This is a genomic window from Paramicrobacterium humi (assembly GCF_900105715.1).
Lineage (GTDB): Bacteria > Actinomycetota > Actinomycetes > Actinomycetales > Microbacteriaceae > Paramicrobacterium > Paramicrobacterium humi.
The window spans coordinates 1684421-2577700 of the sequence record NZ_FNRY01000001.1 but is presented as its reverse complement, the minus strand read 5'-3'; the positions used below and the strand labels follow the sequence as shown (position 1 = coordinate 2577700).

General features: G+C 67.9%; 876 protein-coding genes, 12 tRNA genes, 1 other RNA gene and 7 pseudogenes (2 of these 896 only partly in view). 381 read left to right on the top strand and 515 right to left on the bottom strand.

Features of this window, described 5'->3' with window-relative positions:
* The 7 genes from BLV49_RS12815 to BLV49_RS12785 form a co-directional block, all read right to left on the bottom strand.
* Positions 1-763: the 5' portion of a M16 family metallopeptidase gene (locus BLV49_RS12815; RefSeq protein ID WP_434061459.1), read on the bottom strand. It extends 608 nt beyond the left edge of the window; the window shows 763 of its 1371 coding nt (coding positions 1-763); the start codon lies at positions 761-763; the stop codon falls past the left edge of the window.
* Between the two features lie 31 nt (positions 764-794).
* Positions 795-1835 carry an aldo/keto reductase gene (locus tag BLV49_RS12810; RefSeq protein WP_091185108.1) on the bottom strand — a complete coding sequence of 347 codons (1041 nt, stop codon included), beginning with the start codon at positions 1833-1835 and terminating at the stop codon, positions 795-797.
* Between the two features lie 153 nt (positions 1836-1988).
* Positions 1989-2798: an HpcH/HpaI aldolase/citrate lyase family protein gene (locus tag BLV49_RS12805; protein ID WP_091185105.1), complete on the bottom strand. Its 810-nt coding sequence runs from the start codon at positions 2796-2798 to the stop codon at positions 1989-1991.
* Positions 2795-3274: a MaoC family dehydratase gene (locus BLV49_RS12800; RefSeq protein ID WP_091185103.1), complete on the bottom strand. Its 480-nt coding sequence runs from the start codon at positions 3272-3274 to the stop codon at positions 2795-2797. The genes BLV49_RS12805 and BLV49_RS12800 overlap by 4 nt, the downstream gene beginning before the upstream one ends.
* Before the next feature lie 15 nt (positions 3275-3289).
* Positions 3290-4456 (bottom strand): acyl-CoA dehydrogenase family protein, encoded by a 1167-nt coding sequence (locus BLV49_RS12795; RefSeq protein ID WP_176980667.1) that lies wholly within the window; start codon positions 4454-4456, stop codon positions 3290-3292.
* On the bottom strand, positions 4437-6488 hold the full coding sequence (locus BLV49_RS12790; RefSeq protein ID WP_091185102.1) for an acetyl/propionyl/methylcrotonyl-CoA carboxylase subunit alpha: 2052 nt from the start codon (positions 6486-6488) through the stop codon (positions 4437-4439). Before BLV49_RS12790 ends, BLV49_RS12795 begins: the two co-directional genes overlap by 20 nt.
* Positions 6489-6493: 5 nt before the next feature.
* Positions 6494-8101, bottom strand: coding sequence for a carboxyl transferase domain-containing protein (locus BLV49_RS12785; RefSeq protein WP_091185099.1), 1608 nt, complete (start codon positions 8099-8101; stop codon positions 6494-6496).
* Positions 8102-8214: 113 nt separating this feature from the next.
* Here BLV49_RS12785 and BLV49_RS12780 point away from each other — a divergent pair, with 113 nt between their 5' ends.
* On the top strand, positions 8215-8808 hold the full coding sequence (locus BLV49_RS12780; protein WP_091185096.1) for an SACE_7040 family transcriptional regulator: 594 nt from the start codon (positions 8215-8217) through the stop codon (positions 8806-8808).
* 1 nt (position 8809) lies between these two features.
* Here BLV49_RS12780 and BLV49_RS12775 read toward each other — a convergent pair whose 3' ends face one another.
* The 7 genes from BLV49_RS12775 to BLV49_RS12745 form a co-directional block, all read right to left on the bottom strand.
* Positions 8810-9472 (bottom strand): DUF1254 domain-containing protein, encoded by a 663-nt coding sequence (locus BLV49_RS12775; protein WP_091185094.1) that lies wholly within the window; start codon positions 9470-9472, stop codon positions 8810-8812.
* A 1-nt stretch (position 9473) separates the two neighbouring features.
* Positions 9474-10076, bottom strand: coding sequence for a DUF1214 domain-containing protein (locus tag BLV49_RS12770; protein WP_091185091.1), 603 nt, complete (start codon positions 10074-10076; stop codon positions 9474-9476).
* A gap of 93 nt (positions 10077-10169) precedes the next feature.
* The gene (locus BLV49_RS12765; RefSeq protein WP_091185088.1) at positions 10170-11702 is read right to left on the bottom strand and encodes an InlB B-repeat-containing protein; all 1533 of its coding nucleotides are present in this window, start codon (positions 11700-11702) and stop codon (positions 10170-10172) included.
* 95 nt (positions 11703-11797) lie between these two features.
* Positions 11798-13114 (bottom strand): dihydrolipoamide acetyltransferase family protein, encoded by a 1317-nt coding sequence (locus BLV49_RS12760; RefSeq protein WP_245723652.1) that lies wholly within the window; start codon positions 13112-13114, stop codon positions 11798-11800.
* Positions 13111-14163 (bottom strand): alpha-ketoacid dehydrogenase subunit beta, encoded by a 1053-nt coding sequence (locus tag BLV49_RS12755; protein ID WP_218132630.1) that lies wholly within the window; start codon positions 14161-14163, stop codon positions 13111-13113. The genes BLV49_RS12760 and BLV49_RS12755 overlap by 4 nt, the downstream gene beginning before the upstream one ends.
* The gene (gene pdhA, locus BLV49_RS12750) at positions 14160-15254 is read right to left on the bottom strand and encodes a pyruvate dehydrogenase (acetyl-transferring) E1 component subunit alpha (protein ID WP_245723651.1); all 1095 of its coding nucleotides are present in this window, start codon (positions 15252-15254) and stop codon (positions 14160-14162) included. Before pdhA ends, BLV49_RS12755 begins: the two co-directional genes overlap by 4 nt.
* A gap of 216 nt (positions 15255-15470) precedes the next feature.
* The gene (locus BLV49_RS12745) at positions 15471-17759 is read right to left on the bottom strand and encodes a polyribonucleotide nucleotidyltransferase (RefSeq protein WP_091185076.1); all 2289 of its coding nucleotides are present in this window, start codon (positions 17757-17759) and stop codon (positions 15471-15473) included.
* Positions 17760-18063: 304 nt separating this feature from the next.
* On the opposite strand from BLV49_RS12745, the gene BLV49_RS12740 reads away from it, so the two are divergent.
* Together BLV49_RS12740 and BLV49_RS12735 are read left to right on the top strand one after the other, a co-directional pair.
* Entirely contained in the window at positions 18064-21606 is a 3543-nt protein-coding gene (locus BLV49_RS12740; RefSeq protein ID WP_218132629.1) for a DUF3376 domain-containing protein, read from the top strand.
* 27 nt (positions 21607-21633) lie between these two features.
* Positions 21634-22788: an acyltransferase family protein gene (locus tag BLV49_RS12735; RefSeq protein ID WP_091185071.1), complete on the top strand. Its 1155-nt coding sequence runs from the start codon at positions 21634-21636 to the stop codon at positions 22786-22788.
* Positions 22789-22794: 6 nt separating this feature from the next.
* Here BLV49_RS12735 and BLV49_RS12730 read toward each other — a convergent pair whose 3' ends face one another.
* The 5 genes from BLV49_RS12730 to BLV49_RS12710 all read right to left on the bottom strand — a co-directional run bounded on the left by BLV49_RS12730 (position 22795) and on the right by BLV49_RS12710 (position 26116).
* The gene (locus BLV49_RS12730; RefSeq protein ID WP_091185067.1) at positions 22795-23562 is read right to left on the bottom strand and encodes a fructosamine kinase family protein; all 768 of its coding nucleotides are present in this window, start codon (positions 23560-23562) and stop codon (positions 22795-22797) included.
* Positions 23562-23747 carry a hypothetical protein gene (locus BLV49_RS12725; protein WP_091185063.1) on the bottom strand — a complete coding sequence of 62 codons (186 nt, stop codon included), beginning with the start codon at positions 23745-23747 and terminating at the stop codon, positions 23562-23564. Before BLV49_RS12725 ends, BLV49_RS12730 begins: the two co-directional genes overlap by 1 nt.
* An 88-nt stretch (positions 23748-23835) precedes the next feature.
* On the bottom strand, positions 23836-24105 hold the full coding sequence (rpsO, locus tag BLV49_RS12720; protein ID WP_091185059.1) for a 30S ribosomal protein S15: 270 nt from the start codon (positions 24103-24105) through the stop codon (positions 23836-23838).
* Positions 24106-24218: 113 nt separating this feature from the next.
* Positions 24219-24686: a VanZ family protein gene (locus tag BLV49_RS12715; RefSeq protein ID WP_091185055.1), complete on the bottom strand. Its 468-nt coding sequence runs from the start codon at positions 24684-24686 to the stop codon at positions 24219-24221.
* A gap of 62 nt (positions 24687-24748) precedes the next feature.
* Positions 24749-26116: an HNH endonuclease signature motif containing protein gene (locus tag BLV49_RS12710; RefSeq protein WP_091185052.1), complete on the bottom strand. Its 1368-nt coding sequence runs from the start codon at positions 26114-26116 to the stop codon at positions 24749-24751.
* A gap of 113 nt (positions 26117-26229) precedes the next feature.
* Between BLV49_RS12710 and BLV49_RS12705 the strand changes: the two genes are divergently transcribed.
* Positions 26230-26535, top strand: coding sequence for a hypothetical protein (locus BLV49_RS12705; RefSeq protein WP_091185049.1), 306 nt, complete (start codon positions 26230-26232; stop codon positions 26533-26535).
* 103 nt (positions 26536-26638) lie between these two features.
* Positions 26639-26827, top strand: a complete 189-nt coding sequence (locus BLV49_RS12700; RefSeq protein WP_091185045.1) for a DUF5302 domain-containing protein — start codon at positions 26639-26641, stop codon at positions 26825-26827.
* A 73-nt stretch (positions 26828-26900) separates the two neighbouring features.
* Here BLV49_RS12700 and BLV49_RS12695 read toward each other — a convergent pair whose 3' ends face one another.
* Both BLV49_RS12695 and BLV49_RS12690 read right to left on the bottom strand, forming a co-directional pair.
* Positions 26901-27530, bottom strand: coding sequence for an FMN reductase (locus tag BLV49_RS12695; protein ID WP_091185042.1), 630 nt, complete (start codon positions 27528-27530; stop codon positions 26901-26903).
* 2 nt (positions 27531-27532) lie between these two features.
* Positions 27533-28660 (bottom strand): LLM class flavin-dependent oxidoreductase, encoded by a 1128-nt coding sequence (locus BLV49_RS12690; protein WP_091185038.1) that lies wholly within the window; start codon positions 28658-28660, stop codon positions 27533-27535.
* A gap of 113 nt (positions 28661-28773) precedes the next feature.
* Here BLV49_RS12690 and BLV49_RS12685 point away from each other — a divergent pair, with 113 nt between their 5' ends.
* Positions 28774-30195 carry a protealysin inhibitor emfourin gene (locus BLV49_RS12685; RefSeq protein ID WP_091185035.1) on the top strand — a complete coding sequence of 474 codons (1422 nt, stop codon included), beginning with the start codon at positions 28774-28776 and terminating at the stop codon, positions 30193-30195.
* Between the two features lie 6 nt (positions 30196-30201).
* Here BLV49_RS12685 and BLV49_RS12680 read toward each other — a convergent pair whose 3' ends face one another.
* The 5 genes from BLV49_RS12680 to BLV49_RS12660 all read right to left on the bottom strand — a co-directional run bounded on the left by BLV49_RS12680 (position 30202) and on the right by BLV49_RS12660 (position 33211).
* Positions 30202-31278 carry an LLM class flavin-dependent oxidoreductase gene (locus BLV49_RS12680; protein WP_176980839.1) on the bottom strand — a complete coding sequence of 359 codons (1077 nt, stop codon included), beginning with the start codon at positions 31276-31278 and terminating at the stop codon, positions 30202-30204.
* Positions 31279-31298: 20 nt separating this feature from the next.
* On the bottom strand, positions 31299-31778 hold the full coding sequence (locus BLV49_RS12675; RefSeq protein WP_091185029.1) for an Lrp/AsnC family transcriptional regulator: 480 nt from the start codon (positions 31776-31778) through the stop codon (positions 31299-31301).
* Between the two features lie 142 nt (positions 31779-31920).
* Positions 31921-32430 carry an adenine phosphoribosyltransferase gene (locus BLV49_RS12670; RefSeq protein WP_245723650.1) on the bottom strand — a complete coding sequence of 170 codons (510 nt, stop codon included), beginning with the start codon at positions 32428-32430 and terminating at the stop codon, positions 31921-31923.
* Positions 32431-32451: 21 nt separating this feature from the next.
* Positions 32452-32826: an FKBP-type peptidyl-prolyl cis-trans isomerase gene (locus BLV49_RS12665; RefSeq protein WP_091185023.1), complete on the bottom strand. Its 375-nt coding sequence runs from the start codon at positions 32824-32826 to the stop codon at positions 32452-32454.
* 67 nt (positions 32827-32893) lie between these two features.
* Positions 32894-33211 carry an MFS transporter gene (locus tag BLV49_RS12660; protein WP_091185020.1) on the bottom strand — a complete coding sequence of 106 codons (318 nt, stop codon included), beginning with the start codon at positions 33209-33211 and terminating at the stop codon, positions 32894-32896.
* Positions 33212-33505: 294 nt separating this feature from the next.
* Between BLV49_RS12660 and BLV49_RS12655 the strand changes: the two genes are divergently transcribed.
* Positions 33506-34387 carry a fumarylacetoacetate hydrolase family protein gene (locus BLV49_RS12655; protein WP_245723649.1) on the top strand — a complete coding sequence of 294 codons (882 nt, stop codon included), beginning with the start codon at positions 33506-33508 and terminating at the stop codon, positions 34385-34387.
* Here the strand turns inward: BLV49_RS12655 and BLV49_RS12650 are convergent.
* On the bottom strand, positions 34346-35821 hold the full coding sequence (locus BLV49_RS12650; protein WP_091185014.1) for an aspartate ammonia-lyase: 1476 nt from the start codon (positions 35819-35821) through the stop codon (positions 34346-34348). The genes BLV49_RS12655 and BLV49_RS12650 overlap by 42 nt on opposite strands.
* 94 nt (positions 35822-35915) lie before the next feature.
* Between BLV49_RS12650 and BLV49_RS12645 the strand changes: the two genes are divergently transcribed.
* Together BLV49_RS12645 and BLV49_RS12640 are read left to right on the top strand one after the other, a co-directional pair.
* Complete coding sequence (locus tag BLV49_RS12645) at positions 35916-36875, top strand: LacI family DNA-binding transcriptional regulator (RefSeq protein ID WP_091185011.1); 960 nt, start codon at positions 35916-35918, stop codon at positions 36873-36875.
* 89 nt (positions 36876-36964) lie between these two features.
* Complete coding sequence (locus BLV49_RS12640; RefSeq protein ID WP_091185008.1) at positions 36965-38608, top strand: fucose isomerase; 1644 nt, start codon at positions 36965-36967, stop codon at positions 38606-38608.
* Positions 38609-38626: 18 nt separating this feature from the next.
* Here the strand turns inward: BLV49_RS12640 and BLV49_RS12635 are convergent, their stop codons facing one another.
* A complete protein-coding gene (locus tag BLV49_RS12635) occupies positions 38627-39523 on the bottom strand; it encodes a phosphodiesterase (protein WP_091185007.1) in 897 nt (298 codons plus the stop codon).
* A gap of 62 nt (positions 39524-39585) precedes the next feature.
* Positions 39586-41088 (bottom strand): NCS2 family permease, encoded by a 1503-nt coding sequence (locus BLV49_RS12630; protein ID WP_091185004.1) that lies wholly within the window; start codon positions 41086-41088, stop codon positions 39586-39588.
* Positions 41089-41195: 107 nt separating this feature from the next.
* On the opposite strand from BLV49_RS12630, the gene BLV49_RS12625 reads away from it, so the two are divergent.
* On the top strand, positions 41196-42476 hold the full coding sequence (locus tag BLV49_RS12625; protein ID WP_091184997.1) for a uracil-xanthine permease family protein: 1281 nt from the start codon (positions 41196-41198) through the stop codon (positions 42474-42476).
* A 58-nt stretch (positions 42477-42534) separates the two neighbouring features.
* On the opposite strand, the gene BLV49_RS12620 is transcribed toward BLV49_RS12625, so the two are convergent.
* The 5 genes from BLV49_RS12620 to BLV49_RS12600 form a co-directional block, all read right to left on the bottom strand.
* Positions 42535-42870, bottom strand: a complete 336-nt coding sequence (locus BLV49_RS12620; RefSeq protein ID WP_091184993.1) for a peptidase — start codon at positions 42868-42870, stop codon at positions 42535-42537.
* The gene (locus BLV49_RS12615; RefSeq protein ID WP_091184989.1) at positions 42867-44042 is read right to left on the bottom strand and encodes an inorganic phosphate transporter; all 1176 of its coding nucleotides are present in this window, start codon (positions 44040-44042) and stop codon (positions 42867-42869) included. Before BLV49_RS12615 ends, BLV49_RS12620 begins: the two co-directional genes overlap by 4 nt.
* Positions 44043-44207: 165 nt before the next feature.
* Entirely contained in the window at positions 44208-46034 is a 1827-nt protein-coding gene (locus BLV49_RS12610) for a DUF2207 family protein (RefSeq protein WP_143034056.1), read from the bottom strand.
* Positions 46031-46519: an 8-oxo-dGTP diphosphatase gene (locus tag BLV49_RS12605; protein WP_091184982.1), complete on the bottom strand. Its 489-nt coding sequence runs from the start codon at positions 46517-46519 to the stop codon at positions 46031-46033. The genes BLV49_RS12610 and BLV49_RS12605 overlap by 4 nt, the downstream gene beginning before the upstream one ends.
* A 1-nt stretch (position 46520) precedes the next feature.
* Positions 46521-47360, bottom strand: a complete 840-nt coding sequence (locus BLV49_RS12600; protein WP_091184978.1) for an aldo/keto reductase — start codon at positions 47358-47360, stop codon at positions 46521-46523.
* 35 nt (positions 47361-47395) lie between these two features.
* Between BLV49_RS12600 and BLV49_RS12595 the strand changes: the two genes are divergently transcribed.
* Positions 47396-49504: a S9 family peptidase gene (locus BLV49_RS12595; protein ID WP_091184975.1), complete on the top strand. Its 2109-nt coding sequence runs from the start codon at positions 47396-47398 to the stop codon at positions 49502-49504.
* Between the two features lie 66 nt (positions 49505-49570).
* Here the strand turns inward: BLV49_RS12595 and BLV49_RS12590 are convergent, their stop codons facing one another.
* The gene (locus BLV49_RS12590; RefSeq protein WP_091184972.1) at positions 49571-50599 is read right to left on the bottom strand and encodes a 6-phosphofructokinase; all 1029 of its coding nucleotides are present in this window, start codon (positions 50597-50599) and stop codon (positions 49571-49573) included.
* Positions 50600-50784: 185 nt separating this feature from the next.
* Between BLV49_RS12590 and BLV49_RS12585 the strand changes: the two genes are divergently transcribed.
* The gene (locus tag BLV49_RS12585; protein ID WP_091184968.1) at positions 50785-51042 is read left to right on the top strand and encodes a mycoredoxin; all 258 of its coding nucleotides are present in this window, start codon (positions 50785-50787) and stop codon (positions 51040-51042) included.
* 63 nt (positions 51043-51105) lie between these two features.
* Positions 51106-51390: a hypothetical protein gene (locus BLV49_RS12580; RefSeq protein WP_091184966.1), complete on the top strand. Its 285-nt coding sequence runs from the start codon at positions 51106-51108 to the stop codon at positions 51388-51390.
* Between the two features lie 3 nt (positions 51391-51393).
* Here the strand turns inward: BLV49_RS12580 and BLV49_RS12575 are convergent, their stop codons facing one another.
* A complete protein-coding gene (locus BLV49_RS12575) occupies positions 51394-51753 on the bottom strand; it encodes a DUF6804 family protein (RefSeq protein WP_091184963.1) in 360 nt (119 codons plus the stop codon).
* Positions 51753-53897: a DEAD/DEAH box helicase gene (locus tag BLV49_RS12570; protein WP_091184961.1), complete on the bottom strand. Its 2145-nt coding sequence runs from the start codon at positions 53895-53897 to the stop codon at positions 51753-51755. The genes BLV49_RS12575 and BLV49_RS12570 overlap by 1 nt, the downstream gene beginning before the upstream one ends.
* Positions 53898-54101: 204 nt before the next feature.
* Between BLV49_RS12570 and BLV49_RS12565 the strand changes: the two genes are divergently transcribed.
* Complete coding sequence (locus BLV49_RS12565) at positions 54102-54650, top strand: hypothetical protein (RefSeq protein ID WP_091184958.1); 549 nt, start codon at positions 54102-54104, stop codon at positions 54648-54650.
* Positions 54651-54716: 66 nt separating this feature from the next.
* On the opposite strand, the gene BLV49_RS12560 is transcribed toward BLV49_RS12565, so the two are convergent.
* The 5 genes from BLV49_RS12560 to BLV49_RS12540 all read right to left on the bottom strand — a co-directional run bounded on the left by BLV49_RS12560 (position 54717) and on the right by BLV49_RS12540 (position 60419).
* Entirely contained in the window at positions 54717-55577 is an 861-nt protein-coding gene (locus BLV49_RS12560) for an aldehyde dehydrogenase family protein (protein WP_091184955.1), read from the bottom strand.
* Complete coding sequence (locus BLV49_RS12555) at positions 55574-57094, bottom strand: aldehyde dehydrogenase family protein (RefSeq protein ID WP_091184951.1); 1521 nt, start codon at positions 57092-57094, stop codon at positions 55574-55576. The genes BLV49_RS12560 and BLV49_RS12555 overlap by 4 nt, the downstream gene beginning before the upstream one ends.
* 13 nt (positions 57095-57107) lie before the next feature.
* The gene (gene deoC / locus BLV49_RS12550) at positions 57108-58100 is read right to left on the bottom strand and encodes a deoxyribose-phosphate aldolase (protein WP_091184948.1); all 993 of its coding nucleotides are present in this window, start codon (positions 58098-58100) and stop codon (positions 57108-57110) included.
* Positions 58093-59085: a sugar-binding transcriptional regulator gene (locus BLV49_RS12545; RefSeq protein WP_091184946.1), complete on the bottom strand. Its 993-nt coding sequence runs from the start codon at positions 59083-59085 to the stop codon at positions 58093-58095. The genes deoC and BLV49_RS12545 overlap by 8 nt, the downstream gene beginning before the upstream one ends.
* Positions 59086-59198: 113 nt before the next feature.
* Positions 59199-60419 carry an MFS transporter gene (locus tag BLV49_RS12540; RefSeq protein WP_091184943.1) on the bottom strand — a complete coding sequence of 407 codons (1221 nt, stop codon included), beginning with the start codon at positions 60417-60419 and terminating at the stop codon, positions 59199-59201.
* A 22-nt stretch (positions 60420-60441) separates the two neighbouring features.
* On the opposite strand from BLV49_RS12540, the gene BLV49_RS12535 reads away from it, so the two are divergent.
* Positions 60442-61110: a maleylpyruvate isomerase family mycothiol-dependent enzyme gene (locus BLV49_RS12535; protein WP_176980838.1), complete on the top strand. Its 669-nt coding sequence runs from the start codon at positions 60442-60444 to the stop codon at positions 61108-61110.
* 6 nt (positions 61111-61116) lie between these two features.
* On the opposite strand, the gene BLV49_RS12530 is transcribed toward BLV49_RS12535, so the two are convergent.
* From BLV49_RS12530 to BLV49_RS12510, 5 genes are read right to left on the bottom strand one after another with little or no spacing between them, the layout of a single operon-like run.
* The gene (locus tag BLV49_RS12530) at positions 61117-62046 is read right to left on the bottom strand and encodes a bifunctional riboflavin kinase/FAD synthetase (protein ID WP_091184938.1); all 930 of its coding nucleotides are present in this window, start codon (positions 62044-62046) and stop codon (positions 61117-61119) included.
* Entirely contained in the window at positions 62043-62483 is a 441-nt protein-coding gene (locus tag BLV49_RS12525) for a hypothetical protein (RefSeq protein WP_091184935.1), read from the bottom strand. The genes BLV49_RS12530 and BLV49_RS12525 overlap by 4 nt, the downstream gene beginning before the upstream one ends.
* A gap of 24 nt (positions 62484-62507) precedes the next feature.
* Positions 62508-62867 (bottom strand): hypothetical protein, encoded by a 360-nt coding sequence (locus BLV49_RS12520; RefSeq protein WP_091184931.1) that lies wholly within the window; start codon positions 62865-62867, stop codon positions 62508-62510.
* Positions 62864-63778 carry a tRNA pseudouridine(55) synthase TruB gene (truB, locus tag BLV49_RS12515; RefSeq protein WP_091184928.1) on the bottom strand — a complete coding sequence of 305 codons (915 nt, stop codon included), beginning with the start codon at positions 63776-63778 and terminating at the stop codon, positions 62864-62866. Before truB ends, BLV49_RS12520 begins: the two co-directional genes overlap by 4 nt.
* Positions 63778-64452, bottom strand: coding sequence for a nucleoside/nucleotide kinase family protein (locus tag BLV49_RS12510; RefSeq protein WP_091184925.1), 675 nt, complete (start codon positions 64450-64452; stop codon positions 63778-63780). Before BLV49_RS12510 ends, truB begins: the two co-directional genes overlap by 1 nt.
* Before the next feature lie 30 nt (positions 64453-64482).
* On the opposite strand from BLV49_RS12510, the gene BLV49_RS12505 reads away from it, so the two are divergent.
* Positions 64483-65355: an HhH-GPD family protein gene (locus tag BLV49_RS12505; RefSeq protein WP_245723647.1), complete on the top strand. Its 873-nt coding sequence runs from the start codon at positions 64483-64485 to the stop codon at positions 65353-65355.
* 6 nt (positions 65356-65361) lie between these two features.
* Here BLV49_RS12505 and BLV49_RS12500 read toward each other — a convergent pair whose 3' ends face one another.
* Positions 65362-66009, bottom strand: a complete 648-nt coding sequence (locus BLV49_RS12500; protein WP_091184921.1) for a hypothetical protein — start codon at positions 66007-66009, stop codon at positions 65362-65364.
* A 104-nt stretch (positions 66010-66113) separates the two neighbouring features.
* Between BLV49_RS12500 and BLV49_RS12495 the strand changes: the two genes are divergently transcribed.
* Positions 66114-67529 carry an RNB domain-containing ribonuclease gene (locus BLV49_RS12495; protein ID WP_091184916.1) on the top strand — a complete coding sequence of 472 codons (1416 nt, stop codon included), beginning with the start codon at positions 66114-66116 and terminating at the stop codon, positions 67527-67529.
* Here BLV49_RS12495 and rbfA read toward each other — a convergent pair.
* From rbfA to BLV49_RS12375, 24 genes are all read right to left on the bottom strand, one after another.
* Positions 67526-67969 (bottom strand): 30S ribosome-binding factor RbfA, encoded by a 444-nt coding sequence (gene rbfA, locus BLV49_RS12490; RefSeq protein ID WP_091184912.1) that lies wholly within the window; start codon positions 67967-67969, stop codon positions 67526-67528. The genes BLV49_RS12495 and rbfA overlap by 4 nt on opposite strands.
* Before the next feature lie 78 nt (positions 67970-68047).
* Entirely contained in the window at positions 68048-70768 is a 2721-nt protein-coding gene (gene infB / locus BLV49_RS12485; RefSeq protein ID WP_091184909.1) for a translation initiation factor IF-2, read from the bottom strand.
* An 83-nt stretch (positions 70769-70851) separates the two neighbouring features.
* Positions 70852-71097: a YlxR family protein gene (locus BLV49_RS12480; protein WP_091184907.1), complete on the bottom strand. Its 246-nt coding sequence runs from the start codon at positions 71095-71097 to the stop codon at positions 70852-70854.
* 53 nt (positions 71098-71150) lie between these two features.
* Positions 71151-72140, bottom strand: coding sequence for a transcription termination factor NusA (nusA, locus tag BLV49_RS12475; protein WP_091184904.1), 990 nt, complete (start codon positions 72138-72140; stop codon positions 71151-71153).
* A gap of 116 nt (positions 72141-72256) precedes the next feature.
* The gene (locus tag BLV49_RS12470) at positions 72257-74029 is read right to left on the bottom strand and encodes a proline--tRNA ligase (protein WP_091184902.1); all 1773 of its coding nucleotides are present in this window, start codon (positions 74027-74029) and stop codon (positions 72257-72259) included.
* Positions 74030-74050: 21 nt separating this feature from the next.
* Positions 74051-74770, bottom strand: coding sequence for a hypothetical protein (locus BLV49_RS12465; RefSeq protein ID WP_143034055.1), 720 nt, complete (start codon positions 74768-74770; stop codon positions 74051-74053).
* The gene (locus tag BLV49_RS12460; protein WP_091184897.1) at positions 74763-75758 is read right to left on the bottom strand and encodes a vWA domain-containing protein; all 996 of its coding nucleotides are present in this window, start codon (positions 75756-75758) and stop codon (positions 74763-74765) included. Before BLV49_RS12460 ends, BLV49_RS12465 begins: the two co-directional genes overlap by 8 nt.
* Complete coding sequence (locus BLV49_RS12455) at positions 75755-76747, bottom strand: vWA domain-containing protein (RefSeq protein WP_143034054.1); 993 nt, start codon at positions 76745-76747, stop codon at positions 75755-75757. The genes BLV49_RS12460 and BLV49_RS12455 overlap by 4 nt, the downstream gene beginning before the upstream one ends.
* Complete coding sequence (locus BLV49_RS12450) at positions 76738-77196, bottom strand: hypothetical protein (RefSeq protein WP_091184892.1); 459 nt, start codon at positions 77194-77196, stop codon at positions 76738-76740. The genes BLV49_RS12455 and BLV49_RS12450 overlap by 10 nt, the downstream gene beginning before the upstream one ends.
* The gene (locus BLV49_RS12445) at positions 77183-78070 is read right to left on the bottom strand and encodes a DUF58 domain-containing protein (protein WP_091184889.1); all 888 of its coding nucleotides are present in this window, start codon (positions 78068-78070) and stop codon (positions 77183-77185) included. Before BLV49_RS12445 ends, BLV49_RS12450 begins: the two co-directional genes overlap by 14 nt.
* A 6-nt stretch (positions 78071-78076) precedes the next feature.
* Positions 78077-79039: an AAA family ATPase gene (locus BLV49_RS12440; protein ID WP_091187303.1), complete on the bottom strand. Its 963-nt coding sequence runs from the start codon at positions 79037-79039 to the stop codon at positions 78077-78079.
* Positions 79040-79134: 95 nt separating this feature from the next.
* Positions 79135-80277, bottom strand: a complete 1143-nt coding sequence (gene ispG / locus BLV49_RS12435) for a flavodoxin-dependent (E)-4-hydroxy-3-methylbut-2-enyl-diphosphate synthase (protein WP_091184884.1) — start codon at positions 80275-80277, stop codon at positions 79135-79137.
* A 31-nt stretch (positions 80278-80308) separates the two neighbouring features.
* Positions 80309-81400: an alpha/beta fold hydrolase gene (locus BLV49_RS12430; RefSeq protein WP_091184878.1), complete on the bottom strand. Its 1092-nt coding sequence runs from the start codon at positions 81398-81400 to the stop codon at positions 80309-80311.
* A 15-nt stretch (positions 81401-81415) separates the two neighbouring features.
* Positions 81416-82054: a CoA transferase subunit B gene (locus BLV49_RS12425; RefSeq protein WP_176980837.1), complete on the bottom strand. Its 639-nt coding sequence runs from the start codon at positions 82052-82054 to the stop codon at positions 81416-81418.
* Between the two features lie 2 nt (positions 82055-82056).
* Positions 82057-82836 carry a CoA transferase subunit A gene (locus BLV49_RS12420; protein WP_091184875.1) on the bottom strand — a complete coding sequence of 260 codons (780 nt, stop codon included), beginning with the start codon at positions 82834-82836 and terminating at the stop codon, positions 82057-82059.
* Entirely contained in the window at positions 82833-83735 is a 903-nt protein-coding gene (locus tag BLV49_RS12415) for an alpha/beta hydrolase (protein WP_245723645.1), read from the bottom strand. The genes BLV49_RS12420 and BLV49_RS12415 overlap by 4 nt, the downstream gene beginning before the upstream one ends.
* The gene (locus tag BLV49_RS12410; RefSeq protein WP_091184870.1) at positions 83732-84478 is read right to left on the bottom strand and encodes a 3-hydroxybutyrate dehydrogenase; all 747 of its coding nucleotides are present in this window, start codon (positions 84476-84478) and stop codon (positions 83732-83734) included. The genes BLV49_RS12415 and BLV49_RS12410 overlap by 4 nt, the downstream gene beginning before the upstream one ends.
* On the bottom strand, positions 84475-85149 hold the full coding sequence (locus BLV49_RS12405; RefSeq protein ID WP_091184868.1) for a TetR/AcrR family transcriptional regulator: 675 nt from the start codon (positions 85147-85149) through the stop codon (positions 84475-84477). The genes BLV49_RS12410 and BLV49_RS12405 overlap by 4 nt, the downstream gene beginning before the upstream one ends.
* Positions 85146-86699 carry a class I adenylate-forming enzyme family protein gene (locus tag BLV49_RS12400; protein WP_091184863.1) on the bottom strand — a complete coding sequence of 518 codons (1554 nt, stop codon included), beginning with the start codon at positions 86697-86699 and terminating at the stop codon, positions 85146-85148. Before BLV49_RS12400 ends, BLV49_RS12405 begins: the two co-directional genes overlap by 4 nt.
* Positions 86696-87748, bottom strand: a complete 1053-nt coding sequence (locus BLV49_RS12395) for a branched-chain amino acid ABC transporter permease (protein ID WP_091184859.1) — start codon at positions 87746-87748, stop codon at positions 86696-86698. The genes BLV49_RS12400 and BLV49_RS12395 overlap by 4 nt, the downstream gene beginning before the upstream one ends.
* Positions 87745-88620 carry a branched-chain amino acid ABC transporter permease gene (locus BLV49_RS12390; RefSeq protein WP_091184854.1) on the bottom strand — a complete coding sequence of 292 codons (876 nt, stop codon included), beginning with the start codon at positions 88618-88620 and terminating at the stop codon, positions 87745-87747. The genes BLV49_RS12395 and BLV49_RS12390 overlap by 4 nt, the downstream gene beginning before the upstream one ends.
* Positions 88617-89333, bottom strand: coding sequence for an ABC transporter ATP-binding protein (locus BLV49_RS12385; protein WP_091184850.1), 717 nt, complete (start codon positions 89331-89333; stop codon positions 88617-88619). The genes BLV49_RS12390 and BLV49_RS12385 overlap by 4 nt, the downstream gene beginning before the upstream one ends.
* Complete coding sequence (locus BLV49_RS12380; protein ID WP_091184844.1) at positions 89330-90088, bottom strand: ABC transporter ATP-binding protein; 759 nt, start codon at positions 90086-90088, stop codon at positions 89330-89332. Before BLV49_RS12380 ends, BLV49_RS12385 begins: the two co-directional genes overlap by 4 nt.
* A 7-nt stretch (positions 90089-90095) precedes the next feature.
* Complete coding sequence (locus BLV49_RS12375; protein ID WP_091184840.1) at positions 90096-91304, bottom strand: substrate-binding domain-containing protein; 1209 nt, start codon at positions 91302-91304, stop codon at positions 90096-90098.
* Between the two features lie 145 nt (positions 91305-91449).
* Here BLV49_RS12375 and BLV49_RS12370 point away from each other — a divergent pair, with 145 nt between their 5' ends.
* On the top strand, positions 91450-92634 hold the full coding sequence (locus BLV49_RS12370; RefSeq protein ID WP_091184837.1) for an acetyl-CoA C-acetyltransferase: 1185 nt from the start codon (positions 91450-91452) through the stop codon (positions 92632-92634).
* Between the two features lie 63 nt (positions 92635-92697).
* Here the strand turns inward: BLV49_RS12370 and BLV49_RS12365 are convergent, their stop codons facing one another.
* From BLV49_RS12365 to BLV49_RS12355, 3 genes are all read right to left on the bottom strand, one after another.
* Complete coding sequence (locus BLV49_RS12365; RefSeq protein ID WP_245723644.1) at positions 92698-92988, bottom strand: SHOCT domain-containing protein; 291 nt, start codon at positions 92986-92988, stop codon at positions 92698-92700.
* 109 nt (positions 92989-93097) lie between these two features.
* Positions 93098-93757 (bottom strand): response regulator transcription factor, encoded by a 660-nt coding sequence (locus tag BLV49_RS12360; protein WP_091184833.1) that lies wholly within the window; start codon positions 93755-93757, stop codon positions 93098-93100.
* Positions 93754-94896 (bottom strand): sensor histidine kinase, encoded by a 1143-nt coding sequence (locus BLV49_RS12355; RefSeq protein WP_091184830.1) that lies wholly within the window; start codon positions 94894-94896, stop codon positions 93754-93756. Before BLV49_RS12355 ends, BLV49_RS12360 begins: the two co-directional genes overlap by 4 nt.
* A gap of 104 nt (positions 94897-95000) precedes the next feature.
* Here BLV49_RS12355 and BLV49_RS12350 point away from each other — a divergent pair, with 104 nt between their 5' ends.
* Positions 95001-96380, top strand: coding sequence for an MFS transporter (locus BLV49_RS12350; protein WP_091184827.1), 1380 nt, complete (start codon positions 95001-95003; stop codon positions 96378-96380).
* On the opposite strand, the gene BLV49_RS12345 is transcribed toward BLV49_RS12350, so the two are convergent.
* On the bottom strand, positions 96364-97779 hold the full coding sequence (locus BLV49_RS12345) for a M50 family metallopeptidase (protein WP_091184822.1): 1416 nt from the start codon (positions 97777-97779) through the stop codon (positions 96364-96366). The genes BLV49_RS12350 and BLV49_RS12345 overlap by 17 nt on opposite strands.
* 127 nt (positions 97780-97906) lie before the next feature.
* Here BLV49_RS12345 and BLV49_RS12340 point away from each other — a divergent pair, with 127 nt between their 5' ends.
* Positions 97907-99430 (top strand): Mur ligase family protein, encoded by a 1524-nt coding sequence (locus BLV49_RS12340; protein ID WP_245723643.1) that lies wholly within the window; start codon positions 97907-97909, stop codon positions 99428-99430.
* A gap of 16 nt (positions 99431-99446) precedes the next feature.
* On the opposite strand, the gene dxr is transcribed toward BLV49_RS12340, so the two are convergent.
* Positions 99447-100523, bottom strand: a complete 1077-nt coding sequence (dxr, locus tag BLV49_RS12335; protein WP_091184815.1) for a 1-deoxy-D-xylulose-5-phosphate reductoisomerase — start codon at positions 100521-100523, stop codon at positions 99447-99449.
* Positions 100524-100561: 38 nt separating this feature from the next.
* A complete protein-coding gene (locus BLV49_RS12330; protein ID WP_091184812.1) occupies positions 100562-101599 on the bottom strand; it encodes an FKBP-type peptidyl-prolyl cis-trans isomerase in 1038 nt (345 codons plus the stop codon).
* A 61-nt stretch (positions 101600-101660) separates the two neighbouring features.
* Between BLV49_RS12330 and BLV49_RS12325 the strand changes: the two genes are divergently transcribed.
* Positions 101661-102422 (top strand): lysophospholipid acyltransferase family protein, encoded by a 762-nt coding sequence (locus tag BLV49_RS12325; RefSeq protein WP_245723642.1) that lies wholly within the window; start codon positions 101661-101663, stop codon positions 102420-102422.
* A gap of 6 nt (positions 102423-102428) precedes the next feature.
* On the opposite strand, the gene BLV49_RS12320 is transcribed toward BLV49_RS12325, so the two are convergent.
* Positions 102429-102902, bottom strand: a complete 474-nt coding sequence (locus BLV49_RS12320) for an OsmC family protein (protein WP_091184807.1) — start codon at positions 102900-102902, stop codon at positions 102429-102431.
* A 67-nt stretch (positions 102903-102969) separates the two neighbouring features.
* On the opposite strand from BLV49_RS12320, the gene BLV49_RS12315 reads away from it, so the two are divergent.
* Together BLV49_RS12315 and ald are read left to right on the top strand one after the other, a co-directional pair.
* Entirely contained in the window at positions 102970-103971 is a 1002-nt protein-coding gene (locus BLV49_RS12315; RefSeq protein ID WP_091184806.1) for an asparaginase, read from the top strand.
* Between the two features lie 89 nt (positions 103972-104060).
* The gene (gene ald, locus BLV49_RS12310; protein ID WP_091184803.1) at positions 104061-105176 is read left to right on the top strand and encodes an alanine dehydrogenase; all 1116 of its coding nucleotides are present in this window, start codon (positions 104061-104063) and stop codon (positions 105174-105176) included.
* Here ald and BLV49_RS12305 read toward each other — a convergent pair whose 3' ends face one another.
* The 7 genes from BLV49_RS12305 to BLV49_RS12275 all read right to left on the bottom strand — a co-directional run bounded on the left by BLV49_RS12305 (position 105177) and on the right by BLV49_RS12275 (position 115553).
* Entirely contained in the window at positions 105177-107978 is a 2802-nt protein-coding gene (locus tag BLV49_RS12305; RefSeq protein WP_091184800.1) for an FtsK/SpoIIIE domain-containing protein, read from the bottom strand.
* An 88-nt stretch (positions 107979-108066) separates the two neighbouring features.
* Entirely contained in the window at positions 108067-108873 is an 807-nt protein-coding gene (locus tag BLV49_RS12300) for a PP2C family protein-serine/threonine phosphatase (protein WP_245723641.1), read from the bottom strand.
* Between the two features lie 88 nt (positions 108874-108961).
* Positions 108962-110134, bottom strand: coding sequence for a DUF4192 family protein (locus BLV49_RS12295; protein ID WP_176980836.1), 1173 nt, complete (start codon positions 110132-110134; stop codon positions 108962-108964).
* A gap of 67 nt (positions 110135-110201) precedes the next feature.
* A complete protein-coding gene (locus BLV49_RS12290; protein ID WP_091184789.1) occupies positions 110202-112223 on the bottom strand; it encodes an ABC transporter ATP-binding protein in 2022 nt (673 codons plus the stop codon).
* Positions 112220-113953 (bottom strand): ABC transporter ATP-binding protein, encoded by a 1734-nt coding sequence (locus tag BLV49_RS12285; RefSeq protein ID WP_091184785.1) that lies wholly within the window; start codon positions 113951-113953, stop codon positions 112220-112222. The genes BLV49_RS12290 and BLV49_RS12285 overlap by 4 nt, the downstream gene beginning before the upstream one ends.
* An 8-nt stretch (positions 113954-113961) precedes the next feature.
* Positions 113962-114549, bottom strand: coding sequence for a TetR/AcrR family transcriptional regulator (locus BLV49_RS12280; protein ID WP_245723640.1), 588 nt, complete (start codon positions 114547-114549; stop codon positions 113962-113964).
* A gap of 41 nt (positions 114550-114590) precedes the next feature.
* On the bottom strand, positions 114591-115553 hold the full coding sequence (locus BLV49_RS12275) for an aldo/keto reductase (RefSeq protein WP_091184782.1): 963 nt from the start codon (positions 115551-115553) through the stop codon (positions 114591-114593).
* A gap of 101 nt (positions 115554-115654) precedes the next feature.
* Between BLV49_RS12275 and BLV49_RS12270 the strand changes: the two genes are divergently transcribed.
* A complete protein-coding gene (locus tag BLV49_RS12270) occupies positions 115655-116164 on the top strand; it encodes a methylated-DNA--[protein]-cysteine S-methyltransferase (protein WP_091184778.1) in 510 nt (169 codons plus the stop codon).
* Between the two features lie 5 nt (positions 116165-116169).
* On the opposite strand, the gene BLV49_RS12265 is transcribed toward BLV49_RS12270, so the two are convergent.
* The 13 genes from BLV49_RS12265 to prmC all read right to left on the bottom strand — a co-directional run bounded on the left by BLV49_RS12265 (position 116170) and on the right by prmC (position 127256).
* Complete coding sequence (locus BLV49_RS12265; RefSeq protein ID WP_091184776.1) at positions 116170-116910, bottom strand: YaaA family protein; 741 nt, start codon at positions 116908-116910, stop codon at positions 116170-116172.
* Positions 116911-116939: 29 nt separating this feature from the next.
* Entirely contained in the window at positions 116940-117209 is a 270-nt protein-coding gene (locus tag BLV49_RS12260) for a F0F1 ATP synthase subunit epsilon (protein WP_091184773.1), read from the bottom strand.
* 2 nt (positions 117210-117211) lie between these two features.
* Complete coding sequence (gene atpD / locus BLV49_RS12255; RefSeq protein WP_091184770.1) at positions 117212-118675, bottom strand: F0F1 ATP synthase subunit beta; 1464 nt, start codon at positions 118673-118675, stop codon at positions 117212-117214.
* 32 nt (positions 118676-118707) lie between these two features.
* Positions 118708-119604: a F0F1 ATP synthase subunit gamma gene (locus BLV49_RS12250; protein ID WP_091184766.1), complete on the bottom strand. Its 897-nt coding sequence runs from the start codon at positions 119602-119604 to the stop codon at positions 118708-118710.
* Between the two features lie 3 nt (positions 119605-119607).
* On the bottom strand, positions 119608-121236 hold the full coding sequence (atpA, locus tag BLV49_RS12245; RefSeq protein ID WP_091184763.1) for a F0F1 ATP synthase subunit alpha: 1629 nt from the start codon (positions 121234-121236) through the stop codon (positions 119608-119610).
* 52 nt (positions 121237-121288) lie between these two features.
* Positions 121289-122083: a F0F1 ATP synthase subunit delta gene (locus BLV49_RS12240; RefSeq protein WP_091184761.1), complete on the bottom strand. Its 795-nt coding sequence runs from the start codon at positions 122081-122083 to the stop codon at positions 121289-121291.
* A gap of 6 nt (positions 122084-122089) precedes the next feature.
* Positions 122090-122650 (bottom strand): F0F1 ATP synthase subunit B, encoded by a 561-nt coding sequence (locus tag BLV49_RS12235; protein WP_091187293.1) that lies wholly within the window; start codon positions 122648-122650, stop codon positions 122090-122092.
* A 29-nt stretch (positions 122651-122679) separates the two neighbouring features.
* Positions 122680-122913, bottom strand: a complete 234-nt coding sequence (gene atpE / locus BLV49_RS12230) for an ATP synthase F0 subunit C (protein ID WP_091184758.1) — start codon at positions 122911-122913, stop codon at positions 122680-122682.
* 44 nt (positions 122914-122957) lie between these two features.
* The gene (gene atpB / locus BLV49_RS12225; RefSeq protein WP_091184755.1) at positions 122958-123752 is read right to left on the bottom strand and encodes a F0F1 ATP synthase subunit A; all 795 of its coding nucleotides are present in this window, start codon (positions 123750-123752) and stop codon (positions 122958-122960) included.
* A gap of 171 nt (positions 123753-123923) precedes the next feature.
* Positions 123924-124370 (bottom strand): Cg1360 family ATP-synthase-associated protein, encoded by a 447-nt coding sequence (locus BLV49_RS12220; protein ID WP_091184752.1) that lies wholly within the window; start codon positions 124368-124370, stop codon positions 123924-123926.
* Entirely contained in the window at positions 124367-125614 is a 1248-nt protein-coding gene (locus BLV49_RS12215; RefSeq protein WP_091184749.1) for an MraY family glycosyltransferase, read from the bottom strand. The genes BLV49_RS12220 and BLV49_RS12215 overlap by 4 nt, the downstream gene beginning before the upstream one ends.
* 8 nt (positions 125615-125622) lie before the next feature.
* Positions 125623-126282: an L-threonylcarbamoyladenylate synthase gene (locus BLV49_RS12210; protein ID WP_091184746.1), complete on the bottom strand. Its 660-nt coding sequence runs from the start codon at positions 126280-126282 to the stop codon at positions 125623-125625.
* A gap of 104 nt (positions 126283-126386) precedes the next feature.
* The gene (gene prmC, locus BLV49_RS12205; protein ID WP_091184742.1) at positions 126387-127256 is read right to left on the bottom strand and encodes a peptide chain release factor N(5)-glutamine methyltransferase; all 870 of its coding nucleotides are present in this window, start codon (positions 127254-127256) and stop codon (positions 126387-126389) included.
* Positions 127257-127385: 129 nt separating this feature from the next.
* Here prmC and cysK point away from each other — a divergent pair, with 129 nt between their 5' ends.
* A complete protein-coding gene (gene cysK, locus BLV49_RS12200; protein ID WP_491522686.1) occupies positions 127386-128324 on the top strand; it encodes a cysteine synthase A in 939 nt (312 codons plus the stop codon).
* Between the two features lie 3 nt (positions 128325-128327).
* Positions 128328-128891: a serine O-acetyltransferase EpsC gene (gene epsC / locus BLV49_RS12195; protein WP_091184733.1), complete on the top strand. Its 564-nt coding sequence runs from the start codon at positions 128328-128330 to the stop codon at positions 128889-128891.
* 10 nt (positions 128892-128901) lie between these two features.
* Here epsC and prfA read toward each other — a convergent pair whose 3' ends face one another.
* From prfA to argS, 8 genes are all read right to left on the bottom strand, one after another.
* A complete protein-coding gene (prfA, locus tag BLV49_RS12190; protein ID WP_091184729.1) occupies positions 128902-129981 on the bottom strand; it encodes a peptide chain release factor 1 in 1080 nt (359 codons plus the stop codon).
* Positions 129982-130085: 104 nt separating this feature from the next.
* On the bottom strand, positions 130086-132206 hold the full coding sequence (gene rho, locus BLV49_RS12185; RefSeq protein WP_091184723.1) for a transcription termination factor Rho: 2121 nt from the start codon (positions 132204-132206) through the stop codon (positions 130086-130088).
* Positions 132207-132385: 179 nt separating this feature from the next.
* Positions 132386-133306 carry a homoserine kinase gene (gene thrB, locus BLV49_RS12180; protein WP_091184719.1) on the bottom strand — a complete coding sequence of 307 codons (921 nt, stop codon included), beginning with the start codon at positions 133304-133306 and terminating at the stop codon, positions 132386-132388.
* The gene (thrC, locus tag BLV49_RS12175; protein WP_091184716.1) at positions 133303-134388 is read right to left on the bottom strand and encodes a threonine synthase; all 1086 of its coding nucleotides are present in this window, start codon (positions 134386-134388) and stop codon (positions 133303-133305) included. The genes thrB and thrC overlap by 4 nt, the downstream gene beginning before the upstream one ends.
* Positions 134388-135695 carry a homoserine dehydrogenase gene (locus tag BLV49_RS12170; RefSeq protein WP_091184713.1) on the bottom strand — a complete coding sequence of 436 codons (1308 nt, stop codon included), beginning with the start codon at positions 135693-135695 and terminating at the stop codon, positions 134388-134390. The genes thrC and BLV49_RS12170 overlap by 1 nt, the downstream gene beginning before the upstream one ends.
* Complete coding sequence (gene lysA, locus BLV49_RS12165) at positions 135692-137092, bottom strand: diaminopimelate decarboxylase (protein ID WP_091184708.1); 1401 nt, start codon at positions 137090-137092, stop codon at positions 135692-135694. Before lysA ends, BLV49_RS12170 begins: the two co-directional genes overlap by 4 nt.
* A 90-nt stretch (positions 137093-137182) precedes the next feature.
* Positions 137183-137962: an LmeA family phospholipid-binding protein gene (locus BLV49_RS12160; protein ID WP_091184706.1), complete on the bottom strand. Its 780-nt coding sequence runs from the start codon at positions 137960-137962 to the stop codon at positions 137183-137185.
* Position 137963: 1 nt separating this feature from the next.
* Positions 137964-139628: an arginine--tRNA ligase gene (gene argS / locus BLV49_RS12155; protein ID WP_245723639.1), complete on the bottom strand. Its 1665-nt coding sequence runs from the start codon at positions 139626-139628 to the stop codon at positions 137964-137966.
* A gap of 128 nt (positions 139629-139756) precedes the next feature.
* Here argS and BLV49_RS12150 point away from each other — a divergent pair, with 128 nt between their 5' ends.
* Positions 139757-140404 (top strand): iron ABC transporter ATP-binding protein, encoded by a 648-nt coding sequence (locus BLV49_RS12150; RefSeq protein WP_143034053.1) that lies wholly within the window; start codon positions 139757-139759, stop codon positions 140402-140404.
* 1 nt (position 140405) lies between these two features.
* On the opposite strand, the gene BLV49_RS12145 is transcribed toward BLV49_RS12150, so the two are convergent.
* On the bottom strand, positions 140406-141200 hold the full coding sequence (locus tag BLV49_RS12145; protein WP_091184695.1) for a transglutaminase-like domain-containing protein: 795 nt from the start codon (positions 141198-141200) through the stop codon (positions 140406-140408).
* Positions 141201-141335: 135 nt separating this feature from the next.
* Here BLV49_RS12145 and BLV49_RS12140 point away from each other — a divergent pair.
* The 5 genes from BLV49_RS12140 to BLV49_RS17260 all read left to right on the top strand — a co-directional run bounded on the left by BLV49_RS12140 (position 141336) and on the right by BLV49_RS17260 (position 144927).
* A tRNA-Arg gene (locus BLV49_RS12140) sits at positions 141336-141411 on the top strand.
* Positions 141412-141430: 19 nt separating this feature from the next.
* A complete protein-coding gene (locus BLV49_RS12135) occupies positions 141431-142195 on the top strand; it encodes an amidohydrolase family protein (RefSeq protein WP_091184692.1) in 765 nt (254 codons plus the stop codon).
* Between the two features lie 73 nt (positions 142196-142268).
* Positions 142269-143504 carry an amidohydrolase gene (locus BLV49_RS12130; RefSeq protein ID WP_091184690.1) on the top strand — a complete coding sequence of 412 codons (1236 nt, stop codon included), beginning with the start codon at positions 142269-142271 and terminating at the stop codon, positions 143502-143504.
* A gap of 2 nt (positions 143505-143506) precedes the next feature.
* The gene (locus tag BLV49_RS17265; protein WP_245723638.1) at positions 143507-144337 is read left to right on the top strand and encodes an MFS transporter; all 831 of its coding nucleotides are present in this window, start codon (positions 143507-143509) and stop codon (positions 144335-144337) included.
* Positions 144334-144927, top strand: a complete 594-nt coding sequence (locus BLV49_RS17260; protein WP_245723637.1) for an MFS transporter — start codon at positions 144334-144336, stop codon at positions 144925-144927. The genes BLV49_RS17265 and BLV49_RS17260 overlap by 4 nt, the downstream gene beginning before the upstream one ends.
* A 6-nt stretch (positions 144928-144933) precedes the next feature.
* On the opposite strand, the gene BLV49_RS12120 is transcribed toward BLV49_RS17260, so the two are convergent.
* The 3 genes from BLV49_RS12120 to BLV49_RS12110 form a co-directional block, all read right to left on the bottom strand.
* A complete protein-coding gene (locus tag BLV49_RS12120) occupies positions 144934-145830 on the bottom strand; it encodes a M23 family metallopeptidase (RefSeq protein WP_245723636.1) in 897 nt (298 codons plus the stop codon).
* Between the two features lie 170 nt (positions 145831-146000).
* On the bottom strand, positions 146001-146840 hold the full coding sequence (locus tag BLV49_RS12115) for a DUF3097 domain-containing protein (RefSeq protein ID WP_091184687.1): 840 nt from the start codon (positions 146838-146840) through the stop codon (positions 146001-146003).
* Positions 146841-146891: 51 nt separating this feature from the next.
* Complete coding sequence (locus BLV49_RS12110) at positions 146892-147638, bottom strand: gamma-glutamyl-gamma-aminobutyrate hydrolase family protein (RefSeq protein ID WP_245723635.1); 747 nt, start codon at positions 147636-147638, stop codon at positions 146892-146894.
* 139 nt (positions 147639-147777) lie between these two features.
* On the opposite strand from BLV49_RS12110, the gene BLV49_RS12105 reads away from it, so the two are divergent.
* From BLV49_RS12105 to BLV49_RS12085, 5 genes are all read left to right on the top strand, one after another.
* Positions 147778-149727 (top strand): TPM domain-containing protein, encoded by a 1950-nt coding sequence (locus BLV49_RS12105; RefSeq protein ID WP_091184683.1) that lies wholly within the window; start codon positions 147778-147780, stop codon positions 149725-149727.
* 31 nt (positions 149728-149758) lie between these two features.
* A complete protein-coding gene (locus BLV49_RS12100; protein ID WP_091184679.1) occupies positions 149759-150490 on the top strand; it encodes a PspA/IM30 family protein in 732 nt (243 codons plus the stop codon).
* A 79-nt stretch (positions 150491-150569) separates the two neighbouring features.
* Positions 150570-151391 (top strand): arginase family protein, encoded by an 822-nt coding sequence (locus tag BLV49_RS12095; RefSeq protein ID WP_091184675.1) that lies wholly within the window; start codon positions 150570-150572, stop codon positions 151389-151391.
* A gap of 24 nt (positions 151392-151415) precedes the next feature.
* The gene (locus BLV49_RS12090; protein ID WP_091184672.1) at positions 151416-152837 is read left to right on the top strand and encodes a dihydrolipoyl dehydrogenase family protein; all 1422 of its coding nucleotides are present in this window, start codon (positions 151416-151418) and stop codon (positions 152835-152837) included.
* Positions 152834-153220: a Fe-S oxidoreductase gene (locus BLV49_RS12085; protein ID WP_091184668.1), complete on the top strand. Its 387-nt coding sequence runs from the start codon at positions 152834-152836 to the stop codon at positions 153218-153220. Before BLV49_RS12090 ends, BLV49_RS12085 begins: the two co-directional genes overlap by 4 nt.
* Here the strand turns inward: BLV49_RS12085 and BLV49_RS12080 are convergent.
* From BLV49_RS12080 to BLV49_RS12045, 8 genes are read right to left on the bottom strand one after another with little or no spacing between them, the layout of a single operon-like run.
* A complete protein-coding gene (locus tag BLV49_RS12080) occupies positions 153196-154218 on the bottom strand; it encodes a FecCD family ABC transporter permease (RefSeq protein ID WP_091184666.1) in 1023 nt (340 codons plus the stop codon). The genes BLV49_RS12085 and BLV49_RS12080 overlap by 25 nt on opposite strands.
* A gap of 5 nt (positions 154219-154223) precedes the next feature.
* Entirely contained in the window at positions 154224-155231 is a 1008-nt protein-coding gene (locus BLV49_RS12075; protein WP_091184663.1) for a FecCD family ABC transporter permease, read from the bottom strand.
* Positions 155224-156243, bottom strand: a complete 1020-nt coding sequence (locus tag BLV49_RS12070; protein ID WP_091184660.1) for an iron-siderophore ABC transporter substrate-binding protein — start codon at positions 156241-156243, stop codon at positions 155224-155226. Before BLV49_RS12070 ends, BLV49_RS12075 begins: the two co-directional genes overlap by 8 nt.
* Entirely contained in the window at positions 156243-157259 is a 1017-nt protein-coding gene (locus BLV49_RS12065) for an iron-siderophore ABC transporter substrate-binding protein (protein WP_091184656.1), read from the bottom strand. Before BLV49_RS12065 ends, BLV49_RS12070 begins: the two co-directional genes overlap by 1 nt.
* 32 nt (positions 157260-157291) lie before the next feature.
* Positions 157292-158227: a siderophore-interacting protein gene (locus BLV49_RS12060; protein WP_245723634.1), complete on the bottom strand. Its 936-nt coding sequence runs from the start codon at positions 158225-158227 to the stop codon at positions 157292-157294.
* Between the two features lie 41 nt (positions 158228-158268).
* Positions 158269-159093 carry an aldo/keto reductase gene (locus tag BLV49_RS12055; protein WP_091184654.1) on the bottom strand — a complete coding sequence of 275 codons (825 nt, stop codon included), beginning with the start codon at positions 159091-159093 and terminating at the stop codon, positions 158269-158271.
* Positions 159094-159102: 9 nt separating this feature from the next.
* Positions 159103-159564, bottom strand: a complete 462-nt coding sequence (locus tag BLV49_RS12050) for an SIP domain-containing protein (protein WP_091184651.1) — start codon at positions 159562-159564, stop codon at positions 159103-159105.
* Positions 159565-159586: 22 nt separating this feature from the next.
* Positions 159587-160054: a carboxymuconolactone decarboxylase family protein gene (locus tag BLV49_RS12045; protein ID WP_091184648.1), complete on the bottom strand. Its 468-nt coding sequence runs from the start codon at positions 160052-160054 to the stop codon at positions 159587-159589.
* Positions 160055-160162: 108 nt separating this feature from the next.
* Between BLV49_RS12045 and BLV49_RS12040 the strand changes: the two genes are divergently transcribed.
* From BLV49_RS12040 to BLV49_RS12015, 6 genes are read left to right on the top strand one after another with little or no spacing between them, the layout of a single operon-like run.
* Positions 160163-161092: an alpha/beta fold hydrolase gene (locus BLV49_RS12040; protein WP_091184645.1), complete on the top strand. Its 930-nt coding sequence runs from the start codon at positions 160163-160165 to the stop codon at positions 161090-161092.
* A gap of 35 nt (positions 161093-161127) precedes the next feature.
* The gene (locus BLV49_RS12035) at positions 161128-162618 is read left to right on the top strand and encodes an ABC transporter substrate-binding protein (protein ID WP_091184642.1); all 1491 of its coding nucleotides are present in this window, start codon (positions 161128-161130) and stop codon (positions 162616-162618) included.
* A complete protein-coding gene (locus BLV49_RS12030) occupies positions 162615-163568 on the top strand; it encodes an ABC transporter permease (protein WP_091184639.1) in 954 nt (317 codons plus the stop codon). Before BLV49_RS12035 ends, BLV49_RS12030 begins: the two co-directional genes overlap by 4 nt.
* Positions 163565-164443, top strand: coding sequence for an ABC transporter permease (locus BLV49_RS12025; RefSeq protein WP_091184637.1), 879 nt, complete (start codon positions 163565-163567; stop codon positions 164441-164443). The genes BLV49_RS12030 and BLV49_RS12025 overlap by 4 nt, the downstream gene beginning before the upstream one ends.
* The gene (locus BLV49_RS12020; protein ID WP_091184634.1) at positions 164440-165228 is read left to right on the top strand and encodes an ABC transporter ATP-binding protein; all 789 of its coding nucleotides are present in this window, start codon (positions 164440-164442) and stop codon (positions 165226-165228) included. Before BLV49_RS12025 ends, BLV49_RS12020 begins: the two co-directional genes overlap by 4 nt.
* On the top strand, positions 165225-166019 hold the full coding sequence (locus tag BLV49_RS12015) for an ABC transporter ATP-binding protein (RefSeq protein ID WP_434061458.1): 795 nt from the start codon (positions 165225-165227) through the stop codon (positions 166017-166019). Before BLV49_RS12020 ends, BLV49_RS12015 begins: the two co-directional genes overlap by 4 nt.
* Positions 166020-166026: 7 nt before the next feature.
* Here BLV49_RS12015 and BLV49_RS12010 read toward each other — a convergent pair whose 3' ends face one another.
* The 10 genes from BLV49_RS12010 to BLV49_RS11965 are packed head-to-tail and all read right to left on the bottom strand — an operon-like array spanning position 166027 to position 171886.
* Positions 166027-167457 carry an amidase gene (locus BLV49_RS12010; protein ID WP_091184631.1) on the bottom strand — a complete coding sequence of 477 codons (1431 nt, stop codon included), beginning with the start codon at positions 167455-167457 and terminating at the stop codon, positions 166027-166029.
* 31 nt (positions 167458-167488) lie between these two features.
* Positions 167489-168025 carry a GNAT family N-acetyltransferase gene (locus BLV49_RS12005; RefSeq protein WP_245723633.1) on the bottom strand — a complete coding sequence of 179 codons (537 nt, stop codon included), beginning with the start codon at positions 168023-168025 and terminating at the stop codon, positions 167489-167491.
* A 26-nt stretch (positions 168026-168051) separates the two neighbouring features.
* A complete protein-coding gene (locus tag BLV49_RS12000) occupies positions 168052-168756 on the bottom strand; it encodes a uracil-DNA glycosylase (protein WP_091184628.1) in 705 nt (234 codons plus the stop codon).
* Positions 168756-169460 (bottom strand): Type 1 glutamine amidotransferase-like domain-containing protein, encoded by a 705-nt coding sequence (locus BLV49_RS11995; protein WP_091184624.1) that lies wholly within the window; start codon positions 169458-169460, stop codon positions 168756-168758. The genes BLV49_RS12000 and BLV49_RS11995 overlap by 1 nt, the downstream gene beginning before the upstream one ends.
* Positions 169457-169939: a phosphoribosyltransferase gene (locus BLV49_RS11990; protein WP_091184621.1), complete on the bottom strand. Its 483-nt coding sequence runs from the start codon at positions 169937-169939 to the stop codon at positions 169457-169459. The genes BLV49_RS11995 and BLV49_RS11990 overlap by 4 nt, the downstream gene beginning before the upstream one ends.
* Complete coding sequence (locus BLV49_RS11985; protein WP_091184617.1) at positions 169936-170712, bottom strand: SDR family oxidoreductase; 777 nt, start codon at positions 170710-170712, stop codon at positions 169936-169938. Before BLV49_RS11985 ends, BLV49_RS11990 begins: the two co-directional genes overlap by 4 nt.
* Before the next feature lie 9 nt (positions 170713-170721).
* Complete coding sequence (locus tag BLV49_RS11980; RefSeq protein WP_143034052.1) at positions 170722-170949, bottom strand: hypothetical protein; 228 nt, start codon at positions 170947-170949, stop codon at positions 170722-170724.
* Positions 170950-170959: 10 nt separating this feature from the next.
* Positions 170960-171250: a hypothetical protein gene (locus tag BLV49_RS11975; RefSeq protein WP_143034051.1), complete on the bottom strand. Its 291-nt coding sequence runs from the start codon at positions 171248-171250 to the stop codon at positions 170960-170962.
* Positions 171251-171257: 7 nt separating this feature from the next.
* On the bottom strand, positions 171258-171638 hold the full coding sequence (locus BLV49_RS11970) for a type II toxin-antitoxin system VapC family toxin (RefSeq protein ID WP_091184606.1): 381 nt from the start codon (positions 171636-171638) through the stop codon (positions 171258-171260).
* On the bottom strand, positions 171638-171886 hold the full coding sequence (locus BLV49_RS11965) for a type II toxin-antitoxin system Phd/YefM family antitoxin (protein ID WP_218132628.1): 249 nt from the start codon (positions 171884-171886) through the stop codon (positions 171638-171640). The genes BLV49_RS11970 and BLV49_RS11965 overlap by 1 nt, the downstream gene beginning before the upstream one ends.
* Positions 171887-172061: 175 nt before the next feature.
* Here BLV49_RS11965 and BLV49_RS11960 point away from each other — a divergent pair, with 175 nt between their 5' ends.
* The 5 genes from BLV49_RS11960 to BLV49_RS11940 all read left to right on the top strand — a co-directional run bounded on the left by BLV49_RS11960 (position 172062) and on the right by BLV49_RS11940 (position 177865).
* Complete coding sequence (locus tag BLV49_RS11960; RefSeq protein ID WP_091184598.1) at positions 172062-173384, top strand: bifunctional o-acetylhomoserine/o-acetylserine sulfhydrylase; 1323 nt, start codon at positions 172062-172064, stop codon at positions 173382-173384.
* Between the two features lie 115 nt (positions 173385-173499).
* Positions 173500-174705, top strand: coding sequence for a homoserine O-acetyltransferase MetX (gene metX / locus BLV49_RS11955; RefSeq protein WP_091184593.1), 1206 nt, complete (start codon positions 173500-173502; stop codon positions 174703-174705).
* A 55-nt stretch (positions 174706-174760) separates the two neighbouring features.
* Positions 174761-175996, top strand: coding sequence for a sensor histidine kinase (locus BLV49_RS11950; protein WP_143034050.1), 1236 nt, complete (start codon positions 174761-174763; stop codon positions 175994-175996).
* The gene (locus tag BLV49_RS11945) at positions 175993-177192 is read left to right on the top strand and encodes a hypothetical protein (protein WP_091184587.1); all 1200 of its coding nucleotides are present in this window, start codon (positions 175993-175995) and stop codon (positions 177190-177192) included. Before BLV49_RS11950 ends, BLV49_RS11945 begins: the two co-directional genes overlap by 4 nt.
* Before the next feature lie 31 nt (positions 177193-177223).
* Positions 177224-177865, top strand: coding sequence for a response regulator (locus BLV49_RS11940; protein WP_091184584.1), 642 nt, complete (start codon positions 177224-177226; stop codon positions 177863-177865).
* 6 nt (positions 177866-177871) lie between these two features.
* Here the strand turns inward: BLV49_RS11940 and BLV49_RS11935 are convergent, their stop codons facing one another.
* From BLV49_RS11935 to BLV49_RS11925, 3 genes are read right to left on the bottom strand one after another with little or no spacing between them, the layout of a single operon-like run.
* A complete protein-coding gene (locus BLV49_RS11935; RefSeq protein ID WP_091184580.1) occupies positions 177872-178180 on the bottom strand; it encodes a thiamine-binding protein in 309 nt (102 codons plus the stop codon).
* A gap of 51 nt (positions 178181-178231) precedes the next feature.
* Positions 178232-179452, bottom strand: a complete 1221-nt coding sequence (locus tag BLV49_RS11930) for a glycosyltransferase 87 family protein (RefSeq protein WP_091184577.1) — start codon at positions 179450-179452, stop codon at positions 178232-178234.
* A gap of 28 nt (positions 179453-179480) precedes the next feature.
* On the bottom strand, positions 179481-180311 hold the full coding sequence (locus BLV49_RS11925) for an ADP-dependent NAD(P)H-hydrate dehydratase (protein WP_091184574.1): 831 nt from the start codon (positions 180309-180311) through the stop codon (positions 179481-179483).
* A 40-nt stretch (positions 180312-180351) separates the two neighbouring features.
* Between BLV49_RS11925 and BLV49_RS11920 the strand changes: the two genes are divergently transcribed.
* Positions 180352-181431 (top strand): NADH:flavin oxidoreductase/NADH oxidase, encoded by a 1080-nt coding sequence (locus BLV49_RS11920; protein ID WP_091184569.1) that lies wholly within the window; start codon positions 180352-180354, stop codon positions 181429-181431.
* On the opposite strand, the gene BLV49_RS11915 is transcribed toward BLV49_RS11920, so the two are convergent.
* From BLV49_RS11915 to guaB1, 3 genes are all read right to left on the bottom strand, one after another.
* Positions 181425-182465, bottom strand: a complete 1041-nt coding sequence (locus BLV49_RS11915; RefSeq protein ID WP_091184565.1) for a hemolysin family protein — start codon at positions 182463-182465, stop codon at positions 181425-181427. The genes BLV49_RS11920 and BLV49_RS11915 overlap by 7 nt on opposite strands.
* Positions 182458-183768: a hemolysin family protein gene (locus tag BLV49_RS11910; RefSeq protein ID WP_091184562.1), complete on the bottom strand. Its 1311-nt coding sequence runs from the start codon at positions 183766-183768 to the stop codon at positions 182458-182460. Before BLV49_RS11910 ends, BLV49_RS11915 begins: the two co-directional genes overlap by 8 nt.
* 112 nt (positions 183769-183880) lie before the next feature.
* On the bottom strand, positions 183881-185317 hold the full coding sequence (guaB1, locus tag BLV49_RS11905; RefSeq protein ID WP_091184559.1) for a GMP reductase: 1437 nt from the start codon (positions 185315-185317) through the stop codon (positions 183881-183883).
* Positions 185318-185454: 137 nt separating this feature from the next.
* Between guaB1 and BLV49_RS11900 the strand changes: the two genes are divergently transcribed.
* Positions 185455-189129, top strand: a complete 3675-nt coding sequence (locus BLV49_RS11900) for a multifunctional oxoglutarate decarboxylase/oxoglutarate dehydrogenase thiamine pyrophosphate-binding subunit/dihydrolipoyllysine-residue succinyltransferase subunit (protein ID WP_176980893.1) — start codon at positions 185455-185457, stop codon at positions 189127-189129.
* Positions 189130-189210: 81 nt separating this feature from the next.
* Positions 189211-190944, top strand: coding sequence for a cation:proton antiporter (locus BLV49_RS11895; RefSeq protein ID WP_091184553.1), 1734 nt, complete (start codon positions 189211-189213; stop codon positions 190942-190944).
* Between the two features lie 7 nt (positions 190945-190951).
* Here BLV49_RS11895 and BLV49_RS11890 read toward each other — a convergent pair whose 3' ends face one another.
* Both BLV49_RS11890 and BLV49_RS11885 read right to left on the bottom strand, forming a co-directional pair.
* Positions 190952-191191 (bottom strand): zf-HC2 domain-containing protein, encoded by a 240-nt coding sequence (locus tag BLV49_RS11890; RefSeq protein WP_091184549.1) that lies wholly within the window; start codon positions 191189-191191, stop codon positions 190952-190954.
* Positions 191188-191799, bottom strand: a complete 612-nt coding sequence (locus BLV49_RS11885) for a sigma-70 family RNA polymerase sigma factor (protein ID WP_176980834.1) — start codon at positions 191797-191799, stop codon at positions 191188-191190. Before BLV49_RS11885 ends, BLV49_RS11890 begins: the two co-directional genes overlap by 4 nt.
* Before the next feature lie 96 nt (positions 191800-191895).
* Here BLV49_RS11885 and aroA point away from each other — a divergent pair, with 96 nt between their 5' ends.
* From aroA to bcp (BLV49_RS11870), 3 genes are read left to right on the top strand one after another with little or no spacing between them, the layout of a single operon-like run.
* Positions 191896-193266 (top strand): 3-phosphoshikimate 1-carboxyvinyltransferase, encoded by a 1371-nt coding sequence (aroA, locus tag BLV49_RS11880; RefSeq protein WP_091184542.1) that lies wholly within the window; start codon positions 191896-191898, stop codon positions 193264-193266.
* Entirely contained in the window at positions 193263-194303 is a 1041-nt protein-coding gene (gene rsgA / locus BLV49_RS11875; protein WP_091184538.1) for a ribosome small subunit-dependent GTPase A, read from the top strand. Before aroA ends, rsgA begins: the two co-directional genes overlap by 4 nt.
* A gap of 13 nt (positions 194304-194316) precedes the next feature.
* Positions 194317-194796: a thioredoxin-dependent thiol peroxidase gene (gene bcp, locus BLV49_RS11870; protein WP_091184535.1), complete on the top strand. Its 480-nt coding sequence runs from the start codon at positions 194317-194319 to the stop codon at positions 194794-194796.
* An 11-nt stretch (positions 194797-194807) separates the two neighbouring features.
* On the opposite strand, the gene BLV49_RS11865 is transcribed toward bcp (BLV49_RS11870), so the two are convergent.
* On the bottom strand, positions 194808-195170 hold the full coding sequence (locus tag BLV49_RS11865) for a hypothetical protein (protein WP_091184533.1): 363 nt from the start codon (positions 195168-195170) through the stop codon (positions 194808-194810).
* A 240-nt stretch (positions 195171-195410) separates the two neighbouring features.
* Here BLV49_RS11865 and BLV49_RS11860 point away from each other — a divergent pair, with 240 nt between their 5' ends.
* Positions 195411-195659 carry a WhiB family transcriptional regulator gene (locus BLV49_RS11860; protein ID WP_091184530.1) on the top strand — a complete coding sequence of 83 codons (249 nt, stop codon included), beginning with the start codon at positions 195411-195413 and terminating at the stop codon, positions 195657-195659.
* A gap of 50 nt (positions 195660-195709) precedes the next feature.
* Here the strand turns inward: BLV49_RS11860 and BLV49_RS11855 are convergent, their stop codons facing one another.
* The 3 genes from BLV49_RS11855 to BLV49_RS11845 are packed head-to-tail and all read right to left on the bottom strand — an operon-like array spanning position 195710 to position 199153.
* Positions 195710-197212 (bottom strand): sensor histidine kinase, encoded by a 1503-nt coding sequence (locus BLV49_RS11855; protein WP_091184526.1) that lies wholly within the window; start codon positions 197210-197212, stop codon positions 195710-195712.
* Positions 197191-198492 carry a CpaE/TadZ family protein gene (locus BLV49_RS11850; RefSeq protein ID WP_091184522.1) on the bottom strand — a complete coding sequence of 434 codons (1302 nt, stop codon included), beginning with the start codon at positions 198490-198492 and terminating at the stop codon, positions 197191-197193. The genes BLV49_RS11855 and BLV49_RS11850 overlap by 22 nt, the downstream gene beginning before the upstream one ends.
* Position 198493: 1 nt before the next feature.
* Positions 198494-199153, bottom strand: a complete 660-nt coding sequence (locus BLV49_RS11845; protein ID WP_176980833.1) for an SAF domain-containing protein — start codon at positions 199151-199153, stop codon at positions 198494-198496.
* 87 nt (positions 199154-199240) lie between these two features.
* Between BLV49_RS11845 and BLV49_RS11840 the strand changes: the two genes are divergently transcribed.
* Positions 199241-199519: a helix-turn-helix domain-containing protein gene (locus BLV49_RS11840; protein WP_091184515.1), complete on the top strand. Its 279-nt coding sequence runs from the start codon at positions 199241-199243 to the stop codon at positions 199517-199519.
* 5 nt (positions 199520-199524) lie between these two features.
* On the opposite strand, the gene BLV49_RS11835 is transcribed toward BLV49_RS11840, so the two are convergent.
* Complete coding sequence (locus BLV49_RS11835) at positions 199525-200133, bottom strand: hypothetical protein (protein ID WP_091184512.1); 609 nt, start codon at positions 200131-200133, stop codon at positions 199525-199527.
* Positions 200134-200349: 216 nt separating this feature from the next.
* Here BLV49_RS11835 and BLV49_RS11830 point away from each other — a divergent pair, with 216 nt between their 5' ends.
* Positions 200350-200820: an Rv3235 family protein gene (locus BLV49_RS11830; RefSeq protein ID WP_245723632.1), complete on the top strand. Its 471-nt coding sequence runs from the start codon at positions 200350-200352 to the stop codon at positions 200818-200820.
* A 14-nt stretch (positions 200821-200834) separates the two neighbouring features.
* On the opposite strand, the gene secA is transcribed toward BLV49_RS11830, so the two are convergent.
* The 6 genes from secA to mtrA form a co-directional block, all read right to left on the bottom strand.
* Positions 200835-203672, bottom strand: coding sequence for a preprotein translocase subunit SecA (secA, locus tag BLV49_RS11825; RefSeq protein WP_091184509.1), 2838 nt, complete (start codon positions 203670-203672; stop codon positions 200835-200837).
* Positions 203673-203846: 174 nt separating this feature from the next.
* On the bottom strand, positions 203847-204497 hold the full coding sequence (gene hpf / locus BLV49_RS11820) for a ribosome hibernation-promoting factor, HPF/YfiA family (protein ID WP_091187270.1): 651 nt from the start codon (positions 204495-204497) through the stop codon (positions 203847-203849).
* A 91-nt stretch (positions 204498-204588) separates the two neighbouring features.
* Complete coding sequence (locus tag BLV49_RS11815) at positions 204589-205302, bottom strand: ComF family protein (protein ID WP_091184505.1); 714 nt, start codon at positions 205300-205302, stop codon at positions 204589-204591.
* Positions 205303-205389: 87 nt separating this feature from the next.
* A complete protein-coding gene (locus BLV49_RS11810; protein ID WP_091184501.1) occupies positions 205390-207063 on the bottom strand; it encodes an LpqB family beta-propeller domain-containing protein in 1674 nt (557 codons plus the stop codon).
* Entirely contained in the window at positions 207060-208691 is a 1632-nt protein-coding gene (gene mtrB, locus BLV49_RS11805) for an MtrAB system histidine kinase MtrB (RefSeq protein ID WP_245723631.1), read from the bottom strand. The genes BLV49_RS11810 and mtrB overlap by 4 nt, the downstream gene beginning before the upstream one ends.
* Positions 208692-208694: 3 nt before the next feature.
* Positions 208695-209378, bottom strand: coding sequence for an MtrAB system response regulator MtrA (gene mtrA / locus BLV49_RS11800; RefSeq protein ID WP_091184497.1), 684 nt, complete (start codon positions 209376-209378; stop codon positions 208695-208697).
* Between the two features lie 178 nt (positions 209379-209556).
* Between mtrA and BLV49_RS11795 the strand changes: the two genes are divergently transcribed.
* From BLV49_RS11795 to BLV49_RS11775, 5 genes are all read left to right on the top strand, one after another.
* Positions 209557-210843 carry a glycerophosphoryl diester phosphodiesterase membrane domain-containing protein gene (locus tag BLV49_RS11795; protein WP_091184492.1) on the top strand — a complete coding sequence of 429 codons (1287 nt, stop codon included), beginning with the start codon at positions 209557-209559 and terminating at the stop codon, positions 210841-210843.
* Entirely contained in the window at positions 210840-211493 is a 654-nt protein-coding gene (locus tag BLV49_RS11790) for a DUF4129 domain-containing protein (protein WP_091184489.1), read from the top strand. Before BLV49_RS11795 ends, BLV49_RS11790 begins: the two co-directional genes overlap by 4 nt.
* Positions 211490-212677, top strand: a complete 1188-nt coding sequence (locus tag BLV49_RS11785) for a DUF4350 domain-containing protein (protein WP_176980832.1) — start codon at positions 211490-211492, stop codon at positions 212675-212677. The genes BLV49_RS11790 and BLV49_RS11785 overlap by 4 nt, the downstream gene beginning before the upstream one ends.
* 133 nt (positions 212678-212810) lie before the next feature.
* Complete coding sequence (locus BLV49_RS11780; protein WP_434061457.1) at positions 212811-213731, top strand: AAA family ATPase; 921 nt, start codon at positions 212811-212813, stop codon at positions 213729-213731.
* Positions 213732-213733: 2 nt separating this feature from the next.
* Positions 213734-215041 carry a DUF58 domain-containing protein gene (locus BLV49_RS11775; RefSeq protein WP_091184483.1) on the top strand — a complete coding sequence of 436 codons (1308 nt, stop codon included), beginning with the start codon at positions 213734-213736 and terminating at the stop codon, positions 215039-215041.
* A gap of 211 nt (positions 215042-215252) precedes the next feature.
* On the opposite strand, the gene BLV49_RS16755 is transcribed toward BLV49_RS11775, so the two are convergent.
* Positions 215253-215441: a hypothetical protein gene (locus BLV49_RS16755; protein ID WP_143034049.1), complete on the bottom strand. Its 189-nt coding sequence runs from the start codon at positions 215439-215441 to the stop codon at positions 215253-215255.
* Between the two features lie 429 nt (positions 215442-215870).
* On the opposite strand from BLV49_RS16755, the gene BLV49_RS11770 reads away from it, so the two are divergent.
* Entirely contained in the window at positions 215871-216155 is a 285-nt protein-coding gene (locus BLV49_RS11770; protein WP_091184480.1) for a DUF559 domain-containing protein, read from the top strand.
* A 150-nt stretch (positions 216156-216305) separates the two neighbouring features.
* Here BLV49_RS11770 and BLV49_RS11765 read toward each other — a convergent pair whose 3' ends face one another.
* From BLV49_RS11765 to BLV49_RS11755, 3 genes are all read right to left on the bottom strand, one after another.
* On the bottom strand, positions 216306-217835 hold the full coding sequence (locus tag BLV49_RS11765; RefSeq protein WP_091184477.1) for a catalase: 1530 nt from the start codon (positions 217833-217835) through the stop codon (positions 216306-216308).
* A 68-nt stretch (positions 217836-217903) separates the two neighbouring features.
* Positions 217904-218326 (bottom strand): Fur family transcriptional regulator, encoded by a 423-nt coding sequence (locus tag BLV49_RS11760; protein WP_091187257.1) that lies wholly within the window; start codon positions 218324-218326, stop codon positions 217904-217906.
* 52 nt (positions 218327-218378) lie between these two features.
* Entirely contained in the window at positions 218379-219398 is a 1020-nt protein-coding gene (locus BLV49_RS11755; protein WP_091184473.1) for a stage II sporulation protein M, read from the bottom strand.
* A gap of 17 nt (positions 219399-219415) precedes the next feature.
* On the opposite strand from BLV49_RS11755, the gene BLV49_RS11750 reads away from it, so the two are divergent.
* Complete coding sequence (locus tag BLV49_RS11750; RefSeq protein WP_091184469.1) at positions 219416-220255, top strand: RDD family protein; 840 nt, start codon at positions 219416-219418, stop codon at positions 220253-220255.
* A 1-nt stretch (position 220256) separates the two neighbouring features.
* Here BLV49_RS11750 and ahcY read toward each other — a convergent pair whose 3' ends face one another.
* Genes ahcY through BLV49_RS11735 form a run of 3 tightly spaced genes read right to left on the bottom strand, consistent with a single transcriptional unit; the run spans position 220257 to position 223433 of the window.
* The gene (ahcY, locus tag BLV49_RS11745; protein ID WP_091184466.1) at positions 220257-221744 is read right to left on the bottom strand and encodes an adenosylhomocysteinase; all 1488 of its coding nucleotides are present in this window, start codon (positions 221742-221744) and stop codon (positions 220257-220259) included.
* 40 nt (positions 221745-221784) lie between these two features.
* Entirely contained in the window at positions 221785-223221 is a 1437-nt protein-coding gene (locus BLV49_RS11740; protein WP_091184463.1) for a phosphomannomutase/phosphoglucomutase, read from the bottom strand.
* Positions 223218-223433, bottom strand: coding sequence for a DUF3499 family protein (locus tag BLV49_RS11735; RefSeq protein WP_091184459.1), 216 nt, complete (start codon positions 223431-223433; stop codon positions 223218-223220). The genes BLV49_RS11740 and BLV49_RS11735 overlap by 4 nt, the downstream gene beginning before the upstream one ends.
* A 74-nt stretch (positions 223434-223507) precedes the next feature.
* On the opposite strand from BLV49_RS11735, the gene BLV49_RS11730 reads away from it, so the two are divergent.
* On the top strand, positions 223508-223960 hold the full coding sequence (locus tag BLV49_RS11730; protein ID WP_342706631.1) for a metallopeptidase family protein: 453 nt from the start codon (positions 223508-223510) through the stop codon (positions 223958-223960).
* A gap of 1 nt (position 223961) precedes the next feature.
* On the opposite strand, the gene BLV49_RS11725 is transcribed toward BLV49_RS11730, so the two are convergent.
* From BLV49_RS11725 to galE, 4 genes are all read right to left on the bottom strand, one after another.
* On the bottom strand, positions 223962-225359 hold the full coding sequence (locus BLV49_RS11725; RefSeq protein ID WP_091184455.1) for a DUF5719 family protein: 1398 nt from the start codon (positions 225357-225359) through the stop codon (positions 223962-223964).
* On the bottom strand, positions 225352-228378 hold the full coding sequence (locus BLV49_RS11720) for a glycosyltransferase family 2 protein (protein ID WP_091184453.1): 3027 nt from the start codon (positions 228376-228378) through the stop codon (positions 225352-225354). Before BLV49_RS11720 ends, BLV49_RS11725 begins: the two co-directional genes overlap by 8 nt.
* A 106-nt stretch (positions 228379-228484) precedes the next feature.
* A complete protein-coding gene (locus BLV49_RS11715; RefSeq protein WP_091184448.1) occupies positions 228485-228805 on the bottom strand; it encodes a WhiB family transcriptional regulator in 321 nt (106 codons plus the stop codon).
* Positions 228806-228946: 141 nt separating this feature from the next.
* Positions 228947-229909, bottom strand: a complete 963-nt coding sequence (gene galE / locus BLV49_RS11710; RefSeq protein WP_091184445.1) for a UDP-glucose 4-epimerase GalE — start codon at positions 229907-229909, stop codon at positions 228947-228949.
* A gap of 91 nt (positions 229910-230000) precedes the next feature.
* Here galE and hrpA point away from each other — a divergent pair, with 91 nt between their 5' ends.
* A complete protein-coding gene (gene hrpA, locus BLV49_RS11705) occupies positions 230001-233849 on the top strand; it encodes an ATP-dependent RNA helicase HrpA (protein ID WP_091184442.1) in 3849 nt (1282 codons plus the stop codon).
* Positions 233850-233909: 60 nt separating this feature from the next.
* On the top strand, positions 233910-234611 hold the full coding sequence (locus BLV49_RS11700; protein WP_091184438.1) for an ion transporter: 702 nt from the start codon (positions 233910-233912) through the stop codon (positions 234609-234611).
* A gap of 6 nt (positions 234612-234617) precedes the next feature.
* On the opposite strand, the gene BLV49_RS11695 is transcribed toward BLV49_RS11700, so the two are convergent.
* The 6 genes from BLV49_RS11695 to BLV49_RS11670 form a co-directional block, all read right to left on the bottom strand.
* A complete protein-coding gene (locus BLV49_RS11695; RefSeq protein ID WP_091184434.1) occupies positions 234618-235385 on the bottom strand; it encodes an amino acid ABC transporter ATP-binding protein in 768 nt (255 codons plus the stop codon).
* Positions 235382-236356, bottom strand: coding sequence for an amino acid ABC transporter permease (locus BLV49_RS11690; protein WP_091184430.1), 975 nt, complete (start codon positions 236354-236356; stop codon positions 235382-235384). The genes BLV49_RS11695 and BLV49_RS11690 overlap by 4 nt, the downstream gene beginning before the upstream one ends.
* A gap of 10 nt (positions 236357-236366) precedes the next feature.
* On the bottom strand, positions 236367-237242 hold the full coding sequence (locus tag BLV49_RS11685) for an ABC transporter substrate-binding protein (protein WP_091184428.1): 876 nt from the start codon (positions 237240-237242) through the stop codon (positions 236367-236369).
* Positions 237243-237363: 121 nt separating this feature from the next.
* The gene (locus BLV49_RS11680; protein ID WP_091184424.1) at positions 237364-238194 is read right to left on the bottom strand and encodes a sulfurtransferase; all 831 of its coding nucleotides are present in this window, start codon (positions 238192-238194) and stop codon (positions 237364-237366) included.
* Positions 238195-238206: 12 nt separating this feature from the next.
* On the bottom strand, positions 238207-239025 hold the full coding sequence (locus BLV49_RS11675) for a thioesterase family protein (protein ID WP_091184421.1): 819 nt from the start codon (positions 239023-239025) through the stop codon (positions 238207-238209).
* Between the two features lie 19 nt (positions 239026-239044).
* Entirely contained in the window at positions 239045-239638 is a 594-nt protein-coding gene (locus BLV49_RS11670; protein ID WP_091184417.1) for a TetR/AcrR family transcriptional regulator, read from the bottom strand.
* Between the two features lie 144 nt (positions 239639-239782).
* Between BLV49_RS11670 and BLV49_RS17380 the strand changes: the two genes are divergently transcribed.
* The 3 genes from BLV49_RS17380 to BLV49_RS11660 all read left to right on the top strand — a co-directional run bounded on the left by BLV49_RS17380 (position 239783) and on the right by BLV49_RS11660 (position 240567).
* A complete protein-coding gene (locus tag BLV49_RS17380) occupies positions 239783-239941 on the top strand; it encodes a hypothetical protein (protein WP_342706630.1) in 159 nt (52 codons plus the stop codon).
* The gene (locus BLV49_RS11665) at positions 239938-240246 is read left to right on the top strand and encodes an iron chaperone (protein WP_342706629.1); all 309 of its coding nucleotides are present in this window, start codon (positions 239938-239940) and stop codon (positions 240244-240246) included. The genes BLV49_RS17380 and BLV49_RS11665 overlap by 4 nt, the downstream gene beginning before the upstream one ends.
* Positions 240247-240336: 90 nt before the next feature.
* Positions 240337-240567, top strand: a complete 231-nt coding sequence (locus BLV49_RS11660) for a DUF1059 domain-containing protein (protein ID WP_091184414.1) — start codon at positions 240337-240339, stop codon at positions 240565-240567.
* 133 nt (positions 240568-240700) lie between these two features.
* On the opposite strand, the gene nrdF is transcribed toward BLV49_RS11660, so the two are convergent.
* The 4 genes from nrdF to nrdH form a co-directional block, all read right to left on the bottom strand.
* Positions 240701-241681, bottom strand: coding sequence for a class 1b ribonucleoside-diphosphate reductase subunit beta (nrdF, locus tag BLV49_RS11655; protein ID WP_091184410.1), 981 nt, complete (start codon positions 241679-241681; stop codon positions 240701-240703).
* A gap of 34 nt (positions 241682-241715) precedes the next feature.
* Complete coding sequence (gene nrdE / locus BLV49_RS11650; protein WP_281245332.1) at positions 241716-243842, bottom strand: class 1b ribonucleoside-diphosphate reductase subunit alpha; 2127 nt, start codon at positions 243840-243842, stop codon at positions 241716-241718.
* The gene (nrdI, locus tag BLV49_RS11645) at positions 243839-244240 is read right to left on the bottom strand and encodes a class Ib ribonucleoside-diphosphate reductase assembly flavoprotein NrdI (protein WP_091184402.1); all 402 of its coding nucleotides are present in this window, start codon (positions 244238-244240) and stop codon (positions 243839-243841) included. The genes nrdE and nrdI overlap by 4 nt, the downstream gene beginning before the upstream one ends.
* Before the next feature lie 70 nt (positions 244241-244310).
* Positions 244311-244544, bottom strand: coding sequence for a glutaredoxin-like protein NrdH (gene nrdH / locus BLV49_RS11640; RefSeq protein ID WP_091184399.1), 234 nt, complete (start codon positions 244542-244544; stop codon positions 244311-244313).
* 334 nt (positions 244545-244878) lie between these two features.
* Between nrdH and BLV49_RS11635 the strand changes: the two genes are divergently transcribed.
* Positions 244879-246090: an MFS transporter gene (locus tag BLV49_RS11635; protein WP_091184396.1), complete on the top strand. Its 1212-nt coding sequence runs from the start codon at positions 244879-244881 to the stop codon at positions 246088-246090.
* On the opposite strand, the gene BLV49_RS11630 is transcribed toward BLV49_RS11635, so the two are convergent.
* A complete protein-coding gene (locus BLV49_RS11630) occupies positions 246091-246711 on the bottom strand; it encodes an NADPH-dependent FMN reductase (protein ID WP_091184393.1) in 621 nt (206 codons plus the stop codon).
* Between the two features lie 232 nt (positions 246712-246943).
* On the opposite strand from BLV49_RS11630, the gene BLV49_RS11625 reads away from it, so the two are divergent.
* The 3 genes from BLV49_RS11625 to BLV49_RS17345 are packed head-to-tail and all read left to right on the top strand — an operon-like array spanning position 246944 to position 249294.
* Positions 246944-247960 carry a DUF4349 domain-containing protein gene (locus BLV49_RS11625; RefSeq protein WP_091184391.1) on the top strand — a complete coding sequence of 339 codons (1017 nt, stop codon included), beginning with the start codon at positions 246944-246946 and terminating at the stop codon, positions 247958-247960.
* On the top strand, positions 247957-249108 hold the full coding sequence (locus BLV49_RS11620) for an acyl-CoA dehydrogenase family protein (protein WP_091184387.1): 1152 nt from the start codon (positions 247957-247959) through the stop codon (positions 249106-249108). Before BLV49_RS11625 ends, BLV49_RS11620 begins: the two co-directional genes overlap by 4 nt.
* Before the next feature lie 51 nt (positions 249109-249159).
* Positions 249160-249294: a hypothetical protein gene (locus tag BLV49_RS17345; RefSeq protein ID WP_281245331.1), complete on the top strand. Its 135-nt coding sequence runs from the start codon at positions 249160-249162 to the stop codon at positions 249292-249294.
* 27 nt (positions 249295-249321) lie between these two features.
* Here the strand turns inward: BLV49_RS17345 and BLV49_RS16925 are convergent, their stop codons facing one another.
* Complete coding sequence (locus BLV49_RS16925) at positions 249322-249480, bottom strand: hypothetical protein (RefSeq protein ID WP_176980830.1); 159 nt, start codon at positions 249478-249480, stop codon at positions 249322-249324.
* Between the two features lie 160 nt (positions 249481-249640).
* Between BLV49_RS16925 and BLV49_RS11615 the strand changes: the two genes are divergently transcribed.
* Positions 249641-251029 carry an MFS transporter gene (locus tag BLV49_RS11615; RefSeq protein ID WP_434061456.1) on the top strand — a complete coding sequence of 463 codons (1389 nt, stop codon included), beginning with the start codon at positions 249641-249643 and terminating at the stop codon, positions 251027-251029.
* A 59-nt stretch (positions 251030-251088) separates the two neighbouring features.
* Here BLV49_RS11615 and BLV49_RS11610 read toward each other — a convergent pair whose 3' ends face one another.
* Positions 251089-253617, bottom strand: coding sequence for an ATP-dependent Clp protease ATP-binding subunit (locus tag BLV49_RS11610; protein WP_245723629.1), 2529 nt, complete (start codon positions 253615-253617; stop codon positions 251089-251091).
* 60 nt (positions 253618-253677) lie between these two features.
* Positions 253678-254265: a mismatch-specific DNA-glycosylase gene (locus BLV49_RS11605; protein ID WP_091184378.1), complete on the bottom strand. Its 588-nt coding sequence runs from the start codon at positions 254263-254265 to the stop codon at positions 253678-253680.
* A 75-nt stretch (positions 254266-254340) separates the two neighbouring features.
* On the opposite strand from BLV49_RS11605, the gene BLV49_RS11600 reads away from it, so the two are divergent.
* From BLV49_RS11600 to BLV49_RS11585, 4 genes are all read left to right on the top strand, one after another.
* A complete protein-coding gene (locus tag BLV49_RS11600; RefSeq protein WP_245723628.1) occupies positions 254341-254556 on the top strand; it encodes a hypothetical protein in 216 nt (71 codons plus the stop codon).
* An 11-nt stretch (positions 254557-254567) separates the two neighbouring features.
* Positions 254568-255020, top strand: coding sequence for a MarR family winged helix-turn-helix transcriptional regulator (locus BLV49_RS11595; RefSeq protein WP_091184374.1), 453 nt, complete (start codon positions 254568-254570; stop codon positions 255018-255020).
* A gap of 153 nt (positions 255021-255173) precedes the next feature.
* Entirely contained in the window at positions 255174-255644 is a 471-nt protein-coding gene (locus tag BLV49_RS11590) for a hypothetical protein (RefSeq protein WP_091184370.1), read from the top strand.
* 21 nt (positions 255645-255665) lie between these two features.
* Positions 255666-256187 carry a hemerythrin domain-containing protein gene (locus BLV49_RS11585; RefSeq protein ID WP_091184365.1) on the top strand — a complete coding sequence of 174 codons (522 nt, stop codon included), beginning with the start codon at positions 255666-255668 and terminating at the stop codon, positions 256185-256187.
* Positions 256188-256215: 28 nt separating this feature from the next.
* On the opposite strand, the gene BLV49_RS11580 is transcribed toward BLV49_RS11585, so the two are convergent.
* The 8 genes from BLV49_RS11580 to BLV49_RS11545 all read right to left on the bottom strand — a co-directional run bounded on the left by BLV49_RS11580 (position 256216) and on the right by BLV49_RS11545 (position 264927).
* Positions 256216-256860: a helix-turn-helix transcriptional regulator gene (locus BLV49_RS11580; protein WP_091184360.1), complete on the bottom strand. Its 645-nt coding sequence runs from the start codon at positions 256858-256860 to the stop codon at positions 256216-256218.
* 68 nt (positions 256861-256928) lie between these two features.
* Positions 256929-257345 (bottom strand): NUDIX hydrolase, encoded by a 417-nt coding sequence (locus BLV49_RS11575; RefSeq protein ID WP_091184356.1) that lies wholly within the window; start codon positions 257343-257345, stop codon positions 256929-256931.
* Positions 257346-257361: 16 nt separating this feature from the next.
* A complete protein-coding gene (locus BLV49_RS11570; RefSeq protein ID WP_245723627.1) occupies positions 257362-257739 on the bottom strand; it encodes a carboxymuconolactone decarboxylase family protein in 378 nt (125 codons plus the stop codon).
* Positions 257740-258078: 339 nt separating this feature from the next.
* Positions 258079-259611, bottom strand: a complete 1533-nt coding sequence (locus BLV49_RS11565) for a sugar ABC transporter permease (RefSeq protein ID WP_091184349.1) — start codon at positions 259609-259611, stop codon at positions 258079-258081.
* 11 nt (positions 259612-259622) lie between these two features.
* Positions 259623-260429, bottom strand: coding sequence for an ATP-binding cassette domain-containing protein (locus tag BLV49_RS11560; protein ID WP_245723626.1), 807 nt, complete (start codon positions 260427-260429; stop codon positions 259623-259625).
* Positions 260426-261649, bottom strand: a complete 1224-nt coding sequence (locus BLV49_RS17255; protein ID WP_245723625.1) for a sugar ABC transporter substrate-binding protein — start codon at positions 261647-261649, stop codon at positions 260426-260428. Before BLV49_RS17255 ends, BLV49_RS11560 begins: the two co-directional genes overlap by 4 nt.
* 169 nt (positions 261650-261818) lie before the next feature.
* A complete protein-coding gene (locus tag BLV49_RS11550) occupies positions 261819-262520 on the bottom strand; it encodes a response regulator transcription factor (RefSeq protein WP_091184337.1) in 702 nt (233 codons plus the stop codon).
* Positions 262513-264927 (bottom strand): ATP-binding cassette domain-containing protein, encoded by a 2415-nt coding sequence (locus tag BLV49_RS11545; protein WP_176980829.1) that lies wholly within the window; start codon positions 264925-264927, stop codon positions 262513-262515. Before BLV49_RS11545 ends, BLV49_RS11550 begins: the two co-directional genes overlap by 8 nt.
* Positions 264928-265139: 212 nt before the next feature.
* On the opposite strand from BLV49_RS11545, the gene BLV49_RS11540 reads away from it, so the two are divergent.
* Positions 265140-265430, top strand: coding sequence for a YybH family protein (locus BLV49_RS11540; protein ID WP_218132626.1), 291 nt, complete (start codon positions 265140-265142; stop codon positions 265428-265430).
* Between the two features lie 124 nt (positions 265431-265554).
* On the opposite strand, the gene BLV49_RS11535 is transcribed toward BLV49_RS11540, so the two are convergent.
* The 4 genes from BLV49_RS11535 to galU all read right to left on the bottom strand — a co-directional run bounded on the left by BLV49_RS11535 (position 265555) and on the right by galU (position 268356).
* Positions 265555-265627: transfer RNA gene (locus tag BLV49_RS11535), tRNA-Ala, on the bottom strand.
* Positions 265628-265680: 53 nt separating this feature from the next.
* Positions 265681-266700, bottom strand: a complete 1020-nt coding sequence (locus tag BLV49_RS11530; RefSeq protein ID WP_143034048.1) for a hypothetical protein — start codon at positions 266698-266700, stop codon at positions 265681-265683.
* A gap of 57 nt (positions 266701-266757) precedes the next feature.
* Complete coding sequence (locus BLV49_RS11525; RefSeq protein WP_091184321.1) at positions 266758-267420, bottom strand: GNAT family N-acetyltransferase; 663 nt, start codon at positions 267418-267420, stop codon at positions 266758-266760.
* A 39-nt stretch (positions 267421-267459) separates the two neighbouring features.
* Entirely contained in the window at positions 267460-268356 is an 897-nt protein-coding gene (galU, locus tag BLV49_RS11520) for a UTP--glucose-1-phosphate uridylyltransferase GalU (RefSeq protein WP_091184319.1), read from the bottom strand.
* Positions 268357-268436: 80 nt separating this feature from the next.
* On the opposite strand from galU, the gene BLV49_RS11515 reads away from it, so the two are divergent.
* Genes BLV49_RS11515 through mscL form a run of 3 tightly spaced genes read left to right on the top strand, consistent with a single transcriptional unit; the run spans position 268437 to position 269702 of the window.
* The gene (locus tag BLV49_RS11515) at positions 268437-269015 is read left to right on the top strand and encodes a 5-formyltetrahydrofolate cyclo-ligase (RefSeq protein WP_091184316.1); all 579 of its coding nucleotides are present in this window, start codon (positions 268437-268439) and stop codon (positions 269013-269015) included.
* A gap of 14 nt (positions 269016-269029) precedes the next feature.
* Positions 269030-269266, top strand: a complete 237-nt coding sequence (locus BLV49_RS17375) for an FmdB family zinc ribbon protein (RefSeq protein ID WP_091184312.1) — start codon at positions 269030-269032, stop codon at positions 269264-269266.
* A 16-nt stretch (positions 269267-269282) separates the two neighbouring features.
* Complete coding sequence (mscL, locus tag BLV49_RS11505) at positions 269283-269702, top strand: large conductance mechanosensitive channel protein MscL (RefSeq protein ID WP_091184310.1); 420 nt, start codon at positions 269283-269285, stop codon at positions 269700-269702.
* A gap of 43 nt (positions 269703-269745) precedes the next feature.
* Here mscL and BLV49_RS11500 read toward each other — a convergent pair whose 3' ends face one another.
* Complete coding sequence (locus BLV49_RS11500; protein ID WP_091184307.1) at positions 269746-269958, bottom strand: hypothetical protein; 213 nt, start codon at positions 269956-269958, stop codon at positions 269746-269748.
* Positions 269955-273722: an AAA family ATPase gene (locus tag BLV49_RS11495; protein WP_245723624.1), complete on the bottom strand. Its 3768-nt coding sequence runs from the start codon at positions 273720-273722 to the stop codon at positions 269955-269957. The genes BLV49_RS11500 and BLV49_RS11495 overlap by 4 nt, the downstream gene beginning before the upstream one ends.
* Before the next feature lie 192 nt (positions 273723-273914).
* Between BLV49_RS11495 and BLV49_RS11490 the strand changes: the two genes are divergently transcribed.
* Positions 273915-274910, top strand: a complete 996-nt coding sequence (locus tag BLV49_RS11490) for a Gfo/Idh/MocA family protein (protein ID WP_091184303.1) — start codon at positions 273915-273917, stop codon at positions 274908-274910.
* Here BLV49_RS11490 and BLV49_RS11485 read toward each other — a convergent pair whose 3' ends face one another.
* Genes BLV49_RS11485 through BLV49_RS11465 form a run of 5 tightly spaced genes read right to left on the bottom strand, consistent with a single transcriptional unit; the run spans position 274911 to position 280787 of the window.
* Complete coding sequence (locus BLV49_RS11485) at positions 274911-275573, bottom strand: histidine phosphatase family protein (RefSeq protein ID WP_091184300.1); 663 nt, start codon at positions 275571-275573, stop codon at positions 274911-274913.
* A gap of 28 nt (positions 275574-275601) precedes the next feature.
* Positions 275602-277065: an MFS transporter gene (locus tag BLV49_RS11480; RefSeq protein WP_091184297.1), complete on the bottom strand. Its 1464-nt coding sequence runs from the start codon at positions 277063-277065 to the stop codon at positions 275602-275604.
* A complete protein-coding gene (locus tag BLV49_RS11475) occupies positions 277058-279571 on the bottom strand; it encodes an ABC transporter permease (RefSeq protein WP_091184293.1) in 2514 nt (837 codons plus the stop codon). Before BLV49_RS11475 ends, BLV49_RS11480 begins: the two co-directional genes overlap by 8 nt.
* Entirely contained in the window at positions 279568-280329 is a 762-nt protein-coding gene (locus BLV49_RS11470) for an ABC transporter ATP-binding protein (protein WP_245723623.1), read from the bottom strand. Before BLV49_RS11470 ends, BLV49_RS11475 begins: the two co-directional genes overlap by 4 nt.
* A gap of 26 nt (positions 280330-280355) precedes the next feature.
* Complete coding sequence (locus BLV49_RS11465; RefSeq protein ID WP_218132625.1) at positions 280356-280787, bottom strand: GNAT family N-acetyltransferase; 432 nt, start codon at positions 280785-280787, stop codon at positions 280356-280358.
* Between the two features lie 16 nt (positions 280788-280803).
* Between BLV49_RS11465 and BLV49_RS11460 the strand changes: the two genes are divergently transcribed.
* The 6 genes from BLV49_RS11460 (at position 280804) to BLV49_RS11435 (ending at position 288599) form a co-directional block, all read left to right on the top strand.
* Positions 280804-281577 carry a TetR/AcrR family transcriptional regulator C-terminal domain-containing protein gene (locus BLV49_RS11460; RefSeq protein ID WP_143034047.1) on the top strand — a complete coding sequence of 258 codons (774 nt, stop codon included), beginning with the start codon at positions 280804-280806 and terminating at the stop codon, positions 281575-281577.
* Between the two features lie 88 nt (positions 281578-281665).
* Positions 281666-282106, top strand: coding sequence for a carboxymuconolactone decarboxylase family protein (locus BLV49_RS11455; RefSeq protein ID WP_091184278.1), 441 nt, complete (start codon positions 281666-281668; stop codon positions 282104-282106).
* Between the two features lie 100 nt (positions 282107-282206).
* Entirely contained in the window at positions 282207-284351 is a 2145-nt protein-coding gene (gene helR / locus BLV49_RS11450; protein ID WP_091184275.1) for an RNA polymerase recycling motor ATPase HelR, read from the top strand.
* Positions 284352-284802: 451 nt separating this feature from the next.
* Positions 284803-286068 (top strand): hypothetical protein, encoded by a 1266-nt coding sequence (locus tag BLV49_RS11445; protein WP_143034046.1) that lies wholly within the window; start codon positions 284803-284805, stop codon positions 286066-286068.
* Positions 286069-286564: 496 nt separating this feature from the next.
* A complete protein-coding gene (locus tag BLV49_RS11440; protein WP_091184268.1) occupies positions 286565-287305 on the top strand; it encodes a helix-turn-helix transcriptional regulator in 741 nt (246 codons plus the stop codon).
* Positions 287286-288599 carry a HipA domain-containing protein gene (locus BLV49_RS11435; protein ID WP_091184265.1) on the top strand — a complete coding sequence of 438 codons (1314 nt, stop codon included), beginning with the start codon at positions 287286-287288 and terminating at the stop codon, positions 288597-288599. Before BLV49_RS11440 ends, BLV49_RS11435 begins: the two co-directional genes overlap by 20 nt.
* Positions 288600-289257: 658 nt before the next feature.
* On the opposite strand, the gene BLV49_RS11430 is transcribed toward BLV49_RS11435, so the two are convergent.
* The 4 genes from BLV49_RS11430 to BLV49_RS11415 all read right to left on the bottom strand — a co-directional run bounded on the left by BLV49_RS11430 (position 289258) and on the right by BLV49_RS11415 (position 291973).
* Positions 289258-289329, bottom strand: a tRNA-Arg gene (locus BLV49_RS11430).
* A gap of 32 nt (positions 289330-289361) precedes the next feature.
* Positions 289362-289865, bottom strand: coding sequence for an HNH endonuclease (locus tag BLV49_RS11425; RefSeq protein WP_091184261.1), 504 nt, complete (start codon positions 289863-289865; stop codon positions 289362-289364).
* A 323-nt stretch (positions 289866-290188) separates the two neighbouring features.
* Complete coding sequence (locus BLV49_RS11420; RefSeq protein ID WP_218132624.1) at positions 290189-291058, bottom strand: C40 family peptidase; 870 nt, start codon at positions 291056-291058, stop codon at positions 290189-290191.
* 219 nt (positions 291059-291277) lie between these two features.
* Positions 291278-291973, bottom strand: a complete 696-nt coding sequence (locus BLV49_RS11415) for an iron-dependent transcriptional repressor DtxR (RefSeq protein WP_091184256.1) — start codon at positions 291971-291973, stop codon at positions 291278-291280.
* 91 nt (positions 291974-292064) lie between these two features.
* Here BLV49_RS11415 and serC point away from each other — a divergent pair, with 91 nt between their 5' ends.
* On the top strand, positions 292065-293177 hold the full coding sequence (serC, locus tag BLV49_RS11410) for a phosphoserine transaminase (protein WP_091184251.1): 1113 nt from the start codon (positions 292065-292067) through the stop codon (positions 293175-293177).
* Between the two features lie 64 nt (positions 293178-293241).
* Here serC and BLV49_RS11405 read toward each other — a convergent pair whose 3' ends face one another.
* Positions 293242-293877, bottom strand: a complete 636-nt coding sequence (locus BLV49_RS11405) for a DUF3027 domain-containing protein (protein ID WP_245723622.1) — start codon at positions 293875-293877, stop codon at positions 293242-293244.
* Positions 293870-294253 carry a cold-shock protein gene (locus BLV49_RS11400; protein WP_091184243.1) on the bottom strand — a complete coding sequence of 128 codons (384 nt, stop codon included), beginning with the start codon at positions 294251-294253 and terminating at the stop codon, positions 293870-293872. The genes BLV49_RS11405 and BLV49_RS11400 overlap by 8 nt, the downstream gene beginning before the upstream one ends.
* Positions 294254-294386: 133 nt before the next feature.
* Between BLV49_RS11400 and BLV49_RS11395 the strand changes: the two genes are divergently transcribed.
* The 3 genes from BLV49_RS11395 to BLV49_RS11385 are packed head-to-tail and all read left to right on the top strand — an operon-like array spanning position 294387 to position 298208.
* Positions 294387-294653 (top strand): hypothetical protein, encoded by a 267-nt coding sequence (locus tag BLV49_RS11395; protein WP_091184239.1) that lies wholly within the window; start codon positions 294387-294389, stop codon positions 294651-294653.
* A 12-nt stretch (positions 294654-294665) separates the two neighbouring features.
* Positions 294666-296528, top strand: a complete 1863-nt coding sequence (locus BLV49_RS11390; protein ID WP_091184235.1) for a helicase-associated domain-containing protein — start codon at positions 294666-294668, stop codon at positions 296526-296528.
* Positions 296529-296567: 39 nt separating this feature from the next.
* Positions 296568-298208, top strand: coding sequence for a DNA repair helicase XPB (locus BLV49_RS11385; protein ID WP_091184231.1), 1641 nt, complete (start codon positions 296568-296570; stop codon positions 298206-298208).
* A 6-nt stretch (positions 298209-298214) separates the two neighbouring features.
* On the opposite strand, the gene BLV49_RS11380 is transcribed toward BLV49_RS11385, so the two are convergent.
* The 3 genes from BLV49_RS11380 to BLV49_RS11370 are packed head-to-tail and all read right to left on the bottom strand — an operon-like array spanning position 298215 to position 301106.
* Complete coding sequence (locus tag BLV49_RS11380) at positions 298215-298955, bottom strand: pyrimidine reductase family protein (protein WP_091184228.1); 741 nt, start codon at positions 298953-298955, stop codon at positions 298215-298217.
* Positions 298948-299871: a dihydropteroate synthase gene (gene folP / locus BLV49_RS11375; protein WP_176980828.1), complete on the bottom strand. Its 924-nt coding sequence runs from the start codon at positions 299869-299871 to the stop codon at positions 298948-298950. The genes BLV49_RS11380 and folP (BLV49_RS11375) overlap by 8 nt, the downstream gene beginning before the upstream one ends.
* 17 nt (positions 299872-299888) lie before the next feature.
* The gene (locus tag BLV49_RS11370) at positions 299889-301106 is read right to left on the bottom strand and encodes an NAD(P)/FAD-dependent oxidoreductase (protein WP_091184221.1); all 1218 of its coding nucleotides are present in this window, start codon (positions 301104-301106) and stop codon (positions 299889-299891) included.
* Between the two features lie 90 nt (positions 301107-301196).
* Between BLV49_RS11370 and BLV49_RS11365 the strand changes: the two genes are divergently transcribed.
* The 3 genes from BLV49_RS11365 (at position 301197) to BLV49_RS11355 (ending at position 304015) form a co-directional block, all read left to right on the top strand.
* Positions 301197-301886 carry a response regulator transcription factor gene (locus tag BLV49_RS11365; protein ID WP_091184219.1) on the top strand — a complete coding sequence of 230 codons (690 nt, stop codon included), beginning with the start codon at positions 301197-301199 and terminating at the stop codon, positions 301884-301886.
* 11 nt (positions 301887-301897) lie between these two features.
* Positions 301898-303604, top strand: coding sequence for a sensor histidine kinase (locus tag BLV49_RS11360; RefSeq protein ID WP_091184216.1), 1707 nt, complete (start codon positions 301898-301900; stop codon positions 303602-303604).
* Between the two features lie 120 nt (positions 303605-303724).
* Entirely contained in the window at positions 303725-304015 is a 291-nt protein-coding gene (locus BLV49_RS11355) for a WXG100 family type VII secretion target (protein ID WP_091184215.1), read from the top strand.
* Between the two features lie 57 nt (positions 304016-304072).
* Here BLV49_RS11355 and groL read toward each other — a convergent pair whose 3' ends face one another.
* The 3 genes from groL to BLV49_RS11340 all read right to left on the bottom strand — a co-directional run bounded on the left by groL (position 304073) and on the right by BLV49_RS11340 (position 306740).
* Positions 304073-305695: a chaperonin GroEL gene (gene groL, locus BLV49_RS11350; RefSeq protein WP_091184212.1), complete on the bottom strand. Its 1623-nt coding sequence runs from the start codon at positions 305693-305695 to the stop codon at positions 304073-304075.
* A 145-nt stretch (positions 305696-305840) separates the two neighbouring features.
* Positions 305841-306410, bottom strand: a complete 570-nt coding sequence (locus BLV49_RS11345; RefSeq protein ID WP_091184209.1) for a LytR C-terminal domain-containing protein — start codon at positions 306408-306410, stop codon at positions 305841-305843.
* 36 nt (positions 306411-306446) lie between these two features.
* Positions 306447-306740, bottom strand: a complete 294-nt coding sequence (locus tag BLV49_RS11340) for a DUF3263 domain-containing protein (RefSeq protein ID WP_091184206.1) — start codon at positions 306738-306740, stop codon at positions 306447-306449.
* Positions 306741-306863: 123 nt separating this feature from the next.
* Between BLV49_RS11340 and msrB the strand changes: the two genes are divergently transcribed.
* Genes msrB through BLV49_RS11325 form a run of 3 tightly spaced genes read left to right on the top strand, consistent with a single transcriptional unit; the run spans position 306864 to position 308202 of the window.
* Positions 306864-307265 carry a peptide-methionine (R)-S-oxide reductase MsrB gene (msrB, locus tag BLV49_RS11335; protein WP_091187239.1) on the top strand — a complete coding sequence of 134 codons (402 nt, stop codon included), beginning with the start codon at positions 306864-306866 and terminating at the stop codon, positions 307263-307265.
* Positions 307262-307807, top strand: coding sequence for a nitroreductase family protein (locus tag BLV49_RS11330; protein ID WP_091184204.1), 546 nt, complete (start codon positions 307262-307264; stop codon positions 307805-307807). The genes msrB and BLV49_RS11330 overlap by 4 nt, the downstream gene beginning before the upstream one ends.
* A gap of 11 nt (positions 307808-307818) precedes the next feature.
* Positions 307819-308202, top strand: coding sequence for a hypothetical protein (locus BLV49_RS11325; RefSeq protein WP_091184201.1), 384 nt, complete (start codon positions 307819-307821; stop codon positions 308200-308202).
* Between the two features lie 16 nt (positions 308203-308218).
* Here BLV49_RS11325 and BLV49_RS11320 read toward each other — a convergent pair.
* Together BLV49_RS11320 and BLV49_RS11315 are read right to left on the bottom strand one after the other, a co-directional pair.
* Positions 308219-308291 (bottom strand) — tRNA-Thr (locus tag BLV49_RS11320).
* Positions 308292-308408: 117 nt separating this feature from the next.
* Complete coding sequence (locus BLV49_RS11315; RefSeq protein WP_091184198.1) at positions 308409-309317, bottom strand: DsbA family protein; 909 nt, start codon at positions 309315-309317, stop codon at positions 308409-308411.
* A 283-nt stretch (positions 309318-309600) separates the two neighbouring features.
* Between BLV49_RS11315 and BLV49_RS11310 the strand changes: the two genes are divergently transcribed.
* Both BLV49_RS11310 and BLV49_RS11305 read left to right on the top strand, forming a co-directional pair.
* Positions 309601-310704 (top strand): ABC transporter ATP-binding protein, encoded by a 1104-nt coding sequence (locus BLV49_RS11310; RefSeq protein ID WP_091184195.1) that lies wholly within the window; start codon positions 309601-309603, stop codon positions 310702-310704.
* A gap of 60 nt (positions 310705-310764) precedes the next feature.
* Complete coding sequence (locus tag BLV49_RS11305; RefSeq protein WP_091184191.1) at positions 310765-312051, top strand: DUF4032 domain-containing protein; 1287 nt, start codon at positions 310765-310767, stop codon at positions 312049-312051.
* A gap of 6 nt (positions 312052-312057) precedes the next feature.
* Here the strand turns inward: BLV49_RS11305 and rlmB are convergent, their stop codons facing one another.
* From rlmB to BLV49_RS11285, 4 genes are all read right to left on the bottom strand, one after another.
* Positions 312058-313056, bottom strand: a complete 999-nt coding sequence (rlmB, locus tag BLV49_RS11300) for a 23S rRNA (guanosine(2251)-2'-O)-methyltransferase RlmB (protein WP_091184188.1) — start codon at positions 313054-313056, stop codon at positions 312058-312060.
* Positions 313046-314458, bottom strand: coding sequence for a cysteine--tRNA ligase (gene cysS / locus BLV49_RS11295; RefSeq protein WP_091184183.1), 1413 nt, complete (start codon positions 314456-314458; stop codon positions 313046-313048). Before cysS ends, rlmB begins: the two co-directional genes overlap by 11 nt.
* Before the next feature lie 9 nt (positions 314459-314467).
* Positions 314468-315649, bottom strand: coding sequence for a 2-C-methyl-D-erythritol 4-phosphate cytidylyltransferase (gene ispD, locus BLV49_RS11290; protein WP_091184179.1), 1182 nt, complete (start codon positions 315647-315649; stop codon positions 314468-314470).
* 66 nt (positions 315650-315715) lie between these two features.
* Positions 315716-316198: a CarD family transcriptional regulator gene (locus BLV49_RS11285; protein ID WP_091184176.1), complete on the bottom strand. Its 483-nt coding sequence runs from the start codon at positions 316196-316198 to the stop codon at positions 315716-315718.
* A gap of 157 nt (positions 316199-316355) precedes the next feature.
* Between BLV49_RS11285 and BLV49_RS11280 the strand changes: the two genes are divergently transcribed.
* Positions 316356-316856, top strand: coding sequence for a hypothetical protein (locus tag BLV49_RS11280; RefSeq protein ID WP_091184173.1), 501 nt, complete (start codon positions 316356-316358; stop codon positions 316854-316856).
* A gap of 63 nt (positions 316857-316919) precedes the next feature.
* On the opposite strand, the gene BLV49_RS11275 is transcribed toward BLV49_RS11280, so the two are convergent.
* The gene (locus BLV49_RS11275) at positions 316920-317600 is read right to left on the bottom strand and encodes a response regulator transcription factor (RefSeq protein WP_091184170.1); all 681 of its coding nucleotides are present in this window, start codon (positions 317598-317600) and stop codon (positions 316920-316922) included.
* Positions 317597-318772, bottom strand: a complete 1176-nt coding sequence (locus tag BLV49_RS11270; protein WP_091184169.1) for a sensor histidine kinase — start codon at positions 318770-318772, stop codon at positions 317597-317599. Before BLV49_RS11270 ends, BLV49_RS11275 begins: the two co-directional genes overlap by 4 nt.
* 154 nt (positions 318773-318926) lie before the next feature.
* Between BLV49_RS11270 and phoU the strand changes: the two genes are divergently transcribed.
* Positions 318927-319589: a phosphate signaling complex protein PhoU gene (gene phoU / locus BLV49_RS11265; protein ID WP_091184166.1), complete on the top strand. Its 663-nt coding sequence runs from the start codon at positions 318927-318929 to the stop codon at positions 319587-319589.
* Between the two features lie 33 nt (positions 319590-319622).
* Here phoU and BLV49_RS11260 read toward each other — a convergent pair whose 3' ends face one another.
* Positions 319623-320366 carry a phosphoglyceromutase gene (locus BLV49_RS11260; protein WP_091184164.1) on the bottom strand — a complete coding sequence of 248 codons (744 nt, stop codon included), beginning with the start codon at positions 320364-320366 and terminating at the stop codon, positions 319623-319625.
* A 35-nt stretch (positions 320367-320401) separates the two neighbouring features.
* Between BLV49_RS11260 and BLV49_RS11255 the strand changes: the two genes are divergently transcribed.
* Positions 320402-321205, top strand: coding sequence for a class I SAM-dependent methyltransferase (locus BLV49_RS11255; RefSeq protein ID WP_091184160.1), 804 nt, complete (start codon positions 320402-320404; stop codon positions 321203-321205).
* Here BLV49_RS11255 and ygfZ read toward each other — a convergent pair whose 3' ends face one another.
* The 3 genes from ygfZ to BLV49_RS11240 all read right to left on the bottom strand — a co-directional run bounded on the left by ygfZ (position 321206) and on the right by BLV49_RS11240 (position 323354).
* Positions 321206-322333 (bottom strand): CAF17-like 4Fe-4S cluster assembly/insertion protein YgfZ, encoded by a 1128-nt coding sequence (gene ygfZ / locus BLV49_RS11250; protein ID WP_091184157.1) that lies wholly within the window; start codon positions 322331-322333, stop codon positions 321206-321208.
* A complete protein-coding gene (locus tag BLV49_RS11245) occupies positions 322333-322932 on the bottom strand; it encodes a heme-binding beta-barrel domain-containing protein (protein WP_091184154.1) in 600 nt (199 codons plus the stop codon). The genes ygfZ and BLV49_RS11245 overlap by 1 nt, the downstream gene beginning before the upstream one ends.
* Positions 322933-323060: 128 nt before the next feature.
* Positions 323061-323354, bottom strand: a complete 294-nt coding sequence (locus tag BLV49_RS11240; protein ID WP_143034045.1) for a hypothetical protein — start codon at positions 323352-323354, stop codon at positions 323061-323063.
* A 68-nt stretch (positions 323355-323422) separates the two neighbouring features.
* On the opposite strand from BLV49_RS11240, the gene BLV49_RS11235 reads away from it, so the two are divergent.
* The 8 genes from BLV49_RS11235 (at position 323423) to pstB (ending at position 332216) form a co-directional block, all read left to right on the top strand.
* Positions 323423-324103, top strand: coding sequence for a winged helix-turn-helix transcriptional regulator (locus BLV49_RS11235; RefSeq protein WP_091184145.1), 681 nt, complete (start codon positions 323423-323425; stop codon positions 324101-324103).
* Entirely contained in the window at positions 324087-324941 is an 855-nt protein-coding gene (mshD, locus tag BLV49_RS11230) for a mycothiol synthase (RefSeq protein ID WP_091184141.1), read from the top strand. The genes BLV49_RS11235 and mshD overlap by 17 nt, the downstream gene beginning before the upstream one ends.
* A gap of 63 nt (positions 324942-325004) precedes the next feature.
* Positions 325005-327176 carry an RNA degradosome polyphosphate kinase gene (locus tag BLV49_RS11225; protein ID WP_091184137.1) on the top strand — a complete coding sequence of 724 codons (2172 nt, stop codon included), beginning with the start codon at positions 325005-325007 and terminating at the stop codon, positions 327174-327176.
* Positions 327173-328111, top strand: a complete 939-nt coding sequence (locus BLV49_RS11220; protein WP_091184133.1) for an NUDIX hydrolase — start codon at positions 327173-327175, stop codon at positions 328109-328111. The genes BLV49_RS11225 and BLV49_RS11220 overlap by 4 nt, the downstream gene beginning before the upstream one ends.
* 126 nt (positions 328112-328237) lie before the next feature.
* On the top strand, positions 328238-329323 hold the full coding sequence (locus BLV49_RS11215; protein WP_091184130.1) for a phosphate ABC transporter substrate-binding protein PstS: 1086 nt from the start codon (positions 328238-328240) through the stop codon (positions 329321-329323).
* Between the two features lie 72 nt (positions 329324-329395).
* Positions 329396-330349, top strand: a complete 954-nt coding sequence (gene pstC, locus BLV49_RS11210; protein ID WP_091184127.1) for a phosphate ABC transporter permease subunit PstC — start codon at positions 329396-329398, stop codon at positions 330347-330349.
* Entirely contained in the window at positions 330349-331422 is a 1074-nt protein-coding gene (pstA, locus tag BLV49_RS11205; protein WP_091184122.1) for a phosphate ABC transporter permease PstA, read from the top strand. Before pstC ends, pstA begins: the two co-directional genes overlap by 1 nt.
* 14 nt (positions 331423-331436) lie before the next feature.
* Positions 331437-332216 carry a phosphate ABC transporter ATP-binding protein PstB gene (pstB, locus tag BLV49_RS11200; RefSeq protein ID WP_091184119.1) on the top strand — a complete coding sequence of 260 codons (780 nt, stop codon included), beginning with the start codon at positions 331437-331439 and terminating at the stop codon, positions 332214-332216.
* A 4-nt stretch (positions 332217-332220) separates the two neighbouring features.
* Here the strand turns inward: pstB and BLV49_RS11195 are convergent, their stop codons facing one another.
* Together BLV49_RS11195 and BLV49_RS11190 are read right to left on the bottom strand one after the other, a co-directional pair.
* Positions 332221-332817 carry an anti-sigma factor gene (locus tag BLV49_RS11195; RefSeq protein WP_091184117.1) on the bottom strand — a complete coding sequence of 199 codons (597 nt, stop codon included), beginning with the start codon at positions 332815-332817 and terminating at the stop codon, positions 332221-332223.
* A gap of 224 nt (positions 332818-333041) precedes the next feature.
* Complete coding sequence (locus BLV49_RS11190) at positions 333042-333671, bottom strand: DNA-directed RNA polymerase subunit beta (RefSeq protein ID WP_091184114.1); 630 nt, start codon at positions 333669-333671, stop codon at positions 333042-333044.
* A gap of 116 nt (positions 333672-333787) precedes the next feature.
* On the opposite strand from BLV49_RS11190, the gene BLV49_RS11185 reads away from it, so the two are divergent.
* The 4 genes from BLV49_RS11185 to BLV49_RS11170 all read left to right on the top strand — a co-directional run bounded on the left by BLV49_RS11185 (position 333788) and on the right by BLV49_RS11170 (position 335914).
* Positions 333788-333860: transfer RNA gene (locus tag BLV49_RS11185), tRNA-Lys, on the top strand.
* Between the two features lie 127 nt (positions 333861-333987).
* Positions 333988-334635, top strand: coding sequence for a hypothetical protein (locus tag BLV49_RS11180; RefSeq protein ID WP_143034044.1), 648 nt, complete (start codon positions 333988-333990; stop codon positions 334633-334635).
* A 435-nt stretch (positions 334636-335070) separates the two neighbouring features.
* Entirely contained in the window at positions 335071-335376 is a 306-nt protein-coding gene (locus BLV49_RS11175) for a hypothetical protein (RefSeq protein WP_143034043.1), read from the top strand.
* Positions 335377-335455: 79 nt separating this feature from the next.
* The gene (locus tag BLV49_RS11170; RefSeq protein ID WP_091184105.1) at positions 335456-335914 is read left to right on the top strand and encodes a hypothetical protein; all 459 of its coding nucleotides are present in this window, start codon (positions 335456-335458) and stop codon (positions 335912-335914) included.
* On the opposite strand, the gene BLV49_RS11165 is transcribed toward BLV49_RS11170, so the two are convergent.
* Both BLV49_RS11165 and BLV49_RS11160 read right to left on the bottom strand, forming a co-directional pair.
* Complete coding sequence (locus BLV49_RS11165; protein WP_091184102.1) at positions 335892-336527, bottom strand: class I SAM-dependent methyltransferase; 636 nt, start codon at positions 336525-336527, stop codon at positions 335892-335894. The genes BLV49_RS11170 and BLV49_RS11165 overlap by 23 nt on opposite strands.
* Positions 336520-336879, bottom strand: a complete 360-nt coding sequence (locus BLV49_RS11160; RefSeq protein ID WP_091184098.1) for an A1S_2505 family phage non-structural protein — start codon at positions 336877-336879, stop codon at positions 336520-336522. Before BLV49_RS11160 ends, BLV49_RS11165 begins: the two co-directional genes overlap by 8 nt.
* Positions 336880-336993: 114 nt before the next feature.
* On the opposite strand from BLV49_RS11160, the gene BLV49_RS11155 reads away from it, so the two are divergent.
* The 11 genes and pseudogenes from BLV49_RS11155 to BLV49_RS11105 all read left to right on the top strand — a co-directional run bounded on the left by BLV49_RS11155 (position 336994) and on the right by BLV49_RS11105 (position 348435).
* A complete protein-coding gene (locus tag BLV49_RS11155) occupies positions 336994-337203 on the top strand; it encodes a hypothetical protein (RefSeq protein WP_091184094.1) in 210 nt (69 codons plus the stop codon).
* 22 nt (positions 337204-337225) lie between these two features.
* A complete protein-coding gene (locus tag BLV49_RS11150) occupies positions 337226-339073 on the top strand; it encodes an ABC transporter ATP-binding protein (protein WP_091187236.1) in 1848 nt (615 codons plus the stop codon).
* A 134-nt stretch (positions 339074-339207) separates the two neighbouring features.
* A complete protein-coding gene (locus BLV49_RS11145) occupies positions 339208-340866 on the top strand; it encodes a thiamine pyrophosphate-binding protein (protein WP_091184092.1) in 1659 nt (552 codons plus the stop codon).
* 198 nt (positions 340867-341064) lie between these two features.
* Positions 341065-341850 carry a 2-oxo-hept-4-ene-1,7-dioate hydratase gene (gene hpaH / locus BLV49_RS11140; RefSeq protein WP_091184090.1) on the top strand — a complete coding sequence of 262 codons (786 nt, stop codon included), beginning with the start codon at positions 341065-341067 and terminating at the stop codon, positions 341848-341850.
* A complete protein-coding gene (locus tag BLV49_RS11135; protein WP_091184086.1) occupies positions 341835-342644 on the top strand; it encodes an HpcH/HpaI aldolase family protein in 810 nt (269 codons plus the stop codon). Before hpaH ends, BLV49_RS11135 begins: the two co-directional genes overlap by 16 nt.
* A 92-nt stretch (positions 342645-342736) precedes the next feature.
* A complete protein-coding gene (locus BLV49_RS11130; RefSeq protein WP_091184083.1) occupies positions 342737-344197 on the top strand; it encodes a fumarylacetoacetate hydrolase family protein in 1461 nt (486 codons plus the stop codon).
* Positions 344179-344877 (top strand): GntR family transcriptional regulator, encoded by a 699-nt coding sequence (locus BLV49_RS11125; protein WP_091184079.1) that lies wholly within the window; start codon positions 344179-344181, stop codon positions 344875-344877. The genes BLV49_RS11130 and BLV49_RS11125 overlap by 19 nt, the downstream gene beginning before the upstream one ends.
* Positions 344878-344893: 16 nt before the next feature.
* A complete protein-coding gene (gene hpaE / locus BLV49_RS11120; protein WP_091184076.1) occupies positions 344894-346408 on the top strand; it encodes a 5-carboxymethyl-2-hydroxymuconate semialdehyde dehydrogenase in 1515 nt (504 codons plus the stop codon).
* Positions 346409-346457: 49 nt separating this feature from the next.
* Positions 346458-347606: a 3,4-dihydroxyphenylacetate 2,3-dioxygenase gene (gene hpaD, locus BLV49_RS11115; protein ID WP_091184072.1), complete on the top strand. Its 1149-nt coding sequence runs from the start codon at positions 346458-346460 to the stop codon at positions 347604-347606.
* A gap of 176 nt (positions 347607-347782) precedes the next feature.
* Positions 347783-348250: pseudogene (locus tag BLV49_RS11110) on the top strand (aldehyde dehydrogenase family protein); the annotation flags it as partial.
* The gene (locus BLV49_RS11105; protein WP_091184068.1) at positions 348217-348435 is read left to right on the top strand and encodes a hypothetical protein; all 219 of its coding nucleotides are present in this window, start codon (positions 348217-348219) and stop codon (positions 348433-348435) included. The pseudogene BLV49_RS11110 and the gene BLV49_RS11105, both read left to right, overlap by 34 nt.
* 181 nt (positions 348436-348616) lie before the next feature.
* Here the strand turns inward: BLV49_RS11105 and BLV49_RS11100 are convergent, their stop codons facing one another.
* Positions 348617-350512, bottom strand: coding sequence for a phosphoenolpyruvate carboxykinase (GTP) (locus tag BLV49_RS11100; protein ID WP_091184064.1), 1896 nt, complete (start codon positions 350510-350512; stop codon positions 348617-348619).
* Positions 350513-350627: 115 nt separating this feature from the next.
* Between BLV49_RS11100 and BLV49_RS11095 the strand changes: the two genes are divergently transcribed.
* Positions 350628-352070, top strand: a complete 1443-nt coding sequence (locus tag BLV49_RS11095; protein WP_091184060.1) for a helix-turn-helix transcriptional regulator — start codon at positions 350628-350630, stop codon at positions 352068-352070.
* 21 nt (positions 352071-352091) lie between these two features.
* Here BLV49_RS11095 and BLV49_RS11090 read toward each other — a convergent pair whose 3' ends face one another.
* From BLV49_RS11090 to BLV49_RS11025, 13 genes are all read right to left on the bottom strand, one after another.
* Complete coding sequence (locus BLV49_RS11090) at positions 352092-352850, bottom strand: ABC transporter permease (protein WP_091184057.1); 759 nt, start codon at positions 352848-352850, stop codon at positions 352092-352094.
* Between the two features lie 10 nt (positions 352851-352860).
* Positions 352861-353748, bottom strand: a complete 888-nt coding sequence (locus BLV49_RS11085) for an ABC transporter ATP-binding protein (protein WP_091184054.1) — start codon at positions 353746-353748, stop codon at positions 352861-352863.
* Positions 353745-354041 (bottom strand): transcriptional regulator, encoded by a 297-nt coding sequence (locus tag BLV49_RS11080; protein WP_091184046.1) that lies wholly within the window; start codon positions 354039-354041, stop codon positions 353745-353747. Before BLV49_RS11080 ends, BLV49_RS11085 begins: the two co-directional genes overlap by 4 nt.
* Positions 354034-354708, bottom strand: coding sequence for an ABC transporter permease family protein (locus tag BLV49_RS11075; protein ID WP_091184043.1), 675 nt, complete (start codon positions 354706-354708; stop codon positions 354034-354036). Before BLV49_RS11075 ends, BLV49_RS11080 begins: the two co-directional genes overlap by 8 nt.
* 193 nt (positions 354709-354901) lie before the next feature.
* On the bottom strand, positions 354902-355285 hold the full coding sequence (locus tag BLV49_RS11070; RefSeq protein WP_091184040.1) for a hypothetical protein: 384 nt from the start codon (positions 355283-355285) through the stop codon (positions 354902-354904).
* A gap of 380 nt (positions 355286-355665) precedes the next feature.
* Positions 355666-356262, bottom strand: coding sequence for an isochorismatase family protein (locus tag BLV49_RS11060; protein ID WP_091184033.1), 597 nt, complete (start codon positions 356260-356262; stop codon positions 355666-355668).
* Between the two features lie 12 nt (positions 356263-356274).
* Positions 356275-357678: a D-alanyl-D-alanine carboxypeptidase/D-alanyl-D-alanine endopeptidase gene (dacB, locus tag BLV49_RS11055; RefSeq protein ID WP_091184029.1), complete on the bottom strand. Its 1404-nt coding sequence runs from the start codon at positions 357676-357678 to the stop codon at positions 356275-356277.
* 10 nt (positions 357679-357688) lie between these two features.
* Positions 357689-358696: a Gfo/Idh/MocA family protein gene (locus BLV49_RS11050; protein ID WP_091184025.1), complete on the bottom strand. Its 1008-nt coding sequence runs from the start codon at positions 358694-358696 to the stop codon at positions 357689-357691.
* Positions 358697-358724: 28 nt separating this feature from the next.
* On the bottom strand, positions 358725-359639 hold the full coding sequence (locus tag BLV49_RS11045; protein WP_091184021.1) for an aldose 1-epimerase family protein: 915 nt from the start codon (positions 359637-359639) through the stop codon (positions 358725-358727).
* A gap of 32 nt (positions 359640-359671) precedes the next feature.
* A complete protein-coding gene (locus BLV49_RS11040) occupies positions 359672-360427 on the bottom strand; it encodes an iron ABC transporter ATP-binding protein (RefSeq protein ID WP_091184019.1) in 756 nt (251 codons plus the stop codon).
* A complete protein-coding gene (locus tag BLV49_RS11035) occupies positions 360424-361470 on the bottom strand; it encodes an iron chelate uptake ABC transporter family permease subunit (RefSeq protein WP_091184017.1) in 1047 nt (348 codons plus the stop codon). Before BLV49_RS11035 ends, BLV49_RS11040 begins: the two co-directional genes overlap by 4 nt.
* Entirely contained in the window at positions 361463-362446 is a 984-nt protein-coding gene (locus BLV49_RS11030) for an ABC transporter permease (protein ID WP_091184015.1), read from the bottom strand. The genes BLV49_RS11035 and BLV49_RS11030 overlap by 8 nt, the downstream gene beginning before the upstream one ends.
* Before the next feature lie 13 nt (positions 362447-362459).
* Positions 362460-363446, bottom strand: coding sequence for a siderophore ABC transporter substrate-binding protein (locus BLV49_RS11025; RefSeq protein ID WP_091184012.1), 987 nt, complete (start codon positions 363444-363446; stop codon positions 362460-362462).
* Positions 363447-363756: 310 nt separating this feature from the next.
* On the opposite strand from BLV49_RS11025, the gene BLV49_RS11020 reads away from it, so the two are divergent.
* On the top strand, positions 363757-365259 hold the full coding sequence (locus tag BLV49_RS11020; protein ID WP_091184009.1) for an HNH endonuclease signature motif containing protein: 1503 nt from the start codon (positions 363757-363759) through the stop codon (positions 365257-365259).
* A gap of 185 nt (positions 365260-365444) precedes the next feature.
* Here BLV49_RS11020 and BLV49_RS11015 read toward each other — a convergent pair.
* The 7 genes from BLV49_RS11015 to topA all read right to left on the bottom strand — a co-directional run bounded on the left by BLV49_RS11015 (position 365445) and on the right by topA (position 372582).
* Positions 365445-365520: transfer RNA gene (locus BLV49_RS11015), tRNA-Thr, on the bottom strand.
* On the bottom strand, positions 365476-366312 hold the full coding sequence (locus BLV49_RS11010) for a DMT family transporter (RefSeq protein ID WP_342706643.1): 837 nt from the start codon (positions 366310-366312) through the stop codon (positions 365476-365478). Before BLV49_RS11010 ends, BLV49_RS11015 begins: the two co-directional genes overlap by 45 nt.
* Entirely contained in the window at positions 366288-366455 is a 168-nt protein-coding gene (locus BLV49_RS17370; RefSeq protein WP_176980826.1) for a hypothetical protein, read from the bottom strand. Before BLV49_RS17370 ends, BLV49_RS11010 begins: the two co-directional genes overlap by 25 nt.
* The gene (locus tag BLV49_RS11005; RefSeq protein ID WP_091184005.1) at positions 366446-368020 is read right to left on the bottom strand and encodes an alpha/beta hydrolase; all 1575 of its coding nucleotides are present in this window, start codon (positions 368018-368020) and stop codon (positions 366446-366448) included. The genes BLV49_RS17370 and BLV49_RS11005 overlap by 10 nt, the downstream gene beginning before the upstream one ends.
* An 8-nt stretch (positions 368021-368028) precedes the next feature.
* Entirely contained in the window at positions 368029-369159 is a 1131-nt protein-coding gene (locus BLV49_RS11000; RefSeq protein ID WP_091184000.1) for a DNA polymerase III subunit delta', read from the bottom strand.
* A gap of 43 nt (positions 369160-369202) precedes the next feature.
* A complete protein-coding gene (gene tmk, locus BLV49_RS10995; protein ID WP_091183996.1) occupies positions 369203-369820 on the bottom strand; it encodes a dTMP kinase in 618 nt (205 codons plus the stop codon).
* The gene (gene topA / locus BLV49_RS10990; protein WP_091183992.1) at positions 369817-372582 is read right to left on the bottom strand and encodes a type I DNA topoisomerase; all 2766 of its coding nucleotides are present in this window, start codon (positions 372580-372582) and stop codon (positions 369817-369819) included. Before topA ends, tmk begins: the two co-directional genes overlap by 4 nt.
* A gap of 149 nt (positions 372583-372731) precedes the next feature.
* On the opposite strand from topA, the gene BLV49_RS10985 reads away from it, so the two are divergent.
* Positions 372732-372968: a hypothetical protein gene (locus BLV49_RS10985; RefSeq protein ID WP_091183990.1), complete on the top strand. Its 237-nt coding sequence runs from the start codon at positions 372732-372734 to the stop codon at positions 372966-372968.
* Positions 372969-373101: 133 nt separating this feature from the next.
* Here the strand turns inward: BLV49_RS10985 and BLV49_RS10980 are convergent, their stop codons facing one another.
* From BLV49_RS10980 to BLV49_RS10950, 6 genes are all read right to left on the bottom strand, one after another.
* Positions 373102-373452, bottom strand: coding sequence for an Rv3654c family TadE-like protein (locus tag BLV49_RS10980; protein WP_091183987.1), 351 nt, complete (start codon positions 373450-373452; stop codon positions 373102-373104).
* Positions 373449-373787: a TadE family type IV pilus minor pilin gene (locus tag BLV49_RS10975; RefSeq protein WP_245723621.1), complete on the bottom strand. Its 339-nt coding sequence runs from the start codon at positions 373785-373787 to the stop codon at positions 373449-373451. The genes BLV49_RS10980 and BLV49_RS10975 overlap by 4 nt, the downstream gene beginning before the upstream one ends.
* Positions 373765-373965, bottom strand: coding sequence for a DUF4244 domain-containing protein (locus tag BLV49_RS10970; protein ID WP_176980825.1), 201 nt, complete (start codon positions 373963-373965; stop codon positions 373765-373767). The genes BLV49_RS10975 and BLV49_RS10970 overlap by 23 nt, the downstream gene beginning before the upstream one ends.
* A 167-nt stretch (positions 373966-374132) precedes the next feature.
* Positions 374133-374615: a helix-turn-helix transcriptional regulator gene (locus BLV49_RS10965; protein ID WP_091183976.1), complete on the bottom strand. Its 483-nt coding sequence runs from the start codon at positions 374613-374615 to the stop codon at positions 374133-374135.
* A 315-nt stretch (positions 374616-374930) separates the two neighbouring features.
* Positions 374931-375854 (bottom strand): type II secretion system F family protein, encoded by a 924-nt coding sequence (locus BLV49_RS10955; protein ID WP_091183968.1) that lies wholly within the window; start codon positions 375852-375854, stop codon positions 374931-374933.
* On the bottom strand, positions 375851-376915 hold the full coding sequence (locus tag BLV49_RS10950; RefSeq protein ID WP_245723620.1) for a TadA family conjugal transfer-associated ATPase: 1065 nt from the start codon (positions 376913-376915) through the stop codon (positions 375851-375853). Before BLV49_RS10950 ends, BLV49_RS10955 begins: the two co-directional genes overlap by 4 nt.
* 409 nt (positions 376916-377324) lie before the next feature.
* Between BLV49_RS10950 and acs (BLV49_RS10945) the strand changes: the two genes are divergently transcribed.
* Both acs (BLV49_RS10945) and BLV49_RS10940 read left to right on the top strand, forming a co-directional pair.
* Complete coding sequence (gene acs / locus BLV49_RS10945; RefSeq protein WP_091183964.1) at positions 377325-379292, top strand: acetate--CoA ligase; 1968 nt, start codon at positions 377325-377327, stop codon at positions 379290-379292.
* 105 nt (positions 379293-379397) lie between these two features.
* A complete protein-coding gene (locus tag BLV49_RS10940) occupies positions 379398-380546 on the top strand; it encodes a glycoside hydrolase family 3 N-terminal domain-containing protein (protein WP_091183959.1) in 1149 nt (382 codons plus the stop codon).
* A gap of 2 nt (positions 380547-380548) precedes the next feature.
* Here BLV49_RS10940 and BLV49_RS10935 read toward each other — a convergent pair whose 3' ends face one another.
* Positions 380549-381019, bottom strand: coding sequence for a RidA family protein (locus tag BLV49_RS10935; RefSeq protein ID WP_091183955.1), 471 nt, complete (start codon positions 381017-381019; stop codon positions 380549-380551).
* Entirely contained in the window at positions 381019-381174 is a 156-nt protein-coding gene (sp36, locus tag BLV49_RS16915; RefSeq protein WP_176980824.1) for a Sp36 family protein, read from the bottom strand. Before sp36 ends, BLV49_RS10935 begins: the two co-directional genes overlap by 1 nt.
* Before the next feature lie 100 nt (positions 381175-381274).
* On the opposite strand from sp36, the gene BLV49_RS10930 reads away from it, so the two are divergent.
* Positions 381275-383830 (top strand): transglycosylase domain-containing protein, encoded by a 2556-nt coding sequence (locus BLV49_RS10930; RefSeq protein WP_091183951.1) that lies wholly within the window; start codon positions 381275-381277, stop codon positions 383828-383830.
* Positions 383831-383832: 2 nt separating this feature from the next.
* Positions 383833-384798: a metallophosphoesterase gene (locus BLV49_RS10925; protein ID WP_091183947.1), complete on the top strand. Its 966-nt coding sequence runs from the start codon at positions 383833-383835 to the stop codon at positions 384796-384798.
* Between the two features lie 81 nt (positions 384799-384879).
* On the opposite strand, the gene BLV49_RS10920 is transcribed toward BLV49_RS10925, so the two are convergent.
* The 3 genes from BLV49_RS10920 to BLV49_RS17050 all read right to left on the bottom strand — a co-directional run bounded on the left by BLV49_RS10920 (position 384880) and on the right by BLV49_RS17050 (position 385816).
* Entirely contained in the window at positions 384880-385305 is a 426-nt protein-coding gene (locus BLV49_RS10920; RefSeq protein WP_091183945.1) for a PIN domain-containing protein, read from the bottom strand.
* Positions 385302-385523 carry a type II toxin-antitoxin system VapB family antitoxin gene (locus BLV49_RS10915; RefSeq protein ID WP_091183941.1) on the bottom strand — a complete coding sequence of 74 codons (222 nt, stop codon included), beginning with the start codon at positions 385521-385523 and terminating at the stop codon, positions 385302-385304. Before BLV49_RS10915 ends, BLV49_RS10920 begins: the two co-directional genes overlap by 4 nt.
* An 83-nt stretch (positions 385524-385606) precedes the next feature.
* Positions 385607-385816 carry a hypothetical protein gene (locus BLV49_RS17050; protein WP_218132671.1) on the bottom strand — a complete coding sequence of 70 codons (210 nt, stop codon included), beginning with the start codon at positions 385814-385816 and terminating at the stop codon, positions 385607-385609.
* A gap of 272 nt (positions 385817-386088) precedes the next feature.
* Between BLV49_RS17050 and BLV49_RS10910 the strand changes: the two genes are divergently transcribed.
* Positions 386089-386796, top strand: a complete 708-nt coding sequence (locus BLV49_RS10910) for an MgtC/SapB family protein (protein ID WP_218132623.1) — start codon at positions 386089-386091, stop codon at positions 386794-386796.
* Positions 386797-386798: 2 nt separating this feature from the next.
* Here BLV49_RS10910 and BLV49_RS16745 read toward each other — a convergent pair whose 3' ends face one another.
* From BLV49_RS16745 to BLV49_RS10885, 6 genes are all read right to left on the bottom strand, one after another.
* Positions 386799-386981 carry a hypothetical protein gene (locus BLV49_RS16745; RefSeq protein ID WP_143034042.1) on the bottom strand — a complete coding sequence of 61 codons (183 nt, stop codon included), beginning with the start codon at positions 386979-386981 and terminating at the stop codon, positions 386799-386801.
* A 7-nt stretch (positions 386982-386988) separates the two neighbouring features.
* The gene (gene bcp / locus BLV49_RS10905; protein WP_091183938.1) at positions 386989-387471 is read right to left on the bottom strand and encodes a thioredoxin-dependent thiol peroxidase; all 483 of its coding nucleotides are present in this window, start codon (positions 387469-387471) and stop codon (positions 386989-386991) included.
* Positions 387472-387607: 136 nt separating this feature from the next.
* The gene (locus BLV49_RS10900; RefSeq protein WP_091183935.1) at positions 387608-387964 is read right to left on the bottom strand and encodes a HepT-like ribonuclease domain-containing protein; all 357 of its coding nucleotides are present in this window, start codon (positions 387962-387964) and stop codon (positions 387608-387610) included.
* On the bottom strand, positions 387954-388259 hold the full coding sequence (locus BLV49_RS10895; RefSeq protein ID WP_091183932.1) for a nucleotidyltransferase family protein: 306 nt from the start codon (positions 388257-388259) through the stop codon (positions 387954-387956). Before BLV49_RS10895 ends, BLV49_RS10900 begins: the two co-directional genes overlap by 11 nt.
* Positions 388260-388393: 134 nt before the next feature.
* On the bottom strand, positions 388394-389218 hold the full coding sequence (locus tag BLV49_RS10890) for a hypothetical protein (RefSeq protein ID WP_091183928.1): 825 nt from the start codon (positions 389216-389218) through the stop codon (positions 388394-388396).
* Positions 389199-390035: a hypothetical protein gene (locus BLV49_RS10885; RefSeq protein ID WP_143034041.1), complete on the bottom strand. Its 837-nt coding sequence runs from the start codon at positions 390033-390035 to the stop codon at positions 389199-389201. The genes BLV49_RS10890 and BLV49_RS10885 overlap by 20 nt, the downstream gene beginning before the upstream one ends.
* A gap of 57 nt (positions 390036-390092) precedes the next feature.
* Here BLV49_RS10885 and BLV49_RS10880 point away from each other — a divergent pair, with 57 nt between their 5' ends.
* On the top strand, positions 390093-390650 hold the full coding sequence (locus BLV49_RS10880) for a hypothetical protein (protein ID WP_091183924.1): 558 nt from the start codon (positions 390093-390095) through the stop codon (positions 390648-390650).
* Between the two features lie 321 nt (positions 390651-390971).
* Here the strand turns inward: BLV49_RS10880 and BLV49_RS10875 are convergent, their stop codons facing one another.
* The 4 genes from BLV49_RS10875 to BLV49_RS10865 form a co-directional block, all read right to left on the bottom strand.
* Positions 390972-391430 carry a hypothetical protein gene (locus BLV49_RS10875; protein ID WP_091183922.1) on the bottom strand — a complete coding sequence of 153 codons (459 nt, stop codon included), beginning with the start codon at positions 391428-391430 and terminating at the stop codon, positions 390972-390974.
* Between the two features lie 244 nt (positions 391431-391674).
* Entirely contained in the window at positions 391675-391848 is a 174-nt protein-coding gene (locus BLV49_RS16910) for an antitoxin VbhA family protein (RefSeq protein ID WP_176980823.1), read from the bottom strand.
* A 210-nt stretch (positions 391849-392058) separates the two neighbouring features.
* Positions 392059-392132, bottom strand: a tRNA-Pro gene (locus BLV49_RS10870).
* A gap of 39 nt (positions 392133-392171) precedes the next feature.
* Positions 392172-392858 (bottom strand): hypothetical protein, encoded by a 687-nt coding sequence (locus BLV49_RS10865; protein ID WP_091183919.1) that lies wholly within the window; start codon positions 392856-392858, stop codon positions 392172-392174.
* 169 nt (positions 392859-393027) lie between these two features.
* Between BLV49_RS10865 and BLV49_RS10860 the strand changes: the two genes are divergently transcribed.
* Positions 393028-393495 carry a hypothetical protein gene (locus BLV49_RS10860; RefSeq protein ID WP_143034040.1) on the top strand — a complete coding sequence of 156 codons (468 nt, stop codon included), beginning with the start codon at positions 393028-393030 and terminating at the stop codon, positions 393493-393495.
* A 348-nt stretch (positions 393496-393843) separates the two neighbouring features.
* On the opposite strand, the gene BLV49_RS10850 is transcribed toward BLV49_RS10860, so the two are convergent.
* On the bottom strand, positions 393844-394176 hold the full coding sequence (locus BLV49_RS10850) for a ribbon-helix-helix domain-containing protein (protein ID WP_245723619.1): 333 nt from the start codon (positions 394174-394176) through the stop codon (positions 393844-393846).
* Positions 394177-394235: 59 nt separating this feature from the next.
* Here BLV49_RS10850 and BLV49_RS10845 point away from each other — a divergent pair, with 59 nt between their 5' ends.
* Positions 394236-394460, top strand: a complete 225-nt coding sequence (locus BLV49_RS10845; protein WP_143034039.1) for a hypothetical protein — start codon at positions 394236-394238, stop codon at positions 394458-394460.
* Positions 394461-394560: 100 nt separating this feature from the next.
* On the opposite strand, the gene BLV49_RS10840 is transcribed toward BLV49_RS10845, so the two are convergent.
* From BLV49_RS10840 to BLV49_RS10815, 6 genes are all read right to left on the bottom strand, one after another.
* The gene (locus tag BLV49_RS10840) at positions 394561-394818 is read right to left on the bottom strand and encodes a hypothetical protein (protein ID WP_245723618.1); all 258 of its coding nucleotides are present in this window, start codon (positions 394816-394818) and stop codon (positions 394561-394563) included.
* Positions 394819-394902: 84 nt separating this feature from the next.
* Complete coding sequence (locus BLV49_RS10835) at positions 394903-395184, bottom strand: type II toxin-antitoxin system Phd/YefM family antitoxin (protein WP_091183904.1); 282 nt, start codon at positions 395182-395184, stop codon at positions 394903-394905.
* A gap of 86 nt (positions 395185-395270) precedes the next feature.
* Complete coding sequence (locus tag BLV49_RS10830; protein WP_091183901.1) at positions 395271-395975, bottom strand: TetR/AcrR family transcriptional regulator; 705 nt, start codon at positions 395973-395975, stop codon at positions 395271-395273.
* A 115-nt stretch (positions 395976-396090) separates the two neighbouring features.
* Positions 396091-396459, bottom strand: a complete 369-nt coding sequence (locus BLV49_RS10825; protein WP_091183898.1) for an SPW repeat protein — start codon at positions 396457-396459, stop codon at positions 396091-396093.
* A 134-nt stretch (positions 396460-396593) separates the two neighbouring features.
* On the bottom strand, positions 396594-399158 hold the full coding sequence (locus BLV49_RS17240; RefSeq protein ID WP_091183897.1) for a LuxR C-terminal-related transcriptional regulator: 2565 nt from the start codon (positions 399156-399158) through the stop codon (positions 396594-396596).
* A 217-nt stretch (positions 399159-399375) separates the two neighbouring features.
* Positions 399376-400686 (bottom strand): UDP-glucose dehydrogenase family protein, encoded by a 1311-nt coding sequence (locus BLV49_RS10815; RefSeq protein ID WP_091183893.1) that lies wholly within the window; start codon positions 400684-400686, stop codon positions 399376-399378.
* 140 nt (positions 400687-400826) lie between these two features.
* On the opposite strand from BLV49_RS10815, the gene BLV49_RS10810 reads away from it, so the two are divergent.
* Positions 400827-403295: a phosphoketolase family protein gene (locus BLV49_RS10810; protein ID WP_091183889.1), complete on the top strand. Its 2469-nt coding sequence runs from the start codon at positions 400827-400829 to the stop codon at positions 403293-403295.
* A 51-nt stretch (positions 403296-403346) separates the two neighbouring features.
* Positions 403347-403808, top strand: coding sequence for a VanZ family protein (locus BLV49_RS10805; RefSeq protein ID WP_091183885.1), 462 nt, complete (start codon positions 403347-403349; stop codon positions 403806-403808).
* On the opposite strand, the gene BLV49_RS10800 is transcribed toward BLV49_RS10805, so the two are convergent.
* The 3 genes from BLV49_RS10800 to BLV49_RS10790 form a co-directional block, all read right to left on the bottom strand.
* Positions 403777-405609 (bottom strand): DUF4012 domain-containing protein, encoded by a 1833-nt coding sequence (locus tag BLV49_RS10800; protein WP_091183882.1) that lies wholly within the window; start codon positions 405607-405609, stop codon positions 403777-403779. The genes BLV49_RS10805 and BLV49_RS10800 overlap by 32 nt on opposite strands.
* A 176-nt stretch (positions 405610-405785) precedes the next feature.
* On the bottom strand, positions 405786-407390 hold the full coding sequence (locus BLV49_RS10795) for a hypothetical protein (RefSeq protein ID WP_143034038.1): 1605 nt from the start codon (positions 407388-407390) through the stop codon (positions 405786-405788).
* Positions 407330-408115: a glycosyltransferase family 2 protein gene (locus BLV49_RS10790; protein WP_176980822.1), complete on the bottom strand. Its 786-nt coding sequence runs from the start codon at positions 408113-408115 to the stop codon at positions 407330-407332. The genes BLV49_RS10795 and BLV49_RS10790 overlap by 61 nt, the downstream gene beginning before the upstream one ends.
* 56 nt (positions 408116-408171) lie before the next feature.
* Here BLV49_RS10790 and BLV49_RS10785 point away from each other — a divergent pair, with 56 nt between their 5' ends.
* Entirely contained in the window at positions 408172-408636 is a 465-nt protein-coding gene (locus tag BLV49_RS10785) for a GtrA family protein (RefSeq protein ID WP_091183872.1), read from the top strand.
* A gap of 37 nt (positions 408637-408673) precedes the next feature.
* Here the strand turns inward: BLV49_RS10785 and BLV49_RS10780 are convergent, their stop codons facing one another.
* Complete coding sequence (locus BLV49_RS10780) at positions 408674-410371, bottom strand: DUF4012 domain-containing protein (protein WP_176980821.1); 1698 nt, start codon at positions 410369-410371, stop codon at positions 408674-408676.
* A 197-nt stretch (positions 410372-410568) separates the two neighbouring features.
* Positions 410569-411735, bottom strand: a complete 1167-nt coding sequence (locus BLV49_RS17450) for an acyltransferase family protein (protein ID WP_350339267.1) — start codon at positions 411733-411735, stop codon at positions 410569-410571.
* A gap of 307 nt (positions 411736-412042) precedes the next feature.
* Between BLV49_RS17450 and BLV49_RS10770 the strand changes: the two genes are divergently transcribed.
* The 5 genes from BLV49_RS10770 (at position 412043) to BLV49_RS17445 (ending at position 418449) form a co-directional block, all read left to right on the top strand.
* Positions 412043-413572 (top strand): right-handed parallel beta-helix repeat-containing protein, encoded by a 1530-nt coding sequence (locus BLV49_RS10770; RefSeq protein ID WP_218132622.1) that lies wholly within the window; start codon positions 412043-412045, stop codon positions 413570-413572.
* A 77-nt stretch (positions 413573-413649) separates the two neighbouring features.
* On the top strand, positions 413650-414912 hold the full coding sequence (locus BLV49_RS10765) for a nucleotide sugar dehydrogenase (protein WP_091183858.1): 1263 nt from the start codon (positions 413650-413652) through the stop codon (positions 414910-414912).
* Between the two features lie 24 nt (positions 414913-414936).
* A complete protein-coding gene (locus BLV49_RS10760; protein ID WP_091183854.1) occupies positions 414937-416268 on the top strand; it encodes an O-antigen ligase family protein in 1332 nt (443 codons plus the stop codon).
* Positions 416262-417494, top strand: a complete 1233-nt coding sequence (locus tag BLV49_RS10755; protein ID WP_176980820.1) for a lipopolysaccharide biosynthesis protein — start codon at positions 416262-416264, stop codon at positions 417492-417494. The genes BLV49_RS10760 and BLV49_RS10755 overlap by 7 nt, the downstream gene beginning before the upstream one ends.
* A 16-nt stretch (positions 417495-417510) precedes the next feature.
* Positions 417511-418449 carry a glycosyltransferase gene (locus BLV49_RS17445; RefSeq protein ID WP_091183849.1) on the top strand — a complete coding sequence of 313 codons (939 nt, stop codon included), beginning with the start codon at positions 417511-417513 and terminating at the stop codon, positions 418447-418449.
* Here BLV49_RS17445 and BLV49_RS10745 read toward each other — a convergent pair.
* The 11 genes from BLV49_RS10745 to BLV49_RS10690 form a co-directional block, all read right to left on the bottom strand.
* Positions 418446-419501 carry a glycosyltransferase gene (locus BLV49_RS10745; RefSeq protein WP_091183846.1) on the bottom strand — a complete coding sequence of 352 codons (1056 nt, stop codon included), beginning with the start codon at positions 419499-419501 and terminating at the stop codon, positions 418446-418448. The genes BLV49_RS17445 and BLV49_RS10745 overlap by 4 nt on opposite strands.
* Entirely contained in the window at positions 419501-420589 is a 1089-nt protein-coding gene (locus BLV49_RS17440) for a glycosyltransferase family 4 protein (RefSeq protein WP_176980818.1), read from the bottom strand. Before BLV49_RS17440 ends, BLV49_RS10745 begins: the two co-directional genes overlap by 1 nt.
* 104 nt (positions 420590-420693) lie before the next feature.
* Positions 420694-421635, bottom strand: coding sequence for an NAD-dependent epimerase/dehydratase family protein (locus tag BLV49_RS10735; RefSeq protein ID WP_091183839.1), 942 nt, complete (start codon positions 421633-421635; stop codon positions 420694-420696).
* Positions 421632-422276 (bottom strand): NeuD/PglB/VioB family sugar acetyltransferase, encoded by a 645-nt coding sequence (locus BLV49_RS10730; protein WP_245723711.1) that lies wholly within the window; start codon positions 422274-422276, stop codon positions 421632-421634. Before BLV49_RS10730 ends, BLV49_RS10735 begins: the two co-directional genes overlap by 4 nt.
* 14 nt (positions 422277-422290) lie before the next feature.
* Positions 422291-422917 (bottom strand): sugar transferase, encoded by a 627-nt coding sequence (locus tag BLV49_RS10725; RefSeq protein ID WP_091183832.1) that lies wholly within the window; start codon positions 422915-422917, stop codon positions 422291-422293.
* Entirely contained in the window at positions 422914-424050 is a 1137-nt protein-coding gene (locus tag BLV49_RS10720; protein WP_091183829.1) for a DegT/DnrJ/EryC1/StrS family aminotransferase, read from the bottom strand. The genes BLV49_RS10725 and BLV49_RS10720 overlap by 4 nt, the downstream gene beginning before the upstream one ends.
* Positions 424047-425912, bottom strand: coding sequence for a nucleoside-diphosphate sugar epimerase/dehydratase (locus BLV49_RS10715; protein WP_245723616.1), 1866 nt, complete (start codon positions 425910-425912; stop codon positions 424047-424049). The genes BLV49_RS10720 and BLV49_RS10715 overlap by 4 nt, the downstream gene beginning before the upstream one ends.
* A 333-nt stretch (positions 425913-426245) precedes the next feature.
* Positions 426246-426851, bottom strand: coding sequence for an arsenate reductase/protein-tyrosine-phosphatase family protein (locus BLV49_RS10705; RefSeq protein ID WP_091183822.1), 606 nt, complete (start codon positions 426849-426851; stop codon positions 426246-426248).
* Positions 426851-428293, bottom strand: a complete 1443-nt coding sequence (locus BLV49_RS10700; RefSeq protein WP_091187217.1) for a tyrosine-protein kinase domain-containing protein — start codon at positions 428291-428293, stop codon at positions 426851-426853. Before BLV49_RS10700 ends, BLV49_RS10705 begins: the two co-directional genes overlap by 1 nt.
* A gap of 528 nt (positions 428294-428821) precedes the next feature.
* Complete coding sequence (rfbA, locus tag BLV49_RS10695) at positions 428822-429682, bottom strand: glucose-1-phosphate thymidylyltransferase RfbA (protein WP_091183818.1); 861 nt, start codon at positions 429680-429682, stop codon at positions 428822-428824.
* Positions 429683-429684: 2 nt separating this feature from the next.
* A complete protein-coding gene (locus BLV49_RS10690) occupies positions 429685-430302 on the bottom strand; it encodes a dTDP-4-dehydrorhamnose 3,5-epimerase family protein (RefSeq protein ID WP_091183815.1) in 618 nt (205 codons plus the stop codon).
* Positions 430303-430369: 67 nt separating this feature from the next.
* Between BLV49_RS10690 and rfbD the strand changes: the two genes are divergently transcribed.
* Positions 430370-431221 (top strand): dTDP-4-dehydrorhamnose reductase, encoded by an 852-nt coding sequence (rfbD, locus tag BLV49_RS10685; protein WP_091183813.1) that lies wholly within the window; start codon positions 430370-430372, stop codon positions 431219-431221.
* A 31-nt stretch (positions 431222-431252) separates the two neighbouring features.
* Positions 431253-432253 (top strand): annotated as a pseudogene (gene rfbB / locus BLV49_RS10680) (dTDP-glucose 4,6-dehydratase).
* A gap of 29 nt (positions 432254-432282) precedes the next feature.
* Here the strand turns inward: rfbB and BLV49_RS10675 are convergent.
* Both BLV49_RS10675 and BLV49_RS17340 read right to left on the bottom strand, forming a co-directional pair.
* On the bottom strand, positions 432283-432894 hold the full coding sequence (locus BLV49_RS10675; protein WP_091183809.1) for a thymidine kinase: 612 nt from the start codon (positions 432892-432894) through the stop codon (positions 432283-432285).
* A gap of 29 nt (positions 432895-432923) precedes the next feature.
* On the bottom strand, positions 432924-433049 hold the full coding sequence (locus tag BLV49_RS17340; protein WP_281245329.1) for a hypothetical protein: 126 nt from the start codon (positions 433047-433049) through the stop codon (positions 432924-432926).
* Between the two features lie 362 nt (positions 433050-433411).
* Between BLV49_RS17340 and BLV49_RS10670 the strand changes: the two genes are divergently transcribed.
* The 4 genes from BLV49_RS10670 to BLV49_RS10655 are packed head-to-tail and all read left to right on the top strand — an operon-like array spanning position 433412 to position 436504.
* On the top strand, positions 433412-434311 hold the full coding sequence (locus BLV49_RS10670) for a hypothetical protein (RefSeq protein WP_091183806.1): 900 nt from the start codon (positions 433412-433414) through the stop codon (positions 434309-434311).
* A complete protein-coding gene (locus BLV49_RS10665; protein WP_143034033.1) occupies positions 434292-435017 on the top strand; it encodes a class F sortase in 726 nt (241 codons plus the stop codon). Before BLV49_RS10670 ends, BLV49_RS10665 begins: the two co-directional genes overlap by 20 nt.
* Positions 435017-435979 carry an LCP family protein gene (locus tag BLV49_RS10660; RefSeq protein WP_091183798.1) on the top strand — a complete coding sequence of 321 codons (963 nt, stop codon included), beginning with the start codon at positions 435017-435019 and terminating at the stop codon, positions 435977-435979. Before BLV49_RS10665 ends, BLV49_RS10660 begins: the two co-directional genes overlap by 1 nt.
* A gap of 21 nt (positions 435980-436000) precedes the next feature.
* Positions 436001-436504 (top strand): metallophosphoesterase family protein, encoded by a 504-nt coding sequence (locus tag BLV49_RS10655; protein ID WP_091183795.1) that lies wholly within the window; start codon positions 436001-436003, stop codon positions 436502-436504.
* Between the two features lie 3 nt (positions 436505-436507).
* Here the strand turns inward: BLV49_RS10655 and BLV49_RS10650 are convergent.
* The 8 genes and pseudogenes from BLV49_RS10650 to BLV49_RS10615 form a co-directional block, all read right to left on the bottom strand.
* Positions 436508-437236, bottom strand: a pseudogene (locus BLV49_RS10650) (SDR family NAD(P)-dependent oxidoreductase).
* Positions 437237-437403: 167 nt separating this feature from the next.
* Positions 437404-438345, bottom strand: coding sequence for a carbohydrate kinase family protein (locus BLV49_RS10645; RefSeq protein WP_091183789.1), 942 nt, complete (start codon positions 438343-438345; stop codon positions 437404-437406).
* Positions 438346-438436: 91 nt separating this feature from the next.
* Positions 438437-439921: a glycoside hydrolase family 32 protein gene (locus tag BLV49_RS10640; RefSeq protein ID WP_091183786.1), complete on the bottom strand. Its 1485-nt coding sequence runs from the start codon at positions 439919-439921 to the stop codon at positions 438437-438439.
* Positions 439922-439931: 10 nt separating this feature from the next.
* The gene (locus BLV49_RS10635; protein WP_091183783.1) at positions 439932-440945 is read right to left on the bottom strand and encodes a LacI family DNA-binding transcriptional regulator; all 1014 of its coding nucleotides are present in this window, start codon (positions 440943-440945) and stop codon (positions 439932-439934) included.
* Complete coding sequence (locus BLV49_RS10630; protein ID WP_091187209.1) at positions 440942-441844, bottom strand: carbohydrate ABC transporter permease; 903 nt, start codon at positions 441842-441844, stop codon at positions 440942-440944. Before BLV49_RS10630 ends, BLV49_RS10635 begins: the two co-directional genes overlap by 4 nt.
* A gap of 5 nt (positions 441845-441849) precedes the next feature.
* Positions 441850-442731 carry a carbohydrate ABC transporter permease gene (locus tag BLV49_RS10625; protein WP_091187212.1) on the bottom strand — a complete coding sequence of 294 codons (882 nt, stop codon included), beginning with the start codon at positions 442729-442731 and terminating at the stop codon, positions 441850-441852.
* 67 nt (positions 442732-442798) lie between these two features.
* Positions 442799-444136 (bottom strand): ABC transporter substrate-binding protein, encoded by a 1338-nt coding sequence (locus tag BLV49_RS10620; protein ID WP_091183781.1) that lies wholly within the window; start codon positions 444134-444136, stop codon positions 442799-442801.
* Positions 444137-444189: 53 nt separating this feature from the next.
* Positions 444190-445662 (bottom strand): family 43 glycosylhydrolase, encoded by a 1473-nt coding sequence (locus BLV49_RS10615; protein ID WP_091183776.1) that lies wholly within the window; start codon positions 445660-445662, stop codon positions 444190-444192.
* Between the two features lie 148 nt (positions 445663-445810).
* Here BLV49_RS10615 and BLV49_RS17230 point away from each other — a divergent pair.
* A pseudogene (locus BLV49_RS17230) lies at positions 445811-445972 on the top strand (YfcE family phosphodiesterase); the annotation flags it as partial.
* Positions 445973-445993: 21 nt separating this feature from the next.
* Here BLV49_RS17230 and BLV49_RS10605 read toward each other — a convergent pair.
* Positions 445994-447475, bottom strand: a complete 1482-nt coding sequence (locus BLV49_RS10605) for a malate:quinone oxidoreductase (RefSeq protein WP_091183773.1) — start codon at positions 447473-447475, stop codon at positions 445994-445996.
* A gap of 162 nt (positions 447476-447637) precedes the next feature.
* Here BLV49_RS10605 and BLV49_RS10600 point away from each other — a divergent pair, with 162 nt between their 5' ends.
* On the top strand, positions 447638-448447 hold the full coding sequence (locus tag BLV49_RS10600) for a response regulator transcription factor (protein WP_091183770.1): 810 nt from the start codon (positions 447638-447640) through the stop codon (positions 448445-448447).
* Here the strand turns inward: BLV49_RS10600 and BLV49_RS10595 are convergent.
* From BLV49_RS10595 to BLV49_RS10585, 3 genes are all read right to left on the bottom strand, one after another.
* Positions 448423-448866, bottom strand: a complete 444-nt coding sequence (locus tag BLV49_RS10595) for a glycosyltransferase (protein WP_091183768.1) — start codon at positions 448864-448866, stop codon at positions 448423-448425. The genes BLV49_RS10600 and BLV49_RS10595 overlap by 25 nt on opposite strands.
* Before the next feature lie 201 nt (positions 448867-449067).
* Positions 449068-450225, bottom strand: coding sequence for a GGDEF domain-containing protein (locus tag BLV49_RS10590; protein WP_091183765.1), 1158 nt, complete (start codon positions 450223-450225; stop codon positions 449068-449070).
* On the bottom strand, positions 450222-451859 hold the full coding sequence (locus BLV49_RS10585) for a sensor histidine kinase (protein ID WP_091183761.1): 1638 nt from the start codon (positions 451857-451859) through the stop codon (positions 450222-450224). The genes BLV49_RS10590 and BLV49_RS10585 overlap by 4 nt, the downstream gene beginning before the upstream one ends.
* 114 nt (positions 451860-451973) lie before the next feature.
* On the opposite strand from BLV49_RS10585, the gene BLV49_RS10580 reads away from it, so the two are divergent.
* The 6 genes from BLV49_RS10580 to BLV49_RS10555 all read left to right on the top strand — a co-directional run bounded on the left by BLV49_RS10580 (position 451974) and on the right by BLV49_RS10555 (position 456601).
* A complete protein-coding gene (locus BLV49_RS10580) occupies positions 451974-452588 on the top strand; it encodes a signal peptidase I (RefSeq protein ID WP_091183759.1) in 615 nt (204 codons plus the stop codon).
* 147 nt (positions 452589-452735) lie between these two features.
* Positions 452736-453284, top strand: coding sequence for an alternate-type signal peptide domain-containing protein (locus BLV49_RS10575; protein ID WP_091183756.1), 549 nt, complete (start codon positions 452736-452738; stop codon positions 453282-453284).
* A gap of 115 nt (positions 453285-453399) precedes the next feature.
* Positions 453400-453993 carry an alternate-type signal peptide domain-containing protein gene (locus BLV49_RS10570; RefSeq protein WP_091183753.1) on the top strand — a complete coding sequence of 198 codons (594 nt, stop codon included), beginning with the start codon at positions 453400-453402 and terminating at the stop codon, positions 453991-453993.
* A 7-nt stretch (positions 453994-454000) separates the two neighbouring features.
* Complete coding sequence (locus tag BLV49_RS10565) at positions 454001-454639, top strand: hypothetical protein (protein ID WP_091183747.1); 639 nt, start codon at positions 454001-454003, stop codon at positions 454637-454639.
* A 249-nt stretch (positions 454640-454888) separates the two neighbouring features.
* Complete coding sequence (locus BLV49_RS10560; RefSeq protein ID WP_091183740.1) at positions 454889-455776, top strand: hypothetical protein; 888 nt, start codon at positions 454889-454891, stop codon at positions 455774-455776.
* 72 nt (positions 455777-455848) lie between these two features.
* Positions 455849-456601: a response regulator transcription factor gene (locus tag BLV49_RS10555; protein ID WP_091183737.1), complete on the top strand. Its 753-nt coding sequence runs from the start codon at positions 455849-455851 to the stop codon at positions 456599-456601.
* A 29-nt stretch (positions 456602-456630) separates the two neighbouring features.
* On the opposite strand, the gene BLV49_RS10550 is transcribed toward BLV49_RS10555, so the two are convergent.
* The 8 genes from BLV49_RS10550 to BLV49_RS10520 form a co-directional block, all read right to left on the bottom strand.
* Complete coding sequence (locus BLV49_RS10550; protein ID WP_091183734.1) at positions 456631-457020, bottom strand: hypothetical protein; 390 nt, start codon at positions 457018-457020, stop codon at positions 456631-456633.
* 100 nt (positions 457021-457120) lie between these two features.
* Positions 457121-457786, bottom strand: coding sequence for an RES family NAD+ phosphorylase (locus BLV49_RS17435; RefSeq protein ID WP_091183731.1), 666 nt, complete (start codon positions 457784-457786; stop codon positions 457121-457123).
* Complete coding sequence (locus BLV49_RS10540) at positions 457783-458337, bottom strand: hypothetical protein (protein WP_143034032.1); 555 nt, start codon at positions 458335-458337, stop codon at positions 457783-457785. Before BLV49_RS10540 ends, BLV49_RS17435 begins: the two co-directional genes overlap by 4 nt.
* Positions 458338-458637: 300 nt before the next feature.
* Complete coding sequence (locus BLV49_RS10535; RefSeq protein WP_091183726.1) at positions 458638-459693, bottom strand: aspartate-semialdehyde dehydrogenase; 1056 nt, start codon at positions 459691-459693, stop codon at positions 458638-458640.
* A gap of 82 nt (positions 459694-459775) precedes the next feature.
* Positions 459776-461041 carry an aspartate kinase gene (locus BLV49_RS10530; protein WP_091183723.1) on the bottom strand — a complete coding sequence of 422 codons (1266 nt, stop codon included), beginning with the start codon at positions 461039-461041 and terminating at the stop codon, positions 459776-459778.
* 103 nt (positions 461042-461144) lie between these two features.
* On the bottom strand, positions 461145-461918 hold the full coding sequence (locus BLV49_RS10525) for an MBL fold metallo-hydrolase (RefSeq protein ID WP_091183721.1): 774 nt from the start codon (positions 461916-461918) through the stop codon (positions 461145-461147).
* A gap of 78 nt (positions 461919-461996) precedes the next feature.
* Positions 461997-462140 carry a hypothetical protein gene (locus BLV49_RS16905; protein ID WP_176980816.1) on the bottom strand — a complete coding sequence of 48 codons (144 nt, stop codon included), beginning with the start codon at positions 462138-462140 and terminating at the stop codon, positions 461997-461999.
* A gap of 105 nt (positions 462141-462245) precedes the next feature.
* A complete protein-coding gene (locus BLV49_RS10520) occupies positions 462246-462926 on the bottom strand; it encodes a fasciclin domain-containing protein (protein WP_091187206.1) in 681 nt (226 codons plus the stop codon).
* 144 nt (positions 462927-463070) lie between these two features.
* On the opposite strand from BLV49_RS10520, the gene BLV49_RS10515 reads away from it, so the two are divergent.
* The 3 genes from BLV49_RS10515 (at position 463071) to BLV49_RS10505 (ending at position 465888) form a co-directional block, all read left to right on the top strand.
* Positions 463071-464780 (top strand): cytochrome c biogenesis protein DipZ, encoded by a 1710-nt coding sequence (locus BLV49_RS10515; RefSeq protein WP_245723613.1) that lies wholly within the window; start codon positions 463071-463073, stop codon positions 464778-464780.
* A gap of 75 nt (positions 464781-464855) precedes the next feature.
* The gene (locus BLV49_RS10510) at positions 464856-465266 is read left to right on the top strand and encodes a DUF4383 domain-containing protein (RefSeq protein WP_091183716.1); all 411 of its coding nucleotides are present in this window, start codon (positions 464856-464858) and stop codon (positions 465264-465266) included.
* 61 nt (positions 465267-465327) lie between these two features.
* Positions 465328-465888, top strand: coding sequence for a hypothetical protein (locus BLV49_RS10505; protein WP_091183713.1), 561 nt, complete (start codon positions 465328-465330; stop codon positions 465886-465888).
* Between the two features lie 61 nt (positions 465889-465949).
* Here BLV49_RS10505 and BLV49_RS10500 read toward each other — a convergent pair whose 3' ends face one another.
* From BLV49_RS10500 to BLV49_RS10485, 4 genes are all read right to left on the bottom strand, one after another.
* The gene (locus BLV49_RS10500) at positions 465950-466348 is read right to left on the bottom strand and encodes a four-helix bundle copper-binding protein (RefSeq protein ID WP_091183710.1); all 399 of its coding nucleotides are present in this window, start codon (positions 466346-466348) and stop codon (positions 465950-465952) included.
* 99 nt (positions 466349-466447) lie between these two features.
* Positions 466448-467233, bottom strand: coding sequence for an anti-sigma factor (locus tag BLV49_RS10495; RefSeq protein ID WP_091183706.1), 786 nt, complete (start codon positions 467231-467233; stop codon positions 466448-466450).
* Entirely contained in the window at positions 467230-467802 is a 573-nt protein-coding gene (gene sigK, locus BLV49_RS10490; RefSeq protein ID WP_245723612.1) for an ECF RNA polymerase sigma factor SigK, read from the bottom strand. The genes BLV49_RS10495 and sigK overlap by 4 nt, the downstream gene beginning before the upstream one ends.
* A 102-nt stretch (positions 467803-467904) precedes the next feature.
* The gene (locus BLV49_RS10485; RefSeq protein WP_245723611.1) at positions 467905-468477 is read right to left on the bottom strand and encodes a MarR family winged helix-turn-helix transcriptional regulator; all 573 of its coding nucleotides are present in this window, start codon (positions 468475-468477) and stop codon (positions 467905-467907) included.
* 64 nt (positions 468478-468541) lie between these two features.
* Between BLV49_RS10485 and BLV49_RS10480 the strand changes: the two genes are divergently transcribed.
* From BLV49_RS10480 to BLV49_RS10455, 7 genes are read left to right on the top strand one after another with little or no spacing between them, the layout of a single operon-like run.
* A complete protein-coding gene (locus BLV49_RS10480; protein WP_176980815.1) occupies positions 468542-469642 on the top strand; it encodes a polyprenyl synthetase family protein in 1101 nt (366 codons plus the stop codon).
* Positions 469639-470505 carry a phytoene/squalene synthase family protein gene (locus tag BLV49_RS10475; protein ID WP_091183697.1) on the top strand — a complete coding sequence of 289 codons (867 nt, stop codon included), beginning with the start codon at positions 469639-469641 and terminating at the stop codon, positions 470503-470505. The genes BLV49_RS10480 and BLV49_RS10475 overlap by 4 nt, the downstream gene beginning before the upstream one ends.
* Complete coding sequence (gene crtI, locus BLV49_RS10470) at positions 470502-472046, top strand: phytoene desaturase family protein (RefSeq protein ID WP_091183693.1); 1545 nt, start codon at positions 470502-470504, stop codon at positions 472044-472046. The genes BLV49_RS10475 and crtI overlap by 4 nt, the downstream gene beginning before the upstream one ends.
* The gene (locus BLV49_RS10465) at positions 472043-472366 is read left to right on the top strand and encodes a lycopene cyclase domain-containing protein (protein ID WP_091183690.1); all 324 of its coding nucleotides are present in this window, start codon (positions 472043-472045) and stop codon (positions 472364-472366) included. The genes crtI and BLV49_RS10465 overlap by 4 nt, the downstream gene beginning before the upstream one ends.
* Positions 472363-472689, top strand: coding sequence for a lycopene cyclase domain-containing protein (locus BLV49_RS17220; protein WP_245723610.1), 327 nt, complete (start codon positions 472363-472365; stop codon positions 472687-472689). Before BLV49_RS10465 ends, BLV49_RS17220 begins: the two co-directional genes overlap by 4 nt.
* Complete coding sequence (locus BLV49_RS10460; RefSeq protein ID WP_245723609.1) at positions 472686-473576, top strand: prenyltransferase; 891 nt, start codon at positions 472686-472688, stop codon at positions 473574-473576. Before BLV49_RS17220 ends, BLV49_RS10460 begins: the two co-directional genes overlap by 4 nt.
* Positions 473573-475045 carry an SDR family oxidoreductase gene (locus BLV49_RS10455; protein ID WP_091183683.1) on the top strand — a complete coding sequence of 491 codons (1473 nt, stop codon included), beginning with the start codon at positions 473573-473575 and terminating at the stop codon, positions 475043-475045. The genes BLV49_RS10460 and BLV49_RS10455 overlap by 4 nt, the downstream gene beginning before the upstream one ends.
* 3 nt (positions 475046-475048) lie before the next feature.
* On the opposite strand, the gene BLV49_RS10450 is transcribed toward BLV49_RS10455, so the two are convergent.
* A complete protein-coding gene (locus BLV49_RS10450) occupies positions 475049-476686 on the bottom strand; it encodes a DHA2 family efflux MFS transporter permease subunit (protein ID WP_091183680.1) in 1638 nt (545 codons plus the stop codon).
* Between the two features lie 93 nt (positions 476687-476779).
* Between BLV49_RS10450 and BLV49_RS10445 the strand changes: the two genes are divergently transcribed.
* Genes BLV49_RS10445 through BLV49_RS10435 form a run of 3 tightly spaced genes read left to right on the top strand, consistent with a single transcriptional unit; the run spans position 476780 to position 478506 of the window.
* Positions 476780-477133: a DUF7882 family protein gene (locus BLV49_RS10445; RefSeq protein WP_091183677.1), complete on the top strand. Its 354-nt coding sequence runs from the start codon at positions 476780-476782 to the stop codon at positions 477131-477133.
* A gap of 9 nt (positions 477134-477142) precedes the next feature.
* Positions 477143-477571, top strand: coding sequence for a pyrimidine dimer DNA glycosylase/endonuclease V (locus BLV49_RS10440; protein ID WP_091183674.1), 429 nt, complete (start codon positions 477143-477145; stop codon positions 477569-477571).
* Positions 477572-477603: 32 nt separating this feature from the next.
* Entirely contained in the window at positions 477604-478506 is a 903-nt protein-coding gene (locus BLV49_RS10435; protein WP_091183671.1) for a TIGR01777 family oxidoreductase, read from the top strand.
* 52 nt (positions 478507-478558) lie between these two features.
* Here the strand turns inward: BLV49_RS10435 and BLV49_RS10430 are convergent, their stop codons facing one another.
* Positions 478559-479041, bottom strand: coding sequence for a pyridoxamine 5'-phosphate oxidase family protein (locus BLV49_RS10430; RefSeq protein WP_091183667.1), 483 nt, complete (start codon positions 479039-479041; stop codon positions 478559-478561).
* A 29-nt stretch (positions 479042-479070) separates the two neighbouring features.
* Positions 479071-479934, bottom strand: coding sequence for an SDR family oxidoreductase (locus BLV49_RS10425; protein WP_434061455.1), 864 nt, complete (start codon positions 479932-479934; stop codon positions 479071-479073).
* An 852-nt stretch (positions 479935-480786) separates the two neighbouring features.
* On the opposite strand from BLV49_RS10425, the gene BLV49_RS10420 reads away from it, so the two are divergent.
* Positions 480787-482223, top strand: coding sequence for an HNH endonuclease signature motif containing protein (locus tag BLV49_RS10420; protein ID WP_091183662.1), 1437 nt, complete (start codon positions 480787-480789; stop codon positions 482221-482223).
* Positions 482224-482414: 191 nt separating this feature from the next.
* On the opposite strand, the gene recR is transcribed toward BLV49_RS10420, so the two are convergent.
* Both recR and BLV49_RS10410 read right to left on the bottom strand, forming a co-directional pair.
* Positions 482415-483011, bottom strand: coding sequence for a recombination mediator RecR (gene recR / locus BLV49_RS10415; RefSeq protein ID WP_091183659.1), 597 nt, complete (start codon positions 483009-483011; stop codon positions 482415-482417).
* A gap of 3 nt (positions 483012-483014) precedes the next feature.
* Positions 483015-485507, bottom strand: coding sequence for a DNA polymerase III subunit gamma and tau (locus BLV49_RS10410; protein WP_176980814.1), 2493 nt, complete (start codon positions 485505-485507; stop codon positions 483015-483017).
* 85 nt (positions 485508-485592) lie between these two features.
* Between BLV49_RS10410 and BLV49_RS10405 the strand changes: the two genes are divergently transcribed.
* Entirely contained in the window at positions 485593-486066 is a 474-nt protein-coding gene (locus BLV49_RS10405) for a nucleoside/nucleotide kinase family protein (protein ID WP_091183653.1), read from the top strand.
* Here BLV49_RS10405 and BLV49_RS10400 read toward each other — a convergent pair whose 3' ends face one another.
* From BLV49_RS10400 to BLV49_RS10380, 5 genes are read right to left on the bottom strand one after another with little or no spacing between them, the layout of a single operon-like run.
* Positions 486067-486393 carry a YrhK family protein gene (locus BLV49_RS10400; protein ID WP_091183651.1) on the bottom strand — a complete coding sequence of 109 codons (327 nt, stop codon included), beginning with the start codon at positions 486391-486393 and terminating at the stop codon, positions 486067-486069.
* A gap of 50 nt (positions 486394-486443) precedes the next feature.
* Complete coding sequence (locus BLV49_RS10395) at positions 486444-486815, bottom strand: flagellar assembly protein FliW (protein WP_091183647.1); 372 nt, start codon at positions 486813-486815, stop codon at positions 486444-486446.
* Entirely contained in the window at positions 486812-487714 is a 903-nt protein-coding gene (gene flgL, locus BLV49_RS10390) for a flagellar hook-associated protein FlgL (RefSeq protein WP_091183645.1), read from the bottom strand. The genes BLV49_RS10395 and flgL overlap by 4 nt, the downstream gene beginning before the upstream one ends.
* A gap of 14 nt (positions 487715-487728) precedes the next feature.
* Positions 487729-489141: a flagellar hook-associated protein FlgK gene (gene flgK, locus BLV49_RS10385; RefSeq protein WP_091183642.1), complete on the bottom strand. Its 1413-nt coding sequence runs from the start codon at positions 489139-489141 to the stop codon at positions 487729-487731.
* A gap of 12 nt (positions 489142-489153) precedes the next feature.
* Positions 489154-489636: a flagellar protein FlgN gene (locus tag BLV49_RS10380; RefSeq protein WP_091183638.1), complete on the bottom strand. Its 483-nt coding sequence runs from the start codon at positions 489634-489636 to the stop codon at positions 489154-489156.
* Positions 489637-490099: 463 nt separating this feature from the next.
* Between BLV49_RS10380 and BLV49_RS10375 the strand changes: the two genes are divergently transcribed.
* The 21 genes from BLV49_RS10375 (at position 490100) to BLV49_RS10280 (ending at position 506993) form a co-directional block, all read left to right on the top strand.
* Positions 490100-490906: a sigma-70 family RNA polymerase sigma factor gene (locus tag BLV49_RS10375; protein WP_091183634.1), complete on the top strand. Its 807-nt coding sequence runs from the start codon at positions 490100-490102 to the stop codon at positions 490904-490906.
* 43 nt (positions 490907-490949) lie between these two features.
* On the top strand, positions 490950-491117 hold the full coding sequence (locus tag BLV49_RS16900) for a hypothetical protein (RefSeq protein ID WP_176980813.1): 168 nt from the start codon (positions 490950-490952) through the stop codon (positions 491115-491117).
* A 14-nt stretch (positions 491118-491131) separates the two neighbouring features.
* Positions 491132-491389, top strand: coding sequence for a ribbon-helix-helix protein, CopG family (locus tag BLV49_RS10370; protein WP_091183631.1), 258 nt, complete (start codon positions 491132-491134; stop codon positions 491387-491389).
* Positions 491386-491763 carry a type II toxin-antitoxin system VapC family toxin gene (locus BLV49_RS10365; protein ID WP_091183627.1) on the top strand — a complete coding sequence of 126 codons (378 nt, stop codon included), beginning with the start codon at positions 491386-491388 and terminating at the stop codon, positions 491761-491763. Before BLV49_RS10370 ends, BLV49_RS10365 begins: the two co-directional genes overlap by 4 nt.
* A 59-nt stretch (positions 491764-491822) precedes the next feature.
* A complete protein-coding gene (locus BLV49_RS10360) occupies positions 491823-493028 on the top strand; it encodes a flagellin N-terminal helical domain-containing protein (RefSeq protein WP_342706626.1) in 1206 nt (401 codons plus the stop codon).
* Between the two features lie 96 nt (positions 493029-493124).
* Complete coding sequence (gene fliD, locus BLV49_RS10355) at positions 493125-494513, top strand: flagellar filament capping protein FliD (protein WP_091183622.1); 1389 nt, start codon at positions 493125-493127, stop codon at positions 494511-494513.
* Complete coding sequence (gene fliS, locus BLV49_RS10350; protein ID WP_091183620.1) at positions 494510-494911, top strand: flagellar export chaperone FliS; 402 nt, start codon at positions 494510-494512, stop codon at positions 494909-494911. The genes fliD and fliS overlap by 4 nt, the downstream gene beginning before the upstream one ends.
* On the top strand, positions 494904-495176 hold the full coding sequence (locus BLV49_RS10345) for a hypothetical protein (protein WP_091183617.1): 273 nt from the start codon (positions 494904-494906) through the stop codon (positions 495174-495176). The genes fliS and BLV49_RS10345 overlap by 8 nt, the downstream gene beginning before the upstream one ends.
* Positions 495177-495316: 140 nt before the next feature.
* Positions 495317-495658 carry a flagellar basal body rod protein FlgB gene (locus tag BLV49_RS10340; RefSeq protein ID WP_091187196.1) on the top strand — a complete coding sequence of 114 codons (342 nt, stop codon included), beginning with the start codon at positions 495317-495319 and terminating at the stop codon, positions 495656-495658.
* Positions 495658-496050 (top strand): flagellar basal body rod protein FlgC, encoded by a 393-nt coding sequence (locus tag BLV49_RS10335; RefSeq protein ID WP_091183615.1) that lies wholly within the window; start codon positions 495658-495660, stop codon positions 496048-496050. Before BLV49_RS10340 ends, BLV49_RS10335 begins: the two co-directional genes overlap by 1 nt.
* The gene (gene fliE, locus BLV49_RS10330) at positions 496050-496349 is read left to right on the top strand and encodes a flagellar hook-basal body complex protein FliE (protein ID WP_091183613.1); all 300 of its coding nucleotides are present in this window, start codon (positions 496050-496052) and stop codon (positions 496347-496349) included. The genes BLV49_RS10335 and fliE overlap by 1 nt, the downstream gene beginning before the upstream one ends.
* The gene (fliF, locus tag BLV49_RS10325; RefSeq protein WP_091183611.1) at positions 496349-497932 is read left to right on the top strand and encodes a flagellar basal-body MS-ring/collar protein FliF; all 1584 of its coding nucleotides are present in this window, start codon (positions 496349-496351) and stop codon (positions 497930-497932) included. The genes fliE and fliF overlap by 1 nt, the downstream gene beginning before the upstream one ends.
* A complete protein-coding gene (fliG, locus tag BLV49_RS10320) occupies positions 497929-498936 on the top strand; it encodes a flagellar motor switch protein FliG (RefSeq protein WP_091183610.1) in 1008 nt (335 codons plus the stop codon). The genes fliF and fliG overlap by 4 nt, the downstream gene beginning before the upstream one ends.
* Complete coding sequence (locus tag BLV49_RS10315) at positions 498926-499573, top strand: FliH/SctL family protein (RefSeq protein WP_091183608.1); 648 nt, start codon at positions 498926-498928, stop codon at positions 499571-499573. The genes fliG and BLV49_RS10315 overlap by 11 nt, the downstream gene beginning before the upstream one ends.
* Complete coding sequence (locus tag BLV49_RS10310) at positions 499570-500871, top strand: FliI/YscN family ATPase (protein ID WP_091183605.1); 1302 nt, start codon at positions 499570-499572, stop codon at positions 500869-500871. The genes BLV49_RS10315 and BLV49_RS10310 overlap by 4 nt, the downstream gene beginning before the upstream one ends.
* The gene (locus BLV49_RS10305; protein WP_091183603.1) at positions 500868-501290 is read left to right on the top strand and encodes a hypothetical protein; all 423 of its coding nucleotides are present in this window, start codon (positions 500868-500870) and stop codon (positions 501288-501290) included. The genes BLV49_RS10310 and BLV49_RS10305 overlap by 4 nt, the downstream gene beginning before the upstream one ends.
* Positions 501287-501982, top strand: a complete 696-nt coding sequence (locus tag BLV49_RS10300; RefSeq protein ID WP_091183598.1) for a C40 family peptidase — start codon at positions 501287-501289, stop codon at positions 501980-501982. The genes BLV49_RS10305 and BLV49_RS10300 overlap by 4 nt, the downstream gene beginning before the upstream one ends.
* Positions 501979-503454, top strand: a complete 1476-nt coding sequence (locus BLV49_RS10295) for a flagellar hook-length control protein FliK (protein ID WP_091183595.1) — start codon at positions 501979-501981, stop codon at positions 503452-503454. Before BLV49_RS10300 ends, BLV49_RS10295 begins: the two co-directional genes overlap by 4 nt.
* Before the next feature lie 15 nt (positions 503455-503469).
* Complete coding sequence (locus tag BLV49_RS10290; protein WP_091183593.1) at positions 503470-503889, top strand: flagellar hook assembly protein FlgD; 420 nt, start codon at positions 503470-503472, stop codon at positions 503887-503889.
* Positions 503890-503908: 19 nt separating this feature from the next.
* Complete coding sequence (locus tag BLV49_RS10285; protein WP_091183590.1) at positions 503909-505072, top strand: flagellar hook protein FlgE; 1164 nt, start codon at positions 503909-503911, stop codon at positions 505070-505072.
* 508 nt (positions 505073-505580) lie between these two features.
* On the top strand, positions 505581-506993 hold the full coding sequence (locus tag BLV49_RS10280; protein WP_218132621.1) for an HNH endonuclease signature motif containing protein: 1413 nt from the start codon (positions 505581-505583) through the stop codon (positions 506991-506993).
* Positions 506994-507230: 237 nt separating this feature from the next.
* On the opposite strand, the gene BLV49_RS10275 is transcribed toward BLV49_RS10280, so the two are convergent.
* Positions 507231-507998: an alpha/beta fold hydrolase gene (locus tag BLV49_RS10275; RefSeq protein WP_091183582.1), complete on the bottom strand. Its 768-nt coding sequence runs from the start codon at positions 507996-507998 to the stop codon at positions 507231-507233.
* 175 nt (positions 507999-508173) lie between these two features.
* Here BLV49_RS10275 and BLV49_RS10270 point away from each other — a divergent pair, with 175 nt between their 5' ends.
* The 18 genes from BLV49_RS10270 (at position 508174) to csrA (ending at position 522010) form a co-directional block, all read left to right on the top strand.
* Positions 508174-508446 (top strand): flagellar FlbD family protein, encoded by a 273-nt coding sequence (locus BLV49_RS10270; RefSeq protein WP_091183579.1) that lies wholly within the window; start codon positions 508174-508176, stop codon positions 508444-508446.
* Positions 508446-509252 carry a motility protein A gene (locus BLV49_RS10265; RefSeq protein ID WP_091183576.1) on the top strand — a complete coding sequence of 269 codons (807 nt, stop codon included), beginning with the start codon at positions 508446-508448 and terminating at the stop codon, positions 509250-509252. The genes BLV49_RS10270 and BLV49_RS10265 overlap by 1 nt, the downstream gene beginning before the upstream one ends.
* 1 nt (position 509253) lies before the next feature.
* Positions 509254-510066: an OmpA/MotB family protein gene (locus tag BLV49_RS10260; RefSeq protein ID WP_091183573.1), complete on the top strand. Its 813-nt coding sequence runs from the start codon at positions 509254-509256 to the stop codon at positions 510064-510066.
* 79 nt (positions 510067-510145) lie between these two features.
* Positions 510146-511054, top strand: coding sequence for a flagellar motor switch protein FliM (locus tag BLV49_RS10255; protein WP_176980812.1), 909 nt, complete (start codon positions 510146-510148; stop codon positions 511052-511054).
* A complete protein-coding gene (fliN, locus tag BLV49_RS10250; RefSeq protein WP_091183570.1) occupies positions 511051-511707 on the top strand; it encodes a flagellar motor switch protein FliN in 657 nt (218 codons plus the stop codon). The genes BLV49_RS10255 and fliN overlap by 4 nt, the downstream gene beginning before the upstream one ends.
* 2 nt (positions 511708-511709) lie before the next feature.
* Complete coding sequence (gene fliO, locus BLV49_RS10245) at positions 511710-512198, top strand: flagellar biosynthetic protein FliO (protein WP_176980811.1); 489 nt, start codon at positions 511710-511712, stop codon at positions 512196-512198.
* Positions 512195-513031, top strand: a complete 837-nt coding sequence (fliP, locus tag BLV49_RS10240) for a flagellar type III secretion system pore protein FliP (RefSeq protein WP_091183566.1) — start codon at positions 512195-512197, stop codon at positions 513029-513031. The genes fliO and fliP overlap by 4 nt, the downstream gene beginning before the upstream one ends.
* Positions 513028-513303 (top strand): flagellar biosynthesis protein FliQ, encoded by a 276-nt coding sequence (fliQ, locus tag BLV49_RS10235; RefSeq protein WP_091183562.1) that lies wholly within the window; start codon positions 513028-513030, stop codon positions 513301-513303. The genes fliP and fliQ overlap by 4 nt, the downstream gene beginning before the upstream one ends.
* A 1-nt stretch (position 513304) precedes the next feature.
* Positions 513305-514063 (top strand): flagellar biosynthetic protein FliR, encoded by a 759-nt coding sequence (locus BLV49_RS10230; RefSeq protein WP_091183557.1) that lies wholly within the window; start codon positions 513305-513307, stop codon positions 514061-514063.
* Complete coding sequence (locus BLV49_RS10225) at positions 514063-515154, top strand: EscU/YscU/HrcU family type III secretion system export apparatus switch protein (protein ID WP_091183555.1); 1092 nt, start codon at positions 514063-514065, stop codon at positions 515152-515154. Before BLV49_RS10230 ends, BLV49_RS10225 begins: the two co-directional genes overlap by 1 nt.
* Positions 515151-517190 (top strand): flagellar biosynthesis protein FlhA, encoded by a 2040-nt coding sequence (locus tag BLV49_RS10220; RefSeq protein ID WP_091183552.1) that lies wholly within the window; start codon positions 515151-515153, stop codon positions 517188-517190. Before BLV49_RS10225 ends, BLV49_RS10220 begins: the two co-directional genes overlap by 4 nt.
* The gene (locus tag BLV49_RS10215) at positions 517165-518094 is read left to right on the top strand and encodes a hypothetical protein (RefSeq protein WP_091183550.1); all 930 of its coding nucleotides are present in this window, start codon (positions 517165-517167) and stop codon (positions 518092-518094) included. The genes BLV49_RS10220 and BLV49_RS10215 overlap by 26 nt, the downstream gene beginning before the upstream one ends.
* Before the next feature lie 43 nt (positions 518095-518137).
* Positions 518138-519004: an alpha/beta fold hydrolase gene (locus tag BLV49_RS10210; protein ID WP_143034030.1), complete on the top strand. Its 867-nt coding sequence runs from the start codon at positions 518138-518140 to the stop codon at positions 519002-519004.
* A gap of 48 nt (positions 519005-519052) precedes the next feature.
* Positions 519053-520378, top strand: coding sequence for an erythromycin esterase family protein (locus BLV49_RS10205; protein ID WP_218132620.1), 1326 nt, complete (start codon positions 519053-519055; stop codon positions 520376-520378).
* Between the two features lie 187 nt (positions 520379-520565).
* Positions 520566-520817 (top strand): hypothetical protein, encoded by a 252-nt coding sequence (locus BLV49_RS10200; protein ID WP_091183544.1) that lies wholly within the window; start codon positions 520566-520568, stop codon positions 520815-520817.
* Positions 520818-520896: 79 nt separating this feature from the next.
* On the top strand, positions 520897-521079 hold the full coding sequence (locus tag BLV49_RS17430; protein WP_091187182.1) for an antitoxin VbhA family protein: 183 nt from the start codon (positions 520897-520899) through the stop codon (positions 521077-521079).
* A 205-nt stretch (positions 521080-521284) separates the two neighbouring features.
* Complete coding sequence (locus tag BLV49_RS10190; RefSeq protein ID WP_218132619.1) at positions 521285-521689, top strand: Fic/DOC family protein; 405 nt, start codon at positions 521285-521287, stop codon at positions 521687-521689.
* A 78-nt stretch (positions 521690-521767) separates the two neighbouring features.
* A complete protein-coding gene (csrA, locus tag BLV49_RS10185) occupies positions 521768-522010 on the top strand; it encodes a carbon storage regulator CsrA (protein ID WP_091183542.1) in 243 nt (80 codons plus the stop codon).
* A 7-nt stretch (positions 522011-522017) separates the two neighbouring features.
* On the opposite strand, the gene BLV49_RS10180 is transcribed toward csrA, so the two are convergent.
* From BLV49_RS10180 to BLV49_RS10115, 15 genes are all read right to left on the bottom strand, one after another.
* On the bottom strand, positions 522018-523604 hold the full coding sequence (locus tag BLV49_RS10180; protein WP_091183539.1) for a sensor histidine kinase: 1587 nt from the start codon (positions 523602-523604) through the stop codon (positions 522018-522020).
* Between the two features lie 71 nt (positions 523605-523675).
* Positions 523676-524362 (bottom strand): hypothetical protein, encoded by a 687-nt coding sequence (locus BLV49_RS10175; RefSeq protein WP_143034029.1) that lies wholly within the window; start codon positions 524360-524362, stop codon positions 523676-523678.
* Positions 524359-525027, bottom strand: a complete 669-nt coding sequence (locus tag BLV49_RS10170) for a signal peptidase I (RefSeq protein ID WP_091183529.1) — start codon at positions 525025-525027, stop codon at positions 524359-524361. Before BLV49_RS10170 ends, BLV49_RS10175 begins: the two co-directional genes overlap by 4 nt.
* A complete protein-coding gene (locus tag BLV49_RS10165) occupies positions 525024-525782 on the bottom strand; it encodes a hypothetical protein (RefSeq protein WP_143034028.1) in 759 nt (252 codons plus the stop codon). The genes BLV49_RS10170 and BLV49_RS10165 overlap by 4 nt, the downstream gene beginning before the upstream one ends.
* 90 nt (positions 525783-525872) lie before the next feature.
* A complete protein-coding gene (locus BLV49_RS10160; RefSeq protein ID WP_091183521.1) occupies positions 525873-526460 on the bottom strand; it encodes an alternate-type signal peptide domain-containing protein in 588 nt (195 codons plus the stop codon).
* A gap of 104 nt (positions 526461-526564) precedes the next feature.
* Entirely contained in the window at positions 526565-528388 is a 1824-nt protein-coding gene (locus BLV49_RS10155) for a CshA/CshB family fibrillar adhesin-related protein (protein WP_143034027.1), read from the bottom strand.
* Positions 528389-528647: 259 nt separating this feature from the next.
* Positions 528648-529844 carry an acetate/propionate family kinase gene (locus BLV49_RS10150; protein WP_091183515.1) on the bottom strand — a complete coding sequence of 399 codons (1197 nt, stop codon included), beginning with the start codon at positions 529842-529844 and terminating at the stop codon, positions 528648-528650.
* Positions 529841-531946 carry a phosphate acetyltransferase gene (gene pta, locus BLV49_RS10145; protein ID WP_091183512.1) on the bottom strand — a complete coding sequence of 702 codons (2106 nt, stop codon included), beginning with the start codon at positions 531944-531946 and terminating at the stop codon, positions 529841-529843. Before pta ends, BLV49_RS10150 begins: the two co-directional genes overlap by 4 nt.
* A 44-nt stretch (positions 531947-531990) precedes the next feature.
* Positions 531991-533061 carry a sulfate/molybdate ABC transporter ATP-binding protein gene (locus tag BLV49_RS10140; RefSeq protein WP_176980810.1) on the bottom strand — a complete coding sequence of 357 codons (1071 nt, stop codon included), beginning with the start codon at positions 533059-533061 and terminating at the stop codon, positions 531991-531993.
* Between the two features lie 5 nt (positions 533062-533066).
* The gene (modB, locus tag BLV49_RS10135) at positions 533067-533855 is read right to left on the bottom strand and encodes a molybdate ABC transporter permease subunit (RefSeq protein WP_091183505.1); all 789 of its coding nucleotides are present in this window, start codon (positions 533853-533855) and stop codon (positions 533067-533069) included.
* Complete coding sequence (gene modA / locus BLV49_RS10130) at positions 533852-534634, bottom strand: molybdate ABC transporter substrate-binding protein (RefSeq protein ID WP_091183502.1); 783 nt, start codon at positions 534632-534634, stop codon at positions 533852-533854. The genes modB and modA overlap by 4 nt, the downstream gene beginning before the upstream one ends.
* Entirely contained in the window at positions 534631-535032 is a 402-nt protein-coding gene (locus BLV49_RS10125; protein WP_091183498.1) for a TOBE domain-containing protein, read from the bottom strand. Before BLV49_RS10125 ends, modA begins: the two co-directional genes overlap by 4 nt.
* Positions 535033-535218: 186 nt before the next feature.
* On the bottom strand, positions 535219-535392 hold the full coding sequence (locus BLV49_RS16895) for a hypothetical protein (RefSeq protein WP_176980809.1): 174 nt from the start codon (positions 535390-535392) through the stop codon (positions 535219-535221).
* 26 nt (positions 535393-535418) lie between these two features.
* Positions 535419-535631 (bottom strand): VOC family protein, encoded by a 213-nt coding sequence (locus tag BLV49_RS10120; protein WP_091183495.1) that lies wholly within the window; start codon positions 535629-535631, stop codon positions 535419-535421.
* Positions 535632-535677: 46 nt separating this feature from the next.
* Positions 535678-536574 (bottom strand): helix-turn-helix domain-containing protein, encoded by an 897-nt coding sequence (locus BLV49_RS10115; protein WP_091183491.1) that lies wholly within the window; start codon positions 536572-536574, stop codon positions 535678-535680.
* Between the two features lie 101 nt (positions 536575-536675).
* On the opposite strand from BLV49_RS10115, the gene BLV49_RS10110 reads away from it, so the two are divergent.
* The 7 genes from BLV49_RS10110 (at position 536676) to BLV49_RS10080 (ending at position 541646) form a co-directional block, all read left to right on the top strand.
* Complete coding sequence (locus BLV49_RS10110) at positions 536676-537662, top strand: aldo/keto reductase (RefSeq protein ID WP_218132618.1); 987 nt, start codon at positions 536676-536678, stop codon at positions 537660-537662.
* A gap of 72 nt (positions 537663-537734) precedes the next feature.
* Positions 537735-538841, top strand: a complete 1107-nt coding sequence (locus tag BLV49_RS10105) for a ThiF family adenylyltransferase (RefSeq protein WP_091183488.1) — start codon at positions 537735-537737, stop codon at positions 538839-538841.
* Entirely contained in the window at positions 538838-540046 is a 1209-nt protein-coding gene (locus BLV49_RS10100; RefSeq protein WP_091187174.1) for a molybdopterin molybdotransferase MoeA, read from the top strand. The genes BLV49_RS10105 and BLV49_RS10100 overlap by 4 nt, the downstream gene beginning before the upstream one ends.
* The gene (gene moaC / locus BLV49_RS10095; RefSeq protein WP_091183483.1) at positions 540043-540525 is read left to right on the top strand and encodes a cyclic pyranopterin monophosphate synthase MoaC; all 483 of its coding nucleotides are present in this window, start codon (positions 540043-540045) and stop codon (positions 540523-540525) included. The genes BLV49_RS10100 and moaC overlap by 4 nt, the downstream gene beginning before the upstream one ends.
* A complete protein-coding gene (mobA, locus tag BLV49_RS10090; RefSeq protein WP_091183481.1) occupies positions 540522-541178 on the top strand; it encodes a molybdenum cofactor guanylyltransferase in 657 nt (218 codons plus the stop codon). Before moaC ends, mobA begins: the two co-directional genes overlap by 4 nt.
* Entirely contained in the window at positions 541171-541413 is a 243-nt protein-coding gene (locus BLV49_RS10085) for a DUF6457 domain-containing protein (protein WP_091183478.1), read from the top strand. The genes mobA and BLV49_RS10085 overlap by 8 nt, the downstream gene beginning before the upstream one ends.
* Positions 541410-541646, top strand: coding sequence for a MoaD/ThiS family protein (locus BLV49_RS10080; RefSeq protein WP_091183475.1), 237 nt, complete (start codon positions 541410-541412; stop codon positions 541644-541646). Before BLV49_RS10085 ends, BLV49_RS10080 begins: the two co-directional genes overlap by 4 nt.
* A gap of 18 nt (positions 541647-541664) precedes the next feature.
* Here the strand turns inward: BLV49_RS10080 and BLV49_RS10075 are convergent, their stop codons facing one another.
* The 4 genes from BLV49_RS10075 to BLV49_RS10060 all read right to left on the bottom strand — a co-directional run bounded on the left by BLV49_RS10075 (position 541665) and on the right by BLV49_RS10060 (position 544716).
* Positions 541665-542693 (bottom strand): isopenicillin N synthase family dioxygenase, encoded by a 1029-nt coding sequence (locus BLV49_RS10075; RefSeq protein WP_091183473.1) that lies wholly within the window; start codon positions 542691-542693, stop codon positions 541665-541667.
* Positions 542694-542796: 103 nt separating this feature from the next.
* A complete protein-coding gene (gene moaA / locus BLV49_RS10070) occupies positions 542797-543810 on the bottom strand; it encodes a GTP 3',8-cyclase MoaA (protein ID WP_091183470.1) in 1014 nt (337 codons plus the stop codon).
* Positions 543800-544234 carry a molybdenum cofactor biosynthesis protein MoaE gene (locus BLV49_RS10065; protein ID WP_091183468.1) on the bottom strand — a complete coding sequence of 145 codons (435 nt, stop codon included), beginning with the start codon at positions 544232-544234 and terminating at the stop codon, positions 543800-543802. The genes moaA and BLV49_RS10065 overlap by 11 nt, the downstream gene beginning before the upstream one ends.
* Entirely contained in the window at positions 544231-544716 is a 486-nt protein-coding gene (locus BLV49_RS10060; RefSeq protein ID WP_091183465.1) for a MogA/MoaB family molybdenum cofactor biosynthesis protein, read from the bottom strand. The genes BLV49_RS10065 and BLV49_RS10060 overlap by 4 nt, the downstream gene beginning before the upstream one ends.
* A 255-nt stretch (positions 544717-544971) precedes the next feature.
* Between BLV49_RS10060 and BLV49_RS10055 the strand changes: the two genes are divergently transcribed.
* Genes BLV49_RS10055 through narI form a run of 5 tightly spaced genes read left to right on the top strand, consistent with a single transcriptional unit; the run spans position 544972 to position 553205 of the window.
* On the top strand, positions 544972-546300 hold the full coding sequence (locus tag BLV49_RS10055; RefSeq protein WP_245723608.1) for an MFS transporter: 1329 nt from the start codon (positions 544972-544974) through the stop codon (positions 546298-546300).
* A 53-nt stretch (positions 546301-546353) separates the two neighbouring features.
* Positions 546354-550121, top strand: a complete 3768-nt coding sequence (locus BLV49_RS10050) for a nitrate reductase subunit alpha (RefSeq protein WP_091183462.1) — start codon at positions 546354-546356, stop codon at positions 550119-550121.
* The gene (narH, locus tag BLV49_RS10045; protein ID WP_091183460.1) at positions 550121-551770 is read left to right on the top strand and encodes a nitrate reductase subunit beta; all 1650 of its coding nucleotides are present in this window, start codon (positions 550121-550123) and stop codon (positions 551768-551770) included. Before BLV49_RS10050 ends, narH begins: the two co-directional genes overlap by 1 nt.
* The gene (narJ, locus tag BLV49_RS10040; RefSeq protein WP_091183458.1) at positions 551767-552447 is read left to right on the top strand and encodes a nitrate reductase molybdenum cofactor assembly chaperone; all 681 of its coding nucleotides are present in this window, start codon (positions 551767-551769) and stop codon (positions 552445-552447) included. The genes narH and narJ overlap by 4 nt, the downstream gene beginning before the upstream one ends.
* Positions 552444-553205, top strand: a complete 762-nt coding sequence (gene narI, locus BLV49_RS10035; RefSeq protein ID WP_091183455.1) for a respiratory nitrate reductase subunit gamma — start codon at positions 552444-552446, stop codon at positions 553203-553205. The genes narJ and narI overlap by 4 nt, the downstream gene beginning before the upstream one ends.
* A gap of 77 nt (positions 553206-553282) precedes the next feature.
* Here the strand turns inward: narI and ffs are convergent.
* Positions 553283-553379: signal recognition particle sRNA small type (gene ffs, locus BLV49_RS10030), an RNA gene on the bottom strand.
* 104 nt (positions 553380-553483) lie between these two features.
* Between ffs and BLV49_RS10025 the strand changes: the two genes are divergently transcribed.
* Positions 553484-553571 (top strand) — tRNA-Ser (locus tag BLV49_RS10025).
* Positions 553572-553760: 189 nt separating this feature from the next.
* On the top strand, positions 553761-554315 hold the full coding sequence (locus BLV49_RS10020; RefSeq protein ID WP_091183452.1) for a hypothetical protein: 555 nt from the start codon (positions 553761-553763) through the stop codon (positions 554313-554315).
* 1 nt (position 554316) lies between these two features.
* On the opposite strand, the gene BLV49_RS10015 is transcribed toward BLV49_RS10020, so the two are convergent.
* The gene (locus BLV49_RS10015) at positions 554317-554907 is read right to left on the bottom strand and encodes a GNAT family N-acetyltransferase (RefSeq protein WP_091183449.1); all 591 of its coding nucleotides are present in this window, start codon (positions 554905-554907) and stop codon (positions 554317-554319) included.
* 58 nt (positions 554908-554965) lie between these two features.
* Here BLV49_RS10015 and BLV49_RS10010 point away from each other — a divergent pair, with 58 nt between their 5' ends.
* Complete coding sequence (locus BLV49_RS10010; RefSeq protein ID WP_091183446.1) at positions 554966-555796, top strand: aminoglycoside phosphotransferase family protein; 831 nt, start codon at positions 554966-554968, stop codon at positions 555794-555796.
* Positions 555797-555931: 135 nt separating this feature from the next.
* Here BLV49_RS10010 and BLV49_RS10005 read toward each other — a convergent pair whose 3' ends face one another.
* Genes BLV49_RS10005 through BLV49_RS09980 form a run of 6 tightly spaced genes read right to left on the bottom strand, consistent with a single transcriptional unit; the run spans position 555932 to position 563493 of the window.
* Positions 555932-557197 (bottom strand): FAD-binding protein, encoded by a 1266-nt coding sequence (locus tag BLV49_RS10005; protein ID WP_342706625.1) that lies wholly within the window; start codon positions 557195-557197, stop codon positions 555932-555934.
* The gene (locus BLV49_RS10000; protein WP_091183443.1) at positions 557187-557909 is read right to left on the bottom strand and encodes a phosphatase PAP2 family protein; all 723 of its coding nucleotides are present in this window, start codon (positions 557907-557909) and stop codon (positions 557187-557189) included. The genes BLV49_RS10005 and BLV49_RS10000 overlap by 11 nt, the downstream gene beginning before the upstream one ends.
* Positions 557910-557941: 32 nt before the next feature.
* Entirely contained in the window at positions 557942-560251 is a 2310-nt protein-coding gene (locus tag BLV49_RS09995) for a beta-xylosidase/alpha-l-arabinosidase (protein ID WP_091183441.1), read from the bottom strand.
* A 58-nt stretch (positions 560252-560309) separates the two neighbouring features.
* Complete coding sequence (locus BLV49_RS09990) at positions 560310-561164, bottom strand: carbohydrate ABC transporter permease (RefSeq protein WP_434061470.1); 855 nt, start codon at positions 561162-561164, stop codon at positions 560310-560312.
* A gap of 14 nt (positions 561165-561178) precedes the next feature.
* On the bottom strand, positions 561179-562189 hold the full coding sequence (locus tag BLV49_RS09985; protein WP_091183433.1) for a carbohydrate ABC transporter permease: 1011 nt from the start codon (positions 562187-562189) through the stop codon (positions 561179-561181).
* 11 nt (positions 562190-562200) lie between these two features.
* Positions 562201-563493, bottom strand: a complete 1293-nt coding sequence (locus tag BLV49_RS09980) for an ABC transporter substrate-binding protein (RefSeq protein WP_091183430.1) — start codon at positions 563491-563493, stop codon at positions 562201-562203.
* Positions 563494-563680: 187 nt separating this feature from the next.
* Here BLV49_RS09980 and BLV49_RS09975 point away from each other — a divergent pair, with 187 nt between their 5' ends.
* On the top strand, positions 563681-564685 hold the full coding sequence (locus BLV49_RS09975; protein ID WP_091183427.1) for a LacI family DNA-binding transcriptional regulator: 1005 nt from the start codon (positions 563681-563683) through the stop codon (positions 564683-564685).
* A 5-nt stretch (positions 564686-564690) separates the two neighbouring features.
* Here BLV49_RS09975 and BLV49_RS09970 read toward each other — a convergent pair whose 3' ends face one another.
* Complete coding sequence (locus BLV49_RS09970) at positions 564691-565080, bottom strand: RidA family protein (protein ID WP_091183424.1); 390 nt, start codon at positions 565078-565080, stop codon at positions 564691-564693.
* A gap of 134 nt (positions 565081-565214) precedes the next feature.
* Between BLV49_RS09970 and BLV49_RS09965 the strand changes: the two genes are divergently transcribed.
* Both BLV49_RS09965 and BLV49_RS09960 read left to right on the top strand, forming a co-directional pair.
* A complete protein-coding gene (locus BLV49_RS09965; protein ID WP_091183422.1) occupies positions 565215-566126 on the top strand; it encodes an ABC transporter ATP-binding protein in 912 nt (303 codons plus the stop codon).
* Positions 566123-566992 carry an ABC transporter permease subunit gene (locus BLV49_RS09960; RefSeq protein WP_091183419.1) on the top strand — a complete coding sequence of 290 codons (870 nt, stop codon included), beginning with the start codon at positions 566123-566125 and terminating at the stop codon, positions 566990-566992. The genes BLV49_RS09965 and BLV49_RS09960 overlap by 4 nt, the downstream gene beginning before the upstream one ends.
* A gap of 65 nt (positions 566993-567057) precedes the next feature.
* Here BLV49_RS09960 and BLV49_RS09955 read toward each other — a convergent pair whose 3' ends face one another.
* The 7 genes from BLV49_RS09955 to BLV49_RS09925 all read right to left on the bottom strand — a co-directional run bounded on the left by BLV49_RS09955 (position 567058) and on the right by BLV49_RS09925 (position 576172).
* A complete protein-coding gene (locus tag BLV49_RS09955) occupies positions 567058-568332 on the bottom strand; it encodes a multidrug effflux MFS transporter (RefSeq protein ID WP_176980808.1) in 1275 nt (424 codons plus the stop codon).
* Positions 568333-568376: 44 nt separating this feature from the next.
* Complete coding sequence (locus BLV49_RS09950) at positions 568377-569546, bottom strand: ROK family transcriptional regulator (protein WP_245723607.1); 1170 nt, start codon at positions 569544-569546, stop codon at positions 568377-568379.
* Between the two features lie 9 nt (positions 569547-569555).
* Positions 569556-570581, bottom strand: coding sequence for a LacI family DNA-binding transcriptional regulator (locus BLV49_RS09945; RefSeq protein WP_091183411.1), 1026 nt, complete (start codon positions 570579-570581; stop codon positions 569556-569558).
* A 56-nt stretch (positions 570582-570637) separates the two neighbouring features.
* A complete protein-coding gene (gene yicI, locus BLV49_RS09940) occupies positions 570638-572944 on the bottom strand; it encodes an alpha-xylosidase (RefSeq protein WP_091183408.1) in 2307 nt (768 codons plus the stop codon).
* Complete coding sequence (locus tag BLV49_RS09935) at positions 572945-573826, bottom strand: carbohydrate ABC transporter permease (RefSeq protein WP_091183405.1); 882 nt, start codon at positions 573824-573826, stop codon at positions 572945-572947.
* Entirely contained in the window at positions 573826-574800 is a 975-nt protein-coding gene (locus BLV49_RS09930; protein WP_091183403.1) for a carbohydrate ABC transporter permease, read from the bottom strand. The genes BLV49_RS09935 and BLV49_RS09930 overlap by 1 nt, the downstream gene beginning before the upstream one ends.
* Positions 574801-574882: 82 nt before the next feature.
* The gene (locus tag BLV49_RS09925; RefSeq protein ID WP_091183399.1) at positions 574883-576172 is read right to left on the bottom strand and encodes an ABC transporter substrate-binding protein; all 1290 of its coding nucleotides are present in this window, start codon (positions 576170-576172) and stop codon (positions 574883-574885) included.
* Positions 576173-576382: 210 nt separating this feature from the next.
* On the opposite strand from BLV49_RS09925, the gene BLV49_RS09920 reads away from it, so the two are divergent.
* Positions 576383-577345: an acetylxylan esterase gene (locus BLV49_RS09920; protein ID WP_091183396.1), complete on the top strand. Its 963-nt coding sequence runs from the start codon at positions 576383-576385 to the stop codon at positions 577343-577345.
* Positions 577346-577442: 97 nt separating this feature from the next.
* Here BLV49_RS09920 and BLV49_RS09915 read toward each other — a convergent pair whose 3' ends face one another.
* The 7 genes from BLV49_RS09915 to BLV49_RS09885 form a co-directional block, all read right to left on the bottom strand.
* Complete coding sequence (locus BLV49_RS09915; RefSeq protein WP_091183392.1) at positions 577443-578522, bottom strand: Gfo/Idh/MocA family protein; 1080 nt, start codon at positions 578520-578522, stop codon at positions 577443-577445.
* The gene (locus BLV49_RS09910; RefSeq protein WP_091183390.1) at positions 578507-579211 is read right to left on the bottom strand and encodes a ThuA domain-containing protein; all 705 of its coding nucleotides are present in this window, start codon (positions 579209-579211) and stop codon (positions 578507-578509) included. The genes BLV49_RS09915 and BLV49_RS09910 overlap by 16 nt, the downstream gene beginning before the upstream one ends.
* A 14-nt stretch (positions 579212-579225) precedes the next feature.
* Positions 579226-580236, bottom strand: a complete 1011-nt coding sequence (locus BLV49_RS09905; protein ID WP_091183387.1) for a sugar phosphate isomerase/epimerase family protein — start codon at positions 580234-580236, stop codon at positions 579226-579228.
* 25 nt (positions 580237-580261) lie between these two features.
* Positions 580262-581449, bottom strand: a complete 1188-nt coding sequence (locus BLV49_RS09900) for a Gfo/Idh/MocA family protein (protein WP_245723606.1) — start codon at positions 581447-581449, stop codon at positions 580262-580264.
* Positions 581446-582273 (bottom strand): carbohydrate ABC transporter permease, encoded by an 828-nt coding sequence (locus BLV49_RS09895; RefSeq protein ID WP_091183379.1) that lies wholly within the window; start codon positions 582271-582273, stop codon positions 581446-581448. The genes BLV49_RS09900 and BLV49_RS09895 overlap by 4 nt, the downstream gene beginning before the upstream one ends.
* Positions 582270-583115: a carbohydrate ABC transporter permease gene (locus BLV49_RS09890; RefSeq protein WP_091187164.1), complete on the bottom strand. Its 846-nt coding sequence runs from the start codon at positions 583113-583115 to the stop codon at positions 582270-582272. Before BLV49_RS09890 ends, BLV49_RS09895 begins: the two co-directional genes overlap by 4 nt.
* An 83-nt stretch (positions 583116-583198) precedes the next feature.
* On the bottom strand, positions 583199-584503 hold the full coding sequence (locus tag BLV49_RS09885) for an extracellular solute-binding protein (protein WP_245723605.1): 1305 nt from the start codon (positions 584501-584503) through the stop codon (positions 583199-583201).
* 164 nt (positions 584504-584667) lie between these two features.
* Between BLV49_RS09885 and BLV49_RS09880 the strand changes: the two genes are divergently transcribed.
* Together BLV49_RS09880 and BLV49_RS09875 are read left to right on the top strand one after the other, a co-directional pair.
* Entirely contained in the window at positions 584668-585681 is a 1014-nt protein-coding gene (locus BLV49_RS09880; RefSeq protein WP_091183376.1) for a LacI family DNA-binding transcriptional regulator, read from the top strand.
* A gap of 36 nt (positions 585682-585717) precedes the next feature.
* Entirely contained in the window at positions 585718-586338 is a 621-nt protein-coding gene (locus tag BLV49_RS09875; protein WP_091183373.1) for a CGNR zinc finger domain-containing protein, read from the top strand.
* Here the strand turns inward: BLV49_RS09875 and BLV49_RS09870 are convergent.
* Both BLV49_RS09870 and BLV49_RS09865 read right to left on the bottom strand, forming a co-directional pair.
* Positions 586323-586835 (bottom strand): 2-phosphosulfolactate phosphatase, encoded by a 513-nt coding sequence (locus BLV49_RS09870; protein ID WP_245723604.1) that lies wholly within the window; start codon positions 586833-586835, stop codon positions 586323-586325. The two genes, BLV49_RS09875 and BLV49_RS09870, sit on opposite strands and share 16 nt — an antisense overlap.
* 148 nt (positions 586836-586983) lie before the next feature.
* Positions 586984-587487 (bottom strand): EVE domain-containing protein, encoded by a 504-nt coding sequence (locus tag BLV49_RS09865; protein ID WP_091183369.1) that lies wholly within the window; start codon positions 587485-587487, stop codon positions 586984-586986.
* A gap of 45 nt (positions 587488-587532) precedes the next feature.
* Between BLV49_RS09865 and BLV49_RS09860 the strand changes: the two genes are divergently transcribed.
* Together BLV49_RS09860 and BLV49_RS09855 are read left to right on the top strand one after the other, a co-directional pair.
* Complete coding sequence (locus tag BLV49_RS09860; RefSeq protein WP_091183365.1) at positions 587533-588057, top strand: hypothetical protein; 525 nt, start codon at positions 587533-587535, stop codon at positions 588055-588057.
* A gap of 194 nt (positions 588058-588251) precedes the next feature.
* Entirely contained in the window at positions 588252-589784 is a 1533-nt protein-coding gene (locus BLV49_RS09855; protein WP_091183363.1) for a DEAD/DEAH box helicase, read from the top strand.
* A gap of 121 nt (positions 589785-589905) precedes the next feature.
* Here the strand turns inward: BLV49_RS09855 and BLV49_RS09850 are convergent, their stop codons facing one another.
* Entirely contained in the window at positions 589906-590931 is a 1026-nt protein-coding gene (locus BLV49_RS09850; protein WP_091183360.1) for a magnesium and cobalt transport protein CorA, read from the bottom strand.
* Between the two features lie 97 nt (positions 590932-591028).
* Here BLV49_RS09850 and BLV49_RS09845 point away from each other — a divergent pair, with 97 nt between their 5' ends.
* Together BLV49_RS09845 and BLV49_RS09840 are read left to right on the top strand one after the other, a co-directional pair.
* Positions 591029-591544 (top strand): GNAT family N-acetyltransferase, encoded by a 516-nt coding sequence (locus BLV49_RS09845; protein WP_091183356.1) that lies wholly within the window; start codon positions 591029-591031, stop codon positions 591542-591544.
* A gap of 26 nt (positions 591545-591570) precedes the next feature.
* Positions 591571-594561: an alpha-mannosidase gene (locus BLV49_RS09840; protein ID WP_091183352.1), complete on the top strand. Its 2991-nt coding sequence runs from the start codon at positions 591571-591573 to the stop codon at positions 594559-594561.
* 9 nt (positions 594562-594570) lie between these two features.
* On the opposite strand, the gene BLV49_RS09835 is transcribed toward BLV49_RS09840, so the two are convergent.
* The gene (locus BLV49_RS09835) at positions 594571-595842 is read right to left on the bottom strand and encodes a DUF998 domain-containing protein (protein WP_091183348.1); all 1272 of its coding nucleotides are present in this window, start codon (positions 595840-595842) and stop codon (positions 594571-594573) included.
* A 25-nt stretch (positions 595843-595867) separates the two neighbouring features.
* Positions 595868-596437 carry an NUDIX hydrolase family protein gene (locus BLV49_RS09830; protein ID WP_091183346.1) on the bottom strand — a complete coding sequence of 190 codons (570 nt, stop codon included), beginning with the start codon at positions 596435-596437 and terminating at the stop codon, positions 595868-595870.
* 85 nt (positions 596438-596522) lie between these two features.
* On the opposite strand from BLV49_RS09830, the gene BLV49_RS09825 reads away from it, so the two are divergent.
* The gene (locus BLV49_RS09825) at positions 596523-597164 is read left to right on the top strand and encodes an alpha/beta hydrolase (RefSeq protein WP_143034025.1); all 642 of its coding nucleotides are present in this window, start codon (positions 596523-596525) and stop codon (positions 597162-597164) included.
* Positions 597165-597174: 10 nt separating this feature from the next.
* Here BLV49_RS09825 and BLV49_RS09820 read toward each other — a convergent pair whose 3' ends face one another.
* Positions 597175-597576, bottom strand: a complete 402-nt coding sequence (locus tag BLV49_RS09820) for a VOC family protein (RefSeq protein ID WP_091183342.1) — start codon at positions 597574-597576, stop codon at positions 597175-597177.
* Positions 597577-597795: 219 nt separating this feature from the next.
* Here BLV49_RS09820 and BLV49_RS09815 point away from each other — a divergent pair, with 219 nt between their 5' ends.
* The 4 genes from BLV49_RS09815 to BLV49_RS09800 all read left to right on the top strand — a co-directional run bounded on the left by BLV49_RS09815 (position 597796) and on the right by BLV49_RS09800 (position 605878).
* A complete protein-coding gene (locus BLV49_RS09815; RefSeq protein ID WP_176980806.1) occupies positions 597796-599172 on the top strand; it encodes an HNH endonuclease signature motif containing protein in 1377 nt (458 codons plus the stop codon).
* A 241-nt stretch (positions 599173-599413) separates the two neighbouring features.
* Entirely contained in the window at positions 599414-604114 is a 4701-nt protein-coding gene (locus BLV49_RS09810; protein WP_091183335.1) for an ATP-dependent helicase, read from the top strand.
* Positions 604107-604883 (top strand): DNA-formamidopyrimidine glycosylase family protein, encoded by a 777-nt coding sequence (locus tag BLV49_RS09805; protein ID WP_091183331.1) that lies wholly within the window; start codon positions 604107-604109, stop codon positions 604881-604883. The genes BLV49_RS09810 and BLV49_RS09805 overlap by 8 nt, the downstream gene beginning before the upstream one ends.
* A 35-nt stretch (positions 604884-604918) precedes the next feature.
* On the top strand, positions 604919-605878 hold the full coding sequence (locus tag BLV49_RS09800) for a nucleoside hydrolase (protein WP_091183328.1): 960 nt from the start codon (positions 604919-604921) through the stop codon (positions 605876-605878).
* Here BLV49_RS09800 and BLV49_RS09795 read toward each other — a convergent pair.
* Positions 605875-606777 carry a hypothetical protein gene (locus BLV49_RS09795; RefSeq protein WP_091183324.1) on the bottom strand — a complete coding sequence of 301 codons (903 nt, stop codon included), beginning with the start codon at positions 606775-606777 and terminating at the stop codon, positions 605875-605877. The genes BLV49_RS09800 and BLV49_RS09795 overlap by 4 nt on opposite strands.
* 51 nt (positions 606778-606828) lie before the next feature.
* Between BLV49_RS09795 and BLV49_RS09790 the strand changes: the two genes are divergently transcribed.
* From BLV49_RS09790 to BLV49_RS09765, 6 genes are all read left to right on the top strand, one after another.
* Positions 606829-607254 carry a DUF1801 domain-containing protein gene (locus tag BLV49_RS09790; protein ID WP_091183322.1) on the top strand — a complete coding sequence of 142 codons (426 nt, stop codon included), beginning with the start codon at positions 606829-606831 and terminating at the stop codon, positions 607252-607254.
* Between the two features lie 73 nt (positions 607255-607327).
* Positions 607328-607633, top strand: a complete 306-nt coding sequence (locus BLV49_RS09785; protein ID WP_091183320.1) for a DUF2249 domain-containing protein — start codon at positions 607328-607330, stop codon at positions 607631-607633.
* Positions 607630-608118: a hypothetical protein gene (locus BLV49_RS09780; RefSeq protein WP_091183316.1), complete on the top strand. Its 489-nt coding sequence runs from the start codon at positions 607630-607632 to the stop codon at positions 608116-608118. The genes BLV49_RS09785 and BLV49_RS09780 overlap by 4 nt, the downstream gene beginning before the upstream one ends.
* 109 nt (positions 608119-608227) lie before the next feature.
* Entirely contained in the window at positions 608228-608596 is a 369-nt protein-coding gene (locus tag BLV49_RS09775; RefSeq protein WP_091183312.1) for a PadR family transcriptional regulator, read from the top strand.
* Positions 608596-609948, top strand: coding sequence for a permease prefix domain 1-containing protein (locus tag BLV49_RS09770; protein WP_091183309.1), 1353 nt, complete (start codon positions 608596-608598; stop codon positions 609946-609948). Before BLV49_RS09775 ends, BLV49_RS09770 begins: the two co-directional genes overlap by 1 nt.
* Before the next feature lie 35 nt (positions 609949-609983).
* On the top strand, positions 609984-610421 hold the full coding sequence (locus BLV49_RS09765; protein WP_245723603.1) for a GIY-YIG nuclease family protein: 438 nt from the start codon (positions 609984-609986) through the stop codon (positions 610419-610421).
* A gap of 40 nt (positions 610422-610461) precedes the next feature.
* Here the strand turns inward: BLV49_RS09765 and BLV49_RS09760 are convergent, their stop codons facing one another.
* Positions 610462-610917 carry a hypothetical protein gene (locus BLV49_RS09760; protein WP_091183306.1) on the bottom strand — a complete coding sequence of 152 codons (456 nt, stop codon included), beginning with the start codon at positions 610915-610917 and terminating at the stop codon, positions 610462-610464.
* Positions 610918-611331: 414 nt separating this feature from the next.
* Positions 611332-611422, bottom strand: a tRNA-Ser gene (locus BLV49_RS09755).
* A 99-nt stretch (positions 611423-611521) separates the two neighbouring features.
* On the opposite strand from BLV49_RS09755, the gene radA reads away from it, so the two are divergent.
* On the top strand, positions 611522-612880 hold the full coding sequence (gene radA, locus BLV49_RS09750) for a DNA repair protein RadA (protein ID WP_091187148.1): 1359 nt from the start codon (positions 611522-611524) through the stop codon (positions 612878-612880).
* Here radA and BLV49_RS09745 read toward each other — a convergent pair whose 3' ends face one another.
* The 5 genes and pseudogenes from BLV49_RS09745 to BLV49_RS09725 form a co-directional block, all read right to left on the bottom strand.
* Complete coding sequence (locus tag BLV49_RS09745; RefSeq protein WP_091183302.1) at positions 612881-613285, bottom strand: dehydrogenase; 405 nt, start codon at positions 613283-613285, stop codon at positions 612881-612883.
* Positions 613286-613320: 35 nt separating this feature from the next.
* A complete protein-coding gene (locus BLV49_RS09740) occupies positions 613321-613956 on the bottom strand; it encodes a hypothetical protein (RefSeq protein ID WP_091183299.1) in 636 nt (211 codons plus the stop codon).
* Between the two features lie 148 nt (positions 613957-614104).
* Positions 614105-616543: pseudogene (locus tag BLV49_RS09735) on the bottom strand (bifunctional metallophosphatase/5'-nucleotidase); the annotation flags it as partial.
* A gap of 164 nt (positions 616544-616707) precedes the next feature.
* Positions 616708-619509: an ExeM/NucH family extracellular endonuclease gene (locus BLV49_RS09730; RefSeq protein ID WP_245723602.1), complete on the bottom strand. Its 2802-nt coding sequence runs from the start codon at positions 619507-619509 to the stop codon at positions 616708-616710.
* A 156-nt stretch (positions 619510-619665) separates the two neighbouring features.
* A complete protein-coding gene (locus tag BLV49_RS09725) occupies positions 619666-620169 on the bottom strand; it encodes an amino-acid N-acetyltransferase (protein WP_091183292.1) in 504 nt (167 codons plus the stop codon).
* Between the two features lie 95 nt (positions 620170-620264).
* Between BLV49_RS09725 and BLV49_RS09720 the strand changes: the two genes are divergently transcribed.
* The gene (locus BLV49_RS09720) at positions 620265-621191 is read left to right on the top strand and encodes a Ppx/GppA family phosphatase (RefSeq protein WP_091183288.1); all 927 of its coding nucleotides are present in this window, start codon (positions 620265-620267) and stop codon (positions 621189-621191) included.
* Positions 621192-621328: 137 nt separating this feature from the next.
* Here the strand turns inward: BLV49_RS09720 and BLV49_RS09715 are convergent, their stop codons facing one another.
* Complete coding sequence (locus tag BLV49_RS09715) at positions 621329-623869, bottom strand: ATP-dependent Clp protease ATP-binding subunit (RefSeq protein ID WP_091183285.1); 2541 nt, start codon at positions 623867-623869, stop codon at positions 621329-621331.
* Positions 623870-624051: 182 nt separating this feature from the next.
* Between BLV49_RS09715 and BLV49_RS09710 the strand changes: the two genes are divergently transcribed.
* From BLV49_RS09710 to BLV49_RS09695, 4 genes are read left to right on the top strand one after another with little or no spacing between them, the layout of a single operon-like run.
* Positions 624052-624684, top strand: coding sequence for a hypothetical protein (locus BLV49_RS09710; protein ID WP_091183283.1), 633 nt, complete (start codon positions 624052-624054; stop codon positions 624682-624684).
* Positions 624684-625292: a DUF2975 domain-containing protein gene (locus tag BLV49_RS09705; protein ID WP_091183280.1), complete on the top strand. Its 609-nt coding sequence runs from the start codon at positions 624684-624686 to the stop codon at positions 625290-625292. The genes BLV49_RS09710 and BLV49_RS09705 overlap by 1 nt, the downstream gene beginning before the upstream one ends.
* Positions 625292-625939, top strand: a complete 648-nt coding sequence (locus BLV49_RS09700) for a hypothetical protein (RefSeq protein WP_091183277.1) — start codon at positions 625292-625294, stop codon at positions 625937-625939. Before BLV49_RS09705 ends, BLV49_RS09700 begins: the two co-directional genes overlap by 1 nt.
* The gene (locus BLV49_RS09695) at positions 625939-626166 is read left to right on the top strand and encodes a helix-turn-helix domain-containing protein (RefSeq protein WP_091183273.1); all 228 of its coding nucleotides are present in this window, start codon (positions 625939-625941) and stop codon (positions 626164-626166) included. Before BLV49_RS09700 ends, BLV49_RS09695 begins: the two co-directional genes overlap by 1 nt.
* A 3-nt stretch (positions 626167-626169) precedes the next feature.
* On the opposite strand, the gene BLV49_RS09690 is transcribed toward BLV49_RS09695, so the two are convergent.
* The 3 genes from BLV49_RS09690 to cls all read right to left on the bottom strand — a co-directional run bounded on the left by BLV49_RS09690 (position 626170) and on the right by cls (position 629521).
* Positions 626170-627063, bottom strand: coding sequence for a patatin-like phospholipase family protein (locus tag BLV49_RS09690; RefSeq protein ID WP_091183269.1), 894 nt, complete (start codon positions 627061-627063; stop codon positions 626170-626172).
* Between the two features lie 182 nt (positions 627064-627245).
* The gene (locus BLV49_RS09685; protein ID WP_091183265.1) at positions 627246-627971 is read right to left on the bottom strand and encodes a ZIP family metal transporter; all 726 of its coding nucleotides are present in this window, start codon (positions 627969-627971) and stop codon (positions 627246-627248) included.
* Between the two features lie 44 nt (positions 627972-628015).
* Positions 628016-629521: a cardiolipin synthase gene (cls, locus tag BLV49_RS09680; RefSeq protein ID WP_091187141.1), complete on the bottom strand. Its 1506-nt coding sequence runs from the start codon at positions 629519-629521 to the stop codon at positions 628016-628018.
* A gap of 189 nt (positions 629522-629710) precedes the next feature.
* On the opposite strand from cls, the gene BLV49_RS09675 reads away from it, so the two are divergent.
* Together BLV49_RS09675 and BLV49_RS09670 are read left to right on the top strand one after the other, a co-directional pair.
* Positions 629711-631369, top strand: coding sequence for a GAF domain-containing sensor histidine kinase (locus BLV49_RS09675; RefSeq protein WP_091183262.1), 1659 nt, complete (start codon positions 629711-629713; stop codon positions 631367-631369).
* A gap of 4 nt (positions 631370-631373) precedes the next feature.
* Entirely contained in the window at positions 631374-632012 is a 639-nt protein-coding gene (locus BLV49_RS09670; RefSeq protein ID WP_091183260.1) for a response regulator, read from the top strand.
* Here the strand turns inward: BLV49_RS09670 and BLV49_RS09665 are convergent.
* From BLV49_RS09665 to tilS, 18 genes are all read right to left on the bottom strand, one after another.
* Positions 631979-632392 (bottom strand): hypothetical protein, encoded by a 414-nt coding sequence (locus tag BLV49_RS09665; RefSeq protein ID WP_091183257.1) that lies wholly within the window; start codon positions 632390-632392, stop codon positions 631979-631981. The two genes, BLV49_RS09670 and BLV49_RS09665, sit on opposite strands and share 34 nt — an antisense overlap.
* 62 nt (positions 632393-632454) lie before the next feature.
* A complete protein-coding gene (locus BLV49_RS09660) occupies positions 632455-632649 on the bottom strand; it encodes a hypothetical protein (protein ID WP_342706623.1) in 195 nt (64 codons plus the stop codon).
* A gap of 32 nt (positions 632650-632681) precedes the next feature.
* On the bottom strand, positions 632682-632828 hold the full coding sequence (locus BLV49_RS16890) for a hypothetical protein (protein ID WP_176980805.1): 147 nt from the start codon (positions 632826-632828) through the stop codon (positions 632682-632684).
* A gap of 4 nt (positions 632829-632832) precedes the next feature.
* Complete coding sequence (gene lysS / locus BLV49_RS09655) at positions 632833-634341, bottom strand: lysine--tRNA ligase (protein ID WP_091183253.1); 1509 nt, start codon at positions 634339-634341, stop codon at positions 632833-632835.
* Between the two features lie 91 nt (positions 634342-634432).
* Positions 634433-635119, bottom strand: coding sequence for a Rossmann-like and DUF2520 domain-containing protein (locus tag BLV49_RS09650; protein ID WP_091183250.1), 687 nt, complete (start codon positions 635117-635119; stop codon positions 634433-634435).
* Complete coding sequence (locus BLV49_RS09645; protein WP_091183246.1) at positions 635116-636741, bottom strand: PH domain-containing protein; 1626 nt, start codon at positions 636739-636741, stop codon at positions 635116-635118. The genes BLV49_RS09650 and BLV49_RS09645 overlap by 4 nt, the downstream gene beginning before the upstream one ends.
* Entirely contained in the window at positions 636738-637298 is a 561-nt protein-coding gene (locus BLV49_RS09640; RefSeq protein WP_091187133.1) for a PH domain-containing protein, read from the bottom strand. The genes BLV49_RS09645 and BLV49_RS09640 overlap by 4 nt, the downstream gene beginning before the upstream one ends.
* A complete protein-coding gene (locus BLV49_RS09635) occupies positions 637273-637743 on the bottom strand; it encodes a DUF3180 domain-containing protein (protein ID WP_091183241.1) in 471 nt (156 codons plus the stop codon). The genes BLV49_RS09640 and BLV49_RS09635 overlap by 26 nt, the downstream gene beginning before the upstream one ends.
* Positions 637740-638246 (bottom strand): 2-amino-4-hydroxy-6-hydroxymethyldihydropteridine diphosphokinase, encoded by a 507-nt coding sequence (folK, locus tag BLV49_RS09630; protein ID WP_091183236.1) that lies wholly within the window; start codon positions 638244-638246, stop codon positions 637740-637742. Before folK ends, BLV49_RS09635 begins: the two co-directional genes overlap by 4 nt.
* The gene (folB, locus tag BLV49_RS09625; protein WP_245723601.1) at positions 638246-638626 is read right to left on the bottom strand and encodes a dihydroneopterin aldolase; all 381 of its coding nucleotides are present in this window, start codon (positions 638624-638626) and stop codon (positions 638246-638248) included. The genes folK and folB overlap by 1 nt, the downstream gene beginning before the upstream one ends.
* A 40-nt stretch (positions 638627-638666) precedes the next feature.
* On the bottom strand, positions 638667-639269 hold the full coding sequence (locus BLV49_RS09620) for a CbiQ family ECF transporter T component (RefSeq protein ID WP_176980804.1): 603 nt from the start codon (positions 639267-639269) through the stop codon (positions 638667-638669).
* Positions 639266-639985 (bottom strand): energy-coupling factor ABC transporter ATP-binding protein, encoded by a 720-nt coding sequence (locus tag BLV49_RS09615; RefSeq protein WP_245723600.1) that lies wholly within the window; start codon positions 639983-639985, stop codon positions 639266-639268. The genes BLV49_RS09620 and BLV49_RS09615 overlap by 4 nt, the downstream gene beginning before the upstream one ends.
* The gene (locus BLV49_RS09610; RefSeq protein ID WP_091183229.1) at positions 639982-640578 is read right to left on the bottom strand and encodes a biotin transporter BioY; all 597 of its coding nucleotides are present in this window, start codon (positions 640576-640578) and stop codon (positions 639982-639984) included. The genes BLV49_RS09615 and BLV49_RS09610 overlap by 4 nt, the downstream gene beginning before the upstream one ends.
* A gap of 90 nt (positions 640579-640668) precedes the next feature.
* The gene (gene folP / locus BLV49_RS09605; RefSeq protein WP_091183226.1) at positions 640669-641469 is read right to left on the bottom strand and encodes a dihydropteroate synthase; all 801 of its coding nucleotides are present in this window, start codon (positions 641467-641469) and stop codon (positions 640669-640671) included.
* Entirely contained in the window at positions 641466-642047 is a 582-nt protein-coding gene (gene folE / locus BLV49_RS09600) for a GTP cyclohydrolase I (RefSeq protein ID WP_091183223.1), read from the bottom strand. The genes folP (BLV49_RS09605) and folE overlap by 4 nt, the downstream gene beginning before the upstream one ends.
* Before the next feature lie 4 nt (positions 642048-642051).
* On the bottom strand, positions 642052-644067 hold the full coding sequence (ftsH, locus tag BLV49_RS09595; RefSeq protein WP_091183221.1) for an ATP-dependent zinc metalloprotease FtsH: 2016 nt from the start codon (positions 644065-644067) through the stop codon (positions 642052-642054).
* Positions 644068-644191: 124 nt separating this feature from the next.
* Complete coding sequence (hpt, locus tag BLV49_RS09590) at positions 644192-644749, bottom strand: hypoxanthine phosphoribosyltransferase (protein ID WP_091183218.1); 558 nt, start codon at positions 644747-644749, stop codon at positions 644192-644194.
* Between the two features lie 30 nt (positions 644750-644779).
* Positions 644780-645802, bottom strand: coding sequence for a tRNA lysidine(34) synthetase TilS (gene tilS / locus BLV49_RS09585; RefSeq protein WP_091183215.1), 1023 nt, complete (start codon positions 645800-645802; stop codon positions 644780-644782).
* Positions 645803-645854: 52 nt separating this feature from the next.
* On the opposite strand from tilS, the gene BLV49_RS09580 reads away from it, so the two are divergent.
* Entirely contained in the window at positions 645855-646349 is a 495-nt protein-coding gene (locus tag BLV49_RS09580; RefSeq protein ID WP_091183212.1) for an inorganic diphosphatase, read from the top strand.
* A gap of 75 nt (positions 646350-646424) precedes the next feature.
* Here BLV49_RS09580 and BLV49_RS09575 read toward each other — a convergent pair whose 3' ends face one another.
* The gene (locus tag BLV49_RS09575) at positions 646425-647807 is read right to left on the bottom strand and encodes a M23 family metallopeptidase (protein WP_091183209.1); all 1383 of its coding nucleotides are present in this window, start codon (positions 647805-647807) and stop codon (positions 646425-646427) included.
* A 257-nt stretch (positions 647808-648064) separates the two neighbouring features.
* On the opposite strand from BLV49_RS09575, the gene BLV49_RS09570 reads away from it, so the two are divergent.
* The 5 genes from BLV49_RS09570 to BLV49_RS17425 all read left to right on the top strand — a co-directional run bounded on the left by BLV49_RS09570 (position 648065) and on the right by BLV49_RS17425 (position 650779).
* A tRNA-Glu gene (locus BLV49_RS09570) sits at positions 648065-648137 on the top strand.
* 43 nt (positions 648138-648180) lie between these two features.
* Positions 648181-648257: transfer RNA gene (locus BLV49_RS09565), tRNA-Asp, on the top strand.
* A gap of 64 nt (positions 648258-648321) precedes the next feature.
* Positions 648322-648394, top strand: a tRNA-Phe gene (locus BLV49_RS09560).
* A 442-nt stretch (positions 648395-648836) separates the two neighbouring features.
* Positions 648837-649955, top strand: a complete 1119-nt coding sequence (locus tag BLV49_RS09555) for a glycosyltransferase (RefSeq protein ID WP_091183206.1) — start codon at positions 648837-648839, stop codon at positions 649953-649955.
* A gap of 89 nt (positions 649956-650044) precedes the next feature.
* Complete coding sequence (locus BLV49_RS17425) at positions 650045-650779, top strand: phosphatase PAP2 family protein (protein ID WP_350339266.1); 735 nt, start codon at positions 650045-650047, stop codon at positions 650777-650779.
* Here BLV49_RS17425 and BLV49_RS09550 read toward each other — a convergent pair.
* Complete coding sequence (locus BLV49_RS09550) at positions 650755-652422, bottom strand: ABC transporter ATP-binding protein (RefSeq protein WP_245723599.1); 1668 nt, start codon at positions 652420-652422, stop codon at positions 650755-650757. The two genes, BLV49_RS17425 and BLV49_RS09550, sit on opposite strands and share 25 nt — an antisense overlap.
* A gap of 350 nt (positions 652423-652772) precedes the next feature.
* Here BLV49_RS09550 and BLV49_RS17420 point away from each other — a divergent pair, with 350 nt between their 5' ends.
* From BLV49_RS17420 to BLV49_RS09525, 6 genes are read left to right on the top strand one after another with little or no spacing between them, the layout of a single operon-like run.
* Complete coding sequence (locus BLV49_RS17420; protein ID WP_143034024.1) at positions 652773-652922, top strand: lasso RiPP family leader peptide-containing protein; 150 nt, start codon at positions 652773-652775, stop codon at positions 652920-652922.
* A 50-nt stretch (positions 652923-652972) separates the two neighbouring features.
* Entirely contained in the window at positions 652973-654124 is a 1152-nt protein-coding gene (locus tag BLV49_RS09545; protein WP_091183199.1) for an asparagine synthase-related protein, read from the top strand.
* Complete coding sequence (locus BLV49_RS09540; protein WP_176980803.1) at positions 654114-654572, top strand: lasso peptide biosynthesis B2 protein; 459 nt, start codon at positions 654114-654116, stop codon at positions 654570-654572. Before BLV49_RS09545 ends, BLV49_RS09540 begins: the two co-directional genes overlap by 11 nt.
* Complete coding sequence (locus BLV49_RS09535; RefSeq protein ID WP_091183191.1) at positions 654569-655495, top strand: hypothetical protein; 927 nt, start codon at positions 654569-654571, stop codon at positions 655493-655495. Before BLV49_RS09540 ends, BLV49_RS09535 begins: the two co-directional genes overlap by 4 nt.
* Entirely contained in the window at positions 655492-656703 is a 1212-nt protein-coding gene (locus BLV49_RS09530; protein ID WP_091183187.1) for a nucleotidyltransferase family protein, read from the top strand. The genes BLV49_RS09535 and BLV49_RS09530 overlap by 4 nt, the downstream gene beginning before the upstream one ends.
* Positions 656700-658175 (top strand): class I adenylate-forming enzyme family protein, encoded by a 1476-nt coding sequence (locus BLV49_RS09525; RefSeq protein ID WP_091183183.1) that lies wholly within the window; start codon positions 656700-656702, stop codon positions 658173-658175. Before BLV49_RS09530 ends, BLV49_RS09525 begins: the two co-directional genes overlap by 4 nt.
* Positions 658176-658190: 15 nt before the next feature.
* On the opposite strand, the gene nadE is transcribed toward BLV49_RS09525, so the two are convergent.
* Genes nadE through BLV49_RS09510 form a run of 3 tightly spaced genes read right to left on the bottom strand, consistent with a single transcriptional unit; the run spans position 658191 to position 661357 of the window.
* Positions 658191-659150 carry an NAD(+) synthase gene (nadE, locus tag BLV49_RS09520; protein WP_091183179.1) on the bottom strand — a complete coding sequence of 320 codons (960 nt, stop codon included), beginning with the start codon at positions 659148-659150 and terminating at the stop codon, positions 658191-658193.
* A complete protein-coding gene (gene asnB, locus BLV49_RS09515; protein ID WP_091183175.1) occupies positions 659143-661104 on the bottom strand; it encodes an asparagine synthase (glutamine-hydrolyzing) in 1962 nt (653 codons plus the stop codon). The genes nadE and asnB overlap by 8 nt, the downstream gene beginning before the upstream one ends.
* A gap of 4 nt (positions 661105-661108) precedes the next feature.
* Positions 661109-661357 (bottom strand): acyl carrier protein, encoded by a 249-nt coding sequence (locus BLV49_RS09510; protein ID WP_091183172.1) that lies wholly within the window; start codon positions 661355-661357, stop codon positions 661109-661111.
* 301 nt (positions 661358-661658) lie between these two features.
* Between BLV49_RS09510 and BLV49_RS09505 the strand changes: the two genes are divergently transcribed.
* Together BLV49_RS09505 and BLV49_RS09500 are read left to right on the top strand one after the other, a co-directional pair.
* Positions 661659-662777 carry an ABC transporter ATP-binding protein gene (locus tag BLV49_RS09505; RefSeq protein ID WP_218132617.1) on the top strand — a complete coding sequence of 373 codons (1119 nt, stop codon included), beginning with the start codon at positions 661659-661661 and terminating at the stop codon, positions 662775-662777.
* Entirely contained in the window at positions 662722-663591 is an 870-nt protein-coding gene (locus BLV49_RS09500; protein ID WP_091183164.1) for an ABC transporter permease, read from the top strand. The genes BLV49_RS09505 and BLV49_RS09500 overlap by 56 nt, the downstream gene beginning before the upstream one ends.
* Positions 663592-663602: 11 nt before the next feature.
* Here the strand turns inward: BLV49_RS09500 and BLV49_RS09495 are convergent, their stop codons facing one another.
* The 6 genes and pseudogenes from BLV49_RS09495 to BLV49_RS17475 form a co-directional block, all read right to left on the bottom strand.
* Positions 663603-664547, bottom strand: a complete 945-nt coding sequence (locus tag BLV49_RS09495) for a glycosyltransferase family 2 protein (protein ID WP_176980800.1) — start codon at positions 664545-664547, stop codon at positions 663603-663605.
* On the bottom strand, positions 664544-665401 hold the full coding sequence (locus BLV49_RS16885) for a hypothetical protein (RefSeq protein ID WP_176980799.1): 858 nt from the start codon (positions 665399-665401) through the stop codon (positions 664544-664546). The genes BLV49_RS09495 and BLV49_RS16885 overlap by 4 nt, the downstream gene beginning before the upstream one ends.
* 86 nt (positions 665402-665487) lie before the next feature.
* Entirely contained in the window at positions 665488-666549 is a 1062-nt protein-coding gene (locus BLV49_RS09485; protein ID WP_176980798.1) for a glycosyltransferase family 4 protein, read from the bottom strand.
* The gene (locus BLV49_RS09480; RefSeq protein WP_091183149.1) at positions 666546-667628 is read right to left on the bottom strand and encodes a glycosyltransferase WbsX family protein; all 1083 of its coding nucleotides are present in this window, start codon (positions 667626-667628) and stop codon (positions 666546-666548) included. Before BLV49_RS09480 ends, BLV49_RS09485 begins: the two co-directional genes overlap by 4 nt.
* Positions 667625-668674, bottom strand: coding sequence for a glycosyltransferase family 2 protein (locus tag BLV49_RS09475; RefSeq protein ID WP_091183147.1), 1050 nt, complete (start codon positions 668672-668674; stop codon positions 667625-667627). The genes BLV49_RS09480 and BLV49_RS09475 overlap by 4 nt, the downstream gene beginning before the upstream one ends.
* A gap of 216 nt (positions 668675-668890) precedes the next feature.
* A pseudogene (locus BLV49_RS17475) lies at positions 668891-669046 on the bottom strand (acyltransferase); the annotation flags it as partial.
* A gap of 526 nt (positions 669047-669572) precedes the next feature.
* Here BLV49_RS17475 and BLV49_RS09465 point away from each other — a divergent pair.
* Positions 669573-670730, top strand: coding sequence for a glycosyltransferase family 4 protein (locus BLV49_RS09465; protein ID WP_143034022.1), 1158 nt, complete (start codon positions 669573-669575; stop codon positions 670728-670730).
* Positions 670731-670778: 48 nt separating this feature from the next.
* On the opposite strand, the gene BLV49_RS17330 is transcribed toward BLV49_RS09465, so the two are convergent.
* Entirely contained in the window at positions 670779-671078 is a 300-nt protein-coding gene (locus BLV49_RS17330) for an acyltransferase (protein ID WP_281245347.1), read from the bottom strand.
* A gap of 3 nt (positions 671079-671081) precedes the next feature.
* Here BLV49_RS17330 and BLV49_RS17205 point away from each other — a divergent pair, with 3 nt between their 5' ends.
* The gene (locus BLV49_RS17205; protein WP_245723725.1) at positions 671082-671369 is read left to right on the top strand and encodes a hypothetical protein; all 288 of its coding nucleotides are present in this window, start codon (positions 671082-671084) and stop codon (positions 671367-671369) included.
* A gap of 264 nt (positions 671370-671633) precedes the next feature.
* The gene (locus BLV49_RS09455) at positions 671634-672479 is read left to right on the top strand and encodes a hypothetical protein (RefSeq protein ID WP_091183135.1); all 846 of its coding nucleotides are present in this window, start codon (positions 671634-671636) and stop codon (positions 672477-672479) included.
* A 5-nt stretch (positions 672480-672484) separates the two neighbouring features.
* Here BLV49_RS09455 and BLV49_RS09450 read toward each other — a convergent pair whose 3' ends face one another.
* Together BLV49_RS09450 and BLV49_RS09445 are read right to left on the bottom strand one after the other, a co-directional pair.
* Positions 672485-672739, bottom strand: a complete 255-nt coding sequence (locus BLV49_RS09450; RefSeq protein ID WP_091183131.1) for a PqqD family protein — start codon at positions 672737-672739, stop codon at positions 672485-672487.
* Between the two features lie 2 nt (positions 672740-672741).
* A complete protein-coding gene (locus BLV49_RS09445; protein WP_176980797.1) occupies positions 672742-673953 on the bottom strand; it encodes a glycosyltransferase family 4 protein in 1212 nt (403 codons plus the stop codon).
* A gap of 247 nt (positions 673954-674200) precedes the next feature.
* Here BLV49_RS09445 and BLV49_RS09440 point away from each other — a divergent pair, with 247 nt between their 5' ends.
* From BLV49_RS09440 to BLV49_RS09420, 5 genes are all read left to right on the top strand, one after another.
* Positions 674201-676195, top strand: a complete 1995-nt coding sequence (locus BLV49_RS09440) for a glycosyltransferase (protein WP_245723597.1) — start codon at positions 674201-674203, stop codon at positions 676193-676195.
* A 101-nt stretch (positions 676196-676296) separates the two neighbouring features.
* On the top strand, positions 676297-677550 hold the full coding sequence (locus BLV49_RS09435; protein WP_176980796.1) for an O-antigen ligase family protein: 1254 nt from the start codon (positions 676297-676299) through the stop codon (positions 677548-677550).
* Positions 677547-678611, top strand: a complete 1065-nt coding sequence (locus BLV49_RS09430) for a glycosyltransferase (protein ID WP_091183119.1) — start codon at positions 677547-677549, stop codon at positions 678609-678611. Before BLV49_RS09435 ends, BLV49_RS09430 begins: the two co-directional genes overlap by 4 nt.
* A complete protein-coding gene (locus tag BLV49_RS09425; RefSeq protein WP_091183116.1) occupies positions 678608-679801 on the top strand; it encodes a glycosyltransferase in 1194 nt (397 codons plus the stop codon). Before BLV49_RS09430 ends, BLV49_RS09425 begins: the two co-directional genes overlap by 4 nt.
* A complete protein-coding gene (locus tag BLV49_RS09420) occupies positions 679783-682035 on the top strand; it encodes a polysaccharide biosynthesis tyrosine autokinase (protein ID WP_091183112.1) in 2253 nt (750 codons plus the stop codon). Before BLV49_RS09425 ends, BLV49_RS09420 begins: the two co-directional genes overlap by 19 nt.
* Positions 682036-682541: 506 nt before the next feature.
* Here the strand turns inward: BLV49_RS09420 and BLV49_RS09415 are convergent.
* Together BLV49_RS09415 and pip are read right to left on the bottom strand one after the other, a co-directional pair.
* A complete protein-coding gene (locus tag BLV49_RS09415; RefSeq protein ID WP_091183109.1) occupies positions 682542-684047 on the bottom strand; it encodes a sugar transferase in 1506 nt (501 codons plus the stop codon).
* A 151-nt stretch (positions 684048-684198) separates the two neighbouring features.
* Complete coding sequence (pip, locus tag BLV49_RS09410; RefSeq protein WP_091183105.1) at positions 684199-685155, bottom strand: prolyl aminopeptidase; 957 nt, start codon at positions 685153-685155, stop codon at positions 684199-684201.
* Positions 685156-685287: 132 nt separating this feature from the next.
* Here pip and BLV49_RS09405 point away from each other — a divergent pair, with 132 nt between their 5' ends.
* Together BLV49_RS09405 and BLV49_RS09400 are read left to right on the top strand one after the other, a co-directional pair.
* Positions 685288-686289, top strand: coding sequence for an aldo/keto reductase family protein (locus BLV49_RS09405; protein WP_091183104.1), 1002 nt, complete (start codon positions 685288-685290; stop codon positions 686287-686289).
* A gap of 14 nt (positions 686290-686303) precedes the next feature.
* Entirely contained in the window at positions 686304-686963 is a 660-nt protein-coding gene (locus tag BLV49_RS09400) for an SDR family oxidoreductase (RefSeq protein ID WP_091183101.1), read from the top strand.
* 6 nt (positions 686964-686969) lie between these two features.
* Here BLV49_RS09400 and BLV49_RS09395 read toward each other — a convergent pair whose 3' ends face one another.
* Both BLV49_RS09395 and BLV49_RS09390 read right to left on the bottom strand, forming a co-directional pair.
* Positions 686970-689099 (bottom strand): acyl-CoA dehydrogenase family protein, encoded by a 2130-nt coding sequence (locus BLV49_RS09395; protein ID WP_091183097.1) that lies wholly within the window; start codon positions 689097-689099, stop codon positions 686970-686972.
* A 28-nt stretch (positions 689100-689127) separates the two neighbouring features.
* Complete coding sequence (locus BLV49_RS09390) at positions 689128-689316, bottom strand: hypothetical protein (RefSeq protein WP_091183095.1); 189 nt, start codon at positions 689314-689316, stop codon at positions 689128-689130.
* A 56-nt stretch (positions 689317-689372) separates the two neighbouring features.
* Between BLV49_RS09390 and BLV49_RS09385 the strand changes: the two genes are divergently transcribed.
* Complete coding sequence (locus BLV49_RS09385) at positions 689373-690221, top strand: SDR family oxidoreductase (protein WP_091183092.1); 849 nt, start codon at positions 689373-689375, stop codon at positions 690219-690221.
* Here BLV49_RS09385 and recQ read toward each other — a convergent pair.
* From recQ to BLV49_RS09365, 4 genes are all read right to left on the bottom strand, one after another.
* On the bottom strand, positions 690200-692062 hold the full coding sequence (gene recQ / locus BLV49_RS09380; protein WP_091183089.1) for a DNA helicase RecQ: 1863 nt from the start codon (positions 692060-692062) through the stop codon (positions 690200-690202). The genes BLV49_RS09385 and recQ overlap by 22 nt on opposite strands.
* A gap of 46 nt (positions 692063-692108) precedes the next feature.
* Complete coding sequence (locus BLV49_RS09375) at positions 692109-692756, bottom strand: copper resistance CopC family protein (protein WP_091183087.1); 648 nt, start codon at positions 692754-692756, stop codon at positions 692109-692111.
* Positions 692756-693469: a YcnI family copper-binding membrane protein gene (locus BLV49_RS09370; protein WP_176980794.1), complete on the bottom strand. Its 714-nt coding sequence runs from the start codon at positions 693467-693469 to the stop codon at positions 692756-692758. The genes BLV49_RS09375 and BLV49_RS09370 overlap by 1 nt, the downstream gene beginning before the upstream one ends.
* Before the next feature lie 73 nt (positions 693470-693542).
* Positions 693543-694136: a hypothetical protein gene (locus BLV49_RS09365; RefSeq protein ID WP_091183080.1), complete on the bottom strand. Its 594-nt coding sequence runs from the start codon at positions 694134-694136 to the stop codon at positions 693543-693545.
* A 100-nt stretch (positions 694137-694236) separates the two neighbouring features.
* On the opposite strand from BLV49_RS09365, the gene BLV49_RS09360 reads away from it, so the two are divergent.
* The 8 genes from BLV49_RS09360 to BLV49_RS09325 all read left to right on the top strand — a co-directional run bounded on the left by BLV49_RS09360 (position 694237) and on the right by BLV49_RS09325 (position 701100).
* Positions 694237-694557 carry a GNAT family N-acetyltransferase gene (locus BLV49_RS09360; RefSeq protein ID WP_091183078.1) on the top strand — a complete coding sequence of 107 codons (321 nt, stop codon included), beginning with the start codon at positions 694237-694239 and terminating at the stop codon, positions 694555-694557.
* Positions 694554-695507 (top strand): pirin family protein, encoded by a 954-nt coding sequence (locus BLV49_RS09355; RefSeq protein WP_091183075.1) that lies wholly within the window; start codon positions 694554-694556, stop codon positions 695505-695507. Before BLV49_RS09360 ends, BLV49_RS09355 begins: the two co-directional genes overlap by 4 nt.
* Positions 695508-695612: 105 nt before the next feature.
* A complete protein-coding gene (locus BLV49_RS09350; RefSeq protein WP_091183072.1) occupies positions 695613-696200 on the top strand; it encodes an ECF transporter S component in 588 nt (195 codons plus the stop codon).
* Position 696201: 1 nt separating this feature from the next.
* Positions 696202-697914, top strand: a complete 1713-nt coding sequence (locus tag BLV49_RS09345) for an ABC transporter ATP-binding protein (RefSeq protein WP_091183068.1) — start codon at positions 696202-696204, stop codon at positions 697912-697914.
* Positions 697911-698711, top strand: a complete 801-nt coding sequence (locus BLV49_RS09340) for an energy-coupling factor transporter transmembrane component T (RefSeq protein ID WP_091183067.1) — start codon at positions 697911-697913, stop codon at positions 698709-698711. Before BLV49_RS09345 ends, BLV49_RS09340 begins: the two co-directional genes overlap by 4 nt.
* Before the next feature lie 39 nt (positions 698712-698750).
* Complete coding sequence (locus tag BLV49_RS09335) at positions 698751-699830, top strand: Rv2578c family radical SAM protein (RefSeq protein ID WP_091183064.1); 1080 nt, start codon at positions 698751-698753, stop codon at positions 699828-699830.
* Positions 699831-699901: 71 nt separating this feature from the next.
* Positions 699902-700537 carry a helix-turn-helix transcriptional regulator gene (locus BLV49_RS09330; RefSeq protein WP_176980793.1) on the top strand — a complete coding sequence of 212 codons (636 nt, stop codon included), beginning with the start codon at positions 699902-699904 and terminating at the stop codon, positions 700535-700537.
* A gap of 26 nt (positions 700538-700563) precedes the next feature.
* Positions 700564-701100 carry a GNAT family N-acetyltransferase gene (locus BLV49_RS09325; protein ID WP_091183059.1) on the top strand — a complete coding sequence of 179 codons (537 nt, stop codon included), beginning with the start codon at positions 700564-700566 and terminating at the stop codon, positions 701098-701100.
* Here BLV49_RS09325 and BLV49_RS09320 read toward each other — a convergent pair.
* The 6 genes from BLV49_RS09320 to BLV49_RS09295 form a co-directional block, all read right to left on the bottom strand.
* Positions 701097-702173 (bottom strand): cytochrome b/b6 domain-containing protein, encoded by a 1077-nt coding sequence (locus BLV49_RS09320; protein WP_091183055.1) that lies wholly within the window; start codon positions 702171-702173, stop codon positions 701097-701099. The genes BLV49_RS09325 and BLV49_RS09320 overlap by 4 nt on opposite strands.
* Positions 702170-702754 carry a vitamin K epoxide reductase family protein gene (locus BLV49_RS09315; RefSeq protein ID WP_176980792.1) on the bottom strand — a complete coding sequence of 195 codons (585 nt, stop codon included), beginning with the start codon at positions 702752-702754 and terminating at the stop codon, positions 702170-702172. The genes BLV49_RS09320 and BLV49_RS09315 overlap by 4 nt, the downstream gene beginning before the upstream one ends.
* Before the next feature lie 68 nt (positions 702755-702822).
* Positions 702823-703476, bottom strand: coding sequence for an anaerobic ribonucleoside-triphosphate reductase activating protein (locus BLV49_RS09310; protein ID WP_091183048.1), 654 nt, complete (start codon positions 703474-703476; stop codon positions 702823-702825).
* A complete protein-coding gene (locus BLV49_RS09305; protein ID WP_091183043.1) occupies positions 703473-705275 on the bottom strand; it encodes a ribonucleoside triphosphate reductase in 1803 nt (600 codons plus the stop codon). Before BLV49_RS09305 ends, BLV49_RS09310 begins: the two co-directional genes overlap by 4 nt.
* Positions 705276-705390: 115 nt before the next feature.
* Entirely contained in the window at positions 705391-706623 is a 1233-nt protein-coding gene (coaBC, locus tag BLV49_RS09300; protein ID WP_491522685.1) for a bifunctional phosphopantothenoylcysteine decarboxylase/phosphopantothenate--cysteine ligase CoaBC, read from the bottom strand.
* Positions 706624-706730: 107 nt separating this feature from the next.
* Positions 706731-708596, bottom strand: coding sequence for a DEAD/DEAH box helicase (locus BLV49_RS09295; RefSeq protein WP_091183036.1), 1866 nt, complete (start codon positions 708594-708596; stop codon positions 706731-706733).
* A gap of 365 nt (positions 708597-708961) precedes the next feature.
* Between BLV49_RS09295 and BLV49_RS09290 the strand changes: the two genes are divergently transcribed.
* From BLV49_RS09290 to BLV49_RS09265, 6 genes are all read left to right on the top strand, one after another.
* On the top strand, positions 708962-709231 hold the full coding sequence (locus BLV49_RS09290; RefSeq protein ID WP_091183034.1) for a GlsB/YeaQ/YmgE family stress response membrane protein: 270 nt from the start codon (positions 708962-708964) through the stop codon (positions 709229-709231).
* A gap of 128 nt (positions 709232-709359) precedes the next feature.
* Complete coding sequence (locus tag BLV49_RS09285; protein WP_143034019.1) at positions 709360-710565, top strand: sensor histidine kinase; 1206 nt, start codon at positions 709360-709362, stop codon at positions 710563-710565.
* Positions 710562-711230, top strand: a complete 669-nt coding sequence (locus BLV49_RS09280; RefSeq protein ID WP_091183028.1) for a response regulator — start codon at positions 710562-710564, stop codon at positions 711228-711230. The genes BLV49_RS09285 and BLV49_RS09280 overlap by 4 nt, the downstream gene beginning before the upstream one ends.
* A 125-nt stretch (positions 711231-711355) precedes the next feature.
* Positions 711356-711646 (top strand): Fe-S cluster assembly protein HesB, encoded by a 291-nt coding sequence (locus BLV49_RS09275; RefSeq protein ID WP_091183024.1) that lies wholly within the window; start codon positions 711356-711358, stop codon positions 711644-711646.
* 182 nt (positions 711647-711828) lie between these two features.
* Positions 711829-713163: an acyltransferase family protein gene (locus tag BLV49_RS09270; RefSeq protein ID WP_245723595.1), complete on the top strand. Its 1335-nt coding sequence runs from the start codon at positions 711829-711831 to the stop codon at positions 713161-713163.
* Between the two features lie 9 nt (positions 713164-713172).
* A complete protein-coding gene (locus BLV49_RS09265) occupies positions 713173-713841 on the top strand; it encodes a DedA family protein (RefSeq protein ID WP_091183022.1) in 669 nt (222 codons plus the stop codon).
* Here BLV49_RS09265 and BLV49_RS09260 read toward each other — a convergent pair.
* On the bottom strand, positions 713800-714588 hold the full coding sequence (locus BLV49_RS09260) for an IclR family transcriptional regulator (RefSeq protein WP_245723594.1): 789 nt from the start codon (positions 714586-714588) through the stop codon (positions 713800-713802). The two genes, BLV49_RS09265 and BLV49_RS09260, sit on opposite strands and share 42 nt — an antisense overlap.
* 79 nt (positions 714589-714667) lie before the next feature.
* Between BLV49_RS09260 and hutH the strand changes: the two genes are divergently transcribed.
* The 3 genes from hutH to hutI are packed head-to-tail and all read left to right on the top strand — an operon-like array spanning position 714668 to position 719067.
* Positions 714668-716227 (top strand): histidine ammonia-lyase, encoded by a 1560-nt coding sequence (hutH, locus tag BLV49_RS09255; RefSeq protein WP_176980791.1) that lies wholly within the window; start codon positions 714668-714670, stop codon positions 716225-716227.
* Complete coding sequence (gene hutU, locus BLV49_RS09250) at positions 716224-717894, top strand: urocanate hydratase (RefSeq protein WP_091183015.1); 1671 nt, start codon at positions 716224-716226, stop codon at positions 717892-717894. The genes hutH and hutU overlap by 4 nt, the downstream gene beginning before the upstream one ends.
* Positions 717895-717897: 3 nt before the next feature.
* Positions 717898-719067 (top strand): imidazolonepropionase, encoded by a 1170-nt coding sequence (gene hutI, locus BLV49_RS09245; protein WP_091183012.1) that lies wholly within the window; start codon positions 717898-717900, stop codon positions 719065-719067.
* Between the two features lie 174 nt (positions 719068-719241).
* On the opposite strand, the gene BLV49_RS09240 is transcribed toward hutI, so the two are convergent.
* Positions 719242-720147, bottom strand: coding sequence for an arginase family protein (locus BLV49_RS09240; RefSeq protein WP_091183008.1), 906 nt, complete (start codon positions 720145-720147; stop codon positions 719242-719244).
* A gap of 87 nt (positions 720148-720234) precedes the next feature.
* On the opposite strand from BLV49_RS09240, the gene BLV49_RS09235 reads away from it, so the two are divergent.
* Genes BLV49_RS09235 through BLV49_RS09225 form a run of 3 tightly spaced genes read left to right on the top strand, consistent with a single transcriptional unit; the run spans position 720235 to position 723599 of the window.
* A complete protein-coding gene (locus BLV49_RS09235) occupies positions 720235-721611 on the top strand; it encodes an MFS transporter (protein WP_245723593.1) in 1377 nt (458 codons plus the stop codon).
* A gap of 3 nt (positions 721612-721614) precedes the next feature.
* Entirely contained in the window at positions 721615-723126 is a 1512-nt protein-coding gene (locus tag BLV49_RS09230; protein ID WP_091183006.1) for a pyridoxal phosphate-dependent decarboxylase family protein, read from the top strand.
* Positions 723127-723164: 38 nt separating this feature from the next.
* A complete protein-coding gene (locus tag BLV49_RS09225; protein ID WP_091183003.1) occupies positions 723165-723599 on the top strand; it encodes a VOC family protein in 435 nt (144 codons plus the stop codon).
* Between the two features lie 19 nt (positions 723600-723618).
* Here the strand turns inward: BLV49_RS09225 and BLV49_RS09220 are convergent, their stop codons facing one another.
* The 4 genes from BLV49_RS09220 to BLV49_RS09200 all read right to left on the bottom strand — a co-directional run bounded on the left by BLV49_RS09220 (position 723619) and on the right by BLV49_RS09200 (position 728842).
* Entirely contained in the window at positions 723619-724038 is a 420-nt protein-coding gene (locus BLV49_RS09220) for a hypothetical protein (RefSeq protein WP_091183000.1), read from the bottom strand.
* A gap of 9 nt (positions 724039-724047) precedes the next feature.
* Positions 724048-724527 (bottom strand): NUDIX hydrolase, encoded by a 480-nt coding sequence (locus BLV49_RS09215; RefSeq protein WP_091182996.1) that lies wholly within the window; start codon positions 724525-724527, stop codon positions 724048-724050.
* Complete coding sequence (locus tag BLV49_RS17200) at positions 724514-727972, bottom strand: efflux RND transporter permease subunit (RefSeq protein ID WP_245723592.1); 3459 nt, start codon at positions 727970-727972, stop codon at positions 724514-724516. Before BLV49_RS17200 ends, BLV49_RS09215 begins: the two co-directional genes overlap by 14 nt.
* Positions 727973-728080: 108 nt before the next feature.
* Positions 728081-728842, bottom strand: a complete 762-nt coding sequence (locus BLV49_RS09200) for a MerR family transcriptional regulator (RefSeq protein WP_091182993.1) — start codon at positions 728840-728842, stop codon at positions 728081-728083.
* A 157-nt stretch (positions 728843-728999) separates the two neighbouring features.
* Between BLV49_RS09200 and BLV49_RS09195 the strand changes: the two genes are divergently transcribed.
* Positions 729000-729851, top strand: a complete 852-nt coding sequence (locus BLV49_RS09195) for a DUF4097 family beta strand repeat-containing protein (protein ID WP_091182990.1) — start codon at positions 729000-729002, stop codon at positions 729849-729851.
* Positions 729848-730459, top strand: coding sequence for a PadR family transcriptional regulator (locus BLV49_RS09190; protein WP_091182989.1), 612 nt, complete (start codon positions 729848-729850; stop codon positions 730457-730459). Before BLV49_RS09195 ends, BLV49_RS09190 begins: the two co-directional genes overlap by 4 nt.
* 3 nt (positions 730460-730462) lie before the next feature.
* Here the strand turns inward: BLV49_RS09190 and BLV49_RS09185 are convergent, their stop codons facing one another.
* Positions 730463-730972 (bottom strand): universal stress protein, encoded by a 510-nt coding sequence (locus tag BLV49_RS09185; RefSeq protein WP_176980790.1) that lies wholly within the window; start codon positions 730970-730972, stop codon positions 730463-730465.
* A gap of 266 nt (positions 730973-731238) precedes the next feature.
* Between BLV49_RS09185 and BLV49_RS09180 the strand changes: the two genes are divergently transcribed.
* Complete coding sequence (locus tag BLV49_RS09180) at positions 731239-731436, top strand: DUF3073 domain-containing protein (protein WP_091182982.1); 198 nt, start codon at positions 731239-731241, stop codon at positions 731434-731436.
* 69 nt (positions 731437-731505) lie between these two features.
* On the opposite strand, the gene purF is transcribed toward BLV49_RS09180, so the two are convergent.
* The 4 genes from purF to BLV49_RS09160 form a co-directional block, all read right to left on the bottom strand.
* Positions 731506-732963: an amidophosphoribosyltransferase gene (gene purF / locus BLV49_RS09175; protein ID WP_091182979.1), complete on the bottom strand. Its 1458-nt coding sequence runs from the start codon at positions 732961-732963 to the stop codon at positions 731506-731508.
* A gap of 47 nt (positions 732964-733010) precedes the next feature.
* Positions 733011-734111, bottom strand: coding sequence for a phosphoribosylformylglycinamidine cyclo-ligase (purM, locus tag BLV49_RS09170; protein WP_091182975.1), 1101 nt, complete (start codon positions 734109-734111; stop codon positions 733011-733013).
* Positions 734108-734509 carry a potassium transporter Trk gene (locus BLV49_RS09165; RefSeq protein WP_176980789.1) on the bottom strand — a complete coding sequence of 134 codons (402 nt, stop codon included), beginning with the start codon at positions 734507-734509 and terminating at the stop codon, positions 734108-734110. Before BLV49_RS09165 ends, purM begins: the two co-directional genes overlap by 4 nt.
* A 61-nt stretch (positions 734510-734570) precedes the next feature.
* A complete protein-coding gene (locus BLV49_RS09160; protein WP_091187086.1) occupies positions 734571-734936 on the bottom strand; it encodes a sterol carrier family protein in 366 nt (121 codons plus the stop codon).
* Between the two features lie 18 nt (positions 734937-734954).
* Between BLV49_RS09160 and purD the strand changes: the two genes are divergently transcribed.
* Together purD and BLV49_RS09150 are read left to right on the top strand one after the other, a co-directional pair.
* Positions 734955-736244: a phosphoribosylamine--glycine ligase gene (purD, locus tag BLV49_RS09155; RefSeq protein WP_091182973.1), complete on the top strand. Its 1290-nt coding sequence runs from the start codon at positions 734955-734957 to the stop codon at positions 736242-736244.
* A 42-nt stretch (positions 736245-736286) separates the two neighbouring features.
* Positions 736287-737264, top strand: coding sequence for an NAD-dependent epimerase/dehydratase family protein (locus BLV49_RS09150; RefSeq protein ID WP_091182969.1), 978 nt, complete (start codon positions 736287-736289; stop codon positions 737262-737264).
* Between the two features lie 7 nt (positions 737265-737271).
* On the opposite strand, the gene BLV49_RS09145 is transcribed toward BLV49_RS09150, so the two are convergent.
* The 4 genes from BLV49_RS09145 to BLV49_RS09130 form a co-directional block, all read right to left on the bottom strand.
* Entirely contained in the window at positions 737272-737523 is a 252-nt protein-coding gene (locus BLV49_RS09145) for a LapA family protein (RefSeq protein WP_091182966.1), read from the bottom strand.
* A gap of 93 nt (positions 737524-737616) precedes the next feature.
* Entirely contained in the window at positions 737617-739140 is a 1524-nt protein-coding gene (locus BLV49_RS09140; protein ID WP_281245325.1) for a DHA2 family efflux MFS transporter permease subunit, read from the bottom strand.
* Positions 739124-739750 carry a PadR family transcriptional regulator gene (locus BLV49_RS09135; RefSeq protein ID WP_091182961.1) on the bottom strand — a complete coding sequence of 209 codons (627 nt, stop codon included), beginning with the start codon at positions 739748-739750 and terminating at the stop codon, positions 739124-739126. Before BLV49_RS09135 ends, BLV49_RS09140 begins: the two co-directional genes overlap by 17 nt.
* A gap of 81 nt (positions 739751-739831) precedes the next feature.
* A complete protein-coding gene (locus BLV49_RS09130; protein WP_091182958.1) occupies positions 739832-740260 on the bottom strand; it encodes a hypothetical protein in 429 nt (142 codons plus the stop codon).
* Positions 740261-740298: 38 nt separating this feature from the next.
* On the opposite strand from BLV49_RS09130, the gene BLV49_RS09125 reads away from it, so the two are divergent.
* Positions 740299-741225, top strand: coding sequence for a phosphoribosylaminoimidazolesuccinocarboxamide synthase (locus BLV49_RS09125; RefSeq protein WP_091182953.1), 927 nt, complete (start codon positions 740299-740301; stop codon positions 741223-741225).
* On the opposite strand, the gene BLV49_RS09120 is transcribed toward BLV49_RS09125, so the two are convergent.
* The gene (locus BLV49_RS09120; protein WP_091182951.1) at positions 741222-741761 is read right to left on the bottom strand and encodes a DoxX family protein; all 540 of its coding nucleotides are present in this window, start codon (positions 741759-741761) and stop codon (positions 741222-741224) included. The two genes, BLV49_RS09125 and BLV49_RS09120, sit on opposite strands and share 4 nt — an antisense overlap.
* A 125-nt stretch (positions 741762-741886) precedes the next feature.
* Between BLV49_RS09120 and BLV49_RS09115 the strand changes: the two genes are divergently transcribed.
* Together BLV49_RS09115 and BLV49_RS09110 are read left to right on the top strand one after the other, a co-directional pair.
* Complete coding sequence (locus BLV49_RS09115) at positions 741887-742774, top strand: VOC family protein (RefSeq protein ID WP_091182947.1); 888 nt, start codon at positions 741887-741889, stop codon at positions 742772-742774.
* A gap of 46 nt (positions 742775-742820) precedes the next feature.
* Positions 742821-743888, top strand: coding sequence for an alpha/beta hydrolase (locus BLV49_RS09110; RefSeq protein WP_091182945.1), 1068 nt, complete (start codon positions 742821-742823; stop codon positions 743886-743888).
* Between the two features lie 184 nt (positions 743889-744072).
* On the opposite strand, the gene BLV49_RS09105 is transcribed toward BLV49_RS09110, so the two are convergent.
* Together BLV49_RS09105 and BLV49_RS09100 are read right to left on the bottom strand one after the other, a co-directional pair.
* On the bottom strand, positions 744073-744696 hold the full coding sequence (locus BLV49_RS09105) for a response regulator (RefSeq protein WP_091182943.1): 624 nt from the start codon (positions 744694-744696) through the stop codon (positions 744073-744075).
* On the bottom strand, positions 744693-745904 hold the full coding sequence (locus tag BLV49_RS09100) for a sensor histidine kinase (protein WP_091182941.1): 1212 nt from the start codon (positions 745902-745904) through the stop codon (positions 744693-744695). The genes BLV49_RS09105 and BLV49_RS09100 overlap by 4 nt, the downstream gene beginning before the upstream one ends.
* Before the next feature lie 130 nt (positions 745905-746034).
* Here BLV49_RS09100 and purS point away from each other — a divergent pair, with 130 nt between their 5' ends.
* Together purS and purQ are read left to right on the top strand one after the other, a co-directional pair.
* The gene (gene purS, locus BLV49_RS09095; protein ID WP_091182939.1) at positions 746035-746286 is read left to right on the top strand and encodes a phosphoribosylformylglycinamidine synthase subunit PurS; all 252 of its coding nucleotides are present in this window, start codon (positions 746035-746037) and stop codon (positions 746284-746286) included.
* Positions 746283-746978 carry a phosphoribosylformylglycinamidine synthase subunit PurQ gene (gene purQ, locus BLV49_RS09090; RefSeq protein ID WP_091182938.1) on the top strand — a complete coding sequence of 232 codons (696 nt, stop codon included), beginning with the start codon at positions 746283-746285 and terminating at the stop codon, positions 746976-746978. The genes purS and purQ overlap by 4 nt, the downstream gene beginning before the upstream one ends.
* Here the strand turns inward: purQ and BLV49_RS09085 are convergent.
* Genes BLV49_RS09085 through BLV49_RS16735 form a run of 4 tightly spaced genes read right to left on the bottom strand, consistent with a single transcriptional unit; the run spans position 746966 to position 753528 of the window.
* Positions 746966-747664 carry an ABC transporter ATP-binding protein gene (locus tag BLV49_RS09085; RefSeq protein WP_091182936.1) on the bottom strand — a complete coding sequence of 233 codons (699 nt, stop codon included), beginning with the start codon at positions 747662-747664 and terminating at the stop codon, positions 746966-746968. The genes purQ and BLV49_RS09085 overlap by 13 nt on opposite strands.
* On the bottom strand, positions 747661-748533 hold the full coding sequence (locus tag BLV49_RS09080; protein WP_245723591.1) for an ABC transporter ATP-binding protein: 873 nt from the start codon (positions 748531-748533) through the stop codon (positions 747661-747663). The genes BLV49_RS09085 and BLV49_RS09080 overlap by 4 nt, the downstream gene beginning before the upstream one ends.
* Before the next feature lies 1 nt (position 748534).
* Positions 748535-750571, bottom strand: a complete 2037-nt coding sequence (locus BLV49_RS09075; RefSeq protein ID WP_143034018.1) for an FtsX-like permease family protein — start codon at positions 750569-750571, stop codon at positions 748535-748537.
* The gene (locus tag BLV49_RS16735) at positions 750568-753528 is read right to left on the bottom strand and encodes a hypothetical protein (protein WP_143034017.1); all 2961 of its coding nucleotides are present in this window, start codon (positions 753526-753528) and stop codon (positions 750568-750570) included. Before BLV49_RS16735 ends, BLV49_RS09075 begins: the two co-directional genes overlap by 4 nt.
* A gap of 120 nt (positions 753529-753648) precedes the next feature.
* On the opposite strand from BLV49_RS16735, the gene BLV49_RS09070 reads away from it, so the two are divergent.
* Positions 753649-754017 (top strand): hypothetical protein, encoded by a 369-nt coding sequence (locus tag BLV49_RS09070; protein ID WP_091182932.1) that lies wholly within the window; start codon positions 753649-753651, stop codon positions 754015-754017.
* Positions 754018-754071: 54 nt separating this feature from the next.
* The gene (locus BLV49_RS09065) at positions 754072-754566 is read left to right on the top strand and encodes a DUF3817 domain-containing protein (protein WP_245723590.1); all 495 of its coding nucleotides are present in this window, start codon (positions 754072-754074) and stop codon (positions 754564-754566) included.
* 4 nt (positions 754567-754570) lie between these two features.
* On the opposite strand, the gene BLV49_RS09060 is transcribed toward BLV49_RS09065, so the two are convergent.
* The gene (locus tag BLV49_RS09060; RefSeq protein ID WP_143034016.1) at positions 754571-754903 is read right to left on the bottom strand and encodes a DsrE family protein; all 333 of its coding nucleotides are present in this window, start codon (positions 754901-754903) and stop codon (positions 754571-754573) included.
* A gap of 88 nt (positions 754904-754991) precedes the next feature.
* Here BLV49_RS09060 and BLV49_RS09055 point away from each other — a divergent pair, with 88 nt between their 5' ends.
* On the top strand, positions 754992-755642 hold the full coding sequence (locus BLV49_RS09055; protein WP_091182926.1) for a trimeric intracellular cation channel family protein: 651 nt from the start codon (positions 754992-754994) through the stop codon (positions 755640-755642).
* A gap of 110 nt (positions 755643-755752) precedes the next feature.
* Entirely contained in the window at positions 755753-758056 is a 2304-nt protein-coding gene (gene purL, locus BLV49_RS09050) for a phosphoribosylformylglycinamidine synthase subunit PurL (protein WP_091182924.1), read from the top strand.
* A 14-nt stretch (positions 758057-758070) separates the two neighbouring features.
* On the opposite strand, the gene BLV49_RS09045 is transcribed toward purL, so the two are convergent.
* Positions 758071-758634: a dihydrofolate reductase family protein gene (locus tag BLV49_RS09045; protein WP_091182923.1), complete on the bottom strand. Its 564-nt coding sequence runs from the start codon at positions 758632-758634 to the stop codon at positions 758071-758073.
* Positions 758635-758848: 214 nt separating this feature from the next.
* On the opposite strand from BLV49_RS09045, the gene BLV49_RS09040 reads away from it, so the two are divergent.
* Complete coding sequence (locus tag BLV49_RS09040) at positions 758849-760288, top strand: sugar porter family MFS transporter (protein WP_091182920.1); 1440 nt, start codon at positions 758849-758851, stop codon at positions 760286-760288.
* 8 nt (positions 760289-760296) lie between these two features.
* Here BLV49_RS09040 and BLV49_RS09035 read toward each other — a convergent pair whose 3' ends face one another.
* Entirely contained in the window at positions 760297-760971 is a 675-nt protein-coding gene (locus tag BLV49_RS09035; protein WP_091182919.1) for a TetR/AcrR family transcriptional regulator, read from the bottom strand.
* Positions 760972-761068: 97 nt separating this feature from the next.
* Here BLV49_RS09035 and BLV49_RS09030 point away from each other — a divergent pair, with 97 nt between their 5' ends.
* Both BLV49_RS09030 and BLV49_RS09025 read left to right on the top strand, forming a co-directional pair.
* Positions 761069-763798, top strand: coding sequence for an MMPL family transporter (locus BLV49_RS09030; RefSeq protein WP_091182917.1), 2730 nt, complete (start codon positions 761069-761071; stop codon positions 763796-763798).
* On the top strand, positions 763795-765981 hold the full coding sequence (locus BLV49_RS09025) for a YhgE/Pip domain-containing protein (protein WP_091182915.1): 2187 nt from the start codon (positions 763795-763797) through the stop codon (positions 765979-765981). The genes BLV49_RS09030 and BLV49_RS09025 overlap by 4 nt, the downstream gene beginning before the upstream one ends.
* A gap of 12 nt (positions 765982-765993) precedes the next feature.
* On the opposite strand, the gene BLV49_RS09020 is transcribed toward BLV49_RS09025, so the two are convergent.
* Genes BLV49_RS09020 through BLV49_RS09005 form a run of 4 tightly spaced genes read right to left on the bottom strand, consistent with a single transcriptional unit; the run spans position 765994 to position 769369 of the window.
* On the bottom strand, positions 765994-766908 hold the full coding sequence (locus tag BLV49_RS09020) for an SDR family NAD(P)-dependent oxidoreductase (protein ID WP_091182913.1): 915 nt from the start codon (positions 766906-766908) through the stop codon (positions 765994-765996).
* A gap of 1 nt (position 766909) precedes the next feature.
* Positions 766910-767206, bottom strand: coding sequence for a chorismate mutase (locus tag BLV49_RS09015; RefSeq protein WP_091182911.1), 297 nt, complete (start codon positions 767204-767206; stop codon positions 766910-766912).
* A 16-nt stretch (positions 767207-767222) separates the two neighbouring features.
* The gene (locus BLV49_RS09010; RefSeq protein ID WP_091182909.1) at positions 767223-768593 is read right to left on the bottom strand and encodes an FtsX-like permease family protein; all 1371 of its coding nucleotides are present in this window, start codon (positions 768591-768593) and stop codon (positions 767223-767225) included.
* Positions 768590-769369: an ABC transporter ATP-binding protein gene (locus BLV49_RS09005; protein WP_091187083.1), complete on the bottom strand. Its 780-nt coding sequence runs from the start codon at positions 769367-769369 to the stop codon at positions 768590-768592. The genes BLV49_RS09010 and BLV49_RS09005 overlap by 4 nt, the downstream gene beginning before the upstream one ends.
* A gap of 263 nt (positions 769370-769632) precedes the next feature.
* On the opposite strand from BLV49_RS09005, the gene BLV49_RS09000 reads away from it, so the two are divergent.
* Complete coding sequence (locus BLV49_RS09000) at positions 769633-771252, top strand: CocE/NonD family hydrolase (protein WP_218132616.1); 1620 nt, start codon at positions 769633-769635, stop codon at positions 771250-771252.
* Between the two features lie 21 nt (positions 771253-771273).
* On the opposite strand, the gene BLV49_RS08995 is transcribed toward BLV49_RS09000, so the two are convergent.
* Complete coding sequence (locus BLV49_RS08995) at positions 771274-771903, bottom strand: GNAT family N-acetyltransferase (RefSeq protein ID WP_091182905.1); 630 nt, start codon at positions 771901-771903, stop codon at positions 771274-771276.
* Complete coding sequence (locus tag BLV49_RS08990; protein ID WP_176980787.1) at positions 771900-772988, bottom strand: lactonase family protein; 1089 nt, start codon at positions 772986-772988, stop codon at positions 771900-771902. The genes BLV49_RS08995 and BLV49_RS08990 overlap by 4 nt, the downstream gene beginning before the upstream one ends.
* Before the next feature lie 37 nt (positions 772989-773025).
* Between BLV49_RS08990 and BLV49_RS08985 the strand changes: the two genes are divergently transcribed.
* Positions 773026-773634, top strand: a complete 609-nt coding sequence (locus tag BLV49_RS08985) for a maleylpyruvate isomerase family mycothiol-dependent enzyme (protein WP_091187075.1) — start codon at positions 773026-773028, stop codon at positions 773632-773634.
* Here the strand turns inward: BLV49_RS08985 and BLV49_RS08980 are convergent.
* The 5 genes from BLV49_RS08980 to BLV49_RS08960 all read right to left on the bottom strand — a co-directional run bounded on the left by BLV49_RS08980 (position 773621) and on the right by BLV49_RS08960 (position 779498).
* A complete protein-coding gene (locus BLV49_RS08980; RefSeq protein WP_176980666.1) occupies positions 773621-774364 on the bottom strand; it encodes a GH25 family lysozyme in 744 nt (247 codons plus the stop codon). The two genes, BLV49_RS08985 and BLV49_RS08980, sit on opposite strands and share 14 nt — an antisense overlap.
* Positions 774365-774386: 22 nt before the next feature.
* Positions 774387-776450 carry a glycoside hydrolase family 15 protein gene (locus BLV49_RS08975; protein WP_091182897.1) on the bottom strand — a complete coding sequence of 688 codons (2064 nt, stop codon included), beginning with the start codon at positions 776448-776450 and terminating at the stop codon, positions 774387-774389.
* A 105-nt stretch (positions 776451-776555) separates the two neighbouring features.
* Positions 776556-777842 (bottom strand): adenylosuccinate synthase, encoded by a 1287-nt coding sequence (locus BLV49_RS08970; RefSeq protein WP_091182892.1) that lies wholly within the window; start codon positions 777840-777842, stop codon positions 776556-776558.
* 37 nt (positions 777843-777879) lie between these two features.
* A complete protein-coding gene (locus BLV49_RS08965) occupies positions 777880-778359 on the bottom strand; it encodes a DUF3151 domain-containing protein (protein ID WP_091182889.1) in 480 nt (159 codons plus the stop codon).
* A 170-nt stretch (positions 778360-778529) separates the two neighbouring features.
* Complete coding sequence (locus tag BLV49_RS08960) at positions 778530-779498, bottom strand: hypothetical protein (RefSeq protein WP_091182886.1); 969 nt, start codon at positions 779496-779498, stop codon at positions 778530-778532.
* A 125-nt stretch (positions 779499-779623) separates the two neighbouring features.
* On the opposite strand from BLV49_RS08960, the gene argG reads away from it, so the two are divergent.
* From argG to treZ, 4 genes are all read left to right on the top strand, one after another.
* Complete coding sequence (gene argG / locus BLV49_RS08955) at positions 779624-781039, top strand: argininosuccinate synthase (RefSeq protein WP_091182882.1); 1416 nt, start codon at positions 779624-779626, stop codon at positions 781037-781039.
* A gap of 159 nt (positions 781040-781198) precedes the next feature.
* Positions 781199-783397, top strand: a complete 2199-nt coding sequence (gene glgX, locus BLV49_RS08950) for a glycogen debranching protein GlgX (RefSeq protein WP_091182877.1) — start codon at positions 781199-781201, stop codon at positions 783395-783397.
* A complete protein-coding gene (treY, locus tag BLV49_RS08945; RefSeq protein WP_091182873.1) occupies positions 783394-785727 on the top strand; it encodes a malto-oligosyltrehalose synthase in 2334 nt (777 codons plus the stop codon). Before glgX ends, treY begins: the two co-directional genes overlap by 4 nt.
* Positions 785724-787469, top strand: a complete 1746-nt coding sequence (treZ, locus tag BLV49_RS08940; protein WP_091182869.1) for a malto-oligosyltrehalose trehalohydrolase — start codon at positions 785724-785726, stop codon at positions 787467-787469. Before treY ends, treZ begins: the two co-directional genes overlap by 4 nt.
* A gap of 182 nt (positions 787470-787651) precedes the next feature.
* On the opposite strand, the gene BLV49_RS08935 is transcribed toward treZ, so the two are convergent.
* The 5 genes from BLV49_RS08935 to BLV49_RS08915 all read right to left on the bottom strand — a co-directional run bounded on the left by BLV49_RS08935 (position 787652) and on the right by BLV49_RS08915 (position 791569).
* Positions 787652-788587 (bottom strand): ABC transporter substrate-binding protein, encoded by a 936-nt coding sequence (locus tag BLV49_RS08935; protein ID WP_091182866.1) that lies wholly within the window; start codon positions 788585-788587, stop codon positions 787652-787654.
* Between the two features lie 23 nt (positions 788588-788610).
* The gene (locus BLV49_RS08930; protein WP_091182862.1) at positions 788611-789336 is read right to left on the bottom strand and encodes an ABC transporter permease; all 726 of its coding nucleotides are present in this window, start codon (positions 789334-789336) and stop codon (positions 788611-788613) included.
* A complete protein-coding gene (locus BLV49_RS08925) occupies positions 789333-790022 on the bottom strand; it encodes an ABC transporter permease (protein WP_091182857.1) in 690 nt (229 codons plus the stop codon). Before BLV49_RS08925 ends, BLV49_RS08930 begins: the two co-directional genes overlap by 4 nt.
* Positions 790019-790849: an ABC transporter ATP-binding protein gene (locus BLV49_RS08920; RefSeq protein ID WP_091182851.1), complete on the bottom strand. Its 831-nt coding sequence runs from the start codon at positions 790847-790849 to the stop codon at positions 790019-790021. The genes BLV49_RS08925 and BLV49_RS08920 overlap by 4 nt, the downstream gene beginning before the upstream one ends.
* Before the next feature lie 81 nt (positions 790850-790930).
* The gene (locus BLV49_RS08915) at positions 790931-791569 is read right to left on the bottom strand and encodes a TrmH family RNA methyltransferase (RefSeq protein ID WP_091182848.1); all 639 of its coding nucleotides are present in this window, start codon (positions 791567-791569) and stop codon (positions 790931-790933) included.
* Positions 791570-791648: 79 nt separating this feature from the next.
* Here BLV49_RS08915 and BLV49_RS08910 point away from each other — a divergent pair, with 79 nt between their 5' ends.
* A complete protein-coding gene (locus BLV49_RS08910) occupies positions 791649-792896 on the top strand; it encodes an Nramp family divalent metal transporter (RefSeq protein ID WP_091182845.1) in 1248 nt (415 codons plus the stop codon).
* Positions 792897-792961: 65 nt separating this feature from the next.
* On the top strand, positions 792962-793609 hold the full coding sequence (locus BLV49_RS08905; RefSeq protein WP_091182840.1) for a metal-dependent transcriptional regulator: 648 nt from the start codon (positions 792962-792964) through the stop codon (positions 793607-793609).
* Positions 793610-793612: 3 nt separating this feature from the next.
* Here the strand turns inward: BLV49_RS08905 and BLV49_RS08900 are convergent, their stop codons facing one another.
* Together BLV49_RS08900 and fdhD are read right to left on the bottom strand one after the other, a co-directional pair.
* Complete coding sequence (locus BLV49_RS08900) at positions 793613-795904, bottom strand: FdhF/YdeP family oxidoreductase (RefSeq protein WP_091182837.1); 2292 nt, start codon at positions 795902-795904, stop codon at positions 793613-793615.
* Complete coding sequence (fdhD, locus tag BLV49_RS08895) at positions 795901-796788, bottom strand: formate dehydrogenase accessory sulfurtransferase FdhD (protein ID WP_091187072.1); 888 nt, start codon at positions 796786-796788, stop codon at positions 795901-795903. Before fdhD ends, BLV49_RS08900 begins: the two co-directional genes overlap by 4 nt.
* Before the next feature lie 202 nt (positions 796789-796990).
* Between fdhD and BLV49_RS08890 the strand changes: the two genes are divergently transcribed.
* Complete coding sequence (locus BLV49_RS08890; RefSeq protein WP_434061469.1) at positions 796991-797752, top strand: HAD-IIA family hydrolase; 762 nt, start codon at positions 796991-796993, stop codon at positions 797750-797752.
* Positions 797753-797758: 6 nt separating this feature from the next.
* On the opposite strand, the gene BLV49_RS08885 is transcribed toward BLV49_RS08890, so the two are convergent.
* Genes BLV49_RS08885 through BLV49_RS08875 form a run of 3 tightly spaced genes read right to left on the bottom strand, consistent with a single transcriptional unit; the run spans position 797759 to position 802355 of the window.
* Positions 797759-799618 (bottom strand): hypothetical protein, encoded by a 1860-nt coding sequence (locus tag BLV49_RS08885; protein WP_091182830.1) that lies wholly within the window; start codon positions 799616-799618, stop codon positions 797759-797761.
* Entirely contained in the window at positions 799618-800172 is a 555-nt protein-coding gene (gene pyrE / locus BLV49_RS08880; RefSeq protein WP_091182827.1) for an orotate phosphoribosyltransferase, read from the bottom strand. Before pyrE ends, BLV49_RS08885 begins: the two co-directional genes overlap by 1 nt.
* A complete protein-coding gene (locus BLV49_RS08875) occupies positions 800172-802355 on the bottom strand; it encodes an MMPL family transporter (protein ID WP_091182823.1) in 2184 nt (727 codons plus the stop codon). The genes pyrE and BLV49_RS08875 overlap by 1 nt, the downstream gene beginning before the upstream one ends.
* 105 nt (positions 802356-802460) lie before the next feature.
* Here BLV49_RS08875 and BLV49_RS08870 point away from each other — a divergent pair, with 105 nt between their 5' ends.
* Together BLV49_RS08870 and BLV49_RS08865 are read left to right on the top strand one after the other, a co-directional pair.
* Complete coding sequence (locus tag BLV49_RS08870) at positions 802461-803318, top strand: exodeoxyribonuclease III (protein ID WP_091182819.1); 858 nt, start codon at positions 802461-802463, stop codon at positions 803316-803318.
* A 19-nt stretch (positions 803319-803337) separates the two neighbouring features.
* Positions 803338-803718 (top strand): hypothetical protein, encoded by a 381-nt coding sequence (locus BLV49_RS08865; protein WP_143034015.1) that lies wholly within the window; start codon positions 803338-803340, stop codon positions 803716-803718.
* Here the strand turns inward: BLV49_RS08865 and BLV49_RS08860 are convergent, their stop codons facing one another.
* Positions 803719-804639 carry an AEC family transporter gene (locus BLV49_RS08860; protein ID WP_091182812.1) on the bottom strand — a complete coding sequence of 307 codons (921 nt, stop codon included), beginning with the start codon at positions 804637-804639 and terminating at the stop codon, positions 803719-803721.
* Between the two features lie 80 nt (positions 804640-804719).
* On the opposite strand from BLV49_RS08860, the gene BLV49_RS08855 reads away from it, so the two are divergent.
* From BLV49_RS08855 to BLV49_RS08830, 6 genes are all read left to right on the top strand, one after another.
* A complete protein-coding gene (locus BLV49_RS08855) occupies positions 804720-805535 on the top strand; it encodes an alpha/beta fold hydrolase (protein WP_091182808.1) in 816 nt (271 codons plus the stop codon).
* A gap of 109 nt (positions 805536-805644) precedes the next feature.
* Positions 805645-806472 (top strand): ABC transporter ATP-binding protein, encoded by an 828-nt coding sequence (locus tag BLV49_RS08850; protein WP_091182805.1) that lies wholly within the window; start codon positions 805645-805647, stop codon positions 806470-806472.
* A gap of 35 nt (positions 806473-806507) precedes the next feature.
* Entirely contained in the window at positions 806508-807524 is a 1017-nt protein-coding gene (locus tag BLV49_RS08845) for an aliphatic sulfonate ABC transporter substrate-binding protein (protein WP_091182800.1), read from the top strand.
* Positions 807524-808357 (top strand): ABC transporter permease, encoded by an 834-nt coding sequence (locus tag BLV49_RS08840; protein WP_091182798.1) that lies wholly within the window; start codon positions 807524-807526, stop codon positions 808355-808357. Before BLV49_RS08845 ends, BLV49_RS08840 begins: the two co-directional genes overlap by 1 nt.
* Positions 808358-808481: 124 nt before the next feature.
* The gene (locus BLV49_RS08835) at positions 808482-808871 is read left to right on the top strand and encodes an XRE family transcriptional regulator (RefSeq protein WP_143034014.1); all 390 of its coding nucleotides are present in this window, start codon (positions 808482-808484) and stop codon (positions 808869-808871) included.
* A 203-nt stretch (positions 808872-809074) separates the two neighbouring features.
* Positions 809075-810181 carry a Glu/Leu/Phe/Val dehydrogenase family protein gene (locus tag BLV49_RS08830; protein WP_091182790.1) on the top strand — a complete coding sequence of 369 codons (1107 nt, stop codon included), beginning with the start codon at positions 809075-809077 and terminating at the stop codon, positions 810179-810181.
* Between the two features lie 3 nt (positions 810182-810184).
* Here the strand turns inward: BLV49_RS08830 and BLV49_RS08825 are convergent, their stop codons facing one another.
* Both BLV49_RS08825 and BLV49_RS08820 read right to left on the bottom strand, forming a co-directional pair.
* The gene (locus tag BLV49_RS08825) at positions 810185-812080 is read right to left on the bottom strand and encodes a YhgE/Pip family protein (protein WP_091182786.1); all 1896 of its coding nucleotides are present in this window, start codon (positions 812078-812080) and stop codon (positions 810185-810187) included.
* The gene (locus BLV49_RS08820) at positions 812077-812736 is read right to left on the bottom strand and encodes a P-loop NTPase family protein (RefSeq protein ID WP_091182782.1); all 660 of its coding nucleotides are present in this window, start codon (positions 812734-812736) and stop codon (positions 812077-812079) included. Before BLV49_RS08820 ends, BLV49_RS08825 begins: the two co-directional genes overlap by 4 nt.
* Before the next feature lie 283 nt (positions 812737-813019).
* Between BLV49_RS08820 and BLV49_RS08815 the strand changes: the two genes are divergently transcribed.
* The 3 genes from BLV49_RS08815 to BLV49_RS08805 all read left to right on the top strand — a co-directional run bounded on the left by BLV49_RS08815 (position 813020) and on the right by BLV49_RS08805 (position 816457).
* A complete protein-coding gene (locus BLV49_RS08815) occupies positions 813020-814426 on the top strand; it encodes a DUF6421 family protein (protein WP_091182778.1) in 1407 nt (468 codons plus the stop codon).
* A gap of 61 nt (positions 814427-814487) precedes the next feature.
* Positions 814488-815789, top strand: a complete 1302-nt coding sequence (locus tag BLV49_RS08810) for a sensor histidine kinase (RefSeq protein WP_091182774.1) — start codon at positions 814488-814490, stop codon at positions 815787-815789.
* The gene (locus tag BLV49_RS08805) at positions 815786-816457 is read left to right on the top strand and encodes a response regulator (RefSeq protein ID WP_091182770.1); all 672 of its coding nucleotides are present in this window, start codon (positions 815786-815788) and stop codon (positions 816455-816457) included. Before BLV49_RS08810 ends, BLV49_RS08805 begins: the two co-directional genes overlap by 4 nt.
* A gap of 7 nt (positions 816458-816464) precedes the next feature.
* On the opposite strand, the gene BLV49_RS08800 is transcribed toward BLV49_RS08805, so the two are convergent.
* The gene (locus BLV49_RS08800; RefSeq protein WP_091182767.1) at positions 816465-816770 is read right to left on the bottom strand and encodes a hypothetical protein; all 306 of its coding nucleotides are present in this window, start codon (positions 816768-816770) and stop codon (positions 816465-816467) included.
* A 127-nt stretch (positions 816771-816897) separates the two neighbouring features.
* On the opposite strand from BLV49_RS08800, the gene BLV49_RS08795 reads away from it, so the two are divergent.
* From BLV49_RS08795 to BLV49_RS08780, 4 genes are read left to right on the top strand one after another with little or no spacing between them, the layout of a single operon-like run.
* A complete protein-coding gene (locus tag BLV49_RS08795; protein WP_091182764.1) occupies positions 816898-817356 on the top strand; it encodes a hypothetical protein in 459 nt (152 codons plus the stop codon).
* Positions 817353-817988, top strand: a complete 636-nt coding sequence (locus BLV49_RS08790) for a gluconate 2-dehydrogenase subunit 3 family protein (protein ID WP_091182760.1) — start codon at positions 817353-817355, stop codon at positions 817986-817988. Before BLV49_RS08795 ends, BLV49_RS08790 begins: the two co-directional genes overlap by 4 nt.
* Positions 817985-819625: a GMC family oxidoreductase gene (locus BLV49_RS08785; RefSeq protein ID WP_091182756.1), complete on the top strand. Its 1641-nt coding sequence runs from the start codon at positions 817985-817987 to the stop codon at positions 819623-819625. Before BLV49_RS08790 ends, BLV49_RS08785 begins: the two co-directional genes overlap by 4 nt.
* Entirely contained in the window at positions 819622-820731 is a 1110-nt protein-coding gene (locus BLV49_RS08780) for an enolase C-terminal domain-like protein (protein WP_091182752.1), read from the top strand. Before BLV49_RS08785 ends, BLV49_RS08780 begins: the two co-directional genes overlap by 4 nt.
* Before the next feature lie 27 nt (positions 820732-820758).
* Here BLV49_RS08780 and BLV49_RS08775 read toward each other — a convergent pair whose 3' ends face one another.
* Positions 820759-822591: a thiamine pyrophosphate-requiring protein gene (locus BLV49_RS08775; RefSeq protein ID WP_091182749.1), complete on the bottom strand. Its 1833-nt coding sequence runs from the start codon at positions 822589-822591 to the stop codon at positions 820759-820761.
* Between the two features lie 231 nt (positions 822592-822822).
* On the opposite strand from BLV49_RS08775, the gene BLV49_RS08770 reads away from it, so the two are divergent.
* Positions 822823-823707, top strand: coding sequence for an ABC transporter ATP-binding protein (locus BLV49_RS08770; RefSeq protein ID WP_091182746.1), 885 nt, complete (start codon positions 822823-822825; stop codon positions 823705-823707).
* The gene (locus BLV49_RS08765) at positions 823704-824795 is read left to right on the top strand and encodes an ABC transporter permease (protein ID WP_143034013.1); all 1092 of its coding nucleotides are present in this window, start codon (positions 823704-823706) and stop codon (positions 824793-824795) included. Before BLV49_RS08770 ends, BLV49_RS08765 begins: the two co-directional genes overlap by 4 nt.
* A gap of 85 nt (positions 824796-824880) precedes the next feature.
* Here BLV49_RS08765 and BLV49_RS08760 read toward each other — a convergent pair whose 3' ends face one another.
* Positions 824881-826089 (bottom strand): ROK family protein, encoded by a 1209-nt coding sequence (locus BLV49_RS08760; RefSeq protein WP_091182742.1) that lies wholly within the window; start codon positions 826087-826089, stop codon positions 824881-824883.
* Positions 826090-826240: 151 nt separating this feature from the next.
* Between BLV49_RS08760 and BLV49_RS08755 the strand changes: the two genes are divergently transcribed.
* The 6 genes from BLV49_RS08755 to BLV49_RS08730 all read left to right on the top strand — a co-directional run bounded on the left by BLV49_RS08755 (position 826241) and on the right by BLV49_RS08730 (position 832677).
* The gene (locus tag BLV49_RS08755) at positions 826241-827503 is read left to right on the top strand and encodes an ABC transporter substrate-binding protein (protein WP_091182739.1); all 1263 of its coding nucleotides are present in this window, start codon (positions 826241-826243) and stop codon (positions 827501-827503) included.
* Positions 827500-828411: a carbohydrate ABC transporter permease gene (locus BLV49_RS08750; RefSeq protein ID WP_091182735.1), complete on the top strand. Its 912-nt coding sequence runs from the start codon at positions 827500-827502 to the stop codon at positions 828409-828411. The genes BLV49_RS08755 and BLV49_RS08750 overlap by 4 nt, the downstream gene beginning before the upstream one ends.
* On the top strand, positions 828411-829298 hold the full coding sequence (locus BLV49_RS08745; protein WP_091182731.1) for a carbohydrate ABC transporter permease: 888 nt from the start codon (positions 828411-828413) through the stop codon (positions 829296-829298). Before BLV49_RS08750 ends, BLV49_RS08745 begins: the two co-directional genes overlap by 1 nt.
* Positions 829299-829365: 67 nt before the next feature.
* Positions 829366-831063, top strand: coding sequence for a glycoside hydrolase family 13 protein (locus tag BLV49_RS08740; protein ID WP_091182728.1), 1698 nt, complete (start codon positions 829366-829368; stop codon positions 831061-831063).
* A gap of 206 nt (positions 831064-831269) precedes the next feature.
* On the top strand, positions 831270-831797 hold the full coding sequence (locus BLV49_RS08735) for an SRPBCC domain-containing protein (protein WP_091182725.1): 528 nt from the start codon (positions 831270-831272) through the stop codon (positions 831795-831797).
* A 4-nt stretch (positions 831798-831801) separates the two neighbouring features.
* Positions 831802-832677 carry a hypothetical protein gene (locus BLV49_RS08730; RefSeq protein WP_143034012.1) on the top strand — a complete coding sequence of 292 codons (876 nt, stop codon included), beginning with the start codon at positions 831802-831804 and terminating at the stop codon, positions 832675-832677.
* A 9-nt stretch (positions 832678-832686) separates the two neighbouring features.
* On the opposite strand, the gene BLV49_RS08725 is transcribed toward BLV49_RS08730, so the two are convergent.
* Positions 832687-834090, bottom strand: a complete 1404-nt coding sequence (locus tag BLV49_RS08725) for a mannitol dehydrogenase family protein (protein WP_245723589.1) — start codon at positions 834088-834090, stop codon at positions 832687-832689.
* Positions 834087-835505: a glucuronate isomerase gene (gene uxaC / locus BLV49_RS08720; RefSeq protein WP_091182715.1), complete on the bottom strand. Its 1419-nt coding sequence runs from the start codon at positions 835503-835505 to the stop codon at positions 834087-834089. Before uxaC ends, BLV49_RS08725 begins: the two co-directional genes overlap by 4 nt.
* A 194-nt stretch (positions 835506-835699) precedes the next feature.
* Here uxaC and BLV49_RS08715 point away from each other — a divergent pair, with 194 nt between their 5' ends.
* Positions 835700-836767 (top strand): threonine aldolase family protein, encoded by a 1068-nt coding sequence (locus BLV49_RS08715; RefSeq protein WP_091182714.1) that lies wholly within the window; start codon positions 835700-835702, stop codon positions 836765-836767.
* A gap of 65 nt (positions 836768-836832) precedes the next feature.
* On the opposite strand, the gene BLV49_RS08710 is transcribed toward BLV49_RS08715, so the two are convergent.
* The 5 genes from BLV49_RS08710 to BLV49_RS08690 form a co-directional block, all read right to left on the bottom strand.
* Entirely contained in the window at positions 836833-837723 is an 891-nt protein-coding gene (locus BLV49_RS08710; RefSeq protein WP_091182711.1) for a carbohydrate kinase family protein, read from the bottom strand.
* Positions 837723-839186 carry a glycoside hydrolase family 32 protein gene (locus tag BLV49_RS08705; protein WP_091182708.1) on the bottom strand — a complete coding sequence of 488 codons (1464 nt, stop codon included), beginning with the start codon at positions 839184-839186 and terminating at the stop codon, positions 837723-837725. Before BLV49_RS08705 ends, BLV49_RS08710 begins: the two co-directional genes overlap by 1 nt.
* The gene (locus BLV49_RS08700) at positions 839183-840112 is read right to left on the bottom strand and encodes a carbohydrate ABC transporter permease (RefSeq protein ID WP_091187063.1); all 930 of its coding nucleotides are present in this window, start codon (positions 840110-840112) and stop codon (positions 839183-839185) included. Before BLV49_RS08700 ends, BLV49_RS08705 begins: the two co-directional genes overlap by 4 nt.
* Positions 840112-840948 carry a carbohydrate ABC transporter permease gene (locus tag BLV49_RS08695; protein WP_245723709.1) on the bottom strand — a complete coding sequence of 279 codons (837 nt, stop codon included), beginning with the start codon at positions 840946-840948 and terminating at the stop codon, positions 840112-840114. Before BLV49_RS08695 ends, BLV49_RS08700 begins: the two co-directional genes overlap by 1 nt.
* 131 nt (positions 840949-841079) lie before the next feature.
* Positions 841080-842366 carry a sugar ABC transporter substrate-binding protein gene (locus BLV49_RS08690; protein ID WP_091182698.1) on the bottom strand — a complete coding sequence of 429 codons (1287 nt, stop codon included), beginning with the start codon at positions 842364-842366 and terminating at the stop codon, positions 841080-841082.
* A 150-nt stretch (positions 842367-842516) separates the two neighbouring features.
* On the opposite strand from BLV49_RS08690, the gene BLV49_RS08685 reads away from it, so the two are divergent.
* From BLV49_RS08685 to BLV49_RS08670, 4 genes are all read left to right on the top strand, one after another.
* Complete coding sequence (locus BLV49_RS08685; protein ID WP_091182696.1) at positions 842517-843563, top strand: LacI family DNA-binding transcriptional regulator; 1047 nt, start codon at positions 842517-842519, stop codon at positions 843561-843563.
* 119 nt (positions 843564-843682) lie between these two features.
* Entirely contained in the window at positions 843683-844054 is a 372-nt protein-coding gene (locus BLV49_RS08680; RefSeq protein WP_091182694.1) for a hypothetical protein, read from the top strand.
* Between the two features lie 68 nt (positions 844055-844122).
* Positions 844123-846126, top strand: coding sequence for an acetate--CoA ligase (gene acs / locus BLV49_RS08675; RefSeq protein WP_091182692.1), 2004 nt, complete (start codon positions 844123-844125; stop codon positions 846124-846126).
* 55 nt (positions 846127-846181) lie between these two features.
* Entirely contained in the window at positions 846182-846766 is a 585-nt protein-coding gene (locus BLV49_RS08670; RefSeq protein ID WP_091182687.1) for a nitroreductase family protein, read from the top strand.
* A gap of 30 nt (positions 846767-846796) precedes the next feature.
* Here the strand turns inward: BLV49_RS08670 and BLV49_RS08665 are convergent, their stop codons facing one another.
* A complete protein-coding gene (locus BLV49_RS08665; protein WP_091182685.1) occupies positions 846797-847846 on the bottom strand; it encodes a zinc-dependent alcohol dehydrogenase family protein in 1050 nt (349 codons plus the stop codon).
* 111 nt (positions 847847-847957) lie between these two features.
* Positions 847958-850108 carry an ATP-dependent Clp protease ATP-binding subunit gene (locus BLV49_RS08660; RefSeq protein ID WP_091182682.1) on the bottom strand — a complete coding sequence of 717 codons (2151 nt, stop codon included), beginning with the start codon at positions 850106-850108 and terminating at the stop codon, positions 847958-847960.
* Between the two features lie 183 nt (positions 850109-850291).
* Here BLV49_RS08660 and BLV49_RS08655 point away from each other — a divergent pair, with 183 nt between their 5' ends.
* The gene (locus BLV49_RS08655) at positions 850292-851467 is read left to right on the top strand and encodes an FAD-binding domain (protein WP_091182680.1); all 1176 of its coding nucleotides are present in this window, start codon (positions 850292-850294) and stop codon (positions 851465-851467) included.
* Positions 851468-851493: 26 nt separating this feature from the next.
* On the opposite strand, the gene BLV49_RS08650 is transcribed toward BLV49_RS08655, so the two are convergent.
* The gene (locus BLV49_RS08650) at positions 851494-851727 is read right to left on the bottom strand and encodes a hypothetical protein (RefSeq protein ID WP_091182677.1); all 234 of its coding nucleotides are present in this window, start codon (positions 851725-851727) and stop codon (positions 851494-851496) included.
* A gap of 187 nt (positions 851728-851914) precedes the next feature.
* On the opposite strand from BLV49_RS08650, the gene BLV49_RS08645 reads away from it, so the two are divergent.
* Positions 851915-852307 (top strand): VOC family protein, encoded by a 393-nt coding sequence (locus BLV49_RS08645; RefSeq protein ID WP_091182674.1) that lies wholly within the window; start codon positions 851915-851917, stop codon positions 852305-852307.
* Between the two features lies 1 nt (position 852308).
* Entirely contained in the window at positions 852309-853253 is a 945-nt protein-coding gene (locus BLV49_RS08640) for a prenyltransferase/squalene oxidase repeat-containing protein (RefSeq protein WP_091182670.1), read from the top strand.
* Positions 853254-853280: 27 nt separating this feature from the next.
* Here BLV49_RS08640 and BLV49_RS08635 read toward each other — a convergent pair whose 3' ends face one another.
* From BLV49_RS08635 to BLV49_RS16880, 3 genes are read right to left on the bottom strand one after another with little or no spacing between them, the layout of a single operon-like run.
* Positions 853281-853886 carry a response regulator transcription factor gene (locus BLV49_RS08635; protein WP_091182667.1) on the bottom strand — a complete coding sequence of 202 codons (606 nt, stop codon included), beginning with the start codon at positions 853884-853886 and terminating at the stop codon, positions 853281-853283.
* Positions 853883-855013, bottom strand: coding sequence for a sensor histidine kinase (locus BLV49_RS08630; protein WP_176980786.1), 1131 nt, complete (start codon positions 855011-855013; stop codon positions 853883-853885). Before BLV49_RS08630 ends, BLV49_RS08635 begins: the two co-directional genes overlap by 4 nt.
* Positions 855014-855033: 20 nt before the next feature.
* On the bottom strand, positions 855034-855462 hold the full coding sequence (locus BLV49_RS16880; RefSeq protein ID WP_176980785.1) for a DUF6069 family protein: 429 nt from the start codon (positions 855460-855462) through the stop codon (positions 855034-855036).
* Positions 855463-855657: 195 nt separating this feature from the next.
* Here BLV49_RS16880 and nhaA point away from each other — a divergent pair, with 195 nt between their 5' ends.
* Both nhaA and BLV49_RS08620 read left to right on the top strand, forming a co-directional pair.
* Positions 855658-857487 carry a Na+/H+ antiporter NhaA gene (gene nhaA, locus BLV49_RS08625; protein ID WP_218132615.1) on the top strand — a complete coding sequence of 610 codons (1830 nt, stop codon included), beginning with the start codon at positions 855658-855660 and terminating at the stop codon, positions 857485-857487.
* Positions 857488-857516: 29 nt separating this feature from the next.
* Complete coding sequence (locus tag BLV49_RS08620) at positions 857517-857891, top strand: DUF4186 domain-containing protein (protein WP_218132614.1); 375 nt, start codon at positions 857517-857519, stop codon at positions 857889-857891.
* On the opposite strand, the gene BLV49_RS08615 is transcribed toward BLV49_RS08620, so the two are convergent.
* The 5 genes from BLV49_RS08615 to BLV49_RS08595 form a co-directional block, all read right to left on the bottom strand.
* A complete protein-coding gene (locus BLV49_RS08615; RefSeq protein ID WP_091182656.1) occupies positions 857854-859512 on the bottom strand; it encodes a DHA2 family efflux MFS transporter permease subunit in 1659 nt (552 codons plus the stop codon). The genes BLV49_RS08620 and BLV49_RS08615 overlap by 38 nt on opposite strands.
* A gap of 106 nt (positions 859513-859618) precedes the next feature.
* Positions 859619-861007, bottom strand: coding sequence for an LLM class flavin-dependent oxidoreductase (locus tag BLV49_RS08610; RefSeq protein ID WP_091182653.1), 1389 nt, complete (start codon positions 861005-861007; stop codon positions 859619-859621).
* Between the two features lie 77 nt (positions 861008-861084).
* Positions 861085-862269 carry a glycosyltransferase gene (locus BLV49_RS08605; protein ID WP_091182650.1) on the bottom strand — a complete coding sequence of 395 codons (1185 nt, stop codon included), beginning with the start codon at positions 862267-862269 and terminating at the stop codon, positions 861085-861087.
* Positions 862270-862327: 58 nt separating this feature from the next.
* Positions 862328-862939 carry an MBL fold metallo-hydrolase gene (locus BLV49_RS08600; protein ID WP_091187057.1) on the bottom strand — a complete coding sequence of 204 codons (612 nt, stop codon included), beginning with the start codon at positions 862937-862939 and terminating at the stop codon, positions 862328-862330.
* 78 nt (positions 862940-863017) lie between these two features.
* Positions 863018-864043 carry a glutathione S-transferase family protein gene (locus BLV49_RS08595; RefSeq protein ID WP_091182647.1) on the bottom strand — a complete coding sequence of 342 codons (1026 nt, stop codon included), beginning with the start codon at positions 864041-864043 and terminating at the stop codon, positions 863018-863020.
* A 169-nt stretch (positions 864044-864212) separates the two neighbouring features.
* Here BLV49_RS08595 and BLV49_RS08590 point away from each other — a divergent pair, with 169 nt between their 5' ends.
* The gene (locus BLV49_RS08590) at positions 864213-864446 is read left to right on the top strand and encodes a hypothetical protein (protein ID WP_143034010.1); all 234 of its coding nucleotides are present in this window, start codon (positions 864213-864215) and stop codon (positions 864444-864446) included.
* Positions 864447-864454: 8 nt separating this feature from the next.
* Here the strand turns inward: BLV49_RS08590 and BLV49_RS08585 are convergent, their stop codons facing one another.
* From BLV49_RS08585 to dnaK, 11 genes are all read right to left on the bottom strand, one after another.
* Positions 864455-864982, bottom strand: coding sequence for a DUF2017 family protein (locus BLV49_RS08585; protein ID WP_091182642.1), 528 nt, complete (start codon positions 864980-864982; stop codon positions 864455-864457).
* Entirely contained in the window at positions 864982-865266 is a 285-nt protein-coding gene (clpS, locus tag BLV49_RS08580) for an ATP-dependent Clp protease adapter ClpS (RefSeq protein ID WP_091182641.1), read from the bottom strand. Before clpS ends, BLV49_RS08585 begins: the two co-directional genes overlap by 1 nt.
* A 52-nt stretch (positions 865267-865318) precedes the next feature.
* Positions 865319-866248: a Gfo/Idh/MocA family protein gene (locus BLV49_RS08575; protein ID WP_091182638.1), complete on the bottom strand. Its 930-nt coding sequence runs from the start codon at positions 866246-866248 to the stop codon at positions 865319-865321.
* The gene (locus tag BLV49_RS08570) at positions 866245-866712 is read right to left on the bottom strand and encodes a dihydrofolate reductase (protein WP_091182635.1); all 468 of its coding nucleotides are present in this window, start codon (positions 866710-866712) and stop codon (positions 866245-866247) included. The genes BLV49_RS08575 and BLV49_RS08570 overlap by 4 nt, the downstream gene beginning before the upstream one ends.
* Positions 866709-867503: a thymidylate synthase gene (locus BLV49_RS08565; protein ID WP_091182633.1), complete on the bottom strand. Its 795-nt coding sequence runs from the start codon at positions 867501-867503 to the stop codon at positions 866709-866711. Before BLV49_RS08565 ends, BLV49_RS08570 begins: the two co-directional genes overlap by 4 nt.
* Before the next feature lie 104 nt (positions 867504-867607).
* Positions 867608-868726, bottom strand: a complete 1119-nt coding sequence (locus BLV49_RS08560) for a class I SAM-dependent methyltransferase (RefSeq protein ID WP_245723588.1) — start codon at positions 868724-868726, stop codon at positions 867608-867610.
* Positions 868727-868730: 4 nt separating this feature from the next.
* Positions 868731-869438, bottom strand: coding sequence for a proline-rich domain-containing protein (locus BLV49_RS08555; protein WP_091182629.1), 708 nt, complete (start codon positions 869436-869438; stop codon positions 868731-868733).
* 70 nt (positions 869439-869508) lie between these two features.
* Positions 869509-869925, bottom strand: a complete 417-nt coding sequence (locus BLV49_RS08550; RefSeq protein WP_281245322.1) for a heat shock protein transcriptional repressor HspR — start codon at positions 869923-869925, stop codon at positions 869509-869511.
* A 1-nt stretch (position 869926) separates the two neighbouring features.
* On the bottom strand, positions 869927-870904 hold the full coding sequence (locus tag BLV49_RS08545; protein WP_091182625.1) for a DnaJ C-terminal domain-containing protein: 978 nt from the start codon (positions 870902-870904) through the stop codon (positions 869927-869929).
* A 5-nt stretch (positions 870905-870909) separates the two neighbouring features.
* Positions 870910-871563, bottom strand: a complete 654-nt coding sequence (locus BLV49_RS08540) for a nucleotide exchange factor GrpE (protein WP_091182623.1) — start codon at positions 871561-871563, stop codon at positions 870910-870912.
* A 2-nt stretch (positions 871564-871565) separates the two neighbouring features.
* A complete protein-coding gene (dnaK, locus tag BLV49_RS08535; RefSeq protein ID WP_091182621.1) occupies positions 871566-873428 on the bottom strand; it encodes a molecular chaperone DnaK in 1863 nt (620 codons plus the stop codon).
* A 275-nt stretch (positions 873429-873703) separates the two neighbouring features.
* On the opposite strand from dnaK, the gene BLV49_RS08530 reads away from it, so the two are divergent.
* Together BLV49_RS08530 and BLV49_RS08525 are read left to right on the top strand one after the other, a co-directional pair.
* On the top strand, positions 873704-874261 hold the full coding sequence (locus tag BLV49_RS08530) for a hypothetical protein (protein WP_091182618.1): 558 nt from the start codon (positions 873704-873706) through the stop codon (positions 874259-874261).
* Positions 874234-875064: a PKD domain-containing protein gene (locus BLV49_RS08525; RefSeq protein WP_143034008.1), complete on the top strand. Its 831-nt coding sequence runs from the start codon at positions 874234-874236 to the stop codon at positions 875062-875064. Before BLV49_RS08530 ends, BLV49_RS08525 begins: the two co-directional genes overlap by 28 nt.
* Before the next feature lie 60 nt (positions 875065-875124).
* Here the strand turns inward: BLV49_RS08525 and BLV49_RS08520 are convergent, their stop codons facing one another.
* Positions 875125-875562, bottom strand: a complete 438-nt coding sequence (locus BLV49_RS08520) for a hypothetical protein (protein WP_091182612.1) — start codon at positions 875560-875562, stop codon at positions 875125-875127.
* Between the two features lie 10 nt (positions 875563-875572).
* Positions 875573-877060, bottom strand: coding sequence for a PspC domain-containing protein (locus BLV49_RS08515; RefSeq protein ID WP_091182609.1), 1488 nt, complete (start codon positions 877058-877060; stop codon positions 875573-875575).
* Positions 877061-877174: 114 nt separating this feature from the next.
* On the opposite strand from BLV49_RS08515, the gene BLV49_RS08510 reads away from it, so the two are divergent.
* The 3 genes from BLV49_RS08510 (at position 877175) to BLV49_RS08500 (ending at position 879644) form a co-directional block, all read left to right on the top strand.
* Positions 877175-878410 carry an ATP-binding protein gene (locus BLV49_RS08510; protein ID WP_091182607.1) on the top strand — a complete coding sequence of 412 codons (1236 nt, stop codon included), beginning with the start codon at positions 877175-877177 and terminating at the stop codon, positions 878408-878410.
* On the top strand, positions 878403-879062 hold the full coding sequence (locus tag BLV49_RS08505; protein ID WP_091182605.1) for a LuxR C-terminal-related transcriptional regulator: 660 nt from the start codon (positions 878403-878405) through the stop codon (positions 879060-879062). Before BLV49_RS08510 ends, BLV49_RS08505 begins: the two co-directional genes overlap by 8 nt.
* A 63-nt stretch (positions 879063-879125) precedes the next feature.
* Positions 879126-879644 carry a TM2 domain-containing protein gene (locus BLV49_RS08500; protein WP_091182603.1) on the top strand — a complete coding sequence of 173 codons (519 nt, stop codon included), beginning with the start codon at positions 879126-879128 and terminating at the stop codon, positions 879642-879644.
* 124 nt (positions 879645-879768) lie between these two features.
* Here the strand turns inward: BLV49_RS08500 and BLV49_RS08495 are convergent, their stop codons facing one another.
* Positions 879769-880749, bottom strand: coding sequence for an aldo/keto reductase (locus BLV49_RS08495; protein WP_091182600.1), 981 nt, complete (start codon positions 880747-880749; stop codon positions 879769-879771).
* Positions 880750-880783: 34 nt separating this feature from the next.
* Complete coding sequence (locus tag BLV49_RS08490) at positions 880784-881608, bottom strand: SDR family oxidoreductase (RefSeq protein ID WP_143034007.1); 825 nt, start codon at positions 881606-881608, stop codon at positions 880784-880786.
* Between the two features lie 200 nt (positions 881609-881808).
* Between BLV49_RS08490 and BLV49_RS08485 the strand changes: the two genes are divergently transcribed.
* From BLV49_RS08485 to BLV49_RS08435, 12 genes and pseudogenes are all read left to right on the top strand, one after another.
* A complete protein-coding gene (locus BLV49_RS08485) occupies positions 881809-883242 on the top strand; it encodes an MFS transporter (RefSeq protein WP_091182598.1) in 1434 nt (477 codons plus the stop codon).
* A gap of 23 nt (positions 883243-883265) precedes the next feature.
* Complete coding sequence (locus tag BLV49_RS08480) at positions 883266-883964, top strand: FadR/GntR family transcriptional regulator (RefSeq protein ID WP_091182596.1); 699 nt, start codon at positions 883266-883268, stop codon at positions 883962-883964.
* Positions 883965-884091: 127 nt separating this feature from the next.
* The gene (rbsK, locus tag BLV49_RS08475; protein WP_091182594.1) at positions 884092-885057 is read left to right on the top strand and encodes a ribokinase; all 966 of its coding nucleotides are present in this window, start codon (positions 884092-884094) and stop codon (positions 885055-885057) included.
* Position 885058: 1 nt separating this feature from the next.
* Complete coding sequence (gene rbsD / locus BLV49_RS08470) at positions 885059-885463, top strand: D-ribose pyranase (protein WP_091182592.1); 405 nt, start codon at positions 885059-885061, stop codon at positions 885461-885463.
* Positions 885463-886281 (top strand): GntR family transcriptional regulator, encoded by an 819-nt coding sequence (locus tag BLV49_RS08465; protein WP_091182590.1) that lies wholly within the window; start codon positions 885463-885465, stop codon positions 886279-886281. Before rbsD ends, BLV49_RS08465 begins: the two co-directional genes overlap by 1 nt.
* A 65-nt stretch (positions 886282-886346) precedes the next feature.
* Complete coding sequence (locus tag BLV49_RS08460) at positions 886347-886922, top strand: glucose-6-phosphate isomerase family protein (RefSeq protein ID WP_091182587.1); 576 nt, start codon at positions 886347-886349, stop codon at positions 886920-886922.
* A gap of 17 nt (positions 886923-886939) precedes the next feature.
* Positions 886940-887614: pseudogene (locus tag BLV49_RS17190) on the top strand (FGGY family carbohydrate kinase); the annotation flags it as partial.
* Positions 887500-888435 (top strand): FGGY-family carbohydrate kinase, encoded by a 936-nt coding sequence (locus BLV49_RS17185; RefSeq protein WP_245723705.1) that lies wholly within the window; start codon positions 887500-887502, stop codon positions 888433-888435. The pseudogene BLV49_RS17190 and the gene BLV49_RS17185, both read left to right, overlap by 115 nt.
* Positions 888435-889382: an NAD(P)-dependent oxidoreductase gene (locus tag BLV49_RS08450; RefSeq protein ID WP_091182584.1), complete on the top strand. Its 948-nt coding sequence runs from the start codon at positions 888435-888437 to the stop codon at positions 889380-889382. Before BLV49_RS17185 ends, BLV49_RS08450 begins: the two co-directional genes overlap by 1 nt.
* A 20-nt stretch (positions 889383-889402) precedes the next feature.
* On the top strand, positions 889403-890047 hold the full coding sequence (locus BLV49_RS08445; RefSeq protein WP_091182581.1) for a bifunctional 4-hydroxy-2-oxoglutarate aldolase/2-dehydro-3-deoxy-phosphogluconate aldolase: 645 nt from the start codon (positions 889403-889405) through the stop codon (positions 890045-890047).
* Positions 890044-890970, top strand: coding sequence for a shikimate dehydrogenase family protein (locus tag BLV49_RS08440; RefSeq protein ID WP_091182579.1), 927 nt, complete (start codon positions 890044-890046; stop codon positions 890968-890970). The genes BLV49_RS08445 and BLV49_RS08440 overlap by 4 nt, the downstream gene beginning before the upstream one ends.
* Positions 890970-891926: a phosphotriesterase family protein gene (locus BLV49_RS08435; protein ID WP_091182575.1), complete on the top strand. Its 957-nt coding sequence runs from the start codon at positions 890970-890972 to the stop codon at positions 891924-891926. Before BLV49_RS08440 ends, BLV49_RS08435 begins: the two co-directional genes overlap by 1 nt.
* 6 nt (positions 891927-891932) lie before the next feature.
* Here BLV49_RS08435 and BLV49_RS08430 read toward each other — a convergent pair whose 3' ends face one another.
* On the bottom strand, positions 891933-892409 hold the full coding sequence (locus BLV49_RS08430) for a hypothetical protein (RefSeq protein WP_176980784.1): 477 nt from the start codon (positions 892407-892409) through the stop codon (positions 891933-891935).
* A 193-nt stretch (positions 892410-892602) separates the two neighbouring features.
* On the bottom strand, positions 892603-893280 hold the 3' portion of the coding sequence (locus BLV49_RS08425) for an ABC transporter substrate-binding protein (protein ID WP_091182573.1). Its footprint extends 306 nt past the window's final position; the window shows 678 of its 984 coding nt (coding positions 307-984); its start codon lies off the right edge, out of view — the gene reads right to left on this strand; the stop codon is at positions 892603-892605.

The window sequence follows — 893280 nt, the reverse complement described above, 5'->3', positions numbered from 1 at the left end:
CCGGCGCCGTGCTGCGACGCGGCACGGGCGCGACGCGCTGGTCGAGCGGCCAGCCGGCGGCGGTGAGCGCGACGGTGAGCTCGGCGACGAGCGCGTCGTGGTCGACCGAGCCGGCGATGCAGATCACGAGGTCCTGCGGCCGGTAGTTCTGCTTGTAGTGCCGCCAGACGCCGTCGCGGGACGCCTCGGCTATCGTCTCGGGGGTTCCGCCGATGGGCTTGCCGAGCGGGTGGTCGCCGAACACGGCGGCGAACAGCGCCTCGCCCGCGACGTCGCCCGGGTCATCCGCGGCCTGCGCGAGCTCCTCGAGGATCACGCCGCGCTCGGTCTCGAACTCGCCCGAATCCAGAACCGAATTGCTCACCATGTCGGCGAGCACGCGCACGGCCATGGGCACGTCGCGGTCACGCACCTTCGCGTAGTAGCAGGTGTACTCTTTCGCGGTCATGGCGTTGCTGTCGCCGCCGACGGAGTCGAACGCGATAGCGATGTCGAGGGCGCTGCGGCTCGGCGTGCCCTTGAACAGCAAGTGCTCGAGAAAGTGCGTCGAGCCGAATCCCGACGCAGCGGCGCCGTCATGGTATTCGTCGCGGGAGCCGACGGCGAACCAGAATCCGATCGTGGCGCTGCGCGCTCCCGGCACGGATTCGCTCAGGATGCGCACGCCGCTCGGCAGGATGCTTCGCCTGATCCGGGTACCGCCAGAGGCCTCGAAATCCAGCTCTGGAACGTCAAGGGGGAAAGGCACTGCTCCGGTCATCATGACCAGCCTAGTCGAGCCGCCGACACGACGATCAGCTGCGGGAGGCCCGGTCGAGTTCGTGAAGCTGCTCGTTCTCGAGGGTGAGGTGAACGGATGCCGCGAGCGCGTCGACCTGCTCGGGGTGCGAAGCGCTCACGACGGGAGCGAGCACGCCCGGCTGGTGCAGCAGCCAGGCGAGAGCCACTGTCGCGGGCGTCGAGGAGGCGGCGGCAGCGATCTCGTCGAGAGCTCGGAGGACGCGGCGCCCCCTGCGGGTGAAGTGCTCCTCGGCGCGTGACTCGCGCGTGCTGCCGTGGAAGTCGGCTCGCGAGCGGTACTTGCCCGTGAGGTAGCCGCTCGCGAGCGCGAAGTACGGCATGACGGCGAGGCCCTGGCCGCGCGCGACGAGTGCGCGGTCGCCTTCGAAGCTGCGCCGGTTCACGAGACTGTACTCCGTCTCGTACGCCGTGATGCGCGGATATCCGGCCGCGGCGAGCACGCGGGCCTGCACGAGGCGCTCCGCCGGGAAGTCCGACGCCCCGAGGGAGAGAACCTTTCCCGCGGCCATGAGCTCCCGCACGGCGCTCAGCGTGCTCTCGAGCGGAACCGTGGGGTCGTCGCGGTGCAGGTAGAGCAGGTCGATGCGGTCGGTGCCGAGCCGTTCGAGGCTCGCGTCGACGGCGGCGATCACGTTCTGCCGGGCGAGCCCGGGGTAGTCCGCGTGCCTGCCGATCTTGGTCGCGACGACGATGTGGTCGCGATTGCGCCGGTGCCGCATCCACGCGCCGATCTGCACTTCGCTGAGCCCGCCCGAGTAGCTGTCGGCGGTGTCGATGAAGTTGCCGCCGAGCGCGGCGTAGCGATCGAGTATCGCGACGGTGTCCTCGGCGCTCGCGGTCCAGCCGAACACGCTTCCGCCGAGGGCGAGCGGGAAGACGCCGCCTGTGATGCCCGCGAGCTCGCGGCGCGGCGCCGGCCGGGCACCGGACTGCACGGGAATCGGAAGGGACGGATGCTGCTCGCGCGACGGGTCGCCCGGCCCCCGGTTCAGGCTCGCGCTGTCGATCTCCCGGCTGTGCTGCGTGACCGGCATGTCCGCCCTCCCCCGTGGTGCATCGCCCGGGGCCGCATTGCCGTCGGGCGTGGGCACGGCATCCGCTGGTGCCGTGCTTCGACCATAGGAGGTGGCGTCGCGATCTGCTGTATCCACGCCGTGCCCGCTCTCACTCGTGACACTTTCGCGCGCTCAGCCGGCGTGGGCGCGTCGAACAACGTGCTCGGCGTGTCGCAGCACGGGAGTATCGACCATGCGGCCGTCGTAGCGGAACGCCCCGGTGTGGCCTGCGGCGGCGTCGAGGAGCGCCGTCGCGTCGGCGATCTGGGCCGGCGTCGGCCGGTAGCCGTCGCGGATGACGGGCACCTGGCTCGGGTGGATGCACGCGGTCGCCGCGAAGCCCGACGCTGCCGCGTCCTCGACTTCGACCTCAAGCCCCGTTCGGTCGTCGATGTCGAGATGCACGGCGTCGATAGCGGCCTTGCCGGCGGAGCCCGCCGCGAGCAGCACGCGGGCCCGTGCGTGGGCGGCGACGTCGCGATAGCGTCCGTCGGGGCGACGGCTTCCGCTTCCGCCGAGCGAGGCCACGAGATCCTCGGCTCCCCACATGAGGGCGACGACGAGCGACATCTGCGCGAGCCGCTCGGCGACCATGATGCCCTTCGCGGTCTCGCACAGGGCGACGACGCGGAATCCGGCGAGGCGCTCGACCTGGTCTGCACGCTCCGTCTTGGCCAGCATGAGCGTGCGGTACCCCGTCGCCCTGACGGCGTCGAGGTCGTGCGCGAAGTCGGCGGTGTCCGCCGGGTTGACGCGCACGATCGTACGCTCGGGCGCGAGGGAGCTCGCGCGCAGCGCCTCTCGGGCGTCAGCGCGGGCGGCGGGGTCGACGCCGTCCTCGAGGTCGAGGATGACGGCGTCCGCTCGCTCGGCGGCCTTCTCGAAGCGATCGGGCCTGTCGGCGGGGCAGAACAGCAGCGCCGGGCCCATTCCGAATGTCATGGCATTGCTCCTTCGCACCAGACGAGGCTCGCGCGCACGGCCGTCGCGACGATCTCGCCGTCCTGATTGCGCCCGGTGTGCTCGAGCGTCACGATCCCCTGCCCCGGGCGCGAGGCGGAGAGCCGTTTGGCCGTGACGACGGTCTCGCCGTAGAGCGTGTCGCCGTGGTGCACGGGAGCGGGGAACGCGATCTTCTCGAAGCCGAGGTTCGCGACGATCGTGCCTTGCGTGAGCTGGGCGACCGACATCCCCACGAGCGTGGAGAGCGTGAGCATGGAGTTCACGAGCCGCTCGCCGAACGGCTGGCCGGCGCTCCACGCGGCATCGAGGTGAAGCGACTGGGTGTTCATCGTCAAGGTCGTGAACAGCACGTTGTCGGCCTCGGTCAGCGTTCGGCCCGGCCGGTGCAGATAGCGCGCGGATTCGTCGAACTCCTCGAAGAAGAGCCCGCGTTGAACGATGTCACGACGCTCCATTGCCGCCTCCACTTCTCAGTGTACGAGCCCGAGCTCGCGAGCGATGATCATGAGCTGAACTTCTGTCGTTCCCTCCCCGACTTCGAGGATCTTGGAGTCGCGGAAATGGCGCCCGACGGCGTTCTCGTTGAGGAACCCGTAGCCGCCCCAGATGTGGCTCGCATCGTGCGCGTTCGCGACCGCCGCCTCGCTCGCCGTGAGCTTCGCTATCGACGCCTCCTTCTTGAACGGCTTGCCGGCCATGAGCAGCGAGCAGGCGTTGTAGTACGACATGCGCGCAGCGTGCGTGCGCGCCTCCATGCGGGCGATCGTGAACGCGATGTGCTGGTTGTCGCCGATCGGTGCGCCGAAGACGATGCGCTTCTTCGCGTACGCGAGCGCCTGCTCGAGGCAGCCTTGCGCAACGCCCGTGCACAATGCGGCGAAAGCGACGCGCCCTTCGTCGAGAACGCTCAGGAAGTTCGCGTAGCCGCGCCCGCGTTCGCCGAGCAGGTTCTCCTCGGGCACCGTCACGTTCTCGAAGCGCAGCGGATGCGTGTCGGAGGTGTGCCAGCCGACCTTGTCGTAGGAGGGCAGAACGGTGAAGCCCTCGGCGGGCGTCGGCACGAGGATCGTGGACAGCTCGGGTCCCTCGACGCCGGACGAGGACACGCGGCGGCCGGTCACGGCGGTGACGGTGACGAGGGAGGTGATGGGCGTTCCCGAGTTCGTGATGAACTGCTTCGAGCCGTTGATGACCCACTCGCCGTCGACGAGGTCCGCTGTCGTCTGGGTCGCGCGCGCGTCCGAGCCCGCGTTCGCCTCGGTGAGACCGAAGGCGGCGAGCTCCGCTCCCGACGTGAGGCCGGGCAGGAAGCGCTCCTTCTGTGCGTCCGTGCCGAATCGGTACACGGGCATGACTCCGAGACCGATGCCCGCCTCGAGCGTGACGCCGATGGACTGGTCGACCCGCGAGAGCTGCTCCACCGCGAGGCACAGGGACAGGTAGTCCTTTCCCTGACCGCCGTACTCGACGGGGAACGGAAGGCCGAACAGCCCCATCTCCCCCATCTGCGCGATGATCTCCATCGGCAGGCGGCGCTGCGTGTCGTATTCGTAGGCGGCCGGCGCGACGACGGTGTCGGCGAAGTCGCGCACCTTCTCGGCGAGTGCGAGGTGCTCGTCATCGAGTTCGATGTTCACTCTGATCTCCTTCGTGAGGTGTCGGGGCGGGATGATCGCCGGGTTCGGCTCTCCCCCGTTCGTCGGACGTCTCCTGGTCGTCGGGAACCACCGTCGCAACGACCGCATCGCGCGCGACCGCTTGCCCGTGCCCGACGTGCAGGTCCACCCGGCCGGCGCGCGGGGCCGTGATGCGATGCTCCATCTTCATCGCCTCGATGACGAGGATCGTGTCCCCCTCGGCCACGTGCGTCCCGTCGTCGGCTGCGACGGCGACGACCGTTCCGGGCATGGGCGAGCGCAATTCGGGCGCCGCGTCGTCGGCGGCGCCGCGGGCGTGGGCCGTTGCGGCGTCCCGGTCGATGATTCTGAAGGCGCGCGCGCCGTGCCCGTCGTGCAGCCACAGCACGTCATCGTCGCGCGCGGCTTCTATCGTCGTCGTGAGCCCGTCGATGTGCACGAGCAGGGCGCCGTCGACGGCGCGGCACGCGGCGGGAGAGGAGTCGACGGATGCCGCTTCGGGGCGCCCGGCCACGCGCAGCGTGCGCTCCTCGCCGTCGCAGCTCAGCCGATAGTCGATGCCTCGCGGGGCGCCGCCCAGACGCCAGCCGGTCGGCGCCGCCCAGACGGAGTCGGTCGGGGCGGAGCGCCAGGCGTCGGCGTGCAGCGCCAGCGCGGCGGCCCGCCACGTCGTCTCGGGCACCTCCGCAGGTGCGCGTTCTGCGATCCGGCGGTCGATCGTCGTGGTGTCGAAGTCGCCGCTGAGCACGCCGGGATCGGTGACGAGTCCGTGCAGGAACCGGGTGTTCGTCGTCACGCCGAGCACGACCGTTCGCTCGAGGGCTCGGGCGAGGGCGGCGAACGCGTGCTCTCTCGTGCCGGCGTGCGCGATGATCTTCGCGAGCATCGGGTCGTAGTCCCCGCCGATGACGCTGCCGCCGGCGATGCCGCTGTCGACGCGGACCTCGTCGGGGAGGCGGAGCTCGAGCACACGCCCGGCCTGCGGGAGGAACTGGTCGTCCTCGGCGTACACACGCGCTTCGACGGCGTGCCCGGACAGGCGGATCTGCTCCTGCTCGACGGCGAGCGGCTCCCCCGCGGCGATGCGCAGCTGCTGCTCGACGATGTCGATGCCGGTGACGAGCTCGGTCACCGGGTGCTCCACCTGCAGTCGAGTGTTCATCTCCATGAAGAAGAACTCCCCGGGCTGTTCGGCGGAGACGAGGAATTCGACGGTGCCGGCGCCGCGGTAGTCGACGCTGCGCGCGACGGCGCACGCGGCGGCGCCGATGCGCTCGCGCGTGTCCTCGTCGATGAGGGGCGACGGCGCTTCCTCGATCACCTTCTGGTGCCGGCGCTGCAGGGAGCATTCGCGCTCACCCAGATGGATGACGCGGCCGTGCTCGTCGGCGAGCACTTGCACCTCGATGTGCCGTGGCGCGGTGACGAGGCGTTCGAGGAAGAGCGTGTCGTCGCCGAACGCCGTGGCCGCGACCCGGCGCGCGGCCCGCAGCGCCTCGGGCAGCTCACTCGGGTCCGACACGTCGAGCATGCCTTTCCCGCCTCCGCCCGCTGACGGCTTGATGAGCACGGGATAGCCGATCTGCGCGGCGGCCGCTGTGAGCGCGTCGTCATCGAGACCGGGCTCCGCGATGCCGGGGATGACCGGCACGCCGTCGCGGGTGACGCGCTGCTTGGCGCGGATCTTGTCGCCCATGACCTCGAGGGCCTCGACGCCCGGGCCGATGAACACCAGCCCAGCGTCCGAGACGGCCTGCGCGAATGCGGCGTTCTCGGAGAGGAACCCGTATCCGGGGTGGATCGCCTCCGCGCCGGCGCGCACAGCCGCATCGACGATGCGCGCGATGTTGAGGTAGCTCTCCGCGGGGCGCGCGGGGCCGAGGCGCACCGCGACGTCGGCCTCGCGCACGTGCGGCTCAGCGGCATCCGCATCGCTGTACACGGCGACAGAACGGATGCCCATGCGGCGCAGCGTGCGGATCACGCGGCGTGCGATCTCTCCGCGGTTGGCGACGAGGACGGTCGTGAACATCTTCCTCACATCCTGAACAGGCCGAAGCCCGGCTCGGCGAGCGGAACCCGCGCGCACACGTCGAGCGCGAGGCCGAGCACCGTTCGCGTGTCGGCGGGATCGATGATGCCGTCATCCCAGAGCCGCGCTGTGGAGTAGTACGGGCTGCCCTGCCGTTCGTACTGGTCGCGGATGGGCGCGCGGAAGGCTTCTTCGTCGTCGGCTGACCACTCCTCGCCGCGCGAGGTCATCCCGTCGCGCTTCACCGTCGCGAGAACGCCGGCGGCCTGCGGGCCGCCCATCACCGAGACGCGCGAGGCGGGCCACATCCAGAGGAACCGCGGCGAGTAGGCGCGGCCGCACATGGAGTAGTTGCCCGCGCCGAACGAGCCGCCGATCACGACGGTGAGCTTCGGCACGCGCGTCGTCGCGACGGCCGTCACCATCTTGGCCCCGTGCTTCGCGATGCCGCCGGCCTCATAGTCGCGGCCGACCATGAACCCCGAGATGTTCTGCAGGAAGAGCAGCGGGATGCCCCGCTGGTCGCACAGCTCGATGAAGTGGGCGCCCTTGAGCGCCGATTCCGAGAACAGCACTCCGTTGTTGGCGACGATGCCGACCGGGTGGCCGTGCACGTGCGCGAAACCGGTGACGAGCGTCTCACCGTACTCGCGCTTGAACTCGTGGAACTCGCTGCCGTCCACGAGGCGCGCGATCACCTCGCGCACGTCGTACGGCACTTGGAGGTCGGTGGGCACGGCGGCGTACAGCTCGTCGGGCGGCACGACGGGATCTCGAGACTCGCGAACCTCCCACACGGGCCCGGCCGGGGCGGGCAGCGTCAGGACGATGTCGCGCACGATGCGGAGGGCGTCATCGTCGTCCTCGGCGAGGTGGTCGGTGACGCCGCTGATGCGCGCGTGCACGTCCCCTCCGCCGAGCTCTTCCGCGGTCACGACCTCGCCTGTGGCCGCCTTCACGAGCGGTGGGCCGCCGAGGAAGATCGTGCCCTGCCCGCGCACGATGACCGTCTCGTCGCTCATCGCCGGCACGTACGCGCCGCCCGCCGTGCACGAGCCGAGAACGGCAGCGATCTGCGGGATTCCGGCGGCCGACATGCGCGCCTGGTTGTAGAAGATGCGCCCGAAGTGCTCCCGGTCGGGAAACACCTCGTCCTGCATCGGCAGGAACGCGCCTCCGGAGTCGACGAGGCTGATGCACGGGAGGCGGTTCTCGAACGCGATCTCCTGGGCCCGCAAGTGCTTCTTCACCGTCATCGGGTAGTACGTGCCGCCTTTGACGGTCGCGTCGTTGCAGATGACCATGACGTGCCGGCCGTGCACGAGCCCGATGCCCGCCACGACGCCCGCTCCGGGCGACGCGTCGTCGTAGAGGCCGGATGCCGCGAGCGGCGCGACCTCGAGGAACGGGCTGCCCTCGTCCAGAAGCCGATCGATGCGGTCGCGAGGCAGAAGCTTTCCGCGAGCGAGGTGCCGTTCCCGGCTGCGCTCGGAGCCGCCGTGGCGCACTCGATCGAGCCGGTCGTGCAGCTCGGCGACGAGGTCGCGTTGAGCTTCGGCGTTTCGCGCGGCCTCGGGCGAGGCCGCGTCGACGCTGCTCGTCAGTGTGTGCATTGCTCTCCCTCGGTCGACGCTGACCGGACCTCGTCTTGTTAATGAACATTAACGACAGCACTCAGGTTAGTATTCATTAACTCAACTGTCCAGTGCGCACGAGGAGGCTTGCGATGTCGGAGCACTCCGGCGCTCGCACGGGAGCGAAGCTGCATCGCCGCGACGCGCTCCTCGACGCTGCCGCCGCCATGTTCGCCGAACGCGGGTTCAACGGCGTATCGATGGAGGAGCTCGGTGCCGCCGTCGGCGTGTCCGGACCGGCCGTGTACCGGCATTTCTCCAGCAAGCAGGCCGTCCTCGCCGAGATCCTCATCGACGTGAGCACCGCGCTGCTCGAGGGCGGCACGCGGAGGACCCGCCGGGAGCAGGACGATGAAGCGGCGCTGCACGCCCTCATCGCCTTCCACGTGGACTTCGCCCTCGACAATCCCGACGTCATCCGCGTTCAGGATCGCGACCTGCACTCTCTCGCGCCCGACGAAGCGCACACGGTGCGCTCGCTGCAGCGCCGCTATGTCGAGCTGTGGGTCGGCGTCCTCGAACGCCTCACGCCTGAGGTGCCGACGCCTCGCCTTCGCGTTCGCGCGCACGCGGCGTTCGGGCTCATGAACTCGACGCCGCACACGCTCGATTCGCGAAACACCCTCGATCCGGGTCAGCTTCGCGCGGTGCTCGAGCGCATGGCCTTCGCCGCGCTCACGAGCTGAGTCAGCCCGCAGCCGCGCCGAGCGGCGTCAGTCGCATCCCCCGCGCGAGTTCCCGGGCAGCCGCGAGGTCGTCATCTCCGGCGAAGAATATCCGTCCGATCACGAGCGCGGATGCAGACGGAAGGGCGAGGTGCGCCATTCCCGCCGGCACGGCGCCCGTCCAGCCGGGCCCCGTGAGCAGGTACTCCCCGGCCCCCTCCCCCGTCGTCCGCGTGCCGACGTAGGCGACGTTCGCGCCGCTTGACGGCTCCGTGAACTGCACGCTGTAGTAGCGGCCTGCCATGTCGGGGACGTGAAGCACGTGCGGTTCCTGTCGGACGTCGAGCCAGCCGGCGACATAGACGAGGTCGTCGGAGCCGGTCGTCAACAGGCTCCCGGTCGCGGCCGACGACGAGGTCTCGCGTGCGGCCTGCAGAGTGTTCACGGGGATCGGACCGTCGCCGAGTCCGCGCCGCACGATCGCTCGTTTGAAGCCGCCGACGGTGATTCGCGGCCAGGCGAAGACGAACAGCGGTGTGCCGATCGCCCAGACGATCGCCGCCGCAAGAGCCAGAGGAATGATCTCGTTCCAGCCGCGCGCCGCCCGCTGCACGACGACCCAGGCGAAGATCACGAGGATGACGCCGGTCAGCGGGTAGCCGTACCTCACGATGAGCCGATTCATGTCACGGCGACCTGACGACTTCCGGCACCCGGTACGTGCCGTCGAGTATCGCGGCGCCCGGGAGATAGGCGCGAAGCATGAGCTTGAACCTGCCGGCCGGCGTCGGCAGCCAGTTTCGCTCGCGTCCTCTCGGCGCCGCGGCCTGGAGATAGAGATCCAGGGAGCCGTCCCGATTCACCGCGAGCGAGGACCGGCCGCTCACGCTCGTCGGGCGAGTCGGACTGCTCGGCGCGTAGCCGACCGGATCGGTCGCCGTCAACGACCAGAAGGCGTGGTTCGGCGGGAGTCCCCCCGCAGGGAAATGGAGCACGTACGCGTTCCGGCCGGTCAGCGGCCGCCTTGAGCTGTCTCTCGCGGCGGTCCAGTATGCGGCTTCCTCGAACACGTTCACCATCGGCAGAGCCTTGGCACAGGCGGCGCGCGTGAGGATGCCGTTTCCAGGCATTCCGCAGTCCCGGATTGCGCTCCAGCCGTTGACCGTCGTCGTCATCGACCTGATCACCGTGTTGAGGATCAGAATGGCGGTCAGGAAAGCCAGTGCGGCGCCGATGATGATCCCCTGCACGATCCCGGAGTGGGCGATCCACGCGAGGAAGCTTCCCATATCCGGAGACTAGCGCTGCTTCAGAGGCTTCGGAGTCGACGGACAGGAAACACCCGGGCTGGTCAGCGGAGCTCGTCGAGCCGAAGGCCCGCGTCACTCACGAGCGCCGCTTCCGAAGCCGAACGCCATGCCGCCCACCATGAGGAGCACGAGAACACCCAGGCCGATCATGCTCGCGTCAACGCGACCGATCGTCGCCGTGGGCTCTTTCTCCCTGTCGCTGGCGGGCGCCGGATGCGCGGGTGTCGTCATCGGCGAGGAGCGCACCGTCCCGGTGACGGCGACGAGCCCCGGTGCCGGCCCGCTCGTCGTCCCGTCGTCGCTCGGCGCCCACGTGGCGTACAGCTCGAGGTCGCCGTGCACGGGGGCGCGGAAGTCCCAGGGTGACCCGGCGGCATCCGCCCAGCCTGCGAACCGGTACCCGTCGCGGAGCGGCGAGAACGGTTGCGCCACCGTCGAGCCCGCGGCGAGCTCGACGATCGGAGCGTCGAGCCCGTTGAAGCGAACCGCGACGATCCAGCGGACGCGAAGCCGTATGACATCCGCGTCGCCGCTGGCGGGCGTCAGCGGCGACGCCGTCGTGAACGGCGTCCCGTCCGGGCCGCTCCAGCCGTCGAAGCGCGCGTCGGGCCGCTCACGAGTCGGCAACTCGATGCCGGCGCCCGAGAGACTCGCGGCAAGCACCGTGAAGGCGGTGACCGTGCCGTCGGCATCCTCGAAGCTCAGCAGGTGCCGGTGACCGTGCACGTTCTCGACGTGGTCGACGCGGTCGGCCGGCGTGATCGTCCCGGCATTCTCGACGACGCCCTCGGCGACCAGGCGCGCCTGCTCGCCGATTTCGAGCCGGCCCGTGTTGCGCATCAGGGGCTGCTCGGCGGAAGCACCCGATGGGACAGTGAGAGTCCCGGACGCGATGCGGAGCACGCCTGCGTTGTCGAGCCGACCGAACGCGCGCTCGGCGCCGTCCTTCGCGACGCCGCCGAACGCCGGTCCCTCGGCGCCCTCGAGCGTCACCGTCGCCTCGGACCCGATCTCAAGCACCCCGCCGTCGCTTCCGCAGCCGCCGCCGATTCCGGCGGCGCCCGCCGAGCCGGTCGCCGTGACGTCACCGGCGATCACGTGCACGGTCCCCGCTGCTCCGCCGCGACCGGCGCCGATGCCCGCACCGCAGTCACCTCCGTGCGCTTCGACGCGGGCGGCGGTGATCCGGATCTCACCGGTTTTCTCCCCGGCGTCGCCGCCGATCCCCGCTCCTCCGACGGCGCCCGTGATCGCCGCACGGGCGCGCGAGTCGTCAATGCGGTCGGTGAGCGTGAACGCGCTTGAGACGGGGACGCCGATTCCCGCGTCGCCCTCGTGCGACGCGGCGATCGTGAGGTCGTGTCCGGACAGGTCGATCGTCAGGGCGACGCCGGAGGGGACGTCGAGCTCTTCCTCGAGCGTGAGGGGCACGTCGAGGACGACTGTCGCCGCCTCCCCGTCAGAGAGTCCCGCGACGGCGACGACAAGTTCTGAGGCGGTGGCGACGTTGATCTCGTGCGCCGGGATCGCCGGGAGCCCGATGCTCGCGATCGCAGCGACGGCGACGCCGTGCAGCGTGCGACGCAGCGCGGTTCTCCGGATCACGGCACGACCTTCGAGTGTGGGGACAGTCGACTGCCACTATCGGCACGGGCCGGCGCCCCGTCAGGACGCCGGCCCGGATTCCCCTTCCACGGCCGCTACGCCAGCGCGAATGCCGTGCCCGGCTCCTCCAGCAGCCGGCCGACATCGACGAGGAAGCGTGACGCCTGCTCGCCGTCAAGCAGCCGGTGGTCGAACGACAGACTCAGGGTGAGCACATCCCGCAGCTCGATGCCGCCGTCGTGCTCCCACGGGCGGCGGCGCACGGCGCCGGCTGCGAGGATCGCGGCCTGACCAGGCGTGAGGATCGGCGTTCCCGCGTCGACGCCGAACACGCCGACGTTCGTGAGCGAGAGCGTGCCGCCGCCGAGCTGCTCGGGTGTCACCGAGCCGTCGCGCGCGGCCGAGACGAGCTCCGTGATCGCGTCGGCGAGTTCGACGAAGCCGAGAGCGTCGGCGTCGCGCACGACGGGAACGACGAGACCCCGCGCAGTTGCCGCGGCCACGCCGAGATTGACGTAGCCGTATTGGACGATCTCCTGGGCGTCGTCGTCCCAGTGAGAGTTCGCCTCCGGAGTGCGCCGGACGGCGAACAGCATCGCCTTCGCGACGATCGTCATGACGGTGATGCGCCTGTTCGGATGCTGCGCGCGAAGTCGTGTCACGAGCTCGCTCGTGCGCGTCACGTCCACGGTCAGGAACTCGGTGGCGTGCGGGGCCGTGAACGCGGAGCTCACCATCGCGGCGGCGGTGGCCTTGCGCACGCCGCGGATCGGCGTCCGCACCTCGCGTTCCGTGCTGCCGCGCCGCGCGCCGTCGGGTGCCGCCTGTGCGCGCGAATCGTTCGCGCGCTGCACGTCCTCCCGCGTGATGACGCCGTCGGGACCGGTGCCCGTTAGCTCGGTCAGGTCGATTCCGAGCTCCTTCGCGAACGTCCGAACGGGAGGCGTGGAGCGGGGTCGTTCCGGCCGCGGCGGCGCCGCGGCATCCGGAGTCGGCGTCGAATCCGCCGGGCTCTGCCTCTCGGGGGTCGCCTGTTCGCGGGACTCGTCGTCCCAGCTGCGCCGGCGTCGGCGTGGCCTGTCTCCGCCCTCCTTCTTCGGTCCCCAGCCGACGAGGACGGGTTCCCGCTCGGGCTTCGCCGTGGTTGCCGTCGGCGCACTGTCGGTGTCGCCTCCGAGCTCGAAGGAGACGATGGGCTGCCCCACTTGCACGGTCTCCCCCTCGCTCGCGTACAGGCGCGCGATGGTGCCATCGAACGGCGAAGGCAGCTCGACGAGCGCCTTCGCCGTCTCGACCTCGGCTATCACCTGGTTGAGTGTCACCGCGTCACCCTCGGCCACCTTCCAGCTGACGATCTCGGATTCGGTGAGTCCCTCGCCGAGGTCGGGAAGGGGAAAGTCCTTCGCGGTCACTGCTCGAACCTCCATCCGGAGAGCGAGTTTCGGCGCCCCATGGCGCGATCGATGCCGTCGAGGATGCGGTCGAGATCGGGCAGGAAGTGCTCCTCGAACGCGGCGGGCGGGTATGGGGTGTCGAAGCCCGTGATGCGCTGCGGAGCCGCCTCGAGGTACTCGAAGCACCGTTCGGTGATCGTGGACGCGATCTCGGCGCCGATGCCGCCGAAACGCTGGGCCTCGTGCGTGATGACGAGTCGGCCGGTGACGCGCACCGATGCCTCGATCGTGGCGAAGTCGACCGGCTGGAGGGAGCGCACGTCGATCACCTCGACCGAAACGCCGTCGTCGGCTGCCGCCGCCGCGGCGTCGAGCGCTGTGGGAACGAGCGGTCCGTACGCGACGAGAGTGACGTCGGTGCCGTTCGTCAGCACGCGGGCGCTGCCCATCGTGAGGTCGGGCTCGGCGTCGAGGTCGACCTCGCCCTTCATCCAGTAGCGGCGCTTGGGCTCGAAGAACAGCACCGGATCGTCGCTCGCGACCGCCTCACGCAGCATCGAGTACGCGTCTTGCGGGTTCGAGCACGCGACGACGCGCAGGCCGGCCGTGTGTGCGAAATACGCCTCAGGGGACTCCGAGTGGTGCTCGACGGAGCCGATGCCGCCGCCGAAGGGAACGCGGATGGTGATCGGCATGCGCACGTCCCCGCTCGTGCGCGCGTGCAGCTTCGCCACTTGCGTGACGATCTGGTCGAAGCCCGGGTAGATGAAGCCGTCGAACTGGATCTCGCACACCGGGCGGTAGCCCCGATAGGCGAGACCGACCGCCGTGCCGATGATGCCGGCCTCCGCAAGCGGAGTGTCGATGACCCGCTTCGCGCCGAACTCGGCCTTGAGCCCGTCGGTGACGCGGAACACGCCGCCGAGCTCGCCGATGTCCTCGCCCATGAGCACGACCTTGTCGTCGTCCTGCAGGGCGCGGCGGAGCCCCTCGTTGATGGCCTTCGACAGGGTGAGCGTGCGCACCCCTTCGGCCGCCTCGATGTTCGGAGCCGTCGTGTCGCTCATCGGCCCTCACCTCCGCCGAGGGAAGCGAGGTACGCCTCGTACTCGCTGCGCTGCCGGGCGAGATGGTGGTTGGGCTCGGCGAACACGGTGTCGAAGAAGCTGAGCGGCTGCGGCTCGGCGAGCGAGCGGCATCCGTCCCTCAACGTCTTGGCGACGGCGTCTGCCTTGGCGGCGACGGCCGACTCGGCCTCGTCGGTCATGGCGCCGAGGCCCTCGAGATAGCGGTGCAGGCGATCGATCGGGTCGCGTTCGCGCCACTGCTGGATCTCGTCGTCGTCGCGGTAGCGCGTGGGGTCGTCGCTCGTCGTGTGAGCGCCCATGCGGTAGGTGACCGCTTCGATGTACATGGGGCCCTGGCCGGAGCGGGCATGATCGGCGGCGATGCGGGTGGCCGCGAGCACGGCGAGCACATCGTTGCCGTCGACGCGGATGCTCGGGATGCCGAAGCCCGGAGCGCGATCGGCGATGGGCTTCGTCGTCTGCACGCCGACAGGCTCCGAGATGGCGTACTGGTTGTTCTGGCAGAAGAAGATCACGGGTGCCTTGAAGCTCGCGGCGAAGACCATGGCCTCGTTGACGTCGCCCTGGCTCGTGGCACCGTCGCCGAAGTACGCGATCGCGAGCTGGTCGGAGCCATCGAACGTGCAGCCCATGGCGTAGCCGACAGCGTGCAGAGCCTGGGTGCCGATGATGATCGCGGGCGCGGCCATGTTGATGTCGTACGGGTTCCAGCCGGCGTTGGCGTTTCCGCGCCAGACGGAGATCATCGTCGCGAGGTCGACGCCGCGGCAGTAGGCGACGGCGTTCTCGCGGTAGCTGCCGAAGACGAAGTCGTCGGAGGCGAGGGCGTGAGCGGAGGCGACCTGCGCGGCCTCCTGGCCGATGAGCGGGGGCCACAGGCCGATCTCGCCCTGCCGCTGCAAGGCGGTGGCCTCGGTGTCGATGCGCCGGCTGACGACCATGTCCTCGTAGAGCGAGAGCAGCTCGTCGTGGGAGAGGTCGGCGACCCACGGGTCGAATCCGGGCGCGGCGACGCGTTCGCCGTCTGGGGTGAGCAATTGCACGTACTCCCCCGAGTGTGTGAGGAGCATCGTCGGACCATGTGTTGTGGACACTGTGACACGCATCTTTCTCTCGTGTGCCGCGCGGGTAGCTTGTGGCGTGCCGCACGACCCCAACCTCGTTGTTGAGTTAATCCGAGACTACGTCACACGGCTGAGAGCATCAATGGCGCCGACGGCGCGCCGGAATCGCAGAAGCCCGCCCCGTCTGGTGACGGAACGGGCTTCTGGCGCTTCGAGCGAAGACTAGCCTTCGACGGGTGCGGCCTGGGCGTCGCCCTCGGCCGGCTTCTCGTTGGCGGAATCCTCGTTCAGCACGGGCTGCAGCGAGAGCTTGCCGCGGTCGTCGACCTTCGTGACCTCGACGAGGATCTTCTGGCCGACGCTCAGCACGTCTTCGACCGCGCCGACGCGCTTTCCACCGGCGAGCTTGCGCACTTCGGAGATGTGCAGCAGGCCGTCGCGCCCCGGAAGGAGCGAGATGAACGCACCGAACGCGGCGATCTTCACGACGGTGCCGAGGAACTGGTCGCCCGGCTCCGGGTTCGTCGGGTTGGCGATCGCGTTGACCTGCGCGCGAGCGGCCTCAGCCGACGGCCCGTCGACGGCGCCGATGTAGACGGTGCCGTCCTCCTCGATGGAGATGTCGGCGCCGGTCTCGTCCTGGATGCCGTTGATCGTCTTGCCCTTCGGTCCGATCAGCTCACCGATCTTGTCGACCGGGATCTGCACGCTGATGACGCGAGGCGCCGTCGGCGCCATCTCGTCGGGCGCGTCGATGGCGGCGTTGAGGACCTGGAGGATCGTCGTGCGCGCCTCCTTGGCCTGGGTCAGGGCGGCGGCGAGCACGGAGGCGGGGATGCCGTCGAGCTTCGTGTCGAGCTGGATCGCCGTGACGTACTCGCTCGTTCCCGCGACCTTGAAGTCCATGTCGCCGAGCGCGTCTTCAGCGCCGAGGATGTCGGTGAGCGCAGCGTAGCGCGTCTCGCCGTCGACCTCGTCGGACACGAGACCCATCGCGATGCCCGCGACCGGAGCGCGCAGCGGCACACCGGCGTTGAGCAGCGACAGGGTCGACGCGCACACGGAGCCCATCGACGTCGAACCGTTGGAGCCGAGAGCCTCGGACACCTGACGGATCGCGTACGGGAACTCCTCGCGGCTCGGCAGAACCGGAGCGAGGGCGCGCTCGGCGAGGAAGCCGTGCCCGATCTCGCGACGCTTCGGCGAGCCGACGCGTCCGGTCTCACCGGTCGAGTACGGCGGGAAGTTGTAGTGGTGCATGTACCGCTTGTGCGTCTGCGGCGACAGCGAGTCGATCTGCTGCTCCATCTTGAGCATGTTGAGCGTCGTGACGCCGAGGATCTGCGTCTCGCCGCGCTGGAAGATCGCCGAACCGTGGACGCGCGGGATGACCTGCACCTCGGCGTCGAGCGGACGGATGTCCGCAAGTCCACGACCGTCGATGCGCACACCCTCGGAGAGGATGCGACCGCGAACGATGCGCTTCGTGACCGACTTGTAGGCGGCAGAGACCTGGCCGACCGCGTCGGCGGGAAGCTCTCCGGCATCCGCCTTCGCCGCGATGGCGTCCTTGACGCGGTCCTTGAGAGCGTCGTCAGCGTTCTGACGCTCGATCTTGTCAGCGATCTGGTAGACCTTCGCGAGCTCGTCGGCTGCCTCGGCGTCCACGGCGGCGAGAACCTCGTCGGTGTACGGCAGGAAGACCGGGTACTCCTTGACGTCCTTCGCTGCGTGCGAGGCCAGCTCCGACTGGGCACGCACGAGCTCGGCGATGAACGGCTTCGCGGCTTCGAGGCCCGCAGCCACGATCTCTTCGTTCGGCTTCGTGGCACCGGCCTTGATCAGCTCGAAGCTGTGCTCGGTCGCCTCAGCCTCGACCATCATGATCGCGACGTCCTTGTTGCCGTTCGCGTCGGTGACGACGCGGCCGGCGACCATGAGGTCGAACACGGCCTGCTCGACCTGCTCGACGTTCGGGAACGCGACCCACTGGTCTTCCGCCTGGCCGTTGCCGGGGATGAGCGCGAGGCGCACACCGGCGATCGGGCCGGAGAACGGCAGTCCCGAGATCTGGGTCGACGCGGATGCCGCGTTGATGGCGAGCGCGTCGTAGTACTCACCCGGCGCGATCGAGAGGACGGTGATGACGATCTGCACCTCGTTGCGCAGTCCGTCGACGAACGACGGGCGCAGCGGACGGTCGATGAGGCGGCAGACGAGGATCGCGTCAGTGGACGGGCGTCCCTCGCGGCGGAAGAACGAGCCGGGGATCTTGCCCGCGGCGTAGCTGCGCTCTTCCACGTCGACAGTCAGCGGGAAGAAGTCGAAGTTCTCCTTCGGGTGCTTGCTCACGGACGTCGCCGAGAGCAGCATGGTTTCCTCGTCGAGGTATGCGGCGACGGCGCCCTGCGCCTGCTGCGCGAGGCGGCCGGCTTCGAAGCGCACCGTGCGCTTGCCGAAGCGACCGTTGTCGAGGACAGCCTCGGTTGCGGTGATTTCTGGACCTTCCAAGGTCACACTCCTTTGTTGTCAGCTGGGCGCGCGTGCGCCCGGCAACACGGAGCAGAACAGGCAGTACATACTCATGGGGACCCCGAGGTCGCCATGGCTGATCTCCAGTAGAAAACCGCCCTCGACCGAGAGAGATCCACCACCGAGGACCAGCTTCCTGCCGGCCTGCTCCGTTCTTGCGTGCCGGCCATGAGGCCGACCGCAGCGATTCTAGCAGAGAGGCCTGTTCAGGACCCGATTCTTGGGCACTGGCACGTCGTAGCCGACTCGGACTAGCGTTGAGCCACCGGCGACGGGAGGTCTCATGAGGCGAAGCGCGGCATCGCTTCCCGTCGTGGCACTTGGCCTCGGCACCGACGCCACGGCACGCATCGTGTCGGAGGACGCCCTCGGCGAGGGTGTGCACGGGCATATTCTGCGTGTCGCTCTGGCCCTGCGCGGCGGTGTCAGCCTCGCCGTCTGGATCGGCGGCACGATCGCCGAGCTCGACATGGTGCGGCGCATCCGACTCTGCCGCACGACGCACGGCTGGGACGCTTTCTACGTTCCGCGTTCCGCGAGCGAGCCGCCTCCCTTGCACGGACCGGAGCTGCGGCGAGCGCGAGTGTATGCGCGCATGCTCGCACAAGCCGGCTACGACGGAGTCGAGTTCGATGTTCTCGCGGGAGCGAGCGCGGGCGGACTGAACGCCGTCGTCTACGCTGTCGCTCAGCGCGCCTCGGCGAGCGCTGACTCGGTCCTGGGGACGTGGCAGGATGCGGCGGACGTGCGACGGCTGCTGCACGGACCGGGCGTGCGGCCCGTCGACTCGGTAATGCGCGGGGACGAGTATTTCTGGCCGCGGCTCACGCGCGCCCTGCACGAGCTCTACGACGAGCAGGTTTCGGCGCGGCATCCGCTGCATCGCTCCGCGCGCGTGAGCGTCGACCTGGCCGCGACCGTCATCGACAGTGCGGCGCGCAGCGACCCGGAGGCCAAGGACACGCGCGGGTACTTCCATTTCATCGGCACGGACGACGGCACGGCGAGCGAAGTGGGTCGGCGAGTTCCTGACGCGCCGGGCGACGGCTCCGACCTCTCCCGCCTCTCATACGCGGCCCGATCGACATCCTCGTTCCCGGGCGCCTTCGAACCGGCGCTCGTGTTCTCGAAGGTGAAGCGAGCGGACGAATCCGTCGCGGGCGACGCGACGCACGTGGACATGTCGTATGCCTTCAGCGGGCACCGCGCGGATTGGAATCATCCGTTCCGCATCATCGACGGCAGCATCCTCGATGACGTGCCGGTCGATCAGGCGTTCCGGGCGATCCGTCGTTCCGCGTCGTCGGTTCCCTCGTCTCGAGCGCTGCTGTACCTCGACCCGCTGCCCCCTTCCCCGCCGCCGCGCTCGGTCCGTCCCTCGCGATACGGCCCCGCCGGTCCGGCGAAGGGTCCGCTCAGCATGCTGCGTCGGCTGAACGATCGTCAGTCGCAGCTGCTCACGGCGATCCGGGCCGGTCGTCAGACGCTGGGCGCTCGCGAGTCCGGCGAGGAGGAGATCGCCCAGGTCGAGCGTTATCGCATCGACCTGCTGCGCGAGAGCGGGCGCGGCGACGCATACGCCGCCACGACGACGGCGCGGTTCAACGCGGCCGAGGCGCGGCTCGCGTACGTGCGCTTCCGAGCTGCGGCAGACGTGCAGTTCTTCAGCGGCGTGGTCACCGACCCCGGGCTGTGGCAGCTCGGTGTGAACAGTCCGAGACGAGTGGTGTGGCGTCGCTGGAGCGATCAGGACCGCGAGCGGCTCGACGAGGTCGCGCTGCCGCTGTACGAGAACGCGACAGAGGCAGGGCTCTCGTCTCCTCTCGTCTCCGCCATCGCGGACGGCCCGCAGGCCGCCCTCGACGCCGCGCTCTGCGCCCTGTCGTGGGTCCGGGCTCTGGAGACGCTGCCTCAGCGCTCGCGTCGGCACCGGGGCACGCCGCTCGCAGATCTTCGCCTCGCCCTGTATCGCGTCCTCGGGGAGGCGACGGACGCTCGTGACCTCGCCGCCGCCATCGCTCTCGACGCCGGACGAGACTCCGCGGACCGCACACGCGCCGCGCTTCTCGCGTGGGTCGAGGCGAACGCCGCCGCCGACACGGTGCCGCTGTGGAGCGCCCTCAACGAAGCGGTCACGCGACTGCGCGCGATCTCCCCGCGACGCCAACCGGAGACCGGCGACGAGACGGAAGGCGAGCGGGCATGGATCCACAACCCTTTCAGCGGCGTCCCGCTCGACGACAGACGCTTCACAGCACACGACCTCGCACCGTTCCTCGCGCCCCGCGGAATACCGGAGCCCGTCTCGTCGCTCTCGTTCGCCCGGATCACGGGCGACGAGGCGCCGGCCCGGCCCGAGGAGTTCATTCCGCTCGTGCGCGGCCGGGAGAAGGCGATGGCAAGACTCGCGCTTCGGCTGCACCCCAGCGACCTCGACGAGGAAACGGTCGACCGACTCTTCGGCGTCGCCGTGCTGACAGCCGACGACAAACTCGCCGGCTCCCAATTGTGGAACTTCGGCGGCTTCCTGAGCACCGACTGGCGCACCAACGACTGGTGGTGGGGCCGGCTGGATGCTGCGGCGGGTCTCGTGCGCATCCTCGACCGGCAGGCCCATGCCGAGGGCGCGCCAACTCAGCTGGACCCGAACGCGGGACTGTGGAAGCCCCCTCTCGAGATCGCCGTCGACGCCGTGCAGTCGGCGCTGCTTGAGGACCTTGCCGAGAGCGCCGACCCGCCACTTGCCGGACCGCCCGACGCCGACAGCAACGCGAGCTCGATTCGGCGGAGATTGGCCCTCGGCGCCGACACCCTCGACAACCTCATCCCCCGCTACCGACTCGGCGTACTCTCCCGCATCATCCGAGTGGCCTCCCGTGCGCTCGACGGCTCGAGCGGCCTCGCGGGGCGCATCGGCATCGCAGCGGCTCGCCCGTTCGCCGTCGCGATCCCCCTGATCACGGTGCCGCTGCGCGCCGCCGTTTTCGGCGCTGTCGTCGGCCTCGCCGTCGCCGTGGTCGCGGCGGTGCCGCGGCAGACTCCCGAGGAGCTCCGGCCGTTTGAAGCGCTCCCGGCCTACGCGATCATCGGTGCGATAGCCCTCGCCCTGCTAGCGGGGTTCATCGACGCCTATCGCCGCTGGAGCCATTTGGTCAGAAGCCTTGATGCGTCCCGGAACCCGGCATCGCGCCAAGCGCTTCCGCGCATCCGGGACATGCGGTCGCGGGCGCTGCTGCATGGCGGAGCATACGGGGTCGTCTCACTCGCGACGCTGTGCATGGCGACCGTGTTCACCGCTTTGCTTGGCGTGTCCTCGACGTGGTGGATTCTCATCGCCGCCTCCGGAGTGCTCGCGCTGCGCTCCCGATACTGCAGTCTCGACTCCGACGTTCCCCCGACCGGGCCCATCCCCCCGATACTCGTCACCCTCGCCTACGCCGCGTGGCTTGCTGCCGTGATCGTCATGCCCACAGCTCTTGCCCCGTTCGGGCTCGACCACCGGTGGCTTGCCCCCGCGACCACCGCGATCGCGGCGGCAATATGCGCGCTCCTGCTCACGGCCGGATGGCTCGCGCCACGGACCGGCGTCCGGTCCGTGCTCGCCCAGCCGGTCACCATCGCTCTCGCGGCCGGCGTCGGCAGCGGCATCCCGGTCTGGTTCGCCACCCGCTGGCTCGGCACTCCCTTCCCGGTTCTCACGATCCTCACGACGCTGCTCATCATGATTCTCATCTGGGGAACCATCGTGTGGTGGCTGCCCGAGACGCCGGGCGTGCCCGACGACGCGGCCCTGCCGGACGACAGCAGACGCGACCGACCGGTTTAGGGTTGATTCGCTGCTGAAGGGGGTCACATGTCGAGTACACCGCCGTCCGGCCCGGTCGCGACGCCGAAAGCGCGGGTGCCGTTCTGGGACAACGCACGGTTCGCGTGCATCGTCCTCGTCGTGATGGGGCATGCCATCCAGCGGCTGATCAGCGACTCGGATGCCGCTCTCACGGTCTATCTCGTGATCTACGCGTTCCACATGCCCGCCTTCGCGATGATCAGCGGCTACTTCTCAAAATCGGGTCCGCCCTCGGTCCGCCAGATGAAACGGGTGCTGACCGACATCGTTCTTCCCTATGTGTTCATGGAGACGATCTGGTCCTTCGTGCAGTACCTCGTCGAGGGCAAGCAGGAGCTCAATCCGACAAAGCCGTCCTGGACGCTGTGGTTCCTGCTCGCGCTGGCGATCTTCCGGCTCGTGCTGCCCTACTTCGCGCTCCTGCGCTGGCCGTTGTTCTGGGCGATCTTCCTGTCTGTCGGCGTCGGCTATCTCGACAACGTCGACAACACCTTCTCCCTCGCGCGCGTCTTCGGCATCTTGCCGTTCTTCGTGCTCGGGTGGCAGGTCAAGCATTGGCGTCTCGTGGAACGCTGGAGGCTGCTAGAGCGGCGGCCGTGGTGGCTGCGTCTCGCCGCGCTCGGCGTCTTCGCCGGCTGGGTCGCGGTCGTCGCCGCGTTCCTTGACACGTGGCGCGCGATCGATCTGCGGTTCTGGTTCTTCTACGACGACTCCTACGACGGACTCGGCGAGGACCAGTGGTGGGCGGGCGCCGTGCGGCTCGCGATAATCGTGCTCGGAGCGCTGCTCATCGCCGCCTTCTTCGTCCTCATCCCCCGACGTGAGAACTGGATGTCCGGGTTCGGACAGTCGACGATGTACGTGTACCTTCTGCACAGCTTCGTTCTCTACCCCATCAGGGAGTCCGGCATCCTCAAGAACGAGCCGTTTCCCGAGCTGTGGCTCATCGGAATGCTCATCGTCGCGTTCCTCATCGCCGTGGGGCTCTCGACCGCTCCCGTGCGACGCCTGTTCCGGCCGCTCATCGAGCCGAAGCCGAAGTGGATCTTCGCCAAGCACGACGGGCTTCCTCCCGGACCAAGCCGAACGGATCCGACGGGAGCCAAGCGGCCGCGCACAGCGAGCGTTCCGACCGTCCGTGCAGACGGTACGAAGCAGTAGCCTCGGTCACCCAGCGAGAGCGATAACGGCGCGAGCCGCGGTGGCGAGCTCGACACCGTACCCACGACCGTGCCCCGCCGCATGCACGGCGAGCGGATGCAGCTGATGCACGGGGACACGCTCGCGCCAACCGTCGCGCAGCGGGTGCCGCTCCTGATAGCCGGCCAGCACCGTTTCGAGGTACGGCAGCCCGAACAGCGACAGCATGGCGAGGTCCGTCTCACGATGGCCGCCATGAGCCGCCGGATCGATGAGAACGGCTCCCGAGTCGGCCCAGAGCACGTTGCCGTTCCACAGGTCGCCGTGGATGCGCGCGGGGGCGTCACCGTCGTCGAAGGCGCCAGAGGCGATGATCCCGCAGGCGGTGTCGACCAGCGCGCGTTCGTCAGAGCTGAGGTTTCCCGCGTCGACGGCCGTGTCGAGGAAGGGTTCCACGCGGTACCGGGCGTAGAACTCTCCCCATGAGTCAGCCGTGTGGGAAGGCATCTCCCGTCGGCCGATGTACAGGCGACCGGACCAGCCGTCGGGGGCGGCGCCGAAAGCCGCAGCGCCGGCGTCGTGGGTCGTCGCGAGTTCGCGGCCGAACGCCGACGCCGCCTCGCGGCTCGGCTGGGTCGTGCTGATGCGCTCGAGCTCGATGCGTCCGGGACCCGCGTCGACGACGCGAACGCATCGTGCTCCCCCGGCGGCGGAAAGCCAGCGCAGCCCACTGGCCTCAGCCTCGAAGAAGTCCTTCGGAGCCGCCGGGTTCTGCTTGACGAGCGTTGACGACATCAGTCCCGGCGCCGACGCACGGCGATGAGGAACAGCACGGCGATGATCAGCGCGACGACGACCGCGAAGAGCGCCTTGACGATGAACCATGCCAAGTGGAAGAGAACGCCGACAAGCCACCAGGCCAGCCACAGGGCGATGATGAAGATGACGATACCGAGGACGATCTTCAGGGTTCTGCTCACGGGTCTCCCTCCGGCTTTGATCCTCAGGCTACGGCAAACGGCCGCCACCTTTCGGTGACGGCCGTTTGAAAGAAGTGCGATTGAACGCTTATCGGCGCAGTCCGAGACGCTCGATGAGCGAACGGTAGCGGGTGATGTCGACATCCGCGAGGTAGCCGAGCATGCGACGACGCTGACCGACGAGAAGCAGAAGGCCACGACGCGAGTGGTGGTCGTGCTTGTGCTGCTTCAGGTGCTCGGTGAGGTCTTTGATGCGCTTCGACATCACGGCGATCTGAACCTCAGGGGATCCAGTGTCACCGGGGTGTGTAGCGTACTCTTCGATGATCGCCTTCTTGGTCTCTGCATCAAGTGCCATAGAATCGATCCCCTTCCTCTCGTTGCGCGGTGCCCGGCACAGGATGTGTGGGCTCTCTTTATCCGCGGCCGTTGGACGGCAACCTACAAATTCTAGCAGATCGCCCCGCCCACTCACGCCGCGGTGCGAAGCCGGTCCCGGGTGGCCTTGCGATCCCGCGCGCGGCGCGCAGAACCCGCGGTGACGATCAGGCCGAGACCGACGCCGAGCACGGCGCCGGCGCTGTTGGCGACGATATCGCTCACTGTCGAGTACCGCGTCGCGGAGAGCACAACCCCTTGGAATCCCTCGATGAACAGGGTGAACGCAACACCGAACGCTATCCCCACCCACCAGAATCGGCGACCGAAAAGCAGCACGAGGAAGAGTCCGATCGGGACGAACATGCCGATGTTGGCCATGAACTCAAGCCGGCTGTACGTGATCCACTCGGTGAGCTCGTGGCGGGCGAAGAGCCGCAGCACTCGTGCGATCGTTCCGTTCACGTTCGAGTCGAATGGCGCAGGGGTCAGCGTGACCAAGCCGACGAACACGATGTACGCGAGCGTGATGATCGAGAGGACAGGATGCCGGTGCAGCATTTCTCCATCTTGAACCATCCGCGCTGAAGAATGCGTGAATTCACCGGCATCCGTCGCGGGTCTCAGAACGGAGCCCGCCCGGCATCCTCGACCGGAGTCTCAGCGGCGTCGTCGGTGCGCTCCCCTCCGTCTCCGACGGGCACCGCCCGGGCTGTCATCGCCGCGCGGGTGACATAGCGTCCGCCGAGCGGCGATGTCCACGTCATTGCTCCGTCTTCGCCCTGCTCCACGCTCCAGCGGGTCATGTGCTTGAGACGATGGTGCGGGCGGCACACGCTCGCGAGATTCTGGATGCTGGTCTCCCCGCCGAACTGCCAGTCTTTCGTGTGGTCGATCTCACACTCGGACGCACGGCGATTGCACCCCGGGAAGCGGCAGATCTCGTCACGGATCTCGACGGCGCGTCTCAAGTCCGCCGGCACCGCATAGCGATCGCGGCCCACGGAGAGGACGGCGCCGTTCTCTGCGCGGGTGAGGATCCGGATAAAGCTCGGGGCGTGGGCGGCGAGCTCTCGGGCCATGCTCGGATCGATCGGGCCGTATCCCTCGAGCTCGGCGGGCTCCGAGCTCCGGCCGAGGAGCGTGAGGACAGGTACGGTGACGTGCACCGTTGGCCGGACCGCGGCGAGCGGGGCAGGCGCCTCCCGCGTCGGCTCCTCTGCTCCGGGAGGGACGAGACCGGACATGACGGCGTCGACGACGACGTCCGCTGCAATCTGCCTCTGCGTCCGGTCATCCCCCGACGACTTGAGGCGCTGTGCGGTTTCGTGGGCAGCCGTGACGATGCCGAGCGTCGTCGCGGCGGTGCTGTACAGCGAGAGCCAGGCCATTCCGTCGTTGCCGGGGATGAACTCCACGCGTCGGTCCTTCTCCGCCCGCGTGCGGCGCTCCTCGAGAGTCTCGGGGTACATGCGCTCCCGAATCTTGCGTGCCGACTGCCGAAACTGCGGCGGAGTCGACGATTTCGCCGCCCTCAGCGCTGCGTCCTCGAACGCCTTCCTGTCGTGCGGCTCGAGCGTCGACGCCTGGTCGATGAGCTGCCGCGCGTGCTGATAGCCAATCGCCCCGTCGCGGAGCGCGCCGAGCGTGTCGGGCAGCTCGTTTGCCAGCGATTGGCTCTCGTCGAGCATCGAGGAGACCATGCGCTCAGAGAGCCTCGCGGCCGTCGCGATCTCGGCGACGAGGGCACGGCGCGTGAGCTCTGTGATCTGCTGCGCCGACGTGCCGGGGCTGTCGGTATGGACGAGAAGGTGCTCGTTGCGGCTGGCTGCGGCAACCGCCATGTTCATCATGCTCGCCACGCGCGCGTGCACGGTCGCGAGAAGCGCGTACTGGGACGCGATGCCGTCGATCATGAAAGACAGCATGTCGGCGGCGCGCCCCGGTGCGGCGTCCTCTGGCTCGTCAGGTCGTTCATTCGTGTTGTCCATGAAGCAAGTCCACCACGAGCCACCGACATTCTTTCGAACGCCTGTTCGAGATGCTCATTGGCGCGAGAACCGCCGATGGGACAAAGCGAGCCCCTCGGGCTACGGTGGAAAGCGTGACTGCCGCAGAGAATTCCCCGACCGACAGCCTCGACGACCTGACCACCCGACGACCCCGCGTCATCGAGTTCACCCTCCACCCCGTACGCAGCTTCCTCTTCGGGGTGGCGATGCTCGTTCTCGGTGCGCTGCTGTTCGCCCTCGCGCACACGCAAGGCGATCGATTCGGCGTCGCCATGTGGCTCCTGCTCGGTTTCGCAGCACTCGGCGTCGCGTTCGTCGTGCTCGCCGCCGCGCGCTGGCCGTGGTATCGCCGGTACGTGAAGACGCACGGCCGCTCGCCGTTGCCGCCTCAGGCGTAACCGGGCCGCGATTCATCTGGTGACGCTGGTCGGGATCGCCTAGTGTTGGTGCAACCGCGACGGCCGCGGCCGGCCACACAGCCGTTTCGACGCAGGGAGGGTCATGAGCTCAGAAAAACCGACTCCAGAAGGTGCCTCAGAAGACGTGAAGCGGAAGTTCCGCGAAGCTCTCGACCGCAAGAAGAACAACCAGCGCGCTGAGGGCGAGGCGCACTTGCGCGACAGCTCGCCCGTCGACCACGCACAGCGTCAGGACCACGCGCAGCGGGAGTTCCGGCGCAAGACGGGCTGACCGCGGCATCCACCACGACAACGAGCGGGGATCATCGACGTATCGATGATCCCCGCTCGATCTCTGCGTCCGGTCAGTTGCCCTGGAAGCCGCCGAGAAGCTGGTCGTACGTCTCGTCGAGAGCGAACGGATCCGTGACCCGCTGCGAACGCTCCGAGCTCTCCATGAGCGCGCTCAACTCGCCTGCCGCGCGTTCGATGCGGTCGGGCAGGGACTTCACTGTGTCGGCGCCCGCGCCCCAGTCCTCGCTCGCCGCATAGACGCCCGTCGGGACCACGATGGAGTGCATGTAGGTGAACAGCGGGCGGATCGCGAAATCAAGGGCGAGCGAGTGCCGCGGCGTTCCTCCCGTCGCGGCGATGACGACGGGGAGGTCGGTCAGCCCCGTGTTGTCGACGACGTCGATGAACGACTTGAACAGCCCGGCGTAGCTCGCTTTGAAGATCGGGGTCACGGCGATGAGCCCGTCGGCGCCTGAGACGGCGTCGATCGCGTCTTGAAGCTTGTCGTCGGCGTACCCGGTCAGCATGTTGTTCGTTATCGAGTGCGCGAGATCGCGCAGTTCGAACACCTGGACGTCCACGTCGATGTCGCGTTCGCGAAGCCTGCTCTCGGTGGCTTCGGCGAGCCGGTCCGCCAGCATGCGGGTCGACGAGGGGTTGCTGAGGCCGGCCGCGATGACCGCGAGCTTCCGTGTTGTCATAGTCAATTCTCCGATCCTGCGGTAGCCGCCTCACTGTCAACGCCGGCGAGCGCCGCGGCATTCCGCTGTTCCACGAGAGCCTCGTGAGTCGGGCCGTCGGGGACGTGCGAGGGGCGAAGCGAGTCGAATTCGCGACGCAACACGGGCACGACCTCTCCGCCGAGGATATCAAGCTGCTCAAGCACGGTCTTCAGCGGGAGTCCCGCGTGGTCCATGAGGAACAGCTGCCGCTGGTAGTCGCCGACGTAATCGCGGAAGCCGAGCGTACGGTCGATGACCTGCTGCGGACTGCCGACGGTCAGCGGCGTCTGTGCGGTGAACTCCTCGAGGCTCGGGCCGTGGCCGTAGACGGGAGCGTTGTCGAAGTAGGGGCGGAACTCGTTGACGGCGTCCTGCGAGTTCTTGCGCATGAACACTTGGCCGCCGAGGCCGACGATCGCCTGGTCGGCGGTGCCGTGGCCGTAGTGCTCGAAGCGCTGCCGGTACAGTCCGATCATCTTCTTCGTGTGCGAGGCGGGCCAGAAGATGTGGTTCGCGAAGAAGCCGTCGCCGTAGTAGGCGGCCTGCTCGGCGATCTGAGGGGAACGGATGCTGCCGTGCCAGACGAACGGAGGAACGCCGTCGAGCGGCCGCGGCGTGGACTGGAAGCCCTGAAGCGGAGTGCGGAACTGGCCTTCCCAGTCCACGAACTCCTCGCGCCACAAACGGTGGAGCAGTGCGTACTTCTCGATCGCGAGCGGGATGCCCTGACGGATGTCCTCACCGAACCACGGGTACACGGGACCGGTGTTCCCGCGGCCGAGGACGAGGTCCATGCGGCCGCCGGAGAGGTGCTGAAGCATCGCATAGTCCTCGGCGAGGCGCACGGGGTCGTTCGTCGTGATGAGCGTTGTGGCCGTCGAGAGGATGATCTTCGAGGTCTTCGCCGCGAGGTAGCTGTTTATCGCGACGGGGCTCGACGGGAAGAAGGGCGGGTTGTGGTGCTCGCCCATGGCGAAGACGTCGAGTCCGACCTCCTCGGCGTGCTGGGCTATGGTCAGAACGTCCTGAAGCCGCTCGCCATCGGTCGGCGTGCGACCGGTCGTGGGATCGGTCGTGATGTCGCCGACGCTGAAGATTCCGAATTGCATTCGTCCGCTCCTGAAATGTTTATGCAAATGAATGGATATCGGGCGCAACCAGGTTAGGCGCCATGCTATTCCCGCCCCCTTTCGAACGGCCAGCCCGAGTGGGAGGATCAGGTATGGACCGGGAAAGAACTCGCGCGGTCGTGCCGCCGTATCTGCTCGATCGCATCGCGAGCGCCGAGCGGTTCCGTTCGGCTTCGGCCGCCGCGCGACGCACTCTTCTCACCCAAAGCCCCGGGCGCAGCGCCGTGATCGCGGCCACGGGAACGCCGCGCGAGCAGCCGCGGAGCGCGGCGGCATCCCGGAGTCTGAGGCGTGAGGTGTACGACGCGAAGCACGCGCAGTCGCTGCCGGGCGCGCTCGTGCGCGCTGAGGGCGCACCGGCTGCCGATGACGTCGCCGTGAACGAAGCGTACGACGGTCTCGGCAAGACGTACGCGCTGTACCGCGACGTCTACGGGCGGGACTCGATCGACGGGGCCGGGATGCCGCTGCTCGCGAGCGTGCACTACGGAACCGACTACGACAACGCCTTCTGGGACGGCACGAGGATGGTGTTCGGCGATGGCGACGGCGAGGTCTTCCGCCGATTCACGATCTCGGTGAGCGTCATCGGGCACGAGCTCACGCACGGGGTCACCGAGCGAACGGCGGCCCTGCGGTATCAGGGGCAGTCGGGGGCGCTGAACGAGTCGGTGTCCGATGTCTTCGGCTGCCTCGTCGAGCAGTACGCGCTCGGCCAGAGCGTCGATCAGGCGACGTGGCTCGTCGGCGCGGGACTGTTCACCGACGAGGTGCAGGGAATCGCGCTGCGTTCGATGAAGGCGCCGGGGACCGCGTATGACGATGATGTGCTCGGGAAGGACCCGCAGCCGGCGACGATGGCGGGATACGTCGACACGACGGACGACGAGGGCGGCGTGCACATCAACTCGGGCATCCCCAACCGTGCGTTCTATCTCACGGCGGAGGCGCTCGGCGGGCACGCGTGGGACCGGGCGGGCGCTGTTTGGTATGCGACGCTCACGGGTGGGCGACTCGCCGCGGATGCCACGTTCGAGGACTTCGCGTCCCTCACCGTCACGACTGCAGAGGAGGGATTCGACGCGACCGTCGCGAGCGCTGTGCGGGATGCCTGGCAGACGGTCGGCGTGCTGGGCGCTTCCGCGAGCACCGGCACCTCGCACACTCCCCCGGCGGCGCCGGCGGGCGCTCGGAAGCCCGAAACCGTGAGCGTCGAGCGCTCAGGCGGAGTCACCGGCATTCCGAGGGCGTGGCGGGTCGATGTGGCGGCACAACCGGACCCGGACGCGTGGATCGACCTGCTCGAGCGGCTGCCGTGGGCCGACGCCGCGCACGCTGGCGAGCCGCAGGGCGCGGACCGGTTCCGCTACCGCATCCGCTGCTCTCCCCCACCGCGCGCGATCGACGATGCGGATGCTCAGATCGAGGTCGTCCTCACCGAGACAGAGCTCACCGCATCGTGGCAGGAGCTCATCATGTGGGTGCGCACCGCCGATGGCGACGACACGGCGTGAGTCCGATCAGGCGGTGAGATCGAGTTCCGCGGCGAGCAGCTCGAGCGTTCGCTCTCGCGCCGGAGTCTGGTCGAGCGGATCAGCATCGAAGGAACCGGCGACGGGCGAGATCATCAGCTCGTCGACGCCGTGCTGTTCTGCGAGGCGTTTGGCCTGTCGCGCAGCGCTGGCCGGGTCGCCGAGGATGTAGCGGGAGACCGCCTGCTGGATGAACTCCTCCGTGAGAGCATCGGTCTGTTCGCGCTCGGCGTCCTCGACCGTCGCAAGCATGCCAAGCGGCTTGTTGGTGCGCAACCGCGCCATGTGCTGCAGATTGGGCAGCGCAAGAGCATAGGCCTCGTCGGCCGTGGCCGCGACCACGGCGTTGGCGGTCATGAACGTGCGCGGCTTGTCGGCATACGCGGACGGCTCGAAGCCGCTGCGGTAGATCTCGAGCGCTCGCTCTGCTCCCTGGCCGCTGAAGTGGTTCGCGAACACGTACGGAAGGCCGAACGAGGCGGCGAGGCCGGCCGAGTAGTCGCTCGATCCGAGCAGCCACACCTCCGGTGTGCCGGCCGCGGCCGGGGTCGAGCGCAAGGGGTACTCCTTGCCGCTCGTGAGCTGCACCGCTGCACCGTCAGGGCCGAGCAGGGCGATGATGTCGCTGACGTTGTTGGGGAAGCGGTTCACGTCGCTGGTCGCGCCGCTCTGATTCAGCACGGCGGTCACAACGGGATCGCTGCCGGGCGCCCGGCCGATGCCGAGGTCGATGCGGCCAGGGGCCGCCGCCTCGAGCAGGGCGAACTGCTCGGCGACGACGAGCGGGGCGTGGTTCGGCAGCATGACGCCGCCCGAGCCGACTCGGATGTTCGTTGTGCGCGAGGCAAGGAGGGCGATGATCACCGCGGGATTCGTCGAGGCGACGGACGGCATGTTGTGGTGCTCCGCCACCCAGTAGCGGGTGTAGCCGAGAGCGTCGGCGCGTTGAGCGAGACGAACGGACGCCGCCAACGCCTGGGCGGAGTTCTGGCCTGTGCGGACGGGGACGAGATCGAGGACCGAGAGTTTCATCACCTGGTGCAAGCCGCGCTGCGGGATTTTCATTCCCGGTAGGCTCGGCCGGTTCAGTCGAGCAGCTCCTGCCAGCCGGTGCCCTCGACGTGCTCGAACACGATGTTGGTCTCCGAATGCGCGACGACCGGGTGCCCGGTGACGTACTTGACGACGAAATCCCGAAGCTCGGCCGTGCTTCGCGCGGCGACGTGAAGGAGATAGTCGTCCCGACCGCCGAGGTGGAAGAGAGAGAGCACGCCCGGCCACCCGGTGACCTCTCGCCGGAAGGCTTCGATGTCGGAACGATCGTGCTGAGTGAGCTGGATGGCGATGACGGCCTGGAGCGGCGCGCCGAGCACCGCGAGGTCGATGTCGGCATGGAAGCCGGTGATGTCACCCGATTTCTGCAGTCGCTTGAGGCGCAGCGACACCGTCGACTCGGCGATCCCGAGTTCGGCCGCGAGCTGTGCTCCGGAGGCGCGCGCGTTCAGAGACAGCGCCTTGAGCAGCGCCCTGTCGGTCTTGTCCAGCTGCTGCTTCTGCGACGCCATGCCTGCTCCGTTCTGAGCGCTCGAAGCTTCTTGAGAATGTGACGTTCAAGCTCTCGGAAGCTTCAGCTCTGATAGAAGAGTGCCACAGCTGCTGCCTTGTCCGCAGTCGGCGATCGCAGCTCCTGCCCGTCTGCGCGGAGGCTCAGGCCGGTTCGCTCACAAGAACGTGCAGAGGGTAGTGAGAGAGGGCCTGCCTGCCGCCGAGCCCCGTGAGCTCGAGAACGAGGCCGATTCCGGCGACAGTGCCGCCCGCGCGTTCGATGAGTCGCGCGGTCGCACGGCAGCTCCCACCGGTGGCGAGGACGTCGTCGACGATCAGCACTCGAGCACCGGCGCGAAGCGACGACGGCTTGAGCTGCAGCGTCGCCGTGCCGTACTCGAGCGCGTACTCCTCGCTCAGCACCTCGCCCGGCAGCTTCCCCGCCTTCCGCACAGCGACGAGGTGCGTGCTCGTCGAGTACGCGAGCGCTGACGCGAGCAGGAACCCGCGCGCTTCAACTCCTGCGACCGCGTCGAAGGTCCCCGCGAAAGCGGCGGAGAGGTCGTCGATGACGGCTCGGAACGTCTCGGGATCGGCGAACGCGGGCGTCAGGTCACGAAAGACGATCCCGGGCTTCGGGAAGTCCGGGATCGTCTCGCTCTGTTCGAGCACTCGTGCGGCAGCATCCACGTGCTACTGCACTCCGAGGAGGTCGATGACGAAGATGAGGGTCTGGCCGGAGAGCGGGTGACCTCCGCCAGCTGGTCCGTAGGCGAGCTGCGGCGGAACCGTGAGCTGGCGACGACCGCCGACTCGCATTCCCGGGATGCCCTCTTGCCAGCCCGCGATGAGGTTGCGCAGCGGGAAATTGATGCTCTCGCCGCGGCTCCAGGACGAGTCGAACTCTTCGCCGCTGTCATAGGAGACACCGAGGTAGTGCACGTCGACGACCGACGACGCTTGCGCCTCCGGGCCGTCTCCGACCTCGATGTCGACGATCTGGAGTTCTTCGGGAGCCGGCCCGACGGGGGCGTCGACCTCTGGCTTGGTCTTCTTGGAATCGCTCATGCTCCCATCCAAGCCGACCGTGCGGACGGTGGCAACTTGGGATTGTCCAGCGGGGGCGACCGCGTTCTCAGTGCGAACGCCGGTGCAGCACCGACGAGACGACGTGCACGATGAGCCCGACGAGCAGCGGGATACGGCGCCCGACGGCATCCGACAAGGGGCCGAGCACGAGCTGACCGAGCGCCATGCCGATGAGCGATCCGGTGAGCGTGGTCTGGATTGCCGCTTCAGAGGCGTCGAGATCGAGAACCATCTGCGGCAACGCCGGAAGGTACATGTCCATCGTCATCGGCCCGATGGCGGACATGACGCCAAGCAGCACGATGAGGCCTTTGTGTCCTCCGGCGGGCGCTGGCGACGCGGGCCCTCCGTAGTTCGCGCTCATTCTCTCCTCTGCGCTGATGACGGTCGTTCCGACCGTTGCGTGCGATCACGTCGACTCGCAGCTCCCAGAGATTGCGGTTCGGAGACCACCGCCCCGAATCTAGCCGAGCCAGCGGAGCGTTTATCTGAGTCTCGTCGGACTCTTGATTTCCGCACGGCGCCATTGCATGATGGAGACACAAACTCATCGCCCGGTTTCGATTCGCAGGCCTCGCCGCGAACACCGGGCGATGAGGACGTTAACGGCCTGTAGCGACTGCCCGGAGCAGGCGCGACGGGCCGGTAGCCTGAATGGGTGAGATTTGCGCATCTGAGTGACCCGTCCATGGCGGCCGGTGGAGTACGACTCGCAGTGGTGGAGGGCGAGAACGCCCTCTTCCTCGACGAGATCCTCGACGACGCCCCCTCGACCCTCCAGGTCCTCCTTGACCGCGGGCCCGACGAGTTGGACCGGGTCCGCGCGATGTCCGAAGCGGCGTTCCGCCAGGGCGCGGAGACGGCTCCAATCAGCGACCTCGACTTCGATTCGGCGGTGCTCACTCCGCCGGCCGTGATCGCGATCGGCTTGAACTACTCGGCGCACTCGAGCGAGCTGAAGCTCAAAGCCGACCAGGCGCCGACCGTGTTCACGTTGTGGCCGAACTCGCTCAACGGTCACTTGCGCACCACGACATGGCCGCGCGCGCTGAGCGAGGCCATCGACTACGAGGCGGAGCTCGGCGTCATCATCGGCACGGCCGCGCACGACGTCTCCGAGGACGAAGCCCTCGACTACGTCTTCGGCTACACGGTCGTGAACGACATCACGGCGCGCGACATCCAGTACTCGGAAGCCCAGTGGACCCGCTGCAAGTCATTCGACGGCTTCACGCCGACCGGACCTGTCGTCGTGACGGCCGACGAGGTTCCCGACCCTCAGGATCTGCGGATCACCACGGTTCTCGACGGGCACATGATGCAGGACTCCTCGACAGGGCTCATGGTGCGTTCGGTCGCGAAGCTCGTCTCGTACCTGTCGCGCTCGACGACGCTGCTGCCCGGAACGCTGATCTCCACGGGCAGTCCGGGCGGAGCCGGCTACTCGCGAGACCCGCAGGTGTTCCTGCGGGACAGGTCGACGGTGACCGTCGCCGTATCAGGAATCGGTGAGCTCACCACCCACTGCCGAATGTTCTGATTCAGCGTCGATTACCGGGATGGCGGTCGTGATCGCCTCGAGGCCCGAGAGCCGCGCAGGTGACAGCTGCTTCGTGACTTCCTCACGCGTCATGAGGTCGGCCTCGACGACGAGATCGGCGATGTTCCGGTGCGTCAGCAGCGCCGTCTTCGCGAGCGCAGCGGCGGCGGTGTAACCGATGAACGGTGTGAGCGCCGTGACGACGCCGACAGAGGTTCCGACCATCGTCTCAAGACGACTCTCGTTCGCGGTGATCCCGTCCACGCAGTTCACGCGAAGCGTGTGGCAGCCGCGCGCCATCCACAGAATGCTCTGCAGCAGCGAGTGCGCGATGACGGGTTCGAAGGCGTTGAGCTGAAGCTGACCCGCCTCGGCCGCCATGGTCACCGTCGTGTCAGCTCCGGCGACGGAGAAGGCGATCTGGTTCATCACCTCGGGGATGACGGGGTTCACCTTTCCCGGCATGATCGAGGAGCCCGCCTGCTTCGACGGCAGGTTGATCTCGCCAAAGCCGGCCTGTGGACCGCTTGAGAGCAGTCGCAGGTCGTTGCAGATCTTCGACAGCTTTATCGCCGACCGCTTGAGGGCTCCGCTGAACGACATGAACGCGCCCGCGTCGCTCGTCGACTCGACAAGGTCGGGAGCGGTCTCGAGCTTGAGCCCAGTGATGGCGTTCAGGTGCCGCACAACCACGGAGGCGTACCGCGGATCCGCCGTGATGCCGGTGCCGATCGCGGTGGCGCCGAGGTTGATCTCGGCGAGCAGCCAGATCGTCTCGGAGAGGCGCTTGTGGTCTTCGCCGAGTGTCGTGGCGAAGCCGTGGAACTCCTGGCCGAGCGTCATGGGCACGGCATCCTGAAGCTGTGTCCGGCCGACCTTGAGGACCTGACGGAACTCCTCAGACTTCCCCGCGAACGACTCGCGCAGGAGGTCGAGCTCATCGAGCAGGTCGACGAGAGAACGCGCGAGAGCGATCTTGATGGCCGTGGGGTACACGTCGTTTGTCGACTGGCTGCGGTTCGTGTGGTCGTAGGGCGAGATGAACGTGTAATCGCCCTTGTCGTGGCCGGCCATCTCGAGCGCGATGTTCGTGATCACTTCGTTGGCGTTCATGTTCGTCGACGTGCCGGCGCCGCCCTGGATGACGCCGACGCAGAACTCGTCGTGGAACTCGCCGTCGATGATGCGCTGGCACGCCCGATCGATGAGCTCCGCCTTCTCGGGGCTCAGAGCCCCAAGCTCGGCGTTCGCGCGAGCGGCCGCCTGCTTGACGGACGCGAGGGCGACGACGAGGTGCGGGTACACCGAGATCGGCCGCTTCGTGATGTCGAAGTTCTCCATGGCCCTCGCGGTGTGAATGCCCCAGTACGCGTCTGCGGGGATCTCCATCGATCCGAGGGAATCTGTCTCCGTGCGTGTAGCAAATTCGCTCATGACTGGGAGCCTACCGGCCTCTGCGTCCGCGCCGGGCGAGCCGGCTGGGGTGTATAGATGGTTGTGCACACCCCGCCAGCCGAACGGAGCCCGCGTGAGCACCATCTACGACGTCGCAGCCCTCGCCCAGGTGTCGCCGGCAACGGTCTCGCGCGTGATCAATGGCTCGAGCGTCTCACCGGAGAAGGCCGAACGGGTTCGCGCGGCAGCCGAAGAGCTCTCCTTCGTACCCAATCGCACGGCTCGCTCGCTGCGCCGCAGATCGTCGAACATGATCGCGCTCGTGATTCCCGACATCGAGAACCCGTTCTTCACCGTGATCGCTCGCGGCGTCGAGGACCGCGCCCGCGAGGCGGGTTACAGCGTCGTGCTGTGCAACACCGACGAGGATTCGACAAAGGAGGCCGCGTACTTCGACATCGCGGTTCTCGAGCACATGGCCGGCGTCATCGTCGCGCCGGCATCCGACGCGTCAGATCTCGACCGCATCGCCTCGGCGGGCCGTCCGCTCGTCGCCGTCGACCGCCGCAGCCACGATCGGCGCGTGGACTCGGTGGTGATCGACAATCCCGCGGCTGGACGCGAAGCGACGGAAGCGCTCATCGCCCAAGGCAGACGCCGCATCGCGTGCATCACGGGGCCGGAGAGCGTCGAGACCGCTCAGCTGCGCCTCGAGGGCTGGCGCTCCTCGATGACCGCGCACGGCCTCGACACGGCCGGCCTTGAACGGCACGCCGACTTCCGCGTTCTAGGCGGGCGCGCCGCGATGCGCGAGCTGCTGGCCCTTCCGCAGCCGCCCGACGCCGTTGTCGCGACGAACAACATGATGGCGATCGGCGCCCTCCAAGCGCTTCACGAAGGCGGCATCCGGTCGGGCGATATCGCCGTCGCCTCCCTCGGCGATCTGCCGAGCGCACCGGTCATGCCGGAGAACACGCTCGTCATCGACCTGCCTGCCCGCGCCCTCGGCATCACCGCCGCCGAGGTGCTGCTACGCCGCATCGCGGGGACGGAGAGCGCGCCCGAGACCATCGTGCTCGGCACAGGCGACTGAGCCGCGGCCCCGCTCCCGAGCGCGCGTCGTCTTGCACGTGAAATCGATTTCGGGCAGGATGTGATGACAATCCCGATCAAGGAGGATCCATGCCATCTGCCTCGTACGCCTTCCCCGTCGAGCATGCGGCCCCGACGGCCGAGCCGAACACCCTGTACACCGTCGCGTCCGGCGATCTTCGTCTCAGCGCGAACGAGGCAGGGTGGGAGACGCAGAAGCAGCTCGAGGCCGACTTCGCCGCGGCGGCCGAGCGTTTCGGCTGGTCGGTCGTGCGCGCGCACGACGTCGACCCGGAGACCGGGCACGGCTTCATCGACTCGCAGAAGAAGGGCATGGACGTCTTCCGCGGCATCCCGGCTGACGCTCCGCTCGTCGTCGTCGACGCCGTGTGGCAGTACTCGCACCACGTGCTGCCCGGGCTGCGGACCCACACGGGCCCGATCCTCGTCGTCGCGAACTGGGCGGGCGACTTCCCCGGCCTCGTCGGGCTGCTGAACCTCACGGGAAGCATGACGAAGGCGGGCATCCGCTACTCGGCGCTGTGGAGCAAGGACTTCACCGACGAGTGGGCGCTCGGCAAGCTCCGTGAGTGGCTCGAGACGGGCTCCATCACGCACGACCTCTCGCACGTGCGGGTTCTGCCCGAGCTCGACGGCTCGAGCGAAGAGGTGCGGCTCGGTCGGGCGCTCGCTGAGCAGCTGCGAACCGAGAAGGCGATCATCGGCGTCTTCGATGAGGGCTGCATGGGCATGTACAACGCGATCATCGACGACGAGCTGCTCAATCCGCTCGGCATCTACAAGGAGCGGCTCTCGCAGAGCGCCCTGCTCGCCGAGATGGCGCGAGTGACGGATGCCGAGGCCGAGGCCGCACGCCAGTGGCTCGACGACCGCGGCTTCACGTTCCACTTCGGAACCGACGACGCGACCGAGCTCACCCCGGCGCAAGTGCACGAGCAGATGAAGATGTACATCGCGGCCCTGCGCATCAGCGACGACTTCGGCCTCGACGCCGTCGGCATCCAGTACCAGCAAGGACTCAAGGACATGACGAGCGCGAGCGACCTCGCGGAGGGACTGCTCAACAACGTCGAACGCCCCGAAGTGCTCTCGCGGGATGGCTCGCGGGAGCTGTACGCCGGCAAGGCGCTCCCCCACTTCAACGAGGTCGACGAGGGCGTCGCCGTCGACGCGCTCGTCACGAACCGCATCTGGACCGCGATGGGGCTCGACCCGGCGAACACGCTCCACGACGTCCGTTGGGGCGAGGAGTACGACGGCGAATTCGTGTGGGTCTTCGAGATCTCCGGCGCCGTGCCGGCGAGCCACAACGGCGGTTACGACAAGAGCTACAGCATGCGCCAGGTGCCGCACTTCTTCCCCAAGGGCGGCGGAACCCTCTCCGGGGTGTCCAAGCCCGGCGAGATCGTCTGGTCGCGCGTCTACATCGAGAACGGCCGCCTTCACCTCGACATCGGTCGCGGCCACGTCGTCGAGCTGCCCGAGGAAGAGACCCAGCGCCGCCTGAACGCGACGGACCCGCAGTGGCCCATCATGCACGCGGTGCTCGACGGTGTCTCTCGGGACCAGCTGATGGCCCGGCATAAGGCCAATCACGCGCAAGTGGTCTACGCGCCTGACGCGGAGACGGCGGACAAGGCGCTCCTCGCCAAGGCCGCGTTCTTCGACCACCTGGGGGTCGAGGTTCACTTGTGCGGTGACGTCTCCCTCTGACGACCGGCCGACGCCGGATCAGCGCTTTCGCGAGAACGCCTCGACGCGCTGGTCCGGCGTCATCTGTTCGAGCCGCGTGATGAACTCGTCGGTGAACGAGTCGAATCCCGCGTGATCGCCCAGCGGCACCACTGAATGAACGATCGTGTCCTCGTACACGTGCACGAGGTTGAACGCCTGCCCTCCGGCCATGCCGTTCACGGCACGCTGCGGCATGGACAGGTTCATCGTGTAGCAGGTCGCGGCGGCGACCGACACCGGTATGCCGGCGAATGTGCCATGGCTGGAATAGTGCAAGTGTCCGCCGAGGATTGCGCGGACGTCACGCCCGCGAACGACGTCGGCGAAACGGCTCTGCTCGCGCAGCTCCAGGATGTCGAAGATGGGCTGGGGCGCGGGAATGGGCGGGTGATGGAGCCCGATGATGGTGCCGTGCGGAGCAGGCTTCGAGAGTTCGCTGTCGAGCCACCGCAGCTGCGCGGTCGTGAGCTCGCCGTGGTGGTATCCGGGAACGCTCGTGTCGAGCCCGATGAAGCGCAGTCCGTCGAAGTCCCACACGCGGTCAACAGGCTCCTCGCTCGCGACCTCGTCGAGCATGACAGAGCGCATCGCCGGTCTCTCGTCGTGGTTTCCCATGAGCCAGATCACTGTCGAGCCGAGCCGCTCGGCAACGGGGTCGACGGCGTCACGCAGCCGCCGGTAGGCGTCGGGCTCGCCGAGATCCGTGAGATCTCCCGTGAAGACGATGGCCGTCGGGTTCAGCCCTGTGCGCTCGAGCTGCAGCAGAGCCTGTGCGAGGTTCTCGTCGGTCGGCACCCTTCCGTAGAGCTGTCTCCCGCCGGAAAGCAAGTGCGGGTCGCTGAAGTGGGCGACGGTGTGCCGTGCGGGAGCATGCTGGCCGAGCTGAACAGACATGGGCACAGCTTAACGAGCGCGGCCGACATGCTCTCGCATGCCGGGCGCCTGTCGACGAACCGTCAGCCGACGAGCGCCTCGATGGGGCCCCGTGCGAAGTAGACGACGAAGCCGGCAGCCACGATCCACAGCAGCGGGCTGATCTGGCGTGCCTTTCCGGACAGGGAGCGCACGATCACCCACGCGATGAATCCCGCGCCGATGCCGTTGGCGATCGAGTACGTCAGCGGCATGACCGTGACGGTGAGGAAGACGGGAAGCGTGACCGAGACATCGCTCCAGTCGATCTCCCGGATCTGAGCCATCATGAGGCAGCCGACGATGACGAGGGCAGCAGCAGCCACTTCGCTGGGCACGATGCTCGTGAGCGGTGTGAAGAACATCGCGAGCAGGAACAGCACGCCCGTGATGAGGTTCGCGAAGCCGGTGCGCGCCCCCTCGCCGATGCCGGCGCCAGACTCGACGAACACGGTGTTCGAGGAGCCGGACGTGGCGCCGCCGACGACAGCGCCGACGCCCTCGACGATCAGAGCTGACTTGAGACGCGGGAAGGTGCCGTCCTTGTCGGCGACGCCCGCCTCCTTCGACAGGCCCGTCATGGTTCCCATGGCGTCGAAGAAGTTTGTGAAGACGAGCGTGAACACGAGCATGAGAGAGGCGAGGATGCCGATGCGACCGAAACTGCCGAACGAGAACTGGCCGATAAGACCGAGGTCGGGCACCGCCACGATGCTGCTCGGCAGGGTCGGCACCGCAAGGCTCCAGCCGCCGGGATTGTCGGCCGATGACCCGAGGTGGAAGATCGCCTCGACGATCATCGCGATGATCGTGCCGGCGAGAATGCCGATGAGCAGACCGCCCTTGACCTTGCGGGCGACGAGGATTCCCGTGATGAGCAGCGTCACGACGAACACGATCGTTGGACCGGTTGCGACGGAGCCGCCGACCCCGAGGCCGACGGGCGGCGAGGCCTGCCCGGTCGCGGTGACGAAGCCGGAGTTGACGAAGCCGATGAACGCGATGAACAGGCCGATGCCCACGGTGATCGATATCTTGAGCTGCATCGGGACGGCGTCGAAGATCATTCGGCGCAGGCCGGTTGCCGACAGAAGCACGATGATTAGCCCGTTGACCACGACGAGGCCCATCGCCTCGGCCCACGTTACCTGCCCGACGACGCTGAACGCGAGGAAGGAGTTGATGCCGAGCCCCGCCGCGAACGCGAACGGCAGCCGGGCGATGACCCCGAACAGGATCGTCATGACACCCGACGTGAGGGCTGTCACGGCAGAGAGCTGCGCGAAGTCGAGCGTTGCTCCCGTCACGTCGGCGCCCGACGAGAGGATGATGGGGTTGAGCACGACGATGTAGGCCATCGCCACGAACGTGACGACGCCGCCACGCACCTCAGCGCCGACGGACGAACCGCGTTTGGTGATCTCGAAGAAGCGATCGAGGCGGCTGGGCGCCGTGGTACCGGTTGACACGCAGGGGTCCTTCCTGTGGGCGTGGCACGCCCCTTCGTCGGGGTGGAGAGAGAGCGGCCGAGTCGCCGCCGGAATCATCCTATTGCCCCCGACGATCGCTCGTCCCCGCGCAGACGACCGGATGCCGCTACGGTATCGAAGGGCGAGTTCCGTCCACCACCACTCGAGACTGAGAGCGAGATCGCATGGGCCTTCCCTGGACACTGCACGGCGATGGCAAGAACGTCGATGCCCGAGAGATCGTCGGCCCGGCTGAACGGCTCTCGTGGCCGAGGACCATCGGAATCGGCGCCCAGCACGTCGTCGCGATGTTCGGTGCGACGTTCCTCGTCCCGATTCTCACGGGTTTCGACCCGAGCACGACGCTCCTGTTCTCCGGCATCGGTACGCTGCTGTTCCTGCTCATCACGCAGAACCGGCTGCCGAGCTACCTCGGCTCGTCGTTCGCGTTCATCGCGCCCATCACCGCCGCCACCGCCGCCGAGTCGATGGGTGCCGCCCAGTTCGGCATCATCGCCGTCGGGCTCCTCCTCGTTCTCATCGGCGTCATCGTCCAGGTCGCAGGCTCCGGCTGGATCGACGCCGTCATGCCCCCGGTCGTCGCCGGCACCATCGTCGCCCTCATCGGCTTCAACCTTGGTCCCGCCGCCTGGAACAACTTCAAGCTCGCTCCGATCAGCGCGACCATCACACTCGCGGCGGTGATCCTCTCGTCGGTGCTGTTCCGCGGAATCCTCGGCCGGCTCTCGATCTTCCTCGGCGTCGTCGTCGGCTACATCGCCGCCGCGTTCCTCGGCGAAGTGGATTTCTCCACCGTGCAGAAAGCGGCGTGGATCGGCTTCCCGCACCTGTCGGCGCCGGAGAACCCGTTCACGCACCCTGAACTGTGGGGGCTGCTCCCCGCGTTCCTGCCCGTCGTGCTCGTGCTCGTCGCTGAGAACGTCGGGCACATTCGCGGCGTCGCGCAGATGACGGACCCGTCCGTGAACGAGCAGACGGGTCGCGGCCTGCTCGCAGACGGCCTGGCGACGATGCTCGCCGGGTTCGGCGGCGGCTCGGCGACGACGACGTACGGCGAGAACATCGGCGTCATGGCGGCCACTCGCGTCTACTCGACGGCGGCGTACTGGGTCGCGGGCCTCGTGGCCATCGTGCTCGCACTGTCACCGAAGTTCGGCGCGCTCATCAACACCATTCCCGCCGGCGTTCTCGGCGGCGTGACCACGGCGCTGTACGGCATGATCGGCATCATCGGCGTGAAGATCTGGCTCGACAACAGAGTCGACTTCAACAAGCCCGTCAATCAGTTCACGGCAGCGACCGCCCTCATCATCGGCATCGCGAACTTCGTCTGGTCGGACGAGGCGAGCGGTGTCACGTTCAACGGCATCGCCTTCGGAACGATCGCGGCCATCGCGATCTACCACGTCATGACGTGGATCGGACGGTGGCGCGGCACGGAGTGACTCCCCCGCGGGGTTGTGCTCGGGGCGCTCGGCGACAGCCGGAGCGCCCCGAGCGCTATCAGCCCCCGTGCAGTGCCGGGACGATCAGGTAGATGCCGAACAGCACGGCACCCGCGCACAGCACGAAGCACGCGTACGCACCCACTCGCGCCGCCATCTGCTGGGCGGGCGTCAGCGGGTTCTTGCGCGCCGCCTTCTCCGCCTTCTTCTCAGCCTGGGCGATCTTCTTCGGGCTCATCACCGTGATGGCGTCCGTGAACTCCGCCGGCACGACGACGGGCACTCGGCCGGCCGTGACAAGCAGGCGCAGGCCGAGCGCGTAGAGCCCGACGACGACGAGCGCGCCGATCAGCGCCGAGGCGAAGACGATGAGAAACGCTACCCAATCGATCACTTCTTTGCCTTCTTCTTTCGCTTCGCCTTGATGTCGACCGCTTCACCGGATGCCGCGACATCAGCGATCATCGCCTCACGGTGCTCCTGCTCGCGGCGCGACCAGAGGAAGATTCCGAGGATCACCACGACGCCGACGAGGGTGTCGGCGATGACGCCCCAGGCTCCGAAGCCCGCGAGCAGAGCCGCGAGGGCGCCGACGATGGCCGCGGCCGGCAGGGTCATGAGCCAGCCGAGGGCGATGCGGCCGGCCGTGCCCCAGCGCACCTTCGAGCCGCGCCGTCCGAGGCCGGAGCCGATCACGGAGCCCGAGGCGACCTGCGTCGTCGACAGCGCGAAGCCGAGGTGGCTCGAGGCGAGGATCGTGGCCGCCGTCGACGCCTCGGCCGAGAAGCCCTGCGCAGGCTTCACCTCGGTGAGGCCCGTGCCGAGCGTCTTGATGATGCGCCAGCCGCCCACATACGTGCCGAGGGCGATTGCGAGTGCACACACGGTGACGACCCAGATGTGCGGGCCCGTGCCGGCGTCCTGCGCGCCCACCGCGATGAGCGCGAGGGTGATGATGCCCATCGTCTTCTGCGCGTCGTTGGTTCCGTGCGAGAGGGCGACGAGGGATGACGTGAAGATCTGGCCGTAGCGGAAGCCGCTGCGGCCGTCGACCTTGCGGTCGTAGCGACGCGTCATGGCGTACGCCATGCGCGTCACGAGGAAGGCGATCACTCCGGCGGTGAGCGGCGCGATGAGCGCGGGCAGGATCACCTTCGACAGCAGCACGCCGAAGTCGACGGAGTGCACGCCGACGCCGACGATGGCCGCTCCGATGAGCCCGCCGAACAGCGCGTGCGAGGAGCTCGAGGGCAGCCCGAACAGCCACGTCACCATGTTCCAGGTGATGGCGCCGATGAGACCCGCGAGAATGAGGTCGGGCGTGATGAGCACGCCGCCCTGGCCCTCGCGGATGATGCCGCCCGAGATGGTCCTCGCCACTTCCGTCGACAGGAACGCGCCGACGAGGTTGAGGATGGCCGCGACGCCGACAGCGACCTTCGGTTTCATCGCGCCCGTCGCGATGGGAGTCGCCATGGCGTTCGCCGTGTCGTGGAAGCCGTTCGTGAAATCGAAGAAGAGAGCGAACCCGATGACGAGTACGACGACTAAGGAGGCTATTTCCACCGGAAAGTATCTCTGATTCAGGTCGTGATGCAGGCGCCGCCTTCTCGAAACGTCATGAGAAGTTCGGCGCTCGAACAACGGCGGTTAAGGCGGACGTAATTGATACTCGCACCCGGACGGCTCGCCGGTCAACTCGAAGCGAGCGCGCCGCGAGGCGGTGCACGCTCACCGGCCGCCTCCCCCGCCGCCGCCTCCGCCCCCGCCGGCGAAGCCGCCGCCCGTCGAGCCGCCGGAGGAACTGGTCGAGGCCGCTTGCGCCCACGGTGTCGCCGTGCCGCTCGTGATCGTGAACGCGGAGACGCCGCGCACGAGGGAGCCGAGCGGCACGCCCGCCTGAGTGACGAACCAGTCGCTTCCCGTTCCCGCGACGCGGTATCGCTGCTCGAGCACGCGCGCCCACGAATCGGCGACTCCCCAGAGCACGGCATACGGCAGCAGCTTCTCGTAGAGCACGAGCACGGCCCCCGCGTCGCCCGCGTCGATGCGCTCCGCGCCCGTCGGGCTCTGCAGCATCCGGATGCGGTCCTCCTCCGCGACCGTGAGATACAGCTTGAGCCCCTCGACGTACTCGCGGAGCTCCGCTCCGCGCTTCGTGCGCGCGCTGCGCTTGGCGGTGATGATGACGTCGGCGATGAAGGAGCCGACGGCGACGATGACGGCGAGCCCGGCGACGTCGGTGACGGCGTAGAACTGGCTCGCGATGATCACGAACAGGATGCTGCCGGCGGCCGCCGCGCCGGCGGCGCCGAGCAGCAGACCGCGACGCGGCACCCGTCGCACGACGCGGAGCCCGGCCTTCTCCGCCGCGCGGCGCAGCCGGCCGGGGGCGCCCTGCAGATAGCTGCCGAGCTCGGCGTCGTTGCGCCACAGGTCGACGTGGCGCGATCCGTCGAACAGCCGCGCGCACAGCTTCTTGTCCTCGTCGGGGATGCGGGAGGGGTCGACGAGCTCGAGCGTGAACGACTTGTGCTCGGGCCTGTCGATGATGCGTGCGGCGCGCGACACCGCGAGACGGATCATGGCGGCGGGCACGTAGCGCCCGGCACGATCGACGATGTCCGCCTCCATGCGCAGCCCGGCCCCCGACGGCGAGTACTCGGCGATGACGGTGCCGCGGCCTTTCTCGTCGCGCACGCTGAGCCGGCGCGCCACGATGGCGACCACGAGAAGCGCGAGGCTCACGACGAGGAGCACGACCGGCACGATCGTGAACACCGGCCACGTGATGGGACGCACCGGTTCGGTGAACGTGCCGTTGCGGAAGCCGACCGCCACCGTCACCGTCTGCTCGGCGTCGAGACGTTCGCTGGAGGTCGTGAACACGGTCTCCCCGTCCGTCTCGCGCGCATCGATGCGGCACTGTGAGTCGGAGCCCTGGCTTCCGGCGTAGCACGCCGCGCTGCCTGTGAGCGCGGATTCGAGTTCGGCGGGAACGTGCACGCGCATCACGGCGCTCTCGAACGGCTGCTCCCACCCGGTTCCGGGTCCGTCCCAGTAGAACTCCTCGGCGTCGGTGTCGGCGAAGGCGCGCACCACGTCGACCTGACGGTATGTGATGACGTAGCTCTGGTCGCCGTGCACGTAGTCGTCGGTTCCCGTGGCGACCTCGAGGAAGCCGCCGTCGGACTCGACGGTGTACGGCACGTCCTCGCCGGCCGCGTTCGTGACGGAGACGACCTCGGTGTGCAGGTCCACGCCGTCGGCGGACTGCGGGATCGCGCGGACGATTCCCTTGTTCTGGTCGCTCTGCGGGAACCGGGCGACGAAGGCCTCCGTGGTCGTGAGCAGCGCTCGCCCGGACTCGTCCCGGCCGAGAGCGAAGTCGCCCTCGTAGGAGGCAAAGCTGAAGTCATCGACGTCGCCGCGGACGGCGACCGGTGCCGGAGCGAGAGCGGCCGCAGGAGCGGCTGCGACCCCGGCGACCGCGCCCGCTGCGACGATGACGCCGATCGCGAAGCGCCGAGCGAGCCGGTGCAGGGCGGTGCGGGTCACGAGGCCGCCTCGACGCCCGTGGACCGGGCGACGGTCGCGAGGTCCTCGGCGAAGTCGAATCGTGCGTCGACAGTGCCGCCGGCGAGAACGTCCGGCAGCCAGTAGCGGGCATCGTCCCACATCTGCCCGTACGGCACGCCGTGAAGCGGATACCACACGGGGTCGAGTTCGTCGGAGCCGCGAGGCTCCCCCTGCCAGCGCGTGCACACGAACACGTGCGAGACCTGGCTCCACTCCTCCCGAAAGGGGAAGCGGTAGTCGAGGCGCCCGCGGGGCTGCAGCGCCTCGCGCGCCACCGCGAGACCGGACTCCTCGCGGATCTCGCGGACGGCGGCGGTCGCGGCATCCTCACCCGGTTCGAGCTTCCCGCCGAGGCCGACGATGTTGCCGGTGCCGAGCCCGCGCTTCTTGCGCCCGAGCAGCACGTGGACTCCGTCCGGCGTCTCGCGCAGCAGATAGCACACGCACACGTCGGGGTGGGGCACGCTACATCTCCTCGTGCGTGTTCGGGTCGCCGCCGAACAGGCGGCCGTCGGGCCGACCGAGGGCGGTGATCGCGGCGATCTCCTCGTCGCTCAGGCTGAAGCCGAACACGTCGAGGTTCTCGCGCTGGCGCTCGGGGTTCTGCGATTTCGGAATCGGCACGACGCCGCGCTGCGCGTGCCAGCGCAGAACCACTTGCGCGGGCGTGACCTCGTGGGCGTGGGCGATGTCGACGACGACGGCCTCGTTGTAGGGCGCCGCGCGCTTGCCGAGCGGACTCCACGCCTCGGTCACGATGTCGTGCTTCGTGTGGAAGGCGATGAGGTCCTCCTGCGGGAAGTACGGGTGCACCTCGACCTGGTTGACGGCGGGAAGCACCCCGGTCTCGGCGGCGAGCCGGGTGAGGAAGTCGACGGTGAAGTTCGACACGCCGATGGAGCGGACCCGTCCGTCCTTCTGCAGATCGATCATGGCGCGCCACGCGTCGACGAATCTGCCCACGCTCGGGTTCGGCCAGTGGATGAGGTACAGGTCGATCTGGTCGAGCCCGAGCGCCGCGCGCGAGGACTCGAACGAGTCGAGAGTCTGCTGGTAGCCGTGATGCCTGCCCGGCAGCTTCGTCGTGACAACGATGTCGGAGCGGTGCACGGGCGTCTCGGCGAGCGCGCGGCCGACCGCGGCCTCGTTCTCGTAGTTCACGGCCGTGTCGATGAGCCGGTACCCGTTCTCGAGCGCGGCGAGCACCGCGCTCGTCGCGTCCTCCCCTTGCAGCGGATAGGTCCCGAAGCCGATTCCGGGGATGCTGGTGCCGTCGCGGAGGGATCGCTGGGGAATCTGTGTCATGCCTCCACCGTAGCGGTCGCGACTACCGTGGAGTCATGACCGAGATTCCCCACGCCGCGCAGCGTCCGTTCACGCGCGAGCACCACGGCGACACGTTCTCCGACCCCTACGCGTGGCTGAGCGAGCAGGAGGACCCCGCGGTGCGGGACTACCTCGAGGCCGAAAACGCGTACACGCGCGAGCAGACCGCCCACCTCGCCGGGCTGCGGCGGCGACTGTTCGAGGAGATCAAGACGCACACGAAGGAGACCGACCTCTCGGTGCCCGTGCGCGAGGGCCAGTGGTGGTACTACGCGCGCACCGCGGAAGGCAAGCAGTACGCGAGCCACATGCGCGCGCCCGCCCACGACTGGACTCCCCCGAATCCGGATGCCGCCGAGCAGATCCCCGGCGAGATGCTCGTTCTCGACGACAACGCCGAGGCGAAGGGGCACTCGTTCTACCGTCTGGGCTCGTTCGATGTGAGCCGAGACGGCACACGGCTGCTGTACGCCGTCGATACGACCGGCGACGAGCGCTACCTGCTGCGCGTGCGCGACCTCAGCACGGGCCAGAACCTGACCGACGAGATTCCGGGCACGTTCTCGGGCGCCGTGTTCTCCCCCGACGGCGAGTGGATCTTCTACACGACGGTGGACGAGTCGTGGCGTCCCGACACCGTGTGGCGGCACCGCGTCGGCACGGTGGCATCCGACGACCAGGTGGTGCTGCATGAGCCCGACGAGAAGTTCTGGGTCGGCGCGGGCGTCACCCGCAGCGGACGCTACATCGCGCTCGCGATCGGCTCCAACATCACGAGCGAGTGGCAGCTGATCGATGCGCAGACGCCGGATGCCGCTCCCGTCGTCGTGTGGCCACGGCGCGAGGGCGTCGAGTACGAGGTCGAGCACGCCGTCGTCGACGGCGAGGACGTGCTGCTCGTGCTGCACAACAGCGATGCTCCGGGATTCCGGCTCGACGCGGTGCCCGCGGCGCGACTCTCCGATCCCGCGGCGACCTGGAGCGTGCTCCCGCACGATCCCGTGCGTCGGCTGGAGAGCGTGGAGGCGTTCCGCGATCGACTCACCGTCGAGTACCGCGAGGACGGCCTCACCCGCATCGGCACGATCGAGCTCGCCGCATCCGCAGGCCTGCGCGATGCGACCATCGCTCCCGTGCGCTTCGAGGAGCCGCTGTACACGGTGGGTTTCGGCGGCAATCCCGAGTGGGAGCAGCCCACGCTGCGGCTCAGCTTCACGTCGTTCGTGACGCCGTCGACAGTGTTCGAGCTCGAGCCGGTGACGGGCGCGCTGAGCGTGCTCAAGCGGCAGCCCGTTCTCGGCGGCTACGACCCGGCGCTCTACGAGCAGAGCCGGGAGTGGGCGATCGCCGACGACGGGGCGCGCGTGCCCGTCTCGATCGTGCGACGGCGCGAAGCGGCATCCGGCCCCCTGCTGCTCTACGGCTACGGCTCGTACGAGGCGAGCATGGATCCGTCGTTCTCGATCGCGCGGCTCTCGCTCTTGGATCGCGGTGTGACCTTCGCGATCGCGCACGTTCGCGGCGGCGGCGAGCTCGGCCGGTACTGGTACGAAGACGGCAAGCTGCTGCGGAAGAAGAACTCGTTCACCGACTTCGTCGCGTGCGCGCGGCATCTGATCGAGCAGGGCCGCACGAGTCCCGACCGGCTCGTCGCGGAGGGCGGCAGCGCGGGCGGCCTGCTCATGGGCGCCGTGGCGAACCTCGCGCCGGAGCTGTTCGCGGGCATCCACGCGGCCGTTCCGTTCGTCGACGCCCTCACGACGATCCTCAACCCGGAGCTTCCGCTCACGGTCATCGAGTGGGACGAGTGGGGCGACCCGCTGCACGAGGCCGACGTGTACGCGTACATGAAGTCGTACTCGCCGTACGAGAACGTGCGGGAGGGAGTGCGGTATCCGCGCATCCTCGCCACGACGAGTCTCAACGACACGCGCGTGCTGTACGCCGAACCGGCGAAGTGGACGGCCCGGCTGCGCGATGTCGGCGCTCCCGTGCTGCTGCGCACCGAGATGCACGCCGGGCACGGCGGCGTCAGCGGGCGGTACGCCGCGTGGGAGGAGCGGGCGTGGGAGATGGCCTGGATCCTCGACGTGCTCGGCCTCGCCGCGACCGAGCCCGCCTGAGCGACTTCCGCCAACGCGAACGGCGCAGGGCGACGGGTGTCGCTCCTGCGCCGTGTGGCTCGCGGATCAGCCGAACAGCACCGCGGCCTCGTCGTACCGGTGCTGCGGCACCGTCTTCAGTCCGCCGAGCGCGTCCTCGAACGGGACGTGCACGATCTCGGTGCCGTTGAGGGCGAGCATCGTGCCCCAGCCGCCGTCCATGACGGAATCGATGGCCGCCATTCCTAGGCGCGTCGCGAGGACGCGGTCATAGGCGCTCGGCACGCCGCCGCGCTGCAGGTGCCCGAGTACCGTGGCGCGGGACTCGATGCCCGTGCGCGCCTCGATCTCGGGAGCGAGAACGTCGGCGATGCCGCCGAGCCGCGGGCGGTTGAACGCGTCGAGCCCCTTCTCGGAGTGCGGGGCCTCCATGGTGTCGAGAGTGAATCCCTCCGACACGACGACGACGGGTGCGCGACCGCGGTCGGCGACGCTCTTCACCCACTGCACGATCTGGTCCATCGACTGCGGCTGCTCGGGAATGAGGATCGCGTGGGCCCCTGCCGCCATTCCGGCGTGCAGCGCGATCCAGCCGACGTGCCGCCCCATGACCTCGACGACCATGCAGCGCTTGTGCGACTCTCCCGTCGTGCGCAGCCGGTCGATCGCCTCCGTGGCGATCTCCACGGCCGTGTCGAATCCGAACGAGTAGTCGGTGGCATCGAGGTCGTTGTCGATGGTCTTCGGCACGCCGACGATCTTGAGACCGGCGTCGGTGAGCCGCTTCGCGGCAGCGAGGGTGCCTTCACCGCCGATGGCGATGAGCGCGTCGACGCCGATGCGGTCAAGCGTCGCCTGCACGTTGTCCGGGCCGCCGTGGGGGCCTTCGAACGGGTTCGTCCGACTCGTGCCGAGGATCGTCCCACCCTGCTTACTCAGGCCGCGCACGCTGTGGCGATCGAGCGGCATCGTGAGCCCCTCGACCACGCCCTTCCAGCCGTCGCGGATGCCGATGAACTCCTGATTGTGGATCTTCGTGCCCTTGAGCACCGCACCACGGATGACAGCGTTGAGTCCGGGACAGTCTCCGCCGCTGGTCAGTACGCCGATTCGCATAGATAGGTCTCGTTCCTCTTGATCGGGGGAAGGAATGGTCAGCGCCGTTGCTCCATCGAGAATAGCGCGAGTGAGTCTCGAGTTTCGCATCGGGGACGCTGCCCGGTCGCTCCGCGCGCGCACCGTGCGGTTCCGCCACGGCGAACCCTCGGCCGGCGCTGAGCCGCGCGGTTTAGGCTGAGGCTATGGACTACACACCGGACGCAGGAACGATCACGATGTTCAGCACCCCGTGGTGCGGATACTGCAAGCGGCTGAAGGCGCAGCTCACGAGTGCGGGCATCGGCTACACGGAGATCAACATCGAAGAGACGCCGGGCACGGCGGAGCTCGTGGAGAGCCTCAACAACGGCAACCAGACGGTGCCGACGGTGATCTTCCCCGACGGCAGCGCCGCCACGAACCCGTCGCTCGCGCACGTGAAGCAGGCGCTCGGCGCCTGACACACCGGCATCTCCCGGTCAAGCACCTGGCGCCCCCGGCGGCGTGCGCGTTACGGTCGGTCCATGGCAACGCACGAGAACGACGAGAACGGCACTGACGAACGACCCGTCAAAGTGTCAGTGACCGAATCGACGTCGAACTTCGCCGTCCCGCAAGACGCGGATGTGACGGCGGATCAGACGTCGGGCGACACCGCCGACGTGGGGGCGAGCGAGGCGACCGGTGACGACGTCACGGCGAGCGACGCTCCGTCGTCGAAGGCCGACGAGGTGGCCGAGGACCCGTCGACGACCGCCGACACGCCGAGCGAGGCCGAGGAGATCTCTCCCGAGTCGCCGGACCAGTGACGCTCAGCGCGCCTGCCGGCCCTCGGTTCGCGGCACCTTGACGAGAACCCCGACGGCCACGAGCGCGATCGGCACGAGAAGCTGCGCGACGAACCACCCTGTGCCGCCGATCGGGAACGGCCACACCGGGTTCCACGCGACTATCACCGGCACGAGCACGACGAGCCACGCGTAGCGGCGCGCCTGGATCACGAACACGGCCATGACCGCCACGAGGATGCATACGGCGAAACGCACGTACAGGAACCAGTCGCTGCCGAACAGCGCGACTGTCGCCATCAGCACGATCGCCGCGAGGAGGCCGGGCGCGAGCGCGGGGCGCGAGAACTCCGGTTCGGCGTACCGGGATGCCGGTCGCGCCATCAGCCTTCCAGCATCTCTCGCAGCACGTGGATGAGGGCGTTGAGCTGCACGGAGTCCTGCGAGCCGAGATCCTGGTCGCTGCCGTCGAGAGCGCGCGCCGCGAGACCCTGCTTCGAGTCGATGAGCTCGGCGATCCGAGAGTCGATCGTGTGTGCGGCGATGATGCGCCACGCGGTGACGGGCTCCTCCTGACCGATGCGGTGCACGCGGTCGATCGCCTGGGTCTGCTCGGCTGCCGTCCACGAGAGCTCGGCGAGCACGACGTTCGACGCGGCCTGAAGGTTGACGCCGACGCCGGCGGCCGTGAGCGAGCACACCGCGATAGCGACGGAGTCGTCGGTGTTGAAGGCGTCGATCGCCGCCTGCCGTGCGGGAGCGGCCTGCTCACCGCGCACCGACACCGTGCCGATGCCCTGTTGCGCGAACGCCTCCTCGGCGGCATCCATCACGTCGATGTGCTTGGCGAAGAACACCACCTTGCCCACCGAGCGCGCGAGCTGCGCGGTGTAGTCCGCCGCGAGGCCCGCCTTCGCCTGGCCGATGCGGCGGACCATGCTGAACACGTTCTCACCGCCGCCTTGCGTTGTGGACTCGTCGAGTTCCGCCTGGGCGACGAGGCGCATGGCGTCCTCGTCGATCGTGCGCGGCGGCAGCTGCCGCGCCTCGAGCAGGCGGCGGTACCGACCGAGCAGTCGTTCGCCGAGCTCGCGTTCCGCGGCGCGGATGGAGCGGCCCGCCTCGTCGTCGAGCTCGACGGGGAGATCGGCGATGCGCTTCGCGGGCAGGTCCTTCGCGACGTCGACCTTGCGGCGGCGCACGATTCCCATGTCGATGACGGCCTGACGCGCCTCACGGTAGAAGCCGGCGTCGGCGGGAGTGAGTCCCGTCTCGTCGAGCTTCTCCATGAGGGCGGCGGTGGGTTTGCCGTCCTTGATCCAGCCGAGGAACTGCCAGATGGCGTTGAAATCCTCGACGTCGTTGATGAGCGGGGTTCCCGTGAGCGCCATCATGAGCGGATCGCCGCCGGGCGAGTTCGCTCGGATGCGCTGTGCGAGGGAGAGCACATGCTGCGAACGCTGCGAATGCAGGTTCTTGATGAAGTGCGCCTCGTCGACGACCATTCCGCGGAAGCCGAGCTGGCCGAGCCAGGACAAGTGCCGATCGAGCACCGCATAGTTCACGACGATGACGTCGGCGAACGCGTCGATGTCGCGGCCGTCGCCGTGGATGACCGTCGCGTGCCGCTGCGGCGTCCAGCGCTCCACTTCGCGTGCCCAGTTCATCTTCACGACGTTGGGCACGACGGCGAGCAGAGGGTAGGCGTCCGCGACCGACGCCGCGAGCACGGACTGGGCCGTCTTGCCGAGGCCGGGCTCATCGGCGAGCAGGAATGTGCGGTGCCCGTCGCGCACGCTCTCGACGAAGCGAGCCTGGTGCTTCATGATCTCCAGGCCCTTGGGCGCGAGCCGGTCGATCTTCGGGGCGTCGGGAAGCTCCATCGTGGCCGCTCCCCCGCCTGATCCCATTTCGAAGGCCTTGTACAGCGGACCCATGAGCTCCCAGCCGTCGAGGCGCCGGCGCGGAGTCTCGCGCGGCGGGACGTGCGCGAAGTCGGGCTGCCGGAACGGGCTCGCGAGCAATCGCGACTTGACGGACTGGGGAACGACCTGCTTCTCCGCAAGCTCTGCGGGCACGACCTCCTCGGCGGGCGCCTTCTCGATCGTGATGATGAGCTCGTCGGGCGAGAGCTCTTTGCCCGACTCGATGAGCCAGTCGCGACGCATGCGCTGGGCGACCGGGCTCGTCGCCTGGTCGACTTCGAGCAGGCTGATGAGCGACGTGTCGCGCGCCGCGGTCTTCGCGAGAATCGTCGCGACGCCGTCGAGGCGTTTGAGCAGTTCCGCTCGCGCCGCGGCGCTGAGGGTGTCGTCGTTCTTCACTCGCGCGCGCTCCTCGCGCACGAGGAACGCGATGACCTGGAACTTCGTGCGGTTCGTGGGTCCGACCTTGCCGCGCTGGGCTTTGGCCTCGACCTCGCGCACCTTTCGGGCGAGGATAGGGATGATGGGCGCGTCGTCATCGTGGCGGGTGGCCGTGCGAGACGTCCCGCGACCGGATGAACGGCGTTGACCGTTGTTCGGCATGCTCCTCCTGAGCAATCGAAAAACCGGATCACGTCCGGCGTCGAGCAGCGCTAGCCGCGTGAGCGGGCGAAAACGGCGGCGGTCTTCTGACGAAGAAAGCACGCGGCGAGCTGGCACCATTCTATGACACCTCAGCGTGGGATCCGCTGACCTCGCCGAACAGGTTACTACGCTTGCCATGATTGCGCCGACGAGGGGAGCGAGATGGCCGCAGGAACGATCGCCCGCCGGATGCTGTGGGGCGGGATCGTCGCGACCGTCGCTGGTCTCGGACTCAATGTCGCCTTGGGCGTCGTCCTCGGCCGGCTCGGCGAGGTTCAGAAGTTCGCCGACCTCTCGATCATCCTGTCCGAGCTGCTGACGAGCGTCGCCCAGATCGGCGTCGGCTTCATCGTGTTCAGTATTCCCGTGCTCGCGCTGGACGGACGCCGATTCAGCGCGCCGCGCGGCCGACGGCTGGCACGCCCGGCGCTGTGGATCGGCATCGCCGCCGTCACCGTCGGCTTCGTCTCGACCAGCATCGTCACGTCACTGCAGATGGGGCTCATGAACTCGACCACCGGACGTGACGTCCTCAACCTCTTGGGCTGGCTCATCTCGCCCCTGATCTCGTGGGCACTGCCGGCGATCGGCGCTCTGCTGATCCCCTGCTCCCTGCTGCTTTCGCTGCTCGAGCGACCCGCGGCCGACGGCGAGCCCGTCTTCAGCGGGCCGCGCCCGGGGGACGGGCCGACGGACGACGCGGCCTCCTGAGTCGGCAACTGACACGACGGGGCTGATCCGTGCGGATCAGCCCCGTCGTGGGTGCACTGGCGAAGCTCAGAGCATGCTCTTGGTGTGCCACACCGTCTTCGTCTCGGTGAAAGCGGTGATGCGATCAAGGCTCGGGAAGGCGGCGTCCGGCCCCTGCTCGGGCGTGATGACGCGCTTGAGCGTCTCCGCCGCCGACATCTGCAGGTCGACCCAGTCAAGCGCGTCCGCTCCCGTGAGATCCAGCGCGTTCACGTCGGCGTGCGACGCGAGCCACGGCGCGATCTCGGCCGGAGAGCCCGTGAGCACGTTCACGACCCCGCCCGGCACGTCGCTCGTCGCGAGAACCTCGGAGAGACTGATCGCCGAGAGCGGGAACCGCTCGCTCGCGACGACGACGACCGCGTTGCCGGTGACGAGCGCGGGCGCGACGACGCTGACGAGGCCGAGCAGCGACGAGTCCTGCGGCGCGATCGCCGCGACCACTCCCGTCGGCTCGGGCACCGAGATGTTGAAGTAGGGGCCGGCGACGGGGTTGGCGTTGCCTGCGACCTGCGCGTACTTGTCGGCCCAGCCGGCATACCAGACCCAGCGGTCGATGGACTCGTCGACCTGCTGCTCGGCACGGCCGCGGCTCACGCCCTCGGCGGAGACGATCTCGTCGACGAACTGCGCACGGCGTCCCTCGAGCACTTCGGCGATCCGGTACAGCACCTGGCCGCGGTTGTACGCGGTCGCGCCGGCCCAGCCCGACACGGCGGCGCGGGCCGCCTTCACGGCGTCGCGAGCGTCCTTGCGGGACGCCTTCGCCGCGTTCGCGAGGAACGCTCCCTTCGTGGAGACGATCTCGAAGCTGCGCCCCGACTCGGAGCGCAGGAACTTGCCGCCGATGTAGAGCTTGTAGGTCTTCGGCACCGTGAGTCTGCTCACTTCGCACTCTCCTTCGTCGCCTTGCGCTTCAGCGCCTTCTTGCCTGTCTTGTCGCTTGCCGCTGTCACGGCACGACCGGATGCCGCCGGCGCGAGGTATGCGCCGAGGCCATGACGGCCGCCCTCTCGGCCGTAGCCGGACTCCTTGTAGCCGCCGAACGGGCTCGCAGGGTCGAACCGGTTGAAGGTGTTCGCCCAGACCACCCCGGCCCGAAGCCGGTCGGCGACGGCGAGGATGCGGCTGCCCTTGTCGCTCCAGATGCCGGCCGACAGCCCGTATGGCGTGTTGTTCGCCTTCGCGATCGCCTCATCGGGAGTGCGGAAGCTCAGCACCGAGAGCACGGGGCCGAAGATCTCCTCGCGCGCGATGCGGTGCGAGGTGGAGACGCCGGTGAAGATCGTCGGGGCGAACCAGTAGCCCTGGCTCGGCAGCTCGCATTCGGGGCTCCAGCGCGTCGCGCCCTCCGCCTCGCCGGCGGCGCTGAGCGTGCGGATTCGCTCGAGCTGCTCGGCGGAGTTGATCGCGCCGATGTCGGTGTTCTTGTCGAGCGGGTCGCCGAGGCGCAGGGTCGAGAGCCGGGACTTCAGTCGGTCGATGAACTCGTCGTGGATGCTCTCCTGCACGAGAAGCCGGGAGCCGGCGCAGCAGACGTGCCCCTGGTTGAAGAAGATCCCGTTGACGACGCCCTCGATCGCCTGGTCGATGGGCGCGTCGTCGAAGACGATGTTCGCGGCCTTCCCGCCGAGCTCGAGGGTGACCTTCTTCCCTGTGCCCGCGACGCTCTTGGCGATCTCCCGCCCGACGGCCGTCGATCCGGTGAACGCGATCTTGTTAACGTCGGGGTGCCGCACGAGCGCCTGCCCGGTCGACCCGGCGCCCGTGATGATGTTCACGACGCCGTTCGGCAGGCCGGCCTGCTGCACGATCTCGGCGAACAGCAGCGCCGTGAGCGAGGTCGTCTCTGCGGGCTTCAGCACGACGGTGTTGCCCGCCGCAAGGGCAGGGGCGATCTTCCACGACAGCATGAGCAGCGGGAAGTTCCACGGGATGACCTGGCCGGCGACGCCGAGCGCGCGCGGGTTCGGGCCGAGCCCGGCGTAGTCGAGCTTGTCGGCCCAGCCGGCGTAGTAGAAGAACCAGGCGGCGACGAGCGGAACGTCGACGTCGCGGCTCTCCTTGATGGGCTTGCCGTTGTCGAGGCTCTCCGCGACCGCGAGCTCGCGAGCGCGCTCCTGGATGAGCCGGGCGATGCGGAAGAGGTACTTGCCGCGATCGGAGCCCGACATGCGCGACCAGACTCGCTCGTACGCGGTGCGCGCGGCAGCGACGGCGCGATCGACGTCAGCGTCGGTCGCCGACTGCATCGTCGCGATGACGTGCTCGTCGGCGGGTGAGATCGTGGCGAACGGCGTGCCGGACCCCTCGACGAACTCGCCGTCGATGAACAGCCCGTACTCGTTCTTGAGGTTGAGGATCGCCGTCGACTCGGGGGCCGGGGCGTATTCGAGGAAGCTCATGATTCTCCTGGGATCAGTCGATCGTGACGTAGTCGGGGCCGGAGTAGTGGCCGCTCGCCATCTTCTGGCGCTGCAGCAGCACGTCGTTCAGCAGGCTTGATGCTCCGAACCGGAACAGTTCCGGCGTGAGCCATTCCTCGCCCGCCGTCTCGGCGACGGTGACGAGGTACTTGATGGCGTCCTTCGAGGTTCGGATGCCGCCGGCGGGCTTCACTCCGATCATCTCGCCCGTGAGCCGCTTCCAATCGCGCACGACCTCGAGCATCAGAAGCGTCACGGGCAGCGTCGCGGCGGGCGAGACCTTTCCCGTTGACGTCTTGATGAAGTCGGCGCCCGCGAGGATCGCGAGCCACGAGGCGCGACGCACGTTGTCGTACGTGTTGAGCTCGCCCGTCTCGAGGATGACCTTGAGGTGGGCGTAGCTGCCGTCCGCGCGGCGGCACGCCTCCTTCACGGCCGCGATCTGCTCGAAGACGAGCAGGTAGTTTCCGGCGAGGAACGCACCGCGGTCGATCACCATGTCGATCTCATCGGCGCCAGCGGCGACCGCGTCGGCGGTGTCGGCGAGCTTTACCCGGAGCGAGGCGCGACCGGAGGGGAACGCCGTCGCGACGGCGGCGACCTGGATCTGCCCGTGCGCACCGCCGAGCGCCTCGACGGCGTAGGGCACCATGTCGCCGTAGACGCAGACCGCAGCGGGTCTCGGGCAGGAGAGGTCGGCGGGGTCGGGAGTGAGCGCCTTGCCGACGAGAGAGCGCACCTTCCCTGGCGTGTCCGCGCCTTCAAGAGTCGTGAGGTCGACCATCGAGATGATCAGGTCGAGGGCGCGCACCTTCGAGCTCGTCTTGATCGAGCGGGTGCCGAGGCCGGCGGCGCGCTGTTCGAGGCCGACGGCGTCGACCCCGGGGATTCCCTCGAGGTAGCGGCGCAGGCTCTGCCCGTTCACGGGTCCCTCGAACAGCTCGAGGGCGCTTGATCGCGGTGTGACCGCTGTGGTGTCAGTCATGGCTGTCCTTGTCATCTGTGGAATGGTCCCCGCTGGCGAGCAAGTCGACCGCCGTCGCCTCATCGGTGACGAGAACGGTGCACAGCCCGTTCTGCACGATGGCGCGAGTGACGGCGTGCTTGGCTTCGCCCGAGGTCACGAGAATCGCGGTGCGCGCGGCGCGCAGCGCATCCAGCCCGAGCCCGAGCGTCCTCGCGTCGAGGGCGGGATCGACGATCATGCCCTCGGAGTTGATGTAGCGCCCCCACACGTCGCCGACGGCGCCGCGTCGCACGAGCTCATCCATCTCGGCCGTGCTGAGGTAGCCGCTGTTGATGTGCGCCGAGCGGTGGTCGGCGGGTCCTGCGCTGTAGAGATATGCGGCGGCGGCGGAAGCGGCGTCGAGCACGGCCGCTACCGTCCGGTCGGCCTCGATGCTCTGCTTCGTCTCGACGCGCTCGAGAATGGCGGGGCTCGGCAGGAGCGTCGCCTCCCCCGCCGCCTTCCGCGCGATCTCAACGGCCGTCGCCGCGGCGGTTCCCGCACGCTGGTTGACGCTCACGCCGCCGTTCACTTGCACGACGTTCACGCCGATCGCCCACTGCTCGCCGAGCACGGCCGCGACGTCGTGGAGCGTACGGCCCCAGCTGATGCCGAGCGTCCGAGGCACGGGCCGCAGCGCGGCGAGGAAGTCCGCGGCGCCTTGCGCGACACGGTCCCGCAGATCGGCGTCGGAGCGGGCGCCCGCGACGGGCACGACGACCGCGTCGATCAGCCCGAACCGCTCACGCAGGTCCCGCTCGAGCGAGAGCTTGCGCGCTCGCGGGTGCACGATCTCGATGCGGATGAAGCCCTTCTGCTTCGCCGCGGCGAGGAGTCGCCCCACCTTCCAGCGCGTGAGGCCGAGAATGGCGCCGACCTCGTCCTGCGTCTTGTCCTCGTCGTAGTAGAGCTCAGCGGCGCGGATCGAGAGCAGCTCGTCACTGTCGATGCGAACATCCGGCATGCACGTCTCCTCTCCTCTCTCAAGGCTAGGCCGCGCGCTCCGCTCAGATCAACACTCGTTGGCGATTCTGCTCACATGAGCATGGCAGTGCGGATGCCGCTCGCTTCCGCGCGTCAGCGGGCGCCGATCTCGTCATCCACCGTGCGGCCCGCGCCCAGCACGATCCCCGCCCACACGGCAGGCGTCGCGGCTGCAAGGAGCAGCACGAGCGACGCCGTCCAGCCGCCGGTGACGTCGCGCAGCACGCCGACGAGGAGCGGGAACAGCGCCGCGATGACGTAGCCGATCCCCTGCACGAATCCGCTGACGGCGATCGCCGTGTGCGGCGATCGCGATCTCGTGTTGATGAGCGTGAGCGCGAGCGGGAACAGCAGCGGTCCCGAGCCGAGAAGGGCCACCCACAGCCACGGGAGGACTTCGGGAGCGAGCAGCAGTCCGCCGATTCCCACGATGATGAAGGCGACTCCCGCCCAGGCGAGCAGTCCCGTGCGCCGCACCCGCGTCGCGAGAATGGGCATGATGATCGCGGCGGGCAGGCCCCTGAAGCCGAAGAGGCTCAGCAGCGCGCCGCCGGCGGTCGGGCTGACTCCGGCCGTGTCGGCGAGAACGGCGGGAAGCCAGGCGAAGCACGAGTACGCCGTCGACGACGACACCGCGAATATCGTCATGATGGCCCACGCGGTTCGCGAGTGGATGATCCGGCCGACGCCGCGCTCGGTCGCCACCGTGACGGCCGGGTCGAGGCGCCGCGCACGGCGGGCGCGCGCGAGCACGACGAGCCACGGCGCGAGCGCCACGACGGCGCATGCGGCCCAGATGCCGAGCGAGAACTGCCACGACGCCGCGTGCGCCATCGGAACGGCGAGAAGCGCGGGAACGAAGGTGCTCGCCGACATCACGACGGCGTAGAGGGCGGTGAGCTGCCCGATGCGGTCGCTGAAGTACTTCTTCACAAGCGGCGGCAGCAGAACGTTTCCTGCGCCGATGGCGGCGAAGCACAGGACGCTGCCGAGCACGAGGATTCCGAAGCCGCTCGCGAGCCCGCGGAGCAGGTGACCGCCGACCATGACGACGATCGCGCCGATGAGCAGTCCCTCGAGTCCGAACCGCCGGGAGAGCGCGGGAGTCACGATGCCGAAGACGGCGAAGCACAGGGGCGGGAGCATTCCGAGCAGCCCGAGCCCGAAGCTTCCGCCGTGCAGGTCCGCGTCGACGAGACCGTAGATGGGCGACAGCGCGGCGACGGCCGTGCGCAGGTTCACGGCGACGAGAACGATGCCGACGAGTGCGAATGAACGGCCCGCCCACAGCGGAAGTCGACGTTCAAATGGCATCGGTTCAGCTTACTCTGGAGTCATGACGTCAGATGACACGGGTGAACGCGTCGGCGACGCCCTCGTCCGAGTGCGCGACGGCCTCGCAACCCTCGGAGATGCGCAGTGGGACGCGCCGTCGCTGTGCGCGGGGTGGAGCGTCAAGGATGCTCTCGCGCATCTCGTGTGGCGCATCGGCACTCCCGCTCGGCCGATGCTCGAGGACCTCGTCTCGGCAAGCATCAGCGGCCGCCATGTGAACCCGATGCGCTCGATGGCCGACATCGCCCGCTCCATCTCCGACAGCCGCAGCTCCGGCGAGCTGCTCGACGACCTCACGCTGCTCTCGCGCCGGTTCAGCACGGGCGATCAGCGCGCGTCCTCTGCCGCTCTGCTCGAGACCGTCGTGCACGGCTTCGATGCGGCGCACCCGGTCGGCGTGCGCCTCGAGTTCGACTCCGAGTCCTCGTTCGCGGTAGCGCGACTCGCCACCCGCACGGCCTCCCGCCAGGTGCGCACGGTTCTCCGACACCGGCTGCTCACGGCGAAGGACGCAGGGTGGGCGATCGGCTCGGGCGACAACGAGATCGTCGGCACCGCGGAGAGCGTGATCCTCTACGTCACGGGGCGGCGCTCGATCGACCCGGGCACGGCCAGGTCCCGCGTCCTCGCTCCCCTGCCGCCCGGGGCTCCCGCACCGGGCTTGGCGTGATCCACCTCAGCCGAGGATGCGTCTGGCCTGCGTGACGTCGTCGGTCATCTGCTCGATGAGCGGCTCGATGCCCGCGAACGCGACCATGCCGCGGATACGCTCGACGAACTCGACGTCGACGACGCGATCGTAGAGGTCGAGGTCCTGATCGAGCGCATACGCCTCGACCTGCTTCTGGGGCACGCCGTCGAAGGTGGGGTTGTTGCCGACGGAGACGGCGGCCGGGTACCGGTGCCCGTCGACGACGAGGTGACCGGCGTACACGCCGTCGGCGGGAATGAGGCCCTGCGCCTCCGGTGAGAGGTTCGCCGTGGGGAAGCCGAGCTCCCTGCCGCGCTTGGCGCCGTGCACGACGACGCCTCGCACGGCGGGTGCATGGCCGAGCAGCTCGGTCGCCCGCGCGACGTCGCCGTGCGAGAGCAGTTCGCGGATCCAGGTGGAGGACACGCGCCGCTCTCCGAGCGGGGCGACGTCGTCGATGATCATGACCTCGAAGCCGTAGGTCGGCGCCGCCTCACGCAAGAGGGCGACGTCGCCGCGGCCCTTGTGACCGAACCGGAAGTCCTCGCCGACGAGAACGGCGCGGGCGTCGAGGTCCTCCACGAGAATGCCGCGGATGAAGTCCTCCGGCGACTGCGCGGCGAACTCGGTGTCGAAGCGCAGCACGAGGCACGCGTCGACGCCGGTCTGCTCGAGCAGGTCGAGCTTCTGCTCGAGACTCACGAGAGAGTCGGGGCACACTTGCGGCGCGACAACCGAGAGCGGGTTCCGGTCGAACGTGACGACGACGCTCTTCAGGTCGCGCTCGGCCGCGACAGCCTTGAGCTGGCGGATGATCGCGCGGTGTCCGGCGTGCACGCCGTCGAACTTGCCGATCGTGACGGCGGTGGGGCCGAAGTCGGCGGGAATCCCGTCAACGTCGCTGATGCGGATCATCGTGCCTCTTCCGTCCGCGCCGTGCGACGTAGCCAGATCATGCCGAGCACGGGAAGCACGAGCGGAATGAACAGGTAGCCCCGGCCGTAGACGCTCCACACGGTGTCGTGCGGGAACCACTGCGCCTCGATGAGGCTCAGCGTTCCGATGACGAGCACGCCGACGAGTTCGAAGCTGATCGTCGCCCACGCGATGCGGCGCCACGTGCGGCCACGGCGCACGAGCGCTATCGTCGCGACGATGTACACGACGGCGGAGAGCGCCGAGAGCGTGTAGGCGAGCGGAGCCTCCCCGAACTTCGAGACGATCTGCACGAAGGAGCGACCGGTCGCGGCGAGGGCGAGGATGCCGTACACGGCGACGAGCACGCGGCCGATCCCGGAGATCCGGGAAGTGTGCGTCTCGACGGGGGAAGCGGGCGTGCGTGTGGGAGTCATGACACGTCGATTCTAATCGAGGTGTCAGGCCGTCCAGATCTGCTGCATGCGGTACACCATGACCGCCACCGTGAGACAGCCGGCGCCGAGGATCACCGTCGCCCAGCGGCTGCGATCGATGAGCGCCCAGAACGCGGCGGCGGGCGGAACGACGACGGCACTCACGAGGTAGGTGTAGAACTCGAGGATGCTGCCACTCGACGTGTTTCCGAACGCCGGAGCGGCGATCGCGATGACGAGCTGTGCGATGAGAAGCAGCTCGACGAGCGCGAGCGCGCCCATCGTGAGGTCGCTCGGCTTCTTGCCGGCGAGCCCGACGACGATGCACAGGAGTCCGGCGAGCACGGCCACGGCCACTTGCGCGATGGTGTAGCCGACGATCATGCGCTGCGCTCCTCATCCGGGAAGTTGACGATGCTCTTCGCCGTGTCGCCGCGGCGCTCGACGAGGCCGACGAGCCGGCCCTCTGGGGAGATGGCTGCGATCGGCCCGTGCCCCTCCGGCAGGATCGCGGCGGCGATGCGCTTGCCGTGCCCGAGGTCGACGGCCTGCTGCGCTGTCAGTTCGACGCTCGGGAACATTCTGCTCGCGGCGTCCGACGGGGCCACGAGGTCGCGAGGCACCGCGAGGCTCTGCAGCTCGACGGCATCCGTCACGGGGAACGGGCCGACGCGAGTGCGCCGAAGCGCCGTCAGATGACCCCCGACGCCGAGCGCGGCGCCGAGGTCGCGGGCGAGCGCGCGGACGTAGGTTCCGCTCGAGCACGTGACGCGCACGTCGATGTCGATGCTCGAGGTGTCGCGCCGGACGGCGTCCACGATGAAGGCCGATATCGTGACAGGCCGGGCCGCGAGCGTCACCTGCTCGCCCTCACGTGCGAGCTTGTAGGCGCGCTTGCCGCCGACCTTTATCGCACTGACCGTCGAGGGCACTTGCTCGATGTCGCCCGTGAGGGCCGCGACCCCCTCCGCGATCGCGGGCTCCGCGATGCCCGCGATCGCGGAGGGCTCGGCGGTCGCCGTGATCTCGCCCTCCGCGTCGTCGGTGCTCGTCGCCTGTCCGAGTCGGATCGTGGCCGCGTAGTCCTTGTCGACGCCGACGATGTAGGTCAGCAGCCGCGTCGACGAGCCGATTCCGAGGATGAGCAGTCCCGTCGCCATCGGGTCGAGTGTTCCCGCGTGCCCCACCTTGCGGGTGCCCGCGATGCGGCGAGCGCGTGCGACGACGTCGTGGCTCGTGAGCCCGTTCGGCTTGTCGACGAGCACGACGCCTGTCGGGCCGGGTGCGGCCGCCATCAGCAGCTGTCCGCGAAGACGCGTCGAGGCTGGTCCTCGTCGGCGTTGTCGACGAGGACGTGCGCGATCTGGCGCGGCGCCGCGTCGCGCCGGTAGAGGGCCTGGCCGCCGACGTAGCGCGCGTTGGAGCCGGCGCGCGGGTCGGGATCGGCTCCGATGCTCTCGGCGAGCCGCCGGTATGACTCGGCGGGCGGCGCGTCGAGGTGGATGCTCCAGTTCCAGATGCCGCGCAGCTCGGGGCGCAGCAGGAACGGCCCATCGACGATGAGCACAGCGTCTCTCGGCGCGGTCGTCCACCGCGCCTCGACCGCCTGGTCGCGTTCGTCGTCGAACCCGGCGAGCTGAAAGCCCGTGCTGCCCCCCAGCCGGAATGGTTCGACGAGCACGCGACGCAGCAGGCCCTCGTCGAAGGAGTCGCGGTAGTAGCCCTCCGCGGAGTCCCGGCCGAGGCGGTAGCGCCGAGCACGAGGGAAGTGGAAGTCGTCCATGGACGCGCGGAAGGCGGCGTGGTCGATCTCGCCGAACACCGCGGCGAGCCCGTCGGCGAAGCGCGAGGTTCCCGTCCCCGATGCGCCGTCGACGCCGATGATGGTGCGGCCGACCGGGTAGTTGTGCAGGAACTCGTCGCGCAGCTCACGCAGTGCCTCGACGCGCGCCGTGCTCGTCAGTCTCATACTGCGAGCTTAGCGATTTAGGCTGGTCGGGTGAACGCTCCCCCGCTCGCCCAGATTGTCAACGCGTGGTATCGCGACAACGCTCGCGACCTGCCGTGGCGGCGCGAGGGCTTTCCCGCGTGGGGGATTCTCGTGAGCGAGTTCATGCTGCAGCAGACTCCCGTTATCCGGGTGCTGCCGCGCCTTGACGAGTGGCTGCGTCGCTGGCCGACCCCGGCGGACCTCGCGGCCGCTCCCGCGGGGGACGCCGTGCGGGCATGGGCGAATCTCGGCTATCCGCGTCGAGCGTTATGGCTGCACGCCGCTGCTGTGCAGATCACCGAGCGTCACGGCGGCGTCGTGCCGCGCAGCGTCGAGGATCTGCTTCGCTTGAGCGGCGTCGGCGACTATACGGCCCGGGCGGTAGCGGCGTTCGCATGGGGCGAGCGGCATCCCGTCGTCGACACGAACACCCGCCGCGTCATCGCGCGAGCGGTCAAGGGCCAGGCGGAGCCGGCGCCGCCGTCGGCCGTGCGCGACCTCGCCGACATGACCGAGCTGCTGCCCGACCCTGACGACGAGGCGCGGCAGTTCAACGCGGCGGCGATGGAGCTCGGCGCCATGGTGTGCACGGCTCGCTCACCGCTGTGCGCGGAGTGCCCGATCGCTGCGCAGTGCGTGTGGCGTGCCGCGGGCTATCCCGACTATGCGGGCCCGCGGAAGGCCGTGCAGAAGAAGTACGAAGGCAGCGATCGGCAAGTGCGCGGCCTCATTCTCGCCGCCCTCCGCTCCGCCCACGAACCGCTCGCCGACGTCGCAGTCGAGCCGCTGTGGCCCGACGCGGCCCAGCGCACGCGCGCCCTCGAGGGCCTCGTCGCGGACGGTCTCGCGGTGCGCACGGCGCGCGGCGTCACGCTCCCCTGACGCGGCTCACGCGCACGGCTCGTAGACGGGCGTCTCGCCGGTCGTGACGGAGATCGACCAGATCACGTCGGCTCCGCTCGCCGTCGTGAAGATGAGCCCGCCGCCCGTGTCGCTCTGCACGTAGTACATGCTGCGATTCGGCGCCTGCGTGTCGTCGAGCTCGCGAGCGTCGGGGTATGCGGCTTCGAGCTCCTTCACGCTCGAGCCGAGCCCGATGCCCGTGTCGGTGAGCGGTCCCGTGCCCGCGTGCTCGGCGGCCGTGTCGGCCATCACCGAGACGGTGATCTCCGAGACGGTCCCCTGCGGGTCCTGCCCGGTCGCGACGAGCCACATGTCGACGTCGCTGCCGCCCGTGTCGACGGAGGCGACGCCCGTGCAGGTCTCGGCGACGGTGACGTCGTGGGCGGTCAGTGCGTCGACGTAGCGCATTCCGATCTGGAAGGGTCCGATACCGTCCGGTGTCACGGTCCAGCCTTCGACGCCGTCAGCGGCGGTCTCGCTCGGCGTCGGCGACGGACTGGCGGGCGGAGTGTCGGATGCGCTCGGCGCGGGCGAGCGCGGCGGATCGGTCGCGTCGGCGCAGGCGGCGAGTCCGAGCGTGAGGACGCCGGCGACCAGGAGCGCCACCGCTGGATGCGAGCGCACGCGTGCCATCTCTCCCCCTCCGATGCCGTCGCCGCCATTGTAGGGGCTGCACGTGTGCTCCCGGCGGGAACCGTTACCGATTCGCGACGCGGCAGCGCCGCTAGGCTGTCGCCATGCCCCGTCACTCGACGCACGTCGCGCCCGGACTCGCGCACGGGCGCGTGCTCGCGGCGCTCGAAGACCTGCGAGACAGGCTCGAGCTGCCGGAGGCCTTCCCGGACGCGGCCGTGCGGGAGGCCGAAGCGGCAGCGGCATCCGACCCGCCCGTCGAGCACGACATGACGCACGTGCCGTTCGTCACGATCGATCCGAAGGGCTCGCGCGATCTCGACCAGGCGATGCACCTCACGGCGACCGCCGACGGGTTCACGGTGCTCTACGCGATCGCGGACGTGCCCGCCGTCGTGACGCCGGGATCGGCGCTGGATGCCGAGGCCCGGCGCCGCGTCGAGACGATCTATCTTCCGACGCGGCGCATTCCGCTGCACCCCCTCGTGCTCAGCGAGGGAGCGAGCTCGCTGCTTCCCGGCAAGCGGCGCCGCGCGTTCGTCTGGACACTGCACCTGAGCGCGGACGGCACGCTCTCCCGCACCGAGCTGCGACGCGCGGAGGTCTGCAGCCGGCGCGCGTGGAACTACGAGGACGCCCAGGCGAGCATCGACTCGAATGCGCCCGATCCCATGCTCGCGCTGCTGAAGCGGATCGGCGAGCTGCGGGCGGCCGTTGAGCATGAGCGCGGCGGGGCGAGCCTCAACGTTCCCGACGTCGAAGTGGACGACGAGGACGGCCGCTACGTGCTCGTGCGCCGGCGGCCGCTGCCCGTTGAGGACTGGAATGCGCAGATCTCACTGCTCACCGGGATGGCGGCGGCGCGGATCATGCTCGACGGCGGCGTCGGCATCCTGCGGACCATGCCGCCGCCGACGCGGGAGGCCGAAGCGGAGTTCCGCGCGCAGACTGTCGCGCTCGGCCAGCCGTGGCTGCGCGGAATGCACTACGGCGACTACTTGCGCACCGTCGATCCGGACGTGTCCGCCGGGCTCGCTATCCTGCACGCCGCGGCGTCCCTCTTCCGCGGCGCGGGATACACGGCGTTCGACGGAGCGGCCCCGGCGGAGACGATGCAGTCGGCGATCGCCGCACCGTACGCGCACGTGACCGCTCCCCTGCGACGGCTCGTGGACCGATTCGGCCTCGTCGTGTGCGAAGCCCTCGCGAACCAGCGAGAGGTCCCGTCGTGGGCGCGCGAGTCGCTCGGCGATCTGCCGGCCATCATGGCGACCTCGAAGTCCGCCGAGGCGACGCGACTGAGCACCGACATCATCGAGGCGGCGAGCGTCGCTCACCGGGTCGGCGACCTGTTCCCCGCCGAGGTGGTCTCCGCCGGCGACGGCCGCGGCCGCGTGCAGATCGCGGAGCCGCCGATCACGGCCTCGTGCACGGGGAGCCTCGAGGCCGGGTCTCGCGTCACCGTTCGTCTCGTGACGGCCGATGTCGAGAAGGGCGCGGTGCAGTTCGAGCTGGCCTAGTCCTCGTCGTCCTCGTCGTGCTCACGAGGCTTGACGTACGGATCTTCCTCGCCCGCATAGGCGGCGCCGGCCGCGAGGCCCGCGACGGCCGTGTCGCGCTCCTGCGCTTCACGGAGCAGGTCTTCGATGTGCTTCGCGTTCTCGGGAATCGCGTCGTGGATGAACTCGAGGCTCGGCGTGACGCGGGCGGTGATGTTCCGTCCGACTTCGCTGCGCAGCATCCCCTTCGCCGACTCGAGCGCCTTCGCCGTGTCGGCGCGCTCCTCGTCGGTCCCGTAGACCGTGTAGAAGATGCTCGCGTGCTGCAGGTCGCCCGTCATACGCACATCGGTGATGGTGACGAAGCCGAGCCTGGGATCGCGCAGTCCGCGATCCAGCCGCTTCGCGATGATCTCCCTGATGCGATCGGCCATGCGGCGCGCCCGGGGGTTCTCACCCATGCTGTTCTCCTTGTGTCGTGAGCCGAACGGCCCGGCGGGAGTGTCCCCACCGGGCCGCAGCAGCTCGTTGCATCTCGACTAGTCGCGCGGCTTCTCGACCAGCTCGGTCGTCTCGATCTCGTCACCGACCTGGATGTCGTTGTACTTGCCGAGGCCGATGCCGGCTTCGAAGTCCGTGCGGACCTCGGTGACATCGTCCTTGAACCGACGCAGCGACTCGATCGCGAGGCCGTCCGCGAGGACGACGCCGTCGCGGATGACGCGGGCCTTCGCATTTCGGGTGATGGTTCCCGAACGCACGATGACACCGGCGATGTTGCCGAACTTGGAGGAGCGGAACACCTCGCGGATCTCGGCGACACCCGACTGGACCTCTTCGTACTCCGGCTTGAGGAGTCCCTTGAGGCTCGACTCGACATCTTCCAGCGCACTGTAGATGACGGAGTAGAAGCGGATGTCGACGCCTTCGCGCGCGGCGCGCTCCCGCGCCTTCGCGTCGGGGCGCACGTTGAAGCCGATGATGATCGCGTCGTCGATCGTCGCAAGGTTGACATCCGACTCGGTGATCGCACCGACGCCGCGGTGGATGATGCGCAGCTGAACGCTCTCGTCGACCTCGATCTTGAGCAGCGACTCCTCGAGCGCCTCGACGGCACCGGAGACGTCACCCTTGATGATGAGGTTGAGCGACTCGACCTTGCCCTCTTCGAGAGCGCGGGTGAAGTCCTCGAGGCTGATGCGCTTGCGCGCCTTCGCCAGCTGGGCGTTGCGCTCGGCGGCCTCTCGCTTCTCGGCGATCTGGCGTGCCGTGCGGTCCTCTTCCGTGACGATGAACGTGTCACCGGCGCGCGGAACGCTCGAGAGACCCTGCACCTGGACCGGACGCGAGGGGCCGGCCTCGTTCACGGACTCGCCGTTCTCGTCGACCATGGCACGGACGCGCCCGTAGGCGGTTCCCGCCACGATCGCGTCGCCGACGTGCAGCGTTCCCGACTGGATGAGCACGGTCGCCACGGCGCCGCGGCCCTTGTCGAGCTTCGCCTCGATGGCGACGCCTCGAGCGTCCTTGTCGGGGTTCGCGCGCAGGTCGAGGCCTGCGTCGGCGGTGAGCAGCACGGCGTCGAGGAGGTCCTGGATGCCGATGTTGTTGCGTGCCGACACGTCGACGAACATGACGTCGCCGCCGTACTCTTCTGCGACGAGGCCGTACTCGGTCAGCTGCTGGCGCACCTTCTGCGGGTTCGCCTCCGGCTTGTCGATCTTGTTCACGGCCACGACGATCGGCACGTTCGCCGCCTGGGCGTGGTTCAGCGCCTCGACCGTCTGCGGCATGATGCCGTCGTCGGCCGCGACCACGAGGATCGCGATGTCGGTCACCTGAGCACCGCGGGCACGCATGGCCGTGAAGGCCTCGTGACCCGGGGTGTCGATGAAGGTGACGGCCCGCTCGGAGCCTTCGTGCTCAGTCGTCACCTGGTAGGCGCCGATGTGCTGCGTGATTCCGCCGGCCTCGCCTTCGACGACGTTCGCCTTGCGGATCGCGTCCAGGAGTCGCGTCTTACCGTGGTCGACGTGGCCCATGACCGTGACCACGGGAGGACGCGGAAGAAGCTCGGAGTCGTCTTCAGCCTCGAGCTCGCCCTCAAGGTCGATGTCGAAGCCTTCGAGCAGCTCGCGGTCCTCGTCCTCGGGCGAGACCATCTGGATCTTGTAGCCGAGCTCGGCGCCGAGAACCTCGAACGTCGCCTCGTCGAGAGACTCCGTCGCCGTGGCCATCTCACCGAGGTGGAACAGCACGGTCACGAGGTCGCCGGGACTCGCGTCGATCTTGTCGGCGAAGTCCGCGATCGAGGCGCCGCGGCGCAGGCGGACGACCGTCTCGCCGTCACCGCGCGGGACGTTGACGCCGCCGATCGACGGCGCCTGCCGCATTTCGAATTCCTGCCTCTTCGCCCGCTTCGACTTACGGGACTTGGCACGACCGCCGCCACGACCGAACGCGCCGGCCGTTCCGCCGCCGCGACCACGGCCGCCGCCGCCCGGACGGCCGCCGAAGCCGCCGCCGGGACGCTGGAAGCCACCGGCTCCGGGAGCGCCGCCGCCGCCAGGGCGCTGGAAGCCACCGGCTCCGCCGCCGCCACCGGGACGCTGGAAGCCACCGGCTCCCGGACGACCTGCGCCGCCCGGACGGCCACGGCCAGCACCACCTGGACGCGGAGCACCGGGACGCGGAGCTCCCGGACGCGGCGCCTGCGGACGCGGAGGACGCGGGATGTTGGCGGGAGTCGGGTGCTGTCCCATGCCCTGCGAGCTTGAGTACGGGTTGTTGCCCGGCCGAGGCGTGCCAGCCGGTCGCTGACCCATCCCCTGAGCGCTCGAGTACGGGTTGTTGCCCGGACGAGGTGCGCCGCCGGGACGCGCTTGCGACGGCTTCGGCGCCGTCTGTCCCGGCTTGGGCGCGCCGGAGACCGCGGCCTGAGCCGGGGACTCCGTCTTCGCCGCGGGCGCCGGTGCGTCCTGCGCGGGCTTCTCAGCGGGGGCGTCCGCCTTCTTCTGCGCGGGCTTCGGCGTCGCAGGCTTTGCCGGCGACTTCGCTGCTGGCTTGGCGCCGGCAGCCTCGTCGGCGCGCTTGGCGCCGTCAGCCTCGAGCGCCGCACGCAGCTTGCGCGCGACGGGAGGCTCAATGCTCGATGAAGGTCCCTTGACGAACTCGCCCAATTCCTTGAGCTTCGCGAGGGCGACCTTGCTGTCTACCGAGAACTCCGATGCGATCTCGTGTACGCGTGGTTTTGCAGCCACTTCTCTCCTGTCTGGGCTTGCCCAGACAGGGCAAGCCGTTAGTTAAGGACGGGTCTCATTTCGAGCCGCTCATTAGTTGTCCATTAGCCGTTCAGCCTGTTCTCTAGTGTTCGTGTGTCGAGTGCCATGGTCACGCGGAGTGCGCGCCCGAAGGCCTTGCGCTTCACCGCACGGTCGAAACACGCGACGGTCGGATGCAGCCACGCTCCTCGTCCCGGAAGCGAAGCGGTCTCATCGACCACGAGCTCGGATTCCCGGGCAACGACCCTCAGCAAAGAGGACCGCTCGGCGCGCATGCGGCATCCGATGCACGTTCTAACCGGATCCATCTTACACTCCCCGCGCTGTGATCCGTCCGGACGCGCTGACGAACCGGATCGGCTCAGTCTTCGTCGAGAATCGAATCGGGCTGGATGTCGATCTTCGCGCCCGTCAGCTTGGCGGCGAGCCGGGCGTTCTGGCCCTCCTTGCCGATCGCGAGCGACAGCTGATAGTCGGGCACGAGGACGCGAACAGCCTTCGTCTCGGGGTCGAGGATGAACGACGACGAGACGCGAGCGGGTGAGAGCGCGTTCGCGACGAACGTCGCAAGGTCGCTCGAGTAGTCGACGATGTCGATCTTCTCCTCGCCGAGCTCCTCGGTGACCGCTCGAACGCGACGACCGAGCTCGCCGATGCAGGCGCCCTTCGCGTTGATGCTCGGGTCCTTTGCGAGCACAGCGATCTTCGTGCGATGGCCGGCCTCGCGCGCGAGCGAGACGATCTCGACGAGACCGGATGCGATCTCGGGCACCTCGAGGGCGAAGAGCTTGCGGACGAGCGCGGGGTGCGTGCGCGAGACCGTGATCTGCGGGCCCTTGAGCCCCTTCGCGACGCTCGTCACATACACCCGGAGACGCGTGCCGTGCCGGTACTCCTCACCGGGGACCTGCTCCTCGGGAGGCAGGATCGCCTCGACGGTGCCGAGGTCGACGTGGATCATGCGGGGGTTGGGGCCCTGCTGGATGATGCCGGCGACGATGTCGCCCTCGCGTCCCTTGAACTCGCCGAGCACGGCGTCATCCGCAATGTCGCGGAGGCGCTGGTTGATCACTTGCTTCGCGGCGAACGCAGCGATGCGGCCGAAGTCCTCCGGCATCGCCTCGGATTCGCCAATGACGTTGCCGTCCTCGTCGCGTTCGGGGATGAGAACGGCGACATGCCCGGTCTTGCGGTCGAGTTCGACGCGACCCTCGGCGTCTTCATTGCCCTGCTGGGCCTCGTTCTTGAGATAGGCCGTCAGAATGGCCTGCTCGATGATGCGGACGAGTTCATCGAAGGGAATCTCCTTCTCTCGCTCCATCAACTTCAGCACGCTCAGATCGATGTCCACCAGAGAGCCTCCCTATTCAACTGTGACCGACGGCACAAGCCACGTCGATCGAACTCCAAGGCTACCCGACGCCGCCGGACTTCGGCACCAACGGGGCCGCCCCGCGGCGACGGGTCTCAGCGCGCCGTCGTGAGCGCCTCGACCGCCTTCTCGATGGCGACCTGCGTGCGCTCACCCGAACGGCGATCCCACAGCTCGACGAGACCGTCTTTCACCCCGCGACCGGCGATGACGATCGTCGGGATGCCGATGAGCTCCGCGTCGCCGAACTTGACGCCGGGAGAGACCTTCGGCCGGTCGTCGTAGAGCACGTCGAGTCCGGCCTGCTCGAGCCCCTCCGAGATCGTGGCCGCCGCGTCGAACGCGGCCGTGTCCTTTCCCGTCGCGACGACGTGCACGTCGAACGGGGCGACGGCCTTCGGCCAGACGAGTCCCTTGTCGTCGTTGTTGAGCTCAGCGATGAGCGCGAGCGCACGGGTGACGCCGATGCCGTAGGAGCCCATCGTGACGGTGACGAGCTTGCCGTTCTCGTCGAGAACCTGGAGCCCGAGCGCCTCTGCGTACTTGCGGCCGAGCTGGAAGACATGTCCGATCTCGGTTCCGCGGGAGAGCTCGACAGGGCCCGAGCCGTCCGGCGCGGGATCTCCCGCGCGCACTTCAGCTGCTTCGATCACGCCGTCCGCGGTGAAGTCACGACCGGCGACGAGGCTCAGCACGTGCTTCTCGTCCTCGTTGGCGCCGGTGACCCACGCGGTGCCGTCGACGATGCGCGGGTCGAGCAGGTAGCGCACGCCGCTCGCCGACTCCGCGCCGAGCACGGCTCCTTCGGCCGACCAGGGGCCGATGTATCCCTTCACGAGGGCGGGGTGCTTGGCGAAGTCCTCCTCGGTGGCCGCTTCGACCTCGCTCGGTGCGAATGCGACCTCGACGCGCTTCATGTCGATGTCGCGATCGCCGGGAACGCCGACGACGACGAGCTCGCGGGTTCCGTCGAGGTGCGTGAGGGCGAGAACGACGTTCTTGAGCGTGTCAGCCGCCGTCCAGACCCGTCCGTCGGGGTTCGGGTGCCGTGCGTTGAGCAGTTCGACGAGCGTCGCGATCGTCGGGGTGTCGGGCGAGTCGAAGACCGTTGCCTCTCCCTTGCCCTCGACCGACTCCGGCGCGGGGGCGAGCGTCGTGTACGCCTCGACGTTGGCGGCGTACCCGCCCGCGGAGTGCACGAAGGTGTCTTCGCCGACGGGCGTCGGGTGCAGGAACTCCTCGCTCTTCGAGCCGCCCATCGCGCCCGCGTCGGCCTTGACGATCACATAGTCGAGGCCAAGCCTGCTGAAGATGCGCTCGTACGCGTCACGCTGCTTCTGGTAGCTGGCGTCGAGGCCGGCATCCGTGTAGTCGAAGGAGTAGGCGTCCTTCATCGTGAACTCGCGTCCGCGCAGCAGTCCGGCGCGGGGGCGCGCCTCGTCGCGGTACTTGTCCTGGATCTGGTAGATCGTCAGCGGCAGGTCCTTGTACGACGTGCACAGGTCCTTGACGAGCAGCGTGAAGGCCTCTTCGTGCGTCGGCGCGAGGAGCATGTCGGCGCCCTTGCGGTCAGCGAGGCGGAAGAGGTTCTCGCCGTACTCCTCCCAGCGGCCGGTGAGCTCATATGGCTCCCGCGGCATGAGAGCGGGAAAGTGGACCTCGAGGGCCCCTGCGGCGGCCATCTCCTCGCGCACGATCTGCTCGACGCGGCTCTTCACGCGCAGGCCGAGCGGGAGCCACGCGAAAATTCCTGGCGCCTGTCGGCGGATGTAGCCGGCGCGGACGAGGAGCCGATGGCTCGCCACTTCCGCGTCGGAGGGGTCTTCACGGAGCGTGCGGAGGAAATAGTTCGATAGGCGCGTAACCACGCACCCATCGTACCCGTGCCATCACCACGGCTTGTCCGTGCCGCCGCTTCCGCCGCTGTCGCCGCGTCGCCCGGCGTCGCCGTTCTGCTTCTCGCGCTCGGCGTCCTTCCCGCGCTTCTCGAGCTCGTCGAAGGCATTGCCGTCGCCGCTGTCGCGGTCGTTTTGATCCCCGCTCTGGTCCTCGCCCGGAGGTGCACCGTCTTCGGTGCCGCCGTTCTGCTTGAGCTTGTCGAGCAGCCGCTGCTCCGCGGACTTCAGCTGTTTGTCGGCGTCGGTGTCCTGCGGTTCGAAGCAGCCTTCCTTCTTCCCGTCCTCGATCACGGCGAGCGCGGCCTGCCACAGCCGCACGGCTCCGTCGACACTGCCCGCCTTGGCGTAGCTGTCGCCCTGCTGCTCCCACGCGAGGGCGAGGTTGACGCGCACTTGGCAGCGCCGGTCGGCGGGCGCGAGCTGCAAGGCCGTCCAGAGCTCGTCGGTTGCGCGCGTGAACGAGCCGGCGGCCGCGAGCGCGGTTCCCTGGTCGAAGTGCGCGACCCATGGTTCGAAGGCGTTCCAGAAGTCCAGCCGGTCAAAGCTCTGAGCGGCGTTCTTCCACTGCCCGGACTCGTAGTCGCCCGCGCCCTGGGCGACGATGACGGGCAGGCTGAACAGCTTTCCCGCGAACACGAGCGCGACCAGGACAAGCGGGAGGGTCGCGAGCGCCAGGCGCATGCGGCGGCGAGCTGTGCGGCGTTCAGGCATCGCGAGCCCCCTTCGGCTCGCGCAGCTCTCGCAGTCCGACGAGCAGGCCGCCGAGCTCGACGAAGGCGAGCAGTCCGAACGGGATGGCGAGCAGCCAATACAGCTCCGCTGATGCGGAGGGCTCCGCCACGCTCGCCTGGTCGGCGTGCACGCTGATGCCGTCGAGCGCGGCGTCCGGCGAGGTGCCGGCGTCCCTGTGCAGGTACGAGACGCCGAGCTCGTCGGCGATGCGGCCGAGAGCGTCTTCGTCGATGTGGGAGATCGCGTCCCCGCCCGTGCTCGGGTCGGGAATGTACTCGTTCGGCTCGTCGGTGTCGTAGCCCAGGTACTCGCGCATGCGGCCGCCGTCTGCGGTTCCGTAGCCGAGCACCGCTCCCCCGTCGATGAACGCGGCGAGGCTCGAGAAGCTCTCGGGACTCTCGCTTGCGGTCTGCTCGCCGTCGCCGAGGTAGTACAGGATCGTCGTGTGGTCGTCCGGGTCGTCGGCGAGCAGCGTCGAGAGCTTGTCGACGGGCGCCGAGATGCTGCTGCCCGTCGAGTAGGCGGTGATCTCCTGGGTGAGCGCGGCGACGGACTGGTCGATCGCACCGGCATCCGTCGTGAGCGGCACCCGCTGCACGGTGGCGGCGTCGAACGTGACGAGAGAGAAGCGAGCCCCGGCGAGTCCCGCCACGAGCCTCGTGATGTCTTCGCGCACCCCGTTGAGGCGCGGGGCGTCGCCGTCCCAGTCCTCCGCGGCCATGCTGCTGGTCGTGTCGACGACGAAATACACGTCGACGTCACCGCCGACGGTGGACGGCGCGCCGTCGGGCCCGAGGGAGGGCCGAAGAGCCATGAGGCACGCGAGCGTCACCATGGCGAGCCGAGCGAACCAGTGCACGCGCGCCGCCCGTCCGTGAGCGAGAACGGCCTGCGCGATGGCGAAGCCGGCGAGCACGAGGTAGAGCGCGAGCAGGAGCATGCCGGGCATGATCGGGGCGAAGGTCATCGGCGCAGCCTCCACCCGAGCAGCATGAGCGCGATCGTCGAGAGCAGGGCGATCCACAGGTACGGCACGGGCTGGTCGGTGCGCACCATTTGCGGAGGCCCGGTCATCGCCGTCGCCTCTTCGCTCTGGATCGCGTGCACGATGCCGGGGATCGCGTCGGGATCGGCGAGCGCATAGTACGAGCCGCCCGTGCTCTCCACGGTCTCGCGCATCTCGGTCGCGAGTTCGGCGATGTAGTCCTTCGCCGCCGCGTCTCCCGGGTTGACGCCGAACACCGTGACGCCGTTCTCGCTCGCGTACCGTCCCGCTTCGGGCAGCGAGATGAGCTGCTTGCCGGCGACGAAGTTGTCAGTCGCGAAGATTATCGATCGCGAGCGCTCCTCGTCGAGATTGTCGAAGCGCATGACACAGGATGCCAGTCCGTCGCCGATCAGCGAGGAGCCGTCGCCCAGCAGGGTCCCGTCGGTGTACGCGTAGTCCGTGTCGGGATCCGCCATGTTCTCGCGCAGCTTCGACATCTGCTCGGTCACGTAGTCGTAGTCGGTCGTGAGCGGGAACACCGTGACAGCGGACGCGTTGAAGATCGTCAGTCCGATGCGCTCCCCTTCGAAGCTGTCGACGAGCGTCGCGAAGGTGTCGAGGATGGCGACGTCGTAGTCGGTCATCGAGCCGGAGGTGTCAAGACACAGCACGATGTCGCGATTGTGCAGTTCTGGCTCATGCGAGGTGACCGCGACGATGCGGGAGCTCAGCGCTATCGCCGACAGCAGCAGCACGCCGGCGACGGCGACGCCGGCGATGAGGAGGGCGCGCAGCCGGGATCTCGCCGTGGCGTAGCCGGGGAGCGCGGCGAGCCGTTCCGCGTGCGCGATGCGGGCCGCGGAGCGGGAGGCGCGACGCCGGCGGCTGCGCACGAGAACGATGACTACCGCGAACGCGGCGATCGCGGCGAGCCACGCGAGCGGCATCCAACCGTTTATCAGTTCCACGGGATCACCGCCTCACGCGCCAACGCGGCGGCTGTCTCGACGTCGCCGTCTCCTCCGGCGGCGAACTCCGCCGGGTAGTAGTGCGCGACAGTGTGCGGAGGAAGGGGGACGTCGGCCTCGCTGAGCTCGGCGAGGGTCATGACGCTGCCGGGGACGCCCGAGCGCTCCGCCGCGCACAGTCGCAGGATCGCGCTCAGCTTGAGGTGCGCCTCGCGCGCCGAGAGGTCTCCGGAGGCGTACGCTGCCTCGACCTCGTCGACGAGACCGAGGTAGCGCTGCGTCACCTGCTCGGTCGTGAGCACGGGCGGCGCGACGGTTCGGCGGCGGCGCGGACCGCTCAGCCAGAGGAAGAGGAACCACGCCACGACGAGCGCGATGATGGCGATCGCAAGCCAGGTCCAGCCGGGGCTGTAGCCGACCGGGTCGTAATAGCCGTTATCGCCTGGCATGGTTGTGCTTCTCGAGCAGTCGGAAGATCTGCGGGACCGCATCGTCCTCGCCCGTGATGCGAACGCCCGTCACGCCGAGGGCTTCGAGCTGGTCGCGCGTGCGCTCGGTCTGTTCCACGGTCGCCGTGCGGTACTCGGAGCGCAGCGTCGCGCTGCGGCGGATGAACTCGGGCAGCATGCGGCCGTCGTCTACGTCGATCATGTCCCGTTCGGCGAGTTCGCCGCTCATGAGGTCGGCGTCGGCGATGCTGAGCCAGAGAATCTCGTGCTGCGCGTGCAGGCGGCGCAGCAGCCGCTCGCGCTCGGGGGAGATGCGCTCGTCGTCGGAGAGGACGACGAGAATCATGCGACGACGAATGCGGCGCGTGACATATCCGAGCAGGCGGTCGAGGTCGCTGCGGCCGGAGTCCGCACGTGCGCGCCGGTCGATGTGGGCGAGCAGCTGCTCGAGCTGCGACTCGGTCCCGCCCGCGCGCACCGCATGCACGCCGTCGGCGTCCCCGCAGACGAGGCCGACGAGGTCACCGTGCCGGTGAGCGAGGTACCCGATGATGCCCGCGGCGAGCACCGCCGTGTCCCGCTTCGCACGTCCGTCGGCTCCGAGGGCGGCGAGGTTCCGCCCCGTGTCGACGACGAGCATCACGGTGTGCTTGCGCTGGGCGACGTAGAGCTTCGTGAAGGGAACCCCGTAGCGCGCCGTCGCCTTCCAGTCGATGTCCTTGACCTCGTCGCCGGGCACGTAGGGCCGGAGCTCGTCGAACTCGAGGCTCTTGCCGTGGAAGACCGAGGCGTATTCCCCGTCGAGCACTCCCCTGACGCGTCGATGCGCGCGAATCGCGAGCTTCGACTTCACCCGGTGGAGCAATTGCGTCATGCGCGCCTACGGAGCCTGGACGACGCCGAAGACGGCGTCGACGATGGTCTCGGGCGAGACGCCGTCGGCGTCCGCCTCGAAGTTCAGGATCAGCCGGTGCCTCAGCACCTGGTGACGGAACAGCTTGACGTCGTCGGGCACGACGTGGTCACGGCCGTAGAGAATCGCGAGCGCCCGCGCGACGGTGGCGAACGCGATGCTCGCGCGCGGGCTCGCGCCGTAGTCGACGTACCGGGCGAGGGATTGCGGCAGATACTGCTCGACGTGGCGCGTGACGTAGATCGCCTGCACGATGTAGTTGAGGATCGCGGGATCGAGGTACACGCGGCGCACGAGCTGCTGCAGGAACAGCACGTCATCGAGGCTGACGTGCGGATGCTGCACGCCGGCGTCATACACGCCCGCGTTGACGCGCTGCACGATCTCGGCCTCTTCGGCGATGCTCGGGTAGCCGAGAACCTCCTTGATGAGGAAGCGGTCGAGCTGCGCCTCCGGCAGGTGGTAGGTGCCCTCCTGCTCGATGGGGTTCTGCGTCGCCAGCACGAGGAACGGCGTGGGCAAGCCGTAGTTCTCGCCCCCGATGGAGGTCTGGCGCTCCTGCATGGCTTCGAGCATCGCGGACTGCGTCTTCGCACTCGCCCGGTTGATCTCGTCGAGCAGCACGAAGTTCGCGTGCACGGGCCCGAGCTGGGTCGTGAACGAGCCGCTGCGCGGATCGTAGATCTGCGTGCCGATGATGTCGGAGGGCAGCAGGTCCGGCGTGCACTGGATGCGGCGGAAGCTCGCCTGCACGGCTTCGGCGATGGCCTCGGCCGCCGTGGTCTTCGCGAGCCCGGGAACGCTCTCGAGAAGAACGTGTCCGCCCGAGATGAGCGCGACGAGCAGGCTCGTGCGCAGGCTCGCCTGCCCGACGACCTTGGCGCCGTAGGATCCCACGATCGTGGTGAGCACCTCGCGGGCCCTGTCCATCTCGTCGGGACTGATCGCGGCGGTCGACGGCTGGTTCACGAAGTTGTCCCCCAAGCGGTGTGGCGCGAGTTCGCGCGTCTCAGTGTAGTCGGGGGCTACTGGGCGCCGACGCTCACGACGGGCGCACCGACCGTGCCGGGATCGGCGTGTCCGATCTCGGCGGCGATGCGGTTCGCCTCCGTGATGAGGGTCTCGACGATCTCCGATTCGGGCACGGTCTTGATGACTTCGCCCTTGACGAAGATCTGGCCCTTCCCATTGCCGGAGGCGACGCCGAGATCTGCCTCGCGTGCTTCTCCGGGACCGTTGACGACGCAGCCCATGACGGCGACGCGCAGGGGCACGCTCATGCCCTGCAGGCCCTCTGTCACTTGGTCGGCGAGCGTGTACACGTCCACTTGCGCGCGGCCGCAGCTGGGACACGAGACGATCTCGAGCTTGCGCTCCCGCAGGTTGAGCGACTGCAGGATCTGCAGCCCGACCTTCACCTCTTCTGCGGGCGGTGCGCTCAGCGAGACGCGGATCGTGTCGCCGATTCCCTCGGCGAGCAGGATGCCGAAGGCGGTGGCGCTCTTGATCGTGCCCTGGAACGCCGGCCCGGCCTCGGTGACGCCGAGGTGCAGCGGCCAGTCCCCGCGCTCGGCGAGCAGCCGGTACGCCTTGACCATGACGATGGGGTCGTTGTGCTTGACCGAGATCTTGAAGTCGTGGAAGTCGTGCTCTTCGAACAGGCTCGCCTCCCACACGGCGCTCTCCACGAGCGCTTCCGGGGTGGCCTTCCCGTACTTCTCGAGCAGACGCCGATCGAGCGATCCCGCGTTGACGCCGATGCGGAGGGACACGCCGGCGGCCTTCGCGCGACGGGCGATCTCGCCGACCTGATCGTCGAACTTGCGGATGTTCCCCGGGTTCACGCGAACGCCCGCACAGCCGGCGTCGATCGCGGCGTACACGTAGTTCGGCTGGAAGTGGATGTCCGCGATGACCGGGATCTGGCTCTTCTTCGCGATGATCGGCAGCGCCTCGGCATCGTCGCGGCTCGGCACGGCGACGCGCACGATGTCGCAGCCCGACGCCGTGAGCTCGGCGATCTGCTGCAGCGTCGCGTTGATGTCGGTCGTCGGCGTCGTCGTCATCGACTGCACGCTGATCGGCGCGTCACCGCCGACGAGCACCTTCCCCACGGCGATCTGCCGGGACTTCCGACGCGGAGCGAGGGTCTCTGGGGCTTTCGGCATACCGAGGTTCACTGCTGGCACGCCGATAATCCTACGGCCCTGTTGTCGGATCCGGCTGAGAGGACGAGTCGATGAGGTCAAGCAGTGCCTCTCGCACGGCATCGGGGTGCTCGAGGTGCGGCGAATGCCCGCAATTGGGAAGCAGCAGCTCGGCGACCTCCCCGCCCGCGGCCCGGTAGCGCTCGAGCACGCGTCGCGTCTGGCTCACCATCGGCTGCGCGGGAGCCGTGTCGGAGCCCGGCCAGCCGGGAATGACGCCCATTTCGCCGAGCACGTTGAAATCGAACCCCGAGTGGTCGCCGACGATCGCGTCGAGTTCCCCGTGCACCCACAGCACAGGCGGTTTCGTCGGGAGGTCGGCGATGCCGGCGGTGTTCAAGTGGTCAGGGGTCATGGTGTTCAGGATGCCGCGCTCGCCTGGCGCGAACCCGGGCCATGCCTCGCACTCCACCGCGTCGCCGGGGTAGTTGTCGACGCCCGTGGCCGTCGAGAGCATCGACTCGACCCAGAGGTCCTCGTGCTCGCTCGCGTAGCCGGGGGCCACGTACGTTGTGCGGAACACCGTGCGCGGCGATGCGGGCCCGTCTCCCGTATCACCGGCGTTGAGGGCCGCGATGAAGTCAGGGTTTCCGCCGCCTCCGCCGCTTCCCGCCGCGCCGTTGAGGATGCGTCCCTCGGCGTCTGTGCCGCCGAACCCGTACGGCGAGACGGGCGACTGAAGCGTCGCGCTCAGCACCCGGCACGCGTCGTCCTCGGCATGCTCGAGCATGTACTGCATGACGATGCCGCCGCCCATCGACCAGCCGTAGAAGTGCGCCGCCTCGATATCGAGCGCGGCGAGCACCTCGGCGATGTCGTCGCTGAAGTCGCCGAGCCCGCGCGTCGCGTCGACGGGACGCACGTCGGAGTCGCCGAAGCCGCGCAAGTCGATGGCTATCGGCCGCACGGTCTCCGGCAGCGCGAGCATGAACGGCTGCCAGAACAGGCTCGAGGAGACGTTGCCGTGGATGAAGACGACGACGGGCGCGTCGCTGCCGGCGTCCCGCTCACGCTCGAGCACGTTGCTCGTCAGCCGCTGTGTCGTCACGGTGCGGGAGGCGATGCCGTCGAGAAGTGTGGACATGGTCCTCTCCTGGTCTCAGTCCAGCGCGATGCGCAGCGGCGGCTCTGTCGCTGCGATGACCTCGTCGGCTGTCACGCCGGGGGCGAGCTCGACGAGAACGAGGCCCTCGTCGGTGACGTCGACGACGGCGAGGTCGGTGATGATGCGGCCGACCACGCCCTTGCCCGTGAGCGGGAGGGAGCACTCGTTCACGATCTTCGGGCTGCCGTCTTTCGCCGTGTGGGTCATGAGCACGATGACGCGCTTGGCGCCGTGCACGAGGTCCATGCCGCCGCCAGGGCCCTTGACCATCTTTCCAGGAATCATCCAGTTCGCGAGGTCGCCGGCGCCGGAGACCTGCATGGCGCCGAGGATGGCGGCGTCGATCTTGCCGCCGCGGATCATCGCGAAGCTCGTCGCCGAGTCGAAGAACGCGGTGCCCGGCAGCGTCGTCACGGTCTCCTTTCCCGCATTGATGAGGTCGGGGTCGACCTTGTCCTCGGTCGGGTAGGGGCCGACGCCGAGGATCCCGTTCTCGGACTGCAAGGTCACGGTGACGCCCTCGGGCACGTAGTTGGGCACGAGCGTTGGCAGCCCGATGCCGAGGTTCACGTAGGCGCCGTCTTGCAGCTCCTGTGCCGCGCGCGCGGCCATCTCGTTGCGTGTGAGTACCATGCTCAGGCTCCTTCGCTCTCGCGGACTGTTCGGCGTTCGATGCGCTTCTCGATGTCGGAGCCGACCTCGACGACGCGGTGCACGAACACGCCGGGAAGGTGAACGGCGTCGGGATCGATCTCGCCGGGCTCGACGAGCTCCTCCACTTGCGCGATGCACACTTTGCCCGCCATGGCGGCGAGCGGCGAGAAGTTGCGTGCGGACTTGTTGAAGACGAGGTTGCCGTGCCGGTCGCCGCGCAGGGCGTGCACGAGCGCGAAGTCGGTCGAGATCGCCTCTTCGAGCACGAACGTCTTCTCCTCGCCGTCGACGGTGAAGTTGCGCGTCTCCTTGACCGGGGAGGCGACCGCAACAGAGCCGTCCGAGCCGTACCGGCGCGGCAGGCCGCCCTCGGCGACTTGGGTGCCGACACCGGTCTGCGTGTAGAACGCGGCGATCCCGGAGCCTCCGGCGCGCAGCTTCTCGGCGAGCGTTCCCTGCGGGGTCAGTTCGACCTCGAGTTCGCCCGAGAGGAACTGCCGCTCGAACTCCTTGTTCTCACCGACGTAGGAGGAGATCATCTTGCTGAGCCGTCCGGCGCCGAGCAGCAGGCCGAGGCCCCAGTCGTCGACGCCGCAGTTGTTGCTGACGACGGTCAGGCCGCTGCTTCCCGTGTCGAGCAGCGCCGTGATGAGCGCCATCGGGTTGCCGCACAGCCCGAAGCCGCCGACCGCGAGCGATGCTCCGTCGGGAATGTCGGCGACCGCTTCCTGCGGGCTGCCGACGGTCGTGTCCATGGTCATGAGCGCACCTCCGTTGCTGCATTTGTCGTGAGCGACGCGAGCTGGTCCCGAAGCGCTGCCGCGACGGCATCCGCTCCCCTCGCGCCCATCACGATCGTGTAGTGGTTGACATCCTCGATGATGCGAGGGCGAAGTCGCGGAATCGCCGAGCGCCAGCGGTCGAGATCGTCGCTCGCGTACAACGGTACCGGCTCATCCTGCAGCCCGCGGGGCGCGGCGAGCAGCGGAATCTCGTGCGGCCACGCGTTCAGGTCGTCGACGACGCCGGCGTCGCGGGCGAGCCACAGCGAGTCCTCGAGCATCGCCTCGGGCACTGTCGACGGCCGCAGCCCGTCGGGGCTGTCGATGAGGTCGTAGTCGACGTAGCGCTCGATCGAGTCGCTCCAGTCGTCGGCGAAGGCCGGATGCCGCTGCCAGAAGTCGCGGTACGCGCTCCGGCTCTCGAACGTCATGCGCAGCCGCTCGGCCGCGGGGCCGAGCAGCGCCGTGGCGTCCTCGGGGGTCGCGGCGGCGGACTGCAGCGGCAGTCCGCCGTCGATGAGCAGCACGCCGCCGACGGCTCCGGGGTGGGCGCGGACGAGCTGCACGGTGACGAATCCGCCCATGGAGTGCCCCACGACGAGAGGGTGGTCGAGGCGGAGCTCCGTGATGAGGGCGGCGACGTCGTCGGCGTGCGTGTCGAGACCGTACGGCCCTGGCAGCGCTCTGCTTCGGCCGCGGCCGCGCAGGTCGGGGGCGATGATCCGCACGTCGGGCAGCCGGGAGGCGAGCTCCTGCCAGGCGAGGTGCGAGGCGGTGATGCCGTGCAGGGCGACGACGGCGCGGCCGGCGGCGTCGGGGTTCCATTCGCGCACGGCGAGACCGCCGCCGGTGACGGGCACGGTTCGGGTTTCGGTCATCGGGCGCTCCATCCGCCGTCGAGGAGGAAGTCGCTTCCCGTCGCCATTGCGGCGTCATCGCTTGCGAGCCAGCCCACGAGCGAGGCCACCTCCTCGGGCTCGACGAGGCGCTTTATCGCCGTCTCGGTGAGCATGATCTTCTCCACGACCTCGCTCTCGGGGATCCCGTGCACGGCGGCCTGGTCGGTGATCTGCTTCTCGACGAGCGGTGTGCGCACGTACGAAGGGTTGACGCACGTGCTCGTCACCCCGTGCTCGGCGCCCTCGAGGGCGATCACCTTCGAGAGCCCCTCGAGCCCGTGCTTCGCGGTGACGTATGCCGACTTGTACGCGGACGCTCGCACACCGTGCGCAGAGGAGATGTTGATGATGCGCCCCCAGCCGCGCTCATACATGCGGGGCAGCGCGGCGCGCACGAGCAGGAACGGCGCCTCGAGCATGAGCCGCATCATGAAGCGGTAGCGCTCGGGGTCGAACTCCTCGATGGGGGCGACCGTCTGCACTCCCGCGTTGTTGACGAGGATGTCGACGTCGAGGCTCAGCTCGTCGAGCGCCGTCGTATCGCTCAGATCCGCGACCCATGCCTCGCCGTCGATGCGCCGGGCGAGCTCGTTTGCGGCATCCGCGTTCACGTCGGCGATGATGACGTGCGCGCCGCGGGCGGCGAACATTTCCGCGCACGCGAGGCCGATGCCGCTCGCGGCGCCCGTGACGAGGGCGCGCTTGCCTTCGAACGAACTCATGAGAGTGCTCCTTCCGTGTGGGTGCCCGCGCTGTTGTCGCGCGTGCCAAGCCCGCCTTCGATGAATCGCATCATCTGCTCGAAAACCTCGTCGGGGATCTCCCGCGTGCCCGAGGCGTAGGGATCGTCGTCCGCGCCCGGTGAGGCGGCGTCGTCGCCCCACAGCACCCAGCGCATGCCGATCATCTCGCCGATGCCCATGAGCGACCAGGCTGCGACGGCGGGGTCGATGTCGCCGACCTCTCCCCGGCCGCGCGCCTCGGTGAGCCCGTGGATATAGCCGGCGACGATGCGCGTGTAGTGCATGCGCATCGCGCCGGGTGACACGAACTCGGCCTGCCGGATGATGCGGTACAGGGCCGGATGCTGCGCCGTGAACTCGAAGAAGGCCCGGAATCCGGCACGCTCCGATGCCGCTCGCGTGTCGGCCGCGACGGCCGCCGAGGTCATCGCGTGGCGCACCCGGCGGTTGAGGTCCTCGACGACTTCGTTGAACACTTCGAGCTTCGAGGCGAAGTACAGGTAGAACGTGCCCTGGCCCACTCCCGCGGCGTCGGTTATCCGCACGATGGACGCGTCGTTGTAGCCGAGTTCGGCGAAGACGGTCTCGGCGGCGCGCACGATCGCCTCCTTCGTGCGGGTGCCGCGTGCGGTTCTCGGTTGTGCGCTCATGCTGTCGTCGATTCGTGCGTGTCCGAGCGGGCCGCGTGCCGGGCTGAGAGCTCGCGTCGGACGATCTTGTCGGAGGACGATCGCGGGATGCGGTCGATGAAGAGGATCTGCCGGGGCACCTTGAACGAGGCGATGTGCTGCCTCAGCCAGGCGGTGAGCTCTTCGGCGTCGGTGGCGACTCCGCGGCGTCGGACGACGTAGGCGACGCCGACCTCGCCCCAGCGTGCGTCGGGCACGCCGATCACGGCGACGTCGGCCACGGCGGGGTGGCCGAAGAGCGCGCTCTCGATCTCCGCCGGCGCGATGCTCTCGCCTCCGGAGATGTAGATGTCCTTGATGCGGTCGATGACGCGGACATAGCCGTCATCGTCGCGATGCACGAGATCGCCGGTGTGCAGCCAGCCGCCGCGCAGAGCGTGAGCCGTCTCTTCGGGATCGTCGACGTAGCCCGCGAAGACGCCGGGGCCGCGCACGATGAGCTCTCCCGTGGCGTTGCCCGTGAGCCGCTCTCCCGTCACAGGGTCGGCGACGGCGATGTCGACGTGCGGGTACGGCTTCCCGGCGAGGCCCGCTTTGCGCTTGGCGTCCTCGTCGGCGAGGCACAGCACGTTCGGCGACGCCTCGGTCAGACCGTAGCCCTGCGTGAGCGCGACGCCGCGGGAGTGCCAGGTCCGCAGGAGCGGCTCGGGCATCGGCGCGCCACCGACGATCGCGTGGCGCAGGCTGCTCAGATCGGTGCGCTGGAAGTCGGGGTGCTCGGCGAGGAACAGGTAGTTGGCGGGAACTCCCATCATCGTCGTGATGCGCCGTTCGGCGATGAGCTGCAGCACACGTCCCGGGTCGAACGTGCGCTCGAGCACGACGGTCGCGCCGACCCACCAGGCGAGAAGCGGCTGCACGTTCCAGCCGCCGACGTGGTACTGCGGCATGACTGAGAGCACGACGTCGTCGCCGGAGATCTCGGCGGTGCGCGACAGAGCGAGGTTCGTCCAGAAGCAGTTCGCGTGCGTGAGCACAGCGCCCTTCGGCCGCCCGAGGGTTCCGGCCGTGAAGATGATGAGAAGCGCGTCATCGTCCTCGACGGGACGAGCGCTCGCGGTGCGACCGTCGCTGCGGCGGGCGCGGGGCACTTCCGTCTCGACGCCGCGCGCGCCGAGCCCGGTGCGCACGGGCGGAACGGGAAGCCGTTCGAGAGCGGCGCCGCCGAGCGCGCTGAACTCGTCCTCCACGAGCAGGAGCTCCGGGCGCGCCCGTTCCAGCTGCTGAGCGAGCTCGGCGGGCGACAGTCGCCACGACAGCGGCACGAGCACGAGCCCCGAGAGCGCGCACGCGAAGAAGACGACGACGTGATCGCTCGAGTTGCCGGTGATCGTGGCGATGCGGTCGCCGACGCCGTACCCGGCGTCCCGGAACCGGTCGGCGAGTGCGACGGCTCGCCGGTGCAGCTCGCGGTAGCTCAAGCGGACGCCGCGGTCGTCGATCGCGACGCGGTCCCCCGTCGCGATGGCACGATCTTCGATCCACCGTCCGATTGTGTGAAACGAGGTCATCGCAGCTCCTCCTCGAGTACGGGCTCCTTCCGCGCCGTTCGAACCTCGCGTGCCGCTCCGGCGATGCCGCCCGGCAGGAAGATCACGACGAGTATGAAAAGCGTACCGAGGATGAACAGCGGTTCCGAGAGCGGGATGCGCAGCACGGCGGGCAGCTGATCGATCCAGTCGGATGCCGCGAGCGCCGTGAGCCGCTGGTCGAGGATCGTGTACACGACGCCGCCGATGACGGCGCCCCACCGGGAGCCGACGCCGCCGAGCACGACGATGACGAGAATCGTGAGCGTGAGGTCCGTGGAGGCCGCCCGTGTCGTGACGCCGGACTGCAGCACGATGTAGACGATTCCGACGACCGACGCCAGCACAGAGGCGACGACGAACGCGCCGAGCCGGATCGTGAACGGCTGCATGCCGAGCACGCGCACCCGCATCTCGTTCTCGCGGATGGCGACGGCGACGTGTCCCGCGCGCGACTTCTCGAACCAGAGCACGACCGCGAACACGACGACGAGAACCGCGAGGGAAAGCCAGTACAGGTTGCGCGTGTTGAAGACGCCGATGAAGAAGTCCGGCACGTGCTCGGTCGCGAGCGAGAGGCCCTCGTCACCACCGGTGATGCCGGAGTTTCGCCGGATGAGCACGGAGCCGGCCTGCGCGAAGGCCAGCGTCACCATTGCGAAGGAGATGCCGGTGACGCGGAGGCTGAGCGCGCCTAGCACTGTCGCGACGACGAGGCCGCCGGCGACGACCAGCGCGATGGCCGGCAGCAGGCCGAACGGCGTGCGCTCGAGCACGATGCCGAGTCCGTACGCCCCGATGGCGTAGTACAGCGCGTGTCCGAAGGAGAGCATGCCCGTCACTCCGAACATCAGGTGGTAGCTGAGCGCGAGTCCCGACATGAGCATGGCGAGCGCGAGCAGCTGCAGCGTGCCCGGCGTGTAGGTGGGTCCGGGGAAGACTCCGGGCACCGAGATGTTGAGAAGCGGAAGCACGGCGGCGACGACGAGGACGAGGACGCCGATCAGGATGCGGATGCGTGAGGTGGTCATGCCTTCACTCCCATCAGGCCGCGCGGCCGCACCAGCAGCACGAGCGCGAGCAGCAGCACGACGACGAGATCGCCGGTGCCGAAGAGGTAGAAGTTCGCGAACTGCTGCAGCACGGCCACGAGGACGCTCGCGATGGCGGCTCCCGCGAGAGAGCCGAGCCCGCCGATGACGGTGACGATGAACGCGAAGATGAGCAGGGAGGCGCCGAGCTGCGGCGACACGTAGCCGGTGTAGTGCGAGGCGAGAACGCCGCCGAGCCCGGCGGCGGCCCCGCCGATCGCGAACACGAGAGTGAACGCCCGGCGCACGTCGATTCCGAGTGCCGTCACCATTGCCCGGTTCTCCACACCGGCTCGGATGATGAGCCCGTAGCGGGTCTTCGTCAGGAACAGGACGATCCCGATGAGGACGAGGACCGCGCAGGCGATGAGCAGGAACCGGTTGTTCGGTATCGCGGCGCCGAGAATGTTCGTCGTCTGGCCGAGCCAGGCGGGGCCGTTCACGTAGATCGCGTCCGTGCCCCAGATGCCTTCGAACAGCGCGACTGTCGCGAGTGCGAGGCCGACGGTGACGAGCACTTGCTCGATGTGCCGTTCGTAGAGACGCCGGATGAGCACGAACTCGGTCGCCGCTGCGAACAGTGCGCCCACGACGAGTCCGACGATGAGCGAGATGATCAGCGAGAACCAGGAGCCGTCGCCGATGCGTCGGCCGATCTCCCAGCCCGCGAAGGCGCCGAGCGTGAGGAACGAGCCGTGCGCGAAGTTCAGCACGCCCATGAGGCCGTAGATGAGGGAGAGGCCAGAGGAGACGAGGAAGTACACGGCACCGAGCCCGAGGCCGGTGACGAGCAGGAGGATGACTGTGCTCACGCGCCCGCCTCGCTCTCTGCGTGCACGCCGAGGTGGCGTCGGGTGAGCTCCGGGTCGTCGAGAAGCTCGGACGCGGTTCCCGTGTAGACGACGCGTCCGCCGGAGAGGACGATCACGTCGTGCGCGAGCCGGCGAACCACTTGCAGGTTCTGCTCGACGAGCAGCACGGGTGCGATCTGCGCAGCGGATTCGAGCGCGGTCGCCACTTCGGTGACGATCTTCGGCGCGAGGCCCTTCGTGGGTTCGTCCACGAGCAGCAGACGGTTGTCGTTGATGAGCGCCCGGGCGAGCGACACCATCTGCTGCTGCCCGCCCGAGAGCGTCCCGGCCGCCTGGCCCGAGCGCTCGACGAGGTCAGGGAACAGCTCGGCGACGAGCTCGCGTCGGGGCTGCGCGTCCCGTTCGGCGATGCGCAGGTTCTCCGCGACGGTGAGCTTCGAGAACACTTCCCGGTCCTCCGGCACGTAGCCGACGCCGCGCTGCACGATTCGGTGGGTGGGGAGCGACTGAATCTCCTTGCCGTCGAGAACGATGCGCCCGCGACGGGAGATGAGCCCGAGGATTCCCCGAAGCGTACTCGTCTTCCCGACGCCGTTTCGGCCGAGAAGCGCGGTCACTCCGGTCGCGGGCACGGAGAACGACACGTCCTCCGTCACCTGTTGACCGCCGATCGAGGCGGTGAGGTTCTCCACCTCGAGGATGCTGCTTGTCACAGTTGTTCTCCCAAGTACGCACCCTGGACGAGTTCGTTCGACATGACTTCGTCGGGGGATCCGATGGCGAGCAGTCGCCCGTGGTGCATCACGGCGACGCGGTCGACGAGGCCGAGGACGACGTCCATGTGGTGCTCGACCATGAGAATGGTCCTGCCCTGATCCTTGTGCAGGTGCCTGATCACCTCGACGAGGCCGGGCACGTCGGCGGAGCCGACTCCTGCCATGGGCTCGTCCAGAAGCATGACGTCCGCGTCTTGCGCGAGCAGCATGGCGATCTCGAGCTTGCGCTTGTCGCCGTGGGAGAGGCCCGCGGCATCCCTGTCGGCGAGCTCGCTGAGCCCCACCTCGTCGAGGCGCCGGTCAGCGATCGTGCTCGCCTCGTCGCCGCGACGCGGGAACCGCAGGAACGAGGCGACGTGGCCGAGCCGCGATTGAGCGGCGAGGCGCACGTTCTCGTGAACGCTCAGCTCCGGGAACAGGCTCGAGGTCTGGAATGTCCGGCCGAGCCCCGCTCGCGCCCGCTTGTCAACGGGTGAGCGGGTGACGTCCGCGTCGTCGAGGACGACGCGACCGCCGCTCGGCCGGAGCACTCCTGAGATGAGGTTGAACAGTGTCGTCTTCCCGGCCCCGTTCGGCCCGATGACCCCGAGCATCTCGCCCGCTGCGACCTCGAAGGAGACGTCGTCGATGATGTGCGCTCCCCCGATCCGCAAGTCGAGGTCCGAGACGGCGAGCGCTGTCCGATCCGTCATCGTCTGCCTAGCCGGCGACCGGTGGTGCGACGGTCTCGGCGTCCACGACCTTCACGAGCTCGGGGACCCACTTGCCGTCCTTCTGCACGAGCTTCGCCTGGAACATCGGCTGGAGGAGGGCGTGGTCCTCGGCGCGGACGGTCATCGTGCCCTTGGGGCCTTCGAAGCTGAAGCCCTCGAGGGACTTGACCATCGCGTCGACGTCGCCTGCGCCTTCTTCGACGGCGTGGGCGATCATGATTCCGGCGTTGAAGCCGTCCGGCGAGAAGAGGTCGGCGCTCGCGCCGTGCTCGTCAAGGTACGCGTCCATGGCCTTCGACGCCTTGTTGTCCGTCGCGCCAGGGAAATAGTGGTTGAGGAAGTTGATCTTGTCGCTTGCGGCACCGAACGCCTCGTAGGTCGCGACGTCACCGAGCCCGGTCACGACTGTCGTCTTGTCGAACACGCCCTGCTGCTGCAGCGACTCCCACATGGCGCCGCTTGTCGCTCCGGCCCAGGCGACGAACACGAGGTCCGGCTTTGCCGCGAGCACCTTCTGCGCGAAGGGCGTGAACTCCGTCGCGTCCTCGGGGACGAGCACGTCGCTCACGTCCGCGCCCTTCTCGCCGAGCACCGCCTGGACGCCGGCGAGGTTGCCCTGTCCGAACGCGGTGTCCTGAGCGAACACGACGACCTTCTTGCCGCTCGGGTCGCCGATGAAGGTTCCCGCGGTGGCGATGTCCTGGTATGTCTGACGGCCGGAGCGGAACGTGTAGTCGTTGATGCCGGTGATCTGATCGACGGCGGCAGGGCCGGAGATGTAGAGGATCTTGTTCTGCTCCGCCTGCTCGGCGAGCGCGAGCGCGATGCCGGAAACGACGGTGCCGGCGATGATCGTGGATCCCTTGCCGATCGCGTCCTTCGCGAGGCTCACGGCCTTGTCGGCGTCTCCGGCGTCGTCGGAGTAGGTGATGTTGATCGGGTGGCCACCGGCCTTGTTCGTGCCGTCCGTGGCGTAGTCGAGCCCTGCTTCGAGGCCGGCCTTGTACGCGGCGCCGTATGCGGCGAGCGGGCCGGTCTCCGAGTAGATGATCGAGACGTCGACGGCTGAAGCGTCGGCGTCGCCGCCTCCCCCTCCGGCGCCGCCGCCGCTGGCCGAGGAGGGAGCGCAACCGGCGAGGAGCAGCGCCGCCGTAGCGACGATGACCGGTGCAAGATACTTCCTTGTTTCTCGCATGGGAATGCCTTTCGTAGGTGACACACTGTGCGTGGTGCTGCTTCGATGCAAAACCTGACAGGTGGTTCAGGTGTCAGCTAAGCTATTCCCAATCGCGGATCCGTGTCAAGCTTGACGGGTACCGCACTCGACAAAGGAGTCTTCCATGACCGAACGTGACGTCGTCATCCTTGGCGGAGCCCGCACCCCGTTCACCCGGCTGCTCGGCGCCCTGGCGAGCCTGAGTGCTGTCGAGCTCGGCACGGTGGCCATCACCGCCGCTCTGCGCAACGCGGGCGTCGACGCCGACAAGGTCGACCAGGTCATCATGGGGCAGGTGCTGCAGGCCGGCGCCGGCCAGAACCCGGCACGGCAATCGGCGATCGCGGCGGGAATCGGCTGGAACGTGCCCACCGTCACGATCAACAAGGTGTGCCTCTCGGGGCTCGCCGCCGTAAGCGACGCCGCCCGGCTCATCCGCAGCGGCGAGGCGACCGTCGTCGTCGCTGGCGGGCAGGAGTCCATGACGAATGCGCCGCACGTGCTGCCCGGTTCCCGAAAGGGCTTCAAGTACGGCGACGCCACGATGCTCGACACCGCCGCCTTCGACGGGCTCACCGACGCCTTCGATAAGGAGTCGATGGGGTCCTCGACCGAGAGGCACAACGGCCGCCTCGGCATCACACGGCAGGAGCAGGACAGAATCGCGTTCGGTTCGCACAACAGGGCCGCTGCCGCCATCGCCGATGGCGTGTTCGCGGACGAGATCGCTCCTGTCGAGGTGAAGGGACGGCGCGGTGCCGTCACCGTCGTCGACACCGACGAGGGAGTGCGGGAGGATTCCACCGCCGAGACCATGGCCGCGCTTCGACCCGCCTTCAGCGCGGACGGGACGATCACCGCGGGGAACTCCTCACCGCTGAGCGACGGCGCGGCGGCTCTCGTGGTCGCCGATCGCGAGTGGGCGGAGAAGAACGCGCACTCCTGGCTTGCCATCGTGCGCTCCCCAGGCCAGGTCGCCGGGCCGGACAATTCGTTGCACTCGCAGCCCTCACGAGCCATCGAGCACGCGCTGAGTCGTCAGGGCTGGCAGGTGTCTGACCTGGACCTGGTCGAGATCAACGAGGCCTTCGCCGCCGTGAGCGCGCAGTCGATGCGAGACCTCGGATTGAGCGACGAAAAGGTGAACATCCACGGTGGTGCCATAGCGATCGGTCACCCGATCGGCGCGTCCGGCGCCCGTCTCGCGCTGCACGCGGCACTCGAGCTCTCTCGCCGCGGCAGCGGGCGCGCGGCAGTGTCGCTGTGCGGCGGCGGCGGACAGGGCGAGGCGCTTCTCCTGGAGCGCTAGCAAGGCGTTCACGGGCGACGGGGCGCCGCCGGCCGCTAAGCGCCGGTCGGCGGCATCCGATCGTCACTCGCGAGCGTTCGCGCGGAGCACTTCGAGCCGAGCACGATACTCCGTCTCGTCGATGTCGCCGTTGGCGTAGCGCTGCGCGAGCGTCGACTCCGCGCTGCGCACGGGCGAGTGCTCCTCCTGCCAGGCGCGCCACGCGCCGCGGCGGCGGCGGAACACGAACGTGAACAGCAGTGCGAGCACCACGATCCAGGACAGCGGGATCAGGAGAAACCACCAGCCGAACCCGGGGCCGGCGACCCAGGGGCCGTGGACGGCGAGTGCGGTGGCGAGGGCTGAGGTCAGCATGATTTCCTTTCACGCGGCCCGCTCTGGGCCGTCTCCACCAGACTCCTCGCGGGGCGCTCGCGGCGCGTCTGCCCGCGGGAGGCACTTGCCGTACTCCGGGAGGAGCAGGTCAGATCGCGCCGGGGCGCACCAGGCCCGTCTCGTAGGCGGCGATCACGAGCTGCACGCGATCGCGGGCGCCGAGCTTGCCGAGAATGCGTGACACGTGCGTCTTGGCCGTGAGCGGGCTGAGGTACAGGCGTGCGCCGATCTCCTCGTTCGTGAGGCCCTCGCCGACGAGGGCGAGCACCTCGCGCTCGCGGGTCGTGAGCGCGTCGAGTGACGGCGCGCGGTCGGGGCGGATGCTGCCGGCGACCCGTTCGAGCAGTCGCTTCGTCACGGACGGCGACAGCAGCGCCTCTCCCCCGGCGGCGACCCGCACCGAGCGGATCAGCTCGACCGGCTCCGTGTCCTTCACGAGGAAGCCGCTGGCTCCCGCCGCGATCGCCCGGGCGACGTATTCGTCGAGCTCGAACGTCGTGACGATCACGATGTGGCAGTCCTCGAGGCCGGGCGTCGCGACGATGCGCTCCGTCGCCGACAGGCCGTCGCCCGACGGCATCCGGATGTCCATGAGCACGACATCGGGTCTCTGCTCGGCCGCGAGCGCGACGATCTCGTCGCCCGTGCTCGCCTCGCCGACCACCTCGATGTCGGGCTCGGCCGAGAGCAGCGCCCGGAATCCAGCGCGGATCAGCTGCTGGTCATCGGCAAGGGCGACGCGGATCATCGGGTCTCCTCCCCCACGGGAAGCGTCGCGGTGACGGTCGTGCCGCTCGCGGTCGCGGAGATCTCGAGCCGCCCGCCGAGCTGCTCGGCGCGCTCGGTCATGCCGAGAACGCCGTTGCCCGGCTCGATCGGGCCACCGCGGCCGTCGTCCGCGACGCTCACGACGAGCATGCCGGCCTCGCGACGCACGGTGATGTGCGCGGCGGTCGCGCGGGCATGTCGGACGACGTTCGTGAGGGACTCCTGCACGATGCGGTACGCCGCCTGCTGCACGGTGTCGGGAACGCGACCGACATCGATGGCGTCGAGCTGCACCGTGATGGCGGTGACGGATGCCGCCAGCTGCGGCAGCTGCGCGAGTCCCGGTGACGGCGCGAGCGGCGCGTCGTCTCCCCTCAGCACGCCAAGCACGCCGCGGACGTCGTCGAGAGCCGCCTTGCTCGTCGCCTTGATGTTCTCGAGTGCGGTGCGGGCCTGCTCGGGCTGCGCGTCCATGAGGTGCAGGCCCACGCCGGCCTGCACCGAAATCTGGGAGAGCGAGTGCGCGATGACGTCGTGCAGCTCGCGGGCGATGCGCACGCGCTCCTCCTGCTCTGCGCTGGCACGCTGCTCGCGAAACCGGCGTCGCCGCTCCTTGGCCCGCTGCCGACGCACTCTCGCGCCCTCGGCGATGCCGCAGAGCACGATGAGTCCGAGCGTCGTGCCGACGATGCGCCCGGGATGCCACAGCACTCCGGAGAGCCCGCCCAGCAGAAGCGCCACGCTCCACCCGAGCGCGAGCGACGCGTACACCCAGACGCGCGCGCCCCGCACGATGCCGAGCACGACGCCGAAGAGGAGCGCGAGCGGAAGCGGCTGAAACGCGGGCGGAAGCAGCAGATCCACAACCGCCGCCGCGACCGTCACGGTCGCGACCGGGCCGGGAAGGCGCCTGGCGGCGATGAGCGCGAGCGGCCCGGCGACGGCGACGAGGAGCGCGACCGCCCACGTCGCGGCCGAGCCCGGGCGCGTCCAGGCGAGGATGCCCACGGTGCCGAACAGCTGCACGACGAAGCTGAGGATGACCGGCAGCCACAGGCGCACGGCCGGCGGCATCCGGAACCGTGGCGGTTCGTCGATGGCCGAGCTCGGGTAGGGCATACCCGAAAGGCTACGACCTGACGGTCGCCTGCCGCGTCCTCCCGTCGGGGGAACGGCTACTCCCTGCGGAGTACGGGGGCACGGCGAGCGCCTACAGTGGAGCAGTGAGCGACGAACCGATCTCCCCGCGCCGGGCGGGCCTCGGCATCGCCGCGCTGAGTCTCGGCACGCTGCTCAATCCGCTGAACTCGTCGATGATCGCCATCGCCCTCGTGACCTTGCGCGAGTTCTTCGGTCTCGACGTGCTCACGGTGACGTGGGTGATCACGGCGTTCTATCTCGCGTCGGCGGCGGGTCAGCCGCTCATGGGTCGGCTCGGCGACCGATTCGGCCCGCGCCGGCTGTTCGTGTTCGGCATGTGCGTGGTTGTCGTCGCGTGCGCGCTCACGCCGTTCTCGCCGAACTTCGCGTTCGTGTGCGCCGGGCGAGTGCTGCTGGCGATCGGGACGGCGAGCGCGTTCCCCTCCGCCGTCTCGCTCCTTCACCCGATCACGTCACGCTCGGGGCTCAGCTCTCCGCGCCTGCTCGGCCGCATTCAGGTCGCCAACACGGCGGGAGCCGCGATCGGCCCGGTGATCGGCGGCGTCCTCGTGACGACCCTCGGCTGGCAGGCGATCTTCTGGATCAACGTTCCGCTCGCGATCATCGCGCTCGTCGGTGTGCGGCTTCTCGCGCCGGCTGACGCTCCACGCGACAAGGCTCCCCTGTCGACGACGCTCGCGCAGTCCGACATTCCCGGCATCCTCGCGTTCACGGGGATGCTCGTGTCGCTTCTCGTGTTCCTGCTGCGCATGCCGACACAGCCGCTGTGGTGGCTGCTGGCCGCCGCGGTGGTCTGCGGTGCTCTGTTCGTCTGGCGGGAGCTGCGCGGCCGGCATCCGTTCATCGATCTTCGGATGCTGGCGGGCAACCGTTCCCTCGTCATCGTGTACGCGAGCTTCGCGCTGTTCAATCTCGTCTACTACTGCGCGTTCTTCGGGCTGCCGCAGTTCCTTGAGGAGCACGGCGAATACCGTGCGGATGCGACCGGGCTTCTGATGCTGCCGCTCGCGGCTCTCAACGTGCTGCTCACGCCGTTCGCCGCGCGCTTCATCGAGCGACGCGGTGTGCGCGTCACGCTTATCGGCGGCGGCTTGTGGCTCGTCGGGTCGGCGATGCTTCTCGGTCTGCTGGCGTGGAGCACGGCCGCATTCGTGCCCCTGCTGGTGACGGCCGCGATGGGCGTGCCGTACTGCGTCGTCAGCATTGCGCTGAGTCAGGCACTGTACTCGTCAGCGCGCCGGGAGCAGGCCGGTGTGGCGAGCGGGATCTTCCAGACCTCACGCTATGTCGGCGCGATCCTCGCAACGACGCTGCTCGGCATCGCGTTCAGCGACGGTACGAGCCCGGCGAGCTGGCTCGAGGTGACTGTCGTCGCCGCCGTGCTCTCGGCCGTGCTCGTTCCCGTGCTCGCCCTGTGGCGACCGGTCAGCCGAAGAGGTTGACGGGCTTCACGATGTCGGCGTACATGAGCAGCACGCTCATGCCGCCGAGCAGCACGACGACGGTGAAGGTGAGCGGCATGAGCTTCGCCGCGTCGACGGGGCCGGGATCCGGTTTGCGGCGCAGCTTCGCGAAGCCCTTCTTGAGCGCTTCCCACAGGGCGGCGGCGACGTGGCCCCCGTCGAGCGGGGTCAGCGGGATGAGGTTGAACACCATGAGGGCGACATTGAGCGAGGCGAGAATGCCGAACATCGTCTGCGCCTTCGCGACCACGGGAATCGTGTCGAGGCTCGCTACCTCGCCCGCGATGCGCCCCACGCCCACGACGCTGATGGGACCGTTGGGGTCGCGCTCCTGTGAGCCGAACGCGGCTTGAGCGACGGCCACCATGCGCTGCGGCAAGTGCGCGACGATGTTCGTCACGGCCGCGATATTGTCGCCCACCGCGGGAAGCACGGTCGTCACCGGCTGCGGCTTGAACGGCGTCGCCGCCGTGATGCCCACGAAGCCGACGTTCGCCACACGTGTTCCGCCCTCAGCCGTCGCGACCTCGCGCTCGGTGGGGCGCGGTGTGACCGTGAGCGTCTTCTGCTCGCCGTCCCGATCGACGACGACGCTGAGCGCGCGGTTGGGGTTGTCCTGGATGATCTTCGTCGACTGCGTCCACTCGTCGATCGGGGTGCCGTCGATGCTGACGATGCGGTCGCCCGGCTTGATGCCCGCCGCGGCGCCAGGCGACGGCTCGGCGTCCGCCGGACAGCTCGACTGGCTGCTTCCGGCCGGCAGCACGCACTCGCTCACGGCGGCAACAGTCGTGGACGCCGTGGGAACCCCGAATCCGACGAGGACGATGCCGTAGAACAGCACGGCGAGCACGAGGTTCATGGCGGGCCCGCCGAGCATGATGATGATGCGCTTGTAGACCGGCAGCCGGTAGAACGCGCGCTCGTGCTCGTCGCCGATCGTCTCGGCGCTCGCGTCTCGCGCGTCCTGCACGAGCGTGTCGAACATGCGTCGCTTGCCGGTCTCTCCCACCGGCGGCGTCTCGATGGCCTCTTCGATCGCGCCGGCCACGTCGGTCGCGGCGGCGTCCGGGTGCGCATCCGAGAGCTGCTGCACGAAGCCCGTGCTCGAGGCGTGCAGCTTCTCACCCGGCCGGGTCGGCGGGAACATGCCGATCATCGAGATGTAGCCGCCGAGCGGAATCGCCTTGATCCCGTACTCCGTCTCGCCCTTGCGTCGGGAGAAGACGGTCTTGCCGAAGCCGATCATGTACTGCGTCACCTTGACGCCGAACAGCTTCGCGGGAATCAGGTGGCCCATTTCGTGCAGCCCGATGGACACGGCGAGCCCGACCACGATGATCAGGATGCCGAGGATGTACAGCAGCACGGATTCCACATCGGAACGATAGCGCCCCCGCCTTCACCCATGCTGTCTGCGTGCTGTGAGAGCATGGGTTTCACGATTCGTGATGAGAGGGATTCTGCGCACCGTGGAGGCTGACACACCGCGGGTGTCGAGACCGTTGTCTCCGACACCCAAATCACTTGAAGACTTCGCACGGGCCTTCTCGCTCGCCGAACCCGCCACAGAGGCCACGATCACGGGCATCACGCTCGCGAGCGCCATGGTGCAGCCGGGCGACGTGTACGTCGCCACTCCCGGCGCACGGTTCCACGGCGCCCAGTTCGCCGCCGACGCCGTGTCCCGTGGGGCCGTGGCCGTCGTGACGGATGCCGCTGGCGCCACGTCGCTCGCGGATCTCGCCGTCCCTGTCCTCGTGACGCCCGTGAACCCGCGCGAGGTGCTCGGCGCGATGGCCGCGTGGGTGTACGACACCGACAGGGACCGGCCGCCGATGTTCGGCATCACGGGCACGAACGGCAAGACGTCGACGGCGCACCTGCTCGAGGCGATCCTCGTGCAGCTCGGACTGCGCGTGGGCCTGAGCTCGACGGCCGAGCGCCGCGCCGGCGGCGAGAGCTTCCCGTCGCAGCTGACGACGCCGGAGTCCCCCGAGATGCACGCGCTGCTCGCCCGCATGCAGGAGGTCGACGTCGAGGGCATCGTCATCGAGGTGAGCGCTCATGCTCTCTCGCGGCACCGCGTCGACGGCCTCGTTTTCGACGTCGCCGCGTTCACGAACCTGAGTCATGACCACCTCGACGACTACGCCGACATGGCCGACTACCTGAACGCGAAGCTGCAGCTGTTCCAGCCCGACCGCGCCCGCTCGGCCGTCGTGAGCCTGGATTCCCCGGCCGGGCAGCGCGTCGCGGACGCCGCGGGCGTACCGGTCACGACGATCACCTCCCTCGAGGGCGAGAGCGCGGACTGGGTCGTCGACGTGGGAATGGAGAGCCCTGACGCGACGGAGTTCACGCTGCACAGCGCGCGGCACGGATCGCTGTCTACGCGGGTGCCGCTCATCGGCCGGCACATGGCCGCCAACGCGGGCCTCGCGATCGCGATGCTCGTGGAGGCGGGCTTCGAGCTTCACGACATCGACTCCGTGCTCGCCCGCGATGGCGGCATCCGCGTGCACGTCCCGGGGCGTTCGAACCGCATCCCCGTCGTGCACGGGCCCGCCGTGATCATCGATTCCGGCCATTCCCCTGACGCGTTCGAGAAGCTGCTCGAGGCGGCGCGGCACGTGACGCAGGGCAAGGTCATCATGGTCGCGGGGGCGAACGGCAACCGCGACACGACGAAGCGCACCGAGATGGGGCGCGTGTCCGCGCTCGGCAGCGACATTCTCATCGTGACCGATCATCATCCGCGCGACGAGGACCCCGCACAGATCCGGGCCGCCGTGCTCGCGGGCGCTCGCGACGCCCGGCCCGACGGCGACATCCGCGAAGTGCCCGACCCCGCCGACGCCATCCGCGTCGCCGTGGCGGCCGCCGACGAGGACGACACCGTCGTCTGGGCGGGCTTGGCCGGGAAGGACTATCGCGAGATCGCCGGCCAGCACGTGCCGTTCTCGGTTCCCGGCGAAACTCGCGGCGCGCTCCTCGAAGCGGGCTGGCAGCTCGCCCCAGAGGAGTGACCGCAGCCGCCTGAGCTCAGCCGATGACCGCGTCGGCGGTTCGCCTCGCCCACTCCTCCGCGTCGGCGAGCGAGTCACGCGTCAGCTCACCCGCGGCCTCGTGCCGATCGACGACGCGCTCGACGGTGTCGACGATGTCCAGGTAGCCGATGCGCCGGGCGTGGAACGCCGCGACCGCCTGCTCGTTCGCGGCGTTGAACACGGCCGGGTACGTTCCGCCGGTCCGACCGACGCGCTTCGCAAGGGCCACGGCGGGGAAGGCATCCTCGTCGAGCGGCTCGAAGGTCCAAGACTGTGCGCGCGTCCAGTCGAGCGGCACGCCGACGCCCGGCACCCGGTTCGGCCAGTCGAGGCCGAGCGAGATGGGCAGTCGCATGTCCGGCGGGGAGGCCTGGGCGAGCGTCGAGCCATCGGTGAACTCGACCATGGAGTGCACGATCGACTGCGGGTGCACGGTCACGGCGATGTCGTCGTAGTCCACCCCGAACAGCACGTGCGCCTCGATCACCTCGAGTCCCTTGTTCACGAGCGTCGACGAGTTCGTCGTCACGACGAGCCCCATGTCCCACGTCGGGTGCGCGAGCGCCTGCTCGGGAGTGACGCTCGCGAGCGAGGTTCGCGTGCGGCCGCGGAAGGGACCGCCGGATGCCGTGAGGACGAGGCGCCTGACTTCGTGCGGCGCGCCGGCGCGAAGCGCTTGGGCGATCGCCGAGTGCTCGGAATCGACCGGGACGACCTGCTCCGGCGCGGCCGCCCGCGCGACGAGCTCTCCGCCGACGACGAGGGACTCCTTGTTCGCGAGGGCGAGGGTTCTCCCCGCCTCGAGAGCGGCGAGCGTCGGCCCGAGCCCGACGGAGCCCGTGATGCCGTTGAGCACGACGTCAGCGTCGACGTCGCGCACGAGCTGCTCCGCCTCTTCCGCTCCCACTGCCGTGTCGTCCACGTGGAAGGCGTTCGCCTGCTCGGCGAGAAGCTCCCGGTTGCTCCCTGCGGCGAGTCCGACGACGTCGAAGCGCTCCGGGTTGCGACGGATGACATCGAGCGCCTGCGTTCCGATGGAGCCCGTCGAGCCGAGGATGATGACGCGTCTCATGCGTCCACCCTATTGCGAGCCTCGCCGCGCCCGCGGCGTCAGCGCGAGGTCGCGAGGATGTCGACGACGAAGACGAGCGTGTCGGTGCCCTTGATGCCCGCGCTCTCGCTACCGGCCGCGCCGTAGCCCATGTCCGGCGGGATCACGGCGATGACCTGGCTGCCGACCTTCTGCCCGACGAGCGCCTTCGTGAACCCCTTGATCACCTGGTTCGTGGCGAACTGAGACGGCGCGCCTCGCGTCCAGCTCTGGTCGAAGACTTTGCCCGTGCGCCAGTTGACGCCCTGGTACTGCACCGTGACGGTGTCGCCGTCGGCGACCTCTGCGCCATCGCCTTGCTTGAGCACGCCGAGCTGGTAGTCGGCTGGCGCTGCGCGGTCCGGAATCGTGACCGTCGGCGCGCCCGTCTTGTCGAGTTCGACAGCGGGGAGCGAGGCGTCGGCCGCGACCGGCTCGCCCGTCGCCTTGCTCGGTGTGATCGAGAGCACGTCGGCGACGATCACGACACCCTCGTCGGGTCCGACGGAGCCGTCCTGACTGCCCTGGTCGCCCCACGCGTCGCTCGCGGGCGACACCGAGACGACGCGCGAGCCGGTCGGCACGCACTCGATAGCGCGCACGAGGGCGGGGATGAGGGAGTCGTCCGAGATCGTCACTTGCATGGGACCGCCCGCGTAGGAGCTCTGCTGCACGAGCTTGCCGGTGACGGCGTTGTAGAGGGTGACCTCGATGCCGACCATTTCGCCGTGCTTCGTCTCGGCGCCGTCGCCCGTCGTCTGCACCGTCCGCTCGGTCTTCGTCACCTTCAGCGGCGCGTCGAAGCTCGCGGTCGGCTTCTCGCCGATCGCACCCTTCACCGTGACCGAATCGGATGCCGCTCCCGACGTCGTCGCCGCGCAGGTCTCCGCTGCGGGGCTCGCGCTCGAGCTCGGAGCGTCGGACGCCGCGCTCCCTGAGGCGCATCCCGTCAGGAGCAGGAGAAGTGCCGCGGCCGGAGCCACGATGAGGCGTTTGCGCACGGGAGCATCACTTTCGACAGCGAACGGGTTTCCGCTCCAGTCTGCAGCATCCCGCATCACGGAAACCTGAAAGCGCTTCATGCCACCGGCGGAATGAATGCGCGTGTACGGTCGGCACGTGGCTGATGTAACGACGACGATCGCGCCCGCTCGAGCGAAGCGGCCCGGCTTCGTCTACTGGCTCGGCCGCAGCGTGCTGACCCCGATCGTTCGCGGCTACTACCGCCCGCGCGTCACGGGTCGTCAGAACGTGCCGAAGAGCGGTCGCGTGATCTTCGCGAGCAATCACCTCTCGTTCATCGACAGCATCGCGATCCCCGTGTGCTCGCCGCGGCCCGTGCAGTTCCTCGCGAAGTCGAGCTACTTCACCGGCACGGGCGTGAAGGGCTGGGTCGTGCGCACCTTCTTCGGCTCGATCGGAGCGGTCGGGGTGGATCGCGGCGCGGGGCAGGCCGCCCAGGCTGCTCTCAACACGGGCCGCACGATCCTCGAAGCCGAGAACGCGTTCGCCATCTACCCGGAGGGGACCCGGTCCCTCGACGGCCGGCTGTACCGCGGTCGCACCGGAGTGGCGTGGCTCGCTCTCACGACCGGGGCTCTCGTCGTGCCCGTCGGCCTGCGCGGCACCGATGCCATGATGCCGGTCGGCGCCAGCATGCCGCGCCGCGCGAAGGTGAGCGTGGCGTTCGGTGAGCCCATCGACGTGAGCAAGCACGGCGAGGCCCGCTCCGGGAAGGCGCGGCGCGCGGCCACGGACGAGATCATGGCGGCGATCCACGAGCTGAGCGGGCAGGAGCTCGCCGACAGCTACAACGAGGCGCCGCCCGCGAGCACCGTCGAGAAGATCAAGCAGGCCGTGCTGCGCCCCGAACGACTCTGATCCGCATCACGACGCGGCGCACACGCTCGGCTCGACGCGCACGGGGAAGTTCACCGAGTTCGCGATGAAGCACAGTCGGTGTGCGAGTTCGTGCGCCGCCTCGGCGGCATCCGTCATGGACGCGTCGGCGATCGTGACGACAGGACGCAGCACCACCTCGGTGAAGGCTCCGCCGCCCTTCCCATCCTCCTGCAGCGTGCCGGTCGGCTCGTCGGTGTAGGCGGTGACCAGGACGCCGCCGCGGACGGCGGCGTGCAGGTACGACAGCATGTGGCACTGCGCGAGGGCGGTGAGCAGCATCTCCTCGGGGTTCCAGCGGTCCGCGTCGCCGTGGAAGGTGCGATCGGCAGACGCGGCGATGTCGTGCTTGCCGTCGGCGCGCACGACGAGCTGCCTGCCATAGTCGCGGTAGCCGCTCGTTCCGCTCCCGCGGTTTCCCGTCCACTCGATGCCGACTCGGTAGCTGTGGCGTCCCAACATGGCTCAAGCATGCCACTTCGGGCGCGGTAACCTGAATGGTCGGCGACAGCGAAGGGACCGCAACCAGATGGCGCAATTGGGCACGTTCACGGCAGATCAGGCAGCAGAGCTCGCGATCGTGACCCGATCGGGCTTCGTCGAGTCCCGGCATGTCGGCTCTGCTGTCGTGCTCGACCAGCACGGCGAGGTGCAGCGGTCGATCGGCGCGCCGGAGGCTCCCGTGTTCCCGCGCTCTTCGCTCAAGCCGTTCCAGGCGATCGCGGTGATGAACGCCGGCGTGCAGCTGCGCGGACCGCAGGCTGTCCTCGCGACGGCGAGCCATGCCGGCACGATGCGGCACATGTCGACGGTGCGGGCGATGCTCACGACGGCGGGTCTGCCCGAGGACGCTCTGCAGTGTCCGCCCGCGTTCCCCGGCGACCAGGCCACGCGCGACGAGATGGTGCGACAGGGCGTCGGACCCCAGCGCATCGCCATGAACTGCTCGGGCAAGCACGCGGCGATGCTGCTCGCGTGCGTCGCGAACGGCTGGGACGCCGCGAGCTACCTCCACCCGGAGCATCCCCTGCAGCGCGCGGTGCGCGACACGGTCGAGCGGTTCACGGGTGAGAAGCCCGTCGCGACGGCCGTCGATGGCTGCGGGGCTCCCGTGTTCGCGATCTCCCTCATCGGACTCGCGCGCGGCATCGCTCGCGTGCGCACCTCGTCGGCGACGTCGCCGTTCGCGATCTACCGCAACGCAGGAGCGCTCGTGGACGCCGTGCTCGAAGACCCCTGGGCGATCGAGGGACCCGGACGGCCGAACACCGTTGTGATCGAGCGGCTCGGCGTTTTCGCAAAGCTCGGCGCCGAGGGCGTCATGGTCATGGCCGCTCGCGACGGCACGACGGTGGCGCTCAAGGTCCTGGACGGCAGCGGGCGCGCTTCCACCCTCGTCGGACTCGAGCTGCTCGTCGCCGCCGGCGCTCTCCCCCGCCAGGAGGTCGACGACGTGCTCGAGCAGCTCGACCTCACGATAACCGGCGGCGGCGAACCCGTCGGTCGCATCGAGGTGTCGCCGACGCTGTAGCCAGGTTCCCGCGAGCGGTCCGGATCGGCCGTAGGCTGAGGGGCGAGGGCGGAACATGCCCCGACGACACGTGCGCGATGAGGAGCACAATGCGAATAGCGATCCCGACGGAAGTCAAGAACAGCGAGTTCCGCGTGGCCATCACCCCGGCCGGAGTTCACGATCTCAGCGCGGCCGGCCACGAGGTCAAGATCCAGAAGGGCGCGGGCGCCGGATCGTCGATCCCCGACAGCGCCTACGAGGCCGCGGGCGCGACGATGGTCGCCGACGCGGATGCGCTCTGGGCCGCCGCCGACCTCGTCCTGAAGGTCAAGGAGCCGGTCGAGAGCGAGTACCGCCACTTCAGGGAAGATCTCGTCCTCTTCACCTACCTGCACCTCGCCGCCGACGAGGCGCTCACCCGGGCGCTGCTCGAGGCAGGCGTCACCGCGATCGCCTACGAGACCGTGCAACTGCCGGATCGTTCGCTGCCACTCCTCGCCCCCATGAGCGAGGTGGCGGGCCGCCTGTCGGCGATCGTCGGCGCGAACACGATGCTCAAGCCGAACGGCGGGCCCGGGCTTCTCGTGCCGGGCGTGCCGGGCACCCACCCGGCGAAAGTGAGTGTGCTCGGCGGCGGCGTCGCCGGTTCGAACGCCGCGGCGATCGCGCTTGGCCTCGGCGCGCGCGTCACGGTGCTCGACACGAATCTGGCGCGGCTTCGCGAGCTCGACGAGCAGTTCGGCGGCCGCGTCGTCACGATCGCCTCGAACGCCTTCGAGATCGAGCACTCGCTCGTCGACGCTGATCTCGTCATCGGCTCCGTGCTCGTGCCGGGCGCCCGCACTCCGAAGCTCGTGAGCAATGACCTCGTGTCCCGCATGCGGCCGGGAAGTGCGCTCGTCGACATCGCTGTCGACCAGGGCGGCTGTTTCGAGGACAGCCACCCGACCACACACGACGAGCCGACGTTCACCGTGCACGGCTCCGTGTTCTACTGCGTCGCGAACATGCCGGGCGCTGTGCCGCACACGTCGACGTTCGCCCTTGTGAACGCGACGCTGCCATACGTCCGTGCCGTGTCGCGCGACGGGTGGCGTGCCGCGATGCGATCGGACGCGGCCCTCGCCGCCGGTCTCGCGACGACCGCGGGCCGCCTGGTGAGCGAGCCGGTGGCTCGCGCGCACGGCATCGAGCACACCGCACTCGCCGCCGTTCTCGGCTGATCAGAGCGCGCAACGGGTGATGTGGCCGTCAGCGGCGATGCGCCACGCCCGGCCGGGCTGGCGGTGCAGGTACGGGGGCCGCGCCCGAGTGCGCGTGAGGGCACGGTAGTCGACGAGCGGACAGGCTTCGACGACGACCGTGGCGGTGCTGCGCAGAGCGGCGAGCAGCGACCAGTTCGCCTGCCACGCGTCGGCGTCACCGACCACGACGACGCTCGTGAGCTCGCGCATCTCCGCGGGATAGACCGGCGTCGGACCCAGTGTGATGATGTGAACGCCCGGATGCCGCTCCCGCAGCGTCCTGGCCGTCTGGGCGGGGCGACGACAGCTCACGAGCACGATCTGCTCCGCGTCCAGATCGAGCTCGGGAAGCGCGCGAGCGCCACGGCGGCGTCGCATGCGCGTCGTATACGCCAATTGCACGCTCGTGCCGCCCCAGACGCCGTTGCCCGCGCGTCTGTCCTCCGACCAGGTCGCCGTGTCTCCACCGCACAGGATGTGCTCGGCGCGGCTCGGCATTCGAAGCAGCATCGTCGAGTCGAACAAGGCGGCGAGCGCGCTCATCCCGGCCCCGAGGCGCTGGGCCGTCGCCACGACGCAGATGCCGGCGCGCGGCCCGGAGCGCAGCAGCCTGGTCAGGAGCCCGCGCGCGTGCTCGACGTCGTCGTCATCGAGTCGGCCGCACAAGACGTCGAGGTCGTCGATCGTCAGAACCGACCTCGTCGTCGACGGTCCGAGCGCGGTCTCCGCGCGCTCGGCGCTGTCCTCGAGAACATCGAACGCTCGCTCGAGATCGTCGGGCAGCTCGTCGACATGCCACGAGCCGCTGCTCTGCGCCGCGATGACCTGAGCGAGCGTGGTCTTCCCCGACCGCGCGCCGCCGAGCACGAGCAGGCTGCCGTCCGTCGCGGGCCGCCACACCGCAGGCTCTTGCTTCTGCTGTGCCGGCACGTCCCGAAGGCCGAGCGTGAAGGCGTCGGCCGTGCAGGCAAGGCGCTCGAGCGGTATCCGGGGCGGCAGTGGGTCGAGCCACGGTCGCCGAGGCCGCGGCTCCCCCGCATGGCGGGCGGCGACAGCGGCGATGTCGGCATCCGACACCCGGGCGATTTGCGCGACGACGGGGTCCGCGTCGGGCGTGACGACGACGCAGCGTCCCGCCGGGGTCACGGGGAGAGAGGCGGCGGTGTCGACGCCCGTCACGGCAAGTGCGTCTGCACGGTTGTTGACGCGGAGGCTGAGCCGCAGGGTGCAGTTCGCGAGCAGCGAGTCGCGCACGACGCCGGTTGGACGCTGCGTGCACAGCACGAGGTGCATGCCGAGCGATCGGCCGCGTGCGGCGATGTCGACGAACAGGGCGTGCAGTTCGGGGAAGCCCTCGAGCATCGCCGCGAACTCGTCGACCACGATGACGAGGCGAGCGAGTCCGGAGCGCAGTTCCGCGATGTCCTGGACGCCGTGCTCCCGCAGCGTCCGCTCGCGGTAGCGCACCTCGGCGCGAAGGCTCTCGAGCGCGCGCGTCGCGGCCGCCGGGTCGAGATCGGTTATCACTCCCACGACGTGCGGCAGCCGTTGGAGGGGTGCGAAGGTCGCCCCGCCCTTGAAGTCGACGAGGAGCATCGAGACCTCGCTGGGCGAATGCGCGGCGGCGAGTCCGAGCACCCACTTTGCGAGAAGCTCGCTCTTCCCGCTCCCCGTGGTTCCGCCGATGATGGCGTGTGGACCGTGCTCCACGAGATCGACGCTGACGCTCGAGCGCGCGGCGAGCCCGATCGGGACGGAGAGCGCTCCCCCGTCGGGATCCCGCGCCAGGTCGTCCCAGTGCGCGCTCACGGGCGGTTCACCGTCCTCGCCGACCACACCGGTCTCCGCGGCGAGCGCGGAGAGGGCAGCCGCGTAGGCGTGCGCGGCCGCCGCCGTGACGGGGTGAGTGAGAACCGTGATGCGATCGGCGGGGTTGTCGGCGCTCATCCAGGTCGCGGTCAGACCGGTCGAGCACTCGATGATCTCGCGACAGTGAGCGGGAACGGCGTCGACGACGCGCGCGACAGCGAGAGTGATGTCCGCGGGGACCGCTGGTGCGGTCGCGTCTTCCACGACGCTCACTGTCATCGCTGCGTCGGCGCTGCGCCGCGACAGGTGCGGCAGGGACCGCGCCCACTCCCAGCCCTCATCGGGCAGCGCCACGATCCTCAGTCGCGTCGGGTCGACCGCGTGGCACAACTGGAGCAGGTAGCCGCGCGCGACGGCTCGAGCGAGCGCTGTGGCGCCCACGACGCCGATGCCGAGCGTGGCATCGGCGGTGCACGGTGCCGCCGCAAGCGTCGAGGCGTGCTCACGGAGCCCCGTGTGCGCCTCGTCGCCCGCGGCGCCGCCGAGGACGACGCCGCTCGGTCGGTCGCCCAGTCCGAGGGTGATGGTGCGCGCGCGTTCCGTCGATGCTCGCCAGCGCGACGCTCGGCCGGCATCCGCGAGCACTTCGCGCGCCGTCGGCGACGCTGTGAGCCGCGAGCGCCGCTCGCCGTCGTGCGCGGCAGAGACCAGCTCTCGCACCTCGACGAGCCGCTCCTGATACTCGCGTTCCTGCTTCCGCAGCGATCGACGGGCGAAGAGCCGACTGTCGACGACGCTGGCGATGGCGATCACGGGCCCCAGGATCGCGAACATGAGAACGTACGGCGAGCGGGTCACGGCCGAGATGGCGACGGACGCGACGACGGGCGCGAGACTCGCGATGAACGGGAATGGAGACCGCGGCGGCGTGCCCGGGACGGCGGGGACGCGGATCTCAGTCGGGAAGGCCATCTGTAGAGATCAGCATGCCGAGCATGCGGCCGGACTGCGTTCCCGTCGAATCGTGGACGACGGCGGAAGCGGCGAGGTTGTGGACGAGTTACTCGGCGTCCGGCTCGGCAGTCTCGGCCTGCGCGGCGATGACGTCGAGCACAAGCACGGTGACGTTGTCGCGACCGCCGTTCTCGACGGCCGCCTCGATCATGAGGTTCGCTGCGTCCAGCGGCTCGGCGCCGCGCTCGAGGAAATGCTGGATGCCGAAATCCGTGAGTTCTTTCGTGAGGCCGTCGGAGCAGATCACCCAGCGCGTCCCGGCCTCGACGGGACGCCGGAGGTAGTCGGGCACGGGATCCTCCGTGAACCCGACGGCGCGCGTGATGACGTTGCCGTGGGGGTGCGTCTCGGCCTCCTCGGGCGAGATGGCGCCGATGGCGATGAGCTCCTGCACGACGGAGTGATCCGTCGTCACCTGCTCGAGTTCCTCGTCGCGGAGGACGTAGACGCGGGAGTCACCGATGTTGAAGACGTTCCAGGTCGCGTCGTCGCCGTCGGGGCTGAACACGATTCCCGTCACGGTTGTTCCCGTGCCGGCGTCGATGTCCTCGTCCGAGTCCGCGAGATCCTTCACGGCGCCGCGCAGGGCCTCTTCGATTCCGGCCTCCGTCACGTCGGCACCGGTCGCGGCGAGCGCGCTGAGCCGGTCGACGACGGCGGCGCTCGCGATCTCGCCCGCGGAGTAGCCGCCCATGCCGTCGGCCACGGCGAAGATCGGGAAGACTCCCATGACGGAGTCCTGATTGACTTCCCTCTTGCGGCCGACGTGGGTGGCCGTGGCCCACGACAGGGTCAGCGTCGTGCCTCGCACAGTCACGGTGCGGGAGTCCGTGAACGTGGTCGCTTGAGACACGTCGGCCCTTTCGCTCGCATGGGACGCGCACAGAAGTCGTCCTAGCGTGCAATAGTACCGTTTCGTCGGGCTCCGACTGACCGCGGGATCAGAAGCCGAGCCCATCGGCGTCAGCGAACGCGTCCCAATCGCTGTCGAGCTCGTCGCCGTCGGCGAACGCCCAGTCCGGCATGTGCCCCGCGGCGAGCACGCTCGAGAGGATCTCCGCGAGACCGTAGGTGCTGTCGACGCTCGCGACGCGAGCCAGCCAGGGCGCCGCCACCGAATTGAGGCCGAGCGCCCAGTAGATCCAGGCGATCAGCGTGTAGCTCGCGGCGCGCTCGGAGAGCGGCAGGAGAGATGCGACGCGCTTGAGCAGCGTGAGGGAGCGTCGCAGCCTGTCGACGTCGGGTCGGACGGAGATCTTGCCGATGAGCGCGACCATCCACGCGTCGTCGCGCGCCTCGCTCTCGCTCCTGCTGGTCAGCAGCGTGCTGCGGAGGATGTGCGTACCGGTGACGGAGCCCCATGCCCACTCGTACAGGAGAACGTCGCGAAACGCGGGAAGGCGCATGAGAGCGCCGAGGGCCGCGGCATCCGCCACCGTGATCTCGCCTCCGGCGGCGAGGCAGTGTTCGGCGAAGAGCACGAGATCGCCCCTCATCGCGGTGTCGTCGAAGACCGATCGTGCGGCGGCGTCCAGGTCGCACATGACGGCGGGCCACGCCGCCGGGCACATGCGAACGTAGCGGCGCGCGCACTGCTCGCCATCTCGCAGGTTCGCCGAGGGAAGCGCGGCCTCCTCATCGGGGTCGAGGAGCGACGGCGCTTCGTCGAGGCCCTCCGGCACTCGGATCTCGGCGAGATCCCGCGGCGTCCAACTGCCGTCGTCGTCGAGGTAGCTGCCCCAGCCGTCGGCGGCGACGCACAACGCGTCGTGCACGTCGAGACCGTCGGCGCGCGCCGTGCGGATGACGAGCATCACGATGTCGCCGAGCGGCGGTCGGCCGTCGTCGGCGTAGCGCGCCGGTGTGTACACGACGGGCACCACGCCCGTCACGCCGGGCAGCCGCATCATCGTGCCGAGGGCCGAGACGATGCCGGCGGCGAGCTCATCGGCGTCGACGCCCTGCGGGGGCAGGCCGACCCGCAGCGCCCCGCACGTCTGATGGTCGCTGAACGCGACGAGCACGAGGCAATTGCGCGGCGTGATCGCGACGAGGTATGGGATGTACGAGAGCAGTTCGGCGGCACCGTCGGCGCGAACGTTTGTTGTGGTCATGCTCCCCAGTGTGAGCAGTCGGCGAGGTTCCGGTTCCGGCGGCCGGCGCGGCTGTGGAAAGCTTCGCCTAGGCGCCGTCCTGTGGAGAACCGACGGTGCTGAGATCCACAGCGAGCGAGTCGCCCGCCACCTCTTCGTCGAGCGGGGCGTCGAACTGCGCCTGGTACAGCGCGGCATACGCTCCGCCCCTCTCGAGCAGCTCGTCGTGGCTCCCCGACTCGACGATGCTGCCGTTCTCCATCACGAGGATGAGATCGGCGTCGCGGATCGTGGACAGCCGGTGGGCGATGACGAAGCTCGTCCGGTCGGCGCGCAGGGCCTCCATCGCCTTCTGCACGAGGACTTCGGTACGCGTGTCGACGGAGCTCGTCGCCTCGTCGAGGATGAGGATGCTGGGTTTCGCGAGGAACGCGCGAGCGATCGTGAGCAGCTGCTTCTCCCCCGCGCTCAGGTTCGAGGCCTCGTCGCCCAGCACGGTGTCGTAGCCGTCGGGGAGCGAGTGCACGAACCGGTCGACGTAGGAGGCCGTCGCCGCGTCGAGAATCTCCGCTTCCGTGGCATCCGGTCTTCCGTACGCGATGTTCTCGCGGATGGTTCCCTCGAACAGCCACGTGTCCTGCAGCACCATGCCCGTGCGCGAGCGCAAGTCGTCGCGGGTCATCTGGCTGATGTCCACGCCGTCGAGCGTGATGCGCCCCGCGTTCACCTCGTAGAAGCGCATGATGAGGTTCACGAGGGTCGTCTTGCCGGCTCCCGTCGGACCGACGATCGCGACGGTGTGCCCCGGCTCGGCGACGAGGCTGAGGTGCTCGATGAGCGGGGTGTCGGGGCTGTAGCTGAACGACACGTCCTCGAACCGCAGCAGGCCCTTGCCCTCCTCGGCGACGGCGGGGACGGCAGGGTCCGGTGACTGCGACTCCGCGTCGAGGACCTCGAAGACGCGCTCCGCCGAGGCGACGCCCGACTGCAGCAGGTTCATCATGGAGCCGAGCTGCGCGAGCGGCTGCGTGAACTGGCGGGAGTACTGGATGAACGCCTGGATGTCACCGATCGCCATGGTGCCGCCGGCGACCATGAGGCCGCCGACCACGGCGATGCCGACGTACACGAGGTTGCCGACGAAGGTCATCGCAGGCATGATCATCCCCGAGATGAACTGCGCGCCGAAGCTCGCGGTGTACAGTTCATCGTTCTTCCGCCGGAAGGCTTCGCCGACCTCGCGGCGACGACCGAACACCTTCACGAGCGCGTGCCCGGTGAAGCCCTCTTCGATCTGGGCGTTGAGCTCGCCCGTGTGCCGCCACTGCGCGACGAAGCGGGCCTGGGAGCGCTTGGCGATGAGCACCGTGATGATGATGCTGAACGGGATGGTGATGAGCGCGATGAGCGCGAGGAGCGGCGAGATGACGAACATCATCACGACGACGCCGATGACGGTCAGCAGGCTCGTGACCACTTGGCTCAGGGTCTGCTGCAGGCTCTGCGAGATGTTGTCGATGTCGTTCGTCACCCGGCTGAGCAGCTCGCCGCGCGGGGTGCGGTCGAAGTAGCTCAGCGGGAGGGCGTGCACCTTGTCCTCGACGTCTCGGCGCAAGCGGTACACCGTGCGCTGCACGACGCCGTTGAGGATGAGCGCCTGCACCAGGCCGAACGCGAACGCCGCCACGTAGACGACGAGCACGAGCAGCAGAACCTGCACGAGCTTGTCGAAGTCGATGCCCTGGCCGGGCGTGAGGTGCATGCTGCTGAGCATGTCGGCCTGCTGGTTCTCGCCCTGAGCGCGCAGTCCCTCGACGATCTGCTGCTTCGTCAGGTTCGCGGGCAGGTGCTGCGAGATGCTGCCCTCGAACACGAGGGTGGTCGCGTTGCCGAGCAGCTTCGGCCCGATGACGCTGAGCGTCACACTCGCGATCGTCAGGAGCAGGACGAGTGCGATGCGCAGCCGTTCCGGGCGCAGCCGGCCCATGAGCCGCTTGGCGCTCGCCCGGAAGTTCATGGCCTTCTGCACGGGCGCCATGCCGCCCATCGGGCCTCGCCCGCCGCCCGCGGGGCGCTGCGGAGTCTTCTCCGTCTTCGCTGTCTCGCTCATGCGGCCTCCTCGGGGGTGAGCTGCGACTCGACGATCTCGCGGTAGGTCTCGTTCTCCTCGAGCAATTGCTCGTGCCGCCCGCGACCGACGATGCGGCCGTTCTCGAGCACGAGGATCTGGTCGGCATCCGTGATCGTCGACACCCGCTGGGCGACGATCACTTGCGTGGCATCACCGACCGAGCGTGACAGCGCCCGGCGCAGGCGCGCGTCGGTCGCGAGGTCGAGTGCCGAGAACGAGTCGTCGAAGACGAAGATGTCGGGCCTCCTCACGAGAGCCCGCGCGATGGCGAGGCGTTGCCGTTGGCCGCCCGAGACGTTTGTGCCGCCCTGGGCGATGGGCGAGTGGATGCCGTCGGGCATCGCGCTCACGAAGTCCTTCGCCTGCGCGATCTCCAGGGCGTGCCACATCTCGTCGTCGCTGGCGTCGACCTTGCCGTAGTGCAGGTTCGACTCGACAGTTCCGCTGAACAGGTACGGCTTCTGCGGCACGAGCCCGATCGAGCTCCACAGCACGTCAGGATCAAGCTCGGCCACGTCGACGCCGCCGACCCGCACGTGCCCGCCGGTCGCATCGAACAGCCGTGGAAGGAGGTTCACGAGAGTCGTCTTGCCGGCTCCTGTCGCGCCGATGATGGCGGTCGTGGTGCCCGGCTCCACGACGAAGCTGAGGTTCTGCAGGACGGGCTCCGCGGCACCGGGGTACGCGAAGGAGACGTCGTCGAACTCGATGAGGCCCGGGCTCGGCATCGCCGTCGTCGGGTTCGTCGAGAACTCGACGCTCGATTCCGTTCCCAGCACCTCGCCGATTCTCTCGGCGCACACGGCGGCGCGGGGCACCATCATGAACATGAATGTCGACATCATGACGGCCATCAGGATCTGCATGAGGTATTGCAGGAACGCCATGACAGTGCCGACCTGCATGCCGCCGTCTTCGATGCGGAACGCCCCGAACCAGAGCACGGCGATGCTGGAGAGGTTGAGCACGAGCATGACGAGCGGGAACATGAGCGCCATGTATCGACCGGCGCGCAGGGCGGTGTCGGTCACGTCGTCGTTCGCGACGTTGAACCGGCTGCGCTCGGTGCGCTCTCGCACGAACGCTCGGATCACCCGGATTCCGGTGAGCTGCTCACGGAGCACTTGGTTGACGCGGTCGATCCGACGCTGCATCTGACGGAACAGCGGCACCATGCGCACGATGATGATTCCGACCGAGACGAGCAGAACGGGGATCGAGACGGCCATGAGCCACGAAAGCTGCAGATCCTGCTGCAGGGCCATGATCACGCCGCCGATCGCGAGGATGGGCGCGGTGACCATGAGCGTGCAGCTCATGAGCACGAGCATCTGCACCTGCTGCACGTCGTTCGTGTTGCGCGTGATGAGCGAGGGCGCCCCGAACCGGGCGACCTCCCGTTCGGAGAACTCGGCGACGCGATCGAAGACGGCGCCGCGCACGTCGCGGCCGAGCGCCATCGCCGTCTTCGCTCCGAAGTACACGGCGACCACCGAGCAGATGACCTGGCCGAGCGAGATCGCGAGCATCACGCCGCCGACGCGCAGGATGTAGCCGGTGTCGCCGGTCGCGACGCCCTTGTCGATGATGTCGGCGTTGAGCGTCGGCAGGTACAGTGAGGCGATCGACTGCGCGAGCTGGAAGACGACGACGCCCACCAGCAGCATCCGATGAGGTCTCAAGAAGCGCGTGAGCAGCTTCCACAACATAGCGGTTCCTATCCTTGCGATTCTGATCGTGGGGCGCCGACGACCCCGTGCATGATGATGTGTGCGAGTTCGGCGTCGTCGAACTCGATGCCCGCGTTCACCATGGGAAACGCGGACGCGAACGTGAGCAGGCGCACGATGTGCGCGACACGGACCGGCGGCAGCGTCAGGCGCTCGAGGTCCGGCGCGAGAAAGTCCGCGACGATCGAGGCGTACACCTGCCGCTGGTCGCGTCGGTCGGGATGCCGCGGGCCGATGACGCTCGCGAGACGGAAGATTCCCGTGAAGCGCTCCCGCATCAGCCGGATGAGCTCCCGCAGCTTCACGTCGAGGGACCACTCCGGGCTGATGTGCCGCAACTGCTCGCGAAACGGCTCGGGATCGAAGTACTTGTCGATCGCGGCGGACACGACGCTGTCCTTGTCGCCGAACACCCGGAAGATGGTGCCTTCCGCGATTCCCGCGGCCTGCGCGATCTGGCGGGACGTCACGCCGGTGCCGTGCTCAAGCAGCAAGGGCACGACGACGTCGAGGATCATCTCCCGCCGGTCCTCCGCCGACATCGGGGCAGCGCGCTTCGTCTTGCTGATCGTCACCCCGAGAGCATAACTGAGTGAGCACTCACTCAGCAAGGGAGCTAGTCGAAGATCTCGCTGATCGCGCGAACCTCATCGGCACTCGGCTGCCATGCCGTCGCGGCATCCGCGTTCTGTCTCACCTGCTCGGGGCTCGTCGCCCCCGCGATGACGCTCGCGAGCGCCGGCTGCGCGAGGAGCCAGCCGAACGTCGCCTGCAGCATGCTGATGCCGCGCTCCTCGCAGAACGCGCGGTACGCCTCGAGCGCATCCCATGGCGCGTCGTCGATGATGTGCCGGCGTTGCCGCATGATTCGCGAGTCGTCCGGCCCGCCTGACCGTGTGAACTTGCCGGTGAGCAGGCCGTTATGCAGCGGGAAGTACGGCAGGAAGCCCACTCCGAAGCGGTTCGCGGCGGGAAGGACGTCCCGCTCGGCGTCGCGCACGATGAGGCTGTACTGATTCTGCGCGGAGATGAACCGCGGGTGCTCGTGCAGCCGTGCCGTGAACTCGGCTTCCACGAGCTGCCACGCGGACAGGTTCGAGTGGCCGATGTAGCGGACCTTGCCTTCGACGATGAGCTCGTCGAGGGCCGCGAGCGTCTCTTCGATCGGCGTCACGTCGTCGGGCGTGTGCAGCTGGTAGAGGTCGATCCAGTCGGTCTGCAGCCGCCGAAGCGACGCCTCCACGGCGAGTCGCACGTAGCGGCGCGATCCCTTCGCGCCCCACCCTGCGATGCCGACGTCGGCGCCGCTGTGGCCGAACTTCGTCGCGAGCACGACGTCGTCGCGCTTGCCCCTCAGCGCGTTGCCCATGAGCGTCTCGCTCAAGCCGGGGTGCTTGCCGTACATGTCGGCCGTGTCGAAGAACGTGATGCCGGCGTCGAGAGCCGCGCCGATGACGGCGTCGGTGCCGGACTGGTCCTCCGTCACGGTTCCGGAGCGGCCGAAGTTGTTGCACCCCAGACCCGTGGCGGACACCATGAGGCCGGAGGTTCCGAGGGGTCGATAGCTCATTTCACGCATGCCCCCACGTTATCGTCGTTCACAGGCCCGGAGCGGACAGAGTTATGCACCGACTCGCGTTCCGCGCTGAGGTCGCGACGGAGCGCCCCTAGCCTCGCGTCATGACGCAGACTCTCCTCGACATTCCCGAATACCTCGCCGTCGTCTCCACCCCTATCGGCCGCATCGAGCTCGTGAGCGACGGCGAGTCGCTGACCGGCATCGCCATCGAAGACGACGGCGCACTCCCCCACGACGACCTGCCGCGCCGCACGACGGGGCTCATCGACGAGGCGGTCGCGCAGCTGGGCGAGTACTTCGTCGGCGACCGCACGCAGTTCTCCGTGCCGTTCACGCTCACCGGAACGGCGTTCCAGCTCGCCGTGTGGAACGCCCTCGATCTCGTGCCGTTCGGCGCGGTGGTGAGCTACGCGAGCCTCGGCTACACGGCCGTCGGCAGCCGCGGTGGACGCGCCATCGGCCGCGCGGTGGCGGCGAATCCGCTGCCGATCATCGTGCCGAGCCACCGCGTCGTCTCGAGCACCGGCCGCATCACGGGCTTCAGCGGCTCGAACGGGCGGGACATCAAGGCGTGGCTGCTTGACCACGAGGGCGCCGACTACGCGGCGTAGCCGGCTCAGACGATGAGCGCGAGTTCACCGTCGGCGTCCTCGAGCCGGATGCCGCCTCTCGCCGCCCAGTCGAGGAGTTCCGTCACGTCCGAGAAGTCGATGCCGGACTGGATGAGGGCGCGGCTGAATGCGCCCTTCGCCTTCTTGTTGAAGTGGTTGAGGGCGCGGCGCGTGCCACCCTCCGCTTCGGTGAGGACGCGAACGTACCGGACCCGGCCGTCGGTCGGCGCCGGTCCGAGCTTCGCGTACCCCTCGGAGCGCAAGTCGAGGATGAGCCCGTCATGCTCGGCGAGCTGCGCGCTCACGCTCGCCGACCAGTGCCGCTTGAGCGGAAGCTCGGGAACGCGGGAGTCATGGGAGAGCCGATAGGCGGGAATCGGGTCGAGCGCGCCGATGAGCCCGAACAGCGCCGAGTGCACGGCGACGTGCCGCCCCGCGAACGCCCGCTCCGCCGTACTGAGGCTCTGCGCATCGAGCGCGTCGAAGAGCACGCCGGTGTAGCGATCGATAGCGGGCATCGTGGCGGCGCGCCGCAGCGCCCGGTTCGTCTCCACCTCCGCGTGCTGCTTGGGTCCGAGCTTGAGCGCCGCGATCGTGGCGTCGGCGTCCCCGGCAAGCGCCACGACAGCGCCCACGAGCGCGCGTCGTTGAGGGTCGAGGGCAGGGAACGAGAGCGTCCCTGGAGACAGCGAACGCCCCGTGCCGCCCTGCCGCTTCGTCTCAGACGGAGGCAGCAGGATCAGCACGGGGCGTTCGGGTGAAGAGAGAAAGAGAGTTACTTGACGAGAGACGCGTTGCCGGCGACGACGGTGACGGTGTTGTTCTCGACGGACAGGAAGCCGTCGTCCGCCGTGGCCGTGACCTTCTCGCCCGTCGAGGTCGTGACGCGCACCTCGCCCTTGGAGAGGATGGCGAGCATCGGCTCGTGACCGGCCATCACGCCGATCTCACCCTCGACCGTCTTGGCGATGACCAGTGACGCCTCCCCCGACCACACTTCGTGGTCGGCGGCGACGACGCTGACCTGCAGCGAACGCTCCGCCATGGCTAGCCGTTCTCCTTCTGGATCTGAGCCCACTTCTCCTCGACGTCGCTGATCGCACCGACGTTGAAGAACGCCTGAACGGCGACGTGGTCGAACTCACCCTTGGCGATGGCATCGAACGACTCGATCGTGTCCTTGAGCGGGACGGTCGATCCCTCGACACCCGTGAACTTCTTCGCCATGTAGGTGTTCTGCGACAGGAACTGCTGAATGCGACGGGCGCGCTCGACAGTGATCTTGTCCTCTTCGGAGAGCTCGTCGACACCGAGGATGGCGATGATCTCCTGCAGCTCCTTGTTCTTCTGCAGGATCTGCTTCACCGTGGTGGCGACGCGGTAGTGGTCCTCACCGAGGTAGCGCGGGTCGAGGATGCGGCTCGTAGAGGTGAGCGGGTCCACGGCCGGGTACAGACCCTGCGAAGCGATCTCACGAGAGAGCTCCGTCGTCGCGTCGAGGTGCGCGAACGTCGTCGCGGGCGCCGGGTCGGTGTAGTCGTCCGCAGGCACGTAGATCGCCTGCAGCGAGGTGATCGAGTGGCCGCGCGTGGAGGTGATGCGCTCCTGGAGCACACCCATCTCGTCCGCGAGGTTCGGCTGGTAGCCCACAGCGGACGGCATGCGACCGAGAAGCGTCGACACCTCGGAGCCGGCCTGCGTGAAACGGAAGATGTTGTCGATGAACAGCAGCACGTCCTGCTTCTGCACGTCGCGGAAGTACTCCGCCATCGTGAGCGCGGACAGGGCGACGCGAAGTCGCGTCCCCGGAGGCTCGTCCATCTGACCGAACACGAGGGCGGTCTTGTCGAAGACGCCGGCCTCTTCCATCTCGTGGATGAGGTCGTTGCCCTCACGGGTGCGCTCGCCGACGCCGGCGAACACCGACACACCGCCGTGGTCCTGAGCGACGCGCTGGATCATCTCCTGGATGAGAACGGTCTTGCCCACACCGGCGCCGCCGAACAGGCCGATCTTTCCACCCTGCACATAGGGGGTGAGCAGGTCGATGACCTTGATGCCCGTCTCGAACATCTGCGTCTTCGACTCGAGCTGGTCGAACGCGGGAGCCTTGCGGTGGATCGGCCAGCGCTCGGTGATCTCGATCTTCTCGCCAGGCTCGGCGTTGAGCACCTCGCCGGTGACGTTGAAGACCTTGCCCTTTGTCACGTCGCCGACGGGAACCGAGATCGGCTCGCCGGTGTCGAGAACCTCCTGGCCGCGGACGATGCCGTCCGTCGGCTTGAGCGCGATCGCGCGAACGAGGTCGTCGCCGAGGTGCTGAGCGACCTCGAGCGTGATCGTGTGCGTGTCATCGCCGATCGTGATGTCGGTGGTGAGCGCGTTGTAGATGCCGGGGATCGAGTCGTGCGGGAACTCGATGTCCACGACAGGACCGGTCACACGGGCGACGCGGCCGACGACGCCGGCCGAGCCCTCCGCCTGCGCCGGAGCGGTGGCAGTGTCTGTCATAGCTCTTTCTTCTCTCTTCGTTTTCGAAGCTTCTAGGACGCAGACAGGGCGTCGGCGCCGCCGACGATCTCCGAGATCTGCTGGGTGATCTCCGCCTGGCGCGCGTTGTTGCGCAAGCGGGTGTAGTCGGTGATCAGCTTGTCCGCGTTGTCGCTCGCCGACTTCATCGCCTTCTGGGTGGCCGCGTGCTTCGCGGCGGCCGCCTGCAGCATGGCGTTGTAGATGCGGCTCTCGACGTACACCGGCAGGAGCGAGTCGAGGACGACCTCGGGGTCTGGCTCGAACTCGTACAGCGGCAGCACGGCCGTGTCCTCTGGCTCCTCGACACCCTCGACGACCTCGAGCGGCAGCAGGCGCACGACCTCAGGCGACTGCGTCATCATGCTCACGAACTTGTTGTAGACGATGTGGATCTCGTCCACGCCGCCGTCAGCGGCATCCGTCGTGAACGCGTCGAGCACCGTCTTCGCGACTTCCTGGGCAGTCGCGAAGTCGGGGTTCTCGGAGTTCCCGGTCCACTGCGCCGCGATGGGCATCTTGCGGAACTGGAAGTAGCCGACCGCCTTGCGACCGTACAGGTAGTGCACGACCTCCTTGCCCTGGCTGCGCAGCAGCTCGGTGAGCTCACTGCCCTGCCGCAGCACCTGCGCGTTGTAGGCGCCCGCGAGTCCGCGGTCCGACGTCAGGATGACGACAGCGGCGCGCGTGACCTTCTCGGGCTCCGTCGTCAGCACGTGGTCGACGTTCGAGTACGTCGCCACGGCTGACACGGCGCGGGTGATGGCACGGGAGTACGGACCGGATGCTGCCACGCGAGCCTGCGCCTTCGTGATGCGCGAGGCGGCGATGAGCTCCATCGCCTTCGTGATCTTCTTGGTCGTCTGCGCAGACCTGATCTTCTGCGTGTAGACCCGAAGCTGTGCACCCATGGATTATCGACGTCCCTTGACGATCTTCTCCTGGTTGACGTCCTCTTCCGGGAGCTCCTCGACCTGCTCGGGGCCGAGCGGCTTGCCCTCGCTCGTCTGGAACTCGGAGAGGAACGTGTCGACGGAGCTGTCGAGCGTCGCGACGGTCTCGTCGGTGAGCTGGTTCGTCTCCCGCAGGTCGTCGAGCACCGAGGTGTTGCGACGCAGGTAGTCGAGCAGTTCACGCTCGAATCGCAGAACGTCCTCGACGGGAACCGTGTCGAGCTTGCCGTTGGTGCCGGCCCAGATCGAGACGACCTGCTCCTCCACCGGGTACGGCGAGTACTGCGGCTGCTTGAGCAGCTCGGTCAGGCGCGCGCCGCGATCGAGCTGGCGGCGGCTGGCCGCGTCGAGGTCGGACGCGAACATCGCGAACGCCTCGAGCGAACGGTACTGGGCGAGCTCGAGCTTGAGCGTTCCCGAGACCTTCTTGATGCTCTTCACCTGGGCGTCACCGCCGACGCGGGACACCGAGATTCCGACGTCGACAGCGGGACGCTGGTTCGCGTTGAACAAGTCGGACTGAAGGAAGATCTGGCCGTCGGTGATCGAGATCACGTTCGTCGGGATGTACGCCGAGACGTCGTTCGCCTTCGTCTCGATGATCGGCAGACCGGTCATCGAGCCCGCACCGAGCTCGTCCGAGAGCTTCGCGCAGCGCTCGAGCAGGCGGGAGTGCAGGTAGAAGACGTCACCGGGGTACGCCTCGCGCCCCGGCGGGCGACGCAGCAGCAGCGACACGGCGCGGTACGCCTCCGCCTGCTTCGACAGGTCGTCGAAGACGATCAGCACGTGCTTTCCGCCGTACATCCAGTGCTGGCCGATCGCCGAGCCCGTGTAGGGGGCGAGGTACTTGAAGCCCGCGGGGTCGGATGCCGGGGAGGCCACGATCGTCGTGTACTCCATCGCTCCGGCGTCCTCGAGCGCGCCCTTCACCGATGCGATGGTCGAGCCCTTCTGGCCGACGGCGACGTAGATGCAGCGAACCTGCTTCTCGGGGTCGCCCGAGTCCCAGTTCGACTTCTGGTTGATGATCGTGTCGATCGCGATCGCGGTCTTGCCGGTCTGGCGGTCGCCGATGATGAGCTGACGCTGGCCGCGGCCGACGGGGATCATGGCGTCGATCGCCTTGATGCCGGTCTGCAGGGGCTCGTGCACGCTCTTGCGCTGCATGACGCCGGGCGCCTGCAGCTCGAGCTCGCGCCGACCCTCGGTGGCGATCTCGCCGAGACCGTCGATCGGGTTGCCGAGCGGGTCGACGACGCGGCCGAGGTAGCCGTCGCCGACGGCGACCGAGAGGACCTCGCCCGTCCGCGTGACTTCCATGCCCTCGTCGATGCCGGCGAACTCGCCGAGCACGATGGCGCCGATCTCGCTCTCGTCCAGGTTCTGGGCGAGCCCGAGCGTGCCGTCCGCGAAGCGGATGAGTTCGTTGGCCATGACGCCGGGCAGGCCCTCGACGTGCGCGATGCCGTCAGCGGCATCCGTGACATAGCCGACCTCGGTCTTCGAGGCCTTGTCGGGCTCGTATGCCGAGACGAAGCCCTTCAGAGCATCCCGGATCTCATCGGGGCTGATCGTGAGTTCTGCCATCTTCTTCCCTATCTGTGCCGGGGTTCTTCCCCGATAAGTGTGTGGAGCCGGTCTAGCCGGCGAGCTTGAGTTTCAGGTCGGCGAGGCGTGAGGCGATGCTGCCGTCGATGACATCATCCCCCGCCTGGATGCGCATTCCCCCAACGAGCTCGGGGTCGACGACCAGGTTGAACGCGATGTCCTGCTTGTACATGCCGCCGAGCACGCCGCGGAGCCGCTCGACCTGGGTGTCGTTCAACGGGCTCGCGCTCGTGACGGTCGCGACGGTGCGGCCCCGCTGGGATGCGACGACGGATGCCGCTCGGCGCAGCAGCTCGCCCGTGCGGCGCCCGCGCGCCTGACGCACCAGCTGCGAGACGATCAGCACGGTCTGCTCGCTCGCCTTGCCGGCCAACAGCTTCTGCACGAGATCCGCCTTCGCGTCTCCGCTGCCGAGCTTCGCGCTGAGCGCGAGCTCCAGCTCGGCGTTCGACGAGACGGCGCGGCCGAACTGGAACAGCTCCGACTCGAGGTCGGCGTCGGGTGCCGAGATCGCGGCGGCCCGAATGCCCAGTTCTTCCACGCCCGCGAGCAGGTCCTCCGCCGAGGACCAGCGTCCGCGCGCGATGACGCCGAGGAGCGAGGCGGCGGTCTGCCCCACGCGCCCGCCGAACACGCGGTTCGCAACCTCGGCCTTCACCTCAGGCTCGGCCGCAGGGTCCGCGATCAGCGTGCGCAATTGCGCGGAAGCGTCGATGACGCGTCCCGCGTCGAGCAGCTCGGCTGCAGTGGAGAGGTCGACGGAGCCCTGGGCGGCCTCGAGGGCCGCCACCGACTGAGCGAGTGCTTCTCTTGTTGCGCTACCCATTGCTGATTACTTGTTCCCTGCCGCTGTCGTCTCTGAAGCCTCGAGGTCCGCGAGGAAGCGGTCCACGACGGCCGAAGCCTTCTGGTCGTCCTGCAGCGACTCGCCGATCACGTTGCCGGCGAGGTCGAGAGCCAGAGTGCCGACCTCGCTGCGCAGCGAGACGATCGCCGACTGGCGCTCCGCCTCGATCTGCGACTGGGCGCTTGCCGTGATGCGGGCGGCCTCTGTCGTCGCCTGGTCCTTGGCCTCTGCCACGATCTTCTTGCCGTCTTCTCTGGCGCCTTCGCGGATGCGACCGGCCTCCGCTCGAGCGTCGGCGAGCTGCGAGGTGTACTCCTCGAGCGCCGCCTCAGCCTTGCGCTGAGCCTCGTCTGCCTTCGCGATGTTTCCCTCGATCGCCGCACCGCGCTCGTCGAGCAGCGTGTACAGCTTCGGAAGGGCGACCTTCCAGAACACGACGAGAACGATAACGAAGCACACCAACGACCAGATGATGTCGTACGGCTGCGGGAGAATCGGGTTCGGAGCCGTCTCCCCTTCTGCTGCCGCCAAGAGTGTGTGAAGCATCATTCCTCCTTACGAGTTGTGAAAGAGGATTAGACGAAGATGAAGTAGGTCGCGATACCGATGAAGGCGAGTGCCTCGGTGAAGGCGATACCGATCCACATCAGAACCTGGAGGCGACCGGCGAGCTCAGGCTGACGGGCGACACCCTCGATCGTCTTTCCGACGACGATGCCGATGCCGATGGCCGGGCCGATTGCAGCGAGGCCGTAACCGACCGTGGCGATGTTTCCGTTGATTGCAGCGAGAACGGTTGTTGCGTCCACGTGTTTTCCTTCCGTGATGGTGAGCAGGCGGTTGCCGTGCCCGGTTAGTGTTCCTCAGCGACCGCGAGCTGAATGTAGACCGCGGTGAGAATGGTGAAGATGTAGGCCTGAAGCAGGGCGACAAGCACCTCGAACAGCGTGAACGCGAAGCCGAAGGCGAACGTGAACACGCCGAGCGCGGTGAACCAGCCGCTCAGCGAGACGACGAAGAACTGCGTCGCCGCGAAGAACAGCACGAGCAGCAGGTGCCCGACGACCATGTTCATCATGAGACGCAGCGTGAGCGTGACGGGGCGGATGATGAACGTCGAGATGAACTCGATCGGAGTCACCACGAAGTAGACCGGCCACGGCACGCCCGCGGGGAACAGCGAGTTCTTCACGAACTTGCTCGGGCTCTTCTTGATGCCCGCGTACACGAACGTGATCCACGAGACGATCGCGAGAACGAGCGGGACGCCGATGACGGAGGTTCCCGCGATGTTGAGGAACGGGATGACTCCCGTGAGGTTCATCGCGAGGACCATGAAGAACATCGTCGCGAGGATCGGCAGGAAGCGCTTCGCGTCCTTCTTGCCGAGCAGGTCCTCGGCGATGCTCACGCGGACGAAGTCGAGGCCCATCTCGATGACGCTCTGGAAGCGGCCGGGCACGACCTTCATCCTGCGAGTTCCGAGCCAGAACAGCACGACGACGGCGGCGACCGCGAGGAAGCGGATCAGGATGATGCGGTTGATCTCAAAGGGTGTGCCGGCGAAAAGCAGCACATCCGGGAAGAACTCCCAGATCGACGGCGCATGGAATCCGCCATCGTCGGCGGCGGGCACGAGCAGGTTCACAGCGTTCGCTATCAGCGCTATCTCCTGAAAATCAGAGCGATGAGCACAGCTCACGCTTACGTTCGATCGGTGGGAAAGACGCCATACCCGGCACCCGAAGGCGCACCCCGGCAGGGAGAATCTCCCATAACCTTAGCAAACGTTGCGGCTGTCTACGAATCGTAGAAGAGCCTAATCATCCTTATTTTCATTGCCCGGCAATTGAACGTCGCTCGCGTACGGAACGCGCATCTTCGCGACCACGATGCCGTCGACGACGAGCGACGCGATCACCCCCGCGATGACGGAGAGGAAGAACACCGTGTCGTTCACCCACGGCTGCTGCTTGAGCAGCCACGCGACGACGAGGAAGACGATGAACTTCACGATCCAGCTGCCCATGACGCTCGCGAAGAAGATCGGAACGAACAGATCCGTCCCGGCCTTCCTGTTCGCGAGAAGGATGCTGATCGCCGTGACGCTCACGAACAGGAGAGCGAGAACGGCGCCGAGCAGTCCGCTCACGAGGCCACGTGAGCCGTCCACGAAGAATCCGATGATGCCCCCGAGCACGGCGATCCCCGCCGTCACGACGGCACCCCAGAGGATGCTGGCCCGGAAGATGGGATTCGAGGTCACAGTACTGGTCCTTCGTGTCGGTGAGTCGTGGCTTCGCCCGAGGCGGAAGCGTCATCGAGGGGATCGTTCTCGCGGAGGGCTTCGGTCGAGTCCTTGTCGGCTGTGAGCTGCGCCGCGACCTCGAGTCGCTTCCGGCGGCCGAGCGGCGCGAGCGTGGCGGCCATGCACACGGCGACGCCGACGACGCAGAACCCGAGGGCCCACCAGCCGGAGTCGAAGATGAGCAGAAGCAGGCAGGAGACCGACATGACGGCGGTCCACGCGTAGAACAGGACCACGGCATGGATGTGGCTGTGCCCCATGTCGATGAGCCGGTGGTGCAAGTGCATCCGGTCGGCGCTGAACGGGCTCTTGCCGGCCCGCAGTCGCCGGAAGACGGCCATGCCGAAGTCGAGGAGCGGCACGATGAGTATCGCGAGCGGCAGCAGTATCGGGATGAAGGCGCCGACGAGCTGCGACCTGCCGATGCCGGAGCTGCCCGTGCCGGACTCGATAGTGCTCGGGTCGATCTGGCCCGTGATCGCGATGGCCGAGGTGGCCATGAGCAGGCCGACGAGAAGCGCGCCCGCGTCGCCCATGAACATCTTCGCCGGATGCCAGTTGAGCGGCAGGAATCCGGCGCACACGCCGACGAGGATCGCGGAGATCAGCAGCGACAGGTTGAAGAACGTGAACTGCTGCGTCTGCCGCACGAGAAGGTACCCGTACACGAAGAACACGCCGTTGGCGATGAGAGCGACTCCGGCGACGAGTCCGTCGAGACCGTCGATGAAGTTGACGGCGTTCATGACGAGGACGATGGCGAAGACCGTCATCGTGAACGACATCCAGCTCGAGCCGACCGTGCGGCCGCCGATCGGGAGCGAGTAGATCTGCACCCCGAGCCAGGCGATCAGTCCGGCGGCGAGGAACTGCCCCGCGAGCTTGATCATCCAGTCGAGGTCGATCAGGTCGTCGACGATGCCGAGGATGACGATGAGGGCCGTCGCGCCGATGATCGCGATGATCGGGCCGGGCTCGGCGAAGATGACGCTGAAGAACGGGTTGAGGGAGGCGATGCCCGCCGCCGCGACGACGCCGAGGAACATCGCGAGCCCGCCGAGACGCGGCGTTGGCCGCGAGTGCATGTCCCGCTCACGGATCGGCGGGTACAGCTTGAACCGCAGCGCGAACCTGTATACGCCCCATGACAGCACCCACGTGATGATCATGGCCGCGAGAGCGATCAGCGCATACTGCCGCATTCGCCGTCCTAGTCCTCGGAGAGGAGGTCGCCGAGAACCTCGCGCAGCTGCTCTCGGCTTATCGCGCCGTCGCGCAGCACTCGCGCGGTCCCGCCTTCGATGGTGAGAGCGGTCGCGTCGACGATCGTGGAAGGGACGCTCTTGCCGGTGCCTGCATCGAGGTACACCTCGACGGCCTCCCCGAGCATGTCGTACGCCTCCGCGGAAGTCGTCGCGGGCGGCATGCCCGTGCGGTTGGCGCTCGAGACGGCGAGCGGTCCCGTGTCACGCAGCAGCTCGAGAGTGAGATCGTGGTCGGGCATGCGCAGCGCGACGGTGTCGTGCGTCTCCCCCAGATCCCAGGCGAGGCTCGGCTGCGCGGGCAGGATGACGGTGAGGCCGCCGGGCCAGAACGCCTCGACGAGCCGTGTGACCGGCTCGGGGACGACCGCCGCGAGCGCCGCGAGGGTGTCGGGCCCTGAGACGAGCACGGGCGGCGGCTGCTGCCGAGTGCGCCCCTTCGCGTCGAGCAGGCGCTGCACCGCTGCGGGATTGAACGCGTCAGCGGCGATCCCGTAGACCGTGTCCGTGGGGAGCACAACGAGCTCACCGCGTCCGAGAGACGTGCGAGCGAGCCGCATACCGGCCAGGAGTTCTGATTCGACCGAGCAGTCGTAGACCTTCGACATCGCGAGCGATTCTATCGCGGGCCGGGTGTGAGAATGCCGCGACCGACCGTCACGGGGCGCTCATTGTTGCGGTTCCGTTAGCGGGCCGGGTCTCCGGTGGCGCTTCAGGCCCTGATGGCGGTCGTGGCTCGGTCTCGCATCGTGAAGTCGGGGAACGTGGCGGAAGCTCGCCAGCCGTCAGCCGTGAGGATGCCGCGGATCGCCTCGCCCTGCTGCTCGCCGTGCTCGATCACGAGCGTGCCGCCGGGGCGAAGCAATCGTGCCGCGGTGACCGAGAGCACGCGCACGACGTCAAGGCCATCGGCCCCGCCGTAGAGCGCGGCGACCGGGTCGTAGAAGCGCACTTCGGGATCGATCGGAGTCGCGGCGTCGGGAACGTACGGCGGGTTGGAGATGACCACGGACGCGGCGCCGTCGAGCTCGGGCAGGGCGCGGCCGAGATCGTCGAAGACGAGCGTGGCATTGTCGGCGCCGACGGCGCGGAAATTCTGCCGCGTCCAGAGGAACGCCTCGACGGAGTTCTCGACAGCGAAAACTCTCGCGTGCGGGACTTCCACGGCCATGGCGAGCGCGATCGCGCCGGATCCGGTGCCGAGGTCGACGGCGACGGGTCGCTCCTCCGGCAGCATCCGCAGCGCGTCTATCGCGATCTGCGTCACTTGCTCGGTCTCCGGCCGAGGAACGAAAACCCCTGGGCCGACGGCGAGCTCGAGGGTGCGGAACCCGGCCACGCCCGTGATGTGCTGCAGGGGCTCGCGTGCGGCACGGCGTTCGACGAGGGCGGCCAGCTCGGCGGCATCCGACTCGTCGATGTCACGCCCCGTGACGGCGGCCGCCTGCACCTGCCCGCGACCCATGCCGATGACGTGGCCGACGAGCAGCTCCGCGTCGACGGCGGCGTCGGCGATCCCCGCCCGGGCGAGCGTCGCCGTCGCGGATTGAAGCAGTTCGGTGACGGTGGGGCGGTGAGGCATGTTCGTGCTCCGGGGGTTGGCGGCCGGTTAACCCTATCGGGGCCGTCACGAGGACCGGACGGACAGCATCCGCGGGTAGTCTGTGGGAACGGCGTTGCGCCGTGTCCGACGATGGATCAAGGAGAACCGGTGACCGGAAAGACCTACACGAACATCACCGAGGCATTCGGGAACACGCCTCTCGTCAAGCTCAACCGCATCGCGGAGGGCATCGACGCCACGGTGCTCGCGAAGCTCGAGTTCTACAACCCCGCGAGCAGCGTCAAAGACCGCATCGGCATCGCGATCCTGGACGCGGCCGAGGCGTCGGGCGTGCTGAAGCCGGGCGGCACCGTGATCGAGGGCACGAGCGGCAACACGGGAATCGCGCTTGCGGCTGCCGGTGCGGCGCGCGGCTACAAGGTGATCCTCGTGATGCCGTCGTCGATGAGCATGGAACGCCGGGTGCTGCTGCGCGCGTACGGCGCGGAGCTCGTTCTCACGGATCCGTCGGGCGGCATGAAGCTCGCTGTCGAGAAGGCTGAGGAGCTCGCGGCGAACACGCCGGGAGCGATTCTCGCGCGCCAGTTCGAAAACGAGGCCAACGCCCGCATCCACCGCACGACGACGGGCGAGGAGATCTGGCGCGACACGGACGGCGCCGTCGACATCCTCGTCGCGGGCGTCGGAACGGGCGGCACCGTCACCGGTGCCGGACGGGCGCTCAAGGAGCACAACCCCGACGTCAAGGTCGTCGCCGTCGAGCCGAAGGACTCCCCGCTGCTGAGCGAGGGCACGGCAGGCCCGCACAAGATCCAGGGCCTCGGTGCGAACTTCGTGCCCTCGGTGCTCGACACTTCCGTGTACGACGAGGTCGTCACCGTCGAGATCGAGGACGCCGTGTCGACAAGCCGCGCTCTCGCGGCAAAGGACGGGATTCTCGGCGGGATCTCCTCTGGCGCTGCCGTGTGGGCGGCGCTCGAGGTCGCGAAGCGCCCCGAGAACGCGGGAAAGACGATCGTCGTCGTCGTTCCGGACTCCGGCGAACGCTACGTGTCCACCTTCCTGTACGAGGATCTGCGCGACTGAGGCATGTCAGTTCTGCGCACCATTCGTGAGGACATCACGGCCGCGCGCGTGCACGACCCTGCCGCGCGCGGCCGCCTCGAGATCGCTCTGGCCTATTCGGGCCTGCACGCGATCTGGCTGCACCGGGTGAACAGTCGCCTGTGGCGACGCGGTCGACGACTGCCGGCACGCCTCGGATCGCAGTTCGCCCGGTTCCTCACGGGGATCGAGATCCACCCGGGCGCGACGATCGGGCGCCGATTCTTCATCGATCACGGCATGGGCGTCGTGATCGGCGAGACGGCGGAGATCGGCGATGACGTGATGCTGTACCACGGTGTCACGCTTGGCGGAAAGGGCGCGGGACACGGCAAGCGGCATCCGACCATCGGCGACGGCGTCACGATCGGCGCGGGAGCGAAGGTGCTCGGGCCCATCACGATCGGCGCGGGCTGCATCATCGGCGCGAATGCCGTCGTGACCCGGGACACTCCCCCGCACTCGCTCGTCGTCGGCGTGCCGGCGAAGTCCCGGCCGCGCGAGGCGGGAAACCGCTACGGGCTCGCCGAGCCGGAGTACCACATCTGAGCCGATCGGCTCAGCTGTGGTCGCCGATCTCGGCGAGACGCGCCTCCTCGTCGGCGCGGATGCACGACTCGATCACGGGACCGAGATCGCCGTTCATCACGTGGTCGAGGTTGTACGCCTTGTAGCCGGTGCGGTGATCGGCGATGCGGTTCTCGGGGAAGTTGTAGGTGCGGATCCGCTCCGAGCGGTCCATCGTGCGGATCTGGCTCTTGCGGGCGTCCGACGCCGCGGCATCCAGCTCTTCCTGCTGCTTGGCGAGAAGTCGTGCGCGCAGAACGCGCATCGCGGCCTCGCGGTTCTGGATCTGGCTCTTCTCGTTCTGCATCGACACGACGATTCCGGTCGGAATGTGCGTGATGCGCACGGCGGAGTCAGTCGTGTTCACGGACTGTCCGCCGGGGCCCGACGAGCGGAACACGTCGACGCGGATGTCGTTGGCGCTGATGTCCACTTCCTCGGGCTCGTCGACTTCCGGGAAGACGAGCACGCCGGTCGTCGAGGTGTGGATGCGGCCCTGCGACTCCGTGACGGGCACCCGCTGCACGCGGTGCACGCCGCCCTCGTACTTGAGGTGCGCCCATACGCCGTCGGCGGGGTCGCTCGACGAGCTCTTGATGGCGACCTGGACGTTCTTGTAGCCGCCGAGATCGGACTCGTCGCGGTCGAGCAGCTCCGTCTTCCAGCCCATCGACTCGGCGTAGTGCAGATACATCCGCAGCAGATCCGCGGCGAAGAGGGCGCTTTCCGCGCCGCCTTCCCCGCCCTTGATCTCCATGATCACGTCGCGACCGTCGTCGGGGTCGCGCGGGATGAGGAGCCGACGCAGCTTCTCCTGGGACTCGGACCGGTGCTCCTCGAGCGCGGGCACCTCCTCCGCGAACGCGTCGTCTTCCTTCGCGAGCTCCTGAGCGGCCTCGAGATCGTCTTCGGCCCGCTTCCAGGCCGTGTGCGCGGCGAGGATCTTCGACAGTTCCGCGTAGCGACGGTTGATCTTGCGCGAGCGCGCCGGGTCGGCGTGCACAGCGGGGTCGGCAAGCTGGTTCTGCAGATCCTGGTGCTCTTCGATCAGTGCCGCGACCGACTCAAACATTTTCTCTTCCGTCTCGTGCTCAGGGGGGGGTGAACGACAGAGCCCGTCTGCCGCCGGCTACGCCTATCGTAGGCGCGCGGAGGCAAACGGGCTCGTGCTGTCAGCTAGCGGTGGTCGCGTTCGTGCGCGTGGGAGTTCGCCGGCTGCGGCATCGACTTCTGCATCTGCACGAGGAACTCGACGTTCGACGACGTGTCGCGGAGCTTGCCGAGGATGACCTCGAGCGCCTGCTGCGTGTCGAGTCCCGCGAGGGCGCGACGGAGCTTCCAGGTGACCTTGACCTCTTCAGCGCCGAGCAGCATCTCTTCACGCCGCGTCGAGGACGCGTTCACGTCCACAGCGGGGAAGATGCGCTTGTCGGCGAGCTGGCGCGACAGGCGCAGCTCCGAGTTTCCGGTTCCCTTGAACTCCTCGAAGATCACTTCGTCCATCTTCGAGCCGGTCTCGACGAGTGCGGTCGCGAGAATCGTCAGCGAACCGCCGTTCTCGATGTTGCGCGCCGCGCCGAAGAATCGCTTCGGCGGGTAGAGCGCGGCGGCGTCGACACCGCCGGAGAGCACGCGTCCGCTCGTCGGCGTGGAGACGTTGTACGCGCGACCGAGTCGGGTGATCGAGTCAAGAAGCACGACGACGTCGTGGCCCAGCTCGACGAGACGCTTCGCGCGCTCGATGGCGAGTTCGGCGACGGTCGTGTGGTCCTCGGCGGGACGGTCGAAGGTCGAGGCGATGACCTCTCCCTTCACCGTGCGCTGCATGTCGGTGACCTCTTCGGGACGCTCGTCGACGAGAACGACCATGAGGTGGACCTCGGGGTTGTTCGTCGCGATGGCGTTCGCGATCTGCTGCAGCACGATCGTCTTGCCCGCCTTCGGGGGTGCGACGATGAGGCCGCGCTGGCCCTTGCCGACGGGGGCCACGAGGTCAATGAGACGCTGCGTGAGCTTGCCCGGCTCGGTCTCCATGCGGAGCCGCTCCTGGGGGTACAGCGGGGTGAGCTCGCCGAAGTTCACGCGACCGGCCGCGTCGTCGACGCTCAGTCCGTTGATCGAGTCGACCTTGACGATCGCGTTGTACTTCTGCCGGGAGTTGTTCTCGCCCTCGCGTGGCTGGCGCACGGCGCCGACGACGGCGTCGCCCTTGCGCAGGTTGTACTTCTTCACCTGGCCGAGAGACACGTACACGTCGTTCGCGCCGGGAAGGTAGCCGGTCGTGCGCACGAACGCGTAGTTGTCGAGCACGTCGAGGATTCCCGCGATGGGCAAGAGGACGTCGTCCTCGGTCAGTTCGGGCTCGACGTCGTCGTTGCGGCCGCGCTTGCGGTCACGGTACCGGCTGCGCCCGCGACCGGACTGGTCGTCGTGCTGGCCGTCCTTCTCGTCGGAGTGGCTGTCGCTGCGGTTGTTGCGATTGCGGTTGCGGTTGCGACGCTGCTGGTTGTCGTTGCCGTCGGCGTCGGACTGGTCGTCGTTCGACGACTCGTTGTTGCCGCCCTGTGTCGACTCGGCACCGGCGGACTCGCCCTGCTGGCCGTTCTCACCGTCACCGTCGCCCTTGCGACCGCGGCGGCGCCCGTTGCGCTTGTTGCGGCGTTCCCGCTGCTCGTTGTTGCCGTCGCCGTCGGCCGACTCGGAGCGGTTCTGCTCCTTCTCGCCCTTCTGCTCGTCGGCGTTCTTGTCCGAGGCCTGCTGCTCGTCGCGGTTCTTGTCCTGGCCGCCCTGGCGGTCACGGTTCTTGTCCTGCGCGCGCTTGCCGTTCTGGTCGCGCTGCCGGTCCTGACGCGGCGCAGCGGCTTCGCTGTCCGTGGGGGCGTCAAGCACCGACTCCGCAGCCTGCTCGGGCGTCGTCGTCGCGCGGCTGACGTTCTCGTCGCTCACATCCGCGGCGGCGTGCATCGAGGTGTCGAGCACCGCAGTCGATACGCGGCGCGAGGGCCGGCGCGTCGGCGCCTGCTGCTGCGCCTCCGGCTCAGCCTGCTGAGTGCCCTGGGGCTCCTCGGTGCCGGCGTCAGGCTGCTGCGCCTGCTGTTGCGGAGCCGCCGCGTCGGCGCCGGCGTCTGTCGATTCACCCCGCTTGGCGGTGATGGCGGCCACAAGGTCGCCCTTGCGGAGCTTGGAGGCGCCCAGGATGCCGAGGCTCGCGGCGAGCTTCTGCAGCTCGGCCACCTTCAGCGTCGAGAGGTCAGCGCCGGTGTCCGCGTCGTTCGCGCGGAGTCCTACGTCTGTCAATGGAGAGTTGTCCTTTCCCATGCTGGCGAACGATGTCGCGCCAGGGATCGCCACTCAGACCGCTACGGTTGCCCCACAGACGGGGACCGCTCTTCGTGCGGGAACACGAAGGCATGCGAGATGAGGGCGGTGATTTGGTGAATGATCCGAAGGCCAGATTCACCCGGGTGGGTGGTTCCCTATGAGATCGCTACTACTGTAGCACCCTTGAAGTCCACGGCCAGCATTCGCGCCTCCCACGGTACGGTGGCGTGGCGGCTGACGAGTTCCGCCGCTTCGAGCCGAGGACCGGGCCCGTCGCAGAGCACGAGCACGGACGGCCCCGCACCCGAGACGACGGCCGGATAACCGTTCGCGCGGAGGAGCGCGACGAGCTCCGCGGTCTCCGGCATCGCCGACGCCCTGTAGTTCTGGTGGAGCTTGTCCTCGGTCGCCTGGAAGAGGAGTTCGGGACTCTGCAGCATTGCGGCGATCATGAGCGCGGACCGCGACACATTGAAGACGGCATCCGCGTGGGGAACGTTCACGGGCTGCAGCTCCCGTGCGACCTTCGTGGAGAGGGTCGACTGCGGGATGAAGACGAGCGGTGAGACGCCGCGGTGCACCATGAGCTTCTTGTGGCGCGGACCGTTCGTCGTCATCCACGCGATCGTGAGGCCGCCGAACAGGGCGGGCGCGACGTTGTCGGGGTGTCCCTCGAGTTCCGTGGCGATGCCGAGCAGCAGGTCGGCGTCGAAATCGGCGACTCCCTGCAGCAGTCCCTTCGCCGCCGCGATGCCTGCGACGACGGCGGCTCCCGACGAGCCGAGGCCGCGGCCGTGCGGGATCGAATTGGATGCCGCTATGTGCAGGCCCGGCGCCGGCTGACGAACGGCGGCGAAGGTCGCGAGAATCGACGAGGCGACGAGGTTCGAGGCGTCAGTGGGCACGACGCCCTCCCCCACCCCCGTGACGTCGACCGTGACATCGGAGCCGGGAACCGCCGTGACGGTCAGCTCGTCGTACATCGAGAGGGCGAGCCCGAGCGTGTCGAATCCGGGCCCGAGGTTGGCCGAGGTCGCCGGCACCTTGACGGCGACGCTTCGGCCGAGCAACGTCACGCCCTGGCTCCGCTGGCGAGGCCGAGCACGCTGGCGACCTCGGCGGCGTCGACCGGCACGATGGTCGGCTGGACGTCGCTGCCGTCTTCCGTGCGAAGCGCCCACTGCGGGTCCTTGAGTCCGTGCCCGGTGACCGTGAGCACGCACGTGGAGCCGGCGGGGATGTTGCCGGCTTCGCTCTGCTCGAGCAGGCCGGCGACGCTGATCGCGGACGCAGGCTCGACGAAGATGCCCACCTCCGTCGACAGGATGCGCTGTGCGGCGAGAATCCGCTGGTCGTCGATGGCGCCGAAGTACCCGTCGGTCTTCTCCCGTGCGTCGATAGCGAGCTCCCACGACGCGGGGTTGCCGATGCGGATGGCGCTCGCGATCGTCTCGGGGTTCTTCACGACGTGGCCGTCGACGATCGGCGCGCTTCCCGCGGCCTGGAAGCCGAACATGCGCGGCAGCTTCGTCGAGTCGCCGTGGTCGATCGACTCGGAGTAACCGCGTGTGTAGGCCGTGTAGTTGCCCGCGTTGCCGACGGGGATGAAGTGGAAGTCGGGCGCCTCGCCGAGCACCTCGACGACCTCGAACGCGGCCGTCTTCTGACCCTCGATGCGGTCGGGGTTCACGGAGTTCACGAGGTGCACGGGATAGTTCGCCGACAGGTCGCGCGCGAGATCGAGGCAGTCATCGAAGTTGCCCTGCACCTGGATCAGCTGACCGTTGTGCGCGACGGCCTGGCTCAGCTTGCCCATCGCGATCTTGCCTTCGGGGACGAGGACGGCTGCGGTGATGCCGGCGTGTGCGGCGTAGGCGGCGGCCGAGGCCGAGGTGTTCCCCGTCGACGCGCAGATCACCGCTTTCGCGCCGTGCTCGATCGCCTTGGAGATCGCCATGGTCATGCCGCGGTCCTTGAACGAGCCCGTCGGGTTCATTCCCTCGAACTTCACGAACACGCGAGCGCCCGTGCGCGCGGAGAGCGCCTTCGCCTCGATGAGCGGTGTGCCGCCCTCGCCGAGGCTGATGACCGGCGTCGCGTCGGAGACGTCGAGACGATCGCGGTATTCATTGATGACTCCGCGCCACTGGTGTGCCATTACTGGGCTCCTTCAACTCGTAGGACACTGACAATTCGTGCTGTCGCCTTCGCTTCCCTCAGCGCTTCGACCGTGGCGCGCAGCGCCTTCTCCCGAGCGGAGTGGGTGCCCACGATGAGGGTCGCGAGCCCTTCCTCCTCGGCGACGAACTGCTCGACGGTCTGCACCGACACGCCGAGACTCTCGAAGATGCCGGCGAGTTCGGCGAGCACGCCGGGCCGGTCCTCGACGAGGAGGTTGATCTGATACTTGGTGATGACGTCGTCGATCGACAGCAGCGGGAGCGCCGCATGGCTGGAGCCGACGAGCCCCGGTCCGCCCGCGACATGGCGACGAGCGGCGGAGACCACATCGCCGAGGATGGCGGATGCCGTCTGCAGGCCGCCGGCGCCCGCGCCGTAGAACATGAGCGGTCCGGCCGCCTCCGCGTCGACGAACACGGCGTTGTTGCCGCCGTGCACGGAGGCGAGCGGGTGTTCTCGTGGCACGAGCGCCGGATACACGCGCGCCGAGACGCCCTCGGTGCCGTCCTCGGCGGTGAGCCGTTCGGCGACGGCGAGCAGCTTGATGACGTAGCCGGCCGACTTCGCCGCCTCGATCTGCTCCGCCGTGACGCCCGTGATGCCCTCACGGTAGACGCGCTCGGTATCGATGCTCGTGTGGAACGCCAGGCGTGCGAGGATCGTCGCCTTCTGCGCGGCGTCCCAGCCCTCGACGTCGAGGGTCGGGTCCGCCTCGAGGTAGCCGAGCTCGCGCGCGAGCTGCGAGGCGTCCGCCATCGAATCGCCGTTCTGGTCCATCCTGTCGAGGATGAAGTTCGTCGACCCGTTCACGATCGCGAGCACGCGACGGATGTTGTCGCCGGCGAGGCTGTCGCGCAGCGGCCGCAGAATAGGGATTGCGGCCGCGACCGAGGCCTCGTAGGAGATCTCGGCGCCGACCTGCTCGGTCGCCTCGAGCAGCTCCGAACCGTGCGCGGCGAGAAGGGCCTTGTTGCCCGTGACGACGTCCGCGCCGGATTCCACGGCCTTGAGGATGTAGGAGCGGGCCGGTTCGATGCCGCCCATGAGCTCGATGACGATGTCGGCGCCGACGATGAGCGAGTCGGCGTCGGTCGTGAGAAGCTCGCGCGGCAGCTCGACGTCGCGTTTCGCGTCGACGTCGCGCACCGCGATGCCGACGAGCTCGAGATCGGCTCCGGCGCGCGCGGCGAGTTCCGTCCGGTTCTCGATCAGGAGCCGCGCGACCTGCGACCCGACGTTTCCGGCCCCGAGCAGGGCGATCCTCAGCGTGCGGCTGTCGATCATCGTCCATCCAATCCGGCGTCTCGCGCCAAGAGGTCGGCTTCGGTCTCGCCGCGCACGATCACTCGTGCGCCGCCGTCCCGCACCGCCACGACGGGCGGGCGGCCCAGGTAGTTGTAGTTGCTCGCGAGCGACCAGCAGTAGGCGCCCGTCGCCGCGACCGCCAGCAGATCGCCGGGTGCGACGTCTCCGGGCAGGTAGTCGTCGTTCACGACGATGTCGCCGGACTCGCAGTGCTTCCCCGCGACCCGCACGAGAGCGGGCGCCGCGTCCGATGTGCGCGACGCGATGCGGGCGGAGTAGTCGGCGCCGTACAGCGCGGGGCGGGCGTTATCGCTCATGCCGCCGTCGACGCTCACGTACAGCCGGCTGAGCGGCCGCCCGTCGGCGTCGAGAGCGACAGGCTTCGTCGTGCCCACTTCGTACAGCGTCATGCCGGCGGTGCCGATGATGGTGCGCCCGGGCTCGAACGCGACCTCGGGCAGCGGAATCTCCAGCCGGGCGCACTCGTCGCGCACGATGTCCGCGATCGCATCGGCGAGCTGCCGGATCGGAGTCGGGTCGTCGGCGCTCGTGTAGGCGATGCCGAATCCGCCGCCGAGGTTCAGCTCGGGAACGGGTCCGTCACGGAGCAGCGCCTTGTGAACGCCGAGCAGGCGCGCCGCGGACTCGGCGAAGCCGCCCTCGCCGAAGATCTGCGAGCCGATGTGTCCGTGCAGGCCGAGGAACTCGAGGTCGCCGTGCGCGCGGATGCGGGCCACCGCGTCGGGCGCCTGCTCGAGGGTGAGTCCGAACTTCTGGTCCTCGTGCGCCGTCGCGAGGAATTCGTGAGTGTGCGCGTGCACACCGCTGTTGACCCGAAGGCGCACGCGCTGCCGACGGCCGTTGCGCGCTGCCGCGTCGGCGACGCGCTCGATCTCCTGCAGGCTGTCGATGATTATCGTGCCGACGCCGGCGACGACGGCGCGCTCGATCTCGGCGAGGGACTTGTTGTTTCCGTGGAAGCCCACGTTTGCGGCATCCACTCCCGCGGCGAGAACGACCGCGAGCTCGCCGCCCGAGCACACGTCGATGCGGCAGCCGGCCTCGGTCATCCAGCGGGCGATTTCCGTGGAGAGAAACGCCTTGCCGGCGTAGTACACGTGAGCATGCGTTCCGATGCGCGCGAACGCCGACTGCAGGGCCTCTCGCACCTCCACGGCGCGGGACCGGGCGTCATGCTCGTCGATGACGTACAGCGGCGTGCCGAAGTCTCGAGCGAGATCGGATGCCGCGACGCCGCCGACCGCCATCTCGCCGTCTCCGGTGCGCGTCGCCGTGCGCGACCACAGTCCGCCGGCGAGCGCATTGGCGTCATCGGGCTCGTTCAGCCACGGCGGAGCTAGCGGGTTATGCGTCACGGAAGACCATTCGTGCGGGATCGTCGGGGGTGCAAGAGGCAGTCGGAGGAAGTCTACCGAGAACGCACGCCGCAAGCCGCATCGAGAGCGTCAGCCGGCGTCGCACGAGCCGGGAGTGCCGAGCGCCGCGGCGTCGAGCGGAAGCTTCGCGGCCGTGAGCGTGAGGGTCGCCGATCCTGGCTCGACGGCGATGCCGTCGAGATCCACGACGGCGGGCAGCCGGTCGGCGACGCACACCGCGACGGGCTTGTCGAGCACGCGGCCGACGACGTCGTCGAGGTTGAGGCTGCCGAGCGGGCTCGTCACCTTCACGTGCTCGGGCGCGAGCGTCACCGTCGAGTCTTCGGCGCTCGCGCGTGCGGTGACCGTGTAGCCGATCTCGAAGCCGAGTACGCGAGTGGCGTCCTCGTAGGTGACGGTGCTCTCGCCGAGGCTGAGATGCGGGTCCGTGCCCGGCAGCGCGAGCAGTTCGTTCACGGCGTCTTCGTCGAGGGTGACGCGCGCGTCGACGTGCCGCACGGTGCCGCTGACGTCCGTCGGCACTCCTTCGGCACGCACGACCGCGTCGAAGCCGACGCTCTTGTAGCTCGCGTCGTCGGTAGTGATCGTGACCTCCGCGAAGCTGCCCGCGAGCAGCTGGGGCAGGAAGAGGCCTCCCCCGATCGACACGTGGAGGTCGGCGCTCACCCCCTCGGGCAGCTGTGCCTCGATCGCGGACGCTGCGGCGTCTTCCGCCATGCCCCGGAAGATGCCGTCCGCCACCCACGCGGCGCCGGCCAGGACGGCGAGCACGAGCACCGTGACGCCCAGACCGATGCCGAGACGGCGCCCGCCTCGGCTCTTCGGCACGTCCTGGGCTTCGGGCAGCACGTCACATTCTCTCGGGCGCCGACACGCCGAGCAGCCCGAGGCCGTTCGCGATCACCTGGCGGGTCGCGTCATTCACCCACAAGCGGGTACGGTGCACGTCCTCGATCGGGTCGTCGCCCTTCGGGATGATGCGGCAGTTGTCGTACCAGCGGTGGTAGAGCCCGGCGAGCTCCTCGAGGTAGCGAGCGACACGGTGCGGCTCGCGCAGCTCGGCGGACTGCGCGACGATGCGCGGGAACTCCTGCAGCGCGCCGAGAAGCGCCGCCTCGGTCTCGTGCGTGAGGGTCTCTGGGGCGAAGGCGTCGCGGTCGACTCCGGCGTCGCGGGCGTTGCGGGAGACGGAGCACGTGCGAGCGTGCGCGTACTGCACGTAGAACACCGGGTTGTCGTTCGTGCGCTTGCGCAGCAGCTCGGGGTCGAGCGTGAGCGGCGAGTCCGCCGGGTAGCGGCCGAGCGAGTAGCGCAGCGCGTCGGTTCCGAGCCACGCCTGCAGGTCGTTCAGCTCGATGATGTTGCCGGCGCGCTTCGACAGGCGGGCGCCGTTGATGCTCACGAGCTGTCCGATGAGCACTTCGATGTCGCGTTCGGGGTCATCGCCTGCGGCGCCGGCGAGCGCCTTGAGGCGGTGAACATAGCCGTGGTGGTCGGCGCCGAGCAGGTAGATCTTGTGCGTGAAGCCGCGGTCGCCCTTGTTGAGGTAGTAGGCGGCGTCGGCGGCGAAGTAGGTGTAGACGCCGTTGCCGCGACGGATGACGCGGTCTTTGTCGTCGCCGAACTCGGTCGTGCGCACCCAGATCGCGTCGTCCTGCTCGAAGACGTGGCCCTGCTCGCGCAAGCGCTCGACGGCGACGTCGATGTCGCTTCGGCCGTTCTCGTCGGGAGCGTGCAGCTGACGCTCCGAGAACCACACGTCGAAAACGACGTTGAAGCGCGCGAGCGACTCCTTGATCTCGGTCAGCTGCAGCTCGTAGGCGATCTCGCGCGCCGTGTGCACGGCGTCGTCCTCGGCCAGCTCGAGCAGCTTGGGCTCGCGCTCCAGCACCGCGGCGGCGAGGTCGGCGATGTACGCGCCCGGGTAGCCGCCCTCCGGCGTCGGCTCGCCCTTGGCCGCGGCGAGCACCGAGCGGCCGAACGTGTCCATCTGGTTGCCGGCGTCGTTGATGTAGAACTCGCTCGCGACCTCGGCGCCGGATGCCGCGAGAACGCGCCTGATGGAGTCGCCGAGCGCCGCCCAGCGGGTGTGCCCGATGTGCAGCGGCCCCGTCGGGTTCGCCGAGACGAACTCGAGGTTGATGACTTCCCCGGCGAGGGAGTCGTTGCGGCCGTAGGCCTCGCCCGCGTCGACGATGGTCTTCGCGAGCTGCCCCGCGGCAGCGGCATCCAGTCGGATATTGATGAATCCGGGACCGGCGACGTCGACGGACGCGATGCCGTCGACGCTCTGCAGCTGCTCGGCGATCTGGCTCGCGAGCTCGCGCGGGTTGGCGCCCAGGGGCTTCGCGAGCTTCATGGCGATGTTGGAGGCCCAGTCGCCGTGTTCGCGGTTCTTGGGGCGCTCGAGCGTGACCTGGGACTCGGAGATCTCAGCTGAGCTGCCTTCTCGTCGCTGCTCGGCGAGGGGACCGAGGATGTCGAAGAGGACGCGGGAGAGGTCTGCTGGAGTCACGGAGAGCGATTCTACCGTCACGCTCCCATAACGACTTGATCGAAGCGTCCTCGGCGCGCGCGGATGTGTCCGAGGAGGCGCGGTCCCGTTGCTAATGTCGAGGAAACGCCGCACACCCAGGGAGCCGTATGTCATCTTCGCTCGTTCGCAGCCTCGGACTGGTCGCTGTCGTCGCGACGGGGATCGCCCTCGCGGGCTGCGCGCCCGCTGTGGAGGACGAGCCGAGCGCCTCCCCCGGCGTGACGAGCACCGCGACGGGCGAGCCGACCGCGACCGGATCTCCCGCGCCGACGGAGACGCCGGGGACGACTGCTCCGACAACGGACCCGACGACGAAGCCCACGACGAATCCGAACGCGGGCGAGCCCGTGGGTCTCGCGTGCGATCAGCTGATCACGCTGCAGCAGATGTACGACTTCAACTCGAACGTCAGCCTGCTCGGCCCGTTCACGCCGAAGGCGAGCGCGCTGTCGGCGAAGGTCGCGGCGTTCAAGGGGCTCACATGCCGCTCGCAGCAGAACTCGAGCGGCAACGCGCTCGACTTCTCGGTCGCGAAGCTCGACAAGGCGACGCTCGAGCAGCTCGCGAACCAGGCGGTGACGAACTCGAAGTCCGTGCCGACCTATGGCGTCGAGGGATACTTCAACCGCGCGAACGGGATCGGAACGGCGCAGGCGTTCTCGGGCAGCTACTGGATCGTCGCGGAATCCGCGGACTTCATCGAGCCGGGCGATGTCGCACCGCTCATGGAAGCCATGATCGGCAATCTCTCGTAGCTCACGCCAGCGCGAGCGGCATGGTGTGGTCGTCGGTGGGCAGCCGATCGCTCACCGCGTCGACGGCGATCGAGCGCACGCGAAGCTGACCGCGGTGGTGGGTCAGGAACGCGACGTCGGAAGCGTCCCGTCCCGTGGCGATGCGAACGAGCGATGGCCGGGGAGCCAGGCGCGTCGCATCCACGACGCACCAGCGGCCATCGACCCACGCTTCAGCGACGGCGTGGAAGTCCATGGGCGCGAGGCCGGGAGCGTAGACGGCGGCGACGCGCGCGGGCATGTCGCAGGCACGCAGCATTGTCACGACGACGTGCGCGAAGTCGCGGCACACCCCGCGGCCGGTTTCGAGGCTCGTGCGAGCGCTGTCGGTTCCGCGGCTTGATCCGGGAACGTACTCGAGTGCGTCGTGGGTCCAGTCAGCGACCGCGTTCACGAGCGCGTGGCCCTGCAAACCGGCGAACGTCCAGCGTGCTTGGCTGTAGAGGGCGTCGGACTCGGCGTAGCGGCTCGGCCGCAAGTAGCCGAGGAGTTCGACCTCGTCGACGGGCGGGATGGGCCGGGCGCCGGCGACGACTGCTGAATAGTGCACGTCGTACTCGCCGGTCTCCCCCGTGAATCTCAGGATCCGCGTGCCGTGCCGGTCGACGATCTCCCGGGGAAGGTAGACGCGTCCGTCGCTCGCGAACGAGAAGCTCTCGCTTCGGATCGGAGTTCCCGCGGCGACGGCGAGCTGGAACAGCAGATCGCTCTGCCCCGAGAGCGAGAACTGCAGATGTGCGGACACGGTGCGGAGCATGCCTCCATCCTCACACCGGCCGCCTCGGCGGCGCGCGGGGACTTGTCCCCATCGCAGCCGCGGTTCAAGAGCACGACCGCGAGATGCTAGCCTAGATCCGTACACGCCGAGCTGAGTGCTGGGCGGCGTGCATTTGCCTCCGTAGCTCAGGGGATAGAGCGCTGGTTTCCGGTACCAAAGGTCGCAGGTTCGATTCCTGTCGGGGGCACCACACTGCAGCGGAGCCGACGATGACCCAACGCGCCTTCGACGCCCACCTACACATCATCGACCCGGCGTTCCCGCTCGTGGAGAACGACGGCTTTCTGCCCGCACCCTTCACCGTCGACGACTATCGGGAGCGCATCAGCGGCCTGAACATCAGGGGCGGCGCCGTCGTCTCCGGGTCGTTTCAAGCCTTCGATCAGGGCTGCCTCATCGCGGCGCTGCGCGCGCTGGGTCCACGCTACGTCGGTGTCACGCAGATTCCCGCTGAGACCAGTGACGAGCGAGTCCTCGAGCTGGATGCTGCGGGGGTGCGTGCTGTGAGATTCAACGTCGCGCGCGGCGGCTCGGCATCGCTCGCCGATCTCGAGACGCTCGCCCGACGCGTCTACGACCTCGCCGGCTGGCATGCCGAGCTCTACATCGACGCGCGCAGTCTCCCCGAACTGCACGATCTCATCTGCACCCTGCCCGCCGTGAGCATCGACCACCTCGGCCTGCACGAAGACGGACTGCCGCACCTGCTGCGACTCGTCGAGCGGGGCGTCAAGGTCAAGGCCACCGGATTCGGTCGAATCGCGCTCGACGCCGGTGCCGCCATCCGGGCGATCGTCGAAGTGGATCCCGGCGCGCTCATGATCGGCACCGACCTGCCATCGACACGGGCGAGGCGTCCGTTCGCAGACGACGACTGGTGCCTGGTTCGAGAATCGCTGACCGACGAGCAGATTTCGGCGGTCTTCTGGGACAACGCCGTCGCGTTCTATCTGCGCGAGGCCCAACACCGGTGAGCGTGAACCCGTCGATCCGCTCCCGGGTCAAGGGCCTGTCCCGTCTCCGACCGGCGGACTTACCATCCCCACTATGAACGCTCGCATCGACGCAGTCCTCACCGGACTCGACAAGGAAATGGTCACGGTCACGGAAGCCTACAAGGACTTCCACCGACACCCCGAGGTGAGCCTTGAGGAGCATCGGACCGCGGATCTGATCGCGAAGCATCTGAAGAAGACCGGCTATACGGTCAAGCGACTGGGCGGGACGGGCGTCGTGGGCGTGCTCGCGAACGGCGACGGCTCGACGATCCTCTCCCGCGCCGACATCGATGCTCTTCCGGTCACCGAGGAGACCGGGCTCGACTACGCGTCGGAGGTCGACGGCGTCATGCACGCCTGCGGTCATGACGTCCACATCGCCACCCTGCTCGGCGCCGCGACGCTCCTCGCGAACGGCAGAGACGAGTGGTCGGGAACGCACATCGCGCTGTTCCAGCCTGCCGAGGAGGTCGCTGCCGGCTCGCAGGCGATGATCGACGACGGCCTGACCGACGCGGTGCCCAAGCCGGACGCCGTGTTCGCTCAACATGTGATGAGCCTGCCCGCAGGAACGATCTGGACGACGCCGGGGCCCGTGCTCTCCGCGGGCGATTCCATAAAAGTGACGGTTTTCGGCAAGGGCTCCCACGGCTCCATGCCTCAGCTGTCGGTCGACCCGGTCGTTCTCGCGGCGTCGATCGTGCTGAAACTGCAGACGATCGTCTCCCGGGAGACGGCGCCGGGAGAATTCGCGGTCCTCACCGTCGGCGCCTCCACTGCGGGGACGAAGTCGAACATCATTCCCGATCGCGCGGAACTCCTTCTGAACATCCGGACCTACGATGAGCTCCTGCGCAAGCACATCATCTCGGCCATCCAGCGCATCGTCCGTGGGGAGTGCAGCGCCGCCGGCTCCCCCAAGGAACCGGATTTCGAGTTCTATGACCAGTATCCGCTGACCGACAACGACCCGAATGTGACGTCGCACGTCACCGACGCGTTCGAGACGCATTTCCCCGCCGGCGTCGTCGGGAAGGCCGACCGCCAGACGGCGTCAGAGGACTTCTCGCGCATCCCCGACGCGTTCGGAACACCCTACTCGTACTGGCTCTTGGGCGGCATCGACGCGGACGCGTATCGCGCGGCGGAGGAGAAGGGCACGCTGACCCAGGACATCCCGGGAAACCACTCCCCCCTCTTCGCTCCCGTCATCGAACCGACTCTGTCGCTGGGCGTGCAGGCGCACGTCGTCGCCGCCTTGTCGTATCTCGCGAAGCAGGACTGACAGTGAGCGCACGCGAGCCCGCAGCAGCGACGGGCTGGAAGCCGACCGACCCCTGGCTGATCGGCATCGTCCTCGCCGTCATCAACTTCTGGCTCTTCGCGCAAACGCTGCTCAACGTGATACCGGGCATTCAGGACTCGCTCGGGGTCGAGCGGACGATCGGCAACCTGGCCGTCTCGATCACGTCCCTGTTCTCCGGCATCTTCATCGTCGTCGCCGGCGGCCTCGCCGACCGCATGGGCCGAGTGAAGATCATGTACGTCGGCATCTACTTGAGCATCCTCGGCTCGCTGCTCATCGCGCTCACCCCTTCGAACGCCGGCGTGCTCACCGACAGTGCGCTGCTCGGCGGACGCATCGTGCAGGGCCTCTCGGCGGCGTGCATCATGCCGTCGACGATGGCGCTCGTGAAGACCTACTACGATGGCGCCGCTCGTCAGAGGGCGCTCGTTCTGGTCGATCGGCTCCTGGGGCGGCTCGGGCTTCACCGCTCTCTTCGGCGGGTTGATGGCGACGTCGGTTCTCGGCTGGCGCTCCATCTTCTGGATCTCGATAGCGCTCTCGATCGTCGCCCTGTTTCTGCTGCGCGGGACGCCGGAGTCGAAGGCGGCCGGCAGCGGCAGACACGGCCGCTTCGACTGAGGCGGGCTCATCAGCTTCATCATTGCTCTCATCGCGATAAACGTGTACATCTCGCAGGGGCCCCGCATCGGCTGGCTTTCGCTCCCGGGAATCGGCCTCGTCGTCATCGCCGGCCGCGACGCTCGTGTTCTTCTGGTTCGAGACGTCCCGCAGCACCGCGTTCCTCGACCTCGCGATCTTCCGCAACATGACGTTCTCCGGGGCGACGCTGTCGAATTTCCTGCTCAACGGCGCCGCGGGGACCCTCATCGTGTCGCTCGGTCTCGTGCAGATCGCGGCCGGCATGTCATCGCTGCAGTCCGGTCTCCTGACGCTCGGCTATCTTGTCGCCATCCTCGCGACGATCCGCGTCGGAGAGAAGCTCCTTCAGCGCTTCGGTCCGAAGCGGCCGATGATCTGGGGCAGCGCGATCGCCGGCATCGGTCTCGGGTTCTACGCGACTCCGTCGACGGATGCCGCTCTCGCGAACGTTCCCGATGATCAGGCCGGCGCCGCTGCGGGCATCTACAAGATGGCCTCATCGCTCGGCAACGCCATCGGCGTCACGATCTCGGCCGCCCTGTACGTGGCCGCGCAGGCCGTCAACCCTGACCTGATCCGGTCGTGGGGGCTCTTCATCGGCAATCAGGAGAACGTCGCGCTGAGATTCGGCGGCGCCGTCGGCGTGCTGTTCAACCTCTTCATGGTCGTCGTCGCGATCATCGCGATCATGGTCACCGTGCCGCACGAGCGCGCGGAGAAGCGGCCGGAGGTTCCGGCGACGCCGTCGATCGGCAGTTAGCGCGGTTCAGGCGCCGTTCGCGTGCAGCCACGCGATCGGGTCGACGAGCGAACCGTTGACGGTGATCTCGATGTGCAGGTGGTTGGCCGTCGAACGCCCCGTGCTGCCCACGAGGCCGATGACCTGTCCCGCTGAGACGTGCTGACCGACGGCGACCTGCCGGGAACCGTACGTCATGTGGCCGTACGTCGAGCGAATCGTCTTCCCGCCGATCTTGTGCTCGATCACGACGCCGACGCCGTAGCCGCCGTAGCTCTCCTGGGAGACCACGACGACGCCGTCAGCGATAGCGCCGATGGGGGTGCCGCCCGCGATGAGAATGTCGGTGCCGTGGTGCTCGCCGCCGCGCGACATGAAGCCGTCACCGATGGTGCCGCCGGACGGAAGCGGCCAGCGGACCTCACCGGCACCCGCGATGGGCGCGTAGCTGCGGCTTGTGACGCCAGCACTTGAGCGCGCCCGCTTCGCCGCGGCAGCGGCGTCGGCCTTCGCCTTCGCGGCGGCCTTCGCCTTCGCGAGCTCCTCCGACGTCGTCGCCGAGTAGATGTCGCGGACGAGATTCATGGCGGGTTCGACGCCGCTCGCGTCGAGAGTCTGGGCTGATTCGCTCGCGAGGGCATACGAGCTCTGCCCGTCGGCCGCCTCCGGCTGCGCGTACGAGGGCAGCGCCATTGTCGCGAACAGGCCGGGAACCACGAGACCGACGACTGCCGTCGACGCCCATGAGCGAACCGTGCGCTTCGACGAGCGCTGGCTCGGAGCCGAGGCCGAGCGTGCTGCCGGGGAGTCTGAACGCGTCGCTCGCCGACCCTTGGGCTGTGCCGCTCGAAGCGAACGGCGGGTGGCGGGTGCGTTCGGAGTGTCGTCGGAGGCGCCATGCCTCGTCTCGAACGTGTCAGTCACCAGGTTTCCTCCACACGGACCGCCGTGAACTGCGGAGCGACAAACATCGGGAACCCGCTCCGTGCGGCAGCTCGGCAGGTGGGGGTTACCTGCCGACGGTCTCGCGAACTCATCCGAGGATACGGGAATATAACGATTTGTGCACGTCTTATCCACAGTTTTCTGGAATCTCAATCGGGCTCGGTGACGAAGTCGATCAGCTGCTCGACGCGACCGAGCAGCTCCGGTTCGAGATCCGTGTAACGGGACACCCGCGAGAGGATGCGCTTCCAGGCGCGGGCGATGTCGGCCTGGTCGTCGCTCGGCCAGCCGAACGACCGGCAGATCCCGCGCTTCCACTCGATGTTCCGCGGCACGCTCGGCCAGGCCGAGATGCCGAGGCGCTCCGGGAGCACGGCCTGCCAGATGTCGATGAACGGGTGGCCGACGATGAGCACGTTCTGCCCGTGGGGCGACGCCTGCACGCGCTCGGCGATGCGGCTCTCTTTCGAACCGGGAACGAGGTGGTCGACGAGCACGCCGATGCGCGCGGCGCGTGTGGGAGCGGCGTCACGGATGATCGTGTCGAGGTCGTCGATGCCGCCGAGGTATTCGACGACGACGCCCTCGGCCCTCAAGTCGTCTCCCCACACCTTCTCCACGAGCTCGGCGTCATGCCGGCCCTCGACGTAGATGCGGCTCTGCCGCGCGACTCGCGCGCGCTCCTGACCGGACGCGAAGGAGCCGGAGGCCGTGCGCACGCGAGACTGCTCTTGCGGCGAGCGCGGTCGCACAAGCTCGACGGGCTTGCCCTCGACGAGGAAGCCCGGCCCGAGCGGGAAGGCGCGCACCTTCCCGAAGTAGTCCTCGAGCTCGACGATCTGTCCCTCGAGCCGAACGACGGCGCCGCACCAGCCGCTTCCCGCGTCTTCGACGACGAGGTCGCGCACCGCCTCGACCTTCGCCACGACCGGCCGGCCCTTGTTCCTCCAGTCGCCGGCGAGCACATCGGTTCCGTAGCGGTCGTTCATCACCCAGTCACCCTAACCAGACGGGCGCCGCGCGCCGTGCGCGCCACGCGCTCAGGCGAGAACGCCGCGCAGAGCCTCACGCTCGAGGCCGTCGAGCAGCCGCTCGAGCTGGCCCTCCGCCGCGAGCGGAGCTTCGGGATGCCACTGCACGCCCGTGATCGGCAGCACCTCGTGCTCGATGGCTTCGATGTGGCCGTCAGGCGACCAGCCAACGGCGCGCAGGCCGCGGCCGACTCGGTCGACGACCTGATGGTGGCCGGACTGCACGGTCACGTGTTCGCCGAGACGCAGCGCGAGGGTGCTCGACCGGTCGAGCTGCACGGGGTGCTCCACGAGCGCGTACTCGACGGGCAGGTCCGTGATGCGGTGCCCCGACTCCTGCACGTGCTGCAGGAGGGTGCCGCCGAAGGCGACGTTGATGATCTGGTGACCGCGGCAGATGCCGAGAAGCGGGGTTCCGCTGAGCGCTGCCCGGCGCACGAGCGCGAGCTCGGCGGCATCCGCTCCCCGATAATGACGCCCCTCGCCCTCGTAACCGCCCGAGGCGCCGTAGAACTCCGGCGCGATGTCCTCTCCGCCCATGATCGCTATCGCATCCGCCCGCTCGGTCGCGTCGAGCAGCGCGGCCGTGCCGAGCTGCTCGGCGGAGAGGAGCATGGCGTCCCAGCCGAGCGCGGTGGCGTCGTTCACCGTTCGCGTGATCATGCCGCGCGTGTAGGCGTCATACGATCGCGCGTGCGGCCGGGCGTTCGTGACTTCGACGACGGCGAGCGTGAGCGGGCGGTGCGGTTCGGTCACGGGTTCCTCCTCTCGCTCGTTCCAGTTTCCCGCAGCGGCACGCGCGGCGCCATTCGCGCCGTCACACACCGACACAGATTCCGTGCGCTCCCCGGGGCGCTCGCCATAGACTCGTGCTGTCACGACAGAAGGATTCCGGATGCCGAAGCTTCCCCGACTGCCACTCGCCGCGCTCGCCGCCGCCTTCGTCGTGCTGGGGACGCCGCTCGCCGCTGCCGCCGTCGACCCGATGCCGCTCGGCTCCTCCCACGTTCTCGACGAAGCCGACGTGCTGGACTCCGCCGAGGAGGCGAGCGTCGAGGATGCCGCCGCGAACCTGTACGAGCGCACAGGGCATGACCTGTTCGTCGTGTATGTCGACAGCTTCACGAACCCGAGCTCGCCCGAGGACTGGGCCAACACCGTCGCGGAGCAGAACGGGCTCGGCCCGGACGACTACCTGCTCGCGATCGCCGCGACCGACCGCGCCTATTACCTGTCCGCCGACCAGGCCGGTCCCGTCTCGCTCTCGGACATCAGCGCCATCGAGCAGAAGAACATCGAACCACGCCTGCACGACAGCGACTGGGCCGGCGCGGCCGTCGCCGCGGCCGACGGGCTGGGCGGCTCCATCGAAGGGCGGATGAGCGCCGCGACGGGCTGGCTCATCGCGCTCGGCGTCATCGTCGCGATCGGCCTCGTCATCCTCGTCGTCGTGCTCGTGCGGCGGGGCCGCTCGCGGCGGGCGAGAGCGGAGTCGCTCGAGGAGCTCGAGGCGGAGGCGTCGCGGGCGCTTGTGCAGAGCGATGACGCCGTGCGCACCGCCGAGCAGGATCTCGGCTTCGCGCTCGCCCAGTACGGTGAGGACGCGGTGAAGCCGTACAAGGCGGCCGTGGCCGAGGCGAGCACGCAGCTCCGCGAGGCGTTCGGACTGCAGCAGCAGCTTGACGACGCGATCCCCGACACGGACGAGCAGAAGCGGTCGAGCTACGCGCGCATCCTGGAGATCTGCACGGCCGTCGGCACCGCTCTCGACGCGCAAGAAGCATCGTTCGACGAGCTCGACGCCCTCGCCGAGAACCTCTCCCCCGTCCTGCAGAGCGTCGACGCCGACATCGCCGCCCTCGAGCAGCGCCTCCCGGAGGGCAGCCGGCTGCTCGACGAACTGCAGCGCCGTTACGCGGCGACAGCGACAGAGGCGGTCGCCGACAACGTCGCTCAGGCGACGGAGCGCATCCGGTTCGCTCGCGAAGGACTGAGCTCGGCCCGCGCGAACGCCGAGGCGGGGACGAACGGCCAGGCAGCCGTCTTCCTGCGCGACGCGAAGCGGGCGGTGGCGCAGGGCGGCCAGCTGCTCGACGCTGTGGCCCGCCGTCGAGACGAGCTGGCTGCAGCGCAAGCCGAGGTGCAGCGCCTCATCGCCGATCTCGACGCCGACGTCGCTGCGGCGCGCGGCGACGGGTCCGCCGAGCTCGCGGGCGTCGCCGCCGCAGCCGCGCAGACCGTCGAGGATGCGCGCTCCGCGGCGCCCCCGACAGATCCCGTCGAGCTCGCGTCCCGCCTCACCGAGGCGAACACGCGAATGGACGCCGCCCTGAAGCGCGTGCGCGACGCTGCCGAGGCGGAGCGCCGGGCCCGCGCGTCACTCGGCAGTGCGCTATCGATAGCGAGCTCCCACGTCTCTCAGGCCGAGGACTTCATCGCGGCACGCCGCGGAGCGGTCGGCACGACCGCTCGGACCCGCCTCGCCGAAGCGCGGCGGCTGCTCGCCGAGGCGCAATCGCTCAGCCAGGGCGACCCGACGACGGCGCTCGCGAGCGCGCAGCGTGCCGCGGCCCTCGCCCAGCAGTCGCTCGCGAGCGCGCAGAGCGATCTGAGCGGCTTCGACACCGGGTTCGGCGGCGGCTTCGGCGGCCCATACGCGACCGGGCGCTCGAGCGGTGTCGTCGACGGACTGCTCGGCGCCGTCATCGGCGGGCTCCTCGCCTCCGGCGGCTCCTCCCGCGGCTTCGGCGGCGGTTACCGCTCGTCCGGCCGCGGCCCCTCCTTCGGCGGGGGCCGCTCGTTCGGCGGGGGCGGACGCTCCCGGCGCGGCGGCGGACGATTCTGACTCCACACCACAACAACTGAGAGGACGACCCATGGCCAAGCAGACCATCTTCGGGCGCATCGCCCAGCTCGCGCGAGCCAACATCAACGCGATCATCGACGCGGCGGAGGACCCGCAGAAGATGCTCGACCAGATGGTGCGCGACTACACGAACAACATCGCGGAGGCCGAGAGCGCGATCGCCGAGACCATCGGAAATCTTCGGCTGCTCGAGGAAGACCACCGGGAAGACCTCCGCGCGGCCGCCGACTGGGGCAACAAGGCCCTCGCCGCGAGCCGCAAGGCGGACGAGCTGCGCGCGGCGGGCGACGCCCCGGCCGCGGACAAGTTCGACAACCTCGCGAAGGTCGCTCTGGGCCGCCAGATCGACGCCGAGAAGGAGGCGAAGGCGGCCGAACCGCAGATCGCGAACCAGACCGACGTCGTCAACCGGCTCAAGGACGGCCTCAACGGAATGAAGGAGCGCTTGAACCAGCTCAAGAGCAAGCGCAACGAGCTCGTCGCGCGCGCGAAGTCGGCGCAAGCGCAGCTCAAGGTGAACGACGCCCTCAAGAGCATCGACATCATGGATCCGACCAGCGAGGTCAGCCGCTTCGAAGACAAGATCCGTCGCGAGGAGGCGAAAGTGCGCGGGCAGCAGGAGCTCGCGGCCTCGAGCCTCGACGCGCAGTTCGAGCAGCTCGACGACATGGGAGAGCTCACCGAGGTCGAGGCGCGCCTCGCCGCACTCAAGCACGGCAGCACGCCGGCCGTCGAGTCCTGAACCGCTCCGGAAGGGGGCCTGCACGACGCTGCGGCCCCCTTCCCCCTGATCGAATGCGGGAACCGCGCATACTGGAATCATGACGGCATTCATGGTTGTGCCCCAGTGGCAGGGTTCGTCGTCCACACGCGCCATGCAGCTCATTGACGGCGCCGAAGCCATCCGAGGCGACCTGCCGTCCCGATCGACGCGCGTCGTCGACGTTCCGAACGGGGCCGGAGACGCCCTCGGCACGGGAATCCAGCGGTTCAGCTCCATCGTCACGGTGCGGGAACGGCTGCGTGAGGGGCTGCGCACCGAGGCGGAGCCCGTGGTGTGCATCGGCGGAGGCTGCGGCATCGAGATCGCCGCGATCGACCACGCCATGCGGAGCTCGAACGGTGACACGGCCGTCGTCTGGTTCGACGCCCACCCTGACCTGCACACGGCCGAGTCGTCGCCGTCCGGAGCCTTCGACGGCATGGCTCTGCGCGCCGTGCTTGGCGAGGGCCACGAGGTGCTCGCCGCCTCGAACCCCGTGCCGGCAGAGCGAGTGGTGCTCGCCGGCATCCGCTCGGTCGACGACTCCGAGACGCGCTTCATCGAAGAGTCGCCGCTCACGACTCTGCCGGGCGCGGACGTGACGACAGAGTCGCTGCTCGCCGCGCTCGAGGCGACGGGCGCCGGCAGCGTGTACGTGCACATCGATCTCGACGTTCTCGACCCGGCCGACATCGACGGAACGCACTGGGCCGAGCCGTTCGGCATCCCCCTCGCCTCGCTTGTGGAGCTGCTCGCCGCGGTCCGCGGGCGGTTCACGCTCTCCGGCGCGGGAATCACGGGATTCGCGCCGGCGTCGGCCGCCGCGGCGTCCGACGACCTCGCAGCCATCCTGCGGATCCTCGGCGCCCTTACCCGGTGACGCGGACGCGGGTATCGTCGGGGCATGACCGAATACGACCTCATCGTCATCGGCGCCGGCCCCGTCGGGGAGAACGTCGCCGACTATGCAACGAAAGCCGGCCTGAGCACCGTCATCATCGAGCGTGAGCTCGTCGGCGGAGAGTGCTCGTACTGGGCGTGCACGCCGTCGAAGGCGCTGCTTCGCCCGGGCGCCGCTCGCGACGCCGCCCTCGCGGTGCAGGGCGCCGCGCAATCCGTCACGGCGCCGCTGGATGCTGACGCCGTGTTCAAGCGCCGCGACGGCTTCACCGGGCGAGGCGACGACTCCGGTCAGGTCGAGTGGCTCGAGAGCGCCCACATCCCCCTCGTGCGCGGTGAGGGCAGGCTGACCGGCGAACGCCGCGTCGAGGTCACCCGCCCCGACGGCGAGACGCTCACGCTCACCGCGCGGCACGCGGTCGCCGTGTGCACGGGCTCCACCTCGCGCATTCCGGAGATCGAGGGGCTCTCCTCGGTCGGCGCCTGGACCAACAGGGAGGTCACGACAGCGGAGAAGGCACCGGCCTCCCTCGCGATAATCGGCGGCGGCGTCGTCGCCGCCGAGATGGCGACCGCGTACCTCTCACTCGGCTCGACGGTGACCCTCGTGGTGCGGGGAAAGCTGCTGTCGAAGCTCGAGCCGATCGCCGGTGACGCCGTCACAAAGCGCCTCACCGACGACGGCGCGAAGATCGTGCCCGGCGAGGTCGAGCGCGCCGCGCGAACCGACGACGGCGTCGCTCTCACCCTCACCGACGGCAGCGAGGTGCGCGCCGAGAAGGTGCTCGTCGCGACGGGGCGTGCGCCGCGCAGCACGGACCTCGGCCTCGAGACGATCGGCCTCGAGGATGGCGCGTGGATCGAGGTCGACGACACCATGCGCGCGACCGGCGTCGACGGCGGCTGGCTCTATGCGGTGGGCGACGTCAACCACCGCAACCTGCTCACGCACCAGGGCAAGTACCAGGCGCGCGCGGCCGCCGCCGCGATCTCGGCTCGGGCGCGCGGCGACGTGCCGTCGACCGAGCCGTGGTCTTCGGCTGTCGCGACCGCCGACCACGCAGCGACCCCCTCTGTCGTGTTCAGCCAGCCGCAGGTCTGCTCGATCGGGCTGACGAGCGCGAAGGCGCAGGATCGCGGCATCCGCTCGAAGACTCTCGACATCGGTTTCGGCTCGGTCGCGGGCGCGGCCCTGCACGCTGACGGCTACACCGGCACGATGCGCGCCGTCATCGATGTCGAACGCGGCACGCTCGTCGGCGCGACGTTCGTCGGCGACGACACAGCGGAGATGCTGCACGCGGCGACGATCGCCGTCGTCGGGGAAGTTCCGCTTCACCGGCTGTGGCATGCGGTTCCCGCGTTCCCCACGATGAGCGAGATCTGGTTGCGCCTGCTCGAGAAGCTGCACGAGGAGTCCGCGTGAGCGGCATCCTTCTCGACTCCCCGCTGAGCCGGCTCGGCTACCTGTATGCCACGCTCGTGGGCCTGGCCTGGGGAGCGCTCTGGTCGACGGGCCGCATCGAGCGCCGGAACGGCCTGTTCGTGTTCACGGGAATGCCCAACTGGACCTTCGGTCGCGGCGGATCGTGCGTGGGCGCGTGTTACCTCACCCGCACGAACGTGAACGACGAGGTGCTCGAGCACGAGGCGGTGCACAAGCGCCAGTGGCAGCGGTACGGGATGCTGTTTCCCGTGCTGTACGCGCTGTCGGGCTTCGATCCGCTGCGCAATCGCTTCGAGATCGAGGCGGGTCTGGAGAAGGGCGGATACCTGCGCGCGCGTCAGAGCGCGCCGCGGCGCCACTGAGCCACCAGGAGGGCACCGAGGAACACCCCGCCGATGACGCCCGTGACGATGCCGACGGGCAGCTGCTGCGGGAGCGGCGCGAACTGCACGATGCCGTCGGCGAGCACGAGCAGCACGGCTCCCATGAGCGCCGCGGGCAGCGCCGACGAGCGGCCGGTCAAAAAGCGCGCGACGTGCGGCGACATGAGCGCGATGAACGCGACCGGCCCGCACACGGCGACTCCCGCCGCGGCGAGCACGATCGCGACGCCGACCGCGAGCGAGCGCGTGCGGGCGGAGTTCGCGCCGAGCCCGTCGGCGATGTCGTCGCCCATCTCGACGAGGGTGAGTCGCGCCGAGAGAGCCAGCGCCGCCACGCCGAACACGATGACGGCGCTGCCGATGACGAGCACGTCGGCGAGGCTGCGCGCTTCGAGGCTGCCGTTGAGCCACGTTGCGAGCACCGTCGCCTGCTCCCGTCTCGTGCGCGTGAGCGCGAACTGCACGAACGACAGCGCGATCGCCTGCACGCCGATGCCCGCGATGATCAGGCGCCCGGGAGCCCGGAACCCGTTGCCGGTGGCGAGGTAGACGACGACCATCGCGGCGGCGGCGCCGATGACGGCGCCGAGCGGCAGCGGCACGACGCCGGGCCACAGCAGACCGAAGGCGACGGCGCCGGCGGAGGCGCCGGCGGTGAGGCCGATCACGTCGGGGCTGCCGAGCGGGTTGCGCGTCACGCGCTGGAACAGCGACCCGCTCAGACCGAAAGCCGCTCCCGCCCCGATCGCGACGAGCAGGCGAGGGCCGCGCAGGGTCTGCACGACGAAGCCGTCGGCGCCCGAGCCGTCGCCGAAGATCGCCGCGGGGAGGGCGGCCGGCGCCACGCCGAGATCACCGAGCGAGAGGGACAGCACCGACAGCACGGCGAGCGCGAGAACGAGCAGGCCGCCGACCAGCAGCGAACGGCGCGAGAGGCGAAGCGACAGGATGCTGCCGATGCGCAGCGTGAGCGGCATCCGGTTCACCGTCTCTCACCCCGCAGGCGCCGAAGGGCGACGAAGAGCGCGGGCGCGCCGACGAACGCGGTCATGACGCCGACCATGAGCTCGTCCGGGCGAGCGATCACGCGGCCGAGCACGTCCGAGGCGAGCAGGAGCGCGGGCCCGAGCAGGAGGCACAGCGGCAGCAGCAGCCGGTGGTCGGGACCCGAGAGCGCGCGAGCGATGTGCGGCACGGCGAGGCCGACGAAGAGAATGGGGCCGATCCCGGCCGTCGCCGCTCCCGCGAGGAGGGCGACGGCGACGCCCGCGAGAACGCGTGTGACGGCGGGGCTCGAGCCGAGGGACGCGGCGATGTCATCGCCGAGCGCGAGAGCGTTGAGCGCGGGCGCGAGTGCGAGGGCGAGAACGAGCCCGACGCCGACGAACGGCAGGATGAGCCACGCCTGCTCGAGAGACCGGCCGGCGAGAGAGCCGACGACCCAGAACCGGTAGGCGTCGAACACCTCGGGGAAGCTCAAAGTGATCGCCTGGACATAGGCGGAGAAGACGGCCGTGACGACGGCGCCCGCGAGAACGATGCGCGTCGCCGAGCCGCCGCCGCGCGACGTGCCGAGCGCGTACACGGCGACGACCGCGACGGCGGCGCCGAGAAGCGCGAGCCACACGTAGGCTCCCGCTCCCGCTCCGGCGAAGCCGACGGCCGTCACGATGGCCGCCGCGGCGCCCGCGTTGACGCCGAAGAGTCCCGGATCGGCGAGCGGGTTGCGGGTGACGCCCTGCATGACTCCTCCCGCGACCCCGAGCGCCGCACCCACGATGAGCCCGAGCACCGTGCGCGGGACGCGGCTGCCGAGCACGGCGTCGACGTACGCGCTCCCGTTCCCGGCGGCGGAGTCGAGAAGCTGCTGGAGCGAGAGCTCCTTCGAGCCGACGCCGAGGCTCAGCACGACGGTCACGGCGAGGACGACGACGGCGGCCGCGACGCCGAGGGCGAAGCGACCGCGTGCCGTCGGCCCTCGATCAGTCATCGACGTGCGAGACGCCCTCCTCGATCAGCGGGAGGTACTTGTTGAGCGCCCACGGCACGCTCAGCGGCGTGATCGCGCTCGTCGCCATGCCGAGCTGGCGGTCGGAGATGAACTCGACAACGGAGCCGCGCTTCACCGCGGGAATCTGCTTCCAGAGCTCCTGCGCGGCAACGGCGTCCTTCTCCTCCTCGGAGTTGTACCACGTGAACAGCACGTCGACGTCGTCGAGCAGGTCCGCGTTCTCCATGCCGATCGTCGACGTGAACGTCCCCGCGCTCGGCTTCAGGTCGGCGACGGCGGGCGCCTCGGTGAAGCCGAGCTCCGTGAGAACGTCGACGCGCGGGTCGCCGGGCATGTACACGTCGAGGGCACCGGGCTTGCCCGTGTAGACGTACGCGAACGAGAGTCCCTCGAACTCGGGATGCTCCGCCGCGGCGTCCGCGAGCTGGCCGTTGATGCCGTCGATGAGACCTTGCGCCTTGTCGGGCTTTCCGAGGGCCTTCCCGACGATCTGGATCTGCTCGGTCCAGCTCGTCTGCCACGCCGCCTTCGGGTAGGCGACCGTCGGCGCGAGCTTCGAGAGCACGTCGTACTGGTCCTGCGTGAGGCCGGACTGGGGCGCGAGGATCAGGTCGGGGTTCGCCTTCACGATCGCGTCCATGTCGATCTCGGGGTACACGCTGAACGTCTGCGGCAGCGGGTCGCCGCTCTTCTCGATCGCGTCGCGCAGCCACGGCAGCAGGCCGTCCTTGTCGCCGGCCCACGTGTCGGCCTCGATCGCGACGGGAGTGACGCCGAGCGAGACGGCGATGTCGGGGGTGCTCCAGCCGATCGACACGACACGCTTGGGTGCCTCGGGGATCGTCGCGGTTCCCAGCGCGCTCTTGATCGTGACGGGGAACGCCCCGTCCGACGTGGGCGTGCTCTCGGGGGCGTCGGATGCCGCTGAGCAGCCGCTCAGCATGAGCGCCGTTGCCGCGAGCGCGGCGAGCGCCGCCATTGTTCGTTTCATCAGAGTCTCTCCACTGCCTTCTCAATCAGCTCGACGTAGTCGTCGATCACCCACGGAACCGTGAGCGGCGTGATGAGGCTCGCCGCCGTCACGAACTGGTGGTCGTAGATGACGACGTCGGAGCCGCGCTGCACCGCCGGGATCTGCGCGTACAGCGGCTGTGCTTCGATCTGCGCCTGGTTCTCGGCGTTCTCGAACCAGCTGAACACGAGGTCGGTGTCGTCAAGAAGGTCGGCGTTCTCGAGGCTCAGGGTGCTCGAGGCCGTGCCCTCGTCCACCGGCTGCTCGGTGACGAACGCGGCTGTGCGCAGCCCCATGAGCTCGAGGATCGCGGCTCGCGGCTCGCTCGGCTGGAAGACGCCGAGCACGCCGGGGCTCGACGTGTAGACGTACGCGAAGCTCGTGTCGCGCCACTCGGGGTGCGCCTCTGCGACGTCGCCGAGCGTGTCGGTGATGCCGCTGATGAGCGCGTCCGCCTCCTCCGGCTTGCCGAGCGCCGTGCCGATGATCTCGATCTGCTCGTCCCACGGCGTGCTCCACGCCTGCCCGGGATACGCGACGGTCGGGGCGAGCTTCGAGAGCACGTCGAACTGGTCTTGCGTGAGCCCTGACTGCGGCGCGAGGATCAGATCCGGATCGGCGGCGACGACCGCGTCCATGTCGATCTCGGTGCCGCCCGCAATGAGCGCGGGCAGTGCGTCGCCGCGCTCCTCGATGGCTTCCCGCACCCACGGCTGATACCCGTCGGCGTCGCCGCCCCACGCGTCGGCCTCGACGGCGACGGGCGTGATGCCGAGCGCGACGACGGTGTCCGCCGTGCCCTGGCCGAGCGTCAGCACGCGCTCGGGCTGCGCGGCGACAGTCGCGTCACCGAGGCTGCTCCGGATCGTGACGGGAAAGGCCGATGACGCCGATTCGGCGGGCACATCGGATGCCGCAGGGGCGGAGCAGCCGCTGAGGGCGACGGCCGCGGCGAGCGCGAGCGTGCCGGCGAGAATTCGGCGCGGAGAGGGCACAAGGGTCCTTACTGTCGGGGTGGGCGGAAGCGTCAGACCTCTGATTTGCCGAGGCGCCAATAGCCCATGAAGGCGACGGCGCGACGGTCGAGGCCGGTCTCGGAGACGAGGAACCGGCGAAGCGTCTTCACGGCGCCGGCCTCGCCCGCGATCCAGGCGTACATGTCCTCGGGTCCCGGCGCCGATGCCGGATCGGGGACGTCCCAGAGGATCTCGGCGTCGATGTCGATGTCGCCGAGTTCGATCCGGGTGGCAGAGACCTCACGAACGTGCTCGCGCACCCAGCCGCGCACGGCGTCGACGAGGCGCATCCCGTAGTCGGCGTCCGGGACGGCACGCGGCAGCCAGTGCACGTGAACGCCCTCGGGTGCGCGGACCTCGAGCATGTCCGCCGCACTCGGCACCTCGAGGAAGACCCGGCCGACGGCGTCGCTCGGGAGCTGCGCGAGGATCGCGCTGACCGCAGGCACCGCCGTCTCGTCACCGGCGATCAGCAGGTGCCGCGCGGCTCCGGGGTTCCAGGAGATGCCGACACGCGACTCCCCCGCTCGCGCGTCGGGGCCAACGACGACCGCCCGATCACCGGCGCGCGCCGTCGCCGCCCAGGCAGAGGCGGGACCGCCGTCGCCGTGGGAGACGAAGTCGACGTCGAGCTCACGCTGGTCGCAGCGAATCGCGCGGATCGAGTACGTGCGGAAGGGGTTGCGCTGCTCGTCGGGCAGCTGCCGCCACGCGCCATACCAGTCCGGCCCGGACGGGAACGTGTCGAACCCCGTCGCGGCCAGCGGGAGCACGATCTTGATCCGCTGATCGAGCCCCTCTGTGCCGAAGTGATCGAGCTCGTCGCCCGTGAACGTGATGCGCGTGAAGTGCGGGCTGAGCCGGCGGACGCGGCCGACGGTGAGGTCGAAGTTGCAGAACGCGGGACGCACGGGCGTCAGGGTCGCGGCATCCGTCTCATTCTGCACGTCTCTAGTATGGGTTGCCTAACCTTACTAGCGCAAGCCCTTCAGTGGTCGTCGGGATCTGATCCCGTGCGCTCCCCCGTCTCGAGCTCGGCGATCGCCGCGAGATCTTCGAAATCGAGCTCGAAGCCGAAGACGTCGAGGTTCTCGCGGATGCGTGCGGGCGTGACCGACTTGGGGATCACGACGTTGCCGAGCTGAAGGTGCCAGCGGATGACGATCTGGGCGGCGCTCACGCCGTGCTTGGCGGCGAGCCGACCGAGGGTCTCATCACCGAGCACGCGGCCGCGCGCGAGCGGCGACCACGCCTCGGTGACGATGCCGTGCGTCTCCCCGTACGCGCGGTCCTCATGCTGAGGCAGCCACGGATGCGTCTCGATCTGGTTGACCGCGGGAACGCTCTCGCTCTCGGCGGAGAGCCGCTCGAGGTGGTGGGCGTGGAAGTTCGAGACGCCGATCGAGCGCACGCGGCCGTCGGCGGCGAGCCGCTCGAGCGCGTGCCAGGTCTCGACGTAGCGGTCACGGCTCGGCACGGGCCAGTGGATCAGGTACAGGTCGAGGTAATCGAGACCGAGCAGATCGAGGCTGCGGTCGAACGCCGCGAGCGTGCTGTCGTAGCCGTGGTCGTCGTCCCACACCTTTGTCGTGACGAACAGCTCCTCGCGCGGCACGCCGCTGCGGCGAATGCCCTCGCCCACCGCCTTCTCGTTGCGGTACAGCGTCGCCGTGTCCACGTGCCGATAGCCCGCCTCGAGCGCCGTGAGCACGACGTCGGCGGTCTGCTCGGCCGGCACCTTGTACACGCCGAGCCCGATCTGCGGGATCGTGAATCCGGTGCGGAGGGTCAGGGTGGGGACGGACGCGCTCATGCAGCGAGTCTAGCCACGCAGCCCGTACGGGGCGGGGGTGACGACGTGGTCCGCGGGAACCGCGAGCGCGTGCACGAGGTGCTCGTGCACGGCGGAGACTCCGCGGTAGTGACCGCCGAGCCAGATGTGCGGAGTGTCGCTGCCGCACAGCATCTCGTCGGCCCAGGCGCACACGGCTCGCGCCATCGCCTCACCCGCCGCGCAGCCGCGGCCGCTTCCGGGCGCTCCCGTGCGCGTCGAACGGGTCAGCCAGGTGACGGTCATGCGCGAGGGCACGTCGATGTGCGAGATGTCGGCCGCGGAGGCGACCTCGACGAAGACTCGGCCTCGCGCGCAGTACGGAAGCGACTGCAGCGCGGCCTCGAGCTCGCCGATCGACGACTCGTCGGCGGTCAGCAGGTAGACGTGCCCGATACCGCGAGGATCGCGGCGCGCGTGAGACCCGGTGGCGCGGGTTCGAGTCTGAGTCATAGCGCTCTTAGTATAGCCACACCTAACTTTCCCGGGCCTCGACCGGGTAGCGTCCCGCGATGGCGATGCGATTGAACGCGTTTATCGAGACGAGCACCCACAGAAGCGCCGTGTACGCCTCGGGAGCGAAGACCTCGATCGCGCTCTCGTACACGTCATCGGGCAGCTGGCCGTCGTGAATGAGAGTGACGGATTCGGCGAGCGCGAGCGCCGCCTGCTCGCGGGGCGAATACAGCCTCGCCTCCCGCCACGCGGACAGGACGGTGATGCGCTGTTCCGTCTCGCCCGCCGCGATCGCGCGATCGTGGTGGTAGTCGAGGCAGAAGGCGCAGCCGTTTATCTGCGAGGCCCGCAGCTGCACGAGCTCGAGCAGGCGAGGCTCAAGTCCCGCGTCCGCCGCGATCTTCCCGGTCGTGAGCGAAACCTGCTTGAGCGCCTCGTACGCCTCCCGCTGCGTTCTCGACGGGTGAATGCGCGAAGATGGAGTCATGCACCCATCTTGCACCGCACCTGTGGCGGCGGCGTAACACGGGAGAACGGTGCGCGCGACACCGCGATAATGGTTCGAGTCCATCAAACGGCACGGTGAGGAGCTCGGATGAGCGACACAGAGGATGAATTCCGCTTCCTCGTCGAGGAGGCCGAGGAGTTCGGCATTTCCGGCCCCGTGCCCGCCGCGCGCCGCGATGCACTTCCGGACGGCGATGGACGGGATGTGAGCTTCATCCGATACGGCACCGGCGGACCGGCGGTGACGTTCCTGCACGGCGCGGCTCTCAACGCGCATACGTGGGACGCGACGGCCGTGGCGCTCCACGAGCCGGCTCTCGCGATCGACCTTCCCGGGCACGGGCTCTCGCAGTGGCGCGATGACGTCGACTACCGGCCCGACACCGTCGCGGCATCCGTCTTCGATATCCTCGAGCGGCTCGGGGTCGGCCCTCACGTGCTCGTGGGCCAGTCTCTCGGCGGTCTCGCAGCCGCGATGATCGCGGCGAAGCACCCGGGAGCCGTGCGCGGGCTCGTCGTGGTCGACATCACGCCGGGTGTGACCGCGACCGACGCCGCGATGATCGAGAGCTTCCTGTCGGGGCCGAGCGACTTCGGCAGCCGCGACGAGATCGTCGACTACGCACGATCCTTCGGGATCGGCGTCTCCCGCCGCTCCGTCGCGCGAGGCGTGGAGCTGAACACGCGCGTGCGTGACGACGGACGCGTGGTGTTCCGTCACCACCTCGGCAATCTCGGCGAGGACCGGCCACAGCTCGGCCGGGACTACTCGGCGATCTGGAGCGGCCTCGAGTCGCTCACGATCCCCGTGCTGCTCGTGCGCGGAAGCCGCGGCTTTCTCACCGACGAGCTCGTCGACGAGTTCCTGCGCCGCGTTCCCGGCTCCTCCTCCGTTACCCTCGAAGCCGGGCACAACGTTCAGGAAGACGCCCCGGTCGCACTCGCCGAGGCCATCCGCGGCCTCATCAGCACAGCCGGGAGCGATCAGCCCCGGCCGGAAGACGGCTCGCGCGCGTGAGGCGCGTGCGAGCAAGCGAAAGGAAACGCCCCGCCATGAGAACCCGCCTCGTCGCCGTCGGCGTCGCCGCGATCGCGGCACTGCTGCTGAGCGGCTGCACCGGCTCGACCGACAAACAGCAGGGCCCGGACACCGACGCGACAGTCAACGTCGGCCTCGTGCTTGAGCCGACGGATCTCAACATCCGCCGCACCTCGGGCGCCGCGCTGGACCAAGTGCTCATCGACAACGTCTACGAGGGCCTCGTCTCGCGCACGCCGCAGGGCGAGATCGTCGACACGATAGCGAAGAGCCACGCGATCAGCGACGACGGCCTCACGTACACCTTCGAGATCAACGGCGGCGTCACGTTCCACGACGGCAAGACGATGACGGTGGACGACATCGTCTGGTCGCTCACGCAAGTGAAGGACGACCCGGAGCTGCGCGACCACGAGCTGCTCTCGCACGTGACCGAGATCAGCGCCCCTGACGACCACACGGTCACACTCACGCTGTCCGAACCGGACTCGAACCTGCTGTGGAACCTCTCGGGCCGCGCCGGACTCGTTCTCGAGAAGGCCGCGAAGAACGACCTCGCGACGACGGCGAACGGCACAGGACCGTTCACTCTGGACAGCTGGAAGCAGGGCGACTCGATCACCCTCAAGCGCAACACCGAGTACTGGGGCGACAAGGCGAAGGTCGCCGAAGTCGTATTCGTCTACATCAGCGACACGACGGCAGGCGTGAACGCCGCGCTCGCCGGCGACGTCGACGTGCTCACTGCCGTCGATCCGAACCTGCGCAGCCAGTTCGACGGCACGGACTTCACCGTCACCGAGGGCAAGACGACAGACAAGTACACGCTCGCGTTCAACAACACGAAGGCGCCGCTCGACGACGTCCGCGTGCGCAAGGCGCTGCGCCTCGCCGTCGACCACAAGGCGATCATCGACGCGATCGGCGGAGCGGGCGTGCAGATGGGCGGCCCGATCCCGCCGCTCGATCCCGGCTACGAGGACCTCACCTCGGTTCGACCGTTCGAGCCCGACACGGCGAAGAAGCTCCTCGCCGAGGCCGGTCAGGAGAACCTCAAGCTCACGCTCACGGTTCCGAACATCTACGGCACGACGGTGCCCAACCTCCTCGTCTCCGCCTACAAGAAGGTCGGCGTCACCCTCACCGTCGACTCGGTCGAGTTCTCCACCTGGCTCAACGACGTGTACCAGAACCACGACTACGACTTGAGCTTCGTCGACCATCTCGAGCCCCGCGACTTCGGCAACTGGGCGAATCCGGACTACTATTTCGGCTACGACAACAAAGACGTGCAGAAGCTGTACGCGGAGTCGATCGCGGCCGTCGATCCGGCGGCCGCCGACCAGAAGCTCAAGGAGGCGGCACGCATCGTGGCTGAAGATCACGCCGCCGACTGGTTGTACAACGCGCTCACGCTCACAGCCGTCGGGAAGGGCATCAGCGGCTTCCCCACCGACTCCCCCAATGCGCGTCTCGATCTGAGCTCCCTTGCCGTGACCACGTGACACGATTCGTCCTGACTCGCCTGGTCCTGCTCGTCATCGGACTGTTCGTGGCCAGTGCGCTGATCTTCACGACCCTCCGGGTGCTTCCCGGAGACGTCGCCCAGGTCATCGCCGGAACCGACAGCACTCCCGAGCAGGTCCAGGCGATTCGCGTGTCGCTCGGGCTTGACCGCCCGCTTCCCGCGCAGTACGTCGACTGGATCGGCGGCATCCTCCACGGCGACCTCGGCCGGTCCATGCTCACCGGCAGCTCCGTGACCGATCAGCTGCTGCAGAAGGCGCAGGTCACGGTTCCCCTCGCGCTCCTGTCGCTTCTCATCGCGCTCGTCATCAGCATCCCCCTCGGCATCCTGTCGGCGATCAAGCACCGCGGAGCCGCCGGCGCCGCCATGAGCATGAGCTCGCAGGCGATCGCCGCGATCCCCGTCGTGTGGGCGGGCATGATCCTCGTCGCGGTGTTCGCGGTCACGCTGCACTGGTTCCCGCCGCAGGGCTTTCCGCGCGCCGGCTGGGACGAACCGGCGCGGGCGCTGTACGCGCTGCTGCTTCCCGCACTCACGATCGGCGTCGTGGAGGGAGCGGTGCTGTTGCGCTTCATCCGCTCGGCCGCGCTCGAGGCGATGGGGCAGGACTACGTGCGCACGGCCGCCGCGAAGGGGCTCACGCGCACGCGAGCGCTCATCACGCATGGCCTGCCGAACGTGGCCCTCACCGTCGTCTCCGTGCTCGCCCTGCAGATCGCGGGCCTTCTCGTCGGCGCCGTCATCATCGAACAGCTGTTCAACCTGCCCGGAATCGGCCGAATGCTCGTCGCCGACGTCGGCAATCGCGACCTCGAGAAGGTGCAGGGCGAGATCCTGGCCATGACGGGTCTCGTTCTCGTCATCGGCACGGCCGTCGACATCCTCGCGCGCGTCATCGACCCTCGGCAGCGGGAGAGCGCGGCATGAGCACGCCATCCGTCGATCTCGTCCGCCGCCGAGGCTGGGCGCGCAGTCTGCTGTCCCGGCCGACGGGGCTGTTCGGCCTCGTCACGACCGCGGTCCTGCTCGCGTGCGCCATCGTCTCGCTCTTCTGGACCCCGTACGACCCGATCCTCACCGACGTCGCGAACAAGTGGCAGCCGCCGTCCGCCGCGCACCTGCTCGGCACAGACAACATCGGCCGCGACATCTTCAGCGTTCTGCTCGCCGGTTCGCGCGTGACCGTTCAGGTCGCCGTCGGGTCGGCCGTGGTCGCGGCGATCGTGGGCGTCGTGTTCGCGGCGCTCGGCGCGCTGACGACGCGGTGGGTGCGCGAGATCGTCGCCGTGCTCATCGACATCCTCATCGCATTCCCGACGCTGCTCATCGCCATGATGCTCGCGTCGGCGTTCGGCGGCTCGCTCGCCGTCGTCATCGTCGCCGTCGGCATCAGCTTCGGCGTCAACGTCGGCCGCGTGACCCGACCGGAGATCCGGCGCGTGTCACGCTCGGAGTTCGTCACGGCGGGAATCGCCGCCGGTCTCGGCCCGGTCCGCAACCTTGCGCGGCACGTGCTGCCGAACGTCGCCCCCGTGTTCATCGTGCAGCTGTCGTGGTGCATGGCCGTCGCCGTTCTCGCCGAGGCGGGCCTCTCGTACCTCGGCTACGGCGCGCCGGTCTCGACGCCGTCATGGGGCCGAGTGCTCGCGGAGCTGCAGACATACATCGGCATCCACCCGTGGTCCGTGCTGTGGCCGGGCCTCGCCATCACGTTCACGGTTCTCGGCTTCAATCTGCTCGGCGACGGCCTGCGCGACGCGACCGATCCGCGCCTCGGCCGTCCGGAGGTGATCACCGCATGAGTTTCATGGTGAGTGAGCTGACGATATCGATCGGCGGCCGGACTGTCGTCGACGACGTGAGCTTCACGGTGCCCGACGGCGGCCGCTTCGGCATCATCGGCGAGTCCGGCTCGGGCAAGTCCCTCACGGCGCTCGCGATTCTCGGCCTGCTGCCCGAGGGCGCGACCGCAACGGGCAGCATCCGCCTCGACGGCCGCGAGCTGCTCGGCCTGCGCGAACGCGAGCTCGCGCGCGTGCGGGGGGCCAAGATCGGCATGGTCTTCCAAGAGCCGCGCACGGCGCTCAACCCCATCCGCACGATCGGCAGGCAGATCGCCGAGCCGCTGCGCATCCACGAGGGCATCGGCCGCTCCGAGGCGCGCGCGCGGACCGTGGAGATCGCGCGACTCGTCGCGCTCCCCGACCCGGAGACCATCGTCACACGCTACCCGCACCAGCTCTCGGGGGGTCAGCGGCAGCGAGTCGGCATCGCGATCGCCCTCGCCGCGCGGCCGCGCATCCTCATCGCCGACGAGCCCACGACGGCCCTCGACGTCACGATCCAGGCGGAGATCCTCGCTCTGTTCGACCGGATCGTCGACAGTCTCGGCAGCTCGCTCATCTTCATCACGCACGACCTCGCGGTGCTGCAGTCCGTCGTGGACGAGGCGATGGTGCTCGGCGCCGGGCGCGTCGTGGAGTCCGCGCCGATCAGCGACTTGCTTTCCCGCCCCTCCTCCCCCGTCACGAGAAGGCTTGTGGATGCCGCCCGCGCGACGAGCTGGACGAAACCGGAGCAGCCGTGACCGAACCCCTCTTCCGGCTCAGCGGTCTCACGCGGGACTACTCGCTCCCGCGGGAGTCGATGTTCCAGGCTCCGCGCGTGACGCGCGCGCTCGCTCCGACCGACCTTGTGATCGAGGAGGGCTCCTCGCTCGGCGTGATCGGCGAATCGGGCTCGGGCAAGTCGACGCTCGTGCGGCTCATGCTCGCCCTCGACACGGCGACGGCGGGCACCGTCCGCTTCCGCGGCACGCCCGTGCACCCCGGACGGCGCGCCGCGTGGTTCCGGCGGGAGACCGGGATCGTGTTCCAGGACCCGTACGCCTCCCTCGATCCCCGCATGACGGTGGCTCGCATCATCGCCGAGCCTCTTACCGGCCTCGGCATTCCGGGGAATCACCGGGCCCGAGTGCTTCAAGTGCTCTCCCGGGTCGGTCTCGACGCCGACATGGCAGGCCGCTATCCGCACGAGTTCTCGGGCGGTCAGCGGCAGCGCATCGCCCTCGCGCGCGCGATCGTCCACGAGCCGTGCGTGCTCGTCGGCGACGAGCCGGTCAGCGCCCTCGACGTCACCGTGCGGGCGCAGATCCTCGACCTCCTCCGCGACCTCAAGCAGACGATGGGACTCACCGTCGTCCTCGTCTCGCACGACATCGGCATCGTCCGGGACCTGTGCGAGCGCGTCGCCGTCATGCACGACGGACACATCGTCGAAGAGGGGCCGACGGCGCAGGTGCTGACCCAGCCGGCGCACGACTACACGCGACGGTTGCTCGACGCCGTGCCCGTGCTCGAGATTCCCGGCGAGGGCTGACGACCGCTCAGTCGATGCCGGGCGGTCGGCGCAGCTCCCAGCGCACCGAGCGTTCGAGCTGTCGGCCGAGGGACAGCAGCGTCGCCTCGCCGCCGGGCCGGCCGATCAGCTGAACGCCCATCGGCAGGCCCTCCGCCGTCTGCAGCACGGGAAGAGTGATCGCCGGCAGGCCCGCGACGTTCACGAACGAGGTGTAGGGCTCGTACGCGCACTGCTGCGCGAAGTTGCGGTCGGCGTCCTCGGCGTCGAACCAGCCGAGCGGTCGCGGGGTGAGCGCGAGCGTCGGCGTCATCACGGCGTCGAAGCGGGAGAACTGAGCGATCACGCTTCGCTCGAATGCAGTCAGGGCCATGAGGTGCTCGATGAGCTCCCGCGATGGCATGGCGCGACCACGCTCGAGCAGCGCGCGCGTGAGCGGCTCGAGCAGGTCGAGGGCGTCGCCGTCGACGGGAAGACCGGCCGCCGAGGCGTACCAGACACCGCGGAAGTGCCCGGGATAGCTGCCGTCGTGGTCGAGTCGGAACGTCTCGATGCCGTGCCCGCGGCTCGTCAGCAGCCGCGCGGTCTCGAGAACCGTCTGGGCGGCCTCCGGTGCGACGGTGATCTCCACATCGTCGTCCCACGGCGTGTTCTCGAGGATGCCGATCTGGAACCGGCCCTCGCCGCGAACGGCCGCGCCGAGCAGGTCGCCATCGTTGTCATCGGGGGCGCGCAGGGTGTAGTGATGATCGATGCGGCCGTTGCGGCGCCCGATCATGGCGTCGAGCAGGAAGGCCGCGTCCGTCACGGTTCGGGCGATCGAGCCGCCGACGGCGAGCCCCGCGAGCGAGGAGATGCCGCTCGCGGCGGGCACGAGGCCTCGGGACGGCTTGAGGCCGACGAGACCGCATGCCGCTGCGGGAATACGAATGGAGCCTCCGCCGTCGCTTCCCGGCGCGAACGGCAGCAGGCGGGCGGCGACCGCAGCGGCCGCTCCGCCGCTCGACCCGCCCGCTCCGCGGGTGGGATCCCAAGGATTCCGCACGGGACCGGTGGCGACGGGCTCGGTGTAGCCGGCGAGCCCGAATTCGGGCGTCGCCGTCTTCCCGAGGCTCACCGATCCCGCGGCGTCCAGGACGTCGACGAGCTCGTCGGATGCCGCGGCGACCTGACCGGCGAACACGCGGGAGCCGAAGCCGGTCGGCACGCCGGCGCGGTTCACGAGATCCTTGTCGGCGAGCGGGATCCCCCAGAGAGGCGCGGTGCGCGGCACGGACTCGGCGACGAGCCGGGCACGCTCGCGAGCGGCATCCGCCGTCACCGTCGCGAAAGCGCCGTAGCGCGGCCCCAGCCGTTCGACACGGTCGATCGTGTGCTCGACCAGCTGCGTCGGCGTCGTCTCGCCGCGCTGCAGCGCCGTCCACAGTTCAAGGGCGCTCTCGTCGTGAAGCTCGACCATACGGCTAGCCTACGGAGCCGTAACCGCAGTGTCACTCGAGCGAGCGCTGCAGCAGGTGCACGCCGATCCACGAACCGAACTTGAAGCCCACGTTCTCGAGCCGGCCGACGCGCCGGAAGCCGAAGCGCTCGTGCAGTGCGAGCGACGCTTCCGCTCCCGTGTCACTCACGACGGCGACGACCTGCGCGATCCCCGCTGCGCGAGACCGCTCGAGCAGCGCGGTCAGCAGGTCGGTTCCGAGCCCTCGCCCGGTGAGCGCGGGGTCAAGGTAGATCGAGTTCTCGACAGTGTGCCGGTAGGCCCGTTTCGCCTTCCACGGCTCGACGTACGCGTAGCCGGCGACGGTTCCCTCCGGCGTCTCCGCCACGAGGAACGGCCGCTCCGCGTCGCGAGCGGCCGCGAGCTTGCTCTGCCAGTGGGAGCTGTCGGGCACGACCTCGTCGAACGTGATGCAGCTCTCCCGCACGTAGTGGGCGTAGATCTCCGCGATGCGCTCGAGATCGGGCTGGGTCGCCGGGCGGATGACTGCGCGCACGGTGGAGGCTCGGGGCGTGAGGGTGTCGGTCACGTTCAGGATGCTACGCCCCTCGTGTTTCACGAATGTGACGGTTCGAGGCCCCAGTCGACAGCGCTCGCCCCCTGCTGTTCGAGAAGGGCGTTCACGCGCGAGAACGGGCGGGAGCCGAAGAAGCCGCGCGAGGCCGAGAGCGGGCTCGGGTGGGCGCTCGCCACCACGGGGACGCCGGTGAGCATGGGGGTGAGGCTCTGCGCGTCACGGCCCCAGAGAACGGCGACGAGCGGGGCGGCGCGCTCCACGAGCACGCGAATCGCGTGCTCCGTCACAGCCTCCCAGCCCTTGCCACGGTGGGAGGCCGGAGCGCCGGGACGTACCGTGAGGACCCGGTTGAGCAGCATGACGCCGTTGCGCGTCCAGGGCGTGAGATCGCCGTGCGCGGCAGGCGGAATACCGAGGTCCTCGTGAAGCTCCCGGTAGATGTTCTGCAGGCTGCGCGGCAGAGGACGCACGAGCGGGTCCACGGCGAACGACAAGCCGATCGGGTGCCCCGGGGTCGGGTACGGGTCCTGGCCGACGATGAGCACGCGCACGTCGTCGAGGGGCTGCGCGAAGGCCCGCAGCACGTTCGCGCCGCTCGGCAGGTAGTCGTGTCCCTCCCGCCGCTCGGCGCGCAGAAAGTCGCCCATCGCGGCGATGTCGTCGGCGACGGGCTCGAGCGCCCGCGCCCACCCGGGATCCATGGCGCCCGTCGCCGCGAGGTGCGCGAGGCTGCGGTCGGGCATCAGCCCGCCGCCGCCGTCGTGACGACGACCCCGTGCTCGCTGGAGAACACCTGCCACACCGAGCCGGAGCCGACGACGCGCAGTCCCCCGTCGCTCACGACGAGAGCTGTGTCCTCGTCGATGGCGACGCCTCCCTCGACGACACCGGCCTCGGTCGCCGCGACAAGCCGGCCGAGCGTGCCCCACTGGGCGGCGTGCACTTCGACGGTGATGTCGACAAGACCGATTCCGGACGCGACCTCGAGCTCGTCGATTCCCTCTCCGATCATCTCGGGCGCCACGGGAACGTCGCCGATGCGGTAGCCGCCGATGAGCGCCTTCTCCGCGGCGAGCAGCGCTCCCGCCGATACCCCGAAGTACGGGGTTCCGGCCGCGACACGACGTCGGATCTCGCCGACGACAGGTTGCAGGGCACGCAGGTAGTCGGGAGTGGGACCGCCGGCGACGTAGATCCCGTCGGTGTCGACGAGGTCGGCGAGGATCGCCTCCTGGTCGGACCGGTAGGCGCGGATGACCGGCTCGCACGCGCCGGCGTCCGTGAGCGATTCGGCGATCTCGTCGGTGAAGAAGCTGCCGTGCCCCGTGTCGATCGCGACGACAGCGATGCGCGGAACTTCGCGAGTGGTCTGCTGGGAGCGCACGGCGGCCTCGGCCACGAACTCGGCGAGGTCGACATCGCCTCCACCGCACAGGAAGATGCTCACGAGTTCTCCTTCGTCACGGGCGGAAGCGCCGACCAGGGGAACGTGATCCACTTGTCGGTGCGCCGCCACACGTAGTCCGGTTCGAGAACGGTCCGCGGCTTCGAGTACAGCGTGACCGAGCGGACGTCGGCGCCGTGCCCGGTCAGGATGTCGACGACGAGGCGCAGCGTGCGACCGGAGTCCGAGACGTCATCGACGAGCAGAACGCGTTTCCCGCTCAGCGCCGGAGCGTCAAGCGCCGGCGGAAGCAGCACAGGCTCGGGCAGCGTCTTGTCGATGTCGGTGTAGAACTCCACGTTGATGCTTCCGCAGCTCTTCGTGCCGAGCGCGTACGCGACGGCGCCCGCGAGCAGCAGCCCGCCGCGTGCGACAGCGACGACGATGTCGGGCGCGAATCCGCTCGCGTGCACCGTGCGGGCGAGGTCACGGGCGGCTTCGCCGAAGTCGTCCCAGCCGAGCACTTCCCTCTCGTCGCTCATCGCGCGACCTTGAGCGGGCCCTTCGCGACCTTGTGCGGCGCAGCCTGGGCGACCGGTTTGACGGTGACGCTGTCGATGTTCACGTGCGGCGGAAGGTCGAGGGCGTGCGCGATGGTCTCGGCGATGTCCTCGGCCGTGAGCGGCTCGGGGACCTCGGCGTACACGGCATCCGCCTTCGCCTTGTCGCCGCCGAAGCGCACAAGGGAGAACTCCTCCGTATGCACCATCCCTGGTGCTACGTCAATGACGCGGATCGGCTCCCCCGCCAGTTCGAGCCGGAGCACTTCCATCACGGCGCGCTGCGCGAATTTCGCCGCGTTGTAGCCGCCGCCGCCCTCATAGGCGACCTGCCCGGCGATCGAGGTGATGCCGACGATGGATGCCGCCTTCCCGGGCTCGATCGAGCGGCGAAGCACCGGAAGCAGGGCCGAGACTACGCGCTTCGTGCCGAGTACGTTGATGGCGTACATGCGCTCCCAGTCAGCCACCGACGAGTCCTCCACGCTCGCGAGCCCGAACGCGCCTCCCGCGTTGTTGACGACCGCGTCGGCACCTCCCGTCGACGCGACGAACTCGGCGAGCGCGTCCACGTCATCCTGCACCGTCAGGTCGGCCGTGAACACGCGCGCTCCGGTCTGCTCCTCCAGCGCCGCGAGCCGGTCGGCGCGACGCGCGACGCCCACCACGTCCCAGCCGCGGGAGCGGAGCTCCACGACCGTTGCCCAACCGATTCCGGAACTCGCCCCGGTGACCACTGCACGCTTGAATGTCATGCCCCAAGCCTAAGAGCTCTGCCTGCCGCCCGCCGATTTCGAGCCATGTGCAGCGAGCCTCTCGCGCAGCCAGCCGAGAGCGGCGATCCCTTCGTCGAATTGGAATTCCCGGATCGTCGGCATGTTCGGCGGCGCCGGCAGTCGGGCGGCATCGAAGAATCCGCCCGCAAGTCCGGCGAGCGCCGCGTCGATCTGTCGCGGCAGCGCTCCCCGGAAAACCGAATGCGAGGCGACCACATCATCGATGTCACCACGGCCGAGCCGGCGCCGCATGTCGAGCAGGTAGGTGAGCGCGTCGAACCACGCGGCGCCGACGCAGGTGCAGAGCGTGGGCGCCCGGGTCTCGCGTGCGGCTCGCCGTCTTCACGAAGGCGCGCCGGCCCGTCGCGGTGACGACCCGGTCGGCGCTCCCGGGTGAGGAGCCGCCCGGCTGTGAGACCGCGCCCGTGATCGGCGAGCCGAGAGCCTCCTCCACCGCGTGCACAAGCGAGCGAGGCAGAGCGTCCCACGGCATCCGGGCGGATCCGCGACAGGTCATGCTGGGTTCACACCCACAGGCTTGGAACGTCGTACTTCCGCATCCGCTCGTCGGCCGTCACGACGGTCGCGCCCTCGAGCTTCGCCTGAGCGAGAAGGAGCCTGTCGAACGGGTCGCCGTGAATCCAGGGAAGCTTCTCGACGGCCGCGGCGTGTTCCGCGGTCACGGGGCGATGATCGAAGCCCAGGCTGTTGAGCGCACGCGGCCACCGGTCTTCGATCTCCAGTTTTCCGAGAGAGCGCTTGATGGCGATTTCCCACACGCTCGCTGCGCTCACCAGTACGGCGTTTCCCGTGTCCTCTATACGATCGACGATCGCCTGCGGTATGCGCGAACGGTCGCCGAGCAGGAGCCAGAGCACCACATTCGTATCGAGGAGAAGTCGCATCAGGACGCGTAGTCCTCAAGCTCGCGCGGGATCTCGTCGAAGTCGGACGCCAGCCGACCTTGCACGTCCCCCCAGATCTGGCGACGCGCCGCCTGGGGCAGTGCCGACGTCAGCAGGGCGACCCGCACCTGCCCGCGCTTGATCACGACGGTCTCGCCCGCCTCCACCCGGCGGAGCAGCCGAGAGAGGTGCGTCTTGGCTTCCTGAACCGTGACCTCCATAGGGCCGCGAATAGTTGACCAACCCATGTTGGTCAACTACTTCCGGCGCAGCTGTGACGACACTGCGCCGACGCGGCTCCGCACGGCCGACGCACTGCGTTACGTCATGTTTCGGCTTCCCTGTTGACACGACGCGAGCGCGCGTACTCTCGGGGGAACGCATCCCGTCACAGAGACGCCACCCGAACGAAATGGGATTACCATGACCGACACTTCGCCCGACTGGAAGTTCGAAACCCTTCAGATCCACGCCGGCGCCGCTCCCGACCCGGTGACCAAGGCCCGCGCCACACCGATCTACCAGACGACGAGCTACGTGTTCGACAACACCGAGCACGCGAAGAACCTCTTCGCGCTCGCCGAATTCGGCAACATCTACACGCGCATCCAGAACCCCACGCAGGACGTCGTCGAGCAGCGCGTCGCGGCGCTCGAGGGGGGCACCGGAGCCCTCCTGCTCGCGTCCGGCCAGGCGGCATCCACGTTCGCGATCCTGAACATCGCGCAGGCGGGCGACCACATCGTGTCGTCGTCGTCGATCTACGGCGGCACCTACAACCTGCTCAAGTACACCCTCGCGAAGCTCGGCATCGAGACGACGTTCGTGGAGGACCAGGACGACCTCGACGAGTGGCGCCGCGCCGTTCGCCCGAACACGAAGGCCCTCTTCGCCGAGACGATCGGGAACCCGCGCATCAACGTCCTCGACATCGAGGGCGTCGCGGAGATCGCGCACAGCAACGACGTACCGCTCATCGTCGACAACACGATCGCGACACCGTACCTCATCAAGCCCCTCGAGCACGGCGCCGACATCGTCACGCATTCCGCGACGAAGTTCCTCGGCGGCCACGGAACCGTCATCGGCGGCGTCATCGTCGACGGCGGAAAATTCGAGTGGTCGAAGCACGTCGACAAGTTCCCCGGCCTCACCGAGCCCGACCCCTCGTACCACGGGGCGAGCTACACGACGGTTCTCGGCGATTCGATCGCCTACATCATCAAGGCGCGCGTGCAGCTGCTCCGCGACCTCGGCTCCGCTATCGCTCCGGCGAGCGCGTGGCAGCTCATCCAGGGGATCGAGACGCTCTCGCTCCGCGTGGAGCGCCACGTGCAGAACACGCAGGACATCGCGGAATGGCTTGACCAGCACCCCGACATCGCGAGCGTGAACTACGCCGGCCTGCCTTCGAGCCCGTGGTATGCGAACGCGAACAAGTACGCGCCCAAGGGCGTCGGCGCGGTGCTGTCGTTCGAGCTCAAGGGCGGCGTCGACGCCGGTCGCGAGTTCGTGAACAGCCTGCAGCTGTTCTCCCACCTCGCGAACATCGGCGATGTCCGCTCGCTCGTGATTCACCCCGCGTCGACGACGCACTCGCAGCTCACCCCGGAGCAGCAGCTCACGACCGGTGTGACGCCCGGCCTTGTGCGGCTCTCGGTCGGGCTTGAGAACGTGGAGGACCTCAAGGCGGACCTCGAACAGGCCTTCGCCGCGGCCCGACGCGTCGTGGAGGCGGCCCGCTAGTCCAGCGTCTCTCGAGCCGCCGGCGCCCCTCGGGGTGTCCGGCGGCTCGTGCTCTCGGGCGGCGCTCGCGTGTAACAATGCCCGCGTCGCGGGCGCCGACGGCGAGAATTGAACTATGCATTCGCAGCGTTCCGATGACACCGTTCCGTGGAGCTTCGTCACCGCGGCGGAGACGCGAACCGTCATCGGACGACCGCCCGCCACGGGGGCGTGGCGCGACGGTGATCCTGCGGGAGATCGGGTATTCGCTGACCTCGGCGCGTTCAGCTTCGAGGCGGGCGGATTCGTGCCGCATGTGCGCCTCGCCTACGAGACCTGGGGAACCCTCAACGAGGAGCGCGACAACGCCGTTCTCGTGCTGCACGCGCTCACCGGCGACTCGCACGTGCGCGGACCCGCAGGTCGAGGCCACGCCACCGCCGGCTGGTGGGAGGACGTCGTCGGTCCGGGCCTTCCCGTCGACACCGATCGCTACTTCGTCGTCGCCCCCAACATGCTCGGCGGCTGCCAGGGCTCCACCGGACCGGCGAGCTTCGCGCCCGACGGCTACGAATGGGCCACCCGGTTTCCCTACACAACAGTGCGCGACCAGGTTCAGGCTCAGGCGATGCTCGGCGAGCACCTCGGGATCCGGGCATGGGAGGCCGTCATCGGCGGCTCAATGGGCGGAATGCACGCGCTCGAGTGGGGCGTCAGCTACCCCGAGAAGGTGAGACGGCTCGCTGTGCTCGCCGCACCGCCCGAGACGACGGCCGACCAGGTCGCGCAGAACACGGTGCAGATCGAGGCCGTGCGAACGGATCCCTACTTCAACGGCGGACACTACTACGACGCCGCAGACGGCGACGGCCCGCACCGCGGCCTGGCCCTCGCACGGCGCCTGGCAATGATCAACTACCGCAGCCCCCACGAGCTGAACCAGCGCTTCGGCCGCACATGGCAGTCCGAGATCAGCCCTCTCGGCCGCGGCGGGCGCTTCGCGGTCGAGTCCTACATCGACTTCCACGGCAACAAGTTCACCCGGCGCTTCGACGCGAACAGCTACACAGTGCTCGTCGAGGCCATGAACTCGCACGATGTCGGCCGCGACCGCGACGGCCTCTCCGCAGCGCTGTCTCGGGTGACCATGCCCACCCTCGTTCTCGGGATCGACAGTGATCGACTCTTCCCGCTACCCGGGCAGGAGTTCATCGCGGCGCAGGTGCCGGGGAACATCGACGGTGACGCCCCTGCAGTACTGTCATCGCCCTTCGGTCACGATGCGTTCCTGATCGAGCATGAGGCCGTCGGAACTCACCTGCGACGCCTGCTCAGCGCCTGAACAGGCTGCACATAGACTGTCATCGGAGCTCGCCAGGCACGGAAGGGTGACGACGATGACGGTGTGGCGCGAGATCGCCTCGTCGAATCCTGCGCGGCGTCAGCACGAATCCCTCGAGTACTTCGCTCTGCGTCACGCCCGCCTGGTCTCCAGCACGGCGCTCGCGTTCGGGCTCGCCGGAACCATCACCTCGTTCATCGTGGTCTGCATCCCCGGCGCCGTGAATGCGCCATGGCTCACGGAGCTTCTGCTGTTGCACGTACTGCTCGGCGCGGCACTCGTGTGGACGTGGCAGCGTCCCGACCTGCTGCGACAGTCGACGCTCTTCGGCACCGGGCTCGCGACGATTCTCGCGTGCGCGGCAGCCGTGCCCAGCTCGGGAATCAACTACTCCCTTGGCGCGTCGATCTGCATGGTCGCCGGCTGGTCGGTCGGCTCCCTCGCCGTCGCGCTCACCGCGACGCGCGGTGCCCTGCTGTTCCTCGGCGGCGTATTTCTCGCGATAATCGCAGCGGTCGCCGGACTCGGCGCCTGGCTCGGGCTGCAACCTGGCCAACTCATCGGGCTGTTCTCCCTCGTCGTCACCTTGTGGGCACTGTGTGCGATGTTCGGCATCTGGCTGCGGAGCAGCATGTCGCGTGTGAGCCGCCGCATCGTCAGCATCGGTCGCGCCCACACCATCGAGCGGCGTGCCAGTGAGACGGAAGCGCAGCGTCTGCGGGATGCCCGGCTGCTGCACGACACGGCTCTCGCGACGCTCACGCTGCTCGCCCATTCGGGAGTCGGCGTCGATGAGGCGAGCCTTCGGAGCCAGGCCGCGAGCGACCGCGAACTCCTCGAACGGCTGCGGCTCGGCGAGTCCCCGAAGCCGCGCTCCTCGGGAGAGTACAACCTGACGAACACGGCCGAACTGCAGCTCGGCGGCACCCTCGAGAACGTCAAGAACCGGTTCAACGGCACCGACCTCAGCGTGCAGTGGCACGGCTCGGGACAGCTCGGGCTCGAGCCGGAGAAGCTCGACGCGTTCATCTACGCGCTCGTCGAATGCATTGAGAACGTGCGTCGCCACGCCCAGGTCGACGAGGCGCACGTCACGCTGAGCGACGACGGCGCGATGGTGCGCGGAGTGGTCACCGACGCGGGCGTCGGCTTCGATCCCGCCGCTGTCTCCTCGCAGCGGCTCGGTTTCCGGCAGTCGGTCGTCGCACGAGTCGAAGACATCGGCGGAACGGTGCGCGTGTTCTCGGCCCCTGGGGCCGGCACGACAGTCGTCCTCGAGGTGGCGAAATGAGCAAGTCGCACCTCACGGAACGCACTCGCCTCGCCGGCCTGAAGGCGACGTCCCAGGCGGCTCTCGGCACGGCACGCTTCGGAATCGGCCCGGGACTTGCCGGCGCCCTCATCGCGGTTCACTCCTTCGCGCGCTTCCTGCTGCGCATCAACGACTATCCGCTCGCCCCCATCAACAGCATCGCTTGGGTGCTGTTCGCCCTGGTCCTCGTGTACGCCGTGCCGACGATCCGAGCCCGCGGCTACCACGTGTCCACGCTCAAGTACTGGTCCGTCATCGCGTCGCTCTTCGTCGTCGTCATCATCGACGTCGCCGCCGTGTGGGGGCATTCCGCGCAAGGCGTCTACCCGACAGCTGCCGTCGCCGTCGGCGGCGTGCTCGTGGCCGTCGTGAGCGTCCGTGCGGCACGCGACGTGCTCATCTGCTCCGGCGTCCTCGCCATCGCGCTCGCGGCGGCGACGCTGAGCTCCGATCGAGACCGCAGCGCCGCAATCGGAGCCGACATCGTCACTATCGCCCTCGCGACAGTGACCCCGATCATCGCGGCTCTCACGATCGGCACGTATCGTCGGCTCAGCCAGCTCGCCCTCGATCGCGTCATGATCCAGGGCACGGTCACCGCGCCCGTGTACGGTCCGGGCCTTCTCGCCTCAGAACGGCTCGCCTCCCTCGACCACGAGGTAGAGCAGCTGTTCGAAGACGTGGCCTCGGGCCGGGAGCCGCTGCCGCTGAACCAGGACAAGGCGCGTCGCGCGGCAGAACTCGCGACCGAACTGCGCAGCCATCTCATCGCGGGGCGGCAGAACACCTGGCTGTACCACGCGGTCACCGAGTCCGACACTCTCAACGACGTCGTCACGATCGAGGACCCGCACTCGAGCGCCGCTCTGCTGAGAACGGACCAGCGCGACGGGCTGCTCTCGGCCCTCTGGTTCCTCGTTCAGGGCGCCGACGCGGGTGCCCACCAGACGAGCGTGAAGTTCGGCGATCCGTACACCGTCAGGCGCGTCTCGGGGCCGCAGCGACGCGTCCTCGTCGAGATCCACGTGGACGGAATCGTGCGGCACCGCATCGAGCCGCTCGCCTGGACGGCGCTCCGAAACGTGGGGGCTGTCGTGGACACGCAGACGCCGACGGGGACGCGACTCGCCGTGCAGTGTGTCGTTGACGTGCCGCATGACGCGGGTGACCACTAGACTTCCGGTGAGTTGGTGAGGGGAACAACAAATGGCTCAAGCAAAGATTCGGGTGGCGATCGTCGACGATCACCGCATGATCCTGAGCGCTCTGACGGAATGGATTCGTGGAACCGCCGACGACGTCGACATGGTCGCCGCGGTGCCGACGTGGCCGGAGCTGCTCACGCACCCGGGTTTCCCCGTCGACGTCGTGCTGCTCGACCTCGACCTCAAGGACCACATTCCGGTGTCGCTCAAGCTCTCGACGCTGAAGACGACGGGCGTGCAGACGGTGGTCATGAGCACGTACTCCGACCCGGGCGTCGTGCGCGAGGCCCTCGCGGCCGGGGCCGTCGGCTACCTGGTCAAGAGTGAGCCCGCCGCGGCGATGGTCGACGCGATCCGCGCCGCGCGACGCGGCGAGTCGTACATCTCCGAAGAGCTCGACGCCGCGCTGAGCCGTGCGGAGGTCGGCGCGCCGAGGCTCAGCGCGCAGGAGCGACGCGTCATGGCGCTCTACGCGGCGGGCGACCCCGTCAAGTCGGTCGCTTACGAGCTCGGCATCTCCGAGGAGACGGCGAAGTCCTACCTCAAGCGCATCCGAGAGAAGTATCGCTCGCACGGCGTCGACGTCGGCACGAAGGTCGCCTTGCGCAAGCGCGCCATCGAAGACGGCATCATCGTCGACTGAGGCGCCTCACTCAGTGTCGTCGAGCGCCTTCTCGAGTCGGTCGACCTTTCCGCGCAGCTCGCCCTCGTAGCCAGGCCGAATATCCGCCTTCAACACCAGCGAGACGCGTGATCCGAACGGCGCGACGGCTTCCGTGGCGCGGCGGACGACGTCGAAGACCTCGTCCCACTCGCCCTCGATCGTCGTGAACATCGAGCCGGTCTCATTCGGCAGTCCCGAGTTGCGGACGACGCGCACGGCCGCGGCGACTGCGTCGTGAACGGAAGCGTCGGCGCGTCCTGTGCCGCTCGGGGCGACGGAAAAGGCGACAAGCATGGGTGAGGTCCTCCTTCGACGTCCCCAGTCTGCCACCGCGGGGGAACACTGTCACGCGGGCTGAGAGTCGGCTGTCTCCCGCAGGGCTCGAGCAGCGCTACCGCATCGCCACACCCGTGCGAGCGACCACGCCAGCAGCAGGACGTAGCCGAGGTTCCGCACCGTGAGAACGATCACCATGGGCAGGTGCGCGCCCAGCAGCATCCCGTACCAGTACGGATACACGATATGGGTGAGCAGGGCGAGTCCGAGAACCGCGAGTCCCGGCGCGGCGAAGCGCGAGCCCTGCAGCACGAGTCCGAGGATGACGGGGGCGAAAAGCCACACCATGAACTGCGGAGAACCCACCTTGTTGAAGACGATCAGTGCGAGTACGAGCCCGAGCACCAGTTCGGGCAGAAGCCGCACGACGGGCGCTCCCGCTCGAGCGGCGCGCAGCCCGATCAGCACCACGACGACGGTCGCGGCGACGAGAAGCGGCGTGGCGAGCGCGATGACGATGTCGACGTCGGCGCCCGTCACCTGGTACGTGAGAATGCCGCGGTCGTAGTAGATGAACGCGCCCGGCACGTGAAAGGCCGCCTGCCAGAGATACACCGTCGAGATCGGCGCCTCGAGCTGCAGGCCCCTTCCCGTCTGCTCCCCGAGGAAGCTCAGCACGTACCGACCACCGCCGAGAACGAGCGCGATGACGACGACGGCCGCCGACACGACCGCGGCCGCCCCGACGACCGCCCATCGTCGGCGCGAGGCGATGACCAGTCCCGCCAGCATCGCCGCCGGCCACACCTTCATCCAGGTCACGATCGCGAGCAGCGCGCCGGCGAGGCGCGGGCGCCGCAGCGCGAGAAGCCCGCCGACGATCGCAATCGGGACGGTGACGGCATCGATGCGGGCGAGAGCGATCGGGCCGAGCAGCAGGATAGCGACGGTCCACCACCACGCGGCGATACGCCGAGGCCGGCTGCGCCCATTGCCCAGCAGCACAGCGAACGCGATCGCGTCGAGCCCGGTCACGAGCAGCAGCCAGGTCTCCCCGTAGCGCTGCATCCCGAATAGGGCGGATGCCGCCATCGGCGCGATGGCGAGAAGCGGGTACACCCAGGGAAGATCGATGCCGACAACCGGTCCGCCGGCGAACGCCTGATCGAGCCACGGCCCGTACACGAGAGTGACGTCGCCGAGCGGCAGCCCGGGCGCGTGCAGACACAGCCAGGCGACCACGAGGTGAGCGGCGAGAAACGCTGCCCACAGCGCGATCCGGCTTCTCACGCCTCCATCCTAGAAGCGGCGGCGACTCTCACGCGGCCAGCAGGGCGCGGATCGCCGCGGGGACCGCGTCGGCGACGTCGAGCGCGGCGATCGGGCCGCCGCGCGAAGCGAGCGCACCGGCGCGCGCGTGCACGAGCGCGGCAGTCGCGGCGATTCGCGCGGGAACGGCGCCGGGCTCCTGGGCGTGCGAAGCGCACAGCGTTCCGAGAACGCCGCCGAGCACGTCGCCCGTCCCCGCCGTCGCGAGCCAGGCGGGGGCGCCCTCCACCGTTATGCGTTCCCCGTCGGGCGCGGCGATGTGGGTGACGCTGCCCTTCAGCAGCACCGTGGTGCCGAGCGCCTCCGTCGCGAGCTCGGCCCAGCGCGCCGGGTCCCGCCGCACGGCAGCGGCATCCACGCGCACGTCGACGGAGGCGAGCAGCGTCGCGAGTTCCCGGTAGTGCGGCGTCACGATGACGTTCGGCCGCCCACGACCGCGAACGAACTGGAGCGCACCGGCGTCCACAACCGTCGGGAGCCCCGACTCGATCGCCTCGACGATGCTCCGACGCCGTGCCTCCGGGAGCTGCTCCGGATCGACGCCCGACCCGACGAGCCACGCCTGCACGCGCCCGGCAACCGTCACGACCTCGGGTCTGCGCTGCAGCACGAGCTGCGTCGCTCGCTCCTCCCCCAGGTAGCGCACCATGCCGACGCCTGCGCGCATGGCGGCCTCGACGCCGAGCACGGCCGCGCCGGGAAACTGCTCCGAACCGGTGATCGCACCCAGAACGCCGCGCGCGTACTTGTCGTCGTCGGCAACGGGAACCCTGATCCAGCCCCGCGCGTCGGCATCCGTCCACTTCGTCCACAGCGTCATCCCTTCACGATATGTTGAACGAGGCCGAAAGGAGCCATTCGTGTCAGCACTGTTCTCGCCCATCGACGTCGGACCGCTCGTCATCCGCAACCGCGTGTGGCTCTCGCCGATGTGCCAGTACTCGTGCATGGAGCGTGACGGGATGCCGGCAGCGTGGCATCTCATCCACTTGGGCGGGTTCGCGGCCGGCGGTTTCGGTCTCGTCATGACCGAGGCGACTGCCGTCAGCGCGGAAGGCCGCATCTCCGACCGCGACACCGGAATCTGGACGGACGAGCAGGCGAGCGCGTGGGCGCCGATCGTCGAGGCGATCCGCGCGCAAGGCGCGACGGCGGGCATTCAGCTCGCGCACGCGGGCAGAAAGGCCTCGACGTACGCGCCGTGGGGCGCCCCGGCGAAGGGGACCATCCCGGCCGCGGACGGCGGCTGGAGCACCGTCGCGCCATCGGACGTCGCGTTCGAGGGTTATGTCGCGCCCGTCGCCCTCGACGCGGAGGGCATCGACAAGGTCGTTGCCGATTTCGTCGCCGCCGCGGTTCGCGCCTGCACGGTCGGATTCGAAGCGATCGAGATTCACGCGGCACACGGCTACCTGCTCCACCAGTTCCTGTCCCCGCTGTCGAACCGGCGAGACGACGAGTACGGCGGCTCCCTCGAGAACCGTGCCCGCCTTCTGCTGCGCATCGTGCGGGAGGTGCGCGCGGTGATCGGCGCGCGCGCACTGCTCGTGCGCTTGTCGGGGACCGACTGGGCCGAGGAAGGCGAGGACCGCTGGGATGCCGAGGCGTGCGCCCAGGTCGCGCGCGCGGCCACCGAGGCGGGCGCGGACGGCTTCGACATCTCCAGCGGCGGAATCCTCGCCCACCCGAGCATCCCGCTCGGCCCCGGATACCAAGTGCCGTTCGCCGAGACCGTCCGCGCCGCTGTCGACGTGCCGGTCAGCGCGGTCGGGCTCATCACCGACGCGGAGCAGGCCGAGCGCATCGTCGCCGACGGTCGCGCCGACGCCGTCATGCTCGGCAGAGAGGCACTGCGCAATCCGCAGCTCGCGAACGCCTGGTCGGTATCGCTCGCAGCCGGCACTCCCGGTGTTCCCGGCCAGTACGAGCGCGCCTACTGACGCTGCGTGGCGTCCTCCACGGTGCCGACGAGTTCCTCGATGATGTCCTCGAGGAACAGCACTCCGGTCGTGTTTCCGTCGCTGTCGAACGCCTGAGCGAGATGAGCGCCGGAGCGCCGCATGCTCGTGAGCGCGTCCTCAAGGTCCGTGCCGTCGAACAATGACACGAGCTGACGGATGCGCTTTGCCGGGATCGGCTCGTCGTCGTCCTGCTCATCGGCGTCGCGCAGCACGTCCTTGAGGTGGACATAGCCCGTGGGCTGGCCGTCCTCGTCGACGATGACATAGCGTGAGAATCCGCGCTTCGCGATCGCCCGCTGGATCTGCGACGGTGTGGCGTCACGGCCGAGCGTGACGAGGCCGTCGAGCGGAATCGCGACGTCGCGCACCTTCTTGTTCGTGAACTCGAACGCCGCGACGAGCGTGCCCGTCGAGTCCTCGAGCACACCCTCGCGCGTCGATTGCGACACGATCGTCGCGACCTCCTCGAGCGTGAACGTCGACGTCGCCTCGTTCTTCGGCTCGACGCGGAACAGGCGCAGCACCCCGTTCGCCGACCCGTTGAGCGCCCAGATGACGGGCTTGAACACACGACCGAACCACACGAGCGGACGCGCGAGAAGCAGCACCGCACGATCCGGCATCGAGAACGAGATGTTCTTCGGCACCATCTCGCCGAACACGACGTGCAGATAGGACACGAGCACGAGCGTGATGATGAACGCGACGGTGTCGATGATCTCGACGCTCAGCCCCGTGAGCCCGAGCGGCATCGCCAGCAGATGGTGGATCGCCGGCTCCGACACGTTGAGGATGAGCAGCGAGCACACGGTGATGCCGAGCTGCGAGGTCGCGAGCATGAGCGTCGCGTGCTCCATCGCCCACAGGGCGACCTTCGCACTGCCCTTGCCCTTCTCCGCGAGCGGTTCGATCTGCGAGCGCCGCGCGGAGATGACGGCGAACTCGGAGGCGACGAAGAACGCGTTGCCGATCAGCAGGACGACGAGCCAGACGAGGCCGAGCCAGTCACTCATGAGTCGCCTCCTCCGCTGCTCGCGTGAAGCGGATGCGGTCGATGCGCCGTCCGTCGAGTCGCGTGACGCGCAACGTGCCCTCCTCGACGATGACTTCGTCGCCCACCTCGGGAAGCCGGCCGAGTTCGCTCATGACGAAGCCGGCGATCGTCTCGTACGGCCCCTCCTCGGAAATCGACACGCCCGTGCGCTCTCGCAACTCGTCGGGCCGAAGGCCGCCGGGGAAGGTCACACCGGACGCTGTGCGCACGATGCCCGCGCGCGTGCGGTCGTGCTCGTCGGTGACTTCGCCGACGATCTCCTCCACGAGGTCCTCGAGCGTCGCGACGCCGGCCGTGCCGCCGTACTCGTCGACGACGACGGCCATCTGGTATCCGCGTCGACGCAACTGCGAGATCATGGAGTCGAGCCGCATGGTCTCGGGCACCCGGACGATGTCGGATTGCAGCGCCGACACGGGAACCTCCGATCGGCGCTCCTTCGGCACGGCGACGGCGCGCTTCACGTGAACGAGCCCGACGATGTCGTCGATGCCCTCATCGGTCACGGGAAAACGCGAATACCCTGTCGCGCGCGTCAGGTCGATGACCGTCTGGGCGGAGTCCGTGCGGCTCACGGCATCCACGCGCGGGCGCGGCGTCATGACGTCCGACGCCGTCCGCGCCGAGAACTTAAGCGTGCGGTCAAGCAGCGTCGCGGTGTCGCGCTCAAGCGTCCCCGCTCCCGCACTGCGGCGCACGAGGCTCGACAGCTCCTCGGCAGATCGGGCGCCGGAGAGCTCTTCCTTCGGCTCGATGCCCACGGCCCGCAGGATGCCGTTCGCGCTCTCGTTCAGGGCGATCACTGCCGGTTTGAACACTGCGGTGAACACGACCTGGAACGGAACGGCGATCTTCGCCGTCGCGAGAGGCAGCGCGAGTGCGAAGTTCTTCGGCACGAGTTCGCCGATGATCATCGACAAGAGGGTGGCGAGGATCACTGCGACGACGGCGGAGACCGGACGGATGACTTCGGCCGGCACGCCGGCCCCGACGATGGGTCCCGAGATGAGTGACGAGATCGCCGGTTCCAGCAGGTACCCGGTGAGAAGCGTCGTCAGGGTGATCCCCAGCTGCGCGCTCGACAGGTGCGTCGAAGTGATCTTCAACGCGGAGATCGTCATCGACAGACGCGTCTCTCCGCGCTCGCGCCTCGCCTCGAGATCGGCGCGATCGAGATTGACGAGCGAGAACTCGCTCGCGACGAACAGACCTGTTCCGACCGTCAGCACGAGGCCGGCGGCGAGCATGATCCACTCAGTCATGTGGTGCCTCCTTCAGGAGGCCGGGTCTATGGGAGTCCGATGCTGACGCAGGAGGAGGGTCGTCCATGATGTCCCCAGTATAGGAGGACCCGCCTTCGACGAAACTGTGGGATCACCACGAGACGGGCAGAGCCTTGCCCTCCTCATAGCCCGCGGCCGACTGCACGCCGACGAGCGCTCTCTCCTGGAAGTCGCTCACGCTTCGGGCGCCCGCGTAGGTGAATGAGGACCGCACTCCGGAGGTGATCATGTCGAGCAGGTCCTCGATCGACGGCCGGTCCGGGTCGAGGTAGATCTTCGACGACGAGATTCCTTCGGCGAACAGCGTCTTGCGCGCGAGCTCGTAAGGGTCGAGGCGGCCGAATCGCTCCTGCACCGCCTTCGTCGACGCCATGCCCCAGCTCTCCTTGTACGCGCGCCCGCTCTGGTCAGCGCGCAACTGGCCGGGCCCCTCGATCGTGCCGGCGAACCAGGATCCGATCATGACGCTCGAGGCCCCGGCGGCGAGCGCGAGCGCCACGTCGCGCGGGTAGCGCACTCCGCCGTCCGCCCAGACGTGTGCGCCGCGCTCCCGCGCCGCCTCGGCTGTCTCGAGCACCGCCGAGAACTGGGGGCGCCCGACGGCGGTCATCATGCGGGTCGTGCACATCGCCCCCGGACCGACCCCGACCTTGATGATCGAGGCGCCCGCGTCGACGAGGTCCGCGACCCCCGCGGCGGATACGACGTTTCCCGCGACGATCGGGATGCCGAGTGACAGGTCCGCGACCGCCGCGAGCGCGCGCAGCATGGATTCCTGGTGGCCGTGAGCGGTGTCGACGACGAGGACGTCGACTCCCGCGGCGGCGAGCGCGCGTGCCTTCCCCGCGACATCGCCGTTGACGCCGATGGCCGCCGCGGCGGCGAGGCGTCCGTCGCCATCCGTGGCGGGGGCGTAGAGCGTCGAGCGCAGCGCTCCGCGGCGACTGAGCGTGCCGACGAGCTTTCCGTGTCTCAGAAGTGCGGTGAATGTCAGGTCGGCGTCGACCATGAGGTCGAAGGCCTGACGACCGGTGGTGATGTCCTCCGCGTCGAGCGAGGCGGAGGCACCGCGCAGCAGGTCGCCCAGTCGAGCATCGTCGAGCACGCTCCGCAGCCGCTCCGCGGGGATGCAGCCGAGGAACTCGCTGCCGTCCTGAATGACGATTCCGTGTCCTTCGACGGCCGGGAGGATCGCGAGGACGTCCGCGGCCGTGGCATCCGGCCCGAAGACGAGCGGGCTGTCCCAGAGAACCGGCTGCTCCTTGACCCATCGGATGGCGGAATCGAGCTCCTGCAGCGGCATGTCCTGTGGCAGCACGCCGAGGCCGCCGCGTCGGGCGAGGGCGGCGGCAAGCCGCGGACCCGTCACCGAGTTCATGTTCGCCGACACGAGCGGGATGGTCGCGGGCGTGCCGTCGTTCGGAGCGAGCGAGACATCGAGCCTGCTCACGACGTCCGAACGCGACGGAACGAGGAAGACGTCCGAGTAGGTCAGGTCGTGAGCCGGGACAGCGCCGATGAATTTCATACGATCACGCTACTTGCATGCCACCCGCAATGCACGCGCGAAAGACTAGGCTTAGTGTTGGACAAGTCATGGCGCACCACGCATATGCGACGGTGCTCCGCGTCTCGAGTTGCGACAGAGAAGGTGGGCGATCAACGGTGTCGAGCCAGTTGACCGGAGTGGGCGCCGAGCACGGTGCCACCGCAGAATTCGGAGCCAACGAATGGCTCGTCGACGAGATGTACGAGAAGTACCTCGCCGATAAGAATTCGGTAGACGAATCCTGGTGGCCGATCCTCGAGAAGTATCGCCCCGTCACGGGCGACTCGGTCGCCGGCAAGGGCTCGCCGTCGCCCGCCGCACCCGCGCCGTCCTCGAACGGACAGCCTGTCGCGAAGACGACGAGCGTTCAGCCGAAGTCCCAGCCGATCCCCGCTGACGCGCCGCAGCGCAGCACGGAGCCGGCGAAGGCCGACGAGGACGCCGCCGAGGGACCGCAGGACGTCGTCACTCCGCTGCGCGGAATGACGAAGACGCTCGCGACGAACATGGACCAGAGCCTCACCGTCCCGACCGCGACGAGCGTCCGCACGATCCCGGCGAAACTGCTCATCGACAACCGCATCGTCATCAACAACCACCTCAAGCGTGCGCGCGGTGGCAAGGTCAGCTTCACTCACCTGATCGGCTGGGCGCTCATCCAGGCGCTCAAGAACTTCCCGAGCCAGAACGTCTACTACGACGTCGTCGACGGTAAGCCGAGCGTCGTCGCTCCCGCGCACATCGGTCTCGGGATCGCCATCGACCTGCCGAAGCCGGACGGCTCCCGCTCGCTCATGGTCCCCGCGATCAAGAACGCGGAGACCCTCACCTTCAGCGAGTACCTGGCCGCCTACGAGGATCTCGTCTCCCGCGCACGGGCCAACAAGCTCACGGCCGCCGACTTCAAGGGATCGACGTTCTCCCTCACGAACCCGGGCGGCATCGGCACCGTGCACTCGGTTCCCCGCCTGATGAAGGGGCAGGGCTGCATCATCGGCGCCGGCGCCCTCGAGTACCCGGCGGAGTTCCAGGGCGCGTCGGAGAAGACGCTCGTCGAGCTCGGCATCGGCAAGACCATCACGCTCACGTCCACTTATGACCACCGCGTGATCCAGGGTGCGGGCTCGGGTGAATTCCTGAAGAAGGTGCACGAGCTCCTCATCGGCCAGCGCAACTTCTACGAGGACATCTTCGCCGCGCTGCGCATCCCGTACGACCCCATCCACTGGGCCCCCGACATCTCCGTCGACCTGAGCGACACCGTCAACAAGACGGCGCGAGTGCAGGAGCTCATCAACTCGTTCCGCGTACGCGGCCACCTCATGGCCGACATCGACCCGCTCGAGTACGTGCAACGCTCGCACCCCGACCTCGACATCGCCACCCATGGGCTCACCTTCTGGGACCTCGACCGCGAGTTCGTCACGGGCAACTTCACCGACAAGCGTCAGATGAAGCTGCGCGACATCCTCGGCGTCCTGCGCGACTCCTACTGCCGCACGACGGGGCTCGAGTACATGCACATTCAGGATCCCGCGCAGCGCGCATGGATCCAGGACAAGGTCGAGCGCCCCTACGCGAAGCCAACGCACGACGAGCAGATCCGCATCCTCGGCAAGCTGAACGAGGCCGAGGCGTTCGAGACGTTCCTGCAGACGAAGTACGTCGGGCAGAAGCGCTTCAGCCTCGAGGGCGGCGAGTCGACGATCGCGCTGCTCGACGCTGTCCTGCAGGAGGCGACGGAGCGCGGCCTGGACGGCGCCGCGATCGGCATGGCGCACCGCGGTCGGCTCAACGTTCTCACCAACATCGCCGGGAAGACCTATGGGCAGATCTTCCAGGAGTTCGAGGGTCACCAGGACTCGAAGAACTCCGGCTCGGGCGACGTGAAGTACCACCTCGGCACGGAAGGCACCTACCGGTCCGCCGACGGCGTCGAGCTTCCCGTCTACCTCGCGGCGAACCCCTCGCACCTCGAGGCTGTGAACGGCGTGCTCGAGGGCATCGTGCGCGCGAAGCAGGACCGCCAGCCGATCGGCTCGTTCCGCACGCTTCCGATCCTCATCCACGGCGACGCGGCGATGGCCGGTCAGGGCGTCGTGCTCGAGACGATGCAGCTCTCGCAGCTGCGCGGGTACCGCACGGGCGGGACGATCCACGTCGTCGTCAACAACCAGGTCGGCTTCACGACGACTCCGGGTGAGGGACGCACCTCCGTCTACAACACCGACGTCGCCAAGACGATCCAGGCCCCGATCTGGCACGTGAACGGCGACGACCCCGAAGCGGTCACGCGCGTGGCCCAGCTGGCGTTCCAGTTCCAGCAGGAGTTCCACAAGGATGTCGTCATCGACCTCGTGTGCTACCGCCGCCGCGGCCACAACGAGGGCGACGACCCGTCGATGACGCAGCCGCTCATGTACAACCTCATCGAGGCGAAGCGCTCGGTGCGCAAGCTGTACACGGAAGCTCTCGTCGGCCGCGGCGACATCACCGAGGAAGAGTACGAGTCGGCGCACAACGACTTCCAGGACCGCCTCGAGCGGGCCTTCATGGAGACGCACGCCGCCCAGACGAGCTCGACTCCCGTGGTGATCGAGGAGACCGACGAGGACGGCTACACCGGCGAGCCAGAGACGACGGGCGTTCCGGAGAGCGTGATCCACACGATCGGCGACGCGTTCAACAACAAGCCGGCGGGCTTCACGGTGCACAAGAAGCTTCAGCAGCTGCTGCAGAAGCGCGTCGAGATGAGCCGCAACGGCAACATCGACTGGGCGTTCGGCGAGCTTCTCGCGTTCGGCTCCCTCTTGCTCGAGGGAACTCCCGTGCGCATGAGCGGGCAGGACTCCCGGCGCGGAACGTTCGTGCAGCGTCACGCGGTGCTCCACGACCGTGAGAACGGCCAGGAGTGGCTGCCGCTCACGAACCTGTCGGAGAACCAGGCGCGCTTCTGGATCTACGACTCGCTGCTGTCGGAGTACGCCGTCATGGCCTACGAGTACGGCTACTCCGTCGAGCGTCCCGACGCGCTCGTGCTGTGGGAGGCGCAGTTCGGCGACTTCGCGAACGGCGCACAGACCGTCATCGACGAGTTCGTCGCCTCAGCGGAGCAGAAGTGGGGCCAGCGTTCGAGCGTCGTGCTGCTGCTCCCCCACGGTTACGAGGGCGCCGGTCCCGACCACTCCTCGGCGCGCATCGAGCGGTTCCTTCAGCTGTGCGCGGAGAAGAACATGACGGTGGCGCGCCCCTCGACCCCGGCATCCTATTTCCACTTGCTCCGCCGTCAGGCGTACGCGCGTCCGCGTCGCCCTCTCGTCGTGTTCAGCCCGAAGGCGATGCTGCGCCTCAAGGGCGCGACAAGCGACGTGCCGGCGTTCACGAGCGGCAAGTTCGAGCCCGTGATCGACGACGCCTTCGTCGAGGACAAGTCGGCCGTGAAGCGCGTGCTGCTGCACGCGGGCAAGATCCACTGGGACCTCCGCGGGGAGCTGACGAAGAACCCGAACCCCGAGATCGCCCTCGTGCGTCTCGAGCAGTACTACCCGGTTCCCGGCGACGAGCTTCGCCAGGTGCTCAGCCAGTACCCGAATGCGGAGATCGCGTGGGTGCAGGAAGAGCCGGAGAACCAGGGCGCATGGCCGTTCATCTCTCTCGAGCTCGCGAAGCACCTCGCGAACGACAAGGTGCTCGGCATCACTCGTCCCGCCGCGGCCTCTCCCGCGACGGGCTCCGCAAAGCGCCACGCCGCCGAGCACACGAAGCTCATGAGCCGCGCGCTCAACCTCTGACGGCCTGAACGGAAGGCGGTCCGCACTCGTGCGGACCGCCTTCCGTGTTTTCGAGCCGGCCACGCACGATACCCTCGAAAAGTGGAATCGCAGCTCGCACTCTTAGGCGCGCTCGGTGTGCTCATCATCGTCGTGGTGTCGTACTTCGCGCCGAAACTCGGTGTCGCCGCCCCTGTGATCCTCGTTCTGCTCGGTGTCGGAGCGAGCTTCATCCCCGGCGCCCCTGAGTTCGAGCTGCCCCCCGAGTTCGTGCTCATGGTCGTGCTGCCCCCGATCCTGTACTCGGCGGCCGTCAACGTGCCGATCGTGGACTTCCGGCGCAACGTCAAGGCCATCAGCGGCCTCTCCGTGCTGCTCGTGCTCGTCTCGGCGTTCGTCACCGGCTTCGTCTTCCACCTCCTGGTGCCGGACCTGTCGATGGCCGCCGCCGTGGCGCTCGGTGCAGTCATCAGCCCACCGGATGCCGTGGCCGCCACGTCGATCGGAAAGCGACTCGGCCTGCCGGCGCGCCTCGTCACCGTTCTCGAGGGCGAAGGCCTCGTCAACGACGCGACGGCGCTCGTGCTGCTGCGCACCGCGATCGCGGCGACCGGCGGTGCCGTGTCGTTCCTCGGAGCCGCCGGGGAATTCTTCTACGCCGTCGCCGCCGGCGTCGCCATCGGCGTCGTCGTCGGGATCCTCTCGGTGTGGGCGCGCTCGAAGCTCGACGACTCCGTGCTCACGACAGCGATCTCGTTCGCCGTCCCGTTCATCGCGTACATGCCCGCGGAGCAGCTGGGCGCTTCAGGCGTCGTGGCCGTTGTGACCGCGGGCCTCATCACGGGTCACCAGAGCGCGAAGCACTTCAGCGCACAGGACCGCATCAGCGAGCGCATCAACTGGCGCACGGCTCAGCTGATCCTCGAGAACGGCGTCTTTCTCGTGATGGGCTACGAGATGCACGTGCTCATCGGCCATGTCGAGGAAAAGGGCGAGAGCGTCACGGAGGCGCTGCTGCTCGGCCTGCTCGCCACGGGCGTCCTCCTCGTCGTGCGCGTGCTCTTCGTCACGCCGCTCATCGCCACGCTGAGACGGGACCAGCGAGAGGCCCGAAAGCGAAGCCCGCGCGTCGATCGTGCCCTCGAGAGGCTTGCCGCAGCGGACAGTCCCAACACCAAGCGTTCCAAGCGGTGGCACCGCGCCACGCGGATACTGCAGCGCCGGCAGGCCGATCTGGACTTCCTGGCATCCGAGGGACTCGGCTGGCGCGGTGGCGCCGTGATCGCCTGGGCCGGCATGCGCGGCGTCGTCACGCTCGCGGCGGCACAGTCGCTTCCGACGTTGATCCCGCATCAGCCGCAGCTCGTGCTGACCGCGTTCACCGTCGCCCTCATCACGCTCGTAGTGCAAGGCGGCACGCTTCCGCTTCTGATTCGGCTGCTCGGCATCAAGGGCTCGAGTGCCGCGGCGGACCGCATCGAGCTCGCGGAGGTCGTCGACGAGATCGGCCGCATCGGCTCGGCGCTTCTCGACAATCCTGACCTCAAGCAGCCCAACGGGCAGAGCTACGACAAGAAGGTCGTCTCCCAGGTCCGCGTGGACACTGCGCGCATCTCAGCGGCGATGTCCGAGAGCGCGAACCTCGACCACCCGGGGCCTCAGGCTCAGCGCAGGGCGCTTCGCGCGCGCGTACTGCAGGCCGAGCGCGCGGCGCTGCTCGACGCGCGCTCACGCGGCGTGTACAGCTCGCGCGTGCTCGAGCGCGCCCAAGCGATTCTCGATGCGGAAGAGACCCGGCTGCGCCACCTGGGCGGCAGCGGCGACGGGCACCGATGAGCGGGGCTCAGTGCGCGGTGGCGCTCCGCAGTCGCGCGATGACCTGCACGCGCAGCTCTTCGGGCGCGGTCTCCCGGCAGGCCCGCTGCACGACCTCGGTGAGCGTGCGCGCGAGGAGGGCTTCCTTCGTGCACTCCGCGCACTCGGCCAAGTGAGCGCGGATGTCAGCGGTGTCGGTCTGGCAGATCTCGTTGCGGAGATATTCTTCGAGGTCGCGGCGCGCTTTCTCGCATCCACAGTCGGTCATTTCGTGCTCCTTGCCGTCGCGGCGGTGATCCCGCGTTCGACGGCGTAATCGGTCAGGTGGTCCCGCAGCATCCGGCGGCCACGGTGCAGCCGGCTCATGACGGTTCCGATGGGCGTCTTCATGATGTCCGCGATCTCCTGATAGGAGAAGCCTTCGACATCGGCGAGGTAGACGGCGAGTCGGAAGTCCTCCGGGATGGACTGGAGAGCCTCCTTCACCGCGCTGTCGGGCATGTGGTCGATCGCTTCGCTCTCCGCCGACCGATGCGAGGGGGCGGTCGTCGACTCCGCGCCGCCCATCTGCCAGTCCTCGAGGTCGTCGATCGCGCTCTGGTACGGTTCCCGCTGCTTCTTGCGGTACATGTTGATGTACGTATTCGTGAGGATGCGATACAGCCACGCCTTGAGATTCGTGCCCTGCGTGAACTGGCCGAACGCGGCATACGCCTTCACGAACGTCTCTTGCACGAGGTCCTGCGCGTCGGCGGGGTTCTTGGTCATCCGCATGGCCGCGCCGTACAGCTGGTCAAGGAACGGCATCGCCTGTTCCTCGAACAGATCCCTCGGGTCAGCATCTTGAGGCGGGGCGGAATCTTCTGGAGCGCTCATCACGGCCAAGTCTACGTCCAGGGCGCGCGGACGCTCGAGCAGCGCTGTCGCCATATTCCCTCCGTTCTCACGCTTTCGCCGATACATTAGATAACGATGTTCGAATCGAAATATTCCGGGCCTGACGACCAGCTCACCGGGGATCGTCGTGTGACCGAGGGAGAACTGCTGTGGGCGGCCCCCACCGCGCCTGCTCCGCTCGATGCCGACGTGTCGCTGCCCGGCTCCAAGTCGCTCGTCAACCGGGAGCTCGTGCTCTCCGCGCTTGCCGGTGAGCCGAGCCGGCTGCGCGCACCGCTGCACTCGCGCGACAGCACGAACATGGTCGTCGCCCTGCGCTCCCTCGGCGCTGGGATCGACGAGACGGATGCCACGGGCGACTTCGGCCCGGACCTCGCCGTCACGCCGGGCGAGCTCATCGGTTCGACGACTGTCGACTGCGGGCTCGCCGGCACCGTCATGCGCTTCGTTCCGCCCGTCGCTGCTCTCGCGCTCGGCCCCACGACGTTCGACGCCGACGAGGCTGCCCGTTCCCGGCCGATGGTGACGATGATCGACGCGCTCAGACGCCTCGGGGTCGACATCGACGAGTCGGCCCGCGCCCTGCCGTTCACCGTGCACGGCACCGGTCGCGTCGCCGGAGGCGATCTGACGATCGATGCTTCCGCGTCGAGCCAATTCGTCTCGGGCCTCCTGCTCTCCGCCGCCCGCTTCGAGAACGGTCTTCTTCTCCGTCACGACGGTGAACGACTCCCCAGCACGCCACACATCGACATGACGCTCGCCGCCCTGCGCGCCCGCGGCGTCGACGCCTCCTCCCCCGAGCCGGGCGTGTGGCACGTCGCGCCCGGCTCGATCGCCGGTCGGGACGTCGCGATCGAGCCAGACCTCTCCAACGCCGCGCCGTTTCTCGCCGCCGCCGTCCTCACGGGCGGCCGCGTCACCATCACGGGCTGGCCGGAGCACACGACGCAAGTCGGGGCCGACCTGGCGACCCTGCTTCCCGAGTTCGGCGCGACGGTCACCCGCGACGGCGATCGTCTCACGGTCACCGGCCCCGGCAGCATCCGATCCGTCGACATGGATCTGACGCACGGCGGCGAGCTCGCGCCCACCCTCATCGCCCTCTCGGCGTTCGCTGACGGTCCGTCGAGGTTCCGCGGAATCGGGCACATCCGTCATCACGAGACCGACCGGCTCGCCGCGATCGCGGCCGAGCTCGGCGGCCTCGGCGGTGACGTCACCGAGCACGAGGACGGCGTCACCGTTCGACCGAGACCGCTGCACGGCGGAGTGTGGCGCAGCTACCACGATCACCGCACCGCGACAGCGGGCGCGCTCGTCGGACTCGTCACGCCGGGCGTCGAGGTCGTTGACATCGCCACGACGGCGAAGACGCTGCCGGAGTTCCCGGAGCTGTGGCAGCAGATGGTCGCGCCGACACCCAAGGGAATCACACTGCTATGAGCTGGTGGGGCAGCGACGACGACGAAGACGAGCCGCTGTTCGACGAGTCCGACGTGCACGTGCGCCCGAACCGACGCGGCACCCGGCCTCGCACGAAGACCCGGCCGGCGCACAAGGACGCGTCGAGCGGGCGCGTCATGGCCGTTGACCGCGGCCGATACACCGTGCTCGTGGACGAGGACACGCCCGCGGAACGCGCGGTCACGGCATCCCGAGCCTCTGAACTGCGGAAGCGGCCCATCGTCAACGGGGATCGAGTGGACCTCGTCGGCGACGTCTCAGGCGATGAGGGAACGCTCGCTCGCATCGTGCGCATCTCGGAGCGCACGACGCTGCTGCGACGGAGCGCCGACGACACCGACGAGGTCGAGCGGATCATCGTGGCGAACGCGGACCAGATGCTCATCGTCGTGGCCGCTGCCAACCCGGAGCCCCGGGCCCGGCTCGTCGATCGCTATCTCGTCGCGGCGTACGATGCGGGCATCACTCCCCTCATGGTCGTCACGAAGACGGACCTCGCCGATCCGGCCGAGTTCCTGCGCACCTTCGCGGGACTGCCGCTGACGGTGCTGACGAGTCGAACCGAGGCGATGCCGGTCGCGGAGATCACGTCGCTTCTCGTGGGGCACACGACCGTGTTCGTCGGCCACTCCGGCGTCGGCAAGTCGACCCTCGTCAACGCACTCGTGCCGAGCGCCAACCGGGCGACGGGGCACGTAAACAAGGTCACGGGCCGCGGGCGACACACGTCCTCGTCCGCCGTCTCCTACCGACTCAGCGTCCCGGAGGGGCGCGGCTGGATCATCGACACTCCCGGCGTTCGATCCTTCGGCCTCGGGCACGTGGATCCCAGCAACATCATCGGCGCATTTCCTGATCTCGCCGAGATCGCCGAGGACTGTCCGCGCGGCTGCACGCACCTGCCCGACGCTCCCGACTGCTCACTCAACGAGGCCGCCGAGAGCGGGCGTCTCGATGCCGTCGGCGCGGCCCGCCTCGACTCGCTCCAGCGGCTGCTCATGACCCTCGCGGCCTGACTAGGCTTGAGGCATGACCGACTACCCTCGGCTGTCCGCCGGCGACAGCGCCTCGTCCTTCACCCTGCCCGATCAGAACGCGGCGCCCGTCTCTCTCGCCGACTACGCGGGGCGAAAAGTCATCCTGTACTTCTACCCGGCGGCGATGACGCCCGGCTGCACGACGCAGGCGTGCGACTTCCGTGACAGCCTCGGCGCCCTCGGGGCCGCGGGCTACCAGGTGCTCGGCGTCTCGAAGGATGCCCCGGAGAAGCTCGCGACGTTCGCCGCTCGCGACGGCCTGACGTTCCCGCTGCTGTCCGATCCGGATCTCGTCGTGCACAGGGCCTACGGCGCTTACGGCGAGAAGAACAACTACGGCAAGATCATCACGGGAACACTGCGCTCCACGATCGTCATCGACGAGAGCGGCACCGTAGAACTCGCGCTCTACAACGTGAAGGCGAAGGGCCACGTGGCAATGCTGTGCCGAAAACTCGGCCTCGCCGCGTAGGGGCCTCGCCGCTACGCGCGTCGCGTGTGCTGGATGACCGATCGCGTCAGCAGCAGCACGACGCCGAGCAGCGACGGGAGCAGAATCGCCCAGCCGATCCCAGGCTGAGCGAACGCGCCCTGGAAGGCGCCGATCGCGACCGCGACCTGGATCACCTGCCACGTGAACGCTCCGGCCCGCGACCACGCGCGTCCCCTCCAGAAGGCGAGAGTGACCGCGCACAACCAGATCGCCGCTATCGCCGCGATGACGACGAGAGCGACCGCCGAGGCGTAGGAATCGGGGCGGAGCGTCGCGAGGTCGACGAGCAGAACGACGAGCACGGCGATCATGGCGAGCGCCTCGAGAGCGAGGAGTGCCGCGAGCACGATCACCGCCCGCGAACGCCTAGCGGAAGAGGGTGACGGAGACGTTTCAAAACGGTTACTCACAGAAATATCCCATCCAAAACTATTGATCGTTCGGTGCCGATATGCGACGATTGTGCAGGTCGAGTTGCTCGTTCACAGGGTTGTGAGCAGATCCCGATCAGTGGATCTCCCCCTGACTCGTCCTCCATTCCCCCACGACCGGTCATACGGTCGCGTTCTTCGCACAACATAAGGAGCATACCCATGGACTGGCGCGACAAAGCCGCTTGCCTCACCGCCGACCCGGAGCTTTTCTTCCCGGTGGGCAACACGGGACCGGCCGTCGACCAGATCGAGAAGGCGAAGGCCGTTTGCGCCACCTGCACCGTCACGGAGATCTGCCTCCAGTACGCCCTCGAGACCGGACAGGACTCGGGCGTCTGGGGAGGACTCAGTGAAGACGAGCGCCGTGCGCTCAAGCGTCGAGCGGCTCGCGCTCGTCGCGCCTCCTAGCACCATCCCTGACGAAGGGCCGGGTCTTCGGACTCGGCCCTTCGTGCGTGTCAGCGCGACTTCGGATTCTCGATGAACCGCAGCGGCACATCGATCGTGACTTCGGTGCCCTCGCCGACGACAGTGTGCCAGTCGATCGTCCCGCCGAGCTCGCCCTGGATGAGCGTGCGAACGATCTGCGTGCCGAGGCCCGAGCCGACCTGCCCCTCGGGAAGGCCCGTGCCGTTGTCGCGGACTGTGACGGACAGCGTCTGGCTCGAGCGCACTGCCGAGATCTCGACTTCTCCCTCGCGTCCCGCGAGGCCGTGCTCGACGGCGTTCGTGACGAGTTCGGTGAGCGCGAGGGCGAGCGGGGTCGCGTACTCGCTCGGCAGCACACCGAACTGCCCCGATTTCTTCGGGTGCGCCGTCGTGTTGTGCGAGGAGGCGACTTCCGCGATGAGCATGAGCACGCGTTCGAAGACGTCGTCGAAGTCGACGTCCTGCGCGAGTCCTTCCGAGAGCGTGTCGTGCACGACGGCGATGGCCGTCACGCGGCGCATCGCCTGCGTGAGCGCGTGGCTCGCCTCGTCGCTGTGAGCACGGCGGGACTGGATGCGCAGAAGCGAGGCGACGGTCTGCAGGTTGTTCTTCACGCGGTGGTGGATCTCGCGGATCGTCGCGTCCTTCGTGAGCAGCTCGCGCTCCCGGTGCCGCAGCTCTGTCACGTCCCTGCACAGGACGATCGCGCCGATGCGCTCTCCGTTGTCACGCAGCGGGATCGAGCGGAGCGAGATGGTCACGCCGCGCGACTCGATGTCGGTGCGCCAGGGCGCCCGGCCCGTGACGACGAGCGGCAGCGACTCGTCGATCTCTTGCTGGTTGCCCAGGATCTCCGTCGTCACCTCGGCGAGCGACTCGCCCTCGAGCTCCTCTTCGAACCCCATGCGGTAGAACGCCGACAGCGCGTTCGGGCTCGCGAACGTCGTGACCCCCTCGACATCGAGCCGCAAGAGGCCGTCCGACGCGCGCGGAGCGCCGCGTCGCGGCCCGGTGGGCGCCGAGAGGTCGGGGAAGTCGCCGCTCGCGATCATGCCGAACAGCTCCGCCGCGCAATTGTTGAAGGTGCGCTCCTGTCGGCTGGGCGACCGCGTCTCACCCAGGTTCGTGTGCCGAGTGAGCACGGCGATCGGCCGTTTCGTCGTCTCTGTCGTCTCCGCGGTGAGACGTCGCTTCACCGGCACGGCGATGACGCGCGTCGGGGTCTCCTCGTACCAGTCGGGAGCGGAGGAGTCGATGATCTTCCCGGACGCGAAGGCCTCAGTGACCTGCGCGCGCCACTGCTGCTTGATCGGCTGGCCGACGAAGTCCCGATAGAACAGCGTCGCCGCACTCGACGGCCGATAGTGGGAGACGGCGACGAAGCTGTCGTCCTGTGTGGGCACCCAGAGCACGATGTCCGCGAAAGCGAGATCGGCGAGAAGCTGAGCGTCCTCCACGAGCATGTGCAGCCATTCCACGTCCGCTTCATCGGAGCGGCCCTGCGCGAGAATCAGTTCACTGAGCGTCGACATTGATCCAGTTTATGGTGACGACGTGGCGTTGCCTGACAGGAGCGGTCTCCGCGCGAGCCGTCGCAGTCCGCCCCTCTCACGACGCTCTCGACGGCTCGCCGGCATGGCGGCATGGCGGCATCCGGCATGATCTCCCGGGCGAGCCGGCGGATGGCGACGGCCGCGGGAGAGCGTGGGGCGACCTCGCGAAGGCTGCGGCCCTCGAGCGCGGCGGCGTCGGCCGCGCGCTCGTCATGCGCGATCAGCAGCGGCTTCTCGATGCCGCCGAACCGCTCGAGGGTGCGCGTGATCTGCGCCGCGGCGCCCACGCCGATCGGGCCCGAGCGCACACGATTGATGACGACGCGCACGGGAACCCCTTCGACGACATCGAGCAGGTCCGGATGCTGCCGCAGGAGCCGGCCGAGGCCGATCGGGTCGGCGCGGCCGACGGCGATGACCCGTTCCGCGCCGCGGAGACACGTGAGCGTCGCGGCGTTCCTGCGGGGTGCGAAGAGGTCGCTCGAGATCTCCTCATCGGACTCGAGGCTGAAGCCCGTGTCGACGATGATGTGCTCCGCCCACGTGCGGCAGACCTCGAGCGTGAGTCGAACGCGTTCTTCCGTGAGCTCGGGCCAGCGGCTCGTGCGCGTGAGACCCGTGAGCACGCTCAGGCTGCCTTGCGACACGGGGTAGCGCTGACTCACGCGCTCGAGCTCTTCCGTCGTGAGCGCGCCCTGACCGGCGAGGCGGCACGCCGCGGCGAAGCCGGGCGACTCGTCGAGCATGCCGAGCATGGGCGCAATCGAGGCGCCCCACGTGTCAGCGTCCACGAGCGCGACGCGGCCGCCCGCACTCGCGAGCTCGAGCGCGAGACCGATGGCGACGGTCGAGCGACCCGGTGCGCCGGCTGGTCCCCAGACGGCCGTGACGCTCCCCCGCTGAGGCGCGTCAGCATCGCCGCTCTCGAGCACCGCACCGGTGAGGAGATCGTCGATCGCGTCGAGTGCAGCGGTCTTCGCAGCGTGCTCGCGCAATCCGAGGCGTGCGAGCTTTCGTCGCTGCTCTTCATCTCCGGTGAGCGCGACGACGCGGACGCGGTCGCCGTCGCAGCTCCCGAGCAGCTCGGCATCCAGCATCTCCGCGTCGATGAGCAGCACGTCCGGAGCCGTGCGCTCGATCGCGGCCGCGATGTCATCGAAGGCCCCGAGACGCGCGAGGATGTCGTGACCGCGCTCGAGGAGGCCCTCGATGAGCCGTTCCTCGGTGTCACGGTCAAGCGCGATGACCAGCCGCACCATCTCAGCTCACCGCCCGCGGGACGAGGGAGAGCGCATGGCCGTTCGCGACGGCGGCGAGCACCGTCGCGACGTCGCCCTTCGGCACGAGCAGCTCAACGCTCACCTGGGCTCCGCCGACCATGGCGTCGTCTTCGATGACGCGGTTGACGGTCGCGCCGTCGACGATGACGACGGGCTGGCCGAAGCCGCCGCCCTCGACGGGCTCCGCCGCCCACGTGTCAACGACGCTCCCGGTGTCGACGGACGCGGGCAGCACACCGGCCAGATGCACGACCACAGGAGAGACGCCCACGGAAGACGCGTCGGTTATCGCGGAGCGCGGCAGAAGCTCCCCCTTCGGGATCGTGCGGGTCAGAAGCGCGCCTGCTCCGGGCAGGGCGCCGCTGAGCACGTAGTTGCCCTCGACGGCGCCGAGTCTCACGTGCGTGACGACGAGGTCGTCGTCGCTCAGCACCGTTCCGGGCGTCAATGTCGACGCGGCGGAGTACACGGCGATCGTCTTGTCGTTCGTGCTGACGACGAACCACACTCCGAACACCGACACGACCACGAGGACGATGCCGATGACGAACCGCGGATCGAACCAGAAACGCCTTCGCACCGCACGCGTCGGCGCCGCACGCGTCGGCGCCGCAGACGGGGTTCCGAATTGCTGGGACATGCTGACCATCGTGCCAATATCGAGGCACCCGCGGAAAAGTTATCCACAAGCCACAATTCGCACAGGCTGAGTCGGGATAATCGAGGCATGGACCCCATCTCCCCCGACTCGATCGGGCGCTTCCTCACGGTCGCTGACGCTTCAGAGATCCTCAACATCTCTGCGGCGGAGGTCCTTGAGCTCATCCGATCGGCGGAGCTCCCCGCGATCAGCGTCGGCTCTCCGAAGCGCTGGCGAATCGAACGGCGCGTGCTCGAGGACTACATCGAGGCGAAGTACGAAGAGGCTCGACGCATGAGCCTGTGGCAGCAGGCGGATGCCGCGAGCGTGCACGACCTCGAGGACGGCCGTCCGCGCAAGCGGTGATCCGCTCAGAGCTCCACGAGCTCGATGCCGGCGAGCGCGACGATCCTGATCTGCGTGACTTCGCTCGCGCGTCGCGGCGTGCCGCGCGGATGCACAGCGACGTCGACGTGGTCACGAGCGACGCGATCGAGCGTGCCGCCGACGTGGCCGGTTGAATCGCACACGGTGACATAGCTGCGCCGCCGGCACAGATCCCGGAGAACGAACGGGAGCCCGATGCGGTCGGTGATGCGCGGGCCGCGCTGGACGGGCTCTCGCACCGAGAGACTCCGTTCGACGTCGTCGGCGGCCAGCAGCACGGAGGCGATTCCCGACAGCGGGATGATGCATCCGCCGGGCACCCCGTGCGCTCGAACGAGATCCGCGGCGATCCAGTCCCTGCCGAACGTCGTCGGCAGGACGCTCACCGTTCGCCCGCTGCGCAGGATCAGTCGCACCGCGGTGCCGGCGGGCCGTCCCGAGCTCTCATCCGGGCCGATGCCGATGAGCCTGTCCCGGAGGCTGAGGCGACCGAGCCGCAGCCGCTCCTCCTCCGCACGCAGCTCGAGATCCTCTGCGGAGCGTTCCCATTCGAGCTGGCTTTCGAGGTCGTCGAACAGGCTGTCCCATCTCATGGTGCTCGAGAATAGCCGCCGACGATCGGCGGCGGGAAGTTATCCACAGATTCGTGCGACGCTCTTTACAAGCACCGCTCAAGGCTGGTTGAGTAGCTGATCATTACCACACGGCCCCCGGACGGGGGTCAGCGCCTCACCGTGTCGCTTGCGATGCGTCCCTCGCCACCAGCCGCCCCATCCCCCGCATCCCATCCCGCATTCCCTGCCGGAGACATGATGACAAACAGCAGCGCAGCGCAGCGTTCCAGCGGAAACGGACCGGAGCCGCGGGGTCGCCCGGCCCGATGCGGAGCGCCAGACGCCGACAGCGACTTCACCTACATTCGCACGAGCGCATCGGAGCTCCCCGATCCCGAACGGCTGCTGATCAATCTCACGCGAAGCGTCATCGAGGTCCTCCACGGGGCCCGCGATCTCGAACAGCTTGCGCGTTGGATCAGCGAGGACGTCTACCAGAAGCTCCTCATGCAGACGTCGATAGCGGCCCGCGCGCGGATGCTCAAACGTCAGCATCCCGCGTTGCCCGTCGTCCGAATCGGACGCGTTCACATGCAGACGCCCGTCGATGACGTGTGCGAGGCCGTCGTGATGGTGCAGGCCGGGAAGGCGCGCGCCCGCGCGGTCGCGATCCGCCTCGAGGGCATCGACCGCCGCTGGCGCGCCACCTCGATCGGCGTCCTCTGACGCCGACCGACCGCCTACTTCTTACGCTGCTGCGCCCGCCGCTCCGCCCGATTGCTCGGCTCTTCCGCGCCCGCCGTGCTCTGACCGAAGGCGCCACGCTTCGCGGGCTGCTGACGTTGACTCGCCTGACGCGGTTGCTGCGGCGTCGCGGCGGGACGAGCGCCGTTCTTCTCGTTCGCCGCGCGCTGGGCCTTCGTCGTCGCACCCTTCTCGATCTGGCCGCGCTGATTGCGCACCTCGACCTCGCCATCCTCGTTCGAGGCGGAATAGCTGAGCTTCTCGGTCTCCGCGTCCGTTCGCGTGAGCCCCTTGGCGACGACGACGGGCGAGACTTCGCCCTCGGCCTTGTCGGGCTGCCCCACTTCGACTTCGAGGTTGAAGAGGTAGCCGACGGACTCTTCCCGGATCTGGCCCATCATCTGCTGGAACAGGGCGAAACCTTCGCGCTGGTACTCCACGAGGGGGTCGCGCTGAGCCATGGCGCGCAAGCCGATACCGTCCTTGAGGTAATCCATCTCATACAGGTGGTCGCGCCACCGGCGGTCGATCACCTGAAGCACCACACGACGCTCGAGCTCACGCATCGCCGGCGAGCCGAGCTTCTCCTCCCGTGCCTGGTACGCGAGCTTCGCGTCGGAGAGTATCTCGCGCTGGACGAAGCTGCGATTCACGCGCCCGCGTGAGCCGGCCTCCTGCACGACCTCGTCGATGGTCAGACCGATCGGGTAGAGCGTCTTGAGCTCGGACCAGAGCGCGTCGAAGTCCCAGTCGTCTCCGTTGCCTTCGCCGATGTGCTCGTCGAGAACTTCGTCGATGACATCGTCGAGGAAGACCTGGACGCGCTCGTGCAAGTCGTCACCCTCGAGAATCCGGCGACGATCGGTGTAGATGGCCTCACGCTGTCGGTTGAGGACGTCGTCGTACTTGAGCACGTTCTTGCGGATCTCCGCGTTGCGAGACTCCACTTGCGATTGCGCGGACCGGATGGCGCGGCTGACGACCTTCGACTCGATGGCGACGTCGTCGGGCACGCCTCGCGACATGAGGCTCTCGGCCGCGCCGGAGTTGAACAGTCGCATCAGGTCGTCCTGGAGCGAGAGGTAGAACCGGCTCTCACCGGGGTCGCCCTGACGGCCCGAGCGCCCGCGCAGCTGGTTGTCGATGCGGCGCGACTCGTGCCGCTCGGTGCCGAGGACGTAGAGTCCGCCGGCATCGACGACCTTGTCGGCCTCCTCCTGCACCTTCGCCTTCACGCGGTCGAAGACCTCGTCCCACTTCTCTTCGTACTCGTCGGGAGTGTCCGTCGTGGACAGCCCCAGTTCGGACATCTCCTGCACGGCAAGGAACTCGGCGTTTCCGCCGAGCATGATGTCCGTTCCGCGGCCGGCCATGTTCGTCGCGACGGTAACGGCGCCGAGGCGTCCGGCCTGTGCGACGATCGCCGCCTCACGAGCGTGGTTCTTGGCGTTGAGCACTTCGTGGCGCACGCCCTTCTTCGCGAGCAGGCGAGAGAGGTACTCGCTCTTCTCGACGCTCGTGGTGCCGACGAGAACCGGCTGCCCGGCTTCGTGGCGTTCCGCGATGTCTTCCACGACGTGCGCGAACTTGGCTTCCTCCGACTTGTACACGAGATCGGCCTGGTCGAGGCGCTGCATCGGCTTGTTCGTCGGGATCGCGACGACGCCGAGCTTGTAGGTCGACATGAACTCGGCGGCCTCGGTCTCGGCCGTACCGGTCATTCCGGCGATCTTGTCGTACATGCGGAAGTAGTTCTGAAGCGTCACTGTGGCGAGGGTCTGGTTCTCGGCCTTGACCGGAACGCCTTCCTTCGCCTCGATCGCCTGGTGCACTCCCTCGTTGTAGCGGCGGCCCACGAGGATGCGGCCGGTGTGCTCGTCCACGATCATCACTTCGCCGTTCATGACGACGTAGTCCTTGTCCTTCTTGAACAGCGCGTTCGCCTTGATCGCGTTGTTGAGGAAGGAGATGAGCGGCGTGTTCGCCGACTCGTAGAGGTTGTCGATGCCGAGGTAGTCCTCGACCTTCTCGATGCCCGGCTCGAGAACGCCGACTGTGCGCTTCTTCTCGTCGACCTCGTAGTCCTCGCCGGCCGTGAGGCTGTTCGCGATGCGCGCGAACTCGGCGAACCAGCGATTGGCCTCGCCCGAGGAGGGGCCGGAGATGATCAGCGGAGTGCGCGCCTCGTCGATGAGGATGGAGTCGACCTCGTCGATGATGGCGTAGTTGTGGCCGCGCTGCACAAGGCCGTCCTGCTGCCAGGCCATGTTGTCGCGCAAGTAGTCGAAGCCGAACTCGTTGTTCGTCCCGTAGGTGATGTCCGCTTCGTACTGCTTGCGCCGCACATCGGGGGTCTGGCCGGAGACGATGACGCCCGTCGTCATGCCGAGGGCGCGGAAGACACGACCCATGAGCTCCGACTGGTAGCTCGCGAGGAAGTCGTTGACGGTGATGATGTGGACGCCCTTGCCGGTGATCGCGTTGAGGTACGCGGGAAGGGTAGCGACGAGGGTCTTTCCCTCACCGGTCTTCATCTCGGCGATGTTTCCGAGATGGAGGGCGGCGCCGCCCATGAGCTGCACGTCGAAGTGCCGCATGCCGAGTGTCCGCTTCGCCGCTTCGCGGACCGCCGCGAACGCCTCGGGAAGCAAGTGGTCGAGGGACTCTCCCTTGTCGTAGCGCTCGCGGAGTTCGCCCGTCTCGTTCCTCAGTTCCTCATCGCTGAGTTCGGCGAAGTCCTCCTCGAGGGCGTTCACCGCCTTCGCATAGCTCTGCAGGCGGCGAAGGAGTCGTCCCTCGCCGACGCGAAGCATCTTTTCCAGTACTGAGGCCACTAATGCACTCCACTTTGTTCACGGCGCCACGGCGCCCGGACCCGCGCCAGGCACGGTCGGTATCGATCGAGCTTCGCCGATCGTACCCATGTTAGCGACAGCGCGCTTTGTGCGCCCTGAACACTCGAAAGCCGGACGGCACCCGTTCGGGTACCGTCCGGCTTCGCTCAAAAGCTATGCGCCCTTCGACTCGGCTTCCTCCGCGAGCTCGATGACGCCGTAGTCCCAGCCTTTCCGGCGGTACACCACACTGGGGCGATCGGTTCGCGCGTCGATGAAGAGGAAGAAGTCGTGTCCGACGAGTTCCATTCGATCGACCGCGTCGTCGACGGTCATCCATTCCGCGGGGAACGTCTTCTGGCGGATCACGACCGGGCAGTACGCTTCCTCGACCTCTTCCTCGGCGGCGGGCGCTTCGCCTGCCCGAACTCTCTCGAGTACGTCGGCGGGGGCCGGAGTGAGGCCGACGGCGGCGAACTGGCCCGTCGCGGCGGCGTGCAGCGACGTGCGCTTCTTCCCTCGGCGGCCCTGGCGACGCTCCTTCGCTCGCCGTATTCGCTCGAGGAGCTTGTCGATGGCGATATCAAACGCGGCGTATTTGTCCTGCGCCGCCGCTTCGGCGCGCACGAGGGGTCCCGGACCGACGACCGTCAGCTCGACGCGATCGTCTCCGTTCTTCCCGCTCTTGTCGATGTGGCGACTGACCTTGACTTCGAACGCGATGACGCGATCAGTGAGGTGGGTAATCTTCTCCGCTTTTTCTTCCACGTAGTCATGGAAGCGATCGGTGATTCCCAGGCCAATTCCGACGATGTTAGTTTCCACGGCGACCTCCGGATCCGGCGTGCGAATCGCCTGGTTCCCGGGCGATCCTTTCACGCCTTTTCCTACACCGTAGCCTGAGCCTGCTGGCTTGTCACGCCTCGATTCCGCCCGGTGAGTCGCGGCGTCGCGGAGTGCTCGCAACCGTCGCGCAGGCCACCACGTGGCCGCCTCCCTCTCGCACGGCGCGCACGGCCTCGGCCAGTGTGGCGCCGGTCGTGACGACGTCGTCGATGACGATGAAGCGTCGGCCGGCGAGCTCGCGCCTCGGCCCGAGCGCCTGCCCCAGATTCTCATTCCGGGAGCGGATGCCGAGGCCGATCTGGTCTCGCGGGCGCCTCTTCCACCGCAGCACGCGGGACGGCCGATAGCCGGCGCGCTTGAGCATCAGTTCCACGGGACGATAGCCTCTGGCCCTGTCGCCGCGACGGGTCGCGGGCACGGGGACGAGCTCGACGCCCCCACCCTCGCTCGCCTCGAGCGCCGCGTCGATCGCGCGAGCGAGCCCCGCGGCGAGCGCGCCAGCGGCATCCGTGCGTCCGTGACGTTTGAAGGCGAGGAGCATCCGCTTGACCGGCCCGAGGTACGCGGCGGCGCTGAAGACGAGTGTGCCGGCGACCTCGCGCCGCAGTACGCCGGACAGCAGCTCGCTCTTGCAGGGGCCGCAGACGGCGGCATCCGCTGTTCCGCAGCCTGCGCACGCCACGGGGAATACGAGCGCGACGGCCTCCGACGCGGACCGCGCGAGGGCACGACCAATCGACTGGATGAGCGAGCGCGGCCACGGCAGGCTGGCATGACGAGCCATGGATCGATCGTCGCGCCTCACGTGGCAACGCGGGAGGGAACCGGCCTGCGCTGAGGAGAACCGTTCCCGGAGGCAGCCTGTGCAGAGTCAGCCGGAGGGAGATCCCTGCTGGGTCGCGATGAAGTGCACGCCGTCATGAGAGACCTGCCAGCCGGTTCCACGCCGGCTGAGCAGCTCGCCGTCCGCGTTCAGCGCGACGATGTCGTCAGCGCTGTTGCCGCCCACGATCTGCACCACCCCGTCGACGGGCGCGAGCGTCTCGGAGGGACCGCCGAGCTCGATGAGGCGGATGAGACTCGAGCCGTCCGCGCTCATGACGGCGACCGTGCGGTCGTCGACCCAGGTCGCCGTGACGGCATCGCCGTCGGGAACCGGGAACGGAACGGTCTCCCCGATCGACACGGGAACCCCTTCGGCGCTGCGGCGCACCCCGGCGAGCAGCAGCTGTGCGGAACCGCCGGATTCGATGAGGGCAACCACGCGCGTGCCGTCGCGGGAGAGCTCGAGCGCGATGATGCTCGAGGCCTCCGGCCAATTGCTCTGCACCTCGAAGGCCGCTCCGTCAGGGGCGTGCGCCTGCACTTTGCCCGGATGTGAGGTAGGCACGCTCCAGACGAAGCCCCGGTCGTCGATTGTCGGCGCGATGAGCCCCTTGCGGGTGTCCACGGCGAGCGGGTCCGCGCCCCTGGATACCGAGTAGACGCCTCCCGCGGCGAGCACCGCCGCCTGATCGTTCTCGCTGTTCATCGCGACGGCACTCGGCTTCAGCGCACGGATGCTGTTGGACAGCCCCGCAATCGTGTCGATGCGTCCGCCGCTCGCGTAGCCGAAGGCGTCGTCGGTCATGATGAGGGGCCGGCTGTCGACGTGCGGGCGACGCACGGTGAGCGACGGCACGTCGATCGCCTGACCGTCGATGAGGATCGACACGAGTCCCGCACCAGCGACGCCCTCGAGGCTCGCGACGAGCTGCGCCTTCATTCGCTCTCGGGCGATGTCGTCGGCGCTCAACGCCTCGCGGCTCAGGTCGACTTGGGCCTCCCCGTTCGTCACGGGGACGGAACTGCGCGCGAGCTTCGTGCCGTCGGGGAAGGCGGTCGTCACCGATTGCGCGAGCCACGCGCTCGGCCCGTCGAGCAGGGCTGTGACCACGCGCGTCGCCGTGGAGCTCCCAGACGGAAACCAGCGCAGGTCGGGGACGAACGTGCTCCACTGCGGGTCGAAGAACTGCAGGGCGTGCTCGTCGAAAACCGTCTCGAACAGGGACTGTTCGAGAACGATGCCGTCGGGCGCCGAGGTGATGCGCCACTCCCCGTCGACCTTCGTGAAGCTGTAGTCGAGCTTCGCCTGGCCCTCACCGCTCCGCTCCGAGTAGACGCCGAGGGAGTCGACGGTGGCGCGCGGCACGATGCCGACTTCGATCGCCGTGTCGGTGACTTGCGTGAAGGTGCGGGTGCTCGGGTCGTCGAGCGTGACCGACGCGTCCGGGTTCCACTCGAGCTGGAAGTCGGGAGCGAGGAACAGTCGCGCGACGCTGTAGTTGTTGAGCGGGCTCGAGGCGGCGGCGATGAAGCCGCGCAGAAGGTCCTGCTGCGATGCGCCGGGGACCGGCGCGTCGGCGATGAGCGTGACGTCGGCTCCGCCATCGTCGTCGCTGACCGGGTTTCCGGGCCGCACGGCACCGTTCCGCGGAATGCCCGCGCAGCCGGTGAGCAGAGCGATGCCGACGACGAGAGCGACGAGCGCCGTAAATCGTCTCATGCGTCCTCCGTCCGGCCGAGGGCCGCGGATCCGTCCGCGTCCGGCGGCACGAGCGGCAGCGGGAACGACGACACGGGCTCCCCCGGGCTGCGAGGCAGCGTGAGCCGGAAGTTGCTGCCCTCTCCGGGGCGAGACCAGACGTCCAGGATTCCTCCGTGCAGGGCGGCATCCTCCGTCGAGATCGACAGGCCGAGGCCCGTGCCGCCGATCGTGCGCCGCCGGGAGGGGTCTGCCCGCCAGAACCGGTCGAAGACGTGCTCGACGTCGAACTCGCTCATTCCGAGACCGTAGTCGCGGACCGCGAGCGACACGCTCTCCGCGTCGCTGTCGACCGTGACGACGATGGGCTTGCTCTCGCCGTGCTCGATCGCGTTGCCGAGGAGGTTGCGCACGATGCGCCGGATGCGGCGGGGATCCATCTCGACATCGCCGTGGCCGCCGGGAGCCACCAAGCGGATGTCCGAACCGCGCTCGGCCGCGAGGGCCTCCATGCCCTCGATGCAGTCGGCCGCAAGGTTGGCGAGGTTCGTGGGCTCCAGTTCGAGCTGCACGGAACCCGCGTCGTATCGGCTGATCTCGAGCAAGTCGTTGAGCAGCAGGTCGAACCTTTCGACTTGCGTATGCAAGAGCTCGGCGGTCCGCGTCGTCGCGGGCGGGAAGGAGTGCCGCTGGTCGTAGATGACGTCATCGGCGAGCCGGATCGTGGTCAGTGGCGTGCGCAGCTCGTGGGACACGTCCGACACGAACCGCTGCTGAACGAGCGAAAGCTCGGCGAGCTCCCGGATGCGCTGCTGAAGGCTGCCCGCCATGCCGTTGAATGAGCGGGCGAGGGTCGCGAGCTCGTCGTCCCCGCTCTCGCGCATGCGCACTTCGAGTTCGCCCGCCGCGAGCCGCTGGCTCGTCTCGGCCGCGACGGTGATGGGCTTGACGACGAGCCGCACGACGACCCAGGCCACTGCGCCGACGAGAAGCAGGAGGGAGAGTCCGACGATGAGCATGGTCTGCTGCAGGAACGTGAGCGTCTGCTCCGAGTCGGTCAGGTCGAAGCCGATGTAGAACTCGTACTGTCCGGCACCCGGAACATCGACCAGTTGTCCGACGATGACGCCGGGGGCTTCGCCCTGATCGCCCGTGAGGGTGACCGACTGCCACCACTGCTTGCCCGTTCCCTCCTGCACGGTCTCGCGCAGCTGGCTGGTGAGCACGCCGCCAGCGAGCTCGGAGCTCCGGAAACCCTGGGGCGCGTAGGGGCTGTACTCCTGCCCCGGCGCTCGGTAGCCGGCGATCAGCTGGCTCGACGAGGTCGCGGCGAGCTGATTGCGCACGGTGTTCATGACTGCGGTGATGGCGACGCGATCGTTGATGTCTGCCGAGTCGAAGAGCCGCTGCACCGAATTCATCGTGCGGCTCGAGTCGTCGAGCACTTGGGCCAGCCGCGAGGCGAACAGGTCATTGCGCACACTCAGCGACATGTACACCCCGGAGGCCAGCACGGCCACGAGAGTCAGGCACATCGTTATCGACACCGTCCGGAACCGGAGCGAACGTCGCCACAGCTCCCTCAGCCGATGGAGCCAGGTGCGCATCCCGGTGGCGGCTCGCCCCGAGAGCTGCGTGAGCAGCGACATCGCTTACGCGCCTGACGCGCCCGCCCGATACCCGACGCCGCGCACGGTCGTGACGATGCGTGGATTGTCGGGGTCGTGCTCGATCTTTGCGCGCAGCCGCTGCACGTGCACGTTCACGAGTCGGGTGTCGGCCTTGTAGTGGTATCCCCACACTTGTTCGAGGAGCATCTCGCGCGTGAACACCTGCTGCGGCTTCGACGCGAGCGTGAGCAGCAGGTCGAACTCCAGCGGAGTGAGATTGATCTTCGTGTCTCCGCGCCGAACCTCGTGTCCAGCGACGTCGACGCTCAGGTCGGCGATCTCGAGCGTCTCCTGGCCCGACTCCGACGCGGGACGCAGCCGCGTGCGCACGCGCGCGACGAGCTCTTTCGGATTGAACGGCTTCACGATGTAGTCATCAGCGCCCGACTCGAGGCCACGGACAACGTCGGCCGTGTCGGACTTCGCCGTGAGCATGATGATCGGAACCCCCGACTCCTGCCGGATGCGCGTGCACACTTCGATACCGTCGGCGCCGGGCAGCATGAGGTCGAGAAGCACGAGGTCGGGCTTGGACTGGCGGAACTCGCCGAGGGCCGCGGCTCCGTCGGCGCAGAACACCGGCTCGAAGCCCTCCGTGCGCAGCACGATTCCGATCATCTCCGCGAGCGCTGTGTCATCGTCGACAACAAGGATTCGGGGGTTCATTTGTCTCGATCTCGTTTCTGGTCGGGCACCAGTAGGTTCTCTCGTTTTCCAAGGCTATCTGACGTACTCCCGCGAACCGGCCGTTGAAACGCGCCGCGGCGGCCCGCCGTGTGACAGAGTGGGACACTGTGGGAGAGGGACGACCCCGCGACGCGAGCGTCGAGAGGAGCAAGGCCGCGTGAGCGACAACGGAACATGGCAGCCGCCGTCGGGTGAACCGGACGAGCAGCCCCGCTACGGTCAGCGCATCCCGCCGGCTCCCGGCCAGCAGCAGTCTCCCCCGCCGCCACCGGCCTATGGTCAGCAACCGTACCCGCCGCCGCAGCCCTACGGCCAGCAGCCGCCGTACGGGCAGCAGCCGCCGTACGGGCAGCAACCGCCTTACGGAGACCCGTACGGGCGAAACCCGTTCCCGGGGCCGCAGCCCGCGGCATCCGCCGGCTGGGCGCCGCCGCCGAAACCCGGGCTCATCCCGCTCCGCCCGCTCGGCTTCGGCACGCTCATGGGCGCACCGTTCCAAGTGCTTCGGCGCAACCCGAAGGCGACGGTCGGCAGCGCCCTCATCGTGCAGGGCATCACGATGCTTCTGACGGTGCTCGTGATGGGCGTCGTGACGTTCGTGTCGCTCTCTCGCATCGACCAGGCCTCGGCCGACGACGTCGAGGAGATCACCTCGGGCGCCGTCCTCAGCATCATCCTCGCCGCGATCGTGCCGATCCTCGTCTCGTACATCGGCTCGGTGTTCGTGCAGGGCGTCGTCGTGAGCGACGTCGCGCGCGGCACGGTGGGCGAGAAGCTGCGCATGAGTGCGCTGTGGAAGGCGACGTGGCCGCACATCGGGCGCCTGCTGCTCTGGACGCTCCTGTATTCGCTCGCGGTACTCGTCGCCCTCGGAATCGTCGGCGGTCTCGGCGCCCTGCTCATCGTGCAAGGCGGTGGCGGCATCGCTGCGGGCATCATCCTCATCGTCCTCGGCGCGCTCGCCCTGATCGCTCTCGGCATCTGGCTGTTCACGAAGCTCGCTGTCGTGCCGAGCGCGATCGTGATGGAACGCGCTCCGCTGCGCGTCGCCGTCGCGCGGTCGTGGCAGCTCACAAACGGCAGCTTCTGGAAGACGTTCGGAGTGCTGTTCCTGATCGCCGCCATTCTCGGCATCGCCGCGCAAGTGATCACGACCCCGATCAGCCTGCTCGTCGGATTCGTGCCCGCGGTCCTCGACCCCACGGGATCGTCGCCCGAAGGCTCGATCGCCTTCTTCCTCGTCGCGGAGCTCGTCGTCGTGCTCGTCACGGTCGTCATCGCAGCGATAACCGCCGTCGTTCAGTCGGCGGCCGTCGCGCTCATCTACATCGACCTGCGGATGCGGCGAGAGGGACTCGACCTCGAACTTGTCCGCTACGTCGAGGCTCGCCAGATCGGCGATTCCAGTGTGCCCGATCCGTACCTGCCGCGGACCGGTCGATGATCATTGTCGGCGACCAGCCCCCGCTCGATCCTGACCGGCAGCAGGCGTACGACTGGCTCGTTCGCGAACTGTCGAATCCCGAGTACACGGCGGCGCAGCCGACCCTTCTCGACCGGATCGCGCAGGCGATCCGCGAGTGGCTGAACTCGCTTCTCGTGCCCGGCGACGGAACTCTCGCCGCGTGGGTTCCCGTGATCATCGTGCTGCTCGTCGTCGCCGCCGTCGTCACGGCGCTCGTGATCTGGGGAATGCCGCGCCGCAACCGCGCCGCCGCGAACACTGTCGGTCTCTTCGGCGACGACGACGTGCGCACCGCGCGAGAGCTGCGTCAGCACGCTCGCGACGAGGCCGCCCGCGCGGACTGGGAGTCCGCGGTGCTCGACGCGTTCCGGGGGCTCACGCGCGGACTCGCCGAGCGCACGATCGTCGTCGTGGATCCCGGCACGACGGCGAACGGCGTGGCACGGCAGGCGGCCGACGCGTTCCCGGCCGAGGCCGACGGGCTGCGCCTGGCGGCATCCGTCTTCGACCAGGTCCGCTACCTCGACGTGCCGGCCGGTCGCGAGCAGTACGCCCAGATCGCCGAGCTTGACGGCCGCGTGCAGGCGCTCGCACCGCGAATGCCTGAGGCGGAGGTTCGAGCGACGTGACCGCTACTCCCGCCACGACCCCGACGGTGCGTACGGGACTGCGCCGCAGCGCGTTCTGGATTGTCTGCGGCATCGGTGCGCTCCTCATCGCCGTGCTCGTCATCGCGCTCTCCGGCGGCGGCTCCCGCACGACGCAGCGCCTGCAGGCGGACAGCGCGGCGCCGACGGGCGCGCAGGCTCTCGTGAACGTGCTCGGCGATCACGGGGTGCGAGTGACGGCCGTCGACAACAGAGCTGATGCCGCCAGGGCCCTCGCCGGCTCGGACGCGACGCTGCTCGTCTACGATGCGAGCGGCTTCCTCGACCCCGAGGCTCTCGCGGATCTCCGGGCGAGCGCGGCGCGCACGGTGCTCGTGGAGCCCGGCTTCCTCGACCTGCGCACGATCGCCCCTGGGGTGCTCGCGGGCGGAACGGAAGCCGATGACGCGGCTCCCGTCGATGCCAAGTGCGACGTTCCCGCTGCCGTCAACGCACAGTCGAGCGAGCCGTTCGCGACGTACCGCATCACGAACGCGGCGGCGACCGGCTGCTTCCCCGTCGGCGACGACCGCTTCGGCCTCGTCGCGCTTTCGGGCAGCGCGACGACGATCGTCGGCAACGCGGGCGCGTTCACGAACGAGCGCATCCTGCACGGCGGCAACGCCGCGCTCGCGCTCAACCTGCTCGGCGGCACCGACACGCTCGTCTGGTACCTGCCGAGCATCGCCGACGCGGCGGGCGGCGACGAGCTGCCGAGCCTCGGCGAGCTGACTCCCGACTGGCTCGTTCCCGTGACGACGCTTCTCGCCCTGACGGCGATCGGGGCGATGGTGTGGCGCGGCCGCCGTTTCGGCCCGGTCGTCGTCGAGCAGCTGCCGGTCACCGTTCCCGCTCGCGAGACGATGGAGGGCCGCGCCCGCATCTACGCCCGGAGCGGCGCGCGGCTCCGGGCCCTCGACGCCTTGCGCATCGGCACGGCAGGTCGGCTCGCCCGCATGCTCGGGATGCCGCAGGCTGCGACCGTGTGGCAGATCGCCGATCAGGCGGCATCCGTCGTCGGCGAGCACCCCACCGAGGTGCGGCGCGTCCTCATCGACGCTGTGCCGGGCGGCGACGCCGAGCTCATGGCGCTCTCCGGTTCCCTCGCCGACCTCGAACGCCGCGTTTTCACCGCAACCGACGAAACCGGAAGAATGAAGAAATGACGAACCCGCCACCCGTCCCTCCCGGCCAGCCGCAGCAGCAGAGCGCACCGGCGACACCGCCGACCGCGGCATCCGCTCCCCCGAGCCCGCGCCGCACGACCCGCACGCCGAGCTGCGCGAGCGGTTCACGCGCGTGCGCACCGAGGTGGGGAAGGCCGTCGTGGGCCAGGAAGCCGCAGTCACGGGACTCGTCGTCGCGCTGCTCGCGCGCGGGCACGCGCTCCTCGAGGGCGTGCCCGGCGTCGCGAAGACGCTGCTCGTGCGCTCGCTCAGCGCCTCGCTCTCGCTCGACACGAAGCGCGTGCAGTTCACGCCGGACCTCATGCCGGGAGACGTCACCGGCTCGCTCGTCTACGACGCGAAGCAAGGCGAGTTCGAGTTCCGTGAGGGACCGGTGTTCACGAACATCATGCTCGCCGACGAGATCAACCGCACGCCGCCGAAGACGCAGTCCTCGCTGCTCGAGGCCATGGAGGAGCGCCAGGTCTCCGCCGACGGCGTGACGCGAAAGCTGCCCGAGCCGTTCATGGTCGCGGCGACGATGAACCCGATCGAGTACGAGGGCACCTACACGCTCCCCGAGGCGCAGCTCGACCGCTTCCTCATGAAGCTCGTTCTCGACGTGCCCGAGCGCGACACCGAGGTGCAGGTGCTGCGCCGGCACGCCGACGGCTTCAACCCGCGCGACCTCGCCGCGGCGGGAGTGACCGCTGTAGTCACGGCCGACGAGATCGCGGCCGCTCAGGATGCCGCTGCCGCGGTGCGCGTGAGCGACGACGTGCTCGCCTACCTCGTCGACCTGGCCCGCGCGACGCGGCACAGCCCCTCGGTGCGCATCGGCGTGAGTCCGCGCGGCACGACGGCGCTGCTCGCGGCGACGAAGGCGTGGGCGTGGCTCACGGGCTACTCCTCGATCACGCCCGATCACGTGCAGGCGATGCTCGTGCCCGTCTGGCGGCACCGGCTGCAGCTGCGGCCCGAGGCCGAGCTCGAGGGCGTCTCCGTCGACACGATCCTGCACTCGGTCATGCAGCAGGTCCAGGTTCCGATCTAGCAATGGCGGTCACAGGGTGGTTCGTCGCGCTGCTCGCGCTCGGGGTGGTTCCCCTGGTCGCGCTCGGCGGCACGAGCGTCGCCGCGTGGGCGCTGCTCGCGGCGTGGCTCGGGCTGAGCCTCGCGCTGCTCGCCGTCGATGTCGCCTGCGCCGCGTCGCCGCGCCGGCTCACCCTCGCAAGGCAGCTGCCCGACCGCGTGAGACTCGGTGAGCGCGTGACGAGCACGCTGCTCGTGACGAACAACGGGCGCCGCACCCTGCGGGGCGTGATCCGGGATGCGTGGCAGCCCTCCGCCGGCGCCCAGCAGCCACGGCAGAAGACAACGGTGCCGCCGGGCGAGCGCCGAGCGCTGAGCCAGTCGCTGACTCCATTCCGCCGCGGCGACCGCACGAGCGAGCTCGTCACGGTCCGCTCGACCGGGCCGCTGCGGCTCGGCGCCCGCCAGGCGACGCTGAGTCTGCCCGGCCGGCTGCGCGTTCTTCCGCCGTTCACGGCACGCAAGCACCTGCCGAGCCGACTCGCCCGGCTACGCGAGCTGGACGGCTCCGCCTCCGTCATGGTGCGCGGGCAGGGCACCGAGTTCGACTCCCTCCGCGAGTACGTGCGCGGTGACGACGTCCGCTCGATCGACTGGCGCGCCACCGCGCGCCGACGCGACCTCGTCGTGCGCACCTGGCGGCCCGAACGGGACCGCCGCGTCGTCATCGTTCTCGACACCGGGCGCACCTCCGCCGCCCGCATCCAGGACGAGCCGCGCATCGACACCGCCTTCGAGGCGTCGCTGCTGCTCGCCGCGCTCGCCACGCGCGCCGGCGACCGCGTCGACCTCGTCGCCTACGACCGCCGCGTGCGCGGTCGCGTGCAGGGCGCGAGCGGCGCGACGCTCCTCTCCCGCATGGTCGACACGCTCGCGGGCATCGACCCCGAGCTCATCGAGACCGCCTGGGACGCCATCCCGGCCCAAGTGCGCGGCATCACTCCTCACCGCTCGCTCGTCGTGCTGCTCACCTCCATCGACGCGCCCGGCGCCGCGCAGGGGCTGTTCTCCGTGCTCCCCCAACTGACGCGACAGCACGTCGTCGTTGTCGCGAGCGTGACAGACCCCGGGTTGACGGATGCCGCCAGCGAGCGCGGCAGCCGCGAGGAGGTCTACCGCGCGGCGTCCGCCGAACGCGCACTGCTCGACGGCGCCCGGGTCGCGGCCGCCATCCGCCAGCAGGGCGCCGACGTCGTCACGGGCTCGCCCGAGGACCTGCCGCCGGCGCTCGCCGACCACTACATCGCGCTCAAGGCGGCCGGCCGCCTGTAGCCTTTCACCTTACGTCCGAGTATCTGGTTCCGCTGTCGCAGTGTGCAGTGCGCAATCGATTGCAGAATGCACTTTGTGACGCCACAACGGCAGAGCAACGTCGTGCTGTGGATAACATCCGCTGCGATCGCCCGCACTCTGGCACAGTCATGTCATGCTTCCGGGCAAGCTCCCATACCCACCGGGTGAGCCGTTCACGACAGCGGACGCCTCAAAGCGCGGCGTCAGCAAGGGGCGTCTCCGCGGAACCGATCTGTCGCGTCCCTTCCACGGTGTCCGTTGCATCGATGGGATTGACGTTGACCAGAACGCCGACGATTTCGCTCGTAGCCGCGAACGACATATAAAGCTGGCTGCGGCATACCGGGTGCGAATGTCGGATGCGGCCTTCTTCAGTCATGAAACGGCCGCGCACATCTGGGCAGCTCCGATGCCGGTGCGCGATGGAGTTCCGGTTCTCGATGTCGGAGTGATCGCACCTCACCGTGCACCGCGGGGGCGTGGCATCAAAGGACACGCGGTCGCAGCTGCCGCTTGTCGCCTCATGACGGTGGACGGATTTCGAGTTCCATCACCGGCAGCAACGTGGGCAATGCTGGCGCACCTCGAGCTCGCGGATCTCGTCGCAGTCGGTGACTACTTCTGCCGAGTTTGGCGGCCAGGAATCGGCCGGCCCCACGTAGGTCGTAAGCCGTTCACGACCCGCACACAACTGGACGCTGCGCTTCGGGCGAGTCGTCGCGTCGGCTGTGGACGACTCAGGCAGGCGCTCGCGCTGATCAGGGAAGATGCGTGGTCACCGAACGAGTCTCGAACGCGCTGTATTCTCATGACGGCCGAGCTGCCAGAACCGGTGCTCAACTATGACGTCACCGACAATGCCGGGCGCTTCCTTGCGTGCATAGATCTCGCATATCCCGACGCGAAGATCGCCATAGAGTACATGGGCCAGCATCATGGAAAACAGTACGCTCGGGACGTGGAGAGGGTCGAGCGTTTGCGCGCGGCCGGCTGGATTGTGATCCAAGTGAGCTCGACCCTCCTGTTCACCACTCCAAACGAACTCGTCGCGCGCGTGCGGACGGCGCTCCTGTCACGCGGGTGGAAGGGGTAGCTGGTGCCCATCAGCGTTCCGCTGTCAGATTGTGCCTTCTGCAATCGATTCCATCGAGCACATTGCGACGGCGGAGCCCACACCGCGTCAAGACGCTACGAGCAAAACGCCCGGGAGCCGCAGCTCCCGGGCGTTCGCAGGTGAAAAAGGCTACGCAGCCGACTCCTCGTCGGCGGTCTCCTCCGCGCCGTCCGTGTCGGTGCCGTTCACGACCGGGTCGGCCGAGCCGGAGCCGGCAAGGCGCTCGGCGAGCGCGGCGCCGAGCCCGGCGTCCACGTTCGTCCAGTACTGCACGGCGCGCTCGCGGATCAGGTCGTTGCGCACGGCGCCGACGTGTCCGGAGATGGTGTCGAGGAACCGCGCCTTCTCCTCATCGGTCATGACGTCGCGGTACAGCGTGCCGGCCTGGCCGAAGTCGTCGTCGGCGGCGTGCAGGCTCGCTGCTGTGCGCACGAGCTCGCCGTCGCTGTGCCAGCCGGCGCCCTCCCCCGCCTGCTGCGGGTCGCCCTGGGGGCCGCCGAACGAGTTCGGCGCGTAGACGGGCCGGTCGGCCGCCGCGAAGCTGATGCGGCCCTGGCCGTCCTTCGAGTACGAGTTGACCTCGACCCGCGGAGCGTTCACGGGCAGCTGCGCGTGGTTCGTGCCGACGCGGTAGCGGTGGGCGTCGGCGTAGCTGAAGATGCGCGCCTGCAGCATCCGGTCGGGGCTCGCCGCGATGCCGGGCACGAAGTTCGACGGCGCGAACGCGGCCTGCTCGATCTCGGCGAAGTAGTTCGTGACGTTGCGGTTGAGCGTCATCGTGCCGACCTTGACGAGCGGGTAGTCGGCGTGCGGCCACACCTTCGTGAGGTCGAACGGGTTGAACCGGTAGTCCTTCGCGTCATCGTAGGGCATGATCTGCACGTACAGCGTCCAGCTCGGGTGGTCGCCGCGCTCGATCGCCTCGTAGAGGTCGCGCTGGTGGTAGTCGGCATCCTGGCCGGCGATCTGCTCGGCCTGCTCGTTCGTGAGCGTCTTGATGCCCTGGTTCGTCTTGAAGTGGTACTTCACCCAGAACCGCTCGCCCGCGGCGTTGATCCACTGGTAGGTGTGCGAGCCGAAGCCGTCCATGTTGCGCCAGGATGCCGGGAGGCCGCGATCGCCCATGACCCACGTGACCTGGTGGGCGGACTCGGGCTGGTTCGTCCAGAAGTCCCACTGCATGTCGTTGTCGCGCACGTTGGAGCCGGGAAGACGCTTCTGCGAGTGGATGAAGTCGGGGAACTTGATGCCGTCGCGGATGAAGAACACGGGAGTGTTGTTGCCGACGAGGTCGTAGTTGCCCTCGGAGGTGTAGAACTTGAGGGCGAAGCCGCGCGGGTCGCGCCACGTGTCGGGTGAGCCCTGCTCGCCCGCGACGGTCGAGAACCGGGCGAGCATCTCGGTCGAGGCGCCCTTCTGGAACAGCGCGGCGCGCGTGTAGGCGCTCACGTCCTCCGTCGTCTCGAACGTGCCGTACGCTCCGCCGCCCTTCGCGTGAACGACGCGCTCGGGCACGCGCTCCCGGTTGAACTGCGCGAGCTTCTCGACTAGGTAGTGGTCGGTGAGCGCGATGACGCCGTCGCCTCCGACCGTCTGCGAGAGGCCGTCGGCGGAGACGGGGGCACCGGAGTTGGTGGTCGTCACGGGTGAGTGTGTCATGTTTCTCCTTGTCACGACAGGGCGGATCACGCGACCGGACTGGTCGCGTGCGCGGGGAAAGTCTTTGGTCAGGCGGTCGCCTGGCAGGCGGGGCACAGGCCCCAGAAGGTGACGTCGGCGGTCTGGATGCTGAAGCCCGAGGTGTTCGAGGGGGTCAGGCACGGCGCGTGGCCGATGACGCAATTGACGTCCTCGACGGCTCCGCATGACGTGCAGACGACGTGATGGTGGTTATCGCCGACGCGCCGCTCGTAGCGAGCGGGCGAGCCGGCCGGTTCGATGCGCCGCACGAGGCCGGCCTCGGTGAGGGCGCCGAGCACGCCGTAGACCGCCTGGAGGGAGGTGTCGGGCAGGTCGTCGCGCACGGCGGCGAAGACTTCGGCGGCATCCGCGTGCTTGTGGGTCTCGAGCACGCGGAGCACGCTGCGACGGGGGGCCGTGGCCTTCAGCCCGGCCGTGCGCAGAGCGTCGCTCGCGGCGGCATCCGTCATCGTGGTCATGACCTCAGCCTAGCAGTTGTTTTGATTTAGTCAAAACAAGCGGTCAGGCGGCCGTCAGTCGCTGCGCACCCGCCTCGAACTCCGTGAGGTCCCCCGTCTCGCCCGCCCGGTAGGCGCGACCTCCGACCACGAGCATGTAGCAGAGGAACGCGGCGAGCGCGAGAGAGCCGATGCCGATCTTGATGCTCCAGCCGAGCCACGGCGCGAGCTGCTCCTGCAGTGGCCACGGTGTCACGAAGCCCTCGATGATGCCGGAGACGAACAGCGCGATCACGAGTCCGATGGCCACGGTGACGAGAGCGCGGCCCTCGCGCGCAAGCGATTCGAGCCGAGTGAATCGGCCGGGCGCGATCCACGCCCAGAAGATGCGCAGTCCCGCCGCCGCCGCGACGAAGATGCTCGTGAGCTCGAGCTGCCCGTGCGGGGCGATGAAGAGGAAGAAGGCGTCGCCCTTGTCGTACGCGAACATGACGGCGCCCGTGACGCCGAGGTTCTGCGCGTTCTGCAGCACGACGTAGGGCACCCACACGCCCGTGATGCCGAACGCGACGCACTGCGCGGCGATGAATGCGTTGTTCGTCCAGACGCGACCCGCGAACGACGCGGCCGGGTTCTCGGAGTAGTAGGCGATGAACTGGTCGTTCGCCATCTGCGACAGCTGCCTGTCGCTGCCGAAGTTCGCGAGAACGCGAGGGTCGTTGCCCGCCCAGAAGCCATAGAGCAGCGCGACGATCGCGGTCGCGAGGGCGACGGCGAGGGTCAGCCAGCGCAGCCGGTAGAGCGCGGCGGGAAGCTGCAGAACGAAGAAGCGCGGCAGGAGCGCGAGAGCGTTGCCGGAGGCGGCGGTGAAGCGGCCTCGTGCGCGGGAGAGCGTGACGCTCAGCCGATCTCCGGTGCGCGTGGAGCCCGCGACGGTCTTTATCGCGGAGAGCTGGCTCGCGCCGGTCTGGTAGCGGTCGATGAGCTCGTCGGCCTCGACCCCGTCGAGGCGGCCGCGTCGGGCGAGCTCGTCGAGTCTCTCCCACTCGTCACGGTGGGCTGCGGTGTAGGCGTCGAGGTCCATCTGCTTAGATGATACCCATGACGCCACGCGAAGATCCCGGCGCCCACGACGAGGAGCTGATCACGGGAGAGGCGGTGGCCCTCGACGTCCGCTCGGCCGGGTTCATGCTGCGAGCGGCGGGAGCCCTGATCGATGTGGCCGTGTCGGTGATCATCGCGCTCGTTCTCATCTTCATCCTGCTGACGGTCTCGGCGACGACGGGAATGGACGAGGCCGCGAACCAGGCGTTCATCATCAGCATCATCGTCTTCGCGACCATCGTCGTGCCGGCGGGCGTCGAACTGCTCAGTCACGGCCGCTCGCTCGGCAAGCTCGCGGTCGGCGCACGCATCGTGCGCGACGACGGCGGCGCCATCGGCTTCCGGCACGCCTTCATCCGTGCGCTCGTCGGCTTCTTCGAGATCTACATGACCTTCGGCGGCGGGGCCGCTCTCGTCGGCCTGCTTAACGCGCGCTCGAAGCGGATCGGCGACATGCTCGCCGGCACGTACTCGCAGCATGAGCGGGTTCCGCGCACGATCGAGCCGGTGATCGGTCTTCCGCAGCCGCTCACGGGCTGGGCGGCCGTCGCCGATGTCGGCCGCATGCCCGATCGGCTCTCACGCCGCATCGCGCAGTTCCTCTCACAGGCGCCCAAGCTCACGCCTGACTCGCGTTTCCGGCTCGCAAGTGAACTCGCGCGGGAGGCGTCCGCGTACGTCTCGCCGCTGCCCGATGTCGACCCGCTGATGTTCCTCTACGGCGTCGCCGCCGTCCGTCGCGACCGCAGCTACCGCGCGCTCATGCTCGAGCGGCAGCGACTCGAGCGCCTCACTCCCGTGCTCACGAGCGCGCCGCACGGCTTCCCCGAACGGTGACTCAGTAGCGGTAGTGCTCGAGCTTGTACGGGCCCTCGACGGCGACGCCGATGTAGTCGGCCTGCTCGCCTGACAGCTCGGTCAGCTGCACACCGAGCGCGTCGAGGTGCAGTCGCGCTACCTTCTCGTCGAGCCGCTTCGGCAGCACGTACACTCCCGTGGGGTACTGCTCCGGTCGGGTGAAGAGTTCGATCTGGGCGAGCACCTGGTTCGTGAAGGAGTTGCTCATCACGAACGACGGGTGACCGGTCGCGTTTCCGAGGTTCATGAGGCGGCCTTCGCTCAGCACGAGGATGGCGCGCCCGTTCGGCAGCCGCCATTCGTGCACTTGCGGCTTGATCTCGACCTTCGTCACGCCGTCGAGGGCGGCAAGTCCTGCCATGTCGATCTCGTTGTCGAAGTGACCGACGTTCGCGACGATCGCGAGGTTCTTCATCGCGAGCATGTGCTCCGGCCGGATCACGTGCAGGTTGCCCGTGCACGTGACGAAGATGTCGGCCTGGTCGACGACGGATTCGAGCGTGGCGACCTGGAAGCCGTCCATGGCGGCCTGGAGGGCGCAGATCGGGTCGACCTCGGAGACGATGACGCGCGCGCCTTGACCGCGGAGGGCTTCCGCGGCGCCCTTGCCGACGTCGCCGTAGCCGACGACGAAAGCGACCTTGCCGCCGATGAGCACGTCGGTGGCGCGGTTGAGGCCGTCGGGAAGCGAGTGACGGATGCCGTAGCGGTTGTCGAACTTCGACTTCGTCACCGAGTCGTTGACGTTGATGGCGGGGAACAGGAGTTCGCCGTCGCGGGCGAGCTCGTACAGCCGGTGCACGCCCGTCGTCGTCTCCTCCGTGACGCCCATGATCTCGGCTGCGATGCGCGTCCAGCGGTCGGGAGAGGCGACGAGCGAACGGCGGAGCACGTCGAGGATCACACCGTACTCGTGGCTGTCGCCCTCTGCCGGCTCCGGCACAGCGCCGGCGGCCTCGAACTCGCGGCCCTTGTGCACGAGAAGCGTGGCGTCTCCCCCGTCGTCGAGGATCATGTTGGGGCCGATCCACGACGCTCCCTCGGCCTCCGCCTCGGCGCTCCAGTCGAAGATGCGGTCGGTGCACGCCCAGTACTCCTCGAGCGTCTCGCCCTTCCAGGCGAACACGGGCACGCCCTTCGGCTCCTCGACGGTGCCGTCGGGGCCGACGACGACGGCCGCGGCAGCCTCGTTCTGCGTCGAGTAGATGTTGCAGCTCGCCCAGCGCACACGCGCGCCGAGGGCGACAAGAGTCTCGATGAGCACGGCCGTCTGCACCGTCATGTGCAGCGAACCGGCGATGCGCGCTCCCGCGAGCGGCTTCGCGTCGCCGAACTCGCGGCGGAGCGCCATCAGACCCGGCATCTCGTTCTCGGCCAGTCGAAGCTGGTGTCGACCGGCTTCCGCGAGGCCGATGTCGGCGATCTGGTAGGGCGCGGCGGACGTGCGGGTGCTCGAGGGGATGCTCATGGCTCCATTCTCGCAGACGCGTGCGGAAGCCTGAGCGCCGCTATGCGCGGATGAGGGCGAGGACTTCGTCGCGAATGCTCGCCATCGTGGCGGCATCCTCCCCTTCGACGTTGAGCCGCAAGAGCGGCTCCGTGTTCGAGGGCCGCACGTTGAACCACCAGAACGCCTCGCCGAGCGACGTGATTCCCGTGCCGGTGAGCCCGTCGAACTCGTCGAACTCGGCGCGCCCCTGGTAGGCCTCGACGATGCGCGCGTACGCGGCCGGAACGTCGGTGACTGTCGAGTTGATCTCCCCCGACTGCGCGTAGGGGCTGAACGCGGACGCGAACTCCGACAGCGGTGCGTGCTGGGAGCCGAGCTCGGCGAGCACGTGCATCGCCGCGAGCATGCCGTTGTCGGCGCCCCAGAAGTCGCGGAAGTAGTAGTGCGCGGAGTGCTCGCCGCCGAAGATCGCGCCGCTCTGGCGCATCTCGGCCTTGATGAGGGAGTGCCCGACGCGCGTTCGCACGGGGACAGCCCCCTGCTGCTCGATGAGTTCGGGCACGAACCGGGAGGTGATGAGATTGTGCAGCACCTGGATCTCGCCGGTCACTCCCTTCGCGCGTTCCCTGTCGATCTCGCGCGCCGCGACGATCGCGGTGACCGCCGACGGCGACACGGCGTCGCCGTTCTCGTCGACGACGAAGCAGCGATCGGCGTCTCCGTCGAACGCGAGCCCCGCGTCCGCACCGTGCTCACGCACGGCGTTCTGCAGGTCGACGAGGTTCGCCGGGTCGAGCGGGTTGGCCTCGTGGTTGGGAAACGTGCCGTCGAGCTCGAAGTACATCGGGATGATCTCGATCGGCAGCGCCGGGAGCCCGGCCGCCTCTCCCAGTACGGCGGGCGCGGTCATGCCGCCCATGCCGTTTCCCGCGTCGATGACGACGCGCAGCGGGCGGATCCCCTCGAGCGGCACGAGCCGGCGCAGCGTCGCCGCGTAGTCCGCGAGCACGTCGAGTTCGCGTTCGGTTCCCGGGTTCTCGACCGGGCGGATGCCGTCCTCGAGGTAGCCGATCGCGCGATCCCGGATCGCGGCGAGGCCGGTGTCGAGCGAGAGCGACTGGGCGCCGGCGCGCGAGAGCTTGATGCCGTTGTAGGTCGCGGGATTGTGGCTTGCGGTGAACATCGCGGCGTCCGCCGGCAGCGTCCCGGAGGCGAAGTAGTTCTCGTCGGTGGAGCACAGCCCGATCATGACGACGTCTCCGCCGCGCGCCCGCGCTCCTCGGGCGAACGCCGCCGCGAACCGCGGAGAGGAGTCGCGCATGTCGTGGCCGACGACCACGTCCCGTCCGGCGGCGCCGACCTCGTCGACGAACGCCGCGCCGACCGCTTCGACGATGTCATCGGTCAGGTCGATGTCGACGAGGCCGCGAACGTCGTAGGTCTTGACGGCGGAGGCGAGTCGTTCAGCGGCCGAGCGCCCCTGAGCAGGGCTCACAGGGACTCCGCTTCATAGGCGACATGGCGGATGATCTGCCAGCCCTGCGGGGTGGACAGCCGCTCGGCGTGGAGTGCGCACAAGTCGTAGGCGTGCGGGTCACGCGCGAGTCCGAGCGGACCGAGCACCGCCATCTGGTCGGCGTAGTCGTACGTGAGGGTGGAGATCGCCTCACGGCGGCATCCGACCTTTGAACAGATTCTCTCGTCCACCCCCTCAGTGTACGGCGACTGCCGCCGCCTTCCCGGCACCCCATTCCGGGGCGGCGCTGACCTACGATAGAGCCATGGGCAGACACCTCTCGGGAACCGGTCGCCGCGAGATGTTCTCGCGCCGCGCGGTGCGCCATGATCGGCACGGGCGCAGCGGAAGAAGTTCTGTTCTGCGGCCGCCCCTTCGCCCGCTCGGCGGGCGCGTCGACCTCTTCGATGTGAGCGTCGCGGCCGCCGCCGACTACTTGAGGGACGCCTACCCGAGCGAGCTCGGCGAAGTCTCGTTCGGCATCGCCGGCATGCCGTCGTCCTCGAGCCACGATGACGGCATCGACCGGTGGAGCATCGATCGCGAGCGTCGCCAGATCGTCGTGTACCGGGTGCCGATCCAGCGGCTCATCCGCTTGCACATCGACGACTCGCTGCACCGCCGGATGGCCGTGGAGAGCTGCGTCTTCCAGGCCGCGGCCGAGTACCTCGGCCTCGACCCGTGGGATCTCGATCCCGGCGGGTTCGGTCCGCTGTGAGCTACCGGACGTAGACGTCGACGGGGGCGGATGCCGGTTTCGGCGGTGTGATCGCGAACGACGACACTCCGGAGCCGCCCGCATAGTCGACCGCGGCGGTGACGGGAGCGTCCGCCGACACCTCGAGTGAGCGTTTGAGCGCGACAGTGTGGGTGGCTCCCGCGTCGATCGTCACCTCGTCGTCGCCGATCGCGGCGGTGACCGGGCTCGCGCTCGGATTGTGCACGGCGAGCACCGGTGAGGGGCCCGGCGCGGCAGCGACGAGGAACGGCGCCTCGAGCGGGGTCGCCGCGGCGAACCAGGCGAAGTCGGCGCTCTTCTCGTCGAGGTCGGTGCTCGTGCGCACGGCAGCCGCGACGGGCGCGGTTGCCGCGAGCGAGACGGCGTAGCGCCCTTCGGGAAGGTCGGTGAGCGGGAATTCCGCGACGAGCCCAGCCTTGACGTCGACGGGGAGTGTCGCAACGGTCTTTCCCGCGGTGTCGCTGACGGTGATCTCGGCGTGCGCCGGCTGATCGCCCGGCACGAACACGCGCACGGCGGGCCTGCGATCGTCATAGCCGTCGCCCGTCGTCGCCGGCTGGTTCTTGAAGATCGCGACGCCCGGAATGTCGAGCTCGGTCGATGGCACGGCGGTGCCGCCGACCATCTCGACGCCAGAGGGCACGAGTCCGCGCACGGACGAGTGCTGCAGCCAGGCCTGGATGTCGGCGCCCGTGCTCACGACGTGCACGACCGGAAGCGCCGTGTTCGGGGCGATGCCGGCGAGGGAGACCACCTTCTGCGAATGCGCGGGTACGCGAATGTCGTGCGCGTTCGGTGCGTCTACCGCGCCGTTCTCGCCGGAGACGACGAGGTCGACGGCAGCGTCGACGTCGGCGGGGTTGTTGAGGATCACGAGCGTCGTGCGCCCGACGTCGGTGGATCCGCCGACGAGCCAGGTCTCCGACCCCGTGTCGGCGCAGCCGGCCGCGGCGAATCCCGCGAGGGTCTCCTGCCCCGCGGTCTGAGACTGGCTCGCACCGATGAGCGGAGCAGTGCCGACGTCGCCCGTCGGCAGCGTCAGGGTTGTCGCGCCGTCGGCTTCCGTCGCGTCGGCGGGATTCGCGAGAGCGCTCGCGTCGAGACCGGCGCCGCCGCTCGCGACCGACGCGACGAGTGCGCTGCCGAAACTCGACAGCTCGCTCGCGGCGCGGGAGTCGGCGCCGAGCTCGAGCAGCGGTCCTGCGCACACGCGCGTCTGGTCCGCGGGAATGGGCGTCACGGTGCGCGGCGTGGCGGCGGCGTCGTGCTCGGGCAGGTCGAGCGCGAGCGCCGCGGCACCGGCGCCCGCGAGCGCTGCTACCGTGAGCACTCCCACGCCGATGCGGAGGATGCGTCCGATTCTCGGTCGGCTACTCATGGCGTTCTCCCTCCGTCGTCTCGTGCGCATCCGTTCCGCCGCCCACGAGCGCGGGCGCGGGGGCGGGCGCGGGCGCGGAACCGGGAAGCGAGACGATGTCCGCCCACTCGGGCTCCGCCTCCGCCTCGGGATCGACCAGGAGCGACACCTCCTCGTCTTCGGGCTCGGGCTCGACGTGGGTCTCCGGCTCGTCGCGTCGACCGACGGTGCGCGGTGTCATTCGCGCGGTCTCGCGCGACGCGCTCGTCGGGATCGCGATGAGCAGCGCGACGGCGAAGACGAGCACGAGAATCGCGAGGGAGACGAGGGAGCCGAATGAATCGTACGAGCCGGCTTCGCTTCCCTTCACGGTGTCGACGGTGCGCCACAGCATGCCGGTGTCGGTCTCTCCCACGTTCTCAAGCTCGGGGTTCGCGTCAAGGGCAGCGCTCGCTCGCTTCGCCGTCGCAAGAGCGGCCTCCTCGGGTTCGCCGTCCTTCGCCTCGGGTGTGGGCGCGAGAAGGACGAAACCGACGCCGCGCGCGCGAAGCTCGGGCGTGAGCTTCTCGCCGGTGACCGAGATGATGTTGCCCGTCAGCTGCGCGAGTCCGCCGTCGGGGTCGCCGAGGACGGCGCCCGTCGTCACGAGCGTGGACTGCGTGTCGAGGTGCTCGCCCGTTCCGCGCACGACCGTCGAGACAACGCTGCCGTCTGCTTGCGGCGACACCCGGAGCGTGCCGAGGCCGGCGTCGGTCTCCGCTGCGGCCGTCACGTAGGCGGGCAGGGTGCGCCCGTCGCTCGCGCGCACGGGGGAAGCGCCGAGCGGAGCGGCGAGAAAGGCGGGGGCCGCTAGCGCGGCGAGCGTGATTCCGGCGACGGCCGCCGGCACGGCGCCTCGGGCGCGCAGGCTGTCCAGTCCTGCGACGCCGGCGCCCACGAGTCCGAGCCACATGAGGCTCAATCCTGTGCCGGGCCACACGGTCGTGGCCGTCGCGCCGATGAAGGTGACGGCAAGCTGGCCGGAGGCCACGGCGGTTGCGAAGCCGAGAAGCGCGACCGCCCAGAGCGTGAGAGGCCGCTGCCAGCCAGAGAGGAACAGTCCGGCGATCCCGACGATCACAAGCGGGGCGAGCAGAACGGGAAGTCCGATCGTGAGGGCGAGCTCGGGCAGGTTGAGCAGCCGCGCCGCGTCGCTCCAGCCGCCGAGCCCCGTTCCCGGAATGCCGAGGAGCAGCGCGGAGGGCGTCGACGCGGGGGACGCGAGAGGCCGCCCCGGGTCGGCGAGAATCGAGAGCCAGTTGCCGTTGACGATGCCCTGCTGCCAGGCGAGCGGGGCGAAGAGTGCGATAAGGGGCAGCGGAATGAACAGCACTCGCGCGAAGCGCAGCCCTGCGACGGCGATCGCGATGATCCACAGCACGGCGAGGGCGGGAAGGAGGATGGGTGCGCACGCCCCGACGGCGGCGAGCAGGATGCCGCAGCTCGCCGCCGCGGCCCACGAGCGCGCGGCGACAGCGCCCGCATAGAACAGGCCCGGCAGCAGGATGTGCGCGAGCACGGCGGCGGGCCGACCGTCGACGAGAGCGATGAGGAACGTCGGCGAGAGCGTCCACGCGACGGCGCCGAGGATGCGGTATCCGCTTCGCTCGGTCAGGCGGGTCGCGGCGAACCAGGCCGTGAGCGTCGCGAGAGGGAGGGCGAGCACCCACAGCAGCACGAGCGCGTACGACGGCTGCCAGAACGTGATCGTGCCGAGGGCGGCGAGAACGGCGGAGAACGGGTCCGCGGCGCCGACGAAGCCCTCGCCGATGCTGCGCCAGCCGTAGCCGAGGTTCTGCCACAGCGCGCCGACGTTGGGGCTGAGCGGAAGCAGGCCGCCGCCGGCGAGAGTCTCGGCCGGCAGCAGGCGGATGAACATGATCGCCCCGGCGACGGCAGAGGCGAGCACGACCCAGCCGCCGCCGCCCGTGAGGAAGCGCAGGTCGCTGCGCTCGACGGGAGCGACCGGTGCCGCGTTCTCGTCACGGTCAAGCCGTCGTCGTCGGCGCACTTCCCGCCTGGTCATCCGCAGGTCGGAGAGCACGGACCAGCCGACGCTCTTCCCGCGAGCCAGTCGTCGGCGGGCGGCGAGCACGTGCGTGCCGCCGAAGGCGACCCAGAACGCCGCGCGGAATTCGGCGCCGATGAGCTCCGGCTGCTTGCGGACGAGCAAGAGCACGGAGCGGATGATGGCGAGGGGCACGAGGCTGAGCCAGTGGAACAGCACGGCGAACGGCCGGGCGTAGACGAGCCGCCGATGCAGCTCCGCCGTGCGCGTGTAGCGCGCCTTCCGCTGCTTGGCCGCCCAGCGTCGCGACCGGGGCACGCCCGCGATGCCGTCGCCGGCGACGGCGACGACGGCGTCAGCGGCGAGCACGACGCGGCGACCGGCGAGTCGGGTCCGGACGCAGAAGTCGAGTCCGTCGTCGACAGGACCGAGGGCCGGGTCGAAGCCGTCGAGGCTCTGCCAGGTCACGTGACGCACGAGCATGCCCGCTGCGCCCACGGCGAGCACGTCGCTCACCGTGTCGTGCTGGCCCTGATCGAGCTGGTCTTCGACGAGGGCGACTGTCGCGCCGCCCGTCGTCATGGTCTCGCCGATTCCGCGTAGCCGGCTCGAGTCGTTCCAGTCGACGAGCTTGGGACCGGCGACGGCGGCAGACGGCGAGTTCTCGAATCGGCCGAGCAGCTGGTGGAGCGCGTCCGGCGCGGGCGCCGTGTCCTGGGCGAGGAGCCAGAGGTAGTCGCTCTCGGAGCTCGGCGTCGCCGCCACCCTCTCGCCCGCGGCGAGCGCCTGGCCGAACGTGAGGTTCTCCTTCGCCGTGACGATCTGATCGGGCGCGTGCTTCTCGAGGAGTCGGAGCACGTCGTCGGTCGCGTCGAATGCGACGGCGATGACGGTGTCCGGACGGCGAGTCTGTGCTGCGAGCGACTCGAGGGTGCGGCGCAAGTGGTCGGCGTCCCTGTGGGCGACGACGAGCGCCGTGACTCGTGTTTCCATATCGAGCCAAGCCTATGCGGCGGTTTCGCCGCAGCCTGCAGCGGCACGCACAACGCAGGACGCGGCGGCGAAAATCGCCACCGCGTCCTGCGTTCTGATCCTGGCCTCAGCCGGCCTGTTTCTTGAGCCGTCGGCGCTCACGCTCCGACAGACCGCCCCAGATCCCGAATCGCTCGTCGTTCATGAGCGCGTAGTCCAGGCACTCCGCCCGCACTTCGCAGCTCCCGCAGATTCGCTTGGCGTCCCGGGTCGATCCGCCCTTTTCGGGGAAGAACGCCTCGGGATCGGTCTGCGCACACAGCGCATCCGCCTGCCACGCCAGCGGATTGTCATCGTCGACATCCTGCCTGACTCCGGGCACTCCCAGCTGAATCGGGTCAACGAACCAGTCGTCGGGAACGCCGGAACGATATCCTGGCAATGCCATACCGTCTCCCCACCTTGTGTCACCCGCACCACGCCGATCGGCGCGTTCACTAAATTACACCCTTGTAATTCATCGGGGTCAAGTCGCAGATGGTAAACCCTCAACTGCTTCTCGAGGGTTTATGGCCGCCCGCGTGTCGGATCAGCCGGCCTGTCGACGCGCGTTCCACGCGCTCAGCACCATCTCCGCGAGACTGTGGCGCATTCTCCAGTCGAGATCGCGGGCGGCGAGCTCGCCCGAGGCGACGATCCGCGCGGGGTCGCCCTGGCGGCGCGGCGCGATCTCGGGCGTGAAGGCGATGCCGGTCACGTCGGCGACGGTGGACATGATCTCCCCCACCGAGACGCCGTCTCCCGAGCCGAGGTTGTACACGGGCTCGATCGGCTGGCCCGCGTCGAGTCGCGCCGCCGCGGCAACGTGGGAGATCGCGAGGTCTCCGACGTGGATGTAGTCGCGCACGCACGTGCCGTCAGGAGTGGGATAGTCGTCGCCGTTGATGCGCGGCGTCTTTCCGGCCAGCAGCGCGTCGAAGACGAGCGGGAAGAGGTTGTGCGGGCTCGTGTCGTACACGTCCGGGTAGCCGGAGCCGACGACGTTGAAGTACCGGAGCGACGTGTGAGCCAGTCCCGTCGCGACGGCCTGGTCGCGCAGCATCCACTCGCCGATGAGCTTTGACTCCCCGTACGGCGACTCGGGAGACTTCGCCGTGTCCTCGGTGACGAGGTCGACGTCGGGAGTGCCGTACACGGCGGCGCTTGAGGAGAACACGATCTTCTCGACGCCCGTGTTCTGCATGGCCTGGAGCAGCACGGCGGTTCCTGTGACGTTCTGCTCGTACGTGTGCAGGGGGCGCTGGACCGAGACGCCGGCGTACTTGAAGCCCGCGACGTGCACGACGCCCGTGACGCCGTGGTCGGTGAACGTCTTCTCGAGAAGCTCCTGGTCGAGGATGGAGCCGCGCACGAACGGCACGTGTTCGGGCACGAAGGAGTCGTGCCCGCTCGACAGGTCGTCGACGATGACGACGTCGATGTCCTGCTCACGGAAGGCGCGCACGACGTGCGCTCCGATGTATCCGGCTCCTCCGGTGACCAGCCAGGCCATGTGTCCTCCATCGCGATCGGCGCGTGCGCGTCGAGCGCACCCCATCGAGCTTAGCGCCGCCCCGCCGGCCGCGCGGCTAGGATGGAACGCTATGTCTTTCGCCGTCTCGTACCCGCCGGAGCTGCCGGTCAGCCAGAAGCGCGACGATATCGCCGCCGCGATCCGCGACCACCAGGTCGTGATCGTCGCCGGCGCGACCGGCTCGGGGAAGACGACGCAGCTGCCGAAGATCTGCCTCGACCTCGGCCGCACGTCGATCGGCCACACGCAGCCGCGCCGGCTCGCCGCTCGCACGATCGCGGAGCGCATCGCCGAGGAGCTCGGCACCGAGCTCGGTGGTCTCGTCGGCTACCAGGTGCGCTTCACCGACAAGGCCTCGCCCGACACCCGCATCAAGCTCATGACCGACGGCATCCTGCTGAATGAGATCCATCGCGATCGGATGCTGCGCGCCTACGACACGATCATCATCGATGAGGCGCACGAGCGCAGCCTCAACATCGACTTCCTGCTCGGCTACCTCAAGCAGCTGCTGCCGAAGCGGCCGGACCTCAAGGTCATCATCACGTCGGCCACGATCGACCCCGAGAGCTTCTCGCGGCACTTCGGCGGCGCGCCCATCATCGAGGTCTCGGGGCGCACCTATCCGGTCGAGATCCGCTATCGCCCGCTCGTCGCCGAGGAGACCGAGGACGACGAGGACGACGACGAGAGCGCGAACGACGACGAGAGCGCGAACGTCGACGACCGCACCTACATCGACGGCATCATCGAGGGCCTCGACGAGCTCGCGCGCGAGTCGATGGGCGACGTTCTCGTGTTCCTCAGCGGCGAGACGGAGATTCGGGATGCCGCTGACGCGCTGCGCGCGCGGTACGCGAACGACCGCGGCGGGGCGACCGAGATCCTCCCGCTGTACGGGCGGCTGAGCTCGGCCGACCAGCACAAGGTGTTCCAGCCGTCGCAGATCGCCGGCGTGAGACGGCGGGTGGTTCTCGCGACGAACGTGGCCGAGACCAGCCTCACGGTTCCCGGCATCCGCTATGTGATCGACGCCGGCGCAGCCCGCATCTCGCGGTACAGCGTGCGCTCGAAGGTGCAGCGGCTGCCGATCGAGGCGATCTCGCAGGCCTCCGCGAACCAGCGCTCGGGCCGGTCGGGCCGCACGAGCCCTGGCATCGCGATCCGGCTGTACTCGGAAGAGGACTTCGAGCGCCGCCCGGAGTTCACCGAGCCGGAGATCCTGCGCACGAACCTCGCCGCCGTGATCCTGCAGATGGCCTCCCTCGGCCTCGGCGACGTGCAGGCGTTCCCGTTCCTGCAGCCGCCGGACTCCCGCGGCATCAAGGACGGCGTCGACCTGCTCACCGAGCTCGGCGCGCTCTCCCCCGACACCGGGAAAGGACTGCGGCTCACGAAGGTCGGGCGGGACCTCGCCCGGCTGCCGATCGACCCGCGCTTCGCGCGCATGGTCGTCGAGTCCAAGCGCTGGAACACCGCGCGCGAGGTCATGGCGATCGTCGCGGCCCTCACGATCCAGGACCCGCGCGAGCGCCCGCTCGAGAAGCGGCAGCAGGCCGACGAGGCGCACGCGCGCTTCACCGACTCCACGAGCGACTTCCTCAGCCTGCTGAACCTGTGGAATCACCTCGAGACGCAGCAGCGCGAGCTCTCCTCGAGCGCGTTCCGCCGCATGTGCAAGCGGGAGTTCCTGTCGTACTTGCGGGTGCGCGAGTGGCAGGACGTGAATCGGCAGCTGAAGCGTCTGGCGAAGCCGCTCGGGCTCACGATCGGCGACGCCGCGGTGAATCCCGACGGCATCCACCGCTCGCTTCTCGCCGGGCTGCTCAGCCACATCGGCCTCAAGGATGCCGCTGCGGCCGCCGCGAGCACGGCGAACAAAGGCAAGGGAAAGGGACCGGCCAAGAAGGGCGACTACATCGGCGCGCGCGGCACCCGGTTCGTCATCTTCCCGGGCTCCGCGCTCGCGAAGAAGCAGCCCAACGCGATCATGGCCGCCGAGCTCGTCGAGACGAGCCGCTTGTTCGCGCGGACGAACGCGTCGATCGACCCGGCCTGGGCCGAGCAGATCGCCGGCGACCTGTGCAAGCGCAGCTATTCCGAGCCGCACTGGGAGAAGAAGCAGGGCGCCGTCGTCGCCTTCGAGAAGGTCACTCTCTACGGTGTGCCGATCGTGCCGCGTCGGCGGATGCAGTACGCCCGCGTCGACCCGGCGCTCGCCCGCGAGCTGTTCATCCGGCACGCGCTCGTCGAGGGCGAGTGGGACTCCCCGCAGGCCTTCGACCGGCACAACCGCCAGCTACGCCGCGAGCTCACCGAGCTCGAGGAGCGCACGCGCCGCCGGGACATCCTGTTCGACGACGAGGCCGTGTTCGAGTTCTACGACGCGCGGATCCCCGACGACGTCGTCTCCACGCGCTCGTTCGAGGGCTGGTGGCGGCGCGCCCGCGCCGAGACGCCTGACCTGCTGAACATGCGCGCGGAAGACCTGCTGCCCTCCGACGCGCCCGACGCCGACGAGCACGCCTTCCCGAAGACGTGGCAGCAGGGCGACCAGCGGCTGCGCTTGAACTACCGCTTCTCCCCCGGAGCGCCCGACGACGGCGTCACCGTGACGGTGCCGCTCGCGCTGCTGCCTCGGCTGTCGCCCGCGGGCTTCGACTGGCAGGTGCCCGGCCTGCGGCATGAGCTCGTGACGGCGATGATCAAGTCCCTTCCGAAGGCGCTGCGCCGCAACATCGTGCCGGCGGCGGACTGGGCGACGAAGCTCCTGGCCGAGCTTCCCTCAGAGCCGCCGCAGCCCGAATCGACGGATGCCGACTCCCTCGCCGCCGCCCTCGCCATCGCCGTCAAGCGCCTCGCCTACATGCCCATCGAGGCGGACGACTTCGACCTCGAGCGCATCCCCGCGCACCTCGCCATGACGTTCCGCGTCGTCGACGAGCGCGGAAAGCACGTGGCGAGCTCGAAGGACCTGCGCCAGCTGCAGTCCCGCCTCGCCCAGCGCACGCGCGCGAGCGTCGCGAAGGCGGCGGAGAAGCGCCCGAGCAAGCTCGAGCGCACCGGCCTCACGACGTGGGACTTCGACGAGCTGCCTCGCTACGTCGACACGCGGCAGACCGCCGGCGTGATCCGCGGCTACCCCGCGCTCGTCGATGACGGGCAGAGCGTGTCGGTGCGCATCATGGCCACAGAGGCGGATCAGCGGCGGGCGATGCCCGGCGGCATCCGTCGACTGCTTCTTCTCGCGACGGCGAACCCGTCGTCGTACGTGCAGCAGCACCTCACGGCGGCCGAGAAGCTCACGCTCGCGGCGAGCCCGTACCGCTCGACGCAAGCGCTGTTCGACGACTGCCTCGCGGCGTGCGTCGATGACGTGCTGTGGCGCGCCGCGCCCGGTGGCATGGTGTTCACGCGCGAACAGTACGAGTCGATCAGGGACCGCGTGTCGTCGTCGGTTATGGATGCCATGTTCGAGGTGGTCTCGCTGACCGCGCGGATCCTCACCGCCGCCCGTGAGGCGGAGAAGGCGCTGAAGCGGGCGAGCAGCATGACGCTCATCCCCGCCCTCACGGACGCGAAGCAGCAGCTCGACGGGCTCGTGTTCGACGGCTTCGTCGCGCGCACCGGCCGCGAGCACCTGGCGCACGTGCCGCGCTACCTCGCCGGCATCCGGCATCGCGCGGAGAAGCTGCCCGACAACCCCAACCGCGATCGGGTGTGGATGACGGAAGTTCAGGCGCTGACGCAGCGCTTCGAGCAGGCCGGCGGCACGATCCCCCTCGCACCGTTCGCGGCGGAGTCGCTCGTGACGGCGCGCTGGATGATCGAGGAGCTGCGCATCAGCCTGTTCGCCCAGCAGCTCGGCACGGCGCAGTCGGTGTCGCCGCAGCGCATTCAGAAGGTGCTCGCAGGCTGATCGGCGGGCCGGATTGATAACGTCGGGAACAGAGGACCGCAACAGCGCGGGAGGATCCGGATGACGGCACAGGAACCGCAGCAGCACGACGCGCGCGACGCGGCGAGGCTGCACGACGCCGAGGCTCTCGCGCGGCGACTCGACCGGCCGATGGGCGTTCTCGGCGTCGTCTTCGTCTTCGTCGTGCTCGGCCAGCTGCTCGCCACGGACCCGCTGCTCGTCACGATCCTCGGCGTGCTGAGTTGGCTGTTCTGGGCGGTCTTCGTCGGCGAGTTCCTGCTTCGCGCGTACGTCGCGGGTTTTCACCGGGCGTTCTGGAAGAAGAACTGGTGGCAGATCATCTTCCTGCTCGTGCCGTTCCTGCGGTTCTTCCGGGCGCTGCAGGCGCTGCGGTTCGTGCGACTGTCGCGGTTCGCCCGGTTCGGCAGCGTCATCTCCGCCGGCGTGCGCGGCACCCGCTCGGCCGGGCGGCTGCTGACTGGCCGCATCGCGTGGCTCGTGGCCGTGACGACCGTCGTCGTGCTCGTGGCCAGCCAGCTGCTCTACCTCGGCGGCTCGTACGAGACGTACGGCGCCGCCTTGCACCAGGCGGCGCTCGCGACGATCACGGGCGGCGGGATCGAGACGTCGACACCGCTGGCGCGGTTCCTCGAGGTCGCACTCGCCGTGTACTCGGTCGTCGTCTTCGCGACGCTCGCCGGGTCGCTCGGCGCCTACTTCCTGCGGCCGCAGCCCGAGGCGGCGGCAGCTCCCGAAGACTGATCGCTGTCAGAGCACGCGCGAGAGGAACGCGCGGGTGCGTTCGTGCTGCGGGTCGGCGAGCACGGCTCGCGGCTCGCCGCTCTCGACGACGACGCCGGCGTCCATGAAGTAGAGCGCGTCGCCCACTTCGCGGGCGAAGCCCATCTCATGGGTGACGACGATCATGGTCATGCCCGACTGGGCGAGGCCCTTCATCACCTCGAGCACTTCCCCCACGAGCTCGGGGTCGAGCGCGGAAGTCGGCTCGTCGAACAGCATGAGCTTCGGATCCATCGCGAGAGCCCGCGCTATCGCGACCCGCTGCTGCTGCCCGCCCGAGAGGTGCGACGGGAACGCCTTCGCCTTGTGCGCGAGTCCCACGCGGTCGAGAAGCTCCATCGCCCGGCTCACGGCGGCCGCCTTCTTCACACGCTTGACCCGCGTGGGCGCCTCGATGACGTTCTCGAGCACTGTCATGTGAGGGAAGAGGTTGAAGGACTGGAACACCATGCCGATGCCGGCGCGCTGCTTCGCGGCATCCGTCGGCGACAATTCGTACAGCTTGTCGCCGCGCTGCCGATAGCCGATGAGGCTGCCGTCGACCCACATGCGGCCGCCGTTTATCGACTCCAAGTGGTTGATGCAGCGCAAGAAGGTCGACTTGCCCGAGCCGCTCGGGCCGATGAGGCACGCGACCTCGCCGCGGCGGACCGTCATCGAGATGTCCTTGAGCACGGTGTGCGAGCCGAAGCGCTTGACGATGTGCTCGGCGCTCACCATGGGAGTGTCGCTCATCGGTGTTCTCCTCGGGGAATCTCAGCGGGCGGAGTGTCGGCAGCCGGCGATTCGCCGTCCTGCGCCGCTTCGTCGTCGGGCGGCACGTCGATATCGGCGTCGCGCTGGGGCGCGACCCCTCGCCCGTAGTAGCGCTCGAGGTAGTACTGCCCGATCATGAGGATGCTCGTGACGACGAGGTACCAGATGCTCGCGACGATGAGCAGCGGGACCGTCGCGTAGATCTGCGCGGAGATCGCGCGCGTGCGCGCGTACAGCTCGAGCGAGAACCCCGCAGCGGTGACGAGCGACGTGGTCTTGAGCATGGAGATGATCTCGTTGCCCGTCGGCGGGATGATCACGCGCATCGACTGCGGAATCACGATGCGCAGCATGGTCTGCCGCCAGCTCATGCCGAGCGCGCGCGCCGCCTCGTCCTGGCCTTTGTGCACGCTCAGGATGCCGCTGCGCACGATCTCCGCCATGTACGCGGCCTCGTTGAACGCGAGCCCGAGAACCGCGATCCAGAACAGGTCCATGGCCGCGAACGGGGCGAAGGTCGCGAGCGTGACGTCGGTGAACGGGATGCCGATCGTCACCGAGTGGTAGATGGTGCTGAGCAGTCCCCAGAAGACCAGCTGAACGTACACAGGGGTGCCGCGGAAGAGCCACAGGTATGCCCACGACACCGCGCGGAGCACGGGATTGTCGCTCAACCGCATGACAGCGAGGATGAGCCCCATCACGATCGCGAGCGCCATGGACAGCACGGTGAGCGCGAGCGTGTACAGCGCCGCCTGGCTGATGCGGCGATCGAAGAGGTACTTGCCGACCATGTCCCACTGGTACGCGTCACGCGTCGCGGCATCCCAGATGAACAGGGCGAGCACGAGCACGATGAGCACGGCGAACGTCGTGCGGATCGGATGCTTGAGCTTGACGGCCTTGATCGGCTCGGTCGACGAGCCTGCTGCCGGCGCTGTATCGCTCATGATCGCTCGCTCAGCCGGCGTTGATCGTCGCCTCGGTGACCGCGCCCGCGTCGACGCCCCACTTCTTCAGGATCTTCGCGTACGTGCCGTCATCCATGAGCTCTTGCATCGCGGCCTGGATCGCCTTGATGAGGTCACTGTCCTTCTGCACGATCACGCCGTACGGGGCGGCGTCGAAGATGTCGCCGCCGAGTTCGAGCTTGCCGTCGGACTGTGCGACGGCGTACTGCGTGATGGGCGAGTCGCCGAGCATGTAGTCGGCGCGGCCGAGCACGGCGTTGTTCGTCGCCTCGTCCTGTCCGTCCGACTTCAGCATGTCGACGCGCTTCTTGCCGTCGGCGACGCACTTGTCGCTCTCCGCCTGCAGGAACTGCTCGGACGTCGTCGACGCCTGAAGCGCGATCGTGACGCCGCAGAAGTCGGTGAGATCGGGAGCGTCCGGGCTCTTCGCGAACTGCAGTCCCGCGTTGTAGTAGTCGACGAAGTCGACCTGCGCCTGGCGCTCCTTGTTGTCGGTGAAGCTCGACCAGCCGAGATCGAGCGTCCCTCCCGCGACCTTCGGCAGAATCGCGTCGAACAGCAGCTTCTGCCACTCGACCTTGAGATCGAGCTTCCCGGCGACGGCCTCGGCCAGCTCGGCGTCCCAGCCTGTCACCGACCCGTCGTCGCCCTCGAACTCGTTGGGAGCATAGCTCGCGTCGACGCCGATGGTCAGCACGCCGGCCTTCGCGATGTCAGCGGGCACCATGTCGGCGAGCGATTCATCGGCCGACACGGACGCCTTCGTCGTGGGTTCTCCCCCACCGTCTTCGTTGTTCACGCACCCCGTGAGCACGAGGGACGAAGCGGCGATGAGCACGAGGGGAACCAGGAATCTCTTGGCCACGGCGGACTGCCTTCCATTGCGTCAGGTCGACCTCAGTGTCGACGCAATCAAGAGTAGCGTCAGCGGCGACCGTCGCGTCGCATTTCGGCCACGCCCTTCCGAGGGTCGCGTCGGCGCATGCTCAATCGCCGAGCGCGACCGGCCGGTCGGGGAGGTTGGACCACTGGCTCCAGGACCCCGGATACAGGGATGCCGCGATGCCCGCCTCGTGCAGGGCGAGCGCCGTGTTGGCGGCGGTCACGCCGGAGCCGCAGTACACGCCGAGGTCGCCGTCGGCGGCGAGCTCGGCGAACAGCTCGCGCACGCGTTCGGCGGGGAGGATGCGCCCGGCCTCGTCGAGGTATCGGGAGGACGGCACGTTCACGGCTCCTGGAATGTGTCCCGGTTTCGGATCCATCGGCTCGACGTCACCCCGGAACCGCTCGGGAGCGCGCGAGTCTACGAGCCGACCGCGAGCGGCGAGTTCGGCTGCGGCGTCGATGTCGAGGCTCGGCCGGCTGCCGGGGCTCAGCGTCGCGGTTCCCGGCTCCGGGCGGACTTCGCCGCGCTCGAGCGGTTTGCCCGCCGCGGTCCACGCGTCGATGCCGCCGTTGAGCACCTTCACGTCGCCGATTCCGGCCCAGCCGAGCACCCACCAGGCGCGGGCGGCTCCCATGGCGTTCCAGCCGTCGTATGCGACGACAGTGTCACCGTCGTTGATGCCGAGGCGCCGCACGGTGCGCTGCAGGTCGTCGAGGCCAGGCAGCGGGTGCCGGCCCTCCGTCGCGGGCCGGCCGTGGGCGGCGAGATCTTCGTCGAGATCGACGTACACCGCTCCGGGAATGTGTCCCGCCACGTAGTCGTCGCGCCCGTCGGGCTTCTGCAGGGTCCAGCGGACATCGAGCACTCGCACGGGGCGGCCTTCCCCTAGCAGCTCCGCTAGCTCGGCTGGGCTGATCAGGTCTCGCATCATGGGTGTCTCCTCTCAGCGGCGGCGAAGGGTCAGGATCTGCTCGGCGCGCCCGAACGGACCGCCTTCGTCGTTGAGCACTGTCGTGGTGAGCCCGACACCGTCGGGCCCGTAGCTCTGGTGCCCGTCGATGCCGAGCCAGTCGCCGGTCGGCAGCCGGTACACGTGGATCTGCAGGTCGACGTTCGGGAACAGCAGCTCGTCGGGGCCGACGCGGGCCGACAGCCCGTTCGTCGAGTCGACAAGGCGCACGAGGTGGGCGAGCGGCGAGACGTCGCCCGAGTCGACGAGCGGATGCCGCGAGCGCAGCCAGCTGCGGCGGGCGCCCGGTCGCGATCCCGCGATCGTGCGGAACTCGATCGAGTCGATGAAGCCGCCCGGCCACGGCGACATGCCGTCCCACGCGGTCGACTCCTCGACGCCGGGCATCGCCTCGTCTTCGACCGCCGCCAAGTCTCGCGTGTCCGAGGTCGCGAGCAGCCATGCGCGCGCGGAGATCGCGGTGCGGCCTTGGCAGATCATGTCCGCTTGCACGAGCTCGATCGTGCGGCCGGGCCGCAGCACCTGCGTGCGCACTTCGAACTCGCCGGCGTGGATGATCCCGTAGATCTCGAAGCTCAGCCGGGCGATGCGCAATCCCTCACGGCCGAATTCGCGATCGATCACGTGCGTGAGTAGTCCCGAGGCGGGCGCCATGTGCTGCTCGTGCGCGTTCCAGGCGCCCTGCGCGTGGACGGTCGAGGCGAAGCGACCGTCACCGAGGTCGCGGTAGTACGGCTCTGTCACCCTTGCCACTGTAGCCAATCGCTCGACACGCTCGGGTGCCGCGAGCATGCAGCGAGAACGGCTCGCGCTATTCCACAGGAGGCGAGGCGTATGCGGCGAAGAACATACCCAAGAGACCATCGATCGCATGCTTGTCGACCGGCCGGGTACTTAGAAGCCAACGGTAGTAGAGCGCACCGCAGAGCACCTCGGCCGCGTATTCAAGGTTCGCCTCAGCTACGAGCTGTCCTTCTTGTTGGGCCTGAAGGATCCGGTCATAGGTTCTGCGTTCGACGGTCGCCAGGAAGCGGTTGTGGAGCTCAACCCTGAGCGCGGGATCAGCCTGGGCCTGCGCGATGACCGCTCGGTAGACCGGCCCGATCGGTGCTGTGGAGAGCGCGCGGCTCGAGCGTAGAAACTGCTCTCGCAGGTCCTCACGGATCTCGCCCGACGCGTGGTAATCGAGCTCCGTGACCCACACGACGCTGAGCGCATCGAGTAACAGCTCGGCGATGGAGCGCCACCGTCGGTAGATGGTGTGCTTCCCCACGCCTGCTCGTTCCGCGATGGCCTCGATGCTGAGCCCTCGGTAACCCACCTCCGCCGCGAGCTCCAGCGTGACGGCAAGCAGGTGGTTCGTGCGCTCGGCACCCCGACGGCGCGGCGCGGAGGAATTCGCCATGGCTCCGATGTTAGCGGCACGGACCGTGCCATTGACAATCAGATCATACTCTGCCACCTTGTCGCTATCGACACGTACCGTGTCGATAATAGAACCGGGCGAGCGAAACCATCAGTCCGGACGGAGAGAAGGGCAGCAGCACCGATGAGCACCAAAGCCATCGCACGAGAGACATTCACGCCGGAAGAGCGGGCGGCGATAAGAGCCAGAGCCGATGAACTCAAGCAAGCCGGGAAACAGGTCGCGGCAGCAGAAAGGGCAGCGGAGGCGGAGCGCGCGCTTCTCGCAAAGATCGCCAAATGAGCGATTCCGACAGGGCGATCGCGGAGCAGGTCCACGCTGTCATCGCGGCTGACGCCCCGCAATTGACGCCAAGACTGTGGTACGGCATGCCGGCCTACGCGCTTGACGGCAAGATCGTCTGCCATTTTCAACCCGCGGCAAAGTTCACGACACGCTACGCGACCTTAGGGTTTAGCGACCGCGCACGATTCGATAGCGGCCCGATGTGGGAAACCAGCCTTGCGATCGCCGAGCCCACGGCCGAGACGGAAGCACGAATCGGCGAACTCTTGAGACGCGCGCTCGCTGAAGCACCGCTCACGTGAACTCATGTCACGCAACCCTCGACCGCCGAACGCTTCACGTCCTGCCGGTCTGACGGACTCGAATTCCACTATCACTCAAAGGAGATGAACATGAAGACAATGACGTGCCGCCAGCTCGGCGGCCCTTGCGACCTCGAGCTCAGCGGGGAGACTGCCGATGAGGTCATCAAAGCGCAGGACCGGCATCTTCGGGAAGCGGCTCGTGGGGGTGACGAGACCCATGCACCGGCGCATGAAGAGATGAAAGGGCGCTGGCGTCACCCGGTGAAGGCGATGGGCTGGTATCGCGACGCGAAACGAGCCTTCGCGGACCTTTCGTGATGCGCCAACGGGCCAGCGAGCACATCGGCGCGCGTGCATGGAGCGACGCCGGGAGGCGCAGAAGAAGCATCAAGGGAGGCCAAGCCCCGCAGATACCTGCAGGACTTGGCCTCCCTCAGCTCTTTCGGGAGGGTTAGAAGTCCCAGTCCTCGTCTTCGGTCGCCTCGGCCTTGCCCATCACGTAGGAGGAGCCCGACCCGCTGAAGAAGTCGTGGTTCTCGTCGGCGTTGGGCGAGAGCGCGGAGAGGATCGCCGGGTTCACGTCCGTGACCGTCTTGGGGAACATCGGCTCGTAGCCGAGGTTCATGAGGGCCTTGTTGGCGTTGTAGTGCAGGAACTTCTTGACGTCCTCGGTCAGGCCGACGCCGTCGTAGAGGTCCTGCGTGTACTGCACCTCGTTGTCGTAGAGCTCGTACAGCAGGCTGAAGGTGTAGTCCTTGAGGTCCTGGCGCTTCGCCTCGTCGAGCTTCTCGAGCCCCTTCTGGTACTTGTAGCCGATGTAGTAGCCGTGCACGGCCTCGTCGCGGATGATGAGGCGGATGAGGTCGGCCGTGTTGGTGAGCTTGGCGCGGCTCGACCAGTACATGGGCAGGTAGAAGCCTGAGTAGAACAGGAACGACTCGAGCAGCGTCGAGGCGACCTTGCGCTTGAGGGGCTCGTCACCGCGGTAGTACTCCATGATGATGTGCGCCTTGCGCTGCAGGTTCTCGTTCTCGACGGACCAGCGGAACGCCTCGTCGATCTCCTTCGTCGAGCACAGCGTCGAGAAGATCGACGAGTAGCTCTTCGCGTGCACGGACTCCATGAACGCGATGTTCGTGTACACGGCTTCCTCGTGCGGGGTGACCGCGTCGGGAATCAGCGAGACCGCGCCGACCGTGCCCTGGATCGTGTCGAGAAGCGTCAGGCCGGTGAACACGCGCATGGTGAGCTGCTGCTCTTCCGCGTTGAGCGTGTTCCACGACTGCACGTCGTTGGAGAGCGGAACCTTCTCGGGCAGCCAGAAGTTGCCGGTGAGGCGGTGCCACACCTCGACGTCCTTCTCGTCCTCGATGCGGTTCCAGTTGATCGCCTGGACCTGTTCGACCAGCTTCAACTTCTCAGGGGGTGTCACGGTTACATGTACCTTTCAGAAAACTGAGGAAGACTCACAACATGCAGCTGACGCACTCGGACACGTCCGTGCCCTCGAGCGCGAGCTGACGCAGGCGGATGTAGTAGATCGTCTTGATGCCCTTGCGCCATGCGTAGATCTGGGCGCGGTTGATGTCGCGAGTGGTGGCGGTGTCCTTGAAGAACAGCGTCAGCGACAGGCCCTGGTCGACGTGCTGCGTCGCGGCGGCATACGTGTCGATGATCTTCTCGTAGCCGATCTCGTAGGCGTCCTTGTAGTACTCGAGGTTCTCGTTCGTCATGAACGGAGCCGGGTAGTACACGCGGCCGATCTTGCCTTCCTTGCGGATCTCGATCTTCGACGCGATCGGGTGGATCGACGAGGTCGAGTTGTTGATGTACGAGATCGATCCGGTCGGCGGGACGGCCTGCAGGTTCTGGTTGTAGATCCCGTGCTCCTGCACCGAGGCCTTGAGCTCGAGCCAGTCCTGCTGCGTAGGAATGTGCACGTTGGCGAACAGCTCGCGCACACGCTCCGTCTGCGGCTCCCAGACCTGCTCGGTGTACTTGTCGAAGAACTCCCCCGACGCGTACTTCGAGTCCTCGAAGCCCTCGAACGTCTGGCCGCGCTCGATGGCGATCTTGTTGGACGCGCGAAGAGCGTGGAACAGCACCGAGTAGAAGTAGATGTTGGTGAAGTCGATGCCCTCTTCGCTGCCGTAGTGCACGTGCTCGCGAGCGAGGTAGCCGTGCAGGTTCATCTGGCCGAGACCGATGGCGTGCGACTTGTCGTTTCCATCCTCGATGGAGCGCACGGAGCTGATGTGGCTCTGGTCCGACACCGACGTGAGCCCGCGGATCGCGGTCTCGATCGAGCGACCGAAGTCGGGCGAGTCCATCGTGAGCGCGATGTTGAGCGAGCCGAGGTTGCAGGAGATGTCCTTGCCGATCTGGTCGTACGACAGGTCGGTGTTGTACGTCGTCGGGGTGTTGACCTGCAGGATCTCGGAGCACAGGTTCGACATGTTGATGCGGCCCTTGATCGGGTTCTCGCGGTTGACCGTGTCCTCGAACACGACGTACGGGTAGCCCGACTCGAACTGAATCTCGGCGATCGTCTGGAAGAACTCGCGCGCGTTGATCTTCGTCTTCTTGATGCGCGAGTCGTCGACCATTTCGTGGTACTTCTCGGTGACGGAGATGTCGCCGAAGGGCACACCGTAGACACGCTCGACGTCGTACGGCGAGAACAGATACATGTCCTCGCCCTTCTTCGCGAGATCGAACGTGATGTCCGGGATCACGACGCCGAGCGACAGCGTCTTGATGCGGATCTTCTCGTCCGCGTTCTCACGCTTGGTGTCGAGGAAGCGCAGGATGTCGGGGTGGTGCGCGTTGAGGTAGACGGCGCCGGCGCCCTGCCGCGCTCCGAGCTGGTTCGCATAGCTGAAGGAGTCCTCGAGGAGCTTCATCACGGGGATGATGCCGGAGGACTGGTTCTCGATCTGCTTGATCGGCGCCCCGGACTCGCGGATGTTCGAGAGCAGAAGTGCGACACCGCCGCCGCGCTTGGAGAGCTGCAGGGAGGAGTTGATGCCGCGCGAGATCGACTCCATGTTGTCTTCGATGCGCAGCAGGAAGCAGGAAACGAGCTCGCCGCGCTGGGCCTTGCCCGTGTTGAGGAACGTCGGGGTCGCGGGCTGGAAGCGGCCGCTGATGATCTCTTCGACGAGCTCCACCGCGAGCTTCTCATCGCCCTGGGCAAGGCCGAGGGCGGTCATGACGACGCGGTCTTCGAAGCGCTCGAGGTAGCGCTTGCCGTCGAACGTCTTGAGCGTGTACGACGTGTAGTACTTGAACGCGCCGAGGAAGGTCTGGAAGCGGAACTTCTTCGAGTAGGCGAGGTCATTGAGCTTCTGGATGAACTCGAAGGAGTACTGGTCGAGCACGGCCTTCTCGTAGTACTGCTTCTCGACGAGGTAGTCGAGCCGCTCCTTGAGGGAGTGGAAGAACACCGTGTTCTGGTTGACGTGCTGGAGGAAGAACTCCCGTGCCGCCTCACGGTCCTTGTCGAACTGGATCTCCCCGTTCGGGCCGTAGAGATTCAGCATCGCGTTGAGTGCGTGGTAGTCGAGCGCCTGGCTCGCGGGCGCCTCTGTCACTGTTGCTTCCAAAATGTGTCCAATCCTTCTTGAACGACGCTCACGTCGTCCGGGGTTCCGAAGAGTTCGAATCGATACAGGGTCGGCACCTTGCATTTCGCGGAGATGATGTCGCCCGCGATGCAATACGCCTGTCCGAAGTTGGTGTTCCCCGCCGCGATGACGCCGCGGATCAGGGACCGGTTGTGCTCGTCGTTGAGGAACCGGATGACCTGCTTCGGAACTGCGCCCTTCCCGTTGCCGCCGCCGTAGGTCGGCGTCACGAGCACGTACGGCTCGGTGACGGAGACGGCCGGGTCTTTCGCCGTGAGGGGAATCCGCTCCGCCGGCATTCCGAGCTTGTCGACGAATCGTCGCGTGTTCTCGGAGACGCTGGAGAAGTAGATGAGTTTCGCCATGATCGCGTCACCTCCCTGAAACGACGTAGCGTGACGACCCGGTGCCGTCACGCGCGGCACCGGCATGAGTTCAGCCGAGTCGCGCCGCGAGCTCGTTGATCTTGTCGGGACGGAAGCCCGACCAGTGCTCATCGTCAGCGATCACGACGGGAGCCTGGAGGTACCCGAGAGCCTTGACCTGCTCGAGCGCACCCTCGTCCTCCGAGAGGTCGTGAATCTCATACTCGAGGCCCTTGCTGTCGAGCGCACGATAGGTCGCCGTGCACTGCACGCACGAAGGCTTCGTGTAGACCGTGATCGTCATGATTTGCAGACCTTTCCTTCGGTAAATCCGTGGTTTTTCCGGCGTTCCCCCGCCGGGGCTTCCAATACTACATATAGTTCTCGTCTTTGAGGAGGACCCCAAGGGATAGTAGTTACAAGCGTGTAGTTTTCCACTGCTCTTTCCACCGATTCGGCTGAGTTATCCACCGGTTCTCCACGACGACTTCCTCTTCAGATACAACGCTTAAATGGCGGAATATCTGCCCTTTCTCCCGTTCGGATTTCGACTCTTTCCACAGGTCGAAAAATAATGGCAGCCACCGACATTGTGGAGAGTCCTCGGCGTGTCGCCCGGCCACTTACACTGGTGAGTCGTGACCACGTATTCGGCCCTTCTGCGCATCCCGGGCGTCGCCCGACTGATCTCAGCCCAACTGGTCGCACGTTTCCCCGGCGGGATGCTCTCACTCGCCTTCCTCATCTTCGTCGAGAACCGCACGGGTCGTTATGCGGACGCGGGACTCATGCTCGCCGCGACGAGCATCGGGCAAGCCGTCGCCGGTCCGCTCACGAGCCGCTGGATGGGCAAGTGGGGCATGCGTCGCGTCCTGTCGCTCACACTCGCCATCTGCACGCTCTCGGTCCTGAGCATCGCCCTCGTCCCGATGACACTGCCCTTCTATATGGTGCTCGGTCTCCTCTGCGGATTGAGCACGCCGCCAATCCAGCCCGCCGTGCGCACCATCTACCCCAAACTCGTGAACTCGACCCAGCTCACGCCGCTCTTCTCCCTCGACGCGTCCGCGCAGGAGATCATCTGGGTTCTCGGTCCGGTCGTGACGACTTTCGTCTCAACTCAGATCGGCCCCATGTGGGGGATCCTGCTCGCCGCGACGCTGATGGTCGGCGGCGGCGCCTGGTTCATCGCCTCTCCCGAGGTCGGTCGGGTGCGCATCCCGCCGAGCCGGAGAAAGCTCGGCAGCGTCCTGAAGAAGCCGACGGTTCTGATCGCGACGATGACGGGCTTCCTCCTCGTCGGGGCCTGCGCCGCCGTCGAGGCCGGCGTCGTGGCGACGTTCGGCGACGAAGGCCTCGAAGCGGGCGTCGTCCTTGCGATCTTCTCGCTCGGCAGCCTGGTGGGTGGCCTCGCGCTCGGACATGTGCCGATCTCGCCGTGGTCGCTCGCTCGTCGCATGTTCCTCGTCGCATTCGGCATGGCCGCCGCGACGGCGATGCTCGGAGTCTGGTGGCTCGCGGTCACGCTCTTCCTCGCAGGAGCGGGAATCGCTCCTGCCCTCGCGGTGCTCTTCGCGATCGTCTCGTCAAGCGTGAAGTTCAGCGACACCGCCGAGGCGTACGGCTGGATCGGGACCGGTCAGCTCATCGGCGCCGCCATCGGCTCCGCCATTGCGGGCTTCCTCATTGACACCAACGGCCCGGCGGGCGCCCTATGGGTGGCCGCGGGGTTCGCATTCGCGGGCTTCGTGCTGCCAGCCCTCACCCGACCGTGGCTGCCGGACCTGCGCGGTCGTGACGCGTCGCCGATCCCGGACACGGAGCCCGTGCAGCTGCAAGGCCCCGGCTGATCAGCCGTTGACGCGCTCTGCCACCCTGCTGCCAGCCGATCGCGCGGGCGACAGTTCGGCGTGCAATCGGCGGATGTCCTCGATCATGCGCGAGCACGATCGCACGAGTTCGTCGTCGGCGAAGAACTCGCCGTCCTGAACTCGGGATCGTGAATCGCGGATCGCGACGGTGGTTCTGGCCGGCACGAGCCCGAGCGACCTCGCCGATTCCTTGAGCCGGGCTCCTCCCTCGCTCGCCCCTTGGCCATAGCTCACGATCCCGAACGGCTTGCTCTGCCATTCGAGGGCGAGGTAGTCCATCGCATTGCGCAACGCGGGCGCAAAGCCCTCGTTGTAGGCGGGGGCGACGAAGATGAACGCATCGGCGTCCTCGACACGCGCGCTCCACTCTCGCGTGTGCGCGTACTCGTACTGCTTGAGTTTGGGCGGCTTCGGCTCATTCATGAACGGGAGGTTGGTCTCCATCAGGTCGACGAAGTCAATGTCGACCCCCCGGCAGTCCATGAGCATGTCGTATGCCCACAGTGTGACGGGAAGACCACAGCGCCCAGGCCGGACGCTTCCTATGATGAGCATGAGACGCATGTTCGGCACATGCGTCAGATCCTGGCGTTCTGACATGGGGGCTGTCCTCTGCGGGCGGGTACCGCGTCGAGTACTTCGGGAGTAAGTCAACACTCCGTTGACCTGCTCTCATTCTGCCCCACCGTCCCATAAGATTCCGCCCCCAGTAGAGGGGGATTTATCTGAGCATTCATCATATTAGCTGAGAGTTTCTTAGGTTCTCGTGAACGGGATCGACCGTGACGAAAACGAGAGATTGAAGCGGATGCTGCTCGCGTAGGGTGAGGCTATGCACCGACGACACCGACTCTTCGCCGCGGCCGGGGCACTCGCCCTCTGTCTCTCGCTCGCCGCCTGCAGCAGCTCAGGCTCGAACGGCGGTTCGGATGCCTCCATTTCCGAGGGCTCAGCACCGGTCGCCGGCGGAAACACGCAGGACGATGCACGGGAGGTCGTCACGACGGCGAACCTCACCCTCGTCTCAGCGAAGCCGCTTGATACCGCGGACGAGGTCATCGCCGTCGCAAAGGACGCGGGCGGCAGAGTCGACTCCCGCTCGGAGAGCCCCGCCCTCGACAGCGGATCGGCGTCCGCGGAACTGACGCTCCGCATACCGTCCGACTCGCTCGATGAGGCCCTCGAGAAGATCGAGGAGTCGGCCTCAGTCGTCTCATCGCGGCTGCAGCACGAGGACGTGACAGACTCAGCCCGCGACCTCGACGCGCGCATCACCGCTTTGCGCACGTCGGTGAACCGGCTTCTCGAACTCATGAAGTCGGCGACGGACACGAGTGACCTGATCGAGATCGAGAAGGCCCTCTCGGATCGCCAGGCCGAGCTGGACAGCCTCGTCGCCCAGCGAGACGACCTGAGCAGCCGCGTCGATCTCGCCACTGTGACCGTGAGCATCTCGACTCCCGATTCCGTCCCCACCGCTGCTCCCAGCAACCTGTGGGAGGCGCTCGTCCTCGGGGTGCGCTCGATCGGCAGCTTCCTCGGCGGAATCGTCATCGTCTTCGGCGTCGTCCTGCCGTGGCTCGTGCTCGCGGGCGCTATCGCCCTCGCCGTGATCTATCTGCGGCGATTCGCGAAGCGCCGCGGAACGCGGTCGAGCACCGGGGAACCGCGCCTTGTCCCCGACGGTCCGGCCGAAGGACCGCGAACGGGTCGGGCGAGCTACGTTCCACCCGCTCCCCCGCTGCCCACACAAGCGCCGGTCCCCACCGACGCTTCACGCACCGCTGAGGACGCATCACCCAGCGAAGCAGTGGAGAGCGAAGACGACGAAGAGGACGAGAAGCGATGAGGAAAATCCTGGACGAGTCGCTCCTTGAGCGCATCCGCTCGCGCGCCGCGCACTACGACAGGGAGAACGCGTTCTTCGAGGAGGACCTGCGGGAACTCGTGGACGCGGGGTATCTCCGCGCCTTCGTGCCCCTCGAGCTCGGCGGCGCCGGCCTCACACTCACGGACGTGTCCCGCGAACAGCGCCGGCTCGCCGGCGCTGCCCCCTCGACGGCCCTCGCCGTGAACATGCACCTCGTGTGGACGGGCGTCGCACGTCAGCTGCACGACCGCGGCGACCACTCCCTCGATTTCGTCCTCGAAGGCGCCGCCTCGGGCGAGGTCTACGCCTTCGGGATCAGCGAAGCGGGAAACGACCTCGTGCTCTTCGGCTCCGACTCCGAGGCGCGCCCGGACGGAGCGGGCGGCTACCGCTTCTTCGGCACCAAGATCTTCACCTCGCTCGCGCCCGCCTGGTCGGTGCTCGGCACGATGGGACTGGACTCCGCGTCGCCGGACGCCCCGAAGATCGTCTACGGCTTCGTCCGCCGCGACGGCGGCGGCTTCACCGTCAAGGACGACTGGGACACGGTCGGCATGCGAGCGAGCCAGAGTCGCACGACAGTCCTCGAGGGCGCCCATGCACCGGCGGAGGCCGTCGCCCGGCGTCTGGATCCGGGGCCGAACCCCGACCCGTTCATCTTCGGCATCTTCTCGAACTTCGAGCTCCTCCTCGCCAGCGTCTACACGGGCATCGCCGAACGAGCCCTCACGCTCGCCGTGGACGCTGCGCGCTCACGTCATTCCAAGCAGAACGACGCTCCGCTCTCCGACGACCCGGCGATCCGCTGGCGCATCGCCCAGGCGTGGATCGCTCTCGACGCGATCCCCGTGCAGATCGAAGCCCTCGCTGACGACATCGACGCGCATCGCGATCACGGCGCGCTGTGGTTCCCGAAGCTCTCGAGCGTGAAGATCCGCGCCACCGAGACGGCACGCGACGTCGTCGACCAGGCGATCCGCGTCGCCGGGGGAAGCAGCTACTTCTCGCGCAGCGAGTTGGGCCGCCTGTATCGCGACATACTCGCCGGGATCTTCCATCCCTCGGATGCCGAGTCCGCCCACGGCGCGGTCGCCAACGCGCTGCTTGGCCCCATCGGCCAACGCTGAGGGCTCTGCAGCTCACTTGACCGGTCGGCCCGCCGGTGCAAGCATGGCGACGTGGCAGAGGACGAACCGCGCGAAGGCGGAGATCCGGCGTGCTGGCTTGATCGGGTGTGCGCGGAGTGCGGCGCCTTCCTCGAGGACGGCATGACCGCGTGCTGGCGCTGCGGAACGCCGCTCAGCTCTGAATAGGCGCGCCGTCGGCAGAGCGCGTCATGCTCAGCGCTTGGACAGGACGTGCGCCGGGATGCCGAACGAGAGGCAGATCAGCAGGATTCCCGCGAAGAAGATGGCGGCCTGGAACGCGGTGGCCGTGAAGGCGACGCCGAACAGGTACAGCCCGACGAGGAAGAGCAGGAACGACAAGATGAACGCCATGTTCCCAGTCTATCCATAGCCTGCGCGACGCGCGCTCCGATCTGCCCGGTGCTTAGCAGAACAACCCGCTGCCGCGCACCCCCGGTGACACCGGGAGCCGAACGGACAAGGATTGAGGATCGAACCTGACAGACTCACACGCTTGCGGAGGGCAGGAGATTTGAACACGACACCGGAAGCCAACGCTCCAGAACCGGAATACCGGGCCCCGAAAGTCGACACGGCAGAGGGCCGCAAGACCATCCGACGCGCCATCAGCGCCTCCGCGATCGGAAACGCCACCGAGTGGTACGACTACGGCGTGTACGCCGTCGCGGTCACCTACATCACAGCGAACTTCTTCCCCGGCGGCACCGTGTGGGCGCTCGCGACGTTCGCGATCTCCTTCCTCGTCCGGCCGCTCGGCGGTCTCGTGTGGGGTCCGCTCGGCGACAAGCTCGGCCGCAAGGCCGTGCTCGCGCTGACGATCATCATGATGGCGGGCTCGACGACACTGATCGGCCTCATCCCGTCGGTTCACACGATCGGCTTCTGGGCTCCCACGATCCTCATCGTGCTGCGGCTCATACAGGGCTTCTCGACGGGCGGCGAATACGGCGGCGCCGCGACGTTCATGGCGGAGTACTCGCCCGATTCGAAGCGCGGATTCTTCGGCAGCTTCCTCGAATTCGGGACCCTGTTCGGCTTCGTGCTCGGCACGGCTGTCGTTCTCGGCTTGAGCCTGCTGCTCGGCGACGACGCCATGATGGCGTGGGGTTGGCGCATTCCCTTCCTGATCGCCGCGCCCATGGGGATCATCGGCGTGTACTTGCGCAGCCGCATGGAGGACACGCCCGTGTTCCGCGAGCTTGAGGACGCCGACGAGGCCGAGCAGAGCGCCACGGGCGACCTGCGCGACCTCGTGACGCGGTACTGGCGTCCGCTTGTGACCATGGCCGGCCTCGTCGTCGCGCTCAACGTGGCGAACTACACGCTGCTGAGCTACATGCCGACCTACCTCGAGAAGCAGATCGGGCTGACGACGGACGGCTCGCTCGCCCTCATCATCGTGGGCGAGCTGTGCATGATGGCGATCATCCCGTTCGCGGGAAAGCTCTCCGACCACATCGGACGAAAGCCCATGTGGGCGATCTCGATGATCGGCCTGTTCGTGGCCGCGATCCCGTTGTACATGCTCATGGGCACGGGCTTCGTCGGTGCCCTCGTGGGCTTCGCCGTGCTCGGCATCCTGTACGTGTTGCAGCTGTCGACGATCTCGGCCACGTTCCCGGCGATGTTCCCCACGCACGTGCGCTACGCGGGGTTCGCCATCACCTACAACGTGTCGACGGCGCTGTTCGGCGGCACCGCGCCGGCTGTCAACGAAGCGCTCATCGACGCGACCGGCAACTTGCTCGTTCCGGCGTTCTACATGATGGCCGCCTGCGCGGTCGGCGTGATCGCGCTCGCGTTCGTGCCGGAGACCGCCGGCGCGTCCATCCGCGGCAGGGAGATCCCCACGACGGAGATCCAGACGATCCCGGACGGGGATGCCGAGGCACGCGCCTAGCCAGACGCGACAGGCCCGGCCGGGAGTCACCCCGGCCGGGCCTGTCGGTCTTCCGCGGCTCAGGCCGCGTGCGGCATCCGCTCGCTCTCTGGCTCGATCACGAGTTCGCCGTCTGAGACGCTCACGCGAACGCTGTCACCCGGAGTGAGCGCGTCCTCGACGAAGAGGTCGGCGATGCGGTCGTCGACCCGGCGCTGCAGGAGCCGACGCAGCGGCCGCGCCCCATACTCGGGCTCGTAGCCGTGCTCGGCGATCCAGTCGAGCGCGTCGTCGTCGACCTCGAGGCCGATCTCCTGCGCGCGCAGCCGCTGCTCGGTGCTGCCGAGCAGGAGGCGGACGATGTCGCGCAGCTGCTGCTTCTCGAGCTTGCGAAACAGCACGATCTCGTCGATGCGGTTGAGGAACTCGGGACGCATGGCCTCGCGCAGCTTGCTCATCACGCGCGTGCGCACCTCGTCGTCGGAGCCGAAGCCGTCCGCCGTGCCGGGAGCGACGAAGCCCATGGCGCCGCTGCGGCTCGCAAGGAACTCGCTTCCGATGTTCGAGGTCATGATGATGACCGTGTTGCGGAAGTCGACCGTGCGGCCCTGCCCGTCGGTGAGGCGCCCGTCGTCGAGAACCTGCAGGAGCAGGTTGAACACGTCGGGGTGCGCCTTCTCGATCTCGTCGAGCAGGATCACCGAGTACGGCTGACGCCGCACGCGCTCGGTGAGCTGGCCGGCCTCGTCATAGCCGACGTACCCGGGAGGGGCGCCGATGAGCCGCGACACCGTATGGCGTTCCCCGAACTCGCTCATGTCGAAGCGCACCATGGCCTTCTCGCTGCCGAACATGGAGCTGGCCAGGGCCTTCGCGAGCTCGGTCTTGCCCACACCGGTCGGGCCGAGGAACAGGAAGCTGCCGACCGGTCGGTTGGCGTCGCCCATGCCCGTGCGGTTGCGGCGCACGGCCTTCGCGACGACGTTCACGGGGTCGTCCTGGCCGATGACGCGCTCGTGCAGCTCGGACTCGAGGCGCGCGAGGCGCTCCCGGTCGTCGGTGCCGATGCGGCTCACGGGGATGCCCGTCGCCCGCGACACGACGTCCGCGATCTCGGCCTCGCCGATCTCCGGCTGGCTCGCGCTTCGGCCCTCGTCGATGCTGCGCACGGTCTGATCGATCTCGTCGCGCAGCTCGGAGGCGCGCTCGTAGTCCTCACGCTCGACCGCTTCGCCCTTCTCGGCCTCGAGCTCGCCGAGCCGGGTGCGCAGGGCGTCGACGTCGATCTTCACACCGTCGCGCAGACGGCTGCGGGCGCCGGCCTGGTCGATGAGGTCGATGGCCTTGTCGGGCAGGTACCGGTCGGTGATGTAGCGCGAGGAGAGCTCGACGGCGGCGCGCAGCGCCTCGTCCGTGTAGCGGACGCCGTGGTGCTCTTCGTAGGCGCCGCGGAGCCCCGCAAGGATCTGCACGGCGTCCTCAGCGCTCGGCTCCCCGACCGTGACGGGCTGGAAGCGGCGGGTGAGCGCCGCGTCCTTCTCGATCGCACGGAACTCCTTGAGCGTCGTCGCGCCGATCAGGTGCAGCTCGCCGCGGGCGAGGCGCGGCTTCAGGATGTTCCCGGCATCCATTCCGCCCTCTCCCCCGCCGCCGGCGCCGACGACCGTGTGCAGCTCGTCGATGAACACGATGATCTCGCCGGCATGGCCGGAGATCTCGTCCATCGTCTTCGTGAGCCGCTCCTCGAAGTCACCGCGGTAGCGGGTTCCGCCGAGCATGGCGGCGAGGTCGAGCTCGATGACACGCTTGCCGCGCAGCTGTGCGGGCACCTCCTCGGCGACGATGCGCTGAGCGAGTCCCTCGACGACGGCGGTCTTGCCGACGCCAGCCTCGCCGATGAGCACCGGGTTGTTCTTCGTGCGGCGCGAGAGGATCTCGACGGTCTGCTCGATCTCGCTCGCGCGCCCGATCACGGGGTCGAGCTTGCCGTCACGCGCCTGCGCGGTGAGGTCGAGACCGTACGTGTCGAGCATGGGAGTGCCCGAATCGGATGCCGCCTCGCGCGGCTGCGCGGTCTGCTGCGCCGACTGGGCGGCGGACTGCAGAGCCTGCGGGGTGACGCCGGCGGAGGCCAGCACTTGCCCAGCGGGCGACTCGGGGTTCAGCACCATCGCGAGGAACACGTGCTCGGGGTCGACGTACGTCGAGCCGAAGCCGCGTGCCACCTGGTAGGCGTCGAGCAGCAGTCGCTGCGTGGATCCGGTGAGGGTCGCGGTCTGCTCGTCGAGGGCCTCGCCCGGCTGGGGCAGACGGCTCTCGGCGGCCGCGGCGACGTCCTTGGGCTCGGCGCCGGTGCCGCGGATCGCGTCGGCGCTCGGCTGCTGCTCCGCGAGAAGGTGCAGGATGTGCAGGGCGTCGACATCGCGGTGGCCCTGCTGCATGGCGTAGTGCGCGGCCTCGGTCAGCACCTCGTGAGTGCGTCGGCTGAGCAGCCGCGTGATGTCAATGGGGCGCCCGGCTTGCGCCTGGCGCTGGCCCTGTAGATACCGGGCCAGGAACTCGTCGAACGAACGAGGATCCGATCCGGATGGGCCGAAGAACGCTGGCAATATGTACCTCCAGGTAAAACTTGAGTGCCTTCGACTCAATTTAACGCGGAGGCCGCCCATTCATTCCCGCTGCGGGGAAATATTCACCGACAGGCCCGCGGCCTGTGCCGGACCGGCGTAGGCACGGGCGAGCGTCGGGATCGTGGCATGGGCATTGAGGCCGCTCGGGTTCGGGACGGCCCACAGCTCGGCGCCCGCGAGACTCTCCGGCTGACGCCCTTCCGCCGCGCGCGGTCGCCCGAACCCCTGCCGATAGGCCGTGAGACCGACGATCGCGACGACAAGCGGCTGCCACTCGGCGACGCGCCGCTCGAGATCGAGCGCGCCCTGCCGAAGCTCGCTCCGATCCAGTTCGTCAGCGCGCACGGTCGCGCGGTTCACGAGGTTCGTGATCCCGATTCCGGCATCCATGAGCTCTGCCCGCTCGAGGTCTGTGAGACCGACGGCGAAGTCCGGGACGGCGGGAATGATGCCCGCAGCGGCGAGCGCGGGATAGAAGCGGTTGCCGGGATGGGCGAATGGCGCGCCGGTCGCGGCGGTCCACAGCCCGGGATTGATGCCGACGAACAGCAAGCGCACGTCGTCGCGGACGAGATCGGGAACGGACCGGTCGCGGAAGGCCTCGAGTTCGTCTCTGCGGAATCCCATGCCCCCATTATCGCGACCCTCGCCTAAACTGAGGGCGCTGATCATTAGTGCACAAAGGAAATGGACGGATGCCGCATGGCGAAGACGGGCTTCTGGGGCTTCTACGAGCTGTTCAATCGCGGCGTTCGCACGTTCACCGGGCCGGCGCAGGTCGGCGCCGGATATGACGAGGGGCCCGACGTCCGCCCCGCCGACCCGGATTGCCCCATGTGCGGGCGCGCGATGTCGCAGCACCGCATCGAGCGCAGCGGCGGGCAGTACACCGCGACCCGACTGCACTGTCCCCGGTGAGCAGGCGCGCCATGACCGAAACCACCGATGACCTTCTCGCCCTCGAGAGTCAGCTCTGCTTCGCCCTGGCCGTCGCATCGCGCGGCGTCATCGAGGCCTACCGCACGGAGCTTGAGCCGCTGCACCTGACGCATCCGCAGTACCTCGTCATGCTCGCCCTCTGGGAGCACGAGTCATGCTCGCTGTCACAGCTCGCGACCCTGCTGAGGCTGGAGCCGGCGACGCTGTCACCCATGGTCAAGCGCTTGGAGAAGCTCGGCTACGTGAGCAAGCGACGAGGAGCCGCCGACGAGCGCACACTCGTCGTCGCCCTCACGCCCGAAGGCCGTGCGCTGCGAGCCGACGCGACGGCCGTGCCGCTCGCGATGATGGCGAAGCTCCAGCTGACCGACGACGACGTCACGAAGCTCCGCGAGGTCACGAGCCGGCTCATCGCGGCGACATCCGCCGCGCGCGCGAGCTGAGCCGTCCTTCTCGCCGCGGCCTCCCGGCCGGTCCCGCGCCGGCGAGCCGCTAGAGTTTACACAAGAACCACTTGTGTAAATCGCGGAGGGCGACGGAATGATGATCGCGGCACGGAGCACCCGACTCACTCGACGAAGCGGGCGCGCGGCGCTATGAGCCCGAGCATCCACGTCACTCTCCTCTGCCTGCTCGTGCTCTCGGTGAGCGTCTGGACGGGCGGGTACGCGGCGATCATCGTTGTCGCTCGCACGGCATCGACGACCCTTCACGCGGCTGATCGCGTCGCCTTCTTCCGCTCCTTCGGGCGCGCCTACCTGCCCGTCGGCACGGTCGCGCTTGTCGTCGCTCTCGCCACGGGCGGCATCCTGCTGGGCGAGCGGCCGTGGGATCCGCTCGCCACGGCGACCGTCGAGGTCGCGGCCCTCCTCGTCGTCCTCCTCGGCATCGCCGTCCTGCAGGCGCGGAGAATGACCCGCCTGCGCCGCCTCGCCGCTCGCGACGACACCGACACGGAACTCGCCGCACGCGTCTCCGGAGGCGCGGTTCGCGCGGGACTCCTTCGCGCAGCTCTCGGCCTTCTCACCGTCGCACTCATCGTCCTCGGCTGCGTCATCGCCGCCTGACCGTACCCCTGGAGAGCACACATGGACACCGACGCCCCCGACACGACGCCTGACGCTCGCCGCCTCGCCGAAGCCCTCACGCGGGAGCATCGCGACATCGACGGCGGCATCGAAGAGTTCGTCGAGCACCTGAACGACGATGCCGACACGGTGCCGGCGAAGCCGCTCCTGACCGCCATGCGCGGCCTGCGGCGGCACATCTACCTCGAGGAGACGATCTTGTTCCCGCCGCTCGAGGCCGCGGGCATGATGATGCCGATCCAGGTGATGCTGCGCGAACACGGTCAGCTGTGGCGCGCCATGGACAGCCTCACCGCTCTCGTCGTCGACGCGAGCGCGGGCGAGCAGGATGCGCGCGATCGCCTCGGCGACGCGTGCCGCGACCTGCTCTCCCTCCTCGACCGGCACAACAGCAAGGAAGAGCCGATCATCTACCCGCGCGCCGACACCGAACTCGATCCCGAGGCCAGCGCGGAGCTCGCGCGGTTCCTGCGCACGGGCCGCACGCCCGAAGGCTGGGTGTGCAAGGGAGCTGCCGCCTGACCGAACGCCGCGGTCGGATCGTGAGGGTTCAGGATGCCGCCGGGCCGCGCAACCGCGCCACGCAGCGATCCGGCTCGACGAAGGGCTCGAGCGCTGTCACCGTCACGGGCGAGCCCCATGCCTCAAGCGCCCCCTGCATGATCCCCAAATGCACGGGGCAGACGGTGGATCGGCTGTGCTGCGCGATCTCGAGGAACGGGCACCGCCGCAGGCTGATCTCGTCGCCGCCGTCGCTGCGCTCGGGCGCGAAGCCGATGCGATCGAGAACGTCCGCGAGCCGCGCGGCGTCCTCCCCCGGCCACGCCGAGTCCGCGAGCGCTTCGCGTCTGCCCCAGTCGCGACCGGCTTCGACGGCGAGCGTGGCGCCGCCCGGGCTCTGCTCAAGGCCTCGCACGAGGATCTCGGCGAGCATCCGGTACTGACGGGACCCGCCCGGGTCCATCCGCCGCGCGGGAGCGTAGAGCGCCGGCGGGCGACCGGTCGTGCGCGCGCGCGGCTCCACGCGTTCGAGCAGGCCCGCCGTGACGAGGTTCTCGAGATGGAATCGCGCCGTGTTCGCGTGGATGCCGAGCTTTTCCCCGACGGCCGCGATGCCGATCGGTTGAGTCGCATCCTTCACGGCCCGCAGCACGTCGTGGCGACGCTCCGAGCGCACGGGCGCGTTCTTTGGCATGTGCCCCTCCCGTCCGACCGTGCCCCGAGTTTACACAAGGAACGCTTGTGGAAACGGATGCCGCCGCCTCAGGCGTCCGGCGGGACGATGCCGGCGCGGCGCAAGTAGTCGAGCAGCCCGTCGGTTAAGGGATATTGGCTCAGCTTCTCGGGCAGCAGCCAGCGCACGTCGTCGGCGTCGTCTCCGGCGGCAAGGGTTCCTCCGACGAGCGTCGCGGCGAAATCGTGGACCTCGTAGTAGCGGCCGTCGCCGAGCGGGATCCGAAGGCTCCAGAGCTCCTTCCCCACGGCGACGGTGAGGCCGGTCTCCTCGAAAACTTCGCGGGCCGCCGTCTGCGGAAGCGTCTCCCCCGGCTCCCGACGGCCCCCGGGAACGGTCCAGCGTCCTTTCTGCGGCTCAGTGCCGCGCTGCACGAGAAGCACGCGTCCCTCGTCGTCGCTGACGACGGCGCCCGCGGCGAGAATGTCCTCGCCCGATTCCGGCATCGCAGCTCCTTCCGCGTCAGCTGTAGCCACGCTTCAACAGCATCCTGGCAGCCTTGTCGAAGTCGGCGCCTGTGGGAATGGCGAAGTCGAGCGCGTTGGCATAGCGCGTGATGATGTTGAAGAGGGCACCGACAGCAGCAGCGTCAGTGAGCTCCCCTGGGCTCACGCCAGCAGCGATCGCCGTGCGCGCGTCATCGGCGCCGAGGTGAGCCGGGTCGAGGGTCTGCTTCTCGAGAAAACGAAGCGTCTCACGAAGCCGCTCGGAAATGGGCGCTGTCCGATAGTCCGCGCGACACGCTTCGACGATTTCGGCGTCCATTCCGAGAACTGCAATCGCGCTGTGTGCGCCGACGCAGAAGGCGCACGAGTTCCAGGTGGCGACCATGGCCGCCATGAGCTCTCGTTCGGCCACTGACCAAGAGGATTCGCCTCGCATCGCGAGTTGCGTCCATTCTCCAAGCGCAGCACCGACGAAGTCGGAGTGATAGAACGCCACTCGCGCTGCGTCCGGCAGCCGGACACCCGTCACGGCGGAGACCAGACGGATGATCGCTCGAGTCCGGAATGAATCGCCCCGCTCGACCTCAGGCAGACGCATCGCCGGACTCTTCGATCGCCCGACGAGCGGCATCCCACCGGTTGAGGCCTGCGCCGACACAGGCGGACATCACGATTTCGAAGGCCGCCTTTTCGCTTCCGACGGCGGCGCGAACGGCTGCGACGTCTTCATCCGTCACTCGGTAAGCCGCGCTGGCGATCTGCTTGACCAGGCGATCATAGGGATCAGGAAGGTGTGCACCTGCCTCGCCCGCCGCCACCCGGCCGGCTCCCGCGCGCAGCTCCTGCGACGTGGCACCTTCGGTAGACTCCAGCCGCGAGCGCAGATTTCGCGCGCACGCCGCGTGCGCACTCTCAGCGGCCATTTTCTCAGCCCTTCCCTCGGGACCCAATTCGAACGATACTCTCGACGCACCATTTCGGGGAGGTCACGTGCTCGAGCGGCTTCGCCTGCTGAGCGCGTCGACCGTGACGGCGGCGAGAAGCACGAGCGCGGTGACCATGAGCTGCGTTGCCGCCGAGAGGTTGAGCAGCCCCATTCCGTTGTAGATCGTGGCGACGATGAGGCCGCCGAGCAGGGCGTGAACGATCTTGCCGCGCCCCCGAAGAGGCTCGTGCCGCCGATGACGGCGGCGGCGACGGCGAGCAGCACGTACTGGCCGCCGTCGACGTTGCTTGAGATCGATCCGAGCCGGGCGGCGTAGAAGATGCCGGCGGCGCCCGCCGTCAGGCTCGCGAGCGCGAACGCGATCAGGCGGATCCGTGACAGGTTGATGCCGGCGCGGCGGGCGGCCTCGGCGTTCCCGCCGATTGCGTACACGTACCGGCCGAAACGAGTGAAGGTGAGCAGGAACGTCCAGCCGTAGACGATGGCCAGAACGATCGGCACCGCCCACGGCACGCCGCTCCCCGCGCTGCACGCGAGAACGAGCGCGCACCCGGCCGCCGCGATGAGCACGATCTTCGCGATGCTCAGTCCCACGGGCTGCGTGACGAGCCCGCCGGCCCGCCGCCGCCGGTCGCGCAGCACCGTGAAGGCGGCGTAGGCGATGACGACGACGGCGAGCACGACCCACGCGAGAACCGTGTTCATGTGGCCGTACGCGATCGCGTTGATCACCGCGTTGCTGACGGACATCGTGCCGCCGCTCGCCTCGCCCGCCAGGCGGTCGATGACGAAGATGAGCAGTCCCTGCAGGCCGAGCAGGCCAGCGAGGGTCACGATGAACGACGGGATCCGCAGCCGCGTCACGAGCAGTCCCCACACGACGCCGATGACGGTTGCGACGGCGAGGCCGAGTGCGACGCCGACGAACCACGGCAGGTTGTAGGGCGGACCGGTGACCCAGACGGCGAACACGGCCCCGATGGCTCCCGTGAACCCAAGCGAGAGGTCGATCTCGCCGAGCAGCAGCACGAACACCTCGGCGATGCCGAAGAGCACGAAGACCGAGGCCTGCACGATCAGGTTGATGATGTTGTTGGCGGAGAGGAATACCGGGTTCTTCAACTGGAAGATGATGATGATGACGATCAATCCGCCGAGGACGGGAAGGACCCCGCTCTCGCCGGAACGGACGCGCGACCACCACGCCTTGAGGTACGTGCCCAGGGTGCTCGACAGCTCGGGAACGTCGGCGATGGCGTCCTCCGACGGCACCTCGGCGTCGTCGGGTGATGAGGCGGCGTGCTTCTCTGAAATCGACATTCCGGGCCCCCTTAAGCGGTCTTGGAGAGATTCCCCGTCGTGATCAGTTCGACGACGTCGTTCACGGCGAGTTCGCTCACGGGCGCCGTTCTCGCGAGTCGCCCCAGGTACATGACGGCGACGCGGTCGGCCACCTGGAACACATCGTTGAGATTGTGGGAGACGACGAGCACCGCGATCCCGCGGGAGCTGAGCCGTTTGACGAGGTCGAGCACCATCGCCGTCTGCGAGACGCCGAGCGCGGCCGTGGGCTCGTCCATGATCACGAGCTTGGCGTCCCACATCACGGCGCGGGCGACCGCGACGGCCTGACGCTGGCCGCCGGAGAGGGACGCCACCAGCTGGCGAATCGACGTCACCGTGGTGACCGACAGCTCCCGAAGCGTCTGGTTCGCCTTCGTCTCCATCGCGGCCTCGTCCAGGAGAACGCCGCCTCGGATGTCCTCGCGGCCGAGGAACATGTTCTGGACGATGTCGAGGTTCTCGCAGAGTGCGAGATCCTGGTAGACCGTCTCGATGCCGAGAGCGGATGCCGCGCGGGGACCGGTGAGGCGCACGGGTCGTCCGTTCCACAGCATCCGTCCCCCGTCGACGGGATGGATGCCGGCGATGGCCTTGATGAGCGACGACTTTCCCGCGCCGTTGTCACCGACGAGCGCCGTCACCTCGCCGGCGGGAATGTCGAGGTCGATGCCATTCAAGGCGTGCACGGGGCCGAAGCGCTTGACCACGCCGCTCAGTCGCAGAAGCGGCGCATCCGCGCTGACGGTCCCGACCGGTGACCCGGTCGGGACCGTTCCCGCAAACTCGTTACTCACGAGGTGGCGATTCCCGCAGCCGAGCAGGCGTCGGCGAACGCCTTCGTGCACAGCTGCTTTGCCGTCACGAACTTGTCGGCGATGACCGTCGAGTTCATGTTGTCGGTGGTCACCCATTCGGGCTTCAGCAGCACGGACGGCACCTTGGTGTTGCTCGTGGTGTCGTCTGTCGTTCCGTTCACGAGGCCAGACGGCGGCGTCTCACCCGCGCGAAGGTAGAGCGCGAGCGCCGCGGCCGCCTGTGCTTCCAGGTAGATCGGCTTGTAGGCGGTGCCGCACTGGTATCCGGAGAGGATGTTCTGCAGACCCACGAGAGTGGCATCCTGACCCGTGACGGGGAACGTCTTGGCCTTGACACCATGGTTCTTCAGATACGTGATGATGGGAGCGGCGTTCTCGTCGTTCGGGACGAGAGCGGCGTTGGCGTCAGAGTGCGCCGTGAACGCTTGCGTGAACTCGGTCGCCGCGGTCGGCGGGTCCCAAGTTCCCGCGGGCTCTGCGGCCTTGGTCCAGCCGCCCGAGGAGTACAGCGGGTTGAGCACCGAGTCATAGCCTTGGGCGAACAAGGTGGCGTTGTTGTCGGTCGGGTCGCCCTTCATCTCGATGACGCTCGGCTTGTCGACGCCCCACGACTTCGCGCACTGCACGAGGCCGTTTCCGATGAGCTCGCCGACTTTGACGTTGTCGAAGCTCACGTAGTAGGCGCGGGTGCCGCCGAGCGTGAGCCGGTCGTAGTCGATCACCTGCACGTTGCGCTGCTTCGCGTAGGACTCGATCTTCGCCCCCACGCCCTTGTCGAGCGGGTCGACGACGATGACCTTGGCGCCGTCGCTGATCGCCGACTGAGCGTCGGTGAGCTGCGTGGCGTCGCTGCCTTGCGCGTTCTGCACCGTGAACTGGTCGGAAGACAATCCCGCTTCGGTGAAGGCCTTCGTGAGATAGGGAGCGTCGAACTCGGTGTAGCGGGCCGAGGTCACGGTGTCGGGGAGGATCACGGCGATGGAGCCGGAGCCCTTCGACACGAGCGGCTTGAGAGCGTCCATGCTCGAGAAGTCGCGTTTGAACGACGTCGCCGAGGTCGCCGCGAGCGGCGCCTCGGTGTGTGACGAGCTTGTCGTGGAGCCTGAACTCGTGGATCCGGACGTGCCAGAGCACCCGGCCACGACGAGGGCGGTCGTGGCCAGGACGGTCGCGACGCCGATGTACTTCTTCAGTTTCATGGAATCCTCCGAAACGATCGATGCGTCAAAGCACACCGGGCGGGATCCCTTTACGCGAACACCGGGCGGTGTCTCAGCAGAGTGAACTGACAGTTCCGAGCCTAAGAATCCGGGCATGAACAGGTCGTAAAAAATCCGGTGACGGCATAAACAAACCGTCAACACCGGTTCAGGGCACGGCGAGCCGGTAACCCGCGCGCGGCTCCGTCAGGATGAGAGCGGGTCTCCCGTCTGCCTCGAGCTTGGCGCGGAGACGCTGCACGTACACGCGGAGATACTCCGTCTCGGTCTCGTACCCCGTGCCCCAGACGCGCCGCAACAGGTACGCATGGGACAGGAGTGTGCCCGGCTGGAGCACGAGCTCGCGCAGCAGGGCGAACTCGGTCGGCGTGAGGTGGATCGCCGCGCCCTCGCGCGTGACCTGCTGTTTCGCGAGGTTGACGACGAGTCCGCCGAACGACGACTCGACGGGGGTGTCGGCGGGTGCGGGCGCGGGTCGCGTGCGTCTGAGCGTCGCGGTGATGCGGGCGAGGAGCTCGTCGATGCCGAACGGCTTCGTCATGTAGTCGTCGGCGCCGACGTTCAGCGCGGCTACCTTGTCACGCTCGCCTCCGCGGGCGGACACGACGATGATGCCGATCGTCGATCGCCCGCGGATCTGGCGGCACAGTTCGATGCCGTCGGCCTCGGGAAGCATCAGATCGAGCAGGACGATGTCGGGCCGTTCCCGCTCGAGCAGGCGCAGCACGCGTGCCCCGTCCGTCGAGACGACGACGTCGAAACCGCGCACGACGAGATTGGAGCGAATGAGGTCGACGATGTTCGGATCGTCCTCGACCATGAGAACTTTCGTCTTCGCGTAGTCAGGCATCGTCCGCCTCGGCGTTCCGGGCCGTCGCCTCGATGGGCAGGCGGACGAGGAAGCGGGTTCCCGGTCGCATGGCCTCCTCGTGGAGCGTCCCGTTGTGCGCTTCCACGATGCCGCGCGTGATGCTCAGGCCGAGTCCCGCGCCGGCCGTGGACGCGGGCCGCCCCTCCCCGGCACGGCGACCGGCGCCCTGCTGGATGCCGGTGCCGTCGTCCGTGACGGAGATCACCACGTCATTCGCCCCGTCGCTGCGGATCTCGACCCACACACGAGTTCCCGGCGGGTTGTGTCGTACGGCGTTGTCCATCAGATTCACCATCACTTGCTCAAGCCTGTCGTGATCGGCCCACACGACCGGCACCCCGTCTTCGCAGCGGACCTCGACCGCCGCAGCCGCGGGCGCGGAAAGGCACGACCGTGCCGCATCGACGACGAGCGGCAGGTCCACCCAGTCGGACCGCAATCGCAGCATGCCCGATTCGATCATGGAGAAGTCGAGCAGGTCGTCGACGAGAGTGCGCAACCGGGCCGACTCGGTGCTGATGCGACTGAGGAAGCGATGCTCGGATTCCTCGTCCCACGTCACGTCCGGCTGCATGAGGCTCGATGCGTAGCCGCGAATCGCGGTAAGCGGTGTGCGCAGCTCGTGGGACAGTCGTGCGAGGAACTGCCGTTGCAGTTCCTGCGACCGGCGCAGGGCCGTCATCTCGTGCCGGGCCAGCTCAGCGCGCGCCCGCTCTTCCGCGAGCATGATCGAGTGGCCGGCGTCCTCGAGAAGCACGCGCTCCTCGTCGCCGGCGAGCCGGAGCGTCCACTCAGCGGCGAGCACCGTCGTCGTCGAGACGCGCACGAACAGGCGGCTGCCACGACCGGCGACCGTTCGGAGGCTCGCCCGGCCGTCGTCGTCAAGGCCGCTGAGCGACTGCTCGACCGCGCCGGCGAGTCGGGCTGACGGCGTCGCATCCGGCGCCCCGGCGAACGCGCGACAGGACAGATGCGAGCCCGCCACGCTCTCATAGAGCCCAATCTCGTCGGCTCCGATCGCCGAACGCAGCGTCCGGAGCGCGGTGCTGATCCCGTGATCGAGCGAGTCCTGGCCGGCGAGCGTCTGAAGCACCGACCGGATGGTCTCGAGCACTTTGTTCCGCGTCGTCAACTCCGCGAGCAGCCGGTCGCGTTCGAGCGCCGCTGCCGCATAGCCGGCGTAGAGGTTGATGAGATCCATCTCATCGGCGCGTGGCGCTCCGCTTTCGGCGCGGTAGATGCTGATGACGCCGCGCAGGTCGCTTCCGCTTGAGAACGGCACGGCCCACCAGCTCGCGATGCCTGCCTTGGCGAACAGGGAATCGTACGCGGCGAGCTCATCGCTTCCCGCGAGGTCAGCGACGACGACCTCACCGCGCACGGCGGCCGCTGGGATCGGCCCGGATCCGGCATACAGCGAAATCGACTGCCAGGCCTCGCTCAGCACGCGGGGCAGTCCGACGGAGCCGATGCACGTCAGCGTCGACTGTTCGAGCACATGGAGGCTCAGCTGCCGACTGCCGAGCGCCGCTCCCAGCGTCGACAGGATGAGTGTCAGGCCCGCCGCCGGACCCGCGGACGTCAACTGGTCGGCGAGTCCCTGCAAGCGACTCAGCTGCCGACGGGGCGCGGACGAGGCGTCGTGACCGGCCATAAGGGCGAGCAGCTCGTCGGGATGGGATCGGGCTGGATCAAGCTGAGCGACGGCGTGGCCGTGCCTGAGCACGACGATCCTGTCGGCGAGGCGAAAGAGCTGGTCCACGTCGTGCGAGACGAGCAGGCTCGTCGTTCCCGCGTCATGGAAGCGGCGGATGAGCTCTTCGACCCGCACGGCGTCTGTGCGATTGAGCACCGCCGTTGGCTCGTCCAAGAGAAGGAGCTGCGGCGCAGGAGATACCGCGCGCGCGACGGCGAGGAGTTGCCGCTCCGCCGCGGTGAGCGTCCACACCGGTCGTGACGTGTCACGGATGGGAATTCCGAGTTCATCGAGCGTCGCCTGAGCGTGCTCGTGCAGCTTCGATTGCGAGGTCAGCATCCGCCGACGTTCTTTGCCGAGCGTGAGATTCGCGGCGACATCCAGGTTGTCGGAGAGAACAAGATGCTGCCAGACCACGCCGATCCGGCCGGCGGGGGCCGCTGAGCGCGGCGTCAGTCGCTCGCCGTCGAGCCAGACTTCACCGCGCGCCTCGTCCAGGTCTCCGAGCACGCAGCGCAGCAGCGTGGTCTTGCCCGCGCCGTTGTCACCGGCGATGCCGACCGTCTCTCCCGCATACACGTTCAGGTCAACGCCCTGGAGAGCCGTGAGGGGACCGTAGTTCACCGACAGATCCCGCACTCGAAGCACGGCTTGTGCCGATCGTGCGGACTGGACCGTGAGTGCGCCCATAGTCGTCATTATCGCGCCGTCCCTGTGAAGTGCTCAGAGAAGTTATGTCCGGCACTCCAGTAGACGGATCCGCCGGAGCGTCAGAGAGGAGGAAGATGGGTGGTCACGGGCCAAGCACCGCCCCGAACTTGTCGAGAGAGGCACGTACGATGACGTCACCGCATGCAAAGGCCACTGCTCCGGATGAGATCCCGGAGCTCTTTCGAGAGTTCGTGCGTGCCGGTGATTTCGAGGGGCTGGCTTCGCTGTACGAGAACGATGCCGTCCTCGCGCTGCCGCCGGGCGAGCAGACTGCCGGGAACGCCGCCATTGCTGGGGTCTTCAAAGAGCGATTCGCCGGGCAGCCGCTCAGCAGCGGGGACGGCGCAGTCAAGACCGTGCTCGTCAGCGACGATCTTGCATTGACCTCGACGCGCTTCGCGGACGGCCGGGTGACCGCCGAGATCGCCAGGCGACAGCCTGACGGTTCCTGGCGCTGGGTCGTCGACAATCCGAACCTCTGACCATCGCGGATCCGCAGCACGGAATCGCCGGTTTCTGAGAACAGCGGTGACAACGACCGAGAAACTCGATTAAGTGAACGATGTCTCGAGACATACATGAACTATGTCCCGAGACATCACAGGGTGGACCTAGGGGGATTCGAACCCCCGACCTCTTCATTGCGAACGAAGCGCGCTACCAACTGCGCCATAGGCCCGTGGACGAATACGAGGTTATCACGTCCGAAGGGGGTGCTTTGACCGCACCGGTTCAGCCGACGGCGAGCCGGCGACGCACGAGGTCGGCCGCCATGATCTCGCCCTCGTCGACGATGCCCATCGCGGCGTACGGCGACACCTCGTCGTGCTGCTGCGCGACGCGACGCTGCTCGTGCTCGACGCGGCGCTCGGCGATCGACGCGGCCCGCGGCCGCAGCTCGACGGCCTTCTGCGCCATTGCCGCGGCGAGGGCCGCCTCACGCAGCCGTCGCTGAGCTTCTGAGGCCGCGACCGTCGCGGCAGCTGCCGACCCGTGCGACAGGTAGAGCGGTTTGGGCAGCGGCGTGGGCGTCCAGGTGGATGCCGGGCGAGCCGGCTCCGCTGCCGATTCCGCGTCGTAGACTTCCGCGCTCGCTCGCTCGACGGCGACCGGCACCGGCACGATGCGCGGAACGGCCGCCTGCACGCGTGCCATGCGGACAAGGAGGGCGATGGCGAGAACGAACGTTCCCACGGCCGCGGCCGGAAGCGCCCACGCGCCCGTCGCCACCGCGGCGCCGCCGGCGATGACGGCGGTGGCGAGGCTTGCGACCATGATCATCGTCGTCGCAAGCCGAGCCCGTCGGCGGGAGCGAAGCATGCGGGTGCGGGCGTTTGCGCGCGCGCGTTCGGCCGCCGCTCGCGCGCGGGCTTCTGCCGCTTCCGCCCGAGCCGTGGCCGCCGCTGCCTTCGCCTCAGCTTTCGCGCGCACGGCACTGGCGTCCGCCTCGGCCTTCGCACGTTCGACGGCCGCTCGACTCTCGGCTTTGCGTGCGGCCTCGCGCTCCGTCTCGATGCGCTTGAGCGTCTTCTGCTGCTCGGCGACTTCCCGCGCTGTCGCCTCGAGTCGCACTTCCTCGGGCAGCTCGGCGGTCTCGGCGAGAATCCGCAGCGTCTGCTGCAGCCGCACCGAGTTGCGCTCAGTCGCCATGTACTCGTGGCGTCTCACCCAGGTCGGGATGAGGTACACGAGCCACAGCAGCGCTGCAATCGCGAAGACGATTCCCCCACTGAGCATTCCCCCACCGACCATGTTCCTCAGGGTACGGTCACCGGGCGGATTGCCGCGGGATTGCGTCGGTGTGTCTTGTCAGCGTCCGGGATAGGTTCGCAGCGGCATCGCGGCCGCACGGCGGTCCGATTCGGGAATCACGCAGGCGTCGACGGGTACGCGGTGGTTCTGCCACCGCGAGAGCACGGTCTCCCCGACCTCTTCGCGCACGAGCGCGAAGCAGAAGTGATCGGCCCATTCGCCGTTGATGTGGATGTAGCGCCGACGAAGCCCCTCGTAGCGGAAGCCGAGCTTCTCGACGATGCGCAGGCTCGGCGCGTTCGAGGGGCGGATGCAGATCTCCATGCGGTGCAGGCCGAGCTCGCCGAAGCAGTAGTCCGTGACGAGCGCGACGCACGTCGGGGTCACGTTGCGGCCGGCGAAGCGCTCGGCGACCCAGTAGCCGAGCGTCGCCGACGACACGGAGCCGTAGACGATGCCCGAGACGTTGAGCTGCCCGGCGAATTGGCCGTCGTACTCCATGATCAGCGGAAGGCCGGTGCCCTGACGGCCCTGGGCGAGAAGCGAGCGGATGCTGCCGCGCACGTCGAACTGCCCGCTGCCGTGCGGATTCGTCGCCTCCCACGCACGCAGCCATGAGCGGTTGCCGAGGAGCTCGCGCTCGAGTGCTCTCGCGTCACGCAGCTTCACCGGCCGCAATGTGATGCGCCCATCGTTCAGAGTGGGAAGTGGGGCGCCCATCCGTCATTCCTCCTGTCGGTGCGCGAGCACCCTGACGGGTTAGTCGAGGTCGCCGACGAAGTCCTTGAGCCAGGGCCGAAGTCCCGGACCAAGATCCTCGCGATCGAGCGCGAGCTGCACGATGGCCTTGATGTAGTCGAGGCGGTCACCGGTGTCGTAGCGGCGACCTCGGAAGATGACGCCGTAGACGCCGCCAGCGATCGAGTCGTCCGCGGCGAGCTCCTCGAGCGCGTCGGTGAGCTGGATCTCTCCGCCCTTGCCCGGCTCGGTGCGCTCGAGGACGTCGAAAACCTCGGGCTTGAGGACGTAGCGGCCGATGATCGCGAGGTTGGACGGCGCGTCTTCCTTCGCGGGCTTCTCGACGAGACCGGTGACCTTGACGACATCCGGGTCGTCCGTCTCCTCGACCTGCGCGGCACCGTACAGATGGATCTGGTCGGGGTCGACCTCCATGAGGGCGACGATTGTCGCGTCGCGCTTCTCCTGCTCGTCGATCATGGTCGTGAGCAGCGATTCGCGAGCGTCGATGAGGTCGTCGCCGAGCAGCACGGCGAACGGCTCGTTGTTGATGTGGGCTCGCGCGCGGAGCACCGCATGGCCGAGGCCCTTCGGGTCGCCCTGGCGCAAGTAGTAGATGTCTTCGGTGAGCTCCTGCGACTTGACGACGCGCTCGAGCTTCTGCGTGTCGCCCTTCTTCTGAAGGTTGAGCTCGAGCTCCGTGACCCGGTCGAAGTGGTTGCTGATCGCGTTCTTGTTGCGGCCGATGATCATCAGCACGTCCGACAGCCCGGCGCTGACCGATTCCTCGACGACGTACTGGATGGCCGGCTTGTCCACCACCGGCAGCATCTCCTTCGGGAGCGCCTTCGTCGCGGGCAGGAACCGCGTCCCAAGTCCGGCTGCGGGAATCACGGCTTTTCTCACTCTGGCTGTCATGACCTCTAGGTTAGCGGTCGCGTGCGACGTTGCAGGCGGGATTGCGGAACGCGACACGCCCTGCCACCTAGACTGGGTCAATGGCCAGCAGCGAAGAGAACGAGAAGCGCGCCCTGCGGGCGGAGCTTCGCGAACGCCGCCAGAACCTCACCTCTGTGGAGTGGGAGCAGGCGTCCATCGGCTTCCTGCAGAACCTCCAGGCGCTCGTGACCGCGTTCGATGCGCGCTCCATCTCGTGCTACCTCTCGTCGCCGACGGAGCCCAACACGCGCCCGTTCGTGAACTGGGCGATCGAGAGCGGCATCCGTGTGCTGTTCCCCATCAGCCGGGAAGACGGCCTGCTCGATTGGACCGTCGGCGAGCAGGGCATCGAGAAGACCGGGCTGTGGGGGATGCCGGAGGCGGTGGGCGAGCTGCTCGGGCCGATCGCCATCAACGACGTCGATCTCATCATCGTTCCCGCGTGCGCAGTGGACGAACAGGGTACGCGGTTAGGATGGGGTCGCGGCTATTTCGACAAGACCCTCGGTTCCATGGAGAAGCGTCCCCCCGTGTACGCCGTGGTCTTCGACAATGAGGTACTGCCTGAGGTTCCGCGGGAGCATCACGACCAGCCCGTCAACGGTGTCGTGACCCCGAGCCGCATCCTGGATTTCTGATACCGAGAAGAACCATGCCCACCTACTCCTACCGTTGCACGACGTGCAATCACGCCTTCGACATCCACCAGTCCTTCTCTGACGCGTCGCTCACCGAGTGCCCCTCGTGCGGCGGCAAACTGCGCAAGGTCTTCGGGAACCTCGGCGTGACCTTCAACGGGAGCGGCTTCTACCGAAATGACGCGAGGGCATCAAGCAGCACGGTATCGTCAAGCTCGTCATCGAACGCGGGGGCTTCGTCCTCCGATTGAGAGGAAAGGGGCCCGCGTGCTCAAGGGATTCCGCGAATTCATCATGCGCGGCAACGTCATCGACCTTGCCGTCGCCGTCGTCATCGGAGCCGCGTTCACGGCGGTCGTCAACTCGGTCGTCGAGAAGATCTTCAACCCGCTGATCGGCGCTCTCTTCAACGCGGAGAGTCTTGACAACGCGTTCAACGTGGTCATTCCCACCCTTGGCCCGGGGAACGACGCGGTTCTGCACTTCGGAGCGGTGATCGGCGCCCTCATCAACTTCGTCATCGTCGCCGCGGTGATCTACTTCGCGTTCGTGCTTCCGATCAACATCTTGAAGAAGCGGATGGATACGCTTCGCAAGACGGGGAACATCGACGAAGAGGCTCCCATCACGGAGCTCGATGTTCTCACGGAGATCCGCGACCTGCTCGCGAAGGACAAGCAGTCGTAGCAGAGGCAGAGTTGCCGTCCGGCCTTGCAAGGCCGCGAACGCGTCATCCCCAGTGCGGCGGTTTGTCGGCGCGCAGCCGGCGGTCGTTGCCGCTCGGGTCGTCGCCCCAGCTCTGATCGGATTCGCTGTCGGGCCGCGGAGCGTTCTTCTCCGGCTCCGGGTCGGTGCCGGGCACCGGCGGGAGCGTCGCGCGGCGCCCGCCGCGGCTGCGTACGACGCGTCGCGGAGCCGGTTTGGGCACCTCGTCGCCGGTCATGGCATGTCGAGCGTCGGCTGCGGCGCCGTGTCGATGAGCTGAGCTGCTCTCTCGCTCCCCGGCTCCGCCGGCACCGTCTCCGGCGCGCCGAGAACCGACATGACCTTGCGTGCGACAGCGACAGGGTCGCTGAACAGGTCGAAGCCGTGCACCCGCAGGTAGTGCCAGCCCAGCCGGCGCAGCACCTCCGGGCGCAGGCGCAGCGATTCGCGCAGCGACTCGGCGCCGACCTCGACGTCGGACTCGACGACGATGGCCTTCGAGCCGTAGCTCGCGACAAGAGCGAGCTTGCCGCGGTAGCCGATCTCCACAGACAGCCCGTTGCGGTACAGCCGCTCGGCCAGGTCGAGCATCATCGGCTCCGCGCCGTCGGTGACGGGCGGGCGCGGCGACCAGCGCGGCGGCTCCTGCAGCAGTTGCGCGAGAGCGGCGATGCCGTGCTGCATGCGCTCGGGGTCGATGTCCTCCGGGCGGATGCACGTGACGAGAACCATGGACCGGCGAGCTCTCGTCATGCCGACGGCGAGGAGTCGGTCGCCGCCGGGCTCGCCGAGCGTCCCGAAGGTCGAGAGCACGCGGCCGTGGGGCGTGACGCCGTAGCCGAGGGAGAAGATGACGCGGTCGCGGCTCTCAGCAACGGACTGCTCGAGGGTGAGCACCGTGAACGGCTCGGCGCGTTCCTTGAGAATGAACTCCGACAGGTCGGGGCGTCGCGCGAACGCGGCGAGCACCGACTGCTGCACGCGCGTCGCATGCCGCTGGCTCGCCGTGATGACCATGAGCGACTCGCGTGGTCGGTTCGTCGCGTGCTCAAGCACGAGGTTGACGACCCGAACGACCTCGGCGTCGACCGACTCCACCGTTCCGGTGTCGGGATCGGGCATGCCGTGCCCGTTGGCGACGTAGTCGAGAGTGAGGCTGCCGTGACCGAGGAACGAGCCGGCCCAGGGCAGGGAGTCGATCTCGCCGCCGTAGAAGCGCTGGTTGACGAGCTCTGCGAGGTCCTCTCCCCCGGCGCGATAGCTGCGCGTGAGCGTGAGACCGGGCAGCAGCTCCGAGAGGCGAGCGAGCGCCGAGTCGGCATGGCGCGACTCGACGTCTTCGGCGAGAGCCGCGTCGGACGCGGCATCCGCGACGGCCGTGTGGAACGGCGTTGGGCTCTGCGTCACGGTGTCGCCGAACGCGACGACCTGCTTGGCGCGCTTGATGGCGCCGACGTTCTCCGCAAGGGTGGTGGCGCCCGCGTCGACGATGAACACGGCGTCGAACCGCACGCTCTCGGGAATGGCTGGCACCTCGTAGGGCGAGCTGAGCCAGACGGGCGAGAGCACGCGCGACAGGTGCGGGACGTGGAGCTCGAGCTGCTGGGGGCTCACGCGCGGGCTCGACTTGAGCAGCGTGCGCAGGCTTCGCGCCTCTTCGGGCCAGTCGACGAGCCCGATCTTCCAGGTTTCGGCGAGAGTGCCGGCGAGCAGCTGACCGGACGCGGACGCGTGCGCTTCGTCGACGAGCCGGAAGTCGGACTCGAGCCGGTCGATGACCTTGGTGTTGGCGCCGAGGAGCGCCTTGTCGGTCGCGAGGGTGTGCTCGAGCGCCGACTGCCACCAGGCGAGTTCAAGCTCGGCCGAGACCTGCTCGGCGGGCACGTGTCGGTTGGACAGGTCGGTCAGCAGCGGCGTGAGGCCCTTTTCGCGCAGCTCGGCGATGAGCGTCGTGCGCTCCTGCAGGTTGTCCATCACGGTTGATTCCGCGGCGAGGCCGGACATGACGCGCACGAGCGTCTTTATCGGCAGGGCCGAGAGCTTCGAGTCCCGGTCGAGGCGGCCGAGCGGGGCGTCCAGTTGGCCGAGGTCCGCTGTGACGCGCTGGTGCGCGACCTGCACGTCGGCGATGCCGAGTGGCACCTCGGGGCTGATGCCCGCGTCGACGTAGCGCTGCAGCATGATGCGCTGCTGCTGGATGCGCCGAAGCGCGGCGTTCATGTCGGCGATGTGCACGCCCGGCCGCACGTACTCGCGTGCGAGCTTCTTGAGGCGGCGCCGGTTCGCTCCCGACATGTTCGGCGCTTCCCGCCGGCTGCCGGTGGCGGCGATGAGCTCGGTGAGCGAGCGGTCGAACACCGCGGGCTGGAACTTGTCGAGCGTCTCGCGCACATCGAGAAGCAGCCGCAGGTAGATGCCGAGCTCGTCGATCGTCTCGAACGGGCGCATGCGCGTCTGCCCGATCAGCTCGTAGCCGCGCTCGAGCAGGCGCGGAAGGTCGGTGTGGTTGATGCGCTTCGCGAGCTCGTGCGCGGCCTTGGCCTCTTCCGTGCTCGTGAAGTTGGCGCCGTACCAGGGCGAGTCGTCGGGACCGTACTGGAACTCACCGAGAGCGGCGGCCTGCGCGAGCGAGCTCGCCACCGCGTCCCGTCCCGTCGCGAGCTGCACGAGCGAGGCGTAGCCGAGCCGCGCGGTGGTCGACGGCGGGTTCGGCCGGTTCGACAGTGCGGTGAGGGCGCTGAGCATCTGCGAGATGTTGACGCCGAGGCCCGGGTCGGTCTGCGCGAGAGACGTGCGGTAGTCGAGCAGCACCTTCCGCAAGCGCACGAGAGCGTCGTCGATGTCGGCGACCTTCGGCATCGATGCCTTCTCGTTGCGCGTGATCGCCTGCACGAGGTCACGGCGAAGGGTGCGCGGGTGGGCGGCGACGCCCTGCAGGCCGACACCGTTGAGCCGGTGGCGGATGCCGTCGAGGGTGGAGCGGCGGGCGCTCACGACGAGCACGCGCTTGTGCGCGGCGACGAGAGTGCCGATGGCGTTGACGATCGTCTGCGTGCCGCCGGTCCCGGGCAGCGTGTGCACGACGACCGACTGCCCCTCGGCGATCTGGGCGATCACGTTCTCCTGCTCCGCGTCGGAGTCGAGGAGAAGCGTGTCGGTCGTGGGGCTGCGCTCGTCAGAGCCGACGGCGTCGACGAGCTTCGTTCCCGACTCGATCAGTCGGCGCGCGCTCGCGTTGCCCGCGAGCGCGTCGAGAACGGGGTGGTCGAGCTCGGCGGCGTCGCGCTGCATGGCGGGGCCGACGGAGCAGAACGACGAGACGATGAGTCGCGGCTGCACGTTGAACCAGTCGAGGTGCGCGGTGAGGCCGCGCAGGCTGTCGATGACGGGCTGCGGCTTGAAGATGCCGTCTTGCATCGAGAGCGACTCGAACGCGCTCGCGTCGAGGTGGATGTCGAACTGCTCCGCGAGAGCACGCGCGAGCTCGGGATTGAGCATCGTCTGCTCGGTGAGCTTGAGCTCGAAGTCGTTGCCGTATCGACGGATGGCGAGCGGCCGCAGCAGGAGCGGAGCGCAGAAGTTCTCGCCGCCGTGGCGCCAGTGCGCGAGACCGATCGCGAGATGCACGGCCTCGAGTCCGCGAACCGTGCGAAGCTCGATGCCCTTCGTCGTGATCAGGTCGGCGGCGATCTTCGCCGCGCGCAGGGCGACGTCGTCGCGCACGAGGTTCGACAGCAGCGTGGAGTGACCGGTGATGAACTGCGGGAGGCTGCCCGGGTGCGCGGCGCTCAGCTCGATGCGGAACCGGCGTTCGTCCTCGAAGTGCAGCAGAGGCGAGTCGCCGCCGACCGAGGCCAGCTCGCTGCGCCAGCGCGCCCACTGGTCGTCCGCGACGTTTCCCATCGAGACGGAGGGATCGCCGACCGAGATCATCTGAGGCTCCGTCGGGTTTGGGGCGAGGTCGAGCGAGTAGTCATCGTCCCTGACCGCTGACTCGTTCATCTTTTCAAGCCTCCACACATCCACACAATATGTCGAGACACGCGCAAACTCCGGTAATGCGGGCGAGTTTCGCCCAGTTTCGTGGGCTGACGTGGCCAGAGGGGGCGGCGTGCCCCCCGCACACGTCACAAGCGGCATCCGGACGCCTGCCGTGAAGCGCACGACCGGCGCGCGCTCTGCCAGACTTGGCACATGCTTCCCGTTCGCATCGGCATCCTCGGCGCCGCCGACATCGCCCCACGCGCCCTCATCGAGCCCGCCTCCGACATCCCGGGTGCCGAGATCGTCGCGGTTGCCGCGCGCGACCTCGAACGCGCCCGCGCCTTCGCGGAGATCCACGGGATCCCGAGAGCGTTCGGCTCGTACGAGGAGCTTCTCGCTTCTGACGACGTCGACGCCGTGTATGTTCCCACGCCGAACGGCCTGCACGGCCGGTGGACGCTCGCGGCGATCGCCGCGGGAAAGCACGTGCTCTGCGAGAAGCCGTTCACGGCGAACGCGCACGAGGCGCGCGAGGTGGCGGCCGCCGCACAGACCTCGGGTCTCGTCGTGATGGAGGCGTTCCACAACCTCTACCACCCGGTGACGCAGCGCCTGCGTGAGCTGATCGTCTCCGGCGAACTCGGCGAGATCACGCGCGTGGAGGCCGAGTTCGGTTTCAGCATCGCCGACGAGCCCGACAACGTCCGCTGGAGCCTCGCCCTCGCCGGCGGCGCGCTCATGGACGTCGGCTGCTACCCACTGCGCCTCATGCGCGCGCTCGGGCTCGGCGAGCCGTCGGTCGTCTCGGCGACCGCGACCGAGTTCTCGCCCGACGTGGACGGCACGATGACGATCGAACTCGCTTTCCCCCACGGCGTGTCGGGCCGCGCGATCGGGTCCATGCAGTCGACCCCGCCGGGAATGCGCATGTCGGCGACAATCACGGGAACGCGCGGCACCGCCGTGTCGACGTTCCCGTTCCTGCCGCAGCTCGGCAACGAGTTCCGCATCACGATCGGCGACATCGTCCGCACCGAGACCGTCACCGAGCGCACGAGCTATGCCTTCCAGCTCGACGCGTTCATCGCGGCGGTGCGCGACGGCACGCGTGTCGAATCGGATGCCGCCGACGCGGTGAACACAATGGCCCTCATCGACGACGCCTACCGCGCCGCGGGTCTCCCGCTGCGCGAACCGACGGCGTAGCTACTCGACGGGAGCCGTCGTCCCGCCGGGGCCGCCGCTGATGCCTGCGTCGAGCTTCTCACCGCCGAGCGGCGTCCCTGCCCACTCGAGCACCTCCCAGCCGGAGGCGGGGTCGCCCTTGAGCACGACGACGCCGGTGTTGTGCAACGGGTTCTCCGAGGCGAAGTCCACGCTCACGCCGCCGCGCGCGGCCGCCCAGACGCGAATGACCTGACCGTGCGCGACCATCGCGACCGTGCCCTCGGCGCGAGCCGCGACCTCGTCGACAACGTCGTCGAAGCGGCCGAGCGCCTCGTGTCCGTCTTCGCCGCCCGGGATGCGCTCATCGAGGTCGCCGTTGATCCAGGCGAAGGACGTGCGGTGGTATTCCACGACAGCATCCCAGTCGTTGCGCATCTCGAGGTCGCCGGCCGAGATCTCCTTGAGCCCGTCACGCACCTGCAGCTCCAGTCCCGTGCTGCGCGCGAGCGGCTGCGCGGTCAGCTGCGCACGCAGCTGCGTCGACGCGAAGAGCGCGCCGATCTCTTCTCCGGCGAGCGCGCCAGGGATCGCGGCGGCCTGCTCGAGACCGAGGTCGGTCAGACCGGGGCCGGGAACCGTCGTGTCGAGTGCTCCGATCACGTTGGACGGGGTCTGCCCGTGGCGGATCAGCAGCAGTCTCATGTGGCACTCCTTCAGCTCGTCATCCAGTCTACGAAGCGGCCCCTGAGGGAAGCGTGGACGCCGGTGCGCTCCCGCGCGCGACGAGCGATGCCGGCGAGGCGGCCCTCCTCAAGCTCGGGAACGAGCAGAGCGCTATCACCGCGGCGCACGCCGCGAGCGCCGCCGCTGCGAGGTGCGCCGACCACAGCCCAGCCTCGGCAGCGGCGTGCGAGGTCCCGCCCGCGTCGAGAACGCCGGCGCGATTGGCCGCGTCGATGGCTCCGAAAATTCCCATACCGATCGCTCCCCCGATCTGCGCGGTGGCCGAGGAGAGTCCGGAACTCACACCGGCGTTTCGGGCAGCCATGCCGTTTGCGATGACGAGGGTCGTCGGCGTGAAGCTGAAGGCGACACCGGCCGCCGCGAGGACGAGCGCGGGCAGCACGATGAGGAGATACGAGTTTCCCCGGTCAACGGTCGAGAGCAGAAGGTGCGCCACGACGAGCAGGCCGAGGCCCACCACCACGATCTTCTCTGGCCCCCACTTCTTCAAGGCGCGCGGGAGGAGCATCGTGCTGACAGCGAAGCCCGCGATCGATGTGGGGAGCATCGCCAGTCCGGCACGACCCGCGTCGTACTCCAGGACCTGCTGGAGCAACAGCGCCACGAGAACGAAGCAAGCGATCCGCGCGCTGCCTCCGAGAACGTTCGCCGCGATTCCGCCGGCAACGCGGCGATCGCTCAGCGCGGCGGGTTGCAGAATCGGGTCGGCCGCATGTCTTTCGACGAGGACGAAGGACACCAGGCACCCGACGAATAGAGCGGCGGGGGCCAGAACCTCGATCGATCCGAACCCGGCGTCCGGTACGGCAAGAATGGCGAGTACCGCGGCAACGGAAGCGCCCGTCAGCAGCGCTGCACCCGCCGCATCGAACCGCCGCGTCGTCGTCGAGTCATCCGGAGGTAGGAGCACCAGTCCGATCGCTCCGACGAGCGCGGCGACGGCCCCGGTGACGAACAGCACGCTCTGCCAGCCGAGCCACGCCGTGAGCAGTCCCCCTGCCGTGACGCCTACTGCTCCCCCGACGGTCGACGCTGCGCCCCAGTGACTCATCGCTCCAGTGCGCGCCGCACCTGAGTAACGGGAGAGCAGGACCGCCATGGCTGCGGGACTCAGCATCGCCGCTCCGGCACCTTGTGCGAGGCGTGATGCGATCAGGACCGCGTCAGTCGAGGAGAATCCGCCAAGAACAGAGCCCGCCACCAGAACGGCCGAGCCGGCGAGGTACATGCGCCGACGTCCGAACACATCAGCGGCGCGACCCGAGACGAGCAGCAGTCCTCCGAACGACAAGAAGTACGCGTTGAGTACCCATGCTGTGCCCACAGCGGTGAGCCCGAAGGTCGACGTGATGCTGGGGAGAGCGACGTTGAGAATCGACGAGTCCAGCATGACCACGAACTGCGCGGACACGAGGATGAGGACAAGTGATCGTTCGCGAGTGTTACGCATGTCCGATCGCCTCCAGTACCGGGAGTCGCGCCGCCCGCCACGCGGGAGCGATACCGGCCAGGGTTCCGGCGCACGCAACGACAGCTGCGACAAGGACAAGTTGCGGACCGGGAATCACGGCTGGCAACGGAGCGATTGTCGATAGCGCACCGATTGCAGCAAAACTTGCCGCAAACCCTATGCCGAGGCCGAGTGCCACGGAGATCACCGAGACGATGACCGCTTCCATCTGCACCATCCCAGCGACGGATCTGCGCGACATCCCGACTGCACGCAGCAACCCGATCTCGCGGGTTCGCTCGACGATGGACAGGGCGAGGGTATTCGCGATTCCCAGCACGGCGATGACCATCGCGAATGCCAGGAGCACAGTGACGAGGCCGAAGATCTGATCCACCGCCTGGGTACGACCGGCGATAACTGCAGCCTGATCGCGCACTTGCGCCGTTGGATGATCAGTCAGGGCGTCCTCGAGCGCTGTGCTGAGCCGATCGGGGCTGATCCCGTGCGCGGCCAGTACGAAGATGCTCGCGTCCATGTCCTCCGCATAGTGCTCGCGATATGTGTCGAGCGAGATCACATAGTCGGTTTGCAGGGCCGCCGCGACGCGGTTCGCCATGATGCCGACGATCGGCAGCTGTTGCGCATTCGTCCGAGCGAACAGCATCGGGAGCTGATCACCCACCCGGAGGCCGCGGTCATCGGCGACGCGTTCCGCGATGACGATGCCACCTCCGGACAGTTCGGACAGGACGCCGTCGCGCATGCTGATTGCCGCGACCTCACCGATCACCACCGGATCGACGGCGGTTAAGGCGCTCGTCGCGTCGCCGTCCTTCCAATGTCCGTATTTGAGTCGCGTGACAACTCCGACCTCGTCGAGGGCGGTGATCTCGTCGTACACGGCGGCATGCACGCCGCCGAGCATCTCCTGGCCAGCGCTCTCGATGACGGCATCAGCGGAAATGACCTCCCGGTACTGTTCGCCCGTCGCGTCCTTGACTGAGGCACCGACGATCACGACGAAGCTCATGAGCGCGAGGCCGAATGCAAGTGCCATCGCCGTGACCGCGGTCCTACGCGGTGCCCGGGCAGCCGCATCGCGAGCGAGCCGGGCCGGTATCGTCTGCGCGATCGCAACGGCGACGAGGCGAACCAGCGGCCGCATGAGCACGGGTGCGAGGAGCACGAACCCGACAAGCGCGAGGGCGAGGCCGACGGCCAGCAGCACCATCGGCGCCCCGAACGTCGGCAGTAGTGCGATGGTGCCTCCTGCCGTAAGCAGTGCGGTTGCCGTAAATACACGGAGCGGGCGGAATCGCCGTGATTCCACTGCGCTGGAACGGATGGCGACAACCGGCGAGACTCGCGCTGCACGCCGGGCTGGTCCCAGCGCCGCGACCACGGTCACAAGCACGCCGATCCCGAACGAGAGAATCACGGTGATGGGTTGGATGACAAGGTCTCCGTCGGGGATGCTGACGCCGAATGTGCGAGCAAGCGACCGCAGTCCGAACGTCGATACGATGCCGAGCACAACTCCGACGGCGGAGGCGACGATTCCGACGAGAACGGCTTCGAGTAGCACCGATCCGAGTACCTGTCCTCCCGTCGCGCCGGCGGCCCGGACAATGGCTAGCTCCCGGGTTCGTTGGGAAATGACAATGCTGAACGTGTTGGCGATGAGGAAGGATCCGATCACGAGCGCAGCGAGGGCCATTGCAATCAGCACCACCTGCAGCATTTGAAGATTGGCAGCAGCGGACTCCGCTCCCGCCGTGGCCAGATCCTGCGCTGTGGCAACTTGCATGACTGTGCCGAGTTCGCGTGCGAGTACGGGTTGCAATTCAGCAACCGTCCGCTCCGTCGTGACCAAAATCTCTGAGACGTCCTCGCCGAGCCCGAGCACGTTCTGCGCTGTGGGCAGGCTGGCGAGCACGCTCATGCCGAGAGGCGGCCCGTCAGCGTCGCCGAAACCGACCAAACCGACGACGACGACATCCAAGCCTCTCTCAGCGACAAGGGTGATGTGGTCTCCGAGCTGAAGCCTTAGCGCGTCCGCGGCGGCCTTGTCGACGGCTACTTCGTTTGACCCATCCGGCGCAGTGCCGGCGAGGAGCGGATACGCTCCGATCGGCTCCGGAATCCAGGTCGTGAGTTGAGCGGCGCCGAGGTCGACGCCGTCTCGTTCCAGTCGCGATGTCCCCTTTCCGACGGGGACTGCCGCGCTGACGCCTTCCACGGAAGCAACCTTCTGCACGACGTCGGCGGATATCGGGTCCCGTTCGACATCGACGCCCATGCCGGAATCGAATGCGGTGGCGGTGCGCACGGTGAGGTCGGCACCGGCAGCCGCCGTCCGGAACTGCTGATCGAACAGCTTCTGGGCGGTGTCGTTGAGCACGAGGCTGCCCGATACGAAAGCCACACCGAGCATCACTGCTGTGATGGTGAGCGCGAGCCGAACGCGATGTGCGCGGATCTGGGCGATGGCGATCCGGATCATGCCGCCACCTCCGGTTCAATTGCCGAGGCAACTTCGAAGAGCGCCATTCGGTCGAGCACCTTTCCAGCCGTCGGCTCGTCGAATCCATCCACGACGCGGCCGTCCGAGAGGAACTCCACGCGATCGGCATGGGCGGCGGCGTTGGGGTCGTGAGTGACCATGACGATCGTTTGGTCGAACTCGTGCGCGGCTCGACGAAGAAACGACAGGAGCGCATGGCTGGTGCGAGAGTCGAGTGCGCCCGTGGGTTCGTCGGCGAACACCACATTCGGTCGGCTCACGAGGGCGCGCGCCACGGCGACGCGCTGCTGCTGGCCGCCGGAGAGCTCCGAGGGGCGATGCTTGAGCCGATCGGAGATTCCGAGCGTCATTGCAAGTTCATCGAGCCACGCGCGGTCTGCCCTCTGACCAGCGAGCCGAAGCGGCAGCTCGATGTTCTCCTCCGCGGTGAGTGCGGGGACCAGATTGAACGACTGGAAGACAAAGCCGATTCGCGTCCGACGAAGCACCGTGCGCTCGCGTTCACTGAGCCGCGTCATCTCCATATCGCCGAGACGGATGCTGCCTGAATCTACCGAGTCGAGCCCCGCCATCGCGTGCATCAGCGTCGATTTTCCTGAGCCTGATGGGCCCATGATGGCCGTGAATCTGCCGCGCAGAATGGAGAGGCTTGCGTGGTCGAGCGCCTTGACGATGGTGTCTGAGTCGCCATATGTCTTGACGAGTTCGATGGCCTCGACAGCTGTAGGGGTGTTCATGTTCATGTGTCCTTTCGGGGCCGATATCAGCGAGTTGCTGCGAGGTGGAGGCGGTAGTGTTCGCGAGTCCACGTCGCGGTCATCTTGGTCGTGAGCGAGGCGCCGAGGCGCGAGTAGAAGCGCTGGCCGGAGTAGTTGTCGAGGCGAACACCCCGCAGCACAAGGAGATCGTCTTCGTCGGCAAGCTCTGCGACTGCGCTCATCAGCTGTGTACCAATGCCTTGATCGCGGTGCCCTTCCCGCACGAAGAGATCGTCAAGGGCGAGATGTTCGGCTCCACTCCACAAGTGGAAGCGCCTCATCATGGATGCAAATCCGACCGCGTTCTGCCTCTGTTCGGCGATGAGCACTGTGACGTCGTCGCGCTTGAGCGAGGCACGCCAGCCTTTCTCATCAACGCGCACATGCTCGGCAGATCCCTCATGCGCGGCCAGTTCGCGCACCATCTCGTCGAGCACTCGCGCGTCTGCTGCAGTGGCCCTTCGAATTGTCGTCATCTTCTATTCCTTACGTCGTCTAGGTAGTCGCGTACACCGTACGTTTGAGATATGTATAGATCCGTACGCTGTACGCTGTCAAGAGGGAAGGGGAAATATGGCTTCAAAACTTGGGCAGCGAGTCATCGCGGAGGCGGCACTCGCCGCGATCGACGCTGATGGGGTCGAAGCGCTGAGCATGCGCAGGATCGCTCAAGATCTCGGTTCCTCCGCAATGTCGCTGTACACGTACTTTCCTGACAAGAACTCACTCTTGGACGGCGTGACTCAACTGCTGCTCGCTGAGGTCGAAGCGCCACCTGAGGACGCGCACTGGCGGGATGCGATGCGGCACATCATGCGCGCCGTCCGACTGGTGGGACTCCGGCATAAGAACGCCGCTGTCCTCATCCGGCGCTTCCCACCGCACACACCCGACGCGCTGGTGTTCGTCGAAGCCGGGTTTCGAGCGTTTCGACGCGCCGGATTCGACGCTCTCAGCACGGCCCGCTGCTATCGCGCCCTAGCTGCCTACTCGCTCGGCACAATCGACATCGAGCTCGGCGGCTATTTCACCGCCGAATCACGTGTGATCACTGGAAACGCCCGAGAGGATATCGGGAGCGCGTCATCCGACCGTCTCCTCCCTCTGGTCACAGAGATCGGGCCAACCCTCAATGAGCAGGACGATGCGGCGGAATTCGAATACGGGCTTGAACTGCTGCTCGACGGCTTCGCCGACGCGATGGCTCGCGCCGGCCGCACCGTCTGACGCCGCCTCCCCCTCGCGAGTCCACCGGCCTCTTCTTCTGCACGCTCGCGCTTGAGAGCATGGGAGCACACGTAGAAGGAGGCAGGCAATGACGCACGTGAACGCAAGCAAACTCGTCCCCAGCGCCTATCAGGCGCTCATCGACCTCGAGGGAGCGGTGAGGGCGGCCGCGGAGAAGGCCGAACTGGACCCGCACATCATCGATCTCGTCAAGATTCGCGCCTCGCAGCTGAACGGCTGCGCGTTCTGCCTGCGCATGCACACGCGCGAGGCCATCGAGAAGGGCGAGTCGAGCGATCGTCTCGCGGTGATCGCCGCCTGGTGGGAGTCGCAGTACTTCTCCCCGGAGGAGCAGGCGGCGCTCGCTATCGCGGAGCGCACCACCGACATGGCGGCATCCCGTCATCTGCCCGAACTCGACTCGAGCGCCCTCACCGACGAACAGGTCGCCGTCGTCGTCTGGGTGACTGTGGCGATAAACGCGTGGAACCGCGTGGCAGTCTCGAGCCACTACCCCGTGCATCCGTAGCCGTCCTGCCACTTCCAGGATATCGCGCGGCAGGGGGCTTGCGGCAAGAGCCCGGGGTGCAGGCAGAATGACCCTCTCACCTCACCCTTCGGAGCCCCACATGATCCGTGCCGCCGCCCGCGCCTTCAACCTGCCCGAACGACTGGCCGCCAAGGCCGACCCCGCCCTCATCGGCGACGACGAACGACACTTCGCCGCCATCGCAGAGAGCCTCGACACCCTCATCACCGACCTGTCCCACCGCCTGGACGCAACCTTGCGCCTGCCGAGCGGCGAGGGCCAGGACGCTCTCGACCGCGACATGGAGATCCACCGGCTCGAGGCGCGGCTGCGGCTGCTGCGGCGCTTCACGCTCGACCTGTGCCTCGGGCGTATGGTGAGCGCCGACACGGGTGAGCCGTTGTACGTGGGCCGGCTCGGGCTCTCGGATGCCGAGGGTCGCCGTCTTCTCGTCGACTGGCGTGCCCCGGCCGCGGAGCCGTTCTTCGCGGCCACGCACGGTCACCCGATGGGACTCGCGAGTCGCCGCCGCTACCGGTGGAGCAACGGCCGGGTCAGCGACTACTGGGACGAGGTGTTCGCTCTCGACGGTCTGGACGGCTACGCGGCGCTCGACGATCAGTCGGCGTTCATCGCGAGTCTCGGCAGCAGCCGCTCACCGCGCATGCGCGATGTACTGAGCACGATCCAGGCTGACCAGGACGCCATCATCCGCGCCGGCTCCCGCGGCGCACTCGTCGTCGACGGTGGCCCGGGAACTGGAAAGACCGTCGTCGCCCTGCACCGCGCGGCCTACCTGCTGTACTCGGAGCCGCACCTCGGCGAGCGCCGCGGCGACGTTCTGTTCATCGGACCGCACGACGCGTACCTCGCGTACGTCGATGACGTGCTCCCGAGTCTCGGAGAGGAAGGCGTGCAGATCTGCACGCTGCGGGATCTGGTCCCGGAGGGCGCGACGGCGCTGATCGAGACGGACCTCGAGGTCGCCCGGCTGAAGTCCGACGCCCGCATGGTTAGTGCGATCGAACCGGCAGTGCGACTGTACGAGGAGCCGCCGACCGAGGAGCTCCTCGTCGAGACCGCCTGGTCGGAGGTGCTCGTCACGGTCGACGACTGGGCCGACGCGTTCGCTTCGCCGGAACCGGGTGTTCCGCACAACGAAGCTCGCGAGCAGGTGTGGGAGACGCTCACCGCGATCCTCATCGAGAAGCACGGCGACGAGGACGCGCCGGCCAATGCGCTCCTCCGGTCGTTCGCGCAGAACCGGGAACTGACCCGCGCCTTCAACCGCGCCTGGCCCCTGATCGACGCCGAAGTGCTCGTCGCCGACCTCTGGTCAGTTCCCGCCTATCTGCGCATGTGCGCCCCGTGGCTGTCGGCCGAGGAGGTGCAGAAGCTGCAGCGCCCCGGCAAAGACGCGTGGACCGTGTCAGACCTACCGATTCTGGATGCTGCCAGGCAGCGCCTCGGCGATTCGACGGCGTCACGACGCACCCGGCAGGCCGAAGCGATCTCTGCTGCAGAGCGGGAACTGCGCTCACGCGTCGCCGACGACCTGATCGCGGCCGACGATTCCGAGATGGCCGTCATGTCGATGCTGCGCGGGCAGGATTTCCAGAACTCGCTCGACGACGAGGCGGCACTGCCGAAGACGGACCCTGACCTGCTCGGCGGGCCGTTCGCGCACGTCATCGTGGACGAGGCGCAGGAACTGAACGATGCGGAGTGGCAGATGGTGCTGCGGCGCTGCCCGTCACGCAGCCTCACGATCGTGGGCGACCGTGCCCAGGCGCGGCACGGATTCACCGAGTCGTGGCAGGAGCGACTCGAGCGAATCGGCCTGCGCACCATCGCCCAGCGCAGCCTGACCGTCAACTACCGCACTCCCGACGAGGTGATGGTCGAGGCCGAGCCCGTGATCCTCGCTGCGATCCCGGACGCGAACGTGCCGACGTCCATCCGCCACAGCGGCATCCCGGTCGTGCACGATTCGATCTCGAGGCGCGACAGCATCATCGATTCCTGGTCCGACGCGAACGCGGAGGGAGTCGGGTGCGTGATCGGTGATCCGTCGTTCGACGGCACCTCGCGCGTCAGGTCGCTGAGCCCGGTCAACGCGAAAGGTCTCGAGTTCGACCTCGTCGTCCTGGTGAACCCGGAGTCGTTCGGCACGGGAATCGAAGGGGCCGTCGACCGCTACGTCGCCATGACGCGCGCGACCCAGCAGCTCGTGATCCTTGGGTGAGCGCGCTAGCCGCAGACGCCGACCCAGAGTCCGTCGCGCGCCCGAGTCATGCCAACGTACAGCTCACGACGATGGATAGTCGCCGCCTCGTCGTCGCATCCGCTGCGATCGATCAGCTGGCGGCAGATTGAACAGAGCGTGGGGAGAGGGGCGCCTTCGCCCACACACGGGAACGGTCGTGTCACCCGATGATGTCCTAAGCGCACTCACGATACGGGGCCGATGATGCGGCAAATCGTCACTAAGTCCACTCCTGTCTGATCGCAGAATCAACACGCGGCGATTCGCGTCGTCCCCGCGTTTCTTTGAGCTACGTTCATCGGAGACGGCGCCGATCTCTTAGCTTAAGCTCGCCGCAAGGACTTCTGTATCATCAATTGGCTTGGGGAACGGTTTGCGCGACTGGGAAGATATGCATTCGTGGACCGCAGTCACGAAGATGGTTGTCCTCATGACCGTGATGTTCACTTTCGTCTCACTAATTCTGATGGCAATCCTCGCGGCGGACAGCGCGGTTATCTGGACATCCGAGAACCTCTCTGCCTCTTTCGAACGCAACTGGGCGATGGTCAGCGGAGCAGCGGAGCAGTGGACGGCAGCAGTCGCCCCGTGGTTCGCGCCGCTGCTTGCAACGGTGCTTGTGACAATTCTTGTATGGCTAGCGATTCCCACGGATATTAGCTTTCGTCCGCACTGGGATGGCCACAACGACGAGGCACAGTTTGACAATGAGAGTGGCGCAAAGGGGCTACTTGAGGTGCGGATCGCGATGGGTAAGGCGGCGCTAGTCATCACCGCGGTATACACCACTTGGTCCTTATGGGCACTCGTTTGGTTGATAGTTCCGGGCGTGACTAGTCGGAATTCGCCAGCCGGCGGGATTGAGTTCGCAACAGTTCTTGCACTCGTCCCGATCATGCTGCTTTTGGGTCTCTCTGCCGGGCGCTTCGCACGAAGCCGCAGCGAACCACTTCTTGATCTCATAAGAATGCGAGGGCAGCTCAAGCGCGTGGAGCGGCGAATTGCGCTGCTGCACAAGCGGGTTGCTTTCTTGCCCACTGCGCCGGTCGGCCGCTCGGAGCGAGCGGTTAGAAGCTACTTGTGGTTGCTGACTCTGCTCATCTGTGTCTGCGTCGATTCTTTACTCTATGTCCTCGTAGTGTGGTCGTCGAGTGATTGGAGCCCTGCTTCGTTGACTCCTACTTTGATATGGCAAGCTCCAACGGCTGCCGTCGTGATAGTGGGTATTGGATCTGTCTTCTCCGCCCCTAGTGCCTGGCAACTCATGCGAACGGCTGGCGCCGAGGGACTACTGGAAGCCATAGCTGGCTTCCTTGCGCAAGCCCTCGTCACTGGACTCCTTCTCTGCTTCTCTGCGCTGTACTCGGGCCAGAAGTACGGGCCGATCACCGGTCTCCTCCTAGCGGCCGCTTTCGTCCTCCCGGTGCTTGCATGGGTGACTCCGTGGTGGCGGGTGCGGCGGTCGCCGACTGCGTTTGGCTCTAGGTGGAAGTTCGTCGTCGCCGGTAACGCATATACCTCGCTTGAGGCACAACGAGCGTCGTTTGACAGGCAGCGGCGTGCGCTGGAAGGTGTTCTGTGGGACCGATACCGTTTTGAAAAGTCGGTTGGCTGGGGCCGCATCATGCGGTGGAGGCGTCCCAATCCCTGGAGCGATTCGGAGCGGGAACGGGAAACACGCGCTCGGAATTCATAGCACGCCTCGCCGCCCGGCGACTAGGTGCGAATGTGACGGGTGAAGGAACCGGATGCCGCGCTGTACGCGTCGAGAGCTTCACTGCCAATCAGGTGCTATAGGTGGGAGTAGCGGGCGCCCTCGAGCGCGTGGTGGCAGCAGTCGAGGTCATTACGATGTTCGTGACGCTTGCACCGCCCGCGCAGTAGAGACAATTCCAAGCTTGCGATGCGCGGTGCGTCACCGAAAAGACGTAGCAGCTCCCAGAGCACTTGATGCTCAACGCCGCTCAGATGGGATTCCTCCAGATCGGAGGATGCGGCCCCGCTCCGTTCCACCCGATGCACCGGGCGGGCGCGCTTCATGCCGGACGGTCATGTGGACGGCAGCCCGCAGGAATGTTACGGCTGGCAAACATTGCTACCGTGTTCGGTTTATTTAACATAGACCCCATGTTAGATTTAGGTACCGTCAGTAAGTAGGTGACAGGTAATCCGAACAGAGTTTGAGGGGGAGCATGCAGATTCAGAAACCGTCTGACCTCGCGCGCATCGTGAAGACACGAAGACAGGCGCAGCATCTCACCCAGCAAGAAATCGCGGACGCCGTCGGAACTACCCGACAATCGATAGCCCGGATCGAGCGCGGTCACGGCGGTGCGTCATTCGACACCGTGCTCCGCATCCTCGAGAAGCTAGATATTCGGCTCGAGGCCACTGCGAAACCCCGACGTCAGCAAGCCGGCTCGATCTCAGGCGGTGACAGGATCCAGAAGATCATCTTCGATGCTCTGGACGCTGGACGAAACACCTCCACCCTCGCCGCAGCCGCCGCAGAAGCAACCCGAGAGATCGACACCTCCGCCCTCGCCGCAGCCGCCGCAGAAGCAACCCGAGAGATCGACACCTCCGCCCTCGCCGCAGCCGCCGCAGCAGCAACCCGAGAGATCGACACCTCCGCGCTCGCGGCAGCCGCTAACCGGAAAGTCGACATCTCCGCCTTCGCCGCAGCTGCCGCAGCAGCAACCCGAGAGATCGACGCCTCTGCCCTGATCGCTGGGTGGCGGACCGCCCTCAACGATCTGACTCATCGCGTTCAGGAAACCGCCGCACGAACTGGATCCGATATCGGTGTAGAGGAGGCGCGCAAAGCTCTCCTGAGTGCGGCGATTGAGGCTGGAGACCCGGATCGCGAGGTCCTGACAACCGACAGGCGCCGTCGCGCGAACGACAACCTAGATGGACCACACAGTGGTTAGTGCACTCGATGTCTATCTGTATGGTCGTCGGGTAGCAACGATCACGCGGCGCGGGGGCAACTTGCGGTTGCGCTACCTGCCCTGTTATGTGGAGAGCGCGCAGCCGGTTCCGATTTCAGTTCAGCTCCCTGTAGTTGCGAACGTCGCCCCGGCCGAGACGACTAGGCGTTTCATGGAGAATCTCCTCCCAGACCGACCAGACGTCAAGTCTCGCTGGGCTCGAGAAGCCAAGCTCACCAGCGACAGCGCATTCGATCTTCTGTCCGTGTACGGTGCTGACGTTGCCGGAGCGCTTGAGTTCTACCCCGCAGGTGTTGGCCCGCGAAGCGAAGCAGAGTACTCGCTCGTGACTGACAAGATGGTCGCTGCCCGAGTCCGCCAGATCCGTGCGGACGACTCGGACTGGTTGGAACGCCGCCCTGTTGAGGAGGGATTTTCTCTCGGCGGTGCACAGGGCAAGTTCGCCCTGGCGCGCCGGGAGGGCCGGTGGTTCGAGCCAACTGGGCAACATCCGTCCACCCACATTTTCAAACCGGGCGTCCATACGCTCGACGGATCCGATGTCACTGAGCACATCACGCTGCAAGTGGCGCGCAAGCTCGGGCTGATCGTGGCTGACACTGAGATTGGCGTCTTCGACGGCGAGCACGTCCTCATCGTCAAACGCTTTGATCGCGTGTTCGTCGATGGTCGCAGCATCCGCTTGCACCAAGAGGATCTCGCCCAAGCAACTGGCACGTCCTACCTGAACAAGTACGAACGGGATGGCGGACCAAGCTACCAGGACATCTTCGCCGTCTTCGACCGAGACCTCGCTCCAACCGCGGCCAGAGTTGCGAAACAGCGCTTCGCCGAGTGCCTCGTGTTCTCCTGGATCATCGGGCACAACGATGGGCACTCGAAGAACTACTCACTCACGCACGCACACGATCAGTCGTATCTGTCGCCGTTCTACGACCTCAACTCGGCCCTCCCGTTTGAACTGCCTGATGTGGTCCGCGCCAAGAACTACAGGGCATATGACGCGGTCAAATTGGCCTTCGCAATCGATGGGGCATCAACAATTGGCGAGGTGGGGCCTGACAGTCTCCGCACTCTGGAACGCGACGCCGAGGTCCCGAGCGGACACCTTGACGACTTCGCTCTTCACATTGCGACGAACCTACAGGCGGCCCTCGCCAACACGATCGGCATGCTGCCACAACCGCTCCGCGAGCTTCCTGCTGTCCTGCTGTATCCGTACGCGACCTACGCCCAGACGCTGCGAGTGCTAGACGTGCTGGGCGGCACATGAAGCGCGTTCGGAGCAACGCCTCTGTCTTGCCCGGAATGTTCCCGAAGGGCACCGTCCTGCAACCTGGGTTGTATGGGCCGCCACGAGTCGTTGAGCAGTAAGAGTAGGAGCAGCCCGCCCGCGCGGATCTGCCCGACGAAGGGTCCTCAAGATGGTCGAGAGTATCCAGGGCACCAGCCACGAGATCGTGCTCGCGGGTCCGCCCGGCACGGACAAGATGTTTGTAGCCCGACACTTGCCCGCCTACCTTCTCGGCCGGTCAGGCTAGGTCAAGAACAATGCACAGGTTGAGGCCGTGCAATTCCATCCGACATACGGCTACGAGGAGTTCGTCGAAGGACTTCGACCGACGGTCCGAACCACAGAAGCTTTCGAATTCGCGCCTGGCTCAGGCACCACCGTCCCACTCGCGGACGCGATCTCAGAGAATGGACAGCCTCGGGCTGTTAATCATCGACGAGATTAATCGAGCGAACCTGCCTCGAGCCTTCGGGGATCTGTACTATTTGCTCGAATGTCGTGATCAAGAGGTACGCGTGATGTACCCCGAGAGGTTCTTGCTGGCGGAGCATCCCGTCGGAGTTCTAGGAATGCGGTCAAATAGTCGCTTCGGTGTGCCAGGCCAGAAAGACATCCCAGGTCAGAGGACATGACAAGGTGCCCCTGGAGGGACTCGAACCCCCAACCGTTTGCTTAGGACGCAACTGCTCTTCCATTGAGCTACAGAGGCTGGCCGCGAGACAGTCTATCGTCTCGGCTGCGTCATGCAGCGACGGCGGGAGCGAGGTACTGCTCCCACGCAGGCACCGTGCGTTCGAGCCCCCGCACGGCCCAGCTGGGGCCGAACGGCATGCGCGGCGTGACGCCCAGCCGCCAGCCCATTTCCGCGGGCGTGCGGTTTCCCTTCACGCTGTTGCAGCGCAAGCAGCAGGCGACGAGGTTCTCCCAGCTGTCCTCCCCGCCACGCGAGCGCGGCACGACATGGTCGATGGTGGATGCCGCCTGGCCACAGTAGCCGCAGCGGTGCGCGTCCCGGCGTAACACTCCCCGCCGGGTGACGGGAACGAGACGGCCGTATGGGATCTTGACGTACCTCGTGAGCACGATCACGCTCGGCCGGTCGAAGCGCACGCCGATGCCCCACACGGGGTCGTCCTCGACGATCTCGACAATCGTCGCCTTCCCGTTCAGAACGAGCGCGAGCGCTCGACGGAACGTGACTACAGCGAGCGGTTCGAATCCCGCGTTCAATACCAGTGTGCGCATCGCGCGTCCTCTCGAAGTGCCGTTTGGCTTTCCGGTTTCGACTTGCACCGGCGCGGATCCGAGGTTCAGGTTGTCAGGAAACACGAAAGGCACTGCCGTTTCGGCAGTGCCTTTTCACGACCACGCAACGGTCGATTCCGCTGACATGACAATGCTCGGAATGGTCTCGAGTGTCCATGGTGTGGACACCGGGTATTCCGATCGTCATCTCCTGCACCTCCAAGTGCACCAGAGCTACAGATTAACCCACGAACGGCGTGCCGCGGTGCGCGGGCACGCCGTTCGTGGGGATGTCACCGGATGTTCACGGCTGCATCCGCAGATCAGAAGCGGACGATGTAGTAGTCGCTCGTCCACAGCGCGCGGATGCTGACGTGGCCGCCGGGCTTCGGCGCGTCGAGGATCATTCCGTTCCCCGCGTAGAAGCCGTCGTGCCCGTTCATGATCACGACGTCGCCCGGCTGCGCCTCGGCGGCGGAGATCCGCGTGCCCGCGGCCGCCTGGCCTGTGACGGAGTGCGGCAGCGAGACGCCGAACTGCGAGTACACGTACATGACGAAGCCCGAGCAGTCAAAGCCGGCGGGCGTCGCGCCGCCGTACACGTAGGGAACGCCCTGGTACGTCTTCGCCTTCGCGAACACGGCCGCGAGGTTCACGTCAGCGTGCGGCGCGTTCGCGAGGTTGTCGGCCGCGGTGGGGCCGCTGTACGAGGCGTACTTCGCGGCGTTCGCCTCACGCTCGGCCTTCGCCTTCGCCGCAGCCGCGGCGTCGAGCTCGCCTTGCGATGTCGCCGAGTAGCTTGCCCTCTCCATGGTTTCCGGGGCGGCGTCGGCGCTCACGTTCAGCGACTGCGATGCGGCGGCCTCGCTCGGGGCCGCGTCGTCGAACAGCGGGGCCGCCTGGCTCGCCGGCGCGAACGAGCCGGGAAGCGCGAACATGCCGAACAGGGCCGGAACGACGATCATCATCACGATCGTGGAGCGCCAGCGCTGCCACAGGCTGCGCTCGGTGGCGACCTTCGACGAGGCGGGAGCCGTTCGCGCTGGCGGCCGCGTGGTCGCGCGACGGGGCGTCGCGACGGCGGGCGTGCGGTGCTGCGCGTGGCGTCGGGAGCGCCGGGTCAGCGGTGTGCCGTCGGCTGCTGTGGGAGTGAGAGGGGTGGTGTGGGGGCTTTCTGAGGGGGTGTTGACCACAGGGTTTCTCCGCGCCCTTCCCAGCGGGGGTGCTGGCTCGTTCGCGCTGATCGACTCAGGCGTTCAGACGACAGGGGAACGAGGAAGACAGGGCGCCCTGCGGCTGTGGCCGACGCGATCTCTCGTCGTCGGACCCAGACGACCTTACGTGACCAGACTCAAAATGTCACATTTCGGCAACGTTCTGCTCACGAATCGGTAACGACCGATCGGATGCCGCTACGGCTTCGCGACGTAGAGGTGCGTGGCCACTTCGCTCGGCAGTTCGATGCCGTCGCCGAAGCCGTCCATCTGCACCGTCACATACGAGCCGTTGAGGGAGAACACTCCGTCGTTGCCCGGAAGCACGCCGGCCTGCTTGAGCTGCGCGAGCAGATCGGGGTCGAGCTGTGCGGCCTCGGCGAGCCGGCGGATCGTGGCCCGCACGGCGCCGTCGCTGCTGCGCACGAGCTCGACGAGGTTGACCACGCCCTCCGAGAATGCGGTGCCCGCCTCTTCGCCGAACTCATCGAGACCGGGGATCGGGGTTCCGTACGGCGACTCGGTGGGGTGCCCGAGGATGTCGAGGAGCTTGCGCTCGACCTGCTCGCTCATCACGTGCTCCCAGCGGCAGGCCTCTTCGTGCACGTACTCCCACTCGAGACCGATGACGTCGCTGAGCAGTCGCTCGGCGAGGCGGTGCTTGCGCTTCACATGGACGGCCTTGCGGCGACCCTCGACGGTGAGCTCGAGGTGCCTGTCGTCGGAGACGACGACGAGACCGTCGCGCTCCATCCGCGCGACCGTCTGAGACACAGTGGGGCCCGAGTGACCCAGACGCTCGGAGATCCGCGCGCGGAGCGGGACGATGCCCTCCTCCTCCAGATCGTGGATCGTCCGCAGGTACATCTCGGTTGTGTCAATCAGGTCGGTCATCGACGCCTCCCCCGGCCAAGCTTTTCGTTTCACCGTAACCCTATCCGTAACGTCTGCGAGGCCACGTACCGCCGCCGCCTAGAATCGGTTCATGCCTGAGATCGTCATCCCTCCTGCCCTGCTTCCCGCCGACGGCCGCTTCGGCTGCGGCCCGTCGAAGATCCGTCCGGAGCAGATCGAGAAGCTGGCGGCGGCCGGCCTCGATCTGCTCGGCACGTCGCACCGCAAGTCGCCCGTCAAGAACCTCGTCGGCAGCGTCCGCGAGGGCGTCGGCGAGCTCTTCTCGATTCCCGAGGGCTACGAGGTGCTGCTCGGCAACGGCGGTTCGACAGCGTTCTGGGATGCCGCGGCGTTCGGTCTCATCGAGAAGCGCGCGCAGAACCTCGTGTTCGGCGAGTTCGGCGGCAAGTTCGCGAAGGCCGCGGCCGCGCCGTGGCTCGAGGCTCCCGACGTTCGCTCCGCGGAGCCGGGCTCCCGCGCCGAGCCCGAGGCCGTCGCGGGCGTCGACGTGTACGCGTGGCCGCAGAACGAGACGTCGACGGGCGTCATGGCGCCCGTTCGCCGAGTGCACGGCGACGAGGGCGCTCTCACGGTCATCGACGCCACGAGCGGGGCGGGCGGCCTCGCTCTCGACGCGTCGCAGGCGGACGTCTACTATTTCGCTCCGCAGAAGAACTTCGGCTCGGACGGCGGCCTGTGGCTCGCCCTGTTCTCCCCCGCCGCGATCGAGCGGGTCGAGCGCCTTGCGGCATCCGATCGCTACATCCCCGAGTTCCTGAGTCTCAAGAACGCCGTCGACAACTCGCGCCTCAACCAGACTCTCAACACGCCTGCGCTGGCGACGCTGCACCTGCTCGACAGCCAGGTGCGGTGGATCAATGAGAACGGCGGCCTCGACTGGGCCGCGGCGCGAACGGCGAGCTCGTCGGCGGCCCTGTACGAGTGGGCGGAGTCCGTGGACTACGCGCGACCCTTCGTCGAGAACCCCGAGTACCGCTCGAACGTCGTCGTCACGATCGACTTCGATGACGACGTGGATGCCGCTGCCGTCTCGTCCGCGCTGCGGGCCAACGGCGTCGTCGACACCGAGCCGTACCGCAAGCTCGGGCGCAATCAGCTGCGCATCGCGACGTTCGTGTCGATCGAGCCCGACGACGTTCGCGCGCTCATCCGGTCGATCGAGTACGTCGTCGACGCCTTGTGACGGTCAGCCGCTGACACGAGCGAGCGCCCGGTTCCGTGCAGGAACCGGGCGCTCGCTCGTGAGATCAGTGCTCGTCGGAGTCGTCGTCGTCCGAGTCCTCGTCGGAGTCCTCGTCCGAATCGTCGTCGTCCGAGTCGTCATGATCGGAGTCGTCCAGCTCGTCGACGTCGACGCCATCGAGGTCGCCCGCGTGCAGGAGCGAGTTCTCGCTCTCGTCGTCGTCCTCATCCTCGTCGTCCTCGTCGTCGGACTCGGCGGCCTCGCGCGCGGCCTCCTGCTGCTGCGCGCGGTATTCCGCGAGCCGCTCCGACCACGGCACCCAGTCCGGAGCGAGAAGCGCGCCGTCGCCGGGCATGAGCTCGGTCTCGAGAATGGTGGGCTCGCCGTCCTCGACGCGCGCGAGAGAGACCGTCCAGAGCCAGCCGGGGTAGCCGTCGAGTCGGTTCTCGAACAGCAGCGAGAGCGCATGATCGCCCTCGACGATGTGACCGGCGGGCTCGCCGATCGAGTCGGCCGAGGTGATCTCCAGAAGCGCTTCGCGCGCCACATCGACGGCAGCGAGCAGCACCTCGTCGGCGACCGCCGGCGCCGCGGGGACCACCGTCGCGTCGGGGTTCGCCGACGTGTCGAGCGACTCGGCCGTCTCGGCGACGCCCTTCGTGATCTCGGCGTTCAGTTCAGTGTTGTCGGGTTCAGGCATCGAGTTCATCCGCTACGCGGCGAAGCACCGCCGCCACCTTTCGTGCGTGGGAGTTGTCGGGGTAGTGCCCCTTGCGCAGCGTGCCGCTCACGCCGTCGAGCAGCTTCATGAGGTCTTCCACGATGACAACCATGTCGTCAGCGGGCTTGCGGCTCATGCGCACCATGCTGTGCGGCTGGTCGAGCACGCGCACCGAGAGCGCCTGGGCGCCCTTCTTGCCCTGAGCGACGCCGAACTCGAGCCGTGCCCCGCTGCGCAGCGACGTCACGCCAGCCGGCAGGGCCGACGCGTGCAGGAACACCTGCTCTCCGTCGTCGCTCGTGATGAAGCCGAAGCCCTTGTCCTCGTCGTAGAACTTGACCTTGCCGGTAGGCATGGAAAACCTCGCTGTGGAAATGAGACGCTGCGCGCCTGGTTCGTGCGTCGGCGGCTGCGCGGCCGACGAGCGGGCTTCTCCCGCTTCCTCCATCGTATTCGGTGAAGACTGGCAGTGGCCTATCCTTGACAGGGTGAGTGCCCCTCGTTCCGAATCCTCCGGCGTCCTCGAGCGCGTCCTCGCCTACGGGCTCCTCGTCGTCGTCGCCCTGTCCGTCGCGAGCTTCTTCGCCATCATGATCGGCACCTGGAACGGAATGCAGCAGGCCGACTTCGCGAAGGGGCTCTGGCCCGTGGTGACCATGGCGCCGTACGCCGGCCTCCCGCTCGCCGTGCTCATGCTCGTCGCTCTCGTGCTCATCAGCGGTTCCAAGCGCAAGCGCTCGAACCAGCGCCGCTGACCCGGAGGCGACATGACGGACGCGCTGCTTCTCGCCACCCACCTTCGCGCGCTCGACGACGCCGCCATCGAATCGCTCCTGCGCGCTCGCGCCGTCGACGACGACCCGCGGCTGACCGACCTCTTCGACGTCGCGGAGCGTCTGCTCGAGCCCGCCGGCATCGAGCAGGCGCTGCTCCGGCTCGACCGGCCGACGCTGCTCGCGCTCTCGGCCGCGGCCGACATCGGAAACGAGCACTCCCTCGACGAGCTCTCCTCCTTCATCGAGGCGCGCTCGCACGGTGAGCACGCCGTGACGGCTGCGGTGGAGCGCCTCGCTGTCGCTGCCGCGCGCGGCCTCATCGTCGCGGGCGAGCGCATTCACCCGCTCGAGGCGGTCGGCGACGCGCTCGAGGCGCTCCGCGCGGACGGGTTGCCGTCGACCGCGGAGCTCGCCGAGCACCCGCCCACGCTCCTCAGCGTCGTCGACGCCGAGCCGAGCGACGCTCTCGACGGTCTCGCCGGGGAGCGCGCCTTCACGACGACGGCCGCTGTCGGCGAAATCCTCACGTCCCTCCTGCACGCTCCCGCGCGGGAGCTCGGCCGCGGCGGCCTTGCGCTTCCCGACGTGAAGCGGCTGTCGGCCGCGACGGGGCATCCGCTCGGAGAGGTGGAGCCGCTGCTCGCACTCGCCGACGGCGCCGAACTCGCCGCCCTCGACGATCGCAGCTGGAAGGCGACGCGTGCGGGCGCGGACTGGCTCGACCTGTCGACGATCGATCGCTGGCGGGTGCTCGCCGGGTCCTGGCTCGCGCAGCTTCCGCCCGACATTCACGCTCTGCTCGCGAGCCGAGCACACGCGACGTGGGGCGAGGCGCTTCGCGCCTACGTCGCATGGTGGTTCCCCGCCCACGACAGCACGCTCGACCGGCGCGTCGACGCCGCCGCGGAGCGCGCCGCGCTGCTCGGCCTCGTCGCCCGCGAGTCCCTCTCGCACGCCGGGCGGCTGCTGCTCGAGGGCGATGCGGATGCCGCGGCCGAGCGCGTACGGGCGACGCTGCCAAGCGAGGTCAGCCAGGTGTACCTGCAGGACGACCTCACGATCATCTCCCCCGGCCCGCTGCTGCCGCGCCGCGACGCGCGGCTGCGTCTCATGGCCGATGTGGAGTCGCGCTCCCAGGCCTCGACCTACCGCTTCTCACGCGCGAGCATCGACCGCGCCCTCGGCGCGGGAGAGGACGCCGCGAGCATCAAGGCCTTTCTCGAAGACCTCTCACTGACCGGGATGCCGCAGCCGCTGCGCTACCTCATCGACGACGTCGCCGCGCACCACGGACTGCTTCGCGTGCGCGCCGCTCACGATGACGCCGTCGCCGGTGCGCGAAGCAGCATCCGCTCGATCGACGACGCGCTTCTCGACACGCTCACGGTCGACCAGGCGCTCGCTCCCCTCGGGCTGCGTCGCGCCGGCGAAGGACGGCTGGTCAGCCGGTTCCCGCGCGAAATGGTGTTCGGCGCGCTGCAGGACGCACGCTACCCGGTGTCGGCGGAGGACGAGAACGGGGCGCTCGTGAACATCACAAGGCACCAGCTCACCGAGCCGCATCGCACGGCGGCGCCGTCGCTCACGGAGTTCATCGCGCGACTGCGTGCGGCGACAGCGGGGACGCCCGAGCGGCCCGACGAGGCGTGGCTGTCGCGCCAGCTCGACGTCGCCGTGCGCAAGCGCCGCACCGTCGTCGTGACGGTCGCGATGCCGAACGGCAGCACGCAGGATCTCACTCTCGAGCCGACGGGCATCGGCGGCGGGCGCTTGCGGGGACGCGACGCCGCGGCGGACGTCGAACGCACCCTCCCGCTCTCGAGCATCACGGCGGTGCGCCGCGCGGAACGCTGACCGGCTCGCTCCCAGGCGCCGCCGCTAGGCTGGACTGCTATGTCTGACGGCCCTCTCATCGTGCAAAGCGACCGCACCGTGCTGCTCGAGGTCGCGCATCCGAGTGCGGAAGAGGCGCGCCACGAGCTCGCCGTCTTCGCCGAGCTCGAGCGCGCCCCCGAGCACGTGCACACCTACCGGATCACGCGGCTCGGCCTGTGGAACGCGCGCGCTGCCGGCCACCGTGCGGAGGACATGCTCGCGACGCTCGAGAAGTACTCGAAGTTCCCCGTGCCGCAGAGCGTCTCGACGGACATCGCCGACACCGTGTCCCGCTACGGCCGGCTCGTCATCGAGCGCGACGAGGAGGGCGCGCTCGTTCTCTCGTCCACGGATGTGGCCGTGCTCACGGAAGTGTCGCGCTCGAAGCGGATCAGTCCGCTGCTCATCGGCGCGCCCGCTCCGAACAGCCGGCTGATCCAGCCGTGGGCGCGCGGCCAAGTCAAGCAAGAGCTCGTCAAGCTCGGCTGGCCCGCCGAGGACCTCGCCGGATACACGCCGGGAACGCCGCACGAGATCGACCTCGACGAGTCGGGCTGGGCCATGCGCGACTACCAGTCGAAGGCGGTCGACAATTTCTTCACCGGCGGCTCCGGCGTCGTCGTGCTGCCGTGCGGGGCGGGCAAGACCCTCGTGGGCGCCGGCGCGATGGCGACGGCGAAGTCCACGACGCTCATTCTCGTCACCAACACGATCTCGGCCAGGCAGTGGCGCGACGAGCTGCTGAAGCGCACGACGCTCACGGAGGAGGAGATCGGCGAGTACTCCGGCCAGGTCAAGGAGATCAAGCCCGTCACGATCGCGACGTACCAGATCCTCACCTCCCGCCGGAAGGGCGAGTACGCGCACCTCTCGCTTCTCGACGCGAAGGACTGGGGCCTCGTCGTCTACGACGAGGTGCACTTGCTGCCCGCGCCCGTGTTCAAGCTCACCGCCGACCTGCAGGCCAGGAGGCGCCTCGGCCTCACGGCGACGCTCGTGCGCGAGGACGGCCGTGCGGGCGACGTGTTCAGCCTCATCGGACCCAAGCGGTTCGACGCGCCGTGGAAGGAGATCGAGTCGCAGGGCTACATCTCCCCCGCCGACTGCTTCGAAGTGCGCGTCGACATGTCGCAGGACGACCGGCTCGAGTACGCGGCCTCCGCGGACAGCGAGCGGTACCGGCTCGCCGCGACGACGCCGGCGAAGACCGACGTCGTGAAGCAGCTCATCGCCCGGCACCCCGAGGAGCGCATCCTCGTGATCGGGCAGTACCTCGACCAGCTCGACGAGCTCGCGGCGGTTCTCGACGCGCCGAAGCTCACGGGCGAGACGCCCGTCGACGAGCGCGAGCGGCTCTACCAGGCGTTCCGCGACGGCACCGAGAAGGTGCTCGTGGTCTCGAAGGTCGCGAACTTCTCCGTCGACCTGCCCGAGGCGACGGTGGCGATCCAGGTGTCGGGCTCGTTCGGCTCCCGCCAGGAAGAGGCGCAGCGCCTCGGCCGGCTGCTGCGTCCCAAGCAGTCCGGGCTCACGGCGAACTTCTACACGATCGTCGCCCGGGACTCGCTCGACCAGGACTTCGCGCAGAACCGGCAGCGGTTCCTCTCGGAGCAGGGCTACAGCTACACGATCCTCGACGCGCACGAGCTCGCGGCGTAGTCCGGCTCAGGCGCGCACGTAGCGCAACAGCAGCGTGCCGTCGCCCTCGATGACGTGCCCGAGGCGCATGCTGTGCCGCAGCTCGTCGACGCCGGCGATGATGCGCGGTGCGAAGCCGCCCGCGATCATGGGGCTCAGGGTCAGGCACAGCTCGTCGACCGCGTCGGCCTCGGCCATGGCGCCGAACAGGTGCGGGCCGCCCTCGGAGTGCATCTGGGTGAGGCCGCGCTCGGCGAGCGCCGCCTTGAGGGCGGTCCCCTCGACGCGGTCCCGTCCGCACACGAGCACGTCGGCGACCTCGGCGAGGCGCCGCCGGCGCTCCGGGTCGGCCGTCTCGCACGTCGCCACGATCGGCCGGACGGGCGCGTCCTGGAAGATGCGGTCGTCGGCGTCGAGGTCGAGCCGCGCGGAGACGATGGCGAACACCGGCTGGGCGGGAAGCCCTCGCGCGACGCGCTGCTCGGCGGCATCCACTCGCATGGGGCCGTAGCCTTCGGCTCGCACGGTTCCCGCGCCGACGATGACGACGTCGGCGAGGGTGCGCAACGTGTCAAAGACGCGCTTGTCGGCGTCGGTGCCGAGGCCGCCGGAGAGCCCGCCGACGGTGACGGCGCCGTCGAGGCTCGAGACGAAGTTCATGCGCAGCCACGGCTCGCTGCGGTCGGCGACCTCGTACCAGTCCGCGACTCCCGCGTCGTCCTCGGCCGTCGCCGCGGGCAGCGGCCACACGCGCGTGAGCTCAGTCATTGCGCTCCCCCATGTTGTGCCGCTGGTAGGCGGGCTCCCGCAGCCCGAGGATCGCCTCCGTCATGCGCACGGCCGCGACCGATTCGCGCACGTTGTGCATGCGCACGATGCGCGCGCCCTGCGCGATGCACAGCGCGGCCGCGACGAGCGAGCCCTCGACACGCTCCTCGCGGGCGGCGTCGAGGCTCTCGCCAATGAAGTCCTTGTTCGACACGGCGACGAGGGTCGGGTAGCCGAGGTCCACGATGCGGCCGAGACGGCGCGTGAGCTCGAGGCTGTGCATTGTGTTCTTGTTGAGGTCGTGGCCCGGGTCGACGACGATGCGCTCGGGCGGGATGCCGGCGGCGAGCGCGCTCTCGACCCGCTCGGCGAGGAACGCGGCGACCTCCCCCGCGACGTCGTCGTAGTGCGGTCGCGGGTACGGCGTGCGCGGCACGGCGAGGCTGTGCGTGATGACGACGGTGGCGGCGCTGTCGGCGACGACGCGAGCGAGGTCGGGATCGCGCAGCCCCGTCGTGTCGTTTATCACGTCGGCGCCCGCGTCGATGGCGCGTCGGGCGACGCCGGCCTGGAAGGTGTCGACGGAGATGACGACATCGGATGCCGCCCGCACGGCGGCCACGACGGGCACGACGCGCTCGGCCTCCTCGTCCGCGGGAATCGGCGGCCCCGGAGCGAACGGCGCCCCGCCGATGTCGACCCAGTCGGCGCCGGCGACGACGGCGTCGAGGCACGCGTCGACGGCGCGGTCGAGGGCGAACGTGGCTCCGCGGTCGTAGAACGAGTCGGGCGTTCGGTTGACGACGGCCATGACGGCGACCTGACGGGAGAAGTCGAACTCGCGCGCCCCGATCGTGCGCACCGGCTCGCGGAGGGCCGGAAGGGGCGGGAGGTCGTGCGGGGAGCGCGAGTGCATGCTCCCATCGTGCCGCATCAGACGTCGCCGAGGGCGACGTCCGGGTCAGCGAGCCGGGCGCGGTCGATGCGCCGGCCCGAGCGAACGAGCTCCTTGATGTCGTCGTTCACGTCCCAGACGTTGACGTTCATGCCCGCGACGACGGCGTCGTTCCGCAGCCAGAACGCGATGAACTCGCCGGACTCCCTGTCGCCGCGATAGAGCACGTCCGCGTCGCGGGCGAGCGGGAAGTAGCCCGCGTACTCCATGCCGATGTCGTACTGGTCGGTGTAGAAGTACGGCACCTCGTCGTAGCTCACGTCCTGGCCGAGCAGGCTGCGCGCGGCGGCCTTCCCCTGCTCGATGGCGTTCGCCCAGTGCTCGCTGCGCAAGCGCCGCTCGAGCACGGGATGCCACGCGTTTGCGACGTCGCCCGCCGCGCGGATGTGCTCGTCGCTCGTGCGCAGGGCGGCATCCGCGAGCACGCCGTCGTCGACGTCGAGGGCCGCCTCCTCGGCGAGCCGAGTGTTGGGGATCGCGCCGATGCCGACGACGACGACGTCGGCGGCGAGATGCTCGCCCGTGTCGGTGTCCACTCCCGTCACGCGGTCCTCCCCCGTGAGGCGCGTGGCGTTCGCGCCCGTGACGAAGCGCACGCCGTGCGCCTCGTGGCGGCTCTGGAAGAACCGGCCGAGGTCGTCGCCGAGCGCGGACGCGAGGGCGATCTCGCCGCGCATGACGACGGTGACGTCGTTGCCGTAGGTGGCGGCGGCCGCCGTGACCTCAAGGCCGATCCAGCCGCCGCCGATCGTGACGACGCGCTTGCCGCCGTCGCGCAGCGCCTCGCGCAGGGCCTCGGAGTCCTCGAGGGTGCGCAGCACGTGCACGCCCGGCAGGTCGGCGCCCGGCACCTCGAGCCGGCGCGCTCGCGCTCCCGTGGCGAGCAGCAGCTCGTCGTAGGAGATCGTGCGGCCCGAGGCGAGCTCGACGGTGCGCCCCGGGGGATCGAGGCGCGTGGCGGCATCCGCCGTCAGGAGCTCGATGTCGTGTTCGGGGTACCAGCCGCGCTCGTGCACGAAGGCCGTGTCCGCTTCCGCCGTGCCGAGGAGCACCTCTTTCGACAGCGGCGGCCGGATGTACGGTTCGTGGCTCTCGCCGGCGATCACGGTGACGGCTCCGTCGAGGCCCTGCGCGCGCAGCTCTTCGGCGGCGCTCGCGGCGGCGAGGCCTCCGCCGACGATGACGAATGCGGGCATGCGTCTCCCCTTTCGACTGGTCCCAGTCTGCTCCGTTCGGCGCGAACAGATGCCCAGCCCACTTTCAGGAGATACGCAGATACTGGGACGATGACCGGACCACGCATCCTCATCGTCGATGACGAGCCCAACATCCGCGACCTGCTGACCACAAGCCTGCGCTTCGCGGGCTTCGCCGTGCGCGCTGTCGGAAACGGCGCCCAGGCGATCTCCGCCGTTCTGGAGGAGGAGCCCGACCTCATCATCCTCGACGTCATGCTGCCCGACATGAACGGCTTCGGCGTCACCAAGCGGCTGCGCGCCTCCGGGTACACGGCGCCGATCCTGTTCCTCACGGCGAAGGACGACACCGAGGACAAGATCACGGGACTCACCGTCGGCGGCGACGACTACGTCACGAAGCCGTTCAGCCTCGACGAGATCGTCGCGCGCATCAAGGCCATCCTGCGCCGCACCATGCAGGCGGACGAGGACGCCATCATCCGCGCGGGCGAGCTCACGATGGACCAGGACACCCACGAGGTGTACGTCGGCGAGACGAGCGTCGAGCTCAGCCCGACCGAGTTCAAGCTCTTGCGCTATCTCATGCTCAACCCCAACCGCGTGCTGAGCAAGGCGCAGATCCTCGACCACGTGTGGGAGTACGACTTCAACGGCGACGCGGGCATCGTCGAGAGCTACATCTCCTACTTGCGCCGCAAGCTCGACCAGTTCTCGTCGGAGCCGCTGATCCAGACGAAGCGCGGCTTCGGCTACATGCTGAAGACGGGCAAGCAGTAGCAGCATCCGACATGCACTCATCGGTCGCCGAGTGGTGGAATTCGATAACGCTACGCACGAAGATCACCAGCGTGACCGTGATCGTGCTCACGTTCGGGCTGCTCGTCACGGGCGCCGGAACCGTCATCATCCTCAAGCAGGCGCTCATCGAGCAGGCGAAGGCCGAGCTCGTCGCCTTCGCGACGGGTGACATCGACCGCTACATCGACGACACCGAGCCGGGTCAGACCCAAGTGCGCGAGACGAACGACTACTACATCGCGCTCTACGGCCCCGACGGCACCCTCATCGACCACAACTGGGACGACCGGGAGGCGAAGTTCCTGCCACGCCCGGCACCCGGAGCGATCTCGCTCGGGAAGGCGATCAACACGCGACCGATGACGGTGACGAGCCCGGCGGGCACCGATTTCCAGGCGGTCACCGTCGTCGCCGACGCCATCGACGACCGCGGCACGAACGGCGTGCTGTTCATCGCCGTGTCGATGCGCGGCCCCGACAGCGTCGTCGCGACCTACGTCACGATCTTCTTCGGCCTCGGCCTCGGCGTCATCGTGCTCGGCGCCCTCATCACGCGCGTGCTCGTCTCGAACACGCTCAGCCCGCTGCGCGAGGTGGAGCTCACGGCCTCCCACATCGCGAACGGAGACTTCAGCCAGCGGCTCACCACGATGACGCCGAACACCGAGGTCGGGCGACTCAACCGCTCCCTCAACACGATGCTCAGCCGCATCGACCGCGCCTTCGCCGACCGCGCGCAGACGATCGAGCAGATGCGACGGTTCGTGGGCGACGCGAGTCACGAGCTGCGCACGCCCCTCGTGACGGTGCGCGGCTACGCCGAGCTGTACCGCATGGGGGCGCTCGAGAAGCCCGAGGACGTCGCGCAGGCGATGGAGCGCATCGAGAAGGAGGCCGTGCGCATGAGCGTCATGGTGCAGGACCTGCTCGAACTCGCGCGCCTCGACGAGACGCGCCCGCTCGAGCTCGCTCCCGTCGACCTCACGCCGCTCGCGAAGGATGCCGTCATGGACGCCCGCGCGTCCTATCCGGGCCGCCCGGTGTCGTTCGTCATCGACACTCCGCCCGACGTGCCGGCACCGCCGCCGCCCGCACGGGAGGAGCCCGCGTCCCCGCCGAAGACCCGCACGGGGAACACGACGGGAAACACGGGACCCATCGCCCTCGCGGGGGCGACGTTCGCGCGGCTGCGGGGCCGCCGCGCGAAGCGGGACGACGCCGCGCAGCCGCACCTCACCATCGAGTCGGTCACCGACATGACGGCGTCGCTTCCCGCCGTTCCGGCGATCGTGATGGCGGAGGAGAACAAGATCCGCCAGGTCATCGCGAACCTCATGGGCAACGCCATGCGGTTCACCGCCGACGGCAGCCCCATCGAGGTCGGCGTCGCGGCCAACCCGCGCACGGGAATGGCCACGGTCGCGGTCATCGACCACGGCGAGGGCGTGCCGCCGCAGATCCGCGAGAAGATCTTCCAGCGGTTCTGGCGCGCCGACACCTCGCGCACAAGGGAGACCGGCGGAAGCGGCCTCGGGCTCGCCATCGTCTCCTCGATCGTGGCGGCGCACGGCGGCACCGTCAGCGTCTCCGAGACCCCGGGCGGCGGAGCGACGTTCCGCATCGCGCTCCCTCTCGCGCGCCGCGAGGACACGGGCCCTCAGCCGGTCGCGCCCGCCGAGTCCGACGACGAGGCCTGAGCCGGCTCCTGTCGTCCACAGCACGCGCGTGAGCGGCGCTGTGCACGGCATCGGCAGAGGGCGGATGCCACTCGCTCCCGCGCCGCTAGCGTCATGTCACACCCACGAGAGGAGTACGACATGAGCAGGTACACGGTCGACAGCGAGGCGGTCCAGAGCGCGAGCTCGGCGATCCGCGGCATCACCGAGCAGCTGCGCGCCGACGTGAACAACCTGATGAGCCAGATCCAGAACCTGCAGTCACAGTGGACCGGCCAGGCCGCGAGCGCGTTCAACACGGCGGCGCAGGACTGGCGCACGACGCAGGCTCGCGTCGAGGAATCGATCACCGAACTCAACCTGGCGCTCGGGCAGGCGGGCAGTCACTATGCCGAGGTCGAGCAGCAGAACGCGGGCATGTTCGGCCGCTGACACGCGCGATGGGCGCCTCCCTTGCGGGAGACGCCCATCGGTGCAGTGCTGCGGGACTTAGAAGTCCATGCCACCCGTCGGGTCGCCGGCGGGAACCGCCGGAGCCTTCTCGGGCTTGTCGGCGACGACAGCCTCGGTCGTGAGGAACAGACCGGCGATCGAGCCCGCGTTCAGCAGCGCCGAACGGGTCACCTTCACCGGGTCGGCGATGCCGGCCTGCAGCATGTCGACGTACTCGCCCGAAGCGGCGTTGAGGCCGAAGCCGACCTCGAGGCCGCGAACCTTCTCGGCGACGACGCCCGGCTCGAGTCCGGCGTTGAGGGCGATCTGCTTGAGCGGGGCCTCGATGGCGACCTTGACGATGTTCGCGCCGGTCGCTTCGTCACCCTCGAGTCCGAGCTTGTCGAACGCGGTCTTGCCGGCCTGGATGAGCGCGACGCCACCACCGGCGACGATGCCCTCCTCGACGGCGGCCTTCGCGTTGCGGACAGCGTCCTCGATGCGGTGCTTGCGCTCCTTGAGCTCGACCTCGGTCGCGGCGCCGGCCTTGATGACGGCGACGCCGCCGGCCAGCTTCGCGAGGCGCTCCTGCAGCTTCTCGCGGTCGTAGTCGCTGTCGGTGTTCTCGATCTCCTTGCGGATCTGCGAGACGCGGCCGGCGATGGCGTCAGCCTCGCCCGCACCCTCGACGATCGTGGTCTCGTCCTTGGTGACGACGACCTTGCGTGCACGGCCGAGCAGGTCGAGGGTGACGTTCTCAAGCTTGAGGCCGACCTCCTCGGAGATGACCTGTCCACCGGTGAGGATCGCGATGTCCTGCAGCTGGGCCTTGCGGCGGTCGCCGAAGCCTGGAGCCTTGACGGCGACCGACTTGAAGATGCCGCGGATCTTGTTGACGATGAGCGTGGCCAGAGCCTCGCCCTCGACATCCTCGGCGATGATGAGGAGCTGCTTGCCGGCCTGGATCACCTGGTCGACGATCGGGAGCAGGTCCTTGATGTTCGAGATCTTCGAGTTCGCGATGAGGATGTAGGGGTCCTCGAACACGGCCTCCTGGCGGTCCTGGTCGGTGACGAAGTACGCCGAGAGGAAGCCCTTGTCGAAGCGCATGCCCTCGGTGAGCTCGAGCTCGGTGCCGAACGTGTTCGACTCCTCGACCGTGACGACGCCTTCCTTGCCGACCTTGTCGATGGCCTCGGCGATGATCTCGCCGATCTGCGTGTCGGCGGCGGAGATCGACGCGGTGGCGGCGATCTCGTCCTTGGTCTCGATCTCCTTCGCAGCGCTCAGGAGCTCGTCGGAGACGGCGTTGACGGCCTTCTCGATGCCGCGCTTGAGGCTGATCGGGTCAGCGCCGGCGGCGACGTTGCGGAGTCCCTCACGGACGAGCGCCTGGGCGAGGACGACCGAGGTCGTGGTTCCGTCACCGGCGACGTCATCGGTCTTCTTCGCGACCTCCTTGACGAGCTCGGCGCCGATCTTCTCGTACGGCTCGTCGAGCTCGATCTCCTTGGCGATCGACACACCATCGTTGGTGATGGTGGGAGCGCCCCACTTCTTCTCGAGGACGACGTTGCGACCGCGAGGTCCAAGCGTGACCTTGACGGCATCAGCGAGCGTGTTCAAACCACGCTCAAGGCCGCGGCGGGCCTCTTCGTCAAAAGCAATGATCTTTGCCATTGTGAGTTTCGTCCCTCCCGGACGTCAATGAACGTTATTAGCACTCCGTTAGCGGGAGTGCTAATGGCAATTCTGGCACTCGGATACGGCGAGTGCAAGCTGCGCCCTCGGCGAGTGTTACGCGGCGGGCGGAACCGCTTCTCCCTCAGGGAGCGAAGTCGGAGCCGAGCACGACGACGATCTGGGAGATGCCGCCCTCTCCGGAGCTGAACTCCGTCGAATACGTGACGGTCGAGATGCCGAGCGACTCCGCGACGCCGCGCGCGGCGCCTTCGAGGGTAGGGTCGTCGTAGTACACCGTCGACGTCGTGATGGAGGTGTCGCTCGCGTTGCTCGCGGTGATGTTGGAGTCGGTCCAGCCGGCGGCGGCGAGCTTGTCCTTGCCGTCACCCGCGAGTCCCGGCGTCGTCGTGCCGTTGAGCACTTGAACGAGAGCCTTCGGGTCGATCGTCGGCTCCGCTGTCGGCGTCGTGGTCTCCGTCGGCGTCGGCGAGGCGGAGGTCTCGGCCGGCATCTCGAAGACCTGGTCGAGGTTCAGCCGGTCGCTTGCGAGGCTCAGGCCGAGGATGCCGAGCGCCACGAGGATCGCCGTCGCGAGAGCCGCCCAGCCGAAGGCCGCCCAGCCGCGTCCCCGCGGAGCGGGCGCACGGTGCGCGCCGACGCGAGACGTGCGCGGCACATCGTCGAACCGGTCGCGGGGGAACGATTTGGCCATGCGGTCGGGTCTCTCCTGTTCAGGGACGGACTGAGGTCAGCGGTCGAGGGAGGTGCGGCGCACGCGAGCGGCCATGCGCTGATCGCGCACGCGCTGCAGTCGCTTCACCAACATGGGGTCGTGCTTGAGGGCGGCCGGCCTCTTGATGAGAGCGGCCAGTAGTTGATAGTACCGAGCCGACGACAGCGCGAACCGGGCCCGGATCGCCTCCTCCTTCGTCCCCGCGTGCTTCCACCACTGGCGCTCGAAGTCGAGGATGGCGATGTCGCGCTCGCTGAGCGCGTCACAGTCCGCCTCGTCGTCGTGCCCGTGGTCCGTCACCTGGTCCATCACCTCTTTCGCAATCCTAGTTTCCCGGCCCCTGAACGTACGCCCGAAACGAAACACGGAATAACACACAGCTCTCAGGGCTTAACTTGGATGTATCCCGACCACGAAGAGCAGGAGTGCGTCATGACGGAGAAGCTGACGAAGACAGACGAGCAGTGGCGTGAAGAGCTGACTCCCGAGCAGTACGCCGTGCTGCGCACGGCGGCGACCGAACGTCCGTGGACGGGCGAGCTGCTCGACGAGGGGCGAGCGGGCGTATACACGTGCGCCGCGTGCGGCGCAGAGCTGTTCAAGAGCGGGACGAAGTTCGATTCCGGATGCGGCTGGCCGAGCTTCTACGAGTCGGTTCGTCCCGAGGCCGTCACCCTCACGGAGGACCGCAGCCTCGGCATGGTGCGCACGGAAGTGCGCTGCGCCCGCTGCGACTCCCACCTCGGGCACGTCTTCGACGACGGCTTCGGCACCCCGACGGGCGATCGCTACTGCATGAACTCGATCTCGCTCGGCTTCACGCCCCAGGCATGAGCTCCCTCGTCGACCGGGTCGCCGCACGGCGGTCCTGGTCGAAGGTGACGGGCGACGCGCCGGATCACGCCGAGCTCGCCCGACTCGTCGCCGCCGCAGGCCGGGTCGCCGACCACAGCGGTCTCGAGCCGTGGCGCCTGATCGAGCTGCGCGGCGCCGCGCGGGAGCGACTGGGCGCCGCGCTCGCTGAAGCCGCCGAGCACGAAAAGCCGTCGTCGAAACCGCTGCGGGCTCCCCTCCTCATCGCGATAGTCGCGTGTCGGCGGGAGAGCCACAAGGTTCCCGACTGGGAACAGGATGCCGTCACGGCGGGTGTCGCCCACATGCTGAGCCTGCTGCTCGCCGACGCCGGCTGGGGCGTCATGTGGCGCACGGGAAGCCTCGTGCGCGCCGAGCCCGTGCGACGCATGCACGAGCTCGCCGACAACGAAGAGCTGCTCGGCTGGCTGTACGTCGGCGGCATCCCCGAGAACACGAAGGACAAGCCGGGTCACGACCGGTCGATAGACCCGGAGCGCTTCCTCACCGTCGTCGACCGCTGAAAGGACTCGCCATGGATAGCACGTCCGGGGCCGACTGGATCGAGCACCGCCGACCTGACGGGGAGCTCGTCGGCTGGATCCGCATGGCGGGCGACGACTTCGTGCCGATCGACCTGCTCGGACGTGAGATTGGCGGCCCTGGCGACTGGCTGAGCGCCGAGGAGCGGCTCGAGGCGCTCGGCATCGGCTACCTCGCCGAGCCGTGGCGGCTGGAGCTCGCGCCGGGCCGGCACATTCGCGTGCGCCTCACCGAGGTCAGCCGTGACGGCATTCGCGCGAAGCTCGACGACTTCGGCGCCATCGATGTTCCCCTGCAGTCGTACGATCTCGGCTTCCCCGCGCCGGACGCGCTCCGCGAATGGGGCGAGGAGTCCGGGATCTGGCCGTTCTCCTGAGCCCTGCGTCTTCGGGAGCCGCCTGCGGGGGTCGAACCCGCGACCTCATGATTACAAGTCAAGCGCTCTACCAACTGAGCTAAGGCGGCGTGCGCCACGTGGCGGCCCGGGCCGGGCTCTGCGTGGAGCGGTTTTCGATTATGCCATGCCGGGACCACGCACGCGTGCGCCCGTCAGACCCGTTCAATCATAGGGGACGATGAACGCTATGACGTGGGCGCGGGCGTCGGGGTCTCGGTCTCGCTCGGCGTCGATGTGGCGAGCGTCTCGCTCGCCGTGCCGATGACGAACGCCTTGAACTCGTCGGGGTCCTCGAGCGAACCCGTGTACTTCTTGCCGTTCACGAGGATCGTGGGCGTCGCCTCGACCCGGTCGACCTCGGTGCCGGGAAGCGGCCCGTTGACGGCGCGCTGGGTCGCGGTCTGCACCCATGTCGAGAACCTCACGTCGTCCACGCAGTCCTCGACCGCCGTGGAGGCGCCGGCGTCGCGCGCGAGCGCGATGAGCTCGTCGTCGCTCAGCCCTGTCGTGCCCTCCTCCGGCTGCTGCGCGAACATCGCCTGGTTGAACGCGAAGAACGCGTCGGGCGAGTAGTTCGCGACGCACGCCGCGGCGTTCGCGGCGCGCAGCGAGTACTCGCTGCCGTGCGACTTGCTCGTGAGAACGGCGATGGGGTGGATCTCGAGAACCGCGGCCCCCGAGCTGAGCCAGCCGCTCAGCTGGGCGCCGTTCGCGGACTCGAAGGCGCCGCACCACGGGCACAGGTAGTCGACGTAGACGCTGATGTGCGCGACGCTGGGGTCGCTAGTCGCGGGCACCGGCGAGGCGCCTGCCGCGAGAGCCGGCGTCGTGCGCGCCTCCAGCTCTTTGCCGATGACGACGCCGTCGCTCGCCATGTTCTTGGGGCCGTCCGTCTCGGGCTTAATCGAGGAGACGACGACGACGATGACGACGGCGATGACGGCGATCACAGCCGCCGCGACGCCGCCCTGCAGCAGGAGCCGGTTGCGCAGATCCTTCTTGCGCTGCTTCTCGCGAAGCTCGCGAGCCTTCTCGCGCACTTGCAGGCGCCGTGGCGCGGACGTGGCATCGTCCGTTGAACCGTTGCCGGTCATTGAACCTCGCTTGGGAGCTGTGTTTCGGGGGTGTGTCAGGCTGCCGCGCGACGGGAATTTCTCGGGGCTCACGCGGGCAAATGCCTCCGACATCGTAGTCCGGCCTGCTGAGAATGGGCCAAGTCGGATGCCGCTGCCGGCGGCCGCGGGGCGACCCCGGGGCCCGGAGCATGCCATACTTTGTGTTAACGCGGTGATGACGCCGCGTTGCGGGACCGGTCAGGTCCCGCTCCATCACTCGGATCGTCCGGCACGTACCTGCCGGTGAAGGAGAAACACTGATATGTCGTCGGTAACTTTCGACAACGCCACCCGGCTCTATCCCGGTGGCACCCGCCCCGCAGTTGACAAGCTCAACCTGGACATCGCTGACGGCGAGTTTCTCGTCCTCGTCGGGCCGTCCGGCTGCGGCAAGTCCACGTCGCTGCGCATGCTCGCCGGCCTCGAAGAGGTGAACGAGGGTCGCATCCTCATCGGCGACCGCGACGTCACCGACATTCCGCCGAAGGACCGCGACATCGCGATGGTCTTCCAGAACTACGCGCTGTACCCGCACATGACCGTCGCCGAGAACATGGGCTTCGCCCTGAAGATCGCCGGCGTGCACAAGACGGAGCGTGCCGAGCGGGTGCTCGAGGCCGCCAAGCTCCTCGACCTCGAGGACTACCTCAACCGCAAGCCGAAGGCGCTCTCGGGTGGTCAGCGTCAGCGCGTCGCCATGGGCCGCGCCATCGTCCGCCAGCCGCAGGTGTTCCTCATGGACGAGCCGCTGTCGAACCTCGACGCCAAGCTGCGCGTCCAGACCCGCACGCAGATCGCGTCGCTGCAGCGTCGCCTCGGCGTCACCACCGTGTACGTCACGCACGACCAGACCGAGGCGCTCACGATGGGCGACCGCATCGCCGTGCTCAAGGACGGCATCCTGCAGCAGGTCGGCACCCCCCGCGACCTGTACGAGAAGCCCTCGAACGTGTTCGTCGCCGGCTTCATCGGCTCGCCCGCCATGAACCTGCTCTCGAGCCAGGTCGCCGACGGCGGCGTGCAGTTCGGAGCGACGGTCGTGCCGGTCGAGCGCGAGGTGCTCAACGAGGCCGCCGCGAAGCAGGTGACGATCGGCGTTCGCCCCGAGGACATCCAGGTGTCCTCCAACCCGGCGGACGGCCTCGAGGTGCACGTCGACCTCGTCGAGGAGCTCGGCGCCGACGGCTACCTCTACGGCCACGCGGAGCTCGACGGAGCGCGCCACGACATCGTGGCTCGCGTCGACGGCCGCATCCACCCCAACGCGGGCGAGAAGGTCTATCTCGCGCCGACGCCGCACCACGTGCACGTCTTCGACCACGCGTCGGGCGAGCGCCTGGGCAACAAGGCCGTCATCAGCGAGTAACCCTCCAGGCGCCGGTCGTCGGGTGCAGCGGCATCCGACGACCGGCGCCGCCGGTTAACCATGAGCGCATCCCTCAACATCACCGCGGCGACCGTCGATCCCGCCCTGCTCGACCTGCCGTGGGACGTGCCCCTCGACGATTGGCCGAGCGAGCACATCGCCTCGCTCCCCAAGGGCATCTCACGGCACCTCGTGCGCTTCGCGAACCTCTCGGGCTACGTCATCGCCGTCAAGGAGACGACGGCGCAGATGGCGAGGGGCGAGTACGACATGCTGCGCACTCTGCAGCGACTCGACATCCCGTGCGTCGAGCCCGTCGCCGTGATCACGGGCCGCATGTCGGCGAAGGGCTCGGAGCTCAAGCCCGTGCTCGTCACGCGGCACTTGCGGTTCTCGCTGCCGTACCGGGCGCTGTTCAGCCAGCAGCTGCGGCCCGACACCGCGACACGACTCGTCGACGCTCTCGCCCTGCTTCTCGTGCGCCTGCACATCGCCGGCTTCTTCTGGGGCGACGTCTCGCTCTCGAACACCCTCTTCCGCCGCGACGCGGGAGCGTTCGCGGCCTACCTCGTCGACGCCGAGACCGGGCAGCTCTACGAGGGCGGCCTGTCGAACGGGCAGCGCGAGAACGACCTCGAGATCGCGCGCGTCAACATCGCGGGCGAGCTCATGGACCTCTACGCGGGCGGCCGCGCCGACGAGGAGCTCGACCCGGTCGCCGTCTCGAACGGCATCGTCGAGGCCTACCGTTCGCTGTGGACCGAGCTCACGGGTACCGAGCAGTTCGCGCGCGCGGAGCGGTGGCGCATCAACGAGCGCGTGCACCGGCTCAACGAGCTCGGCTTCGACATCGAGGAGCTCGCGATAAAGACCGACGCCACGGGAAGCCAAGTGCGCATCCAGCCGAAGGTCGTCGACGCGGGCCACCATCAGCGCCGGCTCATCCGCCTCACCGGGCTCGACACGGGCGAGAACCAGGCCAGGCGCCTGCTCAACGACCTCGACGCCTACCGGATGACGGCCGGCAAGCAGGACATCGACGAGGAGGTCGTCGCGCACGAGTGGCTCATTCGCGTCTTCGAGCCCGTCGTGCGCGCGATCCCGCGGGAGCTGCGCGGCAAGCTCGAGCCCGCCGAAGTGTTCCACCAGCTGCTCGATCACCGCTGGTTCCTCGCCGAGAGCGAGAAGCGCGATGTGCCCCTCGCGGAGGCGCTGACCTCCTACATCAACAACGTGCTGCGACACCGCCGCGACGAGGCGACGATGATCGACCCGCCGACGGGAGCGCTCACGGCCGCGATCGACGTCGTCACCGACGACGGCTCCGACTGGCGCGACAAGGTCTAGCGGCGCCTAGCCCTGCTCGGCGCGGCGCTTCGCGATCTCGTAGAGGGTGACGGATGCCGCGATGCCGGCGTTGAGCGACTCGGTCGCCGCCGAGATCGGGATCGACACGATCGCGTCGCACGTCTCGGTGACCAGGCGCGAGAGCCCCTTCCCCTCGCTGCCGACGACGACGACGATGGGGCGGTCGGCGAGCTCGAGCTCGTGCAGGCTCGTGTCGCCGCCGCCGTCGAGGCCGATGACGAACACGCCCTGCTTCTTGAGCTCCTTGAGCGACTGCGTGAGGTTCGCGGCCATCGCGACGGGAGTGCGCGCGGCCGCACCGGCCGAGGTCTTCCAGGCCGCAGCGGTGACGCCCGCCGAGCGGCGCTGCGGGACGATGACGCCCTGCCCGCCGAACGCGGCGGTCGAGCGGATGATCGCGCCGAGGTTGCGCGGGTCGGTGACCCCGTCGAGGGCGACGAGCAGCGGCGTGCGGCCGCTGTCGACGGCCTTCTCGAGCAGGTCGACGGGGTGCGCGTACTCGTACGGCGGCACCGCGATGGCGACGCCCTGGTGCACCGAGTCGAAGCCGCCCATGCGGTCGAGCTCCGGCCGGGTCACCTCGAGCACGGGGATGCCGCGTCCCGTCGCCATCGAGAGGATCTCCTTGACCCGATCGTCCATCTCGATGCGCGTCGCGACGTACAGGCTCGTCGCCGGGATGCGCGCGCGCAGCGCCTCGAGCACGGAATTGCGGCCCGTGACGATCTCGGTGTCGTCGTTCTTCGAGCGCTTCACCGGCGGGCGCCCGCCCGGCGACTGCTTCGACTGCGGGCGGCCGCCGCGCGCGGCCTCGAGCCGCTCCCTCGCCGCCTTGCGCTTTCCCGCGGGATGGTAGGTGCGGTCCTCCGCCTTCGGCGTCGGGCCCTTGCCCTCGAGCGCCTTGCGGCCGAGCCCGCCCGTGCCCTTCTGCGGGCCCTTCTTGTTCTTCTTCATGGCGCCGGGGCGACCCTTGCTACTTGCCATTGATGCTCCAATGCGCCCCCGCGGGGGTGTCTTCGATCGTGATTCCGCCCGCCGACAGGATGTCGCGGATGCGGTCGGCCGCCGAGAAGTCGCGCGCTTCGCGCGCGCTCTGCCGTTCGGCGATGAGGTGTTCGACGAGGCCGGCAAGCGCCGTCGCGGGCGCGGCATCCGTCTCGTCGGCCCACGAGGAGCCGGCGATGCCGAGCACTTCGCTCATGGCGGTGACGGCGCCGAACGCGCGAGCCGCGCCGCTGAGGTCGTCGGCGTCGATGGCGGCATTGCCCGCGCGAACCGTCTCGTGCAGAACCGCGAGGGCCTGCGGCACACCGAGGTCGTCGTTCATGGCCTCCGCGAACTCGGCGGGGATCTCGACGGGTCCCGCGCCCGCGAAGCGCGTGCCGCGCATGCGCCGCTCGGCGCGGTCGAGGAAGCCGGTTATGCGCTCGAGGGCGGCCTCCGCCTCGGCGAGCGAGCCGTCATGGTAGTCGATCGTCGAGCGGTAGTGCGCTTGACCGAGGTAGTAGCGCACGACCGGCGCGGGCGCCTGGTCGAGCAGCTCGGCGGCGTAGACGGAGTTGCCGAGCGACTTCGACATCTTCTGCCCGTTGACGTTGACGAGGCCGTTGTGCACCCAGTAGTTCGCGAAGCCGTCGCCCGCGGCCGTGGACTGCGCGAGCTCGTTCTCGTGGTGCGGGAAGCGCAGGTCGAGGCCGCCTCCGTGGATGTCGAAGTTCGCGCCGAGGTAGCGGGCGGCCATGGCGGAGCATTCGATGTGCCAGCCGGGCCGGCCCTCTCCCCACGGGCTCGGCCACGCCGCCGAGGCGGGCTCCTCCGGCTTGTGGCCCTTCCACACGGCGAAGTCGCGCGGGTCGCGTTTGCCGCGCGGGTCCGCGTCGGCGGCATCCTCCATGTTGTCGACGTCCTGCCTGGTGAGGGCGCCGTAGTCGGGCCAGGAGCGCACGTCGAAGTACACGTCGCCGGAGCCGTCGGCGGCGACGTACGCGTGGCCCGCGTCGATGAGGCGCTGGATGAGCTGCTGCATCTGCTGGATGTTCGCCGTCGCACGCGGCTCGTATGTGGGCGGCAGGATGCCGAGGGTGTTGTAGCCGGCCGTGAACTCGAGCTCCATGCGATAGGCGAGCGCCCACCACTGCTCGTTCTCCCCCGCGTTGATGAGCACCTTGTCGTCGATGTCGGTGACGTTGCGGATGAGCGTGACGTCGAAGCCCGAGTAGTTGAGCCAGCGCCGCAGGATGTCGTAGACGAGCGCCGAGCGCAAGTGCCCGATGTGCGGGGACGACTGCACCGTCGGCCCGCAAACGTACATGCCGACGCGGCCGGGCGTGATCGGCTCGAAGTCGCGCAGTGCCTGTGTCTTGGTGTCGTACAGTCGCAGGGTCACGGGTCAAGCCTAATGGTCGTCGGTCTTCTCGGCTGCCGCGATCAGGGCCGTCGCGACGGCCGTGACGCCCTCGCCGCGGCCCGTGAAGCCGAGCCGGTCGCTCGTCGTCGCCGCAAGGCTCACGGGCGCGTTCAGGATGCCGCCGAGCAGCGCTTGCGCCTCGGCGCGCCGCTGCGCGAGCCGGGGCCGGTTGCCGAGCACTTGCACGGCGACGTTGACGACGCGGAACCCGGCGGCCTCGAGGCGGCGCCGGGTCTCGCGGAGGAACACGTCGCCGTGGGCGCCGGCGAAACGCTCGTCGTCGACGCCGAACAGTCCGCCGATGTCGCCGAGCCCCGCCGCCGAGAGCAGGGCGTCGACGATCGCGTGGCACACGGCGTCGCCGTCGCTGTGGCCTGCGAGTCCCGGCTCTCCGGGCCAGTGCAGTCCCGCGAGCCACAGCGCAGCGGCCTCGTCGTACGCGTGCACGTCCACGCCGACGCCCGTGCGCAGCCCGCCGGCGTCGCCGAGAAGCGTCGCGGCCCGGCGCAGGTCCCACGGCGTCGTGATCTTGAGTGCGCGCTCGCTTCCCGCGATGACGCGCACGCGGTGACCGGCGGCGGCGAACAGCGCGGCGTCGTCGGTGTGCTCCGCCGTCGCGGCGGCGTACGCGGCGACGAGCTCGGAGCGGGGGAAGCCCTGCGGCGTCTGCACGGCGCGCAGGGCTGAACGATCGACGGTCTCGAGGGCGCGCTCGGCGCCGTCGACGCGCTTGATCGTGTCGCTCACGGGCAGGCCGGGGATGACGCCCTCGCCCGTGTCGGCGACGGCGCGCGCGACGGCGTCGAGCTGCGCGGGCGGCGTGAGCGCGCGGGCGGCGTCGTGCACGAGCACGACCTCGATCTCGTCGTCGAGCAGCGCGAGACCGGCAGCGACGGAGGCCTGCCGCGAGCTCCCGCCCGCCGTCACGACGACGTGGTCCCTCGCGACTCCGGCGACGCGGCGGCAGAGCGCCGCGGCATCCGTCACCCGCTCCGCGGGAACCACGACGATGACCTGAGCGGGCTGCGTCATGCCGAGCACACCCTCGAGCGCGTGCTCGAGAAGCGGCCGACCGCGCAGCGGGAAGAAGGCCTTCGGCTGCCCCGCGCCGAGCCGGAGGCCCTGCCCCGCGGCGACGACGACGACGGCGAGGCGGGGCGAGTCGGTCATGTTCCGAGCGTAGCGGGCGTTAACCACGTTCGGCCCGGCACAAGCCGGGCCGAACGTCGGAAACTGCTATGACGCGAGAACCTCGTCGAGCATGCCCGACGCCTTCTCTTCGTCGGTCTTCTCGGCGAGTGCGAGTTCGGAGACCAGGATCTGCCTGGCCTTCGCGAGCATGCGCTTCTCTCCGGCGGAGAGACCGCGGTCCTGGTCACGGCGCCACAGGTCGCGCACGACCTCGCTCACCTTGATCACGTCGCCGGAGGCGAGCTTCTCAAGGTTCGCCTTGTAGCGGCGGGACCAGTTGGTGGGCTCCTCGGTGAACGGTGCGCGCAGCACCTCGAACACCTTGTCGAGACCCTCCTGCCCGATGACATCGCGCACGCCGACGAGATCGACGTTCTCAGCCGGAACCTCGATCGTCAGGTCACCCTGAGTCACGTGCAGCTTCAGGTACAGTTTCTCTTCGCCCTTGATAACCCGGGTCTTCACTTCCGCGATAGTCGCGGCTCCGTGGTGCGGGTAAACGACGGTTTCGCCAACCTCAAAAAGCATCGATAAGCATCCCTTCAGCATCTTCAAGAATACCACAGAGGGCATACTGTAAGGTTCGCCTAACTCGGTGCGCGTCCGCGCACGCGCTAGGCTAAAATCGTCTGAGACCGCGTGGCGCGCATTCGTCGTGCCCGCGCCCACCACTTGGAGGCTTTCTGTGAGATCGCGACCCATCGCTCTCGTCGTCCTTGCCGCAGCCGTCGCGCTCGGCTCGAGTGGCTGCGGCCTCTTGGCCCCGCAGAGCACGACGATTCACTACGACGCGAGCGACGGGGTGGGCGGCACCGTCGGCGACGTCGACGTGCGCAACGCGATGATCATCGCGAACGAGGACGGCACGGCCGGCAACCTCGTCGTCACGCTCGTGAACACGGGCGACAGCAGCCACTCCGTCGAGATCGGCTGGGGCGAGAGCGCCTCCGCGAGCACCTCCGTCGTCGTCGACGCCGGCGCGAGCACGACGTTCGGCGTGCCCGCCGACCAGAACCAGGGCGAGCCGTCGGAGAACATCACGGTCTCACCGCTTCCCGCGAAGCCCGGTGCGATCACCGACGTGTTCTTCCAGTACGGCACCGAGACGGGCGTGACCCTCACGGTTCCGATCTACAACGGCGATCTCGCCGAGTACAGCACGCTCGTGCCGACCCCCGCGGAGTAGCGGGAGTCGAGACGACGGATGCCGCCGGGCCTCGCCCGGCGGCATCCGTCGTCTGTAAAGCCCTCAGTCTTCGAAGCGGTAGCCGAGACCGCGCACGGTGACGACCATGACGGGCTGCGAGGGGTCCCGCTCGATGCGGGAGCGGATGCGCTTGATGTGCACGTCGAGGGTCTTGGTGTCGCCGAAGTAGTCGCTGCCCCACACGCGGTCGATGAGCTGGCCGCGCGTGAGCACGCGGCCGGCGTTGCGCAGGAGGAACTCGAGAACCTCGAATTCCCGCAGCGGCATGTTGATCTCCTGTCCGCGCACTTCGACGGTGTGCCGGTCGAGGTCCATGCGCACGTCGCCCGCCTCGAGCACGGCCTCGTCGACGCCGTCGTCGGCCGTGCGTCGGCGAAGGGCGGCGCGGATGCGGGCGAGCAGCTCCCGCGTCTTGTACGGCTTCGTGACGTAGTCGTCGGCGCCGAGCTCGAGCCCGACGACGATGTCGACTTCGGCGTCCTTCGCCGTGAGCATGATGATCGGCACCGTCGAGGTCGCGCGAATGCGCCGGCACACCTCGGTTCCCGGCAGCCCGGGCAGCATGAGGTCGAGAAGAACGAGATCAGCGCCCTCGCGCTCCCACGACTCCATGGCGGTGAGGCCGTCGTCCGCGATCGACACCTCGTAGCCCTCCCGCTCGAGCAGGAACGCGAGCGGGTCGCTCAGTGCGGCTTCGTCTTCGACGAGGAGGATGCGGGTCACGTTGTCGTCCTTTCGGGCCGGGCGGCCGGGTCGGCGGCGATGGCGTCGATTCCGCTCGCCTCGGGCAGGCGAATCGTGAACGTCGACCCGTTGCCGGGCTGCGACCACACGCTCACCTCTCCCCCGTGGTTCTGCACGGTGTGCTTCACGATCGCGAGGCCGAGCCCGGTGCCGCCGGTGTTGCGGCTGCGCGCGTCATCGACGCGGTAGAAGCGCTCGAAGACCCGGTCGTGGTCGGACTTGGGGATGCCGACGCCCTGGTCGGTCACGGAGATCTCGACGACCCCGTCCGTGCGGCGCACCCCGACACCGACGCGTGAGCCCTCTGGCGAATAGTGGATGGCGTTGGAGATGAGGTTGTGCACGGCGACGGTCAGCAGGGGCGCCTCGCCGAACACGGCGAGGCCGGAGGGCGCTCGCGTGACGAGGGTGACACGCTTGCCGTCGGCGACGACGCGGTTGCGGTCGACGGCGTCGGCGACGATCTCGTCGACCTGCAGGAGCTGCGGCTCGTGCAGCGCCTCGTTCGCCTGGAGCTTGGAGAGGTCGATGATCTCGGCCGTGAGCGCGGCGAGCCGATCGGCTTCTGTCGTCATGCGGTCCGCGAATCGACGCACGTGCGCGGGGTCCTCCGCCGCCTGGTCGATCGCGTCGGCGAGCACCCCGATGGCGCCGATGGGCGTCTTGAGCTCGTGGCTGATGTTGGCGATGAAATCGCGGCGCACCTCGTCGAGGCGGATCGACTCGGTGTTGTCGTCGGCGAGAACGAGAACGAAGCGCGTTCCGAGCGGCGCGACGCGCACGGAGAGGTTGCGGGCGATCTCGCCGAAGCGCGTGCCCGCGACGATGATGTCGCGACTGACGGGCTCCCCTGTTCGCCTGACCTGGTCGGCGATCTCGACGATCTCGCGCACGGAGACGGATTCGCCGCGCACGATGCCGAGCGCGAGCGCGCTGCGGGACGCGCGCAGCACGTTGTCGGAGGAGTCGAGGACGATGCCGACGTTCTCGAGGGCGCCGAGCACTTGGTCGACGCCGTCCGGGACGCTCGGCGCGAGGACGCGAGAGACCTGCTCGCCGTGTCGCGCTGCGGCGTGGACGAAGACGGTGAAGCCGGCGCCGACGGCGATTCCGAGGCCGAGGGCGATGAGCACCAGCCAGGTCGAGTCCATACGACTAGATTAGGGCTACGGCACCGCCGCGATTCGGGGTCAACCGGCACGATCAGGGGTTTTGGCGAACTGTTCAGCCGCCGGGCACCAATCGTTAACCTTCGCACCGCACGCTTGGGGGCTGACGGGCGAATCCGAGGAAAGGACCTGTGTCATGCGCGATGTCTTCCAGCAGGAGCTGCACGAGGTGCAGGAGCGCCTCGTCGAGATCGCGGAGCTCGTCGAGGTGTCGATAGAGAACGCCGTGACGGCGTTCACGAAGTCCGACGTCGGCGTCGCGGAGGACGTGATCGAGAACGATGTGCGCATCGACGAGCTCACGCTCGCTCTCGACGAGCTCGCGATAAACATCCTCGCCCTCCAGCAGCCCGTGGCGCGCGACCTGCGCATCGTCGTGAGCGCTCTGCGCATCAGCTCGTCGCTCGAGCGCATGGGAGACATGGCCGAGCACATCGCCCAGCTGGCGCGCTATCGCTTCCCGGAGCGCGCCGTGCCGAAGGGGCTCAAGTCGACGTTCGCCGAGATGGGACGGCTCGACGTCGAGATCGCACGCTCTCTCACCCGGCTCCTGCGCACGCAGGACATCGCGCTCGCGAACCAGATCCGCGACGAGGACGACAAGGTCGACGAACTGCACGCGAGCGTCTTCGACAAGCTGCTGAGCGAGCGGTGGAAGGGCGAGGCGACAGCGACCGTCGACGCGACGCTCGCCTCCCGCTACCACGAGCGGTTCGCCGACCACGCTGTGTCGATCGCGAAGAAGGTGCAGTACCTGGCGACCGGCGACTGGGCCGGCGCCGACGACGTGCACGCGTAGCCCGAACACGCCTCGTCGTTCGAGTGGAAGTGACTACTTCTTGCCCTGCGAGGCGACGGCCGCAGCCCCTGCCGCCGCCGCCTCGGGGTCGAGGTAGCGGCTCTCCTCGACGGGCATGAAGTCCGCGCCGAGCTTATAGACGAGCGGAATGCCCGTGGGGATGTTGAGGCCCGCGATGTCCTCGTCGGAGATCTTGTCGAGGTGCTTCACGAGTGCGCGGAGGGAGTTGCCGTGCGCCGTGACGAGCACGGTCTTCCCCGCCGCGAGGTCGGGGGTGATGTCAGACTCCCAGTAGGGCAGGAAGCGCTCGATGACGTCCTTAAGGCACTCGGTCTTTGGCACCTCGATACCGGCGTAGCGCTCGTCGTGCGCTTGCGAGTACTCGGCGTCGTCCTCGATCGGGGGCGGCGGCACGTCGAACGAGCGGCGCCAGGTCATGAACTGCTCCTCGCCGAATTCTTCGAGGGTCTGCGCCTTGTCCTTGCCCTGCAGGGCTCCGTAGTGGCGCTCGTTGAGGCGCCACGAGCGCTTGACCGGCAGCCAGGCGCGGTCGGCGACGTCGAGCGCGATGTTCGCGGTCTGGATCGCGCGCGTGAGAACGGACGTGTAGAGCACGTCGGGCGCGAGACCGGATTCGGCGATGAGCTCGCCGGCGCGCGTGGCTTCCTTCACGCCCTGCTCGCTCAGGCGGACGTCGACCCAGCCCGTGAACAGGTTCTTCTGGTTCCACTCACTGTTGCCGTGGCGGAGGAGGATGAGGGTGTACGGCTCAGACATGCCTCCAGCATACGGGGATCGGGGAGAATGGTTTCATGCCGGTCGGATCCATCACGCGAGGAACCACGGGCACCAACCGGCTGCGTCGCGTCGACCGGTGGATCGCCGCGCTCCCGGCGCTGCGCCGCACGGAGCGGCCCCACGTCGTGGATCTCGGCTACGGCGCGCACGGCGTGACGACGCTCGAGCTGCAGCGGCGGCTCGCCCGCACACGGCCGGACGTCGACGTCCTCGGGCTCGAGATCGACCCGGAACGCGTGCGCGTCGCCAGGGGCGAGCTCGAGCGCGTGCGAGCCGGCGGAACGCCGTTTCCCGCGGACGCCGCCGTTGCGTTCGCGCGGGGCGGCTTCGAGGTGCCGGGACCTGAGCCCGTCGTGATTCGCGCCTTCAATGTGCTGCGCCAGTATGACGAGACCGAGGTCCCCGAGGCGTGGGCGATGATGACGGCGCGGCTGCAGCCCGGCGGTGTGCTCGTGGAGGGGACGTGCAACGAGATCGGCCGCGTGTGCACGTGGGTCGACGTGACGGCGGAGGGTGCGCAGTCGTTCACGATCTCGCTGCGGCTCGCGGAGCTCGCGAAGCCCTCGATCGCGGCGGAGCGGCTGCCGAAGGCGCTCATCCATCACAACGTGCCGGGCGAGCCGATCCATGATTTCCTCACGGCGCTCGATCGCGCGTGGGCGACTCATGCGGGGCTCGGCATACACTCGCCGCGGCAGCGCTGGCTCGCCGCGGTCGCCGAGCTGAAGGCGGCCGGCTGGCCCGTTCTGCACGGGGAGTCTCGCTGGCGCCTCGGCGAAGTGAGCGTGCCGTGGTCGGCGGTCGCCCCCGCCGGCTGATCAGCCGCGGGTTCGTCCGCCGATGCGCGGCAGTCGCGGAACGCCCGCCGTCGCGCCCGCGTCCGTCGGCACGATGACCTGCTGCGCCGCGGCGATGCGGGTCTCGTCGCGCAGGACGACGAGCTCGAGGTCGGCGGGAACGGCCCGTTTGATGACCGCGAGGGCGACGGGGCCGAGCTCATGGTGCATGACGGCCGTCGTGATGTGGCCGACCTCGCGTTCCTCGTCACCCTTCGGCGCGAGAACGCGGTCGCCGTGATCTGGCAGCGCGGATTCGCTGCCGTCGAGGTGCAGCATGACGACGCGGCGCGGCGGATGCCCGAGGTTGTGCACCTTCGCTATCGTCTCCTGGCCGCGGTAGCAGCCCTTGTGCAAGTGCACGGCCGAGCGCAGCCAGTCGAGCTCGTGCGGGATGGTCTTCTCGTCGACTTCGGTCGCCTGACGCGGCCGCCAGGCGGCGACGCGGAGCGCCTCGGCGGCGAGGGAGCCGGCGGCGCGCAGCTCGCCCGAGCGCACGCGCGCGGCGACGCTCGCCAGCTCCGTGCGGGGCACGAGCACTTCCGCCCACTGCCAGTCGATGCCGGGGTGGGCGCCGGTCGCGTACTGCCAGCCGCCGGCCGTGACGGCCTTCCAGGGGTCGTTCCAGCGCAGCGGGACGCCGTTCGATACCGCGACGGGAAGCTCCGGCCCGTCGCCCATGACGCCGATCGTGCCGTAGTCGGCCGTGCGGTCCGCGACCTCGACCCGCAGTGCGAACTTCATGCGCTCGAGCCAGTCGATGAGCGGGGGCGCCGAATCGGGTTCCGCGAGCAGCCACATGGTCTGCCCGTCGTCGACGATCTTGACGGCGTGCTCGAGGCGGCCCTGCGGGCCGAGGAACAGTGCCTCGGCCGAGACGCCCGGCGCGAGGCGGGCGAGGTCCTGGCTCGCCATCGAGTGGATCCAGCTCAGCCGGTCCGCTCCCGTGACGGTGATGACCGCGCGGTTCGACAGGTCGACGATCGCCTCGCCCGCCTCCAGCCGGCGCTGTTCGATGTTCGGCGAGCCGTAGTGCGAGGGGACGCCGCTGTCGACGGCGTCGGGCAGCTCGATGGCGCCCGGAAGGCGCAAGAAGGGCGATTCGCTCATCAGTCGACCTTCGCGAGCCGCGCGGACGCGTGCGAGCGCAGCTCCTGGCCGAACGCGGCGATGTCCCAGGCCCAGAGCAAGTGGCCGTCGACGAGGCCGTACATGCGGGTCGAGGCGCTGAACGGCTTGCCGCCAGGAGCGCTCATTATCGCGTCCGTCGACATGTCGATGCGGGGCCCTGTGATGGTGCCGAGGTAGAGCTCGCTCGCACCGTCGGGGTGCACGATCGACGCCTGGATGGGAAAGCCGTCGTCTGCGCGGCGCAGCGATTCGACGTTCTCTGTCGTGGTGTACGGCTGCTCTCCGCGGCCCGGCAGCAGCGCCGGACCCTGGTCGCCGTTCTCCCGCGGGCGGTCGAGCCGCCAGAACCCCGACTCGGCCGTGAGCGGCACGTCATCGTCGCCGTCGAACAGCCACGCGAAGGAGCTGTAGTTGAGGTACGGGAGCCCGTCGTGGCTGAACGACACCCGGTGACCGAACTCGCGCGAGACCGTCTCGCCCTCGATCGGATAGTCGATGACGCCCGTGCCCTCCCAGACTCCGAGGAGCCACGAGAGGGGCACGAGCTCGGACGGCAGGCCGACGGGGATCTCACGCACGGCTGCTACTTCTGGCCGCGGAACAGGTTCCAGACGACGACGCCGGCCGTCCAGGCGATAGCGAGCGAGGCCAGGCCGAGGAGCCCGACGAAGAAGAGTTCGAGTGCAACGAGGTCCATGGCACCAGTCTACGGTGCAAGTGCCACGATGAAGCCGGATATCGCCGCGACGATGACGAAGATGACGAACGCCCCCGAGCTGAGAATCGCCACGCGGGCGACGAAGCCCTCTTTCGTGTGCGTGCCGAGCTCCCACACGAACGCGAGGATGATGCTCGCGCCGAGGCCGATGCCGAGCCACGTGAAGCGCATGCCCTCCGGCCCGAAGACCGCGGCGGCGATCGAGACGAGCACGGCGAAGATCCACACGACGAGCTGCCCGACGAGGGCGGGGCTCGCGGCTGCCGTCTGTTTGATGCTCACGGTTACATTGTGCCGCACGCGCGCCTGCGGGGCTGGTTCTACACTGGGAACACACCCGGGAGGCGCCCTTGGCTCATGTGATCGTGCTCACGTCCGACCCGTCGGGCGCGCTTCCGGCACTCGAGCTGCTGAGCCATGAGGTGCATCGCATTCGCGCGACGCCCGCGGATCTCGTGACGGCGCCGCACAGCGACATCATCGTCCTCGACGCGCGCCGCGATCTCATGCACGCGAAGGCGCTGTGCGCGATTCTCGCGACGACGGGCGTGACCGTGCCGATCCTGCTCGTGCTCACGGAGGGCGGGCTGACGGCCGTGTCGCCCGACTGGGGCGTCGACGACGTGATCCTCGAGAACGCGGGACCCGCGGAGATCGACGCCCGCATCCGGCTGTCCCTCGGCCGGCGCGACGGCGCGTCGCCGGCGACGATGATCCAGACCTCGGGCCTCGTCATCGACGAGGCGAGCTACTCGGCGAAGATCCAGGGCCGCCCGCTCGACCTCACGTTCAAGGAGTTCGAGCTGCTGCGCTTCCTCGCCGCCCACCCGTCCCGGGTGTTCACGCGGGAGCAGCTGCTGAGCGAGGTGTGGGGCTACGACTACTTCGGCGGCACGCGCACCGTCGACGTGCACGTCCGTCGTCTTCGGGCCAAGCTGGGAGACATGGAGCAGCTCATCGGAACCGTGCGCAACGTCGGCTACCGCTTCAACGCGGCGGACGGGGAGGTGCCAGATGCTGCGCGCGCATGACCTGCGCGACGAGGCGGTCTCCGGCCGGTTCGCCGCGCTCGTCGACGCGGCCGCCGGCGCCGACGGGCAGCCGCCGTTCAGCGACCAATCGATCGTCGACGCGCGAAACGGCCGCAGCGACTACCTCGAGGTGACGGATGCCGCGGGCGGCGTGGTCGGCGCGGCGATCGACAGCGCCGCCGACCCGGCGGAGTTCGAGCTCGTCATCCACCCCGCCCACCGCGGCCGCGGCCACGGCACGGCGGCGCTGCAGGAGCTGCTCGGGCGGCACGACGGCGAGGTGCTCACGTGGGCGCACGGCGATCATCCGGCTGCGGCGAAGCTTGCGGCATCCGCCGGTCTTGACCGGGTGCGCACGCTGCTGCAGCTGCGCACGCCGCTCGGCCAGGCGACGGGCGAGCGCGACAGCTTCGACCGGTTCGACGCCGCTCGCGACGGCGACGACTGGGTGCGGCTCAACGCCGAGGTGTTCCGCACGCACCCCGAGCAGGGGCGCCTTACACGCGCGGACCTCGACGCACGGCTCGCGGAGCCGTGGTTCCGCAGTCGCGACTTCCTGCTCGCGCGCGACGAGGACGACGCGCTCATCGGCTACAACTGGCTCAAGGTCGAGGGCGGCATCGGCGAGATCTACGTCATCGGCGTCGCCGAGTCCGCGGCCGGGGCGGGACTCGGCCGCCGGCTCATGCACGCAGGCCTCGAGCAGCTGCGGGAGGACGGCTGCGACACGGCGGCTCTCTACGTCGACGACGAGAACGCGCCAGCTGTCGCCCTGTACCGTTCGCTGGGCTTCACGGACCACACGATCGACGTGCAGTACCGGCGCGCGGCGCCCTGACCGCTTCCCGAAAAGGCCGGGGACGCGCTCGCGCCCGCCGCGCGGGGATGCCAAGATGAGGAAATGGCTTCCATTGACTTCGTCAACGACTCCGCGATCGACCGCGACGACGACGATTTCGACCCCGTCATGGGCGACGAGGGCGCCGGGCTGCCCGATGACCGGTACCTCGACAGGGAGATCAGCTGGCTCGCGTTCAATCAGCGCGTGCTCGAGCTCGCGGAGGACGACACCTTGCCGGTGCTCGAGCGCGCGAACTTCCTCGCGATCTTCTCGAGCAACCTCGACGAGTTCTTCATGGTGCGCGTCGCGGGACTTCGCCGCCGCATCGTGACCGGTCTCGCGGTGCCGACGAACATCGGCCGGGCACCCGCAGGGGTTCTCGAGGACATCTCGACGCGCGCCCACGAGCTGCAGAAGCGGCACGCCGAGGCGTGGCACCGCGACGTCGAGCCGAAGCTCGCCGAGGCGGGCATCAGCGTCGTCAGCTGGGACCAGCTCGACGCGAGCGACCACGAGTACCTCAGCGACTACTTCGCCGCCCAGATCTTCCCCGTCCTCACGCCGCTCGCCGTCGACCCGGCGCACCCGTTCCCGTACATCTCGGGGCTCTCGCTCAACCTGTCCGTCCGCGTGCGGAACACGCGCACCGGGCGTCAGGAGTTCGCGCGCATCAAGGTTCCGCAGATGCTGCCGCGCTTCATCCGCGTCGACCACCGCGAATCGCCCGTCCACGTGCGCTACATCCCGCTCGAGGACCTCATCTCACAGCACCTCGACGACTTGTTCGCGGGCATGGAGGTCATCGACCACCACGTGTTCCGCGTGACGCGCAACGAGGACATCGAGATCGAGGAGGACGAGTCCGAGAACCTCATCCAGGCGCTCGAGCGCGAGCTGCTGCGCCGCCGGTTCGGCCCGCCCATCCGTCTCGAGGTGACCGAGGACATGGACGACCAGACCCTCGAGCTGCTCGTGCGCGAGCTCGACATCACCGCGCAAGAGGTGTACCGGCTGCCCGGCCCGCTCGACCTCGGCGGCCTGTTCGAGCTCGCCTCAATCGACCGGCCCGACCTCAAGTACCCGCGGCGGGTGCCGAACACGGCCATCGACTTCCGGCCGCCGGAGCCGAACGGGAAGGCCGACCTGTTCGGTGCGATCTCGCGGCGGGACGTGCTCGTGCACCACCCGTACGAGTCGTTCGCGACGAGCGTGCAGGAGTTCCTCGAGCAGGCCGCCGCCGATCCGAACGTTCTCGCGATCAAGCAGACGCTGTACCGCACCTCGGGCGACTCCCCCATCGTCGAGGCGCTCATCGACGCCGCCGAGGCGGGCAAGCAAGTGCTCGCCCTCGTGGAGATCAAGGCGCGCTTCGACGAGCAGAACAACATCGAGTGGGCGCGCAAGCTCGAGAAGGCGGGCGTGCACGTCGTCTACGGGCTCGTCGGGCTCAAGACGCACTGCAAGCTCGCGCTCGTGATCCGGCACGAGAACGGGCAGCTGCGGCACTACTCCCACATCGGCACGGGAAACTACAACCCCAAGACGAGCCGCGTGTATGAGGACCTGGGCCTGTTCACCGCGGACGCCGAGGTCGGCAACGACCTGACCCGCCTGTTCAACGAGCTCTCGGGCTACGCGATCGAGAAGAAGTTCAAGCGCCTTCTCGTCGCCCCGCTGCACTTGCGGAAGGGCCTGCTCAAGCTCATCGACAAGGAGCGGCGCGCCGCCGAGGCGGGGAAGCCGAGCGGCATCCGGATCAAGGTGAACTCGATCGTGGACGAGGCCATCATCGACGCGCTCTACCGGGCGAGCCAGGCCGGAGTGCCGATCGACATCTGGGTGCGCGGCATCTGCGGACTCAAGCCCGGCGTCCCCGGCATGAGCGAGACGATCCGCGTGCGCTCCATCCTCGGCCGCTACCTCGAGCACTCGCGCATCTTCTCGTTCGGCGGTCCCGACAAGCGCGTCTACATCGGCAGCGCCGACATGATGCACCGCAACCTCGACCGGCGCGTGGAAGTGCTCGTGCAGCTGCGCGACCAGCGGCACCTCGACGAGACCGACGCGATGATCGACCTCGCGATGGACGACGGCACCTCGTCGTGGTGGCTCGAGGCCGACGGCACGTGGACGAGGCACGCCTTCGACGCTGACGGCGAGCCGCTCGTCGACCTGCAGGACAAGCTCATGGCGCTCACCTCGCAGCGCCGGCGCCCGAGGAGCCGCCGGTGAGCGAGAAAGCCGTCTTCGCCGCGGGAGCCGTGTGCTGGCGCGAGGTCGACGGCGAGGTCCTCGTTCTCGTCATCCACCGCACGAAATACGGCGACGTGACACTGCCGAAGGGGAAGGTCGACCCCGGCGAGACGCTGCCGCAGACGGCCGTGCGCGAGATCAAGGAGGAGACGGGCGTCGACGTGGCGCTCGGCGTGCCCCTCGGGATCGCGCAGTACACGCTCGGGTCGGGCCGCGGCAAGTTCGTGCACTACTGGGCGGCGAAGGTCACCGACAAGGCGCTGCAGCGCTCGAGCTTCGTTCCGAACGGCGAGGTCGCCGCGCAAGAGTGGGTCGGCCTCGACAAGGCACGCCGCTACCTCAGCTACGAGCAGGACGTCGAAGTGCTCGAGCGCTTCGCCGCGCTCGTCGACGAGGGCGTCACCGACACGTTCGCGCTCATCGTGCTGCGGCACGCGAAGGCGACGCCGCGCGGCGACTGGGACGGCTCCGACGCGTCGCGGCCGCTCACCGAGAAGGGCGTGCGCCAGGCGGCATCCGTCGTCCCGTCGATTCGGGCATGGGCGCCGGCGAAGATCGTGACCTCGAGCGCCGTGCGCTGCGTCACGACGGTCGCGCCGCTCGCCGCCGCGGCCGGCATCGAGCCGAAGAAGACGGACAAGATCAGCCAGGACGCCTGGGAGCAGGGCGAGTCCGACGTGCGCGGCGTCGTCGGCAAGCGCGTGCGCAAGCGCGCCACGGCGGTGCTGTGCAGCCACGGACCGGTGCTTCCCGACATCCTCAGGGAGATCGCCCTGGCCACCGGCACGCTCGAAGGCGGCTACTTGCGGGATGCCGCTGCGCTCGGCACCGGCGAGTTCTCGATCGTTCACCTGTCGGTGTCGAATCCGGGCTCGGGCATCATCACGATCGAGACCCACGGTCCCCGCGACTGACCGTACGCCCGCCGTTCACCTCGCGTTCACCGCGGTGAGGGACTCTGGTCACGCGACCTACTTAGCGTGACGCACGGAAGGGACGAGATCCCGACCAGTCCTGTCATCAGCGAAAGGCACATACCTGTGAACATCAAGCGTTACGGCTTCCTGGCCGTGGCCGCGGCCGCATCCCTCGCCCTCACCTCGTGCGCGGCGAACGAGAGCGCCGCGACGGGCTCCGCCGACAGCGCCCTCTCGGGCACGCTCGTCGGCGGCGGCGCGACCTCGCAGCAGTCGGCCCAGGAGGCATGGGTCGCCGCATTCCAGACCGCGAACCCCGGTGTGACAGTCGAGTACGCCCCGGAAGGCTCGGGCGCGGGCCGCGACAACTTCATCGCCGGCGCGAGCTCGTTCGCCGGCTCCGACCGCGCCTTCACGAGCGACGAGATCGCGAAGGACAACTTCGGCTCGTGCACGCCGGGAACCGGCATCATCGAGATCCCCGCCTACATCTCCCCCATCGCAATCGTCTTCAACGTCGACGGAGTCGACAGTCTCGACCTCGACGCGGCAACGATCGCTGGCATCTTCAAGGGCGACATCACGAAGTGGAACGACGAGGCGATCGTCAGCCAGAACCCTGACGCGAACCTTCCGGATGCCGCGATCACGGCGGTTCACCGCTCCGACGAGTCGGGCACCACCGAGAACTTCACCGAGTACCTGAGCGCCGTCGCCGGCGACGTCTGGGATGCCGAGCCCTCTGGTGACTGGGCGTACGAAGGCGGAGAGGCCGCTCAGGGAACCTCCGGTGTCATCGACGCCGTCACGAGCGGAACCGGCACCATCGGCTACGCCGACGCGTCTCGCGCCGGTGACCTCGGCACCGTCTCGGTCAAGGTCGGCGACGACTACGTCCCCTACTCCGCTGAGGCCGCTGCGGCCATCGTCGACGCCTCGCCGTTTGCCGACGGCCGCGAAGACGGCGATCTCGCAATCGAGCTCGACCGCGCGAGCACCGAGTCCGGCGTCTACCCGATCGTCCTCGTCAGCTACCTGATCGCCTGCAACGAGTATCAGGACGCCGACGCAGCCGCTCTCACGAAGGCCTACCTCAGCTACGTGATCAGCAAGGACGGCCAGAAGGCCGGCCAGGAGGCGGCGGGCATCGCGCCGATCTCCCAGAAGCTGTTCGACGCGGCGAACACCGCCGTCGAGGCCATCAAGTAACACCGACTGGTGCCCGGCGCCTCCCGCAGGCGCCGGGCACCGCGCTCCGAGACCCGAGGACAACGCAACCGCATGACATCGCCCACAGCGGCAGCCCCCGCCCGCCCCCGTGTGAAGCAGCGACTCGGCGACCGCGTCTTCTCCGCCTCCACTCTCACCGCCGGAACCCTGATCCTGGCAACACTCGCCGCCGTCGCGGCGTTCTTGCTTGTGCAGGGAGCTCCGGCAATCGTCGCGGATCCGGACTCTGTGCCGATCCTGCGGGGAGAGTCGTTCTGGTCGTATGTGGCTCCGCTCGCGTTCGGAACCGTGTGGGCTGCGTTCCTCGCCCTGCTCATGGCCGTGCCCGTCTCCGTCGGGATCGCCCTCTTCATCTCCCACTACGCGCCTCGCAAGCTGGCGCAGACGCTCGGCTACATCATCGACCTGCTCGCGGCGGTGCCGTCCGTTGTCTTCGGACTGTGGGGCGCGAACGTGCTCGCCCCTGCCGTCCAGCCCGTCTACGCCTGGCTGACCGAGCACATGGGCTGGTTTCCGCTGTTCGCACCGCCCGTCTCCGGCACCGGTCGCACGCTCCTCACCGCCGCGATCGTGCTCGCCGTCATGGTGCTGCCCGTGATCACCGCGCTCTGTCGCGAGATCTTCCTGCAGACCCCCGTTCTGCACGAGGAGGCAGCGCTCGCGCTTGGCGCGACTCGCTGGGAGATGATCCGCATGTCGGTGCTGCCGTTCGGCCGTTCCGGCATCATCTCCGCGTCGATGCTCGGGCTCGGCCGTGCCCTCGGCGAGACGATGGCAGTCGCCATGGTGCTCTCAGCGTCTGGCGGCATCTCGCTCAAGGTCCTCACCTCGGCGAACCCGGGAACGATCGCCGCGAACATCGCCCTCAGCTTCCCCGAGGCGTTCGGCATGAACGTCAACGCCCTCATCGCGACGGGCCTCCTGCTGTTCGCCATCACGCTCGTGATCAACATGATCGCGCGCTGGATCATCGCCCGCCGCAAAGACTTCTCGGGAGCCAACTGATGGCCGCCACCACTGCACTGCCCAACACGTACGCGACGGGCCGACTCGCGAAGCCGGCTCCGTGGCTCATCCTCGTCGGCTCGATGGCCGTCTCGCTCCTCGCCTTCGTCCTGCTGGAGGTCGCGGGCACGACCGAGTCGCTGAACATCACGGGCGCCATCGTTGTCGGCGCCATCCTCTTCGCCGTGCTGCTGTTCGTGTCCTCCTGGCTCATCGAGGGCTCACGGCGCGCGAAGGACCGCCTGATCACGACACTCGTCTCGGCGGCGTTCCTCATCGCCCTCGCGCCGCTAATCTCCCTCGTCATCACGGTCATCGTGAGCGGGTCGCAGCGCTTCGACCTGACGTTCTTCACGTGGTCGATGCGCAACATCGTGGGCGAGGGCGGCGGCTTTATCCACGCGATCACGGGTACGGTGCTCATGACGCTCACGGCCGCCGTGATCTCGGTCCCCGTCGGACTGCTCACCTCGATCTACCTCGTCGAGTACGGTCGCGGACCGCTCGCGAGGGCCATCACGTTCCTCGTCGACGTCATGACCGGCATCCCGTCGATCGTCGCCGGCCTGTTCGCGTACGCCGCCTTCGCGCTCCTGTTCGGGCCCGGCACGAAGATCGGCTTCGCCGGGGCTGTCTCGCTCGCGGTGATCATGATCCCCGTCGTCGTGCGCTCGAGCGAGGACATGCTCCGCGTCGTGCCGAACGAGCTGCGGGAAGCGGCGCTCGCTCTCGGCGTCCCGCGCTGGCTCGTGATCCTCAAGGTCGTGCTGCCGACCTCGATCGCGGGAATCACCACGGGCGTCATGCTCGCCATCGCGCGCGTGATCGGCGAGACCGCTCCCCTGCTCGTCGCAGCGGGCTTCACGAACAACATGAACTACAACCTGTTCGAAGGCCGCATGCAGAGCCTGCCCGTCGCGGTGTACAACTCATATGTGAGCCAGGGAACCGACTCGCAGTCCTACCTCGACCGCGCGTGGGCCGGCGCGCTCACCCTCATCCTCATCGTGATGCTGCTCAACATCATCGCGAGACTCATCGCCCGATACTTCGCCCCCAAGACGGGCCGCTGACGCAAAGGAACCACGTGTCCAAGAGAATAGAAATCAACGACCTCGACGTGTACTACGGCGCTTTCAAAGCCGTGGAGGATGTCTCCCTCACGATCGAGCCGCGCACCGTTACGGCGTTCATCGGCCCGTCCGGCTGCGGCAAGTCGACGTTCCTGCGCACGCTCAACCGCATGCACGAGGTCATCCCCGGCGCATACGTCGACGGCGAGGTGCTCATCGACGGCAACAATCTGTACGACCCGGGTGTGGACCCGGTCGCCGTGCGCCGGCAGATCGGCATGGTGTTCCAACGCCCGAACCCGTTCCCGACGATGTCGATAAAGGAGAACGTGCTCGCGGGCGTCAAACTCAACAACAAGCGCATGTCGCGCTCCGACCAGGATGATCTCACCGAGAAGGCGCTGCGCGGAGCGAACCTGTGGAACGAGGTCAAGGATCGCCTCGACAAGCCGGGTTCCGGGCTCTCGGGCGGTCAGCAGCAGCGCCTGTGCATCGCTCGAGCGATCGCCGTCGAGCCGGATGTCCTGCTCATGGACGAGCCGTGCTCGGCGCTCGACCCGATCTCGACTCTCGCGATCGAGGACCTCATCGAGGAGATGAAGCAGGACTACACGATCGTCATCGTGACGCACAACATGCAGCAGGCCTCACGCGTCTCCGACCGCACGGCGTTCTTCAACATCGCCGGCACCGGAAAGCCCGGGAAGCTCATCGAGTACGACGACACACACACGATCTTCACGACGCCGAGTGTTCAGGCGACCGAGGACTACGTCTCGGGACGTTTCGGCTAAAGGCTCAGAGGGAGATCTCGACGAGCGGGACCGCGCTCGGTGCGGCGGCGTCCGCGTCGTCAGCCGTGACGATAACGGCTCCGGCCGCACTGATGTCGCCCTCGAGCACTGCCCAGGTCTCGGACCCGGAGTGGTCGACGTGCAGCGTACCGGCCGCCACCATCTCGTCGCCGACGGCGTACCAGACCCGGTAGTCGCCGCTGCCGATGGCGGGAAGCCCCTCGACCAGAAGCACGGCTGAATCGATCTTCCGTGACCACACGAGCGTTGCCGTGTCCTCGCCGTCGGCGAGCACGACCTGGGAGCGCAGGACGTCGCTCTGCGCGTTCACTTGCGCGAGCTTGAGCGCTTGCGGAAGCTGGTTGCCGTTCTCGATGAGGCCCGTGAACCAGCTCGCGAGCACGATCGACACGGCGACCGCGGCGGCTGCGAGCGTTGCGGCGAGCGGTTGCGCGTACCACTTCTTGCCGCCGCGCTTGGCGGCCTTGCGCTCCGCCTTGTGCTGCTTCCAGTCCGCGTCATCGGAGCGAGCGGGCGCCGCGCGGCCGGACTTCGTGGTGGGCGCTGCGGCGGTGGCCGACATCTGGTTCTCGTTGCTCACGTATAAAGCTTCTCACGGTGGGGGAAAGTGGTGCCGAAGCGCCCGCGGCGTTCCGTTTGAACGTCGCCGAAATCAAAGGGACCGGGCCGCTGAACGCCTCTCGGCGGAAGGCCGCTCGAAGCGGCGAATGTTGGAGCCCGGGGTTAGCGGCCCGGCCACGAAAGAGTGTAACGCATGGCTCTCGCGGGTATTCCCAGCGGATTCTGCGCCGAAGATGGCAGGACTCAGTCGAGCGAGTCGAGGCGCCACAGCCGCGCCGCCGATGTCAGGTCCCGGGCGAACTGGGCGTAGCGCACGGCGCGTCGCGTAAGCTCCGTCGCACGCTGCGGCTCTGTCGACTCGAGGTCGTCGGCGATGCTCGTGGCACCCGCGGCCGACACCCGACAGTATGCCGCCGCACGCTCGAGCGCGATCGTGAAGTCCCCCTCGAACACCCCGCGGAGGATGCGGTCGGCGAGCTCGATGATCTCCCCTGGCCCGGTCGGAGCGGCCGCCCCGGCGACGACCGGGTCGATCGTGGACAGCTCCTCGGTGCCGCGCTGGAAGATGACGCCGCACATGTGCGGGTCCTGGCGGATGAGCAGCCGCAGCAGGTAGATGCGCCACAGGCTCCCCGGCAGACTCCGGCTCGTCGCATGCGACCACAGCTCGGCGATCGTGTCGATGCCGTGCTCGTCGGTGAAGCGGATGAGCCGGTCGATGATGCCGGGGTCCGGGTCCGCCCGCACCCGTGACAGCAGAGCTCGAGCCGTCTCGTGCGCGATACGGCTCGACTCGGCAGGGTCCATGCCGCCCTCGAACGCCTCGAACATGCCCGAGGGGAACTTGGTCGGCTTGTGATAGTCCCGGCTCATCGCTCTCCTTTCGAGTCGACATCGGATGCTGCAGAAGCCACCGTCAACGCTACTCCGCCACGTCCGCCGGCCGGTGTCGCGAACGCCCAGTCGCGACCTGTAGATTAAGAGGGTCAGCGCCTGTAGCTCAGTTGGTAGAGCATCGGACTTTTAATCCGCGGGTCGTGGGTTCGAGCCCCACCGGGCGCACCCTCGCACCGATCACCCGCCGGAAAGTTGGGACGGTAGCCTCTCGAGCTTTGCGGAATCCTTCCGAGAGGACAAATTCGCGCTCCAGAAGCGAACACTTCCCTTCATGATCGCGTACAGTAGTGTTATGCGCAGGGTCAGCGAGTTTGCGCGGTTGAAGGGCATCAGCCCCCGCCGTGTCTACGAACTGGTGCGCAATGGCACGTTGCCGGTCCAAGTCCTCTCGGATGGCACCATCCTTCTTGAGGAAAGCTCTATGCTCTGGCACCCTCGAGCGACAAGGCCGTTGTCGCCGCGAATGGCCTGGGCCGTGCTGTCCGCTGTGGACGGTCACGAAACCCCGGACCTCCGCAGTTCCGAACGCGCTCGCGTACGAGAGCATGTGCAAGAGATCTTCTCGAGTGAGAACCCCGCACAGCTTCTCGCTGAAAAGGTGAGTGCTCGCAGCCCGATCCATCGCTACCGGGCTTCTTCCGACGACGTGGTTGATCTCCGTCGCGACGCGCGCATACGAGTGTCTCGTGTCGGCTCCCCGGGGTCTGGCATGACAGCGGGCGACGAGCTGGAAGCGTACATCTCCGCGGACGATCTGGCAGCCGTGATCCGCGAGTATCTTCTCGACGAGGATCGGTCCGGCAACGTTCGGCTGCGCACCGGCGCACCCGACCGCTTGGGGGCCGCCGCTGTAGCCGCAGATCTCGCGGACTGGGGCCGAACCCGGGAGACTCGTGAAGCGAACCGCATTCTGTCTCGACTGGTGAAGAGCTCTCGGTGAAGCACCTCGATCTGGCTGGACTGGACCACGAGGCCTAAGCCTCGTGGGGTGGCATTCTGGACCTCGCCGCGGTATGCCCCACTGGTTGGTCCCTAGCCGGAGGCCAAGTCACCTACCTGCACTCGATGCTTCGCGGCGCCCGACCACCGAGACCGAGCTCTGATGCAGACCTTGTAGTCGATCTTCGCGCCGATGCTGGCGCCGCACAGAAGGTGGCCGACGGCTTGCGGCACGTCGGCTTTAGCGCGACGCACACGGACTTCAACGGACGAATGCACCGCTGGGTGCGGAAGGAGGCGCAGATTGACGTCCTTCAGCCGCGATTTCTCGGGGAGCGGCTCATGCAAGCACTGAGCAGAGCCGGGGTCGAGATGATCGCGGCACCGGGCGCAGCATCTGCTGAACCGCACGGAGACCATCGAAGTGTCGCTGGACATGCAGTCCGCCGCGATCCGGACGCCGACGATCCTCGGCGCTCTTGTAGCGAAGGCCGCCGCCTATCAAGAGATCCTCGACGACCCGCATAAAGTTCGGCATCTCGCGGATATGCTCACGCTTGCTCCCCTCATGACCGGGCGAGATCTGCGCGGCGAACCGTCGTTGAAACGCTTAGAGAAGCGCCGCATGGGCAACGCCGTTGGCCGCGCGCGCATGGGCGCCGACCGGGACGCACTTCTCGCCTGGTTTCCCCATGATCTCGACGACCGAATCCGTCGATTGGCACGCGTGCAGGAGTGGTGACGAAATAGCTTGTCCAGCGTTCACCCGCGATTCACACTGCGCGCTTACGCTCGACTCGACCGAGCCATCGGGGGGAAAAATGCCGTCACGCACATCCATCAGCGCAGCGACGCTGAACGAGATCGCCCGGCTCAGCGAGGCGGGAAGCGAGATGTACGACGAGGGAGATGACGCAGGCGCCCTCGCCTGCTGGCGGAAGGCCATCGCCCTGCTGCCGATGCCGAGTCAGCAGTGGGACACAGCCGTCTGGCTTCATGCCGCAATCGGCGACGCTCTCGACACCGCCGGAGACGCCGCGGGGGCCGAGAAGGCGTTTCGTGCCGCCCTGAACGCGAGCGATGGACAGAGCGACGCGTTCGTGCAGTACATGGTCGGTGTGCTCGCCCTCGAGCGTGGCGACGAGCCCGACGCCCTCGACCACCTCAGGCACGCATACGCCCTGAGCGGCCGCGAGCTGTTCGACGGCCCGCGCGGCGAGCGCGCGTGGGCCGCGCTGTGGGTGCTCGATGCGCCCGTCACCGAGCCGCGCGGCGCATGAGCACGACATTGTCGGCGAGCTCGGCTCGCTGACCGCCGGGTCCTGTCGCCTGTCGCCGCCGCACCTCGACGATCGCTGCCTCCCACACGCCGCCCGCCGTCTCGACCATGCGCGCCTCTTCCTCGGCGGTCGGCATCTGCCCGTGATGGTGCGCGTTCGCCCACGGCGGCATCTCCGCGTGCGAGACGATCAGCAGGTGCCCGCCCGGCACGATGCTCGCGGCGGCCCGAGCAATGACGGGGGCGCGCTCGAAGCCGTGCGTGTCGTGCAGGAAGCACGCCGAGGCGAGGTCGAACGATCCCTCCGGCTGCCACGTCGTGAGATCCGCGCACACCCAATCGATGTGCCTCGGTTCGATCCCCGCCGTCGTCGCGTCGACGCGAGCGCGGTCGAGAGCCGTCTGCGAGATGTCGACGCCCGTCACGCGCCAGCCGCGCCCGGTGAGCCAGATAGCGTCGGCGCCCTCGCCGCAGCCGAGATCGAGAGCGCGCCCCGGTTCGAGCGCCCCGGCGACGTCGACGAGGGCGGCGTTCGCCGCGCCGGACCAGATGCGCTCGCTTGAGTTGTAGCGCTCCTCCCAGGCGGTGCGGCGATCCTCGCTCGAATCAGTCACCGAGGACCTCGGTGAACTGCTCCGGCAGCACGACGTTCTCCGGCACGTCCCCGAACAGCGGCGCGACCTCCGCGGGCGTGTACCCGGCGATGCCACAGCCGATCGGCGTGACGAGGAAGGTCAGTTCCGGATGCTGACGGGCGAAGTCGAGGAACACGTCGACCTCGCGCGCCATGACCTCGCGCCCGCTCATCGTGTCGATGCCGTAGGACTGCCCCTGGAGCCCGTTGCCCTGGCCCCACACGGCACCGAACTTCTCGTAGGCTGTGCGGGCGGCGCCGGCGCCGTGCGCCCCCGTCGCGTTCGCGCCGAAGACGAAGACCTCGCCGGGTTCGAGCTTCTCGATGTGCATGCGACCTCCTTCGGCGGCATCCGTCTCGCTCAGCGTAGTTCGGCGGCAACACCACCGCTAGCGTCGCGTCAACCCTGGTTGACGGATCTCGAGACCGTCAACTAAAGTTGACGCATGGACACGCTCAAGACACTCGTCGGCGGCGCCGACTCCGACGACCCGATCACCGCGCTTCGGGCTATCGCCAAGCTCCGAGGTGAGATCGATAGAGTCGAGGCCGCAGCCGTTCGCCGCGCTCGCAACGCAAACGCCTCGTGGCAGCTCATCGCTCTCGCCCTCGGCGTGAGCAAGCAGGCTGTGCATAAGAAGTATGGACGGCACTGACCGCCCCGTCTCGAAAGAACGCATGAGCACCACTTCCACTCCCCGACGCTCCCCCTTCGGCCGCTCCCGCGGCGACGACGGACCACGCGCCACGTTCCGCGAACTCCTGCCGTACCTGTTCGAGCACAAGGGCCCGCTGTGGGCGGCGCTGATCCTCGGACTGTTCGGCGCGCTCGCCTCGCTCGCACAGCCGCTGCTCGTGAGCCAGGTGATCCAGCTCGTCGAGAAGGGTGATCCGCTCGGCGCCCTCGTGTGGGCGCTCGTGGCGCTCGTCGTGATCTCGGCGCTCATCTCGGGCTACCAGCACTACCTGCTTCAGCGCATGGGCGAGGGCGTCGTGCTGTCGAGCCGCCGGCGGCTCGTCGCGCGCCTGCTGCACCTGCCGATCGCGCAGTTCGACTCGCGCCGCACGGGCGACCTCGTGTCCCGCGTCGGCAGCGACACGACCCTGCTTCGCGCCGTGCTCACGCAGGGCCTCGTCGAGGCGATCGGCGGCGCCGTGACGTTCATCGGCGCGATCATCGCGATGCTCATCATCGACCCGGTGCTGCTCGGGCTCACCGCCGGCGTCATCGCCCTGTCGATCGTGGTCGTCGGCGCGCTCGCGGGACGCATCCGCACAGCGAGCGCGCGCACGCAGAAGAAGGTCGGCGACCTCACCGCCTCCATCGAGCGGGCGATCAGCTCGGTGCGCACGATCCGCGCCTCCAACGCGACGGCGCGCGAGATCGCCACCGTCGACGAGGACGCCACGGGCGCGTGGCGCATGGGCATCCGCGTCGCGAAGGTCTCGGCGCTCGTGGTCCCGGTCGCGGGCGTGGCCATGCAGGCCTCGTTCCTCGTCGTGCTCGGCGTCGGCGGTTTCCGCGTCGCGAGCGGCGCCATCACGATAGCGAGCCTCGTCGCGTTCATCCTGTTCCTGTTCATGATGATCATGCCGCTCGGTCAGGCGTTCGGCGCCGTGAGCGCGACGAACCAGGCGCTCGGCGCGCTCGGCCGCATCCAGGAGATCATCCGGCTGCCGCGCGAGGCCGACGATGACGCCGCCGTCGCGGCATCCCTCACCGATCCAGGCGTCGCCTCCCCCGATGCTCCTGCGATCGCGTTCGACAACGTGACGTTCGCGTATCCGGATGCCGCCGCCGCGGTGCACGACGACAGCGAGAACACCGAGAAGCGGCGCCCGGGCGACGCCGTGCTTCGCGGCGTGAGCTTCGAGGTGCCGCGCGGTCGCCGCACGGCCCTCGTCGGTCCGTCGGGAGCGGGGAAGTCCACGATTCTCGGCCTCATCGAGCGCTTCTACGACGCGACGGGCGGCAGCATCCGCGTCGGCGGTGTCGACATCCGCGCGCTCGACCGCGAGCAGCTGCGCGCGGGCATCGGCTACGTCGAGCAGGACGCTCCCGTGCTCGCGGGGTCGATTCGCGACAACCTGCTGCTCGCTTCCCCCGACGCCACCGACGCCGACTGCATCCGGGTGCTGCACGCCGTGAACCTCGACGATGTGCTCGCTCGCAACCCGCTCGGCCTCGACGCGCCCGTCGGGGAGGACGGCATCATGCTCTCCGGCGGCGAGCGCCAGCGGCTCGCGATCGCGCGGTCGATCCTCTCGGCCCCGCCGATCCTGCTGCTCGACGAGTCGACGTCGAGCCTCGACGGAGTGAACGAGCAGAAGATGCGCGAGGCGATCGACGCCGTCGCGACCGGGCGCACCCTCATCGTGATCGCACACCGGCTCTCCACGGTCGTCGACAGCGACAGCATCGTCGTTCTCGATGAGGGCCGCGTCGTCGGTGCCGGAACGCACTCCGAGCTCGTCGACTCGACGCCGCTGTACCGCGACCTCGCGAAGCACCAGCTGCTCGTGTGACGCGCCGCGGCGGTCGCCGCGCGCTACAGTGGTTGCGTCAGGGCGACGTTTGCCCGGTGCTCGAAAAATGGGCACGAAGCGCGAGGCGCGAGACACATACGGAATCTTCCCGTCCGTTGTCTCCAAGGAGCATCATGCCTACCGTCGCCCGCCGCATCGCCGAAACCCTTTCCGCCCACCTCACCGACGTGTTCGGCGTCATGGGCAACGGCAACGCCTACCTTCTCGACGCCCTCGACGACACGCCCGCGCGCTACACGGCACTACGACACGAGGCCGGAGCCGTCGCCGCCGCCGACGCGTACTTCCGCACAAGCGGCCGCATCGCCGCCGCGACCGCGACCTACGGCGCCGGCTTCTCCAACACCGTCACGCCGCTCGCGGAGGCCGTGCAAGCGCACACTCCCCTCGTGCTCGTCGTCGGCGACGCTCCCACGACGGGGGCCCGCCCCTGGGACGTCGACCAGACCGCGATCGCCGCGGCGGTCGGAGCCCGCACCTTCACCGTGAGCCGATCGGATGCCGCGACGACGACGCGCGCCGCGCTCGAGCACGCCCTTAACCACCGCACCGCCGTCGTTCTCGCGATCCCGTACGACCTCGCGGGCGCGGAGGCCTCGGACGCGGACGACGACGCCGAGCGGCCCCTGCGGCTCGCTCCCGCGCTGCACCCGGCGCCGGAGCCGCTCGAGCGCGCCGCGGAGGCGCTCCGCGGCGCGCGACGCCCGCTCATCCTCGTCGGCCGCGGCGCCTGGCTCGCCGGCGCCGGTCCCGCGCTCGACGCGCTTGCCGACCGACTCGGCGCGCTCACGACGAGCTCCGCGCTCGGCCGCGGCCTGCTCTCCCCCGGCTCCGACATCGGCGTCGCCGGCGGATTCGGGCAGGACGAGGCCATGCGCCTCGCCGCCGAGGCCGACGTCGTCGTCGCCGCCGGCGCCGGGCTCAACCAGTTCACGACGCGCTTCGGCTTCCTCTTCGGCGAAAGCGCGACGGTGATCCAGCTCGACGTCGCCGACACGGCGACGAACCCGCGCGTCGACTGCTTCGTCACCGGCGATGCTCGCCTGACCGCCGAAGCGCTCCTCGACCGCCTCGGCGACGCTCCCTCGACGGGCTGGCGCGACAGCGTGGGCGACCTGGCGGGGCTGCACCGGCGCGAGCCCGGCGACGTGGCGGCGCCCGACGGGCTGCTCGACCCGCGCAGCCTCACGGCGCGCCTTGAGCGCGCGCTGCCGGCCGAGCGCACCGTCGTCACCGACGGCGGGCACTTCCTCGGCTGGGTCAACACCTACCTCACCGTGAGCGCCCCCGACCGGTTCGCGATGGTCGGCACGGCCTACCAGACCATCGGTCTCGGCCTGCCGAGCATGGTCGGCGCCGCCGCCGCGCGCCCGGACGAGCTCACGGTGCTGTGCACGGGCGACGGCGGCGGGCTCATGGCCCTCGCCGACCTCGAGTCGACCATTCGACGCGTGCGCCGCGGACTCATCGTCGTCTACAACGACGCCGCGTACGGCGCCGAAGTGCACTTGTACGGTCTCGCAGGCTTCGCCGAGGACCCCATGCTCATCCCCGCCGCCGACTTCGCCGGAATGGCGCGCTCGCTCGGCGCTCGAGCCTCCACCGTCGCCTCACTCGACGACCTCGCCGAGGTCGAGACCTGGCTCGCCGACGGCGCGGAGGGAGTCTTCCTCCTCGACTGCCGCGTGTCGCGCAGCATCCGTGCGCCGTATCAGGACGAGATCATCGCCCAGAACGGCACGCTCTTCGAAGCGGCATCCGTCTCGGCCTGAACGGACTCGCCCGTCTCTCGGAGACAGATTCGCCGAAGGGAGCCAGAATCGTTTTGGGGAGCCTCGACATCGTGGCTCCCATCCGCGGTTCTGGCTCCCATACGGGAACCGGCCCCCTGATGGCGAGGCCCATGGCGCGGGCGTCCGCTGATCGTATACGATCAATGCGAGAGCTATCGACAACGAAGTGGAGCATCTGTGCTTGAGCACTCTGACATCGTCGAAATCGCCGACGAACTCGCCGAGGCGGAACGATCGCGATCGATGATCCCCCTGCTGACGGCGCGACACCCCGAGATGACGATCGACGACTCCTACGCGGTGCAGAACGTGTGGAAGCAGCGCGGCATCGAGGCGGGACGCCGGCTCGTGGGGCGCAAGATCGGCCTCACGTCGAAGGTCATGCAGCAGGCGACGGGCATCACGGAGCCCGACTACGGCGTCATCTTCGACGACATGGTCTATGAGAACGGCTCCGTCATCGAGTTCGACCGCTTCTCGAACGTGCGCATCGAGGTCGAGCTCGCGTTCGTGCTCGGCGAGGCGCTCGAGGGCCCGGGCTGCACGCTCTTCGACGTGCTGCGCGCGACCGAGTACGTCGTGCCCGCGCTCGAGGTGCTGAGCTCCCGCATCGAGATGCAGGGCCGCACGATCGTCGACACGATCTCCGACAACGCAGCGATGGGCGCCATGGTCACGGGCGGCCGCCCCGTCGCCGTCGACGCCGTCGACCTGCGCTGGGTCTCGGCGCTGCTGTACCGCAACGAGACGATCGAGGAATCCGGCGTCGCCGCCGCGGTGCTCAACCACCCGGCATCCGGCGTCGCCTGGCTCGCCAACAAGTTCGCGCACCACGGCGACCGCCTCGAGGCCGGAGAGATCATCCTCGCCGGCTCGTTCACGCGCCCCATGTGGGTCGAGCGCGGCGACACCGTGCACGCCGACTACGGACAGCTGGGAGCCGTCACATGCCGATTCGCCTGACCCCGCAGCCCACCTTCCGCGATCGCCTCGCCGACACCGACCGCCCCCTCGTGGGCATGTGGGTGTGCACGGGCAGCGCGCTCAACGCCGAGATCTGCGCGGGCAGCGGCCTCGACTGGATCCTCATCGACGGCGAGCACGGCCCCAACACGCTCGACACGATCGTGCCGCAGCTCCAGGCCATCGCCGCCTACCCCGCGACGCCCCTCGTGCGCGCCCCGTTCGGCGAGCCCGTCATCATCAAGCAGCTCCTCGACATCGGCGCGCAGAACCTGATCGTGCCGATGGTCAACACGCCACAGGATGCCGCGGCGGCGGTGTCCGCCGTGCGCTATCCCCCGCACGGCATCCGCGGCGTCGGCAGCGCTCTTGCTCGCGCGTCGCGGTGGAACCGCTACGAGGACTACCTCGCGAACGCGGATTCCACGGTGTCACTCACGGTGCAGATCGAGACGGCGCAGGCCGTGGAGAACGCGGCGGAAATCGCCGGCACCGACGGCGTCCACGCGCTGTTCATCGGGCCGTCGGACCTCGCCGCGTCGATGGGGCTGCTCGGCCGGCAGGGCCACCCAGACGTCGTCGCCGCCGTCGAGAGCACGATCCGCACCGCGAAGGAGCTCGGCGTGCCCGTCGGCGTCAACGCCTTCGACCCGGCGATGGCGCGCCGCTACGTCGAGGCGGGAGCGGACTTCGTCGCGGTCGCCGCCGATGTCGCGCTGCTCGCCCGCGCGAGCGAGAAGCTCGCCGACGAGTGGATCACGGGCGAGAATGCGCCGACGCGAGCGAGCTACTGATGGTCGCCGCCCGCCGATGAGAAACCACTAGAAAGTCGTCGAGCAATCGTATATCATTTGAAATACGACGCCTCGCACCGATGGGAGAACACATGAGCGCCCCTGAGGCACTGCCCACGCCGGGCAAGATCATCGCCGTGCACTTGAGCTACCGCTCACGCGCCGAACAGCGCGGCCGCACCCCCGAAAACCCGTCCTACTTCTTCAAGCCCTCCTCGTCGGTGAGCGCTTCCGGCGGCACGATCGAGCGGCCGCTCGGCGCCGAGCTTCTCGCGTTCGAGGGCGAGATCGCGCTCATCATCGGCACCGACGTGCGCCGCGTCTCCGCCGAGGACGGCTGGGCGGCCGTGTCCGGCGTGACCGCCGCCAACGACTTCGGCATCTACGACTTCCGCGCCGCCGACAAGGGCTCGAACGTGCGCTCGAAGGGCGGAGACGGCTACACGCCGCTCGGCCCCGCCGTGATCCCCGCCGACCAGGTCGACCCGGGCGCGCTGCGCGTGCGCACGTGGGTGAACGGCGAGATCGCGCAGGACGACACGACCGCCGGGCTGCTGTTCCCGTTCTGCCAGCTCGTCGCCGACCTCTCGCAGATGATGACGCTCCACGCGGGCGACATCATCCTCACCGGCACCCCCGCCGGCTCGTCCGTCGTCTCTCCCGGAGACGTCGTCGAGGTCGAGGTCGACGCGCCAACCGCGCCCGGCTCGCCCACCACGGGGAAGCTCGTGACGACGGTCACGGCGGGCGATGTGCCGTTCTCAGACGTCGGCACGAAGCCGAGCACGAACGATCTGCAGCGCACCGAGGCGTGGGGCAGCCGCGAAGCGGCGGGCCTGCCCGCCGAGGAGCGGTTCGAGCTCAGCGACGACATGCGCGAGAAGCTCTCGGCCACCGCCGTCGCGACGCTCAGCGCCGCGCTGCGCAAGCGCGGACACGTCGACATCTTCATCGAGGGCGTGCGCAGCGCGACCCACGGCGAGAAGATGTTCGGCCTCGCCCGCACCCTGCGCTTCGTGCCGTTCCGTCCCGATCTGTTCGCCTCCCACGGCGGCGGCTACAACGCCCAGAAGCGCGCCTTCGACGCCGTGAACCCCGGCGAGGTGCTCGTCATGGAGGCGCGGGGCGAATCGGGCACCGGCACCGTGGGCGACGTGCTCGCGTTGCGGGCGCAAGTGCGCGGCGCCGCCGGCATCGTCACCGACGGCGGCGTGCGGGACTTCGAGGAAGTGTCGGGATTCGACATCCCGGTGTTCTCGAAGGGCGCCCACCCCTCCGTCCTCGGTCGTCGGCACGTGCCGTGGGATACAGACGTGACGATCGCGTGCGGCGGCGCCGCCGTTCAGCCGGGCGACCTCATCGTCGGCGACGGCGACGGCGTCATCGTCATCCCCCCGCAGCTCGCCCGCGAGGTCATCGACGAGGCGTACGAGCAGGAACGCGCCGACGCGTGGATCGCCGAGCAGGTAGCGAACGGCGAGGCCATCGACGGCCTCTTCCCCATGAACGCCGAGTGGAGGGAACGGTACCGCGCATGGCAGTCGACGCAGTGATGTCCTCGGCGCCCGGCGCCACGCAGAGCAAGTCCGAGCGCGCGTACGCGTGGATTCGCGAACGCATTGAGAGCGGTCGCTTCGTCCCCGGCTACCGGCTCGTGCTCAGCCAGATCGCCGGCGAGCTCGACGTCAGCGTCGTGCCCGTGCGCGAGGCGATCCGCCGACTCGAGGCGGAAGGCCTCGTCACGTTCGTGCGCAACGTCGGCGCCCAGGTCGCAATGGTCGAGGAGACCGAATACGCGCACACGATGCAGACCCTCGCGCTCGTCGAGGGGGCGGCCACGCGCTTCTCCGCGCCGTTCATCACGGCTGACGACATCGAGCGGGCGCGCGCGATAAACGCGCAGATGATCGCGTGCCTCGACGACTTCAATCCGCACCAGTTCACCGAGCTGAACCTCGAGTTCCACTCCGTGCTGTTCGAGAACTGCCCCAACCCGCACGTTCTCGATCTCGTGCACCGGGGCTGGAACCGCATGCGCGTGCTGCGGGACTCCACGTTCAGCTTCGTGCCCGGCCGGGCGCGGGACTCCGTGACCGAGCACGAGAATCTGCTCCAGCTCATCGAGTCGGACGCAGATCCGCTCACCGTCGAGCTCGCCGCGCGCGACCACCGCACCGCGACGCTTGACGCGTTCCTCGACTACCAGTCCCACCACAAACCACGACACACCTAACCAAAGGAGGCACCCCATGGTCCACTACGTGCCCGAAAACCTGCCGACGTCGATCAAGCACTACATCGGCGGCGAGTTCGTCGACAGCATCTCCGGCAAGACGTTCGACGTGCTCGACCCGGTGTCCAACGAGAACTACGCGACAGCCGCCGCCGGCCAGTCGGAAGACATCGATCGCGCCGTCGCCGCCGCGAAGGACGCCTTCGACAACGGGCCGTGGCCGCGCATGCTGCCCCGTGCTCGCGCTCGCGTGCTGGGCCGGATCGCGGATGCCGTCGAGGCGCAGGACTCCCGGCTCGCCGAGCTCGAGACCTTCGACTCCGGGCTGCCGATCACGCAGGCCCTCGGCCAGGCGCAGCGCGCGGCCGAGAACTTCCGCTTCTTCGCCGACCTGATCGTCGCGCAGGCCGACGACGCCTACAAGGTGCCCGGCCGCCAGGTCAACTACGTGAACCGCAAGCCGAAGGGCGTCGCGGGCCTCATCACGCCGTGGAACACGCCGTTCATGCTCGAGAGCTGGAAGCTCGCTCCCGCGCTCGCCTCGGGCTGCACGGTCGTTCTCAAGCCCGCCGAGTTCACGCCGCTGTCCGCGAGCCTGTGGGCCGGGATCTTCGAAGAGGCGGGCCTGCCGAAGGGCGTGTTCAACCTCGTCAACGGCATCGGCGAGGAGGCCGGCGACGCGCTCGTGAAGCACCCCGACGTGCCGCTCATCTCGTTCACGGGCGAGAGCCGCACGGGCCAGATCATCTTCGGCAACTGCGCCGCGAACCTCAAGGGCATGTCGATGGAGCTCGGCGGCAAGTCGCCCGCCGTCGTCTTCGCCGACGCGGACCTCGACGCCGCGATCGACTCGACCCTGTTCGGCGTCTTCTCCCTCAACGGCGAGCGCTGCACCGCGGGCAGCCGCATCCTCGTCGAGCGCTCGATCTACGACGAGTTCTGCGAGCGCTACGCCGCGCGCGCGAAGAACATCCGCGTCGGCGACCCGCACGATCCGAAGACGGAGGTCGGCGCGCTCGTGCACCCCGAGCACTACGACAAGGTCATGAGCTACGTCGAGATCGGCAAGACCGAGGGCCGGCTGCTCGCCGGCGGTGGCCGCCCCGAGGGCCTCGACACGGGCAACTACGTCGCCCCGACCGTGTTCGCCGACGTGAAGCCCGACGCGCGCATCTTCCAGGAGGAGATCTTCGGCCCGGTCGTCGCGATCACGCCGTTCGACTCCGACGAGGAGGCCCTCGAGCTCGCGAACGGCGTGAAGTACGGCCTCGCCGCGTACGTGTGGACGAGCGACCTGACCCGTGCGCACACGTTCGTGCAGTCGATCGACGCGGGAATGGTGTGGCTCAACTCGCACAACGTGCGCGACCTGCGCACCCCGTTCGGCGGCGTCAAGGCCTCCGGCCTCGGCCACGAGGGCGGCTACCGCTCGATCGACTTCTACACCGACCAGCAGGCCGTGCACATCACCCTCGGCGACGTGCACACGGCCCGCTTCGGCAGCGAAGCCGCGAAGACCGTCGGGGCATAGCCCGGCGGCATCCGTCAATCTCCTCTCTCAAAACACGCAAGGAAGCACCATGAGCACAAAGGAACCCGTCGTGACCCCCGACGCGCCCGAACCCGTCGTGACGCAAGGCGACCCCGTCCCGGCGCCCGCGAACCCGATCCCCACGCCGAAGGCCGCGCCGCCGGACGTGCTGCGCTGCGCCTACATGGAGCTCGTCGTCACCGACCTCGAGGTCAGCCGCAACTTCTACGTCGACGTGCTCGGCCTCGTCGTGACCGAGGAGGACGAGAACGCCGTCTACCTGCGCAGCCTCGAGGAGTTCATCCACCACAACCTCGTGCTCCGCAAGGGCGACACGGCCGCCGTCTCCGCGTTCTCGTACCGCGTGCGCTCCCCCGAGGAGCTCGACGCCGCCGTCGCGTTCTACACCGAGCTCGGCTGCCGTGTCGAGCGTCGCGCCGAGGGCTTCACGAAGGGCATCGGCGACTCCGTGCGCGTCGAGGACCCGCTCGGCTTCCCCTACGAATTCTTCTACGAGGTCGAGCACGTCGAGCGTCTCGCCTGGCGGTACGACCTGTACTCCCCCGGCGCGCTCGTGCGCATCGACCACTTCAACCAGGTCACGCCCGACGTGCCGCGCGCGGTGAAGTACATGGAGGACCTCGGCTTCCGCGTGACGGAGGACATCCAGGACGACGAGGGCACGACGTACGCGGCCTGGATGCGCCGCAAGCCGACCGTGCACGACACGGCGATGACCGGCGGCGCGGGACCGCGCATGCACCACGTCGCGTTCGCGACGCACGAGAAGCACAACATCATCGCGATCTGCGACAAGCTCGGCGCGCTGCGCATGTCGGACGCGATCGAGCGCGGCCCCGGCCGTCACGGCGTCTCGAACGCGTTCTACCTCTACTTGCGCGACCCCGACGGGCACCGCGTCGAGATCTACACGCAGGACTACTACACGGGCGACCCCGACAACCCGCGCGTGACGTGGGACGTGCACGACAACCAGCGCCGCGACTGGTGGGGCCACGCCGTCGTGCCGAGCTGGTACACCGAGGCCTCGCTCGTTCTCGATCTCGACGGCAACCCGCAGCCGGTGCGCGAGCGCGAGGACAAGAGCGAGATGGCCGTCACGATCGGCGCCGACGGCTTCTCGTACACGCGCAAGGGCGACACAGAGGCCGGCTTCAAGCTCGGCAACACCCTTTAGGAGCGGTCGGATGCGGCGGCGCGGGCTTCGGCCTGCGCCGCCGTTTCGCGTTCCCCGCGCCGCAACTCTGCACGCTCCGTCAAGCGCCCTGCTCGCCCGGTCAACCGGCGGCGACGGCGGAGCCGTAGCGTGAGAGGACACGTCTCACCGTGCCGACTCACAGTGGAGGAACCGCCATGCACACGTTCGAGAGCCTTCTGGCCGCCATCACCGCCGAGCCGGGAGCCGGCCGCGAGATCACGAACCCGGCGACCGGAGAGGTGATCGGCGAGGCGCCCGTGCACTCCGTCGCCGACCTCGACGCGGCCGTCGACACGGCGGCAGCGGCGCAGCCCGCGTGGGACGACCTCGGGCACGAGCAGCGCAGCGCGATCCTGCTGAAGGCCGCCGACGCGATCGACGAGAACGCGGAGGCGCTCGCGCAGCTGCTCACGCGCGAGCAGGGCAAGCCGCTCAACGGCCCGAACGCCCGGTTCGAGGTCGGCGGCGCGTCCGGGTGGCTTCGCGCAGCGGCATCCACCCCTCTCGACCCCGATGTCGTGATCGACGACGGCGACTCGCACGCGGTGCTGCACTACCGCCCGATCGGCGTCGTCGGGGCGATGGGCCCGTGGAACTGGCCCATGATGATCTCGGTGTGGCAGGCCGGCAGCTGCGGCACTTCGGCCTCGACGACGCCGCGCTCACCGACCTCGTCTGGTCGAGCCTTGACGGCATCGTGTTCCAGCAGCTCGCGCTCGGCCGCATTGCGACGAGCCGTGCATCGCTCGAGCGACTGCGCGGGATCCTCCGCGCGGAGATCGCGCGAGCGGCATCCGATCCGTCCTGAGGTGTGCGGGCGGCGCATGCACGCCCCATTCGTCATCCGCCGCCCACGCCTGAGGGTGCGTGAGCCGCGCGGAGGGAGGCAAGGACCGTCCGGCCAGGGCGCTGCCCCTGCCCGCCTCCGCGCGGCTCACGAGGTGGCCGCGGCGCGCACACCGTTGTCCCCCGGCGCGCGCCGCGGCGGTCTAGTGACGCAGCCGGTAGCGCAGCGCGTCGAGTTCGGCCCGCATCGCGGCGGGAAGCTTCTGACCGAACTGGGCGAAGAACTCCTCGGTCAGGTCGGCCTCGGACAGCCACGTGTCGCGGTTCACGGCGAACAGCTCGGCGAGGTCGTCGGCGGGCAGGTCGAGTCCGTCGACGTTGAGGTCGCCTCCCAGCGGGATGCGGCCGATCGGCGTCGTCTCGGCGCCGACGTCGCCGCTCACGCGGCCGGTGATCCACTCGAGCACGCGCGCGTTCTCACCGAATCCGGGCCAGAGGAAGCGGCCGTCGTCACCCTTGCGGAACCAGTTGACCTGGAACACGCGCGGCGCGCGGTCGAAGCGCAGCTTCTGCCCGATCGAGAGCCAGTGCGCCCAGTGGTCGGCCATGTTGTAGCCGCAGAACGGGCGCATCGCGAACGGGTCGCGGCGCAGCTCGCCGACCGTGCCCTCCGCGGCGGCGGTGCGCTCGGAGGAGATCGTGGCGCCCATGAACACGCCGTGACTCCAGTCGGTGGCCTCGACGACGAGCGGCACGTTCGTGGCGCGGCGACCGCCGAACAGGATCGCGTCGATCGGCACGCCGCCGTCGGCCTCCCAGTCGTCCGCCATCTGCGGGCACTGGGCGGCGGCGACGGTGAATCGCGAGTTGGGGTGCGCGGCGGGCCGGCCGGAGTCGGGCGTCCAGTCGTTGCCCTCCCAGTCGATCAGGTGCTCGGGCGGCGTGTCGGTCAGGCCCTCCCACCACACGTCGCCGTCGTCGCGCAGCGCGACGTTCGTGAAGATCGTGTTGCCCCACAGCGTCTCGACGGCGGTGACGTTCGTCGACTCTCCGGTTCCGGGGGCGACGCCGAAGAACCCGGCCTCGGGGTTGATGGCCCACAGTCGGCCGTCCTCGCCCGGGCGCAGCCACGCGATGTCGTCGCCGATCGTCTCGACCTTCCAGCCGGGGATCGTGGGACGCAGCATCGCGAGGTTCGTCTTTCCGCACGCCGAGGGGAACGCGGCGGCGACGTGATAGGCGCGGCCGTTCGGGTCCGTCACGCGGATGAGCAGCATGTGCTCGGCGAGCCAGCCCTCGTCACGCGCCATGACGCTGCCGATGCGCAGCGCGAAGCACTTCTTCCCGAGCAGGGCGTTGCCGCCGTAGCCGGAGCCGTACGACCACACCTCGCGCGCCTCGGGGAACTGCACGATGTACTTCTCGTCGTTGCACGGCCAGGCCACATCCTCCTCGCCCGGCGCGAGCGGGGCGCCGACCGAGTGCAGCGTCTTGACCCACGGGGCGCCGTTGTCGATGAGCTCGAGCACGCGCTTCCCCATGCGGGTCATGATGCCCATCGACACGACGGCGTAGGCGGAGTCGGTGAGCTGCACGCCGAGCTGGCTGAGCGGGCCGCCGACGGGACCCATCGAGAACGGCACGACGTACATCGTGCGACCGCGCATGCTGCCCGCGAACACGCCCGTGAGGGTCTCCCGCATCTGCGCGGGGTCTGCCCAGTTGTTCGTGGGCCCGGCGTCCTCCTCCTTCTCGCTCGCGATGAACGTGCGCGCCTCGACGCGCGCGACGTCCGACGGGGTCGAGCGGGCGAGGAAGCTGTTGGGCCGCCATTCGGGGTTCAGCCGGATGAGCTTGCCCTCGGCGACCATCTGCTTCGTGAGGCGATCGTTCTCGGCGCGCGACCCGTCGCACCAGACGACCTCGTCGGGCTGCGTGAGCGCGGCCACCTCGTCGACCCACGCGAGAAGGGACGCACGACCGGATGCCGCTGCCGGCACTTCTCGCCCGGCGGCATCCGCTCGCGCCTGATCACGACTCTCGGTCACCGCCTCGTCGTCTCGTCCGCTGTGCCGTCCGAGGAGAGTGGCGAGTGACATGAGAGCCTCCGAAACAGTGTCAAGAACAGGTCTGAATCCACTCTCACGGATGAATGCAGCCCCTGAACGCAATTTTCAGTGTCAAGATCTCCGTTTCTTTCGATATTGTTGAGACATGACGACGCGCAGCGAACTCGCGACTCTCGGTCACCGCATCCGGCACTTCCGCGGCCGGTCCGCCCTGACCCTCGACGCACTCGGCGAGGCCGTCGGCGTCACGGGCAGCCAGCTCTCGCTCATCGAGAACGGCAAGCGCGAGCCGAAGCTCTCGCTGCTCACGAGCATCGCCGCCGCGCTCGGCGTCGAGCTCGCCGAGCTGCTGAGCACGGAGCCGCCGTCGAAGCGCGCCGCGCTCGAGCTCGAGCTGCTCGAGGCGCAGGCGGGCACGCTCTACTCCTCGCTCGGGCTGCCCGCCGTCAAGCCCGGACGCGGCGTGAGCGACGAGCTGCTCGAATCGCTCGTCGGCCTGCACCGGGAGCTGCAACGCCGCGCGACGGAGGCCGTCGCAACACCCGAGGAGGCGCGACGCGCCAACACGCAGCTGCGCGAGCACATGCGCGCGCAGAACAACTACCTGCCCGAGATCGAGGACATCGCGGAGGAGCGCGTTCTCGCGGCCGGGCACTCCACGGGAGCGCTCACGCACCGAACGGTCGGCATCATGGCCGAGCAGCTGGGATTCGCGCTCATCTACGTGAACGACCTGCCGAGCTCGGCACGCTCGATCACCGACCTCGAGAACGGCCGCATCTACCTGCCGCCCGCGTCGATCCCCGGCGGTCACGGGCTGCGGTCCATGGCGCTGCAGGCGATGGCGCACCGCATCCTCGGTCACACGGTGCCGACGAGCTACGCTCAGTTTCTCAAGCAGCGGCTCGAGATCAACTACTTCGCCGCGTGCTGCCTCATGCCGCAGTCCCGCGCCGTCGAGTTCCTCACGCAGGCGAAGAAGGAGCGCAATCTCGCGGTCGAGGACTTCCGCGACGCGTTCGGCGTGACGCACGAGGCGGCGGGGCTGCGACTCACGAACCTCGCGACCTCACGGCTCGACATGCGGCTGCACTTCTTGCGCGTCACCGACGACGGCACGCTGCAGAAGGGTTACGAGAACGACGGGCTCCCGCTGCCGACGGACGTGACCGGGTCGATCGAGGGTCAGCGCGTGTGCCGCAAGTGGAGCGCGCGCTCGGCGTTCGGCCAGCAGAACCGCACGACGGAGCAGTACCAGTACACCGACACGCCCGCGGGCACCTTCTGGTGCTCGACGCAGACGGGAACGACGGCGGCGGGAGAGTTCTCGATCTCCGTCGGCGTGCCGTTCGACGACGCGAAGTGGTTCCGCGGCCGCGAGACGCAGCGGCGGGCGACCTCGCGCTGCCCCGACGAGTCGTGCTGCCGGCGCCCGAGCACGGAGCTCGACGAGAAGTGGCGAGCCCGGTCGTGGCCGAGCGCCCGGCTGCACACGCAAGTGCTCGCGCCGCTGCCGTCGGGCCGGTTTCCCGGCGTCGACGACAACGAGGTGTACGCGTTCCTCGACCGGCACGCGAGCGGCGACTGACGGCATCCGTTCGCCGCCTTCTCAGTGGAAGCGGCGTCCTTCGTCGCGGCGGTACAGCATGAGCGCGAGCGCGGCGGTCACGGCGAGCCAGGCGAGCAGGCCGAGCCACACCCACGGCTCGAGCGCGCCGCCCTGCACGGCCCAGATCACGAGTTCGCGGGCCTGGCGCGAGGGGAAGAACTTCGAGAGCGTGTCGAGCCAGTCGGCGAACATGAGCGGCGGAAGGAACAGCCCGCCCGCGAAGGCGAAGCCGAACATGACGACCTGCACGATCGCGATCGCGGCCTTCGACGGGAAGGCGTAGCCGATCGCGACGCCGATGAGCATGAACGGCAGCGCCGACACGGCGAGCATGACGAAGCCGAACAGCACGCGCGGCAGCGGCGCCTCGGCGGCGGTGAACAGCGCGCCGATGACGAGCACGGGGATGATCGCGACCAGGCCCATCGCGCCGATGGAGAACACGTACGACAGCACGCGCGCCATTCCCGGCACGGGGAGCGTGCGCAGGAACGGGTCCCAGGGCTTCTCGCGGTCCTCGGAGATCGAGATGCCGAAGCTGAACAGCGCGTTCGACATGACCGCGAACACGCTCATCGAGATGATCGCCTGCGTCGCGTAGAGCGGGTTCTGCGCCACCGTCTGCTGCGGCACGACGAAGAACAGCAGCGCGAGGGCGGGGAACACGAGCGAGCCGATCACGGCGATGGGGATGCGGAACGTCTCGATCAGGGCGTACTTCGCGTGCACGCCGGCGAGGCGCAGTGTGGGGTTCGACATGGGGGCCTCCTCAGGCCGGGGTCTTCTCGGTGAGCGCGAGGAACGCCTCTTCGAGGGTCGCGCCGCGCATGGACAGGTCGGAGAACGGGATGCCGCCGCGCACGATGTCGGTGACGGTGGCGTCGCCGTCGCGCACGAAGAACGTGTGGGTTCCGTCGGGCTCGATGGTGTGGGCGCCGACGCCGTCGAGCTGGGCGATTGCCTCCGGCTGCGGCGTCGCGAGTCGCAGCATCCGCCCCGACACCTGCCCGAGGATGGAACGGATGCCGTCATCGGCGATGACCCGCCCACCGTCGACGACGATCACGCGCTCGGCGAGCGCCTCGATCTCGTCGAGGTAGTGGCTCGTGACGACGATGGTGGCGCCTTGCTCGTGCTGGCGGCGCACGGCGCCCCACAGCGTGCGCCGCGCGTCGACGTCGAGGCCGGTCGTGGGCTCGTCGAGCAGCACGAGCTGCGGTCGGCCGACGAACGCGAGCGCGACGGAGAGCCGGCGCTTCTGCCCGCCGGAGAGGGCTCCGGCCTGCTTGCGCAGGAGCTCCGTGAGCCCGAACTCGGCGGCGATCTCGTCGACGGGGACGGCGTCGTCGAAGTGGCTCGCGACGAAGCGGAGGATCTCGCCGACGCGCAGCGCCTGCGGCAGCGCCGTCTCTTGCGGCGTGCTGCCGAGCCGCGCGCGATTGTGGTAGTCGCCGGGGTCGCCGCCCAGCAGCTCGACGCGGCCCGACGTCGGCTTCCGCAGCCCCTGCAGGAGCGAGAGCATCGTCGTCTTGCCGGCGCCGTTCGGTCCGAGCAGTCCGACGATGCGGCCCGAGCCGATCTCGAGGGTGACGTCGTCGAGAGCGGTGACGTCGCCGAAGCGGCGCGTGACGTTCTCGAAGCGGGCGAGGGTTGTCATGGGGTTCCTCCCAGGAGGTTCTTGAGTGATGCCGTGTAGTCCTCGAAGCGACGGCGCCCGAGGCGGGTGAGCTGGATGTAGGTGGCGGGCGAGCGGCCCTCGATGGTCTTCGAGACGGCGACGTATTCGGCGTCCTCGAGCTTGCGCAAGTGCGTCGAGAGGTTGCCGGCGGTCATGCCGAGCACGTGCTGCAGCCGGGGGAATGTGATGGCCTCCCCCGCGTCGAGGGTCGCGAGGGCCGCGGTGATGCGCAGTCGCGCTTGCGCGTGGATGACGGGGTCGAGATCAGGCACGGTCGCTCCCCTGCAGGCGGCGACGCAGCCGCGAGGCGTGCACGAGCAGAACGATGGAGAACAGCAGGAACACGAGCCCGCCGCTCAGCGCGAGGAAGAGGTAGTTGCCCGGCACGCCGAACAGGGGCGCGACCGCGGCGATGACGACGAGCCAGATGCCGACGTACAGCGACGGCCTCGTCTGCCAGATCGCCGCCGAGACGAGCATCATGACGCCGGTCATGAGCACGAACGCCGAGGTGAAGTAGAAGGCCGCTATCTCGGCGGACATACCTTGCGCGATCATGCTCGAGCCGAGGATCCAGATGCCGACCATCGATATCGACCACGTCGAGCCGTACACGGCGCCCGTGAACGCCGAGCTCGGACTCGACTTCACGCCGCGGGTGCTGCGGATGCCGAGCACGATCGATGTGGCGACCGCGACGGCGAGGCAGACGCCGAGCGTCGGCCAGGCGACGCCGGCCGGCAGCGCGAACGCGGGCGCGAGGCCGTCGATGAGCCAGATGGCGCCGAACCCGACGAGCCAGGCGATTCCCCACACGCCCGTGATGATCCACGCGAAGCTGTTGATCTGGCTCGCGACGCTGCGCTGCTGCGCGTTCGCGAGGGCGAGCATCGCGGCGGGGTCGAGTGCCTCGTCATCGTCGTGCGGTGAGTTCGTCATGGTTACTTTGTAACACAAAGTACTTTGCGAGGTCAATGACTTTGTGGATACACAAGTCGGCGTCGCCCCTCATCCTCACAGCGAGGAGCGGCCGCTGCTCGCCGCTTCAAACCGTCAGAGTCCGGATGGGCCGCCCAGAGAGCTCGCGAAACGGTGGCATAGCGCTGCCAGAGCCGGGCGCAACGGCCTAGTGCTATCGCCGATCGCCGCGCCGCGACGCGACGATATCGTCCTGATCCACGACGCGTTGAACAGCGGCACGCAGATCTTCCTCGCTCGGCTGGCCGTGCCGACGTGTGCGCATGATCTCCTCTTTGAGGCGCGCGCGGACCTCTCGCCCACCACTTCGCAGTTCGCGCATCTCCTTCTCGATGCGCCGATACTCGGCCTCAAGAGCCAGCAATGCGACATCGGCGATCTCGTCTTCGGAGGATTCCGGAGAAAAACGCGCCGACGAATGTGCGGAGTCGGACTGGACACGGCTTCGCACGCGCGACGCCTCTTCTTCTTGCCCGAGCTCCTCAAGGAAATCAGCTTGCAAGAGCCGCAATTCACGCGTCAGATCGGTGGATGTCATTTCGCTCTACACCTCCGCGTCGCCAAGGTAGGTTGCGATCGCCTCGATCACCATTCTACGGTCGTCGTCGCTCAACCACTTCGATCGCCGTAGGTTCTTGAGGATCGAAGCTCCTTGGCGCGCTCGACTATCGTTGCCACTGTATATGTGGTCTAGCGCCGCCGTGAACCGCGCAAATGCCTGCTCTCTCTGGCCCTGTACTGTCGTGGAATGCAAAGTGCGCCATGACATGAGAGCGGCGAGAGAAGCAGCGACGACCGTGGCGACAGCTCCCCAGATGGTCCAATCCACGATCGAAGGCTACCCGTGGAATTTATCGCGAAGGCCACGGTCACATCTGGTGTGGAAAACGTCCGTCCGTCCACAAGCAGCGCGGCTGCTCAGCCCCGGAGGACCGAGTCCGAGGTGCCGAGGCGCGCGCCCCGCGACGCCATCTCCTCGAGGGCGGCGCGGCTCGACTCGTCGGCGACGCCCGCGACGAGGTCCTCGATCACGGTGACGGCCAGGCCGTCGTCGAGGGCGTCGAGCACGGATGCGCGCACGCAGTAGTCGGTGGCGATGCCGGCGACGTCGAGTTCGGTCACGCCGTGCTCGGCGAGCGCGTCGCGCAGCGTCGATCCGTCGTCTGTCGTGCCCTGGAACGCAGAGTACGCCGGCTCGCCCTGCCCCTTGCGGATATGGGTGGTCACGCGGGACGCGTCGAGGTCGGGGTGGTAGTCCGCGCCCGCGGTTCCCGCGACGCAATGCACGGGCCACGTCGAGACGAAGTCGGGCGCACCGTCGGTCGCGAAGTGGCCGCCATTGTCACCTGTGGCGTCGTGCCAGTCCCGTGACGCGAACACGGCGGCGTAGCGGTCGCCCGCGTTCGCGAGCAGCGCGCTGATGCCGCTCGCGACGGCCGCTCCCCCGTCGACGCCGAGCGCGCCGCCCTCGGTGAAGTCGTTCTGGACGTCGACGATGAGAAGTGCCCTGGTCATGCTGCCTCCGATTCAGGTGTTCGCGAGTTCGTCACCACAACGGTAGAACGCCGCGGCGAGCTCGTCGACCGCGTGCGCCGTCGTCGCCGGCAGCGGCTCGTCGTCGAGCGCGTACAGCGAGAACACGAGAGTCGCGCCGTCCTTCGCGTCGATGACGCCCGAGAGCGTGTACGCGGTCTGGATCCACCCCGTCTTGGCGCGCACGTGCCCGGCGGCATCCGACGCGTCCCCGCTGAACCGGCTCTCGTACCGCAGCGTTCCCGTCTCGCCCGCGACCGGGAGCCCGGCGAGAATCGCGGACATGTCGATGTCGCCGTCGACGACGCCACGCAAGAGCTTCGTGAAGAACACGTTCGGCACGGCGTTGTTCGCGCTGAGCCCCGAGCCGTCGGCGATCGTGACAGCGCTCGTGTCGAGGCCGAGCGGCTCGAGCGCCGCCTTCAGCCCGGCGTCGAGCGCGGCGAAGTCGTTGCCGGCGCCCTCCCTGATGGCGACGAGCCGCGCGAGGGACTCGGCGATCATGTTGTCGCTGTACCGCAGCATGTACTCCACGAGATCCGACAGCGGCGGCGACGACACGTGCGCGAGCGGCGCCGCGCCCTCGGGCGCCGTGCCGATCACCGTCGTCGCGCCCGGGAAGTAGGCGGCGAACGCGTCGCCCGCGCGCGCCACGGGGTCGCTGCCGCGACCCGAGTACTCGATCGTGGGGTAGAACCGGTCGGCGTCGACCTGCAGCGCGCTCACGTGCGACTGGTAGCCCTCGCGCATGCCCTTCGTGTCCCATTCGGGCAGCCAGCTCTCGCCGCCGAAGAAGCTGGAGTCGAGAACGATGCGCGTGATGGGCTCGGTGTGGCCGGCGTCCGCCCACGCCTGCTTCGTCAGCCGAGCGAGCTCGTCGAGGTGAGCGGCTCCCGGATACACCGACTCCTGCCCGGTCGGCAGCCGCGTGAGCGTGAGGTCGCCGCGGCCCTCGAGCACGATCGTGCCGGGCTCGCTACCCGCGACGACGGGCGTGGCGATGCGGTATTCGGCGCCGAAGGTCTCGAGCGCCGCAGCGGCCGTGAGCAGCTTGAGGTTGCTCGCCGTGCGCGCGGGCGTCGTGCTGTCGCGGTCGAAGAGCACTTCGCCGGTCGTGGCGTTGACGACGCGCGCCTGAAGGGTGTGCAGGTCCGGGTTTCCGGCCTGCTCGGCGACAGAGCACTGACGGATGCCGCTCGCGGGAACCGCGTTCTCGGCAAGCGGCCGCGCGGGCGCGGTCGGCGCCGGCGCCGCAGTGACGGTTTCGGCCGCGACGGGCGCGGTTATCGCTCCCGCGGCGACGCTTCCCGCGCCGAGAACGGCGAAGACGACAGCGGCGACCGCTGTCCTCCAGGGCCGGCGTCGGGGCGCGCGGGAGGAGGACGAGGCGGGTGGCATACCGCCGATTTTACCGGCTGGAACTGGGCGATTCCCCCGGGTACACGACCCCGATCTGCGCGCGGATCTCGTCGAGCACGCTCATGATCGCGACGGACTCCGAGACGGGGAGGATCTGCCCGGAGGGAAGCCCCGCGGCGACGAGGCGTTCGAGCTCGAGCGCCTGGTAGTGCATGCCGCGGCCCGTGACCTCGGCGCTGAACTCCTCGAGCACGTCGCCCGCGGCGGAGGTGACCCGGAAGCTCGTGGGCGTGTACCAGACGCGGTCGATGTCGATGCGCGCGGCGGTGCCGATGACGCTCGCGGTGTTGGGGCCAGCGGCGCGAAGCGAGCTCACCGTCGTCGCCATGCGGCCGTCGCCATAGCCGAACACGGCCGCCACCTGCGTGTCCACGCCGGCCTCGCTGAGGGTCGCCGTCGCCGCGACGGTCTCGGGCAGCCCGAGCACGTCGACGCTGAACGAGACGGGGTAGATGCCGAGGTCGAGCAGCGCTCCCCCGCCGAGCTCGGGGGCGTTGATGCGGTGGTCGGGGCCGAAGTCGAGGTGCTGCGTGTGGTCGGCCGTGACGAGAACGACCTCGCCGAGCGTGCCCGCGGCGAGGATCTCGCGCACCCGGCGCATGTGCGGAAGAAACCGCGTCCACATGGCCTCGAGCGCGACGAGCCCGTTCTCGGCGGCGCGATCCGCGACCTGCTGCGCCTCGGCGGCGTTGAGCGTGAACGGCTTCTCGACGAGCACGTGCTTTCCGGCGTCGAGAGCGAGCAGCGCGTTCTCGACGTGGAACGGGTGCGGCGTCGCGATGTAGACGGCGTCGATGTCGGGGTCGGCGACGAGCTCGGCGTAGCTGCCGTGCGCGCGGGCGATGCCGAACTCGGCGGCGAACGCCTCCGAGCGCTCGAGGCTGCGCGAGCCCACCGCTTCGACCGTGAACCCGTTGAGGTTCAGGTCGTTCGTGAACGCGCGGGCGATGCCGCCGGGGCCGAGAATGCCCCAGCGCAGCGAGTGAGGAGTCGTCATGGCTCCCAGCCTATGGGCGCCGCGCGGCTCAGCCCGTGAAGGTGACGCCCCAGCGCGCCGTCCACGTCTCGCCCGGCGCGATCCAGCGCAGCCCGTCGCCCGAGTTGAACGCGTTCGCGGGCATCGTCATGGGCTCGATCGCGAGCGAGCGGGTGCCGTCGCCGCGGATGCGGTCGGACGTGTAGAACTGCACCCAGCGGAACTGCTCGTCGCCCCACACTGTGAGGGTGCGACCGTCGGATGCCGCAAGCGAATGCTCGAAGCGGTCTCCGTCGGCGTCGAGATCCGTGTACGCGGTGTCGACCTCGAGCCCGCGCACGGGGCGGCCGCCGCGCAGGTCCTTGTCCGCCGGGACGGGAGCGGTGCCCGTCGGATTCATGCGCTCGTCGACCTCGATCACGGTCGCTCCCGTGCTCGTCACGGTGAGCTCATCGGTGTCGATGTCGCCGATGCGGTAGTAGCCGTGCGTGCCGATCCCCGCGGGCGCGGGCCGCGCGCCGCGGTTCGCTATCGTGTGCGCGACCTCGAGGCCGGCACCCGTGAGCGCATAGCGCACGCTCGTCGCGAGGCTGAACGGGTAGCCGCGCTGCGGGTGCAGGTCGGCGGCGAGCGTGATGCTCGCGGCATCCTGCGCCGCCACCCGGTACGGCTGCGTGCGCAGCAGGCCGTGGCTCGCGTTGTGGAACTTCGGCTCGCTGATGTCGAGCTGCTGGTTCTCGCCGTCGAGCTGCCACACGCCGTCGCGCACGCGGTTCGGCCAGGGCACGAGCACGTTTCCCTGCGACGCGACGGGAGCGGCATCCGACCCGAAATCCTCGAGCACGGCCGTGCCGTTCAGCTCGAGCTCGCGCAGGGTCGCGCCGACCTCCGTGGCGACGAGCCTGTCCCGCCCGTTCTCGATCGTGTACTGCTGCCCGGTCGGGTTCCACGGCTGTGTGCTCATGGTTCCATGGTAGGGCCGAGCGGATGCCGCCGTCAGAAGTAGACGGCGAGGGGCCCGCGCGGCCCGTCGACGACCTGGACGGGAGTGTCGAAGACGCGGCTGAGCACGGCATCCGTCATGATCTCGCTCGGCGGACCGAACTCGATCACGGCGCCGTCCTTCACGGCGCAGATGTGGTCGGCGTAGTGCCCCGCGAAGTTGATGTCGTGCAGCACGATCACGATCGTGCGGCCGAGCTGCTCCGCGGCGTCGCGCAAGTGCTGCATCATCTGCACGGAATGGCGCATGTCGAGGTTGTTGAGCGGCTCGTCGAGCAGCACGAACTCGGTGTCCTGCGCGAGCACCATGGCGACGTAGGCGCGCTGCCGCTGCCCGCCCGAGAGCTCGTCGAGGTAGCGGTGCTCGAGGTCGCCGAGGTGGAGGAAGTCGATGACCTCGGTGATGATGCGCTCGTCCGCGAGGTTCAGCCGCCCCTTCGAGTGCGGGAAGCGGCCGAAGCCGACGAGCTGGCGCACCGTGAGCCTCGTGACGTAGTGGTTCTCCTGGCGCAGCACCGAGACGATCTTGGCGAGATCCTTGGATGCCGTTCGAGCGACGTCGTAGCCGGCGATCTCGATCGTTCCGGCATCGATGCCGAGCAGCCGGCCGATCATCGTGAGCAGCGTGGACTTGCCCGCGCCGTTCGGTCCGACGAGGGCCGTGATGCCGCCAGCGGGGATGCGCAGGTCGACGGGGCCGATCGCGACGTCGTCGGAGTAGTTCTTTCGCACGTCGGTGAGCGTGATCACAGTCGGCCCTTTCGGAGGATGACGATGAGGAAGACGGTGCCGCCGACGAGCTCGATGATGATCGAGACGACGCCTTGCGCGTAGAACACGTGCTTCATCACGAGGTAGGCGCCCGCGAGCACGACGAATCCCGTGAGCGCCGCGACGGGGAAGACCAGTCGGTGGTCGTGCGTGTCGGCGAACTGGTACGCGAGGGTCGCGACGAGGAAGCCGAGGAAGGTCATCGGTCCGACGAGAGCGGTCGAGACGGCCATGAGCACCGCCACGAGCACGAGCACCCGCAGAACCTCGGCGCGATGGCGCAGCCCGAGATTTACTGCAGCGTCCCTGCCGAGCGCGAGCACGTTGAGCCGCTTCGCGCTCAGCCACAGCCCGGCGGCTGCGAGCGCGCACAGCGGGATCGCGACGGGGAAGTACGCGGAGTCCGCGTTCGACACCGAGCCGAACAGCCGCGCGGTCAGCACGTCGAACTCGCTCGGCGTCAGCAGCCGCTGCATGAACGTCGACACCGCGCCGAGTCCCCCGCCGATGATGATGCCGACGAGCAGCATGATCTGCAGGTTGCCGTACTTACCCGAGAGCAGCCAGCCGTAGAGCAGCAGCGAGAGCCCCACCATGAGCGCGATCTGCAGCGCGAACTGGCCGAGCCCCGTGACGGCGGTGATCCCGGCGGCGCCGAGGAAGAACACGGCGGAGGTCTGCACGGCGATGTAGAGCGACTCGAAGCCCATGATCGAGGGCGTGATGATGCGATTATTCGTGACGGTCTGGAAGCTCACCGTCGCGAACGCCTGACACGTGGCGACGATGGCCATGGCCAGGATGCCGCTCGCGCGCAGCTCTGCGATGCGCCAGAACCCGGCCGAGCCGGCGGGCATGGGGTTGTCGATGGCGAGAAGCCCCGCGGCGAAGCCTGCGGCGAGAACGATGAGCAGCGTGAGCACGAGGACGTAGCGCGAGCGGCCAAGTCGTGTCGGGAATGCTCCGGTCCTCGAGCGCGCGGTGGCGCTCTGTGCTCGAGCGGCGACTTGCGCCTCAGCCACGGCGACGCTGCCTCAAGAGCAGGGCGATGAACACGACGGCGCCGACGATGCCGAGAATGAGCGAGACGGGAACCTCGAACGGCATGATGATCGTGCGCCCCACGAGATCGCACACGACGACGATGGCGATGCCGAGCAGGCACACCCACGGCAGGTTGCTGCGCAGATCGTCGCCGCGCACCATCGAGACGATGTTCGGCACGATGAGCCCGAGGAACGGAAGGTTGCCGACGACGACCGTGACGACCCCGGTCGCGATCGCGATGAGTCCCGTGCCGAGCAGCACGACGCGGTTGTAGTTCACGCCCACGCCCGTGGCGATCTCCTCGCCGAGCCCCGCGATCGTGAAGCGGTCCGCGACGACGAACACCGCGGCGCCCACGACCGCGACGATCCAGAGGAACTCGTACTGCCCGCGCAGCACGGAGGTGAAGCTGCCGGCGAACCAGATGCCGAGGCTCTGCAGCATGTCCGTCTGCAGCGCGAGGAACGTGGAGACCGACCCTACGACGGCTCCGAGCATGATCCCGATGATCGGCACGATGAGCGAGGAGCGAAGGGTGACGCGACGCAGGAACAGGAAGAACACCATGGTGCCGATGAACGCCGCGAGGATCGCCCCGCCCATGCGCGCCATGATGCTCGCATTCGGCACGAGCATCATGACCGCGAGCAGCCCGAGCCCCGCCCACTCGGTCGTGCCGGTCGTTGTCGGCTCGACGAAGCGGTTCTGCGTCAGCAGCTGCATGATGAGTCCCGACATGGCCATCGCCGCGCCGGCGAGAACGAGCGCTATCGTGCGCGGGATGCGCGTGATCGCGAACATCTCGGCGCCGTCGTCGGCGCCCACGACGTCATAGACGCCCGTGAACAGGGACGCGACGAGGAGGGCGCCGACGACGAGGACTCCGAACAGGAGCTTCGGGTCGAACAGCCTCCTCGCGCTGCGTTCCCGTGGGGCGGCGGTTGCCGTCATCGCTGCCGGAGGCTCAGCTCTGCGCTTCGAGCGCGTCGGCGAAGGCGTTGAAGAACTCGGTGTAGGTCTGGATGCCCTCGTTCGTGTACGTGTCGGCGGGCATGTACACGATGTTGCCCTTCGTGACGGCGCTCACGCTCGCCAGTGCTTCCGAACCGGCGAGAACCTCCTCGGCGGGAGCATATGCCGGGTCGTCGGCTGCGACGGCGGCATCCCGGTCCATCACGAGGATCCAGTCGGGGTTCGAGTCGGCGATCGCCTCGACGGAGATGTCATCACCCTGGTGGTCGTCGCTGCTCTCCGGCACGTCAAGCGCGGGAGTGAGCCCGAGGATCTCGAACACGGGGCCGAGCGTGCGCCCCACGCCGGGGGCGACGTAGCCGATGTCACCGCCGGATGTGATGACTCCCATGACCGAGTCGGCGTCGTCGTATGCCGCCTTCGCGCGCTCGATCGAAGCGTCGAGCGCCTCGTTCAGCTTGTCGGCTTCGGTCTGCTTGCCGAAGATCTCGCCGAGCACGCTCGTCTGCCGCTTGAGCTCCTCGTCGAACGGCTCGCCCTCGCGCGGGTCGAGCTCAAGCACGACGGCGTCGGGAGCGAGCGACGTGAAGTCATCGTGGTAGTTGGCGAAGCGCTGCCCGTTGATGATGAGGTCGGGCTCGACGGCGACGACGGCCTCGAGATTCGGCTCACGGTGGTTCCCGAGGTCGATGATGGAGTCGTCTTCGGTGTACGAGATCGTCGAGGGCATGAGCGCGACAGCGGCGGCGCTGAGCTCGATTCCCCACGCGTCGAGCGTTTCGAACGTGCGGTTGTCGGTTGCGACGACGGATGCCGGTGGCGTGGCGATCGAGTGAGTGCCGTTGTTGTCCTCGACCTCGACCACGGCGCCCTCGTCCGTCTTCGCGTCCGGTTCGGCGGTGGCTCCTGCGCTGCAGGCGGTGAGCGAGAGAGCGAGTGCGCCGACGAGTACTCCTGCGCAAAGACGTGTCTGAGCCATGGTTTCCTTTGCAAGTCCGAGGCCCGAAAGGCCACCGCCACGATTACAAAGGTGAGCCTAACCTAATCACCGGGCCGATGCACAAGGCGATGACAGGAGCGAACAAAAGAGTCTCTCTGCGATCTCGTCAGCCCGCGGCAGAATTACACGCCTCGCGCGGGCAGCTATCGACGCTCCGAGAGACACCAAACCATGACGAGAAGGCGTCACTTCCCGTCCGCAAGTCATTGCCTTCGCGAGTTGTCCACAGACGGCCCTTCTTCGTAGATTTGTTCGAGTGAGTGTCGGTGGGTGCTGGCAGAGTAGACCCATGGTAATCCTCAACGATGACGATAAACACCCACCCGAAAGCCGCGACTCCCGGATCGGGAAACTGGCGGTGATGGTCGAAGAGATCTCCGAGCAGTACGCGTTGCTGGCGGTCGTGCAGGCGCAGGTGTCCACGATGATGGCCGACCTGATCGGCCACGCCGTGGCGAACCGTGACCTGTTCGTCGCCTCCGACACGGACACGACGAAGACGCAGGAGGTTGTGCGTTCCGCCCTGACCGGGGAACTGGCGGCGAAGATGCGGTTGTCGCAGCCGATGATCACCTCGATGCTCGGCACCGCGGAAACCCTCACCACGGAACTCCCCGCCACCCTGGAAGCACTCGGTGAGGGGGTGATCACGTACCAGCATGCGCGCACGCTGATCGATCAGGCCACCGGGCTCTCCACACAGGATCGGGCGGCGTTCGAGCAGGTCGCCCTCACGCTGGCGAAAACCTCCACGCCGCCGCAGTTCAAGAACAAGGCCCTCGCCCTGCGCGAGAGCCTGCACCCGGAAACCAGTACCGAACGCCACGAGGCGGCAGCGGAAGATCGGCGGGTGGAGCACTGGAACGCTCCCGACGGAATGGGCTGGCTCGCCCTCTACGCCCCCGTCGAGGTAACCCAGAGCATATTCAACGCCTGCCACACCACCGCCAAAAGCCTCCGCAAAACCGGAGACGAACGCACCATCGGGCAACTCACCGCCGACGTGTTCACCGACGCGGCCATGCTCGGGCTCACCACCGGGATCGGCACCGGCGGCAGCGGTGACGACAGCGGTGAGGGTGCCGGTGTTCCCGTCTTCGCCGGCCGTGGTGGGGCGATCCGGCCGACGGTGCATGTCACCGTCCCGGTGATGACCCTCCTCGGCCACTCCGAGGAGCCCGCAGAGCTCGACGGGTACGGGCCGATCAACCCCGAGACCGCCCGCCGGCTCGCCGCCCAAGCACCGAGCTTCACAAGGCTGCTCACCCACCCCGAAACCGGCGCCGTGCTCTCCGTCGGACGCGACCGCTACGCCGTCCCCGCCGACCTGCGAAAGACCATCGAAGTCAGAGACAAAACCTGCGGCTTCCCCGGCTGCAACCGGTCGGCCAGGCAATGTGATGTGGACCACATCCTCGCCTGGCAGGACGGAGGTGAGACCGACCTCGAGAACCTCAACCCCCTGTGCCGATCACATCATGTACTGAAACACTCGAGCACCTGGCAGGTCCAACGCGACGACGACGGAACCATCATCTGGACCTCACCCCTCGGACAGAAATACCGCATCCGACGCTCCACCAATGTCGGATTCGAACCCCTCGACGAATACGACGAAACCGAGCCTCCCGAACCGGACCTCGAACCCGACCTCGGCGACGAGGAAGTCGAGAACGACGGCTTCGCCGAAGACGAACCGAATCCCGACGACGAGTCGTGGTTCACCGACACCAAAACCGACGAAGCTGACGCGACCGACGGCAAGGACTACCCGGACAAGCCGCTCTTCTAAAGCCAACGATCGCGGGCAGACGCCCATCAATCAAGCGCACTGACGCCCGTTTACGGTGGCGTTAGCCATCGCACCCACACGGCGATCGGCAACCGGCTTCGCCAAAGCACGAACCCGGCACCATAGTGGCGTCAAGCGCGCCCGAAATCGGGCCCTAGAGAAGGGCCACGAACGATCGAGAAAACTGGAGCCGCCTGTCGGAATCGAACCGACGACCTATTCATTACGAGTGAATCGCTCTACCGACTGAGCTAAGGCGGCGTGCTCGCGCATTCCTGCGCGCACAGCAATCGATCTTACATGACGCGAAGGGGTGGTTTTGACCACAACGACGAGCAAGCAGCATCCGATCAGCCCAACGCCCACCCACCCGAGCATCGGGAGGCGTTCGTGCACGACGAGAACCGCGAGAATAGCGGCGACGAGCGGCTCGGCAAGCGACAGCGTCGTCGCCGTCGACGAGCGCAATCGCCACAGCCCGGCGCCGAACAGCAGATACCCGGCGAACATCGGCACGATGGCCATGTACGCGGTGACGCCGAGAGCCTGCGGTGTCGCAAGCACGCTGGCGCCCGTCGCGAGCAGCACGGGAACGAGAAGGATCCCGCCGAGCCCGAACAAGGCGCCCATGGCCGGCCCGCGAGGCACGCCGCCGTGCATGACGCGGCGCGCCGCGAACGAGTACAGGGCATACGTCAATCCCGCCACCACGCCGAGGGCGATCCCCGCGAGCGGCGCAGGCGCCTGCTCCCCCGGCTCCCGCTGCGCGAGGCACAACAGCACAGCGCCGGCGACACCGAGCGCCGTCCCGATGCTCCAACGACGGCTGAGCCGGTCCCCGTCGACGACCCGCTCGACGAGAGCGGACACGACGGGAGCAGAGCCGATCGAGACGACCGTGCCCACCGCGACGCCCGCCCAGCGCATCGACGTGTAGAACGCGAGCGGGTACGCGGCGATCGCGAACGCGCCGATCAGCAGCCAGCGCGCGTGGCCGGCGAGACCGCGGCGGTGCTGCACGATGCCGTTCACGGCCACAAGGCCCTGCAGCATCCCGCCGACTCCCATGGCCGCGGCGCCGATGGCCAGCGGCCCACGTGCGGAATGAACGATGCGGCCGTTCCCGTCGTGCCCCAGAGTACGGATGCCGCGAGCACGAAGAAGCCGCCCGAGACGGCGCCGGAGTTCAGCTGCACATGGGATCCTCATCGGGAACAGTGCCGTTCACGAGGAAGTCGTCGACGGCCTTGTTCACGCAGTCGCTGCCCTTGTTGTACGCCGTGTGCCCCTCGCCCTCATAGGTGACGAGGAAGCCGGAGTCGAGCTGGGAGGCGAGCGCCTCGGCCCACTCGTACGGCGTCGCGGGGTCGCCCGTGGTGCCGACGACCATGATCGGCGCAGCGCCCTCGGCGTGGATCGCCTGGCGCGGCGCGCCGTCGGTGAACGGCCAGTTCGCGCAGCCGATGTCCCCGTAGCTCATGTACGTTCCGAAGACGGGCGAGGCCTGCTCGATCTGCTTGGCCTCTTCGGCCATGTGCGCCGGGTCCGCGTCGAACTGGTAGTCACGGCAGTTGTAGGCCATGAACGCGTCGGTGGAGTTGTCGATGTAGTGCCCGTTCTCGTCGCGGCCGTTGTACTGGTCGGCGAAGTAGAAGGCGTAGTCGGCGTTGCCGGCCATGACGTCCGCGAACATCTGATTGAGGTAGTCCCAGTTGTTCGCGGAGTACAGCGGAAGGATGATCGCGGTGACGAGGGTGCTCGCGCCGAGCTCGCGCCCGTCGGAGCTGCGCAGCGGCGACGCCTCGACCGCCGCGAGCAGCTCCTTCACCGTGTCCATGGCTCCGTCGACGCTGCCCGAGAAGGCGCAATTTCCGTTGTTGTCGATGCAGTCCGTGAGGAAGGCCCTGAGTGCGTCTTCGAAACCGACGGCTTGCGTCTTCGAGACCTCGAAGTTGCTCGCCGACGGGTCGATCGCGCCGTCGAGGACAAGGCGGCCGACATTGTCGGGGAACAGGTTCGCGTACGTGGCGCCGAGGAAGGTGCCGTACGAGTAGCCGAGGTAGTTCAGCTTCTTGTCTCCGAGCACGGCGCGCAGCAGGTCGAGGTCCTTCGCCGCCTGCACCGTCGTGACGTACTGCAGGAACGGTCCGGTGTTGTCGAGGCACGCCTGGCCGTAGGCCTTCGCGTTCGCGCTCATCTCGGCGATCCAGGCCGAGCTGCCCACGTCCCGGTTCTTCGGCAGACTGTACAGATAGTCGTCCATCTCGGCGTCGTCGTAGCACGCGACGGCGGTCGAGCGACCGACGCCCCTCGGGTCGAATCCGACGATGTCGTAGTTGCTCTTGAGAGTCGAGTCGACGGCGTAGTCGAGCGATTTCGCCACGAAGTCGTACCCCGAGGCTCCCGGCCCGCCGGGATTCACGAGGAGCGAGCCGAGCGCCTTTCCGCCGGCCTTGTGCCGGATGAGCGCGAGCTCGATCTCGCCGGCCTCCGGCTTGTCCCAGTTCATGGGCGCGCGCACGGTGGCGCACTCGAAGCCGGACGCGCAGCCGTCTGCGCTCCACTCGACGCTCTGCGCGTAGAACTGCTCGGCGCTCGTGCCCGTCGTCGTCGGCTGCGGCTTGCTCGTGGGTGCCGGGCTCGACGCCGAGGTGCCGGGGACGAATGCGGTGAAGCAGCCGCTCAGGCCAAGCATGACAATGCCGACGACGGCGACGACGGCCGCGGCGCCGGTGATTCCTCGAGTGCGTAAGCGGTTCATTCTCCCCCTCAGCGGATCGCCGTCACGAGCATCGCCTCGAGGGCGAGCGCCGGGGCGACGTTTCCCGCAATGCGTGTGCGCGCCGTCTGGATCGCGTCCATCGTGTGAAGCGTACGCGCCGCGTCGGTCGATGCAGCCGCGCGTCGCACATCGTCGGCGAACTCCCGGTTGATGATCGCCTCCTCCCGACCCAGCTGCGCCATGGTGATGTCACGGTACAGCGACATGAGATCGACGAGGACGCGGTCGATGCCGTCGCGCAGGCTGCGCGTGGCGCGCCGCTTCTGATCTTCCTCAAGCGCCTTCAGCTGACTGCGCAGCGCGGGCGGCACGGTGCTGCCCGGCTCGACGCCGAGCGAGCGCAGCACGGTCTCGCGCTCGGCCTGGTCGCGCAGCTCGGTGAGCGCCTTCGCGTCATCGCCTGCGACGTCGATCATGCGGGCCGCGGCCATGACGGCGTCGGAGACGGTGCGGATGCCGAGCGCGGTGCGCAGCGTCTGCTCCCGCCGCGCGAGTGCGCTGTCGTCGGTCGCGAGGCGCTTCGCCATGCCGATGTGGCTCTGCGCGAGGCGCGCGGCGCGCTCAGCCGTGGCGGCATCCACCCCCAGCTGCTCCTCGAGCAGGGCGGCGACGTCCCCTGTGCTCGGGAGTTTGAGGCGCAGCGTGCGCACGCGACTGCGGATCGTGGGCAGCATGTCGGCGTCGCTCGGCGCGCACAGGATCCACACCGTGCGCTCGGGCGGCTCCTCGAGTGCCTTGAGCAGCACGTTCGACGTGCGCTCGGTCATGCGGTCGGCGTCTTCGATGATCATCACGCGGTAGCGGCCGACCGACGGCGAGTAGTACGAGCTCGTCGCGAACTGGCGCACTTCCTCGATCTTGAAGCTCACGTTCTCGGTGCGCAGCACGGACAGGTCGGGGTGCGTGCGCGAGTCGACCTGCGCGAGCGTGTGCGGGTCGCTGTCGGGGTCGCCGGCGAGCAGCGCGGCGGCGAACGCGTATGCGATGTTGGAGCGGCCGGAGCCGGGAGGGCCCGTGATGAGCCACGCGTGCGTCATCGTGGCGCTCGCGTCGGCGGCGGCCGCGCGCAGCACGTCGATGGCCTCGCCCTGCCCCGTCAGAGTGCTCCATGCTGTCACGGCGTCAAGCCTACCCGCGGCGCCTGACGTGACGCTGCGCGCGTCAGCGCAGCAGCGGCTCGACGCGCGCGCGGATCTCCGCCGCGATCGACTGCGGGTCGCGCGCGGCGTCGACGACGATGAAGCGAGGGTCGGATGCCGCGAGCTCGAGGTACGCGGCGCGCACCCGGGCGTGGAACTCCGCCTTCTCGGCCTCGAGCCGGTCGAAGCGCTTCTGGGCGGCATCCAGTCGCTCGCGCGCCTGCCGCTCGTCGAGGTCGAGCAGCACCGTGACGTCGGGCAGCAGCCCCTCGACCGCCCACAGGGAGAGGTCGCGGATCGCGTCGCCCGACAGCACGCGGCCGGCGCCCTGGTAGGCCACCGACGAGTCGAGGTAGCGGTCCTGGATGACGACCGTTCCGGCCTCGAGCGCGGGGCGCACCTTCGTCGCGATGTGGTGCGCGCGATCGGCGGCGTAAAGTAGCGCCTCGGCGCGCGGGGCGATGTCGCCGCGGTGGTGCAGCACGATCTCGCGGATCTGCTCCCCCAGCTCGGTGCCGCCGGGCTCGCGTGTGCGCAGCACCGCGCGGCCGGCATCCGTCAGCCAGTCCTCGAGCAGCTGCGCCTGCGTCGACTTGCCGACGCCGTCACCGCCCTCGAGCGTGATGAACAGTCCGCTCATTCGTCGCTCGAGGCGGCCTTCGCCGACGTGCCCGTCTTCTTCGCCGCCGGCTTCTTGGCCGTGGTGGCCTTCTTCGCGGCGGGCTTCTTCGCGGGCGTCTTCTTCGCCGGCGCCTTCTTGCGCGGCTTCGCCGGGCCCTTCGCGCGCTTGTCGGCGAGCATCTGCACGGCGCGCTCGAACGTCATGTCCTGCGGGTCCTCGCCCTTGGGGATCGTGACGTTCGTCGTGCCGTCCGTGACGTACGGACCGAAGCGGCCGTCCTTCACGCGGATCGGCTTGCCCGACTCAGGGTCCGCCTCGAACTCCTTGAGCGCGCTCGAGGCGCGGCGAGCGCCATACTTCGGCTGCGCGAAGATCTCGAGCGCACCGGGCAGGTCGATCGCGAAGATCTGGTCCTCGCTCTGCAGCGACCGCGAGTCGGTGCCCTTCTTGAGGTACGGACCGAAGCGGCCGTTCTGCGCCGTGATCTCCTCGCCCGACTCCGGGTCGGCGCCCACGACGCGCGGCAGCGACAGCAGCTGCAGCGCCGTGTCGAGATCGACCGTCTCGGGCGACATCGACTTGAACAGCGACGCTGTGCGCGGCTTGGGCGCCTTCGCCGACTTCTTCTTCGGCGCGGCCCCGTCAGCGGCATCCGTCTCGGGCTCGAGCTCGGTCACGTACGGTCCGAAGCGGCCGTCCTTCACGACGATCGACTTGCCGTTCTCGGGGTTGACGCCGAGTTCGCGGTCGCCGATGACGGGCGCGTCGGCGAGCTCGTGCGCCTTCGCGACGGTGAGCTCGTCGGGCGCGAGGTCGTCGGGGATGTTGACGCGGCGAACGGGCAGCTCGCCGGTGGCGGCATCCGGAGTCGCGTCGGCGTCGAGCACCTCGAGGTACGGGCCGTACTTGCCGATGCGCAGCGTGATCTCGTCGTCGAGGCGCACGGAGTTGATCTCGCGCGCGTCGATCTCGCCGAGGTTGTCGACGACGTTGCGCAGTCCCTTGTGCTGGTCGTTGCCGAAGTAGAACTCGGTGAGCCAGTCGCCGCGCTTGGCCTCGCCGGCGGCGATGCGGTCGAGGTCCTCCTCCATCTCGGCCGTGAAGTCGTACTCAACGAGCGACGAGAAGTGCTCCTCGAGCAGCCGCACGACGCTGAACGCGATCCAGTTCGGCACGAGCGCCGTTCCGCGCTGCGTGACGTAGCCGCGGTCGACGATCGTGGAGAGGATCTGTGCGTACGTCGAGGGCCGGCCGATGCCGAGCTCCTCGAGCCGCTTCGTGAGGCTCGCCTCGGTGTAGCGCGGCGGCGGGCTCGTCTCGTGGCCCTTGCCCTCGACGTCGGCGAGGGCGACGTCCTGCCCCTCGGTCATGGGCGGGAGCTTCGCGTTCTTCTCGCGGTCGTCGCGCGCCTCGTCGGTGCCCTCCTCATAGGCGGCGAGGAAGCCGCGGAAGGTGATGACGGTTCCGGATGCCGTCAGCTCGGCGATCTTCGCGACATCGCTCCCCGGCACCTCCGCCTCGACGGTGACCGTCGCGGTCTGGCCCTTCGCGTCGGCCATCTGGCTCGCGACCGTGCGCTTCCAGATCAGGTCGTAGAGCTTGAAGTCGTTGCCGTGCAGCGCGCCCTGCAGGGACTGCGGCGTGCGGAACGTGTCGCCCGAGGGGCGGATCGCCTCGTGCGCCTCTTGCGCGTTCTTCGACTTGCTCGCGTACTGGCGGGGCTTGTCGGGCACGGAATCGGCGCCGTACAGGCTGCGGGCCTGCGCCCTCGCGGCATCCGTCGCCTGCTTCGACAGCGACGCGGAGTCGGTGCGCATATAGGTGATGTAGCCGTTCTCGTACAGCGACTGCGCGACGCTCATCGTCTGGCGGGCCGAGAAGCGGAGCTTGCGCGCGGCCTCCTGCTGCAGCGTCGACGTCGTGAACGGCGCGGCGGGGCGGCGCGAGTAGGGCTTTGTCTCGAGCGTCGAGATGCGGGCGCTCGCGTTCGCGAGGGCCGCGGCGAGCGCGGTCGCGGCCTGCTCGTCGAGCGGGCGGACCTTCGCCGTGAGCTGTCCGTTGTCGTCGTAGTCGCGGCCGGTGGCGATGCGGGTGCCGTCGAGGCGCACGAGGCGCGCCTCGAAGCTCGAGTCGGCGCCGGCGGGGGTGACCTCGGCGGTCAGGTCCCAATAGGATGCCGCGACGAACGCGAGCCGCTCGCGCTCCCGGTCGACGACGAGGCGTGTCGCGGCGGACTGCACGCGCCCGGCCGAGAGGCTCGGGCCGACCTTGCGCCACAGCACGGGCGAGATCTCGTAGCCGTAGATGCGGTCCAGGATGCGGCGGGTCTCCTGCGCGTCGACGAGGGACTCGTTGAGCTCGCGCGTGTTGTCCTTCGCGGCGAGGATGGCGTCCTTCGTGATCTCGTGGAACACCATGCGCTTGACCGGCACCTTGGGCTTCAGCACCTGCAGCAGGTGCCACGCGATGGCCTCGCCCTCGCGGTCTTCATCGGTGGCGAGCAGGAGTTCGTCAGCGTCCTTGAGCGCGCGCTTGAGTTCGGCGACCGTCTTCTTCTTCGTGTCGGAGACGACGTAGTACGGCTCGAAGTCGTGCTCGATGTCGACGGCGAACTTGCCGAGCGAGCCCTTCTTCAGCTCGGCCGGCAGCTTCTTCGGCTCCGCGAGGTCGCGGATGTGCCCGACAGAAGACAGCACTTCATAGCCCTCGCCGAGATACCCGGCGATGGACTTCATCTTTGTCGGCGACTCGACGATGACCAACTTCTTCGTGCCTGACACCCGACTCCTTTCGTCGTGCACACCATACACACCCGTCGACCGACAACACCTAATCGTCGGCTGTGTGAATTCTGGACGCCGCCCCCACGCACATCGCTGTCTTCGCGGCGAGGGCTTGCTTCTTCGGCGCCGAAGAACACAATAAGGGTATGAACAACACCTCAGGCACCAGCTACACCGCCAAGCTCACGGACGGCCCGCTTGAGGGGAAGACGATCGCGGTCGACTTTCTGCCCTCGGGAGACGTGAAGCCGACAGTGGAGATCCCCGTCGACCCGGGCAAGTCGTATCTGTACGCGCGAACGAGCGACAGCGAGTTCGATTCGGACAACTCCGACCGCCCGACCGCTGTGGGCTACCGGTACCACACGACGAACTACGCGTAGGCGGCGGCCGCCCGCGACGGCGGCGCCCGTCTCGCTTCGGGCGCCACTTTCGCTTCGGGGAGCCAGAACGACATTTGGGAGCCACGATGTCGTGGCTCCCGAAACTGATTCTGGCTCCCGCAGCTCCGCAACCTCATTCGGGCGGAGGGCCGGCGCGTGCGGAGGCAGCGACGGGAAAGACGAGAACGCGCGTCGACACGGTGACGGTGACGACGAGGCCGGCGACGTCGCACGCCTCGAGCGCCGCGCCGTTGGCAAGGGCCGCGCGGCGCGCAACTTCGCAGGGCACGCCGGGCACGCGGCCCGACGCGGTGTCGGCGGCGCCGAGCGCGGCGGCATCCGCCGCACCGGCCATCTGCTGACGAGCAGCGATCGCGGCACACAGCGGGGCGAGCACGGCGGTCACGACCAGCAGGGCGGCGACGAGTCCGATGGCGAGAACGGATGCCGCGCCGCACTCCTTCTTTAAGGGCGCGGTGTTCACAGCCCGCCGTCCAGGGCGCAGCTGCGAGCGCGAAGCGTGACGGGCAGCACGGGCGCCCGCGTCGTGACGGTCGCGCACAGGAACTCGCCCGAGTGCGACGAACTCACGTGCGCTCCGGGGACAAGGGCGCCGACGCGGAAGCGGGCGAGCGCAGCGCTGTCGCCGCGCGCCATCGTGCGGGCCGCGTCGGCGGCGGCATCCGTCACCCGAACCTGGAGGGCCGTCGCCTGCAGCGCCCAGATGCAGCAGACGAGCACGAGCATCACGGCGGGGATCACCGTGGCGAACTCCGCCGTGACGCTGCCGTGCTCGCTATCCGTCGACCGTGAGCGCACGGCGCACCAGGTCGGTGAGGATGCCGCGCACCTCATCCGATTTCATGATGACGACGAGAAGCCCGGCGAAGCCGACGGCGGCCATCGTGGCGATGGCGTACTCGGCGGTCGCGGCTCCCTCGTCGTCGGCCAGCCGGTTGAGCAGGGCTCTCGCCCTGGCACGCGTTGAGTGTGGCATGTGCATCCTTTCGTCTCCCTTGCGGGGCGGATGGCACGAGCATTATCAGTCTGACGCGTGCGCTTCCCCAGCGCTTGCAAGGCACGTGATCTCTGGATAGTTGCTCGGCCGCACCCTCATGTGGACGACGAGAGGTACCCGGAGGCGTCGCTCACCCGCATCGCGGACTACGCCGAGAGGCGCTCGCGGCGCCGCGAAACGCGCTTCTCAAGCCAGGCTTCAACGGCGCTCTTGGCGTACAGCGGGCCCTGCGCCGTTTCAATGACCGGTTGGGGAAAGGCGGACCCCTTCGCATATTCGCGAGCGGTCTGCCGAGTCACTCCCGCCAGGCGGGCAATCTCGGCGTAGCCGATGACATCGGGAAAGGCAGGCTGATCGCTCTCCCGCTCGAATATCTCCTGAGTCATAGCGTCGATGCGGAGGAAGGCGGGAACACCGATCGTCGCGATCGCTGCTGCGCCCACGCGAGACGTCGCCGAGTCAATCGCTTCCTGAATTGAGTCGGCGAAGAGTGAAATTCCGACTTCGCCGCCCAGAGAATCACGGCGACGGCCCAAAGGCACTCCGCCAAGTTCGGCTGAGAAGGCGAACGCGGTCTCATCGTTCATTGCGGCCGCTACCTCGAACTCGATCTCGACGAACCAATTCATGTCAGGTCCTCCCGGGGTCAATGCGGGCGAGTGTACGGGCCTCATTTCGGGCTGAATCCCCGCTTCTTTAAGAGTCGCTCAACTTGTTTGTACCAATTGCCGTCGCTTGGGGTGCCATGGATCATTACTCCTCCGAGCGATGTGTCGGGTGGCCAACACATCCAGCCGTCTCTCTTCTTCTCAATGCGCCAGCCTTGGGACGCGAGCTGGCGGAACAGGGGCTTCAACCGCTTATCCACCAGCGGGGCCCTTTGCGTGACAACATTTCCGGTCGCTTCACATTCTAGTCCTCTAACCCTGTCGGCGACAGGGATTTCAGAAGCCGAGCTTCGTTGTCGAGAGCACGCCGAGCATCATCGGCACGACGCCGAGAAGCATGAACGCGGGCAACACGCAGACTCCGAGCGGGATCATGAGGCTCGTGCCCAGGCGAGCGGCCGCGCGGGCCGCCTGACTCGACGCGTCGCGCCGGATGCGCTGCGCCTCACTGCGCAGCAACTCGGAAGCGGGCACGCCCGCGCGCTGCGCAAGCTGAATGACCTCACGGGCAGCGTCGTCGTCGGTGCCAGGCAGGTCGAAGGATGCCGCACTGGCCGCGGCCGTCTCGAGGGCGCTGTCGGCGGAGGCCCCGCCCGACATCGCGATCGCGGTGAGGTCGACGAGCAGCCCGGGCGCCGAGTCGCGCGGCGTCGCCCTACGGGCGAGGCGGGAGCTCCACCGCCAGCCGGCGAGCATGAGCAGGATGCCGGCGATGGCCGCGGCCGCGCCGAACGGGCTGAGCAGGGCGCCGGCGGTATCGAAGCCGAGCAGCAGGCCGAAGCCGATGCCGACAAGCGGCAGCGCCATGACGAGGCGCGCGGTCGAACGGGGCGCCGCGAGCACCGTCGCGATGTCGCGCTGCGTCTGTCCGAGCGAGCGGAGCGTCTCGGCGAGGGTGCGCAGCGCTCCCGCGACGGGCGCGCCGCATGCTGTCGCGACCTCGAGTGCGGCGGCAAGGCAGCGCCACGCGTCGGCGGCGGCTCCGTCGGCGGCGGCGAGCGCAGCCGGAACGTCCTTCCCGGCCGCCGCCGCTGCGGCCGCGGCGGACACGGCCGGCTTCACGGGATCGCGGCGGCCGAGTGACTCGTCGAGGTAGCGCCACGCCATCGACGGGGCCACTCCCCCGGCCAGCAGCACGGCGAGGCGCTCGGCGACGCCGGCGGCATGCTCGACGGCCGGCGTCGGGTCGCGGCGCCTCATGGCTGCTCCTCGATCACGGCGAGTCGGCCGTTCTCGAGCGTGAACCGGCCGACCTGGGCGAGGCGGCGGGCGGCGCCGTCGCGTTCGAGGTGCAGCACGAGCCCGATGGCGCTCACGGTCTGCCGGGCGATCGCCTCGGCGCTCATGCCCGCGAGGGCGCCGAGCGCCTCGAGGCGCGCGGGAACGTCGGCGAGCGAGTTCGCGTGCAGGGTGCCGGCGCCGCCGTCATGCCCCGTATTGAGGGCGGCGAGCAGCTCCCGGATCTCGGCGCCGCGGCACTCGCCCAGCACGAGCCGGTCGGGGCGCATGCGCAGCGCCTCGCGTAGCAGCTGCTCGAGGCCGATGCGGCCGGCGCCCTCGAGGTTCGCCTGCCGCGACTCGAGCGACACGACGTGCGGGTGGGCGATGCGCAGCTCGGCGACGTCCTCGATCGCGATGATGCGGTCGGCGGGATCGGCCTCGCCGAGCAGGGCGGCGAGCAGCGTGGTCTTCCCGCTGCCCGCGGCACCGGTGATCAGCAGGTTCGCGCGCGCGGCGACGGCGCGGTGCAGCATCCTGACCCGGTCGTCGGACCGGCCGAACATGCCGCCGCGCTGCAGCGCGGCGAGATCGAGGCGACCGGCGAGCGGCACGCGGATCGACAGGAGCGTGCCGCTCGTCGAGACCGGTTCCAGGACGGCGTGAACGCGGATGCCGCCGGGCAGGCGCACGTCGACGCACGGGGTGGCTTCGTCGATGTGCCGGCCGCCGAGGGCGATGAGCCGGATCGCGAGCGCGCGCAGCTGCGCGGCGGGCAGGCTCCAGCGCGGGTCGCGGTGGAGGCCGGCGCCGCGGTCGATCCAGAGCCCGGCCTCGCCGTTCACGACGATGTCGGTGACGTCGGCCGCGGCGAGATAGGGCGCGAGCGGGCCGCAGCGACTCGCGACGTCGAGGCGCTCGGTGTCGCCGACGGGGCGAAGCTCGGCGCCGCGACGAAGGTGGGCATGACGGCAGGCTAGGCGGGGCTCCGCCTCGCGGCATCCGATCGTCGCTCGAGTGTGCAGAACCCGCGTCGTTCGCACGATTGTGGACGAGCGGTGCGCCCCCTGCTCTCTCGAGCACGTGCCGACTCGACCGGCCGAACGCGGCCCCGGAGGCCTCTCACGGCAGCCTCGAGCGGAGGCTGGAGTCCGAAGGTTAAAGAGAGGACGGCACCCATTGGGGGGAACGGGTGCCGTCCGCAACGTCTCGATTGGGGGGAATCAGTGCGTTGCACGCCAGAATGAAGCATTCGGCCTGTTCTATAGTACGCATTCCCGGGCCGAACGCAAGAGCTTTGGTCCGCCATTTGGGGGACAACTCTGAGCGCGCTCTCATCTGGCGGCCAGTGGGGCCATAGACGTGGTGAAACGCTCAGATTCTCGACCCGGCGGCGCGGCGAGTATTGTCGGTTCAGACAGCCTGACCCGCAAAGGAGCGACAAGCCGCACCATGAACACGCAGATCGATAACCTGCTGCACGAGAACCGCCGATTCGCGCCGTCGGAGGAGTTCGCCGCGAAGGCGGTCGCGCAGCCGTCCCTGTATGAGGAGGCCGCGGCCGATCGGCTCGGCTTCTGGGCGAACCAGGCGCGAGAGCTGCTCAGCTGGGAGAAGCCGTTCACGCGCACTCTCGACTGGTCGAACCCGCCGTTCGCGAAGTGGTTCGACGACGGCACGCTCAACGTCGCCTACAACTGCCTCGACCGGCATGTGGAGGCCGGCATCGGCGACCGCGTCGCGATCCACTGGGAGGGCGAGCCGGGCGATTCCCGCTCCATCACGTACGCCGAGCTCACCGACGAGGTCAAGCGCGCCGCGAACGTGCTGACGGGCCTCGGCATCGGCAAGGGCGACCGCGTCGCGATCTACCTCCCGATGATCCCGGAGGCTGTCGTCGCGATGCTCGCCGTCGCGCGCATCGGCGCGATCCACTCCGTCGTGTTCGGCGGCTTCAGCGCCGACAGCCTGCGCTCGCGCATCGACGACGCCGAGGCGAAGCTCGTGATCACGGCGGACGGCGGCTGGCGCAAGGGCAAGGTCTCCCCGCTCAAGCCCGCCGTCGACCAGGCGCTGAACGGCAAGGACGGCGACCCGCAGGGCACCGTCGAGCACGTGCTCGTCGTCAAGCGCGGCGAGAACGACGTCGAGTGGAACGAGGGCCGCGACCTCTGGTGGCACGAGCAGATGCAGGCGGCATCCGCCGAGCACACGCCCGAGGCGTTCGAGGCCGAGAACCCGCTCTACATCCTCTACACCTCGGGCACGACGGGGAAGCCGAAGGGCATCCTGCACACGTCTGGCGGCTACCTCACGCAGGCCGCGTTCACGCACAAGTACGTGTTCGACCTGCACGCCGAGAGCGACGTGTACTGGTGCACGGCCGACATCGGCTGGGTCACGGGGCACAGCTACGTCGTCTACGGCCCTCTCGCGAACGGCGCGACGCAGCTCATGTACGAGGGCACGCCCGAGACCCCGCACCCGGGCCGCTGGTGGGAGCTCATCGAGAAGTACAAGGTCTCGATCTTCTACACGGCGCCGACGGCGATCCGCTCGTTCATGAAGATCGGCCGGCAGGTGCCGCAGGAGTTCGACCTCTCCTCGATCCGCGTGCTCGGCTCGGTGGGCGAGCCCATCAACCCCGAGGCGTGGATGTGGTACCGCAAGGTCATCGGGGCGGATGCCGCGCCCATCGTCGACACGTGGTGGCAGACCGAGACGGGCGCGATCATGGTGTCGGCGCTGCCCGGCATCACGGCGGCGAAGCCCGGCAGCGCGCAAGTGGCGATCCCGGGCATCTCGGTGAAGGTCGTCGATGAGGCGGGCAAGCCCGTCGAGAACGGCGCGGGCGGCCTGCTCGTGATCGACGAGCCATGGCCGAGCATGCTCCGCGGCATCTGGGGCGATCCGGAGCGGTACAAGGAGACGTACTGGGAGAAGTTCGGCGACGTGTACTTCGCGGGCGACGGCGCGCGCCTCGACGAGGACGGCGACATCTGGCTGCTCGGCCGCGTCGACGACGTCATGAACGTGTCGGGGCACCGTCTCTCCACCGCGGAGATCGAGTCGGCGCTCGTCGCGAACGAGATGGTCGCCGAGTCCGCCGTCGTCGGCGCGACCGACGACACGACCGGCCAGGCGGTCGTCGCGTTCGTGATCATCAAGCAGAGCCACCTCGACGCGGCCGAGAAGATCGCGGACATCGCGGGCGCCCTGCGCGGCTGGGTCGGCGAGCAGATCGGCCCGATCGCCCGACCGCGCGACATCTTCATCGTCAACGAGCTGCCGAAAACGCGCTCGGGCAAGATCATGCGCCGCCTGCTGCGCGATCTCGCCGAGGGCCGCGAGATCGGCGACACGACGACCCTCGCCGACACGATGGTCATGAAGGTCATCAGCGACAAGGTGAAGAAGTAGCGCCGGCTCAGGTCGATATGACGATCGGATGCCGCGGTGCGAGGCCTCGCGGCATCCGTCGTGTCGACGACCGTGCTCATGCGCGAGTGAGATCATGAGAGCACGATGGTCAGCGCGCGAGCTCTCGTCCGATTCGCGGCCGTGACGGCCGCGGTGCTCAGCCTCTCCGGCTGCGCGCCCGCCGTGCTGCCCACGACCGCGACACCATCCGCAACAATGACGTCGTCGCCGACTCCGTCCCCCACGCCTGATCCGATCGCGGGCATGTCGCTGCGGCAGAAGGTCGCGCAGCTGTTCATGGTCGGCACGCACGTCGGCAGTGCGGACGCGACGGCGCTCGCGGCGGTTCGCGACGACGGCGTCGGCGGCGTCTTCCTGCACGGCCCCGCACCCGAGAGCATCGACGCTGTCGCGCAGCTCGTCGGCCGGTTCACGCAGGCGGACTCGTCCAAGCTCCCGCTGTGGGTCGCGACCGATCAGGAGGGCGGGCAGGTGCAGGTGCTGCACGGATCCGGCTTCGACGCGATCCCCTCCGCCCTCGAGCAGGGCCGCCTGAGCCCGGCCGATCTGCGGCGCAATGCCGCGCAGTGGGGCGCGCAGCTCAAGCGCGCCGGAGTGACGATGAACCTCGCGCCCGTCGCCGACATCGTGCCGGCCGGCAGCGCGGGATCGAATCCGCCGATCGGCGCGCTCGAGCGCGAGTACGGCGGCGACGAGCAGTCCGTCGCCGCGGGCGCGGGCGCGTTCGCGGAGGGGATGCGCACGGCGGGCATCATTCCGACGCTCAAGCACTTCCCAGGCCTCGGCCACGTCACGACGAACACCGATTTCGCCTCCGGCGTCACCGACGACGTCGTCTCGGCCTCGAGCCCTGACGTCGACGTGTACCGCACGCTGCTCGGCGAGGGGCCCGCTGTCGTCATGATGTCGACGGCGATCTACGCGAAGATCGACAAGAGCGCACCGGCCGCCTTCTCCCCCGCTGTCGTCTCGGTGCTGCGCGACGACGTGGGCTTCGGCGGCGTCGTCATGACCGACGATCTGAGCGCCGCGACGCAAGTGAGCGCCTGGTCGCCCGCGCAGCGCGCGATCCTCGCCATCGAGGCGGGAGTTGACCTCGTGCTCATCTCGAGCACGCCGTCCATCTACCCCGAGATGCGCGACGCGGTGCTCCAGCGCGCTACCGACGACCCGGCGTTCGCGCACAAGGTCGACGCCGCGGCCCGCCGCATCGCGCAGGCAAAGGCGGGATAGCGTTACGCGAACGCGAGGACGAGCTCGACCTCGACGGGCGAGTCGAGCGGCAGCACGGCGACGCCCACGGCGGAGCGGGCGTGCTTTCCGGCATCCCCGAACACCTCGCCGAGGAACTCCGAGGCCCCATTGATGACGCCCGGCTGCGCCGTGAACGACGGGTCGGATGCCACGAAGCCGACGACCTTGACTACCTGCGTGACGCGATCGAGCGAGCCGATGACGCTCTCTGCCGCCGCGAGCGCGTTGAGCGCGCAGACGCGGGCGTACTCCTTCGCGTCCTCCCCCGGAACAAGGCCGGGGCCGTCGCCGACCTTGCCCGTCGCCGGCAGCTCCCCGGCGACGAACGGGAGCTGGCCGGAGGTGTGCACGAGATTGCCGTTCACGAGGGCGGGAACGTACGCGGCGACGGGGGCCGCGACAGCGGGCAGCTCGAAGCCGAGCTCCGCGAGCCGGTCGGCGATGCGCGCCATCAGGCCTCCACCGGCCGCTTCAAGTAGGCGACGAGCCCGCCCTCAGGGCCCGTGACGACCTGCACGAGTTCCCAGCCTTCGCTCCCCCAGTTGTTGAGGATCGCCGACGTGTTGTGGACGATCAGGGGCGTGGTCAGATACTCCCACTTGGTCACAGGGGCTCCTTCGATTTGGCGCATAACATGCAACGTCACGATTCGGTGAACGGGCGCCCGCGTGGGCTAATTTCCAGAATCGTCACTTACCATCGATCCTATGCCTGAACAGAAACGCACGGCTAGAGGTGTGCTCGGAGGCCTTCTCGGCTTCGTCGGACTCAGCGCCGCCGCCGGTGTCCTCGCCACCGCAGCCGTCACTCCGGCTCTCGCCATGGCCGGCATGTCAGCCAACAGCGCCATCGGCGTGTTCGACAGTCTTCCCGAGTACCTCGAGATCAGCCCACTCATGGAGAAGTCCAACATCTACGCCAAGGATGGGGACAAGAACGTTCTTCTCGCGAGCTTCTACGAGCAGAACCGCGAAGAGGTGCAGTGGGATCAGATCTCGCAGTACCTCAAGGACGCGGCTGTCGCGACGGAGGACAACCGCTTCTACGACCACGGCGGCATCGACCTCACCGGAACGCTGCGCGCCGTCGTGTCGAACACCGTGGGCGACGACGTCCAGGGCGGTTCCTCCATCACGCAGCAGTACGTGAAGAACGTGCTCGTGCAGGAGTGCGAGCGGCTCAGCGAGGACGAAGAGGCCCTGCGCAAGTGCTACGAGGAGGCGGCGGGCGTCGACTACGCGCGCAAGCTCAAGGAGATGCGCTACGCGGTCGGCCTCGAGAAGAAGTACTCGAAGGACGAGATCCTCCGCGGCTACCTCAACATCTCGGGCTTCGGCGGCGTCATCTACGGCGTGCAGTCGGCAGCGAACTACTACTTCGGCACCTCGGCCAAGGATGTGACGCTCGCGCAGGCGGCGACGCTCATCGGCATGGTGAACAACCCGAACCTGCTGCGCCTCGACAAGCCGGACAACCCCGACAACGGCAAGGACAACGGCTACGCGCTCACGAAGAAGCGCCGCGACGTCGTCCTCCAGGCGATGCTGCACTACGGTAAGATCACGCAGAAGCAGTACGACGAGGCCATCGAGACGAAGATCGAGCCGAAGATCACGCAGCCCAAGGGCGGCTGCGCCTCGGCCGGTTCGAACGCGTACTTCTGCGACTACGTCACGAAGCTCATTCGCAACGATCCCGCGTTCGGCGCGACAGCGAGCGACCGTGTCGCCACACTCAAGCGCGGTGGACTCGACATCTACACGTCGCTCGACCTGCGACTGCAGAAGACCGAGGGCGACGCGCTGCACGCGGCCGTGCCCTCGCACATCGACGGCGTGAACCTCGGCGGAACGGCCGTGACGATCGAGCCCGGCACGGGCCGCGTGCTCGCGATGGTACAGAACACCGCGTATTCGAATGCGAAGAAGCCCGGGTACACGTCGGTGAACTACAACACCGACCAGGACTACGGCGGGTCGAGCGGCTTCCAGCCCGGATCGACCTGGAAGACCATGGTGCTCGTGGACTGGCTCCTGGAGGGCCACTCCATCAACGAGACCGTGAACGGCACACGTCGCAGCTTCAGCTACGACACCTGCAACGGACCGGTCACATGGCCGGGCGGCCCGAAGAACGCCGGTGACGGCGGCGGCGGCCCCGGCGGCGTGTTCACGGTGCAGCACGGCATGACGCAGTCGATCAACACCGTTCTCGCCGCGATGGGCGAGAAGCTCGACTTGTGCGACATCGCGCAGGTCGCGAAGGACCTCGGCGCTCACCGCGCCGACGGCGAGCCGCTGAGCACCGCGTACCCGACGGCGCTCATCGGAACCTCCGAGGACACGATCGCCCCGCTGTCGATGGCGAACGCGTACGCCACGCTCGCCGCGGGCGGCAAGCACTGCGAGCCGCGCGCGATCGACAAGATCGTGCAGTCCGACGGTTCCGAGATGCAGGTTCCGGGGCAGGACTGCAACCAGGCGATCCCCGAGAATGTGGCGGCGACAGCCGTGCAGACCCTCACGAAAGTCATGACCCAGGGCACCGGCCGCGGCGGCATGGTCTGGGGTCAGCCGATCTTCGGCAAGACGGGTACGACCGACAACTACAAGGACACGTGGCTCGTCACGGCGACGACGAAGGCCGCGAACGCCGTCTGGGTCGGCAATACGCTGACGAAGAACTTCACGCCGATGAACCGCACGTGGATCAACGGCAGCCTCGGCAGCCAGATCAAGTTCGGCCTGACCCGCACGATCCTCTCGAAGACGATCGAGCTGTACGGCGCTGACCAGTTCCCGCAGGCGGACTCGAACCTGACACGGCGCATCCTCAAGGAGGTGCCGAGCGTCGCGGGCATGTCGGTGGAGCAGGCGACGAGCACGCTCAAGGGCGCGGGCTTCGGCGTGTCGGTCTCCGATGAGCAGGTCCCCTCAACCGTGCAGGCCGGTCTCGTCGACCACTCCGACCCCGCGGGCGGCGCGCGCGTGAGCGCGGGCTCCTCCGTGACACTGTACGTGAGCAACGGCAAGGGCCAGGCGGTTCCGAATGTCGTGGGCCAGACGTATCACGATGCGGAGCAGGCGCTCAAGAGCGCCGGGTTCGGCAACGTGAAGCGCGCGGGCGAGTGCACCGAGCCGGGCAACCCGGCGAAGGACGCCGGCAAGGTCGCGACGCAGGATCCCGCGGCGGACGCGACGGCGAACCCCGACACCGCGATCACGCTGACGATGTACTGCGACGACAAGGGCAACGGCCGCTGAGCATGGGCAGACGAGGCGGAACCGGGCTGATCGCCGCTCTGGCGGCATCCGCTCTCGCCGGCGCAGCCGCGTTCGCGTGGGGGTCGCTCATCGAGCGGCGGCTGTTCACGCTGCGTGAGGTGACGGTGCCGATTCTGCCGCCGGGCGCGGAGCCGATCCGGGTGCTGCACCTGTCGGACCTGCACATGGCGCCGTGGCAGCGCGACAAGCAGCGCTGGGTCGCGGGCCTCGTCGACCTGAAGCCCGACCTCGTCGTGTCGACGGGCGACAATCTCGGGCACGAGGACGGGCTCGTCGGCATCCGGCGGGCGCTCGAGACGTACCGTGGCATCCCCGGGGTGCAGGTGCACGGCTCGAACGACTTCTACGGACCCATGCGCAAGAGCTGGTTCGCGTACCTCAAGCGGCACTCGGGCGGGGTCAAGAAGCGCAAGCCCGATCTCGACACGGCGGCGCTCGACCGGTTCTTCGGCGAGACGCTCGGCTGGCTCGACCTCAACAACGCGGTCGGCTCGATGACGGTGAACGGCACGGTTCTCGACTTCTTCGGCGTCGACGACCCGCACGTGCACCGGGACCGGCTCGGCCTGCTGACGCGGCTCATCGACGAGCAGAAGGACGACCAGACGCTCGACACCGACGATCCCGGCCTGTCGCGGCACGTCTCGATCGGGGTGGCGCACGCGCCGTACCAGCGGGTGCTCAACGCGTTCGTCACGCACGGGGCGCAGCTCATCCTCGCCGGGCACACGCACGGCGGCCAGGTGTGCATTCCGGGCTACGGCGCGGTCGTCACCAATTGCGACATTCCGCGCTCGAAGGTCAAGGGCCTCTCGGTGTGGACGCACGCGCTGCGCTCGTCGTTCCTCAACGTCTCGGCCGGTCTCGGCACGTCGATCTACGCGCCCGTTCGCTTCGCGTGCCGCCCCGAGGCGACGCTGCTGAAGCTCGTCGCCGCCCAGCACTGACCGACGAGTCGAGCGGATGCCGCCGGCTCGATTCGTACGCGTCAGCGCGGCGGCGATTGCACGTGCGCTCCGTGTGCGGGGTCAGTGAGGCAGCGTTCCTCGAGGAACGATCCATCGATGCGAGAAACGGGGCTCGACGGCCGAGATGTGCTCGAAATCACTGTCGTAATGAATGACGGTGCAGTCGTTCTGTACGGCGATGACGGAAATCTCCACGTCGGCATTTCCCACAGCGCGAACTCGTCCGGAGTTCCAGAGCAGCTGTTGAACGCGCACGCACTCCGTGCCGAACCCTGCTTGCGGCTCGGCCTCCCGGCAGGCGCCGATCACGTTGAGAAGCTTGGCATAGTCGCCGCCGCTGCGCGCACTCCACAAGAACTCAAGCAGTTGCGGGGCGCAGGTCACGATCTCGCAGCCCGCACCTGTGAGGTCGTCGAGGGCGGCTTTCACATCAGCGAGGCCCAGTCGCTGCCACACGCTGTTGTCGACGAGGATGCCCCGGCTCATGAAATCGCGGCAGTCCCGGCGTCCGCGTCCTCGTGCATGTGCGAAAGGATGTCTTGAATCTCCGGGTCCGCTGCCGCTTCAATCAGCTCAAGCTGCCTATGCATTTGCACCGTGCGCGTGAGAGATGCGGCAACAGCTTCCTTCTTGGTGCGCGCGCCGGTGATCCGCTTCACTTCCTTCAGAAGGTCGTCGTCGATATCGATGCTGGTGATTGCCATGCCCCACCTCACATATAAGACTTCTCTGATGATTATATGTGCCGGGGAGACATCAGTCTGAAGCGGATGCCGCCGGCCGGCGTTCACGCGTCCGCGCCGCCGCCGAGGGCGCGCTGCGCCAGGTCCTGGTGCGCAAGCCGCCGCAGGGCCAGCAGCACCGGCTCGTAGAGGGCGGTGCCGAGCACCGCGTACTGCACGGCCGCGGCGGAATCTTCCCGCGGCACGTGGCTGATGTCGAATTCCGCTCTCGACCGGCATTGCGTCCCACAGAGATCTCGCGTGAAACTCTTCATTCTGCAATATGCCGCGACACGCCGGGAACGGACGCCCGCGACCGGCGAGTCGCGCCGAAATGCAGAAAATAACGATGCGACACGTGGCTGGACGGCGCTCGCGGACACCATTCGCGGACCATTCGCTGAGTCGAGGGACTTTCCGCACCGAGAAGCTCACTGGCGGAGTTCGTGCCGTTCCTTGACGGTCGAAATCGGCCTAGACTGCGAGGTTGGACGGACCTCGTCGACACGCGGCGACGCGATAGCGGCATCCGGAGGCACACGAACAGATGATCACGATCAACTGGGTATCGGACACCACCCTCACCCAAGTGGTGCTGCTGTGCATCGCGTTCGTGCTGTCGGCCATCGTCGGCCTCGAGCGGCAGCGGCAGCTGAAGAGCGCGGGGCTGCGCACCCACACGATCGTCGGTCTCGGCGCGGCGGTGTTCACGCTCGTGTCCGCGTACGGCTTCGACAACGTGCTCGGCAGCGAGGTGCAGCTCGATCCGTCGCGCATCGCGGCGCAGATCGTGTCGGGCATCGGCTTCCTCGGCGCGGGCGTGATCTTCGTGCGGCAGAACGTGGTCAACGGCCTCACGACAGCGGCATCCATCTGGGTCACGGCCGCGATCGGCATGGCGTGCGGGGCCGGGATGCCGGTCGTCGCCGCACTCGCGACGGCCCTGTATCTCGTCGCGGTGACGGCGCTCAGTCTCGTGTCGAAGAAGCTGCCGGCCGCGCACACGGGCGTGCGATACGTGGTGCGGTATCGCAACAGCCGCGGCGCGCTGCGGCGCATCCTCGCCGAGGCGACGAGACTCGGCTACGAGATCTCGCTCGGCGACAGCCACAAGACCGAGTCAGGCGACGGCGACGTCATCGAGATGCAGCTGCGCTTCACCCACCCGAAGAAGGGCCCGGACGAGACGCTGTACGAGAAGCTCGCCGACACGGAGGACGTGCTCTCGGTGCAGACGCCTGACGACAACGACTGAAATCAGGAAGGCCAGTCGGCGCGCAGTTCGTCGAGGTATCCGTCACCGTACGCTTCGTCGAGCGAACCGGCCGATGCGTCGATCACGCTCGCCCGGCGCTCGCGAACAGCACCCCGTTCTAGGTCGGTGTTCGGGGCATGCGGATCGAACTCGCCCCCACATCCGTTGTGTTTGTTCTCTGCCATCACAATCTCACTGGGCCGGCTGGTCAACTCCGAGCTCCTCGCGCAGGCGCGCGACGTGGCCGTTCGGGTCGACGTCGTACTCGGCCAGGTCGACCATGCCGTCGCCGTCGATCACGAACGTGGAGCGCAGGATCCCCTCGCGCGTCTCGCCGTTGCGGGTCTTGTAACCCCAGGCGCCCCAGTTCTTCGCGACGGCGGCATCCGGGTCCGCGAGCAGGGGGAAGGTGAGCTTCTGGTCGGCCGTGAAATCGGCGAGCGCCTCGACCGGGTCGGGCGAGAGGCCGATGACCTTGTAGCCCGCGCCCTCGAGAGAGGCGAGGCTGTCGCGGAAATCGCAGGCCTCGGTCGTGCACCCGGGCGTCGCGGCCTTCGGATAGAAGTAGACGACGACGTTGCTGCCGCGGTAGTCGGAGAGCGACACGGTGTTGCCCTCGGAGTCCTCAAGCGTGAAGTCGGGCGCGGTGTCGCCGATCGCGAGCTGGTTGGTCATGAGTGCTCCTTCGCGTGGATTCGTGCGTCAGGGCCGACGATACTCCGTGCGGCTGACGGTGCGGGCAGAATGCTGTCAGCAGCGATTTTCGCTCACCTTGGGTTCGACCGATTTGTCGGATCTTGCCGAGATACCACTACAGTCCCGCCGCGCCCAGCGCCTCATTGACGAGTTCATCGAGAATCGGGATCAGGGCGGGAACCCCGGTCGTCGCGCGCCACACGATCTCGTAATCGATGGAGCCGTATTCGTGAGCGATTACGTTCCGCATCCCGGCGATCTTCTCGAGGTCCGGCACCCGGGCGGCTGTCTCAGGGTCGTCCCTCCGGAGTCGGTTCAAGGCCTCGCCGAGAACCTCCAGCTGACGCTCAATCGCCGAGCGCATGAGCACGTCGGAGTTGAACTCTTTCTCGGTCTTGCCACTTGCGAATTCGTGGACGAGCCTCGCGGCTTCAACCGTGTCCCAGAGATGCGCACCCACCTCAGGCCGCATAGAGATCCTGTGCGCCCCCGAAGGCAGACGCCTTGAAGAAGGGGTTCTTCACCGAGCGCTCCACGACGAGATCGACTCCCCGACCCACGATCCGCTCCAACTCGAACTTCAGGTCAAAGTAATCGTGGAACAGATTCTCGCGCTCCGGCCGGAATGTCACGAGGAAGTCGACATCACTCGTCTCCGGATCGAACCGGTCCGTGAGCACCGAGCCAAATACACGGAGCCGTTCCACGCCGAACCGCTCACAGGCGCGTCGGATCGCCTCAATGTCGAGGAGCGGGGAGGTTACCATGCGTCTAGTCTCCCAGATCGGGAGCGGCTCGACGAGATGTATCGCGCAGGGCGCAGAAGCGCCACGACTCTGCTTGATCGCCTCCTAGTCTCCTCAGACTCCCCTCCCCATGTGCATCGCGCACTTGCCGGAACTCACTCCTCGCGAACGGGATCCAGCGTGAAGAGCGTGCCGAGGTCGGCGTCGAGCGCGCGCCGCAGGGTGTCGTCGTCGAGCAGGCCGCGCTCCGCGAGGATCTGCAGCGCGTCGTCGCGGTCGTCCTGGATGGCCTCGCGCTCCTCCTCCGGCAACTGGGCGACGGCCTGGCGGGCGCGCTCCCGGTCGGAGACCGTCGGCGCGAGCGGCACGGCGTCCGGCTCGGGGTCCGCGGCGCGAGCGCGGTAGCGCAGCACGACGGCGACGGCGAGCGCCGCGGCGATCACGAGAGTGAGCCACACCGGCAGCATCCAGCCGCCGAGCGGCATGCCGTCACGGGCGGCCGAGTTCGGCATCCCGATCGCGGCGAAGCCCGCAAGCACGGCGGTGAGCACAGCGAAGCCGAGCAGCAGGGGCGACCACAGGGCGCGCTGCCGCAGCCACACGGCCCACAGCACGAGCTGCGTCAGCGCGGCGATGACGAAGCACACGCCCGCGATCGGCACGGCGATGTGCGCGTCGAGCGGCCCTGTCGGCGCGATGTGCACCGGCGCGTCCCCGTAAACGGCCACGCCGGTGATCGGCGCGAGAACCGCGATGAGCCCCACGATGAGGATGGCCGCGTTGCCCGCCCGCGTCGCCGGCGAACGGCGACGCTCTCGCTCGCGCGCGAACCTGGCCATGGCGGCACCGTCGTCGCCTAATGTGGCGACGATCTCGGGATGCTGCTGGAACGCGAATCCCTCCAGCCGCGCCAGCCGCGGCACATTGGCGAGCGAGTGGTCGCGGGCCCAGCTGCGGGCGTCAGGGTATGGGCTGTCCATGTGCGGCGCCTCCTTCGTGCGGCGCGAGTTCTGTCGGGTCGATGCGGCGTCCGTATGCCGCCCAGGCGAGCCAGCCGATCGGCCCGAGGAGTCGCGCCTGCTCGATCGTCGCGGTCGGAACCGACTGCAGTTCGGCGAGCGCGGCCTCCCAGTCGGCGCGCGTGCGCACCGAGAGCGCCCGGTCCTTCTGCGCCAGCTCCTCAGCCTGCGCACGCAACGAGGGTTCGCGATCCGGCCGCCCGCGGGCGAACGCGGCGTCCCGCGACCGGACGGCCCGCCGAAGTACGCCGGCGATGACGACGAGTTCCATGACGATGACCGCGGCACCCGCGAGCCACAGCACATACGCCGAGGGCGGGAGCGCAGCCGTTCCGCCCGACGGACCGACCACGAGCCGGTAGACGGCGATGCCCGCCACGATGAGCGCGACGATCACGCTGAGAATGACCCCGGCATCCGACGGGACGGGTCGATGGATGCCGCGGGCCAGAGCCGCCGCGAGCGCCAGCACCGCCACGATCCCCGCAGCCATCAGCGCCGGAACCGCCGTCGCCGGGTCGATCATGATCCGCTTGCCGGGCGGCCCCGCGAGGGCACCCGACACGACCGCCGCAACCAGCCCGATACCGAGCAGGGTGAAGAAGACCGCTCCCCCACGCGTCGGCGTCACCCGTCGCGCGCGAGCAAGCCGTTCGATGCCGCTCAGGATGCCGCCAGCCCGTGCGTCGTCGCGCCGCAGCACCGCCAACGCCTCCCGCGCGACGGCACGCACCTCGCCGTCGCCGCCCTGAAGCCGCGCCCCCGCGTCGTTCCCCACGGGTTCAGTGTAGCCAGCGTCCCCGCGACGACCGGCGAGCACGATAACCTCGACCTCGTGTCCCCGACCACCGCGGCCCCGCAGCGACGCGTCGCGAGCCGCACCCTGCTCGTCATCGCGGCGCTCGGCGCCGTCACCGCCGTCATCCTCGCGGCCCTCACGCCGTTCACGACCGCCGTGGCCTGGACCTCCCCCGTCGCCTACGCCGCCGTCGCCGGCATCCACCAGATTCTCCCGACCCTCGCGGGCCTGCTCACCCGCTGGTGGGGCGCGATCCCGCTGACCGCCGTCATCGCGGCCGCCCTTGCATTCCCGTTCAGCACCCTCGGCATCCTGCTCTTCCCCGCGCTAGCTCTTCCCGCCCTCGCGATCGGCCTGGCGATCAAGGCGACCGGATGCCGCTGGGCGTCGCGCTCGCGATGGGCTCTCGCCTCTCTCGCCGGCGCCATCATGATCTTCGCCTTGTCGCTGCCGATCATCAGCCCCGACCTCCTGACACCGACGCTCATTGCACTCGTGTTCGTCGCCCGTGTCGCGTCAGCCCTCGCGGCGACGGCGCTCGCGCTCCTGCTGCAGCGAGCGCTGCACAGCGCCGGGATCCGCACGGTTGGCTGATGGCGACCTTTCCGGAGAGGAACCACCCGACTAAAATCACGACCTTCGCCTGAGAGTTGAGGCTCGAAGGGCATCCCACAAGTAGGCCGGCGTTTCAGGCCGCATACACTTCGCGTGCGCTACCGAACGCCGACTTGGCAAAGAACGGGTCACGCACATTCCGAGCATCGACGAGGCTCAAAGGCGGACCCGCGATGTCACGGCTTCTTGCCGACACGCTAGCCCGGGTCCCGGGCGATGGATTCCTCTGTCGGGATCGAGGTTGGAAGATCTCACAGATGGACGACAGATCGCGTCCTCGATGTGGAACTTGAGACGCGCCTATACACGGCGATCCGCCTCAACTCCAGCGACGCGAGTCCGGATGCTTGAGATGAGCTGCCTGTAGTTGAACGACACCTTCGGCGGCCGTGCTTCCCAGCCGCGTGCGAGGGCATGAAGGGTGCGACTGGAATCGCGCCGGCTTCCCTTGGGCGGAGACTCATCGAGGTGCCAGCCGCCGATGACGTCGACGTCGTGTGACTCGACAATGCGAAACAGACTGTGCAGGTCGACAGCGTCCTTCGCCGCATGGCGCCCGTCCCACGCGTAGGCCTTGAGGATGATAGCGCCCTCAACCGACGGAACATTGCAGGTGAACTGCAGCTCCTCTCCGGTGCTGAGCCTGGCTACGACATTGATGCTCAGCCGCGTGGCGAGGGCTACCGTGAATCCCGGCATGCTGTCGAACTGGCGACCGTCGACCGCGTAGGTGCCGAGACGGATGTCGTGATTCAGCACAAGGAGGTCTAAGCTCTGCTCAATGCCGTCGGGGCCTCTCGCACGTAACGGTTGCCGCCGTCCCGTCGATACCCGCGCGCTAGTAGACGCTCGTGGATCTCACCTGAACCAGCCATCGCCCGTCGGTATCCCGCCGTCAGCGTCGTTGGTGCGGCGGGGAAGCGCACCGTACCGGAGCGGGATCCGCACTGCGCGGCAAGCACCCGTCAGACGTCAGTCCCTGCAACCAGATGAGGATCAGCTATTAGGAGAGGCCATACCGGGCGCGGACTCGCTCAACGAGTTCATCGGAGTTGATAGTTCCAGCGACGTACGAGTCAGCATCGGCGCGCGTTTCGCTCGTCACGTTTGAGCCTTCAAGCTCGATACTGTGAATCGCGGCTTCCACTTGGATTGCTCGTACCTCAACCGGTGCCATCTCGCCTCCGACTCGTTCCCAATTCTGCGCGACGGGACTGACATCGCCCTGACACGCTTGCAGGATGCCTGAGAGTGGTCCGGCAATTCCACCGGAGACGGAGAAGAGAAGTCGTAGGTACGCAAGCGTCGCTTTGAGATACCTGCGCTGCTCACGCCAAGAAGCGCAAAAATCGCGGAAGTCGATCGACTTCCGCGATTTTTGGTTTAGTCGGGGTGACAGGATTTGAACCTGCGGCCCCGTCGTCCCGAACGACGTGCGCTACCAAGCTGCGCCACACCCCGATGGCCGTAAGGCCTCAACAAGAATAGCTCATAATTGGGCTACCCATGACCACGGCGGGCGTGATCCGCGTCGGCGACGGTGGGCTCCGGGAGGAGCAGCAGAGCGCCCTCGAGCGCGGCTCGCTCACGGCGCGCGGCCTCGGCGGCGGCGTCGGGCGCGGCCGCGGTGAGGGAGCAGACGAGTCGCTCGGCGGCATCCGACAACGCCTGCTCGGTCACGTGCGCCCCGGGTTCGCCGAGACCTTCGCGGGCAGAGGCGGCGGAGGCGGCGCTCAGTCGCCCCTCGACGACGGCGATGGCGATGGGATGCCACCAGGGCATGTCGATCGGCACCTCGAGGTCGGTGGCCTCGACCACGTCGCGCGCGTCGATGGCGGCCTCGGACTCGGCGACCATGGCGCCGACAGCGGCGAGACGCTCGGCCTCGGCATCGGAGATGCCGGCGAGCGCGGGCACGTCGAGGCGCGCGTCGGCGCGGGAGCGGATCTCGGCCGCGGCGACGGCGATGAGGGCGTCGGCGGAGCGGCGCACCTCCCCTGCCTGCCACAGCAGCTGCGCTACGGCGTCGTCGGGAAGCTGCTGCACGAGCGCGGTGACGTTGCCGATGACCTGTCGGCGGCGCGGCGCGCGGGAGGGGCCGAGTCCGCGCACGGCGGTCGCCTCGGCCTGTGCCTGGACGCGGCTGACCTTGTGCACCGCGTGATCGAGTCGCGTGAAGATGTCCATGAGTGGCATGGTATCGAATACGTCTTCGGTAGTGCTACTTAATATTGACCGACTCTCTAGAACGCATTGAAGGTTCGGTGGCGAGGCGAATCGATGGACGCACCGGGCGGCGGTGAACTACAGTGGCAGCCACGGCAACCGGGCGCGCGCCCGGAAGGAGGCGGACCTCATGACCGACGAACGCCAGATGGTGTTCCGCATTCTCGTGTACAGCAGTGACCGTGAGGCGGAGTCGGTGCTGCGGCACTCCCTCATCGAGCGCGTGGCGCTGGCCGAGCTGCCCGCCGACGTCATCACCGAGAAGGGCGTCATCACCGAGCCGGTCGATCTGATCCTGGGGCTCAGCGCCGCCGACGTCGACCGCGCGGTGCGCCTGCTGCCCGAGGGCGCGACCGTCGCGTTCACGCTCGGCGAGTTCGCCGACGCCCTCGCGATCTCGGACGCGGAGGCGATCGACCCGCACTGGCTCGTCACCGACGTGCGGCCCTTCCCCTCCGGCGCTCCCCCGACGGTCGAGGCGCTCCGAGACATCGTCGCCCGCGCGCACCGGCTCAGCAACGCCGACGACCGCGCCTCCACCCGGACGGACGAGATCGACGCCCGGGTCGACAGCATCATCACGGCACTCTGCGCGTAGACCTCGAGAAAGAGCGGGCTGGATGCCGCGAGGCGCGGTGCTTCGCGTGGTGACTCCGTCAGGCGGCCGGCGCCTTGCGCGGGCCCGAGCAGATGAGATCCGCGGCTGGGACTCAGTCGACCATACCGAGATACTGAGGGCGGCACTTCATCGCGTGAATAAGCTCTTCGGTTCCGTCATCCCAGACCAACACGACCAACTCCAGCAGCCGCCCATGGGTATCGAACCCGAGGCGAAGGAAGCGACATGGGTCTTCGTCGTCGAGGGGAACAGAGACGAGCGGCCATGTAGCAGCTTCGATCCCGTCATCCTCACTGATGCCGTGCTTCCGCGCGGAGCTGCGAACGATCAAGCTGCGTGAGCCCAGCTCTTGAGCGCGGCACGAATCGCTTCTGACCGGTTCAAGTTCTCGCGCTTGGCTCGTGCCATGATCGCCTCGAGTTCCTCGTCAGTAAGTCGCACCGGTATGACGCGAGATGCTTCGGCGCCTCGGGCAGGACGCCCCATGCGCGTCTTGAGAGTCTCGGGGGCGTACCCTGCCTCCGCCTCCTCGACCCACTGATCGACCTCTGCCTCTGAAACTTCCCGGCCGCCCATTCGTCGCTCCATGCCAATAATCGTAATACGAATGTTCCTGGCTAACCAGAGCCCGTCGAAGTCGATGCCGGATCCCTGCATCATGCTCAGCGAACGGGTTAGCTTCAGAGTTGAACGGCGCGGCTTATGCGGAGGCGGAGCCGGTGCTGCGGCACTCCCTCGCCGAGCGCGTGGCGCTGGCCGAGCTGCCCGCCGACGTGATCACCGAGAAGGGCGTCGTGACCGAGCCCGTCGATCTGATCCTGGGGCTCAGCGCCGCGACGTCGATCGTCGCCCGCGCGCACCGGCTCAGCAACGCCGACGACCGCGCGTCCACCCGGGCAGACGAGATCGACGCCCGCGTCGACAGCACGGCACTCTGCGCGTAGACCCACAAAAGAGCGGTCGGATGCCGCTGGGCGCGGTGCTGCAGGTTACGCATCACGATGCAATAGCCGGCACGTCGCTTCCGCAGCGAGCACGGCGCCGTCACTCGTCAAGCCGACCTAACCTCCGCGCAGCTTCGGCATAAACTGCCATCGAGGCACGGCGGCCGACTGCAACCACTTCCACGAGCGATACTTCGATCCCGCCACTCTCGAGCACGCGGTAGACAAGACGGTAGCGCGGCGGACCATCACGGACATCGAAGTAGACCTTGAAGCAGTCCGTGAGGTCACCAGTGGCACGATGATTGCCGAGAGGCAAACCCCGCAGCCGGCCATTTGCAACATCGAGCGCGATCACGAGAGCACGACGCCTCAGATTCTCGGTCGGCAGCGCGTTGATGTCGTCCGCTACGCCTGGTCGAAATCGAGGCTTGGGGGACATTCAGAACGAGCCCGGATCGATACCGACAGCTCGAGCGACATCGTCGAAGGACTCGCTCGGCCTCGGGTCGTCCAGTCGCTCGCGCACCTTGTCCGCAAGCAGAACCTCTTCCAAAGCCGGAAGGAGCCGTTCAAAGAGCTCAAACGGCACAACAACCGCTTCGGGCTTCCGATGACTTCCAAAAACGAGAGGCTCAGCCGTGATGCCTTTCTCACGAAAGCGCTTCAGCACCGAATTGAGCCCGCTTCGAGCATCGCTGGTGGTGTGCACGGTCATCGACATGCACTTATTTTAGACCGACAACCCAGACCAAAACAAGTACTTATTTAAGACTTGCCAACCCAATGCGTTGGCAAGAGCCCTCTTCGTCAGGCGGCGGCCTCGCGCAGCCCCGAGCAGATGAGCTCGGCGACCGAGCGCAGGTTCTCGGCCGCATGCAAGGCCCCCGACGGCTCCCCCTCGAGCGGGCGGGCCGTCACAATCGCGCCCCACGCCGTCGCGGCCGCGCGCAGCGCGCGCGAGGCGACAGGCGAGGCGAGGCTTCCGGCGAGCACTTGCTCGATCGTGTCGTGCAGGGCGTGGCGATATCGGCTGAGCGCCGAGCGCACCTCGGGGTGCGTCTGCTCCTCCCGCCACACGATCACCCGCAGCACGTCGGATTCCGCCTGCGCCTTGAACAAGGTGTCGCTCACGTTCAACAGCGCGAGCACGGGGTTGCCCGGCACGACGAGGGGGCCCGGCTCGATGCCGCCGCCGCCCAGGCGTTCGCCGAGCAGGGTCGAGAGAATGTCGACCTTCGCGGGGAAGTAGTAGAACAGCAGCCCCTTCGGCACGGCGGCGGTCTTCGCGATGAGCGACGTGGCTGTCGCGTCGAACCCGCGCAGGGCGAAGAGGCGCTCGGCGGCGTCGAGGATGCGCGTGCGCGCATCCAAGACCGCGTCGCCGGAAGCGGCATCCGACCGGGTAATGGCGCTCGAAGCGGCATCCGACCGGGCTGCAGCGACGGCACGCGCGCTGCTCCCCCGGCGTTTCCCCGCGGCCAGGTGGCCGCGGTGTGCGATCGGCTCCGTCATGTCAGACTCCCGCCCGCGCGTGAGCGCACGCCCGAGCGCGCCGACCCTGGCGTGCGGGGCGGCGAGAAGTCGTCGCCTGGCACGCCATGGCCGGTTCGGTGCCGAGCGCGCCCGATCAGTGCGCCATCTGGGTGCCACCGTGGGTGGTGTGGTTCATGCGCATGGCCGGCGCGAGAGCCCATAGGCCCGTCACCACGCCGACGCCGCCGCAGATCCACGAGGTCCACGCGGCGCCCATGTGCGTGGCGTACTGCGCGACCCACGGGGAGATGAACAGCAGCGCGCCGAGCACGGCGACGATCCACTCCATCGAGACGAGCTTCGGAACCGCAACGCTCCAGACGCCTGCGATGATCATGAGCACGCCGAGCACGATCATCAGTGTGATGGATGCTGCCGTGCCCACCGTCCAAATGGTGGCGAGCGCTGCGTAGAGGCCTGCGGCCACTGCCACCCAGTCCTGCCATCGTGTCCACCGTTTCATCGAACTCAACTCCTTCTGGTGAGAAGGCTCCCGACTTCCGGGGGTCACTTCCTACGTTAAGCTTGGTTGACCGCCCGGTCAAGATCGATCTTTGTGAGGGTCGGATGCCGCTGGCGCGAGGCGCGTGCGGAGGGTCAGAGAAGCCCGTGCCGGCGCGCCTCGGCGACGGCGTCGTCGCGGCTGCCTACGCCGAGTTTGCGGTACAGCGAGCGCGACTGCGCCTTGATCGTGTTGCGCGAGACGACGAGCTGCGCCGCGATCTCGGGGAGCGTGCGCTGCGTCGCAAGCTGCTCGAGGATCACCAGCTCGCGCGGGGTCAGCGTCGGCACCTCCGCAAGCATGCGCAGTCCCGTCGGCAGCGGAGCCTCCGCGATGAACTCCGCGGTGCGACCGCCCATCCGGTCGGCGAGCGCCGTGATCGCCAGGAGGTCCTCCGCGGGTACCTGCAGGAGCGGCATGCGCAGCTCCCGCGCGGTCAGCAGTGCGAGCGCGGCTTGCGCCTGGTGCCCCGAGTCCCGTCCCTCGCGCAGCAGCAGCGCGAGTTCGAGGACGGCGTGCTCGGCGCGCAGGCGATCGGACGACAGCCCGGCGGAGGCGGCCTGTGCGAGCTGCGCCGCAACGACGCGGACCTCGCCGACAACGAGAGCATGGCGGGCGCGCGCGAGGGCGAGCACCGGTCCCCCACTTGAGCCGCGCAGAAGACGTGCTGAAGCGGCGACATCGCCGACGGCCAAGTGCAATTGCGATTCGATCGATGTAAGCGCGCTGTGCATGAACGTCGTCGGTCGTGCCGCGTGCCACTCCCTCGTCCGCGCGAGCTTCTCGAGGCCGAGCACGGGCTCCCCGGACGCGAGAGCGACGAACCCGTGAAGGTACGCGATGGCGGGCCAGTGCTCAATGGTGGACAGATGCGGGTCGAGCAGCCGTAAGTGCTCCGATGCCGCTGCAGGGTCGCCGAGCTCCAGCGCGAGGATCGCCTCCGCGACGCGGTAGAACGCACCGGCGTAGCCGTCCTTCCAGCGTGCTGGCCACGTGGCTGTACGTGCGACGCTCACGGTCGATCTCGCCTCGACGATGTTTCCCAGAATCGCGTCGAGCCCGGCGAGGTTCGCCAGTGGCTGGAACCGGAAATGCGTTCCGAGCAGGTCGGCGTCGGCGAGCGCCGCCTTGAAGAGTTCGCGCGCCTCCGTTGTACGCCCGGCGTGAAGCAGGCTCACTCCAGCATGGTTGCCGAGTACTGGCAGGAGCGTGCCGAGCTCCTCGCGAGACGAGACGTCCAGACCGCCAAGGAGCACGGTCGTTCGTTCTGCTGCGGCTGCAGCACGCTGCGATTGACCGATTACACGCAGCGCGGCGGACTCCATGCCCCGCAGCAGCGCCGCATCGGCGGGAGGCGTGTTGCGCATGAGTCTCGACGCCGCGACCGCGAGCCCGAAGAACTCGACGGCCTTGAGTCGATGATTCGGCGACTGGTTGTAGATGAGGGCGAGAAGCATCGCGACGAGCGGACGTCGCATGAGAGTGGTCAGCGGAATCCGCGACAGCAGCTCGCTGACGGCGAGCTTGTGCTCCGACACGAACCGGTACCACGCGCTCTTGATGACGAGGGCGACGAGATCGTAGTCGCCGATGCTGATTGCTCGCGCGAGCGCTTCGAGCGGTTTTCCCGTTCGGAGCTCCCAACGGGCGATGATCGCGTCGAGGTGCTTGCCTTCGGCCGGGAGGCGGCGCTCATGCTCGGCCGCGAGCGCCTCACGCACGAGCGTCGTCAGCGTGAACAGCTCACCCTTCGCGGTGCGCGTCCACAGCCCGAGCCCGCTCTCTTCCACGCGAACCAGCAGCGCATCGGAGTCATCGCAACCGGTCAACTCGCGAGCCAGCTCAAGGGTCACCCCCGAGGACCGCGCGATGCGAAGAACGAAGTCGAAGAACCGTTCGTCCTCGAGACGAGAGATCGAGCCGAGCAGAGAGCCGCCCAGCGCGTTCCGCACCTCGCTGAGCACGGTGTTCAGCCGCCCCTCGCCCTCCGGCGTGCGCGAAAGGCTCAGCACGAGAGCGTGCGTGACGAGCGCGTTTCCGTCAGACGCCGAGAGCACGGTCTCGGCGAGATCGGAGTCCGGGCCGAGAAGCTCCGCCGTCTCGTCTGCTGTCAGAGCGAGGTCGCTTCCCTCGATGAGGGAGACCGGAACGCGCGTCATGGCCTCGAGTGCCGCCAGCGGAGTGCGGCTGCGCGTGCCGACGATGACCCGCAGCGCCGGCGCGACAGCGACGACGTCCACGAGATCGCGGAGCACTTGCTCGTCGAGCATTTGTCCGTTGTCGACGACGACAGTTACCTGTTCCGGGAGACGTCCGAACAGGGTACCGAGCAGTGGAGACACGTCCGGCGTTGCCGAAAGCGACTCAGACAGCGTGCCGAGCAGCGAGAACTCCGGTTCATCGCTCAGCATGGCGAAGCGCCTGCCGAGCTCGGCCCAGAATGCGAGGCGACCCGACGACTCCGGCGAGGCTCCCAGCCACACGACACGCGCTCCCGCGTCCGCTGCACGTCTCGTCCACTGCGTGAGCAGCACGGTCTTTCCCGAACCTGCCGATGCTCGAACGACGGTGATCGCCGAGTCCTCGTCGAGAAAGCACAGCAGCCGCTCTCGTTCGAGAACCGTGACCGGCAGGCGTGGAGCGCCATGAACAAGAGTCATGCGGCGCGTCCGCCTTTCGTAATCGCATGAAGACAGGATCACGCTAGCAGGGCGGGTACGCTTCGCGAGGTGCCTGGCGGCCCCCAGTTAGGGAGCACCCGCCAGGCGCCTCGCGTCGAAGTGAGATTAGGGAGTTCTCACTGCGTGGTATCGAGCGTAACGTACCGGTCGCCCTGTTTCGGGATAGGCGTCGATTTCACCCCTCGATTAACCCCGCTCAGCGCGAGAGCGGTCGGCGACCGAGGCCCACGTACTCCCAGCCCGCGTCAGCCCACGCTTCTGCATCGAGGCAATTGCGGGCATCGATGACGAGAGGGTTCGCGACGACAGCCGCGACCTCTCTGGGATCAAGGTGGCGGTACTGCTTCCACTCCGTCACGACGACAACGGCGTCAGCGCCGGCGAGCGCCTCCTCGACAGTGCCGAAGGTCAGCTGCGGGTGCAGCCGCCGGGAATTCGCGATCGCCTCCGGGTCCGTCGCGACAACGTTGGCGCCGAGCCCGTGCAGCCGCACGGCCACATCGAGGGCGGGCGAGTCGCGCACATCGTCGCTGTTCGGCTTGAATGCGAGCCCGAGCACCGCAACCTTCTTCTGGAAGGCGCTCCCGCCGAGCCGCTCGATGACGAGCTCGACCACGCGTTCCCGGCGACGCAGGTTGATCGCGTCGACCTCCTTGAGGAAAGCGACGGAGTCGCTGCGGCCGAGCTCCTCGGCGCGGGCGGTGAACGCGCGAATGTCCTTCGGCAGGCAGCCTCCGCCGAAGCCGACGCCGGCGTTGAGGAACTTGCGTCCGATGCGCTTGTCATAGCCGATCGCATCGGCGAGCTTCGTGACATCGGCGCCGGTCACCTCGGCGATCTCCGCCATCGCATTGATGAACGAGATCTTCGTTGCGAGGAACGAGTTCGCGGCGACCTTGACGAGCTCCGCGGTGGCGTAGTCGGTGACGATGACGGGAGTATCGGATTCGATGGCCGCCGCGTAGACCTCGTTCAGCTCGTCCACGGCGATGTCATCGCCATCGGCGATGCCGTAGACAAGCCGGTCGGGGGCGATCGTGTCCGTCACCGCGTACCCCTCGCGAAGGAACTCGGGATTCCATGCGAGCCGTGCTCCGACCGCCTCGATGTCGGGCGCGAGGCGCGCCGCCGTGCCGACCGGAACGGTCGACTTCCCGACTACCAGATCTCCGCCGCGGAGGTGAGGGATCAGCGACGCGACCGCCGCGTCGACAAAGCGCATGTCCGCGCCTGTCGATCCTGCGAGCTGCGGCGTTCCCACCGCGATGAAGTGCACGTGTGCCCCGGCAGCGTCCGCGATATCCGTGCTGAAGCGCAGCCGCGTCGATTCCAGTCCCTCGGCGAGAAGATCCGGAAGACCCGGCTCGAAGATAGGGGCTCGACCGGCCGAGAGATTCTCGACCTTCTCGGGATCGACGTCGATGCCGACCACGTCATGCCCGAGATGGGCAAGGGATGCCGCGTGCACAGCACCCAGGTAGCCGCAGCCGATGACAGAGATTCTCATGATGGCTCCAGAGTAATGGCCGAAGGATGCGCGTTCGGTGAAGGTGCGGTCTCAGACCCAGAGCCGCAAGCCCCTAGAAACCGTTCGCCTCGTGGCGTACCGTCGCTGCCACATCCGCCCGCCATCCAAGGAGGTCTTCCATGGCGCCGCCCGTCTCGCTCGACACCGTTCACGCCTGGTGGCGAGCAGCCAACTACTTGAGCGCCGGCCAGATCTACCTCACGCAGGATCCACTGCTGCGCACCGAGCTCACTCGGGACGACATCAAGCCGCGTCTGCTCGGCCACTGGGGAACAACGCCAGGGCTCAATCTTGTCTATGCGCACCTCAATCGCATCATCGTCGAGCGGGGCACATCGATGATCTTCGTCTGCGGGCCCGGGCATGGTGGACCCGCAATGGTCGCAAACGCGTGGCTCGACGGCACCTACTCGGAGCTCTTCCCCGACGTCGGCCAAGATGTTGAAGGGCTGACTAAGCTCGTGCGGCAGTTCTCGTTCCCCGGCGGGATCCCTTCGCACGCCGCACCCGAGACTCCTGGTTCGATCAATGAGGGCGGTGAGCTCGGCTACTCTCTCATGCACGCGTACGGCGCTGCGCTCGACAACCCCGACCTCGTCGTCGCGTGCGTTATCGGCGACGGCGAAGCCGAGACCGGACCGCTTGCCGCAAGCTGGCGCGCGCACGCCTTCCTCAACCCGAAGACCGACGGCGCGGTGCTGCCGATCCTGCATCTCAACGGGTACAAGATCGCGAACCCGACCTTGCTCGCTCGCATCCCGGACGAGGAGCTCGCGGAGTTCTTCCGCGGGCACGGATACGAGCCGCTCTTCGTCACGGGGGACATCGACGATCCCGAGGGCGTGCACGGCGCCATGGCGGAGACGATGGATGCGGCATTCGATCGCATTCGTGAGATCCAGGCGTCCGCCCGATCCGGCAGCGACAACTCTGGGGACTCGCCTCGCTGGCCGGCCATCATCATGCGCACGCCGAAGGGTTGGACGGGACCTCGCGAGGTCGACGGCGTCCAAGTCGAAGGAACGTACCGCGCACACCAGGTCCCGCTCGCCGGGGTCCGCGACAACGACAAGCACCGTGAACAGCTTGAGCAGTGGCTGCACTCCTACCGACCGGATGAGCTCTTCACCCTCGAGGGAGCGCCGGTCGACGATCTGCTTCCTTTGCGACCGTCGCCGAAGCTCCGCATGAGCGCGAGCGACCACGCTCAAGGCGGGATCCGAGCGCCGCTGATGCTTCCCGATATTGAGCCGTTCGCGGTCGACGTCTTCGACACCGGTGCCCACACCGACGCGAAGGCGAGCACCGAGGGCGAGGGCACGGCCGACACTCCGGAGAACCGCAAGGACGGTCAGCCGTCGCGCACGGCGACCGCCGAGTCGACGAAGGTGTTCGCGGCGTGGCTCGCGGAGACGATGAGCCAGAATCGCGACTCGTTCCGACTGTTCGGCCCTGATGAAGTCGAATCGAACAGGCTCACGGCCGTCTTCGACGTGACGAATCGCGTGTGGCGGGAAGAGATCATCGACCTTGACACGCATCTGGCGGGAGGCGGTCAGGTCATCGAGGCGCTCAGCGAGCATCTCATGCAGGGGCTCCTCGAGGGCTACCTGCTGACGGGGCGTCACGGCCTGCTCACGTCGTACGAGGCCTTCATCCACATCGTCGACTCGATGTTCAATCAGCACGCCAAGTGGATTGAGTCCGCTGACAAAGTGTCATGGCGCCGACCGATAGCGTCGCTGAACTATCTGCTCTCCTCCCACGTGTGGCGCCAGGACCACAACGGCTTCTCTCATCAGGACCCCGGATTCCTCAACGTCGTCGTCAGCAAGCAGGCTGATGTTGTCCGCGTGTACCTGCCACCGGACGCGAACACTCTTCTCGCGACGATGCAGCACGTCTTCGACACGCAGAACCGCGTCAATGTCGTCGTCGCGGGCAAGCAACCGGAGCCGGCCTGGCTCACTCTCGACGAAGCGAAGCAGCATGTCAAGGCTGGACTCGGGGTATGGCCGTGGGCCGGCAATGAGAGGGATTTCGATTCCAGCGACCCGGGCAAGTCGACGCCCGACGTCGTGATCGCGTGCGCGGGTGATGTCCCGACGACGGAAGCGATTGCTGCAGCGCAACTGGTACGAGAAGAACTGCTCGATGTCACCGTGCGGCTGGTGAACATCGTTGATCTGATGCGTCTGCAAGATGCTCGCCGCCACCCGCACGGACTCGAAGAAGACGAGTTCGACGCGATCTTCACCGCCGATCGTCCCGTCATCTTCGCCTTCCACGGCTACCCATCGCTCATCCACCAGCTCACGTACAAGCGGACGAACCACGCGAACGTGCACGTGCACGGCTTCATGGAACGAGGGACCACGACGACACCATTCGACATGGTGCATCTCAACGACCTCGACCGCTACGCCCTCGCGATCGACGTCGTGAACCGGGTTCCGGGGCTGTCTGATCAAGATGCCGCAGTGCAGTGCGTCGATCGATGGCAGCGAGCACGAGTGGAGGCTCGCGAGTACGCGTACACGAACGGGGAGGATCCAGCGTTCATCACCGACTGGGAGTTCCACCGTTGACCCTCGAAGAGGAGCGCTGCCCTCAACGAGCCCCGTCGCTACGCTGAACTCGTGGCGAATCGCCGTCCGCTGATTCTGATCGGTATCGCGCTCGCGTACGCGCTGGCGCTCGCGGTCGTGGCTTTTCTCCCGACGCCAGTTGACGGAGGAGCTGCTCCGTTCCTGGAGCGGCTGATCACCTGGAGCCAGGCACGCGGCATGCCCTGGCTGACGTATGGAATGCTCGAGTTTGCCGCGAACGTCGCTGTGTTCTCACCGTTCGGCTTCCTCTTAGCCCTCGCATTAGGCCGCCGGTACTGGTGGCTCGCTATCGTGCTGTGTCCGCTCGCATCAGTGGCGATCGAGATCGCTCAGTATCTCCTGTTCCCTGCTCGAGTGGCTTCCGCCCGTGATGTCATAGCGAACTCGAGCGGGGCGTTGATCGGCATCCTCCTGGCGTTGCCCTTTGTCGTTACGCCCGTCGGCGCGCAAAACCGCTCAACTAAGAACCGCAGCCCTTCTCAGCGATCTTGATGGGGGTCTCCCGCACCATCGGCGTGTGCCACACTTCGATCGGGACATTCGATGCCGAACCGTCACCGGTGAGTTCGTAACCGATGGTGGTCTTCTTGCCCGGGTCCGTCGTGACCGAGATCTTGACGACCGAACGGCCCAAGTCGGCGCCCGAATACGTCGGCTTTACTGATTTGCCGTTCAGAGTGAGCCCACCAATGCTTGAGCCGATGGGTGCATAGATGACAACGTCTGTCGCGATGCGCCCGTGCTTGTAGAAGGGCCCCTGGATGTATGCCGGCAGAGAATTGGCCTTCGCCGGATCGAGAACATTGGATAGCGTCACGGTCGATACCGACGAATCAGATTCGGGCGCGCATGCGCGGTTGAGGTCGACGGCGACGTTCATGTAATAGTCCATCTTTGAACCGGTCGTGTCGTTGATGTACACGCCCGTTACGTCGCGCCCGCTGTTGTCCTGCGGCAGAGTGCCTGTGATTCGAGAGCCTTGAATGAGCTTGGCCTCGTCCTCATTGGCGGTCCAATACATGAGCCGACCTTCATCAGTGGCCTTCACAAGAGAGTCGGCAAGCGCCTTGATGTCGTCGGCTCCCGAGGTCACTGCATCGAAGATTGAGGCAGCAGCCGCAGCGAAGTACGCATCCTGTTCGGTATTGCCCGGGTAACGGTAATACACCTCGTTAAGGAGGAGCGGAACAGCGTTTTCAGAGGTGAGTGTGTCGCCCGTGGCGAGCTTCACGGGCCCGGTGGCCTTCAGCAGATAGCTCAGCGCTACGGGATCAAATGAGAGGACTCCGTCGATGTGCACATCGCTACGTTCTGCCCACCACGCCTGCGCAATGTGCGCTGTCGTCGGGAAGTTCGGAGTCAAGGTCATGTCCTGCATGTAACGGATGATCTTGTCGCCATAAAGCTTGATCGTCCTATCGTCAATTGACGTGTCGTGGTCGGCACGACCGTTCTTGAAATCGGTGCTCGACGCTTGGTCTGCGATTTCAATCTTGCCGTCCGTCACGTTGAGCAAGAGGATGGATGCAGGATTACCGCCGGTCCCCCTCGACTCAGCGTTGTTCTGAAACAGCATGAGGTAATTGCGGGGGCCATCGGCGCCGAGCGCGTTCGGCAGCACTTTCACGACAGTGCTCGCGCCCTCAAGCATCTCGGACGCCGAATCAAGCTGCGGTTCTAGCGAGTCGAGCGCGGAAGATACTTGCGACATCAAAGGTTTGCGGTCGATCCCAGCGATTGTCTTCTTCGCGTCTTTTGTCGCATCCAGCGCGTCATCGATGGTCGCGCCGAGGCCGGCGATCGCCTTGAGATCGAATCTGCCGTCGCTGGGCTGGAGATCGTCAAGCGATACCGATGTCATCGGAATGATGACATCGTCGGCTAGTTCATCGGCCACTTCGGCAGCGAGGCGCACTGCCGTGAGGTTCGCCCCCACCGACGGAACGGACTCCCCCAATCTCCAGAGGTTCCCATCCGACTCGGACTTCGCCTCTTCTGTGGCATCTGCAAGCTTCTTCGCCGTGGCGCGGGCCTTGTCGAGGTCGCCGTCAAGGATCTCGTCCTTGACCTGATGCACGAGCGGCATAGCAGTCTCGAGCGTGCCCTTGACCGCAGACGCCTGATCAAGGAGCGACTTCGCTGCAACCGCCACGGTGATGGCAGCAACGACGACGATGATGATGGTGCCCAGGGTCGCCCACGGCCAGACACGTTTGTAGAACGGCTTCTTGGGCGCGGACGGGAGCGCTGCGTCCCGGCGTGCGGCTGACTTCTCACCATCTTCGGACGCCATACGTCACCATGACTTCGGCTAGGGCTCGCAACGGCGAAGACGCCCTCGCGAACGGAACTGACTCACACCTCTCTGGAGTCTACGGTCGAATATTGCTCTCCAAGCGCCAGTCACGTCGCAAAAGCGCCCCACTTGTGGGGCCCCGAATGGCGCCCGTCCGTCAGATTGGCTGTTCCCTATCCCTTTGGCAGGCACACGGCGTACGGACCCTCGCGAACGGGCACGTCGGAGCACCGCGCCGTGAGGCGGTCTTGGAAAGTTTGCCTTCCGGCGGCCGTTGAATCGTAGTTTCGCCACAACTGCGGAGTGCCGTAGAGGCGAGGAACATCCGTCAAGCCTGCGTGCGCGCCCGACAGCACGACAACCGATACCTCCGGTCCCCAGGCCGACACCAACTTGTTATCGTCAAGGTCGCTGATCGCGGATGCTGCGGCCCGCTGATCCGCGAGGTCCTCACCGTAGCGCGATTGATCGGCAATTTGGGCTCTCCCCCACAACTGCAGCGATACGGTGGCGACGAGCACCACGGCAGCGGAAACGGCGAGCGCGCGGGCAGCTGTGGTACGGCGCTGCCGCTGCCAAAGGCAGACGATTCCTGCCACGGCGAGCGCCGCCAAAATTGGGACGAACGTGTAGATGCCTGGCGAGGGATGCCGCGGCCAGACCGGAGTACCGCGGGAGATCATCCACCACGCCGACCAGGTCAGAACGCCGACAACAGCAACCAGCCCGAGCGCGATCCGTTCACGGGCTACGACTTCTGCAGGTCGAACGCCAGCCACGCGAACCGCTCGTATGACTCTCCACACAACGAGCACGAATACGACGAGCACGATAACGAAGCACAACACCGTAAGCCAGATCGGCGAGAACCATGTCGTGAATAGAGCGTCAGCTTTGGCAGCCGGCGGCACGGGAGTGATCTTCTGTCCTCCGGTCTTGAAGAACCAGTAGAACTCTCGCAAGTTTGACCAGTACCCGGCCGGTCCGAGGGTGACGAGCTTCCAAAGCTCGTACAGTGCGCTGGGCACGACAGCCACCACAGCGCAGAGGAGCACCCGCTTCGCGCGGGGCCAGAATGCTCCTGTCGACGTGAGGAACACTCCGACGGCGATCGCCGGTGCGCCAAGCGCGGCGACAAGCTTGGTCTGCATTGCGAGACCGATGAAGAGGCCCGCCAGCCACGGGCGCTCCTTGAAAACGACGATCGCCCAGATAAGCAACGCAGCCGATGGCACCTCCCCGAGAATGTCCACGGGAGACTGGATCGGTGATGCTGACGCCCACGTGTTCCAGCCCAGCGGCACGCAAACGGCGATGAGGCCCGCGAGCCGACCGGTCGTCGTTCCACGTCCGCCGATACGATTCCCGAGAATCCAGAGCCCCGCCAAAAGCGCGATGTAGAAGCCGAGGATCACGAGCCGACCGCCGATCACGGGATCGGCGCCGAGCGCTATCACGAGCGTGATCGGTAGAAGCACGACGGGTCCCGTCGAGATGCGCGGGTCGAATGTGCTCAGCGCACTGCCCGAAAGTGTGCCGTCGCTGGTGTAGCCGTGTCCGGCAAGTAGGTTCAGCGGCACCGTGAGGTTGAAAGCTTCATCTTCCCAGAGCCTCATGACGAAGACGCCCGGAATCACGACCCACAGCTGCACAGCTATCACTGTGGCGAACAACAACCAGAGGATCACCCCTACCAGGCGGGTGCGAATAACAGAATTCATCGCATCGCGCGCGCAGCCACACGTACCGGAGCTCCCGGCCGAAGGCTGACCTTCCATAACTCCGCCGCCGCGGCCACAACAAACCGTCGGAGCCTCTTGGGCGGGAGAAGCGGTTGTCTCGTCTGCTCGCCCCACATGGTTCCGCTTGCTGTGGCTCCTCGACGTGGGATGCTGTGCACCCGGGCGTACTTGACGTTGAGCCCGAGTCGCTTCTCCGCGAGAGAGAAGTGAACGTGCGGAACGAGTGCCTCTTCGGGGACAACCTCGAGCAGACGGCGCAGGGCCGCCGGACGGTACGCGCGCAGCGGAGTATTCACGTCGGGAACTCGGCGACCGGCAGTCAATGCGACAACGAGACCCACCAGAGAGGTGAGCACTTGACGGAACCAGGGATCCGTGCGTCCGTGCCTCACCCCGTGAACGACGTCGATGTTGCCCTCTAGGAGCGCCGCGACAAGACGGGGGAAATCTTGTCCAAGGAATTGGCCGTCCCCGTCGACGTGCACGATTGCGTCCGGTTGCTGCGCAAGCCCTTCGCGGTATGCCTCGAGCGCTGTCGGACCATGGCCTCGATTACGCGGAGCGAGAATTGGAACCACTTCGGGAATCTTCGCTGAAAGATCGCCCAGTACAGAAGCGGTGTCGTCCGTTGATCGGTCGTTGACGACGACGATGCTCACCTCATCGGCGAGCGGCCTCACGTTCGTTGCGATCTCTTCCAGAAAACCCGGCAGGCCGTCCGCCTCGTTATAGGCAGGCATGACGATGGCAAGGTGCTTCAAAAGCGTAGTTCCCCCGGGGAAAGAAGTCGATCGGATAGTAGTAGCGTAGTCGAGGCATGACTGAACACTCGCAATTCCGACGGCTTGTAGGGCTGAGCACTCGCTTCCTCACCATCGGCGCGATCTCTACGCTTATCGAGATCGCGGCCTTCAACGTTCTCTTCTACGGTCTACACATCGACGGCGTCTGGTCGAAGATCATCGCGTCGCTGATCGCGCTCGTAAACGCCTACTTCGGCAATCGCGAGTGGACGTTCAAGAACCGCGGTCAGCACGGTCGCATGATCGAACTCGTCCTCTTCATCGCCGTCAACGGTGTTTGCACACTACTGGGCGCCGGCATCGTTGCGTTCGGGCTGTGGCTTTTCCCCGCCGCTGGACCTCTACTCGTGAATGTAGTGAACCTCTTTAGCATCGGCATTGTGGTGATCGCGAGATTCCTGCTGTACCACTTCGTGGTTTTTCGCGGCGTCCGTCCTAGCCGCACCGCTGAGATCGCGCTGCCCCAGAGCAACGACTAGGTTCCTGTGCGGCAACGCCCGATGCACAAACTGGAAATCATTCATCCGGCTTGCACCCCGTGATCGTGACCGGTGTATCGCGCACCATTGGTGTCGTGTCCACCGTGAAGTCACCGTACTTCTGGTCGGCAGCCCCCGTCATTGAGTACGAGACAGTGACGGACTGCCCGGGTTTCAGCACATAGTTCAGACGGACGACTGGACGTCCGTCTATCTCGCCCTTCGCAATCGCTTTGTACTCCTTGCCGTCGACTTTCCAGGAGTCGATCTTCGCGCCGACCGGTCCGTAGACGATGAAGTCGGTCGCTATGTGGCCCGGCTTGTAATACGGACCGGTGATGTAGAGAGGAAGATTTGCGGCTTCTGATTCCGTGATCTTGTTCGTAAGTGTCACGTCGACTTTGAACGTCGGAGCTTCACCCGCAGTGACTTCACACTGAGTGGATGCCGCGCTAATTGCCGCGTCCACGTAGTAGTCCATCTTGGAACCGGTCGTGTCATTGAAGTAGACACCGACGGCAGTCTCGTCCGAATTGTCCATTGGCAGAACGCCCTGTAGTGCTGTTCCTTCTAACGCCCCTGAGATGTCTTCGTGCGGGCTCCATATCATTAGGCGCCCCTCGTTCGCCGAGCGGACAAGGGCTGTCACCATCGCCTTCGGATCTCCACCGCCGCTTGTCAAGGCGTCAAAAACCGATGCGGCTGCCATCGCGAAAAAGGCGTTGGAGTCGGCTCCCGCCGGATAGCGGAAATAGGCTTCATTTAGGAGGAGAGGAACGGCATTCTCGGCCGTAAGCTCTTCCCCATTTTCCATCGTTACAGGCCCCGTGGCGCGCAATAGGTAGCTCAGCCCCACAGGGTCGAACGAGATTATTCCATCCAAAGGGGTCGTAAATTCCTCCTTCCAGTACGCGTCCATGAGAGCGGCGGTGGTAGGGAAATTGGGCGTGCTCGTGATGTTCGGGATGTACTTGGCAACGATGTTCGAATAGACCCTTTCAACGTCAGGGTCGAGTCGCATGACTGGGTCCCGAGCACCGGAATTCACAAAGTCTGAACTCGAAGTCTGTTGCGCGATCGAGATTGCACCGTTATCCACGCGAACGAGCACCATGGCGGCAGGGTTCCCACCCTCCGCGCGGATCTCAGAGTTTCCTTGGAAGATCAACAAGTAGTTGCGTGTTTCATTGTCGCCGAGTGCGGATGGCAGAACGGCGACCGGATTCCGAAGCTCGGTAAGTAGACGATCAGCCTTACTAAGCGCGGTCTCAAGCTTTGCGACGCCGCCAGCAATTTCTTTTAGCAGCGATCCTCGCGGAACCGACCGTAATGATTTTTGTGCCGAACCGATAGCCGTCCTAGTGGAGTCGATAACTGGGACAAGATCCGCAATTGCCTGCACATCGATTCTGCCGTCCGCCGGCTGCAGCGCCGAGAGAGACAGACCTGTCGCGGGCTCCACGACATGGGTTGCGAGCTGATCGACGGTTCTCGAAACGACACGGATCGCGACAAGATTGTCCCCCACGAATGGCACAGCTTCCGTTGCCTTCCATAGCTTGCCACTGGTTTGCAAACGCGCCCTGCTTGTATGCGCCCGCAAGCTGGTAGCCGTCTTCTCGGCGTTCTCGGTGTCCCCATCGAGGATTTGTTGTTGGACTTTTGCGGCAAGTGGCAGTGCAGCTTGAAGCTCGCTCTTCGCGTCGAGCGCTTTGGGCACCACCTGGGATGCCACGACTGCAACTCCTGCCCCGAGAATGATGAGGGCCGAAAGTATTCCTGCAGGGACCCAGAACCGAAAGCTCTTTAGAAGCGGTCGTTTACTTTTGCGCACACGTCCATCCACAACGACATCTAACCCCGTCTATCTGCAACAAAGCCCTGAACAAGCCAACGGGCAACCACCTAGGATCCTCAATCCTCGTGTTCCCCTCACGCGGCCACGGACCGGTCCTCGGCGTCCAGTGCGGCTCGTTTGAGGAGAAAACGCCGCACAGCACGCGCCAACCGGTGGCTTGGCCTTTCGATGGCTAGATAAAACAGGTATGACAGCATGACTGCGAGGGGCAAGGAAACTAACGTCGCTAGTGGCTCACGCCCCGGCCCCAGGAAGAATGCACACGCAAGCACGATCGGCTCGTGTACCAAGTACAAACTGAATGATATCTTGGCGAGCCATTGCACCACTGGGGACTCCAAGGCTTGCTTGGCACTATGCCAGAACAGCGCGGCTAGTACAAATACTAATGCGCCCCCGACGGTCACCGCGATGAGCCCACGCTGCACAATAGGCGCTGGGTTTAGGGGCGCAACTAGCCAATGTGACGAAAGCATGAGGGCGCCAAGCGCTGTTAGAAGGAACCAACGCATGTTTGCACTTTTCCCAGAAGAGAAACGAGTAGCCACTGACGTCAATTCAGGGAGCGCCACGGCCAAGACCACTCCGATTGCAAACATCGGTAGGAACCTCACCGCATGCAACGCACCTCCCACTGCGATCAAGAGCAGACAACCCGCTACTGCTATTAGGGGATGCCCACGAAGCTTTAGTGCGAACCATATGTATATGGGGAGCAAGAGAGAGAACAAGATCTCCCACTGAAGCGACCACAATGGGCTGGCCAACCCACCGTTACCCGTGACCAACGTTAGATCCCGGAGCACTTCTCCACCGGTGACTGCGACAGGCCGCTGCTCTATCCATACACTTGGCATTTCTGCAGTCCTTGGAGAGATCCAGAAGGTGGCAACGGCGAGCGCTACTGCCCCCCACACTGGGGCGTAAAGCCTGATCAACCTCTGGGGAAAGTACGCGCGCCAGTTGAATTGGCCCGCAGAGCGAAGCACTGGTAAGGCTAGGACAATCCCGCTCAGGATAAAGAAGACATAAACCGCCGCTGTCCCTTCCCAAAGAAGATGGAGCGGAGTGTAAGTGATCCACCATTCCCATGAGCCAGAACTCTGGTTCGCTTTCAGATCCGCATACGGTGCGGCCAAAGTGGGGTTAATAAGGAGTGAATGATGTATAAGGACGACTACCGCAGCCACTCCGCGTAACCCGTCGAGCGCTCTGAGCCTCTCCCCTGATGACGACGGCATTGAAAGCACGTTCGTAGAAGGCATAGGGAGATTCTATGTCAGCATGGATACGGCCAGAGTGGCGTTACGAGTAGGCGATGAGTTCGACCACGCGAAAAGCGCCTCATTTACCCTCGGAGCGACTCCGACGAGAGGCACATGAGTGAGTGAGAATGTGAGTAGCGAGCGATCGATCTCGCGGCGCGATGGCCTGATTTGGGGCGCCGGAGCCATGGCAGCTGGTGGTGTAATTGGGAGACTGCCCGCTGCATCACTAGGGCCTGGGCAAAACAATAGACAGTATGACGTCAACGTTGAACAGCCCAGCGTGTACGCCACCCTGTACGGTGTGATTGCTGATGGGCGCGCCGATGATAGTAAGGCCCTTAACAACGCTTTGAAGAGCGCTGCCGCCGATCGCCGGATTCTTGTGCTACCAGCCAAGAGCACCGTTGCGCTTAAAGAACCGCTACTCGTCCCAACCAACGCCAGGCTCAACATGAACGGCTCCACCTTGATGTCCTACGTAACAGGAAATCAGGCGAGCGTTCAGATCTCTAGCAAGTCAAACGTTCACATTCACGATGGGCGAATCGACTGGATTAATTCGGACGACGATCAAGAAACTGAATGGCGTCATGGCATAGCACTTCTGGGGTGCTCAAATGTTCGCTTGGAAAATCTAGTTATCTCTAACCACCGTGGCGATGGAATTTACATTGGAGCAGGTGCGGCTTCAGACGTTGGCGAGCAATTGGCATCTAATAGCGAGATCGTGATATCCGGTGTCCACTGTCTAGGAAATCACCGGCAAGGGATGTCGTTGGTGACTGCCAGCGGCGTATACGTTTCAGAATCATCATTCCGAGGTACAAACGGAACCCATCCCCAATCAGGGGTGGACTTAGAACCGAACACCGATGTAGAAGTTCTTGAAAACGTCAACTTCAACGGCTGTACGTTTTCCGATAATTCTGGCTTCGGTCTCGCTATCTCGACTCGCGCTGAACCACAGGCAAGGCAAAGCGGCTTCACGTTCGTGTCATGCCACTTCGAGAAGAATGCAAAGGACGGCATATATCTTCACAATGCGCAAGGTGCGGCTTTCCTTGGCACGTTCGTAAAGTCCAACGGTGGGAGCGGCGTCAGATTGGCGTCGAGCGAGTTAGGCTCTACCAAACATATCAATTTCACTTCTGCTACGTTCGCGAATAACGGCGAAGAAGGTGCAGTCTTAGCGGGCGCGTTTGAAGACCTCGCTTTTATGGGCTGTCGCTTCGAGAACAACAGCGACAATTTGGCCTCAAAGCCGCCCCACTTCGGATTGGATATCAATCCGACCCGACAGTCACGTGATCTCAGGCTAATAGGCAACCGAATAACTGGCCAGCAGCAAAGAGGCAGTTTGCGTACGGGTTCGATGGTGCTCGGCCTAACCCTTATCGGCAACGCGATAGTGGGAACTGCTGGTTCTGCAGTAGACCTAAACGACGATCGGCAAACTCGTGTAGAAATCTCGAGTGCCAGCAGCAACCTCGCTGGCACCGTACGAATAACACCAACAAGCCCGGGATCGACCGCTGTAGAAGTTCGTGCGCCAGGGGAAGAGTACCCTCGACTGTCCGTCAATTCCGCTGGCATCAGTTTCGGAAGCGGCGAAATCCAGAGCGACGTTAGTTTCTTTAGAGACGGCCCAAACCTCCTAAAGTCTGACGGCAAGCTCGTCGCGGGCAAGGGCCTCGGCGTCGGCAATAGTAGTGAAGGCCACGAATTGGGCGTCCTTATCAAGAAGATCGAGGTATTCGACGCAGCGGGGCGTTCGCTCGGGTTCATTCCGATCTTCGATTCCATCTCGTAGCCACACGAAGCGACCACGCGTGAGCTTCGGGTAAGCTCATTGTGGTTGTTTTTGTCATGTGGGGAGCAAAACTGAATATGAGTGCGAAGAAGCTCGTCGTCGTGGGCCAGGGATATGTAGGCCTACCGGTTGCGATGCGAGCCGTTGAAGTTGGTTACGAAGTCGTTGGCGTAGACCTGGACTCGAACCGCGTAAACAGTCTCAGGGCAGGCGTGTCGTATGTGGACGATATAACCGCAACAACGCTCCGAACGGCGCTCGATTCTGGCCGATACATGCCAACCAGCGACTACTCCTCTACTTCCGGCTTTGACTTTGCGATCATCACGGTACCGACACCGCTGCGAGAAAGTCTGCCTGACCTTTCCTTCATTGAGCAAGCCTCAATGTCTCTTGCTTCTCACCTTAAGAAGGGCGCCACAGTGGTGCTCGAGTCGACGACTTATCCCGGAACTACTGAGGAGTTGCTCGTCCCAATTCTGCAGGATGGGTCGGGCCTTAATGCAGGCACAGATTTTTACGTAGGCTACAGCCCTGAGCGAATCGATCCAGGAAATAAGACTTGGGGATTTGTAGAGACACCTAAGGTGGTCTCGGGAATCGATGTAGAGTCACTGAAACGCGTGCAAGGGCTCTATGACGACCTCGTACACAAGACGGTTCCAGTCTCGACTCCAAAAGAAGCCGAGCTCACGAAGTTACTCGAGAACACGTTCCGACATGTGAATATCGCGCTCGTGAATGAGCTCGCCATATTCGGCCATAAATTGGGTGTCAACGTTTGGGAGTCCATAGAAGCTGCCAGCACTAAGCCGTTTGGGTTCATGAAATTTACTCCCGGTCCTGGAGTAGGAGGTCATTGCCTTCCCGTGGACCCGAGCTATCTCTCATGGCAAGTACGCCGCAAGCTTGGACAGAACTTCCGGTTCGTGGAACTCGCAAACGATGTGAACGACCATATGCCAGACTATGTGGCGCAGAGGCTGATAGTCCTGCTCAATCGCCTAGGTAAGCCGATGCGCGGCTCACGAGTGGTTCTACTCGGTCTCTCTTATAAGAAGAACACGGGAGATATTCGGGAGTCGCCTGCGCTCCGTCTCATCGAGAGTTTACAGGAGCTGGGCGCGACGATAGTGGGAGTCGATGGTCACGTCGAGGAAAACCGGTGGCCAAAGGGTGTTGAGCGTAGGTCGCTCGACCCTCACACTCTCGAGTCGGCGGACGCAATTGTGCTCGTCACCGACCACGATGACTTCGACTTGGAATTGCTTGACACCACTCCAACTCCAGTACTTGATACGAAGAATCGTCTGTCCGGCGAACATATAGAAAGGCTCTGAAGCCGCCAGTCCAATGACGCTCATATGGAAAACAAGGGCCAAACTTTGACCGCATTGATCAAGAGCGGCGTAGAGCACGAGCCCAACCAGACTATCTGGCACAAGGCCGGGTACCTGCTGTTCTTCTTGATGCTATTTTCCCCCACTTTGTATCAACCCGCCAAAGCTGCGCTCTTGTTGCTGGTAGTGACCGCGATCGTTGTGTGCTGGGGACGTACTGGCTCGGGTTTCGTGATCCGGCCGGCTCTCGCCTTACCGGTGGGTGGTGCCGTTCTTGTCGGACTGTTATTCACAGCACGCGGAGTAGCGAATGGATTCACAGATGGGGCGCTCTCCATGGCGCCGGTCTTCGTCATTTGGCCCCTGGTATACCTACTGCTAACGGCGGGCATCTCTACGGAATCGCACCTCCGGAGCCTCTTCCGCACTATCATTTTTGCCACGTTAGCCGCTGGCATCTACGGCGTGTTGTTTGTAGCGAGTCAGATGATCGGCTCCCCTCTCACTAAGATATTGGAGCTTGTCAATCAGCGGCAGATCTACTATTCCGACGCGGCGGGTTCATACAGCGCTAGCTTCGCGTTCCTATCTACGCTCGTTCACACCGTTCCGTTCTTGACAGCGTTACTTATTTCCTGGCCGAGGGACGAACGTCCTCCAGCGTCAAGAATCCTCATCGGGTTCGCTCTGGCTCTCGGTGGGACGGTAGCCGTTCTGTCTGGTAGGCGTGCCCTGATCTTGGTGATCCTGAGTTCCTTGCTGATCGCCGTTGTCTTCTACATGTTTATGCACGTGAGACGACTGCCGACTAAGATAATCGGCCGTGTCCTAGCCCTAGGCGTAGGGACTGTTATAACCGCTGCAGTTGTTATAACTGCGACTGACTTAAACGTGGCGGCTCTGGTAAGTTCATTTTCGCAGGGATTCTCGCCTGCAGAAAGTGCTGACGCTAGCATTAGATATGCTCAGTCAGTAGCGCTTTGGGACGCGTGGAGCAAAAACCCGCTGCTGGGTTCGGGCCTTGGAGGCACCACGCCGGGGTTAGTTCGCGATGAAGCCAGTCCGTGGGCATACGAGCTGTCGTACAACGCATACTTGTACCACTTTGGGATAGTCGGCGTAACGCTGTATGCGATCGGATTCGCGGCGATCTTCGTTCAGTCCGTGCGTATTGCGCGAGCATTCCCAGAATGGAGAAGGTATATACTTCCGGCTCTTGTGGGGCTCACCTGCTTTCTGATCGCAAACGCCACTAACCCTTACTTGGCCAAGTTCGACAGCCTCTGGGTGGTCTTCCTTCCGTTGATGATTCTGAGTGTCATAGCGCGCCGCATCCGCTCGGAGTCCTCGTGGTGACAAGCAACGCCGCAGAAGACGGAGTAAGCAAACGGCGTCGAAAAATTCTCGACTTGGTCCTTTCGCAGGTCGCACCATTGGCGGCGTCATCCGTTATGACCTTCGCCACTGCAGCGATTCTCGGCGCCGCAGGACGTGGGCAGTTAGCTCTCATCTTGAGCGGGGGCGCTTTGTTAGGATCAATCGCTTTCCTAAGCCTTCATGTCGGCATTGTGAGCGCACACCGCGACGGCGACCCAACCGCGACGCGGCGCGGTTGGGTCATCGCCGGTGCTATTGCGTTGATTGTCGCAGGGGCAGGACTGAGCGTGAGTGTGGCGTTTCCGACACTCAAGGCTGGTCTCTTTACCCGGTCAACGGTGCTGCTCATCGCGCTTGGCGGAGCGTTCGTACTGTTCAATTTGGTCGTACTTCGAACACGACAAGGACTCGGGCATTCACGGATATTTCGAGACAGTTGGTTCCTTCAATCGATAACGTTTCCGGTCCTGGGCATCCCGGTTGCACTCCTGACGGACTCGCCCACCCTCGTCGCCGTGTGTTGGTATCTCGCGCTGACACTGTCAACGCTGTACGCCATGACAAAGAAGATGCACCATGAACGCGCTGTCTCGCAGATCTCCTCTCGCAGGATAGTTGCCACTTCGCTCGCTGCTCATGCGGGAAGTGTCGGGCAACAGATACTATTCCGAGGTGACGTCGTAGTTCTTGGCTTTCTCGTGAGTGCCTCATCCGTCGGAATCTACTCGATTGCCATGCCTATCGCTGGGCTCATCTGGGTCTTCTCAGAGGCACTGAGCCTCCTCGCCTTCGATACTGGAACTCGGCGCGAGTCTTCACTTGATCGCCAGCGCAATCGCCGTAACCTCGTGGCTACCAATTTTAAGTATGGTGGCCTTGGGGCAGTGCTAATTGCCGCCGGGAGCTGGTTCCTGATTCCCGTTTTCCTTCCGCAGTACGTGGACGCCATACCGCTCATTCTTATTTTGCTGCCCGGAGTACTAATTCAGGGCTGGGCGAGAATTGGGCTATCCAGCATCCTCACAACTGGTTCGGTTGGCGCCCCTATCACGATCGGTGCGCTTTCGGCTCTGCTTAGCACTCTCTACATCCCTTTTGTGGTCCTGTGGGGCGTAATCGGCGCAGCAGCAGCCTCAACCCTTATTTATGTACTTCAAACGTTAGTCGTTGCCGCAGTAACCCGTTACGTGAGCAAGCACCTTTAAGGTAGGTAACCAAAGAATGAATAGGCTCCCAAAGGGCAGCGCTGTGCGCATTGGAGTGGTAATTGTTGCGTTCAACTCGGACAACTTACTCAACGGCTGTATTTCCGGCGCACTCTTGGATCCGCAGGTTTCGGATGTCGTCGTAGTTGATAACTCATCGAGCGCCAATTCACGGCGCGTGGTGCTGGAGCGTGCGAAGGATGACAGTCGATTGAGGTATCTCGATCCTGGCAAGAATCTTGGGTTCGCCAAAGGATGCAATGAAGGAGCGTCAGCCATACAAGGTGCCACTCACTACTTCTTCGTAAATCCTGACGTGCAACTCTCGCGTCCGTTGGCTGCTCTCGTCACGCACCTCGAGAGCACAAGATCCGCGATAGTGACCGGGAGGCTAAGATCGCCAGCACACCCGCTAAGTGTCAATGTGCGCCCGCAAGCAAACTGGCGTCGCGAGACTATGAAGGCGATGGTTGGTAGCCGAGCATACATGTCCAAGTCCCTGTCGCCCTCACAAACGCCCGAAGGCGCTCGTCTGGATGTGGGACAGGTGGACGGCGCTCTGTTAGGCATAAGCGTCGATCATTTCAACGCCCTACGAGGATTTGATGAGCAGTTCGAACTCTATTATGAGGACGTTGACATCTGCCTGCGCGCGGCTGCCATAGGCGGATGCGTGTATGTGTCCGAAGAGTGGGGTATTCATGTTGGCGGCGCTAGCTCCGCATCCGTCTCAGCTCTCGCATACTCGGTCGCCCGTGTAAGTCGGGTACGTTTTCTTCGCAAACACTACGGCGTGTCACGCGCGGTAAGAATGGCCACCATCGCCGTCGCACTTCTAGAACTCGCGGCACGCACGGCGACAGGCCAGCCGGAAGGACTCCGAGTACGAAGCGACTCTGTCAGGTCACAACTCGCCGAGCTAACGCGCCCAGGATCTGTTCAAGTGCTCGCTTAGCGATAATCACCGATCTGGACCGCGCGTTTCCAGACTGAGCTCCAAGCGTGATAGCTATATCCCTTAACAACAGTTTCGCGTGCTCGCTTGCCCCGCGCTTCTCGCGAAGCAGAAGATTCTGAGAGGAGTTCTTCTATTGCTTCAAACCATTCATCATCGCCGATAGGAGCAAACCCATGAGCATCGGCCAGAAAGTTCTCGTTCGCCCCGACCGGGCTTCCGACCACCGGCAACGCCGCAGCACCGTATTGCAGAAGCTTGTAAGCGCATTTGCCGCGAGTCCAAGCGCTATCCTCAAGTGGCATTATGCCGAAATCGGCTCTGCCAAGCTCTTCTGCGTACCTTTCCGGCGTCCACTCCACGCGATCGACTATTGGGTCCAGAACCCCGAGCCGGCCATTACCAGCGCTCACCACTGTGAGTCGCAAACCATGTGTGCGGTTTAGCCGGACCAGCGGCGCGGCTATGATTTCAAGGTAACGCTCCGTGCTCGGTGACCCCATCCAAACAGCGCGAGGCACTTCTCCGATCTCCCACGTGCCTTTCTGCTGGTATTTGCCAGGATCGACACAACTTGGAATCATGACCACGTTGTTAGACATCTCACTTGCTTCGGAAGCGAGGATGCTATTGCCCGCGATAACTTGGTCCGCTGCTCGCACCGAACGTCTCCAAGTCTTGCTTTTTGACCACCACCCTCCAGGAAGAGACGAAGGTGCGTACATGAGAGCGTCATCGAAGTCGTAAACGCCATACTGGGAGGCCCTCAGCACCCGCTCTTCAATTGAACCGGAACTGAATGGGCTAGCTTGCCGCGACAATAGCAGGGAACATGCCGGCGGAGAAGATGCGAGCCGCCGAAGTCGCATTTCTGCCAGTGCGAGCTTGAGCGGTGCACGGATCAGCTGTGAGGCGCTATTTGACACGCCGTCCACATAGGTTTCGGACCTGGCTGAAACGCCTAACCAGTCGATCCAATCAAATACCCGCACACGTGCGCTACCTGCTCTCCGGCCGTACGTGGTCACCGTCGTCAATTGATAGTCCGGCATTACTTCAAACGACTCCTATTCCACGTGGATAGTCTGGTCCGGGCGCTCGCAACCTGCTCAAGATAGTATTCTTGCAATCGCTTGTGCACACTCTCGCGTCGAAAGTGCTCATTTACCCACGCGCTTGCTCGCCGTCCCATCTCCCCTCGCATTTCATCATCGCCAAGCACTTTTGTCAGGGCAGAGGCGAGCGAAGCCGCCGAGCCCACTTCCGCAATCAACCCGGTCTCCTCATGCACTACTGAGTCTTGAGCGCCGGTGGCGTCGGTCGTAACAGTGGGAATGCCCGCTGCGCCCGCCTCAAGTACGACGTTGGGGAACCCTTCTCGTAGAGTCGGCAGGCAGAGCACGCTCATCAACTGGTAGTACATAGCTGGATCTGCGACGTGGCCGGTAACCGCTGCGGCGCGGCCACACTCAAGAAGCCGTCTAATGGCCTCGTCGCTATCACCGTCAGCCTCGCCAACGACAAGGAGCTGATGGTCGAGTTCGGCCTCGATAAGCAGGTCCCGAGCATCGGCCAACACCTGAAGCCCTTTGTCCTTATTGAGACGGCCAACAAATCCAAGCACTGGAACGTCAGCCCGCAGTTTCAACTTAGCGCGGAGATCGCTAATTTCATCGCGGTCAAAATGGCTCGGGTCAAAATGCTCGACCTGAACACCATTCGAACTACCGAGGCCCAAGAGTTGCACCTTAGCCGCTGGCGCAATTTTGAGGCGGATAGCCTCACGCCGAAGGCTCGCACTCACCGCTAGGACTTTGTGAGAGCAAAGCGCGGTCATAGTTTCGAGCGATCGATAAATTCCGCGATGCGCCCCTGAAGTTGTTTCGAGTCGCAGTCCCCTGAGCAGATAAATTCGCCTTGGTATCCGAACGAGCGCTCCCGCTATCATCGCTAACAGCGCAGCCTTTGGTGTACCAACAGACATAACGGTTGGGCGGACCCGGCGCAGGAGTCGGGTCCACTCAAAGAGGGCCTTGAGATCCGAGCCAAGTGAGGGCTCACGGCGCATGGGGATGCGGTGTACGGCTACGCCCGGGACGACGGAAAGGCTTTCCAGATTGTTGCCGGGAGCGCTGACCACATGCACTTCCCAGCCACATTCGACAAGATATTCTGGGAAGCCTCGAAGCAGAGTCAGAGAAATGTCGGCTGTGACTCCGAGCAAGATCGACCTCTCACGCACAATTAACCCTGGGCTGCGTTCGGCTTAAACCAGTCGATTGTGGCTCCGAGTCCCACGGAGAGCGGCGTGGGACGAAGCGTTGGGAACAGTTTCCGAAGTATGACACCATCCGCCTGAGAGGCACGGACATCGCCCACCCGCGGATCGGAATGCTCGATCCGCAGCTCGACGGATAGCTTCCTCTCGAGCTCGTCGATTAGCGCAATGAGGGTCGTGTTCGTGCCGAACGCCAAGTTTACGGGATCCTTCGAATGAACCTTCCTGTCAATCGCATCCACAATTGCTTCACACACCGTACCCACATAAGTGAAGTCGCGAGATTGTTGCCCGTCACCGTGTACCACTAATGGGCGGCCACTCAAAGCAGCATCCAAGAATTTAGGAATGACGGCTGCATAATCGTGATCTGCAAGTTGGCGCGGCCCGTACACGTTGAAGAATCGAAAAGCGAGAGTCTTCAGACCGTAGGAGAAGTTGTACGCAATCGCATATCCCTCCGTGGCCTGTTTGCTTACTCCGTAGGGACTCATTGGGCGCGTCCAGTCGAACTCCGATTTTGGGAGGGCAGGGTTGCTTCCATATACGGAACTGGACGAGGCGACAATCACGTGTGCCGTTCCGGTCTCGCGAGCCGCCTCTAGAACGTTGAGGGTTCCCGAAATGTTAGCCTCGTGTGTGGGCCTCGGATGCGCAACAGAACGCGGCACACTACCTATCGCCGCAAGATGAACCACCGATTCCATTCCAGTGCAAAGATCTCGGACAAGCTCGAAATCGAGAATGGATCCCCGAGTGAACTGGATCGGCAGTCCTTCAATATTGGATAACCGTCCAGTGCTAAGGTCGTCCAGCACTCTCAGCTCCGCTCCGGGGTAGCGGTTGAGTATGTACCGGACAAGGTTAGAGCCGATAAATCCGGCTCCGCCGGTGATTAAGACTTTCATTGGGTACTCCCTACTTGGCGTGCTGGCACGCCAATGACTGTCGAATTGAATGGAACATCGCGAGTGACGCAGGCAGAAGCACCGATCACGCAGTTGCGCCCAACTCGGCGACCCTGCAACACAACGGCACCCGCACCAATCAAAGAGACCGCCCCGATATAGACGTCACCGGAAACTATCGCTCCTGGGTTCACGGACACGTACGCTTCGAGTACGGAATCATGCCCGACTGTAGCGTTCGGATTAACATGTGAATGCGCCCCTAGTTCAACATTCGTCGAAATCTGTGCACCCGCGCATACGACAGTACCGGGAGCGATAGAAGTGCAACTTCCGACCCCTGCATCGGGATGGAGCAAAATCGGGCTCTTGCGCCCAGTTTCGTTCCATCGATCTGCAATTGCCGAGCGAATCGACGGTTCTCCGACACCAATGACAAAATCCGCAAAGTTGCCGCCACGCAGCCACGCATCCTCGGTACCTAAGTACGGGGTTCCTCTCGCAGACAAGCAAGCGAGATTTGCGGAGGAGGGTGCCGAATCAACAACGCCAAGAAGTAAGAATTTGGGACGGCTCAGGTCGCGGTTGATCGCTTCGATAACATCGAGAACTTCTCGGCCAAAACCTCCAGCGCCGACCACAACTAAGGGAACACTCACTGCGTGTCCCCTTCCGATTCTCCGGCGCGGAACTCTTTCATGGTGGCATGGCCGTCCGCTGTAACACCCGACCTGGAAATAACTCGAGAGACAGTCCTACAAAGGATCTTCAAGTCGAGCGCGAAGCTGCGCGTCTCGACGTACTTCACGTCAAGCGCAAGCTTGTCCGTCCAAGAAAGCGAGTTCCGGCCACTTACCTGCGCGAGACCCGTGACACCGGGTTTAACTTCGTGCCGTCGCATTTCCTCGGCAGTGTAACGAGTGAGATATGACTCAAGTAACGGGCGCGGACCCACAAGGCTCATGTCTCCTCTAATTACGTTCAGCAATGTCGGCAACTCGTCAAGACTAGTTGCACGAAGAAACTTCCCGAGTCGAGTTAATCGTGCTGCGTCGGAGTCGACTCCTTCACCTCGTTGCGCTGGCCGCATCGTTCGAAACTTCACTAGTGTGAATATCTCTCCGTTGACACCGGGTCGCGGTTGACGAAATAGAATCGGACGCCCGAGGGTAATGACAACCAGTACCGCGACAACACACTGAACGGGCACGGTAAGAATGAACAGAATCAGGGCCAACAACAGATCAAGCAATCGCTTCTGAAGGTCGTACGCACTCTTCAAAGCTTCACACCGATAAACCGGGCGATCGTCGCCAGGACCAACGCTAGTTGATCATTCGTCAATCCAGACCCGCTGGGCAGGGTCATGCCAGTCGAGAATAGGCGTTCAGCGCTACCATTCAGAGTCGCCGGCGCATCGCGGAAGACAGGCTGAAGGTGCATCGGCTTCCAAAGTGGCCGGCTTTCAATGTTTTCGGCGGAGAGAGCCGCGGAAAGCTCCTGCGGCGTCCAGCCAGTCGTGGGCCCGTCGACAAGAATGGACGTCAGCCATGCGTTGTCCTCGGCGTCATCTTCACCTCCAAAGATTTCTACCCCTTTGACGGGCGCAAAAAGGTCTCTGTATCTATCGCGTATTTCATGCCGACGCGCAATCATTTGGTCGAGTCGCGATAGCTGTGCCCTTCCGAGCGCTGCGAGCAGATTACTCATGCGATAGTTAAAGCCCACGTCAACATGCTCGTAGTGCACGACCGGCTGTCGTGCTTGGGTAGCGAGATAACGGGTGCGCTCGGCGAGTGCCGTGTCATCCGTTAGCAGCATCCCACCGCCGGATGTGGTCATGATCTTGTTGCCGTTGAAGGAAAAAATGGAAGCACAGCCGAATGACCCTGCGGCTTTCCCCTTGTGGCTTGCGCCGAGCGATTCTGCCGCATCACAGAGCACAGGCACATCGTGCTCCTCTGCGATACGTGTTATCTCCGTATAGTTGGCGGCCTTTCCAAGAAGGTCGACCGGCAAGATCGCAGCTGGTCTAACGCCAGCCTCGCTCAACGACTCCAATGATTGGCGCAACAACCGCGGATCCATATTTCCCGATGAAGGATCGCAATCCACAAAGTAAGGCGTCGCACCGGTGTAGGCGATTGAGTTCGCAGTAGCCGCGAAAGTCATCGTGGAAGTAACCACGATGTCGCCTGGCTTGACTCCAAGTCCGAGTAGGCCAAGATGCAGGGCAGCTGTACCTGAGCTTAACGCAACACCGTGCCTCACACCGACCCTTTCAGCAAGGTCCCTCTCGAAAGCGTCCACGTCCGGTCCCAGAGGTGCGATCCAGCCCGAACGGATCGCAGCTACAACGAAAGATTCTTCAAGCTCGCCGACATCGGGCGCAGACATGTAAATTCGGTTCTTCATTTCGTCCGCACCTCTGATGTAGTCGATGGCTCCGACAGGTCGCGGCACGGTGACTTCTGAGACGCCTCATCTTCTGCCGCGCTCGTAAGACGCGCTTCCCAACCTTCCTTGCTCAATCGGTCGGGGGAAATGCCGTTCACGCGAGCATGCGAAATCTTCGGGTGCAGGGGGCGTTCGTCGGTTTCATTGTTACCGATCAGTTCCTCATGGAGTTTTTCTCCGTGACGCAGCCCCGTATAAACGATCTCAATATTCTTACCAGACATTGAAATCATCCGCTGAGCAATCTCAAGGATCCTGACCGGCTCGCCCATGTCGAGAATCAGCACCTCGCCCGGGCGCCCGATGCCACCCGCTTGAACCACCAATTGGCACGCCTCAGGGATGGTCATGAAGTACCGTGTGACGTCCGGATGAGTGACCGTTAGAGGCCCGCCCGATTCGATTAACGATGTGAAAGTAGGCAACATGGAGCCGCGGCTACCAATCACGTTCCCAAATCGCACCGAAAGGTACGCGTGCCCCGTCTCTTGCGCCATCCAGGCTGTTAGCTTCTCCGCAACTCGCTTGGAGTGGCCCAAAGCACTGGTCGGATTGGCTGCTTTGTCGGTTGACACATTGACAAATGTCCTAACGCCTGCCGCGCGCGCGGCGTTCAAGACGTTCAACGTGCCGATTACGTTCGTCTTCCACGCCTCATTGGGATATTGCTCCAGCATGGGAAGATGTTTGAGCGCAGCGGCGTGGAACACAACCTCAGGTGCGCGGTCGGCGAATATCGCCGTGAGCGCTGCTTCATCACGGATGTCCGCGAGAACTACGTCCTTGGTATCGAGAAGCCCGTGCCCCGAGATACCAATCTGAGCACCCTGTAGCCCAGTCTCATCACGATCGAGCATGATCAGCTCACCGGGTTTGTACTTGGCTATTTGGCGACAGAGCTCGGAGCCTATCGAGCCACCCGCACCCGTCACCAGCACTCTCTTACCTTCAAGATAGCCAGCGATAGACGCCACCTCGGTATCCACTGGGTGGCGTCCGATGAGATCTTCAATCGAAATGTCACGAAGATCACTAAGTCGGCTCTTCCCCGTAAGCAGTTCATCTAGAACCGGTAAGACTTTGACCTGAAGGCCAGCTGCGGTGCTAGCATCGGAGATCTTGCGGATTAGGACCGAATCTGCCCTGCCGATGCAGATAACCAGCTCCGTGGCTCCAGTTGCCTCGACAATTTTACCTAGGTCATGGAAGGTTCCCATGACTGGGACACCACGATGGCGTGCGTTGGAAAGCCTGGGGTTGTCATCAATTAGCGCGACCGGCAAGTACCTCGAATTCGAGTCCGTTAGCATCCTACGAACGAGGTTTGCGCCGAGATACCCTGCGCCATAGATGATTGTACGGCGCGCACCAGCACCCGGTTTCCCGAGATGCTCCACGTAGAGTCGCTTCGCGTATCGGATCGCAAACATGCCCACAAGCGCCATCGGAGTAGCGATTAACACGGTGCTGCGGGGAACGGTTACGCCGCTGCCCAGCAGGATAGTAGGCACGCACATGACGACGCCCGCTGTTAATGCGGCAAATACAAGCGCACGTACTTCGTCGAAGGTTCCATACGTGTACCGGCCCTTGTATAGGGCAAAGGCCCAGCCCACGAAGAATTGTAGACCTGCCGCTATTACACCGAGCGCAAGCACAGCCAGCCAATTGACATCCACAAGGCCGAACTCAAAACGAAATATCACCGCAAGAATAATCGCCGCTATCCAAGCTAGAGCGTCCAAGACAAATTGCGAACCAAATCGGACGAGCGGCGGCGTGCCATTCGGGCCCCCCGGTATTAGTTTGCGTTGATCCACTATGCTCACTTTCGTGCCCCCATCTGTTCATCGCCTGCCGCCTTCTAGGCCCATGCAAGCCGAATTAGTTTGCGCAGCCCAACTCAATCGCTCTGGCAATCGCCCAACAGGGCAAGCGTCCGCGAACCGCACGTAGATGAGGCTCGCGTTTGAAGACGCCCCCAACAGCACGGTTGCTTGGATTCCCGGCAGCATCATCGTTGCCTTTGTCTATCTTGAGAGTAGGAGGTTCGCGCACGCCCACTTTGTGATGCGTCGCCTCCACTCCAGCGGCGATCCGAACAACTCTCGGGCGCACGTGGGTGCACCACGACAAGAGCCGGACCGCTAATGTCACTGGAAGACCACAGCCCCCGAAGCGATGCCCCGAATGAACGATGCGGAGGCTGTGACCGCCGGCATCAACTGTTCAGCCGATTGCACGAAGATGTCATCAGTGCGACCGTATGGGTCCACGACGTCGTCCTCGCTTGGCGCTACAGGCGGGAGCATACCACGTTCGTCCGCCACCAGCCCTATAGCAGCATCAAAACGCTCAGTCAAGTCGTCGTTGGTTTCCAGGATGTCCCGGATATCCTCCTTCGAGAGAAACGAAGTAATTCGGGCAAATTCACGAATGGTGAAAGTCTTGCGGGCGGCGCGCGGCAGCAGTTCGACTACAGCCTTGCGATGTTCCCGTGCCATTGCAAAGACGAGATTCGATCCGCGCACCATTTCGATGTCTAGCGCGCGCGCGCAGTGCGCATCAGCATCTCGCGAACCAAGCCTCTCAGCCAAACGTGCGGCACGCTCGTCCATGGGCGAGCCAGTGAGCCCGATTGTGCCTGCACTGGCGACTTCCAGCCCATGCACGGGTTCTAGCTGCACACGAAGTATCTGCTCAGCCATTGGAGATCGGCAGATATTCCCTGAGCATACTGTCAAGATTTGAACTGACATTATGTCGCGGCCCTCCCAAGTCGGCGCCGCGAGGGAGACTGGCGCTCCTCCTCGTCAAGCAACCTTTCAGGGTCGGTAGTTGTGCCGTAGCTGTACTGGCCATATGCATAGGAATCGGGGCCACGTGTAGGCAACATTGTCACTATTACGCCCACGAGCTTGCTGCCGATACCTTCAAGCGTGCGCACAGCGTTCGCGAGTTCTTGTCGCTTAGTGCGACCAGAAGCGGCAACCATAATTGCACCGCCGGTTAGCTTCGAGACCACCGCAGCGTCTGTAACAAGTAGCAGAGGCGGTGCGTCGATGAGCACGTAATCGAACGTCTCCGTCAGCGTCTTCAATAGCCGAGCCATGGCCGCTGAACCGAGTAGTTCGCTGGGGTTAGGTGGCACCTGCCCACTCGGTAGGACATATAGCTTTCTGCGGCCCCACTTTTGGAGAACGTCGCCAATCTCCGCTCGGCCGATGAGCACGTCAGTTAGGCCGACGGCCCCCTCAATGCCCATGTATTCTGAGATTTTGGGCAATCTGAGGTCTCCGTCGATGAGGACAACCTTGGCACCCGTCTCCGCTAGAGAGATCGCCAGATTCGCAGTGGTAGTGCTCTTCCCTTCACCAGGGATCGAGCTAGTGACCACAAAACTTCGCGGCCCTCCCTCGACGTTCACAAACTGCAGATTGGTCCGTAGGCTGCGGAAAGACTCCGCTCGTGGATTACGCGGATCGGCGTGAACCACAAGAGGGCGCTTCTTCGCGTCGGGATCAAGAGCGATTCCTCCGAGTAGCGGCTTATCGGTCACCTGCTCGATGTCATGCTGGGAATGGATCCTTGTATCCAGAATGCTCCGCAATACTGCGATACCCACGCCGCCCACCAGACCGATCAGCAGTCCAAGGACTATGTTCATCCTGACGTTCGGGCTGACCGGCGCAGCAGGAACGGCTGCCGGTTGGATAGTCGCAATGCGGACAAGGCTCGGCGCATCACCCGCTGGCTTCTCAAGTTTGTTCACGACGACGTCCGCGAAGACCTCGCCGATCTTGTTCGCTATCTTGGCGGCCGTTTTCGGATCAGTGTCAGTTACTGTCACGTTAATGAGCACCGTGTTGATTGGGGTATCTGCAGAAACGTGGCTCGCTAGCTGGCTGGCACTTGTATTTAGACCCAGTTCTTCGATAACGCGATCAAGGACAATCGCCGTGTCAACAACGTCAACATATGACGTCACGGCTTGACGCGCGAAGCTTGTACCCTGCACTAGGTCGACCGTTGTGCCAGCAGCATCTCCGCCTTGCACGGAGACATAGAGTTGCGTCGTGGTCTGATACTTCGATGAAGTCATCATCGAGTAGGCAGCCGCTACGGCCACACCGACAAGCACGCACGCTACTATCAGCATCCAGTTCTTGTGCAGAATCCGAATATAGTCGCGAAGTTCCACCAAGTCCCCTAGATCTAATTGACGGCCGGCGGATCATCTCGTTCCAGGAAGAACCGCGACACTCCATCGTTACATATGGTCTGAGCAACCGTGAAACGCAGCTCTCTAGATTTCGTCCGGAGGAACAACAAAGGGAGCCTTTAGACCGCCAAACCCTGCGGCTTTTCCCGTTTCGGGATGACGACACAATCCCCCTTCTCTGGGGACATACCGAAGTCTGCAGCTGAGCGCGCACGGAAGCAATATCGCGTTCGCCCTACGCTCGAAGTGCACGGTTATTTGCGGAGCCACCGGAGAGAGTCAGAAAATAGGATGCCGATAAATCATGACCCGTGAGCAAGATTGCGACCATGAAATCAGCAAGCACGCAATCTTTAGATCTCGCGCACTTCCGCCTCTTGCGGAACTCAGCCGGCAAGATTTTCGATTCATCAGCACCCAGCGCGGACTCTCCCCTCATGTACTCAAGTTCGAAGTCTGCTCTGGCGATTATTCTCGCAGCGGCCTCTGTTCCATCGGACCGTCAGGTCAGGTCGCTAAATTCCGAAGGTAAGATCCATACCCGCTTTTTGCGAGCGTTGCCGCGTGATTTTGAAGTTTGCTGTCAGTTATCCAGCCTTGTCGCCAGGCGATTTCTTCGATGCAGCCGATCTTATGTCCTTGGCGTTCTTCGATGACGCGGACGTATTCGGAGGCTTGCATCATGGAGGTGAAAGTTCCCGTGTCGAGCCAGGCGGTGCCGCGGTCGAGGGTCTGGACTTGGAGGGTGCCGGCTGTGAGGTAGTGCTCGTTGACAGTGGAGATTTCGAGCTCGCCACGGGCGCTTGGTCGTATTGTCTTTGCGATCTCGACGACGTTGTTGTCGTAGAAATACAGTCCGGGGACGGCGTAGTTGCTCTTCGGGGTCTCGGGTTTTTCTTCGATGCTGACGGCGCGGTTGTTCTCGTCGAATTCGACGACGCCGTACGCGGTCGGGTTCGACACGTGGTAGGCGAACACGAGGGCGCCGTGGATGTTGTTGTGGCCTTGCAGGGCGGTGCCGAGACCGGTGCCGTGGAAGATGTTATCTCCGAGGACGAGAGCGACGGTGTCGTCGCCGATGAAGTCTTCACCGATGATGAACGCTTGCGCGAGCCCGTCGGGTGAGGGCTGGCTCGCGTATTCGAGCCTGATCCCGAGCTCGGAACCATCACCGAGGAGGGCTTGGAACTGGTCGTTGTGTTCGGGGGTGGTGATGATCAGGATCTCTCGGATCCCGGCCATCATCAGGGTGGACAACGGGTAATAGATCATCGGTTTGTCGAAAATCGGCATCAGCTGTTTCGAGATACCCTTCGTGATCGGCCACAACCGGGTCCCCGACCCGCCGGCAAGAATGATCCCCCGCATGACTAGTTCCCTTCCGTTCGTGTGGCGACGCTGGCGTAGTGTGCGCGGGCAGCCTCCCACGTGGGCAGAAGACTCTGCTCCTGTGCGTCGAGGAGGCCGGGGGCGTCGGTGTCTTTGGGTGAGAGCAGAAGCTCGGCTGTTGGGATGGGGAACTCGAGCCCTATCTCGGGGTCCAGCGGGTTGATGCCGTGCTCTCTGCTGGGGAAGTAGGTGTCGGTGACTAGGTAGGACACGGTCGCGTCGTCAGTAAGTGCAACAAAGCAGTGCCCGAGGCCTTCGGAGACGAACACGGCCTTTCGATCTTTCTCGTCCAGGCGGACGCTGTCCCACTGTCCGAATGTGGGCGACCCGACGCGGATGTCGATGATGTAGTCGACCACGATCCCCCGAGTTGCGGTGACGTACTTTGCTTGGCTGGGCGGAATGTCCGCGAAATGGATTCCCCGGACGGTGCCGCGCTTGGAGACGGAGGTATTGGCCTGTTTCAGATCGATCCGGCGCCCGGTTGCTTCTTCGAGTTTGTCGAACCGGTACCACTCGAGGAACACACCACGATCATCCCCGAACTGCTTCGGCGTGATTTCATAGCTATCGGGGATATCAAGTTCGCGGATCTGCACCCGGGAAGTCTAACAACCCGCCCGTCTTACCCCCCTGGCAGACCGCAACCATAAGAGAGGACTGCTCGTGCGCGTATTGATCACGGGAGCGAACGGAATGCTCGGCACCGACCTCACCCACGCTTTCACCGGCCACCAGGTCACCGCCGCGGGCCGCGACAAACTGGATATCACCGACGCGGAGGATGCGCGCCGGGCGGTCGCCGGGATGGACGTGGTGATCAATGCCGCCGCCTACACGAACGTCGATGCTGCCGAAACCGAGGAAGACACCGCGCACCGCATCAACGCTGACGGGGCTGAGAACCTCGCCGCCGCCGCCCGAAACGTCGGGGCCCGGCTGGTGCAGATCTCCACCGACTACGTCTTCGACGGCACCGCCACCACCCCCTACGACGAACACCACCCCCTCGCTCCTGTGTCGGCTTACGGGCGTAGCAAAGCCGACGGTGAACGCCGCGCCCTCACCGCGCATCCGGACGGAACGTATGTCGTGCGCACCGCGTGGCTTTACGGCGAGAACGGCGGCAACTTCCCCGCCACCATGCTCCGCCTCGCCGCCACCCACCCCACCGTTGACGTGGTCACCGACCAGACCGGGCAGCCCACCTTGACGAGAGATCTTGCCCGGCAGATCCGGCTGCTGGTCGAATCCGATGCTCCCGCCGGGATCTACCACGGCACGAACTCCGGAACCGCCACCTGGTACGAGTTCGCGAGGGCCGTCTACACCGAATGCGGACTCGACCCCGACCGCATCCACCCCACCGACAGCACCGCCTTCATCCGCCCGGCACCCCGACCCGCCTACTCCGTCCTCGGACACAACGCCTGGAGCCGAGCCGGGCTGCCCGAGATGCGCAACTGGCGCGACGCGCTGCACGACGCCGTGACAACCGGAGCCATCAGCATTCCCTGACAACAGGGACGACGCCGCATCCTATGCTGGGATGGTGTCTAAGCTTCTTGTGACCGGCGGTGCCGGGTTCATTGGGTCCAACTTTGTCCACTACGTCCTCGAGAACACCACCCACGACGTCACCGTCCTGGACAAACTCACCTACGCCGGCAACCTCGCCTCCCTGCAGGGACTCCCCGAGGACCGGTACACCTTCATCCACGGCGACATCGCCGACCCGGGCCTCGTCGACCCCCTCGTCGCCGACCATGACGCCATCGTGCACTACGCTGCCGAGAGCCACAACGACAACTCCCTCGATGACCCGCGCCCGTTCCTGGACACGAACATCATCGGCACCTACACGCTCCTAGAAGCCGCCCGCCGGCACAGCACCCGGTTCCACCACATCTCCACCGACGAGGTCTACGGCGACCTTCAGCTCGACGACCCGAACCGGTTCACCGAGAACACCCCTACAACCCCTCTAGCCCCTATTCCTCTACCAAGGCCGGCAGCGACCTCCTGGTCCGCGCCTGGGTGCGCTCCTTCGGAGTGCAAGCCACGATCAGCAACTGCTCCAACAACTACGGCCCCTACCAGCACGTCGAGAAATTCATCCCCCGACAAATCACCAACGTCCTCCAAGGCCACCGCCCCAAGCTCTACGGCAAGGGCGAAAACGTTCGCGACTGGATCCACGCCAACGACCACTCCTCCGCCGTGCTCACCATCCTCGACAAAGGCCGCATCGGCGAAACCTACCTCATCGGCGCCGACGGCGAGAAAAACAACAAAGACGTCGTCGAACTCATCCTCAGCCTCCTCGGACAACCCCGCGAGGCCTACGACCACGTCATCGACCGGCCCGGCCACGACCTCCGCTACGCCATCGACTCCACCAAACTCCGCACCGAACTCGGCTGGCGTCCATCCTTCACCAACTTCGAAGACGGCCTCAAAGACACCATCACCTGGTACCAGAACAACGAAAACTGGTGGAAACCGCAGAAAGACGCCACCGAAGCCCGCTACAAACAACAAGGGCAATAGGTAGCTAGAAGGCGTGCATTGTGGCCGAGTTAAGCCGTACCGAGCTTCCCGCCCGACTCCTGTAGGTAACACACTCCGCACAGCGACTCGTATTCGACGTCCACACCGTCGATCGCGACCTGACTGCCGTCGAAAATGAACTGGTCACCCACCCGACGCCCATTAAAGAGGGCCTTCCGCCCGCAACGGCAGATCGTCTTTAGTTCTTCGAGCGTGTGCGCGACTTCAAGCAGCCGGCGACTGCCAGGGAACGCCTGCGTCTGGAAGTCGGTACGGATGCCATAGGCCAGCACGGGAATGCCCTCGAGCAGTGCAATCCGCAGCATCCCGTCAACCTGGTCCCGCGTGAGGAACTGCGCTTCGTCAACAAGCAGACAGCTAATGTCCTGCTGATACTTCTTCGCGGCTTCCGCGCGCTTTTTCTGGAACTGCGCGTAAGTATCGTCGTCTGGCTCGATGGTGTAGTCCACCTCGCGGGTGACGCCGAGCCGGCTCTCGATGTTTCGATCACCTTTGGTGTCAGTCGCAGGTTTGGCCAGGAGAACACGCTGCCCGCGCTCTTCGTAGTTGTACGCCGCCTGAAGGAGAGAAGTGCTCTTGCCGGAGTTCATCGCGCCGTAGCGGAAGTACAGTTTTGCCACGGAACCAGCTTACGTGGCGAGTGCGGCCGTCAGAGTGCCAGGAAGACGAGCGAGACGGCCGCTGCCGCGACGACCCCGAGCAGCAGATACTGCCAAATTTTGGGTCCGTGAGAGTTGCGACGCTTCATCGGCTTGGGTTCAGTGGTACGCAACACGAGAACTAAGCTTACTGTGAAGCCGCTGAGCAGAGCGCCATTTTCTGGCCCCCTTTGGGGGGGCACACGGCGATTTGCGTCGCAATCAAATCGAACGCATAGCTTCAGACAAAGTTGCCGCGAGCCGCTCGCTCGCCCGCGGAGCGCGCCCCCAAAAGGAGGGGTGCGCCAATATGACGACTCCTCGTTTACTCCGAGAGAGCCGCGGCAGCATGCGGCTGACGCCCGAAGGGCCAAGAGGACGCCATCCGCTCGCGCTTCTCAAGTGCGAGCCCGAGCGGCCCCAACCACCACTAGCGTTAGCACGTTCAGGAAGTGTTGATCTCCTGCTCAAAGTGACCAATTCTCAGAAAGGCATTCACGTGCGCAAACTCTTCGTAGGGGGTGGTCTGACGGCCGTCGCCGCCGGCGCTCTCATCCTTGGCGCGGCGATTCCTGCTCAGGCGGCGCAGCCCGGGCAGATGACCGTCTCCACGACCAGGGTCGCTTCGGGCGGCAGCATCACCGTCAGCGGGACCGGCTGTGTCGCCAACGGCAAGCCCGTCTCCGTCGACGTGGGCGTTTCCGGCGGGCAGTGGGGCGATCACCTCGACACCGTCACACCGAAGGCCGACGGAACGTGGAGCACCACCGCCAGCTTGAGCGCGTACCAGGACGGTGCGCTCGCGATCGTCGCAACCTGCGACCTGTACACGAGCAGCTTCCGCTATGACGCGAAGAGCATCTTCCTCGGCGACTCTTCAAAGTGGTACGACACGAACTCTGCATTCTCCAAGACGCAGCTCGACTCATTCTTCGCCAAGGCCAAAAGCGATGCAGGGCTCAAGCTCAGCACCTCGACGGTGACCCCCGGTGAGTCTCTGACCGTGAGTGTGCCGGACGACGCGGGCTACTTCAGCGGTGAGTCGGTTGAGGTGTGGGCTCACTCCACACCTGTTCTGCTTGGCACGCTGACCGCGGCAGCCGACGGTTCCGTCTCGGGTACCGTCGCGATCCCGTCGACGCTCCCGGCAGGGAGCCACACCGTTTACCTCATCGGCGTGATGAGCGGCACGAGCACGTCGGTCCCGCTCGCCGTGAGCACGAGCGCGTCGGACATCAGCGGCAGCGTGCCCGGGGCCGCTACCGACCTCGTCGCACAGACGACGCCGAGCAACGGCTTCGCGATCGCCGGTATCGCTGCGGGTGTCGCGGGCCTCGGCCTCCTCGCAGCCGCGGGCGTGCAGTTTGCCCGTCGCCGCCGTGAGCAGCAGAACCACTAAAGGGCTCGTCGCCGGGGGCACCGCGCTCGTCCTCGTCTCGGCAGTTCTCTTCGGCCTCGCCGCTCTCACGCAGAGCGGCGAGGCCGAAGCCGCACCGTCCGTGATGCCGACGACGACTCCGACGGTGCCCACGACGGAGCCGACCCCGTTCCAGTTGGCGGCCTCTGCTCCCACGCGACTGACGATTCCCTCAATCGGCGTGGACGCGCCGGTGAGTTTGTACACCGTTGCCCAGGCCGAGGCCGGCAGTGACGGCGTAACGGGGCGGAGCTGTATCGACGACGGTGTCATCACCTGTATCGATCCACCAGATGGAACCTCCGTTTCGTGGCAGAAGGCTGCCGTAGGCGGCATCGCGTTTGGCGCAGAGCCCGGAACCGAGACTGACGGCACGGTCTATCTCTTCGGTCACAGCTCGAGCGTGCCGGGAACCGTCTTCAATTCCCTGTACAAACTGAAGTCCGGCGACTCGGCGCTCGTCACGACATCCGCCGGCGTGCTCACCTACGACGTCGAGCGAATCGTGAAACCTGAGAAGGGCGACTACACGTCAACGCCCGAGGCGATCGACCAGGTTCCGGGCCGACTGCTTCTCATCAGCTGCTATCACGGGCCGGGAGCCAAGACCGTGAACGGCGGCTACTCTACCCAGAACGTCGTCGCCGTATTGCAGTTGCGAGGCGGAACGCCGAACACCGGACAGTGATGACCCCCGCACACGCGGCGAAGCCTGGCCGACATCGCAAGATATTTGTCGCGGCGGGTGCCGCACTTCTTGCGTTGTTGCTCGCCATATGCGTCACCATTCCGGTCGACTATCTTGTGCTCAATGCCCGCATCGACCGTTCAGACTTCCCACTCTCGTCCGGCCCCGGCGAGACCTGGGTCATCATCGGATCCGACTCCCGAGATGATCTTCCTGATGGCCGCAATGTCTATGGCACCACGGCGGACACCCCTGGACAGCGCGCAGATGTCATCCTCGTCGTCCATAAAGCGGAGGGCAAAACCAGTGTTCTCTCGCTCCCCCGTGATCTCGTCGCCTACAACACGGAAACGCAGGGGCTCGAGCGGCTCGCCCTGAGCTGGCGAAATGGACCGGATGAATTCGTAAGCAGCCTCTGCGACTCACTCGGCGTGAACGTGTCGCATCTGATCATCGTGACGATGGCCGGCTTCGCATCGATCGTCGACGCCGTCGGCGGCGTCGAGGTGAACATCGAGCACCCCCTCAAGGACGCCAAGGCCGGGCTCGATCTCCCCCACGCTGGTCCGCACGTTCTCGACGGAAAAACTGCCCTCGCACTTGTTCGATCCCGCCACCCGATCCAGGAGATCGATGGGGACTGGAGAGAGTCGTCCGTAAATGCCGGCTCGACTGCGCGAACCGAGTGGGCGGGAAGAGTGTTCGCCGCGACGATGAGCACGGCGAAATCGCAGCTCATCGATCCGCTCGCAACCCAGAACTTGGCGCTGGCCGTTACGAACCACATCACGACGGACCGTGACACGTCACTGGCGGACCTTCTCCGGGCCTGGCCGGACTCCACGAGTGTCATCGATGTTCCCGCTCAGCCTTCCCCGGGCGTGCTCCCGCTGCAGATCAACCAGGAGACACTGGACACGCTCGCTGCCGCCGGTTTCAAGCCGGGGCAATGCCACACTTGACATGGCGTGTTGAATAACTGCATGGCCACTTCTCTCGTGCTCATCTCCGACACCCACCTCCCGAAGCGCGCGAAAGCGCTCGCGCCGCAGGTTTGGGACGCGATCGAGGCGGCCGACGTCGTCATCCACGCGGGCGACTGGGTGGACGAGGCGACGCTTGACGAGTTCGAAGCGCGTTCGAAGCGCCTCATCGCGGTGTACGGCAACAACGACGGCGACAACCTCCATGTCCGTCTCCCCGAGATCGCGCGAGCGGAGCTCGACGGCCTCCGCTTCGCCGTGATCCACGAGACGGGCGCCGCGCAGGGCCGGGAGAGCCGCATGGACGCCGCGTTCCCGGACACAGACGTGCTCGTGTTCGGGCACAGTCACATTCCGTGGGACACGACGACGCCCGGCGGCATCCGTCTGCTCAATCCAGGCTCGCCGACGGATCGGCGCCGTCAGCCCGTGTGCACGTTCATGACCGCCGTCATCGACGACGGGCAGCTGCGGGACGTGACGCTCGTGCCGGTGGACCGCTGAGCCCTACGGCAGGATGGCGTCGACGTAGCCGCCGTCGACGTGGACTGCTCCCCCGGTGGTCGCGGATGCGAACGGCGAGCTGAGGTAGACGAACATGTTTGCGGTCTCTTCCGGCTCGATGAGCCGCTGCAGAAGGGACTGCGGCCGGTGCAAGCGCATGAACTCGCGCTGGGCCTCGTCTCACGGAAGATTCGGATCGACAAGTTCGTAGACGAAGTCCTCGACGTCGCCGGTGTGTGCGGGGCCGGCGATCACGGAGTTGACAGTGACGCCAGTGCCGGCGGCTTCTTTCGCGTGCCCGCGGGAAAGTGCGAGGACCGCGGTCTTCGATACGCCGTAGTGGATCATGTCCTGCGGGATGACCACGGCGGAGTCGCTCGTGACGTTGAGCACTCGTTCCCCACTGCGCTTCATCATGTCAGGAAGTACGAGGCGGGTGAGGCGCGCGGCAGAGAGCACGTTAGCGTCGAAGTAGCATCGCCACTCAACATCCTTCATCTCGAGGGCAGGAGTCGCGTCGAAGATGCCGAGGTTGTTGACAAGGATGTCGACGGCACCGAGGTCGTCGATGATCGCCTGTGCAGCATCGGCGTCGGTCACGTCACCTGGTTCTGCGAGAAGGTCGGCGTTCGGGCGGTCGGCGCAAAGCTTCCTGATCGCTGATGCCACCGATTGTTCCGCGCGGCCGTTGACGACAACGCGCGCCCCCGCTTCGGTGAGCTCGCGCGCGATGGCAAAGCCGTGCGTTGAACCAGTGACGAGTGCGGGTGCGGCCTTCGAGCGTGATGGACATGGCGTTCCACACTAGATCCGCGCCGGGATGTCATCGCGCCCGGTGCAGGTTACGCCGGCTCATGGATGCTCAGCCACTCCGCCGGGCACACGGGTCATAGCAAGACTCAATCGGTAGCGTCCAACTCGGCCAGCGTCGGTGGATCAGCACCGGGTCGCGACACAGTGACCGCCGCTGCTTTTGCCGCTCGACTCAGGAGCGTACTGAGTCGGCGCTTCTCTAGCGTTTGGAGTGCCGAACGCGCATTGGACCCGAAAACGCCTTCAGTGAGTAATCCGTCGATCAGCGCACCCATGAACGTGTCGCCGGCACCCACGGTGTCCACCACCTCGACGGGAACACCCGGCACGTCGATCTCCAGCTCGTTCGTCACGGCGAGCGCTCCTCGGCCGCCGCGCGTTACTACGACAAGCAGCGGACCCGAGCGGACCCATTGCCTCGCGACGTCCGCGATCGGCTCGCCCGGGTGCAGCCACTCAAGGTCCTCGTCGCTCGCTTTGACCACGTCAGCTCGCTCGATGAGACCCAGCATGCGCGCGCGAACATCGCCTTCATTCTTCATAAGCCGCGGACGAACGTTCGGGTCATAGCTCACCAGCCCGCGGCCCCTATGACGATCCACGAAGTCCGACACCGCCGACGCCCCCGGCTCGAGCACAGCGGCGATGGATCCGACGTGCAGCACGTCGGCATCTGATTCAGAGTCGGCGTCTACATCCCACGCGATCGAGAAGCTGTATGTTGCCGACCCATCGGCGCCTACGTGCGCTACCGCGGTCGACGTGAACTCGGACGGCGCACCATGCACGCGCACACGCGAGGTATCGAGCCAGGCGCGAAGGGCATTCCCAGGCGCGTCCCGACCGAACGACGTCAGAAGACGCGGGTGACGTTCCAAACGCCCGAGCGTCAGCGCGACGTTTGCCGGGCTCCCACCCGGCTTCTCATCGACCGATCCGTCGGCGCGATGCACGATGTCGACCAGGGCCTCGCCGACAATGAGGACATCGGGGCTGGAGAGATCATCAAGTTCAGAAACAGCGTCCATGTCCTGGCTCCGTCCTGGTAGCGGGTATAAAAGCGAAGAGGGCGACTCCAGCGCGTGGTACTTGGCGAAGAGTCAGGTGACGAAACTGGACTCAGCCGAGTTCACCGACCTTGTCTACAGCACGGGCGTCCACGGCCTTGACCGTGATCGGCCCTCGTGCGTCGCTATCGACGGTTGTCCTGACCGGGCCGGTGCCGAGCGGAACCAAGTTTGACACGGCCGCCAAGCCGTCATTTACGAACACCTCAAGCAGCGGCCCATCAAGGCTCGCAAGCAGTTTCGCCGGTCCCTCAGCGCTGAGTGGGACCGTACTCACGGAGGGGAAATCGGGGTGAATCCTCTCGGAGTCCGGTCCCGCCCGCGTCACCCGAAGTTCGCTCTTCTCGACGTCGTATAAAACCGAAACGTTCCCGTGCCCCTCGCCTTGGAATTGCAGGCGCAGCGAGCCCGTGGAGCTTGGATCCCACTGCAGTTCGAATACGGCATTGCTGCTCGACGGCAGCTCGAGCGGTCCCTCCCCGCCGAGTACGGTCACCGGTGTCGCCGCCGCCAACCATGTAGGTACGAACCCGTACGGCTCCTGCGCAAGGCGGACGTCTCCGCCGATCGCGCGCAACGACAATCGACGCGGGAGCGACATGGCACCTCTCCATGGGGTAGTAGGAACGACGGTGGCATAGCGCCAGTTGCTCATCCAGCCGAGCATGATTGCATCGCGGTCTGGTGCGTTGTCGAAGGTAACTCCGGCATAGAAGTCCCGGCCGCAGTCGAGTCGTGTGAGGAAGTCGACCTCGGGAGTAAACGTCCGCCCATCGAATTGGCCGACGATATAGCTCATCGAGGACCCCACGGGGTCGGCCTCCTCACCCACGGGGTTGGTGCTAAGCAGCAGCACCCAGCGCATGTCGTCCGGGTCACCATCCACGCAGAGCCGAATGAGATCTGGACATTCCCAGACGATGTTCTCGGCGTCGTCCATACCGGCGTCGAGGGGGCCGAAAGTGCTGGCGTGTTCCCACTCGCATAGATCGGTGGATACATAGACCAGTACTTGCCGATCAGCGGCCTCAACAGCCACGAGCACCCAGTGAGCGTCGCCTGAGTCGTCGATGTATTGGAATACCTTCGGATCCCGGAAGTCGGTCGTTCCGCGGTCGAGCACAGGGTTGCTCGCATGGAACTCCCACACGTAGCCGCCGTCGGTGCTGGTCGCTCGCGACTGCGCCTGACGGCCGCTGTCGTACGCGCTCGTATAGAACGCGGTAAGCTGCTCAGCGCCCGGCTGCCGGCCTACCACTACTGAGCCCGAGAAGATCTGCTCACCGTCCCGACACTGCAGCGCCACCGGGTGCTCCGTCCAGCGCAACAGGTCGGGGCTCGTCGCGTGTCCCCAGCTCATGTTTCCCCAGTCCGCCCCCTCAGGGTTGAATTGGAAGTACGCGTGCCAGAGACCATCGTGATAGACGAGGCCGTTTGGGTCGTTCATCCAGTTGCGACGCGGAGTGAGATGGAATTTCGGCCGCGGCATCACTGACGATGCGGGCACAGTTCTCTCGGGCAAGATCGTTTCGGTCATGCTCTGCTCCTCAGACCGAGTGCCGGAGTATGGGCGGACACTCGACACGCAATGTTTCAACAGGGATCTCGAGCCCCAGCAGCATGCGAACTCCCGCTGCCCCGAGTTCGTAGTGCGGCAGCGCGACAGTGGAGAGCGGCGGTCGAAGGTGCGCTGCGATGACGTCCTGATTGTCGAAGCCGATGACGGCAACATCATCGGGGATACGCAATCCGTTCTCGCGCAGCCCGTCGTACAAGCCCATCGCGACGCGGTCGTTGTGGCAGAACACGGCGGTCGCGCCTGAGGCGAGCACGTCGGCAGTCGCCGCGTACCCTCCTTCCTGCTGCGGTTCGGCGAGGAAGACAAGGGAATCGTCGGACGGGATCTGCGCCGCCTCGAGAGCCGCCCGGTACCCGGCAAGACGACCAGTCTGGGCTGGTGAAGGCGTGATCGTGTTGAGGAACGCGATGCGTCGATGCCCAGCCGCAATGAGCTCCTCTGTCGCGGTTCGGCCGCCCCGCTCCTCGTCGGGGACGATGGCCGGAAGGCCGCTTCCTGAGGCAAAGCAGTCCACGAGAACGGCATCCGTCTGACGAAGCGCCTCGGGCACGGTGATCTCATGGTGATACCACGTGGAATAGAGGATGCCGCGCACCTGGTGCTCCAGCATCATCGCGATCGCATCATCCTCCACCTCGGCGTTTCCCTCGGTGTTGGCGACGAGCAGCACGAAGCCATGCTTCCAAGCTTCGTCCTGGGCCCCGTGGATGATCTGGCCAGCGAAGGGGGTGGTGGCGATCGCGTCTGCCACGAGGCCAATGAAGCGCGAAGATCCCCGCGAGAGCGTCTTGGCGAGCGCGTTCGGTCGGTACCCCAGCTCCGCGACAACCTCCTGCACGCGGCGACGCGCCTCGTCACCGATTCGCGCTCCTGGCTTGTCGTTGACGACGTGCGAGACCGTCGCGACCGACACACCTGCCGCTTTCGCGACGTCGCGCATCGTGACAGGCTGACCGCTTTTCCCGTGGTCCGGCGTGCTCATCCCTTGGTCGCTCCGCTCTCGAGTCCCTGGATCATCGCTTTGTTCAGGGCGAGGAATACCAGAAGCAACGGAGTGATCGTCACGCAGACGGCTGCGAATGTCGCCGTCCAGTCGGTGTTCCCCATCGCCCCAATGTAGTTCTGCAAACCGAGCGGGATGGTCTTCAACCCGTCGGAGAGCACGAAAGTGTTCCCGAAGATGAAGTCGTTCCAGATGAAGATGCTGTTGACGAGTACGACGGTGATGATCGTGTTCGTGGACAGCGGGAACGTGATCTGCGTGAATATGCGGTACGGGCCGGCTCCGTCGAGCGATGCCGCCTCATACGTCTCTCGTGGAATGTACTCGTAGAACGACGAGAACAGGTAGATCGCCATCGGAAGGGCGAACGCGGCGAGCGGAATGATCATCGACAAGTGCGTGTCAAGCAGCCCGACCTGCGAGTAGTCGATGAACAGGGGCACGAGCGAGATCTGCACCGGAACGATGATCCCGAGCAGGAACAGCACGCGCACGAGCGAGCTGAACCGGAATCCCAGCACCTGCAGCGCGTAGGCTCCCATCATTCCGGCCACGACGATGAGCACGCTCGCCCCGAGCGTGACGATCAAGCTATTTGCAATGTTGAGCCAGAGATTGCCTGCCGAGAACGCTCGTTCGTAGTTCTCGAGCGTAAACGATGAGGGAAGCGCAAAGGGATTGCCGCCAGCGAAGTCCGCAGCGGTGCGGAAGCTCGTCAGGATAAGCCAGAGCAGCGGATACACCTGCACGATCACGATCGCGACGATCGTCACGCTGAGCAACGTGCGTTGCGCACGCAGCCGCGGCGAGCGGGCCGGTTTGCGCTGCTTACCGCGCGGCGGTGTGGGCGGGGCGGATGACGAGGCCGGGGTGAGCACGGTGGTCACTTGTCGTCCCTTCGACGCAGGAGCAGAAGGATGAGGCCAACGGCAACGAGACACTCAAACACTATGAAGACCGAGATCGCGCTTGCGTAGCCGTAGTCGGTGTGCGCGAACGCGGTCTTGTACATGTACGTGGTCAGCAGCTCGGAGGACTGCCCAGGACCGCCGTTTGTGAGCAGGTATGGGATGTCGAAGCCGCGCAGCGCGTATGTCGTGGCCATGATCGTCGTGGTGATCCAGACCGGGCGGATGTACGGGAATCGGATGCGCCAGAACACCTGCCACCACGAAGCCCCATCGAGCCGGGCGGCTTCCTCAAGCTCGCGCGGCACGGCGATGAGCGCCGCATAGATGATGAGCATGTAGAGGCCCGTGAAGCGCCACCCCTCGGGGATCGATACGGCGGCGAGCACAGTCTGCACGTTCGAGAGCCAGGCCGTTTGCAAGTGCTCGAGCCCAACCCAAGCGAGAAGCTGATTGATCAGTCCAACAGGCTCGAGCGAGTAGAGCCGCTGGAAGAGCAGGGCTATCGCGACGGTCGAGATCACGGCGGGCAAAAGGTAAATGGTCTTGACCAGCTCGCGCGCCTTCGGGATGGCGGTGAGCAGGCTCGCCACGACGAGCGCTCCGCCAAGCTGCAGCACGAGGCAGATCACGAGATAGCCGATCGCGTTGCCGAAAGCCGTCCAGAATACGTCATCGCGCGTCAGCATCTTCAGGTAGTTGTCGAGCCCGACGAATCGCATGTCGCTGATGCCATCCCAGCGGAAGAAGCTCAGGGCGAGCGACTGGCCGATGGGCAAGAGCACGGCGATGCCGTACAGCAGGAGCGGTGGGACGAGGAAGACCGCGACGGAGAGGGCGGATCGCCGCGGCAGCATGGACACCGACATCAGCGTCCCTCGCTGTCGACCGGTGCGAACCGCCTTCTCTCTGCGCGTGAGCGTGTCAGTCATCGAGATTCTCTGCCAGAGCCGAGTCCATAGTCTTGACGAACTCGTCCGGGGTGACGTTGCCCTGCACGAGAAGCGTCAACTCCTGCTGGAGACGAGTATTCGTCGCCGGGTCGAGCTGCGTGTCCCACGGCACAGCGATCTTTTTGCCGACGTTGTCGGCCTGCTCGACCGCCTTCGAGTACAAGTCAGTCGCACCCTCGGGAATCGTAGTCTTCACGGATGTGGTCGGGGCCATCGCGCCGCTTGCCGCGTAGATCTCAGGGTAGTGCTTGAGAGCGAAGCCTAAGAAGTCACGGACGAGAGGGTCGTATGTCTTGGCGTTGACCGCCATACCAATGCCGGAAGTCGTCACGAATTCGTCGGCGTCCGTGACTGATCCCTCGATCGTCGGAAGCGTGAAGAAGTCGACCGAGTCCCGGACGCCCTCGTCGAGCGCATCTGTCGCCAGGTTCGAGAGTTCCCATGTGCCGATGTTGTAGACGGCGGCCTTACCGGAAGTGAAGAGCGCTTGGGCGTCGGCGTAGCCCGTAGATGAGAAACCCTCCTGGAAGCAACCGGCCTGTCCCAGGTCGTACAGCCACTTCGCGGCTTCCTGTCCGGCCTCGTCGGCGAACTTCGCCTCACCGTTCGCGAGGTCGCTAACGTAGTCGGCGCCGGCTTTCCGGAACGGGTAGTACGCCATGTACCGTTCCAGTGGCCACTGGTCCTGCCCGTCGAGGGCGATCGGCGTGATGCCCTTGGCGCGGAGCGATTCGCACATCGCTGGGAAGTCGTCGAGGGAAGAGGGAATGTCGATTCCCGCTTGTGAGAACAGGTCCTTGTTGTACCAGAAGTACTCGCTCGAGTATTCGAAGGGGACCATGTAGAGGGAGCCGTCGGGGAATCGCTGGTAGTTGAGTGCCGCCTCGCGGTACTGGTCAGTGAGATCGAGATCGTCGAGAAGCGCGCCGACGTCGATCATCCGCCCCTGTTTCGCGAGTTTTTGGGCAAACGGTGTGGCGTCTGTGTCAAACAGCTCAGGCAGCTTATTCGCCGCTGCGAGAGTCTCGTACTTCTGAATATACGACGGGCGGTCGGGCGTGGTGATGAGGTTGAGTGAGAAGCCTGGATGGTCCTCGGCGTACTCGTCCGCGATCTGCTTCATCGCCTGGATCACGCCACCGTCAGCCGGTCGCGAGAGCAGCCAGGAAATCTCGCGGGGGACGATATCCCCGCTAGGATCGACGGCCGTCGGGTCGGTGGCGCCGGCGCCCGAGCAGGCTGTCAGGGCGAGGGATGCGGCGGCGAGAGCGGCGAGGATGGTCGCGCCTCGCTTTGTCCTATTCGGCATTGTCAGAATCTCCGTTGATGTGTTGGGGGTGGGTGGATTTCGGTGTATTGCGGTCAGTAAGCAATAGCGAGGACGTCGTCCTGCGGCGTCATCGGGTCGGTGCGCTTGGCGCGGGTATGGGCGATGAACTCCCGGATCGTGACGGATCCATCACCGACGAAGGCGCCGAGGCGACCCGTCGTGTGGTCGTAGACGCGGGTGCTCAAGACTGTGGCATCGTCGAGGGTCGCGATGACGAGCTGGCCCGAGAGGATGACCTCGAGCACGTGCTCGCCTGGCGTGATGGTGCACGGACGCTCGAGTTCGACGGCGAACGGCACGTCGCCGGAGATCTGCCACTGCTCGGTGCCCGTTACCCGGCGAGGCCAGCGATCGAACAGGAGGCGCCCGCGACCGGGCTCGAGCCGGATGGCGTACCCCGTCTCGCCGTCTGAGCTCGCCCGGAAGAGCACGCCGCACTCGGCCGTCCGCTCAGCCACATCGAATCGGGCCACGAGTCGGACCTCGTCGGCGGCATCCGTCGTTGTCACGATGTCCGCGTATCCGTCTGGAGCGCTCAGAACAGTGTCGGCAGGGAGCGCCGTCGCCGTAGTGTCAAAGCTCTCGCGCAGCTCGGCGGTCGGGTGGAACGCGAGTGTGCCGTCGGCGCGCTGGGTGGCCTCGAGCACTGACATGGTTCCTGCCCACTGCCAGGCGCCGTCATCAGTAGAGTCCTCGCGCGAGGCGATCCAGCCGAAGAAGAAACGGCGTCCGTCCCGGGCGGCCGACTTGGCCGCGTAGTAGGCACGACCGTCGAGGGTGTCGTGCTCCGGCCTGATCCACGGACCGTGGAGACTGCGCGACATCCGGTAACGGGTGGTGAAGGCGTCGCTGAACTCCGAATAAACGAGGTACCACCAGCCGTTCCATTCGAATACCTCGGGGCATTCCTGGGCGATGTAGCGTCGGGGGTCCCAAAACGGCTCAGCCGGCTCCCACGTCGTCAAATCTGTCGACACGCACTGCGCGATAACGCCGCGTCGACGCTCGGGGCCGCTGGTGTGACGAGCGGTGATGAGCATCCGCCAGAGACCGGCCTCATCGTCGCGGAAGACGAATGGATCGCGCCAGTCGCCGGTCTCGTAGCCGGCCGTTGCACCGAACGTCTCTGAGGGATGGCGTTCCCACGTGCGCATACCATCGCTGCTCGTGGCATGGAGAATGAGCTGCAGCGGCCGTCCGTCCGCGCCCGTGCGGTCGGGGTTCTGCCCCGTGTAGAAGGCGTGGTGTGTTCCCGCTGCGTCTCGTACGACGCTGCCCGTGTAGATGTTGAAGTCCGGAGCATCAGGCCCCGCCGAGGGGATAGCTTCACCGAGCTCGTCGAAGTTAACAAGGTCCGTGGTGACGACGCGGTGCCACGGCATGCCGTCTTTCGGTTCGTGACGGGTCTCGTGCAGGTAGAAGAGGTGGAAGACACCCTCCTCTTGCCAGGGCACAACGTCCCCGACCCATGCGCCCTGCGGCTTGTAGAACCCTCGCTGAATCATCGTCACCTTCGCTTTGGTTAATCGGTTGAGCACGACAGTAACAGCCGAAAGCGACGTGGTCAAACGGTTAATCAAAACGTTACTTGACCGCCTCCAGAGCAAGCCCACAGAGTTTGGCCATCAAAGGCGCGCTTATGGCGGTGCTCGGCATAGTCACATTCCGTGGGACACGACGACGCCGGGCGGCATCCGACTACTCAATCCGGGATCACCGACGGATCGGCGCCGTCAGCCCGTGTGCACGTTCATGACCGCCGTCATCGACGAGGGGCAGCTGCGAGACGTCACGCTCGTTCCCGTCGAGCGCTGACGCGCGGCATCCGTCCCACACCTACCGGTGGATGCTCAGGGCCTCCGCCGTCTCGTCCAGCACGTCGTCCGCGAGCTCGGGCTTGTCGTTGAGCGTCTCGCCGTAGGTCGGGATCATCTGCTTGAGCTTGGGCTCCCACTCCCCCTGCTTGGCGGGGAAGCAGCGCTTCAGGATGTTCAGCATGATCGGCACCGCCGTCGACGCGCCCGGCGAGGCGCCGAGCAGCCCCGAGATCGAGCCGTCCTCGCTCGAGATGACCTCGGTGCCGAACTGCAGAACGCCGCCCTTCTTTGCATCCTTCTTCATCACCTGCGCCCGCTGGCCGGCGGTGATGAGGTACCAGTCCTTCGGGTTCGCGGTGGGCATGAACTCCCGCAGCGACTCGAACTTCTTGTGCTTGCTCGCCATGAGCTCGCGCAGCAGGTACAGGATGAGGTCGGGATTGTCCTTCGCCACGGCGAGCATGTGGATCAGGTTCGACGGGCGCACCTGGGTGATGATGTCCCACCAGTGCCCCTTCTTGAGGAACTTGGGGCTGAATCCGGCGTAGGGGCCGAACAGCAGGCTCGCCTGCCCGTCGACAACGCGCGTGTCGAGGTGCGGCACCGACATGGGCGGGGCGCCGACCGCGGCCTGGCTGTAGACCTTCGCCTGGTGCTGCGCGACGACCTTGGGGTTGTCGGTGCGCAGGAACTGGCCCGAGATGGGGAAGACGCCGTAGCCCTTGATCTCGGGGATGCCGGACTTCTGCAGCAGCTTGAGCGCCCAGCCGCCCGCGCCGACGAAGACGAAGCGGGCGCGCAGCTGCCCGGGGGTCTGGCCGACCTTCTCGCGGTAGCGGATGAGCCACGTGCCGTCGGCGAGCTGTTTGAGGTCGCGCACCTCTTCGTTAAGGCCGAGGGTCGCGCCGCTCTTGGTGGCGGCGTCGAAGAGCTGGCGGGTGAGCGAGCCGAAGTCGACGTCGGTTCCCGCTGCCTGGTAGGTGGCCGCGAACGGCAGATCCTTCTTGCGGCGCTTCTGCATGAGCAGCGGCGCCCACTCGTTGATCTTCTTCGGGTCGTCGCTGAACTCGATGCCCTCGAACAGCGGCTGCTTCTTCAGCAGCTCGGTGCGGTTCTTGAGGTACTGCACGTTGTCTTCGCCGCGCACGAACGTCATGTGCGGAGTGCCGTTGATGAAGGTGCTGGGCTCGTCGAGCAGCCCCTTCTCGATGAGGTAGCTCCAGTACTGGCGGCTCACCTGGAACTGCTCGTTGATGCTGACGGCCTTCGTCGCGTCGAGCGAGCCGTCTTTCGACTTCGGCATGTAGTTGAGCTCGCACAGCGCGGAGTGGCCGGTGCCGGCGTTGTTCCACGGATTCGACGACTCCTGCGCGACCTCGCCGAGGCGCTCGAAGATGCGGATCTTCCAGCTGGGTTCGAGTTGCGAGATGAGAGAGGCGAGGGTTGCGCTCATGATGCCGCCCCCGATGAGGGCGACATCCACCGGCTCAGAAGACGTCATGGCCTCTAGTCTATGGCCGGTCGGAGGCCGCTTCGGGACGGCCGCCGCTTGGCGGAACGCACGCGCGAGACGTCCCACTCACCCCCAATGTGCGGGGGTAACCATAGTGCTCTGAGGATTCCGCCCGATACCCTGAAATCCACTTGGTTCAGAGGGGATCGAATGACCGAGCGCTCGGCGGCGAACGTCGCCGTCATCATCGAGGACGACGACGACATCAGCGCGCTGCTCGACGCGATCCTGACCCAGGCCGGATTCACGACCGTCATCGCGACGACGGGGGCGGAAGGCGTGGAGGCCGTCCGCGAGCACTCCCCCGTCGTCACGACGCTCGACGTCGGGCTGCCGGGCATCGACGGCTTCGCCGCCGCGCGCATGATCCGGGAGTTCAGCTCGACCTACATCGTCATGCTCACGGCGCACGATGACGAGATCGACACGGTGCAGGGCCTCGGCGCGGGCGCCGACGACTACATCACGAAGCCGTTCCGGCCCCGCGTGCTGCGCGCCCGCATCGAGGCGCTGCTGCGCCGGCCGCGCACGATCACCGAGCCCGCTCTCGTTCCCGCGGGAGCACCCGCCTCCGAAGGCGCGCTCGTCGCCGTCGCCACGGCGCCCGTCCCGCAACAGACCCACGTCGCGACCCGCAGCTACCAGCACAACGGGCTCAGCGTCGATGCGGACATGCGCACGAGCGCCATCGACGGCGCCGACATCGACCTCACCCGGTCGGAGTTCGACCTGCTCGCCGCGCTCATGGAGTCGGGGCGCCGTGTGCGCAGCAAGGCCGATCTCGCGCTCGTGCTGCGCGGCGACGGCTACATCACGACGGAGTACGTGAGCGACGCCGATCGCCGCAGCGTCGAAGTGCACCTGGGCAACCTGCGCCGCAAGCTCGGCGACTCCACGAGCGAGCCGCGCTTCATCGAGACCGTGCGCGGCGTCGGCTACCGGCTCACCGCCGCGCGGTAGGCCCCTTCTGGCGCGAGCGGCGCCAGTCGGTTGTCGTGGATCTCGGCGACGACCTCGCACGCCTCCACCAGCATCCGCCCGTACTCGACGGGATCGACCGCGTCGTCGGCGGCGAGCTCGTGCACGAACAGCTCGTAGCGGCCGCCGCCGGAGATGTGGCTTCCCGCGAACGCTTCGGCGATGCGCGCCGTCCCGTCGGTGGAGCCCGTGACGATCACGTGGATGACGTCGGGAACCCGGAACTGGGTCGTGATGGTTTCGAGGATGCTCGCGATCGTGGCCTCGGCGTCCGACACCGTGAGGATGCACCCCACGGTCGCGCGAGCGTTAGGGAGTGCGCTCGCGCGAGCGTGGACGACGGCGTTCTTCGGGGCAACGCTGTCCGTCGCAGAGCCGGTTCGCAGGGCCTGAGGGATCATTGTCGAGGGATCCGCGTTCCTTCCTCTGGTGGCTACCGATTCCCTAAGGGGGATCCGCCGGGATCGGTTGCGCTCCAGCATGACGCATCGACCTCAAGCATCCCGTCGGGAGAGCGCCGGAAATGCGCAAGATTCGCGCAGAACAGTCGCCGCGGGCTCGTTGCAGTATTCGCCGCGACCCGATCCCCAGCACCGAGGTACTTAGACTCTGCCGTCGACGACGAGGTTGCCGCCGTTCGCGACGGCCTCGGCCCGCCTGGCTGACGCGATGGCGTACATCTCGTCCCAGTCCGGCGCCTCCACCCACGTCGTCGCGACGCCGACGCTGATCGTGAGCCGCAGCCCGCCGTCGGCGTCGACGGCGCGCTCGACGAGGGCGTTCTGCAGGCCCGCGAGCGTCGCCTCCGCCTCGAGCGGATCGACCATCGTCGTCACGACGCCGAACTTGCCGCCCGTCTCGCGGGCGATGATCGACGTGGGCGGCATCGTGTCGCGCAGCACGCTCGCGAGCAGCTTCACGGCGCGGTCGCCGACCTCGCGGCCGAACGCCGTGTTGATCTCGGACAGGCTGTCGATCGAGACGAGCACGAGGCCGCTGCTCATGCCGTGCGCCCCCGCGCGCTTCATGCGATCAGCGCCTCCGCGCAGAAAGTGGGACCAGTCGAGCAGGCCCTCGATCGAGAAGCCGATCTCGCCGTACGCGCCGGATTCGAGCATCTCGTTCGCGCGTTCGATACGCAGCATCGAGATCGCGAGGGTGCCGGCGACGACGAGGAGCATCGTGAGCCCCGTCGTCGCAGCGGTGCCGAACCAGACGAGGAAGAGCTCGGAGTCGGCGCCGACCGTGTAGAAGACGATCAGGCGCACGATGTAGAACAGCGCCTCGATTCCCGTCGCGGCGAGGAGGACGTAGCCGTTGATGCGGTGGCGCAAGCGCCGCGTGAAGCACTCGGCCGCGGCGAGCAGCGTGAAGCCGGCGATGCCGATCCAGGACACGGGCGCGCCGGCCCACTCGTTGTCGGCGGGCGCGTCGACGAGCGTCGCGACGAAGACGATGGCGGCGACCGCGTAGACGGCCCAGACCAGGCTGCGCCGTCCGTTGAAGGTTCGGATGCCGAGCCAGATGCAGCCCATCGCGGCGACGATCGTCGGGTTGCCGACGGCGTTCGCCCACCAGATGTCGTCGCTGGCGCCGTAGACGGCGAAGGCGAGCGACGAGACGATGCCGAAGGTGAGAGCGGCGCTCCAGTACATGCCCACGCCGTCGAGCCGGCCGAACACCGTGTTCATGACGAAGATGACCGTGCAGACGATCGTGAGCAGCCCGCTCATGACGAGAACGGTCGTGGTGTCGATCATCGCTGTTCCTCCAGTTGGGCCATCGCGCGCGGAAGCCGCACGGTGAACGTGGATCCCAGGCCGGGCTCGCTCGTCACGGTGATGTCGCCGTCGTGCTGCCGCACGATGTCGCGGCTGATGTTGAGGCCGAGCCCGGTTCCGCCCACGCTGCCGGCGGAAGGCGCCCGGTAGTAGCGAGCGAACACGGCGTCCACCTCGTCGGCTGTGAGTCCCTGGCCTGTGTCGGTGACCGTCAGCTCGAGACACTCGCCGTCCTCCGCGATGCGGACGACGACGGAGCCCTGCGGCCTGTTGTACTTGATGGCGTTCGAGACGAGGTTGTCGAGAACCTGCCGCAGCCGGAACGCGTCGCCGACCATGAGCGCGGGCTCAACGACATCGCAGCGCACGTCGACGCTTCCCGCCGATGGTCGGGCGGCCTCGACGGCGTCGCGAGCGACGTCCGCGAGATCCATCTCGGCCTTCGTGAGCTTGAGGCCGACCGCGGCGGCGCGCGAGGCCTCGAGCAGGTCGGTGACGAGCCCGAGCATGCGGTCGCTGCTCTTGAGCACGACCTCAAGCTGGTGGCGCGTGGTCTCGGAGAGCTCGGGAGCGTCGACTGCGAGCTCGACGAATCCCGTCACCGACGTGAGCGGGTTCTTGAGCTCGTGTGTGACGGAAGCCATGAGGTCGTCGCGCGCCTTGACGGCCTGGAGCTCCGTGGTGATGTCGCGGGACACGACGACGGAGCCCGAGACGTCCCCGTCGGCGCCGTCGAGGCGGTGGCCCGTAATCGCGAACGCGAGGCGCTCCTCGGCATCCGGGTCTCCCATCCACACGACGACGTCGCGGAAGGACTCCCCGCGAGCGGCGCGTGCGAACGGCCGCTCCTCCTCGGGGATGAGCGTGCGGCCGTCCGCCGCGTAGAGGTGCTCGGCGCCGAGGCGCCACTCCGGCTGGTCGTGCGAGCGCATCCACAGCCGGTGCGCGTCGTTCGTGAACACGGCGCGGCCGTTCTCGTCCATGCGCACGACGCCGAACCGCACGGCGTTGAGGACCTCGTCGAGGAGCTTCTCGCCGCGCCGGGAGCGCTCGAGGGCGGCCTCGAGAAGTCCTGACTGCCGGTCGAGGATGACGCGCTGCGCCTGCGCGCGCGTGCGCGACTGGTAGATCGCCGTCGCGACGAACGCGAACGTGATCGGCAGCACGAGAGTGCGCGGCAGGTCGACGGCGGAGAACTTCGACGTCTCGGAGACGATCAGGACGATGTAGAGCACGCTTGCAAGGGACGGGCCGAGCACGGCTCCCCACCGGCGGAAGTACGAGGCGAGCCAGATCACGGGGAACGCGTAGAAGAGCGCGACCGTGATCGTGGGCTGGTTCAGCCGCATGAGCGTCACGGCGATGATGTCGAGAACGGGGATGACCCCGATCGTCCACGACGGCACGCGCTCCCAGTCGATGGTCGCCGCGAGCGCCGTGAGCGCGAAGACGAGCGTGACGCCGAGGAAGAAGGAGATCTCGGAGACGACATCGATGTCGACGATGAGGAGGATGACGACGAGCGTGAGGACGCACACGGCCATGACGAGCTGCGTCAGAAACACCGAACGCCGCACGCCGAAACGGTGCGTCCGTGGGTACTGCGGGCTCATAGTCCGAGCGTACCGGGCCGCGGGGCCTGTCCGAATGGGCACTTCGTCCCCTTTTTACGTGGCGTGTCGCCGGCAGCCGCCTAAACTGTCGAGGACCACTGCCCCAGGAGAGCGATGCCCGCACACGCCGACGACGCCCACGCCGAACAGAGCAACGTCGCGCCTGAGCCCACACGCCGCTCCCGGCGACGGCCGCCGTCGCGGCTGCGGCGAGCGCTCTCGCTCGGCACGCGGATTCTCGGCTGGAGCGTCGCCGCGCTGTGCGTGGTGCTCATCGTCGCGTTCGTCGTCGTCCCCCGCGTCACCGGCGCGACGCCGTACACTGTGCTGACCGGGTCGATGCGCCCCTCGATGCCGCCCGGCACCCTCGTCGTCGTGAAACCGGTCGACTTCGACCAGATCCGCGTCGGCGACGTCGTCACGTACCAGCTCGTCTCGGGGCAGCCCGAGGTCGTCACGCACCGCGTGACGGCCATCGACGTCACCGACGAAGGGCCCCGGCTGAAAACGCAGGGCGACGCGAACGCGATCGCCGACGAGAAGCCCGTGCGGGCCGAGCAGGTGCGCGGCGTCGTCTGGTACTGGGCGCCGTACATCGGCTACGTCACCTCCGGCGTCTCGGGCACGACGAAGTCGTGGGCCGCGCGCGGGGTGGGCGTTCTGCTGCTCGGATACGCCGCGTTCGTCGTCGTCTCCTCGATTGTGAAGAAGCGCCGCACCCACTCTTGAGGATGCGTTGAGGATCGCCGGGAAGTCCTGAGGAATTCCTTTCCCGCATTGTCGATTCTCTGATCTCGGGCTTGATCTTGCCTCGGCACGATGGGACATGTCCAGAACGGACACACCCCCACACTCCCTACGTGAAAGAGGTCCACAATGAAGAAGTCAACGACCGCAGCCCTCGCCGGCGGCCTCGGATTCGTGCTGCTGCTCGGCGGCGCCGGAACCCTCGCCTACTGGAGCGACGCCGACGCCGCCTCCCCCGAGACGATCGCCTCGGGCACGCTCGACCTCGGCACCGCCACCTCCGGAAACTGGACCGTGCGTCACGGCGCGAACGACACCACGCCCGACGCCTACACCGGCCCCATCGTCCCCGGCGACATCCTCACCAAGACCATCGACGTGCCCGTCACCATGATCGGCCAGAACCTCGCCGCCGACCTCACCGTCGCGAACCCGAGCGTCCTCAACGCCTCCGCCGCGAACCAGGGCCTGCAGAAGGCGCTGAAGATCCAGGTCGTGAGCGTGAACGGAAAGGCCGGCCAGTCGGCATCCCTCACCGCCGCCGACGACAAGAAGTCTGTTCCCGTCGTCGTCTCGGTCACCTTCCCCTCCGGCGCGAGCAGCGACAACGCCGCCGCGTCGCAGAGCCTGCAGTTCGGCGTCTCCTACACGCTGACCCAGAAGCCCATCGCCGACTGAGCTTCACAACCGACCTCTGACCGGGAGCGGCCCTGACCCGAAACGGGGCCGCTCCACACGGCCGGACTCCCCCACACGACTTCCCACCACAGACACGAGCGAGAGAGCGACACGGATGAACAAGGCACTGCGAGCATCGATAGCGGGAGTGCTCGGCCTGACCCTGCTGACCGGCGGCGCGAGCACTCTCGCAAGCTGGACGGACACCGACTCCGCCGCTCCCGAGACCATCCAGTCGGGCTCGATCGCTCTCGGCGCCATCACGAGCAAAGACCTCTCGGCCACGATCAAGCAGCGCATCCCCGGAAAGACGGACACCGTCGCCGTGCCTTACACGGGCACCGCCATCGTTCCCGGCGACGTCATCACCGCCACCGTCGACATTCCCGTCACCATGGACGGCCAGGAGATCACCGCCGTCTTCGCCGTCGGCTCCGTCGCCGTGACCGCCGCGGGGTCCGCCGCAGCCGACGCCGCTCTCGCCACCGCGCTAAACGTCAACGTGCGCGTGATCTCGATCGACGGAACCAGCATCGCCGGAACGCCGAGCATCACCCTCACGCACACCGCCGGAACCCCCGTCGCCCGCACCGTGCGCGTCGTCATCGAAGCGACGATGCCGTGGGGCGCGCCCGGCGACGGAAACGCAGCCGTCGGCGGATCCGTCATCATCCGCCCCGTCTACACCCTCACCCAGACGATCCCTTAGGACTGACATGGGACGCCACGCTCGCTCTCGCTCGGCCTCGCCGCTGGCCGCGCTCGCCACCGCCGGCTTCGCCGTCGCGGCCGCGATCGTGCTCATCACCGGCCCCGGCACCTCGGCCGCCCTGAGCGACGCGACAACTCAGCCCGAGCAGCGCATCACCGCCGGCGGACTCACCCTCGACGTGACGCAGTCGACGTCGTGGCCGGTCGTGACCGGCGCCGCCGCCGGATCCCGCGGCATCACGACGAAGTCGACGACCGGCATCGTGCCGGGCGTGCGCGCCGCAACGGTGACGTTCACGATCACCAACGCGAGCAGCTCCGCCGTTCCGGCCGCCGTCACCGGCACCGTGAGCGCCCCGAAGACCGCAGCGTGGACGGCCGCCGAGAGCTACACCACCGTCACCGGCGGCGGCAGCAAGGGCTGCGCCGCCGGCGCCATGAGCACGACCGGCTCCGCCATCACCCTCCCCGTGACGAGCAGCCAGGCTCTCGCGCCCGGCGCCAGCTGCACCGTCACCGTCACCACGACGCTCTCTCGCTACAATGCAGCGGGAAGCGACGCCGCGATCGCCCTGCAGGGCTCGCGGCTGGCCGATCTCGCCGCCTTCACGCTCTCCGCCACGCTCACGCAGACCCCGAGGTAACACGTTCATGACCCGCCGTTCACTTCGCCGCTTCTGGCCGATCGCCGCGCTCATCGCCGTGCTCGCGCTCGCGATTCCCACGGTCGGCACTCTCGCGCAGCTCACGGCGCAGAAGAGCGCGACGGCGACGGTCACCGCCGGCGACTGGTGCGCCATGCCCGACGCGGCGGCGAAGAAGAACGTCTACAAGCTCAGCGACTTCACCGACGTCTCCGCCCCGAGAAGACCGGCGGGTCGACAGCGACGCACATGCTCGTGCTTCCCGTCGCGAACGACGGAAGCTTCGCACCGGTCACGCCGCTCTCCTCCACCGTCGGCGCGACGCAGAATCAGCTCGGCGTGCGCTTGTGGAGCTGCGCCAACCTCACCGCGTCAGCCGGAAACCTCAAGGTCACCGCGTGGCGCGGCGACTATGCGAGCAACGCGTTCTCGTGGACGACCGCGCCCACGCTCGGCAGCTTCGCGAGCGCCCGTCTCGCAGCGACGAGCACGAAGGCGCTCGATGCCGCGACGACCGCCGCGACCGACCCCGGCTCGGAGCTGCGCGACCTGCACCGCTCGCAGGACCTGCTCGGCGGCGTCGTGGACGGCACCGACCCGGTGACGGGCCGCTACAGCTGGCTGCTGTCGACCGGCCGCTCGAAGACCGCGACGACAGCCGACCCCGCGTGCGCCGCTGCCGCGTGCTCGCTCACGCCCGGCGCCGGCATCACCGGGTTCGCGAACGTCTTCTCGAGCGACATGTCGGCCGCGGCATCCGGCGGTGTGTCAGGGAACTCGGTGACGTATCTGGCGAAGAAGTACTACGAGTACGGCACCCGCACGGTCAAGGTGTGCCAGGAGCGCAGCGGAATCTGGCCGTTCTTCGGCGACTGGACCGACACCGACGCGTGCGGCACGAACGGGCTCTTCAAGCAGTACCGGCAGGTCGACCGCGAGTTCACGGGCTCTGCCGTGCCGGTGCCGGCCAGCGGCAAGCCCGCCGCGCAGGCCACGACGCTCTCCCCCGCCGCTGGCGCGAGCGTCGACGGCCTCCTGCGCGACAAGACGGGCACGAAACTGCAGTGGGTCGTGCTCGAGTGGTGGGGCAGTCAGGCGCCGACCGACCTCGAGATCGAAGTGTTCGTCGCTCCCTGACGTCGGCTCACATCCCCGTAGACTGGGGACAGACACTGGGTCGCAGACCGCACGCGAGAGGGGCGCGCACATATGCAGAACCGCAGGGCCGTCGTCATCGAGGATGACGCTGACATCGCCCTCCTTCTGGAGACCTCGCTCAAAGGAGCGGGTTTCGACGTGTCGAGCGCGTCCGACGGGCTGAGCGGCGTCGAGCTCGTCCGCGAGGTCGGCCCCGACGTCGTCACGCTCGACGTCGGTCTGCCCGGCATCGACGGCCTCGAGACCTCCCGCCGCATCCGCTCGTTCAGCGACGCGCACATCGTCATGCTCACAGCACGCACCGACGAGGCCGACGTTCTCATGGGTCTGGATGCCGGCGCCGACGACTACATGACCAAGCCGTTCCGGCCGCGCGAGCTGCGGGCGCGCATCGCCGCGATGATGCGACGACGGGATGCCGCGAGCCGCAGCTCCGAGGCCGCCGCCTCTGCCGTCAGCGCCGTCGCCGACGACGCGCGCGTGCTCGAGCACAACGGTCTCCTCTTCAACGCCGACGAGCGCACGGTCACTGTCGACGGTCGCCCGCTCACGCTCACGCGCACCGAGTTCGACCTGCTCGGGCAGATTCTCGCGAGCCACAACCGGGTGCGCACGAAGTCCGACCTCGTGCGGCGGCTGCGCGACGACGACTTCGGCCCCGACAGCTTCGTGAGCGAGGCCGACGAGCGTGCCCTCGAGGTGCACATCGGCAACCTGCGCCGCAAGCTCGGCGAAGACGTCAAGCAGCCGCGCTGGATCGTGACCGTGCGCGGCGTCGGCTACCGGCTCGCGGCCGCGCAGTAGGCGCCACGCTTCGCCGCGGCGAAACGTGCTCAGCCGCGGGCGTCGAGAACGCCGGTCAGCGCGTCCAGGGTCTGCTCGCCGGTCGTCGCGAGCGACGGGATGAGGCAGCGCACGTGCGAGATGTCGCCGGCGCGACCCGATCGCTCGACGTCCTCCGCGACGTAGTCGAGGCGCATGGCGCCGAGCATGCGGCTCGCCGAGCGGATGCTGAGGGTGCTGTCGAGCAGGTCGTCGAAGTCCGCGCGCTCGGCGGCGGAGGTCACCCGGGCGAGCCGGCCGGGCCACAGCTTCATGAACGTGGAGACGAAGCCGCGGATCGCGGCCATGTCGCCGCCGAGGTCGGCGCAGAGCCGCTCGAGGCACCGCGCGTCCACAGCGACGCGAGCATTCAGCTCGCTGCTGGCACACACGGTCGTCATTCTCGCTCCTCGTCTTCGGTTCAATGCTCCCACTCGAATATCAGGAGCACCTGCCGCAGATCCTCAACGTTTCCCAAAGATCTGGAGTGACTGCGCAAGCTTAGAAGTCTTCGACCAGGGCAGTGGGATGTGCGTGCGTGTGCCGAATGCCGATGCCGACATCGGAGGCGGCCTCGACAAGCGTCCGAGCCGGCCGTACGCTCACAAACGGCCCATCATGCGCGCCGGCATCCCCGAATATGCCGACAGCAGAGTCAACGTCGGCCTTCGAAGTGACGAACCGGGAGTTATAGAGGATGCCCCCGAAGCCCGCTCGCTCAAACGCTGAAGCCCATTGCCGTGCGAGTTCGTAGTGGGAGGTACTGGTGAGTTCATTCGTAACACCAAAGTCGGCCGCGCGCCTTGTTGTGAGGTCGGCGAGTCGAACGGGCTCCCGAGACTCGATCTCCCAAATAAGGATATGCCGCGCTTGCTCCCATCCCACTTTGCCTTCTCGCAAGAGCGACCGGTTTCGCTTCGGCCCTCCAGTAGCGCCCTGCGCTATCGGCGCGGCTACCCTTTCCATCACTGCGGTGTGGGCACTTCGCGCGAGATATAGCGTCCCTCGTGGCGTCGAAAGATCGAATCTGCCACCGACGCTGGAGTAGAACCCGAAGCTCGAGTATCTGTCCAGTGTTGAGCGGTAAAGCGATCCCTCACACCCCGAGGCGGGGAAACCGGCCAGATTGCCAGGTGAGCCCTGTGCAGGCTCGTCCCGGCTCGTCATGCGGCTCCCAGGCGGGCCGCATCCTCCTGTGCCCACGCGAGCACAAGGTCGGCGTCACCGTCCCGAAGGACATCCCACCGCGTCGACTCCCCCTCTTCATACGCACGGTCTGCCAACCATGCTGCTCGAGCCTCCTCTGAAACAAATCCGTTGGCGAGCGCGTCGAGCACGTCTTTGAGGTGAGGAATGATGTTGCCGTCGCGGAATTGCTGAACAGGGTAGAAATATGTGACCTTGTCACGTCCAAACCCGACACCGAGGAGCTTGTTGGTCTTTCGCCACCCATTGATCGTCTCAAGGTGCTTGCCAAATCTGTCGGCAACGACCGAACCACGAACCCATGGTCCCATCGCGTCGTAATAGTCCCGATCATCCGTCGAAAGATCAACCGTGTTCGTTGGTCTGGACGGGCGCTGCCGTACAACGACATCCGAGAAGGACGTGACTCCTGGCTTGAGGCCGGCACCGCGCAACGCATCGCCCTTGATGGAAAATTCGATCGCGCCCAACTTGATGATCACGGCGGCCGAGCCGTCCTCGAGATCGATCACGGTCTGATGGTGAGACGGCACTGTGTAGCCGTCATCCTTGAGCTCTACGACTGCCAACTCCGGACACCTCCCGAATATGCTGCTCCCTGAACCCTCCATCCTACCGCTCGTTTGGGCAATTTGGGCAGATTTCTCGAGCAGTCCGCACCACGTGAGACTGCCGTTCACTCGCGGACGAGGCGGACGGTCCAGTCTGCCTTCGAGGCTCGCAGGGCGCGCGAAGCGACCGTTACTGCTTTTGTGCAAACGCTAATAGTTAAGTAGCAACTTCTTGAATGGCGATCTCCGCCGCTGAGGCTGCTACGCGCTCACCTTCGCCGCCGCGATGACCTCGGCGATCTGCACGGCGTTGAGCGCCGCGCCCTTGCGCAGGTTGTCGTTGCTGATGAACAGCACGAGTCCCTTGCCCTCGGGAGCGGACTGGTCGGCGCGGATGCGGCCCACGTACGACGGGTCGGTGCCGGCGGCATCCAGCGGGTTGGGCACGTCGGCGATCTGCACGCCGGGAGCGTCGGCGAGAACCTCGTACGCGCGCTCGGGGGTGATCTCGTTGCTGAACTCGGCGTTGATCGAGAGCGAGTGGCCCGTGAACACCGGGACGCGCACGCACGTGCCGGCGACGCGCAGGCCCGGCAGCTCGAGGATCTTGCGGCTCTCGTTGCGCAGCTTCTTCTCTTCGTCGGTCTCGCCCTCGCCGTCGTCGACGATGTTGCCGGCAAGGCCCACGACGTTGAACGCGATCGGCTTGACGTACTTCACCGGCTCGGGCAGGGCGACGGCGTGGCCGTCGTGCACGAGCTGCAGCAGGTTCTCGTCCTGCACGGCCGTGCGCACCTGGCTCGCGAGCTCCATCGCGCCGGCGAGGCCGGAGCCCGACACCGCCTGGTACGTGCTCACGATGAGCCGCTCGAGTCCCGCCTCGTCGTGCAGCGCCTTCAGCACGGGCATCGCGGCCATCGTCGTGCAGTTCGGGTTCGCGATGATGCCCTTCTTCGCCTCGTCGATGGCGTGCGGGTTCACCTCGCTCACCACGAGCGGAACCTCGGGGTCCATGCGCCACGCGCTCGAGTTGTCGATGACCGTCGCGCCGGCCTCGGCGAAGCGCGGAGCGTGCGCGCGCGAGCCCGTCGCGCCGGCCGAGAACAGGGCGATGTCCAGCCCGGTCGGGTCGGCGGTCGCGACGTCCTCGACGGTGTAGTCGGCGCCGCGGAAGCGGATGGTGGTTCCGGCGCTGCGGGAGGTGGCGAAGAAGCGGATCTCACCGATCGCGAACTCCCGCTCCTCCAGCAGGTCGCGCATGACGGTGCCGACCTGGCCGGTCGCCCCGACGATTCCGATGCGAAGTCCGTTGCTCATGTCAATCCTCTGTTCGTGTGCTTCGGCTGCCGCGCGCCTCGGGCGGCGGCATCCGCTCTGTGTCTGCCTGGAGGGTGCGCGATCAGCGGCCGGTGCCGGCGTGCACGATCGCGACGGACTCGGCGTCGAGGCCGAACGCCGTGTGCACGGCGCGCGCGGCCTTCTCGAGCGTGTCGGCGCGCGTGACGACCGAGATGCGGATCTCGCTCGTGGAGATCATGTCGATGTTGATGCCGTTGTCGTACAGCGCCTCGAAGAGCTTCGCCGACACGCCGGAGTTCGCGCGCATTCCCGCGCCGACGAGGGCGAGCTTGCCGATCTGGTCGTCGTGCTGCAGCGCCGTGAAGCCCACGTCCTCCTGCTCGCTGCGCAGGGCCTGCAGCACGATCTGCGCCTGCTCCTTCGGCAGCGTGAACGAGATGTCGGTCAGTCCCGTCGCGGCGGCCGAGACGTTCTGCACGATCATGTCGACGTTCGCGTCGGTCTTCGCGACGATCTTGAAGATCTGCGCCGCCTTGCCGGGCACGTCGGGGATGCCGACGATCGTGATCTTCGCCTCGGACAGGTCGGTCGCGATTCCGGTGACGATGGGCTGTTCCACGGTGTCACCCTCCTTCGGGTTGATGACGAGGGTTCCCTCGTTGCTGTTGAAGCTCGAGCGCACGCGCAGCGTCACGCCGTGCCGGCGCGCGAACTCGACCGCGCGGATGTAGAGCACCTTGGCTCCGGATGCCGCGAGCTCGAGCATCTCCTCGGCCGTGATGACGTCGATCTTCCGCGCAAGCGGCACGACGCGGGGGTCCATCGTGTAGATGCCGTCGACGTCGGTGTAGATCTCGCACACGTCGGCGCCGAGCGCGGCGGCGAGCGCGACGGCGGTCGTGTCGGAGCCGCCGCGGCCGAGCGTCGTGATCTCGGCGGTGTCGACGTTGAAGCCCTGGAACCCGGCGACGATCGCGATCGCGCCGTCATCGAGGGCCTCACGGATGCGCACGGGCGTGACGTCGACGATGCGCGCCGCGCCGTGGTGGGCGTCGGTGATCATGCCCGCCTGCATGCCCGTGAACGAGCGCGCCTCGTAGCCCATGCTCTTGATCGCCATCGCGAGCAGCGACATCGAGATGCGCTCTCCCGACGACAGCAGCATGTCCATCTCGCGCGGCTCGGGCAGCGGCGTGACCTCGTGGGCGAGGTCGATGAGCTCGTCGGTCGTGTCGCCCATGGCGGACACGGCGACGACGACGTCGTTCCCCGCCTTGCGCGTGTCGACGATGCGCTTCGCGACGCGCTTGATGCTCTCGGCATCGGCGACGGACGAACCGCCGAACTTCTGCACGATAAGACTCACGTAGAAACTCCTGGGGGTTGTTGGGCACGGCCCGACTTCCCATTCTACGCAGGGCGCATATGCCCGCTCGCCCATGTGACGGCGCCCGGCGGCATCCGCTCGTCTACGTCGCCCCGACCGTCCGAGCCTCATCGACGGCCGAGCGGATGCCGTCACGCCACGGGTCGCCATGGCCGGGCAGCACGAGCTGGGCGTCGGTCGCGGCGAGCTTGTCGAGGGACTCGAGCGCGAGCGTCGAATTCGCCGTCGCGGCCCCCGCGATGATCTGCGGTCCGCGCGTGCCCTTGTACGGGTCGAGGGTCACGAGGGCGTCGCCCGTGATGAGCGTGCCGCTGCCGGGCAGCCACAAGGCGCAGTGCCCCATAGTGTGGCCCGGCGTGAAGATGACCTCGGGCGAGCCCGGCACCTCGAGCGCCCCCTCCGCGGGGAGCGCCTCGACCGCTTCCGCGCCCCGCACCGTGACCGCGCCGGCGAAGGTCATGGCGGCGAGGATCGGGATCGCCCGCGGGTATTTGAACGGGTAGAGGAACGGGGTGCGCTCGCGCGCGTACCTGTACGGGTGCCGCGCGATGCGGTGATCCTCCGGGTGCACCCTCGCCGGGATGCCGTGCTCGGCGTTCAGCCGGTGGGCGATGCCGAGGTGGTCGAAGTGCGCGTGGGTGAGCACGAGCGCCCGCACGTCGTCGAAGCTGCGGCCGATCTCGCCGAGCGCCGCCCTCACGTACCGCCAGCTGGTCGGGAACGCGGCGTCGACGATCGTGACGCCGGTCTCGTCCTCGAGAAGGTAGCAGTTCACGTACGCGTGCTCGAGCCGGTGCACGCCCGGCGCGAGCCTCCGGATGAATCGCGGCTGCCGTCCCCGCGGTGCCGATGCCATGGCGTGCTCCTCTGCTCGTGCTTCTCGATGCGCTTCTCTGGTCTACGCCGACGCTACGTTCGCGCCGGGCCTCCCGAATCAGTCGTCAGGCCAGGTGTGCAGGTCGAGCTCGACCGCGTCGCGGGCCGAGAGGACATCCGCCGCGAACCCGGCGTCGACTGCCGCGCTGCTCAGCAGCTCCGCGACCGCGCTTCCGTTCCCGGGCTCCGTCATCATCTCCATAACATCATGATGATCCGACTCGCTGACGCGGGGAAGAGCGACACGCAAGCGGTCCCCGCTCGAGGAGGCTCGAGCGGGGACCGCGGTCTGCGAGGTTCTGCTACTTCAAATCGACGGCGGCATGAGCACCGAGTCGATCAGGTAGACGGTCGCGTTGGCGGTGTGCACGCCGCCGCAGATCACGCTCGCGTCGCCGACCATAAGGTCGTCGCCGCTCCCGGTGACCTCGAGCGACTCGCCCTCGACGGTCTCGTGCTCGCCCGCGATGGCGTCGGGCGCGATCTGGCCGGGAACCACGTGGTAGGTCAGAATCGTCTTCAGCATGTCGGCGCCCTCCGGCGTCTTCAGCGAATCGACGGTCGCGGGGTCGAGCTTCGCGAACGCGTCGTCGACGGGAGCGAACACGGTGAACTCGTCGCCGTTGAGCGTGTCGACGAGGTTCACGTCGGGATTCAGCTTGCCCGACACCGCCGACACGAGCGTCGTGAGCATGGGATTGTTGGATGCCGCAACGGCGACGGGGTCGGCGGACATGCCCTCGATCGAACCGGGACCGTCGGGAACCTCGTCGGCGTACGCCTGGCAGCCCGGCCCCACGAGGTCAGCGGCCGGATCCGCCATTCCGGCATCCGACGACGAGTCCTCCTTCGGCGTCGACTGCGACTGATCCTTCGACGTGTCGCCCGTCATGTCACCGCTGCCCGAGCTCGAGCAGGCCGCGAGGCCGAGCGTCGCGGCGGCGGCGATGGCGAATACCGCGAGCGTGTTCCGTGATGTGGTGCGCATGATCACTCCTTCGTCTGTCGTTCCCGGTGCGGGAACGTCGCGTACAACCGGGGTTCGGAACGACGTGCCCGGCGGATTGGACGGATTTCCAAACGGATGCCGCCGGCAGCTCCGAACCCCGGCCGATCACACCTGGAGGACACAGTGCTCGCGATTCTTCTCATCGGATTCCTCGGCGGACTCGTCACGGGCATCTCGCCGTGCATCCTGCCGGTGCTGCCGGTCGTATTCCTCTCCGGCGGCATGCAGTCCGGCCGCGTCGAGGGCGCGAGCCCGTCACGCTGGCGGCCGTTCCTCGTCATCGCGGGACTCGTCACGAGCTTCAGCGTCGTCACCCTCGTCGGCTCGCTCGTGCTGTCGCTTCTCGGCCTGCCGCAGGACGTGCTGCGCTGGGCGGGCATCGTCGTTCTCGTTCTCATCGGCGTCGGGCTCATCGTGCCGGGCTTCCAGCACCTGCTCGAGAAGCCGTTCTCCCGCATCCCGCAGAAGGCGGTCGGCACGAACCGCAACGGCTTCGGCCTCGGCCTCGCGCTCGGCGCCGTGTACGTGCCGTGCGCCGGCCCCGTCCTCGCGGCGATCACCGTCGCGGGCGCCACGGGCCGCGTGGGCGCCGACACGATAGCGCTCACGCTGTCGTTCGCGATCGGCGCGGCGATCCCGCTTCTCGTCTTCGCGCTCGCGGGCCGCGGCGTCGCCGAGCGCATCCGCGCGTTCCGCTCGCGTCAGCGCGGCATCCGCCTCACCGGCGGCATCCTCATGATCGCCCTCGCCGCCGGGCTCGTCTTCGATGTCCCCGCCCAGCTGCAGCGTCTCATCCCCGACTACACGGCGCAGATCCAAGAGCGCATCGCGGGCTCCGACGAGGTCAGCAAGGCCCTGAACCTCGGCGGCATCGTCACCGAGCAGAACAAGCACCTCGACGAGTGCTCGAACGGCGCCACCGAGCTCGAGTCGTGCGGCACCGCCCCCGACCTGACTGGCATCACCGCGTGGTTCAACACGCCGGGCGATGCGCCGCTCAGCCTCGACGAGCTGCGCGGGAAGGTCGTGCTCATCGACTTCTGGGCGTACTCGTGCATCAACTGCCAGCGCTCCATCCCGCACGTCACCGCCTGGTACGACGCCTACGAGGACGCCGGTCTCGAGGTGATCGGCGTGCACTCCCCCGAGTACGCCTTCGAGAAGAAGGAGGCGAACGTGAAGGCGGGCGCCGCGGCCCTCGGCATCCGGTATCCGGTCGCGATCGACAACTCCCTGTCGACGTGGACGACGTACCGCAACCGCTACTGGCCCGCCCACTACCTCATCGACGCGAAAGGCGTCGTGCGTCACATCACATTCGGCGAGGGCGGCTACGACACGACGGAGAAGCTCATCCGCCAGCTCCTGACCGCCGCGAACCCCGACGTGCAGCTGCCGCCGCCCACCGACGTCGCCGACACGACCCCGGACGCCGCGCAGACTCCCGAGACCTACCTCGGCACGACGAAGGAAGTGAACTTCTCGGGCAACGAGGCGTACTCGGCGACGACGACGCACTTCCGGCTGCCTCGGGAGCTGCCGCGCGACTCGTTCGCCCTCGACGGCGACTGGGAGCTCGGCACCCAGTCGATAACGCCCGCGGCAGACGCCGCCCGCATCCGCCTCGCGTTCACGGCGGGCCACGTGGAGATGGTGCTCTCGGGCGAGGGCACCGTGACGATCACCCGCGGCGACGGGAGCACGGACACGATCGAGGTGTCCGGGGTGCCGCGCTCGTACGTCGTCGTGACGGATGCCGCGAGCGGAACCGGCACGCTCGACGCCGAGCTCTCGCGCGGCGTCACGGCGTACTCGTTCACGTTCGGCGGGTGAATTGTCCAATCCGCTCGGCACGCGACTCCGAACCCCCTGTGCACGGCCCCGCCGCGCATGACAAAGGAGGCAACAATGAAATCGTCACCGAACCGACTGCTCGCCACCATCTTCGGCGCCGTCTACCTGCTCGTCGGGCTGCTCGGCTTCGCCGTCACGGGAGGCGTCGGCTTCATCTCGAACGAGGGCGGACTGCTGCTCGGAATCTTCATGGTGAACCCGCTGCACAACGTCGCGCACTTGCTCATCGGAGCCGCACTCGTCATCGCGGGCCTCGCGAACGCGCGCGCCGCGAAGACGACGAACATCGTGATCGGAGCCGCGTACCTGCTGCTCGGCATCGTCGGGTTCTTCCTCTCGGGTCCCGCGAACGTTCTCGCGCTCAACGTTCCCGACCACTTCCTGCACCTCGGCAGCGCCGTCATTCTGCTGGGCGTGGGGCTCGGCGCCGAGAAGTCGACGCGCGTCGAGAGCCGGGTCGCGTAACCGCTCGGGGCGCCGCCGCGTTCGGCGGCGCCCTCTCGTTCCTGTGAGGAGGAGGCCGCTCATGGACATCACACTCACCGCTCACCCGCACGGCGCGGCGCAAGCCAGTCCCGCGCGTGAGGCGACGGCCGATCGCCCCGTGACGCGCGCCGTCGCGGGACTCGCGCTGCTCGGCGCGGGGCTCGTGCACTTCGCCCTCGCCCCGCAGCAGGGGCACGCGCTGCTCGGCGTGCTCGCGGCGCTCGGCGCGGCCGAGCTCGCGGGCGCCGTCGGCATCCTCGCCGGGCGGCTGCGGGTGAGCACGCGCGCCGCCGTCGCCGCGACGCTGCCGCTCGTACTGTGCGCCGCGCTCGCCCTCGGGCCCGCGGTGCTCGGCGTCGGCACGCCGCTGCCGGCGCTGCCGCTGCTCGCGGGAGCGCTGCTCGGCGTCATCGCGGCGCTGAGCCTTGCGGCATCCGCTCGGCTCACCCCGCGCACCGGCGCGCACCCGTGGAGGTTCACGCTCGCGCTCGTGATCGCGGCAGCGGTGCTGCCATTCATCGCGGTGCCGGCGATGTCGAGCGCCCAGTACCCGACTGGGGACGCCCCCTCGATGTCGCAGCTCCACGGCCATCATCACTAGGCCGTGGAGCGGACGCGCCGCCGTGCCTGCCCGTTTCGGGCGCCGGCGGGGCGTTTCGGTGTCAGAGCGCGCCGAGCAGGTCGGCGCAGGCCTTCTCGCAGCGGCGGCAGACGTCGGCGCAGATGCGGCAGTGCTCGTGCATGTCGGCGTGGCTCGCGCACTCGTCGCCGCAGCGCCGGCAGGCGGTGCGGCACGCCTCGAGCACGGCGCGGGCGACGTCGGCGTCGAACCCGGTGTGCCGTGACAGCACGTTCGCCGTCGTCGCGCACACGTCGGCGCAGTCGAGGTTCGCGCGGATGCACGTGCGCAGGTCCGCGACCATGTCCTCGGCCAGGCAGGCGTCGGCGCACGCGCTGCATGACTGGGTGCACTCGAGGCACGCCTCGATGCAGGCGGCGAGCGCGGCGCCGTCCGCGCCGAGGTCCTTCGGGTATCTCTTCAGCATGTCACTGACGGTCATGTCCGCTCCTCACGTTGCGTTGTCAGCGCCAGGCTAGGCGCCGCGCCGCCGCCGGCCCAAGGGGTTGCGCGGCGGCGCCGTGTGCGGGACGGCAGGAGCTCAGGGGGTCTCGATGGCGAGGATCGGGTCGCTCGTCGGCTGCGTCGACCCGCCCTTCGGCTCGACCGTGACGCCGACCGTGGTGCCCGCGTGCATCGTGCCGTCGAGCACGTGCCAGGCCGTGCCCGAGCTGCGCACGTCGAACGTGCCGGCGGCCACGGCGCCGTCGGCGCCGATGTACCACGCCTCGTACACGGTGCCGGACTCGAGCTTCGGCAGCGCGTCGAAGACGAGCGCCGACCGGCCGAGCGACGGCGACCAGACGAGCGTCGCGGCGACGCCATCGCTCGAGACGCTCTGGCGCTGCATGTCTTCGGCCGCGTAGATGCTCGCGAGCTCGTCGGATGCCGTGACCGTGGTCGCGCGGTCGGCGACGATCGCGCCCACGAGCGCTCCGCCGGAGAACACGAGAACCCCGGCGACGGCCGCCGCGACGATCATCGCAGCGGGACGCTCGAACCAGCGTCGACGTGCGGCGCGCTCCGCCGCTCCTGCACGGACTGCGCCCGAGGAAGCCGCGTCGCGCGCGGACGCGCCGGGAGCGGCATCCGGAGTCTCCTGCGGCAGACCCGCGATCGCGGAGAGGATGTCATTGCGCAGCGCAGCCGGGGGCTCAACCGGCTCGGTCGCACCGCCGAGCTGCGCCGCGACCTCCCGGTGCCGGGCGACCTCGGCGGCGAGAGCAGGGTCGGCGGCGAGGCGGCGCTCCATCGCGGCGCGCTCGACGTCGCTCAGGGCGTCGAGGGCGTGCGCCGCGGCATCCGTGTGCTTGTCGTCTCGCGTCATGCTGTCACCCCCAGCGCAGCTCGAAGTCTGTTCATTCCATCTCGCAGTCGTGTCTTCACCGTGCCGAGCGGCGCGCCCGTGGCGGCCGCGATCTCGCTCTGCGAATAGCCACCGTAGTACGCGAGGGTGATGGCCTCCCGATGCGCGTCGCTCAGGCCCTGCATCGCCCGTCGCACGCGCTCGGCCTCGATGCGGATGTCGCCCGCCTCGGCGACCGGATCGTACGCCGTCTCGACGTCTCGATTGGCGACGCGGTCGTCGCGGTCGCGACCCGACTGGGAGGAGCGCACACGGTCGACGGCGCGCCGGTGCGTGATCGTGAAGATCCAGCCGAGGGCGCTGCCGCGAGCGCGGTCGAAGCGCGGCGCGGTCTGCCAGATCTCGAGGAACACCTCTTGCGTGACCTCTTGCGACTGGGCGTCGTCGACGAGGATGCGGCGCACGAGCCCGTGCACGCGCGCGGCGACGCAGTCGTACAGCGCTGCGAACGCCGCCTGGTCCCCCGCGCCGACCTTGTCGAGCAGCACGCCAACGTCGACGGCGACGGTCGGCTCGGAGTCAGAGGTCACGGCTGCCAGTATGACAGGCGAAACCTCGCGAATCGCGTACTCCAGAGCAATGACCACACAAAGGGTTCGACGCGCGGGCCCGATCGGATTGCTCGAACCGCATCAGAGCTCGACGTCGTCCGTGGCGACCTCGCTCAGCGGACCGACGGGAACGTCGGCCTCCGCGAGCCGCGAGAGGAACCGGATGACGGTCTCCCGCTCGGCGGGCTCCAGCTGCGCGGCGACGGCGAAGCGGCGGGCGTGCTGGCGGCCGACGCTCTCGCGCGCCGCGACGCGCGTCGACTCCGTCACCTCGATGCACACCGTGCGACGGTCGGTCGGGTGCGGCCGCCGCACGACATGGCCGCCGGCGACGAGCCGATCGACGAGCTTCGTCGTCGAGGCGCTCGAGATGCCGACAGCGCGCGCGATGTCCTTGGGGGTGACGACCTCGCCCTGCTCGCGCGCGCGAATGAGCAGCCTGATCGCGCGCATGTCCGTCTCGTTGAGCTTCATGTAGCGCTTCGACGCGTTCGCGAGCGCCTCTTCGGCCGTGCGCCAGTTTCGCATCGCCCGCATGACCTCGAGCGACTGCTCCACGTCGCGCCGAGTCAGGCCCGTTCGATCGACGAGATCCGACGCGTCGGCGAAGTACCGGTCAAGCATCTCGGAGGTCTCATGCGATTCGGCGGGCACGATGACATCCTAGCGTTCGCGTGCTAGGTTGAACTCTCGCCTGTCTAACGAAATGGGAGCTACCGTGTCTCGAGCGACTGCCCTGGCGCCTCACGGCTCAGCCGTGCCGGGCCGACCGGAGCCCGGCGACCTCGCCGCTCTCGTGGACGCGCGGTTGCGTGAGCTCATCGACGAGCGCCGCGACAGCAGCCGGTCGCTGCCGCAGCCCTTCGCCCAGCTGTGGGAGTGCCTCGCCCACCTGGTGAGCGGCGGCAAGAAGATCAGGCCGCGGCTGCTTCTCGAGGCCTACGCTGCCCTGGGCGGCACCGATGCACGTGCGGCCGTGGACGCCGCGTGCGCCACGGAGCTGCTGCACGTCGCGCTCATCCTGCACGACGACGTGATCGACAAGGACCTCGTGCGCCGCGGCGAGATGAACATCTCGGGCCACTTCGCCTCGCAGGCGATGCTTCGCGGCGCTGACATCACACGCGCGCGGGGCTGGGGCGAGACGTCGTCTCTGCTGGCGGGCGACCTCATGCTCACGCTCGCCCAGTCGCTCCTTGCTCGACTTCCCGTCGCCGCCGAGAAGCGGCTCGGCGCGCTCGACGCCTTCGACCGAGCGGTGTTCGCGAGCGCCGCGGGCGAGCATGCGGACGTCTGGTTGAGCCTCAACCTCGAGCAGGCGAGCGCGTACGACGTGCTCTCGATGATCGAGAACAAGACCGCCGCGTATTCGTTCGAGGCCCCGCTCACTCTCGCCGGCATCCTCGCCGGCGCCGAGGACGCCCTGCTCGCCGAGCTCGCCGCGATCGCGAAGCATCTCGGCGTGATCTACCAGCTGCGCGACGACGTGCTCGGCGTGTTCGGCGACGAGCACGAGACGGGCAAGTCGACGCTCAGCGATCTGCGTGAGGGAAAGGAGACGCTCCTGGTCACCTTCGCCCGCGCCGACCGCTCCTGGCCCGAAGTGCAGCACTTGTTCGGCGATCCCGAGCTCACCCCGGACGGCGGCCGACGACTGCGCGCCGCGATCGAGGCCTCGGGCGCTCGCGACCTCGTGGAATCGCTCATCACGGACCGCTGCGAGCACGTCAATGCACTCGTGTCCTCCCCGTCCATCCCGACAGCCCTGGCCGACCGGCTCTCCGCCCTCGCCGAGACCTGCGCCGCGCGAACCGCATGACAACGACCGATCTCTCGCTGTACACCGCCACCGCCCGAGCGAGCGCCGCCGTCGTCATCGCCCGGTACTCGACCTCGTTCGGCTGGGCGAGCCGGCTCCTCGATTCGTCACGTCGCGCGCACATCGCGAACATCTACGCTCTCGTCCGCGTCGCCGACGAGCTCGTCGACGGACCGGCGACGGCGGCCGGGGTCAGCACGGCGGCGCAGCGGGAGCTTCTCGCCGACCTCGAGAGGGAGACGGAGCGCGCGATCCGGCAGGGGTACAGCACGAACCTCATCGTGCACGCGTTCGCGACGACGGCGCGCGAGCACGGGATCGGGGCCGAGCTGTGCCGCCCGTTCTTCGCGTCAATGCGGCGGGATCTCGACGGGGCCGGCTACGACAAAGACGGTCTCGACGCCTACATCTATGGCTCGGCCGAGGTCGTGGGGCTCATGTGCCTCGCCGTCTTCGAAGCCGGCGCCACCCGGACCGACGCCGAACGCGAGCGGTTGCGGGCGGGAGCGCAACGCCTCGGCGCCGCCTTCCAGAAGGTCAACTTCCTGCGCGACTTCGCGGGTGACCACGACGAACTGGGACGCACCTACCTCGCCGGCGCGAGCGCCGCGCTCACCCCCGACGCGCAAGCGCGCGTGATCGCCGACATTCGCGCCGACTTGCGCGCCGCCGACGCCGCGCTCCCCCTGCTCGGGGCCGGATGCCGCCCCGCGGTCTGGGCGGCGCGTGCCATGTTCGGGGCGCTCGCCGATCGTCTGGAGGCGGCATCCGTCGCCGAGCTCATGCGCTCCCGCGTGCGCGTCCCGAACGTCGTGAAGGCTCGGATCCTCGCCCGCGCTCTCGCGATGAAGGCGGCGCGATGACGCGCGCCGTCGTGATCGGCGGCGGCGTGAGCGGTCTCGCGACCGCGTGCCTGCTCGCTCGAGACGGGCACGAGGTCACGCTTCTCGAGCGGCATGCCGAGTTCGGCGGCCGCGCCGGCGTGTGGGAGCACGAGGGGTTCACGTTCGACACGGGACCGTCGTGGTTTCTCATGCCCGAGGTGTTCGACCACTTCTATCGGCTCATGGGCACGAGCACCTCCGAGCAGCTCGATCTCGTGGGCTTGAGCCCCGGGTACCGCGTCTACGGCGAGCCGGAGTCGTCCCCTTCCGCGCCCCTCGATGTGCGAGCCGGTGCCGCCGAGGAGCTCTTCGAGTCCCGCGAACCGGGGGCCGCCGGCCGCATTCGCCGCTACCTCGTCTCCGCCGGCGCCGCCTATGACTCGGCCGTGAAATCGTTCCTCTACAACCCGTTCTCCTCGTGGCGGAGCCTCGCCTCCCGTCACGTGCTCGCGGCCGCCCCCGCCGTGCTTCCGTTGCTCACCCGGTCGCTGTGGTCCTTCATCGCCCGCCGGTTCACCGACCTCCGACTCCGGCAGATTCTCGCGTACCCCGCCGTGTTCCTCGGCACGTCGCCGTTCGAGGCTCCCGCGCTCTACCACCTCATGAGCCACCTCGACCTGACGGCGGGCGTGCAGTACCCGCGCGGCGGCTTCGGCCGCGTCGTGTCATCGCTCGTCGACCTCGCGCGCGCCAACGGTGTCGACCTGCGCTCCGAGAGCGATGTCGTGCGCATCGACAGCTCGGACGGCGCCGTTCGCTCGGTGACGTTCGCTCGGCACGGCGCGACAGCCCGCATCGACGCCGACATCATCGTGTCGTGCGTCGACGAGCACCACACCGAGACCGTGCTTCTCGAAGAGGCCGACCGCTCGTATCCGGAGCGCCGGTGGCGGAAACAAGTGACCGGTCCAAGCGCGGTCCTGGTCATGCTCGGCGTCGAGGGAGAGCTTCCCGAGCTGCTGCACCACACCCTGTTCTTCGCGAACGACTGGCGCGACAACTTCGACGCGATCTTCTCCGCGCCCGGCCGCATCCCCTCGCCGCCCTCCCTCTACGTGTGCCGGCCGAGCGCGACCGACGACGGCGTCGCCTCCGCCGGGCACGAGAACCTCTTCGTGCTCGTTCCGATCCCGCCCGATCCCGCGATCGGCCGCGGCGGGATCGCGGGCGGGGGCGACGCGCGCGTCGAAGCGATCGCCGACGCCGCCGTCACCCAGATCGCCGACTGGGCCGGCATCCCGGATCTCACCTCGCGCGTCCGCGTCCGCCGCACCGTCGGCCCCGCGGACTTCGCGGAGCGGTTCAACACCTTCCGCGGCAGCGCCCTCGGCCCGGCCCACACGCTCACGCAGAGCGCCTTTCTGCGCGGCGTGACGCGCTCGAAGCGCGTGAGCGGCCTGTACTACGGCGGAGCGACAACCGTGCCGGGGGTCGGCCTTCCCATGTGCCTCATCAGCGCGGAGCTCGTGCTCAAGCACGTTCGCGGCGACCACTCGCCCGGCCCGTTGGAGGAGCCGTGAGCATCGTCTACGCCGCAAGCCTCATCGTCAGCGCCGCGTGCCTCGCCGTCATCGACGCGCGATTCCGACTCGTGATCGGGCGGATGCCGCTTCGCGCCGTCGCCGCGCTCGTCGCCGGTGTGCTCTTCTTCGCCTGCTGGGACGCCGCCGGCATCGGCCTCGGCGTGTTTCGCCACCTCGACTCCCGCTGGGCGACGGGAATACTGCTCGGCCCGCAGTTCCCGCTCGAGGAGCTGCTGTTCCTCGGCTTCCTCAGCTACCTCACGCTCATCCTGCTCAGCGGCGCGCGCCGCCTCGACGAAAGGCGGTCGCGGCGGTGACCTACCTGCTCATGTCCGTGCCGTTCATCGTCATCGCGGGCGTCGTGTTCGCGATCGGATGCCGCCACGCGGCAGCGCTCGGCGGCATCCGCCCCTACCTGCTCTCGTGGGCCGCCGCCGCGGTGACGCTCCTCGTGCTCACGGCCGTCTTCGACAATGCCATGATGGCCGCCGGCCTCTTCGACTACGGGGCGGACAAGATCTCCGGCGCACGGCTCGGGCTCATGCCGCTCGAGGACTTCCTCTACCCTCTCGCGGGCTCGCTTCTGCTCGCCGGCCTGTGGCAGCTGCTCGGCTCCCACCGAAAGGACGCCCTCGCGTGACCGGCATCCTGACCACGACCCGCACGCTCCTTCTCGCGTCCCGCCCGCTGAGCTGGATCAACACGGCGTACCCGTTCGCCGCCGTCTACCTGATCACGACCGGCACAATCGATGCGGCGCTCGTCGTCGGGACCGTGTTCTTTCTCGTGCCGTACAACCTCCTCATGTACGGCGTGAACGACGTGTTCGACTACGAGTCGGACCTCGCGAACCCGCGCAAGGGCGGAGCCGAGGGAGCCAAGCTGCCGCCCCGACTGCACCGCACGACGCTCGTCGCCGCCGCAGCGGTATCCGCGCCCTTCGTCGTCGCGCTCGTCGTGCTCGGCGCCCACCGGCCGGTGTCGCTGGCCGTGCTCGCTGTGAGCCTCTTCGCCGTTCTCGCCTACTCGGTTCGCGGGCTGAGGTTCAAGGAGATTCCCGTGCTCGACTCGATCACCTCGAGCACGCACTTCGTCACGCCCGCCCTGTACGGTCTCGCCCTCGCCGGCACGGCCCTCACGCCGGGCATCGTCGTGACGATGATCGCGTTCTTCTGCTGGGGAATGGCGAGCCACGCGTTCGGCGCCGTGCAGGACATCGTCCCCGATCGCGAGGCGGGGATCGGCTCGATCGCGACGGCGTTCGGGGCCCCCGCGACCGTGCGCATCGCGTTCGCGCTGTGGACGCTCGCGGGGCTGCTGATGCTCATCACGCCGTGGCCCGCGCGCCTCGCCGCCCTCGCTGTCCTCCCCTACCTCGCGAGCGTCGCTCCCTACCTCGGCGTCGACGACGCGCGCTCCGGTTCGAGCAACCGGGCGTGGCGGCGCTTCCTCGCCATCAACTACGTCGTCGGCTTCGCCGTGACGATGCTGCTCATCGTCTGCGCCATCGAAGGGATGTTCAGATGACTCGGGTACTCGTGACCGGCGCGACAGGCTACATCGGGGGGCGCGTCGTCCCGCAGCTCCTCGACGCCGGTCACGAGGTCACGGTCTTCGTGCGCTCCCCGTGGAAGCTCAGGGACGTGCCCTGGCGCGGCGACGTCCGCATCGTCGAGGGCGATCTTGCGGATGCCGCGGCAACGCGCCGCGCCATGGCCGACGCGCACGTCGCTCTCTACCTGGTGCATTCGATGAGCGCCGGTGGCGACTTCGCGGCGGCCGAGAAGCAGGCCGCGTCGACATTCGCGCGAGCTGCCGCCGACGCCGGCCTCGACCGTATCGTCTACCTGGGCGGGCTGCACCCCGAGGGTCGCCGCCTGTCGAAGCACTTGGCCTCTCGTGCCGCCGTCGGGCGCATCTTCCTCGACGCTCCCGTTCCCGCTATCGTGCTGCAGGCCGGCATCGTGATCGGCTCCGGCTCCGCGTCGTTCGAGATGATTCGGCATCTCACCGAGGTGCTGCCGTATATGCCCGCCCCGCGCTGGGTGCGCAATCGCGTCCAGCCCATCGCGATCCGCGACGTGCTGCGCTATCTCGTGCGGACGGTCGACGTGCGGGGAGAGATCAATCGCACGTTTGACATCGGCGGCCCCGACGTGCTGCGTTACGGGCAGATGATGAACGGCTACGCCGTCGAGGCGGGCCTCCGCCAGCGTCCGATCGCATCGCTGCCCGTTTTCACACCGTGGCTCGCCTCGCAGTGGGTGAACGTCGTCACCCCGGTACCGCGTCAGATCGCGATTCCCATCATCGCCTCACTGCAGCACGACTGTGTCGTGACCGAGCACGACATCGACGATCTCATTCCGCGACCGCCTGAGGGCCTGCTGCCGTATCGCGCCGCCGTTCGACTCGCGCTCAAACGCGAAGCGGACGCGCAGGTTGACACGAGCTGGCAGAACGCGACAGTCGCGGGAGCGCCGAGCGACCCGCTTCCGAGCGACCCGGAGTGGGCCGGGTTCACCGTCTACACCGATGAGCGCGAACGCTCGAGCAGGGCTCCAGCGGAGGCCGTGTGGCAGGTCATCGAGTCGATCGGCGGGACGCGAGGCTGGTATTCGTTTCCCCTCGCGTGGACTGCGCGCGGGCTCATCGACCGGCTCTCGGGCGGTGTGGGAATGCGCCGCGGTCGGCGTCACCCGTCTCACCTGAACACGGGAGACGTCGTCGACGTGTGGCGCGTCGAATCGCTCGACCGGGGCCGTGCGCTCCGGCTGCGCGCCGAGATGCGGATGCCCGGTCGAGGCTGGCTGGAGCTGAGCGTCGAACCGGCGGGCACCGGGAGCCGGTACCGCCAGCGGGCCGTGTACTTCCCGAAGGGCCTGACCGGCCGGCTCTACTGGCTCACGCTTCTGCCCTTCCACGGCCTCATCTTCACCGGCATGGCGCGCAGCATCATCCGTGAAGCAGAGAGCATTGCCGCCCGAAGCGCCTGATTCTCACGGCTCACCGCGAACCTGCGCCCAACGCGCCGTTTTCGGCGGCGGCATCCTTCCCTCGCGTTCGGCGTCCCTCACACCTGAGCCGAGCGAAGCGGTGGCCGCGAGGCCGACAACCAGGAACCCCGCGGCGGACCACGCGGCCGCGCGCGTACCATCGCTCAGCGCTGTGCGCGCGTCGGCGGCGAACTCGCTCGTGCGGGCATTCTGCTCGAGCGGGCCGATCGCCGCTCCCGCGCTGTCAACCACAGTCGTCACGATTCGGTCGCGCGTGCTCGCCGGCACGCTCGCGTCGTCCAGAAGTGAGCCGAGCACGGTTCCCGTGGAGCTGAAGAGCACGGTCCCGAGCACCGCGATGCCGAGGGCCGAACCGATCTGACGCGCCGTGCTCTGGGTTCCGGAGCCCCTCCCGCTCTCGGAGAGCGGCACGTCGGCGAGCACGACTCCGGTGAGCTGCGCCGTCGCGAGTCCCACCCCGAAGCCATAAACGAACAGGAAGACGGTCAGTGGAAGCCACGGCGTGTCCGGGCCGACGACGAATCCGATGGCTCCCACGCCGACGATCTCGGCGATGATTCCCACGCGCACGATGATCACGGGCGCTACGCGATTCCCGAAGGCCCCCGCGAACCCACTCGCGAGGAAGGCGCCGCCGGCGAGCGCGAGGAGAACCAGTCCGGTTTCGACGGCAGAGTAGCCGAGAGCGTTCTGCAGCCAGATCGGCAGCGCCAGCACAATGCCGAACTCTCCGAGCGAGACGATGAGCGCAGCGATGTTGCCGTTCCGGAACGACGGAATGGCGAACAGGTCGAGCGCCAGCATCGTGGACCGCCCGCGTCTACGGCGACGCCACGCGCTCCCGACGAACAGCACGCTCGCCCCAAGCGCGAGGAGGAACACGAACGGGATGATCGACACCTCGAACGGCCAGGCCCAGTCGCCGATGCGCAGCGTCGCCTTTGTCAGCCACCAGCCATACACGCGGCCCTCGATCAGGGCGAACACGAGACTTGCGCTCGCGATGATCGACAGCACCGCACCAGCGATGTCAATGCGTTCGTGTGACTGCGCGTCGCGCGACTCGTCGACGGTGACGAGGGCTCCGAAGATGATCAGCACGCCGAGGGGAATGTTGATGCCGAACGCCCAACGCCACGAGAACTCCGTCGTGAGCCAACCGCCGAGGAGCGGCCCGAGAGCGGTCATGCCGCCGATCGTCGACCCCCATACGGCGAACGCGAGAGCGCGCTCCCTCCCACGGAATCCCGCGTTGATGAGGGAAAGGGTCGTGGGGAGAACGAGTGCGCCGCCGACGCCCTGCACGAGCCGCGAGGCGATGAGGAAGGCACCCGTCGGCGCACAGGCGGCCGCGATCGAGGCGAGCGCGAAGACCGCGACGCCGATGATGAGCAATAGGCGTCTTCCCCGGCGGTCCGCAATCGTGCCGAAGACGAGTAGCAGGGAGGCGAAGACGAGCGTGTACGACTCCTGAATCCACTGCACTCCTGTCGAGTCGACGTCGAGCTCGGTCACGATCGAGGGGATCGCGACATTGACGATCGTCGAGTCGACGATGATCATAGCGACGGCCAGGCTCACAAAGACGAGACCGAACCAGCGTCGACGGGGCTCCGGCATGATTCTCCTAGCTCGGGTAATTACTAGCTAAGCTAACGATACTCTTGGTGTACGGTCCCCGGCACCGCCCGGTGAGAGGAGCATGATGGAGGGATGGGACACCTCATTTACGCGAACTCTGCAAGCTACGACTTCGACGACCGGGTACTCGCGCACTTGAGGGTCGTGATCGGCTCGCGCCTTCGCCGGCGCGAGAGCTTCTTCCTGAGCTGGACGACGGATGCCGAGCACGGCTCGGGCCGCAGGACGGTGTGGCTCTCCCCCGACGTGCCGCTCGCGTTCCACTTCTCGAGCGCGCACCCCGTTCGGCTCAACCGCGAGTGGCTCGACGTCCTCTCGCAGCTCGCGCACAGCGTGGACGGGCTCACGCTCGTGAGCGAGGAGCAGGCGCACGGGATGCACGGCTCGCTTCTCGCCGACAAGCGCGAGTACGCCGACGAAGGCTGAGCCCGCTCCATGAGACTCTGGTCGGTGCACCCGCGCCACTTCGACAGGCAAGCGCTCACGGCGTGCTGGCGTGAGGCGCTGCTCGCGCAAGCGGTGATCGTCGCGCCGGGCCGCGGCTACTCCCGGCACCCGCAGCTGCAGCGGTTCCGGGAGGCGGCCGACCCGCTCACCGCGATCGGCGCGTACCTGCACGGCATCGCCGACGAGGCCGACGCGCGCGGCTACCGGTTCGCGCGCGAGAAGATCACCTCAGGCGCCGACGCTCCTCGTCTGGAGGTGACCGACGGTCAGCTCGACTACGAGTGGGGGCACCTGCTCACCAAACTGCAGGCGCGCAGCCCCGCCGTGTGGGAGCACTGGCGCGAGGTGGCCCGCCCTGAGCCTCATCCGCTGTTCACTGTCGTGCCCGGCCCGATCGCCGTATGGGAGCGCCCCTGACGCCGTGAACCGGCGCGGGGCTACCATGGCGTATGGCTGAACGGGTTCTCATCGCCGGCGCCTCCGGCATGATCGGCACGGCCCTCGCCGCGCAGCTGCGCGACGCGGGGGCCGAGGTGCACACGCTCGTGCGCGGCATCGCCCGCACGACGACCGAGCACGCGTGGGATCCCGCGTCCGGCCGCGTCCCACAGGAGGTCATCGATCGGGCGGATGCCGTCGTGGGGCTCTCGGGTGCGAGCCTGTCCCGCCTGCCGTGGACGCCTGGATACCGGCGCACGATCCTGCGCAGCCGCATCGACACGACGGCGACGCTCGCCGCCGCGATCACCCGCTCGGCGACGCCGCCGCGCGTGTGGGTGAACGCGTCCGCCGTCGGCTTCTATGGCCGCGTGCCTGGCGACCGCCCCTTCGACGAGTCATCGCCGCAAGGCGAGGGGTTCCTCGCCGGCGTCGTCGGGGAGTGGGAGGATGCCGCGAGGCCGGCATCCGACGCGACCCGACTCGTCTTCGCCCGCACCGGCGTCGTGCTCGGCCCGGAAGGCGCCGTGAAACCGCTCGCGCTCGCCGCGCGGCTCGGCGTCGGCACGACCTTCGGTACCGGAAACCAACGGTGGCCGTGGGTGGCGCTCGAGGACGAGGCCCGCGCGATCCGCCACGCGATCGACACCGAGGCGATCAGCGGCCCGATGAACATCGTGGCGCCGGCGCACGACACCGCCGCCGACGTGTCGCGGGCGATCGCCGCGGCGCTGCACCGGCCGTCGTGGCTGCGGGTTCCCGGCCCGCTCGCCCACACGCTGCTCGGCACCGCCGCCGACGAGATGCTGCTCGGCGACCAGCCCGTGGCGCCGCGCGTTCTCGAGCAGACCGGCTTCAGGTACGCGCAGCCGAGACTTGCGGATGCCGCCGCCCGCGCGGTGCGGCGCGCCTGAGTCCGGCGCGCCGGCCGCACGCCGGCCGGCGGCATCCGACCATCTCTCCCCCTCAGAGATCGAGCGTCTTGTTCTCCCCCACATCGGGCTGCGCGCCCGTGACGGCGGAACGGGCGAGCTTGAACGCCGTGACGACCTTGGGCTCGTCGCTCGTCCAGTACTCGGCCGTGTCCGCGTGCACGACCACGAGGCTCAGGTCGGGGTCGTCTTTGCCGCCCGGGAAGAACGCGTCGACGGCGGGCGACCAGTACTCGTCGATGCGCGACTGGTCGTGAACGACCTCCGCGTGCCCCGAGATCGAGAGGTACCCCATCGACCCGGTCTTCATCGCCGCGTTCACTTGCGGGTTCGCCTGGATCTCCTCGGTCTTGTGCGAGTCGTGCTTCGTGATGAACCACAAGTCGCCGTCGAACTCGACCTCCTGCACGGCAAGCGGCCGGCTCACGAGCTTGCCCTCGCTCGTGCACGTCGTGAGCAGCGCGATCTTCGACTTCTTCACCAGCTCGGCGACGGTCTTGATGTCTTCCACGCTCATGCGAGTCTCCCTTCTCGTTCGCCGCTGGGTTACGGGGTCGGCATTCCGCCGTTCACGCTCAGCGTCTCGCCGATGACGTAGCTCGACTCCGAGGAGGCGAGGAACACGTACGCCGGAGCGAGCTCCGTCGGCTGGCCGGCACGGCCGATGGGCGTCTGGCTGCCGAACTTCGGCAGCTCGTCCTTCGGCTGGCCGTCGGACACCTGCAGCGGGGTCCAGAACGGCCCCGGCGCGACGGCGTTCACGCGGATGCCCTTCGACGCGAGCTGCTGCGCGAGTCCCTTCGTGAAGTTGTTGATCGCACCCTTCGTCGTCGCGTAGTCGAGCAGCGTCGGCGACGGCAGGTACGCGTTCACCGATGTCGTGTTGATGATCGACGACCCGGGCTTCAAGTGCTTCAGCGCGGCCTTCGTGATCCAGAACATGGCGTAGATGTTCGTCTTGAACGTCTCGTCCCACTGCTCGTCCGTGATGTCCTCGATGCTCTGCTGCGCGATCTGCTTGCCCGCGTTGTTGACGAGGATGTCGAGCCCGCCGAGCTGGCTCACGGCGTCGTCGACGAGTTTGCGGCTGTTCTCGGGGCTGCTGATGTCGGTCGGCAGCGCGACGGCCTTCTTGCCCTCCTTCGTGATGAGGTCGGCGATGCGCTGCGCGTCCTTCTCCTCGGCCGGTAGGTAGGCGATCGCGACGTCGGCGCCCTCGCGCGCGAACGCGATGGCGACGGACGCGCCGATACCCGAGTCGCCGCCCGTGATGAGCGCCTTGCGGCCCTCGAGCCGGCCGGTGCCGCGGTACGTCTCCTCGCCGTGGTCGGCCTTCGGCTGCAGCTCGGCGTCGAGGCCGGGCTCGGGCTGATCCTGCTTGGGCGGTTCGATCTTGGGGAACCGCGTCACCGGATTCTGAAACGCCAACTGGTCGTGTGCCACCGTGTGTCCCTCCCTGTGGTGAGTGCCGACGCGGGCGCGTGCGCTGTGAGCTCGTCGTTCTGCGCCACCATCGCGTCGGTCCGTTCACGCTAATCGTCGGATGCCGCCGACGGCAGAGGCTTGCGCAATCACGAGCCGCCGCCTAATGTCGCCGGCCCGTTGAACGATCTCCTGTCGTCGAGGCGGAGACCGCTGCCGCCGACCTGCGACCCGGTCCCTGCGCTGAGCGTCGAGGTGAGAGCGAATGCCGGCTGGGTCGATTCCGGTCGCCTCATGCGGCGCGGACGGGTGCCTGCGAACTACGCCTTTCGAACGCACCGAACAGCCGCGTACCCGAGCGTCGAAACACCACGGCGCCGATTGGGCATGCTGCCGTCTCATCACGTCCCGCTGCTCACGACCTGATCGACCCATGCCGTCGCAACTCGGCTGCTCGCGACGCGATCGACCACGCCGTCGTGATCTCGCCGAGGTGATCGGCCCATGCCGTCGTGATCCCGCCACTCGCGATGTGATCGAACCATGCCGTCGCGATCTCGCCTAACAAAAGGATAACGAGCAGCCCCACCGAACACCGCGCCCCGTCGCAGGTGCCACCTCGCTTCGTCGACCACCGCCAACAAGCCGCTTCTTCCACACACAGGCCCCATCCGCCGAAACGCAGCCTGGAGACCACGATTCGCCGCCACGTGACCCCGGGGGCCCCAGAATCACTTCCCGAAGGGTCGACTTCTCGTCCACAGGCGGCCCATTCGGCGACCTTGTCGAGTTCGTAGCTTTGTTCGAGTAAATGTCGGTGGGTGGTGATTGACTATCGTCATGGAATTCGAAGATGAATCACGGGGAAGACCCCCAGACCCCGACGGCCCCGGCCGCCGGGCCGACCGGCTCTCGGGCCTGGTCGACAGGCTCGTCGCGCAGCAGGCGAGCATCTCCCGCGCACAGGCGAAGATGACCGGTCAGCTGGTGAACATTCTCGAGACCGCGTTGTCGGACCCCGATGTGTTCACCGAATCGACGCGCGGTGACAGCCGAACCGTCGAGCAGGTGCGCCGGTCGCTCCGCTCCGAACTCGCGCTCGCGCTGCACCTCTCGGAGGGCAGGGTGCAGTCATTGCTCGACACGGCCGAGGTGCTCGTCGCCGACTTTCCGGACACTCTCCGGTCGCTGAAGGCCGGCCGGATCTCGTTGCCGCACGCGGAGTGCATCGTTCGGGAGTCGACCGGACTGGATCGCGACGACCTCGCCGTGTTCGAGGAGGCGGTGTTGGAGTACGCGGAGACGAGCACACCGAGCCAGCTGAAGGCGCAGGCGATCCGCATCCGGGAAGGCCTTGCGCCGGAGTCGATCACCGAGCGCCACACGAGCGCCCTCGAGGAGCGGCGCCTGGAAGTGTGGAAGGGCCACGACGGCATGGGCTGGCTCGCCTGCTACGACCGCATCGAAATCGTGCAGAGCCTCTACAACGCGTCCCACGCCACCGCGAAGTCGTTGCGGAAAGCGGGCGACGAGCGCACCGTCGCCCAGCTGACCGTCGACTCGTTCGTCGACGCCGCGATGACGGGCTTCGTCAGCGGCACCGACCCGGCCGACGATGACGCGGCGACAGGTCCCGCGCTGGCTGGCCGTATGGGGGCGATTCGCCCGACCGTGCACGTGACGGTTCCGGTGTTCACACTCATGGGACTGAGTGACGAACCGGCGGATCTCGAGGGATACGGGCCGATCGACCCCGAGACCGCCCGCCGGCTCGCCGCACAGGCGCCAAGCTTCACCCGCCTGCTGACGAACCCCGAGACCGGCGCGGTCCTCTCGGTGGGCCGCGACCGCTACCAGGTGCCCGCGGACCTGCGGAAGGCGATCGAGATCCGGGACGTCACCTGCCGGTTCCCGGGCTGCAACCGATCAGCCCGGCAGTGCGACCTCGACCACGTGGTCGATTGGCAGTTCGGAGGTGAGACCGACCTCGACAACTGCCAGGCCACGTGCAGAGCGCATCACACTCTGAAGCACGCGACCAGATGGGCCGTCGAACGCGACCCGATGGGCAACGTCATCTGGACATCACCTCTCGGACGCAGCTACCGAATCCGGACGGAATCGAAGGTCGGATTCGAGCCCCTCGATCGGGACCGGCCGGTAGATGACCACGAGATCGCTGACCTCGTCGGTGCCGACCCCGATGAGCCAGTCGACGCGACCACCACGGACGACGAGAAGTGGGCCGACGAATACCCGGAGAATCCGGAGTTCTGACGGGAGCAACCTGACCGGGCCCATCGAGCGCTGACCGCGCTCGAGCTCATTGGGCGTCCCTGCCCGCGCGGCACTAATTCAGCGGATCTGGCGTATTCAGTAGGTGCCGCGGGCGGCGGTTCGAGAACAGCACACTTCTACGACAAGGACGTCCCGCCTCCGGGACGATCCTCGCTTCGGCGAGCCTGCGATCAGCCGAGGACGGTGCGGCCCTCGAAAGCGCGCCCGAGGGTGACCTCGTCGGCGTACTCGAGGTCACCGCCGACGGGAAGCCCGGATGCCAATCGGGTGACGCGGATCTCCAGCGTCTTGAGCAGCCGGCTGAGGTACGTCGCCGTCGCCTCACCCTCGAGGTTCGGGTCTGTTGCGATGATGACCTCCGTGACCGTGCCGTCGGCCAGGCGCTGCATGAGCTCGCGAATGCGCAAGTCGTCGGGACCGATGCCGTCGATGGGGCTGATCGCGCCGCCGAGCACGTGATACAGGCCCCGGAACTCGCGGGTGCGCTCGATCGCGACGACGTCCTTCGCCTCTTCGACGACGCAGATGAACGAGTGGTCGCGACGCGGGTCGCGGCAGATTGCGCACTGCGACTGCTCCGCCACGTTCCCGCAGATCTCGCAGAAGTGCACCTTATCGCGCACTTCGACGAGCAGTTCGGCCAGGCGCGAGACGTCGAACGACTCCGTCTGGACGATGTGGAACGCGATGCGCTGCGCCGACTTCGGCCCGATGCCCGGGAGCCGACCGAATTCGTCGATCAGCTCTTGGACGATTCCTTCATACATGGATTAGTTGAACCTCTGCTGCGGCGTGTACTGCTGCTCTTCGATGAAGCGCGCCCGAAGCACTTCCCTGACGACGGCCTCGCCGTAGCGGGAGCGCTGCTGGCGCTCTGGCCGTTCGGGCGCCGGTTCGGCGGGCGCGACGTGCGGCGTCGGCGCGGCGACCTGTGCGGGGGCGCTCGCCTGCGGGGACGGAGCACCGGCATCGGCGGTGTGTGCGGGAGTCGGCGCCGCAGGGGCAGCCGCCACTGCTGCTGCCGGAACAGACTCGGCAGGGACGTCGTCGTACTCGTCGGCGGGAGGCTCACTTGCCCACTGCTCGTCGTCGGGCTCTGCCCACGCCTCGGCGGCACCGCCGGACGGAGCAGCGTTCTCTGCCGTGAGGTCTTCTGGGTCGTCGGCCGGAATCTGCACGACGTCCCAGCCGGTCACGGGGCCGGACGGAGCCTCGGGCGCCGAGGGGGCAGGCGCGGACTGCGGAGAACGAGCTGCGCCGGAAGACGCGGGCGCCGCGCCGACGCGTACTCCGACGGTAGACGGGCTCTGCCCGTTGGTGGCACGCGGCTCGGCCGCACGGGGCTGGTCGGCCGGCGGCGGCGCGTCGTCGTAGGGGTCGTACGGCGGTTCGTCGTCGGCCGGCGCCCAGTCGTCGGGGATCGCAGGCTCCTCGCGGGCCGGCGCCGGATGGCTCGCGGCATCCGTTCGGTGAGGTTCGTCGGAGGGCGCACCCTCGTCGACGGGTTCGGCGGCGCGCTGCTCGGAGCGCGGTGTCCGTGGCGCCGCGGACGCGGGCTGCGGCGCGGGAGCCGTGCGCGTCGGCTGCTGCGCGGGCGGCGGACCGGAAGGGGCGCCTTCGACCTTGGCGATGTACTTGACGCGCACGCCGAGCACTTCGAGGATCGCGCTGCGCAAGTGCTCGCTCGGGCCGTCTCCCGCGTTGAGCTTCTTGAACGCGTCGACGTCCTTCGGGCTCGGGAACACGAGAGTGAGCACGTCATCGGCGTAGTCGCGCACGTCGGAGTTCATGATGAGCATCCACGACGCGCGCTTGGCGGCGGCGACCTTCTCGAGGATCTCGGGCCACGTGTCCCGCACGAGCTTGAGGGTGACCGGTCCGGTCGGCTTCGGTCGCGGCGCCGGCTGCGGAGTCGGGGACGGTGTCGGACGCGCATCGACCGCCGGTGCGGCCGGGGTGGGAGCACTCGGGGTCGCCGCCTGCGGTGCCGGAGCGCTTGACGTCGAGGGAGGTGCGGCGGGCGTACTCGGAGCCGGTGTAGGTGCCGCAGGGGCGTTCTGCCGCTCGATCGACGAGTCGATCGCGGTCGCAGCCGCTTCCGGCATCCCCGCTCGACGCTCGAGCCGCTCGACGCGCGCGAGGGCGCCGCGCTCGGTCTCGTCGACGGCGGGCACCAGCATCCTAGCCACCATCAACTCGAGGTGCAGCTTGGGCGAGGTCGCGCCCGTCATCTCGGTGAGCGCCGTGTTCGCGATGTCGGCGATGCGCGACAGCTGAGCCTGCCCGAACAGGGCCGACTGGGAGGTCATGCGGTCGAGCTCGTCTTGCGGGACGCCGCGCAGGACGGATGCCGCCGCGCCCTGCGTCGCCGCGACGACGATGAGGTCGCGCAGTCGCTCGAGCAGGTCGTCGACGAAGCGGCGCGGGTCCTGCCCGGTCTGGATGACATGGTCGATGGCCGTGAACGCCGCTTTCGCGTCGTTGCGGCCGAGCGCCTCGACGGCCTCGTCCAGCAGCGCCGTGTGCGTGTAGCCGAGCAGCGCGACGGCACGCTCGTAGCCGACGGTGCGGCCGTCGGAGCCGGCCATGAGCTGATCGAGAAGCGAGAGCGTGTCGCGGGGCGAGCCGCCGCCGGCGCGCACGACGAGCGCGAGCACGCCCGGCTCGACGGTGACGCCCTCCTCGTCGCACAGCTTCTGCGTGTACTCGAGCATCTGCGCGGGCGGCACGAGCCGGAACGGATAGTGGTGCGTGCGCGAGCGAATCGTGCCGATCACCTTGTCGGGCTCCGTCGTGGCGAAGATGAACTTCACGTGCGGCGGCGGCTCCTCGACGATCTTGAGCAGCGCGTTGAAGCCCTGCGGCGTGACCATGTGGGCCTCGTCGAGGATGAAGATCTTGTAGCGGTCGCGAGCGGGCGCGAAGATGGCGCGTTCGCGCAGGTCGCGCGCGTCGTCGACGCCGTTGTGGCTCGCCGCGTCGATCTCGACGACGTCGAGGGAGCCGCCGCCGGCTCGGCTGAGCTCGACGCAGCTGGGGCACACGCCGCACGGAGTGTCGGTCGGGCCCTCGGCGCAGTTGAGGCAGCGGGCGAGGATGCGCGCCGACGTCGTCTTGCCGCAGCCGCGAGGACCGCTGAACAAGTACGCGTGATTCACGCGGTCGGAGCGCAACGCGGTGCGGAGCGGATCGGTCACCTGAGACTGCCCGATCATCTCGGAGAAGTTCTCGGGCCGGTAGCGGCGATACAGGGCGGTAACCACGGAGTCAATGCTAACGGTCGGCGCCGACATTCGGCTGGGCGAGAAACGAGCCGCCGGGAGACGCCAACCGGCGTAGCCTGGGAGCATGGCTGAGACAACCGGGGCCCGGGCGGAGTTCCTCGCCTGGACCGCCGAGCAGTTCCTGCACAATTCACGGTCGGGACGCCGCCTGATCGCCGTGGAGAGCGCCGGCGCCCCGGCGGCATCCCGATTCGCCGACGATCTCGCCGGGGCCCTCGCCGAGCGCGGACAGCACCCGCTGCGACTCTCGCTCGGCTCCGTCGGCGAGGCCACCCTGCGTCGCGACACGATCGAGCCGTTCCGGGCCGGCACCCTCGACGGCGCCGACGACCCCGACACGGTGCTCATCGTCGACGGGCAGCGCCTGCTCAACGAGAAGGTGCGCGGCATCTGGCACTACACCGTGTGGCTGCTCGCGGGCGAGGAGCTGCCGCACGCGGGCGCGAACCTCATCGTCGACGCGAGCGACGAGTCGGGGCTGACGGACTACTACTACGACTTGTGCAAGCTTCCGCCGAGCTTCGGCGAGCGCGCCTGACTACCCGTCGGCCTGATCGGGCTTCTTCACGCGCACCGAGGCCGGTCCTTCGGGAGCGTTCGAGGCGAGCGTGCCGACCTTGTCGAGCGCGGCGAGCTTGAGCTCACGCGCGAGCCGAAGCGTGGGCTTCAGCACGAAGAACACGGAGCCGATCAGGAAGCACCACGTCGCGGGAATCTTCGTCTGCTCGCTGAAGAACAGGGCGCTGCCGACGACGAACAGCCCCGCTGCGGCGAAGTCGGCAACGGCGTGCGCGAGCCCGAATGCCGCGTACACGCGTGCCGCGTGGGGACTGAGGTCACGATTTCTCGGATCGAAGAGAGCCATACCCGAGAGTAAAAAGCGTCTGCCGAGCACCTCAAGGGGTGGACAAAGCGCTACGCGAGAGGCGCGTGGATCGGGAAGTCCTGGTTCTCGAGGATGACTTGCGCCGCGGCCCCTGTGGTCGTGTTGACGACGACGGGCGCCATGAGGTTCACACTCACACCGTCGTCGGAGGGGTTCGCGACGACGAGTAGCATCGCGTCAGCGGCATCCGTCAGCTCGAGCTCGCCCGCCTGCTCGTCGGTGATGACCGGAGCGTAATCGCCCAGAACCGTGGCGGGGTCGACGAGGAAGACGCGCAGGCCCTCGTCGCGCACGGCGCGCAGCGAGAACAGTCCCTCGGCGCCCTCGACCGTGGCCAGCTCGAAGTCGATGTGCGGGTCGAAACCGGGCGGCGGGGCGACGAAGCGCAGTGCAGCGCTCATCGGAGGAAGTCCATGAGCGTCGGCTGCAGCACGCGCGAGGTGACGGCGAGCGCGGACTGGTAGACGAGCTCCTGCGCCTTGAGCTGCACGAGCACTTCGGCGGCGTCCACGTCTTCGACGGCGGTGCGGCGGGACTCGAGCAGAACGGATGCGTCCAACGTCGTCTCCTTCGCCCTCTCGATCTGCGACTGCCGGGCGCCGACAGCGCCCTGAGCACCGAGCATAGTGCCGATGCGGTCGTCGATCGCGTTCAGGCGCTGCCCGATGTTGACCCCCGATCGGAGGTCGGCGACGATGCCGTCGATGAGCGCGAACGCCGAGTCGGGGCCCTCGCCGAACACGGCGGCCCCGTCGGCGTCGACGCGAACGGTCGCGTTGTCGGCGACGCGGCGAGTCACCTCGGCGCCTGGCACGCCGGTGAACGTGTAGCTGCCGGGCGTCGCCGCATCGGTCATGAAGGCCGCGCCCTCGTTCGAGGTCCCCGCGAACACGCTCCGGCCAAGCAGGCGCGTGTTCGCCTGGGCGAGCAGCTCGTCGCGGATGCCCTCGAGCTCCACGGCGATGGCCTCTTTCGCTGTCGCGTCGAGGGCGCCGTCGTTCGCGCCCGTGACCGTGAGGGTGCGCACGCGGTTCATGAGGCTCGTGCTCGACGCGAGCGCGCCGTCGACGGTCGACACCCACGCGAGGCCGTCGTCGATGTTGCGCGCGTACTGCGCGTTGCGCTGCTGCTCGGCGTGCAGGCCGAGGGTCGTCGCGGCGGCCGAGGGGTCCTCCGACGGCACTTGGAACGCCTTCTGGCTCGTCGCCTTCTGCTGCAGCCGGGCGAGCTCCGAGAGGCTGCCCTGCAGGTTGCGCAGCGACGACTGCGTCATCGTCGATGAGGTCACGCGAGAGAACATGTCGCTCCTTCCGCTTAGCGTCCGACGAGGCCGGTCTTGTTGATGAGCACGTCGAGCGATTCGTCGACGGCCGTGAGAACACGCGCGGCGGCCTGGTACGCGGTCTGGTAGGTGAGCAGGTTCACGGTCTCCTCGTCGCCGTCGACGGACGCGACCGACTGCTGGGCGGTCACGGCGGTGACGGATGCCGTCTCGGCGAGGTTCGCGCGCTGCGCATCGCCCGCCGTCGCCACGCCGAAGCGGGTGACGAAGCTCGCCCAGATCGCGTCGGGCGAACCCTCGGCCTGGCCGATCTGCGAGACGAGGTCGGCGTTGCCGCCGTCGAGCGCTCCCGCGTCGGGCAGCGCGAGGGCCAGCTGGGCGCGGCTCTGCGGGATGACCGTGAGCCCGAGCGCGGCCGGGCCGTCCTCGGCGCTGAGGGCGAAGAAGTCGCCGCCCGGGTTGTTGTCGGCGGTGACGCCGGCGCCGTGCACGGCGTTGACCTGCCGGGCGAGCTCGGTGGCCACCTCGTTGTACGATTCCGCGACCTGCGCGAGCGTTCCGCCCTCGCTCGCGGGTGCGAGCACCGCGAGGGCGCCGCCGAGCTCTCCGCCGGCGAGGGTGATCGGCAGGTCGGGCCGCGACTCCCAGGCGAGGCTGACGCGTCCGCCCTCGGCGAGGTCGCGCGGTCCGCTCGCGACGAGGTGCCGTGCGGTGACGCCGTCGACGAGGGCGTTGCCGCCCACACGCACCGTGAGTGTGCCGTCGGACTCGAGGCTCGCCGTGGCCCCCGCGAGGCGCGAGACGTTCTGCGCGAGCAGGTTGCGCTGGTCGATGAGCTCGTTCGCGCTGCGGCCGGAGTTCAGCGCCGAGCGGATCTGCCCGTTGAGCGCCGCGATCTGGTCGGCGGCGCTGTTGACGCGGCTCGTCATCCCGTTCACGTCGACGCGCGTGCTCTGCCACTGGTCGGCGACCGACTGGTAGCCCGCGCTGATCTGCGCGGCGAGAACCTGCGCCTGGTTGAGGATCACCGCGGCAGCGGCATCCGAATCGGGGTTGTTGGCGAGGTCCTGCCACCCCGCCCAGAACTGCGAGAGCTGGCTCGAGAGCCCGTTCTTGCCCGGCTCCGCCATCGCGCCCTCGGCCGTGAGCGACGCCGTCGCCTTCGTCGCCCAGAACCCGGATGCCGCGAGCGTGTCGCGCACCCGGGCGTCGAGCAGGTCGTTGCCGAGCCGCGCGATGCCGTCGACGCTCACGCCCCGGCCGGGCTGCACGCCCATGCTGAACTTGCCCGCCATCGCGGCGGAGTCGAGCGCGCTCGTCGTGACCCGCTGGCGCGTGTAGCCCTCGGAGCCCTGGTTGGCGATGTTCTGCCCCGTGACGTCGATGCCGATGCGCGCGGCCGCGATCGCGGTGTAGGCCGTGTTCAGACCGCTGAACGTTGACATGGGTTCCCTTGCTTACAGTTCGGTGTCGATGAGCCGCGCCGAGTCATCACGCGACGTGTCGCCGTGCGAGGTGTAGACGCCCGTCTCGACGTTGAGCCCCGCAATCGTCTCCTGCGTCGCGCGCATGGCGGCGCGCAAGTACTGCTCGTTCGCGTTCCGCAGCTGCGCGATCTCCTCCGTCAGCTTCGTCATGACCCGCAGGTGCTCGGTGAAGATGTCGCCCCACGGACCGGCCGGCGCGTGGCCGATGAGCTCCCGAAGGGTCGCGTCTTCCGGCGCACCCCACTCATCCGCCACCGCGGCGACCTCCACGGCGCGGCCGAGGCCCGTCGTGCGCAGCCGATCGAGCACTTGCTCCACCTCACGGGTCGCGAACTGAATCCAGCGCGACTTGCCCGCCGTGAGCAGGAGCTGCTCCTCCTCGAGTTTGAACAGCAGCATCTCGAGAAGCTCGCGCTCCCTCCACAGCAGCGTCGAAAGTTCGTTGGCAGCCACGAGCCTCACCTCAATCCCTGTCATTCCCGATCGTTCTTGCGTCTCACGAACATCTATCGGCCGGTCGCGGCGCCGCGTTACAGATCGGGATGGGGAGCGCTCCCCATCGACATTCTCCCCGACTGTGGTTAGGGGACAGCTGAGCCAAGTCCCCGTTTTGGGGGCGCGGAAACGTTCGTCGTTTCGGCCGCGATATGGAAGCGTAGGTCTCGGTCATCCACTGTGGATCACCTCACACTACGCTGTGACCCTCGTTCGCGTTTCATGCGTGTTTGCAGGGAACAGCGTTTGCCGGCATCCCCGTCTCAACGCCGGCGGCCACGACCCGACGTGCGAGTGCGAGGAGTGACAGAGCGGATGCCGCCACACGGCGAGCTGTGAACCCCAGCGAGCCGTGCGCCTCCCTAGGCGAAAACACGACATGCCATGGATGGCACGAATGAAAGCGTCAGGGAAGCCTGCCATGCAGCGAGCAGACCGGAATCGTCTCATCGAAGACAACCTCCCGCTTGTCGGATACCTCGTGGCCGATGTGTGGTCACGTGCCACCCACCTCTCTCGCGAGGACCTCGCCTCCGTCGGAGCCGTCGCCCTCGTCACCGCCGCCGACGCGTTCAAACCCGAGCTCGGCGTGCCGTTCGGCGCGTTCGCCCGCCGCCGCATCCTCGGCGCCTTCGCCGACGACATGCGCTCGATGGACTGGGCGTCCCGCGGCACCCGCAAGCGCATCAAAGAGACCTCCGCGGTTCAGGAGAGCCTCACCGCCGCCCTCGGGCGCACGCCAACGATCGACGAGATCGCCACGACGATGAGCGTCGACCGCGACACCGTCGCCGAGGCCCTCGCCGACGCCGCGCGCACCGTGACGACGCTCGACGACCCGTCGGCCGAGAAGCTCGCGGCCGACATCCCGCTTCCCGACGAGGCCGTTCTCGTGACCGAGCGCCTCGAGATCCTCGAGTCCGCGATCGAGGCGCTGCCCGAGCGCATGCGCACGATCGTGCGCCAGGTGTACTTCGACGATCGCCCCGTCAAGGAGATCGCCGCCGAGCTCGGCATCACGCACTCGGCCGTGTCGCAGCAGCGTTCCGAGGCCGTGCGGCTGCTGCACGACGCCCTCACGACGTACTTCGCCGAGAAGCCGGCTCCGGATGCCGTGATGACCTCGCGCGTCTCGGCCGCGTCCCGGGCCGCCTACTTCGCGCGCGTCGCCGAGCACGGCAACCTGCGCATCGCGAACGCGTTCCGACAGCAGGTCCCCGCGGTCTGAGGCGCCCCTCGCCATTGTCGGTGCAGCGGTGTAGAACGGCTGCATGAACGGCAAGCGAGGTTCCTCAGCGGATGATGACCAGCTCGATGCGCGTGCGCGGCAGGCGGTAGAACTCGCGCAAGCCGAATCCGAGGCGACTCGCGGCCTCCCGTTGCCGGAAGACGCGAAGGGTGTGCGTCGCAATCGTCCTGGAAGCGAATCACGCAAGTGATGTAAGATTACATCATGCAACGCACGCAGATTTCCCTCTCGGAGGAGGAACGCCGATTGCTTGACGCCGAGGCTGCGCGCACGGGCCGGTCACTTTCGGCCCTTATCCGTGATGCTGTCACCCTCGCCTACGGGTCGCGGCGGGACACCGAAGCGGGTCTCCGAGCGATCTCCGAAGCTTTTGGCGCTTGGAGCGATCGCGATTTCGACGGCGAGGAATACGTCGAACGACTCCGTTCGGGCTCGCGCTTGCGCGAGGCATCAGAACGATGATGACTGTCGTCGACACGTCCGTACTGATCGACGTCCTTCGATCGAACGCTCAAGCCCAGGACGTGCTGAGCACGGCGTTTTCCCAAGGAACGCTGTATGCGAGCGAAGTAACGCGAGTCGAAATCTTGGCCGGCATGCGCTCGCACGAAGAACACCGGACCCGCTTGCTTCTCGGGGTAATGACATGGATTCCCGTGGATAAGGAGATTTCTGAAGTTGCCGGTGAACTCGGTCGAAAGTGGCTCCCCGGGAATCAGGGAATCGACTCACCTGACTTGATTATCGCTGCAACTACTCGCGTGACTGGTGGAACCTTGCTGACTCGCAATATCAAGCATTTCCCGATGTTCGAAGGCCTCACTGCTCCTTATTAGTGGCACCTCCTTCGATCAATTGCGTTGCTGCCTAACTTTCTTCCCCTTCTCGCCGATAGGTGACTTCAGGAGCCCACGGATGGGCTCAGCACCATCACCCACTCACGGAGGAACCAATCATGGGTATGCAAATCAACACCAATGTGTCGGCGCTCAACGCCTACCGCAACCTCTCCAGCACGCAGAACGATCTGTCGAAGTCGCTTGAGAAGCTGTCGAGCGGTCTGCGCATCAACCGTGCAGCGGATGACGCTGCCGGTCTCGCGATCTCCGAGGGCCTGCGCTCGCAGGTGAACGGCCTGAACGTTGCAGCCCGCAACGCCCAGGACGGCATCTCGGTCATCCAGACCGCGGAAGGTGCATTGACCGAGGTCCACTCGATTCTCCAGCGCATGCGTGACCTCGCTGTTCAGGCCGGAAACGACTCGAACAACGACAAGTCGCGCGAGGCGATCACCAAGGAAGCTTCTCAGCTCGCCGAAGAGCTTGGCCGAATCGGCGATTCGACCAACTTCAACGGCATCAAGCTCCTCGACGGAACCGCAAACCTGAGCTTCCAGGTTGGCGCGGACGGTGACGCGGCGAGCCGAATCGGCGTTAACATCTCAGCGAACGTTTCGGGTCTCGCCGACGCACTCGCCGTCGGCAGCGCCAACATGTCGTTCGTAATCGCCGATGCGACCGCAGTTGGCGGAACGCAGGAGTTCACGCTCAAGGCCGCGGACGGGAGCACAAGTGTTGTCTCGGTGGAGCTTGACGCAGCCACTGCCTACAACGCTGTTCAGGACGTTGCAGACGCGCTCAACGGAAGCGGTGCATTTAGCTCCGCGATGACCGCGACCGTCAACGACGCAGGTGATCTCGTTGTTAACGCCATCAACGGCGCAGAGGTATTGAGCGGCGCGGATGGAGCTTCGGCACCGGGCGCTGGTATTGCGGCCGGCACCGCTGGCACTACAGGGGTTCTTGACTTCAGCACCGCTGCAGGCGCCGCCGCTGCGATCACCACGATCACCGACCAGATCACGGCGATCTCCTCGGCCCGCGCCGACCTCGGTGCGATCCAGAACCGGTTCGAGTCGACGATCAACAGCCTCAACGTCTCCTCGGAGAACCTTGCCGCTGCTGAGAGCCGCATCCGCGACACCGACATGGCATCGGAGATGGTCAAGTACACCGCTGCGAACATCCTCTCGCAGGCCGGTACCGCCATGCTCGCCCAGGCCAACCAGGGCAACCAGGGCGTGCTGCAGCTGCTCCGCTAGTAGCCGATAAGCCGGGCGCCCGCGGCACGGAAAGACCTGGACCGTCCTTCCGAGCCCGGGCGCCCTATCGCACTCCCTCCAAAGAAAGGCATCGCAATGGGACTCTCGTTCGACGGACTCGCGAGCGGACTCGACACCACTGCGATCATCGACGCCCTCATGAACGTCGAGGCCATTCCGAAGACCCTGCTGCAGAACAAGATCAAAGACACCAACTCGATCATCTCCAACCTGCAGGGCCTCAACACCAAGCTTCAGGAGCTCGCCAAACTGGCGAAGGACTCCACCTCCCCCACCGCGCTCCTCGCTTTCAAGGGCTCGAGTTCGAGCGACGCCGTCACCCTCACGGCCTCGGGGTCGGCATCCGCTGTCACCACCGATGTCGTCGTCAACCGCCTCGCGACCGCGCAAGCGCTCGTCACAAGCAAATTCTCGACCTGGCCCGACGACCCGCCGGTCATCACTCTCGTGAATGCCGAGGGCAAGCAGACCGAGATCACCGCGGCGTCGGGTTCGGCCTCCGACCTCGTCACCGCGATCAACGCGGCGGGCGTCGGCGTGAAGGCGTCAAGCGTTCCCTCGGGAACGGATGCCGACGGCAACACGCTCTACCGGCTGCAGCTCGTGAGCTCGGAGACCGGCGAGAAGCACGCCTTCACCGCATATCGCGGCGACGCGGCATCCGTGACCGCCGGAACGGCCAGCAACCTTGCGACCGAGACGGGCGCCGCCGTTGTCACGCCGGCCGTCGACGCGCAGGTCACGCTGTGGGCCGGCACGGCCGCCGAGCAGACGGTCACGTCGTCGAGCAACACATTCACGGGACTCATGACCGGTGTCGACGTCACCGTGTCGAAGGCTTCGACCGACCCCGTCACAATCACGGTCGCCGCGGACTCGAAGACGAGCGCCGCGACCGCGAAGTCGTTCGTCGACAAGATCGCCGCGATCCTCGCGAACATCACGAGCGGTTCGAAGGCGACCGTCGCGACCGATGCCGGGGACACCACGACTCTCGGCGTGTACACGGGCGACAGCACCGTGCGCTCGCTCAAGCAGGCGCTCTCGAACGCCGTGCAGTATCCCGTGGACGGCGTCTCGCCGTCGAGCATCGGCATCTCGATCGACCGCTACGGCGTGCTGAGCTTCGACGAGGCGAAGTTCACCAAGGCCCTCGCCGACGACCCCGACGCAGTCTCCGCGATCTTCACGGGCGTCGCCGCGCGTGTGCAGGACACGACCGAGCAGTACTCCGACAAGTACGACGGACTGCTCACCAAGCGCATCACCGGCCAGGAAGACCTGGTCAGCAGCATGAACGACCAGATCGACAGCTGGGACACCCGGCTCGGGCAGCGTCGTGCCACTCTCGAGCGCACCTACGCGCAGCTCGAGGTCATGCTCAACAAGATGCAGTCGCAGAGCTCCTATCTCACTTCCCAGTTGTCATCACTCCCGAGCATGAAGACAGGTTCCGGATCATGAACGCATCAGCCCTCCGCGCCCAGCGCCAGTACCAGTCCGACGCCGTCATGTCGGCGACGCCCGAGCGTCTGCTCACGATGCTCTACGACCGGCTGCTGCTCGACGTCGAGCGCGCCGAGGCCGCGCAGCAGGCGCAGAACTGGGCCGTCGCGAACGAGAACCTGCAGCACGCGCAGGCGATCGTCGCCGAGCTCACCTCCTCGCTCACCGACGCCTGGGAGGGCAGCGCGAACCTGCGCGCCGTCTACACCTACCTCACGCAGACCCTCATCAGCGCCAACGTGCGCCGCGACCCCGCCCTGAGCGCCGAGTGCCGCGAGCTCATCGCCCCCCTGCGCGAGGCCTGGCACGCGGCTGCGGCTTCACTCGCCGGCGCGGCGGTGAGCGCTCATGCCTGACGCGATCGCGGATTGGCAGGAGCTGCTCGACCGCTTCGAAGACGACCTCGCCTCGCAGACGGCGGATGAGAGAACATGGATGCCGCCGGGCGCTCCCCTGCCGGCATCCCTCGCCGATCGCGCACGGCTCATCGTCGCCCGCCAACGCGAGGCCATCGCGCGCATCGAGCAGGAGATGTCGCAAGTGCAGCTGCACCTGCACGCCCTCAAGCGGGTGCCGCCCGTGCGCACGGACGCGGCGATCTATCTCGACGTCGACGGGTAGCGCTCGCCCAGCGACAGTCTCCTCCAGGAGATCAAGCACCTAACGCTTCGCGGCATCCGGTCGATAGAGCCAAGGGAGCACGGATCGCTCACCCGCTCGGCCACGGATCGGCCACCCGTTCGCATCACGAAAAGGTGCCCGTGTTCGATTCCGTGACCGCTGCCGCGCTGACGAGCGCGCTTGACGGCCTCTCGCAGCGCCAGCGCGCGATCGCCGACAACATCGCCAACGTCAACACGCCGAACTATCACGCGAAGCGCGTGCAGTTCGAGGACGCCCTAGCGGCATCCGTCGCCGAAGGCAATGGCCGCGTGACGGCGACGACCGGCGAATCGCTCGAGCCCACGCGCCTCGACGGCAACAACGTGAACCTCGACACCGAGACCCTCTCGAACATCGACACCGTGCTGCGCTACCAGTTCGCCACGCAGGCGATGAACGGGCAGTTCAGCTCGATCCGCACGGCGCTGAGGAGCAACTGATGACCTTCGACGCGATCGGAATCGCGGGCACCGGGCTCACCGTGCACCGCAAGTGGCTCGACGCCCTGAGCGACAACATCGCCAACATCAACACGGCGCAGCCGACGAACGGCGCCGCGTTCCAGGAGCGCTACGTCATGGTCGAAGCCGGCGAGGGCACCTCGGGCGTCTACGTCGCCGGCACCGCGCTCGGCGACGCCGAGGGGAAGCTCGTCTACGAGCCCGACCACCCGCTCGCCGACGCGGAAGGCTACGTGCGCTACCCCGACATCGACCTCGGCGACCAGATGAGCCAGCTCATCCTCGCGCAGCGCGGCTACCAGGCCAACGCGGCTGTCGTGGACCGGGCGAAGACGAGCTACGAAGCCGCCCTGCAGATCGGACGCAGCTGATGCCCCTCTCCCCCATCGACGCGGTCTCGGCCGCGAGCTCGTTCAGCCCGCCCACGATCGACACCGCATCGACCGACGGCAGCGGCTTCGCCACCTCGTTCACGGACGCGATCGACGAGCTGCAGCAGCTGCAGTCCACGTCGAACGAGCTCGCCGTCGCCGCGGTCACGGGCGATCTCAACGACATCCACGCTGCCACGATCGCGTCAACGCGCGCCGCCGTGACGCTTGAGCTCGTCGCCGCCGTGCGCAACAAGGGCGTCGAGGCGTTCAACGAGATCATGAGGATGCAGGCCTGATGCCCCGCGCGGTCACGAACGTCTTCCAGCGCTTCGGCCAGACGGTCAAGGGCTTCTCGGTCGCGCAGCGCACGATCGCGATCATCGGCGTCGCCGTGCTCGTTCTCGGCATCGTCGCGCTCACCACGTGGCTGTCGAAGCCCTCGTACTCGCCGCTGTTCACGGGGCTGAGCGCGAGCGACGCGAACAGCGTCGTCGAGCAGCTGAAGTCGAACGGCGTGCCGTACCAGCTCACCGACGGCGGCGCCACGGTGCTCGTGCCGCAAGAGGACGTGTACGACCAGCGCCTCGCCGCGGCCTCGGCCGGACTGCCGTCCTCGAGCTCGGGCGGGTACACCCTGCTCGACGACATGGGCGTGACGACCTCGGAGTTCCAGCAGTCGGTGACGTACAAGCGCGCGATCGAGGGCGAGCTCGCCGACACGATCGCTGCGATCGACGGCGTCACGGCGGCATCCGTTCAGCTTGCGATCCCCGAGGAGAGCGTCTTCGTCGCGGAAAAGGCCGACCCGACGGCATCCGTCTTCGTCGAGACCGACAAGGGAACGACGCTGTCCAACGGGCAGGTGGAGGCGATCGTGCACCTGACCTCCGCCGCGATCACGGACATGAAGCCCGAGAACGTCGCCGTCATCGACCAGTCCGGCGCCGTGCTCTCGGCCGTCGGTGTGGGCGCGACCGGCGGCGTCGACCAGCAGTCGAGCGACTACGAGTCACGCGTGAGCGCGAACATCCAGCAGATGCTCGACACGATCGTCGGCAAGGGCAACGCGACCGTCACCGTCGCGGCGCAGATGAGCCTCGCCTCGAGCGAGCGCCTCGACGAGACCTATACGGCACCGGAGGGCGACCCGTCCACCGACGAGCAGTCGAAGAGCGAGACGTACACGGGCGGTGGAGGCGGCGGAGCCGGCGTGCTCGGTCCCGACAACATCGCCGTGCCCGACGGCAGCGGCTCCGGAAACTACACCTCGACGGAGACGACGAAGAACAACGCGATCAACAAGTCGACCGAGAAGACGACGATGCCGGCCGGCTCGATCGACCGGCAGACCGTGTCGGTCGCGGTGGACGCAGGTGCCGCGAAGAACATCGACCTCGCCCAGATCCGCGGCCTCGTGAACACGGCCGCCGGCATCGACACCGCCCGCGGCGACGACGTCACCGTCGCGCTCGTGAACTTCAGCAGCGCCGACGCTACCGCCGCGCAGGACGCGCTGCAGGCCGCGAAGGACGCGGCGGCGGCGGACCGGATGAACGCGATCATCCGCACCGTCATCATCGCGCTCGCCGTGCTCATCCCCTTCATCGCGGGACTCGTGCTGTACGCCCGCAAGAACAAGCGGCAGAAGCGCGAGTCGATCGAGCTCACGCAGCTCGAGGACGCCGGCGAGTTCGACGCCCTCGTCGAGGGCCCGACCGAGAAGCTGCCGATCGCGGCGCCCGAGCCCGACCCCGAGCCGGAGCCCGAACTGCTGTCGGTCGAGCGCCGCCGCATGGAGATCGACGCGATGGCCGGCCGCGACCCGAGCAAGACGGCCGAGCTGCTGCGCAGCCTCATGGATGACAGGCAGGACGCATGACCGAGCTCACGGGCGTGCAGAAGGCCGCCGTCGTGCTCATGAGCATGAGCCGTGAGCGCGCCGCCGAAGTGCTCAAGCAGTTCACCGACACCGAGGCGGAGGAGATCGCGGCCGAGATCGTGCGCATCCGCCGCGTCGACGGTGAGACCGCGGAGGGCGCCCTCACCGAGTTCCACTCCCTCGCCACCCAGCGCAGCTTCCAGGGCCGCGGCGGCCGCGAGGTCGCGACGGGGCTGCTTGAGGCGTCGTTCGGCGCCGAGCGCGCCGCCGGGGTCATGACGCGCGTCAACTCGAGCCTCGCAGGCAAGTCGTTCGAGTTCCTGAGCGCCGCCGATGCGGGCCAGCTCACCTCCCTGCTCGACGGCGAGATGCCGCAGACCGTCGCCCTCGTTCTCGCGCACCTCGCGCCCGCGCAGGCCTCCACCGTCATCGCGAGCCTGCCCGACCCGCGGCGCACCGACGTCGCCCAGTGCATCGCCACGATGGGCACCGCCACGCAAGAGGCCGTGTCGATCGTCGCCGAGACGCTCAAGTCCCGCTCCGGCGGCGTCTTCGCCGCGCGCGACACCCCCGAGGTCGTGGGCGGCGTGCAGCCCCTCGTCGAGATCATCAACCGATCGGATGCCGCCATCGAGAAGGCGCTGCTCGACAGCCTCGAGTCCCGCGACGCCGAGCTCGCCGAAGACATCCGCTCGCGCATGCTCACGTTCGCCGACCTCGTGCGCCTCGAGTCCCGCGATGCGCAACTGGTGCTGCGCGGCATCGACGCGACCGTTCTCGCGACCGCCATGAAGGGCGCCGCGGAGCCCGTCATCGAGGTCATCCGGCAGAACCTCTCCGAGCGCAACCGCGAGCTGCTCGACGACGAGACGCAGAACCTCGGTCCCGTGCGGGTGTCGCAGGTGGAGGAGGCGCGCAGCGAGATCGTGCGCGGCATCCGCCAGCTCGAGGCCGACGGCGAGATCACGGTGCAGCGCGGCGACGAGGAGGAGTATGTCTACTGAGCACCCCGTCGCCTTCGCCCCGGCCGTCTTCCCCGCGATCGCGGGCCGCGGCGCCCAGCAGGAGCTCGAGCGCGCCCGCAGTCGCGGCTTCGCCGCGGGCCACGCCGAGGGCATGCGCGTCGCCGCCCGCGCTGCCGCCGCTCAGCGCGATGCGATCGAGGTCGAGCTGCGGGAGCTGCTGGCCGACGGGCGCCGCCAGATCGACGAGGCCATCGGGGTTCTGGATGCCGCCGCCGCGGCGCTCGGCCGGCGCGCGGAGCAGCTCGCCGCCGTCGCGCAGCAGCGGCTCGAGAATCTCGCCGTCGAGCTCGCGACCGCGGTCGTCGCTCGCGAGCTGTCCGATGCGGAGGACTCCGCCCGCAACGCCCTGCACCGCGCCCTGCTCACGGTCGAACCCGCCGACGTGCACGAGGTGCGGCTGAGCGCGGTCGACGCGGAGGCCCTGGGCCGGCACGAGGCCGTGCCGGCATCCGTCACTCTCACGATCGACCCGACACTCTCCGCCGGCGACGCCCTCACCGTGCTCGACGACGGCTTCGTCGACGCGCGACTCGGCGCCGCGTTCGAGCGCGCCCGCGCCGCCCTCGCCAGCGCCGACACCAGCTCGGACGCCGCACAAGCCGAGGAGCCGGCATGACGACCGCCTGGCCCGCCGCCCTCGCCGCTGCCCGCCCCGAACGGGTCGGCCAGGTGTCGAAGGTGCTCGGACTCGGCGTCGAGCTGCGCGGCCTGAACGGCGCCGTCGGCGACCTCGTCACGATCGGCGACGGCGTGCCCGCCGAAGTCGTCGCGACCACGCGCGAGCGGCTCACGTGCATGCCGCTCGCCCCCGTCACCGGCCTCACGGTCGGCGCCGAGGCGCGCTCCGACGGCCGACCCCTGCTCGTTCCCACGGGGCGCGCGCTGCTCGGCCGCGTTCTCGACGGGCTCGGCCGCCCCATCGACGGCAAAGGCCCGCTCGTCGGCGCCCCACGCGTGACGCTCGACCACGATACGCCGTCCGTCATGGGCCGCAGCCGCATCACCGCGCCGCTCTCGCTCGGCGTGCGCGCCCTCGACACCCTCGTCACCGCCGGCCTCGGCCAGCGCCTCGGCCTGTTCGCCGGGTCCGGCGTCGGCAAGTCCTCGCTCATGTCGATGATCGCGCGCGGCACCTCCGCCGAGGTCTCGGTCATCGCGCTCGTCGGCGAGCGCGGCCGCGAGGTGCGCGAGTTCATCGAAGACGACCTCGGTCCCGACGGCCTCGCGCGCTCCGTCGTCATCGTCTCGACCTCCGACGAGCCGGCGATGGCGCGGCTGCGCGCCGCCTTCGTCGCCACGCGCATCGCCGAGGACTTCCGCGACGAGGGCGCCCACGCGATGCTCATGATGGACTCCCTCACCCGCGTCGCGATGGCGCAGCGCGAGATCGGCCTCTCCGCGGGCGAGCCGCCGGCGACGCGCGGCTATCCGCCGTCGACCTTCTCGGTTCTCGCGCGGCTGCTCGAGCGCGCGGGAACGGAGCACGCGGGCTCCATCACGGGCCTGTACACCGTGCTCGTCGACGGCGACGACCACAACGAGCCCATCGCCGATGCCGCCCGCTCCATCCTCGACGGCCACGTCGTGCTCGACCGCTCCCTCGCCGTCACGGGCCACTTCCCCGCGATCGACGTGCTCGGCTCCGTCTCCCGCGTCGCCGGCAAGGTGACGACGTCCGAGCAGCGCCGCCTCGCGACAGCCCTGCGCACGGTTCTCGCGGCGAAGCGCCAGGCGAAGGACCTCATCGACGTGGGCGCTTACCAGCCCGGCGCGAACCCCCAGGTGGATGCCGCTGTCGCGAACGAGCGGCAGATCGCCGCCTTCCTCACCCAGGCGATGGACGAGCGCTCGGATGCCGCCGGCGCGTGGCTGCAGCTCGAGAACCTCGTGTCCGCGTTCGGGGGTGCCGCATGAGCCGCGCCTTCTCCCTCGCCGGGCTGCTGCGGCTGCGCAGCATCCAGGAGCGCCAGGCCGCCGAGAACCTCGCCCGCGCCAACATCGAGGCGCGGCAGATGGCCGCGCGCGACCGGCAGGCCCGCGCCGCCCTCGCCGCCACGGGAACCGACGCCGTCGACGTGCGCACCCTCGCCGCGATCGCCGCGTCCCGCGTCGCCGCGCGCAGCCAGCTCGCCGAGCTCACGAACCTGCAGGCCGAGCAGCGCCGCCGCCTCGACGAGGCGCGCGCCGCGCACAGCGCCGCCAAGCGCAACGCCCTCGGCCTCGAGAAGCTCGAGGCCGCCCACGACGAGCGCGAGCAGAAGCGCGAGCTCGCCGACGAGCAGGCCGCGATCGACGAGATCGCCACCTCGAGATGGACGGAGACCGAGTCATGACCATGGCCGTCGCGCTTCAGCGCATCACCGACATCGAAGCCCAGCTGCAGCAGCTCACCACGGGAATTCAGGCGACGGATGCCGCGACCTCCGGCACGTCGGCCGCGACGTCGGCCTCGTTCGCGAACGCCCTCGACGCGGCGCTCGGCGCCACCGGCCAGTCGGGCGCCGTGACCGGGAACGACATCGTGGAGGGCGCGAAGAAGTACCTCGGCGTGCCCTACGTCTTCGGCGGGGAGGACGCGAACGGCATGGACTGCTCCGGTCTCGTGCAGCGCGTGCTCGCCGACCTCGGCATCGACGCTCCCCGCGTCGTGCAGGACCAGGCCGACATCGGCGTCGAGGTTCCGTCCCTCGACCAGGCGCAGCCCGGCGACCTGCTCGTCGTCAAGGGCGAGGGCCACATCGTGATTTACGCCGGTGACGGCAAGATCATCCACGCTCCCCGCCCGGGCAAGAACGTGCAGCTCGTTGACAACTACCTGAAGCCCTCGGACATCTCCACGATCCGACGCGTCGTGCCGAGCGCGAGCGCGGCAAGCGCCTCCGCGTCGGTGGCGGGCACGGCGGGCGTCGACGGTTCCCTCCTCAGCACGCTCGGCCTCGGCGGCGCGGGCACGACGGCGGGCGCGTCGCCGTCGCAGCTGCTCGCGCTCATGCGGAGCGGCTTCTCGCAGGCGGTGGGCTCATGACCCTCATCGGCACGTTGACCCCCGCCGCTCCCGCCGGCCGCCCCACCTCCGGCGCAACCGGCGCGAGCACCGTGAGTGCGGGCTCCGCCTCGGCATTCGACGAGGCGCTGAACTCGGCGCTCACCGCGGCGACTCCGGCAACTCCGGCGGCTCCGCGGGCGGCCGCCGACGGAGCGGCCACCGAAGAGGCGAAGCCCGCGGAACACCAGACCGCTACGGACCCGGCTCTATCCGTCGACACGGGCGACGCCGGCGTTCCGGACACGGCGCCGTCTTCCCAGCCGGCCTCCGGCGCTCCCGGGCTCGTCATCGGCCAGCTTCCCCCGACGGCGACGACCGATGGGCCGCCCTCAGAGGAAGCTTCCCGCAACGACGATCTCAGCACGGGCGATTCCGCAACTGCGGATGCTGACGTAACAGGTGAGTCCGTCGTCGCCGGCACTGTCGATGCCGCAGGCTCGGCTCCGACGCTCGACGTGATCCAGGTGTCCGAGACCGCTGTCGCCGCAGCCCCCAGCCCCGTCGCATTCGCTGCGGTCGCTGAACCGAGTGCGGCGCCAGCCGAGGATCCGGTGACGGCCCCGAACGCCCCCTCCGCCACGTCGTCTCCCGCGGCGGCGACGTCCTCGACGGCCGGCGCCCAGCCCTCCGCGGCCGCGCCCGCTAGCGCCACCGCCCGCACTCCGGCCGCCGCAACGCCACCGGCACCGGCGAGCACCGGCGCCCCCGAGCCGCCGAGCGCTGTGTCCTCCGCTCCCTCCGACGCTTCGGTTGCCGCAAATGGCTCGGAATCGGCGCGCACGCAGCCACTTGCGGCAAGTGAAGGCGGAAGCGAGGCTGCGGGAGCGAGTGCTCCCGCCGCGGTGCAGGGCGCGCAGGGCACGGTGCCCGCCGCGGCGCCGGCCGCAGCGGCCTCCGCCCCTCGACCTGCCGCCCCACCACAGCTCGCCCCACAGCTCGCGCAGCCGATTGTCGCGCTCGCGCAGTCGGGCGACGGCGACCACCAGGTGACGCTCACCGTGTCGCCCGAGAACCTCGGCCCCGTGACGGTGCGCGCGCACATCGCGGGCGGCGCGATCCATCTCGAGCTGTTCTCCCCGTCGGACGCCGGGCGGGATGCGCTGCGGCACATCCTCGTCGACCTGCGCCGTGATCTCGCTGTCGCCGCGCCCGGCGCCTCGCTCGCCCTCGGAACCGGCGACGCCTCGGCGGGGCAGCAGAGCCCGCAGAGCGGCGTCGGCCAGCAGGCGTGGGCCGGCCAGCAGAGCTCCGCGTCCGCGGGGCAGCACGGGCAGTCCGGGCAGCACGGCCAGTCCGGGCACGGGCAAGGACACGGCTCCGCACAGCAGGGCCCGGCCAGCCCGGGCGATACGCGGCGCGGCCCGCTGCAGGCTGCGGCCGAGACGGCCGCGCACGCGCCGGGCGCTGCCGGGCGGCATCCGTCATCCACCTCCATCGACCTCTTCGCCTGACCGGAAGGACCAGACATGCCACCCGTCGACGCCGTACAGGCGACCGGCTCCGCCGCCTCGCTGCAGACGCCCGTGCCCGAACGCAAGCAGACGCTCGACTCCGAGGTGTTTATGAAGCTGCTCGTGGCGCAGCTGAAGAACCAGGACCCGAGCTCCCCCATGAACACGAACGAGATGATCTCGCAGACGACGCAGCTCGCCATGATGGAGCAGCTCACCGCCATGTCGACGACGTCGACCGAGAACTTCGCCCTGAGCATGCGGCAGACCGCCGCGGCGCTCGTGGGCCAGCAGGCCACCTATCTCGACGCCGACGGTGTCGAGCAGTCGGGCCTCGTGACCTCCGTCTCCTTCGCCGGTTCGGTGCCCCAGGTCACCATCGGCGACACCACCGTCCCGCTCGACGCCGTCTCGGGCATTTCGACCGCATCCTGATCCACAGAAAGGCAGCACAATGCTCCGCTCGCTGTACTCCGGCATCTCAGGGCTTCGCTCACACCAGACGATGCTCGACGTGACCGGCAACAACATAGCCAACGTCAACACCACCGCCTTCAAGGCCTCGTCGGTGCAGTTCCAGGACACGCTCTCGCAGCTCGTCAAGAACTCGCGGCTTCCGCAGCAGGACGTCGGCGGGTCGAACCCCGCCCAGGTCGGCCTCGGCGTGCAGGTCGCCGGCATCTCGACGAACTTCGCGCAGGGCGCCGCGCAGTCGACGGGCGTGCCCACCGACCTCATGATCGACGGCGACGGGTTCTTCATCGTCCGCAACGGCGGCTCGACCCTCTACACCCGCAACGGCGGCTTCTCGTTCGATCCTCAGGGCCGCATGGTCACTGCCGACGGTGCGTTCGTGCAGGGCTGGACGGCGCAGAGCGGCGTCATCACGCCGGGCAGCGCGACGGGCAACATCACTCTGCCCGTCGGCGCGGTCTCCCCCGCGACCGCCTCGAACTCGGCATCCGTCACGGGGAACCTGCCATCCGAGACTCCGGTGGGCGACTCGCTCGTTCGCGACGTCACGGTGTATGACAACGAGGGCACGTCCGACACCCTCACCCTCACGTTCACGCGCACGGCTGGCGGCTGGGGCGTTTCGACCGACGGCGGCACGACCACCGCGACGACACTGACCTTCAACGACGGAGTGCTCACGGGCGGCGGAGCCTTCACCGCCGGACCGATCGAGGTCGACCTCTCCAAGATCACCGGGTACGCGGAGCTCTCCACGACCGCGATCACGGCGAACGGCCACCCCGCGGGAACTCTCGAGTCCTACGCCCTATCCGACGACGGCAGCCTCGTGGGCACCTTCAGCAACGGCGAAACCCAGGTGCTCGCGCGCGTCGCCCTCGCCTCGTTCGTGAACCCGGGCGGACTCGAGAAGGCCGGCTCCTCGCAATACCGCCCGACCGTCAACTCTGGCGCCGTGACCGTCGGCACGGCCGGCACCGACGGCATGGGCGGCCTCGTGAGCGGCGTGCTCGAGATGTCGAACGTCGACCTCTCGCAGGAGTTCACGAACCTCATCGTCGCGCAGCGGGGTTTCCAGGCGAACGCCCGCATCATCACCACGAGCGATGAAGTGCTTCAGGAGCTGACGAACCTGAAGCGGTAGCCGATAGAGAAGAGGAGAGACGGGCGACGCCGTGGGGGCAGTCGCCCGTCTTCCGTTTCTGCGGCGTTGTGCTCGCCGTTCTGCAGCGTTTGTGAAGGGGTCTCGCCGGCTTGCGCTGAGGATCCGACGAACGTCGGCGGTCGGTGTCATGATTCAGGTCCATCGGATGCCGCTCCCGCAATGCGCGAGCGCCCTCACCGCCCGCGCGGCCCTCGGGCCACGCCCAACGCGCAAGCCCCTGACCGCCCGCGCGACCCTCGGGCAACCCGCGACACTGCCGAGCAGCGCCGCTGAGCTGCCTCGCCGAGCCGTCTTGTGGAGCTGCTCGCTGAGCCGCTGGCGTCGATTTCTCCTCCACAGGTCCCGTGCACTCTGACTTATCCAGTTTCGTAGTTGTGTTCGAGTGAATGTCGGTGGGTGCTGGCAGAGTAGACCCATGGTAATCCTCAACGATGACGATAAACACCCACCCGGAAGCCGCGACTCCCGGATCGGGAAACTGGCGGTGATGGTCGAAGATATCTCTGAGCAGTATCAGCTTCTCGCCGTGGTGCAGGCGCAGGTGTCGATGATGCTCGCGGATCTTCTGGACCATGCGACGGCGAACCGTGACCTGTTCGTCGCCTCCGACACGGACACGACGAAGACGCAGGAGGTTGTGCGTTCCGCCCTCGCCGGGGAACTGGCGGCGAAGATGCGGTTGTCGCAGCCGATGATCACCTCGATGCTCGGCACCGCCGAAACCCTCACCACGGAACTCCCCGCCACCCTAGAAGCACTCGGTGAGGGGGTGATCACGTACCAGCACGCCCGCACGCTCATCGACCAGGCCACCGGGCTCTCCACACAGGATCGGGCGGCATTCGAGCAGGTCGCCCTCACGCTGGCGAAAACCTCCACGCCGCCGCAGTTCAAGAACAAGGCCCTCGCCCTGCGCGAGAGCCTGCACCCGGAAACCAGCCTGCAACGCCACGAGGCGGCAGCTTCAGATCGGCGGGTGGAGCACTGGAACGCCCCGGACGGAATGGGCTGGCTCGCCCTCTACGCCCCCGTCGAGGTAACCCAGAGCATTTATAACGCCTGCCACACCACCGCCAAGAGCCTGCGCAAAACCGGCGATCAGCGCACCATCGGGCAACTCACCGCCGACGTTCTCACCGACGCCACCATGAACGGGCTCACAACTGGAGCTACCACCGGTCGCGACAGCGGTGAGGGTGCCGGCGACGGGCAGCCGCTCTTCGCCGGGCGAACCGGGGCGATCCGGCCGACGGTGCATGTCACCGTCCCGGTGATGACCCTCCTCGGGCACAGTGAGGAACCGGCAGAACTCGACGGGTACGGGCCGATCAACCCCGACACCGCCCGCCGGCTCGCCGCCCAAGCCCCAAGCTTCACAAGGCTGCTCACCCACCCCGAAACCGGAGCCGTCCTCTCCGTCGGCAGAGACCGCTACGCCGTCCCCGCCGACCTGCGAAAGACCATCGAAGTCAGAGACAAGGTCTGCGGCTTCCCCGGCTGCAACCGACCCGCACGGCAATGTGATGTGGACCACATCCTCGCCTGGCAAGACGGCGGCACCACCGACCTCGAGAACCTGAACCCGCTGTGCAGACGCCACCACGTACTGAAACATTCGAGCACCTGGCAAGTCGAACGCGGCGACGACGGGACCATCATCTGGACCTCACCCCTCGGACAGAAGTACCGCATCCGACGCTCCACCAATGTCGGATTCCAGGCCCTCGACGAATGCGACGAGACCGAGATGCCCGAGCCCGACCTCGGCGACGAGGAAGGCGAGCACGATGGATTCGCCGACGAACCGAATCCCGATGACGAGTCGTGGTTCACCGACACCAAAACCGACGACGCTGACGCGACCGACGGGAAGGACTACCCGGACAAGCCACTCTTCTAAAGCCAACGATCGCGGGCAGGCGCCCATCAATCAAGCGCACCGACGCCCGACTGCGGTGACCTGAACCATCGCAGCCACACGGCGATCGGCAACCGGCTTCGTCAAAGCACGAACCCGACACCATAGTGGCGTTAAGCGCGCACAAAAACAGCCCACCCAAGAAGCGCCACGACCGAGAAAGCGATCGAAAGAGCCGAAGCCCCCGGACCCGTCAGAAACAGACGGCTCCACGCATCGTCAAGCACGTTCGCCGCGCGCAAGCCACTCGGCCACGAGAGCGTGAAGCAATTCCGGCTGCTCGTGCGGCAGAGCATGCCCAGCGTCATCGATGACGGCGACACTCGCATGCGGATAGACATTCACGAGGTCGACGGCCGCCGCGTACCCGACGGTCGAGTCGAGCCGGCCGGCGACCACGAGCGTCGGTCCCGCAAATGTCGGGCCATCCGTGTCGGCGATCTCCCACCGCTCGCCGATTCGCTCAAGCGCTTCGCCGTCGACGAGCGCGGCAGCGGGCGCGACGTAACGCTCGTACCGGTCAAGCATCTCGGGAGTCTGAATCACGAAGTAGCTTCGAAAGCCCTCGTCACCGATATCTCCGCCGCCAACGACCGCACGATGATCCGGCACCTCGCGCATATCAGTCAGCAGCGGGCACACGAGCGCGAGACCCGCGATCCGCGAGCCCTCTCTCGCGGCCATCGCGCGCGCGAAGTACGCGCCGGCTGAGTGACCGACGAGAAGATACGGCACATTGCCACTCACGGTGCGAGCGAACTCGCGCAGCAGCTCCACCACGCCCTCGGCACTCTCCAGCTCCGCCGGCGCCGGCGTCCGGCCCATGCCTGGAAGATCCGGATAGATGCGCCGCCACCCGGTGCTGTCCGCGAAAGCGGCCTCGAAGCACGCCTCCGTCTCACGGTGATCGACGCCCGCGCCGTGCAGCACGATCACAGGGCGTCCGACGCCGTGCTCCACGAATCGGATACCCGCCGCATCCTTCATACCGGGGAGTGTAAGCCCACGCCGGCTGACGCGCCACGATTTGCCCGCAGCTCGCAGCATCCGCGACCCCATACCGCGTTTTCGACGTCCCCCGACTTACCGACACGCCACGAACGCCGACAGTGACGTGTGACGGCCCAGGACGGGCCCGAATGCACTTCCAAGGATGGACCGGATGATTGTTGTCACTCGGCTGAACGGCAGCCAATTCGCGGTGAATCCCGACTTGATCGAGCGGATTCACGCGTCACCCGACACCACGCTGATCATGGTGGACGGCGCCAAGTACGTGGTGACCGAGACCATGGCCGATGTCATCGCCCAGATCACCGCGTTCCGTGCCCGCGTCCTCGCCGCAGCGACCGCGTATCCGGAGTCTCCGGCGCGTCCGGCCACCCTCGGCCTCGTCCCACCGCTCGACGAGCCAGCCGTGGAAGGCGGCGAGTAATGGATCCCGCATTCATCATCGGCCTGGTCATCGCGTTCGGCTCGCTCCTCGCGATGATCACGCTCGAGGGCGCCCACGTCTCGGCGCTTCTGCTTCCCGCGCCCATGGTTCTCGTGTTCGGAGCCACCATCGCGGTCGGCATCGCGAGCGCCACGATCAAGGACGCCGTCCTCGCCGCGAAGGCGCTGCCCAAGGCGTTCCGCGGCAAGTCCGCATCGCTGAACTCCACGATCGAGTCCGTCGTGGGCTACGCCGAGAAGGCCCGCCGCGAGGGACTGCTCTCGCTCGAGCAGGACGCCGCCGAGGCGAGTGACCCGTTCGTCAAGAGCGCGCTGCAGAACATCGCGGACGGGACGGATGCCGAGGAGCTGCGCATCCTGCTCGAAGACGAGATCGCCACGACAGCTGGCCGCAACCGCACCGCGTCCCGCTTCTACTCGATGATGGGCGGCTTCGCCCCCACGATCGGAATCATCGGAACCGTCGTCTCGCTCACGCACGTGCTCGAGCAGCTCTCGAGCCCCGAGAAGCTCGGCCCCATGATCGCTACGGCGTTCGTCGCGACGCTGTGGGGCCTACTGTCGGCGAACTTCATCTGGCTGCCGATCGGCACGCGCCTCGCGCGCCTCGGCGAGCTCGACATCGAGCGCATGACCGTGCAGATGGAGGGCCTGCTCGCCGTGCAAGCCGGCAGCCAGCCGCGCCTCGTCGGCGAGCGCCTGCGCGCCCTCGTCGCCGAGAAGCCCGCTTCGGCGAAGAAGGGCAAGTCGGCCGAGCGCGAAGCTCCCGCACGACAGGCGGCGTGACATGAGCCTGCGCCCGAAACGCCGCGTCCCCGCGGCCGACGACGTGCACCCGGACGAGCGCTGGATGGCGTCGTACCTCGACATGGTGACCGTGCTCATGTGCATGTTCATCGTGCTCTTCGCCATGTCGACGGTCGACCAGGAGAAGTTCTATGCGCTGCGCTCCTCGCTCGCGACAGGGTTCGGGCAGACGGTGAGCGACGTCACCGACGTCTCGCAGGGCGTCATCGTGCCGAAGGAGCTCGTGCACGAGGACGGCGAGGGCTTCGTCGCCGACGCCAACACGGTGCTCGCTCGGGCCGAGGTGCAGGATCTCACCGATCTGCGGGACCGGCTGCAGGGCGCCCTCGTCGACCGGGGGCTGCAGGACACCGTGACGTTCACAATCGACTCGCGCGGCCTCAACATCCGCCTCGTCGGAGGCGAGACGTTCTTCACGACCAACAGCACGGTGCTGAGCGCGAAGGCCGTCTCCGTGCTCGACACGCTCGGCGGCATCCTGAAGAGCGTGCCGAACGAACTGTCCGTCGAGGGGCACGCCGACTACCGTCGCTCTGTCGCGCCGTTCCCCACGAACTGGGAGCTCTCGTCGGGTCGCGCGACCGAAGTGCTGCGCCACCTCGTCGAGCAGGGCAAGGTGCCCGGCAGCCGCGTGAAGTCGGTCGGCTACGGCTCCACGCGACCGGTCGCGAAGGGCACCTCCGACGCCGATCTCGCGCTCAACCGACGCGTCGACATCGTCGTGCTCTCCGGCGCGAGCGAGGACGTGCGCAACCTCATCCCCCAGATCACGGGAGCCGCCCCGGCATCCTGACCCTTCCCCAAGCCGCCGTGCCCGCCGACCCGAAGCGGCACGGCTTACCTGGCGTGCCCGCCGTCCGATAGTCACGGGCGTGACGGTCCAGGAACACAGCGGCGCAGCCGCGCCCGCCGCGGCATCCGTCGAAGTGTACGACTTCGGCCGGCCCGCGACGCTCGCGCGCGAGCACTCTCGCGTGCTCGAGCTGGCGTTCGAGACGTTCGCCCGGCAGTGGGCGACGCAGCTGACCGCGAAGATCCGGGTGCGTTCGCACGTCACGAGCGAGCAGCTGTCGATGCAGACGTACGACGAGTACGCGGCCTCGCTTCCCCCGACGACGGCGATGGTGATCTGCACGTTCCCGGGCACCGACCACAAGGCCGTCGTGCAGTTCCCGCTCTCGGCGGCGCTGTCGTGGATCGTGCAGATGCTCGGCGGCCGCCCCGTCGACGTCGTCGATGAGCGGACGTTCACGCCCATCGAGCAAGCGCTCGTTCGGCGGCTCATGACCGACGCGCTCGAAGACCTCGACTACTCGTTCGGCGAGCTGCTTCCCGACGGGATCACGGTGTCGGCGATGCAGTACAACTCGCAGTTCGCGCAGGCCGCGGCATCCGGAGATCTCGTCATCGTCGCGCGCTTCGCGATCCGCGTGGGCGACCTCGTGTCGCCCGCGAGCGTCATGATCGCCTCGGAGCTCGTGCTGCCGCGGCTGACGACGGTCAACCCGACGGCGCCCGTCGACAACGCGCCCGAGCTCATGCGCCGCCAGGTGGGCGAGACGCCCGTCGAGCTGTCGCTGCGGCTCACGCCCGTCGCCGTCACGCCGCGGCAGGTGCTGCACCTCGCCGTCGGCGACGTGATCCGGCTGCGCCACGCGCACGACCGTCCCCTCGACCTCGTCACCGGCGACCACGTCGTCGCCACCGCAGCCGTCGGCACGGCCGGCGCGCGCCTCGCGTGCGTCGTGACCGGCCCCACCCCCTCCGAGGAGTCCGCGTGATCAGCACCACCACTCAAGAGTCAGCCGTCGCCGCGACGTTCGCCGCGACCCTGCCCACCGCCTCGCCCGTGACGGCGCGGGCCTCGTCGGGCACGGGTGACACCGCCGACGCCGTGCTCGTCTCGTACGTGGGAGACGCGAGCGCCGACCTGGCCGTGCAGCTCATCGACGCCGCCGCGCTCATCGACGGACTGCCGGGCGCGCCGCTCGCCGACCGCTTGCACGAGGCTATCGACGCCGCCGTGAGCGTGCTCGGCGCTGGAGTGCTCGGCGAGGCGACGCACGGCGACGCCGCGAGCCTGTTCGCCGACCCGGCGACGCAGGCGTTCGACCTGCAGGATGCCGCCGGCAACACGATCGGCCGGCTCGCCGTGCGCATCACGCGCACCGCCGGCGCGAGCGCGGCGCCCGGCAACCTGCATCGCATCGCGGGCGTCGAGATGGACCTCACCGTCGAGATCGGGCACACGCGCATGGCCGTGCGCGACGTGCTCGGCCTCGAGCCGGGCCGCATCGTCGAGCTCGACCGATCGGCCGGCGCCCCCGCCGACATCAAGCTCAACGGCCGACTCATCGCGCACGGCGAGGTCGTCGTCGTCGACCAGGACTACGCCGTGCGCATCACGCGGATTCTCGAGAACACCGAAGGCTGACCATGGACGGGCTGCTGCTCACCCTGCGCGTGATCGTGTCGCTCGCGGCGGTGCTCGGCGTGCTCTGGTATCTGCAGCGAAAGCTCAGCCGCGGCAGGGGCCGGGCGAAGAAGAGCGAGGCCATCACGGTGCTCGGCCGGCAGGGCCTCGGGCAGAAGGCGCAGCTCGTCGTCGTGCAGGTCGACGACACCCGCTACGTGCTCGGCGTCACCGAGAAGGGCGTCTCCCTCATCGACTCGAGCGCCGCCGCGCGCCCGCGGCCGACCGCCGTCGAGCCTCGCGCACAGCGGGAGGCCGAGGGCACGGTGACCGAGTTCGACCGCGTGCTCGCGGCATCCGGAACCGACACGGCCGTTCCCGTGGACAGCGTCGAGCCGCTGCGCCGGCCCCGCAACCACGCGCGGGCCGCGAAGAGCTCGCCCCTCGCGGGCTCCATCCTGTCGCCGGAGACCTGGCGGCAGACGGCCGAGGTCATCCGGCACGGCCGATGAACAGCACAGCCCCCACGCTGAAGCACCGCCTCGCCCACCTCGCCGCACTCGTCGCCGCGGGGCTCGTGCTCGCCGGCGTGCTCGTCGCCGTCACCGCGACCGTCGGGCACGCGGACCCGCTCGACCCGACCCCGCCCGTCGCGCCGACCGACGCGCCCGGCGAGGGCGTCACGGTGGAGATCAACGGCGTCAACGGCACCCCGTCCGCGTCGATCGTGACGCTCATCGGCATCACGCTGCTGTCGGTCGCGCCCGCGCTGCTGCTCATGATGTCGAGCTTCACGAAGATCTTCGTCGTGCTCGCGATGAGCCGCAACGCGCTCTCGCTGCCGTCGATCCCGCCGAACCAGGTGCTCGCGGGGCTCGCGCTGTTCTTGTCGCTGTTCATCATGTGGCCCGTGCTCGTCGACATCAACACGATCGCCGTGCAGCCCTACCTCGAGGGAACGATCACGTTCGGGCAGGCCGTCGACGTCGGCCAGGGACCCTTGCGGGACTGGATGCTGGCGTACACGCGGCAGGAGGACCTCGCGCTCATGACGCGTGCCGCCGACCAGGCCAACCCGACGGATGCCGCGAGCGTCCCGCTCTACACGCTCATCCCCGCGTTCATGATCTCCGAGCTGCGGGCGGCGTTCATCATCGGCTTCGTCATCTTCGTGCCGTTCCTCATCATCGACCTCGTCGTCGCCGCGGCGCTCATGTCGATGGGAATGATGATGCTGCCGCCCGTGATGATCTCGCTGCCGTTCAAGATCCTGCTGTTCATCCTCGTCGACGGATGGGGGCTCATCATTCGGTCGCTTCTGGAGAGCTACGGAGGTGTCGGATGAGTCCCGAAGCGGTTCTCGACATCGGCATGCAGGGCCTTCTCGTCGCCGCGAAGCTCGGCGCGCCGATCCTCGTCACGGCGCTCGTCGTCGGGTTCGCGATCTCGCTCCTGCAGTCGATAACGCAAGTGCAGGAGGTGACGCTGTCGTTCGTGCCGAAGGCCGTCGCGGTCGCGATCGCGCTCGTCGTCGCCGGCAATTGGATGATCGCCGAGATGATCGCGTTCACGAACGAGCTGTTCTCCCGCATCCCCCAACTGCTCGCGGGCGGCTGACGTGAACATTCCGCTCGACTTCGCCTGGCTCGAGGCCACGATGATGGCCGCCGTGCGCATCACCGCGTTCCTCATGATCGCGCCGCCGTTCTCCTACGGCGGCATCCCCACCCGCGTGAAGGCGATGCTCGGCGTCGGCCTCTCCCTCGCCGTCGGATCGGCGGTCGCACCCGGCTACCAGAACCTCGACACGGGAGCGTTCATCGGCTCCCTCGTGCTGCAAGTGGTCACGGGGGCGCTGCTCGGCTTCCTCGTGCTCATCTGCTTCTCGGCCGTGCAGGCCGCGGGAAACCTCATCGACGTGTTCGGCGGCTTCCAGCTCGCGCAGGCGTTCGACCCGCAGGCCATGGTGAACGGCGCCCAGTTCACGCGGCTTTTCCAGATGACGGCCCTCGCGCTGCTGTTCGCCTCGGGCGGCTACCAGCTCATCATCGCGGGCATCGTGGGCAGCTTCCGCGTCATCCCCGTCGACGGCGTGTTCGCCCTCGCGGCGCCCGCCGAGATGATGGTGCGCGCCGTCGGGCAGATGTTCCTCTCGGCCGTGCAGATCGCGGGCCCGCTCGTGATCGTGCTGTTCCTCGCCGACGCGGGGCTCGGCCTCATCACGCGCGTCGCCCCGGCGCTCAACGCGTTCGCGATGGGCTTTCCGCTCAAGATCATCATCACGCTCCTGCTCGTCACGAGCGTCTACCTCGCCCTGCCCGGCGTCGTGAACGCGCTCACGGGCGACGCGTCCCAGCTGCTGAGGGGGGTGCGGTAGTGGCCGAGTCGGACAGCGGAGAACGCACAGAGAAGGCGACCGAGAAGCGGCTGCGCGAGGCCCGTCAGAAGGGTCAGCTCTCCCGAAGCCAGGATCTCACCGCGTGGGTAGGGGTCGCGGCGGCCGGCGTCATGCTGCCCGTCGCGATCGCGGCCGGCGCTCAGGCGGGCACCGAGCAGATGCTCACGGTCACCGCGATCGCGAGCGACCCCGACCCGCAGAAGGCGCTCGCGGCGCTCGGCAGCGGGCTCGCCTCGATGCAGGACGTTCTCGGCCCGCTGCTCGCGGTCGTCGCCGTCGCTATCCTCATCGGCGCCGTCGCGCAGGGCGGCGTGCACCTCAAGAAGATGACGGGCCGCTTCGAGCAGTTCAACGTCGTCGCCGGCGTCAAGCGCGTGTTCGGCATGCGCGCGCTGTGGGAGGGCGCGAAGGCGATCCTCAAGACCGCGGCGATCGGCGGGGCCCTGTGGCTTGTGATCTCGGGGCTCATGCCCGTGCTCACGGCGAGCGGCGCGCACTCGGTGAGCCAGCTCCTGGATGCCGCTGCGGGCGGCACCGCGAATATGCTGCGCGTCGCGGTCGCCGTCGGCATCGGACTCGCCGTCGTCGACCTCTTCGTCGTCATGAAGCGCAACCGCAAGCACACGCGCATGACGAAGAAGGAACTGAAGGACGAGAACAAGAACTCCGACGGCGACCCGCTCATCCGGCAGCAGCGCCGCTCCCGGCAGCTCGCGATGAGCCGCAATCGCATGATCGCCGCGGTCTCCGGCGCCGACGTCGTGCTCGTCAACCCCACCCACGTGGCCGTCGCGCTCAAGTACGAGCCGGGCAAGGCCGCGCCGCGCGTCGTCGCGAAGGGCACCGGCGTCATCGCCGCGCGCATCCGCGAGAAAGCGGAAGAGGGCGGTGTGCCGATGGTCAAGGACATTCCGCTCGCGCGCGCGATCCACGCGGCGTGCCAGCTCGGCCAGGAGATCCCCGCCGAGCTGTACAACGCCGTCGCGCGGGTGCTCGTGTTCGTCATGGCTTTGAAGAAGCGCGGCGCCGCCCGCGGCATCCATTCGCTTCCCGCAAGGAGGAACGCATGAACGCGACACTGAGAAAGCTCGCCGTGCCGATCGGGGTTGTGGGCATCATCATGCTGCTCGTCGTGCCCGTCGCGCCCGTGCTGCTCGACACGCTCATCATCACGAACATCATGTTCGCGCTGCTGATCCTCTTGACGACGATGTTCGTGAAGAAGCCGCTCGACTTCTCGGTGTTCCCGTCGCTGCTGCTCGTCGCGACGCTGTTCCGGCTCGGCCTCAACGTCGCCTCGACGAGGCTCGTTCTCGGCGAGGCGTACGCGGGCCAGGTGATCGAGGCGTTCGGCACGATCGCCGTCGGCGGCTCGCTCATCATCGGCGCGGTCGTGTTCCTCATTCTCGTCGTCATCCAGTTCGTCGTGGTCACGAAGGGTGCCGAGCGCGTCGCCGAGGTCGGCGCGCGGTTCACTCTCGACGCGATGCCCGGCAAGCAGATGGCGATCGACGCGGACCTCAACGCGGGGCTCATCACCGACGCGGAGGCGCGCACGCGCCGCGCGGAGGTCGCGGCGGAGGCGGACTTCTACGGCGCGATGGACGGCGCCTCGAAGTTCGTCAAGGGCGACGCGATCGCGGGCATCGTGATCATCATCATCAACATCGTCGGCGGCATCGCGATCGGCATGGTGCAGCACGGCATGTCGATCGAGGACGCCGTCAGCACGTACAGCCTCCTGACGATCGGCGACGGCCTCGTCACGCAGATCCCCGCGCTGCTCATGGCCGTCTCGACGGGCATGATCGTGACCCGGTCGAACGCGGAGACCGAGATGGGCGAGGCCGCGTCGACGCAGCTGCTGCAGTCGCGGCAGGCGCTCACGATCGCGGGCAGCGCGGCGATCGTCATGGCGCTCATCCCCGGGATGCCGAAGATCCCGTTCGTCGCGATCGGCGCCGTGCTTCTGCTTCTCGCGCAGCGCATCAAGGCGAGTGAGAAGCGGCGTGCCGCCGAGGTCGAGCTCGCGCCGCCCGCGCCCGCGGGCGACGGTTCGGAGGAGCTCATCGAGAAGATGCGCGTGCACTCGCTCGAGATCATGCTCGCGCCGAACCTCGTCGACCTCGTCTCGGGCGGCCCCGACGACCTGCTCGCGCGCGTGCGCGCGCTTCGCCGCAAGATCGCCCTCGAGCTCGGCTTCGTCGTGCCGCCCGTGCGCACGCGCGACAACATCGAGCTGCCCACCTCGACGTACGCGATCCGCATCGCGGGCGTCGAGGCGGGTCGCGGCATCGCGCCGTCCGGCGCCGTGCTCGCGCTCGGCGACGCGCTCGACGCGCTGCCCGGACCCTCCGTCGTGGACCCCGTGTTCGGGCTCGAGGGCAAGTGGATCCCCGTCGAGATGCGGCACAGCGCCGAGCTCACGGGCGCGACGGTCATCGACCGCGCGAGCGTCGTCGTGACGCACCTGTCGAGCATCGTGCAGGCCAACGCCGCCCGACTGCTCAGCCGTGAGGACGTGCGCCAGCTCACCGAGGGGCTCAAGCACGTGAGCCCCTCCGCCGTCGACGAGCTCACGCCCGCGCTGCTCTCGCTCGCGGAAGTGCAGCGCGTGCTGCAGGGGCTGCTCGCCGAGCGCGTGCCGATCAACGACCTCGCCCGCATCTACGAGGCGCTGTCGCTACGCGCGAAGGCGTCGACGGATGCCGAGGGGCTCATCGAGGCCGCGCGGGCCGCGCTCGGTCCCGCCGTCGCCGCGCGCTTCGCCGAGGACGGCCGGCTGCGCGTCATCATGATCGACCCGCTGCTCGAGCAGGCGATGCTCGAGGGGCTGCGCGGCACCGACGAGGGGCCGCAGATCGTTCTCGACCCCACCCGCATCGAAGCCGTGATCGGATCGGTGGGGCGCACCGTCGCCGAGATCGACCCCGCGCTCGGCGAGCCCGTGCTCGTGTGCGCGCCGAGCCTGCGGCCCGCGGTGCGCCGGCTCGTGTCGGCGCAGGCGGACGGGCTGCCCGTGCTGAGCTACACCGAGGCGACCGCGTCGGGCCTCGCGATCGACACCGTGGGGGTGGTGCGTGACAACCAGACGCTTTCAGCGTGACGGCGAGACGCTCGAGCAGCTGCGCGAGCAGATCCGCCGCGAGCTCGGGCCGCGCGCCCGCATCGTCTCCATCGAGAAGGTCACGGTCGGCGGCATCGCCGGCTTTCTCGCCCGACACCGCTTCGAGGCGACAGTGGAGGTCGACGAGCCCGACGGCCCGACGCTGGTCCCACAGCAGCATGGCATCGCCGCGCTCATCGCCGACGCCGAGCAGGCCGAGTCGAGTGCCGCCGAGTACGAGACGGAGTACGAGGTGTCGACCTCGGGCGAGAGCTTCGAGCAAGTGATGCGCAGCCTCACGGCGCAGACCGCCGAGCCCGTCGTGGCACCGGCGAGCACTCCGACCGGTGGCGGCGCGGGCTCCCCCGCGAGCGCGTTCGCGACGACGAGGGTGACGGATGCCGCCCTGCCGAGCTTCCCGGCGCATCGCGCGCTGCCGGAAGCCGCCACGCCGGAGGTCTCGCCCCTGAGCGCGCCCGGCGACCTCATCGTCTTCGTCGGCATCGGCGATGCGAGCCTCGAGGCGGCGCGGACCTCGCGCGGACTGCTCGCGGCGGGCGGGCGAGCGGCGGCTCGCGGCATCCGCTCTCTCGACGACAGACGAGCCGCGTACCTGGCGCGCGCCGACGCCGTGTCGGCGAGCGCTCCCGTCGCGCTCGCGTGGGGGCTCGGCGGAGCTCTCGCGGGCGAGGACGAGCTGCACGGCATCGCGGCGCTGCAGCCGGATCAGGTGTGGGTCGTCGTCGACGCGACCCGGAAGGCGGAGGACACCGCCCGCTGGGTCGGCCTCGTTGACCGGGTCGTCGGCGTCGACGCGATGCTCGTCACGGGCGAGGAGCACACGGCGAGCCCGGAGACGGTTCGCCTCCTGGGCGTGCCGCGTGGGCGGCTGGGCGGTTCCTGACAACCCCCTGCGCGCGAGCGGCCAACCGACGTATCGTGAGCCCATGGCCAACCGCATCTTCACTCTCGAATCAGGGCGGCCCATGAGCATGCCGGCGACGGGAGACCCGCTCGCGCAGCGGCTCGTGGTGCTGTGCCTGCCGACGCCGGGAGGCGGCCAGTTCGACCCCGACCCCGTCATCACCGACTCGTGGGGCGTGCGCCTCGTGATGCTCGACCGCCCCGGCTACGGCGGGACGCCGGCGCGAGAGGGCGACGATCCGACCGTCGAGGAGCGCGCTGACGAGCTCGCCGAGTTCCTGCGCCGCACGGGGCCGCCGGTTCCCCCCGACGAGGGGAACGCGCTCGACTCCGCGGGCGCCGTCGGCTGGGGCACGGGCGGAATGGTCGCTCTCTCGCTCGCCGCGCGGCATCCCGACCTCGTCAACCGGGTCGCCGTCGTGAACACGGCTGCTCCGCGCCGCATGGCGATCGTGCGCGACGAGCGGACGATGCTGCCGTTCGACCGCGATGCCCTGTTCATCCGGCCGGACGATCCCGCGCTCGCGAAGCCCGGACTCGGCAACCGCATCGATCGCCTGCTCGACGAGGCCGGCCGGCAGGGCGCCGCAGGTCTCGAGGAGGACCGTCGGATGCTGGCGGATCATCGCTGGGCGAAGGAGCTCTCGCGCATTCAAGCGGAGGTCGTTCTCGTGTACGGCGACGATCACCCCGACGTGTCGATGGCGGACGGGCGCTGGTACCGCAGCCGCATCCCCCGCGCGCGCACGGCGCGCGTGCCCGGCGGCGGCGCCCTCACGATCGCCGAACGCTGGGGCAAGATCCTCGCGCACGTCGCTCCCCGCCACGGCGGGCTCTCGCAGCGCACGCGCTGGGGCGGGCCGCATGCGCCATGGGAGCCGTCAGCCTGAAGCGAAACGTCGCTGTTCGACGCTGACGCCGCGACTAGCGTTGGCTTTGTGCCGGAGACCGACGACAACACGCTGCCCCGCTGGCTGCGCGCCCACGGGCACCAGCTCGCGACGCTCGACCCGGATGCCGAGGACGATCGGGATCTCGAGCCGCTGCTCGAGATCGTGGGCCACGCGCGCGTCGTGGCGCTCGGCGAGTCGATGCACCGCAGCCACGAATTCCTCGCGCTGCGGAACCGGCTCTTCCGCTTCCTCGCACGCCGAGCGGGGTTCACCGCTCTCGTTCTCGAGAGCGGCTTCCCCGAGGGCTTCGCGCTCGACGCGTGGATCGGGGCGGGCGGCGCGGGGCTTCGCTCCATCCTGAACGACGCCGTCACGTATCACTTCGGCAAGTGCCAGGAGACGCTCGACCAGGCCGCGTGGATGCGGGAACAGGCGGCGAACGGCGCGCGGTCCGTGCGCTACTACGGCATGGACGTGCCCGACTCCGCCGCGAGCGCCGCTCCCGCCGTCCGGCTCGCGACCGAGGTGCTGGAGCGAGTGGATCCCTCGTTCGCCGCCGCCGTGCGGAACCGACTGCTGCCGCGCTTCGGCTACCTGCCCGCCGACCGGTCCGGTCTCGCGCGCGCCGCCCCCGCCATCCACGCGTACCTCGCGCTTCCGGAGGCCGAGCGGAACGCCATCACGGCGGGCATCGCCGGTCTCGCGCAGCGGATCCGCGCGAAGCGCCTCGACTACGCCGTCATCGACGCGGAGGGAACGGAGATCGCGCTGCACTCAGCCGAGGTCGCCGTCGCTGCCGACGCGTTCCTCGCGGCCATGGCGGACGGGCCGACCCGGACGTGGTCGCCGGCGAACATTCGCGACGCGGCGATGGCCGAGACAGTGCAGTGGATCCTCGAGCGCGAGCCGCGCGTTCTCGTGTTCGCGGCGAACGGGCACGTGCGGAAGACCGCCTACCTCGCGCCGCCGTTCGTCACGCAGCCGATGAGCACGATGGGCGAGCACCTCGCCGATCGCCTCGGCGACGACTTGCTCGTCATCGGCACGACGTTCGGCGGCGGCACGGCGTGGCTGCATCGGCCAGGGCCCGACGATCCCGAGGGACACTCCACGCCGTTCACGGAAGAGCTCGCTGACGCCGACCCCGCGAGTCTCGACGCGGCTCTCGCGGACGCCGAGCTCGGATCGTTCTTCGTCGACCTGCGCTCCGCGCCGGCCGAGGTCGCCGCGGCACTTGACGCGACCTCGGGCAGGCGCAACGGACCATACATCGAGCCCGCCGACGTGCGACGCTCGTTCGACGCGATCGTGCACGTGGACCGGATCTCGCCGTGGCACACGTGGATCGACGCGCATGGGCACTGGGAGTAGCGCCTTATAAGCGAGCCCGAGCGTTTCGTCAAGCACTCCCCGCGGAGCGATTTCGACAATACGCTCAGTTCACGATCGAGGACGGATCCGGCAGCGGCGATATGGGGTTCGGGCGCGCGGCTGCCTCGTCATCGATCACGGGTCGGGCGAGAGGGCGCCCGACCCCAGGGGCTGATAGGGGGTTGTCATGACAACGTCAGTGCAGGTGCAGAGCACCACGGCGCTCGGACTTCCGACCGCCGATGAGGTCGTTCTCGACCCGATCTCCGAGCGCGAATGGCGCGTCATCGACACGCGTCTCTCGCAGCAGGACGCGCCGAGCGTGCTGGGCTTCATCGAGCGCTTCGGCGACGACTACGAAGTGCTCGTCATCGGCCATGGCTTCGAGCGCTGGAGCTTCACGAGCCTGCGCGACGCGAAGGCGCACTTCACCCAGTAGGCGGAGCGGCCGCTTGTGCTGACGAGACCCTGTCGGATGACTCGATTACACTGGTAATCGAGTAAAAGGGGTGGTCAGCATGGATGCAAAGTCGGACCTTGCTCGCAGGCGAGACGCCATTCGCGATGCACGTCGGTCCTCCGAACTCGAAGGCTCCCGTAGCACTGCTGCCACACGCCACGACCAAGATGCATACGTTCGTGGAGAGATCAATATCGAAGAGCTCGGACAGCGAGTTCGCGAACGCTATGGGATCGGTTGAGCGAATCCCGGCCGTGGGAGCGCGGCGATCCAGACGCACGTTGGGCGGGCTACTTTCTTGATGCCGAATCTCGGGTTCTCCGAAACAACCTCGGGCTCACTTCGAGAGACGAATTGCAGAATGCTGAGAATGATTTCGTGGAGTTTCGCCTCGCCGAGTTGCGAGAGTTTCCCGTTCTCACTCCACGCACTTTCGACCTGAAGCAGTGGCAGGCGATTCATCGTCAGCTTTTCAGGACGTCTACCCTTGGGCAGGCGAATTGCGCACCGTTGGCCTCGCGAAGGGAGGAGGCGAATCGTTTATGCCGCCTCTTGAGATCGAGCGACCGGTAGCCCACGCCGCCGAACGAATCCGCCAGACCCACCATCTCCGAGATGTGCCGCCGATCGACCTGCCTCGAGAGACGGCGTACCTCTACGACTATCTCAACTTTGCGCACCCGTTTCGGGAAGGAAATGGGCGGTCCCAGCGAGAGTTCTTCGTTCAACTGCTAAACGAGTCCGGCCATACTCTGGACTGGGAACGGGTCCACATGAGCCAGCTGCATATCGCCCGGAACGAGGGCAATCTGTCTGCTCTTTCTCAAATATTCGACACCATCATTGGATAGACGGTCATTCGCCGAACAGCTGCTCCCGATGCGGCACACCACCGAGCAGGCAACTCGCGATCCCGCTAGGCTGGGCGAGTGCTGGTGTTGACGAGGCGGATCGGCGAACGCGTGCTGATCGGGGACGATGTCGAACTGACCGTTCTCGACGTGAAGGGCGACAGCGTGCGCATCGGCGTGCAGGCGCCCCGCGAGACGCGCATCCAGCGGGCCGAGATCGTCGACGCGGTCGGCAAGGAGAACGTCGCCGCCGCGAGCGCGGGAGACGACGTCGAGGCGGCGCTCAAGCGCGCCCTCTCGCAGCGGACCCGAACCGAGTAGCCCCGGCTCAGTCGCGCGGCAGCGTGAGGGTCACCGTCGTGCCCGCGTTCTCCGCGGAGCGCACGACGAGGCTGCCTCGCACGCCGCGCACGAGCTCGTCGGCGCGGGCGAAGCCGAGGCCTGTACCCTGAAAGGCGCCGTCGCGCGCGTTGATGCCGCGGAAGAAGCGCGTGCCGAGCATGTGCTGCTCGCGGCGCGGGATGCCGATGCCGGTGTCCTCGATCGTCACCGTGCCTCCCGTCGCGCTCTCCGCCGCCGTCACGCGAACGCTCTCGCCGTCGTCGCTGAACTTGACGGCGTTCTCGAGGAGCGCGTCGAGAGCGAGCCCCAGCTTGGCGGCATCCGTTCTCACCGTCGGCGCGTCCGCGGCGTCGATCTCGAGGCGGATGCCGCGAGCGGCTGCCGACTGCTCGGCACGCTCGCACGCCGCGCGGACGATCTCGTCGAGCGGCTCGGGCGCGAAACGTGACTCGGTCGGCTCGGCGCCGGCCTCGAGCAGGTTCTCGACGAGCCGGCGCAGGCGATCGACGTTGCGCCCGATAACGTCGAGGTACAGGGTGACCTCCGCGCTCGGCCGCGGACTGACTTCGCCAATGAGCTCGAGATAGCCGACGATCGACGTGAGCGGCGTGCGGAACTCGTGCGACACCGTGCCGACGAAGTCGTCGGTCGCGCGCAGCGTCTCGATGTACTCGGTCACTTCGTCGAACGCGAATACCGCGCCGCTGAACTCGCCGTTGCGATCGTGCAGAGTGTCCGCCGACACGAGGATCGCGTGCTGGCGCGCTTCGGGCGGCCCCACCCAGTAGACGACGTTCGAGAACGCCTCACCGCCCATCGCGCGAGCGACGGGCCCGGCGCCCTCGGGAACGGGCGTGTGCCGATCCTGCTCGTACAGCAGTCCGTGCTTCTCGAGATCGATGACGGAGCCGCCGTCGCGCGCGAGCAGCGGATGATTGCGCACTGTCGCGTTCGCGAGAACCTCGGTGCCGTGCCGGTCAACGGCGACGATGCCGATGTCGACGGTGTCGATGATGCGATCGATGAGTTCGGATGCCGCCTGCTCGCGGTCGGCGAGGCGAGTGATGCGCGTGCGCAGCAGCCGGACGGTGAGCGCCACGAGCAGCACGACGAGCGGCGTGAGGACGGCGACCGCGCGACTGGCCGGGTCCCCGATCGCGGAGGGGTCGACGAGGCCGAGTGTGAGCACGATGACGACGACGGTGAGGATGGCCGAGGGGAACAGCGCGAGCCAGAACGCGGGCAGCACCGCGAGGATGCCGATCGCCTGCATGCCATCGCGCGTGGCGAGGCCGAGCAGGATCACGGCCATGAAGTTCGCGATCGGCAGTGCGGCCCGCCAGGAGCGCGGCCCCGCGTGATGCTCGCCGACGAGCGCCGCGACGAGTCCGGCCGCGACGAGCACGATCGCCGACAGGGCCGCCGCGTCGGTCAGCACGCTCACGTCGGCGAGCGCCGCGAACAGGCAGACGAGCGCGATCAGCACGGCGAACGTCGGCTGGAAGATCAGGGCGACGCGCGCGCTCCCCGGAGCCCACACTTCATCGTGGTAATCCGTCACGTCCGTCGACATGGTTCAAGAATACGCGGCGGCGAGAGGCTGCTCTCGCGGTTCGGCGGTCGGCTCCCCGCGACGCGGCGTGCTCATTCGCGCACGGCCTCGCTCGGCCCGCGGCGACGTCGGCGCCGCGCGAGAAGGAGAAGCAGGATGCCGCCGCCCAGCAGCGCTGCGCCCGCGCCGAGCCACGGCGCCGCTTCCGCGCCCGTCCACGGCAGCGCGCCGCCGAAGCCGCCGCCTCGTGCGGCGTCGCCCGGCGCGTTCAGCCCCGGCGAAGCCGCCGCCTCGGCGGTCACGTCAAGGCGCACGTCGAAGCTCACGCCGAGCGCGCGGTCGCCGTGGTTCCCGACCGTCGCCTCGGTCGGGAAGAGGTACGAGAGGTCGATCGTGGCCGCGCCGCCGACCGGAAGCGCGACGTCTCGCGCGAGGCTCGGCTTCTCACCGAGCTCGCTCGCCGGCGTGCCGTTGATGAGTAGAGCACCGAAGAACGGGTCACCCGCGTCGCCGACGAAGCGAACGTTCGCGACCTCGGCCGAGAGCACGCCCGCCTGCGAGCCGGTGTTCACGACGCGGATGCTGCTGCCGCCAGCGTCGCCAGGCACGACGCGCTCGTTCACGAGCCCGTCGACCGGCACTGTCGCCGTGTCGATACCCGTGCCACCGACGTCAACGTGCACGACGTCAGCGCTCTGCTCCGCCGCCGCGACGGGCGCCGCGGCGGTGAGCACGGTCGCCGCCGCGAGGGCCGCGGCCGGCAGCATCCGGAATCTCATTCACGATCCCTGCGACGAAGGGCGCGCGTGAGCATCACGATGCACACGACGATGAGCGCGACGCCCGCGATGGGCAGAAGCCAGGCGAGGTTGAGCGCCGTCACCCAGTTGCTCACGTAGCCCATGAACGGCACCGTGTAGAGCATCTTGCCCATCACCTGGTCGGGCACGATCGCCTTGTCGGACGCCGAGTTCGCGTCGCCCTGCGTGATGATGTTGCGCGTGCCGTCGCTGCCGAACTCGAAGCCGATGATGCGGTGAGTGATGAGCATGGGGTCGCCGCTGACGGGCTGGAACGTGATGACCTCGCCGATCTCGAGCGCCGCGGGGTCGGCGACGGGCTTGCTCACGACGAGGTCGCCCGGGTTGAACGTCGGCACCATCGACCCGGACAGCACAGCGAGCGGCACGGCGCCGATGACGCGCGGCAGCACGCCCGAGGCGACGATGACGACCATGAGCGCGAGCAGCAGCGAACGGCCGAGGCCGCGGGCGATGACGCCGCCGAGCGAACCGTGGTGCGCGTCGGTCTCGGCCGACTGCTCTCGCTCGGCGCGGATGCGCTCGAGCTGCGCCTTGCCGGGGTGCAGCTCGCTGAGGCTGCCGCCGTCCATGATGCGAGTGATGGATGCCGCGACGGCGGCGCCGTGCACCTGACTGGTCATTTCGTTCCTCCTGCCGCGCCGCTCGGGGTCTCGCCCGGGCGCACGCTGATCGCGGTGAAGTTGAAGGTGATGGAGGCGTTCTTCGCCGCCGCAGACGGTTCCGCCTGGCCGTACCAGGAGTCATGGGCTGTGACCTGGACGGTCGTCGTCTTGCCGTCCTGCGTCTTCGCGTCGCCCGTCGCCGTGGCCGTCGCCGTGTTGCTGTACTCGCCGTAGTGCGCGGGAAGCGCGAGCGTGACGCAGTAGCGCGCCGAGCCCGTGTCGCTCGTCTTCTTCGGGTCCGTGCTCGTGTGCGGCGACGAGTTCACGATCTGCAGGGGCTTGATCGAGAACCCGGCGAGGCCCGCCGCCGTGCCCGCGTAGAGCGGAGTCTTGGGGGCCGTCGCGCCGCACGTGGTTTTCGGATCGGCGCTGTATACGGTCGCCTGCAGAGCATTGACCAGTCCGGCATCCTGAGCGGTGACGGCGATGTTGGGGAGCGCGTAGTACAACCCGCGGTGGCCCTGCTGCTCACCCTTGAGGTCGATGGTGATGGTCTGCTTGTCCGATGTCGCAGCGGCGAGCGTCGCCGACGGAATCGTGAGCGCCGGCGTCTCGCTGCCGTTGACGGTGAACGTCTGGATGCCGGTCGTGATCGTCGTCTCCTTCACGCTCGCAGCGCTCGACCATTCGGCGAAAGTGCCGGGACCGGCGACAGCGACGGCTGCGACGGCGAGCGCGGAGACCGTGATGCCGATCTTTGCGGTGCGGCGCATTGTCATCTGCTTTCGTGGTGGACGGATCGAAGAGTTGTGGGGGCACGCCCCGGCCTCAGGTTCGAGCGGTTGAGACCGGGGCGGCACGTGTTAGCGAACCTGCGTGAGGTTGAATGCCACCGTTCCAATTGCGAAGGTCTGCACCATCCCGGTGGTGTCACCGTCGACGCCCTTCGGGTAAGTGAGGACAATAGTTCCGGTAAGGGTCCCTTCGCCCTTCGGCACTTGGAACTCGTTGCCTGTACCGAGCGGAACGTCAGTGCTGCTGCCCTGCGCGTTCGTGTACTTGAGTTCGTACGTGTACTCAATCGTCTTGCTGTCGTACAGGCCACCACTCAGACTTGATTTGCTCAGATCGACATCGAGGCGGGCCTTCAAGTTGTCTCCCTCGACGTTTACATCAAAGGTTTGGGAGCCCTTGACCACATCGCCGGGAACCATCTTGAACGTGTTCAAGTTGATCGGCTGCCCGACATTCGTAGAGTCGCGGCTTTCGTCCGTCCAGGTCTGATCGCCTGCAACGATAGACAGCTGGCCGGCCGAGATGGTCGCCGCTGTCGTCTCGGCACTGGATGTCCAAAGAGCAAACGTGGTGCCGCCGGCTAGGAGGGCGATGCCGGCCGCTCCGGCCACGAGACCGGTGAGGATGTTCTTGCGGGTTTTCTTTGTGGTGTTCATCGGGTTCACTTTCGGGTTGTGGCCACTAGGGATGGCCGGTAGGGAGATCCGCGAGGGAGCGGATATGGGTTGTGGGACTCGTCACCGAGTTCCGGTCAAGGAGCTCATGAGGTTCGGGGAAAAAAGGCGGACATATCTGAAGTTCCGGTGCATGTCATTGATTCCTTCGGTGCGAGCGTTGTTTGCGGACAGGTGATTTTCACGCCCTTGTCGTCAGTAACGACGATGTTGCTCAGCGCGCCGCTTCCCGTGTTCTCGACGATGTAGAAGAAATTCAGCGGCTGGGCACCGATGAAGCTCGCCGGATCAGCAACTGTGCCCACTTTGGCCGTGCCCTCGTCCGCACCGGCCTTCTTAACTACCGTGAGTTCCGGATGGTAGAGCGCTACTGAGGCGCAGGATGGGGACACGCACTCTGCCGGGAACTTGGCGAGCTCCGTGTTGGTCGCGAATGCCCTGCTTGTGAGCACCTCATCCTTAGTTCCGTTGTAGGTGACGGTGTAGGAGATGACGACCGTGCTGCCCTTCGGAAGGGCACCGGACCAGGTCAGCTTCGAAAACGAAGAGGTAAGCGAGACAGGAGCACCGCCGTCGACAGCGACCGTCGCGCGCATGAATGATGCCTCGTCCGTCACAGAGCTCAGGTCGACGGCGAGGTATGCAAGCTTGTTTGCAGCGTATTCGGCGGTTCCGACGTTCTGGGCTGTGACCGTGTAAGTGACTGTGCTGTTTGTCGCGGGCACCTCTTTGCGGTCCGCCGTTTGAGCGATCGAGAGGGCAGGAGTCCCGGCGGTTAGGAGCACAGTGCACAGCACCTTGTCGCCCGGGGCGACGCCCACGACGATGCTCGCGGAGCCGGATCCGCTGGGAGGGAAAGAAGCACCGTTTCGAGTGCACGTCCAAGCCAGCGCGTAATTGCTGAGAGACGTCGACCCGTTCGCGGCAGTCACGACGAACGTTGCGGGCGCTGTTGAGTTGCTTGTCGAGACGACGGTGGTAGCGGTTTTCGAGGTGCTCCCGGTCGTCGCAGAAACGCGCTCGCTCGTGCTTCTCGCGGCACTGACAGTAACGGAATCGTTGGCGAGCGCTCTCGCACCCCCGGCGAATGTCGCCGTCGCCTGCACGGAGGACGCAGGATCAGCAGGAAGCACGATGCCAACCGCCACGCCCTGGAGGCCGGACCCCGTCATTTGTACTTGCACGAACGTCGAATCGGAGCGTACGACGGCGGCTCGCGCTCCGGAAGTCGGCTTCGGACCGCTGCATGTGAAATTCGAGCCGAGCGGGTACGTGCAGTTCGACGGCCGCAAGCCCACTGCAGTCCACTGTGCGTTTGCGTTGAAAGTGATCGACTCGGCGCCGTCCGTCGATTCTGCGTCGGCCATCACCATAGAGAATGCCGGCACGCCATTTCCTGGTCCGGCAAGCGTGATGCCGTCGAGTTGAAGCTGCGTCATGCCGTTTTGGGCCGTCTGATACAGGACGGAAGACGAAGCAATTCCCTTGTAGGACTGCACGTCGAAACTGGCGTCCCAATACTGCGACGACTTCACGACTCGTGCCGACTTCCCATTGACATTCATCGTGAACGACAGGGTGTAGTTGTCCGACAGTTTGAGGGTCATCTTGTTGCTGGTCCACCGGTCGGTCACGGTCGGATTGCCGCCGTTGAACGAGGCGAGGTTCAGCCAGCAGATGGAGCTTCGGTCTGCTCCAGTCCCTGATGTCGCGTATGAACAGTCATAGTTACCCGCCCCCGCCGGAAGCGCGGCGGCAGGGACCATCAAAGACGCGACAGAAGACGCGACATCTGCCCGCGCTGCGGGAGCCGGAGCGGCCATGGTCGCTGCTAGGGACAGCGCCACGGCGGCTGCGGCAACCGCAAGCACGTGGGAAAGGCGCGCAGAGAGAACGCGTTCTTTGGGCATGCTGAAAGTAGGGCCTTTCAGGTGACACACCGCCGATTCGGGACGCACGGCGGGTGACCATGCGTCCCGGTCCGGAGACGTATCTTCGGGTTCAGTGCGATGTCGGGTACATCGCAACCTCGTTGGCTAGGGACCTTTGAGGCATTCCCTAAGCTATGGCAGAGTCGTCAGGTTTTGCTCAAGATTTCGGCAAGATCGACCGATTAGTTAGCGAAATTTGGTCCCCAATATAGGGGACAATTGTCCCCCACGTGGCGGACTAGATGACAGAGAGCGTCTGACGCGCGATTTCGAGCTCCTCGTTCGTCGGCACGACGAGCACCGTGACGCGCGATTCATCGCTTGAAATCACCCGAGTCTCACGAGACCGCGCCTCGTTTCGGGCGTCGTCGACGACGATGCCGAGCTCATCGAGCCCCGCGAGGGCCTCCCGCCGGATCTCGACGCTGTTCTCGCCGATGCCCGCGGTGAAGATGATGGTGTCCACGTGGCCGAGCTGCGCGTAGTAGCCGCCGATGTACTGCTTCAGACGGTGCACGTACACGTCTTGCGCCGCGCGCGCCTTCGCGTTCCCGGCATTCGCCTGCTCGGTCAGGTCGCGCATGTCGCGGAGCCCCGAGAGGCCGTAGATGCCGCTCTTCTTGTTGAACAGCTCGTCGAGCTCGGCGACGTCCATGTCGGCGCGCCGGTGGAGGTGGAAGGAGACCGCGGGGTCGATGTCGCCCGTGCGGGTTCCCATCACGAGACCTTCGAGCGGCGTGAGGCCCATCGAGGTCTCGACGGACTTGCCGCCGGCCACCGCTGTCGCGGAGGCGCCGTTGCCCAGGTGGAGCACGATCTGGTTGAGCGAGCCGAGGTCCCGGCTGAGGAACTTGGCCGCCTCCTCCGACACGTACTTGTGGCTCGTGCCGTGGAAGCCGTACTTGCGCACGCGGTACTTCTGGGCGACCTCCGCGTTGAGAGCGTAGGTGTACGCGGCGGGCGGCAGCGTCTGATGGAAGGCGGTGTCGAAGACGACGACGTGCGGCACGTCCGGGAACGCCTTCTGCGCGGCATCAATGCCCTGCACGTTCGCCGGGTTGTGCAGCGGCGCGAGCTCGGAGAGATCCTCGATGTTGATGCGCACGAGCGGCGTGACGACAGTCGGCTCGAAGAACCGAGCGCCGCCGTGGACGACGCGGTGGCCGACGGCGACGGGCGGATGCTGCTCGAGCGAAGGACCGTGCTCGGCGAACGCGTCGAGCATCACCTGGAAGCCGTGCGTGTGGTCTCGGATCTCGAGGGTCTTCTCGAACTTCTCGCTCTCACCGTTCTCGCTCATGTCGTGCACGAGATGGGCTTCGGGCGTGCCGATGCGCTCGACGAGGCCGTGGGCGAGCATCGTCTCGCTGTCCATCTCGAGCAGCTGGTATTTGAACGACGACGAGCCCGAGTTGATGACGAGGACGGCGGTCATGCTGTCGCCGCCTGGATCGCGGTGATCGCAACGGTGTTCACGATGTCTTGCACGAGAGCCCCTCTCGAGAGGTCGTTGATCGGCTTGTTCAACCCCTGCAGCACGGGGCCGATCGCGACAGCGCCGGCCGAGCGCTGCACGGCCTTGTACGTGTTGTTGCCCGTGTTGAGGTCGGGGAAGATGAACACCGTCGCGCGTCCCGCGACCTGCGACTCGGGCATCTTCGTCGCGGCGACGGCCGCATCCGCGGCCGCGTCATACTGGATGGGCCCCTCGACGGGCAGCTCCGGCATCCGCTCGCGCACGAGAGCGGTCGCTTCGCGCACTTTCTCAACGTCGGCGCCCGAGCCCGACTCCCCCGTCGAGTACGAGAGCATCGCGACGCGCGGCTCGATGCCGAACTGCTGCGCCGTCGCCGTCGACGAGATCGCGATGTCGGCCAGCTGCTCTGCCGTAGGGTCGGGGATGACCGCGCAGTCGCCGTACACGAGCACGCGATCCTCGAGGGCCATGAGGAACACGCTCGACACGACGGAGGTGTCGGGCTTCGTCTTGATGATCTCGAAGCCGGGCCGGATCGTGTGCGCCGTCGTGTGGCTGGCGCCCGACACCATGCCGTCGGCGAGGCCCAGGTGCACCATCATGGTTCCGAAGTACGACACGTCGGTGACGATCTCGCGAGCCTGTTCGATCGTGACGCCCTTGTGGACGCGTAGACGGTGGTACTCCTCGGCGAACCGCGTCGAGAGCACCGGGTCGAACGGTGAGAGCACCTCCGCCTTCGAGAGGTCGAGGCCGAGCTCGATCGCCCGCGCCATGACCTCGAACCGCTCGCCGAGGATCGTGAGCTCCGCGACCTCGCGCGCGAGCAGCGTGTGCGCCGCGCGCAGAACGCGGTCGTCATCGCCCTCGGGCAGCACGATGTGCCGGCGATTGCTGCGGGCCTGCGAGAGCAGCCCGTACTCGAACATGAGGGGGGTGACGACGTCGGTCTTCGACACGTCGAGCCGACTTGTCAGTTCCTCGCGGTCGACGTGCTTCTCGAACGCGGCGAGCGCGGCGTCGAACTTGCGCTGCGAGTCGGCGGCGAGCTTCCCGCGCGTGTGGGTGATGCGCACCGCCGTGTCGTAGGTTCCCCACTTGGTCGAGATGATGGGCAGCGCGAGCTTGAGCCCGTCGATGAGCTGCTCGATCGGCTCGGGCAGCGGGAAGCCGCCGTTCAGCACCACGCCCGAGATCGACGGGAACGCCGCCGACTGCTGTGACAGCAGAACCGCCAGGAGCGTCTCGGTGCGGTCGGCCGCGATGATGAGCACGGCGCCCTCGCCGAGCCGGGGCAGCACGTTCTCCATGCTCATCCCCGCGATCACCACGCCGAGCGCCTCTCGCGAGAGCAGCTCGGGGTCTCCCTTGATGAGCGTGCCGTCGACGGCCGCCATGATGGTGCCGACGGTCGGGGCGACAAGGTACGGGTCCTCGGGAATCGCCCACACCGGCACGTCCGGTGCGACGGTCGCGATGTTCGAGACGATCTCGTCAAGGCTGTCGGGGTCCGCGCGGTTCGCGACGATCGCGAGCAGCCCCGCGTGCGCCTCGCGCAGCTCGAGAAGCGCGAGCTCGGCGATCTGCCTCATCTCGCTCGGCGTGCGCGGGTCGGCCTGGCCCAGCCGCTCGCCGTTTCCCTGGTCGCTTCTCCCTCCGAGAACGAGCAGAACGGGAGCGCCGAGGTTCGCCGCGATGCGGGCGTTGTAGCTCAGCTCGGTGGGGCTGCCGACGTCGGTGTAGTCGGAGCCGAGCACGACGACGGAATCGCACTGCGCCTCAACGGCCTTGTACCGTTGCACGATCGTCGCGAGAGCGGCATCCGGATCCGCGTGCACGTCGTCATAGGTCACGCCGATGCAGTCGTCGTAGTCGAGGTCGACGCCGTCGTGCTCGAGCAGCAGCTCGACGACGTAGTCGCGTTCGACTGTCGAGCGAGCGATGGGCCGGAACACTCCGACGCGCTTCACTTCGTGCGAGAGAGTGTCGAGCGCCCCGAGCGCGATCGTGGACTTGCCCGTGTGGCCTTCAGCGGATGTGATGTAGATCGATCGGGACACAGTCACCCCTTCTGCGCAAGCGTGCGGTTTAAACCTACACTGTTCTACGCGTCGTAGAACATGGTTGCCGAGACGATTCTCAGGTGCGCGGGCTCGGGCGTGAACCAGAGACGATCACCGGATGCCGGGAGGCGACCGCCCGCGAGACGCACCGCCTCGTCGAGGCCGATCTCCGCGGCGAAGCCCGCGCCGTCTTCGAGCTTCACGACGCCCGCGCGCGCCGAGACCGCGGTCAGCACGGCGGGCCAGCTACCGTCCGTCGCGCTCACGCGCACCGCCGAGGGCGCGAGGATTCCGATCGCGGCGTGCCCCTCGCCGATGTCCCCCTCGACGGTTCCGGCGAGGCGTCTTCCGCCGACCTCGAGCCCTCCCCCGGAGTGCGTTCCGCGCACCACGCCGTATCCGGCGAGGGCGGCGGTGAACGGATGCCGCGGGCGCACCGCGAGCTCCGCCGGGGAGCCGCTGTCGATCACACGCCCCCGCGCGACAACGAGGCAGCTGCCCGCGAGCTGCCAGGCGTCGGCGAGGTCGTGCGTGACGACGACGCTCGTGGTGCTCGTGCGGGCGAGCTCGTCGACGAGCATGCGGCGCACGGTCGGCACGCTCTCGGCGTCGAGCGCCGCGAACGGCTCATCGAGCAGCAGCACGTGCGGCTGCGACGCGAACGCGCGTGCGATCGCGACGCGCTGCTGCTGCCCGCCGGAGAGTTCGTGCGGCTTCGCGTCCGCGCGGGCCTCGAGGCCGACGCGGCGCAGCCAGTCGAGGGCGATCTGCCGGGATTCTCGCCGACCGATGCCCTGCGAGCGCGGCCCGAACGCGATGTTGCGCGCGATCGTCAGGTGCGGGAACAGGCGCGGCTTCTGGTCGAGCAGGCCCACGCGGCGCTGCTCGGGGCGCAGCCGCTCGCCACCCGCGCGCTCGAGCAGCCGCGCGCCGAGGCGAACCTCTCCCGCGTCGAGCGGGGTGAGCCCGGCGAGCGCGTGCAGAAGCGTCGATTTTCCCGCGCCGTTCTCGCCGAGGATGGCGAGACACTCACCCGCGGGGACCTCGAGCGCGACATCGACCTCGAAGTCGGCGCGCGCGACGGTGACATACGCGGCGAGGCGATTGTCCACGCGGCTCATCGCACGGCGTCCGCTCGCCACGAGCGCATGCCGCCCACGATGATCGCCGCGCACACGAGAAGCAGGAGGGAGAGCGCGACGGCGGAGTCCTGCGTCACGCCGACGCCGTTGAAGGCGGTGTAGATGGCGAGGGGCATCGTGCGGGTCACGCCCGCGGCATTGCCCGCGAACAGCGCCGTCGCGCCGAACTCGCCGAGCGCGCGGGCGAAGCACAGCACGGTGCCCGCGGCGAGCCCTGGGAGAATGAGCGGCAGCGTCACGCGCGTGAGCACCCGCCAGCGTCCCGCTCCGAGCGTCGCGGCGCGCTGCTCGTGCGACACGCCGGAGGTGCGCAGCGTCCCCTCGAGCGTGATCACGAGGAACGGCATGGCCACGAACGCCTGCGCGACGACGACGGCCGCGGTCGTGTACGGCAGGCTGAAACCCGTCGCCTCGAAGATCGGCTTGCCGACGAGCCCCGACCGGCCGAGCAGGGCGAGCAGCGCGAGACCGCCGACCATGGGCGGCAGCACGAGCGGCACGAGAACGATCGTGCGCAGCACCGCCGCCGTGCGCGCGGAGGACCGGGCGATCACGACCGCGAGCGGCATCCCGAGCACGACGCAGACGGCCGTCGCGCACGCCGCCGTCGAGATCGACAGCCACAGGGCCGTGAGCGACGAGACCGAGAACAGGTCTTGCCACAGCGTCGCCCAGTGCACGCGCGACACGAGCCCCACGATCGGCAGCACGAGGAGCGCGAGCGCGCCGATCGCCGGGAGGTAGAGGCCGCGCGGCAGCGTCACGGCCGCCCGAATCCGTACTTCTTCAGCACACCCTGTCCGGCGTCCGAGAGCACGAAGTCGACGAAGGCCTTCGCCGCCGTCGGGCTCGGCGCGTTCTTCGACACGGCGATGGGGTACCGGTTGACGGCCTTGTCGGCGTTCGCCGGCGTCACGCCGTCGAGCTTGCCGTCGGATGCGGCGACGTCGGTCGCGTACACGAGCCCCGCGTCGGCCTCGCCGTTCTCCACGCGCGTCACGACGCTCGTGACGTTCGTCTCCTCGCTCGCGGGCGACACGGAGACGCCCGCGTCATCGAGCAGCGTGTGCGAGGCGGTGCCGCACGGCACCTCCGCGGCGCACAGCACGACCGTGAGATCGGAGTTCGCGAGGTCGGACAGGTCCGTGATCCCCTTCGGGTTCCCCGGCGCGACGGCGATCTGCAGCGTGTTCGTGGCGAAGATGGTGCTGTCGTCAACGGCGCCGGCGTCCGTCACCGGCGTCAGGCTCGGCTCGTTCGCGAACGCGATCACGTCGACGTCGGCGCCGTCCACGATCTGCGTCGCGAGGGCCTGCGAGCCGTCATACGTGATCGGGGCGACAGGGTACTCGGGATGCGCAGCCGTGAACTCGGCCGCGAGCTCGTCGAAGGAGCCCTGCAGCGACGCGGCCGCGAAGATGATGAGGGGGTCGGATGCCGCTGCGCTCCGTTCGCCGGCGGGCGCCGAGCCGGCGCACCCCGTGAGCAGAGCCGCCGCGGCGAGCACCGCGAGAGCCTTCGGGAATCGACGCACGGCGATCACTTCCTCTCCGGCGTTTCGACGATCACGGTCGTGGCCTTGACGATCGCGGTCGCGAGGGAACCGACCTCGAGGCCGAGCTCGCGCACCGCCTCGCTGGACATGAGCGAGACGACGCGGTGCGGACCGCACTGCATCTCCACTTGCGCCATGACGGTGTCGCTGATGACGTTCGTGACGATGCCGACGAAACGGTTGCGGGCGCTCGACGCACGGGACACGGGGTCATCGGGACCGGATGCCGCGCTCGTCAAGTGCGCGGCGAGGTCGGCGCCGTCGACCACCGTGCGGCCCACGGCGTCCTTCGCCGACGGGAGCTGGCCCTGGTCGATCCAGCGGCGGAGCGTGTCGTCACTCACACCGAGCAGGGGTGCGGCCTCGCTGATGCGAAACGTGGTCATGCGGCCACGCTAGCACCGCATCTGCGGAACAGACATGGCCTTTATTCCGCATTTGCGACTCCGGGTCGTCATACTGCGTCGGCTGACGGTGTGCCCCTCTCCCTAATTTCTGCAGAACGCGTCGACACGCCGTCTGCCACGCTCGACGCGCCGTGCTACTGGCCGAACTGAGGGCGCTTCGCCGAATCAGCTGTAGAAGCGGCTGTCCAGGATCGAGCGCGGCCGTTCGCTCGGGCTCGGATAGGCGATGACGATGCGGATGTCGTCCGGGTCGCGCCCCTCGACGAATGTCACGTCGCCGCTCGTGTGGGTGTCGATGTAGCAGTTGCGGGACGAAAGCTCCTTCGTGAACCGGCCCAACGCCTCACTAGTGTCGGTCCCCCACATCAAGTACTGCGTTCCGATGTCGCCGGAGGGATGCGCCGCTCTCTCTCCCTTGGCGATGATGTAAAGCTGGAATCCTCCCGAGCGAGAAGCAGGGCGCCCGAGTCTTCGTTGAGGGCGACCTCGCACCCGAAGACCGCGGAATAGAACTCGACCGTCCGATCCAGCTCGGTGACGAACACGACGGATGAGGTGACTTTCGCGACATCGCTCATGCGCCCATTCTTCCTCGTCGGCTGCTGCGCGTCGAGATCGGTCGCGTCAGCGGCCAGGATCGTGGTCGGAGCCCTCTTCTCGTGCGGGGGCAGGAAGAGCTCCACCCGCTGACGAGAACTGCTGGCTGCCGATGACCCGCAGTAGCTGGAGCTTCTCGTCGGCGTCGGTTCCCTCGAGCGGGAAGAACGCGATCAGTTCCACGTCTTCGGCCGGAGTGAGCAGCACCTCGCAGCGAAGCTGGACGAGTCCGACCTCCGGGTGAACCACGGTCTTGATGTCCGACCGCCGAACCCCGACGTCGTGCCGGCTCCAGAGCTCGCGGAACTCGGCACTACGGGCTACCAGGTCGTTGACGAGTCTCGTCACCTCGGCATCCGCGGAACGGCGCGCGTGCGCCGCTCTCAAGTCACTCACGTGCGAGGCGGAGATCCGCGCCCACTCCGCTTCGGGCATCGGCCGCGACATCGGCTCAGCGAACCACCGCCAGATCACGTTCCGCGGCCCCTCGGACCCTTCGGGAAAGTCGCGCATGAGGGCTTGGGCAAGCGCGTTGCGCCAGACGAGCTCACCCAGGTCGGTGGTGATCATGACGGGGATGTCGACGAGGCGATTGGCCAAGGCGATGAGGCCCGGGCGGACGTGGCCGCCGGCGCGGCGAGGAGGCGCTGCCACGCCGGCGAGGTGAAAGAGATGGTCGCGTTGGTCGAGATCGCACTGGAGCGCTCGAGCAAGTGAGGCGATGACGGATGCCGATGGCGTAGAGCCGCGGGCCTGCTCGAGCCGGGAGTAGTAGTCGGTGGAGATACCGGCGAGGGCCGCCACCTCCTCGCGGCGCAGCCCGGGAGTGCGTCGCCGGTTTCCCACGGGGATGCCGGCATCGACCGGCCGCAGTGTCTCGCGGCGTCGGCGGAGGAAGTCGGCAAGGCCTGTGCGATCGAACACGTACCCATCCTGCGCCTCGGCCGTCCCGGTATCCAGGGACGGCGCCTCCCTGGATAGATCGTGCCTGCCGCCGATCGCGCTGGCGGCCGAAGCTGGATGCCATGACGAAACTCAACAGGCGCCGGCTCGGCGCGAACGGCCCCCACGTCACTTCGCCCGCTCTCGGCGGCATGAGCCTCTCAGGGGCGTACGGTCCCGTGGACGACGAGGCGAGCGTGCGGGTCATCCACGCGTATCTCGACGCCGGGGGCACGCTCATCGACACTGCCGACTTCTATGCGGCGGGCCACAACGAGATGCTCATCGCCGGTGCGCTCCGCGAGCGGCACCGCGACGACGCCGTCCTCTCGGTGAAGTTCGGCGCCCACGTGACGCCGACCGGCATACCCTCCGGCTTCGACGGTCGTCCGCAAGCGGTGAAGAGCTCGCTGACCTACTCGCTGCAGCGACTCGGCACCGACCACGTCGACATCTACCGACCGGCACGGCTCGACCCGCACGTGCCGATCGAGGACACCGTCGGCGCCGTGCAGGAGCTCGTCGAGGGCGGGTACGTCCGCCACATCGGCCTGAGCGAAGTCGGCGCGGACACGATCCGCCGCGCAGCGGCCGTCGCCCCGATCAGCGACGTGCAGATCGAGTACTCGTTCCTCAGCCGCGACATCGAGCGCAACGGCATCCTCGACACCTGCCGCGAGCTCGGCATCGGGATCACCGCCTACAGCGTGCTCGCGAAGGGCATCATCGGCGGAGGGACGACCGGAGGCGCCCGGGCCCTGTTCCCTCGTCTCCAAGGCGCGAACCTCGAACACAATCGGGCGCTCGTCGCGCCGCTCCGCGAGATCGCCGACGCCCACGGCGCAACGCTCGCGCAGCTCGCCATAGCGTGGGTCGCGGCGCAAGACGAGTCGATCGTGCCGATCGTCGGCGCGCGGCGGATCGATCAGATCGAATCGATGATCGGCAGCTGCGACGTCACGCTCGACGATGACGAGCTCGCACGAATCGACGCGCTGGTGCCACAGGGAGCCGCGAAGGGCGAGCGCTACCCGGCGCCCGCCATGGCGGAGTTGGACAGCGAGCGCTGAGGAGGCCGCGGCCGTCCAATAGTCACGACGACGAGGGACCCACGGAAGCGCGCTGCGCGCTAGCGTGGGAGCATGGCTCTTCCTCCCCTCGTGGACCCCGTCGCGGAGCTTCCCGCCGACGAGCTCGTGCGCGCCGCCCGGCAGCTCAAGCTGCCCGAGCTCGGCGAGCTCGCGCAGCGCCGCCTGTTCGCCGCGAAGGTCGGCGTTCTCGGCGCGGGAGGCCTCGGCTCCCCCGTGCTGCTCTATCTCGCGTCGGCCGGCGTCGGCACGATCGGCATCGTCGACGACGACACCGTCGACATCACCAACCTGCAGCGGCAGGTCATCTTCGGCACCGCCGACGTCGGGCAGCCGAAGGCGACGGTCGCCGCGCGCCGCATCCGCGAGCTCTCCCCGCACACCCGCGTGATCGAGCACCGCGAGCGGCTCACGCCAGCCAACGCCGAGACGATGCTCGGCGGCTACGACCTCATCATCGACGGCAGCGACAGCTTCGACACCCGCTACGCCGTCGCCGACGCGTGCGCCGCGATCGGCGTCCCGCTCGTCTGGGGATCCGTGCTGCGCTTCGACGCCCAGGCCACCGTGTTCTGGTCGAAACCGCCGGCCGGCCCCGCCGTCACGCTGCGCGACGTGTTCCCCACACCGCCCGCTGCCGGCGAGGTCCCCTCCTGTGCGGAGGCCGGCGTGCTCGGCGCCCTCTGCGGCCAGCTCGGCGGCATCCTCGCGGCCGAGGCCGTCAAGCTCATCTGCGGCGCCGGCGACAGCCTGCTCGGCCGCATGCTCGTGCTCGACGCCCTGAGCATGCGCATGCGGGAGGTGCCTCTCGCCCCCACGACGAGACGGGTTCCGGATGCCGCTCCCGCCTCGCCCGGCAGGCCCGCCGTGTCTCGCATCGGGGTCGACGAGCTCGACGCGCTTTCCGGCGCGACGCTTCTCGACGTGCGCGAACCGCACGAGTTCGCGCGCGGCAGCATCCCCGGCGCCGTGTCGCTTCCCCTGTCCGGGGTGCTGGGCGACCCGGCATCCGTCACCGTCGACGGCACGCTCGTGGTGTTCTGCCAAGAGGGACCGCGCGCCCGCGCCGCCGCCCGCGCCCTCGCCGCCGCGCATCCGGGCGCCGACATCCGCGTGCTCGACGGCGGCTACGCCGAATGGTCGTCGAGGAGCCGGGCATGATCCCCATCCAGCAGCACCGCGACCGCATCCTCGCCGCCGCGACCGAGCTGCCGACCGAGCGCGTCCCCCTCGCCGACGCGCTCGGCCTCGTGCTCGCCGAGCAGGTCGTGAGCCGATTCGCCGTCCCGCTGTTCGACAACTCGGCCATGGACGGCTACGCCGTCAGGCGAGCGGATGCCGCCGAGGGCGCCCGCCTGCGGGTCGTCGCCGATGTGCCCGCCGGCTCCGCGCTCGATCCCGCGCTCGGCGCCGGCGAGGCCGCGCGCATCATGACGGGCGCTCCCGTCCCCTCCGACGCCGACGCGATCGTGCCGCTTGAGGCCACCGACCTCGGCACCGCGATCAGCACGGCCCCGCCCGAGTGGATCATTGTGACGGCCGAGCCGAAGCCAGGCGCGCACATCCGCCACGCGGCCGAGGACTCCCCCGCCGGCACGGTCACGGTCGAGGCGGGCACGAAGCTCGGCGCATGGCAGCTGTCGGCGATCGCCTCCGCCGGCCACGACACGGTCGCGGTCGTCCGCCGGCCGCGCGTGGCCGTGATCTCCACCGGCTCCGAGCTCGTCGCCCCCTCGGCCACGCCGGGGCGCGGGCAGATCCCCGAATCGAACTCCGTGCTCCTGGGCGCCGCGCTGCGCGACGCGGGAGCGCTCGTCACGCACACGCTCACCGTGCCCGACGATGAGGACGAGCTGCGTCGCGTGCTCGAGACGGCGACGGCCGACTCCGACGCCGTCGTGCTCTCGGGCGGCGCGAGCGTGGGCGCGTTCGACGTCGTGAAGGCGGTGCTGGGCCCCCTGGCATCCGTCGACTTCGACGCCGTCGCGATGCAGCCGGGCAAACCGCAGGGCTTCGGCACGGCCGCGTCGGGGGCGCTGCTGTTCTGCCTGCCCGGGAATCCCGTGAGCGTCGCCGTGTCGTTCGAGATGTTCGTGCGGCCCGCGCTGCGCGCCATGGCCGGGCACGCCGACATCGACCGGCCGCTCATCACGCGCACGGCCGGCGCAAGCTGGACGACGCCGCCGAACCGCACGCAAGTGCTGCCCGTCGTATTCAACGACCAGATCGCGCAGCCGGCGTCCGCGGGCGGGAGCGGCTCGCACCTCGTGAGCTCGCTCGCCGACGCCGAGGGCTTCGCGATCGTGCCCGCCGACATCGAGCGCGTCGCCGAGGGCGATGCCGTGACGGTGATGGTGCTCTCATGACGGATGCCGCCCAGCCCTTCACCCACCTCGACGCCGCCGGCAACGCGCGCATGGTCGACGTGACCGAGAAGACTCCGACCGTGCGCAGCGCGACCGCGCGGGCGTTCGTGCGGGCGGCGCCGCACATCATCGCGGCGCTGCGCGGCGGCAGCGTGCCGAAGGGCGACGTGCTCGCGGTCGCGCGCATCGCAGGCATCCAGGCCGCCAAGCGCACGCCCGAGCTGCTGCCCCTCGCGCACGTGATCGGCGTGCACGGCGCGGCCGTCGACCTCGAGATCGTCGACGACGGGGTCGCGATCGAGGCCACCGTGCGCACGGCCGATCGCACGGGCGTCGAGATGGAGGCTCTCACGGCCGCGAGCGTCGCGGCGCTCACCGTGATCGACATGGTCAAGGGCCTCGACAAGTCCGTGTCGATCGAACGCGTCGAGCTGCTGCGCAAGACGGGCGGCAAGAGCGGCGACTGGGCGCGGCCATGACCGCGGCGATCGTGCTCGGCGGCGGGCGCGCGTCCCGGCTCGGCGGGGCCGACAAGGCCTCCGTCGAGGTCGACGGGCGGATGCTGCTCGACCACGTGCTCGCGGCTGTCGCCGACTGCTCCCCCGTCGTCGTCGCGGGCCCGGCGCACCTCGCCCGACCGGGCGTCACGGTCGTGCGCGAGGATCCGCCGTACGGCGGCCCCGTTGCCGGGCTCGCCGCCGCTCTTGGCGCGCTCGGGGCTAATTTCTGCAGAACGCCGCGACACGCCGCACGTGGTGCCCTCGACACGGCGCGCCGCGACGATCTGCAGAAAAACGCGGCGGCGGAAGAGACGTGGCTGCTCGCGTGCGACCTGCCGCGCGCGGCCGACATCGTCGCGCTGCTTCGCCCCGTGCCGATCCCCGACGAGGCCGACGCCGTGATCCTCGCCGACGCGGACGGCCGGCCGCAGTGGCTCGCGGGCCGCTACCGCACGGCCGCGCTGCGCACGGCGCTCGCGGCGCTGCCCACCCCGCACGACGCGTCGATGAGGCGCCTCGTCGGCGGCATCCGCACCGTCCTGGTGCCCGACGCGCACGGCGCCGCCGTCGACCTTGATACCTGGGCGGCCATCGACCACTATCGAAGCACGAGAAGGGAACCCCATGCCTGACACACCTGAGGACCTCGACGCCTGGGTCGCCGAGCTGGCTCCCGCGCTCGGGCTCGACCCCGCCGACGTGCCGACGGGCCTGCTGCTCGATCTCACGCGCGACGCCGCGCACGGCATCACGCGCCCCGCCGGTCCGCTCACGACCTACCTCGTCGGCCTCGCCGTCGCGAAGGGCATGACACCGGATGCCGCCGCCGCGACGACCCGCGAGCTCATCGAGCGGAGGCAGTCGTGAGGATCCGCTACTTCGCCGGCGCCGCCGACGCGGCCGGGCGCGAGGAAGGCAGCCTCGCCGGCCCGATCACGCTCGGCGCGCTGCGCACGGCGCTCACGGCCGAGCACGGCGCCGAGTTCGCGCGCGTGCTCGGCCGCTGCTCGCTTCTCGTCGACGGCAGCCGTCTCACCGACGACGACACGGTTCCGGATGCCGCGACGGTCGACGTGCTGCCGCCCTTCGCCGGCGGGTAGCGCGGCGCGCGCGCCCTTCTACTGCGCGGCGCGTGCCGCGAGCAGGTCGGCGTGGTGCACCTCGGCCACGTTCGGGTGGGCGCGCAGCCGGTAGCGCAGCGCGTTGTCGCCGTACGTGTCGAGGATGGGGCTGTTCGTCGGATCGACCGAGAGTCCGCGCGCCTCCGCGGCGAGCTCGGGGCTGAGCGGAAGCTGCGGCATGACGGTGTCGAGCTTCGGGTTGAAGAAGAACGGGATCGAGATGCGATCGGTGCCGATGATCGGCGAGATCACGCGGTGCAGCGTCGCCTTGAGGTAGCCGCCCGTCGCGAGCTCGAACATCTCGCCGATGTTGACGACGAACGCGCCGGACACGGAGGGCGCCTCGATCCACTCCCCCTCGTGCTCGACCTGCAGCCCGCCCTTCCCGGGCTCCACGAGCAGGAGCGTGAGCACGCCGCCGTCGCGGTGGGCGCCGACGCCCTGCTTGGGCTCGGGGTTCGACTCGCCGGGGTAGCGCACGATCTTGAGCAGCGAGAACGGGTCCTCGGCGAACGCCTCGTCGAACACGTCGTCGGGCGCGCCGAGCGCTTGCGCCCACGTGCGCAGCAGGCGAAGCGCGACGGCGCCGAGCTCGTTCATCCAGCGCGTCGCGACCTGCTGCAGCTCGGGCAGCTGCTCGGGCCACAGGTTCGGCCCCTCGAGCCGCCAGTAGTCGGCGGCGCCCTCGGCCGTCACGGCATCCCGTTCGACGCCGATATCGATCTGCTCACGCCAGTCGACGTCGCCGTGGGTCAGCTCGCCGCCGACGCGCGTGTAGCCGCGGAACTGAGCGCTGCCCGTGTTCTCGATCGCGAGCTTCTGCTCCTCGGGCAGGTCGAAGAAGCGGCGCGAGACCGCGAGCACCTCGTCGATGAGGTCCTGCGGCACGCCGTGCCCGACGAGGTAGAAGAAGCCGACGTCGTGCGTCACCTGACGCAGTTCGGCGCGGAACGCGTCGGCCTCGTCGGGGCCGGCGTCGAGTCGGGACAGGTCAAGGATGGGAAGCGAGTCGAGTGAGGAAGTCATGTCCCGATCCTCACACTGTGCCGGCCCGCATCGGTCGAGTGTTACGGATGCCGCGTCACACGGCTTGGCTAGCGCACCGCGCCGTCACATTACGCCGCATGACTCAGCCGCCGATCGCCGACATCGGGCGGTCGGGCTGCAGGAACCCGGGATCGTCGATGCCGTGCCCGGCGCGCTTGCCCTCGATGTTCTGCCGCAGCATCCGGGCGATGTCCTCGTCGCTTCCGCCGGCGCGCAGCAGCCCGAGCAGGTCGGACTCCTCGCGGGCGAACAGGCAATTGCGCAGCTGACCGTCGGCCGTAAGCCGAACGCGGTCGCAGGCTCCGCAGAACGGCGCGGTGACCGAGGCGATGACGCCCACCGTCGTCGGACCGCCGTCGACGAGGAACAGCTGCGCGGGGCTCGAGCCGCGCTCGCCCACTTCCTCGAGCGTGAACTCGGCCGAGAGCTTCTCGAGGATCTCCTCACCCTGCACCATCTTCACGCGCGACCAGATGTGGCCCGCGTCGAGCGGCATCTGCTCGATGAAGCGCAGCTCCGCGTCGTGAGCCTTCGCGAAGCGCAGCAGGTCGCAGAACTCGTCGTCGTTGACATCGCGCATCGCGACCGTGTTGAGCTTGAGCGGGCGAAGACCGGAGGCGCGAGCGGCCTCGATTCCCGCGAAGACGTCCTCGATCTTGTCGCGGCGGGTGAGCTCGGCGAAGCGGTCGGGCCGCACGGTGTCGAGGCTGATGTTGAGCCGCTCGAGGCCGGCGTCGACGAGGTCGTCCATGAGCCGGTCGAGGCGGATGCCGTTCGTCGTCATCGAGACCCGCAGCGGGCCGCGCTCCCCCTCGATTCGCGCGAGGCGGCGCACGACGTCGACGACGTCGGGCCGCAAGAGCGGTTCGCCGCCCGTGAGCCGGGTCTCGACGATGCCGAGGCGAGCGAGCACGCGGGCGACGCGTTCGATCTCGTCGGTCGTGAGCAGGTTCTGCTTCGCGAGCCACGGAACGCCCTCAGCGGGCATGCAGTACGTGCAGCGCAGGTTGCACTTGTCGGTGAGCGAGATGCGCAGGTCGCGGTGCACGCGGCCGAACCGGTCGACGAGCGGGCCCTCGAACGGATCAGTGCTCACGAGCCAGCCTCCCCAGGCCGACCCACGACGAGGACCCGTCGCTCTCGACCTGCTTCTTCCACACCGGGAGCTCCGCCTTCACGCGTTCCACGAGCGCGCGGCTCACGTCGAAGGCATCAGCCCGGTGCACCGACGATACCGCGGCGACGATGGCAAGGCCACCCACGTCGAGCGATCCGACCCGATGGCTCACCGCGATGCGCAGTCCCGGTCCGTCGAGTCCGGCCGCGATCTCGGCGAGGATCCGCTCGGCGTCGGGGTGCGCGGAGTAGTCGAGTCGCACGACGCGGCCGGCGGCATCCGGATCGTTGTCCCGCACGGTCCCCACGAACAGGGCCGTCGCACCCTGCTCGGGCGCCGCGACAGCATCGAGGTGCGCGGCGGGATCGAGGTCGGCGTCGCTGACGCGCGCGAAGGCGATCACGAGTGGTCACCACCGTCCAGCTGCGCGACGACGTGGGCGGCGACCCCGAGGACGACCGGAATGCCGTCGCGGACGGCGCCGGGCGAGCCGGCGAGGTTGACGATGAGCGCGTCGCCGCAGATGCCGGCGATGCCGCGCGAGAGCAGAGCCTGCGGCAGCTTCTCGGCGCCGACGCGACGGATCTGCTCGGCGATGCCGGGCAGGCGCAGGCGCAGGAGCGGCGCCGTGGCCTCGGGCGTCACGTCGCGCGCCCCGATGCCCGTGCCACCGGTCGTCACGACGAGCCGGGCGCCGGCGTCGATGGCCGAGCGGATGCCGCCCGCGATGGCGTCCTGCTCGTCGGGCACGACGGTGACGCTCGTCGTCCAGCCGGCGGCGCCGAGCAGCTCCGCGGCGAGCGGACCCGAGGCGTCTGCGTAGGTTCCGGCCGCCGCGCGGTCGGAGACGGTGATGACGGCGGCCTGGTCCGTTGGGCGGCTCATACCGACAGTGTAGGCGATGGCGGCGAGATTTCTACGACTCGTAGAAAACGGGAGGATTCCCGATTAAACACGGTCGCGCGCCCCCTCGAAAGCGTTCTACGAGCTGTAGAAATTAGCGTAACGAGGCCTCGAATACGAGTCGGGGCCACGCCGAGTTAGCCTGTCCTGCCCCACTGGTAGTGCGCTAGGCTCCCGACAAGGCAGCCCGATCGGGAGGGACGGTCGGGCTCGGCGTATACCGTCAAGGGAGGCGCTGTGGACGCAAAGGCCGACATCGGGGGAGTTTCCGCTGGCCTGAAATCCGACCTGTCGAACTGGAACCCGGAGAACCCGGAGACCTGGGACAGCAAGCTCGCGTGGCGCACGCTGTGGATCACGACGTACACGATGATCCTCGCGTTCGCGACGTGGTATCTCGTGAGCGCCATCGCGCCGCGGCTCAACGACATCGGGTACGACCTCACCGACCAGCAGTTGTACTGGCTCGTCGCGCTTCCCGGTCTCGCGGGCGGGCTCATCCGCCTCGTGTTCATGTTCCTGCCGCCGATCCTCGGCACGCGCACGCTCGTGACACTGTCGGCGCTGCTGCTCGTGCTGCCCATGCTCGGCTGGACGTTCGCGGTGCGCGACCCCACGATTCCGTTCTGGTTCCTCATGACGCTCTCGTTCAGCGCGGGCGTCGGCGGCGGCAGCTTCAGCGGCCTCATGGCCTCCACGAGCTACTTCTTCCCGAAGCGGCTCTCGGGCACCGCGCTCGGCCTGCAGGCCGGCATCGGCAACTTCGGCATCGGCGTCGTGCAGCTGCTCGTGCCGTGGGTCGTCGGGTTCGGCCTCCTCGGCACCGCCGCGCTCACGCCGCAGTCGCAGACCGACGGCACGCTCGTCTGGCTGCACAACGGCGGCCTCGTCCTCATCCCCTGGGTGCTGCTCGCCGCGGTCGCCGCGATCGTCTTCCTGCGTCGCGTGCCCGTGACCGCGAACTTCCGACAGCAGCTCGACATCTTCCGCCTCAAGCACACGTGGATCATGTCGGCCCTCTACCTCATGTCCTTCGGAGCCTTCTCCGGCCTCGCCGCGCAGACGGGCCTCATCATCCGCAACGTCTACGGCGGCTTCGAGAACGCCCCGAACCCGCTCGCGTGGGCCTGGATCGGCCCGCTGCTCGGTGCCGGCATCCGCGCCGCGTGCGGTCCCCTGTGCGACAAGTGGGGCGGCGCGATCTTCACCTTCATCGGCGGTCTCGGCATGACCCTCGGAACCGTCGTCACCGCCTTCTTCCTCACTCCGACGAGCGTGAACCAGTTCTGGGGCTTCCTCACCGGGATGATGATCATCTTCTTCTTCTCCGGCTTCGCCAACGCCGGAACCTTCAAACAGATGCCGATGATCTTCACGAAGGTGCAGGCGGGCGGCACGATCGGCTGGACGGCATCCATCGGCGCTTTCGGCCCGTTCCTGGTCGGAATGGCGCTCTCGGTCATGAGCCCGCTCGCGTTCTTCATCGTGTGCGCGATCTGGTGCGCCGTGTGCTCGTGGCTGGCCTGGTGGTATTACACACGGCCGAACGCGGAGAAGCCGAGCTGAGAATTCGCGAGGATGAAGAGTTCGCGGAAGTAGAACATCGAAAGGACAGTGGGATGGCGAAACGTAATCGGGGCACGACGCTCAGCCGCACCGACTCGGGTGCACGAACGGACGGGCCGCTCGCCGACTCCCTCGTGAGTCTCGGCCGGTACCTGCGGCCGGGCGAAGTGTCCGATGACTTGCGCTCCGTCTACCTCAAGGGCGGCCGCGCGGGCGACTCCTTCTACCGCGACCGCTGGTCGCACGACAAGGTCGTGCGCTCCACCCACGGCGTCAACTGCACGGGCTCGTGCTCGTGGAAGGTGTACGTCAAGGACGGCATCATCACGTGGGAGACGCAGCAGACCGACTATCCGACCGTCGGGCCGGACTCTCCCGAGTACGAGCCGCGCGGCTGCCCCCGCGGCGCCGCGTTCAGCTGGTACACCTACTCCCCCACGCGCGTGCGCTACCCCTACATCCGCGCGTCGCTGCTGCAGATGTACCGCGAGGCGAAGGCTCGGCTCGGCGACCCCGTCGAGGCGTGGGCGGATATCACCTCCGACCCCGAGCGTGCGCGCACGTACAAGTCGGCACGCGGCAAGGGCGGCCTCGTCCGCGCCGACTGGAGCGAGGCGATCGAGATCGTCGCCGCCGCGCACGTGCACACCGTGAAGGAGTACGGGCCCGACCGCGTCGCCGGCTTCTCCCCGATCCCCGCGATGTCGATGGTGTCCCACGGCGTCGGCGCGCGATTCATCAACCTGCTCGGCGGAACCATGCAGTCGTTCTACGACTGGTACGCGGACCTCCCCGTCGCGAGCCCGCAGGTGTTCGGCGACCAGACCGACGTGCCCGAGTCTGCCGACTGGTTCAACTCCTCGTACCTCATGATGTGGGGTTCGAACGTCCCCGTGACACGCACCCCTGACGCGCACTTCATGACGGAGGCGCGCTACCGCGGCCAGAAGGTCATCACGGTCTCCCCCGACTACGCCGACAACTCGAAGTTCGCCGACGAGTGGCTCGCCCCGCACCCGGGAACCGATGGCGCCCTCGCCATGGCCATGGGCCACGTCATCCTGCGCGAGTTCCTCGTCGATCGCCGCACCCCGTACTTCGCCGAGTACCTCAAGCGCTACGCCGACGCGCCGTACCTCGTCGCTCTCGACGAGCGTGAGGACGCATTCGTGCCCGGCAAGTTCGTCACCGCCTCCGACCTCGGCGGTGCGGATGCCGCCACGGCGAACCCCGAGTTCAAGACGGTTCTTCTCGACAAGGACGGCACTCCCGTCGTGCCGAACGGTTCGCTCGGGCACCGGTTCGCCAAGGAGGACGAGGGCAAGTGGAACCTCGACCTCGGCGACGTCGACCCGCTGCTGTCGATCCTCGACTCCCCCTCGTGGGGCGGCCAGACCGCCGCCATCGACCTCCCGCGCTTCGACGTGACGCCCGAGGCCGGCGAGGAGCAGGAGGGCGGCACGGGCGTCATCCGCCGCGGCGTGCCCGTCATGACCGTCGCCGGCAAGACGGTGACCACGGTCTTCGACCTCCTCCTCGCGCAGTACGGCGTCGGCCGCGACGGCCTGCCCGGAACGTGGCCGACCGGCTACGACGACCCCACGTCGCCGGGAACACCCGCGTGGCAGGAGGAGATCACGTCGGTTCCCGCCGAGCAGGTGGCCCGCATCGGCCGCGAGTTCGCCGACAACGCGGAGCGAAGCGGCGGCCGTTCCATGATCATCATGGGCGCCGGAACGAACCACTGGTTCCACTCCGACACGATCTACCGCACCTTCCTGACCCTCACGACCATCACCGGCTGCCAGGGCGTCAACGGCGGCGGCTGGGCGCACTACGTCGGCCAGGAGAAGGTCCGCCCGCTCACCGGGTACAACCAGTACCAGCTCGCCGCCGACTGGGTGCGACCCGCCCGCAACATGATCGGCACCGCATTCTGGTACCTCGCGACCGACCAGTGGCGCTACGACGGCCTGCCCGCCGACCAGCTCGCCTCTCCCCTCGCGCGGGGCATGTTCGAAGGCCGCACGACGGCCGACTGCCTCGTCGAGTCGGCGAAGCGCGGCTGGATGCCGAGCTACCCCACGTTCGACAAGAGCCCGCTCAACATCGTCGACGAGGCGCGCGCGAAGGGCGTCGAGCCGCAGCAGTACGTCATCGACAGCCTCACCGACGGCAGCCTGCGCTTCGCGTGCGAAGACCCGGACTCCCCCGAGAACTTCCCGCGCGTGCTCAACGTGTGGCGCAGCAACCTCCTCGGCTCGTCCGGCAAGGGCAACGAGTACTTCCTCAAGCACTTGCTCGGAACGGATGCCGCGGTGCGCGCCCCCGAGTCGGAGGGAGACCGCCGGCCGAGCACCATGACGTGGCACGAGGAGGCTCCGGAGGGCAAGCTCGACCTGCTCGTCACCTCCGACTTCCGCATGACGAGCACGACGCTGTTCTCCGACGTCGTGCTGCCCACGGCGACGTGGTACGAGAAGTACGATCTGTCCTCGACCGACATGCACCCGTTCGTGCACTCGTTCAACCCGGCGATCCAGCCGCCGTGGCAGACGCGCTCCGACTTCGACATCTTCCAGACGATCGCGAAGCGCTTCAGCGAGCTCGCCGCCACCCACCTCGGTGTGCGGGAGGATCTCATCGCCGCGCCGCTCACGCACGACACGGCCGACGCGATGGCGACGCCGCACGGCACCGTCGAGGATGACCTGCCTCTCGTGCCGGGCGTCACGATGCCGAAGCTCATCGTCGTCGAGCGCGACTACCCGAACCTCGCCAACCAGATGACCGCGCTCGGCCCGCTCACGGCGAAGGCCGGCATGGTCACGAAGGGCATCACCTACGACCCGACGCCGGAGATCGAGCGCCTCGCGCGCAGCAACGGCGTCGTCGCGGCCGGCCCCTACGCCGGTCAGGTCCGCCTCGACACCGACGTGCGCGCGTGCGAGCTGATCCTCGCCCTCTCGGGAACGACGAACGGCCGCCTCGCCGTGCAGGGCTTCAAGTCGCTCGAGAAGCACACCGGCCAGTCGATGGCGGAGCTCGCCGCCGGCAACGAGGACAACCGCGTGACCTTCCCCGACGTGCAGTCCCGGCCGGTCCCCGTCATCACGTCGCCGGAGTGGTCGGGCAGCGAGCACGGCGGCCGCCGCTACACGGCGTTCGCGATCAACGTCGAGCACAAGAAGCCGTGGCACACGCTCACTGGGCGCATGCACTTCTACCTCGACCACGACTGGATGCTCGAGCTCGGCGAGTCGATGCCGATCTACCGGCCGCCGCTCGACCTGTATCGCCTATACGGCGACGCGAAGGTCGGCTCGACGAAGCCGACCGGCGCCGCAGGCTCCGAGGGGCATGCGGAGGTCGCGGTGCGCTACCTCACGCCGCACTCGAAGTGGTCGATCCACTCGGAGTACCAGGACAACCTGTTCATGCTCTCGCTCAGTCGCGGCGGCCCCACGATCTGGATGTCGCCACAGGATGCCGCGAAGATCGGCGTGCGCGACAACGAGTGGATCGAGGCGTACAACCGCAACGGCGTCGTCGTCGCCCGCGCGAACGTGTCGCACCGCATGCCCGAGGGCACGGTGTACATGTACCACGCGAAGGACCGAACGGTCGATGTGCCGAAGGCCGAGACGAGCGGGCTGCGCGGCGGCATCCACAACTCGCTCACGCGCGTTCTGCTCAAGCCGAGCCACCTGATCGGCGGCTACGGTCAGCTGTCGTTCGCGTTCAACTACCTCGGACCCACAGGAAACCAGAGAGACGAAGTGACGGTTATCCGCCGCCGCAGCCAGGAGGTCGAATACTGATGCGAGTCATGGCCCAGATGTCGATGGTGATGAACATCGACAAGTGCATCGGATGCCACACGTGCTCCGTCACCTGCAAGCAGGCGTGGACGAACCGCACCGGCATGGAGTACGTGTGGTTCAACAACGTCGAGACCAAGCCCGGCCTCGGCTACCCGCGCACCTACGAGGACCAGGAGAAGTGGGGCGGCGGCTGGGTTCGCACGAAGCGCGGGCGGCTCAAGCTGCGCGCCGGCGGTCGCCTGCAGAAGCTCGCGAACATCTTCTACAACCCGAAGCTGCCCGAGATCGAGGACTACTACGAGCCGTGGACGTATGACTACGACATGCTGCTCAACGCCCCGGCCGGCGAGCACACGCCCGTCGCGAAGCCGAAGTCGCTGCTCACGGGCAACGACATGAAGATCGGCTGGTCGGCGAACTGGGACGACAACCTGGGCGGCTCGACCGAGACGGCGGCGGAGGACCCGATCCTCAAGCACATGAGCGACCACGTCTCGATGGAGTTCGAGCAGGCGTTCATGTTCTACCTGCCGCGCATCTGCGAGCACTGCCTCAACCCCTCCTGCATGGCGTCATGCCCGTCGGGCGCGATCTACAAGCGCTCCGAGGACGGCATCGTGCTCGTCGACCAGGACCAGTGCCGCGGCTGGCGCATGTGCGTCTCGGGCTGCCCGTACAAGAAGATGTACTTCAACCACAAGACCGGCAAGGCCGAGAAGTGCACGCTATGCTACCCGCGCATCGAGGTCGGCCTGCCGACCGTCTGCTCCGAGACGTGCGTCGGCCGACTGCGGTACCTCGGCCTCGTGCTGTACGACGCCGACGGCGTGCTCGCCGCGGCATCCGTCGAGGACGAGAAGGACCTGCTCGACGCACAGCGCGACATCATCCTCGACCCGCACGACCCCGCGATCATCGAGGCCGCCCGCGCCGAGGGCATCCCCGAGGACTGGATCGAGGCGGCGCAGAACAGCCCGATCTACAAGCTCATCAAGGAGTACAAGGTCGCGCTGCCGCTGCACCCCGAGTACCGCACGATGCCGATGGTCTGGTACATCCCGCCACTGTCGCCCGTCGTCGACGTCGTCGCGGGAAGCGGCAACGACGGCGAGGACGTGCGCAACCTGTTCGCCGCGATCGACAAGCTCCGCATCCCCATGGAGTACCTCGCCGGGCTGTTCAGCGCCGGCGACCTCGGCCCGGTCACCGAGTCGCTGCAGAAGCTCGCGGCGATGCGCTCGTACATGCGCAACATCAACCTCGGCGAGGAGCGCGACGAGTCGATCGCGGAGGCGATCGGCATGACGGGCACCGAGGTCGAGGCGATGTACCGGCTGCTCGCGATCGCGAAGTACGAGGACCGCTACGTCATCCCGCAGGCGCACTCGGAGCAGGCGCGGGAGCTCGACGAGCTCGCGTGCTCGCTCGACTACGAGGGCGGCCCGGGCATGGGCGGCGCGGGCCCGCTCGGCCTCTCGAGCGGCCACGGCCCGCAGCCGGTGTCGGTGGAGAACTTCCACGTGCTGAAGGACCGGCAGACCGCCGACCGGCCGTCCACGCCGGGCCGCGTGAACCTGCTGAACTGGGACGGCAACGGCACCCCGACAGGCATGTTCCCGCCGAAAGACAGGAACGACGAGTCATGAGCCCGGTCAGGCCGCTTCCCGAGCCGGTCGCGCCGCTGCCGCTCAGCGATGACCAGCGGCGCATCGCGCACATGGCGGCATCCATTCTGCTCGACTATCCCGACGAGCTGCGCCTGTCGCACTGGCCCGCTGTCGCCGAGGCGGCGGCGCACCTGCCGGCGCCGCTCGCGGAGCGGTTCGCGCGATTCTTCGCCGAGACGACGGATGCCGCTCCCGAGCAGCTGCAGCGGGGCTACGTCGAGACGTTCGACCTCAAGCGCAAGTGCGCGATGTACCTCACCTACTACGCGGCCGGCGACACGCGCCGACGCGGCATGGCGCTCGTGCGCTTCATCGAGGCGTACCGCGCGGTCGGCTGGACGCCCTCGGAGGAGGAGCTGCCCGACTTCCTGCCCGAGGTTCTCGAGTTCTCGGCGGCATCCGCCTCCCCCGTCGCCGTCGACCTGCTCGCCGCGCACCGCGACGGCATCGAAGTGCTGCGCGCGGCACTCACGGGGTACCGCAGCCCCTACGTGCACCTGATCGAGGCGGTAGCGGCATCCCTCCCGGCGATTTCCAACGAGGTCAGGGAGCGCTATCTGAGCCTCGTCAACGACGGACCGCCCACCGAGACCGTCGGCCTGACGTTCCTCGGCAACCTGAAACCGTTCTCCGCACGCGAGGAGGCCCGCGCATGAACGCGCTCGACTTCGTCCTCTGGGTGGCGCTGCCGTACGCGGGCATCGCCGTGTTCATCGTGGGGCACCTGTGGCGCTACCGCTACGACAAGTTCGGCTGGACGACGCGTTCGAGCGAGGTCTACGAGAGCCGGTTGCTGCGCATCGGCTCGCCCATGTTCCACTTCGGCATCCTGCTCGTGCTCGGCGGCCACGTCGTCGGACTGCTCGTGCCCGCCGAGTGGCTGTACGCGATCGGCATCGACGAGCACATGTACCACTGGGGCGCGACGGTGCTCGGCACGGCGGCCGCGGCGATGCTCGTGTTCGGCCTCGCCGTGCTCATCTACCGGCGCCGCACGGTCGGCACGGTGTTCCTCGCGACGACGGTCATGGACAAGATCATGTACGTCTTCCTCGCCGCGACGATCCTGCTCGGCACGAGCGCGACCGTCGTGCACCAGATCGCCGGCGGCGGCTACGACTACCGCGAGACGGTGTCGCCGTGGGTGCGCAGCATCATCCTGTTCCAGCCCGACCCTACACTCATGCTCGACGTGCCCGTGCTGTTCCAGCTGCACGCGATCTGCGCGACGCTGCTGTTCATCCTGTGGCCGTTCACGCGCCTCGTGCACGTGTTCTCGGCGCCGATCGGCTACCTGTTCCGGCCATACATCGTGTACCGCTCGCGCGACGAGCACCGCGGCTCCCGCTCGGTGCGCCGCGGCTGGGAGGGCTCGACCCTGCCCGAGAAGACGCCGCAGCAGCGCCGGTTCTGACGCACTGCCTCTTTGCGGGCGGTTCGGCTTCGGTCGGGCCGCCCGCGTCTCTGCGTGGGCCGCGACGAGCGGACAAAGAAAAGGACCCCTCGCGCACCCGCCAGAGCCCGGTTACCCTTGCTACGTTTCCGTCCTGGGGGAGTTGGCCTGGATGGCGCCACGCGAGGAGCCACCATCCATTGTACAGATTCCGGATGCCGCCCGGCGCACGCCCCTGTGTCAGCAGCGGCCCTCGCTCTCGGGTAGGATAGCCAAGGCCCGTCGGGAACGACGGCCGAGGAGAATTCGCCTAGTGGCCTATGGCGCACGCTTGGAAAGCGTGTTGGGTTAACGCCCTCGGGGGTTCGAATCCCCCATTCTCCGCCAATTTCTGGCCTCGTGCGCGGCAGCCTTCGCTCCGCTCCGTCCGGCTGCTCGCGCGTCCCCCCAAGGGCGTGCCCGACGTGTCGGCGGCAGATGGCAGACTGTCTACCGGACGGAGACGCGGGGGGCGTGTCCGCCAAAGAGAGGACGGCGACGTCGATGATTTCGTACGAAGATGTACGTGGAGGACCGATGGGGGAAACGGCCGACGCATCCACGTCGATGACGGTGCATGTGCGACGATCCGTGCTGTGGCAGGGCATTGGGGTGTCCGTCGCGCTCGCGGTGCCGACCCTCGTGACGCTGTACTGGCTCGCCATTCCGGCCGGCGCGTTCTGGTGGGTGTTCGGCGCGCAGACGCTCTTCCTCGTGGTCGGCATCGTCGTGCTCGTCCGCTACTTCCGCGCGCGCATCCGCGTGACGGCTGACACGCTCGAGGAGGTCAGCTTCTTCGGCGCCACCCGCCGCACGCCCACCGAGACGATCGGCCGTGCGATCGTGATGTCACTCCGGCGCAACGCGTCGATGCCGCCGACGATGCAGATGTTCGTTCTCGATTCCGAGGGCAGGCTCGTGCTGCGCATGCGCGGCGAGTACTGGAGCGATGACGACATCAACGCCATTGCCGAGCGGCTCGTGACCGTGCCGATCGAGCACATTCAGGGCACCGTCCCGCTCGACGAGCTGCAGCGCACGAACCCCGACATGCTCTACTGGTTCGAACGGCTCCCGCAGCGCAGCCGCTGACTCAGAGGCGCAGACCGAACGTGACGCCGCCGCCGCGCTCGAGCACCTTCATGCCGAGCCGCTCGTAGAACGCGAGCGCACCCGTGTTGGAGGCGCCCGCCGTCAAGTGCAGTCCCGGCACCCCTCGGGCGCGCAGCGCATCCGCGAGCGTGTCCACGAGGCGCCGCCCGAAGCCCTGTCCCTGCGTCTCGGGCAGCAAGTCGATGTGCAAGTGCGCCGGATACGCGTCCACCGCGGGCACCAGCATCCGATCGGCGTTCGCTCCCGTCGCCACGAGCTCACGCTCCCCCGGTTCCTCCTCCGGTGACGCCGGGTACTTCCCCTCGACCGACGGCCACCACGTGTCGGCGTACCAGCGCACGAACGCGCGCGTGTCCGAGGTCGCGATCACGTAGCCGATCGCGCGATCGCCGCGATCGACGACGAACGCGAGCCCGGGCTCGAACTCGAGGTACGGCCCCGCGTAGATGTCGGGCAGCAGGTCGGGTCGTGAGTACCGGCCGGTCGCGTCCCGGCCGCTGTCGCCGGTGCGCACGCAGATGTCGTAGACGGCGTCGCGGTCGGCAGGTCGATAGGGGCGGATGCTGCTCACGCTCGCAGTCTACGGCGCGCTCCCCCGCTCGGGCGGAGCCGCTCGCTACAGTGGGCACATGACGGGGCTCTCGCGTGCGCGATCGCTCGCTGCGCACCGCCGACGGTGGACGCTGACGCCGGACGGCGAGGTCGTCGAGACCCCGTCGTCGTGGCTGCAGCCGGTGCTGAGGACCGACGGGGCGCGCGCGATGCTGAAGGTCGCCCGTATCGCCGAGGAGGCGCGCGGCGGACGCGTGCTCGCGTGGTTCGCCGGCTTCGGTGCCGCACCGGTGCTCGAGCACGACGACACCGCGGTGCTGCTCGAACGGGCGCGCGGCGTCCGGAGCCTCGCGGGGCTGAGCGCGACGGGTCACGACGACGAGGCCACCGCGATCCTGTGCGACACCGTGCTGCGGCTGCATGCGGCATCCGTCTCTCGCCCGCTTCCCGGCGACCTCATCCCCCTCGACAGGTGGTTCAGGGAGCTGCTCGCGCGCGTGGACGATCGGGGATTCCTCGGCCGAGCGGCGGGCATCGCCCGCGAGCTATTCGAGGGCGCGCGGGAGCCGATCGCGCTGCACGGGGACGTGCACCACGGCAACGTTCTCGACTTCGGCGAGCACGGCTGGCTCGCCATCGACCCCAAGGGGCTGCACGGCGACCGCGTCTTCGACTTCGCGAACATCCTGTGCAATCCTGAGCCGGTGGCGGCGGTTCCGCTGCTGGATCGCCGCGTGGCGCTCATCGGCGAGCGCGCCGGCATCGACCGGGAGTCGCTGCTGGCCTGGACGATCGCGTGGAGCGGCCTCAGCGCCGTCTGGGCGGAGAGCTCCGACCCGGCCAGGGCGCACGGCGTGCGTCGCATCGGCGAGGTCGCGGCGTCGCAGCTGGCTCGCACGGCGGGATGATTCTTAGGCGAAGGCTCGTTCGTTCGTGGCAATGTGCTCACAGAGGAGCCCGACGTGGACACTTTGCCACAAATGAGATGACTCGGGGCGACGTTCGGATCAGCAAGATCAGGCGGATCAGCCGACTCAGACAGCTCAGCCCTCGTCGCCGAAGACCGCGTCGAGGAACCGGTTGCGGAACACGTGCTGCGGATCGTAGCGGTCGGCGAGCGCCCGGAAGTCGTCGAGCCGCGGGTACGCCTCGCGCAGGGCGACGGCGTCGGCCATGAACAGCTTGCCCCAGTGCGGGCGGGCGGCGAGCGGCAGCAGTCGCTGCTCGAGGTCGACGAGCAGCCGCTCCACCTCCGCCTGCCGCGACTGCCAGGTGAAGTGCAGGCCGACGACGTCCTGCCGGTACGCGGGGCTCAGCCACAGCTCATCGGCCGCGACCGTGCGGATCTCGTTCACGAGCAGCAGCGGCGCGATCTGCGCCGAGAGCTCGCGCACGTGGCGCAGCGCCTCGACGGCGCGATCGCGCGGCACGAGGTACTCGGTCTGCAGCTCGTCGCCGTTGGAGGGCGTGAAGTCGAGGCGGAAGTGCGGCAGTCGGTCGATCCAGGCGCCCGCCTCGCCGAGCTGCGTCGTGCAGATGTCGCCCGGCAGACCGGGGAGGGGGTGCCGGGCGATTGTCGCGGGACGTGCGCCGAGGAGGGTCGCGGGCACGCCCGTGGCGGCATCCGCTCGTCTCTTGAGCCAGGCCATGTCGATCGTGTCAGGGTCCCGCCAGGTGGTGAAAAGGCTCACGCTGTATGCCGCGCCCGTGACGGCGTCGAGGTTCTCGAGCGCGTTCTGAAGCGGCAGCTGCTCGAACACGTGCTGGGCGACGTGGAAGCTCGGCTCGATGTCGAGCGTGACGCGCGTGACGATGCCGAGGGCGCCGAGGGAGACGACGGCGCCGTCGAAGTCCGCGTCGCCGCGGCGCAGGGTCACGACCTCGCCGGCCGCAGTCACGAACTCGAGGCCCGCGACGGCGGCGGCGAGGGAGCGCACGCCATCGCCCGAGCCGTGGGTTCCCGTGGCGATCGCGCCGGCGACCGAGATGTGCGGGAGCGAGGCGAGGTTGGCGAGCGCCCAGCCGGCCGCCTCGAGCTCGCGGCCGAGCTCGCCGTAGCGCACGCCCGCGCCGACCGTGACGGTGCGCGCCGTCTCGTCGATGACGGGGGCGTCGGTCAGGCGCGCTGTGGAGAGCAGGAGGCCAGGGGTGTCCGCGATCGTGTTGAACGAGTGCCGCGTGCCCACGGCGCGCGCACGGCTCGCGGCGGCGAGAGCGAGTCGCACCTCGTCGACGTTCGCCGGGGAGACGAGCCGTTCGGCGGTGAAGGCGAGGTTGCCCGCCCAGTTTCGTCCGATCTCAGCGATCACGCGGTTTCCTTCTCTTTTCGTCGGGCGCCGCGGTCGCGGCGGAGGTTCGGGGGCGCGCCGGCAGCCGGTGCCGTTCACGGAACAGCCGGTCGGCGAACGGCGCGCCGATGATGAGGGCGACGCACACGCCGATGAGCACGCCGCCGATCGTGTCGGTGAGCCAGTGCGCACCGAGGTAGGTGCGCGTGAACGCCATGAGAGCGACGCCCGCGGCGCCGGCGAGCCATACGAGCACGCGCGGGAACAGCACGCCGAGCACGAGCGCTACCGTCGCGGCGTTCGCCGTGTGACCCGACGGGAACGAGCCGAAGTCGCTCGTGACGAGCATGTCCTCGGGTCGTTCCCGGCCGATGAGATGCTTGACGAGCTGCACGACTCCCGCGCTCGCGGCGATCGCGAGCAGCCAGTACAGCGCGGCGAACGGCCGCTTGACGATGAGCAGAGCGGCGACGCCGAGGAGCGGGATGACCCAGACCGCGACGGGACCGCCGCCGAGCTGATTCATCACGTTGCTGACGATGTCGAGGAATCCGGTCGGGTCTTCGCGCACTTCCACCGCCCACTCGGTGTCCACGCTGAACGGGCCCTGCCGCAGCCATACGAGCAGTCCGAGAACCGCCACGAGGACCGCCGCGATGATGCCCGAGATGAGCGGCCAGCGACGGGAGATGCGGCGCGTGGCCAAACGGGCTTCCTCACGCGTGCGGTACATTCCTCCATCCTGCCATCGCCCGGCGCGCCCGGTTACAGTGCGACGGCCGCGACGACCGATACGCCGACAAGGCGCTCGTCGTGCACCCCCACAGCGACGGTGTCGCCCGTTATCTCGAGGCGCGTCTCGGTCTCCCGCTTGTCGCACGAGGGTCCGACCCAGAGTTGGATGCCGCCAGGCTCGATCACGCGGCGAAGCGAACGGTCGGAGAAGGCGAGCCGCGACGTCGGCACGCGGAACTCGACGGCGGCCGATTCTCCGGGTTCGAGGTCCACGCGAGCGTAGCCGAGCAATTGCGCGACAGGGCGCGTGACGCTCGCGAACTCGTCGTGCGCGTACAGCTGCACGACGTCGGCGCCCGCGCGCTCTCCCGTGTTTCGCACGGTGACGCTCACCCCGAACGTGCCGCCCGCGGGAACCTCGACGGCGTCGACAGCGAGGTCCGAGTGCTCGAACGTCGTGTAGGAGAGTCCATGCCCGAACGGCAGCACGGGAGTGGTGTTTGTCGCGGTGATCTCTGAGTTGCCGCCGAGGATCGGGTGCAGATACGAGTACGGCTGCGCCCCGGCCGAGCGCGGCAGCGAGACGGGAAGCCGCCCGGAGGGCGTCACTCGACCCGAGAGGATGCCGGCGATCGCGCCGGCCCCCTCTTCGCCGGGGAAGAAGGCCTGCACGACAGCGCGTGGCGCGTGCTCGCCCTCGATCGCCCAGCCGATGGCGTAGGGCCGGCCGGTGACGAGCACGAGCACGACGGGCGTCCCGGTCGCGACGACCGCCTCGACGAGCTCGCGCTGCACTCCCGGCAGCTCGAGGCTCTCGGCATCGTTTCCCTCACCGACGGTTCCGCGTCCGAACAGGCCCGCACGGTCGCCCGCGACGATGATCGCGACGTCGGACTCACGCGCGGCGGCGACGGCTGCCGGGATGCCCGAGCGGTCATCGCCGTCGACGGCGCAGCCGGCGACCTGGCTGATCTCGGCGAGCGGCCACTCGGCGCGCAGCGACTCGGCGAGCGTCGGGATCTCGACGCCGAGCGGCACGTCGGGGTGGTGCGCGAGCACGTGGTTGGCGAACGAGTAGCAGCCCATGAGCGCGTCGCGGGAGTCCGCGTTCGGGCCGATCAGCGCGATGCGCCGCGACCGGGGGTCGCCCTCTGGAAGCGGCAGAGTGCCGTCGTTGCTGAGCAGCACGACCGACTCCTCCGCGAGCTCGCGCGCGACCGCGCGGTGCTCGGGCGAGTCGAGGTCGACGGGCTCGGGCTCGAACGCGAAGTCCTCCTCGAGCAGACCGAGATCCTCCTTCTGCGCGAGCAGCCGGAGCACGGCCGTGTCGATGAGCGCTTCGTCGGCGAGACCCGCACGCACGCGCGCCGCGAGCGGTTCGAGATAGGCGTCGCCGGTCGGCAGCTCGACGTCGATGCCCGCGGTCAGCGCGAGCTGGGCCGCTTCGCCGTCGTCGGCGGCGATCGCGTGCATCATGTGCAGGAACGCGACGGCGAAGTAGTCCGAGACCACGACGCCGTCGAAGCCCCATTCTCCGCGCAGCAGCTCGGTGAGGTAGGCCGGATCGGCGCCGACGGGGACGCCGTCGATCTCGGCGTACGAGTTCATGACCGAGCGCACGCCGCCGTCGCGCACGGCCATCTCGAACGGCGGGAGCAGCACGTCCGCGATCTCGCGCGGCCCCGCGTGCACGGGAGCGTGGTTGCGTCCGGCCTGCGAGGCTGAGTAGCCGACGAAGTGCTTGAGGGTCGCGTGCACGCCTTCCGCTTGGAGGCCGCGCACGTATGCGGTGCCGATGGTTCCGACGACGTACGGGTCCTCGGCGATGCACTCGTCGACGCGACCCCACCGCGGATCGCGGATGACGTCGAGCACGGGCGCGAGTCCCTGGTGGATGCCGAGGGAGCGCATCGACGAGCCGATGAGCCCCGCCATGCGCTCAACGAGCTGCGGGTCGAAGGAGGCGCCCCAGGCAAGTGGTGTCGGGAACGCGGCGGCCTTCCAGGCGGCGAGTCCCGTGAGGCACTCCTCGTGCACGATCGCGGGGATGCCGAGCCGGGTCTGCGTGCGCAGGCGACGCTGCTCCCTGGCGAGCCAGGCAGCGCGCTCGGCGGGATCGACCGGGCGGGTGCCGTACACGCGCGTCAGGTGCCCGATGCCGTGCCGCGTCGCTTCCTCGTACTTCGTCGAGGTCGCCATCTCGCCCGCGAGAGGGGCGACGACTTCTCCGCCCTGGTCGACCCAGAAGCCGACGATCTGGGCGAGCTTCTCCTCGAGGGTCATGCGCGCGTGCAAGTCCCGCACGCGGGCCGAGTACTGCGGCAGGCCGGAGCGATCCATGTGTTTCTCTTCTCTGCGATGATGCGAACTGCGGACGCGCGGTGACGGCGCTGACACGTCAGCCCTTGACCGCGCCGGTGAGACCGCCGACGATGCGACGCTCGAACAGGCTGAAGAACACGAGCGCGGGAATCATCGACAGCGAGGTGAAGGCGAGCACCTTCGCCGTGTCCACCGAGTACTGGGACGCGAAGGCCTGCACGCCGAGCGGCAGCGTGAACGTGGACGCGTCGTTGAGGATGAACAGGGGAAGGATGTACCCGTTCCAGCTGCCGATGAAGGCGAGGATCCCGGTCGTGATGACGCCGGGGACCGCGAGGGGCACGACCATGCGCCAGAAGAAGCCGAGCCGGGAGCAGCCGTCGATGAACGCGGCCTCTTCGATCTCGCTCGGAATCGCGCGGAGGAAGGGCACGAGGATGATGATCGTCGTCGGGAGCGCGAACGCGATCTGCGGGAGGATGACTCCCGCGAGCGAGTTCATGAGCCCGAGGTTCTTCACAACGAGGTACAGCGGCGTGATCGCGACGGTGATCGGAAACATGAGTCCCGCGGCGAAGATGGCGTACAGCACGCCGCTCGCCCGGAATCGGTACCGCGCGATCACGTAGCTCGCGGCGAGACCGAGCACGACGGCCCCGAGCGTCGTGCCGAGCGCCGCGATCGTCGAGTTGAGCACTTGCTGCCAGAACACGCTGCCGAACAGAACCGTGAGGTAGTTGCCGATCTCCCAGGGCGCAGGGAACCCGGAGGGGTCGGTCGTGATCTGCGCGTTCGTGCGGAACCCGCCGAGGATGATGTAGGCGATCGGCGCGAGCATGAGCGCTATCACGACGAGCGCGACGAAGTAGACGACGGGACTTCCCCACGCGAGCTTGGGGCGGCCTCGGCGAGCGCCAAGGCTCATGCGCATGGTCGACGTGGCCATCAGCCGTTCCTTTCCGTGAGAGCGCCTGCCGTGTCGCGTCGAAGCACGAAACGCTGGTAGACGAGAGCGACGACGAGCGAGATGAGGAACAGGACGACGGCGACTGCGTTGCCGTAGCCGTAGCTTCCCGCGTTGCGTCCGTTGGCGACCATGTAGGTGGCCATCGTGGAGGTTCCCGCCGTGGAGGCGACGTACTGGCCCCAGACGATGTAGACGAGGTCGAACAGTTGAAGCGATCCGATGATCGACAGGAAGGCCCAGATGCGCAGCGTCGGCCCGAGGAGCGGGAACATGATCTGGCGCTGGATCTGCCAGTAGGAGGCGCCGTCGATCTGGGCGGCCTCGGTGAGCTCGTCGGGGATGCCCTGCAGCCCGGCGAGGAAGATGATGACGGCGAAGCCGACGTACTTCCACGTGATGATGAGCATGAGCGTCCAGATCGCGATGTTCGGGTCGGCGAGCCAGTCGGTCGCGAGAGAGCCGAGGCCGATCTTCTCGAGGAAGCTGTTGAGCGCTCCGGTGGTCTGGAGCATGAGGCTCCAGCCGGTTCCGACGACGACTTCCGAGATCACGTACGGGACGAAGATGAGGACCCGGATGAGCGATTGGCCGCGCATCCGGCGGTTGAGAAGCAAGGCGAGCAGAATCGCCGCGGGACCCTGCAGGACGAGCGAGAGCACGACGATGATGCCGTTGTGCATGAGCGCTTCCTGGAACGACGGGTCCTGGATGATCGTGATGTAGTTCTGCAGCCCGACGAAGTCGGTGGCGGGCCCGTAGCCGTGCCAGCGGAAGAACCCGTAGTACGCCGCCATGACGACGGGGTAGATGACGAAGGCGAGGAACATGACGAGCGCCGGCCCGACGAGGAGCACGATCTCAAGTCGAGTCCTCCACCCCAGCGGGGCGCGGCGGCGCCTGGCCGGGGGCGGCGTGGGAACGCCTCCCCCGGCAGACGTCTCAGTCACGTTCGCTCGCCGCGAGGACGAGGGGATCGCGCGAGCGGTCATGACGTGGTGCCTTATCCCTTCTTGAGCGCGTTCGTCACGCCATCGACGATGCCTTGCGGCGTGCCCTTGCCGGCGAGCATGTCGACGACTGCGACGTTGAGCGCGTTGCCGACGTTCTGCCCGAGCAGGGTGTCGAGCCAGACCGAGACGTAGGCGGCGTCGTTGTACGAGGCCAGCACGTCCTTGAGCGCGGGGTCCGTGACGACGCCCTGCGCCTCCTGGCTTGCGGGGAGGGTGACGAACGCGTCGGCGTAGCCTTCCTGGTTCTTCTTCTCGGCGATGAAGTTGAGGAAGTCGGCGCACTGCTCGGGCGCGTTGACCCAGCAGGTGAAGCCGTCGACGCCGCCCATCATCGCGCTCGGGTCGCCTTCACCTTGCGCGGTGGCGGGGAACGGGAACCAGCCGAGGTCCGGCAGCGGCTTCTTGTCGGGAGTCAGGGAGGCGATCACGCCCGGGTCCCACGCGCCCATGAGCTCCATCGCCGCCTTGTGGTTGGCGACCAGTCCGGCGGAGCTTCCCGCGCCCTGCTGGGCGGAGGTGGTCAGGAAGCCCTTGTTGAACGGGTCGGTCTTGGAGAACTTCTGCAGGTCCTCGCCCGCGCGAAGCCAGCACTCGTCGTCGAAGTTCGGGTCGCTCGCGGCCTTCGCGATGACGTCCTGGGAGCATTCACGCAGCGCGAAGAAGTAGTACCAGTGCGCGGCGGGCCACGCGTCCTTCGCGCCGAGCGCGATCGGGTCGATACCGGCGTCCTTCAGCTTCGTGACCGCGTCGTCGAGGTCGGCCATCGTCTTCGGCGTGTCCGTGATCCCGGCCTGCTTGAACAGATCCTTGCTGTAATAGATGCCGCCCGGGAGGATCGACGTCGGTACGCCGTAGATCTTCCCGTCGACCGAGAGCGAGCTGAGCGCCGCGTCGCCGAGGGCGTTCTTCGTGTCATCCGTCAGCTTGTCCGTGATGTCCATCGCCTGCCCGGCCGCGACGACCGCCGCGAGCTTTCCGCCGCCGCGCGCCATGAAGATGTCCGGCGCGTCGCCCGAGTTGAGGGCGGTCTGAAGCTTGCCGTCCATGTCCTCGTTCTGGATGGACTGGATCTTGATCGTCACGCCCGGATTGGCGTCTTCGAACGCCTTTGCCGTGTCGGCCCAGTACTGCTTGCCCGGCCCGGTCGTCGAGTTGTGCCAGAAGGTCATGGTGACGTCGCCGCCATCGCCGCCATCACCTGAGCCTGAACTGCTGCATCCACTCAGCACGAGTGCTCCAGCCAGAAGCGCTGCAGACCCGGCGAGAATCTTTCTTGCCTTCATGTCTCACCTTTTCTCTTCGTTGAGCGACGTCCCTCTGAAGGGAGGACGCGGTGCGTGCGGGCGAGGGGCCCGCCGTTAGAATCCGCGCAGTCGTAGCTGTGAGCGCGCGATCATTGACTCGATGATGACAATCCGTCGGAAACCTGTCAAACGTTTTCGAAAACCTTTTCCATGCTATCGTCCTGACATGGCTCGACGAGCGACAATCCACGACGTGGCGAGAGAGGCCGGCGTCTCCGTCGCGACCGTCTCCAAGGCGGTGAACGGACGCTACGGCATCGCGGCCGACACGGCTCGCCGCGTGATGGACGCGGTCGAGAAGCTCGGCTATGCCTCCAGTCTCGTCGCGAGCAGCATGCGCTCCCGGCACACGGGCGTGATCGGCGTGCTCGTCGCCGATTTCGAACCGTTCAGCGCCGAGATCCTCAAGGGCGTCGGAGCGGCCCTGCACGATTCCGAGCTCGACCTTCTCGCCTACAGCGGTTCACGCCAGCGCGACAGCGAGGGCTGGGAGCGACGCTCCCTCAGTCGCCTGAGCGGGACTCTCATCGACGGCGCCATCATGGTCACTCCGACCGTCGTCGGCGCGAGCTCCGACATCCCCATCGTCGCTATCGACCCGCACACGGGACGCGCGGATCTGCCGACAGTCGAATCCGACAACTTCGGCGGCGCCCTCCAGGCGACACGCCACCTCATCCAGCTCGGCCACCGGCGCATCGGGTTCGTCGCGGGCCGCCCCGACCTGCGCTCCTCGTCGCTGCGCGAGGCCGGCTATCGCCAGGCGCTGAGCGATGCCGGAATCGCCTTCGATCCGGCTCTTGTGCGCGTCGGACGATATGAACCGGATGCCGCTCGCGAGCGCACCGGCTCGTTGCTCGCGAGCGCCGACCGCCCGACCGCGGTCTTCGCTGCCAACGACATCTCGGCCATCGCGGTGCACGAGCTCGCGACGAGCCTCGGGCTCTCCGTCCCCCGCGACCTCTCGATCGTGGGCTTCGATGACGTCCCCGAGGCGGCACGCCGCGCCGTTCCGCTCACGACGGTGCGGCAGTCCATGCAGCGACTCGGCGAGGAGGCGCTCTCGATGCTGCTCACGCTCATGGACGGGCACACGCCGGAGAACACGCACATCCGGCTGCCGACGGCGCTCGTCGTGCGAGCGACGACCGCTCCTCCCCCTGAGGGCTGAGCGGGTCAGCGCTCGGGGACGACGGCGACAGCGTCGATCTCCACGAGAGCACCGGGCTTCGCGGGCGTCACGGCGAGCACCGTCACTGCTGTGCGCCGGCCGCCCCACACCGACGCGGTCGCGGCGTACGCTTCCGTCGGGTCGACTCCGCTCGCGAGGTAGATCGTGAGCTTGACGACGTACTCGGGCCCGCTGCCCGCCTCGGCGAGCACGGCGAGCAGGTTCCGCAGCGCCTGCTCCGTCTGCGAACCGAGGCCATCGAGCAGGGCCCCGTGGCCATCGACGCCGTTCTGACCGCCGACGTACAGCGTGCGACCGGGCGGGGCGATCATGCCGTGGGCAAAGGCGGGGCTCGTCGCCAGGTGGGGCGGATCGACGGGAAGGGGAAGAGTCATATCGTCTCCGTTCGCTCGCGGTCTGCTCAAGTATGCGATGCGCCACCGACGCTGTCACATGTCATCCGGGCGTCGCGCCATGTCACTCTGTCGGCTGACGCGCGGCCGGGAGCGGCATCCGTAACGTTGAGGTCATGATCGAACTCCAGCACCTGAGCAAACGGTACGGTTCAAAACTGGCCGTCGACGACATCACGACAACGATCCGGCCCGGCGTCGTCACGGGCTTTCTCGGACCGAACGGTGCCGGCAAGTCCACGACGATGCGCATGATCATGGGGCTCGACCGGCCGCTGTCGGGCTCGGCCCTCATCGGCGGGAAGCCGTACGTGGAGCACGCCGCTCCCCTGCGCGAGGTCGGCGCTCTGCTCGAGGCCAAGGCCGTTCACACGGGCCGCACCGCGTTCAACCACTTGCTCGCCCTCGCGGCGACCCACGGCATCTCCAAGAAGCGCGTCACCGAGGTCATCGAGCTGACGGGGCTCGGTCCCGTCGCGAACAAGCGCGTCGGCGGCTTCTCGCTCGGCATGGGCCAGCGCCTCGGCATCGCCGCGGCGCTGCTCGGCGACCCCCACACGCTGATTCTCGACGAGCCCGTGAACGGGCTTGACCCGGAAGGCGTGCTGTGGGTGCGCGGCCTCACTCGGCATCTGGCGAGCGAAGGACGCACCGTCTTCCTCTCCTCGCACCTCATGAGCGAGATGGCGCAGACCGCCGATCACGTGATCGTGCTCGGTCGCGGTCGCATCCTCGCCGACGCGCCGATCGGCGAGCTGCTCGCCGCGTCGCACGGCAACCTCGTGCACGTGCGCACGCCGCAGGCGACCGCGCTCGCGGAGACGCTCGCCGGCCCCGATGTCACCGTCAACCCGCTCGACGACGGGCTGCTCGCCGTCGCGGGGCTTGAGGCCCGCCAGATCGGCGAGGCCGCCGCGGCGGCCGGCATAGTGCTGCACGAGCTCACCCCTGTCGGCGCCTCGCTCGAGGACGCCTACCTTGAACTGACGCATGACGCCGTCGAGTACCGTTCGGAGGACGCACGATGACCACCGCAGTCGCCACCCCCACCTCGCCGCTCGACGGCATCCGCCTTCGCTTCAGCGGCCTGCTGCGCTCGGAGTGGATCAAGCTGCGCAGCCTGCGCTCCACGCTCTGGTGCTATCTGCTCATCATCCTCGCGACAGCGGGCTTCGCGGCGCTCATGGCGCTGTCTTCCAACGTCGGCGGGGATGTTCTGCCGCAGGCGACGCAGAACGCGATGACCGTGCAGTATCTGACCGTCGGCGGCAACTTCACGTCGCTGATCGCAGCGGTGCTCGGGGTTCTCGTCATCAGCGGCGAGTACACGACCGGAATGATCCGCACGACCTACACGGCCGCGCCGGGGCGCTTGAGCGCGTATGCCGCGAAAGCCGTCGTGCTCACGGTCGTCACCTTCATCGTCGGGCTCGCCTCGATCGCGGCGGCGCTCGCGGTCTCGCTCCCGCTGTTCGCCGCGAACGGCGTCTCGCCCGATCTCGGCGACCCGGCCGTCGCGCTGCCTCTTGTCGGCGCAGCGGGCTTCCTCGCCCTGATCGCGCTTCTGTCGTTCTCGCTCGGCGCGATCCTGCGCAACTCGGCGGGCGGCATCGCCGCGGCCGTCGGACTCCTGTTCGTCGCGCCGATCGGCATCAGCCTCGTCGGCGGATTCACGGGAGCCGCCTGGGCGCAGAACATCGGCACGATCCTGCCGGGCAACGTGGGCGCCGCCCTGTACGCCTACACCGGAGAGGGCTCCGGACCGGCCCCGGAGCCGGGCGTCGTCGACGGCGTGCTCGTTCTCGATCAGACGTGGTCGCTCGTCGTGTTCGCCGCGTGGATCGTGGTCGGCCTGGTTCTCGGCGCCATTCTGACGAAGCGCCGCGACGTGTAGCGGCATCCGAACAGCGAGACGCCCGCCCGGTTCATCCGAGCGGGCGTCGTCGCGTTCGCGATCGGCTAGTCGCTGAGCGCGGGCACCGAGCGCGGCCGCACGATCGCCCACAGGGAGGCGATCGACACGACAGCCGTTCCGGCCATCACCGACGACATCGTCTGCGTGCTCACCCCGAGCGCGCCGACGAGCGGCGAGGTGATGCCGGCGACGCCGAAGTTGAGCGCGCCGAGCAGAGACGCCGCGGTCCCCGCCTCGTGGCCGTGGTTCACGAGGCCGAGCACTTGCACGGCCGGGAAGCTGAATCCGCACGCCATGATGTAGAAGAACAGCGGGATGAGCACTCCGAGCAGGCCGGCGTCGGTCGTGGCGAGAATGAACATGGATGCCGCTGACAGCAGCTGCACGATCGTCGTCGTCGCGAGCACCCACTGCGGGCCGTACCAGCGCATGAGCCGCGATGAGATCTGCACGCCGATGACGACGCCGAGCGAGTTCACGCCGAACAGCAGGCCATACTGCTGCGCGTCGAGCGCGTAGAGCTCCTGGAAAAGGAACGGCGAGCTCGACAGGTACGAGAACAGGCCGGAGAAGTTCATGGCGCCCATGATGGCGACGCCGACGAAGATGCGGTCGCCGAAGACATTGCGATAGCGCTCGAGGGTCGTGCTGTGCCCCTTCCCGACGCGGCGCTCGGTCGGGAGGGTCTCGACGATGAACGCGGCGACGCAGGAGACGACGACGATGCCGTAGGCCGCGAGGAACCAGAACAGCCCGCGCCAGGGCATGAGCAGCAGCAGCTGCGAGCCGATGACGGGAGCGAGGATCGGCGCGAGGCCGTTCACAAGAGCGAGGCGCGACAGCATCCGCACGAGCGGCTTGCCGCCGAACAGGTCGCGCACCATCGCCATCGCGACGACGCCGCCCGCCGCCGCTCCCGCACCCTGCAGCACGCGGAACACCGTGAGGACGATGACGTCTTGCGAGACGGAGGCGGCGAGGCTCGCGAACACGTGCACGCTCGTCGCGATGATGAGCGGCAGCCGACGACCTACCTTGTCGCTCCACGGCCCCATGAACAGCTGACCGACGGCGAAACCGATCGTCGTTCCCGTGAGGGTGAGCTGGATCACCGAGTCCGGGACCCCGAACTCCTCGGTGAGCACGGGGAACGCGGGCAGGTACAGGTCGATCGTGAAGGGGCCGAGCGCGGTGAGGCCGCCGAGCACGAGGATGTAGACGAGCCTCTGACGGCCGGTGAGCGCGTCACCGGGATGCACGACGGTGGTCACGAGGGGTGTCCTGCCTCTAGTGGTGCCAGTGTGGAAAGCGGATGCCATCGGTCGAGCCGCAACCCGACTCGAATCGATTCGAGAGTCCTACTTTACTGGATGCCGGAGCCGCGCCGCGCCGCCGGATCCGACAGCACGTTCTGGAACACGAGCTCCGCCGCGCCGATGACGAGGATCTCGTCGCCGAGAGCGGCGCGCGTGATCGCGACGTCCTCGAAGGCGGGCCCGAGCGTCTGCAGTCCGACGAGCCGCGTCATCTGCTCGGTGCGGGCGGCGTGCAGGCTGCCGAGGAAGCCGCCGAGCACGACGAGCGCGGGGTTCAGGATGTTTATCGCGTTCCGCAGCGCCGTCGAGAGCATGTCGACCTGCCGGTCGATCTCCTCGACGGCGTCGGCGTCGGTCGCGGACAGAAGCGCGGCCTCGAGCTGATCGGCGTCAGCGACCCCGAGACCGAGCGCCTCGAGCAGCCGGGCCCGATTGACCTCGTCCTCGAGGGCGGCGCCGGGAACGGCCGCGCCGGCGACGCGCGTGTGGCCGAATTCGCCGGCGAATCCGCCGATGCCGCCGAGCAGCTCACCGCCGAAGATCATCCCGCCGCCGATGCCGCTCGCGCCGCCGTTGAGGTAGATGAGGTCGGTGACGCCGTTCCCCGCTCCGAAGAGTCTCTCGGCGACCGCGCCGAGGCTCGCGTCGTTGCCGGCCCACGCGGGAAGTCCCGTCGCTTCGCGCAGCATCTCGGCGATCGGGACGTCCTGCCAGCCGAGGTGCGGGGCGAGCCGCACGACACCGTCGGCGCTGTGCACGAGGCCGGGGACCGCCGCCCCGAGACCCAGCACGGCCGCTCCGGTCGGGAGCTCGTCTCGGAGCTCGGCGACGAGGCTCGCCGTCATGCGTACGGCCTCGCTCGGGCTCGGGGCGGCCTCGACTTCCCGGCGCACGAGGGAGCGCACCGACATGTCGAGGCCGACGACGGCGACGGTGATGGCGTCGATCTCGGGGTTCACGGCGAGGGCGACAGCGTTGCGGTTCGCCGTGACGAGCGGCGAGGGGCGGCCGACCTTGCGGGTCGCATCGGGCGAGAGCTCGACAGCGAGGCCGAGCTCGGTGAGCTCGGTGACGAGGGCTGCGACGGTTGACCGGTTGAGTCCCGTGAGCGCGGTCAGTTCTGAGCGCGACAGCGGACCGTCGCGGTGCACAAGGCCGATGACGGTCGACAGGTTGTGCCGGCGGACGGTGTCGAGGTTGTTGCCGCGAACTGCCACAGTCAGACTCTAGCGAGCGTCGCGCAGGTCGGGGACGGGAGCCGTCGAGCCGTGCTCGCTGTAGTGCGGCGGTACGAGCTCGACGTGCGGTCCCTCCGCTCCCGCGATCTGCTCGACGACGAGCTCGACGGCGCGCACGCACGTCTCGGCGGCCACGAGCGGGATGACGTCGAGCGGCGGGTGGAATCGCGTCGTGTCGAAGCTCGAGCACGCCGAGATGACCGAGAGGTCTTCGGGCACGCGCACGCCGCGGTCGGCGAGGATGTCGAGAACGGAGGCCTGGATCGGCTCCTCGCAATTGAGAACGAGCCCCGTCATGTCGGGCTGCTTCTCGAACAGCTCGTCGAGAGCCGCGCGGACCCCGACCGGGCCGTGCCCCGGCATGGCGAAGGCTGCGTCGACGCCGAGCGCAGACGCGGCGTCGAGGAAGCCGGCGCGGAAGCGGTGCGGGAAGTTCGAGCCGCGCGCGTAGATCTGCTCCGGGTGGCCGAGGAGTCCGATGCGGCGGTGCCCCAGGTCCGCGAGGCGACGCACCGACTGCTCGGCCGCGGCGCGGAAGTCGAGGTCGACGCACACGAGCTCCTCGGTGTCGTCGGGAATCCCGATGACGACAGCGGGGATGTCGAGCTCCCGCAGCAGCTTCGTGCGCTCGTCGTCCTTCGACACGTCGAGGACGATCACCCCGTCGACGAGGCGGCTCGCCGCGACCCGGCGCAGTCCCTTCGTGGCCTCGTCCTCTGTGAGCAGCAGCACGTCGTAGTCGTACGCGCGGGCCGCGCGCGTCACGGCGAGCACGAACGCCATGTGCGCGGGCTCGTACGTGCCGGAATGCAGCGGGGCGGTCACGGCGAAGATGTTCGTCCGCGTGCTCGCGAGCATGCGCGCACCCGCGTTCGGCCGGTAGCCGAGCTCGCGCACCGCGTCGGCGATGCGCCGCCGGGTCTCCTCCCCGATCGACCGTTTGCCGCTCAGCGCGTACGAGACGGTGCTGATCGACACGCCGGCCGCCTTCGCGACATCGTGAATGTTCGCCAACGCTCCCCCATCCGCTCCGACCGGCGCTTTCGCCCCGCTCGGAGTCTAGAACACCATCACCGTCCCGCCGGAGCGGCGCTCTCCCACGTCCACGCGCCCGTCGCGTCCGACGTCACGGCGACGCTCTCGCCGTCCCATGTCGCGTGGAACGTCGCGGCCCCTCCCTCGGGAGTGGTCACCGTCACATCGCGACCGCCCGCTCCGCCGCCGGGGAACACCTTCACGGTGAGCCCGTCGAGGTAGTCGTAGTCGGGTCGGTCGGCGCGCGCGCCGACCGGAATGACGGAGCCCTCGCGCACCCACAGCGGGATGCTGTCGAAGCCGTGCGTCTCGGTGCGCCACACGCCGCCGTCTGCGCTCTCCCCTGTGAGGTAGTTGGTCCAGCGCCCCGCGGGCAGGTAGTACTGCACCTCGCCGGTCGCGCTGAACACGGGAGCGACGAGGAGGCTGTCGCCGATCATGTACTGCCGGTCGAGGTTGTCGACGGCGGGGTCGCCCGCGAACTCGAGCTGCATGGGCCGCATGAACGGAAGCCCCGTCGCGTGCGCCTCGAGGCCCACCTGGTAGAGGTAGGGCATGAGCTCGAGCTTGAGCCGTGTGAAGCGGCGCGTCACGTCGACGGCGCTCTGGCCGGCCTCCTCCGTGCCGTCGTCGAACAGCCACGGCACGCGGTAGCTCGTCGAGCCGTGCAGCCGGGAGTGGCTCGAGAGCAGCCCGAAGGCGACCCAGCGCTTGAAGACCGCGGCATCCGGCATGCCCTCGAACCCGCCGATGTCGTGGCTCCAGAAGCCGAAGCCGCTCATCGCGAGCGAGAGGCCGCCGCGCAGGGTCTCCGCCATCGACTCGAACGACGACGAGTTGTCGCCGCCCCAGTGCACGGGCATCTGCTGGCCACCCGCCGTCGCGCTTCGCGCGAACAGCACGGCCTCGCCCTCGCCGCGGAACTCCTCGAGCACGTCGAACACGGCCCGGTTGTAGAGCTGCGTGTAGAGGTTGTGCATGATGCCGGGGTCCGTGCCGTCATGCCAGACGACGTCGGTCGGGATGCGCTCGCCGAAGTCGGTCTTGATCGCATCCACGCCCTGCTCGAGAAGCGCGCGCAGCTTGCCCTGGTACCACGCGACGGCGGCGGGGTTTGTGAAGTCGACGAGCGCCATGCCCGCCTGCCACATGTCCCACTGCCAGATGTCGCCGTTCGGCTTCTTCACGAGGAAGTCGCCCGCGACGGCCTCGTCGTACGCGGAGCCGCGCTGCGCGATGTACGGGTTCATCCACACGCTGATGCGCAGGTCCTTGTCGTGCAGGCGACGAAGCATTCCGTCGGGGTCGGGGAACACGCGCGCGTCCCACTCGAAGTCCGTCCAGTTGAACTCGCGCATCCAGAAGCAGTCGAAGTGGAACACCGAGAGCGGCAGGTCGCGGCTCGCCATGCCGTCGATGAAGCTCGACACGGTCTTCTCGTCGTAGTCGGTCGTGAAGCTCGTCGAGAGCCACAGCCCGTACGACCACGCCGGAACCTTCGCCGGCCGACCGGTGAGGCGCGTGTACCGCTCGAGCACGTCCTTCGGCGTCGGCCCGTCGATGACGAGGTACTCGAGCACCTCGCCCGCGACCGAGAACTGCACTTGCTCGACGGCCTCGCTGCCCACCTCGAACGACACGTGCTCGGGGTGATTCACGAGCACCCCGTAGCCGCGGTTCGTGAGATAGAACGGGACGTTCTTGTACGACTGCTCGCTCGAGGTTCCGCCGTCGGCGTTCCAGATGTCGACGCTCTGCCCGTTCTTCACGAACGGGCCGAAGCGCTCCCCCAGTCCGTAGACGAGCTCCCCGACGCCGAGCGACAGCTGACTGTGCAGGTATCGGGATGCCGTGGGGCGACCGTTCTCGGACGCGCCCACTTCGCCGACCGGCTCGACCGCGAGAGCGGCATCCGCCCCCGCGTCGATGCGGCCGATCGACTTCGCCCCGCTTCGCGTGAGCACGCGGCCCGCGGATTCGAACGCGAGGTTCCACGGCGTCCCCGCGGTGACGCGCGCCGTGAGCGACCCGCTCGTCAGCACGCCCTCCGACTCGGACACCCGGATGTCGACCGCGGGGTCCGTCGCGCCGACGAGTTCGAAGCCGCGGTCGTGCGCGGAGCCGCGGTGGTTCTCGATGCGCACGCGAACGACGCCCTCGAGCGGGCTCGAGAGGGTCACCGTGAGCGCGGGCCGGTTGAGCGTGTCACCGCGCGTGGCGATCACCCGGGTCGGCGCGGTGACGCGCACCCTGTCGCCGATGTGCTCGATGTCGTGCGCCTCCTGGGCGTAGAGGGCGTCGATGCCTGGCCGGATCTGCCAGAATCCGTCGGTGAACTTCATTTACTTGACTGCTCCTGCGGTGATGCCCCGAGTGAGGGTGCGTTGGAAGATGAGGAAGAAGATGAGCGTGGGGATCAGGCCGAGCAGCGCCGAGGCGCTCGTCGTGGTCACGTCCATGAGCCGGTCGCCCTGCAGCACCGTGATCGCCACGGGCACGGTCTGTGTCGCGTTGCTCACGAGGAAGGTGAGCGGGATCAGGAACTCGTTCCAGGTCCAGATGAAGAAGAAGATGAGCAGAACGCTCAGCGTCGGCCGCGAGATGGGGAAGACCACGTTCCAGAGGATGCGCCAGCGGCTCGCGCCGTCGAGGGATGCCGCCTCGAGCAGCTCCTTCGGGAACGTGCCGTACACCGACGCGAGCAAGTAGGTGCCGAACGCGGACTGGATGACGGTGAAGATGATGATCACGGCCCACTGGCTGTCGTACAGCCCGACCTGCTTGAACATGAAGTACAGCGGGTAGAGCAGCACCTCCTGCGGCAGCATGTTCGCGAGCAGGATGAGCACGACGATCCACGTGCGCCCCTTGATGCGGCCGATGCCGAGCGCGAACGCGTTGAACATCGAGATCACGACGGCGAACACGGCGACGAGGCCGGAGATGAAGACGCTGTTCCACAGCTTCTCGGGGAAGTTGACGCGCTCCCAGAACTTGACGATGCCGTCGGTGTAGATCTCCGTCGGCAGGGCGAGCGGGCCGGAGGCGTTGTAGTCGGCGGGCGACTTGAACGAGTTGATGAGGATCATCAGGAACGGCACGGCGATGAAGAAGCCGATCACGATCGCGATCGCGAGGATCAGCCAGTCGCCCGCGGTCTTGCGGTTCTTTCCGCCGGGACGGCGCTTCTGCGCGGTTCCGGTCGTCATCATGACGGTGGCCATCAGCGCTCCTCCTCCTTGCGCTCGAGTTTCGTCTGAAACGAGATGAACACGACGCTCACGATCGCGATCACGACGGTGAGGGCCGTCGCGATCGTGGCTCCGTAGCCGACCTGCTGCGACTGGAAGAACTCGCTGTACGCGTAGTACGCGGGAACGATCGTCGAGGTTCCGGGGCCGCCGCGCGTGAGCGCGTAGACGGGGCCGAACACCTTGAGCGCCGCGATCGTGCAGGTGAGCACGACGACGAACACCTCGGGTCGGATGATGCTGATGGTGATGGAGCGGAAGCGCTGGAACCAGTTCGCGCCGTCGAGCTCCGCCGCCTCGTAGAGTTCCGGATCGACGCGCTGCAGCGCCGCCATGAAGATCACGACCGGGTAGCCGAGCTGCACCCAGATCATGATGACCATGATGCTGATGAGCGCGGTGTCGGGGCTGCCGAGCCAGTTGTGCTGCAGGTTCTCGAGGCCGACGGCGCCGAGCACGTTGTTGAGGGCGCCGTTCTGCGGGCGCAGGATCCAGCCGATCACGATCGCGGCGATGACCGAGGGCAGGATCTGCGGCAGGTAGTAGGTCGCGCGTAGGAAGCTCGCGAGCTTGCCGCCGAACTTGCGGCCGATGAGGTCGAAGAGCATGGCCGCGAGCACGAGGCCGAGCACGGTCGGCAGGATCACCATCGCGAGGATCATCGCGATCGAGTTGCCGAACGAGGTCCAGAACGTCGCGTCGCCGAAGAGCTTCACCCAGTTGTCGAGCCCCGTCCACTCCGGCGGCTTGATGCCGCGGTAGTCGGTGAACGACAAGTAGACGTTCCAGCCGAGCGGGATGACGATGATGACGGCGAGCAGGGCGAGGCCGGGAATGAGGTAGAGCCAGTACGACTTCCTCGAGGCGCCGGGAATCAGTCCGGCCGGGGTGCGCTGTCGCGAGCGCGCGCTGCCGGCAGTGCGCGACTGCACATCTGCAATGGCCATGGGGTCCTCCGCGTGGGTGGTTGTGCGGTGAGGGAAGGCAGGGGCGGATGCCGCGGGGCGAGGCCCCGCGGCATCAGGGCTGTCAGCCGACGATCTGGTCGACGCCTGACTGGTACTTCTCGCCGAGCTCCTTCTGCACGGCGGCCGGGTCCTTCGAACCGTTGAGCAGCTCCTGGAGTCCCGCGTTCAGCTCGTCGTAGAACGTCGGCGTGGGCCAGTCGGGGTAGAAGGCGATGCCGTCGCGCTCGGTGAGCGTGTTGAAGTTGGCGATGAGCTCCTGGCTCTTCGGGTCGCTGATGTCGGCCGGGTCGGCTGCCACGGGCACGCCGCCGTTGTTGCCGATGAGCGCCTGGATCTCGGGGCGCATCGTGATGTCGATGAACTTGTACGCGAGGTCCTTGTTCTGCGCCTTCTCGGGCACGACCCACATGTTGCCGGCCGAGCCGGGCGACATCTCGGCGCCGGGGAACAGGAACGTGCCCCAGTCGTCGCTCATCTCGGTCGTGAAGCGGTTGTACCACCAGCTGCCCGAGAAGAAGATCGGGTAGGTGCCGTTGATGAACGCCGTGCCGGCGTCTTCGGCCTTGAGCCCGGTGGATTCCTTCGAGATGTAGCCCTTGTCGGTCCATTCCTTGATGGTCTGGGTCGCGAAGCTCAGCTCCGGACCGGAGAAGTCGACGTCGTCGGCGTAGAGCTGGTACGCGTCGACGAAGTCACGGTCGGCCTTTGTGAGGGCGAGCTGGTACCAGAGCTGGCCGAGCGGATACTCGGCGGCGGCCTCGGCGAGCGGCGTCACGCCCTCGTCGGCGAAGGCCTGCATGACGTCCTCGAGCTCGTCGAGCGTCGTCGGGACCTCGAGACCCGCCTTCGCGAACATATCCTTGTTGTAGTAGACCTCGACGTACTCGCCGTAGTTGGGCACGCCGTACCAGCTGCCCGAGCCCATGATGCCGTTCTCGTCGTACTTCGCCGTCGTCTGCAGCGAGGGAGCGAGCTTGTCGGCCCAGCCGTACTCGTCGACGGCGTCGTCGAGGCTCGAGAGCAGTCCCTGGCTCGAGAGCAGGCCCGCTGTCGCGTTGCCCTTGTTGTACTCGAGGATGTCGGGCGCCTCGTTGGAGTTGAGCACCTGGCTCGCCGTGGAGCGGATCTGCTCGAAGCTCTTCGCCTCGAACTCGACGGTCGCGCCGGTCTCCTTCTCGAAGGTCTTGATCGCCTCGTTCCAGGCGATGCCCATGGCGGAGTCTTCGCTCTCGAAGTGCCACAGGGTCAGGGTGTTCTCATCGTGCTGGGCTCCCGCCGAGCAGCCGGAGAGCAGCAGGGCGCCGAGGCCAAGCGCGGCGATGCCCGCCGCGGCCTTCGGATGACGTTTCACGGTTTACCTCCTTGTAAGGGCCGGCGAGCCGGCGCATGCGCGGCCGAAACGTGGTGTCTAAACGTTTCGATTGAGTGGGCGAAAGCGAGTCTAAACGCTTCGACGATCGTTCTGCAAGTGATTTGTCGTGTTAAACCACAAACCGACCGTCCGACCGGTCCGACTCCCGGTACTGTTGACTCGATTCCGACGACAGGAGAACGCACGCCGATGTTCGTTGACATGCCCGAGGCCGACCTGCCCGAGTACAGCAGCTCGCAGGTCGAGCCGGCCGATTTCGACGCGTTCTGGACGCAGACCCTGCAGGAGGCGCGCGAAGCGGCATCCGCCCCCGTTCTGACCCCGGTCGACACGGGGCTCGCAACGATCGACACCTACGACGTCACGTTCTCCGGCTATGCGGGGCAGCCCGTCAAGGCGTGGCTGCGCGTGCCGCGCGGCGCGGCCGGCCCGCTGCCCGCGGTCGTGGAGTACGTCGGCTATGGCGGCGGCCGCGGCCACGAGCTCGACAACCTGCTGTGGGCATCGGCCGGATTCGCGCACCTGCTGATGGACACGCGCGGGCAGGGCTCCGGCTGGGCGACCGGCGACACGCCAGACCCCGACGGGACGGGGCCGCAGTACCCGGGCGTCATGACGCGCGGCATCGACTCGCGCGAGAGCTACTACTACCGCCGCGTGTTCGCCGACGCCGTGCGCGCCTTCGAGACCGCGCGCGAGCTCGAGCTCGTCGACGCCGCGCGCGTCGCCGTGACGGGCGGCAGCCAGGGCGGCGGCATCGCGATCGCCGTCGCGGGGCTCGTTCCCGAGGTCGCGGCGGCGGCGCCCTACGTGCCGTTCCTGTGCGACTTCCCGCGGGCCACGGTGATCACCGACGGCTTCCCCTACAAGGAGATCGGCAACTATCTCGCGGTGCACCGCGAGAAGGTCGAGCGGGCGCACGCGGTGCTCGCCTACTTCGACGGCGTCAACTTCGCCCGCCGCGCGAGCGCGCCGACGCTGTTCTCGGCGAGCCTCATGGACGACACCTGCCCGCCGTCGACGATCTACGGCGCCTTCAACGAGTGGCGCGGCGAGAAGCGCGTGAACCTGTGGCGCTACAACGGGCACGAGGGCGGCGGCATCCTCGACCGGCAGAACGCGCTGCGCTTCTTCCGCGAGCGCCTCGGCTGACGCCTGCGGGCGGTGGGTGCCGTTCCGCTGTCGCGAAGTGCTCCATGAAATCGATGCCACGTCGCACTTCGTGACGGCTGAAGCTCGCGAGCACCGCTCAGCGCAGCGGCACCGCCTCGGGGCGCTCGACCGTGCTGCCGATCTCGACCACGGCGTGCTCGCGGCCGGCGCGCAGGATCGCGTCCATGACCTCGAGCACGTGGAACGCGAGCTCGCCCGACGCGCGGTGCGGCCGGCTCTCGGCGATCGCGTCGGCAAGGTCGGCGAGCCCGATGCCGCGACCGCCGTCGCGGTAGCCCGCAGCGTCCTCGAGCGGCGTCCACTCGGGCACGTCGGGCGTCCACACCTCGCCGACCTTCGAGAAGTGGTTGGGGTCGGGCACCGCGAGCGTGCCCGCCGTGCCGTACACCTCGAACAGCGGCGCGCGCGTCGCCCACACCTCGAAGCTCATCGTCACCGTCGCGGTCACGCCGCTGGAGTGCTCGAGCAGCGCCGTGATGTGCGTGTCGACGTCGACGGGCACGGGCTGCCCCGCGAGCGGACCGGTCGCGACGGCGCGCTCACGCTGCGAGCGCCGCACGGTTCCCGAGACGCGGGCGACGGGACCGAAGAGCGTGACGAGGCTCGTGAGGTAGTACGGCCCCATGTCGAACAGGGGCCCGCCGCCCGGCTGGTAGTAGAACTGCGGAGCGGGATGCCACAGCTCGTGGCCGGCGGCGCTCCAGTGCACGGATGCCGCGACGGCCTCGCCGATGCGGCCCGCGTCGAGAGCGCGCCGCGCGGACTGCACTCCGGTGCCGAGCACGGTGTCGGGAGCGCAGCCGACGCGGAGCCCCTTCTCGTGCGCGAGGTCGAGCAGCGGCGCGGCCTCCTCGGGGCTCAGCGCGAGCGGCTTCTCGCCGTACACGTGCTTTCCCGCTTCGAGGGCGCGGCGCGCGATCTCCGCGTGCGCGGCGGGAATCGTGAGGTTGAGCACGACGTCGACGTCGGGGCTCGCGAGCAGCTCGTCGACGCTGAGCGCGGTGACGCCCTGCGCCGTCGCGGCCTGCTCGGCGCGAGCGGCATCCATGTCGGCGACGGCCGTGAGCCGAAGCTGCGGAAGCGCGGGGAGCTGCGCGAAGTACTGTGCGCTGATGTTGCCGACGCCGATGACGCCGACCCTCAGCGCGCCGCCCACAGAAGTCCCCTCTCCACAATCGTGCGGACGTTCGCGTCGTCGAGTACCTCGAGCCGGTGCCCGGCCGTGCAGACGAAGATGCGACCGGCTCCCCACTCGCGGGTCCACACCGACGGCGTCGTCACGGGGCGGTGCCACGGGTCGAACTCGCGCGCCGCGACAGTCGTCGTCGCGAGCACGTCGTTGTAGTCGTCGGACAGCACCCAGTACTGCTCGGTCTCGAGCTCGAAGTCGCTGAGCCCGGCGACGATGGGGTGACCGGCGCGCTCGGGCACGATGTTGATCGTGTGCCGGATGTAGTTGTCGGCCTGCTCGCCCTTCAGCTGATCCTTCGGCGCCTTCGCCGCGTGGTGCGCGAACTGGCCGCCGATCATCTGCAGGTAGTCGGCGCTGTTGCGGTACGCGTCGGCGATGCCGCCGTGCCAGCCGCCGAGCCCGGTGCCGTTCTTCACGGCGCCGATGAGCCCCGCGAGCTCGTCGTCGCCGATCGTGCTCATCGTGTTGGTCTGCACGATGAGATCGACGGATGCCAGGTACGCGGCGTCCATGTAGACCATCGTGTTCTCTTCGACGCGCACCTCGAAGCCGTTCCGCTCGAGGAACGGGATGACGCTGTCGGTGGTCTCGACGGGCTGGTGGCCGTCCCAGCCGCCCCTCACGATGAGGGCATTCTTGCGTGTGTCGCTCATGGCTCTGCTTCCTGTCAGTTCTTGCTCGAGAACGCCGCGTCGAAGGCGGCCTCGGGAGGGGTGATCTCGGCGAGCGCGCGCACGAACGCGAGCGCCTCGGGGCCGCCGACGAGGCGGTCCATGCCGGCGTCCTCCCACTCGACGCTCGTCGGGCCGGCGTAGCCGATGTGGTTGAGGGTGCGGAAGATCGGCTCCCACGGCACGTCGCCGTGGCCGGTGGAGACGAAGTCCCAGCCGCGCCGCGGGTCCCCCCACGGCAAGTGCGAGCTGAGCCGGCCGTTGCGACCGCCCTGAAGCTGCACCACCGATTCCTTGCAGTGCACGTGGTAGATCTTCGACGCGAAGTCGAGGAGGAATGTCACGGGGTCGACCTGCTGCCACACGAAGTGGCTCGGGTCGAAGTTGAAGCCGAAGCTCTCGCGGTCGCCGATCGCCTCGAGGGCGCGCCTGGCGGTCCAGTAGTCGTAGGCGATCTCCGACGGGTGCACTTCGAGCGCGAACCGCACCCCGACCTCGTCGAAGACGTCGAGGATCGGGTTCCAGCGGTCCGCGAAGTCCTGGTACCCCGCGTCGATCATGCCGTCGGGAACGGGCGGGAAGCCGGCGACGGTCTTCCAGATCTTCGAGCCGCTGAACCCCGTCACCACACGTGCGCCGAGCGCCGCCGCCGCCCGCGCCGTCTCCGCCATCTCCTCGGCGGCGCGCTGCCGCACGCCCTCGGCATCCCCGTCGCCCCACACGTGGGCGGGAAGAATACCCTGGTGCCGCTCGTCGATCGGGTCGTCGCACACCGCCTGCCCCACGAGATGGTTCGAGATCGCGAAGACCTGCAGGCCGTTGCGCTCGAGGATCTCCTGCCGCTCGCGAACGTAGTCGGGGTCGGATGTCGCCCGGCGGACGTCGAGATGGTCTCCCCAGCTCGCGATCTCGAGGCCGTCATAGCCCCACTCGCCGGCGAGGCGGGCGACCTCCTCGAACGGCAGGTCGGCCCACTGGCCTGTGAAAAGGGTGATCGGACGCGCCATTGCTCTCTCCTCTCGATTCTCGTGTTCAGGCTTCACGCCAGGTCGATGCGTTCTCGGCGCTGCGCTCGACGGCATCCAGAACCCGCTGCACTTGCGCGGCGTCGGCGAACGACGGCGTCGGCTGGCGGCCAGCCGCGATGTCGTTCACGAGGTCGACGACCTGGTGCGTGAATCCGTGCTCGTAGCCGAGACCGTGGCCGGTCGGCCACCAGTGGCCGACGTACGGGTGCTCGGGCTCGGTGACGATGATGCGGCGGAAGCCGATGGCCTCGGCATCGTCGCGGGCGTCGTAGTAGTGCACGATGTTGGACTCCTCGAAGTCGAACGCGATCGATCCTTCGCTTCCGTTGACCTCGAGACGCATGGCGTTCTTGCGTCCGAGCGCGAAGCGCGTCGCCTCGAACACGCCGATCGCGCCGTCGGAGAAGCGCGCGCTGAAGATCGCGGCGTCGTCGACGGTGACGGGGCCCTTCTCGGCATCCGCGTCAGCACCGTGGCCGCCGAGTCCGACGAACTCGCCGCCGACGGGACGCTCGGTGACGAACGTGTGCGTGAGGGCGGAGACGCCCTCGATCCGCTGCCCTGTGACCCACTGCGCGAGGTCGATGCTGTGCGCGCCGATGTCGCCGAGCGCCCCGCTTCCCGCCTTCTCCTTGTCGAGCCGCCAGGTCAGCGGCGCGTTCTCGTCGCTCAGCCAGTCCTGCAGGTACTGGGCGCGGATGTGGCGGATGCTGCCAAGCCGACCCTCGTCGACGAACCGCTTGGCGAGGGTCAGCGCGGGCGTGCGGCGGTAGGTGAAGCCGCACATCGCGAGGACGCCGTTCTCGGCGGCGCGCGCCGCGGCCTCCGCCATCTCCTCCGCTTCGGCGAGGGAGTTCGCGAGCGGCTTCTCGCACAGCACGTGCTTGCCCGCGGCGAGCGCGGCGAGCGCGATCTCCTTGTGCGTGTCGCCGGGGGTGCAGATGTCGATCAAGTCGATGTCGTCGCGCTCGATGAGGCGACGCCAGTCGGTCTCGACCGAATTCCAGCCCATTCGCTCGGCCGCTTCGCGAACCGCTTGCTCATTGCGGCCCGCGACGGCCGTGAGCTCGGGCGTCATAGGCAGGTCGAAGAACCGGTGGGCGGTTCGCCACGCGTGCGAGTGCGCGGCTCCCATGAACGCGTAGCCGACCATCCCGACCCGCAGCTTGTTCGCCATTGTCTCTCCCGTCATTTTCCGAATCCCGCGGTGAGCCCGCTCACGAGCTGCCGTCGGCCCAGCGCGTACAGGACGACGATGGGCAGCGCCGACAGCGTGACCGCGGCGAGCACGGCGGGAATGTTTATCTGGAACTCACCTTGGTACGCCCAGAGTGAAAGGGGAAGCACCCGCGTGTCGGCGCTCTGCGTGAGAACGAGCGGAAACAGGAATCCGTTCCACACGTTGAGCCCGTCGTAGATCGCGACGGTGATGATCGCCGGCTTCGCCAGCGGCACGACTAGGCTGAGCAGCATCCGCCAGTCCCCCGCGCCGTCCATGTGCATCGACTCGAACAGCTCGCCCGGAATATCGCGCATGAAGTTCACGAGGATGAGGACCGTGATCGGGATCGCGAAGGCGATCGAGGGCAGGATGAGCGCGAGCAGACTGTCATACAGGCGCAGCTGCGTGATCATGTAGTAGATCGGGATGATCGTCGCCTGCAGCGGAATTGCGATTCCGAGCAGGATGAGCGCGAACGAGTTCTTCGCGAACCGGCTCCGACTGCGCACGACGTAGTAGGCGGCCATGACGCACACGATGAGCACGACCGCGACGGTCGAGACCGTCACGATGACGCTGTTCATGAAGTAGAGGGCGAAGTCGTTCTGTAGCACCGTCAGGTACGCCTCGAGAGTGGGCTCGGCGGGCGGGATGAGCGGGTTCTCGGTGAAGAACGAGGACTGCTTGCGGATGCTCGTGACGACGACGTAGTAGATCGGCACGATGATGATCGCGAGCCACACCCAGCCGAGCAGCCCGCCGATGATGTTCGGTCGTGTTCTCACTGCGCTCATGCGCCCTCCATCTGGCTCTCCATGCGGCTCGCCCCGCTCATCCGGTTGAGGATGAGCGAGAGCGTCAGGCCGACGGCGACGAGGATGACGGCGATCACGCTCGCCCGTCCCATGTCGAAACTGCGGAATCCGACGAGATACATGTCGAGCGGGAGGATGCGCGTCGCGTTGCCCGGCCCGCCCGCCGTGAGCACGTAGATCAGGTCGAAGTAGGTCAGCGAGCCGACGAGCATGAGCGTCGACGACGTGACGATCGTGTAGCGCAGCTGCGGGATCGTGATCGCCCAGAACCGCCGCATGACGCTCGCGCCGTCGATCATGGCCGCCTCGTAGAGGCTCACCGGGATCTGCTTGACGCCCGCCTGGTAGAGGAGCGTGTGGAACGGGATGAAGCTCCACGCGATGACGAAGAGCACGACGCCGAGCGCGAGCTTCGGGTCGCCGAGCCAGTTCTGCGCCAGGATGTCGAGGCCGAGCGCGCTGCCGAGGCCGAAGTTCGGGTCGAGAAGCGACTTGAACGCGATGGCGACGGCTGCCGCGGAGAACACGAGCGGGAGGAAGTAGAGCACGGACAGCACCGCGCGATACCGCTGACGGCCGGCCGTGAACACGCCGAGGAGAAGGCTGATCGGCGCCTGGATCAGCCAGCTCGCGATCATCACGACGAAGCTGAGCCACGCGGCGTTCCCGGTCTCGGGAGAGCTGAGCGTGCGCAGCCAGTTGTCGATGCCCGCCCACGTCGGCGTGCCGAGGCCGTCCCAGCTCATGAAGCTCAGCACGAGCACGCCGACGAGCGGGATGAGCGCGAACACGGCGAAGAACACGAGCGCGGGGATCACCATGACGGGGCTGGGCCCGCGACGCGAGCGCGTCGCCGGCCGCGCCCCGTCGCGCGTGACGAGCCGTTCGGTGACGGTTGTCACCACTAGAGCGTCCCGTTCATGGCGTCGGCGAACTGCTGCGGAGTCGACTTGCCCAGGAACACCAGGTCGAGGTTGGTCAGAAGCTCTTGCGCCTGGGCGGGCCGGAGCGCCTGGTCCCACGACAGCTGGAAGTGCGGCGCGTTCTTGACGAGGTCGTACGCGAAGGTCAGGAAGTCGGCGTTGTCGGACTTCGCGAGCGCGTCTTCCAAGCCGGCGACGGGCGGAACGCCTCCGCCATCGATGAGCTGCTGGGTGTAGTCGTCGGAGAACACCATCTCATCGAGATAGGACGTGACGGTCTTCTGCACATCCTCGGACGCGTCCGCGCTCACCGACCAGTAGTTGGCCGGGTTCCCGACGATGTCGGCCGGGTCGCCCGCGCCGCCCTCGATGGTGGGGAAGCTCGTCGTGGCGAGGCCGCCGCGGTCGACGAAGTCAGGGGCGTCGGTGAGGAACGATGAGTACAGCCAGCTGCCCTGCAGCAGCATCGCGGCCTTGCCGGTGTGCAGGAGGGCGGCATCCGCCCGTGTGTCCGCCACGACGGAGCCGAAGCCGTTTCCGAACGCGCCGCGGTCGACGAGCTCCTGGATCTTCTCGAGGGCCTCGATGATCGCGGGGTTCGACCACGCGTCGTCCTCTCCCGCGAGGACGGCGTTGAACGCCTCCGGCCCGCCGATGCGATCGGTCAGGTACTGGATCCACATGAGCTCGGGCCACTTCGATGCTCCCGCGAGGGCGAACGGCGTGACGCCGGCGTCCACGAACGCGTCGACGGCGGAGAGGAGCTCGTCCCACGTCTTCGGCACCTCGACGCCGACCTCGTCGAACAGCTCGGTGTTGTAGTAGAGGACGACGGGCTGGCTCTGGGAGTTGGGAACCGCATAGAGCTTGTCGCCGATCATTCCGTTCTTGACGACGGAGGGCAGCACGCGAGCGACGAGATCGTCGACCTTCCCGGTCAAGTCGACGACTTTGCCTTTGTCGACGTAGTCGGCGAGGGTGCCGCCGCCCCAGCCGAAGACGAGGCTCGGCCCGGTTCCCGCCCCGATCGCGGTGCGGACCTTCTCCTTGTACGCGTCGTTGTTGAACCATTCGACGGCGATCTCGGAGTCGGGGTTCTCGCTGTTCCAGGTCTCGAAGGACTTCTTCCAGATCTGCTCGTGCACGCTTCCGGTCGTCGCCCATGCGCTCGCCTCGGCCGCCGAGCTCTCACCGGGCCCGCTCGTGCCACAGCCTGTCAGCGCCATTGCGGCTGCCGCCAGAAGCGCCGTGCCGAGCGTCAGTCTCCTTCGCGAGTGAACCATCATCCGCCCTCTCTCTTCGTTGAGTGTTGCAGTGAAAATATTTCCGCAGGTATTTCTGTCCCGTTTCGAGAGAGTAGCAGAGCGATCAGCGGGCGACAAGAGGAATGTCGAGGGCTCTGCGGAAGCAGAACGCGGTATAGAGTCGAAATAGTTTCTAAGGAGGTCACATGGAGGTGACGCGGCCCACGCTGCAGACCGTCGCCGAACTCGCCGGCGTCTCGGCAGCCACGGCATCCAAAGTGCTCAACGAGCGTGGCGGGATCGCCGAGAGCACGCGGCGCCGCGTTCTCGACGCAATCGCGCAGACCGGTTACCGGCGCAGCATCCAGGCGGCCCCCGATCGCCGCCCGGCGATCGTTGCGGCCTCCCGAGGGTTCGACTCCGCCTATGCGGCGAGCATCGTCGACGGCATGGTGAAGGCCGTCGCCCCGCTGGGCCTCGATCTCGTGATCAAGCTCGCCCCTGCTCTTGACAGCGACTCGGGCACATCGGACGCGTGGCTCGCCGACATCGCGGACACGACCGGTCTCGTCATGCTCACCGGAACCCTCAGCGACGCGACGATCACGACCGCGGAGTCAGCCGGGGTCCCGATCGTGATGATCGATCCGATCGACACGCGAGACGGCCGGGTCGTGTCGATCGGCGCGACGAACTGGGACGGCGGCCGCACGGCGACCGAGCACCTGATCGGCCTCGGTCACGAGCGGGTCGCGTGGATCGGCGGGCTCGCCGGCTCCATCCCGTCCATTGAACGTCACCAGGGCTACATCACCGCGATGCAGACCGCCGGGCTTCCGATCGACGAGGCGCTCATCGCGAGCGGCGACTACACGTTCCTCACCGGCTACGGCAGTGCCCGTCCCCTGCTTGAACGACACGCACCCCCCACGGGATTCGTGTGCGGCAACGACGAGATCGCCCTTGGGGTGATCCAGGCCGCACGCGAGGCCGGGCTCACCGTGCCGCGCGACGTGTCGGTCGTCGGCTTCGACGACACAGCGGCCGCCCGCCGCGCGACGCCGCAGCTGACGACGATCCGGCAGCCGCTTCCCGGCATGGGGGCCATGGCCGTCGAGACGGTGCTGAGCCTCGCGCGGGGAGCGACTCCGCCCTCGATGCACATCCAGCTCGCGACCACCCTCATCGTGCGCGAGTCGACGGCTGCACCACGGGCCTGATCTGCCGCTGTCCGCGTAACCGCATATGGTGGTGACGTGATCTCGGGAGAACGCCAGTCAGACACCGGCCAGTGGTTCGAATCGCGTGAGGGCACCCGATGGTGGTTCGACTCCGGTGCGCTGAGCCTCGACTTCGCGTACACGGGCAGCATGGGCGCCCAGCCCGGCGAGCCCGGCCACGGCTGGGAGCAGCTGGTCAACACCGCCGATCTCGACGACTGGCTCGCCGACCGCTTCACCGTCACGCCGAGCTCCGAGCGGGACCTGCGCGACGCCCTCACGCTGCGCGACGCGCTCAGCCACGCGACCCTCGCCGCGGCGATGGGGCGCCCCCTCGCGAGACGCGACATCGACGTCGTCAACCTCTATGCGGCAACTCCCGACCTGCCGCCGCGCCTCGACGGCGGCTCACGGCAGGCCGGTCGCACGCGCGCCCGCGCGGCGCAGGCGCTCGCGACGATCGCGCGCGACGGCGTCGCCGTGTTCAGCGGTGAGCGCGCCGGGCGCATTCGCACGTGCGACGGCGAGGACTGCGCCCTGATCTACCTCGACACCTCCCGTGCCGGCTCGCGGCGCTGGTGCTCGATGCAGCGCTGCGGCAACCGGCACAAGGTGCGCCAGCACCGCGCCAGGCAGAAGGCTCAGGCCCGCTCGTAGCCTTCGTCGCCGAGCACGGGCACGTTGGTCGAGGAATCGAGCTTCCCGGCGGCGACGACGTGCTCGCGCCGGCCAGACGCGGCGAGTGCCTTGCCGGCGACCGACGCGGTGAGCAAGTGCCCGACGGCGCGCTTGAGGCCGGTGAACGCCGCGCACGCAGCTGCAGCCTCGGGCGCCGCGTAGTCGATGCCGAGTTCGGCGAGGGCGTCAATAACGGCGCCCGCCGCAAGGAGGTCCTCGACCGAGAATCGCGGCGAAGCGGCATCCGAGCCCGCCGCGACTATGGCGGCGCGCACGCGGTCGCCCTGGGACACCTGCTGCGCGAGCACCCACTGGGCCGCCGCCGTGCGGTTGCGCAGCGATGCCGCGATCACAGGGACACCGTAACGGCGCGCCGCGGTCGCGATCGCGTCGCCCGCGGCATCCGCGACGGGCACCGTGGCTTGCGCGTGGTCGTCGAACTCGGGCGAGGAGAACGCGTCGACGACGATGATCACTCCGGCCCCCGGCGCGATCGCATCGAGCCCGGCATGCCCCAGTCAAAGCGCACTTCGTACACGGACTGGTCGGTGGCGGTGCTCTCGGTCATGCTCTCAGGGTACTGAGGGCGGATGCCGCGAGCGGCCGTGTTGCGGCGTGTGACGGTCAGAACCACTCGCGCTCGCGCGGCGGCTCGGGAATGACGTCGGTCGCGATGCGCTCCCAGCGGCGGTCTTCCGGGGCCGGCATGCGCATCGCCTCGCGGATGACGTCCCAGTCGTGGCGGCTGAGCTCGAGCACGCCGCGGCGCAGCTGCATGCCCCAGTTGCGCTTGTTGCGCGTGAACTCGAGGTGGTCGCGCAGCGGCCGGATGGGCGCCTCGACCGCGGGCCGGTACCAGTCGATGCGTCGCCGCCAGTGCCGGGCGGCCGCGCCCGCCAGGCGGTCGGCGGAATACACGTCGGCGTCGGCGACGCGACCGATCGCGGTGAACGCCCGCAGCGGCTCGCCGTCGATCTCCTCGCGCGGCGAGTAGTAGACGAGCCCGTCGGCCTCGGCGAGTCGGGCGATGTCGTCGCGGCTGCCGTGATTGAGCTGCCCGATGCCAAGGCGCACTGCCTCGCGCACGTGGTCGCGCTGCACCACCCCGAGCCAGTATCGGATCGCCATGAGGCCTTTCTACCGGTAATCACCGACGCGGGGCACAATTGGTCTATGTTCGTGCAGCTGAAGATGGTGCTCGCCACCGACCCGGCCGCCGCGTGGCGCGCGCTTCGCTCGCCGACGGTGATGCGTGAACTCTATGCGCCGCTGCTCGACATCGGCGCCGAGTCGACCGCGACACGCTGGGGCGCGACGAGCGCCGAGGTGCCCGTGCGCCTCGCGGGGCTCGTGCCGATCGGCCGCCAGCTCATCGACCTCGAGTACGACGAGGAGCGCCGCCCCGGCGTGAAGATCATGCGCGACACGGGCGGCCCGCGCTCGGGACCCCTCGCCCTGCTGCGCGGCTGGAACCACCGCATGGCGATCTCCCCCGCAGACGGCCATCCGGGGCTCACGCTGCTGCGCGACCGCCTCACCTTCCACGGCCCTGCCGCCGCGGCCTATTGGTACCCGCTCTGGGCGATGTGGCAGTGGCGCGGCTCCCGCCTGCGCGACATGGCACCGAGCTGGGCCTTCGACCCGCAGCTCGTGCCTCCCGACGCCACAGACGAATCGGATGCCGCCACGGGCTCCTGAACCGCCGGGCGGGCTCCCAGCATCCATCCAGTACACTGGGAGAACTTGCGGGCACGCTCGTGCCCCCTGCGTCGTAGACGCTTCCTCTCTCCCCGTCACCGGGTCGAGACAGATCATACGGCGAACGAATGCGCGGACCCGCGCCTTCGCCATCTCTCCGCCATGACGCGCGGATCCCTTGCCTGAAAGGCACCATGCAAGACACCACCTTCGGCGCGCTCGGCGTGCCCGCACCCCTCGTCGCCGCCCTCGCGAAGGACGACAAGACGACGGCCTTCCCGATCCAGGTCGACACGCTGCCCGACACGCTCGCCGGGCGCGACGTGCTCGGCCGCGGCCGCACCGGAAGCGGCAAGACCCTCGCGTTCTCCATTCCCATGGCGGCGCGCCTCGGCACGCAGCTCGCGGGCGGCAAGCGCCGTCCCGGCCGTCCCCTCGGCCTCGTTCTCGCCCCGACCCGCGAGCTCGCGACGCAGATCGACGCGGTCCTCGCGCCCCTCGCCGCGGCATACGGCATGACGACCACCACGATCTACGGCGGAATCAACCAGCGCCGCCAGGTCGAGGCCCTCAACGCCGGCGTCGACATCGTCGTCGCCTGCCCCGGCCGCCTCGAGGACCTCATGAAGCAGGGCTTCGTGCGCCTCGACGCCGTCGAGGTCACGGTTCTCGACGAGGCCGACCACATGGCCGACCTCGGCTTCCTCCCCGTCGTGACCCGTCTGCTCGCCGCGACGCCCGAGCACGGCCAGCGGATGCTGTTCTCGGCCACGCTCGACAACGGCGTGGACAAGCTCGTGAAGCGGTTCCTCCACAACGAGGTTCTGCACTCGATCGACGACGAGATCTCGCCCGTCGAGGCCATGACGCACCACGTGTTCATGATCGACGGCGCCGAGGCCAAGAAGGACCTCGTCGAGAAGCTCGCCTCCGGTCTGGGACGCCGCATCCTCTTCACGCGCACGAAGCACCACGCGAAGAAGCTCGCGAAGCAGCTCACCGCTTCCGGCATCCCCTCGGTCGATCTGCACGGCAACCTCTCGCAGCCGCAGCGCGACCGCAACCTCGCGGCGTTCAGCGACGGCAGCGCCCGTGTCCTCGTCGCGACCGACGTCGCCGCGCGCGGTGTGCACGTCGACAACGTCGAGCTCGTCGTGCACGTCGACCCGCCCATCGAGCACAAGGCGTACCTGCACCGCTCCGGCCGCACGGCCCGCGCGGGCAGCTCGGGCACCGTCGCGACGGTGTGCCTGCCGAACCAGCGCGACGACCTCAAGAAGGTGCTGCGCAAGGCCGCCATCACGGTGACCCCGCAGAACGTCACCGCGTCGTCGGCCGTCGTCACGGAGCTCGTCGGCGAGACCGCGCCGTACGTGAAGCCGGCGCCGAAGCCCGTGCAGCAGCGCGGCGGTGGCACTTCGCAGGGCGCGAACGCACGCCGCAAGCGGGCAGCCCGAGGGTCGGATGCCGCCGGCCGCGGTCGCGACCAGGCGAACGCCCGCAGCACTCGCGACGCTTCCGCCGCCGACCGGCCGCGCAAGGACCGCTCCGGCCGTCCCGCCGCCGTCAAGCAGGGCCAGCAGCGCTCCGGCCAGCCGCGCGGCGCCCGCGGGAGCGGCCAGCCCGCACGGCAGGGCGGCTCGCGCGGCGTGTACAGCACGTCGACCTCCGGCGGCGGCCAGGCGACGGGCGGCGCGCGCACCCACCGCCGCGTCTCAACGCACTAGCGCAGCCTTCGGGAGCCAGTTCCGCAGTAGGGAGTCACGACATCGTGGCTCCCCACTGCGTTTCTGGCTCCGAAAGACGTTTCTGGCTCCCACGAAGCCCGGCCCGGCGGCAGGGGCGCGCTCACATCCAGTGCTTGCGCTTGAACACGAGGTACAGCACGACGCCGAGCAGCAGCATCGCCGCGAGCGCCATCGGGTAGCCGAACGCCCAGTGCAGCTCGGGCATGTCCCGGAAGTTCATGCCGTAGATCGCGCCGATGAGCGTCGGCGCGAACAGGATCGCCGCCCACGACGAGATGCGCTTCATGTCCTCGTTCTGCCGCTGCCCCACGAGCGTCGCGTTGACGGTGAGGATCTGCGTCAGCAGCTCCCGAATCTCGGCCACCCGTGAGGTGATGCGGGCGAGGTGGTCGGACACGTCGCGCAAGTACGTCTGCAGCTCGGCCTTCGTGTTGTACTTCTCGAAGCCCGCGATGAGCTCCGTGATCACCGCCTGGAGCGGAACGGCGGCGCGCTGCAGGTCGATGACCTCGCGGCCGAGCCGGTAGATGCGCTCGGGCGCCGCGGTGTCACCGGTGAACACCTGCCCCTCGATCTCGTCGAGGTCCGTGCCGACGCCGTCGAGAACGGGGAAGTACGTGTCGACGATCGTGTCGATGACCGTGTAGAGCACGGCCTCCGTGCCGTGCGCGAGCAGCGCCGGATCCTGCCGGAACTGCTCCGGCCTCCAGTCGGGCGCGCCGGGTTCGCCCTGCCGCAGCACGATGACCCACTGGCCCTGCACGACGACGTGGAACTCGCTCACGACGACGTCCTCGGCCTCGTCGAGGTAGCCGACGGCGCGCATCACGAGGAACAGCGCGTCTCCGTAGCGTTCGATCTTCGGCCGCTGCCTGGCGTGCAGCAGGTCCTCCACGAGCACTGGGTGCAGGCTCAGCCGCTCGGCGATCTCGCGCACGTGCGACGCATCGGGCCGGTCGTACGCGACGACCGCGACCCGCTTCTCGTGCGCCGCGAGCGAGCGCGCGACGGCGTCGAGATCCGGCGCGCCGTCTACCTCGATGCGGCGGCCCTCCTCGAACACGGCGACGCGAGCCAGGTGCGGGGTGGATGCCGCAGCCGCGGCCGTGGTTCGCCTTCTGCCCATGCGGCCCCCTCTCGCGCGCCTGGTGCCAGAGTAGCGGCTGCGGCCGGCGGCATCCGGTCGATTATGAACCGACGTGAAGTCGCGGTACCGTCTGGATATGGACACCAAGGATGCTGCCATCGACACACTCGACGTCATCGTGCGACCCGTGCGCGACGTTGACGCGGAGGCGCTCGGGCGCGTTCACGCCCAGTGCTGGCATGAGACGTACGACCACCTGATCAGCGAGGCCGCGCTCGAGCGCGTCTCGCCGCGCCGCATGGCGGAGCTGTGGACGCACTGGGCGAGCCAGGGCGACGAGTACCACCAGTACGCCGCCCTCGTCGACGGGGAGATCGTCGGCTTCGTCGGCTCGGGTCCCGCGCGCGACGAGGACGCCCCGCGCGAGCGTGAGCTGTACTTCATCTACATGCTCGCCGCGTACCACGGCACGGGCATCGGGCAGAAGCTGTTCGACGCCGCGTGCGGCGACCGGCCCGGCTACCTGTGGGTCGCCGACGACAACCCGCGCGCGCACGGCTTCTACAAGCGCAACGGCTTCGAGCGCGACGGCGCCCAGCAAGTGCAGCAGTTCCTCGGCGAGGACCTGCTCGAAGTGCGGCTCGTCCGCTAGCGCCGCCGTCGCGCGGAGGAGCCGCCATGCACGACGACACCTCGCTCACCGTCGGCCGGGTGCTGCGCGTGCTCGCGGAGCGCGTGCTGCCCGCCGTGTACTCGGCGGCCGTCCCGTTCCGCGTGCAGGCGCGCGAGCTGCCCGGCGAGCCGATCCCGCCCGGCGACGCGATGGCGCTGCCGTTCGAGGACGCGCGCGTGCCCGCCCCGTGGGGACCGGCGTGGTCGACGACGTGGTTCCGGCTTGTCGGGGAGATTCCGACGGAGTGGGCGGGGCGGCGCGTGGAGGCGCGCGTGGACCTCGGCTTCGACGAGTCGCTCACGGGCTTCCAGTGCGAGGCGCTCGTGTACCGGCCCGACGGCACGCCCGTGAAGGCGCTCAACCCGCGCAACCAGTGGATTCCCGTCGCCGAGGCCGCGGCCGGCGGCGAGCGCGTCGAGCTCTACCTCGAGGCGGCCGCGAACCCCCTGCTGCTCGAGCACCACCCGTTCCTGCCGACGCGCGAGGGCGACCTCGCGACGGCGTCGACGGAGCCGCTGTACCGCGCCCGCCGCATGGAGCTCGCCGTGTTCGAGGCGGAGGTGTTCGAGCTCTCCCTCGACCTCGAGGTGCTCTACGGCCTGCAGGGCGAGCTGCCCGAGACGGCGCCGCGCCGCATGCGCATTCTGCAGGCGCTCGACGACGCCCTCGACGCGCTCGACCTGCAACGCATCCCCGAGACCGCGGCGGCCGCGCGCGCCGAGCTCGCCGCCGTGCTCGCCTCGCCCGCGGAGGCGAGCGCCCACCGCATCGCCGCGATCGGCCACTCCCACATCGACTCGGCGTGGCTGTGGCCCGTGCGGGAGACGATCCGCAAGGTCGCCCGCACGGCCTCGTCGATGACGGCGCTCCTCGACGAGGACCCCGAGTTCCTGTACGGCATGTCGAGCGCGCAGCAGTACGCGTGGCTCAAGCAGCACCGTCCCGCCGTGTTCGCGCGCGTCGCCGACGCCGTCGCCGCCGGCCGCTTCCTCCCCCTCGGCGGCATGTGGGTGGAATCCGACACGGTCATGCCGACGGGCGAGTCGCTCGTGCGCCAGTTCTCGCACGGGCAGCGCTTCTTCGAGGCCGAGTTCGGGCAGCGCTGCCGCGGCGTGTGGCTGCCCGACAGCTTCGGCTACTCCCCCGCGCTGCCGCAGCTCATGCGCCGCGCGGGCTTCGAATGGTTCTTCACGCAGAAGATCTCGTGGAACCAGCGCAACGCGTTCCCGCACCACTCCTTCCTGTGGGAGGGCATCGACGGCTCCCGCGTGTTCACGCACTTCCCGCCCATGGACACCTACAGCTCGCAGCTCTCCGCGACGGAGGTCGCGAGGGCCTCCCGCCAGTTCACCGAGAGCCGCGTCGCGTCGAGCTCGATCGCGCCCGTCGGCTGGGGCGACGGCGGAGGCGGCACCACGCGTGAGATGACGGGGAAGGCGAACCGCCTCGCGAACCTCGAGGGCAGCGCGCGCGTCGCCTGGCGGCATCCTGACGACTTCTTCGACGAGGCCAAGGCGGAGCTTCGGCATCCGCCCGTCTGGGTCGGCGAGCTCTACCTCGAGCTGCACCGTGGCACGCTCACGAGCCAGCACGCGACGAAGGCCGGCAACCGCCGCGCCGAGCACGCGCTCCTCGAGGCCGAGCTGTGGGCGACGACCGCCGCCGTGCGCGGCGACCTCGCCTACCCGTACGACGAGCTCGACCGACTGTGGCAGCTGCTTCTGCTGCAGCAGTTCCACGACATCCTGCCGGGCACCTCGATCGCGTGGGTGCACCGCGAGGCGGTCGCGACGCTCGCCGGCATCGTCACGGACGCCCACCGCCTCGCCGATGCCGCCCGGCGCGCGCTCGCGGGCAACGGTGAGCGCGAACTCGTGTTCTCCCCTGTCTCGACGGCGGGACCCGTGCCCCTCGGCGCGGGCGAGATCAGACGATCGGATGCCGCCAGCCGGCTGAGCCGCGACGGCGACGGGTTCGTGCTCGAGAACGCCCGCGTTCGGGTCGCGGTCTCGGCGGAGGGCCTCGTGACCTCCGCGATCGACGCGGCGAGCGGCCGCGATGCGATCGCATCGGGCGCCGCGGCGAACCTGCTGCAGCTGCACCAGGACTTCCCGAACATGTGGGACGCGTGGGACATCGACGCGTTCTACCGCAATCGCGTCACCGATGTGCGAAGCGTCGACGCGATCGACGGCCGCGTGGTCGACGGCGTCGCCGAAGTCGTGATCGAGCGGTCGTTCTCGCACTCGCGCGTGCGGCAGGTGATCTCGCTCGCGCCGGAGACGGCGACCGTGCGACTGCGCGCCGAGATCGACTGGCACGAGACCGAGAAGCTTCTGAAGCTCGCGTTCCCGCTCGACGTGCACGCGGCGCACACGGAGGCGGAGACGCAGTTCGGCTTCCAGGTCCGACCGACGCACGTGAACACGAGCTGGGAGGCGGCGAAGTTCGAGACGTCGATGCACCGGTTCGTGCTCGTGCGCGAGCCCGGCTTCGGCGTCGCGCTCGTGAACGACTCGATCTACGGCTACGACACCACTCGCGACGCGGGCGAGGACGGCGTCACGACGACGGTGCGACTCTCGCTGCTGCGCGCCCCGCGATTCCCCGACCCCGACACCGATCACGGCGCGCACGTCATCACGACGGGACTCGTGATCGGCGCCGACCCCGCCGAAGCGACGGCCGCGGGCCTCACGCTCAACGCGCCGCCGACGACCATGCGTGGCGCGAGGGAGGTGCCGCCGCTCGTCGAGGTCACCGGGGAGGGCGTCGTCGTGTCCGCGGTGAAGCTTGCGGACGACCGCTCCGGCGACGTCATCGTGCGCGTCTACGAGGCGCTCGGCGCGCGCACGCACGGGCGCATCGAGGCGGCGTTCCCGCACGCGGAGATCCGCGAGGTCACACTTCTGGAAGACGAACTCGACGAGCCGCGCAGAGGCGCCGAGTTCTCGCTCACGCCGTTCGAGGTGCGCACGCTGCGCATCGCGCGCTGAGCGGCGGCCTCAGCGCTGCAGGCCCGTGTCGTGCGGGTCGGGCAGCGTCGCAGGCCTCGGCGGCACGTGCTCCGGGAGCGGGGCCGTGCGCGGCAGGGCGCTGCCGGGCAGCTGAGCGGCAGCGGCATCCGACCCGCCTGTCGTCTCTGTTGTCTCTGTCGTCTCGCCCGCGGGAGCCGCCTCGCGCGCGTCGAGCAGGGCGGCGAGGAAGCGCACGAACATGGTGATCCACGCGAACAGCACGCCGAACGCGATGAGCTCGTAGTTCGTCAGCGGCAGGAAGCCGATGCCGTAGAACAGCCACGTCGCGAGCGCGAGCAGCAGCAGCCCGCCGAGCGTCGCGAGGAAGAACGGCAGCGGCATGCCGCGCAGCACGATCGGCGAGACGAGCATGAGGATGCCGAACAGCGCCGACAGCCCGATCGCGAACGTGTTGTGCACGACGATGCTGACGTTCACGGGGCAGAACCCGATTCCCGCGAGGGCGACGCCCATGGCGATGAACAGGCCCGAGACGACGGATGCCGCCGGGCGGTAGCGGATGACGCCGGCGGCGTGCAGGTTGCGGATGTCGCGATCGACGTAGAGGGCGAAGGTCGTGACGAGCGCGCCGGCGGCGATGAGGATCGCGTTGAAGCTGATGCTCGGCCGGTTGCCGTACGCGCCGAGCACGCTGATCTGGTAGCGCCACCAGACGGGGTCGGTCGACGTCGCCATCGCGGTGAGCAGCCCGACGCCGACGAACAGGAACATCCGCTGCGAGAGGTTGACGGTGTTGAGCCGCGACACCGCGAGATAGAGCATGTACGCGGCGAGGCCGACGACGATCGCGCAGCCGATCGACGCGCTCACGGGGTCGATCGAGAGGCGGCGGAAGGCGAGCTGCACGACGTACAGAAGCAGCGCCGTCGCGAGCGCGCCGAGCGCCGTGTGCACGACGGCGACGACGATCGCGTCGAGCGTGAACTTCCACCACGGCAGGGCGAGGCGCCACTCCTGCCCGGGCAGACGGCGCGAGCGCCAGTACCCGAAACCGGCGGACACGGTGCCGAGAACGGCGACGGCGACGACGGAGACCATGCCGATCGACCAGCTGCCCCACTCCCAGTTCGCCCAGATCGCCGCCGACTTGCCGCCGAAGACGATGACGGCGAAGACTCCGCCGATGAAGCCCGCGATGACGCCGGCGACGAGCGCCTCCGTCTCGACCTTGACGCCGCCCCGCGCCGCCCCGGCCGCGGACGCAGGACGCGCGCGATTTCGGCGCAGGGCTGCTGACATCACGGGCCCAGTCTAGGGAATCGGCTCAGATGAGGCCCCCGACGCTCGCGAGCGCCATGCGCAGGAGCGTGCCGCGGCCGCCCTCCATCTCGTCGGCGACGGCGTCGGACTGCGCTTCCACCGGGGTCATCCACGTGAGCTCGAGAGCGTCCTGCCGCGGCTCGCACGTGCCCGTGACGGGAACCACATAGGCGAGCGCGACGGCGTGCTGGCGCTCGTCGGTGAAGGGTGACAGGCCGGGGAGCGGGAAGTACTCGGCGACGTGGAACGGCACGGGCGAGGCGGGAAGCAGCGGGAAGGCCATCGGTCCGAGGTCCTTCTCGAGGTGCCGGAACAGGGCGTCGCGCAGCGTCTCGCCGTACATCACGCGGCCGCTCACGAGAGTCCGCGTCATCTGCCCCGTCGCTGTCGCGCGCAGCAGCACGCCGACCTCGGTGACGACGCCGAGCCCGTCGACGCGCACGGGAACCGCTTCGACGTACAGCAGCGGCAGCCGGTGTCGAATCTGCTCGAGCTCGATGTCGCTCAGCCAGCCCGGGGTGGCTGCGGGCTGCGGATCGTCGGGCTCATCTGCGTCTGGAGTGCGTACGGCCATGCTCCATTGTTGCAAGAGTCCGCCGAACCCGCTGTCGGAGCGCGCCGGTAGGCTGACTTCCACCGCTTCAGCCGAGGAGGATGCCGTGTCCCAGCCCACGATCGACGCCGACGCCGTCATGTGGTCCGCGTCGGAAGCCGACCGCGCAGACCGCCCCCTCCTCGTCCTCCTGCACGGGTACGGCTCGCACGAGGGCGACCTCTTCGGCCTCGCGCCGTCGCTGCCGCTCGAACCGGTTATCGCGTCGCTGCGGGCGCCGCTCGTCGCGCCGTGGCCCATCGACGGCTGGTCCTGGTTTCCGCGTGACGGCGAGGCGCGTCCCGATCGCGACACGATCAATGCGTCGACGGATGCCGTCATCGGCTGGCTCGACGATCTCACCGTGCAGCCGACCGTCGTCGGCCTCATGGGCTTCTCGCAGGGCGGCGCGATGACGATGCAGCTCATGCGGCGGGCTCCGGATCGCTTCGACTACGGCGTCGTCATGGCCGGCTTCGTGTGTCCCGATCAGGAGCCGGGCGATGCCGTGCTCGCAGAGCGGAAGCCCCCGATCTTCTGGGGCCGCGGAACGCTCGACGACGTCATTCCCGAGGCCGCGATCGTCCGCACGACCGACTGGCTCACGGCGCACTCGACACTGTCGGGTCGCATCTACGAGGGCCTCGGGCACGGCATCAACCAGCAGGCGGCGTCCGACGTGAGGGCTTTCATCCAGCGCCAGCTGTAGCGGCGAAGCCCTACGGCTTCGGCTGCGCTTCCGGAATGGTCGGCTGGAACAGCTCGACAGGGTTGCCCGACGGATCCTCGATGAGCACTTGGTTTCCGCCGACCCCCACGACGATGTCGTTGCGAAAGCGAACGCCCGCGGCCCGCAGCCGCTCCACCGTCTCCTCGAGATCGTCGACGACGAGTGAGATCCGGTTCCAGCCGCCCGGCGTGGGCCGCGTACCGTCGGGCATCGATGCTCCTCCGCCGCCCTGCTCGTTTGGCGCGCTGAGCAGCAGTCGAAGCTCGCCCCGATCGAGCATGGCGAATACCGGCGCGGGATGCATGACTTCGTCGAAGCCGAGATATCGGCAGTAGAAATTGAGTGCGGCATCGACGTCGTCGACGATGTAGCGAACGCTCACCCTGGCCATGCGCTTCCTCCTTCAGCTGCCCCTTCTCGCCATGTTTGCTCGCCGATGATTCATCCACAAGTAGCTGTTGTTTCGACTTCTCCACCACCGTCCTATATTCGTAGTTGTGTTCGAGTGAATGTCGGTGGGTGATGGCAGAGTAAACCCATGGTAATCCTCAACGATGACGATAAACACCCACCCGAAAGCCGCGACTCCCGGATCGGGAAACTGGCGGTGATGGTCGAAGAGATCTCCGAGCAGTATCAGCTTCTCGCCGTGGTGCAGGCGCAGGTGTCCACGATGCTCGCGGATCTTCTGGACCACGCGACGGCGAACCGTGACCTGTTCGTCGCCTCCGACACGGACACGACGAAGACGCAGGAGGTTGTGCGTTCCGCCCTCGCCGGGGAACTGGCGGCGAAGATGCGGTTGTCGCAGCCGATGATCACCTCGATGCTCGGCACCGCCGAAACCCTCACCACGGAACTCCCCGCCACCCTGGAAGCACTCGGTGAGGGGGTGATCACCTATCAGCATGCGCGCACTCTGATCGATCAGGCCACCGGGCTCTCCACACAGGATCGGGCGGCGTTCGAGCAGGTCGCCCTCAAGCTGGCGAAAACCTCCACCCCGCCGCAGTTCAAGAACAAGGCCCTCGCCCTGCGCGAGAGCCTGCACCCGGAAACCAGCCTGCAACGCCACGAGGCGGCAGCTTCGGATCGGCGGGTAGAGCACTGGAACGCTCCCGACGGAATGGGCTGGCTCGCCCTCTACGCCCCCGTCGAGGTAACCCAGAGCATATTCAACGCCTGCCACACCACCGCCAAAAGCCTCCGCAAAACCGGCGATCAGCGCACCATCGGGCAACTCACCGCCGACGTTCTCACCGACGCGGCCATGAACGGGCTCACCGCTGGAGCTACCACCGGTCGCGACAGCGGTGAGGGTGCCGGTGTTCCCGTCTTCGCAGGCCGTGGTGGAGCGATCCGGCCGACGGTGCACGTGACCGTCCCGGTGATGACCCTCCTCGGCCACTCCGAGGAACCGGCAGAACTCGACGGGTACGGGCCGATCAACCCCGAGACCGCCCGCCGGCTCGCCGCCCAAGCCCCGAGCTTCACAAGGCTGCTCACCCACCCCGAAACCGGAGCCGTGCTCTCCGTCGGACGCGACCGCTACGCCGTCCCCGCCGACCTGCGAAAGACCATCGAAGTCAGAGACAAGGTCTGCGGCTTCCCCGGCTGCAACCGACCCGCACGCCAATGTGATGTGGACCACATCCTCGCCTGGCAGGACGGAGGTGAGACCGACCTCGAGAACCTCAACCCCCTGTGCCGACGCCACCACGTACTCAAACACTCGAGCACCTGGCAGGTCGAACGCGACGACGACGGGACCATCATCTGGACCTCACCCCTCGGACAGAAATACCGCATCCGACGATCCTCCAATGTCGGATTCGAACCCCTCGACGAATGCGACGAGACTCCCGAACCGGACCTCGAACCCGACATCGACGACGAGGACGAGTACTCGGCCGAGGAGCGTGACCCGGACGAGAAATGGGCGGACGAAACCGACGGCAAGGACTATCCGGAGGACCCCCAGTTCTGATCTGAAACTCGGATCGCACTTGAAGTGTTGGGCCGCGACGACCGTAACTCTGAAAGGCAAACACAACGTCATCAGCGGCGGCCTCGAAGCAGAACGGCGCGAGCGACGCCAACGACAGCCGATAACGGCAACATGCAAGGACGCCCAATGTCAGGTCGGTCCTCACATTACGGCGCCCGACGATGGTGCATCCGCTCAGCCGACCAGCCACGATGTCAGACTCATGTGATTTGCTAGCCGAATGAGCACCGTGCTCGATCGCTTCTCCCCGGCCACCCGAGCGTGGTTCACGGGGGCATTCGCCGCACCCACAAACGCGCAAGAAGGCGCCTGGAACGCCATTTCCGGCGGCTCCCACACTCTCGTCGTCGCCCCGACCGGGTCGGGCAAGACCCTGTCTGCGTTCCTCTGGTCAATCGACCGACTCATGGACGCCGCGGCACACGGCACCGTGGAGGAGCGACCGCAAGGCACGCGCGTGCTGTACATCTCACCGCTCAAGGCGCTCGGCGTCGACGTCGAACGCAACCTCCGCGCGCCACTGGTCGGGATCGCACAGACGGCCAAGCGACTCGGAATCGAGCCGCCCGAAGTCACCGTCGGAGTGCGCTCGGGCGACACCCCCGCGAACGATCGCCGCGCACTTCTCAAGAACCCGCCCGAGATCCTCATCACCACGCCCGAGTCGCTGTTCCTCATGCTCACTTCGAAAGCACGCGAGACGCTCCGCACGGTGGACACCGTCATCATCGACGAAGTGCACGCCGTCGCGGCGACGAAGCGCGGCGCGCACCTCGCCGTCTCCCTTGAGCGCCTGGACGCGCTGCTCGACAGGCCCGCCCAGCGCATCGGTCTGTCGGCGACCGTCCGGCCGCACGAGGAGGTCGCCCGCTTCCTCGGCGGCCGGGCGCCCGTCGCCATCGTCGCGCCGCCCGCGTCGAAGACGTTCGAGCTGGAAGTCATCGTGCCGGTCGAGGACATGACCGATCTCACGGTCGGCCAGCAGCCGGCGACTCCCGACGGCTCCGCGGCAGGGCCGGTCCGCGCCGACGGCGAGCGCGGCGGCTCCATCTGGCCGCACGTCGAAGAGGCGATCGTGGACCGCATCCTCGCTCACCGCTCCACGATCGTGTTCGCGAACTCGCGGCGACTCGCCGAGCGGCTCACGGCGCGGCTGAACGAGATCAACGAGGCGCGACTCGACGAGGAGACGCTGCTGTCGGGCCCGCTGCCCGAGGACTGGGCGGGAGCAGCGGAACAGAGCGCAGCTGCGGCGCGCAGCGAAGCGGCATCCGCCCCTCGCACTCCCGCCGTGCTCATGGGAGGAAGCGGGCAGACGACCGGTGTGCGCGACGAGACGCCGCTGCTGGCCCGCGCGCACCACGGGTCGGTGTCGAAGGAGCAGCGCGCCGCGATCGAGGACGACCTCAAGTCGGGGCGGCTGCGCTGCGTCGTCGCGACGTCGAGCCTCGAACTCGGCATCGACATGGGCGAGGTCGACCTCGTCATCCAGGTGGAGGCGCCGCCGTCGGTCGCGAGCGCCCTGCAGCGTGTCGGGCGGGCGGGGCACCAGGTGGGCGAGATCTCGCACGGCGTGCTGTTCCCCAAGCACCGGGCCGATCTCGTGAACTCCGCGGTCGCAGCCGAGCGGATGCTGGAGGGGAAGATCGAGTCGATGCGGGTGCCCGCGAACCCGCTCGACATTCTCGCGCAGCAGACCGTCGCCGCGACGGCGCTCGACACCGTCGAGGTCGAGGCCTGGTTCGAGCAGCTGCGCCGCACCGCCCCGTTCGCGACGCTGCCGCGCTCGGCGTTCGAGGCGACGCTCGACCTGCTCGCCGGCCGGTACCCGTCGGACGAGTTCGCCGAGTTGCGCCCCCGCATCGTATGGGACCGCGACGCCGGCACGATCGAAGGCCGCCCGGGTGCGCAGCGGCTCGCGGTCATCAGCGGCGGCACTATCCCCGACCGCGGCCTGTTCGCCGTCTACATGGTCGGCGGCGAGGAGGGCACGACCGGCCGGCGCGTCGGCGAGCTCGACGAGGAGATGGTCTACGAGTCCCGCGTCGGCGACGTGTTCGCACTCGGCGCGACGAGCTGGCGCATCCAGGAGATCACCCACGACCGCGTGCTCGTCACCCCCGAGTTCGGGCAGCCCGGCCGCCTGCCGTTCTGGAAGGGTGACGCGCTCGGCCGCCCGTTCGAACTGGGCGAGGCCCTCGGCCGGTTCACGAGAGAATTGGATGCCGCTGACGACGGCGTCGCGAGCGAGCGCCTCGCCGCCGCGGGCCTCGACGCCCGGGCCGCCGCGAACCTGCGCGCGTACTTGACCGAGCAGCGGGCAGCGACCCGGCATCTGCCGACGGATCGCACCCTCGTCGTCGAGCGCAGCCGCGACGAGCTCGGCGACTGGCGGATCATCCTGCACTCCCCGTTCGGCATGCAGGTGCACGCCCCCTGGGCGCTCGCGGTGGGCGCGCGCGTGCAGGAGCGGTTCGGCGTCGACGGCGCGAGCATCGCGAGCGACGACGGCATCATCGTGCGCATCCCCGAGACGACGGACGAGCCGCCCGGTGCCGACCTGTTCGTGTTCGAGGCCGACGAGCTCGAAGTCATCGTCACGGCCGAGGTGGGCGGCTCCGCGCTGTTCGCGTCGCGGTTTCGCGAGTGCGCCGCGCGGGCGCTTCTGCTGCCGAACTACTCGCCGCAGAAGCGGGCGCCGCTGTGGCAGCAGCGGCAGCGCGCGGCGCAGCTGCTCGACGTGGCGAAGAAGTACCCGCAGTTCCCGATCCTGCTCGAGACTGCTCGCGAATGCCTGAAAGACGTGTACGACGTTCCGGCGCTGCTCGAGCTCGCCCGCCGCATCGCCTCCCGCAAGATCCGCATCGTCGAGACGACGACGGAGGAGCCCTCGCCGTACGCGAAATCCCTGCTCTTCGGCTACGTCGGCGCGTTCATGTACGAGGGCGACAACCCGCTCGCCGAACGCAAGGCCGCGGCACTCGCCCTCGACGCGACGATGCTCTCGGAGCTGCTCGGCCAAGTGGAGCTGCGCGAGCTCCTCGATCCCGCGATCATCGCCCAGACCGAGCAGGAGCTGCAGCGCCTCACGGAGAACCGGCGCATGCGCGGGCTCGAGGGCACGGCGGACCTGCTGCGCATGCTCGGCCCGCTCGGCGCCGACGAGGTCGCCGAACGCCTGCAGGCTCCCGACGACGAGCATGAGCACGCCTCAGCTGCCGTGGCCCGGGCGCACCTCGACGAGCTCGTCGCCGCGAAGCGCGCGCTGGCCGTGCAGGTCGCCGGCGCGGAGCGGTGGATCGCCATCGAGGACGCCGCCCGGCTGCGCGACGCTCTCGGCGTGCCGCTTCCCATCGGCGTGCCGACGGCGTTCATCGAGCCCGTGCCCGATCCGCTCGGGGACCTGCTCGCCCGCCACGCCCGCACCCATGGACCGTTCACGACCGGTGACGCGGCACGCCGATTCGGTCTCGGCATCGCGGTCGTCGCCCACGCGCTCGGGCGACTCGCCGACGAGGGCCGAATCGTGAGCGGAGAGTTCCTGCCCGATCGCCCGGCGGCATCCGCTCATCCCCTCGAGAATGCGGAGTGGTGCGACAAAGAGGTGCTGCGGCGACTGAGGCTGCGCTCGCTCGCCGCCCTGCGGCACGAGGTCGAGCCGGTCGACCAGGCCACGTTCGTGCGCTTCCTCTCCGCATGGCAGCACGTCGGCGGCGGGCTGCGCGGGGTCGACGGGGTCGCCGCGGTGATCGACCAGCTGTCGGGGGCGATCGTGCCGGCGTCGGCGTGGGAGACGCTCATCCTGCCGCAGCGGGTGGCCGACTACTCGCCCGCGATGCTCGACGAGCTGCTGTCGACGGGCGAGGTGATCTGGTCCGGCCGCGGCTCGATCGCGGGCGGCGACGGCTGGGTGAGCCTGCACATCGCCGACACGGCGCCGCTCACGATGCTGCCGGCGCTCGGCCCGGGCGACGACGGGTCGCTCGAGCGGGAGCTCCTGCTCACCCTCGGCTCGGGCGGCGCGTACTTCAGCTCGCAGCTCGCGGAGGCGACGGGCTCCGAGGACGACGCGAACCTGCAGCGCGCGCTGTGGCATCTCGTCTGGCAGGGCCTCGTCACGAACGACACCTTCGCGCCCATTCGCGGCCTCGTCGGCGGCGCGGGCGCGCACAAGACGCGCCGGCCGACCCCGCGCTCGCGGCTGTACCGCGGCAGAGGGTACGCCAGGCCGAGCATGTCAGGGGCGGCTCCGCGCGTCGGCGGACGCTGGTCGCTTCTCCCCCTTCCCGAGCAGGATGCCACGGTGCGCGCCGCCGCGACGGCGGAGACCCTGCTCGACCGCTACGGCGTCGTGACCCGCGGAGCCGTGTACGCGGACGACATTCCGGGCGGCTTCGCGCTCATGTACAAGGTGCTCTCCGGCTTCGAGGAGAAGGGCCGCGCGCGACGCGGCTACATCGTCAACGGGCTCGGCGCCGCGCAGTTCTCCACCTCGGGCACGATCGACCGGGTGCGCAGCCACACCTTCACCGATGACGACAGGCCGCTGAACGCTGTCGCCCTCGCGGCGACAGACCCCGCGAACCCGTACGGAACCGCTCTCGCCTGGCCGAGCGCCGAACTCACGGGCACCCGGCATCGCCCGGGGCGCAAGGCGGGAGGCATCGTCGCCATCGTCGACGGCGAACTCGCGCTGTATCTCGAGCGCGGCGGGAAGTCGGCGCTCGCGTTCACGGACCGCGAGCCCGTGCTCACCTCGGCCGCGGCATCCGTCGGTGCCCTCGTCCGCGCCGGCCGGGTCGACAAGCTCGCCGTCGAGAAGGTGAACGGCGCGTTCGTCTTCGGCTCGCCGCTCGAGCACCCGCTGCGGAACGCGGGCTTCACCGAGACGCCACGCGGACTGCGGATGCGCCATGCCTGAGGGCGACACCGTCTACCGCACCGCGCGCAACCTCAACGACGTGCTCGCGGGAGAGATCATCACCGAGTGGAGCCTGCGCGTGCCCGCCTTCGCGACGAGCGACCTGCGCGGGCAGCGCGTCGACGAGGTCGTCAGCCGCGGGAAGCACATCCTGCACCGCATCGGCGAGTGGAGCCTGCACACGCACCTCAAGATGGAGGGCGACTGGCACATCTACCCCGCGGGCGGGCGGTGGCGAAAGCCCGGCTGGAAGGCTCGCGCCGTGGTCGGCACCGACGCCGTCACCACTGTCGGGTTCGAGCTCGGCGTCGTGGAGCTGCTGCCGCGAAGCGACGAGGAGCTCGTCGTCGGCCACCTCGGCCCCGACCTGCTCGGCCCCGACTGGTCCGCCGAGGAGGCCGTCGCGCGGCTCGAGGCGGACCCTGCACGGCCCGTCGCCGTCGCGCTGCTCGACCAGCGCAATCTCGCCGGTCTCGGCAACGAGTACGTCAACGAGATCTGCTTCTTGCGCGGCATCCGGCCCGAATCCCCCATCGGTGAGACGGATGCCGCCGCGCTCGTGCGGCTGTCGCACCGTCTCATCCTCGCGAACCGCGACCGGGTCGCGCGCACGACGACGGGCGACACCCGGCCGGGACGGCAGAGCTGGGTGTTCTCACGCGATGGTCAGCGGTGTCGGCGCTGCGGCACGGTGATCGAGCGCGGTCGGCTCGGGGCGAGCTCGACGCAGCTGCGCGACACGTACTGGTGTCCGAGCTGCCAGCGCTGAACGCTACAACCTGCGCACTGCGCCAGAATGGGTTCATGCCCATTCCCGTGATCGCCGACGTCGACACCGGCGTCGATGACGCCCTCGCCCTGCTCTTCCTCGCCAGCCACCCCGACATCGATCTGCGCGCCGTGACGTGCGTCGCGGGAAACGCGAGTCTCCCGCAGGTCATCGCGAACACCCTTGACGTGCTGGATGCCGCGAGCAGCCGTGCGGCCGTCGCTGCGGGCTGCGACCGTCCCCTCATCGAGCCGGCCCGTGATGCGAGCGGCTACCACGGCGCGAACGGCATCGGCAATCTCGTCCTCCCCCGCGCTGCCCGCCGGCATGACCCCTCGCACGCGATCGAGATGATCCGACGCACGATCGAGGGGAGCGCGGAGCCGGTCACCCTCCTCGCCCTCGCGCCGATGACGAATATCGCCCTCTTCCTGAGGCTGCACCCCGAGACGGCGGCGAAGCTCGAGCGCATCGTCATCATGGGCGGCAGTGCGGGCCCAGGCAACGCCACGCCCGTCGCGGAGTTCAACGTGTGGCACGACCCGGAGGCGGCGCAGATCGTTCTCGAGTCCGGCGTGCCAACGGTGCTGTACCCGCTCGACGTGTTCAGCCGCGTCGTCGTCGACGAACAGCAGCACGAGCGACTGCGCGCCGCGGACACCGCCGTCACGCAGCTCGCGACGAAGCTGCTCGACTACCAGGTGCAGCTCGCCGACCTGCCCGCCGACATCGAATCGGGCGCGAAGATCGGCGACGCGGGCACCGCGTGCTTCCTCGTCGGCGCCGAGCACTTCGGCACGTCGCGTCACCTCGTCGAGGTGGAGCTCGCTCCCGGCCGCAGTCGCGGCCAGACGATTATCGATCGCCGCTTGCGCCCCGGCGAAGACATGGAGCACAGCCTCGAGAGCAGGGCGCGGCCGAGCGACGTCGCGCTCACCGTCGACGGCCCTGCCGTGTCGGAGCTCTTCGTGTCGACGCTGCTCGGAGCCGACTAGACGTCAGCGTCGTCGGCGGCCTCGCCGCGCACCATCTCGACCCAGCGGCGCACGTACAGCGCGCCGGACTCGTCGTGGATGAGCGAGGAGTGCTGCCGGATCGGGTACGGCTTGCCCTCGGGGACGCCGTCGCTCGGCCGCACATCGACGTGCGCGACTTCGAAGCCGTTGTCGTGCAGCCAGTCCGCCATCGCGTAGTCCGTGCGGGAGTCGCCCATCGTGCGCCACCGGTGCGGCGCTTCGACACCTTCGTCGGCGAGGAACTGCATCATGCGGCTCGCACCGAGGTCCTTACCGACGCGGTTCGACTCGATGTCGGTCGAGATGATCGTGGGATCGATGCGGTAGCCGACAGAGCCGGCGGCGTCGGGGTGCCGCTCGCCCTCCCACTCGAAGCCGAGGTCGTGACGTTCGAGCACTTCGGCGACGTCGGCATTGAAACGTCCCTGCCGATCGAGGTACTCCTCATTCGACACGTCGGTGCGCTGCTCGACCGAGACCATCGCACGCTTCGTGTGGTCGAAGAACACGAGATCGGAGTACGAGGCGTCGACGAGCCGCTCGATGTCGCGGGTGAAGGCCGGCGGCATCCGGAGTTCCTCGTCCACGCTCAGTTCGGCCTCGCCATGCGCGGTGATGCGCATCCACACGGCGCCCTTCTCGCAGATTCCCCAGACGAGGGCGTCGTCCGCAAGCCCCGCAGCGCGCAGCGGCGGAATGAGCTGCTCGCGCAGGAAGCCGTCGGAGCGGCCCGTGTTGAACGCGATGGGAACGCCCGCGTTCGCGAGCGTGACGAGGTCGGGAGCGATCGTCTCGATCGCGACGGTGCGGGATACGGGGCTGGCGATGGGTCCGTCGACGTCGAGCAGAAGGCCGAGGTCGGGCGCGAAGTCAGTCACTCCCCCAGTTTAGGCGGGGCCGGGCTGGCTGCGATTTCGGTACGCTGAGGCATGGCCGAGATCAAGACGAAGCCGACGGATGCTTCGGTCGAGGAGTTCCTCGACGCGGCAGCTCCCGCGCGCCGCCGCGCCGACGGGCACGCCCTCGATCGCCTCATGCGCGAGGTCACGGGTGCCGAGCCCGTGATGTGGGGGCCGTCGATCGTCGGCTACGGCTCGTACCGCTACGTCTCCCCGTCGAACCCGCGCACGCAGGGCGACTGGCCGAAGGTCGGCTTCTCGCCGCGCAAGGCGGCGCTCTCGCTGTACGGCCTGAAGGACCGCCCCGAGGGCGCCGCGCTGCTTCCGAGCCTCGGGCGCTACCGGGAGGGCGCTGGCTGCGTGTACGTGACGACCCTCGACGACATCGACGAGCAGGTGCTGCGCCGGCTCATCGCGATCGCGTGGGAGCGCACCGACGCCGACGGCGCCGGCTGAGCGTTTCCGGCCAGCGGCATTGTCACGGTCGTTCCCCTGACAGGTCGGATGCCGCGGTGCTACGTTCGAAAGCATGAAGCAGTCCATCTCTCTGAACTCCACCGATTCCCACGGGCACTCCTGCGCGTGCGGCGAGGCAGACGAGGCGCTTCCCGAACTCGACGTGCAGACGATCCCGCACGCCGTGCGCCACGCGGCGATCTTCGGGGCGCTCGAGTCGCTCGCTCCGCACAGCGGGATGATCATCTCGGCGACGCACAACCCGCTGCCGCTGCTGGCGCAGGTCGAGCAGCGCCACGCCGGCCGCTTCGTGTCGACCTACCTCGACGAGGGCCCGGAGCGCTGGCGCATCAAGTTCGTGCGCACCGACGCCGAGTGAGCGATCGCCTCACCAACCGAGGCACTCCGCTGATCGTCGGCCGCAGCACGCTGCCCTTCCTGTGGACGGGCGGCGCCGCGATCATCCTGGGCGGCGTGGTGGCTGCCGTCACCGCGCCACTCCGACTCGAGCACGGCTCATGGGCCTCGGCGTATCTCGTTCTGGTCGTCGGCGTCGCGCTCATCGCTCTCGGCGCCGTGCAATCCCGACTCGCGCAACGGCTGAGCGGCCGCGCGATCGGCGTCGAGCTCGGCGGCTGGCTGGTCGGGAGCGCCGGCGTGATCGGCGGGACCCTGCTCGAGGCTCCGCCGATCGTCGACGTCGGCGGCATCCTGCTGCTCGTCTCCCTCATCACGTTCATGCTCGCCGTGCGCCGGCCGGCGCCCGCACCGCCCGTCATGCTGTGGACGTTCCGCCTCGTCGTCGCGATCATCATCGTCAGCATCCCGATCGGGCTCGTGCTCTCTCAGCTCCGGCACGGCTGACGTGGGCCGACGCCCCCGAGTCGCTGTCAGCGTTCTCACGGCCGCCCTCGCGCACGACCGTGCTACCTTGTAGCTCTACGTACATAGAACTGCAAGGTAGGAGGAGCGCATGCGCATCGGCAAGGACCTCGTCGCGGCGACCGCGACACCGCTCGTTCTCGGCATCCTCGCCGACGGCGAATCGTACGGCTACGCGATCCTGCAGCGCGTGAGCGAGCTCTCCGACGGCGAACTCGAGTGGAGCGACGGGATGCTGTACCCGCTGCTGCACCGGCTCGAGCGCCTCGGCTACATCGAATCCTCGTGGGGTGAGGCGCCGAACGGGCGGCGCCGCAAGCACTACCGACTGCGCCCGGACGGCGCGGCGGCCCTCGCCGAGCAGCGCCGCCAGTGGACGGTCGTGAACCGCTCGCTCGACCGCGTCTGGTCGGGCCGAGGCCGCTCTGGCGACGCCGCGATCGCGTTCGGGGGTGCGTGATGGCGGCGACGGACCAGGAGCTCGAGACCCAGATCGCGCAGTGGCGCGACTTCATCGGGCGCCGTCGGGAGATCGGCGCCGACGTCGACGAGCTCGAAGCGCACTTGCGTGACCGCATCGAGGCGCTTGCGGCATCCGGTCTCTCGAATGATGAGGCGTTCCTCGTCGCGGTCAAGCGACTCGGCCGCATCGATGAGCTCTCCCGCGAGTTCGCGCGCGAACACTCGGAGCGGCTGTGGAAACAGCTCGTCATCGGCGACACGGGCAAGACCGGCCGACGCGACTCGGGGCTGACGGTCGCGCTGGTCTTCGCCGTGATCGCGGGCGCCATCATCAAGCTGCCGGCGCTGTTCGGGCTCTCCCTCGAGACGTCCGCGGACGTGTACCTGCGCAACGCGGCGCTGCTCCTGCTGCCGATGCTCGCCGGCTACTTCCTCGTTCGCCGCCGCGCGCACGCGACGACGATCATCGGCGTCGTCGTGCCCTTCATCGCGGCGGGAGCGCTGCTCAACGCATACCCGTTCGCGGCCGACGGCATGACGGAGCTGCTCGCGGCCGTGCACGCTGTGGTCGCCCTGTGGATCGTCGCGGGCATCGCCTACGCCAACGGCGACTGGCGCTCCGGCGCCGCTCGCATGGACCTCATCCGCTTCACCGGCGAGTGGGTCGTGTACTTCGTGCTCCTCGCGCTCGGCGGCGGAGTGCTCGCGGCTCTGACGATCGGCGTTTTCCTCGCGGTCGGCGTCGACGCGTTCCCCTTCGTCACCGAATGGATGCTGCCCTGCGGGGCTGCGGGAGCGGTCGTCGTCGCCGCGTGGCTCGTCGAGGCCAAGCAGAGCGTCATCGAGAACATCGCGCCCGTGCTGACGCGCGTGTTCACTCCGCTGTTCACGATGATGCTGCTCGTGCTGATCGGCACGGCCGTGGTCCAGCGCACCGTCGTCGACGCCGATCGCGACCTGCTCATCATCTTCGACCTCGTGCTCATTGTGACGCTCGGGCTGCTGCTGTACTCGCTGTCCGCGCGTAACCCCGACGCGCCGGCGTCGTGGTTCGAGACGATGCAGCTCGTTCTTGTCATCGCCGCACTCGTGGTCGACGTTTTCGTTCTCGCCGCGATGCTCGGCCGCATCGGGACGTACGGTGCGAGCGCGAACAAGCTCGCGTCGCTCGGGCTCAATCTGATCCTGCTCGTGAACCTCGCCGGTGCGGCGTGGCTGCAGCTGCGGTTCCTGCGCGGGAAGGAGCGCTTCACCGCGCTCGAGCGCTGGCAGACGGCCTACGTGCCCGTCTACCTCGCATGGGCCGCGATCGTCGTGATCGTCTTCCCGCCGGTGTTCGCCTTCGCGTGAGACGTGCTGTCGGCTGCGTGCCGTAGCCTGACGCAGTGACGATTCGCGGAATGATGCCCGACCGGTGCCTGCTGTGCGGAGAGCCCAAGGGGATCCGGGAGCAGGATGGCTGGCACTGCGCCGTCTGCGGGTGGCGCATCGGCGACGTCCCCGATCCGGAACTCCCCCGCCCGCGCATCGACGTCGTGTACTACATCCGCTACGCGGATAGGGTGAAGATCGGCACCTCCAGCAATCCCAAGCAGCGGCTCGCCGCACTCTGGCATCAGGAGCTTCTCGCTTTCGAGCGCGGCGGACGAGACGTGGAGAAAGCACGTCACGAGCAGTTCGCCGACCTGCGCGAAGGCGGCGAGTGGTTCAGCGCGGCGCCTCGCTTGCTCGAGCACGCGGCCCGCCTCCGCGCCGGCGACGATCCGTGGCACCACTACGCCCGCTGGGTGAGCGAGTCGCTGCGCGCGGCGGAATCCCTCTGACTGCCGTGCGTCAGGCATGCGACTGCACGTCGGCAGACCTTCAGCCGGCGGCCTTCTTCACGAGCGCGCGCAGCTGCTTCTCGGCATCGGGCGTCACATCGAGCACCGCGTAGGCGGTCGCCCAGAACTCACCCTCGTCGAGCTGAGCATCCTCAGCGAAGCCTATGTTGCCGTACCGCGTCTTGAACTTCGACGCCGGCTGGTAGAACAGGATGTTCTTCCCGTTCCGCGCATAGGTGGGAAAGCCGTACCACGTCTTCGGGTCGAGCTGCGGCGCCTCCTCGCTCACGATAACGTGCAGTCGTTCCGCGATCTTCTTGTCGGTTCCCTCGAGGGCGGCGATCGCGTCGAGGCAGGCCTGGAACTCCTGCTGCTTCTTCGCTGCCCCTTTTGACGCTTTGCTCTCCGCACGCAGTTCTGCGGCTCGCTGCTTCATCGCTGCGCGCTCGGCCGCGCTGAATCCGCCTCCGGTTTTTGTGTTCCGCTCATCTGCCATATCCGTGTCCCTTCGTCGAGGGCGGCAGTGCCGCCGTGCACTCAATCTAGAGCAGAGGCTGCCGGCGCGGCTTCTCGATGCCTGATCAGTGCGGCGCAGCAGGCGCGCGCGTACCGAGGACCAACAACATGACGAAAGCCCCGATTTTCCGCGGAAACCTGCGCGCAGATACTTGCGGGTCTCGGTGGCAACGCGCGTGTACGCCCAGCGAGCCAGCGCGCGGGTGAGGAGCCTGTTTGGGCCGCGGACCAGGCCGATGTCGAGGTTTCCAAGGCCGAGCGAGCGAAGCACGTCATGGGCCTCTAGAACGAGGAACGCGTGCGTTGCGACAGCGTCGATGTCGATGAAGGGCGGGGACCCTACCACGCACCCACCCAGAAAGCAGAAAACCCCTGGCTTACCAGAGGTTTTCAATGGCGGTGACGGTGGGATTTGAACCCACGGTAGGGGGTTACCCTACACAACTTTTCGAGAGTTGCACCTTCGGCCGCTCGGACACGTCACCGCGGACAAGTGTAAGCGATTCTGTGCCCTCCACGCGAATCGAAGGACGGATGCCGCCCGTCGGCGTGCCGTGTCAGACGCCGCGACTACGCTCGAAGACATGGCAAAGACCCTCTCCTCATACAGCTGCACGGAGTGCGGCTGGCAGACCGCGAAATGGGTCGGACGGTGTGGCGAATGCCAGCAGTGGGGAACGGTCGTGGAGGCCGGCCCGCAGAGCGGCATCCAGAAGCGCGTGACAGCGGCATCCGTCACCGAAGATCGCGCCGCCAAGCCGATCACGGGCATCTCCAGTACGTCGATTTCGCACTGGCCCAGCGGCGTCGACGAGTTCGATCGCGTGCTCGGCGGCGGCATCGTGCCCGGTGCCGCGATCCTGGTCTCCGGCGAGCCAGGCGTCGGCAAGTCGACGCTCCTTCTCGAGGTCGCGGCGCGCACGGCCCGTGCCAAGTCGCGGGTGCTCTACGTGAGCGCGGAGGAGTCCGTCAGTCAGGTGCGGTTGCGGGCCGAGCGCACGGGGGCTCTCGACGACAACCTGTACCTCGCGTCCGAGACCGATTTGGCGACCGTGCTCGGCCAGATCGAGACGGTTAACCCGCAGCTGCTCATCGTCGACTCGGTGCAGACCGTGGCCAGCAGCAGCGTCGACGGCCTGCCGGGCCAGCCGAGCCAGGTGCGGGAAGTCGCCGCCGCGCTCATCCGGGTGGCGAAGGAGCGCTCGCTCCCCCTGCTGCTCGTCGGGCACGTCACCAAGGACGGCACGATCGCCGGGCCCCGACTTCTCGAGCACCTCGTCGACGTCGTGTGCCAGTTCGAGGGCGACCGTCAGACGGCGCTGCGCTTCATCCGCGCGCTGAAGAACCGCTTCGGACCCACCGATGAGGTTGGCTGCTTCGAGATGACCGGCGCCGGCATCGCAGAGGTCGCCGATCCGTCGAAGCTGTTCCTCAGCCGCGGCTCGGCGGTGTCGGGCACGTGCGTGACTGTCGCCATGGAGGGACGCCGCGCGCTTCCCGTCGAGATCCAGGCGCTCGTTGTGAAGTCGACGGCGCCGAACGCCCGCCGCGTCACGAGCGGCGTCGACGGGGCGCGCGTGTCGATGCTCTTGGCCGTGCTCGAGAAGCGTGCGGGCGTGGCCCTTGGCGACTACGACGTCTACGTCTCCACGGTCGGCGGGGTGAGGCTGACCGAGCCGGGAGCGGACCTCGCGATAGCGATAGCGATCGCCTCCGCGCGCGGCGACTGGCCGGTCCCCCACACGCTCGCGGCGTTCGGCGAGATCAGCCTCGCCGGCGAGATCCGCCCCGTCGTTGCGGCCAAGCAGCGCCGCTCGGAAGCCTCGCGTCTCGGCTACTCGACCGTCGTCGACGCCGCAGCCGGCGGCATCCAGAACGCGCTCGCCCTCGCGAAGCGCTCGGGTGGCTCGCCGCGCGACCGGGAGATCGACACGGCCTTCTGACTACTCGATGTCGAGATCGAGAACCTTCATGATGTCGGCCGGCGCGGCCTGCATGGGATGCGGGCCCGCGATGTCGAAGAAGATCGTCTCGATGGCATCGCCGTGCGTGCGCAGGAAGGTGTGCAGCCAGAGGCCGTCGTGAAGCCCGACGAACGGGGGCAGCGAGGCGGGCCGGTTCTTCGCGTCGGAGAACAGCAGCAGAGCCAGCTTGCCGGTCTCCGGCTGGCGGTACGTCCAGATCTCGCCGGCATCCGTCGGCTTGTCACGCTGACCCGGCTTCATGAGCGGCACGACCATGCGATCGTTGCGCAACGCGAACGCGACCGCCGCCATGTCCTGCTTCGCGAGGGCTTCTGCAAGCACGTCCGACCGGAACGCCGGTGGGTTCTTCTTCGCCTTGGCCATGCTCCTAGTCTCGCAGGTTGCGCACCACGCGAGGCCTAGTAGAGCACGAACTGCGCGGTCTTCTCCGACGTGATTCCCGCGACCGACGTCGTCAAGTGGTAGGAGGCGCCGTCCGCCGCCACGGCGGGACGCTTGTCGGAATCGCACGTGCTCGGGTCCGAACTCGTGCGGTCCCACGCGATCGCCGGCTTCGAGGTGAGTGTCTTGCCCGGCTCGAGCGTGGTCTCAGCGTTCGTGGGCTCCGTCTGGCAGTCGGTCGAGGTCCAGTAGGTGTCTTTACCGCTCGTGATCGTGAAGACCTGCTGCGAGGTGCCCACGTCGATCGTGCACGGTGCCTCGCCCGTGTTCGTTATCGAGAGCGACAGCTGCGGCTCCTCACCGGACGCATACGTCGTCTTGTCGGTGATGGCCTTGACCTCAACGGTGTCCTTCGAGCATTCCGACACCGTCTCACTGTCGTCTGCCGCGGCCTCGGTCGCCGCCGTGCTGGGCTCGGCTGTCTTCGTTGCGACGGTCTTCGGCTGTTCCTGTGCGCCGGATGACGACCCGGGGCGCCAGATCACGAGCACAATGATGGCCACCACAGCGATGAGCCCCGCGAGCACCCAGAGACGCCGTTTGATGTACACGCTGCGAGGCTGACGACCGTGGGGACCCTGTTTCGCCGACATTCCCTCATGGTAGGTGGGGCGGGGGTCGGATGCCGCTGCGCCACGCGCGGCTCAGGCGCCCTCACAGCGGGTTTTGCGTCGAGCGCCGAAAACGCGGTCGCGGAGGGGACGCCGTGACGTGACCCCTCCGCGACCAGATGTGCGTCGGCTAGCTCTTGCTCACCGTCTCGCGGTGCGCGCGGCGCCGGCTGATGCCAAACGCAACACCGCCGGCGACGAGCAGCCCGAGAGCCAGGAAGCCGAACGGCAGCAGCTCCTGCACGTCACCGCCGGTTCGCGGCAGCGCGCTCGACGTATTGCCCGGGTCGGCGGCGGCGGGTGCCGCCGCGATCGTGATGTCCTGCCAGCCGATGACGGAGCCATCGGCGGCGAGAACGACGATGCGGTGGTTGCCTGCGGGAGCATCGGCCGGGATCGTCACCTGCACGGTGCCTTCCGCCGAGACCTGCACGAAGCCGTCGCTGAGCATGATCGGAGTGGAGTGCAGCCAGACCGACACCCATTCACCGGCGTGCTCGGTTCCGACGTTGATCGTGATCGTCTGCCCGGGCTTTGCCTCGGTGACGGTGGAGATGCCGCCCTCGGTGCCGCCGGTCAGGTTGTCGTCGGTCGCGGGCGAGGGCTTCCCTGCCGGCGGTTCGCTCGATCCGGGCTCTCCCGGGCCGGGCTCGGCCGCCTTGGCGGTGACCGTGAGCGGGATCGTCACGACGGTGCCCGATTTGGTGCCGGTGAGGGTGAGCGTGTGCGCACCGTCCTCGGCTTCGGCCGGAACCTCGATGGTCACGGTGCTCGACCCGTCGGTGACCGGAGCCGTTCCGATGCTCGTCCCGTCGATCGCGGCGGTGAGCTCAGTCTCTGTCGGAACGCCGAGTGACGTGAGGTTCAGCTTCGACAGCTGCAGCTCGAAGCTCGAGCCCGCGTCAACCGCACCGGTGGGGATGCCGGTGACGGCGACCGCGCGGCGGTCGTAGCTCGGCGAGATCGGCGACTGCTTGGTGATGTAGTCGATCCACGCATCGCGATCGATGAGACCGGAATCCTTGGTGTTCTCTCCCGAGGTGAAGACGTGGAAGTTGTCTCCGCCCTGTGCCAGGAAGCTGAACGTGCCAATGCGATAGTTGCGCTTGAGATCGAGCGGCTCGCCGTTGACGGTCACCGAGGTGATGTGGTTGTCACGCTCCGCACCGGGATCGTACGTGTAGGTGACGTTGTCCGAGAGACCGAGTTGCAAGTACGCACGCGACGGAGTGTTCCCTTCGGCATCGCGCTGCCACTGCTGCTCGAGCATCGTCTTAACCTGTGCGCCCGTGAGCGTTGTGGTCCACAGGTTGTTCACGAACGGCAGCACGGCGTTGGCCTCGGCGTACGTGATGTCACCCTTGTACAGCTCGGCGCGCAGTCCGCCGGGGTTGACGACGCCGATCTCGGCGCCGCCCAGACGGTCTTCCTTGAGCGTCGCGAGTAGCGCGTCAGCGACGAAGTTGCCGAGCGTTGACTCCGAGCCACGGTCGTCGCGCGCGGGATCCTTGCCCTCTGGGTAGGTAAAGGCGGTGGTGATGTCAGCGGTAGCCGACCCGATCACCTGATTGCCAACTACGGCAGCATCGGCGAGGGCCTTCTGAACGATCTCGTTCACGAGGTCGACGCGCGGATAGTCAGAGATGAGATCGGCGTCGAGGGCGGCACTGTTTTTCGCGGTCTCCTCGTCAGTCGCGCCCTTTTCAGCCGCAAGACGCGCGACGTTCCTCACGTCGTTTTCAGGATCGTCGATCATTACGGACACGTCGTCGCCGGTCTTCGTGACGTTTAGCACGATCTGACCGATGTTCTCGCCATAGCTGCCGGTCTGCACGATGGGGCGACCGTTTCCGTCCTGCCACGCGTACTGCTTGTGCGTGTGCCCGGTGAAGATCGCGTCGACGGCGGGATCGGTCTTCGTCACAATGTCGGCGAAGGCGCCGCCATCAGCGACTTCGTTCTCGAGCGTTGCGCCTTCGGGTTGGCCGAAGCCAGCACCCTCGTGGTACTCCGCGACGATCACATCAGCTTCGCCGTTATCGGGGTTTCCGTCGCTGAGCTGCCCCGCGACGCGGTTGACGGCTTCCACAGGGTCGCCGAAGTCGACGTCCTGAATGCCACCGGGCGAGACGAGAGATGGCGTCTCTTGGGTAACCGCTCCGATGACGCCGACCGAGATGCCCTGCACATCGAACATCGCATACTCGTCGAGGAGAGGATCAGTCGTGCCCTTCGCATACACGTTTGCGCCGAGGTACGGGAAGTTCGCGGTGTCCGCGACCCGGCCGGTCAGGTCGGAAAGACCCTTGTCGAACTCGTGGTTGCCGACGGTCGATGCCTGAAGCTGCAACGCGTTCAGCACCTCGAGCGTCGGTGTGTCGTCCGCCATCGACGATGCGAAGAGGGAGGCGCCGATGTTGTCACCCGCCGAGAGGAACAGCGTGCTGTCCGGGTGCTCGGCTCGAAGCTGCTCGACGGTGCCCGCGAATTTCACGGTGTTCGCGTCGATGCGACCGTGGAAGTCGTTGATGTTCAGTAGGTTGATCGTTGCTGTTGTGGTGTCGGCCGGGGCTGCTGCTGCCGACATCGCGACAAGCGGCGCCGCAAGCAGCCCGCCGAGCGCGCCCACGGCGGCAAGCCGCCGTGATCGACGTGTGAATGAGGACATTTCTCTCCTGTTTCTCTGTGCTGTGCCCTGGACGGGCGGTGTCTGCAGTTCGGGGCTGCGACGTCTCAATATCGGCGGCATGCGGCGTCCGTCAGAGGCCAGCCTCCGGCGTGGCCGTAGCCGTGGCCTTTGCCATTTCCGTGTCCGTTTCCGTGACCGGACCCGTGGCCGTTTCCATGCCCGTTCCCGTGGCCGTGGCCCTTGCCGTGGCCCTTGCCATGGCCGTGGCCGGGAGTGCCGCTGTCGTGACTGACTTCAATCCCGACGAGCATAGGATCGTGGTCGCTCGCGCGATACACGTCCGGGGCGTAGAGGTTCGTCGCGTTGTAGTTGTAACGCGAGTATTCGAGTGCCACGGACTCGACGGAGTTGATGTTCCAGACGTCCGCGCCGGTCACGGTCCTGTCCGCGGCCGGCGACGCGAAAATGTAATCGAGCGAGCCGACGGCTCCGTCGAAGTTGTAAGTCTGCTCTCCGGTCTTCGCGCCCTGGCTGACATACCCGGCGGCGGTGATCGTCGTAATCGGGTCCTCAGCGGCGTACGAGTTGAAGTCGCCGACGAGGAACACCTTGTCGGTGTCGTGCTCCGCGGCGAACGCGTCGGCGAACTCGAGGAGCGCTTCGGCTTGCCTGGTGCGGTCGCCGTTGTAGGCGCCGCGGCCGTCGTTCAGGTCGGCGTTGTCGCCTGTCGCCTCGTCGCCGCCGCCCTTCGATTTGAAGTGATTCGACACGACGACGAACACATCGTCGTCGCTGCCGTCGACGGGCTTGAATGCTTGAGCGTCGGGCTCTCGCGCGTTGTCGAACGCGGCGGAGCCGATGAGAATCTGCGCGTCACCGACGGTCTCGACGACCGCGGGCTTGTAGATGAAGGCCGTGCGGATGACGTCTTCCCCTTCGGGCAGTTGCGCAGGCGACGGCACGAATGCCCACACGTCGCTGCCGGCGGCGTCGTTGAGCGCGTCGACGAGCACCCCGAGCGCGTAGTCGCGGTCGTCGTGCCCTGCGGCGAGAGAGTTCTCGATCTCCTCAAGTGAGACCACATCGGCGTCGAGGGCGTTGATGGCGGCGACGATCTTGTCTTGCTGACGCTCGAGGTTCTCAGCGTCAGCGGCGCCGCGAACGCCGCAGCCGGGGGCGCTCGAGTCGCGCACGGTCACGGGATGGCCGTCGCGGTCGGTGTAGTAGGTGCACCCCGTGCGCTCATCGCCCGTCGTGGCGAAGTAGTTCAGCACGTTGAAGGTTCCGAGTCGGATGTCGCCGCCCACGCTCTCGGGCGCCGCTGTGCGCGTGTTCTCGAACGTCGCCGGCTGCACCGTGTCGGCGTTCGCTCCCGTCAGTAGCGACGTCGGCTGGAACTTCCACGTGTCATTGCGGTAGTCGAGAACGACGGGCTTGGTGAAGGTCACCGCCGCGCCGACACGCACAGGGTTTTCAAGCGACAGATACGGAAGCGGGGTGTCGGCGCTCGGGCCGCTCAGCAGGTTGAAGCTCGAGCCGTCGTCGAGCGACACCGCCTCCGCTTCAGCGCGGGCCACCTCGGCGTCGTAGGCGCTCGTGCCCGGGAGCCCGCTCACTGTGGGGTTCAGGAGCGGAATGTCAGAGGCGGCGAGGCCGATCTCGCCGTACTGGTTCGCCGAGTACACATCGGTCACGGTGAAGTCCCCCTGCGGGGCGACGAGCATGCCCTCAAGCGACTCGCGAGCGGCATCCGTGTCGGGGAATTCCGTCTCGACGGGCGTCGGCATCGCAGCCGCCTGGTCGAGGACGGTGAGGTCCGCGAGCGAGGCCACAGACAGCTCGGTGAGCCCGTAGAACTCAGTGACCTTTCCCGTCACTTGAACGTGGTCGCCGACCGCGACGGCGCCGACCGTGGCGGCTGAGAACACGAAGAGGCCGTCGGAGGCCGCGTGTGTCGTCGGGTCGATCGCTCCGCCGGTGCCGGCGGTCTGGATGTAGTAGCCGTTGAATCCGCCGTCGGGGTAGGCGGCGGTCACGACGCCCGTGGTCGTCACGCGCTTATCGACAAGCGGGCTCGTGTCGGTGGTGCCCTGGATCTCGGCGATCGTCTTCTCGACGCCGGGACCGGTCGGAGTGTCGTCGTCGCCGGAGTCGTCGGGCGGAGTGCCGACGGTCTCGCTTCCGCTGCCCTGCGGCGTGATGTCGGCGGTGAGGGTGAAGTCGGCGCTGTTGTCGTCGGTGTCGGCGGCATTTGTTCGCGTGAGCGACTTCACGTCGGTGTTGCCTGCCGGCGCGGGCGCGAGCGCGGTCTCGAATGTGTTGGAGCCGCCGTAGCCGAGCGCGTCGACGATGCCGGCGCTTCCCGCAACGTCACCGACGGGCGGGGTGATCGCCGCGGAGCCGTCGACGAGGAAGATGGTGCCTGTCGTTCCGCTCGGGTTGAGCGAGCCGATGATGTTGACGTTCTCGAGCGCGTCGCCGGCATCCCCGTTGCTTCCGCCCGAGACGAGGAAGTAGCCGCCGGCCGGGATGCTTCCCGACAGCGCAACGGTCGAGCTCGTCTTGCCGGTGCCGCTCGCGGAGCGGTACTGCAGCGACGTGCCGTCGAGCGCGATAGCGGCATCCGTCGGGTTGAACAGCTCGACGAACTTGTGCTGGTAGGCGGCGCCCTTGCTGCCGCCCGACAGATACGCCTCGTTGATCACCACCCCGGTTCCGTCGGGAGCCGCGAGCGCCGGCGCCGCGATGAGCGGTGCGGCGGCGAGACCGAGAAGCGCGGCCGCGGCGAGAAGTGGCTTGCGGTGGGTGCGGGCTGTCGTCAAGGAATCCCCCGGTTTTATCGTCGGGTGACACACCGCTGCCCAGCGCACCAGCGTGCCACGCATGCTCGCGGGCACTCGCGCCATGCTGTGGCAACGCTATGGGCGCCCTGTTGCCGTTTTCCGGCCACTCGGTAAACGGATGCCTACACGCTAGGGGCGGCCACCGACAGATTCCGCGCTTTGCTCAAACGAGCAGCGAACGGCGGTGTTGACTGCGCGGATGCGCACGACCCCGGTGGCTCAGAGGGAGCGCAGCATCCGGGTGTTGCCGAGCGTGTTGGGCTTCACGCGAGCGAGGTCTAGGAACTCCGCCACGCCCTCATCGGTCGAGCGGACGAGCTCGGAATACACGTCGGGCGCGACGACGCCCTCGCCAATGGGCGCATAGCCGTGGCGCGTGAAGAAGTCGACTTCGAAGGTCAGGCAGAACAAGCGCGAGAGGCCGAGCTCGAGCGCGTCCTCCTGCAGCTGCGTGAGCAGCGTGTGTCCGACGCCCTTGCCGAGCCACGGGTCGGCGACCGCGAGCGTGCGCACTTCGCCGAGGTCCTCCCACATCACGTGCAGGGCGCCGCAGCCGATGATCTCGCCCTCGCTCGTCTCGGCGACGCGGAACTCCTGCACCGCCTCGTAGAACACGACGCGCTCCTTGCCGAGCAGGATGCGCCGCTGCACGAGCGGCTCGATGAGGGCCTGAATGAGAGGAACGTCGCTCGTGCGCGCCCAGCGCACTCGATACTCTGCCACGACCCACCCTCCTGCCGGGCTCTTCGCCCGAACGGCCGCAAGTTTAGTAGCGGCTGGCTGGATGGCGGGTGAACGGCGCGCGCTATCGTTCTTCTATGCGCCTGGGAGTCCTCGACGTCGGTTCGAACACCGTTCACCTGCTCATCGTCGACGCGCACCCCGGCGCGCATCCCGAGCCGATGGCGAGCCACAAGTCGGTGCTGCGCCTGATGCGCTATCTGCAGGACGACGGTTCGATCAGCGACGAGGGTGTCGAGGCGATCGTCGCCGCCGTGCGCGGCGCCGCGGAACTCGCCGAGCGCAGCAGCCTCGACGGCTTCATTCCCATGGCCACGTCCGCGATCCGCGAGGCGACGAACGGACCCGAAGTGCTCAATCTCGTCACGGCCGAGACGGGCATCGACCTGCAGGTGCTCTCGGGAGAGGACGAGGCGAAGCTCACCTTTCTCGCCGTGCGCCGCTGGTACGGCTGGTCCGCGGGCAACATTCTGCTGTTCGACATCGGCGGCGGCTCCCTCGAGATCTCGCTCGGCAAAGACGAGTACCCGACGGTCGGGCTCAGCGTCCCGCTCGGCGCCGGCCGCTCAACTATCGAGTTCATGCCCGACGACCCGCCCACGCAAGCGCAGCAGGACGCCCTTCGCGGCCATGCCCGCGACATCCTCGAGAAGGCGGTGCACGAGTTCGACGAGCTTCCCTCACCCTCGCAGGTCGTCGGCTCGTCGAAGACGATCCGCTCCCTCGCACGCCTCGCGGGTTCCGTCCGCGACGGCGTGGGAGACAGCGATCGGATGCTGCTGCGCCGCAGCCAGCTCGATGACTGGGTTCCGCGGCTCGCCCGCATTCCCGCGGCATCCCGACCCGAGCTTCCGGGCATCACGATCGACCGCACCTTCCAGATCGTCGCGGGCGGCATCGTGCTCTCGGAGGCCATGCGCGCCTTCGACGTGAAAGAGCTCGACGTGTCACCGTGGGCGATGCGCGAGGGAGTTCTGCTGCGCTACCTCGACCACTTGGACTGAGCCGCACGCTTCAATCGTGGCAAATCGCGAAGGCCCGGCGTCCTTCGAGCAGTTTGCCACGAATGAACGGCCCCTGATAGGCACGAATGCAGCGAAGAGGCCGCTGACGAATCAGCGGCCTCTTTCGGTGTAAGCGGTTACGCGCTGCGCGGCTTGTCGGTGATCGCGAGATCGGGAGTCGAGCCGCCCGTGCCGAGCGGCGCGTTCGAGTTGATTCCCGCGCCGATCGACTCGTCGCGAACGGTCGTCGTGAACACGAACTTCCCGTCGGCGAAGTCGACGTGCACGTGGTCGCCCGGGTTGAGCTCGCCGTGCAGGATCTTCTCGCTCAGCTCGTCCTCCACCTGGCTCTGCATCGCGCGACGCAGCGGCCGGGCACCGAGCGCCGGGTCGAAGCCGACCTCGATGAGGCGCTCCTTGGCGGGAACGGTGAGCTCGATCGTCATGTCGCGATCCAGCATCCGCTCGCTCAAGCGCTTCGTGAACAGGTCGACGATCTGCAGGAGCTCGGTCTTCGACAGCTGCGGGAACACGATCGTGTCGTCGACACGGTTGAGGAACTCGGGCTTGAAGTGCTTCTTGAGCTCCTCCGTGACCTTCGCCTTCATCGTCTCGTAGTTCGTCGCCGTGTCGCCCTCGATCTGGAAGCCGACCGGGCCGCCGGCAATGCCCTGCGAGCCAAGGTTCGTGGTCATGATGATGACGGTGTTCTTGAAGTCGATCACGCGACCCTGGCCATCCGTCAGGCGTCCCTCTTCCAGGATCTGGAGGAGCGAGTTGAAGATGTCGGGGTGCGCCTTCTCGATCTCGTCGAACAGCACGACGCTGAACGGCTTGCGGCGAACCTTCTCGGTGAGCTGGCCGCCCTCTTCGAAGCCGACGAAGCCGGGAGGGGCACCGAACAGCCGTGAGACCGTGTGCTTCTCGCCGAACTCGCTCATGTCGAGCGCAATGAGCGCGTCCTCGTCGTCGAACAGGAACTCGGCGAGCGCCTTGGCGAGCTCGGTCTTTCCGACGCCCGTGGGGCCGGCGAAGATGAACGAGCCGCTCGGGCGCTTCGGGTCCTTGAGGCCGGCGCGGGTGCGGCGGATCGTGCGGGACAGCGCCGAGATGGCCTCGTCCTGCCCGATGACGCGCTCGTGCAGCGCCTTCTCCATGAACACGAGGCGGCTGGACTCCTCCTCGGTGAGCTTGAAGACCGGGATGCCGGTGGCCTGCGCGAGCACTTCGGCGATGAGTCCTTCGTCCACCGTCGCGGTGGCCTTGACCTCGCCGCTGCGCCACTGCTTCTCGAGGCGGAGTCGCTCGCCGAGGAGGTTCTTCTCCTCGTCGCGCAGGCTCGCGGCCTTCTCGAAGTCCTGGTCCTCGATCGCGGCTTCCTTCGCCTGGCGCACGTTCGAGATCTTCTCGTCGAACTCGCGCAGCTCGGGCGGGCTCGACAGGATCGACAGGCGCAGGCGGGCACCGGCCTCGTCGATCAGGTCGATCGCCTTGTCGGGCAGGAAGCGGTCGGAGATGTAGCGGTCGGAGAGGTTCGCGGCGGCGACGAGGGCGCCGTCGGTGATGGACACCTTGTGGTGCGCCTCGTACCGGTCGCGCAGCCCCTTGAGGATGTTGATCGTGTGCGGCAGCGACGGCTCGTCGACCTGGATCGGCTGGAACCGGCGCTCGAGCGCGGCATCCTTCTCGAAGTGCTTGCGATACTCGTCGAGCGTCGTCGCACCGATCGTCTGCAGCTCGCCGCGGGCGAGCAGCGGCTTCAGGATGCTGGCGGCGTCGATCGCGCCCTCGGCCGCACCGGCGCCGACGAGCGTGTGGATCTCGTCGATGAAGACGATGATGTCGCCGCGCGTGCGGATCTCCTTCGTGACCTTCTTCAGGCGCTCCTCGAAGTCGCCGCGGTAGCGGCTGCCGGCGATGAGCGAGCCGAGGTCGAGCGAGTACAGCTGCTTGTCCTTCAGCGTCTCGGGAACCTCGCCCTTGACGATCGCCTGCGCGAGCCCCTCGACGACGGCGGTCTTGCCGACGCCGGGCTCACCGATCAGCACGGGGTTGTTCTTCGAACGGCGCGAGAGGATCTGCATGACCCGCTCGATCTCCTTCTCGCGGCCGATCACGGGATCGAGCTTGTTCTCGCGCGCTGCCTGCGTGAGGTTGCGGCCGAACTGGTCGAGAATCTGCGAGCCGCCCTGCGCGGTGGGCTCGCTCGTGCTTCCGCCCACGGCGGCGGTCTCCTTGCCCTGGTAGCCCGAGAGCAGCTGGATGACCTGCTGGCGCACGCGGTTGAGGTCAGCTCCCAGCTTGACCAGGACCTGCGCGGCGACGCCTTCGCCCTCGCGGATGAGACCGAGCAGGATGTGCTCGGTTCCGATGTAGTTGTGGCCGAGCTGCAGCGCCTCGCGCAGGCTCAGCTCAAGAACCTTCTTGGCGCGCGGCGTGAAGGGGATGTGGCCTGTCGGCTGCTGCTGGCCGGTGCCGATGATGTCGGTCACCTGCTCGCGGACAGCGTCAAGGGAGATCCCCATGGACTCGAGCGCCTTCGCGGCGACACCCTCACCCTCGTGGATGAGACCGAGCAGGATGTGCTCGGTGCCGATGTAGTTGTGGTTGAGCATCTTGGCCTCTTCTTGGGCCAGGACAACGACTCGACGGGCTCGATCGGTGAATCTCTCGAACATCTTCACTCCTTTCGACACCACGGGCTGGGACGGATGTCGATACACACAGCGTAACGACCAATCCCCACGAGACTTCCCCCTGTTCGCCCATGGCGTGACGGTGTAGGGGCGAACGTTGACACGCATAACGAAAGTCGATAACTTAACGATTATCGTTGTTATCGACTTTCGTTAGGCAGACCATGAGCGCGAGAAATCCAGTCCTCCCGAGCAAAAAGAGACAGACGGATGCCGCGACAGCGGTCATCACCCTCGTCATCGCCTCCGTCGCGGCGCTGTTCGGCCTCGCCATGACCCTGATCGGCGTCCTCGGCATCGTGAACGCCTTCGTCGGCGAGGAGCTCATCATCCCGGTGAGCGCGGATGCCGCCGCGAGCGTGGCCGGCGCCGAGGCCGGAGCGAACGGCCTTGCCGCCGCGACGTTCACGGGCGCCGACGCCCATGTCGCCAACGCGAGCGGGCTCGTACGGCTCTTGGTCGGATCGCACGCCCTGCTCAGCATGGTCGTCGAGGTTTCGGTCGCCGCGACGATCAGCATCCTGTGCATCGCCCTCGTCCGCGGCCGGCCCTTCGTCCCTCTGCTTCGCCGGTCGATCGTCGCCCTGGCGTTCGTGCTCGTGATTGTCGGCAGCCTCGCCAGGGCGGCCCTCGCCTTCGCCAACCTCGAGCTCGCCACCGAATGGGACCTGGCCGCCTTCCCGCCGGCCGCCGTATTCGACTTCACGCCGATGATCGTCGGCGTCGTCCTCGCCCTGCTCGCGACGGCCTTCACCGTCGGCGAGCGCCTGCAGCGCGACACGGAAGGACTCGTCTGATGAACCAGCAGCTCACGTTCAAAGAGATGCGAGACGTCCGCTCGGCGATTCTCTTCGGCGCCGTCGGGGCGGCGTGGGTCATCATCGTCGCGATAATCGACATCAGCTCGATGTTCACGCCAGACGGCATTCTCGTGACCGCTCGGTTCGCGGCCGACGCCTCGCCGGGCACCGTCGAGGTGGGCAGCGTGAGCGCCGTCGCGGCGGTGACCGAGGCGCGATTCCTGGCGCCGGACATCCCGTGGCTGTCGACCGCTGGACTCGTCATGGCCATCGTCGCTCGCGCCCTCAGCTATCTCATCGTGATCGCCTGCGGCATTGGCGTGTGCCGCAGTCTCACCGCAGGACGCGCGTTCAGCCGGCAGAACGCACGGCTCGTGTTCATGGCGGGCGTGGGCTTGTTCGTCTGCACCTTGCTCGTCTACATGGGCATGACGCTCGGCCTCAATGGAGCGTTCGCCTCGATCGGCTATGAGACTGACACGATGCCAGCAAACACTCCAGCCGGATACTGGCCGTCAATCTTTGCGGGATTCGCGCTGACTGTTGTCGCAATCGCGTTCCGCGCGGGCGAGCGCCTGCAGCGCGACACGGAAGGACTCGTCTGATGAACAGCTCGATCCTCAAGGCAGTCGCGGGACGCGGCGCCCTTCTGACGATCATGGTCATCGCCGCGCTCGTCGGGCTCGTCGCCGTCGGCCTCGCGATCTGGTTCGTGGAATGGACCTACAGTCGTCCGTTCGCGTTCTCCGTCGGCTACGCGGCGCCTGGATACCCGGACGTGGCGAGCACGGCGGAGACCGCGCAGTTCTACGACTCGATCAGCGTCGAATCGGATGAGCCGCTGGACGCCTCTCGCGCACTCCGCTCGGTCGCGATCGCCCTGCCCTTGACGATGTTCGTCGCCGGAGCGCTCGGCGTCATCGTCCTGGCGCGCCGTCTGCTCAGCAGCCGCCCCTTCGCACGGGCGGCGCGCGGACTGCTCGTCGCGATCGCCGCCCTCGCCGCTGCGGTTGGCATCGCCGTCCCCGCGCTCGAGGCGGCCGCGACCGCTTCGGCGGTCGCCGCTTTGAGCATGCCGACGGACGGGTTCCACGTCGCTGACCCCGATTCTCAGGCGTGGGTGGTGCCGGCCGGCTTCGAACTGCAGGACCTCAACTGGCCGGTGCTCGCCCTGGCCACGGTGCTCCTGCTCATCGCCCTGGTGTGGCGGCACGGCGAGCGCCTGCAGCGCGACACGGAAGGGCTCGTCTGATGGCTCGCGAACCGGCCGAGGAGCCGAGCGGCATCCACTGTCGCCTCGACGAGCTACTCGCCGAGCGGAACCTGACCCTCACCCAGCTGAGCGAGCTCGTGGGCCTGAGCATCGTGAACCTGTCGGTGCTCAAGAACGACCGGGCGAAGGCGATCCGGTTCTCGACGCTCGTCGCGATCTGCGACGCCTTACGGTGCACGCCGGGCGACCTGCTCGTGCGCTCCTGAACCTCAACACCAGAATTCACTCAGCTGCTCGGCACGGGCCTTCCCCTGGGCGTAGCCCGCGCGGGCGGCGCTCGGGCGCAGCGACAGGTCCATCGCGTTGGTGCCGAACAGTGCCTCGCTGTCAGGGAAGACGGTTTCGACGCTGCTCCCGCACGCGCGCAGTTCGTCGAGCTGCGCCTCGAGGTGCACACCCCACTCGAGCGGCATGAGCGTTCTGCCGCCGAAGGGCGAGAGCACGAGCACCCGCTCGCAACCGGCGGCGAGATCCGCGTTGTCGGCGTTCGAGCGATAGCCGCCATCAAGGTACCGGTCGTCGCCGATCGCGAAGGGAAGGCCGCTCGAGCAGCTCGCGGCGACGGCGTCGACGAGGTCGACCCCGCTGTCGCGGTCGAAGACGACCGGGTCCCCGCTGCGGGCGTCGATGGCCGTGATGAGCACCGTTCGCGCGGGCCAGTGCGGGCTGGGCAGCCGCTTCGCGACGATCGCGTGCCAGCGCGCCGACCAGGAGCCGTCCGAGGCCGCGTCGAGCGTGAGCGCCGCCGCGGCGATCCGGCGACGGTAGTCGGCGGCATCCGATGAGGCGGCGATGATCGCCGTCATCCGCTCGAGCTGGTCCGCGACCGGCTTGCCGGGCGCCCGACCAGCCCCTGCCGGTCCAGTGCGCGACGGCGGGGCGGCAACCGTGGCGGCGTACACTTCGGGCGGCGTGGCGCCGGCGATCTGGGCGGCGGCTGTCGAGCCGGCCGAGGTGCCGATCGTCACATCGGCTGTCGTGACGTCCAGTCCGGCATCGTAAAGGCCGGCGATCACGCCGATCAGCCACGCGTTGCCGGTGGAGCCTCCGCCGCCGAGAACCAGGGCTCGCGTGCGCGGAGATGAGGAGGGTGTTGTGTTCATGGGAGTGGCCCTTCGCGATTGCGTGGGGCGCTCCCGGTGGCGACTATCGGAGTCGCGCGATCGTGGACGGCAGGGGAGCACCCACTGCGGAAACTGCGTTCATGGGTCTCACCTCCTGCTGTCGGATCACGATCGTGATGACGGTAGCACAGCGTTGACGCGAGGGGAACAGCGCAGCGTGCTCAGCCGAGTTGGTGCACGCCGAAGCTCGCGAAGAAGCCGAGCACGGCGATGAGCCCTGTGAACGACTTCGCATCGCGGAAGGCCTCGGGGATCATCGTGTCGCAGATCATGGCGAGGATGGCTCCCGCGGCGACGGCGGTGACGAACGAGGTCACCGCGGGGTCGACGTTCTGCATGAGGGCGTAGCCCCCGAGGGAGGACAGCGCGCACGCGATCGTGATGCCCGTCCACAGCGCGAACACGTACGTCGCGCTCTTCTCCGGCTTGAGGTACGCGGTGGACGACAGGCCTTCGGGCAGGTTCGAGATGATGACGGCGAGCAGGATCGGGATGCTCAGCTGCCCGCCGCCGACGAGGCTGAGGCCGAGGACGGCGGTCTCCGGGATGCCGTCGAGCAGCGCTCCGAGGGCGATGCCGACCCCGGTTCCCGGGCTCTCGCCTGTGCCGGGGCGGTTGCGCGCGTCGACGACATCGAGGATCAGGTTCAGGCCGACATAGAACACGGCACCGCCGATGAAGCCGAACATGGTGGGCCAGAACCCGCCGGCGTCGGCGGCCTCCCCGATCAGGTCGAACGCGAGCGCCGAGATGAGCACGCCCGAGCCGAACGCCATGACCGTGGCGACGACGCGCCCGGGCACCTTGAGGAACCAGGCGATGAGGGCGCCCACGACGAGGGCAAGGCCGGAGACGAAGCCGGCGACAGCTGCGAGGAGCCACTCCATGTCGAAAGCCTAGACCCCAGCCGATCGGATGCCGGGCGGCGGCGTCACTGCAGGGCGGAGGTGAGCCGCGCGAGGTTGTCGAGCACGGTCGAGCGCAGCGGCTGCTTGAGCCACTCGTCAAGACTGAGCTCGCGGCTCTTGGAGCGGTACTCGTCCTCGATGCTGCGCATGTCCCTGACGAAGTCCTCGCCGCGCACGAGCAGTGAGATCTCGAGGTTGAGTCCGAACGAGCGCATGTCCATGTTGCTTGAGCCGAGAACGGCGACCTCACTGTCGATGGTGAAGTGCTTGGAGTGCAGGATGAACGGCTTCGGGTACAGGAAGATGCGCACGCCGGCCCGCAGCAGCGCCTCGTAGTAGGAGCGCTGAGCGTGGTACACGGTGGGCTGGTCGCCGATCTCGGAGACGAACAGGTCGACGGGGACCCCGCGCTGCACGGCGGTCGTCACGGCGTAGAGAAGGGGCTCGTCCGGGACGAAATAGGGACTCGTGATGACGATCCGCTCTTGCGCGGCCCAGAGCAGGCCGAGAAACAGACGCAGGTTGTTCTCGCCCTCGAAGCCGGGGCCGGACGGCACGACCTGACATGCGAGGTCTCCGGTGACGGGCGCGGCCGTGAGCTCGACCTCTTCGCGCCGCACCGACGTCTCGATGAGCAGCTCATCGGTCTCGCTGTACCAGTCGGTGAGGAAGATGGCGTTGATCGCACCGACGACGGGACCGTCGACGCGGGCCTGCAGCTCCTGCCACTTGAGGCCGCGGCGGATGTTTGAACGCTTGTTGTAGCTGCGGTCGATGATGTTCTGCGAGCCGATCCAGGCGACGCTGCCGTCGACGACGAGGAGCTTGCGGTGGTTGCGGAGGTCGGGACGCTGCCACTTCCATTTGAGCGGATCGAGCGGCAGCATCCGGTGCCAGTCGGCGCCCATGGCGGTGAGCCGGCGGGTCATCTTGTGGTAGCCGCGCGTGCGCAGCGAGGCGACGTGGTCGAAGAGCACGCGTACTTCCACACCGCGCTTCTCGGCGTTCTCGAGGGCGTCGAAGAACGGCGCCGTCGTCTCGTCGAGGCAGAGGATGTAGAACTCGACGTGGACCCAGTCGACGGCGCGGTCGATGTCGTCGATCATGCCTTGCAGCGACTCGCCGTAGTCCGCGTGCAGCGTCGCCGAGTTCCCGCCCATGAGCGGGAAGCCGCCGAGGTGCTGGTTGAGGTACACGAGCGACGGCAGCCACTCGGGCGTCTCGGCGAGCGTCGCGTCGTGCGGGAGCTCCGCGACGACGGACGCGATGTAGCTGTTGATGTCGTCCTGTCGCTTGCGGCGCTTGCGCGGCAGCTTCGGATTGCCGATGAGCAGGAAGAGGAAGACGCCGGCGAAGGGGATGAAGAAGATGGCCAGGAGCCAGCCCATCGCCGCTGACGGCATCCGATTGCGGGGCACGTAGATGACGGCGAGGATGCGGATGGTGAGGTCGGCGAGGAAGACGACGATCGCCCACCAGCCGAAGCTCACGCCGAAGATCTCGATGACGGCCTCGTCGATGTCAAGCATCTCGTTCACCGCCTTGACGCGGGAACGGCCGCTCGTGGTGGACCGTCATGATCCCGATGATATCGGGGCGGCGAGTGTTCTCCGGAATCACGCCACGCTGTCTCGCTCACCGCGCAAGGCCGTTGGCGCGCACGCGCAACGGCGCTACACTCCCGCTAAGCCGGGCGTCGGCGGGGCGGGGGAAACCTCATGAGCAGCGATGACACACTCGACTTCCCTGACCTGCCGCGCGCCGAACTCGACCGTACCCTCAGCGCGCTCGTGGATCTCGCCGGTCAAGTGCGCCGGACCCAGGGCCGGCTGCGCGCCCTGCTGCGGGCGAACCGCATGGTCGTCGCGCACCTCGAGCTGCCGACGGTGCTGCAGCGGATCGTCGAGACGGCAGTGGACCTCGTGGATGCGCAGTACGGAGCGCTCGGCGTGCTCGGGGCGGACGGCACCCTTGAACAGCTCGTGCAAGTGGGGATGTCGCCTGAGGAGGTCGACGCGGTCGGGCACCTGCCGGTCGGTGTCGGTCTCGTCGGAGCGCTCACGGAGGAGGGCCGCCCCATCCGGCTGCGTCACGTGGCGGAGGATCCCCGTGCTGCCGGCTTCCCTGCCGGGCATCCCCCGATGGAGAGCTTCCTCGGGGTGCCGATCCGCGTGCGCGGGGAGGTCTACGGCAACCTCTATCTTGCGAACCAGTCCTCGGGCGAGTTCAGCGCCGACGACGAACAGCTCATCGCGTCGCTCGCCGGCACCGCCGGATTCGCGATAGAGAATGCGCGCCTGTTCGCCGAGACGCAGCGCCGGCAGGCGTGGGCGACGGCCTCGGCAGAAGTCACCTCTGCCCTGTTCACTCCGCAGCACGACGACATGACACCGTTCATCGCAGCCCGCGTGCTCGCCGCCACCGAGTCGGCGCGACTCAGCATCGCGCGCGAGGGCGATCCCATTCGCACGTTCACGGCGACGCCGGACGGCGGCGCGGAGGAGCTGCCGGGGGTGCCGTCGTCACCGCTCGTGCGGCACGTCCTCGAGAATCGGGGCCCCTACCTCACCGACGCGGACGAGGCCGCTCTCGGTCCCACGATGGTGCTGCCGCTCAGCGCCTCGCCGTACGCGCCGGGAGCGGTCGTGATCTCCCGACAGAGCCAGGCGACGCGGTTCACCGCCGCGGAACTCGACATGGCCGCCGACTTCGCCGGACGCATCGACTTGGCGAAGCAGCTCGCCGAGGCGCGAGTGAACGAGCAGCGGATGCTGCTGCTGGAGGATCGGGCGCGCATCGCACGCGACCTGCACGACCACGTCATCCAGCAGCTGTTCGCGACCGGACTCGAGCTGCAGGCGACGCTGCCGGGTCTCGACACAGCCGCCGCCGAGCCTGTCGGCCGAGCCGTGACGACGCTCGACGACACGATCGCGCGCATCCGCACCGTCATCTTCGCCCTCTCGCGGTCGCGCGAGGACTCCCCCACCATCCGCGACCGCGTGCTCGCCGTCGTCGGCGAGCTCGCGCACGCGCTTCCCCCGTCACCGCAAGTCGCGTTCGCCGGCCCCGTCGATCTCGTTGTCACGAACGAGATCGCCGATGACGTCGTCGCCGTCACGCGGGAGGCGCTGACGAATATCGTGCGGCACGCCTCCGCGCACAACGCCTCACTCACGCTCACGGCTGCGGACGGCAGCGTCACGGTCGAGGTCGTCGACGACGGCGTGGGCGCCGCGGGAGCCGGACGGCGCAGCGGGCTCGCGAACCTGAGCGCGAGAGCGCGCCGACGCCGGGGCACGTGCGCGTTCGAGTCGCGGCCGGGCGAGACGCGCTTGCGCTGGTCGGTTCCCGCTGAGCTTCCGAAGGGCGAGTGAGGCCATGCGCGTCTTCATTGTGGACGACCAGGACATCGTGCGGCGCGGCGTGATCGGGCTGTGCCAGGCGGAACCCGATATCGAGATCGTGGGAGAGGCCGCGACCGCCGCGCAAGCGCGCTCGCGCATTCTCGCGACGCGCCCCGACGTCGCCGTTCTCGACATGCGGCTGCCCGACGGGGACGGCATCGCGATCTGCCGTGACGTACGCTCCCGGGATCCCGGCGTGCGCTGCATCATCCTCACCGCCTACGACGATGACGAGGCGATCACCTCGGCCGTCATGGCCGGCGCGTCCGCGTACGTGCTCAAGGAGGTGCGCGGCAACCGGCTCGTTGAGACGATCCGCGCCGTGTCGGCGGGAGCTGTCCTCATCGATGCCGGGCTCAGTCACACGATCGTGGAGCGGATCCGGGCGGACCACGAGGGCGACCCGCGCCTGTCCGCGCTCTCGACGCGCGAGAGCGAAGTCCTCGCGCTCATCGCCGACGGCTTGACGAATCGCGAGATCGGCGAGCGCCTCTCGCTCGCGGAGAAGACGGTGAAGAACTATGTGTCGAGCCTGCTCGGGAAGCTCGGGCTGCAGCGGCGCACGCAGGCCGCCGCGCTTCACCTGACGAGTCGACCGCCGACGAGGTACTGAACCTCGGGGAACGGTGCGCGTGCCGGCGGCTCCGGTGCGGGCATCGCTCGCCGGGAGCGAGCATCCGCCTCTTCAACGAGGCTCGTCGCCGCCTTGTCCCAGAGCAGGGACTGGCCGCACTCCTCCGCATGGTCGAGGCGTTCGCCGACGAGAGCGACGAAGACGTGGCCGACGCGCTGGATGTAGCCGATGCGGCGCGAGTCGCGGCTGATGACGTAGAGGTCGTCGGCCGTCTCGCGCACGTCGAGCGGAATGATCTGCAGCGCGTCGTCTCTGCCGAACACGCGGAGCGGGACGCTCATCGTGCGCGCTCCCGCGCCGGCTGCGATGGCTTCACGCGGTGGCGCCGCGACCTCTGTGGCGAATTCGACGGTGTTCATACCACAAGGCTATGTAGCGGCATGACCCCCGAATAGGGTCTTAGGACCCGGCTCGCCGGGAGTCAGCTGTGAGTCGATGGCTTGGGCTTTGCCGGCAGGCCGCGGCGTGCGCGCTCCTCCGCCTCGATCTCGCTGTAGACGCGACGCTCGTTGCGGTCGATGTGGAAGATGGCGCGAAGAACCACGTAGAACAGCGCGAACAGAAGGATGGTCGGCAGCACCGACCACGCCGCGTTCAACCAGAAGTTCTCAATCATTTGCTCTCATGATACCTCTGAACGGCGGCGCATCAGCCGCCCGTGATGATGCCCCATACGCCGGAGACGATGAGGTAGATGCCGAGTCCCGCGCCGATGATCCACAGCGCCTTCCGGTTGGTGCTCGGGGCGTCCTTGTGCTTGGGGTCCAGCTCGTCTTTGGGCAGGTAGTCGTTCATGGCGTCATTTCACGAGGGGGAACAGGATGGTCTCTCGGATGCCGAGGCCGGTGAGCGCCATGAGCAGGCGGTCGATGCCCATGCCCATGCCGCCCGTCGGGGGCATTCCGAACTCGAGGGCGCGCAGGAACTCCTCGTCGAGGTGCATCGCCTCGAGGTCGCCGCCGGCGGCGAGCTTCGCCTGCTCGACGAAGCGCTCGCGCTGCACGACGGGGTCGACGAGCTCCGAGTAGCCCGTGGCGAGTTCGAACCCGCGCACGTAGAGGTCCCACTTCTCGACGACGCCAGGGATCGAGCGGTGAGCCCGCACGAGCGGGCTCGTGTCGACGGGGAAGTCCATGACGAACGTCGGCCGCTCGAGGTCCGCCTTGACGAAGTGCTCCCACAGCTCCTCGACGTACTTGCCGTGGATGGGGTGCGGCACGTCGATGCCGGCCTCGTCCGCGAGGGCCTTGAGCTCGCCGATCGGCGTCTCCGGCGAGATGCGTCGGCCGGCGGCATCCGACAGGCTCTCGAACATCGAGAGGCGGTCCCACTGACCGCCCAGGTCGTATTCCGTGCCGTCGGCCCACGTCACGACGTGGGAGCCGGCGATGTCCGTCGCGGCGTTCTGGATGAGCGCCTGCGTGAGGTCGGCGATGGAGTTGTAGTCGCCGTACGCCTGGTACGCCTCGAGCATCGCGAACTCCGGGCTGTGCGTCGAGTCGGCGCCCTCGTTGCGGAAGTTGCGGTTGATCTCGTAGACGTGGTCGATACCGCCCACGACGGCGCGCTTGAGGTACAGCTCAGGGGCGATGCGGAGGTACAGCTCGGTGTCGAAGGCATTCGAGTGCGTCTCGAACGGCCGGGCCGCGGCGCCGCCGTGCATGACCTGCAGCATCGGCGTCTCGATCTCGATGAAGCCGCGATCCGTGAACGTCTTCCGCAGGCTCGCGACGGTCTGCGCACGCATGACGACGTTCTGGCGGGCCTGCTCGCGCACGATCAGGTCGAGGTAACGGCTACGGACGCGGGTCTCTTCGCTCAGCTCGTTGTGCAGGTTCGGCAGCGGGAGAACGGCCTTCGACGCGATCTGCCACGCGGCGACCATGATCGACAGCTCGCCGCGGCGGCTCGAGATCACCTCGCCCGAGACGAAGACGTGGTCGCCGAGGTCGACGAGGTCCTTCCACTCGGCGAGGCTCTCCTCGCCGACGGAGGCGAGGCTAACCATCGCCTGGACGCGCGTGCCGTCACCGGACTGCAGGCTCGCGAAGCACAGCTTCCCGGTGTTGCGCAAGTGCACGACGCGGCCGGCCACGCCGACGATCTCGCCCGTCGTCGTGTCGGGCTCGAGCTCGCCCCACTGCGCGCGCACCTCGGGGATCGTGTGCGTGACGGGAACGCTCACCGGGTAGGCGCCGCCGCCCGCGCTCTCCGCTTTCGCGATGAGCCGCTCGCGCTTTTCGAGTCGCACCTGCTTCTGCTGGGAGATCTCCTCGGCGGTGGGCTCGTCGGTGCGAATGTCGGTCATGCAGCAACCTTCTGGTCTGGCGGGCGGAAGTGAAAGTGTGGCCGCCAAGCGGCGCTGCCCAGTTTACCCGGCGCGGCCGTGACGGATGCCGTCAGCGCTCGGCCGAGAGGGCGTCATCGACGGCGCTGCGCACGAGCGACGACAAGTAGGCGCCCGGTTGCTCCACGCCGATCTGCGCGAGCAGCCCCGAGGCCTGCTCGACGATCGCGCGGGAGAACGCGCTCGCCGTCTCGATCGCCTCGGCGTAGGTCGCTCGGTCCTCCTCGGCGACGACGACGGGTTCGCCGCCCATCTCGACCACGAGGGCCTGGCCGATGGGCAGCACGGGAGCCGGCGCCGTCACGGCGAAGAACGTCTCGGCGAGCCGGGCGAGGTCGATCGAGGTTCCCGTGAACGACATGGCCGGGTGAATGGCGAGCGGGATGCCGCCAGCCGCTGCCGCCGGCCGGAGAACGCCGATCCCGTGCCGGGCGGAGGTGTGCACGACGAGCTGCCCAGGCTGCCACGTCCCGGTCGCGGCGAGTCCGGCGACGAGGCCCTCGAGCTCGTCGTCGGGAACGGCGATGAGCACGAGTTCGCTGCGCTCCACGATCGCGGGCACCTCGAGGACCGGCACCCCGGGAAGCAGCGCGTCGGCGCGCTCCCTGCTGGCCTCCGACACGGCGGAGATGCCGACGAGCGCGTGGCCGGCGCCGGCGAGCGCCGACGCGAGGACCGGGCCGACGTGGCCCGCCCCGATGACGCCGACGCCGAGTCGTCCGGCCCGCTGGCTCGTCATTCGGGGTCCGCCGCCCAGTGCTCGCTCGTGTCGGCCGCCGCGGCGCTGATCGCCGCCGTCGTCACGCGGTCGAAGAAGCGCAGCGCGTCGTCGCGGCCGAGCTGGCTCACGCGCGCCGACACGGGACCGAGAACGGTGTGCGCGTGCCCTGTCGCGAGGGTGCGCCGGCGCTGCCACGGCCCTTGCGTGATCTTCACCGACTGGATGCGCGCGAGGGGCACGATCGCAAGGCGTCGGTGGGCGAATCCGTCGCGGGTGACGAGAACGTCGCCGAGCAGCGCGAAGCCCACGCGGCGCCACGTGAGCGGGTTGAAGATCCACGAGCGGCGCGGCGCCGTCGTGTAGTCGTCGTCGCTTCCCGTGCCGAGAAGCCCGCGGCGCACGAGGTCGTCGCCTGACTCGGGCGGCAGCCCGGGCAGCAGCAGCGCGAGCACGCGCGCGACGTCGTCGAGGTCGCCGACGGGCATGACGGTGCCCGACTGCTGCTTCTGCTGCGCGTTCGCGGAGCTGCCCTGCACGGCCGTGTTGATTCGGATCTCCCACCAGCCGAGCGGACGCCAGATGAGCGGCTGCCGCACTTCGATCGCGTGGATGCGCCCGGGCGGCAGCGTCTCGTTCGAGGTGGACAGCAGCCCGTAGCCGATGCGCACGCCGTGCGGCGTCGCGGCGATCGAGTAGCGCAGGAACTTCGTGAACCGCGACCAGTAGTAGGTCGCGAAGCCGATCATGGCGGGCAGGATGCCGAACAGCACCCACGGCGTGCCGACGATCGACGAGACGATGATCGCGATGATGAACGCGAGCAGCACGATCGTCGTGCCGCTCAGCACGACCGAGCCGAGAAGCCGAAGCGGCGGGATGCGCACGACCGACGCAGGCGTGGCGGCATCCTGCTCCCAGTCGGGAACGATCAGCTCGTTCACGCGGGCGGTGACATAGTCGGATGCCGCTCCCGCCGCGCCCGGCGACGGCGGAGCGCCCGCGGGACCGGCCGTCGGCTGCGGCTGCCCCTTCGCGCCGGAGGACAGCCGAAGGATGTCGCGCCGCAGCCCGTCGGTCTTCGCGGAGCCGAGGTAGGCGAGCTCGACGCTCGCGCCCTGCCCCGCGACGGAGACCTGCAGCTTCGCCGCGCCGAACAGCCGCGGGATGAGCGGCCGGTTGACGTTGATGCCCTGGATGCGATCGAGCGCCGCGCGCCGGTGCCGGCGGAAGAGGATGCCGCTTCGCACCTCGACGGCCTCTTGCGTGACGCGGAACGAGTGCATGCGCCACGACAGGTAGAACCCGGCGATGAGCACGACGAGCACGAGCGCGACGACGGCGAGCGCCCAGCCGACGAGGTGCTCGGCGAGGATCCAGTCGATCGGGTCGCCCTCGTAGTCGCGGAACTCGTCGCCGCCCGTGAACAGCGAGATGAGCCGCTCGCGCATGTTCGCGATGAGATAGCCGAGCACCGCGACGAGGAACAGGCCGCCGCGCAGCAGCGGCGTCGCCGGGTGCAGACGGTGCCACTGCCCGTCGGCGAGGGTGTCGTCGCCGAGCTGGCGGGCCGCCTCGGCGACGGTTCCCGGCTGCGGTGCGGGGGCGTCCGGATGCTGCGCCGGCAGCTGATTGTCGCTCACAGTCCCGCCCGGCGGGACTCCGCCACCTCGACGAGGTGGTCGCGCAGCGCCTCGGCCTCCTCCTGCGGCAGGCCGGGGATCGACACGCCCGTCGCCGCGGCGGCGGTCACGAGCTTGAGCTCCGACAGGCCGAGGGCGCGTGCGAGCGGACCCTGCGTGATGTCGACGAGCTGCATGCGGCCGTAGGGCACGGCGACGATGCGCTGCCACATGATGCCGCGGCGGAACACGAGGTCGTCGTCGCGCAGCTGGTAGCCGATCGCGCGCACCTGGCGCGGCGTGATGACGAGCACGATGATGCCGACGAAAACGACGACGCCGAACGGGATCCACAGCCACGGCTCCCCGGCGAGCGCGCCGATGAGCAGCCCGGCGAGGATGACCAGGAGCACGACGAGGCTTCCCGCGACCTGCACGGCGAGGTACTTGGGCGACACGCGCCGCCACTGCATGACCTCGAGCTGCAGCCGGCCGGCCGCGCGCGGCTCGATCAGGTTCGAGTCGTGCGGGTTGAGGGCGGGTTCGCCAGGCTCAGGCGTCGGAGGCGTCTGGGTCATCGTCGTCATCGTCCTTCGGAAGTCGGCAGAGGTGTTCGGCCACGAGTCCCGCGGCCATCAGCAGCACGGCGCCGGCGGCCATGGCGCCCGCGAGCCACACCGATGCTACCCCGGGCAGCACCGTGCGGCTCAGCATGAAGCCGAGCATGCCGATGCCCGCGCCGAGGAACACGGCGCCCGCGAAGCTCGACGCCTTCGCGAGCGAGACCACGCGCGTCGCGGCGAACGGGTCGATGCGCTTCTGCGACTTCCCCGTCACCGAGCGCCGGATCGGGATCGCGAAGCCGAGCACGACGCCGCCGACGATGACGAGCGTGATGGGCAGCGTGAGTTCTGGCACGATCATGGGCCTGCCGTTCGCGACCATGGCGAGCTCGAGGAGGTAGCCGACGAGGATGCCGATGGCGCCGAGCACGAGCAGCGACGTCGGCCGCGTGCGGCTCATGCGTCGCCCTCGAGCCGCGCGCGCAGGTCGGCGATCCGGCCGAGCCCCGGAATGGCGGCATCCGGTTCGATCTCGAGCCACGGGTCGAGAACGAAGGCGCGCTCGGCGGCGCGCGGGTGCGGGATCGTGAGCGCGTCATCGTCCTGCCGCAGGTCGCCGTAGGTGATGATGTCGATGTCGAGGGTGCGGCTGCCCCAGCGTTCGGCGCGCACGCGACCGTGCGCGTTCTCGATGTTGCTGACGGCGGCGAGCAGCTGCCGCGGCCGCAGCACCGTGCGCACGATGACGACGCCGTTGAGGTACGTCGGCTCGCTCGCGTCCTCGCCGTGCAGGGTGAGCGCGACGGACTCCGTGAACGACGACACCCGGTCGACCATGATGCCGGGCGTGCGCCGCAGGTCCTCGACGGCGCCCTCGAGGGTCGCCTGCCGGTCGCCGAGGTTCGAGCCGAGCGCGAGCACGGCGCGCATCTCGCGCAGCGGGATCACCGGGTCGTGCAGCATCAGGCCTCGCCCCGCTCACGGGTGATCGTGACGGCGACGTCGTCGAACGGCACGGTGATGGGCGCTTCCGGCTTGTGCACGGTGACGCGCGCTCGGGCGACGGCGGCGAAGCCGAGAGCGGCGGCGGCGACGCGTTCGGCGACGGTCTCGATGAGGTCGGCGGCGTCGGAGGCGAGCGCCGCGGCGACCTGCTCGGCCAGCTCGCCGTAGTGCACGGTGTCGGTCAGGTCGTCGGATGCCGCGGCGCGCCGCAGATCGGTCCACACCGTCACGTCCGCGACGAACGGCTGACCGGCCTCGCGCTCGTGCGCGAACACCCCGTGGTGCGCGTGCACGCGGATGCCGGTGAGGCGGATCGTGTCGAGGTCGTCGGTGTTCACGCCTACAACTCTGCCACGCTTGGGCATCCGCCGCGGAGTCTCACTCCACGCCGCGAGCGGCGAGCGCGTCGGCGGTGTCGTCGGCGTGCCGCAGCGACTGCACGAGAAGCGGCACGACGTAGGCGCGCACGCTCAGCCGGCCGCCGCGGGCGCGCTGCGCGTCACGCAACTGCTCGGCGAGGCCCGTGATCACGGGAACGGCGCGGATCGTGAGCGCGAGCACGAGGCCGATGCGGTCCGGGTTCACGCCGAGACGGCGGAACGGGACGAGCGCGCGCTGCACCGTGTCGAGCATCGCGCTCGTGCGGGTCGTGAGCGTCACGAGCGCCGCGAGCAGCAGCACGAGCACCATGCGCGCGGCGTTGCCGAGCACCGTCGGGATCGGCATGAACAGCAGCGGCACGGCGACGACGAAGACGATGAGCAGCCGGATCGCGAGCACCTGGCGCCACAGCTCGCCGAGCCCGAGTCCGGCAACGAGGTACAGGGCGATCACGAGCACCGCTGCGCCGCCGAGGTTCCAGGCGGCGGGTGCGGGAACCGTGATTACGACGGCGAGCAGCACGAGGCCGAGCAGCTTCGCCCCAGCCGGCAGGCGGTGCAGGATGCTGCTGCCCGCCCGGTACTGCCCGAGCGTCGTCACGGCGCCGCCACGACCTCGGCGAGGTAGCGGTCGACGACCGGCGCCGGCTCCCCCGCCGTGACGAGCCGCCCGCGGTCGAACAGCAGCGCCTCGTCGCACGCGGCGGCGAGCCGGAGGTCGTGGGTGACGATGACGCTCTGCTGCGGCAGGCCGAGCAGCAGGTCGCCGATGCGGCGGGCGTTGCGTGCGTCGAGCAGGGTCGTGGGCTCGTCGGCGACGACGAGGCTCGGTCCGGCGGCGAGCACCGACGCGATGGCGAGCAGCTGCTTCTGCCCGCCCGAGAGGTCGTGCGCCGGCACGTCCGCGCGATCGGCGAGCCCGTTCTCGGCGAGCACGAGGCCGACGCGCTCGGCGATCTCGGCGCGCGAGAGCCCGCGGCCGCGCAGCGAGAACGCCACGTCTTCCGCGACGGTCGGCATGACGATCTGCGCGTCCGGGTTCGTGAACACGAAGCCGACGCGCCTTCGCAGTGCCCGCACATCCTTTGCGGCGTCGAGGCCGCCGACGGTGACGCGTCCGCTCGTCGGGGTGCGGAGACCGTTGAGCAGCCGCGCGAACGTCGACTTGCCGGAGCCGTTGAGGCCGATGACCGCGATCTTGCGCGCTGCCGTCACGAGGCTCACGTCATCGAGAGCCACGACCTCCCGGTCGGCTGCGGCGTGCCGGACCGAGACGTGATCGAGTTCGATCACGCTCTCGCCGGCCGCCGCGTTCACGGCGCGACCGTGGCGGGCTGCTTCTTCACGGCCAGCAGGCGGCGCTCGAAGCCGAAGGCGCGCGGGTACGCCTTCCACACGGCGAGCGTCAGCGCGACGGTGAGCGCCGCCTTGATCGCGTCACCGGGCAGGAACACGTAGTTCGCGGCGATCGCATCCGGAATCGAGAGGCCGAGCACAGCGGCCATGACGGGGATGCCGACGGCGTAGACGACGAGGATGCCGCCGACGACCGAGCCGAGCGCCACCCGCCACCACACGGGCCGGCGGGCGCCGGCGTGCACGATGGCGCCCACGACGGCGGCGCCGACGATCCAGCCGAGCATGTATCCCGCCGTCGGGCCGAAGAACACGCCGATGCCGCCGCGTCCGCCCGAGAGCAGCGGCAGCCCCGCCGCGGCGAGAACGAGAAGCACGATGACGGATGCCGCTCCACGCCACCAGCCGAGTATGGCGCCGGCGAGCATGACGCCGAGCGTCTGCAGCGTGATCGGCACGGCGCCGCCGACGCTGATGGCGCCGGGGATGCCGAGCACGGCGATGAGGGCCGCGAACACGGCGATGCGGGTGATGTCGTTGAGGGTTGTCTTCACGATTACCCAGCGTGCCAGCCCGCGGGCCGCCGCGCGATTGTGCGCTCCGCCCTCATCCGGGGCAAACGTTTGTAGACGGCATCCAAGAACTCAGTCCCGTCCGGCGTCGACCGCGTCGAGGACGTTGAAGGCCGTCCGCGTGCCCACGACGTCGTGAACGCGCACCGCCCAGATGCCCGCTTGCGAGCACAGCATGCTGATCGCCGCCGTCGCGGGATCCCGCTCTGCCGGTTGCGCGCCGACGGGCGAGACGGTGGCGAGGAAGCGCTTGCGGCTCGCGCCGATGAGCACTCGGTCGGCGAGCGGCGCGTAGGTCTCGAGATGGCCGAGGATCGCCCAGTTGTGCTCAGGGTTCTTCGAGAAGCCGAGACCGGGGTCGAGGATGAGCCGCGATCGGTCGATGCCTGCGGCCGTGAGCGCGTCGACGCGCTCCGTGAGCTCGTCGCGCACGACCGCGACGACGTCGTCGTAGTGCACGCGCTCGTGCGGATCGGTGAGGTAGCCGCGCCAGTGCATGGCGACGAAGTCGAGCCCTGTCTCGGCGGCCACCGCGGGCATGTCGGAATCGAGCAGTCCGCCCGAGACGTCGTTGATCATCGCGGCGCCGGCCGCCGCCGCCGCAGCGGCCGTCGAGGCGTGCATCGTGTCGACGCTCACGCGAACGCCGTCAGCGACGAGCCGCTCGATCACGGGGATCACGCGACGCTGCTCCTCGGTGGGGTCGACGAGGTCGGCGCCCGGACGCGTGGACTCGCCGCCGACGTCGATGAGGTCCGCGCCCTCGCTCACGAGCGCCCGGGCGTGCGCGATCGCCGCGTCGTGGTCGAAGTAGCGCCCGCCGTCGCTGAACGAATCGGGAGTGACGTTCACGACGCCCATGATCAGCGTCACGACTGGGGACCCTTGCCGAGGAGGGCGAACAGCTCCGCCCGCTCGAGCGGATTGCGCAGGATGCCGCGACTGGCCACGGTCACGGTCGTGGAGCCGGCCTGGCGCGTTCCTCGAGCGGTGACGCACGCGTGCTGCGCGTCGAGAACGACGAGCACGCCCTTCGCGCCTAGACCCGTCTCGATCGTCTCGGCGATCTGCTCGCCGAGCCGCTCCTGCACTTGCGGCCGGGCGGCGAGCACGCCGACAACGCGCGGAATGCGGCCGAGGCCGACGACTTTCTCGTCGGGCACGTAGGCGACGTCGGCGGTGCCGAGGAACGGCAGCAGGTGATGTTCGCACATCGACCGGAACGCGATGCCGCGCACGAGCACAGCCTCCCCCGCTTCGGACGGGTCGAGCGGCATGCCCTCGCCGAGGTGCTGCAGCGGGTCCTCGCCGACGCCGCTGAAGAACTCCGCGTACGCGTCGGCGACGCGCTGGGGCGTCTGTTCGAGTCCCGGTCGGTCGACGGACTCGCCGATCGCGGCGATCAGCTCACGTGTCGCCGCTTCGATGCGCTCGCGATCCACTCTCGCCATGGCTCTAGGCCGTAGCGGGCCGGGGCTTCCCGTGTCCGGTCTGCGACTGCTCGGACGCCGCCTGGCCGTCCTCCGACGTCACGCCGCCGTCCGTCGCGCCGGGCTGGATGGGCGCCTTCGGCGTCGGGATCTGCACGGGAGGACGATCGCTCACCGGGCGCTCATCGCTCGAGAGCCACACGGGGCGCTCGGGCAGCTTCTTGACCGGCTTGAAGATGTCCTCGAGCTGGTTGTGGTCGAGCGTCTCCTTCTCGAGAAGCTCCGACGCGAGCCGGTCGAGGATGTCACGGTTGTCGTTGATGACCTGCCACGCCTCGTTGTGCGCCTGCTCGATGAGGTCGCGCACCTGACGGTCGACGTGCTCGGCGAGCTGCTCCGAGTAGTCGCGCTGGTGGCCCATGTCGCGACCGAGGAACATCTCGCCGGAGGCCTGGCCGAGCTTGACAGGTCCGACGTCCGTCGTCATGCCGTACTCGGTGACCATCTTGCGGGCGATGCCCGTCGCCTTCTCGATGTCGTTCGAGGCGCCCGTCGTGGGGTCGTGGAACACGATCTCCTCGGCGACGCGGCCGCCCATCGCGTAGGCGAGCTGGTCGAGCAGTTCGTTGCGGGTGACGGAGTACTTGTCCTCGAGCGGCAGCACCATCGTGTAGCCGAGGGCGCGACCACGCGGCAGGATCGTGATCTTCGTCACGGGGTCCGTGTGGTTCATCGCCGCCGCGGCGAGAGCGTGACCGCCCTCGTGGTACGCCGTGATGAGCTTCTCCTTGTCGTTCATCACGCGCGTGCGGCGCTGCGGACCCGCGACCACGCGGTCGATGGCCTCGTCGAGCGCACGGTTGTCGATGAGCTGCGCGTTCGAGCGCGCCGTGAGCAGCGCAGCCTCGTTGAGCACGTTGGCGAGGTCGGCGCCCGTGAAGCCGGGCGTCTTGCGCGCGACGACGTCGAGGTCGACGCCTTCCGCGAGCGGCTTGCCGCGGCCGTGCACCTCGAGGATCTTCCGGCGGCCGTTGAGGTCGGGCGCGTCGACGCCGATCTGCCGGTCGAAGCGGCCCGGCCGCAGCAGCGCGGGGTCGAGGATGTCGGGACGGTTCGTCGCCGCGATGAGGATGACGTTCGTCTTGGGGTCGAAGCCGTCCATCTCGACGAGCAGCTGGTTCAGCGTCTGCTCGCGCTCGTCGTGCCCGCCGCCCATGCCGGCGCCGCGGTGGCGGCCGACGGCGTCGATCTCGTCGACGAAGATGATGGCGGGCGAGTTCTCCTTCGCCTGCTGGAACAGGTCGCGCACGCGGCTCGCGCCGACGCCGACGAACATCTCGACGAAGTCCGAGCCCGAGATGGAGTAGAACGGCACGCCCGCCTCGCCGGCGACGGCGCGTGCGAGAAGGGTCTTACCGGTTCCGGGAGGGCCGTACAGCAGCACGCCCTTGGGGATGCGGGCGCCGACCGCCTGGAACTTGGCCGGGTCCTTGAGGAAGTCCTTGATCTCCTCGAGCTCCTCGATCGCCTCGTCCGCGCCGGCGACGTCGTCGAAGGTCACCTTCGGCGACTCCTTCGAGACGAGCTTCGCCTTCGACTTCCCGAACTGCATGACCTTGCTGCCGCCGCCCTGCATGCTCGAGAGCATCCACCAGAAGAACACGCCGACGAGGAGCAGCGGGATGAGGATGCTCGCCATCGAGAGCCACCAGTTGCTCTGCGGCACCTTGTCGTTGAAGCCGTCCTTCGGGGCGGCCGAGTCCACGGCCTTCACGACGTCGTTCGCGCGCGCGTCGACGAAGTAGAACTGCACGAGCTTGCCGTTGTCGCCGTCGGCCTTGGAGAGGGTGAGGTCGACGCGGTTCTCGCCCTGCGTGATGACGGCCTGGCTCACGGTCGAGCCCTTGAGCAGCTCAAGACCATCCTGGGTGGAGATCTCCTTGTAGCCGCCGATGTTCAGCAGGCTCGACCCGATCCAGAAGGCGATTATCGCGATCAGAATGTACGGGATGGGGCCTTTGAAGATGCGCTTCAGGTTCATGGGAGAGCTGCGGCTCAACACCTTTCCGGTGGGACGACGGGAGGGCGTTTCCCGTGCTGACTAGGGTAGCGTCACCCGGCTGTGCGCGGCCTCGATGTTCCCCGAGGGCGTACAGGGAGAGCGGTCACTCGCCGGTGTACACGTGCGGCGCGAGCACGGCGACGTCGCGCAGGTTGCGGTAGCGCTCCGCATAGTCGAGGCCGTAGCCCACGACGAAGTCGTTGGGGATGTCGAAGCCGACGTACTTGCAGTCGATCTCGACCTTCGCGGCGGCGGGTTTGCGCAGCAGCGCGCACACCTCGATCGACGCGGCACCGCGGGAGGCGAAGTTGTCGAGAAGCCACGAGAGCGTGAGGCCGGAGTCGATGATGTCCTCGACGATGAGCACGTGGCGGCCGGCCATGTCGGTGTCGAGGTCCTTGCGGATCTGCACGACGCCGCTCGACTTCGTGCTCGTGCCGTAGCTCGACACGGCCATCCAGTCGATCTCGACGTTGTGCGAGAGATGACGCGACAGGTCGGCCATGACCATGACGGCGCCTTTCAGCACGCCGACGAGCAAGAGCTCCTTGCCCGCGTAGTCGGCGTCGATCTGCTTCCCGAGCTCGGCAAGCTTCTCGTGGATCTGCTCCTCGGTGACGAGGACGGTTGTCAGGTCAGTGCGGATGTCGCTCGCGTGCATGAGAACGAGTGTACGTGCCTCGGGGGCCGCTCAGGATTCGCCCGCCGCCGTGAACACGAGCCGGCCGGCCTCGCGGCGCACCGTGATTCCGGGAACGTCGATGGGTCCCTGCCCGCGCCAGTCGGTGACGAGCGCCGCGATCGCGAGCGTGTGGCCGCGCGAGAGGGAGCGCCCGAACTCGGCGTGGGCGACGTAGCGGATGATGCGGTGCCGCAGCGCCGCGGGGTTCGCGGCGAGCGCCCCGGCCTGGACGGCGATACCGGCCTCGGCGGGCTCGCAGATCTCCTCGATGAACTCCTCGATCATCTCGTCGAACGCCTGCGTGTCCTCGCGGGCCTGCTCGGCCGTGCGGGCGAGCGCCTCGGCGACGCCGGGGCCGAGCTCCGCCTCGAGAACCGGCAGCACCCGCTCGCGCACCCGCACCCGCGTGAACTCGGCGCTCGCGTTGTGCGGGTCGTCCCACACGGGGATGCCGAGTGCCGCGCACGATGCACGCGTCTGGGTGCGGCGCACGCCGAGCAGCGGCCGCGCGTAGCGGCCGAGCAGCGGCGCCATGCCCTGCAGGCTCCCCGTCCCCGAGCCGCGCGCGAGGCCGAGCAGCACCGTCTCGGCCTGGTCGTCGAGCGTGTGCCCGAGCAGCACGAGCGTCGCACCCACCTCGAGGCAGATCGTGTCGATGGCGGCGTAGCGCGCTGTTCTCGCGGCGGCCTCCGGCCCGCCGGCATCCGTCACCTGAACCCGCACGACGTGCGGCTCGATCCCCCACCCGCGCACCTGCTCGGCGGCGGTTCCGGCGATCTCGTCCGAGCCGGGCTGCAGCCCGTGGTCGACGACGACGGCATGAGTTCGGATGCCGCTCGCGCGCGCCTCGAACGCGGTCGCCGCCGCGAGGGCGAGCGAGTCGGCTCCTCCGCTGACGGCGACGAGCACCGCGGACCCCTCCGGCAGCCCGACGTCGGCAAGGCAGCGTCTGACGGCGAGACGCACGGCCGCCGTGTCGACGTCGAGCCGCGGGCGGCGGCTCTCGGGTGCGGGAGTGTCGTGTGCGGGCATCAAGTAACGTTATTGCAGGTTTTCGCTTCTGACGATCATAAGGAGAAAGCACATGGCCGAATACGACGTCGTCGTAGAGATCCCCAAGGGCAGCCGCAACAAGTACGAGGTCGACCACGAGACGGGCCGTGTGTACCTCGACCGCGTTCTGTTCACGAACTTCGTCTACCCGGTCGACTACGGCTACTTCGAGAACACGCTCGGCCTTGACGGCGACCCCGTCGACGCGCTCGTGCTTCTCGAGTACCCAGTGTTCCCCGGCGTCGGCATCAAGGTGCGCCCCGTCGGCGTGCTCAACATGAGCGACGAGGCCGGCTCCGATGCGAAGGTCGTGTGCGTGCAGTACAAGGACCCGCGCTGGCAGCACATCCAGGACATCGACGACGTGCCCGAGCACCAGCGCGCCGAGATCGAGCACTTCTTCACCCGCTACAAGGACCTCGAGCCCGGCAAGTGGGTCAAGATCGAGGGCTGGGGCAACGCCGAGGAGGCCGAGCAGATCGTGCAGGCGGGCCTGAAGAAGCTCGCCGACGAAGGCGGACACTGACCGGATGCCGCTGCGCCGAAGCCCTCGCGACTGCACTGCACCGCGAGGGCTTCGCCGTTTGAGCGGCTGTGAGGTCTAGTAGTAGACGCCGCGAGCCCGCAGGAACGGGATCGGGTTCACGAGGCCGGGGGCGCGCACTTCGAAGTGCACGTGGTTTCCCGTCGAGTGCCCGGTGCTGCCGACGCCCGCGATGTTCTGCCCCGCGCTGACCCGCTGGCCGTAGCGCACGTAGATGCCGCCGTTGTGGATGTGGCCGTAGCCGGTCGAGATGCCGTTGCCGTGGTCGATGCGCACGTAGTTGCCGTAGCCGCCGTACCAGCCGGCGTACGTCACCGTTCCGGCTGCGGCCGCGTAGATGGGAGTGTTGTAACCGGCCGCGACGTCGATGCCCTCGTGGAACGTGGAGCCGACGCCGCCCGGGCTCGAGCGGGCGCCGTAGTAGGAGCTGATCCAGCCGTAGCAGGGCTTCGTCCAACCGGTGGACGCGGGAGCTCCGCCTCCGCCGCCACCGCCTCCGCCGCCTCCGCCGCCGCCGCCGCCGCCACCACTGTTGTTCTTGGCCGCCTCGGCTGCTGCCTTGGCTGCGGCGGCCGCAGCTGCGCGCGCGGCGGCTTCGCGCGCCTTGCGTGCGGCTTCCGCGGCCTTGCGGCGCTCTTCGACGCCCTTCTTGTACTGCTCGACGGTCTTCGACGTGGTGTCTTGGAGCGCAGCGAGCTGAGCCTTGAGCTCCTCTTGCTTGCTCTGCTGCTCGGTGAGGGCGTTCTGCGCCGCCTCGGCCGCGGCCTGCGCGGCGATCATGGCGTCTTCGGCTTCCTTCTTCAGCCGGTCGCGCTCGTCGCGCGCGACGACGGCCTGGTCGCTGAGCGATTGCGCGGTGTTCTTCGCTGTGAGGGCCGACTGGTACACCGACTGGTTGTGCTCGACGAGCTTGCTCATACTGCCCAGCGCGGTGAGCAGGTCGTCGGGGCCGCTCGAGTTGGCGTCGAAGATCAGACTGAGGTTCGCGTTGTCTCCACCGGAACGGTAAAGCTGCGCGGCGAGCTGGCCGGCCTTCGTGATGGCGGCATCCGCCTCTGCCGACTTGTCATCCGCCTGCTGCTGCAGATCCTCGGCCCGGCGGACGGACTCGTCGTACGCGATCTGGGCGTCATAGAACTTCTGGCCGGCGGCCTCCGCCGCGGCCTGCGTGTCGGCGACCTTCTGCTCGAGCGAGGCGATGAGCCCCTTGATCTTGTCGACTTCCTTCTTCTTCGCCGACTCGTTGTTGCGCGCCCGCTTGACGTCGTCCCAGCTCGGATACTTGTCGGCCCATGCCGGCGCGACGCCGGTGACGCCCGCGACGGCGGAGACGAATCCGAAGACGCCGACCGCGATGACCTGGCGTCGAGTGCTTCGCTGCGTGGACCCGAGTGAGCGCGCGAATACCCCTGCGCGCGGCTCGCGCTCTCGCCTAGCCATCAGTTGTGCACCGACCTTTTCACATAAGTAACAAACGCAACAGCGTTAACAGTAACGAATCGTCGACGATTGCGCCCCTCCCCTGCTCAGGGACGCACCCCTCGCGGCGAGGCTAACCCCGGTGCGACGCGAATCGCGGGACATTTCGCGCCCGTCGCAGAATCGGCGCGCCCGGGCGGCATCCGGAATTTGGCAAATCGCGCGCGCGCCCATATGCTTTTACGTCGGTAGTCAAAGCAGCTCTCGAGCGGTTTTGCGGCCCCATCGTTTAGCGGCCTAGGACGCCGCCCTTTCACGGCGGTAGCACGGGTTCGAATCCCGTTGGGGTCACGAGCACTACCGGGAATGCCTTACAATTCAATAGCAACACTTTGGCCCTGTGGCGCAGTTGGTTAGCGTGCCGCCCTGTCACGGCGGAGGTCGCGGGTTCAAGTCCCGTCAGGGTCGCCAGGTGTGGAAGAACCCTTCCGAAAGGAGGGGTTCTTCTCCCTATGGGCGACATTTTGTGTCGCACGGCTCTGTAGCTCAGTTGGTAGAGCGTTCGACTGAAAATCGAAAGGTCACCGGATCGATGCCGGTCGGAGCCACTGGAACCCTCGCGTAGCTTCTACATCGCGGGGGTTTCTTCATTATCGCGCTCGATGGGTTACCCGAGTCCGGCTTATAGACCGAAGTCCCGTCGATGCGCCTCCAGAAGCCGCAAAACACGTACAGTTCCGATCGCGCTCGAAGTTCTTAGGCGCGCGCCTCGCCGCTGCGCAACGCGAATCCCGTCCGACGCACGGCGCTTGCTGCCGTCCCCGATTGCGATTCCAACCAGCATCAGCTCACGTTCCGGCAACAAGCCTCGAACTCCTTCTGCCGACGGGTAGCTCGTCTACGCCACTGCGATCCTTGCTAATACTCCGCCCCACTCCCCCATTCTGGGGTCGACTAAAGTGAGTAGTGCTCACCTATGCTCGATCCATATATGAGGACGCCTCAGTTTAGTTGAGGGTGTCGGCGTCGAGATCGCTCGAAAGGTCAGCCATGTCCGGTATTGCTCTTGCCCATGACTACGTCACGCAACGCGGTGGAGCGGAACGCGTCGCCCTGACTCTCACGCGGGCGTTTCCGCAGCTCCCCCTGCACACGACGCTTTATGAACCCACTACAACTTTTCCAGAGTTCGCGTCCATTGATGTACGACCGATGCCGATCAATCGATGGGGCGTACTCCGCCATCATCATCGACTGGCCTTACCGTTCCTCAAGGACGCTGTCTCACAATCGCACGTCGAAGCCGACGTGCTTGTGGCCAGTTCGAGCGGCTGGGCTCATGGAATTCCAACAGTCGGGCGGAAGGTCGTGTACTGTCATGCACCCGCGCGCTGGCTCTATCAGAGCGCCAGGTATGCAGGAAACGACGATAGGCCTTCTTTGCGATCCCGGGCGATCCAAACCGTTGCCGGCGTCATGGGGCCAAGCTTGAGAGAGTGGGATCAGAAAGCCGCCCATACCGCGACCCGCTACATCGTCAATTCCACAGCCATCAAGAGAGCCGTGGCGGAAGTGTATGGAATAGAAGCAGAAGTGCTGCCTCCGCCTCCCGCCCCGGATGCCGTTCACGCCACTCCAGAGTCGATCCCCTCGGTTCAATCTCCCTTCGTACTCTGCGTTGCTCGGCTTCTCCCTTATAAGAATGTGGACCGCGTCATCGACGCTGTGTTGCGAATACCGAACCTCCACCTCGCCATCGTCGGTGATGGCCCCGAGCGCAGACGCTTGGAACAGCGAACCGAAAACCTCACCAATATCCACCTTCTCGGACGAGTGAGCGACGGAGAGCTTCGGTGGCTCTACGAGAATTGCTCGGGGCACGTGGCTGCGTCGTACGAGGACTTTGGGCTCACTCCTCTTGAAGCAGCGAGTTGCGGAAAGCCGACGGCCGCACTCCGAGCCGGCGGTTATCTCGATACTGTGGTCGAAGGACGAACAGGAGTCTTCTTCGATGTACCCGAACCGGAAAACATCGCTGCAGCTATTGACGATATGACCGCACGAACATGGTGGCCGAGCGTGATCAGAGGTCATGCAGATTCATTTTCAGAAGCCCGATTCATTAGCAGGATCAGGCAAATCGTCAATGAGGAGCTGTGTCTCGCCTGACCGCGAATGTAGAGTCTTCGCGGAGACGGTCGACTCTCTGGAGTACTGCGTTCGCTGCGCTCTTTGGCCTTACATACGTCGCGGCAGTTATGACGCCATATGGCCAAGCTCTCGACTCCGCCAGCCTCGGTCTCTTCTCCTGGTTAGGCTCTGGAGTCTTTTTGGCAGCCGGTGCGTTCCGCGCGGCCCTCCCTCTTGGATTGGGGGCAGCGGGACTCGCCGCCATTGGAATCGGATTAGCCAAAGGAAGAATCGCCGATTGTCTGCGCGCAGCTGGAGGAGTTAGTTTAGGTTTCGTTCTCAGTACTGTCCTGAGGGATTACACCCTGATTCACCCGAATCTGGGACAGCTCGGGTATCAACACAACACATATCCGAGCGGCCATGTCACGGTCGCCGTGCTGACCGGCGTAGCGGTCGTAAACCTAATCCGGTGGCATTCCGCCGCCAAAGCCGTCATGGTCCTGTCCTTCGCAGCGACACTCGTCGGAGTCGTGTCGGTAGCGGCGCTCGCACACCGGGCAAGTGACGTGATCGGCGGCATTGCACTCGCTGGCATCATCGCACCGTGGATGCCGTCGGGCTACCAGCCCAGACTTAGCAGTTCTCGGCGCTTTCCCTCTGTTCCGGTCGCGGTCAGCGCCACCGGCGCAGTCGGTATCTCATTTATATCAATAGCACTTGCGACGTCATCGTCAACTCTCTTGGCGTTGGGTATTGCTGTCCTTTTCTTGCTCGCCGCGCTCACCTTGACCTCCCGAGTTCTCCGCTTCGGAGTTACCACGACGCTCAGCGACAGTCAGACCGCATCGTCCGGCAAATAGGCAGCGGCCTGGAGACGGAACAGCTCCGCGTACGATCCGCCTTGCTCCATCAGCTCATCATGAGTGCCGGCCTCGATGATGGTTCCCTCCGCCATGACGTAGATGCGGTCAGCGTTGCGAACTGTGGAGAATCGGTGGGAGATGACGAGCGCGGAACGCCCTTCGAGCGTCTGCCTGAGAGAGGTGAACAGGTCATATTCCGCACGTGGATCGAGGGCCGATGACGGCTCATCCAACACCACGAGAGGCGCGTCCCGATAGAAGGCGCGCGCTATTGCGACACGCTGCCACTGCCCACCGGATAAGTCACGACCGCCTTCAAACAAGCGCGTGAGGGGTGTGTTATACCCATAAGGCAGAGACTCAAGAAAGCCAGAAGCCCCAGCCGATTCAGCGGCGAATCGGACCCGGGCTTCTTCATCTTCCGCACCTGGTCTGCCGAATGCGATATTCAGTCTCCCGCTCAGGGCATACCTCACGAAATCTTGAAAGATTACCGCAGTGCTCTCTCGGACGGTACCGGGCGGCAACCTCTCTGCATCGATGCCGTCCCAAGTTATGACACCGGAATCCAGTGGATACAAACCTGCGACGATCTTGGCAAGCGTCGTCTTCCCCGAACCGTTTTCGCCGACGAGGGCAACTACTTCTCCCTTTCGAATGCGGATGTTCACCCCTGTAATCGCTGGCGACGTTCGGCCGGGATAAGTAAACGACGCGCCATTCACCTCGACCTCTCGGAAACTCAGTGGGGCAGCGGTAACCGGCAAATCAGATTCGGTTGATTCCACATCGATGAATTCCTGAAGATCGTCGATGAAGAGTCCTGACTCGAATATGGTCTGAATACTTCCCGTCAGGCCCTGGATCTGCGATGCCAGCATCCGAACGGCAACAAGTGCCGCACCTGCAGCAGCGATACTCAATTGACCTCTCGCGATTAGCCAGACGAGCGCCAGGAGGGTGGCCCCCAAGACGGCGGCTGAAGTCAACTGACCCACCACATTGAAGCGAGCACGTCGCTTCAGATGAGTTCTTAGATCTGAAAGATTCTGGCTGTACAAGGTGTCGAATCGGTCGCGCAAGACACGAGAGAGACCAAAGGCCCTGACTTCTTTGGCCTCGTCTCGGCCGGTGAGCAAAATCGACGTATACGCGCGTTGCCGAAGCGGTTGAGTCTGTGAAACGTTGAAATTGAACTCCAGTCGGCTCTCATGCCGACTGGTGAGAAGAACGGGGACTCCGCTCAACACGAGGAGCGGCAGGAGAAGCGGATTGAAGGAAGCGAGCGTGACGGCAAGCCCGATACTGGCCGCCGCTGAGCCGACGACTCCGATGACGCCGTTTGTCACGAGAAATGGGCGTGTCAAAGCACTTGTTCTTACTCTCTCCAACCGATCGAAGAAGTCGGGAGATTCGAAGCGCTGCAGACCCACCCGGGTGGAGATGTCAAGAAGGCGCTGCCACATCGCACGGGCGACGGACTCGCCGACATAACGGCCGATCGAACCCTGAATTGAACTAATGACCGCGGTAGAGGCCGTCAGCAACGCGAGTCCGATGACTGCTAGTACCAGCTGTCCACCCGCGGTGCTTGACGTTCCGGCGTGAACGATTCCGCCGAGCACCCATTGCACTGACACGACTTGTAAAGCTAGAAGAGCAGCTCCTGTCAGCTGAAGGGCGAGGAGCCAGCAGAATGGTCGTCGCGCGGCTGTCACGACAAGCGACATGCTGAATCGGACCAGCCGGAACAGTCTATTGAGACTCTTCCGCGGCCCGACTTGCCCAGTTGCATGCACCACATGGTGAGCATAGGCACCGCGACGGCCTCACCTGCAACTGAGCGCCCCATTCCTGCTCACCCCCAGTTCGGGGCGAGAGCGGGACCAATCGCCTATATACCATTGATGAGCAACACTCAGTTTTGCTACGTTCAGACAACCCGCTGGAGCTTCAGGCGTGGCAAGGAATCAAACAATGAGGAGAAGAGATGATGGCATACGAATCGCCCCGAATTAGAGAGGTCGGACGCTTTTCCGACGTGACGCTGGGTAGGCACCTGGACTTCGATTTCGACGATGGCATTTACGTCTGGGGAGTGCCAATCCCCGCCGGAGATGGCCACAAGGGTTCCAGCTAACTAGCCGGAGATGGCGGGGGGTCACGGTACTGCCCCGCCATTCAGCTCTCATGGATAACTTCCTTCGTCTTTCACCGGTTGAGCAAGTCGCCGCGTTTCCGAGCGAGTTGAAAACGGGGAGAGGTCACATTCCCGCCCCACGCGCGGAGTCTCCCCGCAAAGCCCTGGAGCGCACCGTCGCTAACGTTATTGCAGACTCTCCGGTGTACGTCTTGTTCTCCGGCGGCCGCGATTCGTCTGCCGTGCTCGCGCTCGCCATCCGCATGGCCCGACTAACCGGAGCCGCCGATCCTTTGCCGGTGACCATTCAACACGTGAACGCGCCTTTGTCAGATGAAGCCGAGTGGCAAGAGATCGTCCTCAAACACCTGGGTGTGAAGGAACGCCTTGTCCTAACGTTCAATGGCGAACAGTCGCTTTTGGGGAACGCGGCGACCACAAGCCTTCGCGAGTTCGGGCTGCTTTGGCCTCCCTCTCTTCAGGTACAGCGCGCCGTATATAGCAAACTCGCCCCTGGAACCGTTCTCACGGGGGAAGGTGGTGATCTCATTATCGATCAACGTCGAATCACATCTTTGGCGACGGCGATGAGACGAACCTGGATACGCACCAGTTTGCGCGAGGCCAAGTCGCTTGTCGGCGACAGCTTTCGCAAAGCGCAGCATATAGACAACCTGGTCGCCCGTTCACCGTGGCTGACGGAGAACGGCCGTCGTCGGGTTCGAGAAGAGATTTGGGCAAGTCGGGAGCCCCTTCGCTGGAACAACGCGCTCAGAGTAATTGCCACGTCGCGCCCCGCCCTCGTTGGCCGCCGAAACTTCGAAGAGGTCGTGAAAGCTCATGGACATGCGATTGTCAATCCTTTTGAGAATGCCGATTTCATCAGCGCTCTCGAAGGCGCTGGTGGAATGCTCGGGCTCGGGAGCAGGACAGAAATGATGCGCTACCTCTTCCACGATCTTCTGCCCGACGTTGTCCTGAGCCGGCCCACGAAAGCAGCGTTCAATGAGACCCGATGGATGGAGCCGGAACGAGAATTCGCCGAGCATTGGTCTGGAAAAGGTGTTGATCACGATTCAATTGACGCAGGCGCTCTTCAACAAGAATGGCTCAAGGCGCGACCTTCTACGTTAAGTGGCTTGAGCCTGCATGCTGCTTGGCTCGCTGCAAACAGCCTTCCCCTGGTGCCGCATGCCTCTTAAACAGCGCATCCGCACCGTGCTTTCCTTTCCTCCGCGACGCTGGACGGACATGCTCGTCATCGGCGCCATTGCGATGCGCGTCGAGCTGGCACTGCGTGGAGGAGGCGTTGACCGCGCTGCGAGGCTCGGACACCTGCGTCTCGGCCTGACCGGGAGCTCTGCGCCGAGAGCAACCTACACGCCCGAATCGTTATCCGCTCGCGATATTGAGAAGCTCGACACGGCTTGGCGATTGCTGCGCCACGGCCCGTTCAACGGAACCTGCTTGCGGCGCGCAATCGTCGGAGGCTACCTCCTGCGACGTCACAGCCCTGTACTTCGAATTGGTGTGGCCAAATCGGGCGGAACCATCGAAGCCCACGCGTGGGTCGAAGTGGACGGCGTAAGCCTCGACCCAGAGGGGTCGGATCGATATCTCGTTCTTTCTGAACCTTGGAGGATCTCATGAGTCACGCAGTGCTGTACGGACTCGGAATTGAAACGGATTTTGAAATGCATCAAACCGGCGGGGACCGCTCGCCGCTCCCTGATGTTTGCGTGCATACCGGTCCCGTGATTGAAGATTGGGACCCCCAGCCTGACGGCGAAACGCTTCTCGATCTCGTACTTCAGGAACCCTGGTACACCGTCGTCAGGCGCTCGGACGGAGCGATTCACTTCCGGATCCACGCCGTTTGTGACTACCTCATCCAGCCGAACCTCTGCGATGTAGAGCTCAGGCTTCACACGAGTGCACCAAAAGGAATGGACGCCGTCATGACGACCGGCGCGCTCCTTTCCTTACTTCTGTATTTGCGCGGCACGCCGGTTTTTCATGGGAGCGCTGTCGAGGTCGATGGGCAAGCGATTGCATTCATCGGGCACTCTGGCCAAGGCAAGACAACCATGGCGACTCTTTTCTGCACCGAAGGTGCAGCGGCCGTTACCGATGATGTCCTTGTCGTCGATGATGCCGACAAGCTGCCTCGCGTGCGTCGAGGCTCAGGCGAACTGCGACTTCGCTCGGGGGCCGCCGAGCTCGCAGCCTCCCTGAAAGGCGCCCGACGCCGCCTCAGCGCCGACGAGCGGAACGTCGTTGCCCCCCGCTACTCTTCTGTTTTCCAGCCGCCGCTCCGGGCGATTCTGGTTCCCATGCCCACACGCGACGGATCAGCGCTGCGTTTCGAACGCTTGCGACAGATGGATGCCACGCTCGCGCTCCTAAACTTCCCTCGGCTGATGGGGTGGAACGATCCGACCGTCGTCAAAACGATATTCCGCGAAGCGTCAGCGCTCGCGCAAAACATTCCGGTCATTGCTGCACGCATTCCCTGGGGGCCACCGTTTCCACCGGCCGTGACGGAGGCTTTGTTTCAGGAGCTGGACTCATGAAAACGAAGTTGCGGCCACTCGCTGAGCTTCTAATCGAGAGCGTTATGTGTATGGACGGCGATCTCCCTGACGGTCTCGAGCAGAGCACGATCCAGGAGGTTTGCGCGGCCGGGCAGCTTCACCGGATCGGACCGGCTGTGTGGCGCCGAGTGCGATCGGCACCCAGCGCGCCTCATGACTGGCTAAGGGTCTTGGACCGCGCGCGCCACCATCAGCTCTTGCGTCAGATGCAAGCCAGTCATGACTTGAGGATCATCAGTGATTCATTTGCGGCTAATGGGGTGGAATGGGTTGTCTCTAAAGGACCGGTCTTAGCGGACTGCGCCTGGCCGCATGCGGACATGCGTCAATACGGCGACTTGGACGTTATAGTACGTCCCGCTGACTTCGGTATCGCACTCGAAGCGCTTGAGGGTGAGGGCTTCACGCTACTCGATCGCAATTGGCCAGAACTGCTCAGGACGGGACGCGCAGAACTGGCTCTCCGCGGTCCCTCCGGGCTACCGCTCGACTTGCACTGGAGCATTTCGATTACGCCGGGTACGCGCCGAGCATTTCCATTCGACGTTCAGGAGATGTTGTCACGATCGCGCCGTGTCACCCTCGGGACCGGCGTATCCATTCCCGCATTCGATCCCACTGATCTGCTTCTTCACGTTGGCTTCCACGCAGCACAATCTGGAGCCAACCGGCTCGTGTGGATCGCCGACGTGCTGCATACGGCCCTCGATAAGAACGTCGATTGGGAGGCTCTGCATGATCGTGCGCGTCGCGCTTCTGCTTCGACTCCCATCGCCCTCGTCCTAGCGCGAACAGAGCGAACATTCAATGTTGAACTTCCGCTTCCCTCGGAACTGCGTGTGCGGGCTCAAAGATCATTTGCAGGTCGACTTGCCGCACACCTCGATGCGACCCGGCCGTTCCCCGGCCTGCCTGGGGATGCCTCCCTTTCGGGCATCAATTACGCAAGCGCTCGCGACAACATAGCCAACATGATGACTTCGGCAGCGTGGCAGTGGATTGACGTCCGCCGAATCGAGGCGCGCGTTCGACGGAACGGGCCAGATGCTAGCTCGCTCGATGATGATGTTCCAGATCCCCGTGCACGCAACGCATACCTCACCAACGCCGCCAAGTCGCTCCTGTCTGCGACGCCAAAAGCAACCACCTCTCGCCACTCCGAGTCCAAGGAGGAGTCAAGATTATGAACACGCTCATATCAGAAATCACCTCGACTCCCCCGGAGGAGATGCTGCTCGATGATCTGCTGGTGCGCACGCTCGTCGGAAGCGGCCACGCCGGTTCTGCGGCGGCGATCATCGGCGATGACGGCGTCACAACCCGAGATCAGCTGTTCGGCGTGGCAGGACGGCTTGCGCACCACTTCATAGAGAACGTCACGCCTGATGAGCGCGTGGGCTTGGTCGATTCACGAGATGCCAATGCTCTTATCGTCGTAATCGCCAGCCTCATGAGTGGCCGCTCTCTCGCCATGTTGGGGGTCGGCGAGTTCACAGAGGACGCACGTGAGCTTGCTCTGCGGGCGCGATGCCGCCTCGTCGTCCACGGGACAGAGATCACACGGCTCGGCTCGGCTGGCTTCGCCGGCCTCGAGAGCAGCCCCCTCACCGGCATTTGCGATTCAGATCCCGATGAAGCGATGGTCCTCTTCACGTCCGGAACCACCGGGCAGCCGAAGGGCGTTCGGCTGTCGAGAGCCAATGTTCTCGCAAATCTGACAGCGATGCTTCGTACCGCCCTCCCGTGGCAGTCCGAAGATCGTCTTGGGCAGGTTCTCACGACGACACACTCATTCGGGTTATCGATGTCGCTCATGGCCCTTGCTCGAAGCGTCCCGATCGTGTTCCTCCCCGATGGGCCGCCATCGCGCAGCCTCGCTGAAGGAATGGGTCGCCACCACGTCTCCATCTTCGCCTGCGTCCCTTACTTTTTGAGACTCATGTCTCGTCGGGGCATGGATCTGGGAACGAGCACCGCTCCTGATCTTCGCCATTTGTTCCTTGCCGGCGGAGGGCTAGTGGATGAGGAAATCGACCAGCTGCTCCCGGGGTTCGACGGGGCGCTCTACCTGATGTACGGCTTCACGGAGACCACCGCACGCGCTGCTGTGCGGCGATACGGAGACGGCGCACCGTCCGGGTCTGTCGGCCTTCCTCTGCCGGGCACGCATATCGACATCGTCGACAGTAAGGGCTCCGTGTTGTCCGTCGGAGAAGAGGGACTCATCCGAGCAACGGGTCCCAGCCTGATGATCGGCTACCTTGGCGCTCCCGTCCGAGAGCGCGGCGAGCATTTCACCACAAGTGACTTGGGCCACCTCGACCATGCGGGGAACCTCATGGTGACGGGCCGCGAGGTCGAGATGATGAACTTCCGCGGAAACCGCGTATCTGTCGTACGCCTTGAGGCACAAGCCATGAGATTCGATGGCGTTCTCGACGCGCGCGCAATTCCTGATTCCCGTGCCGAGGACGCCCAGTGCCTCCTTCGGCTGATACTTAGTGCATCTGCCGATGAATCCGCCGTGCGCCGTGCCGTGCGCACAGCGCTTGAGCCTCGCGGCATCATTCGCTCGGTTGAGGTTGTGCATTCTCTACCGAAAACGCGTTCTGGAAAGGCCATCCGGCTCACCCCGGCAGACGCCCCCGCCGGCGTGTAGCTGCGGTTTCCCGTTTCAGATTGTCGTCGTAAGGTACTCGGCATACTCCGAACGCCGACGGTACGTGTCGAAGAACTTCTGAACGTCACTCTCGCTCATGCCGAGCTCCGCGGCAACCGCTGCGGCGGGCTCGCCCTCATGCCAGCCGAGCCACAGTCGGTCGCCTGTTTCGATCGATGTGCCGTAGAAGTACGCTTCTTGCGTCTGCTCGGCGCTGAACGTGTCGGTTGTGGGAGCCCGCTCGATCACGGCCTGCGGAACCTTCAACACCTTTGCAACGTCGTAGACGTGGCTTTTCAAGAGGGGTCGAAGGGGGAATACGTCGCCGCAGCCGTCGCCGTGCTTCACGAAGAAGCCCTGATCGATCTCCAGCCTGTTCGACGTTCCGATGACGAGCAGGTTCTCTTCGTCAGCAATTCGATACGTTGACGCCATTCGAAGTCGCTGCTTCAAATTCGTGGCGGCCATGATCGCAAGAAAGTCGCGTCCGCCGAGGCGGTGGCGAGTGCGACGATCACCTCGTTCGACATTGAGGCAGAACGACTGCAGCCGCTCGCCCTCGCCCGTGGCCGTCTCGAACTCGACGGAGAACCGATCGCCGGCGGCGTCGTCGAAATCCGGCTCGTATTGACGAACAACGGCGAGCCGGTCAGCATATGCACCAAGGGCAGCAAGAGGGGCAGTGATGTCGCGCACCTCGAGTGAAACGCCGAACTCATCCGCGACTTCTTCCGCGAACCCTACTGTCGATGTGGAGCTCTCCTTGTCAGGGAGCGATATCGCCCGAACACGTTGAGCACCGAGCGCGCGCACGGCCAGACCCACGCAGGTCGATGAGTCGATGCCGCCGCTCAGCGCGACAACAGCTCCGCGCCGCCGGAACCGCCGCGCAGCCTGCCGAATGCTGTCGACCAGCTCATCCGTCGTCGCTTCGGGATCCTCAAGATGCACAGCCGCGATGTTTCCTTCAGCCACGTGGTACTCCGATCATCTGTGAAGCGGCAGCAGGCGATACGGAGTCGGCGACCCCGTACCGCGTGCCGAGAATTTGAGTCGAAACGACCCACAGCAGCGCGAGATCGTCGTGAAAGCTGGTGCGCCCTCGCTTGAGCTTTGCGATGAGCCAGGCGACGCGTTTCTCATCGAAGATCCCCACCGACCGCAGGGCCCTCGGCGATGCATAGACAGTCAGGAGTTCGTCGCCGGCCTGGGAACGGAAGATGTCACCCTCGGGTGCGGTGTATGGCTGCTTGACCCGCCCGGTGATCGCTTCGGGAACGTCGTCAGCCATGGCTTCTTTGAGCACACGCTTCTCGTTCGTGCCCTCAAGCTTCGACCTCTCGGGAAGCGTGAGGGCGAAGTCGACGACGTCTTCGTCAAGGAACGGATATCTGGCCTCGATACTGTGTGCCATGTACGGTCTGTCGCACTGGTTGGCCAACAGCGAGTGCGCGAGAAAATATCGCACTTCGAGAAGCTGCGCTCGTTCGACAGATGACCACGACAGCGATGCTTTCGGCAGGCGCTCCCGAACACCGTCAAGGATTCGCTCGAGCGGGAACAGCTCTCGAAGCTGCGGAAGGAGATATTGCGTTATCCGATGTGATGCCGCCCAGCGGTTGAGGTGAGAAAAGATCGGGTCGTCCGGGTCATCGACGCCCTGCTCGTAGAACGCTCGCTCGATGGCTCGGCCGAGCTGCTTCTGCTGAGCCATCACATTTTCAAGCTCGGTGAGCTGGTCGGCCGCGTCGGGGTTAGTCGCCCAACGCGAGCGGATGCGCGCGACTTTGAACAAGTCGTACCCGCACAGCAGTTCATCTGCACCTTCCCCACTCAGGACAGCGCGTATGCCCTTCCCTTTAATATGTGCGGCTAACCGAACGGATGCGGCTGGGGCGGTTCTCACGAGTGGCGACTCGGCGCGCTCCACGACTTCGGCGAGAGCCGCTGCCACAGACTCATCGTCGCAGCACACACCGTCATGCACTGTCGCGAACGCAGACGAAGCGAGTTGTTGAAAGGGTTCTTCATCGAGCACGCTCGAGGCGAACCGAATCGAAAAGGAATTGATAGTGGATGCTGGTTCCATTCGCCGGAGTATGGCGAGCACGGCGCTTGAGTCCAGGCCTCCCGACAAGAGGACGGCCGGGTCGCCATAGGCGGGCACGCGGCGGGCTACGGCGGTACGAAGTCGGCGCGCGAGCTCTGCTGCCTGTTCTGCTAACGGCGCGACGTTCCGCTCTTCCGCAAACGCGAACTCCCAGTACAGCCCTTCCTGAACGTCTCCCCCGCCAAGCTGCACGTATCCGCCGGGTGGGACCGAGCGGACTCCAGCGAAGCACGAATGCCCGGGGTGAACTCCCCACAAAACACCAGCATCCACCACATCGTTCAGCGAAAGCCGAATGTCATACCCCGCTTCCGCAAGCGCACTCACTTGTGACGCAAACCCAAGCCTCGAGCCAGATGGGTGTGTCCAGAACAAGGGGACGATGCCGAACCGATCTCTTGCTAGAAGGAGCGTCCGCAAAACCGAGTCCCAGAATGCCAACGCGAACTGTCCGCGGAGACGCGGTAGCGCATCGACGCCCCACTCGACCAAAGCATACAGAAGCACCTCGGTATCTCCGGAGGTAGCGAACACGGCGCCCGATGCTTCGAGCTCGGCACGTAGCTCCCGAAAGTTGTAGATCTCTCCGTTGAAGCAGAGGAGGTAGCGGCCCTCGCGATCCGGCATAGGCTGGAGCGAGGTGGGCTTGTCCACCATCGCAAGACGAACGGTCCCGAGAGTTGCCGCGCCCGATTGGCGCCATGTACTTGAATCGGGCCCACGGTGTTCAATGGCCCTTAGCATTCGCGGCAGTAAGTCAGCCGGATCTGGCTTCAGTGTCACCCCATCGACGTCGATGACGCCAGCGATACCGCACATGCCATCAGCGATTCGCGTTAATGAAATCGACAATACTGTTCACGGACGCGAATGTCGCTCGAGTCTCTTCGTCCGGCTCGAGCGGTCGCCCGATCTGGTCTTCGATGAACGTCGCGACTTCCGCAATTCCAAGAGAATCGAGCACGTTGTCGACGAGCGGTGTCTCGTTCGTCAGCTCGTCATCCTCCAGCGGTACTAGCTCGGACATAATAAGTGAGCGGAGTTCGTCGATCAGAATCGTGTCGTCAACCACTGCGGTCCTCCTACCGTCGGAAACTCTGCACGCCGACGCAGTACTGCATCCGTGAGCAAGTGTCACAAAACTACACCACCCGCGGATTACCAACCGAAGACAAGCACCCCCAGTGGTGGGGCCGTTTCTTGGTGCCGCCTGCCCATTAGCATGTTCGGTATGCCACGCTGGCATGTCTGGATATCTGCGAGGGAGCGGAGCCTTAGCAATGCGGGACACCGCCGTTACCGTTGAGCATCTATCGAAGCACTATCGGATCGCTCATCGCGCGTCACACACGAATCGACTCACGGAAGCGATCATGGAGCGCGCACGCAACCCATTCCGCCGCACCCATTTCACGGATTTCTTGGCGATCGACGATGTCTCCTTCGACCTCCCGTGGGGCGAAGCGGTTGGAATTGTAGGGCGCAACGGGGCGGGGAAGAGCACGTTGCTCAAACTTCTCACTCGAGTCTCCGCGCCGTCGGCAGGTTTGATAGATCTCGGAGGCAGAGTTGGGAGCCTCCTCGAAGTCGGCACGGGGTTCCACCCGGAATTGACTGGGCGCGAGAACGTCTACCTCAATGGCTCTCTTCTCGGGATGAAACGACGAGAAATCAAACGCCGCTTTGATGAGATCGTCGAGTTCGCGGGCGTTAGCAAGTTTCTAGAAACTCCAGTGAAGCGATACTCCTCCGGGATGTACGTGCGACTCGCGTTCTCCGTGGCTGCACATTTAGAGAGCGAAATCCTCGCCATCGATGAGGTATTGGCGGTCGGAGATGCTGAGTTCCAGGAGAAATCTCAGGCCAAGATGCGAGAAGCGGCGAAGAACGGCAGAACCGTTCTCTATGTGAGCCACCAAGCACAGACGGTGACATCGCTCTGTACCTCCGCGATGTTCCTTCAAAACGGACAGCTTCGCTACTTCGGCACGGTGGAAGGCGCGCTTGAACGATATCGCGACACTTTTGAGAATTATCGCGTGCAGCAGAGTGACGCCGCACGGCGACCAGGCACCGGGCAGTTGAGGCTTCTTCGGGCCGCAGCCACTGAGCAGACGCAGGATCCAGCGGACGACAAGGTGATCGAGTTCGAGGTGGGCAGAAGTTCCGAAGTTGTCGGCAAATACTTCGTGTCGTGTCAACTCAGGGACGCGAACGGCAACATCATAGTCCAGTGCGACTCCCGACTGACTGGGACGTGGTTCGACCCGTCAGAGGAGCAGAAAGGCACGTTGCGAATCAAATCACTCTGGTTGAAACCCGGCCGCTACACGGTGGACGTGTTCGTCTGTCAAGCAGGGATATTTGACGCGTGGGAAGGCGCGGACGCCATTGACGTTCTCCCTTCCTCGCCATACTCACATTGGTCTTCCGACGATGCCACAACCCTGGGAGTGGTCCTCGCCGACTTCGAGTACGTGGTGGCGACATGAGCCGGACGCTCATTCGTCCCCGCGACGATTCAATCTGCCGCCCTGGCGTGAATTTTGGGAAGCACGCGAAGTGCTCTATCGATTCGGGATCCGAGACATCGTTCTGCGCTACCGGCAGACTGCGGTCGGGGTGGCGTGGGTGGTACTGCAGCCTCTCGCCGCAGCCGGCATTTTTTCCATTGTCTTCGGCCAGGTTGCGGGACTCTCTTCTGGCGACGTGCCATACTTCGTCTTCAGCTTCGCCGGCATGTTGGCATGGAACGTCTTCAACGGTGTTGTCAGCCGAGCTTCTTCGTCACTTGTCGCCAATCAGACTTTGGTTTCGAAGGTGTTCTTTCCACGGCTTCTCGTGCCCCTTTCGAGCGCGATTTCGGTCGTTCTCGATTTTCTGGTCGCTTTCGTCATGCTGATCGTGCTTCTTATTGTCTTCGGCGTCACTCCTGGCTGGGCTGTCCTCCTGACACCCGTCTGGCTCGTGATAACCCTGCTACTCGGCTGCGGAGTCGGCGTGGCGGCCTCGGCTATAACTGTCAAATATAGGGACGTTACCTACGTGCTCCCATGGGTGCTACAAATCCTCCTCTATGCAACACCAATCGCTTACTCTCTCTCTGAGGTGCCGTCGAACTTGCTCTGGGCGTTCGAGCTCAATCCCTTGACGTGGCTCATGGAGGCGGTGCGGTGGTCCCTGCTGGGACAGGAAATGCCTCCTCTGTGGCAATTGATTGGGTTACCGCTTGGCGCGGCTCTCGTGTTCTTTGGCGGCGTCCTCTTGTTCCAGCGTCATGAGAGAGCGTTTGCCGACTTCATCTGACCGGACCGCTGTCACCTCTCCAATGCGAGATCGCCGCTACTCTCGACTGCCCACTCCCGTGCTCGTCGTTGGAGGAAGGGAGGTGCTTCCCCGAAGCGGCCGAGAAGGTAGGAACCGATCGCGAACCCGGCGACGATCCCACCTCTGATCACGTCTCGCACGCCTAGTTGTCTTCGACGCAGCGGCGAGAATCTCCGGATAAATCGCATCCGCGCAGTAGTTCCCGCTCCAGCGATGCGCGTGAAGAGGAGACCGTTGCGAAGAAAGTAATACGTGCCGAGGGTGGACGCGGCACCCCGAAATGAGGCTGAGACCGCATGGAAGATGCGCGCGTCGCACGCGACGCCGAGCCGCACCCCGGCGGCCCGCGCACGGAGGCTCCACTCAGAATCCTCAAAATTGAGGAAGAATCTCTCGTCGAACAGACCGACGCGCCTCCATGTGTCCGACGTCGCGGTTATGCAGCATCCCGCAAGCACACTCGTCTCTCGCACCCCGTCTACGCACCCCTGGAGTTCCTGTGGCGCAATGTGATGCGGATAACCATCTGGCATATCGATCGCGCCACCACCGAACCACACTCGAGTGGGATCATCCCTGTACATCACGGTCGGGCTTACTGCAGCCCCGCTCTCGGCATGCCTATGAAGCACGCGCATAGCTCCGGGGGGAATGAGCGTGTCGTTGTTAAGGATCGTCACCATTGTCGCTCCCGCTTCCAGAGCGAACGCCAACCCGCGGTTCATACCCCCGGCGAATCCGAGATTGTGCGGGAGCTGAAGAGTCTGCACCCGTTCCAGATCAGAAACTTCCCCTAGTGCACCATCGAAGGAGCCGTTGTCAACGACAAGCACCGTGACATCAGGTGATCCATAGAGTACCGATTCAACACAAGCAACGGTGTCGTCTCGCCCGTACCAGTTAAGGATCACGACAACGTGACAGTTGTCGTTCATCTTTCCTCCTGGGCAATGGGACGCCTGTTGAGTCGCGGCCACAGTCCCCGCGCGAACGGGTGAAGGTCCCGGATCGCCCACCAGGTCAGCGGGGACGGAAGCCATGTTGCGGCGTAGTAAACGATGCCGCGCAACCCGGCGGCGTGTCCCCAGGACCGGGTCTTCTGCCGGATCTGCCGCGGCGAGCGAGCCCATGAATTATGAATGATCGCTTGCTCTGCCGCGATGCCGGCCCAGCGGACCTCTCCGTTCTCGGTTGGATGGCGTAGTTGCAATGAGACATCGTCGCCCGCCACCGTCACCCGCAGGTACGGCCCCACAACTCTTCTTGCATCCGTCAGAGTCAGATGAGGCCGGAGAGCAACGGCACCGGGCCAGTCATACCGCGCCTCTCCTCCAGAACCGACAATCTCGAACATGTGTGATCGCGTCCGCCTATACAACACGCGCATGGGCCATTCGACGGCATCCAGACCCCGCTTCTCCGCCTCGTCTATCGCCGCGAGGAGCGCTTGCGGTTCAGGCATGTACTCGTCGTTGTCCATCTGAATCACCCAGTCGACATCGCCAGCGAGGGCGTCAAGCGCGGTCTGTCGTTGCGCGGTGTCTGCACGCATCGGTTCGTCGGGATTCACCCAGCTCCCGTGTACGGTCTCCGCCAGTCCGCGGACATCCATCTTCCTGACTTTCGCCATGACCCCCGCGACATCGACTCCGACGCCGGTCCAACCGACGTCGCCGTGAGGCACTGGAATCACGAGCGCGTCGAGCAAGGGATAGTACTGAACAAGTGACTTCTCGAGCCACGTCGCATCTCCGGGAAGAATGTACGCTCCGATCCTGCGCCGACCCATGTCAATCTCCAATCTCGCGGCATGCGCGAAGCCCAAATGAGCGCCGCGGCTTATCCTGCCTTTGAACGAGACGTCCGCTCGGCATCTCAGAGTTCCCCTCGGTAGACACGCTCGTATCGGTCGACAACGCCCACCAAGTCGAATTCCTGAGCTCGGATCCGGGACGCTCGCGCGAGTTCCGCGCGACGGTCGTCGCTCTTGAGAAGATCGACAAGGGTGGCGCCAAGGTCCGCCATGGAGGACAACTCTCCGAACCGGCCCTCTGCCGTGACGAAGCGTGCGCCAATGTTCGGGCTAGCGACAACTGGTATTCCCGCTGCCATTGCCTCCGCGTATGGAATCCCGAACCCCTCATAGAGAGAAGGAAGACAGAACACCCATGCGCGACGGTACTCTGCGGCTAGTTCGTCATCAGACAGCCGTCCCAAAACGACGATTCCCTCGGGCAGATGCTCTGGGGCGTCCTGAGTCACCATTCGCAATTGCGATTCTGGGACTTCTACCTTTACCTGTTCTGCGAATATGCGAGCTAGCTCGGCTCCCCGTTTGCGTTGTTTCCAGGTTCCGACGAAGAGCACGGTCGGTCTACCAGCTTGCTCGTTCCCGTCCGATGCGAAGCGGCTGATTGACACTCCATTGGGAATGACCGTGCGCACCCACGGCGTCCAGCGTCGCGTTTGTGGTGAAATGAGAACTGTTCGATCGGCCACGATGCTCGCGAGCACCTCTGACAGGCCAAGCATGACCATCCGCAGCTTCTGCCAGAGACCACGAATGTGTATCGCCTCTTCAAAGCACGATCCGTGGAGCGTTCTTACATGCATCGGAACTCGACGCCGCCACATCCAATAATCTTCACCATGCGCGTGAAGCACATCGTACGATGAGAGGTCCTGTCTCCTCATGATCATGGCGAAGCGGAATGTACGCAGCCGTCCTGTCAGGGGAATATGGACATGATGGTAGACGGACCCAGGGCTGGGCCTGCAGGGACTAAAAACATCGACGTGATGCCCTCTGCGGGCTAATTCGTTCGCAAGCTCGTGTACCTGATACCCCACGCCGATCTTGCTCTCACTAGGCAAGTAATAGGAGATCATCGCGATGCGCAGCGGGCCAGCCGGAGCCGCGTCGAACCTAGATGTCATTGCGCCAGCCCTGCCCTCAACGCGCGCAACCAGTCGTGTCCGTGCTGCAGATCCGGTTCCAAATGGTTTCCCTCTGCCCATTCGTTCCAAGATTTCACCCAGAGCAACCGCTCCTGCGGAGGACGAGCAGCGAGGGAGCGGACAGCATCCCGCACGTTCCGCCGGAACTTTTCGGGCGTCGCGCCGCTCAAAACCAGACCGCGTCGTCCGGACCGTGGTGTATTGTCCCAGTTCGGGTATACGCACGGCTGGATCTGTTCGTCTCTGGGCAAACCGGCGACGACTGAATCCGAATAGTTCCATACCTCAGGGCCACCGCGAAGTTTACGTGCCGCGCGCATCTTCAAAGTCGCGACCCTGCTTACTTCTGCGGGTAACCGCATGTAGACCGAAGCATCGAAGCCGTCCGCTTTCCCCGTGATATAACGCGCTCCAGTGCCGAGCAGATCGCTTGATTCGGCGACGAGGTAGATTCCGGGCAGCCCAGCCGAGCGAGCCATCGCTTGCCACCGGTCGACGAATTCAGCAGCGTTCGGGAGCTCTTCGGGACGGAAGACGTAAAACACAGGTTTGTCGTCCACACGAAGGTATCGCTCATCGCGGAACGCGGGAACAATGGTTTCGAAGTGGCGACGATCGTCATCCTCGCCGAGATAGCGCTGCTGTTTGAGCACCTTATCCGCAGCGGCATGCCAGATTCCTGTCCACGATTGGTTTGCCCACGCGAGACAGAAGCTGACCTCGGGGCGCCCGCTGCTGAGTACTTCTTGGAAGGGGCGCTCAAGAATGCGATCGCCCCCACCGAACCAGTAGTGCCAATATGCGAAAGCTTCGACACCATATTCTCGCGCAAGGTCGCTCTGGGCCTGTCTGGTCTCTGGCAGGCGCAAATCATAGAAACCCAGGTCGGCTGGCAAAGTCGGTTGACGGTGCCCGCGGAATAGCGGACGAGCTCGCGCGACGTTGGTCCATTCAGTGAATCCTGGTCCCCACCACTCATTATTTTCTGGGATGGGAAAGTACTGCGGCAAGTAGAACGCGATAGCGCGGGCGTTTATCGCGCTTAGTCCCCCGCTCATCGCTTCGCCTTGAGCCGACGGAATCCTCGGCGCAACCATGGCACCCTACGACCGATCCGGGCACGCCACCTCTGGGCAACTCTCCCGTTCGGCGGCCACAGCAATCGCGCAAGGTGGTCCGTCACGCGCCGCGCTTCCGGCTCGCGATCCGATGGTGAATCCAATAGCTCGCCAAGCAGATGCTCATGCAACGGCCCGGTCGTAGCCTTCGTCAACGCCTTATCAGTGGGCACAAGGCCGCCTCCGAGTCTTAGCGCAACGGCAGACGACAGGAAGGCCAATCCCAACCTCGTTGAGCGCGATGTCGCGTTCACGTGGACGCGGTAGAAGACCGTGCGTTGGTCGATCCGCGGAATGGGGGTAAGCCTCGCCACGTTGACGAGGAGCCAGTAATCATCCATTGCCAATGCGTGCGGAGCGAAGCCGCCAGCCAGACGAAGGACCTGCGGATCCGCGACGAAGCTGGTGGTGACAGAGATCGGCCCCCGAAGCATTGCCTCGACATCATGATGCGTCACGTCACCAGTCCCGAGATCGGCTCCTTCTACGAGTTCGGGGAGTGCAGAGTTCGTGACGAGTTCACTTGACCATGTGCCGACAAGAGGGTCTTGTTCACTCAACTTCTCGATCTCGTCGCGGCTACTGAAGGCGATCTCTGAGGTCATCAGAATGCGCTCGTCCGGATGCTGTTCCAGCCATTCGCACGCTCGCTCCAAGTGGCTCGGATGCCAGAGGTCGTCCTGGTCGAGGAAGGCGATCCACCTTCCTCTAGCTGCGGCCAGTCCACGGTTGCGGGCGACGGCAACTCCTAAGTGAGGTTGTGCGAGCACCTGCGCCCGAACCGGGTGCTCTCGCACCAGAGCAACTCCGCCGTCAGCTGAGCCATCGTCCACGACGACCACCTCAATATCATTTCGAGACTGCTGCAGAACGGAGTCCAATGTCTCCACAATGGTTGCGGCACCGTTAAACAGCGGAATTACAACAGTCGCCAGCGGTGTTGTAGACGCGCACAATGTACCGGCGGAGTTCGAGCTGTCAGCCACAACGCCGCCTCAGCGCCGTCTTGTATTGGGTAGAACAGCCGGCAAACCGGCTTGCTTCGCACGGCGTAGCGGCGATTCGGGGAAGCTCTTTCGGGGACGCGACCGACGCGCTCGATCGACGTCGCCGCAATGTTATGTCGCACAGTGCCATGAGAATGCCTTTCAAAGTCACACGAATCTCTTCGCGTACCCCAACTTGTACGTGAGCTGCCTCTTACGGTCACGGATGTAGCGAGCAGGGTTGCCGCCCACGAGCGTGTAGGGTGCCACATCTCTAGTCACGACAGCTCCGGCCGCCACAACGGCCCCTTCTCCGACTGTCACGCCCGGCAGAATGATCGCGTGACTTGAGATCCAAGCATGATCGCCGATCGACACGGGCGCTCCCACTTCTGCGAACTCAGGCGAATCGACATCATGTTGGCGCGTATAGATCGCGACGTGGCTACCGAAATTCACGCAGTCGCCTATAGCGAGCCCGCTGCGACCGTCGAGGAACGCCGAGTCTCCGAGTGTGCAGTGTCTTCCGATCGAAATCCGCTCCGGCGCATAAAACTCGGCGCGCCAGTGAATGCTGGATGTGCGGTCAATGCGCAACCCGGCACGTTCATAGAAGTAGCGGCGGATGCGGTGGGAGGGGACTCGCCCGATCTCGGCAAGGAGGCGCAGGCGAAGATCGCTCCAGACGGCGCGCCACCAGTGAACAACGGAGCGCACGGGAGCAGGTGCTACCGTCTTGATGGCTTCGCGCAGGCCAGGCATCAGCACCTCCACCGGTTTAGTGAAGCTCAGTTGAGAAGAACTTAGTTGAACCCTCACTTTACGGCGAGAACTGCGGGACGGATGCCCCCCGAAAGCGTGCCCCACATTGCAGGGGCGCGGCGCTAGCATCGTTTCCGTGCGCATCGCAATGTCGTCGTTCCGCTTCAATCATGAGGGCGGCATTGAGCGAGCGTCTTACGAACTCGCGAAGGAACTTGGTGCGCAAGGAGACGAGGTGACCCTCGTTTCTACCGCTGTGGATCCCGCGCCCCAGCCCCCTCTTGTCTGGAATCGTGTCACAATGCCACGAGTACCGGATTTCGCGGTCCCCCTGGTTTACCCGTCGCGTGCGACTCGAAGCCTGTCCGACTTCCCATTCGATATTCGACACAACCAAGGTGGGTGCGCGCTGCGTATACAGGACGTCATCACAGCGCACAGTTGCCACCGGGCGTGGTGGGAAATGAAATTTCGACACGGCGAAACTTCGCGCGCCCTCCTGAATCCGCAGCATCACGCGATCTTGCGCACGGAACGAGCAAATTATCGTCCAGGATCGTTCGCGCGGGTGATCGCCGTTTCAGAAGGCGTGGGACGAGAAGTCAGCTCTCTGTACGGCGTGCCAGCCGACCAGATTCGTGTTATCCCGAATGCGGTCGACATACGCAAGTTCCAACCCTCCGACTCCCATGTGCGCCGCAAACGGGTTCGGGAGCTCCACGGTTTTCGTTCCGGCGATGTGATCCTCCTCTGGGTTGGGAAAGAGTTCAGAAGGAAGGGGCTCGCGCCACTCATTGAAGCCTTGCCGATGCTGCCCGAGCGGGTAAAGCTACTCGTCGTCGGTGGAGGCGATACGAAGCCCTTTCGGGACGATGCCGGACAAAGAGGGGTCCTAGAGCGAGTGGTGTTTGCCGGCCATTCGGCACAGGTAGAAGACTACTTTCTGGCGGGCGACGTCTTCGTGTTTCCCACCCTTTATGAGGCTTTCGCGCTCGTGACCTTAGAAGCTGCGGCCGCGGGGCTTCCGATCGTGACAACAAAAGTTAACGGCACGGAAGACTTCGTCGCCGAGGGCGAAAACGGCTTCTTCATCGAGAGAAATTCCACGTCGATCGCCCACGTGCTCAACGCCCTCGTGAAAAACGCGGAACTTCGCCAACGGGTCGGCGAAGAGGCCCGGCGAAGAGTGGCGAGTTACACATGGGAAAGCGTTGCCCGGCGCACCCGGGGCGTCTATGCAGAGGTCGTTCAAGAGCGCGACAGGAGACGAGGAGTCAGACGGCGATTCAACTGATCGCCCTGAGCAGTTCTGGCCGCGGACTGTCACGTCGCGGCAAAGGAACTATGCGCCGTCGGCTTCAGCGAAGGTCGCGGCGGAATCGCGGCGTTGAGCTGCGCTCTGCTCCCTGTCGCTATCATCCATGGCGCGCAGACGCAGAATGCGGGAGGCAGCCGGCACCACGCTTGCACCGGAGGGCACGTCTTTCGTCACGATGGTCCCGGCGCCGAGCACGGCGTCGTCGCCGATGCGAACACCTCCAAGGATCACCGCGTTCACGCCCACATGCACTCGCGCTCCAATGCGAGGAGGCGGAGGCGGGAGTCCCGGCTTGCCCTGTTCCCAACGGACACCAATCGTCACATTGTGCCTGATCAAGCACTCGTCGCCTATCTGGGCAAGCGGGTGGAATATAACGCCGTGCTGGTGCGCGAACTTCACGCGGCGGCCGAGCAGCACTGTGCTGGGAATGTCGAACCCCAGGACATTGCGAACGTATGGATAGAGAGCCGCATACAACCTGTTACCCAACATTCGCGTCAGCCGTGCTCGCCGATGATCGCGAATCCAGTAGCCGAAGCGATACAGGATCAGCATCTGCGTAGCCGCGACAAGGAGGTTGCCGTTGACTGCGACGTCCTCTCGGATGACTGAAATGAGCCCCCGAGAGTTGTCGTGTCCCACTTTGACGGCACGGAAATGCCAGGATCGTCGGCGGCCGGGCGCTCCTGAACAGTAGACATTGCCATCCCTTCGTGCGGCGGGTCCCGCGGTAATGGTGAGGGTTGCCGACGGTCAGCTATGGCCGACTTCACCACTCTAGAAACATGATAGATCCTCACGCTACCATGGAGCTATTCCGGAACCTTTCTGGAGCGGTTGACGGATCCGTCCTCGCAAGAACAGATTGGCAGAGTTGTGCGACGCATCATTATTGGGATCGCCTCGGTGATCACCCTTGCGACAATCGGAGGTTCAATGCTCCTGCTGCGACCGAACGCAATCGCCGAGCGACAGCAATACTCAGTCCCGACGTTGAGCGCTGAGCAAGCAATGGCAGTGAAGGAGACCCGCATCTTCTTTGCTCATCAGTCGGTCGGCCAAAGTCTCATCGATGCCGTTCCCGACGTCTTCTCCGACGCAACCGACATGATGCCGATCGTCGCGACTTTCACAGGCGACACCGTTCCACAGGACGCGACCTTGATCGAGAGTCCGATCGGCACCAACGGTGACCCGCTGGGGAAGATCGCCGCGTTCGATCAAATCATCCGGGCCGGCCTGGCCGCCGACATCGAGGTCGCGATTCTCAAACTCTGCTACATCGATATCAACGCCAGCACGGACACAGAGGCGCTATTTGAGGCATACAACCGGACTTTGGCCGACCTTGAGCGAGACTTTCCCGAAGTCACCTTCATCTTCGCGACCGCCCCGCTTATGTACGAGCCCGATTTAGTCACGCGTGCCAAGGTCTTCCTGGGGCGCGACAGCGAATTGGACCCGCGACACAACGTAGCGCGGCACCATTTCAACGAGCTGGTCCGTGAAGCCTATGGCGATACAGGGCGACTCTTCGACATCGCAAAAATGGAGTCCGCTGGTTCCGACGGAATCGTCGAAACCAAACGCTCTGACACCGAGCGATATCTCGCACTAGATCGCACGATCGCCGTCGATCCCGGCCATCTCACGCCCGAAGGCGCCGCTCGCATCAGCGAAGCACTTCTCGCAATCGTCGCATCAGCGATCGACGATGAGTAGCCCACTCAAGCTGCGAGCAGGGACTTCTCACGCAATTGTTCGATGAAGTTGCGCGCGTCCGCTTCCGCGACCGCTTGGTCGATCCCGAAATGCTGGGTGAGCGCCTCTGCGAGCTCCTCAAACGACCGCTCTTCGACGAGCATCTTAGCCAGCACGGTCGCCGCGCCATTCGCGGTGAGATAGACGGACGTCTGCATGTCGAGTATCACCAGCTCGCCATCGATCTCTTGCCAGGTCACTCCATCAGTTCGAAGTTTCATCGTTATCCTCCTGTTTTGATTGTGGATCGAGTGGACGCGAACCAGCGCCGTGCGGGCAGGATCGAACTCCAGACTTCTGCGACACCAGCGGCTGTTCGCTCGATGTCGAAGCGAGCGAGGCTGGAACGCGCCTTCTGCACTCGCTGAGTCGCAGCTACAGGGTCGTCGAGAACGGTGGCGATCGCCTTTGCTAGCGCAGCGGGATCTCCAGGGCGAACGAGGATCCCAACATCGGTCACACTCAGATGCGCAGCGGCGTCCCACTCGCTCTGGGATGTCGGGTCCAGGATCTCCATGACACCGCCCGAAGCGGCCGCGACAACAGGAACCCCCGCCGCCATCGCTTCGATGAGGACCTGACCAAACGGCTCCGGCACAGGCGACGCGTGGACGAGGACGCTCAGACTCTTCATCTGCTCGAGCGGATCCTCGACCCAGCCGCAGAACTCCAGCCGGTCCGCGATCCCCAAATCGGTTGCGCGTTCGCGAGCCGTGTGCTCGTACGATTCTTCCCCGAACAGCGGCGCGCCAATGACACGAAATAGCAGGTTCGGATACCTATGCGCGAGTTGCGCAGCCGCTTCTATGAACTCTAGTTGCCCCTTCGTGGGGCTAATACGACCGACTATGCCCACAGCTGCCGCGGAAGAATCTGAGGCCGGCGCAGCACACGTTTCGCGGAAGCCCGGGTAGACGACCGCCGATCGGCGCCTTGCGCGAGAGGGCAGCGTTTCACGTGTTGCTCGAGAATTGGCGACGATTCTGGCAGGGCCGACGGCCGCGAGAATCTTCAATGCCCGAAGCGGAAGCGGTGGAAGATAGTCGTCGCTCAGGCGATCGTGCAAATGCCAGATCCACGGACGGCCCGCGGCTGGAGCAGCGACAGCGGCAATCGAAGCAGCCTTAAGTGAATTCGCGACCACGAGATCAGCTTTGCCACACCGGATGGCGCGCGCGATGCGGATCGAGAACCGAAGCGCAGCCCCAGTTTCGAGAATCGCGCGGCGCCAGCCGAGCATATCCCGAGAGAGCGCCACTGTGCGGATCCCGAGTGGCTCCACTCTCGTGGGAATGCCGAGTTCTTCGAGCCGAATCCTGAGCGGACCATCCGAAAATAGAAGAACTTGCACGTCGATCTCGCAGCGACGAAGCTCAGCCGCGAGGCGCACCATGGCCAGCTCGGCGCCACCCTCTTGGCCGGTGTGGTCGAGCATGATGACTCGCGCTTGCGGCATGTACCAATCTCTTTCAGCCTCGTAGGTTCGGACGCGTTTTATCACTTGGCAGCTATGACATGAGTCGAGCTACTGAGAACTCTCGCACGTCAAGTGCCAGGAAGCACCTCACCTTTAAGGGGGTATATGAGTAGCACTCACTTTGAACCTACGATGAGGTCATGAGCGCTTCTGGAACCCGCTATGCGCCATGCCTGTCTGAGCGCAGAGGTGTGATGCTACTCGCGTGTGCGTCGCCGCGTGCTACGAGATCGTGCACGATTTGGATATCGAGATGAAGGTTCTGCGCATCGCACATCATGGCGTCGTGTCCAGTTGGCGGGAACGCGAGCGAATGCTGCGAAGCCATGGCACGGATGTCGAACTGGTCTCAGCACGCCGATGGGCTGAAGGGGGTAGCCCGGTTCATCTCACAACGGAGGGCGACACTTTCGTACGAGGAGCTGGGACGGTTGGCAAGCACCCGAATGCTTTTCTGTACAATCCGATACCCATTTGGCGCGCACTGGGAAGCACACCCGCCATACTCGACCTGCACGAGGAGCCATGCTCCTTGGCTACGGCGGAGATTCTCGCGCTTAGGGCGCTTCGCCGTTCGAACGTGCCATACACGCTCTACTCAGCTCAGAACATTCACAAGTCATATCCCATCCCGTTCCGGTGGTTTGAGTCCTATGCGCTTAAGCACGCTGCGGGAGCCTACGTGTGCAATCAGAAGGCCGGCGAGATCCTCTCGCGGAAAGGACTGCGGGTACGCCCAGCCCTCATACCTCTCGGGGTCGACCTCAAGAACTTTCATGCAATCGATCGTGACACACCTTCGGGAAAGGCCATTGTCGGATATGTGGGGCAGCTTGAGCCGCACAAGGGTGTCGAAACGCTGATCCGAGCCGCCGCGATCGAACCGTCCTGGACGCTTCGAATAAGCGGTGATGGGAGCAGCCGAGAGGAATTAGAAGAATTGGCGCTCACCCTCGGGGTGAGCGATCGCGTGCATTTCCTTGGCTTCGCAACCGGGGCCGAGCTGCCGGAGCGCTATCGTGAACTCGATGTCATCGCGGTACCGTCCATACCGACCCGCGACTGGCTGGAACAGTTCTGCCGGGTCGCCGTAGAGGCCATGGCCTCGGGCGTACCGGTCGTCGCGAGTCACACAGGAGCAATCGCCGATGTCGTTGAGGATGCCGCAATCCTCGTCCGGCCCTCGGACCACGTCGACTTAGCCTCCGGAATCTCGCGTGCCCTTCGACCGGAGCAATGGATTAGGATGCGCAAGCACGGGCTCGCGCACGTGCAACGATTCAGCTGGGAAAGCGTCGCCGAACAACATGCGGAGCATTACGCGACCGTTCTTCCTTGCCGGAACTCAGGAGCCCAACGTCTACCCCAGGTCGTTGTCGTCGCCTTTGGCTCTCCCGACATACTTTCGCAGTCTCTTTCCGCGCTTGACCGCGCATTTCCTGTGACCGTTGTTGATAACGGTTCCTCGAAGGCAACGCGAGCTATCGCTCTCGAGCATGGTGCTCATTACATCGATCCAGGAGCGAACGTCGGATTCGCAGCAGGCGTCAACGCGGCGCTGCGCTCACTCGGTGCCCGAGGCAGCAGCGGTGACGACGTATTGCTTCTCAACCCGGACGCGCAAATCAGCCCGGCATCTGTCATCACCATGCATGAGCTCCTCCATGCGGACAATGTCCGCGGAGCTGTCGGAGCCACCCAGCGAGACCCGCGGTCTGGAGTCGAGGCGCGCGTCTGGTGGCCATTCCCGAACCCGCTCCGCGCTTGGCTCGAAGCGTTCGGTCTCGGCAGGTGGAACACATCACGCGGTTTTGTCATCGGGTCCGTGCTCCTGCTCCGCGCGGAGGCGATCGCGGATGTCGGACCGTTCGACGAGCGCTTCTTCCTCTACGCGGAGGAGACGGATTGGCAGAAGCGCGCGGTCGATCGCGGATGGCGAATCGACGTCGCCCGGGTTGATGCGCTGCATCTCGGCGGTGGCACCAGCTCCGACCCGTCGCACCGAGACCGGCTCTTCCACGCCAGCCTGGAAACATACCAGCGGAAGCACTTCGGAACAGTCGGCTGGCAGGTGTTCCGCACCGCCATGGTGCTCGGTGCAGGAATCCGCTCGGTGACGCATTCGCGCGCTGGTCGCCGTTCAGCATTTGCCCGCCTCATCCTCTACATGCGAGGTCCACTCGCGTCCCTGAAGACATGAACCAGATACGGCGCCGTTCGCGGTTCAGCATTAGGACCCCACTCTCACCACAGGCGGACACAAGTGTTGGCTCACTACTCGCCTGGTGTGGAGCGATCGCGATGGTAGCCGCCGCGATTGGCGTTCTCGCAACGTCGGACACGCGTCTGGCGTGGTTCGTCTCCATCGGAGTGCTTGCGCTCTCGTTCTTCCTCAGCACGCCAATGCTAATCGTCGCGATGGCCGTGCCGGCGACGCTCGTCCTGACGAGAGTCGGAGGTTTCGTAAGCGTGTCCGACGTTATCCTCGCCGTCGCCACAATTGCCGCGGTGGTTCTCGTACGACCGAAAGGAATGTCGGCGATGCGGCCTTTTTGCTGGGCTGGCATCGCTTACCTCGTCGCAGCTCTGCCGACGCTGATACTTAATCCCTATCAAGAAAACACGGTCGAGTGGGTGCACGAGTTCGTGCTCGTTATCGGCAGCCTCCTCGTCGGTTTCACCATCGCACGGACCGGGAAAAGCTCATACGCCATCGGAGCTTATGTGCTCGGCTGCCTGGGGATAGCGGTGGCCGCGATCGCGACGGCTGCCGTCGCGTTCGCCATTCATCACGAGCTTGAGCCCGTATATCTCCCCGAACTGCACAAGAATCTTATTGGAGGAATGCTCGCGACCGCATTCGTGATCGTCCATGGTCGACCTGCGTGGTTCGCTATCCCTCGCAATCTGTCATATTTCACTCTCGTTGTGCTCGCCGGCGGTATTTTCGCATCGCAGTCACGTCAAAGCATGCTCGGACTGCTCGCTGGGCTACTAATAGTCGGGCTGCGCAGGCGCGCAGCATCGCGCAGACGGCCACTGCTCGGGATCCTCCTCACCATCCCAGTTCTCGGTTACAGCATCTCGATGTTGAGCAGCCAGCTGGCAAGTGACAATCAGTTCAACTCGGCTTACCAACGCCTTGACTGGTTCGAAGAATCGCTTAACATCTGGCACGAGTCACCGGCCTTCGGCGTTGGCTTGCGCTGGTGGTACACGGATCGCTTCGCGGCTCGTTTTCAGCCCCCGAATGCGGAACTTGAAGTGTTGTCGTCGGTTGGCATTGTGGGCCTAATCGGGTTTCTCCTCATGTTTGCGCTTGTCATCTGGTATCTCTGGCGCCTCGACCCGACGTACGGAACGGTCGGTGCCGCGGTTGTCGTTGCACGTTTCGTACAAGCGCAGTTCGACCTTTACTGGGTCGCGGGCCAGGCGTCCCTGTTGTGGATCGTGGCCGGAGTCTGCGTTGGAGCCTTTGTTCACGACCGATCTGGGCTAGAGCAACCCGATTCTTCTCGCCAGCTGTCCGTGAACTACGTACGGACTGTGACATGATTCACCCCCCTCAACATCCCTCGGATCGTCATGGAGCGGGTATTCATGTCGCCCACGTGGTGTGCTCGGATGGCTTCGCCGGGGTGGAACGCTATATCGCAACGACAGCACTTGCCATGATCGAGCGCGGAGTCGAGGTGTCGGTTATTGGTGGGCGATCTTCGGCAATGTCGGCAGCTCTGAAGGAAAGTGGTGCTCGCTTTCTTCCCGCCTCGAGCGTGGCGGAGGCTGTAGCAGCTTTACGCTGCGTACCCCGGCCGAACATTGTCAACACGCATATGTCTGAAGCGGACATAGCGGGGATCGCATTCGCCACACCTCGCGGAATCCCGGTCGTTAGCACTCGACATTTCGCAGCGAGACGAGGGCGCAAACCGCTGGCACGAGCGGCATTCAGGCTTGCCGCCCCGCGCATCAGGGCGCAGATCGCGATCTCTCGATTCGTCGCACGCGCCATCGGTGAGCCGAGTACCGTCGTCCACACTGGTGTCGCGAACGTCGGCGCCTCCGACGTCTTGGCCCGCAAACCCGTCATGCTCCTCATCCAAAGACTGGAGCTTGAGAAGGACAGTGACATCGCGATTCGTGCATGGGCACGGTCCTGGGCAGCACGTGCAGGGTGGGAATTGCACATCGTCGGTGACGGGTCGCAACGCATCCGCCTCGAAAAGCTAGCGCGCGACCTTGGCGCATCCGATAGCGTCCGTTTCCTCGGTTACTGCTCCGATGTGGGTGCCCTCATGTCGCGCGCCTCGGGGTTGCTCGCGCCGACGTCTCATGAAGGGCTAGGAATCGCGGTGCTCGAGGCGATGGCACGAGCGCTGCCTGTGATCGCATCAGCCTCCGGAGGGCATCTGGAGACCGTAGGGTCCGTTAGTGACGCCTGGATGTTTAGCCCTGGGGACTTTGCCGCAGCCGCCGAGCTCATCGATGCTGCACTCGCCAATCCCGCGCGCTACGGCGGATATGGCCATCAGTTGCAAGCAAGGCAGAGAGCGGCGTTCAGCGTGGGCGCGCAGGTCGACAAGACTCTCGAAGTTTACGAGAGGTGTACCCCATGAGCAGCACAACACTCCTCGTTCTGTCGCTCGAAGCATGGGACGATGTCTGGCGGCGCAATCAGTACCTGTTCGACGGTCTCCTACGTACCGACGATCAGCTAACTGTAGTCTTTGTCGAGCCTTCGCGTGATCTCCTGCATGACTCACTTCACCTGCGTGTGCCGGCTCGCGGGCGGGGCTTGCGGCAGGCGGCTGGCTACGAGGGCCGTCTGTTCCTTTACCAGCCGACAAAATGGCTGCCCCGGATACTCGGGCCATTCGCCGACCTGTTCATGAGAGCTGCTCTCCACCGCAACCTGTGTCGAGCGGGTCTCCGACCTGACCTCATGTGGCTCAACGACCCCGGGTGGTACGGCATCGTCGAGCGAGCCTCGCTCCCGACCATCTACGACATAACCGACGACTGGCTCGCGGCCGCGCGCACCCGCCGAGAACATCGAAGAATCGTGCGGGCTGACGCCTCCCTCCTCAAGAGTTGCACCTCGGTGGTCGTGTGCTCAGAAGCTCTCCGTAAGTCCCGCCGCCACGCGCGCGACGATATCATCCTCATTCCCAATGCAGTAGATGTGGCGCGCTACCAAACGCCTGCGGAACGACCCGATGACTTCCCCGACCGAGATATCGCCTTGTATGTCGGCACACTCCATGAAGACCGCCTCGATGTCGATCTGGTCGCACGAACCGGCTCAACTCTTGCTGCTATAGGTAGCGCGTGCGTTCTTCTGGGGCCGAATGCACTGTCCGCTTCGAATACGAGCATACTTGCGAACACACCGGGCGTCATACTTCTCGGTCCACGAAGCTGGGACACGGTCCCAGGCTACCTCCAGCACGCTGCCGCGCTCATCGTGCCACACATCGTCTCCCCATTTACTGACAGCCTCGACCCGCTCAAGCTCTACGAATATCTGGCTGTCGGACGTCCGATTGTCAGTACTCCAGTCGCGGGGTTCAGGGACGGTAAGCCGGACGACTATCTCGATGTGGCCCCACGCGACACGTTCCCGGACACGGTCGCGCGATGCATTGCACGCCACAGTCCCGACCGGAGCAACCCTGACGTTCCCGACTGGAGCGATAGAGTCCGCGCGGTCGCTCGCGTGCTCGCTCGAAGTTTTCAACACACAGACCTGATGAACGACGCGCTACCCGAGACGCGTCGGATCGACCGATGGGAGTTCTCTTCATGACGTTCTATGATGTGCTTGCTGCGCTGTGGAGGCGCAAGTGGACAATTATCGCTGTAACCCTACTCGCCGGCATCTGCGCCGTCGTTTATTTGCAACGGCAGAGCCCGAACTTCGAATCGTCGACGCTGGTGCGTCTCAATCCGACGATGACAAACGCATTGAACAGCGGCGTCCTACAGGGGATCAGCGTCGATGTGGATCCGGCTGTCATCACCACTCCGGACGTGATCGACGACGCCGCCACCGCTCTCCATATGTCATCGGCGTCGCTTGCGGCATCGATCACGCCGTCCATTCTCGAAACGACGTCACCGCTGACGGTTTCTATCTCCATCACCGGCACAGCAGCCGATCCTCGCACGGCACAGCGCCTTGTCTCCGTGACAACCTCCGCCTACACGTCATACCTAGAAGGAATCATTACGAACGCCGTCGCTGAGTTGCAGTCGCAACTCTCCGACGCGACAGAGCAGGCGAAGGAGTATCAAAACCAGCTCTCGCGCAACCCCGGGAATCAGATCGCCCAAACCAACTTGACCACTGTGCTCTCACGAATAAACACTCTGAACATGTCGGTTGCCGATCTGCAGACAGCCGGTCCACCGGCTTCTGTGACGCGACCGGCGTCTTTTGGAAGTTCGACGAATCCGAGCGCGTTCAATATCGCCGGAGTCGGGATCCTGTGCGGTCTTATCGCCGGGGCGGGGATCGCCCTCGTGCGGGATCGGTTCGATGACCGACTGAGGACCATCGAAGAGATGGAGCGAACAACCGACATAACCGTCCTCGGATTTCTTCCCCGCGATCGCGCCGTCGCCCGCAAGCGTGTCCTGCTTCCCGCCGCTGGCGGCACGAGCGTTGGGATAAGAGAAGGCATTCGTTCGCTACGAACAACCGTGCAGGTTCTGCTTCCACAGGGCAAAGGCGTCGTCGCGATCACGAGCGTCGAGCCTGCCGACGGCAAAACTTTCGTCTCGGCCAATCTGGCCGTTTCCTTCGCGCGGGCGGGCCGCAAGGTCATCCTCGTCGCCGGTGATCTGCGCCGCCCACAGCTTGACGTGTACTTTTCCGATGCCATGGGCGGTCCTGGTCTTGGGGGCCTCTTGACAGGTTCGGCCGACCAGCAGCTGAGGCAATCCGAGATCCTCGACGCACTGCAGACAACGACGCACCCCGGTCTTCGGCTCTTGCCACCGGGTGCAATCGCCCGAGAGCCCGCGGATGCCTTGGCAGGGGCAAACCTCCCACGTCTTATCCGCACACTCGCTGACAGCGCCGATCTCGTCATCGTCGACACTCCGCCTGCCCTCACCCTCGCCGATGCTTCAGTTCTGGCATCCTCGGCTGATGGGACGATAGTTATTGCAACAGTCGACCGCACCCGGCGCGCGCATTTGGCTGATGTTGTGGACACGCTTAAGGTGAACGGTGCAACGATGTTTGGCGTCATCGCAAACCGTTCACGAAAGCGAGCGCCCAAGTCGTACGTCTCTTACTATTCCAGCGAGCACGAAGTCGCGACCGACAAGCCTGACACCCGTGTCGCGCATGCCAACTCGGCGCGCGCTGGCAAGGGAGCAGCGGATAACGAGGCTGATCCGTCCGCACCGGTTATGAGCGTGAGCACTCGGCCCGACCGAGACTCTAACGTTCCTCCTCCTGGCGCAACCCTGCCTGATCGCGTTCTCTTCGTGTGCTCCGCCAACGAGTGCCGATCACCCTTTGCCGAGGAGATCGCGAAGCGCGAGGCGGCTGGGCTCCCGGTGCAGTTCTCGTCGGCCGGCATCCGAGCAGCCTCAAGGAGCGTGTCCACAACAGCTCGCGAACACGCTCGTGACCTCGGTATCGACCTAAGCGGACACAGAAGCAAGCCCGTCTCACCGGCAAGCCTCGGCGAGTATGACCTCATCCTTGCGCTCTCTCGAGAGAACGCACGAAGCCTTCTGGCAGAGTCGCCTGATGTCGCTCCACGCTTGTTCACACTCAAGCAATTCGCTCGATGGATCTCGGTGCATGATCGACCTGCGGACAAGGCACTCGGGGCGTGGCTCGACGAACAGGACGACACACCGCGCGTCGCGGAATTCCTCGGCTCGAATCCCGAGGATGACGTCAACGATCCGATGGGGATGCCGCTGAAATACTGGCGGCTAATGTCGGATGAATTGGCAGACTCGATCGATGATGTCATTCGAGGTCTCTACCATCACGAAGTCGCCCAGCCGCAAACCTAACGTCTGGAGTGGTCGATCCCGAGGCGCGCGAGCTCCGTCAGTCGAGGCAGCACTGTGTTGTTTTGGCGGGCATAGACGCTCCTCGAAAACCTCGGCTGGGGTCTGAAGCCGAGCTTTTCGCGGACGCAGCGAGGCGCCTCGCTGCGGACGCCGTCCCCAGTGACATGCCCTTGATTGCTATGTGATCGACCTTGCTTCCGGGGGGGCGCCTCATGCTCGGCCAAGTTAGGTGCCCCGAGGTCTCCCCTGGGTGGCGGCACACTGCCAGCGCGACGGAACCAGCGGGTCCATCGGCCACGACGCGCGCGCCGCTTACGCAGCCGCGATCGGCGTCACGTCCGATGCGATCCGTCTCCGCAAGTCCCGCTTCACTAGGTGCGAGAGTTCAGGCCAGCTCGTGCAATTCGCCTGGCGCCTTAAGAGTGTGCTTCTTGCCGTACGCCCATCGCGAATCGCCGCGCTGGGGTGTTACGGCGACCAGTCAAAATCATTCCGTCGAACGCCGCTCAATATGCCCCAACAGGGCGAAAGAGGACGCGAACCGTTCTCCAGATGAGCGAGAGGTCCGTGCATAGAGTCCAGTTCTCGACATAGTAGAGGTCGAGGCGGACGCTCTCTTCCCAGTCCAGGTCGGAGCGACCATTGACTTGCCACAGCCCTGTGATCCCGGGCCTGATATTCATGCGCCGGCGAACATGCCGCTCGTAGTTCTGAACTTCCCGTTGGAGCGACGGCCGTGGACCAACCACGCTCATGTCTCCACGCAAGACGTTGAGAAACTGCGGCAACTCATCGAGAGAGTGCGCTCTTAAGAAGTGTCCGACACGCGTCACACGAGGATCCGAACGCATTTTGAAGAGCACTCCGGAACAATCATTCTGTTCGAGAAGTCGGTCGATATCGTCGTCGGCGTTGTGAACCATCGAGCGAAACTTGAGCATTGTGAACGTCTGGCCGTCTTTGCCGACCCTCTCCTGTCGGAAGAGCGCGGGCCCCTCGCTGTCGAGGCGCACGAATATCGCGATGATGAGCATGATGGGCGCGAGAACGAGCAATGCCGCGGCCGACATGAGAATGTCGAAAGACCGCTTCATGACATACCGCCAACCGTCGTAGCTAGCAAGGTCGACCTGGAGGAGAGGCAGAGCGTCGACGGCTCGGAACTGGATGCGGCTCCCGGCGACGTTTGTCAGCCGCGGTGCGACAACAAGCGAGATCCCGCGCGTCTCGAGCTTCCAGCTAAGATCGCGAATGTAGTCGACATCGTCCTTGTTCGTGCTGGCCACGATGACAGAATCCGCATCGAGACGACCGACGGCCTCGGCGACTTTGTCAGGGTGTGCCACGATCGGGACCGTTGCAATGAGCCCTGATACGGGTTGCTCGTCACCGTCGAAGACAGCAGCGCCGACGACGCTGTAAGCGGCGCTACTCGTCCGTTCGAGCTCCTGGGCGACGTATGAGACGTCGGCTCGGTCGCCCACGACAATTGCGCGCGAGAGGTAGTTCCCATAGCGCCGCTGGTGGTTGAGCCATCGGCGCCAACTCCACCGGCTGGCTAGCAGACTGACTGTTCCCGCCGGTAGAGCGACCGCGAAGAGCGCGCGGGGATCCGCCACAGGCACCAGAATGAAAACGATCGCGACCATTCCGAAATAGAGAACTGACGCGTTCAGAATCCGCTTATATTCACGAGTTCCAACCCCCAGCAGAGGCGTGCTTCGCGTGCGGAAGACCGCGAGCGTGGCGAGCCAACCGACACCGACGATCGCCGCAATGAGACCTCGCGGGTCGACGAATACCTCGGTGACAGCCGACACGTCGGTTGCTACAGTCGCCGAAACCGCCATCGAAAGCGCGACGACCAGCGCATCCGTCACGAGCAACCTGATCTGGAGCCGCCTCCTCCACGACACGGCCGGGGCAACGATTCGTGGGAGTCGTGACCGAACATCGAAAGCCGGACGGAACACAGAGGCTGGCGTGGCAAATCTGTACTCGATCCGACTCATGTTCGCCCCTCATCGATGCGTGTGCGCTCATGCTTAAACGCGACCACCGGATTGAGTGACTGCAAAGCTGAGCTTTTCTCAGTTCCTCAATACTAGAAGGATCCTCAGGTTTTGCATGCCCCGCGTGAGGGGGACACCGAGACGTTTTTGACTACTCCGCGAAGCGGTCGGTCGCCTCGATCAGGGCCGAGAGGATGCCGGGCTCGTCGAAGGCGTGGCCGGCGTCGGGAATGATCTGCAGGTCGGCCTCCGGCCAGACCTTGTGCAGCGCCCAGGCCGTCATGACGGGGGTGCACATGTCGTAGCGTCCCTGCACGATGACGCCCGGGATGTCACGCAGCTTGGCGGCGTCCTGAATCAGTTGACCGTCTTCCATCCAGCCGCCGTGCATGAAGTAGTGGTTCTCGATGCGCGCGAACGCGGTCGCGTACGCGGGCTCCGTGAACTCCTCGACCTTCGTGTCGTTGTGCAGCAGAGTGATGGTCGAGGACTCCCAGCGCGACCACGCCTGCGCGGCGGGCACGTGCACCTCGGGGTCCGGGTCGGCGAGCAGCTCGGAGTAGGCGCGCACCAGGTGCTTGCGGTCCTGCGCGGCGACGGGCTCGAGGAAGCCCTCCCACAGGTCGGGGAACACCGCGGCCGCGCCGCCCTCGTAGAACCAGTCGATCTCGACCTGGCGCAGGGTGAAGATGCCGCGCAGCACGAGCTCGGTGACCTTCTCGGGGTGGGTCTCGGCGTAGGCGAGCGCGAGGGTGCTCCCCCACGAGCCGCCGAACACCTGCCAGCGCTCGATTCCGAGGTGCTCGCGCAGCTTCTCGATGTCGCCGACGAGGTGCCACGTCGTGTTGACCGAGAGATCCGCATCGGGCTCGCTCATGTGCGGCGTGCTCTTGCCGCAGCCGCGCTGGTCGAACAGCACGATGCGATACTTCTCGGGGTTGAACACGCGGCGCTGGTTCGGGTTCGTCGCTCCGCCCGGGCCGCCGTGCAGGAACACGACCGGCTTGCCGTCCGGGTTTCCGCTGGTCTCCCAGTAGATGCTCTGGCCGTCGCCGACGTCGAGGTGGCCGGTCTCGTACGGCTCGATCTCGGGGTACATCTCTCGCATGCTCTGACGGTAGCGCGTACGCCGGCCGCGCGCGACGGGGAGTTCTCACCACCGTGAACGCCGTGCCGTGCACGATCGGGTGCGCATTGTCAGCCCCCTCGACATCCGCGCGCGAAGCCGTAGCGTTAAGCCATGGCATATCGATATCTCGGCAACAGCGGGCTCAAGATCTCCGACATCACCTACGGCAACTGGCTCACGCACGGCGGGCAGGTCGAGAACGACGTGGCGACGGCGTGCGTGCGCGCCGCGCTCGAGCACGGCATCACAACGTTCGACACCGCCGACGTGTACGCCAACACGGTGGCGGAGCAAGTGCTCGGTGACGCCCTCAAGGGCCAGCGGCGCGAATCGCTCGAGATCTTCACGAAGGTGTGGGGCCCGACCGGCCCGAAAGGACCGAATGACTCGGGCCTCAGCCGCAAGCACATCCTCGAGTCGATCAACGGCTCGCTTCGCCGGCTCGGCACCGACTACGTCGATCTGTACCAGGCGCACCGGTACGATCCCGAGACCCCGCTCGAGGAGACGATGCTCGCGTTCTCCGACGTCGTCAGGCAGGGCAAGGCGCTCTACATCGGCGTGAGCGAGTGGACCGCCGACCAGCTGCGCGCCGGTCACGCCCTCGCGAGCGAGCTCGGCATCCATCTCATCTCGAACCAGCCGCAGTACAACATGCTGTGGCGCGTGATCGAGGAGGAGGTCGTCCCCGCTTCGAAGGAGCTCGGCATCTCGCAGATCGTCTGGTCGCCGATCGCGCAAGGCGTGCTCACGGGCAAGTACAAGCCGGGCGAGGAGGCTCCGGCCGGTTCTCGGGCGACGGATGCCGCTGGCGCGAAGACCGTCGCGCGCTTCCTCGACGACGAGCTTCTCGCGGCCGTGCAGAAGCTCGCGCCGATCGCGGAGCAGGCCGGGCTCACCCTCGCGCAGCTCGCGATCGCGTGGGTGCTCAGCAACCCGAACGTCGCCTCCGCCATCATCGGCGCCTCGCGTCCCGAGCAGGTCGCCGACAACGTCAAGGCCTCGGGCACGACGCTCGAGCAGGACGTTCTCGACGCCATCGACGAGGCCCTTGGGAGCTTCGTCGAGCGCGACCCGTCGAAGACCGACACGCCCACCGCCCGCCCGTCCTGATTCCGGAGGTCCTCATGAACCGCATCGTCATCGTCGGCGGGCACGGCAAGATCGCGCTGCTGCTCGAGAAGCTGCTCGTCGACCGCGGCGACGAGGTCGTCGCCGTGATCCGCAACCCCGACCACGCCGCCGACGTCGAAGCAGCGGGGGCGACGCCGTTCGTTCTCGACATCGAGTCGGGCACGGTCGAGCAGCTCACCGACGCGTTCACGGGAGCTGACGCCGTCGTGTTCAGCGCGGGAGCGGGCGCGGGCTCCGGGGCGGAGCGCAAGCGCACCGTCGACTTCGGCGGCTCGGTCAAGTCGGCGGCCGCCGCGAGCCTCGCGGGCGTCCACCGCTTCGTGCAGGTCTCGGCGATCGGCGTCGAGAACGAGCCGGACCCGATGGGCGACGAGACGTGGGCGGCGTACGTTCTCGCGAAGCGCGAGGCCGACGACGCGTTGCGCGGCAGCCGGCTCGACTGGACGATAGTCCGGCCGGGCCGCCTCATCGACGAGCCGGGAACGGGCTTCGTCGATCTCGCGTACTCCCTGCCGCACGGGGAGATCCCGCGCGCTGACGTCGCCGCGGTCATCGCGGAGCTGCTCGCCGCCCGCGGGACCGTCGGGCGCACGTTCGACCTCGTGTCGGGCAACAAGACGGTGGCGGATGCCGTGGCTGCGGCATCCGCCTGACCCGGTCTACGCGATCTGGCGCTTCTTCGCCGCCTTCTCGCGGTCGCGCAGCACCTTCTCGTCCACGGGCGCCTCGCCGGACTCGCGCAGCGCCGCGTAGTACGCGCGCGCCTCCTCCTGACGCTGGCGCTCCCCGTCGGTGGCGATGGGCGCGCGCACGTGCTCGGGCGCGAAGCCGAACGCGTCGACGAGTTCGACGGCGTAGGGCCGCAGTCGTGCGACGAGCCGGTCGATGTACGCGGTGACCGCTTGTGCGCGCTGGCCCGAGAGCCGGCCGTTGATGAGGTACCACTCGAGGTGGCGCTCGAGCAGCGAGAGCCCGAACAGGTCACGCAGCCACGTGATCACCCGGCGCGTGTCCGCGTCGACGATCGACTCGAGGCCCTCGGTGAACGCCTCCCACTGCAGCAGCTCGCCGTGGGCGCGCGCCGCCTCGATGAGCGCGTTCTGCTGCGAGTTGAACAGCGCGGCGGCATCCGCCTTCGACAGCTTGCTCGCGTGCCGCAGCTTCTGACCGATCTCGGCGATCATCGACTCGACCCGGTCGGTCAGCAGCTCGCGCTGCACTCTCGTCTCCCGCAGCTGCCCCACCGAGCGGGCGGTCGAGCCGAAGTCGCCGAGCGTCTGCGCGAGCGTGCGCAGTCCGCTGCCGTGGTAGGCGCGGTCGGCGGCCTGGCCGACGACGTAGCGGGCGAGCGCCCCCGCGTCGGCCTTGCGGAACTTGCCGGAGTAGTCCGACAGCAGGCGCTTGGCGACCAGCTGCAGCAGCACGTTGTTGTCGCCCTCGAACGTGACGTACACGTCGAGGTCGGCGCGCAGGCTCGTGAACCGGTTCGCGTTCATGAAGCCGGCCCCGCCGCACGCCTCGCGGCACTCCTGCAGGGTGTCGAGCGCGTGCCACGTCGACAACGGCTTGAGCGCCGCGGCGAGCGTCTCGAGGTCCTGCCGGTCGTCGTCGGTGTCCGCTCGCCCGCTGAACACCTCGTCGAACTGGCGCAGCAGCTTGTCGTGCGCGAAGGTCTGCGCGTACGTCTGCGCGAGCCGCGGCAGCAGCCGGCGCTGGTGCCGCTGGTAGTCGAGCAGCACTTCCTCATCGGTGTCGGAGCCGGCCGTGAACTGGCGGCGCTGGTCGGCGTACCGGATCGCGATGGTGAGGCCAAGGGCGGATGCCGTCGTCGCGGCGCCGTCGAGGGAGACGCGGCCCTGCACGAGCGTTCCGAGCATCGTGAAGAACCGTCTGCCGGGGCTCGCGATGGGCGAGGAGTAGGTGCCGTCCGGGGCGACGTCGCCGTACCGGTTCAGCAGGTTGTCGCGCGGGATGCGCACGTCGGTGAAGTGCAGCCGGCCGTTGTCGATGCCGTTGAGCCCGCCCTTGAGGCCGTCGTCCTCGCCGCCGATGCCGGGGAGGAACTGGCCCTGCTCGTCACGGATGGGCACGTAGAACGCGTGCACCCCGTGGTTGACGCCCTGTGTGATGAGCTGGGCGAACACGACGGCGGCGATGCCGTCCTTCGCGGCGTTGCCGAGGAACTCCTTCCACGCCCCCTTGAACGGCGTGTTGATGACGAACTCCTGCGTCGCGGCATCGTAGGTCGCCGTCGTCGCGATCGACGCGACGTCGGAGCCGTGGCCGATCTCGGTCATCGCGAACGCCCCGGGCACCTCGAGCGACATGATGCCGGGCAGGAACGCGTCGTGGTGCTTCTGCGTGCCGAGGTGCAGCACGGCGGCGCCGAACAGCCCCCACTGCACGCCCGACTTGATCTGCAGCGACGGATCCGCGAGCACGAGCTCCTCGAAACCGGCGATGTTGCCGCCCGCGTCCTCATCGCCGCCGAGCCGCTTCGGGAAGGCGCGCAGCACTTGCCCGTCCTCGACGAGCAGCTTCAGCTGGCCGAACACGCGCGCGCGGTGCTCGTCCATCGACTGGCCCTCGATGCGCTGTATCTCGGGCTTCGCCGCGAGCTCCCTCGCCGACCGGCGAATCTCGGGCCAGCTGCCGAGCAGCTTCTCGGCGAGCTCCGCCCGCTTGATGCGCAGGCCGCCCGGAACGCGGATCGGCCCTGTGTTGACGACTTCGTGAACGTTGGCGACTTCCTCGACGTCGCCGTGCGCGTTCGAGACTCGTTCCACCATGAATGCCTGCCTTTCGCCACGTTTCCTCTCACGGTAGGTCGCGCTCCCGCCCGGCGACAGCCGGCCGTGACCCGGCTACAAAGAGGCGCGCGACCCCGGCATCGTTGTTGTGGCTGCCCCACAGCATCCGCCCCTCGCCGATGCCGAAACGGACAAAGTCGATCCCCCCGTACTGGGCGTAGCTTGAGGGGTCGGCGAAGCTGTCAAATGTAACCACAAGCCCCCTCCCATCCGGTGAACCCCCTGAACTGCAGAAAGTTAGAGGGCCAGCGCATGGTCAGAGTCGTCGTTTTCGGCGGAACAGGAACGGTCGGCCGAGCCGTCGTCGCGGAAGCCGTCTCCCGCGGGCACTCCGTCGTGTCGGTGTCGCGGCATCGCCCCCGGCCGGGTGATGCCGATCACGTCGCCGGGGTCGAGTACCACGCGTGCGATCTCTACAACTCCACGACGGCGCAGCTCGACGCGATCGTCGCGGGCTCCGACGCCATCGTCGACAGTCTCGACGGGGTGTCGACGGTCGCGCAGGCGATCTTCCGCATCGGCGCTCAGCAGATCGCGGATGCCGCCGAGCGGGCGAGCGTGTCGCGCGTCGTGCTGGTCTCGAGCGTCGGCTGCGACCAGAGCACGGCGGAGTACTTCGCCGCGAAGACCGATCAGGAGGGGCTCTATCTCGACTCGAGCGCGCCGGTCACGGTCGTGCGGTTCACGGTGCTCTTCGACATGCTGCACGACTTCGCCCTGCGCGCGGCGAAGTGGCGCATCATCCCGACAAGCTCCCGCGCGCGCTTCCAGCCCATGAACGCGCACGATGTCGCGACGGTGATCGTCGACGCGCTCGGTGACACGGGAGACGATCGGGTCGTGTCGATCGGCGGTCCGCAGATCGCGACGGCCCGAGAGCTGACGGCGCTGTGGCTGCGCAAGACCGGCCGCTCCGCCGTCATGATCCCCGTGCCGCTGTTCACCGCCATGGGCCGCTACCTGCGGTTCGGCTCGAACCTCGTGCCCGATGCGCGCGTCGGCACCGAGACGTTCAACGAGTGGCTCACGGCGCACAGCGCGACGCGCGCCTCAGCGGGGCGCGCCTGCCCGAACGGCAATCACGCGCCCAGCGCCGCGTGAGCGCTCACGACCTCGAGAACGGCGTCGCCGTAGCGGTCGAGCTTCTTCTCGCCGATGCCGCTGATGCCGGCGAGACCGGCTCGATCGCTCGGTCGCGCCGCGGCGATCTCGCGCAGCGTCGCGTCGCCGAAGACGATGTAGGCGGGAACGGACTGCTCGCGCGCTTGCCCGGCCCGCCACTCGCGGAGCGCCTCGAACAGCTCGAGCGCGGCAGGCTCGAGCTCGAGCGCGCTGTCCCGGCGGCGGGACCGCACGCGCGGGCTGCGCTCCGGCTCGTCGCGCAGCATCACCGTCGTCTCGCCGCGCAGCACTCCCGTGCTCGCCTCGGTGAGCCCGAGCACGCCGTATTCCCCGCGGCTCGCGAGGAGCCCTTGCGCGAGCAGCTGCCGCACGATGCCGCGCCAGCTCTGATCGCCGAGGTCCGCGCCGATCCCCCATGTGCTGAGGCTGTCGTGTCCGTGCTGGCGCGTGCGCGCGGTCGCGGTGCCGCGAAGGATGTCGATGATCTGCCCGGCGCCGAATCGCTGACCGCGTTCGCGCTCGAGCCGCACGATCGTGGACAGCAGCTTCTGCGCCGGGATCGTGCCGTCGACGATGGCGGGCGGCTCGAGGCACGTGTCGCAATTGCCGCACGGCTGCGCCGCCTGCCCGAAGTAGCGCAGCAGGTTCACGCGGCGGCACTGCACCGTCTCGCACAGCGCGAGCATGGCGTCGAGGTGCTGTGAGGCGCGGCGCCGGTGCGCGAGGTCGCCCGGCGAGTCCTCGATCATGCGACGCTGCTGGATGACGTCCTGCAGTCCATAGGCGAGCCACGTGACGGACGGCTCGCCGTCTCGGCCCGCGCGCCCGGTCTCCTGGTAGTAGCCCTCGACGGATTTCGGCATGTCGATGTGGGCGACGAAGCGCACGTCGGGCTTGTCGATGCCCATGCCGAAAGCGATTGTCGCGACGATCACGAGGCCGTCCTCGCGCAGGAACCGCGATTGCGTCTCGGCGCGCACCGCAGCGTCGAGACCCGCGTGATACGGGAGCGCGGGGATGCCGCTTGCGGTGAGCTGCTCGGCCGTCCGCTCGACGCTCTTGCGGCTGAGCGCGTAGACGATTCCCGACGCCCCCTCGCCCTCGGCACGGATGAAGTCGATGAGCTGGCTGCGCACGTTGCGCTTGGGCACGATGCGGTACTGGATGTTCGGCCGGTCGAAGCTCGCGACGAAGTGCCGCGCCTGCCCCAGTTCGAGCCGCTGCGTGATCTCGGCGTGGGTCGCCTCGGTCGCCGTCGCGGTGAGCGCGATGCGCGGCACGTCGGGCCAGCGCTCGGCGAGCTCGGAGAGGGCGAGGTAGTCGGGGCGGAAGTCGTGGCCCCACTGGGAGACGCAGTGCGCCTCGTCGATCGCGAACAGGGCGATGCGCCCGCCGCCGAGGAAGCGCTTGGTCTGCTCGGAGCTGAGCCGTTCGGGCGCGACGTAGAGCAGGTCGAGTTCGCCGGCGAGGTAGGCGCGCTCGACGTCGGCGCGCTCCCCGGGCGACTGGGTTGAGTTGAGGTAGGCCGCGCGCACGCCGACGGCGCGCAGCGCCTCGACCTGGTCGTGCATGAGGGCGATGAGCGGCGAGACGACGATTCCCGTGCCCTCGCGCAGGAGCGCGGGGATCTGGTAGCACAGGCTCTTGCCGCCGCCCGTGGGCATGAGCACGACGGCGTCGCCGCCGTCGGCGACGTGCTCGACGATCTCCGCCTGCTGCCCGCGGAACGCGTCGTATCCGAAGACACGCTGCAGGACGTCGAGGGGGCTGTCGGCGGCGGGAGAAGTCATCTCCCCCACCGTAGCCCCTCGCACTGACATGGCCTCATGTGCCGGACGCGTCGTCCTTCGGGTCGTCCTTCGGCGTCTAGTCCTCGTCGTCCTCGTTCGTGAGGCTTCGCCGCACGAGGAGCATGATCACGATGACCGCTGCGACGAAGACGATGGCGACGCCGCCGATGATCCAGCCGAGGTCGCCCCAGCCGTGCTCGTTCAGCACGGGCGCCTTCTCGTCCGCCTTCTCCTGCGTCGGCTTCTGCGTCGCGGCGGCCTCGCCGCACGTCGGCACGGCGCTCTGCCCGGTCGCCGTCTGCTGCCCGTCGGCCGGCTGCCATGTGAACGTGAACGGCGCGAAGTCCTCCGAGCTCTGCACGTGCCCGTCGAGAGCGACGAGCGTCCAGATGACCGTGTACGTGCCCGGCTGCCCGGGCGTGATCTGCGCGGAGACCGTCGTGCTGTTCGTCACTGTCGCACAGCCGTCGCCGAAGTACTGCTCCGAGCCGTCCGGGCCGCGCAGCACGATGCTGCGCTGCCCGGCCTCGAGCACGGGGTCTGTCGTCGTGATGGCGACGGTGACGGGGCCCTCGGTCACTGTCGAGCCCGGCTCGGGAGCCGCAGGCGCCACTTGCGTGTGCGCAAGGGCGGGCGCGGCGAGGCCGAGCGCGGCGGCGAGCGCGAGCGCGACGACGGCAACGCCGCCGCGGCGCACGCGCCTGCGCACGAGCGTTCGTGTCATCACTTCTTCTCCTTCGCTACTCGCTTCCCGCCGCCCTTCGCGACGGCGACGATGAGAGCGACGGCGCCGAGGACGAGGCCAGCGATGCCGAGACTGCGGGCGAGGACGTCGTCGCTGTCCGCGGTGGCCGCGGCATCCGCCTGCTCAGGCGTGTCCGCCGTGCCGTGGCCGTCGGCAGAGGCGGCGCCGACGGTGAGCGTGGGGGCCGGGTGCTCGGGCTCCGCCTCGCCCTTCTTCGCGACCTGATCCCACGCGGTGCTGCCCTGCTCGCAGGACTGCTCGATGGGGAACGCGAGAGTCTCGCCCTCGGCGTCGCCGGGCACGGCGACCTGCAGCGACAGCAGGTCAAGCTGGCTGTCGGGCAGCGGCGTGTCGGCGGTGTAGACGACGTGGCTCGTGCGCTCGCTCACGGGATCCCCGTTCGCGTCGACGACGCCGTCCTTGACGGCCTCGGTCGTCGTCGTGATGGTCCAGCCGGCGTGGGCGACGGGCTTGACCGACATGACCTCGTCGGGGATGGTCACGTCGACGGCGGTGGTCGGCGAGCCGTCGCAGCCGTGACCGATCGAGAAGGTGAGCACGGAGCTCGACCCGGCGGCGGCGCTCGACGGGTCGACGTGGATGTGGGCGCTGGCCGAGAGCGGCACGGCGATGGCGAGTGCGGCGCCGGCGAGGCCGCCGACGAGCATGGTGCGGGTGGTGGTGCGTTTCATAGAGGTTCCTTGCAAGCGCGTGCAGGCACGGCGGAGCCGCGGCTGCGAGAGAAAAGGTGTCGTGAGTCGGCGGTCAGCCGACGGCGAGCACGGGCGGGCCGCGAAGGGGACGCGACGACAGGGCGATGCGCGCGGGCCGCGGCGCAGCGGCATCCGTCACCAAGGATCGCGTGCGCGGGATCGCGACGGGATTCGGCAGCACGAGAAGCACGCTGAGGGCGAGGCGCAGGGCCTCGCGGACGCTGCGGATCGCGTGTTCGCCGCGCGTGAGGGCGGCGACGGTGACGATGGCCGCGAGCACGTGGGCGAGCCACATCCCCGCGCCATGGCTGTGCGCGACCGCGCTTGCCGTGAGCGTGATCGAGCCGCCCGCGTGCGCGGCGTGCGGTCCCGTCGCCCCGGTCGCCGTGACGGCGCCGCCCGGCGCGAACGCGAACAGCGCGTGGTAGGCGAGCTGGCTGAGCACGACCGAGAGCGCGATGCGGCCCCGCGAGAGCGAGCGGCCGGCGAGGGCGATGCAGACGAAGACGGATGCCGTGAAGGCGACGATCACAGCGAACAGGCCCGCGATCTGGCCGTCCGCGACGCCGTGCGAGGCCGCCGCCGTGAACGTGGAGACGGCGGCGGCGATCGTGCCGCGGAGTGCGCGGGTGCCGCGTGAGCTCATGCCGTCTCCCTTCCGCGTCAAGCCTAGGCGAAACGGCCGACGATGGCAGATGCGCCGAACGCCGGGGTATGTTGTGCTCAAGCACCGACGGGAGGCAGCCATGGCGGAGGACGAGACGCGGGTCGTGCGCAACGACGCCGAAGGGCGCTACGAGCTCTGGCTGGGCGACACGCTCGCCGGGCGCGCCGAGTTCGAGCTTCAGGATGCCGGGACGGCGTTCACCCACACGGAGGTCGACCCGGCGTTCGAGGGGCAGGGCCTCGGCAGCGTGCTCGCCCGCGGCGCGCTCGAGGACGCCGCGTCGCGCGACGAGATCATCGTGCCGTACTGCCCGTTCATCCGCGCGTACGTGAAGCGACACCACGAGTTCGACGCGCACGTGCTGCTGCCGACGCCCAAGCACGAGCGGCGCGAGCAGTGACCAGGTTCGACACGCCGACCGAGGAATCGCTCGTGCGCGAGCTCGCGACGCCTGGCCCTGCGACGCTGCTGCTGGAAGCGCGGGAGGTTCCCCTTGGCGGCATCCGGGGCATCACCGTCCACCGCTCGCTGCCGCAGCGCGCCCTGCCGATGGTGGGGGCGTGGTGCTTCCTCGACTACTTCGACGAAGAGGGCACGCCCATGCGCGTGCTGCCGCACCCGCACATCGGCCTGCAGACGGTGACCTGGCCGCTGCAGGGGCGCATCCGGCACCGCGACGCCGTCGGCAGCGACGTCGTGATCGAGCCGGGGCAGCTGAACATCATGACGAGCGGCTACGCCATCGCGCACTCCGAGTTCTCCGTGCACGAGGACGACACTTCGCTGCGCGGCATCCAGCTGTGGGTCGTCCTGCCGCAGGACGCGGCCGAGGGTGAGCCGTTCTTCGAGCAGCACGCCGACCTTCCCGTGTGGACGACCGAGGGAGCGCGGGCTCGCGTCGTCGTCGGGGCGATCGAGGATGTCACGTCGCCCGCGCGCGTGTTCTCCCCGCTCGTGGGAGCGGAGATCGAACTGGATGCCGGAGCAGACGTTCGCCTGCCGGTGCAGCGCTCCTTCGAGCACGCGGTTCTCGTTCTCGACGGCGCGGTGGAGGTCGCCGGGGTGCACGTCGAACCGGGGCCGCTGCTGTACGTCGGGGACGGCTGTGACACGATCGCGATCGCGAGCGAGGCTCCCGCGCGGCTGCTGCTCATCGGCGGCGAGCCGTTCGGCGAGGAGCTCATCATGTGGTGGAACTTCGTCGGCCGCAGCCATGAGGAGATCGTGCACGCGCGCGACGACTGGGAGGCCGAGCGCACGAGGTTCGGGCCCGTCGCGGGGCACGCGGAGCGCATCCCGGCACCGCCGCTGCCGAACGTGCGGCTCACGCCGAGGCGGCGGCGCCCATAGGCGGCATTTGTCACGACGGAGCCCGATTGCCCTGTTAGGTCAGGCTCAGTTAAGTTTGAGAAGGTGGTTCTTGCCCCACCAACGCCCGTTTCGAGGGATACGCCCATGTTCAGCACCCGCCTTCTGATGACCTGCGCCGCGATCGGCGTCGGCAGCGGACTCGTCTTCACCGCCGCCGGCTTCGTGAACGGCATCGTCGCGGCGACGGTGCCCGTTCTCTACGGCCTCGCGATCGGGGTGTACTTCCTGCCGGGCGTCATCGCGCAGTCGCTGCTGCGCCGCGGCGGCGTCGCCATCATCACAGGGCTCATCGCGGGGCTCGTCGCCTCGGCGGTGAACCCCGCGTTCGTCATGCAGTACATCGGCACGGCCGTGGCGATCGGGCTGCTGCAGGAAGTGCCGTTCGCCGTGACGAAGTACCGGTACTGGAAGGCGTGGGTGTTCTATCTCGCCGCCGTCGTGATGGGACTCGTCTTCGGCGCCGGCGTCTTCATCGGCGTGGGGCTCGAGCACTTCGCCGGCTGGGTCAACATCGTGTACTTCGGCACGTTCGTGCTCAGCCCCGTGCTGTTCACCTGGATCGGCCGGCTCATCGCGGCGGGCATCGACCGCACGGGCGTCGCGCGCGGCGTGCAGAAGGAGATCGACCGGCGCCGGAACGCCCCGCACACGGCCGCGATGACCGCGGCCTGACATGCCGGACCCCCTGCTGCGCATCGCCGACGTCAGCATCCGCCACGACGAACGCGAGACGTTCACTCCGCACGGCGCGAGCTTCGACGTCGCGCCCGGCGAGGTCGTGCTGCTGCTCGGCCCGTCGGGCTGCGGCAAATCCACTCTCGCCCTCGCCGTCAACGGGCTCGTCCCGCACGTCATCTCGGCTGAGCTGAGCGGCAGCGTGACGACAGTCGGGCTGCCTGCGCGGGACACGCCCGTCGCGCGACTCGCGGAGCACGTCGCCATGGTGTTCCAGGATCCCGATGCGCAAGTGGTGACGGGAACCGTGCTCGACGAAGTGTGCTTCGCGCTCGAGAACATGCTGCTGTCCGTCGAGGAGGTGCTCGCTCGCGCGGAGGAGGCGCTGCGGGTCGTCGGCCTGTGGTCGCGCCGCGACGACTCGCCCGACATCCTCTCGGGCGGCGCCCGCCAGCGGCTGGCCATCGCGTGCGCCCTCGCGATGCGCACGCCGCTGCTCGTTCTCGACGAGCCGACGGCGAACCTCGACCCCGCGGGAAGCGACGAAGTGTACGCGGTGCTCCGCCGGCTCGTCGCCGGCGGCGAGCACGGCATCGTGCTCATCGAGCACGACGTCGACGCGGCCCTCGGCATCGTGGACCGCGTCGTGGTTCTCGATCGCGACGGGCGGACGGCGTTCGACGGAACACCGCGGGAGGTTCTCGCGGGCCACGCCGACGAGATCGCGGCGCTCGGGGTGTGGCTTCCCGTCGCGACGGCCGCCGCGATGCGGCTGCGCGGCGCCGGCATCCGCATCGACTCCCTCCCGGTGACCGCAGGCGAGCTCGCCGACGCGCTTTCCGGAGGCGAGCTGCCGCCGCTGCCCGCGCCGCCGCCCGCCCCCGTGCTCGGCGCGCCGGTGATCACCGTGCGCGACCTGACGATCCGGCGCGGCGGTCACACGCTTCTCGATCACGTGTCGCTTGAGGTGCGCACGGGTGAGTTCCTCGCCATCGTCGGCGGCAACGGGGCCGGGAAGACGACGCTCCTGCAGGCCATGGCGGGCGTGAGCTCCCCGCCGAGACGGCGGGTGAGCATCGCGGGACTGGATGCGGCGACGGGAGACGTGCGCGCGCTCGCCCGCCGGGTCGGCTTCGTCTTCCAGAACCCCGAGCACCAGTTCGTGACGAATTCCGTGCAGGACGAGCTCGCCCACGGCCTCCGCATCCACGGCGACGAGTCGGGCGCCCGGCTCGATGAGGCGCAGATCGAGGCTCGCGTGGAGGAAGTGCTGCGCCGCTTCGGGCTCGCCGAACTGCGCGACGTGCACCCGTTCCTGCTCTCGGGCGGCCAGAAGCGCCGGCTGTCGGTCGGCACGGCCCTCATCGTCGGAGCGCCCGTACTCGCGCTCGACGAGCCGACGTTCGGCCAGGACCGCGAGCGCGCCAACGAGCTCATGGCCCTGCTCTCGAATCTGCACGCGCACGGCTCGACAGTCATCATCGTCACGCACGACATGCAGCTCGTCGCGGAGTACGCGACGCGCATGATCGTGATGGCGGACGGGAGGATCGCGGCATCCGGCCCACCGGGCGAGATCTTCGACGACGAGCGGATGCTGCGACGCGCTGGACTGCGGACGCCGCCGCTCGCCGACGCCATGCGCGCGCTTCCCGACCCCCGCTGGCGCGGTGTCCACCGGCTCGGCCAGCTGCCGGGCGGTGATCAATGAGCCTCGACCCGTACGCGCGCGAGGAGGTGTCGGCGCGCCATTACCTGCACGCCCTCAACCCGCTCGCGAAGATCGTCGCCGTGCTTCCCGTCATGGTCGTCATCGTGTTCACCCGAGACGTGCTCACGCCGCTCGTGCTCGTGGGTCTCGCGTACCTCGTGCTGCTGACCGGGGTGCGGCTGACGCGGCGGCGCGCCGCGATCCTGTTTCTCGCGCTGCCGCTGCTCGGCGGCATCCTGTCACTCGGATTCGGACTGTGGACGGACCCGGCTCGCGTCGACCACTCGGTTGAGCTGTTCCGCGTCGGCGGATACCGGTTCTACGCCGACGCGTGGCGCGTGGGGCTCGCGACGGCGCTGCGGCTTGTCGCGATCGTGAGCCTCGCACTCATCAGCGGCATGAGTTCGACCGGTCCGGACCTCGTGCGGTCGGCCGTGCAGCACGCGCGGGTTCCGTACCGCATCGGCTACGCCGCGCTCGCCTCGTACCGCTTCGTGCCGCGGTTCCGGCACGAGCTCGAGGTCATCCGCAAGGCGCATCGCGTCCGTGGGAGCGCGGGCGGCCGCGGGCCCGTTGCCGCGCTCAATCGCGGCGTCCGGTCGATCATCCCGCTGCTCGCGAGCGCGATCCGGCACGCCGAGCGGGTGTCGCTGTCCATGGAGTCGCGCGCCTTCGGCGCGCACGAGACCCGGACCGAACGCTACCTCGTCCCGCTGCGCACGCGTGACGGCGTCTTCGTCGTCGTGCTGTGGCTCTGCGCAGCGGCACTCGTTCTCGGTGTTCGATTCTTCGCGTAGAGGCTTTTCGATTCTTCGTAACTGTGTTCTACTGGTTGCATGCGGTGGGACGGCCAGAAGATCACGGAGTCCGCGGGCGCGAGCGAGACGCTCCCGGGCCTCGGGAACCTGAGCGGGCTCGTGCGCTCGGTGCGCACGCCCGAGTTCGCCGGCATCACGTTCCATGAGGTGCTCGCGAAGTCCGCCCTCAACAAGGTGCCGACGAGTTCGCAGATGCCGTTCGGCTGGACGGTGAATCCGTACCGCGGCTGCTCGCACGCCTGCACGTACTGCTTCGCACGACCGACGCACGCATACCTCGACTTCAACGCGGGCGAGGATTTCGACCGGCAGATCGTCGTGAAGGTCAACGTGGCCGACGTGCTGCATCGCGAGGTGACAAAGGCGTCATGGGGACGCCACCCGGTCGCGCTCGGGACGAACACCGACCCCTACCAGCGGGCGGAAGGCCGGTACGCGCTCATGCCGGACATCATCAAGGCCCTCGCCGGCTCGGGAACGCCGCTGTCGATTCTGACGAAGGGATCGCTGCTGCGGCGGGACCTTCCGCTGCTCGCGGAGGCGTCGACGCAGGTTCCCGTCGACCTCGCGATGTCGATCGCCATCTACGACGACGAACTGCAGCAGTCACTCGAGGCGGGGACGCCGTCCGCGACCGCGCGCCTCGCGACCGTGTCGGCCGTGCGGGAGGCCGGGCTTGACTGCGGCGTGTTCCTCATGCCGATCCTGCCGTACCTGACCGACTCGCGGGAGCACCTGGACGAGGCTCTCACGCGCGTGAAGCAAGCGGGCGCGACGTCGGTGCTGTTCAGCGCGCTGCACCTCAAGCCGGGCGTGAAGCCGTGGTTCATGATGTGGCTGCAGCGCGAGCGCCCCGAGCTGCTCGGCCGATACGCCTCCCTGTACGCGAAGGGCGCGTACGCGCCCAAGGAGTACCGCACGTGGCTCGCGCAGCGGATGGTGCCGCTGATGCGGAAGCACGGGCTGGCTCGCGGCGCGGAAGACCCGGCGACGGGAACGGTGCGCTCCTCAGCTCTCGGCCGGCTGCGCAACGACGCGGGCGAGCGCCCCGCGGTGGCGTTCGCCGCGGCCGGCGACGATCAGCCGACTCTGTTCTGAGCGCGCCCTCTCCCCCGCAAGACGCGGATAAAACTGGCATTTCTACATCATGTAGAAGTACCATGTCTGGTATGGCCACGCCTCTCGCCGCGAACTACCGGACGCTCTCCTCGATCAGCCGCATCGACCTGCTGCACATGCTCATGACCCGCGGAACGCTCAGCGTCGACGAGCTCGCCGAGGCCACCGGGCTGCACGCCAATACGACGCGCGAGCACCTGCACCGGCTCATCGATGCGGGCTTCGTGCGCTCAGAGACGCTGCACAAGGATTCCCGCGGCCGGCCGCGGCTGCTGTACACCGCCGTCACGGACCCGGACGACCCGCACCGGGCCGAACGGGTGAAGCAGGCGTTCGAGCGCGCCGACCAGGTGCGCCGCCTTGTCAGCCCGGCCACGGCCTCGGAGCCGGTGTCGGCGGCCGACCGGCAGCTTGACCTGCTCGAGGATCACATGGACGAGTGCGGATTCGACGCCTCCGTCGACGCCGACGAACTGCGCCTCACCGTGCACGAGTGCCCCTACGACAAGCTCGCCGCCGACCACCCGCAAGTCTGCCAAGTGCACTACGGACTGCTGTCGGCGAGCATCGACCAGATCGACGGCCCACTCGAGGCGAGCGAGCTGCACGCCCGCGACCCGCACACCGGCTGCTGGGTGCGGCTGCGGCAACGCGACCGAAACAATGACGCCGCGGAAGCCTCATAGCCGCGCCCGGGAGCACGGTTGCTGACATGACGGCCGACGCGCCCGTGCACGACAGTCCTTCGTTCGAGACGAGCCGCCTTCTGCTCCGGCCGTGGCGGGTCGCCGAGGCTGCGGTCATGCGCGAGCTGTGGACAGAGCGCGATCCGCGCGTGCCCCCGCATCGCCGCATCGATGCCGACGGGCGCCCCACGCTCGCCGAGCTCGAGGAGTCGATACGCGCCGAGCAGCCCTCGTCGGTCGGAATGCTCGCGATCGAGCGAAAGTCCGCCGGAGACGTCATCGGGTACTGCGGCCTGATCGACAGCGGTCGAGGCGGCACGGGCGCGCCTGAGCTGGGGTTCGAGCTGCTGCGCCGAACCTGGGGAAACGGCTACGCCACGGAAGCCGCATGGGCGGTCATCGACTGGGCGAAGTCGTCGGGATACCGACGCCTCTGGGCGACGGTCTGGGATTGGAATGTGGCTTCTCGCCGCGTCCTTTCCAAACTCGGCTTCACCGAGAGCGATCGCACGGAAGTGGATCCGGCGCGCGGCACCACTTTGTTCACGACGCGTGAACTTTAGAACAGCCGGGCGAGAGGGCCGAGCGCGGTCACCGCGACCTTCTGCACGGCGTTCGGCCACTTGTTGGTGACCGGCGACACGATGAGCCACAGCACGGCGAGCACGATCACGCCTATGCCGAACAGCACAAGCCCGGCGGGCGAGGCCGTCGCCGACCCGATCGTGATGTGAGTGAGATTGGATGCCGCTCCCGTGATGAGAACGAGCGCGACATGCACGATCGTGAACACCACGAACCAGCCGAGAACCAGCGCGTGCACCGAGCGGGCGACCTCGGGGTTGAACAGCTTCGAGGTCGTGGCGCCGAGCGCGCGGCTGACGCGCGGCGCCTGCAGCATCCCCGTCGCGATCGCGAGCGGCGCGGCGATGAACACCGTGACGAAGTAGGTCAGCAGCTGCAGCCCGTTGTAGGCGATCCACGAGTCCTGCACGGGGAAGTCGAGGGACGCGTACTGCAGCGCAGCGCTCAGCGCGTTCGGCACGACGTCCCAGCTGGTCGGCACGGTGCGCACCCACTGCCCGGTCGCGAACAGCAGCACGTAGAACACGATCCCGTTCAGCAGCCACAGCATCGTCACGGTCAGGTGCCACCAGCGAGCGGAGGCGCTTGACCGGCGAGTGCCCGGCAGCCCCAGCTGGCTCGGCAGCGACACGGCGTCGTGCCGCGGGGAGACGCGCGCACCCTGCTCGATCGCGTCGTTCAGACGCAGCCACTCTTGCCCGGGCCGCTGGCCCACCTTCCAGAACAGTCGCGGCCGACCGGCGAGGATCTGCAGGCCGGAGCGCATGATCGGGATGAGGAACACGATGTTGAGGAAGTGCTGCCAGCGCAGCCACCACGGGAAGCCCTGCGGTTCGGCGCGCGGGCTCGTGCCCGGGTAGGCGGCGATGAACTCCTGCACGCCGGGCATCTGACGCAGCCCCGCGGCGACGCCGACGAGCACGCCGAGCAGAACCGCGACGGCAGGCAGGAGCCAGAGCAGGTTCAGCCAACGCCGCCCCGTCCGCAGCCGGGGGAACCGGGCGCGCTGGTCTTCGGCCTCGGGCTTGCCGGCCGTCTCACGGGTCGTCACAGTGATCCCACGATATCCAACTGCAGCTGGGCCCACACCGCGATCGCCGCGAACACCACGAGACTGCCCCACAGCCAGGGCACCGGAATCGCGCGCACGGCGCTCACCACGGGCTGCGGCGCCGGCAGCATCCGCTCTCGAACGACGTGCGTGAGCACGCCGAGCAGCAGCGGGACCGTCACCGCCCACGTGAGCATGCACCAGGGGCACAGGATGCCGAGCACCGCGATCGACTGCACGACGAACCACACGACGAGCGCCGTCGCGCCCGCGAGCGCCGCGGTGAGACCGAGCCACACCCAGCGCGGCAGCGGCACCGCGACGGCGAGCACCCCGAGCAGCATCACGGCGGGCCAGAACATCAGCCCGATGAGCGGGTTCGGGATGCCGAGCAGCGAGCCCTGCACGGAGTTCAGGCTCGCGCCGCAGCCGATGAGCGGGCTCACATTGCAGTTCGGGGCCGCACCGCCCGCCGTGGCGATCTTCTCCAGGGTGAGGGCGAGCGCGGCGACCGCACCGAGCGCACCGCCGGCGACGAGGCACACGGCGAGCGCGCGGGGTCGATGGTCTGCGGACGGCACGGTTCCAGTCTCGCCCGGAAGGACGATCGGATGCCGCTGAACGCGCCGTGCCAATTCGCCGCCCCTTCTCAGGCCCGCACTGCCGCGAGGCGCGCCGCGTACTCCGGGCGGGTGCCGTCCGGGCGCACGCGCTGCAGAACGTGGTCGGCGACGCCGAGCTCCGCGAGCGTGTCGGTGAGTTCGGCGACATCCACGTCGGACATCGTGGTCGGGTCGACGGTCGTGCGCACCTGCAGGTCGACGCCGCTGTCCTGGGCGAGGCGCAGGCTTGCGAACGCCTTCGTCGCGGCGCTCGCGACGCCGCACACGGCTGCGTAGAGCCGCTCGGGCGCCTTGATGTCGAGCCCCACCCAGTCGCACAGCGGAAGCACGTGCGCGAGCCGCGCCGGGTACGGGCCCGCCGTGTGCAGGCCGACCCCGAAGCCGAGCGCGCGCACGTGCGCCATCGCGTCGGCGAGGCCCGGCTGGCGGGTCGGCTCGCCGCCCGAGAACACGACGCCGTCGAGCAGGCCGCGGCGGCGTTCCAGGAAGGCGATGATCTCGGCCCAGGCGATGCGGCCGGGCGTGCGCGGGTCGATGAGCTCCGGGTTGTGGCAGAAGCCGCAATCGAGCGGGCAGCCCTGCAGGAACACCGTCGCGACGAGCCTGCCCGGCCAGTCGCACGTCGACAGCCGCGTGAGGCCGGCGATCTGCAGGCCGTCCGCGCACGCCCGGGCGGTCATCGGCTCATCGCCTCCTCGACGAAGTGACGCCGCTCCGCGTGCTCGCCCTTCTTGCCGATGTTGAACGAGCTCACCGGGCGGAAGTAGCCCATCACCCGGGTCCACACCTCGCACAGGCCGCCGCACGTCGGGCACGCCGGGTGCTCGCCGGCGAGGTAGCCGTGCTCGGGGCAGATCGAGAACGTCGGTGTGACGGTGATGTACGGCAGGCGGTGGGTGGCGAGCGAGCGCCGGACGAGCTCGCGGCAGGCCGCGGCATCCGACAGCCTCTCGGACATGTAGAGGTGCAGCACCGTGCCGCCCGTGTACTTGGTCTGCAGCTCGTCCTGGCGTTCGAGCGCCTCGAACGGGTCGTCAGTGAAGCCGACCGGCAGCTGTGACGAGTTCGTGTAGTACGGGTTCTGATCGGTTCCGGCGTGCAGGATGCCGGGGAAGCGGGCCCTGTCCTCTTTCGCGAAGCGGTAGGTGGCGCCCTCGGCAGGTGAGGCTTCGAGGTTGTAGAGGTGTCCGGTGGCCTCCTGGAACTCGACGATGCGCTCGCGCACGTGGTCGAGCAGGCGCACGGCCATGGCGTGGCCCTCGGCCGTGGTGATGTCGTGCTCGTCTCCGGTGAGGTTTCGGATCATCTCGTTCACGCCGTTCACCCCGATGGTGGAGAAGTGGTTGCGCAGCCCGCCCTGCAGGTAGCGCTTCGTGTAGGGGAACAGTCCGCCCTCGATGAGCTGGTCGATGACGACGCGCTTGCGCTCGAGGGAGTCCTTCGCGAGGTCAAGGAGCCGGTCGAGCGCGGCAAGCGCGCCGACCTCGTCGCACGGGTTGAGGTAGCCGAGGCGGGCGCAGTTGACGGTGACGACGCCGAGGGAGCCGGTCTGCTCGGCCGAGCCGAAGAGGCCGTTGCCGCGCTTGAGCAGCTCACGCAGGTCGAGCTGCAGCCGACAGCACATGGAGCGGATCTGGCCGGGCTCGAGCTCGGAGTTGATGAAGTTCTGGAAGTAGGGAGTGCCGTACTTCGCGGTCATGGCGAACAGCGCTTCCGCATTCTCGGAGTGCCAGTCGAAGTCCTCGGTGATGTTGTAGGTGGGAATCGGAAACGTGAACGTGCGGCCGTTCGCGTCGCCCGAGGTCATGACGTCGATGTAGGCCCGGTTGATCAGGGCCATCTCGGCGGTGAGGTCGCCGTAGCTGAACGGCTGCTCGACGCCGGCGATGACGGGGACCTGGTCGCGGAGGTCCTCGGGGCACACCCAGTCGAAGGTGAGGTTGGTGAACGGCGTCTGCATGCCCCAGCGGGAGGGAACGTTGAGGTTGTAGACCAGTTCCTGGATGCCCTGCCGCACCTCGTCGTAGTCGAGGCCGTCGACGCGGACGTAGGGCGCCATGTAGGTGTCGAAGGAGCTGAACGCCTGCGCGCCGGCCCACTCGTTCTGCATCGTGCCGAGGAAGTTGACGATCTGCCCGAGCGCGGAGCTGAAGTGCCTGGGCGGCGCCGACTCGACCTTGCCCGGAACGCCGCCCAGTCCCTCCTGCAGCAGCACCCGAAGCGACCAGCCGGCGCAGTAGCCGGCGAGCATGTCGAGGTCGTGGATGTGGATGTCGCCGTTGCGGTGCGCCTGCCCGATCTCGGGCGAGTACACCTCGCTCAGCCAGTAGTTCGCGACGACCTTCCCGGCCGTGTTGAGGATGAGGCCGCCGAGAGAGTAGCCCTGGTTGGCGTTCGCATTGATGCGCCAATCGGAGCGGTCGAGATATTCGTTGATGGTCGCGGCGACGTCGACGACGGGCGCGGGCGATGCGGACATGACATTCCTTCCCGATGCCGGCGGCCCTGCGCCGCCGGTTACCGAGAAGCTACGCCCTCACCACAAGATGTAGTGGCGCAGTTCGCCGTGAATAACCACATGTAGCGAGCGAGCGTCAGTCGCGGCCGCGCAGAAGGTCGCGTGCGGCGTCGAGGATCGCGTGCGCGACGTCACTCTTGCTGCCGGCGACGGCAGCGCCGAGGGGCCCGTTCGCGTCGATCAGGCGCACCTCGTTGTCGGCGGCGCCGAAGCCGCGGCCGCCGTCCACGCGGTTGACGGCGATGAGATCGCAGCCCTTCCGCTCCCGCTTCTCGGCGGCGAGCCGGATAAGCTCCGCCTCATCGGACGTCGTCTCGGCGGCGAAGCCGACGAGCACGCGCGCTCGGCGATCGGCGTGGCCGAGCTCGGTGAGGATGTCGGGGTTCTGCACGAGCCTCAGCGTGACCGGGCCGCCATCGGCTTCCTTCTTCATCTTCGTGTCGGACACGTCTTCCGGCCGGTAATCGGCGACGGCAGCCGCCATGATGACGACATCCGCGGAGGCCGCCCGTTCGAGCATGGCCTCGCGGAGTTGCGCCGTCGTCGTCACGGTGAAGCTCTCGATGCCGGCGGGTACCTCGATTTCGAGGTTCGCGGCCACGAGCAGAACGTCCGCTCCGCGCTGCTTGGCCGCCTCGGCGAGGGCGACACCCTGACGGCCGGATGACCGGTTGCCGATGAAGCGCACCGGATCGATCGGCTCCCGAGTCCCGCCCGCGCTGATCACGATGCGGCGGCCGTCGAGGTCACGCGCCGTCCGCCCGTGGCCACCGGCTTCGAGCACGGCGGAGACGATCTCGTTCTCGTCGGCGAGCCGGCCGATGCCGCTGTCCCTGCCGGTCAGGCGGCCTTCTCCGGGGCCGACGATGCGCACACCGCGTTCGCGCAGCGTCGCCACGTTGTGCGCCGTCGCCGGGTTCTGCCACATCTCGGTGTGCATGGCGGGAGCGATCACGAGCGGCGCCTTCGAGGCGAGGATGCTGTTGCCGAGCAGGTCGTCGGCGAGTCCCGCGGTGATTCGCGCGATGGTGTTCGCGGTGGCGGGGGCGACGAGGATGACGTCGGCGCTCTGCCCGAGAGCCACGTGTCGCACCTCGGCGACGCCCTCGTACAGGTCCGTCGCGAGCGGGTTGCGGCTGATCGCCTCGAAGGTCGGCGCACCGACGAACTTGAGCGCCGATTCCGTGGGGATGACGTGTACGTCATGCCCGTCGAGCACGAGGGCGCGGATCACGCCGACGACCTTGTAGGCGGCGATTCCTCCGGTGACGCCGACGATGATCTTCATGCCGCTCTCCGTTCTGTGCACCGCGTGGGACGCTCCCGCACATCATAGGCGCGGCTGCGCCGGCCGCAACCGGGGCGTTAAGCGCGGATGGCCCCGATCCACCGGGATCGGGGCCACCTCTTCGCGTGCTACGCCGTCAGGTCAGCGACCGTGAGGCGACCGGCGATCTCGTCGATGACGTCGTCGCCGGGGAACGCGTCCACGATCGGCGCGTCGATCTCGGCGCGCTCGAGCAGCTCGGCCATGCGGCGGCGACGGTTGCGCGGGATGACCGTGACGACACGGCCGTCCTTCCCTGCCCGGCCGGTGCGGCCCGAACGGTGCAGGTACGTCTTGTACTCGTCGGGCATGTCGGCCTGGATCACGAGCGTGACATCGTCGACATGGATGCCGCGAGCGGCGACGTCCGTGGCGACGAGAACGTTCACCCGTCCCGACGACAACCGGTCGAGGTTGCGCTGGCGCCTCGCCTGGCTGAGGTCGCCGTGCAGCGCGACGGCGCGGACGCCCGCGTCCTCCAGCTCGTCGACGAGCTGCTCGGCGTACGCGCGAGTGCGCGTGAAGACGACCGTCTTGTCGTCACGATCGGCGAGTTCGCGCAGCACCTGCACCTTGTCCTCGCGCAGCACGACGAGCACACGGTGGTCGATGTGCGACGATGCCTGGTCCTCGCCCGCGACCTCGTGCACCGCCGGGTCGACGAGGAACTCGTCGACGAGCGCCGCGACGCCCGTGTCGAGGGTGGCCGAGAACAGCAGCTTCTGACCGCCGTCAGCAGTCTGCCGCAGGATGCGCTGCACGGGCTCGAGGAACCCGAGGTCGCACATGTGGTCGGCCTCGTCGATGACCGTCACGGTCACGTCCGACAGGTCGAGGCGCCCCTGCTGAATGAGGTCCTCGATCCGGCCCGGGGTGCCGATCACGATGTCGACGCCGCGGCGGAGCGCACCGACCTGGCGGGCCTGCGGCACGCCGCCGTAGATCTGGGTCGTGAACAGGCCGACGCTGCGCGCGATGGGCTGAACGGTGCGGTCGATCTGCAGCGCGAGCTCGCGGGTGGGAGCGAGGATGAGGGCACGCGGGTTCCGCCCCATCTCACGGCGGGTGCCGCCGTTGTTCTCCATGAGCTTCTCGACGAGCGGGGCGCCGAACGCGATCGTCTTCCCGCTGCCGGTGCGGCCGCGGCCGAGCACGTCGCGGCCGGCGAGCACATCCGGGATCGTGGCGGCCTGGATCGGGAACGGCGACGCCGCGCCGAGCTCTCCGAGGGTGCGCACGATGTTGGAGCCGAGGCCGAGGTCCGCGAAGCTCACGCCTTCGACGTCGGACGCCTGGATCGCTTCGGCTTCGAGCCGTTCGAGCACGACGTCATCCTGTGGAGTGAAACGCGGCTTCTCGTCGCGGCTCGGGTAGAAGTCGCTGCGCTCACGACGCTGCGGTCGCTCACGATCGAAGCGTCGCTCGCCGTCGAATCGCCGGGCCGGACGCTCCGAGTGGCTGCGGCGGTCGTCGTCGAAGCGGCGACGCGGGCGCTCCTCGCGATCGAAACGACGCGCGGGGCGCTCGTCGCGGTCGAAACGACGCTGGGGCCGGTCGTCCTGTCCAAACCGCCGGGCGGAACGCTCCTCCCTGTCGAAACGACGAGCCGGACGCTCCTCCCGGTCGAAACGACGAGCCGGACGCTCCTCGCGGTCGAAACGACGTGCGGGGCGCCCCTCCCGGTCGAAACGACGCGCGGGGCGCTCCTCGCGATCGAAATGACGCGGGGAACGAGCCTCGTCGGAGTAGCGCGGCGCGCGCTCCGCGCGTTCGGCGCGCTCGGCGGCATTCCAGCGGTTCTTGCGCGGTTCCTCCTCGGGTGCGCGGTAGCCGCGGTGCCCGGGACTGCGGCTGCCGGGCTTCGGGCCGCTTCTCCGCGCCTGCCGCTTGGCGGCGTAGTCGGGATCGAAGTTGCGGGCGGGGCGACCGCCTGCGGGTTTCTTGTTCTTCGGCATCGGTGTGCTTTCCGGGTTGTTCTTGCGCATGCAACAGCAGTGCAGAGCGCCGCAGACACGGCGCTCTCCTCACCCGGGCGATCAGTGGCCGGGACCGTTCACATGATGTGAATTCGCTTCTCGTTCTCGAGAGGAAACCGGCCCAACGGACTTACAAACCCATCCGCGAACATCGCGGTGCCCAGAGCCGACCTCACAACTTTACGGGACCCTCGCTGGGAACCGGCACAGAGAACGTGGTCTCTGCCCCATGAGCGGGGTCCGCGTCAAGGCCCTCCCCTGCCCGGGACCGCTGCCCCTAAAGTGATCGAACTCGGGAAACCGGGATCGCCCCACAGGCGATATCAAGCGAAAGGGCACCACAAATGAACTTCATCGCATTCCTCATTCTCGGTCTGATCGCGGGCGCGATCGCCAAGCTCATCCTGCCCGGCAAGCAGGGCGGAGGCTGGTTCGTCACGCTTCTGCTCGGCGTCGTCGGCGCGCTCCTCGGCGGCTGGATCGGCAACATGATCTTCCACGTCGGCGTTGACGAGTTCTGGAGCCTCTCCAGCTGGCTGCTTGCCATCGGCGGCTCCATCATCGTCCTCCTCATCTGGGGTCTCATCTTCGGACGCAAGAACGCGGAGGCGTAAGTCCCTCCCACCGCAGAGCACTCCGCACGAGAACGACCCCCTGGCTCACACCAGGGGGTCGTTCTCGTGCTGAAGGTTCACTCTGCTGAGCGATTCGCGCACGGCGAGCCCCATGCCACTATTCAGGGGTGACTTCCCGACGACAAGAACTCGTGTGGCGCATCGTCCTCGCCAGCATCGCTATCGCCCTGTACGCGGTGATGGTGCCGATCCAGTCCACGCTGTACGCAACCTTCGTTCCGCTCGCCTTCGTTCTCTCGGCCCTCGTGTGCGGCAGCATGGTCGTGGCCGTGAGCGCGCCGCGCACCGGAACCGCGCTGTTCCTCGTCGGCCTGTTCGGCTCCGCCGTTGCCGGCGGGGCCGGTCATGACGCCTTCTGGCCGTGGCCGCTGTCCGTTCCCGTCATGATCGCGCTCGCCCTGCTCGTCGGCGTCGTCGCCTTCCGCACCGGCTGGCGGCCCGGACTCATCGCGTGGCTCCTCGCGCTCCTCGTCACGATCGTGGTGCTGCAGTTCCCCGGCCAGCCGCGGGATCCTGACGCCACGGCCGCCGACCTCATCGTCGCGTTCTCGATCGCCGGCGTCCTGTACTTCATCGCCCTCCTCGTCGCCGGTCGCGAGCGCATTCAGGCGGAGCTCACGCGCGAGCGCGAAGTCTCGGCCGATGAGCAGTCCCGCCGCCTGCTCGTCGAGGAGCGGGCGCGCATCGCCCGGGAGATGCACGACGTCGTCGCGCACAGCATGTCGCTCATCCAGGTTCAAGCGTCGACAGCTCGCTATCGTCTTCCCGATCTGGATGCCGCGGCCGCTGCCGAATTCGACGACATCGCTGCGTCGGCGCGCAGCTCCCTCACCGAGATGCGGCGTCTCCTCGGCGCGCTGCGCACCGAGGACCAGTCGGCCGAGCGGGCGCCTCAGCAGACCATCGCCGACATCCCCGCTCTTGTCGACGCGGCCTCTCGCGCGGGCGTCGACATCACGCTTGAGCGCGTCGAGGGCGCGCAGTCGGCACCGCCGTCAGTCCAGATCGCGGCGTTCCGCATCGTGCAGGAGGGCGTCAGCAACGCCGTGCGTCATGCTCCAGGCTCGCGCGTGTCCGTGAGCGTGCGCGAGCAGGGAGCGCTTCTCGTCATCGACGTGAGCAACGCAGCGGCGACGGAGCCGGTGCACGCGGCGGCCGGTGGCGGCCACGGTCTCATCGGAATGCGCGAGCGCACGACCCTTCTCGGCGGCAGTCTCGACACCCGGCCGAGCCCCGACGGCGGCTGGCACGTGCACGCCACTCTGCCATGGGACACTATGGGCGCAGCATCCGCCCCCGAGGAGCGTTCATGAACATCACCGTCGTCATCGCCGATGACCAGGCCATGGTGCGCGCCGGGTTCGCCGCGCTTCTCGACGCGCACGAGGGCATCTCCGTTGTCGGGCAGGCCGCGGACGGCGTCGATGCCGTCGACCTCGTGCGGCGGCTCAAGCCGGACGTCGTGCTCATGGACGTGCGGATGCCGCGCCTCGACGGGCTCGAGGCGACGCGCCAGCTGCTGAACCCCACCCGGCCGCTGCCGCACGTGCCGCGCGTCATCATGCTCACGACGTTCGACATCGACGACTACGTGTACGAGGCGCTCGAAGCGGGAGCGAGCGGATTTCTGCTCAAGGACTCGCTGCCCGCCGAGCTTGTGCAGGCGGTGCGCGTCGTCGCGGCCGGGGACGCGCTGCTCGCGCCGAGTGTGACGCGGCGGCTCATCGAGCAGTTCGCCAAGCAGCGTCCCGCGAGCCCCCGTCAGGCGCTCGAGCTCAACGCCCTCACAGACAGGGAACGTGAAGTGCTCACGCTCATCGGCCGGGGACGGTCGAACGGAGAGATCGCGGCCGACCTGTTCATCTCGGAGCAGACGGTGAAGACGCACGTGGGCAAGGTGCTCTCGAAACTCGGCGTGCGAGACCGCGTGCAGGCCGTGATCTTCGCCTACGACTCGGGTCTCGTCACGCCCGCCTGAATCAGCGCTTCGCTCCTGGCGTACGCCACGTGTGAATGGCCTCCGAATGGCCGCGCTTGCCTTGCAGTGCAGGGAGCCCTGCGGAATCGTGGCTCGGACATATCCGCAACCCGGAAGGAGAGCACGTGCTCACCCTCACCGAAAACGCCAGCACCATCGTCAAGACGATTGCCGCGCAGTCGACCGGCGACGACGATGCCGGCCTGCGCATCAGCAGCCAGACCTCGGACGCCGGTGACTTCGCCGTCGACGTGGCTGCTGCCCCCGAGAGCACGGACCAGGTGGTGGAGTCCGGCGGAGCCCGAGTGTTCCTCGAAGAGACCGCCGCCGCCGCGCTCGATGACAAGATCCTCGACGCCGACGTGAACGAGCAGGGCGCCGTCCGCTTCTCGATCGGCAACCAGCAGCCCGCCTGACCGGCTGCAATCGAGGCCGCAGTCCCCGGCCGCGCGCTTACGCGCCGCGACCGGGCTGCGGCCTTTCGCATTCCCTCAGCCTCTCGTAGGGGAACCCGGGCACGCGAACGACCCCGTGGAGGGATTCGCCGGAGCACACCCGCTTCGTAGCCTTCTCGCACGCCGACCTGCGAGGAGAGCCCTTGTCCACCATCGCCCTGCCCGAAATCCCGCGCACGACCGCACCCGAACGGCGAGCGAGAACGCGCGATGCGAGCATCGACCTCGTGCGCGCGGCATGCCTCGTGCTCGTCGTGCTCCTGCACGCCCTGATGGTCGGCGTGAGCGTCGATGCCGCGGGCGCCCCGGTCTTCGAGAACACCGCGGAAGGCACGGCATGGTTCGTGCCGCTCAGCTGGGTCATGCAGATGATGCCGCTGTTCTTCATCGTCGGCGGCTTCTCCTCGATCACGGCATTTCGGCGCCACCGCGACAGCGGCCGCCCCTCGGCCGCGTTCGTCGCGGCCCGCATGCACCGCCTGCTGCGGCCCGCGCTCATCGCCGTCGTCACGGTGGTGGCCGCCCTCGTCATCATGCTCGCGTGCGGGCTGCCGGCCGACATCGTCGCCATCGCGGGATTCCGCGTCAGCCAGCCGCTGTGGTTCCTCGGCGTCTACATCCTCTGCCAGGCCCTCGTGCCGGTCATGGTGAGAGCACACGAAAACGCCCGGCTGCTCACGCTCGTCGTGCTCGCGTTCGCCGTTGTCGGCGTCGACGCGGCGACGATGGGAAGCGGCATCCCGGCCCTGGGTTTCGCCAATCTCGGCTTCGTCTGGCTGCTGTTGCAGCAGTTCGGCTTCTGGCTCGCCGACGGCAGCCTCGATCGTCTGAGTCGGGACTCACGGGGCGCCCTCGGCGTAGGCGCTCTCGCCGCCCTTCTCGTGGTGACGGGCCTCGGCGTCTACTCGCCCGACATGTACGTGAACCTCAACCCGCCGACCGCCGCGCTCGTGCTGCTCGGGGTCGCGCACCTCGCGTTCCTGTCCCTCGCCCAGCCGTGGCTTCGCCGCTGCGCCGCCCGCCCCCGCGTGGGAGCGGCGATGTCGGCGATCGGCACGAGGTCGATGTCGGTGTACGTGTGGCACATGCCCGTGCTCATCGGACTCGCGGGCTTCTCGGTTCTCGCCTCGACCGCTCTCGCCGTCCCCCTTCCGGCGCCGGGCACTCCCGGCTGGTGGCTGACACGGCCGCTGTGGTTCATGATCGCGCTGCTCGCGACGGCACTCGTCGCCCTCGCCGCCGGCCGCTTCGAGAACGGCCGGCCGGCCACGCCCAGCGCCTCGACCACACGAGTGACGGCCTCAGCGATGCTCGGCGCGGGAAGCGTTGTGCTTCTTCTCGCCACACAGTTCGCGATTCCAGGCGCGCTGATCGCTGCGGCGCTCATGCTCGTGGCGCTGCGCCTGGCGAAGAACCCTCCTTCAGAGGGACACGGACGGTACTCGCGGGTGATGCCGTCGACGACATCCCGGTCATAGCTTTCCTCTGTGGAACTCGTGAACGAACTCATCCTCCAGGCCGTCGCCTCTCCGTGGCTGTACCTCGTGATGTTCGCCGTGGCCGTCATCGACGGGTTCTTCCCGCCGGTGCCCAGCGAGACGCTGCTCGTCGCCGCGGCGGCCGTGGCCGTCTCCGCGGGCGGCGCAAACCTCGTGCTGCTGGCCGCTGTCGCGGCGATCGGGGCCGCCGCCGGCGACAACGTCGCGTTCTCGATCGGGCGCGCCGTCGGCATCCGTCGCTTTCGCTGGATGCGTGCGCCGCGCATCGCCGCGTCGTTCGCGTGGGCCGCACGGCGACTCGACCGCAACGGGACCGCGCTCATCCTCGGCGCGCGCTACATTCCCATCGGCCGTGTCGCCGTCAACGTCTCGGCCGGCGCGCTCGGGTTCTCACGTCGCCGCTTCGTGCCGCTCTCGCTTCTCGCGGGAGCATCCTGGGCCGTCTATTCGACGTCGATCGGGCTCCTCGCCGGTCACCTCACGCGGGAGCACCCGCTGCTCGGCGCCGCGATCGGCGTCGCCGTCGCGCTCGCCGTCGGGCTCATCGTCGACCGCGTCGTGCGGGCGCGGCGCCGGCGCATCGAGCGCGAGACCGGCAGCGCCGTGCCGGCGGCCTCAGGGCGAGAGCCCGTCGCCGACACGGCGGGTACGCCCTGAGATGCGGCGTGACAGCTCCGCCGCTGCGGCGCCAATGCGCTCGACGAGGTCGTCCGCTTCCCGAGTGCCCTGCTCGAACGTCACAGCGATGCTCGCCGCTGGCCAGCCGACGTGGTCGAGCACCGCGACGCCGACGGAGGCGAGGCCGCGAGTGATCTCGCCGTCTTCGGTCGCGTGACCGACGCGCGTCGTCTCATCGAGCAGGCTGCGCAGCTCCGAGTAGCGCGTCGGCCCAGTGCCGGTGCGGTCCACGAACGCTGACCGGTCGGGGAAGAGCGCTCGCACTTGATGCCGCGGCAGGCGCGCGAGCATCGCGCGTCCCGTCGCGGCCAGGGGCGCCGGAAGCCGCACGCCGACGTCGCTCACGAGATGGGGTCGGCGCGGCGCCCGCTCTTCGACGATGTAGAGGACGTCTCGGCCGTGCAGCACGGCGAGGTGCGCGCTCTCCCCCAGCTCGTCGACGAGGCCCGCGAGCAGGGGCCGCCCGAGCAGGCTCAGCGGCTCGTGCCGTGCGTAGCCGCCCGACAGCTCGAATGCCGCGACGCCGAGCCCCCACCGACGCTCCTCCGGCAGATGCACGACGTAGCCGTGCTGCCGCATGACGCGCAGCAGCTGGTACACGCTCGACCGCGGGAGATCGAGGCTCCGGGCGATCGTCGCCGCGGCGACGGGCCCGCGTTGGCGTGCGAGATAGCTCAGCACGCGCAGGCTCGCGTCCGCCGCCGGAACTTTGCTCTCGACCGCCATAGGGCGATTGTCCGGTATCCCGGACAGAAGCGCCAGTCCTCCCGTTCCTCCGCGGCAGTCGGAGGTGTGGAATCGGAGCATGAGCATGACCCGCGACACGATAGGAACGATCACGATCGGCGCGCACGGTCTCAGCGCGCACGACGTCGTCGCCGTCGCCCGTGACGATGCGCAGATCGAACTCGACGCTGACGCCCTCGCCGGCGTCAGCGCCACCCGGCGCACGATCGAAGATCTCGCCGACGACCCGCAGCCGCACTATGGCATCTCGACAGGGTTCGGCGCCCTCGCGACGACGTTCATCGGCGCCGAGGCGCGCACCCAGCTGCAGCAGAGCCTCATCCGCTCCCACGCCGCCGGCTCTGGTGCCGAGATCGAGCGGGAAGTCGTGCGCGCTCTCATGCTGCTTCGGCTGAAGACGCTCATGAGCGGTCGTACGGGAGTGCGCGCGCAGACCGCCCAGGCCTACGCGGCGCTGTTGAACGCCGGCATCACTCCGGTTGTGCGCGAGTACGGCTCCCTCGGCTGTTCGGGCGACCTCGCCCCGCTCGCCCACTGCGCCCTCGCGATCATGGGCGAGGGCCAGGTGCGGGATGCCGCCGGAACCCTGCGCGGGGCGAGCGATGCCCTCGCGGAGGCGGGGATCTCCCCCGTCGTGCTCGCGGAGAAGGAGGGCCTCGCGCTCATCAACGGCACCGATGGCATGCTCGGGATGCTGCTGCTCGCGCTGCACGATCTCGCTGTGCTGATGCGCACCGCCGACGTCGCCGCTGCTCTCAGCGTCGAGGCGCTGCTCGGGACCGACCGCGTCTTCGCCGCCGACCTGCAGGCCCTGCGGCCCCAGGTGGGGCAGGCCGATGCGGCGGCAAACATCCGGGCGGTGCTTGCGGGCTCTCCCATCGTCGCGTCCCACAAGGGCCCGGAGGATCCGAGCGTGCAGGACGCGTACTCGCTGCGTTGTGCCCCGCAAGTGCACGGCGCCGCGCGCGACACCATGGCGCACGCGGCATCCGTCGCCGACCGCGAGCTCGCGAGCGCCATCGACAATCCCGTGGTCACCATCGATGGCCGCGTGGAGTCGAACGGGAACTTCCACGGCGCACCCGTCGGGTACGTTCTCGACTTCCTCGCCATCGCGACGGCCGACGTCGCCTCGATGTCCGAGCGGCGCACCGACCGGCACCTCGACGTGTCGCGGAGCAAGGGGCTTCCCGCGTTCCTCGCCCACGACGCGGGCGTCGACTCGGGCCTCATGATCGCTCAGTACACGGCGGCGGGCATCGTGAGCGAGCTCAAGCGCCTCGCGGTCCCGGCATCCGTCGACTCGATTCCGTCGTCGGCGATGCAGGAGGACCACGTGTCGATGGGGTGGGCGGCCGCGCGAAAGCTGCGCCGCTCGATCGACGGGCTCACGCGCGTGCTCGCGATCGAGATCATGACCGCATGCCGGTCGCTCGACCTGCGAGCTCCCCTGCGGCCGGGACCCGCGACCGCCGCCGTGCTCGAAGAGGTGCGTCGGGTCGTCGCCGGACCAGGACCCGACCGCGTCGTCGCCGACGAGATCGAGCGCGTGGTGCAGCTCGTGAGGGACGGCCGCATCGTCGCGGCCGCGGAAACGAAGACAGGAGAACTGCGATGAGCGACCCGCGAGAGGTGCGCGCCCCGCGCGGCACCCGGTTGAGCGCCAAGAGCTGGCAGACCGAGGCGCCGCTGCGCATGCTCATGAACAACCTCGACCCGGAGGTCGCCGAGCGGCCGAACGACCTCGTCGTCTACGGCGGCACCGGCCGCGCCGCCCGCAGCTGGGACGCGTTCGACGCGATCTGCGCCACCCTGCGCGACCTCGAGTCCGACGAGACGCTTCTCGTGCAGTCGGGAAAGCCCGTCGGCGTGTTCCGCACCCACGAGTGGGCACCGCGCGTGCTCATCGCGAACTCGAACCTCGTTCCCGACTGGGCGACGTGGCCCGAGTTCCGGCGACTCGAGTCGCTCGGGCTGACGATGTACGGGCAGATGACGGCGGGCAGCTGGATCTACATCGGCACGCAAGGCATTCTGCAGGGCACGTACGAGACGTTCGCCGCCGTGGCCCGTTCGCTGCAGGAGCGCGGCCGCGGCGACGGCACGCTCGCCGGAACGCTCACCCTCACGGCGGGGTGCGGCGGCATGGGCGGCGCGCAGCCGCTCGCCGTCACGATGAACGACGGCGTGTGCCTGATCGTCGACGTCGATGAGGCACGGCTGCGGCGCCGCGTCGACCATGGCTACCTCGATGAGATCGGGCCGGACCTGGATGCCGCCCTCGAGCGGGCGCTCTCGGCGAAGGCGGCGCGCGAGGCGGTGTCGATCGGGCTCGTCGGCAACGCGGCATCCGTCTTCCCCGAGATCCTCGCGCGGGGCGTCGCCGTCGATGTCGTGACCGACCAGACGAGCGCGCACGACCCGCTGAGCTACCTGCCCGTCGGCGTGAGCGTGGCCGACTGGCATGAGCTCGCGGCATCCGACCCGGAGAGCTTCACCGAGCGGGCGCGGGCGTCGATGGCCGCGCACGTCGACGCGATGGTGGGGTTCCAGGGTGCCGGAGCCGAGGTGTTCGACTACGGCAACTCGCTGCGGGCCGAGGCGCAGCTCGGCGGCTGTGGGCGGGCGTTCGACTACCCGGGGTTCGTGCCGGCGTACATTCGGCCGCTGTTCTGCGAGGGGAAGGGGCCGTTCCGCTGGGCTGCGCTCTCGGGAGACCCGGCCGACATCGCCGCGACGGATCGGGCGATCCTCGACCTGTTCCCCGAGAACGAGGAACTGCGCCGCTGGATCACGCGCGCGAGCGAGAGGGTGCAGTTCGAGGGACTCCCGGCCCGCATCTGCTGGCTCGGCTACGGCGAGCGCCACCTCGCCGGCTTGCGATTCAATGAGATGGTCGCCTCGGGCGAGCTGTCGGCGCCCGTCGTCATCGGTCGCGATCACCTCGACGCCGGCTCCGTCGCGTCGCCATTCCGGGAGACGGAGGCGATGGCCGACGGCTCCGACGCGATCGCGGACTGGCCGCTGCTGAACGCACTGCTGAACACGGCGTCGGGAGCGACGTGGGTGTCGATCCATCACGGCGGCGGCGTCGGCATCGGCCGCTCCATCCATGCCGGGCAGGTCGTCGTCGCCGACGGCACTGACCTCGCCGCCCAGAAGATCGAGCGGGTGCTCACCAATGACCCGGGCACTGGCGTGATGCGGCATGTCGATGCGGGCTACGAGCGAGCCGCCGCCGTCGCTGCCGAACGCGGTGTGCGCATTCCCATGGCGGGCGGGTGAGCCATGTCGCTGCTCGTCAGGAACATCGGCGAACTGGTCACGAACGAGTCGGGGCCCGGTCGGGAGACGGGGCCGCTCGGCATTCTGCGCGATGCGGCCGTCCTCGTCGATGGCGGGCGCGTGGCGTGGGTCGGCAAGACCGCTGACTCGCCCGACGCCGACGAGGCTTGGGATGCCGCCGGGCAATGCGTGATCCCCGGCTTCGTCGACTCGCACAGCCACCTCGTGTTCGGCGGCGATCGCGCGGACGAGTTCGCGGCGCGCATGGCCGGCCGCCGATACGAAGCCGGCGGCATCCGCTCGACCGTCGCCGCGACGCGAGCCGCCTTGGATGACGTCTTGCGCGCCCGTCTCGCGGGGTTCGTCGCCGAGCTGCACGGGCAGGGAACGACGACGTTCGAGGTGAAGACGGGCTACGGTCTCACCGTCGATGACGAGGCCCGGCTCGCGCGGCTCGCCGCGGAGGTGACGGATGAGGTCACGTTCCTCGGCGCGCACGTGGTGCCCGAGGAGTATGCGGACGATGCGGAGGGCTATGTCGATCTCGTCTGCGGGCCGATGCTCGAGGCCTGCGCGCCGCACGCTCGATGGGTCGACGCGTTCTGCGAGCGCGGGGCGTTCACGGCCGAGCAGTCGCGACGCGTGCTCGAGGCGGGCGCCGCGCGCGGTCTCGGCGTTCGCGTGCACGGCAACCAGCTCGGGCCGGGTGAGGGCGTGCGGCTCGCGGTCGAGCTGGGGGCGGCGAGCGTCGATCATTGCACCTACCTCGACGACGAGGACGTGGCGCTGCTCGCGGCATCCGACACTGTCTGCACGCTGCTGCCCGGCGTCGAGTTCTCGACCCGGCAGCCGTTTCCCGACGCTCGGAGGCTGCTCGACGCGGGGGTCGCGGTCACGCTCGCGAGCGACTGCAACCCGGGATCGAGCTTCACCTCGAGCATGGCGTTCTGCATCGCCGTCGCCGTGCGGGAGATGGGTATGACGCCGGCGGAGGCGGTGTGGGCGGCGACCGCCGGTGGCGCGCGGGCGCTGCGCCGTGGCGATGCGGGCCGGGTCGGGGTCGGCGCGCGCGCCGATCTTGTGCTGCTGCGCGCACCGAGTCACGTGCACCTCGCCTACCGGCCGGGTGTACCGCTCGTCGAGCGGGTGTGGGTGCGCGGCCAGCCGGTCTGAGACCGAGGCTCACCACGACGATCAGAGGCCGAGGCACTATTTTCTGCAGATGTGGACGACACGCCGCCTCTGCGCCGCGACACGCCGCGGTCTTCAACTTTCTGCAGAAAAACCGAACCTGCGGCGGGCCGGGGAGCTGGTGAGCAGATCGGATCAGCAGGTGCGAGAACGGAGTCAGCGGGCGGCGAGTCCCGCGGCGGCCTCGAGCACGCAGAGGGCGGCGAGGCGCACGGTGCGGCCGTCCGGGCTGTCGGCGGCGGCATCCACCTCGACGATGTCGAGCGAGCGCAGCGACGGATGCCGGGCGGCCGTCCGAACTGCCATGCTCAGCTCGTGGGCGGCGATGCCGCCGGGCGTGGAGGCGGGGCAGCCCGGTGCAACAGAGCGATCGCATACGTCCACGTCGACGTCGAGGTGCACCGGTCCGCCCGCCGCGCCCGCGAGCTCGAGCGCTTCGGACATGACAAGGTCGATGGGCCGGCGCAGCAGCTCGTCGCGGCCCACCACGGTGATGCCCAGGTCGGCGGCGCGCTCCGCGTAGGCGCGGGAGTTCGCGAAGTCCTGGATGCCGATCTGCACGACGCGGGAGCCGTCAAGGCCCGCTTCGACGAGGCGGCGCACGGGCGAGCCGTTGGAGCGGCCGTCGCGCAGGTCGTAGTGGGCGTCGAGCGTGATGAGCCCTGCTGTGCTGAGCTCGCTCCCCCACGCGCCGAGGGCGGCAGGGACTGTCGCCGCGTTGTCGCCGCCGAGGGCGACGAGCAGTCGGCTGCGCCCGGCGAGGTCGGCGACGGCCTCGCGCGCGGCATCCTCGTCGCCATCGGGGTCGTCGATGTCGCCCGCGTCGGCGATCGTGAGCAGCTCGAGGTCTGTTCCGTGCGCGAACGGACTGTAGCGGCGCAGGGCGTCGCGGATCGCGGCCGGCGTCGTGTCGGCCCGGGTGGCCGAGAGCGACGTGCGGTGGCTCGGGATGCCGAGCAGGGCGAGGTCGAGATCGCCGTGCACCGACGCGGCGGCGGGCCAGTCCCCGGCGCGCGGCCAGAGGGCGTCGTGTGGGAGCTCGGGACGCGGCGCGGCAGTCATGTCCAGACGCTAACACGGCGCACAGGGCGGCACACTAAGATCGGTTCATGGCTGTGATGGGGCTTTTTCAGTGACGAGGTGCCGGGTGTGAGAGTGCCGAACGACGCCACGGGGCCCATCAGTGTGTCGCGCACGCGACTGCCATCCTCGACGCTGTGGCGTTACGCGATCGGTTCGCTCGGCACCGGCGGCTTCGCCACCCTGCCCGGTCTCGTTCTCGTCTACTACCTCACCGACACGCTCGGCGTCACGGCGATCGTCGCGGGCCTCATCCTCACGATCGCGAAGGTCTGGGACGTGCTCATCGACCCCGTCATCGGCGGGAAGAGCGACTTCAGCCTCGCCGCGACCGGGTCGCGCCGCCGATACATGGTCGTCGGCGGCATCGCCCTTCCGGTGTTCTTCGTGCTCACGTTCTCGGTCGTCCCGGGACTGCCGGCGACGGCATCCGCTGTCTGGGTCGTCATCGCGTTCATGCTGTGCGCGACGGCGTTCAGCCTGTTCCAGGTGCCGTACATCGCCCTGCCCGCCGAGCTGACGCGCCGGTACGACGAGCGCACGCGCCTGCTGACGTGGCGGGTCGTCGTGCTGACGGTCGCGATTCTGCTGTTCGGGGCGGGCGGACCGCTGTTGCGCGACCTGGTGCCGCAGAACCCGTACCTCGGCTACCTCATCATGGCGGTCGCCGCGGGCGTCGTGCTGTGCGTCGGCATGATCGTGTCGTCGTCGGTCGCGCCGCGGGATGTGCCCTCCCCGGAGACGCGGCCGACCGCGTCGCTCGTGCAGAACTATCACGGCGGCATCCGAGCGCTCGTGCGCAGCCAGCCGTTCCGAGCGCTGCTCGCGACGTACATGCTGCAGGGCCTCGCAACGGGCATCATGCTCGCGGGCGCCCAGTATGTCGCGACGTGGGTGCTGCACTCCGAGACCGCCGTGACGCTGCTGTTCGTCGCGCTCATCGCGCCGGCGCTGCTGCTGACGCCGGTGTGGGGCGGCATCGCGAAGCGCATCGGCAAGGAGAGCGGCTTCTGGTTCGCGAGCATCATCTTCATGATCGCGGCAGGCTCGCTCGTGATGCTCATGTGGTCGCCCGGCTGGTGGGTGTTCGTTCCCGTCGCCGTGGCGGGAGCCGCGTATGCGGGCATGCAGTCCCTGCCGATGGCGATGCTGCCCGACGTGATCTCGCACGACGCGGCCCGGCACGGCGAGGGACGCGCCGGCGTCTTCGGCGGCCTGTGGACCGCGGGCGAGACGGCCGGCATGGCGTTCGGCGCGACGGCGCTCACGATCGTGCTCACGGTGACCGGCTACCAGGAATCGGTCGGCACCGAGCTCGTCACCCAGTCGGATGCCGCCGTCAGCGGAATCGTGCTGAGCTTCAGCATCGTTCCCGCGTGTGTCATGCTGCTGAGCCTTGTTCCGCTCGCGCGCTACCGGCTGCGCAAAGCCGACATCGAGGACTGAGCGATGCCGCTCGGTGCGGAGTCGGAGGCCGTTCTCGAGCGGCTGAGGGCACTGCGCGAGGCGGACGCGCCGACGCACGGCGGCCGCGTGCTGTCGTACGTGTACGACTCGGGAATGGCGGAGCTCGACGAGCTCGCCGCCGAGGCGATGCGGCTCGTGCAGTCCGTGAACGGCCTCGACCCGACGGTGTTCCCGTCGGTCGCCGCGATGGAGCGCGATCTCGTCGGCTTCGCCAGGCGGATGCTGCACGGGGAGCCGGCGGTCGGAGGAGAGGACGTGGTCGGCACCGTCACGAGCGGCGGAACCGAGAGCTGCCTGCTCGCCGTGAAGACGGCGAGGGACACCTGGCTCGCGGCGCAGCTCGGCGAGCGGCCGGTGGCGCAGCCGACAGTGCCGCTGCGGCCGCGGATCGTCGCGCCGTCCACGGCGCATGCGGCCTTCCACAAGGCGGCTCGCTACTTCGGGCTCGAACTCGACCTCGTTCCCGTCGGTCCAGACGGCGCGGTCGCGGCATCCGATCTCACCGCCCGGCTCGGCCCCGATGTGGCGCTTGTCGTCGTCTCCGCGCCCTCCTACCCGTTCGCCGCCCTCGACCCGATCGCCGAGGTCGCGGGCACCGCGGCCGCCTTCGGGATCCCGTGCCACGTCGACGCGTGCATCGGCGGCTTCGCCCTGCCCTGGTGGGGCGAGCTTCCGCCGTGGGACTTCGCGGTTCCCGGCGTGACGAGCATCTCGGCCGACCTGCACAAGTACGGCTATGCGCCCAAGGGCGCGTCGGTTCTGCTGCAGCGCGGGCGCGACCGGCAGCGTGCGCAGTACTTCGCGACGACTCGCTGGCCCGGCTACCCCGTGGTGAATCCGACGCTGCTCGGCTCGAAATCGGCGGGAGCGCTCGCGGCGGCGTGGGCGATCGTGCAGCGTCTCGGCGACGACGGCTTCGCCGGCCTCATCGCCTCATGCCAGCGGTCGACGGAGAGCCTGCGCGAGCTCATCGCCGGCCTCGAGGGACTGCGCGTCGTCGGCGAGCCGGTCGGGCCGCTTTTCGCTGTGGCGACGGACGATTCAGCGCCGAAGCGGCACCGCGTCGATCCCCATCACTGGGCCGACCGCGCGGGAGAACTCGGCTTCACGGTGCAGATGCAGCCGGCGTTCACGCAGTCCGACGGCTCGGTGCTGCCGAGAACAGCTCACCTGACGATCACACCGGTGACCGAGCGGATGCTGCCCGAGCTGCGCGACGTGCTCACACGTGCCGCTCACGATGTGCGCGGCCGGCGCCCCGCGAGCGGAAAGCTCGCCGCCCGGGCGCTCTGGCTCTCGGGCGCGCTGTCGAAACCGCTGACGGCCGACCGGGCCGCGGCGCTGCTCGCCCGATTCGGGATCGGGAAGGGCGACGCGAGTCCGCTCCCCGGGAAGATGGCGCCACTCATGGCCCTCATCGAGGCGCTGCCCGCGGAGACGACCGAGCGACTGCTGATCGAGGTGCTGGCCCGGCAGTCGGAGCCGCGGGAATAAAGCTTCCGTCGTCCCGTAGCGCGCCGTACCATGGGCCGATGGCGAACGTGAAGCAAGTTCAAGTGACCTTCGACTGCGCGAACCCACGGGCGGTCTCGGAGTTCTGGAAGGCCGTCCTCGGCTACGTGGATCCGCCCGTGCCGTCCGGGTTCGACTCATGGGACGCGTTCGACGCGTCGCTTCCTGCGGAGCACCAGGGCTCGGCCTCTGCCTGCCAGGATCCGAACGGGGTCGGGCCGCGCCTGTTCTTCCAGCGCGTTCCCGAGCCGAAGGCGGTGAAGAACCGCGTGCACCTCGACGTGCGCGTGGGCACCGGACTCACGGGCGACGAACGAGTCACCGCGTTGGAGACCGAGGCTGACCGGTTGGAGAAGCTCGGCGCTCGGCGTCTTCGGCTGATGCCGGCTGACGGCGTCGACGAGGCGTGCCTCGTGATGCAGGACGTCGAGGGCAACGAGTTCTGCCTCGACTGAGAGCCAACGCGCTGAAGCACTAATCCGCGACGGTCCACCAGGCGATGTCGACGACGCAGAGGCCGTCGTCGGTTTCGCGGTAGAACACGTCGCCCGGGAATTCCAGACCTGGCGCCACTCGGTCCTGCTCGAGCGACACATTGATGCTCCACGCCGGGTCGAGTTCCGCCTGCTCACGCCAGTATCTCGCGCTGAACTTCTCCGGCTCGCCGGGGTAAAGCTCGCGCCAGTCCTCGGGCTGGCGGAAGTCCACCACGGCGTCGTCACAGGCGAACGAGGCGCTCTCACCGGCGACGCCGGCGTCGATGAGCCGCTCGGTCGTCTCGATCACGCGAGCGCCATCCCGACCCCAGATCACCTGGTTCACCGAGCAGCCGGCGAGAAGTACGACAAGCACCGCAGCCGCACACAGCAGCATCGCCCGCCGGAGAGCCTCCATGGCCTGACCTTAGCGCTCGAAGCGGGCACGCTCCTCGCCCGAAAGGGCGACGCGGATCCGCTCGGCGTGGTCCTCGGCGAGCGCGGGCAGCGCGTCGATCGGGAACCAGGCGACCGCACTGTTCTCCCCGTCGACGGGCTCCGGCTCTCCCGAAACGTATCGGCAGGCGAAGGCGATGTCGAGGAACTGCGCCTTGTCGCCGTTGCCCCACGCCATCTTCGGCAGTGCGTGCACCCACACGAGGCGCTCGGCGACAGCGACGATGCCGGCCTCCTCGAGCACCTCCCGCTCGGCCGCGACCGCAGGCTCCTCACCGGGGTCGATGATGCCGGTGATGTTCGTCCAGCTGCCGTTGTCGGCACGGCGACCGAGCAGCACTTCCGTGCCGGCATCCGTTTTCCTCGACACGACGGCGGTCACGCCGCTGAGCCAGAGCTCGTCGTGGCCGATCTTCTCGCGCATCCCGACGATGAACTCAGGCGTCGGCATGCGCCTCGGCCTTCTCGCGCTTGGCCTCGCGCTTGGCGGCGCGGCGCTCCTTCGCTCCCTCGACGAGGTTATACAGCGTCGGCAGCACCACGAGCGTCAGGAGCGTCGACGAGACGAGCCCGCCGATCACGACGATCGCGAGCGGCTGCGAGATGAACCCGCCGTGCCCCGTGATGCCGAGCGCCATGGGCGTGAGCGCGAAGATCGTCGCGAGCGCCGTCATGAGGATCGGGCGGAGACGGCGGACCGAACCGTGCTCGACCGCGTCGGCGACGGTGAGACCCCTGTCGCGGTACTGGTTCACGAGGTCGACGAGCACGATCGCGTTCGTCACGACGATGCCGATGAGCATGAGCACGCCGATGAGCGAGGGCACGCCGAGCGGCACGCCCGTCGCGAGCTGCAGACCGATCGCGCCCGTGGCCGCGAACGGCACCGACACGAGAAGAAGCAGCGGCTGCCGCAGCGAGCGGAACGTGGCGACCATGACGATGTAGACGATCAGGATCGCGGCGAGCATCGCAAGGCCGAGCTGCTGGAACGCGGTGCCTTGGTCGGCGGTCACGCCGCCGAGCTCCGCCGTCGCGCCGGCCGGCAGGCTGAGCCCGTCGACGGCCTCCTGCACTTCGGCGCTCGCGGTGCCGATGTTGTCGCTCGACGGCGTCGCCGACACGGTCGAGGACCGCTCCGCGTTCACCGTCGTGATCGAGGCGGGGCCGTTCGTGACCTCGACGCTCGCGAGATCCGACAGCTTCTTCACTCCCGTCGGCGTCGGCACGTCGAGGTTCTTGAGCTCGTCGAGCGAGGCGGGCTCGTCGTCGGCCTGCAGGTAGATCGTGAGCGTCGTGTCGTCGATGACGATCGTGCCGGCCTGCTGCGGCTGCGTCGCGCTCGACACGAAGGAGCTCAGCGCGATCTCGGAGTAGCCGGCTTCTGCCGCGGCCTTCCGGTCGACGGTGATGCCGATGTAGGGGCGGGACTCGGCGAGGTTGTCGCTGACCTGCACGATCGCGTCGAGGCCTGTGATCGCCTTCGACACCTTGTCGGTCGCCGTCTGCAGGTCGTCGGCGTTCGTCGCGGTGATGTCGACCTCGATGTCGCTCGACGCGCCGAAGCCGCTCGAAGCGGCGACCTCGATCGTGCCGGCGTCCTTCACCTGGTCGAGCTTCTCGCGCACCGTCTGCTGCAGGGCGTCCTGGTCGGCGTTCTCGTCCGTCGTGATCGAGTACGTGATGCGACCCTCGCCGCCGCCGAGGAACGCGTCGCTCAGTGCACTGCCGCTCGAGCCGATCGACAGCTGCACGGTCTCGATCCCGTCGATGTCGAGCAGCACGTCGTCGACCTTCTTCGATGCGGCGTCCTGGGCGGCGAGGCTCGTGCCCGGCTCGAGCGTCTGCGTCACCGAGAGCGTGTTCTGGCCGGAGCTGCCGAGGAAGTTCGTCTTCATGAACGGCGCCGCCGCGAGCGTGCCCGCCATCACGAGAACGGCGAGGATGATCGTCGTCGCCGAGTGCTTGAGCGTCCACCGGATGATCGGCAGGTAGCCGCGCTGCAGCGCCGTCGGGTGCCGCAGCTCGTCCTCGTGGTCGTTCGCCTGCGCCCGGCGAGCGCGGCGGCTGCGGGCGGGCATCTGCTGCTCGGCCGGTTCCAGATCGGATGCCGCCTCGCGGACGTCCGCCGGCTCGCTGTCCTCGGCGGTCAGCGTCGGGCTGAGGAACGCGGGCTCGACGATCGCAGGCGTCGGTGCTACACCGGCAGGCAGAGCGGATGCCGCGGGCTCCTGCTCGACGGCGGCATCGGGAGCCGCGGCGGCCGCCTCCGCCGCGGGAGCGGCGCCCGTGCGGCGCGCCGCCTTCGCGGCATCCTTCGCCTCGCGCTTCTGACGGCGCTCGGTCTCGGCCGCCTCACGGGCCTGCAGCTTCTGCTCGCGCGCGGCGAGCTTGGCCTCGCTCGGCGCACGCAGGAACCAGTACGCGAGCACGGGCACGATCGTGAGCGAGACCAGGAGCGATGCGAGCAGGGCGATCGTGACGGTGAGGGCGAACGGCCGGAACAGCTCGCCCGTCATGTCGCCGACGAACGCGAGCGGGAGGAACACGGCGACGGTCGTGATCGTCGACGCGGTGATGGCGCCGGCGACCTCGCGCACGGCGGCGAGGATCGCGACGAAGCGGCCCTCCCCGCTGCGGTCGGCGACGAGGCCGAGGTGCCGCTTGATGTTCTCGATCACCACGATCGAGTCGTCGACGACGCGGCCGATCGCGATCGTGAGCGCGCCGAGGGTGAGGATGTTGAGCGTGTAGTCCGCGGCCTGCAGCCCGATGAACGTGATGAGCACCGACGTGGGGATCGAGATCGCCGTCACGAGAGTCGCGCGCACGTCGAGAAGGAACAGCAGGATGACGATGACCGCGAACAGCAGGCCGAGCAGACCCTCTGTCGAAAGCGACTCGATGGACTGCTGGATGTACGGCGCCTGGTCGAACACGATCGTCAGGGTGACGCCCGAGCCGAGGCTCTTCTCCAGGTCGGGCAGCACGGCGCGCACGCCCTCGGACACCTCGACGGTGTTGGCATCGGGCAGCTTCGTGATCGACAGGGTGAGGGCGTCCTTGCCGTTCACGCGCGACTTCGTCGTCTCGGGGTTGTCGGTGAGCTTGACGGATGCCACGTCCCCGACGGTCAGCGGATTGCCGTCCGCATCCACGGCGCCGACGAGAGGCAGAGCCTTGAGGTCATCGACGGAGTGCAGCTTCGAGCCGGCCTGCACGGCGTAGGTGTTGTCGCCCTCGGTGATCTGGCCCGCGCCGATGAGCGAGCCGTTCTGCTGCAGAGCATCGGAGATCGCGGCTGTCGTCTTCCCCGCGGCGGCGAGCTTGGCGGCATCCGGCGTGATCGTCACTCGCTGACCGAGCGCGCCCACGAGGGCGGCCTCGCGCACGCCGTCGACATCTTCGAGCTCGGGAACGGCGACGCGGTCGAGCAGGTCGGCGAGCTCGGTCGTGCTCTCGCCCGTCGCGGCGACCTGGATGACCGGCAGATCATCGAGGCTGCCGGTCATGACCTGCGGTTCGACGTTGTCGGGCAGCGTCGACGAGATGCGGTTGATGGCCTGGTTGATCTTCTGCTCGGCCGTGCCGAGATCGGTGCCGTACGTGAACGTCGCCGACACGAGACTCAGGTTCGTGCTCGACGTGGCGCTCGTGGACTCGAGGCCCGGCACGCCGCGCACCGCCTTCTCGATGGGCGTGGAAACGTCGTCGTTGACGACGTTCGGCGAAGCGCCGGGATAGTTCGTGATGATCGCGAGCTGCGGGAACGTCACGCTCGGGGCGAGCTCCTGCTTCAGCCCGGTCATGGAGATGACGCCGAACACCGCGATCACGATCGTGACGAGGGCGATGAGCGCCCGGTTCTTCAGACTGGCGACGCTGAGAAGATGCACGGTGCTCCTGCCGGGGGAAGGGGAAGACAGGGACGGACCGGCCGCGACGGCGAGCCGTGACACGCCCCCGTGCATTCTTCCATATCGGACCGGGGCTTTTTCCGTGCGTCAGGCGAGGTGGCGCTCCGCATAGACCGCCAGCGCGTCACGCACGAACCGGGCGCCCTCTTCGCCGCCGTAGTTGGCCGCGAAGCGCGCGTCGGCGACGTACATCTCGCCGAGTCCGGTGAGGTACGCGGCCGTCGGGCGGCCGTTCTCGCTTCCGGGTGTGCCCGGGATGCCGCTAAGCCACGCCGCGTGCCGCGCGGCGAGCTGCTGGGCCTCGTCGCCGTCCGCCGGGATGCCGCGTCTTACGGCATCCAACCAGTCGTCGCCGAGCGCCTTCTGCTTCGCCAGCCAGTCCGCCTTCTCGCTCGCACTCATGCCGCGCCACCACGCATCCGAGTCGGCGTAGGCCTTCGCGCCCCAGCGGGATTCGACTTCGTCCTTGTACTGCGTGTGATCGAAGCCGTCGAACATGTTCTCAGCCATGAGGGGCTCCCCTTTCTTCAGTCGTTTCATCGTGTCTTCGACGGCTCGCGCCTGGCGCGCGAGCCTGTCCTGTTCATGTCGCAGCCAGTCGAGGTGAGCGGAGAGCGCCGCGGGCACGTCGCTCACGCTGCGCAGAGCCTCGCCGATCGCCGGCAGGCCGAGCCCGAGCGCGCGCAGCAGCAGGATGCGCTGCAGCCGGACGAGGGCCGCCTCGTCGTAATAGCGGTAGCCGTTGTCGGCCGTGCGCGAGGGGGTCAGCAAGCCGATCGCGTCGTAGTGGCGCAGTGTGCGGCTCGTGGTTCCCGTCAGCCGTCCGACCTCGGTGATCGACCACTCCATGTCCTCTCCTTCCCTGCGACACACTCACGCTAATCCTTGACGCAACGTCAAGGTCAAGCAGCTGATCGAAAATAGCCCTTGCCCACTCGACGCAACGCGATATATCATGTTCTCACAACACGCGATATATCGCGTTCACGTGCAAGGGAATCAAGGCATGACCATGGAGAACTGGCTCATCCAGCCGGGCGAGTCTCGCGTCATCGACACGGGAATCGTGCGCAGCCTCAAGGTGGCGCTCGTCGCGGGGCAGATCGACATCATCGGCCACGACGAAGACAGCGCGCGCATCGAGGTGCACGACGTCGTCGGCAAGGAGCTCAAGGTTTCGATCGTCGGGGATCGGCTCGAGATCGACCACCCGCAGCTGCGCTGGGAGAACTTCCTCGACGTCTTCCGCTCATTCGGTCCGAACAAGGCGAGCGCCGCCGTCAGCGTGCTCGTGCCGCGCAGCATCGATCTGAGCTTCGGGGTCGTGAGCGCCGACGCGCTCATCTCGGGGCTCACCACGAACGCGCGGCTCAGCACCGTCAACGGAGAGCTGCAGGTCGATCACTTGTCGGGCAAGCTCGAGCTCAACGCGGTGTCCGGCGCGATGAGCGTGCAGGATCACGAGGGTCCGATCAACGTGCACACCGTGAGCGGGGACGTGACCGCGTCGGGAGCGCTGACGCGCTTCACGAGCGACAGCGTCTCGGGCGACGTCTTCGTCGACGTGTCAGGTCGCTGCGAGCGCATCGCCACGAACTCCGTGTCGGGCGACCTCACGGCGCGCATCGACGCCGACCTCGGCGCCCGCTACGTCATGAACGCCGTGAGCGGGCGACTGCAGCTCGACGACACGAGCATCGTCGGCATGCGGGGTCGCAGTTACAGCCAGACGACGAAGGGAACGCAGAACTTCACCGTCGAGATCAGCGCGAACACGATCTCGGGAAACGTCACGGTGATCCGCCGGCAGGACGCGCCCACCGGTTCCCCCGTCGAGGCGGACGGAGCCGCTCAGTGACCCCCGTCTTCGCACACGGCAGCCTGCGCCTCTATCTGCTGAGCCTGCTCGCCGAGCAGCCGCGGCACGGCTACGAGCTCATCCAGGCGCTGAGCGAGCGATTCGGCGGCACGTACAGTCCGAGCGCGGGAACGATCTACCCACGGCTGTCGAAGCTCGAGGATGAGGGCCTCGTCACGAAGACGAGCGACGGGCGCAAGACGGTCTATTCCATAACGGATGCCGGACGCGCCGAGCTCGCTGACCGCGCCGAGGAGCTCAGGAGCATCGAGGACGAGCTGAGCGACTCCGTGCGCCGGCTCGCCGACGAAGTGCGATCGGGGGTCTCGCAGGCCATGCGCTCGCTGCGCGCCGAACTGGCTTCGTCCGCTCGCGAGGCCCGCACGCCGCCCCGCGAGGAGCCCGTCGTGACCCCGCACGGAGCGGACGAGCGCACGGCGAGCAGGGTCGCGCTGTACGAGATCGAGAAGCTTCTCGGCGACTTCCGCCGCGAGGTGCGCAGCGACGTGCGCCAGGCCGTCGCGTCCGGGCGAGTGTTCAGCACCGAGACCGTCGATGTCGTGCGCCGCGAGCTCGCGCGGGCGCGCGAGGCGATTCGATCGCTGTAGCCGCTACGCCTCGGGATCCCACGGCACGCGCTCGTTCTTCCCGACGGGACGAAGCGGCACGAGGATCACGGGGCGCGCCTGCGTGTGGGCGAGGTGCGCCGCGACCGAGCCGCCGAGGAACTCCTGCAGCCCCGCGATGAACCCCGGCTCGCGCGTGCCGACGACGATGAAGCGCGCGTCCTCCTCTTCGGCGATCGCGGCGAGCACCGCGGCCGGCTGCCCGGCGCCCACGCGGGTGCGCCAGCCAACGCCGCTCTCGGCCGTGATGGCGGCCGCTCGCTCGTCGAGCCACGGCGCCTCGGACTTGCCCTCGAGGCCGAGCTCCGGATCGAACGTGGCGAACGCGACGGTGCCGTCCGACATGAAACCCGAGGTGTACTGGGTGGTATCCACCCAGACGAAGACGATCTCGGTTGAGAATGCCTTTGCGAATTCGACGGCTCGCGCGCCGACCGCATCGGGCTGGTCGCCCGTGATGCCGACAAGCACTGGTCCGTGGTCGGGGTTCTTCATTGGTCTCGAACTCCTCTCAGCCTCAGCGAGTGAGCGGGTGACGCTTCGTGCCTTCAGGCTACTGCCGTTTCCCCCCTCACCGCCATATTCCGAGGCACGCATGTACGGTGGAGAGCACCGGAGCGCGTCCCTCGGCGCGCCCCATTCCCAGCAGGGACGCAGATCGCCACATGCTAAACTGGAGGTTGGTCTTATCGTTCCCTGGTTGCCACAACCACGGGCGACTCATCCGTCGTTCGAATTCTGATTTTGTGAGGGGGTCTCGCATGGGGCGCGGCCGTCAAAAGGCAAAGCACACGAAGATCGCACGTGAGCTCAAGTCGTTCAGTCCCGACGTGGACTACGACCAGCTCGAGCGTGAGCTCGGCAGCAAGACGCACTCTGACCCGTACGAAGACGAGGTCTCGAAGTGGTCGGAGTACGCGGATGACTACTCCCCCGACAACCACCAGAAGCGGGCCTGAGCCGCTCGACGCACGCTGACGGCGGTCTCGGCGCACAGCTTCGGCTGTGCGCCGCGTTCGCACTTCCGGTCAGGACAGCTGTGTGCGCTCGAGCCACTCTAGGTACTCGGGCGTGACGGTTCCCGTCACGTACTCGCCTGTGAAGCAGCTCATCTCGAGATCGGTCACGTCCGAGCCCTCGATGATCGCGCTCTTCATGTCCTCGATCTCCTGGTAGATCATGTGGTCGGCACCGAGCACCTCGCCGATCTCCGGAATCTTCTTCCCGTGCGCGATGAGCTCGGCACGACTCGGCATGTTGATGCCGTAGACGTGCGGATGCCGCACCGGCGGAGCCGCGGACGTGAACGTGACCTTGTTCGCCCCCGCCGCGCGTGCCATCTCCACGATCTCCTTCGACGTCGTGCCGCGCACGATCGAGTCGTCGACGATGAGGATGTTCTTGCCCTTGAACTCACTGCCCATCGCGTTGAGCTTCTGCCGCACGCTCCGCTTGCGCTGCGCCTGACCGGGCATGATGAACGTGCGTCCGACATAGCGGTTCTTGTAGAAGCCCTCGCGATACTCGATGCCGAGCTTCTGCGCCACCTGCATGGCCGCGGGCCGGGATGAGTCGGGGATCGGCATGACGACGTCGACGTCCCCGAGGGGCATGTGCTCGGCGATCGTGTCGGCCAGGCGGTTGCCGAGCCGCAGGCGAGCGTCGTACACCGAGATGCCGTTCATGATCGAGTCGGGCCGGGCGAGGTACACGTACTCGAACGAGCACGGCACGAGCCGCGGGTTGCGCGCGCACTGGCGACTGAACAGCTCGCCCTCCGGCGTGATGAAGATCGCCTCTCCCGGCGCCACGTCGCGCACGATCTCGTAGCCCGCGGCCTCGAGAACGAGCGATTCCGAGGCGACGACCCAGTCATCGCCCACCATCCCGGTCTGCCGGCGGCCGAGCACGAGGGGTCGGATGCCGTACGGGTCGCGGAACGCGAGAAGACCGTGCCCGGCGATCATCGCGATCACGGCATACGAGCCTTCGATGCGCTCGTGCACCTGGGCGACGGCGTTGAAGACCTGGTCGGGGTCGAGGTCGAGTCCGGAGATCTGGCCCTGCAGCTCAGTCGCGAACACGTTGAGCAGCATCTCCGTGTCGCTCGTCGAGTTCACGTGACGACGGTCGACGTGGAACAGGTCCTCGGCGAGCTCGCGCGTGTTCGTGAGGTTCCCGTTGTGCACGAGGATGATGCCGTACGGCGCGTTCACGTAGAACGGCTGCGTCTCCTGCTCATTCGCTGCGTCGCCCTTGGTGACGTAGCGCACGTGACCGAGGCCGACGTTTCCGAGCAGGCTGCGCATGTCGCGCGTGCGGAACGCCTCGCGCACCTGCCCCTTCGCCTTCGCCAGGTGGAACGTGGGCCCGTCGGCCGTGGCGATTCCCGTCGAATCCTGGCCGCGGTGCTGCAGCAGCAGCAGCGCGTCGTAGATCTGCTGGTTGACGGGTTCGTGCGAGACGATTCCGACGATTCCGCACATGTCAGAGTGCTCCCGGGTGGTTCAGTGTGGGCGGGGACGTGATCGGCTCAGCGCGCATAGTCGCCGACGAGGCGGACAGCCCCGCCGTCGACGCCCTTCGCGCCCTGCTCGAAGCCGGTGAGGTCGCGTGCGCTCAAGTGCACGGTTCCCGCCTGCCACGAGGCGATGCCCGCCGCGTCCAGGCGTGAGATGACGGATGCCGCGGACGCGGCCTCGACGACGGCGAAGAAGCCGATTCCGAGGTTCCAGGTCCCCTCTGAGCTCTCGAGGCTCGCGGAGGCCATGTCGCTGAGCACGCGGAAGACGGGGCTCGGCGACCAGGTGGAGCGGTCGACCTCGACCCACGAGCCGGTCGGCAGGACGCGGGCGAGGTTCGCGGCGATGCCGCCGCCGGTGACGTGCGAGAGGGAGTGCACGACGCCGGGCTCGTTCTCGAGCAGGTCGAGGATGGGGCTCGTGTACAGCCGCGTGGGCTCGAGCAGCACGTCGCCGACGACGCCGCCGAGTTCGGCCGAGGTGTCGGCGTAGCCGATGCCGCGCCCCTTGAGGATGTGCCGCACGAGCGAGAAGCCGTTCGAGTGCAGGCCGCTCGAGGCAAGAGCGATGACGGCGTCGCCGTCGGTCACGCGGTGGGCGCCGAGCACGGCGTCGGCCTCGACGGCTCCCGTCGCCGCTCCCGCGACATCGTATTCGTCGGGTCCGATGAGGCCGGGGTGCTCGGCCGTCTCCCCGCCGACGAGGGCGGTTCCCGTGGCGGAGCAGGCTTCGGCGATGCCGCGCACGATGTCGGCGATGCGCTGGGGAACGACCTTGCCGCACGCGATGTAGTCGGTCATGAACAGCGGCTTCGCGCCGACCACGACGATGTCGTCGACGACCATGCCGACGAGGTCCTGGCCGATCGTGTCGTGCTTGTCGATCGCCTGCGCGATGGCGACTTTGGTGCCGACGCCGTCGGTGGAGGTCGCGAGCAGCGGCTTGCGGAACGCGGTCAGGTACGACACGTCGAACAGCCCGGCGAACCCGCCGACTCCGCCCTGCACGTTCGGCCCGTGGGTCTTCGCGACCGCGGACTTCATCAGCTCGACGGCGAGGTCTCCCGCCGCGGTGTCGACTCCGGCTTCACGGTACGACGTGGAACTGCTCACGAATTTGTGTCCTCTTGCTGAGCGGTGGGGGACGAAGGCTGCTGCTCGACCTGCGGCTGGTCGGCGCGCACGTCAACCTTATCCATGCGCACGATCCGCGCGCGCTTGTGTGTCGAGCGGTCGACGAGCCACGCGACGATGCCGGCAAGGGCGAGGCCGACGGGCACGCAGATCAGCAGGAGGAAGCCGAACACCTGGCCGGGCGAGTAGTAGATCTCTCCCGCGCTCGTGTCGATGTCCTCGGGTGAGCGCTGGAAGATGAACGTGAGCGCCATCGCGACCACGAGTCCGAGCACGGCTCCGATGAGGAGGAAGTTCTGGATCTTGGGTGCGCGACGCACCGTGGCGTCGGCGCTTGTCGCCGTCTCGACAGCGCGCTCGGGCGGGGTGCTGCTCATGCTCCTATTGTCGCGCATGAAGCTGAGTGCGCCGAACCGCACTCCGGGCGATCGCGTCGCGTCAGCGCGGCAGCTTCAGCAGCGGAATCCGTCCCGTGAGGTCGGCCCGCGTGCCGGACGCGCTCGTCGACGCCTCGGCGACGGCATCCGCCCACGTCTTCGTTCCCGTCGCGAGGGCGAGCCAGGTCTCGGCGTCGGTCTCGATCACGTTCGGCGGGGTGCCGCGCGTGTGCCGCGGACCCTCGACGCACTGCACCGCCCCGAACGGCGGCACCCGCACTTCGAGCGTGTTCCCCGGCGAGCGCTCGGCGAGCAGCTGCAGCGTGTAGCGCACCGCCGTGGCGATGTCGTCGCGGCTCGCGGCTTCGCGCACGGCACGGTCGACGGCCGGGATGCCGACGTCATCGGCGATGCGTGCACGTGCCATGCCCATAGGCTAGTACGCGTGAAGATTCTTGTGCTGGGTTCGGGCGCCAGGGAACACGCCATCATCCTCTCGCTGCTCGGCGAGGACGCCGGTCACGACATCGTCGCCGCCCCCGGCAACGCGGGCATCGCGCGGGATGTCACCGTCACCGCGCTCGACATCAACGACCCCGTGGCCGTGGCGAACTACGCCATCGCCGAGAGCGTCGACCTCGTCGTCGTCGGGCCCGAGGCTCCGCTGGTCGCCGGTGTCGCCGACGAGCTGCGCGAGCAGGGAATCCCCGTGTTCGGGCCGGGCAGGGCGGCCGCGGAGCTCGAAGGCTCCAAGACCTTCGCGAAGCGCGTGATGGATGCCGCCGGCGTGCCGACCGGTCGCGCGCACCGTGCCACGACCCTCGCCGAGGTCGAGGCGGCGCTCGACGGCTTCGGCGCCCCGTACGTCGTGAAGGCCGACGGTCTCGCGGCCGGCAAGGGCGTTCTCGTGACCGAGGACCGCTCGGCCGCTCTCGAGCACGCTGCCGCGTACCTGACCGGTGGCAGCGTTCTCGTCGAGGAGTTCCTCGACGGGCAGGAGGTGTCGCTGTTCCTGCTGAGCGACGGGCACACCGTGCTCCCGCTCTCCCCCGCCCAGGACTACAAGCGCCTGCTCGACGGCGACGGCGGCCCGAACACGGGCGGCATGGGCGCCTACTCGCCGCTGCCGTGGCTCGACGAGACCTTCGGCAGCGAGGAGGCCTTCGTCGACGAGGTCATCCGCACCGTCGCGCAGCCGGTGATCAGCCAGCTCGCCGAGGAGCAGACCCCGTTCATCGGCCTCCTCTACGCGGGCCTCATCCTGACCTCCCGCCGGGACTCCGCGGAGGATCGCGGCATCCGCGTGATCGAGTTCAACGCGCGCTTCGGCGACCCCGAGACGCAGGTCGTGCTCCCGCGCCTCGCGTCACCGCTCTCGCAGCTGCTCCACGCCGCGGCCACGGGAACGCTCGACGAGTCCGACCGGCCCCAGTTCGGCATGACGACGGCTATCACTGTCGTGCTCGCGAGCGAGAACTATCCGGCGACGCCTATCACCGGTCGGAAGATCACGGGGCTGGATGCCGCCGAGCGCGTCGAGGGCGTGCACATCGCGCACGCCGCGACCAGGCTGTCGGGCGAGGAGCTCATCGCGACGGGCGGGCGCGTGCTCAACGTCGTCGCGCTCGGCACGACGTTCGCCGAGGCGCGCGAGCGCGCCTACGACGCGATAGGGCTCATCGGACTCGAGGGCGCCCAGTACCGCAGCGACATCGCCGCACGCGTCGCAGACTAGGCGGGCTTCCCGCGCTGCGGGTCCGGGTCGTAGGTTGAACCCATGCGAATCGTCGTCATCGGTGGCAGCGGCCACATCGGCAGCTTCCTCGTGCCCCGCCTCGTGCACGCCGGTCATGATGTCGTGAACGTCACGCGCGGCGTGAGCCGCCCGTACACGGATGGGCCCGAGTGGCAGCAGGTCCGCCAGAAGATCGCCGACCGCCGTGCACAGGATGCCGGCGGCAGCTTCGGCGAGACGGTTCTCGCGCTGGAGCCCGACGTCGTCGTCGACCTGGTCTGCTTCACCGAGGAGTCCGCTTGCGCCCTCGTCGACACGCTCCGCGGGAAGGTCGACCATCTGCTGCACTGCGGGTCGATCTGGCGCTACGGCGCAAGCCGCAAGCTTCCCATCGCGGAGGGCTCCGATTCGGCGGAGCCGCCGTTCGGCGAGTACGGCATCGAGAAGGCGCGCATCGCGCAGCTGCTCGCCGAGGAGACGGCGTCCGGTGGCCTCGTCACGACGTCGATCCATCCGGGGCACATCGTCGGCCCTGGCTGGCACCCGGTCGGCCCGCTCGGCAACTTCGACCCGCACGTGTGGGCGGCGCTCTCCGCCGGCGAACCGATCTTCGTTCCAGGCAGCGGCACGGAGACGATGCATCACGTTCATGCCGACGACGTCGCCCAGGCGTTCGAGCGCGCGATTGAGAATCCGGATGCCGCCGCCGGCGAGGACTTCAACATCGTCGCGCCGACCGCGTTGACCGTGCGCGGCTACCTCGCGATCGCCTCGAGCTGGTTCGGCGAGACTCCGACCATCGAGACCGTGACGTGGGCTCGGTATCGCGAGCTCACGACGCCCGAGCACGCCGAGGCGAGCTGGCAACATCTTCACCGCAGCCACGTGCTCACGATCGAGAAGGCGAAGACGATGCTGGGCTACGCGCCGCGGTACGAGCCCGAGCAGGCGGTGCTCGAGTCCATCCGGTGGCTCATCGAGCGCGGCCACCTCGAGGTCGCCCGCCCGCTGCAGGCCTGACCGCGCGTCATCTCATGGCCTTGCGCTGGCGTTTGAAGCGCCGGCCGCGAGCGAGGTAGCCGGCGGCGAACGAGAGCACGAAGACGATCGCCATTGCGAGCCACAGCGGCCAGCGCACCGTCACCCACAGGATCGCCACGCTCGTCTCCTGCGCGTTCTGCACCATGAACACGATCACCAGGATGACGAGCACGAGTGCGATCCAGTTGATGCTCGCAAGCCACCGCCTCGCACCGCCGGTGCTCGTGTCGTCGCTCATCGCGGTCCCCCCTGTCGGCCGTGTGCGGTCGTGTGCGGTCGTGTGCTCCGAGGGTAGTCGCCGCGCGGCACCCGGACAACGGCAACCGGCCGGTCAGGCCTCCGGACGAGGCTTCTCCTGCCCCCACTCGGCGGCGATGGGCTTGGGCTTTGCGAAGAACACGGTCGCGATCGCGCCCACGAGGGCGGCCGCGGCCGGCAGGAGCAGCGACTGGCTCATCGCGGCGCTGAAGCCCGCGTGCAGGAAGTCGGGCAGCACGCCGCTGAGGCTCGCGGCTTCCCCGCCGTTCGCGGCATCCGACCCACCGGGAAGCTCGCTCGCGAGCCTCGCCTGCATCAGAACCGCGATCGAGGCGCTGCCAAGGACCGCCCCGACCTGGCGCGTCGTGTTGTAGACGCCCGAACCGGCGCCGGCGAGGGCCTGCGGCAGGTTGCGGGTCGTCATCGTGGCGAGCGGACCCCACATCGCGGAGTTGGCGAGGCCCATGACGGCACTCGGCAGCAGCAGCAACCCGATCGGCTGATCGGGCGTGAGCACGAACGAGTACCAGACGAGGGCGACGGCGCACAGCGCCATCCCGGCGGTCGCGACGAACCGCGGGTTGATGTGGTCGATGAGCCGGCCGACGAACGGAGCGAGCACACCCGAGAGGACGGCCATCGGCACCATCATGAGCGCCGATTCGGTCGGTGTGAGTCCCCGAACCATCTGCAGGTAGAAGATGAGCGGGAGGCTCATGCTCGTGATCGCGAAGCCCACGGTCGTGATGACCGTGTTGCCGAGCGAGAAGTTGCGGTCGCGGAACAGCTCGAGCGGCAGCAGCGCCTCGCCGCGCGTGAGCCGTTGCCACACGACGAAGGCGGCGAGCACGACGGCGCCCGCGATGATGAGCGACCAGACGGAGATCGGCCCCCAGATCTGGCCCCACTCGTAGCTCTGCCCCTCCTGGATGCCGAACACGAGGAGGAACATGCCGACGGCGCTCAGGACGACGCCGAGGATGTCGAACTTGTGCGCGTGCGTCGTGAGCGCCGGGACGAGCCGCCACGCCATGATGAAGGCGACGACGCCGATGGGCAGGTTGATGAAGAAGATCCACTCCCAGCCGAGTCCGTCGACGAGCAGGCCGCCGAGGATCGGTCCGACGAGCGTCGCGACGCCGGCTGTCGCTCCCCAGAGTCCCATCGCGGCGCCGCGCTTGTCGGGCGCGAAGATGCGCGTGATCACTGCCATCGTCTGCGGCGTCATCATGGATGCGCCGAGGCCCTGGAACACGCGCGCGATGATGAGCGCCGAGATGTGCGTCGAGAACCCGCATGCCGCGGAGGACAGGGTGAAGATGACGAGACCGGCGAGGTAGAGGCGCTTGGGCCCGAAGCGGTCGCCGAGCCGCCCGGTGATGAGCAGCGGAACGGCGTAGGCGAGAAGGTAGGCGCTCGTGACCCACAGAACGTCGTCGATCGACGTGTCGAGGCCCTCGATGATCGCGGGGTTCGCGACAGAGACGATCGTCGTGTCGATCAGGATCATGAAGAAGCCGATGACGAGCGCCCAGAGGGCGGGCCACGGCCTGGCGACGTCGTCTCGCCTGCGAGTGGACTCAGTTCGTGATGACAACGCTGCGCGCCCTTTCGTATGCGGCTTCCCGCGTATCGGTGTCCCGCTCGTCCCGCCACGGGATCGAGCCGTCCCGCAGCTCGCGGATGAGGTTCTCGAGCCATCCGATCTCCGCGAGCAGTCTCGCGCGCTCGTGGGAGTGCTGAAGCAGGTACATGGTGGGGACCTGTCCCTCGCGGGCGGTGGCCTGGGCTTGCCCGACGTCGTCGAGGAGGCGCTGCAGCTCCGTCGTGCGCGACTCGAGGAGCTCGATCACGCGATCGAGCGGCAGCGTGTGGCATTCGGCGAGGGCGAGCGGGAATGCCGGGAATTCGGGAGCGACAGTGCCGAGCATCGCGGCAACGCTGTCGGCGAGGAGACGACGTCCGGCGTCGGTGATCTCAAAGGGGGTCCGCTCGGGGCGCGCTCCCTCGCGCTCGGTGTCGAGGGCGCGTGCGCAGCCGTCTTCGGCGAGGCGATAGACGGCCCGGTAGACCGAGCCGGGGCTGATCTTCACGAGACTGTCCTCACCGCGATGGACGGCCACCTGGCAGATCTCGTACGGGTGCATGGGCCGTTCGGCGAGGTAGCCGAGCACGGCGACGGTCATGGGCGACGGAGCGTCAGTCATGCATACTCCTCTTCAACTATTCCAGGTGGAATATACGCTCGCGGCCGCTCGCGCTCAAAGCGGAAGCGCATCCCGCGCGTGTCAGGCGCCGCTCAGCGACTCGATGATGCCGATGCCGGCGAGTGCAAGGGCGGGAAGGAGAACAAGCGGAAGGCTCCACGCGGCGGTGCTCTTCACGCCCACGCTCGTTCGCGTGAATCGCGCCGTCAGCCGGGCGGCGATTACAGCGGCGAGCAGCGCGCCGCCCGCGAGCGCCGCGATCACGAGGGCGATCCAGCCGAAGGACGGCCCGCTGCACATCGCCGAGTCCGCCGTGCAGGAACGGAACGGGCCGCCCTGGCCGCTCGAGTCGAAGCGCGCGCTTGCCAGCATGAGAAGGATCCACAGCGGAAGCAGCAGACCGTTGACAGCGACGGTGGCCGCAACCGTGATCGTGGGCGCCAGCCAGAACGGGGCTCGCCGCGTGTGGTCGACGGGAAACTCGTCAACGGTCTCGCTCGTCCCCCTCATAGGCGTTGACCGTAATGCTCCGGTCTGGGAAATCGGCGATGGCCGATAATGGATGGGTGAGCGCGCAAGAGAACCCGGCCGGCTGGATCCACCTCTACTCGGGAAAGGTGCGCGATCTGTACGAGCCCGCCGACGTCTTGACCGACGTCGCCGGCGCGGGAGACGCGATGCTCGTCGTCGCGAGCGATCGCGTGAGCGCCTTCGACTTCGTGCTCTCTCCCGGCATCCCGGGAAAGGGTGAGATCCTCACGCAGCTCAGCCTCTGGTGGTTCGACGAGCTCGACGTGCCCAATCACCTTGTCGCGAGCCATGCGGAGGGCGGCCGCGGCCGTGCGGCCCTGCCCGACGATGTCGCCGCTCGTTCGATGCTCGTGAAGAAGCTCGACATGTTTCCTGTCGAGGCCGTCGTGCGCGGCTACCTGACCGGGTCGGGATGGAAGGAATACCAGGAGAGCCGCAGCGTCTGCGGCATCCCGCTTCCGGAGGGGCTCAACAACGGCGATCGGCTGCCCGCGCCGATCTACACGCCCGCGTGGAAGGCGCCCATGGGCGAGCACGATGAGAACATCTCGTTCGAGCGCACGGTCGAACTCGTCGGCGAGGATGACGCCGCCGCGATCCGCGATCTCGCCCTGAAGATCTACGCCGATGCCGCGGCGATCGCCGAGACGCGCGGCCTGATCCTTGCGGACACGAAGTTCGAGTTCGGCCGAGACCCCGAGACCGGCGAGATCACGCTCGCCGATGAAGTTCTCACTCCCGACTCGTCACGCTACTGGGACGCCGAGGCGTGGCGAACCGGAACGACACCCGATAAGCGGATGGCGAGCTTCGACAAGCAGATCGTGCGCAACTGGTTGAGCGCGAACTGGGACATGTCCGGCACGCCGCCCGAGCTGCCGGCCGATGTGGTCGAGCGCACGTCCGCGCGCTACCGCGAACTTCTCGAGCGCATGACCGCCTAGCCTTCGGCCGTTCCGCCGAGGTCGCCGCCGGACTCGGCGCTCTTCTTCTCCGCCGTGCGACGCCCCATCTCGACGGCGGCGATCGAACCGCCGATTCCGAGCGCGAGGGCCGTGAGCGCACCCTTGGCGCCCCAGCGCGCCTTGCCGAACAGCGCGTCGAACGAGGCCTTTCCCGGGCCCTCGGCGGCGAGCGCGGTCAGCACCGCGATGAGCACCGCGTTGTACTCGAAGCCGCCGTTCGAGTTCCAGACGCCGTTCTTCGCGTGCACTTTGCGAATGGCGGTCACCATCGAGGCGATGAGGCCGCCCGCGGCGAGCGGGGTCGCGGCGCCGGCGACGATGGCGGCGCCCGCGCCGGTCTCGGCGAGCGAGACGGCGAGCGCGTTCGTCTTCGCCGGCTCCATCTCGAGACTCTCCATCATCTTCTCAGTGCCTTCGAGGCCCGGCCCGTTGAACGAGCCATTCAGCTTCTGCAGCCCATGCCCGACGAACAGCCCTCCGACCACGACCCTGACGATCACAGCTCCCCAGCTCATTCCGTGCCTCCCTCGTGCAGCGCGATGAATCCGTGTGCTCGGAAGCGTACGTCGACCGGCTGCCGCAGAAAAGGGCTTGACGACCTTGCGGGAATGTTGTCGCTACAAGTATTGTTGAGGATGACATGACCACAACACTCGATACCTCCTCAAAGCTCGCCGCCGACACCGCGATGGGCCCGGTGACGCTGCTCGTCGCGAATCTCGACACGATGACCGCCTACTATCGCGACGCCATCACCCTGCAGGTGATGTCCGCCGCAGACGACTCCGTCACGCTCGGCCGCGGGGGAACCCCCGTTGTGATCCTGCAGCATGCGCCGGAACTGCAGCATGCGGCATCCGGATCCGCCGGCCTGTTCCACACGGCCATCCTGTTCGAGTCGCAGGCCGCGCTCGCGGCCGCGCTCTACTCCGTCGCCCGCAGCGAACCGGGAACCTTCACGGGCAGCGCCGACCACCTCGTGAGCCAGGCGTTCTACTTCACCGACCCCGAGGGCAACGGCGTCGAGCTCTACTGGGACCGCGATCGCACCGAGTGGAGCTGGGTGCACGGTCAGGTCGAGATGGCGACCCTCTACCTCGATCCGAACGCGTACTTGCGCGAGCACCTCACCGAGCTCGCAGCGACCACCCCGAACGACAGCACGCTCGGCGGCGCCGTCGTCGGCCACGTGCACCTCTCGGTCGGCGACACCACGACCGCGCGCGAGTTCTACGTCGACACGCTCGGCTTCGACGCGACACTGGCGATGGGCAACCAGGCCCTGTTTGTCTCGGCCGGCGGCTACCACCACCACATGGCCATGAACGTGTGGAACAGCCGCGGCGCCGGCCCGCGCATGCCCGCGCTCGGTCTCGGCCGCATCGACATCGAGCTGCCCGAGAAGGACGGCGTCGGCGCCCTCGACGAACGACTGCGCCACCACAAGGTGCAGACCCGCGACGACGGCCGCTCGCTGAGCTTCGACGATCCCTGGAACAACCTCATCACAGTCACCACACGCGCCTAGCGCGACAGCGACCTCCGGTGCGCATAATGGGCACGGGAGGTTCGCTGTGGCTCTGGATCCGTACTTCGACGAGATGTATCGAGCGCGCCGACACGACATGATCGTGCAGGCGCGCTCGATGGTCACCGGATCGCTGTCGAAGCTCGTTCCCCTGCGGCGCCCGGCCACCCTCGACCCGGTCGACGCCGCCCAGCGCGCCAAGGCCGCCGCCCGCCGCAAGACGCCCGGCTGGCAGCGCCGCAACGCGAAAGCGTGGGACACCAAGCTGTTCGGCCGCGTCGGCGTTCCCGGCCCGGAAGTGCCGACCGAGGATCACACGATCGAGGTGCCCGGCTTCCTCGAGGTGCGCGTGCGCGTATACCGGCCACTGACGGATGCCGCCGGGCTTCGCCCCGCCGTGCTCGCGTTCTTCGGCGGCTCGTTCCAGCTCGGCGGCCTCGACTGGACGAGCATCGACGCGGCCTTTCGATCCCGCACGGCGGACTCGGGCGTCGTCACGGTCGCCGTCGACTACGCGCTCGCCCCCGAGCACCGCTACCCGGCGGCCGTCGAGCAGGGCTACGCGGCCCTGCACTGGCTCGCCGAGAACGCCGCCGAGCTCGGCGTCGACCCCGATCGCATCGCCGTCAACGGTACCTCGTCGGGTGGGAACATCGCCGCCGCCGTGACGCTGCTCAACCGGGCGCGTGCGTGGCATCCGCTCGCACTGCAGCTGCTCGAGGTGCCCGCCCTCGACCTGACAGGCGGGCACATCGACAAGCGGCCGCTCCGCGAGATGAAGATCCCTCTCCTGATGGCTCGGCGCGAGCTCGTCGCCGTCGCGAACGCCTACCTCAAAGACCGTTCCCTCGCCCACCGTGCGACTGCTTCACCGCTGCTCGCCGACCACCACCGCGGCCTTCCTCCCGCCGTGGTGCTCACGGCGGAGTACGACGTGCTGCGCGGCGACGGCGCAGCGTACGGCACGGCCCTGCGCGAGAGCGGCGTCGACGCGAGCGTCGTCGAATACAAGGGAGCCACGCACGACGCCGCCATGTTCCGCGGAGTCGTCCCGCTTGCCGAGCGCTGGCACCGCGACGTCGTCGCAGCCCTCGGCACCCTGCACACCCTGTGAGCCCGACCGCCGAGCGTTCCGTTCTCTAATTTCTGCAGATTCTCTCGACACGCCGCGTCCCGGCCGCACTTCCCGGCGTGGCGAAGCCTTTTGCAGAAATCAGGGGTAAGGCACTGCGCCAGCGTCAGCGGGTCACCGACGAACACATCGTCACCCTCCGTGCTCGCGGAGGCCGCCCGCCTTCTCACTGCGCCCGAATGAAGCCCTTCTCGCGGGCGGCGGCGACGGCTTGCGTGCGGCTTGAGACGCCGAGCTTCGTGAAGATGTGCACGAGGTGCGATTTCACGGTCGCCTCCGAGAGGAACAGCTGCTTTGAGATCTGCCGGTTCGACAGGCCGTCTGCGACGAGCTCGAGCACTTCGGCCTCCCGAAGGCTGAGGGATTCGGATGCCGCGTCCTTGCGCGCGGCCAGTCGCCCCGCGACGCTCGGGGCGAGCGCGGTCTCCCCCGCCGCGGCGGCGCGCACCGCCGTGATGAGCTCGGCGGGCGGCGCATCCTTGAGCAGGTAGCCGGCGGCACCGGCCTCGACGGCGCCGAGGATGTCGGCATCCGTGTCGTAATTCGTCAGCACGAGCACCCGCGGCGCATCGTCGCCCGAGCGGATGCGGCGGGTGGCCTCGACGCCCTGCACGCCGCCGCCGAACTGCAGGTCCATGAGCACGAGGTCGACGCCGGCCGCCGCGCGGGCGACGGCCTCGTCTCCCGTCGCGGCCTCACCGACGACCTGCATGTCGTCCTCGGTGTCGAACAGGGCGCGCAGGCCTGCCCGCACGACGGGATGGTCATCGGCGATGAGCAGTCGGATCACGCGTCGTCCTCCTCGGGAGCGGGGATGGTGGCGGCGAGCGCGGTGCCCTCGCCGGGAGCGGACTCGACGATGAGGGAGCCACCGAGCTCCGTGACGCGGCGCCGGATGGCCGTGAGCCCGAACGAGGGGCCGCGGCGCGCGAACGCTCCCGCGGGATCGAAGCCGGTTCCGTCGTCGACGACGTCAAGCGTCACGGCGTCGTCGTCGATCGTGAGGGTGAGGTCGACGACCGCGGCGTCGGCGTGCTGCTGCACGTTGGCGAGCGCGCTCTGCGCCACGCGCAGCAGGGTCGTCTCGACGGCCATGGGCAGCTGACGGACGTCGCCGACCGGGTGGAAGCGCACTTCGGTCGCGCGCCCGCCCGCGCGCATCGTGTGTTCGGCGGATGCCGCCAGTCGCCGCAGCGCTCCGTGCAGCGTCTGCTCGTCGAGAGCGGGCGGTGTGAGCTCCCGGATGATGCGCCGCGTGTCGACGAGTGCGTCGGCGGCGGTCTGCCGCGCGAGCTGGATCTGCTCGAGACCCGGCCGGGCGGCATCCACCCGCTCTGCCGCGTGCAGCAGCAGCTGGATGCTCGACAGGCCCTGCGCGACGGTGTCGTGGATCTCGCGAGCGAGCCGGTCGCGCTCGGCTAGAACGCCGGCCTCGCGCTCCGCGACGGCGAGCTCGCCGCGAGTGGCCTGCAGCTCGGCGATGAGCTTCTCGCGCTCGGTCGCCTCGCGGTGCAGCGCTCCGTAGCCCGCCGAGATCGCGAGGGCCACCGCCGCCCCGATGACGGGTCCCACGACGCCGCCGACGCTCTGTCCCGAGTGGAAGCCGAGCATGGCGATCGTGAGCGTCGTCGAGACCACGATCGCGACGACGCCCATTGTCGCCGGCAGCAGGTGCAGGAAGAGGAAGAAGAGCGGGAACACGATGTACGCGGCATCCACCGTGACCATCATCATGGCGATCCACAGGGCGGTGAGGACGCCGACCCAGGCGAACGACACGATGTTCACGCGGCGCCCCGTGAAGCCGCGCACGTGGGTGACGGCCGCTCCGCCGAGGTAGACGACGAGCATCGCCGTGCCGAGCACATGCACCGCGATCGCGTGCGGCGACGCGATGACGACGGCGTGCACCATCGCGAACACGATGAGCACGATGAGCAGCACGTGCAGCGCCCAGCGCAGAGCCGTGAACACGGGCGTCAACGCGGAATGCCTCACCGATACCTCCTGGTCTCTCTCTGGGAGCCTATGCGCCGGTTCCGGGCAGCGGTATCCGTCGAAAGTTGGCCGCCGCGGGCACAGTAGACTGGCAGCATCCTTGTCGCGCGTTTCGTTTTGGAGTCCCCCGGTGCCCACACTCGTCGTTGAAGTCATGCCGAAGGCCGAATTGCTCGACCCGCAGGGCAAAGCCGTTCACGGCGCGCTCTCCCGCCTCGGCCACGCGAACGTCACGGGCGTGCGCGTCGGCAAGCGCTTCGAGATCACGGTCGACGAAGTGAACGACGCCGTCATCGCGGAGGTCGCGACGATCGCGGGCGAGATCCTCTCGAACTCCGTCATCGAAGACGTCGTCTCGGTGCGAGAGGCCGACGCACGATGAGAATCGGCGTCATCACCTTCCCCGGCTCGCTCGACGAGCGTGACGCGCAGCGCGCCATCCGCTTCGCAGACGCCGAGCCCGTGGCCCTGTGGCACGGCGAGCACGATCTCAAGAGCGTCGACGCGATCGTGCTGCCCGGCGGCTTCAGCTACGGCGACTACTTGCGCGCGGGCGCGATCGCCTCTGTCTCGCCCATCATGGCCGAGGTCATCGACGCGGCGAACAAGGGGATGCCGGTTCTCGGCATCTGCAACGGCTTCCAGATGCTCACCGAGGCGCACTTGCTGCCCGGCGGGCTCATCCGCAACGACCATGGCACGTTCGTGCGTCGCGACCAGCGGCTGCGCGTCGAGAACGCCGCGACCGCGTGGACGGGTGAGTTCGACTTCGCCGACGAGATCGTCATCCCGCTCAAGAACGGCGAGGGCGGATTCATCGCCTCCGAAGACGAGCTCGATCGGCTCGAGGGCGAGGGCCGCGTGGTGTTCCGCTACCTCGACGTCAACCCGAACGGATCGCTCCGCGACATCGCCGGCGTCACGAACGAGCGCGGCAACGTCGTAGGACTCATGCCGCACCCCGAGCACGCGATCGAGCCCGGATTCGGTCCCGACACGGATGCCGCCATGCGCAGCGGCGTCGACGGGCTGCGCTTCTTCACCTCGGCGATTCAGGCCCTTCAGGCGGTCTGAGTCCGCAGCACCTCGTCGCCGAGCGCGCCGTCGTGCATGACGCGCACGCGGTCGGCGCGGGCCATGAGCAGCGGATCATGCGTCGCCACGATCACCGCCGTGCCGTCGTCGTGCGCGAGCCGCGCGAACAGGTCGAGGACGGCTGCCGCGGTCGCGGCATCCAATTGCCCCGTCGGTTCGTCGGCGATGAGCAGTCGCGGCCGGTTCGCGATCGCCCGGGCGATGCCGATGCGCTGCTGCTGACCGCCCGACAGCTCCTCGGGACGGTGTCCGCCGAACGAGCCCATGCCGACGAGCTCAAGCAGCTCGGCGACGCGCGCGTCTCGTTCGGCCGGCTCGACGCGGCGGGCGCGCAGCGGCAGCTCGACGTTCTCGGCCGCCGAGAGCACGGGAACCAGCCCGAAGGACTGGTAGACGTAGCCGATGTCGTCGCGGTGCAGCAGGGCGCGCTCGCGCTCGTCGAGCGCGGCGAGGTCGCGGCCGTCGATGCGCACGGCGCCCGCGTCGGGTTCGTCGAGTCCCGCGAGCAGCCCGAGCAGCGTCGACTTTCCCGAGCCCGACGCGCCGCGGACGACGAGAAGCTCCCCCTCCCGCGCGTCGAGGTCGACGTCGCGGCATGCGTGCACGGTCTCTCCGCCGCGGCGGAAGGTCTTCGCGAGTCCTCGCGCCTCGAGCAGCGTCGTCATCGCTCATCTCCTCTGCTGACGGTGACATGGTCTTCCTCCAGGCCGAGACGCACGCGATCCTGCAGCGACAGGGTATCCACGAACTCGGCGGGCAGCTGCAGGCGACCGGCCGTGTCGATGACCGCGAAGCGCTCGCTCACCGCCTGCTCCGTGCCGTCCGCCGCGACGTGCGTGCGCGTGTGCACTTCACTGGAGGTGCGGCCGTCGCGGATCTGCACGCTGCGGCGCACGTGCTCGGACACGAGCGGGTCGTGCGTCACGATGAGCGTGGTCACGCCGAGCTCCCGGTTGACGTCGCGGATCGATTCGAGCACGTCCTCGGTCGTGTCGTCGTCGAGCTCACCGGTCGGCTCGTCGGCGAGCAGCACGTCGGGCTCGTTCGCGAGCGCGACGGCGACAGCGACCCGCTGCTGCTGCCCGCCCGACATGTCGCGAGGCATCAGGCCGCGGCAGTCGCCGACGCTCATGAGCTCGAGGAGCTCGTCGACGCGTTGACGCCGCGCGCGGCTGCGGGCGAACGCGAGCGGCAGTGCGACGTTCTGCGCGGCGGTGAGGTAGGGCAGCAGGTTGCGGCTCGTCTGCTGCCAGACGAAGCCGACCGTGTGGCGGAAGAAGCGCACCCGGTCGCGTCCGGTGAGCCCGTTCACGAGAACGCCGCCGACGGTCGCCGTGCCCGCCGTCGGCCGGTCGAGGCCGGCGAGGATCGACAGCAGCGTCGACTTGCCGGACCCGGAAGCGCCGACGAGAGCCGTGAGCTCGCCGCGAGCGACGCGCAGGTTGAGCCCCTGCAGCGCCTGCACCTCGAGGTCCTTCGTCGCGTAGATGCGCACGAGGTCGCGGCATTCGATGGCGAGGTCTGCGGGTTCCATGTCATTCCTCCTCGGCGCGAACCACGACGGCGGCATCCGCCTTGGCCGCGGCTTTGCGCATGATGAGCTGTACGACGGTGACGATGACGGCGAACGCCGCCGCGATGAGAGCGGTCGCTGCGGCGTCCACGACGAGCGGTGAGGCTCCGGCCTCGCCCGTGAACGCCGAGAGATCGAGCGGCCGCGCGGCACGGGGAAGCGCGAGCCCCACGGCGAGCCCGCCGACGACGCCCGCAAGAACGACGGGCACGATCTGCCACCAGGTCATCGCCGTGCTGTCGAGGCGGCTGACGCCGAGCATCCGTATCGTCACGGCGAAGCGGCGGCGCTCGGCGCGGGTCACCGTGAGCGCGAGAAGGACGGCGACTCCCGCAACCGCGACGGAGACGATGACGGATGCCGCGACCACGGCCGTGAAGCCGGCGACGATGAGCGAGTCGGCCGTGTCATCCACGGCTGCCGTCAGGCTCGCACGGAGTGAAGCAGCGAACACCGCGATGCCGCAGCCGATCGTGACGGCGAGGATCGTCGCGGGGCCGTCGATGCCGAGACGGGCGGCGCGCGCCGCCCCCGCGAATGCGGCCAGACCGGAGCGCGTGGCCGCTCGGCGTGCGAGCCCGCCCAGTATGCCCGTCGTCGCCCGCACGACGATGATGCCGACTGTCGCCGCGACGCCCAGCGGCGCGAGTGCGGTGAGTGCGTCGGCCGCACCCGATCGAGAGGCGAGCACCGCCGCGACAGTGACGATGACGACACACGCTTCGGCGATCCAGCGGGCCGCGCCGCCGCGAGCCCCCGGCTGATCTCTCGGGAGCACCGCGGCGAGCACGGCGGCGGGAAGGATCGCGAGGAACACCGGGACGGCGAGGGGCACCCCGGAGCCGGGCACGAGAAGGGCGACGGCGGCGCCGACGAGTGCTGCCGGCGCCCCGATTGCGAGCCCCTCGAGTGCGAAGACGCCGCGAAGCAGGAGCGGTGAGGCGCCGCGCGCTCGCGCGGTGGCGACGCTGCGACGCTGGCGGGCGACGAGCAGCGCGATGCCGAGAGCGAGCACGACCACGGCGACGCCGACGGGACCTGCCGCGGTCTGGCCGATCATCGTCGTCGCGGCGGCCTGGCGGGCGAGTCCCTGCTCGAGCACGGCTTCCGCTCCGCTGCGGAACGGGAGCGTCGTCGGAACTCCCCCGTTCGGGACGGTGAGCACGTGCGGCGCGGCAGAGAACGCCCGCAGCGACGCGAGCGCGTCCGCCTGATGCTGCGCGTCGATCGCCCCCGGATCGACCGGGTACCAGGCGAGGGTGTCCACGTCGCTGCGATTCATGAACAAGGCCGGGTCCACGAGTGCGAGCCCGGTGACCCGGCGCGACTTGTTGCCGTCGTCGAAGATGACCGGGGAGAGCAGGTTCGGGGCGATGCTCCAGATGGGATCCTTCGGGTTCTTCGCCGTGACGATGCCGGTGAGGGTCGCCCAGCCGGCGTAGCTGAGCCGCGTGTCGCCGAGCGTCCAGCCCAGCTGCTTGGCCGCCTCCTCGCTCAGAACCATGTCGAAGTGGATGACCCCGTCCGCGTCCCGGGAGACCGGGCCCGGCCAGGAGCCCTCCGTGAGGGAGAAGACGGAGCGATCGCTCACGGCGGTCAACTGGAGCTTTCGAACGGGAGTCGTCGGCGGGTCGTCCTGCGTCGCGTACACGCGCGCTTCCGGGGTCGTGAGCACGAACCGGGCGCTCCCTGCGGCAGCGCGGAACGGCTCCGACATCGCCGAGCGGAAGTGGTCGAGATCCTTGCGGAGTCCCGACAGCGGGTCCGCGGTCGTTCCGAGGGCGATCGTCCCGCCGGCCTCGGCGCGCAGGCTGCGTTTCGCGGGCGAGAGCGACGAGAGCTGCGCGGCGATGTCGGCGGAGGCCGTGGCCTCGATCGCTCGGGGGCTTGCCACGGCCGTGGCCGAGACGAGCGCGACGACGAGCGCGAGCAGCGCCATGGGGCCTGCGAGGGCGGAGAGGTGGCGGCGCAGAACGGCCCACGTGCTAAGTGACGTCATGAGCGGGTGTCCCTCGGTCCGGCCGCCCGCCGGGTGCCGGTTCCGGCGACGAGCAGGGAGCAGACGAGCGCGACAGCGGCGGTCGCCGCGAGCAGCCCCGCGAGCGGGAGCACCGAGAAGCCGACGCCGAGACCGACGGCAGCGGGCACGCCGGGGACCACACCGGCGGCGAGCACGTCGATCGTGAGCAGCGACACGGCCACGCCGCAGCCGACGCCGAGAACGAGCGCCACGGCGATGACGACGAGCAGCTCGAGCGAGCGGATGCCGCGGAGCGCGGGACGCGGCAGACCGAGGCCACGAAGGATGAGCGGTTCGCTGCGCCGCGCTCGGGAGATCGAGAGGCTTGCGGCGACGACGGCGAGGACGGCGAGCGCCGCAGCCCCGATCGCGCCGCCCCACAGCGCGAGCGACGCGGGAAGCGCGATCGCGGACGCGTCGGCGCTCGTGCGGGCGCGCACCGAGTCGCTTCCGGCGGACGCCGCCGTGAGCGCACGCGCCGTGGAGTCGGGTCGTGGGCTCGCGAGCCATCGCTCGTTCGGCCGCGGGAGCGCGTCCGAGGTGGTGAAGAAGCGCTCGTTCAGCTGGGCGAGGTCCACGATGAGGCCGCCGTCGGGCGCTCCCGGCACGACGGGCGTCGTTCCCGCGACGGCGAGGGTCACCGTGCGGCCGCTGCCTTCGATGCGGGCGACGAGCGCGTCGCCCGTTGCGACGCCGAGCCGGCGGGCGGTGCCCGCGTCAAGAACGGCAGGCACCGGCCGGGCGTCGGCATGCAGCGGCGTGAGCCGCATCGTCGCGCCGAGCAGAGTCGGCGCGATGGCCGCGGCGAAGCCCGGCGCGTCGCCCGCGGGCGGGTTGCCGATGTCCGCGTCGCCGAACACGAACGACTGCCATGCGGCGGGAAGCTGCAGCGACTGGCCGCCGGATCGCACCGCCTCGACGGTCGCGCTCACCGACAGCGGCTCCGCTCCCGGGTTCACGATGATGACGTCGACGCCGACGAGAGCGCCTCCGGCGTCCCCGAGTTCGAGAGTGGCGGTCTGCGACTTCCCGGCGCGGGTCGGAGCGACTGCGGCACCCGTCACCTGGAAGGCGCCGTCGGCGCCACGGGTCCACGCGCGCACCGTGACGTCGGCGGCGTGCGCGGCCGTGATGCGCACGTCGAGGATGAGGGCTCCGCCGGGCAGCGGGATGCCGTCGTCGGGTGAGCCGAGAGCGCTGGCGATGCCGGAACGATCGGCAGCCCCGCCGACGGGCGACATCACGTCGGGAAGCAGGGCGGAGCCGATCGCGATCATCGGCACGGTGGATTCGCCGATCACGAGCGGCTCGCTCAGAACGGAGGCGGCCGCGCGGACATCGGCGGGAGCGGCCGGTTTCGCATCGCGTGCGGAGACCTGGCCGGCGAACGGCGTGTGCACGCGCACGTCGGTGCCGACGGCGGCGGCGGATGCCACGTCGCGGCGCTCCGCGGTCGTGCCCGAGTAGGCGGATGCGAGGGCCGCAAGCGAGCCGGCGAGCAGCAGGGTGACGACGACGGACGCGTACAGCGGCATGCCGCGCGACACGTGCCGCAGCGCGAAGGGCAGCAGCGCACCCCGGAGCCGCCGTGAGCTGAGCCGCTCTGCGGCGCCGACGATCGGACCGATGACCGCGAGGGCGAGCACGCACAGCAGGAGCACGGTGAGAGTGGGCGCGAGCGCGGAGAAGGGACCGGGCGCCGCCTCGGAGCGCAGCCGGTACACCGAGACGGCGGCGAAGGCGACGAGGACGACGACGGCGCCCGTGGCGAGAATGGAGCGGCTGCGGCGTCCCGTTCCCTCGGCGGTGGTGCGCCCGAGCGCCCGGCGCGCGACCGCGAACGTCGCGGCGGCGTGGAGGATTCCGCTGAGGACCGTGACCGCGACGGTGACGAGGAGGGGAATCCACGCAGCGACGCCGGGGACGACGAGAGCGCCGATTCCCGCGCCGATCGCCGCGGCGACGACATTGACGGCTCCCGCTTCGGCGAGCGCGGAGCCGACGAGCTGAGGGAGGCTCGCGCCGCGAGCGCGAAGCAGTGTGAACTCGGCGGCGCGCAGGCTCGCGACCAGTCGCGTGAATTGCGAGAGCACGATGAGGCTTGCGATGACGATCAGCAGGACGGCGACGGGGAACAGCGTCTCGACGCTCGCGACGGTCTCCGCCAGGTCGGCGAGAGTATCCGGAAGGTGACCCGTCGTGACGATACCGCGCTCGCTCACGGCCGGGTCATGCTCGAGGGCGTCGGGAAGAACGGCGAGGTCGTGTGCGAGCACGCCCAGAGCGGAGGGCGTGATGGTGCCGCGGTCGGGAGTCAGCACCCACTGGGCGAACGGAGCGACCCCGAAGTCCGCGAGTTGGGCGGGGTCGACGAGCAGCGGTCCGACGACGTCTCCGGCCGCACCACTGGGATCGCCGAACCACTCGGGAGCGTTCGGGTCGGCGGGCTCCCACGTTCCGGTGAGCATGACGGCAACGCCTGCGATCGTGAGTGCGTCGCCCGCGCCGAGGCCCAGTCGCTCCGCGGCGTCGGCGCGAAGGATCCCCTGCGCGACCGAGGATGCCGCATCGGGCTTTGTGCCGTCGACGATGCGGAGCTGACCGTCATCGGGGCCAACGATCACCGAATCGACGACGCTCTCCGCGGTCGGCAGCGGCGGGCTGCGCACGGTCTCGGTGACGGTGATCCCGACGGGCAGCCGGCGGAAGTGCTCCGCGGCGGCCAGGCGCTGCGCGCCCGGGTCGTCCGTGACGCGGGTCTTGACGAGCATCGTGCCGGCGTCGGGCTCACTGTGGGCGAGAACCTCGCGAAGCTGCTGCGTCGTCGTGACGCTGAGGATGCCGGCGAGCCCGGTGAGCGCTGCCGACACGACGAGGGCGACAAGAGCGAGGGTGAGAATGGGACCGCGTCGGCGCCGCAGCGGCAAAGCGATCACCCTCGTGGCCTCCTCCGGCGCGCGTCATCGAATCGCACCGCCGCTCCACCTTACGGCACCGGCGGCATCCCGCCCACCATGGCCCTGTCGCCGCCGGAGCCGTTCTGCTAGCCTCGCCCCATGGCGCGCACACCGAAGGGCAGCCGGGCGACGAGGACCGCGAGCATCGGTCTCGTCCTTCTCGTCGTTGGCGTTCTCGTCGCCGCGTCGACGACCGCGCAGTTCGCCGTCGACAACATCGGCGTCGGTCTCTCAATCGTCCTGTGGCTGCTCTCGCTCATCGCTATCGTGTGGGGCATCGTGCTCCTGGCGACGTCGCGCCGGCTTCGCCGCGATGCGGACACGTCGCCGACGGGTGACACCGACATCTCGCGGCTGCCGGGCGCGGGTGGAACGATCGACCGGCTGCCGCTCGACGACATCGAGCCGCCACCGCCGGGTGAGGACCCGCGCGACCCGGATCGCCCCGATTCGGGCCCCTCGTCGTAGTTTCCACCTTTCGGACGATGCCGGGCCGGCGCGGCGTCGGGGAACATGGTGAGCGTGACCCGCACTGAAACGTCCCCCACTACTCTGACGCCTCGGCGCCTGTACCGCGTTCTCGCCATCGCCGAGACGGTGACCTGGACCCTCCTGATCATCGGAATGCTCCTGAAGTACGTCGTGCAGGTCGGCGACTGGCCCGTCACCGTCGCCGGCATGACCCACGGCATCGTGTTCGTGTCCTACGCGTTCACGGCGGGACTCGTCGGCGTCAACCAGCGCTGGAGCCCGCTGCAGATCGCCCGGGCGGTAGCGACGGCGATCGTCCCGTATGCGACGATTCCGTTCGACCGCCGGCTGGAGCGCCGCCGGATGCTCGAGGGCGGCTGGCGCCGTGAGAAGACCGACGATCCGCGCGATGCGACGTGGGTGAGCGCGTGCTTGCGCTTCTTCCTCGCCCACCCGGTGCTCCTCAGCGTTCTCCTCGTCGTCGCCGTGGCCGTCGTCGTGAGCGTGCTGCTGATCCTCGGACCGCCGACGCAATGGGGCGCCTAGGAGCTCACACTCGGATGTACGCGGCGCCCGCCCACTGCAGTCGCGCGAGGTAGGCGACGGCCGCCGGCGTGGTCTCGACGCCGGGCGGGAGGTCTTCCGGCCGGATATCGTTTCCGGCAAGGCTGTTCTCGCACGCGATCAGCCGCGTACCCGACGGCAGAGCGGGCACGGTCGCCGGCCGCAGGAGACGCGTGACGACTGCGCCCTGCACGACGATGACGACCTCAGCGTTCGCGTCGAGCTCGCGAAAGTTCACAGCGCTGCGGACGCCGCGGTCGAGGACGTCCGAGTCGGCGGCGCCCGTGACATGCAGCGCCAGGATCCGGGGTGCGTTCATGACCACATCCTGCCACGCGCCGTGCCCGCTTGCCGCTGGGGTCGCCGCCCCGCAAGAATGAGGGAATGAGCGAGAGAAGCAGAAACCCGTGACGGAGTCGCCCTTTCTCTTGCTGCTCGACCTGCTCGGCACGTTCGCGTTCGCGCTCGGCGGGGCCCTCACGGCTGTTCGCTCGGCGCGCGTGGATCTCGTCGGCGTCATCGCACTCGGCATGATCACGGCGATCGGCGGCGGCATCATCCGTGATGTGATGCTCAACCTGTCGCCCGCGACGTTTCAAGACTGGCGCTACCTCGCCGTCGCCGCCGCCGGTGCGCTCATCGCGTTCGCGTTCGGATTCCACCTCGACCGACTGTCGACGCCCATCGACGTGCTGGATGCCGTCGGGTTGAGCTTCTTCGCCGTCTCGGGAGCCGTCAAGGCCGTCGCATTCGGACTTGGCCCCGCGCAGGCGATCATCCTCGGCACTATCACGGCCGTCGGCGGTGGCACGATCCGGGATTCCCTTCTCGGCCGGGTTCCCTCGGTGCTGAGCGACGGACTCTATGCGGTGCCCGCGTTTATCGGCGCGGCGATCGCCGTGCTCCTGCCGATATTCGGCGCAAACGGGCCGGTCACCGCGGTGATCGGCGCGGTCGTCTGCTTCAGCATCCGCATGCTTGGCCTGCATTTCGGTTGGAACGCTCCCGGTCCCCTGCACTGGAAGTACGGCCGCCCCACACCCTCGAAACGGGACTGACCCCCGCGGAGGTGGGGCGTTCGCCGCGGCCGCTCAACGCCCACGGGTAGGATTGGAGGGGTCCGGCGTGGTCCGTTCACGCCCCCTTCGTCACCAGGAGCGAGTATTCCGTGAGCACCCCTGTAGAAACCGGCGCCGACACCGTCTCGAACGCGTTAGCGACCCCTGAGAAAGAGCAGCCGTACGGCGCTCTCGGGCTCAAGCAGAACGAGTACGAGAAGATCCGCGAGATCCTCGGCCGCCGCCCGACCTCGGGCGAGCTCGCGATGTACTCGGTGATGTGGAGCGAGCACTGCTCCTACAAGAGCTCGAAGAAGTACTTGCGCCAGTTCGGGCAGAAGGTCACGCCCGAAATGACGAAGAACCTCATGGTCGGCATGGGCGAAAACGCCGGCGTCGTCGACGTGGGTGAGGGCTGGGCCGTCACGTTCAAGGTCGAGAGCCACAACCACCCCAGCTATATCGAGCCGTTCCAGGGCGCAGCAACGGGCGTCGGCGGCATCGTCCGCGACATCATCTCGATGGGCGCGCGTCCTGTTGCGGTCATGGACCAGCTGCGCTTCGGCGCCATCGACGACCCCGACTCGGCGCGCGTCGTGCACGGTGTGACCAGCGGCATCTCGTTCTACGGCAACTGCCTCGGCCTGCCGAACATCGGCGGCGAGACCTACTTCGACCCCGTGTACCAGGGCAACCCGCTCGTCAACGCGCTCTCGGTCGGCGTGCTCCGCCACGAGGACCTGCACCTCGCGAACGCCTCAGGCGTCGGCAACAAGGTCGTCCTCTTCGGCGCCCGCACGGGCGGGGACGGCATCGGCGGAGCGTCGATCCTCGCCTCCGACACGTTCGCCGACGGCGGCCCGACGAAGCGTCCCGCCGTGCAGGTGGGCGACCCCTTCGCTGAGAAGGTGCTCATCGAGTGCTGCCTCGAGCTGTACCGCGAGAAGCTCGTCGAGGGCATTCAGGACCTCGGCGCCGCCGGCATCTCGTGCGCCACGAGCGAGCTCGCCTCCAACGGCGACGGCGGCATGTTCATCGAACTCGACGGCGTCCTGCTGCGCGACCCCTCGCTCACGGCCGAAGAGATCCTCATGTCCGAGTCACAGGAGCGCATGATGGCCGTCGTCGCGCCCGAGAAGCTCGACGCGTTCCTCGCCGTCACGGCCAAGTGGGACGTCGAGACGAGCGTCCTCGGCGAGGTCACCGACACCGGACGCCTCGTCATCAACTGGCACGGCGAGGAGATCGTCAACGTCGACCCGCGCACCGTCGCCATCGATGGTCCCGTCTACGACCGGCCCGTCGCATATCCGACGTGGATCGACGCCCTCCAGGCCGACTCGGCGAGCGCCCTCGAGCGCAGCGAGGACCCCGCTGTTCTCCGCGAGCAGTTCCTGCGGCTCCTCGGCTCGGCGAACCTCGCCGACAAGAGCTGGATCACCGACCAGTACGACTACTACGTGCTCGGCAACACAGCGCTCTCGTTCCCCGACGACGGCGGCATGGTCCGCGTCGACGAGGAGTCGGGCCTCGGCTTCGCGATCGCCACCGACGCGAACGGCCGCTACGCCCAGCTCGACCCGCGAGCCGGGGCGCAGCTCGCGATCGCGGAGGCCTACCGCAACGTCGCCGTCACCGGCGCCGTGCCCGCCGCGGTGACGGACTGCCTCAACTTCGGCTCCCCCGAGAACCCCGAGGTCATGTGGCAGTTCTCCGAAGCCGTCGAGGGCCTCTCGGATGCGTGCCTCGAACTGGGCATCCCCGTCACGGGCGGCAACGTGTCGTTCTACAACCAGACCGGCGACACCCCGATCTTCCCCACCCCCGTCGTCGGCGTGCTGGGCGTCATCGACGATGTCGCCCACCGCGTCCCGTCCGGCTGGCAGGACGAGGGCGACAACATCTACCTTCTCGGCACGACGCGCACCGAGCTTTCCGGGTCCGCGTGGGCCGGAACGATCCATGGGCACCTCGGCGGGCACCCTCCGCAGGTCGACCTGCAGCGGGAGAAGCAGCTCGCCTCGCTCCTGCACGCGGCGTCGCAGCAGTCGCTGCTCGGCTCCGCCCACGACCTCTCCGACGGCGGCCTCGCGCAAGCGCTCGCGGAGTCGGTGCTGCGCTTCGGCGTCGGCGCCCGCGTGTGGCTCGGCGAGATCATGGAACGCGACGGTGTGGATGCCGCATCCGCTCTGTTCTCCGAGTCGACCGGCCGTGTCATCGTGTCCGTGCCGCGCGAAGACGACGTGAAGTTCCGCGGGCTGTGCGAGGGCCGCGACTATCCGGTGCTGCGCATCGGCGTCACCGACAGCAAGGCCAGCGCGGGCCCGGCGCTCGAGGTGCAGGACATCTTCACGGTGTCCGTCGAGGAGCTGCGCGCCACGCACCGTGACACGCTGCGCAAGCACTTCGCGTAGCCGCCGACCGGGCGTCAGCCGAGAGGCTGGCGCACCCGGTAGGTGAGGTGGGCGAACCCGCCGTGCTGCTCCACGCCGACCAGGTCGAGCTCGTTCGGCTCCGTCAGGCGTGGGAACAGCGGGGCGCCGCCGCTCAGCGTCGCGGGCGCGATCGACACCTGCATCTCGTCGAGCGCGTTGATGTCGTAGAACTGGCCGGCGAGGTCGCCGCCGCCGACGATCCACACGTCGCTGCCAGAGGCGGCACGCACGATCTCGTCAAGGTGCTCGATCGCGTCGCCGCTCACGATGCGCACGTCCGCGCCCTCGGGGATCGGCAGGTCGCGGTGGCTGAAGACGTAAGTGGGCAGGTCGCCGAAGAACTCGCGCCACTTCTCGGGGTGCTCGATGAGCTTCGACTCGGCGAGCACCCACTCGTACGTCGTCGCACCCTCGACGATCACGCCGATGTCGCGCATGAACTCCTCATGGCTCGGCGCATCGCCGGTCTCCGCGGCGAAAAGCCAGTCGAGCGAATTGCGATCGTCGGCGATGAATCCGTTGAGCGACGACGCCGTGTAGTAGACGACTCGAGTCATGCCCCTCACGGTACGACAGCGGGCTCGCAGTGGCAGGCGGCACGCCGGTGAACCCGTCGCGGCACGCATAGCTGCACGAGCGTCTCGTCCGCAAGTCCTCGCACAGGCGCGCCTGCGGGGTCTAGCCTGAGGGCAGTGTTTCGACGATTCCGACCCAGAATCGCCGCTCCCTGACGAAGAAGCCCACCCGGCAGACGACGAAAGGATCGCGAGCATGTCGCACGAACCGAGTTCCCCGACGCAGACGCCGTACACGAAGAAGGCCTACGGACTCTCGATCGCCGCCGCTGTCGGCGGATTCCTCTTCGGCTTCGACTCCTCAGTCATCAACGGCGCCGTCGACTCGATCGACCACACGTTCGATCTCGGCCCGGTCCTGACCGGATTCATCGTCGCCGTCGCGCTCCTCGGCTGCGCCGTCGGCGCCTATCTCGCGGGCGGCATGGCCGATCGCTACGGTCGACTCCGGGTCATCTTCATCGGCGGCATCCTGTTCCTTGTGAGCTCCATCGGCGCTGGGCTCACGTTCTCGCCATGGGATCTTCTGGTGTGGCGCATCCTCGGAGGACTGGGAATCGGCATCGCGTCCGTCGTCACTCCCGCCTACATCGCCGAGATCTCGCCGCGCCAGGTTCGCGGTACGCTCGCGTCGTTCCAGCAGCTCGCCATCACGCTCGGCATCTTCGCGGCCCTGCTGAGCGACGCGCTTCTCGCCACGACGGCGGGCGGCGCGAGCTCGCAACTGTGGTGGGGCCTCGAGGCGTGGCGGTGGATGTTCCTCGTCGGCGTCATCCCCTCCGTCGTGTACGTGATCCTGTCGTTCACGCTGCCGGAATCGCCGCGCTTCCTGCTCGCGAAGAAGCGCGAGGACGAGGCGCGCGCGATCTTCAGCACTCTCGTCATCGAGGCGGAGGTCGACCGCAACATCAACGACATCAGCAAGGCGATCGCGGAGGACGAGAAGAACGCGCGAACGTCGCTGCGCGGCCCGCGCTTCGGCCTGCAGCCGGTCGTCTGGATCGGCATCATCCTGTCGATATTCCAGCAGTTCGTCGGCATCAACGTGATCTTCTACTACTCGACGAGCCTGTGGAAGGCCGTGGGCTTCACCGAGGAGTCCTCGCTTCTCGTGAGCGTGATCACCTCGGTCACGAACGTCGTGCTCACGTTCGTCGCGATCTTCCTCGTCGACCGCGTCGGTCGCCGCCCCATCCTCTTGAGCGGTTCCGTGCTCATGACCGTTTCGCTCGCGACGATGGCCCTGGCGTTCAGCTTCGCCGCGAAATCGGGCGACGACGTGAGCCTGCCCGGCGCGTGGGGCCCCATCGCACTCGTGGCCGCCAACCTCTTCGTCATCGGCTTCGCCGCGTCGTGGGGTCCGCTCGTGTGGGTGCTTCTCGGTGAGATCTTCCCGCCCAAGATCCGCGGGAAGGCTCTCGGCGTGGCGGCTGCCGCGCAGTGGCTCGCGAACTTCGCCATCACCGTGACCTTCCCGACCATGTCGGAGTGGTCGCTTCCGCTCACCTACGGCATGTACGCGCTGTTCGCGGCACTGTCGTTCTGGTTCGTCATGGTGAAGGTGCCCGAGACGAAGGGCATGGAGCTCGAGCAGGCCGAGACGCTGTTCGTCAAGAAGCCGGCGCAGCGCAGCTGATCAGGCGCCTAGTCGGGGATCGGCTCCGTGAACAGGGTGACGATGCTCGCGATCACCTTGTGCAGATCGGGATCTGACGCGGTCGGCGTCGTCGAGCCGAGCAGCACGGATCGCTCGGTCGTGCTCTGATACGCCGAGATGAGCAGTCGCACCGCCACGATGGGGTCGACGATGAAGCGCTGGCCGAAGTTCGCGAGCGCCGCGGAGACCACGGCGGCCAGCTGCTCCTCCATGGCCGAGCGGTGCTGCATGAGATAGCTGCCGAACTCGGGGTTGCGCAGCGCCTGGATGCGGAACTCCGCTTCGATCAGGCACCACGTCCGGTCATCGCCCTGCAGCTTGAGGAACTGGGCGACGAGTTCGCTCACGGCCTCGAGCCGGGTCGCCGTCGACATCGACGAGAGGTTCCCGCCCGTCGTCGGCGTCACCGTGTCGAGGCCGACCTGCAGTTGAGCGAGCCGCTGGGCGTTCTCCCGCTCGGCGAGCGCGACGAACAGCTCGTTCTTGCTCTCGAAGTTGGAGTAGAACGCTCCCCGTGTGAATCCGGCTCGCTCCGTGATGAGCTCGACGGGAGCCGCGTCGACGCCGATCTCGGCGAATACCTCGTACGCGGCGTCGAGCAGGCGCTCGCGCGTCTTCTGACGGCGAGAGCTCGCGGCCTCAACGGGCGACGTGTGCGACATTCTGACACCTTACTGAAAGGGCTTGGCGATACACCAGTGTATCGAATACATTTGTGTATCGGATACATGACTGTATCGAGAAATCCCTTGGAGAAACGTGTCTTCGTTCCTGTACTCTCTCGGCCGCTTCGCGCATCGCGCGCGCGGCCTCGTCGTCGGCATCTGGGTGCTCCTGCTCGCCCTCATCGGCGCGGCCGCCCTGCTCTTCGGCCAGGGCATGGACAACAGCATCTCGATTCCCGGCACCGAATCGCAGAACGCGCTCTCGAGTCTCGAGACGACCTTCCCTGAGGTCAGCGGCACGAGCGCCCAGATCATCGTCGTCGCCCCCGACGGCGAGACGGTGACGGATGCCGCTCTCGAGCAGCCCATCGACGACGCCGTCGACGACCTCAAGAAGATCGACCAGGTCGACGAGGTCGTCTCCCCGTACTCCTCCGACGTCAGCGGCTCGATCAGCGACAACGAGTCCGCCGCGCTCATCACCGTGCAGCTCGACGGCAGCACGTTCGAGATCAGCGACACCACAAAGCAGGAGCTGCGCGACGCGGCATCCGATCTCCACGAGAACCTGCCCGACGGTTCGACGGTCTCGGTCGGCGGGGAGCTGTTCAGCCAGAACATGCCGACAATCGGAATTCTCGAGGGCGTCGGCGTCGTCGTGGCGCTTGCCGTGCTCATCCTCACGTTCGGCTCGCTGCTCGCGGCCGGCCTGCCCCTGCTCACCGCCCTGTTCGGCGTCGGCATCTCGATGGCGCTCATCTTCGCCGCGACGGCCGTGACCTCGATCACCTCGACGACGCCCATGCTCGCTCTCATGCTCGGCCTCGCGGTCGGCATCGACTATGCGCTGTTCATCATCTCGAGGCACCGCGACCAGCTGCGCGACGGGCTGAGCGTGCCCGAGTCCATCGCCCGCTCGGTCGCGACGGCGGGCTCCGCCGTCGTCTTCGCCGGCCTCACCGTCGTCATCGCTCTGCTCGGGCTCAGTGTCGCGGGCATCCCCTTCCTCACCGTGATGGGCGTCGCCGCCGCACTCGGCGTCGGCATCGCCGTTCTCGTCTCCCTCACGCTGCTTCCCGCGCTGCTGGCGTTCAGCGGCGAACGGCTGCGCCCCAAGGCCAAGCGCGCGAAGGCGGCAAAGGGCACGACGGATGCCGCTCCCGCGCAGAACCGCTTCTTCCTCGGCTGGGTTCGCGCTGTCACCAAGCACCCGATCGTCACGATCACGGCCGTCATCGCCGTGCTCGGCGTGGCCTCGGTGCCCGCCCTCGGCCTGCGGCTCGCCCTGCCCGACGCGGGCGGTCTGCCCGAAGACAACTCGGCACGGCAGACCTATGACCTCGTATCCGAGCACTTCGGCGAGGGCTACAACGGCATGCTCATCGTCACCGGCTCCATCATCACGAGCACCGACCCCCTCGGGCTCATGGACGACATCGCCGACGAGATCACGCAGCTCGACGGCGTCGCAGCAGTTCCGCTCGCGACCCCGAACCGCTCGGCCGACACGGGCATCATCCAGGTCGTGCCCGAGCACGGCCCCGACTCCGACCAGACGAAGCAGCTCGTGCACGACATCCGCGCGCTGCACGACCACTTCCTCGACGAGTACGACGTCGACCTCTCCGTCACGGGCTTCACCGCCGTCGGCATCGACGTGTCGACGAAGCTCGGTCAGGCGCTGCTGCCGTTCGGCATCCTCGTCGTCGGTCTCTCCCTCGTGCTGCTGACGATGGTGTTCCGCTCGATCGCCGTACCGATCAAGGCGACGCTCGGCTACCTGCTCTCCGTCGGCGCGTCGTTCGGCGCCGTCACTCTCGTGTTCGGCGACGGCGTGCTCGCCGACGCCATCGGCGTCGCCCGCACAGGACCCGTGATCAGCTTCCTGCCGATCATCCTCATGGGGGTGCTGTTCGGCCTCGCGATGGACTACGAAGTCTTCCTCGTCTCCCGCATCCGCGAGGACTACGTGCACGGCAAGAACGCGCGCCGCGCCGTCGAGACGGGCTTCGTCTCCTCCGCCAAGGTCGTCACCGCCGCCGCCGTCATCATGATCAGCGTGTTCGCGGCGTTCATCCCGATGGAGGATGTGAACATCAAGCCGATCGCCGTCGGCCTCGCCGTCGGCGTCTTCGTCGATGCGTTCCTCGTGCGCATGACGCTCGTGCCGGCCGTGCTCGCCCTCCTCGGCGACAAGGCGTGGTGGATGCCGCGCTGGCTCGACCGCGCACTGCCCTCGTTCGACGTCGAGGGCGAGGCTCTCGAGCACGAGCTCCAGCTCGCCGAGTGGCCCGCACCCGACGCCGACTTCGCCGTCGCCGCCGACGACATGAGCGTCACGGCGGGCAGCGAGACGATTCTGCGGCCCACATCGCTGCGCGTCGCCCCGGCGACCACGCACGCGCTCGTCGCCGACAGCGCCCGCGCCGTCACGGCCGCTCTCATGGCCCTGACCGGTCGCGTCCCGCAAGCGACCGGCACGATCAAGGTGCTCGGCCTCGTGCTGCCCTCGCGCGGCCCCGCCGTGCGCCGCCGCACGGGCTACGTCTCGCTCGCGGCATCCGTGAACCCCGTCGACGACGTGCGCGCCGCGCTCGCGGAGCGCCCGCAGCTGCTCGCGATCGACGGTGTCGACCACGTCGCGAACCCCGCCGACCGCGCCGGGCTCGGCACGCTCCTCGATGAGGTCGCCACCTCGAGCGGGCGCCCCGCCATCCTGATCGGCTGCACGAACCTCGTCGCCGCCCGCGATCTCACCCCGCTGGACGACGAGACGTTCGCCGGCGACACAAAGACCCTGCTCCTCTCGGAGGTCTCCGCATGAGAATCCCGTTCATCGAACGCATCGACTCGCGCCGACGCGTGAGCCCGCTCACCCTCGTCGGCCTGCTCCTCGTCCCGCTCGTCGTGGCCGGGCTCCTGGTCTGGGCGCTGTGGAACCCCACCGACCGCCTCGACTCCGTCAAGGCCGCCATCGTCAACAACGACGAGCCCGTCACCGTCAACGGGCAGACCGTCCCGCTCGGCCGGCAGCTCGGCGCGGGACTCGTCTCCGGCGGCGACAGCACGAGTGACGACTCCGACACGGCGGACGACACGAGCGCGGTCACGAACTACACGTGGGTCGTGACGGATGCCGCTGACGCGGCGTCCGGCCTCGACGACGGCACCTACGCCGCGGTCGTGACGATTCCCGAGAACTTCTCGAAGGCGGCCACGTCGTTCTCCGGCGACCCGAAGGACGCCGAGCAGGCGCTCATCGACGTGACGACGAGCGACGCGGGCCGACTCATCGACGGCGCCATCAGCCAGGCCGTAACGACGACCGCCGCGGACGTCATGGGCAAGTCGCTCACGACGACCTACCTCGACAACGTATACCTCGGCTTCAACACGCTGCACGACCAGCTCGGCGACGCGGCGGACGGCGCGGCGAAGCTCGCCGACGGAACCGCGCAGCTCGCCGACGGAACCGCGCAAGCCGCAGACGGCGCGAACCAGCTCGCGGGCTCCGGCGCCCAGCTCGGCTCCGGCGCACAGGACCTCGCCGACGGCGCGTCCGGCATCGCCGACGGCGCGAGCGGCGTCGCGGGCGGCGCACGCGATCTCTCCGACGGCGCGACCAAGGCCGCCGACGGCGCAGGCCAGCTCTCGGGTGGGGCCTCGAAGCTCGCCGCGGGACTGCAGAGCCTCGTCGACGGACTGAACGGCCTGAAGGACAAGACCGCGGGCCTGCCGGCCCAGACGCAGCAACTCGCCGACGGCGCGAAGGGCGTGTCGACCGGGGTCACGGGCGTCACCTCGACGATCAGCGGAACCCTCGCACCCCTCGCGCAAGCGTGCACAGCGGGCGACCAGACGATGTGCCAGCAACTCGCCGGCGCAGTGACGGCGATGGCGACGGGCGACAAGGACGGCGACGGGGTTGCCGACATCACGGCAGTCGCCGGTGCCGCGGCCTCCGTCGCCGACGGGACGCAGAAGCTTGCCGACGGCATGCCCGCGCTCTCGAGCGGCATCTCGCAGCTCGCCGCGGGCGCCGGAGCCTCACAGTCGGGGGCGAGCGATCTCGCAGACGGCGCTGCGGGTGTCGCCGACGGCGTGTCGCAGCTGTCCGGCGGGGCGTCACAGCTCGCCGGCGGGGCGGGCCAGCTCTCCTCGGGCGCGAGCCAGCTCTCGACCGGTGCGCAGCAATACGCGACCGGCGTTGGCACCTACACCGACGGCGTGACCTCGCTCAGCGACGCGCTCGGCCAGCTCGCCGACGGCACGGACGGAGTGAACGACGGCGCGCAGCAGCTCGCCGACGGGCTCTCCACCGCTGTCGACCAGATCCCGAACTACTCGAAGTCGGATCGCGAGTCCCTCGCCGACGTCGTCGCCCAGCCGGTCAGCACGAGCGACGAGGGCGACGCGGCGCTCGACATCGGAACCGGCGGTCTTCCGCTGTTCGCGGTGATCGCACTGTGGCTCGGCGCCCTCGCGACGTTCTTCATGCTCCGCGCCGTGCCGACGCGCACGCTCGGCTCCACGCGCTCCCCGCTCTCGCTCGCGGTGCGTGCGGCGGCGCCCGGTCTCGTTCTCGGCGTCGTGCAGGGCGCGCTCGTGTCGATCGTGCTCGGCATCGCGCAAGGCTACAGCGCCGGACAGTGGCTCGGCGTCGCGGCTATCGCGATGCTCATCGGCGCCGCGTTCGCGGCGGTGAACCAGACCCTCGTGGCTGTGCTCGGCGGGACCGGACGGTTCGTGTCGATGCTCGTCGCGCTGGTCGCGCTCGCGACGGGAATCGTCTCGACCGTTCCCGGTGTGCTCGATTCCGTGTTCGCGCTGCTGCCCGTGAGGCCCGCGAAGCTCGCGCTCGAGTCTGCGATTCTCGACACGAGCGGACTCGCTGCGGCGATCGTGGGTCTCGCCGTGTGGCTGCTCGGTTCTCTCGCGGTCACGACGCTCAGCATCGCACTGCGACGCACCGTGTCGGCACGGCGGCTCGCGGCCTCCCCCGCGTAAGCGGCGAGCGCGTCACGGTAGGAGCGAGACTCCCGTGGCGCGCTCGGCCTCGGCCCAGATCAGCTCGGCGACATCGCGCCGCGTCGTGACGGCGGCCGGGGTCTCGCGCTCGGCGTCGCCCTTGAGCATCCACCGGGGGCCGTAGTAGACCGGACCGTCGTTCTCGAACGCAGCTGGGTCGGTCGCGGCCCGCACGATGGGGAGTGCCCCGCGGTCCTTCCCCTGAGCGACCGGCGCCTGCAGCGCGTCGCGGAAGCGCTTGAACCGGCGCGGCTCGTTCACACCGGGCACCCGTGGGGTGCGGCCCGAGATCGCATACCCGGGATGCGCGGAGAGCGAGCGCACCCCGCTGCCGGCGGAGCGCAGCCGGCGATCGAGCTCGAAGCCGAAGGACTGCAGCATGATCTTCGACTGGGCGTAGGCGTGGAACGGGCGGTAGCGCCGCGACTGCAGGTCGTCGAGGTGCGGCCGGATCATGCGCGTGGACGCGCTGCCGAGGGTGACGATACGCGAGCCAGGTGTGCGCTCAAGCGTTGGGAGGACGCCGGCCGTGAGGGCGAAGTGCCCGAAGAAGTTCGTCGCGGCGACGAGCTCGAGGCCATCGACGCTCTCCTGCCGCCGCAGCGGAACGTGCACGATGCCCGCGTTCTCGATGAGGACGTCGATGCGCTCGAGGCTGTTGAGCTGCGCGGCCGCCGCGGCGACGGAGCCGAGGTCGGACGTGTCGAGACTCACGAACTCGAGGGCCGCGGCGGGCACGCGAGCGCGGATCGCCCGCGCGGCGGCATCCGCTCTCTGCTCGTTCCGGCAGGCCATGACCACCCGGGCTCCCGCCTGCGCGAGTCGCAGGGTCGTCCAGAAGCCGAGCCCCGCGTTCGCGCCCGTGACCACGATCGTGTGCCCGTGCTGCGGCGGCGGCGCCCACATCTCACTCACCCCGGGCGATGCGCGTGTGGTGGTGGATGACCTCGGCCACGACGAACGTGAACCACTTCTCGGCGAACTCGGGGTCGAGCTCGGAGTCGGTGGCGAGTTCGCGCAAGCGGGCGATCTGCCGCGCCTCGCGCGACGGGTCCGAGGCGGGCAGCCCGTGCTCGGCCTTCAGCGCGCCGACCTCTTGCGTGCACTTGAAGCGCTCCGCCAGAAGGTGGATGAGCGCCGCGTCGATGTTGTCGATGCTCTTGCGCAGACGGAGGAGTTCGGCGGTCGCGTCGGTATCGGGCATGCACCCAGAATAACGGTCATGCGCGTTCGGGCTGCGCGAGCACGCGGCCGAGCACGGCGCGCGTGGCGAAGAGCGCGGCCGCGACAAGCGCGAAGCCGGCGGCGAAGCACAGGACGATGACGAGCACCGAGACGGGCGCGAAGATCATCGCGAGTCCGACGAGCGGGAAGACGAGGATGCCGCCGACGACCGCGGAGGCGAGGGTCACGAACGTGAGCGGCACCATGGTCTGGCGACGACGAGCCGCCTCCATCATGGAGCGCGGCATGCCGAGCCGGTCAAGGCTCACCCACAGGTCGCGGCGGTCGAGGATCTCCGAGGCCTGGTTGACGCCCGCCGAGCACGCGACCATGAGGAACGACGCGACAAGCGTGATGAGGATGCCGGTGCGCACATCGGCGATGAGCGCAGCGTCGGCCGGAGAGGCGCCCACCGAGCCGGCCGCGGCGAACGAGATGCCCGTGCCGCCGACGACGGCGACGAAGCTCGTCATCGCGACGCCCGCGACCTGACGCCACGCCGCCATCGGGTTCTCGAGGATGCCGCGCGCGGCGAGCAGCTTCGGCGCGGTCGTCGCACGGCGCAGCTGCACGCGGCCGAGCAGGCGGACGGCCCACGGGCCTATGAGGTTGAGGATGCCGACGCCCGCGCCGAACGCCGTGCCGAGAACGACGATCGCGGCGCCCCAGCCGCCGAACGCGTCGAGAACGTTGAGCGCGGTGAACGCGGCGATGATGACGGCGACGCCGATGACGACCCGCAGCCAGTGCACGCGCTGCGGCTGCTGCCGGGTGCGGACGCCGAGCGGCGAGATCGTCACCTGGCGAAGGCCGATCGCGGAGCTTGCCGCGGCGATGAGCGCGACGCCCGCGACGACAGCGGCGAGCACGGGCGCCCCGACCCACACGCCGGCGGGCCCGATCGGCTGCCCGCCGAACGGGATGAGGCCGAGGAGCGGCATCGTCACGAGGTACAGAACGACCCCCGCGAGCGCGCCGACCACGGCGACGGCCGTCGACTCGAGAACGGTCATGCGCATGACGGCGCCCGGCGTCGCGCCGAGCAGCCGCAGCGTCGCGAGCCGGTCGTCACGGCGACGGGCGGAGAGCCGGGCTGCGGCGCCGCCGAGCGCGGCGAGCGGAACGACGAGGAGCGCGAGCGCGATGACGCTGAGCATCTGGTAGAGACCGGCCTCGGCGCTCGTCCAGCGCCAGAACATGAGCGTGCCGCCGACGACCGTGAGAAGAAGGGCCGTCGTGACGGCGAAGGCGATGGCCGGCAGCGCGATCGTCGCGGTGCTCTGCGCGCTCGGCCGGGCGAGCAGCCACGTCAGTCGGAGCACGGGAGTGGGCCGGCCGCGGAACGCGGGAAGCGTCGTGGCGCTCATGCTCCGGTCGCTTCCTGCTGCCAGCCCGCGCCAAGGAACTCGGCGCCTGCGGCGCGCGGCGCGGCGGCATCCGTCGTCTCGAGCTTGCCGTCGCGCATTCGCACGGTGCGCGAGCAGCGGGCGGCGACCGATTCGTCGTGCGTCACGACGATGAGCGTGTGCCCTTGGCCGACCGTCGAGTCGAGAAGTGCGCCCATGACGTCCTCGCTCGTGGCGGAGTCGAGAGCCCCCGTGGGCTCGTCGGCGAAGATGACCGTCGCGCCCGTGACCTGCGCGCGAGCGATGGCGACGCGTTGCGCCTGGCCACCGGAGAGCTCGCCGATGCGGCGGGCTTCGAGGCCGGCGAGGCCGAGCGCGTGCAGCCAGTGCACGGCGCGGCCCTCCGCCTCACGGCGCGGGTAGCCCGCGAGCATGAGCGGAAGCGCGACGTTCTCGACGGCCGTGAGCTCGGGGATGAGAAGGCCTTGCTGGAAGACGAAGCCGAACGACTCGCGTCGCAGGCGGGAGCGGCCGGACTCGTTCAGGTCGGTGACGCGCACCGGGCCGGCGATGGTCTGGAAGGACACGGTGCCGCCGTCGGGCGCCGTGATGCCGGCGAGCACGTGCAGGAGCGTCGTCTTTCCGGAGCCTGAGGCGCCCATGATGGCGAGAGACTCACCCGGCTGGACGGCGAGGCTGACGCCGTCGAGGGCGTGGGCGGTGCCGTAGGTCTTGACGAGGCCGGTGGCGGCGAGCACGGCCTGCTGCGGTGACGGTAAGGGGTTCTGGACGTTCATGCCTCCAGCATCGTCGGGCGGGAGCGCCGGCACATCGGGCGAGCGGGTGACGAGCGTCATCCGCTCGTCTCATCCTTCTGCGGAGTCGCGCTACCGGATGATGAGCGGAGCGGGCCCGCGGCGAGCGCGGCGGCACTCCGATTGACACGACCGGTGATGACAACGAGGATCTCTTTCATCGGGAACGGAGTCGAGCCCTGATGAACACGACAGTGGACAGACCGTGGAAGCGCCCCGGGCGGACCGCTTATGCTCGCCGGCGCGTGGCGGCGGCTCTCCGTCCGCCCGTCACGGTGTATCCGATGCCGGCCGACGTCACGAAGCAGGAAGACGTGGCCGTGACGATGCGCGACGGCGTCACCCTTCGACTGAACCTCTTTCGCCCCGCGGGCGTCGACGGCCCGCTCCCTGCGCTTCTCTCGGCGCACCCCTACGGCAAGGACGCGGTGCCGAGGCTCAAGCGCGGCCGATGGTCGCTCAACCCGCAGTTCCGCATCATGAACCAGCCGGAGGCGCTGCGGATCTCGGATCAGACCAGCTGGGAGGCGCCCGATCCTGTGTGGTGGGCCCAGCGTGGCTACGCGGTCATCAATCTGGACACACGCGGCGGCGGTCATTCCGAGGGCCGCGGGGAGCTGTTCTCCGACCAGGAAGCGGACGACATCAGCCAGGTCATCGCGTGGGCGGCGCAGCAGCCGTGGTCGAACGGCCGGATCGGCATGCTCGGCGTGTCATACCTCGCGATCTCGCAGTACAAAGTCGCCGCGCTCAGCCCGCCAGCGCTCAAGGCGATCTGCCCGTGGGAGGGATTCACCGACGGCTACCGCGACTTCTTTACGCCCGGGGGCGTCGTCGAGGACGGATTCGCGCGCGTCTGGCTGTTCCTCAGCCGCCGGGTGGCTCGGCTGAAGACGAACCTCGCGGCGGAACGTCGCCTGCATCCGCTGCGGGACGAGTGGTGGGAGGCGTTCACACCGGACTTGTCGAAGATCACTGTCCCGATGCTCGTGTGCACGAGCTTCTCGGATAACAACCTGCACAGCGTCGGATCGATGCGTGCGTTCCAGCGCGTCGCCTCGGCGGACCGGTACGCCTTCACGCATCGGGGAGCCAAGTGGGCAACGTTCTACGGCGCGGAAGCACGAGCGCACCAGCTGGCGTTCTTCGACCGTCATGTGCGCGACGCGGAGTCCGCTCGTCTGCCCCGGCTGCGGCTGGAGATCCGCGATCGCCTCGATCACGTCGTCGAAGTCCGCGACGAACAGGAGTGGCCGCTCGCGCGCACCGCGTGGCGGCAGCTTCACCTCGCCGCCGGAGGCGCGCTCATCGAGACCGAGCCTCCGGCCGGCAATGTCACTTTCGACCTGCGACGCGAGGCCGCCGCGTTCGAGTACCGGTTCCGCGAGGACGCGGAGCTCAGCGGCCCTATGACGCTTCGACTGAACGTCGCGACGACCGGCGCCAAGGATCCGCGGCTCTTCGTCGCCGTCGAGAAATGGTCGCACGGCAGGCGCGTTCCGTTCGAAGGTTCGTATGGCTATGGCCGCGACAGCGTCGCGCAGGGGCGCCTTCGCCTCGCGCTGCGCGAACTCGACGCCGAGCTCAGCACACCGCACCAGCCCGAGCACACGTTCCAAACCCTTGAGCCGATGCGCGACGGCGTGGAGGTCGAAGTGCGCATACCGCTCAGCTCCTCAGCGACGCTCTTCGAGTCCGGCTCGAGCCTCCGCCTCCTGATCGCCGGCCGATACCCGCAACCGCGCAACCCCTTCTTCGGACACTTCCCCACCCACTACCGACCCAGCACCTCCGGCACGGCCACCCTCAGCTGGCGGGCAGGCCAACCGTGCTCCCTCGAGATCCCGGTCATCCCGAGGGAGTGACGAGCGCGCTCGTCGAGCGCACTACCGGATGATGAGCGGCGCGGGGATCGCGTCGACGCGGGCGCGGAGCGGTTCCCGCAGCGCGGGCCACTCCTCCGCGAGGATCGAGTACACCGCCGTGTCGCGCCACGTGCCGTCGGCGCGGAGTCGGTGATGGCGCAGCACGCCTTCGAACGACGCGCCGAGTTTCGCGATGGCCGCGCGCGAGCGCGCGTTGACGGCATCCGTCTGGATCTTCACTCGCTCGAATCCCGAGCCGAATGCGAGGTCGAGCAGCAGGAGCTTGCACTCGGCGTTGACGCCCGTTCCCCACGCGGCGGGGTGGTAGGCCGTCCAGCCGATGTGCGCTCCGCGGTTGACGGTGTCGAGGTCGCCGAGCGACGTGGTGCCGAGGACGTGGTCTTCGAGCGGACCGGCGGCGATGCGGACGGTGAAGGGGATGCCGGTCGCGAATGGGAATCGCTGCGGCAGGCTGCTCTCGAACGCCGCCGCGTCGGCGGGCATCGCCGCGACCCCGCCGCCGTAGCCGAACTCGTACACGTCGGGCCGCACGATCGCGTCGAAGAGCTCGGCCGCGTCGGCCGCCTCGAGCGGGTCGAGGCGCACGAGGCTGCCGATGAGCGGGCGCGGCTCGGGGAGGATCGCCGTCATGAGGAACTCACAGCCCGGCGTGCGGGCGCGAGGCACGTGGGCGTTCCGGTCTCGACCGTGCCGACGACGCCTGCGGGTGTGCCGGTGCGCTCGTCGAGCCGCAGCGTCGAGATGGTGCCGGATCGCTGGTTGCACACGTGCAGGAACTCGCCGTCGGGAAGGTGGTGGCGCGGCCAGTTCCCACCGCAGTCGACGTCGGAGATCGCGCGCAGTTCGCTGCCGTCGCCGCGCACGTCGAGCGTGGAGATGCGGTTGGAGCCGCGGATGCCGACGTACACGCGGTCTCGGCGAGCGCCGATCGCGATCTCGGCGCCCGTGTCGCCGTCTTCCAGCGAATCGGCGGTCGCGCGGATCGCGGCGATGACGCGCAGCGCCCCCGTCTCGTCGAAGCGCAGCGTGAACACTTCGCTCGAGTACTCGGTGATGAGATACACGTGGCCGCTCTCGTGCCAGACCGTGTGGCGCGGACCCACGCCGTAGGGCAGGGAGACGTCCTGCACGTGTGCGAGTCCCGCGGCGGTCGGCCGCCAGACGCGCACGAGGTCGAAGCCGAGGTCGGTCGTGAGAACGAGCCCGTTCGGCAGCCACCGCGACTGGTGGGCATGCGGCTCCCGCTTCTCGCCGCTCGGCGTCGCGAAGGTCGCGATGCCGGTGTCGTCGGCGCCCGAGTAGCCGTATGGGTCGGTCGGCATGGGCGCCCGCGTCGCTCCGCCCGCGAATCGGCCATCGGCGCGCAACGGCACCCAGAACACTTCGCCCGAGCCGTAGCACGCGGCGATGACAGCGCTGCCGTCGGGTGCGACCGAGAGGTGGCAGGCGCCGGCGTCGAGCGTGAGCGTGCCGAGCTCGTCGAGTCGCGTCCCGTCGGGGCGAAGCACGAGCAGCCGTCCGGTGAACTCTTCAGTCGCATAGACGAGGCCGAGGCTCGGGTGCACCGTCACCCACGACGCGGAGTTCGCGGAGTGCGCGAACGAGGGGCGCAGGGTGCCGGCGTCCTCGCGTCGGGCAGACAGGATGCCAGTAGCCGTCCCATCGCCGTCCGCCGTGTAGGTTCCGACCCAGAAGTCCGCGAGCTCTGCTGCCATGGCTTCAGTCTGCCACCGGTTCGTGCCACGATGAACCATGGCTCGCATCGATACATACGCCCGCGCGTGCCGGGCGTTCACCGACCTTGTCAGCGGCATCCCCGACGACCAATGGACGAAGCCGGCGCTCGGCGTGTGGGATGTCCGCTCCCTCGTCGGTCACACGGCTCGCGCGATCATCACCGTCATCGACTACCTCGACCTCGATCCGGCCACGCAAGTGGACATGCCGACCGCCGGCGACTACTACGGGCAGATCTACCTCGCATACACGAACCCGGAGGCGATCGCGAAGCGCGGCATCGACGCCGGCGTCGCGCTCGGTGAGGAGCCCGTCGCGGCGATCGAACGCCTCGTCGCGCGTGCGATGGCGCTGCTCGAGCAGCAGCCGGGCGATCGGCTGGTCTCTCTCGGCGGCATGGGCATCCCGCTCGACGAGTACCTCAAGACGCGCGTCTTCGAGCTCGTCGTGCACGGCTTCGACATCGCGCGTGCCACGGGCCAGAGCGTCGACTTCCCGCCGGAGCTCATCGAGGATGCTGCCTCGCTCGCCGCAGGGATCGCCGCGCGCAAGGGCGAGGGGGAACGCGTCCTCATGGCGCTCACGGGCCGGGAGCAGCTGCCGGCGGGCTTCAGCGTCGTGTGAGCCCGCTGAGCTCGGCGGCCGTCCCGGCAAAGACGTTCATGTCGACGAAGGGCTCGTCGCCCCGGTAGCCGCGCAGACGGTCACGATTCGAGTACTGCCAGAACGTCCAGTCGCGCTCGTCCGGCAGGTTCGCGGGGCCGATGACGGAGCGGATCCAGATCGGGTTCTCGTCGTATGCGCCCCGCACGTACTCGTCATAGGCCTCGGGCGTCGCGTAGATGACGGCGTCGTAGCCGTAGTGCTCCTTGATGCCCGTGAGCAGCGGGTCGAGGATCGCGCGAACCGCGGACGTCGTCGGGTGCTCGTCGAAGAATCGTCCGTAGAACTCGAGGTCGACGGCGATGGGCAGGTCACCGTCGACCGGCACGGTGTCGACCAGGTGCTTGAGCTGATCGATGCCCGCGCTCTCGAAGCTCAGGAAGTGGTACGCGCCGATCTTCAGCCCGCTCGCCGCGGCTCCTGCCCAGTTCTCCTCGAATCGCGAGTCGACGTAGCTCGAGCCCTCGGTGGCCTTGATGTAGGCGAAGTCGAGGTCCTCCGACGCGAGCACGCGCCAGTCGATCTCGCCCTGGTAGGAGGACACGTCGACTCCGCGCACCGTGTAGCCAGATGCGAAGAGACGGTTCGGCCAGAGCACGCCGGTCACGACGAGGCACGCGTACACGACGAGGACGATGAGAACGGATGCCGCCGGCACGAAGATCCGCGGCCACCTGGTGCGACCGCTCACCGCGCGGCTGTCCGCTGAGTGGTCACCGACGGCGCTCGCTCGAGGTCTCTGCCTGCTCCTTCTTCGCGCCGCCCTGACCGCTCGGGGTCGGCTTGTCCGATTTCGGCGTCTCGCCCTGCTCGCTCGGCGCCTCCGTCTGGCCCGTGTCGTCGTGCTTTTGGCCGCTCGGCCGGTCGCCCAGGTCGGAGTCGGTCTGCGGGCCGCCGGAGTCGCCGTAGTCCTGAGACTTCTCCTCGAGGGGATTGACGTTCTTCCCGTGGTCCTTGCGCCCGCCCGTGTCTTCGCCCTGTTGCGGTTCCTCGCCCTTGAGCTTCTTCTCTGCGCGGGTGATCGCATCCGCGGCGCGCAAGAGTGTCAGGTGCGAGAACGCCTGCGGCGTGTTCCCGACGTGGTGGCCGGTTCGCGGGTCGACCTCCTCCGAGAGCAGTCCCGTCTCGGAGCAGTAGCTTACGAGGCGGTCCATGAGCTTTCGCGCCTCGTCGAGCCGGTTGCTGTGCGCGTACTGCTCGACGAGCCAGAACGAGCACGCGAGGAACGGGTTCTCCCCTGGTGGAAGGCCGTCGACGTTCTCCTCGGTCCGATAGCGCAGCAGCAGCCCGTCGACGAGGAGCTCCTTCTCGATCGCCGCGACCGTCGAGAGCATTCTCGGGTCGTCGTAGTCGCAGTACCCGACTTGCGGAAGCACCAGGAGGGAGGCATCCGTCGTTCCCGACCCGTAGTACTGCGTATAGGAGCCGAGCTTCTTGTCGAAGCCCTTCTCCTCAATCTCTTCGCGGATCTTGTCGCGCAACTTCTCCCAGTCCTCGACGGGGCCGTCGAGTCCGTCGTCGCGCACGGCGCTGATCGCGCGATCGAGCGCGGCCCACACCATGACCCGGCCCTGCGTGAAGTAGCGGGCGGGACCTCGGATCTCCCAGATCCCCTGGTCGGGGCGATCCCAGGTGTCGCAGACGAACCCGACGAGCGCGCGCTGCAGGGGCCATGAGAAGTCGGTCTCGTCGAGACCGGCCTTGCGCGCCTTGTCGAGTGCGACCATGACCTCGCCGATGACGTCGGCCTGGAACTGGTCGACGGCCGCGTTGCCGACGCGCACGGGGCTCGCCCCGCGGTAGCCGGGCAGCGACTCGATGTCGCGTTCGGCCAGGTTCCGCTCCCCCGCGAGACCGTACATGATCTGCACGTCGGCCGGGTCACCGGCGATGGCGCGCAGAAGCCACGCCCGCCAGTTCGCGGCCTCGCTCGTGTAGCTGTGCAGGAGCAGCGACTCGAGCGTGAGAGCAGCGTCACGCAGCCAGACGAAGCGGTAGTCCCAGTTGCGCTCGCCGCCGAACTGCTCGGGCAGCGAGGTCGTGGCAGCGGCCACGATGCCGCCGGTCTCCTCGTGGGTGAGCGCACGCAAGACGAGAAGCGAGCGGATGACTTCGTCGTAGTACGGGCCTTCGTGCTGCACCTTCGACGCCCAGTTCGTCCACCAGTCGTGCGTCTTCTTGAAGCCCTTGTCCACGTCGGGCATCGGCGGTATCGAGCGGTGCGACGGAAACCACGTCATCGTGATGTCGACGATGTCGCCCTCGCTCACGGTGAACTCACCGCGGTGGCTGTGGTTCGACGCCTTGATCTCGAGGCCGCGCAGGGCGACGGCGTCAGGTCCTGCGACTGCGATGATTCCTGGGGCGTCGCCGTCGCGCAGCTGACGCACCCACGGCATCGCCGTGGCGTACCCGAAGCGGAAGCGGAGGTCGACCTCCATCGTGACCGACCCCTGCAGACCGCGAACACGGCGCACGAGGTCCGCCCGACCGTCGCCGTGCGGCATGAACTCGGTGACTTCGACTTCGCCGTTGTGCGTCTTCCAGCGCGTCACGAGGATGAAGGTGTCGCCGTCGTAGCGGCGCGTGCACACCGCGCCGGGGTCGTCGGGGGCGAGCTTCCACCGGCCGTGATCCTTGTCGCCGAGCAGAGCGCCGAACACCGATTCAGAGTCGTATCGCGGCAGGCAGAGCCAGTCGATGCTGCCGTTCGTGCCGATGAGAGCTGCCGTGTGGCAGTCGCTGATGAGTGCGTAGTCCTCGATGTTCTGCGGCATGCATCCAGTCTTACGCACAACGCGGACGATATCGAGGGATGCCGTCCGGGGTTGCGTGACGCTGCCGGCGCGTGCCAGAGGAGGCGTCCGGCGCCTCCGCTCGACTCAGTCGATCAGGTCGTGGCGCACGACGATCGCGTCCCGGCCGGGGCCGACGCCGATCGCGGAGATGCGCGAGCCCGACATCTTCTCGAGCGCGAGCACGTAGTCCTGCGCGTTCTTCGGCAGCTCCTCGAAGCTGCGGCATCCGCTGATGTCCTGCTGCCAGCCCGGGAACTCCTCGTAGATCGGCTTCGCGTGGTGGAAGTCGGTCTGGTTCACGGGGATCTCGTCATAGCGCTTCCCGTCGACCTCGTACGCGACGCACACGGGTATCGTCTCGAGGTCGTCGAGAATGTCGAGCTTCGTGAGCACGAAGTCCGTGACGCCGTTGATGCGTGCCGCATAGCGCGCGATGGGGGCGTCGTACCAGCCGACACGGCGGGGCCGGCCGGTCGTGGTTCCGAACTCGAAGCCCTTCTTGCGCAAGTAGTCGCCGCTCTCGTCGAACAGCTCGGTCGGGAACGGTCCGGCTCCGACGCGGGTGGTGTATGCCTTGACGATGGCGATGACGCGGTCGATCCGGTTGGGCGCCACACCGCTTCCCGTCGCCGCTCCTCCGGACGTCGCGTTCGAGGACGTCACGAACGGGTAGGTGCCGTGGTCGACGTCGAGCATCGTCGCCTGCCCGCCCTCGAACAGCACGATCTTGCCGTCCTCGAGGGCCTCGTGCAGTTCAAGCGCCGTGTCGGTGACCATGGGACGCAGCCGGTCGACGTACGACAGGAGCTCTTCGAGAATCTCCTCGGCGGCGATCGCCCGCCGGTTGTAGATCTTCACCAGCATGTGGTTCTTGGTCTCGAGCGCGCCCTCGATCTTCTGCCGGAGGATGTTCTCGTCGAACAGGTCCTGCACGCGGATGCCGACACGGTTGATCTTGTCGGCGTAGGCCGGGCCGATGCCGCGTCCCGTCGTGCCGATCTGTCGCTTGCCCAGGAACCGCTCCGTGACCTTGTCGAGCGTGCGGTGGTACTGCGTGATGATGTGCGCGTTCGCGCTGATGCGCAGCTTCGACACGTCCACGCCGCGCGCCGAGAGCGCCTCGAGCTCGTGGAAGAGCACCTCGAGGTCGATGACGACTCCGTTGCCGATGACCGGCGTGACGCCTTCGGTGAGGATGCCGGAGGGGAGGAGGTGCAGCGCGTACTTCTCGTTTCCGACGACGACCGTGTGTCCGGCGTTGTTTCCGCCGTTGAACTTGACGACGTAGTCGATGCGGGAGCCGAGCAGGTCTGTGGCCTTGCCCTTGCCCTCATCGCCCCACTGGGCGCCGACGATCACGATTCCTGGCATAGCGGATGCCTCTCTCCTGGGGTTGGCGACTTCGCGGTCAGTCTTCGCCGCGAATCACGAATGCCTCGGTCGACGGGGCGGGCTCCCGCTCGGTGCCGAGGAGTTCGATGCGCGCGGCCGCCGTGTCGTCGGCGTCGCGAAGAAACTGGTCGAGGCGGGCGACTTCGTCCGTCTCGCCGATCAGGTCGGCCGCCTTGCGCAGCGCGTAGAGGGCGCGAAGCACGCCCCGGTTGGGCTCGTGCGACCACGGGATGGGGCCCTGGCCGCGCCAGCCGGCCTTGCGCAGCGCGTCGAGGCCGCGGTGGTAGGCGACGCGTGCGGCGGCGTAGCCCTCAAGCGGGTGCGCAGGGTGCAGAATCCGCTCAGCGTACACCGCCCAGGCAAGCGGCGACGCTGGATGAGCCCTCACGACCTTCGCGATGTCGTCGACGGATGCCGCATTCTCGAGAGCCGCGTCAACCTCAGGCTCTGCGGGGAGATGCGTCTCTGGAACTCCAAGCAGATTGTTTTCGGTCACACCTCATCGTAACAAGGGGCGGCAGACCGCGCCGGGACGCCCGCGCGCCGGCCAGCGGCATCCGTTTCGGTGAATTCCGCCCGCGAACGCTCGTTGGTTCCTGGCAAAGTGCGCGTTTGGCACCGCGAGTGGGTCCTTTGCCACGAACGAATCGGCGCCGCCCGGGTCGGTCAGGCCTCTCCCGCCCAGCCCCGCCGCACGAGTGCCGCACGCGCGCGACGAACGAGTTCGTCGGGGTCGGCAAGCAATCGCGCGGTGACTTGGATGATGATCCATCCGTTCGCGCGAAGTCGCTCGATGCGCTCGACATCGCGCGCGTAGGAAGCGGCGTGAATGACGCCTTGGTATTCGATTCCCACCTTGTACTGCGGGTACGAGATGTCGAGGCAGCCGAGATGGCCGCCGAAGTCGTCGTAGTAGTCCGTATTGAGCACAGGCTCGGGAAGTCCAGCCATGTGCAGGTGATAACGCGTGAGCGACTCGCGCGGCGACCATGAATCGAGCCGAACCAGCGGCAGAGCCGCCCGAAGCTTCGCGATTCCTCGGCGACGCCCCGCGGTCATCGCCTTCTGGAGCCTCTCTGGCGTCGTCAGCGGCGGCGCACCCGGGTTGATCCGGTAGTAGCCCTCCTCGCGCCACACTCGGCAGAAGAAGTCACCGAGAACGACGAGATCCGGCTCGCTCAGCCGCTCCCCCATCATCGCCCAGACGGATGCCGGAGAGGCCACGCGCAGCCCGTCGTACGTCACCACACTGGTCAGACGCTCGTCAAACGAGTGCCCGCGCACGCCGCGCGACACCGAAGCGTTGAGCGGGCGAAACACGCCGACGTGCACCTCATCCTCGTCGGCAAAGGGGAGAGGAGCACCGTAGATGCGCGCCGCCGTCTCGTGGCAGAAGAACTCACCTGCGCGCATGCGGTGCGCGTACGCCCGCGCAAGCCGAACCGAGTCCGCGCGCACCCGCGCGAACTCGTCCGAGTGCTCCTGCCTCACCTCGGGCACCGCGCGAACCCCGTGGAACGGCCGTTGAAGGTCACGGTGGCGCAGTCTGCCCCGCCCGACGCCGCTCTTGAGCGCTTGGTCGATGCTGAAGCTCGAACCGAGCTCGGCGGGAATCGGATCGTGTCGCGCGGCCATGTCAGCACTGTGGCACGAAGCGCATCGTCAGGAGCGAGTTGTCCACAGGCCCTGCACGGCCGGCCGCGCACCGGCCTGCGGCATCCGTTTCGGTGAATTCCGCCCCCGACCTTAAGATTGAGGTCATGTCCAAAGTCCTCACCAGCCTCCCCGTCGGCGAACGCGTCGGCATCGCCTTCTCCGGAGGTCTCGACACCTCCTGCGCCGTGGCCTGGATGCGCCACAACGGCGCGGTTCCGTGCACGTACACGGCGGACATCGGGCAGTACGACGAGCCCGACATCGATGCGGTGCCGGGCCGCGCGACCGAGTACGGCGCCGAGATCTCGCGCCTCGTCGACGCGAAGGCCTCGCTCGTCGAGGAGGGCCTTGTGGCCCTGCAGTGCGGCGCGTTCCACATCCGCAGCGGCGGCAAGACGTACTTCAACACGACGCCGCTCGGCCGCGCCGTGACGGGAACGATGCTCGTGCGCGCCATGAAGGAGGACGGCGTCGACATCTGGGGCGACGGCTCCACCTACAAGGGAAACGACATCGAGCGCTTCTACCGCTACGGGCTGCTCGCGAACCCGAAGCTCCGCGTGTACAAGCCCTGGCTCGACGCGCAGTTCGTCGCCGAGCTCGGCGGCCGCCAGGAGATGAGCGAGTGGCTCGTCGCCCACGGCTTCCCGTACCGCGACTCGGCCGAGAAGGCGTACAGCACGGATGCCAACATCTGGGGCGCCACGCACGAGGCGAAGCGACTCGAGCACCTCGACACGGGCGTCGAGATCGTCGACCCGATCATGGGCGTCGCCGCGTGGCGCGATGACGTCGAGGTGAAGACCGAAGACGTCACCGTCACGTTCGAGGCCGGCCGCCCCGTCGCGATCAACGGCGTCGAGTTCAGCGACCCCGTCGCGCTCGTGCACGAGGCGAACGCCATCGGCGGTCGTCACGGTCTCGGCGTTTCGGACCAGATCGAGAACCGCATCATCGAGGCGAAGAGCCGCGGCATCTACGAGGCGCCGGGCATGGCGCTGCTGCACATCACGTACGAGCGGCTGCTCAACGCGATCCACAATGAGGACACGATCGCGAACTACCACCAGGAGGGCCGCCGCCTCGGCCGACTCATGTACGAGGGCCGCTGGCTCGACCCGCAGTCGCTCATGCTGCGCGAGTCGATCGTGCGCTGGGTCGGCTCGGCCGTCACGGGCTCGGTGACGCTGCGCCTGCGCCGCGGCGACGACTACACCATCATGAACACCGAGGGCCCTCGCCTCAGCTACCACCCCGACAAGCTCTCGATGGAGCGCGTCGAGAACGCGGCGTTCGATCCGACCGACCGCATCGGCCAGCTCACGATGCGCAACCTCGACATCGCCGACTCGCGTTCGCGACTCGAGCAGTACGCGGCGCAGGGCATCGTCTCGGGTGAGACGGCGAAGCTCATGGGCGAGCTGCAGGAGGGCGAGGCCGCCGCGATCTCGAAGGGATCGGAACCCACGGATGCCGAGGCAGCCCTCGACTCCGCGGCGATGGAGTTCGGCACCGACTGATCCCCACGCGTTTCTGTCTTCTCGACCGGATGCCGGATGGGCGCATGACCCTTCCGGCATCCGTGCGCAAGGGCTGGGAATGATCCGGCGGCAGCGGCTATCGTGGCGACTACGGTCGAACGGCCGACACCCCGACGCCCCCGGAAGACAGGGACACGCATGGAGACCTGGCCAGGAAACGCGTATCCGCTCGGCGCCACGTACGACGGCAGCGGAACGAACTTCGCGCTCTACAGCGAAGCCGCGGAGCGCGTCGAGCTCTGCCTGTTCGACGAGACGGGCGCGGAACAGCGCATCGAGCTGAGAGACGTCGACGCGTTCATCTGGCACTGTTACCTGCCCGACGTGCTCCCCGGCCAGAGATACGGGTTCCGGGTCCACGGCACGTACGATCCCGTCGAGGGTCAGCGCGCCAACCCGAACAAGCTGCTGCTCGACCCGTACGCGAAGGCCACGTGCGGATCGTACGACTGGGGACAGTCGCTCTTCTCGTACGATTTCGGCGACCCCGACTCGCGCAACGACGAGGACTCCGCCGCGCAGTCGATGCTCGGCGTCGTCGTGAACCCGTTCTTCGAATGGGCGGGCGACCGGCATCCGCGGACGCCCTACAGCCAGAGCGTGATCTATGAGGCGCACGTCAAGGGCCTCACGCAGCTGAACGAGGAGATCCCCGAGGCGCAGCGCGGCACCTATGCCGGTCTCGCCCACCCGGCCACGATCGATCATCTCCATCGTCTCGGCGTCACGGCGATCGAGCTCATGCCCGTGCACCAGTTCATTCAGGATTCGACGCTTCTCGACCGGGGCCTTCGCAACTACTGGGGTTACAACACCATCGGCTACTTCGCCCCGCACGGCTCCTACTCGGCGACCGGCGACACGGGCCAGCAGGTGCAGGAGTTCAAGAGCATGGTGCGCACGCTGCACGAGGCGGGCATCGAAGTGATCCTCGACGTCGTGTACAACCACACGGCAGAGGGCAACCACCTCGGCCCCACGCTGTCGTTCAAAGGCATCGACAATGAGGCGTACTACCGCCTCGAGCAAGACGACAAGCGCTACTACACCGACTACACCGGCACGGGAAACACGCTCAACGTGCAGCACCCGCACGTGCTGCAGCTCATCATGGACTCGCTGCGGTACTGGGTGACCGAGATGCACGTCGACGGCTTCCGCTTCGACCTCGCCTCAGCCCTCGCGCGCGGACTCTACGACGTCGACCGGCTGTCCACCTTCTTCGAGCTCGTTCAGCAGGACCCGGTGGTGTCGCAGGTGAAGCTCATCGCCGAGCCGTGGGATGTCGGCCCCGGCGGCTACCAGGTGGGCAACTTCCCGCCGCAGTGGACCGAATGGAACGGGAAGTACCGCGACACCGTCCGCGACTTCTGGCGCGGGGAGCCGTCGACGCTTGGCGAGTTCGCGTCTCGGATCACGGGCTCGTCCGACCTGTACGAGCACTCGGGGCGCCGCCCCGTGGCATCCGTCAACTTCGTCACCGCCCACGACGGATTCACCCTGCGCGACCTCGTGTCGTACAACGAGAAGCACAACGAGGCGAACGGCGAAGACGGCAACGACGGCGAGTCGCATAACCGTTCGTGGAATTCAGGGGCGGAGGGCGACACAGACGACCCGGACGTTCTGCGACTGCGCGCTCGCCAACAGCGCAACTTCCTCGCCACCCTGCTGCTCTCGCAGGGCGTGCCGATGCTCTCCCACGGTGACGAGCTGGGTCGCACCCAACACGGCAATAACAACGGTTACGCGCAAGACAACGAGCTGAGCTGGGTGCACTGGGATGCCGCCGACGAACCCCTCATCGAGTTCACGTCGGCGCTCATCCGCCTGCGCTCCGAGCACCCGGTGTTCCGGCGCAGCCGCTTCCTCGACGGGCACCCGGTTCGCCGTGGAGAAGACGAGCCGCTTTCCGACGTCATGTGGCTGTCGCCGAGCGGCGAGGAGATGCAGCCGGAAGACTGGGATGCCGATCTCGCTCGGACGATCGGCGTCTTCTACAACGGGCACGGCATCCGCGAGCGCGACTCACGCGGACGCGCTGTCGTCGACGTCAACTTCCTGCTCTGCTTCAACGCCGACGCCGACGATGTCGACTTCACGCTCCCGCCCGCCGAATACGCCGAGCAGTGGGAGGTCGTCATCGACACGGCCGGCGAGCGAGCGGATGCGATTCCGCGGCTTCCCGGCTCCGTTCAGACGCTCGCTGCCCGTTCGCTCATGGTCCTTCGAGCCTATGAGGGGCCGGAAGCCGAGCCGGACCTGTCGGTGTCTGCTTCACTCGCGGCGCTCAGCGGCGCGGCAGTCGAGGACGCCGACGCGGAGGAGCAGCCATGAGGACACCCCGCTCGACCTACCGGCTGCAGGTCCGCAAGGGTTTCGACCTGGATGCCGCCGGCGAGGTCACCGACTACATCGCGCGTCTCGGCGCGGACTGGCTGTACCTGTCGCCGCTCCTCGAGGCAGAAGCCGGTTCCGACCACGGCTACGATGTCGTCGACCCGAGCCGCCTCGACCCCGCCAGGGGCGGACCTGAAGCGCTGTCGCGGCTCGCGAGCACAGCGGATGCCGCTGGGCGCGGCCTCCTCGTCGACATCGTCCCCAATCACATGGGCGTGGCGACGCCCGAAGCGAACGCGTGGTGGTGGGATCTCCTGACGCACGGGCAGGACTCGCGCTTCGCCGACGCGTTCGACGTCGACTGGGCGGCGGGCGGCGGCAAGATCCGCATCCCCGTTCTCGGTGACGGCGACGCCGAGCTCGACGCGCTCACGGTCACCGACGGGCGCCTCTGCTACTACGACAACCGCTACCCCATCGCGCCGGGCACGGCGCCGGACGGCGCGACGCCGCGCGAGGTGCACGACGCCCAGCACTACGAGCTCGTCTCGTGGCGCCGCGCTGACACCGAGCTGAACTATCGCCGCTTCTTCGCGGTGAACACGCTCGCCGGCATCCGCGTGGAAGAGCCGTGGGTGTTCGAGAAATCCCACGCAGAGATCCTGCGCTGGGTGCACGACGGCCTCGTGCAGGGACTCCGTGTGGACCACCCCGACGGCCTCGCGGATCCGGGCGGCTACCTTCAGGAGCTTCAGGATGGCGCGGGCGGCGTGTATCTGCTCGTCGAGAAGATCCTCGAGGGCGACGAGCTCCTGCCGCCGAGCTGGCCCGTCGCGGGCACGACGGGCTACGACGCGCTCGGCGACGTCGACCGGGTGCTCGTCGATCCCGCCGGGAAACCGCGGCTCGACGCGCTCGAGGCACGCTTGCACGACGCGGCCGGCTCCGCCGCCGAGCTGTGGGCGGAGCTCGTGCGCTCGTGCAAGCGGCGCATCGCCGACGGCATCCTGAATTCCGAAGTCCGGCGCATCGCGCGCTTGCTGCCCGAGGCGCCTGACACGGTCGACGCCGTCGCCGAGCTTCTCACGTGCTTCCCCGTGTATCGCTCGTACCTGCCGTTCGGCGTCGAGCACCTCGACACCGCCGCGCGGGCGGCTCGCGAGCGCCGGCCCGAGCTCGCCGAGACGCTCGCGAGCCTCCTCCCGATGCTGCGTGACAGCGCCCACCCCGCGGCCGTGCGCTTCCAGCAGACGTCCGGAATGGTCATGGCGAAGGGCGTGGAGGACACCGCCTTCTATCGTTACAGCCGCCTCACCTCGCTCAACGAAGTCGGCGGTGACCCGTCGGAGTTCAGCATCGACGTGGCGGAGTTCCACGTGCGGCAGCAGCGAAGGCAGGCCGGTTTCCCCGCCTCTCTCACGGCGCTGTCGACGCACGACACCAAGCGCGGCGAAGACGTCAGGGCGCGCATTTCCGTCATCGCCGAGATCCCCGACGAGTGGGAACGCACCCTCCACGAGCTGCGGGCGCTCGCTCCTCTCGACGACGGTCCGTTCGAGAACCTTCTCTGGCAGGCGGTGATCGGGGCGTGGCCGGCCTCGCGAGAACGACTCGAGGCGTACGCGCTGAAGGCGGCCCGGGAGGCGGCGCATTCGACGACCTGGACCGAGCCGAACGAGCGATTTGAGACGGCTCTCCGCGATCTCGTGACGCGCGCCGTCGAGGATGACGATGTGGTCGCGATCGTGTCGGGCTTCGTGGATCGCGTCCGCGCGGCGGGCTGGTCGAACGGCCTTGCGGCGAAGCTCGTCCAGTTGAGCGCGCCGGGCGTTCCGGACGTGTATCAAGGCAGCGAGGTGTGGGAGACCTCACTCGTCGACCCGGACAACCGCAGACCCGTCGACTTCGCCGTGCTCGATGAGATGCTCGGCCGCATCGACGCAGGGTGGATGCCGCCGGTCGACGACTCCGGCGCCGCCAAGCTTCTCGTGACCTCCCGCGTCCTCCGAGCCCGGCGCGACAACCCCGAGTGGTTCTCGAGGTACCTTCCCGTTCCCGCACAGGGGCCGGCCGCCTCGCACGTCGTCGCCTTCGACCGTGGCGGAGCCGTGGCCGTCGCAACGCGCCTCCCGCTCAGGCTCGCCGAGGCGGGCGGGTGGCACGACACCACGATCGTCGTCGCCCGGCGGCCCGTCGTGGACGTGATCACCGGCACGCGCCATGCCGGCGGCACACTGCTTCTGCGCGACGTGCTCCCCGACTACCCCGTCGCGCTGCTCGTTCCCGCGCACCTGGACCCGGAAGCCACTGCCGAGGAGACGCGATGAGGAAGCCGCAGCCCCCGCTCAGCGTCTGGGCGCCAGACGTGACGGAGGTCACGCTTGTGGCCGACGGGACGGAACGGGCGATGACCCGCGCGTCCGACGGCTGGTGGCATCCGCTCGACGCAGTCGACGACGTCACCGACTACGGCTTCGTCCTCGACGGAGAGGGCCCCTTCCCCGACCCGCGCTCTCGCCGGCAGCCCTCCGGCGTGCACGAGCTCTCGCGCCGCTTCGATCCGAACGCCCACGCGTGGGGCGACCGGTCCTGGACGGGACGCCAGCTCGCCGGCGGCGTCATCTACGAGCTGCACATCGGAACCTTCACCCCGGCGGGCACCCTCGACGCTGCGGTCGAGCGACTCGATCACCTCGTGTCGCTCGGCATCGACTTCGTCGAGCTCCTGCCGGTCAACGCCTTCAACGGCACACACAACTGGGGCTATGACGGCGTGCTGTGGTACGCCGTTCACGAGCCGTACGGCGGACCCGCCGCCTACCAGCGCTTCGTCGACGCCTGCCACGCGCGGGGCCTCGGCGTGATACAGGACGTCGTGTACAACCACCTCGGCCCGAGCGGCAACTACCTGCCGAAGTACGGTCCGTACCTGAGCGAGGGGTCGAACACCTGGGGCTCCTCGCTCAACCTCGACCGCCCCGGCTCCGACACCGTGCGCGACTACATCATCGACAACGCGCTCATGTGGTTCGACGACTACCACGTCGACGGGCTGCGGCTCGACGCCGTGCACGCCCTCGTCGATCACCGTGCGACGCACGTGCTCGAGGAGCTCGCGACGGAGGCAGCTGCGTTCAGCACGTTCCTCGGACGCCCGCTCTCCCTGATCGCGGAATCGGATCTCAACGACCCGACGCTCATCACACCGCGCGAAGCCGGCGGCTACGGCATCGACGCACAGTGGAGCGACGACTTCCACCACGCCGTCCACGTCGCGCTGACCGGTGAGACGAGCGGCTACTACGCCGACTTCGCTTCCCTCGACGCGCTCGCCAAAGTCCTCACGCGGGGCTTCTTCCACGATGGCACGTTCTCGAGTTTCCGAGATCGGCACCACGGCAGACCGATCGACAGTCAGCGGATGCCGGCCTGGCGGCTCGTCGTGGCGAACCAGAACCACGATCAGATCGGCAACCGCGCCGTCGGCGATCGCCTCTCCGCCCAGCTCGACGCGGGACAGCTCGCGATCGCGGCGGCGCTGACCCTCCTCGTACCGTTCACGCCCATGCTGTTCATGGGCGAGGAGTGGGGAGCGTCCACACCGTGGCAGTTCTTCACCTCACACCCGGAGCCGGAGCTCGGCACCGCGACCGCCGAGGGCCGCATCGCCGAGTTCGCGCGCATGGGCTGGGATCCGGCGATCGTCCCCGACCCCCAGGACCCGGCGACGTTCGCCACATCGAAGCTGCGGTGGGACGAGGTGGAGCAGGGCGAGCATGCCGGCATCCTGAGCACCTATCAGGCGCTCCTGCGTCTTCGACGAGAGCATGCCGAGTTCTCGGACCCGCGGCTCACGCTCGTCGAGGTCGCCGTCGATGACGACGAGAAGTGGCTGCGCGTCCGGCGCGGCGAGCTGTCGCTCGTTGTGAACTTCAGCGACGTCGAACGCACGGTGCGAGAAGACGCGTCGGAGATCCTCTTCGCAGCGTCCTCCGGCGCCGCCACCGCGACGCTTGCGGCTGGGCGCATTGCGCTGCCCGCGCACTCGGTCGCTGTGGTCCGGCGATGAGCGAGCAGGAGAGCCGTTGGAGCGCGCGAGAGCATTTTGGCGACTCCCCCATTCGCTGACGGGAGAAGCCACCGGCGCTGGAGATGCGGCACACCGCACCGTGAAGCGCAGACCGTCCTGGGCTTTCAAGAACTCGAGCGCCGCCGAAATCGGCGACGCTCGAGTCATGGGTTGATCTGTCGCTACATGAGACCGGCGTCGGCGAGCCAGTCCTTCGCGATCGTCGCCGGCGAGGCCTTCTCCGAGCCCTGGTTGCGGGCGTTCATGGCGATCAGGTCCTCGGTCGTGAGCTTCTTCGACACGGCCGCGAGCGTCGACGTGAGCTCGTCGGTGACGACCTTCTTGTTCACGAGCGGCAGCACGTTCTGCGGCAGGATCAGGTTCTTCGGATCCTTGAGCGTGACGAAGTCGTTCTCAGCGATCGCCGGAGTCGTCGAGAAGATGTCGGCGACGTTCACGGTGCCGTCGACGAGAGCGCTCACGGTGAGGGGTCCGCCGGAGTCGTTGATCGGGGTGAAGGCGAGGTTGTCGGCGGGCACGCCGTACACGTCCGTCAGGCCGGTCGGGCCGTAGGGGCGCTCCTTGAGCTCCGGGTTGCCGCCGACGATGATCTTCTCGTCCACGTTCGCGAGGTCGGCAAGGCTCGTCACGCCGTATTTCTCGCTGAAGTCCTTTGTGACGTTGTAGCTGTCCTTGTCTTCGGCCTTCGACTGCTCGAGAACCTCGAACCCGTCGGGAACCGCCTTCTGCAAGGCGTCAAAGACCTCGTCGCTCGTCTTCGCGTCGGAGCTGTCGTCGAAGAACTGCAGAAGGTTTCCGCTGTACTCCGGAATCAGGTCGATCGAGCCGTCCTTGAGCGCCGCGATGTAGGCGTCGCGCTGCCCGATCTGCATATTCCGCTCGACGGTGTAGCCCTTCGCTTCGAGCGCCTGCGCGTAGATCTCGGCGATGATCTCCGACTCCGCGAAGCCCGCCGAGCCGATGCTGATGGTCTTGTCACCGGACGCGCCGGTCGAGCCGCCGCCCCCGTCGATCGTGTCGCTGCTGCCGCACGCGCTGAGCGCGAGCGCGGCCGTTACCGCGACCGCTGCCGCGGCGATGCGTCGTGTGGGGAACATGTTGAGGTGCCTCCTTGTGGCTCTCACGCGGCCTGCGCCGCTGATTGTCGTTTGTTTCCCGTTGTGAGACCTTCTGCTGAGCTTCTGCTTGCCCGGACGCCGCGTGAGACGACTCCGCGCTCGACGAGTGCGAAGAGTCCGTCGACGATGAGCGCAAGCACGGTGACGACGATGGCACCTCCGATCACGGCATCCCAGTGCTTGAGCGAAAGGTTGTCGAAAACATACCGTCCGAGGCCACCGAGCGGAAGGTACGCGGCGATCGTCGCGGTCGCGATGACCTGCAGTGCGGCCGAGCGGATGCCGCTGACGATGAGCGGCATCGCGAGGGGAACCTCCACCTTGAACAGGATCTGCGCCTCCGTCATGCCGACCGCGCGCGCCGCGTCGATCGTCGCCCGGTCGATGGCCTCGATGCCCGAATACGTTCCCGCGAGAAGCGGCGGCACCGCCAGCACGGCGAGCACGATGATGACGGGCGGCAGCCCGATGCCGAGCCACAGCGCGAACAGGAAGAGCAGCCCGAGCGTCGGCAGGGCGCGCAGCGCACCGGTCACTGCGACAGCGAGCGACTTGAGCCTGCCTGTGTGACCGATGTACAGACCGAGCGAGATGCCGGCGAGACCGGCGAAGAACAGGGTGACGATCGTGTACCAGAGGTGCTCGAGGGTGCGCACGGGGATGCCGTTCGCACCAACCCAGTTGGCGGGGTCGACCAGCCATGCGAAGGCCTCGGCGAGCAGACTCATGCGGTCGCCTCCAATCGGGCCACGTCGCGCCGGCGTCGACGGGCGATGCGCGCGTCCGAGCGGGTCCACGGCATGAGGAGACGCCCGAGCACGACGAGGATGGCGTCGAAGACGACAGCCACAACGATCGTCGCGACGATGCCGACGATGATCTCGGTCGGGAAGCTGCGGTTCAGCCCGTCGATGAAGAGGTAGCCGAGGCTCGAGACGCCGATGAGCGAGCCGACGCTGATGAGACTCACGGTACTCGCCGAGACGACCCGGATGCCGGCCAGAAGCACGGGTCCGGCGAGCGGAAGCTCGACGGTCCAGAACCGGCCGACGGGCGCATAGCCGACAGCGACCGCGGACTGTCGCACGTCCGGGTCGACCGAGTCGAAGCCGTCGGTCGCCGACCGTGCCATGAGGGCGATCGCGTAGATCGTCATGGCGACGACGACGTTGAGCGGGTCGAGCTGTCGCGTCCCGAGGATCGCGGGAAGCACGAGGAACAGCGACAGCGACGGGATCGTGTACAGCAGCCCGCAGATCGTGAGCAGCACGCTGCGGGAGATCCTCCAGCGGTGCGCGGCGAGCCCCAGCGGGATCGAGAGGATGAAGCCGAGAATGATCGGCGGGACGCTCAGCCCCACATGGGTGAGGGTGAGTTCCCAGATCTGCGCGAAGTTCGCGAGCACCCAGCTCATGCGGGGCGCGGCTCCTCGTCGCGGAGCACGCCGGCGATGCGCCCCGTCGGGTCGACGGCGACGCGCCGCCCGTCGTGCGTCTGGATCGAGAGGTCGCGCTTGCCGTCGTCGGCGCCGATGAAGTCCGCGACGAAGTCGTTCGCGGGGTGGGCAAGGATCTCGGCCGGGGTGCCAGACTGCACGATGTGGCCGCCGCGCTGCAGGATGACGACGTGGTCGCCGAGCAGGAACGCCTCGTCGATGTCGTGGGTCACGAACACTATCGTCTTGGCGAGCTGCGCCTGGATCCGCAGAAGCTCCTGCTGCAGTTCCCGTCGCACGATGGGGTCGACCGCGCCGAACGGCTCGTCCATGAGCAGGATGTTCGGGTCGACGGCGAGTCCGCGCGCGACGCCGACACGCTGCTGCTGGCCGCCCGAGAGCTGTGACGGGTACCGCTCGGCGAGCGAACGGTCGAGCCCGACGGTGTCGAGCAGCTCGAGCGCCGCCGCATGGGCGTCCTTCCGCTTCACCCCGGTGAGCATGGGCACGGTCGCGACGTTGTCGATGACGGTGCGGTGCGGGAGCAGTCCCGAGTTCTGCATGACGTAGCCGATGCGGCGGCGCAACTGCACGGGATCGACTGTCGCGATGTCGTCATCATCGATGTGGATGCTGCCGCTCGACGGGTCGACCATCCGATTGATCATGCGCAGAATCGTCGTCTTGCCGCATCCCGAGGAGCCGACGAACACGGTGATCTCCCGCGACGGGATGGTGAGGCTGAAGTCCTCCACCGCGCGCGTACCGTCGGGGAAGGTCTTCGAGACAGCGTCGAATCGGATCATGTCGTTCGGACATCCTCCCCGTCGGTGAGTTCCACCCTAGGGAAACCGGGCGACATTCGCCAGAATTCCCAGTAAGCCGACTCAGGCGAATCGCACGTGCTGCATGACCCACGCGTGCATCGCGACCGCTGCGGCCGCTGACGCGTTTATCGAACGCGTCGAGCCGAACTGGCTGATCTCCACGACGGCGTCGCACGCCGCGATCGCCTCAGCCGAGAGCCCAGGGCCTTCCTGCCCGAACAGCATGACGCAGCGCACGGGGAACGCGAACGTCTCGATGATCACCGAGCCGGGCACGTTGTCGATGCCGATGATCGGCACGCCCTGCGCACCTGCCCATGCGACGAGTTCGTCGACCGTCGCGTGGTGCACGACGTGCTGGTAGCGGTCGGTGACCATTGCGCCGCGCTTGTTCCAGCGTCGCCGGCCCACGATGTGCACGGTGTCGGCGGCGAACGCGTTGGCGCTGCGCACGATCGAGCCGATGTTCATGTCGTGCTGCCAGTTCTCGATCGCGACATGGAAGGGATGCCGCTTGGCGTCGAGATCCGCGACGATCGCCTCCATGCGCCAGTACCGATACCGATCGATGACGTTGCGAGTATCGCCGCGCTCGAGCAGCTCGGCGTCGTACTGGTCGCCGGTCGGCCACTCCCCCTGCCAGGGACCCACGCCGTTCGTCGAAAGCTCAGGCGTGGGCGAGGGAGAAGCGTCCGTCATACCTCAACCGTACTGCGGCGACTTCTCACGCTCGCGGCATCCGCTTTTCGGTGTCCCGAAATGGCTGTATGGTTTCGGTATGCCGAAACTTCTAGAGGATGTGGCCCGCAGCCGTCGCCCTCGCGCGCCACGCCTGATCTGGCTGCTCGGCCCCGCTCTCGTCGCGGGCGTCGCATACCTGGATCCCGGCAACGTCGCGAGCAATATGACGGCGGGAGCCCAGTACGGCTATCTCCTCGTGTGGGTCGTCGTCGTCGGAAACGTTATGGCGTGGCTCATCCAGTACCTGTCGGCGAAGCTCGGCGTCGTCACCGGCCGGAGCCTTCCGCAGGTCCTCGGCAGCCGCATCCGACGCCGCCCGGCCCGCATCGCGTACTGGCTGCAGGCGGAGCTTGTGGCGATCGCGACGGACCTCGCCGAGGTCATCGGCGGCGCTGTCGCCCTCAACCTGCTGTTCGGCCTCCCGCTGCTCGCCGGGGCGCTCGTCACGGGCGGCGTGTCGATGGTGCTGCTCGCCGTTCACAATCGGCGCGGCGCGCGCGGCTTCGAGTTCGTCATCATCGGCCTGCTGCTCATCATCGCGATCGGCTTCGGCGTCGGCGTCTTCATCGCTCCCCCCGATCCGGCGTTGACGGCGGCGGGCCTCGTGCCGCGGTTCGAGGGCACGGGCTCGGTGCTGCTGGCCGCGTCGATCCTCGGCGCGACGATCATGCCGCACGCGATCTATGCGCACTCGGCGCTCGCGCGCGATCGCTTCGCGCCGGGCGAGGCCAGGCCGAGCACGCCACGACTGCTGCGGGCGACACGCTGGGACGTGACGGTCGCGATGGCGATCGCGGGCAGCGTGAACCTCGCGATCCTGCTGCTGGCGGCATCCGTTCTGCCCGGTGTCGAAGGAACCGACACGCTCGAGGGCGCGCATGCCGCGATCGCCGCGGGCGTGGGCCCCGTCGTCGCGACGCTGTTCGCGATCGGACTGCTCGCCTCGGGACTCGCGTCGACATCGGTCGGCGCGTACGCGGGCGCCGAGATCATGGCGGGCCTGCTGCACCGGCGCATCCCGCTGCTCGCACGCCGGCTCATCTCCCTCGCTCCCGCCGTCGCGATCGTCGCTTTCGGCGTCGACCCCACGCAGGCGCTCGTTCTCAGCCAGGTCGTGTTGAGCTTCGGCATTCCGTTCGCGCTCGTGCCACTCGTGGCGGTGACGGCGAAGAGCGAGGTGCTCGGCCGATTCGTGAACCGGCGGATCACGACGGCGGCGGGGGTGATCGCGTCGGTGCTGCTCATCGCCCTCAACGGAGCGCTTCTCGTGCTCACGTTCGCCTGAACGTAAGTCACGTGTGTACTGTCTCGTCATCTCCAGACGGCGGCGCCCAGTAGGCTGGAGGCGCCATGAGACCGCCCGCCGCCGTGGTCGAGGACTACCTCAAGACCATCTACTCGCACACCGAGTGGCAGCCTGCCCCGATCACGCCGTCGCAGCTGGCCGCCGCCCTCGGGCTCGCGCCGTCGACGGTGACCGAGATGGTGAAGAAGCTCGCGGCCGCCGGTCTCGTCGACCATGAGCGCTACGGCTCCATCACGCTGAGCAAGGAAGGGCATGCTCAAGCTGTCGCCGTCGTGCGTCGGCACCGGCTCATCGAGACGTGGCTCGTCACCGAAATGGGCTACTCGTGGGACGCCGTGCACGACGAGGCCGAAGTGCTCGAGCACGCGATCAGCGACCGGCTGCTCGATACGATCGACGTGCGGCTCGGTCACCCCGTTCGCGACCCGCACGGTGATCCCATTCCGGATGCCGCCGGGCACGCCGACCGCACCGGATTCGTGCTGCTGGGCGATGCGGTCCCCGGTCATGAGGGAGTCGTGCTGCGCATCAGCGACAAGGACCCCGCACTGCTGCGCTCCCTCGAGCAGCTGGGACTCGACATCGACCACCGGGTGCGCGTGGACGCGCAGCATCCGCTCACCGTCACGGTCGACGGCGCTGCGCTCGAGCTGCCCGCTGAAGCGAGCGCCGCGATCTGGCTGAGCGCCTGAGCCTCACGCGGCTGTCGGCTCCAGTCGCACGATGATCGACTTCGACACGGGAGTGTTGCTGCCGTGGGCGGTGAAGTCGAGCGGCACGAGCACGTTCGCCTCGGGGAAGTACGTCGCGACGCAACCGCGTGCGGTCGGGTATGAGATGACCCGGAAGCCGCGGGCGACGCGGTCGACGCCGTCGGTCCATTCGCCGTGGATGTCGACGGCCTGGCCGTCATCGATGCCGAGCGAGGCGAGGTCGTCGGGGTTGACGAAGATCACCTGGCGGCCGTTCTTGACACCGCGATAGCGGTCGTTGTTGCTGTAGATCGTGGTGTTGAACTGGTCGTGGCTGCGCAGCGACTGCAGGAGCAGCCTCCCCGGCGGCACCTCGATCGTGCGCAGCTCGTTGACCGAGAACTGCGCCTTTCCGCTCGCCGTCGGGAAAGTGCGATTGTCGCGCGGCCCGTGCGGAAGGTCGAAGCCGCCCGGAGCGCGCACCTTCTTGTTGAAGTCGTCGCAGCCGGGCACGACGTTCGCGATGTGCTCGCGGATGCTGTCGTAGTCGTGCTCGAAATGCGCCCAGTCGATGGGACCGCCGGCGCCGAGCACCGCGCGCGCCAGGCGGGTCACGACGGAGACCTCGGACAGCAGGTTCGGCGCGACAGGAGGCAGGTTGCCCTTCGAGGCGTGGATCGCCGCGACGGTGTCCTCGACCGTGACGAACTGCTCCCCCGTGGCCTGCACGTCGATCTCGCTTCGGCCGAGCACGGGCAGGATGAGGGCGCTCTCGCCGATGACGGCGTGGGAGCGGTTGAGCTTCGTGGAGATCTGCACGCTCAGCCGCGTGTTGCGCAGCGCGGCCTCCGAAACGCCCGTGTCGGAGATCGCCTTGACGAAGTTGCCGCCGAGGGCCGTGAGCACCTTCACCTTTCCGTCGCGCATCGCGCGGACGGTTCCCACCGCGTCGAGTCCGGACTCGTGCGGCACCTCGATGCCGAACTCCGCCTCGAGCGCGTCGAGGAACGCGTGCGGCATCTTCTCCCAGATGCCCATCGTGCGGTCGCCCTGCACGTTGCTGTGGCCGCGGATCGGCGAGGCGCCTGCCCCTGGGCGGCCGATGTTGCCGCGCAGCATGAGCAGGTTGATGATCTCCTTGATCGTCGGCACGGCGAACTCGTGCTGCGTGAGCCCCATCGCCCACGTGATGATGACGCGCTCGCTCGTCATGTACCCCTCCGCGAGCTCGTCGATCTCGGCGGAGCTCACGCCCGTGGCATCCAGCACCGTCTGCTCGTCGAGGGTCGAGAGGCTGTCGCGGAACTCCTCGAAGCCGATGCAGTAGCGGTTGATGAAGGCGTGGTCGAGGATGCCGCCGCGCACCGCGTCCGCGTCGATCACGCGCTTGGAGACGGCCTGCAGGAGAGCCATGTCGCCCGCGAGCTTTACCTGGAGGAACTGGTCGGCGAGGTCGGTTCCGCGCCCGATGATGCCGCGCACCTTCTGCGGGTTCTTGTAGCGCTTGAGGCCCGCCTCGGGCAGCGGGTTCACCGCGACGATCTTCGCGCCCGCCTCCTTCGCCTCTTCCAGCGCCGTCAGCATGCGCGGGTGGTTCGTTCCCGGGTTCTGCCCCATGATGATGATCAGGTCGGCCTTGGCGAAGTCCTCGTAGCGCACTGTCGACTTGCCGACGCCCACGGTCTCCCCCATGGCCGCTCCCGTGGACTCGTGGCACATGTTGGAGCAGTCGGGCAGGTTGTTGGTGCCGAAGGCGCGCACGAACAGCTGGTAGAGGAACGCGGTCTCGTTCGCCGTGCGACCGCTCGTGTAGAACGCGGCCTCGTCGGGTGAGTCGAGATCGTGCAGCTCGTCGGCGACGATCTGGAACGCGCGCTCCCAGCTGACCGGACGGTAGCGGTCATCCCCCGGTGCCTTGTACACGGGTTCGGAGAGGCGACCCTGCTGACCGAGCCAGTAGTCGTCGCGCGTCTCGAGGTCGGCGAGCGGGTGCTCGTCCCAGAACTCGCTCTTCACGACGAGGGGCGTCGCTTCCCACACGAACGCCTTCGCGCCGTTCTCGCAGAACTCGAACGTCTTGCGCTCGGGCGGGTCCTCCCACGCGCAGCTCATGCAGTCGAAGCCGTCCTTCTGGTTCATCGTCAGAAGGCCCTTGAGGCTTCGGGTCACGCCGACGTCTTTGAACGCCGGCCCCATGGCGTGGGCGATGCCCGGCACGCCGGCAGCCCAGTCCTTCGGCTTGTCGACTTCGAGATTCGCGTCGGCGGCCTCGCGCCCCTGCTCCTGCTCGCTCACGCCAGCCTCGCTTCCTCGGCGCCCGGCCGCGCGCCGGGCACGACCGCGTGCTCGGCATCCGTCGAATTCGTCACTCTCTCGCGCCCCGCGTAGACGACCATGCGGTTGTCGCGGACGAAGCCGACGAGACCCATGCCCGCGTCCTCGGCCATGGAGACGGCGAGCGACGATGGTGCCGACACGGCTGCGAGCAGCGGGATGCCCGCCATCGACGCCTTCTGCGTGAGCTCGAAGCTCGCGCGGCCAGACACCGCGAGCACGAGACCGCGACCCGGCAGGCGCCCAGCGGCAAGCGCCCAGCCGACGACCTTGTCGACGGCGTTGTGCCGCCCGACGTCTTCGCGGAGCACGAGCATCTCGCCGCTGCGGGTGTCGAAGAGCGCGGCGGCGTGCAGTCCGCCGGTCTTGTCGAACACCGATTGGCCCGCCCGCAGGCGGATGGGCAGCGTCGCGAGGAACGACGCGTCGACGACGGTCGCGTCGTCGTGCACGTCGAAGGCGGAGACGGTGCGCACCGCGTCGATGCTCGCCTTCCCGCACACCCCGCACGAGCTCGTCGTGTAGAACGCCCGCTCGAGCCCCGCATCGATCGGCGGCAGCCGCGGATCGAGCGTCACGTCGAGGACGTTGTAGGTGTTCTCCTCCTCGCCCGCGCAGTGCCGCGCGGCGAGAACGTGGTCCGGCCGGTGGATCACGCCCTCGGAGACGAGGAAGCCCTGCGCGAGCTCGATGTCGTGGCCGGGCGTGCGCATCGTGATCGTAAGCGGGCGATGACCAACCCGGATCTCAAGCGGCTCCTCGACCGCGAGGTAGTCCTCGCGGACGGACACCCGTTCACCCACGGTGATGCGCGCTACTCGTCGTCGAGCTGTGATCCTGCCCACATGCTCAGGTCTAGCATCGAGCCTGTCGAACGGCAACTCCACGCCGGCGGCATACGTCACCATTGTTCTCGTCGCCGAAACGACCTCGCCGCTCGACTGATCGATCGCTCCAGCATAGTGCCGCCTAAACTGGCTGTGTCCCCCTAACCTCGAGGAGATCCAATTGGCGAAACGCGACGATGTCGAATGCTGGCTGACCGACATGGACGGCGTTCTCGTCCACGAGAACCACGCACTCCCCGGCGCTGCGGAGCTGCTTCAGCAGTGGCGGCTGCAGCAGAAGCCGTTCCTCGTGCTTACGAACAACTCGATCTTCACTCCGCGGGATTTGAGCGCCCGACTGCGCGCGTCGGGACTCGACGTCCCCGAGGAGGCCATCTGGACCTCCGCCCTGGCGACGGCGGCGTTCCTCAAGTCGCAGGCGCCGGGCGGTTCCGCGTTCGTGATCGGCGAGGCCGGCCTCACGACCGCACTGCACGAGGCGGGCTTCATCATGACCGAGACGAAACCCGACTTCGTCGTCGTCGGCGAGACCCGCAACTACTCGTTCGAGGCGATCACGAAGGCGATCCGGCTCATCGACGCCGGCTCACGGTTCATCTCCACGAACCCGGATGCCACGGGGCCGAGTTCCGAGGGGGCGCTCCCGGCGACGGGAGCGATCTCCGCGCTCATCACGAAGGCGACCGGTCGCGAGCCGTATGTCGTCGGCAAGCCGAACCCGATGATGTTCCGCTCGGCGCTCAACCGCATCGGCGCGCACTCCGAGAACACGGGAATGATCGGCGACCGCATGGACACCGACGTCGTCGCGGGCATCGAGGCCGGCCTGCACACGATCCTCGTGCTCACGGGCATCAGCGACCAGAACGAGATCGAGAAGTACCCGTTCCGTCCTGACGAGATCCTCGCGGGCGTGCACGAGCTTCTCGACGAGGAGCCTTTCGAGACCGACTCGTACTGAGCCTGCTCAGCCTTCGTCGCCGCCGGCGAGGCTGCCCGTGATCGCGTCGCCCGAGGAGCGGTTGACGAAGCAGTAGTAGTTGCGCTGCCCGTCCTTCCACTGCTCTTCCGTCACCGGGTACGCGCCCTGCACTTGCACGTCGGTGTACGCGCCGGCCTTCGCGAGGTCGATGACTCCGGGTGCGCTGCACAGCAGGTAGATCTGGCTTGCGAGCTCGTCCTGGCCGGGGAACGCCGCGTTCTCATCGTCCGAGACCGGGCCGACGGCGACGAGCTGCGCCGCGTGCGCGCCCTCACAGGAGACGACGGTGAACTTCTCCTCCCACGGGGAGGTATACGGGTCGAGGCATTCTCCACCGCGCAGCTGATCCCAGGCATAGGTGCCGGCGGGCAGCGGTCCCGTCGCGGGGAGCGTCGGGGTGGGCGTCGCCGTCGCCGTCGGTGTCGGCTGCGCTTCGCCGGCGCTGATCATCCCGGGAATGAGCGTGCCGACCCAGAACAGCCCGCCGAGCACGAGCACGGCGATGACCGCGAGGCCGATCATGAGTGCGGGACGGCGCGAGGGCGGCGTGTTCGCGGTGGCGTTCGCTGCGCCGAGGCGGCGCCGCTCGGGGCGCGAGTCCGGAATGTCGCGGGACGGCTTCAGCCGCGGCGGCGGCAGCTGGCGGGCCGGCGTGCGGGGTTCCGGCTCCTCGTCGGGAGGAAGAACGGATGCCGCTTGGCTCGCGCTCGCCGCGGATGCGGAGACGGGCGCGCCGCCCAGCTGCTGCCGCACGTCGACGTCGTCCGCGTCGTCGGGAACGTCCTCGTCGAGCGTCGCGGGGATGCCGGCCGTCGGTTCAGGGTGCGTCTCCTCGGTCTCGACCGGGGGCTCCTCGGCTGGCGCCGGGGCGGGCCGTTCGGGGACGTCGGAGATGCCGAGACGCCGGCCGAGCACGTCGACAATGCCGAGGTCGGGGCCAGCGGCAGACTCCTCGCCAGCCGTGTCGGAGTCTGTTCCCTCACCCTCGCCGTCGAGTGACGACAGTGTCGCCTCGTCGTAGAGGCGGTCGAGGGAGCCGGGGGCGGCGAAGACTCCGGAGAATCGCGGGTCTTCGGGGTCCACTTCCGGCTCGTGGTCGGCGAACGGGTCGAACGCTTGCGTCGGTGTCGGATCATGCGGGATCTCGGCGTGAGCCGGCTCCTGCTCCGGCTGCTGCGGAGCCTGCTCGCGGCGGCGTCCCGACAGCAGTGGGTCCTCGTCGTCGTTCGGGCGGAGGTTCCATGAGAACAGCCCGTCAGCGCTCGGCGCCGTCGCATTCGGAGCCGGCGCGCTCGGTGTCGCGGAGCGGGGCGCGGGCGCGTCGACGACCTGCTCGTCCTCGTCGTCGGTTTCGTCGGACAGCAGCCACGGCTTGTCGTCGGGCTCGTCCGCCGGCTCCGGAGCGTGTGACCGGGTCATCGGGCGCTCGTCTGGCAGCTCGATGCGGTGCGTCTTCACGTCCTCGGGCCGCGCGGGCGGCTTCGTCGACGCGAGCTGCTTGAGGATGTCGTCATCATCGTCGTCGTCCGGCAGCGAAAGCGGGTGTTCGGCGGGGCCGGAGTCGAGGTTCGCGGGACGGATCTCGAAGCCGCCCGTGTCGCCGAGGAGCGGCGGCAGAGTCGGCTCTTCGGCCGACGTGTGCGGGCGTCGGCGACGGAACGCGGCCCCGCGCTTGCGCGGTGCCGGCTCGTCGGCGTCGTTCTCGCCGTCCGACACCGGCTGCTCGGGAACCGCGCCCGTGTCGAGCTGCGACCGGAGCCAGTCGGCTCCGAGGTCGAGCCCGTCGGTGCGGGGTTCGCCGCTGTTGTTGCGGGCCTCGTCGTCGCCCGTGCCGCGCCGTGCCACTATGCCAACCCGAGGTCTTTGAGATCGAGTGCCGCGAAGTACGCGTAGCCCGCGTCTTCGATCACCTCGCGCGCGCCCGTGTTCCGGTCGACGACCACCGCGACGCCCGCGATCTCGGCGCCCGCCTTCTCGAGCGCCTCGATGGCCTTGAGCGGCGATCCGCCCGTCGTCGAGGTGTCTTCGACGACCACCACGCGCTTGCCGGCGACATCCGGCCCCTCGACCTGCCGGCCGCGGCCGTGATCCTTCGGCTCCTTCCGCACGACGAAAGCGTCGAGCGCGACGCCGCGCGCGGCGCCCTGGTGCATGATCGCCGACGCGATCGGGTCGGCGCCCATCGTCAGCCCGCCGACGGCCGACACGTCGGGGATGCCGGCGATGAGGTCGAGCATCACCTGGCCGATCAGCGGCGCCACACGATGGTCGAGGCTCACCTTGCGCAAGTCGACGTAGAAGGTGGCCTTCTTGCCGCTGGTCAGGGTGAATTCACCGTGGAAGACGGCGTCGGCTGAGATGTAGTCGATGAGTTGCTGGCGTGCGTCGGTCACGTCCATCAGTTTAGGGGGCGGGACAGGCGACTTGGCCACCATATGGCCCTGCCGATGTCGTAGCTCAACGCCGGCACGAGCAGGGAGCGCACGATGATCGTGTCGAGAAGCACGCCGAACGCGACGATGAACGAGATCTGCGCGAGGAACAGGATCGGCAGCACACCGAGCGCCGCGAACGTGGCGGCGAGCACGATGCCCGCCGACGTGATCACGCCGCCGGTCGCGACGAGGCCGCGCGTGATGCCTTCCCGCGTGCCGTGCTTCACCGACTCTTCTCGCACACGCGTCATGAGGAAGATGTTGTAGTCGATGCCGAGCGCGACGAGGAACACGAACCCGAACATCGGCACACTCGGGTCGGCGCCGGGGAACTGGAAGAGGCCGTTGAACACGAGCGAGGACACGCCGAGCGCGGCGGCGAACGAGAGCACGACGGTGAGCACGAGAAGCACGGGAGCGAGGATCGAGCGCAGCAGAAGCATCAGGATCACGAGGATCACGACGAGAACGAGCGGGATGATGAGGTTCCGGTCGTGCGTCGCAGCGTCGTTCGTGTCGATAGCGGTCGCGGCGACGCCGCCGATGAGAACAGCGTCGCTCCCCGAGTCGGGCAGCGCCGAGCGCAGCTCCCGCACGGTGTCCTCGGCCTCGACCGAGTCGCCCGGGCCGTCGAGCGTCGCCTCGAGCATGATCTTCCCGTCGATGACGGTCGGCTCAGCTGTGACCGGGCCATTTTTCCCGAACGCGGGCTTGATGCCGTCCGCGGTGACTTGCGCGGTGCCGCTCGCCGCGTCGGCGGTGACGACGGCGAGGGAGTCGACGCCGTCCGTGTCGAGCACCGTCTTGGCGACCTCGTCGAGGCGGTCCTCCGGCGCGACGATGACCGCGGGCGTGCCGGATCCGCCCGGGAAGTGGTCGTCGAGCACGGCCTGTCCCTCGCGCGCCTCCGAGTAGCCGGTCACGAATTCGCTCTGCGAGACGCCGTCCGCCTTAAGGCCGACGAGTCCGACGGATGCCGCGGCCAGAACAAGCGCGCACGCGACCCAGACGGTGCGCGGCCGACGCGAGACGAGGCGTGCCGCCGCGGGCCAGAGTCCCTTCGCCGAGGCGTCGACGGCGTGCTTGTGCTCGCTGCCGTACACCGGGCGGATCGGCCAGAACGCCACGCGCCCCGCCCAGAGCAGCAGCGCGGGCAGGAGCGTGAGTGCCGCGATGAGGGCGAATACGATGCCGATGGCGGCGACGGGTCCGAGCGCCTTGTTGGAGTTCAATTCACTGAACAGAAGGCACAGCAGCCCGGCGATGACGGTGCCTCCGGAGGCGAGGATCGCCGGGGTCGAGCCGCGCAGCGCCGTCCACGTCGCGTCCCACTTGCGTTCGTGCTCGCGCAGCGCCTCCCGGTATCGGGAGACGTAGAGGAGGGAGTAGTCGGTCGCGGCGCCGATGACGAGGATCATGAGGATCCCCTGCGTCTGGCCCGACAGCACGAGCACGTCGGCCTTCGCGAGCTGCACGACGACGAAGATCGCCGCTGTGAGCGCCATCATGCTCGTGCCGAGAACGATGAGCGGAAGCAGCGGAGATCGGTACACGATGATGAGGATGACGAGAACGACGCCAAGCGCGACGGCGAGAAGGAGCCCGTCGAGACCGCTGAAGGCGTCGACGATGTCGGCCGACAGACCGGCGGGTCCCGTGACGGCGGCGCTCAATCCTTCGGGCGTGTGGTCAGCCAGGTAGCCGCGCAATTCGGCGACGGTCTCGTTGCGCTCACCTTGCGCGTCGATCGAGACGACGATCTCGACCGCTTCGCCGTCTTCGGAGTCGATGGCCGGTGAGACTCCGTTGTCGACGACGCCGTCGATCGTCGCGACGTGGTCGATGATGTCGCCGATCGCCTCGTGATCGGCATCCGTCACGCCGCCATCGCGCTCGAAAACGATGAGCGCCGGGATGACGTCGTCGCCTCGGAACTCGGTCTGCAGCTCGCTCACGCGCGTCGCGTCGGCGCTCGCGGGCAGGAACTGCGCCTGGTCGTTCTCGGCGACGTCGTTGACCTCCCCGAACGCGGAGCCTCCGGCCGCGCCGACGGCCAGCCACGCGAGGATGAGCGCGACGGGAATCAGAACGCGAAGCCAGCGCGGTACTGAACGGCGAGCGCGGGCGCCCTCGGAGGTGTGGGACATTCGAAATCCTTCGTGTGACGGATGTGGGGACTGTTCCACGGTAGGTTCGCTCCCCCGCCAGTCACGTCACCCGAAAGTTTGAACTCGGCCCGGTAGCGTTGGAGCATGCGCATCGCCACCTGGAATGTGAACTCCATCCGCACCCGAGTCGGCCGGGTCGTCGACTGGCTCGTCCGCGAAGACATCGACGTTCTCGGCATGCAGGAGATCAAGTGCCGCCCCGACCAGTTCCCGGTCGAGGCGTTCGAGCACGCGGGCTACGACCTGCAGATCCACGGGCTCAACCAGTGGAACGGCGTCGCCTTCGCAAGCCGTCTGCCGATGCGCGACGTCGAGAAGGGGTTCCCGCAGATCCCCGGTTTCGGCAAGCCGCCCGTGATCGAGCACGATCTCGACGGCGCCGGCCTGCCGGTCGAGGCGCGGGCGCTCGGCGTCACGGTCGACGATGTGCGCCTGTACAGCCTGTACGTACCGAACGGACGCTCGCTCGACGACCCGCACTATCTCTACAAGCTGGACTGGCTCGCGAAGCTGCGCGACGCCGTCAACGGACAGCTCGCGGCGCAACCCGACCTCGCGCTCGCGCTCATGGGCGACTTCAACATCGCGCCGCTCGATTCCGACGTCGGCGACCCCTCGTTCGCGCCGGGCGTCTCCACCCACATCTCCCCTCCCGAGCGGGCGGCGTTCGCGGCGCTCGAGGCGGCGGGCCTTCAGGACGTCGTGCGACCGCTCGTGCCCGAGGGCTTCACGTTCTGGGACTACAAGCGCCTGCGCTTCCCCCGCAACGAGGGCCTGCGCATCGATTTCATCCTCGGCTCGCACGCCTTCGCCGATCGGGTGACGGATGCCGCCATCCACCGCAATGAGCGCAAGGGCGATGCGCCAAGTGACCACGTTCCCGTCGTCGTCGAGATCGAGTCGGACGTCGAGGATGACGACATGCCGATGATCTTTGGCTGACGGTTGCTATGCTCGCGCCATGACAGCGCCGACCGCAGCAGAACGGGGTCCGCGCCGGCTGTCGGGCTCGTCCAGGGGCTGGGATGTCGGCATCTCCGTGACCGTGCTGTGCCTCGGCGCGGTTGTGCTGTGCGTCACGTTCCTGCTCGCGCTGTTCGGCATCCTGCTGACGACCTCGTGCGACGGCGCATGCCGGCTCGGGATGTTCACGCTCGGCTGGCTCGCCGCGATGATCGTGCCGTTCGTGCTGCTCGTCGCGGGAGCAATCTGGTCCGTCGTGCGCATGATTCGAGCGCAGCGGGCCCTCGTTGTCGCGATTGCGACGATCCTCCTCGCGTTCGCGGCGTGGTGCGGCGGGATGGCCCTCATGATCGGCGCGGTTCCCGGGCTCACGTTCTGATCACGCGAGCGTCGCGGCGATCACGATCAGCACGGGGATGGCGGTGACCGTCGTGACAAGGATCGTGTCGCGAGCGAGAACCTGCCCCGTGTCGTACCGCGCCGCGTAGTTGAACACGTTCTGCGCCGTGGGCAGCGCGGCGAGCGCCGTCGCAGCGAAGAGCGCGTGCCCGTCGAGGCCGAAGACGAACCGGCCGACGACGAACGCGACGAGCGGCATCGCTATCGACTTGAGCGCCGAAGCGACGAAGACCCGGCTCCGACCGGTGCCCGCTCGCAGGGGGCGCTGCCCCGACAGCGACATCCCGAACGCGAGCAGCATCATGGGCACGGAGGCGCCGCCGATGAGCTCGAAGGGCGCGTAGACAGCATCGGGAAGCTGGACACCCGTCGCAGCGATGATCACGCCCGCGACCGAGGCGATGATCATGGGGTTGCGCAGCGGCTGAGTCAGGATCGCGCCAAGCGAGGCCTTTCCCGATTGGGAGACGTCGAGAACGGCGAGCGCGAGCGGCGCCAACACGATGAGCTGCAGAAGGAGGAGAGGCGCGACGAACTGGGCGTCACCGAGCACGTACACGGCGACGGGAAGGCCGATGTTGTTGGCGTTGACATAGCCGGAGCCGAGGGCGCCGATCGTGGTCTCGCCCACCGGCCGGCGCCAGACCAGCAGGTTGAGGATCACGTAGACGAGCGCCATGGAGACCGCGGCGATGAGGGCGATCCACACGAACGCCGAGAACACGACCCCGATGTCCGCCTTCGCGAGCACGTGGAACAGCAGAGCGGGGTTGGCGATGAAGAACGCCAGGTGTTGAATCGTCGGTCCCGCGTTCGGTCCGCCGATCTGCAGGCGACCGGCGAGGAACCCGACGGCGATGACGATGCCGATGATCGCGAATCCCGTCAGTACCCCTGCCACCGTTTGAGCCTACTGGCAATCGCGTGCCGCTCCTGGCACGGGGTCTACCGACGCGCTCCGGCCTGGCGTAGGCTCGCACCATGCCCCACGCGGACGTGCCGGGCGGCCGGCTCTACTACGAATTGGACGGAGAGGCGTCGAGGCCGACGCTTCTGCTCATCCACGCGGGCATCGCGACTCTGCGCATGTGGGACCCGATCATCGACGCTCTCGCCTCCACGCATCACATCGTGCGCTTCGATACACGCGGCTTCGGTGAGAGCGAGTCGGAGGACATCGAATTCTCGAACCGCGACGACGCGCTTCGGCTGCTCGACCAGCTCGACGTCGAGAGGGCGACCGTCGTCGGCGCCGCGCGCGGCGGCCAGATCGCCATCGACCTCGCGGTCGAGCACGGTGATCGCCTCGCCGGCCTCGTCGCAGTCGGCGCGAACATCAGCGGCTTCCCCGAGGTCGAGCTGTCCGATGCGGAGGAAGCCCTGTTCGAAGACCTCGATGAAGCGTGGCAGAACAGGGACTGGCCCGTGCTCATGGACACGGAAGTGCGCATGTGGGCCGTCGGCCCCGGCCGGGACCCCGACGACATCGACCCCGACTTCCTCGAGGCGGCGCGCAAGCTCAACCGATTCAACATCGCGCGCATCGAGCAGAGCCCGATCCCGCGGCCCCTCGAGCCGCCCGCGTTCGATCGCGTCGTCGACATCGACGTGCCCGCTCTCGTGGTCGTCGGGGAGCACGACCTGACGCCGACGCTCGTGCAATTCGAGTACCTCGCCGAGCAGATCTCTCACGCGGACACCTGCCGCCTCGACGACACGGCGGGCCTTCCGACGGTCGAGCGCCCGGGCGCCTTCCTCGCCTGTCTCGAGCCTTGGCTCGAGCGCCACAGTCTCTGAGAGGCTGCACGAGCCGATTCGGCGTGCTCTGTTACGCACTGTGTCATCGAGCGTTTCGCGGTCGACGACCCCTCAGTAGCGTTGAGGAAATCGAGCCCCAGGGAGCAGCATGTCCACGACGATCGCCGACCGTCCGGTCGCATCGCGGCACAGCGAAACGGCCCTCAGCGTGTCGTTCGCGGGACTCGGCCGCACCTTTCCGCCGCGCACGGCGAAGGGCGCCCCTCACACGGTACTGCGCGACATCGACCTCGCCGTCCGACCGGGCGAAGTCGTTGCGATTCTCGGTTCAAGCGGATGCGGTAAGTCCACGCTCCTGCGCATCGCGGGTGGTCTCGACTCCGCGACGCACGGCAGTGCCCTGATCGATGGTCGGCCCGTCACCCGCTTCGACGCGCGCACCGCCGTCGGCTTCCAGGAGCCGCGCCTTCTGCCCTGGCGCAGCATCACCGACAACGTGGCCCTCGGCCTTCCGCCGCGCACGCCGAAGGCGATTGGCCGCGCCCGAGTCGACCGGCTCATCGGTCTCGTCGGCCTTGGCGACTTTCACGGTCACCGTCCGCGCGAGATCTCAGGCGGCATGGCACAGCGCGCCTCGCTCGCCCGTGCCCTCGCTCGCAACCCCGGTGTCCTCCTGCTCGACGAGCCGTTCGGCGCCCTCGACGCGCTCACGCGCCTCCAGATGCAGCAGCTGCTGCTCGAGGTGCACGCGGCCGAGCCGACCACGATCCTTCTCGTCACCCACGATGTGGACGAGGCTCTGCATCTCGCCGACCGCGTCGTGCTTCTCGGCAGGGACGAGCACGTTGAAGGCGCCCGCGTGCTCGAAGTCTTCGACATCCCCGGCGAGCGCCCTCGGGACCGCAGCTCTCTCGATCTCGGCGAGCTTCGCCGCCGAATGCTTTCCGGGCTCGGCGTCACCGAGTCCGGCCGCTGATCCCTTCGACACCCCTCACGAAGCAAGGAACAACTATGTCCAGAATCCGCACAGCAGCCGCGATCGCCGGCCTGGCAGCATCCGCTCTTCTCCTCTCCGGCTGCGCCGCCGGAGAATCGAGCGCCAACGAGAAAGCCTCCGACGGCGGCACTCTCAACATCGACTTCGCGACGTACAACCCGCTCTCGCTCATCATCAAGGAGAAGGGTTGGCTCGAAGACGCCCTCGCGGACGATGGCGTCACCGTGAACTGGGTGCAGTCTGCCGGCTCGAACAAGGCCAACGAGGCGCTGCGCACTGAATCGATCGACGTCGGCTCGACGGCCGGCTCCGCTGCGCTGCTCGCCCGCGCAAACGGCTCGCCGATCAAGACGATCGACTTGTATTCGCAGCCGGAATGGTCGGCGCTTGTCGTCGGCCCCGACTCCGACATCACCGAAGCGTCGCAGCTCAAGGGAAAGAAGAGCGCCGCGACGAAGGGGACGGACCCGTACTTCTTCCTGCTGCAGGCCCTCGAGGCGAACGGGCTCTCGCCCGAGGATGTGACGATCGAGAACCTGCAGCACGCGGACGGCTGGGGCGCGCTGCAGAGCGGCTCCGTCGACGCCTGGGCGGGACTTGACCCGATCATGGCCGGAGCGGAGAAGGACGGCGCAAAGCTCATCTACCGCAACCTCGACTTCAACACGTACGGCTTCCTCAACGCCACCGAGTCCTTCCTGAAGGAGCAGCCGGAGGTGGCGCAGACCGTCGTCAACGCCTACGAGCACGCTCGCGCCTGGGCCGCGGAGAACCCCGAGGAGACGGCGCAGATCCTCGCGGACGTCGCGGGACTCGACCTCGACGTCGCGACGACCGTGATCAGGGAGCGCTCGAACCTCGACGTCGATCCCGTCCCTGGTCAGAAGCAGCTCGACGTTCTCACGGTCATCGGCCCCGTGCTCGTGGAGATCGGCGATGTCGACTCGCAAGAGCAGGTCGATGACGCGCTCAACACGCTTCTCGACCCGAGCTTCGTCGAGAAGGCCGACGCCTCAGCGATCGCGGACTGATGTCGACGCTGCTGACGCCCGAGAGGGCGGCGGGCGAGCGCCCCGCCGCCCTCAGGGGCGAGCGACTTCGCGCCGTTCTCGGCCGACGCTGGTTCGTCATCGTCGGCGGACTCGTCATCCCGGTGATCGCCCTCACCGTCTGGCAGCTGGTCTCGGCGCTCGAACTGTTCCCGGTCTCACAGTTGCCGTCGCCCGCAATGGTGTGGAATTCGCTCCTCGACATGGCCGAGCGCGGCTGGCTCGCACAGGACGTGGCGATCTCGGCGCAGCGCGTGATCATCGGATTCCTCATCGGAGCGGCGCTCGGCCTTCTGCTCGGAGCGATCGTCGGGTTGTCCCGGCTGGGCGATATCCTCCTCGCCCCGACGCTCGGTGCCATCCGGGCCGTGCCCTCGCTCGCGTGGATACCGCTGCTCATGATCTGGCTGAAGATCGGCGAGGATTCGAAGATCACACTCGTCGCGATCGGCGCGTTCTTCCCCGTCTACACGACGGTCGCCTCGGCCCTGCGACATGTCGACCGACAGCTTGTCGAAGCTGCGCGGGCGTTCGGGCACACGGGTCTCAAGCTGTTCACGACGGTTCAGCTGCCGGCGATCATCCCTTCCGTCGTGTCGGGTCTGCGCCTCGCGCTCGCGCAGGCCTGGCTGTTTCTCGTGGCGGCGGAGCTCATCGCCTCGTCGATGGGGCTCGGCTTCCGGCTCATCGACTCGCAGAACAACGGCCGAGTGGACCGCATCTTCCTCTTGATCATCATCCTCGCCGTTCTCGGCAAGGCGACGGACGCCCTCATCGGCGTCTTCGAGCGGCAGGTGCAGAAGCGGCTCGGTTGAGCGTTACTTCCGCGATGCCACGTCGCGTACTTCTCGGACCACGAGTCGCGGTTGTCCCGTACGGACATTTTGCGGACATTTTCCGGTCAGAGAGGTACCCTGAGCGCGGAGAAGGTGAAGCAACATGGCGAGTGCCCTAACAACGCCCGCTCCGCGTCGTAAGCGCCAGCAAGCACATGTGCGAGCCGTTGAGGCGGATCTCGGACCAGCCGTGAAATCGTTGGTGGACACACTCGGTAAAGCGCTCGTGGCCGTGATCGTAGGCCGCGACGTCAAGACGGTTTCGCGCTGGGCCGCGGGACAGGGTCCAAGCGGAAACGATGAACAGCGTCGGATAATTGACACTCTTCAGATCGTCGAACTGATGCTGATCGGCGATTCGCCGTCAGTGGTTCGCGCATGGTTCATGGGCATGAACCCACAATTGGACGATGAGAGCCCAGCCGAGGTCCTAGCTGAGGGGCGAGCCCGCGAGGTCATGCGTGCCGCTCGCGCTTACATGGACGTGGGTTGAGCAGTAATGGTCAGTCCCGCACTCATCGAGCCAACGGGCGACCTTTTCGTGTAGAGCGTTTGATCCCCGCACGTCAGGCGAACCTCGGCTGACGGTGGCCTTTCGCGGACTCGTGCGCGACACTTGAAGTGCATGCGACACCATCCACGTCGTATGCAGGCCCTTACTCGGGGCCGCGAAAATCGCCCACAAGGAGATTGACAATGTTGTCACCCACGTCGCACACGACCGTGTCCGCACCCCACAGCACCGACGCCTTCGGCTCCGACGAGCTTGAGCATGAGCGGGTCCTCATCACCCGCGGAACTCGCTCCGGACTCACCGTCAGCGTCGCCGTCCATTCCACTCGACTTGGCCCTGCACTCGGCGGCGCCCGCATCTGGCACTATCGCAGTTGGCGTGAAGCCCTCGCCGATGCACTCCGCCTCTCGGAGGGCATGACGCTCAAGAACGCGGCCGCTGGCCTTCCCCGCGGCGGCGGCAAGTCCGTCGTCTACGTACCCGAGGGCACCGTTCTGGATGCCGAGCGCAAGCGCGCCGCGATGCTCGACCTCGGCGATGCCGTCGAGACCCTCGGCGGCAGCTACTACACCGCCGAGGACGTCGGCACCTCCGCCGACGACATGGCCACAGTCGCCGAGCGCACCGACTTCGTGTGCGGCCTCCCCGCCGATCGCGGCGGCGTCGGCGAGCCGAGCGATGCGACGGCGGCGGGCGTGTACTCCGCTGTCACGGCGACGCTCGACACGGTGTTCGGCAGCCCGCTCGTCGATTCCCGCCGCGCCGTCATCTCTGGTCTCGGGCAGGTCGGCGGACGTCTCGCCCGCCGCCTCGCCGCCGAGGGCGCCCGTCTCATCGTCACGGACGTGAACCCGGCCAGGCGCGAGTTCGCCGAGGAGATCGGCGCGAGCTGGATCGAGCCGGGCGACGAGCACCAGTTCGAGACCGACCTGTTCATCCCCTGCGGCGTCGGCGGCGCGCTGAGTCCCGAGGTGATCGCGGCACTGCGCTGCCGCGCCGTCGTCGGGGCCGCGAACAACCAGCTCGCCCAACACGACGGGGCCGAGCAGCTCGCCGCGCGTGGCATCCTCTGGGCTCCCGATTTCATCGTCAACGCGGGAGGCGTGATCTACATCGACATGGCTTCGCAGCCGGGCGCCGATCGCGCCGCGATCGAGCAGCGCGTCGCCCACATCGGCGACACCGTGCGCGCGGTCTTCGCTCAAGCGAACGCGGAGGGCATCACGACACTCGAGGCGGCCGAGCGGCTCGCTCGCGCCCGCCTTGACGCCATGCCCGTCGGAGTCTGAACCCTAGCCGATAAGGCTCGGCTCGAGGTCGCGCATGGTGCGGAATCGCGTCATGCGCGACACCCCGAGCGCCGTGAGAACGAGGGCGCCGACGAGCCACGCGACGAGCACCATCGCGTCCTGGCCGGCGGCAGCGTAGTTTCCGCCGTACATGAACTGCCGCAATGCATCGACCGTGTATGGCATCGGGAACGCGAAGTGCAGCGCCCGCAACGGCTCCGGCAGCGTCTGCCAAGGGAACGTGCCGCCCGCCGTGACGAGTTGCACGACCATGAGCACGAGCCCGAGGAACTGCCCGACGCTGCCGAACCACACGTTCAGCGCCAGGATGATCGCCGCGAACGTGATCGAGGACAGCGCCATGATCCCGAACGCGCCCCACGGCTGATGCACGCCGAAGCCGAGCGCACCCGAGACGATGAAGTACAGCGCCACCATCTGGATCGCGCCAAGCAGCGCCGGCGTCAGCCACCCGGCGAGAGTCGTTCGGATGGGCGTGTGCATGGCGGTGATCGCGCGCTTCGACACCGGTTTGATGATGAGGAACAGCGCGTAGATGCCGATCCACGCGGCGAGCGCCACGAAGAAGGGGGCGAGGCCCGCGCCGTACGTGCCGGCCTTCGTCACAGCGGCCGTCGACACGTCGACCGGATCGGCGATGGTCTTCGCCTGCTGGTCGCGCAGGTCCTTTGACGAGTCCGGAATGCGATCCACCCCGTCCTGCAGCCCGTCACGCAGCTGGCCAGCACCATCCACGAGCGAGGCGAGCCCGTCCCGAAGCGTCGCCGCGCCGTCGGCGGCGGAGTGAGCACCGTCATCGAGGGTCGCGGCGCCCGTGGCCGCGTCGCTGATCGCGCTCGTGAGCGCCGGCATCGCGTCGGCGAGCGCGTCCGCGCCGTCCGCCACCTGCCGGGCGCCGCCGGACAAGTGGTCGATCTGCGTCGTCGTCGATTGCACGGTGCTGTTGACCTGCTGCGCCTTCGCGCCGAGCGGATCGAGAGCGGCGAGCACCCGAGCGATCTGCCCATCGTCGAGGCCCTGCTCGCGCAGTCGGTTCTCGATGTCGGCGCGCACGCTCGGGAGGGTGGAGGTGAAATCGTCGGATGCCGCCGCGACGGCGTCCGCGGCATCCGCGATCTTCTGGTTCCCTGCTGACACCTGCGAGGCGCCGTCCGCGAGCTGCCGCGTCTGCGAGGGAAGTCCGGCGGTCTTCGACTCGAGTTCCCCGAGCCCGCTCGCAAGCGTCGCGGTTCCCTCGGCGAGTTCCGCCGTGCCGTCCGCGAGGTCGCTGGATCCGTCCTGCGCCGCGGCCGCGCCGTCGTAGATCTGGTTCGCGCCGTCCACGGCGGTGACGAGCGAGGTGCGGATCTCAGCGATCGAGTCGAGCAGGTAGCCCGCGGCCTGCTCGTTGACCTTCTGCACGATCGACGCCTTGATGGTCTTGATCGCCGTCTCGCCGATCGTGGAGGCGAGGTAGCTGTTCGCATCGTTCGTCGTGAGGATCACCTCGGCCTGACGCGGTTCGTCGCCCTGCGACGAGACGAGCGCCTGGGAGAAGTCGGCCGGGATCGTGACCGAGAAGTCGAAGTCGCCGTTCGAGACGCCGTTGCGCGCGGAGTTCGCGCTCACCCGGCTCCAGCCGAAGGTGCCGTCGTCGAGGAGTTCCTCGGCGATCTCGTCCCCGTAGTTCGTGTACGCGCCGTTCACCTGGGCGCCCTCGTCGTCGACGACGAGGGCCACGGGCACCTGGTCGAGGTTCTCGTAGGGGTCCTGGTTCGCCCAGAGGTAGAGCCCGCCGTAGAGCAGGGGCACGATCATGAGGGCGAGCAGCGCGAGCTTCGCCATTCGCGTCGCCGTCAGCCGGGCGAACTCGGCGCGAATCATCGAGACGATCTTCACTGCAGTTCTCCCGTCTCGAACAGGGGCACCCTGTCCGCCGCGACCGTGTCGCTCACGTCATCGCCCGGCATCGCGTTGATGGCGGCGGCCGAGGAATATCCGGCGATCACGAGCACGCCGAACCCGCGGGCCGCGAACGTGCGGCACACCCGCCACCACTCGGCGGGGTCCCCGCCGTGCCGGTCGGGAGAGACAAGCACGATCGCTTGCACGCCCGGCCGCCGAGAGGCGAGCTCGAGCAGCATGCGCACACGTTCGGTGGGTGCGAGCTGCGCCACGTCGAGCCGAGCGACAGCGGTGAGGTGCAGCTCCTCGAGCGCGCGCCGCGCCGCGAGCGGGTGCGCGGGAAGGCCGGCGAACATGAGCTCTTCGCTCACGACGCGCGACACCGGCACGTTGGGCGCGGGCTCGCTGATCTCCGGCGCGTCGACGAGAGCGACCGCATCGCGAAGCTTCCGCGGCGACGGCTCGCCGTCGATCGTGACGGTGCCCGAGGTCGGCTTCATCCTCCCCGCGGCGATGAGGCCAAGCACGGTCGGTCGCTGCTCGGTCTCCGCACGCACAAACGTTGCGTGCTCCGACTGCACGGTCAGGGACGTCGCCGGCAGGATCTCGCCGTTCTTCCCCTTGGTGACGTGATTCAGCTCGATGCGCATGGAAGGATCCTCGCTCGTCAGTGGTCAACCTTGTTAAAGTACTCCGCACTCGCACGGGAGAGCGCCTGCGCGCCTGGTCCTGCACGAACGTGCACTCACTCGAGGTTCGTTCACGGCCAGCCTCACGTCCACACCCCGCAATTCGTGCGCTGTGGTGTTCCCAAACGCAACAAACCTTCCGGCACCCCGCGGAAACGCACAAGAGCTGCAGAACTCGCCACCACGTGCCGCGATTCTCGCCATAGCCTCGAAGCACACCCGCGCACGCCACAAGGAGGTCGCGTTGACCGCATCCACCGCCCCCGCTTCCGTCCTCTCCACAAAGACGCTCGTCGCCGATCCCGCGTGGCGGGATCTCAAACGGGCCGCCGAGCAGCTGCAGCAGCTGCAGGTCGCTGATGGCTCGATCCCGGATGCCGCCGACCACCCGGCCGCCATGGCGCTCGTCGCGCGCATCACTGCCGCGATCGAGGCCCTGGCCGCGCACTTCCCGTGGGACGGCGAGTACCTCGCCGCGGCCGTCATCGATTTCGAGCGCTGGCGCGAGGGCGGCTTCGGCGTCCCCGACTTTCACGACGCCCTCGTCGCCTTCCGGCCCGAGCGGAACCGCGAGGACGGCATCCGCCACCTCATCGTCTTCCCGATGTACACGCAGAACGGCTCCCGCGACCGCCATGTCGAGGCCGTGCTCGTCGAGGTGCTGTGGCCCGAGTTCATCGGCGAGCTCGAGGCGAGCGACTTCTCGAACAAGCTGTTCGTGCCGATCCGGTTCATCGACTTCACCTCGGGCTACGACACGAACTCGGCTGTGCTCTTCCCTGAGACGGTCGCGATGCGGCAGATCCCGACGTTCACGTGGGGCGCGATCTTCCAGGATCGTGAGGCCGCCCGGTTCAGGCGCGTGGTCGCGGCGGCGGCCGAGATCACGAAGCTCGACCTGCCCGACGAGGCCCGCGAGCTGCTCGAGGACCAGTCGCTCGCCGAGGAGACGTTCGTGATGTGGGACCTCATTCACGACCGCACCCACATGCGCGGCGACCTGCCGTTCGACCCGTTCATGATCAAGCAGCGAATGCCGTTTTTCCTCTACTCGCTGGAGGAGATGCGCTGCGACATGACCGCGTTCCGCGAGTCCGTGCGGCTCGAGCGTGAGCTCACGCCGCGCGCGCACGGTGACGGCGAGCCGTTGACGGATGCCGAGTCCGAGGTGCTGCGGCACGCCAAGCTCGTGCAGTACGCCGTGATCTTCGACCGCATCTTCCGCTTCGCACTCACCGGTAGCCGCACGCGCAACTACGACGGTCTCGGCGGCCAGCTGCTGTTCGCGTGGCTGCACCAGCACGACGTTCTGCACTGGACCGACACGAAGCTCACGATCGACTGGGACGACGTGCCCGACGTCGTCGTCGCGCTCGGCGAGGCGATCAACGAGCTGTACTGGCGCTCGATCGACCGGCCGAAGACGGCGCACTGGCTCGCCGCGTACGAGCTCGTGCGCTCGGTTCTGGAGCCGCATCCCGCCTCTGCGTGGGCGCGCGGGCTCGACGACGACGTGCTGCTCGGCCCGCCGCGCGGGCTCACCGACGCGGTTCTCGACGACGAGTTCCCGCTGTCGATGTTCTACGAGGCGCTGTCGAAGAAGATGGGCGACGTGATCGAGTCCACCTCGGGAATCACCGGCCGCGACTGAGCCGCGCGAATCCGCCGGAGGGCGGATGCCCGTCGCGCCGCGCACTGGGTAGCGTTGAAGCATGAGCATCCTGATCGACCCGACGGATGCCGCCTGGCGACGCCCCGCGGCGACCGAGCGGCAGCTGCGCGGCGACCTCATCGGCGGACTCGTGCTGTTCTGCTGCATGGTGCCGAGCGCCGTGCTGCACGAGCTCGCGGGAGCGATGCAGAAGCCCGCGCCCATGTGGGTGACGATCATCTGGGCGCTCGTGCTGTGCGGCGCCATCTCGGTGCGCCGGCGCTGGCCCTCGATCGTGGCTCTCGTCGTCGCCGCTGCGTACATCGCCGGCATGGAGGCGGGAACCGCCGAGTTCGTGTTCAGCCAGATCGTGCTGTTCATCTCCCTTTACACCGTTGGGGCGTGGGTGCCCGACCGCGTGCGCGGGCGCTTCGTGCGCGGCGCGGTGATCGGCGCCATGTTCATGTGGCTGCTGTTCTCGATCTTCCACACCGCGACGGACCCGAGCGTTCGCGAGACCTCCGGCTTCGCGACGCAGACCGCGCTTCTCGCCTTTTGGAGCATCCAGACCATCACCAACCTGCTCTACTTCGGCGGCGCCGTGTACTTCGGCAACCACACGTATGCCGCCGCTCGGCAGCGCGCCGAGCTCGAGTACCGCAGCGAACAGCTTGAGCGGGAGCGGGAGCGCACGGCTGCGCAGGCCGTCGCGCTCGAGCGCGTCCGCATCGCACGGGAGCTGCACGACGTCGTCGCCCACCACGTCTCGGTCATGGGCGTGCAGGCGGGCGCCGCGCGAACGGTTCTCGAGTCGAATCCGGATGCCGCGCGCGGCGCCCTCGCGCACGTCGAGTCGAACGCGCGCGCCGCGATCGACGAGCTGCACGCCCTCGTCGGCACCCTCCGCGAGAGCGAGAACGGCGAGCAGGAGACCCCGGATCACGGCGCGAGCACGATCGATCTGTCGGCGCTGCAGAGCCTCGTCGACGAGTCGACGGCGGCGAAGATGCCGACGACGCTCGAAGTGCTCGGCGAGCCGCGCGATGTCCCCGGAGTCGTCGCCGTGAGCGTGTACCGCATCGCGCAGGAAGCGCTCACGAACGCGCGCAAGTACGCGGGAAGCGGAGCGAGCGCCGACGTGCGCGTCCGCTTCGTCGACGGAGACGTCGAGCTCGAGGTGACGAACACGGGCTCGGTTCCGGGCAGGCCGCGGAAGGGCGGCCTCGGCCAGATCGGCATGCGCGAGCGCGTCTCCGCGGTCGGCGGCGCCATCGAGATGGGACCGCGCTCGCGAGGCGGATACCTCGTGCGCGCCCGCATCCCGCTGCCCGAGAGGGCCGAGCCGACCGGAGCCCGAGCATGACCACCCGCGTACTTCTCGTCGACGACCAAGAGCTCGTGCGCGCCGGCTTCCGCATCATCCTCGACGCACAGCCCGACGTCGATGTGATCGGCGAGGCCGCGAACGGTCAGGAGGCGATCGAGCGGGCGCGGCAGCTGCGCCCCGACGTCATCTGCATGGACGTGCAGATGCCCGTGCTCGACGGGCTCGCGGCGACGCGCGCGATCACCGCTGAATCGGATGCCGCCGTCATCATGCTCACGACTTTCGACCGCGACGACTACCTCTTCGAGGCGCTCTCGGCGGGCGCGAGCGGCTTCCTGCTGAAGAACTCGTCACCAGAGCAGCTCGTCGAGGCGGTGCACACGATCGCGGCGGGCAACGCCCTGCTCTCCCCCGTCGTGACACGCCGTGTGATCGAGCGCTTCGCCGGCGGCGCTGCGGCCCCGGCCGCGGAGCGCAACCTCGAGCGGTCGGCCGCACTCGACGAGCTCACGGAGCGCGAGCGCGAAGTGCTGCACCTGGTCGCGCAGGGACTCTCGAACACCGAGATCGCGAGGCGGCTCTACGTGGGCGAGGCGACGGTCAAGTCGCACGTCTCGAAGATCCTGCAGAAGCTCGGCGTGCGCGACCGCATCCAGGCGGTGGTCTTCGCCTACGAGAACGGCGTCGTCGTCCCCGGCGGCTGAACCGTCGCTATGCGTCGAGCGGCGGAGCGGCGACGAGCGACTCCTCCGAGATCTCGGCGCGCTCGAACGGGCCGCGGCCGTCCCGCATCATCTGGGGCTCGTCGAACACGACGGTCCACACACGGCCCTGGAACCGCTGCTCGGTGATCCCGCGGTGCGGCAGCGCCGAACCGAGACCCACGATGAGTCCCGTCGGCTCCCCGAGAAGCCCGTGCCGTCGTCGACGACGTGAACGGGGACGCCGATGCCGAACGGCGTGCCCGCGGCATCCGTCGTCCTTGTCAATGTCGGGCGAGCGCTCCTGCGAAACCACACAGCACCATTCTCGCAGTCGCGGCCACGGAGCCGAACGATAGTCCCGCACCCGCCTGACGCCCAACCCCTTGCATGCCCGAGAGTGGGGGCGCATGCTGGAGGTCGACGGTGAACGAGGAGGCTCCATGTCACGACGGCGTCCGGCGGAAACTGCGGTGCACGGGATCGATCGGCTCGTGCGGAACGTGGAGACGGGGCGATTCGAGCGAAGTCTCTCGGGCCTCACCGCGGCGGGAGCCGTCGTCACCGCGGCGGAGATCTACTTCGAGCACGACAAGGCGAGCTTCGGGAACAAGTGGATGTGGGCGCCCATCGTGCTCGGCCCCGTCGGCGCGGCAGCCGGCGTCGCCGGCGTGCTGAACCGACGCCTGGCGAAGACGGTGCTTCCGCTCGCGTCGGCGACGATCATCGCGAACGGGCTCCAGGGCGTGTGGCTGCACGCCCGCGGCGTCGGGCAGAAGCCCGGCGGCTGGCGGAACCTGCGCTACAACCTCGAGATGGGTCCGCCGCTTCTCGCCCCGCTCCTCGTGACGCTCGTGGGCGGGATGGGCGTGCTCGCCGCCGTTCTGAGGCGCGAGAAATGACGCTGCCCCTCGACCCGAAGAGCGGAAGCGGACGCTTCCCCGGTTTCGATGTCATCGCGCACGCCGACCACTGGGACCAGGCCACGCAAGCGGTCGTCGGGGCACGCCTCGGCCGGCTGCCCGACCCGCGGTTCTTCTCGCCCGACGAGGAGCTGACCGCGCGCGCCCTGTTCGACCAGCTGCTCGACCAGCGGGAGGACCCGCGCGTGCCCGTGTTCCAGCTCGTCGACACGCGCCTCGCGGAGTCGCAGACCGACGGCTGGCACTACGCCGATCTTCCGCCGGACTCCGAGGCGTGGCGAACCACGCTCGCCGCGCTCGACGATGAAGCGCGCTCCCGCTTCGGGGGCCGGTTCGGGCACTGCGAGTGGGATCAGCAGGCCGAGATCCTCAGCGACATCAACGGCCTCGAGGAAGCGGACTGGCACGGCTACCCCGCGTCGCGCGTGTGGTCCCTCTGGACCCGCTACGCGTGCACGGCGTTCTACTCGCACCCCAGCGCGTGGAACGAGATCGGCTTTGACGGGCCGGCATACCCGCGCGGATACAAGAATCTCGGCGTCGACCGGCTCGAGGGCTTCGAGGTGCGCGATCACAATCCCGGACTCGGCCCGGGAGATGATGACGCATGACGCGCGTGCAAGACCGCAACGAGTCAGCGTGGCTCCTCACTCCGGACGGCGCAACGATCGAGCCGGGGCTGCGCGAGAACATGCGCACGTTCGATGACGATGACGAAGTCGACCTCGTGATCGTCGGCTGCGGCGCCGGAGGCTCGACGCTGCTGCAGCGGATGGCGCGCGCCGGCTGGAAAGTCGTCGCGATGGACGCCGGGCCGTTCTGGCAGCCCGAGACCGACTGGGTGAGCGACGAGGCCGGCTCTCACCACCTCTATTGGGGCGAGTCCCGCGTGATCGGCGGCACGGACCCCGTTCCCCTCGGCTCGAACAACTCCGGGCGCGGCGTGGGCGGCTCGATGGTGCACTACGCGGGCTACACGCCCCGGTTTCATCCGAGCGACTTCCGCACGCGCTCGAACGACGGTGTCGGCGCGGACTGGCCGCTCGCCTACGACGACTTGCGACCGTACTACGGCGACATCGAAGGCGAGCTTCCCGTCGCCGGCGAAGACTGGCCGTGGGGCGACCCGCACTCCTACCCGCACCGGCCGCACCCCGTGTCGGGCAACGGCGAGCTGTTCCAGCGCGGGGCCGACGCGATCGGCGTCACAGCGAAAGTGGGCCCCGTCGCGATCTCGAACGGTCGCTTCGGGCACCGGCCGCACTGCATCTACCGCGGCTTCTGCCTGCAGGGCTGCAAGGTGAACGCGAAGGCGTCGCCGCTCATCACCCACATCCCCGACGCGCTCGCGCACGGCGCCGAGATCCGCGCCGAGTCGATGGTGACGCGCGTCGGCATCGATGAGCGGACAGGACTGGCGACGGGCGTTCACTACCTCAACCGCGGCCGGGAGCGCTTTCAGAAGGCGCGCATGGTCGCGATCGCGGGGTACTCGATCGAGACGCCGCGCCTGCTGCTCAACTCGGCGTCCGCCCGGTTCCCCGACGGCCTGTGCAACGACTTCGACCAGGTCGGCCGCTACCTCATGGTGCAGGGAGCGCCGCAGACGGCCGGACGGTTCGACGAGGAAGTGCGCATGTGGAAGGGCCCGCCGCCCGAAGTGAGCACAGAGCAGTTCTACGAGACCGACCCGACGAAGCCCTACAAGCGCGGCTTCTCGGTGCAGACGGTGTCACCGCTGCCGATCACGTGGGCCGAGCACGTCATGGCACAGGGGCACTGGGGCGCACGGCTTCGCCAGTACATGAGCGACTACGTGCACTGGGCGTGCCTTGGCGCCCTCTGCGAGTTCCTGCCGCAGCCCGACAACCGGGTCACGCTCGCCGACGAGAAGGATCGCTACGGGCTGCCCGTCGCACGCTTCGACTACTCGCACTGCGACAACGACCGGCAGCTGCTGAAGGCCGCCCAGAGCGTCATGGAGGACATCCTGACGGCGGCGGGCGCGAAGCGCGTCATCACGATCACGCGCTCCGCGCACCTCGTCGGCGGGGCCCGCATGGCCGCGAACGAGAAGGAGGGCGTCGTCGACGGCGATTGCGTGAGCTTCGCCGTTCCCAACCTCCTCGTCACCGACGGCAGCGTGCTGCCCACACAAGGCAGCGCCAATCCGGCGCTCACGATCATGGCGATCGCCGCGCGCGCCGCCGACCGGCTTCTCGGCCGCACCCGGACGGCGGCAGCATGACGCTCCCGGATCCGCGCATCGACGAGGTGCGCACGCGCGTGTACACGGTGCCGACCGACGCTCCCGAAGGGGACGGGACGATCGCCTGGTCGTCGACGACGATGGTGCTCGTGGAGGCTCGCTCCGGAACAACGACGGGACTCGGCTGGACGTACGGGGCGTCCGCGTGCGCGTCGGTCATCGCCGAGACTCTCGCCCCGCTCGTGGAGGGCGCGTCGGCGCTCGACGTCACCGGGCGCTTCGACGCCATGGCCAAGGCCGTGCGCAACAGCGGACGGCAGGGCATCGCCGGCTGCGCCATCTCCGCCGTCGACCTCGCCCTCTGGGACCTGAAGGCGCGGCTGGTGGGCCTCCCGCTGTTCCGGCTGCTCGGCGGCGTGCGCGACGAGGTCGCGGTGTACGGCAGCGGCGGCTTCACGACGTACTCGGCCGATCAGCTGAGCGCCCAGCTCACGGGCTGGGTGCATGAGCAGGGCATCCCCCGCGTGAAGATCAAGATCGGCGAGTCCTGGGGAACGAACGTGCCCCGCGACCTCGAGCGCATCCGCCAGGCGCGACGCGACATCGGCGCGGACGCCGAGCTGTTCGTCGATGCGAACGGCGGTTACGGTCGCAAGCAGGCGATCAGAGTGATGGCGGCGTGTGCCGACGAGGACGTGCACTGGTTCGAAGAGCCGGTCTCCTCGGACGACCTCGCGGGCTTGCGCGAGGTGCGGGATGCCGTCACGGCCGACGTCGCCGCCGGCGAGTACGCCTACGACCTCGCGTACGTGCAGCGCATGTGCGCCGGCGGCGCCGTCGACTGCATGCAACTGGACGCGACCCGGTGCGGCGGCATCAGCGAGTGGCTGCGAGGCGCCGCCGTCGCGGCATCCGTCAATCTCGAGGTATCGGGCCACTGCGCGCCGCACGCGCACGCGCACGTCGCGGCCGCGGTGCCCAACGTGCGGCACCTCGAATGGTTCCACGACCATGTGCGCATCGAGAGCATGTTCTTCGACGGCACTCTCGATCCCTCGGGTGGGAGCGTGACCCCTGACCCGGACGCGCCGGGAAACGGGCTCACCCTCAAGGAATCGGATGCCGCGGCCTTCCGCGTCGCGTGAGCGGGCGGCATCCGTTCCCCACCGGGTTCACGACTCGCGTTTGTCGTCGTCGCCGATGTGCAGCTTCCCCTTGACGCGCTCGACACCCTCGGTCACGACCGCCTTCGCCGTGTCCTTGATCACCTCGACGGTGTGCGGGTCGTGCTTCAACAGCGCCTCTCCCGTGTTCTCGGCGAACTCGAGCGTGATGTGCGGCGGAAGCGGCGGAACGTTTCGGCTCGTGTAGGCGTCGATGAGGGTGACGCCCTGGGTCGCGAACGCGCGATCCCACGCGGCAGGCACCTCGTCGTCGGTGCGCACGCGGATTCCCGTGAAGCCGAGCAGCTCCGCCCAGCCCGCATAGTCGATCGACTCGACGTCTTGCGACGTGCTCCAGACCGGGTTCGCGTCTTCGGTGCGCATCTCCCACGACACCTGCTCGAGATCGTTGTTGTGCAGCACCACGATGATCAGCTGCGGGTTCTGCCACTGCTTCATGTACTTCTTCACCGTGATGAGCTCGTTCATGCCGAGCATCTGGAACGCGCCGTCGCCGATCGTGCAGATCACCGGTCGCTCCGAGTGGGCGAATTTGGCGGAGGTCGCATACGGCATCGCCGCGAGCATCGTCGCGAGGCGTCCCGACAGGTCCCCGAGCATGCCGCGCTGCAGTCGGATGTGGTGGCCGTACCAGTCGGCCGTCGTGCCGGCATCCGCCGTGACGATCGCCGTCGCGGGCAGCCGCTTGTTGAGCTCGAAGAAGACCCGGCGGGGATTGACGCCGTCGTCGAACGTGAGCGTCGCCTGCGCCTCCATCTCGTTCTCCCACTCGACCATCTCGTTGGCGACCTTGTCCTGCCACGCGAGGTCGGTCTTCGCCTCGAGGTGCGGGATGAGCGCGTCGAGCGTCGTCTTGACGTCGCCCCAGAGGTTCAGCTCCGTCGGGTAGCGCAGTCCCATCTGCTCGGGCTTGAGGTCGACCTGGATCGCGCGCGCCTGCCCGCTCTTCGGCAGGAACTGACCGTACGGATAGTTCGTGCCGAGCATGACGAGAGTGTCGCAGTCCTTCATCTGGTTGTAGCTCGGCAGGGAGCCGAGCAGACCCAGCTGCTGGCTGTGGAACGGCACGTCGGCGGGGACGACCTGCTTGCCGCGCAGGGCCGTGATGATGCCCGCGCCGGCCTTCTTCGCGGCCTCGAGCACTTCGTCTGTCGCACCGTTCGCGCCGTGTCCGACGAGGAAGGTGACCTTCTTCCCGGCGTTGATGATGCTCGCCGCGCGCTTGATGTCGTCCTCCGGCGGGCAGATCGCCGTTGACGGAGCGACCGCGCTTGACCGCGACACCCAGTTCTCGGGTGTGAGCGGACTGAATTCCATGCCCTGCACGTCGTGCGGCAGGATGATGACGGCGGGCCCGAGCTTGATGCGCGCCGTGCGGAACGCGGTGTCGACGACGGCTTGCGCCTGCTCCGGCGACAGCACGGTCTGCACGTACACGGCGACATCCGAGAACGTGCGCTCCAGATGACTCGCCTGCTGGTTCGAAGTGCCGAGCGCGTTGAGCCCCTGCTGCCCGACGATCGCGACGACGGGCTGGTTGTCCATCTTCGCGTCATAGAGCCCGTTGAGCATATGAAAGCCGCCGGGGCTCGACGTCGCGATGCACACGCCCACTTCACCCGTGAACTTCGCATGCGCCGTCGCCATGAGCGCACAGATCTCCTCGTGCGTCGGGCGAACGTAATCGAGGCCGTCTTCGTCGCGCTGGGCCTTGCCGAGGGCGCCGTCGAACTCGCCGATGCCATCGCCGGGGAAGCCGAACACGCGACTGACGCCCCATTCTCGGATTCGCCTTATCACGAAATCGCTCACCGTCGGCATTCGAACTCCTTTCGTCGGGGCGCCGCGAAGCGCCGCCACTCAGCCGTTCAGCCCCACGCTACTCAGAATTCGCGCGCACGCTAGGGGTTTCGATTCCCGCGACAGAGGCGTACGCGCGTACCGTGCGGGGTGCGATCCCCCGCGAGGATAGTGCCGAAACCCGCCTCACGGCGGATGCCGGCGAGGGCGGCGGCGGCATAGCGTTGATGCAGATCGACGAAAGGACAGCCCGTGCTCGAGATCCAGGGCGTCACCAAGCACTTCGGCACTCGCCAAGTGCTGAACGACGTCGCCTTCACCGTATCGCCGGGCCGCATGACGGGCTTCGTCGGCGGCAACGGCGCCGGCAAGACGACGACGATGCGCATCATCCTCGGCCTGCTCACGGCGGACGCCGGGGAGGTCACTCTCGACGGCAGCGCGCTCACCGCCGCCGACCGCCGCGCGTTCGGCTACATGCCCGAGGAGCGTGGCCTCTACCCGAAGATGAAGGTCGAGGAGCAGCTCGTCTACCTCGCCCGACTGCACGGCTTCAGCGTCGCCCGCGCCAAGCACAACGCCGAGGAGCTCATCGAGCAGCTCGGGCTCGGCGAACGCGCCAACGATCCGATCGAGGACCTGTCACTCGGCAACCAGCAGCGCGCGCAGATCGCGGCGGCACTCGTCCACGAGCCAACGACGCTCATTCTCGACGAACCGTTCTCGGGCCTCGATCCGCTCGCCGTCGAGACCGTCGTCGGCGTGCTCAAGGAGCGCGCGCTGAGCGGCATCCCTGTGCTGTTCTCGAGCCATCAGCTCGACATCGTCGAGCGCTTGTGCGACGACCTCGTGATCATTGCGGGCGGCGAGATCCGCGCAAAGGGCTCACGTGAGGCGCTGCGCGAGCAGCACTCGACGAAGCGCTACGAACTGCTGTTCTCGGGAGACGCCGGCTGGTTGCGCAGCGAGCCCGGCGTGCAGGTGCTCGAGTTCGATGGCGGCTACGCCGTGTTCGACGTGGACGACGAGCTCACGGCGCAGCGCGTGCTTCAGCGCGCCGTCGCCGAGGGCGCCGTTTCGTCGTTCTCCCCTCAGCAGCCGTCCCTCGCCCAGATCTTCAAGGAGGTCATCGCGTGAGCACCGTTCCCGCCTCCCCCGGTTTCGGGCAGAGCATCTGGCTCGTCGCCCAGCGCGAGATCATGGCGCGCTTGCGCAGCAAGGCGTTCGTGATCTCGACGATCATCCTCTTCGTCGTCATGATCGGAGCCCTCGTCGTCGGCGGTCTCGTGGCCAAGCACCAGAGCGACACGCCCGTGGCCGCGGTCGGCTCGAGCGCCGCCCTGTTCGAGGACGTGCCCGGCTACGACGTGACGGAAGTCGCTACCGTCGACGAGGCCGAGAAGCTCGTGAGCGACGGCACCGTCGATGCCGCGGTCGTTCCCGACGACTCGCCGGTCGGCGTGCGCCTCATCGGCGAGACCGACGTTCCCACGAGCCTTCTCACGCAGTTCAGCATCTCACCGACCGTCACGCTTCTCGACGAGAACGCCGAGAACCCCCTCATCGTGTACTTCGTCGCGCTCGGCTTCGGACTCGTGTTCTTCATGTCGGCGATGACGTTCGGGCAGGTGATCGCGCAGAGCGTCGTGGAAGAGAAGCAGACGCGCGTCGTCGAGATCCTCATGTCGGCCATCTCGGTGCGCGCGCTGCTCGCCGGGAAGGTGATCGGCAACTCGATTCTCGCGTTCGCGCAGATCGCCGCCCTCGCCGTGCTCTCGATCATCGGCCTTACGGTCATCGGGCAGAACGAGCTTCTGCTCGGTCTCGGCACGCCCATCGTGTGGTTCGTCGCGTTCTTCGCGATCGGCTTCGTGCTGCTCGCTGCGATGTTCGCCGCGACCGGCTCGATGGTCTCGCGCCAGGAGGACATCGGCTCGACGACCACTCCCGTGACGATGCTCGTGATGATCCCGTACTTCCTCGTGATCTTCTTCCACGACAACCCACTCGTGCTCACGATCATGTCCTACGTGCCGTTCTCGGCGCCCGTCGGGATGCCGATGCGGCTGTTCCTCGGCACGGCCCAGTGGTGGGAGCCGATCCTGTCGCTCGTCGTGCTCGCAGCATCCGCCGCTCTCGTGGTCATGCTCGGCTCGCGCATCTACGAGAACTCGCTGCTGAAGATGGGCTCGCGCGTGAAGTGGGGCGACGCGCTCAAGCGCTGACGGATGCCGCGAGTCGCGGCGCATCAGGCGGCAACGTCCTCTGGCTCTCGTGTGCGCTCGTGACGTTGCACCGCCCGAACAGACGTCACGTTCCCAGGTCGGTCATCCAGACATCGAGAACCCGCTCACGTGCGTCCGCCGCGGCAGCGGCGATCGCACCGGTCACGACGATGTCGGCTCCCAGCGATGATACGACCAGTTCGGGTGCGGGAAGGTCGAGGTCCGTCGGCAGAGCCTGGCCGGCGGCGGTCACGACTTCGTTGACGCCGGCAGAGATCGCGCCCGAGACGACGACGCGCTGCGGGTCGAACATGCTCCCCAGGACGCTCACGATCCGCGCAAGCACGCTTCCCATGCGTTCCACGATGCGGTGGGCGTCGTCGTCACCCTGAGCGGCGAGCTCGAGAACCGCACGCCCATCGAGGTGATTAAGCGGGATCGCAGCGAGAGCGCTACCCTCCGCCGCTGTGCCGTGAGCCACCACGTCGGCCGCCCAGCTGGCCGCTCGTGCGCCGAGACCGTCCGCTGTGCCGACGCCATCGACGTGCTCGAAGGCCACCATCTCGCCAACACCCCCGTGTGCACCGTGAAGCAGGTTTCCGTCCACGACGACGCCTGCCCCGAGCCGGGCGCCCGCTAGCAATGCGATGTAGTTGCGACATCCCACTGCCGAGCCAAAGGCCCCCTCGGCGACTGCGGCGAGCGAGGCATCGTTTTCAACTCGCGCGATTGGTGCCCAGGCGAGCGCATCGATGAGGCCGGGGTTCATTCGCTCCCAGAATCCGGTGGGGTGTCGGGGCGAGCGTCCCTCAGCGTTTACCGGCGCGGCCACGCCGGCGCAGATCGCGAGGACGTCGGAGCGCGCTCGTCCTGCGGCACTGAGCGCTTCGTCGACAAGCTCGAGGGCGAGTGCAGCGCGTCTCGTACCCTCGTCATGTTCTGCTCCCAACGTCGCTCGCCGCGTGGTCAGTGGCCGGGATCGGAGATCGGTGACGGTGGCGGAGACGTGCGTCTGGCCTGCATCGACCCCCACGAGCACGGCGGCGTCGTCGCGCAGCGCGAATCGGCGTGCGGGCCTGCCTTTGCGGTAATCACCTGCTTGTCGGGCATTGGGCAGTTCGCGCAGGAGACCAAGCCTCGCGAGCGCGTCCATGGCGTCGATCGTGGTTGATCGTGTGAGCCCTGTCGCCTCCATCGCCTCGGTAGCTGTGAACTCTTCGCACGTCCAGGCATAGGCGAGCACTCCGTCAAGGCTCGCTGGCCTCGCCGGCAGGGTGGGAATTGATGTCGACACAGACTCTTGACCTCTCCTGTCTTGCTCTGCAATACTGCCCTGCAGATATTGATTTTGCGAGTAAATCTAATCATCGGCGATCTAGCTCGCCAGATCGGGAACGAGGACAAGGGTGTCGGGAAAATGGAGGCGCGTGCGCCACGCCGTTGCGATGGGAGCATTGATCGCTCTCAGCGGCGCGCTGCTGAGCGGCTGCTCAACTGATGGGCGGGAGACGATCCGCTTCACATTCAGCAAACGTGAGGCGATTGAGTTCATGACCGACCTCGTTGGCGAGTACAACTCGTCACAAGACGACGTGCGTGTAGAAATCGACACATCGGGCGTTGACGTCGTCTCGGCGAGCTTCGTGCGGGGAAACCCGCCGGACATCATGCTGGCGAATTACAACTACGAGGTCGCCCGCTTCGTGCAACGCTGCGCCCTCAGCGATCTCTCCGGCACCGACGCGGCGAAGAGCACTCGCGACGATTTACAGCCGCTGATGGACCAATACGGCTCGTGTGAGGGCCGGATAAGTGCGCTGCCGTACTCGGTGATGGCGGCATCCGTGATCTACAACAAGGAGATCTTCGCGGCGCAGGGACTGGAGGTTCCGCAGACCTGGAGCGAATTACTCGCCGTGTGCGATCAGTTGCAGGACGCCGGCATCACGCCCTTCTACGCCACATTCAAGGACGACTGGACGATCGGTCAGGGCTGGTACGACTATGCTCTCGGCGGCCAGATTGACGTCATAGACTTCTTCGACGGCCTCGCCGCCGAAGGCGCAGAAGTCGGCGCCGACTCCCAATACTCGTTTCAGAAGGATTTCGCTGGTCCCATGGACCAGATGATCGAGTTGAAGAAGTACGTCAACGAGGATGCGGCAAGCCGCGGCTATGGAGACGGCAATCTTGCCTTCGCTAAGGGCCAGGCAGCCATGTATCTGCAGGGCCCGTGGGCATTCAGCGAGATCGCCAAGACATCTCCCGATCTCGAGCTCGGCACATTCCCGCTGCCAATGACCGACGACCCATCTGATCTCGCGGTCAGAGTGAATATGGACCTGGCAGCGATGATTCCCGAGGGCTCGCATCACAAGGATGCTGCGCGGGACTTCCTCGAGTTCCTCTACGAGCCTAAGAACATCGAGGCCTATAACGCCTCGCAACTCGGCTTCACTCCGACGACAGATGCCCCAGCGCCCGACGATCCACGGATTGAAGGAATGATCCAGTACTACAACGACGGTCGCATCTATCAGGGCCCGTCGGTGCTGGTGCCCAAGACCATCCCGGTCTTCAACTACGCCCAGGCAATAATGCTCGGTGCCGACCCGGCCTCGATGCTTCGAACCATGGACGCGGACTGGGCACGCGTCGCGTTCCGAGCGCCCGTGCCCTCGAGCGAGACGAAGGAGTCCGCGAAATGACGTCCACCACAACCATCGTCACGGGCGGACGGCGCACCGCCCGGCACAGCCGCCACCGCGTCGAGCCGATCTACTATCTGTTTCTGCTGCCAACCCTTCTGCTGTTCACCCTTGCGATCACGGTCCCCGGCATCATCGGCATCTTCTTCAGCTTCACTGACTCGATCGGTATCGGAGACTGGAGCTTCAACGGACTGACGAACTACATCGCCGTGTTCGGCGACCCGGCGATCCTGCAGAGCTACCTGTTCACCTTCGGGTTCTCGATCGCAACGGTGATTGTCGTTAACATCGTCGGGTTCCTGCTCGCGGTCGGATTGACCTCCCGCATCCGTTTCAAAACCGGACTGCGCACCGTGTTTGTGATCCCGATGGTGATCTCGGGCATCATCATCGCTTACGTCTTCAACTTCCTCTTCTCAAATTCGCTGCCCGCTGCGGGAGAGGCTGCCGGGATCCCGTGGCTTGCCACGAGCCTTCTGGCCAACTCCGACCTCGCCTGGATCGCGATCGTCATCGTCACCGCATGGCAGGCGATCCCCGGCACACTGCTCATCTACATCGCCGGACTGCTCTCCGTCCCCGGCGATGTCTACGAGGCCGCGTCAATCGACGGTGCGACGAAGGCGCAGCAGCTCACCCGCATCACGGTGCCTCTCGTCGCGGGATACGTCGTCATCAACGTCATCCTCGGCTTCAAGGGATTCTTGAACGCATACGACATCATCGTCGGCCTCACCAACGGCGGACCCGGAACTGCCACCCGCAGCGTCGCGATGACGATCATCGCGGGCTTCAACGGTGGTGACTACGCCTACCAGATGGCGAACGCGACAATCTTCTTCATCGTCGCAATTATCGTCTCCGTCCTCCAGCTCTCGCTGACCCGCGGAAGGAACGCACTCTGATGTCGACACAACTCTCCACCGCCACCGAGCTGATCACGACGCACGGTCGGCGGGAACGGCCGCGAATGGAACGCGTCAACTGGTCCGGCACGATCATCCTTATCCTGTGCGCCGTCACGGTGCTGCTTCCGCTCTATGTGACGATCTCGATGGCCTTCAAGACGACCGGGCAGGCCGTCGACGGCAACGCCTTCTCGCTTCCCGCACCATTCAGCCTGGACGGCTTCGTCGCGGCGTGGAACCTCACGAAGTTCCCCGTCGGCGCCGGCATATCGCTGTTGGTCACTGCCGGCACCGTCGTCGCGACGATTGTGCTCGCCGCCTTCGCCTCCTATGCGATCGTGCGCAACTGGGACCGCCGGCTCTTCCGTTACTCGTTCTTCTATCTGCTTGCAGCGATGTTCATTCCGTTCCCAGTTGTCGCTCTGCCGCAGATCCAGTTGACGGGTCGGGTCGGGCTCGACAACCCCTTCGGTGTGATCATCCTCGCAACGATGTTTCAGCTGAGCTTCAGCGTGCTGCTTTTCACCGCGTTCCTGCGTTCGATTCCGCTAGAGCTCGAGGAGAGCGCGCGGATCGACGGCGCAAGCACCTGGCAGACTTTCTGGAGGCTGATCTTCCCCCTGTTGGCGCCCATGAGTGCGACGGTCGGCATCTTCGCATTCCTCTACGCGTGGAACGACTTCATGATGCCCTCGCTCATCATCTCTGATCCGGGACTGCAGACCCTGCCAGTGCGCCAGAACCTGTTCCAGACGCAATTCAGCAATAACTACAACGTGTCGTTCGCGTCCTACCTCATGGCCATGGCGCCGGCCATTGTCGCCTACCTGTTCACCCAACGCTGGGTCATGGAAGGCGTCACCCAGGGAGCAATCAAGGGCTGACGATCCCCGGGGCTCATCTGCGTCTGCACCTGTCCGTCACGCAACCCATCGAAAGGACCCGTCTGTCGTGACAAACTCGCTCGATTTCGCCTCTGAACCCCCTGTACCCGATGCTCTTCCGCCGTGGTGGCGCCAAGCCGTCGTCTACCAGATCTATCCGCGCAGTTTCGCAGATTCGAACGCAGACGGCCTGGGCGACCTCCGAGGCATCACCTCACGCATCGATTACCTTGACAAACTCGGCATCGACGCCGTGTGGCTGAGCCCGTTCTACCCCTCCGCCCTCGCCGACGGCGGATACGACGTCGCCGACTACCGTGACGTCGACCCCCGCCTGGGCACGCTCGACGATTTCGATGCCATGCTCGCGGCGCTGCACGCCCACGACCTCAAGGTCGTCGTCGACATCGTGCCCAACCACACCTCCGATCAGCATGCCTGGTTCCAAGAAGCTCTCGCTGCCGGCCGGGGATCGGCAGCTCGGGAACGGTACATCTTCCGTGAAGGTTCCGGGACGGACGGTTTGGAGCCGCCAACGGACTGGCTCTCGGTCTTCGGCGGGTCGGCCTGGGAACGGGTAGAGGACGGGCAGTGGTATCTGCACAACTTCGCGAAGGAACAGCCCGACCTCAACTGGGACCACCCCGAGGTGCACGAGGACTTCCTGAAGACACTGCGATTCTGGTCGGACCGCGGCGTCGACGGCTTCCGAATCGACGTCGCGCACATGCTCACCAAGGACCTCACCGAGCCCCTTCCCTCGAGGGACGAACTCGCGCTCATCCCGCGGGACGGAAACCACCCTCTGATCGATCGAGACGATGTCCACGAGATCTACGCCGAGTGGCGCGAGGTGTTCGACTCCTACGATCCGCCGCGCACCGCCGTCGCCGAGGCCTGGGTGCACCCCTCCCGCATCCATCTTTATGCCCGCCCTGAGAGCCTCGGGCAAGCCTTCAACTTCGACCTCCTCGAAGCCGACTTCGACGCGGCACAATTCCACCGCATCATCTCCGACAATCTCGCCCTCGCTGCGCAGTCTGGGTCGTCGAGCACGTGGGTGCTGTCGAACCACGACGTCGTCCGTCACGCAACCCGGTACGGTCTGCCCGTGTCGGAGGCGGGAGCCGCCGCGCCCACCCGACACGGCGGAGAGTGGTTGCTGAACGGTGGTGATGAATCTCTGCTCAACCGGGAGAGAGGCGCACGGAGGGCCAGGGCGGCGACCTTGTTCATTATGGGCCTGCCCGGATCGACATACATCTACCAAGGCGAAGAGCTCGGCTTGCACGAGGTAGCCAGCATCCCCGCCGCCGACCGCCAGGACCCGACCTTCTTCCGCACGCAAGGAGCAGAAATCGGCCGCGACGGATGCCGTGTCCCGCTGCCGTGGGTGGCGACGGGAACCGCGTTCGGGTTCGGCGAGGGCGGTACGCACCTGCCACAGCCAGAATGGTTCGCGCGGCAGGCGGTCGACACGGAGGAACGCGATCCCGCGTCGACTCTGATGCTTTACCGAAACGCGTTGCGCCTACGATGCACGTTGCAGACAGGCGAGAGCCTGGAATGGATCGACACCGGCCGCGACGACGTGCTCCGCTTCGCGCGGCCGAATGGATGGCACGTCGTGACGAACTTCGGTGTCGAGCCGTACGCGATCGATGAAAGTGAGGTCGTACTCGCCAGCGCCGATATCGCTGCGGGCGCCGTGGCTGGAGAGACCACCGTGTGGCTCGCGCCCTCGACTCTCGTGAACGACGCATGAGCCTTACAACAAGTCAACCTCCGACCGCGCGATAACCGGTATGGCCCCGTTACGAATTCTTGTGACTGTCGAACCCGCGACAGATCGTGACGGCCCAAGCGCCCGCAGGATCGATCCGCTCGGGAGACACCGCAGCGGGACGGTGCGCCCAGTCGCGGCGGCCGCAAGGGGTGGACGTGTCAGGCAGGAACGCGCACACTGGGTGCATGCCTGACACGCCGCTCCCCCAGCATCCGATCGACGCGCAGATCAACGAGGTCGCGGGGCGCTGGCTGCTGAGCCTGGAGCGTCCGGTCGGGCACTCGTGCAACGAGATCTGGCAGGCGATCACCGACAAGGACGTCGTGCGCCGGTGGGCGCCGTTCGCGCCGGATCGAGATCTGACCGAGACGGGAGTCGTGGCGCTGCGCCAGGTCGACGACCCTGAGCTGCCGGCGACGCCCGGACGTGTCGTCACGGCGGCGATGCAGCGGATGCTCTCCCTCGACTGGGGCAAGGACCGCATCGACATCGAGCTCGCGCCGACGGCGGACGAGTCGGTCGTGCACTTGAGCCACACGTTCGACGACCGCACGATGGCGCCGAGCTTCGCCGCGGGCTGGCACCTGTGTCTGCAGGCCCTCGACTCCGTTCTGAACGGCGAGGACACGCCCATCGTCGTCGGCGACGCCGCCCACGCCGCCGGCTGGGACGAGCTCTACGACCGTTACGCCGCGCTGTTCGAGCAGGAGTAGCCGCATGGGTGACGGCGCCTCAATGGACGCCGCGCTCTCCGACGCGGCCGCCGAACTCTACGCGGGCCCGCTCGACGAATTCACGAAACGCCGCACGGCGCTCGCGAACGCGGCGGAGAAGCTGGTCGCGGCACGTATTCGGAAGCTCCCGAAGCCCGTCGTCGCAGCGTGGGTCATCAACATGCTCGCGCGGCGCGACCCCGACCGGCTCGGGGAGCTGGCCGAGCTGGGAGAGCGCATCGCCGAAGCGCAAGACGAACTCGACGCCGACCGACTGCGCGCCACCGGTCGTGAGCGGGCGCGTCTTGTGCCGGCGATCACACGCGACGCTGTCGCCCTCGCTGAGGAGCTCGAGCGTTCCGTGGGCGAGGGCATCGCGCGCGAGGTCGAGCAGACTCTCGAGGCCGCGGCGGTGAACCGCGCCGTCGCCGACGCGGTGCGCGGCGGCCTGCTCGTGAAGGCGCCGCTCACGGCGGACGCCGACGACGGCGACATCGCGGCGGCGGTCGCGCTCTCGGCAGATGCGACACCGCAGCCGAAAGCCGTGAAGGGCCGCGCGAGCAAGCGCGATGACCTCGCGCGGAAGCGCCGCGAAACGGCGGAGAACGCCGTCGCCGAGGCCGAGTCGGAGGCCGCGAGCGCCGAGGCAGACGACGCCGAGCTCACCGCTCGGCTCGACAAGGCACGAGGCGAGCGGCACGAGCTCGAGGCGCAGCGCGACGATCTCGAACGGCAGCTGCAGGAGCTCGCGCGTCGCCTCGACGCGCTCGACGATGACATCGACACGCTCGAGGGCCACCGCGACGACACGCACGAGCGGGTCCAGCAGAGCCGCCGCGAACTGCGTGCCGCCCGTCAGGCCTTGCGGAAGCTGCGCTGAGCGCCGGCGCTACGCCCGAAGCGTGGAGACCAGCGCGCCGATGTCGGCGAGCACGTCGGCGTCGCGCGCGAGCTCCGGCTCGATGAGGTCAACGAGTCGACGCACCGGCTCGTCCGAGGCCGCCGCAGACGCGATCGCGTCCTGCTGAGCGTCGGTGATCTCCGTTCCGTCGAGGGTCAGGGCGATCCAACTGGCGATCGCGCGGACGCCCGACGGAACGTCGCGACCGGCGGCGCGCTCGGCGAGCAGTACGGGAGCAATGCGCACGCGCAGCTTCGTCGAGCCCTCCATCGCGATCTGCGCGAGCTGGTGAGCGATGCGTGCGTTGTCGAAGCGGTCCTCGAGCGCCGTACGGTAGTCGTCCAGCTGCAGCTCGGCCGCGGGGAGATTGCGAGCGTCAGCATCCCACAGCTCGCGCACCCAGCCGCGGCACTCGCTGTCATTCATCGCCTCGGCGACCGTCGTGTGTCCGCGCAGCAGCCCGGCGTAAGCCAGCAGGCTGTGAGCACCGTTGAGCAGCCACAGCTTGCGGCGCTCGAAGGGCTCGATGTCGTCGACGAAGGTCGCCCCCGCGCTCTCCCAGGCAGGGCGTCCGGCGGGGAAGTCGCCGCTCAGCACCCAGTCCTTGAACGGCTCGGTCACGACGGGCGCTGCGTCGGCGAAGCCCGTGAGCGCCGCGGCGGTCTCACGGTCGGCGTCGGTCGTGCGCGGCGTGATGCGGTCGATCGAGGTCGTCACGAACGAGACGTTCTGCTCGATCCACGCCGCGAGCACGGAGCTGATCAGGCGGGCGAGGCCCGTGAGGCCCACCCGCACGAGTTCGCCGTTGTCGGGAATGTTGTCGCACGGCACGATGGCGATCCCGCCGACACCGGCGCGGCGGCGAGCGTCGAGGGCGACGATGAGCCGGCCGAGCACCGTCGACGGCCGAGGCGCACCGCTCGCGGGGCTGGAGATCGACTCGATGTCGTGCGCGACGTCCGGGTCGTCGAGGTTCGGCTGGCCGTCGGCGCGCAACCGGTACGCGGGCTCGGTGATGGTGAGCGTGACGACAGCGGTCGTCGGCTCGATGAGCAGCTCGACGAGCCGGCCGATGTCGGCGCCGTCGTTCACTTCGACGACGCTCGTCACGATCTCGGCGGTGTCGCCCTCGGCGGAGCGCTCGATGAGCGTGTAGAGACCGTCTTGAGGAGCGAGCTCCTCGGCGGCCTTGGGGCTGCGACCCGTGAACGCGGCGATGCCCCAGTCGGCGGCATCCGTCGCGTGCGCCGTGTACCAGGCCTGGTGGGCGCGGTGGAAGGCGCCGAGGCCGAGGTGCACGATGCGGGGCGGAGCCGTGACGACAGCGGAGCCGCTGCGCTCGGCGAGGGCCGCGCGGCTCAGCCGCACGACGGAGGTTGTGGCGGTTGTCACAGTTTGAATACCTTTCGGGGCATCGTCTCGACGAGGTCGACGGCGATCTGCGCGGCGACCTCCTCTTCGAAGCGTCCCTCGCTGACGTAGCGAGCGAGGAACGCGGCGTCGAGGCGGCGGGACATGTCGTGGCGCGCGGGAATCGAGAGGAACGCGCGCGTGTCGTCGATGAAGCCGGAGCTGCGATAGAAGCCGGCGGTCTCGGTGACGGCGGAACGGAAGCGGAGCACGGCGTCGGGCGCGTCGAGGAACCACCACGGCGCACCGATGTACAGGCTCTGGTAGAAGCCCGCGAGCGGCGCGATCTCGCGCGAGTACGACGTCTCATCGACGCTGAACAGCACGAGGTGGAAGTCGGGCACGTTGCCGTACTTCTCGAGCACCGGGCGCAGCGCGTCGACGTAGTTCGTGCTGACCGGGATGTCGTGGCCCGTGTCGGGCCCGAAGCGCTCGAAGGTCTCGCTGCTGTGGTTGCGGTACACGCCGGGGTGCACCGTCATGACGATGCCGTCCTCGACGCTCATGCGAGCCGACTGCAGGAGCATGTGCCCCTGGAAGACCGCGGCCTCACGATCGGAGAGCTCACCGCGAACCGCGCGGGCGTACAGGCTCGCTGCCTCCGACTCGTCCATGTCGACCGTGAGCGGCTGCAGGACCCCGTGGTCGGCCGAGACGGCGCCGTGTTCGATGAAGTAACGGCGACGACCGGCGAGGGCGTCAAGGTAGCCGCGGAAGTCGTCGACGGGCGTGCCGTTCCACTGGGTCAGCTTCTCGACACTCTGCACGAACGCCGGCGCGGCCGGGTTGAGGTACACGTCCGGGCGGAACGTCGGGAGCACACGGCCGCTGAACGACGTGTCCTCAGCGAGCGCCTTGTGCGCGGCGAGGTCGTCCATCGGGTCGTCGGTGGTCGCGAGGACCTCGATGCCGAAGCGCTCGAACAGCGCACGCGGCCGGAACGCCGGGGTCGCAAGCACCGCCGTGATCTGGTCGAACAGCCGGTCGGCGTTGTCGGCGTTCGGGTGCTCCGTGATGCCAAACAGCTCGGTGAACTCGTGCCGCAGCCAGTATCCGGATGCCGTGCCGGCGAACAGGTGCCAGTTCTCGCAGAACCGGCGCCACGCGTCGCGAGCCGCCGCGGTGGGGTTCTCCCCCGTGCGGTCCGGCACGCCGAGCTCGTAGAGCGGCACGCCCGCGGCGTGGATGAGCCGGGTGACGTAGTGGTCGTAGCGGATCAGCAGCTCGGCCGGATCGGGGAACGCCTCGTTGTCGAGAATGAGGCGCGGATCCACATGCCCGTGAGGCGAGATGATCGGCGAGTCGGCGACGCGCTCGTAGAGTCGGCGGGCGATGGCACGGGTTTCGGAATCGACCGGGAACAGGCGGTCCGGGTCTGACTGCAGCTTCGTTGACACTCTCCCATTACACCGTGGCGATTCTCGTTTGTCAACCGGTTGCCATACGGTGCAATCCAGGATCAGCAGGTGTCCGGATTCGACGCGTCTTCCGCCGTTGGAAAACGTGGCAACCGTGTGCCGTGCTCCTTTATTGTAACGATTCGATTGGGACGCCGACCCGCCCTCGAGCGCGTATGCGCGAAACTTGAAGGGTGAAAGCCCTCCACGACGCCACGCTCAAGCAGTTCGCCTCTGACAATTACGCGGGTGCACACCCTGAGATCCTCGAGGCGATCGCGACCGCGAACGGCGGCCACCAGGTCGCGTATGGCGAGGACGTCTACACCCATCGGCTGCGCGAGGTCTTCGCCGATCACTTCGGCGATGGCGTCGAGGTGTTCCCCGTCTTCAACGGCACGGGCGCGAACGTCGTCGGCCTGCAGTCGATGCTTCCCCGCTGGGGTGCGGTGATCGCGGCATCCACCGCCCACATCAACGTCGACGAGAACGGCGCCCCCGAACGTGTCGGCGCGATGAAGCTTCTCACGGTCGACGCGCCGGACGGCAAGCTCACTCCGGAGCTCATCGATCGCGAGGCGTGGGGCTGGGGCGACGAGCACCGTGCGCAGCCGCTCGCGGTGTCGATCACCCAGTCGACGGAGCTGGGCACGCTCTACACGCCGGAGGAGATCCGGGCGATCGCCGACCACGCGCACACGCGTGGCATGAAGCTGCACATGGACGGCGCGCGCATCGCCAACGCCGCGGCCTCGCTCGATGTCCCGCTTCGCGCGATCACGACCGACGCGGGCGTCGACGTGCTGAGCTTCGGCGGCACGAAGAACGGCCTGCTGTACGGCGAGGCCGTCGTCGCCCTCAACCCGGCGGCGAGCGAGGGCCTCATCTACCTGCGCAAGATGAACATGCAGCTCGCCTCGAAGCTGCGCTTCGCCTCCGCACAGCTCATCGCGCTTCTCGAGGGCGACCTGTGGCTCCGATCTGCCCAGCGTTCCAACGCCGCGGCCGCCCGACTGCGCGGCGCGCTCGACACGCTCGTCGCGAACGGCGAGCTCCCGGACCTCGGCTTCACGCAGCCGACCCAGGTGAACGCGGTCTTCGCGACCCTTCCCGACGGCGTCGCCGACCGGCTGCGCGAGAGCTTTCGGTTCTATGACTGGGACGCCGCGAAGAACGAGGTGCGCTGGATGTGCTCGTTCGACACGACCGACGACGACGTGGACGCATTCGTCGCCGCGATTCGCGAGGTGCTCTCGACCTGAGCCGCGCTTCAGGTTTTCCCCGGTGCTGTGGGCAATAGCAGGCCAACCGTCTCAGATCCGACGGATCACGCGAGGAATTGAGGTGCCCTAAGCATCGCTCCCTCGTGGCGCACCGTTTCTGCCGCGATCTGCATGGCCCGTTCAATCGCGCGACTCCAGCTGACTTCGTCCACGGGCTCATCCTGCATGAGCGAGGCGACGGTCGAGGCGAGAACCGCGTCCCCGGCTCCCATCGTGTCGATCACGGGTCCAGGGAGTTGCACGGTCGAGGACGCAATGACTCGTTTTCCGATCTGGACCGTTGCGCCTGAAGGCCCGTCGGTTGCCAGCACCGCATGGACTCCGGCGTTCGCAAGCCGCACTCGGAGTTCGCCGACCGAGATCTTGTAGAGCAGCGCCGCATCATCCGCCCCGATCTTGACGAGTAGGCAACGCGCCGCGAGCTCCTCGAATCTCTGGGCGAATTCGTCGGCATCCGTCAGCATTCCCGCGCGCGGGTTCGGGTCGATGACCAGCTTGCAGTCCTCGACGGCAGAAGCCAGCGCGTCAGTCTGTGCGTTGTCATCGAACGGAAAGCTGCTGACTACGACGTACGGCGCGGCTGCGATCGCCCGCCGTTCCGCGTCACCGACGCATATCGCTCGCTCGCGAGCAGCGGCGTTAAATTCGTATAGGGGTTCGCCACCGACCCGCGTCGAGACGGCGCGCGCCGAGCCGCGCGGTGAGAGCGTTGCGAGGAGCCCAACTCCGTGCTCGCGAAGGTGCTCGCGAATCTGTTGGCCGGCAGCATCCGCACCAACCATGGCGATCAGAGTCGCCGGCACTCCGAGGCGCGTCAGCCCAATCGCTACGTTGAGCGCTGCACCTCCCACGGTCTCACGGTACGAGTTGCCATCACGCAGTTCATCGATGAGGGCATCACCGATCACGACAACGGGAGATACACTATCCACCATCAGCGGGCCTCCAGATTCAGCACACGGAGTTCGTCGACAGACACAGAGCCAGCGACCGCATGCATGGTCAAGACTCGCGCCTCACCGAGGAACGCGAGATCGGTAAAGTTGCGCGACCCCTGGTCCGCGAAAATCTCGACAGATCCGGTATCAAGAACGATCGTGGCATCGAGCATCGACCCTCTGGTGAGAGAGGGCGCGGTGTCGATGCTCGGGTACAACGGGTGCCCCATGACGTCCGCGCTTCGGCGATCAAGATGGATCCGGCCACTCGCGCCATCAAATGTGAGCATCACAGAACCGTCGCTACCACGGAGCTCCACACTTGCTGTTTCGAGTGCTCGGATGCGAAAGTCGATTCGCGCCACGTCAGGGAGTTGGACCACAAGTGACTCACCGTTCGCTAAAGTGCACGGCGCAAGCTCCTCGGCGACACGCCCTGGCGGGAGGACCGGTTCTGCGCAGAGTCGCGCACGTCCACCGATCGAGCGCAGGGTCAACCGGCGTGCGGTTGTCATCATGCCGCGCCACGGTGTTGTCGGGACTGCGTGCGCGTAATCCCAATTGCTCATCCATGCCATGAGGATGCGCTCATGAAGCGGCAGCCCACTGAATGTCACTCCGGCATAGCAATCGCGGCCCCAATCGAGCCATGCCAGTCCCTCCAGCGGTTCGCGCTCGCCGGACAGGGTTTCCAGTGGCTCGTCTGGTGTGAATCGAATGCCGTCAAACTGGCCGACAACATACTGCGTGCCAGAACCGCCTGCGACACCGCCAGGATTGAGGGAGATGAGAAGCACCCAGCGCTGCTGCTCCGCATCGCCGTCGACGGGCAGCGGGAACAGATCCGGGCATTCCCAGACGCCTCCAACTGCGCCCGCTGGGCCGTATGAGGACAGGTATGTCCAGCTCTTCAAGTCATCTGACCGGTAGAGAACCACCTGACGGGCGGCGGCTTCTACTGCAACCATGACCCAGTACGGCCCATCGCCGAGCGTGTAGCGGAACACTTTCGGATCGCGAAAGTCGCTGGATCCGCGATCGAGAACCGGATTGCCATGGTATCGGGCCCATGTCCTACCGCCGTCAGTGCTATACGCAAGGGACTGGGCCTGGCGCCTTTCAGCGCGGTACGCCGATGTATAGATCGCGACGAGGGGCGGGTTCTGCGCGTTGCCGAGGCCACTTGAGTTCGCCTCGTCGAACACCGTGGACCCCGAGAAGACCTCTTCCTCCTCAGTGTGGGAAATCGCGACCGGATGCTCTTGCCAATGGACAAGGTCGCAGCTTGTTGCATGGCCCCAGCTCATATTCCCGTGTGTGTCGCCTTCGGGATTGTGCTGGAAGAAGAGGTGGTAACGATTGCCGTAATAGACAAGCCCATTCGGGTCGTTAATCCAATGCCGTCGCGGGGCGAAGTGAATGGACGGCCTCGGCGTCCCGATCTGCTTCGTCTGCGTCATCCTTTCACTCCTGACGCTGCGATTGAGTTCACGAAGGCGCGTTGAAAAGCGACGAACAAGGCGAGCACAGGCACGGTGATCACGCTTGCGTAGGCCATGATCTGTCCCCATGACACGTTCAATTGCTTGAAATAGTCAATGCCGACCATGACTGGCCGGATAGCTTCGCTCTGTGTCACCATGAGCGGCCACAAGTATTGGTTCCAGGCAGGGAGGAATGTGAGGATCGCGGCAGTGGCCACGGCAGGGCCGGCCAACGGCAGGACGATCGTGCGGTATATGCGGAACCATCCGGCGCCGTCCATGCGCGCTGCCTCGTCGAGTTCCTTCGGGATCGAACTGAAGTACTGGTAGAAGAGGAAGATGGAGAAGGCGTTGGCTATGAACGGAACAATCTGAACCGCGTAGGTGTCGAGCCATCCCTGAACGAACTCGGCCCCGTCGAAATACGGGAGCTGGTTCACCCACCACAGCATGGGTAACGCCATGACTTCGAAGGGCACGATCAAGGTGGCCAACACGATGCCGAGAAGCCACTTGCGTCCGGGCAGTCGCATACGCGCCATCGCGAAAGCCGCGAGCGAGTTGACGATGATGCCTAGTCCGACAGTTATTACGGAAATCATGACCGAGTTGAGCAGGAATTGTGCAAACGGAACCCGCTCGAACACGCCGAGGTAGTTGTCGAGAGTGAGATCTCCAACAGGTAGGAACGCCTGAACGCCGTTCAAGTCAGCGAAGATCTGAAGGTCGGGTTTGAAGCTGGACACGATCATGAATACCAGCGGCAAGCCGAACAAGAGCGCTAGCAGAATCTTGACGATCAGCAGGACCGGGGCGCGCCATCCCACCGGACGACGTCTGGCACGTTCAGGCTGAATTTCGTGCCGGAGATCAGTTAGGTCGCCAGCTGTAAGGGTGCTCATCACTTGGCCTCCTTGTCACGAGTGAGGAGAGTCTGGATAAGGGTGACGATCAGCACCAGTACGAAGAACACCAGTGAGATCGCCGACGCATATCCCGTCTGCTGCTGCTGGAACCCGGCGCGTACCGCTCCGAATACGAGCGTTGTGGTCGCGTCAAGCGGTCCCCCTTGTGTCATCACGTTGATCTGCGCGAACAGACCGAATGCTGCGATCGTGATGGTGATCAGAATGAACGTGCGAGTGGCGCGCAAGCCCGGCCACGTGACGTGCGCGAACTGCTGCCAGCGAGTCGCGCCATCGAGCGCGGCAGCTTCGTAGAGTTCGCCCGGGATGGTCTGCAGACCGGAAAGCCAGATGATCATGTGGAAGCCCATCGCCTGCCAGATCGACATCACGATTATCGCGAACAACGCCCAATGCGGATCACCAAGCCAATCCGGCCCCTGTATCCCGATCTTGGACAGCAGGACGTTGATCAGCCCGTTCCTTTGATAAAGGAACAGCCAGAGCATCGACACGACGACGATCGAGGTGACGACTGGCAAGAAGTACACGGTTCGGAAGAACGTCGTGCCGCGCACCTTTGAGTTCACGAGCACAGCCACGAGAAGGGCCAGGCCCGATTGCACCGGTACCACGACGATCGTGAAGATGACGGTGTTGCGCAGCGCCGCCCAGAAAGTGTCGTCAGTGAAGAGGTTCGCGAAATTCTCCAGCCCGATGAACCGGCCGGGTTCCGGCGAGATAAGCCGTGTGTTCGTGAACGCAAGAATAAACGTCAACGCGATGGGGATCACAAGGAACGTGAGTATCAGCACGCCGGCGGGGAGGAACATCGCCAAGGCAGCGAATTGTTCCTTCCGGTTCCCACGCGAGCGCGCGTTTGGGGTGACTAGAGCGGTCATGGTTTTCCCTCTTGGTTGAAGCGGATGAGTGGCCGCTGCCGGCCACCCATCCGCGAACGCGCTTACTCGAAGTAGCCGTTCTGTTTTTGATTCGCGTCAATATCCTTGACCGCTTGATCCAGAGTCTGGTGCGGGTCAGCACCGTTGATGATGTCCTGCGCGGCCTTCTGGAAGGTGGTCGAGATGAAGGGGTAACCGGGTGTGGCCGGACGAACTACCGCGTACTTCTTGGAGAATTCGCGGAAGATCGTGTTGTCTCCGTCGGGTCCGTAACCGGGAACCATGGCGGCAGCAGCATCGGTGGCAGGAATCGTCTTGGTGGCCTTTGCCACAGCGGCGACATACTTGTCCTGCGCGGCGAACTTCATGTAGGCCATAGCGCCTTCAGAGTCACTGCACGACTGCGAGACACCCCACTGCCACGAACCGCCTCCGATCTTGGGCCCCTCACCGAGGTCGACAGAGGGCATGAAGAGAGCGTCGTCGCCCAACTTCTCCCGCACCGGCTCGGCTGCCCAACTGCCGGCATAGATTAGTCCCGTTTTGCCATTGAGGAAGTCAGCGGTCTGGTCAGTGCCCGATTTGGCTGCAATGTACCCGTCGGAAACGAGACTGCGGAACCACTCGGCCCACGCGATTGCAGCAGGACCGTTCAAAGCGCCGTCCGCGGTCTTGTAGCCGGACCTGTCGATGAGATCGCCGCCGGCGCTCTGAAGGAAGGGCGAGTATGCGTACGGCCACCATTCGCCTGTCGATGAGGTTGCGAAGTCCGCCGGGTACTCGAACTGCCCCGAGGACTTGAGTTTGGCCATCGCGTCCATGAACTCGGTTTTCGTCCATGGCTTGTCGACCGTCGGAACGCGGACGTCGAACTTCTCAAGCGTGCTCTTTCGCGTGATCATTGTGAGGGCCACATCATAGAAGCCGTACGAGTAGGTCTGGTCCTTGTAGGTCCCCACCGTCGAGGGCAGGAACTTGGACAGAACGTCGTCCATGCCGGTCAAGGGTGCGAGATAGCCCGCCCAGGCCCAGTTGGGCACGTTCGGGGCGTCGATGTCGAGGATGCACGGTAACTTTCCAGATGCCGCGGCTGCCGTCACCGACTGGTTGTATGAGTCCTGAGGAAATGCCTGCACGTCGACCTTGTACTTTGATTGACTCGTGTTAAAGTCCTTGACGACGTCTTTGATGGCGGACAGCTCCGCCTCGTTGCCGGCGTTGTGCGTCCACAGCTTGAGCGTTCCGCTGTCGCTGCTTGAGCTCACCCCACCCTTTGCGCATCCGGCCATCCCGAGCATCGCGCTGATCGCGACAACGGCCACAGCGATCGTTGCTGCATTCTTCCTCATTGAAGGTTTCTCCTCTTGTGCTATCCGATGCACTCGCGATAGTGCTGAATGCATTTAGCAGACGATAACACCCCCGTTACCGACCTGCAAGACGTTTGCTGAATCAATTTAGCCACCGGTAGTCTCGATAGTGACAGCAGGGGAGCAAAGATGGGGCCGACGGGAAAGCGTCCGACACTGGCGGATGTCGCCGAGCGATCCGGATTATCGAAGACAGCCGTCAGCCTCGTCTTGAACGAGCGCCCGGGCTCGCGCCTCTCTGATGAGGCCGCCGCCCGCATTCGCACCGCGGCTGCCGAATTGGGCTATAAGCCGAACCCAGCCGCGCAAAGCCTGCGCCTCGGGAAGACCAAAACGATCGGATTCATCTCAGATGAGGTGACGATCACTCGCTACGCGTCCGGGATGATCCGCGGGGTGCTCGGCACCGCGAAGGAACTCGACCACACGGTGCTCATCGCGGAGACAGCCCGGCACATGGAGGACCTCGGCACGGCGATGGACGCCATGCGGGATCGCAATGTCGACGGCATCCTGGTCGGCCTCATGGGTGCGCGCGTCATCGACATCCCCCTCCCCGACAGGAAGACACCCGTCGTGATCGTGAACGGTCGGACCCCAGACGAGGTTCCGAGCATCCTTCCTGACGAGTACGAGGCTGGTCGTTCCGTGGCCAGGGAGCTCATCGGTCAAGGACACTCCCGAATCGGCATCATCGGGGATCTTCCGCGAATCGTGGTCGATCCGCGAAAAACGGCCACTATCGGTGTGCGATTCCGGGGAATCGACGACGCTCTCGATGCGGCAGGCATTACGCCGGTCCGCGTGGATCTCGAGGATTGGAGTCCCGCAATTGGATACTCGGCAGCGATAACCATGCTACGGAGTAACCCGGATCTCACGGCGATCCTTGCGGGAAACGACAACGTCGCATTCGGCGCTTATCAGGCGCTGACGGAGCTGGGCCGGCGGGTGCCCGACGACATCTCCGTCATCTCCTTTGACGACGATGAGCTTGCTAGCTACCTTCGACCGGGCCTCACCACGTGTCGCCTCCCGTATGAGCAAATGGCGAGCCTCGGCGTGGAGATGGTCCTCGGAAAGACAGAGCTTGCGCATCGGCTCGTCCCTATGCCACTCATCCGAAGAGGCTCGGTCGCCCCCGCCGCCGCTGCGACCGAGCCGGCCCCGGTCTGAACGGCTGAGCCTCGCTGTGCGCATGTCGACGCCGCTACCGATTCGTGGCGCGGCTGTGCCCTCGGGCTTCCCGGCGACACCCTCCGGTTTCGCCCAGTTTGCGGTGACATACTGGCGCCATGCTCCGCAGGACTTCGACGACCGCGCGTCCCGAATGGGACATCGTCGCGTCGATCATCCTGCAGGTGCTTCTCGCGATGTCGGTGGGGCTGACCCTTCTCGTCGGCAGTATGCTCGGCCTGTCCACGATCCCCTGCATCGAGGTCGGCCGCTACTGCAATTTCGCCCTCATCGGCCTCGGCACGGGCATCGCGCTGTGGGTCCCGATCGCCGCCGTCGTCGTGTTCACCGTGTGGACCATCCGACGACTCGTCACCGGACGGATGGCGTGGTGGGTTCCCGTCGTGGGCCTGCTCATCTGCGCCGCGGGCTACGGCGCGGGCTCGGTGTTCGTCACCATCGGGATGCCGATGCCGCTCATGGGCGGCTGAGCGGTGTGATGTTACAGACCGTTTCCGCCTGATTTCCCGCGGCGCCCGGCGCGGCCTACCGTCGGAGCATGCCCGCCCTTCCCACGATCTCCGCCCTGCTCCCCGAGACGCGCCGCTACCCCGCGCCGCCCGCGTTCGCCGACCAGGCCAACGTCGGCGCGGACGAGTGGGCGAGGGCGGATGCCGACCCGAACGCGTTCTGGGAAGACGCCGCCCGCCGGCTCGAGTGGGCGACACCATGGCACACCGCGCACAGATGGGAGCCCGTCCGCGAGCGTGAGGACGGCAGCCTCACCGTGCCCAAGGCCGAGTGGTTCGCGGGAGGAACGCTCAACGTCGCCGTCAACTGCGTCGACCGGCACGTCACGGCGGGAAACGGCGACAAGGTGGCCCTGTATTTCGAGGGCGAACCGGGCGATCGCCGCGCCATCACCTACGCCGAGCTGCAGCGGGAGGTCGCGCGCGCCGCGAACGCGCTCACGACCCTCGGCGTCGAGAAGGGCGACCGCGTCGTCGTCTACCTTCCCGTGATTCCCGAGACGATCATCGCGACGCTCGCGATCGCCCGCATCGGCGCCGTCCACTCGCTCGTCTTCGGCGGCTTCAGCACCGAAGCGCTCAAGTTCCGCGTCGAGGACACCGGAGCGAAGCTGCTCATCACGAGCGACGGCCAGTACCGCCGCGGAGCCGCCGTGCCCGTCAAGGCGAACGCGGATGCCGCCGTCGCCGACGCTCCTGCGATCGAGCACGTCCTCGTCGTGCGCCGCACGGGAGGGCAGACGCCCGACATCCCGTGGACGGACGGTCGGGACCTCTGGTGGCACGAGCTCACGGCCGCAGCATCCGATCATCACGAACCCGAGGCGTTCGACGCCGAGACGCCACTGTTCATCATGTACACGTCGGGCACGACGGGGAAGCCGAAGGGTCTCGTGCACACGGCGGGCGGCTACCTCGTGCAGGCGAACTGGACGCACTGGGCGATCTTCGATGCGAAGCCCGACGACGTGCACTGGTGCACCGCCGACCTCGCCTGGGTCACCGCGCACACCTACGAGATCTACGGGCCGCTCTCGAACGGCCTCACGCAAGTCATCTACGAAGGCACGCCCAACACACCGCACACAGCCAGGCACTTCGAGATCATCGAGCGGTATGGAGTCACCACCTACTACACGGCGCCCACGCTCATCCGCACGCTCATGAGCTGGTTCCCCGACGGCGCGCCCGCCGAGTACGACCTTTCGTCGATCCGGGTGCTGGGGACCGTCGGCGAGGCGATCAACCCTGAGGCGTGGGTGTGGTTCCACGAGAAGCTCGGACGCGGGCAGTGCCCCATCATCGACACCTGGTGGCAGTCCGAGACCGGGGCCGCCGTCATGGCGCCGCTGCCCGGCGCGTCCACGCTCAAGCCCGGCTCGGCCACGCGCGCGCTGCCCGGGCTGTCGACCCGCATCGTCGACGAGCACGGCGCGAACGTGCCCTACGGCTCCGGCGGCTACCTCGTCGTCGAGCGGCCGGGCCCCGGCCTCGCCCGCACCGTGTGGGGCGACCCCGAGCGCTACCGCGACTCCTACTGGAGCACGTACTGGCGGCAGGGCTGGTTCTTCTCGGGCGACGGTGCCAAGTGGGACGACGAGGGCGACATCTGGGTGCTCGGCCGCGTCGACGACGTCATCAACGTCTCCGGGCACCGGCTCTCGACGATCGAGATCGAGTCGGCGCTCGTCGCGCACCCGGCCGTGGCCGAGGCCGGCGTCGTTGGGGTGTCGGATGCCGTGACCGGGCAGGCCGTCGCCGCCTTCGTCGTTCCGGTCGACGCCGCAGCATCCGCGGAGCTGACGCCGGAGCTGCGCGCGCACGTGGCACAGCAGATCGGGCCGATCGCCAAGCCGCGCGACGTGATCGTCGTTCCCGACCTGCCGAAGACCCGCTCGGGAAAGATCATGCGGCGCCTGCTCGTCGACATCCGCGAGGGCCGCCCGCTCGGCGACACCACGAGCCTGCAGGACGAAACGGTGCCGCAGCTCATCGAGCAGATCGTCGGCCGCGGCAGCCGACCGAGGGAATAGTTCGGGTCTGCATGAGTTTGAATGCTTCGGAAATCACTACGACTTGAGGAGTCCCATGACACCGACCGACCGTCTCGCCGTCACCAGCAGCCCGATCTCCGAAGTGATCGCGGGCCGCTGGAGCCCCCGCTCGTTCGACGCCGGGATCGACATCACCGAGACGCAGCTGACGAGCGCCCTCGAGGCCGCGCGCTGGTCGGCGTCGGCAGCCAACACGCAGCCCTGGCGCTTCATCGTCGCGCGGCGCGGCACGCCGGAGCACGCGACGATCGTCGAGAACCTCCTCGGCTTCAACCAGCTCTGGGCCAGTTCGGCGGCCGCGCTCATCGTGAACGTGGCGGAGACCGCGACGGAGGACGGCACGCAACTGCGCTGGGCCGAGTATGACCTCGGCCAGGCGGCGGCGACGCTCGCGCTGCAGGCGCACAAGGACGGCCTGCACGTGCACCAGATGGGCGGCTTCGACCCCGAGGGGCTGCGCACAGCCTTCGCTCTCGACGCGCGCTTCGAAGTGGTCTCGGTGACGGCGCTCGGTGTTCTCGCGACGCCCGATGCGCTGCCGAACGACGTGCTGCGTGAGCGCGAGATCGCGCCGCGTCAGCGCAAGCCGCTCGACGAGATCCTTCTCGTCAACGCGTGAGCCCGGCGCTGCGCCCGTGGTCGCCGTCGGTCACGGGCGCAGCAGCACCTTGATGGCACGCCGCTCGTCCATGGCGGCATAGCCCTCGGCCACCCGGTCGAGCGGCAGCTCGCTGTCGAAGACGCGGCCGGCGGAGTAGTCGCCGGCGAGGACCGCGGGAAGCAGGTCCTCGATGTAGCCGCGCACGGGCGCCATGCCGCCTGCGACGCCAATGTTCGTGCTGAACAGCGTCTGCATGGGCAGCTCCGGGCCGCCCGCCGGGACGCCGACGAAGCCGACGCGACCGCCCGGTCGCGTTGAGCGGAGGGCCTGGTCCATGGACTCCTTCGTGCCGACGCACTCGAGCACGGCATCCGCCCCGATGCCGTCGGTCAGCTCGCGCACGCGTTCCGCGCCCTCCTCGCCGCGCTCGGCGATGACGTCGGTCGCGCCGAAGTCGCACGCGAGGGCCTGCCGGTCCTCGTGCCGCGACATCGCGATGATCCGCTCGGCACCGACACGCTTCGCCGCGAGCACCGCGCTCAGTCCGACCGCGCCGTCACCGACGACCACGACGCTCGCTCCCGGACCGACGCCGGCGGACACGGCGGCGTGGTGCCCGGTTCCGCAGACGTCGGAGAGCGCGAGCAGCGACGGGATCGCGGCGGCATCCGGCTCCCCCGGCACGGCCACAAGCGTTCCGTCGGCGAACGGGACACGGACCTTCTCGCCCTGGCAGCCGTCGATGCGGGCACCGGTCTCGTCCGTGCCGCCCCATGCGAGGCCGTTCAGGCACGAGGTCGTCATGCCATTGCGGCAGTTCACGCACGTGTTGTCGCAGATGTAGAACGGGGCGATCACGAAGTCGCCGACCGAGACGCGCGAGACCGCGTCACCCACCTGCTCCACGACGCCGACCATCTCGTGGCCGATTCGGCGCGGCTTCGGCGTCGGCCGGATGCCGCGGTACGGCCAGAGGTCGGACCCGCAGATGCACGCCGCGACGACCCGCACGATCGCGTCGCCGGGCTCATGGATCTCGGGATCGGGAACTTCCTCGAGGCGGACGTCACGTTCTCCGTAGATCACTGTTGCGCGCATGCTGCGAGCCTACGCCTGTGCGAAGCGCAGGCGCCGAGCAGCGTAGCTCCAGGTCGCGATGACGAGCGCGAAACGGCGCCTCCCCGCGCGGGGGAGGCGCCGATTCGTGGGCTAGACCGAGGCGACGGTGAGCTGGTCGGCTGCCTGGTCGAGATCGACCCGGACGGTGTCTCCGTCGTGGATGTGACCGGCGAGCAGCGCCGTCGCGAGCCGGTCGTCGATCTCCTTCTGCATCAGGCGACGCAGCGGCCGCGCACCGTAGACGGGGTCGTAGCCGCGGTCGGCGAGCCACGAGCGGGCGTCGGGCGTGACGGCGAGCTCGAGTCGACGTTCGCCCAGGCGCCGCTGCAGCCGGTCGATGTACAGTTCGACGATCTCGCCGAGCTCCTCCTGGCTGAGCGCAGAGAACACGACGATGTCATCGAGACGGTTCACGAACTCGGGCTTGAAGGCCTGGCGCACGAGGTCCTGCACGGCCTGCTCCTTCTCCTCCCAGCTCATCTCGGGATCCACGAGGAACTGTGAGCCGAGGTTCGAGGTCAGGATCAGGATCGTGTTGCGGAAGTCGACCGTGCGGCCCTGCCCGTCGGTGAGGCGTCCGTCGTCGAGCACCTGCAGCAGGATGTCGAACACCTCGGGGTGAGCCTTCTCGATCTCGTCGAGCAGGATCACCGAGTAGGGGCGACGCCGCACGGCTTCGGTCAGCTGACCGCCCTGCTCGTAGCCGATGTACCCGGGAGGGGCGCCGACCAACCGCGACACGGTGTGCTTCTCGCCGTACTCCGACATGTCGATGCGGATCATGGCCTTCTCGTCGTCGAAGAGGAACTCGGCGAGGGCCTTCGCAAGCTCGGTCTTTCCGACGCCGGTTGGTCCGAGGAACATGAACGAGCCGGTGGGCCGGTCGGGGTCGGAGATGCCCGCGCGCGTGCGCCGCACGGCGTCCGCGACGGCCGTGACCGCGCGCTTCTGGCCGATGAGGCGCTTGCCGAGCTCGGATTCGAGGTGCAGCAGCTTCTCGGTCTCGCCCTGCATGAGCCGGCCGACGGGAATGCCGGTCCACGCCGCGATCACGGCGGCGATGTCGTCTTCCGTGACCTGCTCGTTGACCATGCGGGGCTCGGTCGGTCCGTCTTCGTTCTCGGCGCGCTCGAGCTGCTCGGTGAGGTCCTTGATCGTCGTGTACTCGAGCTTCGACGCTTCGGCGTAGTTCGCCTCGCGCATCGCCCGGTCGCGAGCGGTCTTCGCCTCGTCGAGCTGCTTCTTCAGGTCGCCGACCCGTGTGAGGCCGGCACGCTCGCGCGCCCAGCGCTCCTCGAGTACCGACAGCTCCTGCTGGCGCTCGGCGAGATCCTCCTGCAGCTTCTCGAGCCGCTCCTTCGAGGCGTCGTCCTTCTCCTTCTTGAGGGCGAGTTCCTCGATCTTCATGCGGTCGACCTGGCGCTTGAGCTCGTCGATCTCGACGGGCGAGGAGTCGATCTCCATCTTGAGCCGGCTCATGGCCTCGTCGATCAGGTCGATGGCCTTGTCAGGCAGCTGCCGTGCCGTGATGTAGCGGTTGCTGAGCGTGGCCGCGGCGACGAGCGCGGCATCCGTGATCGTCACTCCGTGGTGCGCCTCGTAGCGCCCCTTGAGTCCGCGGAGGATCGCGACGGTGTCCTCGACGCTCGGCTCGCCGACGTACACCTGCTGGAAGCGGCGTTCGAGCGCAGCATCCTTCTCGATGTACTCACGGTATTCGTCGAGAGTGGTCGCGCCGATCAGGTGAAGCTCACCGCGCGCGAGCATGGGCTTGAGCATGTTGGATGCCGCGACGGAGCCCTCTCCCCCGCCGGCGCCCATGAGCAGGTGAAGCTCGTCGACGAAGGTGATGATCTCGCCCTCGGCGTCGTTGATCTCCTTGAGCACGCTCTTGAGTCGCTCCTCGAACTGGCCACGGTACATGGCGCCCGCGACGAGCGCGGAGATATCGAGCGAGACGAGCTGCTTGTCCTTGAGTGACTCCGGCACGTCGCCCGCGACGATGCGCTGAGCGAGGCCCTCGACGACGGCGGTCTTGCCGACGCCGGGCTCGCCGATGAGCACGGGGTTGTTCTTCGTGCGGCGCGTGAGCACCTGGCTGACGCGACGGATCTCAGCGTCCCTCCCGATCACGGGATCGAGCTTTCCCTGTTTGGCGATCTCGGTCAGGTTCACTCCGAACTGTTCGAGAGCGCTCTTGGCGTCCTCCTGCGTGGAGGGCGCGCCCTGCATGTTGGCCATCTGTGTCCTTCCTGCTGACGAAACGCGGCCGCTTCAAACTTGAGTCTGCTTAACTCAACTTTACTGCGGGCCGAGTTATTCCACCACACGGCGCCGGAGATTGCGCTCCGTCCCTTGTCCCATGATCGCGCGCGTGGGACCGTAAGAGAACAGTTCACACTGCCGTCGAGGGGCGGTGACACCATGCGGGTTCTCATTGTCGGCGCTGGCATCGCGGGTCCGACGCTCGCGTATTGGCTGCGTCGCGCTGGCCATGTGCCTCTTCTCGTTGAGCAGTCTCCCGGGCTCCGCACGGGCGGCTACCTCGTGGACTTCTGGGGCGCGGGCTTTGACGTTGCCGGTCGCATGGGCATCGTTCCCACCTTGTTGAAGCAGGGCATCCGCTTTCGCGAGGTGCGTCAGGTCGCCTCGGACGGCCACCAGATCGCCTCGCTGGATGCGCTGCGGTTCTTCCCCGACGGTGGCGACCGCTACGTGAGCATCGCGCGGTCGGCGCTCGCGGCCACGATCTACGCCGCTCTCGACGGCGAAGTGGAGACGGTCTTCGGCGACACCGTCGCAGAGCTCGATGACGACGGCGACAAGGTTCACGTGACGCTCGAGAGCGGCGCCCACCACGACGTCGATCTCGTCGTGGGCGCGGACGGTCTGCACTCCCGGGTGCGGGAACTCGCGTTCGGTCCCGAGTCCGGATTCGAGAAGGACCTTGGCATCACAGTTGCCGCACTCGAGCTCGAGGGCTACCGGCCGCGAGATGATCTCGTCGCCATGATGTACACGGAGGTGGGAATGCAGCTCACGCGTCTCTCGCTTCCCGGGGATGTCACGATGGCGCTGTTCACATTCCGTGACGACGAGCCCGTTCCGCTCGGCGACGTCGACGCGCAACAGGAGCTGCTGCGTCGCCGTCTCGCCGGGTGCGGGTGGGAGGTGCCGGCGATCCTCGACGCCATGCCCACCGCGCGCTCGTTCTATCTCGACCGGGCGAGCCAGATTCGGATGCCGACCTGGACGAGCGGCCGGGTCGCGCTCGTCGGGGATGCCGCCGCCTCCCCCTCACTGCTCGCGGGGCAGGGCTCTGCTCTCGCGATGGTGGAGGCGTACGTGCTCGCTGATCGGCTGCGGCAGGCGGGCGGTGATCACGCGGCAGCGTTTGCGGACTACGAGCAGGCCCTGGCACCCGCGATACGACGAAAGCAGAAGGCCGCGGTCAGCCTCGGTGTCGCCTTCGCACCGGCGAACCGTGCGCAACTGCTGCTGCGCAACACCATGGTGCGTGCCATGGCTCTTCCCGCCCTCACGCGGCTCGCGATGGGCCGCAGCATCCGGGACGCGATCGAGCTTCCGCCACCCGACTGAGTCGCGGAGAAGGCGGCGAGCCTCGTTCACTCGCTCCGGAGGTCGATGCCCGCGACGGGAGCGCGCTGAGACGTATAGAGCGGCAACACGAGCCGTCCACGGCAGGCGTAGCTCACGGTCTCGCTCGCGTCGATGTCGAATGCCAACTCCGGGCTCACGAACCGGCCGGCGCGCACCTGAAGCGAGTGAGACCCGGCCTCGAGCGGCTCCTCGAGGTGCTCACCCTTGTTCAGCGCGCCGATCACCGTCCCGTCGAGCACGATGTCGAATGGTCGGGACGACCCGGCCCCCGCACCGGTTCTCCTTCGCACACGCAGTATCGACGACGCCATCATTCCTGTCCCCCCAGGGCCTGATTCGACCGAAACTCCATCGTGGCATACCTCGTGTCCGCCTCCGGGCCGCACGTGTTGGACGCTGGTGGCAGGTTGCGCCTAGTGTGAGCGCATGTCAGAGTCCCTGTCGCACCTCAGCGCGATCACCCTGTTCGTCAGCGATCTGCCCCGCTCGAAGCAGTTCTACGTGAACACGTTCGAGGCGGACGTCGTCTTCGAAGACGACACGTCCTCGTGCGTGCAGTTCGACAATGTGCTCCTCAACCTGCTGTCGGCCCGGGCAGCCGACGACCTCATCTCCGGCACCGCGGTAGGACGCCGCGGCACTCCCGTGCAGTTCAGCGTCTGGGTCGAGGACGTGGATGCCGCCCGCGCGACGCTGCGGGAACGCGGTGTTCCGGTTTCCGAACCGATCGACCGGCCGTGGGGCAAACGAACCGCCGATCTCGAGGATCCCGACGGCATCGCGTGGGAGATCGCTCAGGACATCGCACCGGCAGAGTGACATGACTGTCGTCGACTGGCTTCTCGACTCCGACCCGGCGATCCGCTGGCAGGTACTGCGCGACCTCCTCCATGCGCCCGGCGACCAGGTCGACGCTGAGCGCGACCGAGTCGCCCACGCCGGCTGGGGCGCTCGCCTTCTCGACCTGCAGGACGCGGACGGCCATTGGTCCGGGGGCACGCACTTCCCGGCCGAGAACCACACGCCGGGCTTCCAGCCGTGGACGGCGACGTCGTTCACCTTGCAGCAATTGCGGCAGTTCGGGGTCCGACCCGCTGACGCCCGCGTGCGCCGCGCCATCGCGAAGGTCCGCGACAACGTTCGCTGGGAGTACGACGACCTGCCCTTCTTCGACGGAGAGGTAGAGCCCTGCATCAACGGGCTCGCCACCGCCGTCGGCGCGTACTTCGGCGAAGACGTGCGCAGCATCGTCGCCAGGCTGCTCGCCGATCAACTCGACGACGGCGGCTGGAACTGCGAGGCCGAACGCGGATCCACACGGAGTTCGTTCAACTCGACCATCGCGGTGCTCGAGGGGCTGCTCGAGTTCGAGCAGACGCGCGGGCCCGACCCAGCGGTCACCTCCGCGCGCGAGCGCGCACACGAGTACCTTCTCGAGCGCCGACTCATGCGCCGCCTGTCGACCGGGGAGGTGCCGGTGCCGGCGTGGCTGCAGTTCTCGTACCCGACGCGCTGGCACTACGACGTGCTGCGCGCCCTCGACTACTTCCGAACCGCCGAGGTGCCGCGCGACGATCGCATGGGCGAAGCTCTCGAGCTCGTCGAGAGCAAGAGGCAGCCGGACGGCCGGTGGCTCCTCGAGAACACTCACCACGGGGACGTGCACTTCGCCATGGAGGAGGGGGACGGCATGCCGAGCCGCTGGAACACGCTCCGAGCGACGCGCGTGCTCGAGTGGTTCAATGACGACGTGCCCGTGCCGTGACGCTAGCGCGAATGCCGCCCGGCGCGGCTACACCCAGCCGTCCCTGCGGGCGGTCTGCAGCGCTTCGCTGCGGTTGCGCGCCCCGAGCTTCCCGATGGCGCTCGAGAGGTAATTGCGCACGGTCGACGGCGACAAGTGAAGGGCGGCGGCGATCTCGGCGATCGGGATGCCGCCGTCAGACGCGACCAGAACGTCGATCTCGCGCGCGCTCAGCGGGTTCTCCCCCGCACTGAGCGCTTGCGCCGCGAGCAGCGGATCGATGACGGTCTCGCCGGCCACGACCTTCCGGATCGCGGCCGCGAGCTGCTCGACCGGGTCGTCTTTCACGAGGAAGCCGCGCGCTCCGGCATCCATCGCTCGCCGCAGGTAACCGGCACGTCCGAACGTCGTGACGATGACGATCGCGGTGTCCGGGGATTCCCTGGCGACGTCGGCGATCGTGTCAAGCCCGCTCTTTCCCGGCATCTCGATGTCGAGCAGCACGATGTCGGGCCTGTGCTCGCGCACAGCCGATGCCACTTCGTCCCCGCGGCCGACCTCGCCGACGACGGCGAGATCGCTCTCGAGCCCGAGCAGGCTCACGAGAGCGGACCGCATCATGGTCTGGTCTTCAGCGATCACGATCCTGATCACGCTGCGTCTCCTTCCAACGGCACGCGAACCGTGAGCACGAACCCGCGCGCGTCGGAATCGACGTCGAGCGTGCCGCCGAGACGCGCGACCCTCTCGCGGAGCCCGCGCAAGCCGGAGCCCCACTCGGCGGCGAGCGCGCCGCGGCCGTTGTCGGCGATCTCAATCGTCGCCTCGCCGTCGTGCGCGGCGACACGGAAGCTGCACCGAGAAGCGCGGGCATGCCGCAGCGTGTTCGTCGCCGCCTCCCGCACGACCCACCCGAACAGCGCATCGACGTCGGCAGCGAGCTTCGGCAGGGGCATCGTGATGACGCTGTCGACCCCGGCATCCGCAAGCGCCTGTTCGGCGTTGTCGAGTTCGTCGGCGAGCGTCATGCGGCGGTATCCCGCGACAGCCTGCCGCACGTCGGCGAGCGCGGTCCGGCCGACGTCCTCGATCCCCTGCGCGTGAGAGATGACGGCGTCAGTGTCGGATGCCGCGAAGCGACGAATCGCCTCGGCCTTCACGACGATCACGGAGAGCGTGTGCCCGAGCAGGTCGTGCAGGTCACGCGAGAAGCGCTGCCGCTCCTCCGTCACGGCGATGCCCGCGAGCCGCCGCCGCGTGGCACGCAGCTCGGCCACGGTGTCGACCAGGTACCGGATGAGGTACGTGCTGACTCCCGCCATGACGCTTGCGAAGCCGAACAGCAGGGCGCTGCTGAGCGACCAGGTAGCGAACCCCTGCGCGATCGTGCCGCTGATCGACAGGGCCATGACGAACCCGAGCGCGACGCGGCGTCGGATCACCGTCGCCATCGCGATCGCGAGCAGCGGGTACAGGAAGCCCTGGCCGGCGCCCGAGAGCACGAACTCCGCCGCCACCATGACGGTCAGCACGGCCACGAACGCCTCACCGACCCATGCCGGCCCGCCCCTGTACGGCCGGAACACCGTGACCACGTACCAGGCGGCGATCACGAGGTACGTGACCGTGACGAGCACGCGGCCGGTCGCGATGCTCGAGACGAGAGGCGCGACCAGCAGCACGGGCAGCCAGATCAGCGGGAACCAGGGACCGCGCTGCATCGCGATCCAGTCGGCCGTGCGGTCGTCGCAGTCAGCACTCAACATCCGGTCAGTCATCATCGCCTCTCCCTCGTCAAACGTTACGCGTTCATCAGCCGAGCCGGCCCGAGTCGGCCCGCCCGGTGCAGCCCGATGAGAAGCGTGAGACCGACAGCGACGTGCATCGCCTCGCACACGAACAGCGTCGCGCCGGTCGCGCCGCTCAGCACGGGTGCGGCAAGCGACAGGACGAGCACGATGGTTCCCGTGATTGTCCACGCGCGCAGTCCGCGGCCGGCGCGCTGCAGCACTGCCCGGAGCGCCCACGCGAGCCCGCCGCCGACGAGCGCGACTGCCGCGACCGACGCCGGCCCGACCGTCTGGCCGGCTTGCGGGATCGTCATGTCGATGTGGCCGAGGGCTGCGATCAGCCAGATCAGCTCTCCCGCCGCGACAGCGGCAAGAAGCGTCAAGATGCTTGCTCTCGTGCGGTGGGTCGAGCGTCGTTCGTACGCCTGTGTCGTCGTCATGGTTCCTCCGTGGATGTCTTCTCGGCCTGGATCTCTCGTTCGCCATCGACGCTACGGAGCCGAGCGCGCGGCGGGCAGGCCGAATCGTCCACCGTTCGGCAGGACATTCGTCCTGTACCGCGTGCCTGGAATCAAGGGGTGGCATCGACGAACAGCGACGCTAGCGTGGACGCAGGGCCAGTCGAGGCGGTGATTGTGACGAACGCGCGAGTCCGCACGAAGAGCGTCGTCCGGCGCGCCCCGCGGCGTTTCAGGTCGGAGACTCTCGCGGCCGTCATTCTCGTCGCCGCTACCGTCGCCGCTCTGGTCTGGGCGAACGTCGGCAGCAGCTATGCCGCCTTCTGGAACACTCACGCCGCGTTCTCGGTGGGCGGCGGCACGCTCGACCTGACGGTCAAGGAGTGGGTGGACGAGGCGCTCATGACCGTGTTCTTCTTCGCTATCGGCCTCGATGTTCGCCGCGAATTCGCCCTCGGCGAGCTGCGACGGCCGGCTGCGGCCATGCTTCCGATCCTCGCGGCAATCGGCGGTCTTGTGATTCCCGCCCTCGTCTTCCTGCTGATCAACCCGAGCGGCCCGGCGTCGAGCGCGTGGGGAGCGGTTATCTCCACGGTCACCGCGTTCGCCATCGGCATGCTTGCGCTGATCGGGCCGAGAAGCGCCTCAAGCCTGCGCGTCTTCGTTCTCGGGTTCGCTGTCGTCGATGACATCGGCGCGCTCACGGTCATCGCGCTGTTCTACACGCAGAGCCTTCAGCCGCTCTGGCTGATTCCGATCGCAGCGGGTCTTGGCCTGACCTGGTGGCTCGCGCGGCGCGGGGTGTGGCGCAGTCTCGGCTACATCGTGATCGGCGTCATCGTCTGGTACTGCACGCTGCAGTCCGGCGTGCACGCGACGCTCGCCGGTGTGCTGCTCGCACTGCTCATGCCCGTGTATGCGACGCGAATGAGCGATGTGGACTCGGCCGCGCGAGTGACGCACTTGTTCCGTCAGACCCCGCGCCCCGATCTGGCGGCGCTCGCCCGCTCGAGCATCAACCGAGCGACTCCGCTCAATCAACGACTGAGCCAGGCGATCGAACCGTACTCCCAGTTCGTCGTCGTCCCGCTCTTCGCGCTGTCGAACGCGGGCGTCGCACTGTCCGGCGAAGCTATCGCGTCGGCGTTCGCCTCATCGCTTACGTGGGGAATCCTCGCCGGACTCGTCGTCGGGAAGCTCATCGGCGTCGGCGGCACGACGGCGCTCGTGCTCAAGCTGAGGCCGGCAAAGGGCGCTCGCGGGCTTGATGTGCCGCGATCATTCGGCGTCGGAGCGCTCGGCGGCGTCGGCTTCACGATCTCCCTCCTCGTCATCGACCTCGGGGTCCCCGACCGTCGGCTCGCCGACGAGGCCCGAATCGGCGTGCTGCTCGCGGCCGTCGTCGCCGTGCTCGTCGCCTGGCTCATCTTCGCGCTCGGCACCCGATTCGCGCCTCTTCCGCCGCCGCGGGGCCTCACTCTCCCCCGGCGTGTGGATCCTCAGGTCGATCACGTCAGAGGGCCGGCGTCCGCACCGGTCACGATCGTCGTCTATGCCGACATGGGCGAGCTGTATCGCACCCGCGTCGCCGAGGCGCTCTCGGAAGCGCACCGGATCTTCGGCGACGACGTGCGCATCGTCTACCGCCATCACATCGTCGACCAGCGGCTTGTGCCGGTGGCCATCGCCCTTGAAGCGGCGGGGGCTCAGGACCGGTTCTGGCAGGTCCACGATCGACTCTCCCGTCAGGCGGAGCCGCCGACTGTCGACGGCTTCCTCGAGGTTGCGGCTTCCCTCGGCGTCGACACCGACAAGCTCACGCGCGACGTGCGAGAACTGCACAATCTCGATCTCATCCAGTCGCAGTCGGCAGAGGCCGATGATGCCGGCCTCCCGCACTGGCCGGCCGTATTCCTCAACGGGCGTCGGCTTCTCGGCCCCGCGAACACGGCTGTGATCGCCCGGGCGGTCCGCCGCACGCTCGAGAGCACGGAAAATACCGGATGACAGTCGGTGGCGAGAAGGACACTGGAGACATGGATCCGACTATCGTTCCGACGCTGCGGCGCCTCGAGAGGTCGCGGTTCCGGGCGAAGTTCTTCCTGAGCGAAGGCGACTTGGCGTATTGCCGAGCGCGCGGCCGAGACACGGTGACCGAGCATGCCGTGCGGTTCGTGACGGAGCGCCTGGCACCGGCGCAGCCGCACAAGGACGGCAAGCAGACGCCCTGGCGCGGTCATCCCGTGTTCGTCGCCCAGCATGCGACGGCGACGTGCTGCCGCGGATGCATCGCGAAATGGCATGGCATCGAGCGCGGTCGTGAGCTGGAGCCGGAGGAGATCGCACGCCTGGTCGAGCTCATCCTCGCGTGGCTCACCGCTCAGCTGACGCGCGACGCGAACCGTCGCTGACCCGCCTTCGCAGCCCCGCAGACGCGATCGCGCCAAGCGCGAGGAAGAGGCCGGCCGCTCCGAGCGAGACTCGTGTGGCATCGGCCATGCCGGCGGCCAGGGCATCGACAACGGCGGGCGTCGCGTCGCCCAGCCGACTATGCGTTCCCTGTTCCCGCAGCGGCTCGATCGTGCCGCCGGCGGCGCTCACCGTTGCATCGGAGAGCGTCGCGGCGTGCGCGGCGGGCAGCGCGGGCACGGCGTCGAGGCGGGCGGGCACGAGCCCGGCGAGAGAGGCGGCCAGAACCGTGCCGATGACCGCGGTGCCGAGCGCCGCGCCGAGCTGGCGCACCGTGCTCTGCGTTGCCGACCCCTGGCCGGACTGCTCGACAGGGATGTCGGCGAGCACGGTTCCCGTGAGCTGCGCCGACGCGAGCCCGAGCCCGAGCCCGTACACGACGAGGAGCGCGGCGAGCAGCCAGAGCGGGATTGACGCCGCGACGGTCACGACGAGCGCGAAGACGGCGACGGTCTCGAGCACGAGCCCGATCAGCACGGTTGTCGGCGCCGTGAAGCGCGCCGTGACCTGGCGGGCAAGAGCGCCCGAGACGAAGGCGCCGACCCCCATGGCAGCGAGCGCGAGCCCCGCCTGCAGGGTGCCCACGCCGAGCGCGTTCACGATGAACAGGGGGAGCGCGAACAGCAGACCGAACTCGCCGATCGCGACGCACAGGGCGACGAGGTTGCCCCAGCGGAAGGAGCGCGTGCGGAACAGACGCAGATCGAGGATCGCGGAGCGGCCGGCGCGGCCACGGTGCAGCTCCCAGAGCACGAAGCACGTGAGAGCGACGGCGCCGAGGAACAGAGCGACCGGGATGGGCGAGATCGCGGCATCCGTCCCCCAGGTCAGGCCGAAGACGGTGATCGCGCTGCTCGGCGTCCACCAGCCGAGGGACTGGCCCTCGATGAGCCCGAAGATCACGAGGCCGAAGCCCGCGACGCTCAGCAGCAGGCCGATGACATCGAGACCGGGAACGATGTCGCGTTCGCGGGTCTCGGTGACCGTCGCGAGCACTCCGATGATGAGGAGCGCGCCGATCGGCACGTTGACGAGGAAAATCCACTGCCACGTGAAGACTGTGGTGATCCAGCCGCCGACGAGCGGCCCGAGCGCGGCCATCCCCGAGATGACGGCACCCCACACGCCGAACGCGATAGCGCGATCGCGGCCGCGGAACGTCGCGTTGACGCTCGAGAGCGTCGTCGGCAGGATGAGCGCCCCGCCGACACCCTGCACGGTCCGCGCGCCGATGAGAGTCGCGGCCGAGCTCGCGGCAGCGGCGATCGCGCTTCCGGCGACGAACACGACGATGCCGATGATGAGCAGTCGTCGCCGGCCGAACCGGTCGCCGAGGCGACCCGAGGTGAGCAGCAGTGCCGCGAACACGACGGAGTAGATGCCGTTCACCCACTGCGCCTGGCTGACGTCGAGGTCGAGGTCGGCGATGAGCGTCGGCAGGGCGACGCCCACGATCGTGCCGTCGAGAACGATCATCGAGAGAGACGCCGCGAGCATCCCGAGCCCGATCCACCGCCGGCGACCCGTTGCGGTGTTGTGCCGAGTGTCCGCGAGCTGATTCATGCGTCCGTCCTTCCGCCGGGACGAGCCCGACGTCATTCGAGACTAATCAGCGCCGAAGCGCCGCCCATCGCCCAAAGGATTGATCCGGGCTCCGGGCGGTCGTTCGCTACTCGGCCGTCGCGAGCGCGTTGCGGTAGCTGTAGCTGGCCGCGCGGTGCGTCGGCGCGACGCGGTCGCCCTTGCCCTGCAGCTTGTTGCGCAGCGTTCCCGGCGCGTACTCGGTCGGGTAGGAGCCGCGCTCCTGCAGCACAGGGATGACGTGTTCGACGATGTCCTCGAACGTGCCCGGCGTGATCGCATACGCGAGGTTGAACCCGTCGACGTCGGTGTACTCCACGATCTCCTCGAGCTGGTCGGCGATCTCCTCGCCGCTGCCCACGATGTACGGCCCGAGGCCGCCGATCGCGCTCTGCGTGGCGATGTCGCCGACGGTCCAGACGGTGCCGTCGTCGGCGCCGCGCTGCACGTTGGCGAGCGCCGACTGGATCGCGTTGCTCTTGACGTTGCCGACGGGCTCGTCGAGCGAGTACTGCGAGAGGTCGATGCCCATCCAGCCCGACAGGAACACCGCCGCGCCCTCGGGGCTCGCGTAGCTGAGGTAGTCCTCGAACTTCGCTTGCGCCTTCTCGGGCGTTGCATCGGTGATGACGGTGATGAGCGCGTAGATGCGCGCGTCGTAGCGGTCGCGGCCGGCCGCCTCGAGTCCGTCGCGAATCCGCTTCACCGTGTCGCGCAGGCCGTCCTTCGTGGAATTCGCGATGAATATCGCCTCGGCGTTCTCCGCCGCGAACTTCACGCCGCGCGGCGACGCTCCGGCCTGGTAGATCACCGGGGTGCGCTGCGGGCTCGGCTCCGAGATGTGGATGCCGGGAACGGTGAAGTTCTTGCCGTAGTGCCCGATCTCGTGCACCTTGCTCGGGTCGGTGAACACGCCGTTCTCGCGGTCGACGACGACCGCGTCGTCCTCCCATGAGCCCTCCCACAGCTTGTAGAGCACCTCGAGGTACTCGTCGGCGTAGGCGTAGCGGTCGTCGTGCTCCATCTGGTCGTCGTGCCCCATGTTGCGTGCGGCGCTGGGCAGGTAGCCGGTGACGACGTTCCAGCCGACGCGGCCGTTCGTGAGGTGGTCGAGCGTCGTCAGTCGACGCGCGAACGGATAGGGGTGCTCGTAGGCGGTGCCGGCGGTGACGCCGAATCCGAGGTTCTCGGTCACGGCCGCCATGGCGGAGACGAGAAGGAGCGGGTCGTTCACGGGAACCTGCGCGCCGTGCTTGATCGCGGCCTCGTTGCTCGAGCCGTAGACGTCGTACGTTCCGAGCACGTCGGCGATGAACAGCCCGTCGAACTTGCCGCGCTCCAGCAGCTGCGCGAGGTGCGTCCAGTAGCCGATCGTGTTGTAGTTGCGCGAACGGTCGTCAGGGTGACGCCACAGGCCGGAGGACTGGTGTGCGACACAGTTCATATCGAAGGCGTTGAAGCGGATCTGGCGGGTCATTTCTCCAGTTTCCGCGCCCGGGCGGCATCCGTCACCTGCGCGATTCACAATTCGTCATAGAACGGATGCCGCCGGCCTCAGCCGCGCGTGACGCGCTCGTAGATCTCGATCATCCGCGCCGTCTGGAAGCTCTGCCGGAACTGCTCCGACGCTGACGGGGAGGGCCGCTCGAGTGCGTCGGATGCCGCGTTCGCCGCCGTCTCAGCGAGCACGGCGGCGAGCGCCTCGACGCTGTCGTCAGCGGGCTGCACGTAGACGCCGTCGGGGAGCTCGGCCGCGATCTTCGGGTCGCTCACGATCGAGAGGGTGCCCAGCGCGGCGGCCTCGAACACGGTCATGCCCTGCGTCTCGAAGCCGATCGAGGTCTGCACAAGCGCATCGGCGGAGGCGATCGCCGTGAGCGCGCCGCTGTAGGGCACCTTCCCTGCGAACACGATCCGCCCGGCGAGGCCGTTGCGCGTCGCGAACTCGCGCGCCTTCGCGAGCAGCAGGCCCTGGCCGTACAGTCGGATCTCCGCATCGATGTCGGCGACCTTGACCGCCTCGAGGAATTCGAGGACGCGCTTCTCGTGGCTCATGCGTCCCATCCACACGAGCAGCGGCCTCTCCCCCTCGTGCCGGTGCGCGCGAGCGAGCACCTCGTCGATGAGCTCGTCGTCGGTGCCCGTGCGCACGATGTCGATCTCAGTCGCGACGCCCTTCTGCCGCAGCTGAGCGGCGAAGTGATGGCTCGGCGCCGTGACGGCGTCGGCGCGGAGGGCAAGCTCGTTGAGGTACCGCCACGCGTCGCGGCGCAGCACCGAGCGCGCTCCGCCGAGCGCGTGCTCCTGCCAGCGCAGCAGGAATCGCGTCACGACGCCCGGCACAGGCATGGTCTTGCTGATGCCGAACTCGAGGTTGTTGTGAAAGGTCAGCACCACGGGCACCCGGTGCCGTTGAGCGAAGCGCAGCCCCACGAGGGCGCCCCAGAAATCCCCCTGCACGTGAACGACGTCGACCGGGCCGCGCACGGCGACGGCGGCATCCAATGCCTTATCGGTGCGCCGGCCGGGAAGCGAGAGCGAGTATTCGCGGTCGAACGTGATCGGAACCGACGGCAGGTCGATGTAGCCCGGGTCGTCGGCGTGCTCCCGGCGCATGCCCGCCGACAACACCGACACCGTGTGGCCGGCCTTCTCGAGGTATCGCTTCTGAAGCCGAATCGACACCTGGGCGCCGCCAAGCGATTCCGGATGCTGGTCGGTCGCGATCAGGATGTGCATGGTGGCTCAAGGCTACCGGTTGCGTGCGAGGGCCCACCGTGGCGCGGACGCGGCGCCGCTACCAGCCGCGCTCTCGCCACTCGGGCAGGGCAGAGCGCTCCGTGCCGATCGTCGTCGCGGCGCCGTGACCCGGATACACGACCGCGTCGTCGCCGAACCGGTCGAACAGCCGTTCCGAGACGTCGCTGAGCAGCTGTGTGAAACGCGCCGCGTCGCCCCATGTGTTGCCGACCCCGCCGGGGAAGAGGCTGTCGCCGGTGAAGAGCAACACGGGATCGCCGTCGGTTGTCGCGAATGCCGTGGAGCCGGGGGTGTGGCCGCGAAGCGCGATCGCCTCGAGCTCGACGCCGTCGACGCCGACGAGTTCTCCGCCCGAGAGCGTGACGCCGGCAGTGATGCCGCGCTCGTCCGTCAGCTGAGCCGCGTCATCGCGTCCGATCGCGACCCTCGCCCCGGTCTCGGCGGCGAGGGCGGCGGTGGCCCGAGTGTGGTCCCAATGCGCGTGCGTCGTGAGGATCAGGCGAAGCCTCGCGGCTCCCTGCTCCCTGCCCGACGCATCGGCGGCGCCGTCCGCCACGAGTCCGCGCAGGGCCTCGAGGTCGTCGGCCGCGTCGATGAGAATCTGCTCGCCGCTCGATGTGGCGGTGAGCAGGTACACGGCGTTGTTCATCTCGGAAACGAACGCCCTGCGCACCGTGTAATTCGGGCGGTGCTGCACGAGCTCAGAGGTCACGATATCCTCCTCGCCCTACGCACCACGCAGCTCTGGAACCCGCTCCCCCTCGCGCGGGGGCGGAGGAGGTGTTCCGTCACCAAACGGGCGACCGCCGAGTTCTTCGCGGTCGTGAGGCTCAAGCCACACGGTCTCGACCGGTCCCTTCGGGACAATGCCGCTCGGATTGATGTCGTCGTGCACGATGTAGTAGTGCTTCTTGATCTGGCCGAAGTCGATGGTGTCGCCGAAACCGGGGGTCTGGAACAAGTCGCGCGCGTACGCCCACAGCACGGGCATCTCGGCGAGCTTCTGCCGGTTGCACTTGAAGTGTCCGTGATACACGGCGTCGAAGCGAGCGAGGGTCGTGAACAGCCGCACGTCCGCTTCCGTGATGGTGTCGCCGACGAGATAGCGCTGGCCCGCGAGGCGGTCGCTGAGCCAATCGAGTCGCGCGAACAGCGCGTCGTACGCCCTCTCGTAAGACTCCTGGGAACCGGCGAATCCGGCCTTGTACACGCCGTTGTTGACGTCGTGATAGATGAGCTCGCTGACCTCGTCGATCTCGGCGCGCCGCTCCTCCGGGTACAGGTCGGGCGCGCCGTCGCGGTGGAACTTCACCCATTCGGTCTCGAAGTCGAGGGTGATCTGGGGAAAGTCGTTCGTGACGACGGCGCCGCTCGGTACGTCCACGATTGCAGGCACGGTGATGCCGCGCGGGTAGTCGGGGAAGCGCGCGAAGTACGCCTGCTGCAGCCGCTCGATGCCGAGCACGGGGTCGACGCCGCCCGGGTCGAGGTCGAAGGTCCAGCTGCGCTGGTCGTGGGTGGGTCCGCACAGGCCGAGCGAGATAGCGTCTTCGAGACCGAGCAGCCGGCGCACGATGAGCGTGCGGTTCGCCCACGGGCACGCGCGCGCGGCGACGAGACGATAGCGACCGGCCTCGACCGGCCAGCCATCGCGGCCGTCCCGGGTGATGCGGTCCTCGATGTATCGCGTGTCGCGATCGTAGGGCTTGCCCGGCTCGACGTACCGGCCGGCGGCATCCGATTTTTCTGCCATGATTCGACCCTACGCGCAGCCACAGCAGTCGTACACAGGAAGCACGTTGACCGGGATATCCACACGTGCTGGATGCGGCGCGGCGGCAGTGCCTCGAACCGCATAGTTTGTCCGGCAGAAGCGGGCGAAAAAAGGCAGAATGGGAGATATGGACGTGTCCATGGAGGTAGTGACCACAATCAGTGCGGTGGTGGCGACAGTGCTGTCACTCGTGGCCGCCATGTGGACAATGCTTCGCGCGTTCGAGAGGCGTACCGACGCACGGTTCGACAGAGTCGACGCCCACTTCGAGAAGCTCGAGAACGAGATGCTCGACCTGCGCAACGAGCTGACGGATGTGAAGATCTCCATCGCCCGCCTCGAGGGGCCGCGCCCGCGGTTCGAACTCGGAACCTCGCGATAGCCGTCCTGCTACCGGGCGGTCGCGTCGAGCTCCTCGACAGCCTCCACAAGGGTGCCCTGCACGAACGTGAGCCAGTCGTACATTCCGCGCAGTGACTCGATGTCGTCGTCGGTGAGCTGGGCGACGAGTTCGTCTGTCGGCTCGGCGATGCGCGAGTCGAGGCTGAGCCGCAGATCGGTGAGCGAGCGCATCCAGGCGAGTGCGCGGTCGCGCTCCAGTCGCACGTCGACCGCGGCTCCCATGCGCACGGGCAGCGCGCCAGACTCGCGGAACGTCCCGAGAACCGTGTCGGCGTCCGAGCGCTTCGCCGTCGCCAACTCTCCGACGGTGTAGCGGCGGAACTCGGCGGCCGCCGCCTCGTCGTCGGGGTAGGCGGCGGGGAACAGCCGCTTGCCCGCCGCGTCCGACCGGGCACTGCCTTCCGCGACGCCGTCGATCAGCTGCGTGAGCTGCTCGGTCAGGTTCGTGAGCACCGACACCTCGATGTCTTCGAACGTCGCCCTGATCGTGTCGCCGTCCCGCCGGAAAGCCTGCATCACTCGTCCGCCTTCTGCAACGTCGCCATGAGCCCATAGCCGTGCATGGCGGCGACGTGCCGCTCCATCTCTTCGCGCGTGCCGTGCGCCACGACAGCTCGCCCCTCGTTGTGCACTTGCAGCATGAGCCGCTCCGCCGTCTCCCCCGACATCCCGAAATAGCTGCGGAACACGAACGCCACATACGTCATGAGGTTCACGGGGTCGTCCCACACGACGGTCACCCACGGCGCGCCGAGCGTCAGCTGCTCGTCGAGGTGAGTGTCGTACGAGGTCTGGGCCATACCCCTATGCTGGCATCTCGCGGTGGGCGCGGCATCCCCCGAACTCTCAGGGTCAGACGAGACTGATGGGATTTCCGGATGCCGCCGAGCGATGCACCGCCTCGGCGATGCGCACGGCCGCGACGCCGTCCGCCGCGCTCAATCGCGGCGGCGGTCCGCCCGCGACGGCGGCGGCGAACTCCCGCAGCTGCGCGGCGTAGGGCTCGTCCTCCGCCGCGATCGGCGCGTCCTCGGCGGAGTCGTACGCGATGCTGCCGGTGTCGCCGTCGAGACTGAAGCTCGTGCGGAACACGGTGTCGGCGGGCCCCCACCGGCCGACGATGCTGCTCGTCGCGCCCGTCGTGTGCGTGAGCGTCACGTGCGCTTCGGCGAGCGCGGGCACGATGCCGTCCGCGGTCGCGGGAGACTGGGTCGCTGCGACGCGGGTGACCTCGCCGAGCATCCAGCGCGCCTGATCGTAGTCATGGATGAGGAAGTCGAACAGGATGCCGCCGGACGCGGCGTCCTCGTCGAACCAGGTGCCGCCGACCGGCGTCGCTCCCTCGCGCGTGAATGTCGCCGCCTGCACCGTGCCGAGGCGCCCCGCGGCGACGGCCGCGCGGGCGTCGGCGTACGGCCGCATGTACCGCACGACGTGGGCGGGGTACAGCGGCAGTTCCGCCGCGTCGGCCGCTTGAGCGAGGTCCCGCGCCGTCTCCGACGTGCGAGCGAGCGGCTTCTCGCACACGATGGGCCGGCCCGCACCGATCGCAGCGCGCACGTGCTCCAGGTGCAGCGGAGTGGGCGAAGTGATGTCCGCGATCGTGCAGGCCGCGAGCATCTCCTCGAGGCTCGTGCTCGCCTCGCAGCCGTGCGCCTCGGCGAAGCGGTGTGCTGTGCTCGGCGACCACACGAGCACGCGGGCGCCGAGGCTCCGCCACGCTGCGGCGTGCGTGGCCGCCATCGAGCCGGCGCCGATCAGCCCGATCACGGTGTCCGTCATGGTCGTACGCGTTCCAGGGTGGCCCAGCGGAATCCCTCGCGCACGTCGCTCCAGGTCTCCGTCCAATCGGCCGCCTCCCATTCGGGGAAGAACGTGTCACCGTCGGGCGACGCATCGATGAAGGTCAGCTCCATGCGATCGGCAAGCGGAAGCGACTGCGCGTAGATCTCGCCGCCGCCCACGATGCTCACGGCGCCGTCGCCGGCGAGCGCGAGGGCGGCCCCGAGCGAGAACGCCGTGTCGACTCCGTCGCGCTGCCAGGTCTCGTCGCGCGTCACGACGATCGTGCGGCGGCCGGGAAGCGGACGGCCGATCGAGTCGAAGGTTCGGCGTCCCATGATCATCGTCGTTCCCATGGTCACCGACTTGAAGTGCTTGAGGTCGTCGGGCAGGTGCCAGGGCATTCCGCCGTCGGTGCCAATCACCCTGTTCCGCCCCATCGCGGCCACGAGCGTGACGGTCATACCGCGATCGGAGCCTTGATGCTCGGCGCCGCGACGTAGTTCTCGAGCGTGAAGTCGCTGATCTCGAATTCGTCGATCTTCGTGCGCTCGGGGTTGATGTGCATGGTGGGCAGCGGGCCCGGCTCACGGGTGAGCTGCAGTTTCGCCTGCTCGAGGTGGTTGAGGTACAGGTGCGCGTCGCCGAGCGTGTGCACGAACTCCCCCGGCTTCAAGCCCGTCACCTGCGCGACCATCATCGTGAGCAGCGCGTACGAGGCGACATTGAACGGGACGCCGAGGAAGATGTCGGCGGAGCGCTGGTAGAGCTGGCACGAGAGGGCGCCGTTCGCGACGTAGAACTGGAACATCGTGTGGCACGGCGGCAGCGCCATGTCGTCGACCTCCGCGACGTTCCATGCGCTCACGATGTGCCGCCGCGAGTCGGGGTTCGTGCGGATCGACTCGATGACCTTCGCGATCTGGTCGATGTGCTGCCCGTTCGGCGTCGGCCACGACCGCCACTGGTGACCGTAGACCGGGCCGAGGTCGCCGTTCTCGTCGGCCCACTCGTCCCAGATCGTGACGCCGTTCTCGTGCAGCCACGCGATGTTCGTGTCGCCGCGCAAGAACCACAGGAGCTCGCCGATGATGCTGCGCAAGTGCAGCTTCTTCGTCGTGAGCACGGGGAATCCGGCCTGCAGGTCGAAGCGCATCTGGTGCCCGAAGACGCTGAGCGTTCCGGTGCCGGTTCGGTCGGATTTCTCGACACCCTCGTCGAGCACGCGCTGCATGAGGTCAAGGTATTGCCGCATGGCTCAAGCGTAGTCTGCTCGCTCCGTTCTGCAGCTTCGCCGTACACGCCGATTCCGGCGCGCGAGATGCGGCGTGTCGCGCAGATTTGCAGAAAATAGCCGCCTCAGCCGCAAACAGAGCGCGTGACCGTGAACTTCTCGTTGCGCCCCAGCTGCTCGGTGCGCCCTACGAGCTGCTCGAGCTGTGCGCGATAACGCAAGTGGGAGTTCCACACGGCGAGCAGCTCGCCACCCGTCTTCAGCACGCGCCCGGCCTCCGCGAACAGCTTGAGCGCGATTCCCGCGTGCACCGACGCGCCGATGTGAAACGGCGGGTTGAGCACGATCGCGTCCACGCTGGCATCCGCCTGCCGCGAGAGACCGTCATCGCGCACGACCTGCACGCGATCGGCGACCCCGTTCGCCGTGACGGTGAGCAGAGCGGATGCCACGGCCGCGGCCGACTGATCGCTCGCCGTCACGGCGAGGCGAGGCCGCAGCTGAGCGAGCCGCGTCGCGAGCACGCCCGTGCCGCAGCCGAGGTCGACGGCCCTCTCCGCATCCGGGGCGAGCCTATCGAGGAAGCCGAGCAGGAACCGCGTGCCGATGTCGATGCGACTTCCGGCGAAGGCGGCGCCATGCGCCCAGACGGTGAGTCCCTCGTGCGCGGAGGCCTTCGGCCACCGAGGCTCAATGCCGGCGAGCGGCTGGGACACCGTGAGCACGCGTGACTTCTGTCGCGCGAGTCCCGCGCTCACGCTGCCGAACGACCGGGCGAGCACGGCGTTCATCGCAGTCGTCATGTGTTTCACCCGGCCGCCGGCATACACCGTCACGTCCGGGGCGGCATGCTCGGCGATGAGCTGCGCGATCTCGTCGAGAGCGTCGAGCGAGCGCGGCAGCTGCAGCAGCACCGTGCGCGCGCCGGCCACCAGCCGCGGTTCAAGGCCGCAGGTGCGGATGCCATCCTCGAGGTCGAGGCGGCGAGCGTTCTCGCGGATGGCGAGCTCTCCCGACAGGGCGTCCTGATGCACGCGGATGCCGCTCGCGCCGTGAAGCGCGGCCGCGCCGAGCGACAGCGCACCGTACCGGTCGCCGATAGCGATGACGTCGCCGTGCGCGGCATCCTGAATCCGCTCGGCGGCCGTGTCGAGAATCAGCCGATCGCTCGCGTCGACGGCATAGAGGTTCGGCGCCTCGACGTCGGGAAAGCGGCGCAGCGCCTCGAAGGAGAAATCGGTCACCGTGTCAGCGTACGGCGCGAGCGCGCAGGGAGTGCGCCATCCACCACCAGCTGAATGCCCCGACCGCGACTGTCGCGATGACGGCGATGCCGAGCCACAGCGCACCATAGGCGGCGCCGCTCTCGCGCCAGCCGACTCCGTCTCCGCGCACGCCGAACATCCACGCGAACGCCGTCATCACGATCCACAGCACGCCGGAGATGACGAACGAAGCGACGATTCCCACCCCGAGTCCCGCCCACGTCGTGCCGGCGGGGCGGTTCACACCGCTCAAGCGAAGAATGAGGTAACTGACGAAGAAGCCCACGAGCCACAGGAGAGCTCCGATGAGGGCGGCCACGATGAGGAGCCAGATGCCGCCTGCCCACAGTCCCGCGAGCACGCGCTCGAAGCCACCCGTCGAGCCGCGATCGGCGCGCTCGATCTGCGCGGCGACGGCGCTGATGACCGAGCCGAGCACAAGGAGGCCGAGCGTGACGGAGAGAATCCAGAACCCGGCCGTGAGCAGCGGGTAGCCGATGCCGCCGGCCACGAGCGAAGCGGTGCGCTGCCGTCCGCTGAGCGGTGGCCGCGGCGGTCGCGGCGAGTAGGGGGCCGGCATCCCCTGCGGCGCGGATCCGGCGAACGGCGGGTAGCCGGGCCCACCGTACATGGGCCCGTAGGTCGGGTTCTGGTGATGTCCCGGTTCCGGCGGCTGTTGCATGTTCGTCATGTGAACACCCCTTTGATTCAAGGGTCGCAGATCAGTCGCGAAAGGTCACTCGGAAAAACCGGGCCGGCGGCTATTCCTCGCGCAGCGGTCGCCAGATGACGACTTCCGTGCGCTTCTGCGTGCGTGTTCCCCGGCGCAAGGGGATGACGTCGCCGTGCTCGCCGGCGGCGAAGACGCGCCGTCCCGAGCTCTTCAACACCTGGTCGGAGAGCGCGTTCTCGAGCTCGCGCACGCGCGAGGTGAGGTGAGCTACCTGATTCTCGAGCGTCAGCACGCGGGCGATGCCCTCAAGGCTCACGCCCTCAGCGCTCAGCCGCTGCACCTCGCGCAGCTGCTCGATGTCGCGCATCGAGTAGCGCCGCGACCGCCCGGCCGTGCGCGTGGGGCGCACGAGGCCGATGCGGTCGTACTGGCGCAGCGTCTGCGGGTGCATGCCCGCCAGCTCTGCCGCCATGGCGATGGCGAAAAGCGGTGAGTGCTCGTCCACGTCAGCTCCGCGCTCGCGAAAGGATCTCGTCGCGAGGGTTCTCGTGCGGCTCGAGCTCATGGAACGCCTTGAGGGCGTCCTCGGCCTCCGCGCTCAAGTGCGCGGGCACAGCCACTTGCACTTCGGCCAGTAGATCGCCGGTGCCCTTGCTCGAGTGCACGCCGCGGCCCTTGACACGCAGCACGCGCCCACTCGGGGTGCCTGCGGCGACCTTGAGCTTGACTGGCGGGCCGTCCAGCGTGGGCACCTCGATCGTGGCGCCGAGCGCGGCCTCCACGAACGTGACGGGAACGCGCACACGCAGGTTGAGCCCGTCGCGCTCGAAGACCGGGTGCTTGCGCACGTGCACGGTCAGCACGATATCGCCGGCCTCGCCGCCGTCGGGAGACGGCTGGCCCTTGCCGCGCAGCTTGATCTTCTGCCCGTCCGCGACACCCGCCGGGATCTTCACCTTGATCGGGCGTCCGTCCGCAGTCTGCAGGGTGATCGTGTCACCCTTGGTCGCGGTCGTGAAGTCAAGGGTCGTGGATGCCGTGACATCGCGCCCGCGCGTCGGACCGCCGAATCCGCGGAAGCCGCCCGAGGGCTGGCCGTAACGGCCGCCCCCGAACATGCCGCCGAGGATGTCGTCGAAGTCCGCCTGCTGGTAGCCGCCACGGCCTCCGCCGCCGAACATGCCGCCGAAGACGTCCTCGAAGCCGCCGCTGCCGCCGCCCGCGCCGGGTGCCGTGAACCGGGCCCCCGAGCCCATGGCGCGCACAGCGTCATACTCCTTGCGCTGTTCCGCATCGGAGAGCACGGAGTAGGCCTCCGAGATCTCCTTGAACTTCGCCTCGGCAGCGTCGTCGCCCGGGTGAGAGTCCGGGTGGTACTGCCTGGCGAGCTTGCGGTACGCCTTCTTGAGGTCAGCCTGGCTGATGTCCTTGCTGACGCCAAGGACCTTGTAGAAGTCCTTGTCGAACCAATCTTGACTTGCCATATGACCTACTTAGAGGGAACAGCGACGACCACCTTGGCCGCGCGCAGAAGGATGTCTCCCACGAAGTACCCGGTTTCCACGACCTCGAGAATGGTCTCGGTGTCGACGTCGGCGCTCGGCTGCTGGAAGATCGCCTCGTGGAGGTTGTGGTCGAAGGGCTCACCCTTCGCCCCGAACTTCGCAAGCCCGAGCCGCTCGACAGCCTGACGCAGCTTCGACGCGATCTGCGCGAACGCACTGTCGGCCTCGAGATCGCCGTGCTTCTCGGCACGGTCGAGGTCGTCGAGCACGGGCAGCAGTGCCGAGATGACGGTCCCGGTCGTGCGCTGCTTCTCAGCCTCGCGGTTCTCTTCGGTGCGGCGCCGGTAGTTGGCGTACTCGGCGTTCACGCGCTTCAGGTCGTGCAGCAGCTCGGCCTCGCGGTCGCTTCCCGCCTCGCCCTCGTCAGCCGTCTCCGGCTTCGCGGCGAGGATGTCGTCGACGGTGAGCTCGTCATCGGATGCTGCCGCGGCAGCGTCCTCCTGTGCCGAGGGGCCGGAGGCTTCCGCCTCCGACCCCGCAGTCTGCTCAGGCTGACGAACCTCGCCGGTCTCCGGGTCGATGCGACGCTTGTCGTTGACCTTCGGTGTCTCGTCCGGATTCTGGTTCTTGTCAGTCATACTTACTTCTTTTCGTCCTCGTCGTCGACGACCTCTGCGTCCACCACATCCTCGTCGGATGCGCCGTCGTTCGGGGTCGTCTGCTCGCCAGCGGCCTCACCCTGCGCGTCGGCCGACTGCGCCTGAGCGTAGATGGCCTCGCCGAGCTTGACCTGGCTTTCGTTGAGCTTATCGAAGGCCGTCTTCACGGCATCCTCGTCTTCGCCCGCGAGAGCCGACTTCAGGGAGTCGACGTCGCCCTGAACCTCGGACTTGACGTCCTCGGGGAGCTTGTCCTCGTTCTCCTTGATGAGCTTCTCGATCGAGTAGGCGAGCTGCTCCGCGTTGTTGCGCGTCTCGGCCTGCTCACGGCGCTTCTTGTCCTCGGCCGCGTTCTCCTCGGCCTCGCGCACCATGCGGTCGATGTCGTCCTTCGAGAGCGACGAGCCACCGGTGATGGTCATCGACTGCTCCTTGCCGGTGCCCTTGTCCTTCGCGGACACGTGCACGATGCCGTTCGCGTCGATGTCGAAGGTGACCTCGATCTGCGGGATGCCGCGCGGAGCCGGAGCGATACCGGTCAGCTCGAACGTCCCGAGGTTCTTGTTGTCGCGCGTGAACTCGCGCTCGCCCTGGAACACCTGGATCGCGACCGACGGCTGGTTGTCGTCGGCGGTCGTGAAGGTCTCGCTGCGCTTGGTCGGGATGGCCGTGTTGCGCTCGATGAGCTTGGTCATCATGCCGCCCTTCGTCTCGATTCCGAGACTCAGCGGGGTGACGTCGATGAGCAGGACGTCCTTGCGCTCGCCCTTCAGCACACCGGCCTGCAGAGCGGCGCCGACGGCGACGACCTCATCAGGGTTGACGCCCTTGTTCGCGTCCTTGCCGGTCTCCTTCTTCACGAGCTCGGAAACGGCGGGCATACGGGTCGAGCCACCGACGAGCACGACGTGGGCGATGTCGGACACCTTGATGCCGGCTTCTCGAATGACGTCGTTGAACGGCTTCTTCGTGCGCTCGAGCAGGTCGCTCGTCATGTTCTCGAACTGGGCGCGCGTGAGCGTCTCGTCGAGGTTGGCAGGGCCGTTCTCGGTGAGCGACAGGTACGGCAGCTGGATGCTGGTGCTCGTCGAGCTCGACAGCTCCTTCTTCGCCTGCTCAGCAGCCTCCTTGAGGCGCTGCTTCGCGATCTTGTCGTTCGAGACGTCGACTCCCGTCGACTCCTTGAACCGCGTGATCAGCCAGTCGACGACGCGCTGGTCCCAGTCGTCACCGCCGAGGCGGTTGTCGCCGGCCGTGGCGCGAACCTGGATCGTCGAGAAGTCCTCGTCCTTGCCGACTTCAAGCAGCGAGACGTCGAACGTTCCGCCACCGAGGTCGAACACGAGGATGAGCTCGTCTTCCTTGCCCTTGTCGAGGCCGTACGCGAGAGCGGCAGCGGTGGGCTCGTTGATGATGCGGAGCACGTTGAGGCCCGCGATCTCGCCGGCTTCCTTCGTCGCCTGACGCTCGGCGTCGTTGAAGTAGGCGGGAACCGTGATGACGGCGTCCGTGACCGTGTCGCCCAGGTACTGCTCGGCGTCGCGCTTCAGCTTCTGCAGAATGCGCGCCGAGATCTCCTGCGGCGTGTACTTCTTCTCGTCGACGGCGAACGTCCAGTCGGTGCCCATGTGGCGCTTGACGGACGAGATCGTGCGGTCGACGTTGGTGACGGCCTGGCGCTTCGCGGTCTCACCGACGAGCACCTCGTTGTCCTTGGTGAACGCGACCACCGACGGGGTGGTGCGCATGCCCTCGGCGTTCGCGATGACGGTGGGGTCTCCACCCTCGAGAACGCTCACCACCGAGTTGGTGGTTCCGAGGTCAATTCCTACTGCACGTGACATATGTGTTTTCTCCTTCTGACCTTCCGGTCATTTGGCTCGGCTCTTCTGGCCCGCGACCAAAGTTTGAGAGGCACTCGCACTTGAGTGCCAACGGCTCAAGTTTACTCAGCGTCAGAACGCTGTCAATTTCTTTCAGCAAATCTTGAGTACATATGACTCAACTTTGAGAGGCCTGGGGTTATTCCCGCTTCGCCGCTCCCCCGCCGAGATCCCTGTACCCCAAATGACTGTGGATAACTCCTGCGAACCCAGCCGGTTTTCCCTACGCTTGCCCCATGTCCCTGACGCTGATTCGACGGATGCTGGTCGCCGGCGTCCTCGCCAGCGCCACGCTCGCCGCGACCGCGTGCGCGCCCGACGAGCCGAAGCCCACTTCGACTCCGACGAGCACGGCGATTTTCGCGAGCGAGGACGATGCACTGCAGGCGGCGATCGACGTCTACCAGAAGTTCAATGCGGCATACGATGCAATCTCCGCGTCCGGTGTCGCTGATTACTCGAGCGTCAAAGGCTATGTCACGAGCGATTACTACGCCGAACTCGAATCTGACAAGAGTTTCGAGGACGAGGGCCTCCACACGGCGGGAGAGTCAACGTTCGATTCCACCTCGGTTGTCTCATTAGAACAGAACGCCCACGCTGCCATGGTCCGAGTAAAACTGTGCCAAGACGTGCGCAACATCAAAGTTATAGACAACGACGGCAACGATGTCACTTCTCAAGAACGGGACGACCGATTCCCGTACGAAGTACTTCTTCATTGGGATGCAAAATCAAAGCAGTTACGAATTGCTGACGCGGGCTCATGGCAAGAAACCGACTTCTGCGACTAGCATTCAGCGCCGCCCTTGGCCTGGCTGCACTGCTGCCGGGCGTCGTTCCGAGCGTGCCTACAGCGATTTCTGCGAACACTTGCACGGTCTGGCAATCCAGGCACGGTGGATGCGTCGACAGTGGCATCGACGGCGACCACGTCGACATCGGCGGCACGAAGACGAAGCCGGGAAACGGCGGCGGCTCCCACCGCGGAAATGGCGGCAACGGCGGAGATTCAAACGTCCCGAAGAATCCTTTGGATGAGGACGGCGACGGCAACGATGACTGGCTCGTCGGGCCCTGTCGTCGATACACGTACCTCTGCATCAATAACCAACCGGTCACGATGACGGACCTCGCCTCGTTCACGCCAGCGACAGTTCACATTGCGATGGAGCCGGACGGCTGGATGATCATCGGGCTGCCCGCGAACTTCATCGCCGATGCGTCCACGAACGCCACTTCTGGCGCTCTCTTCGACACGGCCATCGACGTGCGTTTCACACCCGTCAGCTACACGTGGTCGTGGGGCGATGGCAGTTCCTCCACCTCGAGAACGGGAGGGGCGAGTTGGGCTGACCTCGGAGTTGACGAGTTCACTCCGACATCTACGAGCCACGCCTATGCGGAGAAGGGCGCCTACACGATCAGCCTCGCGGTGCACTACGCCGTCGACATCCGCGGTGAGGGAACGGCCTGGCAGACCGTGGACGGTCAGCTCACGAAGGCGGCGATCAGCATCACTGCTATTGCCACGACAGCGAACTCGGTCATCGTCGACAAGGAATGCTCGAAGAACCCGAGCGGCCCCGGCTGTTAGTCGCACGAATGCGGGCTCGGTTGCCGGGGAGCAACCGAGCCCGCATTTTCGCTGACCGAGTCAGCCGCGTCGAATGGCGGCAGCGATACCCGCCACGACAAGCAGCACTCCCGCCGCGACGAGCACCACTGTCACAAGTGTCATCGTGTCGATCACGATGGTGGGGATCGACGTGATGATCATGACCGCGGCGAAGATCAGCAGGACCACGCCCCAGAAGATCGTTCCGAATGCCGCCGGCTTGCGCTTTGTCTCCGGCACGCTCGCTGGCTCGCCGCTGCGGTCGTCCGACGAGGAGTACGGCATGGTCGGCTGCGACTGCGTCGCGTCGTACCCGGCAGCCGAGCCGGACCCGGCAGCCGAGCCGGGCCAGACGGAGGTGGCTTCGCCGTTCAGAATCTCGGTCGTGTTCTCATCGTTCACGTTCAGTTTCTCGGTCTCTTCGTTGTCGTTCAGATTCAGCTTCGCTGTCTCGTCGCGCTCGTCGTCGTGTGCCATGGCCGTTCTCCTATCGCTCGATGTCGGTGCTGCCGATGAACACCCAGGCATGCACTGTCGTGATCTCGTCGGCGGTTGCCGTCTTGGCCGCATCGTTCTCGATGATCGTGCGGTTGAGGATGCCGTTGTGGTCGTCGTCGTCGCCGGAGCGGCCCGACACATCGAGGGTGTTGATGAGGCCGCTCACCTCGACGCGCACCGGAGTGTCGTCGGGGAGGAGGATGTCCGTCGTGCCGAACGCGAGCCACATGTCGACATCACCATCGGAGGCCGGCAGCTCGCGAAGGTCAAGCGTCGGGCTGCCCGCGAACATGACGTAGCTCGCTTCACGGCTGTCGGCCGCCCGCGTGACCTTCCACGTGGTGTCGCCGAACAGAGACAGTTGCGAACCTGACGGCACGATTCCCACGATGATGAGCGCGATGACCGAGATCGTCGAGAAGAAGCCGAGACCTCCGCTCTCACGCCCGCGGATGCCGGCGATGACCGTCGCGAGGGCAAGCACTCCGAGTCCGCTCGCGATCGCGAGCACGACGGTGGAGTCCGCCCAGCCGCTGGCTTGCGCCCACACGACGGCGAGGCCCGCTGCCACGACCGCGAGGCCGAGGCTGATGGCGACGAAGGCCGCGCTCGGCTGACGCTGGCGCCAGTGCTGCGTGCGCTCAACCCGGCGCTGCTCGGCATGCTGCATGCGCTCCGCGTGGCGACGCTGCGCGTCTTCGTGACGCTGCCACGCTTCGGCACGCCGGCGCTCGGTGTCTTCGGGTGTCGGCACGAAGCTCGTCGAACCCTGCGTCGGCCCGTATCCGGGGAACGGAGCGCCAGCATTCGAGGCGCTGAAGCTCTGCGGCGACGGCTGGGAGGCCGCGCCGGCGGCCGGGTTCGCCGTGGCCGCGCCGGTCGCGCCGGCCGCGAACGATGCCGGGCGCGGCTGAGGCTCGGCCTCGTTGGTCCAGAAGTCGGAGTGGCTGCGAGGCCCTGCGTGTGCATCGACCGGGTGCTGCGGCATCCGCTTGGCGAGCACGACGATCAACCAGATGACGCCTGCGACGAGGGCGATGATCCACCCTGTGCGGAGCGTGGACTCGAGCCAGCCCGGCATTCCCCACCAGAGCGGCAGACCCTGCCACCAGATGCCGCGGGCGAACGGTACGAAGGTCAGCACGACGAGCACGCCGATCGCGATGATGGCGGGATCGAAGACGCCGCGCAGCATCCGCTCGATGTGAATGCGCCCTGTCGTGTCGGGCAGGAGCGCCCACCCCACGGCGTAGGCGAGGAAGATGGGACCGCCGAGCAGCGCGATGACGATCGCGATGCCGCGGAAGATGAGCGGGTCGAGGCCCGTGCGCTCGGCGAGCCCGCCGCACACGCCCGCGAGCCAGCGATCGTCGGAGCGGCGCAGGCCGGATCCGCGGATCCAGTCGAAGAAGCCGCCGGGCGCGGACCAGCCGCTGCGTCCCGGCTGCCCGCTGTAGTGGTGCTGTTCGTTGGTCATGGTTCAAGCATGGCGATCGTCGGATGCCGCCACCATGAGGGGTTGCCCTGATCCGACCCTGACTTCGGCCCCTTAACCCTGTGTTCGCGGCTTCGGGATGCTTGGATTGGTGTCATGCAGACCGAGACGCTCATCCGCCCGCGCGTGCGCGTGATCGGCGGCGTCTGCGCCGGCTTCGCCGACCATACCGGGCTGCCCCTGAGCGCGGTGCGCGTCGCGGCGTTCCTGCTCGCGCTGTGCGGTGGAGCGGGCGTGCTGCTCTACGCCTGGCTCTGGGCGACGACGCCCGTCGGCTCGAGCGAGTCGCGCATCAAGTCGGTGCTCACGACGCCCACCGAGCGCGATGACGAGGATGCCGCCGACATCGCGCGCCGACGAGCGCCCGTGACCGAAGTGCTGCTCGGCATCGCGCTGCTCGCGGCCGGCAGCGCGATGATCGCGTCCCGACTCGGCGCCGACGTGCCGCTCGCGTTCATCATCCCCGCCGTCGTCGTGCTCGCCGGGGTCGGTCTCGCCTGGCGGCAGCTCGACGAGATGCGCCGGGGGCAGGATGCCGCGACCTCCGCGCCGATCGTGCGCGTGCTCGGCGCTCTCGTGCTCATGGTGCTCGGCATCCTGCTGTTCTTCGTCACGGGCGAGGAGCCGAACGTGTGGACGGTGTTCGCCGCCGCTGCCGCGGTTCTGCTCGGCGTCGGCGTCGTCATCGCACCGTGGGTCGTGCGCCTCACCCGCGACCTCGCCGACGAGCGGGCCGCGCGCGTGCGCGAGGTCGAGCGCGCGGAGATCGCGGCGCACCTGCACGACTCCGTGCTGCAGACGCTCGCGCTCATCCAGCAGAAGGCGGAGCCGGGCTCCGACGCCTCGCGCCTCGCTCGCGCGCAAGAGCGGGAGCTTCGCGAGTGGCTGTTCGCCGAGAACGCTGCGGGGCCGCTCGATCTCGCTGCCGAGCTGCGGCGGGCGGCATCCGCTATCGAGTCCGACTATGCGGCGCGCGTCGAGGTCGTCACGGCGGGCTCGAGCATCGCCGAGGCGCCCGATGGCCTGCTCGCGGCCGCGCGCGAGGCCATGCTCAACGCCGCGAAGCACGCGGGCGGCACGATCTCGGTGTACGCGGAGTCCTCGCCCGCGGCGATCGAGATCACGGTCGCCGACCGCGGCCCCGGCTTCGATCCTGACGCGATTCCCGACGGCCGCTTCGGCGTGCGGGAGTCGATCATGGGCCGCATGGCGCGCATCGGCGGTGAGGCGCAGATCCGCCGCGGCCCCGGAGGCAACGGAACAGAGGTGCGCCTGCGGCTGCCACTTGCGGCATCCGCAGCCCCGACCGCAGAAGAGGACACTCATGACTGACCCAGCGCTCAGCGTCGTGATCGTCGACGACCACTCGATCTTCCGGTCGGGTCTTCGCGCCGACCTCGCGCCTGACATCGACGTGATCGGAGAGGCGGCGACGGTCGACGAGGCGATCACGCTCGTCACCCAGCAGCGTCCCCGCGTCGTGCTGCTCGACGTGCACCTTCCCGGGGGAACCGGCGGCGGAGGCGCAGAAGTGATCACTCGAGCCGCGCCGCACGCGCCCGGCACCGTGTTCCTGGCGTTGAGCGTGTCGGATGCCGCCGACGACGTCGTGCGCGTGATCCGCGCCGGAGCGCGCGGCTACATCACGAAGAGCGCATCGGGAGCGGACGTCTCCGACGCAGCCCGGCGGGTGGCCGACGGAGACGCCGTGTTCTCGCCGCGACTCGCCGGGTTCGTGCTCGACGCGTTCGGCGCGATCAGCGGCGAGACCGCCCAGACCGATCACGAGCTCGACCGGCTCTCGAAGCGCGAGCAAGAGGTCATGCGCCTCATCGCACGCGGCTACGCCTATAAAGAGGTCGCGAGCGAGCTCTTCATCTCGGTGAAGACGGTCGAGACGCACGTGTCGAGCGTGCTCCGCAAGCTGCAGCTCTCGTCCCGGCACGAGCTCACGGCGTGGGCGCTCGAGCGCAAGCTTCTCTGACGCGGCTCGGGGCTGCTCCGGTTTTCTCCCACGCGTCACAGAGGGCCACTATGCTCGGGCATTATGACGGACAACAACCAGCCACCCGTTCCGCCGGAGCCCGACGAGAACCAGCCTCCTGTTCCGCCGGAGCCCGAGCACCAGCCGCCCGCCGAGACGGTCGGGCAGCCCGAACAGCCGCAGTCGCCGCCCGCTCCAGACCAGCCCGCCTACGGCCAGCCGCAGGGTCAGCCCCAGCAGCCGCCATACGGGCAGTCGGGCTACCAGCAGGCTCCGCCTCCCCCTGGATATCAGCAGCCGTACGGCCAGCCCGGCTACCAGGCGCCGCCTCCCGGCTACGGCCAGCCGTACGATCCGTATGCGAAGAGCCGCCTCGCCGCGGGACTTCTCGGCATCTTCCTCGGCGGCCTGGGCATTCACCGCTTCTATCTCGGCTACGCCGGAATCGGCATCGCCCAGATCATCGTGACCTTCGTCACGTTCGGTTTCGGAGCGCTGTGGGGCTTCATCGAGGGCATCATGATCCTCGCGCGCGCCCAGTCGTTCCTCACCGACGCGGAGGGCCGGCCGCTGCGCGATTAGCTACAGCGACGGGAATCAGCGCGTCTCCGGCAGTGCATTCGCACGCTGCCGGAGACGCGTTTTTCATGACTCCCGGGCTTTCGGGCACTACCTCAGTGCGCCGGAACGGTGCCTGCTGATGGGTTCAGCGATCGGTGCCAGGTGGTGCGTCGATGCCATCTCGAGAGCCGACGATCTCCGAGGACGGCAGGGCACGGGTGAGCGTCCGTCGGGTTTCGTCGTCGAGCAGAATGTCGGCCGCCGCAGCGTTCTCATTGAGACGGGCACGACGTCGTGTGCCGGGAATCGGGACGACGCCCTCGGCAAGCACCCAGGCAAGGGCTATCTGTGCAACAGTCGCGCCAATTCGCGCGGCGATCTGCTCGACGCGCTCAACGAGCCTGCGGTTCGCCGCGAAGGCCTCAGGGGCGAAGCGCGGCAGTCCCCGTCGGGCATCATCGGCCGAGAGGTCATCGAGACTCCGGATTCCGTCGCCGAGCACACCTCGCCCGAGCGGAGAGTAGGCCACGAATCCGATTCCGAGCTCGTCGGCCGTCGCCTTCTCGCCGTTGTGCAGAATATCCCTGGCGAACAGCGAGAATTCCGACTGCACCGCGGCGATCGGATGAATGGCGTTGGCGCGGCGCATCGTGCTGGCCGACACCTCGGAGAGGCCGATGTGCCGGACTTTGCCCTCTTGCACCAGCTCCGACATCGCGCCGACACTCTCCTCGATCGGCACCGCTGGGTCGGCTCGATGCAGATAGTAGAGATCGATGACGTCAGTGCCTAAGTGTCGGAGGGAGCGCTCGCACGCGCGCTTGATGTACTCGGGAGTACCGTTTCGACCGTGCACGGTCCCGTCGTCATCTGTCTCGGCCGAGGCCTTGGTCGCCAGGGTGATCTCGTCGCGGCGGTGCCCCAAAGCCCGGCCGATCAGCTGCTCGTTAGCAAAGGGCCCGTACGCCTCAGCGGTGTCGATGAACGTCACTCCGATGTCGACCGCGTGCTGGAGCGTCGCGATCGACTCCCGCTCGTCGCTTGGACCATAGAACGCGTTCATGCCCATGGCGCCCAGGCCGATGGCAGAGACGGCGAGCCCGTCTCCAAGTGCGTGCTGCCGCATTTCTCTTCTCTCTCCTTCTCCGCGAGAAGGTAGCTCATCTGGTCCCAGCGTCTTGATCGCAGCGCCCCTCCCGGGAAGCGCACGTCCGATCACACCGATCACTTCCTTGTGGAGCGGAATGGTCCTCACTCTGGAGCCACTCATCGAAGGTGATCCTCCCGGTCAGGACGTCCGCTCCGCCGCGCAGTGCGCCCGAGGCCAGTCCCCGTCCGTACGCTCCCGGGAAGCGCACCTCGAGAACCCGCCTGTAAATGCCGTCGAATGTGAGCTGCCGTCTTGCGACATCAGCGAGGTCCTCCCGGCGGGGGCCGACGAGGTCGGCCGCTCGACGCTGCGGCTCGGAGACTGCCACTCGGACCAGATGAGCGCCAATCTCGCGCGCCGCGACCGGGCGTATCGGAGCCTTCGGCATCACGGCGAACGGGCCACGAGTGCTGTCAAGGAGCTGACCCGCGAATTCGTGAAACTGCGCCGCGCGAGCGATTGTAAAGGGCACGGCGCCCTCGGCGAGCGTGCGTTCCTGCGCGATCTTTCCCGCGTAGTAAGAGGCATCGATCCCGTCGATGCCCACGATCGAAAGCGCGACATGATGGGCCACACCGGACCGACGCTCCGCGTCGAGGACATGACGCGTGCCATTCACGAAGAACTCCCTCGCCTTTTTCGCCGACAGGGTCACATGGTTCGTGACGTCAATCACGGCGTCGACGCCGAGGAGCGCCGAGTCGAGTCCCCGCCCGGTGCGCACGTCCACTCCACTGACTCGAGAGAGCACACGCACGTCGTGCCCGGCATCCTCCGCAGCACGCACCGTGTGCCTCCCTACTGTTCCGGTTCCGCCGACGATCGCGATCCTCATTCACAGTCCTCTCTTGGCTGTTCTGCTGCGTGGACCTCAGTCGACACGCCTATGAGGTAGACCACGCCAACCACCTCGATGTGACAAGACGTGCGGAAATCGCGCGGGAGAAACGCTCGAGCCCGTCGACCCAGCGACGCGCTCGAGGGTTTCGGCGACGTTCACCGTGCAAAGCACGCGCCCACCTATAGCCTGAGTGCATGAGCGACGATGCATCAGGCGGCGGCCACGGGCAGCCCCGAACCGGCGAGACGCGGTCGACCGGCCCGATCGTCGGGCTGACCGAATCCGGCGTTGTTCCGAAGTCCCGCGTTCTGTCGTGGGCATTGTGGGACTGGGGATCGGCGGCGTTCAACGCCGTCGTCACGACGTTCGTCTTCAGCACCTACCTCGCGAGCACGCTCTTCGCCGATCCCGACATCGTCGCCGCGGCAGCCGGCAACGCCGATGACCCCGCATTGAAGCGAGTCCTCGCGGAGAACGCGAGCCAACTCGGCATCGGGCTGTTCATCGCGGGACTGCTCGTCGCCCTGTTCGCGCCCGTGATGGGTCAGCGCTCCGACGGCTCCGGCCGGCGCAAGTTCTGGCTCGGCGTCAACACCGCTCTCGTCGTGCTCGCGATGGCGGCCATGGTGTTCGTCGAGGGAACCCCGGCCTTCTTCCTTCTCGGTGTCACGCTTCTCGCCGTCGGCAACGTCTTCTTCGAGTTCGCGAGCGTCAACTACAACGCCATGCTCGTCCAGGTCTCCAACCGCCACAACGTCGGAAAGGTCTCCGGGTTCGGCTGGGGCCTCGGCTACGTCGGCGGCATCGTGCTCCTGCTCATCCTGCTGCTGCTGTTCATCCAGAGCTTCGGCGTCGAGGGAAGAACCGGCCTCCTCGGCATCACCACCGAAGGCGGCCTCAACATCCGGCTCGCCGTGCTGTTCTCGGCCGTGTGGTTCGGCGTGTTCGCGATCCCGCTCCTGCTCAAGGTGCCCGAGATCCCCCGCCTCACCCGCCACAACCGGGTCTCGTACTTCGCGTCCTACGCGACGCTGTTCCGCACAATCGGCCGCCTCGCGAAGAACAGCCCGCAGGTGCTCGTCTTCCTCGTGGCGAGCGCGGTATTCCGCGACGGGCTTGCGGGAGTGTTCACGTTCGGCGCCGTGATCGCCGCGCAGGTCTTCCACTTCTCCAGCTCGGAAGTGCTGTACTTCGCCGTCGCGGCGAACCTCGTCGCCGGAATCGGCACGTTCGCGGGCGGCTGGCTCGATGACCGGCTGGGCGCGAAGCGGATCATCCTCGCCTCGCTCGTGGGCCTTGTGGTCTTCGGCACCGCCGTGCTCTTCATCGGAAGCGCCCAGACCGGCTTCTGGATCTGCGGACTGTTCCTCTGCCTCTTCGTCGGCCCCGTGCAGTCCGCGAGCCGCAGCTTCCTCTCGCGCATCACACCGCGTGGCCGCGAGGGCGAGATCTTCGGCCTGTACGCCACGACGGGCCGCGCCGTCAGCTTCCTCGCCCCCGGCCTCTTCGCGCTGTTCGTCGGCATCACCGGCTCGACTCGATTCGGTATCCTCGGCATCGTCATCATCCTGTTCGTCGGGCTGCTGCTCATGCTGCCCGTGAAGGCGAAGCAGTCCGACATCGTGTGACTCCGCAAAGGTAGGATGTCTGAATGGCTGTCACCGATGAGGCGATCCTCAAGATCAAGGAGATGATCATCTCCGGAGAGCTCGGTCCCGGTGACCGGCTGCCCCCGGAGAAGGAGCTGAGCGAGCGGCTCGGACTCTCCCGCAGCTCGATGCGCGAAGCGGTGAAGGCCCTCGAAGTCATTCGGGTCCTCGACGTGCGCCGCGGCGACGGCACCTACGTGACGAGTCTTGAGCCGCGCCTCCTTCTCGAGGCCATGACCTTCGTCGTGGACCTGCACGACGACGACTCCATCCTCGAGCTCTTCCAAGTGCGTCGCATTCTCGAGCCGGCCGCGACGGCGCTCGCCGCGCACCACATCTCCGCCGAGCAGATCGCCGACCTCCACGAGCAGATCGATGCCGTCGACGAATCGACAGCCGTCGAAGATCTCGTGAACCACGACATCGGATTCCACGGCGCCATCGTCGAGGCCGCGGGAAACGGCTATCTCGCGACCCTCATCGAGTCCCTCTCGAGCCACACGGTTCGCGCGCGCATCTGGCGCGGGCTCACGCAAGAGCACGCGGTGAGCCGCACCCTGGCCGAGCACAAGGCGATCGTCGGCGCCCTCGAGCGCGGTGACGCCGAACTCGCGCACGCGCTCACAATCGTGCACATCTCCGGGGTCGAAGAGTGGCTGAGGGATGCCGCCGTGAAGGCGCGCGGGGAAGAGACGGCATGATCCCGCTCTCCTGAGCGGCGCGTGCCGTCCGGCCGCTCTTCGCAGTGCTTGTCCGCTAATGTAATGACAGGTAAGAGACGTCGGGGTCTTCGCGCGCTCCGGCTCTCCGCAACGTCGAAAGGCCTCCATGAGCAGCACCGAGTCATCGCTCACCCCCTCCGCCCCCGGCGGCGTCCTCATCGTCGGCAGCATCACCGCCGACCTCACCACGTTCTCGTCACGGCTGCCCGAGCCCGGCGAGACCCTCCTCGGCGACGACTTCACGCTCGTTCTCGGCGGCAAGGGCGCGAACCAGGCGGTCGCCGCCGGCCTCGCCGGCGCCGAGACGCACATGGTCGGCTGCATCGGAACCGACCTGTTCAGCGACATGGTGTCCGACGGTCTGAAGAACGCGGGCGTCGACATCGCGCACGTGCGCTCGGTCGAGGGGCCGACGGGCATCGCGCACATCCGCGTCGACGGCAAGGGCGAGAACGACATCGTCATGGTGCCGCTCGCCAACGGCGCCCTCAGCGAGGAGCAGATCGACCGCGCGTTCGAGCAGCTCGACGGGTCGGTCACGGTGCTGCTCACGCAGCTCGAGATCCCGTGGGCGCTCACGCAGTACGCGATCCGCAAGGCGCACGCCGCCGGCCTCACCGTCGTGCTCGACCCCGCGCCGGCCGCCGAACTCGACGAGGCCATCTGGCCGCTCGTGGACATCGTCACGCCGAACGAGACCGAGGCGATGATCCTCAGCGGCATACGCGTCACCGATCAGGAGTCGGCCATCTCCGCCGCGCGCTGGTTCGTGGATCGCGGGGCAACGTCGGCGCTCATCACGATGGCCTCCGCCGGCTCGGTGCTCGTGACGGCCGAGGACGTGCAGTTCTTCGAGTCCCTCAAGGTCGAGCCGGTCGATACGACCGCGGCAGGCGACGCCTTCGCCGGCTACCTCGGCGCCTCTCTCGCCGCGGGCGAGTCACTCCCCGACGCGATTCGCCGCGCGAACGCCGCCGGCGCTCTCGCCGTGACGAAGCGCGGCGCCTCCCCGAGCATCCCCCACCGCGACGAGGTGGACGAGTTCACCGCGCGCCAGAAGGCGAGCGTGTGACATGCGCAGCACGAATACGACGATAAACCCGCAGCTATCCCGGGTGATCTCGGAGACGGGCCACACCGATCTCGTCGTCGTCACCGACGCGGGCCTGCCGATCCCGCCCGGCTCGGAGCGGGTAGATCTGGCGTACCGGCCGGGCGCCCCCGCCTGGCTCGACGTGCTCGACACGGTGCTCGCGGAGCTCGTGGTCGAGGGGGCGACCGTGTCGGCCGAGATCGCCGAGGCGAGCCCGCAGCTGCTCGAGGCGCTGCACGAGCGACTCGACCCGCTCGGTGTCGAGATCGCGATGGTGGCGCACGTGGAGTTCAAGAAGCTCACGCACGAGGCGCGGGCCTTCGTGCGCTCGGGCGAGTACACGCCGTATGCGAACGTGATCCTGCAGGCGGGTGTGGCGTATTGATGACCGAGAGCGCACGCACGGGGGACGCGGACCTCGACAGCCTCATCGACCGGCAGGCGCCGGTGCCGATGTATCACCAGCTCAAGCACCACATCATGCAGCAGATCAACATCGGCGCGCTCGTGCCCGGCGACATGCTGCCCGGCGAGCATCGGCTGTGCGAGCAGTTCGGCGTCTCGCGCACGGTCGTCCGGCAGGCGCTGTCGCAGCTTGAGCATCAGGGCATCATCGAGCGCGTGAAGGGCAAGGGCACGTTCGTCGCTCCCAAGAAGACGCCCGAGGGACTCGTGCACACCCTCTCAGGCCTGTTCGACGAGATGGCCCAGCGCGGCATCCATGTGCACAGCGACGTCCGGCGAAAGGAGGTCGAGCCCGCGAGCGACCTCGTCGCCGAGGCACTCGAGCTCACTCCCGGCGAGCCGGTCGTCGTCCTCGACCGCCTGCGCTATGTGGGCGACGAGCCGTGGTCGTGGAGCACGACGTACATGCCGCTCGACATCGGGTCGCTCGCCCTCGAGGCCGACCTGCGCGACACGTCCCTCTACGCGCTGCTCGGCGAACACGGCATCCGAACCGCTCGCGGCGTCCGCTCGGCCGAAGCCGTATCCGCCTCGGCCGAGGCGGCGGAGCTGCTTCGCGTCGATCAGGGAAGAGCCCTGCTGGTGCTGCGCAGCGTCGGCTACGACGGCGCCGACCGGCCGATCGAGTTCTTCATCGCCTACCATCGCGGAGATCGGAGCCGCTTCGAGTTCCAGCTCACGGCCTCCCCGGAGGACACGAGCACCGCGGCGCTTCTGCACACGGGGTTCGAGGCGTGACGATCCTGTAATTACAACCGCCTGTAATTACATGTATGCTGTCCTCACGCCAACGAGGAGGTTCCGTGCCCGAATTCGCCGCCCAGCCCGTTCCGCCGATGCGCATCGCCTTCGATGCCGCCGCGGCGACGCTCAGCCCGGAAGGACCCACGCTCACGCGCCGCATGTCCGATCTCGAGGGCCTGTTCGCCGACCATGACGCGTGGCGTGACGCCGCGGAGGGTGAGAACCCGGTCGTCTACAGCGTCGTGTCGAGCCCGGTCCCCGAAGAGGACCGTGAGCTGCCGCAGTCGATAACCACGATTCAGCCCGGTACGACCGGCGGTGAGTTCTGGATGACGAAGGGCCACCAGCACCCGAACCACCAGGGCGAGATCTACCTCGGCCTGCACGGCGCAGGCGGTCTTCTGATGTTCGACGGCGAGCGCACGGAATGGATCGACATGGCACCGGGCGTCATCGGCTACATCCCGCCGGGCTGGGCGCACCGCAGCGTCAACGTGGGCGACGAGCCGTACTCGTTCCTCGCCGTCTACCCGGGCGGCGCGGGCCATGACTACGGCTGGGTGCTCGAGCACGGCATGGGCCACCGCGTCATCGCTGGCGACTCGGGCTTCAGCCTCACCGACTACACCCGCTGACTCTCTCGAGGCGCACGATGATCATCGCCCACGACCTCGGCACGACCGGGAACAAGGCCTCCCTGCACGACGACACCGGTCGGCTGCTGTCCGCCGTGACCGTGAGCTATGGCGCGCACTTCGCCGACGGCGGCGTGGCCGAGCAGAACCCCGACGACTGGTGGAACGCGATCGTCGAGGCGACCAGACGGCTGCTCGCGGCATCCGACACCGACGCGCGCCAGGTCACGGGCCTCGTCGTGAGCGGCCAGATGATGGGCGCCGTGCTGCTCGACCCCTCGTATCAGCCAGTTCGTCCGGCGATCATCTGGGCCGACACGCGCTCCGCCGCGCAGACCGCGCAGCTCGAGGAGCGCATCGGCACCGAACGCGCCTACCGGCTCACCGGGCACCGCATCAACCCGACGTACTCGATCGAGAAGATCATGTGGGTGCGCGACAACGAGCCCGACGTCTTCGACCGCGTGCGCCACGTGTGCGTGGCGAAGGACTTCGTCGTGCACCGGCTCACGGGGCGTCTCGCGACGGACCGCTCCGACGCGTCGGCGACGAACGCGTACGAGCAGCGCGCAGGCAGGTGGTCGAGCGAGATCATCGCCGCGGCGGGCCTCGACGAGCGGCTGTTCCCGGAGATCGTGGAGTCGACGGACGTCGTCGGGACGCTCACGGATGCCGCCGCGGCGGCGACCGGCCTGACGCGGGGAACGCGCGTCGTGATGGGCGGAGGGGATGGCCCCATCGCCGCTGTCGGGGCGGGCATCGTCGCGCCCGAGAACGGTGCGTACGTGTGCCTCGGCACGTCGTCGTGGATCTCGTTCGCGAGCGACGAGCCCGTGTACGACGAGCACATGCGCACCATGACCTTCGACAACGTCGTGCCCGGCAGCTTCGTGCCGACCGCGACGATGCAGGCCGGGGGCGCCGCGCTCGCGTGGATCAACGAAGTGCTCTCCCCCTCCCCGATGGCCAGTCGCTTCGCTCGCTCGTGGCCGAGGCCGAGACGGCGGATGCCGCGAGCGGAGGACTGTTCTTCCTGCCGTACCTGCTCGGCGAGCGCTCCCCCCACTGGAATCCCGACGCCGCCGGCTCGTTCATCGGGCTCGGCCGGCACCACACGCGCGCGCACCTCGCGCGTGCCGTGCTCGAGGGCGTTGCGTTCAACCTGTACACGTGCATCACCGCGTTCCGGGAGGCGGGGTCGGCGATCGACCGAGTCGACGCGATCGGCGGTGGCGCGCTGAGCGACGCGTGGCTGCAGATCATGGCCGACGTGTGGGGCGTGCCGGTTCGGCGGCGCAGCGTCGTGGAGGAGGCGAACAGCCTTGGCGCCGCGGTGACGGGCGCTGTCGGGCTTGGGCTCGTCGACTCGTTCGACGCGGCACGGGAGCTCTCGAGCGTGACGGGCGAGTTCACCCCGGATGCCTCGCGCCACACCGACTATGCGCGGCGCCACGAGACCTTCCGCGCCGGCTACGACGCGCTCGAGGCCTGGTTCTCGAGGCGGTCCCGCTGATGGGGCGCGTTCTGGCGACGAGCCGCTCGTTCTCGGGCGGCTCCCTCGACCTCGTCGCCCGGCTCGCGGAGGCGGGTCACGAACTCGTGCGCGGCGACTCCGCCCACGAGCTCGAGGAGCTTCGCCCGCTGCTCGCCGACGTCGACGCGTGGGTCGCGGGCACCGCGGCGGTGACCGCCGAGCATCTGGACGCGGCCCCGCGACTGCGGATCATCGCCCGCTACGGGGTGGGCTTCGAAGCCGTCGACGTCGAAGCCGCCGCCGCCCGCGGCATCCTCGTCACCAACACCCCGGGGGCGAACAGCTCCGCCGTCGCGGATCACGCCGTCGGGCTCATGCTTGCGGCGCTGCGCAGCACCGCGAGCGGCGACCGACGGGTGCGGGCGGGCGACTGGAGCGCCGTGCGCGGCCGTGAGCTGGGTGCGCAGACCGTCGGGATCGTCGGGTTCGGCCGCATCGGTCGCGGCGTCGCCGCCCGGCTTTCCGGCTTCGGCTGCCGCGTGCTCGTGCACGACCCGTGGCTGAGCGATGACCAGGTTCGCGCGGCGGGCGCGGAACCGGCGACCATCGCGCAGCTTGCCGCGGCGGCATCCGTCATCACTCTTCACGCTCCCGGCGGCGAGACCCTCGTGAACGCCGGCTTCCTCGCGGCAGCCGCCGATGGGCTCGTTCTGGTCAACACCGCCCGGCCCGACCTCGTCGACGAGCGCGCCCTCGCCGAGGCGCTCGGCTCGGGTCGCGTCGCCGCATACGCGGCGGACACGCTCAACGGCGACGTGTCCGGCGGCACCTCGCCGCTGCTCGCCGACGAGCTCGCCGAGCACGTCACGATCACGCCCCACCTCGGGGCGCAGACCATCGAGGCCGTCGACGCGATGGGCTCCCTCGCCGTCGACAACGTCATCGCGGTTCTCGCGGGACGACCGCCCCTCCACCCCGTGCGCTGAGCACCGACGAAAGCAGAGACATGGCAGACTTCGACCTTTCCGCGGCACTCGAGTCGGTGCGCGCCGCTCGCGTTATCGCCGTCGTGCGCGCACCATCACCCGAGGTCGCTGTCGACGCGTGCGACGCCCTCGTGCGCGGCGGCGTGACGGGCCTCGAGATCACGTACTCGACTCCGGATGCCCCGCGCGTGATTCGCGAACTCGACGAACGCTACGGCGACAGCGTCCTGCTCGGGGCGGGCACCGTCACGAGCGCGCGCGACGCCGAGCGAGCCGCAGAAGCGGGAGCGCGATTCCTCGTCAGCCCCGGCACGCGGCCCGCCCTCACGCAAGCGATGCTCGCCACGGGCACCCTCGTCATGACCGGCGCGCTGACTCCCTCCGAGCTCATGGAGGCCGTGGAGCTCGGCAGCCACGTCGTGAAGATCTTCCCTGCCTCCCTCGGCGGCCCCGCGTTCCTGGGGGCCCTGCGCGCCCCCTTCCCCGACGTGCCGCTCATGCCCACCGGCGGCGTGACGCCCGACAACGTTGCCGCGTGGTTCGCAGCCGGAGCGATCGCGGTCGGCGCCGGCGGCGACCTCGTCCCCGGCACCGCTCTCACGAACGGCGACTTCGACGAGATCGAGCGCCGTGCCCGGCTGTTCAGCGGAAAGGCCGCCTCATGACCACCGAAACCGCGACCGGCTACATGGGCTTCGTCGGCGTCTCGACGGCGCAGTCCTCGATCATGCGCGTGTTCCCCGCGTGGGCCGAGATCCTCGGGCTCCCCACGCGGACGCTCGTGGGCCACGATCTGCCGATGGACGCGCGCCCCGAGCAGTACGTGGCGCTCGTCGAACAGATTCGTGACGATCCGCAGCACCTCGGTGCGCTCGTCACGACGCACAAGATGGCGCTGTACGCGGCGGCGGCGCCCCTGTTCGATCGCATCGACGACTTCGGCAGCGCGTGCGGTGAGATCTCGAGCATCTCCAAGCGCGACGGACAGCTCATCGGCCACGCGAAGGACCCGATCACGGCAGGCCTCGCCGTCGAGGACTTCCTCCCCGACGACCACTTCGCCGAGACGGGAGCAGAGGTTCTCATCCTCGGCGCCGGCGGAGCCGGAAGCGCGCTGAGCTGGTACCTTGCCGAACGTGAGGACCGACCGCGTCGCATTACCGTCACCGACGCGAGCGACGCTCGCCTCGACCACTTGCGCTCCGTGCACGCCAAGCGAGCGACCCCGCAGGAGCTCATCCGCTATGTCGCGGCATCCGACGAGGCGACGCGCGCACTCCTGGCCGACCTGCCCGCGGGTTCGCTCGTCGTCAACGCGACGGGTCTCGGCAAAGACCGGCCGGGCACGCCGCTGCCGCACGGAGCCGAGCTTCCGCACGGCGCCTTCGTGTGGGAGTTCAACTACCGTGGCAGTCTCGAGTTCCTCGCCCAGGCGCGCGAGCAGGAGGCCGATCGCGACCTGATCGTCATCGACGGCTGGCGCTACTTCATCCACGGCTGGTCGCAAGTCATCGCCGAGGTGTTCGGGCTGACCCTCACCGACGAGCTCGTCGAGCGACTCGCGGATGCGGCAGCGGCGGTGCGCTGATGAGCGTGCGCACCGTCCTCGGAGACGTCGACCCGTCGGCGCTCGGCACCGTGAACTATCACGAGCACCTGTTCCAGGTCTCGCCGCTGCTCGCGGGCGACGAGATCGACGACGAGTCGCGCTCGGGCGAGGAGGCGACCCTGCTGCGCGGCAGCGGCTTCGCCGCGATGATCGACGCGACCCCCTACGGTCTCGGCCGGCAGCCGGCCGCCGTCGCACGGATCAGCGCACGCGCGGAACTGACCGTCGTCGGCTCGACGGGCGCTCACCGGGAAGCGCACTACGCCGACGACCATTGGCTGCGGGGAACGGATGCCGCTGCGCGCGCCGCGCTGTTCACCGCCGACATCCGCGACGGCATGCCCGCCGCCGAGACGAGCCTTGCCGAGGCCCGCGGCGAGCGGGCCGTGGGACCGTCCGGCGAGCCGGTACGCGCGGGCTTGATCAAGACCGGCATCGACTACTGGGCCATCACGGGTTTCGAGCGGACGACGCTGGAGGCCGCCGCGGCCGCGCACGCCGAGACCGGAGCGCCCATCATGGTGCACCTCGAGTTCTGCACGGCCGCGCATGAGGTGCTCGACCTGCTTGTCGGTCTCGGCGTGGCTGCAGACCGCGTCGTTCTCGCCCACGCCGATCGCGACCCGGATCCGGAGCTGCACGCAGAGCTCGCGGCGCGCGGCGCGTACCTGGGCTACGACGGCATCGCCCGCGCGAAGGTGCGCAGCGACGCCGAACTCGTCGACCTCACGGCGGCGCTCGTCGAGTCGGGGCACAGTGACCGTCTGCTTCTCGGCGGGGACGTCGCACGACGCTCGCGGTACGTCGCGTATGGCGGGATGCCGGGACTCGGCCACCTCGGAGCGCGCTACGTGCCGCGGCTGCGTCGCCAACTCGGCGATGCCGCCGTCGACGGCATCCTGGTCACGAACCCGGCACGGCTGCTCGCCGTCTGACGAGCGCTATTCGCGGGTGCGGTCGAGCCCGCGCAGCACGGCGGCGACGACAAAACCGTACGCGGCGTGCGGCACCGCGTCACTGAGCCAGCTCTTCAGACCCCACGTGGCCGGGTCTGTGACGTGGAGCCGGGTCATGGAGACGTTTGTGGCCGCCATTGCGCTGCCGCCGATGAGGATCCCTCCGAGGAAAATGTTGGGGCGCAGCCCCAGCGCTCTCGTGACGCCGAACAGCGCGCCGACGCCGACTCCGGTCATGATGCCCATCAGCGGCCCGAGACCTTCCACCCGGTGCTTCCGCGTCGTCTCGTCGCCGGGGATGTCCACGCCGGCCTCGTCTGCGAGCTTCTCGACGGACTTTTCCGGCGTCGTGCTTGCCGGCCGACCCCTGACGGCCATATCCAGGTACGTCACGGCATTCAGCGCCGTCGTTCCCGCCGCGCCCGCCGCCAGTCCCGCCATGAGGCCTCGAACGATATGCATGCTGGACTTCTCCTCCCCGTCATCCGACACCGCCCAGTCAACTCGCAGCAGGCGGCGCAGAGAAGGGATGGCACCTCACCGAAGCACCGCGTATCCTCTCGCCGCGCGGGAAACGCGTGTCCTCTCTCCCGTCCGACACGAAAACGGTCCCCGCGCCGAGTGGCGCGGGGACCGTTTTCGCGGTGTGTGAGTTCTACTCGTAGAGCAGCGGAGCGATGTCGTCGCTCTCGATGTTCTTCGCGTCGTACCAGTACGAACCGGTGTCGGTGAAGTCCTCGAGGTCCTTGCCGTTCATCGCGTCGTAGGCGGCCTGCACGACCGCCTTGCCGATGCCGATCGGGTCCTGCGTGATCGCGCCGGCCATGACGCCGTTCTTGATCGCGTCCATCTGCGCCTTTCCCGAGTCGAAGCCGACGACGGTGATGTCCTTGCCGGTCAGGCCGAGCTCAGTGACCGCGTTGACGATTCCGACAGCCGAGCCCTCGTTGGTGCCGTAGAGGCCCTTGAGGTTCGGGTGAGCGTTGATCATCGCCTTGGCGATGTCGGCCGACTTCAGGTGGTCGCCGTCACCGTACTGGATGTCGACGATCTTGATGTCGGGGTAGTCGGACTCGATCTTTTCGACGAAGCCGTCACGGCGGTCGACACCGGTGGAGTTGATCTGGCTGTGACCGACGATGCCGATCTCGCCCTTACCGCCGATGATCTCGGCCATGTGCTCGGCGGCGATGCCACCGGCGACCTTGCTGTCCGTCGCAGCGAGGTTCTGGCCGTAGTCGCTGTCGCAGCCGGCGTCGAACTCGACGATGGGGATGTCAGCGGCCTTCGCCTTGTCGTACAGGGGGATGCACGCCTCGGGGTCGAGGGCGGC

Excerpts from the sequence above, each read along its gene's own strand:
- BLV49_RS12810 (WP_091185108.1), bottom strand. The coding sequence starts at position 1,835 with ATGCCGGTCACGCAGCACAGCCGGGAGATCGACAGCGCGAGCCTGAAC.
- BLV49_RS12805 (WP_091185105.1), bottom strand. The coding sequence starts at position 2,798 with ATGACATTCGGAATGGGCCCGGCGCTGCTGTTCTGCCCCGCCGACAGG.
- BLV49_RS12800 (WP_091185103.1), bottom strand. The coding sequence starts at position 3,274 with ATGGAGCGTCGTGACATCGTTCAACGCGGGCTCTTCTTCGAGGAGTTC.
- BLV49_RS12790 (WP_091185102.1), bottom strand. The coding sequence starts at position 6,488 with ATGTTCACGACCGTCCTCGTCGCCAACCGCGGAGAGATCGCACGCCGC.
- BLV49_RS12785 (WP_091185099.1), bottom strand. The coding sequence starts at position 8,101 with ATGCACACACTGACGAGCAGCGTCGACGCGGCCTCGCCCGAGGCCGCG.
- BLV49_RS12780 (WP_091185096.1), top strand. The coding sequence starts at position 8,215 with ATGTCGGAGCACTCCGGCGCTCGCACGGGAGCGAAGCTGCATCGCCGC.
- BLV49_RS12775 (WP_091185094.1), bottom strand. The coding sequence starts at position 9,472 with ATGAATCGGCTCATCGTGAGGTACGGCTACCCGCTGACCGGCGTCATC.
- BLV49_RS12770 (WP_091185091.1), bottom strand. The coding sequence starts at position 10,076 with ATGGGAAGCTTCCTCGCGTGGATCGCCCACTCCGGGATCGTGCAGGGG.
- BLV49_RS12755 (WP_218132630.1), bottom strand. The coding sequence starts at position 14,163 with ATGAGCGACACGACGGCTCCGAACATCGAGGCGGCCGAAGGGGTGCGC.
- pdhA (WP_245723651.1), bottom strand. The coding sequence starts at position 15,254 with ATGCTCCTCACACACTCGGGGGAGTACGTGCAATTGCTCACCCCAGAC.
- BLV49_RS12740 (WP_218132629.1), top strand. The coding sequence starts at position 18,064 with ATGAGGCGAAGCGCGGCATCGCTTCCCGTCGTGGCACTTGGCCTCGGC.
- BLV49_RS12735 (WP_091185071.1), top strand. The coding sequence starts at position 21,634 with ATGTCGAGTACACCGCCGTCCGGCCCGGTCGCGACGCCGAAAGCGCGG.
- BLV49_RS12730 (WP_091185067.1), bottom strand. The coding sequence starts at position 23,562 with ATGTCGTCAACGCTCGTCAAGCAGAACCCGGCGGCTCCGAAGGACTTC.
- rpsO (WP_091185059.1), bottom strand. The coding sequence starts at position 24,105 with ATGGCACTTGATGCAGAGACCAAGAAGGCGATCATCGAAGAGTACGCT.
- BLV49_RS12715 (WP_091185055.1), bottom strand. The coding sequence starts at position 24,686 with ATGCTGCACCGGCATCCTGTCCTCTCGATCATCACGCTCGCGTACATC.
- BLV49_RS12710 (WP_091185052.1), bottom strand. The coding sequence starts at position 26,116 with ATGGACAACACGAATGAACGACCTGACGAGCCAGAGGACGCCGCACCG.
- BLV49_RS12700 (WP_091185045.1), top strand. The coding sequence starts at position 26,639 with ATGAGCTCAGAAAAACCGACTCCAGAAGGTGCCTCAGAAGACGTGAAG.
- BLV49_RS12695 (WP_091185042.1), bottom strand. The coding sequence starts at position 27,530 with ATGACAACACGGAAGCTCGCGGTCATCGCGGCCGGCCTCAGCAACCCC.
- BLV49_RS12690 (WP_091185038.1), bottom strand. The coding sequence starts at position 28,660 with ATGCAATTCGGAATCTTCAGCGTCGGCGACATCACGACCGATCCCACG.
- BLV49_RS12685 (WP_091185035.1), top strand. The coding sequence starts at position 28,774 with ATGGACCGGGAAAGAACTCGCGCGGTCGTGCCGCCGTATCTGCTCGAT.
- BLV49_RS12680 (WP_176980839.1), bottom strand. The coding sequence starts at position 31,278 with ATGAAAATCCCGCAGCGCGGCTTGCACCAGGTGATGAAACTCTCGGTC.
- BLV49_RS12675 (WP_091185029.1), bottom strand. The coding sequence starts at position 31,778 with ATGGCGTCGCAGAAGCAGCAGCTGGACAAGACCGACAGGGCGCTGCTC.
- BLV49_RS12665 (WP_091185023.1), bottom strand. The coding sequence starts at position 32,826 with ATGAGCGATTCCAAGAAGACCAAGCCAGAGGTCGACGCCCCCGTCGGG.
- BLV49_RS12660 (WP_091185020.1), bottom strand. The coding sequence starts at position 33,211 with ATGAGCGCGAACTACGGAGGGCCCGCGTCGCCAGCGCCCGCCGGAGGA.
- BLV49_RS12650 (WP_091185014.1), bottom strand. The coding sequence starts at position 35,821 with ATGAGCGAATTTGCTACACGCACGGAGACAGATTCCCTCGGATCGATG.
- BLV49_RS12640 (WP_091185008.1), top strand. The coding sequence starts at position 36,965 with ATGCCATCTGCCTCGTACGCCTTCCCCGTCGAGCATGCGGCCCCGACG.
- BLV49_RS12635 (WP_091185007.1), bottom strand. The coding sequence starts at position 39,523 with ATGTCTGTTCAGCTCGGCCAGCATGCTCCCGCACGGCACACCGTCGCC.
- BLV49_RS12630 (WP_091185004.1), bottom strand. The coding sequence starts at position 41,088 with ATGATTCCGGCGGCGACTCGGCCGCTCTCTCTCCACCCCGACGAAGGG.
- BLV49_RS12625 (WP_091184997.1), top strand. The coding sequence starts at position 41,196 with ATGGGCCTTCCCTGGACACTGCACGGCGATGGCAAGAACGTCGATGCC.
- BLV49_RS12600 (WP_091184978.1), bottom strand. The coding sequence starts at position 47,360 with ATGACACAGATTCCCCAGCGATCCCTCCGCGACGGCACCAGCATCCCC.
- BLV49_RS12595 (WP_091184975.1), top strand. The coding sequence starts at position 47,396 with ATGACCGAGATTCCCCACGCCGCGCAGCGTCCGTTCACGCGCGAGCAC.
- BLV49_RS12590 (WP_091184972.1), bottom strand. The coding sequence starts at position 50,599 with ATGCGAATCGGCGTACTGACCAGCGGCGGAGACTGTCCCGGACTCAAC.
- BLV49_RS12585 (WP_091184968.1), top strand. The coding sequence starts at position 50,785 with ATGGACTACACACCGGACGCAGGAACGATCACGATGTTCAGCACCCCG.
- BLV49_RS12580 (WP_091184966.1), top strand. The coding sequence starts at position 51,106 with ATGGCAACGCACGAGAACGACGAGAACGGCACTGACGAACGACCCGTC.
- BLV49_RS12575 (WP_091184963.1), bottom strand. The coding sequence starts at position 51,753 with ATGGCGCGACCGGCATCCCGGTACGCCGAACCGGAGTTCTCGCGCCCC.
- BLV49_RS12570 (WP_091184961.1), bottom strand. The coding sequence starts at position 53,897 with ATGCCGAACAACGGTCAACGCCGTTCATCCGGTCGCGGGACGTCTCGC.
- BLV49_RS12565 (WP_091184958.1), top strand. The coding sequence starts at position 54,102 with ATGGCCGCAGGAACGATCGCCCGCCGGATGCTGTGGGGCGGGATCGTC.
- BLV49_RS12555 (WP_091184951.1), bottom strand. The coding sequence starts at position 57,094 with ATGAGCTTCCTCGAATACGCCCCGGCCCCCGAGTCGACGGCGATCCTC.
- deoC (WP_091184948.1), bottom strand. The coding sequence starts at position 58,100 with ATGACTGACACCACAGCGGTCACACCGCGATCAAGCGCCCTCGAGCTG.
- BLV49_RS12545 (WP_091184946.1), bottom strand. The coding sequence starts at position 59,085 with ATGCCGGATGTTCGCATCGACAGTGACGAGCTGCTCTCGATCCGCGCC.
- BLV49_RS12540 (WP_091184943.1), bottom strand. The coding sequence starts at position 60,419 with ATGCCATTTGAACGTCGACTTCCGCTGTGGGCGGGCCGTTCATTCGCA.
- BLV49_RS12535 (WP_176980838.1), top strand. The coding sequence starts at position 60,442 with ATGACGTCAGATGACACGGGTGAACGCGTCGGCGACGCCCTCGTCCGA.
- BLV49_RS12530 (WP_091184938.1), bottom strand. The coding sequence starts at position 62,046 with ATGATCCGCATCAGCGACGTTGACGGGATTCCCGCCGACTTCGGCCCC.
- BLV49_RS12525 (WP_091184935.1), bottom strand. The coding sequence starts at position 62,483 with ATGACTCCCACACGCACGCCCGCTTCCCCCGTCGAGACGCACACTTCC.
- BLV49_RS12520 (WP_091184931.1), bottom strand. The coding sequence starts at position 62,867 with ATGATCGTCGGCTACACCATCGCGCAAGTGGCCGTGGCCGTGCTCGCC.
- truB (WP_091184928.1), bottom strand. The coding sequence starts at position 63,778 with ATGGCGGCCGCACCCGGCCCGACAGGCGTCGTGCTCGTCGACAAGCCG.
- BLV49_RS12510 (WP_091184925.1), bottom strand. The coding sequence starts at position 64,452 with ATGAGACTGACGAGCACGGCGCGCGTCGAGGCACTGCGTGAGCTGCGC.
- BLV49_RS12500 (WP_091184921.1), bottom strand. The coding sequence starts at position 66,009 with ATGGCACGCGTGCGCTCGCATCCAGCGGTGGCGCTCCTGGTCGCCGGC.
- BLV49_RS12495 (WP_091184916.1), top strand. The coding sequence starts at position 66,114 with ATGCCCCGTCACTCGACGCACGTCGCGCCCGGACTCGCGCACGGGCGC.
- rbfA (WP_091184912.1), bottom strand. The coding sequence starts at position 67,969 with ATGGGTGAGAACCCCCGGGCGCGCCGCATGGCCGATCGCATCAGGGAG.
- BLV49_RS12480 (WP_091184907.1), bottom strand. The coding sequence starts at position 71,097 with ATGGATCCGGTTAGAACGTGCATCGGATGCCGCATGCGCGCCGAGCGG.
- BLV49_RS12465 (WP_143034055.1), bottom strand. The coding sequence starts at position 74,770 with ATGCCTGAACGCCGCACAGCTCGCCGCCGCATGCGCCTGGCGCTCGCG.
- BLV49_RS12460 (WP_091184897.1), bottom strand. The coding sequence starts at position 75,758 with ATGACCTTCGCCCCGATCATGCCCGGCATGCTCCTGCTCGCGCTCTAC.
- BLV49_RS12450 (WP_091184892.1), bottom strand. The coding sequence starts at position 77,196 with ATGCCAGGCGATAACGGCTATTACGACCCGGTCGGCTACAGCCCCGGC.
- BLV49_RS12445 (WP_091184889.1), bottom strand. The coding sequence starts at position 78,070 with ATGACGCAATTGCTCCACCGGGTGAAGTCGAAGCTCGCGATTCGCGCG.
- BLV49_RS12440 (WP_091187303.1), bottom strand. The coding sequence starts at position 79,039 with ATGGACAGGGCCCGCGAGGTGCTCACCACGATCGTGGGATCCTACGGC.
- ispG (WP_091184884.1), bottom strand. The coding sequence starts at position 80,277 with ATGCCGAAAGCCCCAGAGACCCTCGCTCCGCGTCGGAAGTCCCGGCAG.
- BLV49_RS12430 (WP_091184878.1), bottom strand. The coding sequence starts at position 81,400 with ATGTCCACACTTCTCGACGGCATCGCCTCCCGCACCGTGACGACACAG.
- BLV49_RS12425 (WP_176980837.1), bottom strand. The coding sequence starts at position 82,054 with ATGGTACTCACACGCAACGAGATGGCCGCGCGCGCGGCACAGGAGCTG.
- BLV49_RS12420 (WP_091184875.1), bottom strand. The coding sequence starts at position 82,836 with ATGACCATGGACACGACCGTCGGCAGCCCGCAGGAAGCGGTCGCCGAC.
- BLV49_RS12415 (WP_245723645.1), bottom strand. The coding sequence starts at position 83,735 with ATGACCGAAACCCGAACCGTGCCCGTCACCGGCGGCGGTCTCGCCGTG.
- BLV49_RS12410 (WP_091184870.1), bottom strand. The coding sequence starts at position 84,478 with ATGAGTTCGTTCGAAGGCAAGCGCGCCCTCGTCACGGGCGCCGCGAGC.
- BLV49_RS12405 (WP_091184868.1), bottom strand. The coding sequence starts at position 85,149 with ATGAGCGCACAACCGAGAACCGCACGCGGCACCCGCACGAAGGAGGCG.
- BLV49_RS12400 (WP_091184863.1), bottom strand. The coding sequence starts at position 86,699 with ATGACCTCGTTTCACACAATCGGACGGTGGATCGAAGATCGTGCCATC.
- BLV49_RS12395 (WP_091184859.1), bottom strand. The coding sequence starts at position 87,748 with ATGACCACCTCACGCATCCGCATCCTGATCGGCGTCCTCGTCCTCGTC.
- BLV49_RS12380 (WP_091184844.1), bottom strand. The coding sequence starts at position 90,088 with ATGACGGATCGGACAGCGCTCGCCGTCTCGGACCTCGACTTGCGGATC.
- BLV49_RS12375 (WP_091184840.1), bottom strand. The coding sequence starts at position 91,304 with ATGCGAGAAACAAGGAAGTATCTTGCACCGGTCATCGTCGCTACGGCG.
- BLV49_RS12370 (WP_091184837.1), top strand. The coding sequence starts at position 91,450 with ATGACCGAACGTGACGTCGTCATCCTTGGCGGAGCCCGCACCCCGTTC.
- BLV49_RS12365 (WP_245723644.1), bottom strand. The coding sequence starts at position 92,988 with ATGCTGACCTCAGCCCTCGCCACCGCACTCGCCGTCCACGGCCCCTGG.
- BLV49_RS12360 (WP_091184833.1), bottom strand. The coding sequence starts at position 93,757 with ATGATCCGCGTCGCCCTTGCCGATGACCAGCAGCTGATCCGCGCTGGA.
- BLV49_RS12355 (WP_091184830.1), bottom strand. The coding sequence starts at position 94,896 with ATGCCCTACCCGAGCTCGGCCATCGACGAACCGCCACGGTTCCGGATG.
- dxr (WP_091184815.1), bottom strand. The coding sequence starts at position 100,523 with ATGAGACGCGTCATCATCCTCGGCTCGACGGGCTCCATCGGAACGCAG.
- BLV49_RS12330 (WP_091184812.1), bottom strand. The coding sequence starts at position 101,599 with ATGCGGGATGCTGCAGACTGGAGCGGAAACCCGTTCGCTGTCGAAAGT.
- BLV49_RS12320 (WP_091184807.1), bottom strand. The coding sequence starts at position 102,902 with ATGTTGGGACGCCACAGCTACCGAGTCGGCATCGAGTGGACGGGAAAC.
- BLV49_RS12315 (WP_091184806.1), top strand. The coding sequence starts at position 102,970 with ATGGCGCAATTGGGCACGTTCACGGCAGATCAGGCAGCAGAGCTCGCG.
- ald (WP_091184803.1), top strand. The coding sequence starts at position 104,061 with ATGCGAATAGCGATCCCGACGGAAGTCAAGAACAGCGAGTTCCGCGTG.
- BLV49_RS12305 (WP_091184800.1), bottom strand. The coding sequence starts at position 107,978 with ATGGCCTTCCCGACTGAGATCCGCGTCCCCGCCGTCCCGGGCACGCCG.
- BLV49_RS12295 (WP_176980836.1), bottom strand. The coding sequence starts at position 110,134 with ATGACCACAACAAACGTTCGCGCCGACGGTGCCGCCGAACTGCTCTCG.
- BLV49_RS12290 (WP_091184789.1), bottom strand. The coding sequence starts at position 112,223 with ATGAGCGAGACAGCGAAGACGGAGAAGACTCCGCAGCGCCCCGCGGGC.
- BLV49_RS12285 (WP_091184785.1), bottom strand. The coding sequence starts at position 113,953 with ATGTTGTGGAAGCTGCTCACGCGCTTCTTGAGACCTCATCGGATGCTG.
- BLV49_RS12275 (WP_091184782.1), bottom strand. The coding sequence starts at position 115,553 with ATGCGTGAAATGAGCTATCGACCCCTCGGAACCTCCGGCCTCATGGTG.
- BLV49_RS12270 (WP_091184778.1), top strand. The coding sequence starts at position 115,655 with ATGACGCAGACTCTCCTCGACATTCCCGAATACCTCGCCGTCGTCTCC.
- BLV49_RS12260 (WP_091184773.1), bottom strand. The coding sequence starts at position 117,209 with ATGGCGGAGCGTTCGCTGCAGGTCAGCGTCGTCGCCGCCGACCACGAA.
- atpD (WP_091184770.1), bottom strand. The coding sequence starts at position 118,675 with ATGACAGACACTGCCACCGCTCCGGCGCAGGCGGAGGGCTCGGCCGGC.
- BLV49_RS12250 (WP_091184766.1), bottom strand. The coding sequence starts at position 119,604 with ATGGGTGCACAGCTTCGGGTCTACACGCAGAAGATCAGGTCTGCGCAG.
- atpA (WP_091184763.1), bottom strand. The coding sequence starts at position 121,236 with ATGGCAGAACTCACGATCAGCCCCGATGAGATCCGGGATGCTCTGAAG.
- BLV49_RS12240 (WP_091184761.1), bottom strand. The coding sequence starts at position 122,083 with ATGGGTAGCGCAACAAGAGAAGCACTCGCTCAGTCGGTGGCGGCCCTC.
- BLV49_RS12235 (WP_091187293.1), bottom strand. The coding sequence starts at position 122,650 with ATGCTTCACACACTCTTGGCGGCAGCAGAAGGGGAGACGGCTCCGAAC.
- BLV49_RS12215 (WP_091184749.1), bottom strand. The coding sequence starts at position 125,614 with ATGCGGCAGTATGCGCTGATCGCTCTCGCGGCCATGATCATCACGTGG.
- BLV49_RS12210 (WP_091184746.1), bottom strand. The coding sequence starts at position 126,282 with ATGTCGAAGGTCTACGACTGCTCGGTCGAATCAGAACTCCTGGCCGGT.
- prmC (WP_091184742.1), bottom strand. The coding sequence starts at position 127,256 with ATGCCTCACCGCCCCACCGTCACCGAACTGCTTCAATCCGCGACGGCG.
- epsC (WP_091184733.1), top strand. The coding sequence starts at position 128,328 with ATGTCAGTTCTGCGCACCATTCGTGAGGACATCACGGCCGCGCGCGTG.
- prfA (WP_091184729.1), bottom strand. The coding sequence starts at position 129,981 with ATGTTTGAGTCGGTCGCGGCACTGATCGAAGAGCACCAGGATCTGCAG.
- thrC (WP_091184716.1), bottom strand. The coding sequence starts at position 134,388 with ATGGCACACCAGTGGCGCGGAGTCATCAATGAATACCGCGATCGTCTC.
- BLV49_RS12170 (WP_091184713.1), bottom strand. The coding sequence starts at position 135,695 with ATGATCGACAGCCGCACGCTGAGGATCGCCCTGCTCGGGGCCGGAAAC.
- BLV49_RS12150 (WP_143034053.1), top strand. The coding sequence starts at position 139,757 with ATGTCATCTTCGCTCGTTCGCAGCCTCGGACTGGTCGCTGTCGTCGCG.
- BLV49_RS12145 (WP_091184695.1), bottom strand. The coding sequence starts at position 141,200 with ATGCTCCGCACCGTGTCCGCACATCTGCAGTTCTCGCTCTCGGGGCAG.
- BLV49_RS12135 (WP_091184692.1), top strand. The coding sequence starts at position 141,431 with ATGACCCAACGCGCCTTCGACGCCCACCTACACATCATCGACCCGGCG.
- BLV49_RS12130 (WP_091184690.1), top strand. The coding sequence starts at position 142,269 with ATGAACGCTCGCATCGACGCAGTCCTCACCGGACTCGACAAGGAAATG.
- BLV49_RS17260 (WP_245723637.1), top strand. The coding sequence starts at position 144,334 with ATGACGTTCTCCGGGGCGACGCTGTCGAATTTCCTGCTCAACGGCGCC.
- BLV49_RS12115 (WP_091184687.1), bottom strand. The coding sequence starts at position 146,840 with ATGAACGACCGCTACGGAACCGATGTGCTCGCCGGCGACTGGAGGAAC.
- BLV49_RS12105 (WP_091184683.1), top strand. The coding sequence starts at position 147,778 with ATGCCGAAGCTTCCCCGACTGCCACTCGCCGCGCTCGCCGCCGCCTTC.
- BLV49_RS12100 (WP_091184679.1), top strand. The coding sequence starts at position 149,759 with ATGGCCAAGCAGACCATCTTCGGGCGCATCGCCCAGCTCGCGCGAGCC.
- BLV49_RS12095 (WP_091184675.1), top strand. The coding sequence starts at position 150,570 with ATGACGGCATTCATGGTTGTGCCCCAGTGGCAGGGTTCGTCGTCCACA.
- BLV49_RS12090 (WP_091184672.1), top strand. The coding sequence starts at position 151,416 with ATGACCGAATACGACCTCATCGTCATCGGCGCCGGCCCCGTCGGGGAG.
- BLV49_RS12080 (WP_091184666.1), bottom strand. The coding sequence starts at position 154,218 with ATGCCGCTCACGCTGCGCATCGGCAGCATCCTGTCGCTTCGCCTCTCG.
- BLV49_RS12075 (WP_091184663.1), bottom strand. The coding sequence starts at position 155,231 with ATGACTGATCGAGGGCCGACGGCACGCGGTCGCTTCGCCCTCGGCGTC.
- BLV49_RS12070 (WP_091184660.1), bottom strand. The coding sequence starts at position 156,243 with ATGAAACGAACAATGGCGGCGCTCGCCGCGCTCGCGGCAACGGCGCTC.
- BLV49_RS12055 (WP_091184654.1), bottom strand. The coding sequence starts at position 159,093 with ATGAGCGCGTCCGTCCCCACCCTGACCCTCCGCACCGGATTCACGATC.
- BLV49_RS12050 (WP_091184651.1), bottom strand. The coding sequence starts at position 159,564 with ATGACTCAGACTCGAACCCGCGCCACCGGGTCTCACGCGCGCCGCGAT.
- BLV49_RS12045 (WP_091184648.1), bottom strand. The coding sequence starts at position 160,054 with ATGACTCCATCTTCGCGCATTCACCCGTCGAGAACGCAGCGGGAGGCG.
- BLV49_RS12040 (WP_091184645.1), top strand. The coding sequence starts at position 160,163 with ATGAGCGACACAGAGGATGAATTCCGCTTCCTCGTCGAGGAGGCCGAG.
- BLV49_RS12035 (WP_091184642.1), top strand. The coding sequence starts at position 161,128 with ATGAGAACCCGCCTCGTCGCCGTCGGCGTCGCCGCGATCGCGGCACTG.
- BLV49_RS12025 (WP_091184637.1), top strand. The coding sequence starts at position 163,565 with ATGAGCACGCCATCCGTCGATCTCGTCCGCCGCCGAGGCTGGGCGCGC.
- BLV49_RS12020 (WP_091184634.1), top strand. The coding sequence starts at position 164,440 with ATGAGTTTCATGGTGAGTGAGCTGACGATATCGATCGGCGGCCGGACT.
- BLV49_RS12010 (WP_091184631.1), bottom strand. The coding sequence starts at position 167,457 with ATGGTCGAGCTTCACGACGAGAGCGCCCTTGAACTGTGGACGGCGCTG.
- BLV49_RS12000 (WP_091184628.1), bottom strand. The coding sequence starts at position 168,756 with ATGCCCGACCGCAGCCTCGCGCACCTCGCGGCGACGGGCGCCATGGAT.
- BLV49_RS11990 (WP_091184621.1), bottom strand. The coding sequence starts at position 169,939 with ATGAGCGACGAGAGGGAAGTGCTCGGCTGGGACGACTTCGGCGAAGCC.
- BLV49_RS11985 (WP_091184617.1), bottom strand. The coding sequence starts at position 170,712 with ATGACATTCAAGCGTGCAGTGGTCACCGGGGCGAGTTCCGGAATCGGT.
- BLV49_RS11975 (WP_143034051.1), bottom strand. The coding sequence starts at position 171,250 with ATGACCTGTCGCGGATCCGCCCGGATGCCGTGGGACGCTCTGCCTCGC.
- BLV49_RS11970 (WP_091184606.1), bottom strand. The coding sequence starts at position 171,638 with ATGCGACTTCTCCTCGATACGAATGTGGTGCTCTGGCTCCTGCTCGGC.
- BLV49_RS11965 (WP_218132628.1), bottom strand. The coding sequence starts at position 171,886 with ATGGGTTGGTCAACTATTCGCGGCCCTATGGAGGTCACGGTTCAGGAA.
- BLV49_RS11960 (WP_091184598.1), top strand. The coding sequence starts at position 172,062 with ATGACCGACACTTCGCCCGACTGGAAGTTCGAAACCCTTCAGATCCAC.
- metX (WP_091184593.1), top strand. The coding sequence starts at position 173,500 with ATGCATTCGCAGCGTTCCGATGACACCGTTCCGTGGAGCTTCGTCACC.
- BLV49_RS11950 (WP_143034050.1), top strand. The coding sequence starts at position 174,761 with ATGACGGTGTGGCGCGAGATCGCCTCGTCGAATCCTGCGCGGCGTCAG.
- BLV49_RS11945 (WP_091184587.1), top strand. The coding sequence starts at position 175,993 with ATGAGCAAGTCGCACCTCACGGAACGCACTCGCCTCGCCGGCCTGAAG.
- BLV49_RS11940 (WP_091184584.1), top strand. The coding sequence starts at position 177,224 with ATGGCTCAAGCAAAGATTCGGGTGGCGATCGTCGACGATCACCGCATG.
- BLV49_RS11935 (WP_091184580.1), bottom strand. The coding sequence starts at position 178,180 with ATGCTTGTCGCCTTTTCCGTCGCCCCGAGCGGCACAGGACGCGCCGAC.
- BLV49_RS11925 (WP_091184574.1), bottom strand. The coding sequence starts at position 180,311 with ATGACGCTGTGGACGAAGTGGACGGATGCCGACGCGCGGGGCTGGATC.
- BLV49_RS11915 (WP_091184565.1), bottom strand. The coding sequence starts at position 182,465 with ATGAGTGACTGGCTCGGCCTCGTCTGGCTCGTCGTCCTGCTGATCGGC.
- BLV49_RS11910 (WP_091184562.1), bottom strand. The coding sequence starts at position 183,768 with ATGACTGAGTGGATCATGCTCGCCGCCGGCCTCGTGCTGACGGTCGGA.
- guaB1 (WP_091184559.1), bottom strand. The coding sequence starts at position 185,317 with ATGAAATTCATCGGCGCTGTCCCGGCTCACGACCTGACCTACTCGGAC.
- BLV49_RS11890 (WP_091184549.1), bottom strand. The coding sequence starts at position 191,191 with ATGACCGACTGTGGATGCGAGAAAGCGCGCCGCGACCTCGAAGAATAT.
- BLV49_RS11885 (WP_176980834.1), bottom strand. The coding sequence starts at position 191,799 with ATGAGCGCTCCAGAAGATTCCGCCCCGCCTCAAGATGCTGACCCGAGG.
- aroA (WP_091184542.1), top strand. The coding sequence starts at position 191,896 with ATGTTCGAATCGAAATATTCCGGGCCTGACGACCAGCTCACCGGGGAT.
- rsgA (WP_091184538.1), top strand. The coding sequence starts at position 193,263 with ATGAGCTGGTGGGGCAGCGACGACGACGAAGACGAGCCGCTGTTCGAC.
- bcp (WP_091184535.1), top strand. The coding sequence starts at position 194,317 with ATGACCGACTACCCTCGGCTGTCCGCCGGCGACAGCGCCTCGTCCTTC.
- BLV49_RS11860 (WP_091184530.1), top strand. The coding sequence starts at position 195,411 with ATGGACTGGCGCGACAAAGCCGCTTGCCTCACCGCCGACCCGGAGCTT.
- BLV49_RS11855 (WP_091184526.1), bottom strand. The coding sequence starts at position 197,212 with ATGTCGACGCTCAGTGAACTGATTCTCGCGCAGGGCCGCTCCGATGAA.
- BLV49_RS11850 (WP_091184522.1), bottom strand. The coding sequence starts at position 198,492 with ATGGTGCGGCTGGTCATCGCGCTTGACCGTGACACCGAGGAACGGCTC.
- BLV49_RS11845 (WP_176980833.1), bottom strand. The coding sequence starts at position 199,153 with ATGTCCCAGCAATTCGGAACCCCGTCTGCGGCGCCGACGCGTGCGGCG.
- BLV49_RS11840 (WP_091184515.1), top strand. The coding sequence starts at position 199,241 with ATGGACCCCATCTCCCCCGACTCGATCGGGCGCTTCCTCACGGTCGCT.
- BLV49_RS11835 (WP_091184512.1), bottom strand. The coding sequence starts at position 200,133 with ATGAGATGGGACAGCCTGTTCGACGACCTCGAAAGCCAGCTCGAATGG.
- BLV49_RS11830 (WP_245723632.1), top strand. The coding sequence starts at position 200,350 with ATGATGACAAACAGCAGCGCAGCGCAGCGTTCCAGCGGAAACGGACCG.
- BLV49_RS11815 (WP_091184505.1), bottom strand. The coding sequence starts at position 205,302 with ATGGCTCGTCATGCCAGCCTGCCGTGGCCGCGCTCGCTCATCCAGTCG.
- BLV49_RS11810 (WP_091184501.1), bottom strand. The coding sequence starts at position 207,063 with ATGAGACGATTTACGGCGCTCGTCGCTCTCGTCGTCGGCATCGCTCTG.
- mtrB (WP_245723631.1), bottom strand. The coding sequence starts at position 208,691 with ATGTCGCTGCTCACGCAGCTCTCGGGGCGAGCCGCCACCGGGATGCGC.
- mtrA (WP_091184497.1), bottom strand. The coding sequence starts at position 209,378 with ATGAACCCCCGAATCCTTGTTGTCGACGATGACACAGCGCTCGCGGAG.
- BLV49_RS11790 (WP_091184489.1), top strand. The coding sequence starts at position 210,840 with ATGATCATTGTCGGCGACCAGCCCCCGCTCGATCCTGACCGGCAGCAG.
- BLV49_RS11775 (WP_091184483.1), top strand. The coding sequence starts at position 213,734 with ATGGCGGTCACAGGGTGGTTCGTCGCGCTGCTCGCGCTCGGGGTGGTT.
- BLV49_RS16755 (WP_143034049.1), bottom strand. The coding sequence starts at position 215,441 with ATGACTGAAGAAGGCCGCATCCGACATTCGCACCCGGTATGCCGCAGC.
- BLV49_RS11770 (WP_091184480.1), top strand. The coding sequence starts at position 215,871 with ATGACGGCCGAGCTGCCAGAACCGGTGCTCAACTATGACGTCACCGAC.
- BLV49_RS11765 (WP_091184477.1), bottom strand. The coding sequence starts at position 217,835 with ATGACACACTCACCCGTGACGACCACCAACTCCGGTGCCCCCGTCTCC.
- BLV49_RS11760 (WP_091187257.1), bottom strand. The coding sequence starts at position 218,326 with ATGACGGATGCCGCCGCGAGCGACGCTCTGCGCACGGCCGGGCTGAAG.
- BLV49_RS11755 (WP_091184473.1), bottom strand. The coding sequence starts at position 219,398 with ATGGACCTCGACGCCTACACCGCAGCCCACCGTGACGAGTGGGAGAGA.
- BLV49_RS11750 (WP_091184469.1), top strand. The coding sequence starts at position 219,416 with ATGACGCCACGCGAAGATCCCGGCGCCCACGACGAGGAGCTGATCACG.
- ahcY (WP_091184466.1), bottom strand. The coding sequence starts at position 221,744 with ATGAGCATCCCCTCGAGCACCCGCACGTCCGCCGCGCCCTACCAGATC.
- BLV49_RS11730 (WP_342706631.1), top strand. The coding sequence starts at position 223,508 with ATGGGCAGACACCTCTCGGGAACCGGTCGCCGCGAGATGTTCTCGCGC.
- BLV49_RS11725 (WP_091184455.1), bottom strand. The coding sequence starts at position 225,359 with ATGAGTAGCCGACCGAGAATCGGACGCATCCTCCGCATCGGCGTGGGA.
- BLV49_RS11720 (WP_091184453.1), bottom strand. The coding sequence starts at position 228,378 with ATGGAAACACGAGTCACGGCGCTCGTCGTCGCCCACAGGGACGCCGAC.
- BLV49_RS11715 (WP_091184448.1), bottom strand. The coding sequence starts at position 228,805 with ATGGCATTGCCAGGATATCGTTCCGGCGTTCCCGACGACTGGTTCGTT.
- galE (WP_091184445.1), bottom strand. The coding sequence starts at position 229,909 with ATGGCCTGGCTGGTCACCGGAGGAGCCGGATACATCGGAGCGCACGTC.
- hrpA (WP_091184442.1), top strand. The coding sequence starts at position 230,001 with ATGTCTTTCGCCGTCTCGTACCCGCCGGAGCTGCCGGTCAGCCAGAAG.
- BLV49_RS11700 (WP_091184438.1), top strand. The coding sequence starts at position 233,910 with ATGACGGCACAGGAACCGCAGCAGCACGACGCGCGCGACGCGGCGAGG.
- BLV49_RS11695 (WP_091184434.1), bottom strand. The coding sequence starts at position 235,385 with ATGAGCGACACTCCCATGGTGAGCGCCGAGCACATCGTCAAGCGCTTC.
- BLV49_RS11690 (WP_091184430.1), bottom strand. The coding sequence starts at position 236,356 with ATGAGCGATACAGCGCCGGCAGCAGGCTCGTCGACCGAGCCGATCAAG.
- BLV49_RS11680 (WP_091184424.1), bottom strand. The coding sequence starts at position 238,194 with ATGATGCGAGACCTGATCAGCCCAGCCGAGCTAGCGGAGCTGCTAGGG.
- BLV49_RS11675 (WP_091184421.1), bottom strand. The coding sequence starts at position 239,025 with ATGCTCGCGGCACCCGAGCGTGTCGAGCGATTGGCTACAGTGGCAAGG.
- BLV49_RS11670 (WP_091184417.1), bottom strand. The coding sequence starts at position 239,638 with ATGGCGAATTCCTCCGCGCCGCGCCGTCGGGGTGCCGAGCGCACGAAC.
- BLV49_RS17380 (WP_342706630.1), top strand. The coding sequence starts at position 239,783 with ATGAGCACCAAAGCCATCGCACGAGAGACATTCACGCCGGAAGAGCGG.
- BLV49_RS11665 (WP_342706629.1), top strand. The coding sequence starts at position 239,938 with ATGAGCGATTCCGACAGGGCGATCGCGGAGCAGGTCCACGCTGTCATC.
- BLV49_RS11660 (WP_091184414.1), top strand. The coding sequence starts at position 240,337 with ATGAAGACAATGACGTGCCGCCAGCTCGGCGGCCCTTGCGACCTCGAG.
- nrdI (WP_091184402.1), bottom strand. The coding sequence starts at position 244,240 with ATGGCGAAACTCATCTACTTCTCCAGCGTCTCCGAGAACACGCGACGA.
- nrdH (WP_091184399.1), bottom strand. The coding sequence starts at position 244,544 with ATGACGATCACGGTCTACACGAAGCCTTCGTGCGTGCAGTGCACGGCG.
- BLV49_RS11630 (WP_091184393.1), bottom strand. The coding sequence starts at position 246,711 with ATGTCAGAACGCCAGGATCTGACGCATGTGCCGAACATGCGTCTCATG.
- BLV49_RS11625 (WP_091184391.1), top strand. The coding sequence starts at position 246,944 with ATGCACCGACGACACCGACTCTTCGCCGCGGCCGGGGCACTCGCCCTC.
- BLV49_RS11620 (WP_091184387.1), top strand. The coding sequence starts at position 247,957 with ATGAGGAAAATCCTGGACGAGTCGCTCCTTGAGCGCATCCGCTCGCGC.
- BLV49_RS16925 (WP_176980830.1), bottom strand. The coding sequence starts at position 249,480 with ATGGCGTTCATCTTGTCGTTCCTGCTCTTCCTCGTCGGGCTGTACCTG.
- BLV49_RS11605 (WP_091184378.1), bottom strand. The coding sequence starts at position 254,265 with ATGGGATTCCGCAGAGACGAACTCGAGGCCTTCCGCGACCGGTCCGTT.
- BLV49_RS11600 (WP_245723628.1), top strand. The coding sequence starts at position 254,341 with ATGGCGAAGACGGGCTTCTGGGGCTTCTACGAGCTGTTCAATCGCGGC.
- BLV49_RS11595 (WP_091184374.1), top strand. The coding sequence starts at position 254,568 with ATGACCGAAACCACCGATGACCTTCTCGCCCTCGAGAGTCAGCTCTGC.
- BLV49_RS11590 (WP_091184370.1), top strand. The coding sequence starts at position 255,174 with ATGAGCCCGAGCATCCACGTCACTCTCCTCTGCCTGCTCGTGCTCTCG.
- BLV49_RS11585 (WP_091184365.1), top strand. The coding sequence starts at position 255,666 with ATGGACACCGACGCCCCCGACACGACGCCTGACGCTCGCCGCCTCGCC.
- BLV49_RS11580 (WP_091184360.1), bottom strand. The coding sequence starts at position 256,860 with ATGCCAAAGAACGCGCCCGTGCGCTCGGAGCGTCGCCACGACGTGCTG.
- BLV49_RS11575 (WP_091184356.1), bottom strand. The coding sequence starts at position 257,345 with ATGCCGGAATCGGGCGAGGACATTCTCGCCGCGGGCGCCGTCGTCAGC.
- BLV49_RS11570 (WP_245723627.1), bottom strand. The coding sequence starts at position 257,739 with ATGGCGGCCATGGTCGCCACCTGGAACTCGTGCGCCTTCTGCGTCGGC.
- BLV49_RS11565 (WP_091184349.1), bottom strand. The coding sequence starts at position 259,611 with ATGTCGATTTCAGAGAAGCACGCCGCCTCATCACCCGACGACGCCGAG.
- BLV49_RS17255 (WP_245723625.1), bottom strand. The coding sequence starts at position 261,649 with ATGAAACTGAAGAAGTACATCGGCGTCGCGACCGTCCTGGCCACGACC.
- BLV49_RS11550 (WP_091184337.1), bottom strand. The coding sequence starts at position 262,520 with ATGCCTGACTACGCGAAGACGAAAGTTCTCATGGTCGAGGACGATCCG.
- BLV49_RS11545 (WP_176980829.1), bottom strand. The coding sequence starts at position 264,927 with ATGGGCGCACTCACGGTCCAGTCCGCACGATCGGCACAAGCCGTGCTT.
- BLV49_RS11530 (WP_143034048.1), bottom strand. The coding sequence starts at position 266,700 with ATGGTCGGTGGGGGAATGCTCAGTGGGGGAATCGTCTTCGCGATTGCA.
- BLV49_RS11525 (WP_091184321.1), bottom strand. The coding sequence starts at position 267,420 with ATGGGCGCCCCACTTCCCACTCTGAACGATGGGCGCATCACATTGCGG.
- galU (WP_091184319.1), bottom strand. The coding sequence starts at position 268,356 with ATGACAGCCAGAGTGAGAAAAGCCGTGATTCCCGCAGCCGGACTTGGG.
- BLV49_RS11515 (WP_091184316.1), top strand. The coding sequence starts at position 268,437 with ATGGCCAGCAGCGAAGAGAACGAGAAGCGCGCCCTGCGGGCGGAGCTT.
- BLV49_RS17375 (WP_091184312.1), top strand. The coding sequence starts at position 269,030 with ATGCCCACCTACTCCTACCGTTGCACGACGTGCAATCACGCCTTCGAC.
- BLV49_RS11500 (WP_091184307.1), bottom strand. The coding sequence starts at position 269,958 with ATGACCGGCGACGAGGTGCCCAAACCGGCTCCGCGACGCGTCGTACGC.
- BLV49_RS11495 (WP_245723624.1), bottom strand. The coding sequence starts at position 273,722 with ATGAACGAGTCAGCGGTCAGGGACGATGACTACTCGCTCGACCTCGCC.
- BLV49_RS11490 (WP_091184303.1), top strand. The coding sequence starts at position 273,915 with ATGCTTCCCGTTCGCATCGGCATCCTCGGCGCCGCCGACATCGCCCCA.
- BLV49_RS11485 (WP_091184300.1), bottom strand. The coding sequence starts at position 275,573 with ATGAGACTGCTGCTGATCCGCCACGGGCAGACCCCGTCCAACGTGATC.
- BLV49_RS11480 (WP_091184297.1), bottom strand. The coding sequence starts at position 277,065 with ATGCGTAACACTCGCGAACGATCACTTGTCCTCATCCTCGTGTCCGCG.
- BLV49_RS11475 (WP_091184293.1), bottom strand. The coding sequence starts at position 279,571 with ATGATCCGGATCGCCATCGCCCAGATCCGCGCACATCGCGTTCGGCTC.
- BLV49_RS11470 (WP_245723623.1), bottom strand. The coding sequence starts at position 280,329 with ATGAACACCCCTACAGCTGTCGAGGCCATCGAACTCGTCAAGACATAT.
- BLV49_RS11455 (WP_091184278.1), top strand. The coding sequence starts at position 281,666 with ATGACGCACGTGAACGCAAGCAAACTCGTCCCCAGCGCCTATCAGGCG.
- helR (WP_091184275.1), top strand. The coding sequence starts at position 282,207 with ATGATCCGTGCCGCCGCCCGCGCCTTCAACCTGCCCGAACGACTGGCC.
- BLV49_RS11445 (WP_143034046.1), top strand. The coding sequence starts at position 284,803 with ATGACCGTGATGTTCACTTTCGTCTCACTAATTCTGATGGCAATCCTC.
- BLV49_RS11440 (WP_091184268.1), top strand. The coding sequence starts at position 286,565 with ATGCAGATTCAGAAACCGTCTGACCTCGCGCGCATCGTGAAGACACGA.
- BLV49_RS11435 (WP_091184265.1), top strand. The coding sequence starts at position 287,286 with ATGGACCACACAGTGGTTAGTGCACTCGATGTCTATCTGTATGGTCGT.
- BLV49_RS11425 (WP_091184261.1), bottom strand. The coding sequence starts at position 289,865 with ATGCGCACACTGGTATTGAACGCGGGATTCGAACCGCTCGCTGTAGTC.
- BLV49_RS11415 (WP_091184256.1), bottom strand. The coding sequence starts at position 291,973 with ATGACCGACCTGATTGACACAACCGAGATGTACCTGCGGACGATCCAC.
- serC (WP_091184251.1), top strand. The coding sequence starts at position 292,065 with ATGCCTGAGATCGTCATCCCTCCTGCCCTGCTTCCCGCCGACGGCCGC.
- BLV49_RS11405 (WP_245723622.1), bottom strand. The coding sequence starts at position 293,877 with ATGCCTGAACCCGACAACACTGAACTGAACGCCGAGATCACGAAGGGC.
- BLV49_RS11400 (WP_091184243.1), bottom strand. The coding sequence starts at position 294,253 with ATGCCTACCGGCAAGGTCAAGTTCTACGACGAGGACAAGGGCTTCGGC.
- BLV49_RS11390 (WP_091184235.1), top strand. The coding sequence starts at position 294,666 with ATGACGGACGCGCTGCTTCTCGCCACCCACCTTCGCGCGCTCGACGAC.
- BLV49_RS11385 (WP_091184231.1), top strand. The coding sequence starts at position 296,568 with ATGTCTGACGGCCCTCTCATCGTGCAAAGCGACCGCACCGTGCTGCTC.
- BLV49_RS11380 (WP_091184228.1), bottom strand. The coding sequence starts at position 298,955 with ATGACTGAGCTCACGCGCGTGTGGCCGCTGCCCGCGGCGACGGCCGAG.
- folP (WP_176980828.1), bottom strand. The coding sequence starts at position 299,871 with ATGCACTCGCGCTCCCCGCACGACCTCCCGCCCCTTCCGGCCCTCCGC.
- BLV49_RS11370 (WP_091184221.1), bottom strand. The coding sequence starts at position 301,106 with ATGCCCGCATTCGTCATCGTCGGCGGAGGCCTCGCCGCCGCGAGCGCC.
- BLV49_RS11365 (WP_091184219.1), top strand. The coding sequence starts at position 301,197 with ATGACCGGACCACGCATCCTCATCGTCGATGACGAGCCCAACATCCGC.
- BLV49_RS11360 (WP_091184216.1), top strand. The coding sequence starts at position 301,898 with ATGCACTCATCGGTCGCCGAGTGGTGGAATTCGATAACGCTACGCACG.
- BLV49_RS11355 (WP_091184215.1), top strand. The coding sequence starts at position 303,725 with ATGAGCAGGTACACGGTCGACAGCGAGGCGGTCCAGAGCGCGAGCTCG.
- groL (WP_091184212.1), bottom strand. The coding sequence starts at position 305,695 with ATGGCAAAGATCATTGCTTTTGACGAAGAGGCCCGCCGCGGCCTTGAG.
- BLV49_RS11345 (WP_091184209.1), bottom strand. The coding sequence starts at position 306,410 with ATGGCCAAATCGTTCCCCCGCGACCGGTTCGACGATGTGCCGCGCACG.
- BLV49_RS11340 (WP_091184206.1), bottom strand. The coding sequence starts at position 306,740 with ATGGACCAGGTGACGGACCACGGGCACGACGACGAGGCGGACTGTGAC.
- msrB (WP_091187239.1), top strand. The coding sequence starts at position 306,864 with ATGACGGAGAAGCTGACGAAGACAGACGAGCAGTGGCGTGAAGAGCTG.
- BLV49_RS11330 (WP_091184204.1), top strand. The coding sequence starts at position 307,262 with ATGAGCTCCCTCGTCGACCGGGTCGCCGCACGGCGGTCCTGGTCGAAG.
- BLV49_RS11325 (WP_091184201.1), top strand. The coding sequence starts at position 307,819 with ATGGATAGCACGTCCGGGGCCGACTGGATCGAGCACCGCCGACCTGAC.
- BLV49_RS11315 (WP_091184198.1), bottom strand. The coding sequence starts at position 309,317 with ATGACCGGCAACGGTTCAACGGACGATGCCACGTCCGCGCCACGGCGC.
- BLV49_RS11310 (WP_091184195.1), top strand. The coding sequence starts at position 309,601 with ATGTCGTCGGTAACTTTCGACAACGCCACCCGGCTCTATCCCGGTGGC.
- BLV49_RS11305 (WP_091184191.1), top strand. The coding sequence starts at position 310,765 with ATGAGCGCATCCCTCAACATCACCGCGGCGACCGTCGATCCCGCCCTG.
- rlmB (WP_091184188.1), bottom strand. The coding sequence starts at position 313,056 with ATGGCAAGTAGCAAGGGTCGCCCCGGCGCCATGAAGAAGAACAAGAAG.
- ispD (WP_091184179.1), bottom strand. The coding sequence starts at position 315,649 with ATGACCGACTCGCCCCGCCTCGCCGTCGTCGTCGTCGCCGCGGGGCAG.
- BLV49_RS11285 (WP_091184176.1), bottom strand. The coding sequence starts at position 316,198 with ATGCTTTTTGAGGTTGGCGAAACCGTCGTTTACCCGCACCACGGAGCC.
- BLV49_RS11270 (WP_091184169.1), bottom strand. The coding sequence starts at position 318,772 with ATGGACTCGACCTGGCTGGTGCTCATCGCCCTCGGCCTCGGAATCGCC.
- phoU (WP_091184166.1), top strand. The coding sequence starts at position 318,927 with ATGCGCGATGTCTTCCAGCAGGAGCTGCACGAGGTGCAGGAGCGCCTC.
- BLV49_RS11260 (WP_091184164.1), bottom strand. The coding sequence starts at position 320,366 with ATGTCTGAGCCGTACACCCTCATCCTCCTCCGCCACGGCAACAGTGAG.
- BLV49_RS11255 (WP_091184160.1), top strand. The coding sequence starts at position 320,402 with ATGCCGGTCGGATCCATCACGCGAGGAACCACGGGCACCAACCGGCTG.
- ygfZ (WP_091184157.1), bottom strand. The coding sequence starts at position 322,333 with ATGAGCGAATCGCCCTTCTTGCGCCTTCCGGGCGCCATCGAGCTGCCC.
- mshD (WP_091184141.1), top strand. The coding sequence starts at position 324,087 with ATGCTGCGCGCGCATGACCTGCGCGACGAGGCGGTCTCCGGCCGGTTC.
- BLV49_RS11225 (WP_091184137.1), top strand. The coding sequence starts at position 325,005 with ATGGCTTCCATTGACTTCGTCAACGACTCCGCGATCGACCGCGACGAC.
- pstC (WP_091184127.1), top strand. The coding sequence starts at position 329,396 with ATGACATCGCCCACAGCGGCAGCCCCCGCCCGCCCCCGTGTGAAGCAG.
- pstA (WP_091184122.1), top strand. The coding sequence starts at position 330,349 with ATGGCCGCCACCACTGCACTGCCCAACACGTACGCGACGGGCCGACTC.
- BLV49_RS11190 (WP_091184114.1), bottom strand. The coding sequence starts at position 333,671 with ATGAGCCGGGACTATCACAAGCCGACCAAGTTCCCCTCGGGCATGTTC.
- BLV49_RS11180 (WP_143034044.1), top strand. The coding sequence starts at position 333,988 with ATGCGCAGGGTCAGCGAGTTTGCGCGGTTGAAGGGCATCAGCCCCCGC.
- BLV49_RS11175 (WP_143034043.1), top strand. The coding sequence starts at position 335,071 with ATGCAGTCCGCCGCGATCCGGACGCCGACGATCCTCGGCGCTCTTGTA.
- BLV49_RS11170 (WP_091184105.1), top strand. The coding sequence starts at position 335,456 with ATGCCGTCACGCACATCCATCAGCGCAGCGACGCTGAACGAGATCGCC.
- BLV49_RS11160 (WP_091184098.1), bottom strand. The coding sequence starts at position 336,879 with ATGCACATCGAGAAGCTCGAACCCGGCGAGGTCTTCGTCTTCGGCGCG.
- BLV49_RS11155 (WP_091184094.1), top strand. The coding sequence starts at position 336,994 with ATGGACACGCTCAAGACACTCGTCGGCGGCGCCGACTCCGACGACCCG.
- BLV49_RS11150 (WP_091187236.1), top strand. The coding sequence starts at position 337,226 with ATGAGCACCACTTCCACTCCCCGACGCTCCCCCTTCGGCCGCTCCCGC.
- BLV49_RS11145 (WP_091184092.1), top strand. The coding sequence starts at position 339,208 with ATGCCTACCGTCGCCCGCCGCATCGCCGAAACCCTTTCCGCCCACCTC.
- BLV49_RS11135 (WP_091184086.1), top strand. The coding sequence starts at position 341,835 with ATGCCGATTCGCCTGACCCCGCAGCCCACCTTCCGCGATCGCCTCGCC.
- BLV49_RS11130 (WP_091184083.1), top strand. The coding sequence starts at position 342,737 with ATGAGCGCCCCTGAGGCACTGCCCACGCCGGGCAAGATCATCGCCGTG.
- BLV49_RS11125 (WP_091184079.1), top strand. The coding sequence starts at position 344,179 with ATGGCAGTCGACGCAGTGATGTCCTCGGCGCCCGGCGCCACGCAGAGC.
- hpaE (WP_091184076.1), top strand. The coding sequence starts at position 344,894 with ATGGTCCACTACGTGCCCGAAAACCTGCCGACGTCGATCAAGCACTAC.
- hpaD (WP_091184072.1), top strand. The coding sequence starts at position 346,458 with ATGAGCACAAAGGAACCCGTCGTGACCCCCGACGCGCCCGAACCCGTC.
- BLV49_RS11100 (WP_091184064.1), bottom strand. The coding sequence starts at position 350,512 with ATGTCACTCGCCACTCTCCTCGGACGGCACAGCGGACGAGACGACGAG.
- BLV49_RS11095 (WP_091184060.1), top strand. The coding sequence starts at position 350,628 with ATGACGACGCGCAGCGAACTCGCGACTCTCGGTCACCGCATCCGGCAC.
- BLV49_RS11090 (WP_091184057.1), bottom strand. The coding sequence starts at position 352,850 with ATGTCGAACCCCACACTGCGCCTCGCCGGCGTGCACGCGAAGTACGCC.
- BLV49_RS11085 (WP_091184054.1), bottom strand. The coding sequence starts at position 353,748 with ATGACAACCCTCGCCCGCTTCGAGAACGTCACGCGCCGCTTCGGCGAC.
- BLV49_RS11075 (WP_091184043.1), bottom strand. The coding sequence starts at position 354,708 with ATGACGAACTCACCGCACGACGATGACGAGGCACTCGACCCCGCCGCG.
- BLV49_RS11070 (WP_091184040.1), bottom strand. The coding sequence starts at position 355,285 with ATGACATCCACCGATCTGACGCGTGAATTGCGGCTCTTGCAAGCTGAT.
- BLV49_RS11060 (WP_091184033.1), bottom strand. The coding sequence starts at position 356,262 with ATGACCAGGGCACTTCTCATCGTCGACGTCCAGAACGACTTCACCGAG.
- dacB (WP_091184029.1), bottom strand. The coding sequence starts at position 357,678 with ATGCCACCCGCCTCGTCCTCCTCCCGCGCGCCCCGACGCCGGCCCTGG.
- BLV49_RS11050 (WP_091184025.1), bottom strand. The coding sequence starts at position 358,696 with ATGACGACTCCTCACTCGCTGCGCTGGGGCATTCTCGGCCCCGGCGGC.
- BLV49_RS11045 (WP_091184021.1), bottom strand. The coding sequence starts at position 359,639 with ATGAGCACACAGCCGTGGAACCCGACCGGGCAGCAGTACACGATCGAG.
- BLV49_RS11030 (WP_091184015.1), bottom strand. The coding sequence starts at position 362,446 with ATGACGGCAACCGCCGCCCCACGGGAACGCAGCGCGAGGAGGCTGTTC.
- BLV49_RS11025 (WP_091184012.1), bottom strand. The coding sequence starts at position 363,446 with ATGGCTCAGACACGTCTTTGCGCAGGAGTACTCGTCGGCGCACTCGCT.
- BLV49_RS11020 (WP_091184009.1), top strand. The coding sequence starts at position 363,757 with ATGGTAATCCTCAACGATGACGATAAACACCCACCCGAAAGCCGCGAC.
- BLV49_RS11010 (WP_342706643.1), bottom strand. The coding sequence starts at position 366,312 with ATGCTGCAGGGCCTTGTGGCCGTGAACGGCATCGTGCAGCACCGCCGC.
- BLV49_RS11005 (WP_091184005.1), bottom strand. The coding sequence starts at position 368,020 with ATGAACCGCTTACGCACTCGAGGAATCACCGGCGCCGCGGCCGTCGTC.
- tmk (WP_091183996.1), bottom strand. The coding sequence starts at position 369,820 with ATGAGCGGACTGTTCATCACGCTCGAGGGCGGTGACGGCGTCGGCAAG.
- BLV49_RS10985 (WP_091183990.1), top strand. The coding sequence starts at position 372,732 with ATGAACAACACCTCAGGCACCAGCTACACCGCCAAGCTCACGGACGGC.
- BLV49_RS10970 (WP_176980825.1), bottom strand. The coding sequence starts at position 373,965 with ATGCCACACTCAACGCGTGCCAGGGCGAGAGCCCTGCTCAACCGGCTG.
- BLV49_RS10965 (WP_091183976.1), bottom strand. The coding sequence starts at position 374,615 with ATGAATTGGTTCGTCGAGATCGAGTTCGAGGTAGCGGCCGCAATGAAC.
- BLV49_RS10955 (WP_091183968.1), bottom strand. The coding sequence starts at position 375,854 with ATGAGGCGCCGCGACCCGACGCCGGCCGTCGAGCATGCCGCCGGCGTC.
- acs (WP_091183964.1), top strand. The coding sequence starts at position 377,325 with ATGAACACGCAGATCGATAACCTGCTGCACGAGAACCGCCGATTCGCG.
- BLV49_RS10940 (WP_091183959.1), top strand. The coding sequence starts at position 379,398 with ATGGTCAGCGCGCGAGCTCTCGTCCGATTCGCGGCCGTGACGGCCGCG.
- BLV49_RS10935 (WP_091183955.1), bottom strand. The coding sequence starts at position 381,019 with ATGGCGCGCATCGCCGACCGGCTCGCGGAGCTCGGCTTCGAGCTGCCC.
- BLV49_RS10930 (WP_091183951.1), top strand. The coding sequence starts at position 381,275 with ATGCCTGAACAGAAACGCACGGCTAGAGGTGTGCTCGGAGGCCTTCTC.
- BLV49_RS10925 (WP_091183947.1), top strand. The coding sequence starts at position 383,833 with ATGGGCAGACGAGGCGGAACCGGGCTGATCGCCGCTCTGGCGGCATCC.
- BLV49_RS10920 (WP_091183945.1), bottom strand. The coding sequence starts at position 385,305 with ATGAGCCGGGGCATCCTCGTCGACAACAGCGTGTGGCAGCGACTGGGC.
- BLV49_RS10915 (WP_091183941.1), bottom strand. The coding sequence starts at position 385,523 with ATGGCAATCACCAGCATCGATATCGACGACGACCTTCTGAAGGAAGTG.
- BLV49_RS17050 (WP_218132671.1), bottom strand. The coding sequence starts at position 385,816 with ATGAAGAGTTTCACGCGAGATCTCTGTGGGACGCAATGCCGGTCGAGA.
- BLV49_RS10910 (WP_218132623.1), top strand. The coding sequence starts at position 386,089 with ATGATCACGATCAACTGGGTATCGGACACCACCCTCACCCAAGTGGTG.
- BLV49_RS16745 (WP_143034042.1), bottom strand. The coding sequence starts at position 386,981 with ATGGCAGAGAACAAACACAACGGATGTGGGGGCGAGTTCGATCCGCAT.
- bcp (WP_091183938.1), bottom strand. The coding sequence starts at position 387,471 with ATGACCAACCAGCTCGCGATCGGCGACACCGCGCCCGACTTCACGCTT.
- BLV49_RS10900 (WP_091183935.1), bottom strand. The coding sequence starts at position 387,964 with ATGCGGCCTGAGGTGGGTGCGCATCTCTGGGACACGGTTGAAGCCGCG.
- BLV49_RS10895 (WP_091183932.1), bottom strand. The coding sequence starts at position 388,259 with ATGGTAACCTCCCCGCTCCTCGACATTGAGGCGATCCGACGCGCCTGT.
- BLV49_RS10890 (WP_091183928.1), bottom strand. The coding sequence starts at position 389,218 with ATGGACAGCCCATACCCTGACGCCCGCAGCTGGGCCCGCGACCACTCG.
- BLV49_RS16910 (WP_176980823.1), bottom strand. The coding sequence starts at position 391,848 with ATGGCACCGGTTGAGGTACGAGCAATCCAAGTGGAAGCCGCGATTCAC.
- BLV49_RS10865 (WP_091183919.1), bottom strand. The coding sequence starts at position 392,858 with ATGGACATCTTCACGCGACTCGATCACGCGGTGCACAAGGTCAGCCGC.
- BLV49_RS10860 (WP_143034040.1), top strand. The coding sequence starts at position 393,028 with ATGACCGACGAACGCCAGATGGTGTTCCGCATTCTCGTGTACAGCAGT.
- BLV49_RS10850 (WP_245723619.1), bottom strand. The coding sequence starts at position 394,176 with ATGATGCAGGGATCCGGCATCGACTTCGACGGGCTCTGGTTAGCCAGG.
- BLV49_RS10835 (WP_091183904.1), bottom strand. The coding sequence starts at position 395,184 with ATGTCGATGACCGTGCACACCACCAGCGATGCTCGAAGCGGGCTCAAT.
- BLV49_RS10830 (WP_091183901.1), bottom strand. The coding sequence starts at position 395,975 with ATGACGGAGCCGATCGCACACCGCGGCCACCTGGCCGCGGGGAAACGC.
- BLV49_RS10825 (WP_091183898.1), bottom strand. The coding sequence starts at position 396,459 with ATGAAACGGTGGACACGATGGCAGGACTGGGTGGCAGTGGCCGCAGGC.
- BLV49_RS17240 (WP_091183897.1), bottom strand. The coding sequence starts at position 399,158 with ATGACTCTTGTTCATGGCGCTCCACGCCTGCCGGTCACGGTTCTCGAA.
- BLV49_RS10815 (WP_091183893.1), bottom strand. The coding sequence starts at position 400,686 with ATGAGAATCTCTGTCATCGGCTGCGGCTACCTGGGTGCTGTGCACGCG.
- BLV49_RS10810 (WP_091183889.1), top strand. The coding sequence starts at position 400,827 with ATGGCGCCGCCCGTCTCGCTCGACACCGTTCACGCCTGGTGGCGAGCA.
- BLV49_RS10800 (WP_091183882.1), bottom strand. The coding sequence starts at position 405,609 with ATGGCGTCCGAAGATGGTGAGAAGTCAGCCGCACGCCGGGACGCAGCG.
- BLV49_RS10795 (WP_143034038.1), bottom strand. The coding sequence starts at position 407,390 with ATGGAAGGTCAGCCTTCGGCCGGGAGCTCCGGTACGTGTGGCTGCGCG.
- BLV49_RS10785 (WP_091183872.1), top strand. The coding sequence starts at position 408,172 with ATGACTGAACACTCGCAATTCCGACGGCTTGTAGGGCTGAGCACTCGC.
- BLV49_RS17450 (WP_350339267.1), bottom strand. The coding sequence starts at position 411,735 with ATGCCGTCGTCATCAGGGGAGAGGCTCAGAGCGCTCGACGGGTTACGC.
- BLV49_RS10765 (WP_091183858.1), top strand. The coding sequence starts at position 413,650 with ATGAGTGCGAAGAAGCTCGTCGTCGTGGGCCAGGGATATGTAGGCCTA.
- BLV49_RS10760 (WP_091183854.1), top strand. The coding sequence starts at position 414,937 with ATGGAAAACAAGGGCCAAACTTTGACCGCATTGATCAAGAGCGGCGTA.
- BLV49_RS17445 (WP_091183849.1), top strand. The coding sequence starts at position 417,511 with ATGAATAGGCTCCCAAAGGGCAGCGCTGTGCGCATTGGAGTGGTAATT.
- BLV49_RS10745 (WP_091183846.1), bottom strand. The coding sequence starts at position 419,501 with ATGCCGGACTATCAATTGACGACGGTGACCACGTACGGCCGGAGAGCA.
- BLV49_RS10735 (WP_091183839.1), bottom strand. The coding sequence starts at position 421,635 with ATGAAAGTCTTAATCACCGGCGGAGCCGGATTTATCGGCTCTAACCTT.
- BLV49_RS10720 (WP_091183829.1), bottom strand. The coding sequence starts at position 424,050 with ATGAAGAACCGAATTTACATGTCTGCGCCCGATGTCGGCGAGCTTGAA.
- BLV49_RS10705 (WP_091183822.1), bottom strand. The coding sequence starts at position 426,851 with ATGTCAGTTCAAATCTTGACAGTATGCTCAGGGAATATCTGCCGATCT.
- rfbA (WP_091183818.1), bottom strand. The coding sequence starts at position 429,682 with ATGCGGGGGATCATTCTTGCCGGCGGGTCGGGGACCCGGTTGTGGCCG.
- BLV49_RS10660 (WP_091183798.1), top strand. The coding sequence starts at position 435,017 with ATGACCCCCGCACACGCGGCGAAGCCTGGCCGACATCGCAAGATATTT.
- BLV49_RS10655 (WP_091183795.1), top strand. The coding sequence starts at position 436,001 with ATGGCCACTTCTCTCGTGCTCATCTCCGACACCCACCTCCCGAAGCGC.
- BLV49_RS10645 (WP_091183789.1), bottom strand. The coding sequence starts at position 438,345 with ATGGACGCTGTTTCTGAACTTGATGATCTCTCCAGCCCCGATGTCCTC.
- BLV49_RS10640 (WP_091183786.1), bottom strand. The coding sequence starts at position 439,921 with ATGACCGAAACGATCTTGCCCGAGAGAACTGTGCCCGCATCGTCAGTG.
- BLV49_RS10635 (WP_091183783.1), bottom strand. The coding sequence starts at position 440,945 with ATGAGCACGCCGGACCACGGGAAAAGCGGTCAGCCTGTCACGATGCGC.
- BLV49_RS10625 (WP_091187212.1), bottom strand. The coding sequence starts at position 442,731 with ATGCTGCCGCGGCGATCCGCCCTCTCCGTCGCGGTCTTCCTCGTCCCA.
- BLV49_RS10620 (WP_091183781.1), bottom strand. The coding sequence starts at position 444,136 with ATGCCGAATAGGACAAAGCGAGGCGCGACCATCCTCGCCGCTCTCGCC.
- BLV49_RS10615 (WP_091183776.1), bottom strand. The coding sequence starts at position 445,662 with ATGATTCAGCGAGGGTTCTACAAGCCGCAGGGCGCATGGGTCGGGGAC.
- BLV49_RS10605 (WP_091183773.1), bottom strand. The coding sequence starts at position 447,475 with ATGACGTCTTCTGAGCCGGTGGATGTCGCCCTCATCGGGGGCGGCATC.
- BLV49_RS10600 (WP_091183770.1), top strand. The coding sequence starts at position 447,638 with ATGACCGAGCGCTCGGCGGCGAACGTCGCCGTCATCATCGAGGACGAC.
- BLV49_RS10595 (WP_091183768.1), bottom strand. The coding sequence starts at position 448,866 with ATGATCCCTCAGGCCCTGCGAACCGGCTCTGCGACGGACAGCGTTGCC.
- BLV49_RS10590 (WP_091183765.1), bottom strand. The coding sequence starts at position 450,225 with ATGATCGACACCACGACCGTTCTCGTCATGAGCGGGCTGCTCACGATC.
- BLV49_RS10585 (WP_091183761.1), bottom strand. The coding sequence starts at position 451,859 with ATGAGCCCGCAGTACCCACGGACGCACCGTTTCGGCGTGCGGCGTTCG.
- BLV49_RS10580 (WP_091183759.1), top strand. The coding sequence starts at position 451,974 with ATGCCCGCACACGCCGACGACGCCCACGCCGAACAGAGCAACGTCGCG.
- BLV49_RS10575 (WP_091183756.1), top strand. The coding sequence starts at position 452,736 with ATGAAGAAGTCAACGACCGCAGCCCTCGCCGGCGGCCTCGGATTCGTG.
- BLV49_RS10570 (WP_091183753.1), top strand. The coding sequence starts at position 453,400 with ATGAACAAGGCACTGCGAGCATCGATAGCGGGAGTGCTCGGCCTGACC.
- BLV49_RS10565 (WP_091183747.1), top strand. The coding sequence starts at position 454,001 with ATGGGACGCCACGCTCGCTCTCGCTCGGCCTCGCCGCTGGCCGCGCTC.
- BLV49_RS10560 (WP_091183740.1), top strand. The coding sequence starts at position 454,889 with ATGCTCGTGCTTCCCGTCGCGAACGACGGAAGCTTCGCACCGGTCACG.
- BLV49_RS10555 (WP_091183737.1), top strand. The coding sequence starts at position 455,849 with ATGCAGAACCGCAGGGCCGTCGTCATCGAGGATGACGCTGACATCGCC.
- BLV49_RS10550 (WP_091183734.1), bottom strand. The coding sequence starts at position 457,020 with ATGACGACCGTGTGTGCCAGCAGCGAGCTGAATGCTCGCGTCGCTGTG.
- BLV49_RS17435 (WP_091183731.1), bottom strand. The coding sequence starts at position 457,786 with ATGACGAGCCGGGACGAGCCTGCACAGGGCTCACCTGGCAATCTGGCC.
- BLV49_RS10535 (WP_091183726.1), bottom strand. The coding sequence starts at position 459,693 with ATGAGCAACGGACTTCGCATCGGAATCGTCGGGGCGACCGGCCAGGTC.
- BLV49_RS10525 (WP_091183721.1), bottom strand. The coding sequence starts at position 461,918 with ATGGCATCGGCACCGCGGGGACGGCAGCCGCGATTCATCCGGAGGCTC.
- BLV49_RS16905 (WP_176980816.1), bottom strand. The coding sequence starts at position 462,140 with ATGGAGATGATGACGGAGCCCGGGAACGGAAGCGCGGTCGCGGAGCTG.
- BLV49_RS10520 (WP_091187206.1), bottom strand. The coding sequence starts at position 462,926 with ATGCGCACCACATCACGGAACACGCTCGCGGTATTCGCCATCGCCGCC.
- BLV49_RS10510 (WP_091183716.1), top strand. The coding sequence starts at position 464,856 with ATGAAATCGTCACCGAACCGACTGCTCGCCACCATCTTCGGCGCCGTC.
- BLV49_RS10505 (WP_091183713.1), top strand. The coding sequence starts at position 465,328 with ATGGACATCACACTCACCGCTCACCCGCACGGCGCGGCGCAAGCCAGT.
- BLV49_RS10500 (WP_091183710.1), bottom strand. The coding sequence starts at position 466,348 with ATGACCGTCAGTGACATGCTGAAGAGATACCCGAAGGACCTCGGCGCG.
- BLV49_RS10495 (WP_091183706.1), bottom strand. The coding sequence starts at position 467,233 with ATGACGCGAGACGACAAGCACACGGATGCCGCGGCGCACGCCCTCGAC.
- BLV49_RS10475 (WP_091183697.1), top strand. The coding sequence starts at position 469,639 with ATGACAACGACCGATCTCTCGCTGTACACCGCCACCGCCCGAGCGAGC.
- crtI (WP_091183693.1), top strand. The coding sequence starts at position 470,502 with ATGACGCGCGCCGTCGTGATCGGCGGCGGCGTGAGCGGTCTCGCGACC.
- BLV49_RS10455 (WP_091183683.1), top strand. The coding sequence starts at position 473,573 with ATGACTCGGGTACTCGTGACCGGCGCGACAGGCTACATCGGGGGGCGC.
- BLV49_RS10450 (WP_091183680.1), bottom strand. The coding sequence starts at position 476,686 with ATGCCGGAGCCCCGTCGACGCTGGTTCGGTCTCGTCTTTGTGAGCCTG.
- BLV49_RS10445 (WP_091183677.1), top strand. The coding sequence starts at position 476,780 with ATGGGACACCTCATTTACGCGAACTCTGCAAGCTACGACTTCGACGAC.
- BLV49_RS10440 (WP_091183674.1), top strand. The coding sequence starts at position 477,143 with ATGAGACTCTGGTCGGTGCACCCGCGCCACTTCGACAGGCAAGCGCTC.
- BLV49_RS10435 (WP_091183671.1), top strand. The coding sequence starts at position 477,604 with ATGGCTGAACGGGTTCTCATCGCCGGCGCCTCCGGCATGATCGGCACG.
- BLV49_RS10430 (WP_091183667.1), bottom strand. The coding sequence starts at position 479,041 with ATGAGCGTGGAAGACATCAAGACCGTCGCCGAGCTGGTGAAGAAGTCG.
- BLV49_RS10420 (WP_091183662.1), top strand. The coding sequence starts at position 480,787 with ATGGAATTCGAAGATGAATCACGGGGAAGACCCCCAGACCCCGACGGC.
- recR (WP_091183659.1), bottom strand. The coding sequence starts at position 483,011 with ATGTATGAAGGAATCGTCCAAGAGCTGATCGACGAATTCGGTCGGCTC.
- BLV49_RS10405 (WP_091183653.1), top strand. The coding sequence starts at position 485,593 with ATGGCTGAGACAACCGGGGCCCGGGCGGAGTTCCTCGCCTGGACCGCC.
- BLV49_RS10400 (WP_091183651.1), bottom strand. The coding sequence starts at position 486,393 with ATGGCTCTCTTCGATCCGAGAAATCGTGACCTCAGTCCCCACGCGGCA.
- BLV49_RS10395 (WP_091183647.1), bottom strand. The coding sequence starts at position 486,815 with ATGAGCGCTGCACTGCGCTTCGTCGCCCCGCCGCCCGGTTTCGACCCG.
- flgL (WP_091183645.1), bottom strand. The coding sequence starts at position 487,714 with ATGTTCTCTCGCGTGACCTCATCGACGATGACGCAGTCGTCGCTGCGC.
- flgK (WP_091183642.1), bottom strand. The coding sequence starts at position 489,141 with ATGTCAACGTTCAGCGGTCTGAACACGGCCTACACCGCGATCGCGGCC.
- BLV49_RS10375 (WP_091183634.1), top strand. The coding sequence starts at position 490,100 with ATGCAGCGAGCAGACCGGAATCGTCTCATCGAAGACAACCTCCCGCTT.
- BLV49_RS16900 (WP_176980813.1), top strand. The coding sequence starts at position 490,950 with ATGAACGGCAAGCGAGGTTCCTCAGCGGATGATGACCAGCTCGATGCG.
- BLV49_RS10370 (WP_091183631.1), top strand. The coding sequence starts at position 491,132 with ATGCAACGCACGCAGATTTCCCTCTCGGAGGAGGAACGCCGATTGCTT.
- BLV49_RS10365 (WP_091183627.1), top strand. The coding sequence starts at position 491,386 with ATGATGACTGTCGTCGACACGTCCGTACTGATCGACGTCCTTCGATCG.
- fliD (WP_091183622.1), top strand. The coding sequence starts at position 493,125 with ATGGGACTCTCGTTCGACGGACTCGCGAGCGGACTCGACACCACTGCG.
- fliS (WP_091183620.1), top strand. The coding sequence starts at position 494,510 with ATGAACGCATCAGCCCTCCGCGCCCAGCGCCAGTACCAGTCCGACGCC.
- BLV49_RS10345 (WP_091183617.1), top strand. The coding sequence starts at position 494,904 with ATGCCTGACGCGATCGCGGATTGGCAGGAGCTGCTCGACCGCTTCGAA.
- BLV49_RS10335 (WP_091183615.1), top strand. The coding sequence starts at position 495,658 with ATGACCTTCGACGCGATCGGAATCGCGGGCACCGGGCTCACCGTGCAC.
- fliE (WP_091183613.1), top strand. The coding sequence starts at position 496,050 with ATGCCCCTCTCCCCCATCGACGCGGTCTCGGCCGCGAGCTCGTTCAGC.
- fliF (WP_091183611.1), top strand. The coding sequence starts at position 496,349 with ATGCCCCGCGCGGTCACGAACGTCTTCCAGCGCTTCGGCCAGACGGTC.
- fliG (WP_091183610.1), top strand. The coding sequence starts at position 497,929 with ATGACCGAGCTCACGGGCGTGCAGAAGGCCGCCGTCGTGCTCATGAGC.
- BLV49_RS10315 (WP_091183608.1), top strand. The coding sequence starts at position 498,926 with ATGTCTACTGAGCACCCCGTCGCCTTCGCCCCGGCCGTCTTCCCCGCG.
- BLV49_RS10310 (WP_091183605.1), top strand. The coding sequence starts at position 499,570 with ATGACGACCGCCTGGCCCGCCGCCCTCGCCGCTGCCCGCCCCGAACGG.
- BLV49_RS10305 (WP_091183603.1), top strand. The coding sequence starts at position 500,868 with ATGAGCCGCGCCTTCTCCCTCGCCGGGCTGCTGCGGCTGCGCAGCATC.
- BLV49_RS10300 (WP_091183598.1), top strand. The coding sequence starts at position 501,287 with ATGACCATGGCCGTCGCGCTTCAGCGCATCACCGACATCGAAGCCCAG.
- BLV49_RS10295 (WP_091183595.1), top strand. The coding sequence starts at position 501,979 with ATGACCCTCATCGGCACGTTGACCCCCGCCGCTCCCGCCGGCCGCCCC.
- BLV49_RS10290 (WP_091183593.1), top strand. The coding sequence starts at position 503,470 with ATGCCACCCGTCGACGCCGTACAGGCGACCGGCTCCGCCGCCTCGCTG.
- BLV49_RS10285 (WP_091183590.1), top strand. The coding sequence starts at position 503,909 with ATGCTCCGCTCGCTGTACTCCGGCATCTCAGGGCTTCGCTCACACCAG.
- BLV49_RS10280 (WP_218132621.1), top strand. The coding sequence starts at position 505,581 with ATGGTCGAAGATATCTCTGAGCAGTATCAGCTTCTCGCCGTGGTGCAG.
- BLV49_RS10275 (WP_091183582.1), bottom strand. The coding sequence starts at position 507,998 with ATGAAGGATGCGGCGGGTATCCGATTCGTGGAGCACGGCGTCGGACGC.
- BLV49_RS10270 (WP_091183579.1), top strand. The coding sequence starts at position 508,174 with ATGATTGTTGTCACTCGGCTGAACGGCAGCCAATTCGCGGTGAATCCC.
- BLV49_RS10265 (WP_091183576.1), top strand. The coding sequence starts at position 508,446 with ATGGATCCCGCATTCATCATCGGCCTGGTCATCGCGTTCGGCTCGCTC.
- BLV49_RS10260 (WP_091183573.1), top strand. The coding sequence starts at position 509,254 with ATGAGCCTGCGCCCGAAACGCCGCGTCCCCGCGGCCGACGACGTGCAC.
- fliO (WP_176980811.1), top strand. The coding sequence starts at position 511,710 with ATGGACGGGCTGCTGCTCACCCTGCGCGTGATCGTGTCGCTCGCGGCG.
- fliP (WP_091183566.1), top strand. The coding sequence starts at position 512,195 with ATGAACAGCACAGCCCCCACGCTGAAGCACCGCCTCGCCCACCTCGCC.
- fliQ (WP_091183562.1), top strand. The coding sequence starts at position 513,028 with ATGAGTCCCGAAGCGGTTCTCGACATCGGCATGCAGGGCCTTCTCGTC.
- BLV49_RS10220 (WP_091183552.1), top strand. The coding sequence starts at position 515,151 with ATGAACGCGACACTGAGAAAGCTCGCCGTGCCGATCGGGGTTGTGGGC.
- BLV49_RS10210 (WP_143034030.1), top strand. The coding sequence starts at position 518,138 with ATGGCCAACCGCATCTTCACTCTCGAATCAGGGCGGCCCATGAGCATG.
- BLV49_RS10200 (WP_091183544.1), top strand. The coding sequence starts at position 520,566 with ATGACAACGTCAGTGCAGGTGCAGAGCACCACGGCGCTCGGACTTCCG.
- BLV49_RS17430 (WP_091187182.1), top strand. The coding sequence starts at position 520,897 with ATGGATGCAAAGTCGGACCTTGCTCGCAGGCGAGACGCCATTCGCGAT.
- BLV49_RS10180 (WP_091183539.1), bottom strand. The coding sequence starts at position 523,604 with ATGTCGACGGACGTGACGGATTACCACGATGAAGTGTGGGCTCCGGGG.
- BLV49_RS10175 (WP_143034029.1), bottom strand. The coding sequence starts at position 524,362 with ATGAGATTCCGGATGCTGCCGGCCGCGGCCCTCGCGGCGGCGACCGTG.
- BLV49_RS10170 (WP_091183529.1), bottom strand. The coding sequence starts at position 525,027 with ATGACCAGTCAGGTGCACGGCGCCGCCGTCGCGGCATCCATCACTCGC.
- BLV49_RS10165 (WP_143034028.1), bottom strand. The coding sequence starts at position 525,782 with ATGCGCCGCACCGCAAAGATCGGCATCACGGTCTCCGCGCTCGCCGTC.
- BLV49_RS10160 (WP_091183521.1), bottom strand. The coding sequence starts at position 526,460 with ATGAACACCACAAAGAAAACCCGCAAGAACATCCTCACCGGTCTCGTG.
- BLV49_RS10155 (WP_143034027.1), bottom strand. The coding sequence starts at position 528,388 with ATGCCCAAAGAACGCGTTCTCTCTGCGCGCCTTTCCCACGTGCTTGCG.
- BLV49_RS10150 (WP_091183515.1), bottom strand. The coding sequence starts at position 529,844 with ATGACCGCCGTCCTCGTCATCAACTCGGGCTCGTCGTCGTTCAAATAC.
- BLV49_RS10125 (WP_091183498.1), bottom strand. The coding sequence starts at position 535,032 with ATGACCACGTTTCGCATCAGCGAGGCCGCACCCCTGCTCGGTGTGAGT.
- BLV49_RS10120 (WP_091183495.1), bottom strand. The coding sequence starts at position 535,631 with ATGAGCGATGTCGCGAAAGTCACCTCATCCGTCGTGTTCGTCACCGAG.
- BLV49_RS10110 (WP_218132618.1), top strand. The coding sequence starts at position 536,676 with ATGACGAAACTCAACAGGCGCCGGCTCGGCGCGAACGGCCCCCACGTC.
- BLV49_RS10105 (WP_091183488.1), top strand. The coding sequence starts at position 537,735 with ATGGCTCTTCCTCCCCTCGTGGACCCCGTCGCGGAGCTTCCCGCCGAC.
- BLV49_RS10100 (WP_091187174.1), top strand. The coding sequence starts at position 538,838 with ATGATCCCCATCCAGCAGCACCGCGACCGCATCCTCGCCGCCGCGACC.
- moaC (WP_091183483.1), top strand. The coding sequence starts at position 540,043 with ATGACGGATGCCGCCCAGCCCTTCACCCACCTCGACGCCGCCGGCAAC.
- mobA (WP_091183481.1), top strand. The coding sequence starts at position 540,522 with ATGACCGCGGCGATCGTGCTCGGCGGCGGGCGCGCGTCCCGGCTCGGC.
- BLV49_RS10085 (WP_091183478.1), top strand. The coding sequence starts at position 541,171 with ATGCCTGACACACCTGAGGACCTCGACGCCTGGGTCGCCGAGCTGGCT.
- BLV49_RS10075 (WP_091183473.1), bottom strand. The coding sequence starts at position 542,693 with ATGACTTCCTCACTCGACTCGCTTCCCATCCTTGACCTGTCCCGACTC.
- BLV49_RS10060 (WP_091183465.1), bottom strand. The coding sequence starts at position 544,716 with ATGAGCCGCCCAACGGACCAGGCCGCCGTCATCACCGTCTCCGACCGC.
- BLV49_RS10050 (WP_091183462.1), top strand. The coding sequence starts at position 546,354 with ATGGCGAAACGTAATCGGGGCACGACGCTCAGCCGCACCGACTCGGGT.
- narH (WP_091183460.1), top strand. The coding sequence starts at position 550,121 with ATGCGAGTCATGGCCCAGATGTCGATGGTGATGAACATCGACAAGTGC.
- narJ (WP_091183458.1), top strand. The coding sequence starts at position 551,767 with ATGAGCCCGGTCAGGCCGCTTCCCGAGCCGGTCGCGCCGCTGCCGCTC.
- narI (WP_091183455.1), top strand. The coding sequence starts at position 552,444 with ATGAACGCGCTCGACTTCGTCCTCTGGGTGGCGCTGCCGTACGCGGGC.
- BLV49_RS10020 (WP_091183452.1), top strand. The coding sequence starts at position 553,761 with ATGGGGGAAACGGCCGACGCATCCACGTCGATGACGGTGCATGTGCGA.
- BLV49_RS10010 (WP_091183446.1), top strand. The coding sequence starts at position 554,966 with ATGACGGGGCTCTCGCGTGCGCGATCGCTCGCTGCGCACCGCCGACGG.
- BLV49_RS10000 (WP_091183443.1), bottom strand. The coding sequence starts at position 557,909 with ATGTACCGCACGCGTGAGGAAGCCCGTTTGGCCACGCGCCGCATCTCC.
- BLV49_RS09995 (WP_091183441.1), bottom strand. The coding sequence starts at position 560,251 with ATGGATCGCTCCGGCCTGCCGCAGTACTCGGCCCGCGTGCGGGACTTG.
- BLV49_RS09990 (WP_434061470.1), bottom strand. The coding sequence starts at position 561,164 with ATGCGCATGAGCCTTGGCGCTCGCCGAGGCCGCCCCAAGCTCGCGTGG.
- BLV49_RS09985 (WP_091183433.1), bottom strand. The coding sequence starts at position 562,189 with ATGACCGCTCGCGCGATCCCCTCGTCCTCGCGGCGAGCGAACGTGACT.
- BLV49_RS09980 (WP_091183430.1), bottom strand. The coding sequence starts at position 563,493 with ATGAAGGCAAGAAAGATTCTCGCCGGGTCTGCAGCGCTTCTGGCTGGA.
- BLV49_RS09975 (WP_091183427.1), top strand. The coding sequence starts at position 563,681 with ATGGCTCGACGAGCGACAATCCACGACGTGGCGAGAGAGGCCGGCGTC.
- BLV49_RS09970 (WP_091183424.1), bottom strand. The coding sequence starts at position 565,080 with ATGACTCTTCCCCTTCCCGTCGATCCGCCCCACCTGGCGACGAGCCCC.
- BLV49_RS09965 (WP_091183422.1), top strand. The coding sequence starts at position 565,215 with ATGATCGAACTCCAGCACCTGAGCAAACGGTACGGTTCAAAACTGGCC.
- BLV49_RS09960 (WP_091183419.1), top strand. The coding sequence starts at position 566,123 with ATGACCACCGCAGTCGCCACCCCCACCTCGCCGCTCGACGGCATCCGC.
- BLV49_RS09955 (WP_176980808.1), bottom strand. The coding sequence starts at position 568,332 with ATGGCATCCGCTTTCCACACTGGCACCACTAGAGGCAGGACACCCCTC.
- yicI (WP_091183408.1), bottom strand. The coding sequence starts at position 572,944 with ATGAAGTTCACCGACGGATTCTGGCAGATCCGGCCAGGCATCGACGCC.
- BLV49_RS09935 (WP_091183405.1), bottom strand. The coding sequence starts at position 573,826 with ATGGCCACCGTCATGATGACGACCGGAACCGCGCAGAAGCGCCGTCCC.
- BLV49_RS09930 (WP_091183403.1), bottom strand. The coding sequence starts at position 574,800 with ATGGCCATTGCAGATGTGCAGTCGCGCACTGCCGGCAGCGCGCGCTCG.
- BLV49_RS09920 (WP_091183396.1), top strand. The coding sequence starts at position 576,383 with ATGTTCGTTGACATGCCCGAGGCCGACCTGCCCGAGTACAGCAGCTCG.
- BLV49_RS09910 (WP_091183390.1), bottom strand. The coding sequence starts at position 579,211 with ATGAGCGACACACGCAAGAATGCCCTCATCGTGAGGGGCGGCTGGGAC.
- BLV49_RS09905 (WP_091183387.1), bottom strand. The coding sequence starts at position 580,236 with ATGGCGCGTCCGATCACCCTTTTCACAGGCCAGTGGGCCGACCTGCCG.
- BLV49_RS09900 (WP_245723606.1), bottom strand. The coding sequence starts at position 581,449 with ATGACGGGAGAGACAATGGCGAACAAGCTGCGGGTCGGGATGGTCGGC.
- BLV49_RS09895 (WP_091183379.1), bottom strand. The coding sequence starts at position 582,273 with ATGAGCGCAGTGAGAACACGACCGAACATCATCGGCGGGCTGCTCGGC.
- BLV49_RS09890 (WP_091187164.1), bottom strand. The coding sequence starts at position 583,115 with ATGGTGATCCCCGCGCTCGTGTTCTTCGCCGTGTTCGCGCTCATCCCG.
- BLV49_RS09885 (WP_245723605.1), bottom strand. The coding sequence starts at position 584,503 with ATGATGGTTCACTCGCGAAGGAGACTGACGCTCGGCACGGCGCTTCTG.
- BLV49_RS09880 (WP_091183376.1), top strand. The coding sequence starts at position 584,668 with ATGGAGGTGACGCGGCCCACGCTGCAGACCGTCGCCGAACTCGCCGGC.
- BLV49_RS09865 (WP_091183369.1), bottom strand. The coding sequence starts at position 587,487 with ATGGCGATCCGATACTGGCTCGGGGTGGTGCAGCGCGACCACGTGCGC.
- BLV49_RS09860 (WP_091183365.1), top strand. The coding sequence starts at position 587,533 with ATGTTCGTGCAGCTGAAGATGGTGCTCGCCACCGACCCGGCCGCCGCG.
- BLV49_RS09855 (WP_091183363.1), top strand. The coding sequence starts at position 588,252 with ATGCAAGACACCACCTTCGGCGCGCTCGGCGTGCCCGCACCCCTCGTC.
- BLV49_RS09850 (WP_091183360.1), bottom strand. The coding sequence starts at position 590,931 with ATGGGCAGAAGGCGAACCACGGCCGCGGCTGCGGCATCCACCCCGCAC.
- BLV49_RS09845 (WP_091183356.1), top strand. The coding sequence starts at position 591,029 with ATGGACACCAAGGATGCTGCCATCGACACACTCGACGTCATCGTGCGA.
- BLV49_RS09840 (WP_091183352.1), top strand. The coding sequence starts at position 591,571 with ATGCACGACGACACCTCGCTCACCGTCGGCCGGGTGCTGCGCGTGCTC.
- BLV49_RS09835 (WP_091183348.1), bottom strand. The coding sequence starts at position 595,842 with ATGTCAGCAGCCCTGCGCCGAAATCGCGCGCGTCCTGCGTCCGCGGCC.
- BLV49_RS09830 (WP_091183346.1), bottom strand. The coding sequence starts at position 596,437 with ATGGCCGTACGCACTCCAGACGCAGATGAGCCCGACGATCCGCAGCCC.
- BLV49_RS09820 (WP_091183342.1), bottom strand. The coding sequence starts at position 597,576 with ATGGCCAGGGTGAGCGTTCGCTACATCGTCGACGACGTCGATGCCGCA.
- BLV49_RS09815 (WP_176980806.1), top strand. The coding sequence starts at position 597,796 with ATGGTCGAAGAGATCTCCGAGCAGTATCAGCTTCTCGCCGTGGTGCAG.
- BLV49_RS09810 (WP_091183335.1), top strand. The coding sequence starts at position 599,414 with ATGAGCACCGTGCTCGATCGCTTCTCCCCGGCCACCCGAGCGTGGTTC.
- BLV49_RS09805 (WP_091183331.1), top strand. The coding sequence starts at position 604,107 with ATGCCTGAGGGCGACACCGTCTACCGCACCGCGCGCAACCTCAACGAC.
- BLV49_RS09800 (WP_091183328.1), top strand. The coding sequence starts at position 604,919 with ATGCCCATTCCCGTGATCGCCGACGTCGACACCGGCGTCGATGACGCC.
- BLV49_RS09790 (WP_091183322.1), top strand. The coding sequence starts at position 606,829 with ATGGCCGAGATCAAGACGAAGCCGACGGATGCTTCGGTCGAGGAGTTC.
- BLV49_RS09785 (WP_091183320.1), top strand. The coding sequence starts at position 607,328 with ATGAAGCAGTCCATCTCTCTGAACTCCACCGATTCCCACGGGCACTCC.
- BLV49_RS09775 (WP_091183312.1), top strand. The coding sequence starts at position 608,228 with ATGCGCATCGGCAAGGACCTCGTCGCGGCGACCGCGACACCGCTCGTT.
- BLV49_RS09770 (WP_091183309.1), top strand. The coding sequence starts at position 608,596 with ATGGCGGCGACGGACCAGGAGCTCGAGACCCAGATCGCGCAGTGGCGC.
- BLV49_RS09760 (WP_091183306.1), bottom strand. The coding sequence starts at position 610,917 with ATGGCAGATGAGCGGAACACAAAAACCGGAGGCGGATTCAGCGCGGCC.
- radA (WP_091187148.1), top strand. The coding sequence starts at position 611,522 with ATGGCAAAGACCCTCTCCTCATACAGCTGCACGGAGTGCGGCTGGCAG.
- BLV49_RS09745 (WP_091183302.1), bottom strand. The coding sequence starts at position 613,285 with ATGGCCAAGGCGAAGAAGAACCCACCGGCGTTCCGGTCGGACGTGCTT.
- BLV49_RS09740 (WP_091183299.1), bottom strand. The coding sequence starts at position 613,956 with ATGTCGGCGAAACAGGGTCCCCACGGTCGTCAGCCTCGCAGCGTGTAC.
- BLV49_RS09730 (WP_245723602.1), bottom strand. The coding sequence starts at position 619,509 with ATGGCGCGAGTGCCCGCGAGCATGCGTGGCACGCTGGTGCGCTGGGCA.
- BLV49_RS09720 (WP_091183288.1), top strand. The coding sequence starts at position 620,265 with ATGCGCCTGGGAGTCCTCGACGTCGGTTCGAACACCGTTCACCTGCTC.
- BLV49_RS09715 (WP_091183285.1), bottom strand. The coding sequence starts at position 623,869 with ATGTTCGAGAGATTCACCGATCGAGCCCGTCGAGTCGTTGTCCTGGCC.
- BLV49_RS09710 (WP_091183283.1), top strand. The coding sequence starts at position 624,052 with ATGAGCGCGAGAAATCCAGTCCTCCCGAGCAAAAAGAGACAGACGGAT.
- BLV49_RS09705 (WP_091183280.1), top strand. The coding sequence starts at position 624,684 with ATGAACCAGCAGCTCACGTTCAAAGAGATGCGAGACGTCCGCTCGGCG.
- BLV49_RS09700 (WP_091183277.1), top strand. The coding sequence starts at position 625,292 with ATGAACAGCTCGATCCTCAAGGCAGTCGCGGGACGCGGCGCCCTTCTG.
- BLV49_RS09695 (WP_091183273.1), top strand. The coding sequence starts at position 625,939 with ATGGCTCGCGAACCGGCCGAGGAGCCGAGCGGCATCCACTGTCGCCTC.
- BLV49_RS09690 (WP_091183269.1), bottom strand. The coding sequence starts at position 627,063 with ATGAACACAACACCCTCCTCATCTCCGCGCACGCGAGCCCTGGTTCTC.
- BLV49_RS09685 (WP_091183265.1), bottom strand. The coding sequence starts at position 627,971 with ATGGAGTGGCTCCTCGCAGCTGTCGCCGGCTTCGTCTCCGGCCTTGCC.
- cls (WP_091187141.1), bottom strand. The coding sequence starts at position 629,521 with ATGCTTGACATCGACGAGGCCGTCATCGAGATCTTCGGCGTGAGCTTC.
- BLV49_RS09675 (WP_091183262.1), top strand. The coding sequence starts at position 629,711 with ATGAGCAGCGATGACACACTCGACTTCCCTGACCTGCCGCGCGCCGAA.
- BLV49_RS09670 (WP_091183260.1), top strand. The coding sequence starts at position 631,374 with ATGCGCGTCTTCATTGTGGACGACCAGGACATCGTGCGGCGCGGCGTG.
- BLV49_RS09665 (WP_091183257.1), bottom strand. The coding sequence starts at position 632,392 with ATGAACACCGTCGAATTCGCCACAGAGGTCGCGGCGCCACCGCGTGAA.
- BLV49_RS09660 (WP_342706623.1), bottom strand. The coding sequence starts at position 632,649 with ATGATTGAGAACTTCTGGTTGAACGCGGCGTGGTCGGTGCTGCCGACC.
- BLV49_RS16890 (WP_176980805.1), bottom strand. The coding sequence starts at position 632,828 with ATGAACGACTACCTGCCCAAAGACGAGCTGGACCCCAAGCACAAGGAC.
- lysS (WP_091183253.1), bottom strand. The coding sequence starts at position 634,341 with ATGACCGACATTCGCACCGACGAGCCCACCGCCGAGGAGATCTCCCAG.
- BLV49_RS09650 (WP_091183250.1), bottom strand. The coding sequence starts at position 635,119 with ATGACGAGCCAGCGGGCCGGACGACTCGGCGTCGGCGTCATCGGGGCG.
- BLV49_RS09640 (WP_091187133.1), bottom strand. The coding sequence starts at position 637,298 with ATGACCCAGACGCCTCCGACGCCTGAGCCTGGCGAACCCGCCCTCAAC.
- BLV49_RS09635 (WP_091183241.1), bottom strand. The coding sequence starts at position 637,743 with ATGAGCCGCACGCGGCCGACGTCGCTGCTCGTGCTCGGCGCCATCGGC.
- folK (WP_091183236.1), bottom strand. The coding sequence starts at position 638,246 with ATGCTGCACGACCCGGTGATCCCGCTGCGCGAGATGCGCGCCGTGCTC.
- folE (WP_091183223.1), bottom strand. The coding sequence starts at position 642,047 with ATGGCGAGAGTGGATCGCGAGCGCATCGAAGCGGCGACACGTGAGCTG.
- ftsH (WP_091183221.1), bottom strand. The coding sequence starts at position 644,067 with ATGAACCTGAAGCGCATCTTCAAAGGCCCCATCCCGTACATTCTGATC.
- hpt (WP_091183218.1), bottom strand. The coding sequence starts at position 644,749 with ATGCACGCGAGCGACATCCGCACTGACCTGACAACCGTCCTCGTCACC.
- tilS (WP_091183215.1), bottom strand. The coding sequence starts at position 645,802 with ATGCCCGCACACGACACTCCCGCACCCGAGAGCCGCCGCCCGCGGCTC.
- BLV49_RS09580 (WP_091183212.1), top strand. The coding sequence starts at position 645,855 with ATGGCCGAATACGACGTCGTCGTAGAGATCCCCAAGGGCAGCCGCAAC.
- BLV49_RS09575 (WP_091183209.1), bottom strand. The coding sequence starts at position 647,807 with ATGGCTAGGCGAGAGCGCGAGCCGCGCGCAGGGGTATTCGCGCGCTCA.
- BLV49_RS09555 (WP_091183206.1), top strand. The coding sequence starts at position 648,837 with ATGTCCGGTATTGCTCTTGCCCATGACTACGTCACGCAACGCGGTGGA.
- BLV49_RS17425 (WP_350339266.1), top strand. The coding sequence starts at position 650,045 with ATGACGCCATATGGCCAAGCTCTCGACTCCGCCAGCCTCGGTCTCTTC.
- BLV49_RS17420 (WP_143034024.1), top strand. The coding sequence starts at position 652,773 with ATGATGGCATACGAATCGCCCCGAATTAGAGAGGTCGGACGCTTTTCC.
- BLV49_RS09545 (WP_091183199.1), top strand. The coding sequence starts at position 652,973 with ATGGATAACTTCCTTCGTCTTTCACCGGTTGAGCAAGTCGCCGCGTTT.
- BLV49_RS09540 (WP_176980803.1), top strand. The coding sequence starts at position 654,114 with ATGCCTCTTAAACAGCGCATCCGCACCGTGCTTTCCTTTCCTCCGCGA.
- BLV49_RS09535 (WP_091183191.1), top strand. The coding sequence starts at position 654,569 with ATGAGTCACGCAGTGCTGTACGGACTCGGAATTGAAACGGATTTTGAA.
- BLV49_RS09530 (WP_091183187.1), top strand. The coding sequence starts at position 655,492 with ATGAAAACGAAGTTGCGGCCACTCGCTGAGCTTCTAATCGAGAGCGTT.
- BLV49_RS09525 (WP_091183183.1), top strand. The coding sequence starts at position 656,700 with ATGAACACGCTCATATCAGAAATCACCTCGACTCCCCCGGAGGAGATG.
- asnB (WP_091183175.1), bottom strand. The coding sequence starts at position 661,104 with ATGTGCGGTATCGCTGGCGTCATCGACGTCGATGGGGTGACACTGAAG.
- BLV49_RS09505 (WP_218132617.1), top strand. The coding sequence starts at position 661,659 with ATGGAGCGCGCACGCAACCCATTCCGCCGCACCCATTTCACGGATTTC.
- BLV49_RS09500 (WP_091183164.1), top strand. The coding sequence starts at position 662,722 with ATGCCACAACCCTGGGAGTGGTCCTCGCCGACTTCGAGTACGTGGTGG.
- BLV49_RS09495 (WP_176980800.1), bottom strand. The coding sequence starts at position 664,547 with ATGAACGACAACTGTCACGTTGTCGTGATCCTTAACTGGTACGGGCGA.
- BLV49_RS16885 (WP_176980799.1), bottom strand. The coding sequence starts at position 665,401 with ATGGGTCGGCGCAGGATCGGAGCGTACATTCTTCCCGGAGATGCGACG.
- BLV49_RS09485 (WP_176980798.1), bottom strand. The coding sequence starts at position 666,549 with ATGACATCTAGGTTCGACGCGGCTCCGGCTGGCCCGCTGCGCATCGCG.
- BLV49_RS09480 (WP_091183149.1), bottom strand. The coding sequence starts at position 667,628 with ATGAGCGGGGGACTAAGCGCGATAAACGCCCGCGCTATCGCGTTCTAC.
- BLV49_RS09450 (WP_091183131.1), bottom strand. The coding sequence starts at position 672,739 with ATGAAACTTCGAACTGATGGAGTGACCTGGCAAGAGATCGATGGCGAG.
- BLV49_RS09445 (WP_176980797.1), bottom strand. The coding sequence starts at position 673,953 with ATGCTCGACCACACCGGCCAAGAGGGTGGCGCCGAGCTGGCCATGGTG.
- BLV49_RS09435 (WP_176980796.1), top strand. The coding sequence starts at position 676,297 with ATGGTAGCCGCCGCGATTGGCGTTCTCGCAACGTCGGACACGCGTCTG.
- BLV49_RS09430 (WP_091183119.1), top strand. The coding sequence starts at position 677,547 with ATGATTCACCCCCCTCAACATCCCTCGGATCGTCATGGAGCGGGTATT.
- BLV49_RS09425 (WP_091183116.1), top strand. The coding sequence starts at position 678,608 with ATGAGCAGCACAACACTCCTCGTTCTGTCGCTCGAAGCATGGGACGAT.
- BLV49_RS09420 (WP_091183112.1), top strand. The coding sequence starts at position 679,783 with ATGGGAGTTCTCTTCATGACGTTCTATGATGTGCTTGCTGCGCTGTGG.
- BLV49_RS09415 (WP_091183109.1), bottom strand. The coding sequence starts at position 684,047 with ATGAGTCGGATCGAGTACAGATTTGCCACGCCAGCCTCTGTGTTCCGT.
- pip (WP_091183105.1), bottom strand. The coding sequence starts at position 685,155 with ATGCGAGAGATGTACCCCGAGATCGAGCCGTACGAGACCGGCCACCTC.
- BLV49_RS09405 (WP_091183104.1), top strand. The coding sequence starts at position 685,288 with ATGGCATATCGATATCTCGGCAACAGCGGGCTCAAGATCTCCGACATC.
- BLV49_RS09400 (WP_091183101.1), top strand. The coding sequence starts at position 686,304 with ATGAACCGCATCGTCATCGTCGGCGGGCACGGCAAGATCGCGCTGCTG.
- BLV49_RS09395 (WP_091183097.1), bottom strand. The coding sequence starts at position 689,099 with ATGGTGGAACGAGTCTCGAACGCGCACGGCGACGTCGAGGAAGTCGCC.
- BLV49_RS09385 (WP_091183092.1), top strand. The coding sequence starts at position 689,373 with ATGGTCAGAGTCGTCGTTTTCGGCGGAACAGGAACGGTCGGCCGAGCC.
- recQ (WP_091183089.1), bottom strand. The coding sequence starts at position 692,062 with ATGTCAGTGCGAGGGGCTACGGTGGGGGAGATGACTTCTCCCGCCGCC.
- BLV49_RS09375 (WP_091183087.1), bottom strand. The coding sequence starts at position 692,756 with ATGACACGAACGCTCGTGCGCAGGCGCGTGCGCCGCGGCGGCGTTGCC.
- BLV49_RS09370 (WP_176980794.1), bottom strand. The coding sequence starts at position 693,469 with ATGAAACGCACCACCACCCGCACCATGCTCGTCGGCGGCCTCGCCGGC.
- BLV49_RS09365 (WP_091183080.1), bottom strand. The coding sequence starts at position 694,136 with ATGAGCTCACGCGGCACCCGCGCACTCCGCGGCACGATCGCCGCCGCC.
- BLV49_RS09360 (WP_091183078.1), top strand. The coding sequence starts at position 694,237 with ATGGCGGAGGACGAGACGCGGGTCGTGCGCAACGACGCCGAAGGGCGC.
- BLV49_RS09350 (WP_091183072.1), top strand. The coding sequence starts at position 695,613 with ATGTTCAGCACCCGCCTTCTGATGACCTGCGCCGCGATCGGCGTCGGC.
- BLV49_RS09345 (WP_091183068.1), top strand. The coding sequence starts at position 696,202 with ATGCCGGACCCCCTGCTGCGCATCGCCGACGTCAGCATCCGCCACGAC.
- BLV49_RS09340 (WP_091183067.1), top strand. The coding sequence starts at position 697,911 with ATGAGCCTCGACCCGTACGCGCGCGAGGAGGTGTCGGCGCGCCATTAC.
- BLV49_RS09335 (WP_091183064.1), top strand. The coding sequence starts at position 698,751 with ATGCGGTGGGACGGCCAGAAGATCACGGAGTCCGCGGGCGCGAGCGAG.
- BLV49_RS09330 (WP_176980793.1), top strand. The coding sequence starts at position 699,902 with ATGGCCACGCCTCTCGCCGCGAACTACCGGACGCTCTCCTCGATCAGC.
- BLV49_RS09325 (WP_091183059.1), top strand. The coding sequence starts at position 700,564 with ATGACGGCCGACGCGCCCGTGCACGACAGTCCTTCGTTCGAGACGAGC.
- BLV49_RS09310 (WP_091183048.1), bottom strand. The coding sequence starts at position 703,476 with ATGACCGCCCGGGCGTGCGCGGACGGCCTGCAGATCGCCGGCCTCACG.
- BLV49_RS09305 (WP_091183043.1), bottom strand. The coding sequence starts at position 705,275 with ATGTCCGCATCGCCCGCGCCCGTCGTCGACGTCGCCGCGACCATCAAC.
- BLV49_RS09295 (WP_091183036.1), bottom strand. The coding sequence starts at position 708,596 with ATGCCGAAGAACAAGAAACCCGCAGGCGGTCGCCCCGCCCGCAACTTC.
- BLV49_RS09290 (WP_091183034.1), top strand. The coding sequence starts at position 708,962 with ATGAACTTCATCGCATTCCTCATTCTCGGTCTGATCGCGGGCGCGATC.
- BLV49_RS09280 (WP_091183028.1), top strand. The coding sequence starts at position 710,562 with ATGAACATCACCGTCGTCATCGCCGATGACCAGGCCATGGTGCGCGCC.
- BLV49_RS09260 (WP_245723594.1), bottom strand. The coding sequence starts at position 714,588 with ATGGCGGTCGAGAGCAAAGTTCCGGCGGCGGACGCGAGCCTGCGCGTG.
- hutH (WP_176980791.1), top strand. The coding sequence starts at position 714,668 with ATGAGCATGACCCGCGACACGATAGGAACGATCACGATCGGCGCGCAC.
- hutU (WP_091183015.1), top strand. The coding sequence starts at position 716,224 with ATGAGCGACCCGCGAGAGGTGCGCGCCCCGCGCGGCACCCGGTTGAGC.
- hutI (WP_091183012.1), top strand. The coding sequence starts at position 717,898 with ATGTCGCTGCTCGTCAGGAACATCGGCGAACTGGTCACGAACGAGTCG.
- BLV49_RS09240 (WP_091183008.1), bottom strand. The coding sequence starts at position 720,147 with ATGACTGCCGCGCCGCGTCCCGAGCTCCCACACGACGCCCTCTGGCCG.
- BLV49_RS09230 (WP_091183006.1), top strand. The coding sequence starts at position 721,615 with ATGCCGCTCGGTGCGGAGTCGGAGGCCGTTCTCGAGCGGCTGAGGGCA.
- BLV49_RS09225 (WP_091183003.1), top strand. The coding sequence starts at position 723,165 with ATGGCGAACGTGAAGCAAGTTCAAGTGACCTTCGACTGCGCGAACCCA.
- BLV49_RS09220 (WP_091183000.1), bottom strand. The coding sequence starts at position 724,038 with ATGGAGGCTCTCCGGCGGGCGATGCTGCTGTGTGCGGCTGCGGTGCTT.
- BLV49_RS09215 (WP_091182996.1), bottom strand. The coding sequence starts at position 724,527 with ATGCCGACGCCTGAGTTCATCGTCGGGATGCGCGAGAAGATCGGCCAC.
- BLV49_RS09200 (WP_091182993.1), bottom strand. The coding sequence starts at position 728,842 with ATGGAGTGGTCGATCACCGAGGTCGGACGGCTGACGGGAACCACGAGC.
- BLV49_RS09195 (WP_091182990.1), top strand. The coding sequence starts at position 729,000 with ATGACCATGGAGAACTGGCTCATCCAGCCGGGCGAGTCTCGCGTCATC.
- BLV49_RS09185 (WP_176980790.1), bottom strand. The coding sequence starts at position 730,972 with ATGAAGAACCCCGACCACGGACCAGTGCTTGTCGGCATCACGGGCGAC.
- BLV49_RS09180 (WP_091182982.1), top strand. The coding sequence starts at position 731,239 with ATGGGGCGCGGCCGTCAAAAGGCAAAGCACACGAAGATCGCACGTGAG.
- purF (WP_091182979.1), bottom strand. The coding sequence starts at position 732,963 with ATGTGCGGAATCGTCGGAATCGTCTCGCACGAACCCGTCAACCAGCAG.
- BLV49_RS09165 (WP_176980789.1), bottom strand. The coding sequence starts at position 734,509 with ATGAGCAGCACCCCGCCCGAGCGCGCTGTCGAGACGGCGACAAGCGCC.
- BLV49_RS09160 (WP_091187086.1), bottom strand. The coding sequence starts at position 734,936 with ATGGCACGTGCACGCATCGCCGATGACGTCGGCATCCCGGCCGTCGAC.
- BLV49_RS09150 (WP_091182969.1), top strand. The coding sequence starts at position 736,287 with ATGCGAATCGTCGTCATCGGTGGCAGCGGCCACATCGGCAGCTTCCTC.
- BLV49_RS09145 (WP_091182966.1), bottom strand. The coding sequence starts at position 737,523 with ATGAGCGACGACACGAGCACCGGCGGTGCGAGGCGGTGGCTTGCGAGC.
- BLV49_RS09135 (WP_091182961.1), bottom strand. The coding sequence starts at position 739,750 with ATGACTGACGCTCCGTCGCCCATGACCGTCGCCGTGCTCGGCTACCTC.
- BLV49_RS09130 (WP_091182958.1), bottom strand. The coding sequence starts at position 740,260 with ATGAGGGGGACGAGCGAGACCGTTGACGAGTTTCCCGTCGACCACACG.
- BLV49_RS09125 (WP_091182953.1), top strand. The coding sequence starts at position 740,299 with ATGGCCGATAATGGATGGGTGAGCGCGCAAGAGAACCCGGCCGGCTGG.
- BLV49_RS09120 (WP_091182951.1), bottom strand. The coding sequence starts at position 741,761 with ATGAGCTGGGGAGCTGTGATCGTCAGGGTCGTGGTCGGAGGGCTGTTC.
- BLV49_RS09115 (WP_091182947.1), top strand. The coding sequence starts at position 741,887 with ATGACCACAACACTCGATACCTCCTCAAAGCTCGCCGCCGACACCGCG.
- purQ (WP_091182938.1), top strand. The coding sequence starts at position 746,283 with ATGAGAATCGGCGTCATCACCTTCCCCGGCTCGCTCGACGAGCGTGAC.
- BLV49_RS09085 (WP_091182936.1), bottom strand. The coding sequence starts at position 747,664 with ATGACGACGCTGCTCGAGGCGCGAGGACTCGCGAAGACCTTCCGCCGC.
- BLV49_RS09080 (WP_245723591.1), bottom strand. The coding sequence starts at position 748,533 with ATGGAACCCGCAGACCTCGCCATCGAATGCCGCGACCTCGTGCGCATC.
- BLV49_RS09075 (WP_143034018.1), bottom strand. The coding sequence starts at position 750,571 with ATGACGTCACTTAGCACGTGGGCCGTTCTGCGCCGCCACCTCTCCGCC.
- BLV49_RS09070 (WP_091182932.1), top strand. The coding sequence starts at position 753,649 with ATGGCGCGCACACCGAAGGGCAGCCGGGCGACGAGGACCGCGAGCATC.
- BLV49_RS09060 (WP_143034016.1), bottom strand. The coding sequence starts at position 754,903 with ATGAACGCACCCCGGATCCTGGCGCTGCATGTCACGGGCGCCGCCGAC.
- BLV49_RS09045 (WP_091182923.1), bottom strand. The coding sequence starts at position 758,634 with ATGACTCGAGTCGTCTACTACACGGCGTCGTCGCTCAACGGATTCATC.
- BLV49_RS09040 (WP_091182920.1), top strand. The coding sequence starts at position 758,849 with ATGTCGCACGAACCGAGTTCCCCGACGCAGACGCCGTACACGAAGAAG.
- BLV49_RS09035 (WP_091182919.1), bottom strand. The coding sequence starts at position 760,971 with ATGTCGCACACGTCGCCCGTTGAGGCCGCGAGCTCTCGCCGTCAGAAG.
- BLV49_RS09025 (WP_091182915.1), top strand. The coding sequence starts at position 763,795 with ATGAGAATCCCGTTCATCGAACGCATCGACTCGCGCCGACGCGTGAGC.
- BLV49_RS09020 (WP_091182913.1), bottom strand. The coding sequence starts at position 766,908 with ATGTGGGCGCCGCCGCCGCAGCACGGGCACACGATCGTGGTCACGGGC.
- BLV49_RS09015 (WP_091182911.1), bottom strand. The coding sequence starts at position 767,206 with ATGCCCGATACCGACGCGACCGCCGAACTCCTCCGTCTGCGCAAGAGC.
- BLV49_RS09010 (WP_091182909.1), bottom strand. The coding sequence starts at position 768,593 with ATGAGCGCCACGACGCTTCCCGCGTTCCGCGGCCGGCCCACTCCCGTG.
- BLV49_RS09005 (WP_091187083.1), bottom strand. The coding sequence starts at position 769,369 with ATGAACGTCCAGAACCCCTTACCGTCACCGCAGCAGGCCGTGCTCGCC.
- BLV49_RS08995 (WP_091182905.1), bottom strand. The coding sequence starts at position 771,903 with ATGACGGCGATCCTCCCCGAGCCGCGCCCGCTCATCGGCAGCCTCGTG.
- BLV49_RS08990 (WP_176980787.1), bottom strand. The coding sequence starts at position 772,988 with ATGGCAGCAGAGCTCGCGGACTTCTGGGTCGGAACCTACACGGCGGAC.
- BLV49_RS08985 (WP_091187075.1), top strand. The coding sequence starts at position 773,026 with ATGGCTCGCATCGATACATACGCCCGCGCGTGCCGGGCGTTCACCGAC.
- BLV49_RS08975 (WP_091182897.1), bottom strand. The coding sequence starts at position 776,450 with ATGCCGCAGAACATCGAGGACTACGCACTCATCAGCGACTGCCACACG.
- BLV49_RS08970 (WP_091182892.1), bottom strand. The coding sequence starts at position 777,842 with ATGCCAGGAATCGTGATCGTCGGCGCCCAGTGGGGCGATGAGGGCAAG.
- BLV49_RS08960 (WP_091182886.1), bottom strand. The coding sequence starts at position 779,498 with ATGGCCGCGCGACACGATCCGATTCCCGCCGAGCTCGGTTCGAGCTTC.
- argG (WP_091182882.1), top strand. The coding sequence starts at position 779,624 with ATGTCCAAAGTCCTCACCAGCCTCCCCGTCGGCGAACGCGTCGGCATC.
- glgX (WP_091182877.1), top strand. The coding sequence starts at position 781,199 with ATGGAGACCTGGCCAGGAAACGCGTATCCGCTCGGCGCCACGTACGAC.
- treY (WP_091182873.1), top strand. The coding sequence starts at position 783,394 with ATGAGGACACCCCGCTCGACCTACCGGCTGCAGGTCCGCAAGGGTTTC.
- treZ (WP_091182869.1), top strand. The coding sequence starts at position 785,724 with ATGAGGAAGCCGCAGCCCCCGCTCAGCGTCTGGGCGCCAGACGTGACG.
- BLV49_RS08935 (WP_091182866.1), bottom strand. The coding sequence starts at position 788,587 with ATGTTCCCCACACGACGCATCGCCGCGGCAGCGGTCGCGGTAACGGCC.
- BLV49_RS08930 (WP_091182862.1), bottom strand. The coding sequence starts at position 789,336 with ATGAGTCTGCTCGCCGAGGCCTTCGCATGGCTGGTCGACCCCGCCAAC.
- BLV49_RS08925 (WP_091182857.1), bottom strand. The coding sequence starts at position 790,022 with ATGAGCTGGGTGCTCGCGAACTTCGCGCAGATCTGGGAACTCACCCTC.
- BLV49_RS08920 (WP_091182851.1), bottom strand. The coding sequence starts at position 790,849 with ATGATCCGATTCGACGCTGTCTCGAAGACCTTCCCCGACGGTACGCGC.
- BLV49_RS08915 (WP_091182848.1), bottom strand. The coding sequence starts at position 791,569 with ATGACGGACGCTTCTCCCTCGCCCACGCCTGAGCTTTCGACGAACGGC.
- BLV49_RS08910 (WP_091182845.1), top strand. The coding sequence starts at position 791,649 with ATGCCGAAACTTCTAGAGGATGTGGCCCGCAGCCGTCGCCCTCGCGCG.
- BLV49_RS08905 (WP_091182840.1), top strand. The coding sequence starts at position 792,962 with ATGAGACCGCCCGCCGCCGTGGTCGAGGACTACCTCAAGACCATCTAC.
- BLV49_RS08890 (WP_434061469.1), top strand. The coding sequence starts at position 796,991 with ATGGACGGCGTTCTCGTCCACGAGAACCACGCACTCCCCGGCGCTGCG.
- pyrE (WP_091182827.1), bottom strand. The coding sequence starts at position 800,172 with ATGGACGTGACCGACGCACGCCAGCAACTCATCGACTACATCTCAGCC.
- BLV49_RS08875 (WP_091182823.1), bottom strand. The coding sequence starts at position 802,355 with ATGTCCCACACCTCCGAGGGCGCCCGCGCTCGCCGTTCAGTACCGCGC.
- BLV49_RS08870 (WP_091182819.1), top strand. The coding sequence starts at position 802,461 with ATGCGCATCGCCACCTGGAATGTGAACTCCATCCGCACCCGAGTCGGC.
- BLV49_RS08865 (WP_143034015.1), top strand. The coding sequence starts at position 803,338 with ATGACAGCGCCGACCGCAGCAGAACGGGGTCCGCGCCGGCTGTCGGGC.
- BLV49_RS08855 (WP_091182808.1), top strand. The coding sequence starts at position 804,720 with ATGCCCCACGCGGACGTGCCGGGCGGCCGGCTCTACTACGAATTGGAC.
- BLV49_RS08850 (WP_091182805.1), top strand. The coding sequence starts at position 805,645 with ATGTCCACGACGATCGCCGACCGTCCGGTCGCATCGCGGCACAGCGAA.
- BLV49_RS08845 (WP_091182800.1), top strand. The coding sequence starts at position 806,508 with ATGTCCAGAATCCGCACAGCAGCCGCGATCGCCGGCCTGGCAGCATCC.
- BLV49_RS08840 (WP_091182798.1), top strand. The coding sequence starts at position 807,524 with ATGTCGACGCTGCTGACGCCCGAGAGGGCGGCGGGCGAGCGCCCCGCC.
- BLV49_RS08835 (WP_143034014.1), top strand. The coding sequence starts at position 808,482 with ATGGCGAGTGCCCTAACAACGCCCGCTCCGCGTCGTAAGCGCCAGCAA.
- BLV49_RS08830 (WP_091182790.1), top strand. The coding sequence starts at position 809,075 with ATGTTGTCACCCACGTCGCACACGACCGTGTCCGCACCCCACAGCACC.
- BLV49_RS08820 (WP_091182782.1), bottom strand. The coding sequence starts at position 812,736 with ATGCGCATCGAGCTGAATCACGTCACCAAGGGGAAGAACGGCGAGATC.
- BLV49_RS08810 (WP_091182774.1), top strand. The coding sequence starts at position 814,488 with ATGAGCATCCTGATCGACCCGACGGATGCCGCCTGGCGACGCCCCGCG.
- BLV49_RS08805 (WP_091182770.1), top strand. The coding sequence starts at position 815,786 with ATGACCACCCGCGTACTTCTCGTCGACGACCAAGAGCTCGTGCGCGCC.
- BLV49_RS08795 (WP_091182764.1), top strand. The coding sequence starts at position 816,898 with ATGTCACGACGGCGTCCGGCGGAAACTGCGGTGCACGGGATCGATCGG.
- BLV49_RS08790 (WP_091182760.1), top strand. The coding sequence starts at position 817,353 with ATGACGCTGCCCCTCGACCCGAAGAGCGGAAGCGGACGCTTCCCCGGT.
- BLV49_RS08785 (WP_091182756.1), top strand. The coding sequence starts at position 817,985 with ATGACGCGCGTGCAAGACCGCAACGAGTCAGCGTGGCTCCTCACTCCG.
- BLV49_RS08780 (WP_091182752.1), top strand. The coding sequence starts at position 819,622 with ATGACGCTCCCGGATCCGCGCATCGACGAGGTGCGCACGCGCGTGTAC.
- BLV49_RS08775 (WP_091182749.1), bottom strand. The coding sequence starts at position 822,591 with ATGCCGACGGTGAGCGATTTCGTGATAAGGCGAATCCGAGAATGGGGC.
- BLV49_RS08755 (WP_091182739.1), top strand. The coding sequence starts at position 826,241 with ATGGGAGCATTGATCGCTCTCAGCGGCGCGCTGCTGAGCGGCTGCTCA.
- BLV49_RS08750 (WP_091182735.1), top strand. The coding sequence starts at position 827,500 with ATGACGTCCACCACAACCATCGTCACGGGCGGACGGCGCACCGCCCGG.
- BLV49_RS08745 (WP_091182731.1), top strand. The coding sequence starts at position 828,411 with ATGTCGACACAACTCTCCACCGCCACCGAGCTGATCACGACGCACGGT.
- BLV49_RS08735 (WP_091182725.1), top strand. The coding sequence starts at position 831,270 with ATGCCTGACACGCCGCTCCCCCAGCATCCGATCGACGCGCAGATCAAC.
- BLV49_RS08730 (WP_143034012.1), top strand. The coding sequence starts at position 831,802 with ATGGGTGACGGCGCCTCAATGGACGCCGCGCTCTCCGACGCGGCCGCC.
- BLV49_RS08710 (WP_091182711.1), bottom strand. The coding sequence starts at position 837,723 with ATGGTGGATAGTGTATCTCCCGTTGTCGTGATCGGTGATGCCCTCATC.
- BLV49_RS08705 (WP_091182708.1), bottom strand. The coding sequence starts at position 839,186 with ATGACGCAGACGAAGCAGATCGGGACGCCGAGGCCGTCCATTCACTTC.
- BLV49_RS08700 (WP_091187063.1), bottom strand. The coding sequence starts at position 840,112 with ATGAGCACCCTTACAGCTGGCGACCTAACTGATCTCCGGCACGAAATT.
- BLV49_RS08695 (WP_245723709.1), bottom strand. The coding sequence starts at position 840,948 with ATGTTCCTCCCCGCCGGCGTGCTGATACTCACGTTCCTTGTGATCCCC.
- BLV49_RS08690 (WP_091182698.1), bottom strand. The coding sequence starts at position 842,366 with ATGAGGAAGAATGCAGCAACGATCGCTGTGGCCGTTGTCGCGATCAGC.
- BLV49_RS08685 (WP_091182696.1), top strand. The coding sequence starts at position 842,517 with ATGGGGCCGACGGGAAAGCGTCCGACACTGGCGGATGTCGCCGAGCGA.
- BLV49_RS08680 (WP_091182694.1), top strand. The coding sequence starts at position 843,683 with ATGCTCCGCAGGACTTCGACGACCGCGCGTCCCGAATGGGACATCGTC.
- acs (WP_091182692.1), top strand. The coding sequence starts at position 844,123 with ATGCCCGCCCTTCCCACGATCTCCGCCCTGCTCCCCGAGACGCGCCGC.
- BLV49_RS08670 (WP_091182687.1), top strand. The coding sequence starts at position 846,182 with ATGACACCGACCGACCGTCTCGCCGTCACCAGCAGCCCGATCTCCGAA.
- BLV49_RS08665 (WP_091182685.1), bottom strand. The coding sequence starts at position 847,846 with ATGCGCGCAACAGTGATCTACGGAGAACGTGACGTCCGCCTCGAGGAA.
- BLV49_RS08660 (WP_091182682.1), bottom strand. The coding sequence starts at position 850,108 with ATGGCCAACATGCAGGGCGCGCCCTCCACGCAGGAGGACGCCAAGAGC.
- BLV49_RS08655 (WP_091182680.1), top strand. The coding sequence starts at position 850,292 with ATGCGGGTTCTCATTGTCGGCGCTGGCATCGCGGGTCCGACGCTCGCG.
- BLV49_RS08645 (WP_091182674.1), top strand. The coding sequence starts at position 851,915 with ATGTCAGAGTCCCTGTCGCACCTCAGCGCGATCACCCTGTTCGTCAGC.
- BLV49_RS08640 (WP_091182670.1), top strand. The coding sequence starts at position 852,309 with ATGACTGTCGTCGACTGGCTTCTCGACTCCGACCCGGCGATCCGCTGG.
- BLV49_RS08630 (WP_176980786.1), bottom strand. The coding sequence starts at position 855,013 with ATGATGACTGACCGGATGTTGAGTGCTGACTGCGACGACCGCACGGCC.
- BLV49_RS16880 (WP_176980785.1), bottom strand. The coding sequence starts at position 855,462 with ATGACGACGACACAGGCGTACGAACGACGCTCGACCCACCGCACGAGA.
- BLV49_RS08620 (WP_218132614.1), top strand. The coding sequence starts at position 857,517 with ATGGATCCGACTATCGTTCCGACGCTGCGGCGCCTCGAGAGGTCGCGG.
- BLV49_RS08615 (WP_091182656.1), bottom strand. The coding sequence starts at position 859,512 with ATGAATCAGCTCGCGGACACTCGGCACAACACCGCAACGGGTCGCCGG.
- BLV49_RS08610 (WP_091182653.1), bottom strand. The coding sequence starts at position 861,007 with ATGACCCGCCAGATCCGCTTCAACGCCTTCGATATGAACTGTGTCGCA.
- BLV49_RS08605 (WP_091182650.1), bottom strand. The coding sequence starts at position 862,269 with ATGCACATCCTGATCGCGACCGACCAGCATCCGGAATCGCTTGGCGGC.
- BLV49_RS08600 (WP_091187057.1), bottom strand. The coding sequence starts at position 862,939 with ATGAACAACGCCGTGTACCTGCTCACCGCCACATCGAGCGGCGAGCAG.
- BLV49_RS08595 (WP_091182647.1), bottom strand. The coding sequence starts at position 864,043 with ATGGCAGAAAAATCGGATGCCGCCGGCCGGTACGTCGAGCCGGGCAAG.
- BLV49_RS08585 (WP_091182642.1), bottom strand. The coding sequence starts at position 864,982 with ATGCAGGCTTTCCGGCGGGACGGCGACACGATCAGGGCGACGTTCGAA.
- clpS (WP_091182641.1), bottom strand. The coding sequence starts at position 865,266 with ATGGCCCAGACCTCGTACGACACTCACCTCGACGAGCAGCTGACGCTC.
- BLV49_RS08575 (WP_091182638.1), bottom strand. The coding sequence starts at position 866,248 with ATGACGGACACCGTGATCGGGCTGATCGGCGCCGGCTCGATGGCGGCC.
- BLV49_RS08570 (WP_091182635.1), bottom strand. The coding sequence starts at position 866,712 with ATGACCGTCACGCTCGTGGCCGCGATGGGGCGGAACAGGGTGATTGGC.
- BLV49_RS08565 (WP_091182633.1), bottom strand. The coding sequence starts at position 867,503 with ATGCGGCAATACCTTGACCTCATGCAGCGCGTGCTCGACGAGGGTGTC.
- BLV49_RS08555 (WP_091182629.1), bottom strand. The coding sequence starts at position 869,438 with ATGACGAACATGCAACAGCCGCCGGAACCGGGACATCACCAGAACCCG.
- BLV49_RS08545 (WP_091182625.1), bottom strand. The coding sequence starts at position 870,904 with ATGGCAAGTCAAGATTGGTTCGACAAGGACTTCTACAAGGTCCTTGGC.
- BLV49_RS08540 (WP_091182623.1), bottom strand. The coding sequence starts at position 871,563 with ATGACTGACAAGAACCAGAATCCGGACGAGACACCGAAGGTCAACGAC.
- dnaK (WP_091182621.1), bottom strand. The coding sequence starts at position 873,428 with ATGTCACGTGCAGTAGGAATTGACCTCGGAACCACCAACTCGGTGGTG.
- BLV49_RS08530 (WP_091182618.1), top strand. The coding sequence starts at position 873,704 with ATGTCCCTGACGCTGATTCGACGGATGCTGGTCGCCGGCGTCCTCGCC.
- BLV49_RS08525 (WP_143034008.1), top strand. The coding sequence starts at position 874,234 with ATGGCAAGAAACCGACTTCTGCGACTAGCATTCAGCGCCGCCCTTGGC.
- BLV49_RS08520 (WP_091182612.1), bottom strand. The coding sequence starts at position 875,562 with ATGGCACACGACGACGAGCGCGACGAGACAGCGAAGCTGAATCTGAAC.
- BLV49_RS08515 (WP_091182609.1), bottom strand. The coding sequence starts at position 877,060 with ATGACCAACGAACAGCACCACTACAGCGGGCAGCCGGGACGCAGCGGC.
- BLV49_RS08510 (WP_091182607.1), top strand. The coding sequence starts at position 877,175 with ATGCAGACCGAGACGCTCATCCGCCCGCGCGTGCGCGTGATCGGCGGC.
- BLV49_RS08505 (WP_091182605.1), top strand. The coding sequence starts at position 878,403 with ATGACTGACCCAGCGCTCAGCGTCGTGATCGTCGACGACCACTCGATC.
- BLV49_RS08500 (WP_091182603.1), top strand. The coding sequence starts at position 879,126 with ATGACGGACAACAACCAGCCACCCGTTCCGCCGGAGCCCGACGAGAAC.
- BLV49_RS08495 (WP_091182600.1), bottom strand. The coding sequence starts at position 880,749 with ATGCGGCAGCACGCACTTGGAGACGGGCTCGCCGTCTCTGCCATCGGC.
- BLV49_RS08490 (WP_143034007.1), bottom strand. The coding sequence starts at position 881,608 with ATGAGGATCGCGATCGTCGGCGGAACCGGAACAGTAGGGAGGCACACG.
- BLV49_RS08485 (WP_091182598.1), top strand. The coding sequence starts at position 881,809 with ATGAGCGACGATGCATCAGGCGGCGGCCACGGGCAGCCCCGAACCGGC.
- BLV49_RS08480 (WP_091182596.1), top strand. The coding sequence starts at position 883,266 with ATGGCTGTCACCGATGAGGCGATCCTCAAGATCAAGGAGATGATCATC.
- rbsK (WP_091182594.1), top strand. The coding sequence starts at position 884,092 with ATGAGCAGCACCGAGTCATCGCTCACCCCCTCCGCCCCCGGCGGCGTC.
- rbsD (WP_091182592.1), top strand. The coding sequence starts at position 885,059 with ATGCGCAGCACGAATACGACGATAAACCCGCAGCTATCCCGGGTGATC.
- BLV49_RS08465 (WP_091182590.1), top strand. The coding sequence starts at position 885,463 with ATGACCGAGAGCGCACGCACGGGGGACGCGGACCTCGACAGCCTCATC.
- BLV49_RS08450 (WP_091182584.1), top strand. The coding sequence starts at position 888,435 with ATGGGGCGCGTTCTGGCGACGAGCCGCTCGTTCTCGGGCGGCTCCCTC.
- BLV49_RS08445 (WP_091182581.1), top strand. The coding sequence starts at position 889,403 with ATGGCAGACTTCGACCTTTCCGCGGCACTCGAGTCGGTGCGCGCCGCT.
- BLV49_RS08440 (WP_091182579.1), top strand. The coding sequence starts at position 890,044 with ATGACCACCGAAACCGCGACCGGCTACATGGGCTTCGTCGGCGTCTCG.
- BLV49_RS08435 (WP_091182575.1), top strand. The coding sequence starts at position 890,970 with ATGAGCGTGCGCACCGTCCTCGGAGACGTCGACCCGTCGGCGCTCGGC.
- BLV49_RS08430 (WP_176980784.1), bottom strand. The coding sequence starts at position 892,409 with ATGCATATCGTTCGAGGCCTCATGGCGGGACTGGCGGCGGGCGCGGCG.